Below are 888,072 nucleotides of genomic sequence, written 5' to 3'. Positions count from 1 at the left end.
GCATCCGCATGATCCACGCACCCTATGCCAACGGCACGCAGGGGCTGAACGACGTCATCGGCGGCCGGGTCGACGTCATGTGGGACTATCCGCTGACCAGCCTGGCGCATGTCCGCGAAGGCCGGCTGCGGGCGCTCGCGGTGACCGATGCCGCCCGGGTGCGGCTGGCGCCGGAGGTGCCGACCGTGGCCGAGGCCGGCCTGCCCGGCGCCGAGGCGGTGCCCTGGGCCGGGCTCTTCGTGCCGGCCCGCACCCCGCCCGAGGCCGTCGCCCGCCTCGCCATCGCGCTACGTGAGGCGATGGGCGACCCGCGCGTGCAGGGATGCTTCGACGGCACCGCGACCGTTCTCTGGCCGCGGATGGGCACGGCGAAGCTGCGCGCCTTCCTGGCCGAGGAAGTCCCGCGCGTCGCCGGCCTCATCGCCCGGTCCGGCGCCAAGCCCGGATAGCGGGTCCCGGATAGCCGGCTATCGAGAGGGGCTATGCCGGTCCGGCTTCCCGGCGTAGCCTCGTTGCAAGCCCGCACCTGACCAGGGCGGCAACCCGCCGAGGCGTGTCGCACCGGGGACCGGAAACGATCACGGGAACGAGAATGACCGACATCCGATATCTCGCGCCGCAGACGCTGGAGGAGGCGGTGGGCGCCTTCGCCGCGGCCCAGGGCGCCGCCCGCATCCTGGCCGGCGGCACCGACCTGCTGGTGCAAATGCGCGCCGGCACGGTGAAGCCGGGCCTCATCGTCGACATCAAGAAGATCGCCGAGATGACCGAGATCGCGGAGACCGCCGATGGCGGCTTCCGCATCGGCGCCGCCGTCTCCGGCGCGTCGCTCGCCGAGCACAAGCGCTTCGGCAAAGCCTGGCCGGGGTGCTGGAGGCGATCAACCTCATCGGCTCGAAGCAGGTGCAGGGCCGCGCCTCGCCGGGCGGCAATCTCTGCAACGGCTCGCCGGCCGGGGACAGCGTGCCGGCGATGGTCGCGGCCGGCGCCGTCGTCACGGTGCAGGGCCCGGAGGGGCGGCGGAGCATGCCGGTGGAAGCGGTGCCGGCCGGGCCGGGCCGCACCAACCTGAAGCCGGGCGAGATCGTCGTCAGCTTCACCCTGCCGCCGCGTCCCGCCGGTTCGTCGGACGCCTATCTGCGGATGATCCCGCGCACCGAGATGGACATCGCCGTCGTCGGCCTCGGCGTCAGCCTGACCCTGCAGGGCGGCGTCGTCACCGCCGCCCGGGTCGGCCTCGGCGCCGTGGCGCCGACCGTGCTGCTGGTCGAGGACGCGGCGAAGGCGCTGATCGGCAGCCGGCTGGACGATGCGGCGCTGGAAGCCGCCGCCGCCGCCTGCCGCGCCGCCTGCAATCCCCATCAACGACAAGCGCGGCACCATCGCCTATCGCACCAAGGTCGCCGGCGTGCTGCTGAAGCGCACCGTGGCGATCGCGGCGGCCCGCGCGGGGGAACTGAACCCATGGCCAAGACCCATATCACCACCAGCATCAACGGCGAGCCGGTGGGATTCCTGGCCGATCCAGGCAGCAGCCTGCTCGACGTGCTGCGCAACACGCTGGGCCTGACCGGCACCAAGGAAGGCTGCGGCACCGGCGATTGCGGCGCCTGCAGCGTCACCGTCGACGGCCGGCTGGTCTGCTCCTGCCTGGTGCTCGCGGTCGAGGCCGAGGGGCGTGAGATCGGCACCATCGAGGGCATGGCCCGGGGCGAGACGCTGCACCCGCTGCAGCGCAAGTTCCTGGAGATGGCGGCACTCCAGTGCGGCATCTGCACGCCGGGCGTGCTGATCTCCGCCCGCGCCCTGCTGGAGAAGAACCCGAACCCGACCGAGACCGAGGTGCGCTTCGGCCTGGCCGGCAACCTGTGCCGCTGCACGGGCTACGACAAGATCGTCCGCGCGGTGCTCGAGACCGCCGCCGAAATGCGGGAGACCGTCTGATGAACATCATCTCCGACAAGCTCCGGGTCGAGGACAACAAGTGGATCGGCACCCGCACCGTCCGGCCTGACGGCGCGGACAAGGTGACGGGGCGCGCGACCTATGCCGCCGACAACACCATGCCCGGGATGATCTGGGGCAAGGTGCTGCGCAGCCCGCATGCGCATGCCCGCATCCGCTCGATCGACACGTCGAAGGCGGAAGCCCTGCCGGGCGTGAAGGCGGTGGTCACGGCGAAGGACATCGTCGACTTCCCGCTCGAGACCTCCGTCATGCTCGGCATCCAGGACATGCGTTGGATGTGCCGCAACGTGATGGCGCGGGAGAAGGCGCTGTTCCACGGCCACCCCGTCGCCGCGGTGGCGGCGATCAATGAGGAGGTGGCCGCCGCCGCCTGCGCGCTGATCGCGGTGGACTACGAGGTGCTGCCGCATGTCATCGAGATCGAGGACGCGATCAAGCCGAACGCGCCGATCCTGCATGACTTCGCCAAGTTCGAGGGCAAGCCCTCCAATATCGCCGGCACCATGACGGCGAAGCTCGGCGACGTGGAGGCCGGCTTCGCCGAGGCCGACATCATCGTCGAGCGGACCTTCCGCACCCGGCCCATCCACCAGGGCTATATCGAGCCGCAGGCCTGCACCGTCAGCTATTCGGCGGACGGCAAGGCGACGATCTGGAGCAGCAGCCAGGGTCAGTTCATGGTCCGCGCCATGACCTCCCTGCTGACCGGCGTGCCGCAGAGCAACATCCGGGCGATCCCGGCCGAGATCGGCGGCGGCTTCGGCGCCAAGACCATCATCTACCTCGAGCCGGTGGCCCTGCTGCTGTCGAAGAAGTCGGGCCGCCCAGTGAAGATGGTGATGACTCGGGAGGAGGTGATGCGGGCGACCGGCCCGACCTCCGGCTCCTTCAGCACGGTCAAGATCGGTGCGAAGAAGGACGGCACCTTCGTTGCCGCCAAGGGCGACTTCTACATCCAGGCCGGCTGCCTGCCGGGCGGTCCGCTGCGCGGGCCGGTGGGGTGTTCCTTCGCGCCCTACGACATCCCGCATGTGCTCTCGGTCGGCTACGACGTCGTCTCCAACCGCTCCAAGGTCGCCGCCTATCGCGCGCCGGGTGCGCCGCTGGGCGCCTATGCGACCGAATGCGTGATCGACGAGATCGCGGAGAAGCTGGGCATGGACCGGCTGGAGATCCGGCTGAAGAACACCGCCGGCCCCGGCACCAAGGCGGCCTACGGCGCCACCTTCGGCAAGGTGACCTTCGAGGAAACGATCGAGGCGATCCAGAACCACGAACACTATAAGGCGCCGCTCGACCGCAACCCGCGTCCCGGCGTGAAGCGTGGCCGCGGCGTGGCTTCCGGCTTCTGGTACAATGCCGGCGGTGAATCCTCGGCGCAGGTCAACATCACCGAGGACGGCAACGTGGTTGTGACCACGGGCCACCCGGATGTCGGGGGATCGCGCGCCTCGATCGCCAATGTGGCGGCGGAGCTGCTGGGCGTCGACCACAGTCGCGTCTCGGTGCTGATCGGCGACACCGCCAGCATCGGCTACAGCAACCTGACGGGCGGCAGCCGCGTGACCTTCGCCTCCGCCATGGTGGTGACGCAGTCGGCCGAGAAGGTGATCGGCCAGTTGAAGGAGCGGGCGGCGAAGATCTGGAAGATCGACCCCGAGGCGGTGAACTGGGAGAATGGCGAGGCGCGGCCGGCCGGCCCGAATGCCGGGCAGTTCCCGCCGCTGACCCTCGCCGACCTCGCCGCCAAGGCGAGCGACACCGGCGGGCCGATTGGCGCCGGCGTGCAGCTCAACACCACCGGCGCCGATCCGGGCTTCGCCACGCATGTGGTGGACGTGGAAGTGGACGTCGATCTCGGCATTGTCCGGGTGCTGCGCTACACCGCGGCGCAGGATGTGGGGCGCGCCCTGCACCCGAGCTATGTCGAGGGCCAGATCCAGGGAGGCGTCGTCCAGGGCATCGGCTGGGCGCTATCGGAGGAATACCTCTACGACAAGCAGGGCCGGCTCGATAACGCCGGCTTCCTCGACTACCGGATGCCGGTCTGCTCCGACGTCCCGATGATCGAGGCTGTCATGCTGGAGATCCCGAACCCGAAGCACCCGCAGGGCGTGCGCGGCGTGGGCGAGGCGCCGATCGTGCCGCCGCTCGCGGCGATCTCGAACGCCGTCTACGACGCGCTCGGCAAGCGCTTCTATGCGCTGCCGATGTCGCCGCCGAAGGTGACGGAGCGGCTGGAGCAGGCCTAGGCCTGAAAACTCACAAAAATAGATGAGGGGGCCCGGGGGAGAATACCTTCTCCCCCAGCCTTTCTTTTTCAGGCCGCGTCCGCCAGCACCATATCCGCCGCCTTCTCGCCGATCATGATGCAGGGCGCATTGGTATTGCCCGAGGTCAGCGTCGGCATGATCGAGGCATCCGCCACGCGCAGCCCGGCGATGCCATGCACCCGCAGCCGCGCATCCACCACCGCCAGCGCATCCGTGCCCATCCGGCACGTCCCGACCAGGTGGTAGGTGGTCTCCGCCGCGCGCTTCACCCAGTCGATGATCTCGTCGTCCCGCGTGCAGTCCGGGCCGGGCGCAATCTCGGTCAGCCGCAGCTTCGCCAGGCTGGGCGCGGTCATGATGCGGCGGGCCAGACGGATCGCCGTCACCGTCAGCTCGGCATCGACGGGGGAGGAGAGGAAGTTGAAGTTGATCGCCGGCGCGCGGCGCGGATCGGCGGCGGTGACATGGATGCTGCCCTTGCTCTCCGGCCGCATCGGATGCGCGTAGCAGGTCATGCCGGATTGCCGCGACAGCCGCGGCCCCTTCGGCCCCGGCTCCATCAGCATCGGCACCCAGCCCAGCAGCAGGTCGGGCGCCTCCAGCCCCTCCCGCGATCGCAGGAAGGCGCGCATCGGCGCGCCGACCATGCTCAGCATTCCTTCGCGCGTCAGGGCGAAGCGCATCGCCTGGCCGAACAGCCCGAAGCCGCGGCCGCGGTCGTTGAAGGTGTAGCCGCGGGCGCCGACCGCCCAACGGGTGCGCGGGGCGTAATGATCGCGCAGGTTCTCGCCGACGCCGGGCAGCGCCTGGCGCACCTCGATCCCGAGGTCGCGCAGCCGGTCCGGCTGGCCGATCCCCGAGAGCTCGAGCAGCTGCGGCGAGTTGACCGCGCCGCCGCTGACCACCACCTCGCGGCCCGCGCGCGCCTCCCGCACCGCGTCGCCGACGGAATAGCGGACGCCGGTGCAGCGCGCGCCCTCCAGCAGCAGCGCCTCGGCCAGGGCGCCGGTCTCGATGCGGAGGTTGGGGCGGCCGCGGGCCGGGGCCAGGTAGCAGGCGGCGGTCGACATGCGGCGGCCGCCGGCGATGGTCGCCTGGCTCATCGCGATGCCGTCCTGCGTCGCGCCGTTGTAGTCGGGGTTGTGTGGGATGCCGACCTCCGCCGCCGCGGCGATCACCGCGGCATAGAGCGGGTCGTCTGGCCGCGGATTGGTGACGCGCAGCGGCCCCTCGCGTCCGCGGAAGCGGTCGTCGCCGCCGCCCTCATAGCGCTCCATCCGGCGGAAGAAGGGCAGCACGTCGGCGTAGCTCCAGCCGGGATTGCCGAGCTGCGCCCAGGTGTCGAAATCCTGGGCCTGGCCGCGCACGAAGGCGAGGCCGTTGAGCGAGCTGGAGCCGCCGAGCATGCGGCCGCGCGGCACGGGGATGCGGCGTCCGTTGGTCGCCGGCTCGGGCTCTGACGCATAGAGCCAGTTCACCGCAGGGTTGGCGATCATCCTGGCATAGCCGATCGGCACATGCGTCCAAGGGCTGCCCGCCGGGCCGGCTTCCAGCAGCAGCACGCGATTGGCCGGATTGGCCGAGAGCCGGTTGGCGACCACCGCGCCGGCGGATCCCGCGCCGACCACGATGTAGTCGTAGGTTTGCATCTTGTTCTTGGACCCCGCGACCTGGCTTGCAGCAAGCCAAGCCGCGGGCGCCAGCCGCGTCAATCCTTCGGCGGGATCGCGCCTTCCCTCACCAGCACCTCATGCGCCGCCTTGAAGGCGTCGAGCCCGGCGGGGATGCCGCAATAGGCGGTGGCGTGCAGCAGCGCGGCCTTGATCTCCTCGACCGTGATGCCGTTGTTGAGCGCGCCCTTCACATGCAACTTCAGTTCATGCGGCCGGCCGAGCGCGGTCAGCATGGCCAGGTTCATCATGCTGCGTGTCCTGCGGTCCAGCGCCGGGTCGCCCCAGGCCCAGCCCCAGCCCCAGGCGGTGGCGGCGCGCTGGATGCCCATCATGAAGTCGTCGGCGGACCCCAGCGAGCGGTCCACGTAGTCGCTGCCGAGCACGCTGCGGCGGATGGGCAGGCCCTTGTCGAACAAGGCGGCGTCGTCGCTCATCGGTGTTTCCTCCGGTTGCGCCGGCAGGGTGCGGAGCGCGGCGGCGGTCGGCAACCCCATTGCGGCGATTCCCGGCACGCGGCAGCGTCAGCCCCCTGGCGGAGCAATCGCAGCATGGCATCGCGTGACGGCGGCCCGGTCCTGGGGCTGGACCACATCACCCTGGCGGTGGCGGCGCTGGACGCCGCCATCGCGGTCTATGGGACGCTCTTCGCCCAAGGCTGCGAGGCACGCGGCGCGGCGGAGGACCTCGACTGGGCCCGCTTCGGCCTGGCCAATACCGCCCTGGTGCTGGTGGCGCCGCGCGGCGCGGCCAGCCCGCTGGCGCGGCATGTCGCGCACCGGCCGGACGGGGCGGGCGCGGCGCTCGGCGCGCTGGCCTTCGCGGTGGCGGAGCCGGAGGGCGCGGCGCGGCTGCTGGAACGCCGCGGCCTGCCCGCCGCCGGCCCGGCGCTGCCCTGGCAGGGCGGCGAGGCCACGCCGCTGCGGCCCGATGCCGCGCGCGGCCTGCACCTGCTGCTGACGCGGCCGGGCGCCGCCGCGGCCTCGGCGACCCGGCTCGACCACGCGGTGATCCGCAGCGGCGATCCGGAGCGGACGATCGCACTGCTCGCCGGCCGGCTGGGGCTCGAACTCCGGCTCGACCGCAGCAACCCCGCCTGGGGCCAGCGGCTGCTGTTCTTCCGCTGCGGCGACCTGGTGGTGGAGGTCTCGCACGACCTCGCCGGCGGGATCACGGATGCGCCCGACAGCCTCTGGGGCCTGACCTGGCGGGTGCCGGATGTCGGCGCCACCCATGCGCGGCTCGAGGCGGCGGGGGTGCCGGTCTCGCCGCTGCGCATCGGGCGGAAGCCGGGGACGCGGCTCTTCACCATCCGCGACCATGCGGCGGGAGTGCCGACCGCGTTCATCGGCGCTTAGGCGAAGGCGCGGATCACCGTCTCGCCGAAGCGCGGCAGGCTTTCCTCCAGGTCCGGCATGAAGCGGTTGACCGGCAATACCACGCGGTGGATGCCCTGCTTGCGCCGCACCTCCACCGCCGCCAGCGGGTCCTCGCCGGAACCCGGCAGCGCACCGGGACAGTCGCCGAGCATCTCGATCGCGTCCGGGTCGCGCCCGGCCGCCGCGGCGGCGCGGCGCGCCACCTCCAGCAGCGGCATGGTATCGACCTGCGCGCCGATCGAGGGGAAGAAACCGTCGCCGAGGCGCCCGGCGCGGCGCGCCGCCGCCTCGGAATGCCCGCCGACGATGATGGGGACTGCGCCCGCCACCGGCCGCGGGCTGCAGCTGACGCCGTGGAAGCGGACGAACTCGCCGGCGAAGCTGGCGCTTTCGTCGCGCCACAGCGCGCGCATCGCGGCGATATAGTCGTCGGCACGGCGGCCGCGCGCGGCAAAAGGCACGCCCAACGCGTCGAATTCCTCGCGCAGCCAGCCGACGCCGATGCCGAGCTCGATCCGCCCGCCGCTCATGTGATCGAGCGTCGCCACCTGCTTGGCCAGGACCAGCGGGTTGCGCAGCGGCAGGATGATCACGCCGGTCATCAGCCGCAGCCGGGTGGTCGCGGCGGCGGCAAAGGCCATCCAGATCAGCGGATCCGGCATGGCGGAGAACTGGTCGCCCGGCAGCCGCCCGCCCGCGGCATACGGGTAGGTGCTGTCATAGGCATCCGGCAGCACGACATGGTCCACCGCGAAGACGGAATCGAAGCCGGCGGCTTCGGCCAGCCGCGCCAGCCGGGCGGCGGCGGCACCGTCGGGGAAGGTGTTGTTGCCGAAATGCAGGGCGAATTTCATCGCGCGCGTCCTCCCGGGCCGCGCGCAGCATGGAACGAGGCACGCAGCGGCGTCTAGAAGCGCTCCGCCCGGTAGGGCTCCGGGCTGACGAAGGGCGTCTCGCCGGTCATCATCTCGGCCAGCAGCCGGCCGGTGGTGGGCCCCAGCGTCAGCCCCTGATGCGCATGGCCGAAGGCGCACCAGGCGCCGGGCTGGCCGGGCAGCGGGCCGATGATCGGCAGCATGTCCGGCGTGCAGGGCCGCACGCCCATCCAAGGGGTCGACTCCACCCGGTCCGCCAGCGGCAGCAGCGAACGCGCCACCGGCTCCGCGCGCTCGAGCTGCACCGGCGTCGGCGGCGCATCGGTGCGGGCGAATTCCGCCCCCGTCGTCAGCCGGATGCCCGCCCGCATCGGCGCCAGCAGGAAGCCGCTCTCGGTATCCAGGATCGGCCGGTGCAGCACCGCATTGCCGCGGAGGCCGTAATGCATGTGGTAGCCGCGCTTGCCGAAGATCGGCGGCGCATAGCCGAGCGGGCCGGTCACCTGCCCCGCGGCGGCGCCGAGCGCCACCACCACCTCCGCCGCCTCCACCGGGCCGGCTTCGGTCTGCACCTGCCAGCCCGCGCCGGCCCGGCGCAGCGTGGTGGCGTCGCCGATGGCGAAGCGTCCGCCCTCGGCGGTGAACATGCCGGCATAGGCGAGCGTCAGCGTATGCGGGTCGCTGACTGAGACCGGGTCGGTCCAGTGGATGGCGCCGGCCCGCTCGACCAGCAGGGAGGGCTCGGCCGCGGCCAGCGCCTTGCCGTCCAGCGCGGCGAAGCCGATGCCGTAGTCGCGCCGCGCCGTCTCCGCCTGTTCCAGCGCCGCGGCCAGCGTCTCGGGCCGCGAGAAGATCCGCATCCAGCCGATCGGCCGCAGCAGCGCCATGGCCCCGGTGCCGGTCGCCAGAGCGTAGTGCTCATCGAGGCAGGTGGCGATCAGCCTTGCATAGGCCTGCACCGCCTGCAGGTACCGCGTCGGTTCCGAATTCCACCAGTAGCGCAGCAGCGGGGAGACGAAGCCGGGCAGCGCGAGCGGGTGGTAATGGACGTCGGTCGCCCGGTTGCCGGCGATCCGCCGCAGCTCGGCAAGCGCGCGCGGAAGGGATGCGGGTAGACCGCCTCCCGCTGGATCAGCCCGCCATTGCCGAAGGAGGCACCCTCCCCCGGGCCGCGGCGATCGACCAGCATCACCTCGTAGCCGCGCCGCCGCAGGTGCAGCGCGACCGAGACGCCGACCATTCCCGCGCCGAGCACGATGGCAGATTGGGTCATGCGCGCGGTCCGTCGCCTCCGGATGATGGCGGAATGCTGCGGGGCAGCATCCATCGCGTCAACCCTGCGCCGCGGCGGGGGATGCTGGCGGCCGGGCGGCGGCGCGTCCAAGCTGCGCCGATGGAAGCCCATCTCATCCTCTTCGCCGCGGGCCTGCTGGCCGGCGCCATGAACGCCGCGGCCGGTGGCGGGTCCTTCGTCACCATCCCCGCCATGGTCTTCGTCGGCCTGCCTTCGGTCACCGCCAATACCTCGAGCACCGTCGCGCTGCTGCCGGGAACGCTGGCCAGCGCCTGGGCCTGGCGACGCGACTTCACCTCCTTCGAGGGCATCCCGCTGCGCACCCTGGTGCTGATCAGCCTGGGCGGCGGGCTGGTGGGCGCGGTGCTGCTGCTGGTCACGCCGCAGCGCGCCTTCGACGACATCCTGCCCTGGCTGCTGCTGGCCGGGACGCTCGCCTTCGCCTTCGGCCGCCGGATCGGCGAGGCGCTGCGGCGGCGGGTGCGGATCGGGCCGGGCGTGCTGCTCGGCGCGCAGGTGCTGCTCTCGGTCTATGCCGGGTATTTCGGCGGCGGCGTCGGCATCATGATGATGGCGGTCTGGAGCCTGCTCGGCGAGGTGGACATCAAGGCGATGAGCGCCGGGCGCACGCTGCTGGTCAGCGCCGCCAATGCGGTCGCGGTGCTGTGCTTCGCGCTGGCCGGGCCGGTGCGCTGGCCGGAGACGCTGGTGATGCTGGTGGCGGCGGTGATCGGCGGGTATTTCGGCGCGGTGCTGGCGCGACGCGTCCCGGCGCCCTGGCTGCGCGGCTTCGTCGTGGCCTATAGCGCGGCGATGACCGCGGCCTTCTTCTGGCGGGCCTGGTCATGACGGGAGATGGACGGATGGAATTCCTCGGCCAGCCGGAGCCCGGCTCCGCGCGTCCCTTCAGCCGCGCGGTGAAGGCCGGCGGCCTGGTCTGGGTCTCCGGCCATTCGGCGCCGCATGACCCGGCGCGCGGCATCCATCGCGGCGCCACGCCGGCCGAGGAGGTGCGCAACGCGCTCGGCTTCATTGCCGGGCTGCTGGCGGAGGCGGGCAGCGGGCTCGACCGCGTGGTACAGGTGACGATGCTGATCAGCGACCGCGCCGACTATATCGCCTGCAACGCGGAATACGTGAAGCACTTCCCCGGCGGCCTGCCAGCGCGCCACACCGCGCTGTTCGGCGTGCCGACCGAGGCCCGCGTCGGCTTCGCCTGCGTCGCGCTGGTGGGCTAACAAAGGGTGTGGAGACAGGCGGCGATGCCGCGCACTAGCCGGCCGGGGCTCCTCCTCCGCCATCGCCACCAACTCGGCGGTGCTGAGCAGCAGGATGCGCCGCGCGTCCAGCAGCTGCGGCGCCTGGTGGCGCAGCTCGGCCCAGCGCGCCTCGACGGCATCGAGCGCGGCGTCGAGCGTCTCGAACCGCGCCTCCTCCGGCAACGGGCGGCCGGCGCGCCAGCGCAGATAGACCGGACCCTGCACGTTCATCCCCATCCTTCCTCCGCACGGCCGGGCGACGCCCGGGCAGCCCGGACCATAGGCAATCCGCGTCCGGCCGCGAAGCCGGGGGGCCGCGGTCAGGATGCCGCGCCGGCCGGCATCCCGGGCAGGCCCAGCCGGCCGAGGCCCGGCAGCTTCAGGGCGGGCCGCCGAAGGTCGAGACCGGCCACCGCGCCGAGGATGTTCAGCTCGATCCCCTCGACCCAGCCGAGCGTCAGGCCGGCATAGCCGCCCAGCGAAAGCGCCAGGCCGGTGCCGGACGGGGTGCGGCGCAGCCAGCGCCCGTCATGCGGGAAGTCCTTGCCGACAGCGGTCGGCGGCAGCGACACGGCGGCCTCCGGCACCGCGGCCAGCACGGCGGCGACAAATGTGTTGGAGTTCGGCCCGGGCCAGGCGCGGTAGTCGCCGCGGTTGCGCCAGGTGTAGCCCTCGATCGCCGCCTGCATGCGGGGGATCATCGCGGCGGCGGCCGCACCATCCGCGGCGAAGACCAGTTCCGGGTGGCGGCCGAACCAGCGGCCGTCCGGGGCGAAGCCGTTCACCCGAATCGGGTCGCCCCAGGCGGTATAGTCGTAACGGGTATAGGCGGCGGCGCCTTCGGGCTTCAGGACGAGCCAGCAATGCACGGCGAAGATGCCGCGCCAGCGGACGGTGGGCGCGGCGAAGACGCGGACCACGGCCGCGGGCGCCTGGGACGCGGGCGGCAGGTGGCCGATGCTGGAGCGGTCCGCGCTCCACCAATCGGCGCCGACGCCGGTGCGCTGGTAGAGCAGCGTTGCGACTCCGAGGGGCAGGAGGAAGAACAAGGCGAAGAGCGACGCGGCGAGCTTGAGGACATGCATGGAGCGCTCGATGTTTGGCCGCGATGGCCGCGCCGCAAGCCCGCCGTCCGGCCCCCGCGCACCGGCCGCACGACCCGCGGCCCGGCCGTCCCGTTGTTGCCCCGGCCAGGCGATCGTCGAATACTCCTGCCGATGGCCCGATCCTGGCCCAAGACCGAGGAGGACGACCGATGGAATTCTACCGCGGCATGACCTGCGAGAATGTTACGCTGAAGGGTGACGGCGGTACCCCGATCACCGCCTATGTCGCCCGGCCCTCCGGCCCCGGCCCCTTCCCCGGCGTGGTGCTGGTGCACCACCTGCCGGGCTGGAGCGAGTTCTACATCGAGACGACGCGCCGCTTCGCGCACCACGGCTACCTCGCCATTTGCGCCAACCTGTACGAGCGCGCGGGCGAGGGGCACCCCGACGACGTCGCCGCCAAGGTGCGGGCCGAGGGCGGCATTCCCGACGCGCAGATGGTCGGCGACACCGCCGCGGCGGTAGCCTGGATGCGGGCGCAGCCGGGCCAGAACGGCAAGGTAGGCCTCTTCGGCTCCTGCTCCGGCGGCCGGCACGCCTTCCTCTACGCTTGCCAGAAGCAGGACGTCGATGCCTGCGTCGACCTCTGGGGCGGCCGCGTGGTGATGGGGCCGGAGGAGCTGAACGCCAAGACCCCGGTCGCGCCGATCGAGATGACCAAGGACCTGTCCTGCCCGCTGCTCGGCCTGTTCGGCAACGACGACCGCGCGCCGAGCCCCGAGCAGGTGAACCAGCACGAGGCCGCGCTGAAGCGGCACGGCAAGGATTACGAGTTCCACCGCTATGACGGCGCCGGCCACGGCTTCTTCTACTGGCACCGGCCGCTCTACCGGCCGGAGCAGGCGATGGACGGCTGGGCCAAGGTACATGCCTTCCTCGGCCGGCATCTGTCGAAGTAGGAGCGCGGCGCATGTGCACCTCGATCGTCGAGATCGCCCGCGCCGAAGGCATGGCCAAGCGCGGGGAGGCGTGGTTCCCGCTATCCCAGGCGGTGGTCGCCTACGACCATGCGCGGCATGCGCCGCTTGGCGACGTCATCACGCTCGACTTCCTCAACACCGGGCTCGGGCCCTCCGCCCGAGCCGGCGTCGAGCTCACCCTCGACTCGGCGAGGGAGCTGCGCGCCGCCCTCGACCGGGCGATCGCCGCGGCCGAGTTCGAGGAGGCGGAGGTAAGGGGCAAGGGCGCCGTGCTGCGCCTCGTCCAGGCCGGGTGACCTGCCGGCCGCTCAGGCGGCCGCCATATGCGCCGCCATCAGCCGGAGCCAGGTCTCGGTGATGGCGCCGTCCTCGACCGCCGCGAAAACCGGCGCGACCTCGACACGGTCCCAGGCGCCGTTCCGCACATAGGGTTCCTCGGCGACCCAGCGGTCCAGCGCCTCCCGGTCCGGGAAGTCGCAGAGCACGATGGAGCAGGTCATCGCGCCATCCGGCCCGAGCATGCTGCCGGCGAAGCGGATCAGCCCGCGGCCGACCGCCGCCTGCATCCGCTCGAAATGCGAGGTCCGGGCCGCCCGGCGCCGCGCCGGGGCGTCCGCGTCGACCTTGTCATGGGCGATGATGGCGAATAGCGGCATGGTCTGGTCTCTCCCTGGTGGTGTCGGATCGGCTTCGCGTCAGGCGCCGGCAGCGACCGGCGCCTCGTTCAGCAGGCGCAGCAGCAGCGGAATCTCGGCCGCCGGCCGCGCCGCGCTAAACAGGTAACCCTGCGCCTCGGCGCAGCCGGCCGCGTCCAGCCAGGCGAGTTGCTGCTCGGTCTCGACGCCCTCGGCCGTCGTCTTGATGCCGAGCGTCCGGCACAGGTCGAGCACGGCTTGGACGATGGCGCCGCTGCCCGGATCGTTGCCCAGCTCACGGATGAAGGACTTGTCGATCTTGACCTTGCGGAACGGGAATTTCCGCAGGTAGCTGAGCGAGGAATAGCCGGTGCCGAAATCATCCATCGAGATGGTGACCCCAACCCGCTGCAGCTCGTGCAGCGTCGCCAGCACGTCCTCGCTCTCCTGCAGCAGCAGCGTCTCGGTGATCTCGAGTTCGAGGCGTTCGGCCGGCAGGCCGGAACGGTGCAGCGCCCCCATGACCATGCCCATCATCCCGGGATCGGCGAACTGGGCGGGCGAGAGGTTGACCGCGACCCTGATGCCGGCGGGCCAGTGCGTCGCCTCGGCGCAGGCGCGCGCCAGTACCACCTCGCCGATTTGGCCGATCAGGCCGAGCTCCTCGGCCGCCGGAATGAAGCTGTCCGGCGCCACCAGCCCGCGCTCCGGGTGCCGCCAGCGCAGCAGCGCCTCGAAGCTGCAGACCTGGCGGGTGCGGATGTCGATAAGCGGCTGGTAGAAGACCTCGAACTCCCGCTGCACCAGGGCCCGGCGCAGGTCGGTCTCCAGCGCGTGCCGCGCCTGCATGCGGATGTTCATCTCCGGCTCGAAGAACCGGAATGTCCCGCGACCGTCGGTCTTCGCCCGGTACAGCGCCAGATCGGCGCTGCGCAGCAGCCGGTCGGAATCGACCCCGTCCTGCGGCGCGATGGCGATGCCGAGGCTGGTGCCGATGACGATGCGGTTGCCCTCGATCTCGTAGGGCTTGCTGATCGCCGCGATGATCCTCCGGGCCAGCGCCCTGGCGTCGCTCGGCTGGTTGACCGAGGACTGGACGATCGCGGATCCGTCGCCGCCGATGCGCGCCACCATGTCGGTCTTGCGGATGCAGCCCAGCAGCCGGTCGGTGACCGCCCGCAGCAGGGCATCGCCGATCGGGTGACCGAGCGTGTCGTTCACCTGCTTGAAGCGGTCGAGGTCGAGGCAGAAGATGGCGCTCGCATCGCCCCGCTTCGCATCCGCCATCGCTGCATCCATCCGCTCGCGCAGCAGGGTCCGGTTCGGCAGGTCGGTCAGCGGGTCGTGCCGCGCCATGTGCGCCAGCTGTAGCTCGGCATCGTGCTTGGCGGTCACGTCCTGGGTCACGCCGCTCATCCGCACGGCCCGGCCCTCGGCGTCGCGCTCGGCGCGGCCCTGCATGCGGAGCCAGCGCAGGCCGCCGCCGGGCTGGACGATGCGGAACTCGATGTCGTAGCTGTCGCCCTCGGAGCCCTTCAGCGCGCGGTCCACCGCCGCGGTGACGGTGGCGACGTCGTCCGGGTGGGTCGCATCGGCCGCGGCGCGCGCCGTCGGCAGCGTGCCTTCCTCCTTCTGGTACAGCGCCTCGTAGCCGGGCGAGAGGTGCAGCACGTCGGTCGCCAGGTTCCAGTCCCAGGTGCCCATGCCGACCGCGGAGATGGCGCGGACAAAGCGCGCCTCACTTTCCGCCAGCGCCGCCTGGGCGGCGCGGCGGTCGTGCACGTCGTGGATGGTGCCGACCCATTCCAGCGGCTCGGTGCGCGGCGGCTCGTAGACCGGCGCGCCGCGCACCCGCATCCAGCGCCAGCCGGCGCCGGTCAGGATGCGGAATTCGATGTCGACCGACCCGTCCGCATCGGCCGCCGCGACCCAGTTCGGCAGCACCATCGCCTGGTCTTCCGGATGGATCACGGATAGCCAGCGGCCGTCGCGCAGCGCCGCATCGGGCAGGCCGGTCAGGGCGGCCCAGCCCGGGGCCTCCAGGATGGTGCCGTCGGCGCTGGCCTGCCAGGTGACGATCGCCCCCGCCTTGGCCAGCGCGCTGTAGCGCCGCTCGCCGATCGCCAGCTCGCGCATCGCCTGCTTCTGCGCGGTGATGTCGGTGCGGATGCCGACCGTGCCGCCATCCGGCATCGGGCGTTCGGTGATCAGCAGCCAGCGGCCGTTGGGCAGCATCCGCTCCATCGGCGGATGGTCGCCGCGGTGCCAGGCCACGGTCTCCCGCGTGAAGCCTTCGATGTCCTCCCCGGCCTGCGGGTACTGGCCGTGCTGCGCACCCTCGCGGATGATATGCTCGAAGCTGGCGCCGGGCACTATGAAGGGGGCGCTGAGCCCATACATCTCCCGGTAGCGCTTGTTGCAGACCACCAGGCGGTCCTCCGCATCGAACATGACGAAGCCGTCCGACATGGAATCGATGGCGCTTTCCAGCGTCGCCCGGGCGCGCCGGCGTTCCTCCTCGCCTCGCTCGCGCTGCTGCACAACCAGCAGCGCCGCCAGGGCCAGCGCGACCACCACGACGGAGGCGCCGAGCGCGACGCCGACCAGCCGGTCGCGGTCACGCCGCCATTCGGTGACGCCGATCGCTGCATCGAGCGTGACGGCGATGGCGATAGTGCGGTAGAGCGTCGGCCGCGCCGCCGTGATCATCGCCGCGGGCGTCGCCGCAGTCGCCACGTCCGAGTCGGCGGCCCCGGCCGATTGCCGGCTGAGCCGCGCCTCGTCATGCGGCAGGCCGACCAGCAGCCGGCCATCGGTCCGCGTCACCGCGACGCGCAGCCCCGGCACCTCGGCGGCGGGATTGAGCAGCGTGACCATCAGCGGGATGGGCACCTCGGCCGCGGCGTAGAGCATGCCGAGATGCGGCAGCCGCACTGGCCGTACGAAGAACAGCGCCCATTCCCCGGTGGTCGGGTTCTGCACCGGGCCGGCGATGCTGACGGCGCCCGAGCGCACCGCCGGACCGATCTCCCGCAGCCCGACCGGCAGGGGCCGGTCGCGCGAGGAAACCTGCGCGCTGGCCCAGGCGATGCCGTCAGGCTGAACCAGCAGCAGGTCGCGGAAGTTGAGGTTCTGGAAATTGATGCTGCGGAGGATGCGCGACACCGCCTCGGCATCCGAGGCCTGGTTCCGGGCGACCTGACCGACCAGATCGGGCAGGCTGGCGAGTGTCCCGTCGATCTGCAGGAACAGCCGGTTGACGGTGCTCTCGACCACGGAGGCGGCGCGCTGCACCACCCCTCCGCCGCGTCGCGCGCGGTCCTGCGCATCTGGTCGAGCAGCAGCGCGGTGCCGATGCCGATCACGAAGAGCAGGGCAACCGCGACGATGCCGATCGCGTGCCGCGAATTCCGGGAGGGCATCGCCTAGCGCGCCTTCGCCTGGATGCCGAGCTCGGGCGCCATCAGCCGGTTCCATTCCGCGGCGCAATCGCCGCCGCAGCGCTGGACCCAGTTGGGCAGCACGACGTCGCTCAGCAGCTTGATCCGCAGCGCGTCGTCCTGCCAGCTTTCCTCGACGATCGTCATGCGGCCCGGCCGGCCGCTCTCGCAACTCGGCCGACCGGCGTTGCAGTCGAAGCCGTCCTGCCGCTCGTGGTCGGCCGCCTGCCAGATCTCCTCCTGCAGCGCCGCCAGGCCCTGGCGCAGCTCGGCCCGGCGTTCGGCCGGCAGCGCGTCCCAGGCCGCCTGGTTGGCGACGAAGACGCTGACGCCCCAGCTGACGCCGAGGCGCGAGACATGCGTCGAGACCTCGTGCAGACCGATCGAATTGCCCGACCGGGCGCCGGTGATGGCGCAATCCACGACGCCGGTCCGCATCGCGCCGACGATCTCGGCGAAGGGAATGACCACGGGGACGCCGCCCAGTGCCGTCACCAGTTCCGACTGGCCGACCGAGGAGGTGCGGATGCGCCGGCCGCCAAGGTCGAAGAGCCCGCCGAAGGCCTTGCTGCAAAACACAACTTGCGGCGGGTAGGTATAGACCGCGAGCAGGACCAGGCCGTAGCGCTCCTGCAGCAGCGCCTCGAGCCGCGGACGCCACAGCGTGACGGTGCGGCGCAGCGCGCCCATGTCCGGGCTGAGCAGCGGCAAGTCGATCGCGTTCAGCTCGGGCTCGTCGGCCGCCGCCAGGCCGAGCAGGACGTTGCCGAAGGACACCACGCCGAGGCGGAGCAGCTGCAGCATCTCCTGGCCGCGGATGCCGCTACGGTCGAAGGGCACGATTTGCGCATGCACCTGGCCTGCGGTGATCTCGGGCACCCGCCGGGTCCAGAAGGGCGCCTCATGCGCGTCGTATTGCTGCACGCCGGCGAGGCCGCCGACCACGTCGAGCTCGAGGAGCGGGTCGGCCTGGGCTGGGACGGCAGCGGCGAAGGTCAGCGCGGTCAGGGCCGCGAATGCGGCTAGCCTCAGCGAACGCGCAGAAAGGATTACTGAATGGTTCAGAAATTCATAAGTCATCGCGAAGACCCTGGACTTCACCGGCAGCGCTGAGACTATCAAATAGATGACTTGGAATGCAACCACGGATTGCGTATAAAGATCTTTCACACGTTTCCCGGACGCCGGGATGGCGGTCAGACCGGCGGGATGCCTCCGCCGGCCGGCCGAGGCCAGGCTGTCCGACCCTTGCTGCAATGAGGTAACCGGTGACCTTGCGCGACGCCGCCCAGCCCGTCCTGCTGGCCGAACAGCCCTATTCGATACGCCGCCTGACGGCCCAGGATGCCGCGACGCTGGCGACGCTCTGGGCAGAGATGCAGCGTCACTACGGCAAGCCGGTGACCCAGGACGTCGCGGCGGGCGCCGCGGCGCAGGCCTGCGCGGCGCAGCAGCAGGACGGCTTCGCGCCGCGCATCCTAGTCGCCCATGCGGCGGATGGCAGCCTGGCCGGATCCATCGTGCTGAATGTCAGCTTTCCGGCCAACGAACTGTCGCGCTCGCTCTACATCCGCGATCTCTATGTTGCCGCGGCGATGCGCCGGCGCGGTGTTGCCCGCGCCATGCTGCGCGCCGCGGCGGCGCTGGCCCTGGCGCAGGGCTTCTCCGCACTGGACTGGACGGCGGAATCGGGCAATGCGGATGCCCGCAGCCTCTACAGCAGCGAAGGCGCCAGGCTCCTGCCGCGCGTCTACTACCGGCTCGATGCGGCCGACCTGCGGCATTTGGTCGGGTCCTGACGCGCCGCTAGCACCACACCATGCCGCCGCAGGCAGGACCAGAGATTGCCGCGCGACGCCCGGCCGTGGCGGCGCAACGGCCGGGCGTGGCCTGCTCCACCGTGCTGCTGCTGCTGTCGGCGGTCCTGCTATTCGGCGCGTCCTGGCCGGCGGTGAAGGTCGCCATCCTGGGCACCGGCGCCACCTCGATCTGGCTGACCGCGAGCCGCTCCGGCCTGGCGGCGCTCGCCTCGACGTTTCTGCTGCTGACATCCGGCCAGCTGCGCCGGCCATCGCGGCCGGACCTGCCGGCCCTGCTGGCGATCGGCATCCTGCAGCTGACCGTGTTCTTCCTGTTCTGCAGCTTCGCCGTCCGCTACGTGCCGGCCGGGCATACCGCCATCCTCTCGAATGCCGCGGTCATCTGGGTGGTTCCGCTCGCCGCGATCCTGCGGCAGCGTGAACCGCCGCTCCGCTGGATTGCGGCGGCGCTGACCCTGGCCGGCGTCGCCACTGTCATTGATCCCTGGTCGATTGCCGCAGCCGAGGCGGGCGGGATCGGCGAGGAGATCTGCGGGTATGCCCTGCTGCTGGCCGCGGCGCTCGCCTGGGCCTGCACCATCCTGGTGACCAAGGCCTGGCCGCCACGGATGCAACTGATCGCGCTGCTGCCCTGGGCCTTCGCGCTCTCGGCGGCGCTGCTGGTGGGCCTGGCCATCCTGCTGGAACCGGATGGCGGCATCCCGCCCGCCGCCTGGCCCCTGGCGGCCTTCAACGGGCTGGTGGTCGCCCCTTTCGGCACCTGCTGCATCATCGAGCTGTCGCGTCGACTGACCCCGACCGCCGCGGCGATCGCCTTCATGATCATCCCCGTGGTCGGCGTGCTGATCTCGACGCTCATGCTGGGGGAGGCGATCAACGCCGGCCTGATCTGCGGCGGCGCCCTGATCCTCGCCGGGGCGGCGCTCACTGCGGTGCGATCGGGCAGGCCGCCGGACGCGGCACGGGGCGCTTAGGGCACGGCGCCGGGGTGGCGCGCCGCCCCGGGTCGGGCCAGGATTCCAGCGTCCTGAGATAGGCCACAAGGTCGGCGATCGGCCCCTGGCGGAGCTGGCACCCGGGCATCGCACGATGCCCGGCCTAGATCCCATCGGCCAGCGCCGCGGCGGGTTGCCCGACCGGATGGCGCCGGTGAAGGCTGCGGAAGGGCGCCGCCGCGGCGAGGGGCTGGCCCCGGTCCGGTCGGTGGCGTGGCACCTGGCGCAAGTCGCCGGCGCCGGGGCAGCGGGTCCGCCGCTGAGCGAGGCAAGGGCGGGGAGGATGCGCAGCAGGGGCGAAAATGCGACGACGCTCCTCGGCAAAGGCAGGATGCAGTCGCCGGCCCGGCGCCGATGCAAGCCCGCGCCTCTGCCCGCCCGGCGAGGCTGCCGTCCCCCGCGGATGGAACGCGACCGGCGCCTCAGGCGGCGTGCCGCGCCGGCACGGGCGGCAGGCCGAGGATGCGGCGCGCGGTGGCGGTGTCCGCGACGGGGCGGCCGGCCCCGCGGCGAGCTCGGCCGTGCGCCGCACGAGCGCGGCGTTGGACGGGGCCAGGGTATGCCGGTCCAGGCGGATATTGTCCTCGAGCCCGGTCCGGACATGGCCGCCGCGGGCGAGCGCCCAGCGGGCGACGGTGAACTGGTCGCGCCCGATGCCGGCCGCCGTCCAGGTCGCACCCGGGATCAGCTCGCGCATGAGCGCCAGCTCGAAATCCAGGATGTCCTCCCGCGCCGGCAGCGCGTTCTTCACCCCGAAGACGAATTGCACATGCGGCGGCGGCAGTATCAGCCCCTCGGCGACGAGTGCGGCGGTGTTGGTGAGCATGGCCAGGTCGAACACCTCGATCTCCGGCTTGATGCCAAGATCGCGCATCGTGGTGGCGAGCCCGCGCACGAAACCGGGCGGGTTCTCGTAGACGATGGAGGGGAAGTTCACGCTGCCGGTCGCCAGGCTCGCCATGTCGGGCCGGAGGTGCAGCATGGCGCCGCGCTGCTCCAGCGCGCGGCCGCGGCCGCCGGTGGAGAACTGCACGATGATGTCGGGGCAATGGCGGCGGATGCCCTCCTGGAAGGCGGCGAACCTGGCGGGATCGGAGCTCGGCGTCTCGTCGTCGTTGCGGACATGCACATGCACAAGCGTGGCGCCGGCCTCATGGGCGGCGTGGGTGCTCTCGATCTGCTCCGCGACCGTGACCGGCAACGCCGGGTTGTCCTTCCTGCGCGGCACCGATCCGGTGATGGCGACGGCGATGATGACGGGGTTTGGCATGCTGTCCTCCCTGGGCGGGCACGGGCCGCGCCCGTGCCCCGGCAATCCGTTACTATTCCGCCGCGACCGCTAGCGCCGAGGGGGATGGCCGCCGCGCGAAGCCCTTGGCGAGCATGGCCAGCGCCGCCAGGAAGGCCGGCACCGCCGCAACGCTAAACACCGTGGCGAGGTCCCAGCCGAGCGAGAGCAGGAAACCGCCGACCATCGACCCGAGCACGGAGCCGATCCGGCCGACCGCGTTCGCCCAGCTCACGCCGGTCGCCCGGACCGCGGTGGGGTAGTAGGCGGCCGCCAGCGCGTTCACCCCGACCTGTCCCCCGGCCACGCCAAAGCCGGCGCCGAAGATGGCGAAGACCAGCAGCCAGGGCATCGCCGTGGCGCTGCCCAGCAGCATCACGAAGGCACCTGCCAGGAGGTACGCGAAGGCGAGCACGCGGTGCGGGTCGAAGCGGTCCATCAGCCAGCCGATCAGGATGGCGCCGACCGTGCCGCCGGTGGCGAGCGTCGCCGCCATCAGCGCGGCGCTCTTCAAGGAGAAGCCGGCGGTGGTGATCAGCAGCGGCAGCCAGCTCGACAGCAGGTAGAAGACCAGCAGGCTCATGAAGAAGGTCGTCCAGATCAGCAGCGTGCCGGTGCCGAGGCCGCCCCGGAACAGCTGCGCGATGGGCAGGCCCTTCGCACGGCCGGCACTGATGAAGGCCACGGCGGACAGGTCGGCCGCCGGCGCGATATGCCGCAGCACGGCGGTGACTCGTTCGGCCGGCGCGTTGCGCAGCGCAAGGTAGCGCGGCGATTCCGGCAGCAGCGCCGCGAGCGCGGGCACCAGGGCCAGCGGCAGCGCGCCGCCCAGCACCAGCAGCCCCTGCCAGCCGAAGGCGCCGACGATGTGCGAGGCCGCGAGGCCCGCCGCCGCCGAGCCGATGGTGAAGCCGCAGAACATCAGCGTCACCAGCGAGGCGCGCCGGCGCGCCGGGCAGAATCCGAGGTGAGGGTGATTGCGGCCGGCATCGCACCGCCGAGGCCGAGCCCGGTGACGAAGCGCAGCGCCGTCAGCATCTCGACCGAGCCCGAGAATGCCGAGGCCAGCGTCGCCAGCCCGAAGAAGGCCGTCGTTACGACAAGGACGGGCCTGCGGCCCCAGCGGTCGGCCAGCGGCCCGAAGACGAAGGCACCGACCATCAGGCCGAACAGCCCCGCGCCGAACAGCGGGGCGAGCTGCGCCGGCGTCACGCCCCATTGCGCCCGCAGCGCGGGAGCGATGAAGCCGATCGCTGCCGTGTCGAAGCCGTCGATTGCGACGACCAGGAAGCAGAGCGCGATGACACGTTTCTGGAAGCCAGAGACGGGATCTCGCGTCGATGACATCCTCGACGTTCATGCTGCGGGAAGGTGGCATGATGGATTTCCTCTCCTGTTGTATTGTGGCGTGAGTTGGCCGAGCGGGATCAGTCGATCGCCGAGGGGTGCCGCGCGAGCGGCGTCACCGCAATCTCCATGAAAGGGAAGAGCGGCAGCGTGGCGAGAATCGCGTGCAGCGCGTCGTGGTCGGCCACGTCGAAGATGCTGACATTCGCGTAGGCCCCTGCGATGCGCCACAGGTGTCGCCAGGTACCGGCGCGCTGCAGCGCCTCCGCCCGGGCCTTCTCCTCGGCCTTCAGCGCCTGGAAGCGGGCGGGGTCGACATCATGCGGCACGCGCACGTCCATCCTGACATGGTAGAGCATCGGGTCCTCCCTCAGGCGCGCGCGTAGCGGCGCAGCTTGGCGCGGTCGAGCGTGACGCCGAGGCCGGGACCGGCCGGCAGGTGCACGCGGAATTCCTCGAAGCGCAGCGGCTCCTCCACGAGATCGTCCGTCAGGATCTGCGGCCCGAAATGCTCGCAGCCCCAGGCCAGCTCGCGCAGGCCGGCGAAGGCGTGCAGATGCGCGGCGGCGCCGATCGAGCTTTCCAGCAGGCAGCCGCCATAGAGGCCGATGCCGGCCGCCTCGGCCACCGCGGCGACCTTCTGCAGGGCCAGCAGCCCCGCATGCTTGACGAGCTTCAGCGAGACGACGTCGGCGGCCGCGGCCTGCGCCACCGCCAGCATGTCGTGGCCGGAGAAGACGCATTCGTCGGCCATCAGCGGCACCGCCGAGCGCGCCCGCACCCGCGCCATCCCGGCGATGTTCCAGGCCGGCAGCGGCTGCTCGACCAGCGTCACGCCAGAGCTCGGCCAGCACCGGCAGGCAGCGATTGGCCGTGGTCTCGTCCCAGGCCTGGTTGGCATCAACGATGAGACTGGCGCGGTCACCGAGCGCGCCGGCCAGGCGCCGCAGCCGGGCGAGGTCCGCCGCCGGCGAAAGGGCGCCGATCTTGACCTTGAAGGTGTCGTGCAGGCGGGCCGCCAGCTTCGCCTCGGCCTCCTCGATCTCCTGCGCGGGATCGCCGGAAGCGAGCGTCCATAGCACCGGCACGCTGTCGCGCACCAGCCCGCCGAGCAGCAGCGCGGCCGGGACGCCGAGCGTCCGTCCCACGGCGTCGAACAGCGCGGTCTCGATGGCGGCCTTTGCCGCGTTGTTGCGCTTCGCCGCGGCGTCCATCCGGGCCCCGGCGACCGCGAAGCGGTCGGCCGGCAGGCCGAGCAGGGCAGGGGCGAGGTAGGCGTCGGTATTGGCCTTGATGGCCTCGACGCTCTCCTCGCTCCAGCGCGGCCCGCCGAGGGTCGCCGCCTCGCCGATGCCGACTACGCCGTTCGCCAGGCGGAGCTCGATGATGACGTAGCTCTGCGCCGTCACCGAGGTCTGCGAAAGCTTGTGCCGGCGCACCGTCGGCACGTCGACGATCGTGCTGCGGACGGAGTGGATGGCGAGGTCGTTCCGTAGGTCGGCCGGGATGGTGATCGGGCTGTCGGGCATGCAAGGGCTCCGCTCGGGACGCAGTCGGGGGCGGCGGCGCGCGGGTTGCGCGCCGCCCGGTGTCACGCAGGATCGGGAAGGCCCGGCCACGATGGGGCCGGGCCACGCGCGGCCAGCCCGCCGGGGCGTGCGCGCGGTTCACGACGGTGCCGGGCGCCGCGGCGCCCTCGGCATGCAGCACGAAGTCGAAGGTGATCTCGGCGCAGGGCGCGTTCAGGCCCCTGGCACGCAGAGTCTCGGCGTCCTCGACCCGCCGTACCTCGGAATCAGCCCGTCCCGCGTGGCGAAGGCGAAATCGTCGTGCAGGTATTCGTCACCGTCGATGTTGATCTGAGTGGTCAGCTTCCGGTAGCCGGGCGCCACGACGAAGAAGTGGATATGCGCGGGCCGGTGGCCGTGCCGGCCGAGGCGGTTCAGCAGCTCCTGCGTCACACCGTCCGGCGGGCAAGCATAGCCGGAGGGCAGGATGGAGCGGAAGCGGTAGCGGCCATCGGCATCGGTCTCGATGCGGCGGCGCAGGTTGTACTTCGCCTGGCTGGGATCGAAGAAGGAATAGCCGCCGAGCGTATTGGCGTGCCAGACATCCACGACCGCGCCCGCCACCGGCCGGCCCTGCACGTCGCGCACCTGGCCATCCATGAACAGCACCTCGCCCTGCTCGGTGCCGTCGTCGAGCCGCGCCTCCCCCTCGACAGCGGCGCGCCCTCGATCCAGAGCGGGCCCTCGATGGTGCGCGGCGTGCCACCCTCGAGGCCCGCCTTCCGCTCGGCCTGGTCCATGCGCAGGTCGAGAAAGGTCTCAAGCCCGAGGCCCGGCACCAGCAGCCCGGTCTCGTTCGCCTGGCCAAGCCGCGTCAGGTAGGATACCGCGGACCAGAACTCGTCCGGCTGCACGTCGAAATCCTCGATCGTGCGGAACAGGTCGGACACCACGCGGTGGACGATGCGCTTCATGCGCACATCGCCGGTGCCGTCGCCGAGATTGCTGACCTTCATCAGCAGATCCTTGACCTCCTTGGTCTCCATCAGGCTGTCGGTCATCTCACGTTCCTCCGTTGCAGGGTGGGTGGTGCTGGTCGATCAGCCGAGATCCCCGCCCGCGACGGGCAAGGTGACCCCGGTGATGTAGGAGGCCTCGTCCGAGGCCAGGAACAGGATCGCCGCCGCCTGCTCCTCGATCGTGCCGTAGCGGTGCATCAGGCTGGACGCCTTGGTCTGGTCGACCACCTGCTGCATCCAGGCCTCCTCCTCCGCGCTCCGCGGGGCGGCGTTGCGCGGCACGCGGCGCGGCGGCGCCTCCGTGCCGCCGGGTGCGGTGGCGCAGACTCGTATGCCATGCCCGGCATATTCCATGGCGAGGCAGGCGGTGACCGCGTTCACCCCGCCCTTGGCGGCGGCATAGGGCACGCGGTTCACGCCACGCGTCGCCACCGAGGAAACATTGACGATCACGCCGCCCCCAGCCTCCAGCATCGCCGGCAGGACGGCGCGGCAGCACCAGAGCGTCGGGAAGAGCGAGCGACGGACCTCCGCCTCGATCTGCGCCGCGTCGTATCCAGCGAAGGGCTTCGCCCAGATCGTTCCGCCGACATTGTTGACGAGGATGTCGAGCCGCCCGAAGGCGGCCCGGGCGCGTGCCACGGCCTCGGCCGCGCCAGAGTAGGCTTCGAGGTCGGCGGTGACAGCGACGGCCTCGCCGCCCGCCTCCTGCAGGACCTCCTCGACCAGCGCCGAGCGATCCACCAGGGCGACGCGCGCCCCTTCCCGCACCAGGCGCAGCGCGACCTCGCGGCCGATGCCCTGGGCGGCCCCGGTGACGAGCGCCACCTTGCCGGCGAAGCGGCCCGCATAGGTCCTCATGCCGCCAGCCTCGCCGCATCCGCGGGCCCGCTCGGCGAGAACTTTTCATAGTGGAAGCTGGCAGGCGTCACGCCCTGTGCGGCAAGCCAGCCGCGGACGGCATCCACCATCGGCGGCGGGCCGCAGAGATAAACATCCACATCGCCGCCATTCAGGTGGCGCGGTTCCAGATGCGCGGTGACGTAGCCCTTGCGCGGATGCGCACTGGCCTCCGTCGCGACGCAGGTGGAATAGGTGAAGCCGGGAATCCGGGCGGCGAAGGCGCCGAGCTCCGCCACGCCGACCAGGTCGGCGTCGTTGGTCACGCCGTAAACCAGGTGCAGGGGATGGCCGCCGGTGCCCGTGGCGGCCAGCCGACCGAGCATGGACAGGAAGGGCGCGAGCCCCGTCCCGCCCGCCAGGAACAGCAGCGGCCGCCCCACCTCGCGCAGGTAGAAGCTCCCGGCGGGGCCGGTGAACTCCATCTGCGCGCCGGGCTGCGCGGTGCCGAGCCAGCCGCTCATGCGCCCGCCCGGGATGTCCCGCACCAGGAAGGACAAGGTGGCGGCGCCCGGGGCCGAGCTAAAGGAGTAGGAGCGCCGCTGGTCGGTCCCCGGCACCCGCAGGTTCACATATTGCCCCGGCAGGAAGGCAAGGCCCGCCGGGCGCTCCAGCGTAAAGGCCAGGCTGGTCGCCGACAGCCGCTCGACGCCGCGCAGCACTGTCTCGAAGGCCTGCGGCCTAGTCTTGCAGGCGGCTGACGCCGCCTGGACCGCGACGACAAGATCGGATTTCGGTCGCGCCTGGCAGGCGAGCGCCAGGCCCGATGCGGCCTCCTCCTCGGTCAGCGCGTCGTCGATATAGGATCCGCCGTCATACTCGCCCGATTCGACGCGGCACTTGCAGGTGCCGCAGGCGCCGTCGCGGCAGTCAAGCGGGACGTTGATGCCGAGCCGGTAGGCGGCATCGGCGATGGTCTCGCAGGCGCGGGCCTCGACGAAGCGGGTGACGCCGTCCTCGAAATTGAGCGCGATGCTGTGGGTCATGGCCGTCCGCTCCGCTCAGATGTGGTAGATGTCGACGACGTGGTGGATGTAGTCGTTCTTCAGGACGACCTTCTTGCTGCGGATCAGCGGCCGCTCCCGGTGGTGTCAACCGTGTAGAAGGAGGTGCCAAAATAGGTGTCCGTCGTCTTGTAGCGGAAGCTGTAGGTCACCCAGTTGAAGCGCAGCCTGGTCAGCCCGCCCGCCTGCTCCAGGATCTCCACGTTGCTGATGTTGTGCGAGGTACGCGGCTCCGGCAGGCTCGTCGCGCTGCTGCGCTCGGTCCGGATGCGGAAGACGCGATCCTCGAGGCCGCCGCGGTGGCCGTACCAGATCAGCGAGATCTCGGTCTGCGGGTCCTCGGTCAGCCGGTCGTCGTCGTCCCAGGACGGCATCCAGAACTCCACGTCCGGCGCGTAGTGCGCCAGCCAGGCGTCCCATTCCTTGTCGTCCAGGGCGCGGGCCTCGCGGTACAGGAACAGGGTCGCGTCCTGCAGCGTGAAGCCGTTGCGGACGGGGACTTCCATGGTGGTGGACATGGTGCTGCTCCTCAGCCTTCGGTCTTGCCGGGGGCGGCGGACAGCGCGCGCTGCATCGCCTCCTGCCAGTACTTGTGCTGCACGACGAAGAGCCCCTCATCCTCGGTCTTCACGCCGCTCATCAGCGGTTTCAGGCCGATCGCCTCGGCTGCTGGGTCGGGACCCGGGATCCAGTGCTGCGCGCCGCGCGTCATGTCGTTCCAGCGTGCGGCGCGCGCGCCCATCGACATCTGGCAGGCGCGGAACTCCTCGAGGTCATCCGGCGTCGCCATGCCGGAGGCGTTGAAGAAGTCCTCGTACTGGCGGATGCGGCGGGCACGGGCTTCGGGCGCCTCGCCCTTCGGGGCGATGCAGTAGATCGTCACCTCGGTCTTATCGACCGCGATCGGCCGGTAGGTGCGGATCTGCGAGGAGAACTGGTCCATCAGGTAGACATTGGGATAGAGGCAGAGGTTGCGGCTGCGCCCCACCATCCAGTCGGCGCGCGGTTGGCCGAACTGCGCCGCCAGCTCCCCGCGCCGCTCCCAGTTCGGCCGGTCCTCCGGGTTCGCCCAGTTGGTCCAAAGCAGAAGGTGTCCGTGCTCGAAGGAGTAGAAGCCGCCGCCGCCCTTGGCCCAGCCGCCGGCGCTCATCGCCCGCGTCGCGTCCGCCTGCGCAGCTTCCTTGCGACGGCTTGTGGTAGCCGCGTAGTTCCAGTGGACGGCGCTGACATGGTAGCCGTCCGCGCCATTCTCGGTCTGCAGTTTCCAGTTGCCGTCATAGACATAGGTGGAGGCGCCGCGCAGCACCTCGAGCCCATCCGGCGACTGGTCGACGATTAGGTCGATGATCTTCGTCGCCTCGCCGAGGTGCTCGGCCAGCGGCTTCACGTCGGGGTTGAGGCTGCCAAAAGGAAGCCGCGATAGCTCTCGAACCGCGCCACCTTCGTCAGGTCGTGGCTGCCGCCCTTGTTGAAGCCCTCCGGGTAGCCCGCGCCCTCGGGGTCCTTCACCTTCAGCAGCTTGCCGACGTTGTTGAAGGTCCAGCCGTGGAACGGGCAGGTATAGGTGGACTTGTTGCCGCGCTTGTGGCGGCAAAGCATCGCGCCGCGGTGGCTGCAGGCATTGACGAAGGCGTTCAACTCACCCTGACGGTTGCGGGCGATGAAGATCGGCTGCCGGCCCATCGTCGTGGTGAAGTAGTCGTTGTTGTTCGGGATCTGGCTCTCATGCGCCAGGTAGATCCAATTTCCTTCGAAGATGTGCGTCATCTCGAGCTCGAAGAGCGCGGGATCGGTGAAGATGTCCCGTGCCACCCGGAAGACGCCCTTGGCGGCATCGTCTTCAAGGGCGGTGTCAACGGTGGCCTGCACGCTGTCGAGCATGGACGTTCTCCTATCGGTCTTGCTTGTTCGAAGGACTGGACGGCGCCGCCGCGCCGACATGCAGGGCGTTCAAAATGGACGCCGTGCAGCGGCCGCACTGGGCGTGGCAGCCGCAGCGGGCGTAGACCTCGCGCGGGCGGCGGGCACCCTGATGGATCGCGTCGGCGACCTGCCTGTCCGTCAGGGCATTGCAGAGGCAGAGGAACATGGCGCTGCCCTCAGCCTTCACGCTGGGAGCGAGGCGGGACCGGGTCCTGGCGCGGTATCTTGGACATCGTGTTTCCTCCGTCCGGGCCAGATGCCGCCTTTCGCCGGACCGTTTCCAAGACTAAATAGGTTGCAACAATACCTGGGAGGTATCGGGTGGACTCGCGGCAGCTCCGCTACTTCGTCGCCGTGGCGCGCGAGCGGAATTTCACCCGCGCGGCGGCGATGCTGCACATCGCTCAGCCGCCGCTGAGCCGCGCCATCCAGCAGCTCGAGGACGAGTTCGGCGTCGCGCTGTTCGACCGCGCGAGCCGGCCGCTCGCGCTCACCGATGCCGGGCGGCTGCTGTTCGAGCAGGCGGTGCAGGTGCTCGACCGGATGGAGGAGATGCAGGCGATGGCGGCGCGCATGCGCCAGGCGGAACGCACGCTGCTCGGCATCGGCTTCGTCGCATCGACGCTCTACGGCTACCTGCCGGAGGTGATCCGTCGCTACCGCGCGGCGCGGCCGAAGGTCGAGCTTACCTTGCTCGAGATGACGACGATGGAGCAGATCGCGGCGCTGAAGGAGGGCCGCATCGATGTCGGCTTCGGCCGCATCCCGTTCAACGACCCGGTGATCGAGCGGACGCTGCTGCGCAACGAGACGCTTTGCGTCGCTCTGCCCTTGACCCACCGGCTTGCCTCGCGGACAGGCCTGCTGAAACTGGCCGAGTTCACGGGCGATGCGTTGGTCGTCTATCCCAGGGCGCCGCGCCCGAGCTTCGCCGACCAGGTGCTTGCGCTGTGCCGGGCGCGCGACGTGAAGCCGCAGGCGGTGCATGAGGTGCGCGAGTTGCAGACCGCGCTCGGCCTGGTGGCTGCGGATAGCGGCGTCTGCATCGTGCCCGCCTCGGTTGAGCGGCTGCGGCGCGACAACGTGGTCTACCGCCGGCTGGACGAGCCCGGGGCGGTCTCGCCGATCATCATGAGCACGCGCAAGGGCGACCGCTCGCCGGAGATCGGCCTGCTCTTGAGGACTAGTGAAGGAGATGTACAAAAAGGAAGGCATCACCTTCGGCGCGTGAGCGTCGAGGCCTGCGCCGGATGGCTGGTTCGCCCTGGCTCGTGAGCGGACGATGCGGAAGTCGCCCTGCAGGTGCGCGGCCCCGCCGGCCGCCGACATGGACGCAGGTCGGGCGACCTGACTATCATCCCGCAGCGAGGCGGCCACGAGAACAACGCCTCGGGGCGAGGCGACGATGGACGATTTCGATGAATCCCTGCAGGCGTTCCAGCGTGCGGCCCAGGCCCGGCGCTCCGCCGCGGGCTGGCTCGATGCCTTCGAGGCGGCGCTCGCAGCCCGCGATGCCGCACGGATCGGCGCGCTCTTCCATGCGGACTCCCATTGGCGCGACATCCTGGCCTTCACCTGGCACCTGACGCCCGCTGCCGGCCGGGACGCCATCGCGCTGCGCCTCGCGGCGGAGCAGGGCGCACGGCCGCGCGCGGCTTCCACCTGCCGGAAGGCCGGAAGCCGCCCCGCCAGGTCAAGCGCCTGGGCATCGACAGCGTCGAGGCGATCTTCAGATCCAGCACGGCGGAAGGCCGTGGCGCCGGCCTGATCCGCCTTTCGCCAGCGATCGAGGAAGACGGCGCGATGAAGGCCTGGCTGCTCTCGACCACGCTCGAGGCGCTGGCAGGCCACGAGGAGCGGATCGGCGCCAACCGGCCGACCGGTGCCGCCTACTCGCGGGATTTCGGCGGCGACAATCGGGCCGACATGCGCCGCAAGGCCAGCGCTTACGACGACCGGGAGCCGGCGGTCCTGGTGATCGGCGGTGCCCAGGCGGGTCTCTCCATCGCCGCGCGGCTCAACCAGCTCGACGTCGACACCCTTGTTGTCGAGCAATGGCCGCGCATCGGCGACAGTTGGCGGAAGCGCTACCACTCCCTCGCGCTGCACAACTCGATTCACCTGAACCACTTGCCCTACATGGAATTCCCGCCGACCTGGCCGAAATACATCCCGAAGGACATGTTGGGAAACTGGTTCGAGTTCTACGCCGACGCGATGGAGATCAACTGCTGGACGGGGACCACGTTCGTCGGCGGTGCCTGGGACGAGGCGGCGAAATGCTGGACGGCCCGGGTGAAGCGCGCCGATGGCGACGAACGCATCCTCCGGCCCCGTCATCTTGTCTTCGCCAACGGCGTCAGCAGCTATCCGATGCTTCCGGACCTGCCGGGCCTCGACGCTTTCAAGGGTGAAATCATCCATTCCGAGGGCTTCGACAGCGGCGCGGGCTGGGCGGGGAAGAACGCGCTCATCCTGGGCACGGGCAGCAGCGCCAACGACATTGCGCTCGATCTGCATAGCCACGGCGTGAACACGACGCTGATCCAGCGGGGTTCCACAACCGTCGTTTCGATCGATCCGAGCGCCAGGCTCAACGAGGCTATCTGGGACGAGGGCGGACGGCTCGAGGATTGCGACCTGATCGTCTCCTCCGCCACGCCGCCGCTGATCATCAAGGCCTACAAGGCCGTCACGCAGCGCATGCTCGAGCTCGACCGCGAGATGATCGAGGGCCTCAGGGGCATCGGGTTCAAGCACGATGTCGGTGAGGACGAGACCGGTCACCAGATGAAGTATTTCCGCCGCGGCGGCGGCTACAATCTGGATGCCGGAAGCTCCGCCCTCATGATCAAGGGCAAGCTCGGCCTGCTGCAGTATGACCGGATCGAACGCTTCACCGCCGCCGGCGCGCTGCTCAAGGACGGCACGACGGTGCCGGCCGACCTCATCGTCCTGGCGACCGGCTACTATCCGCAGGAGGAGCTCGTCCGCCGTGCGATCGGCGATGCGATGCTGGACCGCATCGGGCCAGTCTGGGGCATCGGCGAGGATGGCGAGCTGAACAACATGTTCAAGCGCACGCCGCAACAGGGCCTTTGGTTCATCGCCGGCGGCCTGTCGCAATGCCGCATCAACTCGAAATACCTCGCGCTGCAGATCAAGGCGATGGAACTCGGGAAGCTCGGCCCACTCTAGGGCAGTCCGCGTCGCGCAGCGCCGCCGCGAGGTGGGGCGGCACCGCTTTCCAATCCCGGCGCAATGACGCATGCTCCCGGCCGGCCGAGGCGCGGCATACGCGTCCAGGGTCGGAAAAGGGGGAAGACGAGCGGCCATGAGCGAGCTCTCGCTGCGCCAGCGCGCGCCGGAGTCGGCATGCGGCAATCGGGATCCGGTCCGGAGCCAAGCGCTCGATTCCGGTACTACCGAGGCCGACCGAGCCTTCTCCGCCCTGCCCCTACGTGATGACGTGCCCGAGCCGCAGGTTCGCGGGTTCGCCGACATCGCCCTCCACGCACCGGCGCCGCATCCGCATGCCGGTGGCGCCCGCGTTCCCATGCACGGCGCGGCCCGGCGCCCATGGCACCGCGCGTGGCGTGCCGATCCTGCTCAACGAAGCACAATCGCCCGGCGAGGGATGACGGCGAAGTCCGAAGGGGGAGACCAAGATGAAGATGAACCGCAGGAGCCTGGCACTGGGCGCCGCCGCGCTGGCATTGCCGGGCCTCGCCCGGGCGCAGTCCGGCACCATCAAGCTCGGCTTCACCGCCGCGCTGACCGGCCCCTTCAACGAGTTCGGCGAGGGCATCAATCGCGGCGCGCAGATCGCCGTGGAGGAGTGCAACAAGGCCGGCGGCATCAACGGCCGCATGGTCGAGTTGGCCGAGGTGCTGGACGACCAGCTGGTGCCGGACCGCGCGGTGCAGAACCTGCGCCGCATCCTCGACAACCGCGAGATCGTCGGGCTCATGTGCCCCTCCGGCTCTGGACCCACCTTGGCGATCGCCGACATGATCCAGGCCGATGGCCGGCCGATCATCAACCCGCAGGCGCAGACCCCCGCGATCGTCTATCCCAACGGCCCGGACAAGCCGCCGCGGCCCAACCTGTTCTCCATTTCCATCGGCAACCTGGTGGAGTCGGAGAAGCTGGCGGCGGCGCTGTCGCAGTTCGGCCGCATCGGCATCCTGCACGAGAGCACCGGCTACGGCGTGACCGGCGCCGACCTGGTCCGGAAGGCGATCACCGGCCGCAAGCCGGACGCCAGGGTGACGGTGGAAAGCTACAACCAGCGTGCCCAGGACATGACCGCCCAGCTGGTCCGCGTGCAGCGCGCGAATGCCGAGGCGATGCTGGTCATCGGCCTCGGCGCCGATTTCGCGGTGATCCGCCGCAACATGAGCCGGCTGAACATGAACCTGGCGCTCTACGGCGCCGCCGGCGCGGTAACTGTGCCCTATATCGAAGGCGCCGGCGACCTGGTGGCGGGCACCCGCGCGGTGAACCATGCAGCATTCGGCCGTCGCCCGATGCACCCGGCGGCACAGAGATCTGCCGATCTCTACCGGGCGAAGTTCGGCACCGACCGCTGGTACGGGCCGGATGCCGCCAACCCGCTCATCTCGCTCGCCGGCACCGTGGGCAGCGGCTACGACTGCATCAGCCTGCTGATCGACGCGATCCGCCGCGCCGGCTCGACCGCCCCGCGCGACATGGTGGGCGCTCTGGACCAGACCAGGGATTTCGAAGGCGCGACCGTCCGCCGCATCAGCTTCACGCCGGAGAACCACGTGGCGCTGAAGCTCGATGACCTCGGCACCTACGAGATGCTGAAGCGCGGCGACCGCGTAGTGCTGGAGCTGCGTGACTAGGCGATGGATGATTTCTTCTTCTCGCTGCTGCTGGCCGGGATCAGCGTGGGCGCGGTCTATGCGCTCATCGCGCTCGGCCTGAACCTGACCTTCTGGACCACGAGGACGCTGAATTTCGGCCAGGGCTCGCTGATGATGCTCTGCGCCATGCTCACCGTCTTCCTCTCCAGCCAGGGCCTGGCGACCGCGATGGCAGTGCTTGGCAGCCTGGTCGCCGTCGCGGCGCTCGGCATGTTCATCGAGCGCTGGACGGTACGCCCAGCCCTGCAGTCCAGCGGCGGCAGCATGGGCTGGGTGGTCTCCACGCTCGGCTTCGGCATTTTCCTGCAAGGCATGGCGGCGAAGTATTTCGGCTCGCAGGCCATGGCCTTTCCCGACGTGGTGTTCACCGCCCAGGATTTCGTCACCCTGTTCGGGCAGTACGTCTCCCTGCAGTATCTCGTGGTGCTGGCGGTTGCCGTCGCGCTGATCCTGGCCTTCGAGCTCTTCATACGCCGCACGGTGTGGGGCCAGGCGGTGCACGCCGTCTCGCTCGACCCGGAACTGGCGCTGGTGCAGGGGATCCCGGTGCGACGCCTGATCCTCGGCTCCTTCATGCTCTCCTCGGTCCTGGCGGGGGTGGCCGGGGTGCTGATCGCCCAGATCGGCGGCACGGTGGACCCCGCCTTCGGCTTCGACCTGGTCCTGCTCGGCTTCGTCGCCGCGGTGCTGGGCGGCATGGGCAGCTCGCTCGGCGCGCTGGCCGGCGGGCTGATGGTCGGCGTCATCAGCAAGCTGGTGGGCGGCTACGTCTCCACCGCGGCGGAACACGGCATCGCCTTCGCGCTGCTGATGCTGGCGCTGGCGGTGCGGCCGCAGGGCCTGTTCGGCCGGCCGGAGGTCAGCAAGGCATGAATGCGCTGCGATCGCGGCTGAGCGCGGCCGTCGCCGACTGGCGCGTACAGGCGGCGCTGGTGCTGGCGCTGCTGCTGGTGGCGCCGCTACTCTCCCCTGGAACCCTGCAGATCGCCAGCTTCGTGCTGGTTGCCGCTATCTTCGCCCAAAGCATCAACCTGCTCACCGGCCTTGCCGGCCAGATCTCGCTCGGCCATGCCGGCTTCTTCGGCATCGGCGCCTATTGCACCGGCATCCTGGTGAAGACCCACGGGCTCGACATGACGCTCGGCGTGCCGGCGGCGGTGCTGCTGGCCGGGCTGACCGGCTGGCTGCTGTCCTTCCCGGCCAACCGGGTACGCGACGTTTACCTGGCGATGATGACGCTCGGCTTCGGCATGGTGTTCTTCGAGGTCGTGCGGGAGTGGAACGACCTCACCGGCGGCACCATGGGCCTGCCCGGCGTGCCCTCGGCGGCACTGCGTACGCTGAGCATCCTCGGCATCAAGGTCGACGGGCTGCGCTACTTTCAGCTTATGCTGCTGCTCACCGCGGGCGTCATGCTGCTGGTGCGGAACCTGACCCAGTCGCGCATCGGCCGCGCCCTATACGCCATCCAGGTCAGCGAGGTCGCGGCCGGCAGCATCGGCATCCCGGCCGGCCGCACCAAGCAGCTGGCCTACGCGCTCTCGGGCGCCCTGGCGGGGCTGGCGGGCGCGCTCTACGCGCATCTCGTCGGCTATCTCGGGCCGGAAAGCTTCGCCCTGCCGCGCTCGATCGAGGTGCTGGTGATCGCCATCGTCGGCGGCCTGGGCTCCATCGCCGGGCAGGTGCTGAGCGCGGCGCTGTTCACCTTCCTGCCGGAACGGCTTCAGGTCTTCGCCGAATGGCAGTTCATCGCCTATGGGCTCATCCTGACCTTCTCCCTGCTGGTGCTGCCGCGCGGCATCGGCGGCCTGCTCTTCGACCCGCCGCGCTTCATCAAGCCGCGCGCCCTGGTCCGCGCCACCCATCTGCGCGCGGATGCGACCGCGCTGCGCCCCGAGGGCGATGGCACCGCGCTGGAGGCCGAGGGCATCACCATGCGCTTCGGCGGGCTGGTCGCGGTGGACGATGTCTCGCTGCGGCTGCAGCCGGGGCGGATCACCGCGCTGGTCGGTCCGAATGGCTCGGGCAAGAGCACCTTCGTCAACGTCGTCACCGGCATCTACCGGCCGGCTGCGGGGCGTGTGCGCTTCGGCGGCCAGGACATCACCGGCCTGCCCGACCACCAGGTGGCCAGGGCCGGCGTGGTGCGGACCTTCCAGGACCCGCGCCTGGTGCCGCATTTCACCGTGCGGGAGAACCTGCTGCTCGGGGCGCACCGCCAGCTGCGCCATGGCGGCCTCGCCGCCACGCTCGCCCTGCCCTCCGCCATCGCCGAGGAAGCCGCGCAGCTGGCGCTGGTGGAGGCGGTGCTGGCGCTGTCGGACTTGACCGAAGTGGCGGACCGGCCGATCGACACCCTGCCCTACGGCACCCGCCGCATGGCCGAGGTGGGCCGCGCCCTGCTCGCCCGCCCGCGCGTCATCCTGCTCGACGAACCTGCGGCGGGGCTGTCCGAGACGGAGATGGACCGGCTCGCGCAGCTGATCCGCGACATGAAGGCGATGGGCCTGGCCATCCTGCTGATCGACCATCACATGGATTTCCTGGCGGAGCTTGTGGACGAAGTGGTGGTGCTGGACAGCGGACGGATGATCTACCGCGGCGACATCGCCGGCATGCGCGGCGATGCGCAGGTGATCGCCGCCTATCTCGGCGACGAGGCCGCCCATGCTTGAGCTGCGCGATCTCTCGGTGCACTACGGTGCGGTGCGGGCGCTGGACGGCGTCTCGCTGCAGGCCGCGCCGGGCGGCATCACCGCCATCCTCGGCGCCAACGGCGCGGGCAAGTCCTCGCTCATGCGGGCGGTCTCCGGTATCGCGCCGGTAGCGGCCGGCCAGGTGCTGCTGGATGGCCAGGACATCACCGCCCTGCCGCCGCCGGCCAGGGCGAAGCTTGGCGTCGCGCATGCCATGGAGGGCCGCCGGCTGTTCCGCCAGCTGACGGTGGAGGACAACCTGAAGCTGGCCTGGAGCTTCGGTGCCCGCCGCGAGGCGCTGGGAGCCTCCCTGGCCGAGGTCTATGCCCGCTTCCCCATCCTGGAAGCCAAGGCGCGCATCGCGGCCGGGCTGCTCTCGGGTGGGCAGCAGCAGATGCTGATCCTCTCCTGCACCACCATCCGCAGCCCGCGCTTCCTGCTGCTGGACGAGCCTTCGCTCGGCCTCGCGCCGATCATCGTGCAGCAGATCTACGGCTTCATCACCGACTATGCGGCGCGGAGCGGCATCGTCGTCGTCATCGCCGAGCAGATGGCGGCCCTGGCCCTGAAGGTGTCGCGCCAGGGCCTGGTGCTGCGGCGCGGCCGCGTGGCGCTGGCTGGCAGCGCAGAGGAGCTGCTGCGCGGCAAGGACGGCAAGACGCTGGCCACCAGCTACCTGTAGGGCGCCGCGCCGGTCCCGGCGGAGCTATCCCGGCTGCTCCATCAGCGCCAGGCCCTCCATCGCCAGGCCGTAGCCCAGCAGGTCCTGCATCCGCTTGCGCAGGTGCTCGGTGAACATCAGCCGGGTGTAGCGCAGCAGCAGCGTCGGCTTCTGCGCCAGAAGGCGGGCATGTTCCCAGGCGCGGTCCAGCACCTGCAGCCTGCGGCAGCACCTCGTTCACCAGGCCGAGGCCGAGCGCCTCCCCGGCGCTCAGCGTCTGGCCGGTCAGCAGGAAGTAGCGACCGCGGTTCATCCCCATCAGCAGCGGCATGACGATGTGCATGCCGTCGCCCGGCAGCATGCCCGACATGAAATGCGCCGAATCCTGGAACTGCGCCGTCTCCGAAGCCAGAACGATGTCGGACAGCAACGGGATCTCGCAATGCCGCCAGGCCGGGCCATTGATGGCGGCGATCACCGGCACCTCGATGTTCAGCAGGTTCATCAGCAGCGCCCGGCCTTCCCAGTGAACCCGGTCATAGGCCGTGGCGGTGATGCCCTGGGCCAGCGAGCGCGTCGCGGCCGTGGCACGGAGGCCGGAGAACTCCTCGCCCGTGCCGGTCAGGATCACCACGCGGTTTTCCCGGTCGCGCGCCACCTCGGCGAAGGCGTCGGGCAGCTCGCCATGCGGCACCAGGCCCCAGCGGAGCGGGCCGTCATCGGTATGGAGCCGCATCTCAAGGATGCCGTCCTCGCGCCGCATCCTGAGGCACGAGAACCGGTCGCGGTAGCTCTCGAAGCGGCTCATGCCGCATGCTCCAGGATCTCCATGACCTGCTCCGGCCCCTCGATGCGGCGCGGATTGCGCGGCACCCAGGGCGTGGCCATGGCGCGTGCGGCGATGCGGGGAAAGGCATCGTGCCCGATGCCGACCGCGCCCAGGCTGCGTGGCATGCCGAGCCCGGCGATGAGGGCGTGCAGCGCCTCCGCCGCTTCCCCACCCGGCTGGCCCATGGCGGCGGCCACCCGCGCCTGGCGGTCCGCATTGGCCGCGCGGTTCCAGCGCATCACCGCCGGCAGCATGATGCAGGAGGTATGGCCGTGCGGGATGTCGAAGGCCGCGCCCAGGACGTAGCCGATGCCATGGCTGGCGCCCATCGGCACGCCGGTCGCCAGCGGCGCCATGGACAGCCAGGAGCCCAGCTGGCACTCGAGCCTCGCCTCGAGGTCCGCCGGATCCGCCCTCACCCGCGGCAGCCCGGCGGCAAGCAACCCGAGGCCGTGCAGCGCCTGCGCATCGGCATAGGGCTGCGCCTCGGCGGAGCAGATCCCCTCGACGCAATGGTCCACCGCGCGGATGCCGGTCGAGAGGAACAGCCATTCCGGCGTCGCCAGAGTCATCGCCGGGTCGAGCACCACGGCCGCGGGGATGGTCCCGGGGTGGTGGAACACCTCCTTCACCCGGCTGCGCTCATCCGTCACGCCGGCGAAGGCGCTGAACTCGCCGGCCGAAAGGGTGGTCGGCACAGCCACTTGGCGCAGCCGCGGGGCCTGCAGGATCGCGCCGCCGGGGCGCAGCCGGTCCATCGCCTCGGTGCTGTCGATATCGTTGGCGAGGCAGAGCTGCACCGCCTTCGCCGCGTCGGTCAGCGACCCGCCGCCGACCGTGACGATCAGGTCGGCGGCCGCCTCGCGCGCCATGCGGGTGGCGTCCAGCACGGCGCCGCGCGGCGAATGCGCCGGCATCCCCTGGTATTGCCCCGCGAACCGCTCGCCGAGCGAATCGCGGATGCGCGCGACCTGGTCGGTGTCCCGCGCCAGGGTGGCGCTCGCCATCAGCAGGACGCGCCTCGCGCCCAGGCGCGCGGCCTGTTCGGCCACCGCCTGCGCCGCTGGGCGACCGAAGACCACCTCCTCCATCCGGCTGAACACCACGCGCCCATTCGGGGTCATCGGCATTTCCTCCCTTGGCCGCGATCAGGATATCCATCTTCGTGGCCGCTGCGCCACGCTGCCCGGGCCAGGGCGGGGCCTGTTGGCCTCGCCCCGCCGCGTGGCGTCAGGCCTTCGGCTTGGCCGAATAGGCGCCGCCGGCCGCCCGGACCTCGGCGGCCGTCTTCGCGGCGCGCAGACGCGCCAGGTGCTCGGCTTCGCCGGCCAGCATCTTCTCGGCATTCTCGAGCACCTGGGCGGCGCGGTCGGCGGGAAACTTCACCGCGCCGTTTTCGTCCATGTGGATCAACTCGCCCGGGGCGACATCCATGCCGCCGACCGAGACCGGCACGTTCACCGCCTGCACCGCCATCTCGCCATGCCCGGCGGTCACGCCGCCGAGCAGCAGCTGGAAGCCGAGCTTGCGGATCGCGTCGACGTCGCGCGAGGGCCCATTCGACAGCAGGCCGATGCAGCCGACCGACATCATGGAGGTGATCATGATCTCGCCCGCGAGCCCGGCCTTGTTCATCAGCTCCGGCGGCCATTTCTGCTGGATGACCAGGATGGTCGGCTTCGGCATGGCGTCGAGCGCGTCGATCACGTCCATGAAGCTGAGCCGGCCGCTGTAGTTGGGATCCGGCAGGCCGTAGACGCAGGTGACGGCGTGGCCGATCACCGGCCCCATTTCCGGATAGAGGCAGCGGATCGAGGTGTCGGTGTACCAATCCTCGGTCCATGGGTTGTAGAGCCCGAGGCAGAGCGGGTTCTTCGGATAGGTCGCCACCACGTTGGTGATGGTCGGCGTGTCGATCTTGCGCAGTCCGGCGAAGGTCTCGTCCTTGGTGGCCGTCATGCCGGCGCTCTCCCCTGGTTGGCCGGCGCATGGTCGCGGTCCGGGCACCCGCCGTCCAGGCCCCCCCCGGCATGCTCCGATCTCCGCCTGCCGGTGCAGGGCCGGGGATTTGCCCTTGCCGCGCATTCTGGAGTTGGATGGCGGGGCCGCATCGCCGCTGCATGCAGCCCCGCGCCTGCACGCGCGGCGGCGGCCCGGGCGCGCTGGCGTGCAGGGATGACCTGGGGCTGCGACCCGGCCGCATCCCTGGCCGCGTCGGATCCCGGGGCGAACAGGAAGGAACCTCCACCCATGCACTTCCACCCGCGCAGCGAGGCGACCGCGTGACCTGGGCGCTGCTGCTGGTCGTCTGGCTGTGCTGGGGGCTGAGCTACCCCTTCATGGCCTGGACGCTGGAGGCGGTGGACCTGATCACCGCCCGCCTGCTGGCCAATATCGGCGCCGGGACCCTGCTGCTGCTCTGCCTCGGCGTCCAGGGGAAGCGCTTGCTGCCGCAGCGCGAGGAATGGCCGGGCGTGCTCGCGCTCAGCCTGCTGATCATGGTGGTCTTCCCCTTCGCGCTGATCGCCGGCGTGATGCTGGTCGGGCCGGGGCAGGCTGCCATCCTGAACTACACCATGCCGCTCTGGGCCTCGCTGCTCGCGGTGCCGGTGCTGGGGGAGCGGCTGGACCGCCGGACCCTGATGGCGCTCGGCCTCGGCCTCGCCGCCGTGCTGCTGGTTCTGGCCGGCACCATGGGGCCGGAGGGGCCGAGCGGCCTCGGCGTCGGGCTGGGCCTGGCGGCGGGCGCCACCTTCGGCGCCGGCACCGTGCTGAGTAAGAGGCTGCGCTTCCGCAGCCCCGTGCTGCTGATCACGACCTGGCAAGCTGCTGCTGGGCACGCCTCCGGCCTTGGTGGTGTGGCTGCTGCTGCACGGCCAGACATACCTGCACCCGGATGCGGGGCGCGGCCTGTTCGGCCTGTTCTACATGGTCGTCTTCGCCAATGCGCTGGCCTATGCCGCGTGGTTCCCCGTGGTGGGACGGTTGAAGGCCAGCGTCGCCAGCCTGTCCCTGTTGGTGGTGCCCTGCATTGGCGTCGCCAGCAGCGCCTTGCTGGTGCAGCGCCGGATTGGCGCCTTCGACGTCGCGGCCCTGGCCTGCGTGCTGGGTGCGATCGCGCTGGTGGTACGCCGGCCCGCGGCACCGCCGGTGGAGGAGACGCGTCGGCAGGCCGTCTGAGGCGGCGGAACGGACGACCTCGAGCGCCGGCGGCAAGGCGGCAGATCAACCTGCCCGACCCGGCGAAGAACAACCTTGTGATGCTGGTGCCGCCGCGTGGCTTGAGGTCGCGCAAGGCATGCCCGCCGTGGCGCGGCTGTGCTGCCGGCACGGCGGAGAACGCCATGCCACGAACCATGCAGGCCGCGGTGTTCGTCGAGAAAGTCCGGATTGCGCTGCGCGAGAAGCCGGTGCCCAAGATCGGGTCGCTGCACGCGCTGCTGCGTATCACCACCACGACGATCCGCGGCGCCGACATCCACGTCCTGAAGGGCAAGTACCCGGTCGCCTCCCTGGCCTGACCATCGGCCAGGAGCCGGTCGGGGTGATCGAGCGCCTCGGCAGCGCCGGGCAGGGCATTGTCAGCTTCGTGGTTTCTGGCCGGAACGAAGAGACGGGGCCAGAATGGCGAGATGACGTCCGAGCCCGCCACCTACCCCGGATACCGCTTCCCAGCCGAGATCATCAGCTACGCCGTCTGGCTGTACCACGTGTTCGGCCTGAGCCTGCGCGAGGTGGAGCTTATCCTGGCCGAGAGAGGCATCGTCGTCAGCCATGAGAGCATCCGGCAGTGGTGCCTCAAGTCTCGGCGCCGACTTCGCTCAAAAGCTTCGTCAGCGCAGGCCCAAGCCGGGCGACACTTGGCACCTCGATGAGGTGTTTCTGAAGATCAATGGCGAGCTGCATTATCTCTGGCGCGCGGTGGACCAGCACGGCGTCATGCTCGACATTCTGGTCCAGGACCGAAGGAATGCCACGGCCGCAAAGCGCTTCTTCAAACGCCTGCTCGCTGGGCTGAAGTACAAGCCAAAGCGCATCGTCACTGACGGCCTGCGTAGCTACGGGGTCGCGCACCGCGAGATCCTGCCCGAGGTGAAGCACCGAACCAGTCGATATCTGAACAACAGAGCGGAGAACTCGCACAGGCCGACGCGGCGTCGAGAACGCCAAATGCAGCGGTTCAAGTCACCGGAGCAGGCGCAGCGCTTCCTGTCATCCCACACCATGATCTACGGCCACTTCCATCCGCGGAGGCATCTGATGACCGCGATCGAGTTCTGCAATGCCCGCGCTAAGGCCTTCCGGATCTGGCGGCAGGAGACGTGCGTCCAAATTGCAGCGTGATCACAAAGTGCGTCGTGCCGTGCGATCAAACGCGTCTATCAGTCTAACAACTTGACTATGCCCGATCTGGAGCAGGCGCGGCGGGCTGAGCGTCAGTCATAGCCGGGTGCGAGCCGGAAAGTGCCGTCGCGGAAGGAATTGGCCTGCGACATCACCACGCCCTCGTCCGGGTAGCCGTTATGCTGCCGCGGACCCCAGGCATAGCGGCCATAGACGCCGTCGAAGGGACCCGCGGTGTTCCAGTAGGCCGCCATCTTCTCCGGCGCTTCGCCCACCTCCCGCACTGCGGCGGCGACCAGCGCAGCGATGTCGTAGCCGGCGGCAATCCACCAGAGCAGCGTGTCGGAAGTTTCGACTTTTGCCGCCTGCAGCCGGGCGATGAGGTCGGCGGTCCGCGCCGGCAGCCGACCGTCCTCGCCGTAGCAGAGATTGCGGAAATTGGTCTGGTAGACCTTCTCCCAATTCTTCCGGCCGGTCGAGCAGCGCCCGCGTCTGGCCCGAGCCAAGGGTTGGCTGGCCGGCGACGATCACGTCCCAGCCCATCGCCGCGCGGACATTTAGGATGCGCGAGAGGAAGCCCGGGTTGACGCTCCAAGGCATGATCGCCCGGGCGCCCGCATTGCGCATCCGCATCATGTCGGGCAGAAGATCGGGCTGGTTGGCGTCGATCGTCGCCTCGTAGACCACGCTGGCGCCGGCGGCGGTCAGCATGCCGGCGAAAGCCTTCACCGAGGAGGTGCCGTAGCCGCTAGTATCGCCGATCACGGCGATCTGCCGGATTTTCAGGATGTCCATGACGAAGCGGTTGGCGGCGGCGCCAACCTGCTGGTTGGACGGCGCGGTGCGGAAGGCGAGCGGGTATTTCTCGGCGTCGATCACCTCGTCGACGAAACAGGGGTTGAGCTGCGGCGTGCGGGCGCGGGCGATGACTGCGGTGCAGGCCAGTGCCTCCCCCGAGTTACCGGGGCCGTAGAGCACGTTGACCTTCTCGCTGCGGGTCAGTTCGGCGGCGGCGTTCACCGCCTTGGTCGGGTCGCTCTGGGTGTCACGGACGACCAGCTCGACCTTACGGCCCTGAATGCCGCCGGCGGCGTTCAACTCGGCAACGCCGAAGGCGATGCCACGGTTGATGGCGATGCCGGTGGAGGAGGAGGGGCCGGTCAGCGCCGGCAGCCAGCCGATGCGGATTGGCCCGGATGCGCCGAGAGCAGGCGTTGCCAGCCCGGTGGCGAGCGCCCCGGTCGCCAAGGCGGAAGCCTGCACAAGTTGCCTGCGGGTTGGTCTGGACATTGTTTCCTCCTGCTTGTTGATTGCCGGCGGCGGGGCCGGTCAGAGCGTCAGCACGACATAGTCCTGCTCGACCGCAACGCTGACGGTCTCTGCCGCGAAAGGCCCCTTGGCGAGGGCCTCGCCCGGCTCGACCGTCACGGCATAGGTGCGGGCCTTGATGTCGTTCGGGTCGCACCAGGACTGGCCGGTGCGGATATCGAATTCCCAGCAATGCCAGGGGCAGCGCAGCATGGTGCCCGGCTGCAACAGGCGGTACTCCCCGGGCAGCGGCGCTTCCAGGCGGCTCACCACCTCCCCCGTGCAGAGCGCGGCACCCTGGTGCGGGCAGCGGTTGACCAAGGCGTAGAACTCGCCGTCCAGGTTGAAGACGCCGATCTCGCGCCCGCGGATGGTCACCAGCTTGCGGCTTCCCGGCGGGATCTCGCCCACCGCCGCGACGACATGCCTCGCCATGCTCAGTCCAACCGGTAGAGCGCCCGCGCATTCTCGCGGTAGATCAGCCGCGCCCAGTCCTTGGGCAGCCGGACCTTGAAGGCGTAGCGCGGGTCATCCTGGTCCCAATGGGGGTAGTCCGTGGAGAACATGACCCGATCCGGCCCGATCCATTCGATGATCGAGAGCATGTCGGCGGGACGCTCCGGCTCCTCGATCGGCTGGGTCGTGACCCAGATATGCTCGCGGATGTATTCTGACGGGGCGCGCTTCAGCGCCGGCACCTCGGCGCGCAGCCGCGCCCAGTGCTTGTCGAGCCGCCAGGCCAGCGCCGGTAACCAGGCGAAGCCGCCCTCCACCAGCACGACCTTTAGGTCGGGGATTTCCTCGAAGATCCCCTCGCAGACCATGCTGGTCACCAGGGTCTGCATCGATTGGACGTAGGACGGGTGTTCCTCGTGGTAGAAAGAGGCCCAGCCACCGCCGGTCGAGGCGTGCCCGCTGGTGCCGCCAAGATGCAGCGAGATCGGGAAGCCGGACGCGGCCGCGGCGGCGAGGATCTTCCGGTAGCGATGCCGGCCCAGCGGCTCCAGCCCGCGCGGCGGGATGTTCACCTGGGCGAAGCGCGCGTCGCCGGCGCGCCGCTCGATCTCGGCGATGGCGCTCGCCTCGTGCTCCAGCGTGATCTGGATCGAGGCCTTCAGCCGTGGCTCAGGGTCGCAGAAGGCGGCGCATTGCCATTCGTTCACCGCGACAGCCATGGCCGCGCCGAACTCCACGTTGCGCTCTGCCGCCGCGCCGCCGACCAGCGGCGCCAGCAGCCCGTAGCGCACGTCGAAGAGGTCGAGCAACTGCTCGCGCATGAGGCCGAGGTCGGAGCCCGGCGGCCCGCCATCTTTCGGCCAAGCATCGCCGCGCATGCCGTTGCCGGGCGACATGCGGGGATAGAGCGAGGTCTTCGCGAGCCCCTGGCGCGACCGGCCGCCAATGGTCCGCCGGTGCTCCCGCCAGCGGGTGGACAGGAAGGGGTCGAAATCGGCCTGCGTGCGGAAATACGGGTGCACGTCGCAGTCGATGAAGCCGAGATGGCTTTGCGCCGGGTCGTCCAGCCGGTGGTCACGCAGCGTCACATTCATCGGTGCGCCTCCTGCAGCGGGGTGGCGGCCCTGGCCAGCCGCGGGTAGGTCGCCAGCGGGTTGTCGACGAGGATCTTCTGCATCAGCGCGGCGGGCAGGCCGGGCGGCAAGGCCTCGTCCCCGTCGTAGTGCCAATGCGGGTAGTCCGTGGCAAACAGCAGCATTTCGTCCGAGCCGAAGCTGTTCCAGCAGCGCTCGCCAGCGCGGCTGCATCGGGCGGCGTGTCGAAGGGCTGCGCGGTCAGGCGCACACGCTCCCGCAGAATGTCTGAGGGCAGGCGGTCCAGCCAGGGCACCTCCGCCCGTACGCCGCGCCAGGTCTTGTTGATGCGCCACATGCTGGCCGGCAGCCAGGTGACGCCGGATCTCAATCAGCACCACCCTGAGGTCTGGGAATTCTTGAAACACGCCCTCGGCCAGCAGTGAGTTCAGCGCCGCGGCGAAGCCCTGGGCGTAGGAGACGTAATCTTCGAGGTAGAAGGATCCCCAGCCGCCCGCGCTCGGCGGATGGCGGAAGCTGCAGATCCGGCATGGATGCCGATGGGCAGCCCATGCTTTTCCGCCGCGCGATAGATGGGCCACATCATCCGCCGCCCCAGTGGCATCTCCGTCATCGCCAGCAGCAGCACCTGGACGAAGCGCGGGTCGGTCGCGCGCCGCTCGATCTCCTCCGCCGCCAGCTCTGGGCTGTGCACCGGTACCACGATCGAGGCCCGCAACCTTGAGTCACGGTCGAGCCATTCCGCAACGAGCCAGTTGTTGATGGCGCGGCAGAGCGCGGCCGAGAGGTCTTCGCTCATCATCATCTGCGCGCCATGGATGACATTGCAGATCGCTTCGCGCGGTTGCAGCCGATCGAGCAGATGCATTTGCATCTCCGGCAGGCTGGAGCCAGGCAGGCCGGTCTCGGGTCGCCAGTCCGGCCGCACATTGATCGGTGCGGTGGGCGGGAAGGCGCTGGCCTCGAGGTTGTCCCGCTCCATGCCTCGCCGCAGCACGTGTTCCCGCCAATATGGTTCCAGATGGGGCAGCAAAGCGCGCGTATCGGGCAGGGCCGGATGAAGATCACAGTCAATCGCCCCGGCGGGGATCATGGCCTTGTTCCTCCGTGGGCGGGTCGACCCACGCGCATCGCGGAGGGCGCCGCAGCCTTGTTCGCTTTGTTCAAAGCATCAGCCCCGCGGTGGGTCAGAGGCAAGCGGCTAATTTCTGCTTGGCTTTGACGCGCCTGCCATGTCTGTTTTTGTAACCGCGCACGGTTCGGCCTGACCATGCGGTAGGTCGCCCAATAGAAGACCCGTGTGAAGGGTAGGTCGAGGACGGTCACGCCTAACAGTTGAAGAAGACCACGGCGTGCTGGCCGACCATACGTCGGTCCGCTGGCCTCCACATTTGCGCATCTGAGGCGAGCGCGAACATTGACCGCGGCGGTCCGCCGCATAAGGCGGGACTATTGAAGAGCGGCAAGCCTCGACCTTCTTGAAACAAGCCACGCAGGCTTCGAGCCGTGGCGAGTGAGTGCGGGCGCAAGAGCCAGATCACGCCCAATCCTCACCATTTTGCAGCGTTGCTTGCGAGAAAATCGATAAAGACCTGCACCCGCGGCAGCCGATGCCGGCCTGGCGCCGTGACAGCCCAGACCGGCACCTCCTCTGAGACGTGCTCATCCTCGAACAGCGCGACCAAGCGTCCCTCAGCGATGTCGCGCGCGACGATGAAGGCGCTGACCCGGATGATGCCGAGCCCGGCCAGCGCCATGTCGCGTAGCGCCTCCGCGCTATCGGTGGTGGCGATGCCGTGCACGGTCAGGGTCTGCAGCCCGGTGGTCGTCCGGAAGGGCCAAGCGGTCAGCCGGGCCAGGCCGCGCAACACCAGGCAGTCATGCGCCAGCAGGTCCTCCGGCACCGCCGGCCAGCCGCGGCGGTCCAGATAGGCCGGCGCGGCGCAGACCACCCGCCCGCCGCCGGCGATCTTCCGGGCCAGCAGCGATGAGTCCCCAAGCGGTCCGGTGCGCAGCAGCACGTCCACCTGCTCCGCCACGAGGTCGACGCGTCGGTCGGTCACGCCGAGATCGAGGGTGATGGCGGGGTAGTGGTCGAAGAAGGCGGGTAACAGCGGGATCAGCCTGTGTCTGGCGAAGGCGGTGCCGGTATTGACCCGCAGCAGCCCGCCGGGCCGGCCGCGGCCGGCGGTCACGTCCTGCTCGGCCACCTCGATCAGGCTGAGGATATCGCGGGCCCGCGCTAGGTAGGTCTCGCCCTCGGGAGTTAAGCCAATGCGACGGGTGGTGCGGGTCAGCAACCGGACGCCGAGCCGCGCCTCCAGCCTGCCAAGCTGCTTCGACATGGCCGAGGGGTGAGGCCGAGGTCGCGCGCGGCGGGGGCAAGGCCGCCCAGGTCGACGATCCGGACGAAGGCGGCCATATCGGAGGGCTGAGTCATTGCGTCCTGTTGGGCACCGGTGTCGGTCCAAGATGCCGGATTATCGCTGCGCCGGACCAGATCCACCTTCGCGTCGGATACGACCTGAAGGAGGTGAGACCATGCACATCGCCCGCGTGACGCTGCCTGCCGCCCCCGAACTGACCGCGGCGAAGACGCCGCGGCCTTGTGCCGCCCGCGGCCGCCCGCGGCGTTTGGCCGGCCTGGCTGGAATCGGCTCTCGCCCGCCGGGCCGAACGGCGGCAGCTCTCGCGCTTGAGGAGCGCGACCTCCGCGACATCGGCCTGACCCCGTCGGAGGCCTGGGCCCTGACGCAGGAACCGCTCCTGCACCGCTGACCATCCCGCATGACCCGAGGAGACGACAATGAGCCTGGAGCTTGCCGAGCGCCCCGCCGCCCGCCACGCCGCGGTGATCCAGGCCACGCTGAACTACCTGGGCCCGGTCGAGGGCCGGCCCTTCACCTATGCCTATCCGCCGCCGGACGGCCAGCCGCGTAGCAACATCATGGCCGCGCCGCACCGCGTGGCGATCCGCGACCTGCGGCTGATCGCCGGCCAGGTCTCGCTCGGCCGCGAGGGCTATGCCCTGGCCTGCGGCGCCAGCGCGCTGCGCGACCTCGCTGACGAGGTGGCGATCCGCGCCATCTACTACCTCGAGAGTGCCCGCATCCCGCAGGCGCCGCCCGTGACTGACCGGCCCCCATTGAGTGGTCGGGGTGGAATCCCTAGTGGACCGCCGCTGCAGCCGCTTCCGAGCTGAGGTGCGACCTGGTCATGGACGCTGTCTCCGGCGCGGGCGGGCGATACCCCAGCGACGCGTGCGGCCTGACCCGGTTGTAATGCTGCCGTCATTCCTCAATCAGCACCTGGGCTTCCCTGAGCGTGTTGAACAGCTCGCCGTTCAGCAGCTCGTCGCGCAGCTTGCCGTTGAAGGATTTCGACGTAGCCGTTCTCCAACGGGCTTGCCTTCTCGATGTACACCGTCTTCGCGCCGACGCTGGCGATCCAGGCCTTCACCGCCTCGGCGATGAACTCCGGCCCCTGGCCCGAGCGGATATGAGCGGGCGTGCCGTGCGTCAGGAACGGGTTAGCCAGCACGTCGATCACGTCCGACGAGCTGAGCTCGCGCGCGACGCGGATCGCCAGCGCCTCGCGGATGAACTCGTCGACCAAGCAGAGCATCCGGAACTTGCGACCTTCGCGGGTGCGATCCCCGACGAAGTCGTAGGCCCAGACGTGGTTCGGCCGCTCCGGCCGCAGCCGGATGCAGGAGCCGTCCGCCAGCCACAGCCTGCCGCGCTTTGGCGGCCGCTGCGGCACCTCACCTCCTCGCGTCGCCAGATCCGCTCGACGCGCTTGCGGTTCACCGACCAGCCCGCATCCCGCAGCAGCGCCGTGACCCGGCACTAGCGATACCGGCCGTAGCGCTTCGCCAGTCGACGATGTCAGCTGCCAGCAGGGCCTCATCACCTGCCCCGCGCGGCGCCTTCCGCTGCGTCGAGCGCTGCTGCCCCAGCACCTTGCACGCCCGCCGCTCGGACACCCCGAGCTCGCGCACCACATGGTCGACACAGGCCCACCGCCGCGCAGGGCTCACCATTCTCCTGAAGCGGCTTCCTTCAGAATGACCTTCTCCAGCGTCAGGTCCGAGACTTCCAACCGCCGCCGGGCGTTCTCGCGTTCCAACTCCTTCAACCGCTTCACCTGGTCCACCTTCAGGCCGCCGTACTCCGACCGCCAGCGGTAGTAGCTCGGCTCCGTGACCCCGATCGATCGGGCCGCCTCGGCCACCGACTTGCCCTGACCTACCAGAACCTCGACCTGCCGCAGCTTGGCGACGATCTCCTACGGCGTGTGCGCCTTCCTCGGCGCCATCCAAACCTCCTCCGTAGCCGCCGGACTACCTTACCGGCGGACTACTCCTACGGGGAAGGTCAGGGCAGTCTCGTCGATGTCCAGCACCAGTGCGGGCCGGCTAACTCTTGGCGTCCGTTCGTTGAGCCAGTTGCGCGCGTCAGCGGCTACCAGCGCAAGGTCTCGTGCCTATGCCCCACTATCGTAGTAGGCCCTAGCGGCACGCTTCGCGTCACCGACATTCGCGGGCTGGCTGGTGGCGGCGATTGCAACCGGTGCCGGCCCGGCCGCAGCTGGGTCCCAAAGGGCGGATCGAGCGGAACAGGCGACCGGCCCGCGAGCAACGTGGTGGCGATCAGTGTCTGGATCGGGGACAGGCTATGGGGCAGGCAGGGCATTGCTGTCTCCTCCGTGCTGGTAGCAGGTCCCGTAAGCAATACGGCAGGTCGTCAGACGGTCCGGATCGGTTCATCGAGATCAAATCGAGCTTGGCCGAAGCGGACCGCCGCATGGCCTCTGCTCGGGGCGATGCCGGAGAGGATTGGCATTCAGACAGGAACGCCAATCCGCTACAGGCTAGCCGACACCGCCCCGCGCTGCTCTACTTCCCCGTAAGAGCCAATCGGGGGAGGAGACCGATGCAGGGCAGATTGGGGCGACGGCCCTTGCTCGGCGCAATAGCTAGTACGCTGGTGACGCACGCGGCCACGGCGCAGGCAGAATGGCGGCCAGACCGGCCGGTGCGGATGATCGTGCCCTCCGGCCCCGGCAGCGGCGCCGACGTTATCGCCCGGGCCCTGGCGGCGAAGCTGGCGGACCTGCTGGGCCAGAGCGTCGTGGTCGACAACCAGAACCAGGGTGTCGGCGCTGTCGGCATTATGGCTGCGGCCTGGGCAAGGCCGGATGGGCAGACGCTGATGTGCAGCATCTCCTCCATCCTACTGGCGCCGTTGGTCGACCCAAATCTCACCTATGATGTGCGGCAGTTCCAGCCGGTTTCGCAGCTACACCAGGCAGCAACGGTGCTGATCGTGCCGCCGCAGGTGCCGGCGAGGACACTGGCGGAGTTCCTGACCCTGGCGAGAGCAACGCCGGAACGCTTCACCATCGCCGATTACGGCCATGGCACGGCCAGCCACGTCAACGCCGCGCTGCTGATCAAGCGTGCCGGGCTAGCCACCGATATCGTCCACTACAGCAACACGCCCGGCATCATCCGCGACCTGGTCGCCGATCATATCCGCTGCGCCATCGTCGATTCCGCCAGCGGCATGCAGCCGATCCGCGACCGAATGGTTCATGCCCTCGCGGTCAGTGGCCGGCAGCGGCTGGGGGTGATCGGCGAGATCCCGACCTTCGGCGAGCAGGGCTTCGCGGGCTTCGAGCCGGCGCCCTGGCAAAGCATGTTCCTACCGCTCAACACGCCGCCGGCAATCGCCGGGGTGATCGAGAAGGCAGTGCGGCAGGCCGTCGCAGCACCCGATTTCAGCGCTCGGCTGCGCGGGTTGGGCTTTGAGCCAGTGGGCGGCTCCGCCGAGGAACTGGCGGCGATGCTGGCCCTCGGAACGCGCCACCTGGCAGGCAGTGATCGCAGAAACAGGGATACGGCCGGCATGAACGAAGACTTCATCACGGTCGCGGGCTGCCGCGACGCTGGTGCAGCGCGACGGCAAAGGTCCGTCCCTGCTCTGGCTGCATGGTGCCGGCGGGGGCGGGCGCTGGACGCCGGCCTTCGTGCGGCTGGCGGAGCGCTACGACGTCATCGCGCCGGAGCTGCCCGGCTTCGGGCGCAGTGACACGCCGGACTGGTTCGACACCATCCACGATGTCGGCTTCTTCGTGCTCGATCTGCTGAAGGCGCTCGACCTGCGCGGCGTGCATCTGGTCGGCGCCCTCGCTCGGCGGGTGGGTGGCCGCGGAGGCTGCGGTGCGGAGCACGGAGCGATTGGCCAGTCTCGACGGTGATCGGCCCGGCCGGACTACACATGAAGGGCGTCCCGCGGCCGGACACCTTTCTCTGGACCGAGGAAGAAGCGACGCGCGCGCTGTTCCATGACCAGCTACTGGCGGAAGCTATGCTGGCTGTGGTGCCGGACGAAGCGGAGATCGATCGGCGGCTGAAGAATCGCTTCGCCACTGCCCGGCTGAGCATGGTCGCCGCGCTGGCACGACCCACATCTGCACAAGTGGCTGCACCGGATCGACGTGCCCACCCTGATCGTCTGGGGGGCGGAGGATCGGTACCTGCCGCAGGTCTATGCCCAACACTGGGCCGGACTGATACCGGGTGCCGAGGCGGTGGTGGTGCCGGACTGCGGTCATTCGCCGCAGACAGAGAAGGCTGTGGAATTCTGTGGGCACCTGGAGAGCTTTCTGGGGAGGGTCGGTCGATGAGATTCTTCTTCTTCACCTGATGCCCTACGCGGACCTCGACCCGGATTACGACAAGATCCACCCGTCCTCCTGGGTGACGCTACCGAACAGCTACTACGACCCGGTCAAGGGCGCCGACCTGTACCACCGCTACCTGGATGAGCTGGAGTATGCCGCCGAGCTCGGCTTCGAAGGCGTCGGCGTCAACGAGCACCACCAGAACGCCTATGGCCTGATGCCCTGCCCGAATGTCTTCGCCGGCATGCTGGCGCGGAAAATTCCCGACACGGCGAAAATCGCGGTGCTGGGCCGGGCGCTTCCGGTGCTGGCCAACCCGCTTTCGGTCGCCGAGGAATCCGCGGTACTGGACAACATTACCCGCGGCCGTCTGATCACCGGCTTCGTGCGCGGCATCGGTGCCGAGTACCATTCGCTGGCAGTCAACCCGACCGAGAGCCATCAGCGCTTCCACGAAGCGCACGACCTGATCATCGCGGCCTGGACGCAGCCGGGCCCGTTCCCCTGGGAGGGCAAATACTATCATTTCCCGCACGTGAACCTCTGGCCGCGGGTCTACCAGCAGCCGCATCCGGCAGTCTGGATCCCGTCGCAGGGCTCGCGCGAGACCATCGAGTTCGCGGCCGATCCGGCGCGCCGCTACACCTACCTGCAGACCGCGGCACCGGCAGCGACGCTGTTCAAGACCATGCAGTCCTACCGTGACGAGGCGGAGCGACAGGGCTATCAGGCGTCCCCAGACCAGCTCGGCTGGTCGATCAAGATCTATGTGGCGGAGACCGACGCCATCGCCCAGGAAGAGGCAAAGCCGCATATCGAGAGCTTCGCCAACAAGTTCCTGCGCATGCCGCAGGAGATGCTGCTGCCGCCCGGCTACACTTCCATGGCCTCGATGAGGGGCTGATCCAATCGCGGAAGACCATCACCGGCGGCTACCGGACTATGGAGCAGATGCTGGAGCAGGGCACCTTCATCTGCGGCAGCCCGCAGACGGTAATCGAGCAGTTGGCGGAATATCAGAGGCGCGGCGGCTTCAACATCGTTATGGCCGGGCTGCATTTCGGCACGCTGCCGCATGCGCTGACCATGAAGAACATCGAGATCTTTGCCCGCGAGGTGATGCCGGCACTGAAGGGCGCGGTACCCGGCGAGGTGCCGCGCGTCGCGGCGGAGTAGGCGACGATCCGGGCGCTCTGCTTGGTATCGGACCAAGCTGAGCAGTCCTCACTTGATCAGGGCAATGCTGAACTTCAAGCTGACCACCAAGCCGCTCGCGGACTCCTCCAGCGCCGGAATGACTGGGAGATTTGTATCCCTGCCAAACCGGTCTTCAGATTCAGGCCCAGAGGAGGCGACTGGTCACTGCCCAATCGCGTCACGCAAGATGACTTCAGCCCCCGCGAGCAGCACCTCGCCTGCCCTGGCACCACCAAGATAGGGCATGGCCGCCCAGGCGCCGTCGATCAGCATCGCCAGAGTGTCGGCCATCAACTCCGGCCGCCTCGCCCCCGCCTCGCTTGCGAGCTCGGCCAAGCCGGCGCGCATGCGGCTCTTGTGCGCTGCCACCGCCTGATGCGTCGGGTGTTGCGGGTCGGGAAATCCAGCCTGCGCCAGCAGCAGGGGACAGCCGCGATAGTCGGGCTCCTGCAGCTTCGCCGCAATCGCCGCGACCACCGCCTGCAGCTTGTCCGCCGGGGTCGCGGCCGGCGCCGTCACCGCCTCGAACCAAGCGTCATAGGCCGCGGCATCCTCGGCGAGGATAGCGGCGACCAGCGCATCCTTGCTGGGATAGGCACGGTAGAGGCTCATCTTGGTCGCCTCAGCGACGCGGCAGACCTCCTCGACCCCGGTGGCCCGGATGCCCTGGCGGTAGAACAGGTCCTTCGCCGCGCTCTGGATGCGCTGCGCTGCCTTCGGCCGGTCGGCCGTGGCGCTGGACATGGCGGTCTCCTTCTCCTCTCGGCAGCGTGATGGATGGCGCCGCAAACCTGCCTTGATGATACTGACCGGTCACTTACTTTGGGACGAACCGGTCGGTATCATCTGGCCCTGGAGAATGGCGATGCGCCCTGATCATCGCAAGGCCCTGTCGGGCGAAAACGACGCAAGTCCCTGGATTGATTGGTTGAACCGGACCCAGGCCGGCATTGCCCCGCGCCAGGCGAACCGGCTGGTGCAGGGCGCGACCGCCCTGGCCCTGCTGGCCGGCACGGCCCTGGCGCCGCCGGCCCAGGCCCAGGGCGGCCCCGCCGCGCCTTCCGTCACGGTCGCCGCCCCGCTCGCCCGCCCGGTGGCGGAGTGGGACGAGCACACCGCGCGCATTGAGCCTTCCGCCCGGGTCGAGATCCGCCCGCGCGTCTCCGGCCAAGTGATGCAGGTGCATTTCCAGGACGGCGCCCTGGTCCGCGCCGGCGAAGCTGCTCTTCACCCTCGACCAGCGGCCCTTTCTGATCGCCGTCGAGACCGCCCGCGCCGAGGTCGCCCGCAACGAGGCGCGGCTCACCCTCGCCGAGCAGCAGGTGCAGCGCTACACGCCGCTGGTCCAGCAGCGCTTCGCGCCGGAAGCCGAGATGGACACCCGGCGCAGCGCGCTGCGCGAGGCGCAGGCCGGCCTCGCCGCCGCCCGCGCCGCGCTGCACCAGGCCGAGCTCGACCTGGAGTTCTCCGAGATCCGCGCGCCGCGCCCGGGCCGCGTCAGCGACCGCCGGGTAGATGCCGGCAATCTGGTGCAGCAGGGTGCCACGCTGCTGACCACGCTGGTCGCGCTTGACCCCATCTATGTGTCCTTCGACGCCAGCGAGGCCGAGTACCTGCGCTATGCCCGGGCGGCCCAGGGCGGCATGCGGCGCGACGGCGGCCAGGGCGCGACCGTGGTGCAGCTCCGCCTGCTGGACGAGCCCGAATTCCGCCGGGAGGGCCGTATGGACTTCGTCGACAGCGGCTTCGATGCCCGCAGCGGCACGATCCGCGGCCGTGCCGTGGTGCCGAACCCAGACCTCTTCCTGACGCCCGGCAGCTTCGCCCGGCTGCGGCTGTTTGCCGGGGAGGCGCCGGCGCTGATGGTGCCCGATGCCGCGGTCATGGCCGACCAGTCCGGCCGCATGGTGCTGACCGTCGCGCCCGACGGCACGGTCGCGCCGCGCACCGTGCAGCTCGGCCCGCTGGTGGACGGGCTGCGCGTCGTGCGCAGCGGCCTCGCGCCGGAGGACCGGGTGATCATCGGCGGGCTGCACCGGGCCCGCCCGGGCGCCCGTGTCACCGCCGAGCTCGGCCGCATCGGACCGGGCCCGCTGGCCGCCGCCAACTAGCCGCCTTCCGCAGACCCGAGCCGTGGCGCCGCCTCCCCCGGGGAGGCCGGCCGCCATGGGCCGCCGGGGCCGGCTTCCGCCCCGAGGAACACCGCGCCATGCGCCTCGCCCGCTTCTTCATCGACCGCCCGGTCTTCGCCGCCGTGCTGGCCATCGCCATCACCCTGGTCGGCGGCATCGCCGCCTGGCGGCTGCCGATCGCCGAGTATCCCGACATCGCCCCGCCGACCGTGCAGGTCACCGCGCTCTATCCCGGCGCCTCGGCGGAGACTATCGCCGCCACCGTCGCCGGCCCGATCGAGCAGGAGGTGAACGGCGTCGACAGCATGCTGTACCTGTCCTCCCAATCGACCGGTGACGGGCGGGTGACGATCAGCGTGGTGTTCCAGCAGGGCACCGACATCGACCAGGCGCAAGTGCTGGTGCAGAACCGCGTCGCCATTGCCGAGCCGCGGCTGCCCGAGGATGTCCGGCGGCTCGGCATCACGGTGAAGAAAGCCTCGCCCGACCTGCTGATGGTCGTGCACCTGACCTCCCCCGATGGAACCCGCAGCCAGGAATACATCTCCAATTTCGCCACGCTGGCGATCAAGGACCGGCTGACGCGGCTGGACGGCGTCGGCGACGCGCAGGTCTTCGGCGCGCGCGACTATGCCATGCGGGTCTGGCTCGACCCCGACCGGGTGGCGGCGCGCGGCCTGGCGCCGGGCGACGTGCTGGACGCGCTGCGCCGGGCCAATGCCCAGGTCGCCACCGGCGCCATCGGCCAGGCACCGCGCGCCGAGCAAGCCGGCGCCTTCGAGGTGAACCTGCAGGCGCAGGGCCGCCTCACCTCGCCCGAGCAGTTCGACGAGCAGGTCATCGCGACAGGCGCGAACGGCGCGCCGCTGCGGCTGCGCGATATCGCGCGGACCGAGATCGGCGCCGCCGACTACACGGTGAACGCGCTGCTGAACAACCAGGTGGCGACCGCCATCGTGATCTTCCAGCGGCCCGGCACCAATGCGCTGGCCACCGCCGCCGCGGTCCGCCGCACCATGGAGGAGGCGCAGGGCGGCTTCCCCTCCGGCATCGGCTACAGCGTGGTCTACGACCCGACGCGCTTCATCGCCCAGAGCATGGAGGCCGTGCTGCACACCTTCGCCGAGGCCGTCCTGCTGGTGGTGCTGGTGGTGGTGCTGTTCCTGCAGAACTGGCGCGCCGCGGTGATCCCGCTGCTGGCCATCCCGGTCTCCATCATCGGCACCTTCGCCGTGCTGCTGGCGCTGGGCTTCACCCTGAACACCCTGACCATGTTCGGGCTGATCCTCGCCATCGGCATCGTCGTGGACGATGCCATCGTCGTGGTCGAGAATGCCGAGCGGCACATGGCAGACGGGCTCTCGCCGCTGGAAGCCGCCCGGCTGACCATGGACGAGGTCGGCGGCGCGCTGGTGGCGATCGCCCTGGTGCTGGTCGCGGTCTTCGTCCCCACCGCCTTCATCGGCGGCATCCAGGGCGCCTTCTACAAGCAGTTCGCGGTGACCATCGCGGTCGCCACCGTGCTGTCGATGCTGGTCTCGCTGACGCTGTCCCCGGCGCTGGCGGCGCTGCTGCTGAAGCCGCACGGCCATGCCGCGCCGAAGTCCCGGCTGCTGGCGCCGATCGGCCTCTTCTTCCGCGGCTTCAACTGGCTGTTCGACCGGCTCTCGCTCGGCTATGGCGGGCTGACCCGGCGGCTGGTGCGGCTGCCCGTGATCCTGCTGCTGCTCTATGCCGGGCTGTTGGCGGCGACCGGGCAGCGTGTGCTGGCGACGCCGACCGGCCTGATCCCGCCGCTCGACCGCGGCTACTTCATCGCCGCCTTCCAGCTGCCGCCGGGCGCCAGCCTGAGCCGGACGGATGCCGTCATCCGCCGGGCGTCCGAGACCATCCTGGCGACGCCGGGCATCAAGGACGCGGTCGCCTTCGTCGGCTTCGACGGTGCCACCTTCACCAATGCGCCGAACACCGGCGTCGTCTTCACCGGCCTCGAGTCCTTCGAGGACCGCGAGAAGCGGGGGCTGAGCGGCAATGCCATCCTCGCCGACCTGCAGGCCCGGCTGTCCGGCGAGGCGGATGCGCGCGTGCTGGTCATCCCGCCGCCGCCGGTCCCCGGCATCGGCACCGGCGGCGGCTTCAAGCTGATGATCCAGGACCGCGCCGGGCGCGGCCCGCAGGCGCTGGAGGCGGCGACGCAGCAGGTGATGGCGGCGGCGAACCGGACGCCCGGCATCGCCTTCGCCTTCAGCCTGTTCAACACCGCGACGCCGCAGATCCAGGCCGATATCGACCGGACCCGGGCGGAGATGCTGGGTGTTCCCATCTCCCGCGTGCACGAGGCGATGGGCACCTATATGGGCTCGGCCTTCGTCAACGACTTCAACCTGCTCGGCCGCACCTGGCGGGTAACGGCGCAGGCCGACATGGCCCATCGCATGACGGTCGAGGACATCGCCCGGCTGCGCACCCGGGCCGAGAGCGGATCGATGGTCCCGCTCGGCAGCCTCGCCACCTTCCGCGAGACCTCGGGCCCCTATCGGGTGCCGCGCTACAACCTCTATCCCGCGGCCGAGCTGCAGGGCGCGGCGCTGCCTGGCGTCTCCACCGGCCAGGCGATCGCGGCGATGGAGGCGGTGCTGCGCGAGGCCCTGCCGGAAGGCTTCGGCTACGAATGGACGGAGCTCGCGCTGCAGGAGCGCATCGCCGGCAACACCGCGCCAGTCGCCTTCGGCCTGGCGGTGGTCTTCGTCTTCCTGGTACTGGCGGCCATGTACGAGAGCTGGCTGCTGCCGCTGGCGGTGGTGATGATCGCGCCGATGTCGGTTCTTGCCGCGCTGCTCGGCGTCTGGCACACCGGACTTGACAACAACGTGCTGGTGCAGGTCGGGCTGGTGGTGCTGGTCGGGCTGGCGGCGAAGAACGCCATCCTGATCGTGGAGTTCGCCCGGGCCGCGGAGCAGGCGGGCGCCACGCGCTGGGAGGCGGCGGCGATGGCCGCGCGCACCCGGCTGCGGCCGATTCTGATGACCAGCCTGGCCTTCATCCTCGGCGTGCTGCCGCTGACAGTGGCGACCGGTGCCGGCGCCGAGATGCGGCAGAGCCTCGGCGTGGCGGTGTTCTACGGCATGCTCGGGGTAACGCTGTTCGGCCTGTTGTTCACCCCGGTCTTCTACGTGGTGGCGCGCGCCATGGCGCGCCGCGGTGGGCAGGGTAGCACGGCGCTGGAGGCCAAGCCGCTGGCCGGCGGCCATGCGCCATCGGGTGCGCCGTGATGCCGGATGCCGCCGGCGTGCCGGGCGCAGAGAATGGGCCGGCCGACCAAGCCTTGCCGGGACCTGCGGAACCGCTACCTGGCGGGCCGGCTGTTCAGCGGCGCGCGCGTTATCATCGGTGCCTGCTGCGAAGCCTGGAACAAGCTCATCGCCAAGACCGGCCGCATCAGGTCATTGACCGATCTTGAATGAGCACGACAGGTCAATCCATAGTCAGCTCGGTAGGAGTGATGCCAGTGGTACCGGCAAGACGCAAGAGCGCTATTAGGATGCCTCCCGCACGATCAACCAGCGCGCTGCAGAAGGGTAAAAGCTTGAGGGAAGCAAACGCAGTTCTCGCACCCAGAAGCGACTGATAAGAGCCCATCCGGAAAGGAATTGAATCGCCTGAATCGGATGTGATCTCGCTGTTCCTGCGGGCGATTCTGCGGGAGGAGACGGATGGCATGGACGGCGGAACATCGGCGTGCGGCGGACCGGCGGGGGCTGCGCTATCCCTCAGATTTGACGGATGCCGAGTGGGCGCTGGTTGCGCCACTGATCCGGCCAGCGAAGCACGGCGGCAGGCCCCGCAAGGTGGACGTGCGCGAGGTGTTGAACGCGGTGTTCTACGTGCTCTCCGCCGGCTGCCAATGGAGCGCGCTGCCGAAGGACCTGCCGCCGAAGAGCACGGTTTGGGATTACTTCTCGCGCTGGGAATGGGAAGGCACCATCGAGCGCATCCACCACGCGCTCTACGTCGCGGTGCGCGAGGGTGCCGGGCGTGAGGCCAGCCCGACGACCGCGATCATCGACAGCCAGACGGCGAAGGGCGCGCAAAAGGGGCTCTACGCTCGACCCGTCCGGCTACGACGCGGGCAAGAAGGTCGTCGGCCGCAAGCGCCACCTGCTGACCGATACCATCGGCATGCTACTCGCGGTCATCGTGCATCCCGCCAACGTGCAGGACCGCGATGGCGCCGAGCCGCTGCTGCGCCAGGCGCGCAGGCTGTTCCCCTTGTCGAGCGCATCATCGGCGATGCAGGCTATCAGGGGCCGAAGATGGCCGCCGCCGTCGCCCGCACCGGTACATGGAAGATGGAGATCGTGCGACGCTGCGATAGGCACCGCTTCGTCGTGCTGCCGAAGCGCTGGATCGTCGAGCGCACCATCGGCTGGATCAGCCGCAACCGGCGGCTGGCCCGCGACTTCGAGCGGGCATAGTCAAGTTGTTAGACTGATAGACGCGTTTGATCGCACGGCACGACGCACTTTGTGATCACGCTGCAATTCGGACGCACGTCTCCTGCCGCCAGATCCGGAAGGCCTTAGCGCGGGCATTGCAGAACTCGATCGCGGTCATCAGATGCCTCCGCGGATGGAAGTGGCCGTAGATCATGGTGTGGGATGACAGGAAGCGCTGCGCCTGCTCCGGTGACTTGAACCGCTGCATTTGGCGTTCTCGACGCCGCGTCGGCCTGTGCGAGTTCTCCGCTCTGTTGTTCAGATATCGACTGGTTCGGTGCTTCACCTCGGGCAGGATCTCGCGGTGCGCGACCCCGTAGCTACGCAGGCCGTCAGTGACGATGCGCTTTGGCTTGTACTTCAGCCCAGCGAGCAGGCGTTTGAAGAAGCGCTTTGCGGCCGTGGCATTCCTTCGGTCCTGGACCAGAATGTCGAGCATGACGCCGTGCTGGTCCACCGCGCGCCAGAGATAATGCAGCTTCGCCATTGATCTTCAGAAACACCTCATCGAGGTGCCAAGTGTCGCCCGGCTTGGGCCTGCGCTGACGAAGCTTTTGAGCGAAGTCGGCGCCGAACTTGAGGCACCACTGCCGGATGCTCTCATGGCTGACGACGATGCCTCTCTCGGCCAGGATAAGCTCCACCTCGCGCAGGCTCAGGCCGAACACGTGGTACAGCCAGACGGCGTAGCTGATGATCTCGGCTGGGAAGCGGTATCCGGGGTAGGTGGCGGGCTCGGACGTCATCTCGCCATTCTGGCCCCGTCTCTTCGTTCCGGCCAGAAACCACGAAGCTGACAATGCCCGGCTGGCCAGGCGCCTTCGCCCTGCCAGAGGCAGACGGGTAAGATGGGCGAGCTTCCCCTTTCCACCGGTGGGGACGGTCGACGCCGTACCACCCCAGGACATGGGCGGTTCCGCGCATGACGGTCACGGTCCAGGTCCTTTTCGATCAGCCGCAGCACGAGATCGCCTCGCTGCTGCGCGATCGCCTCACGCGCTGCGCCAAGGCATCATTCGTCGCCGGCTTCATGACGGTGGAAGGGATCGAGGCCATCGCCGCGCCGCTGCGCGCGCACCCAAGCAAGCTTGCTCAACTCGTCGTCGGCGCTGCCACCTGGCGCGCCTTCGACGCGCTGGACCGCCTGCTTGCGGCTGACGTCGCGTCGTCCGCCCTTCACGTCCATCTGGGACATACGCGGCCAACCGGCACCAACAGGCACCCCTTCGCACGCTACCACCCCATGGTGCACAGCAAGGTCTATCTGCTCGACATGGGCGATGGCCAAGCCGCCGCCTTCACAGGCTCCCACAACCTCACCGGCTTCGCCCTACACGTCAAGAATGGCGAGGCCGGCGTTCTGCTGGAAGGCCCCGCGAACGAGCCGCATTCTGTCGCGCTGCGCCAGCATGTGGATGAAGCCGTGCGCCAGGCGGTTCCCTACGACCCGGGCATGAAGGAAGCATACACGTGGTGGACAATGCAGTTCATCGACGGCCTCTACGCGGAGGCTAATGGCGACCTTCCCAAAGACGCCGAGAACATGCGGACCATCGTCGTCCTGGCTGCATACACCAGCGGTCGCCTGCCGCGCCCCGGGCAGATCATCTACTTCGAGATCCCCGAGGCGCTTGACCGCATCCAGTCGATGCAGGCCGAGGTGCACATCTACGTTTTTCCGACTCTGCCACCGACCTCATCCCTGGCCCTGGCGAGCCTGGGCACGGCGATCGCCCGGCTGTCGTGCAAAGTCGAAGGCATTGAGGCGGGGCGAGGCGGTATCGAGCTGCGCGCCGACTGGCACATCGACAACCGCCGCCGCCCGGAGCTGAAGCCCACGGTCCTGCCGTTCCGCCCGACGCCCGCCTCCGGCATGCAGCAGGTTCGCGTCCGGGTGCAGGGCCCCGTCGCCGGTCAGTACGAGTATCTCTTCGATCCGGGGAAGATCGCCTGGGCGCCAATCTACGATCCGGAGGGCGCTCTGGTGGCAACGCCAGATGACGAGAGCGCACGAGAGACCGAGCTCGCGTTGTTCGACACCCCGGCGCGGGTGGATGCGCCTTGGCAGCGTGTCCGCGGGCTGCAGCGCGCCAAGCCAGCCGGCTCCGACGCACGTCAACTCGCCCTGTGGGAGTCCACACCCGACTCCGAGGCGTTCATTTTGTTCTCGCCCAGGCGCCGCAAGCTGACGCCGCGGCGTGAGCGGTCCGAAAGGGCAGATACTCCATGACTGGACCGATGTTTGTCTCGCTGGACTCGGCGGGAATGGCGGCGTGCATCGGCGGTGCCCAGGTTTCAGTCTGCTATGCGGCACCGGGGATCCAGCAAGAACCCGCCGAGGCCCTGGCCCACCTGGCGAAGCGCCTCGATCCGGTGCTGATCACGGTGATTCTGGACTTCGATGAGCGCGTGATGCGCATGGGGTTTGGAGATCTCGCTGCTGTAGCGGTTCTCCGAGGCGCCGGGATCGCCGTGAACCGTCCCGGGTTTGCCGGAGGCCTCAATCGTTGAGAGGATGGGGCAATGACCAAGAAGACGTCGAACCGCTATTCGCCTGAAGTCCGGCAGCGTGCGGTGCGGATGGTGCTGGACCATGGGGGCGACCACGCCTCTCAGTGGGCCGCGATTGGGTCGATCGCGGCCAAGATCGGCTGCACGGCCGAGGCGCTGCGGAAGTGGGTGCGGCAGGCCGAGCGCGATGCGGGCCAGAGGTCCGGAGCGTCGACGGAGGAGCGAGAGCGCATCAAGGGGCTGGAGCGCGAGGTCCGCGAGCTGCGGCAGGCCAATGAGATCCTACGCAAGGCTTCGGCGTATTTTGCGATGGCGGAGCTCGACCGCCGGTCGAAGCCATGATCACCTTCATCGACGATCACCGCGAGGTCTACGGTGTCGAGCCGATCTGCAGGATGCTGCGGATCGCTCCGTCGACCTACCATGCCCATGTCGCGCAGCGTGCTGATCCGACGCGGGCCTCGCCTCGAGCTCGGCAGGACCTGGTGCTCATGGCGCAGATCCGGCGGGTGCATGCGGCCAACTTCGGGGTCTACGGCGCCCGCAAGGTCTGGCGGCAGTTAGGCCGGGATGGCACCGCGATAGCCCGCTGCACGGTGGAACGCCTGATGCGGCGGATGGGGCTCTGTGGCGTTGTCCGCGGCAAAGAGACCAGGACCACGATCGCCGACAAGGCCTCGCCTTGCCCAGCGGACAAGGTGAACCGCCAGTTCCGGGCGCCGCACCCGAACGCCCTATGGGTGTCGGATTTCACCTACGTGGCGATCTGGCAGGGCTTCGTTTATGTGGCCTTCGTCATCGATGTGTTCGCCCGCCGCATCGTCGGCTGGCGGGTGTCGAGGACGGCACATGCGGACTTCGTCCTCGATGCCCTTGAGCAGGCGCTGCACGACCGCCGGCCGCTGAAGGGCGGGCCTCATTCATCACAGCGACAGGGGCAGCCAATACGTTGCGATCCGCTACACCGAGCGCCTGCTCGAGGCCGGTATTGAACCCTCCGTCGGCAGCGTCGGCGACAGCTACGACAACGCGCTCGCCGAGACCGTCATCGGCCTGTTCAAGGCCGAGGTGATCCGCCGACGCGGCCCGTGGCACAACCTGGAGGCCGTCGAGTACGCCACCCTCGAGTGGGTGGACTGGTTCAACCACCGCCGTCTCCTCGAGCCGATCGGCAACATCCCGCCCGCCGAGGCCGAGGCGCGTTACTATGCCCGCCAGCAGGAGATTGCGGTGGCGGCCTGACTCAAGCTCATCGGCCTCCGGCAAACCCGGGACGGTTCACCGTGCGCTCAACCCCAGGGCTGCGCACCGGCCTCCTGGTGGTTGACGACGCGGGTTTCATCTTCACGCCCATCGCCCGGTACCTCGAGGCCGACCGGCGGGAAACCGAGGCTCCGAACGCGCTCCGCTTGTCTCCGGAGCAGGTGCGCGAAGCCCTCGCTCGGCTTTCCCCGGCTGCCAAGGCGATCGCCGTGGCGATGGCGAGGACGCCCGAGGAACGGGAAAGGATCCAGGAGCAAGCCGTCGAGGTTCGGTCGGACGATATCCCGCCTACACAGTTTGCGGAGGTCGAGCAAAGCCTGAAGGATGCGCCGCCGGCGAGCTTCGACGTCGCCCGCCAGGTCCGCGTCTTCGAGCCCTACCTGCAATACGTGGAACTGAATCTGACCGGCGCGGCCATTCAGCGCCGCAAGCTGGCGATTCCCAAGGTCATCCAGAACCTCGGAGCGGCGGAGGGAGCGCAGTCGAGGTTCAACACGACCTTTGACCTGATCGACCGCGAAAGCGAGCTGTCCTCAAAGCATATTGAGGATGCGCTGAAGGACATCCGGGACAATTTCACGCCCTCGCTCGGCAAGGACCACGGCCGTGTGCTGCTGAAGGCGCAGAAGCCATTGTTTGAGCAGCGGCTCGACGATCTGCGCGCCAAGCTGGAGGAATCCCAAGCCAAGGTGATGAGAGAAGCTGCAAAGCAGCCTCGATGCGTCCCGCGACGAGATCGTCGCCTATTACGTTCCAACGGTGTTGGCGAACCCGCCTGACAAATTCCGCGGGCAACTGCTGTCACCCAATCCCACCGATGACCACGCCCGCCGCTGGCTGCGGCAACAGTTGGAAAGTGTCATCCCGAAGGCGGACGAGCTGATCAAGAAGATGGAGCTCAAGCAGACCTACAAGGACGTCACGTTCGAGACCCTGAACAAGCCGGACTTCCTCCAGAGCCTTTGGGAGGCCTTTCCGGCTGTGGATTGGGACAAGGCATACAACGAGTTTCAGGCTGCAGGCGAAGCAGCATCGGCGGGTGCCCCGGGTGGCGATCGCGCTGAAATCGCCGTTCTGCCTTGATTCCTGGGATCCGTACTGTATCGGCCAAGGCAACAGGTCCGGAGAGAGTAGGCGGCGAGAGAGCCACCTTCCGCCCTCGCTGGCTCGGGCCGGTCAGCAGGCCTCCCCCGAAGACCCCAGGGAACCTGCCGCTTAGCGCGTCGGTCAATCTCACGGAGAGCAGGACGCCCAGGCCAACTGGCGGAGCACCCGAGATCCGAATTCTCGGTACGTTGGCCGCTCGCCACCTCGGGGCCGAAGCGAGATTCTCGCTCTCCGATCCTTTGGTCAGGCGGTGGAATTGCTGAATCGGAGCAGGGGAGCCGCGCCGAAGATGGCTCGAAAACAAGGCCTTAAACCTTGTTGGCAAAATCGGCCAACCCTCAAGGTCCGGAGAGCCTCCGGCCTTTCGGAGAGAAGAGCCGCCCTCGTTCCGCCGTTGCACCATCAAGGTCGCGGCCGAAAACCGCAGGAAACCTGCGCCTCTGCGCGGTGCCCTGGTCGGGAGAGACAGGTTGTGAGGAGACCGACTGGAGCACCGGTAGCAACCGGGGAATGAAATTCTCTGAACCTTTTTGGGTCGTTAAGCCTGCGACTGCAGGTAGCGGGCCATGCCATTGACCGCATGAACGCGCATTGCTGCACCTGCTGCCTCGATATCCCGCAGGGCAAGCGCCTCCAGGACGGCGGCGTGTTCCGCATGGGCCAGCACGAGCCCTGTTGTCGGAGCCATAGCCGCGCTGGCGTAGCAGGTGCATCTGGTCAGCCAGGCGACGATAAATGGTGAGCAGGGCACCATGCCCGGTCAACTCGACTAATCGGTCGTGGAAGCCAACGTTCAGCGGGTAGTACTGCCCGATGGCATTCTTGCGCGCATGCGTCCCGAGGCGGTTGTTCAGCCGCGTCAGTTCCGAAAGCTGGCCGTCCGAGATGACCGCCGCAAGACGGCGCCCGGCCATCTCTTCGAGGCAAGCGCGCATTTCGTAGAGCTCAATGGCCTCGTTCCGGGAGAACTCGCGCACGAAGGCGCCGCGGTTCTTTTCCAGCCGTACCAGCCCGGCTTCCTCCAGAGCGCGGAAGGCTTCCCGCACCGCGGCCCGGTTGATGCCGAATTTGTCGGTGAAGCCGGCCTCAACGAGTTTCTCCCCGGCGGCAAGTTTGCCGTCGCGGATCATGTCGACGATCTTGCCTTGCACCAGCGACGCTAGAGTCTTCGTCTGGACCAGTTCGAGTTGCGCTTCTACCGAAGCCATTGGGGTCCTTCCGACCTGACAAACGATGCTTTGTATATGTCGGCAATCCATCGCGCGCAAATGCCATTCTCGCTTTGATTCAAGCCATGCGGTTCGGATTGCATTTTCGTGCCATGAGGCCGAATCCCGTCAAGTTCTTGTTTTAGCAGCCTAAAGATTGCCCTTTCTTGCGATGATTGAAAGATTGTCGACAATCTTATAGCCGTCAGACGACAAAAAATTCCTGCGATCAATCAGGAGCGCAGGCAGGAGGAACCACCATGGAAGCCATCACTCGCCGTCGTCTGACGTCCATCGCCGCCGCCGGCTCCTTCGCTCTGGCCATGCCTGGCCTCGTGCGCCCGGCGCGGGCAGCGGATTTCCAGTACAAGTTCGCGCACGGCTTCCCGCTGACCCATCCGGTGCACACGCACCTCGTGGCCGCGGCCAAAAAGACCGCGCGAGACACTGGGAACGCCCTGAAGATCGAGGTCTTCGGTGCGAGCCAGCTGGGCGGCGACAGCCAGATGATGTCGCAGCTCCGCAGCGGCGGCGTCGAGTTCTTCACCACCGCGGGCCTGATCCTGAGCACCTTCGTGCCGGTCGCAGGCATCTACGGCATGGGCTTCGCCTTCAAGAGCTACGACGAGGTGTGGAAGGCGATCGACGGCGACCTCGGCGAGCACATCCGAGACGCATTCGCCAAGGCTGGGGTCCACCCCTTCACCACGGTCTGGGACAACGGCTTCCGCCAACTCAGCACGAGCAACCGCCCGGTCCAGAAGGCCGACGACCTCAAAGGGCTCAAGATCCGCGTGCCGGTGAGCCCGCTCTACACCTCCCTGTTCCGTGGGTTGGGCGCGGCCCCAGTCAACATCAACCTGGGCGAGGCTTATGCGGCCCTCCAGACGCAGTTGGTCGATGGCCAGGAGAACCCGCTCGTGGTCTTCGAGACCGCGAAGTTCTTCGAGGTGCAGAAGCACGTCGCGGAAACCAACCACATTTGGGACGGCGCCTGGCTGCTCGCTGGCCGTCGCGCCTGGGGTGCGCTGCCGGCCGACATGCAGGCGGTCGTCACGCGAAACTTCAACGCCGAAGGCCTTCGGCAGCGGGCGCTGTCGGCGGAACTCAACAACTCGTTGAAGCAGCGCCTCACCGCGGCGGGCATCGCTTTCACTCAGCCCGACGTCGCCAGCTTCGTGGGCGCGCTGCGTTCCACGGGCTTCTACAGCGAATGGCGCGGCCGCTACGAGCCTGCCGCTTGGCAGCTGCTGACGAAGTACGCCGGCGAGCTTTCGTGACCGCCATGCAAGCACACGGGAACGCCACGGTGGCCGAGGCAGCGGCCACCGGACTGGAACAGCTTCCGGCGCATCAACGTCTCGCTGGCAGGACAGAAGCGGCTGTCCTGGCCCTGGCATCGCCTGTGGCAGCGATGCTGGTGGTGATGATCGCCTGCATCCTGCTGGCCGGGGTCATCGCCCGATATATCTTCGGTCAGCCGTTGAACTGGGCAGACGAGCTTGCCTCGGTGCTCTTCCTCTGGCTCGTCATGTTCGGTTCGGTCATTGCCCTCGGCCGCAACGAGCACATGCGGCTCATGCTTGTGCTTGGCATGGTGGGCGGAGGGACGCGCGCCCTGCTGGAGGCGTTCTCAACCCTCGTCATCACCTTGCTGCTGTGCCTGCTAATCGCTCCGGCCTTCGAATACGCCATCGGAGAGTGGATCATCACCACCCCGGCCCTCGAAATGCCCGACGGCCTGCGGGTGCTTGGCATTGGCGTGGGGCTCGCCTTCATGCTGGCACTTTGCGGAGCCCGGCTGTTGCGGGTGGCCACTCTCGGCCAGCTCGCCGGTGCCGCCGGGGTGCTGGCGGTGCTGGTGGCGGCGCTCGTGCTGGGCAAGCCGCTCATCATCGCCATGGGGAAGTACAACCTCCTGCTCTTCTTCGTCGTGCTGGTCGCTGGCGGTGTCCTGCTGGGCGTGCCCATCGGCTTTGCCTTCGGCGCGGCAACAGTAGCCTACATCACAATGGCTACCCGCGTGCCGCTTGAGGTCGTCGTCGGCCGAGATCGATGAGGGCATTTCCCACATCATCCTCCTCTCGATCCCCATGTTCGTGCTGCTCGGGCTGTTCATGGAGATGAGCGGGCTGTCCCGAGCCCTGGTGGGCTTCATGGCCAGTCTGCTGGGCCATGTGCGGGGCGGCCTGCACTACGTCCTGATCGGGGCGATGTACCTGGTGTCGGGCATCTCAGGCTCGAAGGCGGCGGACATGGCCGCCGTGGCGCCGATGCTTTTCCCCGAGATGGAGAAACGCGGCGCAGACCGCCGCGACCTGGTCGCTCTGCTTGCCGCGACGGGTGCGCAGACGGAGACAATTCCCCCGAGCTTCGTGCTGATTATTCTCGGTTCAGTGACCGGCGTCTCCATCGCCGCCCTGTTCACCGCGGGGCTGCTGCCCGCGCTCGTCGCTGGCGTGGCAATCGCGGTCGTGTGCGCCCTGCGCTCGGCAAAGGATGATCTCTCCGCCACGAAGCGTCTGACTACCGTGGAACTGGCAAAGGTCTTCGTCACCGCTCTGCCAGCCCTGGCGCTGCCGTTCATCATCCGAGCCTCCGTCGTCGAGGGCATCACGACGGCGACCGAAGTGTCGACGATCGGCATCGTCTACTGCATCGTAGCTGGGCTGCTGGTCTACCGTCAGTTTGACTGGCGCCGGATCTATCCGCTGCTCGTTTCAACCGCATCGCTGTCGGGTTCCATCCTTATCATCCTCGGCATGGCAACCGCCATGGCCTGGGCGCTGACGCAGTCCGGCTTCTCACGCGACCTCGCCGCCCTGATGAGGGCGGTGCCGGGCGGAGCGGCCAGCTTCATGGCGGTGTCCGTCATTCTCTTCATCCTGCTCGGGAGTCTACTGGAAGGCATCCCGGCCATCGTGCTCTTCGGCCCGCTGCTCTTCCCCATCGCCCAGAGTATGGGCATCCACCAGGTGCACTACGCGGTGGTTGCCGTGCTCGCCATGGGCGTCGGGTTGTTCATGCCGCCCTTCGGCGTCGGCTTCTATGCCGCCTGCGCCATCGGCCGCGCCTCTCCGGACGAGGTCATGGGCCGCGTCTGGCCCTACCTCTCCGCTGTCATCCTCTCCGTCATCATCGTCGCCGCAGTGCCCTGGCTGTCCATCGGGCTGCTGTGACACGCGTGCAAACCAACCCGTCGGCAACAGGAGGAACTAATATGCTGGGCTTCAAGGCCATCGGACACGGTCCGACCAAGATCGTCCTCATTCACGACTGGCTCGGTGACCACACCACCTACGCGCCCGCCGAGCCGTACATCGACCAGTCCCGCTTTACCGTTATTCTCCCTGACCTGCGGGGCTACGGCTTGTCCCGCCACCTGGACGGCTTCTCGCTCGACCAGGCGGTGGGCGACCTCGTCGCGCTGGTCGACGCGCTGGGCATCGAGCGCTTCGCTGTCGCGGGCCACTCGATGAGCGGCATGATCGCGCTGAAGCTCGCGCTCGAGCTGTCCTCGCGGGTCACGCATGTCATCCTAAGCGCCCCGGTCTCCGCCGATGGCCTGACCCTGGACGAAGGCGGCCGGGCCTTCTTCGAAGCCGTGGCCCGTGACCAGGGCGCCTGCCGCGACATCGTCGCCGCGGTGACGGGTGGCCGCTACGACGCTGCCTGGCTCGACTACAAGGCCCGCCGCTCGCGCGAGACCTCCACCGAGGCAGCGCGCCTCGGCTACTTCAGCAACATGCTGCTGGGCCCTGGCTTCGCCGACGCCCTGCCGCGGCTTGCCATGCCTGTCCTGGTGCTGACCGGCGCGCACGACACCGATGGCTTCAAGGAAGCGGACCTGCGCGGGAAGCTCGACGGCGTGCTCCCCTCGGTGCAGTTCGAGACCATCCTCGAAGCCGGGCACTACCCGATGCAGGAGGCGCCCGTGCGGTTCGCCTCTCTCCTGCAGGCCTTCGTCGCCTGACCTGCTGACTTGCTATCCCTCATCCTCCGGAGCACTGCCTTGTTCGAGCCGATCGAGATTGCCCGATCCCACGACTTCCTTTGGAACAGCGCCCTCATGACCCGTGAGGGCAGACTGTTCTCCTCGATGCCCGGATGGCTCGGGGCAACGCCTGGCGTGGTGGAAGTCTTCCCGGACGGTACGTTCAAGCCGTTCCCAGGGAACGAGTGGAACGAGTGGGGCGAGGGCAAGGACCCAACGAAGCACTTTGTCGACGTAAACAGCATCATTCCCGACAGCAAGGGGAACCTCTGGGTGCTGGATGCAGCGGCGCCGTACTTCGGCACCGCCATCCCGGGTGCGGTGAAGGTCGTCCAGATCGAGATCGCCACCGGCGCCACCAAGCGGGTCATCATCTTCGACCCCAAGGACGCTCACCCGGGTACCCGCCTCGCGCATATGCGCTTCCACGGCGACCATGCCTTCATGGCGGAGTCGAAGGAGGGGTCGTTCTACGTGATCGACCTGCGCGACAACAGCTATCGCCGGATCCTGGTTGGGCATCCGCTGATGCGCTGTGCGCCGGAGGATGTGCCGACGATGGAAGGGCGGCGCGTTCACCTGCTGAACGGCAACCCCATGTACATCCACAACGACCTGCTCGAGTTCGGCACCGACCCCGACATCATCTTCTTCATGTGCCTGTTCGGCCGAAAGGTCTTCAAGGCGCATGTCGACACCTTCAAGGACCGGACCCTGACCGACGCCGAGATCGCGGAGCGGGTCTCTGTCGCCTTCGACGTGGGTGGCCCCTGGATCGCCGGCATCTGCCGCGATGCTGATGGCACCTGGTACCTGACGGATGGCGAGAGCAACGGGTTGCGGCGCATCCGCCCGGAGGCCAACGGCGCCTCCGACCTGGTGGTGAGCCGGCCCGACCTGGTCTGGCCGATCACCCCGTCCATTGCACCGGATGGCCATGCCTACTTCACGGCGTCTCAGCTCAACCGTGTCCCCATGTTCTCGGGCGGTCCGGACCTCGTGGAACGCCCCTGGCGGATGTTCAAAGTCAAGGTGAGGGACTGAGCGATGCCGCAGATCGCGAAGGTTGTCCTCAGCGACTACGTCTGGGAGTCGCTGGATGTGGAGCACCAAACGCTGGCCGGGCTGGCTTCGCTGGTGCCCTTCAAGGCTGCCGCACCGGCCGATTTCCTGCCCGAAGCAGCCGATTGCGACGCCCTGCTCAACACCTATGCGGGGCCTATCACCGCGGAGGTGATGGCCGCCATGCCGCGCTGCAAGATCATCGCCCGCTACGGGATTGGCGTTGATACGATCGACCTCGAAGCGGCGACGCAGGCGGGTATCATCGTCACCAACAACCCGACCTACTGCGTGCAGGAGGTCGCCGAGCACGCCTGCGCGCTGATCCTCGCGGCCGCGCGCAAGGTCAGCTTCTATGACCGCCGGGTCCGCAGCGGGGAGTGGGCGGTGCCGCCGGGCAAGCCGATGTTCCGGCTGGCGGGCAAGACACTCGGCCTGGTCGGCTTCGGCAACATCGCCAGGCAGGTCTCGCGGCGCATGGCGGCCTTCGGCATGCGGATCCTCTACGCCGACCCGTTCGTCGGCAATGTCGAGGCCGACCTGAAGGCGGAGAGGGTGGAGTTCGGTGACCTGCTGCGAGATGCCGACATCATCTCACTGCACCCGCCGCTGACCGCTGGCACGCGGGGCATGTTCGATGATGCAGCCTTCGCGGCGATAAAGCCTGGCACCGTCCTGGTGAACGTCGCTCGCGGACCGATTGTAGATACCGCCGCCCTGGTCCGGGCGCTCGACTCCGGCCGATTGGCTGGGTGCGCGCTGGATACCACCGACCCGGAGCCCCTGCCGGAGGTGCACCCGCTGCGGGGGCGGGACAATGTCATCCTGACGCCACATGTCGCTTGGTACAGCGAGGAAGCGCTGGTCGGGCTGCAGGCTGGCGCGCCATCAGAGGTCGCGCGGGTCTTGCGCGGCGAATGGCCCGTCAACGTCGTCAATCCCGCCGTGCGGGGCAGGAGCCGGTCAGGCCTCTGAGAAGGGCTGTCCAGTCTCGGACCACCAACAAGGAATCACCATGAAGCTTTGCCGCTACGGCGCCCCCGGCGCCGAGAAGCCGGGTCTTGTGGACAAGGACGGCGTCCTCCGCGATCTGTCCGGCCATCTGCGCGACATCGACCCGGCAGTATTGGCGCCGGAGGGCCTGGCGGCGCTCGCCAGGCTTGATGCGCCGTCCCTGCTGCGTGTCGAAGGCAGCCCACGGATGGGCGTACCCTATATCGGGATGTCGAAATTCATCTGCATCGGGCTGAACTATTCGGACCATGCTGCCGAGGCGGGGCTTGCCGTGCCGAGCGAACCCATCGTCTTCCTGAAGGCCATGTCGGCACTCTGCGGGCCGGATGACGACACGGTGATGCCGATCGGCGCGACGAAGCTCGACTGGGAGGTTGAACTCGGTGTCGTCATCGGAACCCGGGCGCAGTACGTGAGCGAGGATGAGGCCCTCTCCCACGTCGCCGGATACTGCGTGGTCAACGACGTTTCCGAACGAGCCTACCAGATGCAGTCCTCGCAGTGGGACAAGGGCAAGGGCTGCGACACCTTCGGCCCCGTCGGCCCCTGGCTGGTCACGGCCGATGAGGTGGCTGATCCCCAGGCGCTGGACATGTGGCTGGAGGTAAATGGCCGCCGGATGCAGAACGGTAACACGCGGACGATGATTTTCGACGTGAAGACCATTATTGCCTACGTCAGCCGGTACATGAGCACTGCTGCCTGGTGACATCATCGCCACCGGCACGCCGCCCGGCGTTGGCATGGGCATCAAGCCAGAGCCGGTGTGGTTGGGCATCGAAGACACGGTGCGGCTTGGCATCACGGGTCTCGGTGAACAGAGGCAGCGCGTCGTGACGCATCCCGGAGCCAGGTGAAGCCTGGGCGAGCGAGGGATTTCCACCCGTTGAGCAGGAAGTTCGTCGGGTGGGAGCCAAGGCCGGGACAGGACAAGGGGCCCGTCCGCATCTCATAAGATCAAAGCACGGGGTGAGCTTACCAAGGCGGCAGTCGAACGCCCTGCTCCCATTGTGAGGGGCAGACCGCCTCGTGCACGGCGAAGCTTCGTCGCGACTTCGTCGTCGCTCATGGTGTCGTCCCCTGTCCCCTACAGCCGCTCGACTATGCGGAGGGGGCTGTTGAACAGCGGAAAGCTGCCGCATGTGGCAGCGGGCTCCTCTCTCGGTTGGTTCGCTGAAGCTGCTATTCCGCTTCACTTCCGCTGTCAGCAGAGCGAATGGTCGGTCACGCCAGACGGAGACCGCCCCGATGACCAGCCCCACCCTGCCGACCGAGAACACCGCCTGGGGCTTCTGGGGCACCATGGGCGAGCAGGCCGAGGCCGCCTGGCCAGTCGCCTTCGCGGCCATCCAGCAGGCCACCGGCGCCGAGGCCGAGGCAGTGCGCGCCTTCCTCGACGGCCGGCACGGGCGGCACTTCGCGGACGGTGTGCAGGACGCGATGCATGCCGGCGCCGGGATAACCGAGGCGATCGCGGCGACGACGGCGCGCCGGATGGGCTGGCGCATCAACCGCCGCACCGCCCGCGAGACCGGCCTCCCGGCCGGCCGGCCCTACCTCAGCGGCTTCGTGCTCGACGCCGGCATCGCCGCAGAGGCCGCCGCCGCCTGACGCGGCCCCGCCTGCCGCACGGCCCCGACCGGGTGCGCCCGGCGGGGCTCCGGGCAGTAGCACCCGGCTGGTCGGGTGCCGCACCCAGGAGCCCCACCATGGCCCTCTCCGACACCGCCCGCCGCATCCTCGCCGAGGCCGCGCAACACCCGCTGCGGCGGGCTGCGCCGCCCGACAAGCTGCCGACCGCCGCCGCCCGGGCGGTGCTGAGCAACCTGCTCAAGCAGGGCTACGTCGAGGAGTGCGAGGCGTCTCGACGAGTTCGCCGGCCTGCGCTGGAATCAGCAGGACGGCACACGGCCCGCGGTGCGCATAACCGAGGCGGGGATGGCGGCAATCGCTGCCGCGCTTGCCGACACCGTGACGGCGGACGAGGCCAAGGACGGCGTCGAACAGACGGCGCTCGGCACGCTCCCCCTACGCGGCACAGGAGCCCAGTAGCGCGCCGCTGGCGCCGCCCGCGGCTGCGGAAGCCCTGGTGGCGCCCACCGACGCCGAGGCCGCCCAGCAGCCCGCCGCGGCGCTCCTCCGCCCGCCCCAACCTGCGCGACGCCGCCCGTCGCGCGCTCGCCGCCTGGGACGACGAGGTCGGCGGACGCATCGGCCTGCAAGACGCCATCGCCACCCTTCGCGCCATCCTGGTCAAGCCTGCCCCGGCACCCCGCTCCGCCGGCCCGCGCAAGCCGCGCGAAGGCACCAAGCAGCAGCAGGTGCTCGCCCTGCTGCGCCGCCCGGAGGGCGCGACGGTGGCCCAGATCATGGCCGCGACCGGCTGGCAGGCCCACACGGTCCGGGGCCTCTTCGCCGGGCTGAAGAAGCGCCAGGGCCTGTCGGTCGAGGCCGCCGAGCGGGTCCGCCAGGTCGGGCCCGGCAAGGAGGGCGCCAAAGGCAGCTACACGGTGTACCGCATCGCCGAGGCGGGCTGATGCGGCCTACGCTGGCCCACGGCGCCGCCCGGCTGGCGGTCGGGTACCTGCGGGTCTCCACTGCTGAGCAAGGCCACAGCGGCCTCGGGCAGGAGGCGCAGCAGGCCAGCGTCCAGGCCTATATCACGGCGCAGGGCTGGACGCTGGTCGCCGAGTACCAGGACGTGGCCAGCGGCAAGGATGACCGCCGGCCGGGCTTCCAGGCGGCGCTGGCCCGCTGCCGGCAGCTCGGCGCGGTGCTGGTCGCCGCCCGTCTCGATCGGATCACCCGGCGCGCCCACACCCTCTCGGGGCTGCTGGAGGAAGGCTACGCGATCCGAGCGGCCGATATGCCAGGCGCCGACGATCTGATGATGCGGATCTACGCCGCCATGGCGCAGAAGGAGCGCAGAGCTGATCAGTGAGCGGACGAGGGCCGCACTGCGGGCCGCCAAGGCTCGTGGGGCGCTGCTGGGCGGCGACCGGGGCTACCGGCCGGCGGCGGGCCCCAGCGCCGCTGCAGCGGCCCAGGCGCGGCGGGTGTCGGCGGAGCGGGCGGCGCACCGGCTGGCTCTGGAAGTAGAGCGGCTGCGCGCCGAGGGTGTCGTTGGCCAGGCGGCGATCGCGCGGGCGCTGACCGAGCGTGGGGTGCCGGCGCCAAGGGGCGGGACGGCATGGACCCACACGACAGTGGCGCGGGTGCTGGCGAGGGCGGCAGCCTGATCACTTGGATCAGGCCGTCAAGAAGGGCGGAGTGCGGACTCTCGCCGACCCGACCTAAACTCGGGCGATGCAGTCGCCCTCCGTGCCGCCCGAGGCGGTCGCCCTGGTGCCCGAGATCGAGGTATCGGACTTCGCGCGTGCCCTGCACTTCTACGTGGAGGTGCTCGGCTTCTCGGTCCTGTACGAGCGGCCCGAACGCCCATTCGCCTATCTCGCGCTCGGCGCCGCCCACCTCATGGTCGAGCGCGGCGGCACGTGGATGACGGGGCCGCTGGAACACCCCTTTGGGCGGGGCCTGAACTTCCAGATTGCCGTGCCCGACGTGGCGGCGGTGGCGGCCCGCCTTGAGACCGAGGGGTGGCCGCTGTTCCGGCCGATGGAGGACGCTTGGTACCGCCGGGGCGACGAGTGCGTAGGCGCGCGCGAGATCGTCGTACAAGACCCGGACGGCTACCTGCTTCGGTTCTCGCAGCACCTTGGCGTGCGCAGGGTCTAAGTCTGCTTGGGGTCGAACTTTGCTGTTCAGAGCTCCCCTTAACCACAGCCCTGATCAGGTCAGGTCGTGCAGTGTCTTCCCTGTCGGCGAGGTCAGGGCATAGTCACTGAACAGGACCTTCAGGCCCGCTCGCTCCGGCGTGCAGCACATCGGCCCCACGATGTACCGTTCAGCGGCTGGGAAGGGGCAGAGTCGCACCAGCGGCCAGCGTAAGCCGTCACTGGAAGCCTGCAGGCGCAACACGCCGCGGTCGACGGTGACCCTGATCCAGACATCCGACGGGTCACCGCGGAAGGGTCCCGTGGCCCAGTCGGAACGCCCAAGGGTCAGCACGCTGCCCAGCAGCGCCTCACCGTCCGACAACTCGATTCCGGCCTTGATCCAAGTCTCGTTGTCGACCCGCACCATGAGGCCGGCCTGGTCGTAGAGGCTTTCATAGCGCGCTCGGACCCGAAGGCGTCGCGGTGAACGGGCCTTCCACCTGGCGTCCGAAGAAATGGCCGCTGTCTTGAGTGAAGCCGTAGTGCGTCTCGCGCCAGAAATCCGTCGCACGGTCCGTCACGGCGGTAACGTGGTCCGCCCCCATCTTCCACTCGGCAGGCTCGTTCAGCCAGCGGCATTGCTCAAACATCGTCGTTCCACCTCGGCTCCAGGCCACGTCAGAATGGGCCGAAGGTCAACCATGGAGGGGTTTCGCAGTTCACTCCTGCAATCCCGAGCCGCCGCCAGGGGTCGACCTCAGGCTCGTTCGACCTTCGCCTGCACGACCCACCCAATAAAGGGCGGCTCGCCGCAATCCGCGCACCACAAGCTCCCGGCATAGCCCGATCAGGTGCAGTCGGGCATCGCGTCCGGCCAGCGGGATCAGCGCCCACCTCGCTCTATAGAACGCGGTGCGGGCGGAGGGCGTCACTGGCCAGGCGGCAATCGCGCGGGCACTGACCGAGCGTGGGGTGCTGATGCCGAGGGGCGGGACGGCATGGACCCACACGACGGTGGCGCGGGTGCTGGCACGGGCGGCAGCCTAACCGCTTGGGTCGGACTGTCGAGAAGGGTGGAAAGCAGCCCCTCAACTGGTTGGATCAGTGGTCGCCGCCACCAGAGGCGGCTGCATGAACTCGATCGTCGCGCCGTCAGGACCAACGGCGTAGATCACCCGCGTTCCGGCCCGCGCGCCGCTCGCAATTGGCTGAGGTGTGCCCTGTGCCTTCCAGCCGTAGGCAGCGATCCGCGCGAGGAGCACGTCGATATCATCGACCACGAGAGCGAGATGCGCGAAGCCCGGGTCGAACGGCTTGGCCGGCGCGCTCGGCCGATCCAGGCTTTGATATTACAAGAGTTCGATCGTCTGATCCGCTAACGACACTATCGCCAAGCGCACCCGTGTCCCATGTGCCCCCGTCACTTGGCCGAGGAACTCGCCCCCCATCTCACCCGTCCGCACGAGCCGCGCGCCGAGCCCATCAACCCAGAACCGAAGGCTCTCATTGAGAGACGCAACCGCAAAGCCGACATGGTCGGCGCGTTGCACCTGGATGTTTGCGTGTCCCATCATGCGGGCCGTTCTACCGGCAAACGAGCCGGACGTCTGCTTTGCGTCGACCTCGGACTCTTTCGGTCTGCTCCTGGACCACCCAGCCGACGAACGGCGGTTCACCACACTCCGAACACCACAGCTTCGCGGCAGAGCCCAATCAAGTGCAGCCGAGCATCGCGCCCGGCCAGCGAGATCAGCGTCCGGCGCCGGAAGATCCGGACACGGCAAGCGCAGGGCAGCCGCAACGCCTGGTCCCTGGCCAAGTGGTCGACAGTGAAGGTGAACGCCGGGTCCATGCCCGCCACGAGGGCCGCCACTCCGCTAGGGCTTGTTTTCAAAGGGCCGAGCGTTCATGCGGCGAGCCGTTCGTCGACTCACTCTCGGCTCAGGACTCAATCCGGCGTAATGTTGTGCCGCCTAATGATTTCTCCCCAACTGGCTCGGTCGGTGGCGATCTGCCGCTCGAACTCCTCCGACGAACCGCCTAAGCGCCGCAAACCGTTCTCGGCCAAGCGGCGCTGCACCGCTGGGTCTGCCAGTGCTTGGGTGATTTCGGCGTTCCACCGCGCCACAAGCGCCTGCGGCATCCGCCGCGGGCCTACCACGCCGAACCAGCTGCCCGGGACCACGAAGCCCGGTAGGCCGGTGCGGGAGATGACAGGCACATCGGGCAGCAGTGGCGAGGGCTCGGCCGTGCCGTAGCCAACCGGACGTAGGCCACCATCGCGGATCTGCCCCAGGAACTCCGGCATGTTGCCGAACATCACGTCCACTTGGCCGGAAGCGATATCGAGGATAGCCGGCGCACCGCCACGATAGGGCACCTGTTCGATCCGCACGCCGGTCAGCGAGGCAAAGAGAACGCAAGCAAGTTGCTGGCTGGAGCCGGCGCCGACCGTCGCGCATGTCAGGCGGCGGGAAGGGTCTTGGCCAAACCTAGCCAAGTCCTGCCAAGTTCGGACCTCGCTGCGTGGGCCAGTGATTAGGATGTTGTAGGCCGAGGCGACATTGGCGATCGGCACCATGTCACGGTCCACATCGTAGGATAGGGCCTGCATTTGCGGCGCGATGGCCAGAATGCCGGTGGAGCCGAGCAGGAGGGTGTGGCCGTCCGGAGCAGACCGCACCAACTCCTGTGCTGCCACCGCCCCACCCCCGCCTGTGCGATTGTCCACAACTACCCGCTGCCCGAGTTGCCGTGAGAGCTGGTCGGCCAGGATGCGCCCGACCAGGTCGGAGGTACCTCCAGGAGCGAAGCCGTTGAGAAAGCGGATCTCGTGTGCGGGGAAGGCGTCCTCGGCCGCATAGGCCGGCCCGGCTAGCGCCGTGCCAGTGGCAACAAGCGCGGCCAAGGTGACACGGCGCAGGAGCGCGCGCCGGGATTGCTGTCGCATGCTTCCCTCCTCAGCCGGGCGTCGCACTTTGCCGCCGACGCGCCGCCGTCATAGGACCACCGCCCGGGCCGTTGCGCAAACCACCTATGTCCTCACCGTTGGGCGAAGCAACGGGAGGTAAAGAGCCATGGCGGCCATCGCTATGACGGTGCCCGGCGCGATCGGTAGGCGCGGGTTGAGCGACGCGGAGTGGACGCGGCTCCGAGCCCTGCTGCCGGAAAGCCCTCGCACGGGCCGACCACACAAGGACCACAGGCTCGGTCTCGACGCGCTGCTATGGTTGGCTAGGACCGGGGCACCTTGGCGCGATCTGCCTGAACGTTTCGGCCCATGGCGAAGCATTGCTACCCGGTTCTACCGCTGGACCAGGTGCGGGCTGTGGGAGCACATCCTCTCCGCACTACGGCAGATGGCCGACGCGCGGGGCGGCATTGATTGGGAGGTCCATATGGTGGACGGGACCAATATCCGCGCCCACCGGCATGCGGCCGGTGGAAAAGGCGGCCAGCACGCGCAGGCGCTTGGGCGCTCGCGCGGGGGCTTCGGCAGTAAGCTGCATTTGCGCTGTGATCGACGCGGCCGGCCGATGGCCTTTGTCCTGACACCAGGCGAGCGGAATGAGCGAATGGCGCTACCGGACCTGCTCGCGGCCGGTGCCGTCCGGCGGGGTGGCCGCGGCCGCCCCGGCTCCGGCCGAAGACGCTGGTCGGGGACCGCGGCTATACCGGGCAGCCCGCACGGGACCTCCTCCGCCGGCGTGGCATCGCCGCGGCTATCCCGCAGCTCCGGACCGAGAAGCGGCCGAGGCTCATGGACTGGAACCTCTACCGCGAAAGGAACGTGGTCGAGCGCTTGGTCGGGAGGCTGAAGGAATACCGGCGTGTGGCGACCCGCTATGACAAACTTGCCGCCTGCTACCTCGCATTTGTCCAACTTACAGCCGTCCGGATGTGGCTTTGAAAACAGGGCCTAAGCCACCGCTATCGGCTTGCCGGGGCTGAGCGACGACGCATCACGACGTAACCGCTTGCCGTCAGCTGCCGCACGAGCTGGGCGGCAGCTAGTTGGGAGGCATACTCGACACCGGTGCGTCGCGCCTTGCCGCACTCGTCGGCGCGCATCGCATAAGCCAGCGAGTCCGCCACCTCGGCCGGGTCCACCGGGCTCAGGGCGGCTCCGGCAGCATCCTCCGCCGCGTGCGGCGTTTGGTAGCACCCCAGCTCCCGCAGCAGCCCGGTGACGGCCCTTGTCACGGCCCCGGCCGGCAGTGCCGGTTGCAGACCGCGTCCCAGGCCACGCGCCTCGGCAGCGACCTCCAGCACGGTCATGGACCGGGTGGCGATGGCGGTGGTGATCACCTCCCGCATGCGGCGGAGGACTTCGGGACTAACCGGGCCAGGCTCGCTCATGCGGGTCAGCATGTTCTAGTTTTGTTCGATTCGCAAACCGCAGACCCGCGTTGTCCCCCGCCGCCCTACGCGTTCTCCGGCCGCAGGGATGGATCGTCGGCCCCGCCGCTGGCTTCACGTAGCAGGCCCGCCGACCCGGCCGGTGAGAGCCGGTACATGCCCTCTAGCGGCCAAAACTGAGCTGCAAGCCGGCAGAGATCCAGCGCACCTCGATGGCGTTGAGGTAGGCCTCGCCCGAGAAGTCGGCTCAGCCAACCTTGCCGGGTCACGGCGAACACGCACTCACGAGGCTGCCATTTGCAGCTTTCAATCAGCAGAACACAAAGTCCTGTAAAACAACTTTGAAGGCGGGCATGTTCCGCGAAGTCTTTATCCCGGTGGGGCCGTTAGGGGGCGGCGGAACAACCCTCGGGCGCCGGCAGGCGAGGTCCGCGCAGGGTGGCGCGAGATGCGGCCGCAAGGCCCCCGCTCCCTCTCCTCCTCGCGCTTACCACCCTGCTGCTGGCCTGCTGGTCAGGGTCCGCTTCGGCGCAGGGCCGGGTGGCACTCGTGGTAGGCAACGCGGCCTACCGGCTCATGCCGGCGCTGGCCAACCCGGGCGCGGACGCGCGGGCGGTGGCCGCCGAGCTTAGCCGGCTAGGCTTTGAGGGCGGCCGGGTCGAGCCGCTGCTGGACCTCGACCTGGCCGGTCTGCTGCAGGCGGTGCGCGCCTTCGGCGATCGGGCGCGCGGCGCCGAGTTGGCGGTGGTCTACTTCAGCGGCCACGGGCTGCAACTCGCCCCACCCCGGGCGAGCCGCCGCAGGAGTTATCTGCTGCCCATCGACGCCCGGCTCGAGGACGCGCGCGACGTGCCGCGCCAGGCGCTGGCCCTGAGCGAGCTGCTGGCCGAGACGGCAGGGCGTAGCCAGGGCGCGGTGGTGATCCTGCTCGATGCCTGCCGCAACAACCCGGCGGTGGTGCGGCTGGCTGGCCAGGGCACCCGCGGGGCGCAGGCGCGCAGCGGCCTGCTGCCGATCGCCCAGGACCGACTGCCGCTAGGCACGCTGGTCTCCTATGCCACCTCGGCCGGGGCGGTGGCGGACGACGGTACCGGGCGCAACAGCCCCTATGCCACGGCACTGGCCCAACATCTGCGCACGCCGGGGCTCGACGTGGTGCAGGTGCTGCGGCGGGTGCGCGCCGACGTGCGGCAGGCGACAGGAGGCCGACAGGAGCCGGAGATCGTCGACAGGCTCAACGCCGACGTGGTCCTGGCCGCACTGCCGCAGCAAACCCAGCCTGTTCCTGCTTCCGTGGATCGGGAAACGGTCTTTTGGCAGTCAGCGGTGGCGGGCGGAACGCGAGGTGACTTCGAGGCCTATTTGCAAGCGTATCCTAGCGGTTCCTACGTCCCCTTGGCGCGAAGCCGGTTAGCGGTACTTTCCAACCCCAACATGCCCGTGGCCACCCTAACCGCACCAACGTCCCGCGCCGATGATGAGTGGACAGCGGAATCGCGCCTGGCCGCGAGGATGAGCCTTAAAGCGCTTGGCTACTGGCAAGGTGAACCCGATGGACAGCGCTTCGACACGGCAATGCGCCTAGCGATTCGACGCTGGCAGGCATCTCTTGGGGCGGCGGAAACCGGAGCGCTCGACTTGGATGCCTTGACGCAGTTGGGCGAACAAAAGGATTTCCTAAACCAACTACTCGGCAGGCCCCCGCTGTCTCCGCTCGGGACGAGCATGGCATCGGTGACCGGAGGAGCGGCCCGGTTTGCTAAGGGTTGGACGGTAGAGCGCCCCCAAACCGGCGCTTCCAACTTCGCAGAGGCGGCCTACTGGTATGGCTTGGCGGCGCAGGACGGTGAGCCGAGAGCATTTCACGCAGCTTAGGCTGCTGCTGGCACGCGGGCAAGGTGTCGAGGTCAATCCCTCTGCCGCCGCGCTCGTCTGGCGCGTCGCGGCGGCTAAGGGAGAGGCAGCAGCCGCCTACAATCTCGGCATGATGTACGCGCAAGGCATCGGCGTTGCAGCTAATCGGGAGCGGGCGCGCTATTGGCTTTCGATAGCCGCCCCCCACAATGCGGGCGCACGCGCAGCGCTGCAGAAAGTACCGCGGTGATGAAAAGCATGATGACGCCGCAAGTCATATGGGTTGCAGCTTTCCTGGGCTCTGCAGCACCCTTTGCTTTCCCTAGTCTCGGCCAAGCGCAACCGGATCCATTCCAATCGGCTGCGCCTCCTGTCCCGGCGCCAAAGCCAAGCCGCCCGGCGCCCAACAGACAAAGTGCTCCAGGTTCAGTTGCACCCAGCCGAGAAGAGGTCGCCCGTAGGTGCCTGACTGAGAACGAAAGGGCAGCGTTCGAGATCGAGGCTCTCAAAACGAGGATGATGGTATGGGCAACAACCTGTCCTCGAGGAGACGAGTACAACGCCTTTGTTCGCCAGTTTCAAGGCTCTCTCCGAGCGGCACAATCTCGTATCTTTGAGATTTTTCAGCGGATCTATGGTACAAGCGAGGCACAGCGACGTTTGGATATTTGGGTAACTGAACTGGCGAACGATCAATCGGCGGATGCCAAGCGCCAGGGACGCGACTTCTGCCAGAATGAGGCAAGCCTCTTCCGACAGGTAATCTCACTCAGCAGCGAAAATCAGTTGGTCGATCTTTCACGTGCCCGAGGTATCAGCGTGCCCAACATACCGCCGACGTGTGATGGCACTACTCGGTAGTCCGGCATGGCGGACGAGGTTCACCACCGACCAACGGTCGTTGGTCCGTGGCGAACAGCCCTGTGGTCAGGCGATGCGCCAGTCGGCGACGCCGAGGTCCTCCTGATCGAACAACCGCGCCCAGCTGTCCTTCGGCGCCTTGGCCTCGGGTTTGCGCGCGGTCCCCTTGATCATCTTGTCCAGCAGCTGCCCGAGCAGCCCGAGGGCATCGACCTGGTCGTCGTGCTTGCCCGCCGGGAAGGTCAGCAGCTCGGCCTCGAAGGCCTTCCGCCACGGCGCGTGCCGCAGCAGGTGCAGCCCGTCGAGCGCTAGGCGACCGCGGATCGACTGCGCCCGCACCGACTTGTCGCCCCGCGTCGGAAAGGTGTGCCGCGCCACGTAGGCCTGACGCTCGCGCATGCGGCGCTCAAGGAAGGGCCGATGCCGGCGCGGATCTGCCCGGTTTCCTCCGCCCAGCCGATCGGCCGCCACTCGCGCACGAGATCGCAGAAGGCCTCAACCCAGGCATCGGCGGCGGTCTGGCCGCGCCAGAGGTCGAGCAGCCAGAGCCGGCCCTCCGGGTCCATGCCGACCACCACATGGACGGTGTAGTCGCCGCCGGCGGCGGTGACGGCGTAGTCCGAGCCGCCGTAGACCTGCAGCGTCGCCCGGTCCGGCAGGCTGTCGGCCTCGCGCAGCCACTGCCGCTGGAAGTAGTCGCCGGTGTCCGGCACCGGGCGCTGCTGATAGAGCGCCGACCAGCTGCGGGTGCTGGCCTCGGCCTTCACCCGGGCCAGCGAGGCGGCGTAGCCGTAGCTGTCATCGCCCCACAGCATCTCGCCCGGGTCGCGGCCCAGCGGATCCTCGGCCTCAGCCTCGGCCGGCAGGGACACCACCCGCCATTGGCCGCCCTGCGCCTCGAGCAGTCGGCCGGACAGGTCGTCCTCGTGCCAGCGGGTCTGGACCACGACGATGGCCGCCCCGGGCCGCAGGCGGGTGCGCAGGTCATCCTGGAACCACTCCCAGACCCGGTGCCGTCGCGCCTCGCTGTCCGCCTCCTCCCTCGATTTCACCGGGTCGTCGATCAGCGCCAGGTCGGCCCGCAGGCCGGTGATGACGCCGCCGATGCCGGCGGCGCGGTACTCCCCGCCGTTGCTCGTAGTCCAGAGGTCCTCGGCCTCTCGCTCCAGCCGGTAGCCGAGCACCAGGCCATGGGAGCGGATCCGGCCTCGTACCCGGCGGGAGAAGGTGCCGGCCAGATCGGCGGTGTTGCTGGTGGCGATCACCCGGCGGTCGCGCCCCTGGGCGAGGAACCAGGCGGGGAACAGGTCGGAGGTGTAGGTCGACTTGGCCGAGCCGGGCGGCATAAACACCATGAGGCGGTCATGCACGCCATCGGCCACGGCCTGCAGCTCACGGATCAGCAGCCGGTGGTGGGCGGCGGGGGCCAGCCCCTGCGGAGCGAGCGCGTGGTCGCACCACAGCCCGAAGTCGCGCCGCATGGCCCGGCGCTGGCCAAGCTCCCAGGCGGCATCATTCGCCATCGATGGTCAGCCGAGCCGCGCTGGCCCGGCCGATTTCCTCCATCAGCTCGTCATCGGTCATCTCTACTGCCGCCCTGGCCGAGAGCACCACCTCGTGCTTTTCGCGCCAGCCGGCCCGGGCCTTCATCCAGAAGATCGCCGCGGCGGTGTTCTCGCCGGAGGTGGCCATCTGGAACAGGGTCTGCGCCACCTTGGCCGTCGCCTCGATCGAGCCGCGGTCGAGCTCGCGGCGGAAGTGCTTGCGGAGCGTCTTGTCGTCGATCTCGATCAGGGTGGCGATGTCGGCCTGGGGTATGCCGAAGCCCGACATGGCGCGCACCGTCCGGCGCTGCTCTTCGGTTGGCTTAAAGGGTACCGGCATGAACGGCCTCCGGCGCCCGCTCCAGCGCCACCTCGGCGAAGCTGCGCCCGTCCCCGTCCAGGACCGCCGGCTGGCCCGTGAAGGCCTGCCAGCGGGTCAGGGCGACGTCGACATAGGCCGGCGTCAGCTCGATAGCGTGGCAGCAGCGGCCCTCCAACTCGGCGGCGATTAGCGTGGTGCCGGAGCCGCAGAATGGCTCGTAAACCGCCTGACCCGGGCTCGAGTTGTTGCGCATTGGCCGGGCCATGCACTCCACCGGCTTCTGGGTGCCGTGGGTGGTCTCGGCATCCTGGCCCTTGCTGGCGATCTGCCAGAGCGTGGTCTGCTTGCGGTCGCCAGCCCAATGGCCGGTACCTCGAACCGCGTACCAGGCGGGTTCGTGCTGCCAATGATAATGCCCACGGCCCATGACCAGGCGGTCTTTGGCCCAAACGATCTGGGCGCGGATCTCGAAACCCGAGGCGGTCAGGCTTTCGGCTACCGTGGTCGCGTGCAGAGCGCCGTGCCAGACGTAGGCGACGTCGCCCGGGAACAGCGCCCAAGCCGCCCGCCAGTCCGCCCGGTCGTCGTTCTCGACCTTGCCGACCCGCGGGGTGCTGCTCAGCCCGGCGCGGTTGCGCCAGGCCGGGTCGTACTCGACGCCGTAGGACGGGTCGGTGACCATCAGGTGCGGCTGGACCCCTGCCAGCACGGTCGTGACTGCCGCGGCGTCAGTGCTGTCGCCGCAGAGCAGGGAGTGCCGGCCCAGGCGCCAGAGGTCGCCAGGGCGGCTGACCGGATTAACCGGGACTTCCGGCACGGCGTCCGGGTCGGTCAGGCCGGCCCCGGAATCGAGCAAGAAGCCAGCGATCTCGCCCGGATCGAAGCCGGTCAGCGCTAGGTCAAAGCCCTCGGCCTGTAGGTCGCCGAGTTCGATCCGCAGCAGGTCGTCGTCCCAGCCGGCCGAGAGTGCGAGGCGGTTGTCGGCCAGCAAATAAGCCCGGCGCTGCGCCGGCGAAAGATAGCTGAGCTCAATAGCTGGCACCTCCTTCAGATCGAGCTGCCGCGCCGCCGGCAAGCGACCTTGGCCGGCGATAACGCCGTGCTCGCCGTCGACCAGGATCGGGTTGGTGAAGCCGAACTCACGGATCGAGGCGGCGATCTGCGCGACTTGGGCTGTCGAATGGGTGCGAGCATTGCGGGCATAGGGGACAAGGTCGGCGACGCGGGCCAGGTGGTAGGCGGGAAGGTTCGGCGTGCCGACCATGGCGAGGCTCCCAGCGACGCTGAGAGCAGCGCGGCGCTGGCGCGAGAATACCGGAGCGGGCTTCATCGCTGCAACGCGACATCCTTTCGCCCGGCGACGATGTCCTACGACGACGACAGCTTGCGTTTGTGACAGGCGCTTGTAGCTCGGGAATGCGTCACGGTTCCCGACACGATGTCCCTCGTTCATCTGGTGGGTTTGGCGGGTTTGTGGGGTTTCGCCGCCTTACCTCTATGAAACTGTCATTATCCTATCAAACTGACACTTCGCATGGGGTAGTGGGATTGAACCCACCAAATCCACCAAACCCACCACGCTATGGTGCCTCCTCCTCCTTCGTCGTACTGACCCGCTCAAGCCTCCACCGCATGATGCCCGCGCTGTACCCGCCCCGAACGAGGCGAAGGTCCTGTAAAATGCGGTCTTGATTGCCCGACAGCCACTTACCGAGGCGCTTGCTGTTGATAGTCCCGCCCTCGCCAGCCACGGCGAGCAAAGCCTCGCGGAAGTCGGGATGGACGTACTCGGCCCTTGAAAAACCGTGCGAGCCCTGACCGATCATGATGCGCTGCTCTGTGGCTCGAGTGATCACGTCGCGCGCCGTCACGCTGTCTTCGCCGATGGCGACATTCCACTGCGTGACTACAGCAGTCAGCGCATCGAGCTTCGGGTCCATGTCACGGCTTCCCTCGATCGTATCGACCGGGTCTGCGCAACCAAGCCAGAGCAAAGCGCCGCGAACCCAGTTGCTCCAATCCTCGAATGAACCGAGTGGATCCGCCTGCCGGGGGCGGCCGGCCATGTGATAGGCACGCAGGATCGTCAGGGCGGCCACGAGATATCGCCCTCGGTCTGTCTTCACCAAGTCAATTGGCTTCGTCTTGAACTGCAGCAGTTCTGGACGTTCCTGCTTGGGATCAAGCCGCGACAGGACGGCTCGCCGCGTCAGGTCACCGACCAGGACGAGATTGTTGCCCGTGGCCGTGACGAAAGCGTTGGTCGGGAGCTCCGGTGCCTTCGATGCTCCGAGGATGCGTGCACGCACGAGTTGCTGGGTCAGCATGCTGCAGAGGAATTCACCCCCGAGCGGCGCCTCGCAGTTGTCGATGCCAATCACCTGGTCACCGGCCAGTAGCAGGGCGCCGAGGCGCTTCTCGAGCTCCTCTTCAGTCTTGCCTTGCGAGATGACCCCGACCTCCCGGCCGCTTGCGATCAGGCTGATCAGGTCGACCAACATGGATTTACCCGACCCCGCCGTCGGTGCGCTGAACGCGTGCATCGGCGCCGTGGGCAGAGATCGCCGGATGCTGGCGGTGAGGATGCCGGACAACATCACCGACCGGCTGGACCCATCGACAAAGGGAATGTCGCTATCAGCTCTTCGAGCACGCGCAGCGCGGCTGCCGCATCGTCCTCGCTCGGCTGATCAGGGATCGTCGGAAACTCAGCCCCGTCCATGTTCAGGAGGAGACCCGTGGCCCGGTCATAGCCTTCGGCAGCAAGTACGCTGCCGTCTGCCCGCAGGGTCGGAGCGTTGATCAGTCCCGCTAGCACCGGCAGCAGCCAATGCCCGACGCGCTGTCGGTAGGTTGCAGCCACTTTCATGGGCGCATCAATAGCGATCCACTTCTTCGACCGCCCGTCGAAGCGTTCCCACCTCGCAGCCTGGGTCATCACGTCGACCAAAGCATGCTCCTCCATCTGGAGGATGCTCTGCGCCATGATGTTTCGATCATCGGCCACGGTCACCATGACGCGGCCTGGCCGCACCAGGAACGGACCACGCTGGTAGATATCAGCTCTGACCCGGAGAACTGCATGTTCGGCCTGGTCGACTACCTGTGGCAGATTGCCGGCAACAAAGCGGATCGGGGCAGGCAGATCGCCCACCAGGAACTGGGGGTCAGTCAGGTCGGCGACCTTTAGCCACCCCGCTCCAGCATCCGCCGCAGGAACACCAACCGGTCGGTGCCATCGCAGTGGGCGTGCCGACAGTGATAGACAAAGCCTCGGTTGGTGCTCTGGCTGGCATCGATGACTATGGTGGCAGCATCGGCACCGGCGTTCGTATGGGCGTCTTCGTTGGCACAGCGAATGTGCTGCTTGATCCCGTCGCTCACCTTGCCGACGAAGATGTCCGGCCGCCGTGCCCGCAACGCCCTGACGATCTCAAACTGATTGGCCGCTTTGGCTGCCCAGGTCTGGAGATCGACAATCTCCCCTGTCTCCGGATCGACGAAGCTTCCCGGCGTCGTGCCCGCCTTGCCCCCAAGTCGACCAGATTTGGTCCGAGCAGCGCGACTGTCAGGCGCGCCCGGCAGGGCGAAGATGTCGCGGGGACCGCCCTCGAGCATCGCGGTCTCGGGCAAGGGGCCGTTGGCCGGGCGGCGAGGCAGGTAGAACAGTCGCGCGGTGTCGGTGCAGGCTGGGTCGTGGCTGAGCCGCAATGCCGCCGCCAGCGCCTCGATCCGCTCATCCCAGGCGGCATTTGCCTGTTCCTGGCTGTCGTAGTTCCCCGCCCTCCATGGCTGCAGCAGTGGCAAGGCTATGCGGAACTTGGGGCATGGTTGATGAGCGAAGGTGACGTACTGAGCGTCTTCGGAGTGTATCCGGGCCCCGGCCGCGACGCGCGGAAGGTACCCCTTCTCCGCGACGAGGAAGTCCGCGGCGGTTGCCTGATCGCCAGCGGCGTCACGGTACCGCGTCCAGGCATCGCGCCTAGCTCGGGCAATGGTTGTGAGATGCGAATAGGTAGAGCTGATCGCCGCAGCCCAGCCACGCCCTGTGATGGCGTCCGCGATCTCCTGCAGGGTAGTGCCAGCATCGCTATCGAGGAACACGACGTCGATCTGCCGTGCATCAGCATTATGCCTACGATCGCCGGTGAAGAGCGCAGGGACGATGCACGTGCCCTCCTTGGAGCCCACCGCATGCTGGGTCAGCAGGGTTGCGAGCTCGGGCCAGGTAAAGGTGCGGACGTCAATCCAGGAACCGGCCTGGTTGTAATAGCCCATGGTGCAGCAGTAGGTCCGGACGCCGATTTTGGCCAGCGCCGCCGCATTCTCGGTCACCGCGTTCATCGGGGCGCCCCCGGTTGCTGGCCTGCTGCCGCCGCCAAGCCTTGAGGAGCGCGAGGCCGAGTTGCCCGAGCCCATTGTCCTCCGGGCGCTCTACGGTCTTCGTCAACGCGTAAGCGGGGCTGGGCTCGCTCCAGCGCCGCTGGAAGGCGGGATTGCGATCAGGATCGCTCATCGCCGCCGCCGCTGCCCTGTCCCTCATCGGTCGTCGCCGCGCAAGTGCGCGGCCTCAAAGCTTCGATGTCTTCCAAGCGGTACCGGACATGTCCGCCAATGCGCGAGATATCGCGGCCCGCGTTTCAGCCACCGCCACCTCTCCAATGTCCGCGGGCTGATGCCCCAGCGACGGGCAAGGTCGACTTGCCGAAGATGGTGGGGTTCGCAGCCCTGAGCTTGCGACTGAAACCGGCGGGTCACCGGATTTGAACCATGATCGGGCTCCATGACAGCACTTCACGCTGTCAGTGAACCGACTAAGGAAAGCGCGATCCAAGGCGGAGATCTGAGGATTGAATGGTTAGATCGCCGGCTTGGATCGCGCTTTCAGTTGCTTGTACTCCGGGCCGAGAATTTTGCAGATCGTCGCGGCGGTGGGCACCTGATGCAGCTGAACCTTCGAACTGATCCATCATTCCAAAGCAGCCGACTCCTCCTTCAAAGTCGGCAGCAGTTCTTCGACCTCCGCACGATGCCGCATCTTTCCTCTGACAAGTGGCATGAGCGAGATCTTGCCAGGCGCGATCAGCTTGGCATCAGGGCTCCTGATCACCCGTTCTGCGTGAGTCTCCAGCAGGGCAAGCACCGTCTCATCATCGAGCGCCGCGACACCTTCCGGTCGCAACTCACGCAGGGTCGCAGCGGCCGAGGCTTCCGGCTCCGGTGGCGGAGGGGTCCAGGCAAGACAGCGACATTTACGTACCGATAGGGCCCAAGTCGATCGTGTTGGCCAGGACATCGAAGCCGAAATCTGCGGCCCATTGTCCCGGGATCGGGCTCTCCTGCAGTTGGCGTTCCGGCGCGGTCTGGACACCAACAAGATGCATTTCCTGGCGCTGCAGGCGCTTCCGAAAATCGAGCAGGATGCCCTGCCAGGCGTGGTCGAGACTTGTCCGGAGGCTTTCGAGGGAGTGCTCCGCCATTGGGGCGGGTGCACTGCGGTTCGAGGCCCCACCGAGGTTGGGATACCCGAACGTCGCCAGCTCCTGCGACATGAAATAGATCTCAATGTTGTAGATGTCCTCGATCCGCTCCTCGAAACACCACGTCAACAAAGCTGCGCGCATGTCGCAGCGCACTGGATCCTGGCTCATCGGTCGATTCCCATGCGCGTCAGGATACCAGGAGCTTCGCGGGAGTCAGCACGGGCTTCGCTTCTGTACGATCGCGCGGCGGAGGGACGGGCCCGTGGCTGATGGGGCAGTGACAGCCTTGGTGCACCTCCCTCCTCACCTCCGCGGGGTCTGCACCATCCTGGCAGCCGGCCTGCTGCGGCTTCGTTGCCGCACTGCCGAGGATCTCGCCCGCGACGTAGCTATGGCCGGGGTTGACGGAGAGAGTTCGCTACACTTCAGCGCCGACCAGAGCGTGCATGCAGACCCCAAGGAGAGGGCCCCCGCATGACCCAACGCCGAACTGTGACCGAACCTGTGCCGACCACGCCGGTCATCCCCGCCATCCCGCCCGCGCAGGTGCTGCCGCGGCTGGCTGCACTCCAGACCACCCCGATGGCTGACCTGAAGCAGCAGTGGCGCCAGCTTTTCGGCAAGGAGCCGCCTCCCTTCAACAAGGCCTACATCCAGAGCCGGTTGGCCTACCGTATCCAGGAGCTGGCCTATGGCAACCTGAAGCCCGAGACCCGGGCCAGGCTGGAGAGCACTCGGCGAGCAGCTGGACGGCGGCAACGTGGTGCTCCGCCGCATCCGGGCTGACAGCCGGCCGCTTCCCGGCACCCGCTTGATCCGCGAGTACGACGGGGTGCAGCACGTGGTCAAAGTCCGGGCCCACGACTTCGAGTACGAGGGCCGGCCCTACCGGTCGCTGTCCGCTATTGCGCGGCATATCACCGGCACGCGCTGGAACGGCTGGACCTTCTTCGGCCTGAAGGGGAGGGCCGAGGCATGAGCCGCAGGAAGCTGCCCGACCAGACGATGCCCGCCACGGTCAAGAAGCTCCGCTGCGCGGTCTACACGCGCAAGAGCACCGACGAAGGACTGGAGAAGGAGTTCAACACCCTCGACGCCCAGCGTGACGCCTGCGAGGCCTACGTTGCCAGCCAGCGGGCTGAGGGGCTGGGTGCTGGTCCGCGACCGCTACGACGATGGCGGGTTCTCCGGCGGCACCCTGGAGAGGCCGGCGTTGCGGCGCCTGCTGGCCGACATCGAGCAGGGCCGCATCGACATCATCGTCGTCTACAAGATCGACCGGCTGTCCCGGTCGCTGATGGACTTCGCCAAGCTGGTCGAGACCATGGAGGCGCACGGCGTCACCTTTGTCTCGGTCACGCAGAGCTTCAACACCACGACCAGCATGGGCAGGCTGACACTGAACATCCTGCTCAGCTTTGCGCAGTTCGAGCGGGAGGTGATCGGCGAGCGCATCCGGGACAAGTTCGCGGCGTCCCGCGCCCGCAGCATGTGGATGGGAGGCAAGGTGCCGCTCGGTTACGACGTGCGGGACCGGAAGTTGGTGGTGAATGAGGTCGAGGCGGCACGGGTCCGGCGGGTGTTCGAGCTGTTCGCCGAGACCGGTTCTGGCACCGAGACCGCCAAGCGGCTCCAGGCCGAGAGCGTGACGAGCAAGTCCGGCCGGCCGCTCGACAAGGGCGACGTCTACAAGATCCTGAACCTGCGGACCTACGTTGGCGAGGTGGAGCACAAGGGGAAGGTCTATCCCGGCGAGCACCAGGCCATCGTGCCGCGGGACCTGTGGGACCGGGTGCAGGCGGTGATGCAGGTCAGCCCGCGCACCAGGACCGCGCAGAACCGGCAGCACGCGCCGGCGCTGCTGAAGGGCCTGATCTTCGGCGTGGATGGCCGCGCCCTGTCGCCGACCCATTGCGTGAAGAAGGGGCGGCAGTATCGCTACTATGTCGCGCAGCAGGTGCTGAAGGCCCAGGCGGCGGACGACGCTGGCATCGTGCGGCGGATTTCGGCCGCGGCGATTGAAACGGCAGTGGTGGACCAAGTCCGTGCCCTATTGCGACAGCCGGAGGTAGTTGTTGGCACCTGGATAGCGGCGCGGGCGGAAGCGCCGGACCTGAAGGAGGGCGAAGTTCGGCAAGCTCTGGCCCAGCTCGACCCAATGTGGGGCGAGCTGTTTCCGGCAGAGCAGGCGCGCATCGTCCGGGCGCTGGTGGAGCGGGTGGTGGTTGGGCCCGCGGGAGCCGACATCCGCCTCCGCGTAGAGGGGCTGGCCAGCCTAGTCCGCGACCTCACCGCCATAGTGCCAGATGCGCTGAGGACGGCCGCATGACTCAGGCGACCAGCATCACGGTCCGGGTGCCGCTGGCCATCAGACACCGGCCGGGCAGGAAGACCGTCGTGACGCCGATGATCGATGGCGTGGCGCCGGTCACCACGCGGGCCGACCCGGCGCTGGTGAAGGCTCTGGCGCGGGCGTTCCGGTACCAGAGGCTGCTGGACGAGGGGCGCTATGCTTCGATGAGTGAAATGGCAGCAGCGGAGAAGATTGAGCGGGGGTACCTGGGCAGCCTGTTGCGACTGACACTGCTGGCGCCTCATATCGTGGAGGTGATCCTAAATCAGCGGCCGCCGGACAGCCTCACCCTGCCGCGCCTCCTCGCGCCGTTCCCCATGGAGTGGTCGGGACAGCCCAGCGCGCTCGCCGCTGACGCCGGCCCCTCCTGCCGTGACCTCGATTGACCGCTTTGGGCGGGGAGCGGACATTCCGGCCATTTGGCCCGTCTTGATACATGGGAACTAGCCTCAGGAAGTCTTGCCGTGGGTAGCTGCGACCTTCTCTGCTCTCCCCGATTCCAGAGGCCGGAGGATAAACGCCCCAAGCTGACGAGACAGGCCACGCAGAATGCTGATCCGAAATGGTGTCGTAAGTCTCGGACTCTTGCTAACCAGTCAAATTGTTTTACTTTTTTATTGTATCCCATGGCGGATATTGTAACCAGTCCAGTTTGAAGAGGCCAATCTCATATGGCAGAGGCAGATCGGACGGGGCATCCAGGCCACGTCCAGGCTCTCCGCCGTCGCCCCCTTGCGCTTCGCGTCCACCTGCTCTGGCTCACCTTGGCCATACTGATACCGGCCCTGCTCGCCGGCGGCCTGACCACCTGGCAGCTGGGCGGCGCCTATCAGCGCCTCGTCGAGACCTCGCTGCGGGGCGGTGCGCGCACGCTCGCCGTGGCGGTCGACCGCGAGGTCGAGGTGGCCGTGACCGCTGTCAGTTCACTTGCGACCTCGAATGACATCAGAGCCTTCGCCCGGGGCGAACCCAGCCTCATCGAGAGCGGCGGCCCCGTCGCCGACCTCTATGAGCGTGCCCGCGCCGTGGCGAATGCGTTCGGCGGCTGGTTCGTCCTCGTCCGGCCGGATGGACAGCAGTTGTTCAACACACAGCGCCCGCTCGGCACGCCGCTGCCCTTAGCGAGCGGCATGCCCTGGATCGCGCAAGCTGTCGTTACCGGGAAGCCGGCGATCACCGATCTCTTCATCGGCAGCGTGGCGCAGCGGCCGGTGCTGGCCGCGATCGCCCCTGTCTTTCCGCCCGGCCCCCGATCCGGCGACGGACCGGCCCCGCTTGCCCTCATCCTCGCTTTCGACACCGCTCGGATTGCCGCCCTGCTGGCCCGGGTGCGGGAGGGCGAGATTGCCGGTCTCATCCAGATCGAGGATAGCACCATCATTGCCCGTTCAGTGGGTCATGCCGCAGCGTCCGGGCGGCGCGCGCCGGAGTGGGTCGCAACGCCGCTGCGCAGGCACGAAACCGGGCTCACCGCCGGCCCCTCGCTTGAGGGGGCGCCGCTCGTGGCCGCGTTCCAGCGGCTGGACCGCGTTCCCTGGGCCGTCGTCGTGACAGCGCCCGAGGACAGCTACGCAGCCGCCTCGCGGCGCCCGCTCGAACGGCTCGCAATCGGCGGCGCCGCGCTGCTTGCGGCTGGCCTCGTCCTGGCTGCCCTATTAGCCCGACGTCTGCTCCGTCCCGTGCAGGCCCTGGTCAGCGAGGCCGAGGCGGTTGCGGCAGGCGCGCCCCCGCCGAATGCCATGGAGCCCCCGCCCGTCGCCGAGTTCGAGGCGCTCCGGCAGGCCCTCTCCCGAGCGGCGGAGGCGACGCGCCCGGGCCGTCTCCGAAGGCCGTGCCGCCGCAGCCGAAGAAGCGGCAGCCGCGCTGCGCGCAGAGCGCGACCGCGCCCGGCTCTACTTTGACGTGGCCCAGGCGGTGCTCATCGTGCTCGCCCCCGATGGCAGGGTGCGCAGCATCAACCGCGAGGGCCTCGACGTGCTCGGCCTCGCACGGGAGGGGAGGCCATCGGTCAGGATTGGTTCGGCACCTTCCTGCCGGTGCGCCTCCGCCAGCCGGTGCGCGATGTATTCGATGCCCTCGCCAGCGGACGCAGCGACGCGCCCGGCTCTTACGAGAACCCGGTGCTCCGCGCGGACGGCGAGGAGCGGCTGGTCGCCTGGCGGAACACGGTCCTGCGCGATGCCTCGGGCAGCTTGGTAGCGGTGGTCGCCTCGGGAGAGGACATCACCGAGCGCCGCGCGGCCGAAGAGCGCCAGACACTGCTCATGCGCGAGGTCGACCACCGCGCCAAGAATGCGCTCGCCGTCGTGCAGTCCATCCTGCGGCTGACGCGGGCCGACCGGCAGCAGGACTTCGCGGCGGCGGTCGAAGGCCGGGTTAACGCACTGGCTCGTGCGCACACAATGCTGGCACGGGAACGCTGGATGGGCGGCGACCTGCGCGAACTCGTTAAGAGCGAACTGGCCGCCTATGGGACGGACGAGCGCGTCCGCCTCGGCGGTCCGCCGGTCCGCCTAGTCCCGGAGGCGGTGCAGCCGGCGTCGCTGGTACTGCACGAACTCGCCACGAACGCCGCAAAGCACGGCGCGCTCTCCGCCCCAGGCGGTACGCTGGAAGTGACCTGGGCTGCCCAGCCGGATGGTGGGCTGCGCGTGCACTGGCTGGAGACGGGCGGACCTCCGGCCCTCCTCGCAGGCCCCCCACCCGCCGCGGCTTCGGCTCGCGCCTGATCGCGGCCACCGTCGCCGGCCAGCTCGGCGGTACCGTCAGCTTCGACTGGCGCCCAGTCGGGCTACGATGCGAAATCGTCATCGGTGCTGGCCAAGTCGCCCTTCGCCAGCCCCCTCCATGGCAGGGACAGCGCCCACCGCAGACCTACCGGAAAACGTTCTTCCAGCCGGCCAGCTTGCCGGTCGGCGCGTCCTTATTGTGGAGGACGAGCCGCTGGTTGCAATGGACGTCGAACAGACGCTGCGCGGCCTTGGTTGCGAGATCGTAGGCCCTGCAGGCACGCTCGGCGAGGCGCTCCGCCTGTTGGAGGAGGAAGCACCGCGGCTTGACGCTGCGGTACTCGATGTGAACCTCGGCGGGCACGCCGCCTTCCCGGTCGCGGACGCCCTGGTCCGGCGAGGCGTGCCCGTACTCTTCGCCACGGGCTACAGCGAACTGCCCGGTGGCTGGACCTCGAACGGCGGGCAAGGGCGCACGGCGCTCCTGCGGAAGCCCGTGGATAGCGCGGCGCTCACGGCGGCGCTGTGCCGCCTGATCCTCAGCCCCGACCTTGACCGTGCACGCTCGGCTGGGCGTCATGCCGGAGGGGCATCGTCGCAAAACACACTGCGTGCCTGCATATGACGCCGCCCGGCGACCCGCAGTCATCATGGCGGATTGCAGATCGCGTGAGACCCGAATGATGCCTTGCGCGTGGCACGGAAGAGTCTGCTCCGGGTCGGGTACCGAAGTAGGCGGCTCAGCTAGGGCTACGGCTGGGGTGGGCAGAAAGCGGCCCCTCAACTGGTGGAATCAGGGGTCGCCGCCACCAGAGGCGGCTGCATGAACTCGATCGTCGCGCCGTCAGGACCAACGGCGTAGATCACCCGCGTTCCGGCCCGCGCGCCGCTCGCAATCGGCTGAGGTGTGCCCTGTGCCTTCCAGCCGTAGGCAGCGATCCGCGCGAGGAGCGCGTCGATATCATCGACCACGAGAGCGAGATGCGCGAAGCCCGGGTCGAACGGCTTGGCCGGCGCGCTCGGCCGATCCAGGCCTTGATATTCCAAGAGTTCGATCGTCTGATCCGCTAACGACACTATCGCCAAGCGCACCCGTGCCCCATGGGCTCCCGTCACTTGGCCGAGGAACTCGCCCCCCATCTCACCCGTCCGCACGAGCCGCGCGCCGAGCCCATCAACCCAGAACCGAAGGCTCTCATTGAGAGACGCAACTGCGAAGCCGACATGGTCGGCGCGTTGCACCTGGATGTTTGCGTGTCCCATCATGCGGGCCGTTCTACCGGCAAACGAGCCGGACGTCTGCTTTGGGTCGCGGGCGGCCGATGCCGCCCGCCAGTGCTCTTGCTAGTCAGATGTCGATCTGCTCGGAGATGGCGAGGGCGTCGTCGACCTCGACCCCGAGGTAGCGGACGGTGCTCTCTATCTTGGTGTGGCCGAGCAGCAGTTGCACGGCTCGCAAGTTGCCGGTTCGCCGGTAGATCAGGGCTACCTTGGTCCGCCGCAGCGAATGCGTGCCATAGAGCCGGGGATCGAGTCCGACCGACCCGACCCAGCCTTCCATCAGGCGTGCATAGTGGCGGGTGGTGATCGGCCTTCCGCCGCCGCTAATCCTGCTCGGGAAGAGGTAGTCCCCCGGCTTGCGGCCACTTCGGGTTATCCAGCGCATGGCGGCTTCGCGGGTCTGTTCGGTCAGCTCGAACTGCACAGGGCGACCCGTCTTGCGTTGCAGCACCGTCGCTCGCGGCCGGACCCGCCCGCCGAGCAGGACGTCATCGACCCGGAGCGCAACCAGGTCGCAGCCCCGCAGCTTGCTGTCGATGGCGAGGTTGAACAGAGCCAGGTCGCGCAGACGCTCTGCGATCTGCAGGCGGATGCGAATGGCCCACACCTCTCGGAGCTTCAGCGGCGGCTTCTGACCCAACAGCCGACCGCGGTTCCAAGGTAGCTGGCGTCGTTCGGCTTGGCCTGGAGCGTCTGCAGCGTCGCCCATGGCGGGATCTCCTGGTCGCGCCCGACCGCGCCCATCGCGGCCGGGATGCCAGAGGATCACCTGTTTCATGCTGAGACTGGCCGCATGGTCCTGGGCGACCTTGGGCGGCAAGCGGACGCTGGCAGGTTGCGGAACAGTGCCGGAGACTCTGGCGTTGCCGCACCACGGCAGCCAAGGTTTCCCCTAATGTCCCAGCCCGACGGCTCGATGTTCAGGCTCGATCCAGTGCCGAAAGTGATCACCTTCGACTGCTACAGCACACTCGTAAGGTGGTACGAGGTGCTGCTACGGGAAGATTGGAGCAATCCTCGCCTTGGCGGGCCGGGACACGGTGGAAGCCTCTGCGGTGCTCGACACCTTCTCGCAGCACTCGCGCCGCCTTGAGGCTGAGCAACCCCACCGACTCTACAAGGACATTCTGCGCACAGGCTTCCGTGCGGCGCTGACGGAGCACGGCATCCCTCCCGGTGAGGATGCCGCCGAAAGGCTGGCGGGCACGATTCCCACCATGGGACCACACCCCGAGGTGCCGGACGCGCTGCGACGGCTGCGCGAGCGCTATAGATTAGCGATCTTCACGAACTCGGATGAGGACCTCATCATCCACAACGTGGCGCTACTCGGCGTCCCCATCGACTTCGTCATCACCGCCGAACGAGCGCAAGCCTACAAGCCGTCCCGGCAACTCTTCGAGCATGCCTATCGCAGGATGGGGGTCACCAAGGACCAGACGGTCCATGTTGCGATGGGCATGTTCCTCGACATGAAGGCGTGCCACGACCTCGGGGTGCGGGGTATTTGGGTCAACCGGCTAGGGCACCGTGGCAACCCGAATTGGTTGCCCTATGCGGAGGTGCCGGACTTGGATGGAGCCGCGGCATTGCTCCTGCCGGCGCGGGGCTGACGTGACGCGGTACTCGGTCCGCTTCGGGTGAGAACTGCGCCGATCCATCATGCGTCCACACGTCCCGTGCCGACCTTGCCATGGTCGAATTCGCGCATGTGCGGCCAGAGTTGTCCGGCCTCATCACGGCTCCGTCAGACCGCTGCCGTTGAGCGGCGCCCGGCGGCCTGCGGCTGCGGCGCGCAAAGGACCGAATATCTGCTTGGAGTCGGGTACCGAAGTAGGCGGCTCGGCTAGGGCTACGGCTGGGATGGGCGGAGAGCAGACCCTCGGCACCGCCGCCGCATCTACCGCCGACGCCTGACATGGGCCACTTGCGATTGATGTCGCCCGCCTCTCCCGCGGCAACCTGGCGTTGCTGCAAGCTGGGCCGTGTGGGCAGACGACCCTGAAAGCATTTGGAGTACCCGGCATTCGTTGGCCAGAATGTCCTGGGAGGTCTGGTCCCATGGAGATGCGAAAGCCAAGCCGGACGGCGGTGAACACGGCGGTGTTCCGCGCCGTCCACACCCTCCGCGACGATGAGCCGAAGATACTGACCGACCCCTTCGCTCGTGCCTTCGCGGGCTTCGACAGCGACGAGGCACTGCTTGCCGCGCACGACGCCCACCCGGCCTCGCGGGTCCCCGGCATCCGTGCCCCGTTCGCGGTCAGAAACCGTTATGCAGAGGACGAGTTGGCCGCGGCATTCGCCCGGGGGATTCGGCAGTACGTGATCCTTGGAGCGGGCCTCGACTCGTTTGCGTATCGGCGACCGGCCCATCTGGGCTCGCTCGACGTGTACGAGGTGGACCACCCTGCCAGCCAGGCTTGGAAGCGTGCCCGGGTAGCGGGATTGGGCATCGACCCCCGCAGGCACTCCACCATGTGCCCGTCGATTTCGAACGGGAAACCCTGACGCAGGGCTTGTCTGCCGTTGGCTTCAGAAGCCGTGAGCGCACGTTCTTCTCTTGGTTGGGCACAACGCAGTACCTTACGCGCGGCGCTGTCGAGAACACGCTCACCGAGGTCGCCACAGTCTCCACACGGGGAAGCGAAATCGTGGTGCAGTTCATCGCTCCCGCCTCCTCGCTGGATGCGGACGAAGCTGCCGTAATCGCCACCCTGGCGGGCAATGCCGCAAGCGTCGGCGAGCCCTATCAGAGCTTCTTCACGCCTGCCGATATGGAGGCCGTGCTCCGAGACGCCGGGTTCGCGGAAGTCGAACATTTCGGCCCGGAGGAGGCCTATGCGAGGTACCTGCGCGGCAGACAGGACGGGTCACGTGTACCCGCCTACTTTCGGATGGCCAAGGCAACGGTCGCCGATTCCTGATCGGGCGGCGGCGGAGGCCAGGGAGAAACCTCTCATCCAAATAGGGTCCCGATCCTCGGCTTGGCCGAAGCGTCAGTCGGTCAGGACGGCTAAGGTCCCCGCAGAGTCCGCTCCGGGTCGGCAGCGCACCGCCGGTAGCTGGGGAAAGTAGCTCGGCCACTGCGGCGGCATTCTCGCGCGGGTGCTGAGGCTGGGCCCGCGAATGAGCCATGGCGCCGCTTCCTGGGAACCTATAGAGAACATGCGGAGCCCCGCATGACCGACCAGATCGTCATCACGGAGAAAACCAGCCAGGCGAAGGACGTCAGGGCCGCTGTTGGTGGCCGCTACGGGGCGATCCTGCCGGCCGAGGGCCATCTGTTCGACCTCGTCGAGCCCGAGGAGGTTTCAGCCGACTGGAAGCGCTGGACAGCGGTGCTGCTGCGGCCGGACGGCCTCTACGGCACCAAGCCCGCCACGGGCGGCAACAAGGCGCCGAAGCTCAAGGCCATTTGCGACGCGCTGCGCCGAGCAAAACGCGTCTGGCTCGCCACCGACTGCGACCGGGAAGGCCAACTGATCGGCCAGGAGATCCTGGAGCACTACGGCTACCGCGGCACGGTCATGCGGGTGATCTTCACCGCCCAGGACCCGCAGACCATCCGCGACGCCTTCGCTCACGCCAAGCCGAATGCCGAGTTTGCCCGCCTGTATGCTGCCGCGGTCGCGCGGCGGCAGGCCGACCAGATCTACAACCTGTCCCTGACCCGCACGGCGACGGTGACGCTGGCCCGCGGCGCGCGGACCGTGATCGGCGTCGGGCGTGTGAAGACCCCGACCCTGGCCATCGTCTGCAAGCGCGAAGCTGGAGATCCGGAACTTCGTCCCGCAGGCCTATTTCGAGGTGGTGGCCACCGCCCAGGCCGAGGCCGGCCAATGCGGATGCGCCATGCGCCCAAGGAGCGGATCCTGAAGCGCGAGGATGCGGAGGCGATCGCCGCAACCGCTGAGGGCTTCGCCGGGCCGCTCACGGTGCGGGTCGAGGACAAGCGGCAGGGACCGCCGCGGCTGCATGACCTACCCTCGCTACAGAAGCTCTGCGGCTCCCGCTTCGGCTGGTCGGCGGCGCGGACGCTCGAGGTGGCGCAGGAGCTCTATGATGGCCAGGGGAAGAAGGTCATCACCTACCCCCGCGCCGAAACCCGCTACCTGCCCGAAAGCCTGATCCCGGATGCGTCGCGGATCGTCGCCGGGCTGCGTGTCGGGCGGGCCTTCAGCGAGATTCCGGTGCCCGAGCCGCCGATCATCCGTCGCGGCGCGGGCGGCCACTTCCACGACAAGGGCTTGGCCGGGGCCAGCCACCACGCCGTCATCCCCAACGTCAACACGGTGGACACGCTGCGCGAGGTCTGGCCGCGGCTCACGGGCGATGAGCGGCGGCTGTTCGACGTCATCGCGCGGTCCTACCTGGCGGCGATGATGCCGGACTTCCGCTACCGGCAGACCACCGTCACGCTGGATGTCCGCGGCCACCTGTTCCGCGCCGTGGGGCGGCAGCCGATCGAGCTCGGCTGGCGCGCGGCCTTCCCCGATTGGCAGCCCGCCGAGGAGAGGGGCGAGGAGGCGCAGCTGCTGCCCGCCCTGCGGCATGGCGAGACAGTCATGCTGCGGGACGCCATGGTCGAGGACAAGGAAACTCGGCCGCCGCCGCGCTACAACGAGGGCACCCTGATCGAGGCGATGCAGAATGCCTGGCGCTTTGTCGCCGATGAGGCGCTGCAGGAGCGACTGAAGGAGGCCAAGGGCATCGGCACGCCGGCGACCCGGGCCGAGATCATCCGTGGGCTTAAGGCACAGGAGTTCCTGACGGCCGATGGCAAGCACATCGTGCCCACCGACCGCGGCCTGGCACTGTTCGCCGTGCTGGAGAAGGCCGATCCGGCGCTGGTCGACCCCGGTGTGACCGCGCAGATGGAGCGCCTGCTCGACGAGGTGCTGGTCGGGCAGCAGGAAATGATCGGGGCGGTCGACGCCGTCTGCGCCCAGGCCAGCAGGATCATTGGCCGACTGCAGGAGGGCGCCGGCTCAGTCGACGCCAGGCTGCTGGGCGGTGCTGCCAGGCAGGCCGGCCCGGATCGACCGCCGACGCCGGCGATGAAAGGCTTCGTGGAGAGCCTTGCCCGCCAGAAGGGACTCAAGCCGCCTCGAGGCTATAGGTCGTCCGGCGCCGCCTGCCGCGCCTTCCTCGACCAGCACGCGCCCAAGAGGGATGGTGTCCAGGTCCGCGGCGATGAAGGGATCGGGCGACCACCGGCTGCTCGGAAGACCGTGACGAACAAGCGCCCATGGAACCTGCGCGCTGTCGACGCCCCGGCAGCGGAGGTCGAAGCCGAGCCTGGCAAGAGACGCGGGATGCCAAGCCGGAAGGCAGGCGCCCGCAAGCGGAAAGCGGGCACCGGGACGACGCGAGCGGCGCGACCCCGCAAGGGCGCACCGGAGCTTCGCTCTCCCGATACTCCTGATGGTGACACGCCGCTGCGCATTCCCTTCGGCAACAAGGAAGCAGCGCTTCAACTCGGTGCCCGCTATCGCGTCGGCGGCTGGTACGCGCCACCTGGGGTCGACCTCAGCCGCTTCCGCGAGCGCGGGTGGCTGTAACGAGGGCTTGGAACCGGCTGGCTGAGGAGGAACTGGCGTGGAGCAGCACCTGCATCGCATCGAGATCGTGACGCGCGGGCGAGGCCTCGTCGCCATCACCGATCAGATTTGCGACTGGGTGACGCAACAGGTGATCGTCACCGGCCTGCTCACCATCTGGTGCCGGCACACCTCGGCTTCGCTGCTGGTGCAGGAGAACGCGTCGCCGGACGTCCGGGCCGACCTGGAGACATTTCTGGCCCGCTTGGTGCCGGATGGTTGTGCTGGCCGCTACCGGCATGCGGAAGAGGGGCCGGACGATATGCCCGCCCACATCCGGTCTGCGCTGACGCAGACCCAGCTCTCGATCCCGGTCGCCGACGGCCTGCCGGTGCTGGGGACATGGCAGGGCATCTATCTGTGGGAGCACCGCATGGCACCGCACCGCCGGGAGTTGGTGCTGCATCTTCTGGGCGAGCGAACGTAGACCTTGGGGCCTTGGAGAGCGTCAGCGACGCTCATCGGGTGAAGCGATCGCTTCGCTGAATCCCGATCAGCAGGTCTGCCCTAAGATCAAGGGAAAACAAGGTCCTAGACCTTGTTGGCAAAATCGGCCAACCCTCAAGGTTCGGAGAGTCTCCGGCATTTCGGACAGGAAACCCGCCCTCGTTCCGCTATTGCACCATCAAGGTCGCTGCGGAAAACGGCCGGACACAACGGCTTCTGCGCCCTGCAGCGACCAGGAGAGACAGGTTGTGAGAGGACCGACTGGAGCAGCGGTGGGAACTGGAATACGAAATTCTCTGGAGGTGAGCGCTCATGAGACATGACCGGTCGCGCCGGCGGCGCGCAAATTGACGCGGCGCAGCCTACTGATGTCCACCTATGCGGTCTCGTTGTAAACGATGCGGCCGGTGCCGAAGCGGCTGTGCAAGTCACCGGCTTTGCCGTGTAAGTTGATCCGCAGCGGCGCTGGCAGGCGGGACACCGGCTCACGCAGACGGTGCACCGCCATCGCCCAGGCCGCTTGGGTCAGTTTGTCGCCATGCCTGGCAGCGGCGTGCCCGTCGCACGGATCAGCCCGGCGAACAGCTGCTGCTGCTCGGCGCGGAACTCGGCCAACTGCTGCGACGTGGTCGGCCAGGTGGTGGCACCGTTTTCCTCGAAGCGGCGGCGTAGCTCAGGGTCTCCGAGCGCCTGCCGGGTCAGCTCGGTCAGCCGTCGCACCACCGGCGCCGGCATGCCGGCCGGGCCGACCAGGCTGCCCCAGGAGGAGATCTGGAAGCCCGGCAGCACATCGGCCAGCACCGGCAGATCGGGTGCCGCCGGACTCCGCTCTGAGCTGGTCACCGCCAGGGCGCGCACCTTGCCTTCGCGCGCCGCGACGATCGCCGTGGTCATGTTGTCGAACATCAGCTGCACTCGCCCGGCCAACAGGTCGAGCATCGCCGGGGCGCTGCCGCGATAAGGGATGTGCAGCGCCTCCACCCCCGCCTTTTGCTTAAACATCTCCATCGACAAATGCGGCGAGGTGCCGAAGCCGCTCGAGCCATAGCTGTATTCGCCGGGCCGCCGCTTCATCAGCGCGATCAGCTCCGGCACGGTGCGCGCCGGCAGGTCATTGTTGACGATGAGGATGTTGGGCACCTTCCAGATGCCGGAGATGAAGCTGAAATCCCTGGCCGGGTCGTAGGGCAACTCGGGCAGGGTGCTCGGCGCGATGGACAGCGAGGCAACGCTGCCAAGCCCCACCGTATAGCCATCCGGCGCGGCCTGGGCGATGGCCGCCTGGCCAACGGTGCCGCCGGCGCCGCTGCGGTTCTCGACTATGAATTGCTGCCCCACCAGCTCGCTCATCCGGGCGCAGAACAACCGGGACAGCGTGTCCGTGGTACCGCCTGGGGTGAAGACGTTGATGTAGACGATGGGGCGGTCCGGCCAACCTGCCCCGCCATCGCCCTGCGCCCTTGCCCGCTCGGCCGCCGCAAGGCTGGCGGCAATGCCAAAGACGAAGGGCCGGCGCCGCAGCGGGCGCCGGTCTCCCAACAGATGTTTCATGTCGCTCTCCCAATGCCCGGCTGCTTGCTGGCCGGATCGCGCGGCATATGGGGGCGCGGCAGCCGTCCAGCCGAGGTCGGCGATCACATGCCCGACATAGTTACGGTGCTGCGGCCTTAGTCGGCGGTGCCGGCAGCCCGGCTGCGAGGGCGATCCGCACCGCCTCGGAGAGGCTGCCGGCACGCAGCTTGGCCATCAGGTTGGCGCGGTGGATCTCCACCGTCCGCGGGCTCAGCCCGAGGTCGAGCGCGATGGCCTTGTTCTGCTGGCCGGCGACCAGGCCCTTCAGCACCTCCGTCTCGCGTGGCGTCAGTGCGGCCAGCCGGGTCGCCGCCTCGGTTGCGTCCCGCGCCCGATCCAGCGTGCCTGCACCACGGCGGAGCGCCGCATCGACCGCGTGCAGCAGCGCATCGGCGGCATAGGGCTTCTCGATGAAGTCACAGGCGCCGGCCTTCATCGCCGCCACCGCCAGCGTCACATCGCCATGCGCGGTGACGACGATGACCGGCAGTTGCAGGCCGCGCTCGGCCAGGGCGCGCAGCACCGCCATGCCGTCCACCCCCGGCATGCGGATGTCGAGCAGCACGCAGCCGAAGGCCAGCCCCTCAGTCGCCGCGCCGAGGAAGGCCTCGCCGGAGGCATGGCATTGCGGCTCCAGCCCGGCCGATTGCAGCAACAGGGCGAGCGAGCGCCGCACCACCGCCTCGTCATCGACCACATGCACCACGCGCGGTGCGGCGGCATCATCCGACATCGGCAGCCTCCTCCACCGGTGCTTCAGCTAGCACCGGCAGGGTGAAACGGGATTCGGTGCCGCCGCCGGGCCGGGCCTTTGCCTCCAAGCGCCCGTCATGCGCGGTGACGATGGAATGCGAGATGGACAGGCCGAAGCCCAGCCCGTCCGGCTTGGTGGAGACGAACGGCACGAAGAGCCGGCCAGCGAGATCCAGGTCGAGCCCCGGCCCGGTATCGGCGATGCTGACGGCGATGCCCTCCCCGTCCAAAGCGCTGGCGACCAGCAGCTCGCGCCGCTCCGCGCCGGACATCGCCTCCACCGCATTGCGCACCAGGTTGACCACCACCTGCTGCAGCTGCACGGCATCGGCCATCACCGGCGGCAGCCCCGGGGCCAGGGCGAGGCGCAGGGTGACGGCGAGCGTCGGCGACCCGGCCAGGGCAAGCGCCGTGGCGCTTTCCAGCACCGGGTTGAGCGCGATCGGCCGTTGCTCCGTGTCGCCTCGGCCGATGAAGCGGCGCAGGCTGCGCAGGATCTCCCCGGCGCGGACCACCTCGCCAGCCGCCTCGGCCATCGCCGCCCGCGCCGCCGGCAGCGGCGGAGCTTCCGGGGCGCCGGCCAGCATGCGGCGGGCGGCCTCGGCGAAGTTCACCGCCGCGGTCAGCGGCTGGTTCAGCTCATGCGCCAGCGCCGCCGCCATCGCCCCCATGGCGTTGATGCGGGCGACGCGGAACAGCTCGGCCTGGGTGTCGCGCAGCTGCACCTCGGCCTGGCGCCAGGCGGTGATGTCATTGCAGGCTTCCACCACCGCCAGCGCCGCCCCATCCGGACCGCGGCGCAGTGCCCAGTGGCTGGCCACCACCACCTCGGCGCCATCCGAGCGCTGATGGCGCAGCTCGCCGCGCCACTCGCCTTCGGCCAGCAGCCGGGCTTCGATCTCGGCCAACGGAGAGGGAAAGCGGGTGCACAGCAGGGTGTGAGAGCTACGGCCGAGCGCCTGGTCGCGGGTCCAGCCGAACAGCCGATGCATGCCCGCGGTCCACAGCGTGATAACGCCGTCCGGTTGGCGCACCATCACCTGCGCGCAATCGAGCGTCGCCAGCAGCGCCTCGCGCTCGGTGGCGCGACGACGGCCCTCCGCCTGCGCCGCGGCGAGCACCTGGGCGACGAGGTTCACCTCCCGCACCGGGGTGGCAAGCGGCGCGCCGGCGCCCTCCGCCGCGACGCCGGTCAGCGCCCCGATCGGCCCGGCGATGCGATGGGCAAAGCCAAGGGCCAGGGCGGTGGCCAGCAAGGCCAATAGGCCGCCCGCGCCGCAGGCGATCCAGAGCGAGCGCCGCAGCGGCGCGGCGAAGGTGGCTTCCGGCAACGAGACGAGGGTAACCCAGCCGGAGACCGCGGAATGGGCGAAGGCCGCGACCACCGGTGTGCCGCCATCGGCTTCGGTCCGCATCCAGCCGGCAGGGCGCGTGCCCATGGCGTCGAGTGTGGCCGCCGGTATCCGCAGCCCGACACGGCGGGCCGGCCCGGCGCTGCGCGCCACCACGAAGCCTTGCCGGTCGGCCAGCCGGGCGGTCATCCCCTGCGGCACCTCCCCTGCCGCAGCAGGTCGTCCAGCACCGCCGCTGGCACCACCAGGCCAAGCAGGTACCGCACCCGGCCCGCCTCGTCGCGCACCGGCGCCACGACCGCAAAGGACGGCTCCGTTGCGGCGCCACGGATGGGCAAGAGGTCGGAGACCTGCGGCCGCCCGGTGGCGGCGGTGAGGTGATCGGCTTCCGCCGGCGGCCGCTGCGCCGCCAGCGCGGCCCAGGGCGGGCCGATCTCGGCCAGTGTCCGGCCCGCCGCGTCGCGCACCACGATCTCGGAGCCGGGCGGGCGCCGCACCTCCAGCGCGCGGCGGCGGAAGGCGGCCAGATTGCCGGATTGCAGGTAGTCCGAGGTCGCCAGGACCTCGAGCATCGCCTGGTAGGTGATCAGCCCGCGGTCGAGCGCGATGGCGAGCCGCCGCGCCGCCTCCTCCGCCACGGCTTCGTGCCGCAGCCGTTCGGCATGGCTCATCCGCCACAGCAGGAACCCACCGAGCAGCAGCATCGGCACCAGCAGCGCAGTACAGAGCGCACCGAGATACCAGGCCAGCGGGCGGCCGGGAGGGATGGTCTTCGGCATCCGGCTGCCGCCTTTCCGCAAGGGTTCGCGCCTCAACGCCGGAGCGCGCGGGAGTGTTGCAGGTGGGCTTCGGCCAGGCCCGGTCGTCAACGGCGGGCGCCGCCGGACCCGCATCGGTTTCCTAGGGAGTGCTGCGGGGTGGGGATCGCCAGCCCCCGGCCGCACATGGCGAGGCCTGAGGTCACGTCCCTGCTGAACGCGGCGGCTGGAATGCCGCCACCGGCGGAACAGCAATCTCAGGCAGCCGCCACCGGGCGGCTATCGACACCCAGAGGAGGCCAGGATGACGACACTCACCACCCGCAAGCTCACCCATGCCGCATTCGGCGCGGCGTTCGCTTTTGCCCTCGCCGCGCCGGCGGCGGCGCAATCCGCCCAGGGCCAAGCCACGCAAGGCCAGCCCTCCCAGAGCCAAGCGCCGCAGAACCAGTCTGCCAGCCAGTCCGGAAGCCAGTCCGCGACCGGCAGCACCAGCGCGCAAGGCGCCTCCGGTCAGCGCGGCCATGGCCAGGCGATGAGCCAGCAGAAGCTTCGCCAACAAGCTCACCCAGGCCGGGTTCAGCGAGGTCAAGATCCTCGATGCCGCCTACCTGGTGCAGGCCAAGACCGAGGACGGCAACACCGTCTTCATGATGATCGACCCGCCGCGCACCAACATGTCGTCCTCCAGCACGACGGGCGAGTCGCGCAGCTCGAATGCCAGCGGTGCTTCTAGCGGGTCCAGCCCGGCCGCCTCGGGCGGCAGCAGCAGCCAGGGCCGCTAGGCCTCGCCGGCGCCACCACGACAGGCCCTGCGTGGCCGTCGGGCGGCGCCGGGCCACCAAGACACGGCACATCCATGCACAAGAACGGAGACGACGGATGAACCCGAGCAGGTATCTCTCGACCACAGCGATCGCAACCATTCTGGTCCTCGGCGGCAGCGGCCTCGTGGCGGCGCAAGGCCAGCCACAGGGCGGCGCCCAGGCCCAGCAGAGTGGCCAAGCCCAGGCCCAGCCGGCTCAGGTGTTGCGCGGCGCGGAGCAGGCGCTGCGTCAGGCGCAGCAGCAGATCACCGGTGGCGGCCAGCAGGGCCTGCAGGCGGCCCGCCAGGCGGTGAGCCAGGCGCAGGAGGCGCTGGGCAAGCTGCCGTCCGGGGCGCAGGGGCAAGACGGCTTCAAGCAGGCCCGCCAGCAGCTGACCGAGGCGCAGGACGCGGTGAAGGGCCAGCAGCCGGATCGGCAGCAGGCCTCGGCCCAGATGCGCGACGCGGCCGATGCCCTGGCCGAATTGCATCGCGGGATGGGCGGAGACCGCGCGGATGCCGCTGCCGGCGCCAGCGGCGCCCAAGTGGCCGTGCAGCAGCGGGCGCCGCAGGTCGAGGTGCAGCAGCAGGCATCGCGGGTCACGGTACAGCAGCCGCAACCGCAGGTGACCATCCAGCAGCCGCCGCCACAGGTCACGGTGCAGCAGGCTAGCCGGAGGTGACCGTGCAGCAGCAGGGCCAACCTCAGGTGAATGTGGAACGTTCCGGCGAGCCGCACGTACGGGTGCAGCAGCAGGCGGCGAACGAGCGGCACAGCGGTGCCTCGACCGCGCCCGCCCCGGCGCAGTCCAGCGGCAACGTGCAGCAGAGCGCGGCCACGCCGGCCGCCAACGGCATGCCGCTGGCGCGGACGGAGAGCCTGGTCGGCACGAACGTGGTCGGTGCCGATGGCAAGGATGCGGGGGAGATCCAGAACCTGCTGATCGATGGCAAGGGCCAGGTTCGCGCCGCCGTGGTCGAATGGGGCGGGTTCCTCGGCATCGGCGAGCGGACCGCCGCGGTGCCCATCGACCGCATCAAGCTCGGCACCACCACCGGCACCGATCGCGCCCGGCTGGATATGACCAAGGCCGAGCTGGAGAAGCTGCCGCGCTACGACGCCACCGAGGCCAGCAACTACGGCCGCAGCCAGGGCTGGGGCGATACCCGGCTCTTCCGCTGAACCGACGGGGTGCGCCGCATGCGGCGACGCACCCCACCACCTGCGCCGGGTGATCCGTCGCCGCGGGCCCGGCCCATGACCCCATGCCGCCATCGATGGAGGACTAGCCATGCTCACCTGGGCCATTGTTGCTTTGGTCATCGCGCTCATCGCCGGAGGACTTGGCTTCTCCGGCGTGGCCGCGGCGGCGGGAACCGCGGCAAAGCTGCTCTTCGGCCTATTTCTGGTGATCGCCGTGGCGCTGTTCCTGCTCGGCACCGTGCTGGTCTGACCGGGCGCTGGCGGAAACGGCGACCCGCCGCGACCGTTGCTGCCCCGTGGGCCGGCCGCGGCCGGTGCCCGCCCAAGCCAAGGCGCACTGCATGTTCTTCGAATCCTGGTCCTCCCTGCTGCGCGTCGTTATCGTCGGCACCCTCGCCTATGTCGCGTTGGTGGTGCTGCTACGCATCTCCGGCAAGCGGACGCTGGCCAAGCTCAACGCCTTCGACCTCGTGGTGACGGTTGCGCTCGGGTCGACGCTGGCGACCGTCCTGCTGAACCGCTCGGTCGCGCTGGCCGAAGGCGTGGTCGCCTTCCTGCTGCTGGCCGGGCTGCAATGGCTGGTCGCCTATGGCTCGGTACGCTCCGCCCGGTTTGATGCGCTGGTAAAGTCAGAGCCGACGCTGCTGCTGCACCGCGGCCACTTTCTGGATGCGGCCATGCGCGGCCAGCGGGTGACGCGGGAGGAGGTGGTCACCGCGCTGCGGACCTCCGGCCTGGCAGGGCCGGAGCATGCGACGGCGGTGGTGCTTGAGACCGATGGCAGCCTCAGCGTCCTGCCCCATGCCGCCACCGGCGACGGGCGGCCGGAGGTGCTGCAGGGCCTGCGCCGGCCCGGCGCGACGGACTGATCCCGGGCGGCATGGTGAATACGATGGACCTGCAATCCCTGCTCGCCCGGGTTCGCAGCCTGGCCGACGCCACCCTGGCACTGCTGCCTGGCCTCGCCCTGGGCCTGCTGGTGCTCGGCCTGGCCTTTCTGCTGGCACGGGTCGTTCGCGCGGCGATCGCCCGCGCCGTCGCGCTGCGGGCTGCCCCGCCTGGCGTGAGCCTGTTGCTCGGGCGGATCGGGGCCGGGCTGACCATCTTGTTCGGCATCTTCGTCGGCGCGGCGATCGCCTTCCCCTCGATCAACGCCGCCGACCTGTTCAGCGTGCTGGGCATCGGCGGTGTCGCTATCGGCTTCGCCTTTCGCGACATCCTGCAGAACGCCCTCGCCGGTATCCTGCTGCTGCTGACCCGGCCCTTTCGGCTGGGCGATCAGATTAAGGCCGGTGCGTTCGAGGGCACGGTGGAGGACATCCAGGTCCGCGCCACTACCATACGAACCTATGACAATTGTCGAGCGGTGATCCCGAACAGCGACCTGTTCTCCGACAAAGTGCTAGTCAAAACCGCCTACGACAAGCGGCGCTTGACGATGCGCTTCGACATCGGCGGTGGCGACGACATCGGCGCCGCGAAGCGGGCCATCCTGGCTGCGGCGCGGGACGCTGAGGACGTGCTCGGCGATCCCGCGCCGACGGTGCGGGTGGCCGAACTCGGCGATGACAAGGTCCGGCTCGACCTCTTCGTCTGGGTCGACCCGCCGCGACGGGTGGAGGCCCTCGACGTCATCGACCAGGTGCTGGTGAGCGCCAAGGCGGCGCTGGCGCTGGCGAAATCCGACCCGCCCGGGCCGACCCGGCCGGTCGGCTCCAAGCAATGGGACGAGCGGGCCGGGGACGATCGGACGCGGGCGGACGCGGGCGGACCGGCGTCGCCGGACGGGCGCGGGTACAGGGAGGCGGCGCCCCGATGACCGCAGCGCGGCTGCGCCAGTGGTGGGCCGATCTTATCGCCTCGTTCTGGCTTCGCCCCGCGGTTATGACCGTGGGCGCAACTATCGCCGCCGATCTGCTGGTCCGTGCCGAAGGCGTCTTCACACTTCCCTCCTGGATCGAACGCTGGGTCTATGCCGGCGGCACCGCGGGGGCGCGCGACGTGCTCGGCGCGATCGCCGCCGCGACGATCGGGGTTGCCGGCACCACCTTCTCCATCACGGTCGCTGCGCTCAGCCTGGCATCGAGCCAGATGGGGCCGCGATTGCTGCGCAATTTCACCCGCGACCCGGGCAACCAGTATGCGCTCGGCACACTCCTCGCCACCTTCGCCTATGCCCTGGTCGCGCTGCGTTCCGTGCACGAGGCCGAGGAGGGCGCATTCGTGCCACAGCTGGCGGTTTCGGTCGCCCTGTTGCTCGCCTTCGGCTGCGTCGGCGTGCTTATCTGGTTCCTCCACCATGTGGCGGCCTCGATCAACGTGGACCGCGTCGTGGCGCTGGTCCATGACGACCTCTCGACGGCGCTGCGCGCCTTGCCGAAGTCGGACACGAAGGACGACGCCGAGGACGAACCCGAGGAGCCACCCGAGCTGTCCTGCGGCGCCGCTGCGACACTCGTCGCGCCCGCTGGCGGGTATCTGCGGGTGCTGGACGACGAGGCGCTGGCGGACTGGGCGGCGGCGCATGATGCTGTCCTGCGATTGCGCGTTCGGCCTGGCGGCTTCGTCTTTCCGGGCAGCCTGGTCGGGGAGGTCGCGCCTGCGCAGCTACGGAAGCAGGCACAGGCGGTCCTGGCCGGCGCCATGACGCTCGGCGACACCTGCAGCATCGAGCAGGACATGGGATTCGCCGCGCGTCAGCTGGTCGAGATTGGATTGCGCGCCCTCTCGCCCGGGATCAACGATCCCTTCACCGCAATCGCCGTGCTGGATCGGCTAGGCGCGGCGCTTTGCGACATGGCGGGCCGTGCGCTGCCGACCGGACGAACCGTGCGCGACGGGCACATCCGGCTATACCGAGCCCGGACTGATTATGAGGGTCTCGTGGACACCATGTTCCACATGCTCCGCCAATCGGGTGCGGGTTCGCCGGCCGTGATGATCCGGCTGCTTGAGGTCCTGGCAGAAATCGGGGCAGTCGAGCGCGATCCGGATCGCCGGCACGCGCTGCGCCGGCATATTGAGCTCGCGCGCGAGGCTGCACTTGGCGGTACGGCCGACACAGCGGCACGTGCAGCCGTTATCGACCGCACCGCACTTGCTTTCGCCGCCACCGGTTCCAACGCCCAAGGCGTTTCGCCGCTGTGAGGGTGGTGCACCGACTATCTGGGCTGACAGCCCGCAATGCTTATTGCCACACGGATCTGGCGCGGAGTGAGGGCAAGGATCAATCGCCCTTCCTCTGCTTCGAACAATCGCCATGCGGGCACTGCAATGGGAGCAGCGCCGAGCCCGAGCGATGGGTTGAGGGTAATCTGCACCTCGCCGGATCGCCGGCAACGGGGATCTTCGCCAGCAGCCGCGGCTGGCCCGCTAACGGTACCGAGGCGGATCTCGTCCATAGTCCAGACTTCGCGGCCTGCGAGGGCGCGCCCCGATGATGCTGCCACATCGAGGCCCGACCCGAACACGTCCTGCGGCGGTTCCGATCACAGCGGCCTGCCTCGTGCGGGCATAGCGGCGAGGAGCGCGCAGGCGAACAGCGAAACGCGCGCCGTCCACCCCCACACGCAGGGCAGGGGGGTCCTCGGTGCGCAAGATGCGGCAAGGATAGTTGGCTGGCCGGCATGATCCAGCATTCACCGAATTGGTCCCTGGCCACAAGATTCGAATGTGGCGCGCCGAACCGACGGGTGACCGCGCCCCCGCACCCGGACGACGGCTGCGGGGACGCCAAGCCGAAGCTTCGGCAGGTAAGCAACCCAGCATGTGGAAAGCCGCTGCTTCCGCTCGCGGTTCAGTATCATGTCGCCCGATGGAGAACGCCCTGATGTCCCTGTTCGATGTCGGCTCGATGCTGCTGGTTCTTGCCGCATTCTTCGCCTGGCTGAACCACCGCTTCCTCGGCCTACCGGGCTCCATCGGCCTACTGGCGATGGGCCTGGCCGCCTCGCTTGCCCTTGTGGGTCTGGAAATCGCCATCCCGAGCCAGCACCTGACCCGTGACGTGACCGCGGCGCTGCAGGGGATCGACTTCGCCGCCACCGTCATGGACGGTCTGCTTGCCTTCTTGCTTTTCGCCGGTGCTTTGCACCTCGACATCAGCGCGTTGCGCGGCCGCGCGGTGCCGGTGGCGTTGATGGCGACCGGCGGTGTCGTGCTTTCGACCGCAGCAATCGGTTGTGGGCTTTGGGCCGTCTCCGCGCCGCTCGGCTACCCCATACCATTGGCTTGGGCGCTGGTATTCGGGGCGCTGATAAGCCCGACCGACCCGGTGGCGGTACTGGGCACCCTTCGGGCAGTGCAGGTGCCGAAGGAACTTGAAACCGACATGCAGGGCAGATCCCTGTTCAACGACGGCGTTGGCGTCGTCGTATTCACCTTGCTGCTGGCCATTGCGCAGGGTGAAGGCACTTCAGTGGCGGAGATTGCCACCCTGTTCACTACGGAGGCACTGGGCGGTGCCGCGTTAGGCGGCCTTACCGGCTATGTCGCATACCACATGACCCGGCAAGTAGACGACTACGCGGTGGAGGTGATGCTCTCGCTCGGACTGGCGACGGGCACCTACGCTCTGGCGCAGGCGGTGCACGCCAGCGGGCCGATCGCCGTGGTGGTTGCCGGCCTAGTGCTTGGGAATCGTGGCGCTCGGCTGGGCATGAGCGAGCGGACGCGCCGCTATGTCTTCGGCTTCTGGGAGATCATCGATCAGGTGCTGAACGCAGTGCTGTTCCTGCTGATTGGACTGGAGGTGCTGGTCCTACGGTTCGACGCTGCGTTCTTGCCACTGGCCGCGGCGGCGGTGCCGCTCGCGCTCGTGGGCCGGCTCATCGCCGTCGGGACATCCGTTATATTGCTGCGGCGCTTTGTCGATTTCGTCCGAGGCACCGTCGCGCTGCTGGCCTGGGGCGGGCTGCGGGGCGGCATCTCGGTCGCCCTCGCACTGTCGCTACCCGATGTGGCCGAAAAGCCTGCACTACTGGCTGCGACGTACGCGGTTGCAGTGTTCAGTATTCTGGCGCAGGGCGGCAGCCTCGGCCCGTTGGCACGCCGGGTCACGCATCGCGGTGGAGGCAAAGATAAGGTCCGCCTGGCTGACGCTGGCGAGGCCGCCACCGGGGTCTGATGGTGTTGCGAGCGCCACTGCCTAACCAAAAAGGCGCACACCATGGTATGGCGGCGCGCCTTCAAGATGAACCGCACATCTTACTCGGCGAGGTGGTCTAGTGCACGGGTCAGGGCACCCGCCGCTTCGTCACGGCGACGGACAACGTCGCCGCTGCGAGGTCAAAGGTCGCGCTCGGCGAGATGTTCCGCTCCATCACCCGGACCGTGTTGGTGGTCCAGGCGGTGGCATCAAGCTCGACGAAGCGCGTCGATGAGGCGAGCGTGGCATCGGCGCGGTCGCCCACGCGGCAGTTGGGCACGGTCGCATCGAGCAGGCTAGAGATGCCTGGCGCCAGCGACGATAGGTCCCACGACACCTCCGCTTGGAACTCCCGCGCCCCGATGGCAGCTCAGGAGGGCCGCAGAGCAGCGCCTGCGCCTCCCCCGCAGACCGTAGAGCCGCAGCGTTTCCAACTCGATCGTCCCGTCAAAGCCGCAGATGCCGATCTGCGCGAAGGCAACGCCTGGGCCGAGCCTCACCATCATGCGTCGATTGAGCGACGAGTCCGCCATCGGCGCGCCGCCAGCCCAAGCCTTGGATGGGATGTTCCAAATCGGCGAGGTGAGCGAGGCCAGAACGTCGCCGGCGATGTTCTCTCGGACATTCATCACCGGGTCGAAGCAGCGGACGAACAGGCGCCCGACATTTGCATCGCCGACCAGCCAGTGCGCCAGGCGAACTACACCACCTCACCGCCGGGCGCTGCCTTCGGCAAAGGTCCTCACTTTATCCCCAAGTACTGGGGATAGGTCTGTGAGCAAGTACGGGACGACTCCGGGCAAGCGAGCAGCAAACCTTAGGTTTCTGCAGCTCCTCCTGGGGCCGACGCCGCAGGCTAGAGCGTGTGGGTAGATTCACGGTGTGTTCTTGCCCGGGATGGCTTTCTGTCCGACGTTCAGGCCGGACATGTCAGCACGGCGCTCGCAACAACCAGGACGAGGTGGCCAATAGGGTGGGCCACACCGCCGATTGGCCCAGGGAGAGCCGGCCTGCACGACACGTCGGAATCAGCGCCAGATGCTGATTCCTGCTTCACTTCGGACCGGCACAGAGCGACTTGTCGGACGGCGCAGGAGGCTCGAGCTGCGCACTGCCTCGACCGGGTTCACGGCGGGGCTCGGGCTCGTAGCACCCGGTTGATCGGGCGCTGCACCAGGAGCCCCGACCATGGCCCTTTTCGACACTGCGATCCGTGTCCTTACCGACGCCGGCCAGCACCCGCTGCGGCTGGCGACGCCGCCCAAGCACCTGCCCGCCGCCGCATGCAGCTCGGTGCTCCGCAGCCTGCTGAAGGGGGGCTACGTCGAAGAATGCCCCGCCCCATTCGAGTATATCGGCCTCGGCTGGCGCCAGCAGGACGGCGCCTGGACTGCGCTGCGGGTGACCGATGCCGGGCTGCTGGCTATCGGCGAGGAGCCGCAGGGTAGCGGCCAGGCTACCCTCGACGCCGGCCTAGGTGCGGCTGCCTCAGAGGCGCCCGAGGTGGCCCATGGCGCGCTGCCCACGGCATCCGCCGCCCGGGAAGGGCAACAGGCGCCAGACGCCGCAGATAGCGCTCCTGAGGCCGCTACGACTGTACCGGCCTCGACCGCAAGCACCAGCATCCGCAATGCCGCCAGGCAAGTCCTTAGCGCCTGGAACGACGAGGCTAGCCAGCGCGCCGATCTGCCCGACGCCATGGCCGTCCTCCGCGCCGTTCTGGTGACGCCTGCGCCTGCCGCTCGCGCCGCCGGCCCACGTGAGCCGCGCGAGGACACCAAGCAGCAACAGGTCCTCGCCCTGCTGCGCCGGCCCGAGGGCGCCACCGTCGTCCAGGTGGCCGACGCCACCGGGTGGCAGGCCCACACCGTCCGGGGCTTGTTCGCTGGCTTGAAGACGCCAGGGCCTCGCGGTCGAGGCTGCCGATCGGATCCGGCAGGTCGGACCCGGCAAGGACGGCGCCAAGGGCAGCTACACCGTCTACCGCATTGCCGAGGCGGGCTGATGCGGCGGGCGCTGCACGGTGCCGCCAAGCTGGCGGTCGGGTACCTGCGGGTCTCGACCGCCGAGCAGGGTCAGAGCGGCCTCGGGCTGGAAGCGCAGTAGGCGAGCGTGTGGGCCTATATCGAAGCGGAGGGCTGGACGCTGGTCGCTGAGCACTCTGACGTGGCCAGCGGCAGGGACGACCGCCGGCCGGGTTTCCAGGCAGCGCTGGCCCGCTGCCGCCAACTCGGAGCGGTGTTGGTGGCGGCCCGGCTCGACCGGATCACCCGACGTGCCCACACCCTCTCGGGTCTGCTGGAGGAGAGCTACGCGATCCGGGCGGCGGACATGCCTGGCGCTGACGACCTGATGATGCGGATCTACGCCGCCATGGCGCAGAAGGAGCGCGAGCTGATCAGCGAGTGGACGCGGGCCGCACTGCGGGCCGCCAAGGCTCGTGGGGCGGTGCTGGGCGGCGACCGTGGCTACCGGCCGGCCGAGGGCCCCAGCGCCGCTGCAGCGTCCCAGGCGCGGCGGGTGGCGGCGGAGCGGGCGGCGCACCGGCTGGCTCTGGAAGTAGAGCGGCTGCGCGCCGAGAGTGTCGTTGGCCAGGCGGCGATTGCGCGGGCGCTGACCGAGCGTGGGGTGCCGGCGCCAAGGGGCGGCGCGGCATGGACCCATACGACGGTCGCGCGGGTTATGGCGCGTACAGCCTCAGCCGCATCCGCAGAAGGTGCGGTTGCCGCCCGGGCGGACGGCACTTGATGGGAGGGGCGTCACGAGGTGAGGTCCTGCGCTGTTTTGGCGTCCTCGGACGGCACGCATGCGTCGCAGCCGGCATGCGCGTGTACTGCTTCCCGCAGCGCCGGTGCCACTTCCCCCCGATGTGTTCGCCCAGGGCTCGGTACGCTTCAATTGTGCCTCAGTAAAAAACTGGTCGGCGGTGGTTTCGTGGGGAAACGTCGGATTCGCTGCCGCATAAGTTTGCACGTCCGGCGGCTCGTCGCCGGTGAGCGTGGCCTTCACGTAAATCAGCGTGCCGGTCCGTTGATCAGGATATTGGATTTCACCGATGCGAAAATGTGTGCGGCTAAGTCCGTCCACTTGCCGCTGTAGGTCGTGAGTCCCAACACTTAGCTCCGAGCCTGCGTCGAGCCGCGACAGCATGGTGGCAACGCCAAGGCCTTTGAAGGCGAGCGCCGGATCAGCCTCGGCGTCTACGGCAAGGATCAACGGGCAACGTCTATGGACCAGCGAGAGAACGCCAAGGTTTTCCCAATGCCCGCCGTCGCTCACGAGGACCAAGCGGTCGCTGGGCCGTCGTAGGAAGCCGCCGAACATTTCTTTCAACGCATAACGACCGTCGGCCCGCGGCGGGGCCGCCGTCCTGCTCGACGCAGAGCGGCGCAGGCAGCCAGCGGCCTGTGCGGGCATTCAGCAACGCCTTGAAGAAGATCGCCACGCGGCCGCCGGTGACACGACCGGCCTGAGGCGCGACCGCTGCTGCGGAGACCGCCATGACAGTGGCGGCGTCGATCTCCGGCTGCAGCTCCTCAAGATGTTCCGTCGACGCATAATGCAGCGCGCTACTGCCGAATTGGAGCGGCGTCAGGCTGAACGGACCGGCTGGTCGCCCGCGCCGGGCCATGCCGGGGCCACTCGCCCCGGCGACCGTGGCATTGACAACCGGCAGCGGCCCACCGGTCCGCGCCGGCGTGAGCTCCGAAAGGAGCGGCGGATCCCCGCTTGGGAAAAAGGCGCTCTTGAGGTGGTCACGGTAATATCCGTGCAGTGACAAAGCATTGGCATCGGTAAACCTTGCCACGCCAAGGAGCAGTGCGGCTCCGCCCGCGGTCAGTGCCAAGCCAATGCCCAGTTCGGCAGAGGGGCCGGGAAATGTCTGTTGAAGGTTCAGCAGGATGCGGACCGCCAGCGCCAGCAAGGTGAGCAGGAACAGGACGCCAATCGTGCTCAGCGCCAAGGTGGCAAAGCGCCCCCTAAGGCGCGACGCGACGGTACCGGCGCCGAGGAGCCCGGCGATGGTGGTCACCAGGGCGGTTGAGGCCACTGGGCAGCCCGGTATCGAGGACGCTGGCCCAGGAGCCACGCAGCCAACGGCGCAGGTCGATGGTCCACTCCGGTGCCAGGGCCAGCAACAGCGCAGCGGCGACAGCCAAGAGGCCGAGCAGGATGCGCCCGGAGACGGCGTCCAGTGACCGCCTCTCCCGCCAGGCATTTCGACCCGCGTGACCTTCTCGGCGCAGCGCCAAAGCCGCCCCGACCAGGAGCAGGGCCAAGACCGTCCAGGCCAGCTGCATGAACAGCCGGGGATACCGCTCGGCGCCATAGGTCCACCCGGCGTGCAACAAGGCAGATCACACCGGCCAGTACCAAAACAAGGGGAGCGACCAGGACCATGTTCGCCAGCAGCTTACGCAGCAGCATGCCCGCAGCCTGCAGGGCCGGCACGAAACCAGGCGCCATGAGGTAGGAGGCGTGATCGCGGAGCCTGCGCATCGGGCTATCATCGCCCTCGGGCATGCGGAACGGGCAGCTTCCCGGCTTCAGGCCGCGGTCCCGCACAGCATGGGCGAGCCAGCCCAAGCCGGTATAGCCGCCTCCGGATACGGTCGAGAGCCAGCCGAACTTGCGCAACAAGCCTTCGCGGTCGAGCGCCTGCAGGACGCCAAGGCAGATGCTTGCCGAGCGGATGCCGCCGCCGGACAAGGCCAGGCCGGCGTAACTCCCTCCAGTTGGCGTCGACTGGCCTCGGTGTCTCGGGCGCCGCTGCCGGACACGGCGTTCGGGGCGTCGTCATCATCACCACTGCCTGGTCGGGCAGCTCCCCGACTGAGCGAAGGCGGCGCTCCGCCGCGGCGCTCCGCAATGGCCTCTACTTCGTTCTTCAGCCAGCTACCGGCGGAATGCGCCGCCGGCCACCCGCTTCGTCGCGGGGTCTGCGGCATTCTGGCATCGGCGTCAGCACATTTGGGCGGTCCAGGTTGGCAGCGACGTCACATCCTGCCGTCAGTGAACAGGCTTGTCTCCGACAGCTTTGCGACATCCCGGAACGATTTGCGAGTGGTCGTCGGATCGCCCAAAACTGTCGCCCGTTCACCACCGATCAGCGGTCGTTGGTCCGTGGTGAACAGGGCTGCGTGGCTGGAAGGCCGCGCCTGTGCCGCTCAGGCGGCCTCGGCGCGTCCTGCGGCAGCCGTGGCAGCATCAGCTCGCCCCGCTGCCCTCCAGCACCGCCTGCTGGCCGGTGAAGGCCTGCCAGCGCAGGACGGCGACATCGACATAGGCCAGCGAGAGCTCGACGGCATGGCAGACGCGCCCGGCCATCTCGGCAGCGATGATCGTGGTGCCTGACCCCGAGAATGGCTCGTACACCGCCTGGCCGGGGCTGGAGTTGTTCTCGATCGGCCGGCGCATGCACTCGACCGGCTTTTGCGTGCCGTGGACCGTCTCGGCGTCCTGCCCGGTGCTGGCGATCTGCCAGAGCGTGGTCTGCTTGCGATCACCGGTCCAATGCCCGGTGCCGCGGACGGCGTACCAGCAGGGCTCGTGCTGCCAGTGGTAGTGCCCGCGGCCGAGCACCAGGCGGTCCTTGGCCCAGACGATCTGGGCGCGGATGTCGAAGCCGCAGGCCACCAGGCTCTCGGCCACCGTCGTGGCGTGCAGGGCGCCGTGCTAGACATGGCCACGTCGCCGGGGAACAGCGCCCAGGCCTCGCGCCAGTCAGCCCTGTGGTCGTTCTCGACCGCGCCGGTCCGGCGTGTCGTGCTGACCCCGGCGCGGTTGCGCCACTCCGGGTCGTACGCGACGCCATAGGGTGGGTCGGTGACCATCAGGTGCGGCTGCACTTCCGGCCAGCACGCGCTCGACCGTCGCCGGGTCGGTGCAGTCGCCGCAGGCCAGCCGGTGGCGGCCGAGCAGCCAGACATCGCCGGGGCGGCTGACCGGCTCAGCCGGCGGCTCCGGCACCAAGTCCGGGTTGGTCAGGCCGTCGGTCGCCTCGATCAGCAGGCGGCCGAGCTCGTCCGCATCGAACCCGGTCAGACCGAGGTCGAAGCCCTCCGTGCGCAGCCCACCGAGCTCGATCCACAGCAGGTCGTCGTCCCAGCCGGCGTTCAAGGCCAGCTTGTTGTCAGCCAGTACATAGGCCCGCCGCTGCGCCGGGGTGAGGTGGCTGAGCTCGATGGTCGGCACCTCGGCGAGGCCGAGCTTGCGGGCGGCCATGAGCCTGCCGTGGCCGGCGATGACGCCGCGCTCGCCGTCGACCAGGATCGGGTTGGTGAAGCCGAACTCGCGGATCGAGGCGGCGATCTGCGCCACCTGCGCCTCGGAGTGGGTGCGGGCATTCCGGGCATAGGGGACCAGGTCGGCGACCAGCGCAGTTTTGTAGGCCGGAAAAGTGGGGCTGCAGCGCACCGGGTTCACGCGCATTCTCCCTTATTGGTGCGTGACGGGGCTGGCCCCTGAAGTCGACGATCAGGCGCCGGACAATCACCGTGGGCGGCGGCAGGGCGCCCCGTTGCGGCCGGTGACCTCCAGCTTGGTGCTTCTCACGCCAGCCAGCGCGGGCCTTGAGCCAAAAGATCGTCGCGGCGATGTTCCCCGGCGTGGTGGCCTGCTGGTAGAGGCACTGCGCGACGCGGGCATTGGCCTCAATGGTGGCGGTATCGAGCTCCTGGCGGAAGCGCTTCCTCAGCGTCGGCGGGCTGCACTTCACCACCAGCGAGATATCGTCATGCGGCACGCCGTAGCAGGCCATCGCCTTGACGATCCGGCGCTGCTCGTCGGTCGGGGTGAACGCCTTCTGCGCCATCCTTGCGCGCTCCGCGCTGCGCAAATGCAGCAGCGGCGACGAGCAGAGGATACCCGATCGGGATTCTCCACCGCAACCTACCGTGATTGCGACGCACTACGCTCGGCTACGATGGATAGCAGATATATTCAGCAAAAGGCGCCGGCGAGGCAACGCACATCGGCCCTCTTTGCGCGGGAAGATCTGCATCCTATGCCGGCTCATCCTGGGTCGGCGATTGATGCGTCCTGGCCACCGATATAACTCTGCACCTCGTCAGCCTGTCATCGCCCTGACCTCCCTGAACAGCAAGCCACGGGACACGTCGCCAGGCACCGTATCCATCGACGAGCGTCAAGACGCGGGGGTGTCATCGGCATGGTACGCCTGCTCTCCGGGTCCCTCGACTTCCCGCGGGGATGCCGGTTCCCAAAACCGGCTCTCCCCTTTAGGGGAGGACCTTGGGAGGCTGGGAAAGTGGCGGTTTGCCTGGGTTTTTCGCCCTTCCCAGGCGCTTGGGAACGACGTCGTTTGGGAACGCAATTTTCATAGCAAAAACAGCTGTTTAGAGCGTTCCTAGAGTTCGCCGTTCCCAACGTGAAGCGGGAACCGGGAACGGCATACAATCTTCATGTCTCCCGATGAGGCAAGCAATCGGCCAGAGCCTCGGCTCGGGAGCCCTGGAACTCAGCTACTAGCCGCCCCATGGCGAGGGGCCCATTCGGCACGTCCAGAAAGGTCTGCGCGCCTTGCCCGCTGGGCGCCCGAGCCTTGACGAGCAGGCCCGTGTCGGTCGCTTTCTTGCCCAACTCCTCCAACCGATGCTTCTGCAGGGTCGACAGCGGCTCTGGCAAAATGTCTCGGTTCAACCAGAGCCCCGCTCCGCCACTGTAGGAGAAAGGCCTGACTACCGCGGCAGCCCTGCCGCATGCCGCCACCAGCATCCTGAGCAGGTCCGCCTCGCTCATCCCCTTCTCGCCCTCAAGCCGGCTGGTCAGATCGTGTAACCGACCGGTATTGAGAGCGCGCGTGAAGATGCGCTTGGCGCCGACCGGCGCGCCGGCATGGTTTGCCTTCGTCAGGTTTCCCCAGACCAGTGTTTCCGGACGGACATCGAGCCTGCGGCTGAAGCTCCGCGGCCTCACTTGGGGCCGTTCGCCACAACGAATAGGTGAAGCGACTGTTCGCCACCCAAGCACCGTTGCCGCGCATGCTGGGCCCCTCGGCGTCGATCGTCTTTGCCACGTGCCCGAGCAGGATGATCGTGCATCGATGGCGCGATGCCGCCGCCCGGAGGTGCCGCATCAGCACCTTCACGAAGGTGGCGTCATTCTCGTCCGCATTGATGAAGTCGCCGGCCGGGTCAAGGACAAGCAGGCGCACAGGGTATCCGGCTTGCCTGGCAACGTCGCCCAGCAGCCGATCGAGATCCTCGAGGGCAAACTTTGTCAGCGCCGCGGCGCGTCCCTCTGCGCTCACGAGCGCTGGGTCGAACTCTGGCAGGTCGACGGCCGGGATGACATAGCAGGGTGCGCCGTGACGATGCCCCTCTGGGTCGAGAGAGACCGTGCGGCGGTGGATTTCGGCCCTGTCGTCTTCCAGGGTCAGGAAGACGCTGGCACCGGTTGTGCGCACCCAGCCACCGAGGGGGCGCTGGCTGACGGCCCTTCCGAGCTTCTCCCGGGTGCCGATGGCGACCGCCAAGCACAGATCAAGTGCCACGAGGGATTTGCCCACCCCACCAGGGCCGACGAGCAGGCCGAGGGTGCCCAGTGGCATCTGTGGCTCAAGCAGGTATTCCTGTACCGGAGGCTCGCCAGAGGTCAGCTGGTTGAGCCGGAACCGACGAGACGTCAAGCGCCGGAGAGGGTTTTTGCGCTTCGTCGATCTTGGCCCGGGCCGTCGACACGGCGCGCGGGATGTCGTCGTAGCGCGACTGCCAGCGGCCGGGCTGGAGCGTGCCATCCTTCAGGTCACGCCTTTCTTCCGGGACCGCCAGCATGATCCCTCGCAGGGTCAGCACGGCCTGCCCGTCGGCCATTCCGGCTTTCAGGTACCGCATGGCGAGCGCCGCAAGGGTGGCATGGTAATCCGACCCGCCCAGGATGACGGCGATCAGCTCGGCCGTCTCGCGGCTTTCCCCCTGCCCGCTATCGGTCGAGGGAGCGCTCCCCCCAACACCCGTCGGTCGGACGACCGCCCGGGCTTCCCGCAACCGCTCCAGCGCCCCATCAGGTCAAGCTCGGCATCGGCCTCCGCCACGATCCGGGCAAGCCGGGGCTGCGCCTTCCGGTGCCACGAGCCCGGCCAGCGCAACGGGTGCACGGTTGGCTTGCTCGTCGGGTCCGCCCCGACGATCTCCATCGCCAGGCTGCGCGCGGTCTTGAGGCGCGGCGTGCTCGGCCTGGTGCCGGGTCGGCTCGCTCGGTCGCCAGTGCAGGTGCAACTTGGGCTCGTACTCGCCGGTGTCGGGGTTGAGCCACTCGCCCCCACTAGCGACGAGAACCGTGGCGGGCCCGAGTAGGCTCTCCAGCTTGGTGCGGGCGGCGGTCGGGGCACGGTTACACTCCACGCTCAGCGCGAGGCCGTTACATAGGTCGGCCTCGGTCGCAGATGGGGGATTCCTGAATGTGGCGATCGGCGGGGCAAACACGACGGGGACCCCAGCGCGGGCCGCCCGACCCGCCTGGTCCAACGCCGCATCGGTCAGGGCGTCGAGCCTCCCAGTAACGACATGAGCCTCGATGGCAAACACCTTCTGCCCGCCATCGTGGAAGGAGTGGAGTGAGACAAAGGTGCCGTCATCAGCGTAGTGGAACAGCGCCGCGACAAAGCGGTCGATCTCGCGCCGGTCGGCCTGCAAGGGAGCGGCGGCGTTCATGCGCCACCTCGATCGCGGGGCTTGGTCCCGAGCTCGCGGCGTAGGCAGGCATCCTGGAACGCTTGCGCTATGGCGGTCAGCCCAAGGCTCGGGCCTGACCATCACGGCGGGCTCGTCCGGCAGCTCCTGCCAGCGGCGCCGGAAGTGCGGGTTCAGCGCCGGATCGGACATCCGGGCGGCAGCCGCGGCATCTATCAGCGGGCGCCCTTGAGGCTTTCGGCCTCGAAGCGCTCGACCTCGTCGAGCGGGTAGACCACCCGGCCGCCCAGCTTCAGGTAGCCTGGACCGATCCCTTGCCAGCGCCAACGCTCCAGCCTGCGCGAGCTCATCCGCCAACGCGCTGCTAGGTCAGCCTGGATCAGGTGGTCGTGGTGACGGTGCGTTTGTCGTGTGATGGCCATGCGCAGGGTCCCGCAATGTAATGCGACCCTGCGCAGTTAAGACATCTGGTTGGTCAGTGTTGGTCTGACCAAAACATACCTGGTTTGATCAGGATTTACCAGCCATCTCGACCAAATGCTTCGGGTATTGCTTTGCCAGTCGTTTGCGAGTGACCTCATGATTGAGCAGCTTGATAGCTATGCCACTGCGGTTTTCTCGTTCCAACCGCTGGAGCAATACATTCGCCAGATCGGTCCAGCTCGGCGGATTTTTGCCTCGTCGGGTGACAGCGCTACTCAGGGCGTCCCAGTGCCGTTCGATGGCCTTGTCGATCATGTCGTCGAAGCTGCCGGAACCTGGACGGCGGGCAGCCGGTGCGTCAACGCCGTTTGCGACGTCGTCGGCAACGTCTCGCTGGTCAGGCGGTGGTACCTGCAGCTGAGCGGCGGTGGGCGGATCAGCGCTCGCGGCGGCAGCCGGCTCTGTGCAGGATACCTCGACTGCTCCATACAGGTCGTCGTCCACCATAATCGTGTTGTCGATGAAGCACATGCTGAAGCTGGCCGCCCAGACTCCCGGCAGCAGTTCGTAGCGGGTGCTGCGGCGGGGTTTGAGCGGGACGCCGCGGGCGAACAGCTGCCGTCGGCTGAAACGCGCAAGGAGGTCACGCTCAGCTTGGTCCAAGCGGCAAACAGGGGTGCGAAATCTGGCGGGCCGATCATCCATTCGTGCTGGCTCGGTCGGCGCAGTTCGCGAGGATCGCTGAGCAACGGCCGGTGCACGAAATAGGCCATTTGGCCTTCGGTCAGCCGCCGCTCCTGCGCCTTCACTGCCTCGAGCAGCTTGGGATCCGTCCATCGCACCAGCGCCTCGGACAACGGCAGGACATCGATCTCACCCTGATCACCCATGCACATCCCACGAATCAGTTAAGAATTCGGAATATTACAGAGTGCCACAGCGCGGTGCGACGCAATGACGACGCGGACAAACGGAGCGCCGCCGCATGATCAGCGCCGCCGACCCGGCCCTGCGCCACCTCACGCCCCACCTCCGGGAGGTCTGCACCATACTGGCCGCCGGCCTGGTGCGGCTTCGCTGCCGCATTGCCGAGGACTTCGCGCGCGACGCCGCCCAGGCCGCAGGTGACGGAGAGAGTTCGCTACATTTCACCGCCCGGCAGAGCGTGCATGCAGACTCCTTGGAGAGGGCATCCGCATGACCCTACGTCGACCGATGACCGAGACCGCGCCAGCCACACCGGTCATCCCCGCCATCCCGTCCGCGCAGGTGCTGTCGCGCCTTGCTGCGCTCCAGACCACCCCGATCGCTGACCTAAAGCAGCAATGGCGGGAGCTGTTCGGCAAGGAGCCGCCGCCGTTCAACAAGGCCTACATCCAGAGCCGCCTGGCCTACCGCATCCAGGAGCTGGCCTATGGCGGGCTGAAGCCTGAGACCCGGGCCAGGCTGGAGGCGCTCGGTGAGCACGCTGGACGGCGGCAACGTCGTCCTCCGCCGCATCCGGGCTGATAGCCGCCCGCTGCCCGGCACGCGGCTAGTCCGCGAGTACGACGGCGTCCAGCACGTGGTCACGGTGCGGGCCGACGACTTCGAGTTCGAGGGGCGGCCCTACCGGTCACTGTCCGCCATTGCCCGGCACATCACTGGCACGCGGTGGAACGGCTGAACCTTCTTCGGGCTGAAGGGAAGGCCCGAGGCATGAGCCGCAGGAAGCTGTCTGACGGCGCCATGCCCGCCACGGTCAAGAAGCTCCGCTGCGCGGTCTACACGCGCAAGAGCACGGACGAGGGGCTGGAGAAGGAGTTCAACACCTTGGACGCCCAGCGGGACGCCTGCGAGGCCTACGTGGCCTCTCAGCGCGCCGAGGGCTGGCTCCTGGTCCGCGACCGCTACGACGATGGGGGTTTCTCGGGCGGTACGCTGGAGAGGCCGGCGCCGAAGCGGCTGCTGAGCGACATTGAGCAGGGCCGGATCGACGTGATCGTGGTCTACGAAATCGACCGCCTATCCCGGTCGCTGATGGACTTCGCCAAGCTGGTGGAGACCATGGAGGCGCACGGCGTCACCTTCGTCTCGGTTACGCAGTCCTTCAACACCACGACCAGCATGGGCCGGCTGACGCTGAACATCCTGCTCTCCTTCGCCCAGTTCGAGCGGGAGGTCATCGGCGAGCGCATCAGGGACAATTCGCGGTGTCGCGCGCCCGCGGCATGTGGATGGGGGGCAAGGTGCCGCTTGGCTACGACGTGCGGGACCGGAAGCTGATCATCAACGAGGACGGCGCCGCCCGGGTGCGTAGAGTGTTCGAGCTCTTCGTCGAGACCGGCTCTGGCACGGAAGCCGCCAAGCGGCTCCAGGCCGAGGGCGTGACCAGCAAGTCGGGCCGGCCGCTCGAAAAGGGTGACGTCTACAAGATCCTGAACCTGCGGACCTAAGTTGGTCAGGTCGAGCACAAGGGGCAGGTCTATCCCGGCGAGCACCAGGCCATTGTGCCGCGAGAGCTGTGGGAGCGGGTGCAGGCCAGCATGCAGGTCAGTCCGCGCACCAGGGGCAGCCAGAACCGGCAGCATGCGCCGGCCCTGCTGAAGGGGCTGATCTTTGGGGTGGACGGGCGGGCGCTGTCGCCGACCCACTGCCGGAAGAACGGGCGGCTGTACCGGTACTACGTCGCCCAGCAGGTGCTGAAGGGCGACGCGGCCGGGGATAACGGCATCGTTCGGCGGGTGTCGGCGGCGGAGATCGAGGCTGCTGTGGTCGATCAGGTTCGGGCCCTGCTGCGACAGCCCGAAGTCGTGGTCGGCACCTGGATGGCGGCGCGTACCGAGGCGCCGGACCCGAAAGAGGGGCGAGGTACAGAAAGCTCTAGGTCGGCTCGATCCGCTATGGGGCGAGCTGTTTCCGGCCGAACAGGCGCGCATCGTCCGGGCCTTGGTGGAGCGGGTGGTGGTCGGGCCGACCGGCGCTGACATCCGCCTCCGCGTGGAAGGCCTGGCCGGTCTGGTCCAGGACCTCACTGCCATTGCGCCCGAGGCGCTGAGGGCTGCTGCATGACGCAGGCGACCAGCACCACGGTTCGGGTGCCACTGGTTATCCGGCGGCGGCCGGGGCGGAAAGCGGTGGTGACGCCGGCGCAAGAGGGTATGCCGACTATGGCGACGCGCGCCGATCCGGCCCTGGTGAAAGCGCTCGCCCGAGCGTTCCGCTACCAGCAGCGCTGCTGGGCGAGGGGCGGTAAGCCTCAACCAGCGAGATGGCGGCGGGAGAGCGGATCGAGCGGGGGTACCTCGGCACGCTGCTGCGGCTGACGCTATTGGCGCCGGACCTCGTCGAGGCGATCCTAGATGGGCGAATGCCTCGCAGCTTGGACCTACCGCAGCTGCTGGAGCCGATCCCGATGGGATGGGCCGTGCAGCGCGAGGCGCTTGCGAACGCAGAAAGTCGGCTTCCTGATAGCCAGCAGCGAACCGGTAGACCGGCGTATCCGGTTGAAGGGCAGCCTGAGAGAGGCGCTGCGCCCACTGGTGGGTGCAGGCGATCCAGCCTTGAGAGATTGAGCTTCAGCCCAACCCCTGCTGCGGCAGGATCAGGAACTTCTCCCCGTAGCCCGCCGACAATAAGCTCGCATGATCTCCGGCTGCAGCGCCTCGGCCAGGGAGACTTCGGCGGTGTAGTGGCTGGCGAAGGTGGTCTTCAGCTCGGCGACGACGCGGGCGCGCAGCCGTGCCTCCGTTGCGGCACCCAGCTTCCGCAGCGCGGGCATCAGAAGCCAACCGCCCAGCCCCCAGGCGAAGCCGATCGGCCCGCGCTCGAAGGTGGTGGGCCCGGTGTCCAGCCGGCCATAGAGGTAGACCTGCTTGTACCGATCCGAGCCGTAGTGGTTGTAGCCGCTGGCTGCGCGCCGTGCCGCGGCCTCCATCGCAGCCAGGATCTGCCCGGCCAGCGGCCCGCCGCCCACGGCGTCGAAGCCCAGCGTGGCGCCGGTCTCTGCCAGAGCCGCGGTCAGCGCTGCGGTGAAATCCTTGGCGCTGCTGTCCACGATATGGCGGGCATCCTGGCCGCGCAGCAGCGCCGCCTGTTGTGCGCTGCGCACGATGCTCACCAGGCCGATGCCGTCCACCAGGCAGATGCGATTCAACATCTGGCCGAGGTTGGAGGCCGCCGCGGTGTGTACGAGGGCCGTGTGACCCTCCTGGCGCATGGTCTCGACGAAGCCCAGCGCCGTCATGGGATTGACGTACCAGGAGGCGCCGTCGCGCGGCGTCGTCCCCGCGGGCAGCACCAGGCAGTCCGTCGCCTTGGCGCGACGGTACTGCGCCCACATCGCCCCGCCGAACACCGCGACCTGTTGCCCGAGCAGATGGGCGGCCTCGGCACCAGCGCGCACCACGGTGCCTGCGCCTTCATTGCCCACGGGCAGAGAGGCATCGAGCCGGGCAGCGATGGCCGGTAGCACCGCCGTCGGCACCTGCGCGCGCACCAGCGGCCGTGCCGCCGTCCCGGCGAACTCGGCCGCGTCGAGCGCGGCCGGACCGAGCAGGACGCCGATGTCCGAGGGATTGATCGGCGTCGCCTCGATCCGCACGACGATCTCGTCGGCGGCCGGTTCGGGCACTGCCGCCTCCTGCAGGGAGAGTTCCAGCATGCCGTCCCCGCTGATGCGCGAGCGCAGTTCCAGCCCGTGCAGTCCGTTGCCGTCCATGTCGCCTCCCCCGTGATGCGCAAATGGTCCCGCCCGCTTCGGCCGGACCTTCAGTAGGTGCCGGTCTTCACCGGCTGCGGCGCGGGCGCCGTTGTCGCCTCGCCCGTTAGCATCGCCCGCATGCCCGCGCCGTTGGTGCGCCACCAGTTGTAGAGGATCCGCACGTCCCAACCGATGCAGAAGTGCTTCACCCCCATCTCCAGATAGGGCTTCGCGCCGGCGATGTCCGCCAGTTCCACTCGCGGATGCTTGCCCATCCGCAGCGCCGTCTCGATCGTCCGGCGCTCGGCCTTCACCACATCCGGATGCGAGCGCTGCCCGGTCAGCCCGAGGCTCATCGAGTAGTCGGAGGAGCCGAACTGCACCATGTCGATGCCCGGGACCGACAGGATCGCTTCCAGGTCCTCCACGCATTCGCGCTTCTCGACCATGATGGCGATCACCACCTCGTTCAGAGCATCGACATAGGCCGGCGAGCCACCCTCCAGCACCGTGCCGACATCGCGCCGCATGCCGACGCCGAGCCGGCCGCCGGTGCCCGGCGTCTCGGCCCGCACCGCGGCGACGCAGGCCTCAGCATCCGCCACCGTCCGGATATCGGCGAAGAGCACGCTCTGGAATCCCGAGCCGATCGCCCGCATCGCCTGGTGCGTGTACTGCTTCTGCTCTACCTTAATCATGCCGCCGAGGTTCTTTAGCTCGAAGGCGCGGCCGAGATTGTCGAGGTCATGCATGGTGAACGGCGCATACTCGGCAGTGAACTCGACATAGTCGTAGTTCTCGGCGTCGCCGATCAGTTCCACGAGCGTGGGCCAGCTGGACAAGATATGCGTGCCGATCGTCGGCTTCCCGGCATCCAGCTTCTGGCGCAGGCGGTTGGGGCGCATGGTTTCGTTTCCTCCGGCCAAGGGGCTCGTTGGCGGGAGTGTCATCCGGCCCGTGGATGGGCGCAACCGCAGCGGTGCCCCTTAAAGCTTGCTTGTGGGAACCGGGGCCGGTCGCTCATGATGCCCTAACCGAGGGGAGCGAGACGCACCATGAACGAAATGGCCAGGCCGACGACGGCTGCACCAGGCCTCTCCCGCGCGGAGCATGCCGCCGGGATGGCCGCCTACCAAGCCGCGGGCGAGCGATTGGCGGCCGAGATCGGCAACCGCGGGCCGCTGCGCCTCACCGATGACGGGGCGCTGCATCCCGATATCAAGGCGGCTTACCGGCACCATGGCTACTATATCTTCGAGGGCTTGATCGACGCAGCCGAGGTCGAGGCGCTCCGCGCCGACGCGCAGAACATGCTTGCGCGCGCCCCGGTCGGACCCGATGCGAAGGTCGATGCCCAGGGGCATCCTGCGCTCGGTCTCGACTACGCGCGCTTTCCCTACCGCTATACCAAACCTCTGGCGGATCCCTGGGGAGGCACGCAGCTGCTCGGGGGACGCCACCCGGCGCAGATGAGCCAGCCAAAGCCGGACGAAGGTGCGCCGGAGCACGTCGTGTTCCTGATGTACGCCATGTGCCAGGCGATGCCCTCGGGCCTGCGCCTCTACGGGCACCCGAAGCTGCTGGCCGCGGCGCAGTCGATCAACGGCCCCGATTTCGTGCCCTTCAACGACGCGATCTTCGTCAAGCAGCCCAGCCTCGGCGGCTCCGTCGCCTGGCACCAGGACGGCGTGACGCACTGGAACTCGCCCGACTGGGATGAGGGGATCCACGGCTTCAACTACCAAGTGCAGCTCTACCCGACGACGCCGGCCAACTGCCTTTGGGTGATCCCGGGCTCCCACACGCTGGGCAAGGCGGACATCAAGGGCATGGTAGCGGCCAATGGCGGCAGCGAGCAGCTGCCGGGAGCCGTGCCGTTGGTCTGCAAGGCGGGGGACGTGACCATCGTGAACCGCCAGGCTGTGCACGGCTCCTTTGCCAACAGCTCGCCCGATATCCGCATCTCGCTGACTTTCGGTTTTCACCGCCGCAAGTCCGTGCTCGGCCAGAAGGCGGCACTGTCCATCGCGGAAACCAACGCGGTCTATGACGAGCAGCGGATCTTCGACCGCTCGGCGGTGATCCAGGTAGCTATCGACGCGCGGCACCAGGCTTTTCCAGGTGAGCCGGTATTCAGGTACCAGCCGTTCGCCGGGCTCGAGGATCAGTTCCGATTCACGCCGGAGACGTTTGACCGAGTGATCCGCGATTATAACACAAAGGACCTAGCCATCTAAAGCAGGCGCCGGAGCAGATCGAGCGCGGCTACCTCGGGTCGCTGCTGCGGCTGACCTTGCTGGCGCCAGACGCCGTCGAGGCGATCCTGGACGGGCGGCAGACGCAGAGAATGACGCTGCGGAAAATTGTGGAGCCGTTCCCCATAGAGTAGTCGGCACAGCTCAGCGCGCTTACCGCTGACGCGGTACCCTCCTGCCGTGGCCTTGATTGACCATCTTGGGCGGGGACCAGATTCTGTAATTGCGGGACGCAGTCGGACTTACCCTGGCACCGTCAGTGCTGGACGGTCGAAGCTCCGCTCCGGCTAGAAGGGATTGATGTAGTTCAGAATGGCCGTCTGCCTCAGCAGCACGCGCCTGATCATGTGGCTTGCCTCGACATGGTCGGTGAAGATCGCCGCCGAGCCGGTGCTGCCCGCTGGCAGCCGCCGAGCCACCTCCGGGTCGTCGAGCGCGATGCGAACCACAAAAGGCAGCGGCCGAATGCCGCCGGGCGTCACGGCAAGCCCGCCGGGCTGGACTTGGCCGGGCGCGATCGCCTGCACCACCGTCACCACGCGGCCGGCATGGACCTGGCCCGGGTACATGCTGAACGTGACCTCCACCGGTTGGTCGGGGCTGATGTAGCGGGCGAAGCCTTGCGCCACCTCCATGCCGAGGATGGTCTCCGAGGTGTCGATGAAGGCCATCACCGGGACCTGGGTAGTGACGCGCGCCCCGGCACGCAACGCCAGGTTCGTCACGCAGCCATCCGCCGGCGCGCGCACCACCGTCTTCCCGAGGTCCCATTGCGCCCCGTCGAGCTGGGCACGCAACTGCGCGACCTCAGCCTCACGCTGCTCGACATCGAAGGCACGGCCGGTGCCGCTGCGGCGCAACTCGCTCATCTCGGCTAGCCGCTGCTCCGCGAGCCTGAGCTGTGCCCCGATGGCGCGCACCTGCACCTCGTAGGGCGCGGGATCGATGCGGAAGAGGGTGTCGCCTGCCCTGACCGGCGCATTGGAGGCGACCGGCACCTCTACGACCTCGCCGGCGACCGAGGGGATGATCTGGACGGAGTTGCGGACCACCGCGGCCGGCCCCGCCGGCGCTCCCCACTGCATCGGGATGAACAGCCCGACCAGGAGCGCCACCAGGACCAGGACCGGCGACAGCTTCCAGAACAGGTTGAGCCGGACGACCCGAAGCCAGACGAAGAGGGCGAGGAGCGCGATGTAGCTGTTGAGGAGGACGACGATCATTCGCCCGCCTCCCGCCTGGCCGGGGCATCCAGATAGGCCCAGATCAGCACCAGCGGCCAGAAGACGAAGCCGCAGATCAGGGTGGCCCAGCCGCCGATCGCCACCGCCTCCGCCCAGGGTGGCCGCGCCGGCGCGCGATGCGGCCGGGCATCATGCCGAGTGCGACGAAGACCGCGACCAGCGTCGCCATGACCACCAGCAGGACGACCCAGGCGAAGAGGTCGATGAACGGCATGCTGTCCTCCTCAATGCGAATGTGGCGCCCGTTCGCCGCGGCGCGATCCGCGTCGCTGGATCACGCCGCAGGCTTCCGTAAGAAGCCGAGCTACCGCCCTGGCGACGCGCTCAGGCTTGCCCGCGCTGCGTCACTGGCGTGTCCGCCGCAGGAACTCCTGCACGATGTTCGACATGTCGAAGGAGGTGCCGCCCTGCACGGGCGGGTACTCCGCCAGGGTTTTCAGGTGCTCCTGGACCAGCTCGGTCATGGGCTCGAACACCCATGACACCTTCTGCGCGAGGTGCCCGTAGGAGTCCTTGCTGTCGTAGCTCTCGAAGGGGTCGCTGCGGATGTTGATGAAGAGCGGCGCGTGACGCGCCGTGATCACGTCGTAGTAGTTCTCGCGCGTGGCGAAATGCAGCTTCCATGGCCCCATCCGGACGGCCATGAGCCTGCTCTCGAAGTAGTAGAGGAAGTCGTTGCGCCGGCTCTCCGGCGCCCTGCCAGCCCAGTAGTCGAGGTTGTTCACGCCATCGATGTACTGCCGCTTCTCCGTCCGCATACGCTCGACCACGTCTGGCACGCCAGCAGCCGCGGCGAAGGTCGTGAACATGTCCTGGTGGGCCTGGATGCCGTTCAGCACCTGCCCCGGCTTGATGACCCCTGGCCAGCGGAGGAGCGATGGCACCCGCACGCCACCCTCGTAGGTGGTCATCTTCTCCCCCGGAAGGGCGTGGTCGCGCCATACGGCCAGGAGGAATGCTCGGGCCCGTTGTCGGTCGAGTACCAGACGATCGTGTTGTCCTCGAGCCCGTTCTCCCGCAGGAAGTTGAGGACCAGCCCGATATCGTGGTCGTGCTGCAACATGCCGCTGCCGTGGAAGTCGTCCTCGTGCGTGTAGCGGTCGGCAGCGTAGCGCCACCTCTCGTTCAGACGCGTGTAGAGGTGCATCCGGCTGGTGCTGAGCCAGACGAAGAACGGCCGATCCTCGGCCTGGGCCCGCTTCATGAAATCGAGCGCCTTCGGGATCACCTCCCCGGCGTCGAAGTCCTTCATGCGCTCCTGGCCGAGTTGCCCCGTGTCCTCGATCCGCTGCTTGCCGACCCGGCCGAAGCGCGGATCGACGGTCAGATCATCGGTGTCGGTGGCGAAGGCGTGCAGCACGCCGCGCGTGCCGTACCGGCGCGCGAAGGCCTCCGGGCCGCCGGGGTAGGCGCGCGCGAAGTTCTGGTAGTCGCGGTACTCGTGCTGCTCCTGCGTGTTCAGATGGTAGAGGTTGCCGAAGAACTCGTCGAAGCCGTGCGCCGTGGGTAGGTGCTCGTTCCGGTCGCCGAGGTGGTTCTTGCCGAAATGCCCGCAGCGGTAGCCGACGGGCTTCAGCACCTCCGCGAGGCAGGGCGAGGCGGGCTTGAGCCCGAAGCTCGTCGCCCGGCATGCCGACGGTGACCATGCCGGAGCGGATCGGGTACTGCCCGGTGATGAAGGCGGCGCGCCCGGCGGTGCAGGAGTTCTGGGCGTAGTGGTCGGTGAACTTGGCCCCCTCGTTGCCGATGCGGTCGATGTTCGGCGTGGTGTAGCCCATCGTCCCGAGGCCATAGGCGCTGACATTCTGCCAGCCGATGTCATCGCCCCAGATCACCAGGATGTTCGGGCGCCGTGGCTGCCCGCCGCCGGCCCGGGCGGGCGCCTGGGCCTGCGGCGCCTGGGCGAGCGCAGGCCCGGCACCCAGGCCGGTCGAAAGGGTCGCCGCGGTGCCGAGCAGCACGTCGCGCCGCGTGTTCTTCTGGCTCATCCCTGCTCCTCCCTTGGTATCCGTGCGGACCTCGCCACGCAGCGGAAGCCGACATGGCAGGTCGAGGTGTCCACCGGCTCCGGATGGCGTGCAGCGGGCCGGTAACGGCGGCAATAGCTCGGCGCGCAGAGGAAGCTGCCGCCCTTGAGGACCTTGCGCGGAATGCGGATCCGCGGCTGCGCGGGATCGAGGCTCGCCGCCTCCGCCGCGCCGCGCGGGTTGCGCGGCACGCAGCAGGGCTTCGCAGGATCGGCAGGGTGGCTTGGCGCGAACCAGTCCTGCGTCCATTCCCAGACATTGCCGATCATATCGAGCAGGCCGTAGCCGTTCGGCGGGAAGGCGCCGACCGGGGAGGTCGCGCGCCAGCCATCCTCGGCGGTGTTCTTGTAGGGGAAGGCGCCCTGCCAGGTATTCGCCATGTGCCGGCCGCCCGGCGTGAACTCGTCGCCCCAGGCATATTCGGCATCAGCCAGGCCGCCGCGCGCGGCGAACTCCCATTCGGCCTCGGTCGGCAGGTCCTTGCCCGCCCATCGCGCATAGGCCAGGGCGTCGGCGTAGGCGACATGCACTACCGGATGCTCGTCCAGGCCGACGAGATTGCTGCCGGGGCCGTAGGGGTGGCGCCAGTCGGCACCGGCGCGGAGGTCCCACCATTGGAACCAGTCGCGGGTGTCCACAGGCCCGCGTGTCTTGCGGAAGACGAGGCTGGCGGCCCGCAGCATCTCCGGGCGGGCGCCCGGATACTGGCTCGGGTCAGGTGGAACCTCGGCGACCGTGACATGGCCGGTCGCCTCGACGAAGCGGCGGAACGCCGCGTTCGTCACCGGTGCGCGGTCGATCCAGAAGGCGTCCACCTCGACGCGGTGGGCCGGTGCTTCCTCAGGATAGTGGCGGTCCGATCCCATGACGAAGGAGCCGCCCGGAATGCGGACCATGGCATCAAGCGCCTGGGCGGATCGGTGCTCGGCTGTGCCGGACAGGACCGAACTGTCTGGGAAGCTGCGCCGATCCATCATACGTCCACATGTGGCCCGCCGACCTTGCCACGGTCAGATTCGCGCATGTGTGGCCAGAGTTGTCCGGCCTCATCACGGCTCTGTCAGGTCGCTGCCGTTGAGCGGCGTCCGGCGACCTTCGGCTGCGGCGCGCAAAGGACCGAATGTCGGCTCGGGGTCGCAGTCAGACATGGCTTATCATGCCGGAAGGAAGCGAATGCACCAGCATCTTCACCGGGTCGTTGCTGACACGCCTGGCCGTGGCTTGGTGGACGTCACCAGCCGCATCTGCCCTTGGGTCAGTGCGCAGGGCATCAGCACCGGCCTGCTGACGGTTTGGTGCCGGCACACCTCGGCTTCGCTGTTGGTGCAGGAGAACGCATCACCGGACGTGCGGGCCGACCTGAAAACATTTCTGGCGCGCCTGGTGCCGGATGGTGGCGCCGACCACTACCGGCATGTGGAGGAGGGGCCGGACGATATGCCCGCCCATATTCGGGCTGCGTTGACGCAGACCCAGCTCTCGATCCCGGTCACCGATGGCCGGCCCGTGCTTGGCACTTGGCAGGGGATCTATCTCTGGGAACACAGGACGAGCCCCCACCAGCGCGAACTAGTCGTGCATCTGCTTGGCGCACCGGCGCATGGATAGGGGCCTGGCCTTATGAAGATCGCATCGCCTTCGTGCGGGGTCGCTTCGCAGCGGTGATCTGTGCCAGCGTCGCCGGCCCGAAATCCCAGGCATCGACGCCGACATCGGTTTGCCGCGGCAGCGGTGTCAGGCGGCCGTGACTGTGGCCATGCAGGTTGAGCCAGCCCCGGCTCATGTTGCGCCATGTACGGAAGGCGTAGTGGCATAGCACAAGGCCGACACCATCAATTCGATCTCGGCATAGGGTCGGACGCTCGACCAGCCGGCGAGGCTCATTGTCGCCGCAGAATCGTTGTTGCCGGTGATGAGGTGCTTGCGGCCGTGCAGCCGGCTGAGCAGTTCGGCCATCTCGGTCTCGGGCACACCGATGGCGAAATCGCCGAGGTGCCAGACCTCGTCCTTGGGGCCCACGGTCGTGTTCCAGCGATCCAGCATGGCCGCGTCCATCTCCGCCACCGATGCGAATGGCCGGCGATATAGGCCCCGTGCTCCGGCATGGCCGAAATGGGTGTCGCTGGTGAAGAAGACCGCCATGTCGCCATCCGATCCGCTCAACCGCTGCAGTGTAGCGGATCTGGCTGCCGGCGGCTCTGGGTCGCTCTGACGTCGATTGGGGCCGAGCTTCGCGCTGTTAGCCTCTATCGCTAAGCGATCGACAGCACTGGTCCTGGCCCTGCGCATTCGTCCGGCGAGAGCGCCAGTTTTCAGGCCAGGGCCACTTTGGCCGTGACGCCCTCAACCCCATTTCTGGTGGGGTCAAACCGAGAGGAACAACGGACATGGCGACGGGCTGGGCGCCAGAAGGCGCCGTGCAAGATCAGATTAATGACACGGTCATGGACGGCGTCCTTCGAGCGAGGGCGTCGATGCCGGTGGGCGTGAGCCAGACGCATTGCGATGAGTGCGGCGAGGAAATTGCGGAAGCGCGGCGGCTGGCGATCCGAGGCGTTCGGACCTGCGTACCTTGTCAGGCGGAGCGTGACCGCAGGCCTGCTAGTTTCGGCATAAACCGTCGAGGCAGCAAGGACAGCCAGCTAAAGTAGTGTCGCCCTCTAGCAGGCAGCATCGGGTCTAGCCTGCGTGCTGGGTGCGATCGCTCTGGTCGTCCGGCAACCCGCGGCACCTCCAGCGCTGGAGACGCGTCAGCGGGCTGGCTGGGCGATGCCGGTGGTCCCGCCAAACATAAGCGTGCCGTCCGGATGGACGCAGATGGGATTGTCGGGGCTGAGCAATGGGCAACAGCTTGGGGGCGGAGAAAGCGATTTGGCTTGCAGCTTTGACCGGCAGGCGATGGGCATCCTGAATGGAGGGTCAGTGCGCCGCCCGAAGATCTTGTTATTTCGATGCGATAAGGCTTGAGGGTTAAATCGGGCTACCCTCAAGGTTCAGAGACTCTCCGGCATTTCGGAGAAAAAACCCGCCCTCATTCCGGACCAGTACCATCAAGGTAGCGGCTGAAACCGGCCGGAAACCTGCGCCTCAGCGCGGTGCCCTGGTCAGGAGAGACAGGTTGTGAGGAGGCCGACTGGAGCAGCGGTAGCAACCCGGGAATGAGAATTCTCTGGGCGAGGTGCGGCGGCAGGTATGCGAACTTGACGAAGCCGGATCTTGATCGTCCGCGAGTGGCGGGACGTATTTCGAGCACGCGTTCCCTGCGACGCACCTAGGAGATCGTCGCTGTTGCGGGCGTCGCCTCGCATTCGTATCGTGCTGGGACTGATCTTCTCGCTAGAAGGATGCAGGCGGGTGACCTTGTACCTCGTGACGTTTGACCTGCATGGCGCCAGACAACCGCCGGGCAACCTCTACACGGATATCTACAGCGACATCCGCAAGCAATTCCAGGCTGTGAACTACTGCAAAGACTTCGGTCAGATATGCCTTGTACGGAGTGACGAGGATGTCGCCGTAGTGAAGAACCGCGTCAAGGCCATCATAGATCGCTATGGGAATCAATTTAGTTCGAGAGACATCGTCGTCTTCTCAGTCGGGGAAGAAATCTCAATATCGCGAGGGACGAAGGACGAGGAACTCCGAAAATTTCGACAGTTTTTTCGCAACTCCAGGAATGCCTCTGAATACCCGGATTTGGACAGAGGTTTTTATTAGTTCAGCTATCTTCCAAGGGAAACGAACTATGGATCTACCGTTAGTCGCTATCGAGATTAGCGATCCGCCACCGACGCTGTCAAAGAGTCCGCCAGTAAGGGCGCTTAAGCGGAGCAATCCATACTTCAGGGTGGACGAGTTTCGCAAGGAGGGTAGCGCTGCAGGAGGACGTCAGGAGTGGTTCTATGAGCAACTCAGGCTGATCTCAAAGACACTCGCCAGCCGATATGTTCCTTTCGCCTTCACTGATAAGACTGGAAGGCGGTACGTGCTTGACCGCGGCGCAGTGAAATTTGCCGCAAACGTTGGGTTCATTTGTGCTCTCGAAGAAGACGGTTCGGGACTGGTTCGTGAGGTGGTTCTGGTGTCAGCTCCTCTCTGACCCTGAACACGAGGTACCCAAGCGTAAATCGCGGTCAACGAGATTCCGAGCAGCTTGTGGGTTTGCAGGCTCAGTTGCCACCTCGGTCTCTGGAGGCAGACTTCGACGGCTTTTCGCGTGTTCGCCGCCACCTCGGGACCGTCCATCGGCTGCAGCGAGAAGCGCGCAAACCGCAGTCTCTCGAGGGTATCGAGGTCGATCTCGGGCTGAGGAAACACCAGCTTCAATTCGTCGCCTTCGAGCAGGGCCAGAGGAGCGCCCGCCTTCGGGCTCACACAGACCCAGTCTATCCCGGCGGGGGCAGGTGCCACTGTGCCGTTGGTCTCGACCGCTATTTCGAAACCGCGTTCGTGCAAGGCAGATACCAGGGCGTCGTCAAGCTGGAGCAGTGGCTCCCCACCGGTGCAGACGACGAACGGCGTGCCGCCGCCCGGCCAGGCCCCAGCGATCGCGTCGGCCAATGCCCCCGCGTCGCTAAACCGTCCACCGCCCGTACCGTCCATGCCGACGAAGTCGGTATCGCAGAAGCGGCAGACCGCGGAGGCGCGGTCCTCCTCCCGACCAGACCAGAGATTGCAGCCGGCGAAGCGGCAAAACACCGCGGGGCGGCCAGCATGGGCCCCCTCGCCTTGCAGCGTGTAGAAAATCTCCTTTACCGCGTAGCTCACTGCGCGGCACCGGCGAGAGCACGCGACGGCGCATCGCTTCCAGCGGTTGCGTCCAAATCATTGATGCTCATGTCAGGCCGCGTCCACCATGGCCTAGTCAGCGGCACGCGCGGAAGGATCGCTCGGGGGTCACCGGAGAAAGTGACAGTATTGGTCGGCGTCTCGTCGATCCGGATCTCTGCGCACACGAGTCGTCCGCCATCGCCGTCGAGAAAGGAGTTTAGCTTCGCCATCATGCAGGCGGCGAGCACTTCGGTTGTGGGATCGCCGGGTGTTACGAGGATCCGAGCTAGACGGTGCGGCTCCCGCGCAGCAAACCAGTCGAGCAGAGGATCGTCGGCCGACAGTTGGAGCGAGTGGTCGACGTGGTCGTCGATCCAGCGGTGCCAAGTACCCTTCGCGCGCTCGAACGGCACGACCATGTTCGCGCCGCCGTCGAGCGGCGCCGGCGACGTGGCCTGGAGCGTGACGGTGACCAGTTCATTGTGTCCGTGCGGTACAGCGCACTTCTCGGATAGGCCGGCAATCAGCCTGTGCGCCATCGCATACCGCCGCGTGAAGACGAGGCTAAACATCTCTCATCTCCTCTGCTGGGCTACCCGAATACGTCGTCCAGCCCCGCTGTCTGAGGTCGCAGGCAGGACAGGTGCCACAGCCGTAGCCCCAGTCATGCCGCTGCGTTCTATCGCCCAGGTAGCAGGTATGCGTTTCCTCCCGCACCAGGCTGACCAAAGTCTCTCCCCCGAGGTCAGCGGCCAACTGCCAGGTCGCCGCCTTGTCGATCCACATGAGCGGGGTATGCAACACGAAGCGACGCTCCATGCCGAGGTTCAGGGCGACCTGCAGTGCCTTGATGGTGTCGTCTCGGCAATCCGGATAGCCCGAGTAGTCCGTCTCGCACATGCCGCCGACGATGTGGCGCAAGCCTCTGCGATATGCCAGGGCGGCCGCGAACGTGAGGAAGAGCAGGTTGCGCCCCGGGACGAAGGTGTTCGGCAGTCCGTCCTCCCGCATGCAGATTTCCGCGTCCCGCGTGAGCGAAGTGTCTGACACCTCGGCGAGGGCATCGAGCCGGAGCGTATGGTCGTCGCCGAGCTTCCCGGACCATGCCGGGAAGCGCTCGGTAAGCGCGCTCCGGAAGGCGGCCCGACACTCGAGTTCAACCCGGTGGCGCTGCCCGTAGTCGAAGCCCAGGGTCTCGACTCGTTCGAAGCGATCCAGCGCCCACGCAAGGCAGGTTGCGCTGTCCTGCCCTCCACTGAACAGAACCAAGGCTCCTTCTGATCCGCTCATCGCACCGCTCCTGTCCCTCTCCGGCTAAGCCTGCGCGAGCTTGAGCAGGGGCGGTTCCGCTTGCTCGCGAGCTTTGCGCGCCTTCGATGCGTTGCCCACAACCCGGGTGAGGAAAGCGGTGAGCGTAGCAATGTCCCCACCGGTGTTCTGGATTGCCTTCCAGTGGCGGCGGTCGCCGCCGCCGGAAGTCCCACTCACCCGAGGTCCACGCCACCTTGTCCACGAGGCAGCTCATGCCGGCCGCGAAGTCCTGCCAGGTACGCGCGCCGTCGGATCGGTGCAGGAGGTCCATGACGTAGCCCATGGCGACGATGCCCGCGCCGTGCACTAGCCGGGAGGTCTTCGGCGTCTGGTCCTCCCAGGCGTCGCAGAAACACGTAAGCGACGGCCTTAAAGAACTCCTGGGCGAGCCCGAGGCAGAGCTCCACACCGTTGTCCTTGGCGATCAGAAGCCGCATCGCTCCGTCGCTAAGCGAGTTCAGGAAGAACTTCTGCACCGCGATGTCGCTGATCACGCCCGTCGGGCTGGTGTGCTGCCGGATTCGCCCCTCGAGCGGCTCGAGGCGGTTCATCCGTGCCGTCAGGTCCGCCGCGATGGAGCGTTCGGAAAGTCGGCGCGGAAGGCCGCCGGGCACGGTCGGCAACAGCTCATAGATCAGCGTCTTTGGGAGCGGGCGCGTGTTGTTGATCAGCACAGATTGGCGCCGCAACTCTGCTTCGTCGCGGCAGACCAGCGCCGAGACAAAAATCTGGAAGTCCTTACCCTCGACCTGAGACAGGGCGGTTATGCGCTGCTGGCCGTCCACAATCAGGCCGGGTGGGCCGGCGGCCACGTCGACGGTCACGCGGCACACGCCGTCTGGTCCCTGCTCCACCTCGACCCCGGACGTGAATGCGACGACGATCGGGTTCGGCAGCACCGCCTCCGGGGTCTCCAGGTAGTCCCTGATCTCCCGGATGTGCGCCGCAATCTGCGGGCGCTGGAAGCCGCTGAGTTGTCCATCCGCGTCCCGCGCCACGCGTTCGATGGTCGCAAAGCGGAGGACTTCGGACGCGCTAGCTGCAAACGAGAGCACTGTGTCTTGAGGGCTCTGGCGTGCCATGACGGCCGAAAAGATCAGCTTGGTCATCGGTGGGGGCCGTCTCCAATTGTCGAGGTCGTCGACTAGGGTTTTGAACACTGAGAGGTTGTGCATGCCGCGCCGCTTGTTGCGGTTGCTCGCGCGGAAGATCACCACCTCGATCGAGGCCTGTCGGCACACAGTGCAGCCGCACGCCTTCCAAGGACGGTCATGGAGCGTGCGCTCGTAGCGGGACCGGAGCTCCGTCACCTTCCGCGGCGAGACAGTGCCGCCTGGCTCTTCCAAGAGAGCGGGCACGTCGTAGGCCATCACCGCGTCAAGCGCCTCTGCCAGCCCAACTTCCTCGCGGTCGTAAGCGCGCAGGGCATGCAGTGCTCGCCGCTCGAGATGGAGGAGGTCCTCCTGGCGCCGCTCGCCGCGCTTTGCGAGGCGCTGCAGCTTCGGGTTCTCAATGGCCTGCGGGATCCGGATGGCGGTGTAGTAGTCCATGCGGCCATCCGCACGGCGAACGTAGTAGTTGCTCTTGGCGTCCTTGAATGCCCGGAGCAGCGGGGACGTCGTGTCGAAACTGGTAATCCGGAAGGGCCGGAAGTCAGCGATGTCGTCAGCCTTGGCAAAGCCGAGCACGTGCAGGCAGGCCTCCGGCGGAATGGCATCGCGGATGGCACGCAGGCACGACTTGATCTGGGGCGTCTTGAGAGGAACCGTCCCGCCGACGGCAAGGTACCGATAACCCATGGCGCATAGGCGCCGCGCGGCCTCGGCCATGCTCCCGGGCGACCAGCCCTGGATCACGCCCATAGGCGTGAACCGGTTCGCCAGCGGTTGCGCTGCCCGCAGGAACTCCCGCGCGTTCTCCTGGGTGATATCGAACCGGCGCTTCGCTTCGCCGTTGCCGCCGCCCAAACCTACTGTGTGCTGCTCCTCAAACTCAAAGATGATGTGGTCAACAGAACATCCATGGGTGAAGCCCGCGTCGTCGTAGAAGGCGAGCATGTCCTCCGGCGTGTAGGGCGGCTTCTCCGCCTTGTGGTAGGCGAAGGCGCCGCAGTCGCCGAACACCAGCATGTCAGCATGCTTCGGGCCGTCGAGCCTCAGAAGGCGCGGGCGCCCTCCCGCCGAAAGCGCTGAGCCTGCGCCGCTGTGTACTTTCCCCGCCAACAGGCCCATCGCCGACGATTGCGCGCGAGACAAGGACGCCGTCGTAGGGCATCGGGTCCAGGAACTCGTGCGGATACAGGTCGTCCCAATACGGTCGTCGCTGGGGCGGACTGCGGTCCGCCTCGAAGTCGTAGAGCGGATCGATGTAGTCCAGACTGTCGGCGTAGATGAACTTCATGCCGCCGCGCCCCGACTGGATTCGTAGTCGAGGCGGATCAGGAGATCAGCCAGTCCACGAATGTGGCGCGGAACGCTTTGCACCTCGTCCCAGGCGAGTCCGAGGTCCCTCCCAAGCGCCCTCCGTCCAGGCGCAACGAGGCCGTATGGCACGCAGCGCGGCCGCGACTGCCTTTGACTGGTCCGCTGCGCCTTGCGTGCGCGCGAGCAGCCTGTCCATCAGGTATCCCATGGCCTGGATACCGGCAGAATGCATCAGTCGACTGCGAGTAGGTGGGAGGCCCCATGCGTCGGGGAACGCCTCCTTCGCGGCGCCCCAGAAGACCACCAACTGCTGGTACATCGCTTCGAGGTCGGGTGCGCCGCCCGCGCCAACCTTGTGCGGCGACAACACGCCAAGAGGCGAATTCAGGCTTCCCTTGATGACCGTGATCAGGGCGCTGTCGACCACGACCCCCTTCGCTTCGTCCCCGTCGGAGATGCGGCGCACTAGGTCGCGGAACGGCGAGCCTGGCCGGCGATTCAGCCAGTTCACCAACTCACTTGGGATCCGGCGTACCGAAAGATCTCGTGGCAAGAAGGCGGAGGTCTCGGGCAAAAGTTCATTGATGAGGCGCGCCGGCAGGGCGCGGCGCTTGTTCACGAGGATGAACTGCTCTCGGTGGGTCTCGATGTCAGCAGACACGAAACCAATAACCGGCACCACGATGTCGCGGTTCTTCGTTCGGGCAAGCGCAAGAGATCGCTGTTGTCCGTCGACGATCCACGCCGCCCGCTTACCCTCGGCCGAACTGGGATCGTCAGCGTGCCCGATTGCGCGACCTCGATCAGACCTTCGGGCGCTGGCCCACGTGAACTGCGGAACTCGATTTCCGGCGCAAGCGCCAGGATGATGGCGTTGGGAAAGAGGACAGGGCCGTGATCGAGAAAGTCGGCAATCTGCTTCACATGGCTGCGGATCTCGGGCCGCTGGAATCCGTGGAGGGCTTCGCCGTCATCGTCGCGGTGAACCCGGGCAATGTCGGCTACCTGCAGGACCGTCGGGCCAGGAAGGAAGAACGCAAAGACGTCGACACCGGTGCGCTTGACGCGTCCGCACCGCCCGCACGACCACCGGCTCAAACTTCGGCCTGCGCGTCATCGCACCAACTCTCCCTGTGTCGCCGCCGCAAACAGGCGCCTGAAGCGGCCCTGCTCGCACGCTCGGCCGGCATGACGCCGCAGCAGACGCAAAGTCTCGCCGGAACGCCCTCCGGATTTCGGCAGCAGTTCGCGGATGACGGCAATGAGTTCGGCGTCGGTGCCGACTAGGCGCCGGGGATGACCGGAAGGCGAGAGAGGCTCAAGACACCGCTCCACCATGTTGGCGTGGTCGGCCGGCGTCGCATAGGGAACCCGGCGCACGACTTCCTCGGCAAAATGCCTTGCGGCGCGCTGCGCGAAATCGCCGCGCGTTCCGGGATCCGGACTTCCTTCGCCATCAAAGCGCAGATCGTATGGCATCCACAGATGGGTGAGTTCCGCAGGCACCGACCCGCGTGGCGGGCCGACAATCCGCACGCGCGACAAGACGTCGTCCGGCATTGCGCAGAGTTCGTCGGTGAGAAGCTCTAGGTAGGTGCTCGGCAGAGCGAGGATGGCCAATCCGCTCCGGCTCGAAAGCAGATCTGTGAGGGCACTCTCTTGCATGTCGAGCGCACCTTGCAGAAGCTCGCCACCAGTCGCCTGGCGCGAAGCCACTTTGCACCTTGTGGACTATGGAGTCGGGATCCCCGCCCACGACCGTCAGGCTGTATGCGGGAACCGCGGCGCGGGAATCTACCAGGCCGAGGCCGGCAGAGACGATTCGAAGGTCTGCCCCGACCGCGGCCGCCGCCCGGCGGGCCTCAACGAGGCCCCGGCCCATGTAGAGTTCCCCGGCAGACACCCTGCTTGCCGCGCCGCGGACCCTTTCGGCCCATGCTGTAGCCAGATTGAGTAAGGAGCCTGACTCAAGGCAAGCCGCGCGAAGTCCCGGTTCTGGGGGCAGTCGCTTCCGCCGACTGCATGGCGCCAGGACCAAGTGATTCATGTCGGCACTCCGTACGGCCCTTCCCCTCGCAGATCGGGCGCATTTTCCGCCTAGAGCGGAATGCCTTAAAGGCATAACTGCAGGCAACAGAGAAGTCTATGCGGCGCAGTTTTTGCGCCCGCGCCGCACGAACGCCCTGCAGTTTCCCGGCGCATCAGCGGCGCTTGAGTGGGGGCGGCAGATACCGCAGTCCACGCCGCCCGGTTCCAGATCGAGATGGTTCGTAACGCCTATGGCTCCATCAGGGCTGATTCAGCGGAAACCGGCGGTCTGCCAGCACCTGCGGACTATACGCCTAGATGATGATCGCGATAGTATCTGGCCGTCTCACGAACGTGGTGCGTGCGTCGCAACTGGGGGGATCACTTCGTGGCCGCGGGCGCGGATTGGATTGTTACGACGAAGTGTGTTTGGCCGCTACGGAGGCGCTCGGCTGTGGGTGGCCAGCCTGGCCAGCGCCATTGGCGGATGAAAGAGGCCCCGTCCCTAGCCGTTCACGGTCACTGGCGGCGTGATTTCGTCATCGCAACTGACGCCTGATGCCACGGCCGCCGAGCGGCGCGTGGCGGCGGCTTTGAACGACGCGGCCTGCGACGGGGTCGGATACTTCCGGTTCTCCCTCCCGCGGCCCGATGGCGTCCCGATCCAGGAACCGGACTTTGTCCTCGTGCTCCGGGGCGGCCGTATTGTCGTGATCGAGGTGAAAGGCTGCACGGCAGACGATATCGTATCTATCGACGGTGATGTCTGGACGATGGTACCGCACTGGCCGGCCTCTGAAGAGCGGCCTCGGACGCAGGCCCGCGGATACGCGCTGAGCTTGAAGGAGGTGCTCGCCGGGCGCGGGGTGGCGCGCTTGGATCGACTGGCGTGTGGCCTTGCCGTTCCTGCCTGCCGCCGCCTGGCGAGCCCGAGGCTTTCCAGACCAGGGCGGTGCGGTCCTGTTCGCGGACGATGTCGAACCGCGGAGCCTCCGGATCTTCTTGGCCGCGCGCGTAGGGGCTACCCGGGCCCCGCCTTCCTTGGCGGAGGCACTCGGTGACATTCTCGGGAACTCTGCCGCGGCGATGGCGCGCGAGGTTTCGAGTTCGTCGACGGCAACCTCCTCTACGCCGCCTCGGCCCGGCGGCCATCCCTCTGTCATCCGGCTCACTTCATAGCGGGCGACCACCGACCAACGAAGAACTGGCCCGCGAACTGGATGTCGGGCCGCCCGAAGGCGTCCTGTATCTGACGGCAACGTCCGCGCTCGAGCAGTTTCGCAGCTCCCGATCCGCGACCAGCACGCAGCGCCTGCAGTTCGGGCCGGCGATCAAGGCGGCGATGGAAGCTACGGGGCATCGTTGGCTGTCGCGCCTCGATCAGCGGGTTTGCCTGCTTCGCGCTCTCGATAACCCGCCGTGGGGCGGAGACGACATGCGCCGGAAACTTCGTCGCGATGCCGCGTCCTGGTTCGACGCACTCGTCGAACTCGACGAGGAGGGCCGTGAGAGCGGCGCCCTCCTTCCGCCGGGAAGGTACGTCGACCCGAGCGTGGCGGCTTTGCTGGGCGGACTGCATGATCGGGCCCGGGCCGAGGCGACAGCAGCTCGTCACGGCCGCTTGCCGTTTGAGGCAGCCGCTCTTCGGTGGCTGGAAGAGGCTTTCGAGCCGCCGCCCGTCGCGGTCATGGAAGGCTTTACGCGCCTTACCCCTCTGCAGCGCGCGTTCATCCGGCGCTGTATCGCCGCAGGCACAAAGCTTGCCATTGTCGTCCCGGGGGTGGAGGTCCGCATCGAGGATTTGCTGCCGTCGAGGCCGAGCACGAGTGGATAATGCCCCGGCTCAATCGGCATCTGGAAACAGACATGCTGGCACAGGCCGGAACCTCGCTTGAGCACGCGCAACGTCACATTTTCCGCGGAGCGGCACCTGCCGCGCCGCCTGCGGTAGAGCGTACGGTCGTAATCCGCGCGCTGCCAACCCGGATCGCCGAGGCCGAATACGCAATCCGCTATCTTCGCCGGTTGCGATCGAAGGATTCGACCTGCGCTGGCATGTCGCCGTCGTGGCAAGTGATCCAGTGCTATATGAGGCGCTGCTGCGCGAAGAAGACAGTCTTCAGCCGGAGGCAGCGCGGCTATTCGCGCCGCAGCCGCGAAACCTGCTCCTGACACCCATCGGACGATTCATAATTAACCTGTATGCCGTTGGTCAGGGCGGCTCACTCGACATGACGGCGGGTCAGTTCCGCGATCTCATCGCCTCGGGATGGCTCGGCCCGCGGGCAGCAGCGTGCGCAGAACTCTTCCCGTCAGTGGCTGCGCAGCTCCTGGATAGGTGCCGCACGGAGGTCGAATGGCGCGCAGGCCTCTCGGCGCTTCGCAGCCTCGCAGGCGGCGGGCGTGGAGCGACCGTGCCGCCGACGCAACGCCGTCTGCCCAGCAACTTCGTGGCACAGGATGACGCAGAGGCGCTGCAACTGGCTTTCAGTACGGTCATCGAACTACGGCGGCGGCTCTTCACGGGCCAAAGCGGCACCGTAGGCGAACATGCCCGCCGCCTGCTGAGCGAACTCGACCGTCTGGACGTCACACGCCTGGACGCTGACGTCCGCGAGGTGATGCGGCAGATCCGCGCGGCATTGGCGGAGATGGAGCAGACTGGCGCACTGGACGTCGCCGCGCAGGAGATTCGGTGAGGTCCTACGGGGCCTTGGCGAACCTGAGGAGCCCGACGAGGAGGAGCCACTCGTCAGCCGGGACGGGTTGCGGGTGGTAGGCTTGGAGCAGGTCGACGGCGTGGCGTATGACATCGTTGTCGCGCTTGGCCTCGACGATATGCAGCTGCCTGGAGGCTCGCTCGATCGCTGGCCCCGCGCGCAGGAACCGGCCGCAGAGTGGATCTCCCGTCAGCGCTACCGCTTCCTGGCGGTCACCCGCGCTGCCCGCCGGCGCCTCATTCTGCTGCGGCCGCAAGCTGATGGCGATGGGCCCTGCCGGGATTCTCCTTTCCTGCGGCGCATTGCTGCGCTCTGCCCAGCGACCCAGGTCTTGGATCCGCTGCAGCTCCCAGAGCCTTCCCGTGTGATCGCCCGCCCGCCGCGTGCCCCGGTGGCTCGCGAGCGTTACAGCGTCGAGGAACTCTCCATTGCCTCCCTCTGCGAGCACCGCTGGCGGCTGAGGCGATCGAGCCCCGCACACGGCGCTTCACCGATGCCTGGCAGCTCGGATGGCTCGCGCGTGCTGACTGGACTGCGACAGTGATACGTCGCCTAAGTGAGGCAACCGGCGGCCGGCCTCAGCGTGGCCCCACACTGCCCGCCCGCTTGCGAGAGGCTAAGGACGAGGTCGGGCCGGAGGTGCGGGCACGCTTTGCCGGCCTATCTGAATTCGAGTGGCAGGGGATCTCACGCGAGGTGGACGGCCAGCTAGAGTGGATCTGCGGCAGGCGCGGCAACTACGACTGGAGCTTCGGTCCACCGCTGACTGACCAAGCGCAACTCGCCTTGCAAGGTGGGCGCCGCGTGACCGTGCATGGTGGCGCCGAGGCGAGGGGACCAACTCCTCGGTACACGCTGTTCACGGCCGACCGCGATGGCGCCTGGATCAACGGTGGCGGCAGGGATCCTTCGTCCACCCTCCATCCGCTATATCTTGCGGCGCGACGCTTTGAGGCTTGGAACAACTGGGTCCTACGAGGGACGCCCCCCGCCGACGATCCGTCATTGGCCGTCCAGCACATCGAGGCCACGGAAGCACCGCGGAGGCCTGGCCCGTATTGCAGTTATTGTCCGGTAAAACCACGCTGCCTGGGGCTGGAACCCAAATGAGCGCCGCGACGTCCCCCCTCCATGCCGCCCCCCTCATGCCAGCCGGCTTCGACGAGCCTCAGGGCGAGCAGGCCGCGATCGTTCGCAGCGTTCTCCGGCCGCCGCTTGGCGTGTCAGTAGGCGGCGGGCCTTTCGTCACCGTCGCGGCGGCCGGGGCGGGCACGGGCAAGACGCACACCACCATCGCGTGCGTCCTCGGCATCCTGCAAGCAGGGCGCCTGCAAGGTGTACCGGTGGCTATCGACGAGTTTGCGCTCATCACTTTCACCAACAAAGCCGCCAACGAACTGCGCGGCCGGCTGCAAGGGGCATTGGTGCAGGTCGCTAAGCAGGCCGGGTCGGATGTGTTGTTCTGGCAGGACCAAGAAGAGCGCCTAAGCGCCGCGTTCATCGGCACGATCCACGGCTACTGCCGGGCGCTGGCGCGGCAAGTCGCCTATGCAAACCCAATGGCGCGTGGCGCCCGCACCGGGGCGACGAGTGACCTACGCGACAAGGCATTCCAGCAAGCGATTGCGGAACATGTCGCGTCGAACCCGACGCATTGTCTGTTGCCCATGGACCGGGGGTGGCGGCCGCACGAGTTCCGCCGCCTTGCCTTCGATGCGTTCGAGATGATCCGTCAGTCGGGCGGCGACCTGACGGAGGTGCTACGCGAAACGTCGACGTGCGCCCCTGCAGACTCGGGTAAGGCGTGGCGCGTGGCTTTCACTGAGTTCCTCGTCCAGATGGACGGGCTCTACCAGAGAACCTCTGCGAGGCCGAGCAGCGGCTGGATCCCGACGGCCTGCTCGCTGAGTTCCGCTTGGCAATTGAGAACGCCGCATTCCGAGACGCTGTCGCTCAGCGACACCCCTACCTCTTTGTGGACGAGTTCCAAGACACGGACCGCGTGCAGGACTCAATCCTGCGCGCCCTGGCACCGCGGCTCGGTCGACTTGTCGTGGTCGGCGACGCCAAGCAATCCATCTACGGCTTTCGCGGCGCGCAGCACACGTTGCTCAAGGGACTGGCAAAGGATTTCACCGGTGCCGACCCACTGCCTCTAACCGGCGCGCGCCGGCCAACGCGACGCCTACTCGCAGCCCAGAACGCCCTGTTCAACGCGCTACGAGGACCATTTCCTGACATCGATGAGCCGCTGCAGGCGGGCGGGGCACTCATTGCCGGAGATCGGATCGCCCCGATGCGCTACGTCGCGGTCGGCGACGAGGCTGAGGCGGCTCGAGCTGTGGCGCGATTCGTCGGCCAGATGCTGCACCTTCGGCGGGCGGGTGGCGCAGAGGTTGCCGTCGAGCCCGGCGACATCGCCGTCCTAACCCGCACCAACGCGCAGGCGGACGCGATGGCAGAAGCGCTGAGGAGGGTCAACCAGACGGCCCAAGCGGACCGAGGCGACAACCTCTTTCGGCGCAAGGCGGCGGTAGCCGTCCGCCGCATCCTGGTGCTGCTCCGCGCATGGGACGACGGCGCGCTACTGGAGGCGATGGCGACGCCGCTGTTCCCTGAAATCCCGCTCGCCCGTGCGGAGCGCCAGGCACTCACCGCGCCGCTGCTCGACGATGCATCACGACGGCGGGTCATGATTGGCTGGCTGCTCGAGCGCGAGCGGCTCGGCGGCGGCAGTGGGCCTGTTACAGCGCTGCAGGCGCTTCGCCGCGATCTTCCGCGGGTCACCGTAGCGGCACTACTCGGCGCGCTCTACCGCGCACTCGATCTGCCTCGGCGCGTGCGCGAAGCATACGGCGAGGAGGCCCTCGCCTCGCTCGATCATCTCCGAGACTTTGCGCGCGGCCTCGCACGCGACGCGGAGGTGCTGACGCTCGATATGTTCCTCGAGAACCTCGACCGGGAGATCCTAGCGGACCGGCGCACCGAGGCGCCCGCCACCGAGAAAGGCCGCCCACCGTTCATCCGGTGCATGACCGTGCATCGCGCGAAAGGTCTTGAGTTCCCCGTCGTGGCGCTTCCTTTCCTCTCGGTCGGCACTCCGCCGCCCCGTCGCGACCTGCTTCTCCGTCCGGACGGCCGCCTCGAGGTCGAGGTGTGCGCCGATGAGAACTTGCCCAGCACTATGTCCCCCGACTTTAGTGCGGCCTATCAGGCCGCCGAGCGCCTGGCCATCGAGCAGCATATGCGACTTCTCTACGTCGCGGTGACCCGCGCCCAGAACCACGTCCTGTTCCTCGGTGAAGATGGGCGTGGCGGGAGGACGCCCAGGACTTGGCAGGACGCCGTCCTGTTCGCGCGGCCGGCGCTGCAGGCTCTCGGCCCGGGCTTTGCAGAGTTCGCGTGAGCGTGCGTCCGACCCCATTCTCTGTCACGGCGGCAGCGCTCGCCGGCGGTCCCCGCCAACCGCTCGAGTTGCCGCCGGCTGCGGGCCAGGAGGACGTGTTCCTTTGGCGCCTCGTGGCGCGCTGCCTCCGCGTCCTCTGGACGCCCGACGGCGTGGCGCATGCCCCCTCACGGGCGGACCGGGCGGTCCTGCTTCGCATGCTGATCCGGACGCTCGGCCCCGCGTCGGCCTGGCGCTTGCATCCCGAACTTCGCGCCTGCCTGCCAGCGCGCCTTGACGCGTTCGACCTCGCCGAAGTTTCGGACGCGGTCCGCGCACTTCCTTTCACCATCGGGCGCGAGGACCCGCGGTTGTTCGATGCGCGACCGGAGATGCGGCGGACGCAACGTCCCGCACCGCCAGACGTGCCGCTCCTCTCGTGCACGGATCATGCGGCATACGCCTCCGCTGCACAGAAGCAGGCGGTCCACGCAGCGCTCACCGCACCCCCGGCCGGAGTGCTGCTTGCAACACTGCCGACCGGGGCCGGCAAGAGCCTGGTGACGCAACTGCTTGCACTCGAACCGCTTCGCAGGGGCCGTGCTCGCCTTGTGCTCTGCGTCGTTCCGACAGTTGCCCTCGCCATCGATCAGCACCGAGCCGCGCTGCCACACTTTGAACGGATGGGAGCGCGGCAGCGCGTCGCATATCTCGCCGGTGACGACCAGGACGCGGCGTCGCGCGCGGACCTGCTCGACAGGGTCCGCCGCGGTTCGGTCTCATTGCTCTTCACAGCACCGGAGCGCCTAGTCCGTGGGCCGCTGGCCGATGCCGTCCTCTCCTGCGTCCGGGAGCAGGGGCTCGCCGCGCTTGTCGTGGACGAGGCACACCTCGTGGCCGGCTGGGGCGGCCGCTTCCGACCTGCGTTTCAGCAGGTCAAGGAGCAACGCGAGCGCCTGCTCGCGGCCGCACCTGAACCGTTTCCCACGGTGCTACTCTCGGCAACAGTCACACCTCAGACGGCGGACATCCTCCGCGACCTGTTCGCCCCGCATCAGACTCCGTTCCTGCGGGTGGATGCTCGCGCCTTGCGCGCGGAGCCCGACTGGGTGACGCACCGGTACGAAGACCGCGACGAGAGATTGCGGGAGGCGGTCCACGTCTTACGGCACCTTCCGCGCCCCGCCATTGCCTACACCACCAGCGTAGAGGATGCGGAGGCCTTGTACGACGCCCTGAGGGCGGGGCCCCTCGGCCTTCGGCGCGTCGCCCTCTTTACCGGCGAGACGCGGGGCGACCAGCGGGCGCGCATCGTGGACGAATGGCGCGCCGACGAACTTGATCTCGTGGTGGCCACCTCCGCATTCGGCCTTGGTGTCGACAAGCCTGACGTTCGGGCCGTGGTGCATGCCACCATGCCTGAAGGTCTCGACCGCTTTTATCAGGAGGCCGGGCGCGGTGGCCGTGACGGTCACGCCACTCTCTCATGCGTCCTCTGGACCCCCGACGACCGAGATTTGGCTCGGCGGAACGCGTTCATCAACGTCATCACGACCGACAAGGCGCTGGCGCGCTGGAGCGCGATGTCGCATAGCAGAGATCCAGCCCCGGGCGAGATCACGACGCTCGACCTCAGGTGCCGGCCCGCCTACGCGGGGAGCCAGGCCGAGGAGCGGCGGTCGGAGGGCACGGTAGGGTGGAACCTCGCCACACTTCTGCTGTTCGAGCGCGCCGGCGCCCTCCGCGTCACTGGGATCGACACCAGGCAGGACATGGCCGATATCGTTTGGAGATGGCCAGGTGACCGGACCGCGCTCGAACAAGCGGTTGATACACAGCGACTGGCGGAGCAGGAGCAGGAACGCCGAAAGCCTCGCCGCGATGCGCCGGACGCTGGAGCCGAGTCGGCGGGAGTGTATGGCCGAGCGCCTGGGCGAACTCTACGACATTCCCTCGGCGGCGCCTTGCGGCCGGTGCGCGGCCTGTCGGGCGGCCCGGACTGAACCCGATGGCGCCACGCCCCCGAGCCTTCGGCATCTGTTTGGGATGGAGCGGCCTGGGGTCTGCCGCCTCCCGACCGGCACCTTAGCCGGGCGCTCGGGAGTTCCGCGACGGCCCTGGTCCTGTATCCGGCAGCATGGTCTGAGAAGCGCGCTGGAGCCGAGCGACTAGGCACGTTACTGGCACGTCTGGGCTGCTCCTTCGCGGTCGCGCCGGCGGACATGCTCCTGGCCCTCGCCGCCGGTATGCGGCGACTCCCGAGCGCGGCCGGCTTGATGATCAGCCGCGACGAGGCGGCGCGCGCAGGCTGGCGGCTGCCAGCGGTCAGCAACTGCGGCCGTGCTGCAGCCGGGCGACGGTCCCGACGCGCTGCAGGACGCCCTCGCAGCGGCGACAGGTCGTAATCCGGATGCCCCGCTTGTCCTGGCCGTGCCGCTCGAACTCTCATTTCCTGAGCACGGCGGCCGCCCAGCGCGCATGAAGTTCCAACCACTTGCCGCCTGGAAGCGGAAACGCTCGCCCAAGAGTGGGGCATCTAGGACACCGGACGCCATGGCCTTCGAAATTTTTCAACCCACTTCCCTCCTGGCCATCGCGCATCGAAGCGTTGGTCGGCACCCTCGCAGCGTGGGGGGCGGCTGAGGAGCGGGAGTTAGCCGGCCTGCTCTCGCCTGGAGCGGATCTTGGTGAGCGCGGGGGTATTCTGCGCAACTGCCTCGAAACCGCCCGGACGCTTGGCATCGTGGCCGACAGTGATGGCCGTTGGCACCTCGCAGAAGCTCTCGCCGAGGACCCGGTGGCTCGTCTTCGAGGAGCGCTGCAAACAATCGTCCTCTCGGCGAGCGCGCCCCGCCAAGATCACTACCGCTTCTGCTTACTGCTTGCTTGGCTGCTGGCACTGACTGGGCGGTCTGGCCAGGCGCAGACGCTCGCGGCTAGCCCGGCTGACCTAGCCGAGCGGTTTGAGGCGGCGGTCCCGGGCGCCGAGCAAGACCGCCGCGTAAACGAGGAAAAGGTTCGCGCCGGACTCCGATGGGCCGAGTGGCTCGGACTTGGTCGGCTCTACAGCCTTTCCGGCCAGCGCGGGATGCGGTTCGTCGCCTACCCGCGGCGCCTGCTGTTGGACTTCATCGTGCGCGAGATTCCCCCGGAGGAACGATGGCCGCCCGGGATTCGCCTCGCACCTCTCCAAGGCTTACCCGTTGATCGACGGCGGGGCTGTTGCCGCGGCGTTGCCCGCGTCCCTTCGGACAGAGTCGGGCTTCGGTCCAGCCGTCTCGGAGGCACTCAGATTGCTGCGAGACGACGGCTTGATCGAGATCGTCGAGGCGACAGACAGTCCGACGTCCCTTCGCCTGCATTACGACCCAACCAGAGCCTCCGACAAGGCCGGGATCACGGAGATCCGCCGCCATGCAGCGTCCTAACGAACGGGCCGCGTGGCCCGAGGCCCGATGCTGGGCCCCTCGGCGGGTGCAGAGCTTGCTTGGGGATTTCGGCGCCTACACCTCAACCCCGGCCGACTTCCTCGCCGTGCATTCGCCTATCGGTGGGTTGACCGTGGAAGTGTCCGGACAGAAGCAACTGGTGGATGATGACGGGCTCTACCGCCTGCTGTCCGCCACCGACGGACGCCTAGCGGCGTTCCTGAAAGGACCGCCCGGATCGGGCAAAATCCCATCTCATCCGCTGGCTCTCAGTCCGCTGGGCCGCAGCGCGTCCGAACGACCACGTGCTGTTCATCAGTCGCGAGGACGGCACGTTGAAGGCGACACTGGAGCGCCTGGTGGAAAGCCTTGGAGAAGACCGCGACCTGGTGGCCGGCTTGTCTGCTGCCGGAGCGGGCTTAAAGCGCAAGGGCGTGGAACTGACGCTCCTGCAGGCTTTGGTACTGTGGTTGGATCCCGATGCGCGCGTCGACAGCCCGAAGTCGATCCGCGCCGCAAAGCCGCACGAACTGTGGGTGATCTTCGACAATCCTGCCGTCAGGAAGGCGCTCACCCGCCCAGGCGGACCCATTGAGTTGATCGTGGACAAGCTGGTCGGAGGCAAGGGCAAGCTCGCGGAGGACGTTCCGAGGTTCACCCGCGCCGAACTCGAAACCCTCGAGGCCGCGTGTACCGGCGTTACCGGGATCATTACGCGGCTGCGGAACCTTCTCAAGGACGAGGCGGCGGTTGACGCCGCCCTCGCGGCCCTCAACACGGCTCTGGCCGCCGCGACCGAGCAGAGTGTGGCAATTGGACCGCAGCGACTTCCGGAGGCGCTGCGGGAACTCCGGCGCCGGGTATTTGCGCGCGGGACCGAACGGCGGATCGTCCTTATGATTGAGGACGTCTCGGCGTTCACTGGCATCGATCGCGGCCTGGTCGAGGCAGTGCTCAGCGAGAGGAATGCGTCCGAGCCCAGCATGGCTCCTCTCCTGGCCATCGTGGGCCTGACCACTCAGTACTTCGAGAACGAGTTCACCGGTCAGGGCGCAGCTCGGCAGCGGATGACGCACGTTATATCGATCGGCGGCGGCGCCAGCCTCGAGAGCGACCCGGCGGGTTTCGCCGCGCGGTACCTGAATGCTGTGCGCTTCGCCGATGACCGCGACTTTGCCGCCGCTCCGCATGGCGCCGCTCCCTCCGCATGCGCCACGTGCCCGGCCCAGGAGGACTGCCACCGCGACTTTGGGACCTGGGGTGACGCCGGCTACGGTCTTTACCCGTTCAACGCGCGCATGCTGAAGGCCGCCTTTGCGGCCCTTCGCGACCCTGTCGTGGCGGGGGAGGCGCAGCGGACGCCGCGGACCTTCAAGTGGCTGCTCGGCGCGCTGCTGAACGAGGACGCCGAGCGAGGTCCGGCCGCGCTGGGCGCTCTCCTGAGGCGCCAGGAGCCGATGCATTCGCCCGAACTGCGGCTCGTCACCGAGCGTACTGCCGAGTCATTGGCACCTGACGCTTCCGAAGAACTGGCGGCACTGGCAAGGTGGTGGGGAGATGGACGCCTCGACACGGGCGCGCTGCCGCGAACCGTGTACTTCCATTTCGGGCTGCCTGTACCCGCGCAAACGGCGACAAGCCCGGTCACGTCACCCTCAAGCGCAGGCGCGGAGGGAGACTCCGGCGTCGCGACCGGTGCCGGGCACGGGCAAGTTCAAGCACCGAAGGTGACACCGCCCGACACCGAGTCGTTGACTCCGCCCAAGGTAGTGCAGGAAGAAGTGCAGAAGACCGTCCCAGCGACGGTCAGCCAACTCAACACACATCTCGGGTGGCTCAAGGCTTGGTTTCGCCAGGGCCAGCCACTTCAGGGCCAAGACCGCTGGCGCGAAGCTGCGCACAAGCTCCTCTCAGCCGGAACGCCGTGGAAGTCGTTCGGCTTGCCCGACGCTGACTCTCGGCTGTTCCCCGAAGCCGCCGTCGCGGTCGATGGCCAGATGGGCGAGGTCCTGCCGCACGCGTACAAGCTGCCGCGGGCTGAGGACGTGCACGACGCCCTGTCAGCGGCTGCTGAGATCCAGAGCGGCCGCGCTGATGAGGACGGGGCGCAGGCGCGCGCGTTCTTCCGCTTCCTCGAGCGCCGCGGGCCAGAAGCCGCACAGCAGGTCAGGGGGCTCATCCCCACGGCGGCAGGCGAACCTTGGGACCCGGCCCTCTGCGCCCTGCAGCTCTTGATCCTCGATGCCCTTCTTTCGCGCCGCGCTGCGCTGGGTGACGGACTACCGCAGCTGCTGCACGCTGCCTTCGCGCCAACGGACCGCGCGCCCGACAGGCCGCATCGCACTCTTCCGGCCTGGCATTCGGTCGCACGCAGCTTGCAGGACAAGCGTGAGACGCTCCGCAAGCTGGCACGGAGTTGGCTCGACCTCGCCCCAGGCGACGCGCCTTTCTTGGCAATTCCGCGCCTGATAACGCCCCTCAAGCGCTTCCTGACGGAGCTCGAGCCGTCCGAAGCACCGCTCAGCCTCCGCTTCGTGCAGATGGCGGGATCGCGTACTAAGGACTTGGCCGAGGCGGCGCAGCTGCAATCCGCCGTGGGCGAGAAGCTGCCGGCTCTACGCATGGAGGCGAAGGCCGCGGCGGAGCGCTTGGCTGGGCAACTGCTCCCCCGGGGCTTTCCAGCGGTGGTGGGCCCGCGAGATCTCGTGGCTGTGGCCGAGCGGCTCTCGGGTGGCCCAAGCATCCTCACCGTCGGCGGGAGCACACTCACGCCGCTCGTGAACAAGCTTCGCGAGGCAAAGTTGAAAGCCGTCATGGCACAGATCGACGTCGAGGCCTGGACAGCGGAACACGCTCGAACGATGGCGAAGGCCTTCGGCGACGCGGCTCGGGAGGTGAATTGGCCCAGCGGCTGGACGCAATGGCTACGCTGCCCTTCGATGAGGTTGAGCCCGTTGCAGCCCTGACGACCGCAGCGGTCGACTTGCTCTTGCGCCTCGACCAACGTCGCCGCCAAGCGGTGGCGGACGCGGGACCTTCCGTGGCGGCCGAGACCACCGCCAGAGCGCGAAAGGCAGCTGATGCCGTCCAACAGCATGTCAAGGAGATAGAGGCGGCCCTACAATGAGCGGCGCTCAAGCGGAAGCCGAGCTTCCGAACATCGATCTCGGAGCACTCGAGACCTGGCTCGAGGACCTCCCAAAGGCTGCTGAGAGGCGCCAGCAGGAAGAGCTGGCGGACAGGGCGACCAAGCAGTTGGAAGCCTTGGCGGATCGGTTGGGAGCGGTCTCGCAGCGCCTGCGATCTATCCAGACCGGTTTGGCCGCGTTGGGGCTTCCGATGTTCGAACCCGGAGCGGTGTGGGAGGACCTGCAGGACGGCTTGGACGAACTGCCGAAGGTCCAGATCTCGCGCGCTCGCCTCCTTTGCGGAGGGTCATGGTCGGACACTGCCGAACCAGGCAGAACGTCTCAGCAAGGCCGTAGACGCGCACTGGCGCGGTGTATGCGACAGGCTGGCACGCGACCTCACGACACCGCTGCGCACGTTACTCGACGCGATCGCGCGGGGACCGGAGGCAAACAAGCCGAAGGCGGACGCGATCAGGGTAATCGTCAGTCGGATCAATGCAGCAAAGGACAGCATGTTCTTGGACCCGGGAACGGCGTCCAACTTCCTCGCTCAGCAGAAGGTTGCGCAGGACTACCTGGCTCGCGCTCTGTCTGGAGCACCGAGTCCTGGCACACTAGTCGAAAGACTGGCGGGCGGAGAGTTGCGTCTCAGCACATTGAGCGAGAACGAGTTGGAGGCCCTGCGCCGCTCGCCGCTCGCCCACGCGATCACGCTGAAGCTTTGAGCGCGAGCGGATAGGTACGCGATGCTGACAAGCTTCGCCTTTGCGGACAGCTTTCTCGAGCGCGTGCAGTCATTGCCGAATGAGGCAAAGAAGCTCGTACTGCGGAAGACTGCCGAGTTCGCTGCCACACCCGATGCGTCCGGCTTCAACGCTGAGGCGCTGAGCGGCGTCGCGCGTCAGAACGGCTGGCACAGTGCTCGTGTCGACCGCGACCTCCGCCTTATCTGGACGCGCATCGAGGCGACGATTGTGTTCGCGTGGGTCGACCGCCACGACGATGCCTACGCGTGGGCAGATCGGAACCGCTTACGAGTAAACCCTCGCACTGGTTCGGCTCAGCGTTATGTCGCACCGGAGACAGTAGTAACTCCCCCTCAGCGGACTGAGGCAGCGACCGCCGTTGCTGAGCCCAAGGCACCGACGGATCGGCCCGCACAGGAACCACCGTTCTCAGGCGAGGATGACGAATATCTCCTGGGCCTTGGTGTGCCGGAGGAGTGGGTCGGGCAGGTGAAGTCGCTCGCCGCCGTAGCGGACCTCGACGGACTGATTGGACTGCTCCCTGACGAGGCGTGGGAGCGTCTGGTCGATCTGGCCAATGGGCGTCGGCCTGCGGTGAGCGCAAGCGCGACCATTCCTGACTTAGTGGATCCGCTGAGGCACCCGGACAGCAAGCGCCGCTTCATGCTACTTTCGGATGACGCCGCGCTGGACCGGGTCTTGGCGGGTGACTGGGATGCCTGGCAGGTGTTCCTTCACCCTAGTCAGCGCGCCGCCGTGGAGACGAGGCACCGAGGGCCAAGCCTGGTGTCTGGTGCGGCCGGGACGGGGAAGAGCGTCGTCGCAGTGCACCGCGCCGCGTTCTTGGCTCGGCGCAATCCCGAAGCACGAATTCTGCTGACGAGCTATTCGAAGACGTTGTCCGTAAGGTTGGCGCAGCAACTTGACCGGCTTCTTCGTGGCGATGCGGCTGCGCGCGGCCGCATCGAAGTTGCTCACTTGGATCGGCGCCTTATGGACTTCGCTCGGCTGCGCCTCGGACCCGTCAACATCGCCGGCCGTAGCCACATCCAGCCGCTACTTGATCGTGCAGCCTCGCGAAGCGAAACTGGAGCTAAAAGATCCGGGCTTTCTCTGGGCGGAGTGGGAAACGGTAATCGATGCGTGGGGCATTGAGAGCGAGGACGCTTATCTCCGAACTCAAAGGGAGGGCCGAGGGCTTGCCTTACCACCTTCGGCGCGTAGTCGGGTGTGGCCGGTCTTCGCGGAGGCGATCGCCGGACTCGCTCGTCAGAAGCTGCGGACATGGGCCAGTGTCGCGCGCGCTGTCGCGACGCTTCTCCAAAGCCGGTCCGATCGGCCCTACTCTCACGTCGTTGCAGATGAGGCGCAGGACCTGAGTCCAGCCCGATTGCTGTTCCTTCGCACCCTCGTCGCGCCAGGCGACGACGACATCACTTTGGCGGCGGACATCGGGCAGCGCATCTATCGGCGTCCCTTTTCTTGGTTCGCAGCGGGTCTCGATATCCGCGGCCGAGCCTCCAGACTACGCGTAAGTTATCGCTCTACACAGCAGATACTTAGCCTGGCCGACCGCGTGGTCCTGCCACCTGTCTCCGAAGGCCAAGAAGACCTGTCACGCGACGCTGTCGCGGTCCGCGCGGGCCCGAAGCCCAGACTGGTGCGATGCGCTTCTGCCGCTAAGGAAACGGAAGTTGTCGCGGATTGGATCCGTGCATGCTTTGACGATGGAATCCCGGCTGCGCAGATCGCGATTTTTGCGCGCACCAGTACGATGGTTGAACGCGTGGGCGCTAAGGCGGCGCGGCTTGCCGGCACGAAGTGGGCCGAGTTGAAGGATGAGCGCGAGCCCGACGGCCATGCCGTCATGCTCGGGACAATACACGCGGCGAAGGGTCTCGAGTTTAGGGCTGTCGCGGTTATCGGTTGTGGACGTGACCTGATTCCGCTTCCCTCTGTGCTCACCGCGACTACAAGTGCTCGCGACACCGCTTTAGCAGAGGCTTCGGAAAGGCAACTGCTGTACGTCGCATTGACCCGAGCGCGAGATCTTCTCCTCGTCACCTGGACCGGAGAACCAAGCAGCTATTTGGAGCAGGAGTGGCTTTCCGAGGTGACCGCGCCACTTGCTTCGTGAGCTTCGCGCGGGTGGTCGGTACAGCAATGTCAGCCTAGCACTCCTCCTGCCCAGTGAAGCGGGTCGGCTGTCGGTCGCTACTCAGGTGCCGTGCTCGCGGTCACTGGGGTCGACCAATCCCTTTGAAGCTGTCGATACATTCGCGAGTATGGAGAGGTCAGGACACGCGCCTCTTCAATACGTTCACCGATAGCGGCACCGCGGCGAGGTCCGCCATCGAGGCGCTGACGTTCCGCGCCGTGACGCGGACCTTGTCGTTCGACCGGACATGGCAGTCGAGCACGAAGGCAATGCTGCTGGTGTCGAGCGACGCGTCGGCAAAGTCGCCCCGCCACGCGCCGTGCACCGTGACGTCGACGTTCGCCGTAGCGCCGGGCCCGACGCTCGGCAGATCCCAAGTGGTTTCCGCCGCGATTTGCCGGGACCCGGCCGGCAGCGATGGGAAGTCGTAGAAGATTGCCGGCGCGTCTTCCGGCAAGCCATAGAGCCGCAGCGCCTCAAGCGCGATCTGTCCGTCGAAACCGACGATGCCGGCCTATACCTTCTCCCCCTGGACCTTGAGCGTGCCGCTGGCGAGGTCCAGCGCCGCCGCGGTTCCGTTCTGGAACCGCACGCTGACCGTGTTAGCGGCCGATACCCGGGCCGTCAGCACGATGCCCTGCAGGTCCAACGAGAAGCTCGCCCGCGCATAATCGCCGAGCGCCGCCTCGGTCGCGGCGGCGGTGATGGTCAACCCTATCCTACCTTGCACGACAGTGGCATGTCTGCGGCTGCTGTTTCGGCTTCCCGGCACTTTCGGCCAAAGCGCGCCAGATACCGACCCTCCGCACTTTCCGCTTCACCTCAGCCGGGAACAGAGCGAATGGTCGGTCACGCGCCACGGCCAACGCCGGCGCGCCGCCCCGACCGGCTGCTCGGCGGGGCTTTGGGCAGTAGCACCCGGCTGGTCGGGTGCCGCACCCAGGAGCCCCGAGATGGCCCTCTCCGACACCGCCCGCCGCATCCTCGCCGAGGCCGCGCAGCACCCACTGCTGCTGGTCGCGCCGCCCGACAAGCTGCCCATCGCCGCCGCCCGGGCGGTGCTGAACAACCTGCTCAAGCAGGGCTACGTCGAGGAATGCGCAGCGCCGATGGAGTACATCGGCCTCGGCTGGCGCAAGCAGGATGGCGCCTGGACCGCGGTTCGCGCCACCGAGGCCGGGCTGACCGCCATCGGCGCCATACTGGTCACCACCGCAGTCGAGGGCGCCGACCAAGCTGAGGTCACCTGCGCGGTCCCCGCCGACGCGGCCCAGGAGCCCGGTAGCACCCTGCTGACGGCACCTGCGGCTCCGGAGGCGCTGGTGCCACCCACCGGCACCAAGGCCGCACATGCGCCTTCCACGGCGGCCCTGGTGCGGCCCAGCCTGCGCGATGCTGCCCACCGGGTCCTCGCCGCCTGGGACGACGAGGCCGACGAGCGCGCGGGCCTACCTGACGCCATCGCCGCTCTCCGCGCCATCCTGGTCAAGCCCGCCTCGGCACCCCGCCTTGCTGGCCCGCGCAAGCCGCGCGAGGGCACCAAGCAGCAGCAGGTGCTCGCAATGCTGCGCCGGCCCGAGGGCACCACCGTCGCCCAGATCGTGGAGGCCACCGGCTGGCAGGCCCACACGGTCCGCGGCTTCTTCGCCGGCCTCAAGAAGCGTCAGGGCCTCGCGGTCGAGAGCCGCCGAGCGGGTCCGCCAAGTCGGCCCCGGCAAGGAAGGCGCCAAGGGCAGCTACACCGTCTACCGCATCGCTGAGGCGGTCTGATGCGGACGGCGCTGCCCCACGGCGCCGCCCGGCTGGCGGTCGGGTACCTCCGGGTTTCCACCGCCGAGCAGGGCCACAGCGGCCTCGGGCTGGAGGCGCAGCAGGCCAGCGTTCGGGCCTTCGCCTTCCAGAGATGGACGCTGGTCGCCGAGCATTCGGACCTCGCCAGCGGCAAGGACGACCGCCGGCCGGACTTTCGGGCAGCAATGGCCCGCTGCCGACTGCTTAATGCGGTACTGGTGGCCGCACGCCGCGGTCGCATGATCCTGCGGTCCAACAGCGAGGCTCGAAGCGCGGCTGCTGGTCGACCTGCACGGACCGGTGCGAAGCGCTCTCCACCTCCCTATACCCGCCGCTTGACGCGGCATCGGTGCCAGGAGAAAACTCCGCCTGCGAAATCTTTTCTGGTGTCAGATGAACTCGACAAGGTTCGAGAGCTTACGGCGGCTTCTGCTCGACAAAGGGCTGACGCCGTCCTGCGACCGGAAACCAGGATCGCTCAGGAGAGAACCTGCGAGCTATTCTACACCCCATTCGAGCATGTGAACGATACGGCGCGGATCGTGGTTGTGGGCATTACCTCGGGCGTGAACCAGCTAAAGCTGGCCTACGCGGAAGCGCAGGAGACTCTTGGCGCTCGGCGCAAGCGACGCCGAGGTGCTGCGCGGGGTGAAGTCTGCCGCTGCCTTCGGCGGGGAGGCAATGCGCCCAAACCTGCTCCGCATGCTCCGCCACTTCGGCATGGCCGAGATCCTGGGCATCGAAGACGAGGGCGAGCTTTGGGGATCGCGCGCCGGCCTGTTGCAATCGACATCGGTGGTGCCGCATGCGGCATTCAAAGCAGGGAAGATGTTCGGCGGTTCGTTCGACGAGATCCTCCGGACGCGCGCGCTTCGACGCTGCTTCGAGGAGGACTTCGTGCCGACGCTCGCGCGCATTCCGCGCGACGCGTTCTACGTGGCCCTGGGGCCGACACCGCTCGACGCGCTCGACTGGTGCGCCGCGCGCAGCCTCGTGCGCAAGGAGCAGGTTCTCGGCGCGCCTCGCGCATCCCTCCAAGCTCTTCAGGAAGCCAAGTAAGCGTTTACCTCGGGGAAAGGTCTCCGGCAGATCTCGATCCCAAGGATCCGGTGCGGCACCGTGTCGAGTGGCTCATCGACGCTTCCGCGCGGATGTGGCTGGCGACGGATGCTCTCAGGCAGGCTGGCGGCCGCCGTCGTGGCATCGGACGGTGCGAGACTCCGCAGTCGCCTGCGGCAGGGTTGCCCGCCACGGCCTCCGTCCCGACGGCACCTCGCCCAAGCGATGGGGGCGTTCCCGCACGCGACGCAAGAGGACCGGCGCGACGAAAAGGGCGGTCTCGGCGACGCCTTGCCACACGTCTCAGGCCTGCATTACGTCGTGTCACGTGGAAAGGCAGCCGGAACCGTGCTCAGGCCCCACGTGCAGGATGGGCACCACATCGTAAGCCCGACGCGGTTCGAAACCGACTACGTCCGCGTCCCGATGCACGAGCCGCTGGAGCCTTATTTCAGGCGCGGGCTGAGCCTTCGTATGAGCGCACCGGGAGTAGCGCCGAGCTTGATCTCGCCCGATTCGATCCATGGCAGGGACCGAGGCCGGACATAGCGTCTCAGCCCACGTAAGCGGCCGGCGCAGGAAGCCCGGGAAGTCGAACGACGTCCCGAGTGAGGCGAGACGCGAGTCCCCGTTCACCACCGATCAACGGTCGTTGGTGGGTGGTAAATGGCACCACCGCTTGGCCTACGGGCTCGCCAACTCCGGCCCACAAGTCGGCCCGGTCAAAGATGCTGGTGGTCTGCTCCGGCGTCTCCATCGCCCGTCCGACCGCCATCATCAGCGCGACGGCCGCGTCAATCTTCTGCTCCGGCCGGGCCTTGGTCGGGTAGAGGTTGCCGCGCCGGTCGGCCTCTGCCCACCACATTGCCGATGCACCACTCGAGCACGGGATTGCCGTCGTGCTCGAGCCGCCCGGCCCGCATCGCCGCGTCGAGGTTCGAGGATTGCCGGCGAGAAGTTCGCCGTCGTCGCCCGGAACTCCACCATCTCGACGCCCTCGCCCCGCAGACGCTGGGCGAGCTGGTCGACTGCCAGGGGTCGTAGCCGATGCTGACCACGCGAAAGCGCCGGCAGAGGTCGAGGATGTCGTCCTCGATCACGCCGAAATCGGTCTCGTTGCCCGGGGTGACCACGAGATGGCCGCCGGCTGCCCAGCCTGGATAGGAGGCGTTCCGCGCCTCCAGCACCGCCTCCTCGTTCAGGTAGCAGCGGGCAAAGGCGGCATAAGTGGTCTTGCCCGTGGCCGGGTCGAGGCTCGGGAACACCAGGCTCAGCGCCGCAAGGTCGGTGCGGCTGGCGAGATCGAGGCCGAGATGGCACGGCCTGCCGCGGAACTGCTCCAGGTCAAGCTCCGGGTTACGCGCCCCGTGCCAGGCGCGGGTCGAGAACAGCGCCTCGTCAGCGCCGACCCAGATGTTCAGGTGGCGGGTCTTGGCCGCAGTCTCCTGCGCCGCGTTGTTGCGGGCCTGCCGCATGATGGCGCGGATCGCCTCCCGGCTGCACCGCCTGGCCCCAGCTCGGGTTGGCCTTGATCCAGGTCGCCTCGTCCCAGGAGTCGTCCTCCGGGTCGGCGGCATAGATTAGGGCGAACAGGCGGTCGTCCTGCTGCGTGCCGTCGAGCACCCGGGCAGCGTAGTCCCAGAGCTGGCGGCCGACGCCACTGTGTGAGTTGCCGGTCGCCGTGCTGATCGAGAGCAGCAGCGGGTGGCGCCGCTTGCCCATGGCGGTGAGCAGCACGTCATAGACCTCGGAGGTCTTGTGCGAGGCGATCTCGTCGCAGACGGCGACCTGGACGTTAAGCCCGTCGAGCGCCTTGGCATCGGAGCTCAACCGGCACGAAGCGCGAGGCGGTGCTTTCCTGGTAGATGGCATTGGCGCCGGCCTGGACGCCGAAATGGTCCCGCAGTCCGGCCGAGCGGCGGACCATCTGCTGGGCGGCGTCGAACAGGATGCGGGCCTGGTCACGGGTGACCGCGGCGGCATAACCCTCCGCCCCGCCCTCGCCGTCGACGAAGGTCAGATAGAGCGCGATCGGCGCCGCGATGGTGGTCTTGCCGTTGCCGCGGGGCACGTAGATCACCCCTTGGCGGAACCGGCGGGTGGTGGTGCCGCGCTCGACGAAGCCGAAGAGGTTGGGCAAAGACCAACCGCTGCCAGGGCATGAGCCGGAGCGGCTGGCCAGCCTCGGGTCCCTTGATGTTCGGCAACAAGCCGGCGAACAGCATGGCCGCCTCGGCGAGGTCCGCCCGGAACGCCCAGAGCCCCTCGCCGGCCTCGGCCGCTGCCAGATCATCGAGGAAGCGCGTGCAGGCCAGGCGGACATGCTGCCCCGCCACGACCTCGCCGGTGGCGACGGCGCGGGCATAGGCGCGGGCCTCGGCGACACCGGGGCAGGGCTCAGCCGGCAGCATCCCGGCCACCCTGCAGGACCCGGAGGCGCATCCAGGGCTCGTCCTCTGGCCGGGCCTGCGCTGGTCCTGCTGCCAGACGCGGGCGGGCAGCCGGCGAGAAGCCAAGCTCGGCCGCGGCGCGCAGCATGGTCTCGGCGGCCTGGCGGGTGATGCGGAGGTAGGGCGAGGCGATCGGCTGGCCGTCGCGGCCCTTGGTGAGCAGCGGCAGCGACGAGCCGGCATCAAGCCTGGCCTGCTGGATCATCGCGGTGCGGTGCCGGTCCTCGGCCTCGACCCAGACTGCCAGCATGGCGCGATCGATGCTCTTGAGCAGGCCGGCCGGGGCATGCGCCATGGCGTGGGTCCAGCACTCGCGCTGGCCGTCGGTCATCCACTCCGGCGCCTCGGCGGCGAGGTCGCCCTCGGGGACGGGCTCGCCGGCGCGGTCGCGGCCGTGCCGGGTGGTGCTGTAGGTGCCGCGCAGGGTATGCAGGGCAGTGGGGATGGGCTTCTGCCCGCGCTGTGCCATCAGGCGGCCTCCTGCCGGTCAGCACTGCGCTGGGCAGTCACCGCCTCGAAGCTGGCCCCACCCGCCTCTAGCACCGCCTGCTGGCCGCTGAAGGCCTGCCAGCGCTGCACGGCCACGTCGACGTAGGCCGGCGAGAGCTCGACCGCGTGGCAGGCGCGGCCCGCCATCTCGGCGGCGATGATCGTGGTGCCCGAGCCGCTGAAGGGCTCGTAGACCGCCTGGCCGGGGCTGGAGTTGTTCTCGATCGGCCGGCGCATGCACTCGACCGGCTTTTGGGTACCGTGGACGGTCTCGGCGTCCTGGCCCTTGCTGGCTATCTGCCAGAGCGTGGTCTGCTTGCGATCGCCGGTCCAATGCCCGGTGCCGCGGACGGCGTACCAGCAGGGCTCGTGCTGCCAGTGGTAGTGCCCACGGCCGAGCACCAGGCGGTCCTTGGCCCAGACGATCTGGGCGCGGATGTCGAAGCCGCAGGACACCAGGCTCTCGGCCACGGTCGTCGCGGAAGGGCGCCGTGCCAGACATAGGCCACCTCGCCCGGGAACAGCGCCCAGGCCTCGCGCCAGTCGGCCCGGTGGTCGTTCTCGACGGCGCCGGTCCGGCGTGTCGTGCTGAGCCCCGCGCGGTTGCGCCAGGCCGGGTCATACTCCACGCCATAAGGCGGATCGGTGACCATCAGGTGCGGCTGCACCCCGGCGAGCACGCGCTCGACCACGCTGGCCTCCGTCGCATCGCCGCAGACCAGCCGATGACGGCCGAGCAGCCAGAGGTCGCCGGGCTGTGACACTGGGGTGGCGGGCGGCTCCGGCACGGCATCCGGGTCGGTCAGGCCAGGGTTCTCGTCGGCCAGCAGGGCGAGCAGCTTGTCGCCGCTGAACCCGGTCAGCGCTAGGTTGGCGCCGAGCCCCTGCAGGTCGGCTAGTTCGGCCCGCAGCAGCGCTCTCGTCCCAGCCGGCGTTCAGCGCCAGCTTGTTGTCGGCCAGCACATAGGCGCGGCGCTTGGCCTCGACCAGCCGCGGGCGACGACGACCGGCACCTCGGTGATGCCGAGGCGCTGGGCAGCGAGCACACGACCATGGCCGGCGATGATGATGCCGTCCTGGTCGACCAGCACCGGCGCGGTCCAGCCCCACTCGCGGATGGAGGCTGATCTGCGACGCCTGCGCGTCGGAGTGGGTGCGGCGCGTTGCGGGCGTAAGGGGTCAGGCGCACCACAGGCCAGCGCTCGACATAGTCGGCCGGCCAGAGCGTCTCGGTCACGGCGTCACGCTCCAGCATTTCGGGTCAATCTGCATTCGCAAAAAATCAGGGAGGCTCGGTCGTAGGCAGTATGCCGGTATACTTCCTCTTCCCCCGGGGGTCAGGACCGGCGTCATCGGCCACCCCGCCCGCCATGGCGGCGGTTGTGACAGGGACCGCACATCAGGCGCAGATTGCTCAGCGCATCCGTGCCGCCGTCCCGCACCTCGCGGATGTGGTCGACCGTATTGCCTGGCCCGCGGCAGACGGTGCAGCGGCCACCGTCGCGGGCGATCACCGCCTGCCTGATCTGCTGCCAGGCCTTGGTGTGGTAGTGCCGGTGCAGCGGATCGGCGTACTTCGGAGCCGGCTTCCAGCCAGCGGGACGATGCTGCGGCGAGCGCGATGCCATGGCCTTCATCCCAGTAGACGCGACGTGAACAGGCATCCTCGATACACTCCGCCGCGCCGGAACTTCCAGCGACCAACGAATAATACACGATCTACGCAGACCATTACAATATACTCGCAAATACTCAGGAATACGCAGCACTACGATGCCGGTGCTTTTTTCTGTGCTTCTCGCCCACCTCCGACGGGCCATCCGCCCGCGGCGTTGCGGACGTTCGATGGCTCGATGTTGCAGATGTTGCTATGCGCGCGGAGCGTACAGGACGAGCAGAGATGGAAAGGTAAGAGAGGGAGGGAGGTGAAACGCTTCAATATCCTCACGCGCGCGAGCAACATCTGCAACATTTGCGCTCAGGCCGCTCCAGCGCCGGGGCGCCGCGACATGGCCGACCATCCTGAAAGCCGCGGCTTTCCTGCATCTCCACGGAGGGCGGAAAGCGCCCGAGCGAGCCGCCGCACCGCGAGGCGCATCTCCGGCTCCCAGACGATCAGCAACATCTGCAACATCACCCGATGCTCCCCGTCTTGCGCCGCAGGGTCGCGGCAACCGCGTCGCGGGCGACCTGTCGATCCGCGCGCGCTCCGCCGCGGCCCGCGCGGCAAAGGTGGTGTGAACGGCCGGGTTGACGGACCAGCCCGCCGCCGGCCGCGCCGGATTGCTCCGTGGTTCCGGGCTGGAGCCAGGCCATCGACACCAGGCTCTCCATCACCTCCAGCAGCTTGCGCCGGCTCTCAGGCGACCGCAGCGGTCCATAGGCCTGCACGACATCGCGCGCTGGGTGATGCGCGCCTCGCCCCGCGACAGGATGAACCCTGCGATCCAGCGTGCATGGCCTGTCTCGGGTCGAGGCGAACATCATCGCCTCAGCCCGCAGCAGGTGCGGTAGCAGCACCTCGCGGAGCAAAGCCGCCACCCGCCGTGCCGTCTGCTCGGTGACCGTCTCGCCCGGCCTTGGCACCGGCTGGCCCAGCCCGACCGCGGCAGCCGCCTCCACCAGGTGGAACAGCAGGCCGAGGCGCGCGAACAGGCCCGACCACTTGCCGAGTGCGGCCTTGAGCCGACTGGAGGTGCCGGGCAGTGCGGCCATGGCCCGGACGAGGCCTTCCACCTCCTCCCGGTGGCGATGCGCTGCCTCGGCCAGCACCAGAGCCCGCCGCCGTGCAGCCGGTTCCGTGGGCTGCGCCTGTTCCGGCCGCAAGGCCACCAGGGTGGCGATCAGCGCCTCGTAGCGGGCGATGGCGGCCCGGTCGGGCTGCCGATCCTGTCCCATGCCCTGCCGGGCCGGGACGCAGTAGAGGAACCGCTGCAGCAGGCCGTCATCCGCAGCGTCCCGAGCAATGCGCTGGATCGGCTCGGGCTGGATGCCGCCCAGCACACAGGCCGACCAGTTCGGCACCGCGAAGCTGCCGCGGCCCACCCGGTCCACCACGTAGCTGCCGCCATTGTAGAGCCTGAGATAGGCACCGCGATCGCCGCCGCCGCGACCACCTGACCGGTACCGGTCAAACCCCGCGATCCACTCGCTCATCTCGTCCTGGCGCACCAGCACCCGGCCGGTCGGCACCCGGTGGCGCGCCTCTTCGTCGTCGCGCAGCACCTCGGACAGCGCCTCGATCGTGGTGCCCTCGACCAGGTAGCGGTCGAGGCGCGGCGGCACGGGCTTGGCCGCGGGATCGCTGCCAGCCTCCTTCCAGGCCGCCATCTCCGTCCTGTGGCGCTGTGCGGCAGCAGCGTGCCGGTCCCGTGCGGCGAGCTTGAGCCGCTCGATGGGGCGGGTGCAGGCAACGATGACGGGGTCTTGAGGATGGATGGATCACCGACGATGGCGCCCCAAATCCGCGCCGCCTCGGTCCAGGTATCGTCATGGCGCTTTGGCTGGATGCGCCAGTCCTCGTGCACCATGCTGGCACAGCTGACCAGCGCGGAGAGCGCCACCGCGACGGGGTCCACGCCCATGCGCGCCGCGGTGTCGGCGACGAACGGATACAGCGCGTCTGGCAGGTGCTCGGGGCGGAGCTCCGGCGCTCCGGTCATCTCGCCGTCCGCCAGGAAGTCGACCGGGGGCAGCCACACGACCTCCTCGGCCGCCGACACGCCTTGGCCGCGGTTGCTGACCGGGCGGTGCCCCGCATCGCGCTGGGCGGCCTCCTTGACGTAGATGTCCTCAAGGTTGCGGTCGATCTCAGCTCGCCGCCGTCGCCAACGATCGTCGCGCCTCTCCTCCGACACCGCGTCGAACATGGCGATCAGACGAGCACGCGCGTCCTGGCAGGCAACGCCGTCGCGTGCCCAGCGCCCGATCAGGCGTACCGAGCTGGTGTGGTAGGCCTCGCCGGAGACGATGTCGCGCCGCAGCTGCGCTTCGTCGACGCGCCCGCCCTTAGGTACCGGTGCGCCGGTGGCCTGCGCCGGGCGGCCCGACTTGCCGCGCCAGATCTCGTCGAGGTCGTCGTGCAGGTCGATAGGGGTGCCGTCTACCAGCTCAACCCGGTGCGACGGGTTCGAGGCCACCGAGCCGAAGTAGTAGCCCTGCGACAGCGTCCAACTCTCCGCGCTGAAGATGCCACCGAACAGCCCGTTCAGGCGGCCCATCAGCCCGGTCGCGCCGGTCCGGCGGCAGCTCCCCCGAGGTGGGGCAGAGGATGCGCCAGCGCGGCGTGTCCTCGGTGTGGCTGGGCGAGGTGTAGACCAGGGCGAGGATGCCGGCCTTGCTCAGGATCTCCACGGCGTGGTCGAACGAAACCTTCTCGCCGTCGTAGTCTCCCTCGACGCCGCTGATGGCCAGGACGTTCGCATCATGCCGGAGGCTCGACTTCTCAGTCAGCCCGGTGCCGAAGCTGGCCAGCTTGAGCCAGAGGAGCTGGCCTTTGCTCGCCCGGGAGGATTGCCCGATCCGCTGGGCCAGGGCCGGCAGGGTCGTGCTGCCCGCCTGCTTCGTCCTAGCGGCGAAATCCTTGAAGTAGGTGATCGCAAAGGGGCGGCTAAGGATGTCGCCGACGGACTGCTCGATCCCGACCGCCGCGGCAGCAGTCTGCGCGGTCATGGCGAGCTCCTCCTTGTCGGTCTGCAGCTTGCGCTTCCACGCGTTCTGCAGCGCCTGCCCCATGGCGGTCAGGCGGTCCGGTGCCTTGGACACCGTCGGCCCCCTCGGCACGTCCCGTGGCTCCTCGCCAGCGGCGGCGGAAGTGCGGGTTCAGCGCCGGGTCGGACATCCGGGCAGCAGCGGCGGCGTCCATCAGCGGACGCCTTTGATATTCTCGGCCTCGAAGGCGAGAACGTCTTCCAGACGGTACACCACCCTGCCATTCAGCTTCAGGTACTGCACGCCAGTTCCAAGCCAACGATGGCGCTCAAGCGTTCGCGGACTGATCTGCCAACGCCGCGCTAACTGCTCTTGGTTCAGGTGGCGGATGCACTCATGCCGAACATCCGCTGGCTGGCTTGGCCGGGTTATGACAGCCGCCGTGCTGATCAGAAGTGCTCTCTCGGGTGCCCATCACGCTTGACCTCGCAGGATGTCGAATGCCTGCGAGGAAGGTCCTGGCTGGCGGGAGGGAGAGGATCGAGGCGCTGAAGGGAGACGAACAGGGAGACGAATGACTACCGCGGCGAAGCCCCACAATCTGTCTATAACGGTTATGTAAGGTTTGGAGCCGTGGCCACTGCGCGCCGAACAGCCGACGCATTGAGCCTAGGTCGGTAAGTTCGCCAATCGGCAAGCGCTCGCCTCTCACATGGGCCGCGTGGAGGGTGACAATCGCGTCCTGCGCCGCACCAGGTCGAAACGAGATCTTGGCCGACCCGTCGATGATCAGCTGGCGACGGTCGGCTGTAAGGACGTATCGTCCGGGGATAATCCGTGCCGCTGCGGCTAGTCCTGCCGGCGCGCCGAGGCGGGCAGCAAGCATCTCCGGGCTGATTGCCAGTTGATCCCTGGCGACCAGCGCATCGAGGATCGGCACGACGACTGCACCAGGGAGGTCGAGTCCGCCTATCCGATCCGCGGCTGTGCTGGTCAGGATGACGCGTGTCTCACTAGTCGGCCTACGGCGCATGGCCTCTTCAATGGCCTCACGTCCTCGCCGATCCCACAAGCGACGGGCAAACCAGACCGTGGGGCGCCGGCGCTGTTCTGGGGAGCCTGACCGCACCGATTTCCCAAACAAGTTTATCAATCAGCACTGCTGGTTGCGAAGATCGAGGGCAGGCCCAGGCCGCGGGTCATGCAGCCCAGGACGGCCGGTACATCAGCCCGAAAAATCGCCAAGCGCGCCGGGAGCTACTTGGACAATCCCTGCCGAGGCGCTGAAATAGGCTTGGGACCCCTCCTCTCCGGTCGGGAAAAGGGAGACGAGCGCGTCGGAATGGTCGTCGTCCGCCGCGGTTACGGTCTCCGTCGCCAATCCGAACTCAGGAGGCCGCTGGACAGGAGCTGCTCGCCACCGGCTGTCAGCTTGGCGGCTGCGGCAGACAGCTCGGCTCGCGGTCCCTCCAGGACCTCGAACAGAAGCTTCGACGGCATCCGCGCCGAGCATTCGTCCGCGCGGACGCTCAGACACTCCGCAGGAGCCCCCAGCGATTCGAGATACTTCTCACCGATCAGCCGCTCACGGCTGGTCTTGCTCTTCAGGTCACAACCGTGCGGCATAGAGATCACGACCGGCAATGTGCGGCGTCCCCGCCCGCGCGCCTGAGCCTGCAAAGCGAATGCGCAGCCTCACCTGGGTGATCCGGTGCCCACCAAAGAGAGGATTGTTCTCCCCAAACCTTTCATCTGCCATTGCCCAAATCGAGCGCGTCGCGCCACGCATGCATTCCAGAGTAATCCGCTTCGTCTCCTGCATCGATCGGCATCAAGCGCAGCAGTGTAACCGTGACCTCGTCCGATTCCATCGCCGCTGTCCCAGCTGAACTGTGATGAGGTCGACGAAGGTGATCGAGGTAGTACTGCCGGAGTGGTAGCCGTTCACCGTTCACGATCGTGCCCAGCATCGCCGTCGCGAACATCCGCACCAACACCTCGCGGGTCTGCCGCCGTGCTGGCTACGACCTCCAGCTCGCCTGTGTCGGGACAATAGGCGATCGCAGCTCCGGATACGGGCAGATCCGGTACGCGATCGAGACACCCGGCGACGAACGCGCGCCGGTCGCCCCTTCCGCCCTTCGAAAAAGATGGCGGTCTGGACCAGAGGTATAATGCGGCCACGTGCCTGAGTCCGCGACCGGTCACAAACCTCCACCTCTACGTTGGACGATCGGAACTCCGCTGCGATCGCGGCCTCGAAGGTCGCCTTGGATTGAGGTCGCGCGCGACTGCAAGACCTTTCGGCGCGACATATCCGTCCCACCGCCTGCCGAAGCGCTGTTCATCAGCATATCGGGTCTGCTCGGCGTGCTCCCAGCCGCAGGATCGTATAGGAACACCCAGGTCGCGCGGGCATAGCCGTTGTCCAGGCTGTCCACAGGCTGCTGCTTGTGCTGATTGGTATCGTAAAGCGCCGCTTGCCCATCCTCGCGGGCCATGACGCTGATGCGGTCAGCGTCATCGTTGACGCGTTGTCGGTGCCCCACACCCAACTTGTCGACAGCGTGGAGCAAACTGTTGGCGAATCTCTTCCGGGGAGCAGTCCAATCGACATGGGGTAGTTCGATCCCGGCGCGGCCGAAGTATTCACGCACCAGGGGCGCGGGCGTGCCGCGAAGGAAGTCCTAAAGATTCAGCATCGGTCGGCCTCCGCGGACGGGGCGCCACCTCGTTGGCGCCCGATCTCGATGCCCCACAACCTAACATATCCGTGTTCGCACTGTTACGATGATCTTCTAACCACTACCCTAAGTCATTGATTATACTTGCTTATTGATCGGTCGGTGGCAAAACTGCAACTTATAGCCGGCACTCCCAAGCTCCATTCGACCCTCCACCACCTCCCGCCCCACCTCCGCGAGGTCTGCACCATCCTCGCCGCCGGCCTAGTTCGGCTTCGGTGCCGCACCGCCGAGGACTTCGCCCGCGACGCCGCCCAGGCCGCGGGTGACGGAGAGAGTTCGCTACACTTCACCGCCTGCCAGAGCGTGCATGCGGACCCCTTGAGAGGGCCTCCGCATGACCCGACGCCGACCCGTTGACCGAGACTGCACCAGCCACAGCGGTCAGTCCCCGCCATCCCGCCTGCCCAGGTGCTACCGCGCCTGGCCGCACTCCAGACCACCCCGATCGCCGACTTGAAGCAGCAGTGGCGCCAGCTCTTCGGCAAGGAGCCGCCGCCCTTCAACAAAGCCTACATCCAGAGCCGCCCGGCTTACCGCATCCAGGAACTCGCCTACGGCGGGCTGAAGCCCGAGACGCGGGCTAGGCTGGAGGCGCTTGGTGAGCTGCTGGACGGCGGCAACGTGGTCCTGCGGCGCATCCGGGCCGACAGCCGCCCGCTGCCCGGCACGCGCCTGATACGCGAATACGATGGCGCCCAGCATGTCGTCACCGTCCGCGCCGATGATTTCGAGTACGAGGGCCGGCCCTACCGGTCGCTGTCCGCCATCGCCCGGCACATCACCGGCACGCGCTGGAATGGCTGGACCTTCTTCGGTCTGAAGGGGAGGGCCGAGGCATGAGCCGCAGGAAGCTGCCCGACCAGACGAGGCCTGCCACGGTCAAGAAGCTTCCGCTGCGCGGTTTACACGCGCAAGAGCACGGACGAGGGGCTGGATAAGGAGTTCAACACCCTGGACGCCCAGCGCGACGCCTGCGAGGCCTACGTGGCCAGCCAGCGCGCCGAGGGTTGGGTCCTGGTGCGCGACCACTACGACGACGGGGGCTTCTCGGGTGGCACGCTGGAGCGGCCAGCCCTAAAGCGGCTGCTGGCCGACATCGAGCAGGGCCGCATCGACATCATTGTCGTCTATAAGATCGACAGGCTCAGCCGCTCGCTGATGGACTTCGCCAAGCTGGTCGAGACCATGGAGGCGCACGGCGTCACCTTCGTCTCGGTCACCCAGTCTTTCAACACCACGACCAGCATGGGTCGGCTGACGCTGAACATCCTGCTCAGTTTTGCCCAGTTCGAGCGCGAGGGTCATCGGCGAGCGAGATCCGCGACAGATCTGCCGCCTCCCGCGCACGAGGCATGTGGATGGGCGGGAAGGTCCCGCTCGGATACGACATCCGCAATAGGAAGCTGGTGCCGAACCCCGAGGAGGCCGAACGCGTGCGGCGGATGTTCGAGGTGTTCGTCGAGACCGGATCGGGCGCGGAGACAGTGCGCCGGCTACGGGCCGAGGGCGCCACCAGCAAATCGGGCCGGCCGCTGGACAAGGGCGACGTCTACAAGCTGCTGAACAACCGGACCTACATCGGGGCGGCCGCGCATAGGGGGCAGGTTTATCCCGGCGAGCATGAGGCCATCGTGCCGCGGGATCTGTGGGATCGGGCGCACGCCATCCTACAGGTCAGCCCGCGCACTCGGGCCGCGCGAAATCGCCAGCGCGCGCGCGCTGCTGAAGGGGCTGATTTTCGGGGTGGACGGACGAGCATTATCGCCGACGCACTGCGTGAAGAGCGGCCGGCTTTTACCGGTACTACGTGGCCCAGCGGGTCCTGAAGGGCGACGCCTCGGCCGGCGACGACGGCCTAGTGCGGCGCGTCTCTGCGGCCGAGATCGAGGGCGCGGTGGTGGACCAGGTGCGGGCGCTCCTGCGCTAGCCCGAGGTCGTGGTAGGCACCTGGCTCGCGGCGCGGGCGGAGGCACCTGGCATTACCGAGGGCGAGGTCCGCGAGGCGCTGGCACGGCTCGACCCGTTATGGGGCGAACTCTTCCCGGCGGAGCAGGCGCGAATCGTCCGGGCGCTGGTTGAGCGGGTGGTGGTTGGGCCCACGGGAGCTGACATCCGCCTCCGCGTGGAGGGGCTGGCCGGGCTCGTCCGAGACCTCACTGCCATCGCGCCCGAGGCGCTGCAGGCGGCGGCATGACGGTGGCGACCAGCATCACGGTCCGGGTGCCGCTGGCACATCCGGCGGCGGCCGGGGCGGAAGACGGTGGTGACGCCGGCGCGGGACCGCGGCGAGACGGCCCTCCCGACGCGGGCTGAACTCGGCGTTGGTGAAGACGCTGGCCAGGGCGTTCCGGTACCAGCGCCTGTTAGATGAAGGAGCGGTACACCTCGATCAGCGAGATGGCGGCGGCGGAGCGGATCGAGAGGGGTACCTCGGCTTCACCGCTCCGGCTGACGCTGCTGGCTCCGAACCTGATCGAGGCCATCCTGGAAGGCCGGCAATCGGCGGCGGTCGGCCTCGCAGGTCTGATGGACCTCACGTCAGCGCCCTGGTGCGAGCAACTCGGTCGATGCTCGTCGCCGGCGGAGCCGGCGTAAGCCCTCGACGACCAACATCAAGAAATCGTGATGACCGGCGACATCTCCGTCGAGGCTAGATCGGAATGTGCGAAGCTGCTGATCTGACAGCGGTTTAGCGGGAACATCCCGGACAACCCGATGTACATCACGACAAGCTTGCAATCCGGATCGACTGAGGGCATGTTCCCGCTGTCTGCGGATAAGCCTGAAGGAGGCAATGGTGATGGCCTTGTTGGTGTGAGCCCTCGGTGCCCCGCGTCGGGCGTCGTGGGCGAGGAAGTTGATGACGCAACGGAAGCGGCCACCCCAACGGGGGTGGCCGCCTGATCCCCCAATCGGCCCGCGGGCACAGCGAATGCCCGCGGGCTTCCTTTTCGAGGAGGCCTTCAACATGGCCATCGCAGAGAACGTCGTAAAGTCCCGTATGCGCGGGACCATTTTCTTCGCTGGCTCCATGACCTGGGCGGCGGTGAAGAACCACCTTCTGCCGCCCGACCACGAGGAGTGGGACGCAATCTTCGGCAAGAACGATGACGAAGAGCTTCGGAGCGCAGCGGAAACTGAATCGGCGGCGCGCGTCCACGAAGGCATCGTCCCCTACCTGCTGGCTGCGGAGAATCCGTTCTTCTCCTCCGCTCACGCTGGTCATGGTGCCGATGGACGGCAGCCCGCTCGGGAGGGTGAGCACTTCACGTTCGCCCCGTGCAATGAGGGCTCATCACTTGGCGAACTGAAGGTGCAAGATCACGTCCGGTTCTTCACCGCGGACGGGCAGCACCGCGAAGAAGCTATCCGCTACGCGGTCGCGGCCAACCCTGAGTTCGCCATGGAACGCGTGCCGGTGATCTTCCCTGCCGTTCATCTCGGCCGAGCAGGTGCGTCAGTGGTTCTCGGACCTAAACCTTAACGCGAAGCCGGTGAACAAGACCATCGGCCTCTCGTACGAGAGCAGGGACCCGGTGGTGATCGTTGCGAAGCGCGTGGCGCGGGAGGTGCCCCTCTTCAAGGGCCGTGTGAACGAACTGACTAACTCGCTCTCGAGGCGGTCTGCGCACGTCATCACTATGAACACCCTGGTGGCGGCAAACACCGATCTGCTGCTGGCCCGGTACAGAGCCGCCAACGCCGACACACTGCGCAAGCAGCCCGCGATCGCGCAGCTGGCTCGCAAGCCCATTACCAGCCCAGAGGTGGGCATGGAGGCCGAGCCGCTTGTCACGTTCTGGGCCGCAGTCATCGGTAACACGCCAGGGTGGGACCGCGTGATGCTCGACGAGGATCAGGTGGACCGGCTGACCGCAGGCGAGGTCCGCGAGGGCATCTACGCAGATAATGGCCAGACGCTGATGGCGCCGGGGCACGTCTCGGCCTACGGCATCGGATGGCAGGCTATTGCGAAGGCTATGGCCGCGCTGGTGCGCTGGAAAGCAGATCCAACGTCAGCAAAGGTGCCGCTCCTGGCCGACCCGCTCGCGGCGCTGGTGGACTGCATCCAAAAGGTGGATTGGCGCCGGGGCAAGCACTGGAACGGGTCGCGATGGTCGGCACCCGGGTGAACAACACGGGGCCCGGCGTGCGAGCTACCGCCGCCTACATCCTTGAGCAGGGCGGCTACACGGACCAAACGCCGGAGATCGAGGCGCTGAACGAGGGGCTGCGGCGCTCGCGGGAGGCGATCGAGATGGAGCAGTCAAGCTTCGACCAGGATGTTGACGAGAACGAGGAGGAACCGGCGACTGCCTAACCTAGACTTGCTTCGGCAAGGGGCGGCTGGAGCGATCCAGCCGCCCGTCTCCGCTCCAAGTGCAGGTTCAGCCTCGCGCCACTTCGGTCAGGCGATGAACATGCTGAATCCACGCAGCGGGGCGGCGGCGGAAATGGCCTAATAACAGCGCCATAGACCTTGTTGGCGAAATCGGCCAACCCTCAAGGTCTGGAGACTCTCCGGCATTTCGGAGAGAAAACCCGCCCTCGTTCCGCCCTTGCACCATCAAGGTCGCGCGCGGAAAACCGCAGGAAACCTGCGCCTCAGCGCGGTGTCCTGGTCGGGAGAGACAGGTTGTGAGAAGACCGACTGGAGCAGCGATGGGAACCCGGATACAAAATTCTCTGGGATTGGACTACTCCAGAACGACTTCAAGGGCGAAGTTGGTCTACGCGATGGGCCATGGCTGAGGCGAGCGCTTCTGTAAGCGGCTCCCATTGGCTCCGGAGCGAGATGTATGTTTCTGCGCCGGCCTGTTCATCTGCCGTTGTGTTGATACCCGCCCGGCGCAGGCGCTGCACAGCAGCCTGGTAGCGGTAGCACCAACGACTTTGTACTTCGCCGCTGAGCTCGCTAGCCGGCTCGCGCACGCCGCCGCGGAGGTATGTCTCCTCGAGCGTGCGGACTACGATCAGTGAGGCTCGCCAGAGTTGCTCGACCGCTCCCGACTCCTTCAGCCACTCATAACTCTCGTCATCCAACGCGCTCCGGATCAATGCCACAGTGTCAAGCGCGACGCCTGCCGACCAAGTTGCGCAATAGAACGGCTGACGGAAGCGAAAATAGAATAGTACCGGATAGAAATGGTGGGCCTCCTTCACCTGACCTATTCCGAAGCCCAGTTCCGCCAGGTCGGAATAGCCTACACTGGATTGCCCTCGCGCTCCGAGACGGGCCACCAATTCAGCCGCGTCGTCGGTCTCGGCGCTGAGAAGGTGGAACTTCAGGCCGAGGAGGTTCCGCTGCTGCAGCGCGGTGTAGACCTGCATGATGTAGGTGAGTGTCAGCGACACTACGGACATACCAACGAGTGAGTTGAACAAGTAGAGCATCCGGGTCCAGCCGGTCCGGGGAACGAAGTCGCTGGTGCCCACGATGGCCATGCTGTTGCCTCCGGCGTACATCGCCGTCACGAAGTCGGTCGGCGTCCCACCGCTCTGGGCAGTGATCGCGATGCCGAGCAGAGGGTGCATGATGAGCGCCGTGCCAAGCGTCAGGGTCAGTGCCCAGGTACCGACGAGCAGCACCAGGATGACGGGGCCGCAGAATACGAGGATTCCGTCGCCCCGTCGGCCGAGTGTTCTTGCCGTAACGCGGAATACGGCCCAGGTCGAGCGCGCCAAGCGCGTACTGATGAGTCCGGTGCCGGCGCGCGCATAGAGGGACGGTCAGGAACACATCTGCGAGCACGAGCAGGACGAGAAGGACGCCCAATGCCTGCTCGAGCCACCTCGGCATTCAGGCTCTCCCGGTCCCAATCATGCCGAGGCAGTCAGGCGTGGGAGCCACTCTCCTACAGCGCTCGCTGACTGGCCGGACCGGCATGCGCGCGGCCAAATAGGCCGATCATCTCCCTGTTGAAGGCCGGGATGTCATCCGGCTTGCGGCTGGAGACGAGATTGCCGTCCACGACCGCCTCCTCGTCGACCCACTCAGCGCCGGCATTCTCGATGTCGGTCTGCAGCGATGGCCAGGCAGCGAGCCGGCGGCCTTTTACCTTGCCGGTCTCGATCAGGGTCCAGGGACCGTGGCAAATGGTCGCCACGGGCTTGCCACCGTCGAGGAAGGTCTGGGCGAAGAGGACAGCATCCTCGTTCATCCGCAACGTGTCGGGGTTGATGACGCCGCCGGGCAGCAGGATGGCGTCGAAGTCCTCGGGGCGCGCCTGAGTCAACGGCACATCCACCGGGAACTCGTCGCCCCATTCGGTGAAATTCCAGCCGCGGACGCGCCCGTCTTTTGGGGAGACGATACTGGTCGTCGCCCCGGCCGCATCCAGCGCCTTGCGCGGCTCGGTCATCTCGACCTGCTCGAAGCCGTCGGTGACGAGGATCGCGACTTTCAGTCCGTCGAGGTTACCAGAAACCATGGTCGTGTCTCCGTGAGAGATTGAGTTCGATGGGACCGGCTCTCCCGAACGCTTACCGCCCATCCCGCCCTGGCGGCCCGTTCGACGAGAAGATGCGGGCCCCCTTCGACAACGACGCGCTCGGGAGGGGCCAGCGACGCACGCAGCAGCCGCAGCCGGCGGCGTGGGCCGCCGTCGCGTCGCGCTCGCTCGACGCGACAAGACTGCGGCGGGTAAAGCCCGTGCCGGCGAGGCTGGGTGCGCTGAGCGAAGCCCGCGGAGCGCCGCGGCCGCAGGTCGGGCAGTCGCACGGGTCACGGAACTCCGCCATCGGCCGCATCGCTGTGAAGGTTCCGCATTCGTGGCAATCATACTCGTAGACCGGCATGGCGCCCTCGATATGCATGGCTGTGGAGCAGAGCGGGGGCCGAGTGGTGGTGGAGGGGAGGCCACTCCGCCCCAACTTCAGCCGGCTACGCCGCAGGCTTGAGGACCACCTTGGTCCAGCCGTCGTCCCGTGCATCGAAGTGCTTGTAGGCGTTCGCCGCCTTGCCCAGCGGCAGCTTGTGCGAGACGATGAACGAAGGCTTCGCGCGGCCTGACGAGATGAGATCGCGCAGCTGGCGATTATAGGCCTTCACGTTGCACTGGCCGGTGCCCATGCTCTGCCCCTTGAACCAGAAGAGACCGTAGTCGAACACAATCTCGCCTTGCTTGTAGAGCTTGTCCTGGGGTGCCGGATCCTGCGGCACGTAGACGCCGACGACCCCGATGCCTCCGGTGAACTTCACCGATTTCACCAAGTTGTTCATGGTCATATTGGGATGCTCGTGGCCGTCCGGGTCGTGGGCCTGGTAGCCGACGCACTCACAGCCCCGGTCGGCGCCGATGCCGTTCGTCAGTGCCATGACCTGATCGACCGGGGAGCCCTTCGAGTCATCGATGGGCACGGCACCGATCGAGGCCGCCAGCTTCAGCCGGTCGGGATGGCGATCGACGACCATGACCATGCAGGCACCTTTGATCATCGCCGAGTGGGCAGCCATGAGGCCGACCGGCCCGGCCCCGTAGATGACGACCGACTCGCCGGGACGCAGGCCGGCAAGTTCGGTGCAGTGCCATCCGGTCGGGAAGATGTCGGCCAGCATGACGTAATCGGTTTGCCGCTCCTCCGCGTCCGGCGGCAGCTTCAGGCAATTATAGTCGCCGTACGGGACGCGCAGCAGATCTGCCTGTCCGCCCCGGTAGGGTCCCATGTCGGCGAAGCCGTAGGCGGCGCCGGCCATGTTCGGCACGACGCTCCGATCCGCCGTGGTGAGGCAAAAGGCGCTCAAGCCGCGCTCGCAATTCTTGCAGAAGCCGCAGCCGATGTTGAACGGTATGGCGACCCAGTTGCCGACCTTCACTCGATCGACGGCTGTGCCTATCTCGATCACCTGTCCGAGGTTCTCGTGCCCGAATACCCCGCCGCGTGGGAAGTCGGTCCTGCCCTCATACATGTGCAGGTCCGAGCCGCAGATATTGGTGCTCGTGATCCGCACCAGGACATCCGTCGGCTTCTCAATCCTCGCGTCCGGCACCTCCTTCACCGCGACGTCACGAGGCCCGTTATATACGACTGCCTTCATCCGCCTTCTCCTCGGTTTCGGCACTTGGGATCGCTGCCGGTCACGGTCTTACTGGCAGTTACGGCGTGAATGTCTGGCGGTGTGATCGGCGTCAGGGGGTGAAGACGGCGCGGAGGCACCCTTCCTTCTTGTTCTTGAACAAATCGTAGCCGTGCGGCCCCTGTTCGAGCGGCAGCGGATGCGTCAACAGGTGCGAGGGGTCCATCTCGCCACGCGCAATATGTCCGAACAGCCGCTCCACGTAGCGCTGGCCGTGCTGTTGGCCGGAGCGGATGGTGAGCGCCTTGTTGACCACGGCGCCCATCGGGAACTTGTCGACGAAAGCCCCGTAGACCCCCATCACCGATACTGTGCCGCCCTTACGGCAGCAGAGGATCGCCTCGCGCAGCGCGACGATGCGCTCCGTCAGCAGCGCCTGCTGCTTGGCGAGGTCATAGAGGTAGGTGAGGCCGGTGCCGTGGGCCTCCATGCCGACACAATCGATGCAGCGGTCGGGCCCGCGGCCACCGGTCAGTTCGGTGAGCGCTTCCGCGATATCGACTTCCTCATAGTTCAGCGGCTCCGCACCACATCGCTCGGCTGCCATGCGTAACCGCTCGGGCAAGCGATCGATGGCGAACACCCGTTCTGCGCCCAGGATGCGCGCACTCTGCATCGCCATCTGGCCGACGCCGCCGCAGCCCCAGACCGCGACGATGTCGCCGGGTTGGATGCTGGCAAGGTCGGCACCCATGAACCCGGTCGGGCAGGCGTCGGAGACGAATAACGCCTTCTCGTCCGGAATCTCCTCGGGGACCTTGAAGACGTTCACGTCGGCGAAGGGGACCCGGATGAAATTGGCATGGCTGCCGGCCCAGCCGCCGAGCGCATGGCTGTAGCCGATGATGCCAGCCGGGCTATGGCCCCAGATGGCCTCCGCCATCAACGGCTTCAGGTTGGTGTTGTCGCAGCAGGAAAAGTCGGTGCGGCGGCAATGCTCGCATTGCCCGCAGCCGATGATGGAGATGACAATCACACGGTCGCCCCTGCGAACCTTGGTGACTTCGCGGCCCGTGTCGACAACCTCGCCCATGAACTCATGGCCGATGATGTCGCCGGGCTTCATCGCAGGGATGTAGCCTCCCAACAGATGGAGGTCCGAGCCACAGACCGAGGACATGGTCACCCTGACGACCGCGTCGTGCGGCTGGACGATCTCCGGGTCCGGCACCGTCTCGACGCGCAGATTGTTGACGCCGTTCCAAATGAGGGCGCGCATTCTGTCCTCCTCCTCAAGCGGCGGCGGGCGTGGCGGCAGCGGCGTCGGCCCGCCGCATTGCGGGGGTCGGCACCTCACCGGTTTCCAGCACCTGCTTCAGACGGCGCAGGTCGTCATGCGCCTGCCTGCCGGGCTCCTCGCCCCAAAGTTGCGCAACCAGGCGACCGAGCTGGCCGGCCGGCGGTTCATAGGCGATGGAGGCGTGGACCTCCGTCCCGCGATTGCCGGGTGCCGGCCGAAACTCGATCCAGCCGACATTGCGGATGCCGGCTTCCGGGACGGAACGCCAGGCGATGCGCTCGTTCGGTCGATCCTCGGTGATGATCGCGTCCCATTCGACGGTACGGCCGAATGGGGCCCGCACCACCCAGTGCGACCGCGTCTCGTCGATCGTCGTCACCTGCTCCACATGCTGCAGGAACCGTGGCAGGTTCGCGACATCGTGGAAGAACCGGTACACCTCCTCCGGCGAGCGGGCGATGGTGACGCTGCGCGCCACCGCCGCGGCGGAGCGCCAGCCCTGCTTTTGCGCGATGCGGCGCTCCTCCAGTTTGGCGCTGGCCGCTTCCGTCACCGGGCAGTAACCGCTGGCGGCCCGGGCGATAAGCGCGGTGCCGGCGAGCGCCACCAGGCCACCCGGCACGCCACCGCGGCGCATGGCCCAGAGGAGGGTGGCCACGCCGGCCGTACCCGAGGCCATGCGTTCCGCGTCGCCGAGGTTCGGCGCTGGCAGGGCGCCGCGCATGCCATCGCGCGCAGGCTGTCGTTGCATCCTGTCCATGGTGGCCCTCCCCTTCATTGACATGCCGGTCTCGATTTGCGGCTCGGCGCCGCTCGGATGCGGTACCGCGGTCACGCGACCGCGCGCGCGAGGGCCGGCGGCGCCTGCATGTCCGGTGGCGTGCTGAAGTCACGGCGTGCGGCGCCGCGCGCTTCCGGCAGGCCCCGCGGAAAGCCGCTGCGACCCGCATAGCTCCGCGCCGCGCCGCGCGGCCGCGCATGGCGGGCCGAGACACCTTGGGCGCAGGCCAGGTCGAGCGCGGTGATGCCCGCAAGCATGAGAAGGGCGAACTCGACATTCCCGCGCTTTCGGTTGGATGGGCTCAGCCCCGGCAGCACCGCCGCGATGTCGAGAGCATCGCCGGCGATCCTGCTCCAGACGCCAACCTGCTTGTCCACGGATAGCGACATCACGCCGTGACCTAGCTCGCGGATACCGAAGGCGCGGACGAGGCCCTCGCGGCCCCGCAGGCCGAGCGCGCGGGTGATAACGCCAGGCGCGAGCAGTTCCATCGTGCCCAGGCCGATGCTGAACCAGCCGAGACCCCGTGCGAGCCGGTCGGCGGCACCCAGCGAGCTCGGACCCGACTTCAGGATCTTGGGATCGCCTTCGGAGTGCGCGATGTTCGAGAGTTTGGATAGATAGGTCATGGCCAGCTCCCGGCTTCAGGGCTTGAGGACAACCTTGATGCAGCTGTCCTGCTTGTCGCGGAACACCTTGTACATTTCCGGCCCGTCCTCGAGCGCGACGGTGTGGGTGATGACGAAGGACGGGTCGATCTGGCCCTCCTCGATCCGACGCAGCAGGTCCTCGGTCCAGCGGTTGACGTGGGTCTGGCCGGTGCGGATGGTCAGGCCCTTGTTCATCACCATGCCCATCGGCACCTTGTCCGGCGAAGCCGCCGAAGACGCCGGGGATCGAGAGGACGCCCGCCGGCCGGCAGGCATAGATCATCTCCCGCAGCACATGCGGCCGGTCGCTCTCGAGCATCAGCATCTGCTTCGCGCGATCGAGAACCGAGTCAGGTTGAGAGGGTGACGTGGCTCTCCATTCCGATCGCGTCGATGCACTTCTCCGGCCCCTTGCCGCCCGTCAGCTCGTTGAGGCGTTCGATTACGCTGTCATCGTCGAAGTTGATGGTGATGGCGCCACCCGCCTCCGCCATGCTGAGCCGCTCCGGCAGATGGTCGACGGCGACGACCTGCTTCGCACCGAGCAGGACCGCGCTGCGGATCGCCATCTGCCCGACCGGGCCGCAGCCCCAGATGGCAATCGTGTCGGTCGGCTGGATGTCGCACTGCACCGCCGCCTGCCAACCGGTCGGGAAGATGTCGCCGAGGAATAGGACCTGCTCGTCAGAGAGGCTGTCGGGTACCTTAATGTGTGTCGCGTCCGCGAATGGAACCCTGACATATTCGGCTTGGCCGCCGGGATAGCCGCCCGTCAGGTGGGTGTAGCCGAACAGCCCCGCCGTGCTGTGGCCGAACACCTTGTCCGCAAGGTGCTTCTTGCGATTGGTGGTTTCGCAAACCGAGTAATTACCGCGCCGGCATTGGTCGCAGTCGCCGCAGATGATGGTGAAGGGGATGACGATCCGCTCGCCCTTCTTCAGTCGTCCGTCGACGCCGGCGCCGACTTCGACGACCTCGCCCATCATCTCATGCCCCATGATGTCACCGGGCAGCATGGCGGGGATGAAGTTGTGGAAGAGATGCAGGTCGGAGCCGCAGATGGCGCAGCTGGTGACACGGACGATGGCGTCGCGCGGCTGCTCGATCCGTGGATCGCTCACAGAATCGCACCGGATGTCCTCCTTGCCGTGCCATACGAGGGCCTTCATCACATTGCCTCCGCTATCGTGCGGCGCGAGACGTTCGGCAGGGTCCCTCCGTTCCCTAGGTGCAATCCCTAAGCAGTCCTGCAGCGCGATCGCCGACGTGGACGGCAACAATGGCCGCGGCAGTCTGCAACAGACACGGTCCCGTGGCGTTCAATGCAGACCTGCTCGCGCAGACACGGTGTCGGTCGGTCCTCAGGAGCAACGGCAAGACCCCGTCCTTCTCGTAATGACATGCGTGGAGGGCCCGCACGGCGCGGAAGGAAGTACGGATTTGGGCACATCGGCCAGCAGGTCACCCGGCACCGAATCTGCCAGCTTCCTCGCCGGCGGCGGAGAGCTTGGTGCCCTGATCCGCGACCGGGATTGGTCGAAGACGCTCGGGCCACCTGTGTCCTGGTCGACCAGCATAAAGCTGGCGGTCAGTCTCTGTCTCCGCTCCCGCTTCCCGATTCTCCTCTGGGTCGGGCCGGAGCTGGAGGATGCTCTACAACGACGCCTATATCCCGTTCCTCGGCGCAACAAAGCACCCCGCAATGTTGGGGGCGCCGGGCAAGGAGGCCTGGGCCGAGATCTGGGACGACATCGCCCCGATGCTTGCCGAGGCCATGGCAGGACGGGCGACCTGGGTCGAGGACTACCGGTTCTTCTTCGCCCGCGACCTCCCGCGTGAGGAGACCTACGTCACCTTCAGCTACAGCCCGATCTTCAGCACCGACACGGGGAGCGTAGAGGGGTGTTCTGCGTCTGTACGGAAACCACGCGGCGGGTCGTCGGTGAGCGCAGACTCTCGACGCTGCACGCCCTCGGCGTGACGGCGCCGCAGCAAAGAACAGCCGATGACGCCTGCCGTGATATCGCCTCCGTGCTGCAGGACAACCCGTTCGACGTCGCTTTCGCCGCCGTTTACCTTTGCGACACGGACGGCGCGATGGCGCATCGCGCCGCCGTCACCCAACTGGCATCCGACACATCCGCCTTTCCCCCGGTGCATCCGCTGGCGGCGGCCCAATGGCCGTTGGCCGAAGCCGGATCGAGCGGCCGCGCCGTCATCGTGCCCGACATCCTGCCCCTGGCCGGCGCCGTCGCCGCGCCACTATGGCCCGACCCGGTGCGCACAGCCGTGGTCCTGCCATTGCCGGCGCCGACCCGGCAGCAGCCGGCAGGCTTTCTCATCATCGGGACGAGTCCCCGCCAGGTCCTGGACGCTGAGTACCGCAATTTCCTTGAGCCTGGTGGCCGGACACGCTGCAAGGGCCATCGCCGGCGGACGCGCCTTCGAGGACGAGCGCCGCCGTGCCGAGGCCCTGGCGGCGCTCGACCGCGCGAAAACCGCCTTCTTCTCGAATGTCAGCCACGAGTTCCGGACGCCGCTCACGCTGATCCTCGGCCCCTGCGGGAGCTCCTGGCGAAACCGGCGGATGCGCTTCCGCCCGATGCCCGTGCCATGGCCGAGATTGCAGAGCGCAATGGGAGCAGGCTGCTGCGGCTTGTGAACTCCCTGTTGGACTTCTCCCGAATCGAGGCCGGCCGCGCCCAGGCCTGCTACGAGCCGACGGATCTCGCGAAGCTGACGGCGGAATTGGCGGCAAGCTTCCAATCGGCCTGTGACAGCGCAGGCCTCGCACTGGAGATCGAGTGCCCGCCATTGCCGGAGCCGATCTATGTCGACAGGGACATGTGGGAGAAAATCGTCCTCAACCTCGTCTCGAACGCCTTCAAGTTCACATTCGAAGGTCACTTGGCGGTACGCCTGTCCACGGTACCGGCGGGCGTCGAGCTTCGGGTCGCCGACAGCGGCGTCGGCATCCCGGCCAGCGAGCTGCCCGCGGCTGTTCGAACGCTTCCACCGCGTCGAGGGTCAGCGCAGCCGTTCGCACGAGGGCAGCGGCATCGGCCTCGCGCTGATCCAGGAACTGACCTCGCCTGCATGGCGGCGGGATCTCGGTCGAGAGTCGGGAAAGCGAGGGTACGATCTTCATCGTCACCATCCCCTTCGGCACCGCGCATCTGCCAGCCGATCAAGTCGGCCAACCGCGATCCCTGGCCTCCACGGCAACGGGCGGCGCGGCCTTCCTCGAGGAGGCGCGCCGCTGGCTGCCGGGCTCCGCCAGGCAGGCGGCGGCTTCGGCCGCGGGCCGAGGTCCGGCGCCCGGGCCACGCATCCTGGTCGCGGACGACAATGCCGACATGCGCGACTACCTGGTCGGCCTTCTGACGCTGGCGGGGTGGAGTGTGGATGCGGTAGCGGACGGCGATGCCGCGCTCGCCGCGGCCAGGCTCGCGCCGCCGGATCTCCTGCTGGCCGACGTGATGATGCCGGGACGGGATGGGCTTGCGTTGGTTGCGGCCCTGCGACGGGAGCCGCGGCTGGCGACCATGCCTCGCCATCCTGCTCTCCGCTCGCGCCGGAGAGGAGGCGCGGATGGCGGGGATGCGGAGCGGCGCCGACGACTACCTGGTGAAGCCCTTCTCGGCGCGCGAGCTGATCGCGCGGGCTGAGGCGCTGCTCGCGTTGACCCGTTTGCGGCAGGAGACGAACGAGCGGATCTCGCCGGAGCGACGCGCGGCTGCAGGCAGCGGTCGATCTCGTCGGGCTCAGCCCCTACCGCTGGGACCCGACCGCCGAGACGCTGGAATGGGATGACCGGTTGCGCGCGATGTGGGGCCTGCCGCCCGGCGCACTAGTGGATGTGGGCACCTTCCTTAGGGGTATCCACCCGCAGGACCGGCCGCAGGTCGAGGCGGCCATCGCCGCTTGCACCGATCCCGCTGGCGATGGCGTTCTATCATCTCGAGTACCGCGTCATCGGTATCGGCGACGGCGTGGAACGCTGGGTATCCACCCATGGCCAGACTTCCTTCGAGGACGGCAGGGCGGTAGATTTCGTCGGGGCCGCTCTCGACGTCACCGAACACAGGCGGGTCGAGGAGCGCCTGCGGGTCAGTGAGGAGCGCTTCCGGCAATTCTGCCGAACATTCGGCCGACCTGCTCTGGGTCGTCGATGTGGAGGCGATGAAAATCGAGTATCGCAGCCCGGCCGTCGAGCGGATCTGGGGCGTGCCGCGGGACGCGGTGCCGGACGACCTGGCGGTCTGGGCCGAGACCATCCACCCCGATGATCGCGCCGCCGTGCTCGACTCGCTCCGTCGCGTCCAGCAGGGCGAGCCCGCGGTGCAGGAGTTCCGCGTGCTGCGTCCCGATGGCGCCGTACGCTGGGTCCGGGACACGGCCTTTCCCATCCGTGACGAGCTTGGGCGCGTCCACCGCATCGGAGGCATCACGGTCGACATCACCCGCGTCGAGGGGGTCTGGATCTATGTCGTCGACGGCGGGGAGGCGTCACGCCTCCGCCTCGCGGCGCTGCTGCAGGGCGCAGGCTACGACGTGAAGACCTTCGCTAAAACGGCCGATTTCCTCGAGGTCGCGCCGATGCTGCTGCCGGGCTGCGCAGTCCTTGACCTCGGCGGATGTGGCGAGGAAGCCCTGGTGGTCCCACGGGGATGCAGGGCCCGCGGCATCGACCTGCCGGTCATCGTTGTGGGCGGCGAGGCCGGCGACGTCCGGACCGCCGTGCAGGCGCTGAAGGCTGGCGCGGCGGACTGGCTGGAAGGATCGCACGTGCCGCAGAACCTGCTTGCTGCGGTCGCGGCCGCGCTCGCCAAGGTTCGCGACGCGCAGGAGGCAGGCCGCCGGGCGGAGGCGGCCCGCCTCCGCATCGCGGGCATGTCGCAGCGGGAGCGCGAGGTGCTGGAGGGGATCGTCGCCGGCGAGACCAATAAGGAGATCGCACGCCGGCTCGGCATCAGCCCGCGTACGGTAGAGATCCATCGTGCGCATATGATGGAACGGCTAGGTGTGCGTTCGCTATCGGAAGCGGTGCTGCTGGCCGCCGCGGCCGGCCTTGCGCCCCCGCGAGCCGGGGCGCCGAAGTGATGGACCGGGCGACTCCGCACCTCCCCTTAGGGATCGCCACCGCCTAGCCGCATTGCGTATTTCGGCATTCAGTCTGCGCAGGACGGCGGCTAGATTTGCGGATGTGCCTGGTGGACCATGCACGAGACGTCAGTGGCAATGAGGTGTGTGCGGCATGCATCCATGCCGCGCACGATGACTGTCGCACGCCCGCTCGTCCTGTGCCCGACCTGTTTCGGCGGGCAACCAGGCCTTTGGTCTCGTGGGGGAGAGGTGTACCGTGATCCAGTTGGCGAATACGCAGGAGTGGACGGCTCCACCACGCGACGACGCGCAATACGTAGCGCGACTTGACCCGGCAGAACTGCTGGTCAATGAGGCCCACCATCGCATCAAGAACAGTCTGCAACTCGTCGCCGCGATGCTGCACCTGCAGGCACGGCGGCACCTCGACGTGCCGGTGCTGCATGATGGCCTAATCCAGGCCAGCCGGCGCGTGCGTGCCGTGGCGCAGGTGCACGAGCGTCTGCACCGCCACGCCGGTGGCGAACTGGAGGCGGGCGCTTACCTGCGTGACCTTTGCGCGAATCTGTCGCGTTCCCTCGGATTGCCCACCTCCCGCGCAGTGGTCGTCGAGGCATCCCATGTGCCGCTCCAGCCCGACCGCATCCTGGGCCTTGGCCTCATTGTGACTGAGCTGGTCACCAATGCGGTGAAGCACGGCATCACGCCCTATGGCACGGGCGAAGTCAGGGTCGTGCTGGCGCCCGGGCCCGACAACACGCTGCGCCTGCTGGTGGCCGACACCGGCCCGGGACTTCCGGATAGCGTGCTGCGCGGGACCGCTGGCGGCCTTGGCATCCATCTTGTGCACCACCTCATCCGGTCGCTCGGCGGTCGGCTCGAGATCGACGGCACCCCGCCCGGCGCACGCTTCACGGTCAGGCTGGCTTTGGAGTCCGGAACCGGAGATGGACGCGACACCGCGAGGAGCGGCGAACCATGCGCATAGCCCAGATCGCCCCGCTGGCCGAAGCCGTGCCGCCGTTGCGCTACGGCGGCACCGAGCGGGTGGTATCCTACCTGACCGAGGAACTGGTTGAACTCGGACATGATGTCACACTCTTCGCCAGCGGCGACAGCCGCACCCGTGCGCGCCTGATCCCGACCGTCGATTGCGGCCTGCGATTGGGCGGCCAGGTGCGCGACCCGGTCGCGCCCTATGTGCAGCTCGTGCAGGGCGTGCTGCGTCGTGCCGCGGAATTCGACGTGCTGCACTTCCACATCGACCACTACCACCTGCCGACCCTCGCCGCGATGGGGCTGCCGCACCTCACCACCATGCATGGCCGCCTCGACCTGCCGGAGCTGGATGCCCTGTTCCGCGTCTTCCCCGATGCGCCCCTGGTAGCGATTTCGGACCACCAGCGGCAGCTGCTGCCGGTCGGGCGGTTCATCGGCACGGTGCATCATGGACTGCCGGCAGACCTGCTCGCGCCGCACCCGTACCACGATGGCTACCTGGCCTTTCTCGGCCGGATCTGCCCGGAGAAGGGGCTCGACAGCGCAATCCGGATCGCCCAGCGCGCCGGCCTGCCGCTACGCGTCGCGGCGAAGCTGGACAAGGCGGATGCGGCCTATTTCGATGCGCGCATCCGTCCCCTGCTCTGCAGCGGCGGCGTCGACTTCATCGGCGAGATCGGCCAGTCCGAGATGAGCGGGTTTGTCGGCGGCGCCGCTGCGGTCCTATTCCCGATCGACTGGCCCGAACCTTTCGGCCTGGTGATGATCGAGGCCATGGCCTGCGGCACGCCGGTCATCGCCTACCCGCACGGCTCGGTTCCGGAAGTGCTGGAGGATGGGGTCTCGGGCTTCGTCGTGCCGGACGAGGATGCTGCGGTCCGTGCGGTGGCAAGGCTTGGAGAGATCGATCGTCTCGGCGTGCGGCGGTGCTTCGAGCGGCGCTTTACGAGCCGAAGGATGGCGGCCGACTATATCGGGCTCTATACCGCCCTGGCCCGCGCCCCCAACACCGCAGCGCCGCGGCCGCCCCGGCTACCCTGGAACAAGGCTGAATTGTCTCGGCGAATGGGCGGCGCTTCCCCTGCGGGGGATAAGCATGACAGGTGCGCCCGCGCCGTGTCGATCCCGGCAAGCCGTGCGGCGGCGCGATGCTCTCGCCGAAGCACCGCGGCGAGGCTGCATGCCATTGGTACGCTGGCCTACACGGAGGTCGTATCGGTCAGCCTGACCCGTCTCACCAGAAGGGGTTCCCACGGAGGATCAGGCTGAGACTTCGCCGGAAAAAGACATCTATGGCAAGCACAGCGTCAATCCGATCCTTAGACGGTAGCGAGCAACTCAAGCACCTTCGACCGGGCGATCAGCGCGACTTCGTTGGCGCCTGCTGTTAATCGACGCGGTAAGATCTTCGCCACGGTGGCGGAAATCGCTGGGTGTGACTCCATAGGCGTCCTTGAACGACCGACCAAAGTGAGTCATGTCAGAAAAGCCCCAGTCATAGGCAATCTCGGTCACTGTTCTGCCGGCCTGCGAAGGATCCGCAAGCGCCGTCCGGCAACGCGCAAGCCGTCGTGCAAGAATCAGGCGCCGTATCGACGTTCCCTCTCGCGCCAACACGGCATTCGCGTATCTGACGCTGGCCCCGGCAGCAGCGGCAACGGTTGTTGCGTCAAGACTTGGATCGGCCAGCCGTGCTTCGATTGCAGCACGAACATTCATCAGCACCAGCATCTGCGCGGACGTGGCGGCACCTTGGTGGTCGACGGTAGAGCTTGTCAACGCCAAGGCGATCAGATCGAGCACATTAGCCATGACCCCCTCTGCCGCTGCCGGGGCGAGGTCGGCCGCATAGGTCGGCAGCATCGCCAGAAACGCCGATGCTAGACCACCTTCGCCGCCCGTCGACCTGATGGGGCGGAGGACCGCCCGTCGCACGTATCCGATGCGGGCTTTTAAAGCGCGCCGTGGCACCTTGAGCACGAGCAGCTGAGATCCTGCGGTGAACCTCCCAACATATGGCAGTCGAGGGTCGAGCAGCGCCACATCGCCGCGCTGGAGGACAGCGTCGCGACCGTCTTGGTCAAGCGACAGCTTCCCGCAACCTGCCGACAGACGAAAATCTCGCTGTCGTCGGACTGCGACGCATGGCGTTCCGTGTGCTCGACGAGCATCGGTGAGTTTTCGAAAAGAACGAGGCCAATATCTGCAAGTGTCCCGGACCGCAACTCGGCCTGAAATGTCATTCTGTTCTCCGGTCGGGATCGTGACCAACGATGTTCTCGCTGGCGACGCTGTGCCAGTAGTCGAACCGATCGCGCGGCGAGACGCCCGCCGTCGAAAAGAGAGTTTTCATTAAGCATCCATGCATCTGGGAGCCGAGGATTAGTGCCAACCAGGCTGATCAGGCCCCAAATCATCCCGCTACAACCATAAGCCGTTGTTAGCGTCCGATGCTCCCGTGTGGAAGAGGAATGGCAAGAGTGGATCTTGGCGATGTCACGCCGGGCCTACCCAAGGATGCGCCTCCGGACCCAGCCGCGCTGCCCGACAGGCTAGCAGACCGTATCCTTGATCTTGCGCCAGTTGGGGTGCTCGTAGCCGAGCTACGGGAGGGCGAACCGATTGTCTACATCAACGCGGCTTTTGAGACGATCACAGGCTACGGGCCGGCAGATGCGCTCGGCAGGAACTGCCGCTATCTGCAGGGCAACGACCGCCTCCAGCCTCAGATCTCGGAACTTCGAGAGGCAATCCGGCGACGTGAAGCCGTCTCCGTTCAAATTCGAAATTATCGAAAAGACGGTCGTCTCTTTTGGGATTCGTTGCATATCGCACCCATATGTATGTCCAGCGCGAGGCCGAACTCATTACGTGGGGTTGATGCAGGACATAACTGCCTTGAAAGAGACGGCAGCACGTCTTGAGGAAGCGGTCCAATTCGACCGTCTGACCAGTTCGCTGAGCCGATACGCCCTCCTCGACCGAATCATTCAGCTTAGTACTGACAGGTTGGCGCGACTGCTCGTGATCAAGGTTGACGTCGCGCGCTTCCACGACATCAACAGCGGTTTCGGCTACAGATCGGGCGACGCTCTGCTCCAGCAGATTGCGAGAGCAACTCCGCAACATGTCTGCCGACGCTGTTGCGCGGGTCGGTAGCAATGATTTTGCCGTTGTGTACCGCCTTGCCGAGTGTGAGGATGCCGACAGGATCGTTGCTAAAATCGCCGCTGTCCTCTCGCCGCGCTACGTTTTGCCAGGTGGTGTTGTCAGCGTCCGCTTCGCTATCGGCTATGTTGTCGGCGAGCCGGGCAGTGATCCTCTGACACTGCTCCGCCGGGCTGGTGCGGCGCTTCATGAGTCCCGCGCAACTCCGATGCGCGAAGTACGCGAGTTCGACAACGATAGGGAAGAGCGGTCTTGGAAGCGGATCCGCCTTGCCAACGAGCTGCAGTCGGCAGTGTCGAACGGCGAATTTGCTTTCGACTACCAGCCCAAAGTCGAGCTTGCAACCGGCAATTTGATCGGTGCGGAGGCCCTGCTGCGCTGGAACCATCCACTTTCCGGTTTGCGAATGCCGGACCAATTTATCGAGGTAGCTGAAAATAGCGGGTTGATCGTTGACATTGGTAACTGGGGGGTCCGTGCGGCAGTGAATTTTTGCGTCGCGGCTGAACCGCGACCGCGCATCGCCCCTACGCATTTCGGTGAATGTCTCGGCAACGGAGTTTGTTCATCGCGATATGATCCGTTTTATCGCGGGGATCCTTGAAGAATCAGATGCGGATCCGCGGTGGCTGACTTTGGAACTCACCGAATCGCTTATGGCCGAGACGTCCGCACGAATGCGGCAGACGCTTCGCGCACTCCGCGATCTAGGGGTGGGGCTGTCGATCGACGACTTTGGGGCAGGCTATTCCAGCTTGCGCTATCTCGAGGCGCTTCCAGTTACCGAAATCAAGATAGATCGTGGCTTCGTGCAAGCGATGCCTGAGAGCGCGACGAAGCGTATTATCGTCGAGGCAGTCGTACGGCTCGGACAAGAACTTGGCGCGGCGGTTGTCGCAGAGGGGATCGAGACCGAGAACGAACGGGTTATGTTGTGCGATATTGGTTGCCCGTACGGCCAGGGTTACCTGTTCAGCCGACCGTTGCCGCCGCAGATGTTCCTCAAGCTTGTCGGCAATGGCCTGCCGCTTGGGCCGATCGCTGGCCAGACCTCATTTAGTGGTGCTTCGGACGCGCCCAGTCCAAGTCATAATGCAACGCAGATTCAGCAACTTGTAGAATTCTTCTGAGATGTTGGCACAACGTTTAGCTACGTTAAAGAATAAATAGAAGTAGCTGGAGCAATTTGATCATTTTCGCCCCGGCGATTTCTGATATTTGTCAAAATAACTTGGAGAGTTTCTAACTCCGCGCAATGAGACCTTGAGATTCGGAGCACATCGAAACGCTTCGCCCAATCCATGGTTATTTACTCGACTGCTTGGAGGTGGCGCGAGAGCTCACGTCGACGAACTAGGGTACCCCACGCTTCGTCACCGCCACCGACAGCGTGGCGGCAGCAAGGTCAAAGGTCGCGCTCGGCGAGACATTCCGTGCCGTGACCCGGATCGTGTTGGTGGTCCAGGCCGTTGCGTCGAGCTCGATGAAGCGGGTTGATGACGCCAAGGCAGCATCGGCCAAGTCGCCCACCCGGCAGTTGGCTACGGTTACGTCGAGCAGGCTGGTGGCGCCTGGGGCCAAGTTGGGCAGATCCCACGCCACCTCCGCCTGGAACTCTCGCATCCCAACCGGCAGCGCCGGCGTGCCGCAGAGCAGCGCTGGGGCATGCTCCGGCAGGCCATAGAGCCGCAGCGCCTCGAGCTCGATCGTCCCGTCGAAGCCGCAGATGCCGATCTGCGCGAAAGCGACGCCCGGGCCGAGCCGCACCATCATCCGCCGGTTGAGCGACGAGTCCGCCGTCGGCGCGCCGCCAGTCCAGCCAATGTACGAAACCGACCAGTATCCCGGTTTACACCGGCATCTGATTTATCCCCAAAATCGGGGATAAGTCTGTGAGCAACTGCTGGACGACTCCGGCCTGTTTGGCCGCAAATCTGAGAGCCCATCCGGGAAGTTTGGGTTCATGCTGAGGGCTTTGTTGCCAGCCGTCGAAGCATGATGCGGATCATGGCCATGCGGACGAAGGCGGCGGCGATGCGGCAATGCCGCTCGAAGTCGCGGGCCAGCCGCCGGTTGCGGCTGATCCAGCCGATGGTGCGCTCGACGATCCAGCGCTTCGGCAGCACGACGAAGCGGTGCCTATCGCAGCGTCGCACGATCTCCATCTTCCATGTACCGGTGCGGGCGACGGCGGCGGCCATCTTCGGCCCCTGATAGCCTGCATCGCCGATGATGCGCTCGACAAGGGGAACAGCCTGCGCGCCTGGCGCAGCAGCGGCTCGGCGCCATCGCGGTCCTGCACGTTGGCGGGATGCACGATGACCGCGAGTAGCATGCCGATGGTATCGGTCAGCAGGTGGCGCTTGCGGCCGACGACCTTCTTGCCCGCGTCGTAGCCGGACGGGTCGAGCGTAGAGCCCCCTTTTGCGCGCCCTTCGCCGTCTGGCTGTCGATGATCGCGGTCGTCGGGCTGGCCTCACGCCCGGCACCCTCGCGCACCGCGACGTAGAGCGCGTGGTGGATGCGCTCGATGGTGCCTTCCCATTCCCAGCGCGAGAAGTAATCCCAAACCGTGCTCTTCGGCGGCAGGTCCTTCGGCAGCGCGCTCCATTGGCAGCCGGCGGAGAGCACGTAGAACACCGCGTTCAACACCTCGCGCACGTCCACCTTGCGGGGCCTGCCGCCGTGCTTCGCTGGCCGGATCAGTGGCGCAACCAGCGCCCACTCGGCATCCGTCAAATCTGAGGGATAGCGCAGCCCCCGCCGGTCCGCCGCACGCCGATGTTCCGCCGTCCATGCCATCCGTCTCCTCCCGCGAGATCGCCCGCAGGAACAGCGAGATCACATCCGATTCAGGCGATTCAATTCCTTTCCGGATGGGCTCTGAGGCGCTGAGCACGGCCGCTTGACGGTGGCGACCAGCATCACGGTCCGGGTGCCGCTCTCCATCCGGCGGCGTCCAGGGCGAAAGACGGTGGTGACGCCGGTACAGCGGGCCGACGTGGTGGCCGTTCCGACGCGGGCTGATCCTGCGCTGCTGAAGGCCGTGGCACGCGCATTCCGATACCAGCGGCTACTCGATGAAGCGCGCTATGCCAGCGTCAGCGAGATGGCGGTCGCGGAGAAAATCGAGCGCGGCTACCTGGGGACGCTGCTGCGGCTGACGCTCCTCGCGCCGGAGATCGTGGAGGCGATCGTCGATGGCCAAACGCCAGCCGACTTCACTCTGCCTCGGCTGCTGGAGCCGCTTCCCGCTGCTTGGCCGGAGCAGGGCACCGATTTGCTGCTTTGGCTGCGCCAAACTCCAATCCAGAGGACCGAACCATGAAGCGAGACCGGCGCCCCAAGCGCATTACTTTCACCATCGACGAGCGAGGCTCCATCTACCGCGTCTGTGCCGACGAGGAAGTAGAGGTCTACATCGTCGATCCGCATGCGCGGCAAGATCGAGTCTACCGCTGGACGTCGACGAAGTTCGGGGCCAAGCACGTTGATAAGGAGATCGACGAGTGGCCGATAAGCGATAAGCATCACATGCCGGTCTGGCATTGAGTGCCGCGAGGGTCGGTGGTGAAGCCATGAGCACTTCGGACAGGACTTACAAGGCCGGCGCTGGTGAAGACGATGGCGCAGGCGCGTCGACAATACCGACCCGGTAGACAGGGGTAGCTACGGCTCCGTTACCGAGATGGTGGCGGCGGAGAAGATCGAACGAGGGTACCTCGGCTCGCTGCTGCGGCTGACGCTGCTGGCGCCGGAGGTTGTGCAAGGAATCCTGGATGGAAAGCAGCCGGCGGGGATGACGCTGCCGTCGCTACTCGAGCCGCTGCCGGTGGAATGGGAGGCGCAGCGTCAGGCACTCGCAGCCGACTGAGCTACCCGCCGCAACAACCACGTACAGCCGAGAAGGGCGGAATGCGGCTGTAGAAGGCGCCGCATGGATGTCCGCTCCAAGCTCAGCAGCGGGCGTAGAAGCGAGATTTCTGAACCTAATCTTGGTGGCTTGGTCCTCTTTGCTGGTCGTCCGTCGGACCGTCGGGTTTAACTCGAAGCGGGTAAGCGTCGTCGCGGGTCGCGCCAGCAGCGGTGCTCAAGCACAAGCATCAGCACAAACTCTCGAGATCGTGAGGTAATCCGCATTCCAGCCCGAAGCATCCGCGGGCGCTGGCACGCGGCCCGGCTGCAGGCCGCGCAGGCGTCGCAGACCCGCAATCTCGCTTGAAGCGGTAACGTGAAATCGTGCACGCTCGCCTTGGCAACCGGACCGTTTCCTGGTTCGGCGGCAGCGCAGCCGGAAGCCGCAGCGGGGAAATCGTCGTGGACATGAAGCGCAGACAGGCTGCCCTGCTGCTGGCCTCGGCTAGCGCACTTCTCGCGCCGCCGCGTCAGGCGCTGACCCAGGCCGTCGCGTCCTCGGGCTCGGCGCTGTCAAAGCCGCCGACCCAGCACACACTTGCAGCGAACCGGCGTGTCCTTGACGCGCTGCCCTTCAACGACCGCACGGATTTCGAGGACGCCCGGCGCGGCTTCATCGCGGGCCTGCCGGACAACACCATCAAGGACGCAGGCGGCAGGACCGTCTTCGACTTCAGGACCGTGCAGGTGCCGCTCGACGCGCCGCCGCCGGACACGATGAACCCGAGCCTCTGGCGCATCGCCCAGCTTGAACAGCATCGCCGGCCTATTCCAGGTGACGGACCGCATCTACCAGGTCCGCAACATCGACATCGCCAACGTCACCTTCATCGAGGGCGCGGCGGGCATCATCGTCATGGACCCCGCCCTCTCGACCGCCAGCGCGCGCGCCGCACTCGACCTCTATTTCGCGCACCGTCCGCGCAAGTCGGTCACGGCGGTCATCTACACCCATAGCCATCTCGATCACTTCGGCGGCGTCGGGGCCGTGACGAGCGTGGAAGACGTGGCCGCAGGACGGACCAAGGTGATCGCGCCGGCCGGCTTCACCGAGGAGGCGGTGAGCGAGAACCTCTACGCCGGCAACGCCATGATCAGGCGCGCCCAGTACATGGGCGGTGGCGAGCTGCCGAGGGGCCCCGGGCCCGGCCAGACGCTCGGGGTCGGACTGGGCATCTCCGGTCCGGACACGCCCCCGACGCTGATCCCGCCGACCGACCTGATCACGCAGACCGGCCAGAGGATGACCATCGACGGGCTGGAGTTCGTCTTCCAGATGGCGCCGGGCAGCGAGGCGCCGAGCGAGATGCACTTCTACATCCCCGCGCTCAAGGCGCTCTGCACCGCCGAGAACGCCTGCCACACGCTGCACAATTTCTACACGCTGCGCGGCGCGAAGACGCGCGACAGCGCCAAGTGGGTCGGCTACCTCAACGAGACGCTGACCATGTGGGGCGACGAGGCGGAGGTGCTCTTCGCCCCGCACCACTGGCCGACCTGGGGCAAGGCCGCGATCCGGCAGCACATCGAGAATACCGCGACGCCTTCAAGTTCATCCACGATCGGGCGCTGCACCTCGCCAATGCCGGCTACACTCTGCCGGAGATCGGCGAGATGGTGCGGCTGCCGCCGGAGCTGGAGCGGAACTGGGCGACGCGCGGCTACTACGGGACGGTCAGCCACAACGCGCGGGCGGTCTACAACTTCTACCTCGGCTTCTTCAGCGGCAACCCCGCGGAGCTGGAGCCGCTGCCGCCTGTGCAGGCCGCGCCGCGCTACGTCGCGCTGATGGGCGGCGCCGAGGGCGTCCTCCGGGCCGCGCAACAGGCCTACGACGCGGGCGACTACCGCTGGTGCGCGCAGCTCCTGCAGCACTTGGTCTTCGCGCAGCCGGACAACGCGGCGGCGAAGAACCTGCAGGCCGATGCCTTCGAGCAGCTGGGCTACCAGACCGAGGCGGCGACCTGGCGCAACTTCTACTTCGCCGGCGCGCAGGAGCTGCGCTCCGGCCTGCCGACGACGACGGCGGCGATGGGGGCTTCGCCCGACCTGATCCGCAACCTGCCGCTCGAGCAGGTCTTCGACTACCTCGGGATCCAGCTGGACGCGGCGAAGACGGCGGGGAAGGCGATCACCATCAACTTCGAGGTCGAGGGCGGCGCCGAGAAGCGGGCGCTCGTGCTGCGCAACGGGGTGCTGAACCACCTGACGAAGCCGGCCGCCTCGCCCGACCTGACCGTCCGGGGGAGCGTGGCGGGGATCGTCGCCGCATTGATGGGCGGCAATCCCGACCAGGCCGTCGCGCGCGGGCTTGTCCAGGTACAGGGCCGCGCGACGGCGCTGAACGAGATTGCTGGGCATGACGACGGCCCCGGGATTCTGGTTCCCGATCGTCACCCGGCCGGCCTGGCAGGGCTGATACCGGCGGGCCGGCGCCGAGCAATCTTCGTGGAAGGAGGGGCGATGACCGAGGGACGCGTCATGTCGGGCGCCGCGCCGAGCGACCGCCGTGGCGGGGGCCGCGACCGGCGCCACCTCCTGCTGAACGGCTCGGCACTGATCGCCGCCGGCGCGCTGGGGGCGGCCGCTCCGGTGAACTCGGCGCGGGCGCAGCCGGCCCGCCCGGCCGGACGCCGGCCGAACATCGTCCTCATCCTCGCCGACAACCTCGGCTACGGCGAACTTCGGCTGCTACGGCGGCGGCATCCTCCGCGGCGCCCCGACGCCGAGGATCGACCGCCTGGCCGGAGAGGAACGCGGCTGCTGAACTTTAACGTCGAGCCGCAATGCACGCCGTCCCGCTCCGCCCTCATCACCGGCCGGCACCCGATCCGCTCCGGCACCTACAGCGTCCCCATCGACGGACGCCCCTACGGCCCGGTGCGGTGGGAGGTCACCATCGCCGATCTGCTGTCCGGGCAGGGCTATGCTACCGGCATCTTCGGCAAGTGGCACCTGGGCGACAGCGAGGGCCGCTACCCCCACGACCGCGGCTTCGACGAGTGGTACGGCATCCCAAACTCGAGCGACGAGAGCTTCTGGCCGCAGCAGCCGGGCTTCGACCCGGCAATCGCACGCCCGGAGCATGTCATGGAAGGCCACCGGGGCGAGACGCCACGGGAGGTCAAGGTCTACGACGCCGTCGCCCGCCGCGAGATCGACCCCGAACTCACGGCGAGGACCGTCGACTTCATGCGGCGCAGCGTGCAGGCGGGCAAGCCGTTCCTCGCCTACGTACCCTTCACGCTCGTGCACGCCCCGACCGAACCGTCCCGGCAATTCGCGGGCCGGACGGGAAGGGGCGACTGGGCCGACGTGCTCGCCCAGATGGACTGGAGCGTCGGGCAGATCCTCGATGCGGTAGCCGAGGCTGGGCATCGCGGACGACACCATCGTCGTCTTCACGAGCGACAACGGCCCCGAGGAGACCTACCCCTGGCGCGGCTGGGCGGGCCCGTGGTCCGGCTCCTACTTCACCGCCATGGAAGGCTCGCTGCGCACGCCCTGCATCGTCCGCTGGCCGGGCCGGGTCCCCGCCGGCCGGGTGAGCAACGAGATCGTGCACATCACCGACCTCTACACCACGCTCTCCCGCGTCGCCGGCGCGGAGATCCGCAGGACCGCCCGGTCGACGGCCTGGACCAGACAGCCTTCCTCGGCGGCGAGGAAAAATCGGCGCGCGAGTGGTTCCCGGTCTACGTGAACAACGAGCTCTACGCGGTGAAGTGGCGCAACTGGAAGCTCCACTTCGTCTGGCAGCAGCGGATGGACGACGCGCCGCAGCATCTCGGCGGCGGCGTCAGGCTGTTCAATCTCGACGTCACCCCGCAAGAGCGTCCCGACGAAAGCCTGCCGACGGGCTTCACCCATGGCTGGGTCGTGCACGGCATCTTCGCGGCGCTCGCGCCCTTCCAGGAGAGCCTGAAGCGCCATCCACCGATCCCGATGGGGACCGGCGATCCCTACACGCCGGGGGCCCACACGTCGGGGCCCAACACGCCGGGGACGGCCAGGTGAGCCCTGCGCCGGGGCGGCCGAGGACCGCCGCCATCCGGGCGGGGCGGAGGACGCACCGGGCCACCCGGCGCCCGCCGGCGGGCACCGCGGCCCTCTCCGCGCTGCTCGGCCTGGCATCCATCCCGACCGGCGCCGCCGCTGACGAGGGCGGCGTCAGCTTCTGGGCGCCGGGCCTCTACGGCAGCCTCGCAGCCGTGCCGGTGGACCCGGGCTGGTCCTGGGCCACGGTCTACTACCACACCTCGGCCGATGCCGGCGCGGCGCGGACCTTCCTGCGCGGCGGCAGGTTCGAGAGCGGCCTCTCAGCGCGGGGCGACGCCGCCTTCTTCGGCCCGACCTACACCTTCGCCACGCCGGTCCTCGGGGCGCAGGCCGCGTTCAGCCTGCTGGGCGTGGGGGCCACATCGACGCCGCCGTGGACGCGACGCTGGCCGGGCCGCGCGGCAACGCGATCTCGGGCCAGAGGAGCGACGCCCGCACCGTCTTCGGCGACCTCTACCCCCAGCTGACCCTCAAGTGGAACCACGAAGTCCACAACTTCCTCGCCTACGCGACCGGCAACGTCCCGATCGGCGCCTACAACCCGAACCGCCTAGCCAATCTTGGCATCGGGCACGGAGCGATGGATGCCGGGGGCGGCTACACCTACCTCAACCCCAAAACTGGTCTGGAATTCTCAACAGTGCTGGGCGTCACCTACAACTTCGAGAACCCCGACACGAAGTACAAGAACGGCGTCAACCTGCACCTAGACTGGGGCGCATCCTACTTCATAAGGGAACAGGTGCATGTCGGCGCGGTGGGCTACCTTTACAACCAGATCACCGACGACAGCGGATTGGGTGCGAAACTAGGTGGCTTCAGGTCACGCGTTGCCGGCCTCGGCCCGCAGGTCGGCTACATGTTTGCGGTCGGGGAGCGGGTAAAGGGCTACTTGAACGTGAAGGCGTACGGCGAGTTTGCCGAGCAGAACCGGCCTGCGGGATGGAATGCCTGGGTGACGCTGTCCTTCTCCCTGGCCGAGCCGCACCGATAAGCCGCGCGGGCGAGGTTGGTCCTTCTTCCGGACTCACTTCCACCTGCGACCGGATGGCTGCCTCTCGCGCTGTGGCTGGCACGATCATCGAGGCCAGGAGCGTGGTCGGCTTCGGCATGGAGGTGCCTGTTGGTGAGGTGTCCTGCTTGGCCGGGCCTGGTCGTCGAGGGCGAGCTTGCTGATCGGCAAGGCGCTTCCTTTGTGTCTGCCGATGTAGGTAGAGGAGACGTCCAGGTGGCGCGACCTCTACAGCCGCTACCGCCCACTTTGGTCGGCCAAGGCTCGGTGCACTTTATCCGCTTTCAGGGAGGCGGGCGTGCCCAGCCGATAACTGATAAGGACGCGAAGCCGTCGATCCTGTGACCCCTCGGCATATGGCCGTTTCACTACCAGGAGCAGACCTTGGCGGGCCGGGTACGAAGGTCCGAGAAGGGTCGCATTCAGACATGGCTTACCATGTCGGGAGGAAGCGAATGGACCAGCATCTTCACTGGGTCATCGTTGACACGCCCGGCCGTGGCTTGGTGGACGTCACCAGCCGCATCTGCCCTTGGGTCAGTGCGCAAGGCATCAGCACCGGCGTGCTCACCATCTGGTGTCGGCACACCTCGGCTTCGCTGCTGGTGCAGGAGAACGCGTCGCCGGACGTGCGGGCCGACCTGGAGACATTTCTGGCGCGCCTGGTGCCGGATGGTGGCGCGGGACGCTATCGGCATGCGGACGAGGGGCCAGATGACATGCCCGCTCATATTCGCGCTGCGCTGACGCAGGCCCAGCTGTCGATCCCTGTCGCCGAGGGCCTGCCGGTGTTGGGGACGTGGCAGGGCATCTATCTGTGGGAGCACCGCCTAGCGCCGCACCGCCGAGAGCTGGTGCTGCACCTAATGGGCGAGCGAACATAGAGCTTGGGGCTTTGGAGAGCGTCGGCGACGCCCATTGGGTGAGCAATCGCTCCGCTGAATCCGCACCGGCCGGGGTGCACCAAGTTCAAGGAAAAACAAGGCGCTAGACCTTGTTGGAAAAATCGGCCAACCCTCAAGGTCCGGAGACAATGCCGCTCTCTGGAGAGAAAAATCGCCCTCGTTCCGGATTGGCACCATCAAGGTCACGGCTAAAAGCGGCCCGAAACCTGCGCCTCAGCGCGGTGTCCAACTCAGGAGAGACAGGTTGTCGGGGCAACGACTGGAGCGGCGGTGGGAACCGGGAACTGAAATTCTCTGGCCGATTCGGAAGGTCCGCTACCGCCATGAAGGGCGGGGAGCCGAGTGCGGGATTAGCAACGCATCATCCGCCGACGCGCGCCAACGCTGCGGTTGATGTTCCGAACGCTGCACTTAGGCAGAGGACGATCCGAGCCACCCCGGGCCGTTGCGAGGTTCATGGCTCGTCCCGCTTCCGCCGGGCTCGCCACCGTTTCTCGGCTTCCACCAACGCGAAGCCGAGCGCCGTCGCCACGGCGACGGCGGCCCAGAGGTCAAGGCCGATCGGCGCCGTTCCGAAAACCGCCTGGAGCGGCGGCGCGTAGGTAAGCGCCAGCTGCAGCAGCACGGTCGCGGCGGTTGCAATCGCCGCCGGAAGGATGCCGCGGGGATCAAGGCCCGATGCTCGGTCGCCGCCGTGCACGTTGAACAGATAGGCAGCCTCGAACAGCACAAGCGAGTTCACCGCGGCCGTCCGTGCCTCATCCAGCCCGGCGCCGCCCGGCCCGCGGGCCCAAAGGAAGACCCCAAAGACGCCGCCCAGGAAAGCGAGCGACACGAGGGCGACCCTCCCGAGCAGAGCGGCATCGAGGAGGCTGGTCCCGGGAGCGCGCGGCGCGCGGCGCATGACGTCCGGTTCGGCCGGCTCGAAGGCGAGCGCCAAGCTGAGTGCTACGGTCGTGACTAGGTTCACCCACAGCAGGTGCAGCGGCGCCAGCGGGGCCGCGACGCCCAGCACGACGGCGGTCACGACCACCAGCGCCTCGCCCCCGTTCGCCGGCAGCGCGAAGACGAGGGCCTTGCGCAGGTTGTCGGCGACGACCCGCCCCTCGTGCACCGCCGCGGCGATCGTGGCGAAGTCGTCGTCGGCGAGCACGATCCTCGCGGCGGCGCGGGCCGCGTCCGTGCCGCCGCGGCCCATGGCGACCCCGACATCCGCCCGCGCAAGCGCCGGCGCGTCGTTCACCCCGTCGCCCGTCATGGCCACGACTTCGCCGCGCGCCTGCAGGGCCTCGACTAGGCGCAGCTTCTGCTCGGGCGCCACGCGGGCGAAGACGTCGGTGTCGGCCGCGCGCCCAGCGAACCCCGCCGGGGTAAGCGCCTCCAGCTTCCGCCCCGGTCGCCACACGCTCGGCCCGGGCGAAGCCGAGCATGCCGGCGACGGCGCGCGCGGTGGCCGGGTGGTCGCCGGTGATCATCACCACGCGGATGCCGGCCTCCTGGCACTCGGCGACGGCGTCGGCAGCCTCGGCGCGCGGCGGGTCGAGCAGCCCGACGAGCCCGAGCAGCGCGAAGCCGCCACCGGCGACGTCCGCCTCCGTCAACCCCGCCGGCGCGGCCGCGCGACGCGCGACGGCGAGCACACGCCGCCCCGAGGCCGCCAGAGCCTCGGCGTCGGTGAGCCACGCGTCGCGGTCGAGCAGCCCCGCGGCGGCCGGCGCGGTCTGGATCCGGTCGCAGAGCGCCAGCACGCGCTCGGGTGCGCCCTTCAGCAGGAGTACGGGGTCCGCGTCGGTGGCGTGCAGCGTGGCCATCCAGGCGCGCTCGGCCGCGAAGGGCAGCGCGCCGAGGCGCGGCCGGTGCCCGCGCGTCCCGCCGGGATCGAGCCCCGCCCGCGACGCCAAGGCGAGCAGGGCTGCCTCCAGCGGATCGCCGACCGCCGTCCATGCGCCATCGTTGGACCTCGCCAGCGCCGCATCGCTGCAGAGCGCCGCGGCGGCGGCCAACTCCCGCAGGAGCGGCCCGGCCTGGGCCGGGTCGCCAGCCTGCCAGGTAACCACGCCGTCCGGCGCGTAGCCGACGCCCGTGATCACCGCGCGCCTCCCGCCGGGCAGGAGCACGCGGTCGGCCACCATCTCGTTCCGCGTGAAGGTCCCGGTCTTGTCGGAGCAGATGACGGTGACGGAGCCCAGCGTCTCGACCGCGGGAAGTTGCCGAACCAGCGCTTGGCGTCGCGCCATGCGCTCCACGCCGACCGCGAGCGTGACGGTGACGATCGCCGGGAGTTCCTCCGGGATCGCGGCGACGGCGAGCGCGACCGCGGCGAGCAGGGTATCGCCGACCGGCGCCCCATGGACCAGAACTCCGACGGCGAAGCAGAACGCGGCGAGGCCGAGCACGCCGGCGCCGATCCAGCCGCCGAGGCGCGCGACCTGCCGCAGCAGCGGCGTCTCCTCGGCCCGCACCGTGTCCAGCAGCGCGCCAATGCGGCCGAGCTCGGTCGCGGTCCCCGTGGCGACCACCACGCCGAGCCCGGTCCCGCCCGTGACGATCGTGCCGGCGAAGAGCATCGAAGTGCGGTCGCCGAGGGGCGCGTCGGTGGCGACCGGCGCTATGCCCTTTTCCGTCGGCACGGACTCGCCCGTGAGGGCGGCTTCCGCGGCGCCGAGCGCGCCGTCCGCCCGCAGCAGGCGCAGATCCGCCGGGACCCTATCGCCGGTCTCGACGAGCACGACGTCGCCCGGCACCAGTCCGGCCGCGTCGAGCTCGGCGCGCGTGCCGTCGCGCAGCACGCGCGCCCGCGTGGCGAGGAGGGACGAGACGGCGCCGAGCGCGCGCTCCGCCCGGCCATCGAGCACGAGCCCGACCGCCGCGTTGGCGATGACGACCGCGGCGATCACCGCGGCGTCCAGCGCGTGTCCGATCGCGCCCAGGACGGCAGCGGCGACGATCAGCAGTTGGACCAGAGGACTCGCGAACTGGCGGGCGGTGCGTGCGGCAAGACCCGGCCGGGGCGGCTCCGGCAGGCGGTTTGGACCGGCCTCCCGGAGCCGCCGCGCCGCCTCGGCCGTAGCGAGGCCCCCCTCGACGGCACCGAGGGAGCGGAGCACCTCCGTCGGCGCGAGAGCGTGCGCCGCGGGCACGGCCAGGACGCCGCGGCGCGGCGCGCCCGGGGCACGGCCGGGAACCGAAGGGGCATAGGCGTCACGGTGCGCCCAAGGGGGCGTCACGGTCGCCCCGCGTCGTCACGACCTGCTCCGGCCCCTGCGGCCGCGGCCTGCAGCGCGACGTGCTCGGCGTCAGCCAGGCCGTGGTACAGCTCGTCCTCCTGCGCGAAGTGCAGCCGCAGGATCGCGTCCAGGCCGTAGAGCACCCGCCGGAAGTCGTTGGCGGCGGCGGGGCCGAGCCCCTCCGGCGGCAGGTCGATGGTCATCCGGGTCAGCAGCCCGCCGAGCCGGTGCACCTCCCGGTGCGTCCGGTGCATCGCCGCGATCGGGTCGTCGCCCCCCAGCGCACGCTCCACCGCCGGGTAGACCCGCGCGTCGTCCTCGCGCTCGTGGGGCAGGAGCCGCTCGCGCACCAGCCGCTCGACCTCGGCCAGCTCCACCGCCGCCTCCGCGGGCGGCAGGGCCGCGAGCCCATCGGCGACGGCCCGCAGGCGCGCAAGCGGCTCCGCCAGGCGCTCGTGCTCCGCGGCCAGGCGGGCGACCTCGGCCGCGGGTAGCGCTACCCGCGGTCGCCCCGGCGCCGCGGACCCGCAGCACGCGGAGCGCGTTCAGGATGGCGGCGAGGTCAATCGCCTCCTGCAGGAGCGCTCCGGCCACCGGCGGCAGGAAGCCCAGTGCCGCCGCCACCATGGCGAGGACGGACAGGCCCATGCCGATGCCCACGGTCTGCACTGCGATCCGCCTCGCCCCGTGCGCGATCGCCAGCGCCTCGGCCAGCCGGTCCAGCCGGTCCACCAGCAGCACCACATCGGCTGCCTCCGAGGAGGCGCCGGAGCCGCGCGCGCCCATGGCCACGCCCACGTCCGCCGCGGCCAGGGCCGGCGCGTCGTTGACGCCGTCGCCCACCATGGCGCAGACCTCGCCGCTCCCCCTCGCCTCGGCGATCGCGGCCAGCTTGTCGCGCGGCTGCAGCTCCGCCCGCACCGCGTCCACCCCGAGCGCCGCGCCGATCGCCTCGGCCACCTCGCGCCGGTCGCCAGTGAGCATCACGACCCGGGCGACCCCGGCCTGGCGCAGCAGGCGCAGCGCCCGCGGCGAGTCCGGGCGGATCTCGTCAGCGAGCAGGATGGCGCCGAGCATCCGCCCCTCCGCCGCCACGAAGACGCCGGTGGCGCCCTCGTAGCCCATGCGACGCAGGAAGCGCTCCTCCCACCCCGCCGGCGCGGCTGCCCGCGCGGCGACGTAGGCGTGGCTGCCGACCGAGACGCGGCGGCCGTCCACCTCCCCCGTCACCCCCGCGCCGGGCTCCTCCTCCGCCCCAGCCGGCAGGGCCAAGGCGAGGCCGCGGGCGCGGGCGGCCGTCACGACTGCCCCGGCGATGGCGTGCTGCGAGGTCTGGTCGAGGCTTGCGGCCAGGCGCAGCACCTCCTCTGGCGCGACGCCGGGCACCTCCTCGATCGCGGCGACCCGGGCGTGGCCGGCGGTCAGCGTGCCGGTCTTGTCCAGGAAAACCGTACGCACGCGCGCCAGGACCTCGAGCGCCGCCCCGCCCTTGACCAGAACGCCGCGTCCGGCGCAGCGCGACATGCCCGAGACGACGGCCACGGGGACGCCGAGGATCAGTGGGCAGGGGGTCGCCACCACCATGACGGCGAGGCCGCGCACCGGGTCGCCGGTCAGCCACCAGGCGGCGCCGGCCAGGCCGAGGGCAAGCGGCGTGAATGCGAAGGCCACCCGGTCGGCGAGGCGGACGGAAGGTGCCTTCGCCTCCTGCGCGGCGCGCACGAGGCGGACGATGCCGGCCAGCGTGCTGTCGGCCGCCGCGGAGGTCGCCTGCATGTCGAAGGGGGCGCCGGCATTGACCGCTCCGCTGCGCAAGGCCTCGCCGGCGGCGCGCGTGGTCGGGATCGGCTCGCCGGTCAGCGCCGCCTCATCGAGCACCGCTGCTCCGCGCGCCACCACGCCATCCACCGGGACCGTTTCGCCGGCCCGCACCAGCAGGCGGTCACCGGACACAACCCCATCGAGCGGGACCGCGGCCAGGCCGCCGCCCTGGTAGCGGTTGGCGGTCCGCGGCACGCGCGCGAGCAGGTCCGACATTTCTCGCCGGGCGCGGGCCTCGGCGTAGTCCTCCAGCGCCCGGCCGCCCGAGAGCATCAGCCCGACGACGCCCGCGGCGACATGCTCGCCGAGCGCGAGGGCGCCGCCGATGGAGACCAGCGCGATCACGTCGAGGCCCAGCTCGCGCCGCGCTAGGCCCGCGAGGCTGTCGAGCAGTACCGCAAGCAGCACCGGCAGCACGCCGGCCAGCATCAGCCATGCGGCCCAGTCCGCCCGGCCGAGCCACCGTGCGCTGAGGCCTGCGCCAAGCCCCACGGCCGCGAGGGCCAGCAGGGCCAGGTTCAGGACGCGCCGGCGGTCCGCCACGACGGCGGCTCCGGACAGTGCAAGCCGGGCTTGCCCGCGTCTCCGCCGGCGGTCCAGCAGCCCGCCCCGCGGACCGGGTGGGCGCCGTGCCTCGTGCGCCTCACAGCATCGCCCGGACCACCAGCGGCATCGGCTCGAGCCGGTCCACGACGGAGGTCACGCCCGGCACCTCCTGCGCAAGGATGCGGAAGGCCTCGCGCACCGCGTCGTTGCGCGCGAAGCCGTATAGCGTGACGACGCCGCCTGTGACGTTCGGGTACACCCAGAAGGTGTCGGTCCAGGGCTGCTCGCGCATCGCGGCGATAACCCCGCGCAGGATCTCGCGGTCGTCCCGCGGCGCGACCCCGCGGGTGACGGCGCCACGCCCTGGGCCCGCAGCACGGCGCACAGCAGGTCGGCGCGAGACACGAGCCCGACCATCTTCCCGTCCCTCATCACCGGAACACGGCGAATTCCGTGATCCTCCATCAACCGCGCGATCTCCTCGGCAGAAGCAGCCTCGCCGACAGTGATCAGGTCTTTCGACATCACGTCGCGCGCGGTCTTGCCGTGCGCTTTCGCAAAGCGTTGCGCCATCGGTGCCGGGTCGCGGAACAAGTCCAGGAACCAATTGAATGGCCCTCGTGGCTGGTCGGCCAGGCGCCGGATGAGGTCGCCCTCGGTCACGACGCCGAGCGGCGCACCGGAGGTGTCCACCACCGGAACGGCGGAGATGCCGCGCGCGGCGAGCAACTCGGCAACCGCCGCCACCGGCATCTCCGGCGGGACAACGACGAGGCCCTCGGTCATCAGGTCCTTGGCGATCATGACGGCTCCTCCCGAACGCGGCCCGATGGCCTCGCATCTTGCCGGGAACCGGTAGGCCCTGTCGTCGGACACGGCCATGACGTGGATCAAGGCCGAGTTAGGCCGCCACGAGATGTAGTAGGTGTGGAAACGAGCCGCCGTCGGTTCCGCATCGGGATCGCGTCGGTCCAAACCTGGGTGGACGCGATGCCCGTTATCCCGGCCCAAGCGGAAGGCGACCGCCATGGCCCGTCGCGCGGGGCGCCCGTCTTCGTCGCCCGCGGGCTGTGCAAGAGCTATGGCGCCGGCGACGCCGCGGTGCATGCCCTCCGCGACCTCGACCTCGACATCGCCGTCGGGGAGTTCGTTGTGCTGCTCGGGCCGTCGGGGTCCGGGAAGTCGACTCTACTCAACATTCTCGGTGGGCTCGACGCGCCAACCGCCGGGCGCGCGGCCTGGCGCGACCACGAGCTAGCCGGGGCAGACGAGGCGGCCCTGACCGTCTACCGGCGGGAGCACGTCGGGTTCGTGTTCCAGTTCTACAACCTGATTCCCAGCCTGACCGCGCGCGAGAACGTCGCGCTCGTCGCGGAGATCGCGCGGCGCCCAATGCGGCCGGAGGAGGCGCTCGGCATGGTCGGGCTGTCGCACCGGCTGGACCGGTTCCCCGGCCAGCTCTCCGGCGGGGAGCAACAGCGCGTCGCCGTCGCCCGGGCCATCGTCAAGCGCCCGGACGCATTGCTCTGCGACGAGCCGACCGGGGCGCTCGACGCGGAGACCGGCCGCCTCGTGCTCGCCGCCATTGCACGGGCAAATCGTGAGGTTGGCGCCACTACGGTGGTGATCACCCACAACACAGCCATCGCCGGCATGGCCGACCGGGTGCTGCGCATGGCCGGCGGCCGCGTCGTCGCCGCCGAAGCCAACCCGCGCCGCAGAGCGCCGGAGGAGCTGGCCTGGTGAGCATTCTCGACCGGAAGGTACTGCGGGACCTGGTGGCCATGCGCGGCCAGGTGGCGACCATCGCCCTGCTGGTCGGCGCGGGCGTCGCCGTGCTGGGGATGTCGGTGAGCGCCTGGCTCTCGCTGCTCGGCGCGCAGCGGGCCCACTACGCCGGAACCCGGTTCGCCGAGGTCTTCGCCTCGCTGGAGCGAGGCCCCGCGAAGCCTCCTCGCGGTGCTTGCCGAGATCCCGGGCACTACCGCGGTAGAGGGGCGGGTGGCGGGCGACCTCCGCGTGGATTGGCCGGCTTCGCCCTCGCCCGTGGCCGGACGGGTGCTCTCGCTGCCGGCACCCGGCGGGCAGCCGGTGCTGAACCGGCTAAGCCTGGTGACCGGGCGCCTGCCCGATGCGCTGCGGCCGGAGGAGGCGGTGCTGCACACCGCCTTCGCCGAGGCCTGGGGCGTGCGGCCCGGCGATGCCGTCGCGGCGATCCTGAACGGCCGGCGGGAGGCCTTCCGGGTCGTCGGCATCGCGCACTCGCCGGAGTACGTGTTCACCTCCCGGCCGGGCAGCCCGCTGCCCGACGACCGCGGGTTCGTGGTGCTGTGGGCGAACGAGGAGGCGGTCGCCCGCGCCTTCGACATGCAGGGCGCCTTCAACCAGGTCTCGCTGGCGCTGGCGCCGGGCGCCTCGGAGCCCGCGGTCGTCGCCGAGGTGGACCGGGTCCTCGAGCCCTGGGGCGGGCGCGGCGCGCACGGCCGGCGCGACCAGCCCTCCCACCGCTTTCTCGAGGACAAGCTGGCCGAGCAGCGGACCATGGCCGTGACCGTGCCGGTGGTGTTCTTCGGCGTCGCCGCCTTCCTGCTGAACGTCGTGCTCGGGCGGCTGGTCGAGGCGCAGCGCGAGCAGGTCGCGGCGCTCAAGGCGCTCGGCTACCCGTCCTGGCCGATCGCGGTGCACTACGCGAAGTTCGTCGCCGCCGTCTGCGCGACCGGCTCCGTCCTGGGCGCCGCGGGCGGGGCTTGGCTGGGCGCGGGCATGCTGGCGGCCTATCAGCCGTTCTTCCGCTTCCCTGACCTGCCCTACGTGCTGCCGGCCTGGCTGCCGCTTGTGGGCGCGCTCGCCAGCTTCGCGGTGGCGCTGCTGGGCGTGCTGGCGGCGCTGCGGCGGACGCTGCGGCTGCCGGCGGCTGAGGGGTTGAGGCCGCCTACGCCCGCGGCCTCCGGCGGACGGTCCCTCGGCCCGCTGCTGGACCGGAGGCTCTCGCCCCGCGCGAAAATCGCGCTGCGCGGCCTGCTGAGCCGTCCCCTGCGCACCGCCCTCACCGTGCTCGGCCTGGCCCTCGCCGTGCCGATGGTGGTGCTGGGCCTGTTCTGGCGGGACGCCCTTGCCTCGATGGTGGCGCTGCAGTTCGACGGGATCGAGCGGGGCGACGCCTTCGTCGCGCTGACGGACCCGCGGCCCTCGCGCGCAGTGCGGGAGATCGCCCGGCTGCCCGGCGTGCTCGCCGCGGAGGGGCAGCGCATCGTCCCGGTCCGCATGCTCGCCGGCCACCGCGCCCACCTGCTCGGGCTGACCGGTCTGCCGCGCGGTTCGGAACTGCAGGTCCCGCGCGACGCCGACCTGCGGCCCGTCGAGCTTCCGCCGGACGGGCTGGCGGTGAGCCGGCGGCTCGCCGCGAAGCTCGGCGTCCGGCCCGGCCATCCCCTGCGCGTCGAGGTGCTGGAAGGCGCGCGCCGGGTCCTGGAGGTGCCCGTCGCATCCCTCGTCGAGGACGTGATCGGCCTGGGCGCCTACATGGAGATCGAGGCGCTGAACCGCTTGCTCCGCGAGGACGACCTCGTCTCCCACGTCGCGCTGCGGGTGGATCCGCGTGAGGCGGAGGCGGTCTGGCGGCGGCTGGAGGAGCGCCCGCGGGTGGCGTCCACCAATATCAAGGCCGTCTCGCTGCGGGTGTTCGACGAGGTGATCGCCGGGATGGTGCTGACGACCGCGGGTGTCCTGACCGGCTTCGGCGTGATCACCGCGGTCGGCGTCGTCTACAACGCCGCTCGCGTGTCGCTGCAGGAGCGGGGCTGGGAGATGGCGAGCCTGCGAGTGCTGGGCTTCGGCCGCGCGGAGGTCGCGCGCATCCTGCTCGCCGAGCTCGTCATCGCAACGATCGTCGCTGTGCCGCTCGGCCTGCCGCTGGCCCAGGCGGCCGTCGCGCTGATCCTGGGCTCGCGCGACAACGAGAGCTTCGACCTGCCGGCCTCGATCAGCCCAGCCACCTTCGGCATCGCCGGGCTCGTGGTGCTGGGCGCCGCGGCCGCGAGCGCGGCGGCCGTGCGACGGCGGATCGACCGGCTGGACCTGGTCGCGGCGCTGAAGGCGAGGGACTGACCGGTGCGCCTTCCGGCCGCCAGGCGGGTCCTCTGGCTGCTGGCCGCGGCGATCCTCGGCGGCGCGCTGTTCCTGGTCTTCCGGCCGCAGCCGGTCCGCGTCGAGACGGCACGGGTCGAGCGCGGCCGCTTCGTCGCCACGGTCGAGGAGGACGGGCGGACGCGCGTGCGCGACCGCTACGTCGTCTCCGGCGCCGGTGGCGGGGCGCGTGCTCCGGCTGGGCGTCCGGGCGGGGGACGCCGTCGCCCGGGACGATGTCTTGGCGGAGATCCAGTCGGCGCCCTCCGCGCTGCTCAGCGCGCGCGCCCGGCGCGAGGCGGAGGAGCGCCTCGGGTCGGCGGAGGCGATGCTGCGCCAGGCGGAGGCCTTGGTGGAGCGTGCGGGGGCACAGCTCGTGCAGGCGGAGGCCGACGCCGCCCGCGCCCGCGTCCTGCACGCGCGCGGCACGGTGCCGGCCCAGCAGCTCGAGCGCGCGGAGCTGGCGGAGCGCACCGCGGCGCGGGACCTGCGGGCCGCGGAGCAGCGGCGGCACGCCGCGGAGCACGAGCTGGACCAGGCCCGAGCGGTGCTGGAGCGGCCCCTGGCGCCGGAGACCGGCCCGGAGAGGCGCGAGGTCCGGTCGCCGGCCGCCGGGCGGGTGCTGCGCGTGCTGCAGGAGAGCGAGACGGTGGTCGGCGCCGGCGCGGCGCTGCTGGAGATCGGCGATCCCGCCGACCTGGAGGTGGCCGTGGACGTGCTTACGACGGAGGCGGTGGCGATCGCACCGGGGGCCGCGGTGGCGATCGAGCTGTGGGGCGGGCCGGAGCCGCTGGAGGGGCGCGTGCGTCTGGTGGAGCCCGGCGCCTTCACCAAGGTCTCCGCGCTCGGCGTCGAGGAGCAGCGGGTCCTGGGTGGTGGTCGACATCACCTCCCCGCGCGAGCGCTGGGCCTCGCTGGGGGACGGCTACCGGGTCGACGCGCGGATCGCCGTGGCTACGGTCGAGGACGCCGTGCTGGCGCCCGCCGGCGCGCTGTTCCGCAAGGGCGACGGCTGGGCCGCCTTCTTGGTGCGGGAAGGCGTCGCGCGCGAGGCGCGGGTGGCGGTCGCCCGGCGCAGCCCCCGGCTCGTGGCCGTCGCCGCCGGGCTGGCGCCCGGCGACCAGGTCGTCCTGTTCCCGCCGAGCGCGCTGCGCGACGGGGCGCGCGTGAGGAGCGTCCGGTAGACCTCCGCCCCGCCGGGCTGCGGGGCGCCGTCGCGGCCTCGCCTACCGCGCGTGCACGTAGCGGCCGGGCGCCGGGTCGAGCGGCACGAGACCGCGGTCCGGCGCGCCCGTCATGGGCGGCGGGACGCGCTCGCCGGAGCCCGCGGACGCCAGCCAGGCGTCCCAGGCGGGCCACCAAGACCCGTCGTACCGCGGCGCGCCGGCCGCCCAGGTGTCCGGGTCCATGTAGCGGTCCCCGTGCCGGCGCGTGCCCAACTGGTAGCCGACGCCTGGGCGGCCCGCCGGCGGGCTGACGATGCCGGCATTGTGGCCGCCGTCCACCAGCGCGAAGGTCACGTCCGTGTCGGCGAACAGCGCCACCTTGTACACGGACCGCCATGGCGCGATGTGGTCGCGCGCCGTGCCCACGGCGAAGATCGGAGCGGCGATGTCCCGCAGCGCGATCACGCGCCCCTCCACCGCGAAGCGACCGGCGGTCAGGCGGTTCTCCAGGAACAGGCCCCGCAGGTACTCGCCGTGCATGCGCGCGGGCATACGCGTCCGGTCGGCGTTCCACGCCATGAGGTCAGAGGCCTCCTTGGGTTCGCCGAGCAGGTAGCGCCGGACCAGCCGGGACCAGAGCAACTCGTCCGGGCGCAGCGCCTCGAAGGCGCCGGCCATCTGATGCGCGTCGAGGTAGCCCTGGGCCCACATCAGGTCCTCGAGCCAGCCTACCTGCTCCTCGTCGGTCAGCAGCATCAGCTCGCCGGCCTCCGCGAAGTCGGTCTGCGCGGCGAGCAGCGTCACCGAGGCGAGGCGGGCGTCGCGGTCGCGCGCCATGGTCGCCGCCGCGATGGACAGGATGGTGCCGCCCAGGCAGTAGCCGCAGGCATGCACTTTCCGCCCCGGCAGGACGGCCGAGACGGCGTCGAGCGCCGCCATGACGCCGCGTCGACGAAAGTCGTCCAGGCTGGTCTCCCGGTCGCGCTCGTCCGGGTTCTTCCAGGAGACCAGGAACACCGTGTGGCCCCGCTCTACGAGCCAATGGACGAGCGAGTTCCCCGGGCTGAGGTCGAGGACGTAGTACTTCATGATCCAGGCCGGTACGATCAGCACCGGCTCGGCGTGCACAGCCTCCGTCGCCGGCGCGTACTGGATGAGCTCCATAAGGTCGTTGCGGAGCACGACGTGCCCGGGCGTTGCGGCGACGTCTCGGCCCACCACGAAGCGCTCCGCGCCCGCCGGCGGACGGCCGGCGAGCAGGCGGTCCCAGTCCTCCAGCCAGTTGCCCGCGCCGCGCAGCAGGTTCGCGCCGCCCTCCTGTAGCGTCCGGTCGAGGACTGCCGGGTTCAGCCAGGGCAGGTTGGCGGGCGAGGCGAGCCCGGCGAGCTGACGCACGAGGAAGCGCATCTGCTCCTCGTGCCGGCGCGTCACGCCGGGGACCCGGCGCGCCGCCTCCAGCCACCAGGATTCGGAGAGGAGGTAGGCCTGCGCCACAGCGGCGAACGGCCAGTCGGACCACCGCGGGTCGGCGAAGCGCCGGTCGCCGGGCACGGGCACGGCCGCCGGGTCCGCGGCAGAGCGGGCGAGCCACAGCGCGTAGCGCGCGGCGAGGCGCTGAGCCCGCAGCGCGAGCGAGAGCTGCCTGCCCGGCGCGCGGGCGAGGTGGAAGGGTCCAGTCCGCCCAGGGCGCGAGGACGGCGAAGGGCGAGACGCCCTGGGTGGCGCGCGCCTGCGCCGCGCGGAGGGCGCGGTCGAGTGTGGCGAAGTCCTCCGCCGGCCCGGCCGTGTGCATGGTCGACGGCATGGCTGCGGCCCGGCCATCGTGTCCCGCGGCGGCGGGCGCCAGGCGGGGGCCGGCTCCCTCCTCGGCTTGCATCGTGCTCCTCGCGCGCGGTCGCCGCGGCCGGTCAGCGCACGCCGGCCGGCCCGGCCGGGCCGGTGGTCAGCGCGGGCTTTCCGGGCGTGCGCGCCGTTTCGCCGCCGTCGAGGAACAGCATGAAGCGGGCGAGGGGCCGCTTGAAGGCCAGCAGGTAGGCGACGTGCAGCCCGACCACGAGCACCAGGAGGTCGGAGACGGCCTCGTGCGCCTCGCCGAGCACACCGCCGCCGTCCTCCCGCTCGCGCCCGGGGTGCGCGCGCTCGGGCCGGTGCTCGTCGGAGCGCGCCGCGACGACCGCTTGGCCGCCGGCGGCGAGCCCGACCGTGCGGCCGCGGTCGAGAGCGATCCCGCTCAGCGTGGCGGCCAGGAGGCAGGCAGCAATGCCGGCGAGCAGCGTCCGGCTGACCGCGGGGTGGGTGAAGGCGTTGCCGACGCGCAACCCCTCGAACTTCGGGTAAAGCGCTCCAGCCCGAGTGGCCGGACGCCGGAGAGGGCCGCGAGCATGCGGAGGGCGGCGATGGCCGCGATCGCGTAGCCCAGCAGCGCGTGGACGGTCCCTACTTCGCCCGTGAGGTAAGCGGCGACGACCAGCAAAGCCAGCAGCGCGTGGTAGGCCCGCAGGCCTCGCATGACTGACATGGGGCGTCCTTAGACCGTAGCGGGATGCTTGCCTCTTTTAAGCCTGGGCCAGTGGCGGGTGCATTGATGGAGATCAACGGCGTCGCGGGCCCGCGCGGTCCCGAACCGACGCCATGGGAACGACTGCTCGAGGCAACGCAAGCCTCGTGTGTAGTTTGGAACACCCTGCGTGGATGGACCGGCACCACTCCGGTTGGCAGCAGATCGCGCAGCGCTCGACGCGGCTCCTACCCGCGGTTGATCTAGGCTGATGTCGCAGGCGATGGCCACATGCGGAGTTGCCGAAGGTCCGCGGTGGGTCAGACGTTGCGGTAGCCGCCTTGCAGGACGGGCGACAGCGGGAGCGGGCGGAGCGCACGCATCAGACAGCCGCTCAGGCTTCGCCTTCCTTAATCTCTAAGCATTCGTCGCAGTACCGCGATGACGCTTCCTTCGCCTACCAGCAGCAGCAGGACGATGGCCGCCAGCACGACTCGATGCGCCCGAGGCGCTCGTTTGCCTGCTTCCACCGCTCGGCGCAGACCGCCTCGTGCACGGCGAGCTTCGTCGCTACGTCGTCCTCGCTCATGCTTTGGTCCCCCATCCCCTACAGCCGCCCGACTATCTGGAAGCTCCGGTTCAGCAGCGAGAAATTGCCGCGCGCCGGAAACTGTCCTCGCCAGGATGTTTCACCGCGCCCCAGATCGCGCGCTGGTTCGCCGCAAACGTATCTCCGGGATCCGGGGGCGTCGTGCCGCCTTACTTGGGCGTGCGCTACTGCACGCGCCGCTTCGTCACGGCCACCGACAGGGTGGCCGAGTTGAGGTCGAAGGTGGCGGATGGTGAGATGTTCCGCGCCATGACCCGGACGGTGTTGGTGGTCCAGGCCGTCGCGTCGAGCTCGATGAACCGGGTCGACGAGGCCAGCGCGGCATCGGCCAAGTCGCCCACCCGGCAATTGGCGACCGTCACGTCGAGCAGGCTGGTATTGCCTGGTGCCAGCGACGGCAGGTCCCAAGACACCTCGGCCTGGAACTCCCGTGTCCCGACCGGCAGTGCCGGGGTCCCGCAGAGCAGCGCCGGCGCCTCTCCCGGCAGGCCATAAAGCCGGAGCGCCTCAAGCTCGATCGTCCCGTCGAAGCCGCAGATGCCGATCTGCGCGAAAGCGACGCTCGGGCCGAGCCGCACCGTCATGCGGCGGTTGAGCGACGAGTCCGCCATCGGCGCGCCGCCAGTCCAGGCCTTAGAGGGGGAGTTCCAGATCGGCGTGGTGAGCGAGGCCAGCACATCACCGACGACGTTCTCCCGGACGGTCATGCCGGCGTCGAAGCAGCGGACGAACAACCGCCCGCCATCGACACCACTGATCAGCCAATGCCCGAGCGCGATTCCCTTCGCCGCAAAATGCAAGAAATCAACTATGCGGGGTCGGCGCTGATCCGCTCCCAGAAAATGTCCCGGTACTGCACCACTCCGCTGATCTCTGCTGGTGGGGGCGTAAGTACCATGCGGCTGCCCTCGAACCGAACCTTTCGGACCTGGTCGCTGCCGATGCCAATCCTGCCTCCTGAGGATGCATCGACCTTAGTAACCAGGGTCGTACCGTCGAACGTGTAATTTCCGCAGTACGAGGCGTAATCGCGCCGCGTGCCTTCCGGCAATTCAGCGCGGCCGTCGCACAGCACGGCCATCATTCGTCCGTCCGCGTTGAGTGTCACGAGACCCATACCCTTGGGGCCGTAGGGTTGCGGAAGGGACTTGCCGTTCACGTCGCGAGACGTGGCTCCGACCACCTTCCAAGTGCCGACAATGCTAGTACTATTCTCAGTAGCTTTCGTCGCCAAAGCGCCTTGTGCGCGTGCTCGACTAACGCTTAGCACCGAGATCACTGCCGCAACGGCCGCCATAATCTCACGGCGCAGTATTCTGGCTCGCATTTTATACCCTCCCGAACGGACAGGTTATTGACCGTACGATGTCAGCGTCAATGCGTCAGAAGCGGACAGGCCGGTAGGGAAGCCGATGATGCCGACAGCAAGCGGACCTACGTGAGCTGCTCGTGGCTGAGCGCTCGCGCACGGTCCGGAGGCGCACATGCCAACGGTGGCTTAGGTCAAGCCAGAATAGGCTCGCCGCACCCCGATGCTGATGGCAACGCTTCCCCTCAATGTGGATGCTCTGTGCAGTACGTGACGTGAGTATCCGCTTCACTTTCAAACGCACCAGAGCGAATGGTCGCTCACGCGCTGGGGTGATTGCCGGCACGCCGCCCCGCCCGACATTCGGCGGGGCTTGGGCTCGTAGCACCCGGCGGGTCGGGTGCTGAACCTGGAGCCCCGACCATGGCCCTCTCCGACACCGCCCTCCGCGTCCTTGCCGAGGCTAGCCAGCATCCCCATCGCCTTGCCACGCCGCCCAAGCACCTCCCCGCGGCTGCCTGCAACGCGGTGCTCCGCAGCCTGCTCAAGGGCGGTTACGTCGAAGAATGTCCCGCGCCTTTCGAGTACATCGGCCTCGGTTGGCGCCAGCAAGACGGCGCCTGGAGCGCGCTTCGGGTGACCGACGCCGGGCTGCTGGCCATCGGCGCCGAGCCGCAGGGTAGCGCCACGCTCGCCCTCGACGCGGGCATGACGGCTAACCCCCGGCGGGCCCCGAGGAGGTTCACTGCGGGTTGCTCGCGGCATCTGACCCGGAAGGGCCCCAGCTGTCAGACGCCGCCCCGGAGGCCGCCACGGCAACGTCGGCATCGGCAGCCCGCGCCAGCCTTCGCAATGCCGCCCAGCGGGTCCTCAGCGCGTGGGACGACGAGGCCAGCCAGCGTGCCGACCTGCCCGGCGCGATCGCCATGCTGCGGGGCCTCCTGGCCAAGCCGACGTCGGCTGATCGCACCGCCGGCCCCTGCAAGCCGCGCGAGGGCACGAAGCAGCAGCAAGTGCTCGCCATGCTGCGCCGGCCCGAGGGCGCCACCGTCGTCCAGATCGCCGAGGCCACCGGCTGGCAGACCCACACGGTCCGCGGCTTTTTGCCGGCCTGAAGCGGCGCCAGGGCCTCGCGGTCGAGGCCGCCGAGCGGGTCCGCCAGGTCGGACCCGGCAAGGAGGGGGCCAAGGGCAGCTACACCGTCTACCGCTTGGCAGAGGCGGGCTGATGCGGCCAGCGCTGCCCCACGGCGCCGCCCGGCTGGCGGTCGGGCTCTACCGGGTCTCGACCGCCGAGCAGGACCATAGCGGCCTCGGGTTGGAGGCGCAGCAGGCGAGCGTGCGGGCCTATATCGAGGCGCAGGGCTGGACGCTGGTCGCCGAGTACCAGGACGTGGCCAGCGGCAAGGATGACCGCCGGCCGGGCTTCCAGGCGGCTCTGGCGCGATGCCGGCAACTCGGGGCGGTGCTGGTCGCCGCTCGCCTCGACCGCATCACCCGGCGCGCCCACACCCTCTCGGGCTTGCTGGAGGACGGCTACCAGATCCGGGCGGCCGACATGCCTGGAGCGGACGACCTGATGATGCGGATCTACGCCGCAATGGCACAGAAGGAGCGGGAGCTGATCAGCGAGCGAACCAAGGCCGCGCTGGCGGCCGCCAAGGCGCGTGGGGCGGTGCTGGGCGGCGACCGGGGCTACCGGCCCCCAGATGGCCCCAGCGCTATTGCAGCAGCTCGGGCGCGACGCGAGGGAGCCGAGCGAACGGCGCACCGGTTGGCTCTGGAGGTGGAGCGGCTGCGGACCGATGGCGTGACCAGCCAAGCAGCCATAGCGCGGGTACTGAATGAACGCGGGGTGCCGGTACCATCAGGTCATGGTGCCTGGACACATACCACCGTCGCCCGGGTGGTTGCCCGTGCCGCGGGGTGACCGTTTCAATGCATTGTCAGCTTGGGTGGTTGGTGGCAGCAGCTCGCTGAAGGCCTCGATGTCCGCTTTGCGCCTATCACGGCCATATGGAGGCCGTCATCGCCTCCTTGAAAGCAGACATGCCTTCCCCTTCGCCGGCTGAGATCGGTGACGGTCGGATGGAATGCTGCCAAGGCTCTGACATCAAGCGTCCATCTCTGCCTTCCATTCGCTGTCCTTCGCCGGCATCTGCGAATCCGACACCGGCTTAGGCCGCATGGGTTTCCAAGGTGCCTTACGTTTGCGATCATTTGGAAGGTGGCCGGGAGCGATCATGACGTTCGACAAGTTGCGTGAAGAGTTGGCCTTCCTTCTCGCCCCAGGCCGTATCGGCGCGTTCGACCATATCGAGCTGATCGAAGTGATTGGTACGCCGCGCGGAGGTGCTACGATCAACGTCCTGTCCGTCGCGGTACTCGCGGAGGGTCGCCCCAATATCGGCGATACCGAACGGCCGGAGCGCCTGACCGAACGGATCGGGCGGATCGACGGCTTCAGGGATTGGTCGTTTGGCGTCATGCGCACGCTCCGGCCGGTCGCGGCCCTCGATCAAGCCCTGTCAACGCTCGCTGCTTCGGGAGAGTGGACCTTGAGCGGGCACACGCTCGGGACGGGCACCTTGCGCCCCGATCCCGCCATGTTTGCCCCACCCGACGGAACGGTCCGGGTTCCGATCAACAATGTTCTGAAGAACAACTTTTGGGCGGGATCGCACGTGTTCCGGCTCACGGACCAGGACAAGACGCCCTTCGCGCCCTTCTTCGCCGACCGGCGACGGTTGCAGGTACTCTCCGATGCCATTTCAGCCGGCGTGCCGATCGCGTTTGCCGGCCTCGCGGATCTTCTCGGCGATGTTCTGATCCAGCTTCCTGTCACAGTCCTGGTGCCGAGCGTCACCGCACCCCGCGGCGCGGAGCATTCCGATGTCGCAGTGACATGGCGCAACGGTTCCACGCCACGTACCTTGGCGACCGCCGCCCGCACCCGATGGGACGAGCTCGTAACCGGGGCGGCAGTCAGCGAACGCTTCACGCATGGCGCTCGTCTGCCAGTCGACAGTCACCGCCAACCTCTGGAAATGGAAATTTGGGACGCCGAGGTGGGCATTCTGGTCGGGGCGACGCCATCGACATCGACGATCAGGCGAATCAGCCTAGACATGCATGTGATCCAGCACGAACCGCGTCTGTTCAACGCGCCCGACTTAAGAGGTCAGCCCGTTGCCGAGCGGGTAAAGCTCACAAAGACGAGGACCAGTTTAGTTGGCACGGAGGCCCGCCAGGATGCGAATTTCTGGCTTAGTCGCCGGCAGGACCTCGAGGAGAAGCGCCGGCTCGATGAGACTCGCGACTTCGTTCAATACCGCCCCCAGGCGAACTCGTCGGCACAGCAGATTCAGGCTCTGGCCGATGTCCGCTTCCTCATCGACAAGCACGGCGAGACCGGAGTGGATCTATGGGACCCATATCTCTCTGCAGAAGACCTTCTCCGGACTCTTTTCTTCTGCTGTCACAGCGGCGCCTCGCTTCGCGCGCTGACGGACGGTGGCGATCCTCCCTGCAAGACTTGCCAGGACTGCTCAACCCCGGAAGAACCAGCGGCACCGAGGCCGTCTTTTCCGGATCGGCAAAGAGCCGTTCTCGAACACGATGCCGGAAATCGTGAGGGTTTGCGCCTGGAGTACCGAAACCCGCCGGGGGCCAAAGGGCTGGCACTTTCACGACCGCTTCCTGATCTTTCCGAACATGCGCGATGGCCCGCGGGCATGGTCGCTTGGAACCTCCGTTAACAGCCTCGGCCAAGCCCATCACATCCTGCAGCGGGTGTCGAACCCAGCCATGGTGGCCGGGGCGTTCGAGGATCTCTGGGCGACCTTAGACGAGCCGCAGCACGTCATATGGAGGTCCTGGTGAGGGAAACCGCATTGGCGGTTCGGCGGCTCCTCGATGTTTGGGATGGGGAGGTCGTCGCTCCCCCCGGCATTGAGGGCGTGATTGCGGAACCGGAGGCGTCGAACGCCGACACCATGGTCGAGCGCCTGACGTCAGCGACGCACGCGGACCTTGGAGACGTTCCATGCGCCCTGGCCGCCTCGTCGGGTTTGGCGGCTGAAGAGGCTCTCCATCTGGCGAGACGTCTTGGTTGGACCGTGAAGGCGCTCGCCGATTGGGACCCACACCAGGATCTATCCAACTTGCGGATCGAGGCGGCGTTGGTGTCTGTGGCGGCCTGGAACTCGGATGGGGGCTTTTGGGAAGCGGTGCAGGCTCGTCTTCGAGGATGCCGCCTCACAATCGCGGCGCTCGAGATCGTGCTGCGCCATCGAGCACCGGTAGCACGAGTTCTCGATGATGCGCCCGTCTGGGAGCGCGAACATCTGCATGCCATGCAGGAGGCCGAACGGGCGCGGGACTGGGCGGAGTTGAGAGAGCGGGCCCGAGCCTTCGAGCAGCTGCCAAACCCCGATCCGGGTGCGCGACAAGCAACTTTGGCGCTCTTTCTTCTCGACTGGCCGCGCCTGATCCGTCTGGCCAATAGAAGCGAGGGGTGGTTGCACAGCCATCTCCTCATGGCGCCACTGCCGCTCGTGGATGCCCTTCGTCTCGCATCAGCCAGCGGGAACGGATACGCCCGGTTCGCGGCACTGGAACGCGTCGCCTACCGAGAAGTGCGTGATCTACTGCCTCAGGAGGAAACGGCACTCAGAAACCTGCTGATCGTTCTTGGCGAAGGACGCGGACGACTGGCCGCGTTGGCTCGCCGTGTGCAATCACTACCCCGTTCGCCATCCCCACATGCAGGCTGCTTTCGGTCGGGCTCTGGCCCGTAGCGATGGAACCGCGCTTCAGGCCTATGTCGAAAGCGTCTCGTTGAGCACGTCGGATAGCGATAGCCGGGCAAACGTCACCCGTTGCCTGTCGGTGTTTCGAGCGCGGGCTGGCGCCGATCGCAGACGTGCGCTTTGGCGCGCGGCCTTCGAGCGATGGCAGGGCTGGAATTTTGCGGAGGACGAGGGGCAGAACCTCACCTCTCTTGCCCGGAGCGCATTGGACTACGGCGTGGTGGGCTGGCTCATCGAGGGCGAGCAGCAAAAGTCGTTCGCCGAGCTGGAGCGTTCCTTCTCGGATGATCTGCGCAGCTTGGAACTGCGATGGCATGCCTCGTTAAGCTCAGCCATTTCTGAGTTCTTCCGGCTGATCTCTCGGCATCAGGTTATGGCCCATGCGAAACGCCGATCAGCAGCCGATGCAGACTGGCTGCCGGGTCTCTCTATCGATCTCCCAGCCGCAGCAACTGATGAGTTCCTCCAACGGCGATATCACTGGAGCGATCGGCAGTTTTCCGATTGACGGGCTCGTAAACAGCCGATCCACTTTCGGCCAAAATCAGATTTGCCGCCAGTTTAGTAAAGGTCTGGATTGTGGTGATCTGGGATGATGCCTCTACCGGTCGAAATGCCTGCCGTCCCTCCCTGTTCACCACCGAGCAACGGTCGTTGGTCCGTGGTGAACAGGGCTGCGTGGCTGGACGGCCGCGCCTGTGCCGCTCAGGCGGCCTCGGCGCGTCCTGCGGCAGCCGTGGCGGCATAGCTCGCCCCGCTGCCCTCCAGCACCGCCTGCTGGCCGGTGAAGGCCTGCCAGCGCAGGACGGCGACATCGACATAGGCCAGCGAGAGCTCGACGGCATGGCAGACGCGCCCGGCCATCTCGGCAGCGATGATCGTGGTGCCTGACCCCGAGAATGGCTCGTAGACTGCCTGGCCGGGGCTGGAGTTGTTCTCGATCGGCCGGCGCATGCACTCGACCGGCTTCTGCGTGCCGTGGACCGTCTCGGCGTCCTGGCCAGTGCTGGCGATCTGCCAGAGCGTGGTCTGCTTCCTGTCGCCGGTCCAATGCCCGGTACCGCGGACCGCGTACCAGCAGGGCTCGTGCTGCCAGTGGTAGTGCCCGCGCCCGAGCACCAGGCGGTCCTTGGCCCAGATGATCTGGGCCCGGATGTCGAAGCCGCAGGCGGTCAGGCTCTCGGCCACCGTCGTGGCGTGCAGGGCGCCGTGCCAGACATAGGCGACGTCGCCCGGGAACAGCGCCCAGGCCTCGCGCCAGTCGGCCCGGTGGTCATTCTCCACCTTGCCGGTGCGGGCCGTCGTGCTGAGCCCGGCGCGGTTGCGCCAGGCCGGGTCGTAGGCCACGCCGTAGGGCGGGTCGCTGACCATGAGGTGCGGGCGGACGCCGGCCAGCACCCGCTCGACCACCGCCGGGTCCGTGCTGTCGCCGCAGGCCAGTCGGTGCCGGCCCAGCAGCCAGATATCCCCGGCGCGGCTGACCGGCTCGGCCGGCGGCTCCGGCACCAGGTCAGGGTCGGTCAGGCCATCGGTCGCCTCGATCAGCAGACGACCGAGCTCGTCCGGATCAAACCCCGTCAGGCCGAGGTCGAAGCCCTCGGTGCGCAACTCGCTGAGCTCGATCCGCAGCAGGTCATCGTCCCAGCCGGCGTTCAGCGCCAGCTTGTTATCGGCCAGCACATAGGCCCGCCGCTGCGCCGGGGTGAGGTGGCTGAGCTCGATCGTCGGCACCTCGGCGAGGCCGAGCTTGCGGGCGGCCATGAGCCTGCCGTGGCCGGCGATGACGCCGCGCTCGCCGTCGACCAGGATCGGGTTGGTGAAGCCAAACTCGCGGATCGAGGCGGCGATCTGCGCCACCTGCGCCTCGGAGTGGGTACGAGCATTCCGGGCATAGGGGACTAGGTCGGCGACCGATGCGGTCTTGTAGGCCGGAAACTTCGGGCTGAACGGCGCGGCGCTCATTCGCATTCCCCCTCGATCGTGCGGGTCGGGTTGGCTTCCTTGGGGTCGATGATCATGCGTCGGATGATCACCGTCGGCGGCTGCAGGGCCGCACCATCCCGGCCGGTCACCTCGACCTGGTGCTTCTCGCGCCAGCCGGCCCGCGCCTTGAGCCAGAAGATCGTCGCGGCGATGTTCCCCGGCGTGGTGGCCTGCTGGTAGAGGCATTGCGCGACGCGGGCGTTGGCCTCGATGGTGGCGATGTCGAGCTCCTGCCGAAAGCGCTTGCGCAGCGTCGGCGGGCTGCACTTCACCACCAGCGAGATGTCGTCGTGCGGCACGCCATAGCCTGCCATCGCCTTGACCAGGCGGCGCTGCTCGTCGGTCGGGGTGAACGGCTTCTGCGGCATCCTCGCGTGCTCCGCGCCGCGCTGCACGACAGCGGCGGCGTGCAGAGAATACCAGATCGGGAGTCAGCGGTTCAATACACCGCAAATACGACGTTTTGCGCTCTTCTGCGATGGCGGGCAGATATTCGCGGCAGATCGTCAGGCTGCACCTAATGCGAAGCCCTTGTAGAGCAGGTACAGACACCTCTAGCTTATTCGCCAGAGTGGCCGGCGGTCCTTACTTTGTCGAACTTGTCGCCTTGCGCGCGTGAGGGGGATGGATGCAGCAGCGTCGCGGAAAGAGTAGGGAGAGGAAGAGAATGCCTTGCGACGCTCCCGCGCGCGAGGCGACAAGTTCGACAAATCACTCCGTCCGGCTCCGTCAGAATCGCCTCTGCGGTTGCACGCTGTGCCTCGTCACGGCGTTCCTTCTCCCGCTTTGCCCGTTCGGCAAACAGCACCTGCACCTTCGGATTGACCTGCCACGCCGTTGGCGGCTTGGCGGCGTTCGCGCTCGGCTCAGGTGCCAGCCAGCCCATGGTGACAAGGCTCTCCATGACCGAGGCGATTTCAGCCTGACGTTCGGTCGGCTTCAACGGCCCGTAGCTCCGGACCACATCTCTCTTTGTCACCCGTTTCAGCTCGTGCGCCAGGATATGGCCCGCGATCCAGCGGGCGTGCCCAGTTTGCGGCGTCAGGTACATCACGGCATCGGCCCGAAGGAGGTGCGGCAGCAACACCTGACGCATGTACGCTGCCACCCGGGCTGCCGTCGCGGCCGGCACCTGGTACCGACCCGCCAAGCCCATCTGACCCCGCAGTTCAGCATCGGCGACATCGATGAGATGAAAGACCACCACGAGGCGAGCAAACAGGCCAGGCCACTTCCCCAGGGCCGACTTCAGCTTCGGCGACGTGTCTGGCATTGCCTTCATCAACTCGGCCAACTCGTCGATAGAACTCCCGGTGCACGTGCGCATCGGAGTGCAGGACAAGTCTCGGCTCCGGCACGCCTGCAGTGCGCCGCATACGGACAAGGTGGCCGAACAAGGCTTCATACCGAAGCTCGGGCCGCAGCGTCGGGGCGTCGATCGACGCCAGCCACGCTCGGGCCTGGCACAACGTACATGAATCGCTGCAACAGCCCGTCGTCGGCGGCTTCCTTGGCAATGCGCTGGATCGGCTCGGGTTGGATGCCCCCGAGGAAGGTCGCTGACCAGTTGGGGATTGTGAGCGTGCCGCGCTTGACCCGGTCCACCGAGAAGGCGCCGCCGTTGTAGAGCCGAAGGTAAGCGCCGCGGTCTCCGCCGCCTCCGCTCGCACGGTACCGGTCGAGATTGGCCAGGAACTCGGAGAGTTCGTCCTGCCGGACGAGTACCTTGCCGGCCGGGGCCCGCATGGTCGCCTCGCTGTCGGTGCGCAGCACCTCCGAAATCGCTTCTGTCGTCGTGTCTTCAATCATCACCCGCTCACGGAGCGGTCGGACGGGCTCTGCGGCAGGGTCGGCGTCCTTCTCCTTCTTCCACCGAGCGTGGTCGATTTTGTATTGCCGCATCGCCTGATCCCAGACCGTATGGAATTGAGCTTCGAGCGCGGCAAGCGGTCGGGTTACCGCGGCGACGACCGGCGATTTGCGGACGCTCGGGTCACCGACGATCGCGCCCCAGATCCGGGGGCTCTCCGTCCACTCATCGTCATGGCGCTTCGGCTGCAAACGGAAATCGTCGTGGATCACCGTGGCCAGGGCCACCAGCGCACCGAGGGCGACCATTGCGGGGTCCACGCCCATGCGTTCAGCCACGTCGAGTATGAACGGCGCGAGGGCGTCCGGCACATGGTCGGAGTGCAATACCGGGGCACCGGTCGCCTCGTCACTGGCAAGGAAGTCTACCGGGTCCGGCCATTCGGCGGACTGCGTCTCCTGGCTACCGCCGTCCTTGGCGACTGCGTTGGCTTCACCGAGCTTGGCCCGGGCCGTCGACACGGTCCTCCAGATATCGTCGGATCGGGCCTGCCAGCGGCCCGGCTGCACCGTGCCGTCCTTCAGGTCACGTAGTCGCTCCGGGACCGCCAGCATAAACCCACGTAGGGTTTGCACAGCCTGGCCATCGGGCATCCCGGCCTTCAGGTACCGCATCGCCAGTGCCACAAGCGGGGCATGGTAATCCGATCCGCTCAGAATGGCGGCGATCAGCTCGGCCGTCTCGCGGCTTTCCCCATGCCCGCTATCGGTCAAGGGAGCGCTCGCCCCGGCACCCGTCGGCCGGACGACCGCCCGGGCTTCCCGCAGCCGCTCCAGCGCCTCATCCAGATCGAGCTCGGCATCGGCCTCCGCCACGATCCGGGCAAGCCGCGGCTGCGCCTTCCGGTGCCATGAGCCGGGCCAGCGCAACGGGTGCACGGTCGGCTTGCTGGTCGGATCCGCCCCGACGATCTCCATGGCCAGACTGCGCGCGGTTTTGAGTGCGGCGTGCTCGGCCTGATCTCGGGTCGGCTCACTCAGCCGCCAGTGCAGGTGCAGCTTGGGCTCATACTCGCCGGTGTCCGGATTGAGCCACTCGCCCCCGCTGGCGACGATGACCGTGGCAGGCCCGATGAGGCTTTCAAGCTTGGTGCGGGCGGCAGTCGGAGCACGGTCACACTCGACGCTCAGCGCGAGGCCGTTGCACAGGTCCGCTTCGGTCGCGGAGGAGGAATTTCCGAAGGTGGCAATGGGCGGGGCAAACACGACGGGGGATCCAGCGCGCGCCGCCCGGCTCGCCTGGTTCAAAGCCGCATCGATCAGGGCGTCGAGGTCCCCCGTCAGGGCATGAGCCTCAATGGCGAACACCTTCTGCCCGCCATCGTGGAAGGAGCGGAGCGAGACAAAGGTACCGCCGTCAGCGTAGCGGAACAGTGCCGCGACGAAGCGGTCGATCTCGCGCCGGTCGGCCTGCAAGGGGGCGGCCGCGTTCATGCGCCACCTCGATCACGGGGCTTCGGCCCGAGCTCGCAGCGCAGCCAGGCATCCCGAAACGCCTGCGCCATGGCGGTGAGCGCGCGGTCGGGCTTGACCGCGGTGACGGGTTCGTCCGGCGGCTCCTGCCAGCGGCGACGGAAGTGCGGGTTCAGCGCCGGGTCGGACATCCGGGCGGCGGACGCGGTGTCCATCAGAGGACGCCCCTCAGGCTTTCGGCCTCGTAGGCCAGGACGTCTTCGAGCCGGTACACGACCCGGCCGCCGATCTTCATGAACGCCGGCCCCTGGCCAATCCAACGCCAGCGTTCCAAGGTTCTCGGGCTGATCTTCCACCGTTCAGCCAAGTCGTTCTGGCTCAACCGGCGTTGAGCGTAAGGGAAAAAGGTCATGACCGCAGCTCCTGCGCCGAACATCGGCGCGATTTTCTGCGGTGGGATTAGGGGTCAGACGAAATCCCGATCCATGCTCCCGTTTTACATTAAGATTTTCCCGATTTGATTTTTGCAGTGGCAAATCGGGAGTGTGGATTGGGATCTGCGGTATGCCTACTTCGATGCTATGTACGATGACCGCCCACGACCGAAGACGCCGACCGAGCAATCTGCTTTGGGCGCCGTGCGACCGCAATCAATCTCCTTCTGCTGCGGGAAGTGCGACCTTCTGCCGATGCTCATCGAGCAGTGTGCGGTAAAGCGATCCCAACGCATTCTGCATCCGCTTGCTGCCCAATGGCGAATAGGACGGAGCGGATTTCTTGAGCCAATCTTCCAGGCAATCGGTTTCTTCGGTCAGCGTGGGGCGAAGCGCGCCTGTGATCGCACGGTGCTTCATCATGCTTGCGGCCAGCGCCAATGGCGACGCTTTACCCGGCGGTGCCAACTCGACCCGCAGACCAACCCGGACATGCTCGGCATGCGCCTCCAACAAGGCGGCGACGGTATCTGGAAGGAGGGTCGCGGCTTGCTCGGGCGTGATCTGCTGGAGCACTCTCTCGGCGATCGCCTCAGAGCTATACGATATTGCTGGGACGGTACTTCCGCCTGCAGGTCCGCCGTATCCGTGATCTTGGTCGGCCTTATGACCGGGGCTAGTGCCCGACCGATCTTGACCCAGGCTAGAGCTCGCAAACTTCACCTCAGAAACCTCGACGGCTCCGTACAGCGCCTCATCGATCGTGATCGTGTTGTCGTCGAAATTCATCTCGAAGCTTGCCGCCCAGACGCCCGGGAGCGGCTCATGGCGGGTGCCCCGTGCCGGCTTGATTGGGACGCCACGCACGAACAGCCGTTCCTGGTTCAGGCGCGCGATCAGGTCTCGCTTGAGCCTTTTCCAAGCCGAGAACAGCGGATCGTAGTCGGGCTGCGCCATCAGCCACTCATTCGGGCTGATTTTGCGCAGGTCCCCTGGATCGCTCAGCAGGGAGTAGTGGAAGAGGTCGCCAATCTGGTTGGCCGTCATCCGCCGCTCCTCAGCCTTGACAGCCTCGACCAGCGAGGGGTCCGCCCACTTCACAAGCGCCTCGCGCAGCGGAAGAACATCAACTTCGACTTGCTCAGCCATGCACACCCCGCAGATCGGTTAGCAATCCGGAATATTGCCACGCGCCGCAGCGCAGTTCGACGCAAATGCGTCACCCCCGGTCAGCAGGTTGCCGCATGACCACCGCCGCCGACCCGGCCCTCCGCCATCTCCCACCCCACCTCCGCGACGTCTGCGCCATCCTCGCCGCCGGCCTGGTGCGGCTTCGGCGCCGCACTGCCGAGGACTTCGCCCGTGACGCCGCCCAGGCCGCAGGTGACAGAGAGAGTTCGCTACACTTCACCGCCCGCCAGAGCGTGCATGCGGACCCCTTGGAGAGGGCCTCCGCATGACCCGACGTCAACCAGTAACCGCGCCAGTGTCAATCACGCCGGTCATCCCCGGCATCCCGCCAGCGCAGGTGCTGCCGCGCCTGGCCGCGCTGCAGACCACGCCGATCGCTAACCTGAAGCAGCAATGGCGCGAGTTGTTCGGCAAGGAACCGCCGCCGTTCAACAAGGCCTACATCCAGAGCCGGCTGGCCTACCGCATCCAGGAAGCTGGCCTATGGCGGGTTGAAGCCGGAGACGCGGGCCAGGCTGGAGGCTCTCGGCGAGCAGCTGGACGGCGGCAACATCGTCCTCCGCCGCATCCGCGCCGATAGCCGCCCGCTGCCCGGCACGCGGCTGCTCCGCGAGTACGACGGCGTGCAGCACGTGGTCACGGTCCGGGCCGACGACTTCGAGTACGAGGGCCGGCCCTACCGGTCGCTCTCCGCCATCACCCGGCACATCACCGGCACGCGCTGGAACGGCTGGACCTTCTTTGGCCTGAAAGGGAGGGGCGAGGCATGAGCCGTAGGAAGCTGCCCGAGCCGACGATGCCCGCCACGGTCAAGAAGCTCCGCTGCGCGGTCTACACCCGCAAGAGCACCGACGAGAGGCTGGAGAAGGAGTTCAGCACGCTGGACGCCCAGCGCGACGCCTGCGAGGCCTACGTGGCCTCCCAGCGCGCCGAGGGCTGGGTCCTGGTCCGCGACCACTACGACGACGGGGGCTTCTCGGGCGGCACGCTGGAGCGGCCGGCATTGCGGCGCCTGCTGGCCGACATCGAGCAGGGTCGGATCGACATCATCGTGGTCTACAAGATTGACCGCCTGTCCCGCTCGCTGATGGACTTCGCCAAGCTGGTAGAGACCATGGAGGCGCACGGCGTGACCTTCGTCTCGATCACGCAGAGCTTCAACACGACGACCAGCATGGGACGACTGACGCTGAACATTCTGCTCAGCTTTGCCCAGTTCGAGCGCGAGGTCATCGGCGAGCGTATCCGGGATAAGTTCGCTGCCTCGCGCGCCCGCGGCATGTGGATGGGGGGCAAGGTGCCGCTTGGCTACGACGTGGTGGCCCGGAAGCTGATCATTAACGAGGACGGCGCCGCCCGGGTACGGCGGGTGTTCGAGCTCTTCGTCGAGACCGGCTCCGGGACCGAGACGGCGAGGCGGCTTCAAGCGGAGGGTGTGACGAGCCGGTCTGGTCGGCCACTGGACAAGGGCGATGTTTACAAGGTCCTGAACCTGCGAACCTACGTCGGCGAAGTCTCGCACAAGGGACATGTCTACCCCGGCGAGCACCAGGCTATCGTGCCGCGGGAGCTTTGGGACCGGGTGCAGGCGGTGATGCAGGTCAGCCCGCGCACCAGGGCCGCGCAGAACCGCCAGCATGCACCGGCGCTGCTCAAGGGCCTGATCTACGGCGTGGACGGGCGGGCGCTGTCGCCGACGCACTGCCGGAAGAAGGGGCGCCTGTACCGGTACTACGTCGCGCAGCGGGTGCTGAAGGGGGACGCAATCGGAGATGACGGCATCGTCCGGCGCGTGTCGGCGGCCGAGATCGAGGCCGCGGTGGTGGAGCAGGTCCGGGCACTGCTGCGGCAGCCGGAGGTGGTGGTCGGGGCCTGGATAGCGGCGCGGGCCGAGGTACCGGGGCTCAAGGAGGGCGAAGTCCGCGAGGCGCTGGCCCGGCTCGACCCGCTATGGGGCGAGCTGTTCCCGGCCGAGCAGGCGCGGATCGTGCGGGCCCTGGTGGAGCGGGTGGTGATCGGGCCCGCCGGAGCCGACATCCGGCTCCGCGTCGAGGGGCTGGCCGGCCTAGTCCGAGACCTCACCGCGATCGCGCCCGAGGCACTGAGGGCCGCGGTATGACCGCCACGGTGACGCATGTCACGGTCCGGGTGCCGCTGAGCATCCGGCGACGGCCGGGACGGAAGACGGTGGTGACGCCGGTGCAGGAGGACCTGCCTGACGTGGCCACGCGCGCCGACCCAGCGCTGCTGAAAGCGCTGGCCCGGGCTTTCCGGTACCAGCGACTGCTGGACGAAGGGCGGTATGCCTCGATCAGCGAGATGGCCGCGGCGGAGAGGATCGAGCGCGGATATCTCGGCACGCTACTGCGCCTAACGCTGCTGGCACCGAATTTTGTCGAGGCGATCCTGGATGGTCGACAGTCGGAGAAGTTGACGCTGCCGCAGTTGCTGGAACCGTTGACGCTGGCGTGGACGGAGCAGGTCAGGCCGCGAAGTTTCTAGGCCCGGGCAGTTCCCTACTTTCACCCCCGTGACCCACGGCCATCCGCCCTGTTAGGCTCGGCTCCAACACGAACTAAGGCACGGCGACCACATGCCGATCTACGAAGCGCGGCCGGAGGGCCTCGAGCCAGTCGCGGCCACCACCTTCGAGGCAGAGGGTTGGAAGGAGCGCGGCGACATCCAACGCCTGCTCAGAGAGCGGATCGGCGCGATCGAGGACGGCTTGCTCGTGCTCGCCGAGGAGTTCGCGGGTTGGGTCGACGCCGCGCGGCGCATCGACCTGTTGTGCCTCGACGCCCTGGCCAACCTCGTGGTCGTGGAGCTTAAGCGGGGCAGCGACGGCGGCGGACACATGGAGCTGCAGGCGCTGCGTTACGCCGCCATGGTCTCGGCGATGACCTTCGACCAGGCCGTCGCGGCGCTTGCTGGGTTTCGCGACCGGGCTGCGCCCGACCCCGAGGCGGCCCGGGCCGAAATCCTGGCCCACCTGGGCTGGACATCGCCAGACGAGGAAAGGTTCGCTGACACGGTGCGGATGATCCTGGTGTCCGCGGACTTTTCGCGGGAGGTGACCACCACGGTGCTCTGGCTCCGCGACTTCGGGCTAGACGTCCGCTGCGTTCGGTTGCGGCCACATCGCCTCGGCGACGGGCGGCTATTGCTGGACGTACAGCAGATCATCCCGCTGCCGGAGGCGTCGGAGTTCCAGACGCGGCTTGAGGAAAAGAAGGCGGCTGAGCGCAAGGAGCGCGGCGAGCGGGCGCAGCTGCTCGACCGCTTCCTCCGCCAGCTTCGCCGAACTTGCGGCAGCGCGGACCGACCTGCACCGCGGCCGCTCGCCGGATGCTGACCTCGGCGTGCACTTAGCGGCTATTGGCAAGGCCGGCTTCTCCATCGCCTACGTGGTGGCGCGAGACACGTCCCGCGTCGAGTTGCTGATCCAGCGTGACGACGGACGCCGGCTCCTGCTGCGCCTGAGGGAGAACCGGGAGGCGATCGAGGCGGCGTTCGGAGAGCCGCTGGTGTGGCAGGAGAAGGAGGGCGTCCGGCAGTGCCGCGTCTACCGTCCGGTAGACGGTGGCTACCGCTCGCCGGAGGCCGAGTGGCCGCGCATCCAGCACGAGATGATCGACGCCATGATCCGCCTCGAACAGACCTTCCGCGCTCGGGTCCAGGCGCTAACGTGATCGCTTCCCAGTCGCGGGCACTCCGTCACCGGTGGCTGTCGGCCGAGAGGAGGTACGCCTCGATCAGCGAGATGGCACGAGCCGCGGTATCCAGCGAGGGTACATGAGGACGCTGCTGCGCCTGACGCTGCTGGCGCGAGACATTGAAGAGACGATGCTGGGCGGGTGGCAGTCGGAGGGGTTGGGGTTGGGGCTGGTGCTACTGCGCGAGCCGTTCTCCTATGTCCTGAGCAGAGCGCACAGGGCATCTCTGACGTCATTCATGGCGCATACCAGCCGATAATTAGAGCGATACTGGAAATGAATCCGAGATTCCCGACAATGATGCCGAGCACGAGCACTAGATCTTGGATCGCCGACATGGCGGCGCCTGCAAGATTGCTATCATGATCCTGCCGGTAGCTGCGCTTTCCGGACGGCTTGGAGGCAGTTGGAGCCTTCGCCGCATCGTCGGCCTGGGGCCGGGCCGATCCGTCGCTGCAGGGCGTCATCCGTGCCTCTGCAACAGAGATTATCGCAGTGCGAATGGCCATAGTAGCGTCTCCGGCACAAAAAACGCCTAATAGACGAGCTTGCCGAGGGCAATTCTGATTGCCGTTATAAAACCCGTGAAGTACGCCGTCGCACCGATGAGAAGGAGTGCGTCCTCGAAGCGCATGAGGTCGAACCAGGTACGCTGAGACGTCATCTTGGCCTCCATTCTGTTGTCGTTTGCGACAAGAAGGAGGGTGGCCCGGTTAGCCGATCGGATTCCTGGAAGCCGCCTGAAATCGCGACGAAGTCCTGCCGAAATCGGCATACAATCGGCGTCCTTCTGCGGGAATGTACGTATGGAGCGCGCCAAACCAGAGTTGTTGCATGCAGGACAGGACGTCCTGCGGTTCGCTGATTTTACCTTGGATTCGGGCCGCGGAGCTCTGCTGCGCCCGGACGGAACCCACATCGCGCTCCGACCGAAAACGGCAGAGCTCTTGCGCCATTTGGCTGAGCGGGCCGGCCACGTCGTGGCCCGTGACGTATTGCTCGAAGCTGTATGGCCGGGAGTTTACGTCAGCGAGGACAGTGTCACGCAATGTGTGGCTGAGATCCGTCGTGCGCTCGGTGAGGCCGGCAATAGCTTGCTCAAAACTTTGCCGAAGCGCGGTTACATGCTGGACGTCAAACCGCATCAGGAGGTTGCAGCACCGGATGATGCTTTGCCCAATCGGGTGAAAGGTGAGACCTCCCCGTCGTCAAATAAACCATCAGTGGTAGTGCTGCCATTTCAGAACATGAGCGGTGACCCTGAGCAAGAATATTTTGCAGATGGCATCGTAGAGGAGATCACCACTGCGCTCTCTCGTATCCGTTGGCTGTTCGTGATAGCACGAAATAGTGCGTTTATTTACAAAGGCCGTGCCGTCGACGTACGCCAAGTAGGGGTGAACTTGGCGTACGATATGTTTTGGAAGGCAGCGTCCGAAAGGAAGGACGGCGTTTACGTATCATTGCGAAGATGGTGGAAGCCGAAACCGGGCGGCACATTTGGGCCGATCGCTTCGATGGCGCACTCGATGATGTTTTCGGATTGCAGGACAAGGTCACCGAGGCTGTCGCGGGCGCGGTCGAGCCAGGCGTCCGACTCACCGAAACGGAATTTTCGTTACGAAAAAGACCAGAAAATCTGACTGCCTACGATCAATACTTGCGTGGACTCTCACGATATTATGTCGTCACACGGGAAGCAAGCGACGATGCGGTACATCACCTGCGTCAGGCGATCGCAGCGGATGCGGGCTACGCCGCCGCCAAAGCTACGCTTGCCCACTGCCTCATGCTACGGGGGACGCATCGTTGGACCACACCCGAAGATCTCGCTGAGGCCGTCCGTTTGGCGCGCGAGGCGCTGACTACGGCTAAAGACGACCCCGAAGTACTCCGCCTCGCTGGACATGTGATTGCGACGTTAGGAATGGATGTCGCTACCGGCTTGGCCGCTACTCGCCGCGCCGTGTCCATGAACCCAAACTCGGCGGCTGCGAACGCCTCGGCAGGTTGGGTCCACAACCAAGCCGGCGAAGGACATCAAGCGGTAGTATATTTCGAGCGCGCGCGTCGGCTGAGCCCGCGTGACCCCAATCTCGGTCGCTACCTGTCGGGCCTCAGTCTCGCTGCTTTTCTAAGCGCCGACCTAGTCAGAGCGGAACTGGCGGCACGCGACGCTATAAGCGAAGCACCGCAATGGCCTTTAGGTCACCTCGCGCTTGCACTTGCTTTAGCCAAACAAAATCGCATTCAGGAAGCTCAGGCAGCCAGCCAACAGCTATTGGCAGTCGTGCCGGAATTCCGCATTACACAAAATGCCTTCTTTCAGGGGCTCATGGTGCGCCTGCCCGTACAGGCAGCGATTATGCAGGAGGCAGCAGTGGCAGCGGAAATACCGCTCTAATGTCAATCGGCGCGCAACCAAGACCCTGGATTGGCGTGGTTTCACGAGGCTATTTCTTTTATTTTCGAATAGCCGGGGCGATTTACTTCGCTCTGTCGGACGCACCCCTCGCTAACAGCGCCTCTCGCAACCGACGTCGAACCACGGCCCGGCGCTCGGCCTCCGGAGCGCTGGCACGCACTTGCCGCTGAATCTCCGCTCGCTTCTCGTGAATGGACACGATGACAGGTCCCATGGGGATACCGACATCGACCAGCACTGCCTCGGCCAGTTGTAAACTGGCTTCAATTGTCTCAGGCACCGCGTCCGTAACACCAACGCTATACAGGTGGGTGGCATGCGCCTCATCTCGGGCGCGAGCGATAACGAGCAGGTCCTGCCGTTCCCGCCTGGCTGCTGTAACGAGTTCGTCCACGGCATTTCGATCGTTCATCGTGGCCACCAACGCCCGGGCGGTGTCCAGTTGGAGATGCCGGACCAGTTCAATGTTGGTGACGTCCCCGTAGTAGACCTGCTTTCCCCTCGCGCGCTGCTTGGCCACCTCGTCCGGGTCGCTGTCGAGGGCCACATAGGGCACGCGGTGCACCTCGAGCATCGCTGCGACCATCTGGCCCACACGACCGAAGCCGGCGATGACCACGCGAGGCGTAGTTTCTGGTCCCGGCAGCGCAGCCGGATCGATCATGGGCTTGGCCGCTCCGCTGAATGTCAGCCTCTTGCCAACAATCGAGAGCAGCGGAATCGCAGCCATGGTGAGGGCGGCCAGGAGGAGGGCGAAGTCGGCGGCGTCCTGGGAGACTAACCCCAGTGTCGCGGCCGGGGCCAGGATGACAAAGCTGAACTCCCCGCCAGGCCCCAACAGAAGGCCGGCTTGCAGCCCCGCCGCCCAGGGTATTCCAAAGGCTCGCGCCAGAATGGCTGTGAGAGCTAACTTACCGCCAACCAGAGCTAGTGCTGCAGCGAGGATGATAAACGGCTGCGCGGCGATCTGGGCTAGGTCGAGGCTCATTCCAATCGAGACCAGGAAGACGCCGATCAGGAGCCCCTTGAATGGTTCGACGGTGGCTTCGATCTGCCGACGGTACTCGGTCTCGGCCAGCAGCAGGCCGGCGATCAGGGCGCCCATGGTCATGGACAGACCGACGACCGCCGTCGCCAAACCGGTGCCTAGGACCACGAGCAGGCAAGCCGCCATAAACAGCTCCGGACTCCGGGTGCGCGCGACCGTGCGGAACAGCGGCCGGAGGCTGAGCCGGCCGACCAGGATCACAGCGCCGACTGCAAAGGCGGCTTGGCTGATGGCAATGCCGAATGCCGCGGGCCCGGTGCCGAGTACAGCCACGCCGAAGAGGACCGGGACAACAGCAAGGTCCTGCATTAGGAGCACGGCAATGCTCGCGCGGCCCGCCGCCGAGGAAAGGCGCTTCCCTTCCGAGAGGACCTGGACGACGACAGCCGTCGACGACATGGCCAATGTAAGGCCGAGTGTCACAGCAGCAGGCGGCGGCTGCCCCAGCGCAAAAGCAGCCGCCGCCAGACCTGCGGTCGTCAGGACGACGTGGAGGGATCCCAGCCCGAACACCAGGCGCCGCATGAGCAGCAGGCGCTCGAGGGAGAGTTCGAGGCCGATCATGAACAGCAGCATGACGACGCCGAGATCCGCGATGGGTCCGATCGAGGCAGCATTTGTAATGGTGACCGCCTCAAGCCAGGAAACCTGCCGTGCCAGGGCCCCTAGGCCGGACGGGCCCACAGCCATGCCGACCAGCAGGAAGCCAAGGACCGGGCTGACGCGGAGTCGATGGAATAGCGGGACAACGACACCCGCCGCGCCAAGGATAATGAGAACTTCTTTGAAGTCGGATGGATGGACGGGGCTGGCCATGCTGCAAGGGTACCTACAGACCGCTACCGCAGCATGGGCTTTCTCCGCGGTCCGACCAGCATAAGTGTGGCTTGCTAGTCTATCTCCCACCGGCTCTCGGACAATGGGATTGGCGCGCCCGCCTGAGAATCTATAGAGAACACCCAGAGCGCGCGCATGACCGACCAGATCGTCATCACCGAGAAGACCAGCCAGGCGAAAGACGTCAGGGCCGCGGTCGGCGGCCGTTACGGGGCGATCCTGCCGACCGAGGGGCACCTCTTCGACTTAGTCGAGCCCGAGGAGGTTTCAGCCGACTGGAAACGCTGGGCGGCGGTCCTGCTGCGGCCGGACGGCCTCTACGGCACCAAGCCCGCCATGGGCGGCAACAAGGCGCCAAAGCTCAAGGCCATCCGCGACGCGCTGCGCAGCGCGAAGCGCGTCTGGCTCGCCACCGACTGCGACCGGGAAGGCCAGCTCATTGGCCAGGAGATCCTGGAGCACTACGGCTACCGCGGCACGGTCATGCGGGTGATCTTCACCGCCCAGGACCCGCAGACCATCCGCTACGCGTTTGCCCAGGCCAAACCGAATGCGGAGTTTGCCCGCCTCTACGCGGCTGCCGTCGCGCGGCGGCAGGCCGACCAGATCTACAACCTGTCCCTGACCCGCACGGCGACTGTGACGTTGGCACGCGGCGCGCGCACCGTCATCGGCGTTGGGCGCGTGAAGACCCCGACCCTCGCCATCGTCTGCAAGCGCGAGTTGGAAATCCGCAACTTCGTCCCGCAGGCCTATTTCGAGGTGGTGGCCACCGCCCAGGCCGAGGCCGGCCAATTGCGGATGCGCCATGCGCCCAAGGAGCGGATCCTGAAGCGCGAGGATGCGGAGGCGATCGCCGCAACCGCTGAGGGCTTCGCCGGGCCGCTCACGGTGCGGGTCGAGGACAAGCGGCAGGGACCGCCGCGGCTGCATGACCTACCCTCGCTACAGAAGCTCTGCGGCTCCCGCTTCGGCTGGTCGGCGGCGCGGACGCTCGAGGTGGCGCAGGAGCTCTATGATGGCCAGGGGAAGAAGGTCATCACCTACCCCCGCGCCGAAACCCGCTACCTGCCCGAAAGCCTGATCCCGGATGCGTCGCGGATCGTCGCCGGGCTGCGTGTCGGGCGGGCCTTCAGCGAGATTCCGGTGCCCGAGCCGCCGATCATCCGTCGCGGCGCGGGCGGCCACTTCCACGACAAGGGCTTGGCCGGGGCCAGCCACCACGCCGTCATCCCCAACGTCAACACGGTGGACACGCTGCGCGAGGTCTGGCCGCGGCTCACGGGCGATGAGCGGCGGCTGTTCGACGTCATCGCGCGGTCCTACCTGGCGGCGATGATGCCGGACTTCCGCTACCGGCAGACCACCGTCACGCTGGATGTCCGCGGCCACCTGTTCCGCGCCGTGGGGCGGCAGCCGATCGAGCTCGGCTGGCGCGCGGCCTTCCCCGATTGGCAGCCCGCCGAGGAGAGGGGCGAGGAGGCGCAGCTGCTGCCCGCCCTGCGGCATGGCGAGACAGTCATGCTGCGGGACGCCATGGTCGAGGACAAGGAAACTCGGCCGCCGCCGCGCTACAACGAGGGCACCCTGATCGAGGCGATGCAGAATGCCTGGCGCTTTGTCGCCGATGAGGCGCTGCAGGAGCGACTGAAGGAGGCCAAGGGCATCGGCACGCCGGCGACCCGGGCCGAGATCATCCGTGGGCTTAAGGCACAGGAGTTCCTGACGGCCGATGGCAAGCACATCGTGCCCACCGACCGCGGCCTGGCACTGTTCGCCGTGCTGGAGAAGGCCGATCCGGCGCTGGTCGACCCCGGTGTGACCGCGCAGATGGAGCGCCTGCTCGACGAGGTGCTGGTCGGGCAGCAGGAAATGATCGGGGCGGTCGACGCCGTCTGCGCCCAGGCCAGCAGGATCATTGGCCGACTGCAGGAGGGCGCCGGCTCAGTCGACGCCAGGCTGCTGGGCGGTGCTGCCAGGCAGGCCGGCCCGGATCGACCGCCGACGCCGGCGATGAAAGGCTTCGTGGAGAGCCTTGCCCGCCAGAAGGGACTCAAGCCGCCTCGAGGCTATAGGTCGTCCGGCGCCGCCTGCCGCGCCTTCCTCGACCAGCACGCGCCCAAGAGGGATGGTGTCCAGGTCCGCGGCGATGAAGGGATCGGGCGACCACCGGCTGCTCGGAAGACCGTGACGAACAAGCGCCCATGGAACCTGCGCGCTGTCGACGCCCCGGCAGCGGAGGTCGAAGCCGAGCCTGGCAAGAGACGCGGGATGCCAAGCCGGAAGGCAGGCGCCCGCAAGCGGAAAGCGGGCACCGGGACGACGCGAGCGGCGCGACCCCGCAAGGGCGCACCGGAGCTTCGCTCTCCCGATACTCCTGATGGTGACACGCCGCTTGCGCATTCCCTTCGGCAACAAGGAAGCAGCGCTTCAACTCGGTGCCCGCTATCGCGTCGGCGGCTGGTACGCGCCACCTGGGGTCGACCTCAGCCGCTTCCGCGAGCGCGGGTGGCTGTAACGAGGGCTTGGAACCGGCTGGCTGAGGAGGAACTGGCGTGGAGCAGCACCTGCATCGCATCGAGATCGTGACGCGCGGGCGAGGCCTCGTCGCCATCACCGATCAGATTTGCGACTGGGTGACGCAACAGGTGATCGTCACCGGCCTGCTCACCATCTGGTGCCGGCACACCTCGGCTTCGCTGCTGGTGCAGGAGAACGCGTCGCCGGACGTCCGGGCCGACCTGGAGACATTTCTGGCCCGCTTGGTGCCGGATGGTTGTGCTGGCCGCTACCGGCATGCGGAAGAGGGGCCGGACGATATGCCCGCCCACATCCGGTCTGCGCTGACGCAGACCCAGCTCTCGATCCCGGTCGCCGACGGCCTGCCGGTGCTGGGGACATGGCAGGGCATCTATCTGTGGGAGCACCGCATGGCACCGCACCGCCGGGAGTTGGTGCTGCATCTTCTGGGCGAGCGAACGTAGACCTTGGGGCCTTGGAGAGCGTCAGCGACGCTCATCGGGTGAAGCGATCGCTTCGCTGAATCCCGATCAGCAGGTCTGCCCTAAGATCAAGGGAAAACAAGGTCCTAGACCTTGTTGGCAAAATCGGCCAACCCTCAAGGTTCGGAGAGTCTCCGGCATTTCGGACAGGAAACCCGCCCTCGTTCCGCTATTGCACCATCAAGGTCGCTGCGGAAAACGGCCGGACACAACGGCTTCTGCGCCCTGCAGCGACCAGGAGAGACAGGTTGTGAGAGGACCGACTGGGCAGTTCGGACCCTGCGGGAGAAGGATTCGAACCCTCGACCCCAACCTTGGCAAGGTTGTGCTCTACCCCTGAGCTACTCCCGCGCTCCGTCGGTGGGCCGGTTTCTAACAGACACCGCTGGCAATGCAAGCGCCTGCCCCCACAAAAATTGCCGCTACCGCTTGATGTCGGTCTCCACCACCACCTGGTGTCCGGCCGGGGCCAGAAGATCGCGCAGCGCTCCCAGCCCGGCTAAGCCGCAGGCGATGTCTTGCTCCCCATTCCCGCCCGACAGACCGATGCCGCCGACCACCGCACCATCCACCACGATGGGGAAGCCGCCCACAAAGACCGCGAAGCGGCCCTCGAAGCTCCACTGGATGCCGAAGGCCTCGTTGCCCGGCAGCGCCGGCCCGTTCGGCGGGGTGTTGAACAGGTGGGTGGACCGCTTGTGGCCCGCCGCGGTGAAGGCCTTGTTCCAGGCGATCTGCGGCCCGGTCACCCGGGCCCCGTTCATCCGCTCCAGCGCCAGCGGGAAGCCGCCCTCGTCGCAGATGCAGACCGTCTGCGACACGCCGATCTCGGCGGCCTTGGCCAGGGCGGCCGCGACCATCGCCCGCGCCTCGGCCAGTTCCAGTTTCATCGCGGTCTTCATGCAGGGGTGCTCCCGGGCTTTGGTGGCGGCGGCGGCCAGGACACGCTGACATCGCCATTGAGGAAGGTTTGGCAGGCCATCCGCCAGCCCGCGGCGAGGTGCTCCTCCGTCAGGTGCTTGCGCTCCTTCGGCTTCACCGCGTCGGTGTTCTCGATCCCCTGCTCGATCCGGCACTTGCAGGTGCCGCAGAGCCCGCCGCCGCACTTGAAGGGGATGCCGCCCTTCTCGCGCAGCGACACGCGCAGCAAGTTGCTGTTCTCTGGCGCCTGCGCCGCCTTGTTGTCGTTCGTCAGGAACGTGACCGTGATCATGCGTTGGCCGGCACCGGCACGGGGCGCAATGCGGCGCGCATGCTGCCGAAGGCGGTCAGGTGATCCAGTTCCTGCCGCGCCGCCTCGATCGTCTCGTAGCTCGGCAGGAACTTGGTCGGCACCAGGTTCAGCACCGGCGGCTCGACCTCGTCGATGACGCGGATCTTCGTCGCCCGCTCCAGCTCGGCGATGACGAAGCGCGCCTTGGCCGTGCCGCCGAACAGGTAGTCATAGGCCTCGACCGCCCGCACGCCCTCGACGAGCTCGGTGCGGAACTGGCCTGGCTTGCTGGTCAGGATGACATACATGCGTGTGCCTTCACGGCTTCGGGGCGGCGCCGGGCAGCGCGACGCCATCCTGGGTGAGCGTGACGTCGTGGTGCAGCCAGAGCTGGCAGGCGAGGCGGAGGCCCTGCCCGAGCCGCTCCTTCCCCAGCACCTTCTGCTCCTTCCAGTTGGGCTCCGGCAGCGCCTCGGCCCCGGCCAGGATGCGGCAGGTGCACTTGCCGCACTTGCCCATGCCGCAGCCGTAGCGCAGGTGCGGCCAGGGAAACTTCTTGATGCCCGCGCGGACCACGAGGTTGGTGTTGTCCGCCATCTCCTCGGCGAAGCTTTCCTCGCCCCGGCAGAATGTCACGATCGGCATTGGGTACCCGTGGAAGGCGCGGGGCGCCGGAACGCCCCGCGCGGTGCAGCCTCAGGCGGCGAGCGGCAGGTCGAGGCCGAGCGCCGAGAGCGGCAGCTCCTGCTCGACATAGTCGCGGTAGAGCGCGGTGGTATACAGCAGCCGCATCTCCGCGCCGATCTCGCAGATCTTCAGGCAGCGCTGCTGCAGCTCCACCGTGTTGGCGTGCTCCAGCACGATCTGGTAGCCGCGCTCGCCATGGATCTCGTCGGAAACGATGTGCAGGTCGAAGAACTCCACCTCCTCATCCGAGAAGCCGTACTTCTCCCGCAGGGTCGGGGTCTGCCGGCGGTAGATGCTCGGCACCTGGCTCTCGAGGCCGACGACCAGGCCGGCGACCGCGACGATCGGGTCCTCGCGCATCGCCACGGCATAGCACCAGGACTGCAGCGCGCGGGTGGTCGGGGACATGTTGTCCTCGTCCATCACCCGCTCCCGCGTCGTGCCGCAGCTCTCGGCGAAGCGGATCAGCAGGTCGGTATGGCGGTCGCCGCCGATCTCCTCCTCGTACATGTTGGCGAGCAGGAAGTCCTTCGCCTCCACGTACTTGGCCGGCATGCGGGCATAGACATAGCCGAGGTAGTCGGCGAAGGGGCCGACATAGTGGAAGTGGTTCTCCCGCCCAGCGCGCCAGGTGCGCGCGGCTGAGCTTGCCGGTCGCCCAGGCGACGCTGAAGGGCGACTTGTTGGCGCTCTTGCCCTTGATGGCGTTCTCGAGCGCGGTGCGGGATTCGTCTTGGTTCATCAGTTCGGGCATGACGGCTTTCCCTTCAGACAAGGACAGGCACGACAACCGGCGCAATGCTCACCAAAGCACCACGGCGGCAAGGGTGGACAGGACCAGCCCGGCGCAGACGGGCAGGAACAGCGCGCGGACCGCATCCAGCACCGGCACCCGGCAGAAGCCGGCGACGGCGATGAGGGAGGACCAGGCGATCAGGGTGCCGCCGCCGGTCCAGACGGCGCCCATCTGGCCGACCGCGGCGAGCGTCGTCGGGTCGATCTGCGCCACCGGGCCCAGCGCGCCGGACAAGGCGCCGGTCAGCGGCAGCCCGGCGAAGCCCGAGCCGTCGATGCCGGTGATCATGCCGACCAGCAGCACGGCGAAGGCGACCACGGTCGGGCTGTGCGGGATCAGGTGCTCGACCGAATGGATCACCTCGAAGAGCAGGCCGGGGCCCTGGGTGCCGCTCGGCAGGCCGAGGATGGCGCCGGAGGTCTCGGCGGCGCCGAGGAAGAAGAAGCCGGCGATCGGCAGCACCGTCCCCATGGCGCGGAAGGAGAAGACGAGCCCGTCGATGATGTGGTCGGCGGCGGTGTGCATCGCCTTGGCGCCATCGGCGGCGAAGGTCGCCACCAGCATCATCAGCGCCGCCGTGCCACCGACCAGCGCCGCGGCGTCGCCGCCCTTCAGCTCCGGCATGCCGGGGAACACCTTCGGCGCCAGCATGAAGAGGATAAGGCCGAAGAAGACCGCGGGCGTGGCGATCGACAGGGCGTTGCACCAGCGCGCGGTGGGTGCGGCCGCCAGCGTGCCGCCGCCGGCCAGCGCCGCGGCCGGGCCGGGCTCGACCCCTTCGGCCGCCTGCAGCGCCAGCACCGACTTGTCGAAGGAGCCGATATTGGGCGCCACCTGCTCGCGCTGCTCCGCCAGGCTGTTCGCCATGCTGGCCCCGGCCTGCCAGCGGTCGAGGTGGCGCTGGCTCGGCGCCCGGATCCGCCCGCGGACCGAGAGGTAGCCGAGCAGGAGCGCGACGCCACCGGTAATGAGCGAGAGCACCAGCGCCTTATCGGCGACCACCGCCGCGGCCTCCGGCAGCCCGGCGGCGCGGGCGCTGATGCCGGGCGCCACGCGGATGACGTAGTCGGAGGACAGCGCCATGCCCTGGCCGGCCACCGCGATGGCGATCGCCGCGCCGATCGGCGGCAGGCCGGCGACCAGCGCCGCAGGCAGCAGCGTGGCGGCCACCAGCGGCACCGCCGGCGTCGGCCAGAAGAACAGCGAAATGACGTATGTGACGACCGCGACCACCAGGAAGGCGACATGGCCGTTCGTCATGACCTTGCGGAAGGGCCGCACCATCTGCTGGTCGGCGCCGAGCGCCCTGAGGGCGTTCAGCAGCGAGGTCATCAGCGCGATGACCAGGAAGATGCTGAACAGCTCCTTCGCCGCGACGAGGGAGCCGTTGAAGACCGAGATGGTGGCGCCGATCAGGCTGCCGGAGAAGGTCGCGGCGACGGCGAAGGTGGCGATGATGGCGGGGACCACGACATTGGCCCGCAGCACCATCGACAGGACGATGGCGGCGACGCCGAAAAGGTAGACGCTGTGCACCGCATCGAGCTGGACATCCATGCGCACCGCATCCCGTCATCCAGCGGCCTGCGCGGCCGCCCTGGCGATCCATCCCGGCGATGGATGCCGGATCGTCGTATACGGCGACTTAGGTTGTCAACGGGAACTCGCGGGAATCGCCATGGCTTCTCCGCGAATCTCGCATGGCAGCCGGTCTCTAATGCCAATCCATCAGAGCAAATTGCCTGTTGTGCGTCGCGCCAAGGCGGTGAAGAGTGTTGTTAGGTATCTGCCGTATACGGCGCTGAGCGGATATGCCGATAATATGGCCCCATGACTGGATCCCGATGAGCCACCCCCTCCCCCTTCCCCGCCCGGATGCTGCGGCTGCCGCGCCGCGCCTGCCGCTCAGCCAGCAGGCCCTGCAGGCGTTGCGGGAAGCCATCCTAGCCGGCCGCCTCGTGCCAGGCGAAAGGTTGGTAGAGGAGCGCCTCTCGGCCGAGCTCGGCATGTCCCGGGTGCCGATCCGGGAGGCCATCAAGCAGCTGGTGGTCGAGGGGCTGGCGGTGCCGGCGGCGGAGGCCCCGGGCGGCCGCGGCGCCCAGGTGGCGACGCTCTCGGCCGATGTGGCTGCCAAGCTGATCGAGGTGCGCGCGGTGCTGGAGGGGCTGAACGCGCGCCTTGCGGCCCGCAACCGGGCGCCCTCGAAGGTGCCGCGGATCGAGGCGCTGCTGGCCCGCGGCGCGGCGCTGTCCGCCGCCAGCCCGGCCGAGGAGGTGGCGGCGCTGAACGCCGAGTTCCACCTGCTGCTGGCCGAGGCCGGCGCCAACCGCGTGCTGCAGGAGCTGATGCGGCCGCTACGCGAGCGGACCGAGCTGGTCTTCCGCCGCAACTCCACCGAGCGCGCGGCGCAGGACTGGCAGGAACACGCGCTGATCCTCGGCGCGGTGGCCGAGGGTGACGAGGAGTTGGCGACGCTGCTCGCCGCCCGGCATGTCCGCCGGGCGGCGCGCGGCCGAAAGGTTAGAGCCGCGCCTCGCAGCCCAGGATCGATTCGTAGACCTTCAGCATCGCCGTGGTGTCGAGCTGGCCGTAGCCCATGCCGCGCGCCATCCGCAGCAGCGCCAGGGCCTGCGGCGCCAGCAGCCCGGGCACGCCGTATTCGGCCTCGAGGTCCACGGCGAGGCCGAGGTCCTTGTAGGCGAGGTCGAGCGCGAAGCTCGCCTGTGAACTCGCCCCTCAGCGCCCGCGCCGCCATGTTGCGCCCGGCGGCGCTGTCGCCCGAGCCGTTCTGGATGATCGCGGTCAGCTTGCCCATGTCGATGCCGGCGCTTGGCGCCGATCATCAGCCCCTCGGCGGCCGCTGCCAGATTGCACAGCAGCAGCATGTTGTTGATCAGCTTGGCGACCGAGGCGCTGCCGGCCGGCCCGACATGCACCAACTGCCCGCTGAAGGCCGCGAGGATCGAGCGGTGCTGCTCGAAGACCGCCTCCTCGCCGCCGACCATGATGACCAGCGTGCCGTCGGTCGCCCGCGCCACGCCGCCGGTCACCGGCGCGTCCAGCAGGGCGACGCCTTGCTCCGCCAGCATCGCGTGCAGCCGCTTCACCACCGCCGGCGCATTGGTGCTGAGGTCGAACATCGCCGTCCCCGAGCGCATGCTCGGCGCCATGCCCTCGACCACCGCCTCGACCGCCTTTGGCGTCGGCAGGGAGGTGAAGACGAGGTCGCAGCTTGCGGCCAAAGCTGCCAGGCTCTCGGCAGCCGTGGCGCCGGCCTCGGTGCAGACGCGCACCGCCTCGGGGTTCAAGTCGTGCACCACGACCTCGTGGTTCACACCCTTCATCATGTTGCGGCACATCGGGCCGCCCATGTTGCCCAGCCCGACGAATCCGATCTTCATCGCGTTCTCCCCCCGGCCACCGCGGGGCCTTTCCCTGCCGGCAATGAGGGCATTGGGCCGGTCGCCGTGCAAGACCCGGCGCCCCCTTCCGGCGCGGCCCCCGCCCGCACTACCCTTCGCCGCGTGAGCGAGGATCGCCCAAAGCCGCCCTCCCGGGGTTGGGACACCGTCAGCCCCTACCATCGTGGGTTCCAGGGATTCGCCGAGGCCTACGAGGCTTTCGGCTTCGCCGAGATCCATGCCGGCGCCCTGCCCTTCCTGCCATCGCGGCCCGGCCTGGTGCTTGACATCGGCGCCGGCAGCGGTCGCGATGCCGCCTGGTTCGCGGCAAAAGGCTGGGAGGTGGTCGCGGCCGAGCCCGCGGCGGCGATGCGGCAGGAGGCGGCACGGCGGCATCCGTCCCCGTCCATCCGCTGGATAGACGACCGCCTGCCGGCGCTCGCCGCGGTCCATCTGCTCGGCCTCAGCTTCGACCTGGTGTGGCTGAGCGGCGTGTGGATGCATATCCCGCCGGAGGGGCCGGCCGCGCGCCATGCGCAAGCTGGCGACGCTGCTGAAGCCGGGCGGCCGGCTGGTGTTGACCCTGCGGCACGGCCCGGCGCCGGAGGACCGGCCGATGTGGCCGGTCGATGCGAACGAGGTGGAGCGGCTCGGCCTCGACCACGGCCTGGCGCTGCGGGTGGCGACGGAGCGCGTCGAGGACCGGCAGGGCCGGCGCGATATCCGCTGGCAGACCATCATCCTCGACCTGCCGGATGACGGCGCCGGGGCACTGCCGCTGTTGCGCGGAGTGATCCTCAGGCAGGAGAAGGCGGCCACCTACAAGCTCGCCCTGCTGCGCTGCATCGCCCGCATCGCCGACGGCTCGCCCAACATCGCGCGCGATTCCGGCGAGCATGTGGAACTGCCGCTCGGCCTAGTCGCACTCTTCTGGATACGCATGTTCAAGCCGCTGGTGGAACGCGGCCTGCCGCAGCGGCCGGGCGAGGCGATGGGCTTCGTCACCCCGGCCTTCCGCGCACTGGCGCCGCTCGCGCCCTATGACTTGCGCCCAGGGGCGCGCTTCGCCGGCAGAGCTCAGCGCGGCGCTGCACCGGGCGCTGGCAGATGCGGCGCGGCTGATCGCCACCATGCCCGCCACCCACCTGACCTTCGCCGACAACGCACCGGTCTTCCCGACGACGCCGCGCCGCCCGCCGCGCGCGGCGGACCCGCTGATCATCAGCGCCAGGTGCTCTGGGGCTATGGCACGACCGCCGTGCCGCTGCCCGTCTGGCACGCGCTGCGCCGCATGGCCGCCTGGATCGAGCCGATGCTGCTGGCCGAATGGGTCCGCCTGGTCCAGGCCTATGGCGCCCGCGCCGGCCGCGACATCCCAGCGGATGCGGTCATGCGCGCGCTGACCTGGCTGGAGCCGCAACGCGACACCGCGCTGGTGCGCGACTTGGTCGCCGACCGCGTCGCGCGGCGACGGCGTGGCCTGCGTCTGGACTGGGGAGAGGCTGCGGGCCCGCAGCATCGAAATCGACCACTGCCTGCCCTGGTCCGCCTGGGCCTGCAACGACCTGTGGAACCTGCTGCCCTCCTCGCGCGCCGCGAACCAGCGCAAGAGCGGGCTGATCGTCGGCGCCGCGGCGCTCGAGCAGGCGAGGCCACGCATCCTTGCCTGGTGGGAGGAAGCCTATCGCGGCGCCGACCCGGCGCTGCGCGCCCGCTTCACCGAGGAGGCACGGACCACCCTGCCGCTGCCGCAGGACCGCGAGCCGGCCCTTGACGAGCTTTTCGCCGCGCTAGACTTCCGCCGGCTCAGGTTGCGGCAGGAAACCCAGCTGCCGGAATGGGCTGGCCTGGCGGGATAGCGCTTGTCTGGTGCGATCGAGCACGACACCACCGGACCCGGGAAGACCACCGTCTCCCCGGCCCTGCAGTGCCTTAGGCGCTGAGCGCCGCCGCTGCTTCCCGCGCCGGCACGCGTACCGCTGCCCGCCGCGCCGCGGGCAGCCCGCGCATCTCCGTCCAGGTGCGGTCCCAGGAGAGCTGCGCAAGCCGCCGGTCCACCTGCTTCAGCCAGGGCCCGCGCGGCCGGTCCAGCACCAGTTGCAGGGCCGTGGCGAAGGACATCAGATCGGCCGCGATCTCGACCAGCCCCGGGCCGCCGTCCTCCTTCGGGCCCCAGTCGCGCACCACGTCGGTGATCGGCGTGGAGACCACCGGCAGCCCGGCGGCAAGGAATTCCGGCGTCTTGGTCGGGCTGATGAAGCGGGTGCTCTCGTTGCGGGCGAAGGGCATGAAACCGGCATCCCAGCCGCCCAGGTAGCGCGGCAGCTCGGCATAGCCCTTGCCGCCGAGCCAGTGGATGTTCGGCAGGCGCGGCAGGCTGGCGGGATCGATCTTCACCACGGGCCCAATCATTGCGAAGGCCCAGTCCGGCCGCGCCGCGGCTAGCGCCTCGACCAGGCCCAGGTCCATCCGCTCATCCACCACGCCGAAAAAGCCGATGCGCGGGCGCGGCAGGCCGGCCTGGTCGGACGGGTCCGCCGGCATCGCCCGCGCCGCGGCGAAATGCGCCGCGTCGATCGAGGACGGGAAGCAATGTACCCGCGGATGCCGGCTGCGCTTGGCCTCGTACAGGCTGCGCCCGCCGGTGAAAACCAGGTCGGCGCGGCCGAGAAGCGCACGTTCCAGGTCCAGCATGCGCGGCGGCGCGCCGCGGAAGGCGGAGAGTTCGTCCATACAGTCGTAGACGGTAAGGTCGGGGCGTAGATGCGCGGCAAATTCGAGCGCCATCGGCGTGTAGAACCAGGCGATCAGCGGGCGCCCCGCCTCCTGCGCCAGCAGACCATCCAGCAGGCTACGCTGCGCCGCCACCATTGCCGTACCCTGCAGCCCTCGGGCAGCATGGGCACCGCGACCGTCACGCCCTCCGGTGTCAGTTGCCGGTCCAGCCGCGGCACGATGCCGGGCTGGAAGAGCGGCTCCTCGAAGAAGATGACCTCATGGTCCCGCGCTGCGCGGGTCAGCAGATGCTGCGGCCGCTGGAAGACGAAATTCCATCGCAAGTGGGATAGGCAAAGCAGCAGCGGCCGCCGGGCGGGCTGGGACAGGGCCATAGCGTGGGCAACGCTGCCCGGCAGGGCATCGGTCATGCGAACTCCCTTCGTGGTCGGACCCTTGAAGCCTGAACCGCCGGAAGGGGAACGCCGACGGTGCAGCGAACCAGCCTGACGGAATCAGGGCCGCCACGGCGGCGGTGGTTCGCTGTACAACCGGAACGCGTGGTCGCTGGACCCGGTTCCTATCACGCCTGCGTCGGCGCCAACGACAGCGTCAGCGGGTCAGCCCGGCGCCGCCACCTTGTCCCGGTAATTGCAATGCGCCGCAGCGGCGCAGCGCCAGCATTCCGGCAAGCGTGCCTTACAGACATAGCGTCCGTGCAGGATCAGCCAGTGATGCGCGTCGCGCAGCAGCTCGGGCGGGCAGCGCTTCACCAACCCGTCCTCCACCGCGCGCGGGGTCTTGCCCGGCGCTAGGCCGGTGCGGTTGCCCAGGCGGAAGATGTGGGTGTCCACCGCCATGGTGTTCTCGCCGAAGGCGACGTTCAGCACGACATTGGCGGTCTTGCGGCCGACGCCCGGCAGGGCCTCCAGCGCCGCGCGGTCACGCGGCACCTCACCGCCGTGTTTTTCCACCAGCAGCGACGCCAGCGCCGCGACGTTGCGCGCCTTGCCCTGCCACAGGCCGATGCGGCGGATATGCGGCCCGATGCCCTCCGCGCCCAGCGCCGCCATCGCCGCCGGCGTCGGCGCCGCAGCGAAGAGCGAAGGCGTACACTTGTTCACCGCCACATCCGTGGTCTGCGCCGACAGCACCACCGCCACCAGCAATGAGAACGGATCCTGGTACAGCAGCTCCGTCTCCGGTGCCGGGTTGGCCTGGGCCAATGCGCGCAGAAAGGCGGCGGCCTGGTCACGCGACATCAGCCGCGCACGGCGCGGTGCTTCCGTGGTGCCATGGAGGGGCGCCGCCGCGCGGGCGGGTTGACGCGGCATCGGCTTGTCTCCGACGGTGACAGGATCGCCTTCCCTTCCCATGTCACGCGCACGATGTCAGCCCATCCTGACCCCATCCTGTTCGAAGCCATCTGCACCCCGGCGCGCAGCCTGGGACGACGCGGGATGGCGATCGTCGCCGGCGGCGTGCTGGCAGCCTCGCTGACCATAGGCGGGATCTTCACCCTGCTCGGCGCTTGGCCGGTGCTGGGCTTCACCGGGCTGGAAGCGGCGCTGGTGCTCGGGCTGATGCAGTTGCACCGGCGCTGGGCGGCACGCAGCATGGAAGTGCTGGTACTGACCGAGGGCAGCCTGACCATCCGCCGCACCGATGCACGTGGCCGGCGGCAGGCCATGGCGCTCGATCCCTATTGGACCCGCTTGCGGCTCGAGGAGCGGCCCGGCCGAGTCAGCCTGCTGCTGCTGCGGCAGCGACAGCGCGATGTGGAGATCGGCAAGCTGCTGGGGGACGAGCAGAAGCGCGACCTAGCGGCGGCGCTGGAGGCGGCGCTGCGGCGTTACCGCGAGCCGGTCTTCGACAATCCGCAACTGCGTGAGAGCTAGACCCAGCCAATTCGGCGCCGCGCGGGCATTCCCACGGGACGGCCGCGCGCTATTCGGTCGGCGTCAGGCTCTTGATGAGCTCGAACACCCGCTTGCGGACCGAAGGATCGTTGATCCGGTAATAGGCGCGGACCAGCTCAAGCGTCTCCCGCCGATGCAGGGTCTCGTCGTCGAAGCCTTCCTGTTGCTCGGCCAGGCCGTAGCTGCGGCGCGCGGCACTCTGGCTGCCGCCCAGCGCGTCGGGCATGTCGTCGAAGAAGAAGCCGATCGGCACGTCGAGTACGCGGGAGAGGTCGAAGAGCCGGCTAGCGCCGATGCGGTTCACTCCGCGCTCGTACTTCTGAACCTGCTGGAAGGTCAGGCCGAGCGCGTCACCGAGCTTTTCCTGGCTCATGCCGAGAAGGGTGCGACGGAGCCTCACCCGGCCGCCGACATGCACGTCGATCGGGCTCGGACGGTGCTCACGCTCGGGACGTTCGACGATGTCGTCGCTCGGCATCTACCGTTTTTCCTACTCGCGGGCCGCGTCCGAAACAGCGAATCGCACAACGCAACCGCGTCGGTCGCCGTCTGCCTACCCGCTATACGGGAGCATTAAGGATACGTCAATACTTAAGAGATTTCTCAAAAACGATCATCGTGCCGGTTTCGCTTCATTCGCCTAGGCAGCTGAAGCACGTCTGCGTATCGAACGCCATGCCACAAGCCCTGGCAGCATGCAAAGCAGCGCGGCGACGGCCGGCAGCACCAAGCCGAAACGGGCGAAGGGCGGCGCGGCGACCGCACCCGGCAGGGCCAGGGTCAGCGTTCCCGTCGTCCCGATCGGCAAGAAGGCCAAGCGCTGGCCGCGCGCATCGAAGACGGCGGAGATGCCGGTCTGCGCCGCCCGCGCCAGCGGCAGGCCTTCCTCCACCGCGCGCAGCCGCGCTGCTGCCAGATGCTGCCAGGGGCCGGAGGATTCGCCGAACCAAGCGTCGTTGGTGATGTTCACCAGCCATTCCGGACGTGGCTCGGGCGTGACGGCGGCAGGGAAGATGACTTCATAGCAGATCAGCGCGCCGAAGGGCGGCAGGCCCGGCGGCGCCAGCGGCACCGGTCCGGGACCGGCCGAGAAATCCATTCCGCCCGCGGCCATCCGGATCGGGATCAGCCCCGCCAGCGGCATGTACTCGCCGAAGGGCACCAGGTGCGACTTGTCGTAGACCGCCTGCACCCGGGCGGCGGAATCGAGCACCGCCAAGCTGTTCCAGACCTGGCGCAGCCGTCCCTCCGGGGTCCATTCGGCCCGCACCGTGCCGCCCAGCAGCCGAGCACCCACCGGCAGCGCCTCGGCGGCCAGCCGGCGCGCCTCGGGGTCCTGGGTGAGCAGGAAGGGGCTAGCCGTCTCGGGCCATATCACGACGATTTGATTCGAGGGCGAAGCGATATGGGCGGCGGCGGCGGCCGCCTTGGTCAGGCCCAGGTAGCGCTGGAAGATCGGCATGCGCTGGTCCTGCTGCCACTTCACCTCCTGCGCCACGTTGCCCTGCACCAGCACCAATTGCACCGGCTGGTCCGGCGGGGCGGGCAGTGCCAGGCGCCAGGCGCCGAAACCGGCGAAGCCAGCCAGGGCGAGCGCTCCGAGCGCCCAGGGCGCGCGGCCGCGCAGCAGCGGGACCCCGGCCAGCAGCAGCGTCGCCAGCGACAAGCCATGCACGCCGATGACGGCGGCGCCCTGCACCGGCAGCGCGGCGAAGGCCCAGGCGGTGCCGATCAGGTTCCAGGGGAAGCCGGTGAAGACAACGCCGCGCGCCAGTTCGGCCAGCACCCAGGCGCCGGCGAAGCCCGCCATCCGCTGCCAGCCGGCTGGCAGCGGCCGCGCCGCCAGGACCGGCAGCACGACGAAGACCGCCAGCACCGCCGCCAGCGCCGGTGCCGCCAGCGGCACCAGCCACCAGAAATGCTCGACATCCTTCAGGATGGCCTCGGTCACCCACCAGATGCCGGCGACGCCATGCCCCCAGCCCCAGGCGAAGCCGATCCAGGCCGCCCGCCGCCAGTGGGACTGCGCGCCGGCCAGGGTCAGCAGGCCCGGGATGGCCAGCAGCAGCACCGGTACCGCATGCACCGGCGGTAGCGCAAGCGCGGAGAGCAGGCCGAGGCCGAGGGCGGCCAGCAGCTGGCGCTGCCAGGGCAGCGCCTCGAGCCAGGCGAGGAATGCGTGGAACACGCGCCCCCTAGACCCAGTATCCGCCCGGCGGCAAGCGAGGGCGGCTCACGGTCGGCGCGCATCCGGGGCAAAGAGCGGCAGCAGCGCCGGCAAGGTCAGCATCACGGCAGTCAGGGCGAAGAGCAGGCTCAACATCAGCAGCAGCCCCATGCTGGCGGTGCCCGGATGGCCGGAGACCGCCAGCGCCCCGAAGGCGGTGCCGTTGGTCAGCGCGCTGTATACCACCGCGCGAGTGAGCGAGGAGGCGAGCAGCGAGCGTTCGCCATGCTGCCAGGCGACGACGTAATAGATCTTGAAGGCCACCCCCTGGGCGAAGAGCAGGGGCAGGGCGATGACATTGGCCAGGTTCAGCGGCTGGCCGATGACCACGCAGGTCGCCATGGTCAGCAGCCCGGCCAGGGTCAGCGGCGCCAGCGCCAGCAGCGCCAGCCGGACGGATCGCAGGGCCAGCACCAGCAGCAGCACGGTCAGGCCGGTGGCGATCACCCCGGCCTGGAGGAAGGCGCCCTGAATGGTCTCGGCGCTTTCCCGGACCGAGATCGCCGGGCCGGTCGCGTCCGGCACCACCGCCTGCACTGCCCGGCCGAAGCGGCCCATGACGTCCGAATGGTCCGACAGGTCGTGCGGCCGGACCTCGATCCGGGCCCGGCCGTCGGGCGCGATCCAGGACCGCCGCAGGCTGTCGGGCAGGCTGTCCAGCGTCACCGGCCGGGCGGTCAGCGCCTGGCGCAGGCTATCGAGCGTCGAGGCAAGGCCGGGCAGCAGGGCCGCCGCCAGACGGTCGCGCGCCGGCGCGGGTGCCGCCGCCACGGAGTCCAGCGCCGCGGCCAGCCGCGCCGCCTCCGCCCCGCTGGACGCACGCAGCGCCGCTGCCGCCTTGGCCAGCGCCGCTGTGGCGCCGGCGTCGGTCGGCGCCGGCGCGACCTCCGGCGGCGCCAGTGTCAGGCCGAGCAGGTCGGCGGCGTCCTGGATCAGCGTCAGTTTCGCGTTCTGCTCGGCCGGTACGAAGCTCGCCAGGGTGACGGTGCCGGCGACCTCCGGCAGTGCCTCGAGCCGCTCCGCTAGGGCCTCGGCCGCTGGCAGATCGGCGGCGAGTACGTCGATGGTGTTCGGCGTGGTGTCGGGGCTGCGCATCAGCTCGCGGAAGGTGGCGACGGCTTCGGTCCTCGGGCTGCGCAGGTTCAGCGGGTTGGTGTCGAAGCGCAGCCAGGGCAGCGTCGCGGCGCAGCCGAAGGCCAGCAGCAGCGCCGCCGCGGCCGCCGAGGCGGCGTTCCGCGCCAGGAAGCGGTCCACCCGGCCGAGCGCGACATAGCCGACCGGCTCGCGTTCCGGCCGCGGCCGGGTGAACATCAGCCAGGCGGGCAGGGCGGTGAGGCTGAGGATGACGGCGACCACCATCCCCGCCGCGGCGATCAGCCCGAGTTCCGAGACCCCGCGGTAGTCGGTCGGCAGGAAAGCGAGGAAGCCGCAGCCGAGCGCCATGGCGGCCAGCGCGATCGCCTCGCCGGCACCGTGCGCGGCCTCGACCAGCGCCGCGGGCAGGGGCTGGTCGGCCAGGCGGCTAGCGCTGCTCACGAAGCGAGACAGCAAACTGGATGCCGAAATCGACCCCGAAGCCGATGAAGAGCACGGCGAAGGCGATCGAGAGCGGGTTGAAGGGCCCGACCACCAGCAGGCCGAAGGCGGCGGTGATCGGCAGGCCGAGCACCAGGGTCCCGAGGATCGGGAAGATCAGCCGGCCGGAGCGCAGGCCGAGCCAGAGCAGGAAGCCGACCGCCACCAGCGACAGGATGTTCTCGACGATGGCGCTGCCGAAGACGGTGGAGAAATTCCTCGTCCGCCATCACCAGGTCGCCGGTAAGGCGGACGCGCACCCCGTTCTCCGCCGTCAGGCCGAGGCCGCGCCGCTTCGGCCCGCACCGCATCGACCGCCGCCGAGACCGGGGCGAGCGCGCCGTAGTCCGGCACCGGCTTGACCAGGATGAAGCGGCGCAGCGCCAGCGGGTCCGGCGCCTGGCCGGTAAAGAGCCTGGCCCAGTCGAGCGGCACGAGGCGGTCTCCGACGGCGGCCTCGGCGCTGCCGGCGAGCGCGGCGAGGGCCGGGCCGAGTACCTCCCGGTCGCCCTCGCCCCGGGCCAGGCCTTCGGCCACCAGCTCCAGCGTCCGACCGACGCCGCGGAGGCTTGGATCGGCGGCGAGCGTCCCGAGCAGGGGCTGCGCCGCGATCATCCGCTCGGTGGCGGCACGGACCGCTTGCCTCATCCAGAAAGAGTAGCGCGTTGCGATGGAAGAAAGGGTCGGCATCGGGGCGGGAGACGCTGCGGAACAGCGCGGGCTGGGCTTCCAACGCCCCGGTCAGGGCCGCCGCCGCGCGTTCCGCCACCTCCGGCGTCGCACCGTCCACCACCACAGCGATAAGATCCACACGCTGCGGGAAGGCGCGGTCCATCGCCACCTCGGTCTGCCGCCAGGGCAGGTCCTGGGGGAAGAGCGCGACGACGTCGGTATTCAGCGCGAAGCGGGTGACCACCGCCCAGCAGGACAGCGCGGCGACCAGCAGGGTCAAGGCCAGGACCAGCGCCGGGCGGCGGATGCTCCAGCCGACCAGGCGCGCGGCCAGCCGGGCGGCAAGGGGCGTATCATTAGTCATTGGAAAATCGGCACGCTTTCAAGGGACAGAAAAGCAAGGTCGGGGCGAATACAAGTATTTCCTTCCCGAACCCCTCGCTTCGTTTTTATGAGTCGGCACTCGCTGCGCGGCGAATGCAAGACTCGGAAAGATAGATGAGAGGTCCGGGGAGAATACCTTTTCCCCGGGCTTGCCTTCAGGCCTCACGATAGAGGATCAGCAGCAGGCCGATCAGCACCAGGCAGACCGGCCAGACCCAGCGCGCGACGCGCGCCATCTCCGCCGGCCCGCGCAGCTCGGTGAAGCGGGCGGCACCGCCGACCACCGCCAGCACCGCCAACGGCAGGTGCGACAGCTCGACCAGCAGCGCGTCCTTCACGTTGGAGATTGCATGGGTATGCGCCAGCAGCAGCACGCCACCGGCGACCATGGCCGAGGGGAAGACGAAGCGCGCCCGCCCGGTGATGCGGCCGAGCCGCACCCACCACTCGACGACGGCGAAGCCCACCACCAGCAGTCCGGCCAGCTTGTGCTGCACCACTTCCGGGTCGCGCAGGCTCTCGAGCAGGCCGATCTCGCCGAGCGGCCAGGCCTCGGGGTCCGAGCGCAGGAAGATGAAGCCGGCTAGGCCGATGAAGACCAGCGGCCAGTGCCGTGCGAGCCGCACCCGCCCGGTCGCGTCCAGCAGGGCGGCGAGGCCGACCAGCAGCACCATCACCCCAGCCCAGTGGTGGTTGTACTCGGACCAGGCGATGTCCTGCGCGTTGCGCGGAGGCAACAGGCCCTCGCCCGGGGTGAAGGCCTGCGGCTTGGCCGCCTGGGCCGCCTGCCGCTTCTGCCATTCAGCATCCAGCTGTGCCTGCAGGGCGGGAAGCGCCAGGTCGGCATGGCTCGGGCTCTCGAGCCGCGGCCAGGCCGGGGTGAAGCGCTCGGCGATCTCGCCCCAGCTCACCCGGTCTTCCGGCAGGTCGGCGGCTGGGGGGACGGAGGTGAGGGAGGCGGCGACGGCCAGCACCGCGATGCCGAGGATGATCTCCGTCTCGACGAAGCGGCGGACCCGCAGCAGCCCGGCCTCCGATGCCCGCATGCGATGCAGCAGCAGCCAGTTGGACCCGCCGAGGACGAGCAGCATCGCCAGCATCACAGCCTTGGTCGCCGACATGGCGCCATAGGCGGTGCCGTAGACCGCTTCGAGGCTGCCGATATAGCCGAGCCAATAGCCGGCGATGCCGAGCAGGATCAGCCCGACCCCGGCCGCCGCGAGATGCGAGTAGCGCTGGCCGACCAGCCGGGCGGAAGCGGGCGTCGAGGCGAAGGCTGGCCAGCAGCGCCGGCAGCCCGCCGATCCAGAAGGCCGCGCCAAGCTGGTGCAGCCCGGTCGCGGCCAGCAGCATGGCCCGGTCCTCGGTCCGCGCCACGGCATGGCTGCCGGCAGTCGCCCCCAGGAGCAGCGCCAAACCGGCCGCCAGCAGCCCCCAGCGCCGGGTCGGACCAGGCAAGGCAGGACCCAGGGCGAGCCCCAGCAGCAGCAGGATGCCGGCCACCGCGACCGCCGCGGCGCGGACGAAATCGGCTCCCAGCAGGTCGAGGAGGGGCGAGTCGAGTGTTGCCGACAGGGCTGCGAGGTCGAGCCCGGTCAGGCTAAGCGTCGCCGCCAGCGTCGCCACCGCCGACCAGACCACCGCGCCGCGGCCGATCGCCCGCAGCCGGGCGGCATCGCCGGGCGGCAGCCAGCGGCCGAGCGGGACGGCCAGCAGGACCCAGAAGATGACGCCGCCCAGCAGGGCGGTGCGGGACACAAGCTCGGCCGCATGGAGCACCACGCTGGCGAAGCCGTAGAGGTCGAGGAGCTGTTCCACCGGCGGCGGCTCAGGGCGCCGTCAGGGTGAAGGGGATGTCGCCCCGGGTGATGTGGCCATCCACCGCCAGCACCTGCCAGCGCAGCCGCCAGGCACCGGGCGCGAGGCTGGTCGCGGCAACCGGGGCCTGCAGCACCGTCGGCTCGCCCTCCGGCGCCGGGTCCAGCGGGACCTGCACGGCCTCCGGCCCGACCAGCACCAGCCGGCTGCGGCCATGGTCGATGCGGCTGTTGAATCGCACGGTCACCTGCCGCGGCGCGGCGGTCAGGCTGGCCCCGGCGGCGGGGTCCGAGGCGACGACCACGGCATGCGCGGCGGCCTGCCCCGGCCACAGCAAGGGGACCAACAACACAAACGGCAGCAGCCGGCCGCCGATTTGAACCAGGGGGTGGGACGAAGACAGGGACAGTTCTCCTCGGGAAGAAGGAATATTCCTTCCCTGGTTGCAAGCGCGCCGCAACCTGCCGCAAAAATCAGATGGCGCAAGATGCGGCGCTTCCGGATACCACGCGGTGTGGCATGACGAGGCGTGCGTCGAAAGCGGGGGCGAGGGGGAATGCGGATCATACTGGCGCAGCCCAGGGGATTCTGCGCCGGGGTTGTCCGGGCGGTGGATATCGTCGAGCGTGCGCTCGAGAAATACGGCCGGCCGGTCTATGTGCGGCACGAGATCGTACACAACCGCCGCGTGGTGGAATCGCTCGAGGCCAAGGGCGCCCGCTTCGTCGAGGAACTGGACGAGGTGCCACCCGGCGCAGTGACGGTCTTCTCCGCCCACGGCGTCTCCCGCGCGGTGGAGGAGGATGCCGCCGGGCGCCGCCTGCCGGTGCTGGACGCGACCTGCCCGCTGGTCTCGAAGGTCCACAACGAGGGCCGCCGCTACCTGGCGATGGGCCGCACCGTGATCCTGATCGGCCATGCCGGGCATCCGGAGGTCGAGGGCACGCTGGGCCAGATTCCTGGCGAGGTGCACCTGGTCGCCACCGCCGAGGCGGTCGACCGGCTGCCGATCCCGCCCGACCGGCCCGTCGCCTACGTGACCCAGACCACGCTTTCGGTGGACGACACCCGAGCGACGATCGAGGCGCTGCGCCGGCGCTTCAGCGACATCCAGGGCCCGGATACCCGGGATATCTGCTACGCGACCCAGAACCGCCAATCGGCGGTCCGGGAATTGGCAGGGCAGGTGGACGTGCTGCTGGTTGTCGGCGCGGCCAACAGTTCCAATCCCAACAGGCTGCGCGAGATCGGGACGGAGCAGGGAGTGCCCTGCTACATGATCGCCGACGCGACGGAGTTGCAGCCGGACTGGATGCGGGGGCGGAGACGGTGGGGATCACGGCCGGGGCCTCCGCCCCGGAAGCCCTGGTGCAGGAAGTGATCGCGGCCATTGCCCGGCTCTGCCCGGTCGAGGTTGCGACCATGGGCGGGATCGTCGAGGACGTGCAGTTCAAGTTGCCGGCCGCGTTGCTGGAGCCGGAGGCGAGCGCGGCGTCGTGAGCTCCCGCCGCCTGGCGCGGGGCTGATCTGCCGGGAATGGGTGTGGTTCTTGCCACGCATGCTATGGCATCCGTGGATCATCATCGCGGGCCGGCGCGTCCCCAGCCAGGGACCTCGCCCGAGGAGGAGTGGACGGCGTATGGGTATCCCGCTGCGGCAGCAGATCAAGGTCGGCGCCTATATCCTGAAACAGCATCTGGCCGGGCGGAAGCGCTACCCGCTGGTGTTGATGCTGGAGCCGCTGTTCCGCTGCAATCTGGCCTGCGCCGGCTGCGGCAAGATCGACTACCCTGACGCCATCCTGAACAAGCGCCTCTCGGTCGAGGAATGCCTGGATGCGGTGGACCAGTGCGGTGCCCCCGTGGTGGCGATCGCCGGCGGCGAGCCGCTGCTGCACAAGGAGATGCCGGAGATCGTCGAGAAGATCCTGGCGCGCGGCAAGATCATCATCCTCTGCACCAATGCCCTGCTGTTGGAGAAGCGGATCGAGCAGTACAAGCCGCATCCACGCTTCACCTGGGACATCCACCTGGACGGCGACAAGGACCAGCACGACTGGGCGGTGTCCCAGACCGGCGTCTACGACCGCGCCGTGGCGGCGCTGAAGGATGCCAAGGCGCGCGGCTTCCGGGTGGCGATCAACGCCACGTTGTTCAACAACGCCGAGCCCGAGCGCATGGCGAAGTTCTTCGACAGCGTCACCGAGATGGGCGTCGACGCCATAATGGTCTCGCCCGGCTATGCCTATGAGCGCGCCCCGGACCAGCAGCACTTCCTGAACCGACGCAAGACCAAGGAGCTGTTCCGCGGCATCTTCGCCCGCGGCAAGGGCAAGGGCTGGAAGATGGGCAACAGCCCGCTCTTCCTCGACATGCTGGCCGGCAACCAGACCTACCACTGCACGCCCTGGGGCAACCCGACGCGCAACATCTTCGGCTGGCAGCGGCCCTGCTACCTGCTGGGCGAGGGCTATGCGAAGACTTTCGCAGAGTTGATGGAAGAGACCGACTGGGACAAGTACGGCACCGGCAACTATGAAAAGTGCGCCGACTGCATGGTGCATAGCGGATTCGAGGCGACTGCGGTCGTGGATGCCGTGAAGCGCCCCTGGAAGGCGCTCGCGGTGCAAATGCGCGGCCCGCGGACCGAAGGCGAGATGGCCCCCGAGATCGACCTGACCAACCAACGTCCGGCCGACTACGTCTTCTCCCGCCATGTCGAAAAGGCGATGGCCGAGATGAAGCACGAGCCGAAGCGCGGCGCCAAGCATGGTGGCACTGCCCAGCCGGCCGAAGCGGCGGAATAAGGCGGTCGCCGCAGGGCAGCATCGCCCGCAGGCATGAATCAGCTTTGCTGCCAAATAGGCTGAACCATCGTGCCGAACCGGAAGTTCGGCACGATGGTCCAGGCGCTCAGCCTTCCGCCCACATCCGCAGCAGGTTGGCGCGGGCGAGCTGGACCCGGAGGGCGGCATCCGCCGTCCCCGTCTCGGCCAGATGCAGGTCGAAGAGCAAGGCTCGCCGGGCCGGGTCGCGCACCCGGCTCTGCACCCAGCCGAAGGCGGCCAGCCGCTCTCCGGTCTGGACCGGCTCGACCCGATGCAGGCTGCTGGCCGGGTAGAGCACCAGCAGCCCCGCCTCCGGTGCGACCGCCCGCTCGCCGCCGGCGTCCTCGATCACCAGGGCGCCGCCAGTGACCTCGCCACCCAGGAACAGCGTCCAGGCCAGGTCGGTGCGGATCGCGGCCGGGCCCTCGCCCATCAGCGCATTGTCGACATGCCGGCCGTAGCCGCCGCCGGCCGGGGTGCGGCTGAACAGCGGCCGGGTCAGCCGCAGGGGCATGGCGGCGGCTGCGAAGACCGGGTGGCCCCGCAGCGCCGCTTCCAGCTCTGCCGCCGCGGCGCGGGTCGCGGCATGGGCCGGGTCGGCCTGCAGGTTGCTCTTCACCGCGGCGGCGCGTTCGCCCGCGGTGCCGCGCCCGTCCTGCCAGGAGGCGCGGGCCAGCAGGTCACGGAGCCGCGCCAGCCCCGCCGCGTCCAGAATTCCCCCGATTGGCAGCAGCATCGGCGTTCCCCGGCCCTCTCGCATCCCATAGTATTGCAATCCATTCGCAACACCGAGACGCCATGACCTCCTACCGCCCCCGCCTCTGGCTTGGCCTCGGCATGTCCGTGCTGCTGGCCGGCGCCGACGCCCCGGCGTTGGCGGCCGAGCCGGGCTGCGTCGCCGCCGTGCCGGCGCCGCTCGGGGAAGCCGGCGAAGGCGGCGAGGCGGGGGAAGGCGGGGCCGCGACCCCCGCATCACGCGCGCTGATCCTCGACCGCATGGCGGCGCAAATCGAGGGCGCCGCGGCGGCCCACGCGGCCGGCGATGCCGAAAGCGCCGAGATCCTGGTCGCCGCCGCGACCGATGAGGGGCCGGCTCGCCTCGCTCGGCGCGGCGACGGCCCCGACCCGGCGCTGGAGGTGGCGCTCGCCCCGCTGGCCGCGGCTCCCGCCGATGCTGCGGCCCGGGCGGCGGCGCTGCGCGCGGTGGAGGCCGCGATCCCCGCCGCCCCGCCGGTCGAGCGAGCGGCGGGCGTCACCGCCCTGGCGCTGGAGGCCTTTGGCACGGCACAGGAATGTGGCCGCCTGGCCGACCGCGCCGCCTATGCCGAGGCGCAGGCCCTGGCGCGGCGCGCCCTCGGCCTGCTGCAAGGCGTGCCGGACGCGGCGGCGCGGGAGATGGCGGGCGATCTCGACCGGCTGGCCACCCTGCTGCCGGTGCAGCCGCCGGCCGACCTGCCACCCATAGGCACAGTTTCGGCGCTGGTCTCACATGCGCTGCTGGCAGCGAGCGACGCCGGGCGCTGACGACATTCGGTTGCCACGGGTGACCTGACCGGCAGAATGCCCCGGGCGCCGCAACCGAGCCGGCGCAGGCGGGAGGAAAACGACATGCGGTTCCAGGATCGCGCGGTGCTGGTTACCGGCGGGGGCAGCGGCATCGGCCAGCAGGTCTGCTACGCCGCAGCGAAGGAGGGCGGGCGCGTCTCGGTCGGCGACCTTGATCTCGAGCGCGCGGAGACCACGGCGGCCGAGATCCGCAAGCGGGGCGGGGAGGCGCAGGCCTTCCGCCTCGACGTCACCCAGCCGGCTTCGGTCGATGCATTCGTCGAGGCGGCGGAGACCACGCTCGGCCGGCTCGACGTGCTGGTGAACTCGGCCGGCATCCGCGAGATCGTCTCGGTGCTAGACCTCTCCTTCGAGGAGTGGCAGCGGATCATCACGGTGAACCTGACTGGCACCTTCCTGCCGAGCCAGGCCTTCGCGCGGCGGCTGGTGGCGCAGGGCAAGCCGGGCTCGATCGTCAACCTGGCCTCGACGCTCGGCCTGATGGCGGCGCCGAACCGCGCGGCCTACACCGCGTCGAAGCACGGCGTGGTCGGGCTGACCAAGGAGATGGCGCTCGAACTCGGCGAGAAGGGCATCCGGGTCAACGCGGTGGCGCCGGGCGTCACCCGCACCGCGATGACCGAGCGCTACTTCCAGGACCCGGAATACTCGCAGGTGATCCGCGGCATCCATGCGCTGAACCGCTGGGGCGAAGCGGAGGAGATCGCCCGTGCCATCCTGTTCCTAGCGGCCGAGGAGAATGGCTTCGTCACCGGCAGCATCCTGGCGGTGGATGGCGGCTGGACGACGGGGAAGAAGATGTAAGCAAGGGCGGGGAGAAGGTATTCTCCCCGGACCCCTCATCTATTTTCCGCGTCTAGCACTCGCCGCGCGGCGAGTGTCGGTCCGCCTTGCTCAGCCGCCTGCGACGCCCTGCGTGTTGACGTAGAGCGAGAACAGCGACTGCGCCGCCGACATGAACAGCCGGTTCCGGTGCCGGCCGCCGAAGCAGAGATTGGCGCAGCGCTCCGGCAGGTGGATATGCCCGATCGGCACGCCGCCGGCATCCAGCACCCGCACGCCGTCGTATTCGGCCGTCATGCCCCAGCCGCACCAGAGGTTGCCGTCGATGTCGACGCGGAAACCGTCCGGCGTCTCGCCCGGCTTGCAGGCGTAGAAGACCCGACGCTTCGCCAGCTTCGTGCCGCCGACCACGTCGTAGACCAGGATGTTGCGCGGCTCCGACCGGCTCTCGATGACATAGAGCAGGCTTTCGTCCGGGCTGAAGGCCAGGCCGTTCGGATGGTCGATGTCGTCGGCCACCAGCGTGATCTCCAGGCTCTGACCATCGACGCGGTAGACATTGGTGTGCGGCAGCTCGGCCTGCAGCTTGATGCCCTCGTAGAAGGCATAGGTGCCGAAGGGCGGGTCGGTGAACCAGATGCTGCCGTCGCTCTTCACCACCACGTCGTTCGGGCTGTTGAGCTTCTTGCCCTGGTAGCTCTCGGCGATGACGGTGATGCTGCCGTCATACTCGAAGCGCACGACGCGTCGGCCGGCATGCTCGCAGGCGATGATGCGGCCCTGGCGGTCGCGCGTGTGGCCATTGGCGTTGTTCGACGGCTTGCGCCATTCCGAGACCGTGCCCGTCGTCTCGTCCCATTTCAGCACGCGGTTGTTCGGGATGTCGGACCAGAGCAGGCAGCGTGCATCGCCGAGCCAGACCGGCCCCTCGCCCCAGCGGGAGCCGGTCCAGAGCCGCTCCACCGCCGAGAGCGCCAGGTGGTACTTCTTGAAGGACGGATCGAGCGCGACGATCGACGGGTCCGGGTAGCGCTCGCTCGGCTGCCAGCTCATGGCCTTGTCTCCCCCTTGGATTGCGGCGGCGATCCTGCCGGGCAGGCAGCGCCGCGCCAAGGGGGTGCCAGGCACCGCCGCGGGTCGCTAGGATGCGCCCTCGGGAGAGAACGCCATGACGCATATCCGAAGCAGGGATGCCGGCGTGCCGCCGGTCGGCGCCGAGGCGGTGCCGGACAGCCGCGGGCTGAACCTGTGGCGCGCCGATCCCTGGGCGGCGTCGCTGCTATCGCTCTATCTGCCGCCCGACCTTCTGGCGCATCTGGCGCCGCATCTCGACCGCATGGGCGCGCTGGCCGGCGGAAGGCTGGACAAGCTGGCGGGGCTGGCCGACCGCAACCCGCCGGTGCTGCGCCACCGCACCCGCCGCGGCGAGGATGCGCAAGGCATCGACTACCACCCGGCCTATCGGGAAATGGAACGGATCGCCTTCGCCGATTATGGGCTGGCGGCGATGTCGCACCGCCCCGGCGTGCTGGGCTGGCCGGCACCGATGCCGCCGGTGGCGAAATACGCGCTGACCTATCTCTTCGTGCAGGCGGAATTCGGCCTCTGCTGCCCGCTGTCCATGACCGACGCGCTGGCCCGCACGCTGCGCCGCTTCGGCGACCCGGCGCTGGTCGCGCGGTACTTGCCGGCGCTGACCGCGATCGATCTCGACGCGCTGCGTCAGGGCGCGATGTTCATGACGGAACAAGGCGCGGGATCGGACATCGCTGCCACCGCCGTGCTGGCCGAGGAAGCCGCGGACGGCACCTGGCGCCTCAGCGGCGACAAGTGGTTCTGCAGCAATGCCGATGCCGGGATGGCGCTGGTGCTGGCGCGCCGCAAGGGCGGGCCGGCTGGCTTGCGCGGCGTCTCGCTCTTTCTCCTGCCGCGGGAGTTGCCGGACGGTGCGCCCAACGACTACCGGATCGTTCGGCTGAAGGACAAGCTGGGCACGAAGAGCATGGCCAGCGGCGAGGTCCGGCTGGAGGGCGCCACCGCCTTCCTGGTCGGCGAGCCGGAGGCCGGCTTCCGCCAGATGGCCGACATGGTCAATGCCTCCCGCCTGTCGAACGGCATGCGCGCCGCCGGGCTGATGCGCCGGGCGGTGACCGAGGCGATGTACGTGGCGCGGCACCGCATCGCCTTCGGCCAGCGGATCATCGAGATGCCGCTGATGCGACGGCAGCTGATGAAGCTGGTGCTGCCGATGGAGCAGGCCCGCAGCATGGTTTTCCAGGCGGCCGAGGCGCTGCGGCGCAGCGACGCCGGGGAGGACGGCGCCTATGCGCTGCTTCGCATCCTGACGCCGCTGCTGAAATTCCGCGCCTGCCGCGACGCCCGCCGCGTCACCGGCGACGCGATGGAGGTGCGCGGCGGCTGCGGCTACATCGAGGAATGGGCCGACCCGCGCCTGCTGCGCGATAGCCATCTCGGCAGCATCTGGGAAGGCACCAGCAACATCGTCGCGCTCGACGTGCTGCGCGCGGCGCAGCGCGAAGGCTCGCTGCCGGTGCTGCGGGCGCATGTCGCCGGGCTGCTCGGCAATGGCGCGGCGCTGGACGGGGCGCTGCCGCTCTTCGACCGCGCCGCGGCGCTGGCGGAACGCGCACAGGAGAACTCGGCGCTGGCCCGGCAGGCGGCGAGCGCGCTCTATCACCTGACCTCCGCCGCCGCGATGGCCTGGGAGGCCGGGCGGCTGGGCGATGTCGAGCGGCTGGCGCTGGCCAGCGCCGTGCTGCGCCACCGCGTGCTGCCGCGCGACCCGCTGGCGGATGCGGAGGAGGTGGTGCCGGACGCGCTGCTGGACCGCGTGCTGGCCTGATGGACGTCGCGCTCTCGCCCCGCGCCGCGGCGACGCGGCAGCGCATCCTGGACGCCGCGGCGGCGGAATTCGCCGCCAAGGGCTTGGCCGGCGCGCGGGTGGACGAGATCGCGGCGCGGGCCGGCGCCAACAAGCGGATGATCTACGCGCATTTCGGCAGCAAGGAAGCGCTCTGGCTGGCGGTGCTGGAAGCCGCCTATGCCGCCAAGCGGGTGGAGGAGCGGGCGCTCGCGGTGGATGCGCTGCCGCCGGAGGAGGCCATGGCGCGGCTCGTCGCCTTTAATCTGCGCTACACCGCGGCGCATCCGGAATTCGTCGCGCTGCTGAACCAGGAGAACATCCACCGCGCCGCCTACCTGGCGCAGAGCGACCAGGTGCCGGCGATGTACTCGCCGCTGGTCGGGCAGATCGGCACGGTGCTGGCGCGGGGCGAGGCCGCCGGCGTCTTCCGCGCCGGCATCGATCCGGTGCAGCTCTACATCACCATCGTCGCGCTCGGGCATTTCTACGTGGCCAACCTGCACACGCTGTCGACGATCTTCCGCGCCGACCTCGGCGAGGAGGCGGCGCTGGCAGCGCGGGAGGCGCATTGCATCGAGGTGGTGCGGGGGTACCTGCGGCCGTGATGCTGGGGAAGCTGCTACTGCAGACCGTCATCGTGCTGCTGGCGCAGGGCTGGCTGCTCTACCGTGGCGCCCGCACCACGGACTGGCCGGCGCTGTGGATCTTCCTGGCGCTCTTCGGCCTCGGCAGCATCGCGGTCGGGCTTTTCCTGCTGCGGCACGACCCGGCGCTGCTGCGCGAACGCATGACCCTGCCGGCGCATGGCAACCAACCGCGGCGGGACAAGCTGCTGCTGCTCGGCGTCGGCCTGCTGTGGTGCTTCTGGCTCTTCGGCATGGGGCGCGATGCGATGCAACACCGCTTCGCCGCGATGCCGGCATGGGTGCAGGGGATCGGCGCGCTGCTGTTCATCGGCGGCTACGCCCTGACCACCTGGACCTTCGCCGCCAACAGCTTCGCCTCCCCCGCCGTGCGGATGCAGCCGGAACGCGGCCACCACGTCATCGACACCGGTCCCTACGCCTTCGTCCGCCACCCCATGTATGCCGGCGCGCTGCTGATCTTCCTCGGCATGCCGCTGCTGCTGGGCTCGCCGCTCGGGCTGCTCGGCCTGCCGGTCGGCGCCACCGTGCTGGCGCTGCGGGTGGGGTGGGAGGAGGCGGCGCTGCGCGAAGGCCTGCCGGGCTACGACGACTACGCCCGCCGCGTCCGCCACCGCTTCGTGCCGGGGCTGTGGTGAGGCTTGACCATCCGCGTCCGGGCGGGCCAGGGTAACCAGCCGGTTACCCAAGAGCCGGCCAAGCGGGAGGGCAGCATGGCGGAACGCCGCATCGGCATCATCATGAACGGCGTCACCGGCCGCATGGGCACCAACCAGCACCTGGTGCGCTCCATCGCCGCGATCCGCGCCGATGGCGGCGTGCAGCTTCGCCAATGGCGATCGGCTGATGCCCGACCCGATCCTGGTCGGCCGCAACCGGGACAAGCTGGAAGCGCTGGCGCGGGCGCATGGCGTCGCGCGCGTCTCCACCGACCTCGACGCCTGCCTGGCCGATCCGAAGGACGAGCTCTTCTTCGATGCCGCGACCACGCAGCTCCGCGCCGGGCTGATCCGCCAGGCGATCGCCGCCGGCAAGCACGTCTATGTCGAGAAGCCGACCGCCGACCGGCTGGAGGATGCGCTGGACGTCGCGCGCCGCGCCAGGGCCGCCGGCATCAAGCATGGCGTGGTGCAGGACAAGCTCTTCCTGCCCGGGCTGCGCAAGCTGAAGATGGTGATCGACAGCGGCTTTCTCGGCCGCATCTGCAGCGTGAAGGGGGAGTTCGGCTACTGGGTCTTCGAGGGCGATTTGCAGCCCGCGCAACGCCCGTCCTGGAACTACAAGGCGGCCGAGGGCGGCGGCATCATCCTCGATATGCTCTGCCACTGGCGCTACGTGCTGGACAACCTGTTCGGCGAGGTGGAGGCGGTGAGCTGCCTCGGCGCCACGCATATCCCCGAGCGCATCGGCGAGGACGGCCGGCCCTACAAGGCCGATGTCGACGACGCGGCCTATGCGACCTTCCAGCTCAAGGGCGGGGTCGTCGCCGACATCAACTCCAGCTGGGTGACGCGCGTCAGGCGCGACGACCTGGCGACCTTCCAGGTGGACGGCACGCATGGCAGCGCCATCGCCGGGCTGCAGAAGTGCTGGACGCAGAGCCGCGTCAACACGCCGAAGCCGGTCTGGAACCCCGACATCCCGCAGCCGATCGACTTCTTCGCGGGATGGCAGGAAGTGCCGAACAGCCAGGACTACCCGAACGGCTTCCGCGTGCAGTGGGAGATGTTCCTGCGCTACCTCGCCGGCGAGACGAGCAGCTTTCCCTGGGACCTGATGGCCGGCGCCAAGGGCGTGCAGCTGGCGGAGGCCGGGCTGCGGAGCTGGCGCGAGCGGCGCTGGATCGACCTGAAAAAGCTCGAAGCCTAGGACGGCACCCGCCACGCGACGGGTGCCAGACTCACAAAAAGAAAGGGGGGTGCGGGGGTTCCCCCCGCTCTTGCCTCCCTTGCGGGAGACGACGATGCCGACCATCACCCTGCCCACCCCGGACGGCCTGCGCCCCTTCACCCTGAGCGCCCCGCGCGCCTTCCCCAAGGCGACGCCACCCTTCCCGCGCCTGGCGCTCGCGGCCGCGCATGTCGTCGCCGACCCGCTGGCCGAGCAGGACCCCTGGCTCGACGCCAAGGTCGACTGGGACCGCACCATCGCCTTCCGCCGCCACCTCTGGTCGCTCGGCCTCGGCGTGGCGGAGGCCATGGACACCGCGCAGCGCGGCATGGGCCTCGACTGGACGGCGGCGCAGGAAGCTGATCCGGCGCAGCCTCGACGCCATGCAGGACATGCCCGGCGCGGTCATGGCGAGCGGCGCCGGCACCGACCATCTCGCCCCCGGTCCGGACGTCACCATCGACGACGTCATCCGCGCCTATGAGGAGCAATGCGCCGCGGTCGAGCGCATGGGCGGCCGCATCATCCTCATGGCCTCCCGCGCCCTTGCCAAGGCGGCGCGCGGCCCGGCCGACTACGAACGCGTCTATGCCCGCATCCTGTCGCAGGTGAAGCAGCCGGTGATCATCCATTGGCTGGGGGAGATGTTCGACCCCGCGCTCGACGGCTACTGGGGCGAGGCCGACCACTACAAGGCGATGGAGACGGCGCTCGCCGTCATCCGCGACAGCGCCGCCAAGGTGGATGGCGTGAAAATCAGCCTGCTCGACAAGGAGAAGGAGATCGCCATGCGCCGGCGCCTGCCGGGCGGGGTGCGCATGTATACCGGCGACGACTTCAACTACCCGGAGCTGATCGCCGGCGATGCGGAGGGCCATTCCGACGCGCTGCTCGGCATCTTCGACCCGATCGCGCCGGCGGTGGGCGGCGCGCTGGCGGCACTCTCCGCCAATGACCTGCCCGGCTTCCACGCCATCCTGGCGCCGACCGTGCCGCTGTCGCGCCATATCTTCCAGTCGCCGACCCGCTTCTACAAGACGGGCGTGGTCTTCATGGCCTGGCTGAACGGCCACCAGGACCATTTCACCATGGTTGGCGGCCAGCAATCGACCCGCAGCATCCAGCACCTGGCGGAGCTGTTCCGCCTGGCCGATACGGCGGGGCTGCTGAGCGATCCGGACCTTGCGGCGGCGCGCATGCGCTCGCTGCTCGCGGTGTACGGCATCGCATGAGCCCGCCCGGTCCCCTCAGCCTCAACACCGTCACAGTGAAGGAACGCTGGGGTCTCGCCGACTGCATCGAGGGCTGCGCCCGGCACGGCATCCCCGGCATCTCGCCCTGGCGGGACGTGCTTCACGCCATGGGCGTCGAGGCCGCGGCGCAGCAGATACGCGATGCGGGTCTGGCCGTCACCGGCCTCTGCCGCGGCGGCATGTTCCCCGCGGCCGAGGCCGCCGGCCGCGCCGCTGCGATCGAGGACAACCGCCGCGCCATCGCCGAGGCCCATGCGCTGGGCGCCGCCTGCCTCGTGATGGTCTGCGGCGGCCTGCCGCCCGGATCGAAGGACCTGCCCGGCGCGCGGGCCATGGTGCGGGACGGGCTGCACGCCGTCCTGGCCGAGGCACGCGCGGCCGGCGTGACCCTGGCGCTTGAGCCGCTGCACCCAATGACCTGCGCCGACCGCAGCGTGCTGAGCACGCTCGGCCAGGCGCTCGACCTCTGCGACGAATTGGGCGCCGGCACCGGCGTCGCGCTCGACGTCTACCACGTCTGGTGGGATCCGGCGCTGGAACGGGAGATGACGCGCGCCACTGGCCGCATCGCCGCCTTCCATGCCTGCGACTGGCTGGTGCCGACGACCGACCTGGTATTCGACCGCGGCATGATGGGCGACGGCTGCATCGACATCTCCCGCATCCGCGGCATGGCGGAGGCGGCAGGCTACCGGGGCTTCGTCGAGGTGGAAGCTGCTGTCGAAGCGCTGGTGGGCGGAAGACCCCGACGAGGTGCTGCGGCTGATCAAGCAGCGGCACGCAACGGCCTGCTGAAGGGCGGGGCGCTCAGCGCCCCGCCATCCGTTCCAGCACCGGCAGCAGATGCGGCCGCAGCCCGGCGAATTCTCGCTCATCGGGAAATGCCCGAGGCCCGGCATGATCACCGCCGTCGCCCCCGGGATCGCCGCCGCGGTCGCCCGGGTATCCTCCGGCCGGCAGGAATAGTCGAACTCACCGCACAGCAGGGCGACGGGGCAGCGCGCGGTGTCGATACGGGCGAGCTTGCCGCGCAGGTCGCCTTCCTCGGCGTAGAAATGCAGGTCGCCTCGGAACACGCCGGGCCCGCCCTGCATATAATGCCACAGCGTCTCCCACTTGCCAGCCTCGGGCGCAGAGGGTCCGACCAGGCCCGAGACCATCGCGCCGCAGACCTCGCCACCATGGATACGCGCATGGTGCAGGACCGAGAGGTCGTAGTAGCTGCCGGTGAACGCGCTGCCCTGCAGGCCGATGACGCCCCGGAAGCTCTCCGGGTGCTCCGCCGCCAGGTCCAGCACGATCCGGCCGCCGATGGAGCAGCCCATGGCGATCGGCCGGTCGAGCCTGAGCGCCTGCGAAACCGCCATGACCAGCCCGGTATAGCCGGCGGTGGTCAGCCGGTATTCCTCCCCTTCCCAGCCCGCGGGCGGGGAGGACTTGCCATGCCAGGGCATGTCGAAGGCGATGCAGCGGAAGCGTCGGGTGATCTCCGCATCGTTCAGCAGGTCGCGCCACTGCCGGCCGTCGCTGCCGGCGGTGTGCAGCAGCAGCAGCGGCGTGCCCTCGCCCGCTTCCTCGACATAGACGCGGTGCGGCCGGCCCGCGATGTCCATCCGCAGGTAGCGACCGGTTACGGGCTCGAAGGACGGCTCGCCCCAGGGCGTCGCGGGCACCGCAGGCTTCGCCTGCGCCGGGCCCTGCCGCAGCAGCGCCAGCGCGGCCTTGAACCAGGCGAGATGGGCGAAGAAAACCGTGGTGTCGCCCTCGATCCGCAGCGCGCCCTGGCGGCGCAGCGCCAGCAGGTCGTGCCAGCCCGGCACCGGGGCGGGCGCCAGGAAGCGGGCCATGCCCTCAGCGGTGACGCGCAGCGCCAGGGTGAAGGCGGGCAGCACGAAGGGGCCGCGCTGCAGCGCCACCACCTGGCCGCGGCGGATCGCGGCCAGCCAGGCTTTGTCGCCGATCTCGATCAGCACATCGGCATCCAGCGTGCGGCCACGGCGCTCCAGCGCCGCCTCGGCCGCCACGCGCGCCGGCCATCCGGCCATCGCCTGGTCCATGGGCGTTTCCTCCTGTCCTTTTGGGGGAGGGTATCGCCGGCGTCGCTCGCGGTCACGCGGCTTGCCGGCCGGCGCGGCATGCCGTTAGCGTTGCGTAGCGGGCCAACCGCGGGAGGAAGAACGATGCAGGATCCCAAAGCGTCCCTGCCGGGGCGGCGTGGGGCCATGGCGCTCGGCGCCGGGCTGCTCCTCGCCCAGCCGGCCCGCGCCATCACCACCGCCGATGTGCCGGCGCCAAGCTTCCCGCTGGAACGCGGTGCCAGGCTGAGGGTGCTGCGCCCGGCCAAGTACATCGACCCAGACGAGGCGATCTTCAACGCCAACACGAAGCGTTTCACGGAGAAGACCGGGATCGAAGTCCGCGTCGACTACGTGAACTGGCCGGACATGCCGGTGCAGGTCGCGGTCGCCACCAATACGGGGCAGGGGGCTGACGTCATCATCGGCTTCAGCGCCGACCCGCATCTCTATGCCGACAAGCTGCTCGAGGTCACCGACCTCGCCGACTACCTCGGCGCAAAATACGGCGGCTGGTACGAGCTGGCGGAGACCTACGGAAGGCGCTGGAAATCCAAGGCTTGGCTCGGCCTGCCGATGGGCGGCACCACCGGCCCGGTGGTCTACCGCAAGTCCTGGGTGAAGGAGGCCGGGTTCGATGGCATTCCGAACGACCTCGGCGAATTCCTCAAGCTCTGCCAGGGGCTGAAGCGCATCGGCCATCCCTGCGGCTTCGCACTAAGCCACGCGCCGGGCGACGCGCCGGGCTACGCCAACTGGCTGCTCTGGTCGCATGGCGCATCGCTGGTGGATGAGGAAGGCAAGGTCACGCTGGACAGCCCGCAGACCTCCCGCGCACTCGACTACGCCCGCGCGATGCAGGAGACGATGGTGGCGGGCACGATGGCCTGGAACGGGGTTAGCAACAACCGCGCCTTCATCTCCGGCGAGATCGGCCTGACCCAGAACGGCGTCTCGGTCTATTACTCGTTGAAGACCGCGACGGACGCGGCGCAAAACGCCATCGCCGCGGACACCGATCATGCCGAGATGCCCTACGGCGCTGCGAAGAAGGCGCCGGAGACGGCGCTGACGCTGTGCGCCATGGTGCCGAAATACACCCGCGTGCCGAATGCGGCGAAGGAATACATCCGCTTCATGATGGAGGCGGAGCAGTACGATCCCTGGCTCACCGGCTGCCTCGGCTACTGGTCGCAGCCGCTGAAGGCCTATGCGCAAAGCGCGGTCTGGGCTTCTGACCCCAAGCTGAAGGTCTATAGCGACGCCATGGATACCCCCTTCTACGAGGGCTATCGTGGCCCGATCACCCCGGCCGCCGGGGCGGTCGGCGAGAATTGGGTGGTGGTCGACATGTTTGCCCGCGTCGTCACCGGCCAGCAGAAGCCGGCCGAGAGCATGCGGGAAGCGCAGCGCGCGGCCCAGCGTTGGTACAGGACGTGAGGGAGGCCAAGACAATGCTCACCCAGGCTCAGAAGGACGAATACGAGAGCGTCGGCGCCATCGTGGTGCCGGACGTGCTGAGCCCGGCCGAGGTCGCCGAGCTGCGCGCGGTGACCGATGGCTTCGTCGAGCGTGCCCGCGCCGTCACCACGCATGACGCAATCTACGATCTCGAGGACAGCCACACCCCTGCGCAACCGCGCGTCCGCCGGATCAAGGCGCCGCACGTGCACCATGCCGCCTATGCGGCGCTGGTGCGGCACCCGAAGATCGTCGCGGTGCTGCAGGATCTCTGGGGCCCCGACATCCGCTTCGATACCGCCAAGCTGAATCTGAAATCGGCCGGCTTCGGCGCCGCGGTCGAATGGCACCAGGACTGGGCCTTCTACCCGCACACCAACGACGACCTGGCCGCCGTCGGCGTGATGATGGACGACATGGAGCTGGAGAACGGCCCCCTGCTGATCATCCCGGGCAGCCACAAGGACCCGGTGGTGCACGACCATCATGGGGAAGACGGCCGCTTTTGCGGCGCTATGGACCCAGCCAAGAAGGAAGTGGATTACGGCGCGGCGGTGCCGCTGACCGGGAAGGCGGGCTCGATCACCGTCCACCATGTGCGCGCGGTGCATGGCTCGGCCCCCAACACATCGAACCGCGATCGGCGGCTGCTGCTGTTCCAGTTCCGCGCCGCGGATGCCTGGCCGCTTCTGGGCTTCCCCGACGGGATGGAGGCCTATGACAAGCTGATGGTCGCGGGCAAGCCGACCCTGACGCCGCGGCTGGAAGCGGTGCCGGTGAAGTTGCCGCTGCCGCCAGCGGAGAAGCAGGGCTCGATTTACGAGAACCAGAAGGGGTTGAAGAACCGCTTCTTCGCCGCCGCCGCAGAGTGATTGCGGGGGTTTAACCCGCAGGAACGAAACGATGGCTTGCCATGCGGCGTTTCCACTGCATGGCCGAACCATCCCCCTTCGCCCGCGCCGCGCAATGGGCTTCCTGCCAGGCCGGGCGGTCCTGGGCTTTCATCACGGCGGTCGGCGTGGTGCTGGCCTGGGCGGTGACCGGACCGGTTTTCGGCTTCTCCGATACCTGGCAGCTGGTGATCAACACCGGCACGACCATCATCACCTTCCTAATGGTCTTCCTGATCCAACACGCGCAGAACCGCGACACCCAGGCGATCCACGTGAAACTCGACGAGCTGATCCGGGCGACCAAGGGCGCCCACAACCGGCTCATCGCGTTAGAGGACCAGAGCGAGGAGGAGCTGGCCGCGGCGCGGGAGGAACTGCGCCGGGTCGCCGATGCCGGGAACGCTGCGGTCGAGCAGGCGAAGCGGCTGGTGGAGGCGAAGCAGTAGCCGCCGCCCCCTGACCATCGGGACATAAGGCGCTACATACGGGGCAGACAGGAGCTTGCCCCGTGGTCGCCATCACCTCGCCCGCCTTCAAGGAGAACGCCGCCCGCGCCCTGGCCGATCCCGGCCTGCAGAAGGCGCTCGGCACCGCCAAGGGCGCCTTCCTGCAGCGCCGCGCCCAGGCGGTGGCCAATCTGCCGGAATTCGAGCAGCTCCGGAATATCGGCCGCGACATCAAGAACCATACCTTGGCCAATCTCGACTTCTATCTCGAGGCTTATGAGGCGAAGGTGCTGGCGGCCGGCGGCAAGGTCCATTGGTGCAGCACGCCCGACGACGCCCGCGCCGCGGTGCTGGAGATCTGCCGCAAGGCGGGGGCGAAGACCGTCACCAAGGGCAAGTCGATGATCTCCGAGGAGCTCGGGATCAACGCGCATCTTGAAGCCAACGGCATCCGCCCGGTCGAGACCGATCTCGGCGAGTACATCCTGCAGCTCCGTCAGGAGCACCCCAGCCACATCATCGCCCCCGCCTTCCACCTGAACCGGGAGGATTGGGAGGCCGATTTCCGCCGCCTGCACACCGACCTGCCGGCCGACCGCGTCTTCGCCGAGCGCCGCGACATCCTGGCCGAGGCCCGCACCAAGCTGCGGGAGAAGTTCCTCCAGGCCGATGTCGGCATCACCGGCGCCAATTTCCTGATCGCCGAGACCGGCAGCAGCGTCATCGTCACTAACGAGGGCAATGGCGACCTCACCCAGACCCTGCCGCGGGTCCACATCGCACTGGCCAGCATCGAGAAGGTCGTCCCGACGCTGGAGGACGCGACCAGCCTGCTGCGGCTGCTGGCGCGCTCCGCCACGGGCCAGGACTTCTCGGTCTACACCACCTTCTCCACGGGCGCGCGGCGGGAGCCCGACCTGGACGGGCCGGAGGAGTACCACGTGGTGCTCATCGACGGCGGCCGGTCCAACATGCTCGGCACCGACTTCCAGGAGATGCTGCGCTGCATCCGCTGCGCCGCCTGCATGAACCACTGCCCGGTTTATGGCGCGGTCGGCGGGCATGCCTATGGCTGGGTCTATCCGGGGCCGATGGGCTCGGTGCTGACGCCCTCGCTGGTTGGTATCGACAAGACCGGGCTGCTGCCCAATGCCTCCACCTTCTGCGGCCGTTGCGAGAGCGTCTGCCCGGTGAAGATCCCGCTGCCGAAGCTGATGCGGCATTGGCGGGAGCGCGAGTTCGAGCGGCACCTGACGCCGACGGCGCAGCGCAGCAACCTGAACCTCTGGGCCTGGTTCGCCCGCCGGCCCACCGCCTATCGCTGGGCGACCCGGGCGGCGATCGGCGCGCTCGGGCTGCTCGGGCGCGGCAAGGGCGCCTTCCGCTCCCTGCCCTTGGCCGGCGGCTGGACCGAGGGGCGCGACCTGCCGGCGCCGGAGCCGGGCGGCACCTTCATGGCCCGCTATTCCAAGGCGCAGCGGGAGGCGCGGCGATGACCAAGGACGCCATTCTCGGCGCCATCCGCCGCGGCCTGAAGCGCGGGCCGCTGCCGGCCGACCAGCAGGCGATGCTGGCCGGGCGGCTGGCGACGCATCCGCGCCACCTGATCCCGGCCCGCTCCCGGCTGCCGCGGCCGGACCAGGTGGCGCTGTTCATCCGCAACGTCGAGAAGGAGTTCGGCACGGTCGAGCGCGTGCCGGACCTCGCCGGCGTGCCGGCGGCGCTCGCCGAGTATCTCGCGGCGCAGAACCTGCCCTCCCGCTTCGTCATGGCGCCGAACCCGGAATTCGAGACCATCCCCTGGTCCGACCGCCCGCTGCTGGAATTCGAGCGGCGGCGGGCCGAGGCGACCGACCAGGTCAGCCTGCAGCATGGCTGGGCTGCGGTGGCCGAGACGGGCACGCTGATGCTGCCCTCCGCCCCAGGCCGCCCCACCACGCTGAACCTGCTGGCGGAGACCGAGGTGGTGGTGCTGCGCGCCAGCGCCATCGTCGGCGCCTATGAGGAAGCCTGGGACCGCCTCCGGGCGGAGAACCAGGACGCGCGATCGGGTGGCTTCATGCCGCGCAACATCATGTTCGTCACCGGCCCCTCGCGCTCGGCGGATATCGAGCAGACGCTGGAGCTCGGCGCGCATGGGCCGCGGCGGCTGCACATCATCCTCGTGGACGACGACCCGGCGGCGCTGCCGATGGGCGATGCGGTCGCGCCGCCGCCGGTAGCGGTGCCCGGCGGTCCCGCCGCCCCCGGCGACTGAGCATCCCGTGGCGTCCTGGCTGAAACCGGCGGCGCTTTCGCGCCCGCGCGCCCGGCAGGGGCTGACCGAAGCCGAACGCACGCTCTGGCAGATCTACACCAGCCGCGCCCAGGTGGCGCCGCTGCCGGGCAAGGCACTGACGCCGCCGCCCGCCCCGGTCCCGCCGCCCACGGCCGCCATGTCCGGCGCGCCCGCGGCGCCGGGCCTCGTGCCCTCGAAGCCGCGGCCGGCGCCGCCGCATCGCGGGGTCGAGCTGCAGATCGGCCATGCCCCGGCCGGGCTCGACACCAAGCGCTGGAAGGCGCTGCGCCGGGGGAGATGCGGCCGGAGCGGACGCTCGACCTGCATGGCCGCCGCGTGCAGGACGCGCACGGGGCTGTTCGTCGGTTCCTGCACGACGCCCAGGGCGACGGCATCCGCTGCGTCGCCATCGTCACCGGCAAGGGCTCAGCAGGGCAGGAGATTGGCGTGCTGCGGCGGGAGCTGCCGCATTGGCTGAACGCGCCCGAGCTGCGGCACCTGCTGCTGGGCGCGGCGCATTACGCGGCCGGCAATCCCGGCGCCGTGGTGCTGCTGCTGCGCCGGGGGAAAGGTGCCGGCCGGTGACGCCCTTCGGCGCCCGGCTCCGGGCGCTGCGGGAATCCCGCGGCGTCAGCCAAGCCGAACTGGCCCAGGCCCTGCACGTCTCGCCCGCCTATCTCTCAGCGCTCGAGCATGGGCATCGCGGACGGCCCTCGCCCGGGCTGATCCACCAAGTGAATGAATTCTTCGGCCTGATCTGGGACGATGCCGAGGAAATGGTGCGGCTCGCCCGCGTCTCGCACCCGCGGGTGGTGGTGGACACCGCGGGGCTGAGCGCCGAGGCGACCGCGCTGGCCAACCGCCTGGCGCGCGACATCCGCCGGCTGAAGCCGGAAACCCTGGCGGCGCTGGCGGCGGTTCTGGATGCGGCGTCGCCTGAGGGCTGACGCCTCAGGCCGCGGCCGGCAGACCGCCGAGCAGCCGCGCCGCATGCGTCACATGCCGCAGGCCATGGGTCTTCGCCGAGACCAACACCCCGGTATGCCGGTTGTCGTACAGGGTGGTGACGCCGAAGCCATGGCTGCGCAGCAGCAGAAAATGGTCGGTGATCCGCACAAGGTACCAGCCGGGTGCCAGCCCGTCCCGGGCGAAGCGGATCAGGCTGCGGCGCTTCTCGGGCAAGTCCAGCGGCGCATGCGCGACCCCGGCCACCTCCAACGCGCCCAGCAGGTCGCGCCAGTAGGCGGTCACGATCGGGCCCTCGGCAGGGTACCAGGCGGGTGCTATGCTGCGGAGCAACATGCTGGCTTCGGCATAGCTGCGGCCGGTCGCCAGCGCGAGGCTGGCGGGGCCGCACCAGGGGTCTCCCCATGGTTCTCCTCCAGCAGCGCCAAGTGGCCGCGGAGCCGCAGGGCGGAGTCGCTGCGATGGCCGGCTTCGGCGCGCGGTGCCTCGTCGATCGGCCGCTGCTGCAATCTCATGGAACATGCCCTGCGCAGGAAGACGGCGAAGCCGCCATCATCACAGGATCGTGTATTATCACATTGTAGTCAATAAGCGATGCTAAATAACAAATCCGGTTGCTTAGCGCAGCAGCACCCCATGCTGCCGAAGGTAGTTTAACAAGGGCAGCAGCGGCAGCCCGAGGATGGCGCTGTGCTCGCCCTCGACCCGGTCGAAGAGCTGCACACCGGGGCCCTCCAACCGGTAGGCGCCGACCGAGCCCAGCACCGCCTCGCCCTCCACCGCCAGATAGGTCTCGAGGAATCCGTCCGAGAAGTCCCGCATCGTCAGCCGCGGCCGGGCGAGGTGCTGCCAGATCCGCGCCCCGCCGCGCCAGCAGACCATGGCCGAGACCAGCTCATGCGTCTGGCCGCGCAGCGCCCGCAGGTGCTCCCGCGCGTCGTCCATCCCCACCGGCTTGTCGAACCATCGGTCGCCGCAGACCAGCATCTGGTCGGCACCAATCACCAGCGCCTCCGGGTGCCGGCTGGCGATGCGCTGCGCCTTGGCCTCGGCCAGCAGCATCGCCGCCTCCTCCACCGCGATGCCCTCGGCCTGGGCACTCTCCTTGATCGCGGCCTCGTCCACCGCGGCGGCCTGTGCGGTGAAGCGCAGCCCGGCCGCCGCCAGTACCGCCCGGCGGGCGGTGGAGGCGCTGGCCAGGATCAGCGCGGGCGACGCGGCCTGCAGGGCCGGGCTCACGAGGCCGGCCTTGCGCCTCGGCCTCAGCCTGGCCGCGGCGGGCGTGCCAGGCCTCCATCAGCTGCAGGACGGTTGCCGCCGTCTCCTCGATGCTGCGTCGGGTCACGTCGATCACCGGCCAGCCATGCGCAGTGCAGAGCCGCCGGGCCTGGAGGATCTCCGCTTTCACGCTCTCCGGGTCGATGTAGTCGGTCGTGTCCTGGCGGACGCCATCGGCGCCGATCAGCCGCAGCCGGTGCCGGCGGATCTCGATCAGCGCCGCCGTTTCGATGGTCAGTCCGACCACCGGGCAGCGCGGGTTGTCGAGCTCGGGCGGCAAAGTGGCATGCGGCACGATCGGCACGTTGGCCGCCTTGATGCCCCGGTTCGCCAGATAGAAGCAGGTCGGCGTCTTGGACGACCGGGAGACGCCGACCAGGCAGACATCCGCCTCGGCGATCCCCGCCGTGCCCTGGCCGTCGTCATGCGCCAGGACGTAGTGCATGGCGTCGATCCGGCGGAAGTAGTCGGCGTCCATGACATGCTGCGCCGCCCGCTTCTCCTTCGCCTGGGCGCCGATCTGGCCCTGCAGCAGGTCCATGGTTTGGTCGAGGACCGAGAGGCAGGGTACGCCGAGCCTTTCGCAGATCTCCTCCAGCGCATGCCGCAGGCTGCGATCCACCAGGGTGAACAGCACCGGGCCGGGCTCGTGCTGCAGGCCCTCGAGCACGCGGTCGAGCTGGAGGCGGGAGCGGATGAGGCTCCAGCGGTGGTGGACGACGTGATGGTCCTCAAACCGGGCGAGGGTCGCGCGGGCGATGGAATTCAGCGTCTCCCCGGTGCTGTCGGAGACCAGATGCAGGTTGATGGAACGGAGGGGCATGATGGGGAGGATACCGTGGACAGCGGGGGATACCGGGGAAAACTCTAGCCGCTCGAACGGGATTGGGGGACGGGGTTAACGAGGTCCTGTCCGATCCGACCGGCGGGAGGATCGCGAGGGGGTCCGGCGATGAATCCGGGCGGTCCGGGATTATCCCCAGGATTCAACCGAGTCGCCGCCCGACCTGCCTGTGGACAGGGTTGTGGATGGTTCGCGAGGCAATTGGCTCCACATTGTCCACAGCCATCAACAGACCCTACCACCTTTCAAGAATCCTGTTTTCTTGCGAGAGAGTAGAGCGATGGAGACTGAACGTCCCGCGCCGGGCCAGGCGACCCCCTCGACGACTCAATCCAAGCCGATGCTGCGCGCCCTGGCCGGGGAGACCGTCTGGCCACCGCCGATGTGGCTGATGCGCCAGGCTGGACGCTACCTGCCGGAATACCGGGAAGTCCGGGCCCAGGCCGGCGACTTCATCGCGCTCTGCACCAATCCGGAGATGGCGGCCGAGGTCACGCTGCAGCCGATCCGCCGCTACGGCATGGACGGCGCCATTCTCTTCTCCGACATCCTCATGGTGCCCTGGGCCATGGGCCAGCCGCTGCGCTTCGCGGAAGGCGAAGGACCGCAACTCGAGCCGGTCCGCACCGCCGCGGCGATCGAGGCGCTCGATCCCACGGTCTGCGCCGGCAATGCTGCGCCGATCATCCAGACCGTGCGCCTGGTCCGTGCCGCGCTCGACGCCCATGCCCAGAAGACCACGCTGATCGGCTTCGCCGGCAGCCCCTGGACGGTCGCCTGCTACATGGTAGAAGGCCATGGCAGCCGCGACTTCGCCGCGGCCCGCGGTATGGCTTATGGCGAGCCCCAGCTTTTCGGCAAGCTGATCCGCACGCTGGTGGAGGCGACCACCGCCTATCTGCTGGCCCAGGCCGAGGCCGGGGCCGAGGCGCTGATGCTGTTCGACAGCTGGGCCGGCACCCTCTCGCCTTCCCAGTTCCGCCGCTGGGTGATCGACCCGACCGGGCAGATCGTCCGCGCCATCCGCAAGGTGAACCCGGCGATCCCGATCATCGGCTTCCCGCGCCTCGCCGGTCCGATGCTGGCCGAATACGCCCAGCGGACCGGGGTTCAGTGCCTCGGCGTCGACACCACCATGGACCTGCGCTGGGCGGCCTCGGCGGTCGCGCCGAACCAGGCGCTGCAGGGCAACCTGGATCCGCTGGCGCTGGTCGCCGGCGGCATGGCGCTGGAGGCCGAGGCGCGCAGCATTCTCGGGACCATGCGGGGGCGGCCCTACATCTTCAACCTCGGGCATGGGATCGAGAAGGTGACCCCGCCCGAGCATGTCTCCGCCCTGGTGCGGCTGGTCCGGACCGGCTGAGTCACGGCCGGAGCGGAGCGCGGGCTTGACCTCCCTTGCCGGCATGTCATGTGCAGCGCCATGGACCTGACCGCGCCCGCCGGCTCGACCGCTGTGCCCGACGACCATCCCGCCGGGGCGGCCCGCCGGCGCGTGGCCATCGTGCTGTTCAACCTGGGCGGCCCGGACCGGATCGAAAGCGTCCGGCCCTTCCTCGAGAACCTGTTCCGCGACCCCGCCATCCTGCGGGTGCCGGGCTTCATCCGGCCCTGGCTCGGCAAGTTCATCGCCAAGCGGCGCACCAAGGCGGCCTCCGAGAACTACGCCATCCTCGGCGGCGGCTCCCCGCTGCTGGAATTGACCGAAGGCCAGGCGGCGCGCTGGAAGGCGCCCTGGCCGGGGAGGCCGATGCCGAATACCGCTGCTTCATCGCCATGCGCTACTGGCACCCGATGAGCGACGCCTGCGCAGCCGAGGTCGCCGCCTGGGGGGCGGAGGAGGTGCTGCTGCTGCCGCTCTACCCGCAATATTCCACGACCACGACGGGCAGCAGCTTGGCGGAATGGAACCGGGCGGCGCACAAGGCCGGCATCGACCTGCCGACCACCACGCTCTGCTGCTGGCATTCCGACCCGGGCTTCGCCGCGGCCACCGCCGCCATGGTGCGCGCCGCCTGGGACCGCGCCCGGGCCGCGCTGCCGGACGGCGTGGCGCTGCGGATCCTGTTCTCCGCCCACGGCCTGCCCGAGAGCATCGTGAAGTCGGGCGACCCCTACCAGTGGCAGGTCGAGCGGGCCGTGGCCGCGGTGGTCGGGCAACTGGCGATGCCGGGGCTCGACCACGTGGTCTGCTACCAGTCGCGCGTCACCCCGCAGAAATGGATCGGCCCCAGCACCGAGGACGAGCTGGAGCGCGCGGCGCATGACAAGGTGGCCGTGCTGGTCTGCCCCATCGCCTTCGTCTCCGAGCATTCGGAAACCCTGGTCGAGCTTGATGTCGAGTACCGCGAGGAGGCGGAGCGGCTTGGCGTGCCCGGCTACTTCCGCGTCCCCGCCCAGAACAGCGACCCCGGCTTCATCGCCGCCCTCCGCGACCTGGCCCTGGCCGCCCGGGCGGGCAACCGCCGGCTCTGCAGCTTCGCCGGCGGGCGGCAATGCCCGAAATCCTTCGGCGACTGCCCCCATGCCAAGGCCCGCGTGAAGGAACTGGCGTGACCCTGCCCTGGCGCGCCGCCCGGCGGCGGTGCTGTTCGATTGCGACGGTGTCCTGGCGGACAGCGAGGGCTTGGTGAACCGCATCGTCGCCGAGGACCTGACGGCCCGCGGCTGGCGGATCTCGGCCGAGGAGGCGCGGGAGACCTTCCTCGGCCTCGCCGCGCCCGACATGCTGCCGATGATCGAGGCCCGGGTCGGCCCACTGCCGCCGCGCTGGATGCACGACCTCTCCCGCACCATCGCCGCCGCCATGCACCAGGAGCCTGGGCCGGTGCCGGGCGCGGTCGCCGCGGTGCGGGCAGTGGCTGCGGCCGGCGCTGGCGGTGGCCGTCGCTTCCATCTCCGGCCGGGCAGAGCTGGTCTCGAAGCTCGACCGGCTCGGCTGGCGGAGCCCTTCGGCAGCCGGGTCTTCAGCTTCGAGGATGTGGCACGGCCGAAGCCCGCCCCCGACATCTATCGCGCCGCGGCGGCCGCCTGCGGCGCCCGGCCGGCCGATTGCGTGGTGGTGGAGGACAGCCTGCTCGGTGCCCGGGCCGGCATCGCCGCGGGCTGCCGGGTGCTGGGCTTCACGCGGGAGACCGAGGCCTCGGTCCTCGCCGCCATCGGCGCGGTGCCTTTCGCCCGGATGGAGGAGCTGCCGCGGCTGCTCGGGCTGCAGGAGCTGGCGGCGTGACCTTCGACGTCCTAGCGCCGGCCTACCCTTGGGTGAAGTCCGTCCACCTGATGGCAGTGATCGCCTGGATGGCCGGGCTGTTCTATCTGCCGCGGCTCTTTGTCTACCACAGTCAAGTGGCGGTGGGCGGGGAGCAGGACGCGTTGTTCAAGGTCATGGAGCGGCGGCTGATCCGCGCCATCATGAACCCGGCCATGATCCTCGCCTGGCTGCTGGGGATAACCCTGGTCCTGACCCCGGGCGTGGTCAGCTGGACCGCCGGCTGGTGGCACGTGAAGCTGGCCTCGGTCCTCGGCATGACGTGGTTCCACCATCATCTCAGCCTCGGGCGGAAAGCGATGGAGCGCGGCGAGCGGCCGCGCACCGAGCGTTACTGGCGGGCGATGAACGAGGTGCCGACCCTGCTGATGGTCGCCATCGTCCTCATGGTCATCGTCAAGCCCTTCTGAGAAGAACTTGACACGGCCGCCAGGATTGACCATCTGGGCGATTGACGGACAGTGGCGGCCTGCATAGGGTCACGCTGTTCCTCGGGTGGCACGCGCGTTTTCGCGTCGCGCCGCCCAACCTCCCTCCTCTCCTCGGGACTTCGCCGGCCGACGGCCCCGTCTCCATCCAGTCGCTGGATCGGTTTCGTGTTCGTGGCACAGGCGGAACGGCCGGGGCATCGGCGCGGGTCCTCCGCGCCACTGCCGGCCTGACTGGGAAGGGTTCCGCTTCCCCAGCATTTGGACGCGCCGCGCCATGCATCTTTCCGAACTCAAGGCCAAGAGCCCGGCCGATCTCCTCTCCTTCGCCGAGGAGCTTCAGGTCGAGAACGCTTCGTCCCTGCGCAAGCAGGACATGATGTTCGCGATTCTGGAAACAACTGGCGGACAACGACCAGGCCATCTACGGCGAAGGCATCGCTGGAAATCCTGCCGGATGGCTTCGGCTTCCTGCGCAGCCCGCAGGCGAACTTCCTGCCGGGGCCGGACGACATCTACATCTCCCCGGCCCAGGTGCGGCGCTTCGGCCTCCGTACCGGCGACACGGTGGAAGGCCAGATCCGCGCGCCGAAGGATGGCGAACGCTACTTCGCGCTGCTGAAGGTCAACGCCATCAACTTCGAGCCGCCGGAGAACCTGCGGCACCGCATCAACTTCGACAACCTCACGCCGCTCTATCCGACGCGCCGGCTGAAGATGGAGAATGCCGAGGTCGAGAGCGTCGGCAAGGGCCCGACCAAGGACTACACGCATAGGGTTATCGACCTGATCGCGCCGATCGGCATGGGCCAGCGCGCCCTGATCGTGGCGCCGCCGCGCACCGGCAAGACGGTGATGCTGCAGAACATCGCCAAGTCCATCACGGCGAACCACCCCGACGTCTTCCTGATGGTGCTGCTGATTGACGAGCGGCCGGAGGAAGTCACCGACATGGCCCGTACCGTGCGCGGCGAGGTCGTGGCCTCCACCTTCGACGAGCCGGCCACGCGCCACGTGCAGGTGACGGAGATGGTGCTGGAAAAGGCCAAGCGCCTGGTCGAGCACAAGCGGGACGTGGTGATCCTGCTGGATTCGATCACCCGCCTCGGCCGCGCCTACAACTCGGTCGTGCCGTCCTCCGGCAAGGTGCTGACCGGCGGCGTCGACGCCAACGCCCTGCAGCGGCCGAAGCGCTTCTTCGGCGCGGCGCGCAACATCGAGGAAGGCGGCAGCCTGACCATCATCGCCACCGCGCTGATCGACACCGGGTCGCGCATGGACGAGGTCATCTTCGAGGAGTTCAAGGGCACCGGCAACTCCGAGCTCATCCTCGACCGCAAGCTGTCGGACAAGCGCACCTTCCCGGCCATCGACATCACCAAGTCCGGTACCCGCAAGGAGGAGCTGCTGGTCGACCGCGGCACGCTGACCAAGATGTGGGTGCTGCGCCGCATCCTGAACCCGATGGGCACCCAGGACGCGATGGAGTTCCTGTTGGACAAGCTGAAGTACAGCAAGACCAACAACGACTTCTTCGAGGCGATGAACACCTGAGCCGGCGGGCGGCGCGGCCCCGCGCCGCCCTGGCGTGTCTTTCGCAAGGCGGATCCACGCCTCCGGGCGGTTCCGCCCTCCGGCGATCCGCTCTAACGGGCCATGATGCCGTCGAGGATCGGCTGCGCGTCGGCATCGCCGGCAGCCGCCAGCTCCATGAAGCGTCGTAGCCCCTCGATCCGCCAGCCCGGCGCTTCCGCGTAGAGATAGGCCGCCGCCGGCAGCGGCAGCGCCCTGCCCAGCGGCCCGGCGGCCAGCTTCGGCTGCGGCGCCACGCTGACCGTCAGGCTGATCGCGCTGTCATCCGTCCTGTCGACGATCCGGACCCTGCCCTGACCCGTCTGGCCGAGCGCCGCCATCGGCACACGGGCAAGCCGGTCGCGCACCGTCTGCGTGGCTAGCACCGGCTCGCCCTGCGGGCCGAGCACCTGCACCAGGAAGGGCCCGATACCGCCCGACCAGACCACCGGGAAATCCGCCGTGCCCGCGGCGATGAAGTAGCTGCCGCCGTCGAGCCCCGCCGCGTGGCGCAGCGGTGCCGCCGCGGCCGCCGTGGCTTCCTCCGGCGACAGGACGGCGCAGGCGTTGCGCGGGCGCAGCTTGCCGCAGGCTTCCAGCGCCGAGAGCTGGTCGAGGCCGCCGATCCGGGCGCGGTACCGCCGGATCCCGTCCTTCAGGACCGGCGTGACCAGGACGCCGCCCGGGCGCAGGCCACTGGCCATGCCGGCGGCCGAGGCCGCGCTGCGGGCCTCCGCCTCCTCGGCGAAGCTGCCGAGGTCGATCTGCCAGTCGCCGCCCTGCTGTGCGCTGCCGCCGGATGTATCGGCGCTCATGGCGATGCTGTCCTCGATCCGCCGCGGTGCCGAGGTCGCCTGCCGCGCCGCGGTCGTGGTGCCGGCCAGGTTGTCGATGCCCGCGAGGCTCGCCGCCTTCGGCTGCCGCGGCGCCGCGGCCGGGCGCTGCAGGCCCTCGATCAGGTCGCGCAGCGACCGCCAGAGCATCCAGCTTTCCGGTGAAGGCGGCGTGGCGCTGACGACATGCTCCCACCCGGCGCGGCCGTCGGTCTCGGCAACCTTCGGGGTCTCGCCATTGCCGAAATAGATCACCCGCGCGGTCGTGCCGCCTGGCTTCACCCGGACCGTGTCGAAGGCATAGAGATCGAGGACCTGAGCGCCGGGCAGCAGGCCCTGCCTTGGCCGCTCGACCCGGACGTTGCCGGGATCGCCGGTGATCCGCAGCAGGGCGACGGGCGGCGCAGTGTCCTTCCTGGGCGGCTCGTTCGGCTTCGGGTCCGCCGCCAGCGCCGGCCCGGCGCCGAGGACCAGCACGATGCCGACCGGCGCGCCGGCGCGCAGCGCGACCGTCTTCCAGCCGAGCGCTCCTAGACGCCAAAGCCAGGCGACATGGGCAGCGGCGCCGCGCTCCACCCAGGTGGTTAGCAGCCCGCCCACCTCCACCAGAGCCTCAAGCGCGACGCCGGCGACCGGCGCTAAGCTGCCCAGCCCGATTCCCCGCGCGCGATGGCGGCCAGCCCGCTACGCAGCGCGACGAATTCGACCACCACGATCGCCACGGCGGTCATCATGACGAAGACCAGCAATTCGAGCAGGAAGGCGGCGAAGTTCCTGTGCGGGTCGCTGCCGGCCCAGCCCGCCGGCGTCCGCCGCGCGACCAGGCGGCGCGCCAGGCGGCTAACCAGCCAGTACGCGACCCCGGTCCCTGCCGTGACCAGGAGCAGGCGAAGCTCCAGCAGGTAATGGGCGAGATGGTCGACCTCCGTCGGATGCTGCGCCTGCAGCAGCCCGGCCAGCGCATTCGCCTGGAGCAGCGCCCCCGGCATCTCGCCAAGCGGCGTCTCGAAGCGGTCCTCCGTCGAGGTCGCGTTGTCCTGCCCGACTACGATGACGGCATTCGACCAGTCGATGGCCGCGGGGGCGCGCAGCACATCGGCGGCGGAGACGGTGCGGAACCAGGGATGCGCCACGACGGGCGCCGTGGCGACGCCCCGGTCCGGCCTGATCAGGAAGGAGATGGGCTCGTTGCGGATGCGAGAATCATCCGGGCAATCCTGGTTCGCCGGCTCCGGCATCTTGCCTCGGGCGAGGGCCGCGGTGGTCCGCGCGAGGGATGGCAGGCTGTGCCACCGGTCGTCGATCTGGACGCAATTCTCCTGGCGCAGGCTGCGGACCACGAAATCCGATTGCTGGGTGACCTGGGAGGAGGCGAAATGGACCTTGCCGTGTGGTCCGCCCTCCTGCACCGTCCGGTAGGGTTCGCCGAGCTCAAGGCGCATGGTCGCCTTCCAGCCGCGTCCCACGGTAGCGGCATCCGGGGCCGCCAGCGCGACCGGCACGCCATCCTCGGACAGGACCTGCCGCAGGCCGGCATCCGCCGGGGTATTGCCGGTGAAGATGATGTCAAAGAGGATGGCGCGCGCCTTGGTCTGCCTCAGCGCATGCAGCAATCTGGCGATCCTGCCCCGTGCCTCGCGCCCATTCGCCGCGCCCCATTGCCGCAGGCTGTCGTCGTCGACCGAGACGAAGACGATGCGATCCGGGCCGCCTTCGGCAAAGCGGACATAGCTGTCGGCACGGCGCGAGGCGAAGTCGATGAGCAGGTCCGAGCCGATGCGGTCAAGTACCTGGAATGGTGGCAACGGGGCGAGGGCAAGGCTGATAAGAAAGAACAGGAACCCCATCAACACGCCGGACACCCAGCGCGTCGTGGCATGGCGGAGTGTGATGGCGTCATGGTCGTCTCCCGCCGACGCATGTTCGGGTCCCATGGACTGCACCTCGCTGGGAAGACGAAGTTTCAAATATGCAAACCATGATCTTCGGATGGCCGCATGCTTGACCATAGATTAAAGAACACGAAGCCGTGCCCGGCTGAACGGGTACGCCCATGACCACATCCGACAGTTCCACCGCGGCCAATATCCTGGCCGACACGCTCCGCGCCGCCGTCTTCGCCGCCCGCGTCCATGCCGGCCATCGCCGCAAGGGCAGCGCTGCGGAGCCCTATGTGAACCACGTGCTGGAGGTGGCGGAGATCCTCGCCACCCATGGCGCCCCGCCCGCCGCCGTCATCGCCGCGCTGCTGCATGACACGGTGGAGGACAGCGACCAGGACCCCGAGCCCTGCACGCTTGAGCACCTGGAAGCCGCCTTCGGCCCGGAGGTCGCCGGACTGGTAGCGGAGGTCTCGGACGACAAGTCGTTGCCGAAGGAGGTCCGCAAGGGGTTGCAGATCCGCCATGCGCCGAAGGCCTCGGAAGCGGCGAAGCAGCTCAAGCTGGCCGACAAGATCTCCAACCTGCGCGCCATCGCCGCCAGTCCGCCGAAGGGCTGGGACCATGCGCGGCGGCTGGAATATGTCGGCTGGGCCGGGCGCGTCGCCGCCGGCGCGAAGGGCGCCAACCCGGCGCTGGACGCGCTGTTCGACGCGACTTACCGCGACGCGGTGCAGCGCCTCGCGGCCGAGGAGGGCTGACCCGGCGCGCAGGGCAGGGCATTCTGCGGCCATCATGACCGATATCGCCGCGCTCGAACGCGCCTGTCTCTCCGCCCTGCCCGCGCCGCGCCATGCCTGGGACGGCCCCTTTGTCATCAAGGCCAACCTCGGCGGCACCGGGCGGGCCAATGCCTGCTGCTCGCTCGACCCCGCGCCGGACCCGGCGCTCGAGGCCCGGATCGAACGCATTGAGGCGACGTATCACCGGCTCGGCCTGGCGAGCCGCTTCCGCTCGACGCCGCTCGACCCACCCGGCTTGGCCGAGGCGCTGCTGGCGCGCGGCTATGGCTTGGACAAGGACGATACCATTGTCCATGCCGGCCCGCTCGCCCCCGTCGCCACGGCCGACCCCGCGGTGCGGGACGAGGCCGGGCCGAGCGAAGCCTGGATGGCGCTGATCGCCACCGCCGAGTACCAGACGCCGACGCGGCGGGCGGAGAAGCTGCGCAACCCGGAATTGCTGGCGGCCCGTGGCGCCTGGCTGGTGCTGCGGGAGGACGGGGCGGATGCCGCCTGCCTCTTCGCCGTGGCGGACGGCGACTGCTGCGGCATCTTCGACCTGGCTACGCGGCCGGAGTTCCGCCGGCGCGGCCTCGGCGCCCGGCTCATCCGCGCCGCGGCGCACTGGGCGGAAAGGCATCGCGCGACCACGCTCTATGCCCAGGTGGCGTCCAGCAACGCCGCCTCGCGTGCGCTGCAGGAGAGCCTCGGGCTGCGGGAGGCCTATCGGTACTGCTACTACACCAAGCCTATCGCGCCCTGAGCCGCGGCTCCGCCGCGGCCTTCTCCACCATCAGGTCCAGCACCGCGCGGACCCGGCGCGACAGCGCCCGGCCGCCGGGCCAGACCGCATGGACCTCGCGCGGCTCGGCCCGCCAGCCCGGCAGCACCGGCACCAGCCGGCCAATCGCGACCTGTCCCATCACCCCCCACGGCGCCAGCAAGGCAAGGCCGAGCCCGGCCTCGGCGGCGATCTGCGTCGTCTCGATCGCGTCGGCCGCCATCCGGCCATGCATGGCGACGGTGGCGGCGGCGCCATCCGGCCCTTCCAGCAGGAGCTGGTCGCCCGGCCGTGCCCCGCGCAGGACGCAGAATTCGTGCCGTGCCAGGTCGTCCGGCGTCTCCGGCATCCCTGCCCGCGCCAGGTAGGCCGGCGCGGCGAATAGCGCAAAATCCACCCGCCCCAGCCGCCGCGCAATCAGCGACTGCTGGCGGATTGGCCCGATGCGGATGCCGAGGTCGATCCCCTCCTCGATCAGGTCGACCGCCTTCGGCTGCAGCCGTGCCTCGACCGAAAGCCCGGGATGGGTTGCCAGGAAGGGCACCAGCCAGGGCATCACGACGGCGTTGTAGAAGGAGGCGACGCAGGAGATGCGCACCAGCCCGGTGGGTGCCCCTGCAGGCCGCGTGCCGCCGCCTCGGCCTCCTCCAGCTCATCCAGGATGCGGACGGCGTCGAGGTGGAAGGCCGCCCCCGCTTCGGTCGCTGAGAGGCCACGCGGCGAGCGCAGCAGCAGCGGCACGCCAAGGCGGTGCTCCAGCTCGCTGATGATGCGGGAGACGCTGGGCTGGCTCATCGCCAGGTCCCGCGCGGCGCGGGTGATGTTGCCGGTCTCCACCACGCGGCGGAAGACCTGGAGCTGCTGCAGCCTGTCCATCGGACCGGAAGACTACCGGATTCTTCCGGCCGGAATTCCTCCGGCCGGAGACCCAACATAAACATTTCCTACGGGATGAGGACGGTGCTGCCGGTGGTCTTCCGGGATTCCAGCGCGCGATGCGCCTCGGCCGCGTCCTTCAGCGGATAGGTCTGGTTCACCGCGATCTTCACCGCGCCGGATTTCACCACTTCGAACAGGTCGGCGGCGGTCGCCACCAGGTCCTCGCGCTTCGCGGTGTAGGTGTTCAGCGTCGGCCGCGTGACATAGAGCGAGCCCTTGGCTGCCAGCACGCCGAGATCGGTGGTGACGGGGCCAGAAGCATTGCCATAGGTGATCATCAGCCCGCGTGGCGCCAGGCAGTCGAGCGAGGTGAGGAAGGTGTCCTTGCCGACGCTGTCATAGACGACCGGCAGCATGGCGCCGCCGGTGATCTCCTTCACCCGGGCGGGGATGTTGTCGGTGGTCAGCAGCGCATGGTCGGCGCCGAGCGTCTTAATCAGCGTGGCCTTCTCGGGCGTCGAGACGACGCCGATGACGGTGGCGCCGAGATGCTTGGCCCATTGCACCAGGATGCTGCCGACGCCGCCGGCCGCGGCATGCACCAGGATGGTGTCGCCCGGCTTGATGGCATAGGTGCGCTTGACCAGGAACTGTGCCGTCATGCCCTGCAGCATCATCGCCGCGGCCTGTTCGAAGCTGATGCCCTCAGGAATCTTCACCAGCTTCTCGGCCGGGGCGCAGCGGTATTCGGCATAGGCGCCGAGCGCGCCGGCATAGGCGACGCGGTCCCCGACGGCGAACTCGGTCACGCCCTCGCCCACCGCTTCCACCACGCCGGCGCCTTCCATGCCGATTGTCACCGGCATCGACGGCGCCTTGTAGAGGCCGGTGCGGAAATAGACGTCGATGTAATTCAGCCCAACCGCCTTCTGCGCGATCAGGACCTCACCCCCTTTGGCCCCGGCTTCGGCACTTCTTCCCAGACCAGCTTCTCGGGGCCGCCATTCTCATGGACGCGGATGGCATGGTTCATCGGGTGGTTCCTTGGCGTTGTCCGCCATCCGGCGGGAAGAGGGTGAGCTCGCCCGTCGCGGCCGCCGGGCGGGCCCGGGCCTCGAGGGCGAGGAGGTAACGCTTCGTAGCCGGACCCTCGCCGCCCGAATAGCCGCCGAGCGAGCCATCCGCAGCGACCACGCGATGGCAGGGGATGAGGATCGGGATCGGGTTGCTGCCATTGGCCTGGCCGATGGCGCGGGGCGAGCGGCAGCCGATCTCCCGCGCGATGTCGATATAGCTGCGCGTCTCCCCTGGCGGGATGCGGCAGAGCGCATCCCAGACCTGCCGGCGGAAGGGGTGCCCTGCGGCGCCAACGGCAGGGCGAAGGCGGTGCGCTGGCCGTCGAAATAGTCCTGCAGTTGTGCCGCTGCCTCCCGCAACAGGGGGCTTGGCGGCGGCAGGCCGGGCGGGGCATGGGCGCGGCCGAACTCGAGCGCGACGATCGCGTCGTCCGCTTCGAAGACGGTGAGTTCGCCGAGCGGGGTATGGAGGGTCAAGTAGGACATGGGAGTAAGGGATGGCACACCCGCACCCGCCCGGCGTCAAGCGGATGCGAAAGCGGGCTGAATCCATGCGGTTTCACTGGATTCATCAGGCCCTCCGAGCCGCTTCCCGGGACGCCAGGCGCGGCATCGGCATACCCTGGCCGCGGGGGATCGTGATGGCTACATGAGTCCGGATAGGCCGGCCTCCCACCGCGCCCGCTTTGGAGAGACGCGTTGCCCGACATGTCCGTTCCTGCCGATCCCCCGGCTTATTTCCGTGCCCATGTCTTCGTCTGCTGCAACCGTCGCCCAGACGGACACCGGCGCGGCTCCTGTGCCGCGAGGGGTCGGAAAAGCTGCGTGACTACATGAAGGCGCGGGTCAAGCGAGCTCGGGCTTGAGGGCGTGCGGGTGAACCAGGCAGGCTGCCTCGACCGCTGCGAGTTCGGCCCGACCCTGGTGATCTACCCCGAAGGCGTCTGGTACAGGCCGGAGACGCCGGCCGATGTGGACGAGATCCTGGCGGCACATCTGCAGGAAGGCGGTCGAGTGCCGCGGCTGATGCTGACCGAGAAGGATGTCGTCTCGAAGGGCTGACGCCATGGCTGAGGCCACGATTTTCGCCTTGGCCTCCGGCGCCGGCCGGGCCGCGGTGGCGCTGTTGAGGCTTTCCGGGCCGGGCAGCGGCGGGGTCGTCGCGGCGCTGACCGGCAGCCTGCCGGCTCCGCGCCATGCCTCGCTCCGCCGCCTCCACGACCCGCGCACGGCCGAGCTGCTGGACAAGGCGCTGGTGCTGTGGTTCCCCGGCCCCAGCAGCTACACGGGCGAGGACAGCGCCGAGCTGCACCTGCATGGCGGCCCGGCCGTCATCGCCGGGGTAGCCGAGGCGCTGGTCGCCGCCGGCGCCCGCCCGGCCGAGCCCGGCGAGTTCACCCGGCGCGCCTTCCTGAACGGCCGGATGGACCTGACCGCCGCCGAGGGCATCGCCGACCTGATCGCCGCCGAGACCGCCGCCCAGCGCCGCCAAGCCCTGCGGCAGGCGGATGGCGCCCTGGTCAGGCTCTATGGCGGCTGGGCGACGCGGCTGACCGCCCTGCTGGCGCGGCAGGAGGCCTTCATCGAATTCGAGGACGAGGACCTGCCCTCCGGGCTCGACGATTCCGTGGCCCAGGCCGGCGCGGCACTGCAGGGGGAGATCGAGGCGCACCTCGCCGATGCCGGCCGCGGCGAGCGGCTGCGGGAAGGGCTGCTGGTTGCCATCCTCGGCGCGCCGAATGCCGGAAAATCTTCCCTGCTGAATGCGCTGACGGGGCGCGAGGCGGCGATCGTCTCGGCGCGCGCTGGCACGACGCGAGACGTGGTGGAGGTGCGGCTCGACTTGGCGGGCGTGCCGGTGACGCTGGCCGATACTGCGGGGCTGCGCGAGGCCGCCGACGAGATCGAGGCCGAGGGCGTCCGCCGCGCCCGTCGCCGGGCCGAGGAGGCCGATTTGGTGATCACCGTCTTCGCCGCCGACGCGCCGCCGGATCCGGAAACCCTGGCCTGGGTCCGGCCCGGCGCGCTGGTGTTGGCGAACAAGCTGGACTTGGCCCCGGCACCGGCCGGGATCGGCGGGGTCGTGCCGCTCGGCATATCCGCCCGCACCGGCGCCGGGCTGGAGGCGCTGCGGGCTCGGCTGGCCGAGGAGGCGGCGGCGCGGGCTGGCCTCGCCGCCGAGGCCACGCTGACCCGGCCCCGGCACCGCGCCGCCCTGGCCGAGGCCGCGTCCTGGCTGGCCGAGCTCGACAGCGCTCCCTTGCCGGAGCTGCGCGCCGAATCGCTGCGCGCGGCGCTGCGGGCGATCGGACGGATCACCGGCCGGGTCGGGGTAGAGGCGGTTCTGGACGCGGTCTTCGGCGAATTCTGCATTGGGAAATGACGCCATGAACCTCAGCGCCGATGAGCTGCGCGATTTCTTCGGCCGTTGCGCCCAGGCGCGGCGGCGCTTCCAGGAACTAGCCGTGCAGGCGGTGCCGCGGCCGAAGCTGATGGAACACGCCGAGCGCCTCGGTATCGCGGTCGGGGACGAGATGGCGCAGCCCTCGGAGGAGGAACTGGCCTATGCCTTCGACCTAGCGGTCTACACCGCCCCGCCGGCCCGTAGCCGCGCCATCGACCGGGTGGCGAAGCAGCACTGCGCGGCTGCCGGGCGAGGCGGCGCTGGTGCTGAACGGGCTGAGCCGGTCCTGGCTTTCGGTCTTCCAGGTGCTGGGGCCACACCCCGAAGCCGGGCTCATCCTGGAGGACGCCATGCTCGGCGGCGAGGCCTGGGTAGTGGACGAGCTGCTGGCCGAGCAGGCCGAGCCGGGGACGGTGCTGGCGACGCGGCTGGCGCGGGTCAGCGGCTTCGCTATCACCTGCGGCGTGGTTTCCTTGCTGGACGAGGCGATGCTGGCCCGCCTGCGCCAGGTGGTGGCGGCCGGCGAGGTCGATGCGCAGGAGCTGGTCGAGGCGCCGCGCTTCGCGCAAAACATGTGGCTGCACGCGCTTGGATCCCGCGTCGGGTAGCTTCGTCGCAGCCGCGGGGTCGGCTATACCCCGCGGCATGTTCGACGTGATCTTCGATGTGGTGGTGGTGGGCGGCGGCCATGCCGGCTGTGAGGCGGCGGCCGCGGCGGCGCGCTGCGGCGCCCGCGCCCTCTTGCTGACCCACAAGCTGGAAACCTTGGGCGAGATGTCCTGCAACCCCGCCATCGGCGGGGTCGGCAAGGGGCATCTGGTGCGGGAGGTGGATGCGTTGGACGGGCTGATGGGCCGCGCCGCCGATGCCGCCGGTATCCATTTCAAGCTGCTGAACCGCAGCAAGGGCCCGGCGGTACGTGGCCCGCGCGCCCAGGCCGATCGCAGGCTGTATCGCCAGGCCGTGCAGGCGCTGCTGCGTGCGACCGAGGGGCTGAGCCTTGAGGCCGACGCGGCCGAGGATCTGGTGCTCGGCGCCGATGGCCGGGTCGCCGGCGTGGTCACCGCCAGGGGCCGGCGGATCGGCGCCGGGGCGGTAGTGATCACCACCGGCACCTTCCTCCGCGGCATGATCCACATCGGCGAGACGCGCATTCCGGCGGGACGGGTGGGCGAGGCGCCCTCGGTCGGTCTGTCCGACACGCTGCGCCGGCTCGGTCTACCATTGGCCCGGTTGAAGACCGGCACGCCGCCGCGGCTGGATGGCCGGACCATCGACTGGGCGGCGCTGGAGGCGCAGCCGGGCGACGACCCGCCCGAGCCGCTCTCCTGGATGACCGAGCGGATCACCAACCGCCAGGTCGCTTGCGCTCTCACCGCAACGACGCCGGCGACGCACGACCTGATCCGCGCCAACCTGCACCTGACCGCCGTCTATGGCGGGCGGATCGAAGGCGTCGGGCCGCGCTACTGCCCCTCGATCGAGGACAAGGTTGTACGTTTCGCCGACCGCCAGCGGCATCAGATTTTTCTCGAGCCGGAGGGGCTGGAGGACGACACGGTCTATCCGAATGGCATCTCGACCAGCCTGCCGGAAGCCGTGCAGGCATCGCTGATCGCCTCCATCCCCGGGCTGGAGCGGGCCCGCATTGTCCGGCCCGGCTATGCGATCGAGTACGATCATGTTGACCCGCGCGCGCTGACCCCGATGCTGGAGGTGCGAGCGGCACCCGGCCTCTTTCTTGCCGGCCAGATCAACGGCACGACGGGCTATGAGGAAGCGGCGGCGCAGGGGCTGCTGGCCGGGCTGAACGCCGCCTGCTGTGCCGGCGGCACTGCGCCCGACCGGGTGCTGACCCGGGCCGAGGCCTATGCGGGCGTGCTCGTGGACGATCTCGTGCTGCAGGGCGTGACCGAACCCTATCGCATGCTGACCGCCCGGTCCGAATCCCGGCTGGCGCTGCGGGCCGACAATGCCGGCCTCCGCCTGACTGAGAAGGGCATTGCCTGGGGCGTGGTGGGGGGCGAGCGGGCCCGTGCTCATCGCGCCTACGTCGCCACCATGTCGGACGCCCTGGCCCGCGCCCGCAGCGAAGGCGGCTCTCCTGCCTGGTATCTCGGGGCCGGCGTGCCGATCAACCAGGACGGCCGCTGGCGCAGTGCGCTGGAGGCACTCGCCCTGCATGCTCTTACCGCCGAGGCTGCCGACAGACTCTTCCCATGGCTGCGCGATCTGCCGCCGCGAGTGCGGGCGGAGTTGGAATCCCAGGCGCTCTACGCCCCTTATCTAGAACGCCAGGCAGCCGAGCTTCGCGTGCTGGAACGGGAGGAGCAGCTGGCGATCCCATCGACCACGGATTTCGCCGCCATCCCCGGCCTCTCGACCGAGATGCGCCATCGCCTCGCCAAAGCCTCTCCGGCCACGCTCGGCAGCGCTGGCCGGGTTCCCGGCGTCACGCCCGCCGCCCTGGCCGCCCTTGCGGTCCATCTTCGCCGGGCTGAGGCGTGTTTCACGTGAAACAAGGCGATATCGATGTTCCACGTGAAACAGAGGAGCGGCTGCGCGACTTTGTCGCCCTGCTGCTGCGCTGGAATCCCAGGATCAACCTGACCGCCGAGCGGGACGAGGCCACCATCTGGCAGCGCCATATCCTGGATCTCGCTCCAACTCGCCCCCCTGGTCCCTCCGGCCGAAGGCCCGCTGGTCGACCTTGGGTCGGGTGCCGGCTTCCCCGGCCTGATGCTGGCCCTGGTCACCGGCCGGGAAACACATCTCGTCGAATCCGACCGACGCAAATCCGCCTTCCTGATCGAAGCGGCCCGTGTCCTCGCTTTGCCGCGCGTCAAGATCCACCCGGCAAGGATCGAGGCCGCCACACTGCCCCCGGCCGCTATCCTGACCGCTCGTGCCCTTGCCCCGCTTACGGCCCTCCTGCCCCATGCCCACCGCATCCTCGCCCCCGGCGGCTTCGCCCTGTTCCCGAAGGGCCGCACCGCCGAGCAGGAATTGACGGATGCCGCCGGCGCCTGGATCATGCGCACCGAGCGGTTCCCGAGCCGAACCGACCCCAATGCCACCATCCTCCGTCTCAGTGAGATCCGTCCTGCCGGCTTCCATGCCTGACCGGGCCCATCCCCGCGTCATCGCCTTCGCCAACCAGAAGGGCGGCGTCGGCAAGACCACCACCGCCATCAACCTGGCCACCGTCCTCGCGGCGGACCACAAGGTCCTGCTGATCGACCTCGACCCCCAAGGCAACGCCTCCACCGGCCTCGGCGTCGAGCGCGCCGGCCGTGGCGCCGGTGCCTATGCACTGCTGGTCGATGCACATCCCCTTGCTGAGCTGCTGGTCGACACGCCGGTGCCAAACCTGAAGCTGGTGCCGGCCGACAACGACTTGGCCGGCGCCGAGGTGGGATTGGTGGCCATGAAGGAGCGCGAGCACCGCCTGCGCCTCGCCCTCGCGGCCGATCCGGTGCTGGCCGCGAGCTTCGACTATATCCTGCTGGACTGCCCGCCCTCGCTTGGCTTGCTCACCCTGAACGCCCTGGTCGCCGCGCACGGCGTGCTGGTGCCGCTCCAGACCGAGATGCTTTGCCCTGGAGGGCGTCAGCCAGATCACCCAGACGATCGAGCGGGTGAAGCGCGCACTCAATCCGGCCTTGGCGCTGGATGGCATCCTGCTGACCATGTACGATCGCCGGAACAACCTGTCCGAACTCGTCGCCCAGGACGTGCGTGGCTTCTTCAAGGACAAGGTCTTCGACACGGTGATCCCGCGGAACATCCGCCTGACCGAGGCGCCCTCGCACGGCCTTCCCGTCAGCCTCTACGACGCCCGCTCCCCCGGCGCGCAGGCCTATGCGGCGCTCGGCACCGAATTCCTCCGCCGGCAGAAGCGCGCATGAGCACCACCAAGCGGCCCATGCGCCTCGGTCGCGGCCTCTCGGCTCTGATGGGGAGTCCTCCGCCCCCGCCCCTGGCCCGGCCAGCAGCGAGGGCATCCGCACCCTGCCGGTCGAGCTGCTGCAGCCCGGCCCCTTCCAGCCGCGCGGCCCGATCGACCCTGGCCCGCTGCAGGAGCTTGCCGACAGCATCAAGGAACATGGCGTCCTGCAACCCATCCTAGTGCGGGAAAAGCCGGGCAGCCGCGGTGAGTACGAGATCATCGGCGGCGAGCGCCGCTGGCGCGCCGCTCAGCTGGCCCAGCTGCACGAGGTGCCGGTCCTCCTCCGCAACCTCGACGACACGGCTGCCATGGCCGCCGCCCTGGTCGAGAACCTGCAGCGCCAGGATCTCAACGCGCTCGAAGAGGCCGAGGGCCTCCGCCGCCTGATCGACGAATTCGGCCTGACCCAGGACCAGCTCGGCCAGGCCGTGGGCAAGAGCCGTAGCCATGTCGCCAACACCCTCCGCCTGCTGGCCTTGCCGGAGCGGGTGCGGGAGCTGCTGCGCGATGGCGCTCTGACCGCCGGACATGCCCGCGCCCTGCTGACTGCGCCCGATGCCGAGATCCTGGCGCTGCAGGTGGTCGATCGCGGGCTGAATGTCCGCCAGACAGAGGCGCTTGCCGCGCAGAAGCCGCGTGATCCTTCGGCGAAGCTTGCCCAGGCGCCGGAGACGGCGGCGCTGGAGCGGGACCTGTCCTCCCGCCTAGGGCTCAAGGTCAGCATCCGGCACGCAGGAAAAGGCGGGCAGGTCTCGATCAACTATCGGGACCTCGACCAGCTTGATGGGCTGATCCGCCTGCTGAACGGCTGAAGGAAGGCCGGGGAAAGGTATTCCCCCGGACCCCCGTCCAATCTTGTGGGTACTTTAGCGCCGGGCTGCGGCTTGGCGCGCCAGGGTCGTGACCACGGCGCGTGCGATGGTCGCGGAGGGCAGGCCGGTGCTCTTGGTGCGGCGCTCGGCATCCAACAGGGCGACGCCGGCGGCGTCCAGGGCGTCCGGGCGCCAGAGGCGCAGGGCGCGCTCCATTGCTGGCTTGTGGCGGAAGAAGACCGGCGGGCGGAGCGAGTCGAGCGCCCCGGCCGGAGCCGCGCCCGCCGCCACTGCCAGCGCCGCTAAATGCAGCCGCTGCACATGCCGCAGGGCGGCCCGCACCACCTGCACGGCATTGGCGCCCTCGGCGAAAGCGGTGTCCAACGCCTTGTCGGCCACTGCCACCTCCCCCGCCATGGCCGCCATCAGCGCCTCCTCAAGGTCGAGCGCCGAGCCCTCCGCCACGCAGGCCACCGCCGCCTCCGGCGTCACCTTGCCGCCCTGCCCGACGAAGAGCGCCAGTTTCTCCAGCTCCCGTCGCAGCAGCATCCGGTCCTCGCCCAATCGCTGCGCCAGCCATTCCAGGGCGATCGGCTCGGCCGTCACGCCCAGTTCCTGCAGGATCCGCCCGATCGAGGCCGAAAGCTCCGCCCCCGCTCGCGGTAGCAGGCGATCACCGCACCGGCGGGTGAGGCCTCCACCGCCTTGAATAGCGCCGCGCTGGTCCGCAGCTCCGGCGCCTCGATCACCACGAGCCCGGGCCCAGGCCCGGCCAGCGCGGCCTTGGCGGCATCCGCCGCCTGCTTGCCGTCGCCCGCATCGCGCAGCCGCACCAGCACTCGCCCGCCGGTCAGCGGCGAACTCGCCGCCTCGTTCGCCAGCACCGCCGGCGCGCGCAGCATCTCCTTGCCGATCTCGACCAAGCGCAGGGCGTCTCCCTTGGCCACCGCGCGGATCAGCGCCTCGCAGCGCTCGCGGATCAGGCCGGGATCGTCGCCATGCAGCAGCGCCACACGGCAGCCGCCGGGATCGGCCAGGAAGGCGCCGATGCGCCTGGCGTCGAGCTTGGACATCCGCTCAGCCCGTCGCTGGGGCTTCCTTCCGCTTCCGCAGCGCCATTACCACCTGCCGCGTGACCTCATCGGCGATCTGGTCCATGGCGCGGCTTTCCATCGCGTCGCGGGCGCTGTCGGCCGAAAAGAACTGCAGGTCCGGGATATTGAAGGAATCGATCGTCCGGTAGGGGATCGCCGAGCGCGCCACGGTCTTCGGCGGCACCGAGAGCGTCTCCAGGTTCCAGTTGCCGGTGAAGGTGTAGCGGATGCGGGTAATGGTCCCATCCTGCCGGTAGCCCAGCACCTCCACTCCGGGGGTGTAGGAGACATTGAGCTGATAGCGCGCCGGCGTGCCCGGCGCGCTGTCCTCCATGCGCCGTTGCAGGTTCCGCCGCAGCAGCTGCCCCGTGCGCTCGTAGATCGGCCCGATCCGCACCGCTGCGAGCTCGTCTGTCAGGGCGGACGAGCTCCCATCGGCCTCGGTCACCGGGCCGTAGAGTGGCCGGAAGCCGCAACCGCCCAGGCCCAGCACAGCGAGGCCGAGCAGCCCCCGCCGGGAGCAGGTCGGCAGGCAGCCGGATAGCCCGGAGACGCGATGCTGCTCCGCAGGCACCGCGTTAGACGACGAAATTGACGACACGGCCCGGGACATGGATGCGCTTCCTGATGGGCTTGCCGGCAATGGTCCGCTGCACATTCTCCTCCGCCTCCGCCAATGCGAAGATGGTAGCCTCATCGGCGTCGACCGGCACCTCGATCGTGCCGCGCAACTTGCCGAGAACCTGCACCGCCAGAGTCAGGCTCTCGGCCTTGAGCAGCGCGGGATCGGCCTCCAGCCAGGGCAGCTGCGCCACCAGCAGATCCGTGCCGGGGTGCAGCAGCGACCACAGCTCCTCCGCCAGGTGCGGCATCATCGGCGAGGCCAGCCGGGCGATCGCCTCCAGCGCCTCGCGCTTCGCCGCGCCCATTCCCTCGGCCTCGCCGGAATCGCCGATCGCATTGGCGAACTCGTGGATGCGGGCGACCGCGACGTTGAAGGCGAAGCTGTCGAGCGCCTCCGTCACCGCGGCGATGGTCCGATGCGTCACCTGGCGCAGCGTCTTCGCCTTGCCCGCGGCACCCTCGGCCGGAGTGCCCGCCGGCGGCAGGCTTGGCAGCGCGCCCACGGCTAGCCGGTAGATCCGCTGGGTGAAGCGATAGGCGCCGGCGACGCCGGCCTCGGTCCATTCCATGTCCCGCTCCGGCGGGTTGTCGGACAGGATGAACCAGCGCGCGGTGTCGGCGCCGTACTTGTCGATGATGGCGCCGGGATCGACGGTGTTGCGCTTCGACTTCGACATCGCTTCCACGCGTCCGATGGTGACGGGTGCATTCGCGCCCTTCACCACCGCGCTGCGGCTGCCGTCCGGCGCCAGGCTGAACTCCACCTCCTCCGGGTAGAGCCAGCGGCCCTCCGGGTCCTTGTAGCTCTCATGCGTCACCATGCCCTGGGTGAAGAGCCCCTCGAAGGGCTCGGCCACCGTCAGGTGCCCGGTGTCGCGCATGCCGCGGGTGAAGAATCGGCTGTAGAGCAGGTGCAGGATCGCGTGCTCGATGCCGCCGATATACTGGTCCACCGGCAGCCAGGCATCCACGGCGGCCTTGGTGACGGGCTCCTCCGCCCGCGGCGAGCAGAAGCGGGCGAAGTACCGAGGAGCTGTCGACGAAGGTGTCGCAGGTATCGGTCTCGCGCCGCGCCGGCTTGCCGCAGGATGGGCAGCTGACGTGTTTCCAGGTGGGATGGTTGTCGAGCGGGTTGCCCGGCTTCGAGAAGTCCACGTCCTCCGGCAGCTTCACCGGAAGCTGCTCGTCCGGCACCGGGACGACGCCGCAGGCCTCGCAGTGGATGAAGGGGATCGGGCAGCCCCAGTAGCGCTGGCGGGAAACGCCCCAGTCCCGCAGTCGCCAGTTGACCACCCCGGTCCCCTGCCCCTTCGCCTCCAGCGCCTCGATGGCCCGGCGCTTGGCGGCGGCGACGTCCAGCCCGTCGAGGAAGCCGGGATTGAAGATGGTGCCGTCGTCGGTATAGGCCTTGCCGTCCAGTGCGAAGCCGGCCGGGTCGGCGCCCGGTGGCAGCACCACCGGCTTGATCGTCAGGCCGTATTTCGACGCGAATTCGAAGTCGCGCTCGTCATGCCCCGGGCAGCCGAAGATCGCGCCGGTGCCGTATTCCATCAGCACGAAATTGGCGATCCAGACCGGGAAGGTCGCGCCCTCGATGAAGGGGTGCTTCACGCGGAAGCCGGTGTCGTAGCCACGCTTCTCCGCCTGCTCGATCGCCGCTTCCGAGGTGCCCATGCGGCGGCACTCAGCGACGAACTCGGCCGCCTTCGGGTCGCGCGCTGCCGCGGCCGCGGCCAGCGGATGCTCGGCGGCCACCGCGAGGAAGCTCATGCCGAACAGCGTGTCGGGCCGGGTGGTGAAGACCTCCACCTCCTCGGTTCCGGCCGCCGCTTCCGCCAGCCGGAAGCGCACCCGCGCGCCCTCGGACCGGCCGATCCAGTTGCCCTGCATCAGCTTCACCCGCTCGGGCCAGCGGTCGAGCCCGCCCAGCGCCTCCAGCAGGTCGGGCGCATACTTGGTGATGCTGAAGAACCACTGGCTGAGCTGCTTCTTCTCGACCAGCGCGCCGGACCGCCAGCCGCGGCCGTCGATCACCTGCTCGTTCGCCAGCACGGTGCCGTCCACCGGGTCCCAGTTGACCCAGCTCTCCTTCCGCTCGACCAGCCCGGCCTTGAAGAAGTCGAGGAAAAGCTTCTGCTGCCGGCCGTAGTATTCGACGTCGCAGGTGGCGAATCCCGCGCCCATTCGATCGACAGCCCCATGCGCTTCAGCTCGGCGCGCATATTGGCGATGTTCTGGTAGGTCCAGGTGCCGGGATGGATGCCGCGCTCCCGCGCCGCATTCTCGGCCGGCAAGCCGAAGGCGTCCCAGCCCATGGGGTGCATGACCATGTGGCCACGCGCCCGCTTGTAGCGGGCGACGACGTCGCCCAGCGTGTAGTTGCGGACATGCCCCATGTGGATCTTCCCGCTGGGATACGGGAACATCTCAAGAACATAATATTTTTTCGCCTCGGCCGGCGGCACGTCGGGCACCGCGAAGCAGGCGCGGCTCTCCCAGGCAGCCTGCCAGCGCGGCTCGGCATGCTTGAAGTCGTGCCGGATCTCCTGCGGGCGCGGGTCCGGATGGGAAGCGGTGCTGGCGTCGGTCATGGCCATCGTATTTTGCTCGGACCAAGGGAATAAGCCGTGGCTTGCCAAACGGGAAGGGTGTGTGGCACCGCAGGCCGTTGCGGGTGGCGATGCCGCGGGGCATGGTCCGGCGGATCGTCACGGGGCCGGTATGCGCCGAGTACTGCTTTTTCTCCTGCTGCTGCTCGCCACGCTGCAAGGTGCCGCCCGGGCCCAGCCGGCGCCTGACGAAGCCGCCTACCGCGAGGTCTTCTCCATCGCCGCGCTCGGTGCGCCCAATCCTTCGCTCAGCCTCGCCGCCGCCTTCGGCCTTGCCTATCGCGGCATGGTCGCCAACACCGCCTTCGCCCTGGCCCGCGATGCCGAGGGTCGCGCCGCTTGGGGCTATGTCGGTGGCGCCGCCGACCCGGCCCAGGCCGAGGCTGCGGCGCTCGAGCGCTGTCGCCGCTCGCTCGGGCCGCTGCAGGCGGAATGCCGGGTGCTGGCCAGCAACGCCAGCCGGCCCGGCGGCCCCGCCGTGCCGCTGGCCGAGGGCGGCATCGGCCCCTTCCGCTGGGCCCCGCTGCTGCTGCACCGCGGGCCGCAAGCGGCGCGCGGCGTGCTGGTCTGGGGCCATGGCTATGGCGGGCCCGACCGCGACAACCGCAACCGGCCGACCCCGCCCTTCGTCACCCTGCTGAACGACAATGGCTGGGACGTGCTGCGCTTCGACCGCCATCCGGGCGACGACGGGCTCTACGCCAGCCTGCCCCGGCTGGTGGGGGGTCTGCCGGCGCTGCGCGAGGCCGGCTATGGCCGCATCCTGCTCGGTGGGCAGTCGCGCGGCGGCTGGCAGGCGATCATGGCGGCCAGCGAGCGGCCGGACCTGGTCGATGCCGTCATCGCGACCGCCCCGGCGGCACATGGGGAATGGACCCGCGGCAACAACCTGGGTGCCGCCATCGACGATTTCCAGCGCCTGCTGGCCGGCCTGCCGGAAGGCCCCGCTTGGCCGTGGTGCTATTCGAGGGCGACGACTACGACCCCGACCCCGGGCGCCGCGCCGCCCTGCTGGAGGCCCGCGGGCGCATCCGCCAAGCGCCAACCCTGGCGCTCTGGCCCGAGCCGCCGCTGCGCGGCCATGCCGCAGCGGGCGAAGCTGCGCTTCACCCTGGACTATGCCGGCTGCCTGCTGAGCCTGGTGCAGGCGCCGGAGGCCGCAGCGCCGCGCGGGCTGAGGCGGGCAGCCTGCGGCGGCGGCTGAGCCGCAACGCAAGGCTTCGCGCCGGCGGCTGGCACCCGGCCCACCCGACCGTGACGCGCAATCCTGTGCGCTCGCGCTCTCGTTGCCGGATTGGTGGTGGCGCAGGCACTAACCTCACAGTGGAGGTTCCACCATGCGTTTCGCCCCCTACCTGCTGCTCCCGTTCCTGCTCGCCTGCTCCGAGCCGGCGCCGCCGACCGCGGCCGAAGCCGACCTGCAGGCCGTGCGGGCCGTCGCCATGTCCGGCGAGGCCCTGAGCTGGGAGGCATTGCGCATCCATCCGGCGCTCATGCAGCGCCCCTGCTCCGTCGGTACTTTGGTGAACGAGGAGGCGCAGATCGTCGGCTATTGCAGCCGTGGCAAGCAGTGCCGGACCAATGATTGGCGCCCGGTGATGGATGGCTGCGAGGCGGCGCGCGCGCCCGGCTTGAGTCCCGCCCCGCCCGGCAGTGCGCTGGAGGTTGCCAACCGGCGCTAGAACAGATGACGGGAGAGCATGAACGCTCGGACCCCCGCATCGGCGCTGGAACCGATGAGCGACAGCGGTGCGGCGTACGCTTCTGAACGCAAGCCGCTGTAGCGCCGCGATCGTCCTGAGTGGAAACACGCAGGGCCTGAACAGGTGGCTCGACAGAGACCGGACCAAGGCTGCCCTGATGCGGTCAGCGCAACCTTGGTCCAGCCCCGGCTCAGCGCCGGGTCTCCGGCATGTGGCCCAGCGTGCCGGCGTATTTCTCCTGGTGCTCGGCCGGCAGGAACTCCGTCTCCAGCGCGCGGATGCGATCGAAGCCGGCGAACAGATGGACATTGCCCAGGGGATGCACCTTGGTCCGCGCATCCACCGCGGCCTCGGCCAGCGCCCCTTCGGTCTTCATCGCCACCGCCAGGTCGTGCACCGCCATGATGGTCTGCCGTAGCACCGCGCCGGGCAGGATGGTGACGGCGATGCCGAGCTCGGCCATCTCCGCCTCCGACAGCCGGGGCGAGATGCCGGTCTGGTTGTAGAGGATCGGGCCGCGGACCCTTTTGCAGACCTCGGCGATCTCTGGCTTGCTGGCCGGGCCCTCGACGAAGGCCATGTCCGCCCCGGCCTCGAGGAACAGGTTGGCGCGGGTGATCGCCTCCTCCAGGCTGCCGCCATGCGCGCCGCGGGCATCGGTGCGGGCGATCAGGATGAAGTCGGGGTCGAGCGCCTGCCGCGCCGCATGCGCCGCGCGGATCTTGCCCACCGCCTCGGCGCGGTCCACCACCTCCCGCCCCGCCACATGGCCGCAGCGCTTCGGCGCCACCTGGTCCTCGACATGCATCCCCGCCAGGCCGGCACGGATGTACTCCTCCACCGTGCGGACCACGTTGATGGCGTTGCCGAAGCCGGTATCCGCATCGGCGATCACCGGGGCGCGCACGGCGCCCGCGATCAGCTTCGCGTTCAGGGCCATCTCGGTCAGGGTGATCAGCCCGGCATCCGGCAGGCCGAGCAGCGAGAGCGCGGTGCCGTAGCCCGTCATGTACAGCGCCTCGTGCCCCGCATGCTCCAGGATGCGGGCGGTCAGTGCGTTGTAGCAGCCGGGCAGCACCAGCGGCTTGCCAGGCGCCATCATGGCGCGCAGCCGGGTGCCGGGACGGGCGGTCTGGCCGAGGCCGAGGCGCATGCGGGTCACTCCCTTGGACGTTTCCCGAAGCCTGCGAGCGGCCCCGGCCCCGGTCAAGCGATGCCACTTGCGGCGGCCGGCGCAGCGGGTACATGCGCAGGGTGCTTCACCTGATCAAACTGTCGGTCGGCCCAAAGGATGTCGGCCAGCTCCGCGACATCCAGGCGCGGCGCGCCGTGGCGGACCCGCCGCTGCGGCACCAGACCCGCATGGTTCCGAAACGGGCGGCGGAGATCCTCGAGGGTGGCTCGATCTACTGGGTAGTCGCCGGCTTCCTGCAGGTGCGCCAACGCATCCTCGACATCCGTGAGGAGCGCTGGGACGATGGCAGCGCCTGCGCCGGGCTGGTGCTGGACCCTGTACTGGTCCCGGTGGCCGCGCGACAGACCCGGCCCTTCCAGGGCTGGCGCTACTTGGAGCCCGCCGCCGCCCCGCCCGACATCACGGCGGGCAACGTGGCCGAGGGGATCGAAGCCCTGCCCGAGAAGCTGCGGCAGGAATTGCGGGCACTCGGCCTGTTGTAGTCAGCCGAAGCTCCGCACCAAGGCCAGGGCCGCGAGGCCAACCAGCAGCGCCGGCAGCAGCCGGCCCCGGCCGGCCCACCAGGTCAGCAGACCGAACGCCAGCCGGGCCAGCCGTGCCGCCAGCGGCACCCTGCCGCCGCTCCGCCCGGTGCCCCGATGGCCAGCGCCACGAAGGCCGCCAGCGTCGCCTGGCTGACCGCCGCGGCCCAGGCCACCAGCGGGTGCTCCGGCCGTAAAGCGCCGGCGACCAGCAGCCCCGCCGCGCGCAGCAGCAGCATGGCCAGGGCGCTGAGCAGCAGCGCGAGGTCAGGCCCGGCCACGCCATCCCACCAGAAAGGCCAGCGTCCCGCCCAACAGCCCCGCCGCCAGCAGCCCCCAGGCCGGCGGCAGGACCAGGGCCAGGGGAGCCGCCGCCACCCCGGCCAGGATCGCCCGGCGGGAGGCGCCGGTGCGCAGCTCGGCCGCCAGCAGCAGGGCAAAATAGAACGGGTTGGCAAACAGCAGCGCCGCCAGCAGCGGCGCATCGAGCAGCGGCGCCGCCAGCCATCCCGCCAGGGTCGCCACCCCGGCCACGCCCCAGGAGACCAGGGCGAAGCCGAGGAACCAGCCCAGCCGTGCCGCCGGCGGCAGCTCCGGCAGCACCCGCATCGCCGCCGCCCAAGGGGTGATGGCGATGAAGGGCAGCGCCAGCCAGCGTCGCGCGGCCAAGGACGCCAACCAGGGGGCGATCGCCAGCGCCATGGGCAGGAAGCGCGCATTCGCCGCGGTGGCGCCCAGCACCGCGCCCATGACGTCTGTGTCACCCGCCTGCAGCAGGACCAGCTGCCCCGCCATGCCATAGACGAACAGCGATGCCCCCAGCGCCCAGGCGGGACCGAGCCCCGCCGCCGCCACCGCGGCGCCGAAGGCGAGAAAGCTCACCCCCATCGCGATAGCGGGAGCGCCCAGCGCCGCGGCGGCGCCCGCCCGTAAGGCTGGGCCGCGGCGAGGAGGGTCAGGCTCGGTCGGCATCGGCTTCCGTCATCCTTCCGGTCCGCGGCGGCGGCCGCGCCGCATGGCGGGGCTGTAAGCCGCGGCCCTTGCGCATGGCGAAGGCTTAAGCGGCAGCCGCGGACTCCGGCAAGCCAGGCCATGCGAGAAGCAACGATCCGGCCAAGGCCGCGCCCGACACCTTCCCCGATCTGCTTCCAGGATTCCCCATGCGCCATCTCGTCGCCTTCTCGCTCCAGAAGCGGGCGCTGGTGATCCTGCTCTTCATCGCCTTCCTCGGCATCGGCTTCGCCGGCTTCCGCCAGCTGAACATCGAGGCCTATCCCGACCCGGTGCCGCCGACCGTCGTCGTCATCACCCAGAACCAGGGGCAGAGCGCCGAGGAGATCGAGCGCTACATCACCGTCCCGATCGAGGTCGGGCTGTCCGGCATGCCGAACCTGGCCAAGGTGCGCTCGACCAGCCTGTTCGGCCTCTCCGTCGTCTCCGCCCAGTTCACCTTCGCTTACAACTACGAGCAGTCGCTGCAGCAGGTGCTGAACCGGCTGAGCCAGATCACCCTGCCGCCCAGCGTGCAGCCGCAGATCAGCCCCTGGTCGCCGATCGGCGAGATCCTGCGCTACCGCATCGTCGGCCCGCCGGGCTTCTCGCTGACCGACCTCAGGGTGCTGCAGGACTGGGTGCTGCAGCGCCGCTTCAAGCGGGTGCCGGGCGTCATCGACGTCACCGCCTATGGCGGTCCTACCAAGGCCTACAACGTCGTCATCGACCTGCCGAAGCTGAACGCCTTCGGCCTGAGCCTGCCGCAGGTGGTGCAGGCGATCGGGAACGGGGATGCGACGACCGGCGCCGGTATCGTCGATATCGGCCCGCAATCGGCCGTGGTGCAGGGCGTCGGCCTGATTCTGCTCGATGGACGACGTCCGCAACGTGGTGCTCGGCGCCAGCAACAACCTCCCCGTCCTGCTGTCGGATGTCGCCCGGGTGGAGGTCGGCAACCTGCCGCGGATGGGCTTGGCGGGGCAGGAGGCGGACGACGATGTCGTCATGGGTGTCGTCCTGATGCGCCGCGGCGAGCAGACCATGCCGACCATCCGCGCGGTCGAGCGCGAGGTCGCCACCATCAATGCCGGCGGCGTGCTGCCCCCGGGCGTGCGGATCGTGGCGATCTACGACCGCAAGGATCTGGTGGAGGTGACCACCCACCACGTGGTGAAGAACATCATCATGGGCATCCTGCTGGTGGTCTTCATCCAGTGGCTCTTCCTCGGCGACCTGCGCGGCGCCATCGTGGTCGGTGCCACCATCCCCTTCGCCTTCTTCACCGCCGTCATCGTCATGCTGCTGCGGGGCGAGAGCGCCAACCTGCTCTCGCTTGGCAGCCTCGACTTCGGCCTGCTGGTCGATGCCACCGTCATCATGGTGGAGAATGTCTACCGCCACCTGCACCTGACCCAGGCGGCGCATGGCCACCGCATCGCCCATCCGGCGGCGCCGCGCGGCCTCTCGGGCGTGCCGCTGGTGGTGCTGCGCGCCTCGAACGAGGTCTCGACCGCGATCTTCTTCTCGGCGCTGATCATCGTCGCCGCCTTCATCCCGTTGTTCACCATGGGCGGGATCGAGGGGCGGATCTTCGGCCCGATGGCCAAGACCTATGCCTACGCGATCGGCGGCGCGCTGTTTGCCACCTTCACCGTCGCTCCCTGCGCTCGCCGGCACCCTGTTCCGCGACGACACGGTCGAGAAGGTGATGCCGATCGTCCGCTGGCTCGGTCGCGCGCATCTCTTCCTGCACGGGCTGGCGATGCGGCGGCGGGTCGCCACCATCCTGGTCAGCGCCGTCCTGCTCGGCGGTGCGGTGCTGCAGTTCAGCCGAATGGGCGGCGAATTCCTGCCGACGCTGGAGGAAGGCAGCATCTGGATGCGCGCCACCATGCCGGCCACCATCTCGCTGGACGAGGGCAACCGGGCGGTGAACCGCATGCGCCTGGTGCTGAAGGAATTCCCCGAGGTGATCACCGTCACCTCGCAGCAGGGAAGGCCGGATGACGGCACCGACAGCGCCGGCTTCTTCAATGCCGAGTTCTTCGTTCCCCTGAAGCCGATGGACGAATGGACCACGGCGAAGACCAAGGACGAGCTGGTCGAGAAGATCCAGGCCCGGCTGGGCCAGGAGTTCATCGGCGTCGACTTCAACTTCTCCCAGTACATCTCCGACAACGTGCAGGAGGCGTCGTCCGGCGTGAAGGGCGCCAACGCGCTCAAAGTCATCGGGCCGGAGCTCGACGTGCTGGCCCGGCTGGCGGAGCAGCTTCGCGCCCAGATGGAGAAGGTCGACGGCATCGCCGACCTGGCCGCCTTCCGCACCCTCGGCCAGCCGACCGTCTCCATCCGCATTGATCGGGCGCGGGCGGCGCGCTACGGCCTGGCGATCAGCGACATCAACCAGGTCATCCAGGCGGCGATCGGCGGGCAGGAGGCAGCGCGGCTGTACGAGGAAGGCGGCGACCGCAACTTCCCCATCACCGTCCGGCTCGACCTGCCCTATCGCAGCAGCCTCGACGCCATCCGCCGCGTGCCGGTCAGCCCACAATCGGGGGCGACCCTGGGCGACGTGGCTGATATCCGGCTAGTCTCAGGCGCCAGCTACATCTACCGGGAGGATGCCTCCCGCTACGTGCCGGTGAAATTCTCCATTCGCGGCCGCGACGCGCAGAGCGCGGTCGAGGAAGCCCAGGCGCGGGTCGAGCAGCACGTTACGCTCCCGCCCGGCTACAAGCTGGAATGGGTCGGTGAGTTCCGCAATCTGCAGGACGCCATTGCCCGGCTGCAGGTTGTGGTGCCGATCGCCCTCGCGCTGATCGGGGTACTGCTCTACGTCCAGTTCAGCTCGCTGCGCGATACGCTGCTGATCTTCGGCCTGCTGCCGCTGTCCTGCATCGGCGGCGTCACCGCGCTCGAGCTCATGGGGCTGCATTTCAGCGTCCCCGCCGCCATCGGCTTCCTGGCGCTGTTCGGCATCACGGTGATGGAGGGCATCATCCTGCTGTCCCATTTCCATGGGCTGCGCGATGCCGGGATGCCCTGGGGCCAGGCGCTGGACCAGGCGGGCGTCGACCGGATGCGGCCGGTGATGATGACCTGCCTGGCGGCCATGGTTGGCCTGCTGCCGGCGGCTGTCGCCACCGGCATCGGCTCCGACCTGCAGAAGCCGCTGGCGGTGGTCGTCGTGGGCGGCACCACCCTGTTGCCGGTCTTCATCCTGGTGGTCTTCCCGGCGATGATCGACCTGTTCGGCAAGCCGGCCGCGCTGCGCCGCCAAGCGCCGCGCGGGGCAGTCATCGCGGCCGAATAGAGCGGATGGCGGCAAGCATGAAGGCTCGGACGCCTTGCCCGCTCCTGGAAGCCGCAAGCCGCAGCGGCGCCGCGTTCATCGTCGAGCGCGAACCGCAGCAGCACCCCGAAACACGAAAAGCCGGGCTATGGGCCCGGCCTTCCGATCCGTCCGCCTGACGAAGGCGCTCAGCGCGCGGCCGACTGGCTCCGAAGCTCGCGCGCCCGGGCGAGGACCTTGTCCTCCATGTCCGCATTGGTCGAGGCCGAGACTGGGCTGTCCACCCACTGGCCGCGTTCCAGGGTCTGGCGGAACAGCTGGACCTTCACGCCGTCCGAGCGCAGCTGCCGGCCCAGCACATAGGCCTGGGCGCGGAAGCGCTCATTCGTCGCCCCGGCCGGGGTGTACCAGTCGGTGATGATGGTGCCGCCGAAGGGATCGGCCGAGGCCAGCGGCATGAAGGACAGGGTGTCGAGCGTGGCGCGCCAGAGATAGGCGTTCACTGACAGACCGGCGGCGCCGCCGGCGGCCGCGGCTTCCCGCGCCTCCCGGTCCTTGTCCACGCCGAAGACCACCAGGCCGGCATTGGCCCCCTGCGGCCGGTTGCGGGCGCGGCCGCCCCGGTAGTCGCCATATTCGTCGTTGTTGACGAGGCGCTGGTTGGCATCGCTGCAAGCTGCAAAGCAGCGGCAGGGTGATCGCGACGGCGGCGAGGAAGGGTTTCATGGCGGGCGCACTATGGGCAAGTCCCGGCGCCAGGCAAGCCTGAAAGCGGCAAAGTAACATTGCCTGCAGGTGAAACATGCAAAAGGGGCGGCGGATCGCTCCGCCGCCCCCTTGTCTTGGCTGGGCCCGAAGGCCCGGCCGATCAGAAGGCGATACGGGTGCCCAGGATGAAGACCTTCGCGGTGGCCTTGTCCTGCGTGCCCGGGTTGGACGGGTTCAGGTCGCGGCCGCGCTCGGCAACCGTGTAGCTGCTGTACTCGGCCACGATGTCCATGCCCGGGGCGATGCGGTAGTTGCCGCCGATGCCGTAGCCGAGGCGACGCATCAGGCCGGCACCGAAGCCGGCGCTGCCCGGGGCGGCGGTGTTGGCGACCAGGCCGCTCTTGCTGCCGGCGTCGGCCGAAGCCGCGCTGAAGCTGCTGCGGCTGGCGCCTTCGACCGTCTGCATCACGTAGTTGCCGCCGAAGGTGAACGGACCCGCGGTGTAGCTGGCGCCGGCGAAGAACTGGTCCATCGGGCGGTCACCGCGGAAGGTGTTGCCCCAGAAGAAGTTGCTGTCGCCGTGCTCGTACTGCGCGCCGACGGTCAGGCCGTAGGCGGTCGCCTGGGCGCCGACCTGGTAGACGTTCAGGTTGTTGAACACGCGGGCTTGCGTGCCGGCCACCGGGGTCAGCTCGCGCGCTGCACCGGAACCGACATAGCCACCGGTGACGGACAGGCCGACGCCGGCCAGGCTGCCGCGCCAACGGGCCGCGCCCTGCCACTCGTTGCGGCGGGCCGAGAAGTTCGGGCCGGCGGCCGCGATGCCGACGCCGCTGGCGCCGGTGAAGGCGTAGGAGCTGTCGCAGTAGCCGCTGGACTGGTTGGTCGAGCAGCCCGTGTCCTCGCCTTCGTTGTAGTTGAACGCGAAGGAGCCGCCGAAGTCGAAGCCGAAGAACTGCGGCGACAGGTAGATGATCTTGGTGTTGTCGCCCAGCGCGCCCGGCGAGGTCGTGGTGCGGTCGTTGGCCTGGCGGGTCACGAAGGACTCGCGGTCGCCGTACACGCCGCCGGTGCCGAAGTTGGTGATGACGCCCGAGTTCATCAGGCCGCCGACCGGACCGTCCTCGTCACCGAAGCGCAGCTGGCCCCAGGTCGGGGAGGCGACGAAGGCGTACCATTCGTCGATGCTGGCGGTGGTCTTGCCGGTGCTCGCCCGCTGCTGGACGATGTTGCGGCCTTCCTGCTGATTGAAGGCCATCTCGATCACGGCGCCGTAGGACAGGCCGTTGGCGGTCTTGCCGTTGACGAAGACATGCACTTCGCCGTCGGTGCTGAAGTCGTTCTTCGACAGGCGGGCCTGGTTGCCCGCGGCGGCGTCGGCCGGCAGGTTGCCGGTGGCGCCGGCGGTGCCGGTGGTCAGGGTCGAGCCCGCCGTGCCCGGCGCCGTCGAGTTGCGGCCGGTCTGCTGCGTGTAGCCGTAGTAAGCCCGGAAGAAGCCGCCGATCCGGACGGTCGGGGCTTCCTGCGCCGCCGCGAAGGACGGGGCCAGGAGCGCCGCGCCGACCACCGCGGTCGTGCCCAGCAGAATCTTACGCATATCAATCCTCCTCACGCGCCGGACACGCCCGGCTGTTCCCTTGACCCACCTGCCCCCTGACAGGAAGGCCACCCCAGGACGGCATGCGCCGGCCCGGAGGCGCCTGGGCCCTGCCCGACTATGGTGCAGCGGAACAATTGGCGGCAACCGCCCGGATGAAGGAACCGCGACTTCCCCGAAACACTGTGGCCCGCCCGCCACATGCGCCCGACGCATCCGTGTTACGCGCCCCGCGGGTGGCCGAGACCGGATATCGCCGCAAAACCCGCCGCCCAGTGCGGCAGCCGCCCGGCGGTCGCCCCCGCCACGCCGCCGAGCGCCACCACGGGCCGCCCCGCGTGGCGCGCCAGGGCTGCCCAGCGCAGCGGGCCGAGCGCCGGAGCGCCAGGATGGCTGGCGGTCGGGAAGGCCGGGGAAAGCAGCACCGCGTCGGCGCCGAGCCGCCGCGCCCGGGCCAGGCCGGGCCTGCCATGCGCCGCCAGCGTCAGCAGCAGCGGCCGCCGCCGCTGGCGCGCCAGCAGGAAGGGCAGCAGCCCCGTGCTGGCGCGCCGGTCCGGCAGGTGCAGCCCGGCGCCGTGGCGCAGCGCCAGCCTGCCATCCCCCGCCACCACGAGGGAGAGGCGCCGCCGCCGGGCGATGGCGGCGAGCCCGGCCAGCACCGCCGGCGCCAGGCCGCGGGCCAGCACCGTCGCGCCGGCCGGCAGTCCTGCCGCGGCGGCGCGCGGGTCCGGCAGCCGCTGCGGGTCGCTGAGCAGCCAGAGCCGGGGCAATCCCCGGCTCGCTGCCCCAGGCTGCGGCTTGAGCCGGCGGGCCGCCGCCTCTAGCGTCCGCATCGCATGACCGATCCCGAAGACATCGCCCGCAACCTCGCCAGCATCCGCGCCAGGATCGCCGAGGCAACTGCCCGCGCCAACCGCCCGGCCGGGTCGGTGAGCCTGGTCGCCGTCTCGAAGACCCATCCGGCCGAGGCGGCCGCGGCGGCGCTGGCTGCCGGCCAGCAGGTCTTCGGCGAGAACCGGGTGCAGGAGGCGGCGGGCAAGTTCCCTGCGCTCCGCTCCGCCTGGCCAGAGCTGCGGCTGCACGTCATCGGCGCGCTGCAGACCAACAAGGCGCGCGAGGCGGTGCGGCTGGCCGATGTGATCGAGAGCCTGGACCGGCCGAAGCTGGCGCATGCTTTGGCCGAGGCGATGGCGAAGCGAGGGCCGCCGGCCCGACTGCCTGGTGCAGGTGAATGTGGGGAGGAGCCTCAGAAGGCCGGCATCCTGCCCGCCGAGACCGACGCCTTCCTGCGGACCTGCCGCGAGGAGCTCGGCCTGCCGGTGACCGGCCTGATGTGCATCCCGCCGGCCGAGGGCGACCCGCGGCCGCATTTCGACTGGCTGGCGGCGCGCGCCGCGAAGCACGGGCTGCCGGTGGTCTCGATGGGCATGAGCGGCGATTTCGAGGCGGCGATCGGCTGCGGCGCGACGCATGTCCGCGTCGGCTCGGCCATCTTCGGCACCCGGGCCTCGAGCGGGCCGCCGCCCTCCGGCGGGACGCCCCGGGCGGCGGACGCGGGGCGCGGTGCCGGCCGTCAGGCCTGGCCCGCGGGGACCGGGCCGACCGGAAGATCAGCAGGATACCGCCGAGCAGGAAGGCCACCACCGCCGGCTCGTCCAGGCCCAGGCTGCCCAGCCCGGCACCCACGGCCAGCAGCAGGGCGGCAGTCGGCAGGGCATTCTCGAGGATGCGCGCGGAAATTGGTTGCATGACCCGGGTTTCTCCACCTTGCGGGATTGTTGCTTGGACCTGACCGAGCTGTAACCCGGTCGCCCGCAACCTGCCGCCCCCGCGACTCCCGGTCCAGCGGAAAACGTGTCAGCCTGGCCGGACCTCGATCCCCGTCAGCCCCGCCGCCAGCGCCGCCCGCAGGTCGCGCTCGGTCAGGGCGACGCAGCCCTCGGTCGGCGCCAGGTCGGGCCGCGCCAGGTGGAGAAAGATCGCGCTGCCGCGGCCGCGCACCACCGGCTGGTCGTTCCAGCCGAGCACGCCGACCAGGTCATAGAGCGCATCCTCGCGCCAGAGATGCTCGTGCCGCCCCCCGTAGGGCAGGCGGACCCGCTGGTTGTAGGCGCGATCGGCCGGGTCGTCGCACCAGCCATCCGTGGGGGAGAGCGGCTCGACCGGCACCCGGCTGGCCGGGGCGGCGAGGCGATCGGCGCGGTAGAACAGGCGGCGCAGCGGCAGCACGCCGACCGGGGTGGCGCCATCCCCCTCCCGCTTGTCGGCGCGTATGCCGCCCTTGCCGAGCGTGCAGCGCCAGGCATGCGGGCCGAGCCGGAGGATGCCCTCCGGCCCCACGCTCGCCAGCCCCGGATCGGGCCGCATCAGGCCAGCAGATGCCCGAAGCGGCGGGCCTTGGTTTCCAGGTAGCCGTCGTTGACCCCGTTCGGGGCGAAGGAATGCTGCACCCGCCCCTCCACCACGATGCCGCAGGCTGCCAGCGCCGCCAGCTTCTCGGGGTTGTTGGTCAGCAGCCGCACCCGCTCGATGCCCAATTGCTGCAGCATGGTGGCGGCAACCAGGAAGTTGCGCTCATCCGCGCCCCAGCCGAGGGCGCGGTTGGCGTCCAGCGTATCCAGGCCGCCATCCTGCAGCGCATAGGCGCGGAGCTTGTTGACCAGGCCGATCCCCCGGCCTTCCTGCGCCAGGTAGATCAGCACCCCGGCGCCATCCGCGGCCATGCGGCGGATCGCGCCCTGCAGTTGCGGCCCGCAATCGCAGCGGAGCGAGCCCAGCAGGTCCCCGGTGAAGCATTCCGAATGCATGCGGGCAAGCGGCGCGGTCCCGCCGGCCAGCGCGTCCTCAGGCCGGCCGACCAGGATGGCCAGGTGCTCGATCCCGCCATCGGCGGCGCGGAAGGCGACGATACGGGCATCCGGCGCGGCTTCCAGCGGCACCGCGGCCTCGGCGACCTTGCGCAGGCTGGCCGCGGCGCCGGCGGGATAGGCAAGGATCTGCCCGGCCTCGACCGAGAGCAGGTCATGCCGCAGCAGAGCGGGGGCATCCCTGACCGGTGCCGCGACCAGGGCCGGCAGCAGCCGGCCGAGCTTGGCCAGGGCGAGCGCGGCGCCGGCCAGGGGTGGGGGGCGCCAGCCGGTCCGGGCGGGTGCCCTCCGGCAGCAGGCCCTCGGCAGTGGGGTCGGCCAGGCCGCGCAGGGCCGCCGGCTCGAACAGCGGCGGCGGCAGGCGGAAGGCGACCGCGGCCTCCTCCGCCACCGGCCGCAGGGCCGGAAAGGACCCGGCCAGGGGGCGAAGGCGGCGGCGCGGGCCGGGGCCAGCAGCAGCACCGGCGCGCTGCGGCCGAGCGCGGCGATGGTCGAGAGCCCGGCCGCGCCCACGGTCTCCGCCGCGGAGACCAGCAGCGTCTCCCCAGCCCCGCGCAGCAGGACCGGCGTCCCGCGGCGCAGTTCGGACGCCGCGCGGTGCACCGCGCGCAGCCCGAGCGCGACGTCGTCCGGCCCGGCGGGGGCAACCGGGTCTGTATCCAAGGGAACTGGGATGGTCATGCTCACGACTGTAGGTCCAAGGTCCGCGCATGGCGCCCCGGAATGTGGCACCGAAACGGCGGCTGACAGGAGGGTGAACGAAATATTCCATTTCGCCCGACGTCTTGCGCTCCATAGGATGGGAGCGCCATCTAAAACTTGACAAGGCCGCCACAGCTTCGCCATCGACCCGGGCTAGGCGCGTCGAACTGAACCACTGAGTGACTGGGAGAAGGCATGGCAGGTCCACGCCCCGTGCTGATCGTCGACGATGACGCCGCGCTGCGCGCGACGCTGTGCGAGCAATTGGCCCTGGAAGGCGAATTCGCGCCGGAGGAGGCGGGCACCGCGTCCGAGGCCGAGCAGATCCTGACCGGGGCGAACAGCCGGTTCGACGCCGTCCTGCTGGATATCGGCCTGCCCGACGGCGACGGGCGGGAACTGTGTGTCCGGCTGCGCCGCCAGGGCCTGAAGATCCCGATCATCATGCTGACCGGCGCGGATGCCGAAGCGGATGTAGTGCGCGGTCTCGATTCCGGTGCCAACGATTACATCGCCAAGCCCTTCCGGCTGAACGAGCTGCTGGCGCGGCTGCGCGCCCAGCTGCGGGTCTTCGACAATTCGGAAGACGCGATCTTCGTCATCGGCCCCTATTCCTTCCGCCCCTCCGCCAAGCTGCTGATGGAAGCGGCCCGCAACCGGAAAATCCGGCTGACGGAGAAGGAGAGCGCGATCCTGAAATACCTCTACCGCGCCGGCGGCCGGCCGGTCGGACGGCAGGTCCTGCTGAACGAGGTGTGGGGCTACAACAGCGCGGTCACGACGCACACGCTCGAGACCCATATCTACCGCCTGCGGCAGAAGATCGAGCCCGATCCCGGCAATGCCCGGCTGCTGCTGACCGAGGGCGGCGGCTACCGGCTGGACGCCATGGCGGGCCAGGCCGCGGCCTGACCCCCGCCTGTCACCGGCGGCCGGCGATATTCCTACTCCAACCGGCAGGCCTCGTCGAAGGACAGCCGCGGCGCCCGGGGCTGGTTCCCGGCCGGGTCGGCATGACCCAGGTTGACCAGGAAATTCGACTTCCAGTTGGTCCCGGCCAGGAAGGCCTCGTCCACCTTCCAATTGTCGAAGCCGCTCATCGGCCCGGTATCCAGCCCGACCGCCCGCGCCGCCAGGATCAGGTAGGCGCCCTGCAGCGTGCCGTTGCGGGTCGCGGTCTGGTCGGCCAGCGACCAGTTGTCGGCGAACCATGATTTCGCATCCGCATGCGGGAAAAGCTTCGGCAGCTCGTCGTAGAAGCGGCTGTCCTGCGCGACGATGACGGTGACCGGCGCGCCCATCGTACGCTCGACATTGCCGGCGGACAAAGCCGGCCGCAGCTTCTCCTTGCCCTCCCGCGTGCGGATGAAGACGAAGCGGGCAGGCGAGCTGTTGGCGCTGGTCGGCGCCCATTTCAGCAGGTCGTAAAGCGCCTGCAGCTTGGTGTCCGGCACCGGGCGGTCCTGCCAGGCATAGGCCGTATGGGCCTCGCGGAAGAGCAGGTCGAGCGCGGCGGCGTCCAGGGTCCTGATATCGGGCGTCGTGGGGTCGGTGATCATGCAGGGCCTCCTCGGTCCCGGGCGGATAGCCTGCCCGGGACGGTCGGCGCCAGCGAGGGCGGCCGGATCAGGCGTCCACCTGCTCCACCGCCACCACTTCCGGCACGTAGTGCCGCAGCATGTTCTCGACGCCGTGCTTCAGCGTGGCGCGGGAGGAGGGGCAGCCCGAGCAGGCGCCCTGCAGATGCAGCTTCACCACGCCCTCGCGGAACCCGCGGAAGACGATGTCGCCGCCATCGCCGGCGACCGCCGGGCGGACGCGGGTGTCGAGCAGCTCCTTGATCTGCTCGACCACCTCGGCATCGGCCGGGTCGAAATCGTCCTCGCCATCCTCGCCGGCGCCATCCAGCACCGGCAGGCCGGCGACGAAATGGTCCATGATGGCGCTCAGCACCTGGGCGCGCAGGCTGGCCCAGCCATTCTCGCCATCCTCCGTCACGGTGACGAAGTCGCTGCCGAGGAAGACCCGCGCCACGCCCGGCAGAGCGAAGATGCGGGTAGCCAGCGGGCTGCGGGCGGCGGCCTCGGCGCTGGAGAAATCGGCGGTGCCGCGGTCGCCCATGACATCCCGGCCCGGCAGGAATTTCAGGGTGGCGGGGTTCGGGGTGCCTTCGGTCTCGATGAACATGGCGCGGGTCCTGGCGTTGTTCGCTGCAATCCGGACTAATCTGGTCGGGTTGCCGTGTCGGTGCAACCGGCCGGCTCGCAGGACGGGCCTGCAGGGCGGGGATGGCTCGGCCGCCTCAGGTCACCCGGTCCAGCTCCTTGTCGTCCAGCCCGCCCGGCACGATCGTCATCGGCACCCGGACCCGGCCGGCATAGCGCCCGGTCAGCGCCGAGATCAGCGGCCCCGGACCGCTGCCGCTGGCGGCCGAGGCCAGCACCAGGATCGAGATCCGAGGATCCTCCTCCAGCAGGGCCAGCAGCTCGTCGCGCGGCTCGCCCTCCCGGATCAGCAGGATCGGCAGGCCGCCGGTGATCTCCTGCACCTGCGCGCCGAGGCCGGAGAGCAGCTTCTCCGCCTCCTCCCGCCGCTCCTCGGCCATCAGCACGCCGACGCCGGCCCATTCGATCATGCCCACGGGTTCCAGCACCCGCAGCAGCGCCACCCGGCCGCCGCCGTTGCGGGCGCGCAGGCAGGCGTAGCGCAGCGCCACGTCGCGCTCCGCGCTATCGTCCACCACCACCAGGAAGACGCGGTCCCGCTTCGCCGTCGCCGCCTTCTCCGCCGCGGTCTCGCCCATCAGCCCCTCCGGAACAGGACGCTGCCGAGCCACCCGGCCAGGGCGGCGGCGGCGATGCAGGCGAGACCGTAGAGCAAGGGCTGCGTCTGCGCGACGGTCGCGATGCGGTCCGCGGTGCCGACCCGGTCGACGCGGAAGGCCAGCTCCTGTCGCGCCACGATCCGGCGGGACCGCACCAGCAGCACCTCCACCCGGTAGTCGCCGGTCGGGACCGCCGCTGGCAGCGGCAGCCGGACATAGAACAGCCGGGAGCCCTCGATCTCCATCGGCTCGGTATCCTCGAGCCAGAGGCCGGAGCCGCGTTCCAGCTCCAGCAGCGCGGCGCGGAAGGCAGGGGACCGGGCGCCGGTACTGGTCAGCGGCAGGCTGTCGAGCCCGAGCGCGTTCCGCTGCCGCTCCTCCTCCGGCAGGATCTGCCAGGCGGGGCGGCTGCCAGCGATCACGTAGTAGCCCGGCACCTGGGCGAAGCGCGCGGCGGGGCCGTTGACCCAGACAACCCCGGCGACCGAAACCTTGCGGCGCACCACCACCGGCCGGGTCGGGCCGCGGGCGATCACCAGCACCTCGTCACCGCCCGGGCCGATCGGCTGCTCCGTGCTGCCGAAGACCACCAGGGAAGCGCCGGTGAAGCCGGTGGTGACCTCGATGTCGGTGCGCGACAGGGCGGCGACCAGCGGCACCTCCTGCGCCCGGGCGGCGCAGGGCAGCAGCAGCAGGGCCAGCAGCAGCAGCCGGCGCAGCATCAAAGCGCCGGCCCGGCGCTGAACAGGTTGCCCGGCGGGCGCAGCAGGCCCCAGAGCAGGCTGAGCGCGACGCCGAGCACCAGCAGCCCGAGCAGCGCCCGCGTCTCTTCCCCTTCAGCTTGGTCCCCATCGCCGCGCCGAACTGCGCCCCGGCGACGCCGCCGACCAGCAGCAGCATGGTCAGCAGGATGTCGACCGTTCCGAGCTGGACCGCCTGCAGCAGGGTCACGTTGGCGGCGACGAAGACCACCTGGAACAGCGAGGTGCCGATGACGACCGAGGTCGGCATGCCCAGCAGGTAGATCATGGCCGGGACCAGCATGAAGCCGCCGCCGACGCCCATCACCGCCGAGAGCACGCCGATGCCGAAGCCGACCAGGGCGGGCGGGATGACGGAGATGTAGAGCCGCGACTTGCGGAACCGCATCTTCAGCGGCAGGCCATGCGCCCAGGTATGCTCGTGCAGCTTGCGGCGGACGGTGCCGCGGCGGCGCAGGATGGCCCGCACGCTCTCCATCACCATCAGCGCGCCGACGGTGCCGAGCACGACCACGTAGAAGAGCGAGACCGCGAGGTCGACCTGGCCGATGCGCCGCAGCAGGGCAAAGAGCTGAACGCCTGCGAAGGAGCCGAGGAAGCCGCCCGCCAGAAGCACCCCGCCCATCTTGGCGTCCACATTGCCCCGCCGCCATTGCGCGATCAGGCCGGAGACCGAGGCGCCCAGCGTCTGGTTGGCGCCGGACGCCACCGCGACCGGGGAGGGGATGCCGATGAGGATCAGCAGCGGCGTCAGCAGGAAGCCACCGCCGACGCCGAACAGGCCGGACAGCCAGCCCACGCCAAAGCCGATGCCCATCAGCAGGAAGGCATCCACCGACATCTCGGCGATCGGCAGATAGACCTGCATCGCATGTTCCGGTTCAGCAGCGGGCGGGGGGCATCCGGGGTTTGAACCCGGCTTGTGGCGCGGGCAAGGCAGAATCAATGCCGAATTCGCGGCGGCGCCGCAGCGTGGCGCGGCCGCCATGGTCCGGTCAGTTCCATGCGGTGACATCGAACTTGGTCGCCCGCCCTCGCGTTCAGCGCGCGTACAAGAACCGGGACACCTTAATCATGGTCATTCCAGCTTCCGGCGCAGCCTATGGCGCCGTCGCCCCCGAAGGCGCGCCCGCGCTGCCGCCCCGCATCTCCTGGGGCGCGGTGCTTGCCGGCGGCGTCGTCGCCGTCGCGGTCGGCACCATGCTCAACATCCTGGGCGTGGCGATCGGCGCCAGCACGGTGGATGCGACCGCCGGCGCGACCCCGGCGCGTCCAGCTTCGGAATCGGCGCCGGCATCTGGCTGCTGGTCGCCAACCTGATCGGCCTGGCGGTCGGCGGCTATGTCGCGGCACGGCTCTCCGGCACCGCCGACGGCACCGACAGCGTTCTGCACGGGCTGTCGGTCTGGGCGATCGGCTTCCTGGTCTCGGCCGTGCTGCTGGGCAACGTCATCGCCGGCACCGCCAGCACCGCGGCGCAGGGCGGCGCCTCGCTCCTGGGCGGCCTCGCCCAGGGCGCCGGCAATGCTGCCTCCGCGGCCTCCGGCCCGGCCTCTCGGCTGGCGCAGCAGGTCGACCCCAAGCAGCTGGTCGACCGCGCCCAGGCGGCGCTGCGCACCGGCGGCGACCCCGCCCAGATGACCAGTGACCAGCGCAATGCCGAGATCGCCCAGCTGCTGACCCGCCGGGTGACCGACGGCAACCTGGCCCAGGGCGACCGCGACCGGCTCGGCCAGCTCGTTGCGGCCGAGTACAACATCGCGCCCGACGAGGCGCAGCGCCGCCTGCAGCAGGTGGAGCAACAGGCGACCCAGACGGCGCAGGACGCCGAGCGGCGCGCCCGCGAGGCGGCCGATGCCACGGCGACGGCCGGGGCGGTCGCGGCCTACTGGATCTTCGCGGCGATGCTGCTGGGCGCGGTGGCCGCGGTGCTCGGCGCGCGGATCGGCACGCGAAGCGCGGTGGCGGTCCAGCGCTACGCCTGAACCGCGCGGCGCGGCGAGCGTTGGACAGGCAGAGTAGACTGGAGAATGCCGTGATGCGTGGCCTGTCCACCCTTGCCGTGCTTGCCCTGCTGGCCGGGGCTGCCGCCCCCGCCATGGCGGAGGAAGGCGGCTGCCTGAAATACGGTGCCGCCGGTGCGGTCGCTGGCCACATGGTCGGCAGCGGCCATGGAGTCGCGGGCGCCGCAGCGGGCTGCGCCCTTGGCGCGCATGAGCGCAACAAGGCCGAGAAGAAGGACGCGGCGCAGCAGAAGGCGGCCGCCCAGCAGCAACAGCAGCAGCCGGCCCAGCCCAAGTCGAACTGAGCCGCCGCCGCGTGCCTCAGGCGCCGCCCGGGTGATGCCACCCGCGCGGCGCCTTGCTTTCAGCCCTTGCGGGCCGGCTGGTAGTTGGCCAGCACCGGCCGCGCGGTCTTGCGGCGCACCGCAAGCTTGCGGTGGTGCCGCACCGCCGCGGGACGCGCCGTCCGCGGCGGACTGGCTGCCGCCACGGGGGCGGCCGCTGGCGCTGCGGCCAGCGGCACGCCCGCTGCCGTCGGCTCGGCGCCCGGGTCGTCCAGCACGTCCGGCTCGGCCACCGTGGTGCGGCCGAGCTCGGCGTCGCGGTGCTGGCGCCAGAGGCTGCGCAGCCTGGCATAGACGTCGATCGAGCCGCTCCGCAGATCCTCGATCGTCTCGAGATTCCGTTCCCGCTCGTCGATGCCCTCCGCCACGCCTCGGCCGACCGCGGTCAGGAAGGGGCTCGGATAGCCGAGCGGATTGAGGAAGCCATTGCCGATCATCCCCCCAGCTCGCGCGGGTTGGACGGGCCGACGACGGGCAGCATCAGGAAGGGCCCATCCCCCAACCCCCAGACCGCAAGTGTCTGGCCGAGGTCGGCCACCTGCTTCGGCGGCCCGCCGATCGGCGCCAGGTCGAACAGCCCGCCGAGGCCGAGGGTGGAGTTGATGACGAAGCGCATGACCGAGGTCCCGGCCTCGATCGGCTTGCCCTGCAGCAGGCGGTTGGCGGCGACCGCCGGTTCGTTGATGTTGTCCAGCACGTTGCGGATGCGCTGCCGGGGCCAGGGACCCAGCACTGCCCGGTACCCCTTGGCGACAGGCTTGAACACCGCGTCGTCCAGCTGGAAGTTGAAGTCGAGGATGCGGCGGTTGGTGGCTTCGAAGGGATCGGTCGGGTCGGTCGGCGCACCGGTGACGACAACCGGCGGCAGGGTGCCGTTCTGCGCGACCTGGCGAGGCTTCGAGGCCTCCCGGGCGCAGGCCCCCAGCGCCAGGGCGAGGCAGAGGATGGCGGCGGGCGAAGGCTTCATGCGCGAGGGGACCGGACAGGGACGACCCCTTCTAGCCCGAAGCCACACGGACACGCGACGCACGAAGCCGCTGCCGTTCCATGCTTGAGGCCTTTCTCGGCGCGCTGGCGGGGCTGGCGGCCCTGGCCGGCAGCGTGACCGCGCTGCTGGCGGCCCGCGCGGTCGGGCGGCTGGCCGCCGCGGCGCCGGCGACCGGCCCGGCGCTGGCCGCCAGCATCCTGAAGCCGCTGCACGGGACGGAGCCGGGACTGGACGGCGCGCTCGCCTCCACCCTGGCCCAGTCCCATGCGGCGCCCTTCGAGGTGCTGTTCGCGGTGCGCGACCCGGCCGACCCGGGTGGCGCTGCGGCGGAGGCCGTGATGGCCGCGGCCCCTGCGTTGCCCGCCCGGCTGGTGCGGGACCCGCGGCTGCACGGGCCGAACCGCAAGGTTTCCCAGCTGATGAACCTGGAAGGGCTGGCTCGCCACCCCGTGCTGGTGGTGGCGGACGCTGACATGGCGGTGCCGCCGCATTGGCTGACGGCGGTGACCGCGCCGCTGGCCGATCCCGGCATCGGGCTGGTCACCTGCCTTTACCGGGGGAGCCGGGGGATGCCCGGCTCTGGTCGCGCCTGGCAGCCCTTTGGATCGACTGGCAATTCCTGCCGAACGCGGCGCTTGGGGAGGCGATGGGCCGGGCCCATGGCTGCTACGGCGCGACCATGTCGCTGCGGGCGGAGACGCTGGCGCGGCTTGGCGGCTTCGCCGCGCTGTCCGACCTGCTGGCGGACGACCATGCGCTGGGCGTGGCGGTGCGGCGGCTTGGTCTGCGGGTGGTGGTGGCGCCGGTGCTGCCGGCGCATGTGATGGCGGAGGCCAGCCTGCCGGCGCTGGTGCGGCACGAGCTGCGCTGGGCCAGGACGCTGAGATTGCTGGATCTTCCCGGCTATGCCGGCATGGGGGTGACCTTCCCGCTGTCCTGGGGTGCCCTGGCCGCGGCCCTGGTTCCCTGGGGCTGGTTGACGCTGGCGGTGGCGCTGGTGGCCAGGCTTGCCCTGGCCATCCGGGTGGACCGGGCGTTGCGCCGCTGCCTCAATCCCGGCCGGCTCGCGCTCTTGCCCCTGCGCGATGCCTTGTCATTCGCTATATGGGGGCTTGGGCTGGCCCGTGGCACGGTGACGTGGCAGGGACGGCGCTTCCGGATGCGCCCCGACGGCAGCATGGTCGAGGCAGGATGATGAAGGGCGATAGCCAGTGACGATGCGGACCCTGTTCCTCCAGGCGCCCTCCTTCGACGGGTTCGACGGCGGCGCCGGCTCCCGCTACCAGGCGAGGCGGGAGATCAAGAGCTTCTGGTTCCCGACCTGGCTGGCGCAGCCGGCGGCACTGGTCGAGAAGTCCAAGCTTGTGGACGCGCCGCCGCACAAGCAGACGCTGGCCGACGTGCTGCCGATGGCCAGGCAGCACGACATGGTGGTGCTGCACACCTCGACGCCCTCCTTCGCCTCGGACGTGAAGGTGGCCGAGGCGCTGAAGGCGGAGAACCCTTCGCTGAAGGTCGGGCTGATCGGCGCCAAGGTGGCGGTGCAGGCAATGGAGAGCCTGCGCGACGCGCCGGTGGTCGACTTCGTCGCCCGCAACGAGTTCGACTTCACGGTGAAGGACGTCGCCGACGGGATGGACTGGTCGGCCATCAAGGGCCTGTCCTACCGCAACAAGGAAGGCGTTATCGTCCACAACGCCGAGCGGCCGATCCTCGAGGATATGGACAGCCTGCCCTTCGTCTCGCCGATCTACCGCCGCGACCTGGACTACCAGAAATACTTCATCGGCTACCTGAAGCACCCCTATGTCTCGATCTACACGGGGCGCGGCTGCAAGAGCCGCTGCACCTTCTGCCTCTGGCCGCAGACGGTCGGCGGGCACCGTTACCGCACACGGTCGGTCGGCAACGTCATCGAGGAGATCCGCTACATCCGGGACAACTTCCCCGGGCTGAAGGAGATCTTCTTCGACGACGACACCTTCACCGACGACCTGCCGCGCGCCGAGGCGATCGCGCGGGAGATGGGCAAGCTCGGCGTCACCTGGTCCTGCAATGCCAAGGCCAACGTGCCGCGGGAGACGCTGAAGGTCCTGAAGGATGGCGGGCTGCGGCTGCTGCTGGTCGGATACGAGAGCGGCAACCAGCAGATCCTGCACAACATAAAGAAGGGCATGCGGATCGAGGTGGCGAAGAAGTTCAGCAAGGACTGCGCCGAGCTGGGCATCGCCATCCATGGCACCTTCATCCTCGGCCTGCCGGGCGAGACGAAGGAGACCATCCAGGAAACCATCAAGTTCGCCATCGAGACCAACCCGCACACGCTGCAGGTCTCGCTCGCCGCGCCCTATCCCGGCACCTTCCTGTTCGATCAGGCGGCGAAGGAAGGCTGGCTGGACACGGCGAACACCGAATACGTGGACGCGCACGGCGTGCAGATCGCGCCGCTGGCCTATCCGCATCTGTCGCACACCGAGATCTTCGACAGCGTCGAGACCTTCTATCGGAAGTTCTACTTCCGGGCGCCGAAGATCGCCTCGATCTGTGGCGAAATGATTCTGCGACCGGCAGATGCTGGTGCGGCGTCTGCGCGAGGGCGTGGAGTTCTTCGGCTTCCTGCGCGAGCGGGCCAAGGCGAGCGCCCAAGGGAAGCTGGATCAGAAGGCGGCCTGAGCCAGGCCCAGCCGGGCGCGGTGCAGGATGGCCGCGCCCATCGGATGGTCGGCCCAGCGCGACCGCATCACCAGCCAGGATCGGCCGGCCCCGCGTGACCTCGCGCCTCATCGTCAATGCGGATGACCTCGGCCTCTCGCCGCAGGTCAATGCCGCGATCGAGCGCGCCCACCGCGAAGGCGTGCTCACCGCCGCCAGCCTGATGGTCGGCGAGCCGGCTGCGGCCGAGGGCGTCGGGCTGGCCCGCCGCAACCCGCGCCTGGCGGTCGGCCTGCACCTGACGCTGACCGACGGCACCCCGATCCTGCCGCCCGGGCGCATCCCCACCCTGGTCCAGCCGGATGGCCGCTTCCGTGACGACATGGCCGGGCTCGGCCTGGCCCTCGCCATCTCCGGCGCGGCGCGAGCCCAGCTCCGCGCCGAGGTCGCCGCGCAGTTCGCTGCCTTCCGCGCGACGGGCCTGCCCTGCGACCACCTGAATGCCCACAAGCACTACCACCTGCACCCGGTGATCGCCGCCATCGCCTTCGCCGAGGCCGCGCGCCATGGCATCCGCGCCGTCCGCATCCCCTGGGAGCCGCCGTCGCTGGTCCCCGGCGCCGGCCGCGCCCTGCTGCCGATGATCCTGCTGCTCCGCCGCCTTGCCGCCCGGCACGGGCTGCGCGCGCCCGACCGCGTCGTCGGCCTGCGCTGGTCCGGCGCCTTCACCCCCGACCGCCTGGCCGACGTGCTGCCGCGCCTGCCCGCGGGCGTCACCGAGGTCTACCTGCACCCCGCGACCGAGGCCGGCTTCCCCGGCGCCGCGCCGGGCTACCGCTATGCCGAGGAACTCGCCGCCCTGCTCGACCCGCGCGTCCGCGCCGCCGCCGCCCGCCACCCGACCGGCGGCTACACCGCGATGCTCGCCGCATGAGCCGTCTCGGCCCGCTGCTCGCCCTAGGCGGTCTCGCCCTCGCGCTGGCGCTGCTGGCGCAGCAGGACTTCTCCGAGGTCGGTACCTTGCTCGCCGCCGCCGGCCTCGGCCTGGTGCTGGCGGGGCTCGCGCATGTTCCCTCCATGGCGCTGAATGGCCATGCCTGGCGCCTGCTGCTGCCGCGGGCGCGCCGTCCCAGTCTCGGCGCCATGACCGCCAATGTCTGGATCCGGGAATCGGTGAACGGACTGCTGCCCGTCGCGCGCGTTGGCGGCGAGATCGCCTCCTACCGCCTGCTGCGCGGGGAGGGCGTCGCGATCGCCCCCGCTGCGGCCAGCCTGATGGTGGACATGGCGATCTCCATCCTCAGCCAGCTGGTCTTCGCCCTGCTCGGCCTGGCCCTGCTGGCCTGGACCGGCGCCGGGATTGGCTGGGGCGGCATCGCGCTGGCCATGCTCTGCGGCCTGTCGCTCGCGGCCGGATTCATCCTGGCGCAGCGGGCGGACATCCTCTCCCGCCTCGCCCGGCTGCTGAACGGCGTCGCCGCCGGCCGCTTCCCGGCAATGCAGGCGCATTCGGCGCGGATCGACCGCATGACCCGGCGGCTCTGGCGAGTGCGCGGCGCGATTCTCGGCTGCTTCCTTTGGCAGCTCGCGGGTTGGGCGGCGGGCGCGCTCGAGATCTGGCTGGCGTTGTACTTCCTCGGCCACCCCGTGGGCCCCGCCGAGGCGCTGGCGATCGAAGCGCTGATCCAGGCCGTCTCCTCCGCCGCTTTCCTGGTGCCCGGTGCGCTCGGCCTGCAGGAGGCCGGCTTCCTCGGCCTCGGGATGCTGCTCGGCTTGCCGGCCGAGGTCGCCGCGGCGCTGGCCGTCGCGCGGCGCATTCGCGACCTCGTCGTCTTCCTGCCCGGGCTGCTCGCCTGGGTCTGGGCCGAACGGCGGCTCGTCGGCGCCGTGCCGGGCCTGGGCTGACTGTCGCCCGCGGCTCGACCGAGACCGACCCGCCCTCCGACGCGGGCCGACCGGAACCGGCTTACGCGATGTCAGGCGTAGCCCTCGTACCGCGGCAGCGGCGTCTCGGCATCCTCGGATACCCGCCGGAGACCGACCGCCTGCAACAGCAGCAGAGTGACATAGAGCGGATTGAGCAGCAGGTAGCGTCGCCACAGCCGACGCGGCTCACGGAAAAGCCGGAACAGCCATTCAAGGCCGCGGTCCTGCATCCAGCCGGGCGCCTGCGCCAGGCGCGCGGCGTGGAAATCGAAGGCCGCCCCGACCGCGAGCTGCGGCATGCGCAGCGTCTCGCGGTGCTCGTAGACCCAGACCTCCTGCCGCGGACAGCCAAGGCCAACGAAAAGGATCTGCGCGCCGCTCTCGGCCAGGTCTTGGGCGATCGCCGCCTGCTCCTCCGGCCCGACGCGGCGGAAGCGGGATGGCAGCATAGCGGCGATCTTGAGGTTGGGGAAACGTGCGAGAAGATTCTCGCGCAGGTCGTCCAGCACCTCCGGCTTGCTGCCGTAGAATGCGATGGGCAGGCCTTCCGCCTCCGCCATCTGGCAGATGCGCAGCGTCAGATCGGGCCCATACACCCGGTCCTTGAGACCGGCGCGGAACATCAGGTTGAGTGCCCAACGGACCGGTTGCCCATCCGGCACAACGAGATCGAGCGCGTTGAGGCGGCGGCGATGTTCGGCGTCGAGCGCGCCGGTCATCACGCCGTGGACCGCGAGTGCCGTAACCGTCAGGGGCTGCCTGGCGACGGCCGCCTGCCGCACGGCCGCGCAGGTGCGGGCGTAGTCTGTTGCAGTGATCGCGACGCCGAGGATGTTGTGACGGCCAGGCACCAATGCGGTCCGCGGGGCGGGGCCCGCTGCAGCAAAATCCGACAAATGATCCTCCATTCGTCCGCGCTAGCCAGCTACGCGATGTCTGTGCCTTGCGCAGCAACTTGCACAGCGGTTGCGCCTCGCTCACCGGGTACCTCAAGCCGGCCCAGCCCAACAGGAGCGACCGTGTGCGGCTCAACCGGTGTTCAGCATCGGCCGCGTGCGGGCCTTGACCGGGAGCGTAGCGGATGCCGCGCGGCGGATGGATACAAGGTTTCCTGCCAGCGCCGCACCTCACGCCATAGTCACTTACGTTCGGCGTGATGGCCGCAGAACCTGAGTCCGTTGGAACAGGGCAGCATCATCCTTGCCGACCGATCTTCTGCCGCGACCGACAATGCCTGCTTGCCGGCCCGGGGATGCGCCGGACGGTGCATCCAGCCAACCCATTCCGCTGAGCTGACAGGTGTTTGACCCCTCACCTGCTTCGCATCGCTGTGCAACCGATGCATCGTCGTGGCCAGTTCGGGTCTCAGGGCATCCGCAGCCTTGTCGAAAGGTCAGGGCTGCAGACCACGACATTTACAAACAAGTCGGAGAACCAAGGCATGAGCATCGCCATCGTGACCGGATCGGGTGGGCTTGTTGGCGCCGAGTGCGCCCGGCTGTTCGCCGAGCGCGGCCTTGAGGTTGTCGGCGTCGACAACGACATGCGTGGATACTTCTTCGGCGACGGGGCGAGCACGCGCTGGCAGGTCGATGCGCTGCGCAGCGGCCTGAAGCGCTACACGCACGTGAATGCGGATATCCGCGACGAAGCCGCCATGAACCAGCTGTTCGAGCGTTATGGCCGCAACATATCGGTGATCATCCATTGCGCTGCGCAGCCTTCACACGATTGGGCAGCGCGCGAGCCGGCCACAGATTTCACCGTGAATGCCAATGGTACGCTCACCTTGCTCGAGGCGACGCGCAAGCATGCGCCCGGCGCAGTCTTCATCTTCGTGAGCACGAACAAGGTCTACGGCGACCGACCCAACCATCTTCCGCTGGTCGAGCAATCGACCCGGATGGAGCTGTCGCCCGAGCATGCATGGGCCGAGTTCGGCATCCCCGAGGAGATGTCGATCGATGCGACCCTGCACAGCCTGTTCGGAGCATCCAAGGCAGCCGCCGACCTGCTGGTGCAGGAGTATGGACGCTACTTCGGCATGCGGACGGCATGCTTCCGCGGTGGATGCCTGACCGGACCCGGGCATTCCGGCGCGCAATTGCATGGCTTCCTCGCCTATTTGCTGAAATGCGCGATGACGGACACGCCCTACACCGTCTTCGGCTACAAAGGTAAGCAGGTGCGAGACAACATCCATTCCCGCGATCTGGCCAATGCCTTCTGGTGCGTCTTTCAGCGGCCGGTCTCAGGCGAGGTCTTCAATATCGGTGGCGGACGCCACTCAAACTGCTCGATGCAGGAGGCGGTCTCGATGGCCGAGGAGCTTGCTGGCCGCAAGATGCGCCTCACCTACAGCGACGAAGCCCGCATCGGCGATCATATCTGGTGGATCAGCGACGTACGGAAGTTCCGCGCGATGTATCCCGAATGGGATTACCAGTACGATATCCGTGAACTGATGCAAGATATCCATCTGGGCTTGAGCGAGCGGATGGCGGGCGCCGCCGCCTGAGGCTTGCCCACCGACCCGAGGCGGAACGCGCCGGATCGCATCTGCGAGCCGGTTGCGTCAGGGCGACCTTGAGTGGGTCGGAAGCCAGCACGGTCCAGCTGTCTGAACCTGGTTGCAAGGACGGGTGGACCTGCCACCGGTGCTGGTCAGGATGCCCGTTGCAATCCCCAGCCATGACCCGTCTTGCAGCGTGCCGCGTTGGGCCATGTCGAGTGCGATCCAGCCGGGTTCCTGGCCCAGACGGTCCGGCATGGTTCAGTCAACGACACAGCGCATAAACGGTCTGGGCCGGACCGGGTGCCTCCACCCGCTCGAGGATCGACGAAGGCCATCTTGCCTCAGCGCGCTGCTCTTAGATGGGCAGCAGTACGAGCTCCGAATAAAGCTTGTCTATCCCGCGCCCGTCGAGCGTGGCGGATTGGTAGACCGCGTGGTTCGGCAGGGCGATACCCCTCGGGGGAACGGACCAGAGACGTGAATCGGCCACCAAGGCGCCGGTCCGCTGCCGCCGCAGCACCGCAAGCTTCACGCGCTCCAGGTGCTGCGCCAGCAGCTGCGGCGCGCTGCAGTACAGCACCTCCGAATACGGAAACCTTACCGGCAGAGACCGCAGCAGTCGTCCTGGCATGCGTTGCACACGACGCTTGATCACCAAATAGGCCCGCTCTGTCCCGGAACGGATGACGAGTTGCAGGCATCCGAAGGGAGCGTGGTCGTCGAAAACCTGCTGCTCGGCCGGATCGAGCAGGCCACGCACCACCTCAGGCTCGCAATCGATACGCGGCGCGGGCGCCGTAAGGGTATCGGCATGCGTGAAGAGCGGCATGAAGATCCGACTTCCGCCGAGTTTGGTGAACTGCAGGGCAGCGAAGGCTCGCTGAGACAGGGTGGACGGCGTGAAGCTGGTATATGTCGTATCAGCGTCGCGCGAGGCGGCCACGAGCAGGGCAATGCCCCAGCCCCGGTATTGCGGTCGCACATACCAAGACGAGAAATTGCAGAAGCGCGCCCCGTCCCGGAGCGGGTGCCGCGCATGGACCGTGCCCAGGAAACCGACGATCTCGTCACCGGCCACGAGCAGAAGGCCGTGATCATGCGCCTCCTCAAGCCATTGGTATTCGAAGAGCCGCCGCCAGACCGACGCCCCGATCCCGGAGCCGACGAAGCTGGCCTCAAGGAAGCGGCAGAGAGGATCGAGATCTGCCGGCGTCACCGCCCGGATTCTCGGCTCGCCGGACATCCCGCTCGCCTGCTCCTGGGCCTCGCCCGGCGAGGTCCTGCAGATGCCGCGCCAGGCCTGCGATGGTCGGCGCCGCAAGCACCGTGGACATCCGCAGGCTGCGGCCGAACTCCTTCTCGATCGACAGCAGCAGGTTCAAGACCCGGAGTGAGTCGGCCCCCTGTTCGAGGAGGTTGTCCGCTGGTTCGAGTGCCGGCAGCCCGAGCACCGAACCGCACAGCGCAGTCAGCCGGGCTTCAACGGTCGCCGCTGCCGTGGATTGGACCACCTCCTCCGGGCAGGCGAGGCGCGCGGCGATCTGGTCGAGCGATTCCGGATTGCGCAGCGCGTCGCGGTTCTGCACCGGGCGGCCATTGGCTGCCTCGCGCGCCGCCACCTCGGACTGCTTGCCACTGAGGGTGACGGGCAAGGCATCGACCGCGACGATCTGCGCCGGCACGAGCGCGGCGGAGCCGCGCCGCGCCAGCTCCGCGCGGATGCGCTTCGACAGCGCAGCGTCGAGCTTGGCGCCGCGGCGGAGGACGACGAGCAGCACGAGGCGCACCCCTCCGGGCTCCTCCTCGCTTTCCTTGGCGATGGCCATCGCTTCGGCGATCTCGTCGAAGTCCTTGAGGATGGCGTAGATCTCGCCCGGCCCGACGCGGATGCCGCGGATGTTGAGGATGTTGTCGGAGCGCCCGTGCAGCTTCCAGCCACCATAGGGCGTCCGCTCGATCAGGTCGCCATGCGTCCAGACGCCGGGATTCGCCGCGAAGTAGCTGCGGTGGAAGCGCGCCCCATCGGCATCGCCGTAAAATCCAAGCGGGCGGGACGGGAAGGGCCCTGCGCAGATCAGCTCACCCGTCCTCGCGCGCGGATCATCGGCCGGCGGCAGCACCCGCACGTCGAGTCCGAGGCTGCGGCACTGCGCCTCGCCGGCATGGACGGGAAGGTTCGGATTGCCCAGAACGAAGCAGCCGATGATGTCGGTTCCGCCCGAGATCGACTGGAGCGGCAGGTCCTTCACCTCCTTGCCGACCCAGTGGAACTGGCGCGGATAGAGCACCGACCCCGTGGACAGGATGCTGCGCAGCTTCGACAGATCGTGGTGGGACCGTGGCGAGTACCCCAGCGCCTCGCAATATTGCAGGTAGGCCGGGTTGGTGCCGAAGACGGTGACGCCGTGCTCCGAGAGAAGATGCCAGAAGGTGTCCAGCCGATCCAATGGTCCGTCATAGACCATGATCTCCGCGCCGGATGCCAAGGCGCTGAGCTGCCAATTCCACATCATCCAGCCGCAGGAGGTCTGGAAGAACAGCTTGTCTCCTTCCTGCAGGTCGCAATGCAACCGGTGCTCCTTGACGTGCTCGATCAGGGTGCCGCCCGCGCCGTGCAGGATGCATTTCGGCGTGCCGGTCGTGCCGGAAGAGAACATGATGAAAAGTGGGTGGTTGAAGGGCAGACGCGGCCAGGCACGATGCTCCGGCATGCCGTCGCGCAGCAGGTCGGCCAGGCGATGCAGCGTCGCTGCGGCATTGGGCGGCAGCACCCCGACATCGAGCGCCACGACTGCAACCAGCGTCGGGAGGTCGGTGAGAAGCTCTGCAATGCGGTCCGCGACTGGCGAGCCCAAGTCCCAGGGCTGCGGCGCAAGATTGACGAAGAGGAGCTTCGGGGAAAGCGGCGCGAGACGGGAGCGGATCGCGAAGGCGCCCATATCCGGCGTGCAGGTGGCGACAACCGCACCGACCGCCGCAGCCGCCAAAGCAACGATGACCACTTCCGCATTGTTGCGGGCGACGGCTGCGATCCGGTCGCCCGGCCCTATGCCCCATCCCAGAAGCGCGGCTGACAGCCTGGCAACCTTTGCGTGCAGCTCGCCGAAGGTCAGCCTCTCATATCGTCCTTCGGCATGGCAGGCCGTCAGGGCGGGGCGGTCCGGGTCGCCCTGCAGCAGACATTCAGTATAGTTGAGGCGCAACCGCGGAAAAAATACCGCAGCTTCGCATGTGTCGCCAACGCAGACGGGCTCGAGCGCACCTTCATGCGGCAGTTTCGACCAGCGCCAGAAGCTGGACCAGAAGGTGCGGAAATCGGCGGCCGAAAAGCGATCAGATTCTTTGTAGTCGTCGAACTCCTGATCGGCTTCGACCCGGAGTCGCTCGACGAACTGGGTGAGCTGGGAGTGTTCGATAGCCGCAGGATCCGGCAGATATGTCACCGCGGCCACTAACTGTGGTTTCGTCACTGTTGAATGATCCGCTGCATGCATGGCGAGTATCGACGTTGCTGCCATCGATTGACCAGCGGCGTGGCCGGTGGGTTGCTTCATATATCCGTCAAGGATGCCGTCCGTCGTGCGGCGTTCGTTCGTCCACCGGCTCACATCATGCGCTGCCATCGATCGCGGCACGCTGCTGTCCAACGGCAGCGGCAAGGCGCCGCCGCATTGCCTCCAGGATGCCGCTAGCGGGTCACGCAGGTATCGGCGATGTAGAGCGCGTCGATCCCCATCTCGACGAAGGTGTCAATGGCTTCCTCCGCGTTACAGACGATCGGCTGGTGATTGACGTTGTAGCTGGTGTTTAGGACGACCGGAGTACCGGACATTTGGCCAAGCAGCGTGAGGAAACGGTGGAATGCCGGGTTGTGCTCTGCATCCACGGTCTGGACGCGTGCCGTGCCATCGACATGGACGATGGCTGCCAAGGGCTCTACCCAGTCGGGACGAACCCGCGTCAGCATCGTCATGTAGGGATAGGCTTCGCCCGGCTTCAGGTCGAAGTAGACATGGGAGGCTTCCGCAATCACCGCGGGCGCGAAGGGGCGGTAGCTCTGCCGCTTCTTGATCGCCAGGTTGATGCGATCCTTGTTGGCGGCGTTGGAAGGCAGCGCAAGCAGGCTGCGGTTGCCGAGCGCGCGCGCGCCATACTCCATGCGGCCGTTGCAAAGCGCGATGATCTTGTCCTCGGCGACGTCCTTCGCCGCGGCCTGCAGCATCGCGTCGGTGGAGGAAAAGGAGGTGACGTTTAGGCCGCGCGCCGCCGCATGGGCGAGGACCTCGGCCGCCTGAGGCTTCGGTCCGAAGAAAGGCATGCGGTTCAGCGCCCGAACCGGCATTCCGAGAGCAGCGCTGTGGGCCGCCGCCGCGCCGAGCGCCGTGCCGTCGTCGCCCGACGCATAGCCGACATAGACCTGCTCGAAGCGGCCATCGTCCCGGAGCGCGCCTGCGGTCATGCAATTCTCCGCACAGCCGCCACTCAGCAGGAGGTTGGCGGTGCCCGCCTCGCGGGCGAAATGCGCGCAGATGTGGAAGACGGCTTCCGTGAAGCGTCGCTGCAAGGCGGCACTGACATCGGCCTTCTGGCCGATTGGCGCGTCCGCCCCGGCGAAGCCCAGCCCATTCTCCAGAACCTGCATGGTACCGGCGTAGAACAGTCGATCGACGAAGCTCCTGTTCTCCTCCAGCGACGGGATCTCGATCTGACCCCCGTCCCGCAGCAGGATCGCCGAGGCGAAGAAGTCCGTGTATCTGTCGGCATTGCCGAGGCTGGCCAGGCCCATGACCTTGTACTCATCCTCGTTGAAGGCGTAACCGAGAAAGCGCGTCACCAGGGAGTAGAAGGCGCCAAGGGATCTCTGCAGCGGATAGCGAGCGAGGCGCCGCACTTGGCCCTTCGCCACATGATAGACCGAGGTGGAACCGATCTCCCCGGCCGCATCCATGACGACTCCGAGGCATTCCTCAAAGGGCGCGCTGATCAGCGCCGAATGGAGATGCGCCAAGTGGTGATCGACCGGAACGAAAGGAGGGCACATGCCGTAACGCTCAACGAGCATCGCCTGCATCGCCCGAGGCGCGAGGCAGGTCTGGTAGTAGGCCTTCGCAACTGGTTCCTGGAAGGCGATCTCGTAGCGGCCATAATCGAAATTGGCGCACACCGCATCCAGGTTCCGGAACGAGGTCCCCGCCGCGTCAAGGCAGTAGTCGATCGCCGCGAAGGGGGGCGCCACTCTTCTTCTCCCGGTCAAATCGCTCCTGGGCCGCGGCGGCGACAACCTCGCGCTTGCTTCAGCACCGCTGCCGCGGTGTCCATGCCCTGCATCATCCGCTCGCCGAGCGCCATTCGCTCCGGAAAGTTTCCCTTCAGGAAGCGCTCTACCCCGGCAAGTCCGCTGATACCAAGAATGGCCATCTCACTTACCCCCCAGTCGCAAACTAGTCGTCATCTTTAGCCCCCGGACATGCGGCAAATGCAGGGCCGGGCGCCAAGCCTCGCTGGGCAGTAGTGTCCTGGGATGGACGTGACCTAGGACAACCCCCTGCTGCAGATCGGCGGGCGCTCGCGGCGGCCCGGAAAAGCACAGGAATTCCAGCCTTCATCTGCTGGGCTCGAGGCATGCAGCGCGCGGAGGCAGCCCGCGCCACAAGGCCGCGATGGCCACGGCGCCCCGGACGGTGGCCGCCACGCCACCGGCGATCGCCGAACCGAACACACCGAAAGCCGCCGCCAGCGAGGTTCCGACGCTGAGCGCCGCCGCTAGCCCGGCAAGCTGCATGTTCCGCTGCGGCCGCAACCAGCCGAGACCGAGGAGCAGCGCATTCCAGGCATTCGGCCAGGATGACGACAACATAGGAAAGAGCGCCGAGGCGCAGTGCACCAGCATAGTCCACGTACCGATTGCCGGCGCCGAAAACCACGCTGATGATCTCGACCGGGAATGCCCCGATCAGCAGCACGAACCCGATGGCCGTCAGGGCGATCGGCGCGGCATCCGCGATCCCGCCGGTAATCGCGGCACGTTCGCCCACCTGCGTCAGCCGGCGCGAGAGGGCTGGCACGACGATCGACTGGATGCTGAAGATGAGCGGGTGCGACACGCCGAGGAGCGAGATCATCGCCGAATGTGCGGCGACCGTGGATTTTCCATGCAGCAGAAGCAGCGTCCAAACCACCACTTGCGGCGCGACGACATCCCCGAGCGCGCCCACCGAGGTCATCCTGCCAACCCGCCAGAGATTGCCCGAGCAGGGACCGCGACAAGCGCAGGTGACCGGGCCGGATACCCGACTGCCAGGCCTGCAGAACGACGGCGATGCAGGCGCTCAGCGCGAGCGAGCCGAATGCGACTTCCACCGACGCCATATGCGACCTCGACGCAATCAGAACGCCAAGCGGCATGCCGATATGACAGACGCCGTCGCCCACGGCCGCGAGCAGGATTCGCCGCTGCACGATCAGGCTGCGCCGCGTCACCGCCTGCAGAAGCCAGAAGGTGAGCGCAACCGCTGCAATAGCGGCCTCCTGGGCAGATGAGATGACCCAGGCGGCCATGGCGACGAGCATGCTGAGCGGAACCACGACGACCAACCCGCTGACCAGCGTGGCGCCGAACACCCCCGCATCGCCGCGTCGGGCTTTGCCGCCTCGAGGGTCATGGGATAGACCACCGAGGCGCCGAAGAAATTGGCTGCCAGGAAGAAGATTCCGAGAATAGTAGCGTAAGCGCCGAAATCGTCCGGCGCGATGTTGCGGATCAGCAGCAGGTTGGTGGCGAAAAACCCCAGGCTGATGACGCCCTGGGATGTCACCATCGCGAGCGCCCGGGACAGCCGGTCCGGCGCGACCACGGGTCGAAGCCGCCGACCCATACGCACCAATACCCCCGCCACGCTCATGCTTTGCTCCGCTGCCGCGTCGTGGAGAGCGCGACCAGGACATGGGTGGTCCGGCATGGACCGTTGAACACCCCTGCGCGCCTCACTGCACCCTCCGCGCTATCAGGGTAGATCCGGTGATAGTGGCCGCAGGTTGACAACTGATCCACCGGCCGGTGTGTCGAAGCCGAATTTCTGCCAACCAGCGATATCCACTGGCGTGCCGAGGAAGAAGCTTCCGGCGCCGGCGACATAGTAGGTGTTTCGTTGAAAGCGATTTGTCGGGGTGTGTTGGGCGCTGCCGCCGAAACCGTTCCTGCCGGCAGTGAAGGCGATGATGTTGTCCTCGATCTGGTTGTTCTGGGTGACCCAGGGACCCTGCGCACCTTGCCCGCGATTGCTCTCGTATAGCCAGATGCCGCCGCCATTGCCGACGACAAAGTTGCGGCGGACGATCACGTTCGAACTGTTCTGGATGTAGATCCCGCCGCCCTTGAAACCGTCTGCGAGTGACAGGTTGTTCCGCCGGATCACGTTGTCCTGGATGAGTGCGCCGTAATCCAGCTCGATGAGCATGCCGCCCACATCGTTGTCTTCAATCAAGTTGCCCGAAATAAGGCTGCCGCTGCAGTTTACGTCCAACCAGAAGCCGACCGTGTTGATGTTGTCGTGAATGTGGTTGTTGGTGAAGCGGAGATCTCGTCGTCCAGGCCAGCTTGATTCCTGCAACGCTTCCCGTCGCGGTAAAAGGCCACTCGCGCTTTTGATTGTTATGGTTGAATTCGCAATGGTCGATTTCGGCATCATGGATCTTCCAGGCCCCGATGCCCGACGCCTCATTGTGGTGGAAGTGGCAGTTCACCACACGCATCCCAGCGCCCAGCATCACCGGCGGCCCGATCCGGTTGTGGCGGAAGGTGCAGTTCTCGACCTTCCAGCCCCTGGCGCTTCCATCGGTCCCGAGCACACCGGTCGATTCGTTCGGGGTAGCCCAGTCGGCGAAGACCAAGCCGCTCAGCAGCACATCCGCGATGCCCTGCCCCTGGAACGCACGCGCGGCGCCTGCGCCTTCCAGGATGGTGTCACCTGACGCCACGCTGCCGTAGAACCGATTGCCGCTCTTCGGGGAGACGGTCTGCCCGACGAAGCGTCCCGCGGCCAGGATGAACGCGGTCCCAGGAGGCTGCGCATCGACCGCGTCCTGAATTTTCGCGCCGGCGGCAATCGGAATGGCACCGGGTGGCGGGACCGCGGCAACGCCGGTCCGACCGGAATTCCTTATTATGGCGCGGAGCGCCGCATCCTGCGCGCCCGTCATTCCCCCGACGGAAGCCGGCACGACGCCACGTTGCGGATCGCGCCCAGAAGCCCCCTGTTGCCGCCCGAGCAATGGCGCATCGGCGGTACGCGATTCCGCCCGGGCGGTGCTGGCGATCATCCTGCCGCCGAGGAGGAAGCCCATCGTCTGGATCAGGCGGCGTCTGTCGGGCCGTGGCGGAACGGTGGTGCTGGAGCCCGGCAATGTGGCCCCTGCGCTGCTGCGGCGGCATCGCGCCGCATCCGGCGTCGGCTTCAAGGGCGGCATAGCGAAGTCCCAGGTTGGATAGAGAGCGGCACGGCAGGATGCCCGGGCATAGTACATGGTAGCCCGCGAGGAAGCGCAGGTGCGGGGTGTCGGACCACTATGCGCTGCAGGCCGCCGGAATCCTGCCACAGCTTGTCGAAAGCCCAGTAACGCAACGCATCGTGAATTTGTTGCCTGAGTGCTGACCACACGGTGCCTGCGGCTGCGGCGCAAGCGGCCTGACGAGGACGGACGGGATGCTTGACGATATCGGGAAGTATGTACGGCTACCGGTGCAACTCGCCTGGCGCGGCGCAAAGAGCCTCGCGGGTACGCCGCAACGCGTCTGGCTGACCTTCGACGACGGCCCGGATCCGATCCATACGCCACGGATCCTCTCCGTGCTCGAGAAGCACTCGGTCGTTGCGAGCTTCTTCCTCATCGGTGAGCGCGCGGCCGAGGCGCCCGGCCTCGTGCGTGAGATCGCGGCGGCCGGGCATCGCATCGGCAACCACAGCCACACGCACCCCGACCTCCGGACGCTGTCCGCCGCGGCGGTGCGCGACGAGTTGCGGCGGGCGGAGGACGCGATCGGGGACGTGCTCGGCACCGCGAAGGTATTCCGACCGCCGCATGGCGCCCGCAACCAGCTGGTGGACGAAGTTGCAGCCGAACTCGGCTACCAAACCGTCCTATGGGACGTCAGCACCCGTGACTGGCGGCCGAGCTACCAGCCGGACCGCTGGGTCAGGCATACGGCGCGGCTCGTCCGGCTATGGGGCGACTCCCGCATCCTCCTGCATGACAATGTCAGGACGACCGCCGATCACCTCGACAGCTTCATCCAGCGGGTCAAGGAATTCCCGCGGCTGTCCTTCATGCCGGCCAGCAGTCTCCGTCCCGAAGGGGCCTGACGCGACGTCGATCATGAACCGCCCGGGACGACGATGACGCACCCGCACGTATGTGTCCGGCGTGATCCCGGCTGCCTGGCTTGGACCAGATGGGGTGGCGCCCGACGGGCGGCACATGCGAGTTGTCAGGCGAGCGGCCCCCGGTCGGACCGACCGTGGGAGTGCCCGCACGCCCCACAAGAATTCCAGCCCCGGGGTGACCTCAATACTTCGAGGGCCGAATAATCGATTCGAAGATACCGTTCCAGATCAGCACAACTTTCAGTACCAAGGGCGCTGAGGATAATATGGTTCTGCATGCAGATGCTGCACTTTTCTGAAAGAACACAATCCACATAATTCAACCGAGAGTGTATAAATCTAGAGATCGTAGGCAATTCTGGGATCACAAAGCCGCAAAACAGGCACGATTCCGACGCAACCCGTTTCCACTCCGTCGAAAACTAGGCATTATGACGGCCGCAGTGCAGCAAACGCTCGCCGGAGATCCTGGGGTGTATAGCTCGTGCCTATCGCAACACCGGTCCGCATCCGGCGTCTTCCCGACCTGAAGTAGAGATATGGTTCTATTTGCGCGCAAGTTCCGATTGCTGCGCAGTGCGACCTCGGAGCTCGAAGCACCTTTCACCTTGCGTGGAGTCGTAGATACATGCGCGATTACAAGAACCGCGTCCTCGTGACTGGTGGGGCCGGCTTCATCGGTTCTCATTTGTGCGAGCGTCTGATCGGCCTCGGCTACGACGTCCTGTGCGTGGACAACTATTTCACCGGATCACGGGCGAACATCGCGCATCTCTGCGGCGATCCGCTGTTTGAGGTCATGCGGCACGACGTGACTTTCCCGCTCTATGTCGAGGCCGACCAGATCTACAACCTGGCCTGCCCGGCCTCGCCCATCCATTACCAGTACGATCCAGTGCAGACGACGAAGACTTCGGTGCACGGGGCGATCAACATGCTTGGCCTCGCCAAGCGCACCGGAGTCGCGCATCCTTCAGGCCTCGACCTCCGAAGTCTATGGCGACCCAGCCGAACACCCTCAGAAGGAGAGCTACTGGGGTAACGTGAACCCCATCGGCATCCGGTCCTGCTACGACGAAGGCAAGCGTTGCGCAGAGACCCTGTTCTTCGACTACCATCGCCAGCACAAGCTGGAAATCAAAGTCGTTCGTATCTTCAACACCTATGGTCCGCGCATGCATCCTGCAGACGGCCGGGTCGTTTCGAACTTCATTATTCAGGCGTTGCAGAACCAGCCGATCACGCTCTATGGCGACGGCAGCCAGACACGGTCTTTCTGCTATGTCGACGACCTGGTGAACGCGCTGATCGGCGTGATGGCGACGCCTGCGCATGTCTGCGGGCCGGTCAATATCGGCAACCCCGTCAGATCCACGATCCGCGAGCTCGCCGAACTCGTGCTGAAGCTGACCGGTTCCAAATCGCGGATCGAGTTCCGGCCCCTGCCCTCCGATGACCCCCGCCAACGCCGGCCCGACATCAGCCAGGTCCAGTCGCTGGTGGAAGGCTGGGCCCCTGTCACGGCCCTCGAGGAAGGGCTGGGGCGCACGATCGACTACTTCCGGCGGCTTCTCGACATGGCGCCGCGCCGGAGCATCCTGTCGCAGGCGTTGGACAAGCCTTCGCCGATGCTGCGCGACCTCCTGACGGTGCCGGCACAGACGGTCTCCGCGCTCGGTCCGGATCCCGCCTGATCCAAGCTTCAAGCCTGGCGGAAGACCTTTGGCAGCCCGTCATTGGTCTTCCGCGACCCGGTTGGCGTCCGCGATGTCTGTGAGGAAAAACATGAGCGAAGACGGTATCGCCGGGCTTGCCCCCGATCTTCGTGTCCTCCTTGCCAACCCCGCAGCGGTGGGCCCGCGTCTGCCACGGCGCATCGCCCCCCGCAGCGTCCGCCTGGCCGTCGCGGGGCTCGATGCGCTGGCGCTGATCGTGGTGGCGATCATCACCTATGCGGCTTTCCCGGTCGCGGGCTATGGCAGCGCGACAATCCTCGGTTTCAGGTCCTGGCCACAGCCCTGGCCGCCGCGATCCGCTCCGCCATCCGGACGGCACCGGCATCCCTGTCTCCTCCCAAAGCCTCCGTCTACCGGGCGGTCGCGGCCAACAGTGCCGCCATTCTGGCGGTCGCTGCCGCGACATGGCTCGGGCAGTCGCAGCTCGTCGCGCCGGCACCGACGCTGCTGGAATGGCTGCTCGCCTGGCTCATCGCCAGCGCAGCGGTCACCATCGGGCTGCGGCAGGGCGCGGCGCATCTTGCACGGACGCTGACCGATGCGAGGGGCATCGTCCTGGTCGGGGCACGCGAGCATTCGGAGAAGGTCGCCCGCGTGCTGGCCGCCGAGCCCGGGGAAGGCTGGACCCTCGCTGGCCGGGTGGACGACCGCGAGCCCGGGGGCCTCGACCGGCTCGTCGACATGGTCGAGAAATCCTCCGTCAGCATCGTCGCCCTCACCATCGTCGGCGAGAACGCCGCAAGCCGGATCGCCGCGGTATGCGAGCGGCTGGCCGATCAGGCGGTGACCATCTGCGTCGTCTTCGAGGCGGAGTCCCTGGTGCACCTGTCGCCGACGCTGATCCGCATCGGGCCCTTCGCGCTCGCCGACCTGGCGGTCGATCCGCATCAGGGCCTCGCCGGCGCCGCCAAACGTGCGCTCGACATTGCCGTAAGCGCCACGGCGCTCGTCGCGCTCGCGCCGATCCTGGGTGCGATCGCCCTTGCGATCCGACTCAGATCTCCCGGTTCGGCGCTGTTCCGGCAGTGGCGCTTCGGACTTGGCAGCCGCCCGATCCTCATCCTCAAATTCCGCACGATGTATGAGGATCGCTGCGACACGAGCGGCGCGCAGCGGACGGCGGCGAATGATGATCGGGTGACGCGGCTTGGCCGCATCCTGCGGCGAACGAGTATCGACGAGTTGCCGCAACTCCTGAACGTGCTCCGCGGCGAGATGTCCCTGGTGGGCCCGCGGCCGCATCCGCTGCACATGCGGGTCGGCGACCAATACTACTTCGAAGCGGTCGAGCGTTACCGCGCGCGGCACCTGGTGAAGCCCGGCATCACCGGCTGGGCGCAGATCAACGGATCGCGCGGTGAGATCGACACTTTCGAGAAAGCGCATCGCAGGGTCACGCTCGATCTATGGTACCTGAACCACTGGTCGCTCGGGTTGGACCTTCGGATCCTTTTCCGGACCGTCATCGGCGGCTTCGCCAGCTTCCATGCCGATTAATGTAGTTGCCCGGATAGTCAGATCGCGCGCGGCGAGCATGGTGCTGGGTGGTGCAGCGAAGCGACATGCGGATGGGTCACGGGCTCATCCGCTGTTGGGCGAAGAGGAAAGGCTCGCCAGCCTAGGGGCGAAAAGGTCGAGCCGCTCGGCGCGGTGAAGTCGCCCGCACCGCGGGCGGAACCCGCCCTTTTCAGGCGGATCGTGGCCGGCCGGCTGCGCGCAGCAGGACGTAGACCGGCAGCATCGCTTCGGTAAAGGTAAAGCGGTCCAATCTGGCGCCGGCGCTAGTCACCGCGCCATTCTGCTGCAGCCGCTGCCAGTTCCGTGCGCCGTCTGGCAGCCTGCTCAGACGGATGCCGCCCGGTGTGGGATGCACCGCGAAGTGTCCAAATGCGTCGTAGTTTCCAGCGGCAGACTGCAGCAGCGCCACCATGCCCGCATCCTGGCCACGGCCGGTCAGCGTATCATAGAGGCTGACGATACGCGGATCCGCTTCGGCCTCAGCAGCGAGGATGGAGTCGGTCAAGGATGCGCCGCTGACGACGTCCTCACCCCGCTCGAGCGCCGCTTGGCCAGCCCGCAACGCCAGCAGATGCGCGACGTAGGGAATGCCGCGCGCGAGGATCGCAATGCAGGCGCGTGCGGCTTCGGGAAACTCAATGCCGGCGTCCCTGCTACCCCTGGCGACGATCTCCTCCAATCCGACCGGCTGCAGGACCGGCAGAGCTATGGCACTGATGCAGCGCTGGATCGAGGGATGCCGGCCGAGCAACTGCTCGAGATTGTCGGACACACCGATGATCAGGAAAACGGACCGACGCTCTCGTCCGAAAGCTGCTTGATCGTGTCGGCCAGGGAAACGCGCGTGGCGTCGTCGGCAATCCGGTCGAACTCATCGATGACGAGGACAGGCCGTACGCCGCCGAAGCGTGTCGCGACCGCCACGACATCGGCGGGTCGAACGGGCCGCGGCGGCAACAAGGCCTCGCCGTTCTGCACGCCATCGGCAGTCCCTGGGAGAGCGAGATCCAGCGACCTGAGCGGCATGCCACGGAACAAGCCGCGCATGATGGTGTCGAAGTCGCTACCGACGGAACAGACATGGCGCGAAACCGGGAGCCCAGCCTTGCGGATCGCGCCCATGGCCAAGTTGGCGAGCGAGGTCTTGCCGTAACCACGCTCGCCGTAAAGGATCACATGGGAGTGGTCCTCCATCACGGCGCGCAAGATCCGCTTCAGCTCCGCGTCGCGGCCGATGAAGGAATTCCTGCCCTGCGCACCGACCGGCCGCATGCCCTCTCCAGCTTGCGGTCTGCTTGGGGTGAAGGCTTCGGAGAGCCGTTGGCGGCGGAGCCTGACGCTCTCGATCCCGGTAGTCGCCGATGGTTGTCGCTCTGGCTCCGGTCCGGGGTGCCGCGCGGCTGTAGTGCCGGTTGCTGCGTGCCGCGTAGGATGCGGATCGGTCTCCAGACGCGCTCTAGCATGGCTTCCTTGGAAAATGCCTGTTCGGCGACCAGACGGGCGCGACGAAACTGGCCGGGAGCCTAGCCTTGGGAGGAACAACGGTACACGCACAACTGCGGTGCGAGGCGCGAATGCTGCAGCCGAGGCGCGCCCGACAAGACGCGCCCCCAATGCAGGTGCCAGGATCGCGATGGCGAAGTCCGGGCGCCTGTCTCCGCCGGGACCAAAGGCCCGGCGGATTTCGCCAACTCAGGCGAAGACCATGTCCGTGGCACCAAGCTTCGTGGCATGCGCCAAGAACACGCTGTCACCCACGGCGTCGTAGGTGACCAGGAGGCCGGCGACACCGTTCTCTGTCGCCAGCTTGCTCGTCACTCCGGAGGCGGTCAGACCAACAAACTTGAGATGGTCATAGCCGGTGGCAAAATCCTCGACCGTTATATGACCGACGCCGGACTTGAGCACATAAGTGTCGTTGCCGCCGCCGCCGGTGAAGTCACCGCGGCCCGTGCCGGCATAGAAGATGTCGGCCCTGCTGCCACCGGTGGCGATGGCGTAGCCGCCGGCTCCATGCAGCACCAGGCGCGTGGCCCCTTCGGTGGTCACCGTGTCGTTGCCGGAGCCGAGATAGACGTCAGCGGTCGAGTAGCTGCCGGTATAGGCAGCGTTGTACAGGCTACCGTCGCCGGTCGCGTGCGACGCTGCCAGTGGCGAGAGGCCGACGGCGGTGATGTGCACCGTGTCGTTGCCCGCGCCGGTGTGGATCGTCATGATATTGCCCGTGCCGCTGGCATTGCTGTGTGCGACCCAGGTGATGGTGTCATTGCCGCCGCCCGTGGTGATGTTGCCGGATTTTGCGGCAACCGCCGTGACATCGAGGCCGGTCGTCCCTGCGGCACTCAGGGTGAGCTGCACCTGCTGGAAGTTGTCGAAGGCGAGATGGGTGGCGTTTGTCGTGGCCCAGCTGGTCGGTGCGGTTTGCGCCGCCACTACCCCGCCCCAGGCGGGAGTGGCACGGAAGGTGTGGAAATCCTCGCCACCATATGTGGCATGGCCTTGCCAGACGCTGCTGTCCTGGCCCCAGGTGCCGGGCGTGCCGAAGGAGATTGCCGGAACGGTGTCGCCGGCCGTGGCCGCCTTGGTGAAGGCGAAGTTCGAGCTGCCATTGCTGTAGAGCACGGCGGTGCCGTTCGCCAGGGCGGTGCCGGCGAAGCTGACGCCGTCGATGTGTAGGTTGCGGTCCTGCCCGGGCAGGGCGTCGGCCAGGTCATTGACGAAGCTGACGGTCACCGCGTGGTTGCCCGCGGCCCAGTTGCCCTTGACGGTGAGGAGGTCGTCTTGCCCGCTGCCGGCGATGGCGCCCGCGGTCAGCGTGCCGCCGACCCGCTGGCCGTCCACCGCGACGGTGTACTGCGCGTTACCGAGATAGTAGTCCTGCGAGACCTTCAGGATCAGGCTGTCGGTGCCGGAGCCGATGGTCTGCACCACCGGCGTGGTGGCCGTGGCCGCCTTGGTGAAGGCGAAGTTCGAGCTGCCGTTGCTGTAGAGCACGGCGGTGCCGTTCGCCAGGGCGGTGCCGGCGAAGCTGACGCCGTCGACATGCAGGTTGCGGTCCTGGCCCGCGGAGGCGCCAGCCAGGTCATTGACGAAGCTGACGGTCACCGCGTGGCTACCCGCGGCCCAGTTGCCCTTGACGGTGAGGAGGTCGTCTTGCCCGCTGCCGGCGATGGCGCCCGCGGTCAGCGTGCCGCCGATCTGCTGGCCGTCCACCGCGACGGTGTACTGCGCGCTGCCGAGGTAGTAGTCCTGCGAGACCTTCAGGATCAGGCTGTCGGTGCCGGAGCCGATGGTCTGCACCACCGGCGTGGTGGCCGTGGCCGCCTTGGTGAAGGCGAAGTTCGAGCTGCCGTTGCTGTAGAGCACGGCGGTGCCGTTCGCCAGGGCGGTGCCGGCGAAGCTGACGCCGTCGACATGCAGGTTGCGGTCCTGGCCCGCGGAGGCGCCAGCCAAGTCATTGACGAAGCTGACGGTCACCGCGTGGCTGCCCGCCGCCCAGTTGCCCTTGACGGTGAGGAGGTCGTCCTGCCCGCTGCCGGCGATGGCGCCCGCGGTCAGCGTGCCGCCGATCTGCTGGCCGTCCACCGCGACGGTGTATTGCGCGTTTCCGAGATAGTAGTCCTGCGAGACCTTCAGGATCAGGCTGTCGGTGCCGGAGCCGATGGTCTGCACCACCGGCGTCGCGCCGCCGGTCGAGCCGGTCGACGGGTCGGAGGGCATTGAGCCGCTGTTGAAGGTCGTGCCGCTCGCCGTCGTGTCGAGGCCGGCGGACTGCCACTGGGACACGGATACCGTGCCCCCGTTCGACAGCTGCGCCGAGCCCGAGAGGTAATAGGTATTCGCGTACCACTTCACGTCGGATGCCTGAACGCTGCCGCCCGTGCCATTGGTGCCGGCCGACAGCTGGATGATGTTGTCGTGCACGGAGTCGTTGGAGACGACCCAGGGCCCCTGGGTGCCGGTCCCGCGATCTGATTCTGTAGACCCAGACGCCTCCGACATTCCCACGGAGGATATTGCCGGTCACCTCGGCATTCTGCGAGATTCTGGATGTAGATGCCGCCGCCTTGGAAGCCGTCATAGGACGGGTCGTTGTTGCCCTCGATCAGGTTGCCCCTGATCGTCGAGCCATAATCAAGCTCATCGATGATGCCGGTGACGTCGTTGTTGGCAATGTGGTTGCCCTCGATAACGGTACCGCTGCAGTTGATGTCCGTCCAAATGCCTGGAGCAGCCACGTTGTCGTGGATGTAGTTGTTCGAGATTATCGTGTCGGTCGCCTGGGCCACCTTGATGCCCGCGCCGGCTCCGGTTGCGCTGAACGGCCCTGCACCGGACAGGTTGTTGTGGGCGATCTCGTTATGGGTCACCACGGCGCCGGTCACATTCCAGGCGCCGATAGCGGCAGTCTGGTTATCGTGGAAGTAGTTGTCGCGCACTATCATGCGGGTGCCGAGCATGATCGCAACGCTCGACGTGATACCCGTGAATTCGCAGCCCTGCACGACCCAATCGGTCGCACCGCCATCCGTGCCCAATGCGCCGATCCCCTGGTCAGGCGGCGCGTAGTTGGTGATCTTGAGGCCGGAAATGGTGACGTTCGCCACTCCCTGCCCCTCGAAGGCGTGCTGCGCCCCCGCGCCGTTCAGGACCGTCTGGCCATTCTCGCCGTAGAAGCTGTCGCCGTTCTTCGGGTGGATCGTCTGGCCGGTGTAGGTGCCCGCGCTGAGGAGGAAGACAGTTCCGCTCGGGTTGGCGTCGACGGCGGCTTGGATGTTCGCGCCCGCGGCGATGCGGACAAAGTTCGAAGGCGGGGCATAAACCGCTGTGGTGATCCCGGCGTTGTTAGCAATGGTTGCGGCGTCCATATCTGACTCTCGCTTTCGTGAAGTTGTCGGCGAGAGGCCTATCACGTCCAAAGAGCGTGTAGGAACGGAGAAATGAACGTAATACGCGTTACCATTCCTTCACGATAATTAATGAATTAATGAATGAAGGCTTCACTATCTATGTTGCGTTGCAATAAAGTAGATTAATAATTCGGAAAGGGGCGGGTCTGCAGACGCGCGACGTCAGGAAGCGGTCGCTTTGTCTTTTCCCGTCTTCAACAGAGCCGTGAGCGCCGGCTACTGACGCCAGCATTGCTTGGTGTCTGCTCTCGCTGGCGCACAGGACGGTATCCTGCGAGGGCCGCACACCGTCAGCGGATCGCCAACGCCGCCGCACAGGCAAACCGTCGACCAACCCAGGAACGAAGCGCTGATGGGGCCGGCCGCTCCGCAGCGACACGTCGCATCGCGCCTCACCTGCTATCAGGTCACCCGCCACACCCGCCATGTCATGCGCGTCGTGGCCGCCCCGCCCCGGAAAGCAGGTTCGGGTCCGGACGCGGACCCGCAGCGGAGCGAGCTCTGTCGCCTCCAGCGCGGCCAACCAACCGCGGCGCGTGCCGGATCGACCATAACGCTATCGACCATAACGCTGTTGTGCAGCGCAAAATCCGCCTTTGCAGATAGACGCGGCTTGCCAGGATGCGACAGACAGCGGAATGTCGTGCTGCAAACGAACCTATCGTAACACGCCCATCGTAACACGGCAGAGTCAGGTCCCGACCCCTCCGGGCCACTGGTTGAGACCTGACATGTCGCCGTAGCAGCGGGTCCACGACGCGCCGCAGCAACGCTTGCAATAGGCCGGCAGCGATGCCGAGGCATTCTCTCGGACACTGAGAGCGAGACGATGATCCGTGAATTTCTTGTCGACCTCACAACTCTCGGCAGAGGCTTCACCGGCGTGTCCGTCTATGCGCGCAACCTCGCGGCGCATCTCGAGACGACGTTCGATTGCAGGATTCTTGCGCCCGCCTACCTAGCCCGCGAGTTCCGCCGCGGTGTGGTCTGCCCCGAGCCGATATACGTGAAGCGCAGCCTGGTCGCCCGGCGGCCGCTCTGGCAGCACCGTGCCGGCATCTCACTCACGGAGGGCAGCTTCGTCTATGCGCCGCACATGCGGGGGATCTGGGGCAACCTCCGGCAAGTGATCACCATCCACGACTTGATCGCGCAGTACTACCCGACGCGCAATGTCATCGAAAATGCCTTCAACGCTCGTCTCCTTCCCCGCATCGCGCGTGCGGCGGTCGGCGTCGTGACAGTGTCCGAGGCATCCCGACGCGACATTGCGGAGTACTTCCATATCGACCAGGCGAAGATCGCCGTGGTCGGCAACGGCCTCGATCTTTCGCGCTGGACGCCCGCCGGGCTGCTTGGCCCCGAGGGTGGGCCCCCTATCTCCTCGCGGTCAGCGCCAACCGCCCCTACAAGAACACGCTGGAGCTCATCGCCCATCACCGGCTCTGGTCCGGCCGCTACCGGTTGAAGATTGTCTCGACCAAGGCGCGATACGGCGTCGCCATCCGCGCGGCGGTGGCCGAGGCAGGGCTGACCGAACGCGTCGACTTCCTCGATGATCTGCCCGAAGAGGCGTTGATCGACCTCTACCGCCACTGTGCCGCCGTGGTGTATCCGTCCCTGATGGAAGGCTTCGGCCGGCCGGCCTTGGAAGCGATGGCCGTGGAGCGTCCGGTCATCCTTTCGGACATTCCCGTGCACCGAGAAATCTTCGGCGCCGCCGCCATCCTTATCACGCCCGGCAGTCCCGCGAGCTGGGAGGCGGCTTTTCGGCGGCTGGAGGAGGCGCCGGAGGTGGCACGACTAATCGCCGCCGGGCGGCCCATCGTAAAGCGCTTCGGCTGGGACCGGGTGGCCCGGGAAGCTCGAAGCGGCCCTGCTGCGCTTCGAGCCGGGCCTCGAGGCCCTTCGTATCCGTCACTGAGCATGGTGCCGGTCAAGCTGCCGCATGACGAGATGGCCGCACGATGCGCGTAATGATGCTCCATAATTTCTACCAGCAGCCCGGCGGCGAAGATGAATGCTTCGCGGCCGAGGCCGCATTGCTGGAATCCAAGGGGCATGAGGTGGAGCGGGTCGTGCTCCACAACGACAGCGTGTCCGAACTGGGCATGGCCACCGTGGCGGCGAAGACCATCTGGAACGCCGAGGCATGCCGCGACCTGCGACGGCGCATGCGCGACAACCCGCCGGACGTCTTGCATGCGCACAACCTGTTTCCATTGTTCTCACCGGCCGTCCTGCGGGCTGCCAAGGCGGAAGGCGTGCCGGTCGTCCAGACGATGCACAACTATCGCTTGTCCTGCGTCAACGCGATCTTCTTCCGGAGCGACAAGCCCTGCGAGGATTGCCAGGGCCGCACCCTGCCGTGGCCCGGCGTTCTGCACCGCTGCTACCGTGGCAGCGCGCTACTCAGCGGGGGCGTCGCAAGCATGATCGCCACGCATCGGCTGCTGCGCACCTGGTCCCACCATGTCGATGTGATGATCGCCCTGACCGAGTTCGCGCGCGCCAAGCTCGTCGCCTCCGGGATTCCCGCGGCGAAGATCGCGTTGAAGCCGAACTTCCTCGCCATCGACCCGGGTGCCGGTCCGTCCACCCGCGAGCGCTATGCCCTGTTCGTCGGCCGCGTCACGCCCGAGAAGGGTGTCGCCACGCTCATCCGCGCATGGGCGCATGTGCCGGGACCGCTCGGCTTGAAGATTGTGGGCGACGGTCCCTTCGCCGCCGAGGCCGCCAGGCTCGCCGCCGGGGATTCCCGCATCGAATTCCTGGGCCGACGACCATCGTGCGAGACGCTCGAACTCATGCGTGGCGCCCTGGCCGTGGTGGTGCCGTCCGAGTGGTAGCGAGACCTTCGGCCGCGTCGTGATCGAGGCCTTTGCCACTGGAACGCCGGTCATCGCCGCGCGCATCGGCGCGATTGCCGAACTGGTCGAGGAAGACCGGACCGGACGCCTGTTCGAACCGGGCAACCCGGAGGATCTCGCCCGCAACCTTCTGCAGGTGATCGGGGATTCTGCCATCCATCGGAGCATGCAGATCGCGGCGCGCGCGGAATATGCCGACCGCTATACGGCCGAGATCAACTACGCCGCGATGCGCCGCATCTATGACCGCGCACGCGTGTTGGCAGCGGCGCCGCGCAATGCCAATCGGCACGCCACGCCAGCGGACTAGCGCTAAACGGAACGAGATCGGATCGAGGTCGCAGAGGCCAGACAATGTCGCAGGCGTGTGTTGTTGAAGGGTGGAAGTGCCCACTAGTTTACGACAAGACCGAAACCGAAAATCGTTGCTGGCAACCGTGCATCGAGTTCCGGAGCCGCTGACCTGGATAATCGGGATGCACGTGGTCTGCTGTTCGAATCCGCTTTGCCGCTTTTCAGATCGAGTTGGGACAGAGGCCATGATCATCCGGACACCCGGGAGAATACAGCCGCAGACTTCCGACCCGCGCGCCACGTCAGGATCGGCAAGACCGGGAAGCGCTGCGGCACGGCAGCGCCACCCTGTCCTGCGCGCAACGACCATCGCCACAAATCCAGCTGGATTGGGCAATCGATGAGCCAGAACATGTTTCCGATGCCGCTAGGGAACCTGCACGGCGCTACGGCGGACGTGGCGTTTCGCCCGACCGAAGCGAAGTCTGGGCTCGCCGCGCTCCTGTCGGTGCTCGCTGGTCGGAAGTGGACCTTGGCGCTTTCGATCCTCTCCGTGACAGCTCTCGCGACGGTTGTCGTCTACAATCTGCGCAGTGAATATGTGGCCGAGGCCGTCATCGTCGTGGGCGCCCGCACCCCGCAGATGATCGAGTTGCAACCGGTCGTCACCGCGTTGACGATCAATCCCATGCTGGCGCAAGCGCAGGTCGAGACCGAGATCCAGATCGTCCGGTCACGTGGGCTGGCGGACCGGGTGATCGCGCGGCTGGGGTTGAAGCAGGATCCGGAGTTCAATCCGACCCTCTCAGAAGATTGGATTGGCCGTGTGCTGGCCTGGTTGCCGGATTGGGTTCGGTCACAGCTCGCCGGGCTGCGGCAGGCGCGCGAGGAAGACGTCGCCGACTCGGAGGAAGACACCGCGGTGTTGACGCAGTTCGGTCGGCATCTCGGCGTGTCGCCGGTCGGCCGCTCGACGACCCTCGCCATCACGGTGTCCTCGGTTTCGCCCACGAAGGCCGCCCTGATCGCCAACACCGTGGCGGATGTCTATCTCGAGAACGCGCTGGCCGAGAAGACGTCCGGCACGGAGAGGGCGGCTGCGGCGCTGACGGAGCGCGTGCGGGACCTGCGTGACAAGCTCGGACGCTCCGAACGGGCGGTGGAGGACTACCGCCTGCGCCGGGGGCTCGTCGCCGGGGACGACAAGGGTGGCACCTCGCAGCAGTTGAACGACATCCGGTCGCAGATCGCCCTCGCTCAGGCGGCGGGCGCGACCGCCGAGGCGCGGCTGGCACAGATTCGTGGCCCGAACGCCTCCGTCGCCTCCTCGACCGACGTGCTCGGCTCGCTCACCATCCAGAAGCTGCGCGAGCAGGAGGCGATGCTCGTCCACGACCAGCAGGGGACCCTCACCCGGCTCGGCTCCATGCATCCTGAGGCGATACAGAAGCGCGCCGCGGTGGACGCCATCCGCCAGCAGATCCGGCGCGAGATCGACAAGATCGCGGCCTCGCTCCAGGCGGAGGCGCAGATCCAGCGGACCCGTGAGCAGACCCTTCGCCAGGACGAGGCGGCGATCGAGCAATCGATCGGCACGCGTCGCCAGGCGGAGGTTACCTTGCGCGAGCTGCTGCGTGAGGCGGAGGCGGACCGCAATCTTTACGAGCTCTTCCTGCGCCGCAGCCAGGAGGTCACGCAGCAACTCGGCATGCAGCAGCCGGACGGCGTGATAATCTCGCGCGCAACGGCGCCGTCCCGGCCGGCCTGGCCGCCGAAGCTGCTTTTCATCGGCATCGCGGCCATAGCCGCGGCGGTGACGTCGAGCTTCCTGGTGGTGCTGCACAACATGCTGCGCGGGAAGTTCCGCACGGCGGAGGAGGTGCGGGAGACGCTCAACCTTCCGACCGTCGGCGTGGTGCCGCGGCTTTCCATGCTGCAGCGCCTGCGCGACACGCCGGAAGCGCAGCCGGTGAACCGGCCCGGCTCAGTCTACAGTGAGGCGATCCAGCTCCTCCGCCTCGTCCTGCGTGGCAGCGCGGACAAGGTGATCCTCTTCACCTCGGCCATCCGCCACGAAGGCAAGACGGCGGTGGCCCTGTCCCATGCGAGGATGGCGGCCCGGGCGGGGGAGCGGGTCATCTACATCGACTGCGACCTCCGGCGGTCGCGCATCCACCATGTCCTCGACAAACCGAGCCTGGGCTTGGCCAGCCTCCTTTCGGGACGCTGCACGCTGGAGGAAGCGGTGCGGACAGAGCCGTCGACCGGTCTCGCCTATATCGCGGTCCTCCACTCCGAGCACGGCCTGCCGGCCGATCTGCTCGGCGGCCAGGCGATGCGGATGCTGGTGCGGCAGGTCGCCGACAGCTACGATCTCGTTATCCTCGACACGCCGCCCGTGCTCGCGGCGACAGATGCGTTGCTGCTGGCGCCGCTCGCGGATACGACGCTCCTGGTGGTCAACGCCCGCAAGACGCCCCGACGACTTGTGCGTGCGGCGGTCGCGCGCCTGGCTCAGGCCCGCGTCGTCCCGGGTGGCGTCATCCTGTCGATGGCTCCGGAGCACGATATGCAACGGCGCGGTTACGAATATCATGGCGCGCACCGGGCGGCTCTCACCAGCGGTGCGTGACCTCGCATTCGCCGGTCAGGCACGACCGTCCGGCGCAGCGCGGTGGTTCCTGGCTGGCGGCGCGCTTGCCGTCATGCTCATCGTGCTCGCCTTCGGAGGATTGCTGCAGGCGCCAGACGCGCTCTCAGAGGGTGCGTCCGCGTCCCGCATCATCGAGGTGGCCTTCATCGGCGCGGCCCTGTGCGTCACCCTCGCCATGCGCGGCACCGAATACACCATCCTGTCCCGGGAGGCACGGGACGGCTTCGCGGTCATATTGCTCTTTGCCGCCTGGGCCTTCCTCTCTTCCTTCTGGTCCGCCCTGCCACTAACCGCTGCGGTCAAGGCCATGGAGTTGGGCGCCATCGCCATCGTCGCGCATGGGCTGGCGGTGACGGCCCCGGGCCAGGGCGCCGAGCGCGGCGCCTCCATGCGTGCGACACGGTGGCGCTCGGACTTTGCCTGGCCATCCTGGTCCTGCTCTGCATCAACATCCAGACCTGGCACACGCCGCTGCACATCTCCTATGGCGAGGATTTCGACGCATTCAATCCATTCAGCGGCGCCGGGCGGCCAAGGCTGCACCTCGGATTCCTGCACCCACTGACCAGCGCCTTGCTGATCGCCATGGCCATCGCCTTCACGCTCAACACGTCTTTGTCAATGGTGGCCAAGGGTGCTGCGTTCTGTTCGCTTGGTGCCCTGCTGTGGCTCTGTGACGCCCGGGGCATCACAGTCGGCTTGACGATCGCCATGCTCGTTGCGCTTTTCCTGAATGCCCGGCCATCGCTTCTGAAATCTTGGATCGGCTTCGCTGTCATCCTGATGATCCTGGGCGGCGGGGTCCTGGCGATGGTCTACGTCGACTTCAATACACTGGTGGCGAAGGTGATCGGCGAGGAGGCTGCCACTCTGAATGGTCGCACGGACCTGTGGGCCTATGTCTTCAACCTTGCGCTCGACAACGCGCTGCTTGGCGTCGGATATTACGCGACTCGGCTCCAGTTGCTGCCCGTGTTTCCCTTCGCCGGGCACGCCCATAACAGCTTCCTCGAGGTGTTCCTCTCGACTGGGTTGCCCGGCGCCTTGCTTTTCGTCGCCTTCCTGGCGCTGTGCATCGCGCGGCTGGCCCGCACCACCGACCCGCTGCTCGCCGCACTCCTGCCGGTGTTGCTGATCGAGGGGAACCTCAATCCGGTGCTCTTCACGCCTGGACTTGCAATGCTGTTGCTGCCGGTCGTGCTGTTCATCGCCGAAGAGCCTGCCATGCGGAAGCCGGGGACCGGAGTGCGGATCGTCGGGCGGAGCCATATATGAAGATCCTGATCGCCGGCCACGGATGCTGCCCGGGCGTCGGGTCGGAACCCGGCGTCACCTGGAACTGGGCGGTACACCTTGCGGCGGACAACGATGTGTGGGTCATCACCCATGAACACTTCAAGCCGGCGATCGAGGCCTTCCTCGCAGAGCATCCCTGTCCACGCCTGAGCTTCGTCTATACCGGCCGACTCGGCTGGTTCGATCCGCTGCGGCTCCCCTCGCAGCGGGGCATCCGACTGCATTATGTGCTCTGGCGTTGGCGAGTGCTTCGGTTGGCGCGGGCACTGGACGCGCAGCATGACTTCGACATTGTCCACCATATCAGCTGGGCCACGGTCAGTGCGCCGCCGCTGCTGTGGCAGGTCGGCAAGCCCTTCGTCTGGGGACCGGTCGGCGGCGGCCAGGTGACGCCGGGGGCATTCCTCCGCTATTTCGGCCTCAGCGCGCCTCTGGAGATGCTGCGGACCTTCCGCATCCGGCTGCTGTCGATGTTGCCGAATGTCCGGCGTGCCGCCTCCGCCGCAGATGCCGTCTTCGCGGTGAACCGGGAGACGGCGCAGCTGCTCCGGCAGGCTGGCGCGGCCGAGCCGATCCTCTTCCTCGATGTCGGCACACCGGCAGAGGTGTTGAAGTCGCCGCCGCTGCCGCGCCCGGTTAACGGGCCTTTCAGCGTCCTCTGGGCCGGTCGCATCGAGGCCTTCAAGGGCATCGGCCTCTTTCTCGAGGCGGCGGCCCTCGTCACCTCCCCTGACATCCGCTTCGATGTCGTCGGCGACGGCGCCTGGGAAGCCAACGCGCGGCAGTACGCACGGAAGCTCGGGCTGGATGGCAAGGTGCGCTTCCATGGCCGCCTTTCGCACAAGGAACTCCTCTCGCGGTTCGAGACGGCACATCTCTTCGTCTTCACCAGTCTACGGGACACCTTCGGCAATACGTCGCTCGAGGCGCTCATTGCGGGTGCGCCGGTGATCTGCATCGACCACAACGGGGTCGGCACGCACCTGCCAAGGGAGGCCGCAGTCAAGATCCCGGTCACCACGCCTGCCGAGGTTGCGAGCCGTATCGCTCAGGCGGTTTCCGATCTGGCGGAAGACCGAGTGAAGCTTGCCAGGATGGCGGAGGCAGGACTGCGCTACGCCCGTTCGGTCGGATGGGAGAAGCGGGCCGATGCCATGCAGGCGCATTACAAGGCTATTCTGGCGCGCCGACACCACGTGGAACCAGCGCCGCCGAGCTTGCTTCCCGGTGCCGCCATGCCCGACCACTCCGGCTGACAGGCTCGCGTGCCGGCGCGGCGCTTCGGACTGCGTGCGCTTCGCGACCGCGCCTGGACGGCGCGTGACACAATCCCTTGTCGTGCGTTCGGCCGAGATCGCCCGGAGTTGCCATGCGTCGCGAAGCTTTTGAAGCCGGCAGAACTATTCGATGCTTAATAGGTAAACGCCTAAGGCGCCGAGTTTTGGGTGGGAATGGGGCTGCGTGCAAGGCGATTGCGCATCTGCGCAAGGCGAGCATGGTAGAGGCAATCACCTGATGACCCTACGGAGAGTTGGGCTTCTGTCCACAAGTCGTACAGGCATTCATCGCCCCTCGCGTCTGAATTTCCATGCCATCCTGGTAGGCCTGCTGCACGGCACGGCGGACGCCCTCGCCGCGGAAGCGCTGGCGACCTCCGGCTCCTGTTCGGGACGCTGTGGCGTCCGCACGTATCTCTGATGCCCGTGCTGCAGGCGAGCGCGCCCACCGATGAGCCGCGTTCACTGCCTCTGGTGGCGAGCCTCGCCGACCTCTTCCGCCGTAGCGCCGAGCGGCACGCGGAGCGGACGGCCCTCTGGGTCGACGGCGTCGCCGTGTCCTACCACGACCTTGCCGCGCTGGCCGAAGGCATTGCCGGGCCGCTGAGCGCACATGGCGCCACCGCAGGGGCGCTCCGCTGCGCCATCCTCGGTGCCCGGAGCCTCACAGCCTTCGCCGGCGTGCTGGGCTCCGTCCTCTCCGGCGCCACCTATCTGCCACTGAATCCCCGGCATCCGGTGGCGCGGCTCGCGCATGTGCTGGATGTCGCGGAGGCTGCGGCGCTGGTCGTCGATGCGCGGTCCTTGCCTGCTGCCCGCGAGGTGCTCGGCCAGGCCAATCGACCCATGCTCGTGCTGCTGCCCGAGACGGCCAGCCCCCGGACTGGGCGACGGCGCTGCCGCAGCACCGCTTTCTCTGCCGGGACGCGCTGGAGCGGCCCGGCGCCTCCCGGCTGCGGCGCCCAGGTCCTGACGATGGCGCCTATCTGCTCTTCACCTCCGGCAGCACCGGGGCGCCGAAGGGCGTGCCGCTGCGCCATGCGAACGTCATGGCGTATCTGCGCGCGACGACGGCGCGCTACCAGCCCACGCCCGACGACCGGTTCACGCAGCTCTTCGACCTGACCTTCGACCTCTCTGTCCACGACATGTTCCTGTGCTGGGGGGCCGGCGCGGCGCTCTATTGCCCATCGGATGCAGCGCGAATGGCGCCGCAGGAATTCGTCCGCCGCCACGATCTCACCTTCTGGTTCTCGGTGCCCTCCACGGCGACCTACATGCAGCGGCTGCGGATCCTGCGGCCCGGCCTTTTCCCGAGCCTGCGCTGGAGCCTGTTCTGCGGCGAGGCCCTGCCGCGCCGGATCGCCGAGGCATGGGCGGCAGCGGCGCCGAACTCCACGGTCGAGAATCTGTACGGGCCCACCGAGGCGACGATCGCCATCACCGCCTACAGGCTGCCCGCCGACCCCGATGCGGCGGCGCAGCTGCCCGATATCGTTCCGATCGGCAGGCCATTCCCGGGGCAGGCAGCGATCGTGATCGACGCCGAGGGCACACCCGCGCCGATGGGCGAGGCGGGCAAGCTCTGCCTGGGCGGCAGCCAAGTGGCGGAGGGCTATTGGCGGCGGCCGGACCTGACGGCGGAGCGCTTCCTGCCACCGCAGGGCACCGACCCGGGCATGGGCTGGTACCGCACCGGTGACCGTGTCCGCGAGACGGCCGAGCACGGCTTGGTTTTCCTTGGCCGGATGGATCGCCAGGTGAAGATCAACGGCCATCGCGTCGAGTTGCAGGAGGTCGAGGCCGCACTCGGGCGGGCCGCGGCCAGCGACTGCGTCGCGGCCTTGGCCTGGCCGCTGGATGCCGGCGGGCTTGCCCGCGGCATCGTCGCCTTCGTCGGTCGCGACGACATGCCTGCCGAGGCCATCTTGGAGGCCTGCAGGCGGATGCTGCCGCCGTACATGGTGCCGTCCCAGATCCGGCCGCTCTCCGACTGGCCCGTCAACGATCACGGTAAGGCCGACTACAAACGCCTGCGCCAACTCCTGGAGTGATCATGCCGCACAACGATGCCCCGACGCTTGATGCCACCGATGGTGCCGTGCTGGACCTGTTGCGGCAGGGCCTGGCGAAGGCGCTGCGCAATGCCGGCCTCTCCCGCGACACGGACAACGTCAACCTGCTGGAGGTTGGCGTGATCGACTCCCAGCGGCTGCTGGACCTCATTCTCGACGTCGAGGGCAGCAGCGGCCGGGTCTTCGATCCCACGCGCATCGACTTCGAGAGCGGCGTCACGCTTGCCAAGCTCGCTGGCGCCTTCATCTGAGCAGGGGGCCGAGAGCCCGGGGGAGATCATCGCATGCCGCTGCGTGTGATGCGGCTGGACAGCACGATCAGGCCGGCTTTCGAGCGGCTGCTGGCGGAGATCTGGGGGCAGACCTGGGACGAGGAGCTTGCCCGCGCGCTGGTCCAATGGCGCTACGACGAGAGGGTACCGGCGGGCGAGACCTGGGTGGCCATGGACGGCGAGCAATGCGTCGCCCTGGTCGACTCCTTCGTGCGGCCCTACCTCCTCGACGGCCGGCGCATCGCCATGCGTGAGACATGCGACTGGTACTGCCTTCCCCGGTACCGACCGCTCGGGGTCGGCATCCGGCTCGTGCGCCAGCTCATGGCCTGCCCGGAGCCGCTTATCTCGATCGGTGGATCGGAGACCAACCTGGCGATCCTGCCGCGCCTGGGCTGGGCCGAACTGCCGACGGTCGAACGCTTCCTGCTGCCGATCAGGGCGCGCAACCTGACGGGAACCTGGCTGCGCACCAAGTGGCCGGCCCATGAGGGCTTGGCCAAGGCCATTCCGCGCTTCATCCCGCTGCGGCCGGCGCGGCCAGCGCCACCGCCGGCCGGCGGCATTCCCGGGATCACGGATTGGAGCCCGGGAACGGCGGCGCCCCTGCCCATCCCCGAGCGTGGCGGGCTCGTCGAGTTGCTTTCGGCGGAGGATCTCGCCTGGATGACCCGGATCCCCCGGCGGTCGCGGAGCCGTTTGGCCTCGTCTTCTCCCTAGACGGGCAGACGGTGGGCTTCGCCTACGCGCATATCGAGTTTACGGCATCGGGCCGCGATGCCTGCATCGTGCACCTGCAACTCGCCCGCGACTGCCCGGCGCTGGCCGACTGGATCGTCGCCGAGACCGCCCGCAGGCTGGCCCTGCGCGGCGTCGGCATCATCCGCTGCTGTGCGTCCACCGAGGCGAAGATTGCCGCGCTGCGCAAGGCCGGCTTCATCTCCTGGAAGCCGCGGCCCGCATTCTGGTGGCCGAAGCCGGATGTGCCCAGGCCGGCCCAGATCGATGCCGGCTACCTCCGGGCGGACGACTTCATCTCGTTCACCGCCCTGCGCGGGCGCTGGATGGCGAACGGACACGAGGGCACGCTCCAATCCGCGGTGTGACCATGGCCATGGGGAGGCTTCCATGCAGAATCTCGGGCACGCGCTAGAAGTCTTTTCCACCTGTCCGCAATCGAAGGAGTTCACGCCGGCCGACTACCTGCGGCGCGCGCGCGAGGTCGCCCGGTGGAGCGACGAGGCCGGCTGCACCGGCATGCTCATCTACACGGACAACAGCATCGTGGATCCCTGGATGGTGGCCCAGGCCGTGCTGCAGGATACGCGCCGGCTCTGCCCGCTCGTCGCGGTGCAGCCGGTCTACATGCATCCCTACGCCGCGGCGAAGCTGGTCGCCTCGATCGCCTTCCTGCACGAGCGGCGCATCTGCCTGAACATGCTGGCCGGGGGTTCCGCAACGATCTCCTCGCGCTCGGCGACGAGACGCCGCATGACGACCGCTATGCGCGGACGGTCGAGTATTCCCTGATCCTGCGCGGCCTGCTGGGCTCCGACCAGCCCTTCAGCTTCGAGGGCCGCTACTACCGCGTCCAGGGCCTTCGCATGACGCCCGCCCTGCCCGCGGCGCTGTTTCCCGGCCTGCTGATCTCCGGCTCCTCCGAGGCGTCCCGGGCCGCCGCCGCGGCGATCGGCGCGACCGCGATCGAGTACCCGAAGCCGATCGAGGCACCCGAGGAGATCCCGGCCCCGCCGGCCTGCGGCGGGGCGTGCGGATCGGCATCATCGCCCGCGACGATGCCGAGGAGGCGTGGCGGATCGCCTGGGACCGCTTCCCCGAGGATCGCCGCGGCCGGCTCGGCCACGCCCTTGCCATGCGGGTCAGCGATTCGGTCTGGCACCGGCAACTCTCGGAGCAGAGTGCCGCGCCAGCGACGCCCGGCTCGCCCTACTGGCTGTGGCCGTTCGAGAACTACCGCACCTTCTGCCCTTACCTGGTCGGCGACCATGCGACGGTCGCGCGGGAGGTGTCCCGCTATCTCGGGCGCGGGGCATCCTCCTTCATCCTCGACATCCCGACCGAGCCGGGCGACCTCGAGCATGCAGCGATCGTGTTCCGCATGGCCGCGCGGCTTGCGGACCAAGCGGTGGCCGAATCCCCGCCGGCGCCGCATGATCCCGATGCGCCGCTCCGGCGGGGAGGGGCGCGCCACTGTCGGCATCGGGCTCCCGAGGGAGCCGGATGCAGGCCGGCCGCGCATCAGTCCCGGTGGACCCGCAGCGGTCCGAAGCTCTGCACCACCGGCATGACCTGCAGCAGGTTGACGTTCACCCGCGCCGGCCGTGTCGCCACCCAATGCACCGTGTCGGCGATGTCCTCCGGCGTCAGCGGATCGGTCCCGGCATAGACGCCGGCCGCCTTGGCCTGGTCGCCCTTGAAGCGAACGCCGGAGAATTCGGTCCCGCCGACGAGGCCAGGTTCGATATCCATCACCCGCACCCTGGTGCCATGCAGGTCGGCGCGCAGGTTGTAGCTGAACTGGCGGACGAAGGCCTTGGTCGCGCCATAGACATTGCCGCCGGGGTAGGGCCATTCGCCGGCGGTCGAGCCGATATTGACGATATGCCCGCGGTCGCGCGCCACCATGCCGGCCAGCACCGCGCGGGTCATGTACATCAGGCCCTTCACGTTGGTGTCGACCTCGCGTCCCAGTCGTCGAGGTCGGCGGCCTGCGCCGGTTCCAGCCCGCGCGCCATGCCGGCATTGTTCACCAGCACGTCGACCTCCACGAATTCCGGCGGCAGGTTGGCGATGCCGCGTTCCACCGCGGCGCGGTCGGTGATGTCGATCGCCAAGCCGTGCACGCGCTGCGGCCCGATCTCCGCCGCCAGCGCCGCCAGCCTGTCGGCGCGCCGGCCGAGCGCGACGATGGAGGCGCCGTCGGCGGCGAAGCGGCGGGCGATGGCCAGGCCGAAGCCGGTGGTGGCCCCTGTGACGAGGACGATCATTCGAAGTCTCCTTCGCGGCTGCGTGATACCTACGCCGAAGCGTGAGGGGTTGAAACACCTTACAAAATGTCCATTATCCGGCGCGTCGGCCGGCGTTGCAGACCGCTTCAAGGCGGCGCGTCCTTCGCAAGGACCTCTTGAGCCGAGGCACCCCGGCATCGGGTGCGCATGATCTGGGCGCTGAGCCGTGCGCCTCCCGGCCCGTATCGATCGGAGGCTATTTCCGTGTTTTCCGTCAAGACCGCGTGGCTTCGGCTATGCGTGTTGCTTCACGTGCTTGCCATTCCAGCCCTGCTGCCCGGGCCGGCCGCGGCGGCCGAACCGCAGCAGACCAGCGAAGTCCTGATCCGCATGGAGGATCGCCGCGCGCGGGCCGCCGGCATCGACGTGACGCGGGTGCAGGCGGAAGCGGGAACGACGCAGACCATGCTGCCGGGCACCGTCGTCGTACCGCCGCAACAATTGCGGATCGTCGCGGCGCCCGCCGCCGGCCTCGTGGAATCCGTGCTGGTCGCACCGAACGAGCCGGTGAAGGCCGGCCAGGCCATCGCCCGCCTGCGCAGCACCGACCTGCTGGAGGCGCAGCGCACCTATCTGCAGGCCCTGTCGGCGGAGGCGCTGGCGCGCCAGCGGCTAGCGCGCGACGAGCAGATGTTCAAGGAGAAGATCATCGCCGAGCGCCGCCTGCTGACCACCCGCGCCGATTACGAATTCGCCCGCACCACCCTGCAGGAGCGCGAGCAGATGATGGCGCTGCTCGGCATGGCCGAGCCCGACATCAAGGCGCTGCGCGACAGCCGGAAGATGGCCGCCGCCCTGGTCGTCACCGCGCCGGAGGACGGCGTGGTGCTGGAAACGCGGACCAGCGCCGGCGAGCGCGTCGCCGCCTCCGCCCCGCTCTTCTCCATCGCCCGGCTGAAGCCGCTCTGGGTCAACCTGCAGGTGCCGCTGCCGCAGGCCATGGTGATCGAGCCAGGCACGCGGATGAGCGTCCCTGGCACCCCGGCGCAGGGCGAGGTGGTGCGGCTCGGCCGCAGCGTCGACCCGACGACGCAGAGCGTGACCGCGGTGGTCGAGGTGACCGACGGCGCCGAGACGCTGCGGCCCGGCCAGGTGGTCACCGCCTCCGTCGCGCTGCGGCCGAACGGCACGCCGCAATGGCGGCTGCCGGCCGGCGCGGTGGTGCGGCATGCCGGCCGGTCGTGGGTCTTCGTCCAGGTCGCGGAAGGCTTCCGCGCCAAGCCGGTGACGGTGATCGCCGAGACCGCCAGCGGCGCCTCCATCCGCGCCGGATTGGCGCCGGACGACAAGGTCGTCTCGCGCGGGATCCTGGCGCTGCTGGCCGAACTCACCGACGTCTACGGGGGCTGACCGAAGATGCTCGGACGCCTCGTCGCCTGGTCGCTGCGGCGCCGGCTCATCGTCTTGCTCGCCACCATCGGCATCCTCGCCTGGGGCATCGACAGCTACCGCAAGCTGCCGATCGACGCCTTCCCCGATGTCTCCCCGGTGCAGGTGCTGGTCGCCATGCGGGCGCCCGGCCTGCCGCCGGAGGAGCTGGAGGCGCAGGTCACCAACCCGGCCGAGGTGGCGATGAAGGGCATCCCGAACCTGATCGGGATCCGCAGCGTCACCCGCTATGCCGTGGCGCTGATGACCTTCGAATTCGCCCCCGGCACCGACATCTACTGGGCCCGCACCCAGGTCGACCAGCGGCTCGACGACCTCGAGGAGCAGTTGCCCGACGGCGTCTCGGGCGGCCTCGCCCCGGTGGTCACGCCGCTCGGCGAGATGCTGATGTTCACCCTGACCGGCGGCGGCCTGTCGCCGCAGCAGCGGCGCAGCATCCTGGATTGGACCATCCGGCCGCAGCTGCGCGGCCTGCCCGGCATTGCCGACGTCAACACCCTCGGCGGCTTCGTCCGCACCTACGAGGTGGCGCCCGATCCCTCGGCCATGGCCGCCCGCGGCATCACCACGGCGATGCTGGCCGAGGCCCTGCAGCAGAACAACCGCAACGACGGCGCCGGCCGGGTGCGCGACGGGGAGGAGGCGCTGCTGGTCCGCGCCGAGGGCCGCATCCGCACCATGGACGACATCCGCGCCATCGTCGTCGCGGCGCACCCGACCGGCGTCGTCCGCGTCTCCGACGTCGCCGATGTCCGCTTCGGCGCGCTGGCCCGCAACGGCGTCGTCACCAAGGATGGGGAGGGCGAGGCGGTCTGGGCCATCGTGCTCGGCCTACGCGGGGCGAATGCCAAAACCGTGGTGAACAACGCCAAGGCCAAGCTCGAGCAGATCCAGAAGACCCTGCCGGAGGGGGTCAAGGTCGACATCTTCTACGACCGGAACGAACTGATCGAGAAGGCGGTCTGGACCGTGCAGAAGGTGCTGCTGGAGGCGATCGCGCTGGTCGTCGTCCTGCTCATCCTCTTCCTCGGCAACCTGCGCGCGGCGCTGGTGGTCTCGCTGACATTGCCGCTGGCGGTGCTGTCCACCTTCATCGTCATGCGGCTCACGGGCATCTCGGCCAACATCATGTCGCTCGGCGGCCTGGCCATCGCGATCGGCCTGCTGGTCGACTGCTCGGTCGTCGTCGTCGAGAACACCGCGCACCACTTCGCCCATGCGCATGGCCGCACCGATTTCCGCACCCGCATGCGGATGACCGGGGAGGCGGTGCGGGAAGTGGCCGTCCCGCTGGTCTCGGGCGTGGTCATCATCGTCACGGTCTTCCTTCCCCTGCTGTCGCTGCAGGGGCTGGAAGGGCGGCTGTTCGCCCCCGTGGCGCTGACCATCACCTTCGCGCTCTGTGCCGCGCTGCTGCTCTCGCTCACCGTGGTGCCGGCGCTGGCCGCGACCCTGCTGAAGCAGGGCGGCGGCACCCGCGACCCCTGGCTGGTGCGGCTGCCGCACCGCGGCTACGACCCCTTCCTCGGCTGGGCGATGAGGAAGCCGCTCGCGGTCGGCGCCGTCGCCGTCGCGGGGCTGGTCCTCGCCGGCTTCCTCTTCACCCGCATCGGCTCCACCTTCATGCCGGTGATGGACGAAGGCACGCCGGTGGTGACGCTGCGCAAGCACCCGACCATCGGCGTCGATGCGGCGGCGGCCACCGACATGATGATCCAGCGTCAGATCATGACGGCGGTGCCGGAGGTGCGCGGGATCATGGCGCGCGCCGGCGCTGACGAGCTCGGCATCGACCCCGTAGGGCTGAACGACAGCGACCACTTCCTCGACATCAAGCCGCGCGAGGAATGGCGCCAGCCGAAGAACCGCGACTTCGTGGTGGACGAGGTCCGCAAGGTGCTCGACCACATCCCCGGCATCTCCTACGCGATCAACCAGCCGATCGACATGCGGGTGCAGGAGATGATCATCGGCGCCCGCGGCGACGTGGTGATCAAGGTCTTCGGCTATTCGATCGACGAGCTGAACCGCATCGCCGGGGAGGTCGAGCGCGCGGTGCAGGGCCTCGCCGGCGCCTCCGACGTCTTCGCCCTGCGGAACGAGGGGATGAAGTACCTGAAGGTCGAGATCGACCGCTTCGCCGCCGGCCGGCTCGGCATCAATGTCCGGGACGTGCAGCAGGCGCTGCGCGTCTGGGTGGATGGCCGCGACCTCGGCATCGTGTTGGAGCAGGAGCGCCGCATCCCGCTGATGCTGCGCGGCGAGGGCAGCCTGCGGCGGTCAGCGAGCGACCTGCAGCGCGTCATCCTGGCGCTGCCCGGCGGCCGCACCGTGGCGCTGTCGCAGGTGGCGCATATCAGCGAGGAGGAAGGCCCGATCCAAGTGATCCGCGAGGGCACCCAGCGCTACGCGACGGTGCTGGCCAATGTCCGCGGCCGCGACCTGGTCGGCTTCGTCGCCGAGGCCCAGGCGGCGGTGGCGAATGCGGTGAAGATGCCGGGCGAGTACCGGCTGGAATGGGGCGGCCAGTTCGAGAACCAGCAGCGCGCCTCGGCCCGGCTGGCGATCGTCGTGCCGATCGCGCTCGCCATGATCTTCCTGCTGCTCTATTTCACCTTCAACTCGGCGCGGCAGGCCGCGCTGGTCTTCTGCAACGTGCCCTTCGCCGCGATCGGCGGCGTCATCGCGCTGTACCTCTCGGGCGAGTTCCTCTCGGTCCCCGCCTCGGTCGGGTTCATCGCGCTGGTGGGCATCGCGGTGCTGAACGGGGTGGTGCTGGTGTCCTACATCAACCGGCTGATCGCCGAGAACGGCCTGTCCCTGCATGACGCGGTGCGGGAAGGCGCCAAGCGGCGGATGACGCCGGTGGTGCTGACCGCGACGATTGCCGCCTTCGGCCTGGTGCCCTTCCTGTTCGCGGAGGGGCCGGGCTCCGAGATCCAGCGGCCGCTGGCCATCGTCGTCATCGGCGGGCTGGTGACCGCGACCGTGCTGACCCTGGTGCTGCTGCCGATCCTCTACGACCGCTTCGCCCTGAGCCGGGCCGAGGCGGTGGCGGAGGCGGAGACGCATCCCGCGGCGCCGCGCCCGGCGGCGGCGGAGTGACCCCGATGCAGCGCGCCTTTCTCGCCGCGGCCACCGCCGCGGCGCTGCTGTCCATGCCCGCCATCCATGCGGGGGCGCAGCAGACCCCGCTCTCGCGCCCGCCGCTCTCGACCTTCCAGGACCCGGCCCCGCTGCCGCCGGTGGCGCGGCCGCAGCCGGTGCCGCGCCGGGCCGAGCCGCGGCGGGAGGAGCCCGCACCCCCGCTCCGCGCCCGCCGCGCGCCGCCGGCGGGCCCGCCGCGCCTCGAAAGCGCCGCGCTCGGCCGCGACCTCGACGCGGCGCTCGGGATCGATGCCGGGGCCCGCGCCATCCTCGGCCAGCGCGCCGCGATCCGCGCGCGGGACGCCCAGGTCCGCTCCCCCATCGCCGGCTCGCCGGCGCTCGGCGGGTCCTTCCGGTCCGACACGCGTGGGCCGCGGCTCGCCAATGAATGGGATGTGGAGATCGGCGCGCCGCTCTGGCTGCCGGGGCAGCGCGGGGCACTGGCCGGGACCGTCACCGCGGGGGTCGAGGAGCAGGACCGCCGCTTGGCGCTGCGCCGGCTCGAGCTCGCTGGCCTTCTGCGCGACGCCTATTGGGCGGTCGGGCTAGCGGTGTCGGAACTGGGCGTAGCGCGCGACCGGCTGGCCACCGCGCGCGACATCGGCCGCGACGTGCAGCGGCGGGTCGAGCTGGGCGACATCCCGGAGACCGAGGCGCTGCTGACCCGGAACGAGGATTGGCCGCGGCGCTCGACTACGCCAGGGCCGAGGCGGCGGTCGCCGCGGCGCGGGCCAGCTACCGCACGCTGACCGGGGGCAGCGAGGTGGCGCTGGCCGCGAGCGGCGGAGTCCCGGGGCCGCTGAAGCCGGAGGCGGCCCTGGCCGATGGCGCCGGCCACCCGGCAGTGCGCGCCGCCGAGGCCGCGCTGGCCACCGCGGAATCCCGCAGCCGGCTGGTAGCGGCGACGCCGATCGACAATCCGGAGCTCGGCCTGTTCACCCGCGGCCAGGGCGGGCCGATCACCGAGAACGGTACCTCGCTCGGCCTGCGGGTCCGCATCCCGCTGCCGACCGAGGCGCGCAATGCGCCGCGCCGGGCGGATGCGGAGTTCGAGCGGACCCGGGCGGAGGGCGAGCTGATCCAGACGCGGCGGGTGGTGGCGGGCGAGGTCGGGCTGGCCCGGCTGGCGGTGCAGGCCGCCGAGCAGGCGCGGCGCCTGGCAGGGGAGCGCAAGGCGGTGGCCGACCGGCAGGCGGGCGCGGCGCGCACCGCCTTCCGTGCCGGCGAGATCGGCGCCTTCGACCTGTTCCGGGTGCGCCAGCTGCAGATCGAGGCGCTGGCGGTGGATGCCCGGGCGCAGGTGGATGTGGGCCGGGCGCGCAGCCGGTTGAACCAGGCGCTGGGACTGGCGCCGTGAGGCGGTGTCCTCAGCGCGGATCCTCAGGCTGCCGGCGCCAAGCCAAGTCTTGCTCGGGGATGTGCAGCACCTCCAGCACGCGATGCAGCGCGGCATCGACCTGCCAAGCTTCGTGCAGTTCGGCCGGCAGGAAGATGGAGAACTGGTCCGCTGGCTCGCCGTCGTAGCGCTGCAGCATCACCAGCAGGGGCACCTCCTCGGCCTCGGGCTGCGGCGCGGCGATGCGCAGCCCGGCGGCGAAGGAGGGACCGGCGCGGTGGGCAGGAAAAGCCGGGATCTCCGCCCGGACCTGCCGCAACCTGAGAAAGGCGGCGCGGTAGCCGTCCAGGTCGTCGGTGCCCCGCGACAGGTCGATGCCACGATGGGCGGCAAAATGCTCGAGGGAAGACCGCACGACCGCCTGGGGCAGGAGGTCCGCCTTGACGTCCTGGGGCGGAACCTGTGTGACCCGGTCAGTCACGGAACCCTCCTCGTTACGGCAACGGATATGCATACCATGTCATTCGGGTGCGACGATACGCCGGAACTGCCCTCGCGCCAGTAAGCAACGCTTGGCGTGCCGGTTCCGGGGTAGGGGGGACATCGGTCCGGAACTCGATGCCATTCTCCCTAGCCGGCAGTGGACCACGATATGCCTTAACGGAGGGCGCGCCTCCCCAGTTCGGCGCGTGGCCGCAGATCCGGCCTTCAACTTCCTGCCGTCGCGCCAGGTCGGCGGTCTGGGTCGGCGACTGGACGCGGTGGAACGGGCCGTACCGCAGTTGACCGGATCCCATTCCTCTCCCCCGACGCTTCCGCTGCCGAGGATGGACCGGCAATCGCCGCGCGCCAAGCCGGGCCGCGTCCGCGGCCGGTCGTCGCGCGGCGGCTCACGTCCCGCAGAAGGTCGCCAGCACCCGCTCCTCCGGCTGCGGCGGCAGGGTGTAGCGCTCGAGCCCCGGGCGGTCCTCGAAGGGCCGGGCGGTGGCGTCGAGCAGCGCCTCGAAGACCGAGAGGTCGCCGCGCTCCACCGCGGCGACGATCGCCGCCTCCATCTGGTGGTTGCGCGGGATGATGGCGGGGTTCACCGCCTGCATCGCCGTCGCGCGCTCGGTGGGCGCCACCGCCTCCTCCGCCAGCCGCGCGCGCCAACCGGCGGCCCAGCCGTCATAGGCCGTGGGGTCGGCGAAGACGCCCGCGCCGCGGCATCGCCCTCCGGCCCCGCCGCGGCGCCGCAGAGCGCGCGGAAGGTCAGGGTGAAGTCGGCGTTGTTCGCCTGCATCCGCGCCAGCAGGTCCTCGGCCAGCGTCAGGTCCGCCTCGCGCGGCTCGGTCAGGCCCAGCTTGCGGCGGAGGCCGGCATGCCAGGCCGCCTCGAAGGCCGGGGCGAAGCGGGCGAGCTGCTCCTTGGCGCGCTCGATCGCCGGGTCGGTCTCGGCATCCAGCAACGGCAGCAGCGCCTCGGCCAGCCGGGTCAGGTTCCAGTGCACGATGCCGGGCTGGTTGGCATAGGCGTAGCGGCCGTAATGGTCGATCGAGCTGAACACCGTCTTCGGGTCGTAGGCATCCATGAAGGCGCAGGGGCCGTAGTCGATCGTCTCGCCCGAAATGGTGCAGTTGTCGGTGTTCATCACGCCGTGGATGAAGCCGATCAGCATCCACTGCGCGACGAGGCGCGCCTGCGCCTCGACCACCGCGCCGAGGAAGGCGCGGTAGGGGTGCTCGGCCCCGGCGAGGTCGGGGTAGTGCCGGGCGATGGCATAGTCGGCGAGGATGCGCAGGGCGTCCTCGTCCTGCCGCGCCGCGAAGAATTGGAAGGTGCCGACCCGCAGGTGGCTGGCGGCGACGCGGGTCAGCACGGCACCGGGCAGCGGCGTCTCTCGCTGCACCGGCTGGCCGGTGGTCACCGCGGCTAGGCTACGGGTGGTCGGCACGCCGAGGGCGAACATCGCCTCCGAGATCACGTATTCCCGGAGGACCGGGCCGAGCGCGGCGCGGCCATCGCCGCCGCGCGAGAAGGGCGTGCGTCCCGAGCCCTTGAGCTGGATGTCGCGGCGGATCCCGTCGCGCCCCACCACCTCGCCCAGCAGGATGGCGCGGCCGTCGCCGAGCTGCGGGGAGAAGCCGCCGAACTGGTGGCCGGCATAGGCCTGGGCCAGCGGCTCCGCCCCTCGGGCACCGCGTTGCCGGCCAGCACCGCGACGCCCTCGGGCGAGGCCAGCGCCGCGGCATCCACCCCGAGGGTGGCCGCCAGCGCCGTGTTGACGCGGATCAGGGCCGGGGCGGCGACCGGCGTCGGCGGCAGCTTCGCGTAGAAGCGGTCGGGCAGGCGGGCGTAGCTGTTGTCGAAGGCAAAGAGGGCCATGCGGCGGAGTCCCCGGGGCTTTCACCCCAGGTCGGGTCTCGGGATGGCGGGGGCAAGGCCGCGGCGGGGGTGGCACCGGACGGTACGCTTGCAGCGCGTATCGGGTCGGAATATAGGAATATAGTCAAGGCCGACGGTCTGTCCGGGCCACCCCGGGCTTTGTCCGAAAGCCGATCGGGACCCCCGGGTTGAGGCGCTCAAATCCTGAAATCCTCAAGCCCCGCCCCCGCATGCCGCTGGCTCGATCGGGGAGACCCCGAAGGACCCGGCTTCCACCCCAGGCCGCTCAGGGAGGTTGGCCTGGTCCGGACGTTGTGGATCCCGCGGCGCGGCCCGGATCAGAACCCCTCCAGCACAGCCTTGCCGCGCATGGTCCCGGCCTCCACCAGAGAATGCGCCTGGCGGAGGGTGGCGACGTCGATCCGCCCGAGATGCCGGGTCATGGTGTGCCTGATACGGCCGGCATCGATCAGCCCGGCGACCTCGGCCAGCAGCCGGTGCTGCTCCGCCATGTCGGGGGTCTGGTGCAGGGCGCGGGCGAACATGCCCTCGAAGACCAGTCCGGCGGATTTCGGCCGCAGCTTCTGCACGTCCATCCCACTGGTGGCGTCGATCACGCAGACCAGGCCGAAGGGGCCAGCAGCTTGCAGATCGCGTCCCAATGCGCATCGGTGCGGTTGATGCCGAAGACATAGGGCACCCGGAGCCCCAGCGCCTTGACCTGCGCCGGCAGGTCGCCGGCATGGTCCAGCACATGGTGCGCCCCGAGCGAGAGGCACCACTCCCGCGTCTCGGGGCGGGAGGCGGTGGCGAGCACCGTCAGCCCGGTGAGCTGCCGCGCCAGCTGGATGGCGATCGAGGCGACGCCGCCGCCGCCGCCGAGGATCAGCACCGCCTCGCCGGGGCGATCCTCGCCGCGCGGGATGCGCAGCCGCTCGAACAGCGCCTCGTAGGCAGTGATGGTGGTCAGCGGCATCGCCGCGGCCTCGGCGAAGGAGAGGCTCGTGGGCTTTGGCCCGGTGATGCGCTCGTCCACGAAGCTGCAGCTCGGCATTGCTGCCGGGGCGGTTGACCACGCCGGCGTAGAAGACCGCATCGCCGGGGCGGAACAGGGTGCAGTCCGGCCCCGCCGCGCGCACCACCCCGGCGGCGTCGAAGCCGAGCACCCGCGGCTTGCCGCCCGGATCGGCCGCGGCGCGCTGCTTGGCATCCACGGGGTTGACCGAGACGGCGCGCACCTCGACCAGCAGCTCCCGCCCCTGCGGCGCCGGCGGCTCCGGCAGGTCGAGCCCGAGCAGCGCCTCCGGATGCTCGACGGGATGGCAATGGGTGTAGCCGATGGCTTTCATGGGGGTCCCTCCGTTGGGCCGGGACGGTAGGGGCCGGCGGCTCAGCGCACCAGCCGCAGCGTCCCGGTCGAGGGGATCTCGCCCGCCGATTTCTGCAGGTTCAGCAGCTGCGCGGTCAGCGCCAGGACGGACAGGGTGAGGTCCTCGCGCGGGTCCTGCTCGGCCACCCACCAGCTTGTGCCGCGATAAGCCACGGCCAGGCGCGGCCGCGGCGGCGGGCTGGGCCAGAGCCGGAACAGCCGGGGCGTCGCCTCGCCGATGCGGATGCGGACGGGCTGCCCGGCCTCCTCCCGCCGCTGCAGCGCGCCGAGATGGCGCAGCACCTCCTCGACCGAGCGGAGATACCAGCCGCGGCCGGCCACCGCGGCGCGGCCGGGCGGCATGGGGTGGTCCACCACCTCCTCGGCGGTGCAGGGATCGCCCTCCTGGTTCATCGGCGAGACCTGCGGCGCCTCGTTGTCCATGGCCAGGGCGCGGTAGCGGCCATCGCCCTCGGCGATGCAGAGCGCGAGCTGGCCGACCGGGCGATAGAGCCGCCAGCCCGGCCCGTCCGGCCGGAGGGAGACGCCGGGCTGGCGCAGGTCGGACAGGATCTCGGGCGCCGCGGCCTGGGCGGCGGTGAGGCGCGGGCCGAGCGGGATCAGCCTGGTGTAGCCGTTGAACTGCAGCCTGCCGTGCCGGGTCAGCGCCTCGACCGCCGCGGCGAAGTCGGGATTGCCGGGTTCGTTCGGGATGGCGCGGCCGCCCGGCCCCTCGTCGAAGCGGGAGACGAGGAGGTGCAGCAGCAGCGGGTCGGGCAGGCCGTGGTCGGACAGCAGGCGGAACAGCGCCGGGTCGATCGGCCGCAGCAGGCCGCGGGCGAATTCCTGCCGGTCGAGCGGGCCGATGTCGAAGCTCGGGTTGGAGGCGACGAGGCCGGCCGGCTGCACGCCGTTGTTCACCGCGGTCAGGTCGTAGCCGATCCCGGCCGAGACGGTGAAGGCGCCATGGATCGCGCCGATGGTGGTGAAGTGCAGCGGCGCGCCGTCCCGGGCGCGGAGGATATTGACCACCAGCAGGGTGTCGGCGGCCTGCTCCACCGAATGGTTGTAGTCGACGCTATGCGTGCCGATGACGCCCGAGAGCGAGCAGCCGGGCAGCAGCAGGGCGAGGAGGAGCGCGCGGATCATGCCGGAGGGACAACGCCAGCGGCGCGCGGTTGTCACTAGCCCTGCAGCAGCGTCGCCGTCCGCCGCCGCAGCTCCGCCTCCAGCCGCGCCGCGCCGCCTTCCCGCAACAAGGTGGTGAATTCGGCGCGGCGGCTGGCCAGCTCGCTGACCGTGCCGCTGAGATAGACGTCCACCACCCGCCAGGCGCCGCCGAAGTCCCGCAGCAGGTAATTCAGCGCTACCGGCTCCTCGCGCGGGCGGAGCAGCTGGGTGCGGACCAGCCGGTCGCCGCTCTGCAGCGTGTTCTCGCCGGTGGTCTGGAAGCTCTCGCCGGAATAGCCGTCGAAGCGATGGGCGAAGGTGGCGATGGACCAGTCGGAGAAGGCGCGGATCAGCGCCTGCTGCTCGGCGGGCGGGATCTGCGTCCAGGCCGGGCCGATGGAGATGCGGGTCATCGCCTCGAGGTTGAAGGCCTGCGCCATGACCGGCCGCAGCCGCCCCTCCCGGCCGCGGACGCCCAAACGCTGGGCGTTCTTCATGATGTCCAGCAGGGTGGCGTTGAAGCCCTCGATCACCGCGGCCGGGGTGGCCTGGGCCCGGGCTGGCAGCGGCGCCGAGGGGGCGAGGAGCGCGGCGAGGAGGAGCAGGGGGCGGCGGGGCAGGGCGTGCATGGCGGGCGGCTTACCACGCGACGCCGGGGGCGGGCGACCGGGGCCCCGATCAAGCCGGCTGGAAAACCGGCGGCGGCCAGGCCACAACCCTGCTCCGATGCGGGGCGGGGGTGCATGGCGGATCGCGTGATGCTGACGGGTGGGACCGGCTTCCTCGGCTCCGCGATCGCCCGCGCCCTGGTGGCGGGGGATACGAGGTCCGCGCCCTGGCCCGGCCCGGCACGCCGCGGGACGTGCTGGACGGCGTGCCGGTGGACTACTGCCCCGGCGACCTGACCGATGCGGCCTCGCTCGCCGCCGCCGTGCGCGGCTGCGCCGCCGTCATCCACTGCGCCGCGGACTACCGCATCTGGGTGCCCGACCCGGCGCGGATGATGGCGGTGAACGTGGCGGGGACCGAGGCGGTGATGCGCGCCGCCCTGGCCGAGGGCTGCGGCCGCGTCGTCCATGTCTCCTCTGTCGCCACGCTGAAGCCGCGCGCCGACGGCGCCCCGGCGACCGAGGCCGATGCCGCAAGGCCGGAGGAGGCGATAGGCCCCTACAAGCGCAGCAAGACGGAGGCGGAGCGACTGGTCGAGCGGCTGGCGGCGGAGGAGAAGTTGCCCGCCGTCATCGTCAACCCTTCCACCCCGATCGGCCCGCGCGACCGCCGGCCGACGCCGACCGGGCGGATCATCCAGGAGGCCGCGCGGGGGAAGATGCCGGCCTATCTCGATACCGGCCTGAACCTGGTGCATGTCGAGGACGTCGCCGCCGGCTGCGTCGCCGCGCTGACCCGGGGCGAGATCGGCGAGCGGCATATCCTGGGCGGCGAGGATGTCCCGCTCGGCGACCTGCTGGCGCGGATCGCCGCGATCTTCGGCCATCGCCGGCCGGTGCGGCTGCCGCGCTGGCCGCTCTGGCCGCTGGCGCTGGGAGCGGAGGCGACGGCGCGGGTGACGGGGCGGGAGCCGATGCTGACCCTCGACGGGCTGCGGATGGCCGGGCACCGGATGTACTTCTCCTCGGCCAAGGCGGAGGCGGTGCTGGGCTACCGGGCGCGGCCCTGGCAGGAGGGGTGGCGGATGCGGTGGCCTGGTTCCGCGAGCAGGGGATGCTGCGGTGACCGCGCTGCTGATCGGCATGGCGGCCTGCCTCGCCTGGTCCGTGCTGCTGCTCGGGCGGGGGATGTTCTGGCTGGCGCGGGATGACGACAGCGGCGCCGCAGGGCTGCCCGACCCCGCTTCCTGGCCGGGCGTGACCGCCATCGTCCCGGCGCGGGACGAGGCGGAGACGATCGGCGCCACCGTCACCTCCCTGCTGGCGCAGGACTATCCCGGCACGTTCCGGCTGGTGGTGGTCGATGACCGCTCCACCGACGGGACCGGCGACCTGGCCCGCACCGCCGCGGCCGGCGATCCGCGGCTGCTGGTGGTGCAGGGCGGGGCGCGGGCGTCGGGCTGGACCGGCAAGCTCTGGGCGCTGGAGCAGGGGCTGCGGGCGGTGCCGGGCGCGCCGGACTACCTGCTCTTCACCGATGCGGATATCCGCCATGCGCCCGACAGCCTGCGGATGCTGGTGCGCCGCGCGGTTGCCGAGGATCGGGTGCTGGTCTCGCTCATGGCCCGGCTCCGTTGCGAGAGCCCGGCCGAGCGCTGGCTGATCCCGGCCTTCATCTTCTTCTTCCAGATGCTCTACCCCTTCCGCTGGTCGAACGACCCGCGCGCCCGCACGGCGGCGGCGGCCGGCGGCTGCGTGCTGCTCGACCGCACGGCCTTCGAGCGGGCGGGCGGCCTGGCGCCGATCCGCGGCGCGCTGATCGACGATTGCGCCCTGGCGCGGCGGATGAAGGCGGTGGGGCCGATCTGGACCGGGCTGACGGACCGGGTGGACAGCCTGCGGCCCTACGAGGATGTCGGGCCGATCCGGCGGATGGTGGCGCGGACCGCCTATGCCCAGCTCGGCTATCAGGTCGTGGCGCTGGCCGGGATGATCGCCGCCCTGGCGCTGGTCTTCCTAGCGCCGCCGTTGCTCGCCCTCTTCGCCGCCGGCACCGCCGCCTGGCTCGGCGCCCTGGCCTGGGCGGCGATGGCTGTGGCTTTCGCGCCGACATTGCGGCGATCCGGCCTTCGCCGCTGCGCGGCCTCGCCCTGCCCGGCATCGCTGCCGCCTACATGGCGTTCACGCTGGACTCGGCCCTGGCCGAGTGGCGCGGCCGCGGCGGCATGTGGAAGGGCGAGGCGGGTCCACGCACGGATGCCGGATCCAATTCCTCGCCGAATCAAGCCACACTGCCGCATTAAAGTCGCACCACCTACGCCTTCCGCCCTTCGCAAGCGCAAAAACCGACGTATTCGATCTGGAATGGAGTCATGCCGCGCCGTGCCCCCGGGCAGGGTGGGGCTGGCGAGGAGAAAGTGTTCGCCTTGTCGACGATGCAGGACCTAGCCGCGGTGGCGGCGCGGCCGGACCTTTCGCTGGCCGAGACCCTCACCGCCCCCCACCGGTCGCCGCTGGACGCCGCCATCGGCCGCGCCACCGGCAACCTGCTGCGGCGCCAGCAGGCCGACGGCCACTGGGTCTTCGAGCTGGAGGCCGATGCCACCATCCCGGCCGAGTACGTCATGCTCCGTCGCTTCTTCGGCCGGCAGGACCCGGCGCGGGAAGCGCGGATCGGCCGCTATCTCCGCCGCCTCCAGGCGCAGGAAGCCGCGACCTGCGGCGGCGGCTGGCCGCTGTTCCATGGCGGGCCGCTCGATATCTCCTGCTCGGTGAAGGCGTATTTCGCGCTGCGGCTGATCGGCGATGCCGAGGATGCGCCGCACATGCTGCGCGCCCGGGCGGCGATCCTGGCGGCCGGCGGGGCGGAACGCTGCAACGTCTTCACCCGGGCGACCCTGGCGCTGTTCGGCCAGGTGCCCTGGCACGCCGTGCCGGTGATGCCGCCGGAACTGACCCTGCTGCCGCGCTGGTTCCCCTTCCACCTTTCGAAGGTCAGCTACTGGGCCCGCACCGTGCTGGTGCCGCTGACCGTGGTGATGGCGCGGCGGCCGCCGCCGCTGGCGCCGATCGAGGTCTCGCTGCGCGGGCTGTTCCGCACCCCGCCCGAGCAGGTGAAGCGCTGGCCTGGCGGCGCCCATGCGGCGCAGCCCTGGAAGGGCATCTTCGCGCGGCTGGACAAGGAGCTGCAGCGCACCCAGCACCTGTTTCCCGCCAGCATCCGCGCCCGGGCCGAGGCCAAGGCGGAGGCCTTCGTCACCGAGCGGCTGAACGGCGAGGACGGGCTCGGCGCCATCTACCCAGCCATGGCCAATGCCATCTGGATGTATCATTGCCTGGGCGTGGCCGAGGACGACCCACGGCTGGTCACCGCCTGGGCGGCGGTCGAGAAGCTGGTGATGGACCGGCCGGATGCGGACGAGACCCCAGGGGAGACATACGTCCAGCCCTGCCTGTCGCCGATCTGGGACACCGCCCTGGTCAGCCACGCCCTGCTGGAGACCGGCGAGCCGGCGGCCGAGGCGGCGGTCACCCGCGGCCTGTCCTGGCTGCTCGAGCGGCAGATCACCGATGTCGCCGGCGACTGGGCCGAGGCGCGGCCGGGCGTCGCACCCGGCGGCTGGGCCTTCCAGTATGCCAACCCGCACTATCCCGATGTCGACGACACCGCCGTCGTGGTGCTGGCACTCGACCGGGCGGAGAAGCAGCTCGGCGCCTCCGGCCCGGCGGTAGCGCGGTCCATCTCGCTGGCGACCGACTGGGTGCTTGGCATGCAGTCGAAGGGCGGCGGCTGGGGCGCCTTCGATGCCGACAACACCCACCACCACCTGAACAGCATCCCCTTCGCCGACCACGGCGCGCTGCTCGACCCGCCGACCGCGGACGTCTCCGGGCGCTGCCTGGCAATGCTGGCGCAGCTCGGCCAGGGGCCGGACACCCCGCGGTGCGCGAGGCAATCGACTACATGCTGGCGGAGCAGGAGCCGGATGGATCCTGGTATGGCCGCTGGGGCGTCAACTACGTCTATGGCACCTGGTCGGCGGTCACCGCGCTGAACGCCGCCGGCCTCCCGCCGGAGCACCCGGCGATGCGGAAGGCGGTCGCCTGGCTGACATCCTGCCAGAACCCGGATGGCGGCTGGGGCGAGGACGGCTTCACCTATCCCCGCCGCGGCGGCACCCGCGCCGATGCCGACATGGTCATGGGCCCGAGCACCGCGAGCCAGACCGCCTGGGCGCTGCTGGCGCTGATGGCGGCCGGCGCGGTCGAGGATCCGGCGGTCGAGCGCGGCGCCGCCTGGCTGCTGGCGCGGCAGGCCGAGGACGGCTCCTGGCCGGAGGAAGACTATACCGGCACCGGCTTCCCGCGCGTCTTCTACCTGCGCTACCACGGCTATGCGCAGCTCTTCCCGCTCTGGGCGTTGGCACGAATACGCAACCTGCAGCAGAGCAACACGCAGCAGGTGCAGCACGGGCTATGATCGCGGGCAGGTGAGCGGGAGCGGCCGCAGACCGCGGCCAGAATGTGAATAAGCGGCTGCCCGAGACGCTCCTTAGCTGCCTATAATGCAGTGCAGCATCACCGGAGGACACCCTTGTCCATGCCCCTCTCCTCGATCCTTGCCGTCGTCGGCATGCGGTCCGAGGCGGCGCTTCTCCCCCGGGAGATGCCGGTGATCGTCAGCGGTGGTGATCCGGTCCGGCTGCGGGCGTTGCTGCTGCGGGCGCCCGAGGGGCTGACCGGGGTGCTCAGCTTCGGCATCGCCGGCGGGCTGGACCCGTCCCTGATCTGCGGCGACCTGGTGGTGGCGACGCGGGTGCGCGGCCCGGGCGGCGCCTATGCCGCGGATCTCGGCTGGTCGGCGGCGCTGGCGCGGCGCTGCGGGGCGCGATTGGGCATGGTGGCCGGCGCCCCGGGCGTGGTGGGGGAGCCGGCGCGGAAGCGCGCCCTGCGCGCTGCCACCGGCGCCCTGGTGGTGGACCTGGAGACCGAGGCGGCGGCGCATTTCGCTGCCAGCCGGCAGCTGCCCTTCGCCGCGCTGCGGGCGGTGGCCGACACCGCCGAGGAGGTGCTGCCGCGGTCTGCGGCGATCGGGCTCACCCCGGATGGCAGGCCAGCGCCGGGCCGGGTGGCGCTGGCGCTGCTGCGCCAGCCGCGCGAGCTCGGCGCGCTGCTGACGGTGGCCAAGCGCAGCCGGGTGGCGCTGCAGGCGCTCGGCGGGGCGCATGACGCGCTGCGACAGGCCTGCGCGGCGTAGAAGATCAGGAGGGAACAAGTGTTTCCTCCCCGGAGCCTACCCTTCCTTCTTGTGAGCTTGGCCTTCCCTACGTACCGGCTGCCGACTGGCAAAGATGGATGAGAGGTTGGACGCATGCGTCCAACGGGAGAATACCTTCTCCCCAGCCTCCCTACTGGGTCGTCGCCTCCTCCAGCAGCCAGGCCCGGAAGGCTGCGATCCTCGGCACCCCGCGCTGCGCCGCCCGCGTGCAGAGATGGTGCAGCACGCGTGGCAGGCCGCGGAACCGCCCGCCGCCGAGCACCACCAGCTCGCCCCGTGCCAGCTCCCCGGCCGCCAGCCGGGTGCTCTCGAGCGCCACGCCCACCCCTGCGCCGCCGCGGCGATCGCCATCGCCGCCCGGTCGAAGGAGGGGCGCGGCGACGCCGTTGGCGGGCCGAGCCGGTTCAGCGCCAGCCATTCCTCCCAGCGTACCGGGCTGACCGCCGATTCGATCAGTGTCAGCCCCGCCGGCAGGGCGGGGCCGGTCAGGTCGAGCCGGGCCTGCAGCGCCGGGGCCGCCAGGGCGGTGACCAGTTCCGGGCCGAGCGGCTCGGCCACCACCCCGGCTGGGCCGGCGCCACGCCATAGGTGATGGCGAGGTCGATCCCCGCTGCCGTGCCATGTCCACCGGATCGGCATTGGCGGTGAGCCGGAGGGTGATGCCCGGGTGCCGCGCCAGGAAGCCCGGCAGCCGGGGCCCCAGCCACTGCGCGGCGAAGGAGGGCACGCAGTGCAGTGCCAGCGGGGCGGCCTCGGCGGCCGGCTCCGGCCGCAGCGCGGCGCAGGCGGCCTCCAGCTCGTCCAGGATCGGCGTCAGCCGGGCCAGCAACTGCCGCCCCGCCGCGGTCGGCTCCACCCCTGGCCGCTGCGGCGGGTGAAGAGGCCCTGGCCGAGCTGCGCCTCCAGCGCCCGCATCTGGTGGCTGACGGCGGAGGCGCTGAGATGCAGCTCCGCTGCCGCCAGGGCGAAGCTTTCCAGGCGGGCGGCCGCCTCGAAGGCGCGCAGGGCGGAGAAGCTGGGAAGCTGGCGCATGCATGACCCGTGAATCGGATTCATGACGGGTTGAACACTGCGCGTTTGTCAACCGGGCCGGCTTTGCCGAGATTGACGCATCGCCGCATGGCCAGGAGGAAACCGCCGATGCTCGACAATGTCCCGGGCAGGAACCGCATCTCGATCTACCAGCCCGAGCAGGAGGGGCTGATCTTCCCGGAGATCCCGAGCTTCGCCTCCTTCGCCGAGGAGCGGGAGTACCGCAAGCGGCACCTGGTCGCGGCGACCCGGGCCTTCGCCATGCACGGCTTCGACTACGGCTTCGCCGGCCACCTGACGGTGCGCGACCCGGAGCACCCGGAGCTGTACTGGACCAACCCGATGTGCGTGCACTTCTCCCAGGTGAAGATGTCGAACCTGATCCTGGCCGACCACGAGGGCCGGGTGGTGGAGGGCCGCTACGCCATCAACCGCGCCGGCTTCGTGCTGCATGCCGCAGTGCATGAGGAGTACCCGGAGGTGATGGCGATGTGCCACGCGCACACCACCTACGGCACCGCCTGGTGCGCCACCGGCCGCAAGCTCGACATGATCAGCCAGGACGCCGCGGCCTTCTACAACGACCATGCGGTGATCGGCGCCTCGGCGGGGCCGTGGCGGTGGAGCGCGAGAGCGGCTGGTCGGTGGCCAAGGAGATGGGTCGAAACCGCGGCATCCTGCACCAGAGCCACGGCCTGCTGACCAGCAGCCAGCACAGCATCGACGACGCCGCCTTCTGGTTCATCGCGCTGGAACGCGCCTGCCAGCAGCAGCTTGCTGGTCGAGGCGACTGGGATCAAGCCGCAGTTGCTCTCCGACAAGACGGCGGCCTACAGCCGCGAGCATGTCGGCAGCGACTTCATCGGCTGGCTGCACTTCCAGACGCTGTACGACCACATCGCGGCGACCCAGCCCGACATGTTCGACTGAACCAGGCTTGCCTCGCCCGGCGCTTCAGGCCCTGAGTGTTTCCACTCGGGGCGACCGGGGCTTGCAGGGCGCCGGGGGCACCGGTCGACAGCCCCTCCCGCCTGGGCGCCATCCCGCCTAGAACATCCGGCATGCCTCCCGCCCTGGACGTGCCCACCCCCGCGCCGCCGCAGGTCGCGGCCTCCGGTCTTCCTGCTGGTCCTGGCCCCGCCATGCCGCGGATGCCTTGGGCGCTGCTGGTGGCGGCCTGCCTCGGGATGTTCGCCGCCTCCTCCTCCGGCACCACCCGGGCGCCCTTCCTGATCGACATGGCGCGCGACCTCGACACCTCGCTCGCGCTGGTGGCGAACCTGATGGCGCTGACCTCGATTGCCTGGGGCGCTGCCTCGCTCTTCGCCGGGGCGGGGTCGGACCGCTGGGGGCGGCGACCCTTCCTGATCGGCGGGCCGGTCGGCCTGGCGCTGTTCATGGTGCTGGTCTCCCGCGCCGGCAGCTATGCCGAAGCGGCGCTGTGGTCGACCTTCGCCGGCGGCTGCGCCGGGGCCTTCACGGGGGTGCTGATGGCCGAGGCCTCGGCCCGCACCGTGGACCGGCAGCGCGGCCGGGCGCTCGGCTGGGTCATGGCCGGGCAGTCGCTGACCCTGCTGGTCGGCGTGCCGGCGGCGGCGGCGATCGGAACTCTGATCGGCTGGCGCGGGGGTGAACCTGTGCGTCGCGGCCCTGGCGCTGGTCGCCGCGGCGTCGCTGTTCCTCACCACGCTCAGGCCGGTGGACGGGCCGCGCAAGGCGGGCGCCGCGGCGCCGAGCCTGCGCGCCGCGCTGTCGCCGCGCGTGCTGAACCTGCTGGCGATGGGGGTGGCGGAGCGGATCTGCTACGGCCTCACCGCAGTTTATTTCGCCACCTTCCTGCAATCGACCTACCAGCTCTCGCTCGGCCAGGTGGCGGTGCCGCTGGCGCTCTTCGCTTTGGGCAATATCGGCGGCACCATCATCGGCGGGCAGCCGGCGGACCGGCTGCGCGACCGCATGCTGACCTTCGCCGCGGCCATGGCGGCCTCCGGCCTGGTGGCGGTGGCGCTGTTCGGCTGGCAGGCCGGGCTGGTGCCGACAGTGGCGCTCGGCTTCGGGTATGTCTTCCTCAACGCCATCGCCCGGCCCAGCCTGATGGCGGCGATGGCCAACGTGCCGGACGAGGTGCGCGGCACCGTGCTGGGGCTCAACGTCACCTCGGCCAGCTTCGGCTGGCTGGGGCGGCTTCGCTCGGCGGCTGGATGATGGCCGGCTACGGCTTCGGCGGCTTCGGCCCGCTGACTGCGGGCGTGGCGATGCTCGGCGCCGGGCTGGCGCTGTTCGGCCGGCGCTGAACCGGGCGCGCCGGTCCGCGGGTATTTCCAGCCGGGCCGTGGCGGCCCTAGGCTTCCCCAACCGGCGCACGACGCCGGAGCGGAGGGTTGTCCATGCATCCTGTGCCCGCCCGATGGGGCCTGCCCGTCCTTGCCGTGTTGTGCTGGTCCGGCGCGGCCCTTGCCCAGGGCCTCAGCGGCACCGTCCGCTCGGCCGAGGACGGGCCGATGGGCGGCGTGCTGGTCAATGCCCGCGCCGCCGGCAGCACCATCACCGTCACCGTCGTGACCGATTCCGAGGGCGCTTCGCCTTCCCCGCCGGGCGGCTGGCGGCGGGGCCGACCGAACTCTCGGTCCGCGCCGCCGGCTGGGACCTGGCCGGGCCGGAGACGGTCGCGCTGACGGCGGCGCCGGTCACCGCGAACCTCACCCTGAAGCCGACCACCGAGCTGGCGATGCAGCTCTCCAACGCCGAATGGATCGAGAGCCTGCCGGGCGGCGATGCCGACAAGCACTTCCTGCAGAACTGCACCAACTGCCACACGCTGAAGCAGCCCTTGTTCTCCGACCATGACGCCGCGGGGTTCGTCGACGTCCAGCTGCGGATGGCGGGCTATGCCCAGGCATCGTCGCTGCTGCGGCCGCAGGTGCTGGTGCAGGACCGCGTCGCCAACCAGTCCGCCGCCGCCCAGGCCGCGCGGCGGAAGGTCTTCGAGCGGCAGGCGGCCTACCTGGCGCAGCACAACCTGCGGCAGAAGGAGGGCTTCGACTTCAAGCTGACGCCCTTCCCCGCCCGAGCGGCCGCGCCACCCGCATGGTGGTCACCGAATACGACCTGCCGGAGACGACGCGGCAGCCGCACGACGTCATCGTCACCGCCGACGGCATGGTCTGGTACAACTCCTTCACCGAGCAGGTGCTGGGGCGGCTCGACCCGCGGACCGGCGAGACCAAGGAATGGACCATCCCGACGCTGAAGCCGGACAGCCCGAAGGGCTCGCTGGCGCTGCGGGCCGACCGCGAGGGCAATCTCTGGCTCGGCCTGTCCTACCAGGGTGGCGTCGCCCGCTTCGACCCGCGGACCGAGACCTTCCGCATGTACCCGCTGCCCGCGCGCCTTAACCGCGACAGCACCCAGACGACCGAGGTCGAGCCGCGGCACAGCCATGTCGACGGCAAGGTCTGGATCGAGGACAGCGGCACCTATTCGATCTACCGGATGGACGTGGCGAGCGGCGAGATCGAGGTCTTCCAGCCCTTCCCCATCCCCAGCCCGAACATCTACGACCTGGCGACCGACCCGGAGAACAACGTCTTCTTCACCGTCTTCGGCCGCGGCGATGTCGGGCGCGTCGATGCGAAGACCGGCCGCATCCAGACCTGGCCGACGCCGACGGCGGACAGCTCGCCGCGGCGCGGGTCGCTGGATGCGCAAGGGCGCTTCTGGGTCGGCGAGTGGAAGGCCGGCAACATCGCCATGTTCGACCCGAGGACCGAGAGCTTCCGCGAATGGAAGCCGCCCACCCCTGGTTCTTCCCCTATGACGTCATGCCCGACGCGAACGGGGAGGCCTGGACGGGGTCCATGGTCACCGACAAGGTGGCGCGGCTGAACCCGGCGACCGGCGAGTTCGTCGAATACCTGCTGCCGCGGCCGACCAATATCCGCCGGGTCTTCGTCACCGAGGGCAAGCCGGCGACCTTCTGGGCCGGAAGCAACCATGGGGCGTCGATCGTGCGGCTCGAACCGCTGGACTGATGGGAAGGCCGGGGAAGGAGACTTCTTCCCCCTGTGGCCCGGCCTTCAGTCCAGCGTCAGCCCCAGCGCCTTGATCAGCGGCCAGGTGATGGCGCGCTCTGCGTCGATCCGGGCGCGGTATTCGGCGGCGCCGCCCGTCAGCGGCTCCAGCCCGATCTCCCGCATCCGGGCCTGCACCGGGGCTTCGGCCAGGGTTTCGGCCAGCGCCGCCGCAAGCCGCGTGGCGGCGGCATCCGGCGTGCGGGCGGGGGCGGTCAGCCCCTGCCAGGCATAGGCCTCGAAGCCCGGCAGACCCGCGGCCTCGGCCACCACCGGCACGCCGGGCAGCGCGGCCTGGGGTGCCGCGGAACAGAGCGCGAGCGGGCGGATGCGGCCGGAGCGCAGCGCCTCCCCGCCCGCAGCCAGGTCCACCACCGCCGCCTCCACCGTGCCGGCCATCAGGTCGTTCAGCACCGGCGCCATGCCGCGATAGGGCACGTGGTTCAGCTTCACGCCGGCATCCCGCGCCAGGCGTTCCATCGCCAGGTGGTGCGGGCTGCCGATGCCGGGGCTGCCGTAGTCCACCGTGCCGGGCGCCGCCTTCGCCCGGTCCAGCAGCGCCCGCAGCGTGGTGGCGGGCGAGGCGGTGCGGACCGCGACCACCAGGTGGAAGCGCGCCATCAGCCCAAGCAGCCGGAGATCCCTGTCCACGTCGAAGGGCAGCGAGCGATAGAGCGCGGGGTTGAAGACCAGCGTCTCGTTCCCCGCGGTGAAGACGGTGAGGCCATCCGGCTCGGCCCGCGCCGCGGCCTCGGCGCCGATATTGGTGGCGGCGCCCGGGCGGTTCTCCACCACCACGGGCTGGCCGAGCTTCGGGCCCATCGCGCTGCCGAGCAGCCGCGCCAGCACGTCGGTGCCGCCGCCGGCGGGATAGCCGACGATCCAGCGCAGCGGCCGGTCCGGCGCCCATTGGGCCTGGGCGGCGAAGGGCAGGGAGGCGGCAAGCAGGGCGCGGCGGGGGATGGGCATCCTTGGGGTCTCTCCGGCAGAAGGCTGGGGAGAAGGTATTCTCCCCCAGGCCCCCTCATCTATTTTTCCGAGGCTGGCACCCGCCACGCGGCGGCACCCGACTCAAAAAAGGGAAAGGTGGGGCTTGGGGAGGGAATACCCTTTCCCTCCCCAATCTTGCCTTCAGCCGAGCCTGACGGGCAATTTCAGGAACCCCCGGAACCGCGCCCGCCCGCCCCGCACCGGCGGCGCCGAGAGCGCGTAGCCCGGGAAGCGCGCCAGGAAGCGGGCGATGGCGATTCGCCCTTCCAGCCGCGCCAGCGCCAGCCCGGCGCATTGATGCGCCCCGGCGGCGAAGGCCAGGTGCCGGTTTGGCGTGCGGCCCACATTGAAGCGCTCCGGGTCGAGGATTGCGCCGGGTCCCGGTTGGCGGCGCCGATGCAGAGCGTGACGAGGGTGCCGGGCTCGAGCGCGACGCCGCCGATCTCGCAGGGCGCGGTCACGCCGCGGTTGCCGAGCTGGTTCGAGCTTTCGTAGCGCAGCACTTCCTCGACCGCGCTGCCGATCAGCCCGGGCTCGGCCAGCAGCCGCGCCTTCTCCGCAGGGTGGCGCAGCAGCGCCTCCAGCCCGTTGCCGATCAGGTTGGTGGTGGTCTCGTGCCCCGCGTTCAGCAGGAAGATGCAGTTGTGCAGCAGCTCCGGCTCGGTCAGCCGGTCGCCGCTCTCCTCGCCCTGGATCAGCCGCGTCAGCACGCAGGTGGCGGGGTCGAGCGGCGCCGCGCGGCGGCGGGCGACGAGGCCGCGGAGGTAGTCCAGGAACTCGGTCACGGCGGCATTGCCGCGCGCCGCGGCTGCCGGCGTCACCACGGGTTCCAGCGCGCCGAGGATCGCCAGCGACCAGTCGCGCAGCGGCCCGCGTTCCTCGACCGGCACGCCGAGCAGGTTGCCGATCACCTCGATCGGAATGGCGGCGGCGAAATCCTCGATCAGGTCCACCTCGCCCTTCTCGGCCATCGCGTCCAGCAGCCGGTCCACCAGCGCGACCAGCGCCGGTTCCATCCCGCCGATGGCACGCGGCGTCAGCGCGCCCATGATCAGCCGGCGGACCCGGGTGTGCAGCGGCGGGTCGTTGAAGACGAGGCTGGTGGTGTGGTGCTCGTAGAGCGGGGTCGCGCCGTATTTCGGCGCGAACTCGGCATGCTTGTCGGAGGAGAAGGTGTGCGTGTCCCGGTAGACCCGGTCGAGGTCGGCCCAGCGCGTCAGCAGGACCGAGCCGTCCGGCATGCGCTTCACCGGTGCCGCCTCCCGCAGCGCGCGGTAGGTGGGGTAGGGGTCGTCGTAGAAGGATGGCGGCAGGGCCCGCAAATCGAAGCCCTCGGCCAGCGCCATCGCGTCCTCCGTCGCGGCCATGCCGCCCCCCCTTCGTCCGGTGGGCGGATGAAAGCGCTCGCGCATGCGGCAGCGTCAAATCAGGCGGTCGGCGGACCCTCGCCCGGCGGCCATCCATCCTGGTCGATGGGCATCAGCACCGGCACCTGCAGGCAGAGGCTCTGCGCCGGCAGCGACGTCCCGCCAATCGGCGATCAGCTTGCGGTAGGCGGTGCCGACGCGGCGGATCCTGCGGTCGAGGTCGTAGAGGCCGAGCGGGTTGGGCTGGCCGCGCTTCTCCCGCAGCGCCACGTCCCAGTCCACTTGGTCGGTCAGGGAGTACCAGGTGAAGCCCACCACCGGCACGCCGTCATTCCTGACGCGCAGCACGTTGGCCCACTGCTTCCACAGCCAGAACACCGCCTCGTCGCCGTTCGAGCCTTCGCGCAGGTTGGTCTCGGTATGCATCACCGGCAGGCGATAGCGGTCGTAGTATTGCCGGGTGATGGTGGCGTAGCCGAAGATCTCGCCGGAGGCGCGCGTGTGGCCATCCGCCGCCACCAGGTGCTCGTTCGTCACGTAGTAGTCGTTGCCCATGATGCACCAGCGCTTGAGCCGGTGGGTCAGGAAGAAGTCGTACTCCGCCCGCGTCATGCCGTTGTCGAGCAGGTACTGGTACATCCCGCTGTCGACCCGCCGGCCGTAATTGAGGTCGAGCGAGAGGAAGCGCTCGGCGTTGCGGATCTCGGCCGGGCCGATCGCAGCGGGGCTGTCGGCATGGAAGTATTCCGAGCTTTCGGACTGGATGAAGAGCGCATCGGGGCGGACCTCGAGGATTGCCTCCATCGCCAGGATATTGGCTTTGACGACATGCTTCAGCGCGGTGACGAAGCCGCGGTCGGTGGCCAGCTGCTCGTTCCACCAGCCGTAGCGGGCGGAGAAGACGGCGGTGATGAACATCTCGTTCACCGGGGTGTAGAGCTGCACCCAGGGGAAGCGCTCGGCGAAGGCGCGCGCATAGGCGGCGAAGAGCGCGGGGAAGTCGGGATTCTGGAAGTCGCCGATCCAGTCCGGCACGCCAAAATGGCAGAGATCGACGATGGGCACGATGCGCAGGCGCCGCAGCTCGGCGAAGGCCTGGTCGGCATAGGCCCAGTCGTGCCGGCCTGGGCCGAGCAGGGTGCTGTGCAGCGCCGGCCCGATCCGCAGGAAGTTGCAGCCGATCTCCTGCACCAGCGCCAGGTCCTCGCGCCAGCGGTCGTAATGGCCGCATTCCGCCATCTGGTCGCGGCGGATGCGGCCGTTGTCGATCTTGGGGTCGCTGTTCTCGATGCCCGTGGCGAAAAGGAAATACGTCATGCAACGGGGCAACGCCCCGCTGCCGGTGGGGTTCAGCCCTGCAACAATTCGCGCGGGACGGAGACGGTCAGCGACAGCAAGCGGAAGGACTGCGTCTTGCCATGGCCGTCGAGGTTGAGGCTGCCGTTGACCCCGCCTTCGAGCACGTCGTCGACGACGAAGTTGAAGGCCCCTAGCCGCGGCAGGTCGTAACGGGTGACCTTGGTCGCGCCGCGATGGGCGAACAGCGCCAGCACCCGTTCCTCCGTCACCTGCTCGGCCAGGAGGGAGTAGAGCGCGGGATCGTAGGGGATCAGCGAGAGGTTGCCGCGGTTGCCCTTGTCCCCGGCGCGGCTGTGGGCGACCGCATGCAGCGGGACCTCGACCATCTCCGTCATCACACCATCTCCCGCGCGGCCCGTACCAGGACGCTGGTCGGCACCCTCTCCCGCAGCACCAGGTAGCTCCGCGTCAGGATGCGGGGCGTGAGGCGCCAGCGGGCGCCGCCGGTGCCCGCCGTGCCGCAGCAGAGCAAGGCGAGGACCTCCCGCGCCGCCTGGTCCACCGCGTCGCGATCAGGCCCCTCGGCGGCGAGGCGGATGCGGAGCTCGGGCGGCTCCGGCCCGTCATAGCTGCGCCAGAGCGTGCCGGCATCGCTGTCGAGCACCGAGCCGATGCCGATCAGGTCGACCCGCGCCCGCACCGGGAGGCCGCGCAACCTGAGCCGCTGCTGCAGCACCTCCGCCGTCGCCTTCGCCCGCGCCAATGCGTTGGGCCCGGCGACGGAGACCTCGCCCTCGCCGAGCCAGGTGCCCTCGAAGCAGGCGGTGACCTTCAGCGTATCGGGCCGTGGCCGGCCACGCAGCCCATGCACCGCGACGCGGTCCTTGCCCACCTGCTCCACGCTGCAGCCGGAGATGTCCAGCACCACGTCCGGCGTGATGTAGCGCGCGGGGTCGTGCAGCTCGTACAGCAGCTGTTCCTTGATCGTCCGCAGGTCGACGATGCCGCCGGTGTCCTCCGGCTTGGTGATGACCAGCCCGCCGTCCCGCGTCACCTCGGCGATGGGAAAGCCGATATTGGCGGGGTCGGGGATGTCCTTGAAGCCGGGGTCCCAGAAGACGCCGCCGGTGACCTGGCTGCCGCATTCCAGCAGGTGGCCGCAGGCGGCGCCCACCGCCAGCTTCTCCCAATCCTCGAAGGACCAGCCGAAATGGTGGACCAGCGGCGCGATGGCCAGCGCGGGGTCGGAGGTCCGCCCGGCGACCACCACGTCGGCCCCCTGGCGCAGCGCCTCCACCAGCGGCTCGGCGCCGATATAGGCGTTGGCCGCAACCAGCCGCGCCGACTTCGTGTCGATGCTGTCGTCGGCCTCGTGCACCGGCAGCTGGTCAAGCGCGATGGAGGAACTGACGTCGTCGCCGCCGACCACGGCGATGCGGCATTCCGGCAGACCCAGCCGCAACGCCAGCCGCGCCACCAGTCGCGCCGCGGCGGCGGGATTGGCCGCGCCGAAATTGCCGAGGATCGGGATGCGGTGCGTCACGCAGTCGCGCAGCACCGGCTCCAGCAGCCGCTCCAGCATCGGCTCGTAGCCGAGCTCCGGGTCGCGCCGGCGCTCGAGCTGCGCCAGCGCCACGGTGCGCTCGCCCAGCGTCTCGAAGAACAGTGCCGCGGGCAGGCCGCGCGCGACCAGGCTGCGCATGACGGGAATGGGGGCGTCGACCCGGTCGCCGGAAAACCCGGCGCCATTGCCGACGAGGAAGGTGTCGTTCATGGGCGCTCCCTTTCCGGCAACATGGCCCGGAGGACCGGGCGCCGCAACCGGCCCAAGCCCTCGTGCCTCGACACGCGGCCGGGGTTGCGCTTGCTTGGCACCCCCTCTGGAGGCCCCCATGCCCATCGTCAACCGCATCGCCGATTTCGCCGCCGAGATGACCGAGTGGCGGCAGGATTTCCACGCCCATCCCGAGCTTGGCTTCGAGGAACGGCGGACCAGCGACATCGTCGCGGCGAAGCTGGCGGAATGGGGCATCGAGGTCACGAGAGGCATCGCCACCACCGGCCTGGTCGGGACCCTGCGGAACGGCGACAGCGGGCGTTCCATCGGCCTCCGCGCCGACATGGACTGCCTGCCGATGACCGAGCAGACCGGCCTGCCGCATGCCTCGACCGTGCCGGGGAAGATGCATGCCTGCGGCCATGACGGGCACACGGCCACCCTGCTCGGCGCGGCGAAGTACCTGGCCGAGACGAAGAACTTCGACGGCACCGTCCACTTCATCTTCCAGCCGGCGGAGGAAGGCGGCGGCGGCGGCAACGTCATGGTGCAGGAAGGGCTCTTCGAGCGCTTCCCCTGCGACAGCGTCTACGGCATCCACAACGACCCGACCCTGCCGCTGGGCGAGGCGCGGGTGGTCCCGGGCGTCATCCTCGCGGCCTCCGACCGCGTCTCCATCACCATCCGCGGCATCGGCGGCCATGCGGCGCGGCCGCACGTGACCGTGGACTCGGTGCTGGTCGGCGCGCATGTGCTCGTGGCGCTGCAGGCGCTGGTGGCGCGGCGGACCGACCCGCTGGATTCCGCCGTGCTGAGCATCACGATGTTCCATGCCGGCAGCGCGATGAACGTCATCCCCGACGTCGCCAAGCTGAAGGGCACCGTCCGCACCTTGCGGCCGGAGACGCGCGACATGATGGAGAAGCTGATCGCCCAGGTCGCCGAGAGCACCGCGGCGGCGCACGAGGCGACGGCCGAGGTGGTCTATTCGCGGCTCTATCCGCCGACGGTGAACCACGAGGCGGAGACCGGCCGCGCCGCGTTGGCGGCGGCGAAGGTGCTGGGCGAAGCCCGCGTCATCCAGGACAGCCCGCCGATCATGGGCGGGGAGGATTTCTCCTTCATGCTGCTGAAGCGGCCGGGCTGCTTCGTGATGATGGGGCAGCAGGGGCCGGAGAAGGGCGGCGTGCCGGTGCACCATCCTGCCTACGACTTCAACGACGCGATGCTGCCGGTGGGGGCGAGCTACTTCGCCACGCTGGTCGAGCAGGAGTTGTCGCGTGGCTGAGGCAAGGCCGGGGAGGGAAACGGGTGTTCCCGCCCCGTGCAAGACTCACAGAAATAGATGAAGGGTCCGGGGAGAATACCTTCTCCCCGGCTTTTTCATCCTTCCCGCTTCAGCAATTCCAGCGCCGCCAGCAGCATCCGCTCGTACTTCGCCCGTGCCTCCTTCGTGCTCTCGGGCGTCCAGTGCCAGAACCCCTCGCCGGTCTTGGCGCCGAGCTTCCCCGCCTCGACCAGCCCCATGATGGTCGGGCCCGGCGCGGTGCGGTTGGTGAGCGACGGGTAGATCGTGCTCGCCGCCGCCACCTGGGTCTCGAGCCCGGCCAGCTCTTTCTGCAGGATCGGCCCGGCGCCCATGATCCGCATGCCGAAGGTGAAGCGCACCGCCTTGTCCACGTCCTCCGGCGTCGCCAGCCCCTCGTCGATGCAGTTGAAGGCCTCCCGCACCATGGCGTGCTGGATGCGGTTGGCGAGGAAGCCCGGCACGTCGCGTGCGACGCGGATCGGCACCCGGCCGAGCCCCGCCATGATCTCCGCCAGCCGCTCGCAGGTGGCCTCCGCGGTCCGCTCGCCCTTCACCACCTCGACCCCTGGCACGAGATGAGCGGGGAGGAAGAAGTGCAGGTTCGCCATCCGCGCCGCGGTCGCGCAGCCCTCGGCGATGTCGGTGACGCGGAAGCCGGAGGCATTGGTGGCGATCGGGATGCCGGCCGGCACCAACCGGTCGAGCTCGGCGAAGACCGCGCGCTTCATCTCGAGCTTCTCGGGCACCGCCTCGATCACCACGTCGGCGTCGGCGAAGCCGGCGTCGTCGAGCGAGGCGACGAGGTCGAGCGCATCCACCCGCCGCGCCGCGCCGCCGAGCTGCGACAGCGAGAGCGTCACCCGGTCGAGCCGGGTCGGCCAGCTGGCGCGGTCCGGCTCCACCGCCGTGACGCGCCAGCCCCCGGCCAGGAAGATGGCGGCGATGTCGCAGCCCATCAGGCCGAAGCCGATGATGGCGGCGTGGCCGGGGGCGGGCGTGCTGGTCATGGCGGGGCGTTCCTCGGGGTCGCTTTCCCCGAGGCTAGCCCTGCGCGGCAGCCGCGGCGAGGGGCGCCGGTGCGAGCGAGGCGAGGTTCGCCTCGCGGATCCGCGCCGCGGCGTCGTCGTAGAGGAAGGGCAGCACGGCGTAGCGGGTGCCGCGCGTCACCGGCGTCGCCTCGTGCAGCAGGGAGCAGGAGAAGACCACTGCGCCGCCCGCCGGCGGCCGGTAGCGGCGCGGGCCAATTCCGGAAACCACGATCCCCGCCGTCGAAATCGTCGTTCAGGTTGATGGTGACCGCGAAGCGCCGATGCGCGGTGCCCGGCGTGGTGTTGTCCCGGTGCGCGGCGAAGTGCCCGCCGGTCGCCGCGTCGTAGCAGGCGATGATGTAGCGCTCGATCCGCGTCACCTCGAACTGGAAGGCCTTGCGGATCTCCGGCACCAGGCGGCGGGCGACGCGGGCACGGATGGTGGCCTGCAGGTCCGCATCCTCGATCACGCAGTCGAAGCGGCGCTTGTGGCTGTAATCGATGATGCCGACCGTCCTGCCGTCCCGCTCGACCATGGTTCCGCTGTCGTCTCCGCCGGTCCGGGCATAGAGGTCGATGAAGCGGCGGCAGAGTTCTAGCTCGAAGACCCGGGGCAGCAGCAGCACCGGGGCGGGCGTCTCCTGCCCCGCATGCAGGTGCGGCGGCGGCAGCTGCCGCAGCAGCGTCGCCAGTTCGCCGATCCGCTCAAGCGGGGCGGCGGCGATCACCCGCAGCAGCGGGTCGAGCAGGAAGGCGGCCAGGCCGATCAGCGGCTCGGCCCCCGCCGGGTCGGGCCGCAGCAGGCCATAGGCGCGATAGGTCGCGCCGGCGGCATCCGCCAGGACCCGCAGGCCGGGGATCCGGTCCTGCGGCCCGCCCGGTGCGGGCGGCCCGAGCGTCAGCAGGAAGGCGCAGCGGTTGGCGTCGTCGAGCAGGCCCTCGGCCCGGAGCGCCTGCATGGCCCGGTCGGCGGCCGCGGCCGGCTGGCCATCGGCGGGCCCGACGAAGGCCAGCAGCGTGTATCGGCCGGCGACGCTGGAGAAGGCGAAGCGCGGGTTCGCCGCCGAGGCGGCCTGGAACCAGGGGGCCGGCTCGCCCGGCAGCGGCGGGCGGGTTTCGGTCGGGCTCACGGACATGGGCAGGCGGTCCCCCTGGCGGAAGCCGGTATTTAGAAATCAATCTGCCGTGTGGGAATGATTCTTCCTTCTATCCTTTCGCCATGTCACCGCCCGGGCGACGACCAGACCCCCGGCCGCACCGCCGCCGCAGTGATCAGCCCATAGGCGCTGATGCCGAGCGCCACGGCGACGAACTGGCCTTCCAGCCCGAGATCCGAGCCAGTCCCCCAGCACCCAGCCGCCGCCGACCGCGAGGAGGATGCGGGAGCAGGCGGCGACCACCGGCCCGCGCATCCGACCCGCGCCCATGGCGGCGAAGTAGAGCGCCATGCCGACCCCGAAGCCCGGCAGCGCCCAGCCGATGATGGACAGCGCCCGCGTGGCGATGTCGACCACCACCGGGTCGGTGCTGAAGGCGCGCGCGGTGGCGCCCGGGAAGATGGCGACGCCCAGGCCCACCGTGGCCGTCACCGCCAGCGCCATCAGCGCCCCGGCCCAGGCGGTGCGCCGTGCCGTCACCCAGTCCCCCGCCCCGACCGCCCGGCCGACCAGCGCCGTCAGCGCCGAGCCGACGCCGAAGGCGAGCGGCACCATCAGGAATTCCAGCCGGGCGGAGACGCCATAGGCGGCGACCGCCGCGGCGCCGTAGGACGCGATGCGGGCGGTGACCAGGATGGTGGTGAGGTTGGCGATCGTGGCCATGACGCAGGCGATCAGCCCGACCGAGAGGATGCGGCCGAACAGCGCCCGCTGCAGCCTGACCCGGAGCGTCGGGTGGAAGCCGGCGCCGCCGCGCAGCACCACCAGGGCCATGCCCGCCGTCGCCGCCGTCATCACCAGGGCGAAGGCGATCCCCGCCCCGGCCATGCCGAGCCCGGCGGGTTCCATCAGCAGCCAGGCCAGAGGCGGGTAGCAGAGCCAGGCGACCAGCAGCACGCGGGAGGCAAGCGCATGCCGCCCCCGCCGCGGAGGACGGAGGCGAGGGTATTGGCCAGCCAGGCCGGGATCGCCCCGGCGCCGAACAGCCAGGCGCAGTAGCCGGAGGCCGCGGCCGCCGCTTCCGGCCCGCCGATCAGCGAGAGGATCTGCCGCGGGAAGCCGGCCAGCAGCACCGCGTAGACCAGGCCGAAGCCGAGCGCGATGACCACGGCATGGATGACCAGCGCCGCGGCTTCCTCCTGCCGCTTCGCCCCCAGTGCGCGGGCGATGGCGGAGACCACGCCGCCGCCCATCGCGCCGGTCGACATCTGCTGCAGCAGCAGGGCGAAGGGCAGCACCACGGCCCAGCCAGCCAGCGCCGCGGTGCCCTGCCGCGCCGCCAGCCAGGGCTCCACCAACTGGCAGAGCGCCTGCACGGCGGCCACGAGCGTGGTCGGGGCGGCGAGCGTAAGGACCCGGCGCATCACCACCGGCAGGGCGGGCGGCGAGGGCACCAGGCTGGCCGTCGCGGCGGATCCGTCAGCCATGCGACGCCTCCCCGCCGAAGCGGGCGCGCATCGCCGCGCTGGCGCCCGGGCCGGGCAGGATGCGGACATTCTCCGGCCGCAACGGCGTGCCGGCGGTGGACAGCGCCGGTGGCACCTCCACCGGGCGACCGGTGACGGCATCCTGCAGCAGGACCGAGGGACCTTCCGGCCCGGCCATCCAGCGGTCCGCCCAGGCCTTCAGCGCCAGGTAGGCGGGAAGAAGTCGCGGCCGCACTCGGTCAGCCGATACTCGTGCCGCGACCCGGCGGTGCGGGGCGCGGGCAGCGGCACCTTCTCCAGCAACCCGTGCTCGGCGAGGTCCTTCAGTCGGGCCGAGAGGATATTGGGGGCGATGCCCAGGTGCCGCTCGAATTCATCGAACCGGGTGGTGCCGTAGAAGGCCTCCCGCAGCACCAGCATGGCCCAGCGTTCCCCCAGCACCGCCATGGAGCGGGCCACGGGGCAGCGCATCCGCGTGAAATCCGTGCGGCCCATGCTTCGACGTCCTCGCCAACTTGCGTCATGCAAGCATTCCGGCTTGCGAGATGCAAGCTATCCTTGGCGGGCGAGGGCCGAGAGTCCCAGCATGGCCGCATCCGGCCGCAGGATGAGCCAAGTCGGGATCGGCGCGAGCCAGGCGTTGAAGCGTCCCTTGGCCTCGAACCGGGGGCGGAAGCGGGAGGCGGCGAGGAAGTCCGGGAAGCGCGGGCAGATTCCCCGGCAATGTGGACGCCCCCTTGGCGCCGTAGAGCAGCGCCAGGTCGCCGGCCACGCCGCCGAGCAGGGCGCAGAACATCTCGAGCGATTCCCGGCAGGTGCGGCATTCGCCGGACAGGGCGCGGGCGGTGACGGCGGCAGCATCCAGCGGTTCGGTCCCGGCATCGTCGAGCGCGACCAGAGCGGCATGGATGTTCTCGATCCCCTGGCCCGAGAGCAGCCGCTCGGCCGAGACATGGCCGTGCCGGGCGCGCAGCCATTCGACCACGGCAGCCTCCCGCGCGTCATGCGCCGCCAGGCTGGCATGGCCGCCCTCGGTCACCAGGATGCGGTCGGGCGGCAGGAAGGCGCCGACGCCGAGGCCGGTGCCCGGCCCGACCACGGCGATCGGTGCGCCAGGCTCGGCCGTGCCGCCGCCAAGCGGGTGCAGGTCGGCGCCGGTGAGGTGCGGCAGCGACCAGGACAGCGCGGCGAAGTCGTTCACCACGCGCACCCGGGCAATGCCGAGCGCGGCCGCGACCTCGGCCCCGTCCACCACCCAGCCGCGATTGGTCAGGGTAACGCGGTTGTGCTCGACCGGCCCGGCGACGGCGAGGACCGCGGCGGCCGGGGCCGGGCGGTCGCCGAGATAGGCGGCGATGGCCGCGGCGATGCCGGTGAAGCCGGAGAGCGGCAGGTTGACCGGCGGGGTATGGGCGATGCCGTCGAACAGGGCGAAGCGGGCATTGGTGCCGCCGATATCGGCGAGGAGCGTGGTCATGCGCCCAGTCTGGCGGGGCAGGGCCCCTCCGGGCCAGTGCGCCGCGGCCGGAAACATGCCCGGAACCCATATGTGAGCGAGGGCCGGCTGGCCCCTCGCCGTCGAACCTTGGCGGATCGGCGCCTTGCCCTCGCGAGCAGGACGCCGATCCCTCGCCCCAACCCCGATGCCCGCCAGGCGGCCGGCGCCTCTACCCGCCGGGGGCTGGCGATCAGCGAAACCGCAATCCGGCGGACCCTGCAGGAGAGCATGACGGCGCTTCGCCGGGATAGGCAGGCACCCGGGATAACCGCGCCGCACGGTCTTCCACGCCCGCCGCGCCGGCTCGAATCCGACCGCCGCGCGCGCGAGAGCCGCTTGGCAACCCCCGGCGCCAAGGCGACGCTGCTGTAGCCCTCGGGCCGCGCCCTCCCTAGGGTTGCAGTCAAAGGGCAGAAGGCGCCGCCATGAAGATCGACCTCGTCTCGCTTACCCTCTTCGCCTGGGAGGGCATCCCGCCGACCCGCTACCACGCCGCCGCGAAGCTGGAGACCGGTTCCTCCGCCCTCGGCCTGCTGACCATCGGAACCGACAGCGGCGTGACCGGCCATGCCTTCCTCGGCTCCGCCACCCATACCGCGGCGAATGACGGGCCCGGCCTGATCCGCTTCCTCAAGCCCTGCTCATGGGCCGCGACCCGCTGGACCGGGAGGCGCTGAACGCTAGGCTCTGGCCGATGTCGCGGCTGGTCTCGGTGCGGGCGATCGGCGCGGTCGATGTCGCGCTCTGGGACATCGCCGGCAAGGCGGCGGGGCTGCCGATCCATCGGCTGCTCGGCACCACCCGGCACAGCATCCCGGCCTATGCGAGCTCGCAGGTGTTGGACGGCGCGGAAGCCTATGCAGAGGAGGCGGTGCGCTTCCGCGACGCCGGCTGGGCCGCCTACAAGATCCACCCGCCGCAGCATCCCTCCACTGATATCAAGGTCTGCGAGGCGGTGCGGCGCGCCGTCGGCGACGACTGCAATCTGATGCTCGACAGCACCTGGTCCTACGACTTCCCGGCGGCGCTGAAGGTCGGCCGGGCGATCGAGCGGCTCGGCTTCCTCTGGTACGAGGACCCGCTGCACGACCAGGACATCACCAACTACGTCAAGCTGCGGCAGAAACTCGACATCCCGATCATGGCGACGGAATACCCGGCCGGCGGGCTCGAATCCTACGCCCCCTGGATCATGCTGCAGGCGACCGATTACCTCCGCGGCGACGTCGCGGTGAAGGGCGGCATCACCACGCTGGTGAAGACCGCGCATCTCGCCGAGGCCTTCCGCATGACCTACGAGATCCACCATGGCGGCAATTCGCTGAACAACGTGGCGAACCTCCACGTCGCCTGTGCCATCCGCAACACCACCTATTTCGAGGTGCTGCTGCCCGACGGCGCGCACAAATACGGGCTGCGGCAGGATATCGAGGTCGGGCCCGACGGGCTGGTCCATGCGCCGACCGGCCCCGGCCTCGGCGCCGAGATCGATTTCGAGCTGGTCGACCGCAAGACGATCGCCGTGCTGGAATAGCGCGGGGCGGGCCGCCCCGCGGGCTCAGGCGGCGGTCGGGGGCGCCACCGCCGTGCTGCGCACCGTGCCGCCCCATTCCTGCACCAGGTCCCCGCCCGGCACGGCATGGGGGCCGCGGCCCGGGTCCTGCACCAGCACGTCCGGCCGCAGCAGCCGGATCAGCTCCAGCGGCGTGTCCCCGCCGAAGCGGGCGATCAGGTCGACCCCCGGCAGTTCCGCCAGCCCCGCCGCGGCCATGTCGCCGTCGCCGAGCCCCACCACCAGACGGTCGCACCAGCTGCGCGCCTGGGCGACGATTTCGGGCACGGTGCCGGCCTCGCTGCCGACCAGGAAGCCGACGCGGTTGCCCGCCCGGCGCCAGCGCTCGACGCGCTCCGCCGCCTCGGACCGGGTCGCCAGCTTGCGGGTCGCCAGCCGGCCGGGGGTCAGCGCCTCGAGGAACTCGTCCTCCCGCACCACCGCGATCCCGGTCTTGCCGAGCACGATGCCGGCGGCGAGCGCGCCGAGCCGGGCGATCGAGGCCAGCGGCAGGCCGGCCGCAAGCCCGGCCGCGGCGACCGCCACCACCACGTCGCTGGCGCCGGACCCGTCCACCAGCTCGGCCACGTCGCTCGGCATGTGCTGGACGATCTCGCCCTCCGGGTCGGCGGTCACCAGGGTCACGCCCGGCTCGCCGCGGATCACCATCACCGCGCCGAAGCCATGCGCCTGGCGCAGCGCGGCGGCGGCGGCGGCGATCTCCGCCTCGGTCCCGACTGGCAGGCCGGTCGCCTCGGCCAGTTCCTCGACATCCGGCATGATCAGGTCGGCGCCGGCATAGCGGGCATGGTTGCCGCCCTTCGGGTCCACCATCACCTTGCGGCCGGCGGTCCGCGCCGCGGCGATCAGCTTGGTCGGCGTGTCGCCGGCCAGCACGCCCTTGCGGTAGTCCGACAGCACCATGACGGCGGTGGCGGCCACCGCGTCCCCGGCAATGCGCACCAGCCGGTCGGCCAGTCGGGCATGGATCGGCGCGGCTAGTTCATGGTCTGCCCGCAACAATTGCTGGCCGGTGGCGACGAAGCGGGTCTTGGTGGTGGTGGCGCGGCCGCCCTGTACCAGCAACCATGGCTCGACCCCCGGCTGGCCGCCGATCAGCCCGGTCAGGTCGCTGCCCGCCTGGTCGTCACCGACCACCGAGACGAAGGCGACCGCGGCGCCGAGCGCGGTCAGGTTGCGCACCACGTTGCCGGCGCCGCCGGGCAGCGCCACCTCGCGCTCCACCGTCAGGACCGGCACCGGCGCCTCCGGGCTCACCCGCTCGACCCGGCCGTAGACGTAGCGGTCAAGCATGGCGTCGCCGACCACCAGGACGGTGCCGCGCTTGAGCTGGCGGACGGCATCGAACAGGGCGGCGGGTAGCGGACCGGGTGGGCCAGGACGGGGGGCGGGCGCGGGTCCGTGCATCCTTTTGCGGTAGCGCAGTCGCGGGTTCCGGCGCAAGGCACGGCATCTCGATTCGAACGGGATGGGTTCGCTCCGGGAAAGTATTGTCGGGGATGCATCCTGAATCCGGCACCGGCCGTCCGGCCGGGCCGGTCAGGCCTCGAGGAAGCGCAGCCGTTGGCCTTCCAGCACCAGGCAGGTCAGCACCCCGCCGAAGCAGGCGCCGGTGTCGATCCCGATCCGATGCGGCCGGACCGAGGGCTCCGCCGTCGGGGTATGGCCGTGCACCACGATCTGCGGCAGGTCGCCCTCGAAGGAGAGGAAGGGCTCGCGGATCCAGAGCAGGTCGAAGGGGTCCTGCCGGTCGAGCGGCACCCCCGGCCGCACCCCGGCATGGCAGAACATGTAGTCGCCCGCCGCCCAGCGCAGCGCGCAGCCGCGCAGCAGTGCCAGGTGCTCGCGCGGGATCGCCTCCCAGGGTGCCGGCTCGTCCGGCCGGGCGCGGTAGCTCGCCAGTGTCTCCGCCCCGCCGTTCTCCAGCCAGAAGGGCAGTGCCCCGGGCGGCGAGCGCGGGTCGCAGGCATCCAGCATCATCACCTCGTGGTTGCCGAGCAGGTTCACCACCTCCCCGCCCGGCACCGGGCAGGGGCCGAGCAGACGCTCGAGCACGCCGGCGCTGTTCTCGCCGCGATCGACATAGTCGCCGAGATGCACCAGCACCACCTCCTCGGCCGGGCGGGCGTGCGCATCGGCGGCGATCATCGCATGCAGCGCGGCCAGCCGGTCGGCGCAGCCATGGATATCGCCGATGGCATAGATCCGGAGGCCGGGCGGCAGCGCGCCAGGGGCCAGGACATCGGTCGCTAAAGCTTCGTTCACCATCCGGCGCGACCCTAGCGGACTTCCCGCTTCGCTGCACCGCGCAAGGATCGCGCATGACCGTGACCGTCGCAGCCGTGAACGCCAGCGCTGCATTTCCTCCCCTGTTGCATCCAATGGCGATCCGCGGCGCCGCGCCGGCGGCCTTGCTCGGGGCGGCGCTGGCGGCCTTGCCGGCCGCGCGGGGCCGGGCGGCGCTGCTGCTGCTGCCGCGCGATCGCTACGGGCCAGGCGAGTCCCGCTGGCGGATGGCGGAGGCAATCCTGCAGGACGCCGCGGCGACCGGCGGCGGCAGCCTGCTGCGCTCGGCCGGGGGCGGCAGCCTGCTGCTCGGCGCCTCGCCCAGCGCGGCACGGCGGGCGGCGACGGCGCTCGGCAGGCTGGCGGGCGATGCACAGCCGCTGCCGGTCTGGCACCTGCCGGGCGATGCCGATGCGGTGCTCGCCTGGGCCGCCGCGCACCAGGCGGCGCCCTCGCGCCGCCGCCCGGCGCCCCGCCGCGCCCCGCCGGGCTGCACCAGGCACTGGACGCGGTCCCGGCCGAGGCGGCGCTGCGGGCCGAACCGCTGGCCGCGGCCCGGGACGGCACGCCGCACGGCCTGCGGCTGCGGCTGAACCCGGCGGCGATCGCCGCTGCGCTCGGCCCGATGGCCGCCGACCCCGACCTGCTGGCGCATGCAATGGAACGCATGGCGGCGCGGCTGCTGCCCGGGCTCGGCGCCTGGGCGCGCGACCGGCCCGGGTTGCGGCTGATCCCGGTGGCGCGCGACCGGCTGCCGGCGCCGGCCACGCAGCCCGGCGCCTTCGCCGTGCTGCCGGTCGCCCTGGCCGCCGATCCCGGCTTCCCGCGCTGCGCCGCCGCCTGGCCGAACGCGGCTGGTCCCTGGCGCTGGAGGGGCTGGAGGCGGCGACGCTCGGCCTGCTCGACCCCCGGCACCTGCCGGCCGGGCTGCTGCTGCTGCGCTGGTCGCCCGAACTGGCGGCGCCCGGGATGCTGGCGGGCATCGACCCGTCCCGGCTGCTGCTGGTCGAGGCGGCGGACCCGGCCGCCCTGGCCTTCGCGCGAGCCACGGGGTTGCTGCTGGCGGGGCGGGCATGATGCGCCTGGCGGCCGGGCCAACGATGGCGCCCTTCGGCCTCGCCGCCCTGGCCGCGGGGCAGCCGGCCGCAGCCGATGCCCTGGCCCTGGCCCAGCTGGTGCGGGAGGCGGTGGCGGCCGAGGTGCCGCGCCAGGCGCTGCATCTGCAACTCTCCCGCCTCGCCCCGCGGATGCGCCGCGGCCACCATCGGCGGCTCCTCAGGGAAGCGCTGGAGCCCGCCCTGCGGCCGGTCCGCAGCCGGCTGTTCGAGCTGCCGAACGGCGACCTGGTCGCCGTCGCCCCGCCCGGCGGCCGCCACCTGCGGGAGGCCGAGGGGGTGCTGGCCATCCTGCTCGGCGAGGAGGCGGCGGAGGCGCCGCTGCATGCCGTGCTGGAGCTGCCGCGCGATGCCGCGGCGCTGCTGGCGGCGGTCGAGGACTCGCTCGGGCCGCCGCCAGCGCCAAGGCCACGCCCGGCGCCCGGGGCGGGCTTCGGGCCGGCCGAGCTTGCGGCGCTGGAGGCCGCGCTGCGCGGCGCCGGCCTGGCCCGCTTCCTGCGCCGCCGGCCGGTCTGCCGCCTGGCCCGTGGCGGCGAGGGACCGGTCCTGGAATGGGAGGAATGGCGGCTCGCCTGGCCGGAGCTGCGGGCGGAGATGGCCCCGGCGCTGGACCCGGCCGCGGCGCCCTGGCTGGCGCGCCGGCCTGCGCCGGCTGCTGGACCGGCGCCTGCTGGCGGAACTCGGCCGGCCGGAGGAGGCGCGGCAGCGCGGGCCGCTCGGCCTCGCCTTGGCGGCGGCGAGCCTGGGGAGGTGGAGTTCCTCCGGCTCGACGCGCTGCTGGATGCGACGACGCGGGCGGCGACGGTGCTGGCGTTGCCGGCCGAGGATGCGCTGGCCGCGCCCGGGGACTTCGCCTTCGCCCGCGACTTCGCCCGCGCCCGCGGCTACCGCCTGGCGCTGGACCTGGCGGGGCCGGAGCTGCTGGCCGCCCTGCCGCCCGACCGGGTGGGGGTCGACTTGCTGCGGCTGCCCTGGTCGCCCGGCTTGGCGGCGCTGGCACCGGCGCTGCCGGCGGGGCGGGTGGTGCTGACCGGCGCCGACGCGCGGCGGCGATCGGCTGGGGGTGGGAGGCCGGGGTGACGCTGTTCGAGGGCCGGCTGCTGCGGCCGCAGTGACCCGGCCCGGCCGCGATTGCGGCTTGGCGCGGCGCCGCTTCGCCCGCATATGGCGGCCGATGGATAGAGAAGCCGATGCGACGCCCGCGATCCTCGCCGAGGGGCTGACCAAGCGTTACCCGGGCGGGGCGACGGCGGCGGTCGATGGCCTGTCCTTCGCCATGCCGCGCGGCGCCACCTGGGGCCTGCTGGGCGGCAACGGCGCGGGCAAGACCACCACCATCGCTATGCTGCTGGGGCTGCTGGTGCCGAGTGGCGGGCGCATCGCCTGCCTCGGCCACGACATGGCGCGGGACCGCTTCAGCGCGTTGGCGCGGATGAACTTCTCCTCCCCTACATCGCGCTGCCCTCGCGGATCTCGGTGGCGGAGAACCTCCGGGTCTATGCGTATCTGTACGACGTGCCCCGGGCCGAGCGGCGGATCGCCGAGCTGGCGGCGCAGCTGCAGCTGACCGAGCTGCTGGACCGGCCGGCGGGGCAGCTCTCGGCCGGGCAGAAGACCCGCGTCGCGCTCGCCAAGGCCTTGATCAACCGCCCGGCGCTGCTGCTGCTGGACGAGCCGACGGCGAGCCTCGACCCCGACACGGGCGACTGGGTGCGGTCCTGGCTGGAGCGCTACCGGGCCGAGAGCGGCTGCGCCATCCTGCTGGCCAGCCACAACATGGCGGAGGTCGAGCGCCTGTGCGACCACGTCTTGATGTTGAAGCAGGGCCGGGTGGTGGACCAGGGCAGCCCGGCGGACCTGCTGGCGAAATACGGCCGCGACGACCTGGAGGAGGTCTTCCTCGACATCGCCCGCGGCCGGGCCCGCGAGCCGGAGCCCGCCCAATGAACCGCGCCGCCGTCCGCCGCGTCTGGGGCCTGGTCTACCGCCACCTGGCGCTGTTCCGCCGGTCCTGGCCGCGGCTGCTCGAGCTGATGTACTGGCCGATCCTGCAGATGGTGGTCTGGGGCTTCGTCACCGCCTACCTCGCGGGCGTGCAGAGCAACACCGCCGGCATCGCCGCCGGGATGCTGCTCGGCGGCGTCCTGCTGTGGGAGGTGACGCTGCGCAGCCAGATGGGCTTCTCGATCTCCTTCCTCGAGGAGATCTGGTCGCGCAACCTCGGCCATGTCTTCGTCAGCCCGCTGCGGCCGCGGGAGCTGGTGGCCGGGCTGATGGCGATGAGCGTGATCCGGGTGCTGGTCGGCGTCTCCCCGGCGGTGCTGCTGGCCTGGCTGCTCTACAGCTTCGGGCTGTTCTCGATGGGCCCGGTGGTGGTGGCCTTCTTCGCCGCGCTGCTTGTGATGGGCTGGGCCGTCGCGCTCGGCGTCACCTCGCTCATCCTCCGCTACGGCGCGGGGGCGGAGGCGCTGGCCTGGTCCGTGCTCTTCGGGCTGACGCCCTTCTCCGCGGTGTTCTACCCGGTCTCCGTCCTGCCCGGCTGGCTGCATCCCGTGGCCTATTCCCTGCCTTCCGCGCATGTCTTCGAGGGCATGCGGGCGGCGCTGCTGGACGGCACCATCGCCTGGGGGCATCTGGGCGCCGCCTTCGCGCTGGACGCCTTCTGGATGGCAGTGATGGCCACGATCTTCATGTGGCAGTTCCAGTCGGCCCGGGTGCGCGGGGCGCTGCTGAACATCGGCGAATAGACGCGAAGGCGGTGGCGGTCCGGCTCGTCGTCTGGTAGCGGGCGGGCATGGCCGATCCCGCATCCGCTCCCGCCTCCCGCTGGCGGGACCGGCGCTTTCCCATCATGCTCGTGCTCGGCTTCGCCGCCGGCGTGCCATTGCCGCTGGTCGCCGGCCAGGTGCTGCGGCAGTGGTTCGCCGAGAGCGAGTTGTCGCTGTCCGCCATCGGCCTTACTGCCCTGATCGGCCTGGCCTATGCGTACAAGTCCTCTGGTCGCCGGCGCTCGACGCGGTGCGGCCGCCGGTGCTGGGGCAGCGCCGCGGCTGGCTGCTGACCATCCAGCTTGCCCTGGTCGTCAGCATCGCCGCGGTCGGGCTGACCAACCCGCGCAGCGACCCGATGACGACGGCGCTGCTGGCCTCGCTGGTCGCCTTCCTCTCGGCCAGCCAGGACATCGTCGTCGATGCCTATCGCATCGAGATGCTGGGCGAGGACGACGCCGCCCAGGCCTATGGCCTCGCCGCCTATGTCTGGGGCTACCGCATGGCGTTGCTGGCCAGCGGTGCCGGGACCCTGCTGCTGGTCGAGCCTTTCGGCTGGTCCGGCGCCTACCTGTACGGCGCGGCCCTGATCCTGCCCGGCCTGGCCGCGACATTGCTGGGGCCGGAGCCGGCGCGCGTCGCCTGCGCCGCGGCGGGCTGGCGGGCGCGGCTGCGTGCCTCGGTGCTGGAGCCCTTCCTCGACTTCATGCGCCGGCCGCTCTGGCTCGGCATCCTGCTCTTCATCGCGCTGTTCAAGCTGGGCGAGGCGCTGGCCGGGGTGATGACCACGCCCTTCTACCGCTCGCTCGGCTTCAGCCGGGAGGACGTGGCGACGGTCGCCACGGTCTTCGGCATGTTCGCCACGTTGGGCGGCGCGCTGGTGGGCGGCTGGCTGGTCGGGCTGATCGGTGTCCGCCGGGCCTTGGTGGTGACCGGCATGGGCCAGATGCTGTCGAACCTGATGTATGTGGCCCTGGCCAATGCTGGGCATTCCATGCCGATGCTCTGGGCCCAGGTCGGGGTCGAGAACTTCACCGATGGCCTCGCCGATGCCGCCTTCCTCACCTGGCTCTCGGCGCTGACCAGCCGCAGCTTCACCGCGACGCAGTATGCGCTGCTCTCCTCGCTGGCTGCCTTCCCGCTCAGGACGCTCGGCGCCAGTTCCGGCTGGCTGGCCGAGGCGCTGGGCTGGCCCGGCTTCTTCCTGCTGACCACGGCGGCGGCGCTGCCGGCCATGGCGATCATGCTCTACCTGCTGTGGCGGCTGCCGCCGGAGCGGCAAGGGTAACGACCGGGCTTGGCAACGCTCCCGCTGGGCCTAGCGTTCGGCGCCCGTCCCAGGAGCCGCCATGACCCCCAGCCACTTTCTGCCCCCCTTGATGCTGATCGGCAGCAACATCCTGATGACCTGGGCCTGGTACGGCCATCTCAAGCGTCCGGGTTGGGCGATGTGGATGGCGATCCTGATCTCCTGGGGCATCGCCTTCTTCGAATACTGCCTGGCCGTGCCGGCCAACCGCATCGGCTACGAGAGCGGCGCCTATACCGGGCAGCAGCTGAAGGTGATGCAGGAGGTGATCACCCTCTCGGTCTTCGCCGGGTTCAGCGTGATGGTGCTGGGGGAGCCGCTGCGCTGGACCTATCTCGCCGCCATGCTCTGCTTGGTTGCTGCCGTGGTGTTCATCTTCCTGCCCGTCGACTGACCGCGCCGCGCATCCCACATCCCCCGGGCAACCGCGGGAGGAAGCCAGCGTGCTGATTGGCGTTCCGAAGGAAGTGAAGATCCACGAATACCGGGTCGGGCTGATCCCCGCCTCGGTGCGCGAGCTGGTCGGCCAGGGCCACCAGGTACTGGTCGAGACCGGGGCCGGCGCCGGCATCGGCTTCCCGGACGAGGCCTATCTCGCCGTCGGCGCCACCATCGCCCCGGGCGCCGCCGCGATCTTCGAGCGAGCCACGCTGGTGGTGAAGGTGAAGGAGCCGCAGCCCGAGGAATGGCGTCGCCTGCGGCCCGGGCAGGTGCTGTTCACCTACCTCCACCTCGCCCCCGACCCCGCCCAGGCGGAGGGGCTGATGGCCAGCGGCTGCACCGCCCTGGCCTATGAGACGGTGACCGACCCGCAGGGCGGCCTGCCGCTGCTGGCACCGATGAGCGAAGTCGCCGGCCGCATGGCGGTGCAGGTCGGCGCCCGCTGCCTGGAGAAGGAGGCCGGCGGTGCCGGCATCCTGCTCTCGGGCGTCCCCGGCGTGCCGCCGGCCCGCGTCGCCGTGCTGGGCGGCGGCGTGGTAGGGTCGAACGCCGCGCGGATCGCCGCCGGGATGCGGGCGCGGGTGACGGTGCTGGACCGCAATCCCCGCGTGCTGGATGCGCTGGACCGCGAGTTCGGCGGCAGCGTCGCCACGCTCTTTGCCACCACCGAGGCGGTCGAGCAGGCGGTGACCGAGGCCGACCTGGTGATCGGCGCCGTGCTGGTCCCGGGCGCCGCGGCACCGCGCCTGGTCACCCGCGCCATGGTCGGCCGGATGCGGCCGGGCAGCGTGCTGGTCGACGTCGCAATCGACCAGGGCGGCTGCTTCGAGACCTCCCGCCCAACCACCCATGCCGAGCCGACCTACTTGGTGGAGGGCGTGGTCCATTACTGCGTCACCAACATGCCGGGCGCGGTCGCCCGCACCAGCGCCGTCGCGCTGAACAACGCGACGCTGCCCTTCACCCTGCAAGCTGGCGGGAAAAGGGTTCCCGCGCGCCCTGGCGGAGAACCCGCATCTGGCCCAGGGGCTGAACGTCCATGCCGGGCGGATCGTCCACCCGGCGGTCGCCGCGGCGCTGCGACTGGAAGCGCTGCCGCTGGCGGCGGTGCTCGGCCCCTGAACCCGTCGCGGTTCCCATCCGCGGCCTGAATGTCGGTCATGCTGAAAGGGCGGCTTGGTGCAACCCATCGGCCGTCCTAGCTCTTGCTGCAACGCACAATCGCACCCCCGTGCGAATGCACAACGCGAGAGCCTTGCCCCCATGCCGCACGAGACCACCGCCACCGACCTGTTCCAGCCCGCCCGCCTCGGCCCGCTCGACCTGCCCAACCGCGTCGTCATGGCGCCGCTCACCCGCAGCCGGACCGGCAGCCGAGGCATCCCCGGACCGCTGAACGCCGAATACTACGCCCAGCGCGCCTCGGCCGGCCTGATCATCGCCGAGGCCACCCAGATCTCCCGCCAGGGTCAGGGTTATGCCTTCACCCCCGGCATCCACGATGCCGAGCAGGTCGAGGGCTGGAAGCAGGTGACCAACGCCGTCCACCGCGCCGGCGGCCGGATCGTCCTGCAGCTTTGGCATGTCGGCCGCATCTCCCACCCCAGCCTGCAGCCGGGCGGCGGCCTGCCGGTCGCGCCCTCGGCCATCAAGCCGGAGGGCAAGGCCTTCACCGAAGCCGGCTTCCAGGACTTCGTGACGCCCCGCGCGCTGGAGACGGCGGAGATCGCCGGGATCGTCGAGGACTACCGCCGCGCGACCGAGAATGCCCGCGCTGCCGGCTTCGACGGCGTCGAGATCCACGCTGCCAATGGCTACCTCATCGATCAGTTCCTCAAGGACAAGACCAACCGGCGCACCGACCGCTATGGCGGCAGCATCGAGAATCGCGCCCGCTTCCTGCTGGAAGTGACCGAGGCGGTGGTCGGGGCCTGGAGCGCCGACCGCGTCGGCATCCGCATCTCCCCGGTCTCGCCGGCCAACGACATCGCCGACAGCGACCCGCAGGTGGTCTTCGACCATGTCGTGCGGCAGTTGGCGCCCTTCGGCCTGGCCTACCTGCATGTGGTCGAGGGCGCGACCGGCGGCCCGCGCGACAACATCGCCTTCGACTTCCAGGCGCTGCGCCAAGCCTTCACCGGCGCCTACATGGCGAATAACGGCTATGACCTGACGCTCGCCCAGGCGGCGCTGCGCGAGGGCCGGGCCGACCTGATCGCCTTCGGCCGCCCCTTCATCGCCAACCCGGACCTGGTGGAGCGGCTGCGCCTGAAGGCGCCGCTGAACGCGCTCGACAAGGACACGCTCTATGGCGGCGATGCCAAGGGGTATACCGACTATCCCGCGCTGGCGCGGCAGGCCGCGTAAGGACGACGCGGGGGAGGCATCCCCCCGCACCCCCTTCTGCTTTTGGGAGTCTCATAACCGGCGCAGGATGTTGGCGCGGCTTTTGGGGCCATGCTTTCCTCCGCCGCGGCGGTGCGGGAGCGCAGCGCCAGGATAGAGACGCTCCGGAGCCGCAGCGATGCCCTGCTCAACCGTCCTGCGCGCCGGTCTGCTGGCCGCGCTGGCAACTCCCTTGCTGCCCAGTCCCCCGGCGGAGGCACGGTCGAGAGAAGTCCGGGCGACCCAGGTCCGGGCGAAGCGGGCCGCCTCGGTCGCCTACCGCCAGGCCCGGACGGACGCCCTCGCCCCCCTGAGGACCCGGGCGGCTTCGGCATTGCCGCCACGCTGGCCGCGCCACCCGATGCCGTGCCGCCCGCCTTCTCCGCCGACCTGCTTGTGCCCTTCTTCTGGAACTCGGACCCCGAGCAGGCCGCGTTCGGCACCCCCTCCTGGAGGTGCCGCCCGAGGCGCGGCTGACCTGGTCCCGCAAGCTGGAGGCCGCGCCGCTCCGCCTCTCGGCCCTGGCCGATGCCAGCACCGACCGCTTCATGCGCGCCCGCGATGCCGGCGCCGACCTGCTCTACGGCCGGCTGCGGGCGCAACACGAGAGCGGCGCCGACGACCAGGAATGGCAGCCCTTCGTCAGCTACGTCCCAACCCTGACCTTCGCCCCCACCTATGCCCGCCGAGTCGATACTTGGCACGACTTCGCCCTCGGCGCGGCCAAGTCTTGGGAATGGGACGGCGGCTGGCACCGCGTTCCGCACGGCACGGATACCGCGGCGCAGGCGGCCTGGACCTTCGCCGTCAACGGCACCTGGCAGCGGTGGGAACGCGACGGCGGCCTCCTACACCATCGCCTGCGACACGACCGGCGACGGTTGTACCCTCCAGGCGGCGCAGCATGGCCCGGAGGGCGGGGATGGCGTGCGACAGGCTCGCGCGGTCGCAGGCCTCGTCGTCCCAGGCGACTAGGACGCTGTGAGCTGCATCGCGCAGGCTGGCGTGCGTGGGCGGCCGCTGGGTGGCTTCCAGGTTGGTGATAATCACCGAGGCCGCCTGAGTCGCGGGAGGCGCCACCGGGCTTCTGGGCCTTGTCGGCGGCGGTCGCGTCCGCCACCTGTTCGGCCGCGTTACGTGCCTTGCTACCCGCCGGAGCAACGCCGACGCAGGCCATTCCCGCTTCCGTGATCCGCACCGTGGGCCGGGTTCAATCCTGCTGATGCGAACGCAGGCCGGCGAGTTCGTTGGGCGCCGCGGACTGCTCGACGTAACCCTGCTTGAGCAGCAGGTTACTCAGCACCGCCCGGGCGACGGCGACCGGCCGCTTGCCGGGCGGCGCGGCCAGCCGCAGCGGGTACGGGGCGGCCTTGGCGAGGATACGGCGGGCGGTGTCGGACAGGGCCTTATTGGCGCTCCTGCGTTCAACACCCAAAAAGCCGGTTGCTACGAGCCCAAGGTGCTACGAGCCCGAGCCCGCCCTGGAACTGCTCGGGGCAGCGCGCTGGCGCTTGCTGCGGCGCGTCATCAAGCATTCGCCTTGTTCTAATCTTGATCCCGTCGGCTAATCCAGGTGCAATCCGCTATTACCACGGATCATCGCCGCAGCACGTGATAGCAAGATTGGCGTTGATACGAATTTTGCTAAAATGTGTCTTGTGTATTGGATGCAAGGAAAACTCATGCCGATTCGAATCAACAGAGCGGTAGAGTTATTGCAACAGGACCAAGCCATCTACTATGCGGGCCATCATACCGGGCACGTGCTGACCCACACCCAAGGTATGGAGGACGCGCAGACCTGGGCAGATTACATCAACATCGGCATGGAGCATGGTGCCTTCGACATCGCCGGTCTCGCGGAATACATGCGAGGCTTGGTCGATGGCGGGCCGACGCGGTCCGGCCATCGAACACCTGCGGTGGTTGTCGAGGCGCCGGTGAACGGTACCGACGAGGCGAATGTCAGGCATAATGCCTGGCAGTTCCGACAAATCCTCGGCCGAGGGGTGCACGGCGTGCTCCTGTGCCAAGCCGAAACGGTCGATGCCGCACGCGCCTTCGTCGAGGCCTGCCGCTACCCGCACCATCGGGCAGGTGTCGATCCGGCGCTGCCCTCAGCGCTGGATCGCATGCGCGGCGCACCTACAGTCCGGCCGGATAACGGCCTGCTCGGAGTCGGCACGCGCGGACGAGGCTCGGAGCGGACCGCTGCTCCGGTCTGGGGGATCGACGAAGATGCGTATTTCCGCCGCTGCGAACCCTGGCCGCTTGACCCTGAGGGCGAACTGCTGCTCGGGGTGAAGATCGAGAGCCCGGAAGGAGTGGCGCGATGCGAGGAGATCCTGGCCGTGCCCGGCATCGGCTTCGCCGAAATGGGGCCGGGCGACCTGGGCTTGTCCCTCCTCGGCAGTACAAAGTTACAGCTATCGCCTTATCCACCGCAGATGCAGGAGGCCCGCGATCGGGTCTTTGCCGCGTGCCGTGCGAATGGCATCGCCTTTCTAGAAAGCTGCACGCCAGACAACGTCGTCGCCAGGCTCGACGAAGGAGTGAGGGTCATCGCCGGTGGGCGCGAAGATACGGCACGGGTGGGAAGGGCGCACCAGCTTCCGCACAAGACCGGCATGAGATACCTGCCCATCACCGGGTCCAGCAACTACCTTCCTAACCGCAACTCGACCTGGGCTGCTTACCTCAAGATGGTCAGCTTAGCGTTGCTATGGCATTGAGCCAGCGCTCTCAGGCCGCTCCGCGCGGATGCCGTTCGTCGTTCAGGCTTCAACGAGCATGAGGCCAGATGTCGCGCAGCGTAGCACGCGGACTTTCCTCATCATGGTCGGGAAAAAGCGATCTCCGGATATGCGCTCGCCGGTTCGGAGCTTGCAAGGCATGTAGATGACCCGTCCGGCGCGCAGCGCGACCGCAAGGCGCCGGGCGAGGTTGGGGAACTCGGCCGATGATACATGCAGCAGGGACGCGCACGTCCAGATCCCATCGAGCCCACCGTGTCAAACCTAACGCTCGAGGCGCATCTGCCGAACCTCGACTTGGCCCGGCGATCCGTTCCCTCGCATGGCGCACCATCTCGGCCGAAGCGTCGAAATCCACTACCGAAATCTGACCTTCGCTCACCATGCACTGTTCCAACCGCCAGCCCATGATGGTTCACACCGTCAAGTACCTTCAGTTTTCGCTGTGACCTGCCATTTGCCCGCTCCCTTCCTCCGCAAGAAGTTCCTGCTCCTCCGCTTCCAGCGTTGACGCCTTGGACTCCTCCAGCCCAAAGCGCTGCGCCACGTCCGGAGCATAGCGCAGCAGGTCTGGCCGCAGGCGGATCAGCGCTAAATCCTTCACCTTCGCCTCCAGCATCACGTCGAAGTCGAGCCCCTCCGCGATCCGCATGAAGGTGATGAACTCGAACGGATTGCAGAAATCGGCGTGGCCCGTGTTCACTGGCGCCACCAGCACGGACTTCAGCTTGCGCGTCCCCTTTTCCTTCCGCTTGATCTCCCGCATTTCCGTGCGCGGCGAGGAGAAATGCACCTTTGGCCGCTGGCCCTCGGGCCAGGTCCGCAGCACCTTCCTGAGCGCATCCCGCATGTCGAGCCCAGACGGGTTCAGGCACCAGAAGTGTTGGTGATCGAAGACCAGCCGCACGCCCGTCCGTTCATAAATCCACAGGATGTCCGAGACGGAGAAGCGTAGGTCGTCATGCTCCAGCACCAGACGGCGCCGTACGTGCTCCGGCAGCTTGTTGTCCCAGGTTTCCACCCAGCGTGCGTTGGCGGCTTCGCGGTCGCCATAGGTACCGCCGACATGGATCACCATGACGGCCTCGGGCCCGAGCTCCATGCGGTCCAGCATCTCCGCCTGGGAGCTCAGATCCCAGATGCTTTTCTCCACCAGCGTCGGGTCAGGGCTGTTCAGCACCACGAATTGCGAGGGATGAAAACTCAGGCGGATATCCAGCGCCTTCGCCTTGGTGCCGAGGGCCCGCAACTCGGCATCGCTGTCGCGCACCATGGAGTGGAACTGGGGCATGTCGGGATGCGTGGCATAAGGCGCCAGGTCGGAGGACATGCGGTACATGCGGATGTCGTGGCGGTCGAGGTAATCCAGCGCCCGGTCCATGTGCTCCAGCGAGACCTTCAGATGGGGGCTCTGCTGCCAGCGCCGGGTGTCGTTGCTCTTGATCCCCGGGTCGCCCATCAGCTTGACCGGAAAGCCCAGGCGAAGCGGCCTCGCCGCGGGGAGGGCGAGGCCTCGCCGGCGGCGCGCGCTCATGCCGGAACCTGCCCTTCGGCGCCGAAGCCAAGACCGGCCACGAAGCGGTTCCAGGCCTCGGGCGGCAGCGCGCCGCCCGAGGCCTGGGGATGGCCATTGCCATATTGCACGTGGTCGGCGCCGTCCGGCCGGTGCCGGCGAAGGAAGGCAATCAGGTCGGTGCCCTGCCCGGCGCGTGCGGCGAAGTGCACCCAGCCCGAGCGGTAGCCCGTATTGGCGGCAATCACGACCTTGTCCTTCAATCGCCCCTTCCACTGCTGCGCAATCAGCGGGTGGATTTGGCAGGCGGAGTGGAGGGGAATCAGCGCCACGTCGCCGCGGATCTGCGGGGCGACGCGGCGGCCCTCGGTCAAGGCCTCCTGCACCTCGGCCTTGGCCGCCTGCAGCAACGCGGTTTCCGGATATTCGCCCGACAACACCGACTTGGGCCCATCCGCCCTCAGCAGCAGCGCGAGCGCCGGAGCGGCATCGCCGGCACTCGCCCGCCGCGGGGCGTTGAGGAGGGAGACGGCACGCCGCAGCGCGGTGATGCCCCAGCGTTCGCGGGCCGCTGCAAGTTCCGGGAAGCCGGCTGCCTCCTCCATGTCGCCGATGATGCCGAGTGCCGCGAGCCAGAGCAGGTCGTCCACCTCCGCCAACCCACCAGCGCACCACCAGGCCAGAAGCGAGGTGGTGGGCGTCGGGCGCAGGCCGTGGCCGCTGACCAGCAACGCCGCCTGTGGGACGCCGGTCGGCACATGGTGGTCCAGCAGCACGGTGGCCACGCCGGGAGCCAGCGGCTCGGCGCGGGTTCCGAGATCGGCCAGGATCAGGCCGCCGATGTCCTGCGCGCGAAGCTCCGACACCATCTCCGGGGACCAGGCATTCTCGCCGCGGCCAAGGAGCCGGACCCTGGCGCGTCGCCCGCTGCGCTCGAGCGCCCGGAACAGGATGGCCGCCGAGGAAAGCCCGTCCGCATCGTGGTGGCCGAGGATCAGGACCGGCCTTGCGGCGTCGAAGGCCGCCACCACTTCGCGGAACGCCTGCCGGCGGGCGGCCACCCAGGCGGCGGTCGGATGGGGAGGCTCGATGATCGCGTCCGGCATGCGCTGGGTCCTCCTGCTGCCACCTGCAGCCGCGTCACCGGCGCATCAGCGACAACAAGGCCTTCGCTCAGGCGAGTTTCGGCCCGTGGGGCCTCGGGCGATGGCAAGGCCTTCCGCGCATCCGGCCCGCCGGGTCCGGCGATGGCGACGCGGGCATGCGTGGCAGGGCGCGGCGGCGCCGCTCCCGCGGCCCTTCGCCCGGCGTCAGGTGAAGTAGAGCACCCGCGCCTGCGGCAGGTGTCGGGCCACGCTTGCTTCCAGGCCCGAGCGCAACTCGGCCATCAGCGCCTTCGGGAAGACATACTTGCCGGTGCCGACCTTGGTGAGCTTCCGGCTGCGCTGCGCCGGGTCCATCTCCAGCCCGCTGCCGGGATACCAGCCCTGGAGCACCTCCCGCGAGCCCTCGGTGAAGCGGTGGGTGATGAGCTCCACGGTCAGGTCGGGATCCGGCACGCCGGCCAGGGCGGTCGCGCAATCCGCCAGCAGGGTGTCGTAGGCCTCCCGCCAATCCGGCAGGTTCAGGATGGGCGCGACGGTCAGGCCGATGCGGTAGCCCGCCATGGCGGCCTGCCGCAGGGCCTGTAGGCGGTTCCGCATGCGCGGCGCCCCGCCCTCGAAACGCTCCGCCCCGCGCGCGTTGACGGAGAAGCGGATGCGCGTGCGGCGCCCGTGCGGCAGGTCCAGCAGCGGGCCGGTGGCGTCGTACTTCGTGGTGAAGCGGAGCTGCACCGCCGCATCCCAGGCGCCGAAGAAGCGGATCGTCTCGGCCAGGCTGCCGGTGATGTGCTCGATGCCCAGGGGGTCGGTGTAGCAGGAGCCCTCGAAGGTCGTCCCCTCCGCCGCGCGGGCGGCGTTGCGGGAGGTGACCTGGCCCTGGCCCAGCAATGGCGGGAGGGCCGCCAGGATTTCCGGCAGGTTGGCATAGGCGCGGATGATCGGCGGGCCGGCCAGCGACCCCGCGAGGTAGCAATAGGCGCAATGGGCCGGACAGCCCTCGGCCAGGTCGAAGCGCCAGTCGGCGCTGGGCGGGATGGGCTGCGGCCTGCGGCGGCTGGGGGAGGCGACGACGACGGCCATCGTCGTCTTGGCGTCGCGATAGGTTTCGGGCAGGCTGACCAGACGGTCGGCCTTCAGCCGCACCACCTCCGCCCCGAGCGCCGCGGCCCGTTCCGCCATGGCCGCGCCCTGCGGCCAGGCGAGGGCGGATGGGGTGACCAGCAGGTGCCTTGGCCTCCAGAGGGGATGCGGGCGGGCCGGGGCCTGCAGCACGTCAAAAGGCATAGCGGACCCGGCAATAGGGCATGCGGGCGGCCAGCAGGTCCTTGAAGCGCTGCAGCCAGCGGCCTTTCCACCCCGTGCGGTAGCGCAGGTTCACGCCGCCGCTCTCGGAGACCTTCTCCTCCTGGATGTCCGGGCGCCAGAGCAGGTCCTCGGCCTTCGGATGCCAGGCGAGGTTGACCTCGTGCAGGTCCCGGTTGTGGGTGAGCATGATGATCTCGGCGGCCAGCTGGTCCTTTACGGCGGCGGGCAGCAGGTCGTCGAGCATCTCGAACAGGGCGCCCCACTCCACCTCCCACCCCTCGTGCAGCACGACGGGGGAGAAGTTCAGGTGAACCTCGTAGCCGGCGCGGTGGAGCTCCGGGATGGCGGCGATGCGCTCCGCCACGGGGGAGGTGCGCACGTCCAGCAGCTTCGCCAGGGCGGGCGGCATGAGGGACATGCGGATGCGCGTGCGGCCCTGCGGATCGTAGCCCAGAAGATCGGGGTTCACCCATTTCGTTGCGAAGCTGCCCTTCGCGTCGGGCAGGGTGCGGAACAGCGCGACGAGGTCCCGCACGTTATCGGAGATGGCGGCATCGACGGAGAGGTCGCCGTTCTCGCCGAGGTCATAGACCCAGGATCGCGGGTCCACCTGGTTCGGCGCCGTCTTCGGACCTTGTCGGGTAGCGTGTCGGGCCGTCGCAGCTAGGATCGCCTCGATATTGACGAAGACACTGACGGGGTTCGCGTGCCCTTTGCGCCGGGCGACGTAGCAGTAGGCGCAGGCCATGGCGCAGCCGTTCGAGGAGGAGGGCGCGATGAAATCCGCGCTGCGCCCGTTGAGCCGGAAGGCCAGACCCTTTTTACGCCGAGCACCAGGGACTGCCGCTTGGCGGCGAGATAGTCGCCGGGATCGCCTTCCCGCAGCTCGGGGATCCGCCAATGGGACGCGACTGGAATGCGCTCGGCCTGCGGAAAACGGGCAAGGATCTCTCGCCCGCGGGCATGCTGCTCGATGGCGGGCTCGAGGTAGATACGGGAGATGTCGAGCGGGAGGGCGGCCATCCCCGCGGATGTGGGTGCGTCGCCCGAGCTTCCCAGGGGGCTGGTCGTGCCCCTGGAAAGGTCACGTCCTCTGCTCTTCACCTATAAGTCCGGTGAACCGCAGGGGGTGATGTACGCCAGACACGAAATCGCGGGACTCAGCCAGCTTCGATCCTGGCGGCTATGCTCCCATCCTAGGCCATAGACAGCACCCCGTCGAAAGCTCGAAAGCAGACATGGAGACGGGCGGATCGGGCGCGGCAGATTGTGGCCCAGGCGGGAGCGATGCCGGTGGTTACGGCGACCATCTGATGCGTCAGGCAGGGGTCAGGGTCTCGGCCAGCGTGCTCCAGGCTGCGTTGCGCAGATCGCGGCGCATCGCCTCCTCGTCCGTCCAGCGAGTTTCATCCGGAAGACGAATCGTCTCGCACTGCACCGTCAGTGTGCTGCTGCGGAAGGGCCATGGGTCGAGCGACCAGCTAGATGCTCCCTGTCGCACAAGCTTCATCTTCCGGGTGCTTCCATCCTCCATTGGCGCCTCCCCAGCCTTGTCCGGATCGGCAAAGCAGAGGGCTAGGGAAAGGGCGTCGGTCACCGCGACGAGGGCGGAGTTCCGTTCGACCTGCTCGCGGGAAACGCCGAGCTTTGCGATCCAGTCCGCCTGGAGCGCGGCCTCCTTGGCGTTGTTGCGGTCGATCGCGGCATGGTCCTCGGGCGGCAGGCTCTCCGGGTCCATATATTCCGTGTAGACCCGCGTGCCGTGCAAGGAGATGAGCAGAGCGGGCCAGAGGCCATAGGCAGCACGGGCGATCTCCACGCCCCGCGCCCACATGGGGGCATGGACCACCGGGCCGAGCCTGGTGAAGGGGTGGGGCAGGCCCGTCTCGCGGTCGAGGGTAGGGGCGGTCTCCCACGACAGCCAAGCGATGTCGTGCTGTTCGGCGGCGAGGATCACCTCGGGCGCCGGGTCGTGGCCGCGCGAAGCCGGCGGCACCCCAGGCGGCCATCATCTGGCCGGAGAGCAGGGCGTGGGAGGGCTGGGAAATGAGAAGGCGGGTACCGTTCTCAGGGCTGCGCAGGATCATAGCGCGCCAACGCACGAGCGAGGCATTGGGGTACAGCAGCTCCTGAATTACTTGAATTCTGGCAACGGGCGCTGGGGCGAGCCGACCTAGCGTCATCATCCGATTGGAGCCGGACTCCGCCGCCCATTTCAGGACTGGAACACCGGTGCCGCTGCTGGCGGGCTTGCAGCCGCCCGCGGCGGACGGCGTGGCGCTGCCTGGACGCGCACGGAGCATACCGCGCAGCCGGATCGGCTTTTCAAAACGCTGGTGGACCCACTGTGGCCGCGCACTGGCGAAATTCATCGGGTGCTAATGTCCGCGTATGCTCTCGACGCGCGGCACCGGATTGATTGCTTTCATCTCTGGATTGCTCGATGGTTGTCGTTCCGCACTCGACCAACCCCAATGCCATTCTCCCTCACCGAAAGCAGTTGGGTTTCGCTGGAGCGAGCGTCCTGACCTTTCCCCTGCCTGGTGTCCGCCTGTGATGAGAGGGTTGGCCTCCTTGGAAGGAGGCAGGGATGCCGAGGAAGCGTCACACGGAGGAGCAGATCATCGGGCTATTGCGGCAGGCTGAGGTGGAGTTGGCGCAGGGCCGGACGGTAGGGGAGATGTTGCCGCCGGCTCGAAGTACCGGAAGCGACGTTCTATCGCTGGCGGGCAGCCTGAAGGTTGATCAGGCGCGTCGGCTGAAGGACTTCGAGCGCGAGAATGCGCGGCTGAAGCGGGCGGTGGCGGAGCTGACGCTCGACAAGCAGATTTTCAAAGAGGCTGCGGAGAGAAACTTCTAGGCCCCGAGCGCCGCCATGCTGGCGCGCGACATGTCGGTCGGTGCTCGGGGCGTCCAAGCGTCGCGCCTGCCGCACGCTGGGTCAGCCACGCCCAACGCAGCGGAAGGCGCAGGCAGTGCGGTCTGACGAGACTGCACGGATCGAGGCCGTCGTAGCCCTGGCGACCAAGTATGGCCGCTTTGGCTACCGTCGGATCACCGCGCTGTTGCGGGCCGCGGGCTGGCGGGTGAACGCCAGGCGGGTGGAGCGCATCTGACGGCGCGAGGGGCTGAAGGTGCCGCGACGGCAGCCAAAGCGGGGCCGGCGGTGCGCACACGGGGCGCGCGGGATCTAGCACTACCGCTGCATTTTCCGCTTCAGGTGTGAGCGGTGCGAGGCGGCTCGGCGGGCGCGTCGCCAGAGTGACTAGGCGAAGACGCGCGCTGGCTGGATGCGGCGCTGCGCGAGGCGGGTGGCGATGCGACGGATTTCCTGGACCGACCAGCGGATGAGGTCCGGCGCGTCCAGTTCAGGTCGATCAGGGCTTTGGGGGCGGCGCGTTGGCCTTGTGGCGGATAGCCGCCTGCATGGCGAGGGCCAGCATGACCATCGAGACGTGGCGGTGCCAGCCGTGCCACGAGCGGGCCTCGTTGTGGTCGAGGCCAAGTTCGTTCTTCGCCGTCTCGAACGCATCCTCAATGGTTCAGCGCTGGCCTTCGACCGCGACCAGCGTCCCGATCGTGGTGCCGGCCGGGCACTAGGTGGTGAAGTAGGCGCACTCGCCATCGGCGAGGTTGCGTCGGATCAGCAGGCCGCGTGTCCAGATGCCGGTTGCGCCGGCCCAGTATTCGTCCGCGTCCAGGTCGGCTAGCGCAAGGTAGGTCCAGTCGAAGAGCCGCGTCCCTTTGTGCCCCTCGCCCGCGGACAGGCGCTGCCAAGCGGCGGGGTCTAGGTCATTGGCGATTTCTTCGGCGGTCCCGGCGATCTCCGGCTTGCCGATCCAGGAGTTGAAGCCCTGCGTGGAGTCGACGCCCAGCACGTAGCCATTGCCCGCGCGGCGTAGAGCCATCTCGATCTCGCCCACACCGTAGACGCTGTCACCCGCCACCCGGGCGAAGGGTACCCCGGCCGCCATCGCGTGCTCGACCATGCGCCTGGCCAGCCGCGGCTTGGTGGCGAAGCCCGCCTCGAGCGGAACATGTGCCGCCATCAGGCGAGCCGGAGCGTCGGTCCAGGTCTTGGGCAGGTAGAGGGCGCGGTCGATGAAGGCATGGCCACGGCGCGATACGTAAGTCGCAAAGACGCCGATCTGGCAGTTGGTAACCTTGCCCGCAGAACCGGTGTACTGCCGGCCGACATTACACGACGCCTTGCCCTGCTTGAGGAAGCCGGTCTCGTCGACCACCAGCACCGCATCCGGGTCGGCCAGCGTCTCCAGCGCGTAGTCCCGCACGATGTCGCGCAGCGCGTCCGCCTCCCAGCGGCCGAGTATGGCCCGTTGCCGCCACGGCCCGGGGTCGGCCGCCGCCTCAGCCCGCATCCCGCCGGCCTTGCGCCGCTCGGGACCGAGCAGCCCATCGAGAAACCCACCAGCCGATGCCGTCACACGGTCTTGCGTGAACAAGGGACGGATCCGCGCCTTGGCACCCCGCAGCGACGACGCCCACGATCCAGCGTCGTCTCGATTGATGCACTACTCACCGTCTCACTCCAGGCAAGGGTGAGCGACGCGTCAGGTCAGCAAAAGTGCAGCGTTAATGCTAGTCAGGTATCGAAAAGCTCGGAGGTGACCTCCCCCACCACGCGGGCCGCGGGTCCGATGCGGCGCGCGACGGCAAGGCTTGGTCATGCGCCGCGGGTCGGCTGTCCAACGGCACGGAAGGCTGCGGCGTCCGAAAGTCAGGCCAGCCCGGGTATCACTCAGCCGACGCGATCCCATCGGAGGCTACGGTCTGGTCTGCGCGTGGCGGGACGGCGCGGACGCGGTGTCTGTCGGCCGAGATAAGGAAGCGTCCCGCCGGGTCAGCCATGACGAGACGCTCGAAGGCAAACCGGGACAAAATGTGTCCCTCGGCCTTGAGCGCACGAAGGACATAAGGCACGTCCGCCCAGCCTTCCTCGTCGATCTGCAAAGCCGCGGTGGGAAGGTGGCCACACAGAGCATGGAAGGCGAAGTCGCCGCTGTCGGATAGCGTTGCGTGCATGAGTCGGGTCCGCGCATCAATGTCGCGGCATATTCGATGATTATTTCAACCATAAGTTAACAGAGCTGGCGGAGGCAAAGACGTCCGCGCCCGTGTTCCTCCATCGCCGCCCTCGCCATCACCGATCTCCGCGACCATTGCGCCGCCGGCTGTCCCTCTCCGGCAAGAGACCGGCAGGCAGATCTGGTCCGCTTCCGCATTTTCTTTGACACATCTTTCGGTACGGCGCTGACTTTACCTGGGACAACAGGAGCAGCCGCCACATCCGGCCTCGCACCGCGGTGCGCCATAAGGCGGCTCAGGAGGAGGGACGAATGCCGACACGCGAGGGCCGGCCACGCCAACCCTTGGCCAGTGCGGGACCGGCTTCAGGACTGTCTGGAGCCCAACGCCGCAGCCTGCTTGCAGCGCCTGCTCTGGCCCTGGCGCTGCGCCCGTTGCGGGTCTCCGCCCAGGGACGCTACCCGTCGCGGCCCATCCAGCTTCTGGTGCCCTGGGCCGCCGGTGGTGGCACCGACGCCGTCGCGCGCATGATCGGCTCCCTGCTCGAGCGCGATCTTGGCCAGCCCGTCATCGTGGTGAACCGCACCGGCGGCTCCGGCGTCGTCGGCCATGCAGCGATCGCCAATGCGGCGCCCGATGGCCACACCATCGGCATGCTGACCCTCGAGATCGCCATGATGCATTGGGTGGGCCTGACCGAGCTCACCCCCCGCAGCTACACGCCGATCGCTCTGCTGAATCAGGATCCGGCGGCGGTGCTGGTCAATGCGGCCGCACCGCATAGCGATATCCGTGCCCTAGCCGACGCGCTGCGCGCCGCCCCGCCGAGGAAGATCAAGGGCACCGGTTCCGGCCGCGGCGGCAGCTGGCACCTGGCCTTTGTCGGCTGGCTGCGCGCCATGGGCCTTCCGGCCGATCATGTGCTCTGGGTGCCGGTCGAGGGCGCGGCGCTCGGGATGCAGGAACTCGCCTCTGGTGGCGTCGACCTCACGGCCTGCTCCCTACCGGAGGGAAAGGGCATGATCGACGCTCGCCGGGCTCGCCCGCTCGCGGTCATGGCTGGCGCGCGCAACTCCGCCTTCCCCGAGGTGCCGACGCTGAAGGAGGCGCTCGGCATCGACTACGCGGCGGGGCTTTGGCGCGGCATCGCCGGCCCGCCCGGCCTGCCGGCGGAGGTCAGGCAGACCCTCGGCGCCGCGCTCGACCGTGTCTATCGCTCGGAGGAGTTCCAAGCCTTCATGGCGACCCGCGGCTTCGGGGTGAGCTTTGCCGATGCTGCCGGCTTCGCCGCCTTCATGGACCGCTCGGACGCGGCGATGGGCCAAGCGCTGCGGGACGTGGGGCTGGCGAAGGGCTGACCGGCGCGCCGGGGAAGTCGGCGCCGCCCTCTCCGTCGCGGGCGGTGCGGGCGTTGCCGCCTGGGCGTCGAGTTCTCGTCGCACCCCGCAGGTCCAGCACATGCGACGCGCCCTCAATTGGCCGCCGCAAACAGCCGAGCGGAGGCAGCCGCGCACCTTCGGCGAGGCTACCGAGCTTGGCCCAGACCACGTCCGGCGTAATACCGCCGCCGTCCGCCGAGGTGTCGAAGCCGCGATCAGTGCCGAGCGGCACCCGACGCGGATCGCCCACCGCCCGCACCAGCCGTTCGGCCAGGACCTCGTGGTCCTCGCCCTCGACGAGAATGCTGCTGCCCATGCCGGAGAGATTTACGCCGACCTCAAGCCACGCGGGCAGCTCATCGGACCCTTTGATACTCTCATCGCTGGCCATGCCCACAGTCGGGGCCTCAATCGTGATTACCGGCAATCTCGGTAAGTTCCGACGGGTCGAGGGATTGCGGGTCGAGGATTGGCTTACCCTGATATGACCCGCCACCCGTCGGCCGCACAGCCAGCAAGGCCAAAGACTTCTTGACCGGCCAGCTGCGCGATGCGGTCGAGGCGCGGCAGCGCATCGCCAGTGAGCGCGCCGCCAACAGCCGGGCCTCGCCCTCTGCCCGCACCGGCTGGTACCAGTGCCGACACCCCCTGCTACGGCTCGGACCCGAGCATCCGGAGAGCCGCGCCTAGGCTCTGAGCCCACCGGGGCACCACGCAGGCGCTGCGCGGCTTGGTAGAGCTGACGGTGCCGGGAGGGGGCCGGTTGCAGCCGCCCGACCCGGGCCTGCTCTGGTTGGGCTTCTGGTCAGCCGACTGGACGCTCTTAGCCTGCCATACTGACCTCTCCGCACCCGCTGGCCCGGCCTCTCGATCGCGGTCAGGTCCCACTCATGATGATCCCTGAGCTGGATGAGATCGGGCGCCGCAGGCGGCGATCGGTAACAGCGGCGTGCCGGTGCTGCATTTGAAGGCCTGGGCGGGGCCGCTCGACCTGTTGCTCGAGCTCGTCCGAGCGCAGCGGGTCGACTTGGCGCGGCTCTCGATCACCGACTTGGCCGCGCAGTTCGTCGCAGTGCTGGACGCCGCCACTGCCCGCCGGGCGGTGCCGCTGTCGCGCTTGGCCGAGTGTACCATCATGGAGGCCCGGATGCCGGTGCTGCGCTCGCGCCTGCTGCTGCCGGCCGACACGGCGGAGAGCGCCGCAGCCGAGCGCGAGGCCGCCGATCTGTGCCGGCGGGTGGCGGACTGGCTGGCGCGGCGGTTGCGGCTCGGCCGCGATATCTTTGCACGCGGGACGGCGGAGCCAGCAGCGGCGGCTGAGCCCGCGGCCGACGGAACCGAACTGCTGCGGGCCTGCCTGAGACTGCTGCAGGTGCTGCTGCGCGAGCGGATGTACCGGCCGCGGCCGCGGCTGCTCTGGCGGGCGCCGGACGCACTGAATCGGATCCGGGTCCTACTACCTGATCTGCTGGACGGTGTGGCGGTCGAGCAGTTGCTGTCGCCCGCGCTGGCGGGGAGGGAGTGGCCCTGTGGCACCGCGGCGCGCTGGCCAGCACTCTGATTGCCGTGCTCGTGTTCAGCCGTGAGGGCGCCGTCACGTTGGAGCAGAAGGGGGGCTTCGATGCCGTCTCGATGGCCCCGCTCCTGGCTCGAATGCGCTAACGCTGTCGCCTGGCGCAGCCGTAGTCTGATGCGCGTCGTGGCCGATGTCGCGGCGAGCTTGGCCGGCGATTGGCCAAACCGGGCAGGTGTCACTTTCCGTTCGATGTGGGCAACCCGCTTCGAGGGCTCCCTGCAGAGCGCGCAACCTGGCCGCGCGTGATCGCCACGCGCGGCCGCTGGCGTCAGTCGACAATCGCGCCGTAGACCAGGGCATTCACCACGCGCCGGTAGTGCTGCCGGATCAGCCCCGGTGTGCTCGCCATGAACACGACGGCGAGTTCCTCCTTCGGGTCAACCCACATGGAGGTCCCGTAGGCGCCGTTCCAGCTGAACATGCCGGGGCTGCCGAGCACGTCCGACCCGCCCTCCCGCCGCACCGCAACGGTGACCCCGAAGCCGAAATTGGTGAGGTGCGGCTCCGTGAGTGTCACGTTGTTGGCGATGTCGGCCGAGAGGTGGTCGCGCGTCATCTCCTCGACGCTCTTGCGCGAGAGCACCCGCTTGTCTTCCAGCGTGCCGCCGTTCAGCAGCATCTGCGCGAAGCGGATGTAGTCGGCCGCGGTCGAGACCGCTTGGCCGCCGCCACCCTCGAAGCCCGGCGCGGCCAAGCCGACGCGGACCTCCTGTGGCTGGCCCGACAGCGGGTCCTTCGGCAGCGGCGTGGCGTAGCGGCTGCGCTGCGCTTCCGGCACGACGAAGCCGGTGTCCTGCATGCCGAGCGGCCGCAGGAATACGTTCAGCCATCGCCTCGCCGAGCGACTTGTCGGTACGTTCCTCGACAATCAGGCCGAGCACGTCGATCGAGAGGCCGTATTCCCAAACGGTGCCTGGCTGGTGCAGCAGCGGCAGCTTCGCCATGGCGGCGATGAAGTCGGCGCCGCTCATTCGCGCATAGCCGCCGAGGCTCCGCTGCCAGAGCTGGTGTGCCGGCGTGGTGCCGCGGTTGCCGTAGACGATGCCCGAAGTGTGGCGGGCGAGGTCGATTACTCGGATCGGTCGGGCCGCCGGCACGGTGTTGTCGGGATTGCCGTCCACCGCGACCCGCATTTCTCCCAAAGCGGGAAAGAACCGGCTGGCGGGATCCCAGAGCGAGAGCTTGCCCTCCTCGAGGACAGACATCAGCGTCGCCCCGGCCAGTATCTTGGTCATGCTGGCGATCGGGAAGATGGCCTCGCGCGGCATCGTCTTGGTGCGGCCGCCATCCTGGAAGCCATAGGCCTCGTAGAAGGCGAGCTTGCCGCGGCGCGCGATGGCGACCACCGCGCCCGGCATGCGGCCCTCACGGACCTCGGCTTCGACAATGGCGCCGATCCGCGCGAGCCGTTCAGGCGACAGGCCAACGCTTTCAGGCGCCGCGCGAGGCAGCGGGTCGGCGGCGTGGGCTGGCAGCGCTAAGAGCCCATCCGGGAAGTTTGGGTTCATGCTGAGGGCTTTGTTGCCAGCCGTCGAAGCATGATGCGGATCATGGCCATGCGGACGAAGGCGGCGGCGATGCGGCAATGCCGCTCGAAGTCGCGGGCCAGCCGCCGGTTGCGGCTGATCCAGCCGATGGTGCGCTCGACGATCCAGCGCTTCGGCAGCACGACGAAGCGGTGCCTATCGCAGCGTCGCACGATCTCCATCTTCCATGTACCGGTGCGGGCGACGGCGGCGGCCATCTTCGGCCCCTGATAGCCTGCACCGCCGATGATGCGCTCGACAAAGGGGAACAGCCTGCGCGCCTGGCGCAGCAGCGGCTCGGCGCCATCGCGGTCCTGCACGTTGGCGGGATGCACGATGACCGCGAGTAGCATGCCGATGGTATCGGTCAGCAGGTGGCGCTTGCGGCCGACGACCTTCTTGCCCGCGTCGTAGCCGGACGGGTCGAGCGTAGAGCCCCCTTTGCGCGCCCTTCGCCGTCTGGCTGTCGATGATCGCGGTCGTCGGGCTGGCCTCACGCCCGGCACCCTCGCGCACCGCGACGTAGAGCGCGTGGTGGATGCGCTCGATGGTGCCTTCCCATTCCCAGCGCGAGAAGTAATCCCAAACCGTGCTCTTCGGCGGCAGGTCCTTCGGCAGCGCGCTCCATTGGCAGCCGGCGGAGAGCACGTAGAACACCGCGTTCAACACCTCGCGCACGTCCACCTTGCGGGGCCTGCCGCCGTGCTTCGCTGGCCGGATCAGTGGCGCAACCAGCGCCCACTCGGCATCCGTCAAATCTGAGGGATAGCGCAGCCCCCGCCGGTCCGCCGCACGCCGATGTTCCGCCGTCCATGCCATCCGTCTCCTCCCGCGAATCGCCCGCAGGAACAGCGAATCACATCCGATTCAGGCGATTCAATTCCTTTCCGGATGGGCTCTAAGACCGCCAGCGCCGCGATCAGAACTAGCTTCCTCATTCTTGGTGTCCTCCTCCGCGCGGCAGCCTACGCCGCTCACCCGCAGGCGCCAGCCCTGTCGCCCTCCCGCCTTGCCCGCACCTCCGGCAGGTCAGGCGCTGAGAGCGGGGTCGAGTTTGCCCACTGCATGCGCTACCCTCAAACCATTCGGCGAGGCCGCTGTGATCGTGCTGCACCACTGGTCCGCCGTGCGCTCCTTCCGTCCGCTCTGGGCGCTGGAAGAGATGAGCTTGCCCTAGGAAGTACGCAGGCTGCCGTTTCCGCCGCGCGTTGCCGCGCCGGACTACCTCGCCAGCAATCCAGCTGGCACCATTTCACTGCTTGACGACGGCGAGTTGCGCATGACCGAGCCTGCGGCGATCTGCCAGTGACTTGTCAGCCGCTGGGGCCCTTCGCCTGTGAACGTCGCACCTGAAGAAATTCGCTAAACCGTAGACTCAGTCTCATGACGAACGCAGCGCCTTACGGCTGACGATTTCTCCTTGAACCGGCTACTCGCGACCGGTGAGAGTATAATCGTCCTGAAGCGGGGTCGGCGATGACGGGACGCGCCGAACTCCATGAGCCTGACGGTTCCATCTGGTCCGCCGGTGAACGGCGGCTGCGGGTGATGATGCCGCTGTGCAAGGTCGAGTACACGACCCGGACGTTGACCGACGCAGCAGCGCGGGAACTGGGCATCGGGCGGGCATAAGGCTATCGTCTCCTTACCGTCCGCGAACTGACCCGACTGTGACCGCCGTGCTCCCGCGTCCTCGTGGGCAGACCGCGGGAACCCGCCTTCTGAGCGGTTATGTCGAGCGCGTCGCCGCCTTGGCCGAGGTCTTCGCCATGTCGGAGCAGGACATGCATGTTCTCTGCCGCCCCTGGCCGACTCTCCGCCATTGACGTGGCGACCCGCATGGCCGGCTTCTATCTACAGACTGGAGCCGCCATCGGCGCTGTCGGTCGCCATGGTCCTGAGCCATGCCGTGCTGCCGAAGGAAGCGTGTCTGCGGGGCAGGAGTGTCGACCTGGTCTGGCCTGTGGCTGGGTTGCCGGAACGCCTGCACCTCGACAATGCCAAGGAGTTCCATGCGCAGGCGTTCCGGCATGGCGCGGCTGAATACGGCATAGGCCTGCAATACTGCCCGACGACGACACCGCACTGGGGTGGCACATGGACCGTCTGATCGGGACCATGATGGGCGCCCTCCGGATGCTGCCGGGCACCACCGACAACAGCGTGGCCATCCGCAACGAGGATCTCGAAGACCGGGCGGCAATGACGCTTGTCCGTCGTCAGGTGCTTTGGGACAGTTGGGGCCGGATCTAGCGGAGAGTATGGCTCATCTGGGTCCGGATGTCGCGCACCACCTGCTCGGCCGGAGCCTTGGCGGCAGCCGATCTACGGGCGACCGGGGCGGAGGGTTTCTGGCTTATCTTCACTCCTTGGCGGTTGCGATGAGCCAGAAATCCTTCGCGCCCCAACCCAGCCCTTCTGTCTCATCAGTTCTGACGAAGGACGATGGTGCTTCACGAGCTCGCAACAAACGCAACCAAGTACGGCGCCCTGTCCGTGCTGGGAGGCCATGTCGAGATCCAGTGGGACGTTGTGCCGGAAGGCGGAGCCACAGTTCCGCCTCACGTGGACGGAACGCGGTGGTTCGCTGGTTATCCCCCAGGACACCGGGGCTTTGGCAGTAGGCTTGTGGAGCGGAGCCTTGCGCACGACATCAGCGGAGCTGCCCAGATCAACTTCAATCCGGATGGAGTTTGCTGCGATATCAACGCGGCGTTGGCCGGCGTCGCTGCAGAGGCCACACTAGAGCAGGCGTGGGTGTCGAGCAGGAGCCCCACGGCGACCGCAGCGGGTCGCCGAGATGGCCTGCTTCCCACGCCGTGATCTCCGCCTCGCTCCAGCCCTCCATCGCCTCCTCGCCGACCAAGTCCAGATGGGCCAGGCAGCCGAAGGTCCGGCGCTTCACCGGGGCCGGCGGGTGCAGCGGCACCAGCTTGGGCACTGGCGTGTTGCCCCGGGCGATGACGATCGTCTCCCCCGCCTCGGCCCGGGCGACCAGGACCGAGAGATGCGTCTTCGCGGCATGGATCGTCACGGGACCAGGCATTGCAGGAGGCCTCCTCGCCGGTTGGCTAAGCCTTGGTCCACCCGGGATCAAGCGCCCTTCCGCTTCGCCTCGATCGCGTCCCAGATCGCCTTCTCCAGGTGCACGCCGTCAAAGCGCGCGATCTCCTGCAGCCCGGTGGGGGAGGTCACGTTGATCTCGGTCAGGTAGTCGCCGATCACGTCGATGCCGACGAAGATCATCCCCTGTTCGCGCAGGCTAGGGCCAATTCGCTCGCAGATCTCCCGCTCGCGGGCCGTCAGCGTGGTCTGTTCTGGCCGGCCGCCGACATGCATGTTGCTGCGCGCCTCGCCTTCCGCCGGCACGCGGTTGATCGCGCCCATCGGCACGCCGTCCACCAGGATGATGCGCTTGTCGCCCTTCCGCACCTCCGGCACGTAGCGCTGCACCATCAGCGGCTCGCGCGAGCGCTCGGTGAACATTTCGATCAGGCTGTTGAGGTTGGAATCACCGGGCTTGATGTGGAAGACCCCGGCGCCGCCATTGCCGAACAGCGGCTTGACGATGATGTCCTTGTGCGTCTCGCGGGAATTTCAGGATCTGGCCGCGGTCGGCGGTCACCAGCGTCTCCGGCATCAGCTCGGGGAAATGGGTGACGAAGATCTTCTCGGGCGCGTTCCGCACGCTGGCCGGGTCGTTCACCACCAGGGTCTTCGGGTGGATGTGCTCGAGGATATGGGTGGCCGTGATATAGGCCATGTCGAAGGGCGGGTCCTGCCGCATCAGCACCACGTCCATGGTGGAGAGGTCGAGCTCCTCCTTCGGCCCGAACTTCCAGTGCGCGCCGTGCCGGCGCTCGACCGTCACGCGCTCGCCCAGCGCGGTGACCCGGCCGTTGGACAAGGCGAGGTTGCGGACGTGGTAGTGCCAGAGCTGGTGGCCGCGCGCCTGCGCCTCAGCATCAGGGCGAAGGTGCTGTCGGCATCGATGTTGATGCTCTCGATCGGGTCCATCTGGACCGCGACGCGCAAGGCTGCCATCGGGCTGTCTCTCCCCCTTGGTGGGCTTCTCAGCCGGCTTGTTGGCATCCCGGGCGCGCCGACGCCAGGGGGAGGTCAGTTCAGCCGGTGGCGCAGCTCCTCGACCACCGCCCGGATGCGCCGCGCCGTCTCACCCTCCGGCTCGATCGCCAGCGAGCGGTCGAGGCAGCCGAGCGCCGCGCCGATCCGGTCCAGCCGCTGGTTCATCAGCCCCGCTTCCCGCCACAGCAGCGCGGCATCGGGCGCCAGGCGAAGCATGTCCTCGGTGCAGGAAAGCGCGCCGGGCAGGTCGCCGGCCCTCAGCCGGCGCAGCTTGATGTTGTTCTGCAGCCTGAGCAGCACCGCCCGCTTGTCCATCAGGCGCAGCAGGCCGGGGCGGAGCTCGGCCTCTCGCCCTCGATCCGCTTGATCAGGGCGCGCAGGTCGGGCGCGGCCAGCCCAGCCCCGCCGGCGAAGACATCGACCAGCGCCTGCGCCCGGCCGCCCTCGACCGCCACCAGGAAATGCCCGGGGAAGTCGATGCCATGCGCCGCCCAGCCGGCGGCCTCGGCGGCATGCAGCCAGAGCACGCCGAGCGCGACCGGCAGGCCTAGCCGGCGCTCCGTCACCTGAATCAGGTTGGCATTGGCCGGGTCGTCGTAGCGTTCCGTGTCGCCGGCGAAGCGAAATCGGCCATGGATGACGCTCGCCAGCACCTCCCGTCGCCGCTCGGCATCGCCGGCATCGGCATCCCGGTGCAGCGTCGCCGCGGCGACCGCGGCCCTGGGCGAGTTCGGATAACGCCGTCGCGGCGGCGCGCCAATCGGCGTCCGGGGCATCGATGCGGGCGAATTGCAGCGCGACGGAGGCGATGTCGATCTCGCCATCCGGCAGCTGGCCGGCGGCGTCGAGGGCGGCGCGCGCCTCGTCCTGGGGGGTGGAGGCCATGCCCTGAAGCCTCGCCCCTCCGCCGCCCGGCTTCAAGGGCGGGCCCTGGTGAAAGCGGCCGCAGGACCCTTCGCCCGGCCAGGCTCAGGTTGCCGGGGCGGGGCGCCGATCTGCAGCAGGCGGGCGCGATCCACCACCTGGGCCTCCCGCGGCGAGGAGGCGGATGACCCCTCGGGCTTCGAGGCCGTCGAGCGTCCGCGACAGCGTCTCCGGCGTCATGCCGAGCCGGACGGCGATCGCGCCGCGGGGCTCGCGCAGGTCGGCGACGCCCGCCCCGGCTTCTTCCGGCACGCGCCGGGCCAGGAGCGCGCCACCCGCCGCTCGGCCGAGCGCAGCTCCAGGTCGACGACCTGCGTCAACCATGAGGCGCCTGTGCCGCGACAGCAGCTCGATCGCGGTACTCGGCCGAGGCCGGGTCGCCGGCGATGCCCTCGCGGAATACGTCGGCCGGGATCATCAGCACGCGGATGTCGGTACGCGCGGCGCCGGAGGCATGATAGGGCAGGCCGAGCATGGCGGCCGGCCACCAGGAAAGAGCTCCTCGGCCCCGAAGATCTCGACGGTGGTTTCGGTGCCGACCTCGTCCCGCGCCTGCAGGGCTCCGCTGCCGCCGAGCAACAGGTGCAGGAAGTTCGGCACCTCGGTGCTGGTCGAACAGCACCGTGCCGCGTGGCAAGTGCTGGGTGAAGCTCGGCGCAGCAGCCGCGCCATCGCCGCCTCGCCCGCCGCGGCGCTTGCGTGCGCGCATTCGGCCCCGGCCTCCTGCCGGGCCTGCTGCCCCATGCCGCGGCCGGGACGCTCCGGATCCTGGCTTCTCGGCCTGTTCCTCGCGGCACACGGGCCGATGCTGCTGCGGCCGCGGGCGGACGGGAAGCTGGGCTGAGCCTGGCGCGTTCCCAGGGAGCGCTTGACCGATCGAAAGCGGAACGGATGCACCAGGACAAGTGGAACCTCGCGCTGCGGCGGGGCAGGTGGGGCGCGCTATCCGGAGCTTTACCTGGCCTATGCCGCGCTCGGCGAGGCCTGCGCCGGGGCCGGGCCGGTCGAAGGCGAGGCGCTCCGGCTGGTGAAGCTGGCGCTCGCCATCGCCGCGGGGCGGAGCCCGGTGTGATTCGCATTGCCGGCGGGCGCTGGAGGAAGGGATGTCGAAGGAGGCGCTGAAGCATGCGTGGCGCTGCCGGCATCCCGACGCTGGGCCTTCCGCTTGCCGTCGGCGGCACTGACCTGGATCAAGGAGGTGACCGAGGGCAAGCCTGCCGCGCGCCCCACGCTGAGGCCAGGGCGGCCCGGGGCGCGACCGTGCCTGGCAGGGGCAGGCCCGGCGCCGGCCCGCCGCCGCGGGAGGAACGCCCCGTCCCCGCTGTCTTCGCGGAATGCGCCCTCTCCGTCATTGCGGCCGCCGGGTGCCGAGGGAGGTTCTTCATCTGCACCTTGCCGTTCTCCGAAACGGCAAACCCCGGCGCAGCCCTCGACGCCTTTTTGCTGCCACAATTCAGGTCCGCGGCAGCGATAGCGCCAATCGGCATCTCGACTGCCGGCCCGCCAGCCCTGCCTCGTCCCCGCTCCGTCCGCCGCCATGTCCACGGACCGACCCCTGCCGCTTTTCGCACGCAACGGGAGACCGACGCCGCATGAGCCTCACCAGCCCGACCCGTCGTGGGCTCCTCGGCGCGCGCGCTCGCCCTCGCCGCCCGCGCGCATCGCCGGCGCCACTGCCTCCGGCAGCCTGACGGTGGTGCCGGAGTCGGAGGCGGTCATCCTGGACCCGCATGCAACCACGGCCGCGATCACCCGCAGCTTCGGCTACTACAGGTGCTTCGACACGCTCTGTGCTCGATGGACGCGCGCGGCGCCATCCACCCGCAGATGATCGAGGCCTTCCACGGCAGGCGCCGACGGCCTCAGATGGGATTTCACCCTGCGGAACGGCCCTAGCTCTGGCACGACGGCACGCCGGTGACGGCCGCCGATTGCGTCGCCTCGCTGCGTCGCTGGATGCCGCGCGACAGCCTCGGCCGCATGCTGCTGGCGGCGACCGCGGAGCTCCGCGCCACCGATGCCCGCCGCTTCGGGCTGGTCCTGAAGCAGCCCCTTCCTGCTGCTGCTGGATGTGCTCGGCAAGCCCAACGCACCGGCACCCTTCATGCTGCCGGAGCGCATCATCCGCGCCGCCGGCGAGGGCCGCATCACCGAGATCGTCGGCTTCCGGCCCCTTCGCCTTCCGCGCCGCGGAATGGCGCACCGGCGACCGCACATGACGCCCTCCTCCGCAACCCGCACTACCGCCCGCGCGCCGAGCCAGCGGATTTCCTCGCCGGCGGCAAGCAGGTACGGATCGAGCAAGCTGGTCCTCAAGGTCATGCCGGATGACGGCACCGCAGCCAGCGCGCTGCTCGCCGGCGAGATCGACTACATGCAGTACCTGCCCTTCGACCGCATTGCCCAGTTGGAACGCAACCGCGCCATCCGGGTGATGGAGCCGGGCGGCATCGACATGTTGCAGGGCAATTCTCGGCTCAACCACGCCAGCGGCCCCTTCGCCGACCCCGACGTGCGGCGCGTGCCGTGGCAAGCTGGTGGACCAGGCGGAGATCCTGCAGGCGATCGGCATCCCGGAGCGCTTCTCGGTCCGCGCCTGCCCCTCCTTCTGGATGTGCGGCACGCCGGCCGAGACCGCGGCGGGCGCCGAGGCGGCGCGCTTCTCGGTCGAGGCGGCGAGGGACTCCTCTCCCGCACCGCCTATCGCGGCGAGACGGTGATCATGCTGCAGGGTCTCGGGCTCCATCTCGCAGACCGCGGGACAGGTGCTGGCGGCCAACATGCGCAACGCCGGGCTTCACGGTGGAGGAGCAGAGCAGCTGGACTGGGGCACCGTGCTCGCCCGCCGCGCGAAGCGGGACGGCTGGAGTATATTCCCGGTCTATTCCAACGGCATCGACATGGCGTCTCCGCTCAACCATTTCTACATCGCCAACAACTGCGCCGATTACCCGGGCTGGAGCTGCGATGCCGGCATCGACGGGTTGCTGCAGGACTCACGCGCAGGCGGCCGACGCCGCAGCGCGGCAGCGGATCGCCGAACGCATCCAGGCCAGGGCCTACGACCTCGTGCCCAGCGTGATGTGGGGCCAGTTCGCCCGCCCGGCCGGCTATCGCTCGCGGCTGCGCAACCTGATCCCGTCGAGCTTCCCGGGATGTTCTGGCAGGTGGAGGTCTGACGACGCAGGAGCTGCACGCGGCATTCGCCCCCGGCTTCGTGAGTGACGGCGCGCCGCCGCCTCCGGTCCGGGCCTGCTGAGGAGAGGATCGCCGGCTGCAGCCAGCGCGGAGGGAGATGCACGTATGCGACTGATCGGATTGTCGGGGAAGCCTGCGCCGTGGTTCCTACAACACCGCCTTGCTGCAGGCGGCGGCGAAGCGCATGCCGTGCGGTGCCAGCCTCGAGGTGGCGACGATCCATGGCATCCCGCTCTACGACGGCGACCTCGAGGCGGCAGAGGGCCTCCCCGCCGCGGTCGTCGCCCTGAAGGATCGCATCGCCTGGGGCGGACGGTCTGCTCCTCGTCACGCCGGACGCAGCAACAACCCATACCCGGCTCCCTTCAAGAACGCGCGATCGACTGGCTCCTCGCGTCCCACCGGCGATATCGCTGGCCGGGTTTTCGGCGACCGGCCCGTCGCGGTGATCGGCGCCTCGCTTGGCGGCTTCGGTACGATCCTGGCGCAGGGATGCCTGGCTGCCGGTGCTGCGGACGCTCGGGACCTGTCCGTGGTTCGGCGGCCGGCTCATGGTCTCCCGCGCCCAGGGGTGTTCGATGCGGCGGGCGCGCTGACGGATGCCGGCATTGCGGCGCAGCTGGACCGGAATTCCTGGAAGGCTTCGTCGCCCACTGCCGGGCCGGCTGACGGCGCGGCATCCGCCGCAGCGGTCGCTCCGGCAATGCGGCGAGGTGTACCGGCCCTGCAAACGGTCGGGTGGCCCGACGGATCGACAGCGCCGGACAGCGCACGCACCATGCGCCGGGATGCGGGGGAACGACCGGAATGACTCAGGCCTCGCCATCGACGCCGCCGCGCTGCGCGCCGCCTTGCCGCCGCTGGACGGCACGCCGCCGCTGCCCGGGCTGGAGCGGCCGGTCGCAGTGTTCCGCGATGCCTGGGGCGTGCCGGCATATCCGCGCCGAGGGAGGCGCCGCCGATGCCTGGATGGCGCTCGGCTTCGTGCATGCCCAGGACCGTCTGTTCCAGATGGAGCTGACTCCGCCGCCGGGCGCCTCGGCCGCGCCGCGGAATGGCTCGGCCCGGCGGCGGCCGAGGCCGACATCCTCGCCCGCCGCCTTGGGATGGAGGCGGCCTGCGGGCGCGACGCCGCGGCGCTCGGGCCCGAGGCGCGGATGATGCTCGACCGCTACGCCGCGGGGGTGAACGCCTTCATCGCATCTGGCGCGCCGGCTTCGATCGAATACGCGCTGCTCGACGTGCGGTGCCGGAGCCCTGGGAGGGCCTGGCATTCCATCGCGGTGATGCGGCGGCTCGGCCTGCTGATGGGCTCGGTCTGGTTCAAGCTCTGGCGCGCGCCGCGGCGCTGCCGGTGGTCGGCGCGGAGACCATCGGCGCGCTGCGCTACGGACGACGGCGCGGGCGGCGACCTGCTCCGCACCCCGCCGGGGGCGGAGGCGACGCGGCACGCGGCAGACTTCGCCGCGCTGCGCCCGGCGATCGAGGCGCTGCTGGCAACGGCACAGGGCGACGAGACCGGCGGCGGCAGCAACAACTGGGCGGTCGGGCCGGCGCGCAGCGCGACCGGGCGGCCGGTGCTGGCCGGCGACCCGCACCGAGTCTTCGAGATCCCCAACATGTACGCGCAGCACCACCTGGCCTGCGCCGAGTTCGACATGGTGGGGCTGACGGTCCCCGGCGTGCCGGGCTTCCCGCACTTCGCCCATAACGGACGCGTCGCCTATTGCGTGACGCATGCCTTCATGGACATCCACGACCTCTACCTGGAGAGGCTGGACGAGGGCGGCACCCATGCGCTCTACCGCGGCGCCTGGGAGACGGTGGCGCGCCGCACCGAGCGGATCGCGGTGCGCGGCGCCGCGCCGCGGGAGTTCGAGGTGCTGGAGACGCGGCACGGCCCGGTCATCGCCGGCGGCGCCGGCACGGTGCTGGCGCTGCGCAGCGTGCAATCTCGCCGAGACCGACCTCTCCTTCGACTGCCTGCCGCGCATGGCCCGCGCCGGCAGCGTCGCCGCGCTGTTCGAGGCGACGCGCGGCTGGGGGCTGATCGATCACAACCTGGTCGCGGCCGACACGGCCGGCGCGATCGGCCACCTGGTGCGGGCGCGGGTGCCGCGGCGCGGCCGGGAGAATGGCTGGCTGCCGGTGCCGGGCTGGACCGGCGCGCATGACTGGCAGGGCTGGGTCGAGGCGATGCCGGTCGTGATCGACCCGCCGGGCGGCGTCATCGTCACCGCCAACAACCGCGTGGTGGCGGACGATCACCCGGACTACCTCTGCACCGATTGCCACCCGGCCTACCGGGCGCGGCGGATCGCCGAGCGGATCGCCGCGACCGGCCGCTTCGCCCCGGCGGATGCGGCGGCGCTGCATGCCGACACGCTCTCCCCGCATGCGGCGCTGCTGCAGGCGCGGCTGGCGGCGCTGCCGGTGCCGGAGGACACCGGGGCGGCGGCGCTGCGGCGCGGCTGCTCGGCTGGGACGGGCAGATGGCGGCGGGGTCGGAGGCGGCGGCGGGCTGGGTGGCGCTGCGCCGGGCGCTGACCGCGGTGCTGGCGGAGCGCAGCGGGCTGGCCAGGCTCGGCGCGCATCCCTTCCTGGCGGTCGCGCCCGGCGTGGTGCCGCAGGGCCAGCTCTGGTGGACCTTGCCGAACCTCCTGCGGGCCGACGACGCGGCGCTGCTCGGCGGCTGGTCCTGGGACCAGGCGCTGGCCGAGGCGCTGCGCCGCGCCGGGGCGGAGGCGCCACGGCCATGGGGCGAGGCGCATCGGCCGCGCCTCGCGCATCCGCTCTCGGCGCTGTTCCCGGAGGCGGCGGCGCTGCTCGACCCGCCCGCGCGCGCCATCGGCGGGGATGGCGACACGGTGCTGGCGACCGGGCTGCTGCCGGCCTCCGGCCCCGCCGCGACCTATGGCGCGCTGGCGCGCTACGTCTTCGATGTCGGCGACTGGGATGCCAGCCGCTGGGCGGTGTTCCACGGCGCCTCGGGCCATCCGGGCAGCCCGCATTACGCCGACCAGAACGCACCCTGGTCCGCGGTGGAGATGGTGCCGATGCTCTATGGCTGGGCGCGGATCGCGGCCGAGGCGCCGGTGCGGCAGGAGCTGGTGCCGGGGTAGGAAGGTCGGGGAGGGAAACAGGTATTCCCTCCCCGAACCCCTCCCTTCCCTTTTGTGAGTCGAGTGCCGCCGCGCAGCGAGTGCCGACTCACAGAAATAGATGAGGGGGCTTGGGGGAGAATACCTTCTCCCCCAGTCTTCCTTCAGCGCCCCCAGCGCAGCACCAGCGGATCCAGCCGCCGCGCCGCGTCCAGCAGCCCTTCCCGCGCCGCCGGGTGCAGCGGCAGCAGCGGCGCGCGCGGCAGGCCGCAGCGGATGACGCCGCCCGCTTCCATCAGCGCCTTGGCGGCCAGCAGCCCGCATTGCCGGTTCTCGTGGTTGATCAGCGGCAGCCAGCGGCCATAGGCGGCCACCGCCGCCTCCCGGTCGCCGGCGAAGTAGGGATCGGTGATCTGGCGGATCCCGTCGGGGAAGCCGCCGCCGGTCATCGACCCGGTGGCGCCGGCATCGAGGTCGGCGAGCAGGGTGATCGCCTCCTCCCCGTCCCAGGGGCCGACCACATGCTCGCCGCCGAGCGCGATCAGCTCGCGCAGCTTGGCCGCGGCCTGCGGCGTCTCGACCTCGAAGTAGGCGACCCGCTCGATCTCCCGCGCCATGCGGGCGAGGAAGGGCGCGGAAAGCGGCGTGCCGCTGACCGGCGCGTCCTGGATCATGATGGGGATGTCGATCGCGTCCGAGACGCGGCGGAAGAAGTCGAAGATCGCCGCCTCCCCGACGCGGATGGTGGCGCCGTGATAGGGCGGCATGATCATCACCATCGCCGCCCCGGCCTCCTGCGCCCGCCGGCTGCGCTCGGCGCAGATGGCGGTGCCGAAATGCGTCGTCGTGACGATCACCGGCACCCGGCCGCCGACATGGCGCAGCACCGCCCGCATGACCTGGTCGCGCTCGGCGTCCGTCAGGACGAATTGCTCGGAGAAATTCGCCAGGATGCAGAGTCCCTCGGAGCCCGCATCGATCATGAAGTCGACGGCGCGCAGCTGGCCCTCGAGGTCGAGCGCGCCGGATGCGTCGAAGATGGTGGGGACGACGGGGAAGACGCCCCGGTAGGCGGTGGGCTTGGACATTGGTCTCTCCCTGGGCTTCACCCGGGGCCTGCCGGCCCCTCGGCGACGCTCTGGCGGCAAGGTGGCGTGCGGCGCGGCGTGGTCGGCCAACAGCACGATCCCGGCCAGGATACTACTCCCGGCCCGGGCCGCCTCCGCAGCCAGGGCGGGATCAGGCCGCCCTGCGGCTTTACTCCAGTGGATCACGCCTCGCGGCGGGCGTTGATCGGCCTGATCGCGGCGAAGGCCGGCTGCGCGGACGGGGCGTTGCGCAAATGGGTTCAGCACCACGCCTCGGCCTCCGCGACGCGCCGCAGGGCGCGGCGAAGCTGTCCGTGTTGAGCGATATGGGATCGATCTTCTGCTCGACCGGGAAGGCCGCGAAGCCCGGGTGGTCGCCCGGCGCCTCGCCGCAGGTCCGGGCACGGCCGGTGACTTCGGCGATCATGCGCTTGGCCGCCGGGTCGCGCTCGTCGAACAGGCCGGCGATCTCGGCCGAATCCCGGTCCACCCCGAGCACGAGCTGCGTCGGATCGTTCGATCCGCTGGAGAAGCCGTCGAAGTGGGCCGCAAGTTCCTCCGCCAGGATCAGGTTGGCGGGGATCTCGCGCATCACATGGACCTGCAGGCCGGCCTCGCCGCGCCGCATCCCGTGCTCGGCCATGATCGCGAGGGCCTGGTCCGCCGCCCGCAGCGGAACGGCACCATGACGATGATGCTGTCGAGGCCGATCTCCTCCCGCGCATTGCGGATGGCACGGCATTCCAGCACCAGACCGTCGCGGCATCGGTCGGAATAGTAGCGCGGAGCTCCAAGTTGCCGCGCCATTGCCAGCCGCTCCGGCACGAGGTTGGCCATGACGTCCGGGACCAGCAGGTACTCCGCCTGACAGCCATCGATAGTGTTGCCGAAGCGCCAGCCGCCGAGCGGCTTCCAGCCATGCGCGGTGCCGGCGCCGTCCTGCGCGCCGCAACCGCAGAGGCAGGCATCGGAATGGCCCGACGGCGTGATGGCGCCGGCGGTGACGCGCTAGCCTCCCCGATAGCCCTGCCCGGGGCATAGTCAAGTTGTTAGAGCCCATCCGGGAAGTTTGGGTTCATGCTGAGGGCTTTGTTGCCAGCCGTCGAAGCATGATGCGGATCATGGCCATGCGGACGAAGGCGGCGGCGATGCGGCAATGCCGCTCGAAGTCGCGGGCCAGCCGCCGGTTGCGGCTGATCCAGCCGATGGTGCGCTCGACGATCCAGCGCTTCGGCAGCACGACGAAGCGGTGCGCCTATCGCAGCGTCGCACGATCTCCATCTTCCATGTACCGGTGCGGGCGACGGCGGCGGCCATCTTCGGCCCCTGATAGCCTGCATCGCCGATGATGCGCTCGACAAAGGGGAACAGCCTGCGCGCCTGGCGCAGCAGCGGCTCGGCGCCATCGCGGTCCTGCACGTTGGCGGGATGCACGATGACCGCGAGTAGCATGCCGATGGTATCGGTCAGCAGGTGGCGCTTGCGGCCGACGACCTTCTTGCCCGCGTCGTAGCCGGACGGGTCGAGCGTAGAGCCCCCTTTTGCGCGCCCTTCGCCGTCTGGCTGTCGATGATCGCGGTCGTCGGGCTGGCCTCACGCCCGGCACCCTCGCGCACCGCGACGTAGAGCGCGTGGTGGATGCGCTCGATGGTGCCTTCCCATTCCCAGCGCGAGAAGTAATCCCAAACCGTGCTCTTCGGCGGCAGGTCCTTCGGCAGCGCGCTCCATTGGCAGCCGGCGGAGAGCACGTAGAACACCGCGTTCAACACCTCGCGCACGTCCACCTTGCGGGGCCTGCCGCCGTGCTTCGCTGGCCGGATCAGTGGCGCAACCAGCGCCCACTCGGCATCCGTCAAATCTGAGGGATAGCGCAGCCCCCGCCGGTCCGCCGCACGCCGATGTTCCGCCGTCCATGCCATCCGTCTCCTCCCGCAGATCGCCCGCAGGAACAGCGAGATCACATCCGATTCAGGCGATTCAATTCCTTTCCGGATGGGCTCTAACCCGCGGGAAGTGCATGGTTCTGCCTTAGCGGCCGCGCCGCAGCCCGACTTGCTAAAACAGGCCACGACCGTCCCAAGCACCAAGCTAATCAGCATAAAGGTGACGTGGGCCGTGCCTCCACCCTCACTCGACCTGAACGTGGTCCTGCAAGGCGGCGCTGGTTGCATCCAGGATACGGTCAGAGAACTCAGGGTCATCCACCGCGCGGGCGAGGATGAGGGCCCCGACCATGCCGGCCAGCAGCGCCAGGGCCCGGTCCTCCCGCGCTTTGCTCTGCCCCGGCAGCAGCGCGGACAAGCCTGCCAGCCGGGCACGCAGCCCCTCGGTGAAGGCCCGCCGCACCGGCGCGCCCTGACGCGGCATCTCGCAGCCGAGCGCGGCGAAGGTGCAGCCCTTGCCGGGCGCATCGCGATGCGCCGGCGAGAGATAGCGCGCGATGATCGTCGAGAGGGTCTCCGGCCCACCATCCTCGGGAATGCGCGCCATGGCGCTGCGGGCCAGCGCATGCTCGATCGCCTCGGCCGCCAGCCGCTCCTTCGAGCCGAACTGGCTATAGAGGCTGCCATGGGTCAGCCCGGCCGCCTCGGCCAGTGCATCGACGCCGGCGCCGGAGAGCCCCGCTCACGGAACAGCCGGGCAGCCTCCCGCACGATCCTGGCCCGGTTTTCTGCAGCCTGTTCCTTCGAGACGCGCACTGGCGCCCTCCCATCGCCGATTTGTCGGCTTGACAGTTTTAATGGCGAGCGCAACTTATGTCAAACATTGCGGTCGTCATCAATGCGGCCACAATCTTCGGCAGGAGCTGTGTCGGATGCGCATCCTCGTCCTCGGCGCCGGCGCCATCGGCGGATATTACGGGTTGCACCTGGCCGAGGCCGGTGGCGAGGTCAGCTTCCTAGTGCGGGGGCGCCGCGCGGCGCAGCTTCGACCGCGACGGGCTGGTGGTGGCCAGCCGCGGCGCAACGCTCAGGCGCGCGGTGCCGCGTCTCCTCGCCGGCGCGGTCACCGGCCCCTTCGACCTCGTCCTGCTCACCTGTAAGGCCTACGACTTCGACAGCGCGATTGAGGCCGTCGCGCCGGTGGTCGGGCGGGAGACGGCGGTGCTGCCGCTGCTGAACGGCCTGGCGCATTTCGATGCGCTGGATGCTCGCTTCGGCGCCGGCCGGGTGCTCGGCGGCGCCTGCCACATCGCCACGACGCTCGCCCCTGACGGCACCATCCGCCACACCAGCCCGGGCGACCTGATCCTCTTCGGCGGACGCGCGGGCGCGCCGCCCTGGCAGGTCGAGGCGCTGTCCGGGCTCTTCGCCCGCACCCCGGTCGCCGCCCGGGCCAGCGACGCCATTCTGCAGGACATGTGGGAGAAGTGGTGCATGCTCGCCGCCGGGGCGGCGCTGACCTGCCTGATGCGCGGCACGGTCGGGGAAATCATGGCGACCCAGGACGGCCGCGCCATCGCCGAGGCGATGATGGCGGAGTGCCGTGCCATCGCCGCCGCCGCGGGCCATGCGCCAGGCCCCGCTTCCGCCGAGCAGACCAGCCGCATGCTCACCGACCCGACCTCGCGCTGGGCGGCCTCGATGATGCGCGACATCGAGGCGGCGGCGCCGCGGCTCGAGGCCGACCACATCCTCGGCGACCTGCTCCGCCGGGCCGCCGCCGCGGGTCTCGCCACGCCGCTGCTGGCCGCCGCCTATTGCGGATTGCAGGTCTACGGCGCCCGCGCGCCAGCGCCGAGGGGGACCGGCGCATGAGTACGGCCGCCGCCACGCTGAACCCGCGCACCCAGCGCCTGCTGCATGACCCGATCGTGCCGATGCTGCTGCGCATGGCCTGGCCGAACATCCTCATCATGCTCGCCCCAGGCCTCGACCGGGTTGATCGAGACCTGGTGGGTCTCGCATCTCGGCACGGACGCTCTGGCCGGCATGGCGCTGGTCTTCCCGCCGGTTATGCTGATGCAGATGGTCTCGGGCGGCGCCATGGGCGGCGGCATCTCCTCGGCCGTCGCGCGCGGCGCTGGGCGCGGGCCGGCGCGATGCGGCGGATGCGCTGGTGCTACATGCCGTCGTCATCAACCTCGCGCTCGGGCTCGGCTTCTCGGCCGTCATGCTGCTCTTCGGCCGGCCGATCTACCGGGCGCTCGGCGGCGAGGGCGGCGCGCTGGAGGCGGCGCTCGCCTATTCCAATATCGTCTTCCTCGGCAATCCGCTGCTCTGGCTGATGAACGGGCTGGCGAGCGTGATCCGCGGCACCGGCAACATGCTGGTGCCGGCCCTGGTGATCTGCGCCGGCGTGGTGCTGCTGGTGCCGCTCTCGCCGCTGCTGATCTTCGGGATCGGGCCCTTTCCCGCGCTCGGCGTCGCCGGCGGCGGCGCGGCGCTGGTCAGCTTCTACGTCCTGGGCTGCGCCGTGCTCGGCTGGTACGTGCTCTCCGGCCGCAACCTCGCGCGCTTTCGGCCGGTGCCGCTGCGCTGGCCGATGCTGCGCGAGATCCTCCGCATCGGCGCGGTCGCCTCGATCACCTCGCTGCAGACCAACGTCACCATCGCGCTGCTCACCGCGCTGGTGGCGGCGCATGCGGGGCTCGACGCGGTGGCCGGCTTCGGCACCGGGGCGCGGCTGGAATACCTGCTGGTGCCGCTCGCCTTCGGCCTCGGCGCGCCGCTCGTCGCGCTGGTCGGCACCAGCATTGGCGCCGGGCAGCGCGAGCGGGCGTTGCGCATCGCCCTGACCGGCGGTGCCCTTGCCTTCGTCCTGACCGAGGCGGTGGGCCTCGCCGCCGCCATCTGGCCGGGCGCCTGGCTGGCGCTGTTCAGCGCCGACCCGGCGATGCTCGGGACGGGCAGCACCTATCTCCGCCTCGTCGGGCCGGCCTATGGCTTCTTCGGCCTCGGCATGGCGCTCTATTTCGCCTCGCAGGGCGCCGGCCGGCTCGCCTGGCCGCTGGGTATCGGCTTCCTGCGGCTGCTGGTTGCGGCCGGCGGCGGCTGGCTGGCGCTGCGGCTCACCGGCGAGCTGCGCTGGCTCTTCGCTGCCGCCGCGCTCGCCCTGGTCATCTACGGCACCACCCTGGCTTCCGCCGTCCGCTCCGGCGTCTGGTTCCACGACGCCGCACACTAGGACTATTCCTTCGCATGCCGCAGGACATCCCATGATCGAGCTCACCATCAACGGCCAGATCCACCGCCTCGACATCGAGGCGGACACGCCGCTCCTCTGGGCGATCCGCGACACGCTCGGCCTGGTCGGCACGAAATACGGTTGCGGCATCGCGCAATGCGGCGCCTGCACCGTGCTGGTGGACGGGCAGGCGACGCGCTCCTGCGTCACGCCGGTCGAGGCCGTCGCCGGCGCGCAGGTCACCACCATCGAGACGATCGAGGCGGATCCGGTCGGCCGCCGCGTGGTGGAGGCCTGGGTGGCGCGGCAGGTGCCGCAATGCGGCTATTGCCAGTCCGGCCAGGTGATGGCGGCGACGGCGCTGCTGCAGCAGACGCCGAAGCCCTCGGACGAGGACATCGCCGCGGCGATGACCAATCTCTGCCGCTGCGGCACTTACAACGCCATCGCGGATGCCATCCGCCAGGCGGCGGCGGGTTGAGGAGCATGACGATGGACGGCACGATCCCGACCCTGGCGCAGGCCGCCGCGCTGCGCCTCTCCGCCCGGCCCGCCAACCTGTCCCGGCGCGGCCTGCTCGGCCTCGGCGCCGGTGCGCTCGTCCTCGGCATCGCCCTGCCCGGCCGCATGGCGCGTGCCCAGCGGGAGGGCGCCGCCGCCGCGGCGCCGCGGCCCGGCACCCGCGTCCCCGCCTTCCTAGAGATCCGCCCCGACGGCACGGTGCGGCTGCTGAGCCCCTTCGTCGAGGGCGGCCAAGGCATCGCCACCGCCATGGCGCAGATCGTCGGCGAGGAGCTGGATGTCGAGCCCGAGCGCTTCATCGTGGACTGCGCCCCACCCGGCGCCGACTACCTCGTGGTGAACGGCATCCGGATGACCGGCGGCTCCTATTCCACCCGCTCTTCCTACGCGATCATGCGCCGGCTCGGCGCCACCGCGCGCGATATGCTGGTCCGCGCCGCGGCGCTGGAGTGGAAGCTGCCAGAAGCCGAGCTGACCACCGAGGCCGGCCGGGTCCTGCACCGCGCCTCCGGCCGCAGCCGCGGCTATGGCGAGCTCGCCCCGCCGCCCTGGCGCTGCCGCCGAAGGAGACCGTGCCGCTGCGCGATCCGCAGAGCTTCCGCTGGATCGGCAAGCCGGTGCCGCGGCTCGACATCCACGATAAGTCCACCGGCCGGGCCCGCTATAGCATCGACCAGCGGGTCGAGGGCATGCTGCAGGCGGCGGTGCAGCATGCCCCGAGGCTCGGCGCCGAGCCGGCGCGCTGCTGAACGAAGCCGAGGTGCGTGCGATGCCCGGGGTGCAGTCCATCCATCGCCTCCCCGGCGCGGTCGCGGTGCTGTCCGAGAAGCTGGTGGCGCGCCCGCCGCGCGGTGGAGGCGCTGCAGGTCGCCTGGACGGACGGCCAGGGCGGCTTGCCCGCCGACTTCTCCTCGGCCGGGATGCTGGCCTCGCTGCGGGCCGAGCGCGGCGCGGGCGTGCCGGCCGAGAGCGAGGGCGATGCCGAGGCGGCGCTGCGCGGCGCGGCGAAGGTGGTGGAGGCGGTATACGACGCGCCCTACCTGGCGCATGGGCAGCTCGAGCCGCCCTCCGCCCTCGCGCGCTTCACCCCGGAGGGCGGGCTGGAGCTCTGGGCGCCGAACCAGATGCCGGAGCTGTTCCAATCCGTCGCAGCGAAGATCGCCGGGCTGGAGCCGGCACAGGTCACGCTGCACTCGCCCATGCTCGGCGGCTTCTTCGGCCGGCACTTCCTCTACGACCACGCAAACTCCTTCGTGCAGGCGATCCTGCTGGCCAAGGCCGCGGGACGGCCGGTGAAGGTGCTCTGGAGCCGGGAGGAGGAGTTCGGCCGCGACGCGCTGCGGCCGCTCGGCTTCGCCCGCTTCCGGGCCGGGCTGGACGCGGCCGGGATGCCGGTCGCGCTGCATGCCGCGGTGGTCGGCGAGGGCCCGATCGGCCGCTACTTCGGCGCCGTGCTCGGCACCTCCCCGGTCGATCCCTCGGTGGTCGAGGGCATCGTCGAGAAGCCCTACGCGATCCCGCACCGCCGCATCGACTATGTCCGGCAGGCGCACCCAGTGGTGATCGCCTTCTGGCGCTCGGTCGGCCATTCGATGAACGACTACTTCTACGAGTCCTTCCTCGACGAGGTGGCCGAGGCCGGCGGCCAGGACCCCTTCGCGTTGCGCATGGCGCTGCTGCGGGACCGGCCGCGCCAGCGCGCCCTACTGCAGGCGGTGGCCGATCTCTCCGGCGGGTGGAAGCGGGGCCCGTTCGAGGCGGAGGGCGGCCGGCACGCCCGCGGCGTCGCTATGGCGACGCCCTTCGGGACCGAGGTGGCGACCATCGCCGAGGTCTCGATCCGCGACGGCGAGGTCGTGGTGCATGATGTCTGGGTGGCGATCGACCCGGGCTCCGTCGTCAACCCCGCCATCATCACGGCGCAGGTGCAGTCGGCCGTCGCGCTCGGGCTCTCCTCCTCGCTGCTGGAGGAGGCGGTGTTCGAGAACGGCGCGCCGAAGGCGCGTAACTTCGACTCCTACTCAATCCTGGCGCGCGACCGCATGCCGCGGGTGCATGTGAAGATCGTCGAGAGCGGTGCGCCGATGGGCGGCATCGGCGAGCCGGGCCTGCCCGGCGTGCCGCCGGCGGTGGCCAATGCGGTCGCGGCGCTCACCGGGCAGCGGGTGCGCAGCCTGCCCTTCGCGAAGACGCCGCCTCGGCGCGGCCTGACGGATCAGCAGCAGCGGCGCCACGGCGGCGCGGAGAAGGCCATGAGCACGCAGGAGATCGTCCTTTACCACCCGGTCCGCACCGCGATCGGTTCGTATAACGGCATGCTGAAGGGCGTGCCCGCGACGGAGCTTGGCGCCACCATGGTACGCGAGACCCTCGCGCGCTGGCCTCGCGCCGGAGAAGGTCGGCAGTGTCGTCCAGGCCGGCAACCGGATGAACCCGGCCCGGCAGGCCGCCATCCATGGCGGGGTGCCGGTGACGGTGCCGGCGATGACGGTGAACCGCGTCTGCGGCTCCGGCGCGCAGGCCATCGTGACAGCGGCGCAGGAGATCGCCGCCATCGTGTTGCACGGGTCAGCGGCCTGGACGCATTGATCCCCGTCCGCGTTTGGGATCATGCGATGCGGACGTAGTCCGGCCGCCCAAGCTCGAGCATTCGATTCAGCACGTCGGCGGCGATGGCTACCTCCGTCGTCTGGCGCCCATCAGTTTGCGAACGCAGCCCGTCGCCGATGACGCGCTTCCACCGGGAGACGTCGGCCTCCACCAGAGCACGCCAGTTATATCCGGAGGTTCGCTGCCAACCCAGGCGGCCGCGCTCGGCGATACATTGCAGATGCACGTCCCGCTGGGTCGGCGTGGTCTCGGCCATCGCACTCGGCACCGCGCTCAAGCGTGGCGGGACCACTACGACCGCGTCGGGATAGCGCGCCGCGACCTCGCCGTAGACATCGTCCCGGTCGTAGGCGCCATCGCCGATGAAGGCCGCCATCGAACCATCGACTTGATCGAGCAAGGGGCCGACTTGCGAGCCGTCATCGGCATCCCTGTCGGTCAGCAGCGAGGCGACGATCTGACCCGTGTCGGCGTCGGTGGCGAGGTGCAGCATCTTCCAGGCTCGGCGCCGCTTGCTGCCATGCTTCTCGTCCAGCCAGCTGCTGGGACCGCACAGCCGTAGTCCGGTGCTGTCGACCAACAGGTGCACCGGCTCACGCTCGCAGCGCGGCCGCGTCACCTCCAGCGTCTCGGCCCGGCGGCTGAGGGTCGAGTGGTCCGGCACGGCGAGGTCGAGGCCAAGCAACTGCAGGATGGAGCCGATCAGGCCTTCGGTTTGGCGCAGCGCCAGGCGGAACACCGCCCGCAGCGTCAGGGCAGTGGCGATCGTCAGCGCGGAGTAGATGGGCTGCCCGCCCCGTCCAGTGCGTGGCTCGGCTTTCCAGGCCTCGATCGCCTCCGGCGTGAACCAAACGGTGAGGCTGCCACGGGCGCGCAGGCCGACATCGTACTCGGCCCAGTTGGTGACCCGGTGCTTCTGCTTGGGAATGTGGTGACGCCGAGCGGCGTTGACTTTGAATGGCAAGAGGGCGGCCCCTGGACGGTGAACGGGGCACGCCCCGTCCTCATCCTACCCGAAGCGGCCCAAGCCGCCGACCGCTGCAACAAAGTGGACCGGGTCCACACTCCAGCGTCCTCTGCATCGCGGCGGAACTCTTTAAACCGAAGCTTCCGTCGGGACGCGTGAACACGTCCACGCAGCGGTTGTGTTGTGGGTTCTCGATGCTCTCCAGCACGCCCCATGATGAGTCCAGCCGCCTCGACACGTAGTTTGGTCCTCCGAAGCCGGAGCATAGAAGTGCTGCCGGTCACCGGCATAGGCGCGGCGGGTGTAGGCGGCGTCGCCTTGGGCAATGTAGCCGTAGGCCTCGCGCAGCGCCCGCTCGCCTTCCGGCGTTGGCCGGCCCAGAGCCGCGCGTCGTAGACGCCGGAGGCAAGGCCAAACTCACAGTTTACTCCTCGGCTCGGCTGTTAGGTCGAGACTATTGAGCGGCACCTCGAGGTCGAGCCGGCTATTGGATGCCGCCAGACGGATAGTACCCGCCGGAGACGGCCACCCAAGGTGCCTGACCGGCAGGCCGTCGGCCGGGACTCACTTGTTGGGCGTGGACCACCGGGACCGTCGCTGCCTGTGGTCACCCATTAGGTGCCGACGCCACTCTAGGCCCCGTTAGCGCCTGAGCCAGTCGGCGGTGGCGGCGAGGCAGAGCACGCCGAGGAAGGATGCGGCGGTCTTCTCGTAGCGGGTGGCGACGGCGCGCCACTCTTTCAGCCCTCGCCCAGAGGCGCTCGACGCGGTTGCGATTGACGTCGACGGGCGCCGGGCAGGCGACGGTCGCCTCGTTGACCTTCGGCGGGATGGCGGGCCGCGCCTCGAGGTCCCAGAGGTGCTGGCGGAAGGTGTGGCTGCTGTAGCCTCGGTCGGCCACTACCCAGACCGGCACGCCGGGAAGGCGCGCGAGCAGCGGGATGGCATGGGGCAGTTCGTGCGCCTGGCCGGGTGCAAGAGCAAAGGCAACCGCGCGGCCTGTCCCGTCGGCGATCACGCAGGCCTTGGTGCCATAGCCGCCGCGAGAACGGCCAAGCGCCTCACCTGCGCCCCGCTGCGCCGAAGTGTCGGCTTTTGGCCGCCCCTGCCGCCTTCTGGTGAGCGCGGATCGAGGTGCCGTCGAGGAAGGCCATGCCGAGTTCGACGCCGCGTGCCTGCGCCACGGCGAGCAGTCGCTCCCACACGCCAAGGCGCGACCAGCGAATGAAGGTCTGCGCCGCCATCCACCACGGCCCGAACGCCTCAGGCACGGCGCGCCACTTCGCCCCGTTCGTGTGCCGCCCGATGATGGCCGAGAGTGTCCGCCGCAGGTTGCTCGGCGGGACCTTCGCGTGCGGGCGGCACGCCTCCACCAGCGGCTCCAGCACAGCCCATTGCTCATCTGTCAGAACCACTGCCGCCCCTTCACAAAGGCGGCCCAACGCCAACAACGCCGCAGCGTTCAGGCGCTAACAGGGCCTAGTTTGCGGCAATGCCGTTTCCCGCAAGCGAGGCACCGCTCCATAACCTCGCCTGTTCCGGCGGCAGACGCCAGCTGAATTGCGGATGGTTAGAACGTCAAAGCGCCTCGGCACCCGAGATGTTCCATGATGTTTCTACCGAACAGACAATCGCCCTATCTGAAGCTCCTACTGGGGTAAGCCAGCAACTCCCAACGCTTTGGCGTAGGTTCTTGCCATCGCTTCAACAGGCATGGGTATCCGAGCGAGGAAGCCCGAGATCGTGAGCTCCGGCTCGATCGCCAACAGTTCCTGCACGACTTGCCTCGCCCGCTCCGGCTGTCCAAGCTTCACCAAGGCGACGGCGAGCACGCGCAGCGCCACGGCGAAGCGCCGGTTTTGGACAAGCGCCTTCTCCGCCCAACTCGCTGCTCGCGCAAAATCCTCATCGACTACAGCGGCGATCGCCATCGCGCCCGAGAGCAGCCAGCTGCGTGGGTCGCGCGGGTTGAGCCGTTGCGCCCTTGCCAGCATCTCGCGGCCGGTGCCCTGGTTGCCGCAGACAATCTCGATCCAGCCGGCCAGGGTAAGCGCCATGGCGGAGTGCGGGTTGAGCAGCAGCGAGCGGCCGAACAGCTCGCGAGCCCTCTCCCGCCCCTCCCCCGCCATGTTCCACACCGCGAAGGCCGCCATCCACAGAACCTGCGCGTCATTGGGAGCGAGTTCCACGGCGCGCTTGGCCAGCCGCAGCGCCTCGGCACAGACCGCACCAGAGGGTGGAGCCCAGCCCTGGAAATGGCGCTGCGCGTGGCAATAGGCCGCGGCGGCCATCGCTGGCGCATAGCCGGGCTCGATTGCCAGCGCCTGCTCGAGGCAGCGCAGCGCCGCCGCCATGCTGTCAGCGGTGAATTCATGCTCCAGCGCCGAGGCGCGCAGTAGGAGGTCACCAGCGTCGAGCCGCTCCGGTCGCCCCTGCCGGTGCCGCTCGATTTCGGCGAGTTGCAGCGTCGGCTCGATCGCTGCGACGACGCGTTCCGCGACGCGGTCCTGCAGTGCGAAGACGTCGCCAAGGTCGCCCTCAAAGCGGTCGGCCCAGAGATGTGCACCAGACACCGCATCAACCAGCTGGCCGGTAATGCGCAGTCGGTCGCCGCCGCGGCGGACGCTACCTTCCAGCACATAGCCGACACCGAGCTCCCGCCCGACTTGACGGATGTCGACCGCCTGGCCCTTGTAGACGAAAGAGGAGTTGCGGGCGATGACGAAGAGCCCGCTGATCCGCGTCAGTGCGGTGATGATCTCCACCGCCATGCCGTCGGCGAAGTAGTCCTGTTCGGGATCGCTGCCGATATTGGCAAAGGGCAAGACGGCGAGCGAGGGCAGCCTGACCTCGCTGGCGAGGTTCACCGGTGTGGCCTCGGTCACCTCCTCCACCGCCCCGACGAAGCGGATACCCTTGCGAGGAAAGGTCCGGATCAGGCGCTGCTCGGCGCCATTGTCACCTATCGCGGCCCGGGCCGCATTGATCCGGCTGCTGAGCGTTGCCTCCGAGACGATGCGGCCATGCCAGACCTCGGCCATGAGGTCGTCGCGGCTGACGACGCGCTCCCGCGTTCGGATAAGGAACTCCAGCAGGTCGAAGACCTGCGGTTCCAGGCTGACGAGACTGCCGCCCTGGCGCAACTCGCGCCGGGCCGGATCGAGGGTTGATGTCCCAAACTGGTAAAACACGCCGCCGCCCGTAAATGACGCCCCGAGGCTAGCATGGGCCGACAGGGCCAGAAATCATTGGCATCTCAAGCCACTCTAAAGGCCGCCTGCAAGCGGAGGGCGGGCCGGTGCGGCATGGTCCACCTGCTTGTCACGGCACCCAGGAGGCTTCCATGCAGCCCGAGACCATCAACCCGCGCCGCCGTCAGGCTTCTAAGTGGCGCCGCAGTCGGCTTGGCCGCCCAGCTCGCGCTTTCCAGTTCGGCAACGGCTCAACGCTTTGGCGGCAGCACCGCCTTTGCACAGCTGGAGGCAGGTCGAAGCCGGGCTGCTGAATATTGGCTATGCGGAAGCCGGCCGCCCGGACGGTCCTGCCGTCCTCCTGCTGCATGGCTGGCCCTATGACATCCACAGCTATGTCGAGGTTGCGCCGCTGCTGCTGCGGCCGGATACCGGGTGATCATCCCCTATCTCCGTGGCTACGGTGCCACGCGCTTCCTTTCACAGGAGACGGTGCGCAACGGCCAGCAATCGGCGCTTGCGGTCGACATGATCGCGCTGCTGGACGCGCTCGGCATCCAGCGGGCGGTGATCGCTGGCTATGACTGGGGCGCGCGGACAGCCAATATCATGGCGGCCCTCTGGCCGGAGCGCTGTAAGGCACTCGTCTCAGTCAGCGGCTACCTGATCGGCAGCCCGGAGGCGAATAAGGTACCGCTGCCGCCGCGGGCGGAACTCGCCTGGTGGTACCAATTCTACTTTGCCACCAGCCGTGGCCGCGCCGGCTACGAGGCTTATCGGAGAGATTTCGCCAAGCTCATTTGGCAGACCGCCTCGCCTCGGTGGGATTTCGACGACGCGACCTTCGAGCGGAGTGCTCAGGCCTTCGACAATCCGGACCATGTCAGCATCGTCATCCACAACTACCGGTGGCGGATCGGACTGGCCCAGGGCGAGCAGCAATACGATGAGCTGGAGCAGCGCTTGGCCGAGGCACCCTCCATCCGGGTGCCGACCATCACTCTGGAAGGCGACGCCAATGGCGCGCCGCATCCCGACCCAGCGTCCTATGCCGGGCGGTTCACCGGCCGGTACGCACATCGGCTCATCAAGGGCGGGATCGGTCACAACCTGCCGCAGGAAGCGCCGCGCGAATTCGCCCAGGCCGTCATCGACGCGGACGCCGCCTGAGCGGCGCCGGTCAGGCAAGGAGGATCCTATGGACCGTCGCTCGTTCCTGCCAGTGCTGCTGGCCGCCGGCGCCGCGATGGCAAGCCTGCCATCCATTACCCGCAGCGCCGCCCAGTCGCGCGGGACGCCGGAATTCGTCGGCATTGACGGCTGGCTCAACTCCCCGGCGCCACTGACCATCACGGGGCTGCGCGGCGAGGTGGTGCTGGTCGATTTCTGGACCTATTCCTGCATTAACTGCCGCCGCACAGTATCCTATCTCAACCGCTGGCAGGCGGAGTACGGCCCGTACGGTCTGCAGGGTTGTCGGCATCCACACGCCCAGATTCGGTTTTGAGCGCGTCCGCCACAACGTGGAGGATGCGGTCCGCGAGTTCGGCATCAGCTACCCCGTGGGCCAGGACAACAACTTCCAGACGTGGCGGGCCTGGAGCAACCGGGTCTGGCCTGCATTCTACCTATTGGACCGTGACGGCCGGATCGTCCTGCTACGTGAGGGCGAGGGCTATGCGCGCGAGATGGAGGGCGCGATCCAGGCCCTGCTCGGCCTGTCCACGTCCAGGCCCGTCGGCAGGCCGGGCGATGACCTGGACCTGTCGCGGATCCGTTCGCCCGAGATCTATTTTGGCGCGCAGCACCTCACGCCCCAGGACCGCGCTCAGTCGCCGCGAAGGGGCGAGGCGGCCTATGCCTTCACGGGCGATGGCCCGCGGCTGAACCAGTACCAACTCGATGGCAGTTGGAACCGCGAGGAGGAGGCGCTGGTGCTTCGCTCGGAGCGCGGCGGACTGCGCCTGCGCTTCTCCGCCTCGAAGCAGCATCTGGTGGCGGCCGCGACGCGGGGCGGGAGGCTGCGGGTCTCGGTGGATGGCAGCGCGGCGGAGGAGATCGAGGTTGGTCGGCCGACACTCTATACGCTGCACGACGGGACCGCCTATGGCGAGCATCTGCTGGTTGTCGAGGCAGAGATGCCGGGACTGTCGCTCTTCAGTGCGACCTTTGGCTAGGTGAAAGGAGGGCGGTCGAATGCCGTGCTTAGCTTCTCAAACATGCATTAGAATGTCAGCGGCATGCGTCCTGGCGTTGGCCCCGGCCGCGGCAGGGAGCGCCGATGACGACGCTTCGGCGGTCTTCGGCGTCAGGCTTCCTGCCGGGTACCGCGACTGGCAACTCGTCAGCGTCGCCCATGAGGCTGGTAGCCTCAACGACATACAGGCCATTCTCGGGAACGACGTCGCGGTGAGGGCCTTCCGTGACAGAACACGCCCTTTCCCTGACGGAGGAATCATCGCTAGGCTGGCGTGGCAATACGTGCCGTCAGCTGAAAACAATGCGGTCTTCGGCCAAGCCCAATCCTTCGTGCCCGGGGCTGCGACGAATGTCCAGATCAGTGTCAAAGATTCGCGGAGATACGCCGGCACTGGCGGTTGGGGATATGGCCAGTTTGAAGACGGCAAGCCGAACCGCAGCGACGTTCTGCTCCGGCACATGTGCCCCTTGCCATTCCCGTGCGGCAAAGGCGGACGACTTCGTCTTCACCCGGTACGCGCCATAACGAGATTTACCCTGCCGAGGATACCAGCACATGCCTTTGCAAGAACAGCGTCACTCAGGAGAGCATTCCTGCAGCAGATCCCCATTATCGTCGGGACCACGACTCCACATTGAGCCTTATCCGGTCGATTCCCGCCAAGCTGGACCAGGAAATCTGAGGAGGATTTACGTCTGACTGCCTCCTGCAAGCCCGCAGCGGTTCGCTTAGTGCGGCATGCCGAACCAGCGCCGACCGATCGCGTCCGCGGTGCCGTCCTCCTGCATCGCCAGCAGCGCGACGTTGATCGGCTTGCGCAGTGGGCTGCCAGGTGGGAGGGCGATCCCGTAGTGCTCGGGCCGGAACACCGGGCCGACCAGCGCTGCCATGCTCGGTCCGCGCATTGCAAGCCAATGCCTGCACTGCGGCGCCTCGTAGACGATCGCCTGGATCTCGCCGCGGACCAGCATCCCGTAGGCGTGCTCGGTGTCCGAGACCGGCACGAAGGGTAGGTCATGGGCCTGCAGCCAAGCTGCGGCGATGCTGCCGGGCGCGGTCGCAATGGTCCGGCCCGGCAGATCGTTCGGCCCGCGAATATCCGAGCGAAGCTGGTCTACCGTCAGCGCCGCCGTCACCGTCGCGGTGAACTGAGCGATCATCACAATCCCAAGCAGCCACAGCATGGCGAGCCGTAAGGCGCTTCACCACGCGCGGAGTATGGCGATCGCCATGTTCGCCGGTGGCGACGATCAGCACCACGCCCCACAGCCCCTCCGCGATTGCGCGCGGGTAGGGTCGCTGAAAGGCGGGATCGTGCCGGCGCTCTACCAGCCAGAGAAGATGTGCCAGCGCCAACATGATGATCGTACCGACGGCGAGCAGGTCCCGGATCGCCGGCGACAGCAAGGCCGACAGCATGGCAGCGAGCGGATGGGCATTCTCCGCGGCCACCAGGACCTGCAGCCCGGAATCGACGTATGGCAGGCTGAAGTCGACCCGCGCCTCGCGTTCGGCAGTGATGGCAAGTGCGGAGATGGCGAGGTCCGCCCGGCCTTCGACGACCGCGTCGACCTGCGCCTCGTCGCTGAGGTCTGCGCAGCACGGTCCAGGCGGTGTCCACGCCGAGGCGCCGTGCGACCTCCTGCCAGACCTCGATGCTGTGGCCGGAGACCGGCGTACCGGGCAGCCGTACGAAGGGCGCAGCGTGACCGGTGATGACCCGCAGCAGTGGGCGCGTGCTGGTGGCGGAGTATCGGGCTGTCCACGCGCCTGGCTGGCCGCACCAGCGCAGAGTAGCAGGACGCAGCCCGCCAGCATCCGCAACGCCGGGGCTGGAGTTGCAGGGCGCGGCATGGCTCAACGCCCGGCCTCGTCGCGGTTCTCGTCAGTCGTGAACAGCGCGGCGATGCGCCAGCCCGCCGGCGTGTCGGCGCAGAGCGCGGTGATGAGGATGCGGTAGTGCGACGGCCGCACCGCCTGACCCGACGGTCAGTGTCAGCGGCACATGGAGGAAGGCCGCATCGGCGGCGACCTCGACGGTGCGGGCGCGATCCTCGTCGGGCTCGATGCGCCAGACCTCATTCGCATGGAACCGGGCGAGCCGCGCTACCGCTGCGTCCGGCCCCCAGACCGACAGGCCATTGGTGACCCAGAGGAAGCCTGGGCTGTCCAGTAGTAGGCCACGGACCCGAGCCAGGTCATTTGCGTTCTGCGCCACGACGAAGTCGGCATAGAGGCGCCGCGCCTCCTCGGCCGGACCTGCCGCCGCCTGGCCCGCAAGCCCAGCCAGCAAGGTGATGGCCGATGACCATGCTGCGCATCGAACCGGTCCTCCGCCTCATCTCAGCCCGCCACCGGCATCGCCTCGCGTCGCAGCTTGTGCAGCACGAAGCCTTCCAGCGGATCGGCTGCTTGCTCCCACGGCCGGGCTGCCAGGGTCCGGCGCGTGTCGGCCAAGCCTGCCGCCCAACCGCGCGCGGATGCCAGCGCGGCTGAAGTCGATGTCCTTGGCATGGTCCTCCTGGTCGAGGCCGGGTGCCAGCAGCCGCACCACGTGCATCACCGTGCGACAGCCATAGGCGGCCAGCTCCCGCACCGCGGGATCGCCCCTGCGCCTCGGGCGGCAGCTTGGTCGCCAGCGCCTCGATCACGTGCCGCAGCCGGTGCATCTGCCCGCCGGCGCCTGATGTGGCTGGCGGCCCGGCTGGCATGTTGCGGTCAGTCCTTCTGCCGATGCGGCACCTGCGCGATGGTTCCGGGCTCTGCCCCGTCGGGTTCCAGATATGCACGGCGGAAGACCAGCAGATCCCGCCGCGGGTTGTCGTCGAAGACGCATTCCGACGGGCGTGTTGGACAGGATGCCGCCATCCCACCACAGCTCGCCGTCGATCCGCACCGCGGGGAAGGCCGGCGGCAGCGCGCCAGAAGCCATGACATGCAGGATGCCGAGCGGCATGTCGCGGCTGTCGAAGTAGCGCATCTCGCCGGTGCGGACATTGGCGGCGCCGATCGCCGTCGCGGCGCGCCCGCCCGCAGCCGGGCCGGATCGATCAGCCCGGCCAGCGTGCCGGCCAGCGGCACGGTGGGTAGTAGCCCTGCGCGCGCTCCGGCGTCAGCGGCACCTGCAGGCCGAAGAAGGCCAGCGGGTTGGGGCCGGAAGAAGCCGGCGACGCCGCCCGCCAGCGTCGCCCAGCGCGGCAGCACCGCCGACAGGCCGGTCATGCTGGCCCAGCTCTCCAGCAGCGGGTCATGCGCGACCCGGTCCCAGAAGGCTCTCAGCCGCGGCAGCCGGTCGCCCGGCGCGTTGCCGGCGATCAGTGCGGCGTTGATCGCGCCGATCGAGGTGCCGATCACCCAGTCCGGATCAATGCCCGCGTCATGCAAGTGCTTCGAACACGCCAGCCTCGATAGGCGCCGAGCGCGCCGCCGCCCTGCAGTACCAGCACCACCTGCTCCCGTCGCGGCGCGCCAGTCTCCCTGGTCCCGTCCATGGTCGGCATCCCCTCAATGCGCCGTCCAGCCGCCATCGACCGGCAGCGCGATGCCAGTGATGGAGGCGGCGGCGGAGCGCGAGCAGAGGAAGGCGACGGTGCCGGCGACTTCCTCGATTGTGGCGAAGCGGCGGTTCGGCTGCTCGGCCAGGAAGACCTTGCGCACCACCTCCTCCTCGGACAGGCCATGCGTTATCGCCTGCTGGGCGACCTGGCCCGCAACCAGCGGCGTCCAGACATAGCCGGGGCGAGACCGCGTTGCAGGTCACCCCGCTCTCGGCCGCCTCCAGCGCCGCGACCTTGGTCAGCCCGACCAGGCCATGCTTGGCCGCGACATAAGCCGACTTGAAGGGCGAGGCGACCAGGCCATGCGCCGAGGCGATGTTGACGATCCGCCCGAAGCGGCGCGCCTTCATGCGCGGCAGCACCGCCCGCATCGCATGGAACGCGGCGGAGAGGTTGATCGCCAGGACCGAGTCCCACTTCCCCGGCGGGAAGTCCTCGATCTGCGCGACGTGCTGGATGCCGGCGTTGTTGACCAGGATGTCGCACGGGCCGAAGGCCGCGCCGTGCGCTCCACCATGGCGGCGATCTCGGCCGGCTGCGCCATGTCGGCCTCGTCGTGGCGCACCGGCACGTCATGCATCTCGGCCAGGTGCCGGCAGGTGGCGGCAATCTCCTCGGTTGGGCCGAAGCCGTTCAGCACAACCGCTGCGCCGCGCGCGGCCAGCGCCTCGGCGATGCCGAGCCCGATGCCGGAGGTCGAGCCGGTCACGATCGCCACGCGCCCTTCCAGCGGTCGCGGCGGGCCGGCCAACTCGGCCAGCCCTGCGGGAGTCATGATGGTCGTCATGGCACCGTCCTCATCCTGCCTCATCCGGGCCGACGCTACGGCAGGGCCGGCGCGCTCAGCCAATGCCGGACGGGCAATATGTCGATCAATGCAGGTCATGGTGGCGCTCGGCACGTGCGTGGTAGCCTGTCCGGAACAAGGATCGGACCGGCGTTCTGGCCCCGGAGGCGTCATGGAAATCCATGAGATCCGCTACTTCCTCGCGGTCTGCCGCACGCTGAATTTCACGCGGGCGGCGGAGCAGTGCAACGTCACCCAACCCGCGCTGACCCGCGCCATCCAGAAGCTCGAGGACGAGTTGGGCGGGCTGCTCTTCTCGCGCGAGCGCGGCAACACCCACCTGACCGAGCTCGGCCGGCTGATGCAGCCGCATCTCGAGGAGGTGGTGGCGCGCACCACGGCGGCGAAGGCGCAAGCGACGCGCTTCCTGCGACTGGAAAGCGCGCATCTCCGCCTCGGTGTGATGTGCACGATCGGCCCGCTGCGTTTCGTCGGCTTCCTCAACCGCTTCCACGCCGACCACCCGGGCGTCGAGCTGACACTGAGCGAGAGCGTGCCCGCCCGCCTGTCGCAAGCCCTGCTGCAGAGCGAAATCGACGTCGCGGTGATGGCCAAGGCCGACGGCTTCGAGGAAAGGCTACGCGCCGAGCCGCTCTACGCCGAGCGCTTCGTGGTCGCCTGCTCGGTTGGGCATCGCTTTGCCAGGCGCAATGCGGTGGTGATGCAGGACATGGACGGCGAGACCTACCTGCAGCGGATCAACTGCGAGTTCCGCGATGTCCTGCGCGAGCAGTGCGAGCCTGCGGCGCCAACCTTGTCCGGTCCTATCGCAGCGAGCGCGAGGACTGGATCCAGACGATGGTCGCGGCCGGGATGGGCGTTTGCTTCCTGCCGGAATACTCCGCCACCCATCCCGGTCTGGTCACCCGCCCGGTGCAGGACCCGGAGGTCAGCCGCGAGGTGTGCCTGGTGACGGTCGCCGGCCGCCGCTGGTCCTCGCCGCTGGCGAGCTTCGTGCGGGCAATCCGGCAATACCGCTGGCCGGAGAGCGCCGCCGCGCTGCCACCGCTGCTGTCGCCCGAGGGCTGACCCTTCTGCCATGACCGGCCGGCATCAGGCCGATGCAGCATCGGCCTTGGCCGGCAACCCGGCGCAGGGCCGACCCTGTTGCCCATGATACAGGCAGGAGGACAGCGACATGATTCTGAGCGACAATCCGCGTGGCGGCCGGGGATAGCACCTGGGAAGCGTGGATGCTCGCCGCACAAGCCGGCGACGCCCGCGCCTATGACCGCCTGCTGCGTGCGGCACTGCCCTTTCTGCGCGGCATCGCGCGCCGCCGCCTGACCGATTCCGCCGAGGCGGAGGATGCGGTGCAGGACACGCTGCTCACACTACACCAGATCCGCGACAGCTGGGACCCGAGACGTCCGATCCGGCCTTGGCTGGCAGCTCTCCGCGAGCGCCGTTGCATCGATCGGCTGCGGCGGCGTGCCAAGCCACTGCGGCAGGCCATCCCGCTCTGCGACCTACCCGACAGTGATGCGGAAGAACCGGCACGGGCACTCGGCAATCTCGAAGCGGCGGAACTGCGGCGCGCGATCGCCTCGTTGCCACCTGTGCAGCGTACCGCGCTGGCATTTGCGAAGTTGGCGGAGTTGCCAGTCGCCGAAGCGGCGGCACGGAGCGGCCTGACGCCGGGGAGCATCAAGGTCGCCACCCACCGGGCCATCCGGTCGCTGCGCCGCATCCTGATGCCGCATGCGGCATAACGCGCGGGCATCGACTGCATCACCGAATGGCATTTCCGCAAGCAGGGGCCAATCCCGATCATGGCGACGCGGCGGGAGTGCCGCGCAGTTCAGGAGAGGCGAGATGACCGAGACGACGAACGGCACCGCGACGCGGCGCATGATGGTGGCGGCAGCAATGGGCCTGGGCGGCACGCTCATCGCGTCCTCCGCCAGGGCGGCGGAGTGCCCACCCGGGAAGGCGGCGACGGCGGCCGGCATCGATGGCCCGAAGCAGGGCAAGGACGTGGCGGATGTCGTGCTCACCTCGCTCGACCTCGGCGAGGAAAAGATCGGGCTGCGCGGCTACCAGCTCCGCCTGCGGCGCTTGGTCGTGCAGCCCGGCGGCGAGGTGCCGGTACACAGCCATGAGAATCGTCCGGCGCTAATCTACATCGAAAGCGGCGAAATGACCGAGTTCAAGAACATCTGCGCGGTGCCGATCGTGCACCGGGCCGGACAGGCGACGCCGGAAGATCATCGCGTCGTCCACTGGTGGCGCAACACCGGGAAGGTCCCGGCGGTAGTCCTGTCGGCCGACGTCTTCGGCGCGGCGGAAGACCCGCACATGATGTGACGGCGCGGCCGCGCCCGATGCGATCGGTGCCCCAGGCGAGGAGCCTTGCCATGCCGCAGACCCAGGTGATGGCGCCGCCCGCGATGGCTGGGCGGCTCGCGCTGCATCGCAGCCTGCTGATCGGGCTGATAGCCTTCCTGACGCTGGTCGACTTGTTCGCCGCGCAGGCCATCCTGCCGAGCCTCGCGGTACGCTACGGCGTCAGCCCGGCGGAAATGAGCACGGCGGTCAACGCGACGACGCTCGGCATGGCTGTCGCGGCGCTCGGCGTGGCGCTGTTCGGCCGGCGCGTGCCGCGGCGGCACGGTATCCTGGCCAGCCTGTTGCTGCTGGGCGGGCCGACCGCCCTGCTATCGGCCGCGCCGGACCTACCGAGCTTTGCCGCCCTGCGGGTCGTGCAGGGCCTGTGCATGGCGACGGCCTTCACCCTGACCCTCGCGCATCTGGGGGAGCGCTGCGCCATGAGGCAATCCGCCAGCGCCTTCGCCGCCTATGTCACAGGCAACGTAGCGAGCAATCTGGTCGGGCGGCTCGGCGCGGCGGCGCTCGTCGACCATGTCGGCCTGGTGGGATGCTTTCTCGGCTTCGCGCTGCTCAACCTCGCCGGGGTAGCGCTGGTCCATGCGACCATCGATCGGGTGGCGCCGACCGCGGGCGGGACCGGCGCCGGCTGGGCTACCCATCTGCGCAACCCTGTCCTGCTGACCTGCTTCGCGATCGGCTTTTGCATCTTGTTCGCCTTCGTCGGCACCTTCACCTACGTGAACTTCGTCCTGGCAGGGCCGGCCTTCGGGCTGTCGCCGATGCAGCTTGGCCTGATCTGCCTGGTGTTCCTGCCGTCGGTCGCGACCACACCGCTCGCGGGCAGGATCGTTGCTGCGATCGGGGCGCGGCCGACGCTGGTGGGAGGGCTGGTGCTGGCGGCACTCGGCCTGCCGCTGCTCCTCCTGCCGAGCTTGCCGGCGGTGGCCGGCGGCATGGTGTTGGTCGCCGCCGGGACCTTCCTCGCCCAAGCGGTCGCCACCGGCTTGGTGGGCCGCATCGCCGCGCATGACCGCGCCGCGGCCAGCGGCATGTACCTCGCGGCCTATTTCGCGGGCGGGCTTCGTCGGCAGCGCCGTGCTCGGCCAAGCCTATCAGCAGCTCGGCTGGACCGGTTGCGTCGCCGGCATCGGCGTCGCGCTGGGAGGCGCCGTCGTCCTTGGGCTGCGCCTGCGTCCCGGCAAGGGATAGGCAGGATCGCCTCTGATGTCTGCCTCGCGCTCCGATGGGCAAGGAGATGATGTTGGCGATGTCGATTAGACCTCGGAATCCGGGGATGGTGCACCATCCCACATGCCCCTCCCCTGCCCTCTGGCGTCGCTGTGGGAGTTTACCAAGGTACATCCCAGCTTGCGGTAATGCGGTTTCCCGCGAGCGAGACCGCGCTTCTATAAGCTCGCCTTATTAAGCTAGGGGTTCAATCCCAGGGTGCTTATTATGAGAGTGGCCATGCTGCAGCCACCACCTAGTCATGAGCCAACCCTTCCCCGCCCTCCCTCAGATAGCGGAATAAGGATGGCGGCGAGCACGGGATCAGGGTGGCGGCTCATATTGGCCGCGAACGGCCCGTCCGCGACCACCACGCCCCGAGCGCCCATGGCAACGGCGAAAGCTACGTAGAGGGTGTCGTACGTCGAGTGGTTGACTGCTAGACCGATGTCGAGGGCAACGTCGTGAAGGTCAAAGCCAGCAGTGTCGGTTGGCAACACCATTTCGCGGAGCAGGGCCAAGCATTCTCGTGCGTCATTCGGCGTCCACACCCGCTTCCATACCTGGAGCCAGCAAATATTGGTGGCCTCGTTAAGCCAGAAGTCCGGCATCAGGAGTTCCTCCTCGCCCTCTGCGAGTGCCTGGGCGAGATGGCTGTCCGGCTCGTCAAGCACCCACTTCAAGGCGACGCTGGCATCGATAACCAACGTCACCTCAGGCGCCCGACCCATCGGTGAGGTCCGCTACCCTGCCCTGGCGGCTCTCCTCCAGGAGTTCGGCAGCAGTAGCTGACGTGCGGCCAGCAGTCCGATGCCTGAACTCAGCTAAGAGCCCATCCGGAAAGGAATTGAATCGCCTGAATCGGATGTGATCTCGCTGTTCCTGCGGGCGATTCGCGGGAGGAGACGGATGGCATGGACGGCGGAACATCGGCGTGCGGCGGACCGGCGGGGGCTGCGCTATCCCTCAGATTTGACGGATGCCGAGTGGGCGCTGGTTGCGCCACTGATCCGGCCAGCGAAGCACGGCGGCAGGCCCCGCAAGGTGGACGTGCGCGAGGTGTTGAACGCGGTGTTCTACGTGCTCTCCGCCGGCTGCCAATGGAGCGCGCTGCCGAAGGACCTGCCGCCGAAGAGCACGGTTTGGGATTACTTCTCGCGCTGGGAATGGGAAGGCACCATCGAGCGCATCCACCACGCGCTCTACGTCGCGGTGCGCGAGGGTGCCGGGCGTGAGGCCAGCCCGACGACCGCGATCATCGACAGCCAGACGGCGAAGGGCGCGCAAAAGGGGGCTCTACGCTCGACCCGTCCGGCTACGACGCGGGCAAGAAGGTCGTCGGCCGCAAGCGCCACCTGCTGACCGATACCATCGGCATGCTACTCGCGGTCATCGTGCATCCCGCCAACGTGCAGGACCGCGATGGCGCCGAGCCGCTGCTGCGCCAGGCGCGCAGGCTGTTCCCCTTTGTCGAGCGCATCATCGGCGATGCAGGCTATCAGGGGCCGAAGATGGCCGCCGCCGTCGCCCGCACCGGTACATGGAAGATGGAGATCGTGCGACGCTGCGATAGGCACCGCTTCGTCGTGCTGCCGAAGCGCTGGATCGTCGAGCGCACCATCGGCTGGATCAGCCGCAACCGGCGGCTGGCCCGCGACTTCGAGCGGCATTGCCGCATCGCCGCCGCCTTCGTCCGCATGGCCATGATCCGCATCATGCTTCGACGGCTGGCAACAAAGCCCTCAGCATGAACCCAAACTTCCCGGATGGGCTCTTAGCGGTTTGCAGCAGCTGCCCGCGGTGACGGCTGGCGAACGCTAGGCCCCGTTAGCGCCTGAGCCAGTCGGCGGTGGCGGCGAGGCAGAGCACGCCGAGGAAGGATGCGGCGGTCTTCTCGTAGCGGGTGGCGACGGCGCGCCACTCTTTCAGCCTCGCCCAGAGGCGCTCGACGCGGTTGCGATTGGCGTAGACGGGCGCCGGGCAGGCGACGGTCACCTCGTTGATCTTCGGCGGGATGGCGGGCCGCGTCCCGAGGTCCCAGAGGTGCTGGCGGAAGGTGTGGCTGCTGTAGCCTCGGTCGGCCACTACCCAGACCGGCACGCCGGGAAGGCGCGCGAGCAGCGGGATGGCATGGGGCAGTTCGTGCGCCTGGCCGGGTGCAAGAGCAAAGGCAACCGCGCGGCCTGTCCCGTCGGCGATCACGCAGGCCTTGGTGCCATAGCCGCCGCGAGAACGGCCAAGCGCCTCACCTGCGCCCCGCTGCGCCGAAGTGTCGGCTTTTGGCCGCCCCTGCCGCCTTCTGGTGAGCGCGGATCGAGGTGCCGTCGAGGAAGGCCATGCCGAGTTCGACGCCGCGTGCCTGCGCCACGGCGAGCAGTCGCTCCCACACGCCAAGGCGCGACCAGCGAATGAAGGTCTGCGCCGCCATCCACCACGGCCCGAACGCCTCAGGCACGGCGCGCCACTTCGCCCTGTTCGTGTGCCGCCCGATGATGGCCGAGAGTGTCCGCCGCAGGTTGCTCGGCGGGACCTTCGCGTGCGGGCGGCACGCCTCCACCAGCGGCTCCAGCACAGCCCATTGCTCATCTGTCAGAACCACTGCCGCCCCTTCACAAAGGCGGCCCAACGCCAACAACGCCGCAGCGTTCAGGCGCTAACAGGGCCTAGGTCCTTGGTCTCGACTGCCCTGCGCTTCCGCTGTGACCACGGCCGCATAGGCTCGGATTTGTTCGACTTGCCTTCGGATACCGAAGAGCATCTGCATGGAATGCACTTCCTGCGTCGCGGCTTCTAAGGAGATGGCGCGTTCCCACGCCTGCTCCAAGAATAAGACGAGAGTGGAACAGGAGCAAACCGCCAGCCACTTTGGCGCCACAAGAGGCACGAGCCAAACTTTGTCCGTCTGCAAAACTGAGCAACTCTAGGCTCCAAACCCAATCATATGTAGGCGCGACGCGGGCGAGCGTGATTCAAGCTCCTTGGTGAGGGAGCAAGGATCATGGCGGGTGAGTTCTGGCTGTTGGACCGGCAATGGGCAGTGCTGGAGCCGTTGCTGCCCACCAACCAGCTCGGGCCGGAGCGAGTGGATGACCGCCGGGTGATCAGCGGATCGTGCACATGCTGAAGCATGGCGGGCGCTGGCAGGACTGCCCCGCCTCGCTACGGGCCATCGACGACGATCTACAATCGCTATCATCGATGGTCCGGGCGCGGCCTCTGGCCGGCATGCTGGCCGCCCTGGTCGAAGCGACCCCGGGCGGGCTGCAGTTGATCGACAGCACCACCGCGAAGGCACACCGCCTCGGCCGCCGGCGGAAAAGGGGGCTGATCGCCAGGCCATAGGCCGCTCGCGCGGTGGTCGGGGGACCAAGGTCCACCTCGTGACGGACGGCGCCGGACGGGTGCTGGCCGTCACGGTCACCCCCGGCCAGATGGGTGACATCCGGGCGGCGCACGGCTTGCTGGCCAACCTGCCGGCGCCGGACTGGCTGCTCGCCGACACCGCCTATGACAGCAATGGCCTGCGTGGCTTCCTGATCGAGCGCGGCACCGTGCCGGTGATCCCGAACAACCCCACCCGCAAGCACCCGCAACCCTTCGACCGAAAACTCTACAATGCCCGCAACATCATCGAGCGCACCATGGGGCGCCTCAAGGACTGGCGCCGCATCCACACCCGATACGACAAGCTCGCCGCCAACTTCGCCTCAGCCGTCGCCATCGCCGCCATCCTCATCGGATGAACCTGATTGAGTCTCGAGCCTAGAGCGTCCCCGCCCGCACCCGCGGCTGCCCTGGTCGAGCGGCCCGAAAGGGTTGGGTGTTCCATTGCGTACATACTCCCGAGGTGCCCCATGGCTCGCCCCCGCACGCCAACCGAGCTTCTCGAGTTTCACTGCAGCTACGACGTGAACCCCAGCCGCCGCTGTCCGGTAGGCCCGAAGGGGACGGTGCCGATCGGCAACCCGCCGGCCTGACTGGCGCCCGACGAGGCTGCCGCCTAGCGGGAATGCGTCGCTGACGTGCCGGGCTGGATCCTGACAGGATACGGCCGCTGGGCTCTGTCTTTGGCCTGCCGGCTAATGGCGTCCTGCCGCCCCGCCAAGCAGGTAACGGCGAGCCGGCTAGGGCTACTGCTGCGCTGCATGCGCGAACTTGGCGCGACGCCGGCGAGCCCATGGGATCAGCTGGCTGGGGCAAGGACCGGCTGACCGGGCAACCACCCGTTCAAACGCCTGGTTGGCCACGAGGAGGTAGCCGGGCAGGTTGCCGCTAGAAGCAGGAGTGGAGGTTCCCTTTCCTGGCCCGCCCCGCCGGGAGAGAATGCCGCGGGACTTTCGCCCCAAAGTACGCACGGCGCGGCGAAGGTCGATCACCACGGGTGCAACCTAACATGCGTTCTCCGCGCAGGTCTGATGTTGCCCGAGGATGGTAAGCCTTACCTCGGCAGTGCCGTGGTGACATCGCTGGCTTTCCTGTCTGAATGCAATACCCACCGACGAAGCTGGCTCTTCGACATAGCGCCAAGCAAGCCAGCCGACCCCCAAAGCCGCCGGAAGGCCCGCCGCCATGAGCAGCGCTCGCCCCGCCAGATTGGGCTGAACGACCCGCAGCAGCCCCACCACTCCAGCTTCGACGAAGACCCAGCACATGTAGACCCCGAAGGAGGCTTCGCCGAGCCTGAGGCTGCAGTCCGGCTTTTTCAACGTCGAGCCTGCCGCACCGCGCTGCCAGACGGCGGCGATTAAAGCGCCCAGTCCTGCGACAGCTAGTGCATCAGACCGAGACAGAAGTCCGACAACGAGGCCACTTCCAGCCAGCAGCGGTAGTGCTGTCGGTAGCCGACCCTCCGTCGCCAGCCTTCCGAGGCTGAGCCCTATGGCGAACTCCAGGAAGAAGCGAAGCAGGCCGAGATGCAGGCTAAGGTTCAGCCCGCCTCCCGGTGACACCTCCGCCATGACCCAGAGTCCAGCAAGACAAAGCCCAGCCACTGGGAACAGGGCGAAAGCAGGAATTCGCCACCACACTTGCACCAGCAGCGGGAAGGCAAGATAGCCGGCCCATTCCACCGAGAGCGCCCAGGAGGGAGAGTTCCAGGAGAGCCGCTCTGTCATTCCCCAGGCATGCACCAGAGCGGCCTGGAGCAGAAACTCACGCAGCCCAAAGCGCTCAGGAATCGTGGATGCGGCCGCCCAGGGCAACAACTAGGCTAACCAGCACGGCGAACGCCAGCAGCACCAGGATATGCAGCGGCCATGTTCGGGGCAAAGCGCCGCAGCCAAAACTGCCCCAGGCTTGCGGTGTCCATTGGCGGACGGGAGCCATAGCCCAACCAGAGCACGAAGCCGGACAGCAAGAAGAAGCCATCAACGCCGAGATAGCCCGCCCCAATCAGCGGCCGCAGCCACGGCAGGTCCACCGTCAGCCGCAACAGCAGATCAAGGTGGAAGACAATGACCCAGGAGATGAAGACGAGGCGGAGGCGTGTCAGCCCGTCGTTCCGATCAGCGACCGGCGCCACTACGCCCGGTCGCTCGTGTTGCGACGCGTCTGACCAAACTCGCGTTTGCGGAGCATGCCAGTGATCCCGAAGGAGATCTCCAAGCAGAGCCGCGCGCCTTCCTGGACACTCGCGCCGGTGTGGTAGCCGAAGGGATCCTCGGCGAAGCCGAAGCCAGCCGGTCCGGTGATGGTCTGCACCGCCTCAGGGCCATAAGCAGCCAGGATCTGCGCATCCATCTTCGCCGAGAACGGGCTGACCTGGTGCGCTAGGGGCCGCCGGGTATGGCTGCCGAGCACAAAGCGATGTGGGCCGGAGCGGGCATCCACATCGGTCAGGTAAAAAGAACTTAAGCTGGTTCCAGTCTGTCAGGTCAAAGTGGAAGCTGTCTTGCGCGGCCAGCTTTAGCGCCGCCCTGTTCGGCGACGCGCTGGCAAAGCTCCACCAAAGCCGCACATCGAGTATGGTGGCCGGCGCGCCGAAATAGCCACTCGCCACCGCATGCAGCCAGGGATGGTCGATCAAGCGAGCAACGACCGGGCAGGGTGCGGTCGGTGTCCGGGAAATGCCCTACAAGCAGGGCTTGGCCGGTGCGCCGTTCCACATCAGCCTGCTCATCGAACGAAAAGCGCGTGCGCCAATCGAGCCCGCCGTAGCAGGGATGGCTGCGGGCGTAGGTCTGCAACTCGGCAACCGCAGCCTCTGACAGACGCAGGTCAGGGCAGATGCCGTCCTGCCGCAATGTGTTGACGGCGGCGGCAACCGGTGGCCCAACCAACTCTCCTCGGCAGCTTCCTCCAGTGGGCACATCCGGGCCAGAGCGCCATGATGCCGCTGCAGTGACGAGGCGCCGCGCCGGTATTAAGCGGCCGAACAGGAAGAACAGGAACCAGCCGGGGTGTGATCGGAGATCACGCAGCAGGCGCGGCACGCGAGAGACCAACCGTGACAGGCGTCCCCAGCCAGGATCCTTGGCCGCATGCGCTGTCAGCGACATTGCGAACTCCCGAGTTTGTTCAGAGTCGCAATGATGATGCGGGGCTGACGCCCAGTAAGGCGAAATGGATGTTATAATAGTTAAAAAATTGTATAATTACCCATATAGTTGTGTATGAATTCTGTTGTGAGCGCCATCGTCTATTGATTGTTAGAAATACTTATAGTCGGAGCTGTACGCGATTTTGCTCGCGTGAGTAGGGCACTGCTTTCAACGACCAGCGAGGTTGAGCAGGTGTTCTTCCTGTCTGCGGCATGTCGCTGCCGCTGTCTGCTCTGCCATTCGGGCACCAAGCGCCGGTGTCAGAAAAGAATTCAGGATGGCTGGTTAGGCGATCTGCCCATGCTCACCGATCTCGACAAGCTGGCCGCCGAAGCCGGCCATCTGAGCGGGGTATACGTTCGGATCACGATGGTGGCCCGGGCCCAGCGCATCAACTTCCTCCAGCCGGGCCGAAGAGGCGGTTGCAAAGAGGCTGGTCAGCGCGGTCAGCTGGCTGATGCTACGCGAGGCTGTGGGTGGGCAGTAGTGTAACGACGCATTCAGAACACTCTGAGAGCCCATCCGGGAAGTTTGGGTTCATGCTGAGGGCTTTGTTGCCAGCCGTCGAAGCATGATGCGGATCATGGCCATGCGGACGAAGGCGGCGGCGATGCGGCAATGCCGCTCGAAGTCGCGGGCCAGCCGCCGGTTGCGGCTGATCCAGCCGATGGTGCGCTCGACGATCCAGCGCTTCGGCAGCACGACGAAGCGGTGCCTATCGCAGCGTCGCACGATCTCCATCTTCCATGTACCGGTGCGGGCGACGGCGGCGGCCATCTTCGGCCCCTGATAGCCTGCATCGCCGATGATGCGCTCGACAAAGGGGAACAGCCTGCGCGCCTGGCGCAGCAGCGGCTCGGCGCCATCGCGGTCCTGCACGTTGGCGGGATGCACGATGACCGCGAGTAGCATGCCGATGGTATCGGTCAGCAGGTGGCGCTTGCGGCCGACGACCTTCTTGCCCGCGTCGTAGCCGGACGGGTCGAGCGTAGAGCCCCCTTGCGCGCCCTTCGCCGTCTGGCTGTCGATGATCGCGGTCGTCGGGCTGGCCTCACGCCCGGCACTCCTCGCGCACCGCGACGTAGAGCGCGTGGTGGATGCGCTCGATGGTGCCTTCCCATTCCCAGCGCGAGAAGTAATCCCAAACCGTGCTCTTCGGCGGCAGGTCCTTCGGCAGCGCGCTCCATTGGCAGCCGGCGGAGAGCACGTAGAACACCGCGTTCAACACCTCGCGCACGTCCACCTTGCGGGGCCTGCCGCCGTGCTTCGCTGGCCGGATCAGTGGCGCAACCAGCGCCCACTCGGCATCCGTCAAATCTGAGGGATAGCGCAGCCCCCGCCGGTCCGCCGCACGCCGATGTTCCGCCGTCCATGCCATCCGTCTCCTCCCGCAGAATCGCCCGCAGGAACAGCAGAATCACATCCGATTCAGGCGATTCAATTCGCTTTCCGGATGGGCTCTGACGCTGCCTGCACTCTGTGATGCAGGACCGTATTAGTCATAGCTTCTGCGCGCAAACGCTGCTCCATGTCCGACCGCTGTGATCTGATCCTCGACCGAGACGAGAGATTTGAAATCCTCTGCCGACAAAGCTCGAAGGGCAGCAATGCCATGGCAAGAGCAATCATTAAGGCTGCTCCTGCTACCGCTGCAGTTATCATTACCGCGGATCCCATGCGGGTGCGAGTGGCGACTACTTCCCGCATTGCTGCCTCCCGGTCACAACGATAAGCAGCAGGGTTGTATAAGACGCGTATCGAAATGGGGTTAAATGCGCGAGAGCGAAATGGTCTAGCGAGACGGTGATCCGACCGACGCGGATCCCGTCACCGCAGCGACGACGACGCCCAAAGCGGTGAGGATCACGACCAGCGCCCCGCCGCCGTCAATCGGGGCGTTTTGGATAAGCGCCAGCCCAGCGGGGTCCCGGCCCGGGCACTACTCAACCGACGAAGGTGCTCACCTCTGCGAGGCAACGGCATTGCGCGGCGCAAAGCGGACGATGGCCTGCAGGCCGTCCGGCTCAAAGCGCAGTTCCACCGCAGCACCCGTGCCCAGATCGCGCGCCAGCGCCCGCTCGAGCAGCTTGCGTCCCGAAGCCGCGCCGTGTCGGTGTGCCGAGGATGGCCGGCCCGCCACTCTCGACCCACTCCAGCTCAATCTCCCCATCCAACTGCTCACGGCAGGTGACGGCAACCCGCCCGTCGGGAGTGGAGAGCGCCCGTGCTTGGCCGCGTTGGTGGCCAACTCGTGCAGCGCCAGAGCCAGGGTCTGCGCTTGCGCCGGGGAGAGCCGTGCCACCCGTCCAGAGCCGAGGTCGCAGGAGAGGTCGACGCGGGATCCGCCGCTGGTCCCGCCGAGCCAGGGCGCGAGTGCGGCGCGGGCCATCGCGTCGAGATCGGCCGCCTCCCAGGAAGCCGCGGTTAGCAGGTCGTGCGCCCGCGCGAGCGCTTGCAGGCGGCCATTGAGGTCGGCAGCTAACCGCGCAGGGTCAGCGGAGCCGGCATTGCGCAAGGTTTGCGCCACCACGGCCTGTACGGTGGCAAGCACGTTTTTTACGCGATGGTTCAGCTCGGCGACGACAAGACGCCGGTGCCGCTCGCTCCGATTGCGTGCTTCCAGCGTGGCAGCAAAAGCCGCCGCGAGGTCGTCGGCCTCGCGCAAGCCGGTCGGTCCCGGCGTGGTTCCGTCGGTGACCAGCGCAGTCAGGCGTCGGAACGCCGCAACCGTGCGGCGTGCGAGCAGGACAGCGAGCGCAACACCCGCAGCGGCAATCAGCCCGCCCAGCCCCAGGATGCGTACAAGGGCGGCGCGTAGCGGCGCCTCGAACACCGCCTCGGGGGTGGTCAGCACGTAGGCGTAGCCGCTCCGGGACCCGTGCGAGAAGGCGATGACCGCGGGAATGCCCTCGCGGGTGGTGGTGCCGCGCAGGATGCCCTCGGGTGCAGCGGTCACCCGGCTCCAGATCTCGGGCCGTGTCGATTGGCCGACGATGCCGTCACCGCCCTGCGTCCGGGCAACGATTGTTCCCGTGCGATCCACCACCGTGCCGACCGAACCAGGCATGTCGGGCACGCGCTGCGCCTCGAGCGCCGCAGCCAAACGGGCCTGTGGCAGGGAGAGGCCAAGGGTTGCCGCCACCGCGCGCTGCCCCGTGCTATCGGGAGGGCCGAAGATGGGCACGCCGACGGCGACCGCAGGCTTACCCGTTGCAGTGCCGCGGAACAGGTCGGTGACCTCGGCGCGCCCCGAGGCGAGAACCAGCTGCGCGGCCTCAGGGGGCGCGGACCCCCTCCGACGTTCCCCCAACGCCCAGGCTGTCATCAGTGCCATCCGGCCGTCGGCGGCGACCAAGGATAGGGTCGCGTCGCCAAACTGGGCAGAGGCGGCGCGCAGCTCGCTCTCAACAGCGTCAAGATCGCCCCGGGCCAGGGCGGAGGAGGCGGCGAGACCGTCGAGCAGTGCCTCGGCGCGATCGAACTCGCGATCGACAGCGAGCGCCAGCGCCCGTGTCCGACCGAGCAAGGCATCCTCGGCCCGCGCCCGCGTGCCGTCCTGCGCGTGCCAAACGGCGGCGGCGGCGAGTGCGAGGAGGGGTACCGCGACCGCGGCCACGAGCAACGACAGGCGCCGGGCGAGGGTCGACGGGCCCCGACCTACGGAGGCGCTCGCAGGCTTTACCGAGGTGAGGTCGATCGCAGCTGGTAAGCTCAATCAGGCAACCCAGTTTGCTCCACCGACGTGCCCCTCAATGCCCCGGGCGAGCATCTGTACCGTACCCGGCCGCCTCGACAACCGTTTGGACCATCGTGCGCGCTTGAGGGCCTCCTGCCGCCATAAGCCGAGCTTCACGAATGGCAGCCCGCTACTGCCGGCGGCCAGCAGCCGCAGCAACACCGCGCTTTTGCGGCCGGCGCCCCTCCCACACCTCACAGCCAAGGTATGCACCGGCCTTATCCGAATATCGCTGCCGCGCCGTGCCGCCATGGTGCGACGGGCAAAGTCCAGCCGCGGGCAGCCTCAACTTCAGTGTTAGGGGCGGTCTGATCCCGCTTGGGGCTATGGATTTTGTTCTAAATAGAACCTTTGCAGTTTGGCGGGCGTTCGGCCGCTGATCGAAGGAGTGAGGCTTCTTCGGTCACCCAGAGCGATCTCTAACTGGCGTTGCGGCCGTCCCGGTGCGGGGAAGCACGGGGCGGCCTTTTTTGCCCACCGCCGCTCGGCCTAACACGCGCACTGGGCGCTTCCCGCGCCTGAGCCACCGCGGCCTCACCTCTGATAAGACCGCATTTCGGGAGCGAGAACGGCCGCGGCAGACCCCGCCGGCGACGCGATCGGGGAGGGGAGGGGAGGGGAGGGGAGGGGCGTGTGGAACATTGTGGGCCTTGTATAGGGCCGTTTTGCCGACGTTCAGCCGGCGGGGTTCCTCGCCATCGCTGCCACATGCGGCGGTATCAGATAAGCGGAGCCATTCTCGTTGATGGTTACACTGCCGACGACTTAGCCTGCCCGCCGGCGGGGCCTCGCTGTCCCGCCCACTGGGAGGAGCGAGGCAGGCATGCGGACAACCCTCATGGCCTTCGGTGTTGCATTCACTCTCGCCGGGTGCGCCCCAGCGCGGGACGCAGTTACGCCAGCGCCCGGCAGCATCGACCAGGGAGCAGCCTGGACGCCCTCAGCCCGCGCGCAGTTCTACAGCCAGGACCAGGGCTCCCAACTCATGCCGGCAGCTTGGCTCATGGCGCTGAAAGGTGCGGATGGCCAGCCCTTCATGGCCGACAAGCTGTCTCGCTATGGCTACCTGCCCAACCGCGAGGACCCAACCACCGTGTTGCCTGTCGGCTTCAGCGTCGCGGGCCCGCCGGGAGCCCGCATGGTCGGCATGACCTGCGCCGCCTGCCACACGCGCGAGATCGCGGTGGACAACAAGGCCTATCGCATCGACGGCGGCCCAGCCTTTGCCGACTTCCAATCCTTTCTAGCCGATCTCGACAAGGCGGTGGGGACGCTGACCAGCGACCCAGTCGCTTTCGACACCTTCGCGGTGTCCGTGCTCGGTAACCAGCCAGCGTCGGCCGACAAGGTGGCGCTTAGGGAGCAGCTTGATCGCTGGTACCGGCGCTACCACAACATCATTTCGCGCTCGCTGCCGCAGGAGCCCTGGGGTCCGGCGCGGCTCGACGCAGTGGCGATGATCTTCAACCGGCTCACCGGCCTTGATCTCGGCCCACCACCTGACTTCATCATCCCCGAGAACATCCGGGTCGCGGATGCGCCGGTGCGCTATCCCTTTCTCTGGAATTCCGCACGCCAGGACAAAACGCAGTGGCCGGGCTTCGCCGACAACGGCAACGACGTGCTCGCCCTCGCGCGGAATCTGGGCCAGGTCTTCGGCGTCTTTGCCACCTTCCACCCAGTGCGGGAGCCGAAGGTCCTGCTGCTCGGCGTCAACTACGTTTCCAACAACTCCGCCAACTTCGACGGCCTGTTCAAGCTGGAGACCCTGCTGAAGCAGATTGGCCCACCGCGCTATCCCTTCCCGATAGACAAAGCGCTGGCGGCCCAGGGCGCGGCGATCTTCGCGCGTGACGCCGGACAGGGCGGCTGTCAGTCTTGCCACGGTATCCGACCTGGCGCCTTCCGCGGGCTTGAGGAGACCTGGGCGACGCCAATCCAGGATGTCGGCACCGACAGCCGCGAGGTAAACCTGCTGGCCCGCACCGCGAAATCCGGCGTGCTGGAGGGCCGCATGGCCCCGCTCGGCGGTACGCTGAAGGCCGAGGAGACCGCCGTGCAACTGCTCGGCGCTGCGGTATTCGGCTCCATCCTGCAGGCGCCCTTCGCGGCGGACCTGCAGCGCCAGGGCAAGCTGGCTATGGTGGCGCCGCGCGACCCCGAAGCGTATCGACGCCGGCGGCGGCGGCGAAGGCCACAAGCCTGCAGGGCGCTTATCCGGCCCCGCAACAAGCGGCGGCGGTGGCCGCGTCACCCGGTGCTGCCTACGAATCACGCGTCATGCAGGGCATCTGGGCGGCTGCGCCGTATCTGCACAACGGCTCAGTACCAACACTAGCGGATCTGCTAAATCCGGCAGCGGAGCGGCCGGCGACCTTCGCAGTCGGCCCGGCCTACGATCTGGCGACGGTCGGCCTGGCCAGGCAGCAGACCCAGACCAGCTTCGTGCTGCGCACCACCGACTGTAGCGACCACAACTCCGGCAATAGCCGCTGCGGCCATGAATTTGGTGCCATCTTGAAGCCGGCGGAGAAGCAAGCGCTGTTGGAGTACCTAAAGACGCTTTGACGCCGAGGGCTCAACGCGAACGGTAGAAAACCCAATAAATCCGGGGCAGTTCAGCTTACCTGAGTGCTCCATCACCCTGAGCCCGCATCGAGTGCACCCTCATGTCCACCACACGTACACCGGTCGTTTTTATCCCCGCGCTACTGTCCGATGACGCGATGTACCGTGAGGTAATCGACCAGTTGGGCGAGACGATACAGGCTCAGGTGATGGTTATGTCAGAGCCGACAATTCAGGCCAATGTCGAGGCAGTGTTGGCCAAGGCACCCCAGACCTTCGTCATCGCTGGCACATCATACGGCGGCAGCATTGCCCTCGAAGTCGCACATGCAGCACCCGATCGAGTAATAGCACTATGGCTCATGGGGTGTAACCCGGCGGCGCCGGACGCCAATGTGCAAGAACTGGTTGGTGGGCTGGAAACTATGCTCGATGCCGTCATCGACATGTTGGCGAGCTTGGCTGTGCCGAAGGAGGCCACGGAGGCAGCAGAGACGTTCAAAGCTATGGCTCGGCGGATTGGCAGCACGGCAGGCGCGGCTCAGGCACGTGCGTTAGGGTCACGGGCCGAGATCACGTCCAGGCTCGGGGCATTGCGGATGCCAGCGCTGGTGCTTTGGGGAGAGGCTGATCAGATCGTGCCGGTTTCAGTGGGCCAAGCGCTCGCCGATGCATTGCCGCGTGCGCGTTTTCACATCCTGCCAGAGTGCGGTCACCTCCCGACATTGGAGGAGCCGGCTGAATGTGCGGTGTTGTTCACCGAGTTCCTTGATGGCGAAGCGGGACATGATCATTGATGCGACGCGAGGCACGTTGTCGTCCGCGCCACGGAAGGTGAATTCGTCACACACGTTCAAAGGCATACAGCCGACCGCATAAGGCGCGGCTATGAAAGCGCCGCTTGCTTGTGAGAAGCGCCATGATTGTAGGTCAGAGAGTAACGCCATACATGGGGAACCATGCGGGCAAACATGTTTCTGGGCCGAGAACCCGCGCCAACGAGATAGCGCCTCATGAGACCTGTGCGCGGATGTGTTTGGACGCGCGCTGCTGGGCCTGATTCTGCTGTCGGTATTGACGGCGGAGGTTGGCATGGCACGGCGGCGGATCGGGCAGGAGGATCTCGTCGCGCGTCCGGCTCCTGGGACGGCGTCGTCATTGACCGAGATTGCCGCGCTGCTCGACTGGGCCGAAGTCGATCGTCACCTGGCCGGTATCTCAGCAGCCGCGAAGGGCGAGCCCGGCTGGCCGCCGCTGGCGCTGTTCCGCGCGCTGCTGCTGGCAATCTGGCACGACCTCTCCGACGTGCGGCTGGCCGAGGCGCTGGACGACCGCGCGAGCTTCCGCCGCTTCTGCGGCTTCGCCGCGCACGAACCCACGCCGGAGCGGACCGCCTTCGTCCGCTTCCGCGGCGTGCTGGTCCGCAAGGGCTTGGATCGTGTACTTTTCGAAACCGTCACGCGCCAGCTCGAGGCCAAGGGCGTCCTGATGCGGACCGGCACGCTGGTGGACGCCACGCTCATTCCCTCGGCCAGCGTCCGCCGGGACCGTGAGGCCAGATGGGCCGGGCATCGCCGCCGCAAGCCGACCCACGGCTACAAGGTGCATGTTGCCACCGACGAAGGCGCGGGCCTGATCCGTGGTGTCGAGGTGACGACGGCGAACGTGCACGATGCGGCCGAACTGGCGGCCGTGCTGCCGGACGATCCGGGCAAGGTCTATGCCGACAACGCCCTCTCGGGCCGCAGGGCGGAAGCCACCATCCGCGCCCGCGGCGGCGTGCCGTGGACGAACGGCACCAGCACCTGGGGCGGCCCGGAGCCGCTGGCGCGGCTGGAGGCGCACAACGCCGCTGTCCGGCGCATCCGCTGCCGCGTCGAGAAGGTCTTCGGCACCTGCAAGCGCAGCTACGGCTTGGCCCGGATGCGATGGCTCGGCCTGGCCAAGGCGGGCCTGCAGGTCCGCCTCGCCGCCGTGTCCTACAACCTGCGCCGCACGCTCACCCTGCTGCACGCCGCCGTGGCCCGAAGCGGCAGGAGTCTGCCTTCAGCACCTTGGCGGTCCGACCCAGAGCCGCGATCGGCACGAACCATGGCGTTCAAGGCGCGCATATGCCCGCACCGCCGCTCTATACGCGTTTCCGGCCCATCCGCGCACAGGTCTCATTAGCCTGACGCCCAGCGGCATGGTTCGGCCAGAAAAAGAAAATCCGCGCTCCGACGCACTTCACTCCATCAACTGAACGAAACGATTCCTCTCGCCCTTTTCTTGGCAACGTGCCGCTCCATTGCACCGCGTTCGCATGCCAAGATCAGGAGGTAGGATGCTTCGCCTGCTGTACCCATTGTTCACCTCAGCTTACGCTCAGCCCCACGGCTTGCCGCGATGAGGAATCCTTGTGGTCCGCGCCTAACGCTTGATACCGCCGGACTTCACGCTCACTGGCCACGGCGGGCGGGCTATCCGCTTCCTGCAACCGAAGCACCGATTGTCAGAAGCAGAAGGAATACCTGTGGACCTCCCGGCACGGACGTCCAGCACGTGAAGATCCATCTTCCGCGTCATCGCCCGGAGCAGTTGAATAGCGCGGAGCCGCCCAAGGAGGATGCGTGTCGGTCTCCGCTGAAGCCGGGCTTTCGGGTGCAACGCGTACGCCGGGCACGCCAGACACCGCCCGGCGGAGCCTCATCGTCGCATGCACGGCGCACGCCCTGCACGACGGCTACACCGATCTGATCTACCTGCTTCTGCCCGTCTGGCAGGCGGAGTTCGGCCTGGACTACGCCGCCCTCGCAGCCCTGCGCGGCGTTTACACCGGAGCTATGGCGGGCCTGCAGATTCCGGCCGGGCACATCGCGCAGCGGAGGCCCGGCGCCCGGTTCACCCTTGCTGCGGGCACGCTGCTGGCAGCGCTGGGCTATGCCATCGCCGGGGGTTCGGGCGGCATCGTAGGGCTGGTCGTCGGATTGGCACTTTCCGGGGCGGGTTCGAGCACCCAGCACCCGATCGCGTCGGCCGTGGTCGCGCGCGCTTACGGAGAGCAGGCGAGAGGGCCGCTCGGTACCTACAACTTCTCCGGCGACCTCGGCAAAGCCGCCCTCCCCGCGGCCACAGCCTTCCTGCTCACTCTTCTGCCGTGGCGACCCACACTGTGTCTGCTCGCGGTACTTGGCATCGCCTGCGCGGTGCTCGTGATCCTCGTGCTGCCGCTGCCGTCCAGCCCGACGACAGCATTGCCGAAGGCGTCCGTCGCCGGGCGCGGGACGGGGCGGGGTGGCTTCAGTCTGCTGCTGGGGATCGGCGTGCTCGACAGCGCGGTCCGCATGGGCCTGCTGACCTTCCTGCCCTTCTTACTCAAGGCCAAGGGCGCGGGGCTGCCGACCGTTGGCCTGGCGCTGGCGCTGGTGTTCCTCGGTGGGGCGGCGGGTAAGTTCGCCTGCGGCCATCTTGGCGCGCGGATCGGTCTGCTCCGGACCGTCCTGGCCACCGAGGCGGGGACGGCGCTCGCCATCCTCGGCGTGCTGGCGCTCCCCCTCGTCCCCGCGCTCGCCCTTCTGCCGCTGCTCGGCGTGATGCTGAACGGCACCTCGTCGGTGCTCTACGGCACCGTGCCCGAACTGACCTCCCCGGAGCGCACCGAGCGGGCCTTCGCCATGTTCTACACGGGTACGATCGGCTCGGGTGCCCTCTCCCCGTGCTTTATGGCTGGCTCGGCGACGCGGTAGGCGTTCCCTGGGCGACGGCGGCGACCGCGGCCACTGCGCTGGCCACCTTACCGCTCGCGCTCGCATTGGCACCCAGGCTTCCAGGCAGGTAGCCGCCGGGGGCGGTCATCGTCGGCGGACGACCTGCGAGATCGCGCGGCAGGCGGAGCGGTGAGCGTCGACTGCCCCTGGGGCCAAGGACTGGTCCACCCCGGCGCTTGGGCCGCCGGGCCGTCAGGTGCAGTCCAGCTGCCGCCACTGTTCCCGGCGGCGGCGCGCCTGTTCGAGGGAAACTGCGTTGCCGGGCGACCCCGAACACAGGACGGCGCGGACAGCGTGGTCCTGGTCATCCGGCTCTGCGAAGCCGAGGCAGGCCGAGGAGCGGATTGGGACGGTTCTGTCAGACCTCGCGCCAAATAGCCTGTTTGGCGGGCCGGGGTAGGAGCCGGTAGGCTCCGGCTTTCTGCTCAATGAGGTGGAGGACGAGGATGGACTGTGTGGCCTGCGGCTCGGCCGCGGTGACTGAGCGGCCGGAGCGCACCGCCCAGGGCTATCGCCGGTTCCGCTGACGGACCTGCGGCAAGCAGTTCAACGAGCGCTCCGGCACCCGGCTGAACCAAGCCCAGTACCCGTCGGACGTGATCGCGCTGGTGGTGCTGTGGCGGCTGCGCTACCGCCTGACCCTGCGCGACTTGGCCGAGATGTTCCTCCAGCGCGGCATCGTGTTCAGCCACGAGGCCGTCCGCGCGTGGGAGGCCAAGCTCGCACCGGCACTGGCCGAGCAGCTTCGTCGGCGCCGCCGGGGCAATGGCGGTGCCCGGGGCCGCCGCTGGCACGTGGATGAGACGTATGTGAAGGTTGGTGGTCGCTGGACCTATTTGTACCGGGCCATCGACCGCGACGGCAGCTTGGTCGACACCATGCTGAGCGAGCACCGCGACATGGCGGCGGCCCAGGCCTTCTTCCGCTCGGCCAAGGCAGTCACGGGCGTGACACCCGACCAGGTCACCACCGACGGGCACGGCTCCTATCCGAGGGCGATTCGCACCACGCTCGGTCGTCGGGTCGAGCACCGGACCAGCGCATACAAAAACAACAAAATGGAGCAGGACCATCGGGGCGTGAAAGGGCGCACGCAATGTATGCGGGGTTTCAAGAGCTTCGCATCAGCGGAGCGCTTCTGCCGCAGCTATGACGAAGCTCCGCAACTTGCTTCGCCCCTGCACCCGCCACAACCAATACGTCTCTGCCAGCCGTCGTCGCCTGCTTCACCTCCGTCGTGCCACCAGTGTGCTCACCATTCTCGCAGCGGCGTAGGCTGAACTCGGCCGCCGCCACATGCCGTCAGATCGGCGCGAGTTCTGACAGAACCGCTATTCTGGCGACGTCTGCCGGACGCCGCCGAGTGCGAATGGACCCGGCGGCGAGGTGCCCATGCAGGTGACCAGCAGAAGGGCGCCGATAGCTACCCAGAAGCTGAGCCGGAAGGCGTCAATATGGGCCAGGGTGAAAGCCTCGCGCTGTACTGTCGCCGCCAGTGTACCGAGCGCCCGTCCTTGCGCCGCGCCAGCGCCATCCGCAGCGAAATGTCCGCCCAGCCGTGCCAGGGCATCGCTCGCCAGGCGGCCACCTCCGGTGAGGTTGAGCCCGAGTTGGCTCGATTGCACCTGCTCCCGCACCCGGAGGAAGGTGCCGAGCAGGCTCTGCCCGAACTCGACGCCGAGCAGCCGCACAACCTGGATATAGGCCACGAAGGCGGTGGCCTGGGCGGGCTTGGTGTTGCCGAGGCCGTAGAGGATCAGCGCCAGGAAGGTGAAGCTCTGCCCGAAGGCCTGAAGCAGGGCGACAGTCAGGAAATCCGGTCCTGTCCAGTCCCGCGTCAGGCCGGTGCCGAGCCAGGCGGCGAGGGCGAAGCCCGTGAGGCCCAGTATCAACACCAGGCGGGCATCGAGGCGGCGCGCCGCGAGCAGCGCTAACGGTACCAACGCGATCATCGGCAGCGCGGTGCCAAGGAGCAGCGGCCAGCCGGCCTGTTCAGGCCGCAGCTGCCGGACCACGATGAGGAAGTTGGGCACCAGCAGCCCGTTCGACATGCTGAGTAGGCTGAAGCAGAACCCCATCACCAGCATCAGGGCGATGTTGCGGGAGGCGATGACGCGCAGGCTTGCCCAAGGATAGGGCACAAGCGCCTCGTTGACGGCGAAGCCCGCCAGTAACGTCGCACCGCCGGCCAGCAGGGCGAGAATGGTGCCGGATCCCGTCCAGTCCAGCCGATTGCCCTGATCGAGCGCGACATAGAGCATCGTCAATCCGCTGCCGAATAGCAGCATGCCGCCCCCAGTCCGCCTGCGCCAGCAGAACGCGGTCGACGGCCACCCGCGGCGCACCCCGCCAGGCGAGCCAGGCCATCAGCGGCGCCAGCAGCACGTCCTGCCAGTAGATCCATTGCCAGCCGAGCTGGGCAGCATAAAAGCCAGTAAGCCCAATCCCGGCATTGAGGGTGAAACCGGCCCGGAAGACGTAGAGGGCGATACCCGCAATCCAGAGCCGCTGCGGCATGTTGCGGAAGATCACCATCAGCGCCGCCGGCACGAAGGCGCCGAGCAACGCGCCGTGCAGGCCGTGCAGCACCAGCAGGGTGGGGTAGTCGCGGACCAGGGGGATCAGCAGCGAGAGCAGCGCATAGGCCAGCGCCGGGCCTACCAGCACCCGGCGCAGTCCGAAGCAGGTCACCAGCCAGGTGATGGCCGGCGCTACTAGGATTTGCGGCGCCAGCGCCACGGTGGAGAGCCAGGCGCCCTGGTCCGGCTCCAGCCCCATGGCCCCGCGCAGGTCGGCGAGTCCGATGCCGAAGAGCCGGGTATGGAAGCCCGCGATGAAGCAGCCCAGCAGCACCGCGGCAACGCTGAAGGCCGGCACGGGCGGACGCTCAGCGGCTGGCATCGGCGGTCTCCCCGACATGGATGGTGGTAGTCACCGACATGCCCGGCCGCAGCTGAGCGAGCAGCGGCTGACCGGGCTCGAGGGCGATACGGACCGGGATGCGCTGCACTACTTTGGTGAAGTTGCCGCTGGCGTTGTCAGCGGGCAGCAGCGCGAACTGCGCGCCGCTTGCGGGGAGAGCCGCTCCACATGACCGCGCAGCCTGCTCGCAGGAAACATGTCCACGGTCACGTCGGCCGGCTGACCCGGCGCCACATGGGTCAGCTGGGTTTCCTTGTAGTTGGCGATGACATGTACGTCGGGCAGCGGTACCACGGCGATCAGGGTGCTGCCGACGGTGACGTAGTCGCCTGGCTGCACCGCGCGCTCGCCGACCACGCCGTCGACCGGCGCCACCACGCGGGTATAGCCGAGGCGAAGCCGGGCAGCCTGGAGGTTGGCCTGCGCGGCCTGCAGTTCCGCCTCACGCTGGTGCCGCTGGCCTTCCAGCACGTCGATCTGGCGGCGCTGCGCCTGGACTTGTGCCTCGCTGGCCTGCAATGCGGCGGAGGCGGCGTCCTGGTCGGCGGTCGCCGCTTCGAGCTTCTGCCGCGTGCCGAAGCTTGAGGCAACGAGGGCCTGCTGGCGTCCGAACTCGAGCGCCGCCTGATGCTGCCGCGCCAGCGCCGCTTCGCGCTGTGCCTCGGCCTGGGCAATGCCGGCCCGTTGCAAGGCGACCTGGTTGCCGAGATTGTCGAGCGCGGCACGGGCGGCGGCGACGCTGGCCTCGGCCTGCGCGGTCTGCGCCTCGTAATCCTCGGGCGCGATCTCCACCAGCAGGTCGCCGGCCCGGACGCGCTGAAAATCCGCAACCAGCACGCGGGCCACATTGCCTGCGACCCGGGCGCTGAGCCGGGTCGTCTCGGCCCGCACCAGGGCATTGTCGGTGACCTGAAGGCTGGCCTCGCTCCGCCAAGCGTCCCAGCGCACCGAGGCTAGGCCCACAAGCGCCGCGACCGCGACGACGCCGGCCAGCGGCACCGCCAGGCGCCGCGGGGCGTGGCCTTCCGGACCGGACGTGTCCCGGAGCAATCCCGGCGAGGGGGCAAGGGCCATGGCGGCATCGGGCATCGGGAGATCCTCCAGTGCCCGGCAGCGGGCCTCATGAAGGTAGGCCGCGCGGAGGGAGCGGGATTATCGCCCTCTTTGGCACCTCACTGGTGCCGCATGGGGTCTAATGCCCTGGCGGGCATCCCTCTATTCCTTGGGCATCGCCGGCAGCCGAGCCAGCGGGTCTCACAAGGAACCAAGCCATGACGCAACGTATGGATTACACCGCCGCCGCACCCGCCGCGGTGAAAGCACTTGGTCAGCTCTATGGCCATGTCCTGCAATCCGGCCTCGACCCGCGGCTGGTCGACCTCGTCTATCTTCGCGTCAGCCTGATCAACGGTTGCGCCTACTGCATAGACATGCACATGCGGGACCTGCTGAAGCGCGGTGTCGGCACCGAGACCCTGGCGCTGGTCCCGGTCTGGCGCGAGGCGGGGGCGCTATTCACCCCGGCCGAGCGCGCGGCCTTCGCCTGGGCGGAGACGGTGACGCGGGTCGCCGACACTGCGATCCCCGATGCCGATTACGCCGCGGCCGCTGCCGCTTTCGATCCGACCTCACTCGCCGAGCTGACGATCGCGATCGGCCTTATCAACACCTACAACAGGCTCGCCATCGCCTTCCGCGCGACGCCGGCGGCGGTGAAGCGGGCGGCTGCATGAGCCGCCCGGCAATGGCCCCGCTCTACGAGGCGCAGGCCACAGCGATCGGCGGACGCACTGGCGCGGCGGCGACGCCCGACGGCAGGCTCCGCGTGACGCTGGCGACGCCGGAAGAGCTAGGCGGCGGAGGTGGCCCGGGCACCAACCCGGAGCAGCTTCTGGCCCTTGGCTATGCCGCCTGCTTCCTGGCGGCGATCCGGCGGGTGGCTGGGCAGGCCGGGATTGACATCGCGGCCGACAGCAACGTCACCGCGACCATCGGCCTTCGCCTCCGCGAGGATGGCGAGGAGCTGGGCCTTGAGGTGGCACTTGCGGCCGACTTGCCTGGCATTGAGGACCGGACCGCCGCGGAGCTTCTCCACCGCGCCCGGAATGCCTGCCCCTTCTCCGATGCAATGCGCGGTGCGCCCGCCCTCAGTCTCGCGTAATCCTGTATGAATAAAGCTACGACCATGACCCGCCTTGCCACCAAGCTCGCCAAGGCGCTGACCTGCTTCGGCGCTGATGTCTCCCGCTTGAACATCGCTCGCAAACTGATCACCCACGGCGGCATGAATACGCTTCGACGTGTCAGGTCTCGATCCCAACGGCCCAGGGTTGTGCGGCGAAATGCTGACGAAGAAAGTCCAGCAACACGCGCACCCGGGCTGGACGAGCGCGGCCGGGCGGGCTCAGAACGTGCAGCGCTGCTGGCGCCACCATCCAATCAGTCAGCACGGCCTCCAGGCGTCCGTCGCGCAACTCCTGCACCACATAGGCCTCCGGCAGCGCCGTCATGCCGATGCCGGCCACCAGCGCCGGGATCGCGGCGACCCCATTATTGACATGGATGCGCCCGTCAACATGCACGGTGCAGGCGCCATGCTCCGGGTGGCTGAACTGCCAGGTTTCGGCCCCAAGGATGTGGGTAAAGACCAGGGCCGGCATGTGCGCCAGATCGCCCGGGTCACGCGGCCGGCCATGCCGGTCGAAATAGGCGGGGGCGCCGACTACCGGCACCCGGAAGGAAAAAGCCGGCTGATCTGCAGCGAGGAATCCGCAACCGGCCCAACGCGCAGCGCCAAGTCGAACCCTTCGGCCACGATGTCCGATCGGGCATCGGTCAGGCAGAGATCAATCTCGATCTCCGGATAACGCTCCATGAAAGCGGGCAGGATCGGTGCGAGCTGGGCTACCCCGAAAGCGACGGTGCTGGCGATGCGGACGAGGCCGCGCGGGATTGCTGCCTCCTCGAGGATCTCTGCCTCCACTGCAACCCCGTCTGACAGGATGCGCGCCGCTCGCTCCAGCGAGACCCGACCGCTTTCGGTGAGGGAGAGTTGGCGTGTCGTCCGGTGCAGCAATGTCGTCCGCAGCCGTTCCTCCAGTCGGGTGACAGCCTTCGACACCGTGGTCTTGGCCAGTCCTAACTCTTCGGCGGCATGGCTGAACGAACCCTTCTCGGCCACCTTGGCGAAGATTGCCCAGGCTTCGAAATCGGGCAGCAACGGCATCCGGCGCCCTCCAAGTTGAAAACCTTACCCAGCACGAGCCGTCGCGCCCGAAACCGAATTGACTGGCTGCTCGGAAAGTCTCGTCTCGTGCAGGATAAAAGCCCCTACTGACTTTGGCCATAAAGGGCTTCCGCCGGCGGTGTGGGTCTGGCGGTCGACAGGGTGGTGTTGCGCCGCGCGCTGGTCAGGCTGGAGCGGCCTGCCCACCATCAAGCGCAGCAGCCACTTTTTGCGGCCAGATACCGAGCCGCAGTGCCGGCCAGCAGGCACGCAGTTGCTGGAAGCATCGTGAGAGCAGCACTGGCATGTAGGCAGCTGCTCTGCGCCCAGCATTCGTGGACCTTGGGCAGCGCCTGAATTCTGCCTGTGTTGAAGGCTAACGCAGAGCGTCAAGGCGTCAAGGCGTCAAGACGGCCTCGCGGCGATAAGTTTCTGGAGTAAAGCCGGTTGCTCGTCGGAAAGCGCGGGTGAAGTTTGATTGCGAGGAAAAACAGCAGACAAGAGCCACTTGGGAAATCGGCATCGCACGAAGCGAAAGCAGCGTCTTCGCGCGTTCTAGGCCCCGTTAGCGCCTGAGCCAGTCGGCGGTGGCGGCGAGGCAGAGCACGCCGAGGAAGGATGCGGCGGTCTTCTCGTAGCGGGTGGCGACGGCGCGCCACTCTTTCAGCCTCGCCCAGAGGCGCTCGACGCGGTTGCGATTGGCGTAGACGGGCGCCGGGCAGGCGACGGTCACCTCGTTGATCTTCGGCGGGATGGCGGGCCGCGCCCCGAGGTCCCAGAGGTGCTGGCGGAAGGTGTGGCTGCTGTAGCCTCGGTCGGCCACTACCCAGACCGGCACGCCGGGAAGGCGCGCGAGCAGCGGGATGGCATGGGGCAGTTCGTGCGCCTGGCCGGGTGCAAGAGCAAAGGCAACCGCGCGGCCTGTCCCGTCGGCGATCACGCAGGCCTTGGTGCCATAGCCGCCGCGAGAACGGCCAAGCGCCTCACCTGCGCCCCGCTGCGCCGAAGTGTCGGCTTTTGGCCGCCCCTGCCGCCTTCTGGTGAGCGCGGATCGAGGTGCCGTCGAGGAAGGCCATGCCGAGTTCGACGCCGCGTGCCTGCGCCACGGCGAGCAGTCGCTCCCACACGCCAAGGCGCGACCAGCGAATGAAGGTCTGCGCCGCCATCCACCACGGCCCGAACGCCTCAGGCACGGCGCGCCACTTCGCCCCGTTCGTGTGCCGCCCGATGATGGCCGAGAGTGTCCGCCGCAGGTTGCTCGGCGGGACCTTCGCGTGCGGGCGGCACGCCTCCACCAGCGGCCTCGCAGCACAGCCCATTGCTCATCTGTCAGAGCCCATCCGGGAAGTTTGGGTTCATGCTGAGGGCTTTGTTGCCAGCCGTCGAAGCATGATGCGGATCATGGCCATGCGGACGAAGGCGGCGGCGATGCGGCAATGCCGCTCGAAGTCGCGGGCCAGCCGCCGGTTGCGGCTGATCCAGCCGATGGTGCGCTCGACGATCCAGCGCTTCGGCAGCACGACGAAGCGGTGCCTATCGCAGCGTCGCACGATCTCCATCTTCCATGTACCGGTGCGGGCGACGGCGGCGGCCATCTTCGGCCCCTGATAGCCTGCATCGCCGATGATGCGCTCGACAAGGGGAACAGCCTGCGCGCCTGGCGCAGCAGCGGCTCGGCGCCATCGCGGTCCTGCACGTTGGCGGGATGCACGATGACCGCGAGTAGCATGCCGATGGTATCGGTCAGCAGGTGGCGCTTGCGGCCGACGACCTTCTTGCCCGCGTCGTAGCCGGACGGGTCGAGCGTAGAGCCCCCTTTGCGCGCCCTTCGCCGTCTGGCTGTCGATGATCGCGGTCGTCGGGCTGGCCTCACGCCCGGCACCCTCGCGCACCGCGACGTAGAGCGCGTGGTGGATGCGCTCGATGGTGCCTTCCCATTCCCAGCGCGAGAAGTAATCCCAAACCGTGCTCTTCGGCGGCAGGTCCTTCGGCAGCGCGCTCCATTGGCAGCCGGCGGAGAGCACGTAGAACACCGCGTTCAACACCTCGCGCACGTCCACCTTGCGGGGCCTGCCGCCGTGCTTCGCTGGCCGGATCAGTGGCGCAACCAGCGCCCACTCGGCATCCGTCAAATCTGAGGGATAGCGCAGCCCCCGCCGGTCCGCCGCACGCCGATGTTCCGCCGTCCATGCCATCCGTCTCCTCCCGCGAATCGCCCGCAGGAACAGCGAATCACATCCGATTCAGGCGATCCAATCCTTTCCGGATGGGCTCTCAGAACCACTGCCGCCCCTTCACAAAGGCGGCCCAACGCCAACAACGCCGCAGCGTTCAGGCGCTAACAGAGCCTAGCTTTCCCGCACGAGCGAGACGTGCAAATTGATCCAATGACCGCGGTCGAACAGCGTTTGCTCATCGCCCGCATAGGTCATCAGCATCGTGATCATAATCGAAAGCGTCATTTACAGGATAGGAACAATACACTGCATTTTGTGATCGCTTCGGAAGATTTCCCTGTCCAGTCCGGACGAGCTTTCTTTGGGTCCTGCGGCCAAGATCACACTTCCTAATCCAAGCCGGTTACCTATGGGGCCGGCGTATCCCCGGGATAACACGCTGCTAAGCGATGGCTGCAATCTAGGAGCTTCGATTTGTGCTTCGAGGGACGTAGTTGCACTTTCGCTGTTTAGCTTTGTGCGGGTGGCTGCGGTGGAATGGAGTGACGTCAGGATCTTTCTTGACATTGCGCGAAGCGGCACGCTCGGCGGTCGTGCCCCTGGGCGTGGTGTAGGAGGTCGCCGCCGTGACGGGTGGCGGCCATCGTGATGGTCCTGGCTAGGGTTGGGTTGCTGAGACCAACAACCCCTGGACCATGGACCAGCCACGATGACCGACGAGACGATGGCCCTTCGGGGCCTCTTGGAGAAGTCTGCCGACGCGTCCTTCCTGCGCGAGGTGATTGGCTTCGCCGCCGAGCGGCTGATGGAGCTCGAGGTGGGCGAGTTGGCCGGTGCCGCCCATGGCGAGCGCAGCCCCGACCGGCTGGTGCAGCGCAACGGCTACAGGGACCGGGACTGGCAGACCCGGGCGGGAACCGTCGAGCTACGGATCCCGAAGCTCCGGCGCGGCTCCTACTTTCCGGCCTTCCTCGAGCCCCGGCGGACGGCCGAGAAGGCGCTCACGGCGGTGATCCAGGAAGCCTACGTCCAGGGCATCTCGACTCCACTCCGTGGACGACCTGGTGCGGGCCATGGGGATGGAGGGCGTCTCCAAGAGCCAGGTCTCTCGGCTCTGCGCCGAGATCGACGAGCGGGTGCGCGACTTCCTCGCCCGCCCCATCGAGGGCGACTGGCCCTACCTTTGGCTCGACGCCACCTACGTGAAGGTCCGCGATGTAGCGGCTGGGTGAATCCTCCCTGGAAGTGCTGGCTGAAAATTCCCCAGTCCAGCGCGACTGCCCGTGCCCGGGGGGCGCGCCCCCGGGCACACGGGCAGCGCCGGCCATGCCCCAGGATGCCCTCCGGTATCGTGGGAGCAGCCGGTGGTCACCCTTGGGGAGCTCGTCATGATCCTGGACCTCGCCCGGCAAGGCCTGACCGTCTCGGCCATCGCCCGCCGCACCGGCCGCGACCGCAAGACCATCCGCACCTACATCGCACGCGGCCTGGAGCCACCAGCCTACAAGCCGCGTGAGCCGACCCCGTCGCCGCTCGGCCCGTTCGAGGCCTTCCTCCGCGAGCGCATCGGCCAGTTTCCTGACCTGACCGGCCGGCGACTATGGCGCGAGGTCCGCGACCTCGGCTTTGCCGGCGGCTACTCCACCGTGACCGACTTCCTGCGCACGATCCGGCCGCCGGCCGCTCCCGCCTTCGAGCGGCGCTTCGAGACCCCGCCAGGGCGCCAGGCGCAGGTCGACTTCGCCCACTTCAAAGTCCGCTTCGAGGACGAGCCCGGTGCCGAGCGCATCGTCTGGCTGTTCTCCCTGGTGCTCGGCCACAGCCGCATGATGTGGGCCCGCTTCGTCGCCCAGCAGGACCTCGCCACCGTGCTGCGCTGCCACGTCGCCGTCTTCGAGGCGTTCGGAGGCGTGCCCGAGCAGATCCTTTACGACCGGATGCGCACCGCGGTCCTCGGCGAGGTCGACGCGCGCGGCATCGTCTACAACGACAAGCTCCTCGCCCTGGCAGGCCACTACGGCTACCTGCCCAGGGCCTGCCGCCCCTACCGCGCCAAGACCAAGGGCAAGGTCGAGAGGCCGTTCCGCTATGTCCGCGAGGACTTCTTCCTGGCCAGAGCCTTTCGCAACCTCGGTGATCTGAACGCCCAGTTCACCCAGTGGCTCGACCAGGTCGCCAACCGCCGCCTGCACGGCACCACCGGGCGCGTCGTCATCGAGCACTTCGCCGAGGAGCGGCCTGCCCTCAAGGCGCTGCCGGCCGGGCCGTTCAACGCCGTCCTCCGCCTCGAGCGGCGGATCTCTCACGAGGGCATGGTCTCGGTCGGCGGCAACCTCTACTCCGTCCCAGACGGCACCCGCCGCCGTCCCGTCGAGGTGCAGGTCACCGCTGCCGAGGTCCGGATCCTCGAGGACGGCCGGCTCATCGCCGTCCACCCCGTGCTCGAGGGCCGCGGCCGGCGCCGCATTGCCGAGGGCCATCGCAGCCTGCCGCCACCGCACAACAGCACCACGCCTCGGCATGGAGCCACAGCGCCGCCAGGACCGCCCGCCGGCGTGACACCCAGGTCGCTGGCCATCTACGAGGCCGTCGGCCGCAGGCTCGCCGCCGCGGAGCCAGCGCGATGACCGCCGCGCCGGCCACCCTCGACCGCATCCGCCGCCACCTGGTCGGCCTCCGCATGCCACGCGCCCTCGAAGTGCTGGAGCACCTGCTGCGCCAGCTCGAGCGCGGCGAGATCTCTGCCCTCGAGGCGATCGACAGCCTGCTCGACGAGGAACTCAGCCTGCGCGAGGGCCGCCGGGTCAAGGCCGCCCTCAAGATGGGCCGGCTGCTCACCATCAAGACGCTGGCCGGGTTCGACTTCGCGTTCCAACCCTCGCTCGACCGCAACCGCATCCTCACCCTGGCCGGGCTCGACTTCATCAGCCGCCACGAGGTCGTCCATTTCCTCGGCCAGCCCGGCTGCGGCAAGACCCACCTGGCCATCGCCCTCGCCGTCGAGGCCGTCCAGGCCGGACGCAGCGTCTACTTCACTACCCTCGCCGAGCTCATCGGCTCGCTCGCCAAGGCCGAGCGTGAGGGTACCCTGCGGGAGCGGATCCGGTTTCTCTGCCGGCCGCAGCTCCTCGTCGTCGACGAGATCGGCTACCTGCCGGTGGTCGCCGGCGGCGGCAACCTGTTCTTTCAACTGGTGAACGCCCGCTACGAACGCGGCGCCATGATCCTCACCTCCAACCGCGGCTTTGCCGAATGGGGCGAGGTGTTCGGCGACACCGTCGTCGCCACCGCGCTGCTCGACCGGCTCCTCCACCACGCCATCGTCGTCCGCATCGAGGGCGCCAGCTACCGCCTGCGCCGCCACGCCGACCTGCTGCCAGACACCGGCTCAGCCCGGCCCATGGCCTCGGCCGAGCCGGCACCACGGCGGCGCGGCAGGCCACCCAAGCTCCGAACCGGCGACCTCACCGCCGCGACGTAGCCACCAGCCAAACTGAGGAATTTTCAGCCAGCGCTTTTGCGGAAATCGGCCTCAGCATTGACACGCGAGGCCGGGCGGATCGTGCCAGTCGCCGTGACCATCGCAGTCGGCGTCAATGCCGATGGACGGCGCGAGGTCCTCGGCATGGCAGTCGGCAGTTCGGAAGCGGAGCCCTTCTGGCTCGACTTCCTGCGTACCCTGGCCCGCCGCGGGCTGCGTGGCGTGAAGCTGGTCGTCTCCGACGCCCACGAAGGCCTGAAGGCGGCGGTGACGAAGGTGCTGCGGGCGACGTGGCAGCGGTGCCGCGTGCACTTCGCCCGCAATGCCCTGGCCCATGCTGGCAAGGCCCAGCGCCGCATCGTCTCGGCCTGGATCGGAACGGCCTATGCAGAGGCGGATGCCGAAGGCGCCAGGCGGCAGTGGCGCACCGTCGCCGACCAGCTCCGCCCGAAGGTCCCCAAGCTCGCCGCGCTGATGGACAGCGCCGAGGAGGACGTGCTCGCCTACATGAGCTTTCCCACCGCGCACCGGGCCAAGCTGCACTCGACGAACTCCATCGAGCGCCTGAGCGGCGAGATCAAGCGCAGGACGGATGTCGTTGGCATATTCCCGAACGAGGCGGCCGTCGTCAGGCTTGTCGGTGCCATCCTCCTCAAACAGTCCGACGAATGGGCCACCCAGCGCTCCCGCTACATGACCCTGCAGACCGTCGCCGCTGTCAGCGATACTGGCCACGTCAGGCTCTCGGTCGTGCCAGCCTGACGCGGCGGCCTGACCCGCCAGGAGCCAACGCTCCTACACCATCACCCGGGACACGACCGTGGAACGCGCGTTGGAGGGGTGACGGCGCGAAAAAAGCCGCCCAACCGTTGGAAGGCGTCTTCGCGCACTAGAGGAGGCGATCGGTCACACGCTCTTCCAGCGCACAACGGACGGTCTTGTTCTGACCGATGAGGGTCATGGAATCGTTGCGACATCCGAGCAAATGGAAGAAGGCGCGCTGGCCATAGAGCGGCGGCTTGCGGGGCAGGAGCAAGACTTCGAAGGCAATCTGCGCATTTCGTCAACGGACTGATTCGGGGCCTATGTCCTGCCGCCCATCCTGACGGATTTCTCGAACGCCTACCCCAATGTCGACGTCGAGATCCTGACCGGCACACGCCGCTTCAGCCTCGCCCAGCGGGAGGCCGACATCGCTTTTCGGACCGTTCCATTCGACACTGCCGATGTCATTCAACGGCGGCTATTCACGCTCGACTATGGCGTCTACATCGCTCAGGAGGCGGCTGATCCCGAATGCGGCGACGGAACTGGCTGCCGGCTGATCACCCCGTCCGCGCGTCACTTCCCTGACATCGCTTGGCTACTCGAGAGCTTCCCTCACGCGAGACCGGTCCTGCGATCGAATAACTGCATTGTGCAGGGACGCATGTGCAGGCAAGGCGTCGGCATCGCAGTGCTGCCCTGCGTAGTCGGCAATCAGATCCCGGGTACGCGCAGGCTGGAACTGCCGACGTCGCCGCCAGGCCGAGATGTTTGGATGGGATACCACCGCGACCTACGGCGTCTTGAGCGTTTTCGCGCGTTCATCTCGACAATATCCAACCATCTCACGGACGCGACTGCATAAATGCTGGAAATCATGCGACGAAGCCGCATGCTGCGTGGACCTAAGTCGCGTGGCGGACCGCATACCATGTCCTGTATCGCCGTCTTGGTCGGCATTTAAGCGGCAAGTCCGGGGAACGGCATGCTGTCGGCAGTGTCGGATCTCGATGATCAGGATGCGTCCGCCTTCGGGCGTCAGGCGCTACGGTTCTACGCTGCCGTAATCGGCACTCGTACGTGGACGTCAATCATGCGGTCGACCTTGTCGGCGTCGAGCGGCAGCGGATTGCGGAACACCAGCATTGTAGACAACAATGTCGATCGGTCCGGTGCCACGGACCGCCGCAATCAGCCCGGCGCACCTCCCCGCATCCTTCCGGAGCGCCTGACCGAACCGGGGCGCCAGAGAACGTTGAGTTCCAGTTCACGCCGCTGCAGCGGTGGAAATCTGGATACAAATTCCTCTGAAAAAACGCTCGGTGGAGGGAGACGAACCAGATTCAAACACCCTCTGTGGATAACGCGCTCTGCGGAAGGATGCCGTCGCTGAGGCCAAGACCACAGACGAAAAGATCCTGTTCGGCACCACCGCCAGCACGTCGTAAAGGCACGTACTAACGCCCAGGCCCGCGCGGCCGACGGGCTTGGCTCCGTCATGCTGCCGCTCAAAATGACATCCGTAGTTATTGCCGATTCTGCGCGTCCAACCGGATGCCCTTCACAATGAGCGCCAAGGAACAGACGTGCCTCGGCTAAACCGCGATTGTATCCGCAGCCAGCGGCCTGGCCGCTACTCGCGCTACAGACCGTACACCGCCTTCGCGTTCCCGGCGAAGATCGCGCGCCTCTCCGCCTCACTCATCCGGCACTTGAAGGCGTAGCGCGGGTCGTCGCTGTCCCAGTGCGGGTAATCGGTGGCGAAGAGCAGCCGGTCCCAGCCGATCCAGTCGATCAGCTTGCGCAAGTGCTCGGGCTCCTCTGGCTCCTCGACCGGCTGGGTGGTGAACCAGAAGTTGGATTTGAGGTAGTCGGACGGCTTGCGTTGCAGGTGCGGCACCTCGGAGCGCAGTGCCTGCCAGTGGCTGTCCATGCGCCAGCCGAGGCTTGGCACCCAACCAAAGCCGCCTTCGACGATCACCATCTTCAGGCTAGGGAAGCGTTCCGGTACGCCTTCCAGGATGAAGCTCGCCACCATCGCGGCCAGCGATATCGCAACCGCCGAGTGCTCCTCATAATAGTAGGAGGGCCAGCCGCCGGCGGCGACCGAATGTCCGCTTGTGCCCAAGGTGTGCAGGCCGAGCGGAAGGCCGTGATGCGCCGCTGCTTCATAGATCGGCCAGTAGCGGCTGCGCCCGAGAGGCTCTTGTGCCCGGGTCACCATCGAAACTTGAACGAAATCCGGGTGGCCGGCCCAGCGCTCAATCTCCTTCACTGCGGCCTTCGCGTCCTCTCCAGGCACGGCAATGGTGCCCTTCAACCTCTTATCCCTCGCGGTCCAATCGTCGTGTTGCCATTCGTTCACTGCGCAGGACACCGCCTCGGCGAAGCCTGGGACACGCTCATCCATTCCGCGGACCGAGAGCGGCTGCAGCATGCCGTACTCGATGTCATGGAAGTCAAGGTGCTGAGCCTGCATGAACTCAAGATCGCTGCCCGGTGGGCCGCCGGTCGGCGGCCAGGAGTCGCGTCGTGACAAAGCCGGCGCCGATTTCGGATAGGGATAGGTGCTGGTGAAGGGCTGGCGCAGCCGCAGCCCGTACTCCCGCCGGTGCTGCTGCCAGCGGGGTGACAGCCAGCGGTCGAGCTCTTCCACCGAGCGCATCGCCGGATGGACGTCGCAATCAACGATACGCAGCCGCGACTGCGCGGGTAAGTCGGGGCGGGGGAGGGTGGTCGCACTCACTGTACGCTCTCCTTCAGCCGGGGATAGGTCGCCAACGCATTTTCGCGCAGCACGCGGGGCCGCAGCCGCTCCGGCAGTCCGGGCGGCAATGCCGTATCGCCATCGAAGCGCCAATGCGGCCAGTCCGTCGAGAACAGCAGCAGGTCGTCGCTGCCGATCATCTCCAGCAGGGCGGCGATGTCGGATGAGTCGGATGGCGCGTCGAGCGGCTGGACGGAGATGCGCACATGCTCGCGGAAGAGCGCAGCGGGGTCACGATCTACCCAGGGGACCTCGCGCCGCAGCGCTCGCCATTCCTTGGTGCTGCGCCAAAGGAAGCTGGGCACCCAGCCGATGCCGGAGATTCAGCAGTACCACCTTCAGCCTGGAGTAACGGTTGAAGACTCCTTCCGCGATCATTGAGAGCAGTTGGCTCTGGAAGGTCTGCGCAAAGTTGACGTGGTCTTCAATCAGGTAGGTCGGCCACCCGTTGGCGCTGGGGGCGAAGCGGGTGCTGCTCGTTACCTGCAGCGCGACGGGCATGCCGTGCCGCTCAGCCGCTTCGAAGATCGGCCAGTTCACCCGCCGGCCGAGCAGCGTCTCCGCCGCCCCCAGCACCAGCACCTGCACGAAGCGGTGGTCGCCGGCGCGCCGCTCGATCTCCGCCACAGCCAGGTCCGGGCTTTCGACCGGCACAAGGATGCCGGCCCGCAGCCGATCATCCTTGTCCAGCCACTCCCGGGCGATCCAGTCGTTGGTGGCTCGGCACAGCGCGGCGGCCATGTCGATATTGTGCAGTGCTGGTGCGCCAAACAGCGGGTTGAGGATACCGATGTCGGTCCCGAAAGGCTCCAGCGCCTGCGATCGGAGCTGCTCGACAGTGCCACCCGCCAAGCCCTTTGCCGGCCGCCAGTCGGCACGTGCCGTCAGCGGCGCGTTGCGAGGCCAGAGCGAAAAATCGAGATCGTCGAGCCCGCGAGGAGGTATTTCCTCCCGCCAATGGTCGTCGAGGTAGGGCAAAAGCGCCATGCAGCCGGGCAATGCTGGGTGCAGGTCGCAGTCGATAGCGCCGCGCGTTTCTGCCGACATGGGCGTCCTCCTCTGCGTGTCGGCTAGCCAGACCAGCATACACGCCGACCGGGTGCCGTCTTGCGACCCCAGCATGATTGCTATCAGCATGGGTGCCGGCATGGCCACGGTCAACAGGAAGCACCGACAGCGGGCTTTTCCCTTGACTGAATGGGCGCTGGGCCGGTGCTGTGGCAGCAAGAAAATTCAAGGGCGGATAGAACGCCATGCTGCGAAGCATGCCCGCCATCCCGCGCCGTGTCCTGCTGGGTACTGCGCTGGCCGCGCCCTGGCCAATCCAGGCACAGGAGGCGTTCCCCAATCGCCCGGTGCGGCTGGTACTTCCCTTTGGCCCCGGCGGCGTCTCTGACACGTTGGCGCGGCTGATCGCGGAGCAGGCACGACCGTCGCTCGGCCAGAACGTGGTGATTGACCTGAAATCTGGCTCGAATGGCGTCATCGCGACCGAGCACGTCGCCCGCTCACCAAAAGAATGGCTGCACGGGGGCTACATGGCCTATGGCTCCATGGTTACCGGCCCGGCTCTGGGCTAGGCGCTAAATTACCGGATCGATGAATCTCACGCTGCTGACGGCGATCTTTCGCGCCGCACAGGTGCTGGCGGTGGCGAAATCTGTGCCGGCGCGCAGCGTGACGGAGTTGGTCTCACTGTCGGAAAAGCGCCCGGTCGCCTATGGCACGGTCGGGCGTGGCGGGCCGGGCCACATCCTGATGGAAATGCTGGCGGGCGAGACAGGCGGTCGCTTTGAAAACGCAGTTTACCGCACTGAAGCGACAGTGGTGCAGGACATGATTGGTGGCGCCATCCCCGGCTTCATGGGGAGTCTGATGCTGGCGTTGTCGCAGCATCCGGCGGGCGGGATCCGCATCCTCGCGCTCACCACGCCGCGGCGCATCGCAGCGCGCCCTGAGGTGCCTTGCTTCGCCGAACTCGGGTTGTCCGCCCTGACATTCCTCTACTGCCACGGCCTGGCGGTGCCGGCCGGCACGCGGCGGCCGGTGGTGGAACGGCTGCACAGCGCCGTTGCGATGCTGAGCGAGGCGGTACGGTCGCGCATGACGCCCGACGTGACCAGCCCGGCGGAGTTCACCGCCAGCATCCAGCGGGAAACGGCGGCGCTGACGAAGATGATCGAGGAGCGAGGCATCACCGCCGGATAAGCACCTCGAGACCTCGAGGACGACGTAGTCCTCCTCGATCCTCACCGGCACGGTTTCCGCCACGTAGGGGCCCTGCGCCAGGCTCGCGCCGGGCGCGACCTCCACCGGGTAGGGCCTGATCCTGATCCGCGACGGGTCACACCAGGACTGGCCGGTGCGAATATCGAACTCCCAGCCATGCCAGGGGCAGCGGATGATCTCGCCGGCGCGGGAGAAATGGAATTCGCCCGGCCGGTCGGAGGTGACGAGGCCGGTGATCTCGCCGTCGCACAGCCCGGCGCCCTGGTGCGGGCACCGGTTGACCAGGGCGAAGAACTCGCCGCTCAGGTTGAAGACCACGATGGGGCGGCCCTTGGCGCTCACCAGACGGCGGCTGCCGGGCGGCAGCTCAGAAACCGCGGCGACGACATGCTTGCTCATGGGGCGGCCGATCCCCTCCCTCGTGCTTTCCAAACGCTATCACCCGTGCCCCGCCGCCGCCAACTGCGGCTCGGCAAAATGGCAAGCGACCGCGCTGCCCCGCCCGTCGGCGCGCAGCTCGGGCTCGACCTCCCCGCAGACGGGCTGCGCCATTGGGCAGCGCGTGACGAAGCGGCATCCACGCGGCGGGTTGATCGGGTTGGGCGGCTCGCCCCGAAGTGGCAGGCTGCGCCGGCCGCGTTCCAGCGTCGGGTCGGTGACCGGCACCGCGGCGATCAGCGTCCGGGTGTAGGGGTGCCTCGGCGCGCGGAACAGCGCCTCGGCCGACGCGATCTCCATGACCTTGCCGAGATAGAGCACTACGATCCGGTCGCAGACATGCCGCACGACGGCGAGGTCGTGCGCGATGAACAGGTAGGTCAGGCCGAAGCGTTCCTGGAGGTCGACCATGAGGTTGATGATTTGCGCCTGGATATTGACGTCGAGCGCCGAGACCGGCTCGTCCGCGACGACCAAGTCAGGCTGCAGGGCCAGCGCGCGGGCGATCGAGATGCGCTGCCGCTGCCCGCCGGAGAATTCGTGCGGGAAGCGCGCGGCAGACCGAGGCGGGCAGGTTGACGATGTCGAGCAGCTCGGCGACCCGGCGTGCCGCCGCGGCCTTGTCAGCGACGATGCCGTGTAGCAGCAACAGGCCGGCCAGGATCTCACCCACCGACATGCGTGGATTGAGCGAGGCGTAGGGATCCTGGAAGATCATCTGCATCCGCCGGCGCAGCGGCCGCATCGCCGCCGGCGAGAGATGCGTAATGTCCTGCCCGTCGAAGTGAATCTGCCCTGCGGTCGGCCGGTGCAGCCGGGTGACCAGCCGCGCCAGGGTGGATTTGCCGCAGCCGGATTCGCCGACCAGCCCTATCGTCTCCCCGCGCTGGACCGTCAGGTCCACCCCGTCCACGGCGCGCAACGTCCGGTGGGGAGCGAAGAGGCTCTCGCGCGGCAGGATAAAGTGCTTCGTCAGGTCACTTAGGGCCAGCAAGGGCTCCGCTTCCGCCGGTGGCTGCGGTGCGGCTTGGCGTGGCCGGGCCGGCGCTTGCAGCACCCCGCCCTCTTGCGTGACCCAGCACCGGGTGGAGCGCCCCGTGCCGAGCGGCAGCAGCGCCGGGTGTTCAGCGCATCGCGCTATGGCGAAGGGCAGCGGGCGCGGAATCGGCAGCCGGTCGGCCAAGCCCGCGGATCAGGCGGCTGCCCCTCGATGGTGGTCAGGCGCCGCCCATGCACCTGGCTGTCGAGACGGGGGGCGGCATTCAGCAGCGCCCAGGTATAGGGATGTTGCGGGTCGCTCAGCAGCGCTTCCGGCGAGCCCTCCTCGACTACCTCGCCGGCATACATCACCAGCACCCGTGAGCATATATTGGCGATGACACCGAGATCGTGGCTGATCAAGATCACCGCCGTGCCGAGATCGTTGTTCAGCCCGCGCAGCAGCTCGAGGATCTGCGCCTGGATGGTGACGTCAAGCGCGGTGGTGGGCTCGTCCGCGATCAGCAGCGCAGGCTGGTTGGAGAAGCCCATGGCCAGCATCACGCGCTGGCGCATGCCGCCGGAATACTGGTGCGGGTAGCTGCGGACCGCGCGTTCCGCCGCCGGCACCCCCATCCGGCCGAGCAGCGCGAGGCGCGCTCCCGCGCCGCCTTCGGCGTGAAGCGGCCATGCGCGGTCATCGCCTCAACCAGCTGCTTCGCAATGCGCAGCACCGGGTTGAGCGAGGTCATCGGGTCCTGGAAGACCATGGCGATGTCGCGCCCGCGGACCTCGCGGATCGCAGCCTCGTCGAGCTGCGCGAGGTCCTGGCCGCGGAAGCTCACAGTCCCCTCGACGATCCGCGCCGGCTCGTCCAGCAGGCGCATGATCGACTTGGCGCAGACGCTCTTGCCCGAGCCGGACTCGCCGACGATGCCGAGCGTCTCACCGCGATGCAGATCGAAGCTGATGCCGTCCACCGCACGCACCGGGCCGGCATCAGTGAGGAACCAAGTGCGCAGGTCGCGCAGCCGCAGCAGCGGCTCAACGGTTGCGGGCATGGGGATCCAGCCAGTCACGAAGGCCGTCGCCGATGAAGTTGAAACCCATGACCACTGAGAGGATGGCCAGGCCCGGAAAGGTCGCCACCCACCACTGTTGCACGAGCTTGCCGTCCCTCGCCGACCATGGCGCCCCACTCCGCGGTAGGCGGGATGGTGCCGAGGCCAAGAAAGGACAAGCCGGCAAAGACCAGGATGGCGTTGCCGAGGTCGAGCGTCACCAGGACGATTAGCGGGCCGAGTGCGTTCGGCAGGATCTGCCGCAGCAGGATGTGCGTCGGGCCGAAGCCGACGGATTGCGCCGCCTCGACATATTCGAGGTTGCGCTGGGTCAGCACCAGGCTGCGGGCGAGGCGGGCGAATTTCGGCCACCAGACGACCAGCATGGCGATACAGGTGTTCACCGTGCCGATGCCGAGCGCGGCGGCGATCGCCATGGCTAGGATGATCGGCGGGAAGCAGAAGACGAGGTCGGTGAGGCGCATCATTGCCTCCTCGGCGAAGCGACCGGCATAGGCCGCGACGGCACCGACCAGGGTGCCGAAGAGCGCGCCGAGCAGCACGACGGCGAAGCCGACCGAGAGCGAAACGCGCGCACCGTAGATCACCCGCGTCAGCACGTCCCGGCCCAACGTGTCGGTGCCGAGCCAATGCGCCGCGGAGGGGGCCTGCAGCCTCGCCGCGACGTCGACGAAGTCGGGGTTGTAAGAGGTCGCCAGCGGCCGCCGCCGCCAGCAGGGCCCAGAGCAGGATGACGGCGCCGCCGAAGGCGGCGAGGCCGTAGCGGCGGCGCCAGCGCTGCCCCGGCGTGGCGACCGCCGGCAGGGCGGTCGCGCTCATGCCTTCACCACGCGCGGGTCCAGCAGTGCGTAGGAGAGATCGACCAAGATGTTCACGAGGACAAAGACCACTGCCACGATCAGGGTAATGCCCATGATGGCGGGGAAATCGAGCGCGACAGCGCTCTGGTAAGTGTAACGGCCTAGGCCGGGCCAGGAGAAAACTGTCTCCGTCAGCACCGCGCCCGAGAGCAGGTTGGCATAGGCCAAGCCTCCCAGCGTGACCACCGGCAGCATCGCATTCGGCGCGGCATGGCCGAGTACGATGACACGTCGGCGCAGCCCCTTGGCCCGCGCGACGCGCACATAGTCCTGCGACAGCGCCTCGAGCATGGCCGCGCGGGTGGTGCGCGTGATGAGGCCGAGCGTTGCGCTGGCCAGGACGACCGAGGGCAGCACCAGATGCGCCGCCGCATCGTGGAGGGTCTCCCAGTCTTGCGCGAGGAGCGTGTCGAGCAGGAGCAATCCGGTCATTCGGTCGGGCGGGAAGGACACCGGATCGAGCTGCCCGGGGCCCGGCGCTAGGTCGAGCCAGCCATAGAATATCGCCAGCATGATGAAGGCGAGCCAGAAGGTCGGTGCCGAGACGCCGACCAGCGAGACCACGCGGGCAAGGTTGTCGATCCAGCTGTCGCGCCTGACGGCCGCCACAACGCCGAGCGGCAGGCCAACGAGGAGCGACAGCAAAAAGGCAGTCGAGGCAAGCTCGACGGTTGCCGGCGCGTACTCCCGGATATCGTCCATGACCGGGCGACGAGACACGATTGAAGTGCCGAGATCGCCATGGAAGAGCCCGCGCAGGAAGATCCAGTACCTGTTCCAGATCGGCAGGTCGAGGCCCCATTTGTGGCGGAACTCGGCGACGGTGGCCGGATCGGACGCGGCCAAGTCGCCGAAGCTGCGAAAGCACGGGATCGCCCGGCACCGTGTTAGCGATCAGGAAGACCACCAGCGTCGCCAGCAGCACCATGATGGCGGCGGTGACCAGCCTAGCTGCGATGTAACGGAGCATGCGGCGGTCAGCCCGCAGGCTTCGCGCCGTCCAGCTCGACCATCCAGCCAGCCGCCGTCAGGTCCAGTCCGGCAACGCTCTTGCGGACGGCGACGCGATAGACCGGTTGGATCAGGACGAAGTGGTTGGCTTGGTCCACCATCATCTCCTGGTACTGCCGCCACAGCGCGGCCGCCTTCTCTAGGTCGCGCTCGGCTGCGGCGGCGGCGATCAGCTTGCGGATCGGAGCATCGGGCGGCACGTCCCAGTGGACGCGCTTGGCCACGCGGTCGACGGTCGCCGCCGCCCAGAGCAGGTTCTCGGGCGCGGGAGGGTTCCAGAAAGTCAGTGCGGCCTGCAACTTACCGCCGAGATACAGCGTCCGCATGTTGACCTGGTCCATCGGCGCGAGCTCGGCCTTGATGCCGACCCGCGCGAGGTCCGCCTGGATCTTCTGCGCCAGGCTCTGGTAGGGCACGCCGGCGATAGCCGCATTGCCGTAGGCGAGCTGGAAGGTGAAGCCTTGCGGCAGGCTGGCCTCGGCCAGCAGCTTGCGGGCCCGCGGGAGGTCCTCGCGGAAGCCGATCTCGCGTGTCAGCGCCTCCGTCGATCCGTTCACCCCGACCGGTAGGAAGCTCACCGGGCGGACCGCGGCGCCGCCGATCAGGTTGCGTATGATGCCGTCATAGTCGATCGCGTAGCCAATTGCCTGGCGCGCCGCCTTGTTCTGCAGGGCCGGGTTGTCCGGGCTGGCGACGACCGCCATGTAGATGAAGTCGAGGCTCGTCGCGCCCTTCACCTCAATGGCGGGGTTGTCCTTCAGGCTGTCGAGTTGCTCGGGTAGCAGATTGAAGGCGACGTCGATGTCGCCACGCTGGATCGCCAGGAGCTGGGCCGCGCTCTCGCCCATGTGCCGGATCAGAACCCGCTCGTAGCCCGGGGTGCCCTTCCAGTAATTCGGGTTGCGGACCATCTGGATCTGCTGATTGCGCTGCCACCCGACAAGGCGATAGGGCCCGGTGCCGGCCGAGTTGCTGTTCAACCAATCGGTGGCCTTGTCGGTCTCCTTCGCGTCCGGCGCATCCGTCCCGCCGTGTTCAGTGACCAGGGCTTTATCCATGGCGACGAATTCGGGTGCAGCGATGATGGTCAGCAGCGGCTGCGAGGGATCGGACAGTTCGATGTCGATCGTCGCGGGATCGACCGCCGTCACCTTGGCGATGTGGGTCACATATTGCGCCGGCTGGTCCTTGATGTTGACCGCCCGTTGCAGGCCGAACTGCACATCCGCTGCCGTCATCGTTCTGCCGGAAGGGAATTTCACTCCCTGGCGCAGCTTGAAGCGGACGGTCTTGCCATCCGGCAGGTAACTCCATTCGGTCGCAAGCTGCGGTCGGAGGGTGATGTAGTCGCCCGGCGCGAAGGTCACGAGCGAGTCGTATGCTGCATGCGTCGGTAGGGGATTAGTGTACTGATAGACCCGGGCGGGGTCGAGCGAAGTAGGGTCGCTGATATCGAGTCCGATGACCAGGGTGCCGCGCCGGGCCGCGCTCTGGGCGGCGGCGGGTCGGGCTTCGGCGAGCACTGCACCAAGCAGCGCTGCCTGGCCCCCGATGAAATGGCGTCGGCCGATCCCGACCCGTTGATCGTCTGCCATGTTCCCTCCGGATTGGCCCCCCGGGGAGCCGCCCGGCTGGCGAGCGCGAAGTATGGCCCGGGAACGCCAGCGAGTGGAATGGGTCCTGGAGGCTGCGCCTGACCAGAAAGGCGCCTTCGAGCAGCCGGGAAGCTCCGGCGCCACAGGGCGCTAGCGCTGCGGGTCGATGCCGAAGAGGTCACGGCATGGCCGGTTCCGTGTGTGGGCCACCAAGCCTTTCGCAGGAAGGGCCTTCGTGGATTGGTCGCCCGCATGGCTGCCTCGACCGAATGAAGGTGGAAGGGCCCAGTCAACCAGGTCTGCTCGAAATGACGGCGGTCGATGACGCAAGAGACCTGTCCCGTCAGCTTGCGCCGGCGAAGCCAGTCTCCGCAGATTTTGATGCGTGCCTTATCCGATGAACACTATTCCCGGTTCAGCCCGGCGGCGCAGATGATTTCCGTCCATTTGGCTAAATCAGCGGCGATGCGCGCCTGCATCGCCGCTAGACCGCGCTTGGCTGCGGGCGGGGCGGTTCTCGCCGATCCCTGCAGCGTGGCATCCTGCTGCGCGGCCTCCAGCGCCTTGGCCAACCGTGCCACCACGGGCGCTGGTGTGCCGACGGGCGCGGCGAAGCCGTTCCAGATCACCAAGTCGAAGCTTGGCAGCGCCGCCTCGCGGAAGGTCGGCACGTCGGGCAGCTGCGAGATGCGCTCCGGCGCGCTGACCGCTAGCGCGACGGCGGTGCCGCCGCGATGGGCCGGGATAATCGTCACGGTCTGGTCGATGACCGCGTCCACCACCCCGGCCGCGAGGTCGTTCACCGCCGGCCCCGAGCCTTGATAGGAAACCAGGGTGGCTTTCAGCCTAACGAGATGCAGCAGGTAGCCGGGTACCAGATAGCTGGTCGTGCCGAGCCGGCCGTGCCGAAGATCGCCCGCCCGTCGCTCCGCCGCCGGTAGTCTAGCAGCGCCGCCAGGCTGCGCAGGGTGCCGCGCGGGCTGGCCGCCAGTACCATAGGCACATCTGCTACGAGGGAGATGGGCGCGAGGTCGCGGTGCGGATCGAAGCTGCCCTCCGGGTTGAGGATAGAGCCAACCGCCATCACGCCCATGTTGCCGAATACCAGGGTGTGGCCAGCCGGGTCGGACCGGGCCGCGCGTTGCATGCCGACGAGGCCGCCAGCGCCGCTGACATTCTCCACCACGACGCTGCGGCCGAGGCCGGGTGCCGTCGCCTGGGCGAAGAAGTGCTCTAGGTTTTGTGCACATTTACCGCAACCAGAGGACGGTTGCGGCGAGGGTGACTCATGGCGAGGTAGTTCCGCGCGGTTTTCTCGTAGCGGGTTGCGACACGGCGGAACTGCTTGAGCCTGGATAAGCAGCACTCGACCAGGTGGCGCTTCCTGTAGAGCGACGTGTCGAGGCGATGCTTGATGGCCCGCGGGGGTTGTCCGGGATGACGGCGACGGCACCGACCGTGGCGATGGCGTTGCGGAAGGTATCGGAGTCGTAGGCGGCATCGGCCAGGATCGCAGCCGGTCTGTCGGTGCCAAGCAGCGCCAGGGCCTGTGGGGCATCGCCGCGCTGGCCTGCCGTCAGGATGATCCGGACGGGGCAGCCAAGGCCGCGGACGGCGAGGTGGATCTTGGTGCTCGGGCCACCGCGGGAGTGGCCGATAGCCTGATCCTCAGGCCCTTTTTGCACCGGCTGCATGCTGGTGCGCCCGCACAATGGTGCTGTCGATGACCGGGTATTCGAAGTCGGCGTCGTTGGCCATGGCGGTGAACACCCGCTGCCAAACCTCCCTGGCACTCCAGCGGCTGAACCGGCGGTAGACGCTGTTCCAGCCGCCGAAGATCTCCGGCAGATCGCGCCACGGCGAACCGGTGCGGGCGATCCACAGCACCCCCTCGACGAACAGCCGGTTGTCCCGCCCAGACGAGCCTCGTGCCCGCTCATCCCCAATGACGTGCGCCGCCATCCGCTGCTCCCATTGGTCGTCTCGCAGGATCAGCCGATCCAATACCCCCATCCGCCACCTCCAAAAGGCAGCTTTGAATCACGCCGCCAACCGAATGAAAATCCCAAGAGTCGACAGAACCTAGGGCGGCGCTGCGAGCCGCTAAGGCGCGTGGGCAGGTTCTGGGCGGCGACCGGAGCTACCGGCCGGCGGCGCGCCCCAGCGCCGCGGCAGCGGCCCAGGCGTGGCGTTTGCCGGCGGAGCGGGCGACCACACCGGCTGGCGCTGGAGGCGGAGCGGCTGCAGGTCGAGGAGTCACCGGCCAGGCGGCGATCGCGCGGGCGCTGACTGAGCGCGGGGTGCCGATGCCGCGGGGCGGCAATGCATGAACCCACACGACGGTGGCGCGGGTGCTGGCAGGGGCTGTAGTCTGAAGGCTTGTTTTGGGCCGCCAAGAGGGGCGGGAAGCAACCGGTCCCTCCCCTCGTCCTCACGCCCCCGATACGGGCAGCCGACCGATGTCCATCGTGCGAAAGGACCGGCGCTTAGAGCGGCTTCCGATCGGTCTTCATCGTATCCGGCTGTGGCGAAGTAGTTGGCGCATTCGGCTGGAGTGAAGGTTGGGACGATGCGGCCGATCGTGGCCCAGAGGCCGTTGAGCGTGCGTTCGGCTGCCTTTCGGAGCGTGGCCTTCAGCTTGGCGAAGGCATTCTCGATTGGGCCAAAGTCGGGGCTGTAGGGCGGAAGGTAGAGCAGGCTCGCACCCGCCGCCTCGACCGTATCCTGACGCCCACGCCCTTGTGGCTGCCGAGGTTGTCCATGACCACGACATCGCCGGGCCGCAGTTCGGGCACGAGCACCTGGTCGACATAGGTCTGGAGGAGCTCGCCGTTGATCGGCCCGTCCAGCACCATGGGCGCGGCCATGCCCGTGTTGCGCAGGCCTGCGACGAAGGTCGTGGTCTTCCAGTGCCCGTGCAGGACAGGTGCGCGCAGCCGCTCGCCCCGGGGCGCCCGGCCGTGAGTGCGGGCCATGTTGGTCGATGCCGCGTTCAGGGCAGTGCCCTGAACCGTCGATGAACACCAGGCGGTCCGGGTCGAGATCTTGCGGACTCTCGAACCAAGCTCAGCGCAGCTTCAGGATGTCCGGGCGGGTCTGCTCGGCGGCATGCGCCGACTTTCTTGCGCGCCGGCGGTGCCGCTGGAAGAAGCGCCAAGTCGTCACGGTACCCGCCTGCACACCAGCCCTGGCCAACTCGACCCGGATCTCCTCAAGGGTGATGTCGGACTTCTGGTCCAAGCGGCTCCGGATCAGCGCCCCTGCGCCTCGATGCGCGCAGATCGGCGATCCCCGCCCAGCGGATCCGGCGCCACCAAGCCCGCCTCCCGCGCCAGGGTGCACCAGCGGATCGCGCTCGAAGCGCTGACCCCGAAGCGGCTCGCTGCCGCACGACGTGATGCTTCCGCCGCAACGGCTACCGCCACCCGCTCCCGCAGATCCACTGGCGGCGCCTTCGACATGCCCACCAGCCTCCTCGACAGGGAGCACTGAATCACCTCCCGGCAGACCAGGAAGTCACAAGCGATTCAGTCAGACAGGAAGTCGCTCTAGGTGCACCTGTTCCCATCTATGAGAATCAACGCCCAGAGCCGAGTGGTCACGGGCGGCGCCTCCACGATGTGCAGGCCCGAGGTCGTGGGAGCGACGTCGCGCGAGATCACCGTTCGCGCCCGTAGTGCATGGCGACCGCGCCATTGCGTAGCGGCTTCGCCGAAACCAGCTTCAGCCGTCGCGTACCGAGCAGCCCGCCCTGGTACAGGGTCGGGCCGTGGCCAGCGATCCTGGGATGCAGCAGGAACTTGTACTCGTCGATCAAATCCAGCCGGTCCAGTTCGGTCGCGAGTTTGCCGCTACCGAGGAGCACTCCCGCCGGTGTCGCGTCCTTGAGCCTCTGCACGCCTGTTCGCAGGTCATCCGCGATGTGGTGGCTGTTGGTCCACGGGAAGTTCTTTCGCGTTGACGACACCACGTATTTTGGCTTGGCCTCCAGCTTGACCGCCCAGTCGCGTATCGCCGGCGGCGCCTCCACGTCGCCACGAGCGACCGCCGGCCAGTAGCTCTCCATCATCTCGTATGTGATGCGGCCCCATAGCATCGCCCCGCCCTCATCCATGAGGCGGGTGAAGAACGCGTGCGTCTCGTCGTCCGCGATCCCCTCCCGGTGATCGACGCAGCCGTCCAGGGTGACGTTGATGCTAAAGGTTATTCGTCCCATGCGACGAGCCTATGCCATTCGCTGGCAAAGACGCAGGGCCGCTGCTCGCGGTTTATGTTCAACTTCCGCTATGGGTCGAACTTTGCTGTTCAGAGCTCCCCTTGACCACAGCCCTGATTAGGTCAGGTCGTGCAGTGCCTTCCCTGTCGGCGAGGTCAGGGCATAGTCACTGAACAGGACCTCCAGGCCCGCTCGCTCCGGCGTGCAGCACATCGGCCCCACGATGTACCGTTCAGCGGCTGGGAAGGGGCAGAGTCGCACCAGCGGCCAGCGTAAGCCGTCACTGGAAGCCTGCAGGCGCAACACGCCGCGGTCGACGGTGACCCTGATCCAGACATCCGACGGGTCACCGCGGAAGGGTCCCGTGGCCCAGTCGGAACGCCCAAGGGTCAGCACGCTGCCCAGCAGCGCCTCACCGTCCGACAACTCGATTCCGGCCTTGATCCAAGTCTCGTTGTCGACCCGCACCATGAGGCCGGCCTGGTCGTAGAGGCTTTCATAGCGCGCTCGGACCCGAAGCGTCGCGGTGAACGGGCCTTCCACCTGGCGTCCGAAGAAATGGCCGCTGTCTCGAGTGAAGCCGTAGTGCGTCTCGCGCCAGAAATCCGTCGCACGGTCCGTCACGGCGGTAACGTGGTCCGCCCCCATCTTCCACTCGGCAGGCTCGTTCAGCCAGCGGCATTGCTCAAACATCGTCGTTCCACCTCGGCTCCAGGCCACTTCAGAATGGGCCGAAGGTCAACCATGGAGGGTTTCGCAGTTCACTCCTGCAATTCCGAGCCGCCGCCAGGGGTCGACCTCAGGCTCGTTCGACCTTCGCCTGCACGACCCACCCAATAAAGGGCGGCTCGCCGCAATCCGCGCACCACAGCTCCCGGCACAGCCCGATCAGGTGCAGTCGGGCATCGCGTCCGGCTAGCGAGATCAGCGTCCGACGCTGGAAGGTTCGGACCCGGCAGGCGCAGGGCAGCCGCAGTGCCTGATCCCTGGCCAGGTGATTGACAGTGAAGGTGAACGCCGGGTCCATGCCCGCCATGAGGGCCGCCATGCCGCTAAGCCACCGCTATCGGCTTGCCGGGGCTGAGCGACGACTTATCACGACGTAACCACTCGCCGTCAACGTTGCCGCACGAGGTGGGCGGCGGCCAGTTGGGAGGCATACTCAACACCGGTCCGCCGGGCTTTGCCGCGCTCGTCGAAGCGCATGGCGTAGGCCAGCGAGTTCTGCCACCTCGGCCGGATCCGCCGGGCTCAGGGCGGCTCCGGCCGCGTCCTCCGCCGCAAGCGGCGCCTGACAGCACCCCAGTTCGTGCAGGAGCGCGGTGACAGCCCTGGCCACGACCTCGGCGGGCAGCGCCGGTTGCAGGCCGCGGCCCAGGCCTCGCGCCTCGGCAGCGGCCTCCAGCACGGTCATGGACCGCGTGGCGATGGCGGTGGCAATCACCTCGCGCATGCGGCGCAGGACGTCGGGTGGGGCCGGGCTCGACTCGCTCATGCGAGCCAGCATGTTCTAGTTTTGTTCGATCCGCAATGGCGTAGTCACCCGGTTAGTCGCGCATGGCGGAAGCTGGCTACTCGGTCCTCGCCTTGCCGTCGCGCGCCTTGTTCGGCAGCTGGCCGACAGGCTTCAACTCCACCGGCGCCACGCCGTCGCGGCGCATGCCAAGCTCGTCGGCCGTCCTCGGCGAGAGGTCGATGACCCGCCCCTGCACGTAGGGCCCGCGGTCCTCGATCACCACGCGGCGGGTCTCGCCCGTCTCGCGGTTCGTCACATCGGCCACGGTGCCGAGCGGCAGGGTCTTGCTGGCTGCTGCATTGGATTGCGGGTCAAAGCGGTCGCCATTGGCCATAGGGCGGCCTTCAAACCGGTCGGTGTCGTAGAATGACCCCTTCCCACGCTGCACGTCAGGTTCCGCTTGCACCACCGACACCAGTCCTGAACCCGCCAGCAGCACAGTGACTATCACCACCACATGCTTCGGCATGCGCCGCATGTCTCGCCTCCGTAATCGCTGATCGTGGCGCCAGACGCGATGGGGCCAAGTTGGCTGCAACGCCTCGCAACGTCGTGAGCCGGCCTGTTCACCATCGAGCAACGGTCGTTGGTCGGTGGTGAACAGCGCAGCTTGGCTGGAAGGCTAGCCTGTTCCGCTCAAGCGGCCTTGGCGCGCCCGGCGGCAGCCGTGGCGGCGTAGCCCGCTCCGCTGCCGTCAAGCACCGCCTGCTGGCAGGTGAAGGTCTGGCAGCGCAGCACCGCGACATCGACATAGACCGGCGAGAGTTCGACGGCGTGGCAGACGCGCCCCGCCATCTCGGCGGCAATAATCTGGTGCCGGAGCCGGAGAAGGGCTCGTACACCGCCTGGCCCGGGCTGGAGTTGTTCTCGATCGGTCGGCGCATGCATTCGACCGGCTTCTGCGTACCGTGGACGGCTTCAGCGTTCTGGCCCTTGCTGGCGATCTGAGCCTGCCCCGGTCTGGCGGACACCCCAGATAAGCTGAGCGGACTGAGAGGTGTCGATGGCACAGAGCAACAGGCAGCACCGGTTCTTTCCGGACGTGTTCAAGCTCGAGACAGTGGCTGCCATTCGCGGCGGACGATCCACTTCTGCGATGGCGGCCAAGTTGGGCCTGCTGGACCGGCTGGTGCGAGCCTGGCTACGCTGGGCGGAGGGCCGCACGATGGCAGGGAGCGGCGCGCCGGCGCGCCGCGTGGCCCGAGCCCGGCGGATCAGGCGGCGGAGATTGGACGGCTGCGGCGTTAGCTCGAGCGGGTCCGGATGGAGCGCGACATCCTGGGAAAAGCTGCGCTCATCTTCGGTAAGGCGACGGGCCGGAGGTGAGCTATGCCTTCACCCGCGAGCACGTCGCCGACTTCCCCATCCATGTCGTGCGCGAGGTGCTGGGGGTGAGCCGGAGTGGCTACTACGCCTGGGCCAGCCGGCCGGAGAGCGGGCAGGCGGTCGAGGACCGAGCGGTGGCGGCCGAGATTCGCGCCGCGCACGAGGCCAGCCGTGCCCGCTACGGCAGCCCGCGCGCGTGCATGCTGCACTCTGCAGCCAGGGTCGGCGGGTTGGCCGCAAGCGAGTTGCACGCCTGACGCGCGGCATGGGTCTGTCGGCCAGGCGCAGGCGGCGGCTTCGGCGCACGACGGACAGCGCGCACGCCTTCGCGGTGGCGCCGAACCTGCTCGGGCGCGACTTCACCGCCAGCGCGCCGGATCGGGTCTGGTTGGCTGATTTGACCTACATCTGGACTGCCGAGGACTGGCTGTATCTCGCCGTAGTGCTTGACCTGTTCTCGCTTCGTGTCGTCGGCTGGACCATGGCCCACCATCTCGGCCATGAACTCGCGCTGGCCGCGCTCGACATGAACATCGCGCGCCAGGGGCCTGCGCCAGGCCTCACCCACCAATCGGACCGCAGGGTGCAATTCGCAGCACGTGAGTACCGCAAGCGGCTGCGCCAGCACCACATCGTCTGCTCGATGAGCCGCAAGGAAGATTGCTGGGACAAAGCGCCGATGGAGAGCTTCTATGCCAAGCTGAAAGGTGAGCTCTTCGAGCAACGGGACTACCTGACGCGCGATGAGGCCAGAGCCCACGTATTCCAGTTTCTGGAAGACTGGACACAACTGCCGTCGCTTGCATTCGGCCCTGAGCTACATCACACCAGAGCAGAAGGTAATGGCGTTCCATACGGCTGCTTCAGCCACGTGACACTGTCCGTGGAGGCGGGGAAGGCCAGCTATCTTGGGGCTCCTGGGTGTGGCATCCGAACAGCCGAGTGCTACTGCCCAGAGCCCCGCCGAGAGGCCGGTCGGGGCAGCGCGCTGGCCTTCACCGTAGCGCGTGCCGATCATCCGCTCTGACACGGCCAGAGGTGAAGCGCGAAAGCAGCTTCTGGCATACATTCCGGTTCGCGCTGACGCTTGCTCATTCGTTCTCACCCCCCCCCCCCCCCCCCCCCCCCCCCCCCCCCCCCCCCCCTCTCCCCCGATGCCGCAACGATCTGGACACCTCTCACCTAGGCGAACATCCCCGGCGAGAACACAGCATGAATCTGTCCACAGGCTCGCATTCAGGCTGCTGTGTTTATCAGCAGGACATAAAACCTAAAGGTTTGACGCTGGCCGGGTCGAAGTCGTCCCGAAGTTGCCCACAGGCTTTTCCCCGTCGATTTGGGGACGAGTTGGGTGCTTTGGTTTTCTTAGGAACGTGCGGCAAGCATGACATGATACGAGCCCGGCTATTCAGGATCGTACGCACTGCCGAAATAATTTAAGATCGGCATGCCGCCTCAATCCATGGTGTCACCCGGCACTATCACACTCCTTTCGGCTGGCGGCATTGTGGGCCCACGCTGCAACGGCTCCGAAGGCTACCGCTTGGATTATTCTCACGGCAGCCAATTTGCTGTGCTGGTCGTGCCTCACCTAACCCCACTGGAGTTCAACTGTCCCTTGCAGTCATCAGATCAAATACGCGGTGATACGTTTGTCGCGGCTGAGACATGCAGCCGACCTCCCCGAGGTCTAGGCAGAACTCCGGATTGCGTCTCGGAGAGCATCAGGCCCCGTCCCCAGTACCCTGCTGAACGCCCCGCAACTGACCGGCATCAGCTGCGGGTCGCGTCCTACAATGTCCATAAGTGTGTTGGTACGGATGGGAAGTTCGATCCCGCGCGCATCACGGCAGTCATTGGCGAGCTTGGCGCCGATCTCATTGCCTTGCAGGAGGTCGATCGACGGTTCGGCCGCCGCACGGGCTTGTTGAATGCCCAGGCGCTCGAGCATGCGACGGGCCTAGTGCCCGTGCCGGCGTCAGAACTGTCCGACGGTCTCGGTTGGCATGGCAACGCGCTTCTAGTGCGTCGGGGCACCACCTGGCACCTCCGCCGTCTCGACCTGCCCGGGGTTGAGCCACGTGGGGCTGTGATCGCCGAGCTCTACATTGCCGGGCGGCGGCGAGCCATTGCGGGTTGTCGCAGCGCATCTCGGTCTTCTTCGGCGGTGCCGCGCCCGGCAGGTCGCAGCGATCCTCGCAGCGATTGCCCCTAGGGCTGGTATACCGACACTGCTGCTCGGCGATCTGAACGAGTGGCGTCTGGATCGAAGCCGCTCGTCTCTACACGCCCTTGAGCCGCTGTTCGGCCCGGTCGGTCGGGGTCAGCCGAGCTTTCCGTCTCGCCGGCCCCTCCTCGCACTTGACCGAATTCTCGGCTGTTCTCGCACCCAGGTTCAGCCGGTTGAAATCCACGATAGCCCGCTGGCGCGGGTAGCCTCCGACCACCTCCCACTCAAGGCTTGGGTCCACATCCGCGCGGCTGATCGACATCCTCACTCCGCGAGGTTGGCTGACGCGGCCTGAGACGATGTCTCTCATTGGCTCGCATCCACCAATGAACCGTTAGCCGCTCCGGCCGTTGGCATTCCGACACAGAGCAAGGCGGATGTCGGAGGTGTCGCATGCGGGGCAGTTTGGAGGCGCTGTTGGGAGAGAGAGCGCCAGTCACCGCGATCGATACCGCTGCGATTCACTGCTCACCCCAGCCAGGGGCCGTTGCAACTGCGCCAGACTATGCCGGCGCTCTAGCGCTTCATCAGCTTAGTGGCGTTGATAGTGGGGCGTCCCTGGTGGCGGATGGAAGAGAGGCATTTGCGCTGCGTGCGGCAGCGGCACAGGCGGCTCGCCACAGCCTCGATCTGCAGTATTACGCCTGGCACAGCGACCTGACGGGTCGATTGCTGGCGCGCGAGGCACTGCGCGCCGCCGACCGAGGTGTGCAGGTGCGTATACTTCTCGACGACGTCTTCGCGCTTGGCAGGGAGCGCACTCTGGCTGCGCTCGACACTCACCCCGCGTGGAGGTGCGCCTCTTCAACGGTACGCGCTGGCGTCGCTTCGGCCGCTTGGGCTTTGCGCTGGAGCTGCTGCTCGGCGGATGGCATCTGAACCGTCGCATGCACAACAAGGCTTGGATCGCCGATGGGCAGCTTGCCATCGCCGGTGGTCGCAACGTGGGAGACGAGTATTTCGACGCGGCCGAAACCTTCAACTTCCGCGACCTCGATTTAGTCGTCGTCGGCGCCGCGGCCGGCGCGGTCGCGGCCGCGTTCGAACGATACTGGGCGAGCCCATTCGCGCGCCGCGCCGGCGAGCTGAGCGCGGCGTGCGACGGCGGCGGCGGGCTGCCGGCCCTGCGCAACGCGCTCGAGGCTGCGGCGCGCGAGCCCGCGGCCTCCGCCTTCCTGGCGGCCTGCCCGGATGACAGGAACCTCCCGGGGCACCTCGGACGCCGCCTCGTACCGGTAGCGGAGGGTGCCATGCGGATCGTGGCCGATCCGCCGGAGAAGGCCCGGCGTGGGCTAGGGCGCGGCGCCGCGCCCGGCCGCCGGCGGCCTCGGGCCTGAGGTGGCGGAGGCATTGCGCTGCGCGCGGCGCGAGGCCCTGCTGATCTCGCCCTATTTCGTGCCCGGCCAGGCTGGGCTCGACCTGCTGCTGAGCCTCGTCCGCCGCGGCGTGCGGGTGTCGGTGGTGACGAACTCGGCTGGCCGCGACTGATGTCGTGGCAGTGCACGGGAGGCTATGCGCGCTACCGCCACCGGCTGCTGGACGCGGGTGTCGAGATATTCGAGCTGAAGCCCAGCGGCGGCGAGCCGGCAAGCATGTTTGGCTCGCGGGGCGCGAGCCTGCATACCAAGGCCCTCGCCGTGGATGACGGGCTGGTCTGCGTCGGCTCCTTCAATCTCGACCCGCGCTCTGCCGCGCTGAATACGGAGATGGGCATCTTTGCCGAACATCCGGCATTAGCCCAGGACCTTCAGGTTGAGCATGTCCGCCTCGTCGATCCGGCGCGCAAGCTGGCGCGTGACGCTGGAGCAGGGACGCCTTGTCTGGATCGACCGCGACGGGGACGGGCAGCGGCGGGTCCTGTCGAGCGAGCCCGGGGCGTCTCTGCAGCGCCGCATCCTGGCCGGGCTGGTCCGCCTGCTTCCGATCGAGGAGCAGCTCTAAAGCAGCGCATCGCGCTGCGCCGCGACGTGTGACCGATCGGCTGCCTTGTCGCGCCAGGACCCGAAGCGCAGCGACTGCCGCAGGACGACCGCCGCTTTCGCACCATGCACGCCGGTTCATCGCCGACAGCGGCTTGCGGCATCCGACCCCACGACTGACGTCGGCAACGTGGATGATCCGAGCTCACCCGAGCTGCGGCTTTCCTGTCCGGTGCAACAGCGCAGGCGTGACGTGCTGGCCGTAGCGACCGATTGCAAGCGCCCGACGCAATGGCGCAAGCTTTCGGCCGAATGAGGCGCAGAAGCGCTGCCGGCAGGGAAGGGAACGCCATGAGCGAGAGTCCAACACCAGAAAGCAATCGTAGAGCTTTGCTGCGGGCGGCCACGGCCGCGCCGCTCACTGGGCGGACTCGGCATCGCGCCCGCTTCGCTCGCGGCCGAGATGGGCCGGTCCGAGAAGCCGCTGCGTGCCGCTTTCTCCAATGCCGGACTGCAGGCCACCTGGTGCGCACAGGGCAAGGCCGCGGCGGGGAATACTGGGGCAAGCTGTTCAACGTGGACGTCACCTGGTTCGACGGCGAAGCTGCGAGCGCGACGCGTCAGCGCGGCGCCATCGACAACATGGCCTCGCAGCGCTGGGACTTCGTGGCCATTCAGGCCTTCGGCATCGGGACCCTCACCGCGCCGGTGCGGAAGATGATCGACGCGGGCATCCCCGTGATTGATATGGACACGCTGATCGCACCGCTTGAGCAGATCAACGTCCACAGCTTCCTCGCCCCCGACAATGAGTTCATGGGCGCCTCGGTGACCGAGGCGCTGATGCAGGCGATCGGCGGCGAAGCGCACGGTCATCATGACCCAGGGCGCGCTTGGGCACACGGGGGCGCAGGGCCGGGCGCGCGGGTTTCGAGTCCGTGGTCAAGCGCTACCCGAAGGTGGAGGTGCTTGACACCACGCCGGGCGACTGGGACGTGACCAAGGTGGCGCGGATCTGGGATACGCACCTCACGAAGTACCCGAAGATCAGCGCCGCCTACTTCCACAACGACGACATGGCGCTGGCCGCCTATAACGTCATGCGCGCCAAGGGCCGCACCGATATCAGGATCGGCGGCTGCGACGCCATGCCGCCCGCATTGCAGGCAGTGCAGGACGGGCGGATGCACGCGACGGTGCGCAACCCGTCCTGCCGCATTCATGGCGGCGCCATCATGGCCGCGCGTCGCCGCCGTGGTGGCGGGCGAGAAGGCCGGAAGGGCGGCATCCCCGAAGCACGTAATCACCGACGGTCCGGTGGTCACTAAGGCCAATGCCCAGGGCATGGCCTGGATGCAGAAGCACTTCCTGATCTCAGCCGCGGATGCCGTCCGAAGGGCCGCCGGCGCTGGAATTGCGCGGCATTGCCAAGCACTTCGCCAGCGTCGCCGCCCTGCAAGGTGTGGACTTCATCCTCCGCCTGGGGGAAGTCCAGCGGCCTGGTCGGCGAGAATGGCGCCGGCAAGAGCACGCTGATGAAGATCATTGCCGGCGTACATGCGGAATACGAGGGCGAGTTGCGCCTGGCCGGCCGGCCGGTGCGCTTCCGCTCGCCGCGCGACGCGCGCGACGCCGGCATCGGCATGGTGCACCAGGAGCTCTCGATTGTCCCCTCGCTCTCGGTGGCGGAGAACGTCCTGCTCGGCGCGCAGCCGCTGAACCGGTTCGGTCTCGTCTCCTGGAGCGCGATGCGGCGGCAGGCGCAGCGGCAGCTTGAGGCTTTCGGCATCGCGGTGGACATGGCGGCGCCGGCCGGCAGCCTGCCGCTCGGCGTGCAGCAGATGGTGGAACTGGCGCGCGTGCTGCTCTCCGGCGCGCGGATCCTGATCCTCGACGAGCCGACCTCAGCGCTGTCACCGCCCGAGGTGGAACGGCTGTTCGGCCTCATCGGACGGCTGCGCGCAGGTGGCACCGCCATTGTCTTCATATCCCACTTCCTTGATGACATCCTGCGCGTCTCCGACACCGTGACGGTCTTCCGCAACGGTCGCCGCGTCGCCACCGCGCCGACCCACAGCGTGGGCAAGCCCTGGTTGATCCAGAGGATGATCGGCGCCACGCATGGTCGGTTGGAGGAGAGCTACACGGCCGAGGTGGCACTGCCGCCGCCGCTCTCGGCGCCGGTGGTGCTGGAGGCGAGCGGACTCGGCGTCACTGGCCTTTTCGAGGATGCCTCCTTCCGCATTCATGCGGGAGAGGTCCTCGGCCTATACGGCTTCATGGGCTCCGGCCAGCTCGAAGCTCGCCCGCGCACTGTCCGGCAAGCTGCCGCCCGAGCGCGGCACGGTGCGGGTGGATGGCCACCCCGGTGCAGCTCCGGCGGCGGCACGCCGGCTGCGAAGCGCGGCGGCATAGCCTTCGTGCCGGAGAGCCGGCGCGCCATGCTCTTCGCGCCGGAACCCGTCTACCGCAACGTGACGATCTCGATGCTGGAGCGCATCCACCGCGTGCTGCTGCGGCCGGGCATCGAGCGGCGGATCGCCGAGGCGCAGGTGCAGGCGCTCGGCGTGCGTCCGCAGCACGTGGATTTGCCGGTCGGCGCCCTCTCCGGCGGCAACCAGCAGAAGGTGGCGCTCGCCCGCTGGCTCGCCCACCTGCCCCGCGTCCTGCTGCTGAGCGAGCCGACGCGTGGCATGGATGTCGGCGCCAAGGATGACGTGGTGCGGATCATCCGCGGGCTGCGGGAACAAGGAATCGCGATTCTTGTCGTCTCCTCGGAGCCCGAGACCGTCCTGTCCCTTGCCGACCGCATCCTGGTGATGCGCCGCGGCGTCCTGGCCCGCAGATTCGCGGGGAGCCGGTCGGGAAGGACCGGCTGCTCGCCGCAGCCTGAAGGAGCGCGCATGTCCACGCCCGTGACCTCCGCTGCCCCGGCGCGCGACCCGCTCTGGCAGCGCCTACGCGGCCAGCGCGTAACCTCGCGCCCTTTGCCACGCTGATCGTGCTGGTCGCGCTGTTCAGCGCGCTCAGCCCCTCCTTCGCCACCTGGGGGAACCTGGCAAACATCCTGCAGCAGGTCTCGATCACTGCGATCATCGCGGTCGGATTGACCTTCGTCATTCTCTGCGCCGAGATCGACCTCAGCGTGGCCAGCGTGGCCAATGCCACCGGCATCCTGCTGGCCTTCCTCACGGTGCAAGACGCCAGCGTAAACATCGCCAACCTGCCGCTGCCCGGCGCACTCGCCGTCCTGCTGGCGATGGCGGGTTGCCTCGCGCTCGGTGCCGTCACCGCCTTCGGAGTGACGCGCATCGGCATCCCTCTTTCATCATGACGTTGGCCATGCTGCAGATCGGCAACGGCATCGGCGCGCTTCTGGTGCGCGGGCAGATCGCCTACAGCGTGCCGGAGGTCATCGTGACGGTCGGCAGCGGCTCCATCGGCGGGGTGCCCTGGATCGTGCTCGTGGCCGGCGCCGTCCTGCTGCTCGGCCACCTCGTGCTGACCTACACGCGCTTCGGCCGCTACGTCTACATGGTGGGCGGCAACCGGGAGGCGGCGGAACATTCGGGAGTCGGTGTCCGCGCCATAATCGGCGCGGTCATGGTCATCTCCGCGCTCTGCTCCGGTCTCGCCGGCATGCTGGGTGTGGCGTATTTCGGCAGCGCGCAGCGAGAACCAATTCGACAACTTTCTGCTCGACGCAATCTCGGCAGTGGTGGTCGGCGGCACCCAGCCTCTTCGGCGGCATGGGCGGCATCGGCAACACGATCATCGGCCTGCTGGTGCTAGGGCGTGCTAAACAACGGGCTCGACCACATCCGCATGGGACAGCTTCCTGAAGATCCTGATCCGCGGCCTGGTGCTGCTGCTGGCGCTAGTGATCAACGTCTATGCCCAGCGCCTGCGCAACCAGGCGCGCGGCGCGGGATAGTCCGGAACCAAAGGAGGATGCGATGACCCGCTACCGGCCGCCGGGACCGCTCGGCCTCGGCGGTGCGCCGCTCGGCAACCTCTTCGCGCCAATCCCGGAGCCAGAGGCGGAGGCGGCCATCGAGGCCGCCTGGGACGCCGGCATCCGCTTCTTCGACACCGCGCCGCTCTACGGCCTCGGCCTGTCGGAGCACCGGATGGGCCGCGTGCTGCGCCGCAAGCCGCGCGCCGAGTTCGCGCTCTGCAGCAAGGTCGGCCGCCTGCTCGAGCCTTTCGAAGCGGCGCCGCGCGAGCAGCACGGCCATGTCGGCGGCCTGAACTTTCGCGTCCGCTACGACTACTCGGCCGAGGGCACATTGCGCTCGATCGAGCAGAGCCTTGCCCGCCTCGGCCTGCCGCGGCTGGACGTGGTGCTGATCCACGACGCCGCCGAGGACCCGCATGGCGCGGCCTGGCGCGGAGCGCCTTGCCGAAGCCATGATGGGCGCCGCCCCGACCCTGACGCGGCTGCGGGAAGAGGGGTGATCCGCGCTTGGGGACTCGGCGTCAATTTCATCGAGCCCTGCCTGCTCGCGCTGGAGCAGGCGGACCCCGACCTCTTCCTCATCGCTGGTCGCTACACGCTGCTGGATCAGGAGGCGCTGCCGCGCCTGCTGCCCGCCTGTGCCGCGCGTGGTGTCGGTCTCATCATCGGCGGGCCCTACAATTCCGGCCTCTTGGCGGGAGGTAGGACCTTCAACTATGCGCCGGCCCCGGCGGCGCTGGTCGAGAGCGCGACCGCCTCGCCGCGCTCTGCGCCGCGCATGGCGTGCCGCTCAAGGCCGCGGCGCTGCAGTTCTGCGCCGCGCCGGCGGTGGTCGCCAGCGTCATCCCAGGCGGCCGCAACCCGACCGAGGTCGCGGAAAACGCGCGACTGATGACAGTTCCCATCCCGCCCGGTTTCTGGCAGGCGGCGCGCGAGGCCGGGCTGGTCCCGCCCGAGGCCGGGCTGCCCGGCTGACGTGCGGCGGTGGCCGACCGCCGCGGCCTATTCCGCCGGCGCGGCGCCGGCCGGCATGCGGATGCGGGCGGCGCGGCGCTGCGCGAGATGCCGGTCCGCCAGCACGCCCAGCAGGATGACGCCGCCCATGACGGCGAAGTTGAGCGAGGAGGGGATGCCGAGGATGTTCACCAGGTTCTGCAGCATCTGCAGCAGCACGGTGCCGAGCACGATGCCGGGCACCGTGCCCTCGCCGCCGCGCAGCGAGCAGCCGCCGAGCACCGCCGCGGCGATGGCGTAGAGCTCGTAGAAATTGCCGAAGGAGGAGGGCGAGACGGAGCTGGTGTAGAAGACCAGCAGGATGGTGGAGAGACCGGCCAGAAGCCCGGCCAAAACATAGGCGCCGGCCACCACCACGCCGGTGCGGATGCCGGCATAGCGCGTCGCCTCCTCGTTCCGGCCAACGGCGTAGAGATAGCGGCCGAAGACCGAGCGGTGCAGCAGGATGCCCACCAGCACGGCGACGACCAGCAGGGCGATAAAGCTGTGCGGCACGCCGAGGGTGCGGCCCGCAGCCAGCCAGGTGATGGTGTCCACGTCCTCGGCGAAGCCGAGGCTGATGGTGGAATCGCCAGTATAGTAGCGCGCCGCCCCGCGGTAGATGAGTAGGCCGCAAAGCGTGACGACGAAGGGCTGCAGCCCGATCCGCGCCACCAGCAGCCCATGCGCCAGACCCATCAGCAGTCCGCCCGCCAGCACTACCGCGGCGGCGAGCGGCCAGGCGACCTCCCGGTTGGCGACGAGGTCCAGGAAGACTACGCCCAGCAGCGCCAGCATGGACCCGACCGCGAGATCTATGCCGCCAGTGATGATGACCAGCCCCTGGCCGATGGAGAAGATGCCGAACAGGCCGATGAGGTTGGCCATGTTCATTATGTTCACGGCGGAGAGAAACTGCGGATTGATCGCCGAGGTAACCGCCGCGATCAGCACGACCAACCCGAGCAGCCCGAGTTCTTTGCGTCCCATCACACCGCCTCCGCGCCCAGCGTCTCCGTCTGCCCGGCCAGGCTCTCCTCCGGCCGCTGCCCGGTAGCGAGGCGGAGGATGTTTGACTCGCCCACCTGCGCCCGCTCGAGGATGCCAGCGATCCGGCCCTCGTGCATTACCGCCACGCGGTCGCTGACGCCGATCACCTCCTCCATGTCGCTGCTGATCATCAGCACGGCGACGTCGCGGTCCGCCAGACCGCGCATTAGGGCGTAGATCTCGCCCTTGGCGCCGACATCCACGCCGCGCGTGGGCTCGTCCAGCAGGATCGCGCGCGGCCGCATGGCCAGCCAGCGCGCCAGCGCCACCTTCTGCTGATTGCCGCCGGAGAGCATGCCGGCGCCGGTGCCGACCGAGGGGCGCGAATGCTAAGCGAACGGCGCTGCGCCTCGGCCGTCCGCTCCTCCGCGCCGCGGTCCAGCAGCCCGACACTGGCGTGCCCCTGCAGATCCGGCAGGGTGACGTTCTCCGCGATGGTCATGTCGAGCACCAGGCCAGAGCGCTTGCGGTCCTCCGGCACCAGGTAGATGCCGTGCGCGATCGCCTCGCGCGGGCTGCGCAGCGCGACGGTCTCGCCATCCAGGCCGATGGTGCCGGCCAGCGCAGGCTCGATCCCGAAGAGGGCGCGGGCGAGGAGGTACGGCCGGCGCCGACGAGGCCGGCGAGGCCAAGAATCTCTCCCCGCCGCACCGCGAGATCCACCGCGCGGTCCGGGAAGGCCTGGGTGACCAGCCCCGCGGCCACCAGCCCGCCCGGGCGCGGCGGCGCGGCGGGCGCGACGTAGAGCGACTTCAAGTCGCGGCCGATCATCATACGCGTCATGGCGGCATGGGTGATCTCGCCGCGCGCGAGATGGCCGACCACACGGCCGTCGCGCAGGCAGGTAACGCGGTCGGCGCAGGCTGTGATCTCGCCGAGCCGATGGGTGATGTAGATGAGGCCGGTCCCCGCCGCCCGCAATGCCGCGACGGCAGCCAGCAGCCGGTCGGTCTCCGACAGCGTTAGGCTGCTGGTCGGCTCATCCAGGATGATTATGCGTGCATCCATGGAGAGCGCGCGGGCGATCTCCACCAACTGCCGTTGCGCGATCGACAGCGTGGCGACCGGCGCATCCGGCTCGAAATCGGCGCCGAGTCGCTGCAGCAGGGGTGCGACGCGGGCGCGGCAGGCGGCGCGGTCCACCAGGCGCAGCGGCCCGCCCCGCACCGGCTCGCGCCCGATCAGCACGTTCGCCGCGACGTCGAGGTTGTCGAAGACCGAGAGCTCCTGGTGGACGAAGGCGATGCCCCGCGCTTGCGCCGAGGCGACTGTCAGCTGCGCGTGGTCCTGGCCATGTAGGCGGATGGTCCCGGCATTCGGGCGGACCACGCCGCCCAGCACCTTCATCAGCGTGCTCTTGCCCGCGCCGTTCTCCCCGACGAGGCCCAGAACCTCCCCGGCCGACAGGTGCAGGGAGACGCCGTCCAGCGCGACCACGCCCGGGTAGGTCTTGCGAATGCCTTCCAGCGCGAGCAGCGGCGCACCGATCGTCTGCGCCACGGCGGCGCCTCAGCCGCCCCGGAGGAGCTGGCGCATGTAGGACTGAAACTCGCCCACGTTGGTCTTATCGATGACCTTCGTGTCCACGATCATCTGCTTGCTGCCGGGAATCCAACCGCGGTCGCCGCCCAGCACCCGGACCAAACCCTTCATCGATTGATAGCCGAACTCATAGGGCTGCTGCACGACGGTGGAATGGATGGTGCCGTCCGCCACGCCCCGGAGGGTCAGCGCATCTTCGTCGAAGCCGACCACCCTCACCTGTCCCTGCCGCCCGGCCTCCCGCACCGCCTGATAGATCTGCGGAGTGTTGTAGGCCCAGCAGGCCGACCATCATGTTGAGGTTGCGCTCGCGCGCCAGCGCGTCCTCCGCATTGCGGCGGGCACGGGCGAAGTCGCTCTCGTCGGTGCGGACGTCCACGATCTCGATGTTGCCCCCCTGCAGCGCTTCGCGGATGCCCTGGACTCGCTCCCGTGCATTGTCGGCATCCATCGTGCCGACGAAGAGCATGGCGCGGCCGCCCTCCGGCATCGCCTGCTTCATCTGCTCCCCAGCCTTGCGGCCGGCGGCGACGTTGTCGGTGCCGATATAGACCATGCGGTTGCTGGCCGGCGCATCGCTATCGGTGGTGAAGAGCACCGATTGTGCGGCGACGCGGTTCAGCACCTCGGTCTGGCTGGCGGGATTGATGGCGGAGATGGCGACACCAGCGACGCGGCGAGCCAGCAACTCGTCCAGGATGCGTCGCTGCTCGGCAGCGCTGGCCTGGCCGGGGATGATCATCTCCATATCGAAGTCAGGATGCTCCCGGTTCGCCTTCTCGATTCCGCGCCGGGCGATCGTCCAGAAATCGGCCGAGACGTTGACGACGAAGGCCAGGCTGCGCTTTGGCTGGGCTCGCAGAGCGGCAGGGGCTGCAAGCCCAAGGGCCAATCCGCCACCCACGACGGTGTGGAAGTCGCGCCGCCTCATGCCGTTCTCCTCACCATGGCAAAGCTAAATGTCTTGTCTCTTGCCGGACTGCATCGCGGTTGCGAGCTCCAGGCCGTCAGGCTAGCCGGGGATGGCGTGCCAGACGAGGGAGAAATCTGCTTGACGTCGCAGGACGACCATTTGCGCAATCACGATAACATTCGAGCTGGCATGCCAATCCGATCTGCCGTCGGTCGATGCGGGCTGCCGGACGTAAGTGATTAATGAGGCTGCCCTCACCCGGTCCAAGGCATTGGGCTGCGCGAACCAAGGCTGGTTCCGTAACTTGGGTTCGAATCGGTGACTGTTTCGGCTTTATCCGAATTCCTTCCGCTGAGCCGGAGATGCAGGACCGCAATGGGCGTGCCTTCTGTAAAGCGTTCACGCTGCAGGCTCGCTGGGCACCATCTTTATCGCACCGGGCTGGGCGCTTGCTGCGGCTGCCTGAGAGCGACCGAACTTGTGGCATTTTTCAGATTTGCCAGAGACTTTCAGTCCCCAGGTCGTAACGCTGCTCCAGCCGGTCTCCTCACAACCTGTCTCTCCCGACCAGGGCACCGCGCTGAAGCGCTGGTTTAGTGCGGCTTTCAGCAGCGACCCTGATGGTGTAAAATCGGAACGAGGATGGGCTTTTCTCGGCCAAACCGTGGAGACTCTCCGAACCTCGAGGGTTGGCCGATTTGGCCGAAAAGGTTTGGCGCCCCGACTTTTGATGACTTTGCCGCAGCCCGGCTGATCGGGTTCAGCGGAGTGGTTGCTCACCCAATGCGCGTCGCTGACGCACTCCAAGGCCCCAAGCCCTACATCCGCTCGCTCAGTAAGTGCAGCACCACCTCTCGGCGGTGCGGCGCCATGCGGTGTTCCCACAGATAGATGCTTTGCCACGTTTCAAGCACCGGCCGACCCCCGGCAACCAGGATCGAGAGCTGGGTCTGTGTCGGCGCAGCCAGAATATGGGCGGGCATGTCGTCAGGTTCCTCCTCCGCGTGTCAGTCGCGGACGGCACAACCGCCCGGCACTAGGCGTCCCAGACATGTCTCCAGATCGGCCCGCGAAGCGTTCTCCTGTACCAGCAGCGAGGCCGAGGTGTGCCGGCTTTAGATGGTGAGCAGGCCGGTGACGATTCTCTATTGCCCCATACGGCCGCAACCTCGATCGGCGATAGCAACAAGCTTCCGCCCCTGGGTCACGATCTCTATGCGATGCATGCGCTGTTAGAGCCCATCCGGGAAGTTTGGGTTCATGCTGAGGGCTTTGTTGCCAGCCGTCGAAGCATGATGCGGATCATGGCCATGCGGACGAAGGCGGCGGCGATGCGGCAATGCCGCTCGAAGTCGCGGGCCAGCCGCCGGTTGCGGCTGATCCAGCCGATGGTGCGCTCGACGATCCAGCGCTTCGGCAGCACGACGAAGCGGTGCCTATCGCAGCGTCGCACGATCTCCATCTTCCATGTACCGGTGCGGGCGACGGCGGCGGCCATCTTCGGCCCCTGATAGCCTGCATCGCCGATGATGCGCTCGACAAGGGAACAGCCTGCGCGCCTGGCGCAGCAGCGGCTTCGGCGCCATCGCGGTCCTGCACGTTGGCGGGATGCACGATGACCGCGAGTAGCATGCCGATGGTATCGGTCAGCAGGTGGCGCTTGCGGCCGACGACCTTCTTGCCCGCGTCGTAGCCGGACGGGTCGAGCGTAGAGCCCCTTTTGCGCGCCCTTCGCCGTCTGGCTGTCGATGATCGCGGTCGTCGGGCTGGCCTCACGCCCGGCACCCTCGCGCACCGCGACGTAGAGCGCGTGGTGGATGCGCTCGATGGTGCCTTCCCATTCCCAGCGCGAGAAGTAATCCCAAACCGTGCTCTTCGGCGGCAGGTCCTTCGGCAGCGCGCTCCATTGGCAGCCGGCGGAGAGCACGTAGAACACCGCGTTCAACACCTCGCGCACGTCCACCTTGCGGGGCCTGCCGCCGTGCTTCGCTGGCCGGATCAGTGGCGCAACCAGCGCCCACTCGGCATCCGTCAAATCTGAGGGATAGCGCAGCCCCCGCCGGTCCGCCGCACGCCGATGTTCCGCCGTCCATGCCATCCGTCTCCTCCCGCGAATCGCCCGCAGGAACAGCGAATCACATCCGATTCAGGCGATTCAATTCCTTTCCGGATGGGCTCTTAGACTACAAGTCTTTCAGCCGACCAATGCCCGGGATCATGGGTGCCGACTGCCAAGTTGGACCCAATGGCGACCTCCGCGCCCGCGGCTGAAAATGTCCGGTGCCGGCAGGCGAGCGAACATCGCTGACCAGCGACCTAGATTGGCCGCTCTGCGCCGAACTGCAGCATAGGGCTGTCTCGACATACATATCGTAAGCGGACCAGGAACTGCGAAGCGCCCGCTGGCTGGGCCAGGCGAGACCTGCATCCGCTAGGCGGACCACGCAGAAGGCGTCCCTACTCCGCTGCGGCGCGCGGCATAGCCGGCATCTCCCCGCCGAGCCGCCTCGTCAGCGTTGCGGCGGCTTCAGCAAGGACGGGGCGCGCCGCCGCGACCGCCTCCGGCGTCCACCGGCTGACCGGGGCTGAGAGAGACAGCGCGCCCGCCACTCTTTCGCCGGGGCCGAAGACCGGCGTAGCGATCGCGCCGGTATGCGGGTCGGTCGCCCCCATGGTCACGATCGGCAGGTCGAGCGCGGCGACGTAGGTAGGCAAAGGCCGCGGCGAGAAGGCCCGCAGCACTTGCGCGATGGCGGAGTTGTCGAGCGGCAGGGCGTCGCCGACCCGCACATGCATCCGCAGCAGGTGCGGGCTGTCCGCGCGGAAGAGGCAAAGGCGCTGCTCGCCGCGGCGGACGTAGAAGGCCGCCGTCTCGCCGGTGCGGGCGACGAGTTCCTCCAGCACGGGCATGACATGCGCCTCCATGCGGAAGGATTGGGTGTAGATCGTGCCCAATCGCAGAACCTCCGCGTCGAGTCGATATTCGCCGTCCTCTGTCCGCGCGAGAAAGCCATGCGCCTCGAGCGAGACCGCGAGACGCATGATCGTGCTCTTCACCAAGCCAGTGCGGGCGGCGAGTTCGGCCAGTGAGAGCGCCCGGTCGCCCTTGCGGAAGGCCGACAGCACCGTGAGGGCGCGATCCGCCGAGGCCACGCCTTCCACCGCAGGACGTGCCTTCGATCCCCCGGCCATGCGATGCCTCCCGCTGCCCCGATCTGAACTTACCGCGCCGGCCCAGGCGCTTCCAACCGAGCGCGCAGGATGCTCCCTGTCTCGCTCTCCGTGATGAAGAGCTCGCGCCCATCGGCGCCGCCGAGGCAGAGGTTGGTGGTGGAGGCGCCGGCGCAGGAGGTGATGCCGAGCGTCGGCTCGGCACGGGGCGATAGCCGCCAGATCGTGCCGATGCCGGTATGCGCGACCAGCAGGTTGCCCTCCGGGTCCCAGGCCAGCCCGTCCGGCCCGCCGGGGCCGCCATGCAGGTGGCAGAAGATCCCGGCCTTGGTGACGGCCCCATCCCCGTGCAGCGGCAGGCGCCAGACCTGGTTGGCGCGGGTCACCGCGACAAGCAAGTGCGAGAGGTCCGGCGCGACGACGATGCCATTCGGGCTGGGCACGGTGCCGATCAGCAGGTCGAGCTGCCCGTCCGGCCGCAGCCGGTAGACCCGCCCGGTCGGGTCATGCAGCCCGGTCTGTCCCTGGTCGGTGAAGAAGATGCTGCCATCGGCGCCGAGGCAGAGGTCGTTCAGCCCCTTGAAGCTCTCACTGCGCGCCGTCTCCAGAGCGGGGGTGATGTGGCCACTCGCCGGGTCGATGCGGATCAGGCCGCGCCGGTAGTCGGTGACCAGCAACTGACCATCCGGCAGCACCTTCAGCCCGTTTGGCCAGCCGTCGTATTCCGCCACCTGCTCCCAATCGCCGGCGGCCGAGATGCGGAAGATGCGGCCGAACGGTATGTCGGTCACATAAAGCTGGCCCGCGGCGTCGAAGCAGGGGCCTTCGAGGAAGCTGTCGATCTCGCGCCCGCCGCGGTTCCAGCGCGCCCATTCGGTCGGGCGCGGGCGGCGGAAGCGGTTGGGCAGGCGGGTGAAGACCTCGGTGCCGAGGCGTGGGGGTGGGGCGAAGAAGGCCATGGCCGGGCTACTGCCGCTCGATGCCGGCGCTGCCCGCGACATCGCGCCAGCGCGCGGTTTCCTCGGACAGCAGTTCGGCGAAGGCGGCGGGCTGCATGCCGCCGGGGGCGGAGGCGAGGGAGGCCAGGAACTCCTGCATGTCCGGTGCCTGCAACGCTGTTGCCACCTCGGCCTGCAGCCGCATCACGACCGCATCCGGCGTGCGGGCGGGCGCGGCCAGGCCGGACCAGTTCACCACGCCCTCGCCATGCGGGCCGAAATTGGGCAGGCCCGCCTCGCTGAAAGTCGGAACGTCAGGCAAGGCGGCGGTGCGACGTGTCCCACTCATCGCCAATGGCCGCAACAGCCCGCCACGGACATGGCCGAGCGCCGAGCCGAGCGAGACCATGACCATGTCCACCTGCTGGGCGAGCACGGCCGTCACCGCCTCCCCGGCGCCCTTGAAGGGCACGTGGAACAGCGTCACTCCGGCGGCCTGGGCGAAGGCGGCGGTGGCGAAATGTGGCGCGCTGCCGATCCCGCCGGTACCGTAGGTGATCTTCTCCGGGTTGCGCTTCGCCGCCGCAATCAGGGAGGCGAGGTCGTGCCAAGGCGCATCGCGGTGCACCGCCAGCATGACCGGGGAGAAGGCGCTCACCGTCACCGGCCGGAAGGCAGTGGCGTGGTCGAAGGGCAGCTTCTGGAACAGGTAGGGCAGCATGGCATAGGTGTTGTCCATCGCCAGCAGCGTGTGCCCATCGGGTGCGGCCCGCGCGACCTCGGCCGCGCCGATAGTCCCCGTGGCGCCGGACTTGTTCTCCACGACCACCGGCTTGCCGAGTTGCTCCGAGAGCTTTCTGCCCGAGGCGGCGGGCAATGGTGTCGACCGCGCCGCCGGGCGCCCAGGCGACCACGATGCGTACCGGACGCGAGGGCCAAGCATCGCCCTGGGCGCGGGCATGGCGGCCGGTGCCGAGGCCGGCGGCGGTGCCGGCGAGGGCGGCATGGAGGAACTGGCGACGCTGGAGCACAGGCGGCTTCCTTCCCAATGGCAGAGGCGCGACGTTTGCTGTTAAATTTCAGAACAGTGTTTCGTTATAAGTCATCTGTGACTCGGCCTGTCAAGCAAAGCCGCACCCTGGAACTCCCCAAGCGCCATACTGCTCTCCCGCTGCGCCCTGCTCGCTACCACCGCCGCTGCGGTGGCCCAGCCTGCCTGGCCCGCTGACCGGCCGATCTAGATCGTCGTTCCCTTCGCGCCCTTCCTCGCGGCCCGGTTGCCGGGCGCCCGTGTTATCGTCTCCAACAAGCCCGGCGCCGGCGGCCAACGCCGTGCCGGATGGCTTCTCCCTCGGCGCCTGCGCCATGCCGACAGTCCTCAGCCGGTCGATCGAGCGCCCCGTCCGCTGGCGCCCGACCAAGCTCACTTGGCTCGCCCAGTTGGTCGAGGACCCCTGCGGGCTTTTCGTCCGCACGGACAGCCCGCTGCGCGACCTGCCCGGCCTGTTGGCGGCGGCCCGCAAGCAGCCGGGCGGCTTTTCTTATGACACCGCGGGTATTGGCGGGGATGACCACATCGCCGCGTTGTTGCTGGAGAAGGTGGCCGTACGGTTGAACCACATCCCCTTCAACGGCACCTCGCAGATCCTGGTGCCGCTGCTCAACGGCCAACTCGATGTTGGTGCCTCCAACCTCAGCGAGGCGCTGCCGCTGCTTCGCAACCGCGCCGTCCGCGGCATCGCCCTGGCCGCACCCGAGCGGGACGCCGCCGCGCCGGAGATCCTGACCTACCGCGAGAGCGGGGTGGACCTGGCGTTCTCCGCCGACCGCGGCCTGTTCGCGCCGCCGAAGCTACCGGAGCCGATCCGCACGGCAATCGAACCCGCCCTGGCCGCCATCTTCGCCGACCCGGCCTGGGCCGAGACGCCCGCGCGGGTCGGGCTGATCCTGCACCCGCTGATCGGCACCGCCTCACCGCGAAGCGATGCTCGGCGGCGAGGCGCCTCTTCGTGCCCTCGGGATCGGGGCCCTAAAAGCAAAAACAGAATAGCGTTGCGTTATTATGAGTCAGCGCCTATCAGGTCCGGCACCATGCCGGGAGAGGTCGTCCATGACTGTCGGTTTCAGGATTCTGCCGCGTAGCCGCAAGGTCGGCGCCGAGGCCGGCGCCCGCTTCCGCATGCTGCCCGTCGCCAATGTCAGCGATGTCATGGCCTGGATGACCGCCGCCGGCCCACGGCTGCGCCCGATGCATGGCGGCGGTAGCCTGGTCGGCCCGGCGCTGACGGTGAAGACCCGCCCCGGCGACAACCTGATGATCCACAAGGCGATCGCCATGGCCGAGCCGGGCGACATCATCGTGGTGGATGGCGGCGGCGACCTCACCAACGCCCTGATCGGCGAAGCTGATGCTGGCGCAGATGGTCAGGCGCAACCTGGGCGGCATTGTGCTGAACGGCGCCATCCGCGACAGCGCCGCGATCCGCGCCCAGGGCTTCCCGGTCTTCGCCGCCGGCGTGACCCATCGCGGCCCCTACAAGGACGGCCCGGGCGAGATCAACGTCGCCATCGCCATCGACGGCATGGTGATCGAGCCGGGCGACTTAATCCTCGGCGACGAGGATGGCCTGCTCTCGGTTCCCTTCGACGCGGTCGAGGCGGTCCACGCCGCCGCCACTCAGAAGGCTGCGGCCGAGGCGCGCCAGATCGCCAGCATCGAGGCCGGCACCCACGACGCCGGCTGGGTCGACGCCTCGCTGCGCCGCCTGGGCTGCGCCGGTCTCGATTGACCCCTTTCCCGAGAGAGCGCCCCATGCCCGACGCCGCGAAGCCCGCCGTCCTCGTCACCGCTGCGAAGCTCGCGCCGGAGGCCGTCGCCATCCTGGAGGCGGCCGGCTACGCCGTGCCCTGCACCTCCGGCTATCCCTCTGAAGCCGAACTGCTCGCCGCCATCGCCGCGCACCGCCCCATCGCCCTGCTGCACCGCCAGGGCATCATCAACGGGGTGGTCATGGACGCCGCGGCGCCCGGCCTGCGCGTCATCGCCCGGCACGGTGCCGGGGTGGACGGCATCGACCTCGCCGCCGCCGAGGCGCGCGGCCTGACCGTGACGCGCGCCGCCGGGGCCAATTCCCGCTCGGTCGCCGAGCACGCCATGGCGCTGATGCTGGCCATGCTGAAGGACCTGCCCGTCGTGCAGGCCGGGATGCGGGAGGGACTGTGGGAGAAGACCTCCCGCATGACCCGGGACGTTGACGGCATCTCGCTCGGCATCGTCGGCTACGGCGCCATCGGCTCCAAGGTCGCGCGCATGGCCGAGGCCTTCGGCATGCGGGTCGCGGCCTATGACCCGCTGCTCCCGGCGGGGCCGCTGCCCGGGCCGGGCGACCGGGTCGCCGATCTCGGCACCCTGCTGGCGCGCGCCGAGGTGCTGTCGCTGCATTGCCCTCTGGACGCGACGACTCGCGGCCTGATCGGCGCCGCCGAACTCGCCTTGCTGCCGCCGGGCGCCATCTTGGTCCATACCGCCCGTGGCGGCATCGTCGACGAGACGGCGCTGCTGGCCGCGCTCGATGCTGGGCACCTGGCCTGGGCCGGCATCGATGTCTTCGAGAAGGAGCCGCTCGACTTGGCCAGCCCGCTGCGGGGTCATCCGCGCGTGCTGCCGACGCCGCACCTCGCGGCCAATACCCCGCGCGGCGCGGTCGGCATGTCGACCGGCGCAGCGGAGAGCATCGTCGCGGTTCTCGCAGGGCGCCTGCCGGCTCTCCCGGGTGCGATCGTGGTGCCGGGCGGGCTCCGCCTCGCGGCAGCCTGAGCGAAGCGGGCGGCGTCATGATCCCGCGCCTGCCGCTGACCAAGGCGCCGGGGGCGGCCGCCGCCTTCCTGGACGCGCTGAAGCACGCGGTGTCGAGCTTGGCATGGCTTTCCTCGCCGGCATTTCTATCCGCGACCACCAGAAGGCGGTGGGCGCCACCAAAAGGCTCTGCTCTGGCGCACGGGGCGCTGGTCAGGCCTTGGCCGCTCCAGGCAGTGCCTCAAACCGTGGCGGCTATGGCACGAAGGCCCGCGTGATCGCCAACAGCGCAGGACGGACCGTCGCCTTGGCTTCAGGCCAAGCACAGGAACTGCCCCATGCCGTGCCGCTGCTCGAGCATCTGCCCAAAATGTCGATCTGGGTGGCGGCCGATCGAAGCTATAGCGACCACGCCTTCCAGTATCTCTGGGAACTTGACGCACCGTCCGCCATTCCATTGAGGACAGGCGAAGCGCCCATCGCCTGCTCGGCGGCGTTCTAGAACAACCGCAACCCGCTTGAGCATCCCTGGGCGCGCCTGGAAGAGTGGCGCGCCATCGCCACCCGCAACGGGAAAACCGTCACGCTCTCCCTCGGCGTCGTCTGCCTCGTCGCCACTATCGATTGGCTCAGGCCCTGGTGGGCCCTAGAATACGAAAATCCCTGCGAAGCAACGTCTTTAGGGGAGCTTGCCGGCCAAGCTACGAACGTCTCCCTGTTACTTTGTTGAAATCCCTGCCAGCATCCTCTTGATCGCTTGCACGTCCGGAGTCTCGAAGCTTCCGGTCACCCGATCAAAGATGCCCTTCAATAGGCGTTCCGCCTTCTCGCCGTCACCACGCCTTGCCTCAACCTGCGCGAGGCTCAGTGCCGCCCGCAACTCCCAAAACAAAGCGCCTTGATCCCGAGCGACATCCAGGGCCGAACGCAATAGCATTGCCTGCTCCAACAGTTGCGGGTCGCGCGCTCCGGCAAGGCGCAATCCCGCTCCCACGCGCATGAGTTCGGCGGCATGCCAGCGCACGCCACTGCTGTTCGACCGCGTTAGCGCTTCTTCGATGATTGCCGTGCCCTCCCCGGCGCGGCCGTCCATCGCAAGCCCTTCCGCGAGGTCGGCGACGAAGCCGGAGTAATGCAGCGATTGCTGCGCGATGCGATATGCGCCGATCGCGTCTTGGAGTAAGGCCGTGCCCCTTTTCACCTCGCCACGCCTGATCAGTAGCTTGCCTTCCAGACACCGGCCCATGCCAATCCAGAAGGACAGGCCCTGCCTGCTGGCCGCCTCCATAAGCGCCGCAAGATAGTTCTCCGCAGCAGGAAAGTCGCCGGTCATGATCGCAATCGGACATGCGGCCTCGCCTAGCGCCATGCACATCGACAGGCTGCGACCGAGGCTCTGCGCTTCCTCGACATTCGCCTGGGCCATCGACCTCGCCTGTTCGGTGAACCCTTGCAACCACAGCACCCGGGCAAGGCGCGAGACGACGAGGACCCTGCCTTCGTAATGCAGCCAGGTCAGGTGCCTATCGCTGCGGGGGCGCGTATTCCGCCAGGTAGCGTTCGTAGTGCCGCCTCGCCGCAGGCTGGTCGCCGGCATAGTGCATGGTCGTGCCCATCACGCGGCAGCCCATGAGGATGTCGGCCGGACTGCCCGCCTCCTGGGCCAGCACGGAGAACCGCTCCGCATAGGCGCGGGCGCTGTGGTGCTCGCTGTTGTTGAAGCTGTAGATGAACATCGCCCAGAGCGCCTGGAGGCGCATGTCGATATCGTCCAAGCCGGTCGCAATTCGCACTGCCTCACCGAGGATGCTGCCAGTCCGCTGCACCTGGGTCGTGGAGTAGATCAGTGCCAGCCCCAACGTGACGTGCAGTTGCACGACCAGACGCGGGTCCAATGCCGCGCCTGGTCCGATCGACATGATGGCACGCTCGGCACGCTCGCGGCATTCATCCATGAGCGACAGATGAAGCAGGTAGGGCAGGTAGGCGGCTGTCAGGGCGACACCTATCGCGGCATCTCCATCGCCGCGGAACGCCCAGTCGAGGGCAGCGCGCACGTTGTCGATTTCGCGGCCGCATGTCGCCATGCACGCCAGCGTTGGCGCCGATCGCCAGACGGCCGGCCTGGACACGAACAGGTCGCGGTAGAACATTGCATGCTTCCGGAGTGCCCGCTCCGCCTCGCCTGCCTTGATGAGCCGCTCGAGCGCATACTCCCGCACGGTTTCCAGCAGTCGCCAGCGCGTCGCGCCTTCGGCGTCGTCGAGCACCAGCAATGCCTTCTCGGTCAGCCTGGCGAGGCCGTCCAGGACGTCCGTGACTGAGCCGTCACGGTCGTCCAGCACAGCTTCGGCGGCCTCTACCGTGAAGCCCCCAGCCATGACGGCGACGTGCCGGAGCAGGCGGCGCTCGACTTCGGGCAGGAGCTTGTAGCTCCAGTCGAGTGTTGCGCGGAGGGTCTGCTGCCGTGGCAGCGCCGTGCGCCGACCGCCCGTGAGCAGGCCGAGGCGGTCGTCCAGTCGCGCGAGGACCTGACGTAGGCCGAGCGTACCGGAGCGTGCCGCCGCGAGTTCGATGGCCAGCGGAATGCCATCGAGGCGACGGCAGATTGCGGCCACCAGCTGGACGCCTTCCCGCGCGCGGCAGGAGCTCGGAATTGAGCGCCTCCATCCGCTCCATGAAAAGCTGCACGGAGCCATGCGCGAGAAGCTCGTCTGCTTCCCACAGATGCCCGGCCGGCACGTCGAGCGGTGGGACGCGGTAAATATGCTCGCCGTCGATCCGGAGGCCCTCCCGGCTCGTAGCCAGGATGCAGGCGTTCGGGCAACTGCCGATGACAGCTTCGGCGAGACCCGCCGCCGCGTCGATGACATGCTCACAGTTGTCCAACACGATCAGCACACGCCGTGCCCCGATGGAGCGGGCGACGAAGGCGGGCGATGGCGACGCCCTGCCCAGCTCGATGCCGACCGCACGAACAACGGCCGACGGCACCAGGCCCGGGTCGGACATCGAGGCCAGCTCAACAAGCCTAACGTCGCCACTGAATGCGCCGAGCATTTCTTGCGCAACCTCGAGTGCCAGTCGCGTCTTTCCGATCCCGCCAAGGCCGGTCAGCGTGACCAGCCGGTGCTTGGAGACCAGCCTGCACAGCTGTTCGATCGCCGCCTTGCGGCCGACCAGCGCCGTGGTCGCCAGCGGGAGGTTGCCTCCCGGCTCGGTCGTAGCCTCCCGGGGCGGGGCCGGCATGGCAACCTGCTGCATCGTCCAGGCGCCGAGAAGGCGGTAGCCACGCCCGTAGGTAGTCTTGAGCAGCCCGCGATCGGGGCCAAGCGCCTTGCGGATGAGGGAGATATGGACTTCGAGCGTGTTGTCCTCGACCACCGCCCCCGACCAGACGCGGCGCATCAGGTCATCTTTGGACACCAGCTCGCCCGCCGATCGCACCAAGGTTTCGACGAGCTGGAATGCCCGCTCCCCGATCGGCACTGGAACTCCGCCTACCCGGAATTCCCGTCGGCCAAGATCGATCTCCAAGCGCCCGCAGGCATAAAGGGGTCCACGGTCGGCCATTGCGGAGATGCCACTTCAGGCCTCGTCAGGATTATTCAGGATTGCGTTGCGGTGCAACGAACCGGCGCGATTCTGGCGCCGAGTTGACCAGCATCGTCGTTCGCCGAGGCACTGGACCATGGCGCCAGCCGCACCTGCGTAACCTGAAGCCGCTCTTCTCGGGCGTGTTAAACGCTCGGGTTGCTTTTCGATTTCGGCGACAGGCCGGCGCCCCGCTGGAAATTCCCCGGTCAAATCATCGCGCTGCATCACTGTCCGAAATCATCAGCATGCTTCAGCCATGCGCCAAGGATTTGCACGCCACCGATGCCTAGGACTCGGCCGCCGGACCAAGGGAGGCCTCGATGAGCGGGCGGAAAAAGGCAACGACATCCACGCGGGAATCCGAAGCTATCGCCGCCGGCGCCCCAATCATCCGAACCGTCCCATCGCCGCGCGCTGCTTCTTGGCGGCTTCGGGGGGCCGCGGTGGCAGCGACCATGCGCGGTCCGGCAGTGGCCCGCGGGACGATGGAAGCCAAACCCGCCGCGAAGATGGGTCCCCGAGTGACACCAGTGACCCACTACCGCACCGCACGTATCGATGGTGTCAATCTTTTCTACCGTGAGGCGGCCGTGCCGGCGACCCGACGGTCGTGCTGCTGCACGGATTTCCAACCTCGTCGCACATGTTCCGCAACCTCATCCCGGCGCTGGCCGACGGCTACCACTTGATCGCGCCGGATTATCCGGGCTTCGGCCAGAGCGACATGCCGGACCACAAGTCGTTCGCTTACACCTTCGAGCGCATCGGCGAGCTGATGGACGGGCTGCTCGAGCACCTGAAAGTGGAGCGGTACAGCCTCTATGTCATGGACTACGGCGCGCCCGTCGGCTGGCGCCTCGCGCTCAAACATCCGGAGCGGATCTCTGGCCTGATCGTGCAGAACGGCAACGCCTATGACGAAGGCCTAAGGGCGTTCTGGGACCCGATAAAAGCTTACTGGGCCGACGGGTCAGCGGCGCACCGCGCGGCCCTCGGCTTCCTGGTGGCACCGGCGACCACGAAGTTCCAGTACACCGATGGCGTGACCGACGTGTCGCGGATCGCGCCGGACAATTGGGTGCAGGACCAGTCCTTGCTGGACCGCCCGGGCAACGCCGATATCCAGCTCGACTTGTTCTACGACTACCGCACCAACGTCCCGCTCTATCCGGCCGTGCAGGCCTATTTCCGGGCGCGCCGGCCGCCGACGCTGATCGTCTGGGGCGCCAATGACACGATCTTCCCGGCCGAAGGTGCGCATCCCTTCAAGCGCGACCTGCCGGACGCCGAGCTGCACCTGCTCGACACCGGGCATTTCGCGCTGGAGGACAAGCTCGACGTGATGGGGCCCTCATCCGCGACTTCCTCGACCGGAAGGTCGCACCCCGCTGATCGGCCTTTGCTTGCGGAACGGACGTTACTGACATTTGGCAAGGGAGAACGCGCATCATGAACACGATCGCAACCAGCGACGGCACGGAGATCTACTTCAAGGATTGGGGCCGCGGTCGCCCCATCGTCTTCAGTCATGGCTGGCCGCTCAGCGCCGATGCCTTCGAAGACCAGATGTTCTTCCTGGCCTCACGCGGCTTCCGCTGCATCGCCCATGATCGGCGCGGGCATGGCCGGTCGAGCCAGCCATGGCAGGGCAACGACCTCGATACCTATGCCGATGATCTCGCAGCCCTGGTGCAGGCGCTCGACCTCCGCGACGCGGTGCATGTCGGCCATTCGACAGGCGGCGGCGAAGTCGCCCGCTACATCGGCCGACACGGCACGGGCCGCGTTGCCAAAGCCGTGCTGATCGGCGCCATCCCGCCCCTCATGCTGAAGACCCCCGCCAATCCCATCGGCACACCAATCGAGGTCTTCGATCAGCTGCGTGCCGGCGTGCAGGCGGACCGTTCACAGTTCTGGAAGCAGCTCAGCCTTCCCTTCTACGGCTACAATCGCCCCGACGCGCAGATCTCCGAAGGCGTGCGCGAGGATTTCTGGCGCCAGGGCATGTTGGCCAGCTTTCCGGCCTCCTACTTCTGCATAAAGGCTTTCTCCGAGACCGACCTGACGGAGGATCTCGGTCGGTTCGATGTTCCGACGCTCGTGTTGCATGGCAGCGACGACCAGATCGTCCCGATCGGCGCATCGGCGATGCTGTCCTCGAAGCTTATCAGGAATGCCACGCTGAAGGTCTATGACGGCGCGCCACACGGCATGTGCACGACGTTGAAGGACCGCGTCAATGCCGAGCTGCTCGCCTTCCTGGGCTAGCGGCTCGTCCAACGGCTGGCGGCATTCGCAACATTGTGCGGATGGCACGCGGCGCACTCGTTCGGGAGCAGAACCATGCCTGGAATGCTTGAAGGAAAAGTCGCCGTCATCACCGGCGGGTCGACCGGCATTGGTCTGGCCACCGCCATATGCTTTGCGGCCGAGGGCGCCAAGGTCTTTGTCACCGGTCGCCGCGCGGCGGAACTGGCCAAGGCGGTTGCCGAGATTGGACCGAATGGCACAGGCATCCAGGCCAATTCCTCCAGTCCGGCCGATCTCGACCAGCTTTACGAGCGCATAAGGCTCGAGGCGGGGCGCATCGACGTGCTGTTCGCCAATGCCGGCGGCGGCTCGATGCTGCCCCTCGGCTCGATCACCGAGGAACAGTACGAGGACACCTTTGGGCGCAACGTGAAGGGTACGTTGTTCACGGTGCAAAAGGCGCTGCCGCTGCTCGCCGATGGCGCGTCGGTCATTCTCACCGGCTCTACCGCCGCATCCAGCGGCACGCCTGCCTTCAGCGTCTATGCCGCGTCGAAGGCGGCCATTCGCGCCTTCGCCCGCAACTGGATCCTTGACCTGCAGGGCCGTCGTATCCGCATCAACGTGCTCAGCCCTGGCCCGACGCGGACCCCTGGCCTGGTTGGATTGGCCGGGTCCGATGCCGCGCAGCAGCAGGGCCTGCTCGACCACATGGCCGCACAGGTCCCGCTGGGCCGCGTCGGAGAACCCGCGGAAGTGGCGAAGGCCGCGCTGTTCCTTGCCTCCGACCATGCAAGCTTCATCACCGGCTCGGAGCTCTTCGTCGATGGCGGCGCGGCCCAGATATGAGGCCGGCACTGCAGCTTGACGAAGGCGGTGACCCATGACGCGCATTCCATGGCACTGCATCGCGGCGGGGGCACTCGCCTGCGTCATCGCCGCCGCGACGTCCAGGCCCGGACGCACGGAAGGGCAAGGATCGCCAGTCTACGGCGTCACCATTCCCGCCGGCTACCGGCAATGGGCGATGATCGCCCCGTCCCACGAAGCCGGGCTTGACGAGCTGCGGGTGATCCTTGGAAACGGCTTGGCGACGGCGACCTATCGCGATGCGGTCCTACCCTTCCCGGATGGCACCATCCTGGTGAAGCTGGCGTGGAAGCACGTGCGGCTTGCCGATATCGCCGGAGCCTTCGTGCCCGGTCGCGCTACCACGGTCCAGATCATGGTCAAGGATCTGAACCGGTACGTCGACACCGGCGGCTGGGGCTTCGGCCGCTTCGTCGACGGCGAGCCTCGTGGACGAGGAACAGCATCGCACGTGCTTCGCCTGCCATGAAGCCCATGCCCGCGGGCACGACTACGTCTTCACCCGCTACGCACCCTGAAGGCTCAGCGGGAGGAAGCGCAAGGGTCAGGAGGATCGCAGTCAAGTCCGCCCGACCGTTCAACGACGCTCGACCGCGCTGGGCCGGTCGACTGAAGCGACAGATCCCGATCCACAAGCAGGAGATGCCCATGACCAGCAGGCTTCAACACCAGCCCTCACGCCGTGGCTTCTGCCTCTGCTGCCTTGCGGCACCGGCCCTGGCGGCGACTGGCGTATGGCTGACACCGCAGCAGGCCTATGCCGAAGCGCTGAGCATCGTCGAGATGATCAGATCGGAAGCGGCGAAGGCGCCGATCACCACCCACCAGCTGCGGGGAAACGTCACCGTGCTTGAAGGCTCGGGCGGCAACATCGCGGTGCTCACCACCGCGGACGGGAAGCTTCTGGTGGATGCCGGTATCAACGTCTCGCAGCGGCAGATCAGTGCCGCGCTGGCCGTGTTGGGTCCCCAGCCGGTCACCCATGTCGTCAACACCCATTGGCATTTCGACCACGCCAGTGGCAACGAATGGCTGAGTTCGCTCTCACCGCGGATCATAGCGCATGAGAACACGCGCAAGCACCTCGCCATGACGCAGCGCGTGGAAGACTGGAACTACGATTTCGCACCCCTCTCCGCGGCAGCCCTGCCGACGGAGTTGTTTTCGCAGGAGCACACGGTAGCACTGAAAGGCAATACGATCGCGCTGAGCCATTACGGCGCCGCGCACACCGACAGCGACATTGCCGTACATTTCGTCGAGGCGGACATCCTGCATGCCGGGGACACCTTCTGGAACGGTGTCTATCCCTTCATCGACTATTCGACCGGAGGCAGCATCGACGGTTCGATCCGTGCAGCCGAGGCAAACTTGGCGGCGACCACCGACGGGACGGTCGTCATTCCGGGGCATGGCCAGCCCGTCAGCAATCGCGCCGAGCTTGCTGGCTTTCCACGACATGCTGGTCGGCATCCGCGGCAAGGTTGCCGCGCTGAAGCGGCAAGGCATGACGGTCGCGGAGATCGTCGAGGCCAGGCCGACCGCCGAATGGGATGCCAAATGGGGTGGCTTCGTCATCGGCCCGGCGCTCTTCACCCGGCTTGTGGCTGCGGGTGTCTGACATGCTCCTGCTTCTACATGGAGCCCTTTCGCAGCGGGAGACGAGCCATGAGGGACCATGGCCGGATGTTCGGCCGTGCGGTGGCATGGGGAATTCTTCTCGCCGCGGCATCGATGACGATAGCGCCAGCAGCAGAGGTGGGAATGGCTGACATCAAGCGGCTGACGAGTACCTATCCCTTCGCGGAGACCCTCCGGAAGATCCGCACCGCACTCGAGGATAAGGGCTTCACGGTCTTCGCGCTCATCGACCAACGTGAGGCGGCCAGGTCGGTGGGCCTCGACATGCCTCCGACCACACTCCTGGTCTATGGCAATCCGAAGGGTGGCACGCCGCCGATGCTGGCGGCGCCGGATTTTGGGATCGAGTTGCCGCTGAAGCTGCTGGTGCGCGAGGAGACAGGGGGCAAGGTTCTCGTCGTCTATGTACCTGCGGCGGCGCTCGAAGGCCGTCATGGTCTGCCGGCAGGGCTCGCCACGAAGCCCGCAGGCGCGGAGCCATCAATCGCCGCCGCCATCGGCGCGCACCCGGACTGAACGAGGCACGCCGCTCTGTCACGCCAGGTCAGGAACCAGCACCATGAGAGCAGGCTTGAAGGATACGGGACATCCGAAGGACCACCGAGGCCCGTCGAGGCGCCTCATCCTGGCAGGCGCGGCCGGCAGCGCGATGGCCGGGCAGGCGGCGGCCGATACCCTGGCCGATGTGCCGCCGCGCGGGCCTGGCGCGCCGCTCTCCGCGACCAGCGAGCGGTCCGAATACGTGCATCTTTTGCGGATTCCGGAGTCCACACCTGGCCGCCGGCCGGTCGACCCGAGCGAGGCGATCAATCCAAAAACGCCGCTCGACAAGTTGGTCGGCACGATCACCCCGGCCGACCTGCATTACGAACGCAGCCATGCCGGCGTGCCCGATATCGATCCCGCCCTGCATCGACTCCTGGTCCATGGCATGGTGAAGCGCGACCTCGTCCTCACCATGGACGACATCCTCGCCATGCCCTCGACCTCGCGCGTCGCCTTCCTGGAATGCACCGGCAATGGCTGGGAGAACTGGAAGACCGCGCCCCCGGACGTGACGGTGCAAAACACGCATGGACTGGTCAGCACCAACGAATGGACCGGCGTGCCGCTCGCCTTCCTCATCGACCTCGTTGGCGTCGATCCGGCATCGACCTGGATGCTGGCGGAGGGCGGCGACGGCTCGGCGGTCGCCCGCAGCATACCGCTGACCGACGAGATCATCGCCGAGGGCATGCTGGCCCATGGCCAGAACGGCGAGCCGCTGCGGCCCGCGCATGGCTTCCCGCTACGGCTCTTCCTGCCGGGCTTCGAGGGCAACCTGAACATCAAGTGGCTGCGGCGGCTGAAATTCGGCGACCGGCCCTTCATGACGCGATGGGAAACGGCGCGCTACACGCAGCTCCAGGCCGATGGCTCGGCGCGGCAGTTCCAGCTGCGGCAGGAGGTGAACTCGGTGATCACCTCCCCTTCGGGCATGATGCAGATCCGCCCCGGCCATACCCGCATCACCGGCCTCGCCTGGAGCGGCCATGGCCGCATCAACCGGGTCGAGGTCAGCACCGATGGCACCAGAACTTGGCGCGACGCCACGATCGCCGGGCCCGCTTTGCCCAAGGCGCAGACGCGCTTCCAAGCGGACTGGGCCTGGGACGGCAGCCCGACGAAGATCGTCAGCCGCGCCACCGACGAAAAGGGCAATCTGCAGCCTGACCGGGCGAGCTTCATCGCGAGCACCGGGACAAATGCCCTGTTCCACTACAATGCCCAGCAGACCTGGGCGATCGATGCCGGGGGAGGGTGCGCAATGTCCTGGCCTAGGTCCGCTGCGCTCGGCGTCGCCGCCGTGTTCGCCTGCGCACTCGCTGCTGCCGCGGCGGAGTTCGGTCGCCCAGCCAGCCCGGACGAGATCAGGTCCTGGGACATTGATGTCCGGCCGGATGGCAGGGGCCTGCCGGATGGCCGCGGCAGCGTGACCCGCGGCGGCCAGGTCTTCGAGGAAAGCTGCGCCGCCTGCCATGGCGCGAGTGGCCAGGGCGGCATCGCCGACCGTCTCGTCGGCGGCAATGGCAGCCTGGCTTCCGCCCATCCGGTCAAGACGGTCGGGAGCTTCTGGCCTTATGCCACGACGCTTTTCGACTATGTGCGCCGCGCCATGCCCTATCCGGCACCGCAGACGCTCAGCGATGACGATACCTATGCCGTCGTTGCCTATATCCTGAACCTGAATGGGCTTCTGCCGACCGACGCGACCCTCGACCGCGTCAGCTTGCCGGCGATCCGCATGCCGAACCGCGATGGCTTCGTGCCGGACAAGGAATTCAACGTCATCCACAACGCCCGGCAGTCTTCCGCGGGCAAGCCGTGACGCATGCTCTCCCGCCGCGATCCACCGGGGTCCAGTGATGGGCCGCACGGGCCGCGGCAGAGGTCGGGATCCCACGCCTGCTGGCCTGCCCATGCTTGAACCTGCCGCAACCGAAGCCCGGCCATCGACCTTCAGGCGATGCAGCATCCAGGAATGGGGTAAGGGGAAGCACATGACCATCATCAGTAGGCGCGCCGTTGTGCGGGGGGCCGCGGCTTGCAGTCTTGCCATACCGGCATTGGCCCGGGCCCAATCGGTGACGCTGCCCTTCGGCAACGGCGAGAGGCCGCTGGTCGGCTACCCGCAGAAGCGGCCGCTCATCCGTCTCACCTCCCGCCCTCCGCAACTCGAAACGCCCTTCGCGGTCTTCGATGGTGGCCTGATCACGCCGAATGATGCGTTCTTCGTGCGTTACCATCTCTCGGGCAATACCCCACCACAGGATCTCGACCCCGAGACCTATCGGCTCGCCGTGAAGGGCGCGGTGCGAACGCCGCTATCGCTTTCGCTGGCCGAGTTGAAGGCAATGCCGGCGAAGGAGCTCGTCGCGGTGAACCAGTGTTCCGGCAATAGTCGTGGCTTCTCCAAGCCGCGCGTCGCCGGCGGTCAGGCGGCCCATGGCTTGATGGGCAATGCCCGCTGGCACGGTGTGACGTTGAAGTCTGTGCTGGATCGTGCCGACATCGCCGCCGGCGCGGTTCAGGTCAGTTTCAATGGCCTCGACGAGCCGGCGGCGCCGGACACGCCCGATTTCACCAAGGCGCTCGATCTCGACCATGCACGGGATGGCGAGGTGATGCTGGCCTGGGCGATGAACGGTTCGGAGTTGCCGATGCTGAATGGCTTCCCGCTGCGCCTGGTGGTTCCGGGCACCTACGGCACCTACTGGGTCAAGCACCTGCACGAGATCACCGTGCTGGAGAAGCCTTCGGACAGCTTCTGGATGACCTCGGCCTACCGAATTCCGGACAATGACTGTGCCTGCGTGCCGCCCGGCGCGGCTGCACCAAAGACCCGCCCGATCGGCCGCTACAACGTCCGCAGCTTCATCACCAGCCCGCCCGAAGCCGGCAAGGTCGTAGCCGGCCAGGAAACCGCGGTCAGGGGCATTGCCTTCGACGGCGGCTCAGGCATCGCCCGCGTCGAGGTCTCCGCCGATGCCGGACAGCACTGGACCGAGGCGCGGCTGGGCGAGGATCTCGGCAAGTATTCATTTCGTGGCTTCGAGGTGGCCCTACGCCTGCAGGCCGGGATGCATCGCCTGATGTCGCGTGCGACGAGTCGCGACGGAAGCACGCAACCCATGGAGCCACGCTGGAATCCGCCGGGATACATGCGCAACGTGGTCGAGACCGTCACCGTGGTAGCGGCGTGAGGACGATCGACATGCGCGACTTCATGATTGCCATGGCCCTGGCCGCCGCATCGGCCGTGACCGCCGCCGCGAAGCCGGTCCAGTACGACCTGCCGGAGGAAACGGCGGAGTTCGCCCCGGGCCCGGGGCTCGATGCCGTTCAGGCCAACTGCGTGGCATGCCATTCAGCGGACTACATCTCAACTCAGCCCCGCAACCTCCGTGATCCTGCCGCCTTTTGGGCAGCCGAGGTGAGCAAGATGCGCCACAGCTACGGCGCGCCGGTGGAGGAGGCCGACGTGCAGGCGATTGTGGCCTATCTCGTCGCCACCTACGGCCGGTAGCTGTCCCTGCAAGGCGAATGAATACGACGTCGCGTTGCAGCAGCGACTCGATCACCGCGCAGGGGTGGACCGACAGGAGGGTGAACGCTTCCATGACAGCAGCTTCAGCGCTTCAAAGTGCCGCGACTGCGACCGACGCGCAGATTGCCAAACGATCTGTGCCGAATCTCTGGCTTGAGATTCGTCGCGGTGCCTTTCGGACATGCCCGGCCTGTGGAGAAGGCAGGCTATTCTGCGGCTACCTTGCGGTGATCCCGACATGCTCGGTGTGTGCCAACGACAACGAGCAGTATCCCTCGGACGATTTCGCACCCTACGTCACGATCTTCCTGGTGCTGCACCTTATGGTGCCGATCCTGCTCACCGCCGACCGGATTTGGAATTTGCCGATGGGACTTGAGCTGGCCATCGCGATCCCGATCTTTGCAATCGCAACGCTCGCCTTGTTGCCCTTTGCCAAGGGCGCCGTGATTGGCTTTGCATGGTCGCGCGGGGTGACCCGTAAGCCCGTGGTGTTCTCGTAGTCCGTCTGCGCGGCCTCCGGATCGGCCGTCCTGCGCCAGGTCGCCAAGCGTGGGCGGCGACCCCCGGCCCAGCGGAGTCAGCTGTGCGGTCGGAGATTGCTGCTCGGTGCGTCGCAAGGCGACCGGGCCCGCGACTTCCTGGCCCGCTCCATCAAGGGCGACTGGCTCTGCCTGCGGCTTGACGCGACCTCGGTGACGATCCGCGAGGCCGGGCGGATCGTCCCTGTCGCGGTCACCATCGCGGTGGGCGTGAACGCCGAGGGCCGACGCGAGGTCCTCGGCATGGCGGTCGCCAGTTCGGGGGCGGAGCCGTTCCGGCTCGCCGACGCAGTGCGTCGACCCGCCTTCCCTTGAACCCGCCGCGGCCTGATCACCGGGAGCCAACGCTCCTACACCACCACCCGGGACACGGCCCGCCCTGTCCGCCGCTTGCGCCGTTCAGAGCTTTTCGGCCGCAACCCGACGGGCCTGTCACGCCGGCAAGGTGCGTGGTGCGCCCGGCGGAAGCAGCCGGCGCTCTCCGCCGCGCCCGAGCCGATCGGGGTACATCGCCGTGCTGTGCCAGCTGCGCGATTCAGGACAGGCGTGCGACGACCGCGCCCGGAACCCGGGCGCTCCGCCTCGTCGCATGCCCCCGCGTGTAGGCCTGGGGGCTGCAGCCCATCTCGATGCGGAACGCGTAGATGAAGGCCGAGGTCGAGCCGTAGCCGAGTTCCATCGCCACCTGGGTCACGCCCAGGCCACCCCCCAGCAGCTCGATGGCCTTGAAAAGCCGCAGCCGGCGCCGCCAGGAACGCAGGCTCATGCCCAGCTCCGCCTCGAAGCGCCGCGCCAGGGTGCGGCCCGACATGCCGAGCTCGCGGCCCCAGTCATCCGGCCCGCGTTCATCGGCAGGATCAGCATAGAGCGTCTCGCACAGCGTCCCGAGCGTCCCGCTGCTCGGCCATGGCAAGGCTCCGGCCAGGGGCGGCGCCCGCCGCAACTGGTCCAGGAGCAGCGCCGTTACCCGACCGGCGTAGCCACCCTGGTCTGCCTGCCCCTCGATCTCCGCCGCCTCGACGATCAGCGCCCGGAGTAGGGGCGAGACGCCGACCACGGTCGGGCTGAGGGGCAGGCTTCGGCCGGCCTCGTCGGCAATCCACAGGCTGCGGAACTCGGCGCCGAGTAGCGACCCAACCCGGTGCCGCAGCCCAGTCGGCAGCCAGACCGCCTGCTCGGGTGAGATCACGAGCGACTGACCCTCAACCGCCACCGTCAGCACGCCGGAGATTGCGTAGACCACCTGGTGCCAGGCATGCGCGTGCTCGGGGAAGTAGTGGCGCGCCGGGATGGACTGGGCCCGCACGGTCATCGGACCAGGCGCCGTGAGCCCCGGGGGTGCGGCGATCGTCTCCCATCGCATGGCCAGCGGCCTTCTTTGTCCTCTATTCTACATGGTTTGTCGCCCAGTCGAAATACAGACATTTGACGGGCCGGTATACGTGGTTGGTCAACGGCGCTGATGCCGCACCCAACCGCCCGGGCCGCCACCCGCGACCACGCTCTCAGCAGGAGGATTCCGCCATGGCCCGCATCGACCGCCGCGGCCTGCCGCTCTCCACCACTTCCGACCTCGCCGCCGAGCGCTACCGCGAGGGCGTGGACCTCCTGCTCTCCGCCTGGCCCGGTGCGGCGGAAGCGCTCGAGGCGGCCGTCGGAGCCGACCCGGACTTCGCCCTTGCCCATGCGGCGCGCGCCCGGCTGCACGCGATCCGCGCCGAGCCGGCCGAGGCCAGGGCGCGGATCGCCACGGCGGCGGACCTCGTTGCCCGACGGGGAACCGAGCGGGAGCGGAGCCATGTCGAGGTCCTGTCGCTCGCCATCGGCGGCCAGCCGGCCAAGGCGCTTGAGCGCGCCATCGTGCATCTCGACGACTGGCCGCGGGACGTCCTGGTCCTCTCGCTGCCGCTCGGCGCCTTCGGCCTCTTCGCTTTCTCCGGCATGGCGGACCATGACCAGGCCCGCGTGGATCTCTGCGAGCGGCATGCCCGGCATTTTGCCGAGGACGACTGGTGGTTCCTCACCTACCGAGGTTGGTCCCATGCCGAAAACGGCGCCATCGCGCATGGCCGCGCCCTGACGCAGCGCGGCTTCGAGCTGCGGCGGGAGAATGCGAACGCGGCACACGCGCTGTCCCACGCGCTCCACGAAGCCGGCGCTGGCCAGGAGGCCGAGGCGCTGATCGCGGGCTGGCTGCCGAGCTACGACCGCAGCGGCCCGCTGCACGGCCATATCGCCTGGCACTCGGCCCTGGCCGCGCTGGAGCGTGACGACCCGGAGCGCGCGCTGGCGATCTACGCTGAGAACGTGCAGCCCTCCGTCTCGGCGGGGATGCCGGTGAATGTGGTAAGCGACACAGCCTCCTTCCTCTGGCGGTTGCAAGCCTACGGGCATGAGGTCCCAGCGGGGCTGTGGCAGGCGGCGGTGGCCTACGCCGCGCCGGCCTTCCCGAAACCCGGCTTCGCCTTCGCCGACGCGCATATGGCGATTCTCGAGGCCGCCGCCGGCGACCGGGAGGCGGTGGCACGCCGGGCCGCAGCGTTGACGCAACTGGCCGAGGCAGGCAGCCTCGGCGCGGGGCCGGTGGCGCCGGCGATCTGCCGCGCCGCGCTCGCCTTCGCCGATGCCGACTACGCCGGTTGCGCCCGCATCCTGGAGCCGGTCGCGCGCGAGGTGGTGCGCATCGGCGGCAGCGGCGCCCAGCGCGAAATGCTCGAGGACATGCTCCTGATCGCCCTGTTGCGCAGCGGCGGGGCCATGAAGGCGCGCGCGCTGCTCGACCGCCGCCTGCACCGTCGCCCCTCGCCGCGCGACACGCGCTGGCTTGGCCGGCTGGGCGCCTAGGGCGTCCCGATGACCGCAGGGCTGCGAGGCCCTAAGCTCTGTATCGGGCCGCCCGACAGACAGGAAGGAATCCCATGTCACACGCCCGAGCCGCCCCGGTCGACGGGATCGCGTCTCCTGTCGTCTTCGAGCATGAGACCAGCAATGTCGCCCGGTTGACGATTGCGCAGGCGCTCGCCGGCGCCAACGCGACGGTTGTCTATGCCACCGGCGCGATTGTCGGTCACAGCCTGGCGCCGAGCCCGGCGCTGGCGACGCTGCCGATCTCCGTTTTCGTGGTGGGCATGGCCGCCTGCACCTTGCCGGCCGGAGCCATCGCCCGGCGCCACGGCCGCCGTGCAGCCTTCCTGGCCGGGACCGGCTGCGGGGTGCTCGTCGGCCTGCTGGGTGCACTCGCGGTGCTGCTGGGCTCCTTCTGGACCTTCTGCCTCGCCACCTTCTTCGGCGGGGCCTATGCCGCAGTGGTGCTGTCCTTCCGCTTCGCGGCCGCCGATTGCGTGCCGGCGGCACGGCGCCCGCGGGCACTCTCGCTGGTCATGGCAGGCGGCGTCTTCGCCGGCGTGATCGGGCCCCAGCTGGTGACGCACACCATGGACTTGTGGGTGCCCTATCTTTTCGCGGCCACCTTCCTGGCCCAGGCGGGCGTGGCGGCGCTCTCGGCGCTCGTCCTGCTCGGCGTCCGGCTGCCGATGCCGACCGCGGCGGAGATGGCCGGCGGCCGTCCGCTGCTGGCCATCGCGCGCCAACCGCGCTTCATCACCGCGGTGATCTGCGGCGTCGTTTCCTACCTGCTGATGAACTTCCTCATGACCGCCGCGCCGCTGGCGATGCGGCTCTGCGGGTTGTCGCAGGAATCCGCCAATCTCGGCCTGCAGTGGCACGTCATCGCCATGTACGCGCCGAGCTTCTTCACGGGTCGCCTCATCACCCGCTTCGGCGCACCGCGCGTCGTGGCCGCGGGCTTCGTGATGATCGCGGCCGCCGCCGTCGCCGGCCTGCTCGGCCAGGATACCGGGCATTTCTGGGGCAGCCTTGTGCTGCTCGGGCTCGGCTGGAATTTCGGCTTTGTCGGCGCGTCCTCGCTGGTGCTGGAGTGCCACCGGCCGGAGGAGCGAACGCGGGTGCAGTCGCTCAACGACTTCGTCGTCTTCGGAACGATGGCGGTGGGCTCCTTCGCCTCCGGCGGCCTGCTGACGGCCTATGGCTGGAACACGGTGCTGTGGGTGTCCTTCGGCCCGCTCGCGCTCGCGGTCGCGGCGCTCGCGGTCACGGCCGCGATCCCTGCCCGCCCAGCGGCAGGCTGAGATGGTGGTCGTCATCGTCGGCGGCGGCCTCGCAGGACTTCACGCCGCGCGGCTTCTCCATGCCGCGGACGTGCCGTTCCGCCTGATCGAAGCGCGCGAGCGGCTCGGCGGGCGCATCCTGTCGGCGGACACGGCGGGTCATGCCTTCACGGACGGCTTCGATCTCGGGCCGTCCTGGTTCTGGCCCGAGATGCACCCGGAGATGGCCCGCCTCGTGAGTGCGCTGGGCCTGGCGGCCTTCCCGCAGCATGACGATGGCGATGTGCTGGTCGAGCGGTCGCGCAGCGCGCCGCCGCAGCGCCACCCGGGCTTCCGGCAGGAGCCCCGATCCATGCGCCTCGCCGGCGGGACCGGCACGCTGGTCCGGGCCCTCGCCGCAGGCCTGCCCGGCGATGCCATCCACCTTGGCGCGCAGGTGACGCGGGTCGCGCTCGAGGCGGCGGGCGTCCGGCTGACCCTTCGCGGGTCCGAAGGCGGCGAGGCGGGGCTGCTGGCCGGTCAGGTCATCCTCGCCCTGCCGCCGCGGCTGATCGACGCAACGATCGCCTTCGCGCCTGCGATCGAGCCCGCCACGCGGCTGGCCTGGCGGGACACCGCGACCTGGATGGCGCCGCACGCAAAGTTCTTCGCGTTCTACGAACGCCCCTTCTGGCGTGACGCCGGTCTCTCCGGCATGGCGCAGAGCATGGTCGGGCCGCTGGCGGAGATCCATGACGCGACGACGGCCTCCGGCGCCGCCGCGCTGTTCGGCTTCGTCGGCGTGCCGGCAGACGGGCGTGCCGCCATCGGCACGGAGGGCCTTGCCCAGACCTGCCTCGATCAGCTCGCACGGCTGTTCGGGCCAGCGGCCGCGCGGCCCGGCGTGACGCTGCTGAAGGATTGGAGCGCGGATCCGCTGACAGCGACGGCGGAGGACCGGCGCGGCGGCGCGCATCCCCTGCCGCGGCAGGGCTCCTGGGTCACCGGCGCCTGGCAGGACCGGCTATACCTTGCGGGCAGCGAGACCAGCGCGGTCGCGCCCGGCTATCTCGCGGGTGCCCTGGACGCGGCGCAGCGGGCCGTGGCGCAAACCCTTGGACGGATCGAGCGAGGCAATACCGCGATCCCGGCCCTGGGGGGCGCATGAGGTTGCGCTGCCCAGCACAAGCGGGTGCAGCTCGCAAGGCTGCGGTCGTGATGCGTGCGTGGAGATCCTGATGGCGGAAGTCTGCCATGCCGTGCAGGTGACGCTCCCGGGCCTGCTCGAGCTCGTGGCTCGCCCCGTGCCCAACCCGGCTCCGGGCGAGGTGCTGATTGCGGTCGAGGCCTGCGGCATCTGCGGCGCCGATATCGGCGATATCGAGAACTCCGACCCCGCGCGGCCGCTCCTGCGCGTGCCGGGGCATGAGGTGGTTGGCCGCATCGTCGCGCTCGGCGAGGACGTGTCGTCCATCTGGAAGCCGGGCCAGCGGGTCGGCGTCGGACGGCTTGGCGGCCTTGCGGCGAATGCGCGCAATGCGCCAGGGCCGCTTCAATCTCTGCCGCAACCAGCGCGTCGTGGGGTCCAGCCGCGACGGCGGATATGCGGAGATGATGACCGCGCGCGGCACCGCCCTGGTCTCGATTCCGGAGGAACTCGAAGCCGAGACGGACGCCGTCCAGCGCGTGATGTCGGGCGAAGTCCGGTTCCGGATAGTCCTGGTGACGAGGGAGAATGCCCATGCGCCTGAATGACGACCTGTCGAAGCCCGTCATCATCCACGCCGGGCGCATGGATTGGGTGCCGAGCCCGGCCGCCGGGGTCGATCGCCGGATGCTGTTCCGCATTGGCGGAGAGGTGGCGCGCGCGACATCCATCGTGCGTTACGCGCCGGGCAGCGCCTTCCCGCGCCACGCCCATGGCGGCGGCGAGGAGATCCTCGTGCTGGAGGGCGTCTTCCAGGACGAGCATGGCGACTATCCGGCAGGCTGCTACTTCCGCAACCCGCCCGGCACCTCGCACGTGCCCGCTTCGAAGGAAGGCTGCACGATCTTCGTGCGGCTCTGGCAGTTCCGGGAGGGCGATGCCGCGCAGGTCGTCCGCCAGCCGGGCGCTGAGCCCACGACCGTGCTGTTCGACGACGGGCATGAGGCCGTTCGCCTGCAGCACTGGGCTGCCGGCGCGGCCGTCGATGCCGACAACCCTCGCGGGCTGGAATTCCTGGTGCTCTCGGGCGGCCTGACGGTCGGCAGCGAGAGACTGGAACGGCAGGCCTGGGGCCGCCTGCCGGTCGGCACCCGCCTCAGGGGCGTCGCCGGCCCGGCGGGCGCCCGGCTCTGGCTCCGCGACGCGCCGCTGCTCCACTCCGATGTCCTGGCGATGCCCTGAGCGGACGCGGCCGTCATCACCAAGATCATCACTTTCGGCACCCGGGCGGGATGACCCACGAGAGAGCGCTGGCCGCGTCTACCTCACCGAGCGGGTCACTCGGCTCGCCAATGCCGTGCCTCAACGCGGGGCAGGCCCCAAGGAGATTGCCAAGGCTTGCCTCATTGCCGCAGCCGCCAAGGAGGTCGTGCGGCCAGACAGCCCTGTCCATGTACCAATGCCGATACGCGGCGCCTGAGGCGGACCAGGGGCGGCCGCATCAGATCCGCCATGATCCATGTCGCGACCGCCGCGTAGATCAGCAGTCCTGCGAGCATGGTGCAGGCCAAGCCGACGAAAGGCGACAGAAGGGGAGCAGCACCGCAGCGACGACAAGCGTCAGCCCGGCCATCAGCACCGATGCCAGCAGCGGCTGTAGGGCGCTGCCGATCACGACATCCAAACCGATCGCCGCCTTCCGCGACAACAGGGCCCAGCCCAAGGGGAGGAGGAGATAGGCGCGCGCCAGGTTGGCGATCACGAGGCCGGCAATGCCGTAGTGCGCGCCCAGTGCGGCTCCGGCAATACCGACCAGGAATTGCAAGGAGGACCAAGCCAGCACGTGTCCCGGATGCCCTGACGCGCTGAGGACCACCGGCATGAGGATATTGAAGTGCAGCGCCACGACGCTGAGGCAGATAAGCTGCAGGAGGTGCCCGGCTTCCTGCCACTGCTCGCCGAAGATGAGCGAGATGAGGTCGGGTGCCACCACGAAGGCCCCGGCGAAGGCCGGATAGATGATCGCGGCGGATAGCCGGCCAAGATCGCCATAGGTCTTCCGCCGAACCGCCGGATCCGCCTGCATGCGCGAGAAGAGCGGCAATGCCGCTTGCTGAAAAGGTGCAACGGCGACCTGTATCAGCACATCGACGCATCGGTTTGCGATGCGCAGGGTGGCGACCGCGACCGGTCCAGCCAGGAAGCCAGCGATCAGGTCGATCGCTCGGCCATTCGCTTGCAACAGAAGTTGCGAAGCCATCGACCTCAGCCCATAGGCCAACAGCGCGCGGCCTTCGAGACGGTCGAAGCGAAGCCGCGGCCGCCACCTATAGGCAAGCCAAGCGCCGGCAGCGAAGACGAGGCTGGCACTGATCCGCTGCGCTAGCATCCCGTTCGCACCGCCACCGGCGAGTGCGACGCCGATACCGATGGCGCTGCTCACCACCGTTGCTGTCAGGAGGCGGAACACGAGGGAGCGAAATCCGAAGGTGCGGGTCAGCCGCGCGGCATGGATGGACCCGAGCGGCGTGATAGCAAGGACCGATGACAGGAGCAGGAGGGCATGCGCTAGGCCGGGTACGCCGAAGAAATGCTCCAGCGGACCGGCCAGGGCCGCACCGATGGACGCGAAGACGGCTCCCCCGGCAAGGCCGCACCAGAAGGCGGTGTCGGCCGCCTTCTCCGACAGCTTCCCGTCGCTGGACCACCGCGTCTGGGATTCCCCCGGCAATCAGTTGCAGGATGTCGTTCAGGACCATGGCGAGGGCGAAGACGCCAAACTCGACGGCCGAGACCAGCCTGACCATGACAACGAAGACGATGAAGCCGAGCAGCTGGTTGACGATCGAGGCCATGAACGCCCAGCGCAGGGCGGAGGCCATGACACCCGTGATCTCGGTGTCCTTCACGCTAGCGCGGCCCTACCCGGCCCGGGTGCAACACGGCCGGGATGTCGCTCATGCCGAGGTCAACACGGCCTCGGGTGCCCGCGGCTGCCTGGCCGGATGCTGCCGGGCCTCGAGCGCCCGGGACAACGCGTCTGCCAGGAACGGCGCCCGCCCGACATCGATGATCGTCGCGTGGTTGCCCGGCACGTCGTACACCGCCGGCAGCTTGTCCGCCACCGCGCTCCAGCCGAGGGAATATTCGTCGCAGGGCCAGTAGAAGGGCTGCACGCGCGCGCAGTACGGCGACGGGGACCAGGCAAGGCAAGGGCTTATAGGCCTTGTAGGCGCGGGCATGCGCCTGAAACAACGGATGCCACTGCGCGTCCAGCTTCTCCAGGTCGAGCAGCACGGCGAGGTCGGACTGCTGCCCGCCCACGAGCCGCCGGACGCGATGCCAGGCGCGGCGCAACTTGCCGCGCAGCTTCCCGGCATCGAAGGCTGCCGCCTCGTGCCGGACGTAGCGGGGCAGGTTGGCCACCCAGGCGGAGGCGGTCGGAAGCGCATTGCGCCAGGTCACGCGCCAGTTGCGCCAGCGTGTGTCGATCACCACCAGCAGGCCGATCGTATGGCCGCGCTCGACCAATTGCCTCGGCCATCTCGTAGGCGATGACCGCGCCCATGGAATAGCCGCCGAGATAGAAGGGACCTGCGGGCTGGCGATCCAGCATCGCATCCACGTAACGGGCCGCGATCCGCTCGATACTGTCATCGGTACCGTCCGCCCGGATCCATCGCAGGCCAAGGAAGGGCCTGTCCTTTGGCATGTGCGACGCGAGGTTGCGCAGGTTCATGACATGCCCGCCGATACTGTGGACGCAGAAGAAGGGGGACTTCTCGCCATGTGGCTGAAGTTCGACGATCCGTTCTTCCCTGACCCCGGCTGGCTCTGCGCCGGCCAGGAGCTGCGCCAGCCGCCCGACGGTCAGGCCGCCCGCAAGCGTCTCGATGGTGAGGTACCGGCCATAGCGCGCCTCAACCTCCGCAAAGAGGTTCAGCAATGCCAGGGAGTCGCCGCCCAGGTCGAAGAAGTCGGTCTCCACCCCTGGTACGGGGCGCTGCAGCACCCCTCCCAGAGGTCAGCCAGCTCCCGCTCGAACGAGGTGGCCGGCACCCGTTCTCCGGCACCGGACGTCTGCTCCGTCCTTGGCTCCGGCAGTGCCTTCCGGTCGATCTTGCCGTTCGGCGTCATCGGCAGGGCATCGAGCCAGACAAGGGCGGCCGGCACCAGGTGCGGCGGCAGGCTCCGCCCGAGCGCGCTGCGCAGCGGCCCTGAGTCCCGCTCGGCACCCGCAGATGCCACGACATAGCCGACCAACCGCCGCGTCCCGGTGGCATCGGCGCGCAGCATCACCACGGCGGCGTCGATGCCCGGGAGGGCGCGGATCGCGGCCTCGATCTCGCCCGGCTCGATCCGCATGCCGTTGAGCTTGATCTGGTCATCGGCACGACCGAGGAACTCGAGCTCGGCATCCGCGCGCCAACGAACCCGGTCCCCGGTACGGTACAGCCGGCCGCAGCTGAGGCGATCTGGCCCGAAGCTGTCCGGCACGAAGCGCGCCTCGGTCAGTTCCGGCCGCCCGAGATAGCCGCGGCTCACGCCCTGGCCGCCGATATACAGCTCCCCGATCGCGCCGGGCGGCAGCAACTCGCCCGCCGGGTCGAGGACATGCAGCGTGGTGTTCAGCAGGGGGCGCCCGATGCTCGGCTCCCCGCGGTCTTCCGGCCTGACCGGTGCCCAGCTCGAGAACACCGTCGTCTCGGTCGGGCCATAGCAGTTCAGCAGCCGGACCGCCGGCGCCGCGGCGAAGATCCGGTCGGCGAGGTCGCGCGGCAAGGCCTCGCCGACCAGGATGATGGTGCCGGTCCGGGGCGGCAGGTCGCCAGTGCGCAGCAGCGCGTCGAGCACCGAGGGTCCGGTGTTGATGAACCGGATCTCCGGCCAGGCGGGCGCCCCGCGGGCGACGAGCAGGTTCTCGACCAGGATGATGCGCCCGCCGCAGGCGAAGCGGCAGGAACACCTCGAAAACCGAGATGTCGAAATCGAGCGAGGTCGAGAGCAGCACGCCTTCCCGCTCCGCCGGGCCGATGAGCTCGGCGCCCCAGCGGATCAGGTTCACCACGTTGCGGTGCTCGACCCCGACGGCTTTCGGCTTGCCGGTGGACCCGGAGGTATAGAGCACATAGGCAAGGTCGCCGGGCCGTGGCGGCTGCAGCTCGGCCTCGGCTTGGCCATCGGTCCCGGCATCCAGCAGCAGCAAGCGCGCGCCGCTCTCGGCGAAGCCCGCGGCCAGCGCTGCCGTGGTGACAATCAGCGGCGCCTTCGAGTCCTCGACGATGAAGCGGATGCGCTCGGCCGGGTAGGCCGGATCGAGCGGCAGATAGGCGCCGCCGGCCTTGCGGATGGCGAGCACCGCGACGACCAGTTCGGCCTGGCGCGGGAGGGCGAGGCCGACCGGCACGCCCGGGCCGACCCCGAGCGCGGCGAGGCGCCGCCCGAGCAGCGCGGCGCGGGCGTGCAGCGCGGCGAAGCTCAGTCGCTCCGTGCCGCAGACCAGTGCCTCGGCCTCCGGCGTCCGCTCGGCCTGGGCGGCGCACAGCGATGCCATGGTTTCGTCGGGCAGCGGCTCGGCATGCTGGCCTGCCGCCAGCGTCAGCAACTTCTCCCGCGTGCCGGGGGCCAGGATCGGCAGCCGGCCGAGCGGCCGCGCCGGATCCTCGAGGCCCTGCAGCAGCAGCGTCTCGAGGCAGGCGGCGAAGCGCGCGGCTTCCGCCGTGTCGATCAGGCCGGAATCGGTCTCGATGGACAGGACGGCGTCACGGCCGCCGCCCGTGTCGGCCAGCGTCGCCATCCAGGGCGTGCCGAAGCCGGCGGTCAGGTTCGCCATCTCCACCGATCCGGCCTCGAAGCCGAAGTCGTAATGGACCGGCAGGTAGTTCACCAGGGCATCGAAGAGCCAGGTCCGTCCCTGGCGCAGCAATCCGAGGGCGCCGCCGAGGTCGCGGATCGGGAAGCGCCGGTGCCGGTAATCGCACCGCCGGAGCCGCTCGACGGCGAGCAAGGTCTCGCTGACCGGCAGTGCGGGGTCGAGTGCGAGCCGGAAGGCCATGTGCTGCATGCGCGCGCCGATCAGCTCGCCGGCGCCGGGACTGCTGCGATCTCGCCAGGGAGGTGCCGATGACCATGTCGCTGCGGCCATAGAGCCGCGCGAAGGCGCAGTAGGTGACGGCCAGGAAGGCCCCCGCCGTCGTCGCGCCGAGGGCCTTCGCCTGCGCGGTGAACCGGTCCATCGCCGGCCGCGGCAGGATGATGTCGCGCAGCTCCGCAATGCCCGACCGTCCTCGCGCCGAGCTGTGCCGGTCCTTCTCGACCAGCGGCGGCGGCAGTGGATTCAGGCGCTCCAGCCAATAGCCCCGGTCCTTGGCGTAGGCAGGCGTTGCGGCATAGGCCGCCTCGGCCGCGGCCAGGTCGCCCGGCGTGGCCGCCCGCAGCTCAGGCAGCGGGATGCCGAAGCGCATCGCGCGGTAGCGCGCCGCGGCGCGCGCGGTGAGCCGCGCCATGCCCACGGCATCCATGATGATGTGGTGGTAGGCCTGGAACCAGATGATCCGGTCGTCAGCGACCCGCAACAGGGCGAAGCGGTAGAGGGCCGGATCATGCAGGTCGAATGGCGCCGCCAGCGCGGCCTGCATCCAGGCTGCGGCCGTCGCGTCCGGATCCTCCGCCCCCCGCAGGTCATGGTCCTGCAGGTCCAGTGGCGCGGGTGGCGCATCGAGCGTCAACCGAAGCCCGGGACTCTCCGCGACCGTCGCGCGCAAGGCTGCCTCGAAGATGTCCGGCCGCAATGGGCCCGGGATCGTGACGCGCTGCCCGATGGTGAAGATAGGCTTGCCAACGAAGAAGAGTTGTTCGAGCCAGGCTGCCGTTTGCGTGGTGGACAGATGAGCCGGCAAATCACGAAGCATGGTCACCCCGGGGGATCTCGTCTGCAGCCTGGACGCGGCGTGGAGCACGCCGCTATCGCCATGGATCTCTCATCCGCGGCGTTGCGCCGGGAAAAGCTTCAGAGGCTTGGCGCTTCCGAAAAGGTCAGCGAAGCGCGCGCACCAGCCGCGTCGAGGCGGGCCGGGCGAAACCGTGCGTGTCTGCGATCCGGTGACTGCCAGCCAAGGGCACACTGTCAACGCGCCGGGACAGGGAATCTGGCTCGCTGGCCCTCAGGGTTCATCGGCGCTGCTTCGACGGTCAAGACGCGCCTGTCGCGGACGATTCCAAGGGCCAATCACGTAGGAACAGTGCCGCCCAACCTTCGGAGATTTCGATCCAGTCGCGGAAGCCCTCGAAGGTCGTGGCGAAACGCCGGAAGCGGCTGACGGCGGTGCCCGCGGCCATGGCGTAGCTGCGGCAGTCCCGGCAATCGAGGTTCGGACTGCAGCACTTGCTTTGGCTGGTGGTCAGGTCGACCCGCACATGCCGGTGCCTGCCGGTGTTGCGCGTACCGCAATCCGTTGCCCAGCCCGTCACAGGGTCGATGCGGTAGAGGCCGGCCGGGTCGGTGACCCAGCGATTGTAGGCTCCCTTATAGAGCACGGTGCCGGGATAGCGCGCCGACACCGCATCCAGCGTGTCGCGGATGCGCAGCAGGTCCGCCGGGGTCGGGGCGAGATGCCGGTCCGGCGTGCTGATGCGGAAGGTGGCGTCGTCGTTGCCGGCCTGGGCTTCCAGCTTCCCGCGATACTGCATGGTCGGGCTGAACAGGCTGAAGGACAGGCGGGCACCCTCGGCCGCACAGCGCTCGGCTACCGTCCAGGTCGTCTCGATGTTCAGCGCATTCACGGTCATGATGAAGCGTGCGCGCGGGTCCTTGCCGAACAGGCGGAAGGCGCGATCGTAGCTGCCGGCACCCCGCAAGGCCGGGGTCGAGGCCTGGTCGCCCCAGATCGAGACATGGATGGCGAAGGGCAGGTCCGGGTCGATCGACACCGTGCCGTTGGTGAACACCACGCCGCGCCCGATGTGCCGCGCCGCCATGCGCAGGCGGGCCCGCTGAAGCGCTGGCTCCGCCCCGGCAAGATAGGCGAAGTTGACACCCCGCGCCTTTTCCGCGGCGAACAGGGCGTTCCAGGCGTTGTCCGCCTCGGAATCCTTGTGGCCGGCCCGATCGGAGCCTTCGAAATAGAGACAGCCTTCGCAGCGCAGGTTGCAGACGTCGGACACGTCGTAGTTGCTGCCGACGATGCCGCCGGCCAGCCGTCTCAGGCGGTCATATCGTGGCAACAGCGACGGGTCGCGGGCGAAGTGCCGGGCGAGCATCGCCGAGGGCGGTGACAGCACGTCGATGGATGCAGCGGATTTTTCCCGCTCGCGCTGCGGGCGAGCCGGCGCATCGGCGACAATCATGATGTAACCAAGGGTTGAAAATTCTCCGGAACACAAGCCGGAGAGTTGTTAGCTCATTTATGTGTCGAAGAAAGCCGGATTCAGCGAAGGCGGTGTTTTTTGTTTTGGTCTGAAACAAGTTGGCCGGTCGCTCGGCATCGGCAGGTCGTTGGCCCAGCAGGCTGGCCGAGGGGGGCTGGGCGTTCCGGGCGTGGGGCGTCGAGGCCGCCCGGCATCTGCGCTACCCTCGACCGATCCGGGGAGGCCATGATGATCGTGCTGCATCACTGCTCCGACGCGCGTTCCTTCCGGCCGCTCTGGGCGCTGGAGAAGCTGGGGCTGCCCTATGCGTTGCGCATGCTGTCCTTCCCGCCGCGCGCCGCTGCGCCGGACTACCTTGCCATCAATCCGCTGGGGACCATTCCCCTGCTCGAGGACGGCGACGTGCGCATGACCGAGTCGGCGGCGATCTGCCAGTATCTCGCCGGCCGCTACGGTCCTTCGTCCCTGAACGTCGCACCGGAGGAGCCGGGCTATGCGGCCTTCCTGAACGGCCTGCATTTCGGCGAGGCGACGCTGACCTTCCCGCAGACCCTCGTGCTCCGCTATCGACGCCTCGAGACTCCGGAACGGCGGCTGCCGCAGGTCGCGGAGGACTACGAGCGCTGGTTCCTCTCCCGCCTGCGCAAGGGCCTCGGGAGGCTGGAGGGCGGCTTCTACGCCGCGGGCCGGTTCACCGCGGCCGATATCTCCATCGGCTATGCCTTGCTGCTCGCCACCCGGCTCGGCCTGGCGGAGCAGTTCACGCCGGAGGCAGCGGAGTATTGGGTGCGGCTCTCGGCGCGTCCCGCATACCAGCGGGCCCGGGACGCGCAGCAGGCCGCACTGGCGGCCCAGGACGTGCCGCCGACCGACCTGAAGGCAGGACCGCCCTCATAGGCTCGGCATGGCCGCACATGCACCGGGCAACCCGCCGGTCAGGCCTCGGGCGGTCAGGCGGCCTGTGGCGCCGTGCCATAGGGCACGCCACTGGCCCAGGCTGCGACATAGTCGGTGATCGACAGGGTCCAGCTGTTGCGCATGGTCTCGTCGAAATACTCGAACAAGATGCCGTCCGGCGCGGTCATGGACAGCAGCACGGTGCCGCCGGACTCTCCCCCGCATTCCAGGTGCGGCAGGGCGTCCGGGCTGGCCAGGGCATAGTCGCCCGCCTTGCGGGCGATGGCCTTGGCCGTGCCGTCCGGCTGCAACTCGACCAGGTGCTGCTCGCCATCGAGCACCAGGGTGAGGGTCGAGGCCACATGGCGATGCCGCCGGCAATGGCCGCGGCCGGGCGCGTAGCGCAACAGCATGTCCAGCCGGCCGAGGGCGAGGTCGTAGCCGAGCAGGCTGTACTCGAAGTCGATCCGGTAGGCCGTCACCGACGGATCGGTGACGCGGCGCCATTCGACGGAGCGCGCATCGAAGCTGGGGGAGAGCGATGGCATGGACGGCCTCGTGTTTCCAACGTCGAACCGACGCTAGCAAGGTCCGGCGGCACCGCAAGCGTGCCGGGAGCCTGGCCTTGCGGCAGGATCCAGAGTCGCGCGTGATCTGCGTCCTTTGAATGGCGAACTGCAGTGTCCCCGTTGGGAACAAGTCAGCGTCCCGCTTTCGGCCGGTTGCGCGAGAGCCAGCGGAATCGCCGTAGGCCGCTGACATCGAGATAGGTCCGACCCGGCCGCCGGTTCGCCTGCGTTGCCGCCTGTACCGGATGGCGCGCCCGGGGCGACACCCGCGCGCAGGTCACTTGCCTGCCTCGGATCCGGGCGATAGGCTCCAGCTGACCGATCGGTCAGGATGTGGGAGCGACCGCAGCGCGTGACGGGAACGCCGAAGCGAGCGAGGAGATGGACCCATGCCAAGCGCCGCCTGCTAGGGGCGGTGCTCGGGTGCCCGGCCGTGCTCACCTCAGTCGTTCGCGCCGAGCCTGATTGGCCGAGCCGGCCCTTGCGCCTCGTCGTGCCCTTCGCCCCGGGCGGCGGCGCCGGCGCCACGGCGCGCTTCGTCGCCCAGGAACTGGCCGAGGCGCTTGGCCAGCCTGTCGCGGTGGACAACAGGGGCGGCGGCGGTGGCACGCTGGGAGCCATGGCGGCGCTGACGGCGCCGGCGGACGGCTACACCCTGTTCCACGCGACGCCGGCGCCGCTGGCGACCAACCCGCTGCTGATGCCGGCGCTGCCCTATGACGCCGGGCGCGACTTCGCCCCGGTCAGCCTGCTGGCGCGCGGCCTATGCGCTGGTGGTGCATCCGGCGGTGCCGGCCGGCAGCCTCGCCGAGCTCCTCGCGCTGCCCCGGGCGCAGCCGGTGCGGCTGGCCTTCTCGAGCGCCGGCATCGGCGCCTGCAGCCACCTGACCGGCGAGCTGCTGCGGATCGAGGCCGGCATCGACCTGGCGTATCTGACCCTATCGCGGCACCGGGCCCTCGGGGCAGGACGTGGTGGCCGGCCAGGTGTCGATGACGATCGACAGCCTCAGCGTGCTGATCCCGCTGGTGCGCGCCGGGCGGCTGCGCGCCCTCGGCGTCACCACGCGGCAGCGCCTGGCCGGGCTGCCCGCGGTGCCGGCGATCGCCGAGACGATGCCCGGCTTCGAGGTGACGGTGACGAATGGCCTGATGGTGCGCAGCGGCACGCCCAAGGCCATCGTCCACCGGCTCAGCCAGGCGGTGGTGCGGATCATGGCGAGCCGCGGCGCGGCGCTTCGCCCGCACCGGCACGCGGCCGGAAGGCAGCACGCCGGCCGCGCTGGGCGCCGTGCTGGAGGAGGAACGCCGAACCTGGCGCGGCGTGATCGCCCGCGCCGGCATCCGGCTGGAATGAAGGGGAGGACGACATGGCCGAGGAGACGGTGACGCTGGAGGTCAGGGATTACGTGGCGGTCGCCACGCTGAACCGCCCGCCGGTGAATGCGGTGAACTGGGCGATGCGCGACCGCATCATCGAGATCATGGACCAGGCGACCGACCGCGACGACATCCGCGTGGTGCTGCTGACCGCGCAGGGCAGCGTCTTCTGCGCCGGTGCCGACCTGAAGCAGCGGCCCGATCCCGGCAAGCACGGCGAATACTGGTGGCACAACCGGCTGACGCGGGAGACCGGCAACAGCATCAAGGAATGCGCCAAGCCGGTGATCGCCGCGGTGAACGGCGCGGCGCTCGGCGCCGGCTTCGGCCTGGCCGCCGCCTGCGACTTCATGCTGGCCAGCGAGAACGCGGTCTTCGGCATGCCGGAGATCAATGTCGGCCTGGCCGGCGGCGCGGCCATGCTGTCGCGGCTCTTCCCGGCGCCCAAGGTGCGGCGGATGATGTTCACCGGCCAGCGGCTGCCGGCCAGCGAGCTGTACCGGCTGGGCCTGCTGGAAGCCTGCGTGCCGCAGGAGAAGCTGTTCGAGGAAGCCTATGCGCTGGCCGTCGAGGTGGCGTCCAAGGCGCCGCTCGGCATCAAATACGCCAAGCTGAGCTGCAACATGGTCGAGCTGATGCCGGCCAAGGACGCCTACCGCTTCGAGCAGAATTTCACCTACGAGCTCAGCAAGACCGAGGACGCGGCCGAGGCCCGCCGCGCCACGCTGGAAAAGCGCCCGCCGGTCTACAAGGGCCGCTGAGCGATGCGGCGGCGGAGCCTGCTGGGCGTGCTCGCCGCGCTGCCGGCGCGGGCGCAGCCCGCCTGGCCGCAGCGCGGCGTCGAGGTGGTGGTGCCCTATGCCGCCGGCGGGCCGACCGACCGCTATGCCCGCGCCTTCGCGCCGCGGCTGGCCGAGCTCTGGGGCCAGCCGGCGGTGGTGGCGAACAAGCCCGGCGGCGCCACCGCCATCGGCACCGCGGCGGTGGCGCATGCGGCGCCGGACGGCCACACCCTGCTGCTGGCCAGCTTCGGCATCGTCACCAACCCGCTGATGCTGCGCAACCTGCCCTACGAGCCCGCCGACCTCGCGCCGCTCTGCCGCTTCGCGCTCGGCGGGGCGGTGCTGTACCTGCATCCTTCGGTGCCGGCCCGCACGGTGCCGGAGGCTGGTGGCCTGGGCCAAGGCCCATCCGGGGATGCTGCGCTTCGGCTCCTCCGGCATGGGCTCCTCGCCGCATATCTCGGCCGAGCTGTTCGCCTGGGCGACCGGCATCGAGATGCTGCACACGCCCTATCGCGGCAGCGCGCCGGCGCTGACCGACCTGCTGGCCGGCCATGTCAACGCGCTGTTCGACAGCGCCACCACCATGCGCTTCGCCCGCGAAGGCCGGCTGCGGGCGCTGGCGATCTGCCAGCCGCGGCGCAACGCCACGGCGCCGGAGGTGCCGACCATGGCGGAGCAGGGCCTGCCGCAGGTGGAGGCGCGCACCTTCTACGGCTTCTTCTGCCCGGCCGCGGTGCCGGCGCCGCTGCAGGACCGCATCGCCGGCGACCTGCGCGGCGTCGCCGCGGCCGAGCCGATCCAGCGCGCCATCACCGATGACGGGCTGGAGGCCATGGCCGAGACGCCGGCCGAGTTCGCCGCCTACCTGGCCGGGCAGCACGCGCTGTGGAGCCGCGTGGTGCGCGAGCGGAACCTTTCCCTGTGACGAGGCCGATGATGGACGAGACCGCCGAGCTGGCCGCCTTCCGCGCCGAGGTGCGCGACTTCGCCCTGACCCGCTGCCCGCCGGAGATCCGCGCGGTGGTCGCCGCCAACGGCAAGCTCGGCCGCAAGCAATGGGCGCCGTGGCAGCGGATCCTGCACGTGCATGGCTGGGGCGCGCCGAGCTGGCCGAAGGAGCATGGCGGCACCGGCTGGGACCAGCGCCGGCGCCACATCTTCGACGAGGTGCTGGCCGAATGCGACTGCCCGCCGCAATACCACCACGGGCTGCGGCATCTCGGCCCGGTGCTGATCGCCTTCGGCACGGAGGAGCAGAAGGCGCGCTTCCTGCCGGGCATCCTGAGCGGCGAGGACTGGTGGTGCCAGGGCTATTCGGAACCCGGCGCCGGCTCGGACCTCGCCTCGCTCAAGACGCGCGCGGTGCGCGAGGGCGACGCGTATGTCGTCACCGGGCAGAAGCTCTGGACCAGCCACGCGCACGAGTCCGACTGGATGTACACGCTGGTGCGCACCAATGCAGAGGTGAAACGGCAGGAGGGGATCACCCTGCTGCTCATCCCGCTCGACTCGCCAGGCATCCGCGTGCGCGAGGTCCGCACCATCGACGGCTGGCACCACGTGAATGAGGTGTTCCTGGATGGGGTGCGGGTGCCGGTGGCGAACCGCATCGGCGAGGAGAACAAGGGCTGGACCTATGGCAATTCCTGCTCGACCGGGAGCGGCTCGGTGGCGCCAATGTCGCGCCCGCCTTCCGCTTCCTCGATCGTTGCCGCGCGCTGGTGGCGCGCGAACTGGCCGGGCCGGCGAACACGCTGAAGCGCGAGCAGCTGGAATACCGCCTGCTGCTGGCCGAGGCCGAGCTGCGCGGCGCGCGGGAGCTGGGGAAGGCAGCGGTCGATGCGGTCATGGCCGGGGAGCCGCTCGGGCTGATGCCCTCCGAGCTGAAATTGTCCACTGCCGATACGGTGCAGCGCATCGGCGCCATCGCGCTGGATGCGGTGGGGGAGCGCGTCGCCGCGCGCTTCCGCCCGGTCGATGCCTCCGGCCCCAATGCCGCGGCGGAGGACATCGAATGGGTGCAGAACTACATGTACCTGCGGGCCAAGACCATCTTCGGCGGCTCCAACGAGGTGCAGAAGAACGTCGTCGCCAAGCAGCTGTTCGGGAGCTGAGCGCCATGCCCTTCGACCCCAGGCCGATGCTGCCCGGCGACACCTATGATGCCGCTCGCCGCTTCGCCGAGGCCTCGGCAGCGACGCTTGCGCCGCTGCACGAGCCTGCGGCGCGCGCGGCGGGACTGGCGACGCAATGGGCGGCGCTGCTGGAGCTCGGCTGGCCCGGGATGCTGGTGCCGGAGGAGCAGGGCGGCGCCGGCGGCACGCTGCTCGACCTGGCGGCGCTGGCGGAAGGTGCCGGCAGCGCGGCGCTGGCGCTGCCGCTCGCGGCGGTCTGCGGGGTGGCGCCGACGCTGCTGGCGGGGCAGGACGCGCTGCTGGCCGAACTGGCGGCCGGGCGGCTGCAACCCTGCGTCGTGCTGGCCGCTGGCTTCACCGCCGAGGCCGGCCGGGTGAGCGGCCGCGCGCCGGGCGTGGAGACGCCGCCCCGGCCGACCCACGCGCTGCTTGCGGTGGAGGACGCGCTCTACCTGCTGGATCTCGGCGCCGCCGGCATCGGCTTCACCCGGCATGAGCGGATCGATGGGCGGCTCACCCTTGACCTCGAAGTGCAGGGCGCGCCGGCGCGGTTGCTGGCCGCCGATGCTGGCGCGTCGATCGCCCGCGCCCGCGACCTCGGCGCGCTGCTGAGCTGCGTCGAGGCGGTGGCGGCGATGGGCACGCTGATCCGGCAGACCATCGACTACCTGCTGCAACGCCAGCAATTCGGCACGGCGCTGGCCAGCTTCCAGGCGCTGCGGCACCGGGTGGCGGAGATGTACGTCGTCTGGCGCAACCTGACCGGCCTGGTGCAGGCGGCGCTGCGGGAGCCAGGCTCGGAGAACATCGCCTTCGCCAAGCTGCGGCTCGGCGAGGCCGGGCGCTTCGTCGCCGAGCAGGCGATCCAGGTGCATGGCGGCATGGGCATGACCGAGGATTGCCGGCGACGCGGCTGGCGCGGCGCATCCTGATGGCGGAATCGAATGGGGCGATCGCCATGTGCAGGCCGGCCGCCTGCTCGCGGCGGCATAGGAGGACCGGCCATGCCCAGCGCAGCGAAGCCCGCCACCGCCGCCACCGCCGCCGCCAATCAGGCGGTGCTGGCGGAACTGCCCTTCCACGATACCGCCGACTTCGCCGAGGCCTGGCGCGGCCATGTCGCGCCATTGCCGGAGGGCGTCGTGCGCGGCAAGGCCGGCCGGCTGGTCTGGGACCTCGGCGAGTACCGCTTCCTCGAAGCCGAGCAGGCACCGCCCGAGGTGAATCCGAGCCTCTGGCGGCTGGCGCGGCTGAACATGGCGAACGGATTGTTCGAGGTCTGCCCCGGCGTCTACCAGATCCGCGGCCTCGACCTCGCCAACATGACCATCGTCGAGGGCGAACGCGGCGTCATCGTCATCGATGCGCTGACCAATGCCGAGGCCGCCGCCACCGGGCTCGCGCTCTATCGCGCGCATCGCGGCAAAGGCCGGTCAGCGCGCTGATCTACACCCACAGCCATGCCGACCATTTCGGCGGCGCCTTCGGCGTCGCCAGCCTGGACGAGGTACGCGCGGGGCAGGTGCCGGTGATCGCGCCGGATGGCTTCATGGAGGAGCTGGGCGCGGAATCCGTCCTTGCCGGCATTCCGATGGCGCGGCGGGCGAGATTTCCAGTTCGGCGGGGCGCTGCATCGCGGCGTGCGCGGCCAGGTCGATGCCGGGCTCGGCAAGCGCATGGGCCTCGCGGTCTCGACCCTGCTGCCGCCGACCGACCTGATCGTCGAGCCGGTGGAGAGCCGGACGATCGACGGCGTCGAGCTGGTCTTCCAGATGGCGCCGCAGACCGAGGCGCCGGCCGAGATGCATATCTGGCTGCCGCAGCATCGCGTGCTGAACATGGCGGAGAACACCACCCGCCACCTGCACATCTCATCCCGCTGCGCGGCGCCCAGGCACGCGACACAAGGGTCTGGTCGAACGCCATCGCCACCAGCATGGCGCTGTTCGGCGACCAGGCGGAGATCCTGGTTGCGCAGCATCATTGGCCAATTTGGGGGCAGGAGAAGCTGCTCGGCTATCTCGGCCGCCAGCGCGATCTCTACAAGCATATCCACGACCAGGCGCTGCGGCTGGCGGCTCACGGGCTGCGGCCCGCGGAAATCGCGGAGCGCCTGCGGCTGCCCGACAGCCTGGCGCAGGACTGGGCCTGCCGTGGCTACTACGGCACGGTCAGCCACAATGCCAAGGCGGTCTACCAGCGCTACCTCAGCTGGTACGACGGCAACCCGGCCAACCTCGACCCGTTGCCGCCGAGCGAGGCGGCGCGCAAGCTGGTGGAGTATCTCGGCCCGCTGGATGCGGTGATGGCGCGCGCTCGGGAGGACTTCGCCCGTGGCGAATACCGCTGGGTGGCAGCTGGATGAACCAGCTGGTCTTCGCCGACCCGGACAATGCCGCGGCACGCGAGCTTTGCGCCGATGCGCATGAGCAACTGGGCTACCAAGCGGAGAGCGCCACCTGGCGCAACGCCTACCTGCTGGCGGCGCAGGAACTGCGCGGCGGCATCGGCGGCAGCCGCGCGGTCGGCTTTCTCCGCCCCGACATGCTGCCGGCGCTGTCCACCGAGGTGGTCTTCGACTGGCTCGGCGTACGGCTGAAGGCGGAGCAGGCGGGCGGGCTGCACTGGCGGATCGACTGGCATTTCACCGACCGCGGCGAGGTGGTGGCGCAGAACCTCGAGAACGCGACGCTGACACAGCGGCTCGGCACCGTCTCCGCCGCGCCGGATGCGCGGGTGACGACGACGCGCGCGGCCTTCGACCGGCTGGTGGGGGGCAGCGCCGGCTTCGAGGCCCTGCTGGCGGAAGGCGCCGCCAGGGTGGAGGGCGATGCCACGCTTCCGGCAAGGCTCTTCGCGTTGCTGGACGTCTTCGAGACGATCTTCCCCGTCGTCACCCCGCGTTGAGGCTCGTGCTGGTGATCCCGCCATCGACCACCAGCACCTGCCCGGTGACGAAGCCGGCTTGGCCGGAGGCGAGGAAGCCGATGGCGCGGGCGATGTCCTCCACCGCGCCGAGCCGGCCGAGCGGCGTGCGGGCGACGCGACGCGCATCGCGTTCGGCGTTGCGGTTGCGTTGCGTGCCCTCGGTCGGGATCGCGGACGGCGCGATGGCATTGACCCTGATGCCACGCGGGCCAAGCTCGGCCGCCGCGGCGCGGGTGATGCCGGTGACACCCGCCTTGATGCCGCAATAGACCAGGCCGTTCTGCAGCCCCTGCACCGCCGCCGTGGAGGCGATGTTGACGATGCTGCCGCCCTGCTCGCCCATTGCCTCGGCCGCCGCCTGGATGCCCCAGATCACCGCCTTGAAGCCGACATCGAGCATGCGGTCCATCGTCTCCGGCGCGATGTCCGGCACTGCCTGGTAGCGCACCCAGGCGGCGTTGTTCACCAGGATGTCGAGCCGCCCGGCCTGTTCGGCGAGCCCCAGCACGGCGGCACGCATGCCGTCCCGCGTGCTGATGTTCTGCGTCACGCCGATCGCCCGGCCGCCGGCGGCCTCGATCTCGGCCACCACCCGCTCCACGAATTCCGGCTTCAGGTCGTTGACGCCGACGGTCGCGCCCATGGCGGCCAGGTGCAGCGCCGCGGCGCGGCCGATGCCGTTGCCGGCGCCGGTCACCAGCGCGACGCGCCCGGCCAGCGAAAACACCTCGGTCATGGCCGTTGCTCCCGCGGGATGATGAGGGCGTCGAGCGCCACCGCGCCCTGCCCCTCGGGGCGGACCAGCAGCGGGTTGATGTCGTCCTCGGCGACCGTCGCCGCCTGCTGCGCGGCGAAGCGCGACAGCGCCGCCACCGCCCGCGCCGCCGCGGCGATGTCCGCCTTCGGCCGGCCGCGCGCCCCGTCGAGCACCGGGAAGGCCTTCAGGCTGCGCAGCATGTCCAGCGCCTCGGCCTCCTCGACAGGCGCCGGACGGATCGCCACGTCCTGCATGATCTCGGCGAAGATGCCGCCAAGGCCGACCAGCACCACCGGGCCGAAGACCGGGTCGCGCTTGCTGCCGAGGATGAGCTCGACGCCGCCACGCAGCATGGGCGAGACCAGCGCGCCCTCGATCCGCGCATCCGGCGCGGCCACGCGGACGCGGGCGAGCATGGCGTCGCGCGCCGCCGCCACGGCATCGGCATCGGCCAGGTCCAGCACCACGCCGCCGACCTCGGTCTTGTGCGGCAGGTCGGGCGAGACGATCTTCAGCACCACCGGGAAGCCGAGTTCCGCCGCGGCGGCCGCGGCCTCCCCGCATCCCGCACCACGCGTTCCGGCAGCACCGGCACGCCGGCCTCGGCCAGGGCCCGCTTCGCCGCGGCCTCGGTGCGCAGCGCGGCGCCCTCGAGCGGCGCGGCCGGCGGCAGCGCCACCGCCGGCTGCAGGGGCGTGCGGCGTGCCTCGGCCAGGGCGCAGAGCCCGGCCAGGGCCGCGGTGCTGGCATCGACGCCATCGACCACCGGCATGCCGAGCGCGGTGAGCTCGGCCACCGCATCGGCCGGGCCATGCACCGAGAGCATCAGCAGCTTCTCCGGATGCTTCTCCCGCATCGCCTTGAGCGCCGGCATGAAGACGCCGCGCAGCCGAGGCACGTAGAGCGAGGCGGCGAGTTGCAGCAGCAGCGCATCGCCGATTCGGGTCGTCCAGTATGGCGGCCAGGATCTCCACCAGTACCTCGGGCCGCGCGCCCATCTGCGCCGTGGCGTCCACCGGGTTGCGCGGCGAGGCGAAGGGCACGACGGAGAGGATGCGCCGCTGCGTCGCCGGCTCCGGCGCCGGCAACTCCAATCCAACGGCCGTCGCGGCATCGGCCAGCAGCACGCCGAAGCCGCCCGAGGCGGTCAGCAGCATGGTGCGGCGGCCGCGCGGCAGCGCCTCGCCGCAGACCGCCGCCGCATGGCCGAGGTCGAGCAGCGCCTCCACGCTGCGGACGCGCACCGCGCCGGTGCGGGCGAAGACCGCGTCGAAGACCGCGTCATTGCCGGCCAGTGCCCCGGTATGGGAGGCCGCGGCGGCCTGGCCGGCCGCGGTCGCGCCGATCTTGAGCACCACCACCGGCTTGCCGGCTTCCCGTGCCAGCTCCAGCGCGCGGACCAGGCGCGGCGCGTCGCGGCAGGTCTCCAGCACCGCCAGCACCACCTTGGTCGCTTCGTCCTGCGCCAGCCAGGCGATGGCATCGGCGATGTCGACGTCGCATTCGTTGCCGGTGGTCAGGAAGCGGCTGACGCCGATGCCGCGCTCCCGCGCCAGCAGCATGGTGTAGCTGCCGAGATTGCCGCTCTGCGAGGCGATGCCGAGCGGGCCGGCCGGCGGCAGGGCGCCCTCCAGCACGATCGAGAAGGTGGCGATGCTGCGCTCCGCCACGCTGACCGCACCGAGGCAATCTCGGCCCGAGGATGCGCATGCCGGTGCGCGCCGCGATGGCGCCGAGCGCCGCCTGCGCCGCCTCGCCCTCCGCCCCGAGCTCGGCAAAGCCGGAGGAGAAGACGACGGCGGCGCGGGCGCCGCGCGCCGCGCAATCCTCGAGCGCCGTCGCGGCGTGCTCGGCGGCGACGGCGATGATCGCCAGGTCGGGCGCCTCCGGCAGCGCGGCGGCCGAGGCGAAGGCTGGCAGGCCCTGCACCTCGGCGGCGCGCGGGTTGACCGGCCAGATCGCGCCGGGGAAGCCGAAGCGTTGCAGCAGCTGCACCGGCCGGCCACCGATCTTGGTGGCGTCCTGCGAGGCGCCGATGATGGCGATGGAGCGCGGCCGGAGGATGGCGTCCAAGCCGGCCCCCGGTGCCGCCCTGCCTGCGGTGACCATGGCGCGTCCTCCTGCTTCCGTCGCGTCGCCTGACCGATCGGTCAGGGGCAGCCTATCCTCCCGCGGCGGCGGCCGGCAAGCCCGCCCGGCTCAGCGCTTCAGGCCGTGGAAGATCATGTCGAAATAGGCCTCGGCGACCTCGGGCGCCGGCATGCCCTGGTCCGGCTTGTGCCAGCGATGCATCCAGTTGAGCGCCGAGAGCACCAGGCGGCCGGCCAGCGGCACGTCCAGCGGGCGGATCTCGCCCGCCTCGATCGCCTCCTCGATCAGCCGCCGGATCAGCCCCTCGTAGCGGTCGCGCCAGAGCATGCGCTCGGTCTGCCGGCGCTGCTGCGGGTCGTTCCAGAAGGCAGTGGTGGAGGCGATCCAGGCCCAGCGGTAGCGCTGGAAATACTCGCCCGTCGCCGCCATGAAGGCGCGGATGCGCGCGGAGGGCGCGGCGCCCTCGGGCAGCCGTGCCTCGACGAATTGCACGAGTTCGCGGGTCGAGCCGAGGGTGATCCGGGCGAAGATCTCGTCCTTGTCGGCAAAATGGTGGTAGAGCAGCGACTTCGAGATGTTGCAGGCCAGCGCGATGTCGCGCATCGAGGTGCCGTCATAGCCCGTCGTGGCGAAGAGCCGGGCCGAGGTGGAGAGGATCTGCAGCACGCGCTCGGTCGCCTCGCCGCCCTCCACCTCCGGCGGCATCGCCTGCCTCTCCGCCATCGCGTCATCCCTTCGTTGACCGGTCGGTCAGGGTCCGGCTATTCCGGGCCGGAGGCGAATGATGGCGCAGGCGATCGACCGCATCGGCGATACCACAGACCGGCTGGGCGAGAGCCCGGTCTGGAGCGTGCGGGAGCAATGCCTCTACTGGGTCGATCTCGCTGGCAGGCACTCTGCACCGGCTGGAGCTTGCGACCGGCCGGCGGCGGGACATGGCGGTGCCGGCGCCGGTCGGCAGCTTCGGGCTCGGCGCGGATGGCGGCCTCGTGCTGGCGCTGGCCGATGGCTTCCACCGCTACGACCCGGCGACCGGCGCCACCGCGCTGCTGGGGCGGCTGCCGGTGGCGCATCCGGATATCCGCCTGAATGACGGCAAGGTGGACCGGCAGGGCCGCTTCCTCGCCGGCAGCATGCACATGAACCTGGCGGAGGGCGCGGCGCCGCAGGGCGCGCTCTACCGGCTGGAGGCGGGTGCGACGATCACCAGATTGGCGGCCGGGATCACCACGGCGAATGGGCCCTGCTTCAGCCCGGATGGCGCGACGCTCTATCTGGCCGACAGCCCGCGGCGGATGATCTGGCGCTTCGACTACCACGACGGGGCGGTGCGCGGCCAGGCGCCCTTCATCGATCTCGCACCGCTCGGCACCGCGCCGGACGGCGCCACCGTCGATGCCGCGGGGCATCTCTGGGTGGCGCTGGTGCGCAGCGGCGAGATCGGCCGCTTCGATCGGGCGGGCCGGCTGGTGCAGCGCATCCGCCTGCCGGTGCGGCACCCGACCAGCGTCAATTTCGGCGGGCCGCGGCTCGACCTGCTGTTCGTCACCTCGCTCTCGGCCAGCCATCGGCTGCACGATCTCTGCCGGCGGCGGGCGGGCTCTTCGCCATCGGCGGGCTCGATGCGCAGGGCATCGCCGAGCCGTTGGTCAGCCGCTGACCACGCCCGGCAGGGCCTCCACGAGGAAGTCGAGGAAGGCGCGGGTCTTGGCCGGCAGCAGGCCGGCCTGGCGGAAGACCGCGTAGATGCCCTGGTCGGATTCCAGATTGGTCACCTGCCAGCCCGGCAGCAGCCGGACCAGCCGGCCGGCGGCAAGCGCGTCGCGCACGGTGTAGTCGTCGAGCAGCGCGATGCCATGGCCGGCCAGGGCGAGCTCGCGCAGCACCTCGCCATTGTTGGCGGTGAGCCGGGCGGCGATGCGGAGCTCCTGCAGCGCCCCGGCGGCGAGGAAGCGCCACGTCACCTCGTCCGGCCCGAGCCAATAGGCGAGGCAATGCTGCGCCAGCAGGTCGTCCGGCCGGCGCACCGGAGGGTGCGCCGCGAGGTAGCCGGGACTGGCGACCAGGATGCGCTCGCTGCGCAGCAGCAGGCGCTGCATCAACGGCCCGGCGGGCGGCGCGCCGATGCGAAGCTCGATGTCGATCTCGTCCTCGGCGAAGCGGGCGGGGCGCTCGGCCAGGCGAAGCTCGACGCGAAGCTCGGGGTAGCGGGCCTGGAAGGCCGGCAGCAGGGGTGACCACCCGCAGGCCGAACATGGTGCGGGAATGCAGCCGCACCGTGCCGACCGGGGTGGCCTGCAGCGCCGCGGCGGCGGCCTCGGCGGCGGCGATGTCCTGCAGGATCGGCTCCAGCCGGGCGAGGTATTCCCGCCCGGCATCGGTCAGGACCAGGCTGCGGCTGCTGCGGTTCAGCAACTGGGTGCCGAGCGCGGCCTCGAGCGCGGCGACCTGGCGGGAGACCGAGGCAGGGGACAGCCCGGCGCGGCGGCCGGCAGCGGAGAAGCTGCCTTCCCGCACGGCGGCCGCGAAGAGCTCCATCGCCTGCAGGCGCCGCATGGCCCGCCTTTACGAAAAATGCAAAGATACCTCTCGCTTATACCCCATTGTTGCACGGAATGCCGAGCCGCTAGCCTCCTGCCTTCGGGAAGGGAATGAGGCCATGGGATTCGGCATCTTCATCCTCATGCAGCAGCGTGGCTACCACCAGAGCTCGGCCGAGGTGCTGGATTGCGCGGTGGAGCAAACCGTGCTGGCCGACCAGGCCGGCTTCGACAATGCCTGGTATGCCGAGCACCATTTCTCCAACTACGGCCTCGGTGCCTCGCCGCTGATGATGGTGGCGCATATGGCCGGGCTGACGAGGCGCATCCGCCTCGGCACCGGGGTCTGCATCCTGCCGATGTACAGCCCGGCGCGGCTGCTCTCCGAGATCGGCTTCGCCGACACGCTGAGCAAGGGCCGGCTCGATCTCGGGGTCGGCTCCGGCTACCAGAAATTCGAGTTCGACCGCTTCGGCGTCGACATCGCCGAGGCGCCGGCAATCTTCCACGAGTTCCTCGATATTCTGAAGCTGGGCCTGACCGAGCGTGCCTTCAGCTATGACGGCAGGCATCTGCGGATGCCGCTGACCTCGATCAGCATGCGGCCGCTGCAGACGCCGATGCCGCCGATCTGGATCACCTCGGGCAATGCGCAGACCCAGGCGCGGGCGATCCGCGAGGGGCACAACCTGTTCGTCACCGCGCTGCTGAACGGGCGGCAGCGGCTGCAGGAGATCCGCAACCAGCTCGCCGGCGTGGCCCAGGCCGAGGGCCGCAGCATCGACGACTGCCGCTTCGCCATGCTGCGCTGCGCCTATGCCAGCGACAACGCGGCGGAGATCGACAGCTACCTCGACAGTGCGCGCTACTCGCGCCGCATCTCGGAAGCGCTGAAATACCGCCGGGCGCAATCCGACGACGGCTTCCTGGTGCGCGAGGAGCCGAGCCCCAACGACCTCAGCTTCGAGCAGATGCGGGCCAACCTGCCGGTCGGCAGCGTGAACCGGGTTGTGGACAAGATGCTGGAGGAGATCGGCATCCTGAAGCCCAAGCACATCGCGATCCAGACCCAGATCGGCGATTTCGACCACCGCACGATGATGCGGCAGATCGAGCTCTGGGGCAGCCGCATCATCCCCGATATCCAGAAGGCGCTCGGGGTGGCGGCGCCGCGCGCCGCGGCTTAGCGTCGCGCCACGGCAGGGGAGGAAGGGCATGCAACACCCGATCGGACGCCGTGCGCTCGGTGGTTTTGCGGCGACAGGCCTGCTGGCGTCCCGGGCCGGGGCGCAGGAGGCCTGGCCAGCGCGGCCGATCCGGCTGGTGGTGGCCTTCACCGCCGGCAGCGAGCCCGACATCCTGGCCCGCGCGCTGGCGCCGGTGCTGCAGGCGCAATTGGGCCAGCCCGTGGTGGTGGACAACCGCATCGGCGCTGCCAGCGTAGTGGCGGCGGAACATGTCTCCCAGCAGAAGCCGGATGGCTACACCCTGCTGCTGACCTCCTCCTCGACCTTCTGCGTCACGCCGCATCTGTTCGCCAACCTGCCGTTCCGGGTCGAGCAGTTCCAGCCATTGACCCTGCTGATGCGCGGCCAGCTCGCGCTGTTCTGCGACCCCAAGCTGCCAGTGCGCACGGTGGGCGAGCTGGTTGCCTATGCCCGCGCCCTGCCGCAACCGATGCCCTATGCGGCCAATGTCGGGCTGGTTGCGCACCTGTCCGGCGAGCGGCTGAAGCAGGCGACCGGCATCGAGCTGCTCGACGTCTCCTATCGCGGCACCCCGGCGGCGCAGCAGATGATGATGCGCGGCGACGTGGCGATGACCTTCGACGGCGTCGCCTCCTATGTCGGCCTGGTGCGCAACGGCGACATCCGGGCGCTGGCGGTGACCGGGGACCACCGCATCGCCGCGCTGCCGGATGTGCCGACCTTCGCCGAAGCCGGCTTCCCCGACATCGCGCAGCCCTACTGGTACGGGCTGTTCGCGCCGGCCGGAGTGCCGGATCCGGCGGTGCGCAAGGTCGTGGCGGCGACGCATGTGGCGCTGTCCGAAGCCCGGCTGGGCGACCAGATGGTGGCACAGGGCGCCGAGCTGCGCGGCAACCAGCCGGCCGAGTTCAGTGCCATGGTCGCTGCCGAGCGGGGGCGTTGGGGCGAGCTGATCCGCAGCATCGGCCTGCGTCTGGGATAGGGCGCGGCGCTGGACCACGCCCGCGAGCGCAGTGTGCTGGTCACCTGGAAGCTCGACCGGCTCGGCCTCGCCCCGTCGAACCCGGTCGAGGCCGTGCCGGCTCTGGGGCGGTGCGGGATCGGGGGCCGCCTGCTGACCCAGGCGGCCGACACCCTTCGTCGTGTCACCCGTTGCAGGTGACGGCGTCCGGGGTTTCCGCTGAATCCCATCCCTGTGCCGGGCGTGCATTTCCCGACGGGCAAGGGCCGCTTGGCCGCCGACGCGGTTTCTGACCCGGAAGCCATCGCGTACAGATCCAAGGTGCTGCGTCAGGAATATCGGGTGTGGTCATCGACCGGTCCAAGGGCCGCCGCGCGTCGTGGCGCGCGTTGCTGGGTGACACGCTTGGACCGGGGGTGGCGCCCCTCCTGCCGGGCTGCGCCATCCGGCCGCGGCCTGCCGACATGCCGGTCAACCGATCGGGTGACGCGCGCGCCCTCGGCCTGGCCAGGGAGCGTTGCCGGATCCTCACGCCGGAAGGTCGGGTCGGGATCGACCCGGAGATCCTGGCCCCCTCGCGTGCAGGCGTCCGGCGCTCGGCCTGCCGGAGCTCGCGCAGGTGCCCGATCCGAACCTGCTCGCCGTCCCCGGCGGGAGCGGGAACGGTGCCTTCGGCTCCGGGCTGCTGAACGGCTGGACGCCGCACGGCAGGTGGCCGGCCTTCGACCTGGCGACCGACATCTCCATCGGCGCGCTGACCGCGCCCTTCGCCCATTGCCGCTCCGGCTGGAACGACGCGCTGGCCGACACCGCGCCGCTTTTCAGCACCGTCGCGCGATACGCTTGACGAGACGATGCTCGTCGCCATCGCGCAGGGCTACCGCGGGGGCCGCCTGCTGCCGATCGTCACCGCGGATATCGACGCGCAGCCGCCGGTCGTCTGGACCATCGGCGCGATCCCCGGCAGCGGCCATCTGTGCGCGCTCGACGGCGTGCCGCGCCAGGAGATGCATGCGGACGGCGGCACCGTGATGCAGGCCTTTACCTTGTCCCATGGCGGCGACCAGCGCCCGGCGCGCCGCCGTCGTGCGGCGCCAGCGAACCCAGCCGGCCTGGGCCCGCCCGATCCGCAACGTGCGGCTCGATTCCGAATGGGGCCAGCCTGGACCCGCCGCGGCCTCAGCAACGCCGCCCGCGCCGTCTCGGGCATGCTCGCGGCCAGCGGCTTCGACGATGCCGTCGCGCTCCGTTTCCTCGCCCGGCGCGACGGCGTGGACGACGACCTCGCCCATCTCGGCTCCGGCTTCACGAAGCAGCTCGACCGGCCCTTCGAGCCGGGCTTCGTGCGGGCGCCCTACGACGATGGCCAACACCTGGCACGGCGGGGCTTCGCATGGGCGAAGACGCCGCCGCTCCGACCCGGCCCGCCGCGGATCGCTGCCGCCATGAGGCGCCGGACGCGTCTCCTCCTCGTTGCCGTGGCCGCCCTGCCGCTCCTCGCGGCCGGCCTGATCGCGGCGCTGCAGGCCGCCATCGCGCAGGGGCGTCTCACCGCCGCGGTGGACGCGGCGCTGGAGCGCGTGGTCGGGCGCCCGGTCACGCATGGCAGCCTCTCCCTCCGGCTCGGGCTGCGGCCGCGGATCGCGCTGGCGGATGCGTCGATCGGCAACATCGCGGGCGGCTCGGCGCCGGAATTCGCGCGCATCGGCCGGCTCGAGGTGACGCTCGCCCTGTTGCCGCTGCTCGAACGCCGCGTGGAGATCCATGGCCTGCTGCTGGCCGACGCGGATCTCCTGCTCGAGCGCAACGCGGCGGGAGTGGCGAGCTGGAGCTTCGGGGGGCGGCACGGAGGCGGCCGGTCCGGGGCTCAGCATCGCGGCATTGAGGATCGACTCCTCCCGCATCCACCTGCCCGGCGCGGCGGTGGACCGGATCGAGATCGAGTCGCTGAGCGTCGCACGCGACGCCCCGGACGCCCCCCTCGCCCTCGACGGGCGCTTCCGCCTGAATGGAGAGGCGCTGTCCGTCGCGGCGAGCCTGGGTGCGGAGACGAAAGCGCGCAGCCGCTCACGGCGGAGGTGACGGGCGCGGGGCTGCGGCTCGGCCTGCGCGGGCGCTGGCCGCGCAGCCCCGGTCAGCCGGCCTGGTCGCTGGCCCTGGACGCGCGGGCGGAGCCGGGGGCGATGGCGCGGCTGGCGCGCAGCCTCTTCCAGCGCGACCTGCCGCTGGCCCCCGGGCCGGTCAAGGTCACGGCGCAGCTCGGCCCCGGCAGCCCCATCCCGGCTGTGTCGGACCTCGTCGTCCGCATCGGCACGACGGAGGCTGGCGCCCTCCTGGCGGGCCTGCGGCTGACGCGGGCGGAGTTGCGCGCGGCCAGCCTGGAGGAGCCGGTCGCCGTCTCGGCGAAGGGCCGCCGGAACGGCGCGGAGCTCGGACTCGCCCTGGCGCTGCCGCCGCTGCACCGCCTGCTCGATGCGTCGGTGGCGTCCTGGCCGGTGGAGGCCACCCTCACCGCCGGTCCGTCACAGCTGGTGCTGGCCGGCAGCGTGCCGCGCGACGGGCAGATCGGCGCGACGCCCTTCGAGGCGCGGCTGGCGATACCGGAGCTGGCGCGGCTCGGGCCGGTCGTCGGCGCCGCCCTGCCGCGCCTCACCGGCCTCGCCGCGACGGCGCGGCTGACCGGCCTGGGCACGCCGGAGCTGCAATTGGCGGCGCTGTCGGTGACGTCGCGCGAGCTGGAGGCGCAGGGCAAGCTCGCCATCGGGGCCGCGCCCCGCCCGAGCCTGCGCGGCCGGCTGGCGATGCGCCGGCTTGACCTCGACGCGCTGGGCGGTGCCGCGCCAAGCCGCGCGGGCCGGCCGGCGCAGCGGCTGATCCCGGCGGCGGCGCTGCCGGTGGATGCGCTGCGCGCCCTGGACGCCGCGCTGACCCTGTCCGCCGCGACCATTCGCGCCGGGGGCGTGACCTGGCGCGACGCGGCCGCCACGGTGGCCTTGGCGAATGGGCGGCTCGCGCTCGATCCGCTCGTCGCCACCTTGCCCGGCGGCATGCTGGCCGGGCGGCTCACCCTGGACGCGGCGGCGCCGACGCCGGTGGCGGCCCTGCGGCTCGAGAGCCGCGGCCGCGGGCTGGACCTCGCCGCTCTCCGCCGCGCCTTCGGCACCCCTGCCGGCCTCGAGGGGCAGGCCGAGCTCGTCCTCGACCTGCGCGGGCAGGGCGCGACCCTGCCGGCCCTGGCTGCGACGGCTTCGGGCGAGGCCGGGTTCGCCATGGTCGGCGGCCGCTTCCGCGGCGGCAGCGCCCTGTCCATCGGGCCGGACCTGGTGCGCGCCCTGCTGCCGCGCGGCGCGCCTTCCGGCGGCCTGGAGTTCCGCTGCGTGGCCTTGCGCCTGTCGGCGGAGGCCGGCCTCGCGCAGAGCACGGCGCTGCTGGTGGAGGGCGAGTTCGGCCGGATCGAGGGCAGCATGGCGCTCAACCTGCGCGATGAGACGGTCGCAGCGCGGCTGCTGCCCGACATCCGGGTGTTGGGGCTTGCCATGCGCACGCCGGTGACGGTCGGCGGCAGCCTGGCATCGCCGCGCACCGGGGTGGAGCCCGGCGCGGCGCTGGCGCAGGTGATGGGGGACACGATCGCCAACCGGCTCTGGCGGAGCAGCACCGCGGAGTTCCTCCGCGGTGCCACCGGCAGCGCCCCGCTTGAGGGCGATTGTGGAAGCGCGCTGGCGCTTGCCCGCCTGGGCCGCGCCGGACCGGTGCCGGAGGCCACCCCGGTCCCGATCCCCTGGTCCCGCGCGAGGTCCAGGACATCGCGCAGGAGGTCGTGCGCGGCTTCGGTGGATTGCTGGGCGGCCGGCGGCGTTAGACCGGATCGCGTGCCTGTTCGGGCAGGTTCACTCATCCGGGCGTTTATGCCCTCGCGACGCTGCGCAGCAAAGCCGATCCTCTTGCGGAGGAAGGTAGCATCCGAGCCCTTCTCCAGGAGCGCGCGGAGGGCAATCCCGTCCTCGGCCACCGTGGTCGTTCCGAGGTTCGGGGTGCAGCTCGCGGCAACCCGGCCCTGCCCAGGATCACCGCGATGGCCGTCCAGACCCGGGCTGGCCTCCTGCGCTACCACAAGGGGCACGACCAGAAGCCGCGCGGCGGACGATTCTCAACCTTGCGGCCGGGCCGCCAACGTGGCGGCGTCATGTCGCATGCCCGGCGGCATGGGCGCGCTCAGGCCAGGGAGAGGGCAATCCCCGCCGGACCCGCGATGACTGGTTTGGCCTGATAAGCGTGGCGGCCTGCTTCCTATCCGAGCGCGGCCGCTCCAGACGAGCACAGCAGCCTTGCGGGCCAGGCTTGTTAACTGCCTGGGCGCGCTCTGACCGCTCTGCCGCCTAAGCTATTGTTGACTGATCGCAATTCCGCAGGGCCGCCCATGGGATTTGGGTTGCCTTGCCATTTCCTTGTTTAGGATCACGCCGTTACCGGTTTTGGACGTCAGGGACACTCACTGGCGCAGTGACAAGTCCGTTGTCGTCTCAGAGGGGGACCATGCGGCCGACCCGGCGGCCGCCGAAGAGGTGAACGTGGAAATGCGGCACTTCCTGGCCCCCGTCCTGGCCCATGTTGGACAGGATGCGGTAGCCCGTCGCCTCCAGCCCCTGCGCCTTCGCGACCGCCGAGACCATGCGCCAGAAGCCAGCGATCGCGGCATCCTCCGCGCCGGCGTGGAAGTCGGCGGCGCTGACCCAGCGGCCCTTCGGGATCACCAGCACATGCACCGGCGTCTGCGGCGCGATGTCGTGGAAGGCGAGGGCGTAGTCGTCTTCCGCCACCCGCTTGCAGGGGATCTCGCCGCGCAGGATGCGGGCGAAGATGTTGCTGTCATCGTAGGGCGGCAGGCCGGTGACGGACATGGCGTGGGATCCCTTGCTCGCTTCCCCCAGGCTCTTGGCCGCGCGCGGCCCGGCCATCAAGCCCCGGCTTGCGTCCCCCATAGACGCGGCCTTCCGCCAATTCTTCGTCGAAACAGAAACAATGCAACCTTGGATTGATGCTTGAATCGCAACAGGACCTGCGCAGCCCTTTCGCCGGAGGCGACACCATCGACGGCGGCATCGGCAGCGACCGAGCCGGTCATCACCGTCAGCGGCCACCAGCCTGATGCCGCGGTGGAGGCGGAGTTCGGCAGGCTGGCCGGCTTCCTGGCCGCCGCCACGCCCGCCGCCCGTTTCACCTCCGATCTCTTGCGCCTCGACGGCACGGGAAGTCCTTCGCCGAGATGATCCACGGCCCGGAGGCCGTGGCCGACAGCTTCGACGGGACCGAGGACGCGACCCTCCTGATGGACGCCGCGCATGGGCTGCCGGCCAATGACAGCAGCGCCCGCCGGCGGCCCGAAGGTCGCGGCCGGCATCTTCGCCACCGCGCTGGGCGGCAGTGTCTCGGTGGCCGCGGATGGCAGCTTCACCTGCATCCCCAAGGCGGGTGCCAATGGCCAGGACAGCTTCGCCTGTACCATCACCGATGCCATCGGCCGCAGCGCGACGTCGACGGCCAGCCGCAGCATCGCGGCGGTGGCCGGCAACGCGGTGATCGGCGGCACCAGCACCGGCGCGGTGGCCGAGGATGGCACCCTCACCGCCTCCGGCCGCTGACCATCACCGATCCCGGGACGGTCGGCCAGGCGGCGCGGGGCAAGCTTCTCCCACCCGGCGCCGGCCGGTCCGGCACCGGCCACAACCCTGGGCGCGGCCCGCCGGCCTTCAGGGCAGCTTCGTCGTCCGCGCCGCCCGCACGATGCCCTTCGGCCGCGCCGCCTTCTCGGCGATGCCGCTGATGCCTTCCCGCCGGCGCAGCTCGGCCCAGACCTCCTCCGGCCGGATGCCGGCATCCACCCAGACCACCAGCAGGTGGTAGAGCACGTCGGCGCTCTCGAGGATGGTCTCGGCGCGGTGGCCCTGCACCGCCTCGATCACGCATTCCACCGCTTCCTCGCCCAGCTTCTGGGCGACCTTGCAGCGGTGCCGCGCGCCATCAGCCGCGCGGAATGGCTGGTCTCCACGTCGCCCGCTTCGCGGCGGCTCTCGATCGTCCGCCAGAGCCGGTCGAGCACCGTGGCGTCGCCACCCGCCACCGCCAGGTCCAGCGGCCGGAGGTGCCGTGACTCCGCCTTGCGCACCGCCTTGGGCGGCTTCTTCGCCTTGGCCGGCACGCCGGCCGGCAGCGGCAGCAGGGCGCGCTTCTTGGCCGGCTTCTTCTTCACCTTGGCCGGCGCGCCGGCAGCCAGCGGCAGCGCCTTGCCCGGCTTCTTCTTCGCCAGTTTGATGATGTCTTTGCCCATTCAGGCAGCCTCCGCGAGGGGCCGCACCGGCAGGCCGGCGGCGGCCAGCGCCGCCTTGGCATCCGCGATGCGGAATTCCCCGTAATGAAACACGCTGGCGGCCAGCAGGCCGCTGGCGCCAGCCAGGGCCCCCTCGACGAAATGGCCGACCGTGCCGACCCCGCCCGAGGCGACCAGCGGCAGCCGCACCCGCGCCCGGATCGCCCGCAGCAGGTCGAGGTCGAAGCCCGACTTGGTGCCGTCCCGGTCCATCAGAGGTCACCAGCAGCTCGCCCGCCCCGGCCTCGGCCATCCGTTCCGCCCAGCCGACGGCGTCGATCCCGGTCCCCTTGCGGCCGCCATGGGTGAAGACCTCCCACCGCCCGTCCGCGACCCGGCGGGCATCGACGGCGACGACGATCGCCTGGCTGCCGAAGGCCTCCGCCGCGCGGGTGACCAATTCGGGCTCGGCGACCGCAGCGCTGTTGATGCTGCACTTGTCGGCGCCGGCCAGCAGCAGGCGGCGGACATCCTCCACCGAGCGCACGCCGCCGCCGACGGTCAGCGGGATGAAGACCTCGGCCGCGGTGCGGGAAACCACGTCGTACATGGTGTCGCGGTTCTCGTGCGTCGCGCCGATGTCGAGGAAGGTGACCTCGTCGGCGCCCTCCCGGCCATAGGCGCGGGCCTGCTCAACCGGGTCGCCGGCATCGCGCAGCGAGACGAAAGTCACGCCCTTCACGACGCGGCCGTCCTTCACGTCGAGGCAGGGGATCACGCGGAGTGCGAGCACTGTTCCACCTCTGGGGGAGAAGGGATGCGCCGCGGCGGCGCGGGAGGTGCGCTTGCGGCGGAATGCGGCGGGGGTCAAGCGCGGATTGAGGGAAAAGCCGGGGGAATGCCGCGGCGCGAGGGCTGGCGTCATGGTGTAGCGCGGCGCGGCGGCCTCCGGCGCTATGGCGGGGTGGTGCAACGCAATATCCTCTCCCCGGCCCCCGCCGAGGCCGCTGTCCTACCCGGCGACCGGGACACCGCTGCTCCGCCCCGGCTCGGCCGCGCCCTGGCCCGCACCGCGGCGACCCTGGCCGCCTTCCTGGCGGCCTGCGGCCTGGTGCTGTGGTTCGCCCGGGACAGCGATGCCGCGGCCGCCGCGGCGCTGCTCTCCCCGGCGACCATCGCCGCCTGCCTGGCGCTGTCCTTCTGCAACTACCTGATGCGCGGCGCCCGCTGGGTGGTGCTGGGCCGCGCGTTCGGGGTGGCGGCGCCAGCCGCGCCCGCTGCTCTACTTCTTCGCCGGCTTCGCCCTGACCGTGACCCCGGGCAAGGTGGGGGAGGTGGTGCGGCTCTGGCTGCTCAACCGCCATCACGGCGTGCCCTATACCCGCAGCATGCCGCTGCTGGCCGGCGACCGGGTGATGGACATGGTGGCGATCTGCCTCCTCGCCCTCGCGGGCGCGGCGCTGACCAGCCAGTATGTGGCGGTGACCGCGGTGCTGGCGGTGATCTGCGTCGCGCTGCTGGCGGCGCTGACCCATGCCGGGCTGCTGCTGCAGGTGGTGGACTGGGTGGAGCGCCGGGTGCGCCGGGCGCCGAAGCTGTTTGCCCGGGCGCGGGAGGTCTGCGCCACCCTGCCGGCGATCGGCCGGCCGGCGGTGCTTGGCCGGCGCTCGGCCTGTCCCTGCTCGGCTGGCTGGCGGAGTGCCTGGTGCTGATGCTGGTGCTGCACGCGCTCGGCACCGCGATGGGCCTCGGCGGCAGCATGCTGGTCTTCTGCCTTTCGGCCGTGGCCGGGGCGGTGTCGCTGATGCCGGGCGGGTTGGGGGCGGCGGATTTCAGCCTGCTCGGCCTGCTGCGGCTGGTCGAGGTGCCGGAGGCCGCGGCGATCGTCACCACCATCCTGGTGCGGCTGGCGACGCTGTGGTTCGCGGTGGTGCTGGGCTTCCTGACGCTGCCCTTCGCGCTGCGGCGGAAGTAAGGAAGGCCGGGGAGAAGGTATTCTCCCCGGACCCCTCATCTATTTTTCCGAGTCCGGCACTCGCCGCGCGGCGGATGCCCGACTCAGAAAAGGGAAGGGAGGGGTGCGGGGAGGGAACACCTGTTTCCCTCCCCGACCTTTTCTACCAGCGCGGGCCCCAGCCATAGCCGCGCGGCGGCTCGAAGCGCCGCTCCTCCCACATCCGGTGCCGCTGCCAGGCCCATTCGCGGGCCCGCTGCGCCTCCATCCACTCGCGCCGCGCCTCCCGCTCGCGCCAGCCCTGGTCGTAGCCATAGGCCGGGCGGCCGTAGCCATAGCCGCCACCCCAGCCATCATGGGCGGACGCGGCGCCGGCGAGCAGCGGCAGGGGAGGCAAGGGCGGCGAGGAACGCGGTCCTGATCGTCATGGCGGCACCCTCCTAGGAGCCAGGATCAGGAGGGTGGGCGCCGGGCGCGGCGGGGTCAGGGCCCCGCTGTGGCGGCGCCGGGGCAGTCCGTGGCGAAGTGTTTCAGCGCCCCGCGACCAGCGCCAGCGCCGCGGTCGGGTCGATCCGCCCGTCGTACAGCGCGCGGCCGATGATCACGCCCTCGATTCCCTCGGACGACACCGCCGCCAGCGAGGCCAGGTCGTTCAGCGAGGCGACGCCGCCCGAGGGCGATCACCGGCAGCCGCACGGCGCGGGCCATGGCCAGCGTCGCTTCCAGGTTCACCCCGCCGAGCATGCCGTCGCGGTCGATGTCGGTGTAGATGATGGCGGCCGCCCCGGCATCCTCGAACCGCTTGCCGAGGTCGGTGGCCGGCACCGTGGACACCTCGGCCCAGCCCTCGGTCGCCACCAGCCCGCCGCGGGCGTCGATGCCGACCGCGACGCGGCCTGGATAGGCGCGGCAGGCGGCGAAGGCGAAGTCGGGTCCTTCACCGCGGCCGAGCCGAGGATGACGCGGCGGACCCCGCGTTCCAGCCAGGCCTCGACCGTCGCCATGTTGCGGATGCCGCCGCCGAAGCTGGACCGGGACGCGCGGGATGGCGGCGATGATGGTCTCGACCGCGGCCGAATTGGCCGGCCGGCCCGCGAAGGCGCCGTCCAGGTCCACCACATGCACCCAGGGGAAGCCGATCGCGGCGAATTTCCGCGCCTGCGCGCCGGGTTCGGCCGAATAGACCGTCGCCTGCGCCATGTCGCCGCGCTTGAGCCGGACGACCTGCCCGCCCTTGAGGTCGATGGCGGGATAAAGCGTCAATGCCATATGGTTAGCGACCCATCACCTTGCCGGTGCTGCGGCCGCGGCCGGGCTCCAGAAGCTTGTAATAATAGTGGCCGGCGACCGTGCGCCCATCGACCCGCGCATAGGCCGGGTGGGTGCCCCAACGCTCATAGCCCAGGGCCTCGAACAGCGCGATGGCGGTGGACTGGGTCTCCCGCACGTCGAGGTTCACGACACGGTGGCCGAGCGACGCGGCGCGTTCCTCCAGCCGGCGGATCAGCAGCCGGGCCAGGCCATGCCCGCGCGCATAGGGGGCGATATAGGCGTGGGTGAGGTTGGCGCCGAAGGCCTGGGCCTCGTTGTTGCGGGGCGGCCGGACCAGCTGCGCGCTGCCGACCACCATGCCGTCGAGCTTGGCGATGAAGAGCTCGCGCTCGGGCACCAGCAGCACGCCGCGGAAATGGCGCTGCAGCGCGGCGCGGCCCTGCGGCTCCACCCAGCCGAAGCCGCCGCCCTCGATGATCGCGGCATCCGTCGCCTCGCAGAGCTCCGCCATGTCGTGGTCGTCGAGCTCGGTGACGCGCTCCACCGAGAGCTCGGGCGGCTGTGGCAGGGTGGCTTCGGCCATGTCGGCCGGGCCGCGTGGGGCATTCATGGCGTCCACCGGAGGAAGTTGGCGAGAATGCGCAGACCCACCGAGGCGCTCTTCTCGACATGGAGATTGGGTGCCGGCGACATTGCCGCGCCCGACGATGGCGACGACGGGCCCACCATAATCGGTGGTCGCCAGCACCTCCTCGGGACGATACCCGCTCAGCGCATAGGAATGAACGAAATAGGCGTGCTCGCCAGGATTTATTCCCGCGAGCAGTGGGTGCTCCCCCGCCGGGAATTGCAGCGTGTTCCAGCCCATCTGCGGCAGCGCCAGCGGCGTGCCGTCCGCGCCCTTCGGGTCCATCGGCGCCATCTCGCCCTTGATCCAGCCGAGGCCGGCGGTGACGCCGTGCTCCAACCCGCGCTCCGCCATGATCTGCATGCCGACGCAGATGCCGAGCAGGGGCGCGCCGGCGGCGACCCGGGCATCCAGCACCTCGACCATCCCCGGCAGGGCGGCGAGGCCGCGCATGCAGGCGGCGAAGGCGCCCTGGCCGGGGCAGCACCAGCTCGGTCGGCCGCCGCGGCCTCGGCCGCATCGCGGGTGATGGCGGCGGCGACGGGGATGCCGGCCATGCCGGCGGCGTGGTCGAGCGCCCGCAGCACCGAGGCGAGGTTGCCCGAGCCGGGATCGATGACGGCAACCTTCATCTGCGCGCTCATGCCAGCACCGCCCGGGCCAGGTCCGGCCGGGCGTCGAGCAGCCGGGCCAGCGCCGCGTCCTGGTCCGCCGCGGCGACCGCATGCGCCGCCGGCCGGCCGCGCCGGGCCAGCGCCGCGCGGCGTAGGTCCTGGGCATGGGCACCCACCAGGAATTGCAGCGCCAGCGCCACCGGCAGCGCCGCGGCTTCCGGCACGAAGGCGGCCAGCAGCAGCACCAGGCCCAGATAGCCGATGGCCTCGATCCACATGCGGTGCAGCAGCAGCCAGGGCAGGGCGAAGAGGAAGGCGCCCCAGGCAAAGCCTTCCCGCACCAGCACGGGCGCACGGGCGGCCCGCGCGGCCGTGGCGGAACCGCGCGGCAGGTGGACGGTCCAGATCCGCATCAGGCCTCCAGGACCCCCTTCGTGGAGGGCACCGCGTCAGGAGAGCGCGAGTCCGTCTCCACCGCCATGCGGAGGGCACGGGCCAGCGCCTTGAAGCAGGCCTCAGCGACATGGTGCGCGTTGGTGCCGGCCTTCAAGGTCACATGCAGGGTGATGCCGGCGTTGAAGGCGAAGGCGCGGAAGAACTCCTCGAACAGCTCGGTGTCCATCTCCCCCACCTTGTCGCGGGCGAAGGGGACCGACCAGGCGAGGAAGGGGCGGCCGGAGATGTCGATGGCGGCCTCGGCCAGCGCCTCGTCCATCGGCAGCAGGGACTGGCCGTAGCGGCGGATGCCGCGCTTGTCGCCGAGCGCCTTGCGCAGCGCCTGGCCGAGCACGATCCCGACATCCTCGGTGGTGTGGTGATAGTCGATATGCAGGTCGCCCTTGGCCTCGACCGTCAGGTCGAGCAGGGCGTGGCGGCCGAGCGCGGTCAGCATGTGGTCGAGGAAGCCGATGCCGGTGGCGACCCGCACCTGCCCGGTGCCGTCGAGGCACAGGGTGGCGCGGATATCGGTCTCGGCCGTGCTGCGGCTGACGGTGGCGGTGCGGGCGGCGCTCATGGCGGCTTCCTACGCCGCGGGGCGGGGGTCGCAACGGGAGGTGGCCCCGCGCGGCCCCGGCCGGACCGGATAGGCCGTTCGGCCATCCCGCCCGCCCTCCCGTTGCCGCCGGCCCCGGAAAGGCCCACATCCGCGGCCATGTCCGCATTCCAAAGCTCCGCCGCACCGGACCTCGCCGGCTGGCACGGCACCACCATCCTCTCCGTCCGCAAGGGCGGCACCGTCGCCATGGCCGGGGACGGCCAAGTCTCGCTGGGCCAGACCGTGGTCAAGGGCAATGCCCGCAAGGTCCGCCGCATCGCCAACGGCCGGGTGCTGGCCGGCTTCGCCGGCGCCACCGCCGATGCCTTCACCCTGCTCGAGCGGCTGGAGGCGAAGCTCGAGCGCTTCCCCGACCAGCTCGAGCGCGCCTGCGTCGAGCTCGCCAAGGACTGGCGGTCCGACCGCTACCTGCGCCGGCTGGAAGCCCTGCTGGCAGTCGCCGATGGCAAGCGCTCCCTGCTGCTGACCGGCCAGGGCGACGTGCTGGAGCCGGAGGACGCGGTGATCGGCATCGGCTCCGGCGGCAGTCACGCGCTGGCCGCGGCCCGTGCCCTGCTGCCGGTGGAGGGCCTCTCGGCCGAGGAGATCTGCCGGCGGGCCATGAAGATTGCCGGCGACATCTGCGTCTACACCAACGGCAACGTCACCCTCGAAACCCTGGAAGCCGCCTGATGGTCACGGAAGCCGTCAACCTCTCCCCGCGCGAGATCGTCTCCGAGCTCGACCGCTACATCGTCGGCCAGAACGACGCCAAGCGGGCGGTCGCCATCGCGCTGCGCAACCGCTGGCGCCGCCAGCAGCTGCCCGAGGGCATGCGCGAGGAGGTGGTGCCGAAGAACATCCTGATGATCGGCCCGACCGGCTGCGGCAAGACCGAGATCGCCCGCCGCTTGGCGCGCCTGGCCAATGCCCCCTTTCTGAAGGTCGAGGCAACCAAGTTCACCGAGGTCGGCTATGTCGGCCGCGACGTCGAGAGCATCGTCCGCGACCTGATCGAGGTCAGCATCACCCAGACCCGCGAGGCGTCCCGCAAGTCGGTCCAGGCCAAGGCGGAGCTGGCGGCCGAGGAGCGGCTGGTGACCGCCCTGGTGGGGAGGGCGCCTCGGGCGAGACCCGGATGAAGTTCCGCCGCATGCTGCGCGAGGGCACGCTGGAGACGCGGGAGATCGAGGTCCAGGTCAGCGATGCCGGCGGCGGCATGCCGATCGGGATGATCGACCTGCCGGGCGCCCAGGGCCTGCAGATGCAGAACATGCAGGAGATGCTCGGCAAGATGTTCGGCGGCAAGACCAAGCCGCGCAAGATGACGGTGGCCGAGGCACGGCAGATCCTGCTGAAGGACGAGGCCGACAAGCTGGTCGACCAGGAGCAGCTGACCCGCGAGGCCGTCGCCAATGCCGAGAACAACGGCATCGTCTTCCTCGACGAGATCGACAAGATCGCCCGCGGCTCGGACAACGGCGTGCGTGGCGGGGATGTTTCACGTGAAGGCGTGCAGCGCGACCTGCTGCCGCTGATCGAGGGCACCACGGTGACGACGAAGCATGGGCCGGTGAAGACCGACCACATCCTCTTCATCGCCTCCGGCGCCTTCCACCCTGAGCAAGCCCTCCGACCTGCTGCCCGAGCTGCAGGGCCGCCTGCCGATCCGGGTCGAGCTCTCGGCCCTGACGCGGGAGGATTTCCGCCGCATCCTGACCGAGCCGGAGCACAGCCTGGTCAAGCAATACGTGGCGCTGCTGGGGACCGAGGGCCTGAGCCTCGACTTCACCGAGGATGCGGTCGACGTGATCGCCGACCTCGCCGCCGACATCAACGCCAAGGTGGAGAATATCGGCGCCCGCCGCCTGGCGACGGTGCTGGAGCGGCTGCTGGAGGAGATCAGCTTCACCGCCTCCGACCGGCGCGGGGAAAGCGTGCCGGTGACCGGCGCCTATGTGCAGGAGAAGGTCGGGCCGCTGGCGGGCAGCGCGGATCTCAGCCGGTACATCCTGTAGCGCAGATCGGGCTCCGCCACGCAGCACGGCGTGGCGGTCCAGCCTGGGCCGCGCCGCGACCGCCCGCACCGCCGGGAACAGGCTCGCGGTCCTGCGGCCGGAGCCCCCTCCGCGCCCTTCCCGCTGCCTCCCGCGCGCCCCATCTTCGTTCGCGCGCGAACCCATCCCGCGCGCCCGGGTTCTGCCAGCATCATGACCGACACCGACCGCAGCCTTCCCGTTCCCACCCTGCCCGAGGCCGCCCTGGCCGAGCTCGACGCCGCCGTGGTGGTGCTGGAGGGCACCTCGCTGCCCGTCCGCCTCGCCGCCCTGGTCGGCGGCTCGGTCGAGGCGCTGAAGCGCCGCCTGCCGGATGTCGCCCAGCGCGGCCTGGACGAGGCGGTGCGCCGTGCCCTGGAGGCCGCCATGCAGGCGGCGCTCCGCAGCGCCCCCGGCCGCACCGGGCCCCTGCCGAACGACTGGCTGCATCGCGGCCTGATCGCCGCCTCCGGCGTCGCGGGCGGGGCTTTCGGCCTGCCGGGCACGCTGCTGGAACTGCCGGTCTCCACCACCCTGCTGCTGCGCCAGGTCGCCGCCGTCGCGGCCGAGCAGAGGAGGACCTGTCCGACCCCCAGGTGCAGGCCGAATGCCTGAAGGTCTTCGCCCTCGGCGGCCGCAACCCGCAGGACGACGAGGCCGAGAGCGGCTACTTCGCCCTGCGCCTGGCGCTGGCCGAGGCGGTGCAGACGGCGGTCGGCCGCGGCGTCGCGCAGTTCCTGCCGGGCTTCCTCGGCGCCATCGCCGCCCGCTTCGGCGCGCCGGTCGCCTTCAAGCTCTCGGCCCAGGCGGCGCCGGTGATCGGCGCGGCCGGCGGGGCGGCGGTGAACCTCGCCTTCCTCGAGCATTTCCGCGGCATCGCCCGGGCGCATTTCACCATCCGCCGGCTGGAACGCCGGCACGGCCCGGCCCTGGTCCGCGCGGCCTATGAGCGGCTGCGGGACGGCGCCGTCCTGGCCTAGCGGCCAGCACCCAACGAATGGCGCCCATGTGGAGCGTGGCACCGGATCCGATCCGGGCCTCCGCCGCATGCCGCCTGAACGAGACCCATGGGCGCCGCGCCTGGAAGAATGTCTTTCCTCCGCGTTCGAACCCAGCCGTCTCGTAGAAGCGCAATGTGGAGTCCTGCTTCGAGCCGGTCGCCAGCATCACCTTGTAGCAGTTGGCAGCCCAGGCAGCGTCCAGCGCCGCCGCCAGGACCCGATGCCCTAGGCCACGCCGACGATACCCGGCATGCGTCACCACGTTTTCGATGAGGGCGTAGGACATGCCTCCCCTGGTCAGGTTCGGCACCACCACGAGCGTGCACGAGGACACCAGGCGGCCATGCTCCTCCGCCACAAGGACCGTCGTGAGCCCGGATCGAAGAAGCGAGGACCACGGCAACTCGGCTGCTGCGGGGTCGACGGGCGGATCATCCGGATTGAGGTGGCGGTAGAGTTCCAGCATCCCGTGCAGGTCGCTGTCTATCGCGCGCCGGATGATGATGTCGTGCATCGTCCCAGCGTAGTGCCAGGGACCCAGGGGTGCCAGGCGTCAGGCGGCAACCACCAGGGCAGGCGCCGGTCGGCGTAATCCGCTCGCCCCCTTGCCGCCATGGAGAGGCGCGCCTGGGTCAGGGCGAGGGGCAACCGCGCGGGCGCGGCCGGCGGTCCGGCTCCCGCCGTCGAGGCCGGGCCGCGCCGCCGCCCCGCGGCGGCCTGCATCGTGGCCGGTCGCGCTGCGATGATGGCCGCCTGAAGCGGGAATTCACGCGACGCCGGCGGCGAAGCGCCTATGTGTTGCGAACCATTCGCTAATGCGGGGTTCGATGATCGCCTCCACCGCCGTCCAGGCCGCCTTGATCCTCCTGCGGGAGGGGCTAGAAGCCATCCTGGTGCTTGCCGCCCTCGCCGCCCTGCTGCGCAAGCTGGCGCCGGAGCGCGTCGGCGCGCTCTGGGCCGGGGCCGGGCTCGGCCTGCTGGCCAGCCTGCTGACCGCCGGCGCCTATGCCGCCTGGCGCGGCGGGGAGCATGACGACTTCGTCGAGGGCATCACCTGCCTGGTCGCCGCCGGGCTGATGCTCTGGACCGGCGGATTCCTCTGGCGGCGGGCCGACCCGCGTGCCTGGGGCGCGGCGCTGACCCGGCAGGCGGAAGCGGCGCTTGCGGCCGACCGGGTGCCGGTGGCGCTCGGGCTGATCGGCTTCCTGGCGGTGTTCCGGGAAGGCGCCGAGACCGCGCTGTTCCTGGCGGCGCTGGGTACGGAGGGCTCGATGCCCGGCATGGTCGCCGGCCTGGCCGCGGGCGCCGCGGGCCTCGGCGTGCTCTGGTGGCTGCTGATCCGCGCCGCGGTGCGCATCCCCTGCGGCCGCTGTTCCGGGCGACCTCGCTCTTCCTGCTGTTCATGGCAGCGCGGCTGGTCGCGGCCGGCATCCAGGGATTCCAGGAGCAGGCGCTGATCCCCTTCAGCCCGAACGACCTGCCCGAATTCGCCGGGACGATCGGCGCCGCGCCGAGCTGGGAAGGGCTGGCGGCGCAGCTGCTGGTGCTGGGCGGGGTCGCGCTGGTGCTGGCCTGGCCGCGCCGCGCCGTCGTGGCGGGTCACGCCGCGGCGGAATAGGCCCGGCCGGAACACCCGGCGCGCGTCCGGGTTTATCGCCCGGGGCATCCCGCCCCGGGAGGAGCCAGGATGGCCGAGGCGAAGACCACCACCGAACACGCCGAGATCCGCCGCTGGGTCGAGGCCCGCGGCGGCCGGCCGACCGTCGTCAAGGGCACCGAGGGCCGCGACGGCGAGGGCCTGCTGCGCATCGACTTCGCGGAGCCGGACGAGAAGCTGCAGCCGGTGGACTGGGAGACCTTCTTCCGCACCTTCGACGACCGGAAGCTGGCTTTCCTGCACCAGGACCGAACCGCCGACGGCAAGGAGAGCCGCTGCTTCAAATCGTCCGGCGCGATGCGGAGCGTGAGCGCGGCTAGAGCAGATGCGGGAGGGCGTGAGCGCCCGGACGCGTGAATCTGCTCGGCAAGCACCTGCCATAGAGCGGATCGCGCCTTCGAACAGGCGCACCATCCGGTGTGGCCCGTCTCACAACCGCAGCATCGCCCGCAGCAGGAAGGCCACCGCCCCGACCGCCGCGACCCCCGCCGCCCAGAGGGGCGGCGAACCACAGCAGCCGGGAGGCTAGGCGCCGCGCCACGGTCAGTGGTAGCCGTGGCCAGCCTTCACCTTGCCGCGGAAGAGCCAGTAGAGAATACCCGGTATAGCCCAGGATGACCGGGATCAGCACCGCCAAGCCCACCAGCATGAAGACCTGCGACGCCCGCGGCGAAGCGGCCTCCCAGATCGTGATGTTCGGCGGCACGATCATCGGCCACATCGAGATGCCGAGCCCGGTATAGGCCAGGAAGAACAGGCCGAGCGCGCAGGCGAAGGGGATGCCGTCGCGCCAGACCATGCGGCGGTTCTCGGGGTTGTGCCCGGCCTCGCCGAGGCCGCGGAACAGCCGCCAGGCCAGCACCACGACCAGCACCGGCACGGGCAGCGCGGCGAGGATCGCCGGGAAGTCGAACCAGCGGGCGCGGAAGGCCGGCAGCAGGAAGGGCACCACCAGGCTGACCGCGGCGATGAAGCCGAGCGTCAGCACGGTCATCCGCCGCGCCAGCGCCTTCACCTGGTCCTGCATCTCGCCCTCGGTCTTCCAGACCAGCCAGCAGGCGCCGAGCATCCCGTAGCCCGCCAGCACCGCCAGGCCGGTGACGATGGAGAAGGGCGAGAGCCAGTCCCACCAGCCGCCGGCATAGGCGCGGCCCTCGACCTTCACGCCCTGCACCAGCGCGCCGAGCGCGATCCCTTGCGCGAAGGCCGCGACATAGCTGCCGCCGGAGAAGGCGCGGTCCCACCAGAGATGCTGCCCCGGCGTCGCGGCGCGGAAGCGCATCTCGAAGGAGACGCCGCGGAAGATCAGCGCCAGCAGCATGACGATGATGGGCATGTACAGCGCCGGCATGACGATCGCGTAGGCCAGGGGAAGGCGGCGAACAGCCCGCCGCCGCCCATCACCAGCCAGGTCTCGTTGCCGTCCCAGACCGGGGCGACGGTGTTCACCGCGAGGTCGCGGTCGTCCTTGCCATGGATCCAGGGGAACAGGATCCCGACCCCGAGGTCGAAGCCGTCCATGCAGACATAGAGGAAGACCGCCGTGGCGATCACGAAGGCCCAGATGGTGGCGATGGTCTCCGCGCTCATCCTGCTCACTCCGCTGGTTGCGGCCGCGCGTCGTGCACGCGGTCCGGATCAACGGCCGGCGCCGGGGTGATGCCGGCGGTGCGGATCGGCGGCTCGGACTCGACGCCGGATTCCTCCGCCTCGGGCGGGTGGCGGAACAGCCGGAACAGGTACCAGATGCCGGCGCCGAAGACGATGAAGTAGACCGTCATGAACAGCACGAGCGAGGTCAGCACCGCCGGTGCCGCGACCGGGCTGACGCTGTCGGCGGTGCGCAGCAGGCCGTAGACGGTGAAGGGCTGCCGCCCGGCTTCCGTGGTGATCCAGCCGAAGGTCACCGCGATCAGCCCGGCCGGCCCCATCGCCACCGCCCAGCGCTGGAACCAGGGGCTGTCGTACAGCCGGCCGCGCCAGCGCAGCCAGAGCGAGACGAAGCCGAGCGCGATCATCAGCACGCCCATCCCCACCATGATGCGGAAGGACCAGAAGACCAGCGGCACGTTGGTCGGCCGCGCGTCCTTCGGGAAGTCCTTCAGCCCCTTGATCTCGCCGTCCAGGCTGTGGCGCAGGATCAGGCTGCCGAGATAGGGGATCTCGACCTTCAGCTTGGTTTCCTCCCGCGCCATGTCCGGGATGCCGAAGAGGATCAGCGGGGCGGGCGCCTGGGTCTCCCAGTGGCCCTCCATCGCGGCGACCTTCTGCGATTGCTTCTCCAGCGCCCAGAGGCCCTGCGCGTCGCCGAACATCGCCTGGGCCGGCGCGACGGCGGCGGCCATCCACATGGCCATGCTGAACATGGTCCGCGCCCGCTCGTTCGAGCGGTCCTGCAGCACGTGCCAGGCGCCGACCGCGCCGACGATCATCGCGGTGGTCAGGAAGGCGCCGGTGATGGTGTGGAGGTAGCGGAAGGGGAAGGAGGGGTTGAAGACGATCGCCCACCAATCCTCCGGCATGAAGCGGCCGTCGGGCGCGATGGAGAAGCCCTGCGGCGTCTGCATCCAGGAATTCGCCGAGAGGATCCAGAAGCCCGAGATCAGCGTCCCCACCGCGACCAGGCAGGTGGCGAAGAAATGCAGCCCCTTGCCGACCCGTCCGAGGCCGAACAGCATCACGCCGAGGAAGCCGGCCTCGAGGAAGAAGGCGGTCAGCACCTCATAGGCCATGATCGGGCCGAGCACCGGCCCGACCTTGTCGGACCAAGCCGCCCAATTGGTGCCGAACTGGTAGGACAGCACGAGGCCGGAGACCACGCCCATGGCGAAGTTCACCGCGAAGACCTTCAGCCAGTAGCGAAAGAGGTCGAGGTACTTCGCGCGGCCCGTCCAGAGCCACAGCCCTTCCAGCACCGCCAGGTAGCTGGCGAGGCCGATGGTGAAGGCGGGGAACAGGAAGTGGAAGGTGACGGTGAAGGCAGATTGGAAGCGCGCGAGGTGCAGCGCATCCGGGAAGGCATCCCACAACATAATCCGATGTCCCGCCGGCGTGACGGGAGCTTAGCCGCAGGCAACCATTCGCGTTCCCCCTGGCCGCAGCCGCCTATGTCACGAAGCCCGGAGCGCCGGGCTCAGGCCGCGGCGCGCAGCGGCTTCGGCAGCACCGTCTCGACCGACCAGACGCCGACCACCTGGCCGAGATTGCCGGCGACGAGGTGGACCATCCCGGCCGGCATTGCGTCCAGCACCAGCTCGACCTGCATGGCATCGCCCTGACGGACGGCGTGGAAGGCATCCGCCACCAGGTCGCGCTTGGCGAGCGGCTGCAGCAATCGCGGCAGCAGCCCGGGCGAGGCATCGGCGGTCAGGACGAAACGGACGGAAACGAGGTCGGACATCGGGGCGGTTCCATGAGCGCGAGGGGAGGGGACGAACCCGGCGGCGCGGCGCGCCACCCCCATGGGCAGCGCGGCTCAGGCGGCCGGGCTGGTAATTCGCGCGATACGGAAACCGATGGTCGACATGGGGTGGAGCCTAGCCCGGCCGCCCCCGGGCTGTACAGGGCGAAAGCCGGTCAACCGCATGTCAGTGGCCAACCGCCCCCATGGCGACGAGAACGACCTTCCCACCGGCATCCCGGAGACCTCCTTGCCTTGTCCGGCATGAATTCGGCCGAGACCGCCCTGCCGCGCGCCGCCGCGCCGCCTTCCCCTGGACCGCGCTCTGCCTCGGCCTCGGCGCGCTGGCGGCGGCGGTGCTGGTGCTGGCGCCCTATCCACCGCTGCAGGACTTCCCCGAATGGGCCTATCAGGGCCAGCTGCTGGCGCGGCTGCTGCGCGGCCTGCCGGTGGACGGGGTCGTGCTGGCCACGACGCCGGTGCCGAACAGCTCGGTCCAGCTGCTGCTCGGGCTGCTGTCGCTGGCGATGCCGGCGGCGCTGGCGGCGCGGCTGTTCCTGCTGGGGCTGGTCGGCGCCTCGGTCGCCGTGGCGCTGGCGCTGGGGCGGCGGTACCAGCCAGGGGCGCCGGGCGCCTTCGCGGCGCTGCTGCTGGTCGCCGTCTTCCTCAATGCCGCCTTCTGGAACGGCTATGCCAATTTCCAGCTCGGGATGGTGCTGCTGGGCGCCTGGTTCCTGCTGCCGGAGGCGCGGCGCGCCCGGGTCCTGCCGATCATGGGCTTCGGCCTGGCGATCTTCTTCACCCATGCCATGGTCTTCTTCGCCTTCTGCGCCCTGCTCGGCGCCACGGCGCTGCTGGACCCGCGGCGGATCATCCCCACCGCGGCCGGCCTGCTGCCGGCCGCGGTCCTGACTGGCTGGTATGTCGCCACCAATGCCGGCGGCAACGCGACCGAGACCAGCGGCACCGGCGGGCCGGCCGCCTTCCTCGCCTACAAGCTCTATACCGTCGCCAAGCTCGGCCCCTACCACAACTTCGTCTTCGCCGGGGGGGCGACGTCGTCACCCGCCCGACGCTCTACTGGGCGGGAGCGGCGATCAACCTGGCCTTCGCGGCCGGGCTCGTGGCGCTGCTGGGCCTCGGGCTGCGGACGGCGATCCGCACGCGCCGGCTGGCTTGGGCGCCGCTGCTGGCCGCCGCGGGGCTGCTGGCGCTGTTCGCCGCGCTGCCCGACCTGGTGCAGAACGTGGTGAACCCGGGGAGCGGCTAATGCTGCCGGCCCTGCTGCTGCTGCTCCTGGTCCTGCCGCTGCCGGTGGCGCTGGTCCGCGCTCTGGGCCTGGGCGCGGCGGTGCTTGGCGCCTGCCTGGTGCTGCTGCTGGCCACCGACCATGCCTGGGAGGAGCCGGTGCACTACACCGAGCTGCGCGCCGAGACCGCCGGCCTGTTCCGCCATCGCCCGACCGCCTTCGCCTGCAAATGGCAGGAGATGCTGCGCGGCGCCGAAGCGGGCGACCTGCCGCGCCAGCCGCTGGCTTTCCGCACCAGCCTGCTGATCGGCGCGACCTCGGCGGGCTGCACGGGGCAGCCGGGGTAGGAGGGTCGGGGAGGGAAACAGGTATTCCCTCCCCGAACCCCACCCTTCCCTTCCGTGGGTCGGATGCCGACGCGCGGCGGGTGCCGGCCTCGGAAAAACAGAGGAGGATCCAGGGAGGATACTTCCTCCCCGGCGTTCTTCACCCGATCTGCACCAGCCTGCCGCCATCCACCGGCAGCGCCACGCCGGTGATGAACCCCGCCTCGTCGCTCGCCAGGAACAGCGCCGCATTGGCCACGTCCCAGGCGGTGCCCATCCGCCGCCGCAGCGGCACCTTGGCGTCGCGCTCGGCCGCGACCTCCGCCCGGGTCTTGCCGGTGTGGCGGACGCGGGTGTCCACCGCCATCGGCGTGTCCATCAGCCCGGGCAGGATGGTGTTGCAGCGAATGCCGTGGCCGGCATTCTGGTTGGCCACCTGCTCGGTGAAGGCCAGCATCGCCGCCTTGGTGGTCTTGTAGGCGACATAGGGGTAGCTCTCGACCGCCGCGGCGGAGCTGATCGACAGGATCACCCCGCTTTCCTGCCGCCGCATCACCGGCAGGGCGTGCTTCACCGCCATGACGAAGCCGCGCAGGTTGACCGCGGTGACGCGGTCGAAGGCGTCCTCGGTGATCTCGGTGGGCGGGGCATCGCCGCCCGCGAGCGACATGCCGACGTTGTAGTGCAGGATGTCGAGCCGGCCCCAGAGCCGCACCGCCTCGGCGACGGCGGCGGCCATCTCGGCCTCCCGCGTCACGTCGGCCTGGAAGGCGGTGGCGCCGTTGCCGGCCTGGGCGGCGGTGTCCTGCGCCGAGGCGAGGTCGCGGTCCACGCAGAGCACCCGGGCGCCTTCCTGGGCGAAGCGGATGGCGGTGGCGCGACCATTGCCCATGGTCTCGCCCGGGCTCTGCCCGGCGCCGATGATGATGGCGGTCTTGCTCTCGAGCCGCATGCGGCGTTTCCCCTTTGGTCAGGGGCGCATCATGCCGGCGGGAGGCACGGCCGGGGAGAAGGTATTCTCCCCGGACCCCTCATCTATTTTTCCGAGTCTGGCACGTGCCGCGCGGCGATGCCCGACCTCACGAAAAGGAGGGATGGGGCCTGGGGAGGAAATGCCTTTGCCGCCCCGACCTTCCTAGAACGTCTCGCGCGGCGGCCGCGGCCGGCGGGGCGGGCGCGGGCCGGTACCGAACTGGTCCTGCTGGTGCGACGGCAGCCGGCGCTCGCGCGGCGGCGGCGGCGGGGCCGCCAGGTCGGCTTCCAGCTCCTTGATCTTGGTGGCGATCGACACCCGCAGCTCCGGCGAGGTGTGCGGCTTCATGGTCCGCACTGTCTCCTTCAGCTCGGCGAGGAGGCGGACCTTCTCCTCCCGCGTGCGCTTCAGCGGGCGGTTGTCGGAAAATTGGCCATCGAAGGAACGCATGTGACTTCTCCCGGGTGGGCCGGCATGCGGCGGCCCTCTTCACCCAATCTAGCAAGCCGTGCGGCCCATGCCGCTGAAACGCGCGAGGCCGGCACGGGGGTCCCGCGCCGGCCCGCCTGGTATGGAAGGCTCAGATATCCAGCATCAGCCGGCGCGGGTCCTCGATGCTTTCCTTGACGCGGACCAGGAAGCTGACCGCTTCCTTGCCGTCGACGATGCGGTGGTCGTAGCTCAGCGCGATGTACATCATCGGGCAGATTTCGACCTTGCCGCCCACCGCCATCGGCCGGTCCTGGATCTTGTGCATGCCGAGAATGCCGGACTGCGGCGGATTCAGGATGGGGGTCGACATCAGCGACCCGTAGACGCCGCCATTGGTGATGGTGAAGCTGCCGCCCGCCATCTCCTCGAGCTTGAGCTGCCCGTCGCGGACGCGCTTGCCGAAGGAGCCGATGGTCTTCTCGATCTCGGCGAAGCCCATGCGGTCGGCGTTGCGCAGCACCGGCACGACCAGGCCGTTCGGCCCGCCGACGGCGACGCCCATATGGACGAAGTTCTTGTAGATCAGCTCGTCGCCCTGGATCTCGGCGTTCACCGCGGGGAATTCCTTCAGCGCGGCGACGCAGGCCTTCACGAAGAAGGACATGAAGCCGAGCCGGACGCCGTGCTTCTTCTCGAAGACGTCGCGGTACTCGGTGCGCAGCGCCATCGCCGCGCCCATGTCGACCTCGTTGAAGGTGGTCAGCATGGCGGCGTTGTTCTGCGCCTCCTTCAGCCGGCGGGCGATGGTGACGCGGAGCCGCGTCATCTTCACCCGCTCCTCGCCCTCCTCGAGCGGCCGCTGCGCGGCGGGCTTCGCCGCAGCCGCGGGCGCCGCGGCGGGACGGCTGAGGAAATCCAGCACGTCGCCCTTGGCGATGCGGCCGTCCTTGGCGCTGCCGGCGCCGACCTGCTCGGCGGTGACGTTGTTCTCCGCCATCAGCTTGGCGGCGGCGGGCAGCGGCGCATGGCCGGGGACGGCGACGGGGCCGGCCGGGGTGCGCGGCGCCTCCACCTTCGGCTGCGCGGCGACGGGGGCGACCGGCTCCGGCTTGTGCGGCTTGGCCGCCGGCACGGGCGCGGCGGCGCCGGCGCCCGCGGCGATGCTGCCCAGCACGGCGCCCGGCTCGACCTCGGCGCCCTCATCCGCGCTGATCGACTCGATCACGCCGGCGGCCGGGGCGTTCACCTCCACAGTGACCTTGTCGGTCTCCAGCTCCACCAGCGGCTCGTCCACCGCCACGGCCTCGCCGGCCTTCTTCAGCCAGCGCGCCACGGTCGCCGTGGATACGCTCTCGCCCAGGGTGGGCACCAGGATATCGGTCGCCATCGTCGTCTATCGCCTCTCCGCAGGGTCCCAGGGCTCAGAGCCCGAGCGCGTCCCGCACCAGGGTTTCCTGTTCCGCCGCATGCACCTTGGCGAGGCCGGTGGCCGGGCTCGCCGCCTCCTTGCGGCCGACATAGTCGGGCCGCTTCGCGCGGACCTCGAGGTCCTTCAGGACCTTCTCCAGCCGCCGGTCGACGAAGGTCCAGGCGCCCATGTTCTCGGGCTCCTCCTGGCACCAGACCACCTCGGCATTCTTGTACGGGGCGAGCGCCGTCTTCAGGCTGTTCACCGGGAAGGGGTGGAGCTGCTCGACCCGGATGATCGCCACGTCCTTCACGCCGGCATCGCGCCGCGCCTGCAGCAGGTCGTAGTAGACCTTGCCGGTGCAGAGCACGACCCGCTTCACGTCTTCCTCGGGCGCGATCGCGTCGATCTCGGGGATGACATACTTGAAGGCGCTGCCCGGGCCGAAATCGGCCAGCGACGACACCGCCAGCTTGTGCCGCAGCAGCGACTTCGGCGTCATCACCACCAGCGGCTTGCGGTAGTTCGACTTCAGCTGCCGGCGCAGCGCGTGGAAGTAGTTGGCCGGCGTGGTGAAGTTGCAGACCCGCATGTTCCGCTCGGCGCAGAGCTGCAGGTAGCGCTCCAGCCGGGCGGAGGAATGCTCCGGCCCCTGGCCTTCGAAGCCGTGCGGCAGCAGCATCACCAGCCCCGACATGCGCAGCCACTTGGTCTCGCCCGAGGCGATGAACTGGTCGATGATGACCTGGGCGCCATTGGCGAAGTCGCCGAACTGCGCTTCCCACAGCACCAGGGTGTGCGGGTCCGCCAGGCTGTAGCCGTAGTCGTAGCCGAGCACGCCGAACTCGCTCAGCAGGCTGTTGAAGGCCTCGAAGCGCGGCTGGTGGTCGCGGATGTTGTTCAGCGGCACGTATTCCGCCTGGGTCTGCTGGTCGATCAGCACCGCGTGGCGGTGGCTGAAGGTGCCGCGCTGCACGTCCTCGCCCGAGAGGCGCACGCGGTGGCCTTCCAGCAGCAGGGTGCCGAAGCCGAGCGCCTCGCCGGTCGCCCAGTCGATGCCCTCGCCGCTCTCGATCGCCTGCTTCTTGGCCTCGAGCTGGCGGGCGATCTTCGGGTTGACGTTGAAGCCGTCCGGCACCTGGGAGAGCGCGGTGCCGACCTCGCGCAGGGTCTCGAGCGGCACCGCGGTCGGGTGCAGCTGCTCGACCTCGGCGCCGACCGCCACCGCCTGCAGGCCGGACCAGTGGCCTTCCAGCCAGTCCGCCTTGTTCGGCTTGAAGGTCTGCGCCGCCTGGTGCGCTTCCTCGAGCCGCTGGTTGAAGGCGTCGAGGATCGCCTTGGCGTCCTCGGCGGCGACGCTGCCCTCGGCGGCCAGCCGCTCGGCATAGACCGTGCGGGTGGTCTTCATCTCGCGGATCCGGCCGTACATGATCGGCTGGGTGAAGGCCGGCTCGTCGCTCTCGTTGTGGCCGTGCCGGCGGTAGCAGACGATGTCCACCACCACATCGGTCGAGAATTCCTGGCGGAACTCGGCGGCGAGGCGGGAGACGAAGACCACCGCTTCCGGGTCGTCGCCGTTCACGTGCCAGATCGGCGCCTGCACCGCCTTGGCGATGTCGGTGCAATAGAGGCCGGAATAGGCATGCACCGGGACGGTGGTGAAGCCGATCTGGTTGTTGGTGACGATGTGCACCGTGCCGCCGGTGCGGTAGCCGATCAGCTGGCTCATCGCCATGGTCTCGTAGACCAGCCCCTGGCCGGCGAAGGCGGCGTCGCCATGCAGCAGGATGCCCATGACGCTATGGCGGCCCTTGGTGTCGCCGGCCATGTCCTGCCGCGCCCGCACCTTGCCGACCACGACGGGGTCCACCGCTTCCAGGTGCGAGGGGTTCGGCTGCAGCGAGAGGTGGATGGTCCGCCCGGCGATCTCGATATCGGTCGAGGTGCCGAGGTGATACTTCACGTCGCCCGAGCCCTGGACGTCGTCCGGGTTGGCGCCGACGCCCTTGAACTCCGAGAAGACCTGCGTGTAGGGCTTCTTCACCACGTTCACGAGCATGTTGAGCCGCCCGCGATGCGCCATGCCGATGGCGATCTCGTTCACCCCGGCCTTCGCCGCGGTCTCGATCACCGTCTGGACGGCGGGGATGGTGCTCTCGCCGCCCTCGAGCCCGAAGCGCTTGGTCGAGACATACTTGCGGGCGCAGAAGGCCTCGAAGCCCTCGGCCTCGGTCAGGTGCTCGAGGATCTCGCGCTTCGCCGCCTTGTCGAAGGCGGTCGCCCAGGGGGCGCCCTCCATCCGGCTCTGGATCCAAAACTTCTGGCCGGGATCCTGGATGTGCATGAACTCGACGCCGATCGAGCCGCAATAGCTGGCGCGGCAGACCGCCATGATCTCGCGGACGGTGGCGGTTTCCAGCCCGAGCACGCCATTGATGAAGACGGGGCGGTCCCAGTCGGCCTCGGTGAAGCCGTAGGTCGCGGGGTCCAGCTCCGGGTGCGACTTAGGCTGCTGCAGGCCGAGCGGGTCGAGCTGCGCTTCCAGGTGGCCGCGGACGCGGTAGCTGCGGATCAGCATCAGCGCGCGGATCGAGATCGAGCTGGGCATTGCGGATGGCGGCCGGGTCGGCGGCCGCGGCCGGGGCGGGCTTGCCGCCCTTCGGCGCCGGCGGCGCCTCGGGCTCCGGCGCGAAGCCGCCACGCGGGCGGGGCGCCCAGGACGCGCCGGAGGCATCGGTCAGCACCGCGCGGGCATCGTCGCCCAGCGCGTCGAACAATTCGGCGAAGGACGGGTCGATGCTGCCGGGCTTCTCGACCCAGCGGGCGTAGAGGTCGGCGAGATAGGCGGCGTTGGCGCCCGTCATCGCGCTGGCGAGGATGTCCACTCCGGCCATGGTCTTCTCCGTGCCAGCCTCGGCGGGCCGGCGTCCTTCGTCAGGTCTGTGCGTTGAAGCGCGCGGCCCCGGGGAAGGGGGCCGCGCGCTCCATAACATAGTCAGTGTGGCGGCGTTGCGGCAGGTCTGGCGTTGATCCAGATCGACCCCGCATGGCTGCCGCGCGGTTTTTCGCCCCCGCGGTTAACCCCTCAGTGCCTTCACCATGGTCGAGCCCAGCGCCGCCGGGCTGTCGGCGACATGCACGCCGGCCTGGCGCATCGCCTCGAACTTCGCCTCCGCCGTGTCCTTGCCGCCGGAGATGACCGCGCCGGCATGGCCCATGCGGCGACCCGGGGGGCCGTTGCGCCGGCGATGAAGCCGACCACGGGCTTGGCGTTCGGGCCGCGGTTCTCGCGCGCGAGGAACTCCGCCGCCTGGATCTCCGACTGGCCGCCAATCTCGCCGATCATGACGATCGACTTGGTCTCGGGGTCGGCCAGGAACAGCTCCAGCACCTCGATGAAGTCGGTGCCCTTCACCGGGTCGCCGCCGATGCCGACGCAGGTGGACTGGCCGAGCTTGGCCGCCGTGGTCTGCGCCACGGCCTCATAGGTCAGGGTGCCGGAGCGGGAGACGACGCCGACCGAGCCGCGCAGGTGGATATGGCCCGGCATGATGCCGATCTTGCAGGCATCCGGGGTGATGACACCCGGGCAGTTCGGCCCGATCAGGCGCGACTTCGAGCCCGAGAGCGCCCGCTTCACCTTGACCATGTCGAGCACCGGGATGCCCTCGGTGATGCAGATGATCAGCGGCAGCTCGGCGTCGATCGCTTCCAGGATCGCATCCGCCGCGAAGGGCGGGGGGACGTAGATGACGCTGGCATTGGCCTGCGTCTTCTCGACGCAATCGGCCACCGTGTCGAAGACCGGCAGGCCGATATGGGTGGTGCCGCCCTTGCCGGGGGTCACGCCGCCGACATAGGTCGAGCCATAGGCGATGCCCTGCTCGGCATGGAAGGTGCCCTGGGCGCCGGTGAAGCCCTGGGTCATGACGCGGGTGTTGGCGTCGATCAGGATCGCCATGGCTCAGGCCCCCTTGACCGCGGCGACAACCTTCTGGGCCGCATCGGCCAGGTTGTCGGCGGGGATGATGGCAAGGCCGCTATCGGCCAGGATCTTCTTGCCGAGGTCGACATTCGTGCCCTCGAGCCGCACCACCAGCGGCACGCTCAAGGTCAGCGCCTTGGTCGCGGCCACGATGCCCTCGGCGATCATGTCGCACTTGGCGATGCCGCCGAAGATGTTGACCAGGATCGCCTTGACGTTGCTGTCCGAGGTGATGATGCGGAAGGCCTCGGTCACCCGGGCCGCATTCGCGGTGCCGCCGACATCGAGGAAGTTGGCCGGGGACGACCCGTACAGCTTGATGATGTCCATGGTGGCCATCGCCAGGCCGGCGCCGTTCACCATGCAGCCGATCTCGCCGTCGAGCGCCACGTAGTTCAGGTCGTTCTTGACCGCCTCAAGCTCCTTCGGGTCCATCTCCGAATCGTCGCGGAGGGCTTCCAGGTCCTTGTGGCGGAACAGCGCGTTGTCGTCGAAGGAGACCTTGGCGTCGAGCGCCACGATGTCGCCCGCGCCGGTGACGACCAGCGGGTTGATCTCGACGATCGCGCAATCGAGCTCGAGCACGGCGCCATAGAGGGCGGTGACAGATTTGGTGAAGGCGCCGACCTGCTTGCCGGTCAGCCCGAGGCCGAAGGCGAGCTTCCGGCAATGGAAGCCGGAGATGCCGGAGGCCGGGTCGACCGCGACCTTCAGGATCTTCTCGGGGTGGTGCTCGGCCACCTCCTCAATCTCCATGCCGCCCTCGGTCGAGGCCATCACGGTGAGGCGGGAGGTCTCGCGGTCCACCAGCAGGCCCAGATACAGCTCGCGCTTGATGTCGCAGCCGGCCTCGACATAGACGCGGGAGACGACCTTGCCCTGCGGCCCGGTCTGCTTGGTGACCAGGGTGTGGCCGATCATCGCCGCGGCGGCGGCCTTCACCTCGGCGGCCGACTTCACCACCCGGACGCCGCCCTTGCCGTTCGGGTCGTCGGCGAAGCGGCCGGCGCCGCGGCCGCCGGCATGGATCTGCGACTTCACCACATAGACCGGCCCGGGCAGCTTGGCGGCGGCCGCCTCGGCCTCCTCCGGCGTCCAGGCAACATGGCCCTCGAGCACCGCGACGCCGTAGCGGCGCAGCAACTCCTTCGCCTGGTATTCGTGGATGTTCATCCGCTCACCCTTCGCATGGGTCGGCCGGCCGGCCGGGTCGAGATTCTCGGTGCCGCTCCGCGGCGGGGTGGCCAGCCTACCGGCAAATCCCGGCCGAGGCCGGCAAAAAGGCCGGGGCACTGCCCCGGCCCCTGGCATCAGACGCCGAGCTTCTTGAAGTCCTCGATCAGCTTCTTCACCGCGTCGCAGGAGGCGTCGAAGGCCTTCTTCTCCTCGGGCGTGAACTGCACCTCGACGATCTTCTCGACGCCGTTGCCGCCGATCACGACCGGCACGCCGACATAGAAGTCGCGCAGCCCGTACTCGCCGTTCAGCATCACGGCGCAGGGCAGGACCCGCTTCTTGTCCTTCAGGTAGGCTTCCGCCATCGCAATGGCGGAGGCGGCCGGGGCGTAGAAGGCGGAGCCCTTCTCCAGCAGCTTGACGATCTCGCCGCCGCCATTCGCGGTGCGGGCGACGATGGCGTCGATCTTCTCCTGCGTCGTCCAGCCCATCTTGATCAGGTCCGGCACCGGGATGCCGGCGACGGTGGAGTAGCGGGTCAGCGGCACCATGGTATCGCCATGGCCGCCCAGCACGAAGGCGGTCACGTCCTCGACCGAGACGTTGAACTCCTGCGCCAGGAACAGGCGGAACCGGCTGCTGTCCAGCACGCCCGCCATGCCGACGACCTTGTTGGCCGGCAGGCCGGACTTCTGCTGCAGCGCCCAGACCATGACGTCGAGCGGGTTGGTGATGCAGATGACGAAGGCGTCGGGGGCATAGGTCTTGATGCCCTCGGCCACCTGGCCCATCACGCCGGCATTCTTGGTCAGCAGGTCGTCGCGGCTCATGCCCGGCATGCGCGGGAAGCCGGCGGTGACGATGATGACGTCGGCGCCCTTGATCGCGGCATAGTCGCCGGTGCCGGCCATGGCGCTGTCGAACCCGTCCACCGGGCCGGACTGCATGATGTCGAGCGCCTTGCCGCCTGCCACGCCCGGGAAGACGTCGAACATGACGACGTCGCCGAGTTCCTTGAGGCCGATCAGGTGGGCCAGGGTGCCACCGATGTTGCCGGCGCCGATCAGCGCGATCTTCTTGCGGGCCATGAGCCGTCCTTACGTCAGGATCGTTGGAATATTGCGGCGCACTCCTACTCCCGGTCGCTGGGGGCGACAAGGCACGGCGCGGGGGCGCAATTGGTGCAAATGCCCATGGCGCGCCTTGCGCGAGGTCAAGCCGGGAGCGTGCCGAACGGCCGGGACGCTGGATTCGGGGCCTTGCGGCGCCCGCCGCCTCAGATCGGCATGCAGCGGATCACGTCGTCATGGCCGCGCGCCAGGGTCGCCATGGTGCCGTCCGGGCACTGGTCGGCCTGCACCTGGGCGGCCGGCGGCGAGCCCTGGGTCCAGCCGAACCGCACCGGCGTCGCGGCGATCCCGCGGCATTGCCGCGCCTTGCGGGAACAGCCGGCGGGCGCCGCGCCGGGCCGGAAGGCGGCCTGCTGCAGCCGGGGCTTGCCGTGGCCCGACGGTGCCTTGGCCTGAACCGCGCCGGGCCGCGACTTAGCGACCGGGGGCTTGGCCGTGGCGGCGGACCTGGCCGCGTGGTGGGCCGGGGCGAGGGCCAGCGCCGGGCCGGCGACGAGCATCAGGCCAAGCAGGACAAGCATCGGCAGGCGCATGGAATCTCCCTTTTGGGGCAACCGCGAGATCCGTGAGCCTTATTGCTGAATGTTACGGCCCGGTGTCAAGCCGGGGCTGGTTCAGGTCAGGTGCTGCAGCCCCAGATAGTCCTGGCTCTGCATCTCCGTCAGTCGGCTCGCGGTGCGCTCGAACATCGCCGCGTTCTCGCCCTGCTCGTACAATGCATCGGGCGGCGCGGCGGCCGAGGCGATCAGCTTGCAGCGATGCTCGTAGAGCGCATCGACCAGGGTGATGAAGCGCCGGGCACGGTCGAAATTCTCCGGCCCCAGGCGGGGACGCCGTCCAGCACCAGGCTGTGGCAATGCGTCGCCAGCGCCAGGTAGTCGGCCGGGCCCAGCGGCTTGCCGCAGAGGTCGTCGAACCCGGCGCGGACCACCCCGCGCGCCTCCTCCGGCAGTTCCACCGCGCGGCCGAGCACCCGGAGGGTGCAGGGCTTGCCCTGCCTGACCCCGGTGAGCTCGAGGAAGGCGGCGTCGAGCGCCCGTTCGGCCCGGCCATCCACCGGGCAATGCCAGGTCGGCAGGCCGCGGATGCGCTCCCGCCGGTAGTCCCGCTCCGCCTCCAGCGTCAGCACGTTCAGCCGCTGCTTGATCAGGGCGATGAAAGGCAGGAAGGCGTCCCGGCCGGGCTTGCCCTTGAACAGGTCGTCCGGCGCGGTGTTGCTGGTCGCCACCACCACCACGCCGCGGGCGAAGAGCGCCTCGAACAGCCGGCCGAGGATCATCGCATCGGTGATGTCATGCACCTGGAATTCGTCGAAGCAGAGCAGCGCGGCCTCCGCCACGATCGCATCCGCCAGCGGCGGGATCGGGTCCGCCTCCCGGGATGGGCCTGCTTCCAGCGGTGGATGCGCTGGTGGCAGTCCTGCATGAACTGGTGGAAGTGGATCCGCTGCTTCCGGGGCACCTCGGCGCAGGCGAAGAAGAGGTCCATCAGCATGGACTTCCCGCGCCCGACCTCGCCCACCAGATAGAGGCCCTGCGGCGCGTTGTTCCCGGCCTCCTCCACTGGCTTGCGGCGGAAGAAGCGGGTCAGGAAGCCATCCGGCTCGGGCGGTTCCACCTGCGGCTCGTAGCCGCGCAGCCGGCGCCATAGGTCCTGCAGCGTCTCCGCCGCCATGGCCTGGGCCGGGTCGGGCTTCAGCAGGCCGCGGGCGATCCGCGCGCGATAGGCGGGCAGGGGCCCCTGGGGGCGTGCCTCGCCGGGTGGGTGGCTGACATTCGCGTCCATCGCGGGTCGGGATAGACCCGCGCGGGGCGGCCGACAACCGGCAGCGGCCTGCCGGCGATTCCACCGGGGGAGGATGGAACCCGGCCCGGCGCGGCGGGCTTGGACGCCTGCCGGGACCGACACCGATGGGGCCATCGCCCATGCGCTCGAACCCCGCTGCGCCACATCCCGTCGCCGATGCCGCCGCCCCCTACTGGACTTGGCGCCCTTCCGCGCCGCGCCGCGCCAGGACGACCCTATCCCTGGGTCGCCGGCGCCGGCTGCCTGCGGCCCGAGGCTCTGCCCGCGCTGCGGCGCGATTTTCCTGCCCTGCCGCGGCCCGGCTACCACCCGGTCGGGACCTTCACCCCGCGCGGCGCCTTCGCGGCGCTGCTGGCGGAGATCGCGGCCGGGGCGCTGGATGCGGCGATGGGCGAGAATTCGGCCTCGACTTCGCCGCCCTGCCGCGGCTGGTGACGGTGCGGCAGGTCTCGGCGGCGCATGAGGGGCGGCCGCACACCGACAGCGCCAGCAAGGTGGCGACGCTGCTGCTCTACATGCATCCGGGCTGGGCCCATCCGGCCGGGCGCATCCGCGTGCTGCGGGGGAGTCGCTGGCGGACCCTGTGGCCGAGGTTTCGCCGGAGGAGGGCAACGTCTTCGCCTTCCTGCGCGGCGAGCGGTCCTGGCACGGCCATACGCCCTTCGTCGGGGAACGCCGGGTGGTGCAGGTGGCCTGGCTGCGGGATGCGGCGGCGCTGGGGCGGAAGACCAGCCGCGGCAAGCTGGCCTGGTGGCTGAAGGGGTCTTCGGCGTTGCCTCCGGATGGGTTGGATGATAGGACTATAAGCCGCAAACGCCGGCGGCGCGTCCGCCAGCCGGCGAGGCTGCCCTTGAAGATCTCAAATCCTCAAATCCAAAGGCCGGCGATGCGACATTGCCGGCCGGCGGCGGGTTCGCGGACGAAAGGGCCGCATCGGCCTCAAGGATTCGAGGCTTGGAGCGAATTTCAGGGTTTATCGGGTTTAGATCCTGAAGGCTGGCGGAGAAGGTATTCCCCCCCGTTGGACGCATGCGTCCAATCCCTCATCTGTTTCTGCAAGCCTGGCGCCCACAGCGTGGTGCTGCCCGGCACGCAAGAAAGAAGGCTAGGGTTCGGGGAGGGAATACTTTCCCTCCCCAGCCTTCCCGCTACTTCTGCCGCGCCAAATAATAGGCGAGCGTGGCCACCTGCGCGTCGGTTACGCCGTACATCACGGCATTCATGTTGGTGTCCGTCCCGTGCCGGGTGCCGTCGCGGTACCCGGTCATGGCATGCACCAGATAGTCCTCCCGCTGCCCGGCAAGGCGCGGCATCTGCGCGCGGCCGCGATAGTCCGGCAGGTGGCAGACGCCGCAGCGCAGCTTCTCCGACAGCGCCGCGCCCTCGGCCATCCGGGCCGGGTCGCCCTCGGTGCCGCCGGCCGGCAGGCCCGCGGGGAGCGACATATACCAGGCGGCGATATCCTCCACCTGGCCATCGGTCAGCCCCTGGGCGAGGTCGTTCATCGGCGGCGCGATGCGGATCTGCTCCCGCAGCAGGATCAGTTGCAGGGTGATGAACTCGTCCGTATGCCCGGCCAGCGAGGGGATGTTCGGCGTGGAGGAGACGCCGACGGCGCCGTGGCGGCTGCCGCATTGGCGCTCCCGCACCAGCGCCTCGCCGCGCCCCGGATCGCCTGCGGCATTCGCGGCCAGGAACGGGGCGGCGGCCAGGACGGCCGCCGCCAGCAGGCTTGCCCGCATGCTCACTTCGAATAGGTGATGCGGTAGATCGCGCCCATCTGCTCGTCCGAGACGAGCAGCGAACCGTCGGGCATCTGCTGCACGTCGGTCGGCCGGCCGAGAGAATTGTTGCCCTCGAGCAGCCCGCCCATGAAGGGCCGCATGCTCGGCTTGCCCTGGGCGTCGAGCGTCACGTTCACCACGTCGTAGCCGACCCTCTGGGTGCGGTTCCAGGAGCCGTGCCGGGCGATGAACATGGGATTCTTGTACTCGGCCGGGAACATTTCACCGGTGTAGAAGCGGATGCCGAGCGCCGCCGTATGCGCGCCGAGCAGCAGCGCCGGGGGCGAGAATTCCGAGCACTGCCGGCCCTTCACGTCCGGGTCCTGCATGGTTCCCATGTGGCAATAGGGGAAGCCGAAATGCTCGCCCATGCCGCGCACCACGCCAAGGCTGTCCTGCGGCTCGTCCTCGCCGGCCCAGTCGCGGCCGTTGTTGGTGAACCAGAGCTGGCCGGTGACGGGGTGGAAGGCCTGGCCGACGCTGTTGCGGACGCCGCGCGCCACGACCTCGCGGCCCGAGCCGTCCGGGTTGAAGCGCAGCAGCACGGCGTGGCGGTTCTCGTCCACCGAGCAGATGTTGCAGGGCGCGCCGACCTGCATGTACAGCTTCCCGTCCGGCCCGAAGCTGGCGAACTTCCAGCCGTGGTGGTCCTCGGTCGGCAGGGCGAAGGCGGCGGTCAGGTCCACCGGCGTGCCGGGGGCGTCGAGCTTCGATTCGATGCCGTCGTAGCGGAACACCTTGTTGATCGCGAGCACATAGAGCGCGCCATCCTTGAAGGCGACGCCGTTCGGCTGCTGCAGGCCGGAGGCGATCGTGTAGGTCTTGCCGTCCTTCACCGCATAGACCCGGCCGATGGTGCGGGTGCCGATGAACAGCGTGCCGTTCGCCCCGAGCGCCATCATGCGGGCGCCCGGCATGCCGGAGGCATAGATCTCCGCCTTGAAGCCGGCGGGCAGGGTCAGCTTGCCGACCGGCACCTGGTCGGCCGGGGTCACGGTCAGCTTCGGTGCATTGGGGGCGAGGGGGGAACTGGCCAGACTCTCCGGGCGGCCCTGCTGCCAGCCCGGGACCGGGGTGGGTGCCGGCTGGGCCAGTGCCAGGGCCGGTAGGGCCAGGGCCGCTGCCAGGCCGGATGCGATCCAACGCGTCTTCATTCCAATGTCCCTCCCATTGGGCCCGTGTCGCGGGCCTTCCGGCAAGACGATGGCGCTGGGGTTGCGGTTCGGCAAGGCGTTGCCGTTCTGGGGCGATCCCATCGGCCGGCCGCGCCGGACGCGATATGAAAGACATGCTTATGTCTCGCGCTTGCTTCTGGCCTCCGTCTCCCGCCCGTGCTAGGGCCCGGGCCACATGATGAGGATGCAGACCATGGCCGCAGCCGCCGACTACCTGGTGAAGGACCTTTCGCTGGCCGATTGGGGCCGCAAGGAAATCGCCATGGCCGAGGACGAGATGCCCGGCCTGATGGCCGTCCGGCGCGAATACGGCCCGTCCCAGCCGCTGAAGGGCGCCCGGGTCGCCGGCTGCCTGCACATGACCATCCAGACCGCCGTGCTGATCGAGACGCTGAAGGCGCTCGGCGCCGATGTCCGCTGGTCCTCCTGCAACATCTTCTCGACCCAGGACCACGCCGCGGCCGCCATCGCCGCCGCCGGCACGCCGGTCTTCGCCGTGAAGGGCGAGAGCCTGCCGGAATACTGGGACTACGTGCAGAAGACCCTCGAATGGCATGACGGCGGCGAGCCGAACATGCTGCTCGACGACGGCGGCGACATGACCCTGCTGGTGCATTACGGCCTGCGCGCCGAGCAGGGCGACGTGGCCTTCCTCGACAAGGCGACCAACGAGGAGGAGGAGGTCTTCTTCGCCCTCATCAAGAAGCTGGTGAAGACCAAGCCGGGCTGGTTCGCCCGCCTCGCCAAGTCGATCCAGGGCGTCTCCGAGGAGACCACCACGGGCGTCCACCGGCTGTACGTGATGGCGAAGGAAGGGAAGCTTCTGTTCCCCGCCATCAACGTGAACGACAGCGTCACCAAGTCGAAATTCGACAACCTCTACGGCTGCCGCGAGAGCCTGGTGGACGGCATCCGCCGCGGCACCGACGTGATGATGTCGGGCAAGGTGGCGATGGTTGCGGGCTTCGGCGACGTGGGCAAGGGCAGCGCCGCCAGCCTGCGCAATGCCGGCTGCCGCGTGATGGTCTCCGAGGTCGACCCGATCTGCGCCCTGCAGGCGGCGATGGAGGGCTATGAGGTGGTGACGATGGAGGATGCCGCGCCGCGCGCCGACATCTTCGTCACCGCCACGGGCAATGTCGACGTCATCACCATCGACCACCTGCGGGCGATGAAGCACCGCGCCATCGTCTGCAACATCGGCCACTTCGACAGCGAGATCCAGGTCGCCGCGCTGAAGAACTACAAGTGGTCGAACGTGAAGCCGCAGGTGGACGAGGTGGAGTTCCCCGACGGCAAGCGCATCATCCTGCTGTCCGAGGGGCGGCTGGTGAACCTCGGCAACGCCACCGGCCACCCGTCCTTCGTGATGTCGGCCAGCTTCACCAACCAGACCCTGGCGCAGATCGAGCTGTGGTCGAATCCGGGCAAGTACGAGAAGAAGGTCTACGTGCTGCCGAAGCACCTCGACGAGAAGGTGGCGGCGCTGCACCTCGAGAAGGTCGGCGCCAAGCTGACCAAGCTCTCCCCGCAGCAGGCCGGCTATATCGGCGTGCCCGAGGAAGGCCCCTTCAAGGCCGAGCAGTACCGCTACTAGGCTTGCCGATGACCGGAGCGCCGCAGGGCGCGAAGGTCTGAATCGGCTTGCCCGAAATACGGCTTGCCATCCGCGGCGGCGGGGCCATCTCCGCCGCCGCATGATCCTCTCCGGCATCGCCCTCTTCGCCACCGCCCTGCTGCTGGGCGGCATGGTCTTCTTCGCGGTCGCCATCGCGCCGCTGGTCTTCACCCGGCTGCCGCCCGAATGGTCGGGCCGCTTCATCCGCCAGGTCTTCCCCGTCTACTACCTCTGGGTGCTCGGCCTCTCGGCCGCCGCCGCCGTGGCGCTGCTGCCGCTGCGCGGCTGGGACGCGCTGGCCATGGCCGCCGTCGCCGCGCTCGGCATCTGGCTGCGGCAGGGGCTGATGCCGCGGATCAACGCATTGTCCGATGCCGCCCAGGCGGGCGACGCGGCGGCGAAGCCGCGCTTCGACGCGGCGCACCGGCTGAGCGTGATCCTCAACGCGGTGCAGATGCTGGTCGCGCTGGTGGTGCTGCTGCGCTTCGCCTGAGCGGCAGGGCCAGCCCGGCCTGCCGCCGCGCCAGCGCCAGGAAGTTGCGCGCCGCGGCGGAGCGGAGGTCGCGCCGCAGGACGATCGCCAGCACCGCGACCGGTGCCGTGCCTGCCAGCGGCCGGTAGGCCACGCCTTCCATCGTCATCCGCCGCATGCTGTCCGGCACCAGCGCCACGCCGAGCCCCGCCGCCACCAGGCCAAGCGCCGAGGTGATCCGCGGCGCCTCCTGCCCGAGGCGCGGGCTGAATCCGGCGCGCAGGCAGGCGGCCAGCAGGGCCCTCGTACAGGGCCGGGCCCTGCTGGCGCGCATAGGGGATGAAGCTCTCGCCGGCCAAGGCGGCGAGCGGCACGGCCCCGGCGCCTTCGGCCAGCGCATGGCCGGCCGGCAGCGCGGCCACCAGCGGCTCCTCCAGCAGGCGGTGCAGCGCCAGCCCTTCCGGCAGGGGTACGTCGGCGCGGAAGAAGGCGATGTCCAGCCGCCCGTCCTGCAGCCGCTCGACCAGTTCGGTCCGCAGGCATTCCTCCATGCTGAGCGTCACCAGCGGCCAGGCCTCGCGGAAGGCGCGGATGGTGCCGGGGACGAGGGGGTGGAAGGGCGCGGTGGGCGGCACGCCGATGGCGAGCCGGCTCCTGCTCCCCCGCCGCGGTGCGCCGCGCCGCCGCCACCGCCCCGTCCAGCCGCGCCAGGATCGCCCGCGCCTCGCCGAGGAAGCCCTCGCCCGCCTCGGTCAGCGCCATGCCGCGCGGCAGGCGGCGGAAGAGCGGGAGGCCCGGCTCCCGCTCCAGCGCGCGGATCTGCTGGCTCAGCGGCGGCTGCTGCATCCCGAGCCGCTCCGCCGCCCGGGTGACATGCCCTTCCTCGGCGACCGCGAGGAAGTAGCGGAGGTGCCGGAGCTCCATGCCATATCCGCCGCATATGGATATCGTCGGGGCCAGATGATGGCTCGCCTGCATACGGAATGCCATCCTCCGGCCGCCAAGCCCAGGAGGGTGCCCCGCGATGCCCCTGTCCCGCCGAAGCCTCCTGCAGGGGGCGGCCGCGCTGCCCGGCCTTCCCTGCCATCGCCCGGGCCGAGGACTGGCCGGGCCGGCCCCTCCGCATCCTGGTTGGCTTCCCGCCGGGCGGGCCGGTGGACGTGACCGCGCGCATCGTCGCGCAATGGCTGGCGGAGCGGCTCGGCCAGCCGGTGCTGGTGGAGAACAAGCCGGGCGTCGGCGGCCTGCTGGCGGCCGAGGCCGCAGCCGCCGCGCCGCCGGACGGCACCACGCTGCTGCTCTGCGGCCCGGTGCACCTCATAGCCCCGGCGCTCTACCGGCGGCCCGGCTTCGACCTGCGGCGGGACATCCAGCCGGTCGCCGGCCTGGTCCGGGTGCCGCTGGTCATGCTGGTGCACCCTTCGGTGCCGGCGACGGATGCGGCGGGCTTCATCGCCGCGGCACGGGCCGCGCCGGGGCGCTTCGCCATGGCCTCCTCCGGCAACGGCACGCCGCAGCACCTGGCCGGCGAGCTGTTCCGGATGATGAGCGGCACCGAGCTGGTGCACGTGCCCTATCGCGGCTCGGCGCCGGCGATCACCGACCTGGTCGGCGGGCGGATGCAGCTGATGTTCGAGGCGATCCCGGCCAGCCTGGCCCATGTGCGGGACGGCAGGCTGCGGGCCCTGGCGGTCACCACCGCGACGCGGGCGGAGACGCTGCCGGAGCTGCCGCCGCTGGCCGAGACGCTGCCCGGCTACGAGGCTGCGACCTGGTACGGGCTGGGCGTGCCGCGCGGGACGCCGGCGGAGGTCGTCGCGCGGCTGAACCGGGAGACCAATGCCGGGCTGGCCCAGGCCGCGCTCGGCGCCCGGCTGGCGGAGCTCGGCGGCGCGCCGATGCCGGGGACGCCGGAGGATTTCGCCCGGCTGGTCGCGGCCGAGGCGGACAAGCTGAACGAGGTGGTCCGGGTGGCCCGGATCACGGTCGACTAGGCCCGGCGCCGTGCGGCGCCGGGCCTCGTCGCCGCAGGTTAGTTGCGGAAGGCGGTGGTGAAGCCCGCCTCGGTCTTCGCCTGTACCTCCTCGAGCGTCACCTCCGGCGCCGAGCTCGACCAGCCGCAGGTCGGTCTCGCCGCGGCGGGCGAGCTCGAAGACCGCGAGCTCGGTGATGACCATGTCGACCACCCGCTGGCCGGTCAGCGGCAGGTTGCAGGCCTTGAGCAGCTTCGGCTTGCCGCCGGCGGTGTGCTCCATCAGCACCACCACCTTCTTCACCCCGGCGACGAGATCCATCGCCCCGCCCATCCCCTTCACCATCTTGCCGGGGATCATCCAGTTCGCCAGGTCGCCATTCGCGGCCACCTGCAGGGCGCCGAGGATCGACAGGTCGATATGCCCGCCGCGGATCATGGCGAAGCTGTCGGCGCTGCTGAAATAGCTGCTGGTCGGCAGGGCGGTGATGGTCTGCTTGCCGGCATTGATCAGGTCGGCATCCTCCTCCCCCTCGTACGGGAAGGGGCCGAGGCCGAGCATGCCGTTCTCGCTCTGCAGCTGAACGCTCATGCCCGCGGGGACGTGGTTCGCCACCAGCGTCGGGATGCCGATCCCGAGGTTGACGTAGAAGCCGTCCTGCAGCTCGCTGCGCCGCGCGGGCGGCCATCTGGTCACGGGTCCAGGCCATTGTCGTTGCTCCCGGTATTCATGCGTTGCGATGCCGGACCACGGCCGGCACAGCCGGCTGGGCGTGCTTCTGCGGGTCGTGCCGGAGGCGCGCTGTCCGCACGACGCGGCAAGTGCCGCGAAAGCCAAGCGGCCGGAGGCCGCGCCCGGCGTTTGAGGGCAGTCGGAATCAGGCCACGCCGCCGGCGGCGGCCGGCTCGCGCTTGCGGACGGTGCGCTGCTCGATCCGCTTCTCGTAGCCCGGCGGGCACTGGATCATCCGCTTCACGAAGACGCCGGGGGTGACGACGTGGTCGGGGTCGAGCTTCGCCCGGCTTCACCAGGTGCTCGACCTGCGCGACCGTCACGCGGGCCGCGGTCGCCATCATCGGGTTGAAGTTCCGCGCGGTCTTCCGATAGATCAGGTTGCCTTCGGTGTCGCCCATCCAGGCATGGATGATCGCCAGGTCGGCGACGATCCCGCGCTCCTGCACATAGGTCTCGCCGTCGAACTCGGCCGTTGGCTTGCCCTTGGCGACCTCGGTGCCGACGCCGGTCTTGGTGTAGAAGGCCGGGATGCCGGCGCCGCCGGCGCGGATCCGCTCGGCCAGGGTGCCCTGCGGGTTGAACTCGATCTCCAGCTCCCCGGCCAGGAATTGCTCGGCGAAGGTCTTGTTCTCGCCGACATAGCTGCTGATCATCTTTCGCACCTGCCGGGTCTTCAGCAGCAGGCCGAGCCCGGCATCGTCGATGCCGGCATTGTTCGAGACGATCGTCAGGTCGCGCACGCCGCTGTCGCGGATCGCCTCGATCAGCAGGGCGGGGATGCCGCACAGGCCGAAACCGCCGGAATGGATCATCATGCCGTCGCGCAGCAGGCCCGCCAGGGCCGCCTTCGCGTCCGGAAACACCTTGCCCATGCGCACCCCTCCTGGTTTCGGCCGAACCGCCGGGGGCAAACTAGTCACGCGAAGGCCGGTGCGAAAGTCCCTGCAAAAGTCGTCTTCGGCCTCTTGCACACCCTGCGGGCGGGGGTTAAAAGCCGCCTCCTTCCTGGGGGCCATAGCTCAGTTGGGAGAGCGCTTGAATGGCATTCAAGAGGTCGTCGGTTCGATCCCGATTGGCTCCACCAGTTCACCGAAAGGCCTGACCGCGCAAGCGGTCGGGCCTTTCGCGCATCTGGGCCCCTGATCCGGGCGCCCCGGGGCCAACGCTTCCTTCATCCGGCCATGCTCCGCTGCGTGCCGCATGCTCTCCGCTGCCCTGCCGCGCGCCGGTCGCCAGATCCTCGCCCGGATGTCCCGGGCGGGGCTGCGGCGGCTCGTGCCCCGCTGGTGGGCGGCGCGGGCGGCACTCGGCCGCCCAGCCCGAAGCGGGGCCGGCCGCGCCGGGAGGCGGCGCCGGCCGCGCCCGGCCTTGCCCGCGCGGCCTGGGAGGACCGGCTCTGGGGCCCCGGCTTCACCCTGCCGGGCGGCGAGGCGGAGGCGCTGCGCCTGGCCCAGCTGCTGCCGCTCTCCCCCGCCACCACCCTGCTCCTGTTCGGCCAGGATGCCGGCGGGGCGGCCCAGGCCATCGCCCGGCAGAGCCGCGCCTGGCTGGCGGTGCACCAGCACGACCCCGCGCTGGCCGCGCGGATGGCGCCGCTGCTGCGGCCACTCGGCAAGCGCGCCGCGCTGCAGGGCTGGGATCCGGCCGCCCCGGCCTTCCGCGCCGGCTTCCATCACCATGCCCTGGCGCTTGAGCCGCTCAGGGCGGGCGCGGCGCCGGCGGCGCTGGCCGGGGCGGTGGCGGCGGCGCTGAAGCCCAACGGACAGCTTGTGCTGGTGGAGACGGTGGCGGCCGGCGCCCCGCCCGGCCCCCGCTTCGGCCGCTGGCTGGCGCTGGAGGACCGCGCCGCCCCGCCGCCCGGCCAGGCGGCGGTCGAGGCGGCGCTGCTGGCCGCGGGCTTCACCCTGCACGTGACGGAATCGCTCGGCGGCCGGCAGGACGCGGCGGCGACCGAGGCCTGGGCGCGGCTGCTGGCCGGGCTGCGCGGGGCCGCCCGCCCCGCCGCGGGGGCGGCGGCCGCGGCGCTGGTGACCGAGGCCGAGGCCTGGCTGCTGCGGCACCGCCTGCTGGAATCCGGGGCGATCGCCGTGCTGCGCTGGCATGCCAGCCTGCGAAGCTAGCGCCGGCTTCGCCTCGCCGCTGGCGCCGGTCAGGCCACCGAGACGACGCGGTAGGAGACCTCGGTCCCGTCCGGCTCGCGGATGGTCACGTATTCCCCGGGGCGGAGCTGCCCGGCGTTGCGGATCGCGGCATGCAGCGGGGCATCCGTGGCCTCGCCCGGGGCGGGGAACAGCCGGATCGACCAGCTTTCGGTATCGGGGTCGAACAGCATGTCGCCGTCCCGCGCCGGGCCGCCCGGCCAGATGCGCCGGGCCCGCCAGGGCTTCGGGTCCGCCAACCAGGCCTCGGCATCCAGCTGCCCGCCCGGGGTGAGCGGCACGGCGATCTCGTAGCGATGGCCGGGGCTGCCCTGCGGGAAGCCGGGGCCCGCCGCCACGACCAGCGTCACCATCGGCATGCCGTCCAAACCCCCTCAAGCCATCGGCGCGCAGGGCACCCGACCGCAGACCATCGAACTGCGGAGGCAACGCTCGCGGACCGCGACGGTTCAGATCGCCACCCGCACGCCCAATTCGACCACCCGGTCCGAGGGGATGCGGAAGAACTCGGTCGCCGGCACGGCATTGCGCGACATCAGGGTGAACAGCCATTGCCGCCAGTGCGACATCTTCGGCACCACGGCGGCCACCAGTGTCTCCCGGCCGAGGAAGTAGCTGGCCTGCATGGATTCGAAGGGCACGCCGTCCTGCTTCAGCGCTTCCAGCTCGCGCGGGATGTGCGGGCTCTCCTGGAAGCCGTAGCGCAGGATCACCCGGTGGATGCCGGGCGCCAGCTCAGCACCTCCCGCCGCCGCTCGGGGCTGACCTGGGGGATGTCCTCGTTCAGCACGGTGACGAAGATCACGCGCTCATGCAGCACCTTGTTGTGCTTCAGGTTGTGCAGCAGCGCGCCGGGAACGTAGTCGGCCTGGCCGGTCATGAAGATGGCGATGCCGGGAACCCGGATCGTCCGGCTCTGCGGGAGCCGGGCCAGGAACGACTTCAGCGGCAGGCTGTCCTGCCGGAAGCGGGAGAAGAGCAGGTCCCGGCCGCGCTTCCAGGTATGCATCAGGGTGAACAGCGCGGCGCCCAGCACCAGCGGCACGTAGCCGCCTTCCGGGATCTTCAGGACGTTGGAGGCGAAGAAGGCCACGTCGATCACCAGGAGCGGCACGAAGACCAGGGCGACCAGCGCGGCCGGCCAGCGGAACTGCCGGCGGAAGACCAGGATGGCGAGCGCGCTGGTGCAGACGAAGGTGCCGGTGACCGCGATGCCATAGGCCGCGGCCAGGTTGTCCGAGGTATGGAAGGACAGCACCAGGATCAGCACGCCGGCCAGCAGGGCGAAGTTGATCTGCGGCAGGTAGATCTGCCCCTCCTCGGTGTCCGAGGTGTGGTGCACCACCAGGCGCGGCAGGAAGCCGAGCTGGACGCATTGCCTGGCAATCGAAAAGGCGCCCGAGATCATCGACTGCGACGCGATGACCGTCGCCACCGTCGCCAGCACCACGAGCGGCAGCCGCAGCATCTCCGGCGCCAGCAGGAAGAAGGGGTTCTCCAGCGCGCGCCGGGTCGCTGAGCAGCAGCGCCCCCTGGCCGCATGTAGTTCAGCGCCAGCGCCGGCAGCACGTAGAAGGTCCGAGGGCGAGCCGGATCGGCCGGCGGCCGAAATGCCCCATATCGGCATAGAGCGCCTCCGCCCCCGTCACCGACAGCACCACCGAGCCGAAGGCGATGAAGGCGGCCAGCCGGTAATGAACGCAGAAGGCGATGGCATGGTGCGGCGAGATGGCGCTCAGCACCTCCGGCTCGCGGATCACCTCGATCAGCCCGAGCACGCCGAGCGAGCCGAACCAGAGCGCCATGACCGGGCCGAAGATCCGCCCGATGCTGTGGGTGCCGCGGTACTGCACCAGGAACAGCGCGATCAGGATGACGACCGAGCCGGGGATGATCAGCGGGTCGAAGACCGGGGAGATGACCTTGAGGCCCTCCATCGCCGAGAGCACCGAGATCGCCGGGGTGATCACGCCGTCGCCGAAGAACAGGCAGGCGCCGATGATGCCGAGCAGCATGACGATCCGGCGCGACCGGTCGCTGCCGGCGACCCGCTGGGCCAGGGCCATCAGCGCCAGGATGCCGCCTTCGCCCTTGTTGTCGGCCTTCAGGATGAAGGTCACGTATTTGACGGTGACCGTCAGGATCAGCGACCAGATGATGAGCGAGAGGATCCTCGAGGATCTCCCAGCGCTCGATCCCGTCGGCCGAGAAATGCAGCAGGGCGGCGCGCAGCGCATAGAGCGGGCTGGTGCCGATATCCCCGTAGACGACGCCGAGCACGCCGAGCAGCAGGGGCAGCGAGACCGCCCGGGAGGGGGCGGCGTGGGGGGAGGCGGTCAAGCGAGCGCTCCGGGGGAGGACGGCGCGCAGGCTTAGGCTCCCGCCACCGGGCTTGCAAGGCTGCCGTCCCCCGGTCCCCGGGCGGGGTCAGTGCCCCGCAGGATCTGGCTGAGGAAGGTCTGCAGCCGCTCGGTCTGCGGGTTCTCGAAGACCTGGGTCAGGGGTGCCCATCTCGACGATCTCGCCGCGGTCCATGAAGACCACCCGGTCGGCGACGGTCCGGGCGAAGCCCATCTCATGCGTCACGCAGATCATGGTCATGCCGTCCTCGGCCAGGCCGATCATGGTGTCGAGCACCTCCTTGATCATCTCCGGGTCGAGCGCCGAGGTCGGCTCGTCGAACAGCATGATCTTCGGCTTCATGCAGAGCGCGCGGGCGATGGCGACGCGCTGCTGCTGCCCGCCGGAGAGCTGGCCGGGATACTTCCTCGCCTGTTCCGGGATGCGCACCCGGGTCAGGTATTCCATCGCCAGCTCCTCCGCCTGCTTCTTCGGCATGCGGCGGACCCAGATCGGCGCCAGGGTGCAGTTCTCCAGGATCGTCAGGTGCGGGAAGAGGTTGAAGGATTGGAAGACCATGCCGACCTCGCGGCGGATGTCGTCCAGCGCCTTGACGTCGTCCGACAGCTCGATGCCGTTGACGACGATGCGGCCTTCCTGATGCGTCTCGAGCCGGTTGATGCAGCGGATCGCGGTGGACTTGCCGCTGCCCGAGGGGCCGCAGACCACCACCCGCTCGCCCAGCGCCACGCTGAGGGAGACGTCGCGCAGCACGTGCAGCGTGCCGAACCACTTGTTGACCTTGTCCAGCAGGATGGCCGGCGGCGCATCGGTGCGGGCGCTGGAGGCGACATGTTCCAGGGTCTCGCTCATGATCCTAATCCCCTCACCGCCGGCGGTGGCGGTTCAGCTCCGCCTCCAGGCCCTGGCTGTATTTCGACATGGCGAAGCAGAAGACGAAGTAGATCGCGCCGACCGTCAGGTAGACCTCGATCCCGAAGCCCTGCCAGGCCGGCTCGATGATCGCGGTCTTGCCGGCGGTCAGCAGGTCGAAGATGCCGATGATCAGGACGAGGCTGGTGTCCTTGAAGAAGCCGATGAAGGTGTTGACCAGCGGCGGGATCACCATGCGCAGCGCCTGGGGGAGGATGATGAAGCCGGTCTTCTGCCAGTAGCTCAGGCCGAGCGCGTCGGCCGCCTCGTACTGCCCCTTCGACAGCGACTGCAGCCCGCCGCGGACCACTTCCGCCAGGTAGGCGCCGGCAAACAGGATGATGGCGAGCTGCGCCCGCAGCAGCTTGTCGACGTTCGATGCCTTCCGGCAGGAACAGCGGAAACATCACGCTGGCCATGAAGAGCAGGCTGATCAGCGGCACGCCGCGGATCAGCTCGACGTCAGGACGCAGAGCGCCTTGATCGCCGGCAGCTTCGACCGCCGGCCGAGCGCCACCAGGATGGCCAGGGGGAAGGCCAGCGCCAGGCCGAAGGTCGCCAGGATCAGGGTGATGACCAGGCCGCCCCAGCGTTCCTGCGGCACGTAGGAAAGGCCGAACACGCCGCCCCACATCAGCACGCCGATCAGCGTCAGCACGCCGATCCAGACGAAGGCCAGGCCCGGGCGCCAGAAGCGCCGCATCGCCGAGACGACGTAGAGGCCGACGAAGAGCAGGACGCAGAGCGCCGGGCGCCAGTGCTCCTCATACGGGTAGGTGCCGAACAGGATGAAGCGGTGCTTCTCGGTGATCACCGCCCAGCAGGCGCCGACGCCGCGGAGGTCGCGGCAGGCCTGGGTCTGGTTGTTCGGCACCGACCAGACGGCGTTGACGATGCCCCATTCGACGAAGCCGATCGCCCAGCGCACCAGGAAATAGGCCACCACCAGCGTCACCGCTGTGTTGATCCAGGAGGAGAAGAGGTTGGCCCGCAGCCAAGCCTGCAGCCCGATCTGGCTGGCCGGAGGGGTGCGCGGTGCCGCCTCGGGTGACCTTGGCGGCGGCGGTGTCCAGCGTGATGTCGCTCATGGCTCAGCGCTCCACCAGGGCGATTTTCGCCGCGTAACTGGCCCTCGGACCAGCGAAGGCAAACAACGACAATGCGCGCATCACCGTCACCTCTCCACCAGCGCGATGCGCGCGTTGTACCAATTCATGAAGAAACTGATCGACAGGCTGATCGTCAGATACACCAGCATGATGATGGCGATGCCCTCGATCGCCTGGCCGGTCTGGTTCAGCGTGGTGTTGGCGATCGAGACGATGTCCTGGTAGCCGATGGCGACGGCCAAGCTGCTGTTCTTGGTGATGTTCAGGTACTGGCTGGTCATCGGCGGGACGATGACGCGCAGCGCCTGGGGCAGCACGATCTGCCGCAGCACCTGGCCGGGATGCAGGCCGAGCGCCTGCGCCGCCTCCCACTGGCCGTGCGGCACCGCCAGGATGCCGGCGCGGACGATCTCGGCGATGAAGCCGGCGGTGTAGAGCGTCAGGCCGAGCAGCAGGGCGAAGTATTCCGGCGACATGGAGATGCCGCCGCGGAAGTTGAAGCCGCGCAGCGCCGGCCAGTCGATGGTCCAGGGCGCGCCGAGCGCCGCCCAGACGGCCAACGGCAGCACCAGCATGGCGCCGACCGCCACCGGCCAGACCGCGCGCGGCCTTCCGTCCTGCATCCGCTTGGCGATCGCCGCTCGGCGGTAGAGCCAGGTGCCGACGGCGCCGAGCAGGAAGGCGATCAGCGCGAAGGAATGCGCGTCCTGCCATTCGATCCAGGGCAGCTTCAGGCCGCGGTTGGACAGGAAGACGCCGCCCACCGGCTGCAGCGCCTGGCGCGGCCCGGGCAGGCCCTGCAGCAGCGCGTACCAGAACAGCAGCTGCAGCAGCAGCGGCAGGTCGCGGATGACCTCGACATAGACCGCGGCGATCTTCGCCAGCAGCCAGTTCTTCGACAGCCGGGCAATGCCGATCAGGGTGCCGAGCACGGTCGCCAGGACGATGCCGACGACGGCGACCTTCAGCGTGTTCAGCAGGCCGACGGTCAGCGCCCGCAGGTAGGTGTCGGTCGGGCTGTACTCGATCAGGCTCTCGGCGATCGGCAGCCCGGCCTCCCGCCCGAGGAAGCCGAAGCCGGTGGCGATGCGCCGGACTTCCAGATTGTGGACGGTGTTGGACCAGAGCCACCAGACGATGGCACCGATGACGCCGACGACGAGCACCTGCCAGACGATGGCGCGCACCCGCTCGTCCGACCAGGACAGGCGCAAGGGCCGCCTGGGCGGGGCCCGCAGCGACCTCGGGTCGATGGTGGTCTGGGACATGGCGCGCCCTTCTGTCCTGGTCAGGCCTCTGGGATGCGGGGCCGGCCTGCGCCGGCCCCGCCAGCGATCAGCGGAAGGGCGGCGAGTATTGCAGCCCGCCATTGGTCCAGAGCGCGTTCGGCCCGCGCTGGATGCCGATCGGCTTCAGCGTGCGGTCGAACAGCTCCCGTCATTCCCGACCGCCTTGATGACGCTGACCGCCCAGAGCTCGGGCAGGCCGAGCATCGGGCCGAGCCCGCCATCCTTGCTGAACATCCGCTTCACCTCGGGCCGCGGGTCGTTCGCCATCTTGTCCACATTGGCCTGGGTCACGCCGAATTCCTCGGCGCTCAGCAGCAGGAAGTGGGTCCAGCGGACGACGTCGGCGAAGCGGGCATCGCCCTGCCGGACGCCGAGGGCCAGCGGCTCCTTGCTGATGACCTCGGGCAGGATCAGGTGGTCGTCCGGCTTCGGCTGGGCCGAGCGTGTCGCGGCCAGGCCGGAGACGTCGGTGGTGTAGGCGTCGCAGCGGCCGGAGACGTAGGCGCCGACGATCTCCTCCAGCCGCTCGATCACCACCGGGGTGAACTTGATCTTGTTGGCGCGCGACCAGTCGGTCAGGTTCTGCTCGGTCGTGGTGCCGGGCTGCACGCAGATCGTCGCGCCCTCCAGCTCCTTGGCCGACTTCACGCCGAGGCTCGACTTCACCATGAAGCCCTGGCCGTCGAAGAAATTGGTCGCGGCGAAGTCGAGGCCGAGCGAGGTGTCGCGCGACAGGGTCCAGGTGGTGTTGCGGGACAGCACGTCCACCTCGCCCGACTGCAGCGCGGTGAAGCGCACCTGCGCCGTGGTCGGGACGAAGCGCACCTTGCTGGCGTCGCCGAAGATGGCGGCGGCGATGGCGCGGCAATACTCGGTATCGAAGCCGCGCCAGACGCCCTGGCTGTCCGGCTGGGCGAAGCCGGCCAGGCCGGTGTTCACGCCGCAGACCAGCTGGCCGCGCGACTTGACCGCATCGAAGGTGTTGGCCGCATTGGCTGGCGCCTGCGCCCGGGCGAGGCCCGGCAGGACCAGGCCGAGGCCGAGCGCGGCGGTGCCCAGGACGCGTGCGAGTGAAAGCCCGAAGGGCTGCATATAAATCCGTCTCCCGTTGTTGCCGCCTGGGGCGGCCATCCCTGTTGCTTGTGCCCAGCAAATGCTGCGCCAGCAGGGCCGGGGAAGGCAATGCGGCATCGTCGCGCCGCGTCTCCGGCCCCGCCGGGGGCCGTCGCCGATAGCAGAGAGCGGCGCGGATGCGAAGCGGCCCGACGAAACCGCACGGAGCGCAACGGCTGCGAGGGAAACAGGCGGGGTTTGCCCAATCCCGGGGCGTCGGCCCCGCCCGGCGCGGGGCAGAGGCCTGTAGGGCGCGGCGACGTGCCGCGGCAGGCCGAGCCGGAGGGTCTCCCCTTCCGCCGCCGCCGTCCCGCCGGCGGCGCGGAAGCGCCTCGGCCACCGCCTCGAGCGCCGGCGGCGCCAGGCCGGCGGGGGTGGCCAGGGTCAGCTGCGCGCCGTCGGCCTCGGCCGTCACCGCCAGGGCCAGGGCCGGGCCGCGCGGCTGGGTCTCGGCGATCTGCGCCGCCAGGGCCAGCAGCGCCTCCTCCAGCGCGGTGCGTTCCAGCAGCACCGGCGGGTCGGCCTCGGCCGGGGCGAGGGACAGCGCGCCGGGCCCCGAGAGGATCATATGCAGCAGCGGCTGCAGCGCGGCCAGGATCTCGCTCAGCCGGACCGGCACGACCTCCCCGGCCGGGCGGCGGATGAAGGCCAGGATGGCGCGGCTGGTGCCCTCGAAGCGGCGGGCGGCTTCCTCCACCCGGCCGAGCTGGCGTTGGGGCGCGCCCTCGGCCGCGCTGCGCTTCAGCATCTCCAGGTTGGCGAAGATGACGGTCAGCAGATTGTTGATGTCGTGCTGCACGGTGCGGGCCAGCCTGGCGGCCGCCACGATTCGCTCCGCCTTGCGCCGCAGCGCCTGGTCCTCCGACTGCATCGTCCGGTCCTGCCCCTGGCCCGAGGTCCATCCTACGCCTTGGCATCTAACGCCTCGCGGCGCGTCCTGCACCCACGCGTGGCGCGGAATTCCCGGCCGGATGCGACACCGAAGCTACAATCCGGATTCCGTGATGTCGTGGAACAACCGCGCCGGCAGGCTGCCGCCGCTGACGCTGTCCATCGGCCGGGCATCGTCATTGCCCAGCCAGACCCCGATGACGGTGGTGCCGGCGAGCCCCCCGCCGGCAGGGCCGCCAAAGCCGATGAACCAGGCGTCGCGGAAATCCTGGGTGGTGCCGGTCTTGCCGGCGATGCTGCGGCCGCCGATGGCGGCGGAGCGGCCGGTCCCGCGCGACACCGCCGCCTCCAGCATCCGCCGCATCGCTGCCGCATCCTCGGCCGCCAGGGCGCGGCGCGGCGCCGGGCGGGGGACGGCCAGGGCGGCGCCGGTGGCCTGGGCGCCGGCGATGCCGAAGGGGGTCACCCGCATGCCGCCATTGGCGAAGCCGGCATAGGCCGCAGCGAGGTCCAGCAGCGTCACCTCCCCGGTGCCGAGGGCGATCGAGGCGTCGTTCGGGAAGCGGCCCTCGAGCCCGAGCCGCCGCGCCGCCTCGGCCGCCGCGCGCGGGCCGCCGGCGCGGAACAGCACCCGCACCGCCGCCGTGTTCACCGACTGCGCCAGGGCCTCCTCCATCGTGATCTCGCCGCGCGGCTTCCAGGTCCCGTTGCCCGGCGACCAGTTGCCGAGGGTGAGCGGCGCGTCGGAGACCTCGTCATCCGGCCGCATGCCCTTCTCCAGCGCCGCCAGGTAGACGAAGGGCTTGAAGGCGGAGCCGGGCTGGCGCCGGGCGCTGGTCGCGCGGTTGAACTGGCTGGCGCGGAAGTCCCGGCCGCCGGCCATGGCGCGGACCGCGCCGGTCGCCGCATCCAGCACCACCACGGCGCCCTGGGTGACCCCGGCCCGCGCCCCGGGGCCGGCCAGCAGCGCCTCCAGCCGCGCCTCGACCACCGCCTGCAGCTTGGCGTTCAGCGTCGCGCGCAGCACCAGGTCGGCATTGCCTGGGAAGGTCTCGGCCAGGTCCTCCAGCGCCCAGTCGGCGAACCAGCCGGCCTGTCGGGAGGCCGGCGGCGGGATCCGCATGCGGCCGAGCTCGGCCTCCATCTGCCCCTGGGTGATGGCGCCGGTCTCGACCATCGCCTCCAGCACCTCGGAGGCGCGGGAGACGGCGAGGTCGGGCGAGGAGCGGGGGTTGAGCCGCGACGGCGCCTTGGGCAGCCCGGCCAGCATCGCCGCCTGCCAGAGCGTCACCCGCTTCGCCGGGACGCCGAAGAACAGCCGCGACGCGGCATCGACGCCATAGGCCCCGGCGCCCAGATAGACCCGGTTGAGGTAGATCTCGAGCAGCTGGTCCTTGCTGAAGCGGCGTTCCAGCCACAGCGCCAGCAGGGCTTCCTGCACCTTGCGGCGGGTGGTGCGCTCGGTGGTCAGGAACAGGTTCTTGGCCAGCTGCTGGGTCAGGGTGGAGCCGCCCTGCACCACCTCCCCGGCCTTCCAGTTCGCCACCGCGGCGCGGGCCAGGCCGATGGGATCGATGCCCCAATGGCTGCGGAAGCGGCGGTCCTCCACCGCCATCAGCGCGGCCGGCAGGGCCGGCGGCAGGTCGCGCAGCCGCACCGTCTCCCCGTACAGGTCGCCCTGGGTCGCCAGCATGGCGCCATCCGCGGAGAGCAGGGTGACGGAGGGGCGGCGCGTGGCGGCGGGGACGCCATCTACCCGCGGCAGGTCCCAGGCGAAGAACAGCAGCAGCAGGAACAGCGCGATGCTGCCCCAGACCAGCCCCTGCACCAGCCAGCCCAGCAGGGACCGGCCGCGGCGGCGCGCGGGCGATGCAGGGGGATGGCAGCGGGGGCCGCGCGCGGCTGGCGCCGCGCCGCGGGGGCGGCGGGGCGGCGTGCGCGGGCGGGCTGGGCCGGAGGCATTGCGATGACCTTAGCGCCTGGGCGCCCGCGGGCGAAGCGGCAGCCGCCCCGCGCCCGGCCTTGGCGGCAGGAATAAACCTTTAAGTTGATTTTGAATGAAATCAGAAACCTAATCATCTAATGCTGCTCGCGCCGCGACGGAGCTGTCCCGGCGCCACACCATTCGCCACCCGGGACACCTTCGACGATGCCGCGCGCCGCCCTGCCCGCAACCGAAGCCGAGCGCCTGGCCGCGCTCCGCGCCTGCGACATCCTCGACACCCGCTGCGAAGCGGCCTTCGACGACCTGACCAGCCTGGCCGCCGCACTCACCGGCAGCCCCATTGCGCTCATCTCCCTGGTCGATGCCGACAGGCAGTGGTTCAAGTCGCGCCAGGGGCTGGATGCCGAGCAGACCTCGCGGGACGCGTCCTTCTGCGCCCATGCGATCCTCGATCCCACGCGGCTGCTGATGGTGAAGGACGCCGCTCGCGACCCGCGCTTCGCCGACAATCCCCTGGTGACCGGCGAGCCGAAGATCCGCTTCTATGCCGGCGCCCCGCTGGTCACCCCCGATGGCCACGCACTCGGCACGCTCTGCGTCATCGACCATGTGCCGCGCGCGCTGGACACCATCCAGCAGCGCACGCTCACCTCGCTCGCTCGCGCCGTGGTGACGACGATCGAGCTGCACCGCACCGCCATCCGGGTCCGCGACATGGCCCTGACCGATCCGCTGACCGGGATCGCCAACCGCCGCGCCTTCCTCGATGCGCTTGCCGAGGCCATCGCCTGCCAGCGGCGGGACGGTGACGCCTTCGGGTTGCTGTACCTCGATCTCGACGGCTTCAAGCGGGTGAACGACATGCATGGCCATGCCGCCGGGGATGCCGTGCTGCGGGACGTCTCGGCCGCCCTCGCCTCCTGCATGCGGCGGGCGGACCTGCCCGCCCGCATCGGCGGCGACGAACTCGCCGCCATCCTGACCGGCATCGAGGGCGTGAACGTGCCGGCCATCGCCGAGCGGGTCCGGCTGGCGGTGCGGGCGCGCATGGCGCTGCTCGACCGTCCCGTCACCGTCTCGGTCGGCGCCGTCTCCTTCCTCGGCGCTCCGGCCGACGAGGCGGGCGCGATCGCCGCGGTGGATTCGCTGATGTACGCCGCCAAGGCCGCGGGGAAGGACCGGGTGATGCATTGCAGCGTCGGCGAGGAGACCGCGACGCCGGCCCCGCAACCGGCCGTCGACCTGGTCGCCTGAAGGCCGACGCCGGCCCCGGACCGAGACTTTCGCCGGGTCCGCCGGCGCCGCCATGGCGCCCCCTGTGCCACGCGCGCGCGATGCATGGTATCGCTGCGGCACGTACGGCAATCGGGGGAAACGCGTGGACTACAGCCACATCATCGTCGGCGGCGGCTCGGCCGGCTCGGTGCTCGCCAACCGGCTCTCGGCGCGGTCCGCCAACCGCGTGCTGCTGCTGGAAGCCGGGCAGGACACGCCGCCGGGCCAGGTGCCGAAGGAGATCGAGGACACCTATCCCGGCACCGCCTATTTCGACCCGCGCTTCCACTGGACCAACCTCAAGGTCCGCACCCAGGTCGTCTCCCACAACAACCCGGACGCCGCCCCGCCGCCGCTGCGGAAGTACGAGCAGGCGCGGGTGCTCGGCGGTGGGTCGTCCATCAACGGGCAGATGGCCAATCGCGGCGCGCCGACCGATTTCGACGAGTGGGAGCAGCGCGGCGCCGCCGGCTGGAACTGGGACAGCGTGCTGCCCTTTTCCGGAAGGTCGAGCACGACCTCGACTTCGCCGACGAATGGCACGGCAAGGACGGCCACATCACCGTCACCCGCATCCCGGCCGAGCGCTGGTGCGACCACACCAAGGCCGCCGGCGAGGCCTTTCGCCTCGCCGGCTTCAAGTACCTGCCCGACCAGAACGGCAAGTTCGAGGACGGCTACTTCCCCGTCACCGCCTCGATCGACGGCAAGAAGCGCGTCTCCGCCGCGGTCGGCTACCTGAACCCGCAGGTGCGGGCGCGGGAGAACCTGACCATCTCGACCGAGACCCAGGTCAGCGGGCTGCTCTTCGAGGGCAACCGCTGCATCGGCGTCTCCGCCATGGTGAAGGGGCAGGTGCGGGAGTTCCGCGGGGCGGAGGTGATCCTCTCCTCCGGCGCCATCCACTCCCCGGCCATCCTGCTGCGCAACGGCATCGGCCCGGTCGGGCACCTCAGGGAGATGGGGATCGAGGTCCGCTCGGCGTTGCCCGGCGTCGGCCAGCGGCTGATGGACCATCCCTCGATCTCGCTTTCCTCCTTCATCCGCCGCCCGGCGCGGCTGACGGACGCGCATTCGCGCCGGCATATCCTGCTCGGCCTGCGCTATTCCTCGGGCCTGCCGGAGACGCCGAAGGGCGACATGTTCGTCGCCGTCGCCAGCAAGTCGGCCTGGCATGCGGTGGGGCAGCAGGTCGCCTCGCTGCTCGCCTTCGTCAACAAGACCTATTCCGAGGCTGGCCAGGTGCGGCTGGCCTCCACCGACTGGCGGGATGAGCCGGTGGTGGAGTTCAACCTTCTGTCGGACCGCCGCGACCTCGACCGGTTGATGAGCGGCTTCCGCATGCTGGCGGCGATGCAGCTCTCGGCGCCGCTGGCGGCCGTCACCACCGACCCCTTCCCGGCGGCCTATAGCGACAAGGTCCGCGCCATCGGGGTGGTGAACGAGAAGAACCGCTGGCTCACCAAGGCGATCGCAACGCTGCTGGACGGGCCGCCGGCGCTGCGGTCCTGGCTGATCGAGCGCTACGTGGTCGAGGGCTTCACCTTCCGCCAGGTGATGGAGGACGAGGAGGCGCTGGAGGCTTTCATCCGCAAGGCGACGATCGGCGTCTGGCATGCCAGCTGTTCCTGCCGCATGGGCCGGGACGAGGATCCGATGGCGGTGGTGGACAACCAGGGACGGGTACGGGGGATGGAGGGGCTGCGGGTGGTCGATGCCTCGATCTTCCCGGTGGTGCCCTGCGCCAACACGAATTTCCCGGTGCTGATGACCGCCGAGAAGATCGCCGACGCGATGCTGGCGGGGACCTAGACCCCTAGCTCTCGCGAAAGGCGATCGCGTTGCGCAGCGCATGGGCGATCTGCTCCATGCGCCGCTCGAAGCCGGCGGAGGCCTGGGGCCGCCCTTCCTGTTCCGCGCCGATCACCCCGCGCAGCACCGATCCCTCGAGCTGCGCCGCCATCGCCTCCATCGCGGCCAGCGCCGCCGGGGTGCCGCCGCCGCTGATCGCCGCGCGCAGCACGGCGATTTCGCCGAAGGCCGAGGCCAGCGCGGTTTCCAGCGCGACGATCTCGCCGCGCAATCCGTCCAGCTCGTCCTTGGCCATGCCATGCCCGCTGCTGCCGCTGTCCTGCATGCTGCGCGCAAGCCCCGCGCGGCACCATGCTGCGTCACGCAACGGCCGCCGCCGGGTGGCGTTTCCCAGGCATGGCGAACCCCTGGACGAAGAAGAACCCGTTTCTCAGCCTATGGCTCAGCGCCGCCAATGCCTGGGCCGGGGCGGCGCGCGGGGCGATGACCGCGGCGGCGAAGCGGCAGATGGCGGCCGGGGTGAAGGCCGCGGCCCGGCCAAGGCCGCCCGCCAGGAAGCGCTGAGCGCGGCGGCCGGCCCGGGTCACCGCGCCATCAGGGCTCCACGTCGCTCGGGAAGCAGTGCGGGTGCTTGAAGCCGTTCGGCGCCTCGCCCGCGGCCAGGTAAAGGATGTTGTCGGTCCCGCCGGGGCCGACGCCGCCCGGGATGCTGTCCAGCCCGACCAGGCGCCGCATCCGGTAGGCGATGGCGTGGTCGGCGCAGGCGCTGTCGCCGCTGACGCCGAGCCCGCCGATCACCTTGCCGCCGGAATAGAGCGGCACGCCGCCGCCGAAGGTGATGATGCCGCCAGGCGTGTTGCCGAAGGCCTTCATCAGCGCCTGGGACAGCGGCGGATTTCCCTGGATGAGGAAGGCCGGGTTGAAGGGGTTGGAGTTGTTCAGCCCGTAGAGCGAGCCGCCCGGCTGGGTCGGCGAATAGAGGTTGGCGGTCGAGAGGGCGAGCGCGTCGTTGCTGAAGTCGTTGGCGGTGGACGCCTTGGCCATGGCGATCGCCCGGCTGCCGGGCCAGGCATCGCCCACGCGGATCACCGAGCAGAGCCGCCCCTGCCGGTCCACCACCGCCGACCACATGCGGTTCGGGCTGAAGATGCCGCCGTTGTTCTCGGCGACGACGGCGCCCAGCGTGCCCTGGAGCTGCGCGACGACGGCATTGGGGATGCCGCAGCTGCCGCCATCCGGCCCGGCCTCATCGGCGCGCGCCGCGGCGGAGAGCAGCATGGGGGAGAGCAGGGCGGTGATCGCCAGGAGCTTCTTCATCGGACGTTTCCTTCGCGTCTTGCATGCTCCCCGGCAGGCCGGGGCGCCGACGCCCCCGCACGGACCGGCCTCTCCGGGCCTTGGCGTGCAGGTCGGAACCTTAAAAGAGCGAAGCGATGGCGCTCAAAAACCAAATGCGCCGGGCCTTGGGGCGCGGCTTTCGCCCGCGCGGGGAAGGCGTCGGCGGCGCGGCGCCGGAAGCCTGCCGAATCAAGCGGCTAATGAACCGGTTCCGGAGGCGCCCGGGGCATTCCGCCAAGCGGCAGGTACAAATCCTGGACGAAGTCTCGGTTTTTTGAGCCGGAGCGAAGGGCCGTCCCGCCGTCCTCAGGCCTTCTCCGTCCCGAAGCCCATGACGAGCTCGTGGATCCGCGCCGGGTCCGACTGTTCCATCACCCGCCGCGCGAAGCGGGCGCAGTCGGAGATATCGAGCGACCTCACCGCCTGCTTCACCCGGGGGATCGCGCTGGCATTCATCGACAGCGAGCGGATGCCCAAGCCCAGCAGCAGCGGCACCAGCCGCGGATTGCCCGCCATCTCGCCGCAGACCGAGACCGGCATGCGCAGCCGGAGCGCCGCTTCCGTGGCGGATTGCATCAGCCGCAGCACCGCCGGGTGCAGCGGGTCGTAGAGGTGGGAGACCTCGGCCTCCGCCCGGTCCACCGCCAGGGTGTACATGGCCAGGTCGTTGGTGCCGATGGCGAAGAAGTCCGCCTCGAGGGCGATCGCATCGGCGGCCAGCGCGGCGCCCGGCGTCTCGATCATCACCCCGAGGTCGGGCAGCTTGTCCGGCAGGTGCACGCCCTTCCGCTTCAGCCGCTTGGCGACGCGCTCGTAGATCTCGCGCGCCTGCTTCACCTCGGACGGGTTGGTCACCATCGGCAGCAGGATGCGGACCTGGCCGCGATCCGCCACGCGCAGGATGGCGGCGACGATGCGCCTCCAGCAGCTCCGGCCGCTTCAGCAGCAGCCGCAACCCGCGCAGGCCGAGCGCCGGGTTCGGCCCGGCATGGGTCGGCGCGATGCCTTCGCCGAGCGCCTCCATGTCCTTCTCGCCGCCCCAGTCGAGGACCCGGATGGTCACCGGGTCGCCGCCCATGGCTTCCAGGATCTGGCTGTAGGCGAGGGTCTGCGCCTCCTCGTCCGGCAGGTCCTCGCGGTTCATGAAGAGGAATTCGGTGCGCAGCAGGCCGATTCCCTGGGCGCCGGCCTGGGCGATCAGCGGCAGCTCGGCCGGGATCTCGAGATTGGCCTGCAGCTCCACCGGCTCGCCATCCGTGGTCACCGCCGGCAGGCGGCGCAGCTTGGCGAGCTTGGCGCGCTCCTTGGCGAAGGCGGCCAGCGCTTCCCGGCCCCGCTCCAGCGCCGCGGCGCCGGGGCGCAGCACGATGGTGCCGGCGCTGCCGTCCAGCACCGCCTGGTCGCCGCGGGTCACGCTCTCGGTCAGCCCGACGCAGCCGAGGACGGAGGGGATGCCGAGCGCCCGCAGCATGATGGCGGTATGGCCGTCGGCGCCGCCCTCGGCGGTGGCGACGCCGGCGATGCGGGAGGGATCGAGCAGCGCGGCATCGGCCGGGGTCAGCTCCTCCGCCACCAGGATGGCGCCTTCCGGCACCTCCTTCAGGCTGCGGAAGGGGGTCGCGGTCAGGTTGCGGGTCAGCCTTCGGGCGATCTCCCGCACCTCGTCGGCGCGGCGCTTCAGCCCGGCGCGGTCGTCGTCCTTGTTGGCCATGATGGCCGCGGCGATCGCCTCGGCCTCGTCCTGCACCGCGGTCTCGGCCGCCAGCAGGCCCTGCTCGATCCGCTTGCGGGCGCCGCGCAGCAGCCGGGAATTGCCCAGCATCAGCACATAGGCGTCGAGCAGCGGCGCCAGCTCCTCCTGCGCCTCCTCGGGCAGGATGCCGAGCCGGGTCTTCAGCTTGTTCAGCTGCTTGCGCGACAGCGCGGTGGCATCGGCCAGGCGCTGCCGCTCGGCCTCGACCTGCCCGGGCGGAATGGTCCGGCGCGGCGCCTCGGCGGGGATCTCGGTGGTGTCGTAGACCGGGCCGATGGCGATGCCGGGGGCGATCGCCAGGCCGCGGATGGCCTGTTCCTTGGTCTTCCGGGCGGCCGGTTTGCGCGGCGCCTCCCGGCCGCGCTCGGCGGCCCGGTCGGAGGTTTGGTCGGCGCCCTTTGCGCTCAGCCCCTCGGGCGCCGCGGTCTTCTCATTCTTCATGGAAACCGGCCTCGACCAGGCCGGCCACCGCCTCGAGCGCTTCCTTGGCGTCCCAGCCCTCGGCTTCGATCTCGACCGTGCTGCCCTTGCCGGCGCCCAGCATCATCAGCCCCATGATGGAGCAGGCCGGGACCTTCTGGCCTTCGCGGGAGACCTGGACGCAGGCGGAGAAGCGCTCCGCCAGGGTGACCAGCTTGGCGGCGGCGCGGGCATGCAGCCCGCGGCTGTTGGTGATGGTGAGGGTCTGCCGCAACACCATCTCCCCCTCGCTGCAGCCGGGGGTGGTGGCATCGATCGGCTGGGTCGCGGCGTGGCTCACGGCTTGTTCCCTCCGGTGGCGCTGCCATTGACCCGCGCCACCCCGTTCGGGATGTCGCCGGCGGCGGCGATGTATTTGCGGCCGGCCGCGGCGGCGTGGTCCACCGCCTCGGCCAGGGGTTCGGACGAGCGTATCTTGGCCAGCTTGACCAGCAGCGGCAGGTTGACCCCGGCGATCACCTCGACCTGCTTCCGGTCGGCGATGGAGACCGCCAGGTTGCAGGGCGTGCCGCCCATGATGTCGGTCAGCACGACGACGCCGTCGCCCTGGTCCACCGCGGCGACGCTGTCGCGGATATCCTGCCGGCGCTGCTCCATATCGTCATCGGGGCCGATGCAGACGGTCGCCACCGCGCGTTGCGGGCCGACCACATGTTCCATGGCGAGGCGGAGCTCATCCGCAAGGCGGCCATGGGTGACGAGAACCAATCCGATCATGGGGTGCGTGTCAGGGCCTCCCCGACCCCCGTCCCGGCCTGTGCTGCGGGGACGTCATCTCCGTCGGGCCCGAGGCGGGCGCCGCGGCGCGGTGGCCGGGATCGCCCGCCGGGTCCATCCCGGCAAGCTCCCGATGGGCGAAGTCCCCTTGGGCAAGTTCCCGATGCGTCACATCCGCACGCCAGCCAGCGCTACGGAGATGGGCGGTCAGTCGCTCGGCCACAAGGACCGAGCGGTGCTTGCCTCCGGTGCAGCCTAGCGCGACCGTGAGGTACTTCTTGCCCTCGGCGACGTAGCGCGGCAAGAGCGGATCGATGAAGCCGACCAGCCGGGTCCAGAAGCCAGGGAAGTCGGGGTCGCCCTCGACATAGGCGGCGACCGGCGCATCGCGCCCGGTCTGCGGCCGCAGCGCCGGCACGTAATGCGGGTTGCGCAGGAAGCGCACGTCGAAGACCAGCTCGGCCTCGCGTGGCAGGCCCCTGGGGAAGCCGAAGGACATGACCTGGATCGACAGGCTCGGCGTCCCCTCCGGCCGGAAGCGCTGCTCAATCATCTGGCGCAGGCTGGGCAGCGGCAGGTCGGAGGTGTCGATGACCAGGTCGGCGGCGTCCCGCAGCGGCGTCAGCAACTCCTTCTCCCGGGTGATGCCGTCGATCACCCGGCTGCCGAGCGACCCGCCCGGCGCGAGCGGGTGGCGCCGCCGGGTTTCGGTGTAGCGGCGCAGCAGGATGGCATCCTCGGCGGTCACGTAGACCAGCGTCACCGCGATCGCCGGGTTGCGGCGAAGGCGCGCCAGCGTGACCAGCGCCTGGGTCGGGACGAAGCCGCGGGTGCGGGTGTCGATGCCGGCGGCGATCGGCTCCTCGCCGTCCTCCACCAGTTCCTCCAGCACCTTGAGCGGCGGGTTGTCCACCGTCTCGAAGCCCAGATCCTCCAGCACCCGGAGGATGGAGGCCTTGCCGGCGCCGGAGAGCCCGGTGACCAGCACCACCGGGCGGGCGCCCGGGCCATGCGGCAGGGGCGGCCCCCGGTCATGCGCCCTGTGGTCCTGTGAATTGGGATTCCGTGAAGGCGCCTGCTTCCAGCCGCGCCCGGCCGAGCGCGGCCAGGAGTGCGAGGCGGAGCAGGGCGGCGGCGGAGGCGGCGAAGGCGTCCAGCCGGATGACGGGCAGGGTGATCCCCGCCGCGGTCCAGGCCTCCGGCTCCGGCAGGCGGGGGATCTCGGCCCGCGGCACCAGCCGGGCGACCAGACGCAGCACCGCCGGGGCAGCCACGGGAAGGTCGCGCAGGATGCCGAGGCCGCGCACCTCCAGCATCCCGTGCAGCGCCGCCGGCGGAGCGGCGCGCAGCGACCCGGCCTCGGCCGAGACCATGACCTGGTCATCGGCCACCAGCCGCCAGCCCTGATCGATCAGGCGCAGCACGAGATCGGACTTTCCGGATCCCGGGGGCCGAGCAGCAGCACGGCTTCCCCCGCATGAGCGACTGAACTGGCATGAAGCAGCATCCCGGTCGCCACCAAACAGGCGCCCGACCTTGGCAGAAAGCCCCGGCGCTTCCAAGGGCACCCGCGGTTGCGTCTAGTTGGGGGCCATGCCACCCCTGACCCATCATGTCGAGTCACCCCGATCAGGCGGCGATCCGCGCCGCCGCCCACCGCATCGCCCCGCAGGTCCGGCGGACGCCGCTGCTGCGCCTGGCCGCCGCCGATCTCGGCCTTCCCGCCGACATCGTGCTGAAGCTGGAGTTGCTCCAGGCCAGCGGGTCCTTCAAGCCGCGCGGCGCCTTCAACCGCATGCTGTCGCGCGACTTGCCGCAAGCCGGCGTCATCGCCGCCTCCGGCGGCAATCACGGCGCCGCGGTGGCCTATGCCGCCCGCGCCCTGGGAGTGCCGGCCGAGATCTTCGTCCCGGAGATCACCGGCCCGGCCAAGCGGGCGCGGATCGAGGCCTATGGCGCCCGGCTGGTGGTGGGCGGGGAGGCCTATGACGCGGCCCGCGAGGCCAGCGAGGCCCGGGCGGCGGAGACCGGGGCGCTGCAGATCCATGCCTATGACCAGCCGGAGGTGCTGGCGGGCCAGGGCACCGTGGCCATAGAGTTCCAGGAGGATGCGCCGGGGCTGACGCATGTGCTGGTGGCGACCGGCGGCGGCGGGCTGATCGGCGGCATGGCCGCCTGGTATGCCGGCAGCGGCGTGCGGGTCGCCAGCGTCGAGCCCGAGGGCTGCCCGACGCTCGCCACCGCGCTGCGGGAGGGCCGGCCGGTCCCGGCCCCGGTCGGCGGCCTGGCGGCCGACAGCCTCGGTGCCCGGCAGGTCGGCGCGCTGATGTTCGCGGTGGCCCGCGACCATGTGGCAGCGGCGGTGCTGGTGCCGGATGCGGCGATCCGCGCCGCGCAGCGCCTGCTGTGGGAGGCGGCGCGGCTGGTCGCCGAGCCGGGCGGCGCGACGGCGCTGGCCGCGCTGCTGTGTGGCGCCTGGGTGCCGCCGCCTGGCGCCCAGGTCGGCGTGCTCGTCTGCGGCGGCACATGCGACCCCGGCAGCGTCGCCGGGTAGCCCCCGGCTCAGCGCGACAGCAGGAAGGCCAGCATCACCGCCCCGAGCGCGATCCGGTACCAGCCGAAGGGGGTGAAGCCGATCCGGCCGATCACCGAGAGCACCCAGCGCACCGTGACCAGCGCCACGACGAAGGCGGCGACGAAGCCGACCGCGATCTGGCCGAGGCCATCCAACGAGATCTGGTCCCTGACCTTCAGCAGGCTGTAGGCGGTGGCCGCCAGCATGGTCGGGATGGCGAGGACGAAGCTGAACTCGGCCGCCGTCTTGCGCTCCACGCCCAGCAGCAGGGCGGTGATGATGGTGGCGCCGGACCGCGAGGTGCCGGGGATCATCGCCAGGGCCTGGCCGAAGCCGACCAGCAGGGCGGGGACCGGGCCGATCTCCGGCACCGAGCGGATGCTCGGCACCTTGCGCAGCCGCTCGATCAGGATGATGGCGATGCCGCCCAGGATCAGCGTGATGCAGACCACATAGGGGCTGAACAGCTTTTCCGTAATCGTCTTGTGCAGGGTCGCGCCGATGACCGCGGCCGGCAGGAAGGCGAGCGCCAGGTTGGTGACGTAGAAGCGCTCCCGCCCCGGCCGCCACATGCCGCGGGCGAGGCCGAGCAGCGTCTCGCGGAACACCCAGATGACGGCGCAGATGGCGCCGAGCTGGATCGAGATCTCGAAGACCTTGCCGGGCGGGCCCTGGAAGCCGATCAGCTCGCCGAGCAGGATCAGGTGGCCGGTCGAGGAGATGGGCAGGAATTCCGGTCAGCCCTTCCAGCACCCCCATGACGAGGGCGGAGAGCAGCGCGGCGATGTCCATGAGGCGATGAGGTCCCGAGGCAGGTGGCGCCCGTGTACCGGAGGGCGGGGCGCGGCGTCCATCGCGTTGACGCCGCGCTCCCCTGCATCCCCGCGGGGCGGCTGCACCGCCGCCCCGGGTTTCAGCACATCAACGCGGCGGCTGCGCCGCCGGGAAGGCGAAGTTGTCGAAGCTGCTCTCGGCCACCCGGAACCACTGGTACTCCTCGTCCCGGTAGGCCTTGTAGGAGGCCCAGATCCTGCCGAAGCGCGGGTTCTTCGCCCCCATCTCGTCATAGAGGGCGTGCGCCTCCTTCCACGCCGCCTGCATGATGTCGCGCGGCCAGAAGCGGAGCTGCGCGCCCGCCACCACCAGCCGGCGCAGCGCCTGCGGGTTCAGGTGGTCGTAGCGTGCCAGCATGTCGGCATTGGCCTCGCCGCAGGCGACCTCGATCGCCGCCTTGTAGGGGCGGGCAGCGCCTCGAAGGCCGCCTGGTTGGTGATGAGGTGCAGGTGGGCGCCCGCCTCCCAGAAGCCCGGCGCGTAGTAGTATTTCGCTACCCGGACGAAGCCGAGCTTCTCGTCGTCATGCGGCCCGACGAATTCGACGGCGTCCAGGGTGCCGCGCTCGAGCGAGGGGTAGATGTCGGCGGCCGCGATCTGCGTCGGCACCGCGCCCATGCGGCGGAAGATCTCGCCCGCCAGGCCGGCGACGCGGAACTTCAGCCCCTTCAGGTCGTCGAGCGACTTGATCTCGTTGCGGAACCAGCCGCCCATCTGCGCGCCGGTGTCGCCGGCGGGGAAGCCGATGATGTTGTAGTCCCGCAGCAGCTTCGCCGCGAGCTCCCCGCCGCCGCCATGGCTCAGCCAGGCTAGGTTCTGCCGGGCGTTCAGGCCGAAGGGCAGGGCGGTGAAGAAGGCGAAGGACGGATCCTTGCCGGTGTAGTAGTAGACCGGGGTGTGGCCGCCCTCGATCGTGCCGGCCTGCACCGCGTCCAGCACCTGCAGGCCGGGGACGATCTCGCCGGCGGCGAAGAAGCGGATCTGGAATTTGTTGTCGGTCAGCGCCGCGACGCGCTGGGTGATCCGCTCTCCGGTGCCATAGAGGACATCGAGATTGCGCGGGAAGGCCGAGGCGATTCGCCAGCGCACCTCCGGCGCGGACTGGGCGAGGGCGGGGGCGGCGAGGGCGGCGCCCGTGGCGCCGAGCAGGATGCGCCCGAGGGGACGACGGTGCATGGCTTTTCTCCCGGAAGGAGCGGCGGTGTAATGCGGATGCCCCCTGGGGAAAAGCCTGTCGTTCCGGCGCCGCCCGCGCCGGCCATCAACCCTTGGGCAGCCGTGCCCTTCGTGGCGCTGGCCGGCTGCGTCGACGCGATCGGCTGGCTGCGCTTCGACCAGCTCTTCGTCAGCTTCATCAGCGGCACCAGCACCATGCTGGGGATTGCCGCCGCCGCGGAGCCATGCCGGGCGCGCGGCGGCGCTGGCGACCGTCATCGGCCTGTTCGCCGCGGGCGCCCTGCTGGGGCGGTGGTGGGCGCCCTGGCCGGGCGCTGGCGCGGCCCCGCGGTGCTCTGCTTGGTCGCGGCGCTGCTGACGGCGGCGCTGCTGGCCCCGGCGACCGGCGGCCGGGCGCTGCCGCCGGCCGCCTGGGCCATGGTCCCGGCGATGGGCATGCTGAACACCGCGCTGCCCGGGGTCGGCGGCATCACCTTCGTCACCGGCGCGATGTCGCGGGCGATGGAGGGGCTGGTCCAGGCCCTGTTGGGCCGCGCGAAGCATGCCGCATGGGCGCAGCAGGCGGCCTGCTGGGCGGCGATGGCCAGTGGCGCGCTGCTCGGCGCGGTGCTGCAGGACGCCTGGGGCGATGTCGCGCTGGCGGTGCCGGCGACCGGCGCGCTGCTTGGCGCGCTGGTGCTGGGGGAGCGCACGGTCGTCGCCGCGGCCGCCTGAGCCGCGGCGACCCTTGCCGAAGCGGTCCGGTCCCGGCAGGCTTCCACCCAAGCGCCAGCCAGGGCGCGTCAGGGAGAAGCCCAGCCCGATGAACCGCCGCCACCTCGTTGCCGGCACCGCCGCCGGCGCCGCCGCCCTTGCCGCGCCGCTGCTCGCCTCGGCCCAGCCGAAGCTGCGCTGGCGCTGCCCCAACAGCTTCCCCCGCACGCTCGATACCCTCTACGGCGCGGCCGAGATCGTCGCCCGCCGGGTGCGGGAGATGTCGGAGGGCGCCTTCGAGATCACCGTCTCCGGCCCCGGGGAGGTGGTGCCGGCGCTGCAGATCCTGGATGCGGTCGGCCAGGGCTCGGTCGAGTGCGGCTTCACCTCGGCGCTGTTCTATTTCGGCAAGGACCCGAGCTTCGCCTTCGGCTCGGCGCTGCCCTTCGGGCTGAACGGCCGGCAGAATTTCGCCTGGCTGAACTATGCCGGCGGGCGCGACCTGCTGAAGGACGTCTTCGCCGAGGCGAATATCTGGCAGATCCCGGCCGGCTGCACCGGGGCGCAGATGGGCGGCTGGTCGAAGAAGAGCTGCGCACGCTGGACGACATGAAGGGGCTGAAATCCCGCATCGCCGGTCTCGGCGGCAGCGTGATGCAGAAGCTCGGCGTGGTGCCGCAGCAGATCGCCCCGTCCGACATCTACCCGGCGCTGGAACGCGGCGTGATCGACGGTGCCGAATACATCGGCCCCTATGACGATGAGAAGCTGGGCTTCGGCCGGGTGGCGAAATTCTACTACTACCCCGGCTTCCAGGAGGCCGGGCCGAACACCGACTTCATGGTGAACCTGAAGGCCTGGGAGGCGCTGCCGAAGGCCTACCAGGGCATGCTGGAGACCGCCTGCGCCGAGGCCTACCACGCGACCGCGGCAAAATACGACGTGGCCAACCCGCCGGCGCTGCGTCGGCTGGTGGCCCAGGGCACCCAGCTCCGCCCCTATCCGCGGGAGATCATGCAGGCGCTGTACAAGGCGTCCCAGGAACTCTACGCCGAGATCGGCGCGCAGAATGCGCGCTTCAAGAAGATCCACGAGCACTGGGACCGCTTCCGGGTGGAGCAGGTGCAGTGGTTCCGCGTGGCGGAGGACAGCCTGGCCAACTTCCAGGCCGTGGCGACCGCGCCGAAGTAGCAGGGTTGCGGAGGGAAACAGGTATTCCCTCCCCAGCCTTCCCTTTGCGGGTCGGCCGCCAACGGATGGCGGGTGCCAGGCCCGGAAAAATAAATGAGGAGGTCCGGGGGAGAATACTTTCTCCCCTTGCCTTCAATCCCCTTTCAGCCCGATCTCCCGCACCACCGCGCCCCAGCGCGCCCAATCCTCGGCAATGGTCTTCGCATACTGGGCGCGGCCGAGCCCGACCGCGTCGGCGCCGAAGCTGCTCACCCGTTCCATCACTTCGGGCAGGTGCAGGATCGCGTCCACCTCGGCCGCCATGCGGTCGAGGATCGGCTCCGGCACCCCGCGTGGCGCCATCAGCCCGCCCCAGAACAGCACCTCGTAGCCCGGCACCGTGGCGGCGACGGTCGGCACCTCGGGCATGGCGGCGGCGGGCTGCGCGCTGGTGACGGCGATCGGCCGGATGCTGCCATTCCCCAGCAGCCCCTTGGTGGCGAAGAAGCTGTCATGCGCGACATCCACGTCGCCGCGCACCAGGGCGGTCAGCGAAGGCTGGTTGCCGGTATAGGGAACCAGGGTGAAATCGACGCCGGTGCGCTGGGTCAGCATCGCCATGGCCAGGTGGTTGATGCCGCCGGTGCCGGGGTGGGAGACGGTGACCGGCCGCTGCCGGGCGAGCGCCAGCAGCTCCGGCAGGGTCCTGGCGGGGAAGTCGGGGCGGGAGACCATCAGCAGCGGCGAGGACTGCGCCATGGTGACGGCGGCGAAGTCGCGCACCGGGTCCAGCCCGCTGCCGCGGTTGACCAGCAGGGTGATCAGCGTGGAGGTCGAGGCATAGAGGAAGGTCGCGCCGTCCGGCGCCGCGCGCGCGACGTTCTCCGCCGCCAGCAGGGTGCCGGCGCCGGGCCGGTTCTCCACCACGAAGGCGGTGCCGGGGACGCGCTCGCCGAGCTTGCCGGCGATCAGCCGCGCCATGATGTCGTTGGCGCCGCCGGCGGCAAAGCCGACGACGATGCGCACCTGCCGCCCCGGCCAGGCCTGCCCCCGCGCGGCCCCGGCCCCTGCCAGCAGCGCCGGCGCGCCCAGCAGCGCCCCGCGCCGCCCGATGAGATGCCCGATCCGCGGCATGCCGTTCCCCCCAGCGTCGTTGCTTGGGCGTCAGGCTAGCGGCGGACCGGGTCGCCACGCCATGGGCTTGTCGGGGGAGCCTATCGCGCCGCCTCCACCCCCGGGACCGCCTCGGTCGGCCGGCCGAAGCGGCCGCGCAGCGCATCGACGCCGTGCTGCGGACGCGCCAGCGGGCGCAGGTCCTGCCGCGCCCGGCGCCGCTCCGCGGTGTCGATCCCCATGCGGCGGTCGCGCGCCTCGACCAGGCCGGGCCGCGCCTCCCCTCCCGGTTGAAGGACCAGGCGAGCTGCGGCGGGCCGAGCGGCAGGGAATCCATGGCAGTGTCCCAGACATGCCAGGTCTTGCCGTAGCTGTTCATCTTGCTGGCCATCAGCGCATGCTCCGCTGCCGCCGGGATGCCGGGCGCGACCAGCTGGCCCGAGAGGATCTCCGCGTTGTGCGGATGCCAGTACTGCCGCTCCTGCGGCGGCAGGGTGGCGAAGAGCCGCTCGGCGATGATGAACTCGATGCCCGTGAGGTTGGCGGCGCGCGTGTTGCCGTCGAACAGCGCGCACTGCATCAGCTCCTCGTTCACCACGTGGCAGAAATGGTGCGCTTCCATCTGCCGCTCCGGGTGGTCCCGCATCGGGTGGAACCCTACCAGGTAGACGTCGAGGTTGCTCACCGGCGCGTCGCGCTGCAGGGTGGCGGCGGCGGTGGCCAGCGCGCTGGTCCGGGCCGTCTCCGGCGCGCCGGGCGGCTGCGCCACCGGCCCCGTGGCGCCGGAGCCGGTGCAGCCGGCCAGGGCCGGCAGGCAGGCGAGGAGCAGGGCGCGGAGGCGGTGGCGGGGCATCGGCATGGCATCTCCCGGTATGGCGGTGCCGCGGGCAACGGCTTGGCGCGGCGGCGGTTTGCCTGTGCCAGGATGCGGCCTTCGATGCCGGAGCCCGCCATGTCCCCTAAGCCCCTCCTCCTCGGCCTCTGCCTGCTGGCCGGCGGCGCGCTCGCCCAGCCCGCCCCGATGCAGGGCACGGCGCACGCGCATGCGCATGGCGCGGGCCGCGCCGCACCGGCCGGACCGCTGCCCGGCCTGGCCGGCCAGGACGCCTTCGCCGCGTTGCAGGAGGTCGTCCGCCTGCTGGAGGCCGACCCGGCGACCGACTGGTCGCGCGTCGACCTCGATGCGCTGCGGCTGCATCTGGTGGACATGGCGGAGGTGATGCTGCGCGCCGAGGCCACGACCCGCCGCATCGAGGGCGGGGTGGAGGTCACCGCCACAGGCCAGGGCCGCACCCTGGACGCCCTGCGGCGCATGGTGCCGGCGCATGCGCGGGAGCTGGACGGGATGCAGGGCTGGCGGGCCGCGAGCGAGGTGGTGCCGGAGGGCGTCCGGCTGGTCGTGACCTCAGCCGATCCGAAGGAAGTCGCCCATATCCGCGGCCTCGGCTTCTTCGGCCTGATGGCAAGCGGCGCGCACCACCAGGCGCATCACCTGGCGATCGCCCGCGGCGCGCATGCCCATTGAGCGCGGCGTCAGCCGCGGCGACCGGCCTGGGCCCGGATGGGGATCGGCGCCAGCAGGCGGTCGTGCCGGCCGCCGCCGCGGTCGTCGTCGTCCGGCGGGCCGTCCTGCAGCATCACCGCGATGCCCATCTGCACCGCGCCGAGGGTCAGCCCGCAGAAGAACCAGAGCAGCAGGGTGGGCCAGGGATGCCCCGGCGCGCGTTGCAGCACCTGGGCGATCCCACCCGGATCGGCCCAGAACAGCACCATGACGAACAGCGTCGCCAGCCCGAAGCCGATGGCCGCATGGCGGATCAGGAATTCGACGGCAGGCGGCAGCTTGGTTCGATGCATCGGGCACAATCCGGCACAGGGCGCTTGCCGCGCAGTCTAGCCACTGCAAGGCGTGGCGGCGAGGATCCGGCCATGGGCCAACGATAACCAAGCATCATTGTCCGGTACATGTGATCCAGGCCTTGCGCTGCGGAAGATCCATCACCAAACATCCATCACGGAGCGATGTGCAAAGCTGCGCCGGGCTTTGCCGGTCGCCCGGGATCGGCGCGAAGGCCTCTGCACGCCACGTGGGCGGTGCCGGAAGGATCGGCGGGACGCCATGGATCGAAGCAGGGCAGGTCGCTTGGCAGGCTCCCTGGAGCTGGTCCGTGGCGGCACGCCTGCAATATGCGTTGACGCAGATGGGGGCCGATCGTGACGACACTGATGCCGCTGGAGGTGCTCGAGGAACGCGCCGCCGAGGCCGCCCGGCTGCTCCGTCTGCTTGCGCATGAGAAGCGTTTGCTCGTCCTCTGCCACCTGGCGGCCGGCGGCGAGATGAACGTGACCGAGATGGTCGGCGTGGTCGGGCTTTCGCAATCCGCCCTGTCGCAGCACCTGGCGCGGCTGCGGGAAGACCAGCTTGTCGCCACGCGGCGGGAGGCCCAGACGATCTGGTACCGGCTGGCCGACCCCAAGGCGGCGCGGCTGCTGGAAGTGCTGCGCGACCTCTATTGCCCGCCGGGGGACTGAGCCCCGCATCCCGGGTCGGGATTCGGCGCGGTTCCGTGGCATGCGGCGCGGCAGCCGCGTCATCCCGCAGGTGCCGCTGCCCCCGGCGAGCACCAGCCCGGCCATGCCGGGGCGCGACACCGGATGGCCGATGGCGCGGGGAATCCGCGCTCCGGCATGCTCGTCCGGCTCCCGCACAGCGACCAGGACGGTGGCTGCGCGCAGCATCCGGGCGGTCGCGTCAGGGGTGAGCGGGGTCGGCATGGGCAGCTCTCCGGCTTCGCCCGCCGGTCATATTAGTGTTTACTGTTTTTGGATGCGTTCCATCGCTCCGTTGCGGCACCAGCGGGCCGCGAGGGAAGACAGGGCATGGCGCGCAACATCGGCAGCCTCGACAGGGGCTGCGCATCGCGGCGGGTGAGGCCGCGCCGCCATCGCATCATTCGGCCGCCTGGCGCAAGATCTGCGGCAGCGCGCCTGGCACGGCGCTGCCCTGCCACAGGCCGTCGAGCATCGCCTCGGCCGCCGGGGCGCCGATGACCGGCGCGCAGAGCTCGCGGAATTTCTCGCCCAGTTCGGCATCCGACAACGGCGCGTCCGGATCGCCCTTGCGGGTCGGCTGGTAGCGGTACAGCTGCCGGCCATCGGCCAGGTCCAGCCAGACCTTGGCGGCGCGCTTCGCCGGATAGGCATCGGCCAGCTCCGGGTCGAGCTCGACCGTCACCTTCGGCATGATGGCGCGGATGGCGCGGTTGACCAGGTTCGCCGGCTCGAAGGCGGCGATGCGGACGCCGCCGAGCACCAGCAGCGCCCCCATGGTGAACTGGACCGAGAAGCGGGCCTCCTGTTCCGTGGTGATGGAGGGGCGGTCGCAGATGCTCTTGGTCGGGCCATAGCCGCCGACCCGGATGCGGGCGACCTCGGTGGCGGTGAAGCCGTGCTCGACCTGCAGATCCCGCACGGCATCCAGCGCGGCGAATATATGGCCGCAGCAGCCGTGGTTCTTGAAGGTCATCTCGGTGATGCAGACCCGGCTATCCAGGTCCGCCAGCGCCTTGTCCCACTTGCCGGCATCCTCGCTGGTCGCGGCGGCGAAGCCCTTCGGCCCGTGCAGCGCGTCGAGCGCGCCGGTCACGCCGGCCGCGGCGCCGATCGCCGCGAGCGCCCCGGCATCCGCCGCATGGCCGGGATGCAGCGGCTTCGACATGCTGTCCGAGAGGAAGGCCTGCTGCAGCCCGCCGGCGAAGGTCGCCGCGGTGGCGATGGCGTGCCCGATCTTCTCGGCGTCGCAGCCGAGCGCCATGGCGGTGGCGACCGCCGCGCCGAAGGTGCCGACGGTGCCGGTGGTGTGCCAGTTCTTGTAGTGGCTCGGCTGCACCGCCATCCCGATGCGGCAGGAGACCTCGTAGCCCGCGGTGATGGCGCGCAGCAGGTCGTCCATGCTGCCGCCCTGCTGCTGCACCGCGGCCAGCGCCGGGGCGATGGTGGGGCAGCCCGGGTGGTAGCCGGCATCGCGGAAGATGTCGTCGAACTCGACCGTGTGGCTGGCGGTCGCATTCAGCAGCGCCGCATGCCGCAGCGGGGAGGGCTGGCCGTCCACATAGCAGATCGACCGGCCCGGCCCGCGCTCCGCGGCCATGGCGGCGGCCAGCAGGGTGGCGGGCGGCTTCGACAGGCCGGGCAGCAGCGCCGCGAACCAGTCGATCAGCGCCCGCCTTGCATGGTGGGCAACCTCGTCGGGCAACGGCCGGCCGCGCCAGGAGGCGGCGTGCTCGGCGAGCGTGAGAAGCGGGTTGTCCACCATGCTTGTCCTCCCTTCTGCCGGATAAGGGCTACGCGTTGCCGCGCAGCACCTCCTGGTTGATGACCACGTCCGGGTCGAGCTTGTTGGCGAAGACCGAGAGGATGCTGTCGGCGCAGGACAGCGCCATGCGCCGCAGCCCCTGTTCGGTCGCCGCCGCCGAATGCGGCGTCATCACCACGTTCGGCAGCTTCAGCAGCGGGTTGTCGGCCGTGGCCGGCTCCTCCCAGAACACGTCGAGGCCGGCGGCCTTCAGGTGGCCGCTGGTCAGCGCGCCGGCCAGCGCCTTCTCCTCCACCAGGGTGCCGCGGGCGGTGTTGATCAGCACCGCGCCCTGCTTCATCGAGGCCAGGAACTCGCCATTGACGATGCCGCGGGTCTTCTCGCTTGACGGCAGGTGCAGCGTCACCACGTCGGCCTCGGCCAGCGCCGCCTGCAAATCCTTGGCCGGGATGAAGCCGGCGCCCTTGATGGTGTTCTGCGGGATGAAGGGGTCGCGCACCAGCACCCTCATGTCGAAGGCCTTGCAGAGCCGCGCCACGCGCCCGCCGATGCGGCCGAAGCCCATCACCAGCACGGTCTTGCCGCCGAGGTCGAAGGTGTCGGGCACCGGCGGGTTGCTCCAGCGCAGCTCGCGCACCGCGGCGTCGTAGTACCGGGTCTGCCGGGCGACGTTCAGCATCAGCATCAGCGCGTGCTCGGCGACGCAGGCGGCGTTGGCGTCCGGCGTCACGGTCAGCGGGATGCCGCGCTCGGTCAGCGCCGGGACATCCACCGCGTCGTAGCCGACGCCGTGCCGGGCGACGATGCGGAGGTTGGGCGCATGGGCCAGGGAATTCGCGGTTGATCGGCGTGGCGCGGACGATCACCGCATCCGCCTTCGGCATGGCGGCGGCGATGGTCTCGGCATTCACCGGCTCCAGCACCTCGACCGTGACGCCGGGCGAGGCGCGCAGCAGCGCGAGGGCTTCGGGATGGACGGGGCGGAGGCAGACGACATGCGGCATGTGGCGTGGTTCCCTAATCGGCGGTGGCGCCGGAGACGCGGACGATGTCCGACCAGCGGGGGATCTCGGCGCGGATGAAGCCGGCAGATTGCTCGGGCGTGCTGGGCCTGGGCTCGCTGCCCTGCTCGGTCAGCCGGCGCCGCATCGGCTCGCTGCCCAGCGCCGTGCCGATCTCGGCCGAGAGCCGGGCGATGGCGGCCGGCGGCGTCTCGGCCGGGGCGAGGATGCCGTTCCAAAGCGGCACCTCGAAGCCCGGCAGCGTCTCGGCGACCGTCGGGATCTGCGGCAGCGCGGGGGAGCGATTTGCCGTCGTCACCGCCAGCGGCCGCAACTGCCCGGCCTGGACCGCCGCCAGCACCTCCACCATGGGCGAGGCGATGAGCTGGATCTTGCCGGCGATCAGGTCGGTCGCCGCCGGCGCGCCGCCGCGATAGGGCACGTGCACCATCTCGATCGCGGCGCGGGACGCGAAGCTCGCCGCGGCCAGGTGCAGCGAGGTCCCGGCGCCGGCGCTGCCGTAGAAGATCCTGCCCGGGTTGCGCCTGGCGTAGTCGATCAGCCCGGGGATGTCGTGCACCGGCAGGTCCGGGTTCACCACGATCAGGTTCGGGATGACCGCGACCTGCGAGACCGGAGCGAAGTCGCGCAACGTATCGAAGGGCAGCGACTTGTAGAGGGCACGGTTGGCGGCCAGCGTGCTGCTGACGCCGAACAGCAGCGTATGCCCGTCCGGCGCCGCCCGCGCCGCCGCCTCGGCCGCGATGTTGCCGGCGGCGCCCGGCCGGTTCTCCACCAGCACCGGCTGGCCGAGCCGCTCGCCGAGCGCCTGCGCGACCAGCCGCGCCGTGAGGTCCGAGCGCCGCCCGCGGCGAAGCCGACCAGCAGGCGGATCGGACGGTCCGGCACCCAGCCCTGCGCGCGCGCCGCAACCGGCGTGGCGAGGCCCGCCAGCAGCAGCGCGCGGCGCCTCATTGCAGATGGGCCTTGGGACCGAGGATGGCTTCCCGCATCCGCGCCTGCAGGATCGAAGCCTCGCGCGGCGGCAGGACCAGCGGCAGGCTGGCGGCGTCGATCTTCACCTGGGCGAAGATCGGGCCATGGCCGGCACGGATGGCGTCGCGCAGCGCCAGCAGTTCGGCCGGGGTCGTGACCTTGCGGCTGTCGGTGATGCCCGCGGCCTTGGCCATGCCGGCGAGGTCGACGCCATGCCGCGTCGCCGTCTCCTGCATCCCGGTCTCGCCGTAATGCTCGTTGTCCAGCACCACGACAGAGAGGTTGCGCGGCTGCTTGGTGGCGATGGTGGCCAGGCTGCCGATGCCCATCAGCATCTCGCCGTCGCCGGTGATGACCAGCACGGGCTTCGCCGGCTGCGCGAGGGCGAGGCCGAGGCCCATCACCGCCGCGCCGCCCATGCCGCCCCAGAGCGGCAGGTTCTGCGGGCAGTCGCCGGCCGCGGTGATGTCCCAGGCCGGGGCGCCGAGCCCGCCGATCGCCAGCATCTCGCCGCGATCCTCGAGCAGCGCCCGGACGACGGAGCGGCGCTCCAGCTTGCCGCTTTCCGCGACTTCGATCATGGCGGTCACTTCCCGAAGGTCTTGGCGCCGATGACGCGCTGGCCGATCAGGGTCGCGGTCGGGCGGTAGGTGTTGAAGGCCATGCGCAGCGTGGCGTTCACGGTGGGGGCGACATCCTCCGGCGTGTCGGCGCGCTTCACCAGCGTGCCCATCGCCTCCAGCACCGCCTGGGTGGCGTTGCCCATCGGCACCTGGAAGGGGTTGAACTCGCCATAGTCGCCGCGCATCGTCACGATCATCGGGCAGGGCGTGCGGTGCGCGATGGGCACCGAGAGCATGTTGATGCAGTTGCCGACGCCGGAGGACTGCATCAGCAGCACCGCCTTCTCGCCGCCCAGCCAGGCGCCGAAGACCAGGGCGATGCCCTCCTCCTCGGTCGTCAGGGTGGTCACCTTGATGTCGTTGTCGGCGAGGCAGCGCTTGATCAGCCGGGAATGCCCGGCATCGGGCACCAGGGCCACCTGGCGGATCTCGTGCTGTTTCAGCAGGTCATAGATCTGGTCGGGCCAATCCTCGGCCGCGTCCGGCACCGTCGTCATGCGTTTCCCCTCGTGCTTCGCCGGACCATCCCGCGCCGCGGCCCGGCTGTCCAGACCGGGGCGGGATGGGCGGGCCTAGCCGAGGCCGATCCGCGCCCGGAACGCGTCGTCCCGCATCGAGGCATCGCTGCCGTGCAGGTCATCCGCCGCTGGGGTGCAGAGGTAGACCAGCCCGCGTACCGCATGCGCCACCGGCAGCAGGTCGCCGCGGGGGATCTTGCTGATGACGTTCATCCCGGACGCCCGGATCTTCACCTGCATCTCGGTGTCGATGGTGCCGGGGGAGAAGCCGAAGACCCGGATGCCGCGCCCCGCCGTCTCGAGGGCGATGGCATTGGTGAACATCGCCAGCCCCGCCTTGCCCGAGCAATAGGCGCTCCAGCCCTCGAGCGGCCGGTAGGCGGCGCCGGAGGAGATGTCGATGATCGTGCCGCCGCCGCCCGCGAGCATCCCCGGCAGCACCGCGCGCACCACGTTGTAGGCGCCGATCAGGTTGATCTGGATGTTGCGCGCCCAGGCGGCGGGGTCGGACGAGGCGATCTCGGCGATCGGCTCGATGACGCCGGCATTGTTCACCAGGATGTCGAGCCCGCCGAAGCGGGCGCGGGTGGCGGCGACCACGCGCTCCACCGCCGCATAGTCGGAGACGTCGAGCGATTCTGGACGCCGCGTTGCCGCCGATGCCCTTCGCCACGGCGGCGACCGCGGCGCCGTCGCGCGCCACCAGCATGACCGAGGCGCCGCGGGCGGCGAGCTCGCGCGCCGCGCCCTCGCCGAGGCCGCGGCTGGCGCCGGTGACCAGCGCCACCTTGCCCTTCAGGTCGTCCATGGATCTTCCTTCCCCCATGCGTTCAAGATTGGGGAGGGAAAAGTATTCCCTCCCCAAGCTCCCACCCTTCCCTTTTATGAGTCTGGCAGCCGCCGCGGTGGCGAGTGCTGGACTCACAAAAAGAGATGAGGGGGTTCGGGGGAGAATACCTTCTCCCCGTTCCTCAATACGTCGCCCTGCCGCCCGTCAGGTCGAAGGCGAAGCCGGTGGTGAAGCTGCATTCCGGCCCGGCGATCCAGGCCACCATGGCGGCGATCTCGGGGATCGTCAGGGCGCGGCCCATCGGGATCTTTGCCTTCATGGCGGCGATGTGCTCCGGCGTCATCTCGCGGAACAGGTCGGTCTCGGTGATAGCCGGGGCGATGCAGTTGGCGGTGACGCCGCTGCCGGCCAGCTCCTTGCCGAGCGACTTGGTGAAGCCGATGACGCCCGCCTTGGCGGCGGAATAGGCGGAGATGCGCGGCACGCCTTCCTTCCCCGCGATCGAGGCGACGTTGACGATCCGTCCGTAACCGCGCTCGCGCATGTGCGGCGTGGCGGCGCGGCAGCAATAGAAGACGGCGGTGAGGTCGATGGCGATGACCTGCGCCCAGGCCTCCGGCGGGTAGTCCCAAGCGTCGACCACCGGGCCGTTGATCCCGGCATTGTTCACCAGGATGTCGACCGCGCCGAGCGCGGCGACGGCCTCCCCGAAGGCCGCCTCCACCGCCTTGAGGTCGGCGACGTCCACCCGGGTGACGAGGGCGGGCGCGAAGCTGTGGTCGAAGGCCTCCGGGTCGCGGTCCCAGATCATCACGCGGGCACCCTCGGCAGCCAGGCGGCGGGCGATGCCGAGGCCGATTCCGCGCGCGCCGCCGGTGACGATGGCGCCCTGGCCCTGCAGCGTGCCGGTCATGCCGCGGCCCGCGCGGCGGCGATCACCCGACGCGCGGCCATCGCCGCACGCCGCACCCGCGCCTCCGGCCCCATGGTCCTGGCCAGTTCCAGGGTCGGGACCTCCAGGCTGACCGGGATGCCCGGCGGCATGGCCCGCACCAGCGGCGGCAGGTCGAGCCCGCCCTCGCCGGGGAAGAGCCGCTCGGCCCGGGCGGTGTGCAGCAGGCCCTCGGTCGTCGCCGGGCGCTCCGCCGGCGCGTCGCAAAGCTGCCAGTAGTGCAGCCACTCCGCCGGCACGGTGCCGATATCCTCCACGCGGCTCCGCGAGCGGTCGAAATGCAGCGCATCGACCAAGATGCCGCCATTCGGCTGGGCCGCGGCGCGCACGACGCGGATGGCCGCGGCCAGGTCGGGCGTGTCGGTCCAGGGCATGAATTCGAGATCGCCGGTCAGGCCGAAGGGCGCTGCGGCCGCGCAGAAGGCGGCGAAGCTGGCGGTCAGCCGCGCCTCGTCCGGATCGTAGCCGGCGACCAGCACATGCTTCGCGCCGAGCTGCGCCCCGCCTCGAAGAAGGGCAGGAAGTCCGCGACCCGCGTTTCCGGCCGCAGCATGACGATCTCGAGGTCGGCGACCGCGATGCCGGTCGCCGCCATCGCCGCCTGCGTCTCCCGCAGCAGGGTGGGGTCGTCCTGCAACGGATAGCCCGCCGCGCCCGGCGCCACCGGCAGCAGCCGCAGCCCGACCGCGCGGCAGCCCGCCTCCGCCGCCACCCGGATGACGGCGGGCGGCGGCAGGTCGAGCACGGTGAGATGGGCGAGCGAGAGGAAGGGCTCCATCCCCCGCTACTTCAGCGGGGACACCGCGGTCGGCAGGCAGATCGTGCTGCGCATCTCGGCCAGCCAGGTCGGCCCGCCCTTGGGCGGCCAGATGCCGCGGGCGACGGCGTCGCCACGGATCGCCAGCCGGTCGTTCATGCTCTTGTAGGCCCAGATATGGGTGAAGCGCGGCGGCCCGTCCACAGCATGCATGGCGACGACCAGCGGCGAGAGCTTCAGGCGCTCCGGCAGCTGCTCCTTCCAGGCGGCCATGGTGGGCTCCAGCCCGCCGGTCTTCAGGATGTAGCTGCGCACCTCATAGACCGGGCCGAGCGCGCCGGCCTCGGGCACCGGCGGGATGAAGGGGAAGGGCGCATAGGCGTCCATGGACAGGCCGGTCAGCCATTCGCCGCAGCCGAAGGGGCTGCTGCTGGTCAGAGCGCGCTGCCGCTCCGTGGCCAGGGCGGCCTCGTCCTCGAAGCTGCGCAGCACCAGCACCTGGTTCAGCAGCCCGACCTCGGAGGCCCAGACAGCGTGCAGCCCGCCCTTGCCTTCCCGCGACCAGGCCTCGATCGCCTGGGCCGCCTTGGGCGCGGCGCCGATGGTGGTGGAGAGGAAGGCGAAGCTCGAAGCGCTGCATGGACGGGTCCCCCAGGGTTGCGCGGATGGTGGTCCGGCGGCGCGGCGCGCGCAACCGGGGGCGGCTGGACAGGGGGCGGCGCGGCCCGGCAGGGTGGCCGCAACGAGTCCGGGGACGAAACACGCCATGCCCAGCCGCCGCAGCCTGCTCGCGCTCGCCGCCCTGCCCGTCGCCGCCCATGCCCAGGCGCGCTGGATGCCGGACCGCCCGGTCCGCGTGGTGGTGCCCTTCGCCCCGGGCGGCACGACCGACGTGGTGGCGCGGGTGCTGGCGGAGGGCGCCTCCGCCGCGCTCGGCCAGTCCGTGGTGGTGGAGAACCGGCCGGGCGGCGCGGCCGGGCTGGTCGGCATGGATGCGGTGGCGAAGGCGGCGCCGGATGGCCACACCATCCTCATCCACAGCAATGCCCATGTCATCGCCCCGGCGCTGGTGGCGCGGCTGCCCTTCGACCCGATCGGCGACTTCGCCGGGATCGCGCATCTCGGCCGCATCCCGCAGGTGCTGGTGGTGAACCCGAAATCGGGGATCGCCGACTTGGCCGGGCTGCTGGCCAAGCTGCGGGCGGAGCCGGGCAGGCACCACTTCGCCAGCGCCGGGATCGGCAGCGCGGTGCATGTGGCCGGCGAGGTGTTCCGCGCGGCATCGGGCACCGATGTCCAGCCGGTGCACTACCGCGGCGGCGGGCCGGCGATGCAGGCGGTGGTCACCGGCGATGCGATCTTCGTGGTGGACCCGATCCCCTCCGCGCTCGGCGTCATCCGCGGCGGGGCGGTGCGGCCGCTGGCGATCGCCGGGCCGCAGCGGGTGGGCAGCCTGCCGGAGGTGCCGACCGCGGCCGAGGCCGGCCTGCCGGAATTCCGCCACGAGGCCTGGCTGGTGGCGCTGGCCCCGGCGCGGACGCCGCCCGCGGCCCTCGCCACGCTGCGGGGCGCCTTCGCCGCGGCGCAGCAGCAATCCGCGGCGCGGCTGGCGGAACTTTCGGTGCAGCCGGTGCCGGAGGTGGCGACGCCGGCCCAGGTGATGGAGTTCCTGCAGGCGGAGATGCGGCGCGGCGTGGCGCTGCTGCGCGCGGCAGGGGTGCAGCCGGAGTAGGGAGATTGGGGAGGAAAAAGTGTTTCCTCCCGTTGGACGCATGCGTCCAACCCTTCCATTGCTTTTTGTGAGTCTGGCAGCCGCAGCGTGGCGAGCGCCGGACTCCTGGCCTTTCTTCTCCGTCAGAGCGCCTCCCCGGCGCCCGTCCCATGCGTCGGTGTCGGGAAGCACCATTCCTCGCCGCGCGGCGTCGCCACGTATTCCGGCCAGCGCAGGTCGACCGGTGGGTCGAAGTCGGGTGGCAGCAGCGGGCCGACCCAGTCCGGCGTACCGAACTTCGTGCGCGCACGGAACTCGGCCTGCGCCGCCGCCAGGACATCCGGCTGCGTCGCCAGGTCGACGAAGGTCAGCGCCATGGTCTTCGCCGCGACGAACATGCCGGGATCCACCGCGGCCGGCAGCCCGCCGAGCGCGTTGTAGGCCCAGTTCGGATAGGCATAGCCGGGCGAGGGCGGGCGCAGCCGCGGCCGGGCGGCCAGCAGCCGCACCGTCGGCGCGTGCCAGCAGAACTCGACATAGTCGTCGGCGGACAGGTGCTTCTGCCAGGCGGGGAGGCTGGCGCGCAGCCTGGCCTCGTTCACCTCGGGCGGCGTCAGTTGGGTGACGCTGGCGATGAAGGGGTCCTCCATCGCCTCGAGGCCGAGGTTGCGCTGGATGGCGCGGCCGAACGCCAAGGCCGCCTCCCCATAGCGCGGCGCGCCGACCGCCTGCAGGTTCTTCCAGGTGAGGTCGGTCATCACCGTGTTCGGCACGCCGACCCGGGTCCTGGTCACCCAGCGCACGAAGGCGCGGCAGCCGGTGACGGAGGCCACGTGCCGGGCATTCTGCGCCAGCACCCGCCAGATCTGTTCCTGGATGCCGAGCGAGGAGGCGCGCCAGGAATACTGGATCTGCGCGAAGCGCGGCGTCAGGTTGTCCGAGGTCGCGCCGCCATCGCCTAGGACGAACTCGTTCAGCGTCCAGGACCCGGCATGCGGGAACATCGCCTCCTTCGTGTATTTCGTCGTCGTGTACATCAGCATCATGGCGTCGAGCGCGCCGGGGCAGCGGGCGGCCGCATGCGCGCCCTCGATCGGCATCAGCGAGGGGTCGATCCAACCCTCGGGGTTCTCGGCCTCGAAGGTGATGACGGCGGACCAGTAGGCGCCGAACTGCGTGTCCGAGGTCACCGTGTTCAGCGGCCAGGGATGCCAGACCACGGCGGCGTCGAGCCCGTCATAGTAGCCCTTCGCGGCATGGATGGGCTTCGAGCCGCAGACCTTCTCCGCTGGCTCGCCGAATAGCTTGAGCTGGCCCGTCACGCCATGCGCCTGCATCGCCGCCTTTGCGCCCAGCATGGCGGCGAGCGAGGCGGTGCCGAGCATCGAATGCGGGTCGGTATGACCGGCGGCATAGGGGTGCAGCCCCTCGCGCGGTGCCGGGCGGGGCACCACCTGCTGCGAATTGCCAGGCACCGCATCGTATTCCGAGAAGCCGGCGAGCACCGGCTTCCCCTCGCCCCATGTGGCGACGAAGGCGGTCGGCATGCCGCCCGAGCCGGCCTCCACCGTGAAGCCCTCGGCCCGCAGCAGATCGACATAGTCGCGGGCCGATTTGTACTCGCGCCAGGCCGGCTCGGCATGCGCCCAGATGCCGGCGCAGAAGGCCGACATGCGCGCCTCGTTCGCCGTGATCCAGTCGAGCGCGGCGGCGCGCATGCTGTCATTCCCGGCCATTCAGGTGCGCCTCACGTTCCAGAAGGTGGCAAAGCCGTCGTTGACGCCGCCGAGGTTGCGCCAGGCGGTCGGCTGCAGGTACTGGCCGAGAGGGTAGTAGGCGACCTCGTCGAAGGCCAATTGCTGCATCTCCCGGCAGATCGCCTGCTGCGCCGCCAGGTCCGGCGCGCGGAACCAGGCCTCGCGCAATTCCTCCATGCGGGGCATGCTGGCCCAGCCGGCATAGCCCGCCTCGCCGCCGCCGCGCAGCGCGATATGCCCGGCCGGGGTCAGCCAGTCGGCGCCCGACCAGTTGGTGACGAAGAGGCTCCAGCCTCCCTCGGATGGCGGGCCACGGCGGTTGCGCCGCTGCAGCATGGCGTTGAACTCGACCGCATAGACCTCGACGTTCATGCCGATGCGCTTCAGCATGTCCTCGAAGACCGCGCCCAGCGCCAGCAGCACCGCCGAGTTCGACGGCACCATCAGCACCACCGGCTCGCCCTTGTAGCCGGCGGCGCGCAGCATCTCGCGCGCCTTGCCCGCATCCGGCGGGCCGGCCAGCACCCCCATGCCGGCATCCGAGGCCATCGGCGTCCCCGGCGCGAAGAAGCCGAGCGGCACCTTGTAGAGATCGGTCTCGGCCGGCCCGACCACCGCTTGCATCATCGAGGTCTGGTCGAGCGCCGCCCAGAGCGCGCGGCGGATGCCTGGATTGTCGAAGGGCGGCTGGGTATGGTTCTGCCGCACCATGCCGACGAAGCCGGTGCGGTCCAGCACCTTCACCGTGACGCCGCGCGTCCGTCGCAGCAGCGAGAGCTGGTCGTGATAGGCGTATTCCTGCCAGTCCTGCTCCCCCGCGATCAGCGACGAAGTGGCGGTCGAGGGGTCCGGCATCACGCGCCATTCGACGCGATCGAAATGCACCACCTTGGGGCCGGCGGTCCAGGTGACCGTGCCGTCGCGGCGCGGGACGTACTTCTCAAATTTCGTGTATGTGGTCAGAGACCCCGCGACGCGCTCGTCCGCCTTGAAGCGGAAGGGGCCGCTGCCGATCATCTCCGGCACCTGGCGGAAGGGGTCGGTGTTCGCCAGCCGCTCCGGCATCATCGCGCAGACCGGCACGCTGGCCTTGCCGAGGGCCAGCGGCAGCAGCGGGAAGGGACGCTTCAGGCGGAAGCGGATGGTGCGGTCGTCGGGGGCGGAGAGCTCCTCGGTCGCCTCCATCAGGCTGGCGCCGAAGGGATCGCGCTTCGCCCAGCGGCGGATGCTGGCGACGCAATCCCGCGCCAAAACCTTCTCCCCGTCGTGGAACAGCAGCCCGTCGCGCAGCGTCAGGGTCCAGCGGCGGCCATCCTCCTCGACCACATGGCCGTCCACCATCTGCGGCGTCGCCTGGAAATCGCCGTCCATGCCGTAGAGCGTGTCGAAGACCATGTAGCCGTGGTTGCGGCTGATATAGGCCGTGGTAGTGACCGGATCGAGCGTGACCAGGTCCTGCTGCGGGGTGAAGCGCAGCGTGGTCGCGGCTTGCGCACGCACCGCGGCGGGCGCGGCCAGCATGGCGGCGGTGGCGAGGAAATCGCGTCTCTGCATGGCGAGTGTCTCCGCGGCTGGCGCCCCGCCATGCAACCCCCGTTCCGCCGCGCTCCGCAAGCCCGGGTCAGGCCGCAACTTCCTGCAGCACCAGTTCGCAGGTGATGCAGGTGGCATTGGCGCCGCGCACCACGCGGCCGGCATGGACCTCGCCCCGCATGTCGGCCAGCGCCACCGTCATCGCGCCGCCCTCCGGCCCGAGGCCGCCGCCGGTGACCAGCAGCTCGGTGGCGATGTCGTCCGTGCCGGTGCCCTCGGCGAAGCGCGGCGAGACCAGGCTGCCGACGCCGCCGCGCAGCACCGCGCGGGTGAAGCCATGCGCGCGGCAGGCGATCTCAAGCGCCGCGACCAGGTCCTCGTTCGGCCGCACCCGCAGCACCAGGGCGCGGCTTCCGCCCGCGGGCCCGGACATCAGGGCCGGCTGGAACAGGGTGAAATTCGTCTCCGCATCCGGCCCGACCGCGAAGCCGGCGCCGGAGAGTCCCCAGGCGCGGGCGGCGATCGGGGCGGCGACGATGGTCTCCTCCGGCAGCACATGCCCGGCGCGGCGGCCGGAGGCCTCCCGCCAGATGGCGTGGCAATGCAGCCAGGGCGTGCCTGCCCGCTGGCCGAAGGTGACGTTGCCGCGTTCCAGCCGGGCGCCGCCCGGCGGCTCGTGCGTGCCGCTGTACCAGGCGGCATGCGCCGCATCCGGGGCATGGGCGGGCAGGACATAGGCGAAGGGGCCGAAGCCGCCGCCCGCGATCTCGAGGACCGCGCTGGCGAAGCCGGCTGCCCGCAGCGGCCGCGCCACCGCCTCCAGCAGGCTCAGCCCGGGGTCCAGGGTGAAATCCAGCCGCGTGGCCCATGCGCCCAGGCTTTCCACCCGGGGCTGCAGGGCCGGGCCGGGCTGCGCCAGGCTTGGTTGCGTCATCTTGCGTCTCCCGGCCGCGGGGCTGGGCGAAAAATACCGGCTCGCCGCCCTGCCCGACATGGTCTAAGGGGCGCCGGCAGTCCACGCCAGGGCCGGGAGACACGCCAGGCTTCTCCCCGCCACGCTCAGGGGAAGAAACCACATGGCCAGCCTCGACCGTCGCACCCTTCTGCTCGCCTCCCTGGCGACGCCGGCGCTGCTCGCGCGCCCGGCCCATGCCGCCAGATTCACCTACAAATATGCCAACAACCTGCCCGCCACCCATCCGCTGAACCTGCGGGCGACGGAGGCGGTGGCGAAGATCAAGGAGGAGACCGGCGGCCGGGTCGAGATCCAGATCTTCCCGAACAACCAGCTCGGCTCCGATACCGACGTGCTCAGCCAGGTGCGGTCCGGCGCGGTGGAGTTCTTCACCCTTTCGGGCCTGATCCTGTCCACGCTGGTGCCGCCCGCCTCGATCAACGGCGTCGGCTTCGCCTTCCCCGACTACGACGCTGTCTGGAAGGCGATGGATGGCGGGCTCGGCGCCTATGTCCGCGCCCAGATCGGCAAGTCCGGGCTGATGGTGATGGACAAGATCTGGGACAACGGCTTCCGCCAGATCACCGCCTCCTCCAAGCCGATCGCCTCGCCGGACGACCTGAAGAACTTCAAGATCCGCGTGCCCGTCAGCCCGCTCTGGACCTCGCTGTTCCAGGCCTTCGGCGCGGCCCCGACCAGCATCAATTTCAGCGAGGTCTATTCCGCCCTGCAGACCAAGGTGGTCGACGGGCAGGAGAACCCGCTGGCGATCATCTCCACCGCCAAACTGTACGAGGTGCAGAAGTACTGCTCCCTGACGAACCACATGTGGGATGGCTTCTGGATGCTGGCCAACCGCCGGTCCTGGGCGGCGCTGCCGAAGGACGCGCAGGAGGTGGTGGCGAGGAACTGGAACGCCGCCGCCATGCTGGAACGCGCCGACGTGGCGAAGCTGAATGCCGGCCTGCGCGACGACCTGGCGAAGCAGGGCATGGTGTTCAACCAGCCGGAGACGGCGCCCTTCCGCGAGGCGCTGAAGAAGGCCGGCTTCTACGCCCAGTGGAAGCAGCGCTACGGCGAGGAGGCCTGGGCCATCCTCGAGCGGTCCACCGGCGCGCTGACCTGATCCCATGCTGGTGCCGGAGGTCGTATCGACGGCGCGCGCGCCGGGCGGGGTGAGGGCCTGGGCGGGGCGGGCGGAAGCCGCGCTCGGCCTGGCGGTGGAGACGGCGGCGGCCGTGCTGGTCGCGGTGGAGACGGCGGTGCTGCTGGCCGGCATCGTCGCCCGCTACGTCTTCCACAACTCGCTGGTCTGGTCGGACGAGCTGGCCTCGATCCTCTTCCTCTGGCTCGCCATGCTCGGCGCGGTGGTAGCGTTCCGCCGCGGCGAGCACATGCGGATGACGGCGCTGGCGACCCGTGCGCCGCTGCCGCTGCGCGGCGTCCTCGAAGCCCTCGCGATCGCCGCGCCGATCGGCTTCCTGCTGCTGGTGCTGCATCCCGCCATCGACTACGCGGTGGAGGAGAGCTTCATCGTCACCCCGGCGCTCGAGATCCCCGGCAGCTGGCGCGCCTCGGCGCTGCCGGTCGGGCTCGGGCTGATGCTGCTGGTGGCCGTCGTCCGGTTGCTGCGTCTGGCCGGGTTGGCGCGGGGGCTGGCGGCGCTGGCGGTGGTGGCGGCCGTCGCCGGCGGCTTCTGGCTGGCCGGGCCGAGCCTCAAGCCGCTCGGCAACCTCAACCTGCTGATCTTCTTCGTCGGGCTGGTCGCCGCCACCGTGCTGGCCGGCGTCCCCATCGCCTTCTGCTTCGGCCTTGCCACCTTCGGCTACCTGGCGCTGACCACCCGCGTGCCGATCATGGTGGTGGTGGGGCGGATGGACGAGGGGATGTCGCACCTCATCCTGCTCGCGGTGCCGCTCTTCATCTTCCTCGGCAGCTTGATCGAGATGACGGGCATGGCGCGCGCCATGATCCGCTTCCTCGCCAACCTGCTGGGCCATGTGCGGGGCGGGCTGTCCTATGTGCTGGTGGGGGCGATGTATCTCGTCTCCGGCATCTCGGGCGCCAAGGCGGCCGACATGGCCGCGGTCGCGCCGGTGCTCTTCCCGGAGATGCAGCAGCGCGGGTCGAAGCCCGGCGAGCTCGTGGCGCTGCTGTCCGCGACCGGGGCGCAGACCGAGACGGTGCCGCCGAGCCTCGTGCTCATCACCATCGGCTCGGTCACCGGCGTCTCGATCGGCGCGCTCTTCACCGGCGGGCTGCTGCCGGGCGCGGTGCTGGCGCTGGTGCTCTGCCTCGTCGTGCGGTGGCGGCATCGCGGCCCCGACGTGGTGCGGGTGGCGCGGCCGGGCGGGCGGGAGATCCTGCGGAGCCTCATCGTCGCCCTGCCGGCGCTGGCCCTGCCCTTCCTGATCCGCGCCGCGGTGGTGGAGGGCGTGGCGACCGCGACCGAGGTCTCCACCATCGGCATCGCCTATGGCGCGATCGTCGGGCTGCTGGTCTACCGGCAGTTCGACTGGAAGCGGCTGGGGCCGATCCTGGTCGAGACCGCGTCCCTGTCCGGCGCCATCCTGCTGATCATCGGCGCTGCGACCGGCATGGCCTGGGCGCTGACGCAATCCGGTTTCTCCCGCGACCTGGCCGCCGCCATGGCGGCATTGCCGGGCGGGCAGGCGGGGTTCCTCGCGGTCTCGATCCTCGCCTTCGTCATCCTCGGCAGCGTGCTGGAGGGGATCCCCGCCATCGTGCTGTTCGGGCCGCTGCTGTTTCCCATCGCGCGGACCATGGGGGTGCATGAGGTGCACTACGCCATGGTGGTCATCCTCTCGATGGGCATCGGGTTGTTCGCGCCGCCCTTCGGGGTCGGCTACTACGCCGCCTGCGCCATCAGCCGGATCAGCCCGGACGAGGGCATGCGGCCGATCTGGGGCTACATGCTGGCGCTGCTGCTGGGCACGATCCTGATCGCGGCGGTGCCCTGGCTTTCCATCGGCTTCCTGTGAGCGGAACTGCGAGAATGACGGGACGCCTGGACGGCAAGGTGGCGCTGGTCTTCGGCGCGGGCTCCGCCGGCCCCGGCTGGGGCAACGGCAAGGCGGTTGCCGTGGCTTACGCGCGGGAAGGCGCCCGCGTCGCCTGCATCGACCTGCGCGAGGATGCGGCGGCCGAGACCGCCGGCATCATCGCCGCCGAGGGCCATGCCGCCATCGCGCTGGCCGCCGACGTCACCAGCCTCGCCTCGGTCGAGGCCGCGGTGGCGCGGGCCATGGCCGAATACGGCCGCATCGACATCCTGCACAACAACGTAGGCGCCGCGATCGCCGGTGGGCCGCTGGAGCTGGACGAGGCGCGCTTCCAGGCGGCGATGGACCTCAACCTCGGCTCGGTCCACCGCACGCTGCGGGCGGTGCTGCCGCAGATGCTGGCGCAGGGGTCCGGGGCGGTGGTCAACGTCTCCTCGCTCGCGGCCATCCGTTGGACCGGGTATCCATACTTCGCCTACTACGCGGCCAAGGCGGCGGTGAACCAGGCGACGGTGGCGGTGGCGCTGCAATATGCCGCGCAGGGCATCCGGGCCAATTGCATCATGCCCGGGCTGATCGAGACGCCCCTGATCCACAACCAGATCGCCGACCATTATGCCTCGCCCGAGGCGATGATCGAGGCCCGCAACCGCATGGTGCCGATGGGGCGGATGGGCACCGCCTGGGACGTCGCCGCGGCGGCGGTTTTTCTGGCGTCCGACAGATCGCGCTTTATCACCGGGGTCTGCCTGCCGGTGGACGGCGGACAGAGCTGCTCGGCGGCGGTCAGGGGATAAGATTGGGGAGGGGAAACAGGTGTTCCCTCCCCAAGCCCCACCTTCCCCCTTGTGAGTCGGGCAGCCACCGCGCGGCGACTGCCAGACTCACAGGAATAGAGGAGGGTCCAGGGAGCCTGGAGCCGCCTATGGCGAACACTCTTGTGAGCCCGACCACAACGTCGCCAAGGTTGGGGTTGAGGTTCGAATCCATTTGCCCGCAGCGGTGGGAACCGGGAAACGAAAGTCTCTGGCGAGCTAGGCCGTATCACACATCCCGAGGTTCCCGCTGGCGCTACTCCCGCCGACTAAGCCTGATGGCCTCAGTGAACAGAGCCGGATGCATTCGAAAGTGGGTGGGCCGGATGGGCTACAGCCGAGTTGGGAGGGAAGCGGTCATTCCTGCCGGGAACATGCCTTCGACGCCTGATCTCGCTCAGCCCAAGTCCTCCGAAGCGTGACCGCGACTTTGCTCGCCAACCTGCCCGCACATCTTCATTGCGGTCTAGGCTGCGTGCATGGACCTGTTCGAGATCATCATTGCGCTGCTCCTTGCCGCGGCACTGCTCTCCGCCTTCGCCGAGCGGATTGCGGTGCCCTATCCGGCGATCCTCGCCGTCGCGGGCAGCGCGATTGCCTTCATCCCCGGCGTGCCGGCCATCACGCCGGAACCCGCCCTGGTGCTGGCGCTGTTCGTCGCGCCGATCCTGCTCGATGCCGCTTATGACGCATCCCCCGCGACCTGCGGGACAACATCGTGCCCATCGCAACGCTGGCACTCGTCGCCGTGGGCCTTACCGTTGCGGTAGTGGCGGTGATTGCCCGCTGGAGCGTTCCGGACATGCCCTGGGCCGCCGCCGTGACGCTCGGTGCCATCGTCGCACCGCCCGACGCCTCGGCAGCGACCGCGGTGCTAAAGCGGCTGCGCCCGCCTCACCGCATCGTCGTGATCCTGGAAGGCGAGAGCCTGTTCAACGATGCCTCCGCGCTGCTGGTCTATCGCATCGCCGTCGCGGCCACGCTGACCGGCAGCTTCTCCCTCCTGCAGGTGGCGCCGCTGCTGTTGCTCACGGCAGGCGGCGGCGCACTCGCCGGCCGGCTCGCGGCGCGCCTCTACCTGGCAGTGGCGCAACGGCTCACCTCGAACATCGCCATCGTCGTGCTGGTCCAGTTTCTCGGTACCTTTGCGGTCTGGCTGCTGGCCGAGGCGCTGCATCTTTCGTCGATCATCACCGTCGTCGTGTTCGGGATGACGCTCGCCCGCCACGTGCCACGCGTCACCTCGGCACAGCACCGCATCGGCTCCTATGCGGTGTGGGAGGTTTCGGTCTTCGTCCTCAATGCGGTGGCCTTCCTGCTGATCGGGCTTCAGATGCGCGCCATCGTCGGCCGCGTGGACGGCAATGCCGGCATGGTCATCTGGCTGGCGTTCGGCACCTGCCTTGCGGTCGTGGTGACCAGGATCGTCTGGGTGATGATCTACAATGCCGCCTATTACCTCTGGACCAGGCGCTACGGACCGCCGGTGGTGCGCGGCAAGCGCGTCCTCGGGCCGAGCGCGGCGCGGGCTTTGGTGATTTCCTGGTCGGGCATGCGCGGCGTGGTCACGCTTGCCACGGCACTCGCGCTGCCGGAGGGGTTTCCTTACCGCGATGAGATCGTCTTCGCCGCGGTCTGCGTCGTGCTGATCACCCTCGGGTTGCAGGGATCGACGCTGGGGCCGCTGCTCCGACGCCTGCACTTCCCTGACGACGGCATTCTCAAGGCGGAGATAGGCACGGCGCGCGGCCTATCCGCGGAAGCAGCTATCCGATTGGTCGAGAATGCGCCGCCCTCGACCGCGCGCGAGGCGTTGCTGCGCGAATGGGTTGCGCGACGCAATTTGCACAGCTTGCGGTGGAGGAGATGCCGGACAACACCGTCCGGCTGCAGGCCCAGGCAGTGCACGCGGCGCGCGAAGCCCTGCTCGCGTTGCGGTCCTCGGGCGAGATCGGCGATGACGCCTTCCACGTGATCGAGGAGGAACTCGACCTCCTCGCACTGGGCGCGGAAGCACGCGTCCGGCCGGGTTAAGCCGGCGCCGCATCGAACCGCCGGGCAGGCTTCTTGCGGCGATGTGATGCGGCCGACCCCTCAATGCGGCTCAATAATTGCTGCCGCACGGAGGCGGTTCGCCCGCGGCAGTCTGCGTGCTGCCGGCTCTACCTTGCGCGGCTGCGGGCCCGTGCTGCGGTTCCGGGCGGCAATCCGCTGCCGCGGACTATGACCATGCAAAGGCCCGATCGCGGAGACGCCGTGAAAACCTACTGCTTCGGCGAGCACCAGTTCATCCCGGAGCGGCAGCTTCTGCTGCACGGGACCACGCCGGTGCGGATCGGCGGCCGCGCGGCCGATATCCTCGCCGCGCTCGTCGAGCGTCCGGGTCAGGTTCTGACCAAGGACGAACTCATGGCGCGTGCCTGGCCCGGCCTGGTCGTCGAGCCCGCCAACCTCAAGGTGAATGTCGCGGCAATCCGCAAGGCGCTCGGCGGCGAGGCGGGCGAGCGCAGCATCATCGCGGTGAACGGCCGCGGGTATCGGTTCGCGGTGCCGGTCGAGGCATGGACGGCGACCCCGCCGACTGCGCTGCGGAAGCCCAGCCTGCCCGTCGGACCGCCCCTGATCGGCCGGGCCGAGGCTGCGGCGCACATCACCCGACTGCTCGGGCAGCATCGGCTTGTGACCATCATCGGGACCGGCGGCGTCGGCAAGACCAGCCTGGCGATCCACGTGGCCAACCTCGCCGCGGAGGGATACCGCCATGGCGCCTGGCTGCTCGACTTCGGCATCATCAGCGACCCCGCCTGCATCGCCGGCGCCCTGGCGGCGGAGCTCGGAGTTACCGTGCAGGCTGACGACATCCTCGCTGCGCTCGCGCAGGCGCTGCGGGATTGGCAGGCGCTGCTCGTGTTCGATTGCTGCGAACAGGCGCTGGAGGAGACCGCTCGTATCGCAACGCGGCTCCTCGATGCCGCCCCGGGCCTCGGCATCCTCGCCACAAGCCGCGAGGCGTTGCGCGCGCGGCAGGAACGGGTCTACGTCCTGCCGCCGCTCGAGCTGCCGCCGTATTCCGCCTGTCGGACGGCGGAGAAGGCCAGGGCCTTCCCGGCCATCCAGCTCTTCCTGGAGCGCGCCGCGGCTCGGGCCGGCGGCTTTTCCCTCGACGACTCCAATGTTGCGGAGATCTGCGCCATCTGCCGGACCCTGGACGGCGTCCCCTGGCGCTAGAACTGGCTGCGACGCGCATGGACGCCCTCGGCCCGGCCGACCTGCTGGCGCTGCTGCACGACCGGTTCGGGCTGCTCAACCAGGGGCGGCGAAGCGATCCGCCGCGCCACCAGGGGCTGCTCGCCACGTTGGACTGGAGCCACGACCTGCTGCCGGAGGTCGAACGCAGGGTGCTCCGGCGCCTCGCGGTGCTCGCAGGGCCCTTCATCCTGGACGCGGCGGTTGCCGTCGCCGGCGACGATGACGTCACGCCATGCCAGGTGATCGACGGTGTCGCCCGGCTGGTCGCGCAGTCGCTCGTGGCCGCCCGGCCGGCCGGCAGGACGATGCAGTATCGCTTGCTCGATACGATGCGGGCCTATGCCCTGCGCAAGCTGGCGGAGAGCGGCGAGGCGGATGCCGTGCACCGCCGTCACGCCACGCACTGCCTGGCGCTCTGCCGGGAGATTGCCGGCTGGCTCCGTCGGTCACCGTCCGACGCGTCGGTCGCGGACGAGGAGCGGACCGTCGACAACCTGCGTGCCGCCCTGACCTGGGCCTTTTCCATATCAGGCGACCCGCCGCTCGGCTGCACGCTGACCGTCGCGGCGCTGCCGGTCTGGGACGCCTTTTCGCGCCTGCAGGACTGCGTGACGTATGTCGAACACGCCCGCGCGGTGGCCGCGACGGCACCCCGCTTCGAGCGCGAGCACATGATGCTCTGCGCCGCGCTGGCCGTAGCGCGGCTGCAGACGGGTGGCCCCTCGCAGGAGGTCGAGGCGCTCTGGCGGCAGACCCTGCATCTCGCCGAGTGCCTCGAGGACACGGAATACCGGCTGCGCGCGCTCTGGGGGATATGCGACTACCGCAGCTGGGTCGGCGATCACCGAGCGGCGCTGGCGCTGACCGAGGAAAGCCGCGGCCTGGCCGAGCGCATGGGCGATTGCCTCGCGCTGCGGAACGGCGAGCGCCAGGCCGCCACCTCACTCCGCTACCTCGGCCGATTCGACGAGGCGAGGCGCTTGGCCGAAGGTCTCCTGGACCAGGTCGGCCGGCGCGGCGCTGCGCCGGACGTGCCGCGCTTCCAGAACGACCCACGTGTCGTGGCGCAGGGGACGCTGGCGAACCTGCTCTGGCTGCAGGGCCATCCAGACCAGGCCGTGGATGCCGCGACCCTGGCGCTCGAGCGGGCGCAGCGCAGCGGCCATCCCTTCGCCGTCACCAACGCGCTGGCTCACACCGCGATCCCCATCTCTCTCTATGTCGGCGATCTCGATGGCGCCGAACGGCTGCTGGCCATGCTCGACGAACAGGTCGCCCAGCAGGTCATGCCGATCTGGCGCGCGGTCGGCCAGTGCCTGCACGGCATCCTACTGCTGCGGCGCGGGCGTGTCGAAGGCCTCGAGCAGCTCGAGGACGGGCTCGAGGCGCTGGCCGCGACCGGCTTCCGCATGCGCTACCCGGCCTATCTCGGTGCCCAGGCGAGCGGGCTGGCCGCGCAGGGGCGGCTCGCCGAGGCCGACCGCGTCCTCGACACGGCGTTCTCCTGGTCGGGGCTCAATGGCGAGGACTGGTGCCACGCCGAGCTGCTGCGTTTGCGAGGCGCCTTGGCCGCGCGACGCGGCGAGGGCGGCACGGCCGAGCACTGGCTGGGCGAGGCGCTGGCGCTGGCACGTCATCAGGGCGCCCTGGCTTGGGAGCTGCGTGCCGCGACGAGCCTCGCCACGTTCTGGCAGCAGGCGGGCCGGCCCGACGACGCCTCGCGGCTGCTCGGCGCCGTCGTGGCGCGCTTCGACGAGGGCAGGGATGGGGCGGACATGGCGGTGGCGCGCCGTGTACTCGCGGGTGGCGCCGCCCGCCCATTGCTTGAGGCTGCGACGCTGGCATGAACCGCCCGGCCGGATCACGGCGAAGGACCGGGCGCGACGGCGGCAGGCGCGCCGGAGCGACGAAGCAGCAGGTCGCCAGCCCAGCGGAACGCCACGCCTATGGCAATGCCAACGACCGTGTCCAGGAAGCGCAGCGGCGGGTGCAGCCAGGCCTGGCTCGGGTGGCTCGCCGCCACCGTCATGATGACGCATGTCGTGATGTCCGTGGCGATGATGTCGTCCCGGCGGTCGAGCGCCGCCATCACCAGCGCGCCGAGGCAAAGCAACGCCGCCAGCCCCGCGAAGCTGGCGGGGAACAGCAGGAGGTAGCCGAGGCACAGCACGAAGCTGACACAGGTCGCCAGCAGGCGCGCGAGGCCGGCCGAGAGGCTGCCGGCCCGGCTGTCGCGGAGCACGAAGATCGTTGAAACTGCCGCCCAGGTACCGCCGAGCGGCACCAGGCTGGCATCGACAAGGCCCGAAAAGATCATCTGAATGGCCCCATAGCTGACCATGCAGGCGAGGGTCAGATTGGCCGCATGTGCGAGGTCAAGCACCGACAGCCGGCGCAGTGTCGGAGCGCGCATCGACAGCATCTCCTGCTTCGCGGATCAGCCGTTAGGCGATGTCGGGCAGCCCGTTCAGGTGCTTCTCCAACGTCATGGGATAGTCGCGCACACGCACGCCGGTCGCATTGTGGACGGCGTTCGCCACTGCCGCGCCGACGCCGCAGAGGCCGAGCTCGCCGATGCCCTTGGCCTTCATCGGCGAGGACTTGTCGTCGGGATGGTCGAGGAAGATGACGTCGAGATGCGGCACGTCGGCATGCACCGGGACCTCGTAGCCGCCGAGGTCATGGTTCACGAACAAGCCGTGCCGGGGATCGACCGCGAGCGCCTCCATCAGTGCCGCGCCGATACCCATTGTCATGCCGCCGATCATCTGGCTGCGCGCCGTCCGGGGGTTCAGGATGCGGCCAGCGTCGCAGACGGCCAGCATGCGCCGCACCCGGACCTCGCCGGTGAAGCTATCGACGCCGACCTCGGCAAAATGCGCCGCGAAGGTTGCTTGCACGTAGTCCTTGTGCAGGTTGCCGTACTCGATGCCGTCCTCGGCGGTCAGGGGCCCGGCCTGCGCAGCTTCGACCAGCGGGACGGCACGGTTGCCGACGCGCACCTCGCCAGCCGCGAACTCGGCCTCCTCAGCATTGAAGCCGAGACGCGCCGCGACCGCCGCTCGTAGTTGCATGCAAGCGGCATATAGGCCGGAGGTCGCGTTGTTGGCCCCCATTGGCCGCCGGAGCCGGAGGATCGCGGTAGTGCGGAATCGCCCAGCCTGACCGTCACTGCCGCGAGCGACACGCCCAGCATCTCGGCGGCAGTCTGGGCGAGGATGGTGTAGCTGCCGGTGCCGATATCGGTCATGTCGGTCTCGACCGTGAGCCCGCCGCTGCGCTCCAGCCGAATCCGCGCGCGCGATGGCATCAGCAGGTTGCCGCGAAAGCCCGCGGCGACGCCCATGCCGACAAGCCAACGTCCTTCGCGACGTGCCCGCGGCGATGGCCTACGCTGCGCCCAGTCGAAGCGCTCCGCACCGGTTCGCAGGCATTCGACGAGGTGCCGCTCGGAGAAACGCCGGCTGGGCTTTGCCGGATCGACCTGGGTGTCGTTCAGGATGCGGAACTCGACGGGATCGAGGCGGAGCTTCTCGGCCATCTCGTCGATCGCGATCTCCAGCGCCATCAGGCCCGGCGCCTCGCCCGGCGCCCGCATATCGTTCGCTTCTCCGAGGTCTAGCCTCGCCAGCCGCATCGCAAATTCGCGGTTTGGTGCGGCGTAGAGCAGCTTGCTCTGCGATACCGCCGCCTCGGGCATGCCGCCGGCGATATTGCCGCTGAGGCTTTCATGCGCGATCGCCGTCAACCGGCCGTCACGGGTCGCGCCCAGCCGGATGCGCTGCAGCGTCGCCGCGCGGTGCGTGCCGTTGTTGATGATGAGCGGTCGCGCGAGCGCGACCTTCACCGGGCGCTGGGCGGCCTTGGCGCCGAGCGCGGCGAGCAGTGCATCAGCCCGCAGGTAGAGCTTGCTGCCGAAGCCGCCGCCGATGAAGGGTGATTCAACCCGAACCTTGTCCTTGGGCAGGTCGAGGATCTTCGCTAGTCCGTCCTGAGCCCAGCCGATCATTTGGTTCGAGGTCCAGATCGTCAGGCTGTCCCCGGCCCAGGCGGCGATGGTCGCATGCGGCTCCATCATCGCATGGGTCTGGTACGGAGTGCCGTAGGTCTCGTCGAGTGTGACCGGGGCGCCGGCGAAGGCCGCCGCGAAGTCGCCGACGCGGTCAACTGGCGGCGCCTCGGGACCGTCGTTCGGGTCGGTCGCCGGCTGCGCGCCTGGCGCGGCCGCCGCCAGGTCGAAGCTGCCGGACGCCGCGGCATACTCGACGCGGACCAGCCGGGATGCGGCGCGCGCCTGTTCGAAGGTTTCGGCGATGACCAGCGCGATCGCCTGGTGGTAGTGCGCGACCTCGGCGCCGCCGAAGAGATGCGCGGACTGACGCGCCGGCAGCGCGGCAGGCGGATGGTCCAAGGTCGAGACCAACGCCACGACACCTGGCGCGGCGAGGGCCGCGGCGCCATCAAGGCGCGTGATCCGGCCCTTGGCGATGCTGGCGGCGACGACATAGCCATAGGCTTGGTTGGCGACGACGCCATGCCGCTCATAGGCGTAGGGTGCGGTGCCCGTCACCTTCAGCGCACCATCGATGCGGGGCACGGGTTGGCCGACCACCGTCATGCGGTCTATCGGGTTACGGCCGGCGGGTGTTGCGGATTGCATGGGATCAGCCCTTTCCGCCCGCAATGACCAGCGCCAATGTCCGTTCCGCCAGCGGTATTTTGAAGGCGTTGTCGGAGCGCGGCGCCGCACCCTGGAAGGCGAGCGCGGCGACGGCACGGGCGCCCTGCGGCAGCGCCGCATCCGCCGCCTCGACACGCCAGGGCATCGGCGCGACACCACCGAAGGCCACGCGCCCGGTGTCGTCCGGCTGCAGGACCGCCGCGACCGAGACGATGGCGAAGGCGTAGGACGCGCGGTCGCGCACCTTGTGGTAGCGGTGCACGCCGCCGAGTGGTGGTGGCAGCGTGACGGCGGTGATCAGCTCGCCTGGCTCGAGCGCGGTCTCGATCCCGGGCGTCGTGCCGGGCAGGCGGAAGAACTCGGCGATTGGGACGCGGCGCGTGCGGCCAGCGGCGTCCAGTACCTCCACCACCGCGTCCAGCAGCCGAAGCGCGACTGCCATGTCGCCGGGATAGGTGGCGATGCAATGCTCGCTGGTGCCGATGACGCCGAGCGAGCGCGAGACGCCGCCCAACGCCGAGCAGCCCGATCCGGGCACGCGCTTGTTGCAGGGAAAATCGCCGTTGTAGAAGTAAGGGCACCGATTGCGCTGCAACAGGTTGCCGCCGACCGTCGCCTTGTTGCGCAGCTGTCCAGTCGCGCCGGCGACGATTGCGCGCGACAGCACACCGTAGTCGTGCCGGACCCGCGCATGCGCCGCAAGCGCAGTGTTGGTCACCATCGCCCCGATCCGCAGCCCGCCCTCTGCCGTGTCGGTGATGTCGCCGAGCGGAAGGTGGCGGACATCGACCAGGTGGTTCGGCGTCTCGATCTCGAGTTTCATCAGGTCGAGCAGGTTAGTCCCGCCGGCAAGGAACCGGGCGCCCGGCGTCGCATGGACTGCTGCAACGGCCGCTTCCGGCGTCGTCGCCCGCTCGTAGGTGAATGGCCTCATGGGTCGAGCTCCGCAACCTGCGCGATCGCCTCGGCGATGTTGGAATAGGCGCCGCAGCGGCAGATGTTGCCGCTCATGCGCTCGCGCAGTTCCGCGTTGGTCAGCCTCATCGGCGCGGCGATGTCCTCGGTCACGTGGCTGGGTATCCCATCTTGGATTTCCTGCAATACGGCGACCGCGGAGCAGATCTGGCCGGGGTGCAGTAGCCGCACTGAAATCCGTCGTGCTCGATGAAGGCGGCCTGCATCGGGTGCAGGCGGTCGGGTGTGCCGAGGCCCTCGATCGTGGTGACCTCGTCGCCCTCGTGCATCACGGCCAGGCTGAGGCAGGCGTTGATGCGGGTGCCGTTCACCAGCACCGTGCAAGCGCCGCAGTGGCCGTGGTCGCAGCCCTTCTTCGTGCCGGTCAGGCGGAGATGCTCGCGCAGTGCGTCGAGCAGGGTGGTCCGCGAATCGGTCGACAGGGTGCGCGGCGTGCCGTTCACCTGCAGGCTGACATGGATCATGGGTGTTTCATCCCGGGCTTGCGGGGTGGTAGGTGCGGTGCCGCGCGCATGGGTGGAGGCCAGCGTGCTGACCGCGGCCAAGCCGGCGACCAGGTCGCGACGACCCAGCGACCGATCGCTCATCACCGGCTTGCGACCATCTGTCTGCGGCGCTCCAACGACTCGGCAAATTGCGCTGCGCGGGTCCGAGCACCTGGACGAATTCGAGTTGCTCGCCCTCCGGCCCCTTGCAGTAGATCAGCGACCAGCCATCCGACTGGCCCTCATGGATCTTCATGGAATGCGTGGACGCCGGCGCGGCCTGGCGCTCCGCCTCAGTCCGCACGGTGACGGTGCGGTTCGCCTTCACCTGCGTCATCCCGCGCCGAGCACATTCGGCTTCGAGGTCCGTGATGAATCGGTCGAAGTCGACATCGTCGCGGATGTAGAAGCAGATGTGCATGGAGCGCGGATAGGCTGGGCTCATGTGGTCGCGCGGCTCGGCCCAGCTGTCGCCAGTGCCCATGGGCTGCCCGGCATCGCGGTATTGCAGCAGCTCGATAACTACGTTTTCAAACTGCACGAAGCGCACATCGAGCCGCTGCGACGCGCCGCGGAGATCAGGCACGCCGATGGTGCGTGGGTCGATGCCGCGCTCGCGCGCCAGGATCTCCTGGTCGGCTAGGATCGTGAAGTGGATTGCCTCGCCCTTGAAGTCGCCGTCGCGCATGATCTCGGTGCCGCCCAGGACCTGCGTGTAGAATTCGAAGGCACGGTCCATGTTCTGCACCGTGACGCCGAAGTGCTGCACGCCCTGCAGGCGCGCGCCCAGGGGCGCGGTGTTGCGATTGCTGCCGGCGGTCTGCGCCGCGGAGGCGGTGTTGGACGCCATTCCTGCGGCCAGGGTGGCCCCCGCTGCCTGCAGGGCCTGACGGCGGTTCGTCTCGCCATTCTCATGCGGTGTCGTGGTCACGTCGCCTCCTCGCGTCGCTGATGCTGCGAGTCCTAGGCGAGGCCGCACGGGAGCGGTGGTTAAATGAGGTAATTGTCGGTCGAGGCGCCGGCTCTCGCACCTGGTTTTACCTCACTTAACCAGGCCAGCCGGCGAGCGGGTGCTACAGCGCTTGAGGCCAGCGGCGCGCGAAGCGCAGCCCGCGGTACAGGGAGCCCCAGCATGAGCGCGTATCCGCTACCCGTTACCCATGTCGGCCTTACCGTCACGGACATTGCCGCCGCCACCAGATGGTACCAGGAGGTACTGTGCTGCCGGCACATCATCGGGCCGCTGCACATCCGCCATGACGGATCGCATATCGGCGAAGTCTTCAAGGGTATCTTCGGCGATCGCTTCGAGGAAGGCTATGTCTGCCACCTCGCTACTGCGAACGGCGTCGGGATCGAGCTGTTCGAATTTGTGGTGCCGCCGTCGGAGCGGAATTTCCGAGAACTTCCAGTACTGGAGAACCGGCGTCTTTCATTTTTGCCTGATCGATCCCAATATCGAAGAACTCGCCCGACGCATCGCGGAGCATGGAGGTCAGCAGCGCTCGAAAGTTTGGTCTCTATTCGAGGGCGAGCCGTTCAAGGCGGTCTATTGCGAGGATCCGTGGGGCAACCTGATCGAGATCTACAGCCACTCTACGGAATTGATGTACGCAAACAGAGGCCAGTGACAGCGGAGCTGCAGCGTGCTGCCTTAGAGCCCATCCGGGAAGTTTGGGTTCATGCTGAGGGCTTTGTTGCCAGCCGTCGAAGCATGATGCGGATCATGGCCATGCGGACGAAGGCGGCGGCGATGCGGCAATGCCGCTCGAAGTCGCGGGCCAGCCGCCGGTTGCGGCTGATCCAGCCGATGGTGCGCTCGACGATCCAGCGCTTCGGCAGCACGACGAAGCGGTGCCTATCGCAGCGTCGCACGATCTCCATCTTCCATGTACCGGTGCGGGCGACGGCGGCGGCCATCTTCGGCCCCTGATAGCCTGCACCGCCGATGATGCGCTCGACAAGGGGAACAGCCTGCGCGCCTGGCGCAGCAGCGGCTCGGCGCCATCGCGGTCCTGCACGTTGGCGGGATGCACGATGACCGCGAGTAGCATGCCGATGGTATCGGTCAGCAGGTGGCGCTTGCGGCCGACGACCTTCTTGCCCGCGTCGTAGCCGGACGGGTCGAGCGTAGAGCCCCCTTTGCGCGCCCTTCGCCGTCTGGCTGTCGATGATCGCGGTCGTCGGGCTGGCCTCACGCCCGGCACCCTCGCGCACCGCGACGTAGAGCGCGTGGTGGATGCGCTCGATGGTGCCTTCCCATTCCCAGCGCGAGAAGTAATCCCAAACCGTGCTCTTCGGCGGCAGGTCCTTCGGCAGCGCGCTCCATTGGCAGCCGGCGGAGAGCACGTAGAACACCGCGTTCAACACCTCGCGCACGTCCACCTTGCGGGGCCTGCCGCCGTGCTTCGCTGGCCGGATCAGTGGCGCAACCAGCGCCCACTCGGCATCCGTCAAATCTGAGGGATAGCGCAGCCCCCGCCGGTCCGCCGCACGCCGATGTTCCGCCGTCCATGCCATCCGTCTCCTCCCGCGAATCGCCCGCAGGAACAGCGAATCACATCCGATTCAGGCGATTCAATTCCTTTCCGGATGGGCTCTTACATTACGCTGATCATGTCGCTTGGGAGCGATTGGCGGAGGGCATGACGATCCCTTGCCCCCCGTGAGCACACGAACCCTAGCGGGACGTAGAATTGCATGAGGGCTGCGCGCCCGGCGGTAGTTGCGCGATCCTGCGGAACACCGTTTCGCGCAGGAACGCTTTTGGAGCGACAGCTGTCATTGCAATTATGATAGGAGCAGCGCTCAAAGCTGAGCGCCATGGAATCTTAGTTGTACACTCGCAGTACATGCCTGGCTTTTGCCGGTGACAGAGCAAATGCCCCTCTCACGGCAAATGGTCCTTTCACCGCGGGAAAGCACCGCGGCGACGGAGCCATCGATGACCACTATCCTTCAGACCGAGAATTAGGTTTGGGGCTTCTGGGTCACCATGGGCGGGCACGCCGCCGAGACCTGGGGCGCGCCCTAGCGGCGATCGACGGCGAGCCGGATGCGGTCCGCGCGTTCCTCGACAGCTAGCCCGGCCGCCATTTCGCAAACGCGGTGCTGGACGCGATGCATAGTGGCGACAGCGCGGCCGACGCGATCGCGGCGACAACGGCGCGCTGGATGGGCTGGTGCATCAGTCGCCGCACCAGTCGGGAAAGCGGTAAACGATTGTTCCTGCTCGACGCCCCCGCCGCACTTTACGGAACGCGACGCTTCGTCATCACCACGGACAACATTGCGGCTGCGAGGTCAAAGGTCGCACCCGGCGAGATGTTCCGCGCTGTGACCCGCACCGTGTTGTTGGTCCAGGCCCTCGCATCGAGTTCGACGAAACGGGTGGACTAGGCCAGCGCAGCATCCGCTAGGTCGCCGACCCGCCAGTTGGCCACGGTCAGGTCGAGCAGGCTGGTGGCGCCTGGGGCCAAGTTGGGCAGATCCCACGCCACTTCCACCTGGAACTCCCGCGTCCCAACCGGAAGCGCTGGCGTGCCGCAGAGCAGCGCCAGCGCCTCTCCCGGCAAACCGTAGAGCCGCAGCGCCTCCAGCTCAATGGCCACGTCGAAGCCGCAGATGCCGATCTGGACCAAGGCGACCGGCTCCGCCGACGGCGACTTGTATCGAGTGCGCCGGCCTATACGGACATCGCCGAATCAGCACCAGATGCTGCATTTTCGCTTCACTTCGGGCTGGCACAGAGCGAGTGGTCGGACGCGCGCAGGAGGCCCGGCAGCGCACCACCCCGACCGGCTCCCCGGCGGGGCTCTGAGTAGTAGCACCCGGCTCCTCGGGGGCGGCAGCAGGAGCCCCAACATGGCCCTTTCCGACACCGCCAGACGCATCCTCGCTGACGCCGCGCAGCACCCTCTGCGCTTCGCCGTGCCGCCCGACAAGCTGCCCATCGCCGCCACCCGGGCGGTGCTGAACAACCTGCTCAAGCAGAGCTACGTCGAAGAGCGCGCGGCGTCCGAGGAGTTTGGCGGCCTGCGTTGCCATCAGCGGGATGGCGCCCGGCCCACGGTGCGCATCACCAAGGCGGGAATGGCGGCCACTGGCGCCGCGCAGGCGGATACCGCGGCCGAGAAAGCCGTCGAACAGGTGGCGCCCGGCACGGTCCCCGCCCAGGAGGCTGGTAGCTCGTCGCTAGCGCCGCCTGCGGCTCCGGAGTCTCTGGCGACGCCCGACAGCGCCGGGGCCGCCCAGCGGCCCTCCGCGCGACCCAGCCTGCGTAACGCGGCCCACCGCGTCCTCGCGGCCTGGGATGACCATGCCGGCGAATACGCGGAGATAACCAGCGCCATCGCCGCCCTCCGTGCCATGCTGGCCAAGCCCGCCCCGGCACCCCGCCCCACTGGCCAGCGCAAGCCGCGCGAGGGCACCAAGCAGCAGCAGGTGCTCGGCATGCTCCGCCGGCCGGAAGGCGCCACGGTGGCCCAGATCGCTGAGTACCAGGACGTGGCCAGCGGCAAGGACGACCGACGTCCCGGCTTTCAGGCGGCGCTGGCCCGTTGCCGGCAACTCGGTGCGGTACTGTTGGCCGCCCGGCTCGACCGGATCACCCGGCGCGCCCACACGCTCTCGTGGCTGCTGGAGGAGGGCTACCAGATCCGGGCCGCCGACATGCCGGGCGCCGACGACCTGATGATGCGGATCTACGCCGCCATGGCGCAAAAGGAGCGCGAGCTGATCAGCGAGCGCACCAGGGCCGCGTTGGCGGCTGCCAAGGCACGTGGGGCGGTGCCGGGTGGAGACAGAAGCTACCGGCCGGTAGAAGGCCCGAGCGCCGCAGCAGCGGCCCGGGCGCGGCGTGTGGCGGCGGAGCGGGTCGCGCATCGCTTGGCCCTGAAAGTGGAGCGGCTGCGGGCCGAGGGCGTCACCGGCCAAGCGGCAATCGCGCGGGCGCTGACCGAGCGCGGGGTGCCAACGCCGCGGGGCTCGGGAGCTTGGACCCACACGACTGTAACGCGAGCGCTGGCACGGGCGGCACTCTGACCGCTTTATAGAGTGAACATCCAACCGTGGGCATAAGGTCCGTTCTGCGCCCCTCTCGGTCGTCCGGGCGTTGCACTCGGCTTCCGCAAGGCGAATGTCGTCCGACGGCTCCTGGCGTGTCCTGGATGCGGCGCTCGTATCGTTAGAAGATCCTCGGTCACCGATTAGCGGTGCTGCTGGAGTGCACCCTATCAGACCGGACACGCGGATGGGATGGCTGACTGCTGGGCGATGAACTCACGCGGCGAGAGCATGTGCAAGCCGCCATGGGGATGGACGGCGTTGTAGTCCTCGAACCAGGCGGGCAGTTGCTGCAGAACGGCGATGGCTTCGGGGCGGGGGTTCACCCGGACGTAGTCGCGCTTGATGGTTTTGACGAAGGCCTCGCAGACGCCGTTGCTCTCGGGGCTGCGGACCGGGGTGAAGCAGGCGATGAAGTTGAGCGCGGTGGCGAAGTCCACCGTCTCGCCCGCGGTGTAGGCGGAGTCGTTGTCGGCGAGCCACTGGACAGGCTCTGGGGCGCGGATGGCGTCGAATCGGCGCTCGACGCACTCCAGCATCAGGTCGCGGACCATCTCGCCGCTGATCCCGGCTCCGATCGTGGCGACCCAGGCCATGACCTCGCGGTCGTGCGTGTCGATGGCAAAGGCGACACGGACCACCTCGCCATTCCAGCAGGGGATCTCGAAGCCGTCGGACGCCCAGCGCTGTTCAAGGCCGGAGCGACGACGGTGCCCTCATGGGCACGGATCGTCCGCCTGCCGGTGTACGGCTGCAAGGTCAGGGAGGCCCCTTGCATGAGGCGGAGGACGCGCTTGCGGTTGACCAGCGGCTCGCCCGAGGCCCGTCTGGCGCGGCTCAGCAGGGCGGCGACGCGGCGATAGCCGCAGGTCGGTCGTGCATCGGTGATGGTGCGGATCTCGGCCGTGAGCTCGTCCCCGGCCCGGCGGTATGGGCCGCGGTGGCGCCGGTCGGGATGGCGGAGCTGATCTACCAGGTTCGACCGGGCCACGCCGAGGGTGTCGGCCACGGCCTTCACCGGGGTTGGGCCGCAAAGCGGACCTAACGCGGTGGCGGCGACGGCAAGCGCAAACTCGGTTTTTGGAGCGGGTATGGTCCCGCGCCTCGCGGAGGATCTCGGCCTTCATCGTCTTGCGCCCGAGCAGCCGCTCCAGTTCGCGGATCTTGGCCTCGAGCTCGCGGATCCGGCTGGCCGGAACCACTTCCTCGTCCGCCCTGACAGCCTCCAGGCCACCCTCGGCTATGCGCCGCCTCCACCCGAACGGCAGGCTTGGGGAGACGTCATGGAGCCGGGCGACGGCCGAGACCGTCATGCCAGGCCTGGCAGTCTCCTCGACCAGCCGGCCGTCGGACGCAGTGCGTCCGACCCTCGGCAGTGTAGCGCCTCCGGCGCTCCCGGCCGGCGATGACTTCGATGCATTCAACGGGCGTCGACATAGGAGCACACCTAGGCTTCCACCTAGCCCCTCAGGGCTGTGCCGGGTGTCCGGTCGAAATGGGATGCGCTCCACGGAATCAGATCTATGCCGGGCGCCTGGTCTGGAATCGTCGTCGGTCCTTCAAGGACCCGACCACGGGCAAGCAGCAGCGCCGCAACAACAGCCCATCCGACTTCGTGATCCAGCCGGTCCCGGATCTACAGATCGTCGACGATGCGCTCTGGGAGCGCGTGCAGACCCGCCTGGCGGCCGACGCAGATCTCCTGCTGGCCCATCCGGCAAGCCGGCCTACTGGCTGCAGCGGCGGCCGCAGCACCTCCTCTCGGGCAAGGTGGTCTGCGGCAGCTGCGGCGCCCTCTTCGAGCTACCTGGGGTGCCGCCATGCCCACCAGGGCGCCTGCGGCAACCGCGACACCGTCCGCCGGACACCACTGGAGCAGCGGGTCTGCGAGGCGCTCGGGCGGCAGCTGATGCAGCCCGAGCTGGTGGCCGACTTCGTCGCCGAGTTCACCGCCGAATGGAACAGGATGGCGGCCGAGGCCGGGGCGGCCGCCGAAGGTCACCGCCGCGAGCTGCGCGGTATCGAACGGCAGATCGCCAACCTGGTCGATGCGATTGCTGACGGGCTCGCGTCGGCTGGCCTTCGGGCGAAGCTGAATGGTCTTCAGGCCAGAAAGGCGGAACTGGCGCGGCTGATGGCTGCCGCGCCGCATTCCGTCCCAGCGCTGCACCCGAACTTGGCCGAGGTCTACCGCAAGCGGATCGCGACACACTATGACGCCCTGAACGCCGGCGATGCGCCCGATGCCCTGGAGGCGGCCCGCGCCCTGGTGGACCGCGTTGTCATCCACCCGCCAGGAGACGGCGGCGGACCATCAGGGGTGGAGCTGATCGGCGATCTTCTCGCCATGCTGCGGGCCGGTGGCCTCGGCAAAGCGGGAGATCTGGACGCACACGCCACCGGCGTCCTCGTCATGTTCGCCAGTTCGGTAAAGAGGGTCCAGGGAGGATGCGTCCTCCCTGGCCTTTCTTCTCAGCCCGGCGGGATCTCAGCCGCCAGCACCGTCCCCGACTGGCTTTCCGTGATCAGCAGCGTCCGTCCATCCGGCGCGAAGCAGCAATTGGTCGGCATCCTTCCGAACGCCGTGCAGTCCAGCCGGAACAGCGCGTGGCCATGCGGATCGACGCCCCAGACCTGGCCATGGCCGGGATTGGCGACGAAGAGCCGGTCCGCCGCATCCACCGCCATGCCGTCCGGCCCGCTGGTTCCCGCCGGCACCCGGAAGAAGCAGTTGGCCTTGGCCACCAGCGCATCCGGCCGCAGGGCGAAGCGCCAGACCTCGCAGCTGCGGGTCATCGCCACGTAGCAATGCGTGCCCGCCCGGTTCAGGGCGATGCCGTTCGGGCTCGGGCCGTTCGAGATCAGCCGGTCGATCTCGCCCATCGGGCCAGAGCCGCAGCACGCGCCCGCTCGGGTCCTGCAGCCCGGTCTGGCCCTGGTCCGTCATCAGGATCGCGCCGGCGGCGTCCAGCACCAGGTCGTTGAGGCCCTTCAGCCCCTCCGACACCAGCGTTTCCAGCACCGGCGCGATGCTGCCGCTGGCGGGGTCGAGCCGGACCAGCCCCAGCTTGTAATCGGTGATCAGCAGCCCGCCATCCGCCGCGGCCATGCCGTTCGGCCAGCCGGCATACTCCGCCACCAGGTCCCAGCCCTTGCTGCCGACCCGGAAGATCCGGCCGTTCGGGATGTCGGTGACCAGCAGGCTGCCCGCGGCATCGAAGCAGGGCCTTCGAGGAAGGTGTCGATCGCCGCGCCGGCGCGGTTGGCGTCCGACCAGGCGGTGCGGCGCGGGATCTCGATGCGCCTCCGGCAAAGTTGCAAAGGCGCGGACGGGAACTTCTCGGGGCGGGGCAAGCAGCATGCCGCCAGCCTGCCCTTCGGGCGCGGTGCGGACAAGCCGGCACATTATTTGACAGAATGTCATCGCCGGAAGGCCCGCTTGCGGTAGCCCCCGGATGGCCAGATGCCAAAGCTCTCTTCGCTGGTGCAGTATGTCCTGCACACCCGACTGGATTTCCCGCATGCGTCGTATACCGCTCGCCCTGCTGATGCTGCTGCTCGCCCAGGCGCCGGCATTCGCGCAGTTCGGGCCGCAGGGTCCGCCCGCGGTCGGCACCGTCACCGCCGACCGCAAGCCGGTGACCGAGAGTTCGGAGTTCACCGGCCGGATCGAGGCGGTGAACCGCGTCGAGATCCGCGCCCGCGTCACCGGCTTCCTGCAGGAACGGCTGTTCCAGGAGGGCCAGGAGGTGAAGGCCGGCGACGTGCTGTTCCGGATCGAGAAGCCGCCTTTCGAGGCGACGTTGGAACAGGCGAAGGCCAATGTCGCCTCGGCCCAGGCGACGCTGGAGAATGCCCGGGTCGCGCTGGCCCGCGCGCGTGAGTTGCAGCAGACCGGCGCCGGCACGCGTGTGGCGCTCGACAATGCCCTGGCGCAGGAACGCACCGCGAATGCCGGGCTGCTCGGCGCCCAGGCACAGGTCCGCACCGCGGAGATCAGCCTCGGCTATACCGACATCGTGGCGCCGATCGACGGCAAGATCGGCCGGGCGACCTACACGCCGGGCAACGTGGTGACGCCCACCCTGACCGAGCCGCTGGCGACCATCGTCAGCCAGGACCCGATGCGCGTGGTCTTCACCGTCAGCGCCCGCGCCGCGGTGGAGCTGCGCAACCGCTACGAGCCGCGCGGCGGCGTCAACGCCGTGGTCATCCGCATCCGCACCACCGATGGCCGCGCCTATCCGCAGCCCGGCCGTATCCAGTTCGTCGACACCCAGATCGACCGCAACACCGACAGCCTGCTGATCCGCGCGCTGATCCCGAACCCGCGCCGCAGCGAGGTGCAGGCCGGTGGCGCCGGCGACCGCGAGCTGATCGACGGCCAGTTCGTCACCGTTGCGGTCGAGGGCGCCGAGCCGGTGCCGGCCATCGTCCTGCCCCGCGCCGCGGTGCTGCAGGACCAGGGCGGCAATCACGTGCTGGTGGTGGACGCCGAGAAGAAGGCGCAGCGCCGCCCGGTCACGCTCGGCCAGACCGTGCGCGACCAGGTGGTGATCGAAGCTGGGCTGCAGGGTGGCGAGACGGTGATCGCCGAGGGGCTGCAGCGGGTCCGCCCGGGGCAGGAGGTGAATGCCGCCCCGGTCGGCGCGCCGCCACCCGGCAGCCGGCCGGGCGGGCCGCCCGCCGCCTCCCCCGCCGGCCGGCCGGGCTGAGCCGCCATGATTTCCGGCGTCTTCGTCGACCGTCCCCGCCTCGCCATCGTCATCGCCATCGTCACGACGCTGGCGGGCGCGCTGGCCTTGCTGCGCATCCCCGTGGCGCAGTTCCCGGACATCGTGCCGCCGCAGGTCTCGGTGCAGGCGACCTATCCCGGCGCCTCGGCCGCGGTGGTCGAGGCGACCGTCGCGCAGATCATCGAATCCGCCGTCAACGGCGTCGAGAACATGATCTACATGCGCTCGAACAGCGCCAATGACGGCACCTACCAGCTGAGCGTCAGCTTCTCGCTCGGCTCCAACCCCGACATCAACACCGTCAACGTCAACAACCGCATCCAGGCCAACATCGCCCGCCTGCCGCAGGAGGTGCAGCGCTCCGGCCTCATCGTCCGCAAGCAGTCGTCGGCGGTGCTGCAGTTCATCGCGCTGACCTCGACAGCCTCCGAGCACAATCCGCTGTTCCTGTCGAACTATGCGACGATCAACATGATCGACCGCATGGCGCGGGTGCCGGGCGTCGGCCAGGTGAACCTGTTCGGCGCGCAGAACTACTCCATGCGCGTCTGGTTCGAGATCGACCGGCTGACCGCGCTGAACCTGACGCCGAACGACCTGGTGACGGCGATCCAGAGCCAGAACGTCCAGGCCGCGGTCGGCCGCATCGGCGCCCAGCCGATCCCCGACACCCAGCAGTTCCAGATCAACATCCAGACCCTCGGCCGGCTCGTGACGCCGGAGCAGTTCGGCAACATCGTCATCCGGGCGAATACCGACGGGTCCCTGCTGCGGATCCGCGACGTGGCGCGGGTCGAGCTCGGGGCGCAGAGCCAGGACACCGTCTCCCGCCTCAACGGCCAGCCGGCGGTGACGATGGGCGTCTACCTTTCGCCCGGCGCCAATGCCGTCTCGGTCGCCGCCGCGATGCGGAAGACGCTGGACGAGCTCGGCACCCGCTTCCCGGAAGGGCTGCGGGCGCAGGTGCTGTACGACAGCACCACCTTCGTCGTCGACACGATCCAGGAGGTGATCAAGACGCTGCTCGAGGCCTTCGTCCTCGTCGTCATCGTCGTCTACCTCTTCCTCGGCTCGCTGCGGGCGACGCTGATCCCGACCATCGCGGTGCCGGTCAGCCTGATCGGCTCCTTCGCCATCCTGCTGGCCATCGGCTACAGCGCCAACACCATCTCGCTGCTCGGCATGGTGCTGGCCATCGGCATCGTCGTCGACGACGCCATCGTGGTGGTCGAGAATGTCGAGCGGGTGATGGAGGAGCACCCGGACTGGACGCCCAACCGCGCGGTGAAGCAGGCGATGAGCGAGATCACCGCGCCGATCATCGCCATCACCCTGGTGCTGCTCTCGGTCTTCGTCCCGATCGCCTTCATCCCCGGCCTGTCCGGCGTGCTGTTCCGGCAGTTCGCGGTGACCATCTCGGCCGCCATGGTGATCTCGGCGGTCAATGCGCTGACGTTGTCACCGGCGCTCTGCGTGCTGTTCCTGCGGCATAGCGGGCGGCGGCGCGGGCCGATCAAGTACGTCCTCCGCGGCATCGACAAGGTGCGGGACGGCTATGCCGCCATCGTCCGGCGGATCGTCCGCGTCGCGATCCTGTCGCTCGCGGTCACCGCCGGGCTGGCCTTCGCCATCTGGACCATCGGCTCGAGGACCCCGCAGGGCTTCCTGCCGCAGGAGGACCAGGGCACCTTCTTCGTCCAGGTGCAGCTGCCGCAGGCGGCGTCGCTGTCGCGCACCCGCGCCGCGGTGGAGCAGGTGGAGGGCATCCTCAAGGGTATCCCGGCGGTCGAGAATGTGCTGTCGATCGTCGGCTTCAGCCTGATCGACCAGGGCGCGCAGTCCAACTCCGCCTTTATGGTCGCCCGGCTGAAGAATTTCGACCAGCGGACCGATCCGGGCGACAGCGTCTTCAACTCCATCCGCCGGGTCTTCGGCGCCGGCGCCTCGGTGCGGACCGCGACGGTGGTCGCCTTCAACCTGCCGCCGATCATCGGCCTCGGCACCGGCGGCGGCTTCGAGTACCAGCTGCAGGACCTCTCGGGCCGCGACCCGGCGGAACTCGGCAGCGCGATGCTCGGCCTGGTGGTCGCCGCCAACCAGGACCCGCGGCTGCAGCAGGTCTTCTCCACCTTCTCGGCGGCGACGCCATCGCTCTACCTCGACGTCGACCGCGACAAGGCACAGGCGCTGGGCGTGCCGATCAGCGCCATCTTCTCGGCGCTGCAATCCTCGCTCGGCGGTTTCTACGTCAACGACCTGAACCTGTTCGGCCGCACCTGGCAGGTGAACATCCAGGCCGAGGCGCAGGACCGCGACGACATCTCCGACATCTGGCGCATCCGGGTGAGGAACAGCCGGGGCGACATGGTGCCGTTGCGGGCGCTGGCGGATATCCGCACCGTGGTCGGGCCGCAGACCATCAGCCGCTACAACAACTACCGCGCGGTGCTGGTGAACGGCTCGCCCAAGGCGGGCGTCTCCTCGGGCGACGCGCTGGCGGCGATGGAGGAGCTGTCCCGCCGCGTGCTGCCGGCCGGCTACAGCTTCGAATGGACCGGCACCGCCTATCAGGAAAAGCTGGCGGCGGGGCAGACCATCTACGTCGTGGCGCTGGCGGTGCTGTTCGCCTACCTGTTCCTGGTGGCGCTGTACGAGAGCTGGACCATCCCGGTACCGGTGCTGCTCTCGGTCGTGGTCGGCGGCCTAGGGTCCTTCCTCGCCATCAAGATCGCCGGGCTCAGCCTCGACGTCTATGCGCAGATCGGGCTGGTGGTGCTGATCGCGCTGGCGGCGAAGAACGGCATTCTGATCATCGAATCTCGCCAAGGAGGCGCGGGAGCGCGGCATGCCGATCCGCGACGCGGCGATCGAGGGGTCGCGGCTGCGGTTCCGCGCGGTGATGATGACCTCGATCGCCTTCTGCCTCGGCCTGTTGCCGCTGGTCACCGCCACCGGGGCGGCCATGCTGTCGCGCCGCGCGGTCGGCACCCCGGTCTTCGGCGGCATGCTGGCGGCCTCGCTGGTCGGCATCTTCATGATCCCGATGCTCTATGTCGTCTTCCAGTCGGTGCGGGAGAGGGTGAAGTCCTGGTTCGGCATCCCGCCGGTGGAGCCGCCCGGCCAGGGCCCGGGCGAGGGGCCGAAGCCGGCCGCGGACCAGCGGGTCCCGGCCATGGTGAAGTAGCGGCGGGGGCTCCGAAGGGGCCTCCCCCTTCCCCTCGGGGCCTTCCGTATCAGATGATGTCCTGAACACCGGGAACGGGAGAGACCCCATGGCCAAATTCGGGCTGAGCCAGCCGCTGCGCCGGATCGAGGATCCCCGCCTGCTGAAGGGCGGCGGGCGCTACACGGACGACATCGCGGTCAAGTCGGGCGCCGCCCATGGCGTGGTGCTGCGCAGCCCGCATGCCGCGGCGAAGATCCTGTCGATCGATACGGCGGCGGCGCTGGAAGTGCCCGGCGTGCTGGCGGTGATCACGGCAAAGGAATGGGCCGAGGAGGGGCTCGGCGAGATCCCCTGCGTCATCCCGCTGAAGAATGCCGACGGCACCGACCGAGCCCAGACCCCGCGCGGCGCGCTGGCCGAGGACCGCGTCCGCTTCGTCGGCGACCCGGTCGCCTTCGTCGTCGCCGAGACGCCGCAGGCCGCGCGCGACGGCGCCGAGGCGGTGATGGTGGACTACGACGTGCTGCCCTCCGCCACCGACCTGGCCACGGCGCATGAGCCGGGCGCGGCGCTGGTCTGGGACGAGGTCGGCAGCAATGTCGCCTTCGACTGGGAGACCGGCGACAAGGCCAAGGCCGACCAGCTTGTGCAGCAGGCGGCGCATGTGACGCGGCTGACCGTGGTGAACAACCGCGTCATCGTGGCCTCCATGGAAGGCCGCGCCGCGATCGCCGAATACGATGCGGCGGTCGAGAAATCCACGCTCACCTGCGGCACCCAGGGCAGCTGGCTGGTGAAGAACCTGCTGGCCGGCAACGTCTTCAAGGTGGCGCCGGAGAAGATCCGGGTCGTCACCCCCGATGTCGGCGGCGGCTTCGGCATGAAGCTCTATCTCTACGCCGAATACGCCCTGGTCTGCATGGCGGCGCGGCGGCTCGGCCGGCCGGTGAAGTGGACCAGCGAGCGGACCGAGGCCTTCCAGTCCGACACGCATGGCCGCGACAACATCACCCTCGGCGAGCTGGCGCTCGACAAGGACGGCAAGTTCCTCGCGCTGCGCACCCGCAACTACGCCAATATGGGCGCCTATCTCAGCACCTTCGCGCCGATGATCCCGACCATGGCGGGCACCAAGGTGCTGGCCAGCGTCTACGACTTCCAGGTCATCCACGCCCGCGTCATCGGCGTGCTGACCAATACCGTGCCGGTGGATGCGTATCGCGGCGCCGGCAGGCCCGAGAGCAACTACGTGGTCGAGCGGCTGATCGACGCCGCGGCGCGCGAGATGGGCATCGACAGGGTCGAGATCCGCAAGCGCAACATGGTGGCCTCCTCCGCCATGCCCTACACCTCGGCCATGGGCCAGCGCTACGACAGCGGCGAGTTCGCCCGGGTGCTGGACGCGGCGCTGGACAAGGCCGACTGGGCCGGCTTCCCGGCGCGGCGCGCGGCCTCCGAGAGCAAGGGGAAGAAGGCGCGGCATCGGCCTCGCCTACTATCTGGAAGCCACTGGCGGCGGCCCGACCGAGCGCGCCGAGGTGCGCTTCGCCGCCGACGGCTTCGCGGAAGTCCTGGTCGGGACGCAATCCACCGGGCAGGGGCATGAGACCGCCTATGCCATGCCGACCTCGAACGAGCTCGGCATCCCGATGGACAAGATCCGCATCATCCAGGGCGATTCGGACGAGATCCCCACGGGTGGCGGCACCGGCGGCGCGCGCTCGCTCTACTCCGAGGGGCAGGCGATCCTGCTGACCACCGCGACGGTGATCGAGAAGGGCAAGCAGGCGGCCTCCGAGCATCTCGAAGCCGCGGTCTCCGACATCGAGTTCACCCCGGGCGGCTTCGGCGAGGGCAAGGGCGGCAAGTTCGCCGTGGTCGGCACCGATCGCGGCGTCGGCATCCTCGAGCTCGCGGCCATCCAGAAGGCGCGCGCAGCGAAGGGCGAGCCGGCGACGCTGCTGGACGCCGCCGAGGTGGCGGAGATCAAGTCGCACACCTTCCCGAATGGCTGCCACATCGCCGAGGTGGAGATCGAGCCGGAGACGGGCCTGATCACCGTGCCGCGCTACATCGTCGTCGACGATGTCGGGCATGCGGTGAACCCGATGATCGTGCGCGGCCAGGTGCATGGCGGCGTGGCGCAGGGCATCGGCCAGGCGGTGCACGAGCGCACCGCCTACGACCCCGAGAGCGGCCAGCTGCTGAGCGCGTCCTTCATGGACTACGCCCTGCCGCGGGCCGAGGACCTGCCGGACATCGAGGTCGATCTGATCGAGGTGCCCTGCGAGACCAACCCGCTCGGCGTCAAGGGCGCGGGCGAGGCCGGCGCGGTGGGCTCGCCGCCGGCGATGATGAACGCGCTGGTCGATGCACTGTCGACCGCGGGCGTGACGCATATCGACATGCCGGCGACGCCGGAGGCGGTGTGGAAGGCGATCGCCATCGCCCAGGCCGCCTGACGCGGAAGGGCGGGGCGGATGCCCGGCCCCGCCCTCGCCTGCGGCCGCCCCGGGTGGAGGCACCCGGGGCCGGGACGTCAGCCGGGACGTCAGACGATCATCCAGCTGCCGGCATTGCCGATGGTGCCGGACGAGGCCACGTCGAAACCGTCCATCATCCAGATCGACACCGCCCCGGTGTCGTTCTTCCAGAGGATGTCGGCCTTCCCGTCGCCGTTGTAGTCGGCGACCTTGGCCACGTTCCAGGACAGGTCCGGGTTGATGATGGCGGAGCTGGCCTTCACCGTGGTCCCCTGCATGGTCCAGATCGCCATCGAACCCGAGGTGCTGCGCCACAGCAGGTCGGCATTCCCGTCGCCGTCGAAGTCGCCCAGCCCGGCCACGTTCCAATCGGTGCCCGGCGTGGCGATCGTGCCGCCGCCGAGATACTTGGTGCCGTCCATCAGCCAGGTCGCCACCGAGCCGTCGGTGTTGCGCCAGACGATGTCGGAGCGGCCGTCACCATTGAGGTCGGCGAGGCCGACGATCTTCCAGGCGAGGTCGACGACCCCGAGGTCGCCGCCACCGATCCCCGCGGTGCCGTCCATCTGCCAGATCGAGACATGGCCATCGGTGTTGCGCCAGAGGATGTCGGCGCGGCCGTCGCGGTTCATGTCGCCGATCGCGGCGACCGTCCAGGCGGTATCGACCGTGGCGATGTGACCGCCGCCGCCGGTGAAGCCGTTGGGGCCCGAATACCAGGTCGACAGCGCGCCGTTGCTGTGGCGCCAGAGCAGGTCGGCCCAGCCATCGCCGTTGAAGTCGCCCGACCCGAGCAGCGTCCAGTCGTTCGAGACCTTCGGCAGCGCGACGCCGGTGCCGGCCAGCCCCTTCATCGCCCAATAGCTCAGGCCGCCATCCGTGTTGCGCCACAGGATGTCCGACCACGCCGTCGCCCGAGACGTCGTCGGCGAAGGCCTTCGCGAATCTGGACGCGGCGGTCGGTGAAGCGCAGCGCCTCGACATTCGCCAGCGTGTCGGTGCCCTCGGAGGAGGCCCCCGGGGCGATCGTGACGGTCCAGGCGCCGGTGACCGCGTCGCGCGACCAGGTCGCGTCCTTCGAGGCGACGGTATAGACGGCGATGTCCCAGCCGGTGCCGCCATCGATCCTGTCGCCGCCGTCGCCGCCGCGGATGGAATCGTCGCCGGCGCCGCCCATGATCGTGTCGGCACCGCCGCCGGAGGAGATGCTGTCGTCACCGCCATTGCCGGTGAAGGTATCGCCGCGATCGGTGCCGATCAGCGTGTCGGCGAAATCGGTGCCGATGGCGCCCTCGAAATTGCTGGCGCCGGGGAGGGAGGCATTGCCGAAGGTGTCGGTGAAGCCCCAGGAATCCCGCGCCGTGGCGGCGGCCAGGGTCACCGTCGTCAGCACACCGTTGGCCAAAGGATAGGCATCGGTGGTTTGGCTGGTGTTCGAGAGGTTGACGAAGACGCCGGCGGTGATGGGGTTTGTCCCGAAGGCCGAGTAGTCGACGATGTCGATGCCTTCGCGCCTCGTCCATCACGTCGGCCCCGTAGCCGCCGCCGATCGTGTCGTTGCCGTTGGTGCCCTTAATGCTGTCGTTGCCCTGGCCGCCATAGGCGCGGTCGAAGCCAACCAGCGTGTCGGTCGCACCGCTGTGATAGACCCCGCCATCGGCGGCGCCGCCGATGGTGCTGGTGCCGAGATCGATGACGACCCCGGTGTTCCCCTGGTAGCGATAGGTGTCGTCGCCGCCGCCGCCGGTCATCGTCTTCGAGCCGAGGCCGGAGCCGATGAAGGTATCGTTGTCGGCGCTGCCGATGAGGATGTCGTTGCCGCCGTTCGAGGACAGGATGGCGTGGACATTCACCAGGGTGTCGGTGCCGCCCTGGCCGTCCGAGGCGACGCCCGTGGCGAGATTGACGCTGATGGCGCTGCTGACGCCGTTGTAGTCCGCCACCACCCGGTCCGTACCATTGCCGGTGATCGTGTCGTTGCCGCCGCCGCCGCGCACGATGTAGGTCCAGGGCGCGCCGTGGCTGACGGCCGCGAGGTCGAAGCGATCCGCGAGGTCGGTGCCGAGGAACTGGTTGACGTTCCGCACCGTGTCGATGCCGTCGGCCTTGGTGACGGTCGCGGTGGTCGCGTTGGTGAACAGCAGGTTTAGAGCGCCGCCGTTATAGCCGCTGCTGCCGGCACGGTAGTCGAGGGTGTTGCGCTCGGTCAGACCGCCGCCGTCGATGGTGTCGCTGCCTGCGCCGCCGTAGATGGAGTCGGCGCCGGCGCCGGCATCGATGCTGTCGTTGCCGTCGCCGCCGCGCAGCGTGTCGTCGCCGTTGCCAGCCAGCACCGTGTCGTTGCCGCCGCTGCCGTTCAGCGTGTCGTTGCCATCGCCGCCGGTCAGCAGGTTGTCGAGGTTGGAGCCGACCATCGTGTCGTTGAAGCGGGTGCCGATGACATTCTGGATGTTGCTCAGGGTGTCGGTGCCGCCCCAGCCGTCGCGGGCGGTTCCGGCCGCGAGCGTGATGCCCCCGGAAGTCTGCGAGAAGCCGGAGAGGTTGACGAAGGCACCCATGGTCGGCCCGGCCACGAAGGAGGTGCCGTAGTCCAGCGTATTGATGCCGCTGCGGCCGTCGATCAGGTCGTTGCCCGCGTCGCCCGACAGGGTGTCGTCGCCATGGGTGCCCTTGATCGTGTCGCTGCCGATGCTCGCATAGGCGCGTTCGAAGCCGTATGCCGTGGTCAGGTTGCCGAAGATCGAAAGGAAGCCCAGGTAACCGTCGGTGTCATTGACGCCGGTGCCCAGGTCCATCGTCACCGACCCGGTGCCGGTGTAGATCAGCGCGTCGTTGCCGGCGCCGCCATAGAGCGCTTCCTTGTAGCCATTGGCCTGGATCGTGTCGTCACCGGCGCCGCCGTAGATGGTGTTGGCGACTCCATCGACACTGCTGTTCAGGAGATTGCCGCCGGCCAGGCTGTCATTGCCCGCCCCGCCTTCCAGCCGGCTCGGCGCGCTGCTGCGGCCGATCAGCGTGTCGTTGAAGGCGGTGCCGATCGCCCCCTCGATGTTCTGCAGCGTATCGGTGTTGCCCCAGCCGTCGCGCGCCGGTGAAGCCGGCATAGGCGGTGCCGCCCAGCGTGACGCTGTCGGAGGAAAGGTTGACGATGGCGCCCATCGTCGGCGCGGCGCCGTAGCTGGTACCGTAGTCGACCAGGTCGAAGCCGCTGCGCCCGTCGATGAGGTCGTTGCCCTGACCGCCGCCCAGCGTGTCGTCGCCGAGGGTGCCCTTGAGCGTGTCGTTGCCGCTGCCGGCATAGGCGCTCTCGGAATTCAGGACGGTGCCGGTCACCCCGGACTTGCTGTCGAAATCCAGCAGCAGGTCGACCACCGTCCAGTCGCTGCCGGCATAGACATAGGTGTCGATGCCATCGCCGCCGTCGAGCGATTCGCCGAGGCCGCCGGCGAAGATCGTATCGTTGCCGAGGCCGCCCAGCACAGTGTTCGCACCGCCGCCGCCGTTCAGCAGGTCGTCGCCGCCGGAACCCGAGATGGAGTCCGCATCGGCGCCGGGAAGGCCGACGATGGAACCGGGCGAGACCCCAGCCGGCGTGATGGTGTCGTTGCCTGCGGTGCCGGAGATTACAGCCATGACCAGACCCTTCCTGCGCGCCTGAGGCACGCGGTAACATTCCCGGGAGGCTTATGTCATGGCAGGCATGGAATCGCCACTGAGACGATTAACCTCTTAGAAGTTTTCGCGTGAGCGTTGTGACCTCGGCGGATATCTTGCGGCAGCCGATCACGCGCCAGCGCGCGACGTCCCGGCCGTGCCGGCTTCGGCTCCGTGCGCCCCGGCCCTGGCGCCTTTCAGCCTTGGCGCCTTTCAGCCCTGGCGGGCTAGCAACGCCCGCGCCATGCGATCGAATTCGGCGACGGTCAGCGTCTCCGCCCGCCGCTGCCCCTCGATCCCGGCCGCGGCCAGCAGCGCCTCCGGCTCGCCGAGCGACCTGAGCGCGCCGCGCAGCATCTTGCGGCGCTGGCCGAAGGCGGCCGCGGTCAGCCGCTCCATCGTGCGGAACAGCGCCTCGCCCGGGTCGTCCGGGTGCGGCACGAAGCCGACCACGGCGGACCAGACCTTGGGCGGGGGCGAGAACGCGCCGGGCGGCAGGCGCAGCAGCAGGCGGCAGGTGCAGCGCCACTGCGCCAGCACCGCCAGCCGGCCATAGGCCTCGGTATCGGGGGCGGCGCAGATCCGCTCCGCCACCTCCTGCTGGAACATCAGCGCCATGCCCTCCAGCGCCGCGGCGTTGCGCAGCCAGCCGACCAGCAGCGGCGTCGCCACGTTGTAGGGCAGGTTGGCGAGGATCTTGCGCGGCGCCGGCAGCAGCGCCGCCACGTCGATGCCGAGCGCATCGGCCTCGATCACCCGCAGCCGGCCGGGATGCGCGGCTTCCAGCTCGGCCAGCGCCGCGACCGCGCGGCGGTCGAGCTCGACCGCGGTGACGGCGGCGGCGGGGAGGCGAGCAGGGCGCGGGTCAGGCCGCCGGGGCCGGGCCCAACCTCCAGCACCTGCCGCCCGGCCAGGTCGCCGGCCAGCCCGGCGATGCGGCCGCAGAGGGTCTCGTCCAGCAGGAAATGCTGGCCGAGCGACTTGCGGGCATCCAGCCCATGGCGGGCGATCGTCTCCCGCAGCGAAGGCAAGGCGGGAAGGGGTGGCCGATCCGATCCGGCCCCCGGTCATCGGATGACGCGCTCAGCTCCGCATCTCGATCTGCGCCCGGCGGCGCAGGTCACGCTGCACCTGGCGGGACAGGTTCTCGATCCGGTCGCGCAGGATCTGCTGCTTGGCGTCCTCCGGGGTGAATTCCGCCAGGTTCCTCTGCTCGCGCGAGCAGACCATCATCACCAGCACCCCGTCCGGGGTCAGGATCGGCTGGGAAGCCTTGCCGGGCGTCAGGCTGGCCAGCAGCTGCCGCAGCGGGGGCGGGTTCACCGTTTCCAGCCGGATGGTGCCGGGATCGACCGGACGGTCGCCGCCGCCGCCGCTGCCGCGGGCGGCCTGTTCCACCGCGTCGCAGCTCCGCGCCCCGGCGGCGAGCTTCTGCGCCTTCTCGACCTGGTCGCGCTGCTGCTGCGTGGGATTGTTGGGGTCGAGCGTGCCGGCGAAGCCGAAGAAGGCCTGCCGGAGGGTGATCATGGTCGCCATGTCGCGGCCGGTCTCCCGCCGCTGGCGGAGGGCGACGATCTGATAGCCGCCGGGCACCCGGATGGCGTTGCTGATGGCGCCGGGCGGCATGCGTTCCAGCACCGCGGCGACCTCCGGGTCGACCTCCTCCTTCCGCACCCAGCCCAGGTCGCCGCCCTGCAGCGCGGTCTGCGCCTGGCTGAACTGGGTGGCGGCGATGGCGAAGGGGGTGCCGCGCCGCAGCTGGCCGACCACGTCGTCGACGAAGCGGCGCACCTCGGGCTCGGCCGCGGGGTCGTCGAGCGGGATGAAGATCTCGGAAACCAGGAATTCCGGCTGCCCGGTGCGGGCCTGGTTGTTGCGCACCGCCTCCTGCACCTCGGCCTCGGACGGGTCGGCATTGGGGCCGAGCTGCTGGCGGATCAGCCGGGCCCAGCCGATCTGGGTGCGGATCTGGTCGTACAGCACCCGCGGCGCCACGCCGATCTGCGCCAGCTGTAGCTTCAGCGAGCCGGGCGCGAGGTTGTTGCGCTTCTCCAGCTCGCTGACCGCGTCGGCCACGTCGGCATCGGTCACCGGCAGGCGGCGGCGCTGCACCTCCTGCAGCCGCAGGCGCTCGTCGATCAGCAGCCGGGTGACCTGCGGCGCCAGGCGGTCCAGCGCCTCCGGCGCCACGGCGATCCCGGCATTCAGGGCGAACAGCCGGGCGCGGCCGACGACGTCGGCGCGGCTCACCACTTCCGAATTGACCACCGCAACGATGCGGTTGGCGCCATTGGCTGGCTGCCCGCCGGCGGGCGGCTTCGGCACGGCCTGTGCCGCGGCCGGGGACAGGCCCGGGACCAGGGCCGGGCCGGCCAGCAGCGCGGCCGTGGCGGCGACCCGGATCAGGGCGAGGAAGGGGGATGGCTGCATGGCCTCGCTCTCTACTCGGCGCCGGGCGGAAGGGCCACCCCTCCCGGCGAGGGGGTGAACCAGGCCTCGAAGGCGGCGAAGGTCGCCGTCGCCGCCGCTAGCATCGCCGCCCGCCGGGCCGGATCGGCGCCGCAGGCCTCCAGCGCCTGGCAGCAGGCCCGCCACATCGCCGCATGCGCCTCCGCATGGCCGAGCAGGAAGCGCCGGCCTTCCGGGCCGGGCGGCAGCAGCCCGTCCAGCGCCCTGGCCAGCTGCCGGCCGCCAAGCGTCGAGCCTTCCGTGACATAAAGGCAGCCGAGCGCCCGCGCGGCGCTGCCGAGCGGCGGCAGCGGGGCCAGGGCCGGCGGGCCGGCCGGCGCGCCCAGCGCCCGCAGGTCGGCCTCGATCATCCAGGCCCGGCGCCGCTCCGCGACATCGATGCCCCAGGGCGCGAGGCAGGGCCGCGTCCAGCGCCGCCTCCACCGCGCGGTGGAAGCCGAGCATGCGGCACAGCAGCGCGGCATAGGCATCGCGGTCGAGTTGGCCTTCGGCCAGGGCGCGGAAGGCGGGCAGCCCGTGCAGCCGGGTATGGATGGGGTCGGTCGCTTCCCGCAGCGCGGCCCGGACCGTCGCGCCGGCAGTCACCCCTGGCCGCGCTCCCCGCCGGAGGCCGGCCCGGTCCCGTCCTGCTGGCCTCCCTCCTGGGCCGCATGGCGGATCAGCCCCTCCAGCACCTCGGCGGCGCGGGCGGCGGAGGCGCGGACCTGGTCCAGCATCTCCGGGATGCGGGACAGCTCCACGCCTTCCGTGATCTCCAGCGCGGCGAGCTGGGCATTCTCGACCACCGCCTGCAGCAGGGTGCGGAAGACCAGGTCGGATTTCGACTCGAGCGGCCCCGCGCGCAGCCGCTGGCCTTCCAGGATGCCTTCCTGGAAGCGCCGGCGCGCGGTCTCGACCGCCTTGCGGTCGGCCAGGTCGGTAAAGAGGAAGACGAAGCCCAGCACTCGTTCGGGCGCGGAGAAGACCGGGTCGGCCCGCAGCAGCAGCGGCCGCGGGCCGTCCGGGCCGCGCAGCGTCACCTCGCCGCGCCAGCTGCGGCCGTTCTGCAGCACGTCGCGCAGCCGCATCGCCACATCTGCGCGGTCGGCGACATGCGGCAGCAGGTCGGCCAGGCGTTCCAGCGGGGCATCCAGGCTGGCCGGCAGCAGGCGGCCGAAGGCGGCGTTGGCCAGCAGCACCTTGCCTTCGGCGTCGGCCACCACCGCGGGCTGGTCGGCCGCGCCGACCTGGCGCCGCACCTGGTCCAGCTGGTCGAGCGCGATCAGCATCCGCACCGCGCGGGATTGCAGCACCACGTCGGTGACGGTGTCGCCGATCAGCCTTGCGGTGGCGAGGTCGGTCGGCGTCCAGCGTTCCGCCGTGCCTTCCACCACCTGGTGCCACTTGGCGAAGGATCGACGGGGGAGAGCTGGGTCGGGTCGTTGCCGACGATCACCGGCTTGAAGGGGTCGCCCCCCAGATCACCGTCTGCACCTGTTCCGGCCGGAACCAGACCAACCATTCGCCTGGCTCCTCCGAGACCGGAGTGGCCAGCAGGCCGGCGGCGCCGGGGGCCAGGGCGACGAAGCGCGGCTCCTCGGTGCCGAGGGCGGTGCGGGCGATGACGCCGCGCGGCTGGCCGTCCAGCCAGGCGCCGAGCTCGCGCAGCTCGGCGGTTCCCGGCACCTCGCCGGCGCTCAGCACCTGGCCTTCGAAGAGCAGCACGGCGCCATTGGCGTTCAGCGGCTGCAGCAGGGTCTGCGGCTGGTCGAACAGCGCGCCGCGCCAGTCGCCCTCGCGGCCGATCGCCTCGATCATCCGCTGCTCCAGCCGGCGAACGGCCAGCTCGGCCTGGGCCTGGACGAAGCTTTCGAGGGCGGCGATGCGGGTGCCGATCGCCTCGGCCAGCAGCTCGCAGGCGGCGCGGATCGGGAAGGGGACCGGCTTCGGCGCATAGTGGTGGCAGGAGACCAGGCCCCAGAGCCGGCCGCCGACCATGAGCGAGGCGACCAGCGAGGCGCCGACCCCCATGTTCTGCAGGTACTGCACGTGCATCGGCGAGATGCTGCGCAGCGCGCAGAGCGACATGTCGAGGTCGTCGCCGCTGATGGGCGAGAGCCGCGGCTCCAGCGGCACCGGGGTGTAGCCGATGTCGACCAGCACCCGGACCCGGTTCCGCACGTAGAGCCGGCGGGCGATCTGCGGGATGTCGGAGGCGGGGTAGCGGTTCCCGAGATAGGGCTCGAGGTCGTCCCGCCGCTGCTCGGCCACCACCTCGCCATGGCCGTCATCGTCGAAGCGGTAGACCATGACGCGGTCGTAGCCGGCGATGTCGCGGAAGATGCGTGCGGTCTCCTCGCACAGCATGCGCGGCGAGTAGGTCGACAGGATCGCCTGCAGCGCGCGCTCGACCCGGCGGGAGAGGTCGGGCGCGGCGCCCGGCCGTTCGAGCTCGAGGATCAGGCCGCCGCCGGCCGGGCGGTGCAGCAGCGCGTCGAAGGCCAGGGCGCCGGTGCCCACGGTGCAGCGCATGGCGGCCGGGATGGCGTCCAGCGCCTGGCCGAGGAGCGGGGCGATGCGGGCGGCGACATCGCCGCCGAGCGCCGCGAGCGGCCGGCCCAGCACCTCCACCCCCAGCATCGTCGTGGCATTGGCGCTGGCCTGCACCACCTCCAGCCCCGGCTCCCGCAGCAGCAGCAGGGCGCCATGCGGCTGGATCGAGGCGGCGAGGTGGATCTGCTCCCGCTCGCAATCCGAGAGGTCGGCTTGGCCGAAGGCAGGTGGCGGGGCGGGGGCGGTGGGCGCCTGCCCCATCATACGCCTTCGCCCTGGCTGCTCTCGATCTCCCCGTCCATGCCGTAGCGGGAGAGCTTCATGTAGAGGCTCTGGCGGCTGAGCCCGAGCAGCTCGGCGGCCGCCGTGCGGCGGCCATTGGCGAGCTGCAGCGCGGTTTCGATGCAATGCCGCTCGATCATCGCCGAGGTGTCGCGTACCAGGGCCGGCAGTGGGGTGCGGCCGACCTGGGCGGCGACATCGGACAGCGAGAGCTGCAGCGGGTCGTTCTCCACCCGCGGTGCCAGGCGGCGGCTGACGTCGCGGATCACCACGGCGACGTTCTCCGCCGCGGCACCGGCGCCGAGCACGGCGGAGATCTCGATCTCCGCCTCCGAGCCCAGCTCCCCGGTCAGGGCGGTGCCGAAGAGCCGGACGCTGCCGTACTGCCGCAGCTGGCTGAGCAGCACCGGGAGCGTCGCGCCGGGGCGGGACAGCCAGCGGTCCAGCCGCTCGCCGATCACGCGGGACAAAGCGCCGGCCTGGGTGAGGTCGAGGAAGGCGCGGTTGGCGCGGCGGACCACGCCATCCCGGTCCAGCACCACGAAGGCGTCGGGCAGCTGCTCGATCAGTTCCTCGAGCTGCACGGCATCGGCCGGCGGCGGGTTGGCGGTGGGGCCGATGAGGGCAGATTGCAGCAGGAAGACCGGCGCCGGGTCGGCGGCCATTAGGGTGGCCTTGACCGTCCATTGCGCCTGGTCGGCGCCCATCCGCAGGATGATGCCGGGCACCCGGCCCATCTTGCGGACCCGCAGCAGCATGGCCTGGAAGGCGTCCTGGTCGCGCGGCGCGACCTCCTTCATCACCTCCCAGCCCGGGGCGATGCCGAGGGCGCGGATGGCGGCCGGATTGGCTTCCATGACCCGCAGCGTGTCGGCGCGGACCATCAGCACGGCTTCGGAGGAGGCGTCGAAGAGCAGGCGGGACCGGGTCTCGATCTCCCGCAGCTTCCAGTAGTCCTGTTCGCGGGCCTGCTGGGCGGCGAGCAGGCGGGACTGCAATTCGGCGACCGCCTGGAGGTTCTTGCCGACCGCGATCAGACCGGCCTGCCCGCCGAGCCGGACGGTGGTGTACTCCATCGGCAGCTCGAGGCCGCTCGGGAAGCGCTGGGTCAGCTGGTGGAAGGCGGAGACGCCGGCGGTTCGGGCATCCTTGACCATGCTGCGGACGCGGTCGACGCCGACGGCGCCCACGGTTTCCGCCCAGGGGCGGCCGAGCCATGGCTGGAGCTGCTCGCCGGGGATCGCATCGGAGAGGCTGGCCCCGCGGATGACGCCGTCCATGTCGAGCGTCAGGGTGACGTCCGGCTGGGCGATGGTCACGCGAGTCATGTCTCCACCCCGGGGATCGATTGTCGGATGATGCCGGTGGTCAGGCGGAAGGCAACCGGGGCCTCAGCCATGGGATCCGTTGTCCTTAACCGGGCGCTCTCCAATGCGTGGCCTGCCGGAGGGCAGGGACCTGAAGCGACGATCCAGCGGCCAATATGTGCGGCCAACCGCGGGCGGCGTCAATCTATCCTGACGCTTGGGCGACAATATGTAACCAGAACACGCAGCAACAAGCGGGTGCGGCGTCAGTGCGAGCCCAGCATATGCGCCCCGATCGATTGCGGGTCTGCGCCCGGCCCAAAGGTTTCATGCACGACCCTGCCGCCATGCATCACCAGGATGCGATCGGCCAGTTCGAGGATCTCATCCAGGTCTTCCGACACCAGCAGTACCGCCGCGCCGGCATTGCGGGCGGCCATGATCCGCGCCCGCACCTCCGCCACCGCCTTCACGTCGAGGCCGAAGCAGGGATTGGCAACGATCAGCAGGCGGGGCTCCCCGTCCAGCTCCCGCGCCAGCACGCAGCGCTGGACATTACCGCCGGACAGCACGCCGATCGGCGCCTCGGCCGAAGGGGCGCGGACCCGGTAGGCGCCGATCAGCCGCTTCGCCCGCGCCACCATGCCGCCGCGGTCGAGCCAGAAGCGCCTTGCGCCGCCCGTGTCGCGGTCGAAGCCGCGCAGGTTCAGGTTCTCGGCCACGCTCATGCGCGGGACGCAGCCGTTGCGCAGCGGCTCCTCCGGCAACACCCGCACGGCGCGGGCCTGGGCCAGGCCGCGGCTGCCGTCATAGGGGGCACCCTCCACCAGCACTTGGCCGCCGGACGGGGCGCGCTGGCCGCCCAGCACCTCGACCAGCGCCGCCTGGCCGTTGCCGGAGACGCCGGCGATGCCGACGATCTCGCGCGGGCGGACCGAGAGTGACTCGATCGCCAGGCCGGCGCGGCCCTGCTCGCCCGCCGTGGTCACGCCGCGCAGCTCGAGCCGCGGCGCCGGCTCCGGCGCGCCGATGCGCTCGGGCTCGGAGGGCGGCTGCGGCTCTCCGATCATCATCGCCGTCATGGCGGCGGGCGTGAGGCCGGCGGCCGGCCCGCCGCCGGTGCGGCGGCCGCGGCGCAGCACCGTGACCTCGTCGGCGAACCTCGCCACCTCCTTCAGCTTGTGGGAGATGACGATGGCGGTGATGGCGCCGGAATGCGCCAGGCCGCGCACCAGGCCGAGCATCTCCTCGGCCTCCTGCGGGGTCAACACGCTGGTTGGCTCGTCCAGCACCAGCAGCCGGCGCTCGAGGTAGAGCTGCTTCAGGATCTCGGTCTTCTGCCGCTCCCCGGCGGCGAGGCTGCCGACCTCGGCATCCAGCGGCACCTGGAAGGGCATGCGCCGGATGAAGGCGTCGAGCGCGGCGCGTTCCCGCGCCCAGTTGATCACCGCGGAAACGTCGGCGCGCGACATGACCAGGTTCTCGGCCACCGTCATCGCCGGGACCAGGGTGAAGTGCTGGTAGACCATGCCGAGGCCGAGCGCGTCGGCATCGGCGGGACGGGCGATCTCCACCTCCCGGCCATCGACCAGGAAGCTGCCGGCATCCGGCCGGTGGTAGCCGAGCAGGCATTTCACCAAAGTCGACTTGCCGGCGCCGTTCTCGCCGAGCAGGAAGTGCATGGAGCCTTTCGCCACCTTCAGCGAGACGCCGTCGAGCGCGGTGAAGCCGCCGAAGCGCTTGTCGATGCCGATCGCCTCGATGCTGATCGCGCTGGTCATGGCAGGCCCCGGAGGAAGGCGTCGCTGCTGGCGACGGCGCCGAAGACGCCGCCCTGCATGGTCACCATCTTCACCGCCGCGTCGTGGTTGCCGCGGTCGGTGGCGCCGCAGCAATCCTCCAGCAGCAGGCATTCGAAGCCGCGGTCATTGGCTTCCCGCATGGTGGTGTGGACGCAGACATCGGTGGTGATGCCGGTGAGCACCAAGTTGGCGATGCCGCGGGTGCGCAGGATCAGCTCGAGATCGGTCGCGCAGAAGCTGCCCTTGCCGGGCTTGTCGATGACGACCTCGCCGGGCAGCGGCGCGAGCTCGGGGATGATCTCCCAGCCCGGCTCGCCGCGCACCAGGATGCGGCCGCAGGGGCCGGGATCGCCGATGCCGGCGCCGATCCGCCGGGAGCGCCAGCGCTTGTTGGCCGGCAGGTCGGAGAGGTCGGGGCGGTGGCCTTCGCGGGTGTGGATGATGGCGTAGCCGCGCGCCCGCATCGCCGCCAGGACGCGGCGGATCGGCTCGATCGGCGCGCGGGTAAGGGAGAGGTCGTAGCCCATCGTGTCGACGTAGCCGCCGACGCCGCAGAAGTCGGTCTGCATGTCGATGACGACGAGCGCGGTGTTGGCCGGGCGGAGGTCGCCGTCCCAGGGCCAGGGATAGGGGTTGGCGTCGATCATCCGCGGGTGCCTCCGAGAAGGTCGGGGAGGGGAGGTATCCCCTCCCCGAACCCCTCCCTTCTATTTTTGTGAGTCTGGCATTCGCCGCGCGGCGAGCGCCGACTCACAGAAAATGGTGGTTTGTCGCATGCGACAAACGGGTCAGGGGAGAGAGGTGTCCTCTCTCCCCTGTTCACTCCGCCGCATCCTTCATGACTTCGCCGAACCGACGCACCGGCTTCGGGAAGCCGCAGCTCGTCCCATCGGTGAAACGCACGCTGTCTTCCCACGGCAGGCAATACCGCCCGGCCATCAGGTCCTGCATGTAGGTATAGGGACAGTCCTGCGCCCCGCCCGCGACCGCGGTGAAGCCGCGATGGCCGAACTGGTAGATGTTGTTCTCCACCGACCAATGCGCGCGGGCCTCCCGCACAAGGTCGGGGCGGACCTCGGCGGTGATGATCTCATCCGCGCGGCCGGTCCTGCCGTCGGCGATGATGCTGCCATCGAAATTGCAGACCATCGCCTCCCCCATGGAATCGAAGCTGCCGTCGCTGCCGCACATGCAGACATTGGCGGTGACCATCAGGTTCTGGAAGGCATTGGCCTGGTTGGTGAAGCGCCAGGCCTCGCGGATCGGCGCGGTGTAGCCGGCGGTGCGCAGCATGATCTCGGCACCCTTGTAGGCGGCCTCCCGCGCCATCTCGGGGAACATGCCGTCATGGCAGATGATGAGGCCGATCTTCGCGCCCTTCGGCCCCTCGATCACCGGGATGCCGATATTGCCGGGCTCCCAGGGCTCGACCGGCACCCAGGGGTGCATCTTGCGGTAATAGAGCTTCAGCGCGCCCTGGTCGTCGATGATGATGCCGCTGTTGTAGGGATAGCCGCCCGGGTTCCGCTCCATGATCGAGAAGCAGCCCCAGATCGCGTGCTCCTTGCAGGCGGCCTGCCACAGCGCGACCTCCGGCCCGTCCAGCGTGCAGGTCACCTCGTCCCGCACGTCCATGGACAGGCCGTGCAGGGCGTATTCCGGGAAGACCACCAGGTCCATCGTCGCCATGTTGCGCCGCGCCTTGCCGACCATGGCGGCGATCCTTTGCGCCTGCGCGGTGACGTCGGCGCGCGTCTCGATCACCGGCAGCTGCAGCTGCACCAGGCCCAGCACCACGCCGTTCGGCGACTTGTTCAGCCCACCCAATCCGTTCATGGCAATGTCTCCCTCGAATGTCGTGCTACCGCCCGATGGAAAGCTCGCCGGGCATTCCCTTCAAGGTCCGGCCGGGCCGCACGGTTGCGACCAGGATCGTCAGCGTCACGGCATAGGGCGCGGCGTAGAACAGGTAGTAGCCCCAGGTGATGCCGATGGTCTGGAGCGAGGGGCCGAGCGCGCCGGCGGCGCCGAAGAGCAGCGCCGCAGTGATGCAATGCACCGGGTTCCACCGCGCGAAGACCACCAGCGCCACCGCCATCAGCCCCTGGCCGCTGGACAGCCCCTCGTTCCAGGATGCGGGGTAGCAGAGCGAGAGGAACGCCCCGCCGATGCCGGCCAGCGCGCTGCCCGCCGCGGTCGCCAGGAAGCGCGTGCGCCCGACCGGCAGGCCGAGCGCGCGGGCCGCATCCTCGCTCTCGCCGACGATGCGGATGCGGAGGCCCATGCGCGTCGCGTGGAACATCCAGGCCATGGCGAAGGCGCAAGCGAGGCCGAGGAAGAACAGCGGGTTCACCGCCAGCGCATTCTGCAGCTGCGGGCTCTCGGCCCAGCCGCCGAGCGGGATGTTCGGCAGCAGCGGGGCCGAGGGCTGGACATAGGGCTTGCCGAAGAAGAAGGCGAGGCCCGTTCCTGCCAGCATGACCGCGATGCCCATGGCGACGTCGTTGACGCCGCGGAGCCCGCAGACCAGCCCGTGCACGCCGCCGATCAGCATCCCGCAGCCGGCGGCGACCAGCACGCCGAGCCAGGGGCTGCCGGTTTCGTAGCTCGTCGCATAGGCGATCATGGCGCCGAAGACCATGACGCCCTCATTGCCGAGATTGATCCGCCCGGCGCGCTCGGTCAGGCACTCGCCGAGCGAGACGAAGAGGAAGGGCGTGCTGACCCGCAGCGCGCCGCCCAGCATGGCGACGAGGACGGTGGCGATCGCGTCCATCAGCTGTCCGTCCTGCGCGGCTGGAACCAGGGATAGCGGCCGCGCAGCGTGTCGCTGGCCAGGATGGCGACGAAGATGAAGCCCTGCAGCACCATCACCGTCGCGTCCGGCATGTCCATCCGCCGCTGCAGCAGCCCGCCCGCGGCGCCGAGCCCGCCGAGCAGCACCGCCATCGGGATGATCGCCAGCGGGTTGTGGCGGGCGAGGAAGGCGATGAGGATGCCGGACCAGCCATAGCCGGCGATGAGGGAGGCATTGGCGCGGCCGTGCACCGCCGCGACCTCGATCATGCCTGCCAGCCCGGCGCAGCCGCCGCCCAGCAGGCAGGCGCCGATCATGAGCCGCTGCACCGGCAGGCCCTGCAGCTGCGCCGCGCGCAGGTTGCCACCCGTGACGCGCTGCCGGCGAAGCCGATCGCGGTGCGCGCGATCAGCACCCAGGAAACGACGCAGGCGACCAGCCCGACCAGCAGGCCGGGATGCAGGTCGGTGCCCGGCAGCGCCGGCAGCATCAGCGCGTCGCCGATGCCGAAGGTGGAGGGCTTGTTGAGGCTGGCCGGGTCGCGCAGCAGCCCCTCGACCAGGTGGTTGAAGAGCGCGAGGCCGATATAGGCGAGCACGAGCGAGGCGATGGTCTCGTTCACCCCGCGCCTGGCCCGCAGCCAGCCCGCCAGCCCGATCCAGAGCGCACCGGCCGCGGCGCCGGCGATCGCCATGGCCAGCCAGGCCAGCGGCGCCGGCACGCCGAGGATCGGCAGCGCCGCGGCCACCGCCGCCAGGCCGCCGAGCGCCACCGCCGCCTCGCCGCCGATGATCACCAGGCCGAGCCGCGCCGGGATGGCGACGCAGAGCGCGGTCAGCAGCAGCGGGGCGGCGCGCTGCAGGGTGTTCTGCAGCGAGAACCACGAGCCGAAGGCGCCGCGCCAGACGAGGTCGAGGAACTCGCCCGGCGATTTGTCGAGCAGCAGCAGGAAGGCGGCGAAGGCGCAGAAGGCTGCGAGCAGGGCAAGCAGCGGGGCCAGCCCCGCCTCCGCCGCGCGCCGCCAGGGATACCAGCGGTCAAGCGGCGCGGCGAGGGCGACGCCGATGCCCGCGGAGGCCGCGGCAGGGAGAGCGCCGTCCGCCTCCTCGCGCGTCGCGGCACCCGGGGCATCGGCGGCGGTCACGCGATGGCGCCGATCACGCCCTCGACCAGCCAGTTGGTCGATTCCAGCTCGACCGCCGTCTCCGGCAGTGCCTTCCCGGCGGGCAGCACGGTCGCGCCCTTGTTGTCCTTCAGCGGGCCCTGGAAGGCGGCGAAGCCGCCCTTCATGATCTCCGCCTTCACCGCCTCGGCGCGGGTCTTCGCCGCAGCCGAGACCGCCGGCCCATAGGCCGACATCTTGACGAAGCCGTCGGACAGGCCGCCGCGGACGAAATTGCCCGGTGCCGTGCCGGCCTTCGCGGCGAAATCCTCATAGACCTTGATCCAGTTCCATTCGGCGCCGGTCAGGTAGCCCTTCGGCGCCAGCTTCGACTGGTCGGCATGGTAGCCGCAGGTGAACATGCCGCGCCGCTCGGCGGTCTCGATCACCACCTTCGGGCCGTCCACGTGGCAGGTGACGACGTCGACGCCCTGGCCGGCGAGGGAGTTGGTCGCCTCGGCCTCCTTGACCGGCATCGACCACTCGCCGGTGAAGATGACCTGCACGGTGATGGAGGGGTCGACCGAGCGGGCGCCCATGGCGAAGCTGTTGACGTTGACCAGCACCTGCGGGATCGGCTTGGCGGCGACGAAGCCGAGCTTCTTCGTCTTCGTCGCATGCGCCGCGACCACGCCGTTCAGGTACTGGCCCATGCCGATATAGCCGAAGTAGCTGCCCGTGTTCATCGGGTGCTTCTCCTTGGTCCAGAGCCCGCCGCAATGGCGGAACTGCACCTTCGGGTACTTCGCGGCCATGCGCAGCATGTAGGGGTCGAAATAGCCGAAGCTGGTCGGGAACAGCAGAGAGGCGCCGTCGAGCTTGATCATGCTCTCCATGGTGCGCTCGACATCCGCCGTCTCGGCGACCTTTTCCTCCTCGACGACCTTGATGTCCTTCATCTTCTTGAGGACGGCGGCGGCCTCGGCATGGGCCTGGTTGTAGCCGTAGTCGTCCTTCGGGCCGACATAGATGAAGCCGATCGTGGTGGCCGCCGCCCGGGCGGGGCGGAGGCCGCCGAGGGCGAGGGCGGGCGCCGCGAGAGCGGCGCCCTGCAGCAGGCTGCGGCGGCGGAGGTCGTGGCGGGTCGTCATCGGCATCGTCTCCCGGGCGCGGCCCGGACGCCGGCCCCCGGGGGAACAGATTTAGCAACCATCGTGCCAGGGACCGGCCGGGGAGGCCGGCCACGCATCAGGCCAAGCCGGGCGTCCTGTCCATGGCCGGCGCGGCCCGCCCGCCGCTTCTCCGGGACGCAATCTGCCTCCTGCCGTGCTGCGGGCGGCTCATTTGTCGGCAATAAACGTCAAACAATGTTTGCGTGTATCACGTACTTTTGTGGCACGGATATTGCCCTCATTCCGCCTGCGTGAGTGCCGCCCGCGACGCCCGGTCGCGGGATCGCCGAACGGCATGGCGGAGAGAGGATGATGATGCGGAAGACCCGTCTTGCAGCGGCCCTGGCGGGCCTGCTGGCCCTGGCGCCGGCCGGCGCCTTCGCCCAGTCGGAAACCGAGGAGGCCGCGGCCCCCGGTTTCAACGACACATCGGCAGAGTATAATTCGGCCCGAACTACCGGGAGCCGGGCATCCACGGCATGGTGCCGAAGCACATCCTGACCCTGACCTATGTGGACGGCGGCAGGATGTGGAGCAACTTCATCAACATGGACGTGCTGTTCTCGGCCGACAACGACCCGACCGGCAGCCAGGCCAAGGGCGGCAACCAGGCGGTCGAGTTCTACGGCCTCTACCGCGGCAACCTCAGCCTGAACATGGCCACCCGCAGCCAGGCCTTCACCATCGGGCCGGTGCTGCGCGACGTCTCGATGCAGATCGGCTTTGACGCCAACACCAAGAACACCGAATTCGCCCCGGCGAAGAAGCTGCTGGTCTTCGGCCCGAACTTCCATTTCAACGTGCCGGGCTTCCTGAACATTGCCCTGCATGTGGCGCGCGAATGGAACAACAACGGCATCGTCGACAAGCCGGTGAACTTCGACACGACCTTCGAGGCCGAGATGGTCTGGTCGACCCCACTCGGCTTCACCGGCCTGCCGCTGAAGTTCCAGGGCTTCTTCAACGTGGTGGCGCCGAAGGGCCGCGACGGCTTCGTCGCCAACACCAAGACCGAGGTGCTGACCGAGCCGCGCCTCACCCTCGATGTCGGGGCGCTGGCTTTCGACAAGCCGAACAAGCTGGACGTTTCGCTCGGCTACCAGTATTGGTTGAACAAGTTCGGTAACAACCACGAAACGGTGCCCGGCTCGCTCGCCAGCACGGTCTTCGTCGGGGCCCGCTACCACTTCTGACTGCCGGCGCGCCCCGGACGGGGCGCGCCACGTTACGGCCGCAGCATTTTCAGGGAACCAACAGCCCAGGCTGCACCTGGCCGTCGCGGCCGGACCCCCACCGGTCCGGCCGCGCCCCCTTTCCGCCGACGGTTGCTCCGGCGCCGGGCGGGGCGTGACCCGATTCGGGCAGGCCCGCCATCCTTGCCCTTGCGCTACAGATGGTAGCGCAGGCCGAAGAAGACGGTGCTGGCGAGCGACCCGGGCACCTCCGTGTGGTCGTTGCCGAATTTGTTCAGCCAATACTGGTAGCCCACGAAGGCATCGAGCCGGCGCGGCCGATCGAAGGCCAGCGCGCCGAGGTCGAGCGTCAGCCGAGGCTCGGTCAGCACCTCGGTCTTGGTGTTGCTGCCGAAGCCGTCGGTGCCCTTCGGCCCGACCAGGTTGCCGAAGCCGTCGAAGCTCAGCGGCAGGTGGGTGAAGCCCAGCGGCACCGACCAGACCACTTCCATCTCCAGCGCCGGGTCGAAGCTGACCGACTGGCCGGTGATGCCGTTGTTGTTCCACTCCTTCGAGAACTGGATGGCGGTCGAGAGGAAGCCGCCCGGGATGTTCCAGTGGAAGTCGGGGCCGAAGACCAGCAGCTTCTTCGCCGGGGCGAAGTCGGTGTTCTTGGTGTTGGCGTCGAAGCCGATCTGCAGGGAGACGTCCTGCAGCACGCTGCCCATGGCGAAGGTCTGGGTCTTCAGCGCCTGGTTCAGGCTGAGGTCGCCGCGATAGATCCCGTAGAACTCGACCGCGCCGCTGCTTGGATTCTTCGCCGGGTCGCGCCCGGTGGAGAAGAGCAGGTCGAGCGAGAGGAAGTTCGACCACAGCGTCCCGCCATCCACATGGGTGAAGTTCAGGATGTGCTTCGGGATGTCGATGCCGTTGGCATGGGCGGAGTTGGTCACGCCCGGCTCGGCGGAAGGCCGGGCCATAGCGCCAGCTGAGATTGTTGTCGCTGAAGCCGGCCGGTGCGCCGGTGCCGATATTTTCCTCGAGCGTCTGGGCGCGGGCCGCGGGCAGGGGGGCAAGGCTCGCTGCCGCCAGGAGGGCGGCCAGCGCGAGGCGCGGCAGGGTCATGCTGAAATCCTTGGGGACGATGCTGCAGGCGTGGCGTGGATCGTATACGCAAGCCACGTGCCAGCCCGCTCAGCGCCGGCCGAACAGCGTCTCCAGCTCCGCCGCGCCCAGCCGCAGGAAGGTCGGCCTGCCGTGGCTGCAGGTCGCCGCCCGCGGCGTCGCTTCCATCTGCCGCAGCAGCGCCGCCATCTCCGCCCCGTTCAGCCGCCGCCCCGCGCGGACCGAGCCATGGCAGGCCAGCCGCGCCACCGCCGCGTCCAGCCGCCGCTCCAGCGCCAGGGCCTCGTCGCCCTCGGCCAGCTCCTCCGCCAGGTCGCGCAGCAGGGGGCCGGATCGGCCGGGCCGAGCAGCGCCGGCAGGGCACGCACCAGCACCGCGCCGGGGCCGAAGCCCTCGATCTCGAGGCCGAGCCGGGCGAGCGCCCCGGCGAAGCCGAGCAGGCGGGCGCAATCCGCCGGCGGCAGCTCGACCACCGCGGGCAGCAGCAGCGGCTGGGCGCGCACCCCGCCCTCGACCAGCTGGGCCCGCAGCGCCTCATGCGTCAGGCGCTCATGCGCCGCATGCTGGTCGACCAGGATCAGTGCGCCATCCGGCGCCTCGGCGAGGATGTAGGTGTCCAGCAGCTGGGCGAGCGGCCGGCCGAGCGGCCAGTCGCCCTGCGGCGCAGGCGGCGCGGCCTCGGGCGCCCGCGGCGGGGCGAAGCCGAGCGGCAGGGCGGCCGGGGGCGGGGCCGGGGCGGCGCCCGGCGTCAGGGCGAGCTGCGCCTCGGCCAGGCCGAGCGCCGCGGCCCCTTGCGGCAGCGGCGCCGGGCTGCGCGGGCGCCAGCCCAACCATCCCGGGCTCGGCCGGTACTGGGTCAGCGCCGGGGCCGGCACCGCCACCCCGGCCCCGGCCGAGAGCGCCCGGCGCAGCGCCGCAATCAGCATCCCGCGCACCGCCGCTTCCTCGCGGAAGCGCAACTCGGTCTTCATCGGGTGGACGTTGACGTCGACCGCCTCGGGCGGGATCTCGAGGAAGAGCGCGGCGACCGGGTGCCTCCCGACCGTGATCAAGTCGCGATAGGCGACGCGCAGCGCGGTGCGCAGCAGGGGGTCGCGGACGGGGCGGCGATTGACCACCAGGTGCTGCTCGGTGCCGGTGGCCCGCGTATAGGCCGGCTGTGCCGCGAGGCCCGAGAGCTGCAAGCCGCCGCCCTCGGCCGCCACGGCCAGGCCGGCCGCGGCGAAATCGGCGCCGAGCAGGGCATGGATGCGGGCGTCGCGGTCCTGCGCCGGCAGGGCCAGCACCTCGCGCCCCTCGACCTGCACGCGGAAGCCGCAGCCGGGCCAGGCGAGCGCCAGGCGGCGCACCGCCTCCACCGCCGCCTCGGCCTCGGAGCGCGGGGTCTTCAGGGATTTCCGCCGCGCCGGCACCGCGTAGAACAGGTCGCGGACCTCGATCCTTGTGCCCGGTGCGCCGGCGGCCGGGGTGACGGGGCCCTTGCGGCCGCCCTCGACCAGCAGCGCATGCGCGTCGCCCCCACCGCGCGCCGCGGCACGCGGGTCCAGTCTAGAATTCGGCCGGCTGGTCAGGCTGAGCCGCGCCACCGCGCCGATCGAGGGCAGCGCCTCGCCGCGGAAGCCGAGGGTGGCGATGCGGAACAGCATCGCCTCCTCCGGCAGCTTCGAGGTCGCATGGCGCTCGACCGCCAGGTCGAGATCGGCCGGGCCCATGCCGCTGCCGTCGTCCTCGACGACGATCCGCTCGATCCCGCCGCCCTCCAGCGTGACCGCGATGCGGGTCGCCCCGGCATCGAGCGCATTCTCCACCAGCTCCTTCACGACAGCCGCCGGCCGCTCCACCACCTCGCCGGCGGCGATGCGGTTGGCGGTGGTCTCGGGGAGGAGGCGGATGGGCATGGGCGGCCGGGTCAGCCCGCCGCGGGCGGCCAGAGTCCGGCGATGCCGCGCAGCAGCCCCGCGGTCGAGCCGTCCTGCGCGCCCGGCGCGCCGCCCTCCAGCGCCGCCAGGATCGGGCCGGTGAGCTGCTTGCCCAGTTCCACCCCCACTGGTCGAAGGCGTTGATGCCCCAGAGCGCGCCGAGGCTGAACACCTTGTGCTCGTAGAGCGCCACGACCTGCCCGAGGGTGAAGGCGTCGAGCCGCGGCAGCAGCAGGGTGGTGCTCGGCCGGTCGCCGGGGAAGACGCGGTGCGGCGTCAGCCGGGCGATCTCCGCCGCATCGGCGCCGGCCGCCGTCATCTCGGCGGCGACCTCGGCCGCGGTCTTGCCCTGCATCAGCGCCTTCGACTGCGCCAGGCCATTGGCCAGCAGCTTGCGGTGGCTGTCGGCATGGGCGTGGTCGGGCTGGGCGACCAGGAGGATGTCGCAGGGCACCGGGGTGGTGCCCTGGTGGATCAGCTGCAGGAAGCTGTGCTGCGCATTGGTCCCCGGCTCGCCGAACACCACCGGCCCGGTGGCGCGGGCGACCGGGCTGCCGTCCAGCATCACCCGCTTGCCGAGGCTCTCCATCTCGACCTGCTGGAGGTGCGCCGGCAGGCGCGCCAGCCTCTCGTCATAGGGCAGCACCGCGCGCGTGGGGTAGCCGAGCCCGTTGACGTGCCAGATCTCGGCCAGCGCCAGCAGCACCGGCAAATTCTCTGGCAGCGGCGCGGCGAGGAAATGCCGGTCCATCGCCCGGGCGCCTTCCAGCAGCCGGGCGAAGGCCTCCCCAGCCCAGGGCGAGGGCGATGGAGAGGCCGATCGCCGACCAGAGCGAGAAGCGCCCGCCGACCCAGTCGCGGAAGGGGAAGACCCGGTCGGGGGCGATGCCGAAGGCCGCGGTATCCTTCAGGTTGGTCGAGAGCGCGGCGAAATGCTGCCCGGCCCCGTCCCCCAGCGCCGCCCGCAGCCAGTCCCGCACCAGCCCGGCATTGGTCATGGTCTCCTGGGTGGTGAAGGTCTTGGAGGCCACCAGCACCAGGGTCCGCGCCGGGTCGAGCTGCGGCCGCAGCGCCGCCCAGGCATGCGCGTCCACATTCGCCAGGTAATGCGCGCGCAGCGGCGCGGCGGGCGTCCAGAGCGCCCGCGTCACCATGGCCGGGCCGAGATCGGAGCCGCCGATGCCAATATTCACCACATCGGTGAAGGGCAGGCCGGTCGCGCCGCGCGCCGTGCCGCCATGCACCGCGGCGCAGAAGGCGCGCATGCGGTCGAGCACCGCGGCGACCTCGGCCGAGGCATCCTCGGCGCCGGCCTTGAAGCCCGCCTCGCGCGGCGCCCGCAGCGCCATGTGGAGGACGGCGCGGCGCTCGGTGGTGTTCACCGCCTCGCCGCGCGCCATGGCGTCGCGCTGCGCCGGCAGGCCGGCGGCCTCGGCCAGGGCCAGCAGCGCGGCCAGCACCCGGTCGTCGATGGCGGTCTTCGAGAGGTCGAGCAGCAGCCCCTCCGCCTGGCGGGAGAAGCGCCCGAAGCGCCCGGGATCGGCGGCGAAGAGCGGCCGGATGCTGGAGGGCGCACTGCCATCCGCGCGCACCGTCCGCGCGAGCCGCCCGATCGCCTCCCAGGCTTCCGCCGATGCCGCAGGCTTTGTCATGTCAGCCTCTCTCCGTGCTCCGCAGGCATAGCCCGCGCCTCTCCCCGGGAACAGCCGTTCGCCGGCCGGGCGACGGCGCGCCAGCCCGCCCGGTGCCAACCATGCCGTGATCCCGGCAGGGCCAGGGCGGGACGCCGACCCGGCACCGGCGACGGCGCGGCTCGGCCCGCGCCGACCATGGAAGGTGACAAAACCCCCATCCGGAGAACGCTACGCATCCGTGCCGCCGGCCAGGCCAGTAGCCCCTGCGCGGAGCAACAGGTTCCGCCGGAGAAGACGCCATGGACTCGGACAACGTGATGAACGGCATGAACGACTACACGCGGGACGGCTTCCAATTCTACACGACCGACCTGATCGCCCTGAACAATTCGGGCGTGGCCGGCAAGGTCACCATCCTGCTCGATGCCGCGCATGAGTCGGTGACGGTCGGCATCGAGGCGACCGGTCTCGAGCCCGACCAGATGCACATCCAGCACATCCACGGCTTCGACGACGACAGCAAGGCGACGAGCCCCACCATCGCGCTCGATGCCGACCATGACGGCTTCGTGGAACTCGGCGAGGGGCTGGTCAGCTACGGCCCGATCCAGCTGAACCTGACGCTGGACCCCGCGAACGCGGCGCATGACCACGGCACGGCCGGGCACGACCACACCGCGGACGCCGTCTTCCCGACCGCGGGTCCGGACGGGACGCTGCATTATCGCGAGACCTTCCACTTCGATCCTGCGGACCCCAACGCGCAGGCGATCCTCGCCGGCATCACCCCGCTTTCGGCGAAGGAAGTCGTGCTGCACGGCGAGAGCGTCGCCGCGGGCAGCGGCGCAGGCACCGCCGGCGAGGTGGACGGCACCGCCGGCTACAAGCTCGTGCTGCCGGTCGCCTCCGGCGAACTCCACGCGGTGACCGACCCGCTCGGCGTGCTGCAGGCCGCCGCGTCGCTGCAGGAGGCCGCCTACAACACCGTGGATTGGGGGCCCTGGCACAACTGGTCCAGACCCATCCGGGCAGCCTGCCGGATTGGGTCTTCGGCTGACCCGACATCCCGGGCGGTGAAAGCCGCCCGGGACACCCGCAGTGGCTCGCCGCCCGCCGCGCTTCGTGCGGCCATCCCCAGGCGCGATCCGACCCTGTGCAGCCCGGGGCGCTGGCGTCCTACAGCCCGACCGGCTGCCCCGCCACCACCACCGCCAGCGCTTCCGGCCGCAGCAGCCGCGCCGCGACGGCGGCGAGCCGCTCGGTCGGGATGGCCTGCAGCCGCGCCGCCCGCCCGGCCAGCCAATCCACCGGCCGGCCGTTCTGCCGGAGCGACAGCAGCGAGATCCGCCACCCGCCGGCTATCGGTGAATTGCAGCGGCAGCGACCCGGTCAGGTAGGCGACGGCATCCGCCCGCTCCGTCTCGGTCGGGCCGGACTTCGCCATGCGGGCCCATTCCTCCCGTGTCACCGCCAGCGTCTCGGCAACCCGGGCATTCTCGGTGGCGACCGAGCCGACCACGATCCCCCGCCGGAACATCACGTCGAGCCCGCCGCCAATGCCGTAGGCCAAGCCGCGCTGCTCCCGCACCGATTGCATGAGGCGGGAGGCGAACCCGCCGCCGGCCAGGATCCGCAGCACCACCTGCGCCGCTTCCCAGTCCGGATCCTCGGCGCCGAGGCCTTCCTGGCCGAAGACCACGGCCGATTGCGGCGAGGCGAAATCAACCACCGCCTGGCCGAAGGCGCGGAAGGCCGGCAGCGGCGGGGTGGCCGGCGGCGCCCCGGCCGGCAGCCCGGCGAAGAGCTGGGCGAGCACCGCCTTGAGCGCATCCGGGGTGATGGCGCCGGCGGCGCAGACCAGCAGCCCGCCCTGCCGCAGCTGGCGGTCGAGCGCGGCGCGCAGCGCCTCGGGCGGGACGGCGGCGATGCTCTCGGCGGTGCCGGCGGAGGGGCGCCCGGCCGGGTGCTCGGGGAAGGCGCGGGCCCAGAAGGCACGGCCGGCCTGGCCGCGCGGGGTCTCGAGCGCGCGGCGCGCGCCGGCGGCGGCGCGGGCGCGGACCCGCTCGACCGCATCCGCATCGAGTCGCGGCTCGGCCATGGCGAGGCGGGCCAGCCGCACCGCCTCGGGCAGCGCATCGGCCAGCGCCCGGAAGCCGCCTTCGAAATGGTCGCGGTCGGCGCCGAAGTCCAGGCTGATCGCCGCGTCGCGCAGCGCATCGCCGAATTCGGTGGCGCGCAGCGGCCCGGCGCCCTCGGTCAGCAGGGCGGCGGCCATCGCCGCCGTCCCCTCCTGCCCCGCCGGGTCGAGCGCGGCGCCGCCGGCCCAAGACCAGGCGAGCGAGACCACGGGGACGGCATGGTCCTCGACCAGCCAGGCGGTGACCCCCTGCGTCTCGACGATCTGGATCGGCAGGCTGAAGCCGGTCGAGCCGCTCACAGCTTGCGCTCCGGCGCCGGGGTGCCTTCGGGCAGCAGCCAGCCGGTGGTGGCGGGGGCCCGGCCGAGCACGGCGCGGGCGGCTTCCGTCACCTGCGGCAGGGTCACGGCGCGGAGGTGGCGCGGCCAGAAGTCCGACGAGATCGAGCGGCAGCCCGGAAGCCAGCGTCGAGCCCAGCATCCGCGGCGCGGCGCCGATGCCGTCCAGCGCCAGCAGCGCCCCGGCGGTGATCTGCCGCTGGGCGCGGGCTAGCTCGGCTTCGGCCGGGCCGTCCTGCAGCAGAGTGGCGACCAGGTCGTCCACCGCCGCCTCGACCTTCCCGGGCGCGACGCCCGGGCGCGGCAGGGCCGAGAGGACGAAGGAGGTCGCGCCCACCGCCTCGCCGTCATAGGAGGCATTGGCCGCGACGCAGAGCCCGGTCTCGACCAGCGCCTGGTGCATCCGGCTGCCCTGGCCGCCGCCCAGCAGATGCGCCAGCACCTCCAGCGCCCAGGCCTGGTCGCGGTCGCCGAAGGTGAGGCTCGGGGCCATGGCGGCGCGCAGGAAGCTCGCCTCCCGTACCCCGGCATCGTGGCGGATGACGCGGGTGGCGGCCGGGGCTGCGGGCGGGGCGCTGCGGGCGCGCGGGGTCACCGGGCGGCTCGGCACGCCGGCGTAGACTCTGTCGACCAGCGCGCGCACCGCGTCCTGCCGGGCATCGCCGGTGACCACCAGCACGGCATTCGCCGGGGCATAGCGGGTGGCGTAGAATCCCATCAGGTCGTCGCGGGTGATGGCGCGGATCTCGTCCTCGAAGCCGATGATCGGCCGGCCGCGCCAGTGCTGCGCGCCCCAGAGCGAGGCCTCGAATTCCTCCCAGAAGCGGGAGCGCGGGTTGCTGTCGGTGCGCTGGCGGCGTTCTTCCAGGATCACCGCCCGCTCGGGCTCGACGGTATCCGGCGGGATCAGCGGCCCGGCGAAGCGGTCCGCCTCCATCCGCATCACCAGGGGGAGGCGGGAGGCCTCGACCGTCTGGTGATAGGCGGTGACGTCGCGCGAGGTGAAGGCATTGTCCTGCCCGCCCTCCCGCGCCACGGCCAGCGACAGCGCGCCGGGCGCGACATGGGCGCTGCCCTTGAACATCATGTGCTCGAGGAAATGCGCGGTGCCGCCGCGGCCGGCGGGGTCCTCCCCGGCGCCGGCGGCATAGAAGAGGTAGTGGCCGACCACCGGGACGCGGCGGCTCTCGGCCAGCACGATGCGCAGGCCGTTCGGCAGGGTCCAGGTGGTGGCGCCGAAGAGCGGGCGGTCGCCGGCGAGCTTCGCCTGATCCTCCGGCGCCGGCACCACCGGCGGCGCGGCGAGGCCCGGCTGCGGGGCGAGGGAGATGGCGACCGGCAGGGCGGCGGCCGAGGCGATGGCGGTACGACGGGTCACGCGGGGCATGGCCCAGCATGTGGGAGGCGCGGGCGGGAACGCAAACCCGCCATGTGGCGCGACCCGCCTAGATGCCGCGGGCGCCGGCCGCAGGCGGTCAGAAGATGCTCTCGAAGAAGCGGGTCACCGGGTTGCCGGACTGGCTGCGCTGGATGATCGGGGTCTCGCCCTCGGTCGCGTCCCGGCCCAGCGCCGCATTCTCCCGCAGCCGCTGCGATTCGCGGCGGCTGTCGAGCGCGATGCCGGGCTTCTCCGGCTCCTTCCAGAAGATCAGGCGGTCGACCAGGCTGCGGTCGGGGCTGTCGAGCTTCAGGCTTTCCTCGTCGACCCGGCGGCGGATGTCCGGCCCGGCCGGGCGGCCGGCCTGGCTGAGCAGCGCCGCCTCCGCCGCGCTGGGCCGCGCCGGGCCGGCGGCGCCCAGCGCGGCGCTCGGCGACAGCGTCGACTCGGCGGCGGCGCGGGCCGAGAGCTCCTGCGGCCGCACCGCGCCGGGCCGCGGCACCGGCAGCTCCCCGAGCGCGGGCGGCAGGGAGAGCGGCGCCCGGGTCGTCACCTGGAACTCGTCCGGGGCGTCGCGGGTGAAGCCGAAGGTGCGCGCGGTGTCGCCGCCGCAGCCCTGGAGCAGGCCGAGGGCGAGGGTGGCGACGGCGAGGGGCAGGAGGCGGGGACGCGGGCTCATGACGGCTGATTAGACCAGATCGAGGGCGGCCGGAACGGGCCTTTGCGTAACGTCGCTTCCAGGCGGCGGGCCGCCATGCGCGGGGCGGGGCAGGGCGGCCGAGCGGATCGCCGCCGGGAGGCATCGATCCGCTCGGCCTGCCGCCGGCAAGCCTCGGGCGCCGCGGGCTTCCTTCACCGCCGACTTGGCCGCGTTGACCATCAGGCCGACCTCGTTGCTGATCGTCACCAGCTTGAAGCCCATCTTGATCATGCGGTTGGCATAGGCCGGGCTGCCGTTGTGCAGGCCGGCGGCGATGCCGCGCTTGGCGGTCTCGGTCAGCAGCTTCTCGTAGATCTTCAGGATGAAGGGGTCCTCGACGTCAAGCTTCGGCTCGAGCCCGTAGGAGAAGCTGAGGTCGGAGGGGCCGACATAGATCGCGTCGATGCCGGGCACGTCGAGGATCGCCTCGATGTTCTCGATCGCCGTCTTGGTCTCGATCATCGGGATGACGAGGATGTTCTCGTTCGCCGTCTTCTGGTAGCCGCCGGCCTCGCCGTAGACGCCGGCGCGGATCGGGCCGTTGGAGCGCGTGCCCTGCGGCGGGTACTTGCTGTACTGCACCAGGTTGGCGGCTTCCTGCGGCGTGTTGATCATCGGGCAGATCACGCCATAGGCGCCGGCATCGAGCACCTTGCCGATGATGCCCGGCTCGTTCCACGGCACCCGCACCATGGGCGTGACGCCGGAGGGCTGGATGCCCTGGAAGCAGGCGACGCAGGAGAGGTAGTCCTGCACGCCGTGCTGCATGTCGACCGTCACGCTGTCCCAGCCGCACTGGGCATACATCTCGGCGGAGAAGGCATTCGGGATGGCGAGCCACCCGTTGACCACGGCCTTGCCGGCCTTCCACGCTTCCTTGACCTTGTTCGCCATCGTTCCTGTTCCCCCCAACGGGTCCCCGCCCCGAAGGGCGACTGCAACATCTGCCCGGGGACGCTAGACCAGATCGGCGGGGGCCGGAACCGGCCGCCGGGCGGAATTGTCCTGCCCCGCGGCAGGGCGCATCCGCGGGCCGTCGCGGCAGTGTCCAACGGGCCGCAAGGGATCGGTCACGCCGCGGCAAGCTTGGCTAGGCCAGGCTGGCGCGAACGGAAGGAGGCCCTGCCGATGCATCTCCGCACCCTGGTGATCGACCGCGACGACCCGGAGGAGCCCGGATTGCTGCTCCGCCGCTATGCGCGGATCGGCGTCTGCTGGGATCCAAGCCTCGGGGACTGGGCCTGGATGCGCTTCAACGCCGCCGGCCAGGCGCTGAGCCCGGTGGTCGGCCCCTTCCCGGCCAGCGAGGCGGCCTTCGAGGATGCCATGCTGAACCTGGGCGGGCGCTGGGAGGAGGCGGAGGCGCAGCCGGTGCCGGCGGAGGGCCTGGCCGGCGCCTGACAGGTTGCTCGGTTCGTTGCCGGCAAGGCGGAGGCACGCCCGGGCAGTGTCGCCCGGCGGCACTTCGCCTCAGCCAGCCGCCCGCTGCCGCGCCGCGACGCCCCGGCGGAACACCCAGAACAGCGGCAGCAGCGCCAGCACCAGCGCGGTGGCGAGCCAGAGCGGCGCGGCCGGGCTGCCAACGCGGTCCTGCACCCAGCCGGCCAGCGGCGGCGGCCCGGCATGGCCGGCATAGAGCCAGAGGAAGAACAGCCCCATCCCCAGCGCCCGGTCTTCTGGCCGCAGCGCCTGGGAGGGCAGCGCCATGATGACGCCGACCGGCAGCCCCATCACCAGCCCGGACCCGATCATCGCCAGGGCGGGCGGCCCGGTACGCGTCGCCAGCGCCAGCAGGCAGGCCGCCCAGCCGAGCGCGGCGATGGCGAGCAGCGGCCCCGGCCGGCCCCAGCGCTGCGCCAGCATCCCGCCCGCCTGGGCCGAGGCCACCACCAGCCAGGTCGCCGCCCCGGTCAGCAGGCCGATCTCGGCCGCACCCAGCCCGGCGGCGCCGAGATAGCTCGGCGCGAAGCCGACCATGATGGCGAAGGCGCCGTTGAGGATGCCCCAGAGGCTGCCTGCGATGCAGACCAGCGCCACGTCCAAGCGGGGAATCCGCCAGCTGCCCGCGGCGGCCGGTCCGGCCCCGTCTTTCGGATGGTCGTTCGGGTGCGGCCGATAGGCGAGCAGCAGCAGCGCCAGCGCCGCCAGTGCCGGCCCGGCGCCGGAGGCGATCACCGCCGGCCAGCCCGCCGCCCCGGCCAGCCCGCCTAAGCCCAGCACCGCCAGGCCGATGCCGATCGGGAAGGAGTTCATGAAGACCGCCATGGCCAGCACGATCTCCCGCCCGGCGAACCAGTCCGTCACCATCTTCGACAGCGGCACGCTGAGCAGCACCGCGCCGATGCCGGACAGCAGCCGCCCCGCGGCGAGGCCGGCGAAGCCGCCGGCGAGGCTGCCGAGCACGGCGCCTGCCGCCATCAGCAGCAGCCCGGCGAGCGCCACCCGGCTGTCGCCGAAACGGCGGCCGAGCGCGCCGGCCGGCAGAGCGATGAACAGGCCGGGCAGGAAATAGAGACCGATCAGCGTGCCGAGATCGGCATAGGACAGGCCGAGCCCGTCCACCAGCTGGGGCGAGGCGGCGGCCACCGACTGGAACTGGAAGCCGAGGCTGGTGCGCGCGGCCGTCAGGATGGCGAGGGCCCGCCAGCGATCTTCCATGGTTGCGACACCCCGATCCGCGGTTGCCGCCAGCCCATCATGCGCCGGGCGCGGCGGCAATCCCGCATGGCGTGACGCCGGCGGCAATCCATGATGAGCTTGGCGCAAGAACGACCGGAGGACCCCAGGAATGACCAGCAGCTCCACGACGCCTGCGCCGCTCGACGTGGCGGTGGTCGGCGTCGGCCTCGGCGGGCTCTATGCCCTGCACAAGCTGCGCGGCATGGGGATGACGGCGCGCGGCTACGAGGCCGGCAGCGGCATCGGCGGCACCTGGTTCTGGAACCGCTACCCCGGCGCCCGCTGCGACATCGAGAGCCTGGAGTATTCCTATTCCTTCTCCGAGGAATTGCAGAACGAGTGGCACTGGCCGGAGCGCTACGCGACCCAGCCGGTGATCCTGGACTACATCAACCACGTCGCCGACAAGTTCGACCTGCGCCGCGACATCCAGCTGAACACCCGCATCGCCGAGGCGCGGTTCGACGCGGCCGCGCGGCTCTGGACGCTGCGGACGCGGGCGGGGAGGCGATCCGGGCCCGCTACGTCATCATGGCGACCGGCAACCTCTCGACCCCCGCGTGCCCGACTTCCAGGGGATCGAGGAGTTCGGGGGCAAGTGGTACCACACCGGGCTCTGGCCGGCCGAGGGGCGTGGACTTCACCGGCCAGACCGTGGGCGTGGTCGGCACCGGCTCGACCGCCATCCAGATGATCCCGCGCATCGCCGCCCAGGCGAAGCACCTCTATGTCTTCCAGCGCACCGCGAATTTCCAGCCTGCCCGCCCGCAACGCGCCGATGGACCCAGGCGTCGAGGCCGACCACCGCGCCCGCTACGCGGAGCGGCTGGTCGATGCGCGGCAGACCGCCTTCGGCGTCTCCGGCGTGCCGATCCCGACGCAATCCGCCCTGGCGGTGTCCGAGGCGGAGCGGCGCGCCAATTACGAGGCGATGTGGGCGCGCGGCGGCACCATCCCGCTGCTGAACTGCTACAACGACTTCCTGGTCGACGAGCGCGCCAACGAGACCGCCGCCGAATTCGTGCGGGAGAAGATCCGCGGCATCGTCAAGGACCCGCGGACCGCGGCGCTGCTGACCCCGAACGACCACCCGATCGGCTCGAAGCGGCTCTGCCTCGATACCGGCTATTACGAGACCTACAACCGCGACAACGTCACGCTGGTCGATGTCCGCAGCGACCCGATCGCGCGGATCACCCCGCAGGGGGTGCGGCTGGCCAGCGGGACGGACTACGCGGTCGACAGCCTGGCCTTCGCCACCGGCTTCGACGCGATGACCGGCGCGCTGCGCGAGATCGACATCCGCGGCACCGAGGGCCAGGCGCTGGCCGAGGCCTGGGAGGGCGGGCCGCTGACCTATCTCGGCCTGATGGTCGCCGGCTTCCCCAACATGTTCATGGTGACCGGCCCCGGCAGCCCGGGCGTGAAGAGCCAGATGATCCATTCGATCGAGCAGCATGTCGACTGGATCACCGAATGCCTCGGCCACCTGCGGGCCAAGGGGCTGGCGACCATCGCGCCGACCGAGCAGGCCCAGGCGGAGTGGGTGGACCACGTCAACAAGGTGGCCGACCGCACGCTCTATCCGCGGGCGAATTCCTGGTACGTGGGCGCCAATGTGCCGGGCAAGCCGCGCGTCTTCATGCCCTATGTCGGCGGCGTCGCGGCCTATCGGCGCAAGTGCGACGAGGTCGCCGCGAAGGGGTATGCCGGCTTCGTGCTGGCGGATTGATCCCCATGGACCTGCGGCATGCGGAGGCCGATCTTGGCGAGGTCCGGTTGCACTACGTCACCGCCGGCGAGGGCCCGGCGGTGCTGCTGCTGCATGGCTGGCCGCAGAGCTGGCGGATGTGGGAGGCCATCATTCCCGGCCTGGCCACGCGCTACCGGGTGGTGGCGCCGGACCTGCGGGGCCTCGGCGACAGCTCCCGCCCTGTGGGCGGCTACGACAAACGGACGGTCGCGAACGACCTCTGGCGGCTGATGGCGGAGGTGCTGGGGGAGCGGCGCTTCTTCCTGGTCGGGCATGACTGGGGCGGGCCGACCGCCTTCTCCCTCGCCGCGCAGCACCGCGAGGCCGTGCGGCGGATGGCGATCTTCGACGCGCCGGTGCCGGGCGACGGCTCCCCGGTTTTCCACGCCGGCCGCTGGCACCACGGCTTCCACTGGGAGGACGGGCTGGCCGAGGCGCTGACCGCGGGGCGGGAGGAGATCTACCTGCGCTTCTTCTACCGCACCTTCGGCGGCAGGGCGGATTGCGTGCCGGAGGCGGCCCAGCAGGACTACATCCGCGCCTATACCCAGCCCGGCGCGATGCATGCGGGGTTCGAGTACTACCGCGCCATGCGCCAGGACGTCGCCGATAACGAAGCGATGCTGGCCCGCGACGGCAAGCTGCGGATGCCCGTCCTCTGCTACGGCGGCCCGCTCGGCCGCGGCCGAGGGATGGGGGCGATCGAGTCCTGGCGCCGGGTGGCCGAGGATGTCGGCGGCGGCATCGCCGAGGGCTGCGGCCACTGGATTCCGGAGGAGCGGCCGGACTGGGTGACCGCGCAGCTGCTGGATTTTTCGGAGAGGAGCCGGGCTGACCGGCCCTGGACCCCCGGCTATCTGGACGTTGGGCGGCGGGGCGCCCACTCTCGGCCCCATGCCGCCCCCTGGACCGTCAGCTCCGAGACCGGCCGCCTGACCGAGGTGCTGGTCTGCGCGCCCGACCACTACCGCTGGATCCCGACCAACGCGATCGCCCGGCGGACGCTGGCGGCGGGCAACCAGCCCGACCTGCAGGGGCTGCAGGCGCAGCACCGGGAGCTGGTCGCGGCGCTGGAGCAGGGCGGGGTGCAGGTGCACCACCTGCCGCCCGAGCCGCACCTCCCCTACATGGCCTATACCCGCGACAGCGTGGTGGTGACCCATCGCGGCCCCGTCCTCTGCCAGCTCGAGCGGCCGCAGCGGCGCGGCGAATACGCCCACCTGATCGACTGGCACGCCGCGCAGGAAAGCGGCTTCTGGCGGAAATCCTCGGCCGGGACGCTGGAGGGGGCGACATCCACATCCTCCGCCCCGGCCTCGCCGTCATCGGCGCCAGCGGCGGCCGGACCGACGAGGCGGGGGCGGAGCAACTCGCCGGCTGGCTGCGGGCGGAGGGCTGGGAGGTGCGCATCGAGCCTTTCGACGAGCATTTCCTCCACCTCGACGTGCTGTTCTGCCTGGCCTCGCCCGGCTTGGCGGTGGCCTGCCTCGACGTCCTGCCGGAGGATTTCATCGCCTGGCTGCGGGACCGGGGCATCCGCTGCCTCCCCGTCCCCTATCGCGACATGATGCGGCTGGGCTGCAACCTGCTGTCCCTCGGCGGGGATCGGGTTATATCGGCGGCCGAGAGCCGTGACCTCAACGCCGCGCTGCGGGCCGAGGGGCTCGCGGTGCTCGATCCCGCGCTCTCGCTCTTCACCGCCGGCGGCGGCGGCCCGCACTGTCTCACCTGCCCGCTTGCGCGGGACGAGGAAACGTCATGAACACCATCGCCCCCCGCCCCGTGGACGCCGTGATCGCCGCGGTGCGCGCGATTCCTCGGCGACCGGCTCTCCACCGCCCAGGCGATCCGCGAGCAGCACAGCCGCGGCGAGGACCAGACCCCGCCGACCCTGCCCGATGCCGTTGCCTTCGTGGAGACCACGGAGGAGGTCAGCCCGCATCCTCGCCCTCTGCCACCGGCACGAGGTCCCCGTGGTCGCCTTCGGCGCCGGGACCAGCCTCGAGGGCCATGTGAACCCGGTGCGGCGCGGCATCTCGCTCGACCTCTCCCGCATGACCGCGGTGCTCGAGGTCAACCCCGAGGACATGGACTGCCTGATCGAGCCGGGCGTGACCCGGCAGCAGCTGAACGACTTCCTGCGCGACCAGGGCATGTTCTTCCCCGTGGACCCCGGCAGCGTCTGCACCATCGGCGGCATGTGCGCCACGCGGGCCTCCGGCACCAATGCCGTCCGCTACGGCACGATCCGGGAGAACGTGCTGGGGCTCGAGGTGGTGCTGGCCGATGGCCGGGTCATCCAGACCGGCGGCCGGGCGCGCAAGGGCGCCAATGGCTATGACCTGACGCGCCTGTTCATCGGCTCCGAGGGTACGCTCGGCGTCATCACCAAGATCCGCCTCAGGCTGCACGGCATCCCGGAGGCGATGTCCTCCGCGGTCTGCCAATTTCCCGACCTGGAATCGGCGGTGAACACCACCATCGTCACCATGCAGTCCGGCATCCCCGTGGCGCGGATCGAGCTGATCGATGCCGACCAGATGGAGGCCTGCATCAAGTACTCGAAGCTCGAGGGCCTGCGCGCCACCCCGACGCTGTTCCTGGGATTCCACGGCACCCATGCCGCGGTGAAGGAGCAGGCCGAGGGCGTCGAGGCGATCGCCGTGGATTACGGTGGGGAGGGCTTCTCCTGGGCGACCGACACCGAGACGCGCACGAAGCTCTGGCAGGCGCGGCACGACGCCTATTGGGCTGGCATCAACCTGATTCCCGGCTATCGCGGCATCACCACCGATGTCTGCGTCCCCATCAGCAAGCTGGCCGAGGCGATCCTCGGCGCCAAGGCGGATGCCGTGGCATCGGGCTTCACCACCTGCATCGTCGGCCATGTGGGCGATGGCAATTTCCACCAGATCATCCTCTTCGACCCGAACGACCCGACCGGGCTCGACCGCGCCTGGGAGCTCGACCGCAAGATCGTCGCGCGCGGCCTGGCGCTGGGTGGAACGTGTTCGGGCGAGCATGGCGTGGGCCTCGGCAAGCGCGAGTTCCTCGAGATCCGAGCACGGCGCCGAGGCGCTGGCGGTGATGCGCGGCATCAAGGCGAGCCTCGACCCGAAGGGCATCCTCAACCCGGGCAAGATGTTCCGGAACTGAACGGCCAAGGCGTCCAAGAATAATCATGGGGGGAACGGTGCCGCGCTTCCGCGGCCCCGAGCTGCCGATCCTGGCGCTCACCTTGGGGCATGTCTTCTCGAACGCCGTGCGCACGCTGCCGGCGATGGCGGCCGATGTCCTCTCGCGCGACCTCGGCCTGACGCCGGAGGCGCTGGCGGCGCTGACCGGCGCCTTCCCGGCCGCCTTCGCGCTCGCCATGGTGCCGGTCGGCGTCGGGCTCGACCGCTGGGGCGTCCGCCGCACCGCGCTGGTGCTGCTGGCGATCGGCGCCACCGGCTGCGGCCTGGCGGCGCTGGCGGGCGGGCCGCTCGGCATGCTGGTCGCGCAATGCGTGCTCGGCATCGGCTGCGCCGGGGCGCTGATGTGCCCGATGACCTATGCCGCCCGCCCGCGCCATGGACGGGCATCGCTTCGCGCTCTGGTCCGGCATCATCCAGGCCTTCGGCAATTGCGGCATGCTGCTGAGTGCCTCGCCGCTCGCGCTGCTGGTGGAATGGCAGGGCTGGCGGGCGGGCTTCCTCGCCTCCGGCGCGCTCGCGCTGCTCGCCTTCGCCGCGGTCGCCGCGACGGTGCGGCAGCCGCCCCCTGTGCGGCAGGGGCATCGCTCGATCTGGCAGGATACGCGGGAGATCCTGGCGATCGCCGCCTCGCCGCGGCTCAGGGCGCTGATGGTCATCGCCTTCGCCAGCTTCGCCGTGGTGCTCGGCGTGCGCGGCTTGTGGGGCGGGCCCTGGCTGATGGAGGCGAAGGGTCTGTCGCGCGTGCAGGCCGGCAACGTGCTGCTGCTGGTGGCGGTGGCGCTGGTCGCCGGACCGGCTTTGGCGGGCGTGGTGCAGCGCTGGGTCGGCCGGCCGGTGGCGCTGCTGGCCGGCAGCCATCTGGTGGTTGCCGGGCTGGTCTTCCTGATGGTGGGCGGCGGGCCGGGCGGCTGGCTTTCCTCGGCGCTCGGGCTGCCTGTCCTGCCGGCCAGCTTCGACGCCACTGTCATGGTCGCCTTCGGTCTGGTGATCTCCTTCCAGATCCTGGTCTTCGCCCAGGTCCGCGCTGCGGTGCCGGCGGACCAGACCGGGCGGGCGCTCTCGGCCAACAACATCGCCTTCTTCGGCGGGGCGGCGGTGCTGCAGGCGGTCTCGGCCTCGCCGCCGGCTGGGGCGGTGTGGGCGCCGCGCTCTCGACCTTTGCGATTGCCCTGGTGGTCTGCTCGCTCGGCTTCCTCTGGCTCAGGCGGCGGGCGGGCGACTGATCGCGGGATGTGGCAGGGTGGCCCGGCCATGACGCTGACCACCATCGCCCTGACCGCCCTGCATGTCGCGCTCTCGGCGCTGGTGACCGCGCATGCGCTGCTGCGCAAGCGGGATGTCGGCAGCGCCATCGGCTGGATCGGCCTCGCCTGGCTGTCGCCCTTCCTCGGCAGCGCGATCTATGCCCTGTTCGGCGTCAACCGCGTGCGCCGCCGCGCCGGCACGCTGAGCCGGCCGGAGGGCGGGCATGACGCGGCCGGGCACCCGGCGGCGGCCGGGGACAGCCTGGCGGCGGCGCTCGACCGCAGCGGCCAGCGGCTGACGCGGCGCGCCGCGGCGCCGGGCAATGCGGTGCTGCTGCTGCGCAACGGCGACGAGGCCTATCCGCGCATGCTGGCCGCGATCGAGGCCGCCACCGCGCGCATCGGCCTGTCCAGCTACATCTTCCGCGACGACGCCGCCGGCGCCCCTTCATCGAGGCGCTGGTCGGCGCGCATCGCCGCGGCGTCGATGTCCGGGTGGTGATCGACGGCATCGGCGGCGGCTATTTCCGCTCTCCGGCCTATCGCCGGCTGCGGCGGGCGGGGGTTCCGGCGGCGCGCTTCATGCACGCGCCGCTGCCCTGGGACATGCCCTGGCTGAACCTGCGCTCGCACAAGAAGATCCTGGTGGTGGACGACCGCATCGGCTTCACCGGGGGCCTGAACATCGGCGCCGAGAACCTGGTGCTACGCGACCCGGACGATCCGGTGCGCGACACGCATCTCGAATTCCGCGGCCCGGTGGTGCGGCGGCTGGCCGCGGCCTTCGATGCCGACTGGTGCTTCGCCAGCGGCGGCCGGCACTGGCATTTCGACGCGCCGGCCGAGCCCGGCCCGGGCGTGGCGGCGGCACGGGTCATCACCTCCGGCCCCGACCGCGACATCGAGAAGATCGAGGCGACGATGCTGCAGGCGGCGGTCTGCGCGCGACGGTCGATCGTGGTGATGACGCCCTATTTCCTGCCGGACCACCGGCTGGTCTCGGCGCTGGCGCTCGCCGCGATGCGGGGCGTGGCGGTGGACCTGGTGGTGCCGGCGCGCAGCAACCACCGCCCGGTGGACTGGGCGATGCGCGCGCATGTCGCGCCGCTGCTGCAGGCAGGCTGCCGCATCTGGCTGAACCCGCCGCCCTTCGACCATTCGAAGCTGATGGTGGTGGATGGGGAATGGAGCCTCGTGGGCAGCGCCAATTGGGACATGCGCAGCCTGCGGCTGAATTTCGAGCTGGATGTGGAGATCTACGATGCGGCGGTGGCGGCGGAGATCACCGCGCGGATCGGCGCCGGGCAAGGGCGGCGGCTGACCACCGAGGCGCTGGCGCGGCGACCGCTGGCGGCGCGGCTGCGCGACGCGGCGATGCGCCTGGCGCTGCCCTACATCTGAAAAGGATTGGGGAGGGAAACAGGTGTTCCCTCCCCAAGCCCCACCCTTCCCTTTTGTGGGTCGGGTGGCCGCGCGGCGGATGCCAGACTCGGAGAAATAGATGAGGGGCCTGGGGGAGAATACCTTCTCCCCCAGTCTTTCCTTCTACCGGAACGCCGCCGGCAGCCAGAGCGACAGCGCCGGGATATAGGTCACCAGCCCCAGCACGATCAGCATGGCGACATAGAATGGCCCGCTATGCTTGGTCGCATCCCACATGCTCACCTTGCCGACCGCGCAGGCGACGAAGAGCGCCGGCCCGACCGGCGGGGTGATCAGCCCGATGCCGAGGTTGACGATCAGCACGATGCCGAACTGCACGGGGTCCATGCCCAGCGCCTTCACCACCGGCAGGAAGATCGGCGTGCCGATCATGATCAGCGGCGCCATGTCCATGAAGGTGCCGAGCACCAGCAGGATGACGTTGATCAGCAGCAGCGTCATCACCGGGTCCTCGGTGATCCCGCGCATGAAGGCGACGGTCTGCGCCGGCACCTGCAGCAGCGCCATCAGCCAGCCGAAGGCGGTCGCCGTGCCGATGATCAGCATGACCATCCCCGTGGTCCGCACCGCGCCGCCGACCGCTTCGGTGAAGCCGGCCCAGCCGAGGCTGCGATACACCAGCACCGTGACCAGCAGGGCGTAGATTACGGCGACGCAGGCGCTCTCCGTCGCGGTGAAGATGCCGCTGCGGACGCCGGCGAAGATGATGACGATCAGCATCAGCCCGGGGATGGCGCCGACCACCAGCCGCAGCAGCGCGCCCCAGCCGGGGAAGGCCTCCCGCGGGTAGCCGCGCTGGATGGCGACCAGCCAGGCCACCACCATCAGGGTCAGCATCATGACGATGCCGGGGATGATGCCGGCGGTGAAGAGGTCCGCCACGCTGATCGCCCCGCCGGCGGCGATGACATAGAGGATCATGTTGTGGCTGGGCGGGATCAGCAGGTCGATCAGCGCCGCATTGGCGGTGATGTTGACGGCATATTCCGGCGCGTAGCCGCGCGCCTTCATCTGCGGGATCATGACGCCGCCGACCGCGCTGGCATCGGCGACGGCCGAGCCGGAGACGCCGCCGAAGAGCGTGGCGGCGACGATGTTCACCTGGCCGAGGCCGCCGCGCAGGTGCCCGACCATGGCGGCGGCCAGTGCCACCAGCCTATCGGCGATCTGGCCGCGCAGCATGAGGTCGCCGGCGAAGACGAAGAAGGGGATGGCCAGCATGGAGAAGACGTTCATGCCCGACGACATGCTGCTGGAACACCACCACGGGCGGCAGGTCCATGTAGAAGACGGCGGCCAGCGTCGCGCCGCCGAGCGCGAAGGCGACCGGCGTGCCGATCAGCAGCAGCAGCGTGAAGCTGCCGAGCAGGACGGTGAGTTCCATGTGTCCCGCTCCCTCAGGCGTCGGTCAGCAGCGTGTGTTCCGGCATGCCGGCCGGCGCCTCCCCGGTCACGGCATGGGCCAGCAGCCGCTCCAGCCCGAACAGGGCGATGAGCACGCCGCCGAGCGCCAACGGCAGGTATTCCACCGTGCCGGGCAGGCCCAGCGTCGGCAGCGTCGCGTCCCAGACCTCGAGCGCCAGGTCGGCGCCGTAGACGGCCATGGCCAGGCCGAAGACGGTGACGACGAGGTCGGACAGCACCTTGAAGAGGCGCGTCAGCGGCGCCGGCAGCAACGTCGCGCAGCGTGTCGAAGCCCATGTGGAAGCCTTCGCGCACGCCGGCCGCGGCGGCGCCGAGGATGACCCAGCCGAGCAGCAGCAGGGCCGAGGCTTCCGCCCAGGCGGGGGTGTCGTTCAGCACGAAGCGGCCGAAAACGCCCCAGGCGACGATCGCCACCATCGCCACCATCGCGACGCCTGCGAGCAGGATGGCGGCGCGGGCCAGCAGGGCAGCGGCCCCGCCGACGCCGCGATGCAGGGCCCGCATGATGCTCAGGCCGCCCGGATGCGCTCGACCAGCGCCTTCAGCTTGGCGTCCTTGACGAACTGGTCGTAGACCGGCTGGGTCAGCTTGGCGTAGGCGGCCTTGTCGGCCTCCACCACCTGGGCGCCGCCGGCGACTGACCTTCGCCAGCGCCTCCTCCTCCATCGCCACCCAGAGCTTGCGCATGTGCGGCACGCTCTCCTTCGCCGCGGCGCGGATGATCTCCTGGTCGGGCTTGGCCAGCTTGTCGTAGCTGCGCTTGCTCATCGCCAGGATCTCGGGCGAGAGGCTGTGGTCGGTCTTCGTATAGAACTTCGCCACCTCGAAGTGGCGGGAGGTATAGTAGGTCGGCACGTTGTTCTCGGCGCCGTCCACCACGCCGGTCTGGATGGCGGAGTACACCTCGCCGAAGGGCAGCGGCGTCGCGTTGGCGCCGAAGGCGCGCATCAGCGCCACCCACATGTCGGATTGCTGCACCCGGACCTTGAGGCCCTTCAGCTGCTCGGGCTCCTGCACCGCGCGGGGCTTGGTGTAGAAGCAGCGGGCGCCGCTGTCGTAGTAGGCGAGGGTGATCAGGCCGTGCGAGGCGGTGTCCTTGCCGATGTCCTCGCCGATCGGCCCGTCCATGACCTTCTGCATGTGCGCGGTGTCGCGGAACAGGAAGGGCAGGCCGACCACCAGCGTCGCCGGCACCAGGTTGTTGAGCGGCGCGGTGTTGACGCGGGTGAAGTCGATGACGCCGAAGCGGGTCTGCTCCAGCGTGTCCTTCTCCTCGCCCAGTTGGCGGGAATGGAACATCTGGATCTTGATGCGCCCGCTGGTGCGCTCCTCGACCAGCTTGCCCATCAGCTTCACGCCCTCGATGGTCGGGTAGCCGTCGGGGTGGATGTCGGCGGCGCGCAGCGTGATGCCCTGCGCCGCGGCGCGGTTGGCGATCCAGGGGGCGGCGAGCGCGCTGCCCAGGATGGCGCGGCGGGATGCGGTGATGATGGTCATGGACTGTTTCCCTCCCTGCGGGGCGGTCTTGTGCCGCCCCGATCGTCACAAACTGCTATAGCAGATGGCAGAAGGCGCCGGAAGCACCTTGTCGGCTACTCCGCCGCGGCGCGCTGCAGCAGGCCCCAGCCGGCCAGCAGGTCGCGCAGCGCGGCGGCCGAGCCTCGGCGGCAGCGGCCAGGCGGCCGGCGCCCGCGCCGCGCCGACATCGATGCCCGACAGCGTCAGCGCCGCCTTCACCACGGCCACGTTGGCGCCGTTCTGCTCCTCGGACCGTAGCGCCTCGAAGGCGTGGATCGCGGCGATCTCCGCATTGGCCCGGGCGAAGTCGCCGGCCCTGAGCGCCTGCAGGATCGCCACCGACTTCTCCGGCACCAGGTTGATCAGGCCGGAGGTGAAGCCCTGCGCGCCCAATGCCGTCATCGGCGGCGCCCAGGGCTCGGCCAGGCCGCAGATGAAGGAGACCTCCGGGCCGGCGCGGCGGATCGCCTGGGCCAGCACCATGACGTTCGGCGTCGCCCATTTGACGCCGACGACGCCGGGCACCCGGCACAGCGCCTCGATCGCCGGCAGGCCGATACCGTCGTTGCGGAGGTAGAGCACCACGGGCAACCCGGCGGAGTCCGCGATGCGCGAGACATAGGCGACGACGCCGCGCGGCGCGACGAAGGGGTCGGGCGGCTGGTGCACCATGATGGCGTCGGCGCCGTCCGCCCTGGCGCGGCGGGCCAGCGCCGTCGCCTCCCCGATGCTGCGGCCGACGCCGGCGACCACCGCGGCGCGGCCGGCGACCAGGCCCGGGACCTCGGCCTGCATCCGCTCGGCCTCGGCGAAGGAGAGGCCGTAGAACTCGCCCGTATTGCCGTTGACGGTCAGCGCATCGACCCCCGCCGCGGCGGCGCGGGCGATAACTGGGGCGAGGCGGGCCGGGGCGATCCGGTCCTCGGCATCCATCGGCGTCACCAGGATGCCGGAGATGCCGGTCAGCGCGGCGCGGACATGCTCGGTCGACAGGGTCATGGCGTGCGCTTCCTTTTCGGCACGGGGGCAGCAGGCCGCCGACCTCGAGCGAGCGCAGCACATGCGCCCGCATCCGGCCCTCGGCCGCATCGAGGTCCCTGGCCTGCAGGGCGGCCAGGATCGCGGCATGTTCGCGCAAGGCGCGGGGCAGCTCCTTCGGCGTCGCGTTCAGCGCGCGGACGCGGCCGAAATGGTCATAGGCGCGCAGCGCGGCCAGCGAGCGGATCAGGAAGAGGTTGCCGGTCGCCTTGTGGATCAGCGCGTGGAAGCGCTCGTTCGCCTCCGAGACCAAGCTTCGGGCTTCCCCGCCGCCGTGGCGTCGCGCATCGCCTGCAACTGGGCGTCCAGCGCGTCTCAGCGCCTCGGCATCCGCCCGGGCGGCGGCCAGCGCCGCGGCGGCGCCTTCCAGCGCGGCGCGGATGCGGCCCATCTCGGCCTGCCGCTCCGGGCCGAACTCGGCCACCACCGTGCCGCGCCGCGGCAGGGTGACGACCATGCCGTCCTGTTCCAGCCGGCGCAGCGCCTCCCGCACCGGCCGGGCGGAGATGCCGAGCGCGGTGGCGAGGCTGCGTTCGGAGATGCGGCTGCCCGCGGGCAAGGCGCCCTGGACGATGGAGTCGCGCAGCCGGCGGTAGGCGCGCTCGGCCAGCGAGAGCGTATCCTCCTCGGCCAGCCTTTCGACCTGATGGGGTGCGGCGGCACTCATGCGAACTGCCATAGCAGATGGCAGTCAGGGTTGGAACCCACGCTGTCGTGGGAACCCTCCGCGCCGGCTTTGGCTTATCCCGCCAGGCAGCACGGGAGGCAGCCATGAGCGAGAATGGTGCGGGCGACCCGCCCGACCCGGATGAGGGCTTCGCCCTGTGGGAAGGCTGGATGTTCGGCGCGGTGATGTTCGACCCGGCGGCCGAGCACGTCGCGCTCTTCCCGCCGGCGAACGACAACGAGGGGGAAGGCTGAGGCCGCCCGGGGCGGCCGCGCCAGGCGCGTGAATCGCCCGGCCCGCTTTCGCCCCATCTTGCCCGGCGGGCCGGTCCCGGCCAGCATCCCCCGATGCAGCATATCGCCGACGCCGCCGCCGCCCTGGCCGCTGGCCGCATCTCCGCCGCCAGCCTGGTCGATGCCGCCCTGGACCGCATCGCCGACCCCTCCGGCGAAGGGAGGCGCGCCTTCACCGCCGTGCATGCGGACGCCGCCCGCGCCCAGGCCCGGGCCATCGACGCGCTGCGCCATGCCGGCCGGGCGCCGAGCCCCTGGGCCGGCATCCCGGTCACGGTGAAGGACCTGTTCGACGAGCATGGCCACCCGACGCGCGAGGCTCCGCCGTGCTGCGCGATGCGCCGCCGGCGGCGGCCGATGCGCCGGCCGTGGCGCGGCTGCTGCGGCAGGGCTTCGTCGTCATCGGCCGCACCAACATGGTCGAATTCGCCTTCAGCGGCCTCGGCGTGAACCCGCATCACGGCACCCCGCTCAGCCCCTGGGACCGCGCCACGGGCCGGCTCTCGGGCGGCTCCTCCTCGGGCGCCGGGGTGGCTGCCGCCGACCACATGGGCTTCGGCGGGCTCGGCACCGATACCGGCGGATCCTGCCGGGTGCCGGCGGCGCTCTGCGGCGTGGTCGGCTTCAAGCCGACCGCGCGGCGGGTGCCGCTGGAGGGCGTGCTGCCGCTGGCGCCCTCGCTCGACCTCGGTCGGGCCGCTGGCCCGCAGCGTCGCCTGCTGCGCCCTGCTGGATGCGGTGATCAGCGGCGAGGAGCGGCCGCAGCCGCTGCCGCATCGCGGCGTCGCCGGGCTCAGGCTCGGCCTGCCGCGCGGCACCTTCCTGACCGAGGACCAGGACGTGACCGTCGCCGCCGCATTCCAGCGCGCGCTGGCGCGGCTTTCGGCGGCCGGGGCGCGGATCGAGCTGTTCGACATCCCGGAACTGGCGGAGCTGCCGGCGGTGAACGCCGCCGGCGGCTTCGCCGCGAGCGAGGCCTGGGCCTGGCACCGCAAGCTGGTGGCCGACAAGGCGCATCACTACGACCAGCGCATCCTGGCCCGCATCCGGCGGGGAGCGCATGTCGGCCGCCGACTACATCGACCTGCTGGACCACCGCGCCCGGCTGATCGCGGCGGTGGCGAAGCGCACGTCGGAATTCGATGCCGTGGTTTCGCCGACCTGCCCGATCATCCCGCCGACCCTCGCCGAGGTGGAGGCCGAGGCCGAGTACAACCGCATCAACATGCTGCTGCTGCGGAACACCGCGGTCGGCAATTTCCTCGACCGCTGCAGCATCAGCCTGCCCATCCACCGGCCGGGCGAGGCGCCGGTCGGGCTGATGCTGACCGGCGAGGCGATGGCGGACCGGGCGCTGCTGGCCACGGCGCAGGCGGTGGAGGCGGCGCTGGCCTGAGCGTCAGGCGGGCACGTCGCCCGCCAGCGTCACCCGGTGCATCACCCGGCGGAAGCCGTGGTAGTCGTTGACCGGGTTGTGCAGCACGCAGCGATTGTCCCAGAAGGCCAGCGCGCCGGGCGTCCAGGAAAAGCGGCAGGTGATTCCGGCCGCACCTGATGCGCATACAGGTAGTCCAGCAGCGGCGTGCTCTCGGCCACCGTCATGCCGGCGAAGCGCAGGGTATGGCCACCATTCACATACAGCGCGCGGCGCCCGGTTTCCGGATGGGTCCGCACCACCGGGTGCTCGACCTCGTAGACGCGCTTCGCATCCGCGCGGGCGGTGTCCTTCAGCCGGTCCTCCCGCGTCTTGGTCACGTCCGCCTTGGCGCTGCTGTTCACCGCGCGCAGCGGGTCGAGCAGCCGCCGCATCCCCGGCGACAGGGCCTCGTAGGCGGCGTATCCGCTGGCGAAGAGCGTGTCGCCGCCATGGGGCGGCAGCTCGCGCGCGATCAGCATGGTCGCCATCGGCGGCTGGTCGAGATAGGCGGTGTCGCTGTGCCACAGCCCGCCGAAGTCCACCGTCTCGGTCTCGAGCTTCACCACCGGGATGACCTCCGGCGCCTCGGCCAGCCCCTTGATGAAGGGGTATTCCACCACGGCGCCGAAGCGGCGGGCGAAGGCCGCCAGCGCGGGCGCGTCCAGGTGCTGCTGGTCGCGGAAGAAGACCACGCCATGGTCCAGCCAGATGCCGCGGAGTTGCGCGATGGTGCCGTCGGGCAGGTCGGGCGAGAGATGGATGCCGCCGATCTCGGCACCGACCGCGCCGGAAAGCCGCCGCACCGTCAGCGGCCGCGCACTGCCATCCATCGGTTTCCTCCATTTGGTTCTTCGCCACAGATTCAGCTGCGCGGCGGCAGTGGAACAATGCATGCGGGCGTACCGGATTGCGCCAATGTAAGCGCGCTCACATGTCCTGTTGAGATGCTGTACGGGATGCTGTCCTTGTCGTCCTGAAGCCCTTTCGGGGTTCGGACGGACGGCGTTCGGTGGGGCTATTTCCCGGCAAGCCGCCACCAGACTGGTAGCCTTCGGGCCACCGACGGGCCGGCTGGATGCGTCCGGCCGGCCCGGTTCTTTTCAGCCCGCCTCGGCCTGCCGCGGCTTCGCCGGCAGCTGCGCCTCCAGCAGCGCCAGCAGCCCTTCCAGCAATTGCGTCGGCGTCGGCGGGCAGCCGGGAATCACCAGGTCCACCGCCACCGCCTCGCCGATCCCGCCCAGCACGGCGTAGCTGCCCTTGAAGACGCCGCCATCCACCGCGCAATCGCCGGCCGCGACGATGAAGCAGGGCTCCGGCGTGCAGTCCCGCGTGCGCAGCAGGGCCTCCTGCATGTTGCGCGTCAGCGGCCCGGTCACCAGCAGCACATCGGCATGGCGGGGGAGGCGACGAAGCGCAGCCCGAAGCGCTCGAGGTCGTAGACCACGTTCTGCAGCGCGTTGATCTCCAGCTCGCAGCCGTTGCAGCTGCCGCAATCCACCTGGCGGATCGACAGGCTGCGGCCGAGCCGGGCCTGCGCGCTCTCCTCCAGCCGGTCGCGCAGCGCCTGCACCACGCCCTCGGCGACCGCCGGCGCCGGGTCGGTCACCGGCGTGCCGAACAGGCCGCGCGCCAGCTGCGGCCACAACAGGCGCTTGAAGGGCTGCATGCTAGAGGTCCACCCCGCTGTAGGAACAGTTGAAGCTCTTGTTGCAGAGCGGGAAGTCGGCGACGATGTTGCCCTCGATCGCGGCCTCCAGCAGCGGCCATTGCAGCCAGGAGGGATCGCGTGGGAAGGCCGCCCGCACCAGCCCGCCATCGTCCAGCGCGACCCAGTGCAGGCACTCGCCGCGGAAGCCCTCGACCAGGCCGAGTCCCTCGCCGCCGCGCTGCGGCAGCGGCCGCTGCAGCTCGCCGTCCGGCAGGGCGGCCAGCAGGGCGCGGAGCAGGCGGATGGCCTCGTCTATCTCGGCGATGCGGATGCGGACGCGGGCATCGACATCGCCCTGCGCCAGCACCGGCACCACCGGCGGCAGCGTGTCGTAGGGGGCGTAGGGAGCGGCGGCCCGCGCATCGAAGCCGCGGCCGGAGGCGCGGCCGACATGGCCGCCGGCGGCGAAGCGGGCGGCCAGCGCGGGCGGGACGATGCCGGTGCCGACCACGCGGTCCTGCAGGCTGGCATGGCCCTCATAGACCGAGAGCAGCGCCGGGATCGCGTCCTCCACCACCGCCAGCGCCGCCAGGATCGCCGCCGCCCCGCCGGGCGTGAGATCATCCGTGACGCCGCCGGGGACGACGCGGTCCATCATCAGCCGGTGGCCGAAGGCCGCTTGGCAGGCGCGCAGCACGGCCTCCCGCAGCGCGCCTGCCCGCGCATGCGGCCAGGCGAAGGCGGCGTCGTTGCAGACGAAGCCCCAGTCGTTCAGGTGGTTGTGGATCCGCTCCAGCTCGCCCATCACCCCGCGCAGCGCCAGGGCGCGGGGGAGGGCGGCGCCTCCAGCGCCTGCTCGACGGCCATCGAGAAGGCCCAGGCATGCGCGACCGTGCTGTCGCCCGAGAGCCGCGCGGCGAATTTGGCGGCGACCCGCACCGGCTTCCCGAGCATCAGCCCGACATGCCCCTTGTGCAGGTAGCCTAAGCGCTCCTCCAGACGCGCCACCGTCTCGCCCTGGACGTGGAAGCGGAAGTGGCCCGGCTCGATGATCCCCGCATGGACGGGGCCGACCGGGATCTGGTGCACGCCCTCGCCCTCGACCGGGAGGAACACCGGCTGCGGCACCGGATAGGGCGCCGCGCCCGGCCGGGTGGAGAGCGGCGCGGTGCTGGGCCAGCGGCCATGGTCGAGCCAGGGGCGGAGATCGACCGCGCCTTCCGCGACATGGCCCCAGAGGTCGTGGATCATCCGCTCGAAGCGGACCGCGCCGGGCCGCGCCGGCGACAGCGCGGGATAGCGGCCATCCGGCGCGGGACAGGAGACGAGGTGCGGCGCGCCCTCCGCCCATAGCGCGGCATGGATCATGCCGGGATCGGCCCAGAGCGCGAGCAGCTCGGTGGTCTCCTCCTGCGCCAGGTCCTCGGCCAGCGCGCCCCATTGCGGCCGGGTCAGCAGGAAGCGCGGCACCGGGCGGCAATCCTGCGGCGAACCGCGGCGGAGCAGGTCGAGCACGCTCATCCCGGGATCCTCGCGGCGGCGGCCAGCAGGGCGGAAAGCGGGGCCGGCAGCGCGGCGCCCAGGGCCAGGGCGAGGCCGAGATGCAGCCAGATCGGCCCGAGCGTGGTGCGCTCGGTCCAGGCCGCCGGCGCGTCCGCGCTGTCCGGCGTCGGGTCGCCGAGGCAGAGCGCCTGCAGCATGTGGACCTTGGCCGCCGCCGCGGTCAGCAGGCCGAGCCCGAGCGGGGCGATGAGCCACCAGCGGGTCGCCGCGGCCTCGGTCAGCAGCAGGAACTCGCTGGCGAAGAGCGCGAAGGGCGGCAGCCCGGCGACGGCGGCGATCGCCAGCGCCAGCGCCCAGCCGAGCCCGGGATGCGAGGCGACGAGCCCGCCGATATCCGCGACCTTCTGCGAGCCGCGGAGCTGCGCCGCATGACCGATGCCGAAGAAGACCGCCGACTTCACCAGGGAATGGCCGAGCATGTGCAGCAGCCCCGCCAGGTTGGCCGTCGCGCCGCCGAGGCCGAAGGCGAGCGCCGCGAGGCCCATATGCTCGATGCTCGACCAGGCGAAGAAGCGCCGCGCGTCGCGCCGCCGCCACAGCGCGAAGGCCGCCAGGGTGAGCGAGGCGAGGCCGAAGGCGACCAGGAAAGGACCCGGCGCCACGGTGCCGGCATGCGCGCCGACGATCGCCTTGGCCCGCAGCACCGCATGCAGCGCGGCGTTCAGCAGCAGGCCGGAGAGCACGGCGGAGATCGCGATCGGTCCCTCGGCCTCGGCATCCGGCAGCCAGGAATGCAGCGGCACCAGGCCGGCCTTGGTGCCGTAGCCGACGAGGAGGAAGACGAAGGCGAGGTTGAGCACGCCGGGGTCGCAGCGCTCGGCCAGCCCGTAGAGCACGGTCCAGGACAGGCCGCTGTCGCCATGGCCGACGAAGGGCTGCGCCGCCAGGTACAGCACGATGGTGCCGAACAGCGCCAGCGCGATGCCGACGCCGCAGAGGATGAACAGCTTCCAGGCCGCCTCGATCGCCGGCGGGGTGCCGTGGACGGCGACGATCAGCACGCTGGCCAGCGTCGCAATCTCGATCGCCACCCACATGACGCCCATGTTGTCGGCCAGCAGCGCCAGCGCCTGGGCGCCCATGAAGACCTGGAAGGCGACGTGGTAGGCGCGCAGCCGCAGCACGTCGAAGCGTTCGGCGGCGATGGCGCCAAGCGAGAAGACCGCGGTGGTCAGCCCGATCAGGAAGGACAGCACCACCAGCGGGGTGTTCAGCGCATCGACATGGGTCCACCCCTGGATGCCGCCAGGATGCGCCAGCAGGAACAGCGACAGCACGAAGCCGGCGGCCGAGACGGCGATGTTGGCGAGCGCCGCGGGCCGCTCGCGCGGCAGCGCCACCAGCAGCAGCGCGCCGGCCCAGGGCAGGAAGACCAGGGCCCAGGGCAAGGGGAAGCCGCCGGGCATCAGGGGCTCTCCCCGCGATGGCGCTCGAGGAAGCCGATATCGACCGTGTCGAAGCGTTCGCGGATCTGGAAGACGAAGACGCCGCCCACCACCAGCAGCATCATCACCAGCGCGGCGGTCGAGAGCTCGACCACCAGCGGCATGCCGGCGACGCCGACCGCGGCCAGGATCAGCCCGTTCTCCATGGTCATCAGCCCGACCACCTGCAGGATGGCGTTGCGCCGGGTGATCATCATCAGCATCCCGAGCAGCACGACGGACAGCGCCAGGGCCAGGTCCTCCCGCGCGATGGCGCGGACGCCGGCGGTGATCGGCAGCACCACCAGGATAGCCAGCGCCACCAGCGCCACGCCGGCGATCATGCTGGGGCCGACGCCGAAGGCCGTCTCCACCGTCCGGTGCAGGTCGAGCCGGCGCAGCAGGGTGCGCAGCGCGAGGGTATCAGCACCGCCTTGGCGGCGAGGGCGACCAGGGCCGTGAGGAAGAGCTGCGGCGCCTCCTGCACCACGCCCTGCCAGGCGGCGGCGGCGGCGAGGATGGCGCCCTGCAGCGCCAGGGTGTTGATCACCGCGCCGACCCGCCGCTGATAGAGCAGCATGAAGGACAGCAGCAGCATGCCCCCGCCGAGGAGATGCGCGACGTCGTAGGGGAGCTGGCCGAAGGTCACCGTGTCATGCCCTCAAGCGCGTCGTGCCGTAGGCACGCCTCCGGCGTGGCGCGCGCGCATCCGCGCGCTTGGCTCGCCGGACTTCCGGCGGCGCGCAGAAGCGCGCCCAGCCCGCCGCGCGGGCTGCAACTCCCGGTTCGCTGCCAGGCAGGCGCCATCACGCCAGCCCCGTCGAGACGAACAGCAGGGCCGCCGCCAGCAGCGCCAGCAGCAGTGCGGCGCCGAGGAATTCCGGCACCCGGAAGACCCGCATCTTGGCGATCGCGCTCTCGAACCCGGCCAGGCCGAGGCACATCGCGCCCATCTTCAGCAGCCAGGCGGCCAGCCCGCCCAGCCAGGCCAACGGCCCGCCCGCCTCCGGCGCCGTGCCGAAGGGCAGGAAGACGGCGACCAGCAGCGACAGCCACAGGGTCAGCTTCAGCGCCGCCTGGTACTCCCACAGCGCCAGGTGCCGGCCGCTGCTCTCCAGCAGCATCGCCTCGTGCACCATGGTCAGCTCCAGGTGGGTCGCCGGGTTGTCCACCGGGATGCGGGCATTCTCGGCGATCGCGACCGCCAGCATCGCCATCGCCGCCAGGCCGAGCGAGACCCGCAGGCCGAGCGCGCCGTCGCGGAAGGTCGCGGCGATCAGGTCGAGATTGGTGGTGCCCGCCAGGATGGCGAAGGTCAGGATGCAGAGCAGCAGGGCCGGCTCGGCGAAGGCGGCGAAGCTCATCTCCCGCGCCGCGCCGAGCCCGCCGAAGGCGGTGCCGACATCCATGCCCGCCAGCGCCAGCGCCATGCGGCCGAAGGCCAGCAGCCCGGCCAGCAGGATCAGGTCGGCCAGCGGCGCGAAGGCCATCCCCCGCGCGAAGCTCGGCACCAGGGCGATGGCGAGGAGGCAGGCGGCGAAGCCGGCATAGGGCGCGGCCTCCGAGACGATCGAGGCGTTCTCGGCGAGCACCGGCGTCTTGCGCAGCAGCTTGTCGAGGTCCCGCAGCGGCTGCAGCGGGGAGGCGCCGCGCCGGCCCATCATCCGCGCCTTCAGCCAGCGCGTCACGCCGACCACCAGCGGCGCCGCGGCCAGCATCAGCCCGACATGCAGCACCTGCGTCAGGATGGCGCCGAAGGTCTCCATCTCAGCCCGCCTCCAGCCAGGCCAGCAGGGCCAGCAGCCCGACCAGGGCGGCGAAGCTGAGCGAGAGGCATTGCCGGATCGTCAGGTCGCGCAGCCGCTCCGCCCGCGCCGCGATGCGGTCGCGCAGCGCCGCGGCGGGGGCGATCAGCAGCGGGGCGGAGGGATCCTCGAAGCCCGCGGCATAGCGGCCGGCGCGGGTCTCCCCGGGCGCGGCATGTCGACGCTCTCATGCGCCCGCAGCAGCGGCACCCCCAGCATGCGGCGCAGCGGCTGGGCGATGCCGCCGGGCGAAGGCTGGGTCAGCGGGTCGCCGAAGGGGCCGAAGGGCGGGTCGATGAAGCCGCAGTTCCAGACCGGGCCGCGCTGCGTGGCCTTGGGCGACCGCCGCCGGACCAGCAGCGCCACGCCGAGGAAGGCGACCGCCAGCAGCAGGGCGACGGCCAGCGGCGCGTAGCCGCCGGCGCCTTCCCCGGCGGTCAGCCAGGCGCCGCGCGCCGGGGCCTCGGCCGGGCGGCCGGTCAGCACGCGCAGCGCCGGCGCGGCCAGGCCGAGCAGCACCCCGGGAAACAGGCCGAACAGCAGAGTGAGCCCGGCCGGCAGCAGCAGGGCGGCGCGCTCGAGCGCCGGGACCTCCTCCGCCCCGGCGCCGCGCGGGCTGCGGGGACGGCCGAGGAAGACCAGGCCGAACAGCCGCAGCATCGCCGCCGCCGCCAGCGCCGCGGCCATGGCGGCGAGCGCCGCGGCGGCGGCGGTGATGACCTGGAAGCCGATATCGCTGACCCGCCAGCCGGCCAGCAGCGACTGCAGCAGCAGCCATTCCGAGGCGAAGCCCGAGAGCGGCGGCAGCGAGGCCGCGGCGGCGGCGCCCACCAGGGCGCAGCCGGCGGTGACCGGCATGGCATGGATCAGCCCGCCGAGCCGGTCGAGCCGGCGGCTGCCCGCGCCGTGCAGCACCGAGCCGGCGACGAGGAAGAGCAGGGTCTTGAAGATGCCGTGGTTCAGCGCGTGCAGCAGCGCGGCGCCCGCCGCCAGCGCCGCCAGCGGGCCAAGATCCGCGCCGCGGAAGGCCAAAGCGAGGCCGAGGCCGAGCACGACGAAGCCGACATTCTCGATGGTCGAGCAGGCCAGCAGGGTCTTTGTGTCGTCCTCGAGATTGGCCCGCAGCGCGCCGAGCAGCGCCGAGCCGGCGCCGAGCACCAGCAGCGGGATGCCCCACCAGGAAGGCTGGGCCGGGCCACAGAGGTCGAGCAGCAGCCGCGCCAGGACATAGAGCGCGACCTTGGTCATGGCGCCCGACATCAGCGCCGAGACATGGCTCGGCGCCGCCGGATGGGCCAGCGGCAGCCAGGCATGGAAGGGCACCAGGCCGGCCTTGGCCCCGGCGCCGGCGAGGCCGAGCGCGAGGACGGCGCCCGCCAGCCAGCCCTCGGGCGGGGCGGCGCGCATCGCCTCGAAGGTGATGGCCCCGGCATTCCCGGCGAGCAGGCCGAAGGCTGGCACCAGGCAGCCGCCGGCCAGCAGCGCGAAGATCAGGTAGAGCCGCGCCGCGGCGCGGTTCTCCGGCTTCGCGTGGTCCGCCGCGACCAGCGCCCAGGAGGCCAGCGACATCAGCTCGAAGCCGAGCAGCAGGACGAAGGCGTCGGTGGCGGCGAGGGTCAGCGCCATGCCGGCGAGGAAGAGCGGGAAGGGGGCAGGGTCCGCGGCGGGGGCAAGTCCCCCTTGGGCGGATGGCCGAGGGCGAAGAGCGCGGCGCAGGCGCCGGTGAGGCCGAGCAGCAGCAGGAACCAGGCGGAGAGCCCGTCGAGCCCGAGCCGGGCCGGCGCCCAGGGCGGCCCGAAGGGCAGGTCCAGGGGCCCCGGCCGGGGCGCCGCCGATGAGGGTGGTGAGCGCGATCGCAACAAACCCGACCGCCACGATCAGGCATCCGCCATGGACGAGTTGCCCAGCCTTCGGATGGCGGCCCAGCGGCACCGCGAGGGCGCCGAGCAGGACCAGGACCCCGAGGCAGAGGGCGAACGCCGTCAGCACGGCGGCTGGAGTCGGAGTGTCACGGGCGCGAGTGTAACCCCCGGGCCCGAGCGGCGCGAGAGCCACAGGCGCGTGCCGAGTCGAAACACACCCTTAACTTTCCAGCACCGGGAGTTTAGGTACGCGCCTGCGGCTCCCGCTTGGGAGGCGCCAGGGAGAATCACGCTACCATGGACCGTCGCGGTTTCATCGCCGGCGGGACCCTTCTCGGGTCCGCCGCGCTGGCTACGCCCGCCCTTGCCCAGGGCACGCTGCCGGAGATCCGCTGGCGCTGCGCCTCCTCCTTCCCCAAGTCGCTCGACACCATCTACGGCGCCGGCGAGCATGTGGCGAAGCGCGTGGCGGCGCTGACCGATGGCAAGTTCCAGATCCGCGTCTTCGCGGCAGGCGAAGCTGGTGCCCGGCCTGGCGGTGGCGGACGCGGTGCAGGGCGGCACGGTCGAATGCGCCCATACCGCCAGCTACTACTTCGTCGGCAAGGACCCGACCTTCGCCTTCGATGGCGCCGTCCCCTTCGGCATGAACATGCGCCAGACCAGCGCCTGGCTGAATGCCGGCGGCGGGCGCGAGCTGCTGAAGGACTTCTTCGCCAGCTACAACATGGTCTCCCTGCCCGCCGGCAACACGGGCGCGCAGATGGGCGGCTGGTTCCGCAAGGAGATCCGCACCGTCCAGGACCTGAACGGGCTGAAGATGCGGATCGGCGGCTTCGCCGGCAACGTGCTGCAGAAGCTCGGCGTGGTGCCGCAGCAGATCGCCGGCGGCGACATTTATCCCTCGCTGGAGAAGGGGACGATCGATGCCGCGGAATGGGTCGGCCCCTATGACGACGAGAAGCTCGGCTTCCAGCGCGTCGCCCCCTTCTACTACTACCCCGGCTGGTGGGAGGGCGCGCTGAACCTGTCCTTCTATGTCGGCAAGGCGAAGTGGGAGAAGCTGCCGCAGCAGTACAAGGACGCGCTCGAGAGCGCCTGCCGCGACAGCACGATCGAGACCATGGCGAAGTACGACGTGCAGAACCCGCAGGCGCTGCGCCGCCTGGTTGCCGCCGGCACCCAGCTGCGCCCCTTCCCGCGGGAGGTGATGCAGGCCTGCTACAAGGCGGCCTTCGAGCTCTACGACGAGACCGCGGCGAAGAACGAGAATTCCAGGAAGGTATACGAACCCTGGAAGGCGTTCCGCGACAGCCAGTTCCAATGGTTCCGGGTTGCCGAGAGCACATTCGACAATTTCGTTTACTTCATGCACGCTCAGGAACAGCAACAGCGCCGCTGAGACGCTGGAGAGGTTTTCGCGCGGCCTGACCCCGCCCCCGGCGGGGCCAGGCACCTGGGAGGATAAGGTCAGAGATGGGTCCCCTGCTCGCCTTCAGTCGCGGCGTGGACAGGCTGAACGCCGCGGTCGGCAAGCTGGCCGACTGGGCGGTCCTGCTTGCCTGCGGCATCTCCGCCGGCAACGCCTTCATCCGCTACGGCCTGTCCTACTCCTCCAACGCCTGGCTCGAGGTGCAGTGGTACCTGTTCGGCGCCACGGTGATGCTGGGGGCGTCCTACACGCTGTTCCGCAACGAGCATGTCCGGGTCGACATCCTCTACAGCAACATCTCGGACCGGGCGCGGCTCTGGGTCGACGTCTTCGGCTTCATCTGCTTCATGCTGCCGGCGGTCACCCTGCTGGCCTGGATGACCTGGCCCTTCTTCGTCGACAGCTTCGTCCGCAGCGAGGGCTCCCCCAATGCCGGCGGCCTGCTGCGCTGGCCGGTGAAGCTGCTGCTGCCGGTCGGCTTCTTCCTGCTGTCGCTGCAGGGCCTGTCCGAGCTCATCAAGCGCATCGCCCTGCTGCGCGGCGTGCGGCCGGATGCCGAGGTGGTGGTCGAGTACCACCGGCCCGAGCAATGAGGATGGATACCGGGCGGAAGCCCGCCGACCGCATGCCGCCCGCCACCGCCCGCCAGGACGCCCCCGCCCAATGACCATCGACATGGACGTGATGGCGCCGCTGATGTTCGGCGGCCTCGTGCTCTTTCTCCTGCTCGGCTTCCCGGTGGCCTTCAGCCTCTCGGCGGTCGGGCTGTTCTTCGGCTTCATCTCGATCGAGCTGGGCTTCTTCACCACGGCCTATCTCGGCAACCTGCCGCTGCGGGTCTTCGGCATCGTCCAGAACGACCTGCTGCTGTCGATCCCCTTCTTCACCCTGATGGGCGCCATCCTCGAACGCTGCGGCCTGGCGGAGGACCTGCTGGAAGGCACCGGCCAGCTCTTCGGCAAGGTCCCGGGTGGCCTCGCCTATGCGGTGATCATCGTCGGCGCCATCCTCGGCGCCATCACCGGCACGGTGGCGGCCAGCGTGATCGCGATGGGCATGATCAGCCTGCCGATCATGATGAAGTACGGCTACGACATGCGGATCGCCACCGGCGTGATCGCGGCGTCGGGCACCATCACCCAGGTCATCCCGCCCTCCCTCGTGCTGATCGTGCTGGGCGACCAGCTCGGCAAGTCGGTCGGCGACATGTATGCCGGCGCCATCGGGCCCTCGATCCTGCAGGTGCTGCTCTTCATCGGCTTCATCGTCGGCGTCAGCATCTTCGCCCCGCACAAGGTGCCGCCGCTGCCGGACGAGGCGCTGACCATGCGCGGCTGGCCGCTGATCTGGCGGGTGGCGAAGGGCATGGTGCCCTCCATCGTGCTGATCTTCCTCGTCCTCGGCACCATCTTCATGGGCCTCGCCACGCCGACCGAGGCGGGTGCGATGGGCGCGGTCGGCGCGGTCTTCCTGGCCATGGCCAACAACCGCTTCTCCTGGGACCTGCTCTGGCAGGCCACCCAGAACACCATGCGCATCACCGCCATGGTCATCTTCATCCTGATCGGCGCCACCGTGTTCAGCCTGGTGTTCCAGGGCGTCGACGGCTCGATCTGGATCGAGCACCTGATGTCGAAGCTGCCGGGCGGGCAGACCGGCTTCCTGATCTTCAGCCAGGTCTTCATCTTCCTGCTGGCCTTCTTCCTCGACTTCTTCGAGATCGCCTTCATCATCATCCCGCTGCTGGCCCCCGTCGCGGCCAAGCTCGGCATCGACCTGGTCTGGTTCGGCGTGCTGATCTGCGTGAACATGCAGACCAGCTTCATGCACCCGCCCTTCGGCTTCGCGCTCTTCTACCTGCGCGGCATCGCCCCGAAGGAGGTCCGCAGCAGCGACATATACTGGGGCGCCATCCCCTGGGTGGTGCTGCAGCTGATCCTGGTGGCGATCGTCATCTTCTGGCCGGCCAGCGTGACCTACTGGATCGACAAGGGCACCGGCGTCGATCCCAGCACCGTCCGCATCGAGGTGCCGCTGCCCGAGCTGCCGGAGGACGACGCGCCGCCGGTCTTCAAGTAGCGCCGCGCCTGAACGCCTCCCGCTTCGCCACGTTGGCATCCCGGGCGGCCGGCGTATCCCGCCGGCCGGCCGGTCATGCCAACGGGAAGGGATCGTCATGGATCGCAGATGGGGCATCGCCGTCGTGCTGCTGGGCCTGGCCGGCTGCGCCGAGACCCAGCGCGGCACGGATGCCGTGGCCGCGGCCGCCGCCGCGCAGGTCAATCCCACGCTCTCGACCAGCGACGCCACCTTCATGACCGAGGCCGCCCGCGGCGGCATGGCCGAGGTGCAGATGGCGCAGCTGGCCCAGCGCAACGGCCGCTCCCCGCGGTGAAGCGCTTCGCCGGCCGGATGATCGAGGACCACGGCAAGGCCAACGAGGCCATGGCGGCGCTGGCCCAGCGCAAGCAGCTCACCCCGCCTTCCGGCATGGGCGCCGGCCAGCAGCAGACCTATGACCGGCTGGCGACGCTGCGCGGCGCCGCCTTCGACCGCGCCTATGCCGAGGCCATGGTCGCCGACCACCAGGAGGACCTGCAGCTTCTTCGACACCGAGGCCGAGCGCGGCACCGACCCGGAGGTGAAGGCGATGGCCGCGCGCCACGTGCCGCTGCTGCGCGAGCATCTCCGCCTGGCCAAGGCGCTGCCGCGCAAGTAGCGCGGCCCGCCGCGAGGGCGTCCGCGCGGCCTGCCGCGACCGCGGCTCAGCGTGGATCGACCGGGGTCGGCATCGGGCAGGCGGCCTCGATCGCCTCGGCCGCGGCTAGCGCCAGATCCTCCCGCCAGCGCGGCGCGACGACCTGCACGCCCATTGGCAAGCCGTCCGCGAGGCCGGTCGGCACCGCGACGCTCGGCAGCCCGAGATGCACGGTGGGGAAGAGCGGCCCCTGTGCCTTGAAGACGCGCGCGAAGTCGGTCTCGTCGAGCCCTTGTTCGAAGGGCGGCTCGGCCGAGACCGGGATCACCAGCAGCGGCCAATCCCGCATCCAGCCGGCCCAGGCGCGCTGGTGCGTCGCCTTCGCCGCCAGCAGCCGCATCCATTCCGGCAGGGTCGGCTCCGGCGTCCCCGCCATGTTGGCGAAGATGGCGCGGGCCCTGGCATCGGCCAGGGATCTCGAAGCCCTCCCGCATGAAGACCATCGCCTCGGCATGGATGAAGGCGTTCCAGTCCTCCGCCACCGCGGCGAAGCCGGGCGGCGCCGCCTCCTCCACCGCGTAGCCGGCGCGGGCCAGCGCATGGCCGGCGGCGGCCACCGCGGCGGCGACCGCGGGGTGGACGCCGGTCCCCATCGGGTCGGCGCAGAGCGCGACGCGGAGCGGCCCGGGCAGGGCCGGCCCTTCCAGCGGCACCGGCGCCTGCCAGGGGTCGCGCCAGTCGGGCGCCGCCATCGCCGCCAGCGCCAGCCGCAGGTCGCCGACGCGCCGCGCCAGCGGTCCCCGGGTCGAGAGGATCTGCGCCGAGAGCGGGCGTTCCTGCTTCGCCCCGGGATTGAAGCCCGGGATGCGGCCGAGCGAGGGGCGCAGCCCGGCCACCCCGCAGGCATAGGCGGGGTAGCGGACCGACCCGCCGATGTCGTTGCCATGCGCGACGGCGCCGATCCCGGCGGCGACCGCCGCCGCCGCCCCGCCCGAGGAGCCGCCCGGGGTATGCCCGGCATGCCAGGGGTTCAGGGTCTTCCCATGCAGGTCGTTGTCGGTGAACCAGCGCCAGGAGAAGGCCGGGGTATTGGTCCGGCCGACGACCACCGCGCCGGCCCGGCGCAGGTTGCCGACCACGGCGCTGTCCTCCGGCGCGACGGCGTCGCGGAAGGCGACCACGCCGTTGGTGGTGGCGCGGCCCGCCATGTCGGCATTGACCTTCACGGTGATCGGCACGCCATGCAGCGGCCCGAGCGCATCGCCGCGGGCCCGCGCCGCATCCGCCGCGTCGGCCGCCGCCAGGGCCAGGTCCGGCAGCGGGTCCACCACCGCGTTGATTGCCGGGTTCACCGCCGCCATGCGGGCCAGCGCGGCCTCCGCCGCCTCCCGCGCCGAGAGCGCGCCGAGGCGGATGGCGCGGGCGATGTCGGCGGCGTCCCAGCGCCAGGTCTCGGGGGGAGATGCTGCATCGGCGGGCGAGATCCTTCGGAGGGGAGACCGCCCCAGCCTGCGGCAGGTCGGGGCGGAGGGAAACTCCCCGCCGCGGCGTGGCCCCGGGCCCGGCCCGCAGGCCGGGGCCGCCGGCCGAGCCGCGCCCGGGCGCGGCGGCTCAGCCGAGGATGAGGTCGCCCGCGGCCAGCAGCGCGCGCGCCGCGCAGGAGGATCGACATGTCGGCAGAGCTGTCGCCATCGACGTCGACGCGCAGCGTGCCGACCCGTCGCCCCATTCCCAGACGCCCCAGGCCTTCACCGGCCCATCCGGGTCGATCCCGGCCCAGTGCAGCGCGGCGGGCCGGTCGCTGCCGGACAGCGGCACGCCGGACAGGTCGATCCGGTCGCCGGCCTCCCAGTCCAGCGTCACCGCGGCGTATTTCGGGCTGTCGGCGACCGCGTCGAAGGTCCAGACCCTGCCGCCGCCGATGTCCTCCGTCCCCGCCGGCGCGCCCGCGCCGGAATCCCCGCCCGACCCGGCGCCCGACCCGGCGGCCAGCGCCGCGACGGTGCCCGCCAGGGACTCCGCCAGGCGGCCGGCGACGGTGTAGCTGTCCCAGTAGCCGATATGCCCGCCCGGCGGGTAGCCGGGCCCGTCCATCGCCAGCCCCTGCAGGGCGCCGGGATCGAAGCGCGCATCGAAGCCCGGATCGGCCGAGAGCAGCGCCATCCCGGCCTGGATCGCCTCCGGGCTGCCCTCGGCGGTGAAGGGGTACTCGACATAGGTGAAGTCGTAGGGCGTGGTCGCCGCGCCCTGGCCGAGCGCGTCGCGCACCAGCGCCGCATCCGCCCGGACCGCGGCGACCCATTGGTCCGTCGTCACGTCCGGCGTGTTGCCGTCGTATTCGTTGTGCATCCAGAGGGTGATGGTGGGGTTGTCGCGGATATCCGCCGGCTGGTTGCCGATGAAGGCGAGCAGCCCCTGCTGCTCCCCGTCGCGCGGCCAGTCGAGGAAGCCGGTCGCCGAATAGAGCGTGCTGGTGTCGGTGTCGTATTCCGCCAGGATGTGGACGTCGGTGCCGGGCACCCGGGCCTCGAGCTGCTGCTCCAGGCTGGCGGCGGCGCCGAAGGCGGTGAAGAGCAGGGCGTTGCTCTGCCCACGGATGAGCACATTGACGTCTGTCGGCATGCCAACCTTCCGCGCTGCGCCCGATGCGGGCCTGGATCGAGCACGGAAGCCTAGGGACGATTAGAAAAACTAAGGAACATTTCTGCTTGATGAGGCCGGCGGGGCCGCGGTGGCCGTTTGGCGGATCCTCCGATGGCGGTTCCGCCGCCTCGTCGGGCACCTGCTGTTCGGGGCCAGCCGCGACGTGCCGCCGATGCTCGACCGCAAGGCTGGCCCTGGTGGCGGGGTGCCCGAAAGCCAGCGGGCGGAGGCGCCGTTCACCGGGGAACCCGGCTGCGACGGCGGCGGGCGCGAGCTCGCGGTGCACAGCGGTCGGCGCCTGCCGATCTCTGCTGCTGCCGCTATGCCGGACAGCGCGGGCCCGCCGCGTCGCCCATCGCAGCTTGTGCGATGGACGCCCGGAGCCTCCATGCGCCCCAGGGTGACCGGCGATCCAGGCTAGGAATGGCGGAAGCCGTGACAGCCAAAGACCGTCCCGCGCATCTGGCGCTCGCGCATCTGCTGCCGGATCTGGGGCAGGACGTAGTCGCAGTCGGATCGGCTTCTGAACATGGGAATGAAGAAGCTTTGCTCGGCCTGTGTCGCGGTCACGAAGGGCAGCACCCAGGTGACATTGTCCTCGCCGACGGCACGACGCTCCTCGCAGGCCGCCAGCGAGCCTGGCACGGCCGCGGATGTCCCCTGCTGCATTGCTTGGCAGCTGATCCGGTCGGCGAACGGCCAGATCTGCACGCGTGGCGGACTCCCCTGTTCAACGGGAATGACCTGCACCAGGAGCCAGAGCGGCGCTTGGCCCGATGCCACAGTGGAGAAAACCGACAGGAACGCTCCCAGCACCACCCGCCATTTCATCTTGGCCCCGCATCTGGTGATCCCAGCCAGGATACTCCGGTCGTTTCGATTTGCGAGAGTTCATTTCGGCCCGGCTTGGAAGCTACCGGGCGCCGGGGCTTTCGGACCCGGGACGGGCTGCGCCGCGTCGATCCTGCTGGGGTCCGACTCCCCGCAAGAGCGACCTCAGCGCAGCCCGCGCTTCCAGGTGATGACCAGCACGTCGCGGCAGGAGGCCAGCGCGGGATCCAGCGGCGCCACCGGCGTGACGCCGTGCATCACCCGCGCATCCTCGATGAAGGCGGCGTCGAGCCTGTCGAGCAGGGTGAAGCGGGCGAGCTCCTGGCCGGCGTCGTCGGTGATCAGCGTCTCCCCGCCCGTCAGGTTGGTGCGGGCGATCATGCCGATCAGCACGTAGTCCACGCCGTCATGGTGGGCGCCCTCCGGCGTCGGGAAGCCGGGCGCGCCGGCCACCGCCTCGATGCGGAACTGGTGCACCTCGACGAACCAGTCCTGGCCGGGGCTGCGTGCATCCGCCACCGCACGGCCGAGCCCGAGCAGCGCCTGCGGCGGCGCGCCGGCGGCGACCGCCTCCTCCATCGGGCCGAACCAGCGCTCGACCCCGCCATTCAGGCTGTTGTGCACCACCGCCTGGAAATGCGGCCGGTGCGGGCCGCGGCGATGGCCGGGGATGCCGGCGCGGGCGGTGAAATTGGCGATCCGCCGCCGCCGGTAGCGGCCGCCATCGGCCATGAAGCCGTCGGTCTCGAGCCGCTCCCAGCTCGCGGCGAATTCCTCGAGCGCCGCGGCGGACAGGCCGAGCCGCGCCGCCATGTCCGGCCCGCGGACCAGGGCGTAGCCGCGTTCGGTGATCGCCTCCAGCAGCGGGTCGCCCGGCGGGATGGCCTGGGTTGCGTCGAGGGGAGCCGCGCTCATTCCGTCTCGCCGATCGCCGGCGCCTCCCGCGTGCGGCCGGCGAGCACCTCGGCGACATGGCGCACCTTCACCGGCGTGCCCTCGCGCTTCAGCCGCCCGGCCATGTTCAGCAGGCAGCCCATGTCGCCGGCCAGCAGCGTGTCGGCGCCGGTCGAGGCGATGGACTTGGTCTTGTCGGTCACCATGCGGGTCGAGATGTCCGGGTACTTCACGCAGAAGGTGCCGCCGAAGCCGCAGCAGATCTCGGCATCCGGCATCTCCTTCAGCGTGACGCCCGGCATGCCGGCCAGCAGCCTGCGCGGCTGCGCCTTGACGCCGAGCTCGCGCAGGCCGGAGCAGCTGTCGTGGTAGGTGACGACGCCGTCGAAGGCGGCGTTCACGCTCTCGACGCCGCGGATGTCGGTCAGGAACGACACCAGCTCGAAGGTCTTGGCCGCCAGCGCCTCCGACTTGCCGCGGTAGTGCGGGTCGTCGTCGAACAGGCCGGGATAGTGGTGCGAGATCTGCCCGCCGCAGGAGCCGGACGGCACCACGGTGTAGTCGTAGGGCAGGAAGGCATCGACCACGGCGCGGGCGAGGTCCTTGGCGGTCGCGCGGTCGCCGCTGTTGTAGGCGGGCTGGCCGCAGCAGGTCTGGGCCTCGGGCACCTCGACCAGGCAGCCGGCATCCTCCAGCAGCTTGATGGCGGAGAAGCCGACATTCGGCCGGTAGAGGTCGACGAGGCAGGTGACGAAGAGCGCGACGCGCGGCCGGGTCTGGAGCATGGGCGCAATCTAGGTGCGGGGGGCGGGGAAGGAAGGCCGGGGAGAAGGTATTCTCCCCGGACCCCGCATCTATTTTTGGGAGTCGGACACCCTCCCCGGCCTCACTCCGCCCGCGGCACCAGCACCCACATCGCCGCCGCCTCCCGCATCGGCCCCGCCCGCGCCGCGGCCTCGGCGCCCCAGCCCCAGAACAGGTCGCCGCGCCCGGCGCCGCGGATTGCCCCGCCGGTGTCCTGCGCATGCACCAGCCGCCGGATCGGCGAGCCGTCCAGCGGGTCCCGCGTCACCAGCCAGACCGGCGCGCCGAGCGGCACCTGCGCCGCATCCACCGCCAGCGACCGCACCGGCGTCAGCGGCACGCCGAGCGTCCCGGGCGGCCCCTGGTCCGGCCGCAGCGCCTCGTCGCGGCGGAAGAAGACGTAGCTCGGATTCTCCCGCAGCAGCGCCGCCGCTTCCTCCGGCGGCGCCGCGGCCAGCCAGGCGCGGATCGCCTGCATCGACATCGCCTCCCGCGCCACCGCGCCGCGCTCGATCAGCCGGCGGCCGATCGGGACGTAGGGATGCCCGTTCTTGCCGGCATAGAGCAGCCGCAGCAGCCCGCCATCCGGCAGCAGCAGCCGGCCGGAGCCCTGGATCTGCAGGAAGAAGGCCTCGACCGGATCGGCATAGGCGAGATGCGGCGCGAGCCCGGCCAGCGCCCCCGCCTCGATCGCGGCACGGTCGGGCAGCGGCGTGCCCTCCGGCGGCAGGCCGCGCAGCGGGGTCGGGTGGGCGGCATCCGGGGCGAGGCGGCCGGACAGCGCCGGCTCGTAATAGCCGGTCAGCAGCCCGGGCGTGGCGGGCAGCGGCCGCAGCCGGCGCTCGAGGAAGCCGCGCTCGCCGCCCGGCGGCACCGTGGCGGCTTCGGCACAGGCGGCGGCCCAGTCGGCCGGCCGCCCGCCGCGCGCCGCGGCCTCGCCCGCGCCGCCCAGGCTGCCGGCCGGGTCGCGCCGCGCGTATTCCCCGCAACTCGCCAGGAAGGGGCGAGCGCCGCCGCCGCATCCTCCTCCGCCCAGCCGGGCAGCGCCGCGACCTCCTGCGCCGCCGCGCCGCCCGCCAGCAGCAGAACCCAGGCATGCAAAAGGCGCCGCCAGCGGGGACGGCGCCTTTCCGTCACGGCCAAGCCCGTGTCAGGCGTGGCTGGTGGCGGTCAGCTTCCAGCTCGGGTCGGCCGAGCCGACCTCCCGCTGGAAGGTCCAGAGGTCGACCAGCTCGGTGATCGCGTCGCTGCCGGTCACCACCTCGCCGCCCGGGCCGGTGGTCATGTTGACCTGGTCGGTGACGAAGCGGACCACGACCTCGGCGGTGTTGCCGCGCAGCTCGGCGGACTCGATCGCCATCTCATGCACCGCGCGGATCTCGGTCCGCTGCTGCTCGCCGGCCTTCTCGCGCTCGGTGATCGCCTGCTCGAAGCCGGCATAGGTCGCGTCCGACAGCAGGGCGCGCAGGGTCTCGCCGGTCGCCGGCCGCGAAGGCGGCGACGATCATGCGGAAGGCGCCCTCCGCCCCGTTCAGGAAGGTGCCGGGGTCGAAGCCGCGCTCCGCCGCGGCGATGCGGCCGAGCGCCGCGCCCGGCGCGGTGCGCGGGTCGGGCAGGATGTGGCGCGTGCCGGTCTTCGGCGCCGCCGGGCGCACCTCCTCGGCCACCCCGTCCAGCGTCGGCGTGGCGCGCGGGTCGTAGCCGGGGGCGCGCGGTTCCGGCGCGGGCGGGCGCTCGAACCCCGTCCGGCGGCCGAGCACGCTCCGCAGCCGCAGCACCAGGAAGGCCGCGACCATGGCGAAGAGGATCAGGTCGAGCGGAAAGCCACCCGTCATCGTTAACTCCTTTTCACCTATCTAAGGTCGCGAGGGCCGCGCCGCAACGCCGCCCCCCCGGACAATCGGCGCGAGACTGGACGCTTTCGGGGCGTCCCGCTATCGCGGAGCGCCCCTTTCCGGAACCGCGCCGCGATGATCCTCCTGCGACACGGCCAGAGCGAGTTCAACCTTCGCTTCACCGCCACCAAGAAGGACCCGGGCATCCCGGATCCCCGGCTCACCCCGCTCGGTCACGCCCAGGCGGAGGAGGCGGCCGAGGCGCTGGCGGGCGAGGGGCTGCGGCGCATCATCGCCTCCCCTACACCCGGGCGCTGCAGACCGCGGCGCCGCTGGCGAAGCGCCTCAGCATCCCGGTGCATGTGATGCCGGTGGTGCGGGAACGCTATGCCTTCTCCTGCGACATCGGCTCGCCCCGGATGGAGCTGGCCATGGCCTGGCCGGAGGTGGATTTCAGCCATATCGAGGAGGTCTGGTGGCCGGCGGTCGAGGAGCCGCACGGCGAGATCGAGGCCCGCGCGGCGCTGTTCCGCGCCGAGATGGCGGCGCTGCCGGAATGGCGGGATACCCTGGTGGTGTCGCATTGGGGCTTCATCCTGGCGATGACCGGTGAGCGCCTGATGAACGGCGACTGGATCCGCTGCGACCCGGCCGCGCCGGCGCCGCGCGGGATCGAGTGGCGGCACTACCAGCCGCCGGTGAAGCGGCCCCGATAGGGCTGGCCGCCCTGTCCCCGCTGCGTCGCGCGTGCTAGCCCCCGCGCCCATCCGCAGCGGAAGAGCCCCCAATGTCCGACGCCTCCTCGCTTCCCCAGGCCCCGCAGGGCCCGCTGGTGCTGAACCTGCAATACACCAAGGACCTCTCCTTCGAGGTGCCCGGCGCCCCCGAGATCTTCTCCACCCTGCGCGAGCAGCCGCGCGTCGACCTCCAGCTCGACGTCCAGGCGCGGCCGCTGCAGGAAGGCGGCAACATCTACGAGGTGTCGCTGCAGATCCGCGCCGATGCCCAGGCGCAGAACACCACCTGCTTCATCGCCGAGCTGGTCTATTGCGGCATCTTCACCATCAGCGTGGAGCCCGAGGTGCTGGAGCCGGTGCTGCTGGTCGAGTGCCCCCGCCTGCTCTTCCCCTTCGCCCGCAACATCCTGGCCGAGGTGACGCGCGACGGCGGCTTCCCGCCGGTGATGCTGGCGCCGATCGACTTCGTCGCGCTCTGGCAGTCCCGCCGCGGCGAGCAGCAGGGCCAGGTCGGCAACGCCTGAGGCGGCGGGACGCCCGGTCCGCCGCGCGACCTCACGCAGCCGCGCGTTCCCGCGCGCCGGCGCCTTGCCCTAGGCTGGCGGCGGAAGGAACCGGCCCATGGGCATCCTGCTTGCCTTCGCCCCGTTCGTCGCCTTCGCCCTGGTCGACCGCCTGGTCGGGCCGACCGAGGGACTGGTCGCCGGGGCCCTGGCCGCCGCGGTGCTGGTGCTGCGCGACCGCTTCGGCCCGCGGGGCCAGGTGAAGCTGCTAGAAGCCGGGACGCTGCTGCTCTTCGGCGGGCTTGCGCTCTATGCCGTCCTCGGCGGCCCGGCCTGGTCGGTCATCGGCGTCCGGCTCTGCGTCGATGCCGGCCTGCTCGCCATCGTGCTCGCCACGATCGCCATCGGCCGGCCCTTCACCCTGCAATACGCGCGCGACCAGGTGGCGCCCGAATTCTGGGACCAGCCGGAGTTCATCCGCGTCAACACGGTCATCTCCGCGGCCTGGGCGCTGGCCTTCGCCGTCATGGTGCTGGCCGAGCTCGCCCTGCTGACCCTCGCCGGCGCTGCCGCGGGGCATCGGCATCGCCGCCATCGTCCTCGCCCTGGTCGGCGCCATCAAGTTCACCGGCTGGTATCCGGACCATGCCAGGGCGGCGGCGCAGCCCGGCGGCGGCGACTCGACACCGCCGGCAAGACTTCAGGTTGTGAAGTCAAACCCGAACAATACTTCAACTCCGCAAAGCATTCGGCGAGGATGACCGGAAGCCTTGCCAGCCGATGCTGCGGACCCTGGCCGGCCTGGACGTCTTCTTCGGGAAGCGCACCAGATAATAGTTGAACCGGCGGCGAACCGTCCCCATTCTCGACGCGAAACAACGCGGATTCTGCCCGCATGGCCGCTGGCCAGGCTGCGCCCAGAACCGTTCCCCGGCCCGGTCCGGTCCTGAGCTTCCCCATCCGGGCCGGCCGCGCCCGGCCGAGCCGCTGGACCCGCCCTGCATCCTGCTCTCCCCGCCCGAGCTCACCGGCGGCGAGCTCGCCGCGCTGCGGGAGGTGCTCGACAGCGGCTGGATCGCCCCGGCCGGCCCCACCCCCGCCGCCTTCGAGGCGGCGCTCGCCGCCGCCACCGGCATCCCGCACCAGCTCGCCACCGCCTCCGGCACCGCGGCGCTGCATCTCGGCTACCGGCTGCTGGGCGTGGAGCCGGGCGACGAGGTCTGGACCAGCAGCCTGACCTTCGTCGCCACCATCGCCCCCGCGGTGCAGATGGGCGCCACCCCGCGCTTCCTCGACGTCGCGCCGGACAGCTGGACCCTCGACCCCGGCCTGCTGGAGAGGAGCTCGCCCGCGCCGCCCGGCGCGGCCGGCTGCCGCGGGCGGTGGTGCCGGTCGACCTCTTCGGCCAGTCCTGCGACCTCGATGCCATCCTCGCGCTCTGCGGCCGCTGGGGCGTGCCGGTGCTGTGCGACAGCGCCGCGGCGCTGGGGGCCACCCGGCGCGGCCGGCATGCCGGGCAGGGCGCCCGGCTCGCCGCCTTCAGCTTCAACGGCAACAAGATCGTCACGACGGGGGCGGCGGCGCGCTGGCCTCGGACGACCCCGCACTGATCGCCCGCGCCCGCCACCTGGCGGCCCAGGCGAAGGAGCCGGCGGCGCATTACGAGCACGAGGTGACCGGCTTCACCTACGGGATGTCCGCCGTGCTCGCCGCGCTCGGCCTCGCCCAGCTGCCGGCGCTGCCCGGCCGGGTCGCGGCGCGGCGCGCCGTCTTCGACCGCTACCGCGACGGGCTCGGCGACCTGCCCGGCCTCGCCTTCATGCCGGAGCCGGGCTGGGGCCGGGCCAATCGCTGGCTGAGCGTCGCGCTGTTCCGCCGCGCCGCCGGCGCCCCGGACCGGGAGGCGGTGCGCCGCGCGCTGGCCGCCGCGGGGATCGAGAGCCGGCCGGTCTGGAAGCCGCTGCACCTGCAGCCGGTCTTCCGCGCCGCGCCGCGGGCCGGCGGCGCGGTGGCCGCCGGGCTTTTCGCCGAGGGGCTCTGCCTGCCCTCCGGCAGCGGCCTCCTGCCGGCGCAGCAGGACCGGGTGGTGGCGGCGATCCGCCAGGCCGCTTGCGGCTGATGCGGATCCTCTATCTGCACCAGCATTTCTCGACGCCGGCGGGGTCCACCGGCACCCGCAGCCATGCCATGGCCCGGGCGCTGGCGGCGCGCGGCCATGTGGTCACCCTGGCCTGCGGCCAGTATGCCGGGGCGGTGACCGGCCTCTCCGGCCCCTTCGCGGCGGGGCGGCGGGAGGGCGTGGTGGGCACCGTCCGGGTGGTGGAATGGGCCATCCCCTGCGGCAACGCCATGCCGCTGGCGGCACGCGGCCGGGCCTTCCTGCGCTATGCGGCGCGGGCCACGGCGCTGGCCCTGTCGCGCCCCCTGGCCCGCCCCTGGGACCTGGTGATCGCCAGCTCCACCCCGCTGAGCGTGGCGCTGCCGGCGCTGGCGGCGCGGCGGCTGCGCGGCATCCCCTTCGTCCTCGAGATCCGCGACCCCTGGCCGGAGCTGCCGCGCGCCATGGGCATCGGCGGGCCGGCGCTGTGGTGGGGGCTGGACCGGCTGGCCGATGCCGCCTGCCGCGGCGCCGCCGCGGTGGTCGCGCTGTCGGAGGGCATGGCGGAGACGGCGCGGGCGCATGGCGCCGGGCGGGTCGCGGTGCTGCCCAATGGCTGCGACCTCGACCTGTTCGGCCCGCAGGTGGCGCCCTGGCGGCCGGAGGGCCTGCCGGAGGGCACGGTGCTCGCGGTCTATGCCGGGGCGCGCGGCCCGGCCAATGGCCTCGGCCAGCTGCTGCGCGCGGCGCGGCGGCTGCAGCGGGACGCCGCGCCGGTGACTTTGCTGCTGGTGGGGGAGGGGGCGGAGACCGCCGCGCTCAGGACCCAGGCGATCGGCTGGGGCCTCGGCAATGTCCGCTTCCTCGACGCCATGCCGAAGCCGCGCCTGGCCGGGCTGCTGGCCGGCGCCGATCTCGGCCTGCAATGCCTGGCGCCGGTGCCGGCCTTCGCCGAGCTGACCGCGCCGAACAAGCTGATGGACTACCTGGCGGCGGGGCTGCCGGTGGTGGCCAATCTCGGCGGCGCCGCGGCCCGGCTGCTGGCCGGGGAGCGGGCGAGCCGCCCTGCGGCATCGCCACCCCGCCCGGCGACGATGCGGCGCTGGCCGCGGCGATCGCCGCCTTGGCCGGCGATGTGGCACGGCGGGCGGCGATGGGCGCGGCGGCGCGGGCCAGGGCGGAGCGGCACTGGGACCGCCGGCTGCTGGCCGCCCGGTTCTGCGAGGTGGTGGAGGCCGCGGCGCATCCCCGGCCCGCGCCGCGCTGGTCCCGGCCTGACCATGCCGGAGCTGCACCTGGTCGCCGCGGCGCGGCCCAACCTGCCGAAGCTGGCGGCGCTCTGGCACGCGCTGCCGGCGGCGGGCCTGCCGCTGCGGCCGGTGCTGCTGCATACCGGCCAGCACCAGGATCCCGCGATGTTCGGCGACCACCTGGCGCAACTCGGCCTGCCGGCGCCGGAGATCGCGCTGGGGGTGCGGGGCGGCAGCCATGCCGAGACCACCGGCCGCACCCTGATGGCGCTGGACCAGGCCTGGGCCGCGCGGCGGCCGGCCTGCGTGGTGGTGGCGGGCGATGTCGATGGCAGCCTGGCCGCGGCGCTGGCGGCGCGGCAGCTGCGGCTGCCGGTGGCGCATCTGGAGGCCGGGCTGCGCGGCGGCGACCCCGACATGCCGGAGGAGCTGAACCGAAGGGCGATCGACGCGGTCTCCACCCTGCTCTGGGCGCCGGACGAGGCGAGCGGCGCCGGGCTGCTGGCCGAGGGCCATGCCGCGGCGGCGGTGCGCACGGTGGGCAACGCGATGGTGGACACGCTCCGCCGCGGGCTGGAGGCGGCGCGCGCCAGGCCGCTGCCGGCCGGGCTGGTGGCGGGCGATTACGGCGTGGTGACGCTGCACCGGGCCGGCAATGTGGACGACCCGGCGGCGCTGGCGGCGCTGCTGGCGGGCATCCGCCGGGCCGCCGCCCTGCTGCCGCTGGCCTGGCCGCTGCACCCGCGCACCCGCGCCCGGATGGAAGCGGCGGGGCTCGGCTGGCCGGAGGGCGTGCTGGCGCTGCCGCCGCTGCCCTATCTCGATTTCCTCGGCCTGCTGGTGCGGGCCCGGCTGGTGGCGACCGACAGCGGCGGGGTGCAGGAGGAGGCGACGGCGCTCGACCTGCCCTGCCTGACCCTGCGGCCGGGGACGGAACGCCCGGTGACGCTCGCCGCCGGCACCAGCCGGCTGGTGGCGCCCGCCGCCCTGCCGGATGCGGTGGCGGCGGCGCTCGACGCCCGCTGGCCCCGGGCGCGGCCGATCCCGTTCTGGGACGGGCGGGCGGGGGCGCGCATGGCGGCGCATCTGGCCGAATGGCTGGCGCGGTGAGCGCGGCGCCGCTGGTCCTGCTGCTCTCGGCGGCGCATCCGCCGGACGACATCCGGGTGGTGCGGAAGGAGGGCGCGGCGCTCGCCGCGGCCGGCTGGCGGGTGCGGCACCTGGCGCCGGGTGGGGCGGCCCCGGCCGCGGTCGCCGGCGTGGCGATCGAGACCTTCGCCCGCCGCCCCGGCTGGGCCGGGCGCCTCCGCGCCCTGCCGGCCCTGGCGCGCGCCGCCGCGGCCAGCGGCGCCGCGGTGATCCATGCCAGCGAGCCGGATGCCTGGGCCGCCGCCCTGCTTGCCGGCCGGCGCAGCGGCGCCCGGGTGGTGATTGACGTGCACGAGCACTATCCGAGCCGGCTCGACGCCCGGCTGCCCCGCGCGCTCCGCCCGCTGGTCCGCGCCGCGCTGCGGCTGGCCTGCCGGCTGGCCGGGCGGGCGGCGGATGCGGTGGTGGTGGCGAAGGACGGCGTCGCCGCCGATTTCGGCCGCGGCGCGCGGGTCACCCCGGTCCGCAACTACGCCGCGCCGGCCGCCCTGCCGCCGCGCCGCCATGGCCCCGGGCCGCTGACCCTGGCGCATGCCGGCGCCATGGGCCGCAGCCGCGGCTGGCCGGTGCTGCTGGAGGCGATGGCCTCGGCTGCCCGGCGGCGACCGGCTCCGCCTGATCGGCCGCTTCACCGATGGCTCGGAGCCCGCCTTCCTGGCCCGCGCCGAGGCGCTCGGCCTCGCCCACCGGATCGAGCGGCTGCCCTGGCTGCCGCATCCCGAGGCGATGGCCCGGCTGGCCGAGGCCGACATCGCCCTGGTGCTGTTCCAGCCGGGCGAGGAGAACCACCGCCTGGCCCTGCCGCACAAGCTGTTCGACGCGATGCAGGCCGGGCTGCTGGTGATCGCCCCGGCCTTCGCCGCGGAGGTGGCCGGCATCGTCCGGGCCGCCGGCTGCGGCCTGCTGGTGGACAGCGCCGAACCCGCCTCCATCGCCGCGGCGGTGGAGGCGCTGCGCGACCCGGCGCGGCGCGCCGCGCTCGGCGCCGCCGGGCGGCGGGCCGCCGCCACGCGCTACGCTTGGGCGGGGGAGGCGGCGCGGCTGGTCGCGCTGTACCGGCGGCTCGCGCCGCTGCCGCCGCGGTAGGCGCAGGGGCGGTGGCGTCGCGGCGCGGTCCGTCCTATAGCCAGCGCATGGCCCGCCGTGCGCCGCATCGAATCCTGCTCAACCTCGCGCTGGATCCCTCCTCGCCCGCCTGGCCCTGCCGGCGGCCTTGCTGCTGGACGCGCCCGGCGCCTGGCCGGACGAGCCCTGGTGGCTCGGCGCCCTGCCCGGCGCCGCCGTCGCGCTGCTGGCGGCCGGCCTGCCGGTGCGGCTGCCGCAGCAATACTGGCGCTATGCCGGCCTGCCCGACCTGCTGGGGATCGTCGGCGCCGCGATCGGCGCCGCGGCGCTGTTCTGGGCCGGGCTGCACCTGCTGGATGCCTGGGTGCCGCCCAACCCGGCCTTCCCGGCGATCCACGCGCTGACCCTCGGCCTGCTGCTCGGCGCGCCGCGCATCGCCGGCCGGCTGCACCATGCGCGCCGCACCCCGGAAGCGACGCTGGCGCCGCAGCCCGTGCTGCTGGTCGGCGCCGGCGACGGGGCGGACATCTTCATCCGCGCGCTCGCCGCCGAGCGGCAGCCCGCCTTCCGCGTCATCGGCATCCTGTCCATGCGGTCCCGCCAGGCCGGCCGGCGCATCCAGGGCCACCCGATCCTCGGCACCGCGGACGAGATCGCCGCCGTGCTCGACCGGATGAAGGACGAGGGCCGGCTGCCGGCGCTGATCGTCCTCGCCACCGCGCATGTCCAGGGCCTGGCGCTCGAGCGCCTGCTGGACACCGCCGACCGGCACGGCATCCCGGTCCGCCGCGCGCCCTCCGTCACCTCGCTCGACCCCGCCGCGCGGCGGCTGGCGCAGGAGGAGAAGGCGGGCCAGCGGCTCAAGCTCGACCCGGTGGCGATCGAGGACCTGCTCGACCGGCCGCAGGTGCCGCTCGACCGCGAGGGCATGGCGCGGCTGATCCAGGGCCGCCGCGTGCTGGTCACCGGCGCGGGGGGACCATCGGCGGCGAGCTGGCGCGGCAGGTCGCGGCGCTCGGCCCGGCGCAGCTCACCCTGCTCGACCACGGCGAGTTCGCGCTCTACGAGATCGACCTCGAGCTGCGGGAGCGCCACCCGGACGTGCCGCGCCGCGCCGTGCTGGCGGATATCCGCGACGAGCCGCGCATGCGGCGCCTGCTGGAGGACATCCGCCCCGAGCTGGTCTTCCACGCCGCGGCGCTGAAGCACGTGCCGATGGTCGAGAACAACCCGCTGGAGGGGCTGCTGACCAATGCGCTCGGCACCCGCGTGGTGGCCGATGCGGCGCGCGCGGTCGGCTGCCTGGCGATGGTCTTCATCTCCACCGACAAGGCGGTGAACCCGACCAGCGTGATGGGCGCGTCGAAGCGCCTGGCCGAGATGTACTGCCAGGCGCTGGACGTCGCGGCCCGCACCGGCGAAGGCGGCATGCGCTGCGTCACCGTCCGCTTCGGCAACGTGCTGGGCAGCACCGGGTCCGTGGTGCCGCTGTTCCGCCGCCAGCTCGAGCGCGGCGGGCCGCTGACCGTGACCCATCCCGACATGCGCCGCTACTTCATGACGGTGCGGGAGGCCGTGGGCCTGGTGCTGCAGGCCAGCGTCATCGGCGCCGAGGACCGCGCCGACCAGCCGCCCGGAGCTCGCCTCCGGCGGGATCTTCGTCCTCGACATGGGCAAGCCGGTGAAGATCGTCGACCTGGCGCGGCGGATGATCCGGCTGGCCGGCCTGCGTCCGGAGGAGGATGTGGAGATCCGCTTCACCGGCCTCCGCCCCGGGGAGAAGCTCTACGAGGAGCTGTTCCACGGCCAGGAGCCGCCCCGCCCGACGCAGTTCCACGGATTGCTGGTGGCGATCGCCGCGCACCGCCGACCCGGCGCTGGTCGGCCGCGCGATCGACGAGATCGCCGCCGCGGCCAAGGCCGGCAGCCCCAGGGCGGCGCTGGCGCAGCTCGGCCGGCTGGTGCCGGAATTCGACCACAACGCGGATGGGGACGGGGCAAGGGCCGCCCACTAGGCCGCGTGCCGGCCGGGGCGCTGCCCCGGGGCCCCGCCAGGGCAGGCGCCGCCTTGCCTGGACCCATCCGCCGGAGGCCGGCAGAACGCATGCGGTCAACCCCGGGGAAAGCTCGGCTCCTGCGGCCGACGCCGGACCGGCCGGCACAGGGGGCCGGTGCGCGCCTTCCGACCGATCCGCGCGGGTTGCAACCGCGAGTAAGATATATCACGGCATATATCATCTGTATGATGCCGGGCGGCAGCGCGTCCGCCTAGGCTGCCGTCTCCAGGGCCGCAGATTCTTCGCACCCTGGGACGCGTCGTCAGCTTTCCATGCAAGCAATACGTCTCGAATTTTAAATGACGCTTTGGGAGGACATCATGGAGCACCGTCCGAATGGAGAGGCGGGTGTGCCGGTGATTGCGGCCATCGTCATCGTTCTCCTGCTGGCGTTCTCGGCCTGCTCGGCCAACCCGCCGCCGCGCAAGCTATGCGCAACCCGGCGTGCCAAGCACCTATAGCCGCCAGGTTCATGACGCCGCCTATTACACCGGGGCCGATCCCGCCTTTCCCGCGTACCGGCAAGGCCGGTGGCGGCGCGGGCGCCGGCGGCGAGTAGGACGGTCCAGGCGCGGCAAAGCCTCGGCCGTCTCCGCCTTGGCGGAGATGGCCGGGCATGCCGTCAGGTCTTCCTGGTTGCGCTGGGCAGGGCTGTCGCCTCTCCGGCGAATAGCCGTCGGGCAACCAGGAATAATAGTTGAGAAAAGGAAAATAATCCTTTATCCTGCTCCGTCGTTTCGCTGGCCGCGGAGCCTTGCCGATGTTCCCCTCGCCCCCGAGCCCCGGCCGTCGCTACACCCCGAAGCGCCCCTGGGCAGCGATGACCGACGCCGAATGGGCGGAGGTCCTGCCGCATCTCCGCACCGTGGCGATGGGGCAGGGCCGGAAGCTGCGCGATGCCCGCCAGCGGATCGACGGCATGTTCCAGGTCGCCGTCTCCGGCCTGCCCTGGCACAGCCTGCCGGAGGAATACGGCAAGCCCGACACCGTCAGCCGCCACTTCCGCCGCCTGGCGCATGCGGGCCTCTGGCTCCGGCTGGTCGGCGCCTGCGCCAACCGGGACGCCCTGCCCGCCCTGCGGCGGATCGAGTACTTCATCTGCCGCGCCGCCCGCCGCGCCATGCGCATCCTCGGCCTCGATGGCGCCCGGGCGGTGCAGCGGGCCGGGCTGTTCACCGCGCTGCCGGTCTGGCCGATCTACCTGCCGCATGACGCCGCGCTCGCCCTGGTCCGCGGCGCGGTCGGGGCCTGGCTGGCCCGCTTCCGCGGCCGGCTGCTGCCGGACGGCCCGACGCTCGAGCTCCGCCGCGCCCTCCGCCTGATCCGCTTCCTGCAAGGCAAGCCCTGGCACCGCCGCTGGGCGCCGCCGTGACTCGAGGTGTCCAGAGGCCTTTCGGCCTTTGGCGGGTGGGTCCAGGAGGGCGGCGCCCTCCCTGGCCTTTGTCCGAAAGCCGCGAAAAGCGGCTTTGGGGAAGATGGAAGCCCCCGCTACGCCGCCATGTTGCACCGCGACATGCGCCTTGATTGTGCATCCGGCCCCCATCGCGCTAAGCCCCATCCGCTGGAATCGAGGCATCGCATGACCGCAACCACCCGCCCCGTCGCCTTCTTCGACATGAAGGCGCAGCAGGCGCTGATCCGGGCCGAGATCGATGCCGGCATCGCCCGCATCCTCGACCATGGCCGTTTCATCCAGGGGCCGGAGGTCGATGCGGTGGAGGCCGGGCTGGCCGCCTTCGCCGGGGCGAAGCACGCGGTCGGCGTCTCCTCCGGCACCGATGCGCTGCAGATCGCCATGATGGCGGAGGGGATCGGCCGCGGCGACGCGGTCTTCCTGCCCGCCTTCACCTATACCGCGACGGCCGAGGTGCCCCTGGTGCTCGGCGCCACGCCGGTCTTCGTCGACGTGGACCCGCACAGCTTCAACATCGACCTCGCCGACCTGGTGCGGCGGGTGGAGCTGGTGGCGAAGCAGGGCAGGCTGCGGCCGCGCGCGGTGATCGGCGTCGACCTCTACGGCCTGCCGGCGAACTGGCCGGCGATCGAGGGGCTCTGCGAGAAGCACGGCATGTTCGCGCTCGACGACGCGGCGCAGGCCTTCGGCGGGTCGCTCGACGGGAGGCGGCTCGGCACCTGGGGGCATGCCACGGCGCTGAGCTTCTACCCGACCAAGACCTTGGGCTGCTACGGCGACGGCGGCGCGATCCTGACCGACGATGCCGAGCGCGCCGAGCTTTACCGGTCGCTGCGGACGCATGGCGAGGGCAAGAGCCGCTACGACGTGCTGCGCACCGGCATGAACGGGCGGCTGGACAGCATCCAGGCCGCCATCCTGCTGGCCAAGCTGCCGCTGCTGGAAGGCGAGCTGCTTGCCCGCCGCCGCGCCGCCGCCTGGTACGAGGCGGCGCTGGCGGGGCGCGTCCAGACCCCGCAGGTCGGCCCCGGCGCCGAGAGCGCCTGGGGCATCTACACCGTGCTGCTGGCGGATGCCGCCGCCCGCGGCCGGGTGCAGGCGGCGATGCAGGCGGCCGGGATGCCGAGCGCGATCTACTACCCGAAGCCGCTGCACCACCAGCCCGCCTATGCTGCGGCGCATGCGGCGGGGATCGAGGGCGGCGCGCCGCCCCTGCCGGTCAGCGAGGACCTCTGCACTCGCTGCCTGTCCCTGCCGATGCACCCCTACCTGACCGAGGAGGACGTGGCGCGGGTGGCCGCGGCGCTGCTCTCCGGTCTCGCGGGCTGACGGATCCGGGAACATTTTGTCGGTTCTCCATTGAACCGGGAGGGGCTGACGGGTTTCCATGCTGCGTCGTGTCATCGACGGAGGCTTGGGTCATGCGCCGGCGCTCCCTGCTGGCGGCCGGTGCGGCCGCGCTCACTCACCGCCCGCCGGGCCCGGGGCCAGGCCGAGCCGGTCGATGTCCTGCTGGTCCTCGCGGTCGACGTCTCCCGCTCGGTCGATGACGACGAGGGCGCGGCTGCAGCGCGAAGGCTACCGCGCCGCGGTCAGCGACCCGCAGGTGATCGAGGCGATCCGCGGCGGGATGATCGGCGCCATCGGTCTCGCCTACGTGGAATGGGCCGGGGCGGAGTACCAGAGGCTGGTGCTGCCCTGGATGCGGATCGGCGGGGTCGGCGAGGCGCGGGCCTGGTCGGAGAAGCTGGCCGAGGCGCCGCGCGCCTCGCTGTCCTGGACCTCGATCTCCGGCGGGCTGGACTTCTCCCGTACCGTGCTGGCGCAGGCGCCCTGGGACGCGACGCGGAAGGTGATCGACGTCTCGGGCGACGGGGTGAACAACAGCGGCGGGCCGGTGGAAATGGCGCGCGACCGGCTGGTGGCGGAGGGGGTGACGATCAACGGGCTGCCGATCGTCAACGACCGGCCGACCTTCGGGCGGATGCCGCCCATCCCGCTGGACGACTACTACCGCGACAGCGTGATCGGCGGGGCCGGGGCCTTCGTCATCGTCGCCGAGGATTTCCAGAGCTTCGGCAATGCGGTGAAGCGGAAGCTGATCCGCGAGATCGCGGCGCTGGACGGGCCGACCAGCGGCTGATGGCCGGCGATGCCCCGTTGCGCCAGCGACTCACGCCCCGGGCGAAGCCGCCCGGGACGCTCGCGGGCCGGGGCTCACTCCGGCGGCATCGCCCAGGCCATCGCCTCGGCGCCCGGGGCGTAGAGGGTGTTGGTCGTCGAGGGATTGCGGTTGACCAGCTTCCGCATGAAGAGCGGATGGGTCATCGAGCGGCACTCGTGCTCGACCTCGAACAGCAGCTTGCCGGTGTCGGGGTCGACGATCTTGATGAAGCGGTACTGGTGCTGGCTGTCTTCCTGGCTGATCAGACCGCGCTCCGACAGCCGGGCATGGACGCCGCCGAAGTCGACGAAGGCCAGCTGGATGTGGTGGCCGTCATAGGCCGGCAGCGGCGCGTTGGTCTCCTTGAAGGTCAGGTACTGGCCGGGGGCGACGAGCACCTTCGCCACCCCTCCCTCGAGGCTGGCGGGCGCCTGGACGATGTGCTGGTAGAAGCGGACGATGCCCGGCAGGGTGCCCGGCGCCACGTCGAACTCGACATAGGGCATGCCGAGCAGGATGCGGCCGAAGCGGTCGGCATCCGGGGCATGGGCGCGGATCCGGTTGCCCCAGGGGCAGGTGATGGCGACGTGGTCGTCCCGTTCCTCGAAGCCGTACAGCGTGCCGTCCAGCCAGCGGCGGGCGGTCTGCAGCCGGTGCAGCAAGCTGGGCGCGGTCCGGCAGCACCAGGCCGGTGGTGCCGCGCAGCACCTGGGCCGGACCGGTCGGCAGATGGAACTGGCTGACCCCGGCATTGGCCCACATGTTCTCGACGCCGGTGACCAGGTAGGGGTCGCGGGTCAGGCCGAGCGCCGAGATGTAGAAGGCGATCGCCTTGCCCTGGTCGGGCACCCGCAGGTTCACGTGCTGCAGCTCGACCGAATTGCCGAGCGATTCCAGCGCCCGGTTCCAGGGGCACGCGACCTTGGTCATGCCGTCCATTGCTGTGCTTCCTCCGCCTGCCGGCTCGATCGGCCGGCAGGCTCGCATGCGGGACGGCGTAACGTAAAGGGCGAGAGGCCTTAGTCGGCGTACTGACCGGCGCCCTGGATGATCGGCTTCCACTTGGCGATGTCGGCCAGCCAGAACTTGCGGTGCGCCTCCGGCGTCGCCATCGCCGCCGCGACCGGGGCGGTGCCCAGCTTGGCGAAGCGGGCGATCAGCTTCGGGTCGGCCAGCGCGACCTGGAGCGCCTTGCTCAGCCGTCCCGTGACCTCGGCCGGCGTGCCCTTCGGCGCATAGAGGCCGTGCCAGACGGTGACCTGGAACTCCGGCAGCCCGGCCTCGGTCGAGGTCGGCACCTCGGGCAGCGCCGCCGCCCGCTCCGGGGTGGTGGTGGCGAAGACCTTGATCGCGCCGCTCTTGATCTGCTCGGTGGTGCTGGTGGTCTGGTCGCACATCAGGTCGATGCGGCCGGTGAGCAGCTCCTGCATCGCCGGGCCGGTGCCGCGGAAGGGGACCGTGGTCATCGGCGCGTCCACCGCCTTCATCAGCAGCAGGCCGCAAAGGTGGCTGGCGGCGCCGATGCCGGCATTGGCGTAGTTCAGCTTCTCCTGGTCGCGGCGGATGACGGCGACCGCCTCGGCCAGGGTATTGGCCGGGAAGTCCTTCTTGGCGACGAGGGTCATCGGCACCTCGGTGACCAGGCCGATGGTCTCGAAGCCGCCGACCGGGTCGTAGGCCAGTCGCCGATAGAGCGTCGGCGTCGTGGCCATGCCGATATGGTGCAGCAGCAGCGTGTAGCCGTCCGGCTTCGCATTGGCGACGCGCTGGGCGCCGATGGTGCCGCCGGCGCCGCCGGCATTCTCGACGACGATGGTCTGGCCGAGCTCCCGGCCCATGGCCTCGGCGACCAGGCGGGTGACCGTGTCGGTCGGGCCGCCGGCGGCGAAGGGGACGATGACGGTCAGCGTCCGGCTGGGGAAGGGCTGGGCCGCGGCGGGCAGGGCCGCGGCAGCCAGGGCGGCGACGGCGAGCAGCGCGCGCCGGGCGAGACGGGTCATGGGGTCCTCCGAAGGGGTGCGGCGGTGGCGCGCGCGGTGAATATCGCAGCACCTTGCACGACGCGAGCGTCGATCAATCATTCGTTGAAAATCGTGACCGGCGCATTGCGGCGAGATCAATCGTCTGCCGGCCGGTTCGGTTGCATCTCCCGGCCGGGTACCGTCCTCACCCCGGCGGCAGCACCAGGGTGAAGACGGTCGCGGCCGCGTCCGAGCTGACGCCGAGCGTCCCGCCATGCGCGCGGGCGATCTCGGCGGCGATGTAGAGCCCGAGCCCGAGCCCGAGCCCGGCGCGCGGGCCGTCGGCATCGCGGCGGAAGGGCTGGAACAGCCGCGCCAGGATCGCCGGCGGGATCCGCGGGCCCTGGTTGGCGACCGCGAGGGTCAGGCCGCCATCCCGGCCCAGCGCGGTCAGCCGCACCGGCCGGTCCGGCGCGCCATGCACCAGCGCATTGGCCAGCAGGTTGCCGGCCAGCTGGGCGATGCGCTCCGGGTCGCAGGATACCGGGGCGGGCAGGTCGATCGCGGTCTCGATCAGCCGCCCCGGATGGGCGCCGCGCAGCGCCTCCGCCACCTCGCGCAGCGGGGCCTCCAGCGCCACGCGCCGGCGCTGCAGCGCGATCCCGCCGCCGAGCCGGCCGCGGGCGAGGTCGAGGGTGTCGTCCACCAGCTTCGCCATGCGCCGGCAGCTGCGCTGCATCTCCGCCAGGATGGCGGCGGCGCGGTCATCCGCCGGGCGGCGGGCCAGCAGCCCGACCCCGGCGCTGACCGCGCCGATCGGGTTGCGCAGGTCGTGGCCGAGCAGGGCGATGAACTGCTCGCGCAGCGTGTCCATCGCCTCGGCGTCCAGCAGGGCGGCGCGGCTCGCCTCCAGCTGCTCCTCGGCCTCCAGCTGCGCCGCGATCAGCTGGGCGAAGAGGGTCAGGGTGGGCAGCGCCTTGCTGTCGCGCAGCCGGGCGGGCTTGGGGTCGAGCGCGCAGACCGTGCCGAAGACCGAGCCGTCGCGGCGGATGATCGGCACCGAGATGTAGCTCTCGAACCCGTAGCGCCGGGGAGTCGGATGCGAGGCATAGACCGGATCCGCGCTCGCCTGGTCGATGACGATCGGCTGGCGGGAGGCGCGGATGCTGTCGCAGAAGGTGGTCTTGACATCGAGCTGCCCGCCAGGCCGCAGGCCGAAGCCGATGCGGTCGAGCACGGCGCAGGCGGTCCAGGCATGGTCGGTGACGCGGGCGACCGCGGCGAAGCCGAGACCGGTCGTCTCGGAGAGCAGCTGCAGGATCGCCGGGACGGCATCCAGGCGAGCGACCAGCGCGATATCGTCGGCGACGCCGGCTTTGGCGGGGGGTGGATTCGGTGGTCATGGGCGGCTCTGTCGGCGCGGCAGCCTAGAGGGGCTGCCGCGCCGGGACCAAGCAGGTTCGCCGACGCATCAAGCAGGCGTGCAGGCGCGGGCCGTCAGGCGTCCATCTTCAGGGCGGCGATGAAGGCGCTCTGCGGGATCTCGACCTTGCCAGATTGCCGCATGCGCTTCTTGCCCTCCTTCTGCTTGTCGAGGAGCTTCCGCTTGCGGGAGATGTCGCCGCCGTAGCACTTGGCGGTGACGTCCTTCGACATGGCGCTGATGGTCTCGCGCGCGATGACGCGGCCGCCGATCGCCGCCTGGATCGGGATCTTGAAGAGCTGGCGGGGGATCAGCTCCTTCAGCCGCTCGCAGATCTGCCGGCCGCGCCGGTCGGCCTGGCTGCGATGCGCCATGAAGGAGAGCGCGTCGACCGGCTCGGCATTCACCAGGATCGAGATCTTCACCAGGTCGCCGGCCTCGTAGCCGTCGACCTGGTAGTCGAAGCTGGCATAGCCGCGGCTGATCGACTTCAGCCGGTCGTAGAAGTCGAAGACCACCTCGTTCAGTGGCAGGCGGTAGACCGCCATGGCGCGGGTGCCGACATAGGTCAGCTCCACCTGCCGTCCCCGGCGCTCGTTGCAGAGCGTCAGCACCGGGCCGAGGTATTCGTCCGGCACCATGATCGTCGCCTTGATCCAGGGCTCCTGGATCTCGGCGATCACGGAGGGGTCCGGCATGTCGGCCGGGTTGTGCAGGTCGAGCTCCTCGCCGTTCGTCTTCTTCAGCTTGTAGACGACGGAGGGGGCGGTCGCGATCAGGTCGAGGTCGAACTCGCGCGAGAGGCGCTCCTGCACGATCTCGAGGTGCAGCAGGCCGAGGAAGCCGCAGCGGTAGCCCAAGCCCAGCGCGGCGCTGGTCTCCATCTCGTAGTGGAAGCTGCTGTCGTTCAGCCGCAGCTTGCCGACGCTTTCGCGCAGCTTCTCGAAGTCGTCGGCATCGACGGGATAGAGGCCGCACCAGACCACGGGGATGGAGGGCTTGAAGCCCGGCAGCGCCTCGGCCGCGGGGGCGCGGTCGTCGGTGATGGTGTCGCCCACGTTGGTGTCGGCGACCGTCTTGATGGCCGCGGTCACGTAGCCCATCTCGCCCGGGCCGAGGCTGTCCACCGCGACCATCTTCGGGGTGAAGATGCCGACCTGCTCGACCGTGTGGACGGCGCCGTTCGACATCATGCGGATGCGCTGGCCCTTCTTCAGGTGTCCGTCGCGGACGCGGACCAGCACGACGACGCCGAGATAGGCGTCGTACCAGCTGTCGACCAGCAGGGCGGTCAGGGTCTTCGCCGCGTCGCCGGTGGGGGAGGCAGGCGGGTCACGATCGCCTCCAGCACGCCCTCGATGTTGAGGCCCGTTTTCGCGCTGATCAGCACGGCGTCGGAGGCGTCGAGGCCGATGACATCCTCGATCTGCTGCTTCACCCGGTCGGGCTCGGCGGCCGGCAGGTCCACCTTGTTGAGCACCGGGACGATCTCGTGGTTCGCGTCCAGCGCCTGGTAGACGTTCGCCAGGGTCTGCGCCTCGACGCCCTGGGAGGCATCGACCACCAGCAGGCTGCCCTCGCAGGCAGCCAGGCTGCGGGAGACCTCGTAGGCGAAGTCGACATGGCCGGGCGTGTCCATCAGGTTCAGGACGTAGGTTTCGCCGTCATGCGCCTTGTACTGGATGCGGACGGTCTGCGCCTTGATGGTGATGCCGCGCTCCCGCTCGATGTCCATGTTGTCGAGCAGCTGCTCCTTCATGTCGCGCAGCGCCACGGTGCCGGTGGTCTGGATCAGCCGGTCGGCGAGGGTCGACTTGCCGTGGTCGATATGGGCGATGATGGAGAAGTTGCGGATGCGGTTCAGCGGGGTGTCGGGCATGAGGATTCCGGAGGCCGTATTGGGGGCCTGGGTCGGGCCCGGCCGTCTGCTGGGTGGGAGATAGGCCAGCCGGGGCCTAAATCAAAGCGCCGCCTGCGATGCGTGGCGGCCGCGGGCTATTTCACCACGTAGTTGGTGGTGGCGCAGGCATTCACGTTGCGCCGCTCCCCCGCCTCGCCGCCCTGCCAGACCCAGCGCAGGTCATAGAGGCACTCGCCCTGCGGCAGCCGCACCGGCTGGTATTCGCCGGGCGGGACGATGGTGTTCTCCCCCAGCCGGTCCGGCCCCCAGCCCTTCGCCGAGGCGGGCGAGGCGTAGAATTGCTCGATCGGCCGGCCGCCCTGGTTGACCAGGTTGAAGGAAGGGTTGCCCTGCTGCGCGTTGCGCGGCGCCGCGCCGCCGCCGCCCAGCACCAGGTCCACCAAGCCGCAGGTGTTCAGGTTGCGCCGCTCCTCCGCCCCGGCACCCTGGTAGACGATGCGGATGTCCCAGCTGCAGGTGCCGTCCTGCGGCAGGCGGATGATCTGCCGGCCGCCGGGCGGCACCACCTCGTTGCCCAGCCGGTCGTGCCCCCAGTCCGGCTGGTTGGCGGGGGAGGCATAGACCTCGTTGATCGCCCGGGCGGTGTTGTTGACCACGCGGAAGGACGGGTCATTCCCCGGATTCGGTGCCTGGCCCGGTGCCGGTCCAGTCTGGGCCAGGGCCGCGAGCGGGACGAGCAGCGCGAGGGGCAGCGCGCGACGCAGCATCGATGGAGCTCCTTCAGGGTGGCCAGGATAGCGCGGCCGGGGCGGGATGGAGGTTGCCCGCTTCGCCGCCCGGTCAAGCCTGCGTCACGACGGGTCGGCATCAATCCGGGCCGGCATCGCCGGCCGCCGCGCCCATCGCCAGCAGCCGCGCCTCCAGCCGGTCGAGCAGGGCGTGCAGCAGCTGCCTCTCGGCCGGCGCCAGGGCGTCCAGCAGGCCGGCCTCCAGCGCCCGCGCCTCGGGCAGGATGGCGGCATGCAGGGCGCGGCCGGCCTCGGTCATCGCCAGGCGCTGGACCCGGCGGTCCGCCGCATCCTCCTGCCGCGCCAGCAGGCCGCGGTCGAGCAGGGCGCGGACCGCGCGGCTGACCTTCACCTTGTCCATCGCCGTGCGCTCGACCACCCCGGTGGCGGAGAGCCCGCCGAAGCGGCCGACGACGGCGAGGACCCGCCATTCGGGGATGGAAAGACCATAAGGGGCGGAATAGCGCCGGGCGAAGAGCCGGGAGGCATGGTTGGTCACCACCGAGAGCCGGTAGGGCAGGAATTCCTCCAACGCGAAGTCGGCGGGGTCGGTCATCGTCTGGCCTGGCAGCGGGGGAGGGCCGAGGATGCCGGAGCCGCCGGCCCGCGGGTAGGGGCCCCGATGCGGTCCCGGGCGCGGCAGGCTTGGCAGCCGCCGCCGCCCGGTCCATGTCGTTGCCGAGCAGAGGGGAGGCGTTGCGTGCCCGCCACCTACCAGAACCCGCGCTATGCCTGGCGGCGACCCGAGGCGCTCGGCCGCGCGGCGGCGGAGGAGGCGGCCGTGGTCATCCTCGGCGGCGGCGTGGTCGGGCTGACCCTGGCGCTGGACCTGGCGCGGCGCGGCACCGCCTCCGTCCTGCTCGACGAGGATGACACCGTCTCGCTCGGCAGCCGCGCCATCTGCTGGGCCAAGCGGACGCTCGAGATCATGGGCCGGCTCGGGCTCGGCGCGCGCTTCCTGGAGAAGGGCGTGCTGTGGAACCAGGGCCGCGTCTACGTGCAGGACCGGGAAGCCTATGCCTTCGACCTGCTGCCCGAGCAGGGCCATGAGTACCCCGCCTTCGTCAACCTGCAGCAATACTACGCCGAGGAATGGCTGGTGGAGGCCTGCGCCGCGACCGGCCTCGTCGACCTGCGCTGGCGCAACCGGGTGACGGCGCTCGAGACCCGCGCCGACGGCGCGCTGCTGACGGTCGAGACGCCGGACGGCGCCTACCGGCTGCACGCGCAGTGGCTGCTGGCCTGCGACGGCGCCCGCAGCACGGCGCGGGAGGCGCTGGGCCTGCCCTTCCTCGGCCAGGTCTTCCGCGACCGCTTCCTGATCGCCGACATCGTCATGCGCGGCGACCTGCCCGCCGAGCGGCGCTTCTGGTTCGACCCGCCCTTCCATCCCGGCCAGTCCGTGCTGCTGCACAAGCAGCCCGACGACCTCTGGCGGATCGACTTCCAGCTCGGCTGGGATGCCGACCCGGAGGCCGAGAAGCAGCCGGAGCGGGTCCGCGCCCGCGTCGCCGCCATGCTCGGCCCGGCGGTGCCATTCGAACTCGAATGGGTCAGCGTCTACACCTTCCGCTGCCGGCGGCTGGAGCGCTTCCGCCATGGCCGCATCCTCTTCGTCGGCGACAGCGCGCACCAGGTGAGCCCCTTCGGTGCCCGCGGCGGCAATGGCGGGGTGCAGGATGCCGACAACCTCGGCTGGAAGCTGGCCGCGGTGCTGGCCGGGGAGGCACCGGAGGCGCTGCTCGACAGCTACGATGCCGAGCGCATCCCGGCGGCCGAGGAGAACATCCTGAACTCCACCCGCAGCACCGATTTCATCACCCCGAAGAACGCCGCCGCGCTGGCCTGGCGCGACGCCGTGCTGGCGCTCTCGGCCCGGCACGCGCTGGCCCGGCCGCTGGTGAATTCCGGCCGCCTCTCCCGCCCCGCCGTGCTGCGCGGCAGCCCGCTGAACACCCCGGGCGGGGAGGATCTCGCGGCTGCCGCCCGGCGCGCCGGCCGCGGATGCGCCGGTGCTCGACCGTGGCCGGCCGGACTGGCTGCTGCGGCATCTGGGTGGAAGCGGCTTCACCTTGCTGGCCCTGGCCGGTGAGGGCGCGCCGCCGCCGGCGCCGCCGCCTGGGGTGGCCCGGCTGGTGGTGGGGAGACCGAGACCACCGGCGCGGTCTTCGACCATGCCGGGCTGGTCGCCGCCCGCTGGGGCCTCGCGCCGGGCCAGGCGGTGCTGCTGCGGCCCGACCAGCACGTCGCCGCCCGCTTCGACCGGCCCGATCCGGCCGCCATCGCCGCCGCGCGCGACCGCGCCCTGGGGAAGCCCGCATGACCCTCTCGACCGAACCGCGCCTGGCCGATCCGGACGGCTTCTATGCCGCGCTGATGGAGGCGCATCGCGGGCTGGAGGAGGCGGCCTCCCGCCGGCTCGACGCCGCGCTGGTCATCCTGCTGGCCAACCATGCCGGCGACGCGGCGGCGGCGGAGGCGATCCGGCTGGCGCGGGAGGCGGTCGTCCCCGCGGATTGAGTGCCTGCCACGCCCCTCTCCAGTGCCGGCAGCGCGGCACCCTCCGCGCGGCCGGCCGCGGCTGTCAGCGCTCCGCGCCGCTCAGCCGCACCTCGATTGCCGCCCGCGCCACCAGGTCGTCCGCCGCCGGGCGCATCGCCTCCGGATGCGGCTTGGCCGGGCCGCGCGGCCGCTTCTCCCAGACCACCGCCTCCGGCACCGCCACGCTGAAGCCGGCGCGGCGGAAGCGGCCGACCATGGCCGAGAGCCCAAGCCGGTTCACATAGACCCCGGCCCGGCCGACCAGCGGGCTGGCCCAGAAGGCGTCGCTGAACCGCAGGTGCTGCAAGCCGCCGCCCAGATGGTCCTGGAAGTCGATGAAGTGCAGCCCGACGCCATCCGGCGCCGTCACCCGCCGCAGCTGCTGCAGCAGCGGCGCGATATCCTCACGCCGGACATGCTCCAGCACCGCCTCGCTCACCACCAGGTCGACGGCGCCGTCCGGGATGCTGGCCAGCGCCGCCGGCCCGCCGATCAGCAACGTCGTGCCGCAGCGGGCCAGCGCCGCGCCGCGGTCGGCGCAGCCGGTCAGGTCCGGCGCCGGCAGGCCCTGGGCCTGCGCCGCCGCGGCGGCGGCGCGGTAGGGGCGAGCGCGGTGGGCGCGCTGTCCGCCGGATCCACGTACCAGATCCGCCGCGCGCCGAGCCCGGCCAGCACCGGCGCGCGGACCACCATGGCGCCCGGCCCGATCTCCAGCACCGTCCGCGGGCGGCGGCCCATCATCGCTTCCGCCCGCTGCATCCAGCCGGCCGGCGTGCCGACCAGCTTGGCCGGGGCGGTCGCCTCGAAGGAGGGCCGCGCCAGGCCGAAGGCCCGGGCACGGGCGCCATGGATGCCGATTGCGGCGAGCCCGAGCTTCAGCCCGAGCTTCGCCCACCACGGCACCGGGGCACCGCGGGCCAGGCCGTGCGGCGCCGGCACGATACGGTTCGGTGTCGCCACTTTCTCCGTGCGCTGTTCCATGGGGTTGCGGCTGCTGCCTCCTCGTCCTCCAGGCATAGTGCAGATGGGCCCGCGGCGGAAACGCATTGGTGCGGCAATCCGCTCCCGCAATGCTGCACGGGGCGGGGTTTGCCTCGGCCCGCCGCCGCGCCCGATACTGTGCCCCAGGCCATCGCGCCGCCGGTGGCCTTGCCGGAAGATGACCCATCCCCGCCGATCCGCGCTGCCGCCGCGCCCCGTGACGGCAGGGCGGCTGCGCCGCGGGCAGGAGAGCGAGATTGAACCCGATCGAGCATATCCGCCGCTACCAGGACCAGCTGGCCGCCTGGCGGCGCGACTTCCACGCCCATCCCGAGACCGGCTTCGAGGAGCACCGCACCGCCGCCCTGGTCGCCGAGCGGCTGGAGAGCTGGGGCATCGAGGTGCATCGCGGCATCGGCCGCACCGGCGTCGTCGGCGTGCTGCGCTCCGGCCGCGGCAACCGCGCGGTCGGCCTCAGGGCCGACATGGACGCGCTCGACATGCCGGAGGCGAACGGCTTCGCGCATGCCTCGACCGTGCCCGGCAAGATGCATGGCTGCGGCCATGACGGGCACACCACCATGCTGCTCGGCGCCGCCCGCTACCTGGCCGAGACGGGGAATTTCGACGGCACCGTGCACCTGATCTTCCAGCCGGCCGAGGAGGGCCAGGGCGGCGCCCAGGCGATGATCGCCGACGGGCTGTTCGAGCGCTTCCCCTGCGACACGGTCTACGGGCTGCACAACCGCCCAGGCATGCCGGTCGGGCATTACGGCATCCGCGAAGGCGCGATGATGGCCGGCTGCGCCTTCTTCGACCTGGCCATCCACGGCAAGGGCGGCCATGCCGCGCGGCCGGAGGCGACGGTCGACCCGGTGGTCTGCGGCGCCCAGGTGATCTCCGCCTGGCAGAGCATCGTCGGCCGGAACGTGGCGCCCTACGACACCGCCGTCATCAGCGTGACGGGGTTCGAGGCCGGCACCGCCTACAACGTGATCCCCGAGCGCGTCGCGCTGCGCGGCACGGTGCGCGCCTTCAAGACCGAGACGATGCGGCTGCTGGAGCAGCGGATGCGGGCGCTGGCCGCCAGCATCGCCGCCGGCTTCGGCGCGACCGCCGAGCTCGACTTCCGCGAGATCACCGTCCCCGTCGTCAACAGCCCCGAGCAGACGACGCTGATCGCCGATGCCGCCGCCGCCATGGTGGGCGAGCCGCATGTCGACCGCGCCCGGGTCGCCGCCATGGGCTCCGAGGATTTCTCCTACATGCTGGCCGAGCGCCCCGGCGCCTACATCCTGGTCGGCAACGGCGACGGCGCGGGAAGCTGCGAGGTGCACAATCCCGGCTACGACTTCAACGACGCCGCGATCCCCTATGGCGCCGGCATCCTGGCCGCGGTGGTCGAGAAGGAGTTACCTAAACCGGCGTGATCACAGCCTGCGGCGCGGCGGCGGGTTTTCCCGCTGTCGCCGGAACGCCGCGCTAGCCTTCCCCCGTGAGGCGGCAGCAAGCCGCCCGCGGGAGGCAAGCAACCATGACCAGATACGAGGTGACGCGGCGCGCGGCGCTGCGGGCGGGCGTGGCGGGCGTGGCCGGGGCCACGCTGCCGGTGTTCAACGTGCAGTCGCAGAACTCGGCCGGCGTCCTGCGCTGCGGCTTCTGGGAACACTGGGTCCCCGCCGGCAACGACATCATCCGCGAGCTCTGCGAGGAATGGGGCGCGAAGAACCGGGTCGAGGTGAAGATCGACCGCCTGGTCTCCGCCGGCAACCAGATCCTGCTGACCATCGCATCCGAGGCGCAGTCGCGCAGCGGCCACGACATCGTCGCCATGCCGACCTGGGAGCCTTCCTCCCACGCCCGGCTGCTGGAGCCGGTGGACGATGTCATGGGCCGGCTGCAGAAGAAGTACGGTCCCGTCACCCCGGCCGCCGAATACCTGGCGAAGCGGGAGGGCGCCTGGCGCGCCGTGCCGGCTGTCGCCGGCACCCAGACCAAGCCCGCCTGCATCCGCTACGACCTGTTCCAGCAGCATGCCGGGATCGATATCCGCGCCATGTGGCCGGCCAAGCCGGAACGCGGCCCGGGTGCCGATACCTGGAATTGGGACGCCTTCCTGGCCGCGGCCACGAAGTGCAACGCCGCCGGCTACCCCTTCGCCCTGCCGATGGGCCAGTATTCCGACGCGGTGGACTGGGTCGGCGCGCTGTTCCGCAGCTTCGGCGCCAGCATGATGGATGCCGAAGGGCAGGTGACCATCCGCGGCAACGACAAGCTGAAGCAGGCGACCGAATACGTCATCCGGCTCTCGAAGCAGCTGCCGGACGATGTCTGGGCCTGGGACGACGCCTCGAACAACCGCGCGCTGATCTCCGGCAAGTCGGCGCTGATCTTCAACCCGCCCTCGGCCTGGGCGGTGGCGAAGCGGGACGCGCCGCAGGTCGCCGAGAAATCCTGGTACGCGCCCTTCCCGGCCGGGCCGGAGGGACGGTTCACGCCCTTCCTGCCGTATTTCTGGGGCATCTGGAGCTTCTCGAAGAACAAGACCGCGGCGAAGTCGCTGCTGGAATTCCTCTCGGACCGGCAAAGCGCGGAACGCCAGTCGACGGCGACCAACGGCTACGACATCCCGCCCTTCCAGAGCATGTCCAACTTCAAGGTGTGGGAGACCGAGGGGCCGCCGACCGGCTTCGCCTACAACTACCCGGACAAGCCGCATCAGCAGGGGCAGCTGACGGTCGCCTTCGCCCCGGCGCCGGCGGACACGGCGGTGCAGGCCTATGTCCAGGCGGTCAACACCAAGATGATCGCCCGCATCGCCCAGGGCGGACAGAGCATGGCGGAGGCGATGGCCTGGGCCGAGGGCGAGCTGCGCAATTTCGCGCGCGGCTGAGCCGGCAAGGCCGGGGAGAAGGAGTCTCCCCCGGATCCCCTCATGCATCTCCCCGAGTCCCGGAGGGAAGGGTTGGGTTCGGGGAGGGAACACCGGCCTTCCTCCCCGATCCTTCCTATCTCGCCAGGAAGGCCTTCGCCTGCACAATCTCCGGCCGCTCGCTGTCGGCGGTCTCGCTCAGCTGCAGCAGCTTGCGGTAGTACCCCGCCGCCTTCTCCGCGTCGCCCGCGGCGGCCGCCGCCTGCGCCGCGCCGGCGAAGCCGCGGAAGCGGTTCGGCTCGCGCTGCTGCGACGCCTCGTATTCCCGCAGCGCCGCCGCCGGCTGGCCCGCCTCCAGCAGCATGTCGCCCAGCAGCTCCCGCGCCGGCAGGATCCGGCCGGGGGTGACGATGTGCTTCTCGTTGCGGTCCTCGAGGTCGGCGGCCTCCCGCATCAGCGCCAGCCCCGCCTCCCGCTGCCCTCGGGCGAAGGCGGTCCAGCCGGCGACGGCCTGCTGCTGGATTGCGGCCTCCCGTGCCCAATAGGCGTTGCCGGCTTCCGTCAGCCGCTGCTGCTCGGTCGCCAGCGCCGCCGCGCCCTGCTCCGCCAGCGCGACGTCGCCCGAGCGCGCGGCGCCGATCGAGCGGGCGAAGGTGGTGATGGCCGCGGGCGCATAGGCCGCGTTCCCGGCCGGCGGCACCAGCGCCCTGGCCGCGGCCCAGTCGCCGCGTTCCAGCACGATGCGCGCCGGGATCGCCGCCATGGCATAGGGCACCGAGGCCGGCATCGGCGCCGCCGGCGGGACCTGCCGCACCGCGTCGTAGGCGGCGCGCGCCGCGGCGTCGCGGCCGAGCTGCAGGTCGGCATAGACCGCATAGTCGCTGGCGTGCCAGGCCTCGCCGAAATCGCCGGCCCGGCTGGCGACGGCGAAGGATCGCTGGTTGGTCGCCGCCGAATCCGCCCAGGCGCCGACCCGGGTGAAGATGTGGGACGGCATGTGCAGCGCATGCGGCGCATCGGGCGCGAGGCCGGCATACTTGCGCGCCGCGGTCAGCCCCTGCGCCGCGATCGGCGGCGCGTCATAGACATGGATCAGGTAGTGCGCGACGCCGGGATGGTCGGGGTACTTGGCGAACTCCTTCTCGAGGATCGCCGCCGACCGCGCATAGGCGGCATAGGTCTGGTCGGCCTGGGACTGCGTGCCGGCGATGTAGAGCGCGCTGAAGATCTGCGCCTCGTCGTCATCCGGGTAGCGCGCCGCCAGCGCCTCGTAGGCCTTGGCGCGGCTGGCCTGGCGCTCGCGCTCGGGGCGGGCGGCGAAGTCCTGGTAGTAGGCGGCGACGGCCTCGATGTAGTCGCGCTCGCGCTGCGTCTTCGCGCCGGTCGCGCGGCCATGCGCGATCGCCGCCTGCGCCGCCTCGGCGCCCTGCGGCGTGGCGCCGACGCCGGCCAGCGCGTTGTTCATGAGGACGGAGGCGATGCCCCAATCGGCGATGGCGCAGCCCGGGTCCTTCGCCAGTGCGGCGCGGAAGGCGGCTTCCCCGGCGGCGTACCAGAAGGAATGCAGCATCGCCACGCCGCGGGCGAGGTCGGCCTGCGCCGCCGGGGCGCAGGAATTGGCGAAGCTGACCTTGCCGACCTTCTCCTCGGCCGCATGCGCGTGGTCGTGCTGGGCGAAGGCGGCGCCGGGGGCCAGCAGCAGGGCGGCGAGCGCGCCGGCGAGGCGACGTGGTGTCATGGCGTGTCTCCCATGGTCGGCGCGGCGGGGCCGCGCGACCCCGCCAGCCTAGCCGGGCGGGCGCCGCAACCGGTAGCACTTCATCGGTCGGCGCCGGCCGTCACACCAGCGGGCAGCCGCCCTCCGCCATCGGCCGGAAGGCCTGGTCGCCGGGGACGCTGGCCAGCACCTTGTAGTAGTCCCAGGGGCCCTTGCTCTCGGCCGGCGCCTTCACCTCCAGCAGGTAGGCCGGGTGGAGCTTCCGCCCATCCGCGCGGATGCTGCCCGGGCCGAAGGCGTCGTCGTCGCAGGGCATCGCCTTCATCCGCGCGACGGCGGCGCCGCCATCCGCCTTGGCCGCGGCGACGCCCATGGCGGCCACCGCCTTCAGGTAGTGCAGCGTCGCGGCGTAGCAGCCGGCCTGCACCATGGTCGGCGGCGGCGCGTTGAAGTCCTGCTTCAGCCGCCGCGTCAGGGCGCGGGTGCGGTCGTTGACGTCCCAGTAGAAGCTTTCCGAGCAGACCAGCCCCTTCGCCGTCTCGAGGCCCATCGAATGGACTTCCGAGATGAAGAGGATCAGCGCCGCCAGCTTCTGCCCGCGCTTCTGGATGCCGAATTCGGCCGCCTGCTTGACGCAGTTGACCAGGTCCGTCCCGCCGGCGGCGATGCCGATGACCTTGGCCTTGCTCGCCTGCGCCCGCAGCAGGAAGGCGGAGAAGTCGGTGGTGCCGGGGAAGGGGAAGCGGGCGGAGCCCAGCACCTTCCCGCCCTCGGCGGCGATGATCTTGCCGCCCTCGGCTTCCATCGAGGTGCCGAAGGCGTAGTCGGCGGTGACGAAGTACCAGCTGTCGCCGCCTTCCCGCGTCATCGCCCGGGCGGTGGGATTCGCCAGCATCCAGGTGTCGTAGGTCCACTGCACCGTGTTCGGGCTGCACTGCGCCCCGGTCAGTTCCGCCGTGCCGGGCGCGCTGGCCAGGAAGACCTTGTTCTTCTCCCGCACCACGCCGTTCACCGCCAGCGCGGCGCTGCTGGCGGGCACGTCGATCAGCGCGTCGACGCCGTCGCGGTCCAGCCATTGCCGGGCGATGTTGGTGGCGAGGTCGGGCTTGTTCTGGTGGTCGGCGGCGACCAGCTCGACCTTGAGGCCGAGCGGCGCGGCGTCCTGGATCGCCTGGCGCACCGCCAGCACGGGATCCGGTCCCGACAGGTCGGCGAAGGGCCCGCTCATGTCGGAGATGATGCCGAGCCGGACGGTCTGCTGCGCCTGCGCCCGCGCCATCCGCGGCAGCATGCCGAAGGCCGCGCCGCCGAGCAGCAGCGCGCGTCGATCGAGTATCATCCTTGTCGTCCCCCGGCGGCCGCACGCGCCGGGGGCGCTGCCGCCGCCGCGCGGCGCCCCCGGCCTGGTATCGGCTCAGCCCATGCCGGGCGGCGGGTCGCAGGGCGTGGTGCCCATCGGCCCGGGGACCGAGAGCTCGAGGATCTCCACGTCATCCGAGGTGGCGATCTCGTTGTGCTTCATCCCGCCGGGGATCAGGCCGCTGTCGCCCGCCTCCATGCGGTGCTGCGAGCCGTCCTCGAATTCCAGCGTGACCCAGCCCTTGAGCACGTAGATGAACTGCGCCTCGCAGTGGTGGACGTGCCAGCCGGTCGGCTCGGTCATGCCGGTGACGGCTTCCATCACCTGCGCCCGCACCGCGCCGTCGGTGGCATCCGCCACGCCGAGGTCGCGGTACTTGAAGAAGCGCCGGCGGCCGGCGACCGGCGGGCTGTCCGCCTTCTTGGTGATCTTCAGCTTGTAGCCGGGGCGCGCGGCGCCCGGAACGCTGCCATCCATGGGACATCCTCCTGCGGTGTCTGCGCACCGGTCCGGGAAGGCTACACCCGGCCGGGCGCGCGGCAAGTGGATTTCCCGCGCGCCGGCCGGCCGCCGCTGCGCTACGCCTGCCCCGCCACCCGGAGTTCCCGACTTGCCCCTCAGCCGCCCCCGCCTCATCCCTCACCTCGCCCTGGCCCTCCTGCTCGGCGGCCACCAGGCCCTGGCCGGCGACCTCGTCGTCACCCTGCGCGACGTCGCCTCGGCCGAGGGCATGGTCCGCGTCGCCGCCTGCCCGCCGGACGGCTATCCGGAGGGGACCTGCCGCTTCATCGCCCGCGCCCCGGCCCGTCCCGGCCCGATGCAGTTCCGCATCGCCGGCCTGCCGGAAGGCCGCTTCGGCGTCTCCGCCTTCCACGACGCCGATGGCGACGGCCGGCTGGGCAAGGACTGGCTCGGCCGGCCGACCGAGGCGGTGGGCTTCGGCAACGACGCGCCGATCGGCCGCTTCGGCCCGCCGGGCTTCGATGCGGCGAGCATCGCCATCCCCGCCGCCGGGGAGGTCCGCACGCAGGTGACGCTGCGCTACCGCTGAGGGCGCCGCCAACCCGCGCTTAACCCTTCCGCGCTAGAGGCTGCCGGTCGCGCGATCCCGCGCAGGAGCCCCGGGCCCTTGGCCGAACCCGTTCCGCCGCCCTCGCCGCGGCAGGCGATGCTGGCGCAGCTGGCCGGCGCGCTGTCCGCCCTGGGCGAGAAGATGCGGGTCCAGCAGCAGGCCGCCATCGATGTCTGCGCCATGGGCATGCGGGCCGAGGAGATCGCCCGCAGCACCCGCACCCTGGCCTTCGACCGCCGCGCGGCGCCCGCGGAGGGGCTGCGGGCGCTGAGCGGCGAGCTCGACGAGTTCGCCGCCGAGATGCAGGCGGCCGCCGAGCGGGTGCAGCGGGACAGCCTGCTCGGCCGCGCGGTGGCGGAGGCGCTGGGCGGCCATGCCGCCGACCTCGTCGCCCTGGCGCGCCAGCGGAGGGGGCGGCGGACCGGCCGCCATCCGCGCCCGGCTGCGGCCGCTGGTGGCGACGCTCGACGCCCTGCCGGTCCGCATGAAGGCGAGCCGGGAGCGCACCGCCGAGGTCGGCGCCCTGGCCGAACGGGCGAGGGAGGCGGCATCGCGGGCCGGCGCGCTGGTGGCCGCCGCCGGCCCCGGCCGGCAGGACGCGATGCTGGCGCTGTCGCGCGCGCTCGGCCGGCTGGCCGAGGATGCGGCGGCCGTCTCGGCGCAGCTTGCGGCCGATGCCGCCCTGGCGGTCCGGGTGGCTGAGGACATGGCCGGCCAGGCCGCCGGCCTCTCCGGCGAACCGCCTGCCACGGACCCGGCCGCGGCGCTGTCCCGGGTGATCAGCGAAGGGCATGCCCTGGCCCAGGCGAAGGCGGGCGCGGCGGCGCCGGGCGGCGGCCGATCCTGGATCGGGGCGATGCACTGGGATCGCGGCCGCGGCGGGCGCTGAGCCGCGCCGGGTCACGTGTTCCGGCTTTCGTCCGGCCGGATGAAATGTGATGGTGTTGATGCATTCCTTGGTATGATTATCGCCCGAAAGTTGCGCGGTGGTGCAGGCGACTGACCCGCCCGGCAACGCGTGTCCTTGGGTGCCCCGTCCATGAACGTCATCCCGCTGTCGGCTGCCTGGCATGGCGGCGGCATCACCGCCTCGGATCGCCAAAGCGCCGCGCGGTTCGTCTTCTCCCGCCCCGGCTGGCGGACCGCCGACCGGCTGCATCCGCGCCATGGCCGGTGCCTCGAGATTTGCGTCGAGCGGCCGAATTTCGATCCGCCGTTGCGCTGGCAGCTGGTCCGGGCGCAGGCCTGCATCCTCGTCGAGGGGACCGAGGGCACCCACGACAGCGGCCCGCACCGCACCGCGCATGACGCGCTGCTGGCGATCTGGGAGGATGCCGAGAGGATCGCCGCCGGCCCGCGGCCGCAGCCGCTGCTCCTGCTCTGCGGGCTCGACCCGCGGACCGCCGCCGACCTGCAGGACATCGCGGCGGTGGCGGGCTTCGAGGCGCTGGTCCTGCCGGAAGCCGGGCTGGAGGCAGCCATCGCCGCGGCGGCCCGGCCGGCGGCGGCGGTGGTCGACCTGCAGCTCCACCCCTCCGGCGCCGATGGCCGCGGCGTCGTCCGGCTGCTGCGCCGGGCCAGGCCGGCGCTGCCGGTTCTGGTCCTGACGGTGCATGCGCCGACCGCGCCCGAGGCGGACCTGCATGGCCTGGGCGGCCCGACCCAGCGGGAGCGGCGGCCGCACGACGCGGACCGGGTGCTGCACTGGCTGCTCGGCGTCTACGAAGCCGAGGGCGACGACCCGGCCTGAGCCGGGCGCGGCGCCGGCGCTCCGTCCTGGCGCGGTCGCGACCTGCCGCCCCGCGCAACGGACCAGCCGGCCCGGCGTTCGGCTGCGGTGGCCGATCTCCGGCCCGGAGGCGCCTCCACCCCCATGTCCGACACGCCTCCCCCGCCCGGGCATCCGCCGCGGCCAACGCCCGCGGCGTCGCCGCCGCCGGCGTCCCGGGCTCCGGCCTGCAGCTGCTGCAGGGTGCGCTGCTGATCGGCGCCGTGCTCTATTTCGGCCGGGAGTTGCTGATCCCGCTGGTCCTCGCGGTCCTGCTCTCCTTCGTGCTGGCGCCGGTGGCGCGGCTGCTGCGGCGGGTGCACCTGCCGCGCGCCGCCTCGGTGCTGGTCGCCGTCACCCTGGCCGGCGCCGTCATCCTCGGGATGGGCGCGCTGGTCGGTGGCCAGGCGACCTCCCTGGCCGAGAACCTGCCGGCCTACCAGGGCGCCGTGATGGACAAGGTCGGCCGGCTGCAGGCCTCGGGGCGGGCTGCTCGACCGGCTCACCGACACGCTGCAGCAGATGGGCCATTCCGGCACTGCGGAGAAGCCGGCCGCGCCCGCCCGGCCGCGCGCCGCGCCCAGCCTGCCGACCGCCACCGACCCTATCCCGGTCGAGATCCACACCCCGGCGCCGACGGCCTTCGAGGTGCTGCAGCGGGTCGCCGAGCCGCTGCTCGGCCCGCTGGCCACCGCCGGCATCGTCGCCATCCTGGTGATCTTCATCCTGCTCTACCGGGAGGACCTGCGCGACCGGCTGATCCGCCTCGCCGGCGCCCGCGACCTGCACCGGACCATGGCGGCGATGGATGACGCGGCCTACCGGCTGTCCCGCTTCTTCCTGGCGCAGACCGGGATGAACACCGCCTTCGGCCTGTTCGTCGCCGCCGCGCTCTGGGCGATCGGCATCCCCAATCCCTTGCTCTGGGGCTTCGTCGCCGGGCTGATGCGCTTCGTCCCCTTCATCGGCGTCTTCATCACCATCACCGGGCCGGTGCTGCTGGCGCTCGCGGTCGATCCCGGCTGGGGCACGCTGGTCTGGGTGCTGGCGCTGTTCGCCCTGAGCGAGCTGCTGATGGGCCAGGTGCTGGAGCCGCTGGTCTTCGGCCATTCGACCGGGCTTTCCCCATCGCGGTGATCGCCGCGGCGACCTTCTGGACCTGGCTCTGGGGGCCGATCGGGCTGCTGCTGGCGGTGCCGCTGACGGTCTGCCTGGTGGTGCTCGGGCGGCACGTGGACCGGCTGGAATTCCTCGAGGTCATGCTGGGCGACAGTCCGCCGCTCGACCCGGAGGAGACCTTCTACCAGCGGGCCCTGGCCGGCGATGCCGACGCGCTGGCCGAGCAGGCCGACAAGTGCCTGAAGGAGAAGTCGCTGGCCGAATTCCTCGACGGCGTCGCCCTGCCGGCGCTGCGGCTGGCCCAGGCGGATGCGGTGCATGGCGCGCTGTCGCCGGACCGCCGCGACGCGCTGCAGCGGAGCGTCGAGCTGCTGATCGAGGACCTGGAGGAGGCGGAGGAGCTGCAGCCGGAGGGTGGCGCGGCGGCCGAGGCGCCGCCCGCGGTGCCGGCGACCTGGCACGTGCCGGGGGCGGTGCTGTGCCTGCCCGGGCGCGGGCCGTTCGACGCGCTGGCGGCGGTGATGCTCGGCCAGGTGCTGCAGCGCCGCGGCTTCGGGGTGCAGATCGGCGGCCTCGCGGCCGGGCCGGGCGCGCCGCCGAAGCTGCTCTGTCTTTGCCTGATCGAGGGTGGCAGCAGCGCGGCCACGGCACGCTACCTGCTGCGACGGGCGCGACGGCGATTGCCGGGCACGCCGGCCCTGGCCCTGGCCTGGGGGCCGGAATCGGACGGGACGCTGTCGGCCGCGCTGAGGGCGGAGAGCCAGGCGCAGCCGTTGCTGCTGGCCAGCAGCCTGGCCGAGGCGCTGGACCTGGCGGCGGAGCAGGCCGGCCAGGCCGCGCCGCCGGTGCTGACGACGCCGGCGCCGCGGCCCGAGGCGCCGCGCCAGGAGCCCGACCTGGGCGTGGTGGCGGCGCCCGCCTGAGAAGATAATAGCCGGGGGCGGGGCGCTGCGGCTCAGGCCGCCTGCTTCGCGCCGCCGATGATTTCCAGCGCGCGGTTGATGCGGGCCAGGAAGTCCGGTGCCTGGCGGAAGGAGAGCACGACCTCCCGCACGTCGCTCCGCACCACGCGCGCGGCGACCGGGTCGGGGCTGCCGGGCAGGGTGAGCTCGACCTCGCAGCCGACCGGCAGCGTCGAGGGGTAGCCGCGCAGCGCGACCCTGCCGCGGGAGATGTCGACGATCCGGACCTCCACGGCGGCGCTGCCGGCCTGGGCGGCACGCAACCGGGCGCGGGCATCCCCGCCCGGGATGCGCTCCCAACGGCGGCGCTCCTTCGCATCCACCTTGCGCATGGCGTCGAGGAAGTCGTCGACCTCGCCGCGCAGGGTCGTGGTCACCCCGGACATGCTCTCGGAGGCGCGGCGGACGCTGGCGCCGGCGGTGATCGCCTCCCCGGCCAGGGAGGAGACCTCCCGCATGCGGTCATTCGTGCCGGCGGTCGCCGCCGCGGTCGCCGCCACCTGCGCGGCGATCCCGGCGGTCGCGACGCGCTGCGCCTCGACCGCCGTGGCGATCGCCGCCGCGATGTCGCTGATCAGGTCGATGCCCGCCGCCATCTCGCCGACCGCGGCGACGGCGGTGCCGGTCGCGCCACGGATCGCGGCGACCTGCCGGCCAATCTGCTCGGTCGCCTGGGCGGTCTGCGCGGCAAGCTGCTTCACCTCGCTCGCCACTACCGCGAAGCCCTTGCCGGCCTCCCCGGCGCGCGCGGCCTCGATCGTCGCGTTGAGGGCGAGGAGGTTGGTCTGGCTGGCGATGTCGGCGATCAGGCGGACCACCTCGCCGATCTCGCTGGCGGCGGTGGAGAGCCCTTCACGGTCTCGTCCGTCGCCCGGGCGCGCGCCACCGCGCGCCGCGCGGCCTCGGTCGATTCGGCGACCCGGCGGGCGATCTCGTTGGCGCTCTCGGTCAGCGATTCGGTCGCGCCGGCGACGCCGCCGAGGGTCTGTGCCGCCTCGGTCGCCTGGGCGGCGGTGCTGTCGGCCCGTGCCTGGGTCCGGCCGGCGAGTTCGGCAACGCCGGCGCCGACCGCGCGCATCTCGTCCGCCGAGACGGCGAGCGAGCGCAGCACGGCGGAGATCGCCGAACTGAACTCGACCGTATGGCGGTCCATCGCCGCCACCTGCCGCTCCCGCGCCGACTGCTCGGCGACCGCCTGCTCGGCCAGCCGGCGGTTCTCGAGACCCTGCGCGCGGAAGCCCTCGAGCGCCCGGACGAGGTCGCCGATCTCGTCCTGCCGCCCGGCGCCGGGCGAGGCGACCGCGAGGTCGCCCCTGGCCATGGCGGTGGTGGCCCTGGTCGCCGCGCGCAGCGGCCCGACCACGCCGCGCGCCACCCGCCAGGCCAGCAGGCCGACCAGCAGCCCGGCACCCGTCAGGGCGGCGATGTTGCGCCAGGCCAGCGACCAAGTCTCCGCCGCGAGATCGTCGACATAGACGCCGGTGCCGACGACCCAGCCCCAGGGCGCGAAGCCGGCGACGTAGGAGAGCTTGTCGACCGGCGGCGCCCTCGCCGCGGCGCCGGGGCGCGGCCATTGGTAGCGCACCGTCCCGGCGCCGTCACGCCGCACCGTCTCGGTGAATGCGACGAAGAGCGGGAAGCCGTTCGGATCCTTGAACCCGCTCAGGTCGTGGCCTTCGAGGTCAGGCCGGAAAGGATGCATGACCATGCGCGGCGCGAGGTCGTTGATCCAGACATACTCGTTGCCGCGATAGCGAATGGCGCGGATCGCCGCCGCCGCCTCGTGCTGCGCGGTGGCGCGGTCGAGCCGTCCCTCGCGCTCCTCCGCCTCGAACCGGGCGGCGGTGGCGAGGGCGGTGTCGACCACGCCCTGCAGCAGGGCGACGCGGTCGCGCTGCAGCAGGGAGGCCGCCTCATGGGTCGCCAGCCCTGCCAGCATGCAGAGCCCGAGCATGGCGATGGCGGTGATGGCATGGACGCGGTGCGAGATGGTCAAGCGGAGCTGCATGAGGCGGTCCATGAACGACGGACCGAGCCTAGCGGCGGCGGGCTTGAGGGCCGGTTAAGGCAGGGCCGCCCCGTGCTTCAGATCCGCTGCACCGGTACCCGCCAGGCCAGCCAGCTGCCGGCCGCGACCAGCAGCGCCGCCCCGCCGAAGGCAGCGCGAAAGGCGGTGGTCAGCCCTTCCCGCAGCGCCAGCCGCTCGGCCTCCGGCAGGCCGGGCAGCAGGCCCGGGCCTTCCCGCACCAGCCGGCCGAACAGCGCCGCGGCCTCCGGGTCGCCCGCCGCCAGCGTGCCGAACAGCAGGGCGCCGAGCAGCGTGGTGGCGATGGCGGCGCCGAGGGTGCGGGAGAACTGCACCGACCCTGCCGCGGCGCCGAGCCAGGCCGGCCCGGCCGCCACCTGCACGGTGATCTGCGAGGTGGGGTAGGAGCATCCGGTGCCGAAGGAGACCGAGGCGAAGAGCAGCGCCAGCCAGGGCTGCGGCAGGACCGGCGCCAGCCAGGCCACCCCGAGCAGCGCCACGGCGGCGAGCGCCAGGCCGAACCCCGCGATCGGCATGCCCATCCCGGTCCGGGTCATCAGCCGCCCCGCGGTCAGCCCGCCCATCGCCCCGCCGAGCGAGAGCGGCAGCAGCATCAGCCCGGCCGTGGCCGGGGCAGGCCGCGCACGCTCTGCAGCCAGATCGGCAGGAAGGTGACGAGGCCGACCAGCGCGCCATGGGCGCAGCCGGTCAGCAGGTTGCTGCGCAGGATGGTCGGCTCGGCCAGCAGGCCGAGCGGCAGCAGCGGGTCGCGCGCCCGCCTTTCCTGCCGCAGCAGCAGGACCAGGGCGAGCCCGGCCACAGCCGCCAGGCCGAGGACCAGCGGCAGGCCGGCCAGGCTCAGCCGCTGCGCCGCCTGCAGCGCCAGCAGCGCCGGGGTGACGAAGGCGGCGAACAGGACGACCCCGGCGACATCCAGCTTGAAGCCGGCACCGCTGCCCGGCCGGGCCGGGATGCGCAGCGCCAGCCCCCAGGCGAGCGCGCTCAGCGGCAGCATGGCCCAGAAGACCCCGCGCCAGCCGAAGCCCTGCGCCAGCCAGCCACCCAGCAGCGGGCCGAGCAGCGAGGCGGTGGTGAAGCTGGCGACGATGTAGGCCTGGAAGCGGCCGCGCTCGCGCGGCGGCACGGCTTCCGCGATCAGGGCCATGGCGAGCGTCGCCAGCCCGCCGCCGCCGAGGCCCTGCAGCAGCCGCCCCCGATCAGCGCGGCGAAGCTGGGCGCGGTGGCCGAGACCAGGGCGCCGGCGGCCTGGATGGCGAGGGCCACGAACAGCATGCGGCGCCGGCCATGCGCATCGCCCAGCCGGCCGAAGACCGGGGCGGCGACGGTGGCCGCGATCAGCCAGGCGACGACGACCCAGGAGATGCGTTCCACCGCGCCGAGGCTGCCGGCGATGGCGGGGAGCGCGGTCGCCACGATGGTCTGGTCGATGGCGGCGATGATGATGGCGGGCGCGATGCCGGGGAAGCTGCGGAGGAAGGCGGCGCGCAGCGCAGCCGGACTCATGCTCGCCGGCGCCGGGTCGGCGTTGTCACGCGGGTTCATGCGGTGGGCTGGGGTCCGAGGCGGGACCGGGCAGGGGAGGGCATCGGCGCCGGCTTGTCCAGTCGTCCGACCAAAGGATTGGGGAGGGAAACCGGCATTCCCTCCCAAAGCCCCACCCTTCCCTTTCGGGGGTCGGGTGCTGCCGCGCGGTGGGTGCCGGACTCGGGAAAATAGAGGAGGGTCCAGGGAGGATACCTCCTCCCCGGCCTTGGCTTCCGGCTGCCCGGTCAGACGACGCTGCTGCGCCCCATCTCCAGGAACTTCTCCCGCCGTCGCGCCCGCAGCGTGGCGCCGTCATGCGCCAGCAGCGGCTCCAGGCTCTCCCAGACCTTGTCGCCGACCGCGCGCAGCGCCGCCTCGGGGTCGCGATGGGCGCCGCCCATGGGCTCCGGCACCACGGCGTCCACCAGGTTCAGCCGGCGCAGGTCCTCGGCGGTGAGCTTCAGCGCCTCCGGCCGCCGCCGGGGCCTGTGCCGCGTCGCGCCACAATATGCTGGCGCAGCCTTCCGGGCTGATCACCGAATAGATCGAGTGCTCCAGCATCAGCACCCGGTCGGCCGCAGCCAGGGCGATGGCGCCGCCCGAGCCGCCCTCGCCGATGATGGTGGCGACGAAGGGGACGGGCGCCTCGAGTCCCGCCTCGATCGACCGCGCGATCGCCTCGGCCTGGCCGCGCGCCTCGGCCTCGATGCCCGGGAAGGCGCCGGCGGTGTCGACGAAGGAGAGGATGGGCAGGCCGAAGCGGCCGGCCAGCTCCATGATCCGCCGCGCCTTGCGGTAGCCCTCCGGCCGCGCCATGCCGAAATCATGCTTCACCCGCCCCTCGGTATCGGCGCCCTTCTCGGTGCCGAGCACGGCCACCGCGCGGCCGCGGAAGCGGCCGAGCCCGCCGACCACCGCTGCATCGTCGGCAAAGGCGCGGTCGCCGGCCAGGGGGTCCATTCCTCGATATGGGCGCGGATGTAGTCGAGGCATTTCGGCCGGTCCGGGTGCCGGGCGACCAGGGCTCTTCTGCCAGGGGCTGAGCTTCGCATAGGTGGTCTTCAGCAGGGACTGCGCCTTGTCGCGCAGCTTGCCGACCTCCTCCGCCACGTCGATGCCGCCGGCATCGGTGGTGCGGCGCAGCTCCTCGATCTTGCCTTCCGAGCTCGGCGATGGGTTTTTCGAAGTCGAGGAAGTGGCGCATCGGGTCCCTGTGGCGCGGCGCGGTGGGCCAGGCGGATGGCGGACGGGGACCGCCGCGGCGCGCGGGGCTGCTGCGCCGCGTGCCTTGCCCCCGTGCCGGGGTTAGCGGAAAAGCACCGGCGGCGGAAGCGGTGACGGCGGCCTGCCACCGGGGGTGGCGGCGCGCGGCGGAATATCCTGGCACCGCCGCGGCCCCGGCGCGGCAGGCTGCGCCGGGCCAGGAGGATCGCATGACGGCCGGGCAGGATTGGCAGGCGACGAACCGCGCCCTGTGGGACGAAAGGGTGGGCATCCATCTCGGCCCGGGCGGCTACGACCTCGCCCCGCTGCGGGCCGGCCGGGGCCGGCTGGACGCGATCGTCGAGGCCGAGCTCGGCCCGGTCGCCGGGCTGCGGGTGCTGCACCTGCAATGCCATTTCGGCGCGGACACGCTGACGCTCGCGCAGCGCGGGGCGCAGGCGGTCGGGCTCGACTTCTCCCGCGCGGCCATCGCGGCGGCGCGGGCGCTGGCGGCGGAACTCGGCCTCGGCGACCGGGCCCGCTTCGTCGAGGCCGATCTCACCCAGGCGGCCGCGGCGCTGGCCGAGCCGGCCGGCTTCGACCTGGTCTTCGTCACCTGGGGGGCGCTGTGCTGGCTGCCGGACCTGGCCGGCTGGGCGCGGATCGTGGCCGGGGCGCTGCGGCCCGGCGGCCGGCTCTACCTCGCCGAGGGGCATCCCACGGCCTATGTCTTCGACGACCAGGCGTCGAGCCGGATGCCCGGCCGGCCCGGCTGGCTGGTGCCCTATTTCCAGCGCGAGGCGGTGATCTACGAGGCGGCCGGGGACTATGCCGACCCCGGCGCGGCGCCGGCGCACCGGACGGAGACGGTCTGGATGCACCCGCTGGCCGAGGTGGTGGGCGCGTTGCGCGGGGCCGGGCTGGCGCTCGACTGGCTGCACGAGCATCCGCGGGTCACCTGGCGGATGTTCGGCAGCTTGGTGCGGGATGCCGAGGGGCTCTGGGCCTGGCCGGACCGGCCCTGGCTGCCGCTGGCCTATTCGCTGGGGGGCGGTGAAGCCGTGACATCCGAGCTGCAGCGGCAGATATGCCCATAGTGGCCACGAAGGGTTCGGTGCCGGAAGTTCAGCCAGGCGACGCCAAGGCGCAGTCCTCGGCGGTGGTCGACCCCTTCGCCTAAGGGTCAGTCCCCGGCCGGCTCCGCCAGCGGGTGGTGCGTCTCGACCAGCGCCTTCAGCCGCTCCTCCAGCACCTTGGTGTAGATCTGCGTCGTGGCGATGTCGGCATGGCCGAGCAGCACCTGCAGGCTGCGCAGGTCGGCGCCATGCGCCAGCAGGTGGCTGGCGAAGGAATGCCGCAGCACATGCGGGCTGACCCGGTCCGGGTCGATCCCCGCCGCCAGCGCCGCATCCTTCAGCAGCAGCCCGAGCGCCTGGCGGGTCATGTGGCCGGAGGCCCCGCGCGCCGGGAACAGCCAGCGCAGCGCCCGCGGGCCGCTGGCGGAGGGCCGCCCGGTCCCGGCCAGGGCCTCCCGCGCCGCCAGCACCGCCTGCCGCGCCCGGTCGGAGACCGGCACCAGCCGTTCCCGCCCGCCCTTGCCGCGCACCGCCACCAGCGGCGCGTCCGGCCGCAGCGCCGAGGCCGGCAGCGCCACCAGCTCGCTGGCCCGGAGGCCGGAGCAATAGAGCAGCTCGACCGCCGCCGCCGCCTGCGGGCCGCGATGGCCGGGCAGGGCGGCGGCGCCGGCCAGCAGCGCCTCCACCTCCGCCTCGGTGATCGCGCGGGGCAGGCTGGCCGGGGCCTTCGGGCCTTCCAGCAACTCGGTCGGGTCGTCCGGCCGGATGCCTTCGCGGGCCAGGAAGCGGAAGAACTGCCGCAGCGCCGAGAGCCGCCGCGCCGCGGTGCGCGGCCGCAGGCCGAGATCGGTCAGCCGCCGCAGGTAGCCGCCCAGCACCTCCGGTCCGGCCTCCGCCGGTGCCGCGCCGGACTGGGCGCAGAAGCCGAAGAAGTCGACCAGGTCGGCATTGTAGGCCGCCAGCGTGTTGCGGGCGGCGCCACGCTCGGCCGCCAGCATCTCCAGGAAGGCTTCGAGGTGGCGGCCGGCCAAAGTTGCGGGCTAGCGGGTCTGGAACCGGTCGTTCGGCAGCACCCGCTCGACCGGCTTGGGGGTCACGGCGGGCGGGAAGGCCCCGACCACGACCAGCCCCACCGCGACCAGGGCGAGCAGGATCGCGGCGAGCAGCAGAATGGGCCGACGGAACATTGCGGGCGGGGTCCTCGCGCGGAAGCCGCGGTGTGCTAGCCTTGGGGACCGTGTCACGCAACATCGCCACCGCCTGCGCATCGTCCGGCCCGGGGACCGCCCCGCCCTCCGGCCCGCCTGCCGGCCCGACCCCCACCCCGGGCGCGTCCCAGGACTGGGACGCGCCCGAAGCCCTGCCCGCCGCCAGCGCTTGGCTGCAGGGCCGCAGCGTCGTGCTCGTCGGCATGCCGGGCTCGGGCAAGTCCTCGATCGGCCGGCGGCTGGCGCTGCGGCTCGGCCTGCCCTTCCTCGACGCCGATACCGAGATCGAGGCGGCGGCCGGCCTGCCGATCACCGAGATCTTCTCCCGCTACGGCGAGCCGCATTTCCGCGACGGCGAGCGCCGGGTGATCACCCGGCTGCTGGCCGGCCCGCCGGTGGTGCTGGCGACTGGCGGCGGCGCCTTCGCCGACGACCGCACCCGGGCGGCGATCCGCCGGTCGGGCGCCATCTCCGTCTGGCTGCGCTGCCGGCTGCCGGTGCTGATGCGACGGGTCGCCGGGCGCGACCACCGGCCGATGTTCCTCAACGCCGACCCCGCGGAGGTGCTCCAGCGGCTGATGACGGCGCGCCACCCCCTCTATGCCGAGGCAGACCTCGTGATCCAGTGCACCGATGAGAGCCCGGATTCCACCACCCGCCGGGTGCAGGAGACGCTGGAGGGCTGGACCCCGCCGGCCCGGCTGCCGGTGACGCTGGGGGAGCGCAGCTACGACATCGTGGTGGGGGAGGGCCTGCTGGAACGCGCCGGCGCGCTGCTGGCGCCCGTGCTGCCGGCCCGCCGCGTGGTGGTGGTGACCGACGAGAACGTCGCGCCGCTGCACCTGCCGGTGCTGCGGGCCGGCCTGGAGGAGGCGGGCTTCTCGACCCTGGCCGAGATCGTGGTGCCGCCTGGCGAGGCGAGCAAGGATTTCGCCACCCTGCAATCGGTGCTGGAGCAGATGCTGGGCGCCGGCGCCGATCGCCGCACGGCCGTCGTGGCGCTCGGCGGCGGCGTGGTCGGCGACCTCGCGGGCTTCGCGGCCTCCGTCGCGCTGCGCGGCCTGCCCTTCGTGCAGGTGCCGACCAGCCTGCTGGCCCAGGTGGACAGCAGCGTCGGCGGCAAGACCGGGATCAACCTCGCGCTCGGCAAGAACCTGGTCGGCGCCTTCCACCAGCCGCGCATCGTGCTGGCCGACATGGCGACGCTGCGCACCCTGCCGCCGCGCGAGCTGCGCGCCGGCTACGGGGAGGTGGCGAAGCACGGTCTGCTGTCCGGCGAGACGCTGTGGCGCTGGTGCGAGGCGCAGGGCCCGGCCCTGGTCGCCGGCGACGCCGCGGCCCAGGCCCATGCGGTGCTGGAGAGCTGCCGGCTGAAATCCGCGGTGGTCGCCGGCGACGAGCGGGAGGAGAGCGCCGAGGGCGGCCGCGCCCTGCTCAACCTCGGCCACACCTTCGGCCATGCGCTGGAATCGGAAAGCGGCTATGGCGGGCTGGTCCTGCATGGCGAGGCGGTGGGGGTCGGGCTCGGCCTCGCCGCGGCGCTCTCGGCCCGGCTCGGCCAGTGCAGCCAGGAACTGCCGGGGCGGGTGATCTCCCATCTCGAGGCCTGCGGCATGCCGGCGCGGATCCGCGACCTGCCGCGCAAGTATTCGACCGCGGCGCTGCTGGGGCGGATGCGGAAGGACAAGAAGGTGCGCGACGGGAGCTTGCGCTTCGTCCTGCTGCGCGGCCCGGGCGAGGCCTTCACCGCCGGCGACGTGCCCACCGCGATGGTCGAGAGCCTGCTGCGCGACGAGGGGGCGGAGGCCTGAGCGGCCACCCGCGGCTTACCCCGCGCGCCCAACCGCGTAGCCTCCCGCGCAGACCGCGCGAGAGGCCCCCGCATGACCCCCGCCGCCACCCATCCGCTCGACCTGCTGACCCCGGACGAGATCCGCCAGGCCGCCGCGCTGGTCCGCGCCGCGCACGACCTCGGCACGGGGATGATGTTCGAGACGATCACCCTCGACGAGCCATCGAAGGAGGTCGTCCGCGATTTCCGCCCGGGCCGGCCGATCCCCCGCCGCGCCTTCGTCTGCGCCTTCGACCGGACCGATGGCCGCGTCTTCGAGGCCCGGCTCGACCTCGCCGCCGGCACGGTGCTGGACTGGCGCCACATCCCCGGCGTCCGCCCGCGCATCCTGATCGACGACATCCTGCTGGTCGGCCGCGTCGCCCGGGCCGATCCGCGCTTCGTCGCCGCCCTGGCGAAGCGCGGCATCACCGATCTCGACCGCGTCCAGGTGGATCCCTGGTCGGCCGGCAATTACGGCCTGCCGGATGAGGCAGGGCGGCGCATCTCGAACACCTTCTGCTGGCTGCGCTCCTCCCCCGACGACAACGGCTATGCGCATCCGATCGAGGGGCTCTGCGCCGTCATCGACCTCGACCGCGCCGAAGTGCTTAGGGTCGACGACCACGGCGTCGCGGAGGTCCCGGCGCGGGACCACAACTACGCCGCCAGATTCCGCACGGAGTTCCGCGACGACATCCGCCCGCTCGAGATCACCCAGCCGGAAGGGCCAAGCTTCACGGTCGAGGGCAACGAGGTGCGCTGGCAGAAATGGCGCTTTCGCGTCGGCTTCAACGCCCGCGAGGGCCTGGTGCTGCACGCCCTTGGCTACGAGGACCAGGGCCGGCTGCGCCCGGTGCTGCACCGCGCCGCGCTGTCCGAGATGGTGGTGCCCTACGCCCATCCCGGCGGCGGCCATTTCCGCAAGAACGCCTTCGATGTCGGCGAATACGGCATCGGCGTGCTGGCGAATGCTCGCTGACGCTGGGCTGCGACTGCCTCGGCGTCATCCGCTACTTCGACGCCTGGCTGGCCGACAGCAAGGGCGATCCCTACTGCATCAAGAGCGCCGTCTGCCTGCACGAGGAAGACCACGGCATCCTCTGGAAGCACACCGACCTCTTCACCGGCAAGGTCGAGGTGCGGCGGGCAAGGCGGCTGGTGGTCTCCTCGATCTCCACCATCGGCAACTACGAATACGGCTCCTTCTGGTACCTGCACCAGGACGGCTCGATCCATTTCGAGATGAAGGCGACGGGCATCATGAACACCGCCGCGCTGCTGCCCGGCGAGCAGCCGCGCTTCGGCAGCATCGTCGCCCCCGGCGTCTACGCCCACTACCACCAGCATGTCTTCAACATGCGGCTCGACATGGATGTCGACGGCACCGCGAACCGGGTGGTCGAGATCGACACCGTCGCCCTGCCGGAAGCGGCCCGACAATCCGCATGGCAACGCCTTCACCCTGCGCGAGACGGTGCTGGCCTCCGAGCAGCGGGCGCAGCGCAACGTCGACTTCGCCGCCGCCCGCGGCTGGCGGGTCGAGAGCACCGCGGCGCGCAACGCGCTCGGCCAGCCCACGGCCTATCGCCTCGTGGTGCAGAACCCGCTGCCGACCTTCTCCAGCCCCGCGGCCAGCGTCACCCGCCGCGCCGCCTTCATGACCAGGCAGCTCTGGGTGACCGCCTTCGACCCGGAGGAACTGCACGCCGCCGGCCGCTACCCGAACCAGAGCCGCGGCGGCGATGGGCTGCCGGCCTGGACCGCGGCCGACCGGCCGCTCGACGGCGCCGACCTCGTGCTCTGGCACAGCTTCGGCCTGCACCACATCCCCCGCCCCGAGGACTTCCCGGTGCAGCCGGTCATCTCCTCCGGCTTCGCCCTGCACCCGGAGGGTTCTTCGCCGAGAACCCGGCGCTCGACGTGCCGCCGGCGCGCAGCACGATGAGCTGCTGCGCGGATTAGCGCCGGCCGGCAGGATCCCGGCAAGCCAGGGTGGTGAAAGATCAAGCGCCGGCGGCAACCGCCATGGCGGAGCGGTGTTCCGCTTTGGTATTGACGCAGGCCCGCAACGCCGGGTTCACCAAAGCATGCCCGTGACGATGTCCGAGATGCCCGACAACGCGGTCCGCCCGGCCGCGGAGGCCTTCCTCGCCGGTGGTGGGGAGCTGGGGCGCGGCTGCGCGCGATGGACTGGGCCGCCACCCCGCTCGGCCCCGCTTCCGCCTGGCCGGCGGCGCTGAAGACCCTCGGTCGCCGTCATGCTCGGCGCCCGCCAGCCGATGTTCGTCGCCTGGGGGCCGGAGCGGATCATGCTCTACAACGACGGCTACGCCACGATCTGCGGCGCCCGCCACCCGGCCGCGCTCGGCCGGACCTTCCGCGAGGTCTGGTTCGACATCCTTAATGATGTCGAGCCGATCCTCGAGCGCGCCTTCGCCGGCGAGGGCACGCATATGGACGACATCGCCCTGCTGATGCACCGCAACGGCTATCCGGAGAAGACCTGGTTCTCCTTCTCCTACACGCCGGTGCCGGACGAGACCGGCCGGGTCGCCGGCATGTTCTGCGCCTGCACGGAGACCACCGGCCGGGTCCTGGCGGAACGCCGGCAGGAATCCCGCCTGGGCCTGGAAGCCGCCTGCGCGGCCTGGCCGAGCCGCGCGCGGTCATGGCCGCCGCCGCCGCGGCGCTGGCCGCGCATCTCGGCTGCGACCGCGCCGGCTATGCCGAGGTCACGGCCGACGGGCTGCACTTCACCGTCGGCGGCGCAGTGGTGCGGCCCCGGCGTGCCGAGCCTGGACGGCCTGCAGCGGCTGGAGGATTACGGCCCGGCGCTGATCGCCGAGCTGCGCGCCGGCCGGACCATCGCCGTCGCCGATGCCCTGGACGACCCGCTGACCATCGGCCGGTCGACGGCCGCTAGCTTCCGCGCCGCCGCGGTGCGCGCCGCGGTGACCGTGCCGCTGGTCAAGGCGGGCCGTTTCGCCGCCTCGCTCTTCGTCCACCGCGCGACGCCGCGGCGCTGGACGGAGGACGAGCTTCCTGCTGGTGCAGGAGGTGGCGGAGCGCACCTGGGACGCGGTCGGCCGCGCCCGGGCCGAGGCCGCGCTGCGGGCCAGCGAGGCGCGCTGGCGCGGCCTCTTCTCCCGCATGCAGGAGGGCTTCGCGCTCTGCGAGCTGGTGCGGGACGCCGCCGGCCGGCCGGCCGATTTCCGCTACCTCGAGGTGAATGCCGCCTGGAACCGGCTGACCGGCCTGCCAGCCGGCCAGGTGATCGGCCGGCTGGCCAGCGAGGTCATCCGCGACCTCGAGCCCTTCTGGATCGAGACCTATGCCCGGGTGGTCGAGACCGGCGAGCCGGCGCATGTCGAGTACCGCGTCGCCGCGCTGGACCGCTGGTTCGAGGTGCTGGCTTACCGCACCGAGCCGGGCCGTTTCGCCGCGCTCTTCCTCGACGTCACCGGCCGCAAGCGGGCGGAGGTGCGCCAGGCGCTGCTGACGCGCGAGGTGGAGCACCGGGCGAAGAACGCGCTGGCGGTGGTCCAGTCCGTGCTGCGGCTGACCCGGGCCGGCGACCTGCCGACCTACGTCCGCGCGGTGGAAGGGCGGGTCTCCGCCCTGGCCCGGGCGCAGACCCTGCTGGCCGGCGACCATAGCGAGGGCGCCGAGCTGCGCACCCTGCTGGCGGGCGAGCTGGCGCCCTTCCTCGCCGGCCAGCGGGTGGAGCTGGACGGGCCGCCGGTGCTGCTGCCGGCGGTCGCCGCCCAGCCGGTGGCCATGGCGGTGCACGAGCTGGCGACCAACGCGGTGAAGCACGGCGCGCTGTCGGTCCCCGGCGGCCGGCTGGCGGTACGCTGGGACCTGGCGGAAGGCCGGCCGGCGCGGCTCCGCCTGCGCTGGGCGGAGGCGGGCGGGCCGGCCCTGGCGGGCGCGCCGCCGCGGCGCGGCTTCGGCAGCCGGGTGCTGGACGGCACGGTGCGCGGCCAGCTCGGCGGCACGGTGGCGCTGGACTGGCCGGCGACCGGGCTGGTCTGCCGGCTGGACATACCGCTCGGCGGCGACCTGCCGCGGCCGGAGGCCGCCGGGGCGGGCTGACGCCGGCGGAATGGTCGCAGCGGCGCCGGACGTCGTCCCCGCCTGCATGGACCCGGGCCGGCCCCGGCTTCCCTTCGCCGGGTCCCACCCCGGTTCGGTACCGCCGGGATGTGCCGCCATGTATCGAGGACGACCGCGGCGCTCATGGTCGAGCATGCGGCGGTCCTGCCAGTTTTTGGCCGGAAGCAGATTGGAGTTGTTCTCGCCTTGGTTATGTTGCGCCGGGCGGTCCGCGACACTCGCTGCCGGATAGAGGCAACCCTCGACATGACAATCACGCTCCCCCTAGGCGCATTGCTGGCCGCCGGGGCGCTCATCTCGGCCCTGTCCACGCTGCTGCTGCTGGGCACCTGGCGGGCGGCGGGCCGGCCGGCCTATCTGGCAAGCTGGGCCGGGTTCTGCGGCCTTGGCACGATCGCCGTCCTGCTGCACGCGCAGCGCGGCTGGGTGCCGGAGGCGTTGCTCATCCTGCTGGCCACGCCGATCTACATCCTGGCCGTGGCGCTGTTCTGGGCCGGCGCCCGGCAAGCTGCGCGGCGTCGCGGCGCCGGGCTGGGCGGTCGCCCTGCCGCTGGTCCCCTGGTATGCCGCCTGCGCGGTCCCGGCGGTCTATGCCTCGGCCGCGGCCCGCGTCGGGGTGGGGACGCTGCTCTTCGCCATACTGGGCACGGCCGGCGGGATCGAGCTGCTGCGGCTGCGCGGCAGCGCCACCCTGCGCCGGGCGGCGCGGACGGTCGCCATCATCGCGCTGTTCGCCAACAGCCTCCCCGTCTGGCGCCTTTGGCAATTCCTGCAGGACCTGCCGGTCACCTTCAGCGGCGCCGGCCACCTGCTCGGCGTGCTGCTGTTCGTCGTGACCGGCTTCGCCGGCCTGGCCTTGGCCAGCATCCTGGCCGGCGAGCGCGATGCCGGCCTGGCCGCCGCCGCGGCGCAGCGGAGGCCGCGGCGCTGGCGGCAGGCCGGGCCGAGATCGAGCGGCTGCTGGCCGGCCTGCCGACCATCGTCTTCCTGCGCGACGTCGCCGCCGACGGCTCCTCCCGCGTGCTCTACCGCAACGGCGATACCGCGGCGGTGACCGGCTGGGCGCCCGCGGACATCCTGCCGCTCGACCAGATATCGCATCTGACCGGGCCGGAGACGCCGGATTTTCCCAAACTTGCCAGGACCATCCTGCGGGACGGCGAGGGCAGGCTGGAATGGCGCCTGAGGCGGCCGGACGGCCGGTGGACCTGGGTGCGGACGCATGGCCGCCGCCTGACGCCGCGACCCGATGGCAGCAGCGAGGTGGTCGGCTATGTCGTCAACATCGACGCCGAACGCGAGGCGGCCGCACGCATCCACGCGGCCGAGGCGGCGCGCGAGGCGGCGGTGGCGACGCTGCGCGAGAGCGAGGCCCGCTGGCACGGCCTGTTCTCCCGCATGCAGGAAGGCGTCGCGCTGTGCGAGTTGGTCGCCGGCACGGAGGGCCGGCCGGCGGATTTCCGCTACCTCGAGGTCAACGCGGCCTGGCAGGCGTTGAGCGGCCTGGCCGCCGCCGACGTCATCGGGCGGCTGGCGAGTGAGGTGATCCCGGGGACCGAGCGGTTCGTGATCGACACCTGCGCCCGGGTGGCCGCCACCGGCGAGCCGGCGCATTTCGAGTATCGCGTCGCCCGCCTTGATCGCTGGTTCGAGGTGCTGGCCTACCGCACCGAGCCGGGCCGCTTCGCCGCGCTCTTCCTCGACGTCACCGACCGCAAGCGCGCCGAGCAGCGTCAGGCGCTGCTGGCGCGGGAGGTCGACCACCGTGCCAAGAACGCGCTGGCAGTGGTGCAGTCCGTGCTGCGGCTGACCCGGGCGGCCGATCTGCCGGGCTTCATCCGCACGGTGGAGGGCCGGGTCGCCGCCCTCGGCCGGGCGCAGAGCCTGCTGGCCAGCACCCATTGGGCCGGCGCCGACCTGCGCCTGCTGCTGGAGGACGAGTTGAAGCCCTTCCTCGCCGGCCAGCAGGTGGAACTGGACGGGCCGCCGGTCGCGTTGCCCGCGGTGGCGGCCCAGCCGATCGCCATGGCGGTGCATGAACTTGCGACCAATGCGGTGAAGCATGGCGCGCTCTCGGTGCCAGGCGGAAGGCTGGCGGTGCGCTGGGCCCTGTGCGAAGGCCCGCCGCCGCGGCTGGACCTGCACTGGACGGAGGCGGGCGGGCCCGCATTGGCAGGCCCGCCGCCGCGGTGCGGCTTCGGCAGCCGTGTGCTGGACGGCACGGTGCGCGGCCAGCTCGGCGGCACGGTGGCGTTGGACTGGCCGGCGACCGGGCTGGTCTGCCGGCTGGACGTACCGCTCGGCGGCGGCGCGGACTGAGGGCCGGCCCGGCCCTCAGCCCGAGGTGGTCGCCTCCAGCCCCAGCCGCAGCGTCACCCGCGTGCCGCTGCCCGGGGCGCTCTCGGTCGCCAGCTCGGCGCCGATCTGCTTCGCCAGGGCGCGGATCACCGTTGCCCCCAGCCGCCCGGCCGCATTCTCCGCCGGCAGGCCGAAGCCGCCATCAGCCACCGCGACCGCCAGGCCGCCCGCCTCCACCCAGGCCTCCAGCCGCACCGTATGCGCCGCGCCCTCGGGCCGCTCATGCCGCAGCGCATCCGCCACCAGCTCCGACAGGATCAGCGCCAGCGGGATCGCCCGCTCGGCATCGAGGGTCAGCGCCTCCGGCGCCTCGATGCGGATGTCGGTGCCCGGCAGCTGCACCGAGGCGCCGGCGGCCAGCTCCCGCAGCATGTCGGCGAGGCGCACGCTGCGCAGGTCGGGGCTCATCTGCAGGGCGCGATGCGCCTCCGCCACCGCCTGGACCCGGGCCGTGGCGGCTTCCAGCGCCTCGCGCGCCGCCGGCTCCTCGACCCGGCCGGATTGCAGCCGCAGCAGGCCGGCGACCAGCTGCAGGCTGTTCTTGATGCGGTGCTCGGCCTCCCGCAGCAGCCTCTCCTGCGCCGCCAGCGCCTCGCGCAGCGCATCCTCCGCCTGGTGGCGCTCCTCGATGTCGGTGCAGGTGCCGACCCAGTGGCGGATGGTGCCGCCGGCATCGCGCACCGGCGCCGCCCGCACCCGGTGCCAGCGATAGCCGCCGGCCGCGGTGCTGATGCGGGCATCGGCGTCGTAGTCGCCGCCGGCCTCCAGCGCGGTGGCCCAGGCGGCGTGCAGCCGGGCGATGTCGTCGGCATGCAGCGCCGTCATCCAGCCGCAGCCGGCCAGGGCGGTCAGGCCGAGCCCGGTCAGCGCCCGCCAGCGGCGGTTGAAGGTATTCCGGCCGCCCCGCCGCATCGGTCTGCCAGACCAGGTGCGGCATCGCCTCGGCCAGGGTGCGGAAGCGGTCCTCGCTGGCCCGCAGGCCGAGCTCCGCCTGCCGCTGCGCGTCGATGTCGGTATTGGCGCCGACCCATTCGAGGATGCGCCCCTCGGCATCCCGCCGCGGCACCGCCCGCGCCGCGGTCCAGCGCCAGCCGCCCCGCGGCCAGGACAGGCGGTACTCGGCCTCATAGGTCGCGCCGCTGGCGATCGCCGCCAGCCAGCGGCCGCGGACCCGCGCCTGGTCCTCCGGATGGATCGCCTGCAGCCAGCCGAGCCCGGTGGACTCTTCCTGGCTCTGGCCGGTCAGCGCGTCCCAGCCGGCATTCTCCCGGACCGCGCCATCCGGCCCGGCGGTCCAGACCGCCAGCGAGCCGGCCTCGACCAGGGCACGGTAGCGGGCCGCCTGGGCCTCCGCGGGGTCACGTCGCGCAGCAGCACCAGCACGCCGGCGATGGCGCCCCCGCCGCGCACCGCCGAGAGCTCGACATCCCAGAGGTGCGGCGCATCGTCCGTCGTGGCGGGGCCGAGCGGCAGGGCGACGGCCTCGCCCCGGCAGGCCTCCCCGGTGCCGTGCACCCGGTCGAGCGCGGCCAGGCTGGCGGCGCCGAGCGCCGGGAAGGCCTCGGCCAGCCGGCGGTCGAGCAGCGCCGCCTCCGCGCGGCCGGTGGCGGCGAGGCAGGCGGGGTTCGCGTAGCGGATGCGGTGCGCCGGCCCCTCCAGCACCGCCACCGCCATGGGCGAGGACCCGGCGAAGCCGCGGATGCAATCGATATCGGGCAGGCCGGGCCGGCCATCATCGGGCAAAGTCGGCATCCCCCGGGGTCTGGCCTCCACCCGGGAACCATTAGCGGATCGTATAACATCATACGATGGGCGAGCGGCCGAGGCCCGATCACAGGGCGGAGAATACACTGACACCCTTTCCTGGCCGGCTTCACGTGTTGCATCGCCGCAGGGCTGATCCACGCGCGGCGGTGGTTCAACGCCGACCGAAAGCAGGCTAGGCCAGGCTCGCCCCGACCGCGTCGGGGCGAGCCTGGCCTAGCCTTGTTGAGCCGGCGATTCACGTCCTGAGCGTTTTCACTCAGGAGGATCGCGGGCTGGGCAATGCGTCGACCGACCCCTTGCAGCCGTTCCGGAGCCCGACCGCATGCCCCTTTCGCCGCCTGCCCCGCGCGAGATGCTGCACCGCCGCGAGATCGACATCCGCGGCTGGCGGCGCGAGGACGGCCTCTACGACATCGAGGCCTATCTGCTGGACACCAAGGCCCATCCCTTCGAGAACGAAGACCGCGGCACCATCCGGCCGGGCGAGCCGCTGCACGGGCTGTTCCTGCGGCTGACGGTGCGGGAGGACATGGAGATCGTCGGCGCCGAGGCGGCCTCCGACCACACGCCCTATGCGGTCTGCCCCTCCGCCGCGCCGAATTTCGCCCGGCTCGCCGGGCTGAAGATCGGCGCCGGCTTCAACCGCGCGGTGGCCGAGCGGGTCGGCGGGGTGCATGGCTGCACCCATCTGCGGGAGGTGCTGGGGCAGATGGCGACCGTCGCCTTCCAGACCCTGTACCCGATCCGGGCGCGGCGGGAGCGGGAGGAGACGGCGCGCATCCTGGCCGGCGGGGGCGAGGTGCCGAAGCGGCGGCCGGCGATGCTCGGCAGCTGCATCGCCTATGCGCCGGACAGCCCGGTGAGCCTGGCGCGCTGGCCCTGGCTGAAGGGGGAAGCGGCGGCGGAGTAGCGCCCGGCGCCGGACCCCGGGCCGAGCGCTGCCGCCGGCATCAGGGCACCGCCCGGACGGCGATGCGCGCCATCATGCCACCGTCCTCGTGCTCGAGGATGTGGCAGTGATAGACGAAGTCGCCGAGCTCCTGGAACGCGATGGAGACGAAGACGGGCCTGGTGGTGCAGCCCGCCGGCGGCGCGTGCGTCGCCGGGTCCAACGTGCCGTCGCAGCTGCCGCCCGACGCCCGCGGCACCGGGACGTTGTCCTGGAACACCGCGCCCGGCGCGCCGGGCGGCACGGGCATCGCCGCGGCGTCCGGCAGGACCTGGAAGCGGGTCTGGTGGATGTGGAAATTATGGTCCTCGCCGGCGAGGTTGACGAGCTCCCAGGTTTCCGTCGCCGGCACCGCGCCCTTCAGCGGCACGCAGACCGTGGTCCGGTCATGCTGGAAGACCGCGATCTCCTGGCGCTCCCGCACGACGTTCCCGTCGTCCACCAGCTCGTAGCCGAGCCCGAAGGCGTTCGGGTCCGCCGCCGGCACGCCGAACAGGATCCGCCGGCGCCAATGCGCCGGCAGCGGCCTGCAGGGGAGGCCGGCTTGCAGCGTCAGCCCCTCGATGCCCGGCGCGCCGGGCCGGAGCTGCCGGAGCGCCGTCGCCGCCGCGCCGGGCTGCGCCAGCCGCGCGTCGCCGGCCGGCAGCGCGCCCGCCAGCGCGGCGGTGGCGAGATCGGCCGGCACCGCGACCTGCTGCTGCGGCAGCATCACCTCGGCCGGCTGCGCCAGGTAGGCGGCGGTGGCACCGCCCGCCGGCCCCTTCATCGCGATGGCGGGGTGGGGGAAATGCGGGCCGCGGAAGCCGATGGAGGCCAGCACCACGTTCGGCCAGGCGTCGCCGCCGGTGTCGGGCGCGCTGGCATTGCGCAGCAGCGCCGTCGCGCCCGGCGGCGGGTCGACAGGCCGCCCGGCGGCGTCCCGCCAGGTGACGAAGATCTCGATGCGCGCGCTCGGCATCAGGCGGATGCTGTCGGCGCAGACCGGCTCGGCGCCGCGCAGGAGGGGCTGGTCGCGCCCGGCATCGCCGCAGGGCTCCGGCTTGAACTTGCCGCCGAAGAGGCTGCCCAGGCGGTCGGCCGGCAGGCCAGGCGCGAGCCCGACGGTGGTGCCGTCCATCGAGACGACCTGGAAGCGCATGTCGCCGCCATCGGCCTGCCGGGTCAGGTGCAGGTTGTAGGTGACGCTGCCCGAGGCATTGGTGATCTCGCCAGAAGCTCGCCGCGCTGCGCCGCGGCGGTCCAGCTCGGGAAGACCTGGCCGTTGACGGTGAAGAACCAGTTGGAGTTCGGCGCGGTGCCCGGGCAGACGCCGTTCTGCCCGGGCGGGGCGGGCGGCGGGCCGCCGCAGAAGGTCGGGTCCTCCTGCGTCTGCACCCGGTCGGCCCTGGCGCCCGCCGGCCGCACGACCTGCATGTCCTTCAGCACGAGGTGGCGCGGCGCGGCGCCGAGACCCGTGCAGGCGCCGTCGTCGCACAGGTAGTCCTGCGGCTTGCCGATGGTGATGATGCCGGCGAGCCCCGCCGAGACCTGGTTGAGCGCGAGGCCGTGCGCATGCGGATGGAACCAGAACAGCCCGGAGGGATGCGGGCCGTTCGGCGGGTTGGGGATGGGGATGTCGTAGTCCACCACGTCCTTGCGGACCTCGATCCCCGGGATCTGCGCCGGGATCGGCGTGGCGGTATTCGCGTGGTTGTAGTTGAGCACGAAGATGGTGTCGCCGAAGCTCGGCATGGCCGGGCTCGGCTTGCGCGGCTCGACGATCAGCCCATGGGTGTGCAGGTTGGTCGGGTTGTCGAGCAGCGCCATGTGCGCGTTCGCCGGGTCCTTCGCGTGGTCCGGGGCGAAGGGGCCGGTCGCGTCGAGCGAGGGCAGCCGGTTGACCAGCCGCACCTTCAGCCGGTCGCCCGGATCCAGGTGCAGGTGAACGCCGCCATAGGGGCTGAAGCTGCCGCTGCCAGCCGGGCAGACGTCATGCGCAGCCGGGCGCCGGCAGATCTCGTAGACCCAGGCCTCCGGCTTCGTGCTGCCGAGCGTGACCCGCTGCGGCCGGGCGACCATGAGGATGTCGAGCACCCCGTTCTGGCTGTCCAGCCGCGGTGGCTCCGCCAGCGGGGCGGCCGGCGCAGGGCCGGGGAGGCTGCAGGCCAGCGCAAAGGCGGCAATACTGAAGTTTCTGAAATAATGGCATGTCATGGGGTCTGGAACTCCCGCGTGACCCCGGCGCGGCGACGCTAGCACCCGGTACCGGGTCACTCCATGATCTCGCATTCTCTTGCGGCGGCCGCCCGGCGGTGCCGCCGGCCACCCGGATGGCCCTCAGCCCCGCCCGGTGATCCGTCCGCCACCGAGCGGCCGCGGCGCGCCTGTCGTCCCGGGGAAGGTCAGCGGCAGGCCGTGCCAGCAGCGCGCCGCCAGCACGCCGAAGGCCTGCGCCTCCAGCGCGTCCCCGTTCCAGCCGACGATCTCCACCGGCCGCACCGGCGCCTCCAGCGTGCCGGCCAGCGCCCGCATCATCGCCGGGTTGCGCCGGCCGCCGCCGGCCACCAGCCATTGCAGCGGCGGGTCGGGGAAGTGGCGGCCGGCCGCGGCGACGCAGACCGCCGCGAAGGCGACCAGCGTCGCCGCGCCATCCTGCGGCGAGAGGTCGCCCGCCCCGGCCTCCCGCAGCGCCCGGTCGAAATCGAGGCGATCGAGCGATTTCGGCGGCGGCGCCGCGAGGTAGGGATGCGCCATCAGCCGGCCGAGCACCGCGCCGTCCGGCTGCCCGGCCAGGGCCAGCAGCCCGTCCTTGTCGTAGTCGGTCTGCGCGTGGCGCCGCGCCCAGTCGTCGAGCGGCCCGTTGGCCGGGCCGGTGTCGAAGGCGACCAGCCCGCCTTCGGCGCCGATCCAGGTGACGTTGCCGACCCCGCCGAGGTTGAGCACCGCCAGCGGCTTCGGCAGGGCGGCCGCCAGCACCGCATGCACCACCGGCACCAGCGGCGCGCCCTGGCCGCCGGCGGCGACATCGGCGCTGCGGAAGTCGTGCGCCACCGGCAGCCCTGTGGCGCGCGACAGCCAGGCGGCATCGCCGACCTGCCAGGTGCGGCCGGGCGCCGTGTCTCCCGGCCGGGCCGGGCGGTGCAGGATGGTCTGGCCGTGGAAGCCGACCAGGTCGGTCGCCTCGCCCAGCACCCGGGACACCTCGGCGCGCAGCGCCGCCACCGCCTCGGCATGCCGGTCGGTGAGGCGGCGGACGCAATCGGCCAGGAAGGGATCGCCTTCCTCAATATCGGCGGCGACATCGAGCAGCCTGCGCAGGTCGCGGCGCAGCGCGGGGTCGTAGGGCAGGGTCAGCGCCGGGCCCATGCGCCCGATCGCCGCCCCGTCCGTCTCCACCCAGGCGGCATCCACCCCGTCGAGGGAGGTGCCGCTCATCAGCCCGATGGTTCTAAGCATGCGGCGCCTATGCTAGGGGAGCCGCCCCTGCGAAGCCAGCAGGGCCCTACCCAAGGATCGAGTTGTGGCGATGAGCGGCCCCGAGAGCGAGTTCCTGCGCGCGGCGCAGGAGCGCGGCTATGTCCACCAGGTCACCGATGCGGCGGCGCTGGACGCGAAGCTGCGGGCCGGCCCCGTCTCCGCCTATATCGGCTTCGACTGCACGGCGGACAGCCTGCATGTCGGCCACCTCGTCTCCATCATGATGCTGCGGCTGTTCCAGCGCACGGGCAACCGCCCGGTGGTGCTGCTCGGCGGCGGCACCACCAAGGTCGGCGACCCCTCCGGCAAGGACGAGGCGCGGCAGCTGCTGGCCGAGGAGAGCATCGAGGCGAACAAGGCCGGCATCCGCCGCAGCTTCGACCCCTTCCTGCGCTTCGGCGAGGGGCCGCGCGACGCCATCCTGCTGGACAACGCGGCCTGGCTGGACGCGCTGGGCTACATCCCGTTCCTGCGCGACGTCGGCCGGCACTTCTCGGTCAACCGCATGCTGACCATGGACAGCGTGCGGCTGCGGCTGGAGCGCGACCAGCCGCTCAGCTTCCTCGAATTCAACTACATGCTGCTGCAGTCCTACGACTTCCTCGAGCTGCACCGGCGGCACGGCGTCGCGCTGCAGATGGGCGGCTCAGACCAGTGGGGCAACATCGTCATGGGCGCCGACCTGGTGCGGCGGATGGCCCAGGGGAGGGGCGATGCGGAGGCCTTCGGCCTGACCACGCCGCTGCTGACCACGGCATCGGGCGCCAAGATGGGCAAGACCGCGGCGGGCGCGGTCTGGCTGAACCCGGACCGGCTGGCGCCCTACGACTACTGGCAGTTCTGGCGCAACACCGAGGATGCCGACGTGGCGCGCTTCCTCGCGCTGTTCACCGAGCTGCCGATGCCGGAGGTCCGCCGGCTCGGCGCGCTGGCCGGGGCCGAGATCAACGAGGCGAAGAAGCTGCTGGCGACCGAGGCGACGGCGCTGCTGCATGGCCGCGCCGCAGCCGAGGCGGCGGCCGAGACCGCCCGCCGCGCCTTCGAGCAGGGCGAGGCGGCGGAGACCCTGCCGAGCCTGGTGCATGCCCTGCCGGCGCCGCTGGCCGACCTGCTGGTGGCGGCGAAGCTGGTCGCCAGCAAGGGCGAGGCGCGCCGGCTGGTGGCGCAGAACGGCGTCCGGCTGAACGATCTCGCCGGTCGCCGACCCGCAGCAGGTGATAGGCCCGGCCGACCTGCGGGACGGGGCGGCCAAGCTCTCGCTCGGCCGCAAGCGGCACGTGCTGGTGCGGGCGGGCTGAGGCGACCCGCCCGCGGTCCCGAACGAGGCACCGCGGCGGCCCGCCGCCGGCAGGGCCGGCTGCGTCCGGACCGGCGGCGATACGGGCTAGCGTTCCCGCCGCTGCTGCTGGTGGCCGCCGCCCGCGGGCCGGGCGAGGTGGGCTCCGCCGCCGGCATGCTGCTGACGGGAGACCGGCCGCGCCTCGGCGGCGGGCATGCGGTCCCGCGCCGGCGCCGCCCGATCCTGCCGGGTCTGGTCGATCTGGCTGGGCCGCTGCGCCGGCCTGGCTTCGGTTCGCTGCGCGGGCCTGGTCTGGGACCGCTGCGCGGTCTTGGCCTGGGGCCGCTGCGCGGCCTGGGCCTGCGGCCGGCTGGCGGCGCCGGCACGGTCCTGCCCCGCGGGGCGACCCGCCTGCCGGACGCCCTCGGGCCGGGCGCCGCTGCGCGCCGCGTCCAGCCCGCCGCCGGTGTTCACCTGCTGGGTCCGCTCGCGCAGCGCGTCGCGCTGGTCGGGCCGGTCGCTACCCTGGCGGTAGCGGTCGCCCAGCGCCGGGTCGCGATAGGGCACGCCGCCGCGATGCGCGCCGTCATGCACCCAGGTGTTGTTGGTGATCTGGGTGCGGTTGACGTTGATGTTGTTGTAGCGGTTCACGTCCACATTCACCTGGCCGCGGCCATAGCCCCAGCCCGGCCTCGCCCAGCCCCAGAGCGACCCGACCACCGCGACCCCGGTCGCGAAGGCCATGCCGGTCAGCAGGGCATCGCCGAGCCCGTAGCTGGGCGGCGGCGGGTAGTAGGCCGGCGGATGGCTCGGGTAGGGCCAGGCGCCATAGACCACGGCCGGATCGTAGACCGGCACATAGACCTGCTGCAGGCTGCGCCGGCTGGATGACGATCACCTGCGGCTGGCCGGCGGCGGCGGCGGTCTTCGTCACCACCTGCTGCGGGCTGTCGGCCAGCTTGCCGGCCGCCAGCGCCCGGCCGCGCAGCGCCTGCACGCTGTCCAGCACCTCGGCCTGCTGGCCGAGCACGGCATCGCCCAGCCGCTGGGTCCAGTCGAGCTGCTCGCTCATCAGCGCGAGCACCTGGGGGAAGGGCACCAGCGACTTCACCGCGGGGTCCCAGGGCTGCGCCACCAGCGCTCGCTCCAGCGCCTCTCCCGTCAGCTTCGCGTTCTGGCCCTGGCCGAGCCAGCGCTGCGCCTGCACCACCTCGAGCGGGTAGGTCGAGGCCATCAGCACCTGCATCAGCAGCTGGTCGGGATAGAGCGCGATCGGCGCGAGCAGCTGCTCGAGCTCCGCCTGGCTCAGCCGCTGGACCGTCGCGCCGGCGGCCGTGGCCGCAGGTTGCGCCGCGGCGCGCGGCGGCAGCCCGCCGGCAGTGGTGACGAAGGCGAAGCCGCCGGCGGCCAGAAGGGCCACGGCCCGCCCTGCGCGCGACGGCCTTCCCGCACCGATGCCAGCCATGCCGTGACCTCCTTCTTCGGCCCCGGACCGGTGGCGCGGGGCGCCCGGTCCCGATCGGCAAGGGGCATTGCCGCGCGCCGCGAGGGCGGCGCACCGCAATGACTATCACGTTTTTCTGAGCGGCGCGCCCTCTGGCTGCACCGCCCCTCAGGCCGCCCGCAGCCCCTGCAGCAGGCCGTCCAGCCCGTCCCGCAGCGCGCCGCCCTGCCGCGCCACCGCCCCGGTCGCGTCGCGCAGCCCGGCCAGGGCGCCGGTGGTCTGCTCCACCCCGGCGCTGACATGGGCAATGTTGGCGGAGACGTCGTTGGTGCCCTGCGCCGCTTCCGCGACGTTGCGGGCGATCTCGCGGGTCGCCGCGCCCTGTTCCTCGACCGCCGCGGCGATGGTGGCGGAGATGCCGTCGACCTCGGCCACCACCTCGGCGATGCCCTTGATGGACTGCACCGCGCGGTCGGTCGCCGCCTGGATGGCGGTGATCTGGGCGCCGATCTCCTCGGTCGCCCTCGCCGTCTGGCTGGCCAGGGTCTTCACCTCGGAGGCCACCACCGCGAAGCCCTTGCCGGCCTCCCCGGCGCGCGCCGCCTCGATCGTCGCGTTCAGCGCCAGCAGGTTTGTCTGCCCCGCGATGTCGCCGATCAGCCGCACCACGTCGCCGATCCGCTGCGCCGCCTCGGACAGCCCGTTCACCGTGCCGTCCGCCTCCCGCGCATCCTGCACCGCGCGGCGCGCCACCTGCGCCGCCGCGGTCACCTGCCGGGTGATCTCGTTGACCGAGGAGGCCAGCTCCTCCGCCGCCGCGGCGACGGTCTGCACGTTGCTGGTCGCCTCGGTCGCGCCGGCGGCGGCCGAGGCGGCGCGTTCCGAGGTGCCCTGCGCGGTGCTGTCCAGCGTGGCGATCCCGGTCTCGAGCGTGCCGACCGTGGCCGAGAGGCCCTGCACGACCGCGCCCAGCCTCCGCTCCACCCGGTCGGCCAGGTCGCGCTGCGCCTGCAGCCGTGCCGCCTCGGCCGCGTCCCGGGCGGCGCTCGCCTCCTGCTCCAGCGCCCGGGCGCGCAGCGCCGCGCCGCGCAGCACCTCGAGGCCGCGGGCGATCGCGCCGACCTCGTCCGTCCGCCCGGTCGCCTCGACCGCCGTGTCGATCCGCCCCTCGGCCAGCCCGCCGGCGGTCGCCGTCAGGCGCCGCAGCGGCCCGGTGACGCCGCGCAGCACGATCAGCAGGGCCAGGCCGACGCCGAGCAGGATCCCGCCCGCGGAGCCGCCAATCAGCCAGGCATGGGTGCCCTCCATCTCCTTCCGCGCCGTCTTCTGCATCGCCTCGAGCGCCCGGTTGATGCGCAGCTGCATCTCGCGCAGCGATCTGCTGGTCGCCTCCACCGTGCCGGCCGCGGCCATGGCGGCGCGGGTCGCCTCGTCGAGCTTGCCGGCGCGGGCCAGCGCCTGCACCTCGGCGTGCACCGTCTTGTAGGCCTGGACCGCAGTCTCGATCCGCGCCAGGTCGTGCCGGTTCTCGGGCAGGGTCAGCGTCGGGCGCACCTCGTCCAGCCGCTTCTCCAGCCGCTGCCGCTGGTCGGCCGCCTGCGCCTCCCAGCGCCTGCGCTCCTCGGCCGAGAGCTCGAGCGGCAGGAATCCCACGCCGCGCACCCAGCTGATGAAATTCACGTTCGCCCGGCCGAGGACGATGCCGCGGCCGGCCTGCGCCTCGAGCCGCTCCATGGTTCCGGTCTGCCGCGCCATCGTGTAGGTGGCGCCCACGGCGATGCCGCCCGCGAGCGCGGCGAGCAGCCCGACCACGCCGAGCAACTTCGGCGCGAGGCCGAGCCGTGGCCAGGCCGTCGCCGTCCTGGACGGGGCGGGGAGAGGGCGAGTGGGGCGGACATAGGCACTCCGGGCGTTATGGCGGCCGCACCCTCGCGCCGAAATCTGAGGATGCGGTAAACCCGCCGGGCGATCCCGCCGCGCCTACCGCGCCGCGCCGCCGCCCAGCCCGAACAGCCCGCGCAGGAAGCCCGGGGTCAGCGCCGCCAGCGGGTTCACCGTCACGGTCGGGTCGTCGAGCGGGCCCTGCACCCGGTAGGTCGCGGCGAAGACGCCGCCGCCGGCCTCCGGGCTGAACAGCCGGCCGATGATCGGCAGGTTGCCCAGCAGCGTGTTGAACATGTAGGCCGGCACGATCGTCCCCTCGATCGCCGCGATCCGCTTGTCCCGCAGCAGCCGGCCCTTGGCGGTCACGCCGAGCGAGGCGGAGAAGGCCCGCGCATCGCTCAGCACGAGCGCCTCCGGCGTCAGGGCGAAGGGCGCGACCAGCCGGCCGAAGACCAGCCCCTTGCCGCCCTGCACCGCCTCCACCAGCCCGTACAGCGTCATCGCCTGCAGCAGCTTGGCGAGCGCCGGGGCGTCGCGCAGGACGAATTGCTCGAGCTCCGCGGTGCCGGACAGCGCCGCGCCGGGGCGCAGCTGGTCGTAGCTGCCATTCACCGTCAGCCGGCCGCCGCGGATCGAATCCGTCAGGTCCATCGCCTGCAGCAGGGCGCCGCCATCCGCCGCGGTCAGCCGCAGCAGCCGGTGCTGGCCCTGCGGCGCGAGGGTCAGGTCGAACTCGCCGCCCGCGGCGGCACCGGTGCGGCCGGTCGCGCGCACCTCCCGCAGCAGGCCGGCGGCGTCGCTCCGCACCCGCGCCTGGGTGGCGTGCAGGAGGCGGCCCTCGCCCATCGTCATCCGATCGAACCGCAGGTCGAGCTGCAGCGGCAGGCCGTTCTCGTCCGGCGGGCCGGGCGGCGGCGAAGGCTGGCCCGGCGTGCCGAGCACCGGCCGCAGGTCGAGCAGCGGGCCGCGCAGGTCGGCCTGCCAGGGGCCGCCGGGCCGCTCCGGCCGGCGCACCTCCCCGGCGAAGCGGGAGATGCCGAAGCTGCCCTCGGCCAGCTCGATGCGTTCCAGCCGCCCCTTCGGCCCGAAGGCGGCGCGGCCGCGCAGCGCCAGGTCCGGTGCCTCCAGCCGCATCGGCTCCATGCTGCCGAGCGTCTCCCCCTGCAGCCGCAGCGTGCCCTCGAAGGTTCCGGGCGTGCCGGGCGGCTTGGCCCAGTTCAGCGCCTCCACCCCCAGCCGCGCCTCCCGCAGGTCGCCGCGCAGGGCGACGCTGCCCTGGCCGCCACGGCGCCGCTCGTAGCGGGCGTCGAGCGCGACCTGGCCGTCCAGCACCTTCCCCGTCTCGACACCCAGCGCGTTGACCTGCGCCGCGTCGAACCGCCCGGTCAGGGTGCCGCGCTCGGTCACCTGGGACGGGCCGCCGTTGCGGAAATCCATCTCGAGGCCGAGCTTCACCGGCGCGCCGACCCAGAGCGCCTGGCCGTTCAGCTTCAGCCCATCGGTGTCCACGGCGAAGTCGAACTGGCCGCGCTCGACGTCGCGGTCGACCAGGGCGCCGGGCAGCCGCGCCTCGGTGGCGCGGCCGCGGGCGCCGATCTTCAGCAGGTCCATCGGCAGGTCGGCCAGCAGCGGGAAGCTGATCGCCAGCCGCGCCTCCGCCTGGCCGCCGCTGGCCTGGACCTTCAGCGGACGCCGCTCGAACAGCTTCAGCCGCGGGTGGCGCAGCAGGGTGAAGATCTCGGGCAGCGGCCCGGCGGTCTGGCCGGTGATCTCCGCCTGCTCGGCATCGGTGTCGAGCGCGAAGAAGCGGACGGTCGCCTCCTTCAGCTCGATCCCGCCCGGTCGCCCGTCCGGCAGCGCCTGGCGACCGCCGCGGCCGCGCAGGATGACCTCGGCCGGGCCGAATTCGGCGGTGCCCGAGACGCCCTGGACCGGCGGCACCGGCCGCAGCCAGTGCACCGTCGCATCCACCATCTCCACCGTGCCGGTCAGCCCGGTGAGGGCGAGTCGGTCGAGCGTCGCCGGCGCTTCCGCGCGCAGCTGCCAGCGGCCGTTGCGGATCAGCCCGGCGGTCAGGTTCTGCACCATCCAGTCGCGGGTGTTGTGCGCCAGCCCGCGCGGCCAGTAGGCGTCGAGCTCGCCGGCGGCCAGCGCATCCAGCGTCAGCCCGGCCTGCAGCTGCCAGCCTGCCTCGGCCAGCCGGGCCTCGCCCTCCGCCACCAGGGTCGGCGGCGGCCTTCCGCTGCCGCCCGAGCCGGCCGGCGCGGCGGGCGGCCGCAGCAGCAGCCGGTCCAGCCGCAGCAGGCCGGGGGTGTAGCTGGCGGCCAGCTCCGCCGTCTCCACCGCGGCCTGGCGGCCGCCGCCGAGGTCGATCACCGCCCGCGCCAGGCCGAGCCCGAGCCGGGCGCCTTCCAGCCTGACTGCGTCGAGCTCCGGCGTGACCGCGAGGTCGAGCCGCGCCCGCGCCTCCCGCAGCTGGCCCGATGGCAGGCTGCGCAGCGCCAGGGCGCGGGCCTCCGGCGCCAGCTCGGCCGGCCAGAGCGCCGGCAGGGTGCTGGCCTGGAAGGGTTCGCTGCCGAGGTCGAGCGCGGCGTGCCAGGCGCCGTCGCGCTGCAGCACCTCGCCGCGCCCCGTCAGGCTCGGCCCTGGCCGTCCGGAGGCCGGTCCCCCGGGGCCGGGCAGCCGCAGCACCGCCTCGCGGATCGTCAGCGCCCGGCTGCTGCCCTCGACCGTCGCGGCGAGGCCGGCCAGCGGCAGGCGCCGGCCGGGCGCCAGGACCAGCGCGCCCGGCCCGGCCTCGAGCCGCGCCTGCATCCGGTCCGGCCGGGCGGCGGCGTCGAATTCGGCGCGCGCGGCCAGGGTCACCGGCGCGTCGAGCACCGCGAGCGGCGCCAGCGGCGGCCAGATCGCGGCGAGCTCCGCCGGCCGCAGCGCCGGCAGCAGCAGGCCGAGGGTCACCCGCATCGGCGTGCCGCGCGCCTCGCCGGAAAGCCGCACCGGCACGCTGACCGGGCCGGAGCGCAGCACCGCCTCGCCCTCTCCGGCCAGCCCGCCATCGGCGGCGCGGCGGAGGTCGAGGCGCGGCTCCAGCAGGGTCCAGGTCAGGCCGGCGGCGGGATCGGCCAGCACCGCCTCCCCGCCATTGACCCGGATGCGTCGCAGCGCCGCCAGCGTGTCGCGGTCGGAGGCCGGCAGCATCAGCCCGGCCAGCAGCGTCGCCACGTCGGTCTGCGCGGCATCGCCCTCGGCCAGCGCGGCGGCGCCCGCTTCGGCCGGCGGGTCGAGGCCGAGGGCGATGCCGCCATCGGTCAGCGTCGCCCGCAGCCGGGGCGGCGCAGCTCGATCGTCGCCGGGGCGACGACGCCGCGCAGCAGGGCACGGAATGAGAGGCTGAAGGCTGCCTCGGGCAGCTCGACCTCGGCCCCCGGCCGCGCAGCCGCACCTCGCGCAACCGTATGTCGAGCGGCGCCGCGGTGCCGCCGCGGAAGCCCTCCCAGGCGATGGCGGCATGGCCGATGGCCAGCCGCGGCCCGTCCGGTCGGGCATTCACCGCCGCCTCGATCCGCCGCGCCAGCTGCGGCAGGTCGAGCGGCCGCTCCGCCAGCCGCCAGGCGACGCCGCCGAGGCCGAGCAGCAGCGCGACCGCGAGGAAGACCATGACGGCGGCGCAGCGATGCGCCCAGCGCCAGCCCCAGTGCCGCAGGCCGCGCGGCACCGGAACCGCTTGACCTGGGGCGGCGGTCACGCCTTCCCTCCGCCGTCATGCCCCAGACCGAATTCTCGCCGGAGCGCCTGCCGCGTCCCTTCGACCGGGAGGCGGCGGACCGCCTGCTGCAGCATTTCACCGAGGGCGACGCCGCCGCCCGCGCCGTCGCGGCCCTGCCGGGCGGCCCGGCGCTGCTCGCCGCGCTCGGCGGCCACAGCCCCTACCTGGCGGAGCTCGCCCAGCGCGAGCCGGCGGCGCTGCTGCGGCTGGCCGAGCGCGGCCCGGACGAGGCCTTCGACCTCGCCCTGACGCCCTTGCGCCATGCCGACCCGGCGGCGCCGCGCGAGGCGGTCGGGGCGATGCTGCGGCGGGTGAAGCGGCAGGCGGCGCTCATCGTCGCCGCGGCCGACCTGGCCGGGCTCTGGCCGCTCGATGCCGTCACCGGCGCGCTGTCCGACCTGGCCGACGGCACCATCGACTTCGCCTGCGCCCACCTGCTGCTGGCGGCGGCCGAGCGCGGCGAGCTGCGCATCGCCCGGCCGGCCAATGGCGCGCGGCCGGACCCGAAGACCACGGCCAAGGGCAGCGGCCTCACCGTGCTCGGCATGGGCAAGCTCGGCGGGCGGGAGCTGAACTACTCCTCGGATGTCGATCTGATGCTCCTCTATGATCCGGCAGCCGCTGCCTACCACACGGACCGGGCCGGTGCCTGCTACGTCCGCCTGGCGCGCGACCTCGTGCGCCTGCTCGACGAACGCACGGCCGAGGGCTACGTCTTCCGCACCGACCTGCGGCTGCGCCCGGACCCGGCGGCGACGCCGCTCGCGGTCTCGATCAACGCGGCGATCGTCTACTACGAGAGCATGGGGCAGAACTGGGAACGGGCGGCCATGATCAAGGCCCGGCCGGTGGCCGGGGACCGGGCGCTCGGCGAGCATTTCCTGCGCGAAATCCGCCCCTTCGTCTGGCGCCGTCACCTCGATTTCGCCGCCGTGGCGGATATCCATTCCATCAAGCGGCAGATCCATGTCCACAAGGGCGCAAAGGGCGCCGGCGCGACCATCGCGCTCGCCGGGCACGACGTGAAGCTCGGCCGGGGTGGGATACGCGAGATCGAGTTCACCGCCCAGGTCCTGCAACTGATCTGGGGTGGACGTGACCCGGGCCTGCGCGACCCGACCACGCTCGGCGCGCTTGCGGCGCTGGCCGGGGCCGGGCGGCTCGACCGCCGGGCGGCGGCCGACCTCGCCGATGCCTATGTCTTCCTCCGCGACCTCGAGCACCGGCTGCAGATGGTCAATGACCGGCAGACCCACCGGCTGCCGGAGGATCCGGCCGGGCTGGCCCGCATCGCCTCCTTCATGGGCTTCCCCGGGCCGGACGAATTCGCCGCCGCCTTCATGGCGCACCTCGCGCGGGTGGAACGCCACTACGAGAGCTTCTTCGAGGCCGCGCCGGCGCTGAGCGTCGAGGCGCCGGACGGCGCCGGCACTGGCAACCTGGTCTTCACCGGCGTCGAGGACGACCCGGGCACGATGGCGACGCTGAAGCGGCTCGGCTTCGCCGACCCGGCCTCGGTCGGCGCCATGGTGCGCGCCTGGCACCACGGCCGGCCGCGGGCGACGCGGTCCGAGCGGGCGCGGGAGCTGCTGACCGCTTTGATGCCGACCTTGCTCGCCGCCTTTGGCCGGCAGTCCAACCCGGACCAGGCGCTGGTGCGGTTCGACGCGGTGCTGACCCGGCTGCCGGCCGGCGTCCAGCTGCTGTCCCTGCTGCACCGCAACCCGGCCCTGCTCGACCGCATCGCCTTCCTGCTGGGCGCCGCGCCGCAGCTGGCCGAGCACCTGGCGCGCAACCCGGCGGCGCTGGACGGGCTGCTGGCCGGCGGCGGGGTCTCGCCGAGCTCGGCCGACCCGGCCGCCGGGCTGCCGGCCCTGGTCAAGGATGCCCGCCACCTGGAGGAGGCGATGGACGCCGCCCGGCGGCTGGCGACGGCACGGAAATTCGAGATCGACGCGGCGGCGCTGGAAGGCGCGATCGATGCCGACACCGCCGGCGAGCTGCGCGCCGACCTGGCCGATGCCGCCATCGCCGCGCTGCTGCCGCGCATCACCGCCGACTTCGCCGAGCGCTACGGGCGCGTCCCGGGCGGCGCGCTGGCGGTGCTGGCCATGGGCAAGCTTGGCAGCCGGGAGATGCTGCCGGGCTCCGACCTCGACTTGGTGCTGCTCTACGACCACGACGCGGAGGCGACCGGCAGCGAGGGGGGCGGCGGTCGCTGGCGCCGTCCGAGTACTTCATCCGCCTGGCGCCGCAGGTGGTCAGCGCCATCACCGCGCCGGGCGCCGAGGGGCGGCTCTGGGAGGTCGACATGCGGCTCCGCCCCTCCGGCAACAAGGGGCCGGTGGCGGTGCGGCTCTCGACCTTCGAGGCCTACCACATGACCGAGGCCTGGGGCTGGGAGCGCATGGCGCTGACCCGGGCGCGGCCGATCGCCGGGCCGCCGGCGATGCGGCGGCGGATCGCCGGGCTGCTGCGCGCCGCGCTCACCCGGCCCGGCGCGGCGGCGGCGGCGCTGACGGATGCGGTGGCGATGCGGCAGCGGATGCTGCGCGACCTGCCGCCGGACGGTCCCTGGGACCTGAAGGCGATGCCGGGCGGGCTGATCGAGGTGGAGTTCATCGCCCAGGCGCTGCAGCTGCGCCATGCCGCCGAGAACCCGAAGGTGCTGGCGACCAGCACGCGCGTCGCGCTGGCCCGGCTGCGCGATGCCGGGGTGCTGCCGGCGGAGGAGGCGGAGGCGCTGATCCGCGCCGACCGGCTTTGGCGGACCGTGGTCGGGCTGGTCCGGCTGACCCATGGCAAGTCGCGCGACCCGGCGCTGCCGGCCCCGGCCGCGGCGGCGCTGCTGCGCGCCGCGGCGCCGTTGCTGCCGGTGCCGGCGGTTGACCTGCCCGGCCTGCGCGCACAGATGGCTGACATGGCCGGAACGGTCCGCGCGATCTTCGAGCGGCGGATCGGCGCGCTGGGAATGGGGGCTGGACAATGAGCGAGACGACGGGACCGATCGAGGGCGCGCCGGCGCCGGCCTTCTCGATGCCGGCCAGCGGCGGCCGGACGGTCAGCCTGGAGGCGCTGAAGGGCAAGCCCTTCCTGCTGTACTTCTACCCGAAGGCCGACACGCCCGGCTGCACCAAGCAGGCCTGCGGCATCCAGGAAGCCCTGCCGCAGCTCGGCAAGCTCGGGCTGACGGTGATCGGCGTCAGCCCGGACAAGCTCCCGCTCATCGAGAAATTCGTCAAGAAATACGGCCTGGAATTCCCGCTCGCCTCGGACGAGGACCATGCGGTGGCCGCGGCCTATGGCACCTGGGTGGAGAAGTCCATGTACGGCAAGACCTACATGGGCATGGAGCGCAGCAGCTTCCTGGTCGACGCCACGGGCAAGGTCGCCCGCGTCTGGCGCAAGGTGAAGCCGGAGGCGCATGCCGCCGAGGTGCTGAAGGCCGCGGCGGCGTTGAAGTAGCCGTTACTGACGCGGTCGTTGGGCCTGCGTCCCGGCGACCTTCCCGCATCCCCGTGCGTTCCACCGTTCTACGAAACGCGGAGGAATACATGGCACGGACTGCGATCACCGCCCTGCTGCTGCTGTCCCTGGCCGCCTGCGGCCAGACGACCGGCGGCCGCGCCGTCTCGGGCGGGCTGCTGGGCGCCGGGGCGGGCGCCGGCGTCGGCGCGCTGACCGGCGGCAATGTCGGCACCGGGGCCCTGGTGGGCGGCGGCATCGGCGCCGCGGGCGGCGCGCTGACGGCGCCGCGCCGCTGAGCCGCATGGCACCGTCCAGCCGCCGCGGCCTGCTGCTGGGCCTGCTGGGCGCGGCGAGCCTCGCGGCCCCGCTGGCCGGCATCGCGGCAGCGCAGCCGCCGCCGCCTCCCGGCTGGTGGGAGAACGAGCGCCGCCGCCGCGACTATGAACGCTGGCGCGCGGCGGAATGGCGCCGGCGCGAGCGCGAGGCCCGGCGCCGGCACGAGCGCTGGGAGCGCGAAAGCTGGGAAGAGCAGCGCGAGCGCGAGGTCTGGGCCCAGCGGCAGCGCTGGTACCGCTGACCGGGCCGACGGGCGGCCCGGCCGCCCGTCCCCCGGCGATCCGCCTCAGCGGTCCTTCACGGCCTCCGGGTTGGCGCCGGCATCCTCGTCGAGGTCCTGCATCAGCTCGCGCAGGGCGCCCTCGTCCAGCCGCTTGGCCTGCTCGATATGCCGGTCGGCATCCTTCTCCCGGCCCTGCGCCAGGTCCTCGAGCGCCTTCTCGCCGAGGTCGCGGGCCTTCTCGTGCGCGTCGTCGGGGCGTTGCGGCATGCGGTCACCTGTCCTGTTGGAGACGTGCAGAACAGGGCTGGCGCGGCCGGGTTGCCGCTATGGCGGTGTGCGTCCGGGCATTCACGCCATCGCGCCATCCGAATCTAGCCGCCGGGCGGCGGCCGCAGCGGCTTGTAGTCCTCCGTCTCGATGTCGCGGCCGAACTGACCCTTGTCCTCCGGCAGCGCGCCGCGGCGGGGATCCTGCGCCTGGGCCTCGCCCGGCGGCATGGGATGGCTGGGAGCGCCGCGCGGTCCCATCGGCTCGTCGACCGGCGGCGGCATGGTGCCGGGCTCGCCGCCCGGGGCGCCGTCCCAGGGGGTACCCCGCACCAGCTCGAGCGGCAGGGCGCGTTCCGCGGTGCAGGAACAGACGACGGAGCCATCCGCCATCTGGTTCGGCATGGTCACCTCGTCGCAATGCGGGCAGCGCACGGCATCAAGGCGCAGCTGTTCGGGCCGTGGGCCAGGGGATGGATCGGGTTCGCTCATGCACCCATGACGCGGCGCGACCCATCCGGGTTCAGTTGATCTGGGACAGGTCCTCGGACAGCACGACGATCTGCACGCTGTAGGAGACCTCGCCATCCTCGGCATCGCGGTGGACGGTGCCGACGAATTCGCTGCCGACGAATAGCTCGACGGAGGCGTTCTTGCGGTTCGGGGTCGAGAGCTTGATCGTCTCGTTGCCCAGCAGCCGGCGCAGATGGGCCTGCACGGCGGCGAGTTCGGCTGGGGTCATGTCTTGGTGTCCTGCTCGGAAAGTGCGGTCCCATAGCGGCGGGGCGGGACCAGGGCTAGGCCGGGGCGACGATTCTGGCCGCAGGCGGCGGCGTCAACCCTGGCCGGCCTCCTCGGGCGTCTGCAGCTTCAGGGCCAGCGCGTGCAGCCCGCGGCCGATTCGGCGTCCAGTGCCGCATGCACGGCGCGTGACCGGGCAACGCGGTTCATGCCGGCGAAGGTCGGGCTGACGGCGAGCACGCTGTAGTGCGTCTCACCGCCCGGGGCGGCGCCGGCATGCCCGGCATGGAGCTGGCTGTCGTCCCGGACCTCGACCCGGGCCGGCGCGAAGCTGGCTTCCAGGATCTGCCGGATGCGGTCTGCGCGTGTCTGCATGGGCGGTTTTTCAACGGTTTCCCTGGCCTCGGCAAGGGCCGCGCGCGGCGTTTCGGGCGGCGCGCTCGCCTTGCGCCGGGCCCCCCCACGCCCATAAAGCCGGAATGCCCCCCGCCGCGGCCGCACTCCCGAGCCTCGATCCGGACCGGCCGCGACGTCCCTGCGACGCGCCGGGCTGCCCCGCCGAAGGCGAATCCCGCGCCCCCCGCTCCCGCTCCGCCCTGAACGACTATGTCTGGTTCTGCCTGCCGCATGTGCGGGAGTACAATGCGGCCTGGGACTACTACAAAGGCATGGGCCCGGCCGAGATCGAGGCCAACCTGCGCAGCGACAGCGGCTGGCAGCGGCCGACCTGGCCGCTCGGCCGGCTCGGCGGGTCCAGCCGGTTCACCCCGGAATACCTGGCCGACCCGCTCGGGATCCTGCGCGACACCCCGCTGCATGCCCAGCGCACCCGGCCGCGGGAGGAGAAGCGCGAGGCGCCGCCCGAACTGCGCGCCGCGCTCGACGTTCTGGGGCTTGCCTGGCCGGTCGAGATGCCGGCGCTGCGTGCCCGCTACAAGGAATTGGCCAAGCGACATTGCATCCGGACCTGAACGGCGCCGACCGCGCCGCGGAGGACCGGCTGAAGGATGTGAACCGGGCCTACAGCCTGCTGCGCCGGAAGCTTGGCGCCGGCGGGGCCGCGGCGCCGGCGGAGCCTGCCGAAGCCGCCCCTGACCGCCGCCGACGCCGCAGGTTGGGGAATTCCGCCCCAGCCCGGGTAGCCTGCCGCCCAACCCTGGCCTAGTCTCCCCCCAAGAACCCTGAGCGGATGCCGATGAACAAGGTCGCCAACCTCGCCGAAATCCGTCCAACTTCGGCGATCGATACCCCCGACACCACCGTCAGCGCGCGCGAGGCCTTCGGCCTCGACATCGACCTGCAGGTGCCGGCCTTCTCCATGCGCACGGAACACGTGCCGGAGGTGGACCCCACCTACAAATCTCGACCGCGAGACGACGCTGGCGATCCTGGCCGGCTTCACCAACAATCGCCGGGTGATGATCCAGGGCTACCACGGCACCGGGAAATCCACCCATATCGAGCAGGTGGCGGCGCGGCTGAACTGGCCCTGCATCCGCGTCAACCTCGACAGCCACATCAGCCGCATCGACCTGATCGGCAAGGACGCGATCGTCCTGAAGGACGGCAAGCAGGTCACCGAATTCCGGGAAGGCATCCTGCCCTGGGCGCTGCAGCATCCCTGCGCGCTGGTCTTCGACGAATACGATGCCGGCCGCCCGGACGTCATGTTCGTCATCCAGCGGGTGCTGGAGGTCGAGGGCAAGCTGACCCTGCTCGACCAGAACAAGGTCATCCGGCCGCACCCGATGTTCCGGCTGTTCGCCACGGCGAACACGGTGGGCCTCGGCGACACCACGGGCCTCTATCACGGCACCCAGCAGATCAACCAGGGCCAGATGGACCGCTGGTCGGTGGTCGCCACGCTGAACTACCTGCCGCATGCGCAGGAGACCTCGATCGTCCTGGCCAAGATGGGCTCGGACGGCAGCGACCCGAAGCTGAAGAAGCGGATTGAGGCGATGGTGGCGCTGGCCGACCTGACCCGCGCCGGCTTCATCGCCGGCGACATCAGCACCGTCATGTCGCCGCGCACGGTCATCACCTGGGCCGAGAACGCCAAGATTTTCGGCGATGTCGGCTTCGCCTTCCGCCTCACCTTCCTCAACAAGTGCGACGAGGCGGAGCGCAGCACGGTGGCCGAGTACTACCAGCGCTGCTTCAACGAGGACCTGCCGATGGGCACCTCGCTGAAGAAGGCGGGGTGAGCCTGCGGGCCGCGCGCGCCGCGGCCCGTCCATGACGGGGAAGGGGGAGCCAGACCCGCCCCTTCCGACCATCCCTTCCCGGCATGCGCCACCAGGGCTGACGAGACCATGTCCAAGCAAGACCTGACCCGCCAGGAAGAGTTCAAGCGCGCCACCGCCGGCACGCTGCGCGCCATCGCGCACGCGAATGCCGAGGTGCAGGTGGCCTTCCAGCCCGGCCCTGGCGGCGTCGCCGGCAAGCGCGTGCGCCTGCCGCTGCCGACCCGCGCCCTGCCGCCGGCCGAGATGGCCAAGCTGCGCGGCGCGGCCGACGCCGCGGCGCTGCGCATCCGCCACCATTCGGAAGCCGTCCACAGCGCCCGCCTGCCGCAGCGCCGGGAAGCCAAGGAGGTCTTCGACGCGCTCGAGGACGTCCGGGTCGAGGCGGTGGGCAGCAAGCACATGTCCGGCGTCGCCGCCAACCTCCGCGCCCGCCTCGCCGACCAGTGCGAGACCGAGGGCTACGACCGGATGACGCGGAAGGACCAGCTGCCGCTGCCCGCCGCGCTGTCCCTCCTCGCGCGCGAACGCATCTCCGGCGAGCCGGCGCCCGAGGCGGCGCGCCGCGTGCTCGACCTCTGGCGCGACACCATCGGCGAGCAGGCCGACGTCGCGCTGGCCGAGATGGCCGGCACCACCGACGACCAGGACGCCTTCGCCCGCGCCGCCCGCAAGCTGCTCACCGCGCTCGACCTGGCCGAGGCCGAGGTCGAGGCGGAATCCGAGGAGCAGGAGGACGGCGAGGAGAGCGGCGAGCAGTCCAGCCAGCAGGACCAGTCCGGCGAGGGCGAGGCCCAGGCGCAGGACCAGGAGAGCATGCTGGGCGCCCAGCCCGAGACCATGCAGGGCGAGGCCTCCGACGAGGAGGTCGAGGAGGCGGAGGACGAGGGCGCCGCGGCCGAGGGCGACGACAAGCCGGGCGGGCCGCAGCAGCGGAAGGAGGTCGTGCAGACCGACGACGCCAGCCGCTACCACCCCTTCACCACGGCGCATGACGAGATCATCGAGGCCGACGAGCTCTGCGACCCCGAGGAGCTGGGCCGGCTGCGCCAGCAGCTTGACCAGCAGCTCAGCCATCTGCAGGGCGTGGTGTCCAAGCTGGCCAACCGTTTGCAGCGTAGATTGCTGGCGCAGCAGCAGCGCGCCTGGGAATTCGACCTCGAGGAGGGGACGCTGGATGCTGCCCGCCTCGCCCGCATCATCGCCAACCCGCTGCTGGCGCTGACCTACAAGCGGGAGCGGGAAGCCGACTTCCGCGACACCGTGGTCTCCCTGCTGATCGACAACTCGGGTTCCATGCGCGGCCGGCCGATCACCGTCGCCGCCATGTGCTCCGACATCCTCGCCCGCACGCTCGAGCGCTGCGCGGTGAAGACCGAGATCCTCGGCTTCACCACCCGCGCCTGGAAGGGCGGCCAGAGCCGCGAGAAATGGGTGCAGGAGGGCAAGCCGCGCAATCCGGGGCGCCTCAACGACCTGCGCCACGTGATCTACAAGGCGGCCGACGCGCCCTGGCGGCGGGCCCGCAAGAATCTCGGCCTGATGCTGCGGGAAGGCCTGCTGAAGGAGAACATCGACGGCGAGGCGCTGGAATGGGCCTACAAGCGCATCCGCAACCGCCCGGAGCACCGCCGCATCCTGATGGTGATCTCGGACGGCGCGCCGGTCGATGACAGCACGCTCTCGGTCAACCCGGGCAACTACCTGGAACGCCACCTGCGCAAGGTGATCGCCGATATCGAGGGCCGTGGCGACGTCGAATTGATTGCCATTGGCATCGGCCATGATGTTACCCGCTACTACCGGCGCGCCGTCACCATCGTGGACGCCGAGGAGCTTGGCGGGACCATGATGAAGAAGCTGGCCGAGTTGTTCGACGAGGACGCTGCCGAAGCTTGGCAGCGGGCCGCCACGGAACGCGCCGCCCTCGTCGCCTGAGCCGGCCCCGGGAAACCACCATGCCCCATTTCCCCGGCGGCGCCTGGCGCCGCCGGTCCCTGCTGGCGGCCGGGCTCGGCGCGCTGGCCACCGCGGCCTGCGTCCAGGGCGGCTTCGCCCAGGGCGTGCCGGCCAAGCCGCTCGCGCTCGGCCCCCTGCCGCTCGGAAGCAAGCTGGAACTGCTCGGCGGGCTGCAGATCGACGACGAGGCGCTGGGCTTCGGCGGGCTCTCCGCCCTGCATCTCGATGCCGACCTGCAGGTCACCGCCATCAGCGACCTCGCGCATTGGATGACCGCGCGGATCGAGATGCGCGACGGCCGCCCTGTCGGCCTGTCCGGGCTGCGCACCGGCCCGCTGAGCGACGGCGCCGGCAAGCCGCTGCCGCGCGGCCATAGCGGCGATGCCGAGGCGCTGGCCCGGCTGCCCGACGGCACCTGGCTGGTCGGCTTCGAGCGCTGGCACCGCATCCGCGCCTACCAGCGGATCGACGGGCCGGGCCGCTATGTCCAGGCGCCGCCGGGGCTGGAACGGGCAGGCGGCAATGGCGGGCTGGAATCGCTTGCCGCGCTGGCCGATGGCAGGCTGCTGGCGATCACCGAGGCGATGAGCGTGCAGGACCAGCCGGGCGTGGTGCGCGCCTGGCTCGGCGGCCCGCCCGGCGACTGGCAGGCACTCGCCTATCGCCCGGGGGAGGATCTGAGCCCGGCCGATGCCGCGCCGCTGCCGGATGGCGGCGCGCTGGTGCTGGAGCGCAGCTTCTCGCTCTTCGGCGGCTTCGGCGGGCGGCTGGTGCGGCTGTCGGCCGCGGCGCTGCGCGCGGCCGGGCCGGCGACGGTGCTGGAGGGCGAGGAGATCCTCCGCATCGCCACGCCGCTGCCGGTCGACAACTTCGAGGGTGTCAGCGCCGTGCGGGTCGGCGGGCGGACGCTGGTGGCGATGGTCTCGGACGACAACCAGAACCTGCTGCAGCGGACCCTGCTGCTGCTCTTCGTGCTGGCCGACGACTGAGCCGGCCCGGCCGCGGCGGGCGCGCTGCTAGCCCGCCCCGACCAGCGCCTGCTCGTCGCGCCGGATGTAGTCGCTCAGCACCTGCAGGAAGCTCTGCCCCGGCGCCCCGGCCGCGATCGCCTGGGGCGAGGCCAGCACCGCCGCGGCCTCGGCGCGTTCCCGCATCCCCTCCGCCTCGCCGGCATAGGCCATGGACCAGCTCGGGAAGCTGCGCGCCTCGATCGGGTGCAGGTGCAGGATGATGATGTCGCGGTGTCGGGGGTCGGACTGGATGGTCTCGAAGATGTCCTCGACCGTCCCGCGCGGGCCTTCCAGCACCTGGGCGAAGCAGCCGCCGCTGAACAGCAGCGCGCCGGTGAGGCCGGTGGCGCGGTTCTTCTCCCGCGCCACCTCGAGGATGGCGGCGATCTCGGCATCCACCTCGGCCGGCGTGCCGGCGATCAAGTTGCGGCTGAAATAGGCCAGGCTGTAGAGCGGGCCGGTCATGCCAGGACCTCCTCCGGTGTCGCGGTACGGTCCAGCCGGGCGATCAGGGCTGGCAGCGCCGCCATCCGGCACCGGGCGGCTCACCAGGTAGCCCTGCATCTCCGTCGCGCCCGCGCCCCGCACCAGGGCCGCCTGCTCCGGCGTCTCCACCCCCTCCGCCACTGTCGAGATGCCGAGCCCGGTGCCGAGCGCGGCGATGGCGCGGATCATCCAGGCGGCATCGTCGGCGGCGGCACGCCCCGTGCCGATGCCGCGGACGAAGGACCGGTCGATCTTCAGCCGGTCGAAGGGGTACTGCGCGATGCGGCTGAGCGAGGAATAGCCCGTGCCGAAATCGTCGATCGCCAGCGAGACGCCGAGCGCGTGGATCTCCGCCAGCAGCGCCGCGGCGTCCTCGACCATCGCGCTCTCGGTCACCTCGATCTCGAGGCGCGCCGGCGGCAGGCCGGATTGCGCCAGGGCCTCCCCCACCCCGGCGACCAGGGCGCGGCCTTCCCGCAGCTGCAGCGGCGACAGGTTGACCGCGACCCGCAGCGGCGTGCCATGCGCCGGCACCGGCCAGCGCATGGCAGCCTGGCAGGCGGTCCGCAGCACCCAGGCGCCGAGCGCGCCGATCACCCCGATGGTCTCGGCGAGCGGGATGAAATCGTCCGGCCCGACCATGCCGCGGGTCGGGTGCTGCCAGCGCAGCAGGGCCTCGAAGCCGGTCAGCCGGCCGGTGGCGAGCTCGACCTGCGGCTGGTAGTGCAGCACGAACTGGTCGAGGCTCAGCGCCTCGCGCAGCTCCATCTGCTGCAGCGCCAAGGCGGCCCGCAGGTCCGCCTCCAGCGCCAGGCGCAGCCGGGCGCGGTCCTGCATGGAGGGCTCGAAGGCCCGCTGCCGGTTGCGCCCCTCGGCCTCCGCCTGGTGCAGCGCGATGGTGGCGGCGCGCAGCAGGGCGTCCGCATCCTCCCCGTCCAGCGGCCAGATGGCGATGCCGATGCTGGCGCTGATGGTGATGGCATGGCCGTTCACCGCATAGGGCCGGGCGACCAGGTCGAGCAGCTGTTCCGCCAGCGCCGCGACGGCGCCGCCCTGCGGCAGGAAGACCGCGAGATTCATCCCCGCTGGTGCGGGCCACGACCGCCTGCGGCCCGGCCGCGCCGCGGATGCGGCGGACCACGCGCTGCAGCACGCCGTCCCCGGTATCGTGCCCGGCGCTGTCGTTCACCGCCTTGAAGCGATCGAGGTCGAGGACCAGCAGCGCCGGTGGCCCGCCGGCAACCGGCGGCGCGGCGAGCGCTTCCGCCATCACCGCGCGCAGCCGTCGGCGGAGCACCACGCCGGTCAGCGGATCGGTATCCAGGGCGGGATCGGGTTCGGATCGCATGGCGGCCGGAACCGTCGAGGCGGCGGCGCTCGGCGTTCATGGAGTCTTCCCTTGAGAAGTTAATCTAAGATGCCAATTTTCGCTCATCGCGGCAATCATGGAATGGCAAGTCCGGGCGTCGGGCGAATTGCCCTGGAAAGGACAGATAAAGCCTATTTTTAGTGCAAAAGAATTGGACTTGATTGATAAGCCCCAAAAAACGGCATTGATCAAAGCCTGGGCGAACTGATACCAATGGCTGGCCGGCAGCTCCTGCCGGCCCTGGTTCCCCCAATGGCGGGTGGCGCCAAGCAGCGGGACGGCCCGGCGTCGTCCCAGTGCAGGACCTGCGGGCCAAAGGCGGCCCGCGCGCGGAGAGACGCTCCGCGGAGATCCTCCAGCGTGAACCAGGTCTTCCTGAAGGCGGGGCTGCTGCCCGCCCCGGCCGCATCCCGTCCTGCCGACCTCTCCCGCGCGGCCTGGCCGCATCCCGTCCTGCCGCAGCCATGCGCCGCCCGCCGCTGACGCCGAAGGATCATCCGCGATGAACATGATGTCCCCCAGCGTCAGCGACTCGTCGTCATCGGCAACGGCATGGCCGGCATGCGGACGGTCGAGGAGCTGCTGAAGCGCGCGCCGCAGCGCTACGAGATCACCGTCTTCGGCGCCGAGCCGCATCCGAACTACGACCGCATCGCGCTCTCCTCGGTGCTGGCCGGGGAGAAGACGCTCGAGCAGATCGTCATCAATACCCGCGAGTGGTACGCCGAGAACGACATCCGCCTGGTCGCCGGCGACCCGGTGGTGCGCGTCGACCGGCTGGCGCGGACGGTCACCTCCGCCTCCGGCATCACCCTCGGCTACGACAGGCTGCTGCTGGCCACGGGTTCGAAGCCGCTGGCGCCGCCGATCCCGGGCCTCGGCCTGCCCGGCACCTGCGCCTTCCGGGACATCGCCGATGTCGAGACCATGCTGGCCGCGGCCGGCACCCACAGGCGCGCCTGCGTCATCGGCGGCGGGCTGCTCGGCCTGGAAGCCGCCTGGGGCCTGAAGCGGCGGGGAATGTCGGTGGCGCTGGTCCACCTGATGCCGACGCTGATGGAGCGGCAGCTGGATGTGGCGGCGGGGACGCTGCTGCAGCGCGACCTCGACAAGCGCGGCATCGCCTTCTTCACCAACGGCCAGACCGAGGAGATCACCGGCACCGACCGCGCCACCGGCGTGAAGCTGGCCGACGGGCGGGAGATCGAGGCCGACCTGGTGGTGGTCGCCATCGGCATCCGGCCCAACATCGACCTCGGCCGCGCCATGGGCCTCGAGGTGAATCGCGGCATCGTCGTCGACGACGGCATGCGGACCAGCGAGGATCCGAACGTCTTCGCCGTCGGCGAGTGCATCGAGCATCGCGGCGCGGTCTTCGGCCTGGTCGCGCCGATCTGGGAACAGGCCAAGGTCTGCGCCGCGCAGCTCGCCGGCGACGAGGACGCGGCCTATGTCACCCCGGCGCTGTCCACCCGCCTGAAGATCACCGGCATCGACGTCTTCTCCGCCGGCGCCCTCAACGCCGCCGACGAGGCCGACGAGGAGATCACCTTCGCCGACGCCGCCCGCGGCGTGTACCGCAAGCTGGTGCTGCGGGAGAACAAGGTGGTCGGCGCCGTGATGTACGGCGACGTGGCCGATGGCGGCTGGTACTTCCAGATGCTGCGCGAGGGCGCCGACATCTCCGCCATGCGCGACACGCTGATCCTCGGCCGCGCGGTGGCGACCGCGGCGCTGGGTGCGGCGGCGCCGGACCCGAACGCCGCGGTCGCCGCGCTGGCCGACAGCGCCGAGATTTGCGGCTGCAACGGCGTCTGCAAGGGGAAGATCAGCGCCACCATCGCCAAGCTCAAGCTGACGACGCTCGACGCCGTCCGCGCCCATACCAAGGCCAGCGCCTCCTGCGGCTCCTGCACCCCGCAGGTGGAGAGCCTGCTGGCGATCGCGCTCGGCGGCGAGGTGCAGAAGCCGGCTGGCGAGAAGCCGATGTGCAAGTGCACCGCGCACGGCCACGACTTCGTCCGCAAGGCGATCCTGGTGGAGGAGATCAAGACCATCCCGGAGGTCATGCACCGCCTCGGCTGGAAGAACGCCGAGGGCTGCGCCTCCTGCCGCCCGGCGCTGAACTACTACCTGCTCTGCGCCTGGCCGGGCGAATACGTGGACGACGCGCAGTCCCGCTTCGTGAACGAGCGCATGCACGCCAACATCCAGAAGGACGGCACCTATTCCGTCGTCCCGCGCATGTGGGGCGGGCTGACCAGCGCGAAGGAGCTCCGCGCCATCGCCGACGTCGCCGACAAGTACAATGTGCGCGAAGTCAAGGTCACCGGCGGCCAGCGCATCGACCTGTTCGGCGTGAAGCGGGAGGACCTGCCGGCGGTCTGGGCCGACCTCAACGCCGCCGGCATGGTCTCGGGTCATGCCTATGCCAAGGGGCTGCGCACGGTGAAGACCTGCGTCGGCTCCACCTGGTGCCGCTTCGGCACGCAGGACAGCACGGGCATGGGCGTGCAGCTGGAGAAGATGACCTGGGGCTCCTGGCACCCGCACAAGGTCAAGCTCGCGGTCTCCGGCTGCCCGCGCAACTGCGCCGAGGCGACGATCAAGGATTTCGGCGTCGTCGCGGTCGACAGCGGCTGGGAACTGTCGGTCGGCGGCAATGGCGGCATCCATGTCCGCGCCACCGACAAGCTCTGCAAGGTGGAGACCGAGGCCGAGGTGCTGGAATATTGCGGCGCCTTCCTGCAGCTCTACCGCGAGGAGGCCCGCTACCTCGAGCGCACCGCCCCCTGGGTGGAGCGCGTCGGCATCGACTACGTGAAGCGGCGGATCGTCGGGGACGCCGAAGGCCGCCGCGCCCTGCACGCGAAATTCCTTTACGCCCAGCAATCTCGCCCAGGTCGATCCCTGGGCCGAGCGCGCCGCCGGCGGTGCCCCCGCCGCGCCCTTCAAGACCCTGGTTCCAGCGGAGTGACGGCGATGGACGGCATGACCCAGGCTTCCCGCTGGACCGTCATCGGCCAGCTCGGCGACATCCCGCGCCAGGGCGCGCGCGTCGTCGCGACCGCGGCCGGCGACGTCGCCGTCTTCCGCGCGCTGGACGACAGCGTCTTCGCCGTGGAGGACAGCTGCCCGCACAAGGGCGGCAAGCTGAGCCAGGGCATCGTGCACGGCCATGCCGTCACCTGCCCGCTGCACAACTGGGTCATCGACCTGCAATCCGGCGAGGCCGCCGCGCCGGATATCGGCTGCATCAAGCGCTTCGCGGTCAAGCTCGAGGGGCGCACGTCCTCCTCGCCCTGCCGCGCTGAGGAGTTTTCCCATGTCCTACGTCACCCCCCAGGACTTCACGCGGAAGATGATCGACGCCGGCGAGGCGAAGGTCTTCATGGCGACGCGCGACACGCTGATCCGCGCCTTCATGGCCGGCGCCATCCTGGCGCTGGCCGCCGCCTTCGCCGTGACCGTCACGGTGCAGACCGGGCAGCCGCTGGTCGGCGCCATCCTCTTCCCCGTCGGCTTCTGCCTGCTCTACCTCATGGGCTTCGACCTGCTGACCGGCGTCTTCACCCTGGCGCCGCTGGCGCTGCTCGACCGCCGGCCGGGCGTCACCATGGGCGGCGTGCTGCGCAACTGGACGCTGGTCTTCTTCGGCAACTTCGCCGGCGCGCTGATGGTGGCGGTGATGATGGCCATCATCTTCACCTTCGGCTTCACCGAGGCGCCGAATGCGGTGGGCCAGAAGATCGGCACGATCGGGGAGGGCCGCACGCTCGGCTACGCCGCGCATGGCGCGGCGGGCATGCTGACGCTCTTCATCCGCGGCGTGCTCTGCAACTGGATGGTCTCGACCGGCGTGGTCGCGGCGATGATGTCCACCTCCGTCCCGGGCAAGGTCATCGCCATGTGGATGCCCATCATGGTGTTCTTCTACATGGGCTTCGAGCATTCCATCGTGAACATGTTCCTCTTTCCCTCCGGCCTGATGCTGGGCGGGCATTTCACGATCATGGACTACATGCTGTGGAACGAGCTGCCGACGGTCCTCGGCAACCTGGTCGGCGGGCTCAGCTTCGTCGGGCTGACGCTCTACGCCACCCATGCGCGCACCGCGCCGCAGCGCCGGCCGGCCGTGGCGGCGCGGGGCCTGCACGCCCCGATGGCGGCCGAGTAGGGGCCGGCGCGATGGGCACCGCCGTCCGCACCACCTGCCCCTATTGCGGCGTCGGCTGCGGGGTGCTGGCGCAGCCGGACGGCAGCCTGGCCGGCGACCCGGCGCATCCCGCCAACAAGGGCCGGCTCTGCGCCAAGGGCGCGGCGCTGGGCGAGACGCTGGACGATGCCGGGCGGCTGCTGCATCCGATGGTGGGTGGCGCGCGCGTCTCCTGGGACGGCGCGCTCGACCTCGTCGCCGACCGCTTCCGCGCGACCATCGCCGAACATGGCCCGGATTCGGTCGCCTTCTACGTCTCCGGCCAATGCCTGACCGAGGACTACTACGTCGCCAACAAGCTGATGAAGGGCTTCATCGGCAGCGGCAACATCGACACCAACTCGCGGCTCTGCATGGCCTCCTCGGTCGCCGGCCATGTGCGCGCCTTCGGTGCCGACGTGGTGCCGGGGGTATATGAGGACCTGGAGGAAGCCGATCTCGTCGTCCTGGTCGGCAGCAACCTCGCCTGGTGCCACCCGGTGCTGCACGGGCGGCTGCAGGCGGCGCGCGGCGAGCGCGGCACGAAGCTGGTCGTCATCGACCCGCGCGGCACCGCCACCACCGCCGGCGCCGACCTGCACCTTCGGCTGGCGCCCGGCTCCGACGTCGCGCTCTTCGCCGGGCTGCTGGCGCATCTCGCCGGCATCGGCCGCGTCGACCAGGCCTGGGTCGCGGCGCATGCCGCCGGCTTCGAGGCGACGCTGGCCGCGGCGCGCGAGGCCGCGCCGACCCTGGACCGCGTGGCCGCGCTGACCGGCCTCGCGCCGGCGGACATCGCCCGCTTCTACGCGCTGTTCGCCGCGACCGAGCGCACGGTCACCGTCTCACAGCCAGGGCGTGAACCAGTCCGCCGCGGGGACCGACAAGGTCAACGCCATCCTCAACTGCCACTTGGCCACGGGACGCATCGGCCGCCCCGGCATGGGCCCGTTCAGCATCACCGGCCAGCCCAATGCGATGGGCGGCCGGGAGGTCGGCGGCCTCGCCAACCAGCTCGCCGCCCATATGCGCTTCGACATGCCGGGCGCGCCGGATCGCGTCCGCCGCTTCTGGGATGCGCCGAACCTCGCCACCCGGCCCGGCCTCAAGGCGGTCGAGCTGTTCGAGGCGGTGCGCGACGGCCGCGTCAAGGCGCTCTGGATCATGGCGACCAACCCCGCCGACAGCCTGCCGCGCGCCGAGCGGGTGCGGGAGGCGCTGGCGGCCTGCCCCTTCGTCGTCGTCTCCGACTGCTGGGAGACCGACACCACGCGTTACGCCCATGTCCTGCTGCCCGCCGCCGGCTGGGGCGAGAAGTCCGGCACCGTGACCAATCTCGAACGCCGCATCTCCCGCCAGCGCCCCTTCCGTGCGGCACCGGGCGAGGCGCGCGCCGATTGGTGGATGCTGGCGCAGGTCGGCCGCCGCATGGGCTGGGCCGGGCACTTCGCCTGGGAGACGCCCGCCGCGGTGTTCCGCGAGCACGCCGCGCTCTCGGCCTTCGAGAATGACGGGACCCGGAGCTTCGACATCGGCGCCATGGCGACGCTCGACGAGGCCGGCTACGACGCGATGCAGCCCTTCCGCTGGCCGCTGCCGGCGGGCGCCACGCAGGAAGGCGGTCGGCTTTTCGCCGCCGGCGGCTTCCCCACGCCGGATGGCCGCGCGCGCTGCGTGCCGACGCCCTTCCGCGGCCTCGCCGCCGCGCCCGACGCCGCCTTCCCGCTGCTGCTGAACACCGGGCGGCTCCGCGACCAGTGGCACACCATGACCCGCACCGGCCAGGTGCCGCGCCTGTCGGAGCACGCCCCGGCGCCGGCCGCGACGCTCTCGCCCTCCGACGCCGCCCGGCTCGGCGCCGAGCCGGGCGGGCTGCTGCGCCTGACCTCGCCGCATGGGGCGACCGTGCTGCGCATCGCCATCGATCCCGGCCAGCGCGACGGCGAGGTCTTCGTGCCGATGCACTGGACCGATGCCTTCACCTCCTCCGGTCCCATCGACCGGCTGGTCGGCGCGGCGGTCGATCCGCTCTCCGGCCAGCCCGAGCTGAAGGCGACGCCGTTGCGGGCCGAGGCGCTGCCGGTGCGCTGGCGCGGCCTCCTGCTGCACCGGACCGCGACCCGGCCGGAGGAGCCCGGCATGCACTGGTCGCGCGCCCCGGTCGCCGCCGGCCACCTGCTGGAGCTCATCGGCGCCGAGCCGCTTCCGGCCGAGATCGCCCCGCTGGTCGACCGTCTGCTCGCCGCCCCCGCGGGCGCCGAGCGGATCCACATCGCCGACCCGGCGCGCGGGTCCTGGCGCTTCGCCACGCTGGTCGGCGGCCAAGTCGAATCCTGCCTCTTCCTGCAGCGGGAGGGCGGCCGCGCCGGCCTGCCCTCCGGCGCCGCCCTGGCCGCGCTGCTGGACGGGCTGGTGGCGGAGGCCGCGCGGCCCGGCCTGCTGGCGGGGCGTGCGCTGGCGGCAAAGCCGGCGGAACGCAATGTCTGCGCCTGCTTCGGCGTCGGCGTCGCCACCATCCGCGCGGCGATCCTCGACCGCCGGCTGGCCAGCGTCGCCGAGATCGGCGCCGCGCTCGGCGCCGGCACCAATTGCGGCTCCTGCGTGCCGGAGCTGCGGGAGCTCCTGCGCGACGCTCATGAAGCTGCGGCGGCCTGACGCCAGGAGGCGCCGCCGCGTCACTCCAGCGTCAGGTCGAGCCTGCGGATGACGTCGCGCAGCACCGCGACGCCGGATTGCAGCCGGGCGTGGAACGCCTCCGGCGTCTCCGGCGCCGCCGGCACGCCCTGGCCGACCAGCCAGTCGCGCATCGCCGGCTCGGCGATGATCCGGCCGATCTCCTCGTTCAGCCGGGCGACGATGGGCTGCGGCGTGCCGGCAGGGGCGAAGACGCCCAGGCCTTCCTCCAGCCAGACGCCGCCCAGCCCGGCCTCCGCCAGGGTCGGGACATCCGGCAGGGTGGCGAAGCGGGTCGGCGCCGCCACCGCCAGCGGCAGCAAGGTGCCGCCCAGCACATGCACCTGCGCCAGCGACCAGGAGGCGAACATGGCGTCCAGCCGCCCGGCCAGCAGCTCCGGCACCGCCTGGCCGCCGCCGCGGAAGGGGATGTGCGTCATGCTCACGCCGGCGGCGGCGTTGATCTGCTCGAGCGCCAGGTGGAAGGAGGAGCCGACGCCGATGCTGGCGAAGTTCAGCGTGCCCGGATTGGCGCGCGCCCTGGCCAGCAGCCCCTGCACCGAATCCACCCCCAGCGAGGGCCGGGTCAGCAGCAGCACGGTCAGTGCCCCGACCGGCGCGACCGGCACCCAGGTCCCGCGCCGGGTCGAAGTCCAGCGGCCGCTGCGCCGCGGCGGCGATGACCAGGCCGGAGGTCGCGCAGAACAGCAGGCTGTGGCCGTCGGGCGCCGACTTGGCGATGGCGGAGGCGGCGATGTTGCCGCCGGCGCCGCCGCGGTTCTCCACCACCACGGGCCTGCCGAGCGCCGCGCCGAGCTTCTCTCCCAGCCGGCGGGCGATGGCATCCGTGCTGGCGCCGGGCGGGAAGCAGACGGTGACCGAGACCGGGCGGCTGGGATAGCCGGGGGCCTGGGCGCGCGCCACGGGCGCCGCCAGCAGGAGCGCGGCCAGCAGCGCCAGGCACCGGCGTGCCTGTCCATTCCATCGCGGCAGCATGCGGTTCCTCCCCCGGTCGCCGGGCAGCCTAGGATCGGCCCGCCGCCCCGCCAAGCCGGTCGCCCGACTTGTCCCCGCCCGCCCCTGCCGACATAGTCCGCGGCGGGAAGAGAAAGGGTCCAAGCCATGGCCGCAGGCCTGACGGAGCGCATCTGCGACCTGGTCGCGCAGCCGCCCGCGCTGTCGGCCGCGGACCGGGAGGACATCCTGCTTGCCTTCGCCGACACGCTCGCCTGCGCCCATGCCGGCTGGGCCGAGCCGGTGACGCGGGCGGTGGCCGGCACCTGCCGAGGCGGCGCCGTGCCGCTGCTGGACGGCAGCATGGCGCCCGGCGCCGAGCAGGCGGCGCTGGTCACCGCCACGGCCGGCCATGCGCTCGACTACGACGACGTCCATCTCGACAGCACGACGCATCCTTCCGTCGTCATCGTGCCGGCGCTGCTGGCGGTGCAGGCGGAGCGGGGCTGGACCCGGCGCGGCTGGCGCCGGCCTTCGCGGCAGGAGTGGCGGTGAATGCGGCGCTCGGCCGTGCCATGGGCTTCGCGCATTACCGCCGCGGCTGGCACGCGACCTCGACCATCGGGCCGCTGGCCGGGGCGGCGGCGCTGGCGCATCTCATGCGCCTCGACCGCGCGGCGACGCGGCATGCGCTGGCCCTGGCGGCGGCGCAGTCGGGTGGGCTGCAGCGGGATCTCGGCGCCATGGCGAAGCCCGCCCAGGCCGGCTTCGCCGCTTCCGCCGCGGTCCGGGCGGCGGTGCTGGCGGCGGCCGGCGTCACCGCGGATGCGGACATCTTCGGGCCGGGCGGCTTCCTCGACCTCTATGGCGGCGATGCCGGGGCGACCGCGCGCGGCGCGGCGGTGGCGCTGGAGGCGCGGCCGGGCAGCATCGCCCGCAAGCTCTATCCCTGCTGCTACGCGACGCACCGGCTGGTCGCCGCGGCGCTCGACGCGCGGCGGCAATGGGGTGGCCCGCCGCCCGCCGATGCGGCGCTGACGCTGCATGTGCCCGCCGGCGGGATGCAGCCGCTGCGGACCGCGCTGCCGAAGACGGGGCTCGAGGCGAAATTCCTCCGCCGAGTACACCGTCGCCGTCGCGCTCTGGCAGGGGCGCCTCGGCCTCGCGGATTTCGAGGATGCGGCGGTCGCCCGCGCCGGCGCCTGGATGGCGCGCGTGACCGTCCTCGAGGAGCCACTGCCCGCTGACGGCAGCCAGGGGCTCGAGCATGGCGAGGCGCGGCTCGAGGTCCGCTACGGCAATCATGTGGTGGAGGGTCGTGCCGGGGCGATCCCCGGCTCCCCGGCCCGGCCGGCGACGCGGGCGGAGATGGACCTCAAGATCGCCGATTGCCTGGCCCGACATGCCGCCACCGGCGCGGCGGTGCCGGCGCCCGCCGCCTTCATGGCCGGGCTCGGCCGCCTGCTCGCGCCGCCCGTCGCCGCCGCCGCCTGACGCAAGCCGATGCGAAGGGGCGCAGGCCCGAAGGTCCTCATCGACCTGCGCAACAAGGGACAGGAGAAGACCATGCCCGTGCTCGCCCCCGGCGATGCCGCCCAGGCCACCCGCCGCCCGATCGTCTCGAACGGCGTCGCCGCCCACCTGACCACCTTCATCGGCAGCAACCGCTACATGGCGAGCGAGGCACCGCCGCCGGGGCCGGAGGCGGTCTATCCCATGGCCTTCCTGGTCGAGCAGCCCGCGGGGTCGGTCGTCGACTCCCATTTCCACGAGGCCAACCAGTTCCAGCTGGTCGTCGCCGGCCACGGCACGCTCGGCGCGCATGCGGTGCAGCCGATCGCGGTGCACTACAGCAACGCCTACAGCGCCTATGGCCCGATCACGGCGGGCGAGGACGGGCTGCAATACCTGACGCTGCGCAACGGCTACGACCGCGGCGCGCGCTACCTGCCGGCGGCGCGGGAGGAATTGCGCGGCGTGCGGCGGCGCTTCCGCGCGGCGGTGGCGGATGCCGGGCCGCCCGGCGAGGCGCCGGAGCAGGCGACGACGGAAGTGCTGCTGGCGCAGGCGCCGGACGGGCTCGGCGCCCGGCGGCACCGCCTGCCGCCCGGCGCGGCGCTGCAGGGCCCGGACCCGGCGGACGGCGACGGGCAGTTCTGGGTGGTGACGGCGGGCGCGCTGCGCGCCGCGGACGGGGCGACGCTGCCGGCGCTGTCCTGCGCCTTCGTCGGGCCGGAGGAAGCGCCTTTCGCCGTGACGGCGGGCAAGGCGGGGCTGGAGGTGGTGGTGATGCAGTATCCGCGCTGGCGGGATCACGTGGCGGCGGGGTGAAGAAGGCCAGGGAGGCGGTATCCTCCGGTTGCCCGCCCGATAACTTCGCAGATGGGCTCTCCGCCAGTCCATGCTGTCCCCCGGACTTCACCCCGTCCGGGGTAAGGCCAGCCGCTACCCCGGGCCCGATCGCCAGCGCCGGAAGTCGTCAGCCAATCAGCACCGAACTGGCGTCGGTGACCCCGAGCAGAGCCACGGCCCCCTGCAGGCTGCCGGAGGGCGCGTCATACACGACCAGTAGGTCGTGGCCGGCGGCGGGATCGACCGTGAAGCTGCCGGGGGCCGTGAGGGTGCCGCGAATCAATGCGTAGTCCCCGTCCCCCAGCACCAAATGCTGATGATCCGGGTCGGGAGGCGGGCCGTATGGGCTGGCTGGGCCGCCGAGCGCCACCGTTTCAACGGGGTGCGTCCCGGGAATCGCAAGCAGTTCACCTGCGGAGTAATCGGTGATCTCGTCGATGATCCCGACGATCTGGTCGCCGGCGCCCACGACACCGGGATTGCTGCCGGCGGGGTCATTGGTCACGGCGAGATCGCTGCTGTCGGTGACGGTGAAGCTGTCCTTCCCCTGGCCGCCGGTCAGGACGTTGCCTCGGTCAACGGCGTAGGACGGCTGGGACAAGCCGCCGTGGAAACTGCGACTCGTGAGGACGTCGTCCCCGCTCCCGCCGTCCACGTTGCTTCCCCATACGTCAGCGTGATCAGATATGAGGGTGATCGTGTCGTTCCCGTTCCCGCCGCTTACAGAGCTCGCACCGTAATCGACGATGGAGTCGTCACCATCGCCTCCGCTCACGGTGTTCGGGCCTATCCCGGCAAAGATGGAGTCGTTGCCATTCCCGCCGCTCACGGTGCTATCGGTGCCCCAGAAGGTGATCGTATCGCTGCCGTTCCCACCGTCCAGCACGTCCTTCTCGCCGCGTGTAAAGGCGCTGTGCCCGGCATAGATCGTGTCGTCGCCATCGCCACCACGGATGGTGCTCTCAAAGGGCGCATAATCAGGGAATAAAATCTTATCGCTGCCCTTCCCGCCATCAACGAGAATAGAATGCCAGGATTCAGAACCCGCGATAGTAATGGAGTCGTTACCATTGTTGCCGAAGACCGAGGAGTCACCCGCAAAACGCGGCGTGACAGTTGCAGAACTAAAATCGTCGCTGCCATTGGTAAGATTGTAGATTGACACGGAAATACTTCCTTATGTTTTGCGGACGGAATCTGGCTTTGCTTACAGAAAGGCGTCGTCGCCACCACTGCCCAGGTCGCGAACGAAGGCGTCCCGAGTGCCACTGCCCAGCTCGGTGCTTCGCGGCCTGCCGGAGTCAACCAGCGCAAACGGGATCACCTGCTCGGCACAATGCACGACCAAGCGCGGGGAGGATTTCACCTTCACTGGATTTCGAAAGAGAATCCATGGCAGTTTCCCCTGAAAGCCCGTTTGGGCGGGGACAGTGCTCCAATACAGTAATCGCACGTTTCCTCCCGCGGCTACTCGCCCCATGACTGCGCGAGCAGGCTTTACGTCTGGCACTTGCCGCGCGTCGGCTGCCAAAGCCATAAAATGGAAGGGTGGGGCTTGGGGAGGGAATACTTTTCCGCCCCGATCTTGCCCGCCCGCGGCTAATCCAGTCGCACGTTCCCCGCCTTCGCCACCGCGCTCCACTTGGTCAGCTCGCTGGCGATGAACGCCGCGAATTCCGCCGGCGGCAGCGGCGCCGCGGTGCCGCCCAGCTCCTCGATCCGCGCGGCGAGGGCCGGGCTGCGCACCAGGGCCAGCGCCTCCTCCGCCAGCCGCGCCACGATGGCGGGCGGCGTGTTCGCCGGGGCGATCAGCCCGGCCCAGCCGAGCGCCTCGAAGCCCGGCAGCCCGGCCGCCTCCGCCACCGTCGGCACCTCCGGCGCCTGCGGCATCCGCGCCGCCGCGGTGACGCCGAGCGCCCGTACCCGCCCGGCGCGGATATGCGGCAGCGCCGAGGCCAGGCTGTCGAACATCAGCTTCACGTTGCCGGCGATCAGGTCCGCCATGGCGGGCGCCGAGCCGCGATAGGGGATGTGCGTCAGCCTGATTCCGGCCTGCTGGGCGAAGGCCTCGGCCGCCAGGTGCAGGCTGCTGCCGGGCCCGCCCGAGGCATAGTCGATGCTGCCCGGCGCCGCCTTCGCCCGCGCCACCAGCGCCGTCAGGTCGGCGATGCCGAGGCTCGGATGCGCCACCGCGATCAGCGGCGTGGTGAAGACCAGGCGAGATCGGCGCGAAGTCCCGCGCCACGTCGTAGGGCAGCACGGACATGACCGCCGGGTTGATCGCCAGCGGGCCGGAGGAGGCCATGCCCAGCGTGTAGCCGTCCGCCGGCGCATGGGCGATCGCCTCCATGCCGGGTATCCCGGCGCCGCCGCCGCGGTTCTCGACGACGACCGGCTGGCCGAGCCGCTCGGCCAGGCGTTCCGCCAGCAGCCGCGCCATGATGTCGGTGGCCTGTCCCGGCGGGAAGGGCACGACCACCCGCAGCGGCCGCGCCGGCCAGGGGGCCTGCGCGCCGGCACGCGGGGCGAGGGCGAGCAGCGGCGCGGCGAGGGCCGCGCGGCGCGTCGGGTGGGCCATCCTGCTGCTCCCCTGCCTCAGCGGTCCTTCTGGCCCGCGGCGAAGGCGCCGCCATCGGTCGGGCGCAGCGCCTCGAACAGCTCGGTCACCGTGGCGTAGTCGCGGTAGCCGCAGCGGGCGAGCGGCTGCGCCGCGGCCGTGTCGAAGCGGCCGTCGCGCAGATAGGCCTCGTCGATATGCACGCCGACCACCTGGCCGATGATGATCCAGCCGGCAAGCGGCTTGCCGTCCACGTCGTGCAGCCGCATCGAATGCACCACCTTGCATTCCAGCGCGGCCGGCGCGGCGGCGACGCGCGGCGCGCGCACCACGCGGCAGGGCGCGGTCTCGAGCCCGGCCGCCTCGAACTCGCTCTCGCCCGCGGCCAGGGCGCCGGAGGAGATGTTCATCGCGTCGAACAGCGGCCGGGTGCAGAGATTGAAGACGAACTCGCCGGACTCGATGGCATTGGCGGCGCTGTGCTTCATCGTCTCGGAGGTGAAGGCCAGCATCGGCGGGCTGGAATGCACCGCGTTGAAGAAGCTGTAGGGCGCCAGGTTCGGCCGCCCCTCGGCATCGAGGCTGGAGATCCAGCCGATCGGCCGCGGGGCGATGATCGCCTTGAAGGGGTCGTGCGGCAGGCCGTGGCCGTGGCGGGGTTCGTAGAACATGGGTGGGCTGCCTTCGTGGGTCGGGTTAGTCCGGTGGGGTCCAGGCGGCATCCTCGCGGTTCCGCATGTGCCGCGCCAGATGCTCGACCTGCGGCATCACGGCGGCCGTCAGCGCCGCATCCGTCACCGTCTCCGCCCAGGCCTGGCGGAAGCAGAGCAGCCAGCCCTCGATCTCCGCCCCGGCGATCGGCGCGTGCAGGTGCCGGCGGCGCAGCATCGGGTGACCGTGCTTCTGTACATAAACCGGCGGGCCGCCGAGCCAGCCGGTCAGGTAGTCGAAGAGTTTCTGCTCGGAGCCCTCGAGGCTCGGCGGGTGGACGGCGCGGCAGGCGGCGGCTTCGGGCAGCGTGTCCATCAGCGCGTAGAAGCGCCGGGTGAGGCGGCGGAGGCCGGCCTCGCCGCCGATGCGCTCATAGGGGTGGAGGCTTCGGGCATGTCGGTCATGGTCCGGGGGAAAGAAAGATCGGGGAGGAAAAAGCATTTCCTCCCCGAACCCCACCATTGCTTTTGTGAGTCTGGCATTCGCCGCGCGGAGGGTGCCGGACTCAGAGAAATAGAGGAGGGTCCAGGGAGGATACTTCCTCCCTGGCCTTCTCACGCCGGCACCGGCTCCGGCCGCTGCAGGCGCAGCCGGCCGACCGCCAGGATCGCCACCGCCAGCAGCCCGAAGGCATACCAGTTCAGCGGGTACCAGCCCTGGCGCTCATGCAGGAAGCCGGCGAGGAAGCTGGCGCTGGCGGTGGTGCCGAAGACCAGGAAGTCGTTCAGCGCCTGGGTCTTGCCGCGCTCGTTCGTCCGGTAGCAGGTGGTGACCAGCGTGGTCGCGCCGACGAAGAGGAAGTTCCAGCCGAAGCCGTTCAGCGTCAGCGCGATGCGGAAGTGCCATTCCGTCTCGCCCATCAGCCCGGCGGCGATGCCGCCGCCCATGATCAGGATGCCGGCGACCATGACATTGGTGGTGCCGTAGCGGGTGATCAGGTTGCCGGTGAAGAAGGCCGGCACGAACATGCCCATCACGTGCAGGAAGATGACCCAATGCGCCTCCGTGTGCGGCAGGCCGCAGGCGACGATCGCCAGGGGCGAGGCGCTCATCAGGAAGGACATCATCCCGAAGGCCGCCATGGCGGAGGCGACGGCGACGATGAACTTGGGCTGCGCGGCGATCTCCCGCAGCGGCCGCGGCGGCGCGATGGCGGCGGCGCCTGCCACCGGCGGCGGCGGCGCCATCGACGGAAAGCGGATGAAGGACATGATGGTGAAGACGGTCAGGTGGATGCCGACCATCGCCCCATAGGTCGCGAGATACAGCGGCATGACCTGGTCGTGGGTGATGCGCACCAGGGACGGGCCGAGAATGCCGGCGACCACGCCGCCCGCGGTGACCCAGGAGATCGCCCGGGCGCGATAGGCGGGCGGTGCGAGCTCGACCGCGGCGAAGCGGTACATCTGCAGGCTGGCGACGGCATGGCCGAGGATCAGCCCGCCCAGGCACATCAGCAGGAAGGTGCCGGTATAGAGGCCGAGCCCGACGATGCTGGCGCCGGTCATGCCCATGACCGAGCCGAGCCGGAAGCCGAAGCCGCGCCCCAGCCGCTGCATCAGCAGCCCGGCCGGGAAGACCGAGAGCATGACGCCGAGATGCTGCATCGTGATCGGCAGCGTCGCCAGCTCGCGGTCGGGGAAGAAGGTGACGACCGAAAGGGCGGTCGCGGCGAACATCATCGTGTTGCCGGCCTGGCCGATCGCCTGGCAGCAGGCCAGGAGGAAGAGGTTGCGCCGCATGGCGCCGTCGAGGGTCTGCTGCATCGGCTTCCCGGCGTTTCCAGGGGGATCATTGCCGCCAGGCGGCAAGGCGGCAAGGCCGCCGGGCGACAACTGGTATGTCACAGGCGCATGCATGCCCGGTCCGCCGCCTTGGCCCGGCCGCGCGATCCGGGCTAAGCACCAGGGCTCGGGAGCCCCGCCATGAACGCCATCACCGACAGATCCGCCCGCCTGCTCGAGACCGCCGCCCGCGCCGCCCGCGCGGCGGCCGGCAGCCTCGCGCGCGCGCCGCGACCGGCCAAGGATGCGGCGCTGCTGGCCGCCGCTGCGGCGCTGCGGGCCCGGAGCGCCGAGATCCTGGCGGCGAACGAGGCCGATCTCGCCGGCGCCCCCGGCCTGTCCGCCGCTTTCAAGGACCGCCTGACCCTGACCCCGGCCAGGATCGAGGCGATGGCGAAGGGGCTTGAGGAAGTCGCCGCGCTGCCCGACCCCGTGGGACGGGTGCTGGCGGAATGGGACCGGCCGAATGGCCTTCGCATCCGCCGCGTCGCCCAGCCGCTCGGCGTCATCGGTATGATCTTCGAGAGCCGGCCGAACGTGACCGCCGATGCCGCCGCGCTGTGCCTCAAGTCCGGCAATGCGGTGATCCTGCGCGGCGGGTCGGAGAGCACCCGCAGCGCCGCCGCGATCCATGCCTGCATCGCGGACGGGCTGCGCGCCGCCGGCCTGCCGGAGGCGGCGGTGCAGATCGCGCCCACCGCCGACCGCGCCTTCGTCGGCGCCATGCTGCGCGCCTCGGGGCTGATCGACCTGATCATCCCGCGCGGCGGCAAGGGGCTGGTGACCCGGGTGCTGGAGGAGGCGCGCGTCCCCGTCCTCGCCCATGCCGAGGGGCTCTGCCACACCTACGTCCACGCCGCCGCTGACCCGGCGATGGCGCGGGAGATCCTGGCCAATGCCAAGATGCGCCGCACCGGCGTCTGCGGCGCGACCGAGACGCTGCTGATCGACGCGGCCATCGCGCCTTCGCTGCTGCCGGTGCTGGTCGCCGACCTCCGGGCGCTCGGCTGCGATTTCCGCGCCGATGCCGCGGCGCGCGACCTCTGCCCCGAGCTTGCCGGCCGCCTCGGCGGAGGATTTCTCCACCGAATGGCTGGACTCCGTGCTGTCGGTCGCGGTGGTGGACGGCGTCGAGGCCGCGCTCGACCATATCCGCCGGCATGGCTCGGAGCATACCGAGGCGATCGTCACCGCGGATGCCGCGGCGGCGCAGCAATTCCTCGATGGCCTGGATAGCGCGGTGGGGATGTGGAACGCCTCCACCCAGTTTTGCGACGGCGGCGAGTTCGGCTTCGGCGCCGAGATCGGCATCGCCACCGGGCGGCTGCATGCGCGCGGTCCGGTGGGGTTGGAGCAGCTCTGCACCTACCGCTACCATGTGATCGGGACCGGGCAGACCCGGCCTTGATCACGGGGGAAACGGCCATGCGCCGGATACTGCTCGCCTGCGCCCTGCTGGCGCCTTTCGCCGCCAGTGCCGCCTGCCCGGACGACGCGGCCCTTGCCCGCATGGCCGCGGCGCTCACCGGCGGCCAGCCGGCCGAGCCTTTCCCAGGCCTCTCCATGGCCGATGCCGAATGCGCCCGCGACAAGCTGGTGCCGCTGCTGGCGCCGGCCTTCGGGCCGCCGGTCGGCTACAAGGTCGGCCTCGCGACCCCGCGGCGCAGCAGCGCTACGGCGTCACCGGCCCGGTCTGGGGCGTGATCTTCGCCAGCACGATCGCGGCGAAGAGCCCCGCGACCGTCGCGCTCACGCCGCAGGTTGGCGGCCTCGGGGTCGAGGCCGATCTGCTGGTCCGGGTGAAGGATGCCGGGATCAATACCGCCGGCCAGGACCCGGTGGCGATCCTCCGCCATCTCGACCAGGTGATTCCCTTCATCGAGCTGCCGCGCGGCGGCGTCGCCGGCAAGGTGGACGGGCCGATCCTGGTCTCGGCCAATGTCTCCGCCCGGCTCGGCGTGGTGGGCGAGCCCGTCGCGGTCGAGGCGAGCCCGGCATTCGCCGCCCGGCTGGCCTCGATGACCGTGACCTTCACCGACAACGACAAGGAAATCGCCCGGGCGCCTGGCAGCGCCCTGCTCGGCCATCCGCTGAACGCGGTGACCTATCTGGTCGGCGACCTGGCGAAGACCGGGAAGGCGCTGAAGCCCGGCGACATCGTCTCGCTCGGCGGCTTCGCCCCCTCGGTGCCGGCCCAGGCCGGGCATGCCTATGTCCAGCGCTACGAAGGGTTGGCGGCGCAGCCGGTGACGGTCGAGGTCCGCATCCCATGAGCCGGCGCTGACAATCCCGCCAGGTCCCTGGGGCGACAACCGCCGGGCGCGGATCGGCCTGCTCGGCGGCAGCTTCAACCCGGCCCATGCCGGCCACCGGCATGTGGCGGAGGTGGCGCGGCGGCGGCTCGGCCTCGACGAGGTCTGGCTGATGGTGTCGCCCGGCAACCCGCTGAAGCCGCGCCGCGGCATGGCGCCCTTCGAGGCGCGGCTGGACAGCGCCCGGAAAATCGCCGATGGGCGCGGCGTGGTGGCGACGGATGTCGAGGCGCGGCTCGGCACCCGCTACACCGACGACACGCTGGCGCGGCTGCGCCGGCGCTTCCCCCGGGCCCGCTTCGTGCTGGTGGTGGGGGCGGACAACCTCGCCCAATTGCCCCGCTGGAAGCGCTGGCGGCGGATCGCCCGGACCACCCCGATCGCGGTCGTGCCGCGGCCGGGGAAGACGCGGGCGGCCCTGCACGGCCAGGCGGCGCGCGTTCTGGCGCGGCACCGGCGGCGGCCTGCGGCGCTATTGGCCCAGAGCTGGCCCGGCCACGGGCCCTGCCCGCCGGCCTGAACCGACGCATGCGCCCTGGTGCCTGCTGCCGGCGCGGGAACATCCGGCCAGCGCCACCGCGATCCGTGCGGCACGGGGCGAAGGTTTCGTATAAGCTTCGGCCGGCAACGGCCACCGACAACAGGAGGCGCAGATCGCGCGCACCCCGAAGGCCCCCGAGGGGGCAAGCCCACCCCGCGGAGCCGGTCGATGACCGGCCCGTCCAGAAGCACCGCGTCCAGATCCGCCACGCCGAAGCCGCGTTCGGCCCGGCCCGCGCCCTCCCGCGCCGAGGCGGCGGAAGCGCCGTCCCGCGCGCCGAAGCGGCTGGCCGCGAAGCCGGTGCCGCGGCCCGAGCGGCCGGCGGGCGCCGAGCGCGCGCGCGGGGCCAAGCCGGCCACGCGCGGCGCCGCGGCAGGGCCCGCCCGCGCCGAGCGCCCGGCCGCCGCGCGCCCCGAGCGCTCGGCCGCCGCCGAACGGCCGCGCACGGCCAAGCCACCGGCGCGTGGGGCCGCGGGTCCGGCCCGCGGTGCCGCCGCGCGCGCCGAGCGCCCGGCCGCCGCCGAGCGTCCGCGCGCGGCAAAGCCCGCCGGGAAGCCGGCGAGCGCCCGGCCGAAGCCGACCCGCGCCGCGGCCGGCGCCCCCGCGCGGCCGCGCGCCACGGCGCAGAAGCCGCTGGCCCGTCCCAAATCCACCGGGACCGCCAAGTCCACCGGGCCCGTCCAGGTGCGGGCGACCCCGACGGCCCGGCCGAAGCCGGCGCCGAAGGCCAAGGCGGAACCGGCGGCGCTCAGCAAGCGCCAGGTCGCTGCCGGCCCCGACGCCGCGCCGAAGCGTGCGCGCAAGGAGAAGCTCGCGCCCGATCGGCTGGCGGAGCTGGTGGCCGTCGTCCGCGCCAGCCTTGAGGACGACAAGGCCGAGGAGATCCTGGTGCTCGACGTCACCGGCCGGTCCGACGTCACCGACCGGATGATCCTCGCCACCGGCCAGGTGGAGCGGCAGCTCCAGGCCATGGCGGCGCATCTGGAGGACGCCCTGGAGAAGGCCGGGATGAAGATCCGGCGCAACAAGATCGAGACCTCGCCGGACTGGGTGCTGATCGATGCCGGCGACCTGGTGATCCACCTGTTCCGGCCGGAGGCGCGCGTCACCTACGGGCTTGAGCGGATGTGGGGGCCGCAAAGCCCGGCGCCCGAAGGCCCGGCCGAGGGCTGAGCATGGCCGCGGCGCCGGCGCGGGGGCGGCATGAAGCCGCCCCGCCTGCTGGCGATCGGCCGGCTCAAGCCGGGGCCGGAGGCGGCGCTGTTCGAGCACTACAATGCCCGGCTGCGCCCGCCCCTGGCGGTGACCGAGCTGCCCGAGGCGCGCGGCAGCGCCGCCGAGGTGCGGCGGCGGGAAGGGGCGGCGCTGCTGGCCGCCCTGCCGGAGGGCGCGCTGCTGGTCGCCATGGACCTCGGCGGCCAGGCGCCGAGCAGCGAGGCGCTGGCGGCACTCGCCGAGCGCTGGGAGGCGACCGCCCGGCCGCTCGCCTTCGTCATCGGCGGGGCGGAGGGGCTGGACCCCGCGGTGCTGGCCCGGGCCGATCACACGCTGTCGCTCGGCCCGCTGACCTGGCCGCATTTCCTGGTCCGCGGCCTGCTGGCGGAGCAGTGGTACCGGGTGCAGGCGATCCGCGCGAACCACCCCTATCACCGGGCCTGGCGGCCGGGCTGAGGCGAGGCAGCGTGACCCCAGGCGTGGGCCAGGCGCGCTCACCAAACCGTGTTTCTGGCCGGCCGGGGGCGCGGCGCCCCGTCGTCGCCTTTCCTGGTACGTCCGGCAGGCCCGTGGCATGATGCAAGCGCGTCACGAAACCCGCCGCGGGCCGACCCGCGGCAAGGAGCGGACCGATGCTTGCACCGGCGCCGACTGGCCAGGGCGTCCCGGCCCCGGTCGTCTTCACCACCGATGGCCTGCCGCCAGCCCGGCGCGTGGAGGCCTGGAACGCCGCCTTCGGCGCGTTGAACGCGATCACCGTGCCGAACCCCGATGGCGACGGCGTCGGCACCCTCTGCGAGAACCGTCCGCTCGGCGCCGGCATGGTGCTCAGCGTCACCCGCGTGTCGCCGACGCGCTTCGCGCGCGACGCCGCCCGCGCGCGGCGGGACTGGCTGGACCATTGGGTGCTGCGGGTGTTGCGCCGTGGGGAGAGCCGGCTCCGGCATCCCGGCTTCACCGCCCGCCTGGGGCCTGGCGAGCCGGTGCTCTTCTCCATGCACGAGACCTGGGAGGCGGAGTGGACCGAGGCGGAGTGGGTTTCGCTCTGCATCTCCCGCGACCTGCACCCGCAGCTTTCCGCCGGGCTGGGCGCCATGCCGCCCGGCCCGCTGCGGGGCGCCGGCGCCGGGCTGCTGGCCGATCTGATGCTGGCGCTGCCGCGCCGCCTGGCGACGGCCGCCGCGGCCGAGGTGCCGGTGCTGGCCGAGGCGACGCGCGCGACCATCGCGGCCTGCCTCCTCACCGGCACGCCGTCGCCCCCGGCCATTGCCACCAACCTGGCGAAGGAACGCGTGCGCCAGGCGATCCGCCGGCACATCGGCTCGACCCGGCTGACCCCCGAAAGGCTCGCCGCCGCCGCCGGCCTGTCACGCTCCGCCCTCTATCGCCTGTTCGAGGCGGAGGGCGGCGTCGCCGCCCATATCCGCGACCTGCGGCTGTCCCTGGTGCATGCGGCGCTGCGCGAACCGGCCAGCGCGGGCAGCAGCATCGCCGAGATCGCCGCGGCGCACGGCTTCCCCGAACCCTCGGCCTTCTCTCGCGCCTTCCGCCAGGCCTTCGGCGCGACGCCGGGCGAGGTGCGGGCCGCAGGGCTGCCCGGCCCGGCGCCGCCCCGCGAACCTGTCGCGCCAGCGGCACCGCCATCCGGCATGGATGGCGACTTCACCGTGCGGCTCTACGGCGCGCCGGGCCGCTAGCCCGCGATCGTCCTGCGTGGAGACACGCAGGGCGTGGATTGGCGGCTCAGCCGACCCACCCCGCACCACACCTCCCACGGAACGCATCGGCACTCCCGCATGGCCTGGCTGCTCTTCGCCGCGTTGCTCTGGATCTTCGTGCATGTCGGCATATCCGGCACCGGCCTGCGCGGCGTCATTGCCGCGCGGATCGGCGAGGGCGCCTATCGCGGCGTCTTCTCCGGGCTCTCCTTCCTCTCGATCGCCCTGCTGGTGCGCGCCTGGGGCGCGGCGGAAACCACGCCGCTCTGGACCGCGCCGGGCTGGCTGCGCTGGGTTCTGGTGCTGCTGATGCTGCCGGCCTTCATCCTGTTCGTCGCCGCCGTCACCAGGCCCAACCCCACCGCGATCGGCGGCGAGCGCGAGCTGGGCACCGAGCCGCGCGGCATCCAGCGCGTCACCCGCCACCCGATGCTGTGGTCCTTCGCGCTCTGGGCCTTCGTTCACCTCGTGGGCAATGGCGACAGCGCCGCCATCGTCTTCTTCGGCGCCTTCCTGGTGACGGCGCTGGCTGGCATGCCCTCGATCGACGCCAAGCTGGCGGCGCGGGCGCCGGGGGCCTGGGCACGGCTGGCCGCCACCACCTCCATCCTGCCCTTCGGCGCCATCGCCGCCGGGCGCAACCGGCTCGTGCCGGGGGAGATCGGCTGGATCCCGCCGGTGGCCGGGCTGGTCGCCTGGGCGGCGCTGCTGCATTTCCACCGCGGCCTGTTCGGCGTCGCGCCGGTCCTGATGGGTGGCTGACCCGGGTCGGTCACAAATCCGTGGCATCACCCGCGCATCGATGCCCGTGTCGCCGCGAACCGATACGGTCCTGTCGGCGCCGCGTCCCCGCGGCCAGAGGAGATGCCGGATGGCCCCGACCTGGACCCCTGGCCGCCGATCCCTGCTGCGCGCCGCGCTGCTGGTCCTGCCCATCGCCGGCTGCAGTCAGGCGAAGGTCGTCGAGGAGCAGGCCTATGCCGGCCCCGCCTGCCGGCGCCGAGCCGCATCCTGGTGCGCGACTTCGCCGTCTCCCCCGCCGATGTGCAGCTCGACCAGGGGATCCGCGGCCGGGTCGAGCAGACCTTCTCCTCGGCCAGCCCGGACGAGCAGCGACTGGCCGCCGCCCGCGCCGCCGCCTCCGCCCTGGCGGAGGCCTTGGTGCAGGCGCTGCGCGCCTCGCCCGACCTGCCGGTCGAGCGCGTCCCGCCCGGTGCCGCGCCGATGCCCGGCCGCACCCTGCTGGTGGATGGCCGCCTGCTGGCGGTCGACGAGGGCAACCGCACCCGGCGGACGCTGATCGGCTTCGGCCGCGGCGAGGCCCGGATGGAGGCGGAGGCCGCGCTCTGGTGGATCGAGTCCGGGGCGGCGCCGCGGCGGATCGAGGCCTTCGACGGCACCACGGACAGCGGCAGCGCCCCCGGCATGGCGGCCTCGCTCGGCGTCGGCGCGGCGGCGCGGCGGCTGGCCACCTCGGCCGCCCTGGGCGGCGGGGCGCATGCCACGATCGAGGGCAGCCGGGCCGACGATACCGACGAGGCAAGGCGCATCGGCACCGCGCTCGGCGCCAAGGTGCGGCAGTTCTGCGTGGCGCAGGGCTGGGTCGCGGCGCGCGGATAAAGGCAGGCTGGGGAGAAGGTATTCTCCCCCAGGCCCCATCATCTATTTCTCTGAGTCCGGCACGCGCCGCGCGGCGCGCACCCGACTCACAAAAGGGAAGGGTGGGCTTGGGGAGGGAATACCTTTTTCCTCCCCAAGCTTCCTTCATCCCCTCCGCCGCACCCCGTCCGCCACCAGCGTGCAGCCGGCGACAGCCAGCAGGATCATCAGGCCCGGCCAGACCGCCGTCAGCGGCGCGCTGAACACCATCTCCTGCGCATTCGACAGCATGTTGCCCCAGGACGGCGCCGGCGGCTGGATGCCGAGTCCGAGGAAGGACAGCGTGCTCTCGGCCAGGATGGCGCCGGCGACCGAGAGCGCGGTGGCGACGGCGATGGGGCCCGCGATGTTCGGCAGCACGTGGCGGACCAGCACCCGCGCCTCGGAGGCGCCGGCGACGCGGGCGGCGGCGACGTAGTCGAGCGAAAGCTGCCCCAGCGCCGCGGCGCGGGCGAGGCGCGCGACGCCGACCCAGCCGAAGGCCACCAGGATGGCGGCGATGCGGAGGATGTCCGACAGCGCCTCCCCCGCGGCAGGCCGAAGCGGCCGGTATCGACCGCGGCCAGCACCACCAGCAGGGGCAGCGCGGGCAGCGCCAGCGGCCCGTCGGCCAGCCGCATCAGCACCGCCTCCGTCCAGCCGCCGGCCCAGGCGGCCAGCAGGCCGATCGCGGTGCCGAGCCCGGTCGCGCCGAGCGCCACGGAAAACGCAACGGCCAGTGAGACGCGAGCGCCGTGCAGCAGCCGCAGCAGGATGTCCCGGCCGAGATCGTCGGTGCCGAGCGGGTGGTCGGCCGAGGGCGCCGCGAAGCGGTTGAACAGGTCCGGCGCGAAGGGGTCGTGCCCCAGCCAGTCCTGCACCCAGGGCGCCGCGACGGCGCCGAGCAGCAGCGTGCCGAGCAGGCCGAGGCCGAGCCAGAGCCGCATCAGCGCGACAGCCTCGGGTCGATCAGCCGCTGCGCGACATCGGCCGCCAGCGTCGCCAGCATGGTCACCAGCGCCGCCAGCAGCAGGGCGAGCAAGGCGAGGTTGTAGTCGTTGCCCATGATGGCGTCGTAGATCAGCTTGCCCATGCCGGGGCGGGCGAAGATGGTCTCCGTCACCAGCGCGCCGGAGACGAGGCCGCCGGCATCCAGCGCCAGCACCGTGACGACCGGGATCGCCGCGTTGGGGAAGGCATGGCGCCAGAGGATGGCGCGCTCAGGCAGGCCCTTCATCCGCGCGGTGCGGATGTAGTCGGCGCCGAGCTTCGCCTGCAGCGCCGCCATGGAATGCCGCGCATAGGCGGCGAGGTTGACGATGGCCAGCGTGGCGACCGGCAGCACCAGGAAGCGCGCCGCTTCCAGCACCCCTGCGGCCTCGGCCGTGCCGCCCGCCGGCAGCCAGCCGAGCTCCACCGCGAACAGGATCACCAGCAGGATGCCGAGCCAGAAGCTCGGCGTCGATTGCGCCAGGATGGCGATGCCGTCCACCGCCGGGGCCGCGCCCCGCCGCGCCGCGCCCCAGGCGCCGAGCAGCAGGCCGAGCCCGGCGGCGAGCAGCAGCGACCAGCCGAGCAGCACGAGGGTGGAGCCGAGCGCCGGCCAGAGCACCTGCGCCGCCGGCACGGCGAACAGCCGCGAATGGCCGAGTTCCCCGTGCAGCACGGCGAGGCCCCAGGCGAGGTAGCGAAGGTGCAGGGGTTGGTCGAGCCCGTGCAGCGCCCGCAGCCGCGCCGCATCGGCGGCGGTGAGCCGCGGGTCCGCCATCAGCGCCAGGTCGACCGGGTCGCCCGGCATCAGCCCCATGGCGAGCCAGGTCGCGGCCGAGACCAGGACGAGGGTGACCGCGATCTGCAGCAGGCGGCCGAGGATGAGGCGGGGCATCGCCGCGATCTTATCGCGAATCCCGGTCGGCGCCGACCGCCAGCCGCGCTAGCCTCCGGGCCAGAGGAAACGAACCCGGCGGTCCGATGACCAGAGCGCCGTCAGGCGCGGCGGTCTGAATCGGCCCGCCCCCAGGAGAGGAGGCGCCCCATGCCGGCCCCCGTCACGCTGCAGGTCAATGGCCGCCAGGCGACCGTCACCGCCGAGCCCGATACCCCGCTCCTGTACATCCTGCGCAACGACCTCGCCTTGAACGGCGCCAAGTTCGGCTGCGGCCTCGGCCAGTGCGGCGCCTGCACGGTGCTGGTCGAGGGCCAGCCGGTGCGGTCCTGCGTGACGGAGCTGTCCGCGGTGGCGGGCCGGGCGGTCACCACGCTGGAAGGCCTCGGCACGCCGGACAACCTCCACAAGCTGCAGCGCGCCTTCATCGCCGAGCAGGCGGCGCAATGCGGCTACTGCATCAACGGCATGATCATGGAGGCCAAGGCGCTGCTCGACCGCAATGCCGAGCCGACCGACCCCGAGATCCGCGAGGCGCTGGCCGACCACCTCTGCCGCTGCGGCACCCACAACCGCATCGTCGCCGCCGTGCAGCGCGCCGTGAAGGAGGGCTGAGGCATGTCCACGACCCTGACCCGCCGCGGCCTCGGCGCCGCCGCCGCCGGCCTGACGCTGCTGTTCAGCCTGTCGCCCGCAGGCGCGGCGACCAAGCTGCCCGGCAGCCTCGAGACCAACCGCCGGCTGGATGCCTGGCTTCGCATCGACCCGGACGGCACGGTCACCGTCTGCACCGGCAAGGTGGAGATCGGCCAGGGCGCCGTCACCGCCCTGATGCAGATCGCTGCCGAGGAGCTGGACGTGGCCCCCGCGCGCATCCGCATGGTCTCCGGCGACACCGCGCTGACGCCGGACGAGGGCTTCACCGCCGGCAGCCAGTCCATGGAATATGGCGGCACCGCGCTGCGCTACGCCGCGGCCGAGGTGCGGGCGATCCTGCTCGGCCTCGCCGCCGAGAAGCTCGGCGTGCCGGCGGCCTCGCTGACGGTGCAGGACGGGGCGATCAGCCGCGCCGGGCGGCGCGGGCACGACCTATTGGGCGGTGGCGCAGGCGAAGATGCTGGCGCGGGAGGCGACGGCGAGCGTCGCGCCGAAGCCGCCCGGCCAGCACCGGATCGTCGGCACCAGCCTGCCGCGGCTCGACATCCCGGCCAAGGTCACCGGCGGCGCCATCTACGTGCAGGACATGCGCCTGCCCGGGATGCTGTTCGGCCGCGTCGCCCGGCCGCCGAGCTACCAGGCGACGCTGGTCTCGGTCGACCTCGACGCGGTGCGGGCGATGCCGGGGGTGGTCGCGGTGGTGCGGGACGGCCGCTTCCTCGGCGTCGTCGCCGAGCGCGAGGAGCAGGCGGTGAAGGCCCGGCTGGCGCTGCGCGACGCGGCGAGGTGGGAGGTGCCGGCGGCGCTGCCCGACCCGGCCCGGCTGCATGAGGACCTGCGGGCGCGGAAGACCGACGACACCGTGGCGTCCGCGAAGACGGGCGATGCGCCGCCCGTCGCGCGCCGGCTGAACGCCAGCTTCACCAAGCGCTACATCGCGCATGCCTCGATCGGGCCTTCGGCCGCGGTGGCGCAGTACGCCGCCGACGGCAGCGGCGTGCATGTCTGGTCGCACACCCAGGGCGTCTTCCCGCTCAAGCGCGACCTGGTGCGGGTGCTGCGGCTGCCGGCCGAGGCGGTGGTGGTGAGCCATGCGCAGAATGCCGGCTGCTACGGCCACAACGGCGCCGACGACGCAGCGCTGGACGCGGCGCTGCTGGCCCGCGCGGTGCCCGGCCGGCCGGTGAAGCTGCAATGGATGCGGGACGACGAGTTCCAGTGGGAGCCCTACAACCCCGCCATGGAGATGGCGCTGTCGGCCGGCCTGTCCGCCGAGGGCCGCATCGTGGAGTGGACGCACGAGGTCTGGAGCAACCACCACAACAACCGGCCGCTGAACCCGAAGGAGGGCTCGAACCTGCTGGCGAGCTGGCACCTGGCCGAGCCGCACCCGCCGGTCTATCCGCGCGCGCTGCCGCAGCCGGCCGGCTCCGGCGACCGCAACGCGGTGCCGCTCTATGACTTCCCGAACCAGAAGGTGGTCTTCCACCTGATCCCGGAGGCGCCGCTGCGGACCTCGGCGCTGCGGACGCTGGGCGCCTACGGCAACGTCTTCGCGGTGGAGTCCTTCATGGACGAGCGCTGGCCGCGGCGGCCGGCGCCGACCCGGTGGCCTTCCGCCTGGCGCATCTGAAGGATGCGCGGGCGCGGGCGGTGATCGAGGCCGCCGTGAAGCTGGCGGCCGAGGATAGGGGCGACCTGCCGCGCGGCCTCGGCTTCGCCAGGTACAAGAACCTCTCGGCCTATGTCTGCTGCATCGCCGAGGTGGCGCTGGACCGGGCGACCGGCGCGGTGCGGGTGCCGCGGGTCTGGTCGGCGGTGGATGCCGGCCAGGTCGTCACCCCTGACGGGCTGCTCAACCAGATCGAGGGCGGGATCATCCAGGCCGTCAGCTGGACGGTGAAGGAGGACCTGCCCTTCGACGCCAAGGGCATCCTGGCGAAGGACTGGAGCCAGTACCCGATCCTGGGCTTTGCCGAGGTGCCGAAGCTGCGGACGGCGGTGCTGAACCGGCCGGACCAGCCGCCGCTCGGCGCGGGGAGGCGAGCCAGGGCCCGGCCGGGGCGGCGGTGGCGAATGCGCTCACGCGCGCGCTCGGCAAGCGGGTGCGGGCGCTGCCCTACACGGCCGAGCGGGTGAAGGCCGCGATGGCCTGAGGGGAGGCCGGGGCGCTGCCCCGGACCCCGCGAAGGGGCGAAGCCCCCTTCAGGTCAGGGCTGGGTCGGCTTCCGCAGCACTGCGTCCGCCAGCAGCGCGACGACGCCGCAGACGATGCCGGCATCGGCGATGTTGAAGACGTACCAGTCCCAGCCCCAGGCATGCGCGCGGATGAAATCCACCACCGCGCCGAAGCGCAGGCGGTCGATGATATTGCCGATGGCGCCGCCGATGACCGCGCCGAGCGCCAGCGCGACCATCCGCGTCTCGGCCTTCATCAGCCAGCGCAGCAGGAAGCCGGCGATGGCGGCGGCGACCAGCGCCAGGATGATGTGGTTCAGCGGCCCCTGGCCCGAGAGCAGGCCGAAGGTGACGCCGTAGTTCCACACCATCGTCAGGTCGAGCCCGAAGGGCCCGGCGCTGACCACCGGGACGTTGCGCAGCGTCGGCAGGTCGAGGCCGTGCAGCACCCACCACTTGCTCGCCTGGTCGGCGGCCAGCAGCACAAGCGCCATGCCGAGGCCGAGGCGGAGCCCGGCGCGGGTGGGCAGCAGGGCGGCGGTCGCGGCGCTCACTGGCGCTCCACCACCGCGTCGCACCGGCGGCAGAGCGTCGGGTGCCGCTTCGACTCGCCGACCTCCTCCAGCACGCGCCAGCAGCGGTCGCATTTGCTGCCAGGGGCGACCTCGGCAATGGCCGAGGCCGTCTCCGCCGCCGTCTCCAGCGTGACGCCGCTGGTGATGCAGACCTCGGCCCAGCCCTCGGCATCCAGCAGCCCGGCATCGGCTTCCGGCAGCGCCAGCCTCGGCGCCGCCTGCAGCGAGGCGCCGATCAGCCCGTCCCGCCGGGCGCCTTCCAGCACGCCGGTGACGACGCCGCGGATCTCCCGCACCCGCGCCCATTTCGCCGCCAGCGCGGTGTCCTTCCAGCCCTCCGGCACGAAGGGGAAATCGGTCAGGTGGATGCTGCCTTCCTCATCCGGGAAGCGGGCCAGCCAGGCCTCCTCCGCGGTGAAGACCAGCACCGGCGCCAGCCAGGCGCAGAGGCACCGGTGCAGCACGTCCAGTACCGTCCGCGCGCTGCGGCGGCGGTGGCTGTCCGGCGCGTCGCAGTAGAGCGCGTCCTTGCGGATGTCGAAGTAGAAGGCCGAGAGGTCGGTGGCGCAGAAATTATGGATCTCCGGCACCACGCCGGCCCAGTCGTAGTCCTCGGCCGCCTGCCGCACCCGCGCATCCAGCTCGGTCAGCCGGTGCAGCACCCAGCGCTCGAGCTCCGGCAGCTCGGGATGGGGGACCGTCTCGCTTTCCTCGAAGCCCGCCAGGTTACCGAGCAGCCAGCGCAGCGGAGTTGCGGATGCGGCGGTAGAGCTCGGCCTGCTGCTTCAGGATCTCCTTGCCGATCCGCAGATCCTCGGCGGTGTCGGAGTTCATCACCCAGAGCCGCAGGATGTCGGCGCCGTATTGCGCCATCACCTCCTGCGGTGCCGTGACGTTGCCGAGCGACTTCGACATCTTGCGGCCCTGCTCGTCGAGCACGAAGCCATGCGTCAGGATCGCCTTGAAGGGCGCGACGCCGTTGGTCCCGACGCTCTCGAGCAGCGAGGAATGGAACCAGCCGCGATGCTGGTCCGAGCCCTCGAGGTAGAGGTCGGCCGGGAAGGGCAGGCCGTGGTCGGGCAGCACGAAGGCATGCGTGGAGCCGGACTCGAACCAGACATCGACGATGTCCATCACCTGCTCGTAGCCCGCCGGGTCGCGCCCTCGCCCAGGAAGCGCGCGGCGGCGCCGGGCTGGTACCAGGCGTCCGCCCCCTCCACCCGGAAGGCCTCGACGATGCGCTCCATCACCGTGGGGTCGCGCAGCGGCTGCCCGGTCGCCTTGTCCACGAAGACGGCGATCGGCACGCCCCAGGCGCGCTGCCGGCTGATGCACCAGTCCGGCCGCGTCGCCACCATGCCGCCGATGCGGTTGCGGCCCATGTCCGGGACGAAATGCGTCGCGTCGATCGCCGCCAGCGCCTTGGCCCGGATCTGGTTGGCGTCGTCCATGGCGATGAACCACCGCGGCGTCGCCCGGAAGATCACCGGCTTCTTCGACCGCCAGCTATGCGGGTAGCTGTGCGTCAGCCTGGCCTTGGCCACCAGCGTGCCGGCCTTCTCGCAGGCGGCGTAGATCGCGTCATGCGCCTTGAAGACGTGCAGCCCCTCGAAGCCCGGCGCCTGCCGGGTGAAGGTGCCGTCATCGGCCACCGTCTCCGGCACCGGCAGGCCGAATTGCCGGCCGAGATTGAAGTCGTCCTCGCCATGGCTCGGCGCGATGTGGACGAAGCCGGTGCCGGCCTCGGTCGTGACGAAGTCGCCGGGCAGCAGGGGGACGTCGAAGTCGTAGCCGGCGCCGCGCAGCGGATGCGCGGCGATGGCACCGGCCAACTCGGCGCCCTTCAGCACGCGCTTCACGGTGTGGGCGCCGAGCTTCGCGTCCTTCTCGGATCGCAGGCAGCAGCGGCAGGGCGACGATCAGCGTCTCCCCGACCTGCAGGTGGCTGCCCTCGGCCACGCCCTCGACATGCACCAGCGCGTAGTCGATCTCCGCGCCATAGGCGACGGCGCGGTTGGCCGGGATGGTCCAGGGCGTCGTCGTCCAGATCACCACCGAGGCGCCGACCAGGTCCGCCGCGGCGGCGCCCTGCACGCGGAACCGCGCCCACAAGGTGGGCGAGACATGGTCATGGTACTCGATCTCGGCTTCCGCCAGCGCGGTCTTCTCGACCGGGCTCCACATCACCGGCCGCAGGCCGCGATAGAGCGAGCCGTTCATCAGGAACTTGCCGATCTCGCGGACGATCGCCGCCTCGCTCGGCAGGTCCATCGTCGCGTAGCGCTGCTCCCAGTCGCCCAGCACGCCGAGCCGCTTGAACTCCTCCCGCTGCACGCCCAGCCAATGCGCGGCATAGGCGCGGCACTCCGCCCGGAATTCCAGCACCGGGACGTCGTCCTTCCGGCGGCCGCCCTGGTACTTGCCCTTGGGGTCGCGGTACTCCTCCTCGATCTTCCACTCGATCGGCAGGCCGTGGCAGTCCCAGCCCGGCACGTAGTCCGCGTCCTTGCCGCTCATCTGGGCGGCGCGGTTGATGACGTCCTTCAGGATCTTGTTCAGCGCGTGGCCGATATGCAGCGGGCCGTTCGCGTAAGGGGGGCCGTCGTGCAGCACGAAGGTCTCGCGGCCCTTCGACTGCTCCCGCAGCCGGGCGCGCAGGCCGAGCCTTTCCCAGCGCTCCAGCCATTGCGGCTCGCGCTTCGGCAGGTCGCCGCGCATGGGGAAGGGGTCTCGGGCAGGAAGACGGTGCCGCGATAGTCGCGGGCGGGGGCTTCGGCGGGTTGGTCGGTCATGGTCTGGTTCCTGGCCGCGCCCTGGCGCGGCGGCGGAGCGATGAAAGCGCGCGGTCGGGTGCCCGGCCCTCAGCCGAGGACCGGGCCAATAATCAGGCCGACCATGCGGCCGGGGCCGCGGCGATGCATCCAGCGCTGCATGGCCGGGTTATGCGGAGCGGAACGGGGCCGGGTCAAGCGTCCGCCGCGGGGATCAGCGGCGCAGCGCCGACCGGCAGTCCCGCAGCGCGCCGGCCGGGCCGGCGGGCACCAGCGCCTCGGCCAGCGCGGCGCAGAGCAGCCCGGCCCGCAGCGGCCACCGCCTCGGCCGCCGGCGGCGGCGGGCCAGGCAGGAAGCGCGGCGCCTCGCCCAGCGCGACGGCGGCGGCGAGCGGCGGCGCGACGGGATCGGCGATCGCCAGCAGGGCCAGGTCGCCCGCCTCGCCGAGGCCGACCGCCACCAGCAGCCCGGCGCCGAGCTCGGCGCGCAGCGCCAGCAGCGCGGCGCGCAGCGCGGCCGGCTGGTCGGCCGCATCCAGGGCGGGGTAGGGGGACAGCGCCGGCACCGCTGCCCAGGCGGCGATGGTGTCGAGCTCGACCACCGCGGCCTCGGCCGCCAGCAGGGCGCGCAGGATGCGGTGGCCGAGCGCCGCCGACCCGACCCCGCCGGGCGGGGCGGGCACCACGACCACCGCCGCATCGCCCGCCTGCCAGCCGGCCGGCTGGTGCAGCAGGACGGGAAGGCGGCATCCGCCCCGGGCGGCTGCAGCCAGAGCGGCTCCTGCCAGACCGGCTCCTCCGCCCGCGCGGGCAGGGAGGCGAGCAGCAGCCCGGACAGCAGGGCGAGCCAGGGCGGAACGGGCAAAGCGGTGATCCCGGGCGGTCGTAACCAATACGACTACGCAGGGAAAAAGTCCCTGGAACCAATTCTGCTGCGACACTCACGCCCCGGTGATGACTCCGGCATGCGCTGCCGCACAGCCGGAAGGGGGTCGTTGGCGCCGGTTTCGCTGGACCTCGGCCTGGCTCAGGTGATAGGAAAATTAGCCTTGGTCTTTGAAAGCCGCATCCGTTCCAGCCAGGTCCCGGCGGCCACCCCGGCCACCGCTCGGGCTTTGTCCGAAACCAGCATGGCTCGGGTCTTGAGATCCTGAATTCCTAAAACCCCGGGGCCCGAGGGGCGGCGCCCCCGCCCGCGTCACCCCAGCGCCGCCCGCGCATCCGCCGCATCCTGCGCGATGGCGACCTTCAGCGCCTCGAGCTCGTCGAACTTCGCGTCGGGGCGCAGGAATTTCACCAGCCGCACGCCGATCTCCCGGCCGTAGATGTCGCCCGACCAGTCGAAGATGTAGGTCTCCAGCCGGGTCTCCGGATCGCCGCCGAGGGTCGGCCGGCGGCCCACATTGGCCACCCCTTGGCCTCGGTCCCGTCCGGCAGGGTGACGGTCACGGCATAGACCCCGCGCGCCGGCTCCAGGTGCCGGCCGAGCCACATGTTTGCGGTCGGCCAGCCCAGCACCCGGCCGAGCTTGTCGCCATGCACAACCTCGCCGCGGATCTCCCAGGGGCGGCCGAGCATCGCCGTGGCGCGCTCGGGGTAGCCGTCCTGCAGCGCCCGGCGGATGCGGGTCGAGGAGATCGGCCCCTGCGCATCGACCAGCGGGGGGACGATGGTGGTGCCGATCCCGGCGGCCTCGGCGAGGCGCGCGATGGTCGAGGCATCGCCGCCGCGGCGGTGGCCGAAGGCGAAGTCCTGGCCGCAGGACAGGTGCACGGCGCCGAGCCCGTCCTGCAGCACGTCGCGGAAGAAGGCCTCGGCCGGCATCGCCGCCAGCGCCGCATCGAAGCGCAGCGCATAGACCACCGCGGCGCCGGCCGCGCCCAGCGCCGCCGCCTTGGCGGGCAGCAGGGTCAGCCGGAAGGGCGGGTCCTCCGGCCGGAAATGCTCGCGCGGATGCGGCTCGAAGGTCAGGGCCGCCAGCTTGGCGCCGGGCCGGGCGGCATGCGCCGCCGCCAGCACCGCCTGGTGGCCGCGATGCACGCCGTCCATGTTGCCGAGCGCGATGCTGGCGCCGCGCAGCGCCTCCGGCACCTCCCGCCAGTCGGTGAGGATCCTTGGCGGCGCCGCTTCAGGCCTCCGGGCTTCTGCCCGCCGGTCATCGGGGCCGTTGGCCGGCGTCATTCCGCCGCCTGCTGCTGCTGGGCCAGGCGCATCGCCCGGCTGGGGACGGAGACCAGCGCCTCGCCCTCCAGCACCGGCGTGCCGCGCACGGCGCAGACGGTGCGCAGCGTGGCGCGGTGCTTCTCCGGGTGCAGCGCCATGACCTCGACCGTCGCGGTCACCGTCTCCCCGATCCGGACGGGGGCACGGGATTTCAGGCTCTGCGACATGTAGATCGTCCCCGGCCCGGGCAGCTGGGTGCCGAGCACCTTGGTGATCAGCCCGGCCGCCAGCATGCCATGGGCGATGCGCTCGCCGAAGACCGTGGACTTCGCGTAGTCGGCGTTCAGGTGCATCGGGTTGGTGTCGCCGGTGACCGCGGCGAAGAGCACGATGTCGGCCTCGGTGATCGTCTTGCCGAAGCTGGCGGTGAGGCCGACCGAGAGATCCTCGAAACACAGGCCGTCGGACATGGGTGACCCTGACTGATGCGCCCGCCGGTCTAGCCCCCGCCCCGGGAAGCGACAAGGATGGCGCCGACCCGCACGAAGGATCCCAGCATGCCCGCGACCGAGATCGGCTCCTCCGACCGCCTGCTCGCCGAGCTCCGCCAATGGGTGGAGCACGAGACCCCGACGCCGGACGGGGCCGCGGTGAACGGGTTGATGGACCGGGCCGAGGCCGCGCTGCGGGCGGTGGGCGCGGCGATCGAGCGGTTGCCGGGCAGCCGGGGCTTCGGCGACACGCTGGTCGCGCGGACGCCGGGGGAAGGCGCGCCGGTGGTCGTCGCCGGGCACCTCGACACGGTCTGGGACCACGGCACCCTGGCGAAGTCCATGCCCTTCCGGGTCGAGGGCGAGCGCGCCCATGGCCCCGGCATCTACGACATGAAGGCCGGCAGCTTCTTCGCCTTCCACAGCGTGCGGGAGATCCTGCGCCAGGGGACCAAGACGCGGCGCCCGATCACCCTGCTGCTGACCCCGGACGAGGAGGTCGGCAGCCCGACCTCCCGCGCGCCGATCGAGGCGGCGGCGCGCGGGGCGCGTGCGGTGCTGATCCCCGAGCCCGCCGGCGGCCCGCAGGGTGCCTGCGTGACCGGCCGCAAGGGCACCGGCGGCTTCACCCTGACCATCGAGGGCCGCAGCGCGCATGCCGGCGGCAGTTGGTCGGAGGGGCGGAGCGCGGTGGTGGCGCTCTCCCGCGCCATCCTGGCGGTGCATGCGCTGACCGACCTCGGCCGCGGCGTCACCACGAATGTCGCGCCCGTCTGGGGCGGCACCCGGCCCAACGTGATCCCGCCCGAGGCCGGCTGCCGGATCGACTTCCGCGCCCCTTCCCTGGCCGAGGCGGAGCGGGTGATCGCCGCCATCCGGGCGCTCGGCGTCGAGGAGGACGGCATCCGCATCACCCTGGAAGGCGGGCTGAACCGCCCGCCGCTCGAGGAGACGGAAGCGGGCCTGGCGCTGTTCGAGGCGGCGCGGGCGATCGCCGCGCGCATCGGCTACGACCTGCCGAAGCAGCACCGCGGCGGCGGCTCGGACGGCAATTTCACTGCCGCCATGGGAATCCCCACGCTGGACGGCCTCGGCTGCACCGGCGCCGGGGCGCATGCGCCGGAAGAGCACATCCGCTGGGCCGACCTGGCGCCGCGCTGCGCCGTGCTGTGCGAGTTGCTGGAGACGATCGACTGAGCGTGGTGGACCGCCGCCGCGCCGGCTCAGAAGAAGTTGGCGCGGTCGTCGGCCAGCAGCAGCGGATAGGCCCGGGTCGGGCGGTCGCCGCCATCCAGCCGGTCGGCCAGCCCATCGAGCCAGCCGGCGAACCAGGCGCGACCGTAATTGCCGCTGCCCGGCAGCGGGTTCTCCATCACCGAGGCGCCAGCCTGGAAGGCGGCGCGGCCGGCGGCGTAGAGATCGTCGGTGACGCGGCGGTTCTCGGGATCGACTGAGAGCGGCATGGCGGGTGTCCGGCGGTGGTGTGCGCCAGCATAGCGCATCGCGCCGCTTCCGCCCTCCCGGTCGGGCGGCCGCCCTCAACACGGGACGCCGGGGCGACGCCGCGTTCCCTTCCGGAGGCAAGGCGCTGTAGCCTCCCGCGCCGGAGGTGACGCATGCCGCAGGCTTTGATCATCGGCGCGGGGGATGGGCTTTCCGCCTCGCTCGCCAGGCTGCTGGCGCGGGAGGGCTACGGCGTGGCGCTCGCCGCGCGGAACCCTGCCAAGCTGGCGGCGCTGGCGGCTGAATGCGGCGCCACGACCCATGCCTGCGACGTGGCGGAGGCCGATCAGGTCGCCGCGCTCTTCGCCGCGGCGGGGGAGGCGGAGGTGGTGGTCTACAATCCCAGTTACCGCACCCGCGGCCCGATCGCCGAATTGGACCCGGCCGAGGTGCAGAGAAGCCTGCAGGTCTGCGCCTTCGGCGCCTTCCTGGCAGTGCGGGAGGCGGCGCGGCGGATGCTATCCCGGGGCTCCGGCACCATCCTGCTGACCGGGGCCAGCGCCGGGGTGAAGGGCTATGCGCAGAGCGCCCCCTTCGCCATGGGCAAATCTTGCCCTGCGCGGCCTGGCGCAATCTGCGGCACGCGAGCTGCACCCGAAGGGCGTGCATGTGGCGCATGTCGTCGTCGATGGCGGCATCCGCAGCGCCCGGAGGCCTGAGCCGCAGCAGGGCGGGGATACGCTGCTGGACCCGGACGCGATCGCCGAGAGCTACCTGCACCTGATCCGCCAGCCGCGCAGCGCCTGGAGCTGGGAGATCGAGCTGCGGCCCTGGGTGGAGAAATTCTGAGCCGCGGCCAGGGGAGCGAAGCACCTTTCCGCTAATGCAAAAGTATCAACGGTTGAATGTTATCGATTTGTTGACGATATTCTGGTGAAACTGGCCGGGAACAAGGACATTGTGACCGCGTGGGCGTCCTCTGAAACGAGTTCTGCCTTGCTGCGTTACCCTCTCACTTGTATGTGTGTCAGCGAAGATCACAATTACCGGAGCCGCTCTATGCGTGCTGCCCAGCCGCCGACCGAAGCCGAACCCGAGACCACCGACCAGTCGGCCCTGCGGCTGATGCTGTCCTATGTCGAGGCCGAGTGCCTCCGCATGGGTGCGACTGATGCGGCGCGCCATGCGGCGCTGGCGGCGTCGTTGATGCCCGACTCCTCGCCCCGGGAAGCGGTGGCCCCGCCGCCCGCCACCCGCCGGCCGCGCGGCGCCCGGCTGCACTGAAGGCCGGCGCGGGGTCTGGTCCGGGTTCCGCCAGGGCGGGCCGTAGCGGGCGCCAGAGGCGCGCCGCCTCAGCGCCGCCGCAGCAGGAAGAGCGCCTGTTCGCCGAACAGGTTGGCCAGCCGCGGCGACCGCCGCCAGGGTGCCTTCAGCCCCTGCTCGTCCACCGCCAGCCAGCGCTCGACCACATAGTCCTCGAGCGCGCAGAGGTCGAAGAAGTCCCTGATGGTGCAGGGATGGATGTTCGGGGTCTCGTACCATTCGCGGTGCCAGGTCTCGGTCACCGGCATCTTCCCCGTGCTGACCAGCTGCCAGCGCAGCAGCCAATGGCCGAAATTCGGGAAGGAGACGATGGCATGCCGGCCGATGCGCAGCATCTGCCGCAGCACCTCTCGCGGCCGCTCCACCGCCTGCAGGGTGCGGGACAGGATCACGTAGTCGAAGGCGCCGTCCGGGTAGAAGGCCAGGTCGTGGTCGGCGTCGCCCTGGATCACCGCCAGCCCCGCCGCCACCGCCTGGGTCGCCTGGGCCATGTCGATCTCGATGCCGCGCGCATCGGCGCCCTTCTCGGCGGACAGGTGCGCCAGCAGCGCGCCGTCGCCGCAGCCGATGTCGAGCACCGTCTGGCCGTGCGGCACCATCTCCGCGATCAGCCGGAGGTCGAGCCGCATGTTCTTGGCGACGTAGCGGACGGGGTGGTGGGTGTCGGGCATGGCAATGGGCCTGGGGTAGCGGCGAGGACCGGGTGCAGCAAGCGAGGCGGTGGTCAGGCCTGATCCAGGGCCTGTTCGAGCAAGGCGGGCGTCACCCGCGCGCCCATGGTCCGGGCCGCCTGCAGCGGCGTCATCCCCTTGGCATCGGCGCGGCGCGGGTCGGCGCCGCGGGCCAGCAGCAGCTCCACCACCGGGGCCCGGTCGAACAGCGCCGCGGTCAGCAGGGCGGTCCGGCCGTCCGGCCCGGCGCCGTCCAATGCCGCGCCATGCTCCAGCAGCAGCGCCACCATCCGCGCATCGCCCTGGTAGGCGGCGCCGACGACCGGCAGTTGCCCCTTGGCGTTCGCCAGGCCGGGATCGGCGCCGCGCTCCAGCAGGAGCTTCGCCGTGGCCTGCCGTCCGGCATAGGCGGCGACCATCAGCAGGCTGTCGCCGCGGGCATTCTGCGCGTTGGGCGGCAGGCCCGCATCCAGCCGGGCGCGCAGGCTGTCCGCCTCGCCCTCCCGCGCCAGGTCGAAGGCCGGGTCCTCCATCCTCAGACCCCGAGGCGGTCGGCGCAGCCGGCGAGGAAGCCGCCGAGGGCGCGGTGGAAGTCGGGTTCCTCGAGCAGGAAGGCGTCGTGGCCCTTGTCTGAGGCGATCTCGACGAAGCTTACATTGGCCGCCGCGGCGTTCAGCGCGCGCACGATGGCCCGGCTCTCGGCGGTGGGGAACAGCCAGTCGGAGGAGAAGGACGCGACGAAGAACCGGGTCCGCGTGCCGCGGAAGGCCGCGGCGAGGTCGCCGTTGTGCTCCGTGGCCAGGTCGAAATAGTCCATCGCCCGGGTGATGGTTAGGTAGGAATTCGCATCGAAGCGGCGGACGAAGGTGCTGCCCTGGTGCCGCAGGTAGCTCTCCACCTCGAACACGTCCTCGAGGAAGGTCAGCGCCGAGGCCCCACGCAGCCGGCGGCCGAATTTCCGGGTCAACGCCTGTTCCGACAGGTAGGTGATGTGGGCGACCATGCGGGCGACCGAGAGGCCCTGGGCCGGGACCCGGCCATCCTCCCAGTACCGACCGCCCTTCCAGTCGGGGTCGGACTGGATGGCGGCGCGGCCGACCTCGTCGAAGGCGATGTTCTGCGCGGAATGGTAGGCCGCGGTGGCAATCGGCGCCGCGGCATAGACCGCGTCCGGGAAGGTCGCCGCCCATTCCAGCACCTGCATCCCGCCCATCGAGCCGCCGACCACGGCCAGCAGCCGGGCGATGCCGAGGTGGGCGACCAGCCGTTGCTGGGCGCGCACCATGTCGCGGATGGTGATGTTGGGGAAATCCGTCCCCCAGGGCCGGCCGAGGCCGCGCCCGGCGGCGTCCGTCATCTCCTCCCGCGGGCCGGTGCTGCCCATGCACCCGCCCAGCACGTTGGCGCAGATCAGGAAGTAGCGGTCGGTATCCAGCGGCTTGCCGGGGCCGATGATGGTCTCCCACCAGCCGGGCTTGCCGGTCAGCGGCTGGGTCTCGGCCACGTACTGGTCCCCGGTCAGAGCGTGGCAGACCAGCACGGCATTGCTGCGCGCGGCGTTCAGCGTGCCGTAGGTGCGGTAGGCCACCGCCAGCGGCGCGATCGTCATCCCGCAATCCAGCGCCAGCCCGTCGGTGAAGACGGCGCGCTGGTGGTCCACCTGCGGGAAGGGGGCGACGGGGGCTGACATGGCGGGCGGGTTCCTCGGGCGCCCTGCATAGAGCAGATCGAGCCCCGCCGGAACCGCGCCCGGCCAGCGCGCGGCGCCGTGATCCGCTTGGCGGCCGGCGCCGCCGCGTCTAAAGCAGGGCGGAAAGAACCCTGGGCCCATGACCTCAGCCGCCGACACCGCGTCCCCGCCCGCCCCGCCATCCGCCGAGGCCGCCCTCGCTGCGCTGCGGGGCGAGATCGATCGCCTCGACGACCAGCTGCACGACCTGGTGATGCGCCGGGCCGAGGTCGTCGCCTCGCTCGCCGCCAGCCGGGTCAAGGGCGGCGCCAGCCCGCTGCGCCCGGGGCGGGAGGCGATGATCCTGCGCCGGCTGCTGCGCCGCCACCACGGCGACCTGCCGCCCGGCGCCATGGTGCGGCTTTGGCGGGAGATCCTCGCCTCGAGCAGCGCCATGCAGGGCGGCTTCGGCGTCGCCGTCTATACCCGGGACTCCAACCAGCCGCGGCTGGCACGGGAGCATTTCGGCAGCCTGACCCCGGTCCGCAGCATGCCGACCGCGGCGCGGGCGCTTGCCGCCGTCGGGTCCGGGGAGGCCCAGGTGGCGGTGCTGCCGCTGCCGGAGGAGGGCGAGCCGCTCGACCAGGCCTGGTGGCTGGGGCTGGATGCGCCGCGGCTGCAGGTGATGGCACGGCTGCCCTTCTGGGCGCCGAATGCCGAGAACCTGCCGGAAGCCTTCGCCGTCGCCCCCGGCGCGCCGGACCCGAGCGGCGCCGACCGGTCCCTGCTGCGGCTGGAAGCGGCGGCCGACCGTGGCCGCACCCAATTGCTGGGGGCGCTGGCCGCCGCCGGCCTGACGCCCCGTACCCTGCTGACCCGCCGCGAAGGCGGGGTGGTGCGGGCGCTCGCGGAGGTGGACGGCGTGGTCGCCGAGGGCGACCCGCGGCTCGCCGCGCTGCCCTTCGACCGCGCTTTGCCGCTCGGCTTCTACGCCGTGCCGGAGAGAGGAGACCAAGGCTGATGCCTGCCCTGATGCCGCGCCCCTCCATCCTGACGATCGAGCCCTATGTCGGCGGCGAATCGAAGATCCCGGGCGTCAACCGGATCGTGAAGCTGTCCTCGAACGAGGGCGCCTTCGGCGTGCCGCCCGGGGTGCAGGCCGCCTATGCGAAGCTGGCAACCGAGCTGCACCGCTATCCCGATGGCGGCGCGAAGGCGCTGCGCGAGGCGATCGGCGCCCGCTTCGGGCTCGACCCGGCGAAGATCGTCTGCGGCAACGGCTCGGACGAGCTGATCGGCGCGCTGATCCTGTCCTATGGCGGGGAGGGCACCGAGCTGGTGATGAGCGCGCATGGCTTCGTCATGTACGACATCGCCGGGCGCTATGCCGGCTGCCAGGTGATCAAGGTCCCCGAGAGGAACCTGACCGCCGATGTGGACGCCATGCTGGCCGCGGTCGGGCCGCGCACAAGGCTGATGTTCCTGGCCAACCCGAACAACCCCACGGGGTCGATCCTGCCTTCCAGCGAGGTCAACCGGCTGCGCGCCGGGCTGCGCGAGGACGTGCTGCTGGTGCTGGATCTCGGCCTATGCCGAATATGTCACCCGGCCGGACTACGACCCGGGCACCGCGCTGGTCGAGGCCGGGACCAACACGGTGATGACGCGAACCTTCAGCAAGGTCTTCGGCCTCGGCGGCGTGCGGCTCGGCTGGGCCTATGCGCCGCCGCATGTCACCGACATCCTCAACCGCGTGCGCGGGCCGTTCAACGTGAACGCCCCGGCCATGGTCGCCGGCATCGCCGCCCTGGCCGAGCCGGGTTGGGTCGAGACATCGGTCGCGCACAACGACGCGTGGCGCGCCAAGGTGAGCGACGGGCTGCGCGCCATGGGCATCACCGTGCACCCGAGCGAGGGCAACTTCATCCTGGCCGATTTCGGCACGGCAGAGAAAGCCAAGGCGGCGGATGCGGCGCTGAAGGCGCGCGGGCTGATCGTGCGGGCCATGGGCGCCTATAGCCTGCCGCAATGCCTCCGCATCACCATCGGCAATGCCGAGGAATGCAGCATGGTGCTCGACGCGCTGGGCGCCTTCATGCACGGCCGGGATGGCTGAATTCCTGTTCGAGCGGCTCTGCCTGATCGGCGTCGGGCTGATCGGCAGCTCGATCGCGCGGGCGGCGAAGGCGAAGGGCGGCATCGCCCGGACCATCGTCGCCCATACCCGCCGGCCGGAGACCCTGGCGCGGGTGCGCGAGCTCGGCTTCGCCGACGTGGTCGAGGAGGATGCGGGCCGGGCGGTGGAGGGCGCGGATTGCGTCATCCTCTGCGTCCCCGTCGGCGCCTATGCCGGCGTCATGCGGCAGATCGCGCCGCACCTGGCGCCGGGCTGCATCCTGAGCGATGCGGGATCGACCAAGGGCAGCGTCATCCGCGACCTGAGGCCGCTTGTGCCGCCCGGCGTCCAGCTGGTTCCGGCGCATCCCATGGCGGGCACCGAGCACAGCGGCCCGGATGCCGGCTTCGCCGCGCTGTTCGAGAACCGCTACGTCATCATCACCCCGGTCCCGGGCGGCGATGCCGCCGCGGCCGAGCGGATCGCCGAGCTGTGGCGCCGCCTCGGCTCGATGGTCGAGCGGATGGATGCGGAGACGCATGACAAGGTGGTGGCGATCGTGTCGCACCTGCCGCACCTGATCGCCTTCACCATCTGCGGCACGGCGGACGACCTGGCGGAGGAGACGCGCGAGGCGGTGCTGCGCTTCGCCGCCTCCGGCTTCCGCGACTTCACCCGCATCGCCTCGAGCGACGTCGACATGTGGCGCGACATCTTCCTGAACAACCGCGACGCGCTGCTGGAGATGCTGGCGCGCTTCACCGAGGACAGCCACGCCCTGGCGCGCGCCGTGCGCTACGGCCAGGCGGACTTCATCGAGGACCGGATCCGGCGCGGGCGGCGGATCCGGCGGGGCCTGATCGAGCGGAAGCAGGCCTAGCCCGCGATCGTCCTGAGCGGAAACGCTCAGGGCGTGAAGCGCCGGCCCGACAACCGAGGACCGGGCCTGGCCCGCCGGCTCAGCCCCTGGCCGGGCCGGGCCGCAGGCTGCGCGCGACGAGGTCGGCGATATCCTGTCGCCGGTAGGGCTTCTGGATGATCTGCGCGTGGTCCTTGATGTCGGCGGGCAGGTCGACCGAGGCGCCGTAGCCGGTGGCGAAGCCGAAGGGCACGCCGAGGCGGCGCAGCTCCTCCGCCACCGGCAGGCTCGTGCTGTCGCCGAGGTTGACGTCCAGCAGGGCGAAGCTCAGCGCGCCGTCGAGCCGGTCCAGCATCGCCTTCGCCGCGGCGACACTGCCCGTCACCTCGACCCGCTCGAAGCCCAGCTCGCGCAGGATGTCCTCGGCGTCCAGCGCCAGCAGGGTGCTGTCCTCCAGCACCAGGGCGGTGCCGGAGGGACGGACCGGCGTGCTGGCCGAGGCCGCCTGGCGGCTCGTGGCGGTCGGCGCGAACCGGCCCGCGCCGAGCCGGACGAAGCGGGCCGGGACGCTGAAGTCCGCCTGCACCCCGCCCGTCTCGTAGCGCAGCGTGGCACTGCCCTGCAGCTCGAAGGGAACCGAGCGCTCGATCACGGTGGAGCCGAAGCCGCGGCGGTTCGGCACGCGGACCCGCGGCCCGCCGCTCTCGCACCAGGTCAGGTGCAGCGATCCGTCCTCCCGCACCGCCCAGCGCACCTCGACGCGGCCGGTCCCGTCCGACAGCGCGCCGTACTTCGCCGCATTCGTCGCCAGCTCGTGCACCGCCAGGGCCAGCACCGTCAGCGCCTGCGGCTCCAGCTGCACGTCCGGGCCGACAACGCTGGTCCGCTGCCGCTGCGCGTCGCCGAGATAGGCCTCGAATTCGCCCTCGATCATGCCGCGCAGCTGGACCGGGCCCCAGCTCTCGACGGTGAGCTGGTCATGCGCGCGCGCCAAAGACTGGATGCGGCCGTTCAGGACCTCGACGAAGCTCTCCAGCGAGCCGGCGGATTCCCGGCTGCGGGAGACCAGGGCGCGGATGAGGGAAAGCGTGTTGCGGACGCGGTGGTTCAGCTCGGCGATCAGCAGCTCCTGCCGCTCATGCGCCGCGCGGCTCTGGTCGGCGGCGAAGCCGGCCAGGCGCAGCACGACCTCGAGCAGGGTGATGCGCAGCGATTCCGCCATGCGCAGCTCCGGCTCGGTCCATGGCGCCGAATGGCCGCGGATCTCCTCCCGCCAGGCCGCGAAGGACTGGCGCGGATGCAGCAGGCCGGTGCCCGGCTCGACCGGCTTGGTCGGGTCGCCGGCCCAGGTCACGCTGCGCACCAGCTCGCGGCGGAAGAAGATGAGGTAGTCGCGCGGCAGCCGGGAGATCGGCACCACCAGCATGCCCGAGGCGGCCGCGGCATGGGCGGCGGCCGGCGGATGCAGCCGCGCGATGTTGTCGGCCGCCAGGACATGCGAGGTGTCCATCTGGTTCAGGGCCGCGACGAGCCCCGCCATCTGCTCCCGGTCCGGCACCTGGCCGGAGACCTCGGTCTCCCCGCCGAAGCAGATCGCCACGCCGTCGCAGGGCACCACGGCGCGCAGCTCGGCCGCGACATGGGCGAAGCCGGACAGCATGTCCCCGCCCGAGGAGATGGCGGCCAGCACCCGATCATGCACCGCGCGCGCATCCGCCTCGTAGCGCGCCACCTCGGCGCGCTCCAGCGTCTCGACCTGCAGCGAGAAGAGCTGGCCGAAGAGCTCGGCGGTGCTGCGGCGCTGGAAGCCCGGCACGATCGGCGTCGCGTTGTGGCAGGCGAGCAGGCCCCAGAGCTCCGTCCCCCGCATGACCGAGACGGAGAGCGAGGCGCCGACGCCCATGTTGCGCAGGTATTCGAGGTGGATCGGCGAGACGCTGCGCAGCACGGAATCCGAGAGGTCGAGCGGCGCCCCGCCCTGTAGGGCGACCAGCGGCGCCGGACTGGCGTTCACGTCTGCGATCAGGCGCAGCCAGTTGCGGCAATAGAGTGCGCGCGCCTGCCGCGGGATGTCGGAGGCCGGGTAGTGCAGGCCGCGATAGGGTTCCAGGTGGCCGGCCATGGACTCGCCCACGACCTCGCCGGCCCCGTCGTGGTGGAAGCGGTAGACCATCACCCGGTCGAAGCCGAGCACCGCGCGCAGCTGCCGCGCCGCCTGGTCGTAGAAGGCGCCCATGTCCCGCGTGCGGAGCAGCCGCGCCATCATGCCCTTGACGGTGGAGACGGGGTCGAAGCCGGGATCGGCCGAGCTCGGCTCCGCCTCGATCACCGTCAGCCGGTCGAGCCCGGGCTGGATGTGCACGGCGACGTCGTAGTGGCCACGTCCCTTCACCAGCTCGAGGCCGAAGATGCGCTCGGTCTGCCCATGGCCGTGCAGCACCTGCAGCCGGCCACGGATGTCGTGCAGCGCCTGGCGCTCCAGCACCTCGTGCAGCGGGCGGCCCAGCACCTCGGCCGGTGGCATGCCGAGATGCGCCGCGGCGTTGTCGGAGACGTAGCGGATGATGCCGTCCGTCGTCGCGGCGAGCAGGACACCGAATGGCTGTACCGTGCCGAGCAGGTGGATCGGCTCGCGGTCGCAACTCGTCAGGTCGAGGCCGTCGGCGATCGGCTCAGGCGGGGAAGATGGCATCGCGCGAGGTGATTCCGGCAAGAGGGTCTTGAGTGGAGGAGCAGCCGAGGTGGTGAGCCGTCACCCGCTCCCTCCTGCCCTCCGTACCAGGGGAGGGACGCCGCTGCCTGGTCAGGAGGTGGCCTCAGCCTTGGCCATGCGACGCAGGATAGCCAACGTTTCGTACCGGGCGAGGCAATCCAGCATAGCCGCCCCTTCCGGCAGCCGAAAGCATAAGTTCGAAGTGTTGCGCTTAAATGGAAGGCCTTTGAATCGGGCCTTCCCGGCACGCCCTTTCGGCCTTCGCGGACGCGACCGACCCGCCCGGCCGCGCGCCGCTGCCGGGCCTGGCATCGCCGGCACCGGCCCGGGCCGCGCCCGCAACTCGACAAGGATCGAATCCGCCAGCATCCTGGCCGCGGAGGAAGCAAGAAGATGCCCCAGCCTGTCGTATCGGCGGCCGATTGGCGCGCGGCCGAGCTCGAAGCCTCCGGCCGCTGGCTGCGCCGCCCGGATCCGGCCGCCATCGCCGACCTGCAGGCCGGTTTCGCCCGGCTCAGGGCGTCCGGCAAGCCGTTGCTGGAGATTACCCGTGAGGACATGCCGCTTGGCGCCTTCGCCGCGGTGCTGGCGGATGCGGCGCAGGAGCTGGAGCAGGGGTGCGGCGTGCGGGTGATCCGCGGCCTGCCGCTGCAGGACTACGGCGTGGAGGATTGCCGGCTGCTCGCCTGGGCGATCGGCACGCATCTCGGCGTGGCGCGGCCGCAGGGCAAGGCGAGCCAGTTGATCTCCGACGTGCGGGATGCCGGCGGCACCTACCGTGGCGGCGGCGGGCGCGGCTACAACACCAATGCCGAGCTGGACTTCCACACCGACGGCAGCGACGTCGTCGCGCTGTTCTGCCTGAAGACGGCGCGCCGCGGCGAGCTGTCCCGGCTGGCGAGCTCGGTCGCCATCCACAACGCCCTGCTGGCGACGCGGCCCGAGCTGGTGGAAGCGCTGTACCAGCCCTTCCCGCACAGCCGGCAGCAGGAGGAAGCCGCCGACGAGCCGCCGGCCTACCTGGCGCCGGTCTACGGGATGGCGGAGGGGCAGTTCGCCAGCCGCTACATCCGCAACCATATCCGCTCGACCCAGTCGATGGACGGCCAGCCGCGGCTGACCGCGCTGCAGCATGCCGCGCTGGACGCCATCCAGGATTTGGCGAGCACGCCGGAATTCTGCTTCTCGATGTGGCTGGAGCCGGGCGACCTGCAACTGCTGAACAACCACGTCGTCATCCATTCCCGCACGCATTACGAGGATTTCGAGGTGCCGGAGCAGAAGCGTCACCTGCTGCGGCTGTGGCTGGCGGTGCCGGGCGGGCGGCCGCTGCCGGACGGCTTGCTGGCGGCCTACAAATCCGTCGCGTCCGGCACGGTGCGCGGCGGCTTCAAGGGGCGCGGAGTGACGCCGGAGATGCAGGCCTGGCAGGCGCGCGCGGCCGCGTCGCTCGGCATGCGCGACACGCCCTACTGACCGGCCCGGGAGGCAACAGCCATGGCGATCACGCGGCGCAGCGCCCTGGGGGCGGCCAGCCTCCTCGTGCTGCCGGGCCTGGCGGCGGGGCAGGCTGCCTGGCCCGGCCGGCCGGTCACCATCGTGGTGCCCTATGCCCCCGGCGGCGGCACCGACATCTTCGCCCGCGCCGTGGCGGAAGGCATGCGGGAGGCGATCGGCCAGCCGGTGGTGGTGGAGAACCGCGCCGGCGCCAATGGCGTCGTCGGCGCCGAATACGTAATGCGGGCCCCGCCCGACGGCCACATGCTGATGGTCGCCACCGGGGCGCATGTCATCAACCGCTACTCAATGCCGAACATTCCCTTCGACCCGGTGCGCGACTTCACGCCGGTTTCCATGCTGTCCGGCTTCCCGCTGGTGCTGGCGGCGAATGCGAAGCTGCCCTTCGACGACATCGCCGGGCTGATCGCCGCGGCGCGGGCGAAGCCCGGCAGCATCGCCTTCAGCTCGACCGAGGCGGCAACCAGCTATGCCGGCACCTCCGCCGCGCGGCAGGCCGGCATCCAGCTGATCGAGGTGCCGTACAAGGGCAGCGGGCCGCAGCTCAACGACCTGGTGGCGGGGCATGTGCCGCTCGGCGTCACGAGCACCGTCGCGGTGCTGCAGCATGTGGCGGCCGGGACGGTGAAGGTGCTGGCCGTGACCTCGGCGAAGCGGTCCGCGCTGCTGCCGCAGGTGCCGACCATGGCGGAGGCCGGGCTGCCCGGCTACGAGTTCAACGGCTGGTACGGCATGTATGCGCCGCCGGGCATGCCGGCGGCGCTGGCGCAGCGCGTGTACGCCGCGGTGCAGGCCTCGCTGGACCGGCCGGCGATCCGGCAGCGGCTGTCGGAGCTCGGCGCGGACCTGGCGACCCTGGGGCCGGAGCCCTTCGCGGAATTCCTCGAACGCGACAACCGGCGCTGGGCGGAAGCGGCGGCGGCCGGCTTGGTGGCGGCGGCCAATCAGGATGCCCGCGTGCCGCGGCAGGCGGGTGCCGATGGCCTGGGCTGCGCTCCGACCCCGCTGCCCCGACTCTGCCAAGGAACGCCGCCGCATGAGCACGCCGACACGACCGACCCTGCGACCGCGTCCGGGCCGCATCGGCACCCTATCGCGGGCAGCGCTTGGCATCGCCTGTTGGACCGCACTGGCGAGCATCCTTGCGCCGCCGGCAGGCGCCCAGCCGGCGAACCCTCGGCTGACGATGATCGTTCCGGCTTCCGCCGGCGGCAGCACCGATGTCATCGCCCGCGTCCTGGGCGAGCACATGGCCCGTACCCTCGAGCGGAGCGTGGTGATCGAGAACGTGTCGGGCGGCGCCACGACCGTCGCCTCGGCGCGGACGGCGAGCTCGGCACCGGACGGGACGACGCTGCTCGTCGCGCAGCTGCCGCTGCTCGCCGCGCCTTTCCTCTTCACCGGGCTGCCCTACGACACCCGGACGGCCTTCGCGCCGGTCGGGCTCATCAATGCCGGCTATACCGTCCTGATGGCCCGCAAGGGGCTCGCGCCATCACCGGCCGCAGCCGTCGACTGGCTGCGCACGAAGGGCGAGCGGGCGAATATCGGCCATGGCGGGATCGGGAGCAGCGGGCATTTCTGCGCGCTGCTGCTGGCCCGCGCATTGGGCATACGGCCGGCCCTCGTCGGCTATCGCGGCGGCGGCCCGGCGATGAGCGACCTGGTCGGGGGCACGCTGGACCTGGTCTGCGACCAGTCGACGAATGCCGTCCCGCAGGTCCAGGCCGGTGCAGTCCAGGGGTCCTGGTCGCCGGGCCCGCCCGCATCCCCAGCATCCCGGAGGTGCCGGCAGCGGCGGAGCTGGCCTTGCCTGACGTCAGCCTGGCGGTATGGCACGGGATGTACGTGGCCCGCGCCACGCCGCGCACGGTCATCGATCGCCTGAATGCGGCGCTCGGCGCTGCCCTGGCCGATCCGGCCATCGCTGCCCGCTTCACCCAGCTTGGAACCAGCATCTTTCCGCCCGAGCGACGCACGCCGGAAGCGCATGCGGCGATGTTCGATGCGGAGTACGAACGCCTCGGCCAATTGCTCTCAGGAATGGGGATCACGCCCCGTACGATCGAGTAGGAGACCGGCGGGGCGGGCTCAGAACACGCCGGGATACTGCCCGCCGTCGAGCAGCAGGTTCTGCCCGGTCATGAAGCCCGCCTGCCGGCTGCACAGATAGGCGCACGCATCGCCGAACTCCGCCGGATCGCCGAAGCGCCCGACCGGCATGGTGGCGCGCTGGCGTTCCAGCTGCTCGGCGACATCGATGCCGGCCGCCTTGGCCCGGCTGGTCACGCCGCCGCGGAAGCGATCCGTCTCGAAGGGGCCGGGCAGAAGGTTGTTCATCGTGACATTGTGCCGCGCGACCTGCCGCGCGACGCCGCCGACATAGCCGGTCAGCCCCGACCGCGCGGCCGTGGACAGGCTGAGATCGGCGACCGGTCCCTTCACCGCCGAGGAGGTGATGTTGACGATGCGGCCGAACCGCCGCTCGATCATGCCGTCGATCACGCCCCTGATCAGCTCGATGGCGGCGACCATGTTGTCGTTGACCGCGGCCATCCACTGCTCGGCCGTGAAGCTGCGGAAGTCGCCCCGCGGCGGCCCGCCGGCATTGTTGACGAGGATGTCGACCCGCGGTGCCGCGGCGAGGATCGCCGCGCGGCCCTCCGGGGTCGTCACGTCGGCCGCGACCGCGGTCACCGCCACACCATGCGCCTGGCGGATGGCCTCCGCCGCGGCCTCGATATCGGTGCGCGTGCGCGCGGCGATGGTCAGGCTGACGCCTTCCCTGGCCAGGGAGTCGGCGCAGGCCTTGCCGAGACCCTTGCTGGCCGCGCAAACGACCGCGTGCCGGCCGGCTATGCCGAGATCCATCCTGCTGCCCTCCTGCTCGACCGTGATCTAGCTTCGCCGGCCGCCCCGCGCCGCATCCTCACGCCTCCCGCCGCACGTTGAGCGGCAGGGCGAGGCCGCGCCGCTCGACCCGCAACCCGCGCCGGTAGGCGCTGTCCACCTGGTAGATGCCGAGCGGCCAATAGGGCAGGTCGGTGAAGAACTGCGCCTGGATCCGCCGGCCGATGCGCTGCTGCGCCGCGGCGTCCGCCTCCTCCAGCCAGCTGTCGCGCAGGGCCTCCAGCGCCGGGCTGGACGGCCAGCCGAACCAAGCATCGCCGCCATTGGCCCGCAGCAGCGGATGGCCACCGGGGTTCAGCAGGTCCTCGGCGCCGAACAGCACCACCACGGCATTCCAGCCGCCCTGCGCCGGCGGATCCTTCCTGGCCCGGCGCTGCAGCATGGTGCCCCAGTCGGAGGTCGCGTCCTCCGGCGCGAAGCCGATCTTCTTCAGCAGGTCGTCCGCCACCATGGTGAGCGCGCTGTTGGTCTGCTGGTCGGCCGGGTGCAGCATCACCACCTTGGCGCCGGCGCGGCCGGTCGCCGCCAGCGCCGCGCGGGCGCGGCCGAGGTCGCGCGGCGCGGTCAACGCCTCCAGCCCCTCCTCGGAGGCGAGCGCACTGCCCGGTGGGAAGCAGCCAACGCCGTCGCGCCAGCGGCTGCGGTCCTCGCCGAACAGCGCCGCCATGAAGTCGGCCTGCGCCAGGGCCGGCAGCACCGCGCGGCGGACCGCCGGGTCGTCGAAGGGCGGGTGCAGGTGGTTGGGCCGCAGCATGGCGACCGTGCCGAGCGTCTCGATCCGGTCGAGCACCACGTCCCGCCGCCGCGCCAGCAGGGGTCGCAGGTCCGGGGTGATGCGCTCCCACCAGTCCACCTCGCCGGCCTGCAGCGCGGCCGCGGCGGTCGCGGCATCCTGGATGATGCGCCATTCCAGCCGTTCGAAGCCGGCGACCTTCGGGCCGGCGGTGACGCCCAGGGTGCCGACCGGGCTCGGGACGTAGCCGTCGTGGCGGCGGTAGACCACCTGCGAGCCGGCCCGGCGCTCCTCCGCCACGAAGCGATAGGGGCCGGAGCCGACGATCTCGGTCAGCGGGGTCGTCGCGGGCAGGGCGGCGAAGCGCTCCGGCATGATGAAGCAGGGATAGGAGGAGGACTTGCCGAGCGCGTCCAGCATGACGCCGAAGGGGCGCTTCAGGTGCATTTCGAAGCGCCGGTCGTCGAGGGCGCGGATCTCCTCGAGCCGTGCCGCGAGGGTCTGGCCATGCGTGTCGCGCGCCATCCAGCGGCGGATCGAGGCGACGGCATCGGCGGCGCGGACCGGCGCGCCGTCGTGGAAGGTCGGGCCCTGGCGCAGGGTGAAGGTCCAGCGGCGGCCGTCATCCGCGACGACATGGCCCTCGGCCAGCTGGGGCTGCGGGCGGAAGGCGGTGTCGAGCCCGTAGAGCGTGTCCCAGCAGAGATGCGCGTGGTTGCGCACCGCATAGGAGGTGGTGGCGAGCGGGTCGAGCACCGTGACATCGGCCTGCGGCACCATGCGGAGCGTGTGCGCGGCATCGCCCTGGGCGAAGGCCGGGGCGGCAAGAAGGCTGGCGGCGCCAGCGAGGAGGCTGCGGCGGTGAGGCATGCGGCAAGGGTGCCTCCGGATGCGCCGCGCTGCCAATGCCAAATGCCGCCGCCGAACGACCCCCTGGACACAGGGTGAAGGTGGTCGCCAAGCTCGGGCGGCAGGGAGGAGCCGTCCGGATGGCCATCATCGATTCACAGGTGCACGCCTACGAAGCGAACACGCCCCAGCGGCCATGGCATACCGTGCCGAACTGGCCCGACCACGTCACCGGCGACGAGATGGTGACGGCGATGGACAAGGTCGGCGTGGACGGGGCGATCTTCATCTCCGCCTTCTCCATGTACCGCTACGACGCCAGCTATGCGGTGGAGGTGCAGCGGGCGCATCCGGGCCGGCTGGCCATCGTCAAGCCGGTCGACCCGGACGATCCGGCGGTGGCCGATGTCATCGCCGACTGGAAGCGAACGCCCGGCGCCGTCGGGATCCGCATCATGGTGCCGAAGGAGTCCGGGCGCGCGGCGGACGATCCCGGCTTCGACCGGATCCTGCGCGCGGCGGTCCGGCACGATCTCCCGGTGAACATCCTGTGCTGGGACAATCTCGACACAGGCGCCGCGATCATCGACCGGCATCCCGAGACGCGCTTCATCATCGACCACCTGGGCATCCTGCAGCCGCGCGTGCCGCCTGCCCCGCCGCAGCCCTGGGCCGACCTGCCGAAGGTGCTCGACCTCGCCAAGCGCCCGAACGCGGCGATCAAGGTCAGCGGCGCCTGCACGCTGTCACGCCAGCCCTATCCCTTCCCGGATATCTGGGACCCGCTGGCCCGCGTGTTCGACGCCTGGGGCTTCGACCGCTGCCTGTGGGGCACCGACTGGACGCGCGCCTTCGCCGTCGTCAACTACGCGCAGGCGGTCGAGCCCTTCCGCGACACCGACCGGCTGAACGAGGAGGAGCGGGCCATGCTCATGGGCGGCGCCTGCGCCAGGGCCTATGGCTGGTCGCCGCGACGCGGCTAGGCTCCGAAGCAGGCCCTCGGCTCGGCACCGCCGGGGCCTGCGGCATGGCCCGCCGCAACCGCTGGTTGCCGCCCCGCAGCCGTTCGAGCAGGGCACGCAGGCCGATCGCACCCAGCGCACGGGCGCCACAAGCGTGAACGGGAGCCGCGGGCGCTCACCCGGCTGGCCGCGCGGTTGGGGCGCCCCGCCTCGCTACGGCATCACATCCGCCGCGCCGCAGGCCGCCGGGATCACCGCCTCCGCCGTCGCGCCGCCGGCCTGGTAGCGTTCCAGCAGGGCGCGGAAGCCGCGATAGGCCTCGCTCACCTGCTGCGCGTGGCGGGTCGTGCTCATTCCCACCAGCTCACGCGGCAGGCCGTCATTCTCCTCGACCAGTTGCTTCATGCGCTCCCGCACCCGGGCAGATTCGGCGCGGGTCGCCTGCTGGTAGTGGCTGCGCGCCGCCGCGGTGAAGGGACACTGGGCGAACCGCTCGGCCAGCGCGCGGCGGAACATCCGCCCGGCCAGCGCATCGCCGCAAGCATCGAACCGGTAGAGTGAGACGGCGAAGCCGCGCTCGAAGGCGGTCGGGTCGTCGAGCGTCGGCGCTCCCTGGGCCGGGGCTTGGGCCGAGGCAACGCCGCCAAGCAGCAGCGCGCCGCCGAGGATGGCCGCACGGATCATTCGGGCTGCTCCAGATAGACCGCCAGCGCGGCGATGTCGTCGTCGGTGAGGCCGCCGGCCGCCTCGTTCATCGCGGCGACGCCGACGCTCGGGCGGGCATTGGCGCGATAGTCGCGCAGTGCCTTGGCGGTATAGGCCCGGGTCTGGTGCGCGATGGCGGGCGCCGCCTGGCTGCCGCCGTAATTGTCCTGATGGCACGATGCGCAGCGATGCCGCGCCGCGGCCTGCTTGCCCTGGTCGTGCAGCGCCGGGTCGGGCGTGCCGGCCGGCGGGTTGGCGCGCGGCAGGGAGGCGAAATAGGCGCCGAGGTTGCGCAGTTCCTCATCCGTCAGATCGGCGGCCAACGGCCCCATGATCGGGTTTGCGCGGCGGCCGCTGCGGAAGAAGACCAGCTGCCATTGCAGGTAGCGTTCCCGCTGCCCCGCAAGCGACGGGATGGACGGGTCGGCGGTGATGCCTTCCGTGCCATGGCAGGTGACGCAGGTCTCGGCGCGCTGGCGGCCGGCCTCGATATCGGCGGCGGCGAGCGGCGTGGCGGAGAGGCACAGGGCCGCGAAGGCGGCCAGCACGGGGCGCATGCAGTGTTCCATGAGAGGCGGAACGCGGCCGCCCATCCGGTGCGGATGGGCGGCCGTGATCACGTCAGCGGGAATAGCTGATCCGGTAGATGGCGCCGGCCCAGTCATCCGCCACAAGGATGGAACCGTCCTTGGCCACCAGAATGTCGTTCGGCCGGCCCGAGTATTCCTGGTTGCCGGTGATCCAGCCCTCGGCGAAGACCTCCTGCTTGGCGTTCTTGCCATCGGGGTCCACCGTCACCCGCATGATCCGGCCACCCTGATACTTGTGGCGGTTCCAGGAGCCATGCTCGGCGATCAGGATGTTGTTCTGGTACTCGGCGGGAAATCGGCTGCCGGTGTAGAACTTCATCCCGAGCGGGGCGACATGCGCGCCGAGGTTCAGCGCCGGCGGCGTGGACTCGTCGCATTTGTGGCCCATGGCGAATTTCGGATCCGGCATGTCGCCCTGGTGGCAGTAGGGATAGCCGAAATGCTGGCCGAGCCGGGTGACGTGGTTCAGCTTGTCGCTCGGCAGGTCGTCGCTGATCCAGTCGCGGGCGTTCTCTGTGAACCAGTACTGGCCGGTGCGCGGGTCGATGTCGCCGCCTACGCTGTTGCGGACGCCGAGCGCGATGATCTCCGCCTGGCCGTTCGGGTGCACGCGGCGGATCTGCGAGACGCTGGTCGGCGGGATGCCGATGTTGAAGGGCGGGCCGAAGGGCAGGTACATCGCGCCCTCCTTGTCGGTGACGATGTACTTCCAGCCATGCGCGACATAGGGCGGCATGTCGTCATAGACGACGACCGGCTCCGGCATCGCGTCCAGCTTCGACTCCGCGCCGTCGTAGCGCAGCAGCTTGTCGATCGCGATGACGTAGAGCGCGCCGTTCCGGAAGGCCAGGCCGGTCGGCATGTTGAGGCCCTTCAGGATTGTCTTGACCTCGCGCTTGCCGCCCTTGTCGGTGACCGCATAGACGTTGGTCGCGCCGAAGGAGCCGACGAAGAGCGTGCCGTTGTCGCCCCAGGCCATCTGCCGCGCCTCGGGCAGGCCGGAGGCATAGACCTCGATCTTGAAGCCGGGCGGCAGCTTGATCCTCTTGAGGTTGTCGTTCAGCTCGGCCAGCGGGGTCGGGGTTGCCGGCCCGACCGGCGGGGCGAGGCCCTTCTGCGCCTCCGTCTCGTCGCCCAGGAACCAGTCGGGAGGCGGGTTCTGCCAGAAGCTGGGCTTGCTGCTGTCGTAGCTTTTCAACTGCGCGTTGGCGGCGCCGCGACCGAGCATGAGTCCCGCTGCGATGATTGCCGGCCCGACGACGCGCTTGCGGCGGGCGAAGGATGTTCTGGTCATGGACGACCCCCAAGGTCTTCTTCTCACGGCGCCGTTCGGGTACCGCTGCCGCCAGCGAACCACGCGCCGCGCGGCGATTGCAAGCATCTCTAAGGGAGAATGCTACGCCACCTCGCGCTTCGCCGCGCGAAGGTCGGCGACGAAACGATCGTACTCGCGCGCCTTGCTCTCGGGGTCGGGCAGCCGCAGCAGGTAGGAGGGATGCACGGTCGGGAAGACGCGCAGGCCGTCCGGCGTTTCGATCAGCTCGCCGCGCACCTTGGTGATCGCCAGCGGCTTGCCGGTCAGCGCGCGCAGCGCCGTGGCGCCGAGCGAGACGACGAGCTGCGGCGCGACCAGCTCGATCTCCCGTTTCAGGAAGGGGCGGTAGTAGGTGATGTCGCCGGCATCGGGCGACTGATGCAGGCGGCGCCGGCCGGTCGGCTTGAACTTGAAATGTTTCACCGCATTGGTGACGTAGGCGGCCGGGCGGTCGATGCCGGCTTCCTCGGCGGCGCGGTTGAACAGCCGTCCCGCCGGCCCGACGAAGGGCCGGCCGGCAAGGTCCTCCTCGTCGCCCGGCTGCTCGCCGACGAAGAGCAGCGGCGCGCCGGGCGGGCCCTCGCCGAAGACCAGCTGGGTCGCCGCGGCGGTCCAGGGCGGCAGGTCGTTGCGGCGTTCCAGCTCGGCGCGCAGGGCGGCCAGGGCGGCGGCGGGGTCTTCGGTATGGGAGAAGAGGTCTGCAGACATGGGCAGGGCAACCTCCGGCATGGCTTGTGGTTGCAGGCTGCGCTGGCGGCGGGGCGCGGCGGGCGTCGCGCCGCGCGCCACCATCTCGGCGACGCGCTGCGGCGCTTCCGCCATCAGGCGGGGGATGTCGCGGGCTTCCGGCAGGTTCTTCCAGTACTTCACCGGCATCTCGGCCCGCATCGCGTCCGGCTTCATGCGGGCGGGGTTGAAGATGCTGCGGTAATAGGCGCGCCAGAGTTCCTCGTGCGCATCCTCGGGCGGCGCCTCGGCCCGGGTGCCGCCGGCGCCAATGCGCAGCGTCTCGCCATCCCAGTGCGCGCTCGCCTCCGGCGTCAGGATGGACCAGCGCAGCGCGGCGAAGCGGCGGATGAAGAAGCCCGCCTCGGCTTCCAGGATGTGGTGGTCGGGCTCGAACCAGGCGACGTAGCGCTCGCCCTGCTCGGTTTCGATTCCGCGGAAGCGGAGGAAGGCGTGCAGCTTGTGCGCGTCCCGCCGCACCGCCTTGGCCATGGCCTGCAGCCGGACGATGTCGGCATCGGTCGCCACCTGCATCAGCCCGTGCTCGCCCCGTACGATCCGCCACAGGATGCGGTAGAGCAGGGCGAAGCGTTCCGGGTCGCGGTGGCGGATGGCGATCTCCGCCTGCTCGAGGAATGCGCGCGGCACGCTGGCGGTGACGGGGGCGGCCTCGGCGGGCGGCGGCGCGCCGCCGAACAGGCCGGGCTGGTCGCCGAGGACGCGCCACTCCACCCGCTCCGGCGGCACCCCGGCGGCCAGCAACCGACGCGCCTGCTGCCGCCAGGCGGCGAAATCCGCCTGGCCCGGCAGCAGGATGCCGACGCCGTCGCTCATAGCAGCGCCAGCTGCACCGGCCGGGCCTGCGCGGCAAAGCCGGTGCGCGGGGCGACGATGCCGCGCAGGTCGGCGCGGTCCAGCAGCCCGCCGCGCGGCCGGTGGTCGGCGGTGACCAGGAAGGGCAGCAGCTTCGCCAACGGCAGCCGCAGCCGGCCAAGGTCGTCGCTGCGGATGCTGCGATGCCGCCGGGCCGAGAGCAACCGGTCCACCGTCTTCGCCCCGAGCCCCGGCACGCGCAGCAGCATCTCCCGCGGCGCACGGTTGACGTCCACGGGGAAGCGGTCGCGGTGCTTCAGCGCCCAGGCCAGCTTGGGATCGATGCCGAGGTCGAGGTGGCCGTCCTCGCCGCCCGCCATGATCTCCTCCAGCTCGAAGCCGTAGAAGCGCAGCAGCCAATCGGCCTGGTACAGCCGGTGTTCCCGCACCAGCGGCGGCGCCGCCGGCGGCAGCAGCGACGAGGCATCGGGAATCGGCGAGTAGGCGGAGTAGTAGACCCGCCTGAGGCCGTAGCTGCCATAGAGGTTGGCCGTGGTCCCCAGCACCGCGCGGTCGTCGGCCGCATCGGCGCCGATGATCATCTGCGTGCTCTGCCCGGCCGGGGGCGAAGCGCGGCGCGGCGGCGCGGCCTTCGGTGCGCTTCGCCTCGCGCGCCTCGTCGATCCGCAGCCGTATCCGGGCCATGGCGCGGCGGATGCCGGGGGCGTCCTTTTCCGGCGCTAGCGTCTTCAGGCTTTCGGCCATGGGCAGCTCGATGTTGATCGAGAGGCGGTCGGCATAGAGCCCGGCCTTGGCCAGCAGCTCCGGCGCCGCGTCTGGGATGGTCTTCAGGTGGATGTAGCCGCGGAAGCCGTGCACCTCGCGCAGCTGGCGGGCGACCTCGGTGATCTGCTCCATCGTGTAGTCCGGGGAGCGGATGATGCCGGAGGAGAGGAACAGGCCCTCGATGTAGTTGCGGCGGTAGAAGTGCAGCGTCAGCTCCACCAGTTCCCGCACCGTGAAGCGGGCGCGCTGCACGTTGGAACCGGCGCGGTTGATGCAGTAGGCGCAGTCGAAGACGCAGGCATTGGTCAGCAGCACCTTCAGCAGCGAGACGCAGCGGCCGTCCGGCGTATAGGCGTGGCAGATGCCCATGCCTTCCGTGCTGCCGATCCCGCCCTTGCGGCTGTCCCGCTTGTCGGTGCCCGACGAGGCGCAGGAGGCGTCGTATTTCGCGGCATCCGCCAGGATCTCGAGCTTGCGGCGCAGTTCCATGGGGGACCTTCCATTGAGTTCACTATATGTTCTGTAACGATCGCGGCGCAACCCCCTTGCCATCGGCGTCCCCCGGCGCAGACTGGCCTGAACGCAACTTGGGGGAGATTCCATGGGCAACCGCATCGCCATCATCGGCGCCGGTGCAGTCGGCGGCTATGCCGGCGCGCATATGGCCCAAGCCGGGGAGGACGTGACCTTCGTCGACATGTGGCCCGAGCATGTCGAGGCGATGCGCGCCAAGGGCTTGCGCATCTCCCACATCAAGGACGTGCCGGGATTCACCGTGCCGGTGAAGGCGATCCACCTGACCGAGCTGCAGCAGGTCTCGAAGGAGAAGCCCTTCGACATCGCCTTCATCTGCACCAAGTCCTACGACACCGCCTGGGCCACCATGATGGTGCGGCAATACCTGGCGCCGGGCGGCTTCTGCGTCTCCCTGCAGAACTGCATGAACGAGGAGACGATCGCCGAGGTGGTCGGCTGGGGCCGCACGCTCGGCGCCATCGCCTCCTCCATCACCGTCGAGCTCTGCGAGCCTGGCCATGTCCGTCGCGCCTCCGGCAAGGCGGCGCCGCGCATACGGTGTTCCGGGTGGGAGAGGTGCATGGCCGCATCACCGAGCGTGCCAACGAGATCGGCCGGCTCTGCGCGCTGTCGGACAGCTGCACCGTGACCTCCAACCTCTGGGGCGAGCGCTGGTCGAAGCTGGTGACCAACGTGATGGGCAACGGCATGTCGGCCTCCACCGGGCTGATCAGCCGGGACATCCTGCTGGACGACACGCTGCGGGCCTTCACCGCGCGCCTTGGATCGGAGGCGATCCGGGTCGGCCAGGCGCTCGGCTATACGCTCGAGGAGATCCACCACATCGACCCGGAAGTGATCGCCCGCGCCGGTGAGGGCGACGCCGCCGCCCGCCAGGAATACGATGAGCATCGCCTGGCCGAGGCGCGCAAGCCGGGCGGCGGCGCCCACCGCCCCTCGATGGGCCAGGACATGGTGAAGGGAAGGCGGACCGAGATCAGATTCCTCAACGGCTTCGTCTGCGACAAGGCCAAGGATGTCGGCATTGCCACCCCTGCGAACGCGGCGCTGACCGATATCGTCAAGCGGGTGGAGCGGGGTGAGATCCCGGCCGACCCGAAGCACATCCGCGAGCTGCGGCTGAACTGAGGAAAAGGCCGGGGAGAAGGTATTCTCCCCGGACCCCTCATCTATTTCTCTGAGTCCGGCAGCCGCCGCGCGCGGCACCCGACTCACAAAAACGAAGGATGGGGATTGGGAAAGGAACACTTTTCCTTCCCCAACCTTGCTTCCACCCCGGGAGGACAACGACGATGCGCCCGACGCGCCGCCACCTGCTCGCCGCCCCGCTGCTGCTCGCCGCGCCCGCGCTGCGGGCGCGGGAAGCCTTCCCCAGCCGCCCCATCACCATCATCGCCGCCGGCGCCGCGGGCGGGCCGACCGACACCATCACCCGCATTGTCGCCGACAGCATGGGACGGCAGCTCGACCAGCCGGTGGTGGTCGAGAGCATCGGCGGCTCCGTCGTCGGGCCGCAGCGCATGGTGCAGTCGAAGCCGGACGGCTACACGCTGCTGATCAACAACATCGGCATGGCGGCCAGCGCCACGCTGTTCCGCAAGCTGCCCTACGACGTCCCCGGCAGCTTCGCCCCGCTCGGCCTGGTGTCCGACGCGGCGATGACCATCGTGACCCGTCCCGGCTTCCCGGCGGAGAACCTGGCCGGCGTCATGGCCGACCTGAAGGCCCGCGGCGACGCGGTGAACATGGCGACGGCTGGGCTGGGCTCGGCGGCCAATCTCTGCGCCCTGCTGGTGCAGCAGGCCGCCGGCAACCGCGCTACCATCGTGGTCTTCCGCGGCACCGCGCCGGCGATCGCGGAACTCATGGCCGGGCGCATCGACCTGCTCTGCGATCAGGCGACCAACACCATCCCCTATATCCGCGACAACCGGGTGCAGGCCTGGGGGTGAGCAGCCCGCAGCGACTGCCCGGCCTGCCCGATACCCCGACCACCGCGGAAGCCGGCTTCAGCGGCGTGGCGATGAGCACCTGGCACGGGCTCTATGCCCCGGCAGGCACGCCGGAGCCGATCCAGGAGAAGCTCTCGGCCGCCCTGCAGGGCGCGTTACGAGACGAGAATGCGCCAGCGCTATGCCGAGCTGCTGACCGACGTTCCCAGCGCCGAACGCCAGACCATCGCCTTCCACCGCCGCTTCCTGGCCGAGGAGGTGGCGCGCTGGCGGCCCATCATCCAGGCCGCCGGCGCCTATGCGAGACTGAACCATCGGGGACGGATTCGGTTACTCCGGCATTGTCAGTTTGGGGGTCCCTTCGAGGGCGAGCCCTGCCGGAGCCCTTGCCATGCCGATCCGTCACCGCTTCGCTGCCCTTGCTGTCCTCCTGTCCCTGGCCGGTCCGGCCTTCGCGCAGCAGGCGCAGCAGGAGCGCGCCGACCCGGCCTGGCTGACCGCAGACCAGGTCCGCACCGTGCTGCGCGCCCGCGGCTATACCGAGATCGGCGGCCTGCAGCGGGAAGGCGACAGCTACAAGGTCACCGACGCCACCCGCTATGGCGAGAAGGTGCCCGAGATCCGGATCGACGCGCTGACCGGCCTGCCGCGCGAGATGCCGCCGCTGACCGAGGGCCAGGCCCGCAGCCTGCTGCTGGAACGCGGCTATACCGGGGTGGAGGAGATGGGCCGCGACGGCGAGCTGATCCGCCTGCGCGCCCGGCAGGGCGACACGCCGGTGGAGCTGCGGGTGAATGCCCGCACCGGCGCGCTGGTCCGCTGACCCGGCATGGCTGAACCCGGCGTAACCTGCTGACCGGGCAGGCATTCAGCCGGCCATCAGCACAGCCGACGCGCAGGGTTTTCCCGCCCGGGCGGCTGTCGCCCCTTCGCTCCGTGGCATGGTTGCTGCAAGCTGCAGGGCAGGAGGGCTCGCGATTGCGCGAAACTACGGCCACCAGACCCGTCAGCACCCCGGCGGGGCAGGTCCTGCCTTTGCGGCTGGCGCTGACCGGCATCGTCAAGCACTACGGCGCCATGCTGGCCAATGACGATGTGGCGCTGGGCGTTGCCCCGGGCGAGATCCATGCCCTGCTCGGCGAGAACGGCGCTGGCAAGTCCACCCTGATGAAAATCGTCTATGGGGTCGTCGCGCCCGATGCCGGCGAGATCGCCTGGGAAGGCCGGCCGGTGCGGATCGCCGATCCCAATGCCGCCCGTGCCCTCGGCATCGGCATGGTCTTCCAGCATTTCTCGCTGTTCGAGACGCTGACGGTGGCGGAGAACATCGCCCTCGGTCTCGGCAGCAAGCAGGGCCTCGGCGTGCTCGGCGCCGAGATCCGTCAGATGGCCGCGCAATATGGGCTGTCGGTCGAGCCCGACCGGCATGTCCATCACCTGAGCGTCGGCGAGCGGCAGCGGGTCGAGATCCTGCGCTGCCTGCTGCAGCGGCCGAAGCTGTTGATCATGGACGAGCCGACCAGCGTGCTGACGCCGCGGGAGGCCGACGGGCTCTTCGCCATGCTGCGCCGCCTGGCCGCCGAGGGCTGCTCGGTGCTCTATATCAGCCACAAGCTCGAGGAGATCCGCGCGCTCTGCACCGCGGCGACGGTGCTGCGGGCCGGCCGGGTGGTGGCGCGCTGCGACCCGCGGATCGAGACCGCCGAATCGCTGGCCGAGATGATGATGGGCGGCGCCCTCGCCCGCACCCATCGCCCAGCCGCCCATGCCGCGGGCGCGCCCTGCCTGGTGGTGGACCGCCTGACCCTGCCCGCCGCCGAGCCCTTCGGCACCACCCTACGCGACATCGCCTTGGAACTCCGGGCCGGCGAGGTCCTCGGCATCGCCGGCGTCGCCGGCAACGGGCAGAAGGAGCTGCTGGCGGCGCTGGCGGGGGAACGCCGCGCGGCGCCCGGCGCCGTGCTGCTGGACGGCAGGCCGATCGGCGCGCTGGGCCCGGCCGAACGCCGCGCGCGCGGACTCGCCTTCATCCCGGAGGAGAGGCTGGGCCGCGGCGCCGTCGCGGAATACACCCTGGCGGAAAATGCGCTGCTGACGCGGGTGGATGCGGTCACCGCGCCGCGCGGCCTGCTGGACCTGAAGGCGGTGAACGCACTGGCAGCGCGGCTGATCGGCCGCTTCGGCGTGCGGTGTTCGGGGCATCGGCGCGCAGGGGCGCAGTCTCTCGGGCGGCAACATGCAGAAATTCATCGCCGGGCGGGAGATCGATGCCGGCCCGCGCGTCCTGCTGGCGGCGCACCCGACCTGGGGAGTCGATATCGGCGCCGCGCTGGCGATCCGCCAGGACCTGATGGATCTGGCTGCCGCCGGCGCCGGGGTGTTGGTGGTGAGCGAGGATCTGGACGAGCTGCTGGAGATCGCCGACCGGATCGCGGTGCTGAGCGGCGGGAGGCTGTTCCCGCCCATGCCGGTGGCGGAGGCGACGATCGAGCGGATCGGCCTGCTGATGGGCGGCGCGGAACGGGGGCCATGCGCCTGCGGCTTGAGGGCGAGGCCGGAGCCGTCCCGCGCCATGCTCTGGCTCTCGCCGGTGCTGGCGGCGCTGCTGGCGGCCCTCGGCGGCGGCTTGGTCTTCGCCCTGCTGGGCTACGACCCGCTGGTCGCGCTGGCGACGCTGTTCCTGGCGCCGCTCTCGACGCTCGACGGGCTGACCGAGTTGGGGCTGAAGGCGACGCCGCTGCTGTTGTGTGCCATCGGCATCGCGGTGGGGGTGCGCGCCAATGTCTGGAACATCGGTGCCGAGGGGCAGCTGACCATGGGCGCCATCGCCGGCGGCGGCGTCGCGCTCGCCTTCGGCGGCGAGGGGCATTGGTGGGTGCTGCCGCTGATGCTGCTGGCCGGCGCGGCGGGTGGCGCCGCCTGGGCCGCGATCCCGGCGCTGCTGAAGACCCGCTTCAACGCGCATGAGATCCTGACGACCTTGATGCTGAGCTACGTCGCCGTGCAGTTCCTCGGCTGGCTGGTGCATGGCCCCTGGATCGACCCCGAGGGGTTCAACTTCCCGCAGACGCGGATGTTCGACGACGACGCGCTGCTGCCGGTGCTGGTCGAAGGATCCCGGCTCAATGCCGGCTTCCTGCTGGCGCTGCTGGCGGTGCCGCTGGCCTGGCTGCTGCTGCGCCGCACGGTCACCGGCTTCCGCCTGCGCACGGTGGGGCAGGCGCCGGAGGCGGCGCGCTATGCCGGCTTCTCCGCCACTGGCGCGGTCTGGTTCAGCCTGGTGCTGTCGGGCGCCCTGGCCGGGCTGGCCGGGGTGCTGGAGGCGGCCGGGCCGGTCGGCCAGCTGCAGCCGGTGATGTCGCCGGGCTATGGCTTCGCCGCCATCATCGTCGCCTTCATGGGACGGCTGCATCCCTTCGGCATTCTCGGCGCCTCGCTGCTCATGGCGCTGCTCTACCTGGGCGGGGAGCAGCTGCAGGTCTCCATGCAGCTGCCGATCGCCGCGACCGGGACCATCCAGGGCATGTTGCTGTTTTTCCTGCTGGGCACCGACGTCTTCATCGACCAGCGCCTGGTCGTGGTCCGGGACGCCCGGCATGCCTGACGCCTTCGCCCTGGTTGCCCTGCTGGTGGCGACGCTGCGCGCCGCGACGCCGCTGCTGCTGGCCGGGTTCGGGGAGCTGGTGGCGGAGCGCGCCGGGGTGCTGAACCTTGGCGTCGAGGGGATGATGCTGGTCGGCGCCGCGGCCGGCTTCATCGCCACCGCCGCTACCGGCAGCCCTTTGCTGGGGCTTGTCGTGGCGGCGCTGGCGGGGCGCTGATGGCGCTGCTCTTCGGCGTCCTGACGCTGACCTTGCGAGGCCAACCAGGTCGCCTGCGGCCTCGCCTTGACCATCTTCGGCGTCGGTCTCTCGGCGCTGATCGGCCTGCCTTACCAGGGCACGCCGATCACCGGGCTGGCCACGGTGATCTGGCCGGACCTCGATGCCGCCAGCCCCATGGCGCAGCAATTCATGCTGCTGGACCCCGTGGTCTGGCTGGCGCTGGCGGCGCCCGTCCTGGTCTGGGCCTTCCTCTACCGGACGCGGCGCGGGCTGGTGGTGCGGGCGGTGGGCGAGAGCCACGACGTCGCCCATGCGCTCGGCTATTCGGTGCTGCGGGTGCGCTATGCCGCGGTGCTGTTCGGCGGAGCGATGGCGGGCACGGCCGGCGCCTATCTCAGCCTGGTCTACACCCCGATGTGGACCGAGAATATGGTGGCCGGGCGCGGCTGGATCGCGCTCGCGCTGGTGGTCTTCTCCGCCTGGAAGCCGGCCTGGCTGGCGATCGGCGCCGTGCTCTTCGGCTTCGTCACCATTGCGCAGTTCCACGCCGGCGCCTTCGGCCTCGATGTCTCGCCGCATTTGCTGTCGATGCTGCCCTACCTCGCCACCGTGGTGGTGCTGGTGCTGATCTCCCGCGACGCGACGCGGCTCAAGCTCAATGCCCCTGCGGCGCTGGGCAAGCCCTTCGGCGCTGCCGGCTGACCCCCGAAACCTGCAATGGGACCCCCTGGATGAGCATCTTCCGTCGTTCGCTGCTAGCCGCGCCGCTGGCGCTGCTGGCCGTTGCCACGGGCCGCCGCGCCGCCGCGGCCGATCCCTACAAGGTCGGCTTCGTCTATGTCTCGCCCATCGGCGATGCCGGCTGGACCTTCCAGCACGAGATGGGCCGCCGCGCCGTGGACGCCGCGCTCGGCGCCGCCGTCAAGACCAGCTATGTCGAGAACGTGCCCGAGGGCGCCGATGCGGAGCGTGTTATCCGCCGCCTGGCGCAGGACGGCAACCAGCTGATCTTCACGACCTCCTTCGGCTACATGAACCCGACCGAGAAGGTGGCGAAGGCCTTCCCGAAGCTGAAATTCGAGCACGCGACCGGCTACAAGCGCGGCCCCAACCTGGCGACCTATTCCGGCCGCTACTACGAGCCGCGCTACCTCACCGGCATCATCGCCGGCCGCCTGTCGAAGACCGGGGTCATCGGCTATGTCGCCGCCTTCCCGATCCCGGAAGTGATCCAGGGCATCAACGCGGTGCTGCTCGGCGCCCGCAGCGTGAACCCGAACGCGACGATTAAGGTGATCTTCACCAGCAACTGGTTCGACCCGGGCAAGGAGCGCGCGGCGGCCGACACGCTGGTGGCGCAGGGCGCCGACTACCTGACGCAGCACACCGACAGCACCGCGGTGGTGCAGGCGGCCGAGGAGAAGGGCGTGTGGTGCAGCGGCTATGACAGCGACATGCTGAAATACGGCCCGAAGACCCACACCACCGCGGTCGAGATGCACTGGGACGACTACTACATCGACCGGGTGAAGCAGGCGATCGCCGGCACCTGGACCAGCGGCGATGTCTGGGGCGGCATGGCGAGCGGGATGGTCAAGCTGTCGCGCTTCAACCCCGCTTTGCCGCCGGCGCTGGTGGCCGAGGTTGGCGCCAAGACCGAGGAGATCAAGTCCGGCAAGCTGGTGGTCTTCGCCGGCCCGCTGAAGGACCAGGCGGGCGCGGTGAAGGTGCCGGCCGGCAAGGCGATGACGGATGCCGAGATCCTGTCGATGAACTGGTTCGTCGAGGGCGTGCAGGGGAAGGTCTGACAGGAAGTAAGGCCGGGGGAGAAGGTATTCTCCCCCGGACCCCCTCATCTATTTTTGTGAGTCGGCATTCGCCGCGCGGCGGGTGGCAAGCCCACAAAAAGCAAAGGTGGGGTTTGGGGAGGAAATGCTTTTTCCTCCCCAACCTTCCTTGCCTTCTATCCCCGCAGCACCTCCAGCGCCTGCGACGTATAGAACCCCCGCGCCACGCGATGCGTGCGCGCGGTGCGCCAGCCCTGGAAGGCCGGGTCGGCCTCGATCCGCTGGCGCAGCTTATGCTCCGCCACCGGGACGATGGCCGGCGACCGGTCGCCGCGCGGCACCAGCCGGCCGACTGCGAGGAAGGCCTGCAGGAAGGCGCTGCTCGGGGCAAAGGTGAAGAGCATCAGATCCCCGGTGCGCGCGGCCATGCCCGCCAGCACCCGTACCACATCGGCCGGCTTGTAGTGGATCAGGCTGTCCATCCCGACCACGTGGTCGAAATGCCCCCAGGCGGCGTCGAACATGTCGCCGACGCGGAAGTCGATCCGCCCGTCGCCATGGTCGTGCCCGATACGGTCCTGCGCCAGCGCCACCAGCTGCGGCGAGAGGTCGACGGCGACCACATGCGCGCCGCGTCGCGCCGCCTCGATCGCCAGCGCCCCGGTGCCGCAGCCGGCATCGAGGATGCGCCGCCCCGTCAGGTCCGCAGGCAGCCAGTCAAGCAGGGTCGCGCGCATGGTGTCGCGCCCGGCCCGCACGGTGGCGCGGATGCCGCTGACCGGAGCGTCCGAGGTCAGCCGCTTCCAGGCCTCGACCGCGGTGCGGTCGAAATAGGTCTCCAGCTGCTGGCGGCGATCCGCATAGGTGGCGGTCGGCATCGTCTCTCCTCCGGCCGGGGCCAGATGCGTTGCGGCGGCAAGTCATGCCCACGGCCCGGCGGCCGTGGACGATCGCTATCCTCAGGCGGCGGCGACGCCTTCCAGCCTGTCTTCCAATTCCTCGCCCGCCCGCCGCAGCCGGTCGAGCACCGAGGCATCGGGCGACCAGTAGTTGCGCTCCTGCGCCTCGATCAGCCGGTTGGCGATCTTGGCCGAGGCGGTGGGGTTCAGCTTCGCCATGCGGTCCCGCATCTCCGGGTCCAGCACGAAGGTCTCGGCCAGCTTCTCGTAGACCCAGGGGGCGACGTCGCCGGTGGTGGCCGACCAGCCCATGGTGTTGGTCACATGCGCCTCGATCTCGCGCACGCCCTCGAAGCCGTGCTTCAGCAGGGCCTCGTACCATTTGGGGTTCAGCGCCCGGGTCCGGGTCTCCAGCGCCACCTGCTCGGAGATGGTGCGGACCACGCCGTCGCCGCGGGTCTGGTCGCCGATATAGACGGCGCTCGCGGTGCCGCCGCGGGCCCGCCGCACCGCGCGGCTGATGCCGCCCAGCGTGTCGAAGTAGTGGTCGACCGTCGTCACCCCGACCTCGATGCTGTCGAGGTTTTGGTAGGTCACCTCGACCGTCGCCAGCACCGCGTTCAGCACCGCGTCGGACCGCGCCGGCTTGCCGTCCACGCCATAGGCGAAACCCTTGCGCTTCACGAAGGCCTCGGCCAGCTCGTCCTCGTCGTTCCAGGCGCCTTCGCCGACCAGCGCGTTGACGTTCGAGCCATAGGTGCCGTCGGCATTGCAGAAGACCCGCAGCGCCGCCTGCTCGATGCTGCCGCCATGCTGGGCCATATGCGCCAGCGCATGGGCGCGGAGGAAATTCTTGCTCGACGGGTTCGTCGGCCGAAGCCGCCAGCAGCGCTGCTTCCGCCAGCAGCTTCATCTGCAGCGGCAGCAGGTCGCGGAAGATGCCGGACAGCGTCACCACCACGTCGATCCGCGGTCGGCCGAGCTCGGCCAGAGGCAGCAGCGCCGCCCCTGCCAAGCGGCCATAGCTGTCGTAGCGCGGCGCCGCGCCCATCAGCGCCAGCACCTGGGCGATCGGCCCGCCCTCGGTCTTCAGGTTGTCGGTGCCCCAGAGCACCATCGCCACCGTCTCCGGCAGCCCGTTGCCGTCTGCCGCATGGCGTTCCAGCAGCCGCTGCGCCTGGCGGGCGCCGTCCTGCACTGCGAAGGCGCTGGGCAGCTTGAAGGGGTCGAAGCCGTGCAGGTTCCGCCCCGTCGGCAGCACGTCCATGCTGCGCAGCAGGTCGCCGCCCGGCGCGGGCCGGATGTAGCGGCCATCGAGCGCGCGCAGGATGCCCGGCAGCTCGTAATCGGTGCCGAGCAGCGCATCGAACTTGGCGCGCTCCGCCACGTCGGTCACGCCGGCGGCGTCCAGCATCTCCGCCCTCTGCTCGGGATTCGGCGGCTCGCCGACCACGTGCAGCCCGTGCGGGATCAGCGTGTATTCCAGCTCCAGCAGCGCGCGCCCGAGCCTGTCGATCTCGGCCGTCGCAGTGTCGCCCCAGACCGGCTCGGCACTCGCCAGGTTGACCTCGGTTGCCTGCGCCTGGATCAGCCCGGACAGCGCGGCGCGCTGGCCGATATCGGCGTCCGGCTCCAGCCCGCGCCAGCGGTCGATGCTGGCCTTCAGGTCGAGCAGCCCGCGATAGAGGCCGGCCGAGGCCACCGGCGGCGTCAGGTAGCTGACCAGCGTCGCCCCGGCGCGGCGCTTGGCGATCATCCCCTCGGACGGGTTGTTCGAGGCATAGAGATAGAAGTTCGGCAGGTCGCCGATCAGCCTATCCGGCCAGCACTGGCCGGACATGCCGGCCTGCTTGCCCGGCATGAATTCCAGCGCGCCATGGGTGCCGAAATGGAGAACGGCATGGGCGCCGAAATCCTCCCGGATCCAGCGGTAGAAGGCGGTGAAGGCATGGGTCGGGGCGAAGCCGTGCTCGAAGAGCAGGCGCATCGGGTCGCCCTCATAGCCCATGCCCGGCTGCACGCCGACGAAGACGTTGCCGAGCTGCACGCCGAGCACGAAGATGTCGCGCCCATCGGTCAGCTGCCGGCCCGGCGCCGGGCCCCAGGCGGATTCGATCTCGGCCAGCCAAGGCGTGCGGCGGAGCTGGTCGTCGGCGCCGATGCGGGCGGCGACATTGGCCGTGGTGCCGTGCCGTTCGCGGTTGCCGTCGATGACCATCCCGCGCAGCGCGTCGACGCTCTCCGGCACCTCCACCGTATAGCCGGCGTCGCGCATCGCCCGCAGCGTGTTGAGCAGGGAGGCGAAGACGCCGAGATAGGCGGCCGTGCCCGTCGTGCCGGCATTGGGCGGGAAGTTGAACAGCACGGTCGCCACCTTGCGCGTGGCCCGCTCGCTCCGCCTCAGCGCCACCAGTTTGGCGACGCGCGCCGCCAGCATCGCCGCGCGCTCGGGGTGCGGCACCATGTCGCGGGCGCAGTTCACGCCGTCGCAGCCGGGACAGCGCTCGGTAGGCTGGTCCGAGGCGCCGCAGCGCCCGCCGAAGGTCATCGGCCAGACCCCGCCATCGAGCTCGGGGATGGCGACCATCATGGTCGCCTCGACCGGCAGCAAGCCGCGCTTGTCGGCGCTCCATTGCCGCATGGTCTGGAATTCGAGCGGGTGCGCCGTGACATAGGGCACGTCGAGCGCCGCGAGCGCCTCCTCGGCGGCATGCGCGTCGTTGTAGGCGGGGCCGCCGACCAGGGAGAATCCGGTCAGCGAGACCACCGCATCCACCTGCGCACCCCGTCCCGCATGAAGAAGCGTTCCATGGCGGGCCGGGCATCGAGGCCGGAGGCGAAGGCAGGGACGACGTTCAGCCCCTGCGCCTCCAGCGCCGCGATCATCCCGTCGTAGTGCCTGGCATTGTTCGCCAGCACATAGGCGCGCAGCAGCAGCAGCCCGACCGTGCCGCGGCTGCCGGGGCGCGGCAGGGCCGCGACATCCTCCCCGATCCGCTCCTTGGCGCGCGGGTGGTACAGGCCGCATTCCGGATACTCGATCGGCGGTGCCACCTTCAGCGTGCCGGCCAGCGCCCGCCGCGGCCCCGCGGCGTAGCGGTTGACCAGCAGGGCGACCATATTGGCCAGGTTGTCGGCCGATCCCGCCAGCCAATAGGACAGCGTCAGGAAATAGGCCCGCAGGTCCTGCGCCGTGCCGGGGATGAAGCGCAGCAGCTTCGGCA

850 protein-coding genes, 2 tRNA genes, 172 pseudogenes and 1 other annotated feature (2 of these 1025 running past the window's edge) are annotated in these 888,072 nt (G+C 70.1%); of the genes and pseudogenes, 506 read left to right on the top strand and 518 right to left on the bottom strand.

Going from position 1 to position 888,072, the window contains the following annotated elements; translation table 11 throughout:
* The 4 genes and pseudogenes from ACQ86J_RS20945 to ACQ86J_RS20930 all read left to right on the top strand — a co-directional run.
* Positions 1–449 carry the 3' portion of a tripartite tricarboxylate transporter substrate binding protein gene (locus ACQ86J_RS20945; protein ID WP_431267050.1) on the top strand. The gene continues 175 nt to the left of window position 1, outside the view, so only the last 449 of its 624 coding nucleotides appear in the window; the start codon falls outside the window, past its left edge; the stop codon is at positions 447–449.
* A 143-nt stretch (positions 450–592) separates the two neighbouring features.
* A pseudogene (locus tag ACQ86J_RS20940) lies at positions 593–1,047 on the top strand (FAD binding domain-containing protein); the annotation flags it as partial.
* Complete coding sequence (locus ACQ86J_RS20935) at positions 1,027–1,944, top strand: 2Fe-2S iron-sulfur cluster-binding protein (RefSeq protein ID WP_431272483.1); 918 nt, start codon at positions 1,027–1,029, stop codon at positions 1,942–1,944. The pseudogene ACQ86J_RS20940 and the gene ACQ86J_RS20935, both read left to right, overlap by 21 nt.
* The gene (locus ACQ86J_RS20930) at positions 1,944–4,220 is read left to right on the top strand and encodes a xanthine dehydrogenase family protein molybdopterin-binding subunit (RefSeq protein ID WP_431267049.1); all 2,277 of its coding nucleotides are present in this window, start codon (positions 1,944–1,946) and stop codon (positions 4,218–4,220) included. Before ACQ86J_RS20935 ends, ACQ86J_RS20930 begins: the two co-directional genes overlap by 1 nt.
* A gap of 68 nt (positions 4,221–4,288) precedes the next feature.
* On the opposite strand, the gene ACQ86J_RS20925 is transcribed toward ACQ86J_RS20930, so the two are convergent.
* The gene (locus ACQ86J_RS20925) at positions 4,289–5,890 is read right to left on the bottom strand and encodes a GMC family oxidoreductase (RefSeq protein ID WP_431267048.1); all 1,602 of its coding nucleotides are present in this window, start codon (positions 5,888–5,890) and stop codon (positions 4,289–4,291) included.
* A gap of 59 nt (positions 5,891–5,949) precedes the next feature.
* On the bottom strand, positions 5,950–6,348 hold the full coding sequence (locus ACQ86J_RS20920) for a carboxymuconolactone decarboxylase family protein (protein ID WP_431267047.1): 399 nt from the start codon (positions 6,346–6,348) through the stop codon (positions 5,950–5,952).
* Positions 6,349–6,462: 114 nt separating this feature from the next.
* On the opposite strand from ACQ86J_RS20920, the gene ACQ86J_RS20915 reads away from it, so the two are divergent.
* Positions 6,463–7,269 carry a VOC family protein gene (locus tag ACQ86J_RS20915; RefSeq protein ID WP_431267046.1) on the top strand — a complete coding sequence of 269 codons (807 nt, stop codon included), beginning with the start codon at positions 6,463–6,465 and terminating at the stop codon, positions 7,267–7,269.
* On the opposite strand, the gene ACQ86J_RS20910 is transcribed toward ACQ86J_RS20915, so the two are convergent.
* Genes ACQ86J_RS20910 through ACQ86J_RS20900 form a run of 3 tightly spaced genes read right to left on the bottom strand, consistent with a single transcriptional unit; the run spans position 7,266 to position 9,438 of the window.
* Positions 7,266–8,144, bottom strand: a complete 879-nt coding sequence (locus tag ACQ86J_RS20910) for an LLM class F420-dependent oxidoreductase (protein WP_431267045.1) — start codon at positions 8,142–8,144, stop codon at positions 7,266–7,268. The genes ACQ86J_RS20915 and ACQ86J_RS20910 overlap by 4 nt on opposite strands.
* 53 nt (positions 8,145–8,197) lie before the next feature.
* Positions 8,198–9,124: an NAD(P)/FAD-dependent oxidoreductase gene (locus tag ACQ86J_RS20905; RefSeq protein ID WP_431267044.1), complete on the bottom strand. Its 927-nt coding sequence runs from the start codon at positions 9,122–9,124 to the stop codon at positions 8,198–8,200.
* On the bottom strand, positions 9,103–9,438 hold the full coding sequence (locus ACQ86J_RS20900; protein WP_431267043.1) for an FAD-dependent oxidoreductase: 336 nt from the start codon (positions 9,436–9,438) through the stop codon (positions 9,103–9,105). The genes ACQ86J_RS20905 and ACQ86J_RS20900 overlap by 22 nt, the downstream gene beginning before the upstream one ends.
* A gap of 33 nt (positions 9,439–9,471) precedes the next feature.
* On the opposite strand from ACQ86J_RS20900, the gene ACQ86J_RS20895 reads away from it, so the two are divergent.
* Both ACQ86J_RS20895 and ACQ86J_RS20890 read left to right on the top strand, forming a co-directional pair.
* Positions 9,472–10,308, top strand: a complete 837-nt coding sequence (locus tag ACQ86J_RS20895) for a sulfite exporter TauE/SafE family protein (RefSeq protein ID WP_431267042.1) — start codon at positions 9,472–9,474, stop codon at positions 10,306–10,308.
* 14 nt (positions 10,309–10,322) lie between these two features.
* Positions 10,323–10,697, top strand: coding sequence for a RidA family protein (locus ACQ86J_RS20890; protein ID WP_431267041.1), 375 nt, complete (start codon positions 10,323–10,325; stop codon positions 10,695–10,697).
* A 341-nt stretch (positions 10,698–11,038) separates the two neighbouring features.
* Here ACQ86J_RS20890 and ACQ86J_RS20885 read toward each other — a convergent pair whose 3' ends face one another.
* Positions 11,039–11,803 carry a DUF3750 domain-containing protein gene (locus tag ACQ86J_RS20885; protein ID WP_431267040.1) on the bottom strand — a complete coding sequence of 255 codons (765 nt, stop codon included), beginning with the start codon at positions 11,801–11,803 and terminating at the stop codon, positions 11,039–11,041.
* A 170-nt stretch (positions 11,804–11,973) separates the two neighbouring features.
* Between ACQ86J_RS20885 and ACQ86J_RS20880 the strand changes: the two genes are divergently transcribed.
* Together ACQ86J_RS20880 and ACQ86J_RS20875 are read left to right on the top strand one after the other, a co-directional pair.
* Entirely contained in the window at positions 11,974–12,723 is a 750-nt protein-coding gene (locus ACQ86J_RS20880; protein ID WP_431267039.1) for a dienelactone hydrolase family protein, read from the top strand.
* An 11-nt stretch (positions 12,724–12,734) separates the two neighbouring features.
* On the top strand, positions 12,735–13,040 hold the full coding sequence (locus tag ACQ86J_RS20875; protein ID WP_431267038.1) for a DUF6295 family protein: 306 nt from the start codon (positions 12,735–12,737) through the stop codon (positions 13,038–13,040).
* Positions 13,041–13,052: 12 nt separating this feature from the next.
* On the opposite strand, the gene ACQ86J_RS20870 is transcribed toward ACQ86J_RS20875, so the two are convergent.
* From ACQ86J_RS20870 to ACQ86J_RS20860, 3 genes are all read right to left on the bottom strand, one after another.
* Positions 13,053–13,400, bottom strand: a complete 348-nt coding sequence (locus tag ACQ86J_RS20870; RefSeq protein WP_431267037.1) for a YciI family protein — start codon at positions 13,398–13,400, stop codon at positions 13,053–13,055.
* A 39-nt stretch (positions 13,401–13,439) separates the two neighbouring features.
* A complete protein-coding gene (locus tag ACQ86J_RS20865; protein ID WP_431267036.1) occupies positions 13,440–16,673 on the bottom strand; it encodes an EAL domain-containing protein in 3,234 nt (1,077 codons plus the stop codon).
* Positions 16,674–16,804: 131 nt separating this feature from the next.
* Complete coding sequence (locus tag ACQ86J_RS20860) at positions 16,805–17,764, bottom strand: TRAP transporter substrate-binding protein (RefSeq protein ID WP_431267035.1); 960 nt, start codon at positions 17,762–17,764, stop codon at positions 16,805–16,807.
* Between the two features lie 323 nt (positions 17,765–18,087).
* Here ACQ86J_RS20860 and ACQ86J_RS20855 point away from each other — a divergent pair, with 323 nt between their 5' ends.
* Positions 18,088–18,618 (top strand): GNAT family N-acetyltransferase, encoded by a 531-nt coding sequence (locus ACQ86J_RS20855; RefSeq protein ID WP_431267034.1) that lies wholly within the window; start codon positions 18,088–18,090, stop codon positions 18,616–18,618.
* A gap of 20 nt (positions 18,619–18,638) precedes the next feature.
* Positions 18,639–19,613, top strand: a complete 975-nt coding sequence (locus ACQ86J_RS20850) for a DMT family transporter (RefSeq protein WP_431267033.1) — start codon at positions 18,639–18,641, stop codon at positions 19,611–19,613.
* Positions 19,614–19,737: 124 nt separating this feature from the next.
* Here ACQ86J_RS20850 and ACQ86J_RS20845 read toward each other — a convergent pair whose 3' ends face one another.
* From ACQ86J_RS20845 to ACQ86J_RS20780, 14 genes and pseudogenes are all read right to left on the bottom strand, one after another.
* Positions 19,738–20,904: a 3-keto-5-aminohexanoate cleavage protein gene (locus tag ACQ86J_RS20845; RefSeq protein WP_431267032.1), complete on the bottom strand. Its 1,167-nt coding sequence runs from the start codon at positions 20,902–20,904 to the stop codon at positions 19,738–19,740.
* A 52-nt stretch (positions 20,905–20,956) separates the two neighbouring features.
* The gene (locus ACQ86J_RS20840) at positions 20,957–21,373 is read right to left on the bottom strand and encodes an MFS transporter (RefSeq protein ID WP_431272482.1); all 417 of its coding nucleotides are present in this window, start codon (positions 21,371–21,373) and stop codon (positions 20,957–20,959) included.
* Positions 21,368–22,269 (bottom strand): annotated as a pseudogene (locus ACQ86J_RS20835) (MFS transporter); the annotation flags it as partial. The pseudogene ACQ86J_RS20835 and the gene ACQ86J_RS20840, both read right to left, overlap by 6 nt.
* Positions 22,270–22,349: 80 nt before the next feature.
* Positions 22,350–22,628 (bottom strand): muconolactone Delta-isomerase, encoded by a 279-nt coding sequence (gene catC, locus ACQ86J_RS20830; protein WP_431272481.1) that lies wholly within the window; start codon positions 22,626–22,628, stop codon positions 22,350–22,352.
* 11 nt (positions 22,629–22,639) lie between these two features.
* Positions 22,640–23,104 carry an enolase C-terminal domain-like protein gene (locus ACQ86J_RS20825; RefSeq protein WP_431272480.1) on the bottom strand — a complete coding sequence of 155 codons (465 nt, stop codon included), beginning with the start codon at positions 23,102–23,104 and terminating at the stop codon, positions 22,640–22,642.
* Between the two features lie 85 nt (positions 23,105–23,189).
* Positions 23,190–23,798 (bottom strand): annotated as a pseudogene (locus ACQ86J_RS20820) (mandelate racemase); the annotation flags it as partial.
* Between the two features lie 213 nt (positions 23,799–24,011).
* Positions 24,012–24,512, bottom strand: a complete 501-nt coding sequence (locus ACQ86J_RS20815) for a hypothetical protein (RefSeq protein WP_431272479.1) — start codon at positions 24,510–24,512, stop codon at positions 24,012–24,014.
* A gap of 98 nt (positions 24,513–24,610) precedes the next feature.
* A pseudogene (locus tag ACQ86J_RS20810) lies at positions 24,611–24,751 on the bottom strand (dioxygenase); the annotation flags it as partial.
* A 126-nt stretch (positions 24,752–24,877) separates the two neighbouring features.
* Entirely contained in the window at positions 24,878–25,657 is a 780-nt protein-coding gene (locus tag ACQ86J_RS20805) for a 1,6-dihydroxycyclohexa-2,4-diene-1-carboxylate dehydrogenase (RefSeq protein ID WP_431267031.1), read from the bottom strand.
* Positions 25,654–26,682, bottom strand: a complete 1,029-nt coding sequence (gene benC, locus ACQ86J_RS20800) for a benzoate 1,2-dioxygenase electron transfer component BenC (protein WP_431267030.1) — start codon at positions 26,680–26,682, stop codon at positions 25,654–25,656. Before benC ends, ACQ86J_RS20805 begins: the two co-directional genes overlap by 4 nt.
* Before the next feature lie 83 nt (positions 26,683–26,765).
* On the bottom strand, positions 26,766–27,218 hold the full coding sequence (locus tag ACQ86J_RS20795; protein ID WP_431267029.1) for an aromatic-ring-hydroxylating dioxygenase subunit beta: 453 nt from the start codon (positions 27,216–27,218) through the stop codon (positions 26,766–26,768).
* Between the two features lie 11 nt (positions 27,219–27,229).
* A complete protein-coding gene (locus tag ACQ86J_RS20790; RefSeq protein WP_431267028.1) occupies positions 27,230–28,087 on the bottom strand; it encodes an SRPBCC family protein in 858 nt (285 codons plus the stop codon).
* Positions 28,084–28,581 carry a Rieske 2Fe-2S domain-containing protein gene (locus tag ACQ86J_RS20785; RefSeq protein ID WP_431267027.1) on the bottom strand — a complete coding sequence of 166 codons (498 nt, stop codon included), beginning with the start codon at positions 28,579–28,581 and terminating at the stop codon, positions 28,084–28,086. The genes ACQ86J_RS20790 and ACQ86J_RS20785 overlap by 4 nt, the downstream gene beginning before the upstream one ends.
* Positions 28,582–28,591: 10 nt before the next feature.
* Positions 28,592–28,789 carry a (2Fe-2S)-binding protein gene (locus ACQ86J_RS20780; protein WP_431267026.1) on the bottom strand — a complete coding sequence of 66 codons (198 nt, stop codon included), beginning with the start codon at positions 28,787–28,789 and terminating at the stop codon, positions 28,592–28,594.
* A gap of 155 nt (positions 28,790–28,944) precedes the next feature.
* Between ACQ86J_RS20780 and ACQ86J_RS20775 the strand changes: the two genes are divergently transcribed.
* The 7 genes from ACQ86J_RS20775 (at position 28,945) to ACQ86J_RS20745 (ending at position 36,893) form a co-directional block, all read left to right on the top strand.
* Complete coding sequence (locus ACQ86J_RS20775; RefSeq protein WP_431267025.1) at positions 28,945–29,898, top strand: LysR family transcriptional regulator; 954 nt, start codon at positions 28,945–28,947, stop codon at positions 29,896–29,898.
* A gap of 130 nt (positions 29,899–30,028) precedes the next feature.
* Positions 30,029–30,391 carry a hypothetical protein gene (locus tag ACQ86J_RS20770; protein WP_431267024.1) on the top strand — a complete coding sequence of 121 codons (363 nt, stop codon included), beginning with the start codon at positions 30,029–30,031 and terminating at the stop codon, positions 30,389–30,391.
* 35 nt (positions 30,392–30,426) lie between these two features.
* Entirely contained in the window at positions 30,427–31,821 is a 1,395-nt protein-coding gene (locus tag ACQ86J_RS20765) for a flavin-containing monooxygenase (RefSeq protein WP_431267023.1), read from the top strand.
* Between the two features lie 470 nt (positions 31,822–32,291).
* Positions 32,292–33,494 carry an ABC transporter substrate-binding protein gene (locus ACQ86J_RS20760; protein ID WP_431267022.1) on the top strand — a complete coding sequence of 401 codons (1,203 nt, stop codon included), beginning with the start codon at positions 32,292–32,294 and terminating at the stop codon, positions 33,492–33,494.
* A 3-nt stretch (positions 33,495–33,497) separates the two neighbouring features.
* Positions 33,498–34,388, top strand: coding sequence for a branched-chain amino acid ABC transporter permease (locus ACQ86J_RS20755; protein WP_431267021.1), 891 nt, complete (start codon positions 33,498–33,500; stop codon positions 34,386–34,388).
* Positions 34,385–36,190 carry an ABC transporter permease subunit gene (locus tag ACQ86J_RS20750; RefSeq protein WP_431267020.1) on the top strand — a complete coding sequence of 602 codons (1,806 nt, stop codon included), beginning with the start codon at positions 34,385–34,387 and terminating at the stop codon, positions 36,188–36,190. The genes ACQ86J_RS20755 and ACQ86J_RS20750 overlap by 4 nt, the downstream gene beginning before the upstream one ends.
* Positions 36,183–36,893: an ABC transporter ATP-binding protein gene (locus tag ACQ86J_RS20745; protein WP_431267019.1), complete on the top strand. Its 711-nt coding sequence runs from the start codon at positions 36,183–36,185 to the stop codon at positions 36,891–36,893. Before ACQ86J_RS20750 ends, ACQ86J_RS20745 begins: the two co-directional genes overlap by 8 nt.
* Before the next feature lie 24 nt (positions 36,894–36,917).
* On the opposite strand, the gene ACQ86J_RS20740 is transcribed toward ACQ86J_RS20745, so the two are convergent.
* The 4 genes and pseudogenes from ACQ86J_RS20740 to ACQ86J_RS20725 form a co-directional block, all read right to left on the bottom strand.
* The gene (locus ACQ86J_RS20740; RefSeq protein WP_431272727.1) at positions 36,918–37,085 is read right to left on the bottom strand and encodes a hypothetical protein; all 168 of its coding nucleotides are present in this window, start codon (positions 37,083–37,085) and stop codon (positions 36,918–36,920) included.
* Between the two features lie 64 nt (positions 37,086–37,149).
* Positions 37,150–37,608 (bottom strand): annotated as a pseudogene (locus ACQ86J_RS20735) (enoyl-CoA hydratase/isomerase family protein); the annotation flags it as partial.
* Between the two features lie 68 nt (positions 37,609–37,676).
* Positions 37,677–38,825 carry an iron-containing alcohol dehydrogenase gene (locus tag ACQ86J_RS20730; RefSeq protein ID WP_431267018.1) on the bottom strand — a complete coding sequence of 383 codons (1,149 nt, stop codon included), beginning with the start codon at positions 38,823–38,825 and terminating at the stop codon, positions 37,677–37,679.
* Positions 38,826–38,931: 106 nt separating this feature from the next.
* On the bottom strand, positions 38,932–39,660 hold the full coding sequence (locus tag ACQ86J_RS20725) for an RraA family protein (protein ID WP_431267017.1): 729 nt from the start codon (positions 39,658–39,660) through the stop codon (positions 38,932–38,934).
* 323 nt (positions 39,661–39,983) lie between these two features.
* Between ACQ86J_RS20725 and ACQ86J_RS20720 the strand changes: the two genes are divergently transcribed.
* Together ACQ86J_RS20720 and ACQ86J_RS20715 are read left to right on the top strand one after the other, a co-directional pair.
* The gene (locus ACQ86J_RS20720; protein ID WP_431267016.1) at positions 39,984–41,222 is read left to right on the top strand and encodes an EamA family transporter; all 1,239 of its coding nucleotides are present in this window, start codon (positions 39,984–39,986) and stop codon (positions 41,220–41,222) included.
* A 111-nt stretch (positions 41,223–41,333) separates the two neighbouring features.
* Positions 41,334–42,045: pseudogene (locus tag ACQ86J_RS20715) on the top strand (IS6 family transposase).
* Between the two features lie 177 nt (positions 42,046–42,222).
* On the opposite strand, the gene ACQ86J_RS20710 reads toward ACQ86J_RS20715, so the two are convergent.
* The 6 genes from ACQ86J_RS20710 to ACQ86J_RS20685 all read right to left on the bottom strand — a co-directional run bounded on the left by ACQ86J_RS20710 (position 42,223) and on the right by ACQ86J_RS20685 (position 47,248).
* Entirely contained in the window at positions 42,223–43,335 is a 1,113-nt protein-coding gene (locus tag ACQ86J_RS20710) for an ABC transporter substrate-binding protein (RefSeq protein WP_431267015.1), read from the bottom strand.
* 39 nt (positions 43,336–43,374) lie between these two features.
* On the bottom strand, positions 43,375–43,788 hold the full coding sequence (locus tag ACQ86J_RS20705; protein ID WP_431267014.1) for a Rieske (2Fe-2S) protein: 414 nt from the start codon (positions 43,786–43,788) through the stop codon (positions 43,375–43,377).
* 2 nt (positions 43,789–43,790) lie between these two features.
* Positions 43,791–44,903 carry an amidohydrolase family protein gene (locus ACQ86J_RS20700; protein WP_431267013.1) on the bottom strand — a complete coding sequence of 371 codons (1,113 nt, stop codon included), beginning with the start codon at positions 44,901–44,903 and terminating at the stop codon, positions 43,791–43,793.
* On the bottom strand, positions 44,900–45,310 hold the full coding sequence (locus ACQ86J_RS20695; protein ID WP_431267012.1) for an amidohydrolase family protein: 411 nt from the start codon (positions 45,308–45,310) through the stop codon (positions 44,900–44,902). Before ACQ86J_RS20695 ends, ACQ86J_RS20700 begins: the two co-directional genes overlap by 4 nt.
* 20 nt (positions 45,311–45,330) lie before the next feature.
* Positions 45,331–45,996, bottom strand: a complete 666-nt coding sequence (locus tag ACQ86J_RS20690) for an amidohydrolase family protein (protein ID WP_431267011.1) — start codon at positions 45,994–45,996, stop codon at positions 45,331–45,333.
* A 457-nt stretch (positions 45,997–46,453) separates the two neighbouring features.
* Positions 46,454–47,248, bottom strand: a complete 795-nt coding sequence (locus ACQ86J_RS20685; protein ID WP_431267010.1) for a LysR family transcriptional regulator — start codon at positions 47,246–47,248, stop codon at positions 46,454–46,456.
* 196 nt (positions 47,249–47,444) lie between these two features.
* On the opposite strand from ACQ86J_RS20685, the gene ACQ86J_RS20680 reads away from it, so the two are divergent.
* Together ACQ86J_RS20680 and ACQ86J_RS20675 are read left to right on the top strand one after the other, a co-directional pair.
* On the top strand, positions 47,445–47,681 hold the full coding sequence (locus ACQ86J_RS20680) for a hypothetical protein (RefSeq protein ID WP_431267009.1): 237 nt from the start codon (positions 47,445–47,447) through the stop codon (positions 47,679–47,681).
* Positions 47,682–47,709: 28 nt separating this feature from the next.
* Entirely contained in the window at positions 47,710–48,105 is a 396-nt protein-coding gene (locus tag ACQ86J_RS20675; RefSeq protein ID WP_431267008.1) for a hypothetical protein, read from the top strand.
* Here the strand turns inward: ACQ86J_RS20675 and ACQ86J_RS20670 are convergent.
* A pseudogene (locus ACQ86J_RS20670) lies at positions 48,071–49,187 on the bottom strand (IS3 family transposase). The gene ACQ86J_RS20675 and the pseudogene ACQ86J_RS20670 sit on opposite strands and share 35 nt — an antisense overlap.
* Before the next feature lie 650 nt (positions 49,188–49,837).
* Between ACQ86J_RS20670 and ACQ86J_RS20665 the strand changes: the two are divergent.
* From ACQ86J_RS20665 to ACQ86J_RS20645, 5 genes are all read left to right on the top strand, one after another.
* Positions 49,838–50,995: a Bug family tripartite tricarboxylate transporter substrate binding protein gene (locus tag ACQ86J_RS20665; RefSeq protein ID WP_431267007.1), complete on the top strand. Its 1,158-nt coding sequence runs from the start codon at positions 49,838–49,840 to the stop codon at positions 50,993–50,995.
* On the top strand, positions 50,934–51,164 hold the full coding sequence (locus tag ACQ86J_RS20660) for an alpha/beta fold hydrolase (RefSeq protein WP_431267006.1): 231 nt from the start codon (positions 50,934–50,936) through the stop codon (positions 51,162–51,164). Before ACQ86J_RS20665 ends, ACQ86J_RS20660 begins: the two co-directional genes overlap by 62 nt.
* 240 nt (positions 51,165–51,404) lie before the next feature.
* Complete coding sequence (locus tag ACQ86J_RS20655) at positions 51,405–51,593, top strand: alpha/beta fold hydrolase (protein WP_431267005.1); 189 nt, start codon at positions 51,405–51,407, stop codon at positions 51,591–51,593.
* Positions 51,594–51,612: 19 nt separating this feature from the next.
* A complete protein-coding gene (locus tag ACQ86J_RS20650) occupies positions 51,613–52,494 on the top strand; it encodes an LLM class flavin-dependent oxidoreductase (protein ID WP_431267004.1) in 882 nt (293 codons plus the stop codon).
* Between the two features lie 38 nt (positions 52,495–52,532).
* Positions 52,533–52,766, top strand: a complete 234-nt coding sequence (locus ACQ86J_RS20645; protein WP_431267003.1) for a hypothetical protein — start codon at positions 52,533–52,535, stop codon at positions 52,764–52,766.
* 183 nt (positions 52,767–52,949) lie between these two features.
* Here ACQ86J_RS20645 and ACQ86J_RS20640 read toward each other — a convergent pair whose 3' ends face one another.
* A complete protein-coding gene (locus ACQ86J_RS20640; RefSeq protein ID WP_431267002.1) occupies positions 52,950–53,531 on the bottom strand; it encodes a TetR/AcrR family transcriptional regulator in 582 nt (193 codons plus the stop codon).
* A 476-nt stretch (positions 53,532–54,007) separates the two neighbouring features.
* On the opposite strand from ACQ86J_RS20640, the gene ACQ86J_RS20635 reads away from it, so the two are divergent.
* The 4 genes and pseudogenes from ACQ86J_RS20635 to ACQ86J_RS20620 form a co-directional block, all read left to right on the top strand.
* The gene (locus ACQ86J_RS20635; RefSeq protein ID WP_431272478.1) at positions 54,008–54,898 is read left to right on the top strand and encodes an efflux RND transporter periplasmic adaptor subunit; all 891 of its coding nucleotides are present in this window, start codon (positions 54,008–54,010) and stop codon (positions 54,896–54,898) included.
* Between the two features lie 98 nt (positions 54,899–54,996).
* Positions 54,997–58,191 carry an efflux RND transporter permease subunit gene (locus ACQ86J_RS20630; RefSeq protein WP_431267001.1) on the top strand — a complete coding sequence of 1,065 codons (3,195 nt, stop codon included), beginning with the start codon at positions 54,997–54,999 and terminating at the stop codon, positions 58,189–58,191.
* 33 nt (positions 58,192–58,224) lie between these two features.
* The gene (locus ACQ86J_RS20625; RefSeq protein ID WP_431267000.1) at positions 58,225–58,383 is read left to right on the top strand and encodes a hypothetical protein; all 159 of its coding nucleotides are present in this window, start codon (positions 58,225–58,227) and stop codon (positions 58,381–58,383) included.
* 249 nt (positions 58,384–58,632) lie between these two features.
* A pseudogene (locus tag ACQ86J_RS20620) lies at positions 58,633–59,385 on the top strand (IS5 family transposase); the annotation flags it as partial.
* Positions 59,386–59,449: 64 nt separating this feature from the next.
* Here ACQ86J_RS20620 and ACQ86J_RS20615 read toward each other — a convergent pair.
* A pseudogene (locus tag ACQ86J_RS20615) lies at positions 59,450–60,161 on the bottom strand (IS6 family transposase).
* Positions 60,162–60,337: 176 nt separating this feature from the next.
* On the opposite strand from ACQ86J_RS20615, the gene ACQ86J_RS20610 reads away from it, so the two are divergent.
* From ACQ86J_RS20610 to ACQ86J_RS20590, 5 genes and pseudogenes are all read left to right on the top strand, one after another.
* A complete protein-coding gene (locus tag ACQ86J_RS20610; RefSeq protein ID WP_431266999.1) occupies positions 60,338–61,645 on the top strand; it encodes a hypothetical protein in 1,308 nt (435 codons plus the stop codon).
* 8 nt (positions 61,646–61,653) lie between these two features.
* On the top strand, positions 61,654–61,926 hold the full coding sequence (locus tag ACQ86J_RS20605; RefSeq protein WP_431266998.1) for a hypothetical protein: 273 nt from the start codon (positions 61,654–61,656) through the stop codon (positions 61,924–61,926).
* 12 nt (positions 61,927–61,938) lie between these two features.
* A pseudogene (locus ACQ86J_RS20600) lies at positions 61,939–63,168 on the top strand (IS3 family transposase).
* Positions 62,223–62,339: a sequence feature (AL1L pseudoknot), on the top strand. Its footprint overlaps the pseudogene before it by 117 nt.
* A 77-nt stretch (positions 63,169–63,245) precedes the next feature.
* Positions 63,246–63,968, top strand: a complete 723-nt coding sequence (locus ACQ86J_RS20595) for a hypothetical protein (protein WP_431266997.1) — start codon at positions 63,246–63,248, stop codon at positions 63,966–63,968.
* Positions 63,952–64,272: a hypothetical protein gene (locus ACQ86J_RS20590; RefSeq protein WP_431266996.1), complete on the top strand. Its 321-nt coding sequence runs from the start codon at positions 63,952–63,954 to the stop codon at positions 64,270–64,272. The genes ACQ86J_RS20595 and ACQ86J_RS20590 overlap by 17 nt, the downstream gene beginning before the upstream one ends.
* Positions 64,273–64,634: 362 nt before the next feature.
* On the opposite strand, the gene ACQ86J_RS20585 is transcribed toward ACQ86J_RS20590, so the two are convergent.
* Positions 64,635–65,504 (bottom strand): FCD domain-containing protein, encoded by an 870-nt coding sequence (locus ACQ86J_RS20585; RefSeq protein ID WP_431266995.1) that lies wholly within the window; start codon positions 65,502–65,504, stop codon positions 64,635–64,637.
* 260 nt (positions 65,505–65,764) lie between these two features.
* Here ACQ86J_RS20585 and ACQ86J_RS20580 point away from each other — a divergent pair, with 260 nt between their 5' ends.
* The 12 genes and pseudogenes from ACQ86J_RS20580 to ACQ86J_RS20525 all read left to right on the top strand — a co-directional run bounded on the left by ACQ86J_RS20580 (position 65,765) and on the right by ACQ86J_RS20525 (position 75,309).
* Complete coding sequence (locus tag ACQ86J_RS20580) at positions 65,765–66,784, top strand: TRAP transporter substrate-binding protein (RefSeq protein WP_431266994.1); 1,020 nt, start codon at positions 65,765–65,767, stop codon at positions 66,782–66,784.
* A gap of 29 nt (positions 66,785–66,813) precedes the next feature.
* The gene (locus tag ACQ86J_RS20575; protein ID WP_431266993.1) at positions 66,814–67,563 is read left to right on the top strand and encodes a TRAP transporter small permease; all 750 of its coding nucleotides are present in this window, start codon (positions 66,814–66,816) and stop codon (positions 67,561–67,563) included.
* A 34-nt stretch (positions 67,564–67,597) separates the two neighbouring features.
* Positions 67,598–68,683 (top strand): TRAP transporter large permease, encoded by a 1,086-nt coding sequence (locus tag ACQ86J_RS20570; protein WP_431266992.1) that lies wholly within the window; start codon positions 67,598–67,600, stop codon positions 68,681–68,683.
* 41 nt (positions 68,684–68,724) lie between these two features.
* Positions 68,725–69,477 carry an alpha/beta fold hydrolase gene (locus ACQ86J_RS20565; protein ID WP_431266991.1) on the top strand — a complete coding sequence of 251 codons (753 nt, stop codon included), beginning with the start codon at positions 68,725–68,727 and terminating at the stop codon, positions 69,475–69,477.
* Between the two features lie 39 nt (positions 69,478–69,516).
* Complete coding sequence (locus ACQ86J_RS20560; RefSeq protein ID WP_431266990.1) at positions 69,517–70,542, top strand: hypothetical protein; 1,026 nt, start codon at positions 69,517–69,519, stop codon at positions 70,540–70,542.
* Positions 70,543–70,545: 3 nt separating this feature from the next.
* Entirely contained in the window at positions 70,546–71,535 is a 990-nt protein-coding gene (locus tag ACQ86J_RS20555; RefSeq protein ID WP_431266989.1) for a C-terminal binding protein, read from the top strand.
* 40 nt (positions 71,536–71,575) lie between these two features.
* A pseudogene (locus tag ACQ86J_RS20550) lies at positions 71,576–72,431 on the top strand (fumarylacetoacetate hydrolase family protein).
* Between the two features lie 391 nt (positions 72,432–72,822).
* Positions 72,823–73,185: a hypothetical protein gene (locus ACQ86J_RS20545; protein ID WP_431266988.1), complete on the top strand. Its 363-nt coding sequence runs from the start codon at positions 72,823–72,825 to the stop codon at positions 73,183–73,185.
* A gap of 98 nt (positions 73,186–73,283) precedes the next feature.
* Positions 73,284–74,111 carry a DUF3489 domain-containing protein gene (locus ACQ86J_RS20540; RefSeq protein ID WP_431266987.1) on the top strand — a complete coding sequence of 276 codons (828 nt, stop codon included), beginning with the start codon at positions 73,284–73,286 and terminating at the stop codon, positions 74,109–74,111.
* A complete protein-coding gene (locus tag ACQ86J_RS20535) occupies positions 74,111–74,515 on the top strand; it encodes a recombinase family protein (RefSeq protein ID WP_431266986.1) in 405 nt (134 codons plus the stop codon). The genes ACQ86J_RS20540 and ACQ86J_RS20535 overlap by 1 nt, the downstream gene beginning before the upstream one ends.
* Before the next feature lie 115 nt (positions 74,516–74,630).
* Positions 74,631–74,813, top strand: coding sequence for a recombinase family protein (locus ACQ86J_RS20530; protein WP_431266985.1), 183 nt, complete (start codon positions 74,631–74,633; stop codon positions 74,811–74,813).
* 67 nt (positions 74,814–74,880) lie between these two features.
* On the top strand, positions 74,881–75,309 hold the full coding sequence (locus tag ACQ86J_RS20525) for a bleomycin resistance protein (RefSeq protein ID WP_431266984.1): 429 nt from the start codon (positions 74,881–74,883) through the stop codon (positions 75,307–75,309).
* 54 nt (positions 75,310–75,363) lie between these two features.
* Here the strand turns inward: ACQ86J_RS20525 and ACQ86J_RS20520 are convergent, their stop codons facing one another.
* Positions 75,364–75,717: a DUF1349 domain-containing protein gene (locus ACQ86J_RS20520; protein ID WP_431266983.1), complete on the bottom strand. Its 354-nt coding sequence runs from the start codon at positions 75,715–75,717 to the stop codon at positions 75,364–75,366.
* Positions 75,718–75,742: 25 nt separating this feature from the next.
* Positions 75,743–75,940, bottom strand: a complete 198-nt coding sequence (locus tag ACQ86J_RS20515; protein ID WP_431266982.1) for a DUF1349 domain-containing protein — start codon at positions 75,938–75,940, stop codon at positions 75,743–75,745.
* Positions 75,941–76,202: 262 nt separating this feature from the next.
* On the opposite strand from ACQ86J_RS20515, the gene ACQ86J_RS20510 reads away from it, so the two are divergent.
* Positions 76,203–76,337, top strand: coding sequence for a recombinase family protein (locus ACQ86J_RS20510; RefSeq protein WP_431266981.1), 135 nt, complete (start codon positions 76,203–76,205; stop codon positions 76,335–76,337).
* Positions 76,338–76,378: 41 nt separating this feature from the next.
* Here the strand turns inward: ACQ86J_RS20510 and ACQ86J_RS20505 are convergent, their stop codons facing one another.
* Together ACQ86J_RS20505 and ACQ86J_RS20500 are read right to left on the bottom strand one after the other, a co-directional pair.
* On the bottom strand, positions 76,379–76,570 hold the full coding sequence (locus tag ACQ86J_RS20505) for a VOC family protein (RefSeq protein WP_431266980.1): 192 nt from the start codon (positions 76,568–76,570) through the stop codon (positions 76,379–76,381).
* Positions 76,571–77,238: 668 nt separating this feature from the next.
* A complete protein-coding gene (locus ACQ86J_RS20500; protein WP_431266979.1) occupies positions 77,239–78,240 on the bottom strand; it encodes a Bug family tripartite tricarboxylate transporter substrate binding protein in 1,002 nt (333 codons plus the stop codon).
* 160 nt (positions 78,241–78,400) lie between these two features.
* Here ACQ86J_RS20500 and ACQ86J_RS20495 point away from each other — a divergent pair.
* Positions 78,401–79,200, top strand: a protein-coding gene (locus ACQ86J_RS20495; protein WP_431272477.1) for an IS5 family transposase whose coding sequence is annotated in 2 segments (ribosomal slippage) — positions 78,401–78,920 and positions 78,920–79,200 — 801 coding nt in all. Because the reading frame shifts where the segments join, the coding sequence is not laid out codon by codon here.
* A 20-nt stretch (positions 79,201–79,220) separates the two neighbouring features.
* On the opposite strand, the gene ACQ86J_RS20490 is transcribed toward ACQ86J_RS20495, so the two are convergent.
* Positions 79,221–79,607 carry a hypothetical protein gene (locus ACQ86J_RS20490; RefSeq protein ID WP_431266978.1) on the bottom strand — a complete coding sequence of 129 codons (387 nt, stop codon included), beginning with the start codon at positions 79,605–79,607 and terminating at the stop codon, positions 79,221–79,223.
* Between the two features lie 618 nt (positions 79,608–80,225).
* On the opposite strand from ACQ86J_RS20490, the gene ACQ86J_RS20485 reads away from it, so the two are divergent.
* Both ACQ86J_RS20485 and ACQ86J_RS20480 read left to right on the top strand, forming a co-directional pair.
* Complete coding sequence (locus tag ACQ86J_RS20485; protein ID WP_431266977.1) at positions 80,226–81,524, top strand: caspase family protein; 1,299 nt, start codon at positions 80,226–80,228, stop codon at positions 81,522–81,524.
* Positions 81,475–81,753, top strand: a complete 279-nt coding sequence (locus tag ACQ86J_RS20480) for a hypothetical protein (protein WP_431266976.1) — start codon at positions 81,475–81,477, stop codon at positions 81,751–81,753. The genes ACQ86J_RS20485 and ACQ86J_RS20480 overlap by 50 nt, the downstream gene beginning before the upstream one ends.
* Positions 81,754–82,430: 677 nt before the next feature.
* Here ACQ86J_RS20480 and ACQ86J_RS20475 read toward each other — a convergent pair.
* The 6 genes from ACQ86J_RS20475 to ACQ86J_RS20450 all read right to left on the bottom strand — a co-directional run bounded on the left by ACQ86J_RS20475 (position 82,431) and on the right by ACQ86J_RS20450 (position 87,180).
* On the bottom strand, positions 82,431–82,703 hold the full coding sequence (locus ACQ86J_RS20475) for a hypothetical protein (protein WP_431266975.1): 273 nt from the start codon (positions 82,701–82,703) through the stop codon (positions 82,431–82,433).
* Positions 82,673–83,887, bottom strand: a complete 1,215-nt coding sequence (locus ACQ86J_RS20470; RefSeq protein ID WP_431266974.1) for a terminase large subunit domain-containing protein — start codon at positions 83,885–83,887, stop codon at positions 82,673–82,675. Before ACQ86J_RS20470 ends, ACQ86J_RS20475 begins: the two co-directional genes overlap by 31 nt.
* Positions 83,877–84,248 (bottom strand): hypothetical protein, encoded by a 372-nt coding sequence (locus ACQ86J_RS20465; protein WP_431266973.1) that lies wholly within the window; start codon positions 84,246–84,248, stop codon positions 83,877–83,879. Before ACQ86J_RS20465 ends, ACQ86J_RS20470 begins: the two co-directional genes overlap by 11 nt.
* The gene (locus ACQ86J_RS20460) at positions 84,232–85,494 is read right to left on the bottom strand and encodes a site-specific DNA-methyltransferase (protein ID WP_431266972.1); all 1,263 of its coding nucleotides are present in this window, start codon (positions 85,492–85,494) and stop codon (positions 84,232–84,234) included. Before ACQ86J_RS20460 ends, ACQ86J_RS20465 begins: the two co-directional genes overlap by 17 nt.
* 316 nt (positions 85,495–85,810) lie before the next feature.
* Positions 85,811–86,827, bottom strand: coding sequence for a hypothetical protein (locus tag ACQ86J_RS20455; RefSeq protein WP_431266971.1), 1,017 nt, complete (start codon positions 86,825–86,827; stop codon positions 85,811–85,813).
* Positions 86,827–87,180, bottom strand: a complete 354-nt coding sequence (locus ACQ86J_RS20450; protein WP_431266970.1) for a hypothetical protein — start codon at positions 87,178–87,180, stop codon at positions 86,827–86,829. Before ACQ86J_RS20450 ends, ACQ86J_RS20455 begins: the two co-directional genes overlap by 1 nt.
* Positions 87,181–87,183: 3 nt before the next feature.
* On the opposite strand from ACQ86J_RS20450, the gene ACQ86J_RS20445 reads away from it, so the two are divergent.
* Positions 87,184–87,420 carry a hypothetical protein gene (locus tag ACQ86J_RS20445; protein WP_431266969.1) on the top strand — a complete coding sequence of 79 codons (237 nt, stop codon included), beginning with the start codon at positions 87,184–87,186 and terminating at the stop codon, positions 87,418–87,420.
* Here the strand turns inward: ACQ86J_RS20445 and ACQ86J_RS20440 are convergent.
* From ACQ86J_RS20440 to ACQ86J_RS20430, 3 genes are all read right to left on the bottom strand, one after another.
* Positions 87,417–88,574 (bottom strand): hypothetical protein, encoded by a 1,158-nt coding sequence (locus tag ACQ86J_RS20440; RefSeq protein WP_431266968.1) that lies wholly within the window; start codon positions 88,572–88,574, stop codon positions 87,417–87,419. The two genes, ACQ86J_RS20445 and ACQ86J_RS20440, sit on opposite strands and share 4 nt — an antisense overlap.
* Before the next feature lie 625 nt (positions 88,575–89,199).
* On the bottom strand, positions 89,200–89,373 hold the full coding sequence (locus ACQ86J_RS20435; protein WP_431266967.1) for a hypothetical protein: 174 nt from the start codon (positions 89,371–89,373) through the stop codon (positions 89,200–89,202).
* A gap of 109 nt (positions 89,374–89,482) precedes the next feature.
* A complete protein-coding gene (locus tag ACQ86J_RS20430; protein WP_431266966.1) occupies positions 89,483–89,881 on the bottom strand; it encodes a hypothetical protein in 399 nt (132 codons plus the stop codon).
* Between the two features lie 306 nt (positions 89,882–90,187).
* Between ACQ86J_RS20430 and ACQ86J_RS20425 the strand changes: the two genes are divergently transcribed.
* The 7 genes from ACQ86J_RS20425 to ACQ86J_RS20395 all read left to right on the top strand — a co-directional run bounded on the left by ACQ86J_RS20425 (position 90,188) and on the right by ACQ86J_RS20395 (position 95,420).
* Positions 90,188–90,499 (top strand): DUF2924 domain-containing protein, encoded by a 312-nt coding sequence (locus ACQ86J_RS20425; protein ID WP_431266965.1) that lies wholly within the window; start codon positions 90,188–90,190, stop codon positions 90,497–90,499.
* Positions 90,477–90,692 carry a DUF2924 domain-containing protein gene (locus ACQ86J_RS20420; RefSeq protein WP_431266964.1) on the top strand — a complete coding sequence of 72 codons (216 nt, stop codon included), beginning with the start codon at positions 90,477–90,479 and terminating at the stop codon, positions 90,690–90,692. The genes ACQ86J_RS20425 and ACQ86J_RS20420 overlap by 23 nt, the downstream gene beginning before the upstream one ends.
* 171 nt (positions 90,693–90,863) lie before the next feature.
* Entirely contained in the window at positions 90,864–92,042 is a 1,179-nt protein-coding gene (locus ACQ86J_RS20415) for a recombinase family protein (RefSeq protein ID WP_431266963.1), read from the top strand.
* A complete protein-coding gene (locus tag ACQ86J_RS20410) occupies positions 92,039–92,452 on the top strand; it encodes a hypothetical protein (RefSeq protein ID WP_431266962.1) in 414 nt (137 codons plus the stop codon). The genes ACQ86J_RS20415 and ACQ86J_RS20410 overlap by 4 nt, the downstream gene beginning before the upstream one ends.
* Before the next feature lie 378 nt (positions 92,453–92,830).
* A complete protein-coding gene (locus tag ACQ86J_RS20405) occupies positions 92,831–93,967 on the top strand; it encodes a cache domain-containing protein (protein WP_431266961.1) in 1,137 nt (378 codons plus the stop codon).
* A gap of 135 nt (positions 93,968–94,102) precedes the next feature.
* Entirely contained in the window at positions 94,103–94,795 is a 693-nt protein-coding gene (locus tag ACQ86J_RS20400; RefSeq protein ID WP_431266960.1) for an HWE histidine kinase domain-containing protein, read from the top strand.
* Positions 94,796–95,018: 223 nt separating this feature from the next.
* Positions 95,019–95,420 carry a response regulator gene (locus ACQ86J_RS20395; protein WP_431266959.1) on the top strand — a complete coding sequence of 134 codons (402 nt, stop codon included), beginning with the start codon at positions 95,019–95,021 and terminating at the stop codon, positions 95,418–95,420.
* A 155-nt stretch (positions 95,421–95,575) separates the two neighbouring features.
* Here the strand turns inward: ACQ86J_RS20395 and ACQ86J_RS20390 are convergent, their stop codons facing one another.
* Positions 95,576–96,037 (bottom strand): VOC family protein, encoded by a 462-nt coding sequence (locus ACQ86J_RS20390; RefSeq protein WP_431266958.1) that lies wholly within the window; start codon positions 96,035–96,037, stop codon positions 95,576–95,578.
* A 106-nt stretch (positions 96,038–96,143) separates the two neighbouring features.
* Positions 96,144–96,785, bottom strand: coding sequence for a tyrosine-type recombinase/integrase (locus ACQ86J_RS20385; RefSeq protein WP_431266957.1), 642 nt, complete (start codon positions 96,783–96,785; stop codon positions 96,144–96,146).
* A 346-nt stretch (positions 96,786–97,131) separates the two neighbouring features.
* Between ACQ86J_RS20385 and ACQ86J_RS20380 the strand changes: the two genes are divergently transcribed.
* The 4 genes and pseudogenes from ACQ86J_RS20380 (at position 97,132) to ACQ86J_RS20365 (ending at position 102,106) form a co-directional block, all read left to right on the top strand.
* Positions 97,132–97,689 (top strand): HAD family hydrolase, encoded by a 558-nt coding sequence (locus ACQ86J_RS20380; RefSeq protein ID WP_431266956.1) that lies wholly within the window; start codon positions 97,132–97,134, stop codon positions 97,687–97,689.
* A gap of 448 nt (positions 97,690–98,137) precedes the next feature.
* A pseudogene (locus ACQ86J_RS20375) lies at positions 98,138–99,003 on the top strand (class I SAM-dependent methyltransferase).
* Positions 99,004–99,258: 255 nt separating this feature from the next.
* Positions 99,259–101,640 carry a type IA DNA topoisomerase gene (locus ACQ86J_RS20370; protein WP_431266955.1) on the top strand — a complete coding sequence of 794 codons (2,382 nt, stop codon included), beginning with the start codon at positions 99,259–99,261 and terminating at the stop codon, positions 101,638–101,640.
* A 37-nt stretch (positions 101,641–101,677) separates the two neighbouring features.
* Positions 101,678–102,106, top strand: a complete 429-nt coding sequence (locus tag ACQ86J_RS20365; RefSeq protein ID WP_431266822.1) for a secondary thiamine-phosphate synthase enzyme YjbQ — start codon at positions 101,678–101,680, stop codon at positions 102,104–102,106.
* A gap of 545 nt (positions 102,107–102,651) precedes the next feature.
* Here ACQ86J_RS20365 and ACQ86J_RS20360 read toward each other — a convergent pair.
* From ACQ86J_RS20360 to ACQ86J_RS20340, 5 genes are all read right to left on the bottom strand, one after another.
* Positions 102,652–103,677 carry a Bug family tripartite tricarboxylate transporter substrate binding protein gene (locus ACQ86J_RS20360; RefSeq protein WP_431266954.1) on the bottom strand — a complete coding sequence of 342 codons (1,026 nt, stop codon included), beginning with the start codon at positions 103,675–103,677 and terminating at the stop codon, positions 102,652–102,654.
* A gap of 100 nt (positions 103,678–103,777) precedes the next feature.
* On the bottom strand, positions 103,778–104,431 hold the full coding sequence (locus tag ACQ86J_RS20355) for a response regulator transcription factor (RefSeq protein ID WP_431266953.1): 654 nt from the start codon (positions 104,429–104,431) through the stop codon (positions 103,778–103,780).
* Positions 104,421–106,004 carry an ATP-binding protein gene (locus tag ACQ86J_RS20350; RefSeq protein ID WP_431266952.1) on the bottom strand — a complete coding sequence of 528 codons (1,584 nt, stop codon included), beginning with the start codon at positions 106,002–106,004 and terminating at the stop codon, positions 104,421–104,423. The genes ACQ86J_RS20355 and ACQ86J_RS20350 overlap by 11 nt, the downstream gene beginning before the upstream one ends.
* Positions 105,989–106,582: a cache domain-containing protein gene (locus ACQ86J_RS20345; protein WP_431266951.1), complete on the bottom strand. Its 594-nt coding sequence runs from the start codon at positions 106,580–106,582 to the stop codon at positions 105,989–105,991. The genes ACQ86J_RS20350 and ACQ86J_RS20345 overlap by 16 nt, the downstream gene beginning before the upstream one ends.
* Before the next feature lie 181 nt (positions 106,583–106,763).
* A complete protein-coding gene (locus ACQ86J_RS20340) occupies positions 106,764–107,153 on the bottom strand; it encodes a hypothetical protein (protein ID WP_431266950.1) in 390 nt (129 codons plus the stop codon).
* A gap of 22 nt (positions 107,154–107,175) precedes the next feature.
* Between ACQ86J_RS20340 and ACQ86J_RS20335 the strand changes: the two genes are divergently transcribed.
* The 8 genes from ACQ86J_RS20335 (at position 107,176) to ACQ86J_RS20300 (ending at position 113,695) form a co-directional block, all read left to right on the top strand.
* Positions 107,176–107,346 (top strand): hypothetical protein, encoded by a 171-nt coding sequence (locus ACQ86J_RS20335; protein WP_431266949.1) that lies wholly within the window; start codon positions 107,176–107,178, stop codon positions 107,344–107,346.
* 97 nt (positions 107,347–107,443) lie between these two features.
* Positions 107,444–108,049, top strand: a complete 606-nt coding sequence (locus ACQ86J_RS20330) for a hypothetical protein (RefSeq protein ID WP_431266948.1) — start codon at positions 107,444–107,446, stop codon at positions 108,047–108,049.
* Positions 108,046–108,549: a PRC-barrel domain-containing protein gene (locus ACQ86J_RS20325; RefSeq protein ID WP_431266947.1), complete on the top strand. Its 504-nt coding sequence runs from the start codon at positions 108,046–108,048 to the stop codon at positions 108,547–108,549. Before ACQ86J_RS20330 ends, ACQ86J_RS20325 begins: the two co-directional genes overlap by 4 nt.
* A gap of 109 nt (positions 108,550–108,658) precedes the next feature.
* The gene (locus tag ACQ86J_RS20320) at positions 108,659–108,820 is read left to right on the top strand and encodes a DUF1328 domain-containing protein (RefSeq protein WP_431266946.1); all 162 of its coding nucleotides are present in this window, start codon (positions 108,659–108,661) and stop codon (positions 108,818–108,820) included.
* A 91-nt stretch (positions 108,821–108,911) separates the two neighbouring features.
* Positions 108,912–109,439: a DUF421 domain-containing protein gene (locus ACQ86J_RS20315; protein ID WP_431266945.1), complete on the top strand. Its 528-nt coding sequence runs from the start codon at positions 108,912–108,914 to the stop codon at positions 109,437–109,439.
* Between the two features lie 110 nt (positions 109,440–109,549).
* Complete coding sequence (locus ACQ86J_RS20310) at positions 109,550–110,389, top strand: mechanosensitive ion channel family protein (RefSeq protein WP_431266944.1); 840 nt, start codon at positions 109,550–109,552, stop codon at positions 110,387–110,389.
* The gene (locus tag ACQ86J_RS20305; protein WP_431266943.1) at positions 110,386–111,717 is read left to right on the top strand and encodes a DUF2254 domain-containing protein; all 1,332 of its coding nucleotides are present in this window, start codon (positions 110,386–110,388) and stop codon (positions 111,715–111,717) included. Before ACQ86J_RS20310 ends, ACQ86J_RS20305 begins: the two co-directional genes overlap by 4 nt.
* Positions 111,718–112,399: 682 nt before the next feature.
* The gene (locus ACQ86J_RS20300; RefSeq protein WP_431266942.1) at positions 112,400–113,695 is read left to right on the top strand and encodes a cation:proton antiporter; all 1,296 of its coding nucleotides are present in this window, start codon (positions 112,400–112,402) and stop codon (positions 113,693–113,695) included.
* A gap of 109 nt (positions 113,696–113,804) precedes the next feature.
* Here ACQ86J_RS20300 and ACQ86J_RS20295 read toward each other — a convergent pair whose 3' ends face one another.
* A complete protein-coding gene (locus ACQ86J_RS20295; protein WP_431266941.1) occupies positions 113,805–113,996 on the bottom strand; it encodes a hypothetical protein in 192 nt (63 codons plus the stop codon).
* Positions 113,997–114,904: 908 nt separating this feature from the next.
* On the opposite strand from ACQ86J_RS20295, the gene ACQ86J_RS20290 reads away from it, so the two are divergent.
* Both ACQ86J_RS20290 and ACQ86J_RS20285 read left to right on the top strand, forming a co-directional pair.
* Positions 114,905–115,822 (top strand): DUF3489 domain-containing protein, encoded by a 918-nt coding sequence (locus ACQ86J_RS20290; protein WP_431266940.1) that lies wholly within the window; start codon positions 114,905–114,907, stop codon positions 115,820–115,822.
* 6 nt (positions 115,823–115,828) lie between these two features.
* On the top strand, positions 115,829–116,464 hold the full coding sequence (locus tag ACQ86J_RS20285) for a recombinase family protein (protein WP_431266939.1): 636 nt from the start codon (positions 115,829–115,831) through the stop codon (positions 116,462–116,464).
* A gap of 478 nt (positions 116,465–116,942) precedes the next feature.
* Here ACQ86J_RS20285 and ACQ86J_RS20280 read toward each other — a convergent pair whose 3' ends face one another.
* From ACQ86J_RS20280 to ACQ86J_RS20240, 9 genes are all read right to left on the bottom strand, one after another.
* On the bottom strand, positions 116,943–117,749 hold the full coding sequence (locus ACQ86J_RS20280) for a hypothetical protein (RefSeq protein ID WP_431266938.1): 807 nt from the start codon (positions 117,747–117,749) through the stop codon (positions 116,943–116,945).
* Positions 117,750–118,924: 1,175 nt separating this feature from the next.
* Complete coding sequence (locus ACQ86J_RS20275) at positions 118,925–119,368, bottom strand: DNA-methyltransferase (protein ID WP_431266937.1); 444 nt, start codon at positions 119,366–119,368, stop codon at positions 118,925–118,927.
* 72 nt (positions 119,369–119,440) lie between these two features.
* On the bottom strand, positions 119,441–120,142 hold the full coding sequence (locus ACQ86J_RS20270) for a ParB/Srx family N-terminal domain-containing protein (protein WP_431266936.1): 702 nt from the start codon (positions 120,140–120,142) through the stop codon (positions 119,441–119,443).
* Between the two features lie 996 nt (positions 120,143–121,138).
* On the bottom strand, positions 121,139–121,477 hold the full coding sequence (locus ACQ86J_RS20265; RefSeq protein ID WP_431266935.1) for a hypothetical protein: 339 nt from the start codon (positions 121,475–121,477) through the stop codon (positions 121,139–121,141).
* A gap of 13 nt (positions 121,478–121,490) precedes the next feature.
* Positions 121,491–122,288: an AAA family ATPase gene (locus ACQ86J_RS20260; RefSeq protein WP_431266934.1), complete on the bottom strand. Its 798-nt coding sequence runs from the start codon at positions 122,286–122,288 to the stop codon at positions 121,491–121,493.
* Between the two features lie 7 nt (positions 122,289–122,295).
* Complete coding sequence (locus ACQ86J_RS20255; protein WP_431266933.1) at positions 122,296–122,724, bottom strand: hypothetical protein; 429 nt, start codon at positions 122,722–122,724, stop codon at positions 122,296–122,298.
* Positions 122,725–122,745: 21 nt separating this feature from the next.
* On the bottom strand, positions 122,746–123,390 hold the full coding sequence (locus ACQ86J_RS20250) for a hypothetical protein (RefSeq protein ID WP_431266932.1): 645 nt from the start codon (positions 123,388–123,390) through the stop codon (positions 122,746–122,748).
* A 194-nt stretch (positions 123,391–123,584) separates the two neighbouring features.
* A complete protein-coding gene (locus ACQ86J_RS20245) occupies positions 123,585–123,719 on the bottom strand; it encodes a hypothetical protein (protein ID WP_431266931.1) in 135 nt (44 codons plus the stop codon).
* Positions 123,720–123,879: 160 nt separating this feature from the next.
* Complete coding sequence (locus tag ACQ86J_RS20240; RefSeq protein ID WP_431266930.1) at positions 123,880–124,455, bottom strand: hypothetical protein; 576 nt, start codon at positions 124,453–124,455, stop codon at positions 123,880–123,882.
* Positions 124,456–124,777: 322 nt separating this feature from the next.
* Between ACQ86J_RS20240 and ACQ86J_RS20235 the strand changes: the two genes are divergently transcribed.
* The 6 genes from ACQ86J_RS20235 to ACQ86J_RS20210 all read left to right on the top strand — a co-directional run bounded on the left by ACQ86J_RS20235 (position 124,778) and on the right by ACQ86J_RS20210 (position 126,758).
* A complete protein-coding gene (locus ACQ86J_RS20235; RefSeq protein ID WP_431266929.1) occupies positions 124,778–124,993 on the top strand; it encodes a hypothetical protein in 216 nt (71 codons plus the stop codon).
* Positions 124,990–125,301, top strand: a complete 312-nt coding sequence (locus tag ACQ86J_RS20230; protein ID WP_431266928.1) for a DUF2924 domain-containing protein — start codon at positions 124,990–124,992, stop codon at positions 125,299–125,301. Before ACQ86J_RS20235 ends, ACQ86J_RS20230 begins: the two co-directional genes overlap by 4 nt.
* Positions 125,252–125,458 carry a DUF2924 domain-containing protein gene (locus tag ACQ86J_RS20225; protein ID WP_431266927.1) on the top strand — a complete coding sequence of 69 codons (207 nt, stop codon included), beginning with the start codon at positions 125,252–125,254 and terminating at the stop codon, positions 125,456–125,458. The genes ACQ86J_RS20230 and ACQ86J_RS20225 overlap by 50 nt, the downstream gene beginning before the upstream one ends.
* A 32-nt stretch (positions 125,459–125,490) precedes the next feature.
* Positions 125,491–126,057, top strand: a complete 567-nt coding sequence (locus tag ACQ86J_RS20220) for a recombinase family protein (RefSeq protein ID WP_431266926.1) — start codon at positions 125,491–125,493, stop codon at positions 126,055–126,057.
* Positions 126,021–126,227, top strand: a complete 207-nt coding sequence (locus ACQ86J_RS20215) for a recombinase family protein (RefSeq protein WP_431266925.1) — start codon at positions 126,021–126,023, stop codon at positions 126,225–126,227. The genes ACQ86J_RS20220 and ACQ86J_RS20215 overlap by 37 nt, the downstream gene beginning before the upstream one ends.
* Positions 126,228–126,317: 90 nt before the next feature.
* On the top strand, positions 126,318–126,758 hold the full coding sequence (locus ACQ86J_RS20210) for a hypothetical protein (protein WP_431266924.1): 441 nt from the start codon (positions 126,318–126,320) through the stop codon (positions 126,756–126,758).
* Between the two features lie 617 nt (positions 126,759–127,375).
* On the opposite strand, the gene ACQ86J_RS20205 is transcribed toward ACQ86J_RS20210, so the two are convergent.
* Both ACQ86J_RS20205 and ACQ86J_RS20200 read right to left on the bottom strand, forming a co-directional pair.
* A complete protein-coding gene (locus ACQ86J_RS20205; protein WP_431266923.1) occupies positions 127,376–128,491 on the bottom strand; it encodes a hypothetical protein in 1,116 nt (371 codons plus the stop codon).
* A 50-nt stretch (positions 128,492–128,541) separates the two neighbouring features.
* Positions 128,542–129,378 carry an HpcH/HpaI aldolase family protein gene (locus tag ACQ86J_RS20200; protein WP_431266922.1) on the bottom strand — a complete coding sequence of 279 codons (837 nt, stop codon included), beginning with the start codon at positions 129,376–129,378 and terminating at the stop codon, positions 128,542–128,544.
* Positions 129,379–129,528: 150 nt separating this feature from the next.
* Between ACQ86J_RS20200 and ACQ86J_RS20195 the strand changes: the two genes are divergently transcribed.
* Positions 129,529–130,710: a phytanoyl-CoA dioxygenase family protein gene (locus ACQ86J_RS20195; protein WP_431266921.1), complete on the top strand. Its 1,182-nt coding sequence runs from the start codon at positions 129,529–129,531 to the stop codon at positions 130,708–130,710.
* Between the two features lie 305 nt (positions 130,711–131,015).
* Here ACQ86J_RS20195 and ACQ86J_RS20190 read toward each other — a convergent pair whose 3' ends face one another.
* The 6 genes and pseudogenes from ACQ86J_RS20190 to ACQ86J_RS20165 form a co-directional block, all read right to left on the bottom strand.
* Entirely contained in the window at positions 131,016–131,951 is a 936-nt protein-coding gene (locus ACQ86J_RS20190; RefSeq protein WP_431266920.1) for an HlyD family secretion protein, read from the bottom strand.
* Positions 131,948–132,141: pseudogene (locus ACQ86J_RS20185) on the bottom strand (DUF3302 domain-containing protein). The gene ACQ86J_RS20190 and the pseudogene ACQ86J_RS20185 overlap by 4 nt, the downstream one beginning before the upstream one ends.
* A gap of 175 nt (positions 132,142–132,316) precedes the next feature.
* Entirely contained in the window at positions 132,317–132,883 is a 567-nt protein-coding gene (locus tag ACQ86J_RS20180; RefSeq protein WP_431266919.1) for a hypothetical protein, read from the bottom strand.
* Positions 132,880–133,551, bottom strand: a complete 672-nt coding sequence (locus ACQ86J_RS20175; RefSeq protein ID WP_431266918.1) for a sulfatase-like hydrolase/transferase — start codon at positions 133,549–133,551, stop codon at positions 132,880–132,882. The genes ACQ86J_RS20180 and ACQ86J_RS20175 overlap by 4 nt, the downstream gene beginning before the upstream one ends.
* A gap of 100 nt (positions 133,552–133,651) precedes the next feature.
* Positions 133,652–133,960 (bottom strand): annotated as a pseudogene (locus tag ACQ86J_RS20170) (sulfatase-like hydrolase/transferase); the annotation flags it as partial.
* A complete protein-coding gene (locus ACQ86J_RS20165; RefSeq protein ID WP_431266917.1) occupies positions 133,957–134,895 on the bottom strand; it encodes a formylglycine-generating enzyme family protein in 939 nt (312 codons plus the stop codon). The gene ACQ86J_RS20165 and the pseudogene ACQ86J_RS20170, both read right to left, overlap by 4 nt.
* A 277-nt stretch (positions 134,896–135,172) precedes the next feature.
* Between ACQ86J_RS20165 and ACQ86J_RS20160 the strand changes: the two genes are divergently transcribed.
* Positions 135,173–135,607 (top strand): secondary thiamine-phosphate synthase enzyme YjbQ, encoded by a 435-nt coding sequence (locus ACQ86J_RS20160; RefSeq protein WP_431266916.1) that lies wholly within the window; start codon positions 135,173–135,175, stop codon positions 135,605–135,607.
* Between the two features lie 171 nt (positions 135,608–135,778).
* Here the strand turns inward: ACQ86J_RS20160 and ACQ86J_RS20155 are convergent, their stop codons facing one another.
* Complete coding sequence (locus tag ACQ86J_RS20155) at positions 135,779–136,141, bottom strand: metallophosphoesterase (protein WP_431266915.1); 363 nt, start codon at positions 136,139–136,141, stop codon at positions 135,779–135,781.
* A gap of 245 nt (positions 136,142–136,386) precedes the next feature.
* Here ACQ86J_RS20155 and ACQ86J_RS20150 point away from each other — a divergent pair, with 245 nt between their 5' ends.
* Positions 136,387–136,650, top strand: coding sequence for a DksA/TraR family C4-type zinc finger protein (locus ACQ86J_RS20150; protein ID WP_431266914.1), 264 nt, complete (start codon positions 136,387–136,389; stop codon positions 136,648–136,650).
* A 664-nt stretch (positions 136,651–137,314) separates the two neighbouring features.
* Entirely contained in the window at positions 137,315–137,716 is a 402-nt protein-coding gene (locus ACQ86J_RS20145) for a hypothetical protein (protein ID WP_431266913.1), read from the top strand.
* A 423-nt stretch (positions 137,717–138,139) separates the two neighbouring features.
* On the opposite strand, the pseudogene queE reads toward ACQ86J_RS20145, so the two are convergent.
* The 7 genes and pseudogenes from queE to ACQ86J_RS20110 form a co-directional block, all read right to left on the bottom strand.
* Positions 138,140–138,766 (bottom strand): annotated as a pseudogene (gene queE / locus ACQ86J_RS20140) (7-carboxy-7-deazaguanine synthase); the annotation flags it as partial.
* The gene (locus ACQ86J_RS20135) at positions 138,763–139,341 is read right to left on the bottom strand and encodes a 6-pyruvoyl trahydropterin synthase family protein (protein WP_431266912.1); all 579 of its coding nucleotides are present in this window, start codon (positions 139,339–139,341) and stop codon (positions 138,763–138,765) included. The pseudogene queE and the gene ACQ86J_RS20135, both read right to left, overlap by 4 nt.
* Positions 139,334–140,059: a 7-cyano-7-deazaguanine synthase QueC gene (gene queC / locus ACQ86J_RS20130; RefSeq protein WP_431266911.1), complete on the bottom strand. Its 726-nt coding sequence runs from the start codon at positions 140,057–140,059 to the stop codon at positions 139,334–139,336. The genes ACQ86J_RS20135 and queC overlap by 8 nt, the downstream gene beginning before the upstream one ends.
* 194 nt (positions 140,060–140,253) lie before the next feature.
* Entirely contained in the window at positions 140,254–142,311 is a 2,058-nt protein-coding gene (gene dpdA, locus ACQ86J_RS20125; protein WP_431266910.1) for a tRNA-guanine transglycosylase DpdA, read from the bottom strand.
* Positions 142,211–142,480, bottom strand: coding sequence for a hypothetical protein (locus ACQ86J_RS20120; protein ID WP_431272726.1), 270 nt, complete (start codon positions 142,478–142,480; stop codon positions 142,211–142,213). The genes dpdA and ACQ86J_RS20120 overlap by 101 nt, the downstream gene beginning before the upstream one ends.
* Positions 142,481–142,525: 45 nt before the next feature.
* Positions 142,526–143,514 (bottom strand): annotated as a pseudogene (dbpB, locus tag ACQ86J_RS20115) (DGQHR domain-containing protein DpdB).
* Between the two features lie 102 nt (positions 143,515–143,616).
* Complete coding sequence (locus ACQ86J_RS20110; RefSeq protein WP_431266909.1) at positions 143,617–144,168, bottom strand: hypothetical protein; 552 nt, start codon at positions 144,166–144,168, stop codon at positions 143,617–143,619.
* Positions 144,169–145,061: 893 nt separating this feature from the next.
* On the opposite strand from ACQ86J_RS20110, the gene ACQ86J_RS20105 reads away from it, so the two are divergent.
* The 11 genes and pseudogenes from ACQ86J_RS20105 (at position 145,062) to ACQ86J_RS20055 (ending at position 160,078) form a co-directional block, all read left to right on the top strand.
* Positions 145,062–145,592, top strand: a complete 531-nt coding sequence (locus ACQ86J_RS20105) for a nuclease-related domain-containing protein (RefSeq protein ID WP_431266908.1) — start codon at positions 145,062–145,064, stop codon at positions 145,590–145,592.
* Complete coding sequence (locus ACQ86J_RS20100) at positions 145,589–146,365, top strand: hypothetical protein (RefSeq protein WP_431266907.1); 777 nt, start codon at positions 145,589–145,591, stop codon at positions 146,363–146,365. The genes ACQ86J_RS20105 and ACQ86J_RS20100 overlap by 4 nt, the downstream gene beginning before the upstream one ends.
* A complete protein-coding gene (locus tag ACQ86J_RS20095) occupies positions 146,365–146,703 on the top strand; it encodes a hypothetical protein (RefSeq protein ID WP_431266906.1) in 339 nt (112 codons plus the stop codon). Before ACQ86J_RS20100 ends, ACQ86J_RS20095 begins: the two co-directional genes overlap by 1 nt.
* Before the next feature lie 59 nt (positions 146,704–146,762).
* Positions 146,763–147,230 carry a hypothetical protein gene (locus tag ACQ86J_RS20090; protein WP_431266905.1) on the top strand — a complete coding sequence of 156 codons (468 nt, stop codon included), beginning with the start codon at positions 146,763–146,765 and terminating at the stop codon, positions 147,228–147,230.
* 82 nt (positions 147,231–147,312) lie between these two features.
* Positions 147,313–147,795, top strand: a complete 483-nt coding sequence (locus ACQ86J_RS20085) for a hypothetical protein (RefSeq protein WP_431266904.1) — start codon at positions 147,313–147,315, stop codon at positions 147,793–147,795.
* A gap of 562 nt (positions 147,796–148,357) precedes the next feature.
* Positions 148,358–148,786, top strand: a pseudogene (locus ACQ86J_RS20080) (UvrD-helicase domain-containing protein); the annotation flags it as partial.
* Positions 148,787–149,166: 380 nt separating this feature from the next.
* Positions 149,167–150,657 (top strand): UvrD-helicase domain-containing protein, encoded by a 1,491-nt coding sequence (locus ACQ86J_RS20075; protein ID WP_431266903.1) that lies wholly within the window; start codon positions 149,167–149,169, stop codon positions 150,655–150,657.
* 197 nt (positions 150,658–150,854) lie between these two features.
* Entirely contained in the window at positions 150,855–152,639 is a 1,785-nt protein-coding gene (locus ACQ86J_RS20070; RefSeq protein WP_431266902.1) for a DEAD/DEAH box helicase, read from the top strand.
* A 1,730-nt stretch (positions 152,640–154,369) separates the two neighbouring features.
* Positions 154,370–157,030 (top strand): hypothetical protein, encoded by a 2,661-nt coding sequence (locus ACQ86J_RS20065; RefSeq protein WP_431266901.1) that lies wholly within the window; start codon positions 154,370–154,372, stop codon positions 157,028–157,030.
* Between the two features lie 911 nt (positions 157,031–157,941).
* Positions 157,942–159,096, top strand: coding sequence for a UvrD-helicase domain-containing protein (locus tag ACQ86J_RS20060; protein WP_431266900.1), 1,155 nt, complete (start codon positions 157,942–157,944; stop codon positions 159,094–159,096).
* Between the two features lie 73 nt (positions 159,097–159,169).
* A complete protein-coding gene (locus ACQ86J_RS20055; RefSeq protein ID WP_431266899.1) occupies positions 159,170–160,078 on the top strand; it encodes a 3'-5' exonuclease in 909 nt (302 codons plus the stop codon).
* A 157-nt stretch (positions 160,079–160,235) separates the two neighbouring features.
* Here ACQ86J_RS20055 and ACQ86J_RS20050 read toward each other — a convergent pair whose 3' ends face one another.
* Both ACQ86J_RS20050 and ACQ86J_RS20045 read right to left on the bottom strand, forming a co-directional pair.
* A complete protein-coding gene (locus ACQ86J_RS20050; RefSeq protein WP_431266898.1) occupies positions 160,236–160,556 on the bottom strand; it encodes a hypothetical protein in 321 nt (106 codons plus the stop codon).
* A 57-nt stretch (positions 160,557–160,613) separates the two neighbouring features.
* A complete protein-coding gene (locus ACQ86J_RS20045; protein ID WP_431266897.1) occupies positions 160,614–160,811 on the bottom strand; it encodes a hypothetical protein in 198 nt (65 codons plus the stop codon).
* A 241-nt stretch (positions 160,812–161,052) separates the two neighbouring features.
* On the opposite strand from ACQ86J_RS20045, the gene ACQ86J_RS20040 reads away from it, so the two are divergent.
* The 3 genes and pseudogenes from ACQ86J_RS20040 to ACQ86J_RS20030 all read left to right on the top strand — a co-directional run bounded on the left by ACQ86J_RS20040 (position 161,053) and on the right by ACQ86J_RS20030 (position 162,949).
* Positions 161,053–161,859, top strand: coding sequence for a DUF3489 domain-containing protein (locus tag ACQ86J_RS20040; RefSeq protein WP_431266896.1), 807 nt, complete (start codon positions 161,053–161,055; stop codon positions 161,857–161,859).
* A gap of 9 nt (positions 161,860–161,868) precedes the next feature.
* Positions 161,869–162,054: pseudogene (locus ACQ86J_RS20035) on the top strand (recombinase family protein); the annotation flags it as partial.
* 445 nt (positions 162,055–162,499) lie between these two features.
* Positions 162,500–162,949 (top strand): hypothetical protein, encoded by a 450-nt coding sequence (locus tag ACQ86J_RS20030; RefSeq protein ID WP_431266895.1) that lies wholly within the window; start codon positions 162,500–162,502, stop codon positions 162,947–162,949.
* Between the two features lie 794 nt (positions 162,950–163,743).
* On the opposite strand, the gene ACQ86J_RS20025 is transcribed toward ACQ86J_RS20030, so the two are convergent.
* The 11 genes from ACQ86J_RS20025 to ACQ86J_RS19975 all read right to left on the bottom strand — a co-directional run bounded on the left by ACQ86J_RS20025 (position 163,744) and on the right by ACQ86J_RS19975 (position 172,508).
* Complete coding sequence (locus ACQ86J_RS20025; RefSeq protein WP_431266894.1) at positions 163,744–164,424, bottom strand: terminase TerL endonuclease subunit; 681 nt, start codon at positions 164,422–164,424, stop codon at positions 163,744–163,746.
* Positions 164,348–164,779 carry a terminase large subunit domain-containing protein gene (locus ACQ86J_RS20020; protein WP_431266893.1) on the bottom strand — a complete coding sequence of 144 codons (432 nt, stop codon included), beginning with the start codon at positions 164,777–164,779 and terminating at the stop codon, positions 164,348–164,350. Before ACQ86J_RS20020 ends, ACQ86J_RS20025 begins: the two co-directional genes overlap by 77 nt.
* A complete protein-coding gene (locus ACQ86J_RS20015; protein ID WP_431266892.1) occupies positions 164,745–165,089 on the bottom strand; it encodes a terminase large subunit domain-containing protein in 345 nt (114 codons plus the stop codon). The genes ACQ86J_RS20020 and ACQ86J_RS20015 overlap by 35 nt, the downstream gene beginning before the upstream one ends.
* Before the next feature lie 257 nt (positions 165,090–165,346).
* Positions 165,347–165,868: a P27 family phage terminase small subunit gene (locus ACQ86J_RS20010; protein WP_431266891.1), complete on the bottom strand. Its 522-nt coding sequence runs from the start codon at positions 165,866–165,868 to the stop codon at positions 165,347–165,349.
* Positions 165,868–166,359 (bottom strand): DNA-methyltransferase, encoded by a 492-nt coding sequence (locus tag ACQ86J_RS20005; protein ID WP_431266890.1) that lies wholly within the window; start codon positions 166,357–166,359, stop codon positions 165,868–165,870. The genes ACQ86J_RS20010 and ACQ86J_RS20005 overlap by 1 nt, the downstream gene beginning before the upstream one ends.
* A gap of 464 nt (positions 166,360–166,823) precedes the next feature.
* Positions 166,824–167,006, bottom strand: coding sequence for a ParB N-terminal domain-containing protein (locus ACQ86J_RS20000; protein WP_431272476.1), 183 nt, complete (start codon positions 167,004–167,006; stop codon positions 166,824–166,826).
* Positions 167,007–167,237: 231 nt separating this feature from the next.
* Complete coding sequence (locus tag ACQ86J_RS19995) at positions 167,238–167,516, bottom strand: HNH endonuclease (RefSeq protein ID WP_431266889.1); 279 nt, start codon at positions 167,514–167,516, stop codon at positions 167,238–167,240.
* A 505-nt stretch (positions 167,517–168,021) separates the two neighbouring features.
* The gene (locus ACQ86J_RS19990; protein WP_431272475.1) at positions 168,022–169,284 is read right to left on the bottom strand and encodes a DUF3987 domain-containing protein; all 1,263 of its coding nucleotides are present in this window, start codon (positions 169,282–169,284) and stop codon (positions 168,022–168,024) included.
* Positions 169,285–169,998: 714 nt separating this feature from the next.
* Positions 169,999–170,622 carry a hypothetical protein gene (locus ACQ86J_RS19985; protein ID WP_431266888.1) on the bottom strand — a complete coding sequence of 208 codons (624 nt, stop codon included), beginning with the start codon at positions 170,620–170,622 and terminating at the stop codon, positions 169,999–170,001.
* Positions 170,623–171,900: 1,278 nt separating this feature from the next.
* A complete protein-coding gene (locus ACQ86J_RS19980; protein ID WP_431266887.1) occupies positions 171,901–172,182 on the bottom strand; it encodes a hypothetical protein in 282 nt (93 codons plus the stop codon).
* A 104-nt stretch (positions 172,183–172,286) separates the two neighbouring features.
* A complete protein-coding gene (locus ACQ86J_RS19975) occupies positions 172,287–172,508 on the bottom strand; it encodes a hypothetical protein (protein ID WP_431266886.1) in 222 nt (73 codons plus the stop codon).
* A gap of 1,185 nt (positions 172,509–173,693) precedes the next feature.
* Here ACQ86J_RS19975 and ACQ86J_RS19970 point away from each other — a divergent pair.
* From ACQ86J_RS19970 to ACQ86J_RS19935, 8 genes and pseudogenes are all read left to right on the top strand, one after another.
* Positions 173,694–174,125 (top strand): DUF2924 domain-containing protein, encoded by a 432-nt coding sequence (locus ACQ86J_RS19970; RefSeq protein WP_431266885.1) that lies wholly within the window; start codon positions 173,694–173,696, stop codon positions 174,123–174,125.
* A gap of 30 nt (positions 174,126–174,155) precedes the next feature.
* Positions 174,156–174,536, top strand: a pseudogene (locus ACQ86J_RS19965) (recombinase family protein); the annotation flags it as partial.
* Between the two features lie 107 nt (positions 174,537–174,643).
* Positions 174,644–175,111 carry a recombinase family protein gene (locus ACQ86J_RS19960; protein ID WP_431266884.1) on the top strand — a complete coding sequence of 156 codons (468 nt, stop codon included), beginning with the start codon at positions 174,644–174,646 and terminating at the stop codon, positions 175,109–175,111.
* A gap of 110 nt (positions 175,112–175,221) precedes the next feature.
* Entirely contained in the window at positions 175,222–175,479 is a 258-nt protein-coding gene (locus tag ACQ86J_RS19955; protein ID WP_431266883.1) for a hypothetical protein, read from the top strand.
* 173 nt (positions 175,480–175,652) lie between these two features.
* Positions 175,653–175,880 (top strand): hypothetical protein, encoded by a 228-nt coding sequence (locus tag ACQ86J_RS19950; RefSeq protein WP_431266882.1) that lies wholly within the window; start codon positions 175,653–175,655, stop codon positions 175,878–175,880.
* A 373-nt stretch (positions 175,881–176,253) separates the two neighbouring features.
* Entirely contained in the window at positions 176,254–176,769 is a 516-nt protein-coding gene (locus tag ACQ86J_RS19945) for a DNA sulfur modification protein DndB (protein ID WP_431266881.1), read from the top strand.
* Between the two features lie 10 nt (positions 176,770–176,779).
* Entirely contained in the window at positions 176,780–177,418 is a 639-nt protein-coding gene (locus tag ACQ86J_RS19940; protein WP_431266880.1) for a DNA sulfur modification protein DndB, read from the top strand.
* Positions 177,415–177,606 carry a hypothetical protein gene (locus ACQ86J_RS19935; RefSeq protein ID WP_431266879.1) on the top strand — a complete coding sequence of 64 codons (192 nt, stop codon included), beginning with the start codon at positions 177,415–177,417 and terminating at the stop codon, positions 177,604–177,606. Before ACQ86J_RS19940 ends, ACQ86J_RS19935 begins: the two co-directional genes overlap by 4 nt.
* Before the next feature lie 392 nt (positions 177,607–177,998).
* Here ACQ86J_RS19935 and ACQ86J_RS19930 read toward each other — a convergent pair whose 3' ends face one another.
* The 9 genes from ACQ86J_RS19930 to ACQ86J_RS19890 all read right to left on the bottom strand — a co-directional run bounded on the left by ACQ86J_RS19930 (position 177,999) and on the right by ACQ86J_RS19890 (position 185,202).
* A complete protein-coding gene (locus tag ACQ86J_RS19930) occupies positions 177,999–178,970 on the bottom strand; it encodes a hypothetical protein (RefSeq protein ID WP_431266878.1) in 972 nt (323 codons plus the stop codon).
* A gap of 170 nt (positions 178,971–179,140) precedes the next feature.
* Entirely contained in the window at positions 179,141–179,779 is a 639-nt protein-coding gene (locus ACQ86J_RS19925) for a type 1 glutamine amidotransferase domain-containing protein (RefSeq protein WP_431266877.1), read from the bottom strand.
* Entirely contained in the window at positions 179,769–180,035 is a 267-nt protein-coding gene (locus tag ACQ86J_RS19920; RefSeq protein ID WP_431272474.1) for a hypothetical protein, read from the bottom strand. The genes ACQ86J_RS19925 and ACQ86J_RS19920 overlap by 11 nt, the downstream gene beginning before the upstream one ends.
* A gap of 133 nt (positions 180,036–180,168) precedes the next feature.
* Positions 180,169–181,323, bottom strand: a complete 1,155-nt coding sequence (locus ACQ86J_RS19915; RefSeq protein WP_431266876.1) for a glutathione-independent formaldehyde dehydrogenase — start codon at positions 181,321–181,323, stop codon at positions 180,169–180,171.
* 91 nt (positions 181,324–181,414) lie between these two features.
* The gene (locus ACQ86J_RS19910; protein WP_431266875.1) at positions 181,415–182,581 is read right to left on the bottom strand and encodes a zinc-dependent alcohol dehydrogenase; all 1,167 of its coding nucleotides are present in this window, start codon (positions 182,579–182,581) and stop codon (positions 181,415–181,417) included.
* Positions 182,582–182,594: 13 nt separating this feature from the next.
* A complete protein-coding gene (locus ACQ86J_RS19905) occupies positions 182,595–183,326 on the bottom strand; it encodes an SRPBCC family protein (protein ID WP_431266874.1) in 732 nt (243 codons plus the stop codon).
* Between the two features lie 107 nt (positions 183,327–183,433).
* On the bottom strand, positions 183,434–184,012 hold the full coding sequence (locus ACQ86J_RS19900; RefSeq protein WP_431266873.1) for a hypothetical protein: 579 nt from the start codon (positions 184,010–184,012) through the stop codon (positions 183,434–183,436).
* 15 nt (positions 184,013–184,027) lie between these two features.
* Complete coding sequence (locus ACQ86J_RS19895; protein ID WP_431266872.1) at positions 184,028–184,309, bottom strand: hypothetical protein; 282 nt, start codon at positions 184,307–184,309, stop codon at positions 184,028–184,030.
* A 74-nt stretch (positions 184,310–184,383) separates the two neighbouring features.
* A complete protein-coding gene (locus tag ACQ86J_RS19890) occupies positions 184,384–185,202 on the bottom strand; it encodes an alcohol dehydrogenase catalytic domain-containing protein (protein ID WP_431266871.1) in 819 nt (272 codons plus the stop codon).
* A 479-nt stretch (positions 185,203–185,681) separates the two neighbouring features.
* Between ACQ86J_RS19890 and ACQ86J_RS19885 the strand changes: the two genes are divergently transcribed.
* From ACQ86J_RS19885 to ACQ86J_RS19860, 6 genes are all read left to right on the top strand, one after another.
* On the top strand, positions 185,682–186,014 hold the full coding sequence (locus ACQ86J_RS19885; RefSeq protein ID WP_431266870.1) for a hypothetical protein: 333 nt from the start codon (positions 185,682–185,684) through the stop codon (positions 186,012–186,014).
* Positions 186,015–186,130: 116 nt separating this feature from the next.
* On the top strand, positions 186,131–187,417 hold the full coding sequence (locus ACQ86J_RS19880) for a sensor histidine kinase (protein WP_431272473.1): 1,287 nt from the start codon (positions 186,131–186,133) through the stop codon (positions 187,415–187,417).
* Positions 187,390–187,701: a response regulator gene (locus tag ACQ86J_RS19875; RefSeq protein WP_431266869.1), complete on the top strand. Its 312-nt coding sequence runs from the start codon at positions 187,390–187,392 to the stop codon at positions 187,699–187,701. Before ACQ86J_RS19880 ends, ACQ86J_RS19875 begins: the two co-directional genes overlap by 28 nt.
* 445 nt (positions 187,702–188,146) lie before the next feature.
* Entirely contained in the window at positions 188,147–189,136 is a 990-nt protein-coding gene (locus ACQ86J_RS19870; protein WP_431266868.1) for a LuxR C-terminal-related transcriptional regulator, read from the top strand.
* 259 nt (positions 189,137–189,395) lie between these two features.
* On the top strand, positions 189,396–190,127 hold the full coding sequence (locus tag ACQ86J_RS19865) for a sensor histidine kinase (RefSeq protein ID WP_431266867.1): 732 nt from the start codon (positions 189,396–189,398) through the stop codon (positions 190,125–190,127).
* Positions 190,118–191,407, top strand: a complete 1,290-nt coding sequence (locus tag ACQ86J_RS19860; protein ID WP_431266866.1) for a glycosyltransferase family 4 protein — start codon at positions 190,118–190,120, stop codon at positions 191,405–191,407. Before ACQ86J_RS19865 ends, ACQ86J_RS19860 begins: the two co-directional genes overlap by 10 nt.
* Before the next feature lie 69 nt (positions 191,408–191,476).
* Here the strand turns inward: ACQ86J_RS19860 and ACQ86J_RS19855 are convergent, their stop codons facing one another.
* Complete coding sequence (locus ACQ86J_RS19855; RefSeq protein WP_431266865.1) at positions 191,477–192,181, bottom strand: helix-turn-helix domain-containing protein; 705 nt, start codon at positions 192,179–192,181, stop codon at positions 191,477–191,479.
* A gap of 407 nt (positions 192,182–192,588) precedes the next feature.
* On the opposite strand from ACQ86J_RS19855, the gene ACQ86J_RS19850 reads away from it, so the two are divergent.
* From ACQ86J_RS19850 to ACQ86J_RS19835, 4 genes are read left to right on the top strand one after another with little or no spacing between them, the layout of a single operon-like run.
* Positions 192,589–193,062: a PAS domain-containing protein gene (locus ACQ86J_RS19850; RefSeq protein ID WP_431266864.1), complete on the top strand. Its 474-nt coding sequence runs from the start codon at positions 192,589–192,591 to the stop codon at positions 193,060–193,062.
* Positions 193,019–193,297, top strand: coding sequence for a diguanylate cyclase domain-containing protein (locus ACQ86J_RS19845; RefSeq protein WP_431266863.1), 279 nt, complete (start codon positions 193,019–193,021; stop codon positions 193,295–193,297). Before ACQ86J_RS19850 ends, ACQ86J_RS19845 begins: the two co-directional genes overlap by 44 nt.
* Entirely contained in the window at positions 193,266–193,910 is a 645-nt protein-coding gene (locus ACQ86J_RS19840; protein ID WP_431266862.1) for an EAL domain-containing protein, read from the top strand. Before ACQ86J_RS19845 ends, ACQ86J_RS19840 begins: the two co-directional genes overlap by 32 nt.
* Positions 193,846–194,436 carry an EAL domain-containing protein gene (locus tag ACQ86J_RS19835; RefSeq protein ID WP_431266861.1) on the top strand — a complete coding sequence of 197 codons (591 nt, stop codon included), beginning with the start codon at positions 193,846–193,848 and terminating at the stop codon, positions 194,434–194,436. Before ACQ86J_RS19840 ends, ACQ86J_RS19835 begins: the two co-directional genes overlap by 65 nt.
* 223 nt (positions 194,437–194,659) lie before the next feature.
* Here ACQ86J_RS19835 and ACQ86J_RS19830 read toward each other — a convergent pair whose 3' ends face one another.
* Both ACQ86J_RS19830 and ACQ86J_RS19825 read right to left on the bottom strand, forming a co-directional pair.
* Positions 194,660–195,079 (bottom strand): hypothetical protein, encoded by a 420-nt coding sequence (locus ACQ86J_RS19830; protein ID WP_431266860.1) that lies wholly within the window; start codon positions 195,077–195,079, stop codon positions 194,660–194,662.
* 188 nt (positions 195,080–195,267) lie between these two features.
* A pseudogene (locus ACQ86J_RS19825) lies at positions 195,268–196,108 on the bottom strand (IS5 family transposase).
* Between the two features lie 109 nt (positions 196,109–196,217).
* On the opposite strand from ACQ86J_RS19825, the gene ACQ86J_RS19820 reads away from it, so the two are divergent.
* The 3 genes from ACQ86J_RS19820 (at position 196,218) to ACQ86J_RS19810 (ending at position 197,180) form a co-directional block, all read left to right on the top strand.
* Positions 196,218–196,634: a hypothetical protein gene (locus ACQ86J_RS19820; RefSeq protein WP_431272472.1), complete on the top strand. Its 417-nt coding sequence runs from the start codon at positions 196,218–196,220 to the stop codon at positions 196,632–196,634.
* Complete coding sequence (locus ACQ86J_RS19815) at positions 196,631–196,858, top strand: hypothetical protein (protein ID WP_431266859.1); 228 nt, start codon at positions 196,631–196,633, stop codon at positions 196,856–196,858. The genes ACQ86J_RS19820 and ACQ86J_RS19815 overlap by 4 nt, the downstream gene beginning before the upstream one ends.
* 136 nt (positions 196,859–196,994) lie before the next feature.
* Positions 196,995–197,180, top strand: coding sequence for a hypothetical protein (locus ACQ86J_RS19810; RefSeq protein ID WP_431266858.1), 186 nt, complete (start codon positions 196,995–196,997; stop codon positions 197,178–197,180).
* Positions 197,181–197,734: 554 nt separating this feature from the next.
* On the opposite strand, the gene ACQ86J_RS19805 is transcribed toward ACQ86J_RS19810, so the two are convergent.
* A complete protein-coding gene (locus ACQ86J_RS19805; RefSeq protein ID WP_431266857.1) occupies positions 197,735–197,980 on the bottom strand; it encodes a hypothetical protein in 246 nt (81 codons plus the stop codon).
* A 97-nt stretch (positions 197,981–198,077) separates the two neighbouring features.
* On the opposite strand from ACQ86J_RS19805, the pseudogene ACQ86J_RS19800 reads away from it, so the two are divergent.
* From ACQ86J_RS19800 to ACQ86J_RS19780, 5 genes and pseudogenes are all read left to right on the top strand, one after another.
* A pseudogene (locus tag ACQ86J_RS19800) lies at positions 198,078–198,647 on the top strand (MBL fold metallo-hydrolase); the annotation flags it as partial.
* Positions 198,648–198,835: 188 nt separating this feature from the next.
* The gene (locus ACQ86J_RS19795) at positions 198,836–201,238 is read left to right on the top strand and encodes an alkyl sulfatase dimerization domain-containing protein (protein WP_431266856.1); all 2,403 of its coding nucleotides are present in this window, start codon (positions 198,836–198,838) and stop codon (positions 201,236–201,238) included.
* Positions 201,235–201,747 carry a hypothetical protein gene (locus tag ACQ86J_RS19790; protein WP_431266855.1) on the top strand — a complete coding sequence of 171 codons (513 nt, stop codon included), beginning with the start codon at positions 201,235–201,237 and terminating at the stop codon, positions 201,745–201,747. Before ACQ86J_RS19795 ends, ACQ86J_RS19790 begins: the two co-directional genes overlap by 4 nt.
* Positions 201,654–202,274 (top strand): SphA family protein, encoded by a 621-nt coding sequence (locus ACQ86J_RS19785; RefSeq protein WP_431266854.1) that lies wholly within the window; start codon positions 201,654–201,656, stop codon positions 202,272–202,274. The genes ACQ86J_RS19790 and ACQ86J_RS19785 overlap by 94 nt, the downstream gene beginning before the upstream one ends.
* A gap of 473 nt (positions 202,275–202,747) precedes the next feature.
* Entirely contained in the window at positions 202,748–203,176 is a 429-nt protein-coding gene (locus ACQ86J_RS19780) for a secondary thiamine-phosphate synthase enzyme YjbQ (RefSeq protein WP_431266853.1), read from the top strand.
* A gap of 475 nt (positions 203,177–203,651) precedes the next feature.
* Here ACQ86J_RS19780 and ACQ86J_RS19775 read toward each other — a convergent pair whose 3' ends face one another.
* From ACQ86J_RS19775 to ACQ86J_RS19750, 6 genes and pseudogenes are all read right to left on the bottom strand, one after another.
* Positions 203,652–204,518 (bottom strand): HAD-IC family P-type ATPase, encoded by an 867-nt coding sequence (locus ACQ86J_RS19775; RefSeq protein ID WP_431266852.1) that lies wholly within the window; start codon positions 204,516–204,518, stop codon positions 203,652–203,654.
* A gap of 157 nt (positions 204,519–204,675) precedes the next feature.
* A pseudogene (locus ACQ86J_RS19770) lies at positions 204,676–206,304 on the bottom strand (HAD-IC family P-type ATPase); the annotation flags it as partial.
* Positions 206,305–206,420: 116 nt separating this feature from the next.
* Positions 206,421–206,852, bottom strand: coding sequence for a hemerythrin domain-containing protein (locus ACQ86J_RS19765; RefSeq protein ID WP_431272471.1), 432 nt, complete (start codon positions 206,850–206,852; stop codon positions 206,421–206,423).
* 163 nt (positions 206,853–207,015) lie between these two features.
* Positions 207,016–208,674, bottom strand: a pseudogene (locus ACQ86J_RS19760) (heavy metal translocating P-type ATPase); the annotation flags it as partial.
* A 214-nt stretch (positions 208,675–208,888) separates the two neighbouring features.
* Complete coding sequence (locus ACQ86J_RS19755; RefSeq protein ID WP_431266851.1) at positions 208,889–209,176, bottom strand: BON domain-containing protein; 288 nt, start codon at positions 209,174–209,176, stop codon at positions 208,889–208,891.
* A 50-nt stretch (positions 209,177–209,226) separates the two neighbouring features.
* Positions 209,227–209,544, bottom strand: a pseudogene (locus ACQ86J_RS19750) (CBS domain-containing protein); the annotation flags it as partial.
* A gap of 237 nt (positions 209,545–209,781) precedes the next feature.
* Here ACQ86J_RS19750 and ACQ86J_RS19745 point away from each other — a divergent pair.
* From ACQ86J_RS19745 to ACQ86J_RS19730, 4 genes and pseudogenes are all read left to right on the top strand, one after another.
* Positions 209,782–210,537: an ABC transporter ATP-binding protein gene (locus ACQ86J_RS19745; RefSeq protein WP_431272470.1), complete on the top strand. Its 756-nt coding sequence runs from the start codon at positions 209,782–209,784 to the stop codon at positions 210,535–210,537.
* A 213-nt stretch (positions 210,538–210,750) separates the two neighbouring features.
* Positions 210,751–212,898 (top strand): ABC transporter permease, encoded by a 2,148-nt coding sequence (locus ACQ86J_RS19740; RefSeq protein WP_431266850.1) that lies wholly within the window; start codon positions 210,751–210,753, stop codon positions 212,896–212,898.
* Positions 212,899–213,244: 346 nt separating this feature from the next.
* Positions 213,245–213,688: pseudogene (locus ACQ86J_RS19735) on the top strand (HlyD family efflux transporter periplasmic adaptor subunit); the annotation flags it as partial.
* A 100-nt stretch (positions 213,689–213,788) separates the two neighbouring features.
* Positions 213,789–214,100 (top strand): hypothetical protein, encoded by a 312-nt coding sequence (locus tag ACQ86J_RS19730; protein WP_431272725.1) that lies wholly within the window; start codon positions 213,789–213,791, stop codon positions 214,098–214,100.
* Between the two features lie 42 nt (positions 214,101–214,142).
* On the opposite strand, the gene ACQ86J_RS19725 is transcribed toward ACQ86J_RS19730, so the two are convergent.
* From ACQ86J_RS19725 to ACQ86J_RS19700, 6 genes and pseudogenes are all read right to left on the bottom strand, one after another.
* Positions 214,143–215,639 carry a PHA/PHB synthase family protein gene (locus tag ACQ86J_RS19725; protein WP_431266849.1) on the bottom strand — a complete coding sequence of 499 codons (1,497 nt, stop codon included), beginning with the start codon at positions 215,637–215,639 and terminating at the stop codon, positions 214,143–214,145.
* 157 nt (positions 215,640–215,796) lie between these two features.
* A pseudogene (locus ACQ86J_RS19720) lies at positions 215,797–215,874 on the bottom strand (hypothetical protein); the annotation flags it as partial.
* 115 nt (positions 215,875–215,989) lie between these two features.
* Complete coding sequence (locus tag ACQ86J_RS19715) at positions 215,990–216,400, bottom strand: hypothetical protein (protein WP_431266848.1); 411 nt, start codon at positions 216,398–216,400, stop codon at positions 215,990–215,992.
* Positions 216,401–217,036: 636 nt separating this feature from the next.
* The gene (locus ACQ86J_RS19710; protein ID WP_431266847.1) at positions 217,037–217,168 is read right to left on the bottom strand and encodes a hypothetical protein; all 132 of its coding nucleotides are present in this window, start codon (positions 217,166–217,168) and stop codon (positions 217,037–217,039) included.
* 185 nt (positions 217,169–217,353) lie between these two features.
* On the bottom strand, positions 217,354–217,989 hold the full coding sequence (locus ACQ86J_RS19705; protein ID WP_431266846.1) for a hypothetical protein: 636 nt from the start codon (positions 217,987–217,989) through the stop codon (positions 217,354–217,356).
* Positions 217,990–217,997: 8 nt separating this feature from the next.
* Positions 217,998–218,348, bottom strand: coding sequence for a lipocalin-like domain-containing protein (locus ACQ86J_RS19700; protein WP_431266845.1), 351 nt, complete (start codon positions 218,346–218,348; stop codon positions 217,998–218,000).
* Positions 218,349–219,424: 1,076 nt separating this feature from the next.
* Here ACQ86J_RS19700 and ACQ86J_RS19695 point away from each other — a divergent pair.
* The 5 genes from ACQ86J_RS19695 (at position 219,425) to ACQ86J_RS19675 (ending at position 223,816) form a co-directional block, all read left to right on the top strand.
* Complete coding sequence (locus ACQ86J_RS19695) at positions 219,425–219,613, top strand: DUF3489 domain-containing protein (protein ID WP_431266844.1); 189 nt, start codon at positions 219,425–219,427, stop codon at positions 219,611–219,613.
* A gap of 112 nt (positions 219,614–219,725) precedes the next feature.
* Complete coding sequence (locus tag ACQ86J_RS19690) at positions 219,726–220,427, top strand: recombinase family protein (protein ID WP_431266843.1); 702 nt, start codon at positions 219,726–219,728, stop codon at positions 220,425–220,427.
* 313 nt (positions 220,428–220,740) lie between these two features.
* Positions 220,741–222,255 (top strand): VPA1262 family N-terminal domain-containing protein, encoded by a 1,515-nt coding sequence (locus ACQ86J_RS19685; RefSeq protein ID WP_431266842.1) that lies wholly within the window; start codon positions 220,741–220,743, stop codon positions 222,253–222,255.
* Between the two features lie 108 nt (positions 222,256–222,363).
* The gene (locus tag ACQ86J_RS19680) at positions 222,364–223,296 is read left to right on the top strand and encodes a hypothetical protein (RefSeq protein WP_431266841.1); all 933 of its coding nucleotides are present in this window, start codon (positions 222,364–222,366) and stop codon (positions 223,294–223,296) included.
* Positions 223,262–223,816, top strand: a complete 555-nt coding sequence (locus ACQ86J_RS19675) for a hypothetical protein (RefSeq protein ID WP_431266840.1) — start codon at positions 223,262–223,264, stop codon at positions 223,814–223,816. Before ACQ86J_RS19680 ends, ACQ86J_RS19675 begins: the two co-directional genes overlap by 35 nt.
* Before the next feature lie 197 nt (positions 223,817–224,013).
* Here the strand turns inward: ACQ86J_RS19675 and ACQ86J_RS19670 are convergent, their stop codons facing one another.
* The 7 genes from ACQ86J_RS19670 to ACQ86J_RS19640 all read right to left on the bottom strand — a co-directional run bounded on the left by ACQ86J_RS19670 (position 224,014) and on the right by ACQ86J_RS19640 (position 230,156).
* On the bottom strand, positions 224,014–225,270 hold the full coding sequence (locus ACQ86J_RS19670) for a site-specific DNA-methyltransferase (RefSeq protein ID WP_431266839.1): 1,257 nt from the start codon (positions 225,268–225,270) through the stop codon (positions 224,014–224,016).
* Positions 225,267–225,686, bottom strand: a complete 420-nt coding sequence (locus ACQ86J_RS19665; RefSeq protein ID WP_431266838.1) for a hypothetical protein — start codon at positions 225,684–225,686, stop codon at positions 225,267–225,269. The genes ACQ86J_RS19670 and ACQ86J_RS19665 overlap by 4 nt, the downstream gene beginning before the upstream one ends.
* 164 nt (positions 225,687–225,850) lie before the next feature.
* Entirely contained in the window at positions 225,851–226,585 is a 735-nt protein-coding gene (locus ACQ86J_RS19660; protein ID WP_431266837.1) for a hypothetical protein, read from the bottom strand.
* A 107-nt stretch (positions 226,586–226,692) separates the two neighbouring features.
* Positions 226,693–228,594, bottom strand: coding sequence for a DUF3987 domain-containing protein (locus ACQ86J_RS19655; RefSeq protein WP_431266836.1), 1,902 nt, complete (start codon positions 228,592–228,594; stop codon positions 226,693–226,695).
* Entirely contained in the window at positions 228,591–228,788 is a 198-nt protein-coding gene (locus tag ACQ86J_RS19650; protein ID WP_431266835.1) for a hypothetical protein, read from the bottom strand. Before ACQ86J_RS19650 ends, ACQ86J_RS19655 begins: the two co-directional genes overlap by 4 nt.
* The gene (locus ACQ86J_RS19645; protein ID WP_431266834.1) at positions 228,788–228,985 is read right to left on the bottom strand and encodes a helix-turn-helix transcriptional regulator; all 198 of its coding nucleotides are present in this window, start codon (positions 228,983–228,985) and stop codon (positions 228,788–228,790) included. The genes ACQ86J_RS19650 and ACQ86J_RS19645 overlap by 1 nt, the downstream gene beginning before the upstream one ends.
* A gap of 238 nt (positions 228,986–229,223) precedes the next feature.
* Positions 229,224–230,156 (bottom strand): hypothetical protein, encoded by a 933-nt coding sequence (locus ACQ86J_RS19640; protein WP_431266833.1) that lies wholly within the window; start codon positions 230,154–230,156, stop codon positions 229,224–229,226.
* Between the two features lie 307 nt (positions 230,157–230,463).
* On the opposite strand from ACQ86J_RS19640, the gene ACQ86J_RS19635 reads away from it, so the two are divergent.
* From ACQ86J_RS19635 to ACQ86J_RS19610, 6 genes are all read left to right on the top strand, one after another.
* Positions 230,464–230,778, top strand: coding sequence for a DUF2924 domain-containing protein (locus ACQ86J_RS19635; RefSeq protein ID WP_431266832.1), 315 nt, complete (start codon positions 230,464–230,466; stop codon positions 230,776–230,778).
* Positions 230,690–230,968, top strand: coding sequence for a DUF2924 domain-containing protein (locus tag ACQ86J_RS19630; protein WP_431266831.1), 279 nt, complete (start codon positions 230,690–230,692; stop codon positions 230,966–230,968). The genes ACQ86J_RS19635 and ACQ86J_RS19630 overlap by 89 nt, the downstream gene beginning before the upstream one ends.
* Positions 230,969–230,994: 26 nt before the next feature.
* A complete protein-coding gene (locus ACQ86J_RS19625; RefSeq protein ID WP_431266830.1) occupies positions 230,995–232,317 on the top strand; it encodes a recombinase family protein in 1,323 nt (440 codons plus the stop codon).
* A complete protein-coding gene (locus tag ACQ86J_RS19620; protein ID WP_431266829.1) occupies positions 232,314–232,700 on the top strand; it encodes a hypothetical protein in 387 nt (128 codons plus the stop codon). Before ACQ86J_RS19625 ends, ACQ86J_RS19620 begins: the two co-directional genes overlap by 4 nt.
* 91 nt (positions 232,701–232,791) lie before the next feature.
* Positions 232,792–233,550 carry a hypothetical protein gene (locus ACQ86J_RS19615; protein ID WP_431266828.1) on the top strand — a complete coding sequence of 253 codons (759 nt, stop codon included), beginning with the start codon at positions 232,792–232,794 and terminating at the stop codon, positions 233,548–233,550.
* The gene (locus ACQ86J_RS19610) at positions 233,435–233,887 is read left to right on the top strand and encodes a DUF4268 domain-containing protein (RefSeq protein ID WP_431272469.1); all 453 of its coding nucleotides are present in this window, start codon (positions 233,435–233,437) and stop codon (positions 233,885–233,887) included. Before ACQ86J_RS19615 ends, ACQ86J_RS19610 begins: the two co-directional genes overlap by 116 nt.
* A 260-nt stretch (positions 233,888–234,147) precedes the next feature.
* Here the strand turns inward: ACQ86J_RS19610 and ACQ86J_RS19605 are convergent, their stop codons facing one another.
* Positions 234,148–234,420 carry a hypothetical protein gene (locus ACQ86J_RS19605; protein ID WP_431266827.1) on the bottom strand — a complete coding sequence of 91 codons (273 nt, stop codon included), beginning with the start codon at positions 234,418–234,420 and terminating at the stop codon, positions 234,148–234,150.
* A gap of 297 nt (positions 234,421–234,717) precedes the next feature.
* On the opposite strand from ACQ86J_RS19605, the gene ACQ86J_RS19600 reads away from it, so the two are divergent.
* Positions 234,718–235,554 (top strand): winged helix-turn-helix domain-containing protein, encoded by an 837-nt coding sequence (locus tag ACQ86J_RS19600; protein WP_431266826.1) that lies wholly within the window; start codon positions 234,718–234,720, stop codon positions 235,552–235,554.
* Positions 235,455–236,315, top strand: coding sequence for a tetratricopeptide repeat protein (locus tag ACQ86J_RS19595; protein WP_431266825.1), 861 nt, complete (start codon positions 235,455–235,457; stop codon positions 236,313–236,315). Before ACQ86J_RS19600 ends, ACQ86J_RS19595 begins: the two co-directional genes overlap by 100 nt.
* Before the next feature lie 82 nt (positions 236,316–236,397).
* Here ACQ86J_RS19595 and ACQ86J_RS19590 read toward each other — a convergent pair whose 3' ends face one another.
* Entirely contained in the window at positions 236,398–238,200 is a 1,803-nt protein-coding gene (locus ACQ86J_RS19590; RefSeq protein WP_431266824.1) for a cation:proton antiporter, read from the bottom strand.
* 156 nt (positions 238,201–238,356) lie between these two features.
* Between ACQ86J_RS19590 and ACQ86J_RS19585 the strand changes: the two genes are divergently transcribed.
* Entirely contained in the window at positions 238,357–240,810 is a 2,454-nt protein-coding gene (locus ACQ86J_RS19585; RefSeq protein ID WP_431266823.1) for a type IA DNA topoisomerase, read from the top strand.
* A complete protein-coding gene (locus ACQ86J_RS19580; RefSeq protein ID WP_431266822.1) occupies positions 240,777–241,205 on the top strand; it encodes a secondary thiamine-phosphate synthase enzyme YjbQ in 429 nt (142 codons plus the stop codon). The genes ACQ86J_RS19585 and ACQ86J_RS19580 overlap by 34 nt, the downstream gene beginning before the upstream one ends.
* A 297-nt stretch (positions 241,206–241,502) precedes the next feature.
* On the opposite strand, the gene ACQ86J_RS19575 is transcribed toward ACQ86J_RS19580, so the two are convergent.
* The 7 genes from ACQ86J_RS19575 to ACQ86J_RS19545 all read right to left on the bottom strand — a co-directional run bounded on the left by ACQ86J_RS19575 (position 241,503) and on the right by ACQ86J_RS19545 (position 245,476).
* Positions 241,503–241,575, bottom strand: a tRNA-Gly gene (locus ACQ86J_RS19575).
* A 70-nt stretch (positions 241,576–241,645) separates the two neighbouring features.
* On the bottom strand, positions 241,646–242,125 hold the full coding sequence (locus tag ACQ86J_RS19570) for a GlcG/HbpS family heme-binding protein (protein ID WP_431266821.1): 480 nt from the start codon (positions 242,123–242,125) through the stop codon (positions 241,646–241,648).
* Positions 242,122–242,436 (bottom strand): 2Fe-2S iron-sulfur cluster-binding protein, encoded by a 315-nt coding sequence (locus ACQ86J_RS19565; RefSeq protein ID WP_431266820.1) that lies wholly within the window; start codon positions 242,434–242,436, stop codon positions 242,122–242,124. Before ACQ86J_RS19565 ends, ACQ86J_RS19570 begins: the two co-directional genes overlap by 4 nt.
* Positions 242,433–242,744, bottom strand: coding sequence for a hypothetical protein (locus tag ACQ86J_RS19560; protein WP_431266819.1), 312 nt, complete (start codon positions 242,742–242,744; stop codon positions 242,433–242,435). The genes ACQ86J_RS19565 and ACQ86J_RS19560 overlap by 4 nt, the downstream gene beginning before the upstream one ends.
* A 10-nt stretch (positions 242,745–242,754) precedes the next feature.
* Positions 242,755–243,081: a 2Fe-2S iron-sulfur cluster-binding protein gene (locus ACQ86J_RS19555; protein ID WP_431266818.1), complete on the bottom strand. Its 327-nt coding sequence runs from the start codon at positions 243,079–243,081 to the stop codon at positions 242,755–242,757.
* A 51-nt stretch (positions 243,082–243,132) separates the two neighbouring features.
* Positions 243,133–243,678 carry a TenA family transcriptional regulator gene (locus ACQ86J_RS19550; RefSeq protein ID WP_431266817.1) on the bottom strand — a complete coding sequence of 182 codons (546 nt, stop codon included), beginning with the start codon at positions 243,676–243,678 and terminating at the stop codon, positions 243,133–243,135.
* Between the two features lie 247 nt (positions 243,679–243,925).
* Positions 243,926–245,476, bottom strand: coding sequence for a hypothetical protein (locus tag ACQ86J_RS19545; RefSeq protein ID WP_431266816.1), 1,551 nt, complete (start codon positions 245,474–245,476; stop codon positions 243,926–243,928).
* 254 nt (positions 245,477–245,730) lie between these two features.
* Between ACQ86J_RS19545 and ACQ86J_RS19540 the strand changes: the two are divergent.
* Positions 245,731–246,357 (top strand): annotated as a pseudogene (locus ACQ86J_RS19540) (GntR family transcriptional regulator); the annotation flags it as partial.
* Positions 246,358–246,439: 82 nt separating this feature from the next.
* Here the strand turns inward: ACQ86J_RS19540 and ACQ86J_RS19535 are convergent.
* A complete protein-coding gene (locus ACQ86J_RS19535) occupies positions 246,440–246,595 on the bottom strand; it encodes a hypothetical protein (protein ID WP_431266815.1) in 156 nt (51 codons plus the stop codon).
* 308 nt (positions 246,596–246,903) lie between these two features.
* Positions 246,904–247,263: pseudogene (locus ACQ86J_RS19530) on the bottom strand (NAD(P)-binding domain-containing protein); the annotation flags it as partial.
* On the opposite strand from ACQ86J_RS19530, the gene ACQ86J_RS19525 reads away from it, so the two are divergent.
* Positions 247,231–248,079, top strand: coding sequence for a methyltransferase domain-containing protein (locus ACQ86J_RS19525; protein WP_431272468.1), 849 nt, complete (start codon positions 247,231–247,233; stop codon positions 248,077–248,079). The pseudogene ACQ86J_RS19530 and the gene ACQ86J_RS19525 overlap by 33 nt on opposite strands.
* 157 nt (positions 248,080–248,236) lie before the next feature.
* Here the strand turns inward: ACQ86J_RS19525 and ACQ86J_RS19520 are convergent, their stop codons facing one another.
* The gene (locus ACQ86J_RS19520) at positions 248,237–248,839 is read right to left on the bottom strand and encodes a hypothetical protein (protein WP_431266814.1); all 603 of its coding nucleotides are present in this window, start codon (positions 248,837–248,839) and stop codon (positions 248,237–248,239) included.
* Here ACQ86J_RS19520 and ACQ86J_RS19515 point away from each other — a divergent pair.
* Complete coding sequence (locus tag ACQ86J_RS19515; protein WP_431266813.1) at positions 248,796–249,179, top strand: HNH endonuclease domain-containing protein; 384 nt, start codon at positions 248,796–248,798, stop codon at positions 249,177–249,179. The two genes, ACQ86J_RS19520 and ACQ86J_RS19515, sit on opposite strands and share 44 nt — an antisense overlap.
* Positions 249,180–249,252: 73 nt before the next feature.
* On the opposite strand, the gene ACQ86J_RS19510 is transcribed toward ACQ86J_RS19515, so the two are convergent.
* The 3 genes from ACQ86J_RS19510 to nth all read right to left on the bottom strand — a co-directional run bounded on the left by ACQ86J_RS19510 (position 249,253) and on the right by nth (position 251,297).
* Positions 249,253–250,191, bottom strand: a complete 939-nt coding sequence (locus tag ACQ86J_RS19510; RefSeq protein ID WP_431266812.1) for a hypothetical protein — start codon at positions 250,189–250,191, stop codon at positions 249,253–249,255.
* Positions 250,128–250,466, bottom strand: a complete 339-nt coding sequence (locus ACQ86J_RS19505; protein ID WP_431266811.1) for a hypothetical protein — start codon at positions 250,464–250,466, stop codon at positions 250,128–250,130. Before ACQ86J_RS19505 ends, ACQ86J_RS19510 begins: the two co-directional genes overlap by 64 nt.
* A gap of 189 nt (positions 250,467–250,655) precedes the next feature.
* Positions 250,656–251,297, bottom strand: coding sequence for an endonuclease III (nth, locus tag ACQ86J_RS19500; RefSeq protein ID WP_431272467.1), 642 nt, complete (start codon positions 251,295–251,297; stop codon positions 250,656–250,658).
* A gap of 126 nt (positions 251,298–251,423) precedes the next feature.
* Here nth and ACQ86J_RS19495 point away from each other — a divergent pair, with 126 nt between their 5' ends.
* On the top strand, positions 251,424–251,933 hold the full coding sequence (locus ACQ86J_RS19495) for a DUF2244 domain-containing protein (RefSeq protein WP_431266810.1): 510 nt from the start codon (positions 251,424–251,426) through the stop codon (positions 251,931–251,933).
* 49 nt (positions 251,934–251,982) lie between these two features.
* Here the strand turns inward: ACQ86J_RS19495 and ACQ86J_RS19490 are convergent, their stop codons facing one another.
* From ACQ86J_RS19490 to ACQ86J_RS19465, 6 genes are all read right to left on the bottom strand, one after another.
* Complete coding sequence (locus tag ACQ86J_RS19490; RefSeq protein WP_431266809.1) at positions 251,983–252,432, bottom strand: helix-turn-helix domain-containing protein; 450 nt, start codon at positions 252,430–252,432, stop codon at positions 251,983–251,985.
* A 162-nt stretch (positions 252,433–252,594) separates the two neighbouring features.
* Positions 252,595–254,142, bottom strand: a complete 1,548-nt coding sequence (gene lnt / locus ACQ86J_RS19485) for an apolipoprotein N-acyltransferase (RefSeq protein WP_431266808.1) — start codon at positions 254,140–254,142, stop codon at positions 252,595–252,597.
* A 45-nt stretch (positions 254,143–254,187) separates the two neighbouring features.
* On the bottom strand, positions 254,188–255,717 hold the full coding sequence (locus ACQ86J_RS19480; protein ID WP_431266807.1) for an MMPL family transporter: 1,530 nt from the start codon (positions 255,715–255,717) through the stop codon (positions 254,188–254,190).
* The gene (locus tag ACQ86J_RS19475) at positions 255,704–255,922 is read right to left on the bottom strand and encodes a hypothetical protein (RefSeq protein WP_431266806.1); all 219 of its coding nucleotides are present in this window, start codon (positions 255,920–255,922) and stop codon (positions 255,704–255,706) included. Before ACQ86J_RS19475 ends, ACQ86J_RS19480 begins: the two co-directional genes overlap by 14 nt.
* On the bottom strand, positions 255,874–256,404 hold the full coding sequence (locus tag ACQ86J_RS19470; RefSeq protein WP_431266805.1) for a hypothetical protein: 531 nt from the start codon (positions 256,402–256,404) through the stop codon (positions 255,874–255,876). Before ACQ86J_RS19470 ends, ACQ86J_RS19475 begins: the two co-directional genes overlap by 49 nt.
* Before the next feature lie 563 nt (positions 256,405–256,967).
* Positions 256,968–258,134 (bottom strand): CopD family protein, encoded by a 1,167-nt coding sequence (locus ACQ86J_RS19465; RefSeq protein WP_431266804.1) that lies wholly within the window; start codon positions 258,132–258,134, stop codon positions 256,968–256,970.
* A 170-nt stretch (positions 258,135–258,304) separates the two neighbouring features.
* Here ACQ86J_RS19465 and ACQ86J_RS19460 point away from each other — a divergent pair, with 170 nt between their 5' ends.
* Positions 258,305–258,610: a hypothetical protein gene (locus tag ACQ86J_RS19460; protein WP_431266803.1), complete on the top strand. Its 306-nt coding sequence runs from the start codon at positions 258,305–258,307 to the stop codon at positions 258,608–258,610.
* 30 nt (positions 258,611–258,640) lie between these two features.
* Here ACQ86J_RS19460 and ACQ86J_RS19455 read toward each other — a convergent pair whose 3' ends face one another.
* The gene (locus ACQ86J_RS19455) at positions 258,641–258,934 is read right to left on the bottom strand and encodes a copper resistance CopC family protein (RefSeq protein ID WP_431266802.1); all 294 of its coding nucleotides are present in this window, start codon (positions 258,932–258,934) and stop codon (positions 258,641–258,643) included.
* 252 nt (positions 258,935–259,186) lie between these two features.
* On the opposite strand from ACQ86J_RS19455, the gene ispH reads away from it, so the two are divergent.
* The 3 genes from ispH (at position 259,187) to hpnH (ending at position 261,436) form a co-directional block, all read left to right on the top strand.
* Entirely contained in the window at positions 259,187–260,011 is an 825-nt protein-coding gene (gene ispH / locus ACQ86J_RS19450) for a 4-hydroxy-3-methylbut-2-enyl diphosphate reductase (protein WP_431266801.1), read from the top strand.
* Complete coding sequence (locus ACQ86J_RS19445; RefSeq protein ID WP_431266800.1) at positions 259,999–260,130, top strand: hypothetical protein; 132 nt, start codon at positions 259,999–260,001, stop codon at positions 260,128–260,130. Before ispH ends, ACQ86J_RS19445 begins: the two co-directional genes overlap by 13 nt.
* A gap of 139 nt (positions 260,131–260,269) precedes the next feature.
* Positions 260,270–261,436 carry an adenosyl-hopene transferase HpnH gene (gene hpnH / locus ACQ86J_RS19440; protein ID WP_431266799.1) on the top strand — a complete coding sequence of 389 codons (1,167 nt, stop codon included), beginning with the start codon at positions 260,270–260,272 and terminating at the stop codon, positions 261,434–261,436.
* A gap of 106 nt (positions 261,437–261,542) precedes the next feature.
* Here the strand turns inward: hpnH and ACQ86J_RS19435 are convergent, their stop codons facing one another.
* Positions 261,543–262,193: a Fe2+-dependent dioxygenase gene (locus ACQ86J_RS19435; protein WP_431266798.1), complete on the bottom strand. Its 651-nt coding sequence runs from the start codon at positions 262,191–262,193 to the stop codon at positions 261,543–261,545.
* A gap of 62 nt (positions 262,194–262,255) precedes the next feature.
* On the opposite strand from ACQ86J_RS19435, the gene ACQ86J_RS19430 reads away from it, so the two are divergent.
* Together ACQ86J_RS19430 and ACQ86J_RS19425 are read left to right on the top strand one after the other, a co-directional pair.
* Positions 262,256–262,981, top strand: a complete 726-nt coding sequence (locus ACQ86J_RS19430) for a hypothetical protein (protein ID WP_431266797.1) — start codon at positions 262,256–262,258, stop codon at positions 262,979–262,981.
* Between the two features lie 84 nt (positions 262,982–263,065).
* Positions 263,066–263,827 carry an SDR family NAD(P)-dependent oxidoreductase gene (locus ACQ86J_RS19425; RefSeq protein ID WP_431266796.1) on the top strand — a complete coding sequence of 254 codons (762 nt, stop codon included), beginning with the start codon at positions 263,066–263,068 and terminating at the stop codon, positions 263,825–263,827.
* 90 nt (positions 263,828–263,917) lie between these two features.
* Here the strand turns inward: ACQ86J_RS19425 and ACQ86J_RS19420 are convergent, their stop codons facing one another.
* Entirely contained in the window at positions 263,918–264,859 is a 942-nt protein-coding gene (locus tag ACQ86J_RS19420; protein ID WP_431266795.1) for an SMP-30/gluconolactonase/LRE family protein, read from the bottom strand.
* 115 nt (positions 264,860–264,974) lie between these two features.
* Here ACQ86J_RS19420 and ACQ86J_RS19415 point away from each other — a divergent pair, with 115 nt between their 5' ends.
* The 6 genes and pseudogenes from ACQ86J_RS19415 to ACQ86J_RS19390 all read left to right on the top strand — a co-directional run.
* Positions 264,975–266,669, top strand: coding sequence for an acyl-CoA dehydrogenase family protein (locus ACQ86J_RS19415; RefSeq protein ID WP_431266794.1), 1,695 nt, complete (start codon positions 264,975–264,977; stop codon positions 266,667–266,669).
* Entirely contained in the window at positions 266,669–267,295 is a 627-nt protein-coding gene (locus ACQ86J_RS19410) for a TetR family transcriptional regulator (RefSeq protein ID WP_431266793.1), read from the top strand. Before ACQ86J_RS19415 ends, ACQ86J_RS19410 begins: the two co-directional genes overlap by 1 nt.
* The gene (locus ACQ86J_RS19405) at positions 267,295–267,972 is read left to right on the top strand and encodes a methyltransferase family protein (RefSeq protein ID WP_431266792.1); all 678 of its coding nucleotides are present in this window, start codon (positions 267,295–267,297) and stop codon (positions 267,970–267,972) included. Before ACQ86J_RS19410 ends, ACQ86J_RS19405 begins: the two co-directional genes overlap by 1 nt.
* Positions 267,973–268,180: 208 nt before the next feature.
* Positions 268,181–269,203: a Gfo/Idh/MocA family protein gene (locus tag ACQ86J_RS19400; protein ID WP_431266791.1), complete on the top strand. Its 1,023-nt coding sequence runs from the start codon at positions 268,181–268,183 to the stop codon at positions 269,201–269,203.
* A 94-nt stretch (positions 269,204–269,297) separates the two neighbouring features.
* A pseudogene (locus ACQ86J_RS19395) lies at positions 269,298–270,456 on the top strand (dihydrodipicolinate synthase family protein).
* Positions 270,453–271,163: pseudogene (locus ACQ86J_RS19390) on the top strand (sugar phosphate isomerase/epimerase family protein); the annotation flags it as partial. The pseudogenes ACQ86J_RS19395 and ACQ86J_RS19390, both read left to right, overlap by 4 nt.
* Before the next feature lie 612 nt (positions 271,164–271,775).
* Here ACQ86J_RS19390 and ACQ86J_RS19385 read toward each other — a convergent pair.
* Positions 271,776–272,090: pseudogene (locus ACQ86J_RS19385) on the bottom strand (alpha/beta fold hydrolase); the annotation flags it as partial.
* 567 nt (positions 272,091–272,657) lie between these two features.
* Between ACQ86J_RS19385 and ACQ86J_RS19380 the strand changes: the two are divergent.
* The 5 genes from ACQ86J_RS19380 (at position 272,658) to ACQ86J_RS19360 (ending at position 277,609) form a co-directional block, all read left to right on the top strand.
* Positions 272,658–273,992: an ABC transporter substrate-binding protein gene (locus ACQ86J_RS19380; RefSeq protein WP_431272466.1), complete on the top strand. Its 1,335-nt coding sequence runs from the start codon at positions 272,658–272,660 to the stop codon at positions 273,990–273,992.
* Positions 273,993–274,006: 14 nt separating this feature from the next.
* On the top strand, positions 274,007–274,885 hold the full coding sequence (locus ACQ86J_RS19375) for a phytanoyl-CoA dioxygenase family protein (protein ID WP_431266790.1): 879 nt from the start codon (positions 274,007–274,009) through the stop codon (positions 274,883–274,885).
* 41 nt (positions 274,886–274,926) lie between these two features.
* Positions 274,927–275,352 (top strand): low affinity iron permease family protein, encoded by a 426-nt coding sequence (locus tag ACQ86J_RS19370; protein ID WP_431266789.1) that lies wholly within the window; start codon positions 274,927–274,929, stop codon positions 275,350–275,352.
* Between the two features lie 62 nt (positions 275,353–275,414).
* Positions 275,415–276,848, top strand: coding sequence for a LutB/LldF family L-lactate oxidation iron-sulfur protein (locus ACQ86J_RS19365; RefSeq protein WP_431266788.1), 1,434 nt, complete (start codon positions 275,415–275,417; stop codon positions 276,846–276,848).
* Positions 276,845–277,609 carry a LutC/YkgG family protein gene (locus ACQ86J_RS19360; RefSeq protein ID WP_431266787.1) on the top strand — a complete coding sequence of 255 codons (765 nt, stop codon included), beginning with the start codon at positions 276,845–276,847 and terminating at the stop codon, positions 277,607–277,609. The genes ACQ86J_RS19365 and ACQ86J_RS19360 overlap by 4 nt, the downstream gene beginning before the upstream one ends.
* 93 nt (positions 277,610–277,702) lie before the next feature.
* Here the strand turns inward: ACQ86J_RS19360 and ACQ86J_RS19355 are convergent, their stop codons facing one another.
* Positions 277,703–277,897: a hypothetical protein gene (locus ACQ86J_RS19355; protein WP_431266786.1), complete on the bottom strand. Its 195-nt coding sequence runs from the start codon at positions 277,895–277,897 to the stop codon at positions 277,703–277,705.
* Positions 277,898–277,927: 30 nt separating this feature from the next.
* On the opposite strand from ACQ86J_RS19355, the gene ACQ86J_RS19350 reads away from it, so the two are divergent.
* Both ACQ86J_RS19350 and ACQ86J_RS19345 read left to right on the top strand, forming a co-directional pair.
* The gene (locus ACQ86J_RS19350; RefSeq protein WP_431266785.1) at positions 277,928–278,215 is read left to right on the top strand and encodes a Smr/MutS family protein; all 288 of its coding nucleotides are present in this window, start codon (positions 277,928–277,930) and stop codon (positions 278,213–278,215) included.
* Complete coding sequence (locus ACQ86J_RS19345) at positions 278,212–278,577, top strand: helix-turn-helix domain-containing protein (RefSeq protein ID WP_431266784.1); 366 nt, start codon at positions 278,212–278,214, stop codon at positions 278,575–278,577. Before ACQ86J_RS19350 ends, ACQ86J_RS19345 begins: the two co-directional genes overlap by 4 nt.
* A 4-nt stretch (positions 278,578–278,581) precedes the next feature.
* Here ACQ86J_RS19345 and ACQ86J_RS19340 read toward each other — a convergent pair whose 3' ends face one another.
* The 3 genes and pseudogenes from ACQ86J_RS19340 to ACQ86J_RS19330 form a co-directional block, all read right to left on the bottom strand.
* On the bottom strand, positions 278,582–278,881 hold the full coding sequence (locus ACQ86J_RS19340; protein WP_431266783.1) for a hypothetical protein: 300 nt from the start codon (positions 278,879–278,881) through the stop codon (positions 278,582–278,584).
* A 333-nt stretch (positions 278,882–279,214) separates the two neighbouring features.
* Positions 279,215–279,835 (bottom strand): Maf family protein, encoded by a 621-nt coding sequence (locus tag ACQ86J_RS19335; protein WP_431266782.1) that lies wholly within the window; start codon positions 279,833–279,835, stop codon positions 279,215–279,217.
* Between the two features lie 34 nt (positions 279,836–279,869).
* Positions 279,870–280,697, bottom strand: a pseudogene (locus tag ACQ86J_RS19330) (pyruvate, water dikinase regulatory protein); the annotation flags it as partial.
* A 301-nt stretch (positions 280,698–280,998) separates the two neighbouring features.
* Here ACQ86J_RS19330 and hemE point away from each other — a divergent pair.
* The 5 genes and pseudogenes from hemE (at position 280,999) to rho (ending at position 285,968) form a co-directional block, all read left to right on the top strand.
* A complete protein-coding gene (gene hemE / locus ACQ86J_RS19325) occupies positions 280,999–282,081 on the top strand; it encodes a uroporphyrinogen decarboxylase (RefSeq protein WP_431266781.1) in 1,083 nt (360 codons plus the stop codon).
* Positions 282,082–282,129: 48 nt separating this feature from the next.
* Positions 282,130–283,274: pseudogene (gene hemH, locus ACQ86J_RS19320) on the top strand (ferrochelatase).
* A gap of 28 nt (positions 283,275–283,302) precedes the next feature.
* Positions 283,303–283,947 carry an HAD family hydrolase gene (locus tag ACQ86J_RS19315; protein WP_431266780.1) on the top strand — a complete coding sequence of 215 codons (645 nt, stop codon included), beginning with the start codon at positions 283,303–283,305 and terminating at the stop codon, positions 283,945–283,947.
* On the top strand, positions 283,944–284,396 hold the full coding sequence (gene hemJ, locus ACQ86J_RS19310) for a protoporphyrinogen oxidase HemJ (protein ID WP_431266779.1): 453 nt from the start codon (positions 283,944–283,946) through the stop codon (positions 284,394–284,396). Before ACQ86J_RS19315 ends, hemJ begins: the two co-directional genes overlap by 4 nt.
* Positions 284,397–284,691: 295 nt before the next feature.
* Positions 284,692–285,968 (top strand): annotated as a pseudogene (gene rho, locus ACQ86J_RS19305) (transcription termination factor Rho).
* A 92-nt stretch (positions 285,969–286,060) separates the two neighbouring features.
* Here rho and ACQ86J_RS19300 read toward each other — a convergent pair.
* Together ACQ86J_RS19300 and ACQ86J_RS19295 are read right to left on the bottom strand one after the other, a co-directional pair.
* Complete coding sequence (locus tag ACQ86J_RS19300; protein ID WP_431266778.1) at positions 286,061–287,419, bottom strand: hypothetical protein; 1,359 nt, start codon at positions 287,417–287,419, stop codon at positions 286,061–286,063.
* A 38-nt stretch (positions 287,420–287,457) separates the two neighbouring features.
* The gene (locus ACQ86J_RS19295; protein WP_431266777.1) at positions 287,458–288,753 is read right to left on the bottom strand and encodes a CHASE2 domain-containing protein; all 1,296 of its coding nucleotides are present in this window, start codon (positions 288,751–288,753) and stop codon (positions 287,458–287,460) included.
* Between the two features lie 119 nt (positions 288,754–288,872).
* On the opposite strand from ACQ86J_RS19295, the gene ACQ86J_RS19290 reads away from it, so the two are divergent.
* Together ACQ86J_RS19290 and ACQ86J_RS19285 are read left to right on the top strand one after the other, a co-directional pair.
* The gene (locus ACQ86J_RS19290; RefSeq protein ID WP_431266776.1) at positions 288,873–289,460 is read left to right on the top strand and encodes an HD domain-containing protein; all 588 of its coding nucleotides are present in this window, start codon (positions 288,873–288,875) and stop codon (positions 289,458–289,460) included.
* A 34-nt stretch (positions 289,461–289,494) separates the two neighbouring features.
* The gene (locus ACQ86J_RS19285) at positions 289,495–290,244 is read left to right on the top strand and encodes a GNAT family N-acetyltransferase (protein ID WP_431266775.1); all 750 of its coding nucleotides are present in this window, start codon (positions 289,495–289,497) and stop codon (positions 290,242–290,244) included.
* Here the strand turns inward: ACQ86J_RS19285 and ACQ86J_RS19280 are convergent.
* The 5 genes and pseudogenes from ACQ86J_RS19280 to ACQ86J_RS19260 all read right to left on the bottom strand — a co-directional run.
* Complete coding sequence (locus ACQ86J_RS19280; RefSeq protein WP_431266774.1) at positions 290,231–290,860, bottom strand: substrate binding domain-containing protein; 630 nt, start codon at positions 290,858–290,860, stop codon at positions 290,231–290,233. The genes ACQ86J_RS19285 and ACQ86J_RS19280 overlap by 14 nt on opposite strands.
* A complete protein-coding gene (locus ACQ86J_RS19275) occupies positions 290,818–291,138 on the bottom strand; it encodes a LysR family transcriptional regulator (protein WP_431266773.1) in 321 nt (106 codons plus the stop codon). The genes ACQ86J_RS19280 and ACQ86J_RS19275 overlap by 43 nt, the downstream gene beginning before the upstream one ends.
* Before the next feature lie 68 nt (positions 291,139–291,206).
* Positions 291,207–292,174, bottom strand: a pseudogene (locus ACQ86J_RS19270) (quinone oxidoreductase family protein).
* The gene (locus ACQ86J_RS19265; protein ID WP_431272465.1) at positions 292,171–292,458 is read right to left on the bottom strand and encodes a methylated-DNA--[protein]-cysteine S-methyltransferase; all 288 of its coding nucleotides are present in this window, start codon (positions 292,456–292,458) and stop codon (positions 292,171–292,173) included. The pseudogene ACQ86J_RS19270 and the gene ACQ86J_RS19265 overlap by 4 nt, the downstream one beginning before the upstream one ends.
* Before the next feature lie 104 nt (positions 292,459–292,562).
* Positions 292,563–292,703: pseudogene (locus ACQ86J_RS19260) on the bottom strand (hypothetical protein); the annotation flags it as partial.
* A gap of 390 nt (positions 292,704–293,093) precedes the next feature.
* On the opposite strand from ACQ86J_RS19260, the gene ACQ86J_RS19255 reads away from it, so the two are divergent.
* The 8 genes and pseudogenes from ACQ86J_RS19255 (at position 293,094) to ACQ86J_RS19220 (ending at position 299,382) form a co-directional block, all read left to right on the top strand.
* Positions 293,094–293,279, top strand: a complete 186-nt coding sequence (locus ACQ86J_RS19255) for a (2Fe-2S) ferredoxin domain-containing protein (protein WP_431266772.1) — start codon at positions 293,094–293,096, stop codon at positions 293,277–293,279.
* Positions 293,280–293,283: 4 nt separating this feature from the next.
* On the top strand, positions 293,284–294,600 hold the full coding sequence (mnmE, locus tag ACQ86J_RS19250; RefSeq protein ID WP_431266771.1) for a tRNA uridine-5-carboxymethylaminomethyl(34) synthesis GTPase MnmE: 1,317 nt from the start codon (positions 293,284–293,286) through the stop codon (positions 294,598–294,600).
* Positions 294,601–294,884: 284 nt separating this feature from the next.
* The gene (locus ACQ86J_RS19245) at positions 294,885–295,229 is read left to right on the top strand and encodes a hypothetical protein (RefSeq protein ID WP_431266770.1); all 345 of its coding nucleotides are present in this window, start codon (positions 294,885–294,887) and stop codon (positions 295,227–295,229) included.
* Positions 295,230–295,266: 37 nt separating this feature from the next.
* Entirely contained in the window at positions 295,267–297,138 is a 1,872-nt protein-coding gene (gene mnmG, locus ACQ86J_RS19240; RefSeq protein ID WP_431266769.1) for a tRNA uridine-5-carboxymethylaminomethyl(34) synthesis enzyme MnmG, read from the top strand.
* A pseudogene (locus ACQ86J_RS19235) lies at positions 297,126–297,230 on the top strand (hypothetical protein); the annotation flags it as partial. The gene mnmG and the pseudogene ACQ86J_RS19235, both read left to right, overlap by 13 nt.
* Before the next feature lie 37 nt (positions 297,231–297,267).
* Complete coding sequence (locus tag ACQ86J_RS19230; protein ID WP_431272464.1) at positions 297,268–297,744, top strand: 16S rRNA (guanine(527)-N(7))-methyltransferase RsmG; 477 nt, start codon at positions 297,268–297,270, stop codon at positions 297,742–297,744.
* Positions 297,737–298,529 (top strand): annotated as a pseudogene (locus ACQ86J_RS19225) (ParA family protein). Before ACQ86J_RS19230 ends, ACQ86J_RS19225 begins: the two are co-directional and overlap by 8 nt.
* Positions 298,526–299,382 (top strand): annotated as a pseudogene (locus ACQ86J_RS19220) (ParB/RepB/Spo0J family partition protein). Before ACQ86J_RS19225 ends, ACQ86J_RS19220 begins: the two co-directional pseudogenes overlap by 4 nt.
* A gap of 54 nt (positions 299,383–299,436) precedes the next feature.
* On the opposite strand, the gene ACQ86J_RS19215 reads toward ACQ86J_RS19220, so the two are convergent.
* From ACQ86J_RS19215 to leuS, 4 genes and pseudogenes are all read right to left on the bottom strand, one after another.
* Positions 299,437–299,988 carry a hypothetical protein gene (locus tag ACQ86J_RS19215; RefSeq protein WP_431266768.1) on the bottom strand — a complete coding sequence of 184 codons (552 nt, stop codon included), beginning with the start codon at positions 299,986–299,988 and terminating at the stop codon, positions 299,437–299,439.
* Positions 299,985–300,455 carry a hypothetical protein gene (locus tag ACQ86J_RS19210; RefSeq protein ID WP_431266767.1) on the bottom strand — a complete coding sequence of 157 codons (471 nt, stop codon included), beginning with the start codon at positions 300,453–300,455 and terminating at the stop codon, positions 299,985–299,987. The genes ACQ86J_RS19215 and ACQ86J_RS19210 overlap by 4 nt, the downstream gene beginning before the upstream one ends.
* Positions 300,456–300,459: 4 nt before the next feature.
* Complete coding sequence (gene lptE / locus ACQ86J_RS19205) at positions 300,460–300,969, bottom strand: LPS assembly lipoprotein LptE (RefSeq protein ID WP_431266766.1); 510 nt, start codon at positions 300,967–300,969, stop codon at positions 300,460–300,462.
* A gap of 85 nt (positions 300,970–301,054) precedes the next feature.
* Positions 301,055–303,691, bottom strand: a pseudogene (gene leuS / locus ACQ86J_RS19200) (leucine--tRNA ligase).
* A 130-nt stretch (positions 303,692–303,821) separates the two neighbouring features.
* Here leuS and ACQ86J_RS19195 point away from each other — a divergent pair.
* Positions 303,822–304,913, top strand: a complete 1,092-nt coding sequence (locus ACQ86J_RS19195) for an alpha/beta hydrolase (RefSeq protein ID WP_431266765.1) — start codon at positions 303,822–303,824, stop codon at positions 304,911–304,913.
* A gap of 133 nt (positions 304,914–305,046) precedes the next feature.
* Positions 305,047–305,391, top strand: coding sequence for a hypothetical protein (locus tag ACQ86J_RS19190; protein ID WP_431266764.1), 345 nt, complete (start codon positions 305,047–305,049; stop codon positions 305,389–305,391).
* Between the two features lie 211 nt (positions 305,392–305,602).
* Here ACQ86J_RS19190 and ACQ86J_RS19185 read toward each other — a convergent pair whose 3' ends face one another.
* Positions 305,603–306,565: an isocitrate lyase/PEP mutase family protein gene (locus ACQ86J_RS19185; protein ID WP_431266763.1), complete on the bottom strand. Its 963-nt coding sequence runs from the start codon at positions 306,563–306,565 to the stop codon at positions 305,603–305,605.
* A gap of 92 nt (positions 306,566–306,657) precedes the next feature.
* On the opposite strand from ACQ86J_RS19185, the gene ACQ86J_RS19180 reads away from it, so the two are divergent.
* Positions 306,658–307,089, top strand: coding sequence for a DUF1489 family protein (locus ACQ86J_RS19180; protein ID WP_431266762.1), 432 nt, complete (start codon positions 306,658–306,660; stop codon positions 307,087–307,089).
* A gap of 83 nt (positions 307,090–307,172) precedes the next feature.
* Here the strand turns inward: ACQ86J_RS19180 and ACQ86J_RS19175 are convergent, their stop codons facing one another.
* The gene (locus ACQ86J_RS19175) at positions 307,173–307,409 is read right to left on the bottom strand and encodes a hypothetical protein (RefSeq protein WP_431266761.1); all 237 of its coding nucleotides are present in this window, start codon (positions 307,407–307,409) and stop codon (positions 307,173–307,175) included.
* Positions 307,396–308,010 (bottom strand): AzlC family ABC transporter permease, encoded by a 615-nt coding sequence (locus tag ACQ86J_RS19170; protein ID WP_431266760.1) that lies wholly within the window; start codon positions 308,008–308,010, stop codon positions 307,396–307,398. The genes ACQ86J_RS19175 and ACQ86J_RS19170 overlap by 14 nt, the downstream gene beginning before the upstream one ends.
* Before the next feature lie 278 nt (positions 308,011–308,288).
* Here ACQ86J_RS19170 and ACQ86J_RS19165 point away from each other — a divergent pair.
* The 3 genes and pseudogenes from ACQ86J_RS19165 to ACQ86J_RS19155 all read left to right on the top strand — a co-directional run.
* Positions 308,289–308,909, top strand: a pseudogene (locus ACQ86J_RS19165) (efflux RND transporter permease subunit); the annotation flags it as partial.
* A gap of 82 nt (positions 308,910–308,991) precedes the next feature.
* Positions 308,992–309,729: pseudogene (locus tag ACQ86J_RS19160) on the top strand (efflux RND transporter permease subunit); the annotation flags it as partial.
* 100 nt (positions 309,730–309,829) lie between these two features.
* Positions 309,830–311,434, top strand: coding sequence for an efflux RND transporter permease subunit (locus ACQ86J_RS19155; protein WP_431266759.1), 1,605 nt, complete (start codon positions 309,830–309,832; stop codon positions 311,432–311,434).
* A gap of 167 nt (positions 311,435–311,601) precedes the next feature.
* Here the strand turns inward: ACQ86J_RS19155 and ACQ86J_RS19150 are convergent, their stop codons facing one another.
* The 3 genes from ACQ86J_RS19150 to ACQ86J_RS19140 form a co-directional block, all read right to left on the bottom strand.
* Positions 311,602–311,988, bottom strand: a complete 387-nt coding sequence (locus ACQ86J_RS19150) for a DUF3576 domain-containing protein (protein WP_431266758.1) — start codon at positions 311,986–311,988, stop codon at positions 311,602–311,604.
* 293 nt (positions 311,989–312,281) lie between these two features.
* Complete coding sequence (locus ACQ86J_RS19145; RefSeq protein WP_431266757.1) at positions 312,282–313,718, bottom strand: porin; 1,437 nt, start codon at positions 313,716–313,718, stop codon at positions 312,282–312,284.
* Between the two features lie 221 nt (positions 313,719–313,939).
* Positions 313,940–314,551 (bottom strand): thiamine phosphate synthase, encoded by a 612-nt coding sequence (locus ACQ86J_RS19140; RefSeq protein WP_431266756.1) that lies wholly within the window; start codon positions 314,549–314,551, stop codon positions 313,940–313,942.
* A 3-nt stretch (positions 314,552–314,554) separates the two neighbouring features.
* Between ACQ86J_RS19140 and ACQ86J_RS19135 the strand changes: the two genes are divergently transcribed.
* Positions 314,555–315,469, top strand: a complete 915-nt coding sequence (locus tag ACQ86J_RS19135) for a YggS family pyridoxal phosphate-dependent enzyme (protein WP_431266755.1) — start codon at positions 314,555–314,557, stop codon at positions 315,467–315,469.
* A 106-nt stretch (positions 315,470–315,575) separates the two neighbouring features.
* Here the strand turns inward: ACQ86J_RS19135 and ACQ86J_RS19130 are convergent, their stop codons facing one another.
* Positions 315,576–316,085 (bottom strand): L,D-transpeptidase family protein, encoded by a 510-nt coding sequence (locus tag ACQ86J_RS19130; RefSeq protein ID WP_431266754.1) that lies wholly within the window; start codon positions 316,083–316,085, stop codon positions 315,576–315,578.
* The gene (ribA, locus tag ACQ86J_RS19125) at positions 316,085–317,248 is read right to left on the bottom strand and encodes a GTP cyclohydrolase II (protein ID WP_431266753.1); all 1,164 of its coding nucleotides are present in this window, start codon (positions 317,246–317,248) and stop codon (positions 316,085–316,087) included. Before ribA ends, ACQ86J_RS19130 begins: the two co-directional genes overlap by 1 nt.
* Positions 317,249–317,482: 234 nt before the next feature.
* Here ribA and ACQ86J_RS19120 point away from each other — a divergent pair, with 234 nt between their 5' ends.
* Complete coding sequence (locus tag ACQ86J_RS19120) at positions 317,483–318,199, top strand: response regulator transcription factor (RefSeq protein ID WP_431266752.1); 717 nt, start codon at positions 317,483–317,485, stop codon at positions 318,197–318,199.
* A 32-nt stretch (positions 318,200–318,231) separates the two neighbouring features.
* On the opposite strand, the gene ACQ86J_RS19115 is transcribed toward ACQ86J_RS19120, so the two are convergent.
* The 5 genes from ACQ86J_RS19115 to ACQ86J_RS19095 form a co-directional block, all read right to left on the bottom strand.
* The gene (locus ACQ86J_RS19115; protein ID WP_431266751.1) at positions 318,232–318,846 is read right to left on the bottom strand and encodes a malonic semialdehyde reductase; all 615 of its coding nucleotides are present in this window, start codon (positions 318,844–318,846) and stop codon (positions 318,232–318,234) included.
* A gap of 67 nt (positions 318,847–318,913) precedes the next feature.
* Positions 318,914–319,474: a NifU family protein gene (locus ACQ86J_RS19110; protein WP_431266750.1), complete on the bottom strand. Its 561-nt coding sequence runs from the start codon at positions 319,472–319,474 to the stop codon at positions 318,914–318,916.
* Positions 319,475–319,589: 115 nt separating this feature from the next.
* Complete coding sequence (locus ACQ86J_RS19105; protein ID WP_431266749.1) at positions 319,590–320,090, bottom strand: universal stress protein; 501 nt, start codon at positions 320,088–320,090, stop codon at positions 319,590–319,592.
* Entirely contained in the window at positions 320,090–320,770 is a 681-nt protein-coding gene (locus ACQ86J_RS19100; protein ID WP_431266748.1) for a TIGR02186 family protein, read from the bottom strand. Before ACQ86J_RS19100 ends, ACQ86J_RS19105 begins: the two co-directional genes overlap by 1 nt.
* The gene (locus ACQ86J_RS19095; RefSeq protein ID WP_431266747.1) at positions 320,658–321,740 is read right to left on the bottom strand and encodes a sulfite exporter TauE/SafE family protein; all 1,083 of its coding nucleotides are present in this window, start codon (positions 321,738–321,740) and stop codon (positions 320,658–320,660) included. The genes ACQ86J_RS19100 and ACQ86J_RS19095 overlap by 113 nt, the downstream gene beginning before the upstream one ends.
* A gap of 206 nt (positions 321,741–321,946) precedes the next feature.
* On the opposite strand from ACQ86J_RS19095, the gene ACQ86J_RS19090 reads away from it, so the two are divergent.
* The 3 genes from ACQ86J_RS19090 to ACQ86J_RS19080 all read left to right on the top strand — a co-directional run bounded on the left by ACQ86J_RS19090 (position 321,947) and on the right by ACQ86J_RS19080 (position 323,180).
* Positions 321,947–322,192: a hypothetical protein gene (locus tag ACQ86J_RS19090; protein WP_431266746.1), complete on the top strand. Its 246-nt coding sequence runs from the start codon at positions 321,947–321,949 to the stop codon at positions 322,190–322,192.
* A 113-nt stretch (positions 322,193–322,305) separates the two neighbouring features.
* A complete protein-coding gene (locus ACQ86J_RS19085) occupies positions 322,306–322,857 on the top strand; it encodes a hypothetical protein (protein ID WP_431266745.1) in 552 nt (183 codons plus the stop codon).
* Positions 322,858–322,910: 53 nt separating this feature from the next.
* Positions 322,911–323,180 (top strand): hypothetical protein, encoded by a 270-nt coding sequence (locus tag ACQ86J_RS19080; RefSeq protein WP_431266744.1) that lies wholly within the window; start codon positions 322,911–322,913, stop codon positions 323,178–323,180.
* 59 nt (positions 323,181–323,239) lie between these two features.
* On the opposite strand, the gene ACQ86J_RS19075 is transcribed toward ACQ86J_RS19080, so the two are convergent.
* Both ACQ86J_RS19075 and ACQ86J_RS19070 read right to left on the bottom strand, forming a co-directional pair.
* Positions 323,240–323,656, bottom strand: a complete 417-nt coding sequence (locus ACQ86J_RS19075; protein WP_431266743.1) for a hypothetical protein — start codon at positions 323,654–323,656, stop codon at positions 323,240–323,242.
* Positions 323,653–324,186: an MlaA family lipoprotein gene (locus ACQ86J_RS19070; RefSeq protein WP_431266742.1), complete on the bottom strand. Its 534-nt coding sequence runs from the start codon at positions 324,184–324,186 to the stop codon at positions 323,653–323,655. Before ACQ86J_RS19070 ends, ACQ86J_RS19075 begins: the two co-directional genes overlap by 4 nt.
* Before the next feature lie 80 nt (positions 324,187–324,266).
* Between ACQ86J_RS19070 and ACQ86J_RS19065 the strand changes: the two are divergent.
* The 5 genes and pseudogenes from ACQ86J_RS19065 to ACQ86J_RS19045 all read left to right on the top strand — a co-directional run.
* Positions 324,267–324,848: pseudogene (locus ACQ86J_RS19065) on the top strand (glycosyltransferase); the annotation flags it as partial.
* Positions 324,752–325,402, top strand: a complete 651-nt coding sequence (locus ACQ86J_RS19060) for a glycosyltransferase (protein WP_431272463.1) — start codon at positions 324,752–324,754, stop codon at positions 325,400–325,402. The pseudogene ACQ86J_RS19065 and the gene ACQ86J_RS19060, both read left to right, overlap by 97 nt.
* Positions 325,403–325,424: 22 nt before the next feature.
* Positions 325,425–326,880 (top strand): annotated as a pseudogene (hpnJ, locus tag ACQ86J_RS19055) (hopanoid biosynthesis associated radical SAM protein HpnJ).
* A 94-nt stretch (positions 326,881–326,974) separates the two neighbouring features.
* Entirely contained in the window at positions 326,975–327,793 is an 819-nt protein-coding gene (hpnK, locus tag ACQ86J_RS19050; RefSeq protein WP_431266741.1) for a hopanoid biosynthesis-associated protein HpnK, read from the top strand.
* The gene (locus ACQ86J_RS19045) at positions 327,790–328,764 is read left to right on the top strand and encodes a lysylphosphatidylglycerol synthase domain-containing protein (protein WP_431266740.1); all 975 of its coding nucleotides are present in this window, start codon (positions 327,790–327,792) and stop codon (positions 328,762–328,764) included. Before hpnK ends, ACQ86J_RS19045 begins: the two co-directional genes overlap by 4 nt.
* A 71-nt stretch (positions 328,765–328,835) precedes the next feature.
* Here ACQ86J_RS19045 and ACQ86J_RS19040 read toward each other — a convergent pair whose 3' ends face one another.
* Positions 328,836–329,693, bottom strand: a complete 858-nt coding sequence (locus ACQ86J_RS19040) for a WecB/TagA/CpsF family glycosyltransferase (protein WP_431266739.1) — start codon at positions 329,691–329,693, stop codon at positions 328,836–328,838.
* Positions 329,694–330,226: 533 nt separating this feature from the next.
* Here ACQ86J_RS19040 and ACQ86J_RS19035 point away from each other — a divergent pair.
* On the top strand, positions 330,227–331,303 hold the full coding sequence (locus ACQ86J_RS19035; RefSeq protein ID WP_431266738.1) for an NAD-dependent epimerase/dehydratase family protein: 1,077 nt from the start codon (positions 330,227–330,229) through the stop codon (positions 331,301–331,303).
* 352 nt (positions 331,304–331,655) lie between these two features.
* Here ACQ86J_RS19035 and ACQ86J_RS19030 read toward each other — a convergent pair whose 3' ends face one another.
* From ACQ86J_RS19030 to ACQ86J_RS19000, 7 genes are all read right to left on the bottom strand, one after another.
* Positions 331,656–332,543, bottom strand: coding sequence for a GNAT family N-acetyltransferase (locus ACQ86J_RS19030; RefSeq protein ID WP_431266737.1), 888 nt, complete (start codon positions 332,541–332,543; stop codon positions 331,656–331,658).
* On the bottom strand, positions 332,476–334,947 hold the full coding sequence (locus ACQ86J_RS19025) for an acetoacetate--CoA ligase (protein WP_431266736.1): 2,472 nt from the start codon (positions 334,945–334,947) through the stop codon (positions 332,476–332,478). Before ACQ86J_RS19025 ends, ACQ86J_RS19030 begins: the two co-directional genes overlap by 68 nt.
* A 41-nt stretch (positions 334,948–334,988) precedes the next feature.
* Positions 334,989–336,536: a carbamoyltransferase C-terminal domain-containing protein gene (locus ACQ86J_RS19020; RefSeq protein ID WP_431266735.1), complete on the bottom strand. Its 1,548-nt coding sequence runs from the start codon at positions 336,534–336,536 to the stop codon at positions 334,989–334,991.
* A gap of 205 nt (positions 336,537–336,741) precedes the next feature.
* Positions 336,742–337,515, bottom strand: coding sequence for a hypothetical protein (locus ACQ86J_RS19015; protein ID WP_431266734.1), 774 nt, complete (start codon positions 337,513–337,515; stop codon positions 336,742–336,744).
* A gap of 261 nt (positions 337,516–337,776) precedes the next feature.
* Positions 337,777–338,154: a hypothetical protein gene (locus tag ACQ86J_RS19010; RefSeq protein ID WP_431266733.1), complete on the bottom strand. Its 378-nt coding sequence runs from the start codon at positions 338,152–338,154 to the stop codon at positions 337,777–337,779.
* Between the two features lie 150 nt (positions 338,155–338,304).
* Positions 338,305–338,823 carry a right-handed parallel beta-helix repeat-containing protein gene (locus tag ACQ86J_RS19005; protein ID WP_431266732.1) on the bottom strand — a complete coding sequence of 173 codons (519 nt, stop codon included), beginning with the start codon at positions 338,821–338,823 and terminating at the stop codon, positions 338,305–338,307.
* A complete protein-coding gene (locus ACQ86J_RS19000) occupies positions 338,777–339,643 on the bottom strand; it encodes a right-handed parallel beta-helix repeat-containing protein (protein WP_431266731.1) in 867 nt (288 codons plus the stop codon). Before ACQ86J_RS19000 ends, ACQ86J_RS19005 begins: the two co-directional genes overlap by 47 nt.
* A 359-nt stretch (positions 339,644–340,002) precedes the next feature.
* Between ACQ86J_RS19000 and ACQ86J_RS18995 the strand changes: the two genes are divergently transcribed.
* From ACQ86J_RS18995 to ACQ86J_RS18985, 3 genes and pseudogenes are all read left to right on the top strand, one after another.
* The gene (locus ACQ86J_RS18995; protein ID WP_431266730.1) at positions 340,003–340,659 is read left to right on the top strand and encodes a polysaccharide deacetylase family protein; all 657 of its coding nucleotides are present in this window, start codon (positions 340,003–340,005) and stop codon (positions 340,657–340,659) included.
* Positions 340,660–341,308: 649 nt separating this feature from the next.
* Positions 341,309–342,374, top strand: a pseudogene (locus tag ACQ86J_RS18990) (UDP-glucuronic acid decarboxylase family protein).
* A gap of 42 nt (positions 342,375–342,416) precedes the next feature.
* Positions 342,417–343,913, top strand: a complete 1,497-nt coding sequence (locus ACQ86J_RS18985; RefSeq protein ID WP_431266729.1) for an exopolysaccharide biosynthesis polyprenyl glycosylphosphotransferase — start codon at positions 342,417–342,419, stop codon at positions 343,911–343,913.
* A 190-nt stretch (positions 343,914–344,103) separates the two neighbouring features.
* Here ACQ86J_RS18985 and ACQ86J_RS18980 read toward each other — a convergent pair whose 3' ends face one another.
* The 4 genes from ACQ86J_RS18980 to ACQ86J_RS18965 all read right to left on the bottom strand — a co-directional run bounded on the left by ACQ86J_RS18980 (position 344,104) and on the right by ACQ86J_RS18965 (position 348,802).
* Positions 344,104–344,706: a hypothetical protein gene (locus ACQ86J_RS18980; protein WP_431266728.1), complete on the bottom strand. Its 603-nt coding sequence runs from the start codon at positions 344,704–344,706 to the stop codon at positions 344,104–344,106.
* Between the two features lie 8 nt (positions 344,707–344,714).
* Entirely contained in the window at positions 344,715–345,206 is a 492-nt protein-coding gene (locus ACQ86J_RS18975; RefSeq protein ID WP_431266727.1) for an ATP-binding protein, read from the bottom strand.
* Between the two features lie 420 nt (positions 345,207–345,626).
* Positions 345,627–347,858, bottom strand: a complete 2,232-nt coding sequence (locus tag ACQ86J_RS18970; RefSeq protein WP_431266726.1) for a beta strand repeat-containing protein — start codon at positions 347,856–347,858, stop codon at positions 345,627–345,629.
* On the bottom strand, positions 347,786–348,802 hold the full coding sequence (locus ACQ86J_RS18965) for a right-handed parallel beta-helix repeat-containing protein (RefSeq protein ID WP_431266725.1): 1,017 nt from the start codon (positions 348,800–348,802) through the stop codon (positions 347,786–347,788). The genes ACQ86J_RS18970 and ACQ86J_RS18965 overlap by 73 nt, the downstream gene beginning before the upstream one ends.
* Positions 348,803–349,673: 871 nt before the next feature.
* On the opposite strand from ACQ86J_RS18965, the gene ACQ86J_RS18960 reads away from it, so the two are divergent.
* From ACQ86J_RS18960 to ACQ86J_RS18900, 13 genes and pseudogenes are all read left to right on the top strand, one after another.
* Positions 349,674–350,312, top strand: a complete 639-nt coding sequence (locus ACQ86J_RS18960) for a glycosyltransferase (RefSeq protein WP_431266724.1) — start codon at positions 349,674–349,676, stop codon at positions 350,310–350,312.
* On the top strand, positions 350,264–350,821 hold the full coding sequence (locus ACQ86J_RS18955; RefSeq protein ID WP_431272462.1) for a glycosyltransferase: 558 nt from the start codon (positions 350,264–350,266) through the stop codon (positions 350,819–350,821). The genes ACQ86J_RS18960 and ACQ86J_RS18955 overlap by 49 nt, the downstream gene beginning before the upstream one ends.
* Complete coding sequence (locus tag ACQ86J_RS18950) at positions 350,821–351,693, top strand: glycosyltransferase (RefSeq protein ID WP_431266723.1); 873 nt, start codon at positions 350,821–350,823, stop codon at positions 351,691–351,693. The genes ACQ86J_RS18955 and ACQ86J_RS18950 overlap by 1 nt, the downstream gene beginning before the upstream one ends.
* Before the next feature lie 19 nt (positions 351,694–351,712).
* Entirely contained in the window at positions 351,713–352,024 is a 312-nt protein-coding gene (locus ACQ86J_RS18945; RefSeq protein ID WP_431266722.1) for a glycosyltransferase, read from the top strand.
* A gap of 384 nt (positions 352,025–352,408) precedes the next feature.
* A complete protein-coding gene (locus ACQ86J_RS18940; protein ID WP_431266721.1) occupies positions 352,409–354,640 on the top strand; it encodes a GumC family protein in 2,232 nt (743 codons plus the stop codon).
* Positions 354,641–355,063: 423 nt separating this feature from the next.
* Positions 355,064–355,936 carry an O-antigen ligase family protein gene (locus tag ACQ86J_RS18935; protein ID WP_431266720.1) on the top strand — a complete coding sequence of 291 codons (873 nt, stop codon included), beginning with the start codon at positions 355,064–355,066 and terminating at the stop codon, positions 355,934–355,936.
* A complete protein-coding gene (locus ACQ86J_RS18930; RefSeq protein ID WP_431266719.1) occupies positions 355,933–357,213 on the top strand; it encodes a glycosyltransferase family 4 protein in 1,281 nt (426 codons plus the stop codon). Before ACQ86J_RS18935 ends, ACQ86J_RS18930 begins: the two co-directional genes overlap by 4 nt.
* Before the next feature lie 441 nt (positions 357,214–357,654).
* Positions 357,655–358,041, top strand: a pseudogene (locus ACQ86J_RS18925) (AMP-binding protein); the annotation flags it as partial.
* 89 nt (positions 358,042–358,130) lie between these two features.
* A complete protein-coding gene (locus ACQ86J_RS18920) occupies positions 358,131–359,288 on the top strand; it encodes an AMP-binding protein (RefSeq protein WP_431272461.1) in 1,158 nt (385 codons plus the stop codon).
* Positions 359,289–359,290: 2 nt separating this feature from the next.
* Complete coding sequence (locus tag ACQ86J_RS18915) at positions 359,291–359,560, top strand: hypothetical protein (protein WP_431266718.1); 270 nt, start codon at positions 359,291–359,293, stop codon at positions 359,558–359,560.
* Between the two features lie 33 nt (positions 359,561–359,593).
* A complete protein-coding gene (locus ACQ86J_RS18910) occupies positions 359,594–360,301 on the top strand; it encodes a hypothetical protein (protein ID WP_431266717.1) in 708 nt (235 codons plus the stop codon).
* A gap of 11 nt (positions 360,302–360,312) precedes the next feature.
* Positions 360,313–360,687: a hypothetical protein gene (locus tag ACQ86J_RS18905; RefSeq protein WP_431266716.1), complete on the top strand. Its 375-nt coding sequence runs from the start codon at positions 360,313–360,315 to the stop codon at positions 360,685–360,687.
* Positions 360,587–361,890, top strand: a pseudogene (locus ACQ86J_RS18900) (LLM class flavin-dependent oxidoreductase). Before ACQ86J_RS18905 ends, ACQ86J_RS18900 begins: the two are co-directional and overlap by 101 nt.
* On the opposite strand, the pseudogene ACQ86J_RS18895 reads toward ACQ86J_RS18900, so the two are convergent.
* Positions 361,841–362,589, bottom strand: a pseudogene (locus tag ACQ86J_RS18895) (SDR family NAD(P)-dependent oxidoreductase). The pseudogenes ACQ86J_RS18900 and ACQ86J_RS18895 overlap by 50 nt on opposite strands.
* Positions 362,590–362,940: 351 nt before the next feature.
* Between ACQ86J_RS18895 and ACQ86J_RS18890 the strand changes: the two are divergent.
* The 4 genes from ACQ86J_RS18890 to ACQ86J_RS18875 are packed head-to-tail and all read left to right on the top strand — an operon-like array spanning position 362,941 to position 368,503.
* Positions 362,941–363,960 carry an efflux RND transporter periplasmic adaptor subunit gene (locus tag ACQ86J_RS18890; protein WP_431266715.1) on the top strand — a complete coding sequence of 340 codons (1,020 nt, stop codon included), beginning with the start codon at positions 362,941–362,943 and terminating at the stop codon, positions 363,958–363,960.
* 6 nt (positions 363,961–363,966) lie between these two features.
* Positions 363,967–367,104 carry an efflux RND transporter permease subunit gene (locus tag ACQ86J_RS18885; RefSeq protein WP_431266714.1) on the top strand — a complete coding sequence of 1,046 codons (3,138 nt, stop codon included), beginning with the start codon at positions 363,967–363,969 and terminating at the stop codon, positions 367,102–367,104.
* Between the two features lie 5 nt (positions 367,105–367,109).
* Complete coding sequence (locus ACQ86J_RS18880) at positions 367,110–367,895, top strand: hypothetical protein (RefSeq protein WP_431266713.1); 786 nt, start codon at positions 367,110–367,112, stop codon at positions 367,893–367,895.
* Entirely contained in the window at positions 367,823–368,503 is a 681-nt protein-coding gene (locus ACQ86J_RS18875) for a TolC family protein (RefSeq protein WP_431266712.1), read from the top strand. Before ACQ86J_RS18880 ends, ACQ86J_RS18875 begins: the two co-directional genes overlap by 73 nt.
* A 10-nt stretch (positions 368,504–368,513) precedes the next feature.
* Here ACQ86J_RS18875 and ACQ86J_RS18870 read toward each other — a convergent pair whose 3' ends face one another.
* The 6 genes and pseudogenes from ACQ86J_RS18870 to ACQ86J_RS18845 form a co-directional block, all read right to left on the bottom strand.
* Positions 368,514–368,963 (bottom strand): hypothetical protein, encoded by a 450-nt coding sequence (locus tag ACQ86J_RS18870; protein WP_431266711.1) that lies wholly within the window; start codon positions 368,961–368,963, stop codon positions 368,514–368,516.
* 409 nt (positions 368,964–369,372) lie between these two features.
* Complete coding sequence (locus ACQ86J_RS18865) at positions 369,373–369,606, bottom strand: hypothetical protein (RefSeq protein WP_431266710.1); 234 nt, start codon at positions 369,604–369,606, stop codon at positions 369,373–369,375.
* Complete coding sequence (locus ACQ86J_RS18860) at positions 369,567–370,871, bottom strand: protein adenylyltransferase SelO (RefSeq protein WP_431266709.1); 1,305 nt, start codon at positions 370,869–370,871, stop codon at positions 369,567–369,569. The genes ACQ86J_RS18865 and ACQ86J_RS18860 overlap by 40 nt, the downstream gene beginning before the upstream one ends.
* A 313-nt stretch (positions 370,872–371,184) precedes the next feature.
* A pseudogene (locus ACQ86J_RS18855) lies at positions 371,185–372,195 on the bottom strand (zinc-binding alcohol dehydrogenase family protein).
* 41 nt (positions 372,196–372,236) lie between these two features.
* Positions 372,237–373,364: a hypothetical protein gene (locus ACQ86J_RS18850; protein ID WP_431266708.1), complete on the bottom strand. Its 1,128-nt coding sequence runs from the start codon at positions 373,362–373,364 to the stop codon at positions 372,237–372,239.
* A 35-nt stretch (positions 373,365–373,399) separates the two neighbouring features.
* Positions 373,400–374,014: an ABC transporter substrate-binding protein gene (locus tag ACQ86J_RS18845; RefSeq protein ID WP_431266707.1), complete on the bottom strand. Its 615-nt coding sequence runs from the start codon at positions 374,012–374,014 to the stop codon at positions 373,400–373,402.
* Positions 374,015–374,247: 233 nt separating this feature from the next.
* On the opposite strand from ACQ86J_RS18845, the gene hpnA reads away from it, so the two are divergent.
* From hpnA to ACQ86J_RS18825, 4 genes and pseudogenes are all read left to right on the top strand, one after another.
* Positions 374,248–375,204: a hopanoid-associated sugar epimerase gene (hpnA, locus tag ACQ86J_RS18840; protein WP_431266706.1), complete on the top strand. Its 957-nt coding sequence runs from the start codon at positions 374,248–374,250 to the stop codon at positions 375,202–375,204.
* Positions 375,116–376,441 (top strand): glycosyltransferase, encoded by a 1,326-nt coding sequence (locus ACQ86J_RS18835; RefSeq protein WP_431272275.1) that lies wholly within the window; start codon positions 375,116–375,118, stop codon positions 376,439–376,441. The genes hpnA and ACQ86J_RS18835 overlap by 89 nt, the downstream gene beginning before the upstream one ends.
* Positions 376,429–378,473, top strand: a pseudogene (gene shc / locus ACQ86J_RS18830) (squalene--hopene cyclase). Before ACQ86J_RS18835 ends, shc begins: the two are co-directional and overlap by 13 nt.
* Positions 378,474–378,593: 120 nt before the next feature.
* Positions 378,594–379,250 carry a hypothetical protein gene (locus ACQ86J_RS18825; RefSeq protein WP_431272460.1) on the top strand — a complete coding sequence of 219 codons (657 nt, stop codon included), beginning with the start codon at positions 378,594–378,596 and terminating at the stop codon, positions 379,248–379,250.
* 151 nt (positions 379,251–379,401) lie between these two features.
* Here the strand turns inward: ACQ86J_RS18825 and ACQ86J_RS18820 are convergent, their stop codons facing one another.
* Both ACQ86J_RS18820 and ACQ86J_RS18815 read right to left on the bottom strand, forming a co-directional pair.
* Entirely contained in the window at positions 379,402–380,127 is a 726-nt protein-coding gene (locus ACQ86J_RS18820; protein WP_431272274.1) for a hypothetical protein, read from the bottom strand.
* Positions 380,085–380,303: a LysR family transcriptional regulator gene (locus ACQ86J_RS18815; RefSeq protein WP_431272273.1), complete on the bottom strand. Its 219-nt coding sequence runs from the start codon at positions 380,301–380,303 to the stop codon at positions 380,085–380,087. Before ACQ86J_RS18815 ends, ACQ86J_RS18820 begins: the two co-directional genes overlap by 43 nt.
* 108 nt (positions 380,304–380,411) lie before the next feature.
* On the opposite strand from ACQ86J_RS18815, the gene ACQ86J_RS18810 reads away from it, so the two are divergent.
* The 8 genes and pseudogenes from ACQ86J_RS18810 (at position 380,412) to ACQ86J_RS18775 (ending at position 384,334) form a co-directional block, all read left to right on the top strand.
* Entirely contained in the window at positions 380,412–381,005 is a 594-nt protein-coding gene (locus ACQ86J_RS18810) for a class II aldolase/adducin family protein (RefSeq protein WP_431272272.1), read from the top strand.
* The gene (locus tag ACQ86J_RS18805) at positions 380,960–381,268 is read left to right on the top strand and encodes a hypothetical protein (protein WP_431272459.1); all 309 of its coding nucleotides are present in this window, start codon (positions 380,960–380,962) and stop codon (positions 381,266–381,268) included. Before ACQ86J_RS18810 ends, ACQ86J_RS18805 begins: the two co-directional genes overlap by 46 nt.
* A 96-nt stretch (positions 381,269–381,364) precedes the next feature.
* Positions 381,365–381,871, top strand: a pseudogene (locus ACQ86J_RS18800) (MFS transporter); the annotation flags it as partial.
* A 61-nt stretch (positions 381,872–381,932) separates the two neighbouring features.
* Positions 381,933–382,508: an MFS transporter gene (locus ACQ86J_RS18795; protein ID WP_431272271.1), complete on the top strand. Its 576-nt coding sequence runs from the start codon at positions 381,933–381,935 to the stop codon at positions 382,506–382,508.
* A gap of 182 nt (positions 382,509–382,690) precedes the next feature.
* Positions 382,691–382,978 (top strand): carboxypeptidase-like regulatory domain-containing protein, encoded by a 288-nt coding sequence (locus ACQ86J_RS18790; RefSeq protein WP_431272270.1) that lies wholly within the window; start codon positions 382,691–382,693, stop codon positions 382,976–382,978.
* A 53-nt stretch (positions 382,979–383,031) separates the two neighbouring features.
* Positions 383,032–383,553 (top strand): hypothetical protein, encoded by a 522-nt coding sequence (locus ACQ86J_RS18785; protein WP_431272269.1) that lies wholly within the window; start codon positions 383,032–383,034, stop codon positions 383,551–383,553.
* Positions 383,463–384,188, top strand: coding sequence for a virginiamycin B lyase family protein (locus ACQ86J_RS18780; RefSeq protein ID WP_431272268.1), 726 nt, complete (start codon positions 383,463–383,465; stop codon positions 384,186–384,188). The genes ACQ86J_RS18785 and ACQ86J_RS18780 overlap by 91 nt, the downstream gene beginning before the upstream one ends.
* Complete coding sequence (locus ACQ86J_RS18775; RefSeq protein WP_431272267.1) at positions 384,161–384,334, top strand: hypothetical protein; 174 nt, start codon at positions 384,161–384,163, stop codon at positions 384,332–384,334. The genes ACQ86J_RS18780 and ACQ86J_RS18775 overlap by 28 nt, the downstream gene beginning before the upstream one ends.
* A 45-nt stretch (positions 384,335–384,379) precedes the next feature.
* Here the strand turns inward: ACQ86J_RS18775 and ACQ86J_RS18770 are convergent, their stop codons facing one another.
* The 6 genes and pseudogenes from ACQ86J_RS18770 to ACQ86J_RS18745 form a co-directional block, all read right to left on the bottom strand.
* On the bottom strand, positions 384,380–385,342 hold the full coding sequence (locus ACQ86J_RS18770) for a Bug family tripartite tricarboxylate transporter substrate binding protein (protein WP_431272266.1): 963 nt from the start codon (positions 385,340–385,342) through the stop codon (positions 384,380–384,382).
* 162 nt (positions 385,343–385,504) lie between these two features.
* On the bottom strand, positions 385,505–385,708 hold the full coding sequence (locus ACQ86J_RS18765; RefSeq protein WP_431272265.1) for a cytochrome P450: 204 nt from the start codon (positions 385,706–385,708) through the stop codon (positions 385,505–385,507).
* 86 nt (positions 385,709–385,794) lie between these two features.
* Positions 385,795–386,334: pseudogene (locus ACQ86J_RS18760) on the bottom strand (cytochrome P450); the annotation flags it as partial.
* Between the two features lie 450 nt (positions 386,335–386,784).
* Entirely contained in the window at positions 386,785–388,047 is a 1,263-nt protein-coding gene (locus tag ACQ86J_RS18755) for a family 1 glycosylhydrolase (protein WP_431272264.1), read from the bottom strand.
* A gap of 32 nt (positions 388,048–388,079) precedes the next feature.
* Positions 388,080–388,424 (bottom strand): AtuA-related protein, encoded by a 345-nt coding sequence (locus ACQ86J_RS18750; RefSeq protein WP_431272263.1) that lies wholly within the window; start codon positions 388,422–388,424, stop codon positions 388,080–388,082.
* The gene (locus ACQ86J_RS18745) at positions 388,424–389,803 is read right to left on the bottom strand and encodes an acyclic terpene utilization AtuA family protein (protein WP_431272262.1); all 1,380 of its coding nucleotides are present in this window, start codon (positions 389,801–389,803) and stop codon (positions 388,424–388,426) included. The genes ACQ86J_RS18750 and ACQ86J_RS18745 overlap by 1 nt, the downstream gene beginning before the upstream one ends.
* 118 nt (positions 389,804–389,921) lie before the next feature.
* On the opposite strand from ACQ86J_RS18745, the gene ACQ86J_RS18740 reads away from it, so the two are divergent.
* Positions 389,922–391,094, top strand: coding sequence for a M20 aminoacylase family protein (locus tag ACQ86J_RS18740; protein ID WP_431272261.1), 1,173 nt, complete (start codon positions 389,922–389,924; stop codon positions 391,092–391,094).
* Positions 391,095–391,189: 95 nt separating this feature from the next.
* Here ACQ86J_RS18740 and ACQ86J_RS18735 read toward each other — a convergent pair whose 3' ends face one another.
* The 8 genes and pseudogenes from ACQ86J_RS18735 to ACQ86J_RS18700 all read right to left on the bottom strand — a co-directional run.
* Positions 391,190–392,122, bottom strand: a complete 933-nt coding sequence (locus ACQ86J_RS18735; RefSeq protein WP_431272260.1) for a 3-hydroxyacyl-CoA dehydrogenase family protein — start codon at positions 392,120–392,122, stop codon at positions 391,190–391,192.
* Positions 392,119–393,279 (bottom strand): hypothetical protein, encoded by a 1,161-nt coding sequence (locus tag ACQ86J_RS18730; RefSeq protein WP_431272259.1) that lies wholly within the window; start codon positions 393,277–393,279, stop codon positions 392,119–392,121. The genes ACQ86J_RS18735 and ACQ86J_RS18730 overlap by 4 nt, the downstream gene beginning before the upstream one ends.
* A 39-nt stretch (positions 393,280–393,318) precedes the next feature.
* Complete coding sequence (locus tag ACQ86J_RS18725) at positions 393,319–394,197, bottom strand: MATE family efflux transporter (protein ID WP_431272258.1); 879 nt, start codon at positions 394,195–394,197, stop codon at positions 393,319–393,321.
* Positions 394,149–394,727 carry an MATE family efflux transporter gene (locus tag ACQ86J_RS18720; RefSeq protein ID WP_431272257.1) on the bottom strand — a complete coding sequence of 193 codons (579 nt, stop codon included), beginning with the start codon at positions 394,725–394,727 and terminating at the stop codon, positions 394,149–394,151. The genes ACQ86J_RS18725 and ACQ86J_RS18720 overlap by 49 nt, the downstream gene beginning before the upstream one ends.
* Positions 394,720–394,962, bottom strand: a complete 243-nt coding sequence (locus tag ACQ86J_RS18715; protein WP_431272256.1) for a hypothetical protein — start codon at positions 394,960–394,962, stop codon at positions 394,720–394,722. The genes ACQ86J_RS18720 and ACQ86J_RS18715 overlap by 8 nt, the downstream gene beginning before the upstream one ends.
* Entirely contained in the window at positions 394,926–395,222 is a 297-nt protein-coding gene (locus ACQ86J_RS18710; protein ID WP_431272255.1) for a winged helix-turn-helix transcriptional regulator, read from the bottom strand. Before ACQ86J_RS18710 ends, ACQ86J_RS18715 begins: the two co-directional genes overlap by 37 nt.
* A gap of 57 nt (positions 395,223–395,279) precedes the next feature.
* The gene (locus ACQ86J_RS18705) at positions 395,280–395,588 is read right to left on the bottom strand and encodes a glucokinase (RefSeq protein ID WP_431272458.1); all 309 of its coding nucleotides are present in this window, start codon (positions 395,586–395,588) and stop codon (positions 395,280–395,282) included.
* Positions 395,521–396,204: pseudogene (locus tag ACQ86J_RS18700) on the bottom strand (glucokinase); the annotation flags it as partial. The pseudogene ACQ86J_RS18700 and the gene ACQ86J_RS18705, both read right to left, overlap by 68 nt.
* A gap of 446 nt (positions 396,205–396,650) precedes the next feature.
* On the opposite strand from ACQ86J_RS18700, the gene ACQ86J_RS18695 reads away from it, so the two are divergent.
* The gene (locus tag ACQ86J_RS18695; protein WP_431272254.1) at positions 396,651–396,902 is read left to right on the top strand and encodes a hypothetical protein; all 252 of its coding nucleotides are present in this window, start codon (positions 396,651–396,653) and stop codon (positions 396,900–396,902) included.
* Positions 396,869–397,759, top strand: a complete 891-nt coding sequence (locus tag ACQ86J_RS18690; RefSeq protein ID WP_431272253.1) for an enolase C-terminal domain-like protein — start codon at positions 396,869–396,871, stop codon at positions 397,757–397,759. Before ACQ86J_RS18695 ends, ACQ86J_RS18690 begins: the two co-directional genes overlap by 34 nt.
* 24 nt (positions 397,760–397,783) lie before the next feature.
* Here ACQ86J_RS18690 and ACQ86J_RS18685 read toward each other — a convergent pair whose 3' ends face one another.
* Both ACQ86J_RS18685 and ACQ86J_RS18680 read right to left on the bottom strand, forming a co-directional pair.
* Positions 397,784–399,205, bottom strand: a complete 1,422-nt coding sequence (locus tag ACQ86J_RS18685) for a PfkB family carbohydrate kinase (RefSeq protein ID WP_431272252.1) — start codon at positions 399,203–399,205, stop codon at positions 397,784–397,786.
* Positions 399,206–399,337: 132 nt separating this feature from the next.
* Complete coding sequence (locus ACQ86J_RS18680) at positions 399,338–400,066, bottom strand: metallophosphoesterase family protein (RefSeq protein WP_431272251.1); 729 nt, start codon at positions 400,064–400,066, stop codon at positions 399,338–399,340.
* Positions 400,067–400,125: 59 nt separating this feature from the next.
* On the opposite strand from ACQ86J_RS18680, the gene ACQ86J_RS18675 reads away from it, so the two are divergent.
* The 11 genes from ACQ86J_RS18675 (at position 400,126) to ACQ86J_RS18625 (ending at position 409,145) form a co-directional block, all read left to right on the top strand.
* Complete coding sequence (locus ACQ86J_RS18675; protein WP_431272250.1) at positions 400,126–400,677, top strand: hypothetical protein; 552 nt, start codon at positions 400,126–400,128, stop codon at positions 400,675–400,677.
* Positions 400,678–401,184: 507 nt separating this feature from the next.
* The gene (locus ACQ86J_RS18670; protein ID WP_431272249.1) at positions 401,185–402,279 is read left to right on the top strand and encodes a hypothetical protein; all 1,095 of its coding nucleotides are present in this window, start codon (positions 401,185–401,187) and stop codon (positions 402,277–402,279) included.
* A 94-nt stretch (positions 402,280–402,373) separates the two neighbouring features.
* On the top strand, positions 402,374–402,766 hold the full coding sequence (locus tag ACQ86J_RS18665; protein WP_431272248.1) for an ATP-binding cassette domain-containing protein: 393 nt from the start codon (positions 402,374–402,376) through the stop codon (positions 402,764–402,766).
* Complete coding sequence (locus ACQ86J_RS18660; RefSeq protein WP_431272247.1) at positions 402,715–403,146, top strand: ATP-binding cassette domain-containing protein; 432 nt, start codon at positions 402,715–402,717, stop codon at positions 403,144–403,146. The genes ACQ86J_RS18665 and ACQ86J_RS18660 overlap by 52 nt, the downstream gene beginning before the upstream one ends.
* Positions 403,143–403,946, top strand: a complete 804-nt coding sequence (locus tag ACQ86J_RS18655) for an ABC transporter permease (RefSeq protein WP_431272246.1) — start codon at positions 403,143–403,145, stop codon at positions 403,944–403,946. Before ACQ86J_RS18660 ends, ACQ86J_RS18655 begins: the two co-directional genes overlap by 4 nt.
* 47 nt (positions 403,947–403,993) lie before the next feature.
* The gene (locus ACQ86J_RS18650; protein WP_431272245.1) at positions 403,994–404,260 is read left to right on the top strand and encodes a hypothetical protein; all 267 of its coding nucleotides are present in this window, start codon (positions 403,994–403,996) and stop codon (positions 404,258–404,260) included.
* Positions 404,218–405,255: an AmpG family muropeptide MFS transporter gene (locus tag ACQ86J_RS18645; RefSeq protein ID WP_431272244.1), complete on the top strand. Its 1,038-nt coding sequence runs from the start codon at positions 404,218–404,220 to the stop codon at positions 405,253–405,255. Before ACQ86J_RS18650 ends, ACQ86J_RS18645 begins: the two co-directional genes overlap by 43 nt.
* A 61-nt stretch (positions 405,256–405,316) precedes the next feature.
* Entirely contained in the window at positions 405,317–405,670 is a 354-nt protein-coding gene (locus ACQ86J_RS18640) for a DMT family protein (RefSeq protein ID WP_431272243.1), read from the top strand.
* 49 nt (positions 405,671–405,719) lie between these two features.
* Positions 405,720–406,868, top strand: coding sequence for an alanine dehydrogenase (gene ald / locus ACQ86J_RS18635; RefSeq protein ID WP_431272242.1), 1,149 nt, complete (start codon positions 405,720–405,722; stop codon positions 406,866–406,868).
* 112 nt (positions 406,869–406,980) lie between these two features.
* Complete coding sequence (locus tag ACQ86J_RS18630) at positions 406,981–408,084, top strand: alkene reductase (protein ID WP_431272241.1); 1,104 nt, start codon at positions 406,981–406,983, stop codon at positions 408,082–408,084.
* Positions 408,085–408,557: 473 nt separating this feature from the next.
* Complete coding sequence (locus ACQ86J_RS18625; protein ID WP_431272240.1) at positions 408,558–409,145, top strand: hypothetical protein; 588 nt, start codon at positions 408,558–408,560, stop codon at positions 409,143–409,145.
* A gap of 167 nt (positions 409,146–409,312) precedes the next feature.
* On the opposite strand, the gene ACQ86J_RS18620 is transcribed toward ACQ86J_RS18625, so the two are convergent.
* Positions 409,313–409,537: a hypothetical protein gene (locus ACQ86J_RS18620; RefSeq protein ID WP_431272239.1), complete on the bottom strand. Its 225-nt coding sequence runs from the start codon at positions 409,535–409,537 to the stop codon at positions 409,313–409,315.
* A gap of 232 nt (positions 409,538–409,769) precedes the next feature.
* Between ACQ86J_RS18620 and ACQ86J_RS18615 the strand changes: the two genes are divergently transcribed.
* Positions 409,770–410,834: an aldolase/citrate lyase family protein gene (locus tag ACQ86J_RS18615; protein ID WP_431272238.1), complete on the top strand. Its 1,065-nt coding sequence runs from the start codon at positions 409,770–409,772 to the stop codon at positions 410,832–410,834.
* A gap of 454 nt (positions 410,835–411,288) precedes the next feature.
* On the opposite strand, the gene uvsE is transcribed toward ACQ86J_RS18615, so the two are convergent.
* From uvsE to ACQ86J_RS18585, 6 genes and pseudogenes are all read right to left on the bottom strand, one after another.
* Positions 411,289–412,389: a UV DNA damage repair endonuclease UvsE gene (gene uvsE, locus ACQ86J_RS18610; RefSeq protein WP_431272237.1), complete on the bottom strand. Its 1,101-nt coding sequence runs from the start codon at positions 412,387–412,389 to the stop codon at positions 411,289–411,291.
* Complete coding sequence (locus tag ACQ86J_RS18605; RefSeq protein ID WP_431272236.1) at positions 412,386–413,474, bottom strand: hypothetical protein; 1,089 nt, start codon at positions 413,472–413,474, stop codon at positions 412,386–412,388. The genes uvsE and ACQ86J_RS18605 overlap by 4 nt, the downstream gene beginning before the upstream one ends.
* 204 nt (positions 413,475–413,678) lie before the next feature.
* Positions 413,679–414,743 carry a radical SAM protein gene (locus ACQ86J_RS18600; protein WP_431272235.1) on the bottom strand — a complete coding sequence of 355 codons (1,065 nt, stop codon included), beginning with the start codon at positions 414,741–414,743 and terminating at the stop codon, positions 413,679–413,681.
* A 1-nt stretch (position 414,744) separates the two neighbouring features.
* Entirely contained in the window at positions 414,745–415,677 is a 933-nt protein-coding gene (locus ACQ86J_RS18595; protein ID WP_431272234.1) for a spore photoproduct lyase family protein, read from the bottom strand.
* 417 nt (positions 415,678–416,094) lie between these two features.
* Positions 416,095–416,733, bottom strand: coding sequence for a DUF3891 family protein (locus ACQ86J_RS18590; RefSeq protein WP_431272233.1), 639 nt, complete (start codon positions 416,731–416,733; stop codon positions 416,095–416,097).
* A gap of 64 nt (positions 416,734–416,797) precedes the next feature.
* A pseudogene (locus tag ACQ86J_RS18585) lies at positions 416,798–416,863 on the bottom strand (hypothetical protein); the annotation flags it as partial.
* Positions 416,864–417,366: 503 nt separating this feature from the next.
* On the opposite strand from ACQ86J_RS18585, the pseudogene ACQ86J_RS18580 reads away from it, so the two are divergent.
* Positions 417,367–417,889 (top strand): annotated as a pseudogene (locus tag ACQ86J_RS18580) (transposase); the annotation flags it as partial.
* Positions 417,890–418,159: 270 nt separating this feature from the next.
* Here ACQ86J_RS18580 and ACQ86J_RS18575 read toward each other — a convergent pair.
* A pseudogene (locus tag ACQ86J_RS18575) lies at positions 418,160–419,316 on the bottom strand (IS701 family transposase); the annotation flags it as partial.
* Positions 419,317–420,256: 940 nt separating this feature from the next.
* Between ACQ86J_RS18575 and ACQ86J_RS18570 the strand changes: the two are divergent.
* On the top strand, positions 420,257–421,180 hold the full coding sequence (locus tag ACQ86J_RS18570; protein WP_431272232.1) for a tripartite tricarboxylate transporter substrate binding protein: 924 nt from the start codon (positions 420,257–420,259) through the stop codon (positions 421,178–421,180).
* Here ACQ86J_RS18570 and ACQ86J_RS18565 read toward each other — a convergent pair.
* A complete protein-coding gene (locus ACQ86J_RS18565; RefSeq protein ID WP_431272231.1) occupies positions 421,116–421,517 on the bottom strand; it encodes a hypothetical protein in 402 nt (133 codons plus the stop codon). The genes ACQ86J_RS18570 and ACQ86J_RS18565 overlap by 65 nt on opposite strands.
* Before the next feature lie 215 nt (positions 421,518–421,732).
* Here ACQ86J_RS18565 and ACQ86J_RS18560 point away from each other — a divergent pair, with 215 nt between their 5' ends.
* Positions 421,733–421,891: a hypothetical protein gene (locus tag ACQ86J_RS18560; RefSeq protein WP_431272230.1), complete on the top strand. Its 159-nt coding sequence runs from the start codon at positions 421,733–421,735 to the stop codon at positions 421,889–421,891.
* A 259-nt stretch (positions 421,892–422,150) separates the two neighbouring features.
* Entirely contained in the window at positions 422,151–422,762 is a 612-nt protein-coding gene (locus ACQ86J_RS18555) for a hypothetical protein (protein WP_431272229.1), read from the top strand.
* A gap of 283 nt (positions 422,763–423,045) precedes the next feature.
* Here ACQ86J_RS18555 and ACQ86J_RS18550 read toward each other — a convergent pair whose 3' ends face one another.
* The 3 genes and pseudogenes from ACQ86J_RS18550 to ACQ86J_RS18540 form a co-directional block, all read right to left on the bottom strand.
* Positions 423,046–423,576, bottom strand: coding sequence for a serine hydrolase domain-containing protein (locus ACQ86J_RS18550; protein WP_431272228.1), 531 nt, complete (start codon positions 423,574–423,576; stop codon positions 423,046–423,048).
* A gap of 79 nt (positions 423,577–423,655) precedes the next feature.
* Positions 423,656–424,135 (bottom strand): annotated as a pseudogene (locus ACQ86J_RS18545) (serine hydrolase domain-containing protein); the annotation flags it as partial.
* 146 nt (positions 424,136–424,281) lie between these two features.
* Positions 424,282–425,122, bottom strand: a protein-coding gene (locus ACQ86J_RS18540) for an IS5 family transposase (protein WP_431270049.1) whose coding sequence is annotated in 2 segments (ribosomal slippage) — positions 424,282–424,753 and positions 424,752–425,122 — 843 coding nt in all. Because the reading frame shifts where the segments join, the coding sequence is not laid out codon by codon here.
* 657 nt (positions 425,123–425,779) lie between these two features.
* On the opposite strand from ACQ86J_RS18540, the gene ACQ86J_RS18535 reads away from it, so the two are divergent.
* The 4 genes from ACQ86J_RS18535 to ACQ86J_RS18520 all read left to right on the top strand — a co-directional run bounded on the left by ACQ86J_RS18535 (position 425,780) and on the right by ACQ86J_RS18520 (position 426,556).
* Positions 425,780–425,935 (top strand): hypothetical protein, encoded by a 156-nt coding sequence (locus ACQ86J_RS18535; RefSeq protein ID WP_431272227.1) that lies wholly within the window; start codon positions 425,780–425,782, stop codon positions 425,933–425,935.
* Positions 425,936–425,973: 38 nt separating this feature from the next.
* The gene (locus ACQ86J_RS18530) at positions 425,974–426,129 is read left to right on the top strand and encodes a hypothetical protein (RefSeq protein ID WP_431272226.1); all 156 of its coding nucleotides are present in this window, start codon (positions 425,974–425,976) and stop codon (positions 426,127–426,129) included.
* A 65-nt stretch (positions 426,130–426,194) separates the two neighbouring features.
* Positions 426,195–426,413, top strand: coding sequence for a hypothetical protein (locus ACQ86J_RS18525; protein ID WP_431272225.1), 219 nt, complete (start codon positions 426,195–426,197; stop codon positions 426,411–426,413).
* Positions 426,401–426,556, top strand: a complete 156-nt coding sequence (locus ACQ86J_RS18520) for a hypothetical protein (RefSeq protein ID WP_431272224.1) — start codon at positions 426,401–426,403, stop codon at positions 426,554–426,556. The genes ACQ86J_RS18525 and ACQ86J_RS18520 overlap by 13 nt, the downstream gene beginning before the upstream one ends.
* A 451-nt stretch (positions 426,557–427,007) precedes the next feature.
* Here the strand turns inward: ACQ86J_RS18520 and ACQ86J_RS18515 are convergent, their stop codons facing one another.
* The 6 genes and pseudogenes from ACQ86J_RS18515 to ACQ86J_RS18490 all read right to left on the bottom strand — a co-directional run bounded on the left by ACQ86J_RS18515 (position 427,008) and on the right by ACQ86J_RS18490 (position 430,022).
* Complete coding sequence (locus ACQ86J_RS18515) at positions 427,008–427,349, bottom strand: type II toxin-antitoxin system Phd/YefM family antitoxin (RefSeq protein WP_431272223.1); 342 nt, start codon at positions 427,347–427,349, stop codon at positions 427,008–427,010.
* A gap of 47 nt (positions 427,350–427,396) precedes the next feature.
* A pseudogene (gene gshB, locus ACQ86J_RS18510) lies at positions 427,397–428,347 on the bottom strand (glutathione synthase).
* Between the two features lie 75 nt (positions 428,348–428,422).
* Positions 428,423–428,704 (bottom strand): tetratricopeptide repeat protein, encoded by a 282-nt coding sequence (locus ACQ86J_RS18505; protein WP_431272222.1) that lies wholly within the window; start codon positions 428,702–428,704, stop codon positions 428,423–428,425.
* Positions 428,704–429,165 (bottom strand): transglutaminase family protein, encoded by a 462-nt coding sequence (locus ACQ86J_RS18500; protein WP_431272221.1) that lies wholly within the window; start codon positions 429,163–429,165, stop codon positions 428,704–428,706. Before ACQ86J_RS18500 ends, ACQ86J_RS18505 begins: the two co-directional genes overlap by 1 nt.
* Positions 429,166–429,358: 193 nt before the next feature.
* Positions 429,359–429,565 (bottom strand): helix-turn-helix domain-containing protein, encoded by a 207-nt coding sequence (locus ACQ86J_RS18495; protein WP_431272220.1) that lies wholly within the window; start codon positions 429,563–429,565, stop codon positions 429,359–429,361.
* A 64-nt stretch (positions 429,566–429,629) separates the two neighbouring features.
* Positions 429,630–430,022 carry a hypothetical protein gene (locus ACQ86J_RS18490; protein ID WP_431272219.1) on the bottom strand — a complete coding sequence of 131 codons (393 nt, stop codon included), beginning with the start codon at positions 430,020–430,022 and terminating at the stop codon, positions 429,630–429,632.
* A 159-nt stretch (positions 430,023–430,181) separates the two neighbouring features.
* On the opposite strand from ACQ86J_RS18490, the gene ACQ86J_RS18485 reads away from it, so the two are divergent.
* From ACQ86J_RS18485 to ACQ86J_RS18435, 11 genes and pseudogenes are all read left to right on the top strand, one after another.
* Positions 430,182–430,385, top strand: coding sequence for a hypothetical protein (locus tag ACQ86J_RS18485; protein ID WP_431272218.1), 204 nt, complete (start codon positions 430,182–430,184; stop codon positions 430,383–430,385).
* A gap of 624 nt (positions 430,386–431,009) precedes the next feature.
* Positions 431,010–431,144: a hypothetical protein gene (locus tag ACQ86J_RS18480; RefSeq protein ID WP_431272217.1), complete on the top strand. Its 135-nt coding sequence runs from the start codon at positions 431,010–431,012 to the stop codon at positions 431,142–431,144.
* Positions 431,145–431,230: 86 nt separating this feature from the next.
* Complete coding sequence (locus tag ACQ86J_RS18475; RefSeq protein ID WP_431272854.1) at positions 431,231–431,644, top strand: hypothetical protein; 414 nt, start codon at positions 431,231–431,233, stop codon at positions 431,642–431,644.
* Positions 431,529–431,774 (top strand): annotated as a pseudogene (locus ACQ86J_RS18470) (hypothetical protein); the annotation flags it as partial. The gene ACQ86J_RS18475 and the pseudogene ACQ86J_RS18470, both read left to right, overlap by 116 nt.
* Positions 431,775–431,850: 76 nt before the next feature.
* A complete protein-coding gene (locus ACQ86J_RS18465; RefSeq protein WP_431272853.1) occupies positions 431,851–432,033 on the top strand; it encodes a hypothetical protein in 183 nt (60 codons plus the stop codon).
* 45 nt (positions 432,034–432,078) lie between these two features.
* Positions 432,079–432,492 carry a hypothetical protein gene (locus tag ACQ86J_RS18460; RefSeq protein ID WP_431272852.1) on the top strand — a complete coding sequence of 138 codons (414 nt, stop codon included), beginning with the start codon at positions 432,079–432,081 and terminating at the stop codon, positions 432,490–432,492.
* Positions 432,493–432,671: 179 nt separating this feature from the next.
* A complete protein-coding gene (locus tag ACQ86J_RS18455) occupies positions 432,672–433,322 on the top strand; it encodes an NADPH-dependent FMN reductase (protein ID WP_431272216.1) in 651 nt (216 codons plus the stop codon).
* Positions 433,319–433,672, top strand: a complete 354-nt coding sequence (locus ACQ86J_RS18450) for a penicillin acylase family protein (protein WP_431272215.1) — start codon at positions 433,319–433,321, stop codon at positions 433,670–433,672. Before ACQ86J_RS18455 ends, ACQ86J_RS18450 begins: the two co-directional genes overlap by 4 nt.
* A pseudogene (locus ACQ86J_RS18445) lies at positions 433,597–434,409 on the top strand (penicillin acylase family protein); the annotation flags it as partial. The gene ACQ86J_RS18450 and the pseudogene ACQ86J_RS18445, both read left to right, overlap by 76 nt.
* Positions 434,306–435,058, top strand: coding sequence for a penicillin acylase family protein (locus ACQ86J_RS18440; protein ID WP_431272214.1), 753 nt, complete (start codon positions 434,306–434,308; stop codon positions 435,056–435,058). The pseudogene ACQ86J_RS18445 and the gene ACQ86J_RS18440, both read left to right, overlap by 104 nt.
* Positions 435,004–435,633: a penicillin acylase family protein gene (locus ACQ86J_RS18435; RefSeq protein WP_431272213.1), complete on the top strand. Its 630-nt coding sequence runs from the start codon at positions 435,004–435,006 to the stop codon at positions 435,631–435,633. Before ACQ86J_RS18440 ends, ACQ86J_RS18435 begins: the two co-directional genes overlap by 55 nt.
* Before the next feature lie 143 nt (positions 435,634–435,776).
* Here the strand turns inward: ACQ86J_RS18435 and ACQ86J_RS18430 are convergent, their stop codons facing one another.
* From ACQ86J_RS18430 to ACQ86J_RS18410, 5 genes and pseudogenes are all read right to left on the bottom strand, one after another.
* Complete coding sequence (locus tag ACQ86J_RS18430) at positions 435,777–436,700, bottom strand: dihydrodipicolinate synthase family protein (protein WP_431272212.1); 924 nt, start codon at positions 436,698–436,700, stop codon at positions 435,777–435,779.
* A gap of 169 nt (positions 436,701–436,869) precedes the next feature.
* Positions 436,870–437,328, bottom strand: coding sequence for a putative PEP-binding protein (locus tag ACQ86J_RS18425; RefSeq protein WP_431272211.1), 459 nt, complete (start codon positions 437,326–437,328; stop codon positions 436,870–436,872).
* Positions 437,292–437,537: a hypothetical protein gene (locus ACQ86J_RS18420; RefSeq protein WP_431272210.1), complete on the bottom strand. Its 246-nt coding sequence runs from the start codon at positions 437,535–437,537 to the stop codon at positions 437,292–437,294. Before ACQ86J_RS18420 ends, ACQ86J_RS18425 begins: the two co-directional genes overlap by 37 nt.
* A 238-nt stretch (positions 437,538–437,775) precedes the next feature.
* Positions 437,776–438,619: pseudogene (locus tag ACQ86J_RS18415) on the bottom strand (IS5 family transposase).
* Positions 438,620–438,827: 208 nt separating this feature from the next.
* On the bottom strand, positions 438,828–439,190 hold the full coding sequence (locus tag ACQ86J_RS18410; RefSeq protein WP_431272209.1) for a hypothetical protein: 363 nt from the start codon (positions 439,188–439,190) through the stop codon (positions 438,828–438,830).
* 325 nt (positions 439,191–439,515) lie between these two features.
* Here ACQ86J_RS18410 and ACQ86J_RS18405 point away from each other — a divergent pair, with 325 nt between their 5' ends.
* The 7 genes and pseudogenes from ACQ86J_RS18405 (at position 439,516) to ACQ86J_RS18375 (ending at position 444,976) form a co-directional block, all read left to right on the top strand.
* A complete protein-coding gene (locus ACQ86J_RS18405; protein ID WP_431272208.1) occupies positions 439,516–439,743 on the top strand; it encodes a 2-dehydropantoate 2-reductase N-terminal domain-containing protein in 228 nt (75 codons plus the stop codon).
* The gene (locus tag ACQ86J_RS18400) at positions 439,682–440,458 is read left to right on the top strand and encodes a 2-dehydropantoate 2-reductase (RefSeq protein WP_431272207.1); all 777 of its coding nucleotides are present in this window, start codon (positions 439,682–439,684) and stop codon (positions 440,456–440,458) included. Before ACQ86J_RS18405 ends, ACQ86J_RS18400 begins: the two co-directional genes overlap by 62 nt.
* A 301-nt stretch (positions 440,459–440,759) precedes the next feature.
* Positions 440,760–441,827, top strand: a complete 1,068-nt coding sequence (locus ACQ86J_RS18395; RefSeq protein ID WP_431272206.1) for an MATE family efflux transporter — start codon at positions 440,760–440,762, stop codon at positions 441,825–441,827.
* Between the two features lie 31 nt (positions 441,828–441,858).
* Entirely contained in the window at positions 441,859–442,308 is a 450-nt protein-coding gene (locus ACQ86J_RS18390; protein WP_431272205.1) for a (2Fe-2S)-binding protein, read from the top strand.
* Between the two features lie 5 nt (positions 442,309–442,313).
* A pseudogene (locus tag ACQ86J_RS18385) lies at positions 442,314–442,829 on the top strand (molybdopterin cofactor-binding domain-containing protein); the annotation flags it as partial.
* A 92-nt stretch (positions 442,830–442,921) separates the two neighbouring features.
* On the top strand, positions 442,922–443,098 hold the full coding sequence (locus tag ACQ86J_RS18380; protein ID WP_431272851.1) for a hypothetical protein: 177 nt from the start codon (positions 442,922–442,924) through the stop codon (positions 443,096–443,098).
* 102 nt (positions 443,099–443,200) lie between these two features.
* A complete protein-coding gene (locus tag ACQ86J_RS18375) occupies positions 443,201–444,976 on the top strand; it encodes a molybdopterin cofactor-binding domain-containing protein (protein ID WP_431272204.1) in 1,776 nt (591 codons plus the stop codon).
* On the opposite strand, the gene ACQ86J_RS18370 is transcribed toward ACQ86J_RS18375, so the two are convergent.
* The 4 genes and pseudogenes from ACQ86J_RS18370 to ACQ86J_RS18355 all read right to left on the bottom strand — a co-directional run.
* Positions 444,958–445,923, bottom strand: coding sequence for an IS5 family transposase (locus ACQ86J_RS18370; RefSeq protein WP_431272203.1), 966 nt, complete (start codon positions 445,921–445,923; stop codon positions 444,958–444,960). The two genes, ACQ86J_RS18375 and ACQ86J_RS18370, sit on opposite strands and share 19 nt — an antisense overlap.
* Positions 445,924–446,568: 645 nt before the next feature.
* Positions 446,569–447,341: pseudogene (locus ACQ86J_RS18365) on the bottom strand (IS5 family transposase).
* A gap of 234 nt (positions 447,342–447,575) precedes the next feature.
* Positions 447,576–448,820, bottom strand: a complete 1,245-nt coding sequence (locus ACQ86J_RS18360; protein ID WP_431272457.1) for a tetratricopeptide repeat protein — start codon at positions 448,818–448,820, stop codon at positions 447,576–447,578.
* A gap of 69 nt (positions 448,821–448,889) precedes the next feature.
* Positions 448,890–449,006, bottom strand: a pseudogene (locus ACQ86J_RS18355) (hypothetical protein); the annotation flags it as partial.
* Between ACQ86J_RS18355 and ACQ86J_RS18350 the strand changes: the two are divergent.
* From ACQ86J_RS18350 to ACQ86J_RS18325, 6 genes are all read left to right on the top strand, one after another.
* Positions 448,950–449,096: a hypothetical protein gene (locus tag ACQ86J_RS18350; protein ID WP_431272850.1), complete on the top strand. Its 147-nt coding sequence runs from the start codon at positions 448,950–448,952 to the stop codon at positions 449,094–449,096. The pseudogene ACQ86J_RS18355 and the gene ACQ86J_RS18350 sit on opposite strands and share 57 nt — an antisense overlap.
* A 298-nt stretch (positions 449,097–449,394) precedes the next feature.
* Complete coding sequence (locus ACQ86J_RS18345) at positions 449,395–449,556, top strand: alpha/beta fold hydrolase (RefSeq protein WP_431272202.1); 162 nt, start codon at positions 449,395–449,397, stop codon at positions 449,554–449,556.
* Entirely contained in the window at positions 449,553–450,287 is a 735-nt protein-coding gene (locus ACQ86J_RS18340) for an alpha/beta fold hydrolase (RefSeq protein ID WP_431272201.1), read from the top strand. The genes ACQ86J_RS18345 and ACQ86J_RS18340 overlap by 4 nt, the downstream gene beginning before the upstream one ends.
* A gap of 28 nt (positions 450,288–450,315) precedes the next feature.
* The gene (locus tag ACQ86J_RS18335) at positions 450,316–450,624 is read left to right on the top strand and encodes a hypothetical protein (RefSeq protein ID WP_431272200.1); all 309 of its coding nucleotides are present in this window, start codon (positions 450,316–450,318) and stop codon (positions 450,622–450,624) included.
* Positions 450,625–450,640: 16 nt separating this feature from the next.
* The gene (locus ACQ86J_RS18330; RefSeq protein WP_431272199.1) at positions 450,641–451,294 is read left to right on the top strand and encodes a hypothetical protein; all 654 of its coding nucleotides are present in this window, start codon (positions 450,641–450,643) and stop codon (positions 451,292–451,294) included.
* Positions 451,295–451,313: 19 nt separating this feature from the next.
* Positions 451,314–451,955 (top strand): cytochrome P460 family protein, encoded by a 642-nt coding sequence (locus ACQ86J_RS18325; RefSeq protein WP_431272198.1) that lies wholly within the window; start codon positions 451,314–451,316, stop codon positions 451,953–451,955.
* A gap of 90 nt (positions 451,956–452,045) precedes the next feature.
* Here ACQ86J_RS18325 and ACQ86J_RS18320 read toward each other — a convergent pair whose 3' ends face one another.
* The 8 genes and pseudogenes from ACQ86J_RS18320 to ACQ86J_RS18285 form a co-directional block, all read right to left on the bottom strand.
* Positions 452,046–452,501, bottom strand: coding sequence for a hypothetical protein (locus tag ACQ86J_RS18320; RefSeq protein ID WP_431272849.1), 456 nt, complete (start codon positions 452,499–452,501; stop codon positions 452,046–452,048).
* Between the two features lie 202 nt (positions 452,502–452,703).
* A pseudogene (locus tag ACQ86J_RS18315) lies at positions 452,704–453,135 on the bottom strand (transporter substrate-binding domain-containing protein); the annotation flags it as partial.
* A gap of 67 nt (positions 453,136–453,202) precedes the next feature.
* On the bottom strand, positions 453,203–453,610 hold the full coding sequence (locus tag ACQ86J_RS18310; RefSeq protein ID WP_431272197.1) for a hypothetical protein: 408 nt from the start codon (positions 453,608–453,610) through the stop codon (positions 453,203–453,205).
* A 45-nt stretch (positions 453,611–453,655) separates the two neighbouring features.
* The gene (locus ACQ86J_RS18305; protein ID WP_431272196.1) at positions 453,656–453,913 is read right to left on the bottom strand and encodes a DUF3734 domain-containing protein; all 258 of its coding nucleotides are present in this window, start codon (positions 453,911–453,913) and stop codon (positions 453,656–453,658) included.
* A gap of 51 nt (positions 453,914–453,964) precedes the next feature.
* A complete protein-coding gene (locus ACQ86J_RS18300; protein WP_431272456.1) occupies positions 453,965–454,273 on the bottom strand; it encodes a patatin-like phospholipase family protein in 309 nt (102 codons plus the stop codon).
* A gap of 107 nt (positions 454,274–454,380) precedes the next feature.
* Positions 454,381–454,671: pseudogene (locus ACQ86J_RS18295) on the bottom strand (patatin-like phospholipase family protein); the annotation flags it as partial.
* Between the two features lie 150 nt (positions 454,672–454,821).
* Positions 454,822–454,974 (bottom strand): SDR family oxidoreductase, encoded by a 153-nt coding sequence (locus ACQ86J_RS18290; RefSeq protein ID WP_431272455.1) that lies wholly within the window; start codon positions 454,972–454,974, stop codon positions 454,822–454,824.
* A 136-nt stretch (positions 454,975–455,110) separates the two neighbouring features.
* A pseudogene (locus tag ACQ86J_RS18285) lies at positions 455,111–455,649 on the bottom strand (SDR family NAD(P)-dependent oxidoreductase); the annotation flags it as partial.
* On the opposite strand from ACQ86J_RS18285, the pseudogene ACQ86J_RS18280 reads away from it, so the two are divergent.
* The 4 genes and pseudogenes from ACQ86J_RS18280 to ACQ86J_RS18265 all read left to right on the top strand — a co-directional run bounded on the left by ACQ86J_RS18280 (position 455,549) and on the right by ACQ86J_RS18265 (position 459,311).
* Positions 455,549–456,750, top strand: a pseudogene (locus ACQ86J_RS18280) (LysR family transcriptional regulator). The pseudogenes ACQ86J_RS18285 and ACQ86J_RS18280 sit on opposite strands and share 101 nt — an antisense overlap.
* A 164-nt stretch (positions 456,751–456,914) precedes the next feature.
* Positions 456,915–457,433 (top strand): RNA polymerase sigma factor, encoded by a 519-nt coding sequence (locus ACQ86J_RS18275; RefSeq protein WP_431272195.1) that lies wholly within the window; start codon positions 456,915–456,917, stop codon positions 457,431–457,433.
* Between the two features lie 103 nt (positions 457,434–457,536).
* Positions 457,537–458,028: a cupin domain-containing protein gene (locus tag ACQ86J_RS18270; RefSeq protein WP_431272194.1), complete on the top strand. Its 492-nt coding sequence runs from the start codon at positions 457,537–457,539 to the stop codon at positions 458,026–458,028.
* 50 nt (positions 458,029–458,078) lie between these two features.
* The gene (locus tag ACQ86J_RS18265) at positions 458,079–459,311 is read left to right on the top strand and encodes an MFS transporter (protein WP_431272193.1); all 1,233 of its coding nucleotides are present in this window, start codon (positions 458,079–458,081) and stop codon (positions 459,309–459,311) included.
* A 228-nt stretch (positions 459,312–459,539) separates the two neighbouring features.
* Here the strand turns inward: ACQ86J_RS18265 and ACQ86J_RS18260 are convergent, their stop codons facing one another.
* Complete coding sequence (locus ACQ86J_RS18260; RefSeq protein ID WP_431272192.1) at positions 459,540–459,992, bottom strand: type II toxin-antitoxin system VapC family toxin; 453 nt, start codon at positions 459,990–459,992, stop codon at positions 459,540–459,542.
* Between the two features lie 196 nt (positions 459,993–460,188).
* Between ACQ86J_RS18260 and ACQ86J_RS18255 the strand changes: the two genes are divergently transcribed.
* Positions 460,189–461,030 (top strand): IS5 family transposase gene (locus ACQ86J_RS18255; protein WP_431270778.1). Its coding sequence is split into 2 segments (ribosomal slippage): positions 460,189–460,570 and positions 460,570–461,030, totalling 843 coding nucleotides; the frame shifts between segments, so codons are not numbered across the junction.
* Positions 461,031–461,106: 76 nt separating this feature from the next.
* Here ACQ86J_RS18255 and ACQ86J_RS18250 read toward each other — a convergent pair.
* Positions 461,107–461,878, bottom strand: a protein-coding gene (locus ACQ86J_RS18250; RefSeq protein WP_431272454.1) for an IS5 family transposase whose coding sequence is annotated in 2 segments (ribosomal slippage) — positions 461,107–461,560 and positions 461,559–461,878 — 774 coding nt in all. Because the reading frame shifts where the segments join, the coding sequence is not laid out codon by codon here.
* Between the two features lie 399 nt (positions 461,879–462,277).
* Between ACQ86J_RS18250 and ACQ86J_RS18245 the strand changes: the two are divergent.
* A pseudogene (locus tag ACQ86J_RS18245) lies at positions 462,278–463,022 on the top strand (IS5 family transposase).
* 645 nt (positions 463,023–463,667) lie between these two features.
* Here ACQ86J_RS18245 and ACQ86J_RS18240 read toward each other — a convergent pair.
* The 6 genes from ACQ86J_RS18240 to ACQ86J_RS18215 form a co-directional block, all read right to left on the bottom strand.
* The gene (locus ACQ86J_RS18240) at positions 463,668–464,480 is read right to left on the bottom strand and encodes an acyltransferase family protein (RefSeq protein WP_431272191.1); all 813 of its coding nucleotides are present in this window, start codon (positions 464,478–464,480) and stop codon (positions 463,668–463,670) included.
* A gap of 8 nt (positions 464,481–464,488) precedes the next feature.
* Positions 464,489–464,800 carry an acyltransferase family protein gene (locus tag ACQ86J_RS18235; protein ID WP_431272190.1) on the bottom strand — a complete coding sequence of 104 codons (312 nt, stop codon included), beginning with the start codon at positions 464,798–464,800 and terminating at the stop codon, positions 464,489–464,491.
* On the bottom strand, positions 464,800–465,018 hold the full coding sequence (locus tag ACQ86J_RS18230; protein ID WP_431272189.1) for a hypothetical protein: 219 nt from the start codon (positions 465,016–465,018) through the stop codon (positions 464,800–464,802). Before ACQ86J_RS18230 ends, ACQ86J_RS18235 begins: the two co-directional genes overlap by 1 nt.
* A 134-nt stretch (positions 465,019–465,152) precedes the next feature.
* Positions 465,153–465,776 (bottom strand): hypothetical protein, encoded by a 624-nt coding sequence (locus ACQ86J_RS18225; protein ID WP_431272188.1) that lies wholly within the window; start codon positions 465,774–465,776, stop codon positions 465,153–465,155.
* Positions 465,777–466,355: 579 nt separating this feature from the next.
* A protein-coding gene (locus ACQ86J_RS18220) for an IS5 family transposase (protein ID WP_431272187.1) occupies positions 466,356–467,196 on the bottom strand; the annotation gives its coding sequence in 2 pieces (ribosomal slippage) (positions 466,356–466,883 and positions 466,885–467,196; 840 coding nt in all).
* 582 nt (positions 467,197–467,778) lie between these two features.
* Positions 467,779–469,434, bottom strand: a complete 1,656-nt coding sequence (locus ACQ86J_RS18215) for a sensor histidine kinase (RefSeq protein WP_431272453.1) — start codon at positions 469,432–469,434, stop codon at positions 467,779–467,781.
* A 943-nt stretch (positions 469,435–470,377) separates the two neighbouring features.
* Here ACQ86J_RS18215 and ACQ86J_RS18210 point away from each other — a divergent pair.
* The 6 genes from ACQ86J_RS18210 to ACQ86J_RS18185 all read left to right on the top strand — a co-directional run bounded on the left by ACQ86J_RS18210 (position 470,378) and on the right by ACQ86J_RS18185 (position 477,148).
* Positions 470,378–471,892 (top strand): di-heme-cytochrome C peroxidase, encoded by a 1,515-nt coding sequence (locus tag ACQ86J_RS18210; RefSeq protein WP_431272186.1) that lies wholly within the window; start codon positions 470,378–470,380, stop codon positions 471,890–471,892.
* The gene (locus ACQ86J_RS18205) at positions 471,835–472,122 is read left to right on the top strand and encodes a hypothetical protein (RefSeq protein WP_431272185.1); all 288 of its coding nucleotides are present in this window, start codon (positions 471,835–471,837) and stop codon (positions 472,120–472,122) included. Before ACQ86J_RS18210 ends, ACQ86J_RS18205 begins: the two co-directional genes overlap by 58 nt.
* Before the next feature lie 101 nt (positions 472,123–472,223).
* Complete coding sequence (locus tag ACQ86J_RS18200; RefSeq protein WP_431272184.1) at positions 472,224–472,919, top strand: alpha/beta fold hydrolase; 696 nt, start codon at positions 472,224–472,226, stop codon at positions 472,917–472,919.
* A 277-nt stretch (positions 472,920–473,196) separates the two neighbouring features.
* Complete coding sequence (locus ACQ86J_RS18195) at positions 473,197–474,291, top strand: IS5 family transposase (protein ID WP_431272183.1); 1,095 nt, start codon at positions 473,197–473,199, stop codon at positions 474,289–474,291.
* Between the two features lie 440 nt (positions 474,292–474,731).
* A complete protein-coding gene (locus ACQ86J_RS18190; protein WP_431272182.1) occupies positions 474,732–475,847 on the top strand; it encodes an MFS transporter in 1,116 nt (371 codons plus the stop codon).
* A 617-nt stretch (positions 475,848–476,464) separates the two neighbouring features.
* Complete coding sequence (locus ACQ86J_RS18185; protein ID WP_431272181.1) at positions 476,465–477,148, top strand: IS6 family transposase; 684 nt, start codon at positions 476,465–476,467, stop codon at positions 477,146–477,148.
* A 51-nt stretch (positions 477,149–477,199) separates the two neighbouring features.
* Here the strand turns inward: ACQ86J_RS18185 and ACQ86J_RS18180 are convergent, their stop codons facing one another.
* The 3 genes from ACQ86J_RS18180 to ACQ86J_RS18170 all read right to left on the bottom strand — a co-directional run bounded on the left by ACQ86J_RS18180 (position 477,200) and on the right by ACQ86J_RS18170 (position 479,879).
* Positions 477,200–477,919 (bottom strand): hypothetical protein, encoded by a 720-nt coding sequence (locus ACQ86J_RS18180; protein ID WP_431272180.1) that lies wholly within the window; start codon positions 477,917–477,919, stop codon positions 477,200–477,202.
* Entirely contained in the window at positions 477,861–478,769 is a 909-nt protein-coding gene (locus ACQ86J_RS18175) for an MFS transporter (RefSeq protein ID WP_431272179.1), read from the bottom strand. Before ACQ86J_RS18175 ends, ACQ86J_RS18180 begins: the two co-directional genes overlap by 59 nt.
* A gap of 108 nt (positions 478,770–478,877) precedes the next feature.
* Positions 478,878–479,879: an HlyD family secretion protein gene (locus ACQ86J_RS18170; protein ID WP_431272178.1), complete on the bottom strand. Its 1,002-nt coding sequence runs from the start codon at positions 479,877–479,879 to the stop codon at positions 478,878–478,880.
* 182 nt (positions 479,880–480,061) lie between these two features.
* Between ACQ86J_RS18170 and ACQ86J_RS18165 the strand changes: the two genes are divergently transcribed.
* Both ACQ86J_RS18165 and ACQ86J_RS18160 read left to right on the top strand, forming a co-directional pair.
* Positions 480,062–480,523 carry a carboxymuconolactone decarboxylase family protein gene (locus tag ACQ86J_RS18165; RefSeq protein WP_431272177.1) on the top strand — a complete coding sequence of 154 codons (462 nt, stop codon included), beginning with the start codon at positions 480,062–480,064 and terminating at the stop codon, positions 480,521–480,523.
* Positions 480,520–480,951 (top strand): Ohr family peroxiredoxin, encoded by a 432-nt coding sequence (locus tag ACQ86J_RS18160; protein ID WP_431272176.1) that lies wholly within the window; start codon positions 480,520–480,522, stop codon positions 480,949–480,951. The genes ACQ86J_RS18165 and ACQ86J_RS18160 overlap by 4 nt, the downstream gene beginning before the upstream one ends.
* Positions 480,952–481,093: 142 nt before the next feature.
* On the opposite strand, the pseudogene ACQ86J_RS18155 reads toward ACQ86J_RS18160, so the two are convergent.
* The 4 genes and pseudogenes from ACQ86J_RS18155 to ACQ86J_RS18140 all read right to left on the bottom strand — a co-directional run bounded on the left by ACQ86J_RS18155 (position 481,094) and on the right by ACQ86J_RS18140 (position 484,211).
* Positions 481,094–482,016, bottom strand: a pseudogene (locus ACQ86J_RS18155) (LysR family transcriptional regulator).
* Positions 482,017–482,413: 397 nt separating this feature from the next.
* Positions 482,414–482,539, bottom strand: a complete 126-nt coding sequence (locus tag ACQ86J_RS18150; protein ID WP_431272175.1) for a helix-turn-helix domain-containing protein — start codon at positions 482,537–482,539, stop codon at positions 482,414–482,416.
* Positions 482,540–482,581: 42 nt separating this feature from the next.
* Positions 482,582–483,349: pseudogene (locus tag ACQ86J_RS18145) on the bottom strand (IS5 family transposase).
* Between the two features lie 22 nt (positions 483,350–483,371).
* Positions 483,372–484,211, bottom strand: a pseudogene (locus ACQ86J_RS18140) (IS5 family transposase).
* Positions 484,212–484,902: 691 nt separating this feature from the next.
* On the opposite strand from ACQ86J_RS18140, the pseudogene ACQ86J_RS18135 reads away from it, so the two are divergent.
* From ACQ86J_RS18135 to ACQ86J_RS18110, 6 genes and pseudogenes are all read left to right on the top strand, one after another.
* Positions 484,903–485,407: pseudogene (locus ACQ86J_RS18135) on the top strand (transposase); the annotation flags it as partial.
* 150 nt (positions 485,408–485,557) lie between these two features.
* Positions 485,558–486,820, top strand: coding sequence for an IS21 family transposase (istA, locus tag ACQ86J_RS18130; RefSeq protein ID WP_431272174.1), 1,263 nt, complete (start codon positions 485,558–485,560; stop codon positions 486,818–486,820).
* A complete protein-coding gene (gene istB / locus ACQ86J_RS18125) occupies positions 486,817–487,674 on the top strand; it encodes an IS21-like element helper ATPase IstB (protein ID WP_431272173.1) in 858 nt (285 codons plus the stop codon). The genes istA and istB overlap by 4 nt, the downstream gene beginning before the upstream one ends.
* A gap of 63 nt (positions 487,675–487,737) precedes the next feature.
* Positions 487,738–488,436: pseudogene (locus tag ACQ86J_RS18120) on the top strand (IS256 family transposase); the annotation flags it as partial.
* 139 nt (positions 488,437–488,575) lie between these two features.
* Positions 488,576–488,749, top strand: coding sequence for a hypothetical protein (locus tag ACQ86J_RS18115; protein WP_431272452.1), 174 nt, complete (start codon positions 488,576–488,578; stop codon positions 488,747–488,749).
* A 15-nt stretch (positions 488,750–488,764) separates the two neighbouring features.
* Positions 488,765–489,304, top strand: a complete 540-nt coding sequence (locus tag ACQ86J_RS18110) for a LysR substrate-binding domain-containing protein (protein ID WP_431272451.1) — start codon at positions 488,765–488,767, stop codon at positions 489,302–489,304.
* 777 nt (positions 489,305–490,081) lie between these two features.
* On the opposite strand, the gene ACQ86J_RS18105 is transcribed toward ACQ86J_RS18110, so the two are convergent.
* Genes ACQ86J_RS18105 through ACQ86J_RS18095 form a run of 3 tightly spaced genes read right to left on the bottom strand, consistent with a single transcriptional unit; the run spans position 490,082 to position 492,361 of the window.
* Positions 490,082–491,185 (bottom strand): amidohydrolase family protein, encoded by a 1,104-nt coding sequence (locus ACQ86J_RS18105; protein ID WP_431272172.1) that lies wholly within the window; start codon positions 491,183–491,185, stop codon positions 490,082–490,084.
* Entirely contained in the window at positions 491,182–491,511 is a 330-nt protein-coding gene (locus tag ACQ86J_RS18100) for an amidohydrolase family protein (RefSeq protein WP_431272171.1), read from the bottom strand. Before ACQ86J_RS18100 ends, ACQ86J_RS18105 begins: the two co-directional genes overlap by 4 nt.
* The gene (locus ACQ86J_RS18095; protein WP_431272450.1) at positions 491,438–492,361 is read right to left on the bottom strand and encodes an amidohydrolase family protein; all 924 of its coding nucleotides are present in this window, start codon (positions 492,359–492,361) and stop codon (positions 491,438–491,440) included. The genes ACQ86J_RS18100 and ACQ86J_RS18095 overlap by 74 nt, the downstream gene beginning before the upstream one ends.
* Positions 492,362–492,459: 98 nt before the next feature.
* Here ACQ86J_RS18095 and ACQ86J_RS18090 point away from each other — a divergent pair, with 98 nt between their 5' ends.
* Entirely contained in the window at positions 492,460–492,786 is a 327-nt protein-coding gene (locus ACQ86J_RS18090) for a hypothetical protein (protein WP_431272170.1), read from the top strand.
* A gap of 19 nt (positions 492,787–492,805) precedes the next feature.
* On the top strand, positions 492,806–493,414 hold the full coding sequence (locus ACQ86J_RS18085; RefSeq protein WP_431272169.1) for a tripartite tricarboxylate transporter substrate-binding protein: 609 nt from the start codon (positions 492,806–492,808) through the stop codon (positions 493,412–493,414).
* A gap of 147 nt (positions 493,415–493,561) precedes the next feature.
* Here the strand turns inward: ACQ86J_RS18085 and ACQ86J_RS18080 are convergent.
* The 19 genes and pseudogenes from ACQ86J_RS18080 to ACQ86J_RS17990 form a co-directional block, all read right to left on the bottom strand.
* Positions 493,562–493,834: pseudogene (locus tag ACQ86J_RS18080) on the bottom strand (Rieske (2Fe-2S) protein); the annotation flags it as partial.
* A 39-nt stretch (positions 493,835–493,873) separates the two neighbouring features.
* On the bottom strand, positions 493,874–494,386 hold the full coding sequence (locus tag ACQ86J_RS18075) for an oligopeptide/dipeptide ABC transporter ATP-binding protein (RefSeq protein WP_431272449.1): 513 nt from the start codon (positions 494,384–494,386) through the stop codon (positions 493,874–493,876).
* Positions 494,352–495,056 carry an ATP-binding cassette domain-containing protein gene (locus ACQ86J_RS18070; protein ID WP_431272168.1) on the bottom strand — a complete coding sequence of 235 codons (705 nt, stop codon included), beginning with the start codon at positions 495,054–495,056 and terminating at the stop codon, positions 494,352–494,354. The genes ACQ86J_RS18075 and ACQ86J_RS18070 overlap by 35 nt, the downstream gene beginning before the upstream one ends.
* Complete coding sequence (locus tag ACQ86J_RS18065; protein ID WP_431272167.1) at positions 495,011–495,487, bottom strand: oligopeptide/dipeptide ABC transporter ATP-binding protein; 477 nt, start codon at positions 495,485–495,487, stop codon at positions 495,011–495,013. The genes ACQ86J_RS18070 and ACQ86J_RS18065 overlap by 46 nt, the downstream gene beginning before the upstream one ends.
* Positions 495,412–495,912: an ATP-binding cassette domain-containing protein gene (locus tag ACQ86J_RS18060; RefSeq protein WP_431272166.1), complete on the bottom strand. Its 501-nt coding sequence runs from the start codon at positions 495,910–495,912 to the stop codon at positions 495,412–495,414. The genes ACQ86J_RS18065 and ACQ86J_RS18060 overlap by 76 nt, the downstream gene beginning before the upstream one ends.
* 14 nt (positions 495,913–495,926) lie before the next feature.
* On the bottom strand, positions 495,927–496,544 hold the full coding sequence (locus ACQ86J_RS18055) for an ABC transporter permease (protein WP_431272165.1): 618 nt from the start codon (positions 496,542–496,544) through the stop codon (positions 495,927–495,929).
* A 204-nt stretch (positions 496,545–496,748) separates the two neighbouring features.
* Positions 496,749–497,639, bottom strand: a complete 891-nt coding sequence (locus ACQ86J_RS18050) for an ABC transporter permease (protein WP_431272164.1) — start codon at positions 497,637–497,639, stop codon at positions 496,749–496,751.
* A gap of 131 nt (positions 497,640–497,770) precedes the next feature.
* Positions 497,771–499,543 (bottom strand): ABC transporter substrate-binding protein, encoded by a 1,773-nt coding sequence (locus tag ACQ86J_RS18045; RefSeq protein ID WP_431272163.1) that lies wholly within the window; start codon positions 499,541–499,543, stop codon positions 497,771–497,773.
* Between the two features lie 260 nt (positions 499,544–499,803).
* Positions 499,804–500,582 (bottom strand): annotated as a pseudogene (locus ACQ86J_RS18040) (Bug family tripartite tricarboxylate transporter substrate binding protein).
* A gap of 50 nt (positions 500,583–500,632) precedes the next feature.
* Positions 500,633–500,998 carry a transposase gene (locus tag ACQ86J_RS18035; protein ID WP_431272448.1) on the bottom strand — a complete coding sequence of 122 codons (366 nt, stop codon included), beginning with the start codon at positions 500,996–500,998 and terminating at the stop codon, positions 500,633–500,635.
* Positions 500,951–501,093, bottom strand: a pseudogene (locus ACQ86J_RS18030) (IS5/IS1182 family transposase); the annotation flags it as partial. The gene ACQ86J_RS18035 and the pseudogene ACQ86J_RS18030, both read right to left, overlap by 48 nt.
* Complete coding sequence (locus ACQ86J_RS18025; RefSeq protein WP_431272162.1) at positions 501,068–501,403, bottom strand: IS5 family transposase; 336 nt, start codon at positions 501,401–501,403, stop codon at positions 501,068–501,070. The gene ACQ86J_RS18025 and the pseudogene ACQ86J_RS18030, both read right to left, overlap by 26 nt.
* Positions 501,404–501,904: 501 nt before the next feature.
* Positions 501,905–502,860: pseudogene (locus ACQ86J_RS18020) on the bottom strand (IS630 family transposase); the annotation flags it as partial.
* A gap of 197 nt (positions 502,861–503,057) precedes the next feature.
* On the bottom strand, positions 503,058–503,615 hold the full coding sequence (locus ACQ86J_RS18015; RefSeq protein WP_431272161.1) for a dihydrofolate reductase family protein: 558 nt from the start codon (positions 503,613–503,615) through the stop codon (positions 503,058–503,060).
* A 117-nt stretch (positions 503,616–503,732) separates the two neighbouring features.
* The gene (locus ACQ86J_RS18010) at positions 503,733–504,308 is read right to left on the bottom strand and encodes a DUF1349 domain-containing protein (protein WP_431272160.1); all 576 of its coding nucleotides are present in this window, start codon (positions 504,306–504,308) and stop codon (positions 503,733–503,735) included.
* 106 nt (positions 504,309–504,414) lie between these two features.
* Positions 504,415–504,663 carry a hypothetical protein gene (locus ACQ86J_RS18005; RefSeq protein ID WP_431272159.1) on the bottom strand — a complete coding sequence of 83 codons (249 nt, stop codon included), beginning with the start codon at positions 504,661–504,663 and terminating at the stop codon, positions 504,415–504,417.
* A 114-nt stretch (positions 504,664–504,777) separates the two neighbouring features.
* Positions 504,778–505,068: a hypothetical protein gene (locus ACQ86J_RS18000; protein ID WP_431272158.1), complete on the bottom strand. Its 291-nt coding sequence runs from the start codon at positions 505,066–505,068 to the stop codon at positions 504,778–504,780.
* A 118-nt stretch (positions 505,069–505,186) separates the two neighbouring features.
* A complete protein-coding gene (locus ACQ86J_RS17995) occupies positions 505,187–505,609 on the bottom strand; it encodes a septal ring lytic transglycosylase RlpA family protein (RefSeq protein ID WP_431272157.1) in 423 nt (140 codons plus the stop codon).
* A 158-nt stretch (positions 505,610–505,767) separates the two neighbouring features.
* A complete protein-coding gene (locus tag ACQ86J_RS17990; protein WP_431272848.1) occupies positions 505,768–505,926 on the bottom strand; it encodes a hypothetical protein in 159 nt (52 codons plus the stop codon).
* A 208-nt stretch (positions 505,927–506,134) separates the two neighbouring features.
* Here ACQ86J_RS17990 and ACQ86J_RS17985 point away from each other — a divergent pair.
* Positions 506,135–507,332: pseudogene (locus tag ACQ86J_RS17985) on the top strand (IS3 family transposase).
* An 815-nt stretch (positions 507,333–508,147) separates the two neighbouring features.
* On the opposite strand, the gene ACQ86J_RS17980 reads toward ACQ86J_RS17985, so the two are convergent.
* Positions 508,148–508,408, bottom strand: a complete 261-nt coding sequence (locus ACQ86J_RS17980; protein WP_431272847.1) for a hypothetical protein — start codon at positions 508,406–508,408, stop codon at positions 508,148–508,150.
* Here ACQ86J_RS17980 and ACQ86J_RS17975 point away from each other — a divergent pair.
* Positions 508,301–508,672 carry a hypothetical protein gene (locus ACQ86J_RS17975; RefSeq protein WP_431272447.1) on the top strand — a complete coding sequence of 124 codons (372 nt, stop codon included), beginning with the start codon at positions 508,301–508,303 and terminating at the stop codon, positions 508,670–508,672. The genes ACQ86J_RS17980 and ACQ86J_RS17975 overlap by 108 nt on opposite strands.
* Entirely contained in the window at positions 508,566–508,982 is a 417-nt protein-coding gene (locus tag ACQ86J_RS17970; protein ID WP_431272156.1) for an endonuclease/exonuclease/phosphatase family protein, read from the top strand. The genes ACQ86J_RS17975 and ACQ86J_RS17970 overlap by 107 nt, the downstream gene beginning before the upstream one ends.
* A 221-nt stretch (positions 508,983–509,203) precedes the next feature.
* Here ACQ86J_RS17970 and ACQ86J_RS17965 read toward each other — a convergent pair whose 3' ends face one another.
* On the bottom strand, positions 509,204–509,470 hold the full coding sequence (locus tag ACQ86J_RS17965; protein ID WP_431272155.1) for a hypothetical protein: 267 nt from the start codon (positions 509,468–509,470) through the stop codon (positions 509,204–509,206).
* A gap of 5 nt (positions 509,471–509,475) precedes the next feature.
* On the opposite strand from ACQ86J_RS17965, the gene ACQ86J_RS17960 reads away from it, so the two are divergent.
* The 11 genes and pseudogenes from ACQ86J_RS17960 to ACQ86J_RS17910 all read left to right on the top strand — a co-directional run bounded on the left by ACQ86J_RS17960 (position 509,476) and on the right by ACQ86J_RS17910 (position 515,539).
* Positions 509,476–510,024: a hypothetical protein gene (locus tag ACQ86J_RS17960; RefSeq protein WP_431272154.1), complete on the top strand. Its 549-nt coding sequence runs from the start codon at positions 509,476–509,478 to the stop codon at positions 510,022–510,024.
* A gap of 1 nt (position 510,025) precedes the next feature.
* Complete coding sequence (locus tag ACQ86J_RS17955) at positions 510,026–510,175, top strand: hypothetical protein (RefSeq protein WP_431272153.1); 150 nt, start codon at positions 510,026–510,028, stop codon at positions 510,173–510,175.
* Positions 510,175–510,384 (top strand): annotated as a pseudogene (locus ACQ86J_RS17950) (phospholipase D-like domain-containing protein); the annotation flags it as partial. The gene ACQ86J_RS17955 and the pseudogene ACQ86J_RS17950, both read left to right, overlap by 1 nt.
* 55 nt (positions 510,385–510,439) lie before the next feature.
* A complete protein-coding gene (locus tag ACQ86J_RS17945) occupies positions 510,440–510,628 on the top strand; it encodes a hypothetical protein (protein WP_431272846.1) in 189 nt (62 codons plus the stop codon).
* 503 nt (positions 510,629–511,131) lie between these two features.
* Positions 511,132–511,605 carry a substrate-binding domain-containing protein gene (locus tag ACQ86J_RS17940; protein WP_431272152.1) on the top strand — a complete coding sequence of 158 codons (474 nt, stop codon included), beginning with the start codon at positions 511,132–511,134 and terminating at the stop codon, positions 511,603–511,605.
* Entirely contained in the window at positions 511,545–511,934 is a 390-nt protein-coding gene (locus ACQ86J_RS17935; RefSeq protein ID WP_431272151.1) for a substrate-binding domain-containing protein, read from the top strand. Before ACQ86J_RS17940 ends, ACQ86J_RS17935 begins: the two co-directional genes overlap by 61 nt.
* Positions 511,935–512,066: 132 nt before the next feature.
* On the top strand, positions 512,067–513,605 hold the full coding sequence (locus ACQ86J_RS17930; protein WP_431272150.1) for a sugar ABC transporter ATP-binding protein: 1,539 nt from the start codon (positions 512,067–512,069) through the stop codon (positions 513,603–513,605).
* 2 nt (positions 513,606–513,607) lie between these two features.
* On the top strand, positions 513,608–513,940 hold the full coding sequence (locus ACQ86J_RS17925; protein WP_431272149.1) for a hypothetical protein: 333 nt from the start codon (positions 513,608–513,610) through the stop codon (positions 513,938–513,940).
* Positions 513,941–513,948: 8 nt separating this feature from the next.
* Positions 513,949–514,398 (top strand): ABC transporter permease, encoded by a 450-nt coding sequence (locus tag ACQ86J_RS17920; protein ID WP_431272148.1) that lies wholly within the window; start codon positions 513,949–513,951, stop codon positions 514,396–514,398.
* Between the two features lie 101 nt (positions 514,399–514,499).
* Positions 514,500–515,237, top strand: a pseudogene (locus ACQ86J_RS17915) (aldo/keto reductase); the annotation flags it as partial.
* A 110-nt stretch (positions 515,238–515,347) separates the two neighbouring features.
* Positions 515,348–515,539 (top strand): hypothetical protein, encoded by a 192-nt coding sequence (locus ACQ86J_RS17910; protein WP_431272147.1) that lies wholly within the window; start codon positions 515,348–515,350, stop codon positions 515,537–515,539.
* Positions 515,540–515,566: 27 nt separating this feature from the next.
* Here ACQ86J_RS17910 and ACQ86J_RS17905 read toward each other — a convergent pair whose 3' ends face one another.
* The 10 genes and pseudogenes from ACQ86J_RS17905 to ACQ86J_RS17860 all read right to left on the bottom strand — a co-directional run bounded on the left by ACQ86J_RS17905 (position 515,567) and on the right by ACQ86J_RS17860 (position 524,048).
* Positions 515,567–516,547: an ABC transporter permease gene (locus tag ACQ86J_RS17905; RefSeq protein ID WP_431272146.1), complete on the bottom strand. Its 981-nt coding sequence runs from the start codon at positions 516,545–516,547 to the stop codon at positions 515,567–515,569.
* Positions 516,547–516,903 (bottom strand): ATP-binding cassette domain-containing protein, encoded by a 357-nt coding sequence (locus ACQ86J_RS17900; RefSeq protein WP_431272145.1) that lies wholly within the window; start codon positions 516,901–516,903, stop codon positions 516,547–516,549. The genes ACQ86J_RS17905 and ACQ86J_RS17900 overlap by 1 nt, the downstream gene beginning before the upstream one ends.
* Before the next feature lie 142 nt (positions 516,904–517,045).
* A complete protein-coding gene (locus ACQ86J_RS17895; RefSeq protein ID WP_431272144.1) occupies positions 517,046–518,107 on the bottom strand; it encodes an ATP-binding cassette domain-containing protein in 1,062 nt (353 codons plus the stop codon).
* Positions 518,108–518,116: 9 nt separating this feature from the next.
* Positions 518,117–518,395 (bottom strand): substrate-binding domain-containing protein, encoded by a 279-nt coding sequence (locus tag ACQ86J_RS17890; protein WP_431272143.1) that lies wholly within the window; start codon positions 518,393–518,395, stop codon positions 518,117–518,119.
* Entirely contained in the window at positions 518,277–519,080 is an 804-nt protein-coding gene (locus tag ACQ86J_RS17885; RefSeq protein ID WP_431272142.1) for a substrate-binding domain-containing protein, read from the bottom strand. The genes ACQ86J_RS17890 and ACQ86J_RS17885 overlap by 119 nt, the downstream gene beginning before the upstream one ends.
* Before the next feature lie 800 nt (positions 519,081–519,880).
* Positions 519,881–520,045 carry a YjbQ family protein gene (locus ACQ86J_RS17880; RefSeq protein WP_431272141.1) on the bottom strand — a complete coding sequence of 55 codons (165 nt, stop codon included), beginning with the start codon at positions 520,043–520,045 and terminating at the stop codon, positions 519,881–519,883.
* Positions 520,046–520,320: 275 nt separating this feature from the next.
* Positions 520,321–521,160: pseudogene (locus tag ACQ86J_RS17875) on the bottom strand (IS5 family transposase).
* Between the two features lie 359 nt (positions 521,161–521,519).
* Positions 521,520–522,254, bottom strand: coding sequence for an IclR family transcriptional regulator (locus ACQ86J_RS17870; protein ID WP_431272140.1), 735 nt, complete (start codon positions 522,252–522,254; stop codon positions 521,520–521,522).
* Positions 522,255–522,283: 29 nt separating this feature from the next.
* Positions 522,284–523,192 carry an SMP-30/gluconolactonase/LRE family protein gene (locus ACQ86J_RS17865; RefSeq protein ID WP_431272139.1) on the bottom strand — a complete coding sequence of 303 codons (909 nt, stop codon included), beginning with the start codon at positions 523,190–523,192 and terminating at the stop codon, positions 522,284–522,286.
* Between the two features lie 7 nt (positions 523,193–523,199).
* Positions 523,200–524,048 (bottom strand): Bug family tripartite tricarboxylate transporter substrate binding protein, encoded by an 849-nt coding sequence (locus ACQ86J_RS17860; protein WP_431272138.1) that lies wholly within the window; start codon positions 524,046–524,048, stop codon positions 523,200–523,202.
* 488 nt (positions 524,049–524,536) lie between these two features.
* On the opposite strand from ACQ86J_RS17860, the gene ACQ86J_RS17855 reads away from it, so the two are divergent.
* From ACQ86J_RS17855 to ACQ86J_RS17835, 5 genes and pseudogenes are all read left to right on the top strand, one after another.
* Positions 524,537–525,313, top strand: a complete 777-nt coding sequence (locus ACQ86J_RS17855) for a tripartite tricarboxylate transporter substrate-binding protein (protein ID WP_431272137.1) — start codon at positions 524,537–524,539, stop codon at positions 525,311–525,313.
* Positions 525,234–525,518, top strand: a pseudogene (locus ACQ86J_RS17850) (hypothetical protein); the annotation flags it as partial. The gene ACQ86J_RS17855 and the pseudogene ACQ86J_RS17850, both read left to right, overlap by 80 nt.
* Positions 525,519–525,579: 61 nt before the next feature.
* Positions 525,580–525,960: a hypothetical protein gene (locus tag ACQ86J_RS17845; protein ID WP_431272446.1), complete on the top strand. Its 381-nt coding sequence runs from the start codon at positions 525,580–525,582 to the stop codon at positions 525,958–525,960.
* A gap of 23 nt (positions 525,961–525,983) precedes the next feature.
* Complete coding sequence (locus ACQ86J_RS17840) at positions 525,984–526,988, top strand: hydroxyacid dehydrogenase (RefSeq protein WP_431272445.1); 1,005 nt, start codon at positions 525,984–525,986, stop codon at positions 526,986–526,988.
* A 103-nt stretch (positions 526,989–527,091) separates the two neighbouring features.
* Positions 527,092–527,469: a hypothetical protein gene (locus tag ACQ86J_RS17835; RefSeq protein ID WP_431272136.1), complete on the top strand. Its 378-nt coding sequence runs from the start codon at positions 527,092–527,094 to the stop codon at positions 527,467–527,469.
* Between the two features lie 216 nt (positions 527,470–527,685).
* Here ACQ86J_RS17835 and ACQ86J_RS17830 read toward each other — a convergent pair whose 3' ends face one another.
* The 3 genes and pseudogenes from ACQ86J_RS17830 to ACQ86J_RS17820 form a co-directional block, all read right to left on the bottom strand.
* Entirely contained in the window at positions 527,686–528,393 is a 708-nt protein-coding gene (locus tag ACQ86J_RS17830) for a hypothetical protein (RefSeq protein WP_431272135.1), read from the bottom strand.
* A 97-nt stretch (positions 528,394–528,490) separates the two neighbouring features.
* A complete protein-coding gene (locus ACQ86J_RS17825) occupies positions 528,491–529,585 on the bottom strand; it encodes an ATP-binding protein (RefSeq protein WP_431272845.1) in 1,095 nt (364 codons plus the stop codon).
* A 721-nt stretch (positions 529,586–530,306) separates the two neighbouring features.
* Positions 530,307–530,540 (bottom strand): annotated as a pseudogene (locus ACQ86J_RS17820) (winged helix-turn-helix domain-containing protein); the annotation flags it as partial.
* 667 nt (positions 530,541–531,207) lie between these two features.
* Here ACQ86J_RS17820 and ACQ86J_RS17815 point away from each other — a divergent pair.
* From ACQ86J_RS17815 to ACQ86J_RS17770, 10 genes and pseudogenes are all read left to right on the top strand, one after another.
* Complete coding sequence (locus ACQ86J_RS17815; RefSeq protein ID WP_431272134.1) at positions 531,208–532,017, top strand: alpha/beta fold hydrolase; 810 nt, start codon at positions 531,208–531,210, stop codon at positions 532,015–532,017.
* Positions 532,014–532,832 (top strand): alpha/beta fold hydrolase, encoded by an 819-nt coding sequence (locus ACQ86J_RS17810; protein WP_431272133.1) that lies wholly within the window; start codon positions 532,014–532,016, stop codon positions 532,830–532,832. Before ACQ86J_RS17815 ends, ACQ86J_RS17810 begins: the two co-directional genes overlap by 4 nt.
* Positions 532,833–532,907: 75 nt before the next feature.
* The gene (locus tag ACQ86J_RS17805; protein ID WP_431272132.1) at positions 532,908–533,663 is read left to right on the top strand and encodes an SDR family oxidoreductase; all 756 of its coding nucleotides are present in this window, start codon (positions 532,908–532,910) and stop codon (positions 533,661–533,663) included.
* Between the two features lie 34 nt (positions 533,664–533,697).
* Positions 533,698–534,153: a cytochrome P460 family protein gene (locus tag ACQ86J_RS17800; protein WP_431272131.1), complete on the top strand. Its 456-nt coding sequence runs from the start codon at positions 533,698–533,700 to the stop codon at positions 534,151–534,153.
* 179 nt (positions 534,154–534,332) lie between these two features.
* Positions 534,333–535,841 (top strand): MBL fold metallo-hydrolase, encoded by a 1,509-nt coding sequence (locus tag ACQ86J_RS17795; protein WP_431272130.1) that lies wholly within the window; start codon positions 534,333–534,335, stop codon positions 535,839–535,841.
* A 55-nt stretch (positions 535,842–535,896) separates the two neighbouring features.
* A complete protein-coding gene (soxC, locus tag ACQ86J_RS17790; RefSeq protein WP_431272129.1) occupies positions 535,897–537,693 on the top strand; it encodes a sulfite dehydrogenase in 1,797 nt (598 codons plus the stop codon).
* 256 nt (positions 537,694–537,949) lie between these two features.
* Positions 537,950–539,068, top strand: a complete 1,119-nt coding sequence (locus ACQ86J_RS17785) for a molybdopterin-dependent oxidoreductase (RefSeq protein WP_431272128.1) — start codon at positions 537,950–537,952, stop codon at positions 539,066–539,068.
* Between the two features lie 11 nt (positions 539,069–539,079).
* Positions 539,080–539,391, top strand: a complete 312-nt coding sequence (locus ACQ86J_RS17780; RefSeq protein ID WP_431272127.1) for a hypothetical protein — start codon at positions 539,080–539,082, stop codon at positions 539,389–539,391.
* Positions 539,392–539,471: 80 nt separating this feature from the next.
* Positions 539,472–539,915, top strand: coding sequence for a DUF983 domain-containing protein (locus tag ACQ86J_RS17775; protein ID WP_431272126.1), 444 nt, complete (start codon positions 539,472–539,474; stop codon positions 539,913–539,915).
* Between the two features lie 120 nt (positions 539,916–540,035).
* Positions 540,036–540,254, top strand: a pseudogene (locus ACQ86J_RS17770) (transposase); the annotation flags it as partial.
* A 235-nt stretch (positions 540,255–540,489) separates the two neighbouring features.
* Here ACQ86J_RS17770 and ACQ86J_RS17765 read toward each other — a convergent pair.
* Positions 540,490–541,317: an AraC family transcriptional regulator gene (locus ACQ86J_RS17765; RefSeq protein ID WP_431272125.1), complete on the bottom strand. Its 828-nt coding sequence runs from the start codon at positions 541,315–541,317 to the stop codon at positions 540,490–540,492.
* A 161-nt stretch (positions 541,318–541,478) separates the two neighbouring features.
* On the opposite strand from ACQ86J_RS17765, the gene ACQ86J_RS17760 reads away from it, so the two are divergent.
* The 6 genes and pseudogenes from ACQ86J_RS17760 to ACQ86J_RS17735 all read left to right on the top strand — a co-directional run bounded on the left by ACQ86J_RS17760 (position 541,479) and on the right by ACQ86J_RS17735 (position 546,449).
* Positions 541,479–542,798: a tetratricopeptide repeat protein gene (locus ACQ86J_RS17760; RefSeq protein WP_431272124.1), complete on the top strand. Its 1,320-nt coding sequence runs from the start codon at positions 541,479–541,481 to the stop codon at positions 542,796–542,798.
* A 74-nt stretch (positions 542,799–542,872) separates the two neighbouring features.
* Positions 542,873–544,102 (top strand): MFS transporter, encoded by a 1,230-nt coding sequence (locus ACQ86J_RS17755; RefSeq protein WP_431272123.1) that lies wholly within the window; start codon positions 542,873–542,875, stop codon positions 544,100–544,102.
* 1 nt (position 544,103) lies between these two features.
* On the top strand, positions 544,104–545,228 hold the full coding sequence (locus ACQ86J_RS17750) for a flavin monoamine oxidase family protein (RefSeq protein WP_431272122.1): 1,125 nt from the start codon (positions 544,104–544,106) through the stop codon (positions 545,226–545,228).
* A gap of 70 nt (positions 545,229–545,298) precedes the next feature.
* Positions 545,299–545,511: pseudogene (locus ACQ86J_RS17745) on the top strand (alcohol dehydrogenase catalytic domain-containing protein); the annotation flags it as partial.
* A gap of 85 nt (positions 545,512–545,596) precedes the next feature.
* A complete protein-coding gene (locus tag ACQ86J_RS17740) occupies positions 545,597–545,815 on the top strand; it encodes a hypothetical protein (protein ID WP_431272844.1) in 219 nt (72 codons plus the stop codon).
* On the top strand, positions 545,802–546,449 hold the full coding sequence (locus ACQ86J_RS17735) for a cupin domain-containing protein (protein WP_431272121.1): 648 nt from the start codon (positions 545,802–545,804) through the stop codon (positions 546,447–546,449). Before ACQ86J_RS17740 ends, ACQ86J_RS17735 begins: the two co-directional genes overlap by 14 nt.
* A 298-nt stretch (positions 546,450–546,747) precedes the next feature.
* Here ACQ86J_RS17735 and ACQ86J_RS17730 read toward each other — a convergent pair whose 3' ends face one another.
* The 9 genes and pseudogenes from ACQ86J_RS17730 to ACQ86J_RS17690 all read right to left on the bottom strand — a co-directional run bounded on the left by ACQ86J_RS17730 (position 546,748) and on the right by ACQ86J_RS17690 (position 553,553).
* Positions 546,748–547,938 (bottom strand): oligosaccharide flippase family protein, encoded by a 1,191-nt coding sequence (locus ACQ86J_RS17730; protein ID WP_431272120.1) that lies wholly within the window; start codon positions 547,936–547,938, stop codon positions 546,748–546,750.
* A 7-nt stretch (positions 547,939–547,945) separates the two neighbouring features.
* Positions 547,946–548,014 (bottom strand): annotated as a pseudogene (locus tag ACQ86J_RS17725) (hypothetical protein); the annotation flags it as partial.
* 150 nt (positions 548,015–548,164) lie between these two features.
* On the bottom strand, positions 548,165–548,383 hold the full coding sequence (locus ACQ86J_RS17720) for a hypothetical protein (protein WP_431272119.1): 219 nt from the start codon (positions 548,381–548,383) through the stop codon (positions 548,165–548,167).
* A gap of 41 nt (positions 548,384–548,424) precedes the next feature.
* Positions 548,425–549,195: a thioesterase domain-containing protein gene (locus ACQ86J_RS17715; RefSeq protein WP_431272118.1), complete on the bottom strand. Its 771-nt coding sequence runs from the start codon at positions 549,193–549,195 to the stop codon at positions 548,425–548,427.
* A complete protein-coding gene (locus ACQ86J_RS17710; protein ID WP_431272117.1) occupies positions 549,147–549,572 on the bottom strand; it encodes an AMP-binding enzyme in 426 nt (141 codons plus the stop codon). Before ACQ86J_RS17710 ends, ACQ86J_RS17715 begins: the two co-directional genes overlap by 49 nt.
* A 222-nt stretch (positions 549,573–549,794) precedes the next feature.
* Positions 549,795–550,124: pseudogene (locus ACQ86J_RS17705) on the bottom strand (AMP-binding protein); the annotation flags it as partial.
* 109 nt (positions 550,125–550,233) lie between these two features.
* Positions 550,234–550,761: pseudogene (locus ACQ86J_RS17700) on the bottom strand (AMP-binding protein); the annotation flags it as partial.
* Between the two features lie 208 nt (positions 550,762–550,969).
* Positions 550,970–552,118 (bottom strand): condensation domain-containing protein, encoded by a 1,149-nt coding sequence (locus tag ACQ86J_RS17695; RefSeq protein WP_431272444.1) that lies wholly within the window; start codon positions 552,116–552,118, stop codon positions 550,970–550,972.
* Positions 552,119–552,398: 280 nt separating this feature from the next.
* Positions 552,399–553,553 carry a hypothetical protein gene (locus ACQ86J_RS17690; RefSeq protein ID WP_431272116.1) on the bottom strand — a complete coding sequence of 385 codons (1,155 nt, stop codon included), beginning with the start codon at positions 553,551–553,553 and terminating at the stop codon, positions 552,399–552,401.
* 246 nt (positions 553,554–553,799) lie between these two features.
* On the opposite strand from ACQ86J_RS17690, the gene ACQ86J_RS17685 reads away from it, so the two are divergent.
* Positions 553,800–554,471 (top strand): glutathione S-transferase family protein, encoded by a 672-nt coding sequence (locus ACQ86J_RS17685; protein WP_431272115.1) that lies wholly within the window; start codon positions 553,800–553,802, stop codon positions 554,469–554,471.
* A gap of 53 nt (positions 554,472–554,524) precedes the next feature.
* Here the strand turns inward: ACQ86J_RS17685 and ACQ86J_RS17680 are convergent, their stop codons facing one another.
* Positions 554,525–555,019 (bottom strand): hypothetical protein, encoded by a 495-nt coding sequence (locus tag ACQ86J_RS17680; protein WP_431272114.1) that lies wholly within the window; start codon positions 555,017–555,019, stop codon positions 554,525–554,527.
* Positions 555,020–555,371: 352 nt separating this feature from the next.
* Between ACQ86J_RS17680 and ACQ86J_RS17675 the strand changes: the two are divergent.
* The 11 genes and pseudogenes from ACQ86J_RS17675 to ACQ86J_RS17625 form a co-directional block, all read left to right on the top strand.
* Positions 555,372–555,740 (top strand): annotated as a pseudogene (locus ACQ86J_RS17675) (tripartite tricarboxylate transporter substrate-binding protein); the annotation flags it as partial.
* A 16-nt stretch (positions 555,741–555,756) separates the two neighbouring features.
* Positions 555,757–555,909, top strand: a pseudogene (locus ACQ86J_RS17670) (hypothetical protein); the annotation flags it as partial.
* A gap of 103 nt (positions 555,910–556,012) precedes the next feature.
* Entirely contained in the window at positions 556,013–556,426 is a 414-nt protein-coding gene (locus tag ACQ86J_RS17665) for a tripartite tricarboxylate transporter substrate-binding protein (RefSeq protein WP_431272113.1), read from the top strand.
* Positions 556,408–557,178, top strand: a complete 771-nt coding sequence (locus tag ACQ86J_RS17660; RefSeq protein ID WP_431272112.1) for an enoyl-CoA hydratase/isomerase family protein — start codon at positions 556,408–556,410, stop codon at positions 557,176–557,178. The genes ACQ86J_RS17665 and ACQ86J_RS17660 overlap by 19 nt, the downstream gene beginning before the upstream one ends.
* Before the next feature lie 3 nt (positions 557,179–557,181).
* Positions 557,182–557,523, top strand: a pseudogene (locus ACQ86J_RS17655) (Bug family tripartite tricarboxylate transporter substrate binding protein); the annotation flags it as partial.
* Positions 557,524–557,587: 64 nt separating this feature from the next.
* Positions 557,588–558,127, top strand: coding sequence for a tripartite tricarboxylate transporter substrate-binding protein (locus ACQ86J_RS17650; RefSeq protein ID WP_431272111.1), 540 nt, complete (start codon positions 557,588–557,590; stop codon positions 558,125–558,127).
* A gap of 8 nt (positions 558,128–558,135) precedes the next feature.
* Positions 558,136–558,960, top strand: a complete 825-nt coding sequence (locus ACQ86J_RS17645; RefSeq protein ID WP_431272110.1) for an acyl-CoA dehydrogenase family protein — start codon at positions 558,136–558,138, stop codon at positions 558,958–558,960.
* Positions 558,849–559,316 (top strand): acyl-CoA dehydrogenase family protein, encoded by a 468-nt coding sequence (locus ACQ86J_RS17640; protein ID WP_431272443.1) that lies wholly within the window; start codon positions 558,849–558,851, stop codon positions 559,314–559,316. The genes ACQ86J_RS17645 and ACQ86J_RS17640 overlap by 112 nt, the downstream gene beginning before the upstream one ends.
* 5 nt (positions 559,317–559,321) lie before the next feature.
* The gene (locus ACQ86J_RS17635; protein WP_431272109.1) at positions 559,322–560,269 is read left to right on the top strand and encodes an acyl-CoA dehydrogenase family protein; all 948 of its coding nucleotides are present in this window, start codon (positions 559,322–559,324) and stop codon (positions 560,267–560,269) included.
* Between the two features lie 72 nt (positions 560,270–560,341).
* Positions 560,342–560,782, top strand: a complete 441-nt coding sequence (locus tag ACQ86J_RS17630; protein WP_431272843.1) for a hypothetical protein — start codon at positions 560,342–560,344, stop codon at positions 560,780–560,782.
* Positions 560,779–560,904 (top strand): annotated as a pseudogene (locus ACQ86J_RS17625) (MBL fold metallo-hydrolase); the annotation flags it as partial. The gene ACQ86J_RS17630 and the pseudogene ACQ86J_RS17625, both read left to right, overlap by 4 nt.
* On the opposite strand, the gene ACQ86J_RS17620 reads toward ACQ86J_RS17625, so the two are convergent.
* Entirely contained in the window at positions 560,885–561,205 is a 321-nt protein-coding gene (locus ACQ86J_RS17620; RefSeq protein ID WP_431272842.1) for a hypothetical protein, read from the bottom strand. The pseudogene ACQ86J_RS17625 and the gene ACQ86J_RS17620 sit on opposite strands and share 20 nt — an antisense overlap.
* Before the next feature lie 68 nt (positions 561,206–561,273).
* Here ACQ86J_RS17620 and ACQ86J_RS17615 point away from each other — a divergent pair, with 68 nt between their 5' ends.
* Positions 561,274–561,702, top strand: coding sequence for an alkyl sulfatase dimerization domain-containing protein (locus ACQ86J_RS17615; RefSeq protein ID WP_431272442.1), 429 nt, complete (start codon positions 561,274–561,276; stop codon positions 561,700–561,702).
* Positions 561,699–562,244 carry an alkyl sulfatase C-terminal domain-containing protein gene (locus ACQ86J_RS17610; RefSeq protein WP_431272108.1) on the top strand — a complete coding sequence of 182 codons (546 nt, stop codon included), beginning with the start codon at positions 561,699–561,701 and terminating at the stop codon, positions 562,242–562,244. The genes ACQ86J_RS17615 and ACQ86J_RS17610 overlap by 4 nt, the downstream gene beginning before the upstream one ends.
* Here the strand turns inward: ACQ86J_RS17610 and ACQ86J_RS17605 are convergent.
* The 4 genes and pseudogenes from ACQ86J_RS17605 to ACQ86J_RS17590 form a co-directional block, all read right to left on the bottom strand.
* On the bottom strand, positions 562,231–563,001 hold the full coding sequence (locus tag ACQ86J_RS17605; protein WP_431272107.1) for an SDR family NAD(P)-dependent oxidoreductase: 771 nt from the start codon (positions 562,999–563,001) through the stop codon (positions 562,231–562,233). The two genes, ACQ86J_RS17610 and ACQ86J_RS17605, sit on opposite strands and share 14 nt — an antisense overlap.
* Positions 562,998–564,692: an acetate--CoA ligase family protein gene (locus ACQ86J_RS17600; RefSeq protein WP_431272106.1), complete on the bottom strand. Its 1,695-nt coding sequence runs from the start codon at positions 564,690–564,692 to the stop codon at positions 562,998–563,000. The genes ACQ86J_RS17605 and ACQ86J_RS17600 overlap by 4 nt, the downstream gene beginning before the upstream one ends.
* Positions 564,693–564,771: 79 nt before the next feature.
* Positions 564,772–565,131 (bottom strand): annotated as a pseudogene (locus tag ACQ86J_RS17595) (CoA-binding protein); the annotation flags it as partial.
* Positions 565,132–565,221: 90 nt separating this feature from the next.
* Complete coding sequence (locus ACQ86J_RS17590; RefSeq protein ID WP_431272105.1) at positions 565,222–565,836, bottom strand: TetR/AcrR family transcriptional regulator; 615 nt, start codon at positions 565,834–565,836, stop codon at positions 565,222–565,224.
* A gap of 212 nt (positions 565,837–566,048) precedes the next feature.
* On the opposite strand from ACQ86J_RS17590, the pseudogene ACQ86J_RS17585 reads away from it, so the two are divergent.
* Positions 566,049–566,609 (top strand): annotated as a pseudogene (locus ACQ86J_RS17585) (SMP-30/gluconolactonase/LRE family protein); the annotation flags it as partial.
* A 153-nt stretch (positions 566,610–566,762) separates the two neighbouring features.
* Here the strand turns inward: ACQ86J_RS17585 and ACQ86J_RS17580 are convergent.
* Both ACQ86J_RS17580 and ACQ86J_RS17575 read right to left on the bottom strand, forming a co-directional pair.
* Positions 566,763–567,491 carry a substrate binding domain-containing protein gene (locus tag ACQ86J_RS17580; protein WP_431272441.1) on the bottom strand — a complete coding sequence of 243 codons (729 nt, stop codon included), beginning with the start codon at positions 567,489–567,491 and terminating at the stop codon, positions 566,763–566,765.
* Between the two features lie 49 nt (positions 567,492–567,540).
* Positions 567,541–567,651 (bottom strand): annotated as a pseudogene (locus tag ACQ86J_RS17575) (helix-turn-helix domain-containing protein); the annotation flags it as partial.
* Positions 567,652–567,667: 16 nt separating this feature from the next.
* On the opposite strand from ACQ86J_RS17575, the gene ACQ86J_RS17570 reads away from it, so the two are divergent.
* The 5 genes and pseudogenes from ACQ86J_RS17570 to ACQ86J_RS17550 all read left to right on the top strand — a co-directional run.
* Positions 567,668–568,840 carry an LLM class flavin-dependent oxidoreductase gene (locus tag ACQ86J_RS17570; protein ID WP_431272440.1) on the top strand — a complete coding sequence of 391 codons (1,173 nt, stop codon included), beginning with the start codon at positions 567,668–567,670 and terminating at the stop codon, positions 568,838–568,840.
* Positions 568,841–568,868: 28 nt separating this feature from the next.
* On the top strand, positions 568,869–569,843 hold the full coding sequence (locus ACQ86J_RS17565; RefSeq protein WP_431272104.1) for a Bug family tripartite tricarboxylate transporter substrate binding protein: 975 nt from the start codon (positions 568,869–568,871) through the stop codon (positions 569,841–569,843).
* Positions 569,844–569,876: 33 nt separating this feature from the next.
* Positions 569,877–570,023 (top strand): hypothetical protein, encoded by a 147-nt coding sequence (locus ACQ86J_RS17560; protein ID WP_431272103.1) that lies wholly within the window; start codon positions 569,877–569,879, stop codon positions 570,021–570,023.
* 418 nt (positions 570,024–570,441) lie between these two features.
* Positions 570,442–570,669: a hypothetical protein gene (locus tag ACQ86J_RS17555; RefSeq protein WP_431272102.1), complete on the top strand. Its 228-nt coding sequence runs from the start codon at positions 570,442–570,444 to the stop codon at positions 570,667–570,669.
* Between the two features lie 7 nt (positions 570,670–570,676).
* Positions 570,677–573,286 (top strand): annotated as a pseudogene (locus tag ACQ86J_RS17550) (AsmA family protein); the annotation flags it as partial.
* 1,059 nt (positions 573,287–574,345) lie between these two features.
* Here ACQ86J_RS17550 and ACQ86J_RS17545 read toward each other — a convergent pair.
* Positions 574,346–574,723 (bottom strand): histidine triad nucleotide-binding protein, encoded by a 378-nt coding sequence (locus tag ACQ86J_RS17545; protein WP_431272101.1) that lies wholly within the window; start codon positions 574,721–574,723, stop codon positions 574,346–574,348.
* Between the two features lie 141 nt (positions 574,724–574,864).
* Between ACQ86J_RS17545 and ACQ86J_RS17540 the strand changes: the two genes are divergently transcribed.
* Positions 574,865–575,092: a hypothetical protein gene (locus ACQ86J_RS17540; RefSeq protein ID WP_431272100.1), complete on the top strand. Its 228-nt coding sequence runs from the start codon at positions 574,865–574,867 to the stop codon at positions 575,090–575,092.
* Between the two features lie 87 nt (positions 575,093–575,179).
* The gene (locus tag ACQ86J_RS17535) at positions 575,180–575,464 is read left to right on the top strand and encodes an Ig-like domain-containing protein (protein ID WP_431272099.1); all 285 of its coding nucleotides are present in this window, start codon (positions 575,180–575,182) and stop codon (positions 575,462–575,464) included.
* A gap of 108 nt (positions 575,465–575,572) precedes the next feature.
* On the opposite strand, the pseudogene ACQ86J_RS17530 reads toward ACQ86J_RS17535, so the two are convergent.
* Positions 575,573–575,955: pseudogene (locus ACQ86J_RS17530) on the bottom strand (phosphoribosyl-ATP diphosphatase).
* A 195-nt stretch (positions 575,956–576,150) separates the two neighbouring features.
* Positions 576,151–576,922: pseudogene (gene hisF, locus ACQ86J_RS17525) on the bottom strand (imidazole glycerol phosphate synthase subunit HisF).
* Between the two features lie 517 nt (positions 576,923–577,439).
* Here hisF and ACQ86J_RS17520 point away from each other — a divergent pair.
* On the top strand, positions 577,440–577,841 hold the full coding sequence (locus ACQ86J_RS17520) for a lysylphosphatidylglycerol synthase domain-containing protein (RefSeq protein ID WP_431272098.1): 402 nt from the start codon (positions 577,440–577,442) through the stop codon (positions 577,839–577,841).
* Positions 577,841–578,104: a flippase-like domain-containing protein gene (locus tag ACQ86J_RS17515; RefSeq protein WP_431272439.1), complete on the top strand. Its 264-nt coding sequence runs from the start codon at positions 577,841–577,843 to the stop codon at positions 578,102–578,104. The genes ACQ86J_RS17520 and ACQ86J_RS17515 overlap by 1 nt, the downstream gene beginning before the upstream one ends.
* A gap of 142 nt (positions 578,105–578,246) precedes the next feature.
* On the opposite strand, the gene ACQ86J_RS17510 is transcribed toward ACQ86J_RS17515, so the two are convergent.
* The 5 genes and pseudogenes from ACQ86J_RS17510 to hisB all read right to left on the bottom strand — a co-directional run bounded on the left by ACQ86J_RS17510 (position 578,247) and on the right by hisB (position 581,612).
* Entirely contained in the window at positions 578,247–578,480 is a 234-nt protein-coding gene (locus ACQ86J_RS17510) for a hypothetical protein (protein ID WP_431272097.1), read from the bottom strand.
* A 133-nt stretch (positions 578,481–578,613) separates the two neighbouring features.
* Positions 578,614–579,938, bottom strand: a pseudogene (gene hisA / locus ACQ86J_RS17505) (1-(5-phosphoribosyl)-5-[(5-phosphoribosylamino)methylideneamino]imidazole-4-carboxamide isomerase).
* Between the two features lie 23 nt (positions 579,939–579,961).
* Positions 579,962–580,615, bottom strand: a pseudogene (hisH, locus tag ACQ86J_RS17500) (imidazole glycerol phosphate synthase subunit HisH).
* 8 nt (positions 580,616–580,623) lie between these two features.
* Positions 580,624–581,010 (bottom strand): DUF2628 domain-containing protein, encoded by a 387-nt coding sequence (locus ACQ86J_RS17495; protein ID WP_431272096.1) that lies wholly within the window; start codon positions 581,008–581,010, stop codon positions 580,624–580,626.
* Positions 581,010–581,612, bottom strand: a complete 603-nt coding sequence (gene hisB, locus ACQ86J_RS17490) for an imidazoleglycerol-phosphate dehydratase HisB (protein WP_431272095.1) — start codon at positions 581,610–581,612, stop codon at positions 581,010–581,012. Before hisB ends, ACQ86J_RS17495 begins: the two co-directional genes overlap by 1 nt.
* 138 nt (positions 581,613–581,750) lie before the next feature.
* On the opposite strand from hisB, the gene hslV reads away from it, so the two are divergent.
* From hslV to ACQ86J_RS17470, 4 genes and pseudogenes are all read left to right on the top strand, one after another.
* Complete coding sequence (gene hslV, locus ACQ86J_RS17485; RefSeq protein WP_431272094.1) at positions 581,751–582,326, top strand: ATP-dependent protease subunit HslV; 576 nt, start codon at positions 581,751–581,753, stop codon at positions 582,324–582,326.
* Positions 582,326–583,651: pseudogene (gene hslU, locus ACQ86J_RS17480) on the top strand (ATP-dependent protease ATPase subunit HslU). Before hslV ends, hslU begins: the two are co-directional and overlap by 1 nt.
* A gap of 192 nt (positions 583,652–583,843) precedes the next feature.
* Positions 583,844–584,284, top strand: a complete 441-nt coding sequence (locus ACQ86J_RS17475; protein ID WP_431272093.1) for a hypothetical protein — start codon at positions 583,844–583,846, stop codon at positions 584,282–584,284.
* Complete coding sequence (locus ACQ86J_RS17470) at positions 584,266–584,649, top strand: hypothetical protein (protein ID WP_431272092.1); 384 nt, start codon at positions 584,266–584,268, stop codon at positions 584,647–584,649. Before ACQ86J_RS17475 ends, ACQ86J_RS17470 begins: the two co-directional genes overlap by 19 nt.
* On the opposite strand, the gene ACQ86J_RS17465 is transcribed toward ACQ86J_RS17470, so the two are convergent.
* Positions 584,561–585,184 (bottom strand): GNAT family N-acetyltransferase, encoded by a 624-nt coding sequence (locus ACQ86J_RS17465; RefSeq protein ID WP_431272091.1) that lies wholly within the window; start codon positions 585,182–585,184, stop codon positions 584,561–584,563. The two genes, ACQ86J_RS17470 and ACQ86J_RS17465, sit on opposite strands and share 89 nt — an antisense overlap.
* 313 nt (positions 585,185–585,497) lie before the next feature.
* Between ACQ86J_RS17465 and ACQ86J_RS17460 the strand changes: the two genes are divergently transcribed.
* From ACQ86J_RS17460 to ACQ86J_RS17450, 3 genes are all read left to right on the top strand, one after another.
* Complete coding sequence (locus tag ACQ86J_RS17460; protein ID WP_431272090.1) at positions 585,498–586,127, top strand: FTR1 family protein; 630 nt, start codon at positions 585,498–585,500, stop codon at positions 586,125–586,127.
* The gene (locus ACQ86J_RS17455) at positions 586,073–586,288 is read left to right on the top strand and encodes a hypothetical protein (RefSeq protein WP_431272089.1); all 216 of its coding nucleotides are present in this window, start codon (positions 586,073–586,075) and stop codon (positions 586,286–586,288) included. Before ACQ86J_RS17460 ends, ACQ86J_RS17455 begins: the two co-directional genes overlap by 55 nt.
* A 69-nt stretch (positions 586,289–586,357) precedes the next feature.
* Complete coding sequence (locus ACQ86J_RS17450; RefSeq protein ID WP_431272088.1) at positions 586,358–586,684, top strand: hypothetical protein; 327 nt, start codon at positions 586,358–586,360, stop codon at positions 586,682–586,684.
* A 186-nt stretch (positions 586,685–586,870) separates the two neighbouring features.
* Here ACQ86J_RS17450 and cydB read toward each other — a convergent pair.
* The 3 genes and pseudogenes from cydB to ACQ86J_RS17435 all read right to left on the bottom strand — a co-directional run bounded on the left by cydB (position 586,871) and on the right by ACQ86J_RS17435 (position 589,727).
* Positions 586,871–587,917 (bottom strand): annotated as a pseudogene (cydB, locus tag ACQ86J_RS17445) (cytochrome d ubiquinol oxidase subunit II).
* A gap of 5 nt (positions 587,918–587,922) precedes the next feature.
* The gene (locus ACQ86J_RS17440) at positions 587,923–589,359 is read right to left on the bottom strand and encodes a cytochrome ubiquinol oxidase subunit I (RefSeq protein WP_431272087.1); all 1,437 of its coding nucleotides are present in this window, start codon (positions 589,357–589,359) and stop codon (positions 587,923–587,925) included.
* Between the two features lie 101 nt (positions 589,360–589,460).
* Positions 589,461–589,727, bottom strand: a complete 267-nt coding sequence (locus ACQ86J_RS17435) for a hypothetical protein (protein WP_431272086.1) — start codon at positions 589,725–589,727, stop codon at positions 589,461–589,463.
* 206 nt (positions 589,728–589,933) lie between these two features.
* On the opposite strand from ACQ86J_RS17435, the gene ACQ86J_RS17430 reads away from it, so the two are divergent.
* Together ACQ86J_RS17430 and ACQ86J_RS17425 are read left to right on the top strand one after the other, a co-directional pair.
* Positions 589,934–590,980: a hypothetical protein gene (locus ACQ86J_RS17430; RefSeq protein ID WP_431272085.1), complete on the top strand. Its 1,047-nt coding sequence runs from the start codon at positions 589,934–589,936 to the stop codon at positions 590,978–590,980.
* A gap of 16 nt (positions 590,981–590,996) precedes the next feature.
* Positions 590,997–591,323, top strand: a complete 327-nt coding sequence (locus ACQ86J_RS17425; protein ID WP_431272084.1) for a hypothetical protein — start codon at positions 590,997–590,999, stop codon at positions 591,321–591,323.
* Positions 591,324–591,462: 139 nt separating this feature from the next.
* Here the strand turns inward: ACQ86J_RS17425 and ACQ86J_RS17420 are convergent, their stop codons facing one another.
* The 9 genes and pseudogenes from ACQ86J_RS17420 to zapE all read right to left on the bottom strand — a co-directional run bounded on the left by ACQ86J_RS17420 (position 591,463) and on the right by zapE (position 602,191).
* Positions 591,463–592,254 carry an SDR family NAD(P)-dependent oxidoreductase gene (locus ACQ86J_RS17420; protein ID WP_431272083.1) on the bottom strand — a complete coding sequence of 264 codons (792 nt, stop codon included), beginning with the start codon at positions 592,252–592,254 and terminating at the stop codon, positions 591,463–591,465.
* A 183-nt stretch (positions 592,255–592,437) separates the two neighbouring features.
* The gene (locus ACQ86J_RS17415) at positions 592,438–592,725 is read right to left on the bottom strand and encodes a hypothetical protein (protein WP_431272082.1); all 288 of its coding nucleotides are present in this window, start codon (positions 592,723–592,725) and stop codon (positions 592,438–592,440) included.
* A 130-nt stretch (positions 592,726–592,855) separates the two neighbouring features.
* Positions 592,856–594,094 (bottom strand): 2-oxoglutarate dehydrogenase complex dihydrolipoyllysine-residue succinyltransferase, encoded by a 1,239-nt coding sequence (odhB, locus tag ACQ86J_RS17410; RefSeq protein ID WP_431272081.1) that lies wholly within the window; start codon positions 594,092–594,094, stop codon positions 592,856–592,858.
* Positions 594,095–594,128: 34 nt separating this feature from the next.
* Positions 594,129–597,009: pseudogene (locus tag ACQ86J_RS17405) on the bottom strand (2-oxoglutarate dehydrogenase E1 component).
* Between the two features lie 183 nt (positions 597,010–597,192).
* Positions 597,193–598,076, bottom strand: a pseudogene (gene sucD, locus ACQ86J_RS17400) (succinate--CoA ligase subunit alpha).
* 3 nt (positions 598,077–598,079) lie between these two features.
* Positions 598,080–599,273, bottom strand: a complete 1,194-nt coding sequence (gene sucC / locus ACQ86J_RS17395) for an ADP-forming succinate--CoA ligase subunit beta (RefSeq protein ID WP_431272080.1) — start codon at positions 599,271–599,273, stop codon at positions 598,080–598,082.
* Positions 599,274–599,410: 137 nt separating this feature from the next.
* Positions 599,411–600,364: a malate dehydrogenase gene (mdh, locus tag ACQ86J_RS17390; protein ID WP_431272079.1), complete on the bottom strand. Its 954-nt coding sequence runs from the start codon at positions 600,362–600,364 to the stop codon at positions 599,411–599,413.
* Between the two features lie 188 nt (positions 600,365–600,552).
* Complete coding sequence (locus ACQ86J_RS17385) at positions 600,553–600,939, bottom strand: hypothetical protein (protein WP_431272078.1); 387 nt, start codon at positions 600,937–600,939, stop codon at positions 600,553–600,555.
* A gap of 81 nt (positions 600,940–601,020) precedes the next feature.
* Positions 601,021–602,191 (bottom strand): annotated as a pseudogene (gene zapE, locus ACQ86J_RS17380) (cell division protein ZapE).
* A 177-nt stretch (positions 602,192–602,368) separates the two neighbouring features.
* Here zapE and ACQ86J_RS17375 point away from each other — a divergent pair.
* Both ACQ86J_RS17375 and ACQ86J_RS17370 read left to right on the top strand, forming a co-directional pair.
* Positions 602,369–602,647 carry a hypothetical protein gene (locus tag ACQ86J_RS17375; protein WP_431272077.1) on the top strand — a complete coding sequence of 93 codons (279 nt, stop codon included), beginning with the start codon at positions 602,369–602,371 and terminating at the stop codon, positions 602,645–602,647.
* Positions 602,644–602,970: a hypothetical protein gene (locus tag ACQ86J_RS17370; RefSeq protein WP_431272076.1), complete on the top strand. Its 327-nt coding sequence runs from the start codon at positions 602,644–602,646 to the stop codon at positions 602,968–602,970. The genes ACQ86J_RS17375 and ACQ86J_RS17370 overlap by 4 nt, the downstream gene beginning before the upstream one ends.
* A gap of 390 nt (positions 602,971–603,360) precedes the next feature.
* On the opposite strand, the gene ACQ86J_RS17365 is transcribed toward ACQ86J_RS17370, so the two are convergent.
* Positions 603,361–603,954, bottom strand: a complete 594-nt coding sequence (locus ACQ86J_RS17365; RefSeq protein WP_431272075.1) for a c-type cytochrome — start codon at positions 603,952–603,954, stop codon at positions 603,361–603,363.
* Between the two features lie 2 nt (positions 603,955–603,956).
* Positions 603,957–605,150 (bottom strand): PQQ-dependent sugar dehydrogenase, encoded by a 1,194-nt coding sequence (locus ACQ86J_RS17360; protein WP_431272074.1) that lies wholly within the window; start codon positions 605,148–605,150, stop codon positions 603,957–603,959.
* 205 nt (positions 605,151–605,355) lie between these two features.
* Between ACQ86J_RS17360 and ahcY the strand changes: the two genes are divergently transcribed.
* Both ahcY and ACQ86J_RS17350 read left to right on the top strand, forming a co-directional pair.
* Complete coding sequence (gene ahcY, locus ACQ86J_RS17355) at positions 605,356–606,768, top strand: adenosylhomocysteinase (protein WP_431272073.1); 1,413 nt, start codon at positions 605,356–605,358, stop codon at positions 606,766–606,768.
* A gap of 100 nt (positions 606,769–606,868) precedes the next feature.
* Positions 606,869–607,282 (top strand): DUF4149 domain-containing protein, encoded by a 414-nt coding sequence (locus tag ACQ86J_RS17350; protein ID WP_431272072.1) that lies wholly within the window; start codon positions 606,869–606,871, stop codon positions 607,280–607,282.
* On the opposite strand, the gene ACQ86J_RS17345 is transcribed toward ACQ86J_RS17350, so the two are convergent.
* The 3 genes and pseudogenes from ACQ86J_RS17345 to ACQ86J_RS17335 all read right to left on the bottom strand — a co-directional run.
* The gene (locus ACQ86J_RS17345; protein ID WP_431272071.1) at positions 607,230–607,595 is read right to left on the bottom strand and encodes a LysR substrate-binding domain-containing protein; all 366 of its coding nucleotides are present in this window, start codon (positions 607,593–607,595) and stop codon (positions 607,230–607,232) included. The genes ACQ86J_RS17350 and ACQ86J_RS17345 overlap by 53 nt on opposite strands.
* 49 nt (positions 607,596–607,644) lie before the next feature.
* Positions 607,645–607,896 (bottom strand): annotated as a pseudogene (locus ACQ86J_RS17340) (LysR substrate-binding domain-containing protein); the annotation flags it as partial.
* 163 nt (positions 607,897–608,059) lie between these two features.
* Positions 608,060–608,185: pseudogene (locus ACQ86J_RS17335) on the bottom strand (LysR family transcriptional regulator); the annotation flags it as partial.
* A gap of 59 nt (positions 608,186–608,244) precedes the next feature.
* Between ACQ86J_RS17335 and ACQ86J_RS17330 the strand changes: the two are divergent.
* On the top strand, positions 608,245–609,255 hold the full coding sequence (locus tag ACQ86J_RS17330) for a tripartite tricarboxylate transporter substrate-binding protein (RefSeq protein ID WP_431272070.1): 1,011 nt from the start codon (positions 608,245–608,247) through the stop codon (positions 609,253–609,255).
* A 38-nt stretch (positions 609,256–609,293) separates the two neighbouring features.
* Here the strand turns inward: ACQ86J_RS17330 and ACQ86J_RS17325 are convergent.
* Together ACQ86J_RS17325 and ACQ86J_RS17320 are read right to left on the bottom strand one after the other, a co-directional pair.
* Positions 609,294–609,943 (bottom strand): annotated as a pseudogene (locus ACQ86J_RS17325) (CoA transferase subunit B).
* A gap of 168 nt (positions 609,944–610,111) precedes the next feature.
* A pseudogene (locus ACQ86J_RS17320) lies at positions 610,112–610,841 on the bottom strand (CoA transferase subunit A).
* A gap of 136 nt (positions 610,842–610,977) precedes the next feature.
* Here ACQ86J_RS17320 and ACQ86J_RS17315 point away from each other — a divergent pair.
* Together ACQ86J_RS17315 and ACQ86J_RS17310 are read left to right on the top strand one after the other, a co-directional pair.
* Positions 610,978–611,053, top strand: a tRNA-Ala gene (locus ACQ86J_RS17315).
* Between the two features lie 202 nt (positions 611,054–611,255).
* A complete protein-coding gene (locus ACQ86J_RS17310) occupies positions 611,256–612,089 on the top strand; it encodes a hypothetical protein (RefSeq protein ID WP_431272069.1) in 834 nt (277 codons plus the stop codon).
* A gap of 29 nt (positions 612,090–612,118) precedes the next feature.
* Here ACQ86J_RS17310 and ACQ86J_RS17305 read toward each other — a convergent pair whose 3' ends face one another.
* From ACQ86J_RS17305 to ACQ86J_RS17270, 8 genes and pseudogenes are all read right to left on the bottom strand, one after another.
* Complete coding sequence (locus ACQ86J_RS17305) at positions 612,119–612,487, bottom strand: hypothetical protein (protein ID WP_431272068.1); 369 nt, start codon at positions 612,485–612,487, stop codon at positions 612,119–612,121.
* Positions 612,488–612,577: 90 nt separating this feature from the next.
* Positions 612,578–614,468 (bottom strand): annotated as a pseudogene (locus ACQ86J_RS17300) (potassium transporter Kup).
* Between the two features lie 32 nt (positions 614,469–614,500).
* Positions 614,501–615,341 (bottom strand): annotated as a pseudogene (locus ACQ86J_RS17295) (amino acid ABC transporter ATP-binding protein).
* A 13-nt stretch (positions 615,342–615,354) separates the two neighbouring features.
* Positions 615,355–615,711 carry an ABC transporter permease subunit gene (locus ACQ86J_RS17290; protein WP_431272067.1) on the bottom strand — a complete coding sequence of 119 codons (357 nt, stop codon included), beginning with the start codon at positions 615,709–615,711 and terminating at the stop codon, positions 615,355–615,357.
* A gap of 141 nt (positions 615,712–615,852) precedes the next feature.
* Entirely contained in the window at positions 615,853–616,356 is a 504-nt protein-coding gene (locus tag ACQ86J_RS17285) for a hypothetical protein (protein WP_431272066.1), read from the bottom strand.
* Positions 616,357–616,575: 219 nt separating this feature from the next.
* Complete coding sequence (locus ACQ86J_RS17280; protein WP_431272065.1) at positions 616,576–617,778, bottom strand: amino acid ABC transporter permease; 1,203 nt, start codon at positions 617,776–617,778, stop codon at positions 616,576–616,578.
* A gap of 144 nt (positions 617,779–617,922) precedes the next feature.
* The gene (locus tag ACQ86J_RS17275) at positions 617,923–618,891 is read right to left on the bottom strand and encodes an amino acid ABC transporter substrate-binding protein (RefSeq protein ID WP_431272064.1); all 969 of its coding nucleotides are present in this window, start codon (positions 618,889–618,891) and stop codon (positions 617,923–617,925) included.
* Positions 618,892–619,897: 1,006 nt separating this feature from the next.
* Complete coding sequence (locus ACQ86J_RS17270; RefSeq protein ID WP_431272063.1) at positions 619,898–621,631, bottom strand: transglycosylase domain-containing protein; 1,734 nt, start codon at positions 621,629–621,631, stop codon at positions 619,898–619,900.
* Positions 621,632–621,952: 321 nt separating this feature from the next.
* On the opposite strand from ACQ86J_RS17270, the gene ACQ86J_RS17265 reads away from it, so the two are divergent.
* From ACQ86J_RS17265 to ACQ86J_RS17255, 3 genes and pseudogenes are all read left to right on the top strand, one after another.
* On the top strand, positions 621,953–623,002 hold the full coding sequence (locus tag ACQ86J_RS17265) for a diguanylate cyclase (RefSeq protein WP_431272062.1): 1,050 nt from the start codon (positions 621,953–621,955) through the stop codon (positions 623,000–623,002).
* Between the two features lie 52 nt (positions 623,003–623,054).
* A pseudogene (locus tag ACQ86J_RS17260) lies at positions 623,055–623,983 on the top strand (GMC family oxidoreductase); the annotation flags it as partial.
* Entirely contained in the window at positions 623,984–624,835 is an 852-nt protein-coding gene (locus tag ACQ86J_RS17255; RefSeq protein ID WP_431272438.1) for a GMC oxidoreductase, read from the top strand. It abuts the pseudogene before it with no gap.
* A gap of 4 nt (positions 624,836–624,839) precedes the next feature.
* Here ACQ86J_RS17255 and ACQ86J_RS17250 read toward each other — a convergent pair whose 3' ends face one another.
* Positions 624,840–625,160, bottom strand: a complete 321-nt coding sequence (locus ACQ86J_RS17250; protein ID WP_431272061.1) for a hypothetical protein — start codon at positions 625,158–625,160, stop codon at positions 624,840–624,842.
* A gap of 71 nt (positions 625,161–625,231) precedes the next feature.
* Between ACQ86J_RS17250 and ACQ86J_RS17245 the strand changes: the two genes are divergently transcribed.
* Positions 625,232–625,399 (top strand): hypothetical protein, encoded by a 168-nt coding sequence (locus tag ACQ86J_RS17245; protein ID WP_431272060.1) that lies wholly within the window; start codon positions 625,232–625,234, stop codon positions 625,397–625,399.
* Positions 625,400–625,429: 30 nt separating this feature from the next.
* Here ACQ86J_RS17245 and ACQ86J_RS17240 read toward each other — a convergent pair whose 3' ends face one another.
* The 7 genes and pseudogenes from ACQ86J_RS17240 to ACQ86J_RS17210 form a co-directional block, all read right to left on the bottom strand.
* On the bottom strand, positions 625,430–626,152 hold the full coding sequence (locus ACQ86J_RS17240) for a GlcG/HbpS family heme-binding protein (RefSeq protein ID WP_431272059.1): 723 nt from the start codon (positions 626,150–626,152) through the stop codon (positions 625,430–625,432).
* A gap of 327 nt (positions 626,153–626,479) precedes the next feature.
* Complete coding sequence (locus ACQ86J_RS17235; RefSeq protein ID WP_431272437.1) at positions 626,480–627,031, bottom strand: putative PEP-binding protein; 552 nt, start codon at positions 627,029–627,031, stop codon at positions 626,480–626,482.
* A gap of 118 nt (positions 627,032–627,149) precedes the next feature.
* Positions 627,150–628,367: pseudogene (locus tag ACQ86J_RS17230) on the bottom strand (putative PEP-binding protein); the annotation flags it as partial.
* Positions 628,357–628,626: an HPr family phosphocarrier protein gene (locus ACQ86J_RS17225; RefSeq protein ID WP_133289240.1), complete on the bottom strand. Its 270-nt coding sequence runs from the start codon at positions 628,624–628,626 to the stop codon at positions 628,357–628,359. The pseudogene ACQ86J_RS17230 and the gene ACQ86J_RS17225, both read right to left, overlap by 11 nt.
* 56 nt (positions 628,627–628,682) lie before the next feature.
* On the bottom strand, positions 628,683–629,123 hold the full coding sequence (locus tag ACQ86J_RS17220; RefSeq protein ID WP_431272058.1) for a PTS sugar transporter subunit IIA: 441 nt from the start codon (positions 629,121–629,123) through the stop codon (positions 628,683–628,685).
* 10 nt (positions 629,124–629,133) lie between these two features.
* Positions 629,134–630,114: an RNase adapter RapZ gene (rapZ, locus tag ACQ86J_RS17215; protein WP_431272057.1), complete on the bottom strand. Its 981-nt coding sequence runs from the start codon at positions 630,112–630,114 to the stop codon at positions 629,134–629,136.
* Between the two features lie 40 nt (positions 630,115–630,154).
* A complete protein-coding gene (locus ACQ86J_RS17210; RefSeq protein ID WP_431272056.1) occupies positions 630,155–630,547 on the bottom strand; it encodes an HPr kinase/phosphorylase in 393 nt (130 codons plus the stop codon).
* A 188-nt stretch (positions 630,548–630,735) separates the two neighbouring features.
* Between ACQ86J_RS17210 and ACQ86J_RS17205 the strand changes: the two genes are divergently transcribed.
* Positions 630,736–631,677, top strand: coding sequence for a serine/threonine dehydratase (locus ACQ86J_RS17205; RefSeq protein ID WP_431272055.1), 942 nt, complete (start codon positions 630,736–630,738; stop codon positions 631,675–631,677).
* A gap of 8 nt (positions 631,678–631,685) precedes the next feature.
* Here the strand turns inward: ACQ86J_RS17205 and ACQ86J_RS17200 are convergent, their stop codons facing one another.
* The 3 genes from ACQ86J_RS17200 to ACQ86J_RS17190 form a co-directional block, all read right to left on the bottom strand.
* A complete protein-coding gene (locus tag ACQ86J_RS17200; RefSeq protein WP_431272436.1) occupies positions 631,686–632,381 on the bottom strand; it encodes an undecaprenyl-diphosphate phosphatase in 696 nt (231 codons plus the stop codon).
* 238 nt (positions 632,382–632,619) lie between these two features.
* Complete coding sequence (locus tag ACQ86J_RS17195) at positions 632,620–632,889, bottom strand: hypothetical protein (protein ID WP_431272054.1); 270 nt, start codon at positions 632,887–632,889, stop codon at positions 632,620–632,622.
* A complete protein-coding gene (locus ACQ86J_RS17190) occupies positions 632,865–633,707 on the bottom strand; it encodes a TRAP transporter substrate-binding protein (RefSeq protein WP_431272053.1) in 843 nt (280 codons plus the stop codon). The genes ACQ86J_RS17195 and ACQ86J_RS17190 overlap by 25 nt, the downstream gene beginning before the upstream one ends.
* A 102-nt stretch (positions 633,708–633,809) precedes the next feature.
* On the opposite strand from ACQ86J_RS17190, the gene ACQ86J_RS17185 reads away from it, so the two are divergent.
* From ACQ86J_RS17185 to ACQ86J_RS17175, 3 genes are all read left to right on the top strand, one after another.
* Positions 633,810–634,421 carry a DUF1275 family protein gene (locus ACQ86J_RS17185; RefSeq protein ID WP_431272052.1) on the top strand — a complete coding sequence of 204 codons (612 nt, stop codon included), beginning with the start codon at positions 633,810–633,812 and terminating at the stop codon, positions 634,419–634,421.
* Between the two features lie 88 nt (positions 634,422–634,509).
* Positions 634,510–635,013 carry a hypothetical protein gene (locus tag ACQ86J_RS17180; RefSeq protein WP_431272051.1) on the top strand — a complete coding sequence of 168 codons (504 nt, stop codon included), beginning with the start codon at positions 634,510–634,512 and terminating at the stop codon, positions 635,011–635,013.
* Entirely contained in the window at positions 635,010–635,591 is a 582-nt protein-coding gene (locus tag ACQ86J_RS17175) for a TRAP transporter substrate-binding protein (protein ID WP_431272050.1), read from the top strand. The genes ACQ86J_RS17180 and ACQ86J_RS17175 overlap by 4 nt, the downstream gene beginning before the upstream one ends.
* A gap of 132 nt (positions 635,592–635,723) precedes the next feature.
* Here the strand turns inward: ACQ86J_RS17175 and ACQ86J_RS17170 are convergent, their stop codons facing one another.
* From ACQ86J_RS17170 to ACQ86J_RS17160, 3 genes and pseudogenes are all read right to left on the bottom strand, one after another.
* Complete coding sequence (locus tag ACQ86J_RS17170; RefSeq protein ID WP_431272049.1) at positions 635,724–636,704, bottom strand: Bug family tripartite tricarboxylate transporter substrate binding protein; 981 nt, start codon at positions 636,702–636,704, stop codon at positions 635,724–635,726.
* Positions 636,705–636,784: 80 nt separating this feature from the next.
* Positions 636,785–636,925, bottom strand: a complete 141-nt coding sequence (locus tag ACQ86J_RS17165) for a hypothetical protein (RefSeq protein ID WP_431272048.1) — start codon at positions 636,923–636,925, stop codon at positions 636,785–636,787.
* 92 nt (positions 636,926–637,017) lie between these two features.
* A pseudogene (locus ACQ86J_RS17160) lies at positions 637,018–637,329 on the bottom strand (DUF1264 domain-containing protein); the annotation flags it as partial.
* A 306-nt stretch (positions 637,330–637,635) separates the two neighbouring features.
* Here ACQ86J_RS17160 and ACQ86J_RS17155 point away from each other — a divergent pair.
* Complete coding sequence (locus ACQ86J_RS17155; protein ID WP_431272047.1) at positions 637,636–638,208, top strand: hypothetical protein; 573 nt, start codon at positions 637,636–637,638, stop codon at positions 638,206–638,208.
* A gap of 8 nt (positions 638,209–638,216) precedes the next feature.
* On the opposite strand, the gene ACQ86J_RS17150 is transcribed toward ACQ86J_RS17155, so the two are convergent.
* Complete coding sequence (locus ACQ86J_RS17150; protein WP_431272046.1) at positions 638,217–638,540, bottom strand: hypothetical protein; 324 nt, start codon at positions 638,538–638,540, stop codon at positions 638,217–638,219.
* Positions 638,541–638,897: 357 nt separating this feature from the next.
* Here ACQ86J_RS17150 and ACQ86J_RS17145 point away from each other — a divergent pair, with 357 nt between their 5' ends.
* On the top strand, positions 638,898–639,215 hold the full coding sequence (locus ACQ86J_RS17145) for an ArsR/SmtB family transcription factor (protein ID WP_431272045.1): 318 nt from the start codon (positions 638,898–638,900) through the stop codon (positions 639,213–639,215).
* A gap of 418 nt (positions 639,216–639,633) precedes the next feature.
* Here ACQ86J_RS17145 and ACQ86J_RS17140 read toward each other — a convergent pair whose 3' ends face one another.
* From ACQ86J_RS17140 to ACQ86J_RS17090, 11 genes and pseudogenes are all read right to left on the bottom strand, one after another.
* Complete coding sequence (locus ACQ86J_RS17140) at positions 639,634–640,998, bottom strand: MmgE/PrpD family protein (RefSeq protein WP_431272044.1); 1,365 nt, start codon at positions 640,996–640,998, stop codon at positions 639,634–639,636.
* A 28-nt stretch (positions 640,999–641,026) separates the two neighbouring features.
* Complete coding sequence (locus ACQ86J_RS17135) at positions 641,027–641,803, bottom strand: NAD(P)-dependent oxidoreductase (RefSeq protein ID WP_431272435.1); 777 nt, start codon at positions 641,801–641,803, stop codon at positions 641,027–641,029.
* A 212-nt stretch (positions 641,804–642,015) separates the two neighbouring features.
* Positions 642,016–642,801, bottom strand: a complete 786-nt coding sequence (locus ACQ86J_RS17130) for a tripartite tricarboxylate transporter substrate-binding protein (protein ID WP_431272043.1) — start codon at positions 642,799–642,801, stop codon at positions 642,016–642,018.
* Between the two features lie 169 nt (positions 642,802–642,970).
* Positions 642,971–643,576: a thiamine pyrophosphate-dependent enzyme gene (locus ACQ86J_RS17125; RefSeq protein ID WP_431272042.1), complete on the bottom strand. Its 606-nt coding sequence runs from the start codon at positions 643,574–643,576 to the stop codon at positions 642,971–642,973.
* 5 nt (positions 643,577–643,581) lie between these two features.
* A complete protein-coding gene (locus ACQ86J_RS17120) occupies positions 643,582–644,115 on the bottom strand; it encodes a phosphonopyruvate decarboxylase (protein ID WP_431272041.1) in 534 nt (177 codons plus the stop codon).
* Positions 644,116–644,190: 75 nt separating this feature from the next.
* Positions 644,191–644,736, bottom strand: a complete 546-nt coding sequence (locus ACQ86J_RS17115) for an SDR family NAD(P)-dependent oxidoreductase (RefSeq protein WP_431272040.1) — start codon at positions 644,734–644,736, stop codon at positions 644,191–644,193.
* A gap of 109 nt (positions 644,737–644,845) precedes the next feature.
* Positions 644,846–644,944 (bottom strand): annotated as a pseudogene (locus tag ACQ86J_RS17110) (oxidoreductase); the annotation flags it as partial.
* 163 nt (positions 644,945–645,107) lie between these two features.
* Entirely contained in the window at positions 645,108–645,839 is a 732-nt protein-coding gene (locus ACQ86J_RS17105; RefSeq protein WP_431272039.1) for an SDR family NAD(P)-dependent oxidoreductase, read from the bottom strand.
* Positions 645,836–646,357, bottom strand: coding sequence for a TIM barrel protein (locus ACQ86J_RS17100; protein WP_431272038.1), 522 nt, complete (start codon positions 646,355–646,357; stop codon positions 645,836–645,838). Before ACQ86J_RS17100 ends, ACQ86J_RS17105 begins: the two co-directional genes overlap by 4 nt.
* On the bottom strand, positions 646,318–646,656 hold the full coding sequence (locus tag ACQ86J_RS17095) for a hypothetical protein (RefSeq protein WP_431272037.1): 339 nt from the start codon (positions 646,654–646,656) through the stop codon (positions 646,318–646,320). The genes ACQ86J_RS17100 and ACQ86J_RS17095 overlap by 40 nt, the downstream gene beginning before the upstream one ends.
* Before the next feature lie 6 nt (positions 646,657–646,662).
* Complete coding sequence (locus tag ACQ86J_RS17090) at positions 646,663–647,403, bottom strand: NIPSNAP family protein (RefSeq protein WP_431272036.1); 741 nt, start codon at positions 647,401–647,403, stop codon at positions 646,663–646,665.
* Between ACQ86J_RS17090 and ACQ86J_RS17085 the strand changes: the two genes are divergently transcribed.
* The gene (locus tag ACQ86J_RS17085) at positions 647,402–648,367 is read left to right on the top strand and encodes a tripartite tricarboxylate transporter substrate-binding protein (RefSeq protein WP_431272035.1); all 966 of its coding nucleotides are present in this window, start codon (positions 647,402–647,404) and stop codon (positions 648,365–648,367) included. The genes ACQ86J_RS17090 and ACQ86J_RS17085 overlap by 2 nt on opposite strands.
* 122 nt (positions 648,368–648,489) lie before the next feature.
* Here the strand turns inward: ACQ86J_RS17085 and ACQ86J_RS17080 are convergent, their stop codons facing one another.
* The 3 genes from ACQ86J_RS17080 to ACQ86J_RS17070 all read right to left on the bottom strand — a co-directional run bounded on the left by ACQ86J_RS17080 (position 648,490) and on the right by ACQ86J_RS17070 (position 652,570).
* Complete coding sequence (locus ACQ86J_RS17080) at positions 648,490–650,082, bottom strand: amidohydrolase (protein ID WP_431272034.1); 1,593 nt, start codon at positions 650,080–650,082, stop codon at positions 648,490–648,492.
* Positions 650,083–651,657 (bottom strand): ABC transporter substrate-binding protein, encoded by a 1,575-nt coding sequence (locus ACQ86J_RS17075; RefSeq protein ID WP_431272033.1) that lies wholly within the window; start codon positions 651,655–651,657, stop codon positions 650,083–650,085. It abuts the gene before it with no gap.
* Positions 651,658–651,724: 67 nt separating this feature from the next.
* On the bottom strand, positions 651,725–652,570 hold the full coding sequence (locus ACQ86J_RS17070) for a PCC domain-containing protein (protein WP_431272032.1): 846 nt from the start codon (positions 652,568–652,570) through the stop codon (positions 651,725–651,727).
* Positions 652,571–652,712: 142 nt separating this feature from the next.
* Between ACQ86J_RS17070 and ACQ86J_RS17065 the strand changes: the two genes are divergently transcribed.
* The 7 genes from ACQ86J_RS17065 (at position 652,713) to ACQ86J_RS17035 (ending at position 661,525) form a co-directional block, all read left to right on the top strand.
* Positions 652,713–653,717 carry a TRAP transporter substrate-binding protein gene (locus ACQ86J_RS17065; RefSeq protein WP_431272031.1) on the top strand — a complete coding sequence of 335 codons (1,005 nt, stop codon included), beginning with the start codon at positions 652,713–652,715 and terminating at the stop codon, positions 653,715–653,717.
* Between the two features lie 10 nt (positions 653,718–653,727).
* Positions 653,728–655,593, top strand: coding sequence for a TRAP transporter large permease subunit (locus tag ACQ86J_RS17060; protein ID WP_431272030.1), 1,866 nt, complete (start codon positions 653,728–653,730; stop codon positions 655,591–655,593).
* A gap of 14 nt (positions 655,594–655,607) precedes the next feature.
* The gene (locus ACQ86J_RS17055) at positions 655,608–656,411 is read left to right on the top strand and encodes an SDR family NAD(P)-dependent oxidoreductase (protein WP_431272029.1); all 804 of its coding nucleotides are present in this window, start codon (positions 655,608–655,610) and stop codon (positions 656,409–656,411) included.
* Positions 656,412–656,908: 497 nt separating this feature from the next.
* Positions 656,909–657,199, top strand: a complete 291-nt coding sequence (locus ACQ86J_RS17050) for a hypothetical protein (protein WP_431272028.1) — start codon at positions 656,909–656,911, stop codon at positions 657,197–657,199.
* Positions 657,148–658,404: a cation:proton antiporter gene (locus ACQ86J_RS17045; RefSeq protein ID WP_431272027.1), complete on the top strand. Its 1,257-nt coding sequence runs from the start codon at positions 657,148–657,150 to the stop codon at positions 658,402–658,404. The genes ACQ86J_RS17050 and ACQ86J_RS17045 overlap by 52 nt, the downstream gene beginning before the upstream one ends.
* A gap of 281 nt (positions 658,405–658,685) precedes the next feature.
* A complete protein-coding gene (locus tag ACQ86J_RS17040) occupies positions 658,686–659,657 on the top strand; it encodes an ATP-binding protein (protein WP_431272026.1) in 972 nt (323 codons plus the stop codon).
* A 17-nt stretch (positions 659,658–659,674) separates the two neighbouring features.
* A complete protein-coding gene (locus ACQ86J_RS17035) occupies positions 659,675–661,525 on the top strand; it encodes an ATP-binding protein (RefSeq protein WP_431272025.1) in 1,851 nt (616 codons plus the stop codon).
* 14 nt (positions 661,526–661,539) lie between these two features.
* Here ACQ86J_RS17035 and ACQ86J_RS17030 read toward each other — a convergent pair whose 3' ends face one another.
* The 6 genes and pseudogenes from ACQ86J_RS17030 to ACQ86J_RS17005 all read right to left on the bottom strand — a co-directional run bounded on the left by ACQ86J_RS17030 (position 661,540) and on the right by ACQ86J_RS17005 (position 667,149).
* Positions 661,540–662,091: an FUSC family protein gene (locus tag ACQ86J_RS17030; protein ID WP_431272024.1), complete on the bottom strand. Its 552-nt coding sequence runs from the start codon at positions 662,089–662,091 to the stop codon at positions 661,540–661,542.
* A 31-nt stretch (positions 662,092–662,122) separates the two neighbouring features.
* Positions 662,123–664,296: pseudogene (paoC, locus tag ACQ86J_RS17025) on the bottom strand (aldehyde oxidoreductase molybdenum-binding subunit PaoC).
* 46 nt (positions 664,297–664,342) lie between these two features.
* The gene (locus ACQ86J_RS17020) at positions 664,343–665,293 is read right to left on the bottom strand and encodes an FAD binding domain-containing protein (RefSeq protein ID WP_431272023.1); all 951 of its coding nucleotides are present in this window, start codon (positions 665,291–665,293) and stop codon (positions 664,343–664,345) included.
* Positions 665,290–665,798, bottom strand: a pseudogene (paoA, locus tag ACQ86J_RS17015) (aldehyde dehydrogenase iron-sulfur subunit PaoA). The gene ACQ86J_RS17020 and the pseudogene paoA overlap by 4 nt, the downstream one beginning before the upstream one ends.
* A gap of 7 nt (positions 665,799–665,805) precedes the next feature.
* Positions 665,806–666,750 (bottom strand): VOC family protein, encoded by a 945-nt coding sequence (locus tag ACQ86J_RS17010; protein ID WP_431272022.1) that lies wholly within the window; start codon positions 666,748–666,750, stop codon positions 665,806–665,808.
* Positions 666,751–666,966: 216 nt separating this feature from the next.
* The gene (locus ACQ86J_RS17005; RefSeq protein ID WP_431272021.1) at positions 666,967–667,149 is read right to left on the bottom strand and encodes a hypothetical protein; all 183 of its coding nucleotides are present in this window, start codon (positions 667,147–667,149) and stop codon (positions 666,967–666,969) included.
* On the opposite strand from ACQ86J_RS17005, the gene ACQ86J_RS17000 reads away from it, so the two are divergent.
* The gene (locus ACQ86J_RS17000) at positions 667,139–667,450 is read left to right on the top strand and encodes a hypothetical protein (protein WP_431272020.1); all 312 of its coding nucleotides are present in this window, start codon (positions 667,139–667,141) and stop codon (positions 667,448–667,450) included. The two genes, ACQ86J_RS17005 and ACQ86J_RS17000, sit on opposite strands and share 11 nt — an antisense overlap.
* Positions 667,451–667,499: 49 nt before the next feature.
* Here ACQ86J_RS17000 and ACQ86J_RS16995 read toward each other — a convergent pair.
* Positions 667,500–668,339, bottom strand: a pseudogene (locus ACQ86J_RS16995) (IS5 family transposase).
* Between the two features lie 588 nt (positions 668,340–668,927).
* Between ACQ86J_RS16995 and ACQ86J_RS16990 the strand changes: the two are divergent.
* Positions 668,928–669,218, top strand: coding sequence for a hypothetical protein (locus ACQ86J_RS16990; protein ID WP_431272019.1), 291 nt, complete (start codon positions 668,928–668,930; stop codon positions 669,216–669,218).
* On the opposite strand, the gene ACQ86J_RS16985 is transcribed toward ACQ86J_RS16990, so the two are convergent.
* Positions 669,215–669,460, bottom strand: a complete 246-nt coding sequence (locus ACQ86J_RS16985) for a hypothetical protein (RefSeq protein ID WP_431272018.1) — start codon at positions 669,458–669,460, stop codon at positions 669,215–669,217. The two genes, ACQ86J_RS16990 and ACQ86J_RS16985, sit on opposite strands and share 4 nt — an antisense overlap.
* Positions 669,461–669,683: 223 nt before the next feature.
* Here ACQ86J_RS16985 and ACQ86J_RS16980 point away from each other — a divergent pair, with 223 nt between their 5' ends.
* A complete protein-coding gene (locus ACQ86J_RS16980) occupies positions 669,684–670,862 on the top strand; it encodes a recombinase family protein (protein WP_431272017.1) in 1,179 nt (392 codons plus the stop codon).
* Between the two features lie 191 nt (positions 670,863–671,053).
* On the opposite strand, the pseudogene ACQ86J_RS16975 reads toward ACQ86J_RS16980, so the two are convergent.
* Positions 671,054–672,320 (bottom strand): annotated as a pseudogene (locus ACQ86J_RS16975) (IS3 family transposase).
* Here ACQ86J_RS16975 and ACQ86J_RS16970 point away from each other — a divergent pair.
* Positions 672,289–672,510: pseudogene (locus tag ACQ86J_RS16970) on the top strand (hypothetical protein); the annotation flags it as partial. The pseudogenes ACQ86J_RS16975 and ACQ86J_RS16970 sit on opposite strands and share 32 nt — an antisense overlap.
* A 9-nt stretch (positions 672,511–672,519) precedes the next feature.
* On the opposite strand, the gene ACQ86J_RS16965 reads toward ACQ86J_RS16970, so the two are convergent.
* From ACQ86J_RS16965 to ACQ86J_RS16955, 3 genes and pseudogenes are all read right to left on the bottom strand, one after another.
* The gene (locus ACQ86J_RS16965; RefSeq protein ID WP_431272841.1) at positions 672,520–673,173 is read right to left on the bottom strand and encodes a hypothetical protein; all 654 of its coding nucleotides are present in this window, start codon (positions 673,171–673,173) and stop codon (positions 672,520–672,522) included.
* 182 nt (positions 673,174–673,355) lie between these two features.
* Positions 673,356–673,766 carry an SMP-30/gluconolactonase/LRE family protein gene (locus tag ACQ86J_RS16960; protein WP_431272434.1) on the bottom strand — a complete coding sequence of 137 codons (411 nt, stop codon included), beginning with the start codon at positions 673,764–673,766 and terminating at the stop codon, positions 673,356–673,358.
* A gap of 67 nt (positions 673,767–673,833) precedes the next feature.
* A pseudogene (locus ACQ86J_RS16955) lies at positions 673,834–674,244 on the bottom strand (SMP-30/gluconolactonase/LRE family protein); the annotation flags it as partial.
* A 160-nt stretch (positions 674,245–674,404) separates the two neighbouring features.
* Between ACQ86J_RS16955 and ACQ86J_RS16950 the strand changes: the two are divergent.
* From ACQ86J_RS16950 to ACQ86J_RS16940, 3 genes and pseudogenes are all read left to right on the top strand, one after another.
* A complete protein-coding gene (locus ACQ86J_RS16950; protein WP_431272016.1) occupies positions 674,405–675,598 on the top strand; it encodes an efflux RND transporter periplasmic adaptor subunit in 1,194 nt (397 codons plus the stop codon).
* A gap of 6 nt (positions 675,599–675,604) precedes the next feature.
* Positions 675,605–678,868 (top strand): efflux RND transporter permease subunit, encoded by a 3,264-nt coding sequence (locus ACQ86J_RS16945; RefSeq protein ID WP_431272015.1) that lies wholly within the window; start codon positions 675,605–675,607, stop codon positions 678,866–678,868.
* A gap of 23 nt (positions 678,869–678,891) precedes the next feature.
* Positions 678,892–681,247, top strand: a pseudogene (locus ACQ86J_RS16940) (xanthine dehydrogenase family protein molybdopterin-binding subunit).
* An 89-nt stretch (positions 681,248–681,336) separates the two neighbouring features.
* Here the strand turns inward: ACQ86J_RS16940 and ACQ86J_RS16935 are convergent.
* From ACQ86J_RS16935 to ACQ86J_RS16860, 16 genes and pseudogenes are all read right to left on the bottom strand, one after another.
* Entirely contained in the window at positions 681,337–682,122 is a 786-nt protein-coding gene (locus tag ACQ86J_RS16935) for an FG-GAP repeat domain-containing protein (protein WP_431272014.1), read from the bottom strand.
* An 11-nt stretch (positions 682,123–682,133) separates the two neighbouring features.
* Positions 682,134–682,649 (bottom strand): hypothetical protein, encoded by a 516-nt coding sequence (locus ACQ86J_RS16930; RefSeq protein ID WP_431272013.1) that lies wholly within the window; start codon positions 682,647–682,649, stop codon positions 682,134–682,136.
* Positions 682,650–682,833: 184 nt separating this feature from the next.
* Positions 682,834–684,147 (bottom strand): annotated as a pseudogene (locus tag ACQ86J_RS16925) (calcium-binding protein); the annotation flags it as partial.
* An 82-nt stretch (positions 684,148–684,229) separates the two neighbouring features.
* On the bottom strand, positions 684,230–684,901 hold the full coding sequence (locus ACQ86J_RS16920) for a hypothetical protein (RefSeq protein WP_431272012.1): 672 nt from the start codon (positions 684,899–684,901) through the stop codon (positions 684,230–684,232).
* 234 nt (positions 684,902–685,135) lie between these two features.
* Positions 685,136–685,953: pseudogene (rsmA, locus tag ACQ86J_RS16915) on the bottom strand (16S rRNA (adenine(1518)-N(6)/adenine(1519)-N(6))-dimethyltransferase RsmA).
* A gap of 52 nt (positions 685,954–686,005) precedes the next feature.
* Entirely contained in the window at positions 686,006–687,352 is a 1,347-nt protein-coding gene (locus tag ACQ86J_RS16910; protein ID WP_431272011.1) for a peptidylprolyl isomerase, read from the bottom strand.
* A gap of 11 nt (positions 687,353–687,363) precedes the next feature.
* Complete coding sequence (locus ACQ86J_RS16905) at positions 687,364–687,861, bottom strand: biliverdin-producing heme oxygenase (RefSeq protein ID WP_431272010.1); 498 nt, start codon at positions 687,859–687,861, stop codon at positions 687,364–687,366.
* A gap of 111 nt (positions 687,862–687,972) precedes the next feature.
* A pseudogene (locus tag ACQ86J_RS16900) lies at positions 687,973–690,078 on the bottom strand (PAS domain-containing protein).
* Positions 690,079–690,183: 105 nt separating this feature from the next.
* On the bottom strand, positions 690,184–691,533 hold the full coding sequence (gene ppsR, locus ACQ86J_RS16895) for a transcriptional regulator PpsR (RefSeq protein ID WP_431272009.1): 1,350 nt from the start codon (positions 691,531–691,533) through the stop codon (positions 690,184–690,186).
* A gap of 245 nt (positions 691,534–691,778) precedes the next feature.
* Positions 691,779–693,293 carry an ABC transporter ATP-binding protein gene (locus ACQ86J_RS16890; protein ID WP_431272008.1) on the bottom strand — a complete coding sequence of 505 codons (1,515 nt, stop codon included), beginning with the start codon at positions 693,291–693,293 and terminating at the stop codon, positions 691,779–691,781.
* On the bottom strand, positions 693,290–693,961 hold the full coding sequence (biuH, locus tag ACQ86J_RS16885; protein ID WP_431272007.1) for a biuret amidohydrolase: 672 nt from the start codon (positions 693,959–693,961) through the stop codon (positions 693,290–693,292). The genes ACQ86J_RS16890 and biuH overlap by 4 nt, the downstream gene beginning before the upstream one ends.
* A 172-nt stretch (positions 693,962–694,133) precedes the next feature.
* On the bottom strand, positions 694,134–695,150 hold the full coding sequence (locus tag ACQ86J_RS16880) for a formamidase (protein ID WP_431272006.1): 1,017 nt from the start codon (positions 695,148–695,150) through the stop codon (positions 694,134–694,136).
* A gap of 25 nt (positions 695,151–695,175) precedes the next feature.
* Complete coding sequence (locus ACQ86J_RS16875) at positions 695,176–696,090, bottom strand: ABC transporter permease (protein WP_431272005.1); 915 nt, start codon at positions 696,088–696,090, stop codon at positions 695,176–695,178.
* Entirely contained in the window at positions 696,090–696,440 is a 351-nt protein-coding gene (locus ACQ86J_RS16870; protein WP_431272004.1) for a hypothetical protein, read from the bottom strand. Before ACQ86J_RS16870 ends, ACQ86J_RS16875 begins: the two co-directional genes overlap by 1 nt.
* Positions 696,425–697,255 carry an ABC transporter permease subunit gene (locus ACQ86J_RS16865; protein WP_431272003.1) on the bottom strand — a complete coding sequence of 277 codons (831 nt, stop codon included), beginning with the start codon at positions 697,253–697,255 and terminating at the stop codon, positions 696,425–696,427. The genes ACQ86J_RS16870 and ACQ86J_RS16865 overlap by 16 nt, the downstream gene beginning before the upstream one ends.
* Positions 697,252–698,364, bottom strand: a complete 1,113-nt coding sequence (locus tag ACQ86J_RS16860; RefSeq protein WP_431272002.1) for a BMP family ABC transporter substrate-binding protein — start codon at positions 698,362–698,364, stop codon at positions 697,252–697,254. The genes ACQ86J_RS16865 and ACQ86J_RS16860 overlap by 4 nt, the downstream gene beginning before the upstream one ends.
* A gap of 500 nt (positions 698,365–698,864) precedes the next feature.
* Between ACQ86J_RS16860 and ACQ86J_RS16855 the strand changes: the two genes are divergently transcribed.
* Positions 698,865–699,578 (top strand): hypothetical protein, encoded by a 714-nt coding sequence (locus ACQ86J_RS16855; RefSeq protein WP_431272001.1) that lies wholly within the window; start codon positions 698,865–698,867, stop codon positions 699,576–699,578.
* A gap of 194 nt (positions 699,579–699,772) precedes the next feature.
* On the opposite strand, the gene ACQ86J_RS16850 is transcribed toward ACQ86J_RS16855, so the two are convergent.
* From ACQ86J_RS16850 to ACQ86J_RS16815, 8 genes and pseudogenes are all read right to left on the bottom strand, one after another.
* Positions 699,773–700,510, bottom strand: coding sequence for a hypothetical protein (locus tag ACQ86J_RS16850; RefSeq protein ID WP_431272000.1), 738 nt, complete (start codon positions 700,508–700,510; stop codon positions 699,773–699,775).
* 241 nt (positions 700,511–700,751) lie between these two features.
* Positions 700,752–702,580, bottom strand: a pseudogene (gene mutL / locus ACQ86J_RS16845) (DNA mismatch repair endonuclease MutL).
* A 199-nt stretch (positions 702,581–702,779) separates the two neighbouring features.
* Positions 702,780–703,352, bottom strand: a pseudogene (gene pgi, locus ACQ86J_RS16840) (glucose-6-phosphate isomerase); the annotation flags it as partial.
* A complete protein-coding gene (locus ACQ86J_RS16835) occupies positions 703,234–704,253 on the bottom strand; it encodes a hypothetical protein (RefSeq protein ID WP_431271999.1) in 1,020 nt (339 codons plus the stop codon). The pseudogene pgi and the gene ACQ86J_RS16835, both read right to left, overlap by 119 nt.
* Positions 704,250–705,053, bottom strand: coding sequence for a hypothetical protein (locus ACQ86J_RS16830; RefSeq protein ID WP_431271998.1), 804 nt, complete (start codon positions 705,051–705,053; stop codon positions 704,250–704,252). The genes ACQ86J_RS16835 and ACQ86J_RS16830 overlap by 4 nt, the downstream gene beginning before the upstream one ends.
* 158 nt (positions 705,054–705,211) lie before the next feature.
* A complete protein-coding gene (locus tag ACQ86J_RS16825) occupies positions 705,212–708,088 on the bottom strand; it encodes a M16 family metallopeptidase (protein WP_431271997.1) in 2,877 nt (958 codons plus the stop codon).
* A 97-nt stretch (positions 708,089–708,185) separates the two neighbouring features.
* Positions 708,186–708,767, bottom strand: coding sequence for a DUF3035 domain-containing protein (locus tag ACQ86J_RS16820; protein ID WP_431271996.1), 582 nt, complete (start codon positions 708,765–708,767; stop codon positions 708,186–708,188).
* 9 nt (positions 708,768–708,776) lie between these two features.
* Positions 708,777–709,682: an HpcH/HpaI aldolase family protein gene (locus tag ACQ86J_RS16815; protein WP_431271995.1), complete on the bottom strand. Its 906-nt coding sequence runs from the start codon at positions 709,680–709,682 to the stop codon at positions 708,777–708,779.
* 234 nt (positions 709,683–709,916) lie between these two features.
* On the opposite strand from ACQ86J_RS16815, the gene ACQ86J_RS16810 reads away from it, so the two are divergent.
* Positions 709,917–710,189 (top strand): hypothetical protein, encoded by a 273-nt coding sequence (locus ACQ86J_RS16810; RefSeq protein ID WP_431271994.1) that lies wholly within the window; start codon positions 709,917–709,919, stop codon positions 710,187–710,189.
* A 69-nt stretch (positions 710,190–710,258) separates the two neighbouring features.
* Here ACQ86J_RS16810 and ACQ86J_RS16805 read toward each other — a convergent pair whose 3' ends face one another.
* A complete protein-coding gene (locus ACQ86J_RS16805; RefSeq protein WP_431271993.1) occupies positions 710,259–711,446 on the bottom strand; it encodes a CynX/NimT family MFS transporter in 1,188 nt (395 codons plus the stop codon).
* 130 nt (positions 711,447–711,576) lie between these two features.
* On the opposite strand from ACQ86J_RS16805, the gene ACQ86J_RS16800 reads away from it, so the two are divergent.
* The 8 genes and pseudogenes from ACQ86J_RS16800 to ACQ86J_RS16765 all read left to right on the top strand — a co-directional run bounded on the left by ACQ86J_RS16800 (position 711,577) and on the right by ACQ86J_RS16765 (position 719,062).
* Positions 711,577–712,161, top strand: a complete 585-nt coding sequence (locus ACQ86J_RS16800; RefSeq protein ID WP_431271992.1) for an NAD(P)-binding protein — start codon at positions 711,577–711,579, stop codon at positions 712,159–712,161.
* Positions 712,162–712,194: 33 nt separating this feature from the next.
* Positions 712,195–713,199 carry a flavin-containing monooxygenase gene (locus ACQ86J_RS16795; protein WP_431271991.1) on the top strand — a complete coding sequence of 335 codons (1,005 nt, stop codon included), beginning with the start codon at positions 712,195–712,197 and terminating at the stop codon, positions 713,197–713,199.
* A gap of 5 nt (positions 713,200–713,204) precedes the next feature.
* Positions 713,205–713,957: pseudogene (locus ACQ86J_RS16790) on the top strand (alpha/beta fold hydrolase); the annotation flags it as partial.
* A 104-nt stretch (positions 713,958–714,061) separates the two neighbouring features.
* Entirely contained in the window at positions 714,062–714,982 is a 921-nt protein-coding gene (locus ACQ86J_RS16785; protein WP_431272433.1) for a dimethylarginine dimethylaminohydrolase family protein, read from the top strand.
* Positions 714,979–716,376 (top strand): annotated as a pseudogene (locus ACQ86J_RS16780) (FAD-binding oxidoreductase). Before ACQ86J_RS16785 ends, ACQ86J_RS16780 begins: the two are co-directional and overlap by 4 nt.
* Positions 716,377–716,401: 25 nt before the next feature.
* Positions 716,402–716,725: pseudogene (locus tag ACQ86J_RS16775) on the top strand (hypothetical protein); the annotation flags it as partial.
* 49 nt (positions 716,726–716,774) lie between these two features.
* A pseudogene (locus ACQ86J_RS16770) lies at positions 716,775–717,455 on the top strand (MFS transporter); the annotation flags it as partial.
* Positions 717,456–717,668: 213 nt separating this feature from the next.
* Positions 717,669–719,062 (top strand): annotated as a pseudogene (locus ACQ86J_RS16765) (phospholipase D-like domain-containing protein).
* A 144-nt stretch (positions 719,063–719,206) separates the two neighbouring features.
* Here the strand turns inward: ACQ86J_RS16765 and ACQ86J_RS16760 are convergent.
* The 5 genes and pseudogenes from ACQ86J_RS16760 to ACQ86J_RS16740 form a co-directional block, all read right to left on the bottom strand.
* A complete protein-coding gene (locus tag ACQ86J_RS16760) occupies positions 719,207–720,340 on the bottom strand; it encodes a TRAP transporter large permease (RefSeq protein WP_431271990.1) in 1,134 nt (377 codons plus the stop codon).
* The gene (locus ACQ86J_RS16755; protein WP_431271989.1) at positions 720,261–720,488 is read right to left on the bottom strand and encodes a hypothetical protein; all 228 of its coding nucleotides are present in this window, start codon (positions 720,486–720,488) and stop codon (positions 720,261–720,263) included. Before ACQ86J_RS16755 ends, ACQ86J_RS16760 begins: the two co-directional genes overlap by 80 nt.
* Complete coding sequence (gene dctP / locus ACQ86J_RS16750; RefSeq protein ID WP_431271988.1) at positions 720,443–722,026, bottom strand: TRAP transporter substrate-binding protein DctP; 1,584 nt, start codon at positions 722,024–722,026, stop codon at positions 720,443–720,445. Before dctP ends, ACQ86J_RS16755 begins: the two co-directional genes overlap by 46 nt.
* Before the next feature lie 45 nt (positions 722,027–722,071).
* Positions 722,072–723,046, bottom strand: coding sequence for a dihydrodipicolinate synthase family protein (locus tag ACQ86J_RS16745; RefSeq protein WP_431271987.1), 975 nt, complete (start codon positions 723,044–723,046; stop codon positions 722,072–722,074).
* A 118-nt stretch (positions 723,047–723,164) separates the two neighbouring features.
* Positions 723,165–723,752: pseudogene (locus ACQ86J_RS16740) on the bottom strand (GntR family transcriptional regulator); the annotation flags it as partial.
* Positions 723,753–723,856: 104 nt separating this feature from the next.
* On the opposite strand from ACQ86J_RS16740, the gene ACQ86J_RS16735 reads away from it, so the two are divergent.
* From ACQ86J_RS16735 to ACQ86J_RS16720, 4 genes are all read left to right on the top strand, one after another.
* A complete protein-coding gene (locus tag ACQ86J_RS16735; RefSeq protein ID WP_431271986.1) occupies positions 723,857–724,006 on the top strand; it encodes a hypothetical protein in 150 nt (49 codons plus the stop codon).
* Positions 724,007–724,099: 93 nt separating this feature from the next.
* On the top strand, positions 724,100–724,495 hold the full coding sequence (locus ACQ86J_RS16730; RefSeq protein ID WP_431271985.1) for a hypothetical protein: 396 nt from the start codon (positions 724,100–724,102) through the stop codon (positions 724,493–724,495).
* Complete coding sequence (locus tag ACQ86J_RS16725) at positions 724,414–725,154, top strand: amidase family protein (protein ID WP_431272432.1); 741 nt, start codon at positions 724,414–724,416, stop codon at positions 725,152–725,154. The genes ACQ86J_RS16730 and ACQ86J_RS16725 overlap by 82 nt, the downstream gene beginning before the upstream one ends.
* The gene (locus tag ACQ86J_RS16720; RefSeq protein ID WP_431271984.1) at positions 725,106–725,441 is read left to right on the top strand and encodes an amidase family protein; all 336 of its coding nucleotides are present in this window, start codon (positions 725,106–725,108) and stop codon (positions 725,439–725,441) included. The genes ACQ86J_RS16725 and ACQ86J_RS16720 overlap by 49 nt, the downstream gene beginning before the upstream one ends.
* A gap of 3 nt (positions 725,442–725,444) precedes the next feature.
* Here the strand turns inward: ACQ86J_RS16720 and ACQ86J_RS16715 are convergent.
* The 10 genes and pseudogenes from ACQ86J_RS16715 to ACQ86J_RS16670 all read right to left on the bottom strand — a co-directional run bounded on the left by ACQ86J_RS16715 (position 725,445) and on the right by ACQ86J_RS16670 (position 733,891).
* Positions 725,445–726,292 (bottom strand): annotated as a pseudogene (locus ACQ86J_RS16715) (TauD/TfdA dioxygenase family protein).
* A 270-nt stretch (positions 726,293–726,562) separates the two neighbouring features.
* On the bottom strand, positions 726,563–726,838 hold the full coding sequence (locus tag ACQ86J_RS16710) for a hypothetical protein (RefSeq protein WP_431271983.1): 276 nt from the start codon (positions 726,836–726,838) through the stop codon (positions 726,563–726,565).
* Entirely contained in the window at positions 726,835–727,128 is a 294-nt protein-coding gene (locus tag ACQ86J_RS16705) for a hypothetical protein (protein WP_431271982.1), read from the bottom strand. Before ACQ86J_RS16705 ends, ACQ86J_RS16710 begins: the two co-directional genes overlap by 4 nt.
* A 1-nt stretch (position 727,129) precedes the next feature.
* Complete coding sequence (locus tag ACQ86J_RS16700) at positions 727,130–727,915, bottom strand: hypothetical protein (RefSeq protein WP_431271981.1); 786 nt, start codon at positions 727,913–727,915, stop codon at positions 727,130–727,132.
* A complete protein-coding gene (locus ACQ86J_RS16695; protein ID WP_431271980.1) occupies positions 727,915–728,631 on the bottom strand; it encodes a hypothetical protein in 717 nt (238 codons plus the stop codon). Before ACQ86J_RS16695 ends, ACQ86J_RS16700 begins: the two co-directional genes overlap by 1 nt.
* The gene (locus tag ACQ86J_RS16690) at positions 728,628–730,079 is read right to left on the bottom strand and encodes a proton-conducting transporter membrane subunit (protein WP_431271979.1); all 1,452 of its coding nucleotides are present in this window, start codon (positions 730,077–730,079) and stop codon (positions 728,628–728,630) included. Before ACQ86J_RS16690 ends, ACQ86J_RS16695 begins: the two co-directional genes overlap by 4 nt.
* Complete coding sequence (locus ACQ86J_RS16685) at positions 730,079–730,441, bottom strand: hypothetical protein (RefSeq protein ID WP_431271978.1); 363 nt, start codon at positions 730,439–730,441, stop codon at positions 730,079–730,081. The genes ACQ86J_RS16690 and ACQ86J_RS16685 overlap by 1 nt, the downstream gene beginning before the upstream one ends.
* On the bottom strand, positions 730,438–730,746 hold the full coding sequence (locus tag ACQ86J_RS16680; RefSeq protein ID WP_431271977.1) for a hypothetical protein: 309 nt from the start codon (positions 730,744–730,746) through the stop codon (positions 730,438–730,440). Before ACQ86J_RS16680 ends, ACQ86J_RS16685 begins: the two co-directional genes overlap by 4 nt.
* A 157-nt stretch (positions 730,747–730,903) precedes the next feature.
* A complete protein-coding gene (locus ACQ86J_RS16675; RefSeq protein ID WP_431271976.1) occupies positions 730,904–731,863 on the bottom strand; it encodes a respiratory chain complex I subunit 1 family protein in 960 nt (319 codons plus the stop codon).
* A 144-nt stretch (positions 731,864–732,007) separates the two neighbouring features.
* Positions 732,008–733,891 carry a proton-conducting transporter membrane subunit gene (locus ACQ86J_RS16670; RefSeq protein ID WP_431271975.1) on the bottom strand — a complete coding sequence of 628 codons (1,884 nt, stop codon included), beginning with the start codon at positions 733,889–733,891 and terminating at the stop codon, positions 732,008–732,010.
* A gap of 396 nt (positions 733,892–734,287) precedes the next feature.
* On the opposite strand from ACQ86J_RS16670, the gene ACQ86J_RS16665 reads away from it, so the two are divergent.
* The 6 genes and pseudogenes from ACQ86J_RS16665 to ACQ86J_RS16640 all read left to right on the top strand — a co-directional run bounded on the left by ACQ86J_RS16665 (position 734,288) and on the right by ACQ86J_RS16640 (position 737,915).
* Positions 734,288–735,166: a TRAP transporter substrate-binding protein gene (locus tag ACQ86J_RS16665; RefSeq protein ID WP_431271974.1), complete on the top strand. Its 879-nt coding sequence runs from the start codon at positions 734,288–734,290 to the stop codon at positions 735,164–735,166.
* 74 nt (positions 735,167–735,240) lie between these two features.
* Positions 735,241–735,789 carry a TRAP transporter small permease subunit gene (locus ACQ86J_RS16660; RefSeq protein WP_431271973.1) on the top strand — a complete coding sequence of 183 codons (549 nt, stop codon included), beginning with the start codon at positions 735,241–735,243 and terminating at the stop codon, positions 735,787–735,789.
* Positions 735,790–735,859: 70 nt separating this feature from the next.
* Positions 735,860–737,275, top strand: coding sequence for a TRAP transporter large permease (locus ACQ86J_RS16655; protein WP_431271972.1), 1,416 nt, complete (start codon positions 735,860–735,862; stop codon positions 737,273–737,275).
* A gap of 97 nt (positions 737,276–737,372) precedes the next feature.
* Positions 737,373–737,591 carry a hypothetical protein gene (locus tag ACQ86J_RS16650; protein ID WP_431271971.1) on the top strand — a complete coding sequence of 73 codons (219 nt, stop codon included), beginning with the start codon at positions 737,373–737,375 and terminating at the stop codon, positions 737,589–737,591.
* A gap of 17 nt (positions 737,592–737,608) precedes the next feature.
* Positions 737,609–737,749, top strand: a pseudogene (locus tag ACQ86J_RS16645) (DUF4142 domain-containing protein); the annotation flags it as partial.
* Positions 737,712–737,915 (top strand): hypothetical protein, encoded by a 204-nt coding sequence (locus tag ACQ86J_RS16640; RefSeq protein ID WP_431271970.1) that lies wholly within the window; start codon positions 737,712–737,714, stop codon positions 737,913–737,915. The pseudogene ACQ86J_RS16645 and the gene ACQ86J_RS16640, both read left to right, overlap by 38 nt.
* Positions 737,916–737,961: 46 nt before the next feature.
* Here ACQ86J_RS16640 and ACQ86J_RS16635 read toward each other — a convergent pair whose 3' ends face one another.
* The 9 genes and pseudogenes from ACQ86J_RS16635 to ACQ86J_RS16595 all read right to left on the bottom strand — a co-directional run bounded on the left by ACQ86J_RS16635 (position 737,962) and on the right by ACQ86J_RS16595 (position 744,901).
* Entirely contained in the window at positions 737,962–738,330 is a 369-nt protein-coding gene (locus tag ACQ86J_RS16635) for an amidase family protein (protein ID WP_431271969.1), read from the bottom strand.
* Positions 738,331–738,436: 106 nt separating this feature from the next.
* Positions 738,437–739,309, bottom strand: a pseudogene (locus tag ACQ86J_RS16630) (amidase); the annotation flags it as partial.
* A gap of 196 nt (positions 739,310–739,505) precedes the next feature.
* Positions 739,506–740,516, bottom strand: coding sequence for a hypothetical protein (locus tag ACQ86J_RS16625; RefSeq protein WP_431271968.1), 1,011 nt, complete (start codon positions 740,514–740,516; stop codon positions 739,506–739,508).
* A 438-nt stretch (positions 740,517–740,954) separates the two neighbouring features.
* Entirely contained in the window at positions 740,955–741,368 is a 414-nt protein-coding gene (locus ACQ86J_RS16620) for a hypothetical protein (protein ID WP_431271967.1), read from the bottom strand.
* 165 nt (positions 741,369–741,533) lie between these two features.
* Positions 741,534–742,283: a 2OG-Fe dioxygenase family protein gene (locus tag ACQ86J_RS16615; RefSeq protein ID WP_431271966.1), complete on the bottom strand. Its 750-nt coding sequence runs from the start codon at positions 742,281–742,283 to the stop codon at positions 741,534–741,536.
* Entirely contained in the window at positions 742,280–743,047 is a 768-nt protein-coding gene (locus tag ACQ86J_RS16610; RefSeq protein ID WP_431271965.1) for a (Fe-S)-binding protein, read from the bottom strand. Before ACQ86J_RS16610 ends, ACQ86J_RS16615 begins: the two co-directional genes overlap by 4 nt.
* A gap of 101 nt (positions 743,048–743,148) precedes the next feature.
* Positions 743,149–743,940 carry an MltA domain-containing protein gene (locus tag ACQ86J_RS16605; RefSeq protein ID WP_431271964.1) on the bottom strand — a complete coding sequence of 264 codons (792 nt, stop codon included), beginning with the start codon at positions 743,938–743,940 and terminating at the stop codon, positions 743,149–743,151.
* A gap of 276 nt (positions 743,941–744,216) precedes the next feature.
* Positions 744,217–744,486, bottom strand: a complete 270-nt coding sequence (locus ACQ86J_RS16600; protein ID WP_431272431.1) for a Tim44/TimA family putative adaptor protein — start codon at positions 744,484–744,486, stop codon at positions 744,217–744,219.
* Positions 744,428–744,901: a Tim44/TimA family putative adaptor protein gene (locus ACQ86J_RS16595; RefSeq protein WP_431271963.1), complete on the bottom strand. Its 474-nt coding sequence runs from the start codon at positions 744,899–744,901 to the stop codon at positions 744,428–744,430. The genes ACQ86J_RS16600 and ACQ86J_RS16595 overlap by 59 nt, the downstream gene beginning before the upstream one ends.
* A 135-nt stretch (positions 744,902–745,036) precedes the next feature.
* On the opposite strand from ACQ86J_RS16595, the pseudogene ACQ86J_RS16590 reads away from it, so the two are divergent.
* From ACQ86J_RS16590 to ACQ86J_RS16530, 13 genes and pseudogenes are all read left to right on the top strand, one after another.
* Positions 745,037–745,617: pseudogene (locus tag ACQ86J_RS16590) on the top strand (histidine phosphatase family protein).
* Between the two features lie 71 nt (positions 745,618–745,688).
* Complete coding sequence (gene secB / locus ACQ86J_RS16585) at positions 745,689–746,162, top strand: protein-export chaperone SecB (RefSeq protein ID WP_431271962.1); 474 nt, start codon at positions 745,689–745,691, stop codon at positions 746,160–746,162.
* 97 nt (positions 746,163–746,259) lie between these two features.
* Positions 746,260–746,982 carry a hypothetical protein gene (locus ACQ86J_RS16580; RefSeq protein ID WP_431271961.1) on the top strand — a complete coding sequence of 241 codons (723 nt, stop codon included), beginning with the start codon at positions 746,260–746,262 and terminating at the stop codon, positions 746,980–746,982.
* Positions 746,983–747,197: 215 nt separating this feature from the next.
* A pseudogene (locus ACQ86J_RS16575) lies at positions 747,198–747,422 on the top strand (DegT/DnrJ/EryC1/StrS family aminotransferase); the annotation flags it as partial.
* A 101-nt stretch (positions 747,423–747,523) separates the two neighbouring features.
* Positions 747,524–748,260 (top strand): annotated as a pseudogene (locus tag ACQ86J_RS16570) (DegT/DnrJ/EryC1/StrS family aminotransferase).
* Positions 748,260–750,599, top strand: a complete 2,340-nt coding sequence (gene wecB, locus ACQ86J_RS16565) for a non-hydrolyzing UDP-N-acetylglucosamine 2-epimerase (RefSeq protein ID WP_431271960.1) — start codon at positions 748,260–748,262, stop codon at positions 750,597–750,599. The pseudogene ACQ86J_RS16570 and the gene wecB overlap by 1 nt, the downstream one beginning before the upstream one ends.
* A pseudogene (locus ACQ86J_RS16560) lies at positions 750,584–751,024 on the top strand (glycosyltransferase); the annotation flags it as partial. The gene wecB and the pseudogene ACQ86J_RS16560, both read left to right, overlap by 16 nt.
* Before the next feature lie 145 nt (positions 751,025–751,169).
* Complete coding sequence (locus ACQ86J_RS16555) at positions 751,170–751,724, top strand: glycosyltransferase (RefSeq protein ID WP_431271959.1); 555 nt, start codon at positions 751,170–751,172, stop codon at positions 751,722–751,724.
* 57 nt (positions 751,725–751,781) lie between these two features.
* A pseudogene (locus ACQ86J_RS16550) lies at positions 751,782–753,254 on the top strand (polysaccharide biosynthesis protein); the annotation flags it as partial.
* A gap of 118 nt (positions 753,255–753,372) precedes the next feature.
* Positions 753,373–753,975 carry a polysaccharide biosynthesis protein gene (locus ACQ86J_RS16545; protein ID WP_431271958.1) on the top strand — a complete coding sequence of 201 codons (603 nt, stop codon included), beginning with the start codon at positions 753,373–753,375 and terminating at the stop codon, positions 753,973–753,975.
* Between the two features lie 545 nt (positions 753,976–754,520).
* Positions 754,521–755,132, top strand: coding sequence for a transposase (locus ACQ86J_RS16540; RefSeq protein WP_431271957.1), 612 nt, complete (start codon positions 754,521–754,523; stop codon positions 755,130–755,132).
* 207 nt (positions 755,133–755,339) lie between these two features.
* The gene (locus ACQ86J_RS16535) at positions 755,340–756,503 is read left to right on the top strand and encodes a DegT/DnrJ/EryC1/StrS family aminotransferase (protein WP_431271956.1); all 1,164 of its coding nucleotides are present in this window, start codon (positions 755,340–755,342) and stop codon (positions 756,501–756,503) included.
* 217 nt (positions 756,504–756,720) lie between these two features.
* Positions 756,721–757,317: a DUF1194 domain-containing protein gene (locus tag ACQ86J_RS16530; RefSeq protein WP_431271955.1), complete on the top strand. Its 597-nt coding sequence runs from the start codon at positions 756,721–756,723 to the stop codon at positions 757,315–757,317.
* Between the two features lie 74 nt (positions 757,318–757,391).
* On the opposite strand, the gene ACQ86J_RS16525 is transcribed toward ACQ86J_RS16530, so the two are convergent.
* The 6 genes and pseudogenes from ACQ86J_RS16525 to ACQ86J_RS16500 all read right to left on the bottom strand — a co-directional run bounded on the left by ACQ86J_RS16525 (position 757,392) and on the right by ACQ86J_RS16500 (position 763,927).
* On the bottom strand, positions 757,392–758,000 hold the full coding sequence (locus ACQ86J_RS16525) for a hypothetical protein (protein ID WP_431271954.1): 609 nt from the start codon (positions 757,998–758,000) through the stop codon (positions 757,392–757,394).
* Between the two features lie 357 nt (positions 758,001–758,357).
* Complete coding sequence (locus ACQ86J_RS16520; RefSeq protein ID WP_431271953.1) at positions 758,358–759,338, bottom strand: tripartite tricarboxylate transporter substrate-binding protein; 981 nt, start codon at positions 759,336–759,338, stop codon at positions 758,358–758,360.
* 166 nt (positions 759,339–759,504) lie between these two features.
* Entirely contained in the window at positions 759,505–760,611 is a 1,107-nt protein-coding gene (locus ACQ86J_RS16515) for a GAF domain-containing sensor histidine kinase (RefSeq protein WP_431272430.1), read from the bottom strand.
* A gap of 185 nt (positions 760,612–760,796) precedes the next feature.
* Positions 760,797–762,601, bottom strand: a pseudogene (lepA, locus tag ACQ86J_RS16510) (translation elongation factor 4).
* A gap of 116 nt (positions 762,602–762,717) precedes the next feature.
* A complete protein-coding gene (locus ACQ86J_RS16505) occupies positions 762,718–763,350 on the bottom strand; it encodes a hypothetical protein (RefSeq protein WP_431271952.1) in 633 nt (210 codons plus the stop codon).
* Between the two features lie 100 nt (positions 763,351–763,450).
* On the bottom strand, positions 763,451–763,927 hold the full coding sequence (locus tag ACQ86J_RS16500; protein ID WP_431271951.1) for a MarR family winged helix-turn-helix transcriptional regulator: 477 nt from the start codon (positions 763,925–763,927) through the stop codon (positions 763,451–763,453).
* Positions 763,928–764,071: 144 nt separating this feature from the next.
* Between ACQ86J_RS16500 and ACQ86J_RS16495 the strand changes: the two genes are divergently transcribed.
* The gene (locus ACQ86J_RS16495; protein ID WP_431271950.1) at positions 764,072–765,463 is read left to right on the top strand and encodes an FAD-dependent monooxygenase; all 1,392 of its coding nucleotides are present in this window, start codon (positions 764,072–764,074) and stop codon (positions 765,461–765,463) included.
* Positions 765,464–765,690: 227 nt separating this feature from the next.
* Entirely contained in the window at positions 765,691–765,891 is a 201-nt protein-coding gene (locus ACQ86J_RS16490; protein WP_431271949.1) for a DUF2783 domain-containing protein, read from the top strand.
* A 64-nt stretch (positions 765,892–765,955) separates the two neighbouring features.
* On the opposite strand, the gene ACQ86J_RS16485 is transcribed toward ACQ86J_RS16490, so the two are convergent.
* On the bottom strand, positions 765,956–766,411 hold the full coding sequence (locus ACQ86J_RS16485) for a class I SAM-dependent methyltransferase (protein ID WP_431271948.1): 456 nt from the start codon (positions 766,409–766,411) through the stop codon (positions 765,956–765,958).
* A 47-nt stretch (positions 766,412–766,458) separates the two neighbouring features.
* The gene (locus ACQ86J_RS16480; protein ID WP_431271947.1) at positions 766,459–766,893 is read right to left on the bottom strand and encodes a hypothetical protein; all 435 of its coding nucleotides are present in this window, start codon (positions 766,891–766,893) and stop codon (positions 766,459–766,461) included.
* 257 nt (positions 766,894–767,150) lie between these two features.
* On the opposite strand from ACQ86J_RS16480, the gene ACQ86J_RS16475 reads away from it, so the two are divergent.
* The gene (locus ACQ86J_RS16475) at positions 767,151–768,323 is read left to right on the top strand and encodes a M20 aminoacylase family protein (RefSeq protein WP_431271946.1); all 1,173 of its coding nucleotides are present in this window, start codon (positions 767,151–767,153) and stop codon (positions 768,321–768,323) included.
* Positions 768,324–768,427: 104 nt separating this feature from the next.
* Positions 768,428–769,786, top strand: coding sequence for an ABC transporter substrate-binding protein (locus ACQ86J_RS16470; RefSeq protein WP_431271945.1), 1,359 nt, complete (start codon positions 768,428–768,430; stop codon positions 769,784–769,786).
* A 115-nt stretch (positions 769,787–769,901) separates the two neighbouring features.
* Here the strand turns inward: ACQ86J_RS16470 and ACQ86J_RS16465 are convergent, their stop codons facing one another.
* The 3 genes from ACQ86J_RS16465 to ACQ86J_RS16455 form a co-directional block, all read right to left on the bottom strand.
* Positions 769,902–771,503 carry a hypothetical protein gene (locus tag ACQ86J_RS16465; RefSeq protein ID WP_431271944.1) on the bottom strand — a complete coding sequence of 534 codons (1,602 nt, stop codon included), beginning with the start codon at positions 771,501–771,503 and terminating at the stop codon, positions 769,902–769,904.
* A gap of 100 nt (positions 771,504–771,603) precedes the next feature.
* Entirely contained in the window at positions 771,604–772,821 is a 1,218-nt protein-coding gene (locus ACQ86J_RS16460) for an ABC transporter substrate-binding protein (protein WP_431271943.1), read from the bottom strand.
* A 75-nt stretch (positions 772,822–772,896) separates the two neighbouring features.
* Complete coding sequence (locus ACQ86J_RS16455; RefSeq protein WP_431271942.1) at positions 772,897–773,319, bottom strand: cupin domain-containing protein; 423 nt, start codon at positions 773,317–773,319, stop codon at positions 772,897–772,899.
* A 133-nt stretch (positions 773,320–773,452) separates the two neighbouring features.
* Here ACQ86J_RS16455 and ACQ86J_RS16450 point away from each other — a divergent pair, with 133 nt between their 5' ends.
* A complete protein-coding gene (locus tag ACQ86J_RS16450; protein ID WP_431271941.1) occupies positions 773,453–773,893 on the top strand; it encodes a DUF2141 domain-containing protein in 441 nt (146 codons plus the stop codon).
* A 33-nt stretch (positions 773,894–773,926) separates the two neighbouring features.
* Here ACQ86J_RS16450 and ACQ86J_RS16445 read toward each other — a convergent pair whose 3' ends face one another.
* Positions 773,927–774,289, bottom strand: coding sequence for a hypothetical protein (locus ACQ86J_RS16445; protein ID WP_431271940.1), 363 nt, complete (start codon positions 774,287–774,289; stop codon positions 773,927–773,929).
* Between ACQ86J_RS16445 and ACQ86J_RS16440 the strand changes: the two genes are divergently transcribed.
* The 5 genes and pseudogenes from ACQ86J_RS16440 to ACQ86J_RS16420 all read left to right on the top strand — a co-directional run bounded on the left by ACQ86J_RS16440 (position 774,288) and on the right by ACQ86J_RS16420 (position 777,724).
* Positions 774,288–774,803, top strand: a complete 516-nt coding sequence (locus ACQ86J_RS16440) for a hypothetical protein (RefSeq protein WP_431271939.1) — start codon at positions 774,288–774,290, stop codon at positions 774,801–774,803. The genes ACQ86J_RS16445 and ACQ86J_RS16440 overlap by 2 nt on opposite strands.
* A gap of 150 nt (positions 774,804–774,953) precedes the next feature.
* On the top strand, positions 774,954–775,664 hold the full coding sequence (locus ACQ86J_RS16435) for a hypothetical protein (RefSeq protein ID WP_431271938.1): 711 nt from the start codon (positions 774,954–774,956) through the stop codon (positions 775,662–775,664).
* A gap of 242 nt (positions 775,665–775,906) precedes the next feature.
* A pseudogene (locus ACQ86J_RS16430) lies at positions 775,907–776,098 on the top strand (hypothetical protein); the annotation flags it as partial.
* Positions 776,099–776,204: 106 nt separating this feature from the next.
* On the top strand, positions 776,205–776,819 hold the full coding sequence (locus tag ACQ86J_RS16425) for an AI-2E family transporter (RefSeq protein WP_431271937.1): 615 nt from the start codon (positions 776,205–776,207) through the stop codon (positions 776,817–776,819).
* Complete coding sequence (locus ACQ86J_RS16420) at positions 776,816–777,724, top strand: hypothetical protein (RefSeq protein WP_431271936.1); 909 nt, start codon at positions 776,816–776,818, stop codon at positions 777,722–777,724. Before ACQ86J_RS16425 ends, ACQ86J_RS16420 begins: the two co-directional genes overlap by 4 nt.
* A 32-nt stretch (positions 777,725–777,756) precedes the next feature.
* Here the strand turns inward: ACQ86J_RS16420 and ACQ86J_RS16415 are convergent, their stop codons facing one another.
* From ACQ86J_RS16415 to ACQ86J_RS16390, 6 genes and pseudogenes are all read right to left on the bottom strand, one after another.
* Positions 777,757–778,581, bottom strand: coding sequence for a methyl-accepting chemotaxis protein (locus ACQ86J_RS16415; protein ID WP_431271935.1), 825 nt, complete (start codon positions 778,579–778,581; stop codon positions 777,757–777,759).
* The gene (locus tag ACQ86J_RS16410; protein WP_431271934.1) at positions 778,569–779,771 is read right to left on the bottom strand and encodes a cache domain-containing protein; all 1,203 of its coding nucleotides are present in this window, start codon (positions 779,769–779,771) and stop codon (positions 778,569–778,571) included. The genes ACQ86J_RS16415 and ACQ86J_RS16410 overlap by 13 nt, the downstream gene beginning before the upstream one ends.
* Positions 779,772–779,848: 77 nt before the next feature.
* Complete coding sequence (locus ACQ86J_RS16405; protein WP_431271933.1) at positions 779,849–780,403, bottom strand: hypothetical protein; 555 nt, start codon at positions 780,401–780,403, stop codon at positions 779,849–779,851.
* A pseudogene (locus ACQ86J_RS16400) lies at positions 780,403–781,313 on the bottom strand (MFS transporter). The gene ACQ86J_RS16405 and the pseudogene ACQ86J_RS16400 overlap by 1 nt, the downstream one beginning before the upstream one ends.
* Before the next feature lie 266 nt (positions 781,314–781,579).
* Positions 781,580–781,750, bottom strand: a complete 171-nt coding sequence (locus tag ACQ86J_RS16395; protein WP_431271932.1) for a hypothetical protein — start codon at positions 781,748–781,750, stop codon at positions 781,580–781,582.
* A 103-nt stretch (positions 781,751–781,853) separates the two neighbouring features.
* A pseudogene (locus tag ACQ86J_RS16390) lies at positions 781,854–782,444 on the bottom strand (carboxyl transferase domain-containing protein); the annotation flags it as partial.
* A gap of 323 nt (positions 782,445–782,767) precedes the next feature.
* On the opposite strand from ACQ86J_RS16390, the gene ACQ86J_RS16385 reads away from it, so the two are divergent.
* A complete protein-coding gene (locus ACQ86J_RS16385; protein WP_431271931.1) occupies positions 782,768–783,634 on the top strand; it encodes a class I SAM-dependent methyltransferase in 867 nt (288 codons plus the stop codon).
* A gap of 86 nt (positions 783,635–783,720) precedes the next feature.
* Here ACQ86J_RS16385 and ACQ86J_RS16380 read toward each other — a convergent pair whose 3' ends face one another.
* Entirely contained in the window at positions 783,721–784,611 is an 891-nt protein-coding gene (locus ACQ86J_RS16380; protein WP_431272429.1) for a tyrosine recombinase, read from the bottom strand.
* Positions 784,612–784,653: 42 nt separating this feature from the next.
* Positions 784,654–784,800 carry a hypothetical protein gene (locus tag ACQ86J_RS16375; protein ID WP_431271930.1) on the bottom strand — a complete coding sequence of 49 codons (147 nt, stop codon included), beginning with the start codon at positions 784,798–784,800 and terminating at the stop codon, positions 784,654–784,656.
* 50 nt (positions 784,801–784,850) lie between these two features.
* On the opposite strand from ACQ86J_RS16375, the gene aroB reads away from it, so the two are divergent.
* The 9 genes and pseudogenes from aroB to ACQ86J_RS16330 all read left to right on the top strand — a co-directional run bounded on the left by aroB (position 784,851) and on the right by ACQ86J_RS16330 (position 793,090).
* Positions 784,851–786,632: a 3-dehydroquinate synthase gene (gene aroB / locus ACQ86J_RS16370; protein ID WP_431271929.1), complete on the top strand. Its 1,782-nt coding sequence runs from the start codon at positions 784,851–784,853 to the stop codon at positions 786,630–786,632.
* A gap of 72 nt (positions 786,633–786,704) precedes the next feature.
* Entirely contained in the window at positions 786,705–787,634 is a 930-nt protein-coding gene (locus ACQ86J_RS16365) for a hypothetical protein (RefSeq protein ID WP_431271928.1), read from the top strand.
* A pseudogene (locus tag ACQ86J_RS16360) lies at positions 787,601–788,600 on the top strand (hypothetical protein). Before ACQ86J_RS16365 ends, ACQ86J_RS16360 begins: the two are co-directional and overlap by 34 nt.
* A 313-nt stretch (positions 788,601–788,913) precedes the next feature.
* Positions 788,914–789,189: pseudogene (locus ACQ86J_RS16355) on the top strand (hypothetical protein); the annotation flags it as partial.
* Between the two features lie 134 nt (positions 789,190–789,323).
* On the top strand, positions 789,324–789,578 hold the full coding sequence (locus ACQ86J_RS16350) for a hypothetical protein (protein WP_431271927.1): 255 nt from the start codon (positions 789,324–789,326) through the stop codon (positions 789,576–789,578).
* A pseudogene (locus tag ACQ86J_RS16345) lies at positions 789,538–789,636 on the top strand (hypothetical protein); the annotation flags it as partial. The gene ACQ86J_RS16350 and the pseudogene ACQ86J_RS16345, both read left to right, overlap by 41 nt.
* A gap of 67 nt (positions 789,637–789,703) precedes the next feature.
* The gene (locus tag ACQ86J_RS16340; protein ID WP_431271926.1) at positions 789,704–790,750 is read left to right on the top strand and encodes an HWE histidine kinase domain-containing protein; all 1,047 of its coding nucleotides are present in this window, start codon (positions 789,704–789,706) and stop codon (positions 790,748–790,750) included.
* A gap of 406 nt (positions 790,751–791,156) precedes the next feature.
* On the top strand, positions 791,157–791,825 hold the full coding sequence (locus ACQ86J_RS16335; protein WP_431271925.1) for a hypothetical protein: 669 nt from the start codon (positions 791,157–791,159) through the stop codon (positions 791,823–791,825).
* Entirely contained in the window at positions 791,792–793,090 is a 1,299-nt protein-coding gene (locus ACQ86J_RS16330) for an HWE histidine kinase domain-containing protein (RefSeq protein WP_431271924.1), read from the top strand. Before ACQ86J_RS16335 ends, ACQ86J_RS16330 begins: the two co-directional genes overlap by 34 nt.
* A gap of 15 nt (positions 793,091–793,105) precedes the next feature.
* Here the strand turns inward: ACQ86J_RS16330 and ACQ86J_RS16325 are convergent, their stop codons facing one another.
* The 3 genes and pseudogenes from ACQ86J_RS16325 to ACQ86J_RS16315 form a co-directional block, all read right to left on the bottom strand.
* Entirely contained in the window at positions 793,106–794,041 is a 936-nt protein-coding gene (locus tag ACQ86J_RS16325) for a sensor histidine kinase (protein ID WP_431271923.1), read from the bottom strand.
* 133 nt (positions 794,042–794,174) lie between these two features.
* Positions 794,175–794,435 (bottom strand): annotated as a pseudogene (locus ACQ86J_RS16320) (PAS domain-containing protein); the annotation flags it as partial.
* Positions 794,372–794,872 (bottom strand): PAS domain-containing protein, encoded by a 501-nt coding sequence (locus tag ACQ86J_RS16315; RefSeq protein WP_431271922.1) that lies wholly within the window; start codon positions 794,870–794,872, stop codon positions 794,372–794,374. The gene ACQ86J_RS16315 and the pseudogene ACQ86J_RS16320, both read right to left, overlap by 64 nt.
* A gap of 346 nt (positions 794,873–795,218) precedes the next feature.
* Here ACQ86J_RS16315 and ACQ86J_RS16310 point away from each other — a divergent pair, with 346 nt between their 5' ends.
* Complete coding sequence (locus ACQ86J_RS16310) at positions 795,219–795,806, top strand: DUF2889 domain-containing protein (RefSeq protein ID WP_431271921.1); 588 nt, start codon at positions 795,219–795,221, stop codon at positions 795,804–795,806.
* Positions 795,807–795,846: 40 nt separating this feature from the next.
* On the opposite strand, the gene ACQ86J_RS16305 is transcribed toward ACQ86J_RS16310, so the two are convergent.
* The 3 genes from ACQ86J_RS16305 to ACQ86J_RS16295 form a co-directional block, all read right to left on the bottom strand.
* A complete protein-coding gene (locus tag ACQ86J_RS16305; RefSeq protein WP_431271920.1) occupies positions 795,847–796,983 on the bottom strand; it encodes a multicopper oxidase domain-containing protein in 1,137 nt (378 codons plus the stop codon).
* Between the two features lie 23 nt (positions 796,984–797,006).
* Positions 797,007–797,918 carry a hypothetical protein gene (locus ACQ86J_RS16300; RefSeq protein ID WP_431271919.1) on the bottom strand — a complete coding sequence of 304 codons (912 nt, stop codon included), beginning with the start codon at positions 797,916–797,918 and terminating at the stop codon, positions 797,007–797,009.
* Positions 797,919–798,161: 243 nt separating this feature from the next.
* Positions 798,162–799,280, bottom strand: coding sequence for an anhydro-N-acetylmuramic acid kinase (locus ACQ86J_RS16295; protein WP_431271918.1), 1,119 nt, complete (start codon positions 799,278–799,280; stop codon positions 798,162–798,164).
* A 70-nt stretch (positions 799,281–799,350) separates the two neighbouring features.
* Here ACQ86J_RS16295 and tyrS point away from each other — a divergent pair.
* Positions 799,351–800,599 (top strand): annotated as a pseudogene (tyrS, locus tag ACQ86J_RS16290) (tyrosine--tRNA ligase).
* Between the two features lie 86 nt (positions 800,600–800,685).
* Here the strand turns inward: tyrS and ACQ86J_RS16285 are convergent.
* From ACQ86J_RS16285 to ACQ86J_RS16270, 4 genes and pseudogenes are all read right to left on the bottom strand, one after another.
* Positions 800,686–801,417: a DUF3300 domain-containing protein gene (locus ACQ86J_RS16285; RefSeq protein WP_431271917.1), complete on the bottom strand. Its 732-nt coding sequence runs from the start codon at positions 801,415–801,417 to the stop codon at positions 800,686–800,688.
* Between the two features lie 94 nt (positions 801,418–801,511).
* Positions 801,512–801,826 (bottom strand): annotated as a pseudogene (locus ACQ86J_RS16280) (DUF3300 domain-containing protein); the annotation flags it as partial.
* A 366-nt stretch (positions 801,827–802,192) separates the two neighbouring features.
* The gene (locus ACQ86J_RS16275; protein ID WP_431271916.1) at positions 802,193–803,836 is read right to left on the bottom strand and encodes a methyl-accepting chemotaxis protein; all 1,644 of its coding nucleotides are present in this window, start codon (positions 803,834–803,836) and stop codon (positions 802,193–802,195) included.
* 168 nt (positions 803,837–804,004) lie between these two features.
* Positions 804,005–807,454 (bottom strand): AsmA-like C-terminal region-containing protein, encoded by a 3,450-nt coding sequence (locus ACQ86J_RS16270; protein ID WP_431271915.1) that lies wholly within the window; start codon positions 807,452–807,454, stop codon positions 804,005–804,007.
* A gap of 216 nt (positions 807,455–807,670) precedes the next feature.
* On the opposite strand from ACQ86J_RS16270, the pseudogene ACQ86J_RS16265 reads away from it, so the two are divergent.
* The 5 genes and pseudogenes from ACQ86J_RS16265 to ACQ86J_RS16245 all read left to right on the top strand — a co-directional run.
* A pseudogene (locus ACQ86J_RS16265) lies at positions 807,671–809,821 on the top strand (bifunctional [glutamine synthetase] adenylyltransferase/[glutamine synthetase]-adenylyl-L-tyrosine phosphorylase); the annotation flags it as partial.
* Positions 809,822–809,931: 110 nt separating this feature from the next.
* A complete protein-coding gene (locus tag ACQ86J_RS16260) occupies positions 809,932–810,663 on the top strand; it encodes a hypothetical protein (protein WP_431271914.1) in 732 nt (243 codons plus the stop codon).
* The gene (bcp, locus tag ACQ86J_RS16255; RefSeq protein WP_431271913.1) at positions 810,660–811,139 is read left to right on the top strand and encodes a thioredoxin-dependent thiol peroxidase; all 480 of its coding nucleotides are present in this window, start codon (positions 810,660–810,662) and stop codon (positions 811,137–811,139) included. The genes ACQ86J_RS16260 and bcp overlap by 4 nt, the downstream gene beginning before the upstream one ends.
* 89 nt (positions 811,140–811,228) lie before the next feature.
* Positions 811,229–811,438, top strand: a complete 210-nt coding sequence (locus tag ACQ86J_RS16250; RefSeq protein ID WP_431271912.1) for a hypothetical protein — start codon at positions 811,229–811,231, stop codon at positions 811,436–811,438.
* A gap of 5 nt (positions 811,439–811,443) precedes the next feature.
* Positions 811,444–811,719, top strand: a complete 276-nt coding sequence (locus ACQ86J_RS16245) for a hypothetical protein (RefSeq protein ID WP_431271911.1) — start codon at positions 811,444–811,446, stop codon at positions 811,717–811,719.
* Between the two features lie 45 nt (positions 811,720–811,764).
* Here ACQ86J_RS16245 and ACQ86J_RS16240 read toward each other — a convergent pair whose 3' ends face one another.
* The 4 genes from ACQ86J_RS16240 to ACQ86J_RS16225 all read right to left on the bottom strand — a co-directional run bounded on the left by ACQ86J_RS16240 (position 811,765) and on the right by ACQ86J_RS16225 (position 813,083).
* Positions 811,765–811,968, bottom strand: coding sequence for a hypothetical protein (locus tag ACQ86J_RS16240; RefSeq protein WP_431271910.1), 204 nt, complete (start codon positions 811,966–811,968; stop codon positions 811,765–811,767).
* 104 nt (positions 811,969–812,072) lie between these two features.
* Complete coding sequence (locus tag ACQ86J_RS16235) at positions 812,073–812,459, bottom strand: hypothetical protein (protein WP_431271909.1); 387 nt, start codon at positions 812,457–812,459, stop codon at positions 812,073–812,075.
* Between the two features lie 31 nt (positions 812,460–812,490).
* Positions 812,491–812,709, bottom strand: a complete 219-nt coding sequence (locus tag ACQ86J_RS16230) for a DUF3126 family protein (protein ID WP_431271908.1) — start codon at positions 812,707–812,709, stop codon at positions 812,491–812,493.
* A gap of 128 nt (positions 812,710–812,837) precedes the next feature.
* Positions 812,838–813,083: a BolA family protein gene (locus tag ACQ86J_RS16225; RefSeq protein ID WP_431271907.1), complete on the bottom strand. Its 246-nt coding sequence runs from the start codon at positions 813,081–813,083 to the stop codon at positions 812,838–812,840.
* Between the two features lie 104 nt (positions 813,084–813,187).
* Between ACQ86J_RS16225 and ACQ86J_RS16220 the strand changes: the two are divergent.
* From ACQ86J_RS16220 to ACQ86J_RS16205, 4 genes and pseudogenes are all read left to right on the top strand, one after another.
* Positions 813,188–813,753 (top strand): annotated as a pseudogene (locus ACQ86J_RS16220) (J domain-containing protein); the annotation flags it as partial.
* Positions 813,754–813,903: 150 nt separating this feature from the next.
* Positions 813,904–814,915, top strand: a pseudogene (gene cobS / locus ACQ86J_RS16215) (cobaltochelatase subunit CobS).
* Positions 814,916–815,023: 108 nt separating this feature from the next.
* A complete protein-coding gene (gene cobT / locus ACQ86J_RS16210) occupies positions 815,024–816,892 on the top strand; it encodes a cobaltochelatase subunit CobT (RefSeq protein WP_431271906.1) in 1,869 nt (622 codons plus the stop codon).
* A 20-nt stretch (positions 816,893–816,912) separates the two neighbouring features.
* On the top strand, positions 816,913–817,902 hold the full coding sequence (locus ACQ86J_RS16205; RefSeq protein ID WP_431271905.1) for an esterase-like activity of phytase family protein: 990 nt from the start codon (positions 816,913–816,915) through the stop codon (positions 817,900–817,902).
* Between the two features lie 27 nt (positions 817,903–817,929).
* Here ACQ86J_RS16205 and ACQ86J_RS16200 read toward each other — a convergent pair whose 3' ends face one another.
* Both ACQ86J_RS16200 and ACQ86J_RS16195 read right to left on the bottom strand, forming a co-directional pair.
* Entirely contained in the window at positions 817,930–819,489 is a 1,560-nt protein-coding gene (locus tag ACQ86J_RS16200) for an EAL domain-containing protein (protein ID WP_431271904.1), read from the bottom strand.
* A 55-nt stretch (positions 819,490–819,544) separates the two neighbouring features.
* Positions 819,545–819,679: pseudogene (locus ACQ86J_RS16195) on the bottom strand (diguanylate cyclase domain-containing protein); the annotation flags it as partial.
* 175 nt (positions 819,680–819,854) lie between these two features.
* On the opposite strand from ACQ86J_RS16195, the gene ACQ86J_RS16190 reads away from it, so the two are divergent.
* The 7 genes and pseudogenes from ACQ86J_RS16190 (at position 819,855) to ACQ86J_RS16160 (ending at position 826,628) form a co-directional block, all read left to right on the top strand.
* Entirely contained in the window at positions 819,855–819,986 is a 132-nt protein-coding gene (locus tag ACQ86J_RS16190; protein WP_431271903.1) for a hypothetical protein, read from the top strand.
* Between the two features lie 152 nt (positions 819,987–820,138).
* Positions 820,139–820,261 (top strand): hypothetical protein, encoded by a 123-nt coding sequence (locus tag ACQ86J_RS16185; RefSeq protein WP_431271902.1) that lies wholly within the window; start codon positions 820,139–820,141, stop codon positions 820,259–820,261.
* 69 nt (positions 820,262–820,330) lie between these two features.
* Positions 820,331–823,003: pseudogene (gene nirB / locus ACQ86J_RS16180) on the top strand (nitrite reductase large subunit NirB); the annotation flags it as partial.
* Positions 822,957–823,955, top strand: coding sequence for a formate/nitrite transporter family protein (locus ACQ86J_RS16175; protein WP_431272428.1), 999 nt, complete (start codon positions 822,957–822,959; stop codon positions 823,953–823,955). The pseudogene nirB and the gene ACQ86J_RS16175, both read left to right, overlap by 47 nt.
* Positions 823,956–823,966: 11 nt before the next feature.
* Positions 823,967–824,560: pseudogene (locus ACQ86J_RS16170) on the top strand (molybdopterin-dependent oxidoreductase); the annotation flags it as partial.
* 271 nt (positions 824,561–824,831) lie between these two features.
* Positions 824,832–825,335 (top strand): annotated as a pseudogene (locus tag ACQ86J_RS16165) (molybdopterin-dependent oxidoreductase); the annotation flags it as partial.
* Between the two features lie 42 nt (positions 825,336–825,377).
* Complete coding sequence (locus ACQ86J_RS16160) at positions 825,378–826,628, top strand: molybdopterin dinucleotide binding domain-containing protein (protein WP_431272427.1); 1,251 nt, start codon at positions 825,378–825,380, stop codon at positions 826,626–826,628.
* Positions 826,629–826,648: 20 nt separating this feature from the next.
* Here ACQ86J_RS16160 and ACQ86J_RS16155 read toward each other — a convergent pair whose 3' ends face one another.
* Positions 826,649–827,275: a tripartite tricarboxylate transporter substrate-binding protein gene (locus ACQ86J_RS16155; protein ID WP_431271901.1), complete on the bottom strand. Its 627-nt coding sequence runs from the start codon at positions 827,273–827,275 to the stop codon at positions 826,649–826,651.
* A 61-nt stretch (positions 827,276–827,336) separates the two neighbouring features.
* A pseudogene (locus tag ACQ86J_RS16150) lies at positions 827,337–827,642 on the bottom strand (tripartite tricarboxylate transporter substrate-binding protein); the annotation flags it as partial.
* Positions 827,643–827,768: 126 nt separating this feature from the next.
* On the opposite strand from ACQ86J_RS16150, the gene ACQ86J_RS16145 reads away from it, so the two are divergent.
* The 4 genes and pseudogenes from ACQ86J_RS16145 to ACQ86J_RS16130 all read left to right on the top strand — a co-directional run bounded on the left by ACQ86J_RS16145 (position 827,769) and on the right by ACQ86J_RS16130 (position 829,931).
* Entirely contained in the window at positions 827,769–828,155 is a 387-nt protein-coding gene (locus ACQ86J_RS16145; RefSeq protein ID WP_431271900.1) for an MmgE/PrpD family protein, read from the top strand.
* 20 nt (positions 828,156–828,175) lie between these two features.
* Positions 828,176–828,418, top strand: a pseudogene (locus ACQ86J_RS16140) (MmgE/PrpD family protein); the annotation flags it as partial.
* A 226-nt stretch (positions 828,419–828,644) separates the two neighbouring features.
* Positions 828,645–829,094, top strand: coding sequence for a hypothetical protein (locus tag ACQ86J_RS16135; protein ID WP_431271899.1), 450 nt, complete (start codon positions 828,645–828,647; stop codon positions 829,092–829,094).
* Between the two features lie 72 nt (positions 829,095–829,166).
* The gene (locus ACQ86J_RS16130) at positions 829,167–829,931 is read left to right on the top strand and encodes a hypothetical protein (RefSeq protein ID WP_431271898.1); all 765 of its coding nucleotides are present in this window, start codon (positions 829,167–829,169) and stop codon (positions 829,929–829,931) included.
* Positions 829,932–830,079: 148 nt separating this feature from the next.
* Here ACQ86J_RS16130 and ACQ86J_RS16125 read toward each other — a convergent pair whose 3' ends face one another.
* The 6 genes and pseudogenes from ACQ86J_RS16125 to ACQ86J_RS16100 all read right to left on the bottom strand — a co-directional run bounded on the left by ACQ86J_RS16125 (position 830,080) and on the right by ACQ86J_RS16100 (position 834,986).
* Positions 830,080–831,117 carry a calcium-binding protein gene (locus tag ACQ86J_RS16125; protein WP_431271897.1) on the bottom strand — a complete coding sequence of 346 codons (1,038 nt, stop codon included), beginning with the start codon at positions 831,115–831,117 and terminating at the stop codon, positions 830,080–830,082.
* A gap of 434 nt (positions 831,118–831,551) precedes the next feature.
* The gene (locus tag ACQ86J_RS16120; protein ID WP_431271896.1) at positions 831,552–832,286 is read right to left on the bottom strand and encodes a tripartite tricarboxylate transporter substrate-binding protein; all 735 of its coding nucleotides are present in this window, start codon (positions 832,284–832,286) and stop codon (positions 831,552–831,554) included.
* A pseudogene (locus tag ACQ86J_RS16115) lies at positions 832,228–832,392 on the bottom strand (tripartite tricarboxylate transporter substrate-binding protein); the annotation flags it as partial. The gene ACQ86J_RS16120 and the pseudogene ACQ86J_RS16115, both read right to left, overlap by 59 nt.
* A gap of 155 nt (positions 832,393–832,547) precedes the next feature.
* Positions 832,548–833,180: a flavin reductase family protein gene (locus ACQ86J_RS16110; protein WP_431271895.1), complete on the bottom strand. Its 633-nt coding sequence runs from the start codon at positions 833,178–833,180 to the stop codon at positions 832,548–832,550.
* Between the two features lie 25 nt (positions 833,181–833,205).
* A complete protein-coding gene (locus ACQ86J_RS16105; RefSeq protein ID WP_431271894.1) occupies positions 833,206–833,535 on the bottom strand; it encodes a group II truncated hemoglobin in 330 nt (109 codons plus the stop codon).
* A 239-nt stretch (positions 833,536–833,774) separates the two neighbouring features.
* Positions 833,775–834,986, bottom strand: coding sequence for an MFS transporter (locus ACQ86J_RS16100; protein WP_431271893.1), 1,212 nt, complete (start codon positions 834,984–834,986; stop codon positions 833,775–833,777).
* Between the two features lie 159 nt (positions 834,987–835,145).
* Between ACQ86J_RS16100 and ACQ86J_RS16095 the strand changes: the two are divergent.
* The 9 genes and pseudogenes from ACQ86J_RS16095 to ACQ86J_RS16055 all read left to right on the top strand — a co-directional run bounded on the left by ACQ86J_RS16095 (position 835,146) and on the right by ACQ86J_RS16055 (position 842,410).
* Positions 835,146–836,412 (top strand): annotated as a pseudogene (locus ACQ86J_RS16095) (glutamate-5-semialdehyde dehydrogenase).
* 17 nt (positions 836,413–836,429) lie between these two features.
* Positions 836,430–836,708, top strand: a complete 279-nt coding sequence (locus ACQ86J_RS16090) for a hypothetical protein (RefSeq protein ID WP_431271892.1) — start codon at positions 836,430–836,432, stop codon at positions 836,706–836,708.
* Positions 836,705–837,277, top strand: coding sequence for a hypothetical protein (locus ACQ86J_RS16085; RefSeq protein ID WP_431271891.1), 573 nt, complete (start codon positions 836,705–836,707; stop codon positions 837,275–837,277). Before ACQ86J_RS16090 ends, ACQ86J_RS16085 begins: the two co-directional genes overlap by 4 nt.
* 7 nt (positions 837,278–837,284) lie before the next feature.
* Positions 837,285–837,836 (top strand): nicotinate-nucleotide adenylyltransferase, encoded by a 552-nt coding sequence (locus tag ACQ86J_RS16080; protein ID WP_431272426.1) that lies wholly within the window; start codon positions 837,285–837,287, stop codon positions 837,834–837,836.
* 189 nt (positions 837,837–838,025) lie between these two features.
* A complete protein-coding gene (rsfS, locus tag ACQ86J_RS16075) occupies positions 838,026–839,030 on the top strand; it encodes a ribosome silencing factor (RefSeq protein WP_431271890.1) in 1,005 nt (334 codons plus the stop codon).
* Positions 839,031–839,060: 30 nt separating this feature from the next.
* On the top strand, positions 839,061–839,528 hold the full coding sequence (locus tag ACQ86J_RS16070; protein ID WP_431271889.1) for a 23S rRNA (pseudouridine(1915)-N(3))-methyltransferase RlmH: 468 nt from the start codon (positions 839,061–839,063) through the stop codon (positions 839,526–839,528).
* Positions 839,529–839,704: 176 nt separating this feature from the next.
* On the top strand, positions 839,705–840,769 hold the full coding sequence (locus ACQ86J_RS16065) for a helix-turn-helix domain-containing protein (protein WP_431271888.1): 1,065 nt from the start codon (positions 839,705–839,707) through the stop codon (positions 840,767–840,769).
* 99 nt (positions 840,770–840,868) lie between these two features.
* A complete protein-coding gene (locus ACQ86J_RS16060) occupies positions 840,869–841,552 on the top strand; it encodes an NnrU family protein (RefSeq protein ID WP_431271887.1) in 684 nt (227 codons plus the stop codon).
* A gap of 102 nt (positions 841,553–841,654) precedes the next feature.
* Entirely contained in the window at positions 841,655–842,410 is a 756-nt protein-coding gene (locus ACQ86J_RS16055) for a DUF4410 domain-containing protein (RefSeq protein WP_431271886.1), read from the top strand.
* A 144-nt stretch (positions 842,411–842,554) separates the two neighbouring features.
* Here the strand turns inward: ACQ86J_RS16055 and ACQ86J_RS16050 are convergent, their stop codons facing one another.
* Positions 842,555–842,935, bottom strand: coding sequence for an ABC transporter permease (locus tag ACQ86J_RS16050; protein ID WP_431271885.1), 381 nt, complete (start codon positions 842,933–842,935; stop codon positions 842,555–842,557).
* Between the two features lie 439 nt (positions 842,936–843,374).
* Positions 843,375–844,313 (bottom strand): ABC transporter permease, encoded by a 939-nt coding sequence (locus ACQ86J_RS16045; protein WP_431271884.1) that lies wholly within the window; start codon positions 844,311–844,313, stop codon positions 843,375–843,377.
* A 150-nt stretch (positions 844,314–844,463) separates the two neighbouring features.
* On the opposite strand from ACQ86J_RS16045, the gene ACQ86J_RS16040 reads away from it, so the two are divergent.
* The 4 genes from ACQ86J_RS16040 to ACQ86J_RS16025 are packed head-to-tail and all read left to right on the top strand — an operon-like array spanning position 844,464 to position 847,109.
* On the top strand, positions 844,464–844,928 hold the full coding sequence (locus ACQ86J_RS16040) for a (2Fe-2S)-binding protein (RefSeq protein ID WP_431271883.1): 465 nt from the start codon (positions 844,464–844,466) through the stop codon (positions 844,926–844,928).
* A gap of 3 nt (positions 844,929–844,931) precedes the next feature.
* Positions 844,932–845,801 carry a molybdopterin cofactor-binding domain-containing protein gene (locus ACQ86J_RS16035; RefSeq protein ID WP_431271882.1) on the top strand — a complete coding sequence of 290 codons (870 nt, stop codon included), beginning with the start codon at positions 844,932–844,934 and terminating at the stop codon, positions 845,799–845,801.
* Positions 845,722–846,603, top strand: coding sequence for a molybdopterin cofactor-binding domain-containing protein (locus tag ACQ86J_RS16030; protein WP_431272425.1), 882 nt, complete (start codon positions 845,722–845,724; stop codon positions 846,601–846,603). Before ACQ86J_RS16035 ends, ACQ86J_RS16030 begins: the two co-directional genes overlap by 80 nt.
* Entirely contained in the window at positions 846,579–847,109 is a 531-nt protein-coding gene (locus tag ACQ86J_RS16025; protein WP_431271881.1) for a molybdopterin cofactor-binding domain-containing protein, read from the top strand. Before ACQ86J_RS16030 ends, ACQ86J_RS16025 begins: the two co-directional genes overlap by 25 nt.
* Before the next feature lie 71 nt (positions 847,110–847,180).
* Here ACQ86J_RS16025 and lspA read toward each other — a convergent pair whose 3' ends face one another.
* The 5 genes and pseudogenes from lspA to ACQ86J_RS16000 form a co-directional block, all read right to left on the bottom strand.
* Positions 847,181–847,642 carry a signal peptidase II gene (lspA, locus tag ACQ86J_RS16020; RefSeq protein WP_431272424.1) on the bottom strand — a complete coding sequence of 154 codons (462 nt, stop codon included), beginning with the start codon at positions 847,640–847,642 and terminating at the stop codon, positions 847,181–847,183.
* 56 nt (positions 847,643–847,698) lie between these two features.
* A pseudogene (ileS, locus tag ACQ86J_RS16015) lies at positions 847,699–850,515 on the bottom strand (isoleucine--tRNA ligase).
* A 173-nt stretch (positions 850,516–850,688) separates the two neighbouring features.
* The gene (locus ACQ86J_RS16010; RefSeq protein ID WP_431271880.1) at positions 850,689–851,186 is read right to left on the bottom strand and encodes a hypothetical protein; all 498 of its coding nucleotides are present in this window, start codon (positions 851,184–851,186) and stop codon (positions 850,689–850,691) included.
* Between the two features lie 506 nt (positions 851,187–851,692).
* Positions 851,693–852,606 (bottom strand): annotated as a pseudogene (locus tag ACQ86J_RS16005) (bifunctional riboflavin kinase/FAD synthetase).
* A 65-nt stretch (positions 852,607–852,671) separates the two neighbouring features.
* Positions 852,672–853,127 carry a MaoC family dehydratase gene (locus ACQ86J_RS16000; RefSeq protein ID WP_431271879.1) on the bottom strand — a complete coding sequence of 152 codons (456 nt, stop codon included), beginning with the start codon at positions 853,125–853,127 and terminating at the stop codon, positions 852,672–852,674.
* A gap of 87 nt (positions 853,128–853,214) precedes the next feature.
* Between ACQ86J_RS16000 and ACQ86J_RS15995 the strand changes: the two genes are divergently transcribed.
* A complete protein-coding gene (locus ACQ86J_RS15995) occupies positions 853,215–854,345 on the top strand; it encodes a M20 family metallopeptidase (RefSeq protein WP_431271878.1) in 1,131 nt (376 codons plus the stop codon).
* A gap of 26 nt (positions 854,346–854,371) precedes the next feature.
* Here the strand turns inward: ACQ86J_RS15995 and ACQ86J_RS15990 are convergent, their stop codons facing one another.
* Positions 854,372–854,611, bottom strand: coding sequence for a hypothetical protein (locus ACQ86J_RS15990; protein ID WP_431271877.1), 240 nt, complete (start codon positions 854,609–854,611; stop codon positions 854,372–854,374).
* A gap of 153 nt (positions 854,612–854,764) precedes the next feature.
* Between ACQ86J_RS15990 and ACQ86J_RS15985 the strand changes: the two genes are divergently transcribed.
* The 3 genes from ACQ86J_RS15985 to ACQ86J_RS15975 all read left to right on the top strand — a co-directional run bounded on the left by ACQ86J_RS15985 (position 854,765) and on the right by ACQ86J_RS15975 (position 855,875).
* The gene (locus tag ACQ86J_RS15985; protein WP_431271876.1) at positions 854,765–855,310 is read left to right on the top strand and encodes an SDR family NAD(P)-dependent oxidoreductase; all 546 of its coding nucleotides are present in this window, start codon (positions 854,765–854,767) and stop codon (positions 855,308–855,310) included.
* Positions 855,261–855,440 carry a hypothetical protein gene (locus ACQ86J_RS15980; RefSeq protein ID WP_431271875.1) on the top strand — a complete coding sequence of 60 codons (180 nt, stop codon included), beginning with the start codon at positions 855,261–855,263 and terminating at the stop codon, positions 855,438–855,440. Before ACQ86J_RS15985 ends, ACQ86J_RS15980 begins: the two co-directional genes overlap by 50 nt.
* A 210-nt stretch (positions 855,441–855,650) precedes the next feature.
* The gene (locus tag ACQ86J_RS15975; RefSeq protein ID WP_431271874.1) at positions 855,651–855,875 is read left to right on the top strand and encodes a hypothetical protein; all 225 of its coding nucleotides are present in this window, start codon (positions 855,651–855,653) and stop codon (positions 855,873–855,875) included.
* Between the two features lie 68 nt (positions 855,876–855,943).
* Here ACQ86J_RS15975 and metW read toward each other — a convergent pair whose 3' ends face one another.
* From metW to metX, 3 genes are all read right to left on the bottom strand, one after another.
* The gene (gene metW / locus ACQ86J_RS15970; protein WP_431272423.1) at positions 855,944–856,543 is read right to left on the bottom strand and encodes a methionine biosynthesis protein MetW; all 600 of its coding nucleotides are present in this window, start codon (positions 856,541–856,543) and stop codon (positions 855,944–855,946) included.
* Between the two features lie 95 nt (positions 856,544–856,638).
* Positions 856,639–857,118: an ankyrin repeat domain-containing protein gene (locus ACQ86J_RS15965; RefSeq protein WP_431271873.1), complete on the bottom strand. Its 480-nt coding sequence runs from the start codon at positions 857,116–857,118 to the stop codon at positions 856,639–856,641.
* A 2-nt stretch (positions 857,119–857,120) separates the two neighbouring features.
* Entirely contained in the window at positions 857,121–858,275 is a 1,155-nt protein-coding gene (metX, locus tag ACQ86J_RS15960) for a homoserine O-acetyltransferase MetX (protein WP_431271872.1), read from the bottom strand.
* A gap of 139 nt (positions 858,276–858,414) precedes the next feature.
* Here metX and ACQ86J_RS15955 point away from each other — a divergent pair, with 139 nt between their 5' ends.
* The 3 genes and pseudogenes from ACQ86J_RS15955 (at position 858,415) to ACQ86J_RS15945 (ending at position 861,250) form a co-directional block, all read left to right on the top strand.
* Positions 858,415–859,275 (top strand): chorismate mutase, encoded by an 861-nt coding sequence (locus ACQ86J_RS15955; RefSeq protein ID WP_431271871.1) that lies wholly within the window; start codon positions 858,415–858,417, stop codon positions 859,273–859,275.
* Positions 859,275–860,370: pseudogene (hisC, locus tag ACQ86J_RS15950) on the top strand (histidinol-phosphate transaminase). The gene ACQ86J_RS15955 and the pseudogene hisC overlap by 1 nt, the downstream one beginning before the upstream one ends.
* Entirely contained in the window at positions 860,363–861,250 is an 888-nt protein-coding gene (locus ACQ86J_RS15945) for a prephenate/arogenate dehydrogenase family protein (RefSeq protein WP_431271870.1), read from the top strand. The pseudogene hisC and the gene ACQ86J_RS15945 overlap by 8 nt, the downstream one beginning before the upstream one ends.
* A 79-nt stretch (positions 861,251–861,329) precedes the next feature.
* Here ACQ86J_RS15945 and ACQ86J_RS15940 read toward each other — a convergent pair whose 3' ends face one another.
* Positions 861,330–863,921 (bottom strand): HWE histidine kinase domain-containing protein, encoded by a 2,592-nt coding sequence (locus ACQ86J_RS15940; RefSeq protein WP_431271869.1) that lies wholly within the window; start codon positions 863,919–863,921, stop codon positions 861,330–861,332.
* Between the two features lie 414 nt (positions 863,922–864,335).
* Here ACQ86J_RS15940 and ACQ86J_RS15935 point away from each other — a divergent pair, with 414 nt between their 5' ends.
* The 3 genes and pseudogenes from ACQ86J_RS15935 (at position 864,336) to ACQ86J_RS15925 (ending at position 867,348) form a co-directional block, all read left to right on the top strand.
* A complete protein-coding gene (locus tag ACQ86J_RS15935) occupies positions 864,336–865,418 on the top strand; it encodes a TauD/TfdA family dioxygenase (RefSeq protein WP_431271868.1) in 1,083 nt (360 codons plus the stop codon).
* Between the two features lie 21 nt (positions 865,419–865,439).
* Positions 865,440–866,306: pseudogene (locus tag ACQ86J_RS15930) on the top strand (Bug family tripartite tricarboxylate transporter substrate binding protein); the annotation flags it as partial.
* Entirely contained in the window at positions 866,197–867,348 is a 1,152-nt protein-coding gene (locus ACQ86J_RS15925; protein WP_431272422.1) for a tripartite tricarboxylate transporter substrate-binding protein, read from the top strand. The pseudogene ACQ86J_RS15930 and the gene ACQ86J_RS15925, both read left to right, overlap by 110 nt.
* Before the next feature lie 203 nt (positions 867,349–867,551).
* Here ACQ86J_RS15925 and ACQ86J_RS15920 read toward each other — a convergent pair whose 3' ends face one another.
* Both ACQ86J_RS15920 and ACQ86J_RS15915 read right to left on the bottom strand, forming a co-directional pair.
* The gene (locus tag ACQ86J_RS15920; RefSeq protein WP_431271867.1) at positions 867,552–868,331 is read right to left on the bottom strand and encodes an SDR family oxidoreductase; all 780 of its coding nucleotides are present in this window, start codon (positions 868,329–868,331) and stop codon (positions 867,552–867,554) included.
* Between the two features lie 58 nt (positions 868,332–868,389).
* Positions 868,390–869,973 carry an ABC transporter substrate-binding protein gene (locus ACQ86J_RS15915; protein ID WP_431271866.1) on the bottom strand — a complete coding sequence of 528 codons (1,584 nt, stop codon included), beginning with the start codon at positions 869,971–869,973 and terminating at the stop codon, positions 868,390–868,392.
* Between the two features lie 119 nt (positions 869,974–870,092).
* Here ACQ86J_RS15915 and ACQ86J_RS15910 point away from each other — a divergent pair, with 119 nt between their 5' ends.
* Positions 870,093–870,935: an amidohydrolase family protein gene (locus ACQ86J_RS15910; RefSeq protein ID WP_431271865.1), complete on the top strand. Its 843-nt coding sequence runs from the start codon at positions 870,093–870,095 to the stop codon at positions 870,933–870,935.
* A 192-nt stretch (positions 870,936–871,127) separates the two neighbouring features.
* Here the strand turns inward: ACQ86J_RS15910 and ACQ86J_RS15905 are convergent, their stop codons facing one another.
* The 5 genes and pseudogenes from ACQ86J_RS15905 to ACQ86J_RS15885 form a co-directional block, all read right to left on the bottom strand.
* Positions 871,128–871,598, bottom strand: a complete 471-nt coding sequence (locus ACQ86J_RS15905) for a hypothetical protein (protein WP_431271864.1) — start codon at positions 871,596–871,598, stop codon at positions 871,128–871,130.
* Positions 871,595–872,176 carry a c-type cytochrome gene (locus tag ACQ86J_RS15900; RefSeq protein ID WP_431271863.1) on the bottom strand — a complete coding sequence of 194 codons (582 nt, stop codon included), beginning with the start codon at positions 872,174–872,176 and terminating at the stop codon, positions 871,595–871,597. The genes ACQ86J_RS15905 and ACQ86J_RS15900 overlap by 4 nt, the downstream gene beginning before the upstream one ends.
* 64 nt (positions 872,177–872,240) lie before the next feature.
* Complete coding sequence (locus tag ACQ86J_RS15895; RefSeq protein WP_431271862.1) at positions 872,241–873,503, bottom strand: PQQ-dependent sugar dehydrogenase; 1,263 nt, start codon at positions 873,501–873,503, stop codon at positions 872,241–872,243.
* A gap of 102 nt (positions 873,504–873,605) precedes the next feature.
* Positions 873,606–875,084, bottom strand: a complete 1,479-nt coding sequence (locus ACQ86J_RS15890) for a UdgX family uracil-DNA binding protein (protein WP_431271861.1) — start codon at positions 875,082–875,084, stop codon at positions 873,606–873,608.
* Positions 875,081–876,338: pseudogene (locus tag ACQ86J_RS15885) on the bottom strand (putative DNA modification/repair radical SAM protein). Before ACQ86J_RS15885 ends, ACQ86J_RS15890 begins: the two are co-directional and overlap by 4 nt.
* Positions 876,339–876,450: 112 nt before the next feature.
* Between ACQ86J_RS15885 and ACQ86J_RS15880 the strand changes: the two are divergent.
* The 8 genes and pseudogenes from ACQ86J_RS15880 to ACQ86J_RS15845 all read left to right on the top strand — a co-directional run bounded on the left by ACQ86J_RS15880 (position 876,451) and on the right by ACQ86J_RS15845 (position 883,970).
* Positions 876,451–877,014, top strand: a complete 564-nt coding sequence (locus ACQ86J_RS15880) for a ketopantoate reductase family protein (protein ID WP_431271860.1) — start codon at positions 876,451–876,453, stop codon at positions 877,012–877,014.
* Positions 876,924–877,514 (top strand): ketopantoate reductase family protein, encoded by a 591-nt coding sequence (locus tag ACQ86J_RS15875; RefSeq protein WP_431271859.1) that lies wholly within the window; start codon positions 876,924–876,926, stop codon positions 877,512–877,514. The genes ACQ86J_RS15880 and ACQ86J_RS15875 overlap by 91 nt, the downstream gene beginning before the upstream one ends.
* A gap of 98 nt (positions 877,515–877,612) precedes the next feature.
* Positions 877,613–878,835 (top strand): annotated as a pseudogene (locus tag ACQ86J_RS15870) (tripartite tricarboxylate transporter substrate-binding protein).
* On the top strand, positions 878,730–879,161 hold the full coding sequence (locus ACQ86J_RS15865) for a PepSY domain-containing protein (protein ID WP_431271858.1): 432 nt from the start codon (positions 878,730–878,732) through the stop codon (positions 879,159–879,161). The pseudogene ACQ86J_RS15870 and the gene ACQ86J_RS15865 overlap by 106 nt, the downstream one beginning before the upstream one ends.
* A 254-nt stretch (positions 879,162–879,415) precedes the next feature.
* Positions 879,416–880,396: pseudogene (locus tag ACQ86J_RS15860) on the top strand (ABC transporter ATP-binding protein); the annotation flags it as partial.
* 178 nt (positions 880,397–880,574) lie between these two features.
* Entirely contained in the window at positions 880,575–881,942 is a 1,368-nt protein-coding gene (locus ACQ86J_RS15855) for an ABC transporter permease subunit (RefSeq protein ID WP_431271857.1), read from the top strand.
* Positions 881,935–882,864, top strand: a pseudogene (locus ACQ86J_RS15850) (ABC transporter permease). Before ACQ86J_RS15855 ends, ACQ86J_RS15850 begins: the two are co-directional and overlap by 8 nt.
* Positions 882,865–882,893: 29 nt before the next feature.
* The gene (locus ACQ86J_RS15845) at positions 882,894–883,970 is read left to right on the top strand and encodes a BMP family ABC transporter substrate-binding protein (RefSeq protein WP_431271856.1); all 1,077 of its coding nucleotides are present in this window, start codon (positions 882,894–882,896) and stop codon (positions 883,968–883,970) included.
* A gap of 155 nt (positions 883,971–884,125) precedes the next feature.
* Here the strand turns inward: ACQ86J_RS15845 and bchM are convergent, their stop codons facing one another.
* From bchM to ACQ86J_RS15830, 3 genes and pseudogenes are all read right to left on the bottom strand, one after another.
* Entirely contained in the window at positions 884,126–884,827 is a 702-nt protein-coding gene (bchM, locus tag ACQ86J_RS15840) for a magnesium protoporphyrin IX methyltransferase (protein WP_431271855.1), read from the bottom strand.
* A gap of 81 nt (positions 884,828–884,908) precedes the next feature.
* Complete coding sequence (locus tag ACQ86J_RS15835; RefSeq protein ID WP_431271854.1) at positions 884,909–885,670, bottom strand: cobaltochelatase subunit CobN; 762 nt, start codon at positions 885,668–885,670, stop codon at positions 884,909–884,911.
* A gap of 106 nt (positions 885,671–885,776) precedes the next feature.
* A pseudogene (locus ACQ86J_RS15830) lies at positions 885,777–888,072 on the bottom strand (DUF3479 domain-containing protein); its annotated part runs 405 nt beyond the window's last position; the annotation flags it as partial.

It is taken from the genome of Dankookia sp. P2, assembly GCF_050632255.1.
Lineage (GTDB): Bacteria > Pseudomonadota > Alphaproteobacteria > Acetobacterales > Acetobacteraceae > Paracraurococcus.
Note: the sequence above shows the minus strand (reverse complement) of the source record. Positions and strands in the feature narration are given on the sequence as shown.

Bases quoted from the DNA above. Each gene is read 5' to 3' on its own strand.
- ACQ86J_RS17900 (WP_431272145.1), bottom strand. From the start codon at position 516,903: ATGCTCTCCGGCGGCAATCAGCAGAAGGTGGCGCTGGCGCGCTGGCTG.
- ACQ86J_RS16520 (WP_431271953.1), bottom strand. From the start codon at position 759,338: ATGACCCGTCTCGCCCGGCGCGCGCTGCTCGCCGTCGCCGCCCTGGCT.
- ACQ86J_RS19590 (WP_431266824.1), bottom strand. From the start codon at position 238,200: ATGGCCAGCCCCGTCCATCCATCCGACTTCAAAGAAGTTCTCATTATC.
- ACQ86J_RS19505 (WP_431266811.1), bottom strand. From the start codon at position 250,466: ATGACCGATGCCCTGCCGGGCAGCGTTGCCCACGCTATGGCCCTGTCC.
- ACQ86J_RS19550 (WP_431266817.1), bottom strand. From the start codon at position 243,678: ATGCCGGCCAAGTACGTGGAGGCGAAGGACTTCCTGCTCGCCAACATG.
- ACQ86J_RS20570 (WP_431266992.1), top strand. From the start codon at position 67,598: ATGTTCGTGCTGCTCGGGCTGTTCATGGAGATGAGCGGGCTGTCCCGA.
- ACQ86J_RS20755 (WP_431267021.1), top strand. From the start codon at position 33,498: ATGGATGATTTCTTCTTCTCGCTGCTGCTGGCCGGGATCAGCGTGGGC.
- ACQ86J_RS19040 (WP_431266739.1), bottom strand. From the start codon at position 329,693: ATGGAGGATCATTTGTCGGATTTTGCTGCAGCGGGCCCCGCCCCGCGG.
- ACQ86J_RS16060 (WP_431271887.1), top strand. From the start codon at position 840,869: ATGGCCTGGCTGCTCTTCGCCGCGTTGCTCTGGATCTTCGTGCATGTC.
- ACQ86J_RS20060 (WP_431266900.1), top strand. From the start codon at position 157,942: ATGCTGACAAGCTTCGCCTTTGCGGACAGCTTTCTCGAGCGCGTGCAG.
- ispH (WP_431266801.1), top strand. From the start codon at position 259,187: ATGCGGATCATACTGGCGCAGCCCAGGGGATTCTGCGCCGGGGTTGTC.
- ACQ86J_RS19615 (WP_431266828.1), top strand. From the start codon at position 232,792: ATGCCGATCTACGAAGCGCGGCCGGAGGGCCTCGAGCCAGTCGCGGCC.
- ACQ86J_RS19295 (WP_431266777.1), bottom strand. From the start codon at position 288,753: ATGGGACCCGAACATGCGTCGGCGGGAGACGACCATGACGCCATCACA.
- ACQ86J_RS19995 (WP_431266889.1), bottom strand. From the start codon at position 167,516: ATGGCATCGCGCTCGCCGCAGCATCGTCCCGCTGGCTGGAAGCCGGCT.
- ACQ86J_RS20455 (WP_431266971.1), bottom strand. From the start codon at position 86,827: ATGTTGTCCGGCATCCTCACCGCCAGCATCCGGCGATCTCTGCCCACG.
- ACQ86J_RS18565 (WP_431272231.1), bottom strand. From the start codon at position 421,517: ATGGGCAGCAGCATTCTCGTCGAGGGCGAGGACCACGAGGTCCTGGCC.
- ACQ86J_RS19145 (WP_431266757.1), bottom strand. From the start codon at position 313,718: ATGCGTAAGATTCTGCTGGGCACGACCGCGGTGGTCGGCGCGGCGCTC.
- ACQ86J_RS19625 (WP_431266830.1), top strand. From the start codon at position 230,995: ATGCCCGCCACGGTCAAGAAGCTCCGCTGCGCGGTCTACACCCGCAAG.
- ACQ86J_RS18770 (WP_431272266.1), bottom strand. From the start codon at position 385,342: ATGCCCATCCCCCGCCGCGCCCTGCTTGCCGCCTCCCTGCCCTTCGCC.
- ACQ86J_RS18085 (WP_431272169.1), top strand. From the start codon at position 492,806: ATGAATCTCACGCTGCTGACGGCGATCTTTCGCGCCGCACAGGTGCTG.
- ACQ86J_RS19585 (WP_431266823.1), top strand. From the start codon at position 238,357: ATGACCGACCAGATCGTCATCACCGAGAAGACCAGCCAGGCGAAAGAC.
- ACQ86J_RS19420 (WP_431266795.1), bottom strand. From the start codon at position 264,859: ATGAGCTGGCAGCCGAGCGAGCGCTACCCGGACCCGTCGATCGTCGCG.
- ACQ86J_RS20315 (WP_431266945.1), top strand. From the start codon at position 108,912: ATGTTCTTCGAATCCTGGTCCTCCCTGCTGCGCGTCGTTATCGTCGGC.
- ACQ86J_RS17345 (WP_431272071.1), bottom strand. From the start codon at position 607,595: ATGCGCGCCAGCAGGGCCCGGCCCTGTACGAGGGCCCTGCTGGCCGCC.
- ACQ86J_RS19135 (WP_431266755.1), top strand. From the start codon at position 314,555: ATGACCGATCCCGAAGACATCGCCCGCAACCTCGCCAGCATCCGCGCC.
- ACQ86J_RS19470 (WP_431266805.1), bottom strand. From the start codon at position 256,404: ATGAGGCAAGCGGTCCGTGCCGCCACCGAGCGGATGATCGCGGCGCAG.
- ACQ86J_RS17545 (WP_431272101.1), bottom strand. From the start codon at position 574,723: ATGTCCGTCACCGGCCTGCCGCCCTACGATGACAGCAACATCTTCGCC.
- catC (WP_431272481.1), bottom strand. From the start codon at position 22,628: ATGCTCTACCATGTCAGGATGGACGTGCGCGTGCCGCATGATGTCGAC.
- secB (WP_431271962.1), top strand. From the start codon at position 745,689: ATGTCCGACGCCTCCTCGCTTCCCCAGGCCCCGCAGGGCCCGCTGGTG.
- ACQ86J_RS19890 (WP_431266871.1), bottom strand. From the start codon at position 185,202: ATGAAGGCCCTCGTATGGCACGGCAAGGAGGACATCCGGTGCGATTCT.
- ACQ86J_RS20395 (WP_431266959.1), top strand. From the start codon at position 95,019: ATGGACGTCGAACAGACGCTGCGCGGCCTTGGTTGCGAGATCGTAGGC.
- ACQ86J_RS19435 (WP_431266798.1), bottom strand. From the start codon at position 262,193: ATGCTGCTGCCAATCGGGGGAATTCTGGACGCGGCGGGGCTGGCGCGG.
- ACQ86J_RS19090 (WP_431266746.1), top strand. From the start codon at position 321,947: ATGGTCATTCCAGCTTCCGGCGCAGCCTATGGCGCCGTCGCCCCCGAA.
- ACQ86J_RS19070 (WP_431266742.1), bottom strand. From the start codon at position 324,186: ATGAAGCCTTCGCCCGCCGCCATCCTCTGCCTCGCCCTGGCGCTGGGG.
- ACQ86J_RS18605 (WP_431272236.1), bottom strand. From the start codon at position 413,474: ATGCCGGACGCGATCATCGAGCCTCCCCATCCGACCGCCGCCTGGGTG.
- ACQ86J_RS16690 (WP_431271979.1), bottom strand. From the start codon at position 730,079: ATGCCCGGCGGCTTCCCCTTGCCCTGGGCCCTGGTCTTCCTGCCCTGG.
- ACQ86J_RS16660 (WP_431271973.1), top strand. From the start codon at position 735,241: ATGGGTCCCCTGCTCGCCTTCAGTCGCGGCGTGGACAGGCTGAACGCC.
- ACQ86J_RS17830 (WP_431272135.1), bottom strand. From the start codon at position 528,393: ATGGCCCAGGCGAATGTCGAGGAAGCGCAGAGCCTCGGTCGCAGCCTG.
- ACQ86J_RS19155 (WP_431266759.1), top strand. From the start codon at position 309,830: ATGCCGATCGTCCGCTGGCTCGGTCGCGCGCATCTCTTCCTGCACGGG.
- ACQ86J_RS17120 (WP_431272041.1), bottom strand. From the start codon at position 644,115: ATGACGACGGTGCCGGACGCGGCCGAGGATTGGCCCGACCAGATCTAT.
- ACQ86J_RS17535 (WP_431272099.1), top strand. From the start codon at position 575,180: ATGACAGCAGCGCCCGCCGGCGGCCCGAAGGTCGCGGCCGGCATCTTC.
- ACQ86J_RS17580 (WP_431272441.1), bottom strand. From the start codon at position 567,491: ATGCCGGGCGGGAATACCTCGCCCGGCTGGAGCCGATCCTGCAGGACA.
- ACQ86J_RS17085 (WP_431272035.1), top strand. From the start codon at position 647,402: ATGCCCAGCCGCCGCAGCCTGCTCGCGCTCGCCGCCCTGCCCGTCGCC.
- ACQ86J_RS19375 (WP_431266790.1), top strand. From the start codon at position 274,007: ATGCTCACCCAGGCTCAGAAGGACGAATACGAGAGCGTCGGCGCCATC.
- ACQ86J_RS16795 (WP_431271991.1), top strand. From the start codon at position 712,195: ATGTCTTCCAGCGCACCGCGAATTTCCAGCCTGCCCGCCCGCAACGCG.
- ACQ86J_RS16855 (WP_431272001.1), top strand. From the start codon at position 698,865: ATGGTGCCGAAGCACATCCTGACCCTGACCTATGTGGACGGCGGCAGG.
- ACQ86J_RS19600 (WP_431266826.1), top strand. From the start codon at position 234,718: ATGGAGCGCGCCAAACCAGAGTTGTTGCATGCAGGACAGGACGTCCTG.
- ACQ86J_RS17255 (WP_431272438.1), top strand. From the start codon at position 623,984: ATGGGGATCGAGGTCCGCTCGGCGTTGCCCGGCGTCGGCCAGCGGCTG.
- ACQ86J_RS18275 (WP_431272195.1), top strand. From the start codon at position 456,915: ATGCTCGCCGCACAAGCCGGCGACGCCCGCGCCTATGACCGCCTGCTG.
- ACQ86J_RS17605 (WP_431272107.1), bottom strand. From the start codon at position 563,001: ATGACCGAGGTGTTTTCGCTGGCCGGGCGCGTCGCGCTGGTGACCGGC.
- ACQ86J_RS19545 (WP_431266816.1), bottom strand. From the start codon at position 245,476: ATGGATGTCCAGCTCGATGCGGTGCACAGCGTCTACCTTTTCGGCGTC.
- ACQ86J_RS20880 (WP_431267039.1), top strand. From the start codon at position 11,974: ATGGAATTCTACCGCGGCATGACCTGCGAGAATGTTACGCTGAAGGGT.
- ACQ86J_RS18885 (WP_431266714.1), top strand. From the start codon at position 363,967: ATGCTCGGACGCCTCGTCGCCTGGTCGCTGCGGCGCCGGCTCATCGTC.
- ACQ86J_RS20920 (WP_431267047.1), bottom strand. From the start codon at position 6,348: ATGAGCGACGACGCCGCCTTGTTCGACAAGGGCCTGCCCATCCGCCGC.
- ACQ86J_RS20890 (WP_431267041.1), top strand. From the start codon at position 10,323: ATGGAATTCCTCGGCCAGCCGGAGCCCGGCTCCGCGCGTCCCTTCAGC.
- ACQ86J_RS16905 (WP_431272010.1), bottom strand. From the start codon at position 687,861: ATGCCTATGCCGCGCTGCTGTGCCGCATGCTCGGCTTCCACCGCGCGG.
- ACQ86J_RS19905 (WP_431266874.1), bottom strand. From the start codon at position 183,326: ATGCGCGGCGCCCTGCCAGCGCCGAACCTCGGCGACGCGGAACGCATG.
- ACQ86J_RS19115 (WP_431266751.1), bottom strand. From the start codon at position 318,846: ATGATCACCGACCCCACGACGCCCGATATCAGGACCCTGGACGCCGCC.
- ACQ86J_RS16720 (WP_431271984.1), top strand. From the start codon at position 725,106: ATGTCGGCCGCCGACTACATCGACCTGCTGGACCACCGCGCCCGGCTG.
- ACQ86J_RS18745 (WP_431272262.1), bottom strand. From the start codon at position 389,803: ATGAACGACACCTTCCTCGTCGGCAATGGCGCCGGGTTTTCCGGCGAC.
- ACQ86J_RS20195 (WP_431266921.1), top strand. From the start codon at position 129,529: ATGAACGAAATGGCCAGGCCGACGACGGCTGCACCAGGCCTCTCCCGC.
- ACQ86J_RS18405 (WP_431272208.1), top strand. From the start codon at position 439,516: ATGCGCATCCTCGTCCTCGGCGCCGGCGCCATCGGCGGATATTACGGG.
- ACQ86J_RS18335 (WP_431272200.1), top strand. From the start codon at position 450,316: ATGGACCGTCGCTCGTTCCTGCCAGTGCTGCTGGCCGCCGGCGCCGCG.
- ACQ86J_RS16545 (WP_431271958.1), top strand. From the start codon at position 753,373: ATGGGCAAGCCGGTGAAGATCGTCGACCTGGCGCGGCGGATGATCCGG.
- dctP (WP_431271988.1), bottom strand. From the start codon at position 722,026: ATGACCATCATCACCGCATCCCGCCGCGCCATCCTGGGCAGCGCGCTC.
- ACQ86J_RS16435 (WP_431271938.1), top strand. From the start codon at position 774,954: ATGAACGTCATCCCGCTGTCGGCTGCCTGGCATGGCGGCGGCATCACC.
- ACQ86J_RS19430 (WP_431266797.1), top strand. From the start codon at position 262,256: ATGACCTCCTACCGCCCCCGCCTCTGGCTTGGCCTCGGCATGTCCGTG.
- ACQ86J_RS20465 (WP_431266973.1), bottom strand. From the start codon at position 84,248: ATGCCGGTACCCTTTAAGCCAACCGAAGAGCAGCGCCGGACGGTGCGC.
- ACQ86J_RS20260 (WP_431266934.1), bottom strand. From the start codon at position 122,288: ATGCCACTGGGCACCCTCGGCCTGCTCGTCGGCCCTGGTGGGGTGGGC.
- ACQ86J_RS20875 (WP_431267038.1), top strand. From the start codon at position 12,735: ATGTGCACCTCGATCGTCGAGATCGCCCGCGCCGAAGGCATGGCCAAG.
- ACQ86J_RS16945 (WP_431272015.1), top strand. From the start codon at position 675,605: ATGATTTCCGGCGTCTTCGTCGACCGTCCCCGCCTCGCCATCGTCATC.
- ACQ86J_RS16980 (WP_431272017.1), top strand. From the start codon at position 669,684: ATGGCCCTTTCCGACACCGCCAGACGCATCCTCGCTGACGCCGCGCAG.
- ACQ86J_RS16065 (WP_431271888.1), top strand. From the start codon at position 839,705: ATGCTTGCACCGGCGCCGACTGGCCAGGGCGTCCCGGCCCCGGTCGTC.
- ACQ86J_RS18810 (WP_431272272.1), top strand. From the start codon at position 380,412: ATGCTCGACAATGTCCCGGGCAGGAACCGCATCTCGATCTACCAGCCC.
- ACQ86J_RS20680 (WP_431267009.1), top strand. From the start codon at position 47,445: ATGCACATCGCCCGCGTGACGCTGCCTGCCGCCCCCGAACTGACCGCG.
- ACQ86J_RS17645 (WP_431272110.1), top strand. From the start codon at position 558,136: ATGATGGACGAGACCGCCGAGCTGGCCGCCTTCCGCGCCGAGGTGCGC.
- ACQ86J_RS17990 (WP_431272848.1), bottom strand. From the start codon at position 505,926: ATGGCGGGGCGCGTCTGCCACGCCGTCGAACTCTCGCCGGTCTATGTC.
- ACQ86J_RS19405 (WP_431266792.1), top strand. From the start codon at position 267,295: ATGCTGGGGAAGCTGCTACTGCAGACCGTCATCGTGCTGCTGGCGCAG.
- ACQ86J_RS17855 (WP_431272137.1), top strand. From the start codon at position 524,537: ATGCCGACAGTCCTCAGCCGGTCGATCGAGCGCCCCGTCCGCTGGCGC.
- ACQ86J_RS18710 (WP_431272255.1), bottom strand. From the start codon at position 395,222: ATGGGCCGCACGGATTTCACGCGGATGCGCTGCCCCGTGGCCCGCTCC.
- ACQ86J_RS17080 (WP_431272034.1), bottom strand. From the start codon at position 650,082: ATGGCCGGGAATGACAGCATGCGCGCCGCCGCGCTCGACTGGATCACG.
- ACQ86J_RS16490 (WP_431271949.1), top strand. From the start codon at position 765,691: ATGACCCTCTCGACCGAACCGCGCCTGGCCGATCCGGACGGCTTCTAT.
- ACQ86J_RS17805 (WP_431272132.1), top strand. From the start codon at position 532,908: ATGCCTGGAATGCTTGAAGGAAAAGTCGCCGTCATCACCGGCGGGTCG.
- ACQ86J_RS18850 (WP_431266708.1), bottom strand. From the start codon at position 373,364: ATGATCCGCGCGCTCCTCCTCGCCCTGCTGCTGCCCGGCTGCTCGCTC.
- ACQ86J_RS16325 (WP_431271923.1), bottom strand. From the start codon at position 794,041: ATGCGGCGGGGCGGCCGGAATACCTTCAACCGCCGCTGGCGGGCGCTG.
- ppsR (WP_431272009.1), bottom strand. From the start codon at position 691,533: ATGACTCGCGTGACCATCGCCCAGCCGGACGTCACCCTGACGCTCGAC.
- ACQ86J_RS17835 (WP_431272136.1), top strand. From the start codon at position 527,092: ATGGCTTTCCTCGCCGGCATTTCTATCCGCGACCACCAGAAGGCGGTG.
- ACQ86J_RS16175 (WP_431272428.1), top strand. From the start codon at position 822,957: ATGCCGTCACCTGCCCGCTGCACAACTGGGTCATCGACCTGCAATCCG.
- ACQ86J_RS15890 (WP_431271861.1), bottom strand. From the start codon at position 875,084: ATGAGCGACGGCGTCGGCATCCTGCTGCCGGGCCAGGCGGATTTCGCC.
- ACQ86J_RS19000 (WP_431266731.1), bottom strand. From the start codon at position 339,643: ATGGGCTTCCTCCTCGGCGGCAGGATGATCGCCAGCACCGCCCGGGCG.
- ACQ86J_RS20525 (WP_431266984.1), top strand. From the start codon at position 74,881: ATGCAGTCGCCCTCCGTGCCGCCCGAGGCGGTCGCCCTGGTGCCCGAG.
- ACQ86J_RS20785 (WP_431267027.1), bottom strand. From the start codon at position 28,581: ATGCTCGACAGCGTGCAGGCCACCGTTGACACCGCCCTTGAAGACGAT.
- ACQ86J_RS18005 (WP_431272159.1), bottom strand. From the start codon at position 504,663: ATGGCGGCCCTCATGGCGGGCATGGACCCGGCGTTCACCTTCACTGTC.
- sucC (WP_431272080.1), bottom strand. From the start codon at position 599,273: ATGAACATCCACGAATACCAGGCGAAGGAGTTGCTGCGCCGCTACGGC.
- ACQ86J_RS16460 (WP_431271943.1), bottom strand. From the start codon at position 772,821: ATGATACTCGATCGACGCGCGCTGCTGCTCGGCGGCGCGGCCTTCGGC.
- ACQ86J_RS19690 (WP_431266843.1), top strand. From the start codon at position 219,726: ATGCGGCCAGCGCTGCCCCACGGCGCCGCCCGGCTGGCGGTCGGGCTC.
- ACQ86J_RS16380 (WP_431272429.1), bottom strand. From the start codon at position 784,611: ATGCTGGCGGCCGAGCGTGGCGCCGCCCGCAACACGCTGGCGGCCTAC.
- ACQ86J_RS16815 (WP_431271995.1), bottom strand. From the start codon at position 709,682: ATGGCGAACAAGGTCAAGGAAGCGTGGAAGGCCGGCAAGGCCGTGGTC.
- ACQ86J_RS20155 (WP_431266915.1), bottom strand. From the start codon at position 136,141: ATGGCGGTCTTCTTCACCAGCGACACCCATTTCGGCCATGCCGGAGCA.
- ACQ86J_RS19860 (WP_431266866.1), top strand. From the start codon at position 190,118: ATGCGCATAGCCCAGATCGCCCCGCTGGCCGAAGCCGTGCCGCCGTTG.
- ACQ86J_RS15935 (WP_431271868.1), top strand. From the start codon at position 864,336: ATGCCCCAGCCTGTCGTATCGGCGGCCGATTGGCGCGCGGCCGAGCTC.
- ACQ86J_RS17495 (WP_431272096.1), bottom strand. From the start codon at position 581,010: ATGCGGATCTGGACCGTCCACCTGCCGCGCGGTTCCGCCACGGCCGCG.
- ACQ86J_RS20480 (WP_431266976.1), top strand. From the start codon at position 81,475: ATGGCTTGGCGGCGCAGGACGGTGAGCCGAGAGCATTTCACGCAGCTT.
- ACQ86J_RS16760 (WP_431271990.1), bottom strand. From the start codon at position 720,340: ATGAACGTCTTCTCCATGCTGGCCATCCCCTTCTTCGTCTTCGCCGGC.
- ACQ86J_RS16820 (WP_431271996.1), bottom strand. From the start codon at position 708,767: ATGAGCCCGCGTCCCCGCCTCCTGCCCCTCGCCGTCGCCACCCTCGCC.
- ACQ86J_RS15855 (WP_431271857.1), top strand. From the start codon at position 880,575: ATGCAGAAATTCATCGCCGGGCGGGAGATCGATGCCGGCCCGCGCGTC.
- ACQ86J_RS16455 (WP_431271942.1), bottom strand. From the start codon at position 773,319: ATGGATGGCAGCGTTCCGGGCGCCGCGCGCCCCGGCTACAAGCTGAAG.
- ACQ86J_RS16250 (WP_431271912.1), top strand. From the start codon at position 811,229: ATGGCACGGACTGCGATCACCGCCCTGCTGCTGCTGTCCCTGGCCGCC.
- ACQ86J_RS17780 (WP_431272127.1), top strand. From the start codon at position 539,080: ATGCGCGACTTCATGATTGCCATGGCCCTGGCCGCCGCATCGGCCGTG.
- ACQ86J_RS16105 (WP_431271894.1), bottom strand. From the start codon at position 833,535: ATGGACACGCTGCCCGAAGCCGCCGCCTGCCGCGCCGTCCACCCGCCG.
- ACQ86J_RS17795 (WP_431272130.1), top strand. From the start codon at position 534,333: ATGACCAGCAGGCTTCAACACCAGCCCTCACGCCGTGGCTTCTGCCTC.
- ACQ86J_RS16090 (WP_431271892.1), top strand. From the start codon at position 836,430: ATGCGCCGGATACTGCTCGCCTGCGCCCTGCTGGCGCCTTTCGCCGCC.
- ACQ86J_RS19370 (WP_431266789.1), top strand. From the start codon at position 274,927: ATGCGGCGTTTCCACTGCATGGCCGAACCATCCCCCTTCGCCCGCGCC.
- ACQ86J_RS16070 (WP_431271889.1), top strand. From the start codon at position 839,061: ATGAAGCCGCCCCGCCTGCTGGCGATCGGCCGGCTCAAGCCGGGGCCG.
- ACQ86J_RS15945 (WP_431271870.1), top strand. From the start codon at position 860,363: ATGGCTGAATTCCTGTTCGAGCGGCTCTGCCTGATCGGCGTCGGGCTG.
- ACQ86J_RS16110 (WP_431271895.1), bottom strand. From the start codon at position 833,180: ATGTTCTACGAACCCCGCCACGGCCACGGCCTGCCGCACGACCCCTTC.
- ACQ86J_RS18785 (WP_431272269.1), top strand. From the start codon at position 383,032: ATGCAGCTCTCCAACGCCGAATGGATCGAGAGCCTGCCGGGCGGCGAT.
- ACQ86J_RS16445 (WP_431271940.1), bottom strand. From the start codon at position 774,289: ATGGCCGCCCAGCGCCTCCGCCACCGCGCGGCCGAGCAGGCTGTCCCG.
- ACQ86J_RS19680 (WP_431266841.1), top strand. From the start codon at position 222,364: ATGGAGGTCCTGGTGAGGGAAACCGCATTGGCGGTTCGGCGGCTCCTC.
- ACQ86J_RS18500 (WP_431272221.1), bottom strand. From the start codon at position 429,165: ATGCCCCGGACGCCGATTGGCGCGCCGCCGCGACGGCGTTATCCGAAC.
- ACQ86J_RS20425 (WP_431266965.1), top strand. From the start codon at position 90,188: ATGACCCAACGCCGAACTGTGACCGAACCTGTGCCGACCACGCCGGTC.
- ACQ86J_RS16035 (WP_431271882.1), top strand. From the start codon at position 844,932: ATGTCCACGACCCTGACCCGCCGCGGCCTCGGCGCCGCCGCCGCCGGC.
- ACQ86J_RS17695 (WP_431272444.1), bottom strand. From the start codon at position 552,118: ATGCTTCGTGATTTGCCGGCTCATCTGTCCACCACGCAAACGGCAGCC.
- ACQ86J_RS17420 (WP_431272083.1), bottom strand. From the start codon at position 592,254: ATGCGGCTCGAGAGCAAGACCGCCATCATCATCGGCGCCGGGCAGAGC.
- ACQ86J_RS16650 (WP_431271971.1), top strand. From the start codon at position 737,373: ATGGATCGCAGATGGGGCATCGCCGTCGTGCTGCTGGGCCTGGCCGGC.
- ACQ86J_RS18410 (WP_431272209.1), bottom strand. From the start codon at position 439,190: ATGGCGCGCATTCCCGAGGATGGTGGGCCGGAGACCCTCTCGACGATC.
- ACQ86J_RS20330 (WP_431266948.1), top strand. From the start codon at position 107,444: ATGAACCCGAGCAGGTATCTCTCGACCACAGCGATCGCAACCATTCTG.
- ACQ86J_RS20040 (WP_431266896.1), top strand. From the start codon at position 161,053: ATGGCCCTCTCCGACACCGCCCGCCGCATCCTCGCCGAGGCCGCGCAG.
- ACQ86J_RS16880 (WP_431272006.1), bottom strand. From the start codon at position 695,150: ATGAACGGATTGGGTGGGCTGAACAAGTCGCCGAACGGCGTGGTGCTG.
- ACQ86J_RS16100 (WP_431271893.1), bottom strand. From the start codon at position 834,986: ATGCAGCAGACCCTCGACGGCGCCATGCGGCGCAACCTCTTCCTCCTG.
- ACQ86J_RS19620 (WP_431266829.1), top strand. From the start codon at position 232,314: ATGACCGCCACGGTGACGCATGTCACGGTCCGGGTGCCGCTGAGCATC.
- ACQ86J_RS17140 (WP_431272044.1), bottom strand. From the start codon at position 640,998: ATGGTGGACAACCCGCTTCTCACGCTCGCCGAGCACGCCGCCTCCTGG.
- ACQ86J_RS20625 (WP_431267000.1), top strand. From the start codon at position 58,225: ATGGGCCGGCCGACCAAGCCTTGCCGGGACCTGCGGAACCGCTACCTG.
- ACQ86J_RS16385 (WP_431271931.1), top strand. From the start codon at position 782,768: ATGACGGCCGGGCAGGATTGGCAGGCGACGAACCGCGCCCTGTGGGAC.
- ACQ86J_RS16375 (WP_431271930.1), bottom strand. From the start codon at position 784,800: ATGTTCCGTCGGCCCATTCTGCTGCTCGCCGCGATCCTGCTCGCCCTG.
- ACQ86J_RS17245 (WP_431272060.1), top strand. From the start codon at position 625,232: ATGGCGAACCCCTGGACGAAGAAGAACCCGTTTCTCAGCCTATGGCTC.
- ACQ86J_RS18845 (WP_431266707.1), bottom strand. From the start codon at position 374,014: ATGCACGCCCTGCCCCGCCGCCCCCTGCTCCTCCTCGCCGCGCTCCTC.
- ACQ86J_RS17265 (WP_431272062.1), top strand. From the start codon at position 621,953: ATGCCGCGCGCCGCCCTGCCCGCAACCGAAGCCGAGCGCCTGGCCGCG.
- ACQ86J_RS19080 (WP_431266744.1), top strand. From the start codon at position 322,911: ATGCGTGGCCTGTCCACCCTTGCCGTGCTTGCCCTGCTGGCCGGGGCT.
- ACQ86J_RS16230 (WP_431271908.1), bottom strand. From the start codon at position 812,709: ATGACCCCAGCCGAACTCGCCGCCGTGCAGGCCCATCTGCGCCGGCTG.
- ACQ86J_RS17425 (WP_431272084.1), top strand. From the start codon at position 590,997: ATGCTGCCGGCCCTGCTGCTGCTGCTCCTGGTCCTGCCGCTGCCGGTG.
- ACQ86J_RS18690 (WP_431272253.1), top strand. From the start codon at position 396,869: ATGGGCCGCGACCCGCTGGACCGGGAGGCGCTGAACGCTAGGCTCTGG.
- ACQ86J_RS17760 (WP_431272124.1), top strand. From the start codon at position 541,479: ATGGCCCGCATCGACCGCCGCGGCCTGCCGCTCTCCACCACTTCCGAC.
- ACQ86J_RS18825 (WP_431272460.1), top strand. From the start codon at position 378,594: ATGCCCCTCTCCTCGATCCTTGCCGTCGTCGGCATGCGGTCCGAGGCG.
- ACQ86J_RS15835 (WP_431271854.1), bottom strand. From the start codon at position 885,670: ATGGCCCAGCATGGCGGCAGCATCGAGCAGGCGGCGCTGCGGGTCTTC.
- ACQ86J_RS15895 (WP_431271862.1), bottom strand. From the start codon at position 873,503: ATGACCAGAACATCCTTCGCCCGCCGCAAGCGCGTCGTCGGGCCGGCA.
- queC (WP_431266911.1), bottom strand. From the start codon at position 140,059: ATGAGCGGATCAGAAGGAGCCTTGGTTCTGTTCAGTGGAGGGCAGGAC.
- ACQ86J_RS18790 (WP_431272270.1), top strand. From the start codon at position 382,691: ATGCATCCTGTGCCCGCCCGATGGGGCCTGCCCGTCCTTGCCGTGTTG.
- ACQ86J_RS18740 (WP_431272261.1), top strand. From the start codon at position 389,922: ATGCCCATCGTCAACCGCATCGCCGATTTCGCCGCCGAGATGACCGAG.
- ACQ86J_RS20685 (WP_431267010.1), bottom strand. From the start codon at position 47,248: ATGTCGAAGCAGCTTGGCAGGCTGGAGGCGCGGCTCGGCGTCCGGTTG.
- ACQ86J_RS16405 (WP_431271933.1), bottom strand. From the start codon at position 780,403: ATGCTGCTGCCGCTCTCGCTCGGCGGGGCGATGGGCGGGCTGACCGCG.
- ACQ86J_RS20540 (WP_431266987.1), top strand. From the start codon at position 73,284: ATGGCCCTCTCCGACACCGCCCGCCGCATCCTCGCCGAGGCCGCGCAA.
- ACQ86J_RS17415 (WP_431272082.1), bottom strand. From the start codon at position 592,725: ATGCGTTCCTTCGATGGCCAATTTTCCGACAACCGCCCGCTGAAGCGC.
- ACQ86J_RS16610 (WP_431271965.1), bottom strand. From the start codon at position 743,047: ATGCTCCAGACCCGGCCGCGCGTCGCGCTCTTCGTCACCTGCCTCGTC.
- ACQ86J_RS16835 (WP_431271999.1), bottom strand. From the start codon at position 704,253: ATGACAAAGCCTGCGGCATCGGCGGAAGCCTGGGAGGCGATCGGGCGG.
- ACQ86J_RS17880 (WP_431272141.1), bottom strand. From the start codon at position 520,045: ATGCCCGCCCATATTCTGGCTGCGCCGACACAGACCCAGCTCTCGATC.
- ACQ86J_RS17710 (WP_431272117.1), bottom strand. From the start codon at position 549,572: ATGCGGATCGAGCCGGGCGAGATCGAGGCCGCGATCCGCGCCCTCCCG.
- ACQ86J_RS20565 (WP_431266991.1), top strand. From the start codon at position 68,725: ATGCTGGGCTTCAAGGCCATCGGACACGGTCCGACCAAGATCGTCCTC.
- ACQ86J_RS18535 (WP_431272227.1), top strand. From the start codon at position 425,780: ATGACGGGACGCGCCGAACTCCATGAGCCTGACGGTTCCATCTGGTCC.
- ACQ86J_RS17690 (WP_431272116.1), bottom strand. From the start codon at position 553,553: ATGATTGTCGCCGATGCGCCGGCTCGCCCGCAGCGCGAGCGGGAAAAA.
- ACQ86J_RS19985 (WP_431266888.1), bottom strand. From the start codon at position 170,622: ATGGGGCAGGCGCTGCAGAACGCGTGGAAGCGCAAGCTGCAGACCGAC.
- ACQ86J_RS19840 (WP_431266862.1), top strand. From the start codon at position 193,266: ATGTCTGCCGACGCTGTTGCGCGGGTCGGTAGCAATGATTTTGCCGTT.
- ACQ86J_RS18000 (WP_431272158.1), bottom strand. From the start codon at position 505,068: ATGCGCGAGGTGATTGCCACCGCCATCGCCACGCGGTCCATGACCGTG.
- ACQ86J_RS19780 (WP_431266853.1), top strand. From the start codon at position 202,748: ATGGACCAGCATCTTCACTGGGTCATCGTTGACACGCCCGGCCGTGGC.
- mnmG (WP_431266769.1), top strand. From the start codon at position 295,267: ATGTTCGACGTGATCTTCGATGTGGTGGTGGTGGGCGGCGGCCATGCC.
- ACQ86J_RS18430 (WP_431272212.1), bottom strand. From the start codon at position 436,700: ATGTCCAAGCCCACCGCCTACCGGGGCGTCTTCCCCGTCGTCCCCACC.
- ACQ86J_RS19460 (WP_431266803.1), top strand. From the start codon at position 258,305: ATGCCGGCCACCGCGACCGCCGCGGCGCGGACGAAATCGGCTCCCAGC.
- ACQ86J_RS19210 (WP_431266767.1), bottom strand. From the start codon at position 300,455: ATGTCCAAGCTCGACGCCAGGCGCATCGGCGCCTTCCTGGCCGATCCC.
- ACQ86J_RS16410 (WP_431271934.1), bottom strand. From the start codon at position 779,771: ATGCAGCTCCGCTTGACCATCTCGCACCGCGTCCATGCCATCACCGCC.
- ACQ86J_RS20485 (WP_431266977.1), top strand. From the start codon at position 80,226: ATGCCGGCGCTGGCCAACCCGGGCGCGGACGCGCGGGCGGTGGCCGCC.
- ACQ86J_RS18210 (WP_431272186.1), top strand. From the start codon at position 470,378: ATGCGGACAACCCTCATGGCCTTCGGTGTTGCATTCACTCTCGCCGGG.
- ACQ86J_RS19915 (WP_431266876.1), bottom strand. From the start codon at position 181,323: ATGAAGGCAGTCGTATATAACGGGCCTCGTGACGTCGCGGTGAAGGAG.
- ACQ86J_RS19920 (WP_431272474.1), bottom strand. From the start codon at position 180,035: ATGCGGCCGATGGCGGAGTTCCGTGACCCGTGCGACTGCCCGACCTGC.
- ACQ86J_RS17280 (WP_431272065.1), bottom strand. From the start codon at position 617,778: ATGTCCCAGACCACCATCGACCCGAGGTCGCTGCGGGCCCCGCCCAGG.
- hslV (WP_431272094.1), top strand. From the start codon at position 581,751: ATGTCCGCATTCCAAAGCTCCGCCGCACCGGACCTCGCCGGCTGGCAC.
- ACQ86J_RS19650 (WP_431266835.1), bottom strand. From the start codon at position 228,788: ATGGACACCGCGTCCGCCGCCCGGATGTCCGACCCGGCGCTGAACCCG.
- ACQ86J_RS16160 (WP_431272427.1), top strand. From the start codon at position 825,378: ATGCTGGCGCAGGTCGGCCGCCGCATGGGCTGGGCCGGGCACTTCGCC.
- ACQ86J_RS19030 (WP_431266737.1), bottom strand. From the start codon at position 332,543: ATGTCCGGCGAGCCGAGAATCCGGGCGGTGACGCCGGCAGATCTCGAT.
- hpnH (WP_431266799.1), top strand. From the start codon at position 260,270: ATGGGTATCCCGCTGCGGCAGCAGATCAAGGTCGGCGCCTATATCCTG.
- ACQ86J_RS18705 (WP_431272458.1), bottom strand. From the start codon at position 395,588: ATGCTGCCGCCGTCACCGCCCGCGCCCTGTCCGGCGAATGCCGCACCT.
- ACQ86J_RS19815 (WP_431266859.1), top strand. From the start codon at position 196,631: ATGAAGCGAGACCGGCGCCCCAAGCGCATTACTTTCACCATCGACGAG.
- ACQ86J_RS20645 (WP_431267003.1), top strand. From the start codon at position 52,533: ATGGAGCAGATGCTGGAGCAGGGCACCTTCATCTGCGGCAGCCCGCAG.
- ACQ86J_RS16465 (WP_431271944.1), bottom strand. From the start codon at position 771,503: ATGACACCACGTCGCCTCGCCGGCGCGCTCGCCGCCCTGCTGCTGGCC.
- ACQ86J_RS19640 (WP_431266833.1), bottom strand. From the start codon at position 230,156: ATGGCTGAGCAAGTCGAAGTTGATGTTCTTCCGCTGCGCGAGGCGCTT.
- ACQ86J_RS20500 (WP_431266979.1), bottom strand. From the start codon at position 78,240: ATGCGACAGCAATCCCGGCGCGCGCTCCTGCGCCGTGTCACCTTGGCC.
- ACQ86J_RS17195 (WP_431272054.1), bottom strand. From the start codon at position 632,889: ATGCTGGCACGCTACGACCACCTGAACCCGCAGGCGCTGCGCCGGCTG.
- ACQ86J_RS16580 (WP_431271961.1), top strand. From the start codon at position 746,260: ATGGGCATCCTGCTTGCCTTCGCCCCGTTCGTCGCCTTCGCCCTGGTC.
- ACQ86J_RS17610 (WP_431272108.1), top strand. From the start codon at position 561,699: ATGAACCAGCTGGTCTTCGCCGACCCGGACAATGCCGCGGCACGCGAG.
- ACQ86J_RS20870 (WP_431267037.1), bottom strand. From the start codon at position 13,400: ATGCCGCTATTCGCCATCATCGCCCATGACAAGGTCGACGCGGACGCC.
- ACQ86J_RS17305 (WP_431272068.1), bottom strand. From the start codon at position 612,487: ATGCCGATGGTGACGCTGGTCGTGGCGGCGGGCCCCGGCTTCCCGCAG.
- ACQ86J_RS17755 (WP_431272123.1), top strand. From the start codon at position 542,873: ATGTCACACGCCCGAGCCGCCCCGGTCGACGGGATCGCGTCTCCTGTC.
- ACQ86J_RS20385 (WP_431266957.1), bottom strand. From the start codon at position 96,785: ATGGGCGACGCTGCAGACGCTCCAGGCCAAGCCGAACGACGCCAGCTA.
- ACQ86J_RS16655 (WP_431271972.1), top strand. From the start codon at position 735,860: ATGACCATCGACATGGACGTGATGGCGCCGCTGATGTTCGGCGGCCTC.
- ACQ86J_RS17590 (WP_431272105.1), bottom strand. From the start codon at position 565,836: ATGGCGGAGAGGCAGGCGATGCCGCCGGAGGTGGAGGGCGGCGAGGCG.
- ACQ86J_RS17570 (WP_431272440.1), top strand. From the start codon at position 567,668: ATGGCCCGCCTTTACGAAAAATGCAAAGATACCTCTCGCTTATACCCC.
- ACQ86J_RS18880 (WP_431266713.1), top strand. From the start codon at position 367,110: ATGCAGCGCGCCTTTCTCGCCGCGGCCACCGCCGCGGCGCTGCTGTCC.
- ACQ86J_RS19655 (WP_431266836.1), bottom strand. From the start codon at position 228,594: ATGAACGCGGCCGCCCCCTTGCAGGCCGACCGGCGCGAGATCGACCGC.
- ACQ86J_RS19555 (WP_431266818.1), bottom strand. From the start codon at position 243,081: ATGCCGATCGTGACATTCTGCCGGGGCGAGGAAAGCTTCGCCGAGGAG.
- ACQ86J_RS16640 (WP_431271970.1), top strand. From the start codon at position 737,712: ATGACCGGCTGGCGACGCTGCGCGGCGCCGCCTTCGACCGCGCCTATG.
- ACQ86J_RS19185 (WP_431266763.1), bottom strand. From the start codon at position 306,565: ATGCGCCTCGGCCTCGGCCAGACCGCCCGTCCCGGCACCCGGCTGCGC.
- ACQ86J_RS17330 (WP_431272070.1), top strand. From the start codon at position 608,245: ATGCCATCCTCCGGCCGCCAAGCCCAGGAGGGTGCCCCGCGATGCCCC.
- ACQ86J_RS18300 (WP_431272456.1), bottom strand. From the start codon at position 454,273: ATGCCGCTCGGCATCCTGCATGTCATGGCTTCTGGCGCGCTGCCGCCG.
- ACQ86J_RS18015 (WP_431272161.1), bottom strand. From the start codon at position 503,615: ATGGGACGAATAACCTTTAGCATCAACGTCACCCTGGACGGCTGCGTC.
- ACQ86J_RS19045 (WP_431266740.1), top strand. From the start codon at position 327,790: ATGAGCCGTCTCGGCCCGCTGCTCGCCCTAGGCGGTCTCGCCCTCGCG.
- ACQ86J_RS18450 (WP_431272215.1), top strand. From the start codon at position 433,319: ATGACTCAGGCCTCGCCATCGACGCCGCCGCGCTGCGCGCCGCCTTGC.
- ACQ86J_RS17515 (WP_431272439.1), top strand. From the start codon at position 577,841: ATGCTGGTGCTGCACGCGCTCGGCACCGCGATGGGCCTCGGCGGCAGC.
- ACQ86J_RS16735 (WP_431271986.1), top strand. From the start codon at position 723,857: ATGAGCGAGAATGGTGCGGGCGACCCGCCCGACCCGGATGAGGGCTTC.
- ACQ86J_RS17175 (WP_431272050.1), top strand. From the start codon at position 635,010: ATGAAGGGGCTGAAATCCCGCATCGCCGGTCTCGGCGGCAGCGTGATG.
- rsfS (WP_431271890.1), top strand. From the start codon at position 838,026: ATGACCGGCCCGTCCAGAAGCACCGCGTCCAGATCCGCCACGCCGAAG.
- ACQ86J_RS18515 (WP_431272223.1), bottom strand. From the start codon at position 427,349: ATGCCTGGTCCCGTGACGATCCATGCCGCGAAGACGCATCTCTCGGTC.
- ACQ86J_RS19490 (WP_431266809.1), bottom strand. From the start codon at position 252,432: ATGCCGAGCGACGACATCGTCGAACGTCCCGAGCGTGAGCACCGTCCG.
- ACQ86J_RS19895 (WP_431266872.1), bottom strand. From the start codon at position 184,309: ATGCCTGCCGGCCGGCGGGCGTCCTCTCGATCCCCGGCGTCTTCGGCG.
- ACQ86J_RS17360 (WP_431272074.1), bottom strand. From the start codon at position 605,150: ATGAAGACGCGTTGGATCGCATCCGGCCTGGCAGCGGCCCTGGCCCTA.
- ACQ86J_RS16235 (WP_431271909.1), bottom strand. From the start codon at position 812,459: ATGAGCGAACCCGATCCATCCCCTGGCCCACGGCCCGAACAGCTGCGC.
- ACQ86J_RS20675 (WP_431267008.1), top strand. From the start codon at position 47,710: ATGAGCCTGGAGCTTGCCGAGCGCCCCGCCGCCCGCCACGCCGCGGTG.
- ACQ86J_RS17475 (WP_431272093.1), top strand. From the start codon at position 583,844: ATGACCGACACCGACCGCAGCCTTCCCGTTCCCACCCTGCCCGAGGCC.
- ACQ86J_RS18640 (WP_431272243.1), top strand. From the start codon at position 405,317: ATGACCCCCAGCCACTTTCTGCCCCCCTTGATGCTGATCGGCAGCAAC.
- ACQ86J_RS19495 (WP_431266810.1), top strand. From the start codon at position 251,424: ATGTCAGCCCATCCTGACCCCATCCTGTTCGAAGCCATCTGCACCCCG.
- ACQ86J_RS16245 (WP_431271911.1), top strand. From the start codon at position 811,444: ATGGCACCGTCCAGCCGCCGCGGCCTGCTGCTGGGCCTGCTGGGCGCG.
- ACQ86J_RS17455 (WP_431272089.1), top strand. From the start codon at position 586,073: ATGGCAGCGCGGCTGGTCGCGGCCGGCATCCAGGGATTCCAGGAGCAG.
- ACQ86J_RS16950 (WP_431272016.1), top strand. From the start codon at position 674,405: ATGCGTCGTATACCGCTCGCCCTGCTGATGCTGCTGCTCGCCCAGGCG.
- nth (WP_431272467.1), bottom strand. From the start codon at position 251,297: ATGTCGCGTGACCAGGCCGCCGCCTTTCTGCGCGCATTGGCCCAGGCC.
- ACQ86J_RS17740 (WP_431272844.1), top strand. From the start codon at position 545,597: ATGCGCCAGGGCCGCTTCAATCTCTGCCGCAACCAGCGCGTCGTGGGG.
- ACQ86J_RS17035 (WP_431272025.1), top strand. From the start codon at position 659,675: ATGGACGCCCTCGGCCCGGCCGACCTGCTGGCGCTGCTGCACGACCGG.
- odhB (WP_431272081.1), bottom strand. From the start codon at position 594,094: ATGGCGACCGATATCCTGGTGCCCACCCTGGGCGAGAGCGTATCCACG.
- ACQ86J_RS19950 (WP_431266882.1), top strand. From the start codon at position 175,653: ATGAAGGAGCGGTACACCTCGATCAGCGAGATGGCGGCGGCGGAGCGG.
- lspA (WP_431272424.1), bottom strand. From the start codon at position 847,642: ATGGCGCTTGTGCTGCTGGCCGCCGACCAGGCGAGCAAGTGGTGGGTG.
- ACQ86J_RS17995 (WP_431272157.1), bottom strand. From the start codon at position 505,609: ATGCGGCGCATGCCGAAGCATGTGGTGGTGATAGTCACTGTGCTGCTG.
- ACQ86J_RS20605 (WP_431266998.1), top strand. From the start codon at position 61,654: ATGTTTGTCTCGCTGGACTCGGCGGGAATGGCGGCGTGCATCGGCGGT.
- ACQ86J_RS20410 (WP_431266962.1), top strand. From the start codon at position 92,039: ATGACTCAGGCGACCAGCATCACGGTCCGGGTGCCGCTGGCCATCAGA.
- ACQ86J_RS17155 (WP_431272047.1), top strand. From the start codon at position 637,636: ATGTCCCCTAAGCCCCTCCTCCTCGGCCTCTGCCTGCTGGCCGGCGGC.
- ACQ86J_RS19685 (WP_431266842.1), top strand. From the start codon at position 220,741: ATGACGTTCGACAAGTTGCGTGAAGAGTTGGCCTTCCTTCTCGCCCCA.
- ACQ86J_RS17385 (WP_431272078.1), bottom strand. From the start codon at position 600,939: ATGCGCCTGCCGATGCTTGTCCTGCTTGGCCTGATGCTCGTCGCCGGC.
- ACQ86J_RS18630 (WP_431272241.1), top strand. From the start codon at position 406,981: ATGCCGCACGAGACCACCGCCACCGACCTGTTCCAGCCCGCCCGCCTC.
- ACQ86J_RS18325 (WP_431272198.1), top strand. From the start codon at position 451,314: ATGCCGTGCTTAGCTTCTCAAACATGCATTAGAATGTCAGCGGCATGC.
- istB (WP_431272173.1), top strand. From the start codon at position 486,817: ATGACCGCCGCGCCGGCCACCCTCGACCGCATCCGCCGCCACCTGGTC.
- ACQ86J_RS16055 (WP_431271886.1), top strand. From the start codon at position 841,655: ATGCCGGATGGCCCCGACCTGGACCCCTGGCCGCCGATCCCTGCTGCG.
- ACQ86J_RS20795 (WP_431267029.1), bottom strand. From the start codon at position 27,218: ATGTCCACCACCATGGAAGTCCCCGTCCGCAACGGCTTCACGCTGCAG.
- ACQ86J_RS18650 (WP_431272245.1), top strand. From the start codon at position 403,994: ATGGCCGATCCCGCATCCGCTCCCGCCTCCCGCTGGCGGGACCGGCGC.
- ACQ86J_RS16040 (WP_431271883.1), top strand. From the start codon at position 844,464: ATGCCGGCCCCCGTCACGCTGCAGGTCAATGGCCGCCAGGCGACCGTC.
- ACQ86J_RS20110 (WP_431266909.1), bottom strand. From the start codon at position 144,168: ATGCAAGAGAGTGCCCTCACAGATCTGCTTTCGAGCCGGAGCGGATTG.
- ACQ86J_RS19035 (WP_431266738.1), top strand. From the start codon at position 330,227: ATGAGCATCGCCATCGTGACCGGATCGGGTGGGCTTGTTGGCGCCGAG.
- ACQ86J_RS16240 (WP_431271910.1), bottom strand. From the start codon at position 811,968: ATGCCGCAACGCCCCGACGACGCGCACGAGAAGGCCCGCGACCTCGGC.
- ACQ86J_RS16745 (WP_431271987.1), bottom strand. From the start codon at position 723,046: ATGACCCTGTCGACCGAGCATGTCCGCGCCGCGCTGACCGGCATCTCC.
- ACQ86J_RS20360 (WP_431266954.1), bottom strand. From the start codon at position 103,677: ATGAAACATCTGTTGGGAGACCGGCGCCCGCTGCGGCGCCGGCCCTTC.
- ACQ86J_RS20300 (WP_431266942.1), top strand. From the start codon at position 112,400: ATGTCCCTGTTCGATGTCGGCTCGATGCTGCTGGTTCTTGCCGCATTC.
- ACQ86J_RS18350 (WP_431272850.1), top strand. From the start codon at position 448,950: ATGCCAGACCTCGGCCATGAGGTCGTCGCGGCTGACGACGCGCTCCCG.
- ACQ86J_RS17180 (WP_431272051.1), top strand. From the start codon at position 634,510: ATGAACCGCCGCCACCTCGTTGCCGGCACCGCCGCCGGCGCCGCCGCC.
- ACQ86J_RS19900 (WP_431266873.1), bottom strand. From the start codon at position 184,012: ATGACCTATCTATCCAAACTCTCGAACATCGCGCACTCCGAAGGCGAT.
- ACQ86J_RS16135 (WP_431271899.1), top strand. From the start codon at position 828,645: ATGTGCCCGCCGGCGGGATGCAGCCGCTGCGGACCGCGCTGCCGAAGA.
- ACQ86J_RS15900 (WP_431271863.1), bottom strand. From the start codon at position 872,176: ATGCGCCCCGTGCTGGCCGCCTTCGCGGCCCTGTGCCTCTCCGCCACG.
- ACQ86J_RS17635 (WP_431272109.1), top strand. From the start codon at position 559,322: ATGCCCTTCGACCCCAGGCCGATGCTGCCCGGCGACACCTATGATGCC.
- ACQ86J_RS20290 (WP_431266940.1), top strand. From the start codon at position 114,905: ATGGCCCTTTTCGACACTGCGATCCGTGTCCTTACCGACGCCGGCCAG.
- ACQ86J_RS20895 (WP_431267042.1), top strand. From the start codon at position 9,472: ATGCTGCGGGGCAGCATCCATCGCGTCAACCCTGCGCCGCGGCGGGGG.
- ACQ86J_RS19410 (WP_431266793.1), top strand. From the start codon at position 266,669: ATGGACGTCGCGCTCTCGCCCCGCGCCGCGGCGACGCGGCAGCGCATC.
- ACQ86J_RS19975 (WP_431266886.1), bottom strand. From the start codon at position 172,508: ATGCTGGGCACGATCGTGAACGGTGAACGGCTACCACTCCGGCAGTAC.
- ACQ86J_RS18440 (WP_431272214.1), top strand. From the start codon at position 434,306: ATGCGCTCTACCGCGGCGCCTGGGAGACGGTGGCGCGCCGCACCGAGC.
- ACQ86J_RS16045 (WP_431271884.1), bottom strand. From the start codon at position 844,313: ATGCCCCGCCTCATCCTCGGCCGCCTGCTGCAGATCGCGGTCACCCTC.
- ACQ86J_RS18890 (WP_431266715.1), top strand. From the start codon at position 362,941: ATGGAGGATCGCCGCGCGCGGGCCGCCGGCATCGACGTGACGCGGGTG.
- ACQ86J_RS18230 (WP_431272189.1), bottom strand. From the start codon at position 465,018: ATGGATGCGCAGATCCTGGCTGCTTATGGCCCTGAGGCGGTGCAGACC.
- ACQ86J_RS15975 (WP_431271874.1), top strand. From the start codon at position 855,651: ATGCGTGCTGCCCAGCCGCCGACCGAAGCCGAACCCGAGACCACCGAC.
- ACQ86J_RS20705 (WP_431267014.1), bottom strand. From the start codon at position 43,788: ATGGCGAGGCATGTCGTCGCGGCGGTGGGCGAGATCCCGCCGGGAAGC.
- ACQ86J_RS20760 (WP_431267022.1), top strand. From the start codon at position 32,292: ATGAAGATGAACCGCAGGAGCCTGGCACTGGGCGCCGCCGCGCTGGCA.
- ACQ86J_RS16205 (WP_431271905.1), top strand. From the start codon at position 816,913: ATGCCCCATTTCCCCGGCGGCGCCTGGCGCCGCCGGTCCCTGCTGGCG.
- ACQ86J_RS17765 (WP_431272125.1), bottom strand. From the start codon at position 541,317: ATGCGATGGGAGACGATCGCCGCACCCCCGGGGCTCACGGCGCCTGGT.
- ACQ86J_RS19675 (WP_431266840.1), top strand. From the start codon at position 223,262: ATGCAGGCTGCTTTCGGTCGGGCTCTGGCCCGTAGCGATGGAACCGCG.
- ACQ86J_RS17055 (WP_431272029.1), top strand. From the start codon at position 655,608: ATGACGGGACGCCTGGACGGCAAGGTGGCGCTGGTCTTCGGCGCGGGC.
- ACQ86J_RS19520 (WP_431266814.1), bottom strand. From the start codon at position 248,839: ATGCTGCGGGCCCGCAGCCTCTCCCCAGTCCAGACGCAGGCCACGCCG.
- ACQ86J_RS20515 (WP_431266982.1), bottom strand. From the start codon at position 75,940: ATGTTTGAGCAATGCCGCTGGCTGAACGAGCCTGCCGAGTGGAAGATG.
- ACQ86J_RS20460 (WP_431266972.1), bottom strand. From the start codon at position 85,494: ATGGTCGGCACGCCGAACCTTCCCGCCTACCACCTGGCCCGCGTCGCC.
- ACQ86J_RS20925 (WP_431267048.1), bottom strand. From the start codon at position 5,890: ATGCAAACCTACGACTACATCGTGGTCGGCGCGGGATCCGCCGGCGCG.
- ACQ86J_RS20445 (WP_431266969.1), top strand. From the start codon at position 87,184: ATGCTCCTCCATCTGGAGGATGCTCTGCGCCATGATGTTTCGATCATC.
- ACQ86J_RS20555 (WP_431266989.1), top strand. From the start codon at position 70,546: ATGCCGCAGATCGCGAAGGTTGTCCTCAGCGACTACGTCTGGGAGTCG.
- ACQ86J_RS18775 (WP_431272267.1), top strand. From the start codon at position 384,161: ATGGTCACCGACAAGGTGGCGCGGCTGAACCCGGCGACCGGCGAGTTC.
- ACQ86J_RS20200 (WP_431266922.1), bottom strand. From the start codon at position 129,378: ATGCGCCCCAACCGCCTGCGCCAGAAGCTGGATGCCGGGAAGCCGACG.
- ACQ86J_RS19605 (WP_431266827.1), bottom strand. From the start codon at position 234,420: ATGGCCATTCGCACTGCGATAATCTCTGTTGCAGAGGCACGGATGACG.
- ACQ86J_RS19710 (WP_431266847.1), bottom strand. From the start codon at position 217,168: ATGAGCGAGGACGACGTAGCGACGAAGCTCGCCGTGCACGAGGCGGTC.
- ACQ86J_RS16625 (WP_431271968.1), bottom strand. From the start codon at position 740,516: ATGCCGACAGACGTCAATGTGCTCATCCGTGGGCAGAGCAACGCCCTG.
- ACQ86J_RS18695 (WP_431272254.1), top strand. From the start codon at position 396,651: ATGAAGATCGACCTCGTCTCGCTTACCCTCTTCGCCTGGGAGGGCATC.
- ACQ86J_RS20150 (WP_431266914.1), top strand. From the start codon at position 136,387: ATGGCGACGGGCTGGGCGCCAGAAGGCGCCGTGCAAGATCAGATTAAT.
- ACQ86J_RS17815 (WP_431272134.1), top strand. From the start codon at position 531,208: ATGTTCCGCAACCTCATCCCGGCGCTGGCCGACGGCTACCACTTGATC.
- ACQ86J_RS16810 (WP_431271994.1), top strand. From the start codon at position 709,917: ATGCATCTCCGCACCCTGGTGATCGACCGCGACGACCCGGAGGAGCCC.
- ACQ86J_RS20320 (WP_431266946.1), top strand. From the start codon at position 108,659: ATGCTCACCTGGGCCATTGTTGCTTTGGTCATCGCGCTCATCGCCGGA.
- ACQ86J_RS18225 (WP_431272188.1), bottom strand. From the start codon at position 465,776: ATGTCGCTGACAGCGCATGCGGCCAAGGATCCTGGCTGGGGACGCCTG.
- ACQ86J_RS20545 (WP_431266988.1), top strand. From the start codon at position 72,823: ATGACCAGCCCCACCCTGCCGACCGAGAACACCGCCTGGGGCTTCTGG.
- ACQ86J_RS18665 (WP_431272248.1), top strand. From the start codon at position 402,374: ATGGATAGAGAAGCCGATGCGACGCCCGCGATCCTCGCCGAGGGGCTG.
- ACQ86J_RS19380 (WP_431272466.1), top strand. From the start codon at position 272,658: ATGCAGGATCCCAAAGCGTCCCTGCCGGGGCGGCGTGGGGCCATGGCG.
- ACQ86J_RS18090 (WP_431272170.1), top strand. From the start codon at position 492,460: ATGCTGCGAAGCATGCCCGCCATCCCGCGCCGTGTCCTGCTGGGTACT.
- ACQ86J_RS18435 (WP_431272213.1), top strand. From the start codon at position 435,004: ATGGCGGCGGGGTCGGAGGCGGCGGCGGGCTGGGTGGCGCTGCGCCGG.
- ACQ86J_RS17235 (WP_431272437.1), bottom strand. From the start codon at position 627,031: ATGGTGACCAACCCGTCCGAGGTGAAGCAGGCGCGCGAGATCTACGAG.
- ACQ86J_RS18950 (WP_431266723.1), top strand. From the start codon at position 350,821: ATGATGCTCCATAATTTCTACCAGCAGCCCGGCGGCGAAGATGAATGC.
- ACQ86J_RS19960 (WP_431266884.1), top strand. From the start codon at position 174,644: ATGGGCGGGAAGGTCCCGCTCGGATACGACATCCGCAATAGGAAGCTG.
- ACQ86J_RS16540 (WP_431271957.1), top strand. From the start codon at position 754,521: ATGTTCCCCTCGCCCCCGAGCCCCGGCCGTCGCTACACCCCGAAGCGC.
- ACQ86J_RS20070 (WP_431266902.1), top strand. From the start codon at position 150,855: ATGCTGATCCGGACGCTCGGCCCCGCGTCGGCCTGGCGCTTGCATCCC.
- ACQ86J_RS17365 (WP_431272075.1), bottom strand. From the start codon at position 603,954: ATGCGGGCAAGCCTGCTGGCGGCGGCCGTCCTGGCCGCCGCCCCGTTC.
- ACQ86J_RS19810 (WP_431266858.1), top strand. From the start codon at position 196,995: ATGGTGGCGGCGGAGAAGATCGAACGAGGGTACCTCGGCTCGCTGCTG.
- ACQ86J_RS18615 (WP_431272238.1), top strand. From the start codon at position 409,770: ATGCAAGGAAAACTCATGCCGATTCGAATCAACAGAGCGGTAGAGTTA.
- ACQ86J_RS17630 (WP_431272843.1), top strand. From the start codon at position 560,342: ATGCCCAGCGCAGCGAAGCCCGCCACCGCCGCCACCGCCGCCGCCAAT.
- ACQ86J_RS17450 (WP_431272088.1), top strand. From the start codon at position 586,358: ATGGCCGAGGCGAAGACCACCACCGAACACGCCGAGATCCGCCGCTGG.
- ACQ86J_RS16635 (WP_431271969.1), bottom strand. From the start codon at position 738,330: ATGGCGGGGACGCCGGAGCCGACCCTGCCGGAATGGATGCGGCTGCTG.
- ACQ86J_RS17070 (WP_431272032.1), bottom strand. From the start codon at position 652,570: ATGACGCAACCAAGCCTGGCGCAGCCCGGCCCGGCCCTGCAGCCCCGG.
- ACQ86J_RS18520 (WP_431272224.1), top strand. From the start codon at position 426,401: ATGGACCGTCTGATCGGGACCATGATGGGCGCCCTCCGGATGCTGCCG.
- ACQ86J_RS18750 (WP_431272263.1), bottom strand. From the start codon at position 388,424: ATGACGGAGATGGTCGAGGTCCCGCTGCATGCGGTCGCCCACAGCCGC.
- ACQ86J_RS17905 (WP_431272146.1), bottom strand. From the start codon at position 516,547: ATGGGACGCAAAGAACTCGGGCTGCTCGGGTTGGTCGTGCTGATCGCG.
- ACQ86J_RS20780 (WP_431267026.1), bottom strand. From the start codon at position 28,789: ATGTTCCTCTGCCTCTGCAATGCCCTGACGGACAGGCAGGTCGCCGAC.
- ACQ86J_RS16130 (WP_431271898.1), top strand. From the start codon at position 829,167: ATGCCCGTGCTCGCCCCCGGCGATGCCGCCCAGGCCACCCGCCGCCCG.
- ACQ86J_RS20650 (WP_431267004.1), top strand. From the start codon at position 51,613: ATGCCCTACGCGGACCTCGACCCGGATTACGACAAGATCCACCCGTCC.
- ACQ86J_RS18940 (WP_431266721.1), top strand. From the start codon at position 352,409: ATGAGCCAGAACATGTTTCCGATGCCGCTAGGGAACCTGCACGGCGCT.
- ACQ86J_RS16470 (WP_431271945.1), top strand. From the start codon at position 768,428: ATGACCAGATACGAGGTGACGCGGCGCGCGGCGCTGCGGGCGGGCGTG.
- metX (WP_431271872.1), bottom strand. From the start codon at position 858,275: ATGTCAGCCCCCGTCGCCCCCTTCCCGCAGGTGGACCACCAGCGCGCC.
- ACQ86J_RS18205 (WP_431272185.1), top strand. From the start codon at position 471,835: ATGCAGGGCATCTGGGCGGCTGCGCCGTATCTGCACAACGGCTCAGTA.
- ACQ86J_RS19850 (WP_431266864.1), top strand. From the start codon at position 192,589: ATGCTCCCGTGTGGAAGAGGAATGGCAAGAGTGGATCTTGGCGATGTC.
- ACQ86J_RS18815 (WP_431272273.1), bottom strand. From the start codon at position 380,303: ATGCGCCAGCTTCCCAGCTTCTCCGCCCTGCGCGCCTTCGAGGCGGCC.
- ACQ86J_RS18720 (WP_431272257.1), bottom strand. From the start codon at position 394,727: ATGGCTGACGGATCCGCCGCGACGGCCAGCCTGGTGCCCTCGCCGCCC.
- ACQ86J_RS17090 (WP_431272036.1), bottom strand. From the start codon at position 647,403: ATGGCGTGTTTCGTCCCCGGACTCGTTGCGGCCACCCTGCCGGGCCGC.
- ACQ86J_RS16875 (WP_431272005.1), bottom strand. From the start codon at position 696,090: ATGGACGCGATCGCCACCGTCCTCGTCGCCATGCTGGGCGGCGCGCTG.
- ACQ86J_RS19195 (WP_431266765.1), top strand. From the start codon at position 303,822: ATGCGCCGAGTACTGCTTTTTCTCCTGCTGCTGCTCGCCACGCTGCAA.
- ACQ86J_RS19290 (WP_431266776.1), top strand. From the start codon at position 288,873: ATGACCACATCCGACAGTTCCACCGCGGCCAATATCCTGGCCGACACG.
- ACQ86J_RS17810 (WP_431272133.1), top strand. From the start codon at position 532,014: ATGAACACGATCGCAACCAGCGACGGCACGGAGATCTACTTCAAGGAT.
- ACQ86J_RS20730 (WP_431267018.1), bottom strand. From the start codon at position 38,825: ATGACCCCGAATGGGCGCGTGGTGTTCAGCCGGATGGAGGAGGTGGTC.
- ACQ86J_RS20355 (WP_431266953.1), bottom strand. From the start codon at position 104,431: ATGTCGGATGATGCCGCCGCACCGCGCGTGGTGCATGTGGTCGATGAC.
- ACQ86J_RS15880 (WP_431271860.1), top strand. From the start codon at position 876,451: ATGGGCAACCGCATCGCCATCATCGGCGCCGGTGCAGTCGGCGGCTAT.
- cobT (WP_431271906.1), top strand. From the start codon at position 815,024: ATGTCCAAGCAAGACCTGACCCGCCAGGAAGAGTTCAAGCGCGCCACC.
- ACQ86J_RS17225 (WP_133289240.1), bottom strand. From the start codon at position 628,626: ATGGTGTTGCGGCAGACCCTCACCATCACCAACAGCCGCGGGCTGCAT.
- ACQ86J_RS18995 (WP_431266730.1), top strand. From the start codon at position 340,003: ATGCTTGACGATATCGGGAAGTATGTACGGCTACCGGTGCAACTCGCC.
- ACQ86J_RS17685 (WP_431272115.1), top strand. From the start codon at position 553,800: ATGATGATCGTGCTGCATCACTGCTCCGACGCGCGTTCCTTCCGGCCG.
- ACQ86J_RS17065 (WP_431272031.1), top strand. From the start codon at position 652,713: ATGGCCAGCCTCGACCGTCGCACCCTTCTGCTCGCCTCCCTGGCGACG.
- ACQ86J_RS18755 (WP_431272264.1), bottom strand. From the start codon at position 388,047: ATGACGTATTTCCTTTTCGCCACGGGCATCGAGAACAGCGACCCCAAG.
- biuH (WP_431272007.1), bottom strand. From the start codon at position 693,961: ATGATCGACGCCAACCCCTATCCCTGGCCCTGGGACGGCGACCTCCGC.
- ACQ86J_RS18780 (WP_431272268.1), top strand. From the start codon at position 383,463: ATGGTCTGGTACAACTCCTTCACCGAGCAGGTGCTGGGGCGGCTCGAC.
- ACQ86J_RS17840 (WP_431272445.1), top strand. From the start codon at position 525,984: ATGCCCGACGCCGCGAAGCCCGCCGTCCTCGTCACCGCTGCGAAGCTC.
- ACQ86J_RS17220 (WP_431272058.1), bottom strand. From the start codon at position 629,123: ATGATCGGATTGGTTCTCGTCACCCATGGCCGCCTTGCGGATGAGCTC.
- ACQ86J_RS17465 (WP_431272091.1), bottom strand. From the start codon at position 585,184: ATGCACGACATCATCATCCGGCGCGCGATAGACAGCGACCTGCACGGG.
- ACQ86J_RS18165 (WP_431272177.1), top strand. From the start codon at position 480,062: ATGACGCAACGTATGGATTACACCGCCGCCGCACCCGCCGCGGTGAAA.
- ACQ86J_RS17075 (WP_431272033.1), bottom strand. From the start codon at position 651,657: ATGCAGAGACGCGATTTCCTCGCCACCGCCGCCATGCTGGCCGCGCCC.
- uvsE (WP_431272237.1), bottom strand. From the start codon at position 412,389: ATGAGCGCGCGCCGCCGGCGAGGCCTCGCCCTCCCCGCGGCGAGGCCG.
- ACQ86J_RS15920 (WP_431271867.1), bottom strand. From the start codon at position 868,331: ATGGATCTCGGCATAGCCGGCCGGCACGCGGTCGTTTGCGCGGCCAGC.
- ACQ86J_RS20805 (WP_431267031.1), bottom strand. From the start codon at position 25,657: ATGAGGACCTATGCGGGCCGCTTCGCCGGCAAGGTGGCGCTCGTCACC.
- ACQ86J_RS17440 (WP_431272087.1), bottom strand. From the start codon at position 589,359: ATGTTGTGGGATGCCTTCCCGGATGCGCTGCACCTCGCGCGCTTCCAA.
- ACQ86J_RS16595 (WP_431271963.1), bottom strand. From the start codon at position 744,901: ATGACGGGTGGCTTTCCGCTCGACCTGATCCTCTTCGCCATGGTCGCG.
- ACQ86J_RS17845 (WP_431272446.1), top strand. From the start codon at position 525,580: ATGCTGGCGCAGATGGTCAGGCGCAACCTGGGCGGCATTGTGCTGAAC.
- ACQ86J_RS18550 (WP_431272228.1), bottom strand. From the start codon at position 423,576: ATGCAGGACACCGGCTTCGTCGTGCCGGAAGCGCAGCGCAGCCGCTAC.
- mdh (WP_431272079.1), bottom strand. From the start codon at position 600,364: ATGGCCCGCAAGAAGATCGCGCTGATCGGCGCCGGCAACATCGGTGGC.
- ACQ86J_RS20010 (WP_431266891.1), bottom strand. From the start codon at position 165,868: ATGGCACAGCGCGGGCAGAAGCCCATCCCCACTGCCCTGCATACCCTG.
- ACQ86J_RS16530 (WP_431271955.1), top strand. From the start codon at position 756,721: ATGACGACGAGGGCGCGGCTGCAGCGCGAAGGCTACCGCGCCGCGGTC.
- ACQ86J_RS18200 (WP_431272184.1), top strand. From the start codon at position 472,224: ATGTCCACCACACGTACACCGGTCGTTTTTATCCCCGCGCTACTGTCC.
- ACQ86J_RS18010 (WP_431272160.1), bottom strand. From the start codon at position 504,308: ATGTTTGAGCAATGCCGCTGGCTGAACGAGCCTGCCGAGTGGAAGATG.
- ACQ86J_RS18150 (WP_431272175.1), bottom strand. From the start codon at position 482,539: ATGCCGATTTCCCAAGTGGCTCTTGTCTGCTGTTTTTCCTCGCAATCA.
- ACQ86J_RS19560 (WP_431266819.1), bottom strand. From the start codon at position 242,744: ATGTATGTCATCCTGACCAGCAAGCCAGGCCAGTTCCGCACCGAGCTC.
- ACQ86J_RS20120 (WP_431272726.1), bottom strand. From the start codon at position 142,480: ATGAAGTTCATCTACGCCGACAGTCTGGACTACATCGATCCGCTCTAC.
- ACQ86J_RS17660 (WP_431272112.1), top strand. From the start codon at position 556,408: ATGGCCGAGGAGACGGTGACGCTGGAGGTCAGGGATTACGTGGCGGTC.
- ahcY (WP_431272073.1), top strand. From the start codon at position 605,356: ATGCAGACCATGGCCGCAGCCGCCGACTACCTGGTGAAGGACCTTTCG.
- ACQ86J_RS17000 (WP_431272020.1), top strand. From the start codon at position 667,139: ATGTCTGCCACCTCGCTACTGCGAACGGCGTCGGGATCGAGCTGTTCG.
- ACQ86J_RS20250 (WP_431266932.1), bottom strand. From the start codon at position 123,390: ATGAACGCCGCCGCTCCCTTGCAGGCCGACCGGCGCGAGATCGACCGC.
- ACQ86J_RS16910 (WP_431272011.1), bottom strand. From the start codon at position 687,352: ATGCAGCCATCCCCCTTCCTCGCCCTGATCCGGGTCGCCGCCACGGCC.
- metW (WP_431272423.1), bottom strand. From the start codon at position 856,543: ATGCGGCTCGACCTCCGGCTGATCGCGGAGATGGTGCCGCACGGCCAG.
- ACQ86J_RS18680 (WP_431272251.1), bottom strand. From the start codon at position 400,066: ATGGTGAACGAAGCTTTAGCGACCGATGTCCTGGCCCCTGGCGCGCTG.
- mnmE (WP_431266771.1), top strand. From the start codon at position 293,284: ATGGCTGAGGCCACGATTTTCGCCTTGGCCTCCGGCGCCGGCCGGGCC.
- ACQ86J_RS16960 (WP_431272434.1), bottom strand. From the start codon at position 673,766: ATGGGCGAGATCGACCGGCTGATCTCGAACGGCCCGAGCCCGAACGGC.
- ACQ86J_RS17735 (WP_431272121.1), top strand. From the start codon at position 545,802: ATGCGCCTGAATGACGACCTGTCGAAGCCCGTCATCATCCACGCCGGG.
- ACQ86J_RS16685 (WP_431271978.1), bottom strand. From the start codon at position 730,441: ATGATCGCCGGCGTGGCGCTGGTGGCGCTGGCTATCCTGGTGGTGCTG.
- ACQ86J_RS18060 (WP_431272166.1), bottom strand. From the start codon at position 495,912: ATGCCCGCAACCGTTGAGCCGCTGCTGCGGCTGCGCGACCTGCGCACT.
- ACQ86J_RS20765 (WP_431267023.1), top strand. From the start codon at position 30,427: ATGAAGGCCTGGCTGCTCTCGACCACGCTCGAGGCGCTGGCAGGCCAC.
- ACQ86J_RS19645 (WP_431266834.1), bottom strand. From the start codon at position 228,985: ATGACCTTTTTCCCTTACGCTCAACGCCGGTTGAGCCAGAACGACTTG.
- ACQ86J_RS16305 (WP_431271920.1), bottom strand. From the start codon at position 796,983: ATGCGCTTCCAGGTCGTCTCGATGGACGGCACCACCGTCGGGCTCGCG.
- ACQ86J_RS19875 (WP_431266869.1), top strand. From the start codon at position 187,390: ATGCGCGACTACCTGGTCGGCCTTCTGACGCTGGCGGGGTGGAGTGTG.
- ACQ86J_RS18910 (WP_431266717.1), top strand. From the start codon at position 359,594: ATGCCGCTGCGTGTGATGCGGCTGGACAGCACGATCAGGCCGGCTTTC.
- ACQ86J_RS18390 (WP_431272205.1), top strand. From the start codon at position 441,859: ATGATCGAGCTCACCATCAACGGCCAGATCCACCGCCTCGACATCGAG.
- ACQ86J_RS17435 (WP_431272086.1), bottom strand. From the start codon at position 589,727: ATGTCCGACCTCGTTTCCGTCCGTTTCGTCCTGACCGCCGATGCCTCG.
- ACQ86J_RS20750 (WP_431267020.1), top strand. From the start codon at position 34,385: ATGAATGCGCTGCGATCGCGGCTGAGCGCGGCCGTCGCCGACTGGCGC.
- ACQ86J_RS15845 (WP_431271856.1), top strand. From the start codon at position 882,894: ATGAGCATCTTCCGTCGTTCGCTGCTAGCCGCGCCGCTGGCGCTGCTG.
- ACQ86J_RS15965 (WP_431271873.1), bottom strand. From the start codon at position 857,118: ATGGAGGACCCGGCCTTCGACCTGGCGCGGGAGGGCGAGGCGGACAGC.
- ACQ86J_RS20490 (WP_431266978.1), bottom strand. From the start codon at position 79,607: ATGCGGGAGGTGATCACCACCGCCATCGCCACCCGGTCCATGACCGTG.
- ACQ86J_RS20245 (WP_431266931.1), bottom strand. From the start codon at position 123,719: ATGAGCTCGCGCAGGCTGGAGCGTTGGCGCTGGCAAGGGATCGGTCCA.
- ACQ86J_RS17870 (WP_431272140.1), bottom strand. From the start codon at position 522,254: ATGGCCGGGGGATCGAAGGCACGTCCTGCGGTGGAAGGCGTGGCCTCG.
- ACQ86J_RS16675 (WP_431271976.1), bottom strand. From the start codon at position 731,863: ATGGAGACCTTCGGCGCCATCCTGACGCAGGTGCTGCATGTCGGGCTG.
- ACQ86J_RS16000 (WP_431271879.1), bottom strand. From the start codon at position 853,127: ATGTCCGACGGCCTGTGTTTCGAGGATCTCTCGGTCGGCCTCACCGCC.
- ACQ86J_RS17020 (WP_431272023.1), bottom strand. From the start codon at position 665,293: ATGAGGCCATTCACCTACGAGCGGGCGACGACGCCGGAAGCGGCCGTT.
- ACQ86J_RS17170 (WP_431272049.1), bottom strand. From the start codon at position 636,704: ATGCCGCGGATCGGGCATCTCATCGGGCGGCGCGGGGCGCTGCTGGGC.
- ACQ86J_RS16480 (WP_431271947.1), bottom strand. From the start codon at position 766,893: ATGGAACAGCGCACGGAGAAAGTGGCGACACCGAACCGTATCGTGCCG.
- ACQ86J_RS15915 (WP_431271866.1), bottom strand. From the start codon at position 869,973: ATGCCTCACCGCCGCAGCCTCCTCGCTGGCGCCGCCAGCCTTCTTGCC.
- ACQ86J_RS19415 (WP_431266794.1), top strand. From the start codon at position 264,975: ATGACGCATATCCGAAGCAGGGATGCCGGCGTGCCGCCGGTCGGCGCC.
- ACQ86J_RS20160 (WP_431266916.1), top strand. From the start codon at position 135,173: ATGCACCAGCATCTTCACCGGGTCGTTGCTGACACGCCTGGCCGTGGC.
- ACQ86J_RS18425 (WP_431272211.1), bottom strand. From the start codon at position 437,328: ATGCGGCGCGGCGAGGCCGGCCTGCAGGTCCATGTGATGCGCGAGATC.
- ACQ86J_RS19275 (WP_431266773.1), bottom strand. From the start codon at position 291,138: ATGGACAGGCTGCAGCAGCTCCAGGTCTTCCGCCGCGTGGTGGAGACC.
- ACQ86J_RS16920 (WP_431272012.1), bottom strand. From the start codon at position 684,901: ATGGCTGTAATCTCCGGCACCGCAGGCAACGACACCATCACGCCGGCT.
- bchM (WP_431271855.1), bottom strand. From the start codon at position 884,827: ATGCCGACCGCCACCTATGCGGATCGCCGCCAGCAGCTGGAGACCTAT.
- ACQ86J_RS16700 (WP_431271981.1), bottom strand. From the start codon at position 727,915: ATGGGCGAGCTGGAGCGGATCCACAACCACCTGAACGACTGGGGCTTC.
- ACQ86J_RS16295 (WP_431271918.1), bottom strand. From the start codon at position 799,280: ATGCTTAGAACCATCGGGCTGATGAGCGGCACCTCCCTCGACGGGGTG.
- ACQ86J_RS16145 (WP_431271900.1), top strand. From the start codon at position 827,769: ATGGCCGCAGGCCTGACGGAGCGCATCTGCGACCTGGTCGCGCAGCCG.
- ACQ86J_RS20630 (WP_431267001.1), top strand. From the start codon at position 54,997: ATGCGCCTCGCCCGCTTCTTCATCGACCGCCCGGTCTTCGCCGCCGTG.
- ACQ86J_RS16225 (WP_431271907.1), bottom strand. From the start codon at position 813,083: ATGCAGACACGCGCAGACCGCATCCGGCAGATCCTGGAAGCCAGCTTC.
- ACQ86J_RS16730 (WP_431271985.1), top strand. From the start codon at position 724,100: ATGCAGCATATCGCCGACGCCGCCGCCGCCCTGGCCGCTGGCCGCATC.
- ACQ86J_RS18490 (WP_431272219.1), bottom strand. From the start codon at position 430,022: ATGCGCGCACGCAAGCGCCGCGGCGGGCGAGGCGGCGATGGCGCGGCT.
- ACQ86J_RS20710 (WP_431267015.1), bottom strand. From the start codon at position 43,335: ATGTCCAGACCAACCCGCAGGCAACTTGTGCAGGCTTCCGCCTTGGCG.
- ACQ86J_RS15955 (WP_431271871.1), top strand. From the start codon at position 858,415: ATGACCTCAGCCGCCGACACCGCGTCCCCGCCCGCCCCGCCATCCGCC.
- ACQ86J_RS15940 (WP_431271869.1), bottom strand. From the start codon at position 863,921: ATGCCATCTTCCCCGCCTGAGCCGATCGCCGACGGCCTCGACCTGACG.
- ACQ86J_RS19805 (WP_431266857.1), bottom strand. From the start codon at position 197,980: ATGCTGTTCAAGCTGGGCGATGCGCCAGAGGCTCGGGTTCATCGTGTC.
- ACQ86J_RS18655 (WP_431272246.1), top strand. From the start codon at position 403,143: ATGAACCGCGCCGCCGTCCGCCGCGTCTGGGGCCTGGTCTACCGCCAC.
- benC (WP_431267030.1), bottom strand. From the start codon at position 26,682: ATGACCCACAGCATCGCGCTCAATTTCGAGGACGGCGTCACCCGCTTC.
- ACQ86J_RS19095 (WP_431266747.1), bottom strand. From the start codon at position 321,740: ATGCAGGTCTATCTGCCGATCGCCGAGATGTCGGTGGATGCCTTCCTG.
- ACQ86J_RS17980 (WP_431272847.1), bottom strand. From the start codon at position 508,408: ATGCTCGAGCGCCTGGGCATTCAACAAGCCCGTGCGGCGGCCGAACCG.
- ACQ86J_RS20770 (WP_431267024.1), top strand. From the start codon at position 30,029: ATGGACGATTTCGATGAATCCCTGCAGGCGTTCCAGCGTGCGGCCCAG.
- ACQ86J_RS20640 (WP_431267002.1), bottom strand. From the start codon at position 53,531: ATGTCCAGCGCCACGGCCGACCGGCCGAAGGCAGCGCAGCGCATCCAG.
- ACQ86J_RS19190 (WP_431266764.1), top strand. From the start codon at position 305,047: ATGCGTTTCGCCCCCTACCTGCTGCTCCCGTTCCTGCTCGCCTGCTCC.
- ACQ86J_RS20095 (WP_431266906.1), top strand. From the start codon at position 146,365: ATGCCCCGGCTCAATCGGCATCTGGAAACAGACATGCTGGCACAGGCC.
- ACQ86J_RS18670 (WP_431272249.1), top strand. From the start codon at position 401,185: ATGGCGCCCTTCGGCCTCGCCGCCCTGGCCGCGGGGCAGCCGGCCGCA.
- ACQ86J_RS20585 (WP_431266995.1), bottom strand. From the start codon at position 65,504: ATGGCTTCGGTAGAAGCGCAACTCGAACTGGTCCAGACGAAGACTCTA.
- ACQ86J_RS19670 (WP_431266839.1), bottom strand. From the start codon at position 225,270: ATGAGCGCCGCGCCGTTCAGCCCGAAGTTTCCGGCCTACAAGACCGCA.
- ACQ86J_RS16120 (WP_431271896.1), bottom strand. From the start codon at position 832,286: ATGCGCCGGCGGACGGCTACACGCTGGGCATGGCCTCCTCCGGCCCGC.
- ACQ86J_RS16860 (WP_431272002.1), bottom strand. From the start codon at position 698,364: ATGACGACCCGCCACGACCTCCGCCGCCGCAGCCTGCTGCAGGGCGCC.
- ACQ86J_RS19945 (WP_431266881.1), top strand. From the start codon at position 176,254: ATGGCCATCGCAGAGAACGTCGTAAAGTCCCGTATGCGCGGGACCATT.
- ACQ86J_RS19130 (WP_431266754.1), bottom strand. From the start codon at position 316,085: ATGCGGCCCGATCCGGGGCTGGCGAGCGTGGGGCCGGAGGGCATCCTC.
- ACQ86J_RS17430 (WP_431272085.1), top strand. From the start codon at position 589,934: ATGGCGACGAGAACGACCTTCCCACCGGCATCCCGGAGACCTCCTTGC.
- ACQ86J_RS20580 (WP_431266994.1), top strand. From the start codon at position 65,765: ATGGAAGCCATCACTCGCCGTCGTCTGACGTCCATCGCCGCCGCCGGC.
- ACQ86J_RS17460 (WP_431272090.1), top strand. From the start codon at position 585,498: ATGATCGCCTCCACCGCCGTCCAGGCCGCCTTGATCCTCCTGCGGGAG.
- ACQ86J_RS18505 (WP_431272222.1), bottom strand. From the start codon at position 428,704: ATGGACAAGCGGGCGGTGCTGCTCAGGCTGCAGAACAACATCAAGCTG.
- ACQ86J_RS15905 (WP_431271864.1), bottom strand. From the start codon at position 871,598: ATGATCCGTGCGGCCATCCTCGGCGGCGCGCTGCTGCTTGGCGGCGTT.
- ACQ86J_RS17375 (WP_431272077.1), top strand. From the start codon at position 602,369: ATGCCGCCGCCCCCTACTGGACTTGGCGCCCTTCCGCGCCGCGCCGCG.
- ACQ86J_RS20430 (WP_431266966.1), bottom strand. From the start codon at position 89,881: ATGAGCCAGGATCCAGTGCGCTGCGACATGCGCGCAGCTTTGTTGACG.
- ACQ86J_RS20090 (WP_431266905.1), top strand. From the start codon at position 146,763: ATGACGGCGGGTCAGTTCCGCGATCTCATCGCCTCGGGATGGCTCGGC.
- ACQ86J_RS18175 (WP_431272179.1), bottom strand. From the start codon at position 478,769: ATGCCAGCCGCTGAGCGTCCGCCCGTGCCGGCCTTCAGCGTTGCCGCG.
- ACQ86J_RS17125 (WP_431272042.1), bottom strand. From the start codon at position 643,576: ATGATCGAAGTCGCGGAAAGCGGCAAGCTGGAGCGCCGCTCCGTCGTC.
- ACQ86J_RS20025 (WP_431266894.1), bottom strand. From the start codon at position 164,424: ATGCGGCAGGCCCGCAACAACGCGGCGCAGGAGACTGCGGCCAAGACC.
- ACQ86J_RS17250 (WP_431272061.1), bottom strand. From the start codon at position 625,160: ATGCAGGACAGCGGCAGCAGCGGGCATGGCATGGCCAAGGACGAGCTG.
- ACQ86J_RS19635 (WP_431266832.1), top strand. From the start codon at position 230,464: ATGACCCGACGTCAACCAGTAACCGCGCCAGTGTCAATCACGCCGGTC.
- ACQ86J_RS19565 (WP_431266820.1), bottom strand. From the start codon at position 242,436: ATGATCACGGTCACGTTCCTGACGAACGACAACAAGGCGGCGCAGGCG.
- ACQ86J_RS20520 (WP_431266983.1), bottom strand. From the start codon at position 75,717: ATGGTGCGGGTCGACAACGAGACTTGGATCAAGGCCGGAATCGAGTTG.
- ACQ86J_RS18420 (WP_431272210.1), bottom strand. From the start codon at position 437,537: ATGGCCAACCTCGTGCCGGAGCGGCTGGCAATGGCGCGGCAACTTGGA.
- ACQ86J_RS19180 (WP_431266762.1), top strand. From the start codon at position 306,658: ATGCGCAGGGTGCTTCACCTGATCAAACTGTCGGTCGGCCCAAAGGAT.
- ACQ86J_RS20205 (WP_431266923.1), bottom strand. From the start codon at position 128,491: ATGGACGGCAACGGACTGCACGGGCTGGAACTGCGCTCGCGCATCAGC.
- ACQ86J_RS18735 (WP_431272260.1), bottom strand. From the start codon at position 392,122: ATGACCAGCACGCCCGCCCCCGGCCACGCCGCCATCATCGGCTTCGGC.
- ACQ86J_RS18805 (WP_431272459.1), top strand. From the start codon at position 380,960: ATGGGTCGAAACCGCGGCATCCTGCACCAGAGCCACGGCCTGCTGACC.
- ACQ86J_RS17165 (WP_431272048.1), bottom strand. From the start codon at position 636,925: ATGGGGATCGACACCGCGGAGCGGCGCCGGGCGCGGCAGGACCTGCGC.
- ACQ86J_RS16505 (WP_431271952.1), bottom strand. From the start codon at position 763,350: ATGCTGCGTCGCGCGCTGCCCCTCGCGCTGCTCGTCCCGCTCGCGGCC.
- ACQ86J_RS20305 (WP_431266943.1), top strand. From the start codon at position 110,386: ATGACCGCAGCGCGGCTGCGCCAGTGGTGGGCCGATCTTATCGCCTCG.
- ACQ86J_RS17190 (WP_431272053.1), bottom strand. From the start codon at position 633,707: ATGCACCGTCGTCCCCTCGGGCGCATCCTGCTCGGCGCCACGGGCGCC.
- ACQ86J_RS20345 (WP_431266951.1), bottom strand. From the start codon at position 106,582: ATGCCGAAGACCATCCCTCCCGGCCGCCCGCTGGCCTGGTATCTCGGT.
- ACQ86J_RS15985 (WP_431271876.1), top strand. From the start codon at position 854,765: ATGCCGCAGGCTTTGATCATCGGCGCGGGGGATGGGCTTTCCGCCTCG.
- ACQ86J_RS19120 (WP_431266752.1), top strand. From the start codon at position 317,483: ATGGCAGGTCCACGCCCCGTGCTGATCGTCGACGATGACGCCGCGCTG.
- ACQ86J_RS20190 (WP_431266920.1), bottom strand. From the start codon at position 131,951: ATGATCGTCGTCCTCCTCAACAGCTACATCGCGCTCCTCGCCCTCTTC.
- ACQ86J_RS16500 (WP_431271951.1), bottom strand. From the start codon at position 763,927: ATGACCGACCCCGCCGACTTCGCGTTGGAGGAATTCCTGCCCTACCGG.
- ACQ86J_RS16350 (WP_431271927.1), top strand. From the start codon at position 789,324: ATGGCCGCCGCCGCCGCGGCGCTGGCCGCGCATCTCGGCTGCGACCGC.
- ACQ86J_RS15995 (WP_431271878.1), top strand. From the start codon at position 853,215: ATGCCCGCGACCGAGATCGGCTCCTCCGACCGCCTGCTCGCCGAGCTC.
- ACQ86J_RS20210 (WP_431266924.1), top strand. From the start codon at position 126,318: ATGCAGGTCAGTCCGCGCACCAGGGGCAGCCAGAACCGGCAGCATGCG.
- bcp (WP_431271913.1), top strand. From the start codon at position 810,660: ATGAGCGAGACGACGGGACCGATCGAGGGCGCGCCGGCGCCGGCCTTC.
- ACQ86J_RS18960 (WP_431266724.1), top strand. From the start codon at position 349,674: ATGATCCGTGAATTTCTTGTCGACCTCACAACTCTCGGCAGAGGCTTC.
- ACQ86J_RS17920 (WP_431272148.1), top strand. From the start codon at position 513,949: ATGCTGCAGATCGGCAACGGCATCGGCGCGCTTCTGGTGCGCGGGCAG.
- ACQ86J_RS20535 (WP_431266986.1), top strand. From the start codon at position 74,111: ATGCGGCCTACGCTGGCCCACGGCGCCGCCCGGCTGGCGGTCGGGTAC.
- ACQ86J_RS16890 (WP_431272008.1), bottom strand. From the start codon at position 693,293: ATGACCAGCGCGATCAGCATCGAGGCGATCGGCATCGACAAGCGCTTC.
- ACQ86J_RS18525 (WP_431272225.1), top strand. From the start codon at position 426,195: ATGGTCCTGAGCCATGCCGTGCTGCCGAAGGAAGCGTGTCTGCGGGGC.
- ACQ86J_RS19360 (WP_431266787.1), top strand. From the start codon at position 276,845: ATGACCAAGGACGCCATTCTCGGCGCCATCCGCCGCGGCCTGAAGCGC.
- ACQ86J_RS17095 (WP_431272037.1), bottom strand. From the start codon at position 646,656: ATGGAGCCCTTCCTCTCGCTCGCCCATCTCACCGTGCTCGACCTGCCG.
- ACQ86J_RS17350 (WP_431272072.1), top strand. From the start codon at position 606,869: ATGATCCTCTCCGGCATCGCCCTCTTCGCCACCGCCCTGCTGCTGGGC.
- ACQ86J_RS19830 (WP_431266860.1), bottom strand. From the start codon at position 195,079: ATGATGGTGCGGCTCGGCCCGGGCGTCGCTTTCGCGCAGATCGGCATC.
- ACQ86J_RS17750 (WP_431272122.1), top strand. From the start codon at position 544,104: ATGGTGGTCGTCATCGTCGGCGGCGGCCTCGCAGGACTTCACGCCGCG.
- ACQ86J_RS18160 (WP_431272176.1), top strand. From the start codon at position 480,520: ATGAGCCGCCCGGCAATGGCCCCGCTCTACGAGGCGCAGGCCACAGCG.
- ACQ86J_RS20180 (WP_431266919.1), bottom strand. From the start codon at position 132,883: ATGACCACCTACGAGGGTGGCGTGCGGGTGCCATCGCTCCTCCGCTGG.
- ACQ86J_RS18975 (WP_431266727.1), bottom strand. From the start codon at position 345,206: ATGCGGCCGGTCGGTGCGCAGGGCAGGAATTCCTTCATCGGCCGCGAC.
- ACQ86J_RS19795 (WP_431266856.1), top strand. From the start codon at position 198,836: ATGGTGCGGCTGCCGCCGGAGCTGGAGCGGAACTGGGCGACGCGCGGC.
- ACQ86J_RS17240 (WP_431272059.1), bottom strand. From the start codon at position 626,152: ATGAAGAAGCTCCTGGCGATCACCGCCCTGCTCTCCCCCATGCTGCTC.
- ACQ86J_RS18930 (WP_431266719.1), top strand. From the start codon at position 355,933: ATGAAGATCCTGATCGCCGGCCACGGATGCTGCCCGGGCGTCGGGTCG.
- ACQ86J_RS16620 (WP_431271967.1), bottom strand. From the start codon at position 741,368: ATGAAATGGCGGGTGGTGCTGGGAGCGTTCCTGTCGGTTTTCTCCACT.
- ACQ86J_RS20265 (WP_431266935.1), bottom strand. From the start codon at position 121,477: ATGAGCGAGGCGGACCTGCTCAGGATGCTGGTGGCGGCATGCGGCAGG.
- ACQ86J_RS19285 (WP_431266775.1), top strand. From the start codon at position 289,495: ATGACCGATATCGCCGCGCTCGAACGCGCCTGTCTCTCCGCCCTGCCC.
- ACQ86J_RS16615 (WP_431271966.1), bottom strand. From the start codon at position 742,283: ATGAGCGCGGCTCCCCTCGACGCAACCCAGGCCATCCCGCCGGGCGAC.
- ACQ86J_RS19570 (WP_431266821.1), bottom strand. From the start codon at position 242,125: ATGAAGACCGCGATGAAACTGGAACTGGCCGAGGCGCGGGCGATGGTC.
- ACQ86J_RS15990 (WP_431271877.1), bottom strand. From the start codon at position 854,611: ATGCCGCTCTCAGTCGATCCCGAGAACCGCCGCGTCACCGACGATCTC.
- ACQ86J_RS19910 (WP_431266875.1), bottom strand. From the start codon at position 182,581: ATGCGCGCCCTCATTTGGAACGGCGTCAACAATCTGCGCGTCGAGACG.
- ACQ86J_RS18965 (WP_431266725.1), bottom strand. From the start codon at position 348,802: ATGGACGCCGCAACCATTGCTAACAACGCCGGGATCACCACAGCGGTT.
- hisB (WP_431272095.1), bottom strand. From the start codon at position 581,612: ATGAGCGCCGCCCGCACCGCCACCGTCAGCCGCAGCACGGCCGAGACC.
- ACQ86J_RS19745 (WP_431272470.1), top strand. From the start codon at position 209,782: ATGCCCGTTATCCCGGCCCAAGCGGAAGGCGACCGCCATGGCCCGTCG.
- ACQ86J_RS17885 (WP_431272142.1), bottom strand. From the start codon at position 519,080: ATGAGGCGGCGCGACTTCCACACCGTCGTGGGTGGCGGATTGGCCCTT.
- ACQ86J_RS17205 (WP_431272055.1), top strand. From the start codon at position 630,736: ATGTCGAGTCACCCCGATCAGGCGGCGATCCGCGCCGCCGCCCACCGC.
- ACQ86J_RS18170 (WP_431272178.1), bottom strand. From the start codon at position 479,879: ATGCCCGATGCCGCCATGGCCCTTGCCCCCTCGCCGGGATTGCTCCGG.
- ACQ86J_RS16200 (WP_431271904.1), bottom strand. From the start codon at position 819,489: ATGAATCTCGCGGTCTTCCTGCCGCAGGGCGGCGCCGTCGCGGCGCTG.
- ACQ86J_RS16935 (WP_431272014.1), bottom strand. From the start codon at position 682,122: ATGAAGGGGCTGGCCGGCACCGGCGTCGCGCTGCCGAAGGTCTCGAAC.
- ACQ86J_RS17150 (WP_431272046.1), bottom strand. From the start codon at position 638,540: ATGCATCGAACCAAGCTGCCGCCTGCCGTCGAATTCCTGATCCGCCAT.
- ACQ86J_RS20885 (WP_431267040.1), bottom strand. From the start codon at position 11,803: ATGCATGTCCTCAAGCTCGCCGCGTCGCTCTTCGCCTTGTTCTTCCTC.
- ACQ86J_RS18730 (WP_431272259.1), bottom strand. From the start codon at position 393,279: ATGTCCGTGAGCCCGACCGAAACCCGCCCGCCGCTGCCGGGCGAGCCG.
- ACQ86J_RS19425 (WP_431266796.1), top strand. From the start codon at position 263,066: ATGCGGTTCCAGGATCGCGCGGTGCTGGTTACCGGCGGGGGCAGCGGC.
- ACQ86J_RS18270 (WP_431272194.1), top strand. From the start codon at position 457,537: ATGACCGAGACGACGAACGGCACCGCGACGCGGCGCATGATGGTGGCG.
- ACQ86J_RS20725 (WP_431267017.1), bottom strand. From the start codon at position 39,660: ATGACGGCCACCAAGGACGAGACCTTCGCCGGACTGCGCAAGATCGAC.
- ACQ86J_RS16440 (WP_431271939.1), top strand. From the start codon at position 774,288: ATGCCGCCGACCTCGTCGCCCTGGCGCGCCAGCGGAGGGGGCGGCGGA.
- ACQ86J_RS16705 (WP_431271982.1), bottom strand. From the start codon at position 727,128: ATGCAGCCCTTCAAGCGCCTGTTGTGGCCGCAGCTGGCGCGCGGCCTG.
- ACQ86J_RS20910 (WP_431267045.1), bottom strand. From the start codon at position 8,144: ATGAAATTCGCCCTGCATTTCGGCAACAACACCTTCCCCGACGGTGCC.
- ACQ86J_RS20440 (WP_431266968.1), bottom strand. From the start codon at position 88,574: ATGAACGCGGTGACCGAGAATGCGGCGGCGCTGGCCAAAATCGGCGTC.
- ACQ86J_RS17105 (WP_431272039.1), bottom strand. From the start codon at position 645,839: ATGACCGGCACGCTGCAGGGCCAGGGCGCCATCGTCACCGGCGGCGCG.
- ACQ86J_RS16190 (WP_431271903.1), top strand. From the start codon at position 819,855: ATGGAATGGCAAGTCCGGGCGTCGGGCGAATTGCCCTGGAAAGGACAG.
- ACQ86J_RS18685 (WP_431272252.1), bottom strand. From the start codon at position 399,205: ATGCACGGACCCGCGCCCGCCCCCCGTCCTGGCCCACCCGGTCCGCTA.
- ACQ86J_RS20930 (WP_431267049.1), top strand. From the start codon at position 1,944: ATGAACATCATCTCCGACAAGCTCCGGGTCGAGGACAACAAGTGGATC.
- ACQ86J_RS18265 (WP_431272193.1), top strand. From the start codon at position 458,079: ATGCCGCAGACCCAGGTGATGGCGCCGCCCGCGATGGCTGGGCGGCTC.
- ACQ86J_RS20850 (WP_431267033.1), top strand. From the start codon at position 18,639: ATGCCGCCGCAGGCAGGACCAGAGATTGCCGCGCGACGCCCGGCCGTG.
- ACQ86J_RS19350 (WP_431266785.1), top strand. From the start codon at position 277,928: ATGCGGCCGGAGCGGACGCTCGACCTGCATGGCCGCCGCGTGCAGGAC.
- ACQ86J_RS15865 (WP_431271858.1), top strand. From the start codon at position 878,730: ATGCCGATCCGTCACCGCTTCGCTGCCCTTGCTGTCCTCCTGTCCCTG.
- hemE (WP_431266781.1), top strand. From the start codon at position 280,999: ATGGAGACTGAACGTCCCGCGCCGGGCCAGGCGACCCCCTCGACGACT.
- ACQ86J_RS20165 (WP_431266917.1), bottom strand. From the start codon at position 134,895: ATGGTCCGCATTCCGGGCGGCTCCTTCGTCATGGGATCGGACCGCCAC.
- ACQ86J_RS16535 (WP_431271956.1), top strand. From the start codon at position 755,340: ATGACCGCAACCACCCGCCCCGTCGCCTTCTTCGACATGAAGGCGCAG.
- ACQ86J_RS20135 (WP_431266912.1), bottom strand. From the start codon at position 139,341: ATGTTTAGCCTCGTCTTCACGCGGCGGTATGCGATGGCGCACAGGCTG.
- wecB (WP_431271960.1), top strand. From the start codon at position 748,260: ATGCGGATCCTCTATCTGCACCAGCATTTCTCGACGCCGGCGGGGTCC.
- ACQ86J_RS16755 (WP_431271989.1), bottom strand. From the start codon at position 720,488: ATGGAACTCACCGTCCTGCTCGGCAGCTTCACGCTGCTGCTGCTGATC.
- ACQ86J_RS17865 (WP_431272139.1), bottom strand. From the start codon at position 523,192: ATGGCCTTCTTCGCCCCACCCCCACGCCTCGGCACCGAGGTCTTCACC.
- ACQ86J_RS18180 (WP_431272180.1), bottom strand. From the start codon at position 477,919: ATGTCGAACGGGCTGCTGGTGCCCAACTTCCTCATCGTGGTCCGGCAG.
- ACQ86J_RS20690 (WP_431267011.1), bottom strand. From the start codon at position 45,996: ATGATCCCCGCCGGGGCGATTGACTGTGATCTTCATCCGGCCCTGCCC.
- ACQ86J_RS17050 (WP_431272028.1), top strand. From the start codon at position 656,909: ATGGACCTGTTCGAGATCATCATTGCGCTGCTCCTTGCCGCGGCACTG.
- ACQ86J_RS19075 (WP_431266743.1), bottom strand. From the start codon at position 323,656: ATGATCGGCAATGGCTTCCTCAATCCGCTCGGCTATCCGAGCCCCTTC.
- ACQ86J_RS20900 (WP_431267043.1), bottom strand. From the start codon at position 9,438: ATGACCCAATCTGCCATCGTGCTCGGCGCGGGAATGGTCGGCGTCTCG.
- ACQ86J_RS18915 (WP_431266718.1), top strand. From the start codon at position 359,291: ATGCCGCACAACGATGCCCCGACGCTTGATGCCACCGATGGTGCCGTG.
- ACQ86J_RS20470 (WP_431266974.1), bottom strand. From the start codon at position 83,887: ATGGCGAATGATGCCGCCTGGGAGCTTGGCCAGCGCCGGGCCATGCGG.
- ACQ86J_RS16555 (WP_431271959.1), top strand. From the start codon at position 751,170: ATGCCGGCGCCATGGGCCGCAGCCGCGGCTGGCCGGTGCTGCTGGAGG.
- ACQ86J_RS17275 (WP_431272064.1), bottom strand. From the start codon at position 618,891: ATGCAGCCCTTCGGGCTTTCACTCGCACGCGTCCTGGGCACCGCCGCG.
- ACQ86J_RS15925 (WP_431272422.1), top strand. From the start codon at position 866,197: ATGCGCCGCCGGGCATGCCGGCGGCGCTGGCGCAGCGCGTGTACGCCG.
- ACQ86J_RS20845 (WP_431267032.1), bottom strand. From the start codon at position 20,904: ATGCCAAACCCCGTCATCATCGCCGTCGCCATCACCGGATCGGTGCCG.
- ACQ86J_RS19885 (WP_431266870.1), top strand. From the start codon at position 185,682: ATGCTCTACAACGACGCCTATATCCCGTTCCTCGGCGCAACAAAGCAC.
- ACQ86J_RS19140 (WP_431266756.1), bottom strand. From the start codon at position 314,551: ATGCGGACGCTAGAGGCGGCGGCCCGCCGGCTCAAGCCGCAGCCTGGG.
- ACQ86J_RS17615 (WP_431272442.1), top strand. From the start codon at position 561,274: ATGGCGCTGTTCGGCGACCAGGCGGAGATCCTGGTTGCGCAGCATCAT.
- ACQ86J_RS17030 (WP_431272024.1), bottom strand. From the start codon at position 662,091: ATGCGCGCTCCGACACTGCGCCGGCTGTCGGTGCTTGACCTCGCACAT.
- ACQ86J_RS19880 (WP_431272473.1), top strand. From the start codon at position 186,131: ATGGCGCATCGCGCCGCCGTCACCCAACTGGCATCCGACACATCCGCC.
- ACQ86J_RS19695 (WP_431266844.1), top strand. From the start codon at position 219,425: ATGCTGCGGGGCCTCCTGGCCAAGCCGACGTCGGCTGATCGCACCGCC.
- ACQ86J_RS20220 (WP_431266926.1), top strand. From the start codon at position 125,491: ATGAGCCGCAGGAAGCTGTCTGACGGCGCCATGCCCGCCACGGTCAAG.
- ACQ86J_RS15910 (WP_431271865.1), top strand. From the start codon at position 870,093: ATGGCCATCATCGATTCACAGGTGCACGCCTACGAAGCGAACACGCCC.
- ACQ86J_RS19925 (WP_431266877.1), bottom strand. From the start codon at position 179,779: ATGGGCGGTAAGCGTTCGGGAGAGCCGGTCCCATCGAACTCAATCTCT.
- ACQ86J_RS20700 (WP_431267013.1), bottom strand. From the start codon at position 44,903: ATGAATGTGACGCTGCGTGACCACCGGCTGGACGACCCGGCGCAAAGC.
- dpdA (WP_431266910.1), bottom strand. From the start codon at position 142,311: ATGGGCCTGTTGGCGGGGAAAGTACACAGCGGCGCAGGCTCAGCGCTT.
- ACQ86J_RS20915 (WP_431267046.1), top strand. From the start codon at position 6,463: ATGGCATCGCGTGACGGCGGCCCGGTCCTGGGGCTGGACCACATCACC.
- ACQ86J_RS16425 (WP_431271937.1), top strand. From the start codon at position 776,205: ATGGGCCATTCCGGCACTGCGGAGAAGCCGGCCGCGCCCGCCCGGCCG.
- ACQ86J_RS19510 (WP_431266812.1), bottom strand. From the start codon at position 250,191: ATGGTGGCGGCGCAGCGTAGCCTGCTGGATGGTCTGCTGGCGCAGGAG.
- ACQ86J_RS20745 (WP_431267019.1), top strand. From the start codon at position 36,183: ATGCTTGAGCTGCGCGATCTCTCGGTGCACTACGGTGCGGTGCGGGCG.
- ACQ86J_RS20235 (WP_431266929.1), top strand. From the start codon at position 124,778: ATGATCAGCGCCGCCGACCCGGCCCTGCGCCACCTCACGCCCCACCTC.
- ACQ86J_RS17680 (WP_431272114.1), bottom strand. From the start codon at position 555,019: ATGCCATCGCTCTCCCCCAGCTTCGATGCGCGCTCCGTCGAATGGCGC.
- ACQ86J_RS18320 (WP_431272849.1), bottom strand. From the start codon at position 452,501: ATGCTGTGGCTGCTTGGGATTGTGATGATCGCTCAGTTCACCGCGACG.
- ACQ86J_RS20935 (WP_431272483.1), top strand. From the start codon at position 1,027: ATGCCGGTGGAAGCGGTGCCGGCCGGGCCGGGCCGCACCAACCTGAAG.
- ACQ86J_RS16800 (WP_431271992.1), top strand. From the start codon at position 711,577: ATGACCAGCAGCTCCACGACGCCTGCGCCGCTCGACGTGGCGGTGGTC.
- ACQ86J_RS16365 (WP_431271928.1), top strand. From the start codon at position 786,705: ATGACCCCCGCCGCCACCCATCCGCTCGACCTGCTGACCCCGGACGAG.
- ACQ86J_RS16695 (WP_431271980.1), bottom strand. From the start codon at position 728,631: ATGAGCGTGCTCGACCTGCTCCGCCGCGGTTCGCCGCAGGATTGCCGC.
- ACQ86J_RS18065 (WP_431272167.1), bottom strand. From the start codon at position 495,487: ATGGGGGTGCCGGCGGCGGAACGCGCGGTCCGCAGCTACCCGCACCAG.
- ACQ86J_RS20370 (WP_431266955.1), top strand. From the start codon at position 99,259: ATGACCGACCAGATCGTCATCACGGAGAAAACCAGCCAGGCGAAGGAC.
- ACQ86J_RS20230 (WP_431266928.1), top strand. From the start codon at position 124,990: ATGACCCTACGTCGACCGATGACCGAGACCGCGCCAGCCACACCGGTC.
- ACQ86J_RS17800 (WP_431272131.1), top strand. From the start codon at position 533,698: ATGACGCGCATTCCATGGCACTGCATCGCGGCGGGGGCACTCGCCTGC.
- ACQ86J_RS16270 (WP_431271915.1), bottom strand. From the start codon at position 807,454: ATGCCCGACCGGACGGGCCGCGGCTGGCCATCGGCCATGCCGCCATCG.
- ACQ86J_RS16310 (WP_431271921.1), top strand. From the start codon at position 795,219: ATGCCCCTTTCGCCGCCTGCCCCGCGCGAGATGCTGCACCGCCGCGAG.
- ACQ86J_RS19400 (WP_431266791.1), top strand. From the start codon at position 268,181: ATGCCCGACCCGATCCTGGTCGGCCGCAACCGGGACAAGCTGGAAGCG.
- ACQ86J_RS16805 (WP_431271993.1), bottom strand. From the start codon at position 711,446: ATGGAAGATCGCTGGCGGGCCCTCGCCATCCTGACGGCCGCGCGCACC.
- ACQ86J_RS17565 (WP_431272104.1), top strand. From the start codon at position 568,869: ATGCAACACCCGATCGGACGCCGTGCGCTCGGTGGTTTTGCGGCGACA.
- ACQ86J_RS19845 (WP_431266863.1), top strand. From the start codon at position 193,019: ATGCAGGACATAACTGCCTTGAAAGAGACGGCAGCACGTCTTGAGGAA.
- ACQ86J_RS20610 (WP_431266999.1), top strand. From the start codon at position 60,338: ATGACGGTCACGGTCCAGGTCCTTTTCGATCAGCCGCAGCACGAGATC.
- ACQ86J_RS20665 (WP_431267007.1), top strand. From the start codon at position 49,838: ATGCAGGGCAGATTGGGGCGACGGCCCTTGCTCGGCGCAATAGCTAGT.
- ACQ86J_RS19105 (WP_431266749.1), bottom strand. From the start codon at position 320,090: ATGGGCGAGACCGCGGCGGAGAAGGCGGCGACGGCGAAGCGGGACCGC.
- ACQ86J_RS19110 (WP_431266750.1), bottom strand. From the start codon at position 319,474: ATGTTCATCGAGACCGAAGGCACCCCGAACCCCGCCACCCTGAAATTC.